This window comes from Nocardiopsis sp. iso_40 (assembly GCF_056173285.1).
On the sequence record NZ_CM149666.1, the window covers coordinates 3,545,615 to 4,468,360 of the forward strand.

Below are 922,746 nucleotides of genomic sequence, written 5' to 3' on the forward strand. Positions count from 1 at the left end.
TCAGTGGCGCCCGGAGACACGGCCTAGAGCAGGCTGCGGTTGCCTGCGATGGCGTGGACCCACTCGTGGAGCTTGGCAGCGATCTCCTCGGGGTCGGTGTCCTCGTGCTCGATGCTCAGGCGCAGGAGGGTGTCGCCGCCCTCGCTGAAGAGGATGCCGGGCTTCTTGTCCAGCTCCAGCACCACGTCCACACCCTCGTCGTCGGTGAGGAAGGTCAGCTCCAGCGACTCCAGGCCCTCGTACTGACCCGCGGCGGAGTACTCGAGCTCCTGGTAGAAGGGCAGCTTCTGGCGGGTGCCGGGGATCTCGCCCTTCTCCAGGTCGACGCCCTTCAGGACGAAACCCAGTGCGTCCAGCGCCTGCAGGACCGCGGCCTGGGCCGGAAGGGGCTCGATGAGCAGCGGGTCCACGTCCTTGCGGTCCAGGGCCTTGTCCACGTGCAGACGGGTGTTGAGGCCCACGTTGTCCAGCACGTGGGTGCCCCCGATGGAGGTGATGGGGGCCTCCATCGGAACGATCATCTCGAAGGAGAGCTCGAACTCCTGCTCGGGCTCCAGCTCCATCTCCTCGTCGGTGAGCGTCTGCTCGGCGACGACCACGTCGATGGTGTACTCGCCCGACTGCGTCTCACCCTCGGAGTCCTCGTACTCGTACTCCTTCTCCACGTTGGCGCGGAGACCGACGCTGATGCCCTCCAGTGTCTGGGCGACCTTGCCTCCGGTGACCTTGAGGGTGCCGGTGACGGTACCGCCCGGCTGGACGGTCTCGTTGTCGAGGGTGGTCTCTACGGTGGCACTGCCGATGCCGACACTGGCGAGCATGCGCTTGAAGATCAAAGCGTCTTCTTCCTACCTAGGTCCGCTGCCCGAGCGCCAGGGGAGGTGGGCGGTGGGACCGATGGGGGTTCGTGGAGAATCCGGCGCTGTTGGTAGGACGCGTCGCTGGTGGTACCGGTTCCCGCCGCTGTGGAGTTTTCCGCACTTTCTTCGGTACCGGCCACGGGGCGGAGACGGTCCGCGACGGGGCGCGCGGTCCGGCGGCGTGGTGGACGCTTCCCGGATGGATCACCGGTGGGCCGAACTCGGCCGAGCTCTGATGGGGGCGGGCCCTCAGGCGTCCGATCCGGCAGCCGACGGCGGTACCTCGACGACGAAGAACAGGAATCCGATCCTGGTCGACAGGTCCTGGAAATCGTCGGGGAACAACTCACGGGCGGCCGGGTCGGGCTGTGGTTCGCTGAGGACGGCGAGGCGGAAGCCGGCTGCGGTGAAGGCATCGGTCATCGCGTGCAACGGCCGACGCCAGAACCTCAGCGTGGCGGGCCGCCCGTTGAACGTGAACTCGTCGGAATAACTGGTGGTCGCGAAGTAGTCGGGCCGGGGATCCTGGATCGCGTAGTCCGCGAACGGGTGCTGCACCGACACGATCAGCCGACCGCCGGGCCTGAGCACGCGCCGCATCTCGGCCAGCGTCGGCCCCCAGTCCTCCAGGTAGTGCAGCACCAACGACGCGACCACGTCGTCGAACGAGCCGTCGGCGAACGGGAGGGGGTCGCTCAGGTCGACCACGCGCAGGTCCGTATCGTCACCGAGCCGCTCTCTGGCCAATGCCAGCATCCCGGCGCTGGCGTCAATGCCGGTGACGACGGCGCCGCGCTCGCGCAGAGCAGCGGACAGGGGACCCGAGCCGCAGCCGGCGTCCAGGATCCGGCGACCGGCCACGTCTCCGGCGAGGGCCACCATCGCGGGCCGCTCGTAGTACGCGTTCTGGATGTTGCTCTCGTTCTCCGCCGAGTACGCCTCGGCGAAGCTGTCGTAGTCGTTCGCCCGAACCGGGTCCGTAGGCTGGGCGAGACTCTCGGGCACGTCGGTAACGCGTTCCATCGCCGCAGCCTAGCCTTCGCGCGATCCGCCGGACAAGCCTGGTCCGACCGGCACGTGTCGCCTCTGCGCCAGGACGATGACGGCCCTGGTCAACGAGGTGTGTTCCGTTCGATGCGCCCTCGAGGGGGCCGAGGAAAAAGCAAAGGCGAGGGGTAAAAATACTCCTCGCCACTCTTAATTTATAGCGCACCCCGGGGCTTGCGGCAAGACCCGGGGCATGCCGCAGAATCAACGCTCGTAGCCGGAACCTCCAGGTGAGGGGACCGACAGGCGCGTGTGCCGCTGTCGGTGCGCAGGCCGCACGGGGCGGCCGGGGTCCGGGCTGAACGAACGGGGAGAGCTCATGTTCGACGTGATCGTGGTCGGTGGCGGTCCGACCGGCTTCGTGCTGGCCGCCGAGTTGCGGCTGCACGGTGTGCGCGTACTCGTGCTGGAGAGGGACGCGGAGCCGACCAGGGTGGTTCGCGCGCTCGGCCTGCACGCGCGCAGTATCGAGCTGATGGACCAGCGGGGCCTGCTGGAGCGGTTCCTCGCGCTCGGTCGGCGGTATCCGCTCGGTGGTTTCTTCGCGGGGATCGCCAAACCGGCACCGGAGGGGCTGGACACCGCGCACCCCTACGTCCTCGGCATCCCGCAGCCCACCGTCGACCGCCTGTTGGCCGAGCGCGCCACCGAACTCGGCGCCGGGGTCAGGCGCGGCTGTGCGCTGGTCGGATTGAGCCAGGACGAGCACGGGGTGAGCGCCGAGCTGTCCGACGGCACGCGGCTGCGTTCGCGCTACCTCGTCGGCTGCGACGGCGGTCGGAGCACGGTGCGCAAGCTGCTCGGCGTGGACTTTCCCGGTGAGCCCTCCAGGGTCGAGACGCTGCTGGGCGAGATGGAGGTGACCGCGCCGCCGGAGGAGGTCGCCGCCGTGGTGGGTGAGGTCCGTAGGACCCAGAAGCGGTTCGGTCTCGCGCCCTTCGACGGCGGGGTCCACCGCGTCATCGTGCCCGCCGACGGGGTGGCGCGGGACCGCGCGGTCCCGCCGACCCTGGAGGAGTTCAGGCGGCGGCTGCGCGCGGTGGCCGGTACCGACTTCGGTGTGCACTCACCGCGCTGGTTGTCCCGCTTCGGTGACGCCACCAGACTGGCCGAGCGGTACCGGATCGACCGGGTGCTGCTGGCGGGCGACTCGGCGCACATCCACCCGCCGACCGGTGGGCAGGGGCTCAACCTCGGGGTCCAGGACGCGTTCAACCTGGGCTGGAAACTGGCCGCCGAGGTCAACGGCTGGGCGCCGGAGGGGCTGCTGGACAGCTACGAGGCCGAACGGCGCCCGGTGGCCGCCGACGTGCTGGACAACACCCGCGCGCAGATGGAGCTGATGTCCACCGAGCCGGGGCCGCAGGCGGTGCGCGGGCTGGTGTCGGAGCTGATGGACTTGGACGAGGTGAACCGGTACCTGACCGAGAAGATCACCGCGCTCGGGGTCCGCTACGACTTCGGGGAGGGGCACGAGCTGCTCGGCGGGCGGATGCGCGACATCGGCCTGGGGCGGGGCCGCCTCTACGGGTTGCTGCACGGGGGACGCGGGCTGCTCCTGGACCAGACCGGGCGGCTCTCGGTGGAGGGCTGGGCGGACCGGGTCGACCACGTCGTCGACACCAGCGGGGAACTGGACGTGCCCGCCGTGCTGCTGCGTCCGGACGGCCATGTGGCGTGGGCGGGAGAGGACCAGGGGGCTCTGCTGGACGAACTGCCGAGGTGGTTCGGCGCCGCCTCAGGCTGAGTCGGACCCGGGCGGGCGGCGGGGCCGGTTCGGGAGCCGCTCCGCCGGCTGGGCCCCGGACCGGGGCCCTTGGATAACCTGCACCCGGAAGCGACGAGGGGATCGGCATGGACGAGGTCGAGGACCTGCCCGAACGCAGCCGTCAGGTGGCGCGGGCGCTCAGCGCGCTCGGGGCGCGGGGACGGGTGCGTGAACTACCCGCCTCCACCCGGACCGCGGCGGAGGCCGCCGAAGCCCTGGAGTGCGAGGTCGGCGCGATCGCCAACAGCCTGGTGTTCATGGCCGACGGGAAGCCGCTGCTGGTGATGACCAGCGGACGGCACCGGGTGGACCTCGCCCTGCTGGCCGAACGCCTGGGCAGGAAGAGGATCCGGCGTGCCGAACCGGAGGAGGTGCGGGCGGCGACCGGGCAGGCTATCGGCGGGGTCGCGCCCCTGGGCCACCCGGTACCGGTGGAGACCGTGGTCGATCCCGCCCTGGCGGACTATCCCCGTCTGTGGGCCGCGGGCGGTACCCCGAACACGATCTTCCCGCTCGACTACGCCGAGCTGGTCAGGATCACCGGCGGCTCCGAGGTCGCCGTCAACTGATCCGGCGGCCGTCGGCGGTCAGCCTGCCGGGGAGCGCTCCCCGCGGTGGACCGCCCTGTCGACACCCCAGGCGATCAGGCCGCAGACGGCGCCCACGGCGGTGCCGGTGACCAGGCTGCTCAGTGCCGCGAACCCGCGCACGACCACCTCCTGGACCACGGGCGGAAGGTCGCTCAGGTTGCCGCCGAGGGTCGGCGGAGCACCATCCCAGCTGGTGTTCCACAGGATCTGGTGGCCGAGCACGAGGAGAACGCCGTACAGGAGGCCCACCACGAGGAGCGTCAGGAACGGGTTCGGCACCCGCCGCCACAGCACCACGGTGATCCACACCAGGGGCGGAACGAACACAAACAGGGCGTTGACGAAGGTGCCCTCGTGGATGATCCAGAGGTCGTGCAGGACCACTCGGGGCGCCGCTACTAGGGCCAGGGCGACGACGGCGGGAAAGGGCAGCCCCAGGGCGGAACGGATGCGCGGCCCGGGACCGCTCCGCGGGGTGGGCCGGTCTGGTGGGTTCATGCGTCCCACGTTAGGAACGGGGGGGTAGGCGGCGCGTCAGCCCCCGGTCTCGACCTCCTACGTCCGAATGCGTCATCCCCCGACGCGCCGTACCCCCTACGGCGGGGCGTCGTGCGGTACGGTCGCCCCGACATCAGGTGGACGCTCACGCGCCCGGTCCGGGAAGGACTCCCCCCGCATGACCAGAACCGCTTGGATCGTGGCCGCGGCCTGTACGGCGGTCGCCCTGGTCGTCGGGTTCGGTGCCGGCTGGTTCGCCCAGCGGGCCTCGGCGGTGCCGCCCGCCCCGGAGCCCTCCGCCCGGAACCCGCACCCCGACGACGTGGAGGACCGGCCCGAGACCGGGTTCGAGCCGGTCACCGTCGGTCTGGACGAGACCCACGACTTCGGTGACGGGTTCACCATCGGCCTGGAGGGGTTCGAGCGCGGTGTCGAGGTGGGCGGGGTCGACCCCGACACGGGCGAGGAGGGGGATCTGCCCTACCTGTCGTGGACGGTGGAGATCGCCAACGAGGGCGCCGAGACCGTCCGGACCGGCCTGGTGACCAGGTCCTGTTCGGTGGGCGACCCCCTGCGGGAGTCCGGTTCCCCGGTGCTGGGCGACAGCGTGAACCCTCCCGAGAGCCTGGACCCCGGGCAGTCCGGGTCGTGGGACGAGGACTGCTGGGCGGACGAGGAGGACACCCACGTCCAGTACACGGTCGAGTTCCACGACCAGGACTTCGTTCCGCTCTACCCGGCGGTGACCTTCGCGGGGACGGTCGACTGAGCGGCGGCCCGGGCCGGTCCGCGCAGGCCGGCGGGCGGCGCCCCGCGGCGGCCGGGCAACGGCGGGCCCCGCGGTTTTCCCCGACCGGTACGGGCGTCGGCTTCCCCGTTTTGCCGCACCGGTGGAACGGGCCGGGAACACCGTCGCACCCCGTGCGACCCGCCCCTGTTCAGGGCCGTGGTTCAGGGCCGCGGCCCTGCGGGGACTCTGGACACGGGACAACCCAGTGGGAGAATAAACAGCGTGAAGAACCACGAATCGGACATGCCAGATCCCGTCCAGGACGCGCCGGAGGTCGGGCCGCCTAAGGAGAGCGCGGCGGGGGTCCCGGCCGTGCTCAGCAGCGTGCGCCACGTGGGCGAGCAGGCCGGGGTGCGGCGCGGGGTGCCCGCGATGCTCGCCGTCAACCAGAAGGGCGGGTTCGACTGCCCCGGGTGCGCCTGGCCGGAGCCCGACAGGCGGCACAGGGCGGAGTTCTGCGAGAACGGTGCCAAGGCGGTCGCCGAGGAGGCCACCCGCCGGGCCGTGACCGGGGACTTCTTCGCCCGGCACCCGGTCGCGGAGCTGTTCGAGCGCTCCGGGTACTGGCTGGGCCAGCAGGGGCGGCTGACCGAGCCCGTGTACCTGCCCGAGGGCGGCACCCACTACGAGCCGATCTCCTGGGACCGTGCCCTGGACATGGTCGCCGAGGAGCTGCGCGCTCTGGACACCCCCGACGGCGCCGTGTTCTACACGTCGGGGCGCACCAGCAACGAGGCGGCCTTCGCCTACCAGCTGCTGGCCCGCCAGCTCGGCACCAACAACCTGCCCGACTGTTCGAACATGTGTCACGAGTCGTCCGGGTCGGCGCTCACCGAGACGCTGGGCGTGGGCAAGGGCAGCGTGTCCCTGGAGGACGTCCACCAGGCCGACCTGATCATCGTGGCCGGCCAGAACCCCGGCACCAACCACCCCCGGATGCTCTCCGCGCTGGAGCGGGCCAAGCGTTCCGGGGCCCGGATCGTCACCGTCAACCCGCTGCCCGAGGCGGGCATGCGCGAGTTCCGCAACCCGCAGAACGCCCGGGGCCTGGTGGGGCGCGGCACCGAGCTGACGGACCTGTTCGCGCAGATCCGGCTGGGCGGGGACCTGGCCCTGTTCTCGGCGGTCAACCGGTTGCTGTTGGAGGCCGACCGGCGCGGCGGCGAGGTCCTGGACCACGGGTTCGTGGACGCGTACACGCACGGGTTCGAGGAGTTCGCCGAGGCGCTGCTGGCCGAACCAGAGGACGAGTTCTGGGCGCGGACCGAACGCGACACCGGTCTGACCCGTGCGCTCGTCGAGGAGCTCACCGCGATGGTGGTCGCCTCGGAGCGGATCGTGGTGTGCTGGGCGATGGGGCTGACCCAGCACAGGCACTCGGTGCCGACCATCCGTGAGGTGGTCAACTTCCTGCTGCTGCGCGGCAACGTGGGACGGCCCGGGGCCGGCGTGTGCCCGGTGCGCGGCCACTCCAACGTGCAGGGCGACCGCACGATGGGTATCTTCGAGCGGCCCGCGGACGACTTCCTGGACGCTCTGGGGCGGGAGTTCGGTTTCGAGCCGCCCCGCGAGCACGGCCACGACACGGTGAACGCGATCCGGGCGATGGCGCGCGGTGAGGTGGGCGTGTTCTTCGCGATGGGCGGCAACTTCGTGGCTGCCACCCCGGACACCGAGGTGACGGAGGAGGCGATGCGCCGGGTGGGGCTGACGGTGCACGTGTCCACGAAACTGAACCGCTCGCACGTGGTGACCGGTACGCGCGCGCTCATCCTGCCCGCCCTGGCCCGTACCGACCGTGACCTGAGCGGGGATCAGCCGCGCTGGGTGACGGTGGAGGACTCGATGGGGCTGGTGCACGCCTCGCACGGGGTGTTGCCGCCGCTGTCGGAGGGGATGCGCTCGGAGGTCGACATCGTGCGCGGACTGGGCCGGAGGCTGTTCGGGAACGGTCCGGTGGACTGGGACGCGATGGCCGACTACGACCGGGTGCGCGACCACGTGGCCGCGGTCGTTCCGGGGTTCGGGGACTTCAACGCCAGGGCCCGGCGGCCGGAGGGGTTCACGCTGCCGCACGCCCCGCGCGACGACCGGCGCTTCCCCACCGCGACGGGCCTGGCCAACTTCACCGTCAACGGCACCTACGCGCCACGGGTCCCTCCGGGTCGGCTGCTGTTGCAGACGCTGCGCTCGCACGACCAGTACAACACCACGATCTACGGGTTGGACGACCGGTACCGGGGCGTGCGCCGCGGTCGGCGGGTGGTGCTGGTCAACCCCGAGGACGCCCGGGAGCTGGGGTTGGCCGACGGGGCCTACACCGACCTGGTGGGCGAGTGGTCGGACGGCCGGGAGCGGCGGGCCCCGCACTTCCGGGTGGTGCACTATCCGACGGCGCGGGGCAGCGCGGCCGCGTACTACCCGGAGACCAACGTGCTGGTGCCGTTGGACTCCACCGCGGAGGTGAGCAACACTCCCACGTCCAAGTCGGTGGTGGTGCGTTTCGAGCCGTCCCCCGAACGCGTCTAGCCGACCGGGGGCGTTGCCGGTGAGCGCCGGCGCGGTGGAGCCTCGCGGCCACCGCGGCCGGCGGGGCGCCCGGTCCCGGTCAGCGGCGTTCCCGGAAGCGGCCGAAGCGGACCTTGGGCGGGCGGGGCAGGCGGGGCCGCCACCGCAGCCACGGGAGCCACGGCTCCTGCGGCGGCAGCGGGATCGTGGGGTCCTCCAGGTCGCCCTGGAGGACGTCCTCGACCTCCTCGAAGCGGATCCCGGCGAACACCATGATGTCGGCGGCGACCATCTCCACGGCCAGGTGCGTGGCGTGGGTGACGGGGTCGTCCTCGGCGTTGCTGGCCCCGTACAGGCGCGCCGCGGTGAGTGCCTGCTCCACGGCCTGTTCGCGGGTCTGCCTGCTGCTGAGGTCGTCGGCGAGAATGGCCAGGACGGCGGCCATGCCGCGCACGATGGGGCCGAGTTCACGGCGCTCCTCCGCGCCCATGGAGGTGGTGGTCCTCGCCAGGTACAGGCAGCTCTCGCCGAGGAGGATGAGCCGTTCGATGATGGCGTCCTCGTCCAGTACGGGCTGTGTGTCCCCCCAGCGGATGGTGGAGAGGCGGATCGTGGACATGCTGGCCTCGCGGGCCCGGCTGAGTTCGGCCATGGGGCGGCTGAGGTCACCGAGCCGGTTGACGACCTGTTCGCTGGAGGCCTCGCCCTCCTCGGTCAGGGACAGCCCCACCGCGTCGAGCATGTCGGCCATCTCCTGCAGGGCGTTCTCCTCGATCCGCCTCAGCATGGCGACCAGGCGGGCCGGGAAGAGGAGTTGGCTGAAGAGCAGGGCGACGCCGGCCCCGATCAGCGCGTCCACCAGTCGGCCCGTCCCGGGGTTGCCGCCGATGAGGATGGTCGCGAGGATGGCGCTGGCGGCGGCCTGGCCGATGATGATGCGCTCGGCGTTGACCGCGACCGCGGCGGTCATGGCGATGCCGGTGCCCAGTGCCAGGGCCAGGACGCCCCGGTCGGTGACCAGCAGGGCGAACTCTCCAGCGATGATGCCGAGGAAGACCCCGGTGAGCAGCCGGATGGCGTTGGCCCCGCGTTCGCCGCCCGAGGCGTTGAGCGCGATGACGGCGGCGATGGGCGCGAAGAAGGGGTAGTGGTCCTGGACCAGGCCTCCGGCGATGGTCCAGGCCAGTGCGGCGGCGATGACGGCCAGCAGGATCTGGGACAGGTACGAGGACACGCGCCGACGCGCCTTGGACACGGCGGCTCCGACCGCGCGCCGCATGGATCGTCCTCCCGTGGACAGAGCTCCCATGTTCTCCTTCGCCGCTCGCAGACGCCGGAGGTCCGGGGGGACCGGCTCTGTCATTCATACCGGCCGAAGCGGGCGGAGTGTGGTTGCGCCATGCCTGGGCGAGTGGCTCCGGGCCCCGGTGGGAGGTGCCGTGCGGTCTGCCCCGTACTGTGTCGGCATGCCTACGATCTACCTGATCCGCCACGGTAAGGCCTCCCCCGAGGCGGCGGACTACGACGAGCTGAGCCCCACCGGGTACGAACAGGCGCGCCTGCTGGGCGCCGAACTCAAACGGCGTGGGCTGAGCGCGGGCCCCGTGGTCTCGGGGTCGCTGCGGCGTCAGCGCCAGACCGCCGAGACGGCCCTGGCCGAGGCCGGCCTGGATGTGCGGCCCTCGGTCGACGAGCGGTGGAACGAGTACGACCACCTGCACCTGTTGGGCCGCTACCCGACCGGTGAGGGCTCGCTCCAGCAGCGCTTGGACGCCTCCCTGACCTCGTGGACCGCCTCGGGTGAGCGGGGCGAGGGTTCGTGGACGTCCTTCCGTGCGGGCGTGCGGGCGGGACTGGACGCGCTGACGTCGCGTCTGGACAGGGGGGAGACGGCGCTGGTGTTCACCTCGGCCGGGGTGATCGGGACCGTCTGCTCGGCGCTGCTGGGCGCCCCGGACTCCGGGTTCGTCGCGATGAACCGGGTGGTGGTGAACGGTTCGGTGAGCAAGCTGGTGCACGGCCGCGGCGGTACCCAGCTCCTGTCGTTCAACGACCACGCCCACCTGGAGCAGGGCGGTCCGGAGCTGATGACCTACCGCTGAGCCGCCCCTTTTCACACCCGCTACATACCGACTGGTTGGTTTTGAGTTGCGGGGGTCCTCAGGACCGGCGTTCGGCGTCGCGGGCCAGGACTGCGCGCAGCCCGAGCTCGTAGCCGAGGACCCCGCACCCGGCCACGTACCCGGCGGCCACCGGGGCGGTCACGGAGGTGTGGCGGAACTCCTCGCGGGCGTAGACGTTGGAGATGTGCACCTCGACCACGGGTGCCTCGACCGCGTCGACGGCGTCGCGCAGGGCGATGCTGTAGTGGGCGTAGGCCCCGGGGTTCATCACGATCCCGGCGAAGTGCCGGGCGGCGTGGATCCGGTCGACCATGCCGCCCTCGCTGTTGGTCTGCGCGCAGACCACCTCCGCGCCGAGCTCCCCGCCCAGGGCGACCACCCGCCGTTCGACCTCGGCCAGGGTGGTGGTGCCGTACTGTGCGGGGTCTCGGGTGCCCAGCAGGTTGAGGTTGGGGCCGTTGAGCAGCAGGACGGTGCGGGCGGTGTCGGTCATGCGGGTGCTTCCTGTCGTGGCGGTCCACAGCGGTGGTTCGGTGGGTCCAGGTTAGACCCGTCGCCCCGGCGGCCCCGGCCCGGCGGGCACCCGTCGGGCCAGGTAGCATACCGACCAGTCGGTTGATTACTTTTGGAGGCAACCCGTGGCGTCCACACTGCTGTCCGCGCGTGACCTGAGTTTCCTGCTCTACGAATGGCTCGACGCCGAGGCCCTGACCCGGCGCCCCCGGTACGCCGACCACTCCAGGGAGACCTTCGACGGAGCCCTGGAACTGGCCGAACGCGTGGCCACCGACCACTTCGCCCCGCACAACAAGGCCAACGACGCCAACGAACCGCACTTCGACGGCGAGCGCGTCCACCTCATCCCCGAGGTGAGGAAGGCCCTGGAGGTGTACGCCGAGACCGGCCTGTCCTCCATCGCGATGGACGCCTCCGTGGGCGGCGACCAGATCCCCCGGGTCGTCGCCAGCGCCTGCAACGCCTACTTCCAGGCCGCCAACCTGGGCACCTCCGCCTACCTCTCGCTGACCTCCGGCAACGCCTCCCTGCTCCTCGCGCACGGCAGCGCCGAGCAGGTCGACACGTTCGTGCGGCCCATGGTCGAGGGGCGCTTCACCGGCACCATGTGCCTGTCCGAGCCGCAGGCGGGCAGCTCCCTGTCCGACATCACCACCCGCGCCGAGGCCGCGGGGGACGGCACCTACCGGGTCTTCGGCAACAAGATGTGGATCTCGGGGGGCGACCACGAGCTGACCGAGAACATCGTCCACCTGGTCCTGGCCAAGATCCCCGGGGGGCCGCCCGGGGTCAAGGGGATCTCGCTGTTCGTCGTGCCGAAGTACCTCGTCAACGAGGACGGCTCCCTCGGCGAGCGCAACGACGTGGTACCCGCGGGGCTCAACCACAAGATGGGCTACCGGGGGACCGTCAACACCCTGCTCAACTTCGGCGAGGGCCAGCACACCCCCGGCGGCGAACCCGGAGCGGTCGGCTACCTGGTGGGCGAACCCCACCAGGGCCTGAAGTACATGTTCCACATGATGGACGGGGCCCGCATCGGCGTGGGCGCGGGCGCCACGGCGCTCGGCTACACCGGCTACCTGAAGTCGCTCGCCTACGCCCGCGAACGCCTCCAGGGCCGCCCCCTCGGCGCCAAGAACCCCGAGGAGCCGCAGATCCCCATCATCGGGCACACCGACGTCCGCCGGATGCTGCTCGCGCAGAAGAGCTACGTGGAGGGCGCCCTCGCCCTGGTCCTGTACTGCGCCAGGCTCGTGGACGACAAGGACAGCAGCGAGGACCCCGAGGCGGCCGAGAGGGCGCGGCTGCTCCTGGACGTGCTCACCCCGATCGTGAAGAGCTGGCCCTCCCAGTGGTGCCTGGAGGCCAACAGCCTCGCCATCCAGGTGCACGGCGGTTACGGCTACACCCGCGAGTACGACGTGGAGCAGCACTACCGGGACAACCGGCTCAACGCCATCCACGAGGGCACCCACGGCATCCAGGCCCTGGACCTGCTGGGCCGCAAGGCCGTCCTGGACGGCGGCGCCCGGCTGTCGCTGCTGGTGGAGACGGCCCGCGCCACCGCCGAGCGGGCACGTGCGCTCGGCGGCCGCGAGGCCGAGTACGCCGACCTGCTCGACGCGGCCCTGGACCGCACCGCGCAGACCGCCGGGGCGGCCTGGGCCGAGGGGGACCCCGCGGCGGCGCTGGCCAACGCGACCCCGTACCTGGAGGCGGTCGGCCACGTGGTCGTGGCCTGGCTGTGGCTGGACCAGCTGGTCGCCGCACACGGCGGCGAGGGCGAGTTCTACGAGGGCAAGCGGGCCGCGGCCGCGTACTTCTTCCGCCACGAACTGCCCCGCACCGGGCCCCAGTTCGACCTGGTCGCCTCCGGTGACCGCACCGTCCTGGACGTGTCCCCCGACGTTCTCTGACCCGGGGTCCGCCCCCGCGGCCGACCCCTCCTCCGGGAGCCGGCCGCGGGGGGCGCCGCGCGGTCGCCCGGGCGGATCAGGCGCGCCCGCCGACCCCGCCCGGACCGGGGCGGAGCCGACCGGGTTCGGGGACCCGCAGGACGAACAGGTGCCCGATGTCGGCTTCCTCGTACCCGTGGTCGGCGTTGGCCACCCGCATGCGTTCGGGAGTGATCTCCACGATCCGCACGGTGACCGGCTCCTCCCGGCCGGGCAGCTCCAGGAACCACGGATCGGCCAGGTAGGAGAGCCCGAGGGCGTCCAGCACCGCACGGGCCCCGGGCTCCGGCAGCACGTCGGCGACGGGGCGGCCGAACGGGGTGAGCGGCACGTGGCCGCCGGCCTCCGGACGCAGGTAGCCCAGCACCTCCCCGTCCTCCTCCCGGCGGTGGGGGAGCCAGTGCCCGGGGATCACGTCCCCGCACCCCGCAGACTCCGCTCGGCGTAGACCTCCATGGCCTCGCGCTGGTAGTCGGCCAGCCCGGGGGCCACCCGCTCGTACACCTCGCGCCAGGGCCCCTCCTCGGCGTAGACCCGCCCCAGGTGGGCGAAGGCGTCCGCGTCCGGGCTCCACATCCGGCGGATCCGCCGGTGGTGGTCCTCCACCTCCGCCTGGACGGCCGGGGCGTCGGCCGGCGTCCCCGCCCTCAGGTGTGCGGCCATCCGGGCCATCTGCTCGGCGGCCTCGGCGCGCATCCGCTCACCGTCCTGCGGGGTCATCCCCTCCCCCGCTTCCCTGGCCCGCTCCCACTGCTCGGGCCAGTGCGTGCGGGCCCGCTCGGCGTAGCGGGTGGTGTCGAAGCCCGCGAAGAGCTCCTCCGGTCGGCTGGTCATGTCGTCTCCCTCCAGTGCGTCGACGGTGCGGCGCACGGTCTGGACGAGGACGCTGAGACGGTCCCGCTCGGACTCCAGGTCGTGGAGGTGTCGGCGCAGCGCCGCCGCCTCGTCGCGTTCGGCGTCCAGGATCCGGCGGATGTCCGCCAGCCCCAGCCCGAGTTCGCGCATGACCAGGATCCGCTGGAGCCTGCGCAGCTCACGCCGACCGTAACGGCGCAGCCCGCCCGGCCCGGTGCTCTCCGGGACCAGCAGGCCGACGTGGTGGTAGTGGCGCAGTGTCCGGGAGGTCACCCCGCTCATCCGGCAGACCTCGCCCGTCGGCCACGACATCCCGTCTCCCCTCGTCGGGTCGGTTCCTCCGACCCGGAAACGACGCTAGGCGTTGACGCCGCGTCAACCGCAAGCCCGCGCACGCGCCGCGGTCGCCACGGCCCCCGGTCAGATGGCCTCGCGGCGTTGCAGGTAACTGAAGGCCGCCCATCCGGGCAGGACCGGGAACCAGAAGGTCAGCACCCGGAACAGCAGGACGGCGGGCAGGGCCACCGAGGTGGGGACCGCGGCCACCGTGGTGAGCCCGGCGATGAGGGCGGCCTCGACGGCGCCGAGCCCGCCCGGGGTGGGCGCGGCCGAGCCGACGGCGTTGCCCGCGAGGAAGACCACGGCGACGGCGACCAGGCTCACCTGGAGCCCGGGGCCGACGAAGGCCAGGACCGAGAAGTGCAGGCACAGCACGAAAGCCGCCGTCAGCAGCAGGGTGCCGCCGAAGCCGAGCAGGAGGCTGGCGGGCCGTTGGAGCATGTCCAGCAACTGGGGCAGGACACCGCTCAGGTAGGGGCGCAGCCGCGCGCGGACGGCGCGGCGCAGCTTCGGATGCAGCAGGACCGCGGCGACGGCGGCGGTCCCGCCGAGGGTGACGAGCACGACCGTCGGGGAGGGGGTGAACCCGGTCCAGTAGGAGGTTCCGGTCAGGTAGGCGCACACCAGCAGCAGCGGCACGTGGATGAGGAAGCCCACCAGTTGGGAGAGGCCGACGGCGGACAGGGCCAGCGAGGCGGGCACGCCGGTCTTGACCACGAACCGGCTGTTGACCGCGATCGATCCCAGTCCGGCCGGGGCGGCGATGCGCACGAACGACCCCGCGTACTGCACCAGGACCGTCCGCCACCAGGGAAGCCGTGCCGGGACGAAGCCGACCAGCACCATGGCGGCGCCGATCATGCACAGGGTGGCCATGACCAGGGCGGCCGAGGACCACCCGGGGTCGGCGTGGCGGATGGCGGCCAGGTCGACCCCGGCGAGCTGGTAGACGAGCACCAGCCCGACGACGGTGGCGACCACGAAGCTGACGATGGTGCGCGGGCGCATCCGTTCCAGGCGCGCGGGTTCGGCGGGCGCCTCGGGGGCCATCCTCGCGATGTGCCGGCGCAGCCCGACCAGGAGTCCGCGGTCGGATCCGCGGAGTTCGGCGCGGAGTTCGTGCGGCAGGCCCGGGGGCTGCAGCAGGGGCAGGAGTGCGGCGGTGGCGTTCACGCCCAGGGCCCGTACCGCCGAGGCGACCGCGCGTTCGGATCCCACCCGCAGGGCCAGCAGGGTGAGCATCGCGGCGCTGTCCAGGGAGGTGCGGATCTGGGAGGCGGCGACCGCGCCGCGGTCCACCCCGGTCAGGGCCGCGGTGCCGGGGGCGTCGGCGAGGACGCCGACGGTGGCGCTGTTGAGGTGTCCGTGGGAGATGCGGCGCCGGTGCAACAGGCCGAGCTGGTGCCAGAGTCCGTCGATCAGGGGGTCGGTGATCTCTGCCGGATCCAGGTCGGACAGGCCCCTGAGCCGGGATCGTTCGCGGGCCAGGAGAACGGTTCCCGGGGCGAGTTCGCCCAGTGCGAGGACACGTGGGGCGTCGACCCCGGCGTCGCGGGCCGCGAAGCTCATCAGCGCGGCGTGTTCGGCGCGTCTGCGGACCCCGTAGAGCATTCGGGGTGCGACGGGTCCGCGCAGCATGAGCAGGTCGAGCAGGCGCCACCAGAAACCCCTGGTGTTCTCGGAGCTGAGCACGGAGATCTCGATCTGGCGTCCGTCGGTGAGGTCGGCCAGGTAGCGGGGGTCGCCCTCCTCGTCGCTGCCGGCGCGGGTGATGCGGTCGGCGGTCAGGTCGAAGCGGTGGAGTTCGTCGTGGATACGGCCGGTGGCGGGGGGCGGCACGCTCGCGCTGACGGCGTAGCGCGCCAGGGAGGCGCAGGTCAGACCGATGAGGATGGTGAAGAGGACGGCGAGGATGCTGCTGACCCCGGCCATGAGGGAGACCAGGGCGATCGCGGTGTTGGCGGCCCAGATCAGGGAGCGCACCCGGGGCTGTCCGGCGGGCATGGTGCGGGCGAAGGCGATACCGGCGGCGACGTAGCCGAGGGTGGCGGCGGTCAGGACGCCGTCGGGCAGCCCGGGAAGCGGTTCGGCGCTGTAGGTGGCGGTCTTGAGCACCGAGTTGACCCAGGAGGTCATGGCGTAGGCGGCCACCGCGGCGAGGGCCGGTCGCAGCAGGTCGCGCAGGCCCCCGGTGATCAGGGTGCGCAGGACCACGTAGGCGACCAGGACGATGAGCAGGAGGTTGGCGCCCACAGCGGTGAGGAAGAGCAGCCAGGACGGGATCACCGCGCGGAGCTGGGTGGCGTCGTCCGTCGGCGCTCCGTCGGCCACCGCGTCGCTGACCAGGAGCAGGACCAGGAAGACCAGGACCAGCCCGGCGATCCCGGCCAGGAGGTCGACGGGGCTGCGCGGGGCGTGTGCTGCGGAGCGGCCCGGGGCGGGGGCCGGTGTGTCGGTCGGGGTTGTTGTCACGGAAACAAGCCTGCCCGACTCATGGGGGTTCGGGCACCAGGGACGCGGGTGTTTCGTCCGTTCCGCGTCCGTCGGCCCTGCCGCCGGACGCGGAACGGCGCCGTCGGGCGGACCCGGCGGCGCCGTGGATCGGGTTCGGTGCGTCCCGTGCCGGCGGACTACTCCGGGAGGGGGAGGAGTCCGCGCTGGTAGGCGCGGGCGAGGTTGCGGGGGACGCGGTACTCGCGGCCGCCGATGTGCACGGTGACCAGGTCGGGGGTCGCGGCCTTCCACTGGGATCGGCGGGTGCGGGTGTTGGACCGCGACATCTTGCGTTTGGGAACGGCCATGTGCCCTGGGCCTTTCTGTTCGGGCGGCGGGAGGCCCCACCGCCCGGTTCTTTCGGTTACCTGCGCTGGTAGCGGCGCTGGAAGCGCTCCACCCGGCCGGCGGTGTCCACGACGCGCGCGGTGCCGGTGTAGAAGGGGTGGCTGGCGCTGGAGATGTCGACGTCGACCAGCGGGTAGGTCCGTCCGTCCTCCCACTCGATGGTCTTCGCACTGGTCTTGGTGGACCGGGTGAGGAAGGCGAAGTCGGCCGCCTTGTCGCGGAAGACGACGGGCGCGTACTCGGGGTGGATGTCTTTTCGCATACGGTTCTCCGTTGGATTCGGGCCGCTGGTCAGCGTTCCTCGCGGAACTCGACGTGGCGGCGGAGCTTGGGGTCGTACTTGCGCAGGACCAGGCGGTCGGGGGTGTTGCGTCGGTTCTTCCGGGTCACGTAGGTGGTCCCGGTCCCCTCCGTGGACTTGAGCTTGATGATGGGGCGGGTGTCGTTGCGTGCCATGGGCGCCTCCTCGGCTGTCGGACCTAACAACCAAATGATAACCGTTTTCATTCCCATGGCGACCACGCGACACCGCACCCCTGAATACAGGGGAAAAACTACTTTCTGTGATTACCTCGTCACATAAAGCTCGAAGCAGTGTGCGTCACGCCCGGTCGGAGGAGAGAGAATGGCACCCGAACACGGACCCGGTCGGCGGCAGGTCCTGCGCGGTGGAGCGGGGATCGGTGTCCTCACCGCGGCCGCCCTGTTCGGCGACACCGCCCCGGCCGCCGCGACCGTCCCCGACACCGGTTCGGCGCCCGCCTTTCGCGGGGTCCCCCCCGCCCGGGCCGACGCGGTGACCGTCCCGCCCGGGTACACCGCCCGGGTCCTGCTCCCCTGGGGCGCGCCGCTCCACCGCGACACCCCCCGCTGGCGGCCCGACGCCTCCGACACCGCGGCCGAGGCCGCACGCCAGGTGGGCACCGGGCACGGCGGACTGCGCTACGTCCCCCTGCACCCCGGCCACGACGGGGGGCGCAGGGGACTACTCGTGCTCAACCACTCCTGGGCCGACCCGGTCCTGCTGCACGCGGACGGCGGCCGCGCCGCCACCGCCGCCCGCACCGACAAGGAGATGGCGTCCCTGGGGATGACCGTGGTCCGCGTCGAGCTCACGAACGGGCGCTGGCGGGTCCTCGACGACGAACTCAACCGGCGGCTCACCGCAACCTCGCCCACGCACCTGACCGGTCCGCTCGCCGGGCACCGGGACCTGGAGACCGGCGCCGAACCGGCGGGGGTCATCGGTGGTTCCGCGCACGCCACCACCCCGTGGGGGACCTATCTGACCGGTGAGGACACGCTCGGCGACGTCTTCGGCACCAAGGTCGCGGGCTGGACCGCCACCGAGACCCAGCGCCGCTACGGGCTCACCGGGGGCGGCGGGGTCTACGGCTGGCACACCCACCGGGAGCGCTTCGACCTGGCCCGCAACCCCAACGAGGCGCACCGGTTCGGTTGGACCGTGGAGGTCGATCCCTTCGACCCCTCGTCCGCACCGGCCAAACGCACCGCCCTGGGGCGCCTGGCCCACGGCGGTGCGGCCGTCACCGAATCGCGCGGACGGGCGGTGGTCTACATGAGCGACCGGACCCACGTCTACAAGTTCGTCGGCGCGAGGCCCTGGCGCGAGGCCCTGGGCAGGGGCCCGGGCCCTCTGGACAGGGGCACCCTCTACGCGGCCCGGCTGTCCTCGGACGGTCTGGGGAACTGGCTCCCCCTGGTCCACGGCCGGTCCGGGCTGACCGGGAGGGACGGTTTCGCCGACCAGGCCGAGGTGCTCCTGCGGGCACGCGAGGCAGCCGACGCGGTGGGGGCCACCGGGTTCCGGCGGCCGGGCACCCCCGCCGTCCACCCGGAGACGGGGGTGGTCTACTGCCCCGAGGCCGCCGGCAGCGGAGGCGGCCGGGTGCTCTCCTGGACCGAGGGGGCCCGCGACCACGGTGCCACGCTCTTCTCCTGGGGCGAGTTCGTGCGGGCCGGGACGGCGTCGGACGACGGTCGCGGCGCGGTCTTCGCCGCCCCGGTCGGATTGCACTGCGGTGGTGACGGCCGACTGTGGATCAGGACGGACGTGGCCCGGCCCGGCGAGGCGGACGAGGACGCACGCGTGCCCCCGGCCAACAGCGCCCTGCTGTGCGCCGACCCCGAGAGCGGCCAGGTCCGGCGCTTCCTGACCGGGCCGCGCGGCTGCGGGATCGGGGGCACCGCGTCCAGTCCCGACCAGCGCACCCTGTTCGTCACCGTGCAGGGCCCCGGTTCGGCCGCCGCCCGGGTGGGCGCGCCCACGGTGGACGATCCGCGCGCGGTGAGCAACTGGCCGGGTTTCGACCCCGCTGGCCGGCCCCGGTCCGCGGTGGTGGCGGTCCGCAAGGACGACGGCGGGATCATCGGGACCTGAGTCCGGCGGTACTCCCGGGGACAGTCTCCGGCACGAGTGCCACGGAGGCGGCGGGTAGGGCAGGCCCGTAGCCGGAGGTAGGGCGGGCGGCCTTCACCCGGGGCAAGCCGTTCCCCTAGCTTGGGACCGTGAGTGCGGAGCCGGAGGAGACGACGCCGCCCCGGGAGGCGGCCGCGCCGCGCACACCCCTGGAGGCGCTGCGACGGCGGTGCTTCCTGCGCTCGTCCTGGCCCTGGCGGAGTCTGGTGTACCTGGCCTCCACGGTGGTCGTCGGTGCGGTGACCGCGACCCTGAACACCCCCTTCACCTTCCCCCTCCTCCATCTGGGCACCGTCCTGGAGGAGATGGTCCGGGGCGGGAGCCGGCCGAACTGGCTCCTGGCGTCCCTGCTCGGGTCGGGGCTGGCCCTGCTCCTGCTGTTCGGTCCCCTCGTGGCGGTCCCCGTCGCCCGGTTCGAGCGCTGGCGGCTGGGCCTGGTCCACCCCCCGGTGGTCAGCGGGCACCGGCCCGGCGACGGGGGCGTGCTCCGCTGGCTGCGCGTGCGCTACACCGAGGCGGCGACCTGGCGGGAGTTCGCCTACGTGCTCCTGCTGGTCACGGTTCTCGACACGATCAGCTGGTCCGTGCTGTTCCTGTCCGTGGGCGCGGGCGCCTTCCTCCTGGCCTCCCCGGTGGCCACCGCCCTCGGCTGGACCGTCAGCCTGTTCCCCTGGAGCTTCGACGATCCCCTGCGCACGCTCCCCCTGGCCGGGCTCGGGCTCGTCCTCCTCCTGGTGTCCCCGTATCCCGTCGCCCTGGCCGCCCACGCACACACCGCGCTGGCCCGCATACTGCTGGACGACCGCGGAACCGACGAGCTGCGTTCGGAGCTGGTCGAGGTCACCCGCTCCCGCGCCCGTCTGGTGGACGCCTTCGAGGCCGAGCGCCGCCGGATCGAACGGGACCTGCACGACGGCGCCCAGCAACAGCTGATCTCTCTGGCGATGCAGGTGGGGCTGGCCCGGATGGACGCCCCGCCCGGCAGTGACATGGAGCGGGCCCTGTCCTCGGTGCACGCCCAGGCCAAGGAGATCATCGGCTCCCTGCGCGAGATCGTCCACGGCATCCACCCCAGGATCCTCAGCGACCGGGGGCTGCCCGCCGCCCTGCCCGACCTGGCCGACCGTTCCGCCGTCCCGGTACGGACCCGCGTGGACCTGCCCCGGCGCCTGCCCGCACATGTGGAGGGCACCGCCTACTACGTGGCCGCCGAGTCGCTCAGCAACATCGCCAAGCACGCCGGCGCCACCAGTGTCCGGTTGAGGGCCGCCCTGGACGGTGACACGCTGATCGTCGAGACCACCGACGACGGCCGGGGCGGCGCCGACCCCGGCGGGGGCACCGGGCTCACCGGCCTGGCCGATCGGGTCGCCGTGGTGGGCGGCAGGATCTGGCTGTCCAGCCCCGCGGGCGGACCCACACGGCTTCGAGCGGAGATCCCTTGTCCTGCATCCGGGTAGTACTGGCCGAGGACGGCGCCCTGCTGCGCGAGGGCCTGTCCGGCCTGCTGCAGAGGTTCGGCTTCGACGTGGTCGCGGCGGTCGGTGACGCCGGGGCACTGGTCGGGGCGGTCGAGGAGCACGAACCCGACCTGGTGGTCACCGACATCCGGATGCCTCCGGACTTCGGCGACGAGGGGTTGCGGGCCGCTGTCGGGGTGCGTCGCTCCCGGCCCGCCCTGGCCGTGGTGGCGCTCAGCCAGTACGTCGAGTCCAGCTACGCCGCCGAGCTGCTCGACTCCCAGGACGGCCGCGGCGTCGGGTACGTCCTCAAGGAGCGCGTGGTCGACGTCGCCGATTTCGCCGACACCCTGCGCAGGGTCCACGGTGGCGGCACGGTCATCGACCCCACGGTGGTCCGCCAGCTGGTCCGCCGCCGCAGCACCCCGTTGGAGCGGCTCTCCGAACGCGAACGCGAGGTCCTCGCCCTGCTCGCCGAGGGCCGTTCCAACGCGCGGATCGCCCGGGACCTGGTGGTTTCCGAGCCCACCGTCGGCAAGCACATCGGCAACATCCTCGCCAAGCTGGACCTGCCCCCGGAGGGCACCGACGTGGACCGTCGGGTCATGGCCGTCCTCACCTACCTGCGGGAACGGCCCGAGTAGGCGGAGCGGGCGAAAGGCCCCGGCGGGCGCGTCCGCCGAGGCGGCGGGGCCCCGGACACGCGATGGGCGCCGCAGGGGGTCTCCCCCCACGGCGCCCATCGGGGAACGGCGTGCCGAACCCGTTCGCGCGTGCTGCTAGGCGGCGCGCCCGGCGACCCGTTCGGCGCGTAGTTCGCGGGCCTCGTCCGGGTCCAGCACCGGAGCCGCGGTCAACAACTGCCGCGTGTACTCACTACGCGGACTCTCATACACCGAGTCACTGTCCCCCATCTCCACCACCTCACCCTTACGCATAACCGCCACCCGATCACTCACCTGACGCACCACCGCCAGATCATGAGCCACGAAGATATACGTCAACCCGAAGTCGTCCTGCAACTCCGACAACAACCGCAACACCTGATCCTGCGTGGACACATCCAACGCCGACACCGGCTCATCACAGATAATCAGCTTCGGCTTGAGGATCAACGCCCGCGCAATAGCGATCCGCTGACGCTGACCCCCCGAGAACGCATGCGGGAACCGGTTGTAGTGGTGCGGCTCCAACCCCACCCGCTCCAACAACTCCTGCACCCGGGACCGCACCTTCCTACCGTCCCGCTCCCCCTGCACCTTCAACGCCGTACCGATGCTCTCCCCGATCGTCAACCGCGGATTCAACGACGAGTACGGGTTCTGGAACACCATCTGCACGTGCTGACGCAACGGACGCAACTCCCGCTCCGCCATATGCGTGATATCGCGGCCCTCGAACTCCACCGACCCCTCGGTGGGCTCCAACAACCGCATGATCATCCGCGACAGGGTGCTCTTACCCGACCCCGACTCACCCACCACACCCAGGGTCTCCCCCTTGTGCAGATCAAAACTGACCCCCCGCACCGCCCAGAAATCAGACGCCCGACCCCACATACCACCACGCACCCGGAACCGCTGCGCCACATCCCGCACACGCAACAACGGTTCGCCGTCGGTGGCGGCGGGGGTGAAGGCCTCGAAGGTGCCGGGGCTGGTGACGGCGCCCTCGCGCTTGTCCTTCTCGGCCCGGTCGGCGCGGTCCTGGGCGCGGCGCTCGGCCCGGGACATCTCCACCCGCGGCACCGCCGCCAACAGGGCCTGGGTGTAGGGGTGCTCGGGCTCGGAGAGCACCTTGCGCACCCCGCCCCGCTCCACGGCCTGGCCGTGCTTCATCACGATGACCTCGTCCACCGAACCGGCCACCACGGCCAGGTCGTGTGAGACCAGGATCAGCGCCATGTTGAGTTCGCGGCGCAACTCGTCCAGCAGGTCGAGGATGCGCGCCTGGACGGTGACGTCCAGGGCCGTGGTCGGCTCGTCCGCCAGCAGCACCTTGGGGTCGCACATCAGACCCATCGCGATGACCACGCGCTGGCGCATACCGCCGGAGAACTCGTGCGGGTAGGAGTTGATCCGGGTGGCGGGCTCGGGGATGCCCACCCGCTCCAGGGCCTCGACGGCGCGCTTGCGCGCGGCAGCCTTGCCCGCCTTGGGGTGGTGTACCAGGTAGGCCTCGACCAGCTGGTTGCCGATCGTGTACTGCGGGTGCAGCGACTGCATGGGGTCCTGGAAGACCATCGCGATGTCGTTGCCGCGCATCGAACGCAGCTTCTTGTCGCTGGCGGCCACCACGTCCTGCCCGGCCACCTCGATGGAGCCGGTGATCCGGGCGCGGCTCCCCCGGTGCAGACCCATCAGGGCCAACGAGGTCACACTCTTGCCCGAACCCGACTCACCCACGATGCCCAGGGCACCGCCCGCGGGCACCTCGAAGGAGAGGCCCTTCACCGCGTGGACGTCACCGTCCATCGTCGGGAAGGTCACCCGCAGGTTCTCCACGCGCACGACTGCGTCAGAGGCAGCCGGCGCCGGTCCGGTCGAGGCCATGTCACTTTTCCTTCGGTAGAGCTGGTCTGGGGTCAGCGCTGGCGAGCGCTGGGGCGTGTTCGGTGGACACGCCCTACGTGGCGATCCGCACCCGCGGGTCGACGACGGGGTAGAGGAGGTCGACGATCAGGTTGCAGATGACGATGAACACCGCGCCCAGGAGCGTGACGCCCAGGACGACGGGCAGGTCCTTGGCGATGATCGAGTCGATCGCGTAGGCGCCCACGCCGTTGAGGGAGAAGACCTTCTCGGTGAGGATCGCGCCGCCCAGGACCATGCCGATGTCCAGCCCCAGGATGGTGACGATCGGGGTCAGGGTGGGTCGGAGGGCGTGTTTGAAGATCACCTTCCGCTCGCTCAGGCCCTTGGCCCGCGCGGTGCGGATGTAGTCCTCGTTCAGGGTCTCCAGCATCCCCGCCCGGGTCTGCCGCGCGTACTGGGCGGCGTGCAGGAAGGCCAGGGTGATCCAGGGAAGGAGCATGACCTGGTACCAGCCGACCGGGTCCTCGGTGAAGGGCACGTAGCGGGAGACCGGGAACAGGCCCCACTCGTGGACCAGGAAGGACAGGGACAGCAGACCGGTGAAGTAGATGGGCAGGGACACGCCGACGAGGGCGGTGCCCATGGCCAGGCGGTCGAAGATGCTGCCCTTCTTGACCGCGGAGAGCACACCGACGGACACGCCGCCGATGACCCAGATCACCGCGGCGCCCAGACCCAGGGACAGGGTGACCGGGAGGCGGTCCATGAGCTGCGGCAGTACCGGGGAGTTCGTGCTGAAGGAGTAGCCCAGGCACGGGGCGGCGCACTCCACGGTCTCCCGGCCGAAGGTGAACTCCTCGCCGAAGAGGATACTGCGGATGAACTCGAAGAACTGGACCGCGACGGGCTGGTCGAGGCCAAGGCGTTCCACGGTGGCGTCGAGCGCCTCCGGTGTCGGCGCCTTGCCCACGTACATCGCCGCCATGCCGTGCGGGGTGACGCCGGCCCAGCGGGGCAGGACGTAGAAGATCCAGAAGGTCACCGCCGTGACGACGGTGAGAAGCAAGAGGCCCGCACCAAGGCGGCGGAGAATATAGTTCAGCATCGCGGTCGGCGGCGGGGACGCCCCTGGGATCGCCAGGGGCTCCCCGCCGCTTTCACCTGCCTTCTCGTACTAGTTCAGGCTGGTATTCGGGAGCTAGCCCCGGTCCACGCCGAGCGCCATGAAGTCGTACATCATGTACGAGGGCTGGTAGTAGGCGTTGGTGAGCTCGTCGGAGCGGTAGATCAGGGCCTTGTCGAAGACCACCGGCAGGATGGCGGCGTTCTCCATGACGAGGGTGTCGATCTGCTCGTAGATGTCGGCGCGCTCCTCCGGGTCCTCGGTCTTGAGGGCCTGGTCCCAGAGACCGTTGATCTCGGGGTCGTCGAGCTCGGAGGTGTTGAAGTTACCGGTCTCCATGATCGCGTCGCCGTGCGTGATCTTGGAGGCGAAGCCGTAACCGGTGGGCCAGTCCGGACCCCAGCCGGAGACGCTCAGGCCGATGTCGTTCTCACGGACGTAGTCCTGGGAACCGGCGTACTGGCCGAAGAAGTCGGCCGCGGGGAACGACTTGACCTCGGCCTCGATGCCGACCCGCGCCAGCGACTGCTGGAGCGCCTCGGCGGTCTGGACGTCCTTCTCGCGCTCGGCGCGGACGGCGATGTTGGTCTTGAAGCCGTCTTCCTCGCCGCACTCCTCGAGCTTGGCCTCGGCGGACTCCAGGTCACCCTTGTTGTCCTCGGACGGGTACAGGTCCGACTCGGGGTCGGAGCCCGGGATCGCCGGCGGGAGCAGGTTGGTGGCGATGTCGCCGCCCTCGGCGCCGCCCCAGGCGCGCCACATGCTGTCGCGGTCGGCGGCGTACATGATCGCCTGGCGGCAGGCCACGTCCTCGATGATCGGGGTGTGGATGTTCACGTAGCGCAGGGCGCCGCTGTACGGGTTGTCCAGGTTGCCCTGGGCGGAGTCGTCACCGAGCAGGCGCGAGTGCATCGCCGGGCCGACGCCGGTACCGGAGAGGTCGACGTCGATCTCGCCGCTGACCAGGCGCTCGTCGATCTCGTCCTGGTTGACGCCGATCTCGACCTCGATGCGGTCCGGCAGGGCCGGACGGACGGCGTCGGTGGAGGCGTCCCACTCCTCGTTGCGCTCCAGGTTCAGCTTCACACCCGGCTCGTACTCGCCGTCGAACTTGTACGGACCGGAGGAGACGACCTTCTCCTGGTACAGCTCACCGCGGTCGGCCTCGATCGGGACCGGGGCGGTCTGCGGCTGGGTCAGCACGTTCGGGAACTCGGAGAAGGAGTCCTTGAGGTGGAAGACCAGCGTGTAGTCGTCCGGGGTCTCGATGGAGTCGAAGCCCGCGAGCGGGTCGCTGCCCTCGTAGACGTTGTGGTCGTCCTGGTCCAGGTGGGTCTTGAAGTACTGCGGGCCCAGGGTGAACGTACCGCCGTTGAAGTTGGAGCGGGCGATGCCGTACTTGATGTCCTGGGCCGTGATCTCAGTGCCGTCCTCGTACTTGAGGCCTTCCTGGATCTGGATGGTCCACTCGGTGAAGTCCTCGTTGGGCTCCGGGAGGTCCGTCGCCATGTCGGGGATCAGGTCGGTGGCGGCGTCGCCCGGCTCCGGGTTGAAGGCCAGGAGGGTACGCGCGTAGTAACGGGAGAAGTTCCAGTTGAACGCGTAGTACGTGTTGCCCGGGTCGGTGGAGTCGAAGTCGCCGGCGATGGCGTACTTCAGGGTGCCGCCGGTCTTGTCGGAGGGGTTGACGATCTCGGTCGAACCCTGATCGAACTCGTTCTCCGACGCGGAGTCGTCGCCGCCGGTGGCGGAGCCGCCGCAGGCGGACAGGAAGAGGGACGCCGCCGCGCCGAGCGCGACGAAGCCGAGGGTGCGTTTCCTCAAGGGAATAACCTCTCTGAGACTGGTGTGGGGATGGGCTGGACCCGCGGGTTGGTCCGCGTCCGCGCGGGCAGGGGTGACCCGCCGCGCGCGAGCGCGGGTCAGTCCGAGGTCTTGGGGTCGAAGGCGTCGCGGAGGCCGTCACCGAACAGGTTGAACGCGAGCACGGTGATGAAGATGGCCAGGCCGGGGAAGATGAAGAAGTAGGGCGCCGTCGCGTAGAAGGACACCGCTTCGGAGAGCATCTTGCCCCAGCTGGGGGTGGGCGGTTCGATGCCCACGCCCAGGAAGCTCAGGGCCGCCTCGAACAGGATGTTCGTGGGGATCAGGAGCGTGGCGTAGACGATGATCGGGGTGACCAGGTTCGGCAGGATCTCCTTGAGGAGGATGTGCCGGTTGCTGGCACCGAGGCTCTTGGCCGCCTCCACGAACTCGCGCTCGCGCAGGGCGAGGGTCTGTCCGCGGACGATGCGGGCGACGTAGGGCCAGTTGAAGAAGCCGATGATGAAGACGATGACGCCGATCCGCAGCCCGTTGCCGGTGAGTCCGAGGAGGCCTTGTGGGATGACGCCGACCAGGGCGATCGCGAAGAGCACCAGCGGGAAGGCCAGGAAGATGTCCATCGTGCGGCTGATGAGGGTGTCGACCCAGCCGCCCATGTAACCGGCGATGATGCCGAGAACGGTACCGAGGGTCACGCAGACCAGGGTGGCGAGGAAGGCGACCAGGAGGGAGATCTGGGCGCCGTACAGGATCCGGCTGAACAGGTCGCGGCCGGTGGTGGGCTCGACTCCGAGCAGGTGGTCGCCGCTGATCCCGCCCCAGCGGTCCACGCCGAGTTCGGGGTTGTCGGGGTCCAGGTAGGGAACCCGCAGACTGGGGTTGATCAGGTCCTGGTTGAACTGGGTGGGCGGTTGCCCGAACCACTTGCTCAGCAGGGGCGCGAAGACCGCCGCCAGGATGAGCAGGACCACGACGATGCCGGAGACCATGGCTACCTTGTCGCGGCGCAGTCGCTGCCAGGCGATTTGACGCAGGGAACGGTTGTCGGCGTCGCTGCGACCCGAGGCCGACGCACCGGGTTCCGGGTCGACCTCTTCGGTCGCCCCAGGGGCATGCGAGGGCGCGCTCATCAGGTCACCACTCTCCACTCATACGCTTCTGGCCGAGGGGACAGATCCCATGCGTGAGCCGCTCGGGGGGTGACCCTGCGGGGTCTCACGGTGGGGCCGGCCGGTTCTCGACTCGGGCTGGCGTGGGCGTTCGTCCGACGGTGCGAGGGGATAGCCCGTCACGTCGGTACAGGTACGCGGCATGTGCGACCGACTGAGGGGTTCGACACACTCGCGGACCGTTCCGCCCGGGATGTTACACAGCGACCAACTTACTCGCCCCTCAGGCGCCCGTCGTCCAAACTTTGCCCATGTAGCCGAATCGTAACGAAAACTAATAAATGACCCACATGAGAACTAAAGACCTCAAAATGCGCATTCATCGGACGATCCGCGCTGAGCTGGGACGGGAGGACGCTTCGCGCACCCCAGACAACGATACGACCACCGCCACACACTTCATCCCAATTCGCCTGAGCTATGGCAAGTGCTATAAATCAGACCGTGTCGGTACGAACCCGTAACGTGAGGCGGGACACAGGAAAGCGGCCCCGCCGAAGCGGAGCCGCTCTCGTCGTGTAGGGGGCCTACTCGATGCCGTGCTTGCGCAGCAGCGCCTCGATGTCCTCGAGGTCCTCGTCCCCACCGGTCTTCTTGCCCTGCTTGGGCTGGTCGCCCTGCTTGGGCTGGGCCCCGCCCACCTGCCCGGCGGCGGGCCGCGCGGGCTCCGCGGCGGCGGGTGCGTCCGTGCCCTGCGCCCTGGCCCGGGCCTTGTCCTGCGGCCTCGCGCCCGGCTTGACCCCGATGCCCCTGGACTTCATGAAGCCCGAGACGACGTACAGGACCACCATCAGCACCGCGAGCGCCAGCCCCACCCACGACTGCAGCTTGAAGGCCATCGTCAGCAGGATCCCGAGGACCCCCAGGACGAACTCCATCACGACGTCCATCAGCATGAGGAGCCCGGCGACCAGGGGCAGCAGCGACCAGGCCACACCGCGCAGACCGTAGGCAGCGCCCTTCCTGCGCCACAGGAAGTAGGAGATGACGAAGCCGACCACCGCCAGGGCCGCCCCCAGCCCCACGCCGACGTTTTCACTCAGAGTCTCAGGCATGCGACCAGTCTCCCATCCGGCGCCCGAACACACATCCGGCCGATCCCCTAGGGCGGTTCACCCAGCTCATCCAGCGCGACGGCTCGGGCGCCACGTCCCTCTCCCCCACGCTACCCACCGGGGCACCCGGCACAAGGACCTCAGCGGTCGGCGACCAACGACTCCAACCAGTCCAGGTCGACACCGACCAGGCTGTCCCGGAAGACCACACCCGAGCGGGGCGGGATCTCCACGTGGTTGGGCACCGCGACCGTGACACAGCCGGCGTCGGCGGCGGAGGCCACACCGACCACCGAGTCCTCGACCGCCACACAGCGCTCCGGCGCCACACCCAGGCGGCGGGCGGCCCTGAGGTAGGGGTCGGGGTGCGGCTTGTTCGCGTCCACCTCGTCCCCGGCGACCGAGTCGACGAAGGCGTCCAGGCCGATACCCGAGATCGCCGTCTCCACCAGCGCGCGCTCCGTCGAGGTCACCAGGACCAGCGGAACCCCGGCCCTGGACAGCGACGACACCAGCTCCCTGGCCCCGGGGCGCACCTCGGCGCCGCCCTCCAGCTTGGCGAGGAAACGGGCGTACAGCATGTCCGCCACCTGCCGCGGGGTGAGGTGGTCGGCCCCGGTCAGCTCGATGATGTAACGCCCCACCGGCTCGGCCGCGTTGCCGACGTTGACCCGGTGGTCCTCGGCGGTCCACACCCCGCCCAGCTCGGCGACCAGCTCGGCCTCGGCCTCCCCCCAGAGGTGTTCGCTCTCGATGAGGGTGCCGTCCATGTCGAACAGCACCGCCTGCAGGCGGCGCTCCCCCTCGACACCGGCCTCGGGCAGTTCGGAACTCACAGTGCTCAATTGGCTCATCTCGAATCGTGGCAGGGGTGGTCCCCACAGGGGGAGGCCCCACCGGCGACGGACACCGGTGGGGCCTCCACGACCTCGGGGCTGGTCAGACGTTGAAGTATGTCGCCTCGGGGTGATGGATGACGATCGCGTCGGTGGCCTGCTCGGGAACAAGCTGGAACTCCTCGGACAACGACACCCCCACCCGCTCCGGTTCCAGCAGCTTCATGATCTTGGCCCGGTCCTCCAGGTCGGGGCAGGCGCCGTAGCCCAGGGAGAAGCGGGCGCCCCGGTAACCGAGCTTGAAGAAGGCGTCCAGCTCGGCGGGGTCCTCCCCCGCGAAGCCCAGCTCGGCGCGGACCCGGGTGTGCCAGTACTCGGCCAGGGCCTCGGTCAGCTGCACGGACAGGCCGTGCAGTTCGAGGTAGTCGCGGTAGGCGTTCCGCTCGAACAGCTCCGCGGTGGCCCGGCTGATCGCCGCGCCCACCGTCACCACCTGGAAGGAGACCACGTCCAGCTCCCCGGACTCCTTGGGCCGGAAGAAGTCGGACAGGCACAGGTGCCGGTCGCGGCGCTGGCGCGGGAAGGTGAAGCGGGTGCGCTCGGTGCTCCCGTCCTCGTCCAGCACGACCAGGTCGTCGCCCTCGCTGTAGCAGGGGTAGTGGCCGTGCACGACCGCGGCCTCCAGCAGGCCCTCGGTCTGGATCCGGTCCAGCCACATCCGCATCCGCGGACGGCCCTCGGTCTCCACCAGCTCCTCGTAGGTGGGGCCGTTGCCGCCGCGGGAGGCCTTGAGGCCCCACTGCCCCATGAAGGTGGCGCGCTCGTCGAGGAAGGCGGAGTACTCGGCCAGCGGGACGCCCTTGCTGATCCGGTCGCCCCAGAACGGCGGGACGGGCACCCGGTTGGTGGTGGACACGTCGCTGCGGGCGGGCATCTCCTCGGGCTCGGTGACCTTGAGGGTGGCGCCCCGCCTGACCTTGCGCTGGCGCAGTTCGGGGAGCTTGGCGCCCTCCTCACCGCGCTTGACCGCCATGAAGGTGTCCATCAGGCGCAGGCCCTCGAAGGCGTCCTTGGCGTAGCGCACGTGGCCGCCGAACATGTCGGCCAGGTCCTGCTCCACGTAGGAGCGGGTGAGCGCGGCGCCGCCCAGGAGCACCGGGAAGCGCTCGGAGATACCGCGGGAGTTCATCTCCTCCAGGTTCTCCTTCATGATCACCGTGGACTTGACCAGCAGGCCGGACATGCCGATCACGTCGGCCCGCTTCTCCTCGGCGGCCTCCAGGATCGCCGACACCGGCTGCTTGATGCCGAGGTTGACGACCTCGTAGCCGTTGTTGGACAGGATGATGTCGACGAGGTTCTTGCCGATGTCGTGCACGTCGCCCTTGACGGTGGCGAGCACGATCCGGCCCTTGCCGTCGTCGTCGGTCTTCTCCATGTGCGGTTCGAGGTAGGCGACCGCGCCCTTCATGACCTCGGCGGACTTGAGGACGAACGGCAGCTGCATCTGGCCGGAGCCGAACAGTTCGCCGACGGTCTTCATCCCCGCCAGGAGGGTGTCGTTGACGATGGCCAGGGCCGGGCGCTCGGCGAGCGCCGCGTCCAGGTCGGCCTCGATGCCGGTGAACTCGCCGTCGATGATCCGGCGCTCCAGGCGCTCCCACAGCGGCAGGGCGGCCAGTTCCTCGGCGCGCGAGGCCCGCATCGCCTTGGCGTCGACCCCCTGGAACATGTCGATGAAGGTCGACAGCGGGTCGTAGCCGTCCTCGCGCCGGTCGTAGACCAGGTCGAGGGCGACCTTGCGCTGCTCCTCGGGGATCTGGTTGATCGGCACGATCTTGGAGGCGTGCACGATCGCCGAGTCCAGGCCCGCCTGGACCGCCTCGTGCAGGAACACCGAGTTGAGCACGATCCGGGCGGCCGGGTTGACGCCGAAGGAGAGGTTGGACAGGCCCAGGGTGGTCTGCACCTCGGGGTAGCGGGACTTGAGCTCGCGGATGGCGTTGAGGGTCTCGAGGCCGTCCCTGCGGGTCTCCTCCTGCCCCGTGGTGATGGGGAAGGTGAGGCAGTCGATGATGATGTCGCCGGTCCTGAGCCCCCAGTCACCGGTGATCTCGTCGATGAGGCGGCTGGCCACCCGCACCTTCCAGTCGGCGGTGCGGGCCTGGCCCTCCTCGTCGATGCACAGGCCGACGACGGCGGCCCCGTGCTCGGAGGCCAGCTCCATGATGCGGGTGAAGCGGGAGTCGGGGCCGTCGCCGTCCTCGTAGTTGACCGAGTTGAGCACCGCGCGGCCGCCCAGCGCCTCCAGCCCGGCCTCCAGGACGGGGGGCTCGGTGGAGTCGAGCATGATCGGCAGGGTGGAGGCGGTGGCGAACCGGGAGGCGAGTTCACGCATGTCGCGCACGCCGTCGCGGCCCACGTAGTCGATGTTGAGGTCGAGCAGGTGGGCGCCGTCGCGGATCTGGTCCCGGGCCATCTCCACACAGGTGTCCCAGTCCTCGGCCAGCATCGCCTCCCGGAACTTCTTGGAGCCGTTGGCGTTGGTGCGCTCGCCGACCGCCAGGTAGCTGGCGTCCTGGCGGAAGGGGACGCTCTGGTAGAGCGAGGAGGCGGAGGGCTCCACCAGCGGGTTGCGGTTCTTGATCCCGCGCCCCTGCACCCGCTCGACGACCTGGCGCAGGTGTTCGGGGGTGGTGCCGCAGCAGCCGCCGGCCAGGCTCAGGCCGAACTCGGAGGTGAAGGTGTCGTGGGCGTCGGCCAACTCCTCCGGGGAGAGGTTGTAGACCGCGCCCTCGGAACCCAGCTCGGGCAGGCCCGCGTTGGGCATGCAGGAGATCGGCACGGACGAGTGGTGCGACAGGTAGCGCAGGTGCTCGCTCATCTCGGCGGGGCCGGTGGAGCAGTTGAGCCCGATCACGTCGATGCCCAGCGGCTCCAGCGAGGTCAGCGCCGCACCGATCTCCGAGCCCATGAGCATGGTGCCGTTGGTCTCGATGCTCACCTGGGCGATGATCGGCACGTCCCTGCCCAGCGCCCTGCGTGCGCGCTTGGCGCCGATCACGGCGGCCTTGACCTGGAGCAGGTCCTGGCAGGTCTCGATCAGGATGGCGTCAGCGCCGCCGTCGATGAGGCCGCGGTGGCACTGTTCGTAGTAGTCGCGCAGGTGCGCGTAGGCTGCGTGGCCCAGCGTGGGCAGCCGGGTTCCGGGGCCGACCGACCCCAGGACGTAGCGGGGCTGTTCGGCGGTGGAGTAGGCGTCGGCGGTCTCGCGGGCGAGGCGCGCGCCTGCCTCGGCGAGCTCGTAGGTGCGCTCCTCGATCCCGTACTCGAACAGGCCGCCGTAGTTGGCGGAGAAGGTGTTGGTCTCCACACAGTCGGAACCGACCTCGAAGAAGGCGGCGTGGATGTCCCGCACGATGTCGGGCCGGGTCAGGTTCAGGATGTCGTTGAGGCCCTCGTGTCCCTCGAACTGGTCGAGGTCGAGATCGTGCGCCTGCAACATGGTGCCCATCGCCCCGTCCGCAACGACCACGCGCTGGGACAGTGCTTCACGGAATGTCCGTCGATCTCTCATGTTCAGCAACTCTAGTCTCGGGGCGTGGTGGAACCCCAGTACGTCGCCCGTGACGAACGGCACTGGTACGGACCACGACGCGCTGCGGGTGGAAGCGGACGGGGACGTCGCTGTCCTGGTCAGTCGCTGGTCGCGAGGCTACCCCATCGATTGTTTCGCCACGTGAGACGGGTGTCCCAAAGTTCTGAATGTTGCCTGAAGGGGCGGGCTTCCCGTAACGGTTTCCCGGCCGTGGCGGCACCCCATAGGGTGGTGTGCGTCCACGTCCAGGAAGGGGCCGTCCATGATCCAGCTCGACCGAGAGCTCGTCGAGCCTGTGATGGTGGCGGCGTTCGAGGGGTGGAACGACGCCGGCGAGGCGGCGAGCCTCGCCGTGGAACACCTGTCCGAGAAGTGGGGCGCGCGGGAACTGTGCGCCCTGGCGCCGGACGACTACTACGACTTCCAGGTGACCCGTCCGCGCATGACCGTGGTCGACGGGCGGCTGACCGAGATGGACTGGCCCACCACCCGGGTACGGGTGGCCCGTCCGCCCGGTTCCCGGCGCGACGTCGTCCTGGTGACCGGCCCCGAGCCGAACATGCGCTGGCGTTCCTACACCGCCGACCTGCTCGCGATCGCCCGGGAGCTGGGGGTCCGGCGCGCCGTGGTCCTGGGTTCGCTGCTGGCCGACGCACCGCACACCCGGCCCATCCCGGTGACCGGGATGTCCTCGCCGCTGGAGCTGGGCAACCGGTTCGGGCTGGAGGCCGCCACGTACACGGGGCCGACCGGCATCGTCGGGGTCGTACACGAGACGTTCAGCTCGGTGGGTGTGGAGACGGTGTCGCTGTGGGCGGCCATCCCGCACTACGTGGCACAGCCGCCCTGCCCGAAGGCGACCCTGGCCCTCCTGGGCTGGGTGCAGGACTTCCTGGGCGCGGAGGTCCCCCTGGGCGACCTGCCCGAGGACTCCGTGTCCTGGGAGGCCAGCGTCAACGACCTCACCGCCGAGGACGAGGACATCGCCGCCTACGTGCGGGGCCTGGAGGAGGCCAAGGACACGGTGGACCTCCCCGAGGCCACCGGCGACGCCATCGCCCGGGAGTTCGAGCGCTACCTCCGCCGCCGTGACGACGGCTGAGGTTCCGCCGGACGACCCGGGTGGCCCGGGGTGCCCGGGATCACCGTCCCGGTAGGCGGATTGTCCCGAAAATCCGATCTGCCGTTACCTCACCTTTATGTCGTCTTGGCTACGTTGCGTGTGATGGCTCGCGGACCGGGGGGACTGGGCCAGGGTTCCGGGGCGCGTGGTACGGGGGTACACGCGCTCCGGACACGGGTTCGTCGCGCCCCGGGGCCTGGGACGAGTACCCTTCCCGACCGCGCGGGTGGGAGTTCTGGGGCACATTGTGAGGATCGCCTTCGTCATCGCGAACGGCTACGCCATGGGCGGCACGGTCCGTACCGTCCACAACCTCGCCAGGGGGCTGTCGGACCGCCACGAGGTGGAGATCGTCAGCCTGGTACGCAGACGGGAGAAACCCTTCTTCACCCCGGCCGACGGGGTACGCCTCGTACCCCTGAGCGACTACACCGAGAACCCCGTGGTCGTACCCCCCGGAGAGCGGACCCTCGCCCGTTGGCACAGCAGGGCCAACGAGATCGTGCCCGAGGCGGAGCGGCGCCGGAACAGGAACTTCACCCCCGAGGCGGTCACCGGGTTAAGACGTTACCTGCGCACCACCAAGGCGGACGTGGTGATCGGGACCCGCCCGGGGATCAACCTGCTCCTCGCCGCCTGGGCACCCCCCCGTGTGCTCACCATCGGCCAGGAGCACCTCAACCTGGCCGAGCACAAACCGCAGGTGCGCAAGGCGATCGCCCGCGCCTACCCGAAGCTCGGCGGTATGAGCGTGCTCACCGAGACCGACAGGGCCGCCTACGAGGAGCTGCTCGACACCCCCGAGGGCTGGCTGACCGCCCTCCCCAACGCCCTGGAGCCGGGCGAGCCGCCCCAGTCCGCGCTGGACGAGCCGGTGATCGCCGCCGCGGGGCGGTTCTCCCCCGTGAAGCAGTACCCGCTGCTGGTGGAGGCGTTCGCCCACGTGGCCGCGGAGCACTCGGAGTGGCGGCTGCACATCTACGGAGGAGGCGACCGGGACACCGAACTCCGCGAGACGGTGGAGAGGTTGGGCCTGACCGAGCAGGTGAGTCTGAAGGGGCAGACCAACGACATGCTCGGCGAGCTTTCCAAGGCGTCCCTGCTGGCGGTGAGCTCCCGGGTGGAAGGCTTCGGGATGACCATCATCGAGGCCTTCTCCGTCGGTGTCCCGGTGGTGAGCTTCGACTGCCCGCACGGCCCGAGGGAGATCATCGACCACGGTCGCAACGGCCTGCTCGTCCCGCCCCAGGACACCAGGGCCCTCGGCGAGGCCCTGTCCCGCCTGGTCTCGGACCGCGAGGAACGCCACCGGATGGGCGCACAGGCCCTGGCCTCCGCCTCCGACTACCAGCTGGAGGACATCACCAGGCAGTGGGAGGAGTTCCTGGGGCGCCGGCGGGCGGCCCTGCCGCGCCCGGGGCTCCTCGCCCGGCTGCGCGGGTGAGCGTCCGCCGCGCGGACGACGGTGTCCGCGTGCCGCCGTCCTGACGCGCCACCGCGGGGCAGGGCCCGTAGCGGGCCCGCACCCCTCCGACCGCTCACAGACGCAGGCGGCGCCACTCCCCCGTGGCGAGGACGGCGGCCCAGGCTCCGGCGATGCGGGCCAGACCCCGGCGCACCTCGTCGACGACGGCGGGCGCCAGGGGCGACTCCACCTGTTCGGCGGGTTCCAGGCGAACGGTGACGCGCAGGCCGTCCAGGACCTTCTGGGCGCGCCCGAGGGCCTCCGGATCGGGCCCTGAGTCGCGGTCGAGCAGGGAGCGGATACCGTCGCGCAGGATGATGGCCTCGTCGAGGTCGGCGAGGGTGATGGGGATGGCCCCCTCGGTGACGAGGCGGTGCTCCCGCAGGAATCGGGCGAGGTCGGCCCGGTCGGTGAGGACGCCGCCGGTGGAGACGAAGTCCGCGATGAGTTCCGCTGCGGCGCTGGGCCGGGTGGGAGTGCCGGTCGTGGTCGTGGTCATGGGCGACATCCCATCACGCCGCGCCCCCCGGTGGTGGTGGTTCGGCGATGTCGTGGCCACAGGTGGTCACCACGAACACGACACGAAGGTACATATCTGGACTGTCGCACCAGGAGACCGGCACACCCGCTCCCTTCCCGCCACGCGCGGTCGGCCGGAGACGGCCCGGTGACCGTCCGCGCGCAGACGCCCCGCCGTCGGCCTCGGAAGGGGCTGCGGGACTGGCGTGGCGTCCGGGCGGCCGAGGACGGCGTGACTACACTCGTGCCCGCCCTCGGCCCGCTCTGGAGGAGAGCCGGACACCATCGCAGGAAGGTCAGTGCCATGACGTTCTCCCAGCCCCCGAAGGACCCGCTCCAGCGCGCACTGCTGCGCGCCCCGATCTGGATCTACCGGCTGGGCCTGGGCGACCTCCTGGGAGAGCGGCTCGTGCTGCTCACCCACAGGGGGCGGACCACCGGCGAGGCACGGCAGGCGGTCCTGGAGGTGGTGGGGCGCAACGACAACACCGGGGCGGTACTGGTGGCCTCGGGGTTCGGGAACCGTTCGCACTGGTTCCGCAACATCCTGGAGGAACCGCGGGTGCTGTTCCAGGTCGGCAGCCGGCGCCGGCGGGGCACCGCCGAGCCGCTGCCGCCGGAGGAGTCCGGGCAGGTGCTGGCGCATTACGCGCAGCGGCACCCGAGGGCCTCGTCCGCGCTGATGCGGGGGCTGGGCCATGACGTCGGGGGCGGCCTCCGGGACTACGAGCGCATCGGGTCCGACCCCGTCAACGGGGTCCCCGTGGTGCGGCTGGTCCCGGACGCGCCCGAACCCGGCCTCCCCGACTTCTCCGTGCCCCGGGGCACGGACGTGCCGCGGCCCAGGAGCTGAGACGGCGGTGGGCCGGGCAGGTGCCCGGCCCACCGCCGGGGTACGTCCCGGGACGGACCCCCTGGAGACAGGCCCCTAGAGCTTGACGCCCAGCAGGGTGTCGACGGTGGCGCGGATGAGGCCGGGGGCTCCGGTGTCGTCGCCACCCTCGGTCAGCGCGGTCCCGGCCCAGGCGTCCACGGCGGCCAGCGCGGCCGGGGAGTCCAGGTCCTCGGCGAGTGCGGCACGCACCGCGGCCAGCACCGGAGCGGCGTCCGGGCCCGACCCCAGGGCCGTCGCCGAGCGCCAGCGCCGGGCGCGCTCGTCGGCGGCGGGCAGCTCGGCGTCGGTCCACTCCCACGGGGAGCGGTAGTGGTGGCTGAGCATGGCCAGGCGGATGACGGCCGGGTCCACGCCCTGCTGGCGCAGCTTGGACACGAAGACGAGGTTGCCCAGCGACTTCGACATCTTCTCGCCGTTCAGGCCGACCATGCCCACGTGCAGGTGGTTGTGGGCGTTGGGGCCCCCGGTGGCGCAGCGGGTCTCGGCCGCGCCCATCTCGTGGTGCGGGAAGACCAGGTCGTTGCCGCCGCCGTTGAGGTCGAAGGAGGGGCCCAGCCGGTCCAGGGCGATGGCGCTGCACTCGATGTGCCAGCCGGGTCGGCCGCGGCCCAGGGGGCTGTCCCAGGCGGGTTCTCCGGGGCGCTCGGCGCGCCAGAGCAGCCAGTCCAGGGGGTCCTTCTTGTCGGTGCGCTGCGGGTCGCCGCCGCGCTGGCCGAAGAGGTCGAGCATCTCCTCGCGGCCGAGGTTGCTGATCTCGCCGAACTTCGGTGCCGCCGCGGCGGAGAAGTAGAGGTCGCCGTCGAGTTCGTAGGCGGCGCCGGTCTCCCGGATGCGGACGGCGAGTTCGCTGATCAGGTCGACGGACTCCACGACGCCGACGTAGGAGGTCGGCGGGATGACCGACAGCGCGGCCATGTCCTCGCGGAAGACGTCGATCTCCCGGTGGGCGAGGTCGCGCCAGTCGACACCCGTCGCCTCGGCCCGCTCCAGGAGCGGGTCGTCGATGTCGGTGGTGTTCTGGACGTAGTTGACCTCGTGCCCGGCGTCCCGCCACACCCGGTTGGCCAGGTCGAAGGTCAGGTAGGTGAAGGCGTGCCCGAGGTGGGCCGCGTCGTAGGGGGTGATACCGCAGGCGTACATCCCCGCGGTGGAGCCCGGCGTCGTCGTCCTTATCCGTCCGGTGGCGGTGTCGTGGACACGAAGGGGGCCGCCGGTACCCGGCAGGGGAACGATGTCAGGCGCAGACCATGAACGCATACCGCGAAGCCTATCCGCACGTGCACGGGGCAAACGCACTGAAAGCGGGTGGCGGGGCGGGTGATGATCACCCCAGAACAGGCGGGAATACCGGCCCGGTGGCCGGTGGCGGGCTCAGCGCCCCGGGGCGGCCAGACCGGTCCCGACACGGCCGATGAGCAGGGCGCTCAGTAGCGCGGTCGCGCCGCACAGCGCCGCCAGGAACTCGTTGCCCAGGCGCCAGTGCAGGAGTGCGCCGCTGAAGGAGACGACGTAGAGCAACCAGTACGCCCCGTTTTCGATGAGGTTGCCGTTACGGCCCATGGTGGTGCCCCCTGCTGTGTACGCGTGCGTTCCACGCGATCCGACGGCGAGCGCGTCGTCTCTCTCAGAGACGCCGCGCTCACCCAGGGGGTTTACGCGTTCCTTAGGTCGTGACCCACCCGAGAGCGGGCCTCCGGCCCGGCGCGCCCGTTCCGGGAGGGCGCCGCTCGGCCGAAGGCCCGCGAACCGGGGCTCGGAGTGCGGGGTACGGGATCAGGGGTGCGCGGCGAGCTGGAGGTCGAGCAGGTCCAGGTCGTCGGAGATCTGGGACGCGGGGTCGTCCATGACGGCGCGCAGGCGTCGGCGGACGGTCGCGGCCTCGCTCCGGCGGGTGACCGGCTCGGCTGCCAGGTACCCCTTGCCGGTGCGGGTGCCGGTCGGTGTCCGCAGGGTCCAGCCGGTGCGGTCGGCGGCGAGCAGCAGCCCGAGGGATCCGTCCTCGTCCACCCGGACCCACTGCCCCACCAGGTCGGCGGGGTCGCGGAGGGGGCGGGTGCCGGGCGTGGGGGCGGATTGGGCGCTCATCATGGTGGTTCCTCGGTGGGTCGTCGAACTGCTTTCCTGGGTGAAACGTTCCTCCACACCGCCTATGACGCGCTTTCGGAAAACTTCCGGAAAAAGCACCATCTTCTGCCGCGACACGGTCCGCGCAACCCGGGCCCGAGCCCGCTACGGGAAGGTCGACCCGACTTTCCTGTGCCCCGGAGCCAGGAGGGGGCCGCACGTGCCCACGACCGTTCGTGGACACGCGTTGGCTGGCTTGTGAGGGCCCGGAGGCCGCGCCCGGGCGGGCGTTCCGCGGGTGTACGCGCATCCCGGGAGTACGGCAGGATGGGGCCATGAACGACACCTCCCAGACCGAGGCCGGGGCCGAGTTCGAGTTCGGGCTGTTCGCCCCCGGGGACGACGAGCGCTTCCGGACCAACGCGCTGATCGCACTCGTGGCCTTCGCCTCTCCGTCCGCCCTCGGTGTGCTGGCCTTCGTCCTCTTCGCCTGATCTGTGCCGGGGCCTGCGGGGTGGCGGGCCGATGGTGTGCAGGTGCCAGGCGCAGCGCTGCCCGGGGCACCGGTCCGTTTTTTACAGCTCTGACCCCCGCGTCACGAACGCTGCTGGGGCAGGGTCCCGTAGCTGTTCCGGTAGACCTTGCCGGGTCTGGGCCGGGTGAACTTCAACCCGGCCCAGACCTCGTCGACGCGCAGGCAGATGCTTTCGACCGTCCCGAGGTCGTAACCGATGGCGATGACGCTCTTCATGTCGAGGTCGGTGCCGTGGCGGCGCCCTTTCGGCCAGGAGACCCACAGCATCCCGCCCGGGGCCAGGTGGTCCCGGAGTTCGGTGAAGCCCGAGCGCAGTTCCTGTTGACTGGTGGCGAACAGGTGCAGGTAGTCGAACGTCCCGGGGAGTGAGCCGGGCAGCTCCAGCTCAGGCAGTCGGAGTTCGGCGAGTGCGGTGTCGGGTGCGCCGACCAGGTGGGCCCGGCTGCCCGCCCTGACTCCCATCTTCTGAGCTACGGTTCGCTGTGCCATGACTCCGAAGTTAGACCAGAGCACCGACATCCCAGGGGCTCCCGGTTCGCGAGGAGGCCGTGGGAAGCGCACCGCCCCGCCTGTCCGGACCGTCGGACGCCTGTGCAAACCTGGGCACAGGGTCCAGTACGACCGCGGCTCGCCCACGACTCGGTTGAGAAGGTTCGGGTGAGTGCGCCACAGGAGAAGCGAAAGCCCCCGCTGCGACTCCGCGGCCGACCCGTGGTTCAGCAGGACTTCGCCATCCGTTCCGAACGAACCGAGACGAAGGTGCGCCGTGTACGAATACCGCAACGACCCCGAGGTCACCTACACCATCCGTATCGACCCTCCTGACGGGTCCCCGTCGGACGAGGTGCGCATGACGGTGGGCACGAACGGCATCGGCGAGCATCTGGACGAGGCCGCGCAGGCGTTCTTCACCGCGCTCGCTGAGCACTACGACGTCAAGGTCACCCAGAGCGTGCGCGCCACCGGCACCCGCCCCGGACTGGTGTTCCCCGCCGAGTAACCGCCCCTCACCGGCGACAAGGGATCCCGGCAAGAGGACAGCGGTCTGGATCCCTGGCCGGGCACGGCCAGGCACGATCCAACGGAAGCTGCTTCCGGCCCCGGGCCGCCCGGGGTACAGTGTGGCCCGGATGAGTACGTGGAAGGCCCCGGCAGGATGCCTGTCGGGGCCTCTCTGCTGCCTGGGGTCTACCCGTGGCGGACGGCCCCGAGAAGCGCCTCCCACTCCCCACCCGGAACGAGGAAATACCCGTGCTCGGGATTCATGGAGTCGCGGACGGCAGCATCTCCGCCGGGCACGTCAGCGACCTCCACGCAGTTCGAGGGGTTGCTGTACGAGGACTTGCGGAACTTCAGGGCCTCGGTGACTGAGTACATGGTCGTGGCTTTCTAAGCGGATAGTGATCGCAGGTATGCGGGCACGTCGTCGGGATCGAGAGCTTTGGCGAGCAATCGGTCAAAGCACTGCCGGTACCGAGTAATCTCTGCTGGCTTCTCCAGGTACAAGCCGTCTGTGTTCGTCTCCAGGAACACGAGCGACGGCGCGGACTCGTAGTCCAAGATCGAGAACGGACCACCCATCCCGGCGTGGAGACCCGCAGCGATGGGAAGCACCTGGATGGTGACCGAGTTCGGTTCTTCTGCCAGCTCCGCCAACCGCTGGATTTGAGGGCCGAACAGCTCAGGGGAGGCGCGCAGCATCAGCAAGGCGCTTTCGTGAATGATGGCCCATACGTCGGGGGAAGACTCCTTCCCCAGGACTTCCTGGCGCTTCACCCGGGCCTCGACTGTTCGCTGGATGTCATCGGGGTTGCGGATAAGGGTGGCCTGGGCGATCGCTGCGGCGTACTCCGGCGTCTGTAGCAGGCCAGGAATATACTGCGGCTCAAACAACCGGACGCTCTTCGCACCGGCTTCGAGCGAAGCGTAGGCTCCGCCGAGCACATCGTCGTATCGGTTCCACCAGCCCCGCTCACGTGACTGCCGGGTGAGGGAGAGGATCGAGTCCCGCTCTCGGGCGTCCGTCACTCGGTACAGGTCGAGCAACACCCGGATGTCGGTGACAGCGGGCTTCTTTGATCGCCCTGTCTCGATGTTCGAGATCTTCGTACTCGACCATTCGAGTTCGTCGGCGACCTGTTCAATCGTCATGCCCGCGTTGAGGCGCTTTGCTCGCATCTGTGCTGATAGTTGCCGCCTTGCGACGGAAGCGCTGCTCACTTCGACCTCCCCTGTGGACGGGGTCGATGCTATCGCTGATGGGCTAGAACCAGACATTTCGCAACTCCTCAGAGTGATGATGCCAAACAAGATACTCTCAAGTAAGACTTGCGATTTAAAAGTTTTAAGTTAAGTATGGGGCTTGTACTCATCCACCGCCGCCCTCATCCAGCGGCATCTGAGCACCAGGAGTTCGCCCATGTCGCGCTACCTGAACCTGTCCGAGCTGGCGCACGTGCGCTGGCTCGCCTCCGAGACCATGCGCCGCCGTCGCCCCCGCCGAGCCGAACGTGTGCGCGCCTACGCCACCAAGCCGCGCGCCCTCTCCGGGGGCCGGTCGCCGCGCCCGCCCCGTCCGCCGCTGATTCCCTCGCACCGCCGACCGTTGGACACCGCTCCCCTGGACGTCCTACACGCTGTCCTGGCCGGGCTGCACCGGCTGGGGGTGTCCCTCTGATGTTGGACACGCACACCTGTGACCTGCTGGCCGCCGCCGAGGAGGCCCTGCACCCGCCCGCTCACCTGCCCCCGCGCCTGAGGGGCCGGTGGCACTCCCGCACCCTGCGCCACCGTCTCCCCCTGGTCCGCGAAGCCCTGCGGATCGCACACCGGGACGGCGACCTCGAACTGGCCACCCACCTGATCGACCAGGCCGTGGCCGACCACCCCACCGCCTCCGCATCCTGGGGCGCGGCGGCACGCACCTGGGCGCGGACTCGGCTCAGGCCCCGGGACAACCCACGCCACCACCCCCTGGCGGCATGGCTGGACTCCCGGAGCCGGAGGTGGACCAGGTGAGCAACGAACTCCCCGTTCCCGAACGGGTCCTGTGCGACCTGCTGCACCGCCACTGGCGGATGACCGTCGAAGGCCAGGGCCCCAACGCCCGGTTCGTGGCCCACCGGCAGATCGGCTGGACCGGCGAGGGCGACCCCTTCGAGCGGATCACCGCCCCCACCCGCACCGAACTCCTCCGCCTGCTCGCCCACCGCCACCTCGGGGCCGCCAGGACCACGCCCGAAGCCCGCCCCGCGCCCGACCGGGACCCGCCCTCGCCCGCCCGCTGACCCACGACCCGACAACCCTCGAACCCCGTGCGCCCGCTGAGGCCCCTTACACCGGCAAGCCCGGCGGGCGCGCGGCCCGCATCCGCATCCACATCCCCGCCGGGTCGAACGCATCAGCCCCATAACCTGCCGCCGGAGTTCGGGGGCCTCCTCTGCTGACGTCTCGGGGTGAACCCGGGTGCCCTGCTTCGGTCGCACCCCGCCCCGGCGCAGCAGGCCCAAGTCGGGCGGCTGCCGCGGATTCCACCGTGGCCGGAAGTAAACTCCTGGCGTTTTCCCATGTCAGCTGCGGTTCCGAGTCGTACCCTTGGTTCAAGGGGGAGTGTTGCGGCCACTGGAATGCCCGACAACACCTCTTCACAGGGCAGACTCGCCCCGCGCGACCCGGACACGGCACGACACACGCCGACACCGCCCCGTCCCCGGGACACGGGCCCCGGGCGAGAACGCGGGGGAAGACATGAGTGAGACAACCACCGTCCGACTCGATCCAGGCGCGTTCGGAGACCTGCGGGAGTCCTTCCACGGTCGGCTCGTCCGCCCGGAGGACCCGGACTACGACACCGATCGGCGTATCTGGAACGCCTCCGTCGACCGGCGCCCCGCACTGATCGCCTTCTGCACCGACTCCGACGACGTGGCCTCGGCGCTGCGCTTCGCGACCCTGACCGGCCTGGAGGTCGCCGTGCGCAGCGGCGGCCACAGCTTCCCCGGGCTGTCGCTGACCGAGGGCGGGGTGGTGATCGACCTGTCCGCCATGCGGGAGATCCGGGTGGACCCGGAGCGGCGCACCGCCCGGGTCCAGGCCGGGACGCTCCTCGGTGAGCTGGACCAGGCGACGCAGCGCTTCGGGCTGGCCGTCCCCTCCGGGATCGTCACCCACACGGGCGTGGCCGGCCTGACCCTGGGCGGCGGTATCGGCTGGCTGATGCGCAGGTACGGGCTCACCATCGACCAACTGACCGGGGTGGACCTGGTGACCGCCGGCGGCGAGCAGGTACGGGCCGACGCTTCGGAGAACACCGACCTCTTCTGGGGTGTGCGCGGCGGCGGGGGCAACTTCGGCGTCGTGACCGCGTTCGACTTCCGACTGAACCCGGTGGGTCCCATCGTGCTGGCGGGTCCCATCGTCTGGCCGATGACCGAGTCGGCACGGCTGCTGCGCTTCTACCGTGAATGGATCGCCGAGGCGCCGGACGACCTGACCACGGCGGTCGTGCACCGCAAGGCGCCGCCGCTGGACTTCATCCCCGCCGAACTGCACGGCACCCCGGTGGTCATGGTCGTCTGCTGCTGGGCGGGATCCGTCGAGGAGGGCGAGCGGTTCCTGCTTCCCCTGCGCCGGTTCGGACACCCCGTCCTGGACCTGTGCGCACCCAAGCAGTACACCGACCACCAGGCCATGTTCGACGCGTCCTTCCCACACGGGCGGTGGTACTACTTCAAGTCCCGCGACATCGCCGCGCTCACCGACGAGGTGATCGAGTTGACCGCCCACCACGCCGCACGGTTCACCTCACCGATGACCGCCTTCCCGATCTTCCAGCTGGGAGGGGCCATCAGCCGGGTGGGTGAGGAGGAGACCGCCTTCTCCGGACGCGACTCCGGGCACACGTTCAACATCGGCGCGACCTGCGCGACCAGTGCGGGTTTCGACGAGGAGCGCGCCTGGGCGCGCGGATTCTGGTCCGCCCTGGCCCCCTACGAGTCGGGTTCCTACGTCAACTTCCTGATGGACGAGGGCCCCGAGCGCGTCCGTCAGGCGTACGGACCGGGGAAGTACGCACGGCTGTCCGAGCTCAAGCGCCGCTACGACCCGGACAACGTGTTCCACCTCAACCAGAACATCAGCCCGGACGGGGCGGCCTGAGGGCTGGTGTTCGATGCCGGAAGCTTCAGCGCCGCACCGGTGCGGCGGTGTCCGGTGCACACCACCGGATGGCCCCCGGCGTAGTGAGCGCGTCACGGCCGTGATCGTGCACACGGCGGAGGTGCCGCACCACAGGAATCGGCCCCTCCCCACATGGGTGGGAAGCACTGTACGGCCGCCGAGCGGGAAAAGGGTGTCTTCCACCTGCCCGCACCCTCCCGCACTGCTGCACCTTCACCGTCAAGACGGCTGGACCATCATGTCCACCCGCTGGGGAAAAATTGTCCAGGCGCCTAGAAGGGCCTCGTGGGAGCCAGCGAAACACTTTCCCACCTGTGACAACTCCGCGAGGAACTTCCCGGGAACCTCAGCTCAGAATCTGCCCCTCACCCGAGCCAAGCTCATCGGAGACCTCCTGACCGAGCTCGGTGACATTGAGGTCGCACTCAAGGAGGCGCGACGTCCTGCCGTGACCGAGCTCCGAGAGCAGGGGCACACTGGGCGCGCCCTCGCCTCAGAACTCGGCCTCAGCCCCGCCCGGATCGACCAGATCTCCAAAGGTAAACGGGCATAACGGAAACACCCGATCCAACGTGATGCCAGATCGGGCACGATGCTGGACGGGTCACCCGGCATGGCCGTACAGACACTGCCAGAAATACACGATCATCCAAGGATAAATGGGCTGATTTGGCCAAAGAATTAAGAGGAAATTTGTGCTTGACGGCTGTTGTGTGGCCTGGATAAAGTCTTTGTGTCTCATTCACTCAACCTGAAAGAGAAATCTTGAAGCGATCATTGATGGTGCTTCTTACTGCGCTACTCCTCCCCGCGACACCCGTCGCGCACGCAGAGCAGGCCACCCAGGAGGCTTCCGTAGAGGTCACCATCTACGACAATGGGCGCATTTTCGAGACCGGAAGCAAGACCGAGCGCATGGCCGGAGAGACATCGACCAAGCTCTCCAACGGCCTGCTTTCCGTTCGCGCCAACAACTGCAACTACGTTCGAGTGAGCTATGTCAAGCACTCCGGAACACCCATTGACCTGCAGTTCGGATGGTTCTCGGGAAACGCCGGAGAAATTAGTGGCACAAAGAGTAACATTTCAGCCGAGGACACTGTGAGTGAGACCTGGAGCCAGGTTCGGATACCCGGAAAAGTTGTCGGATACATGGAAGTCGAGGGCCAGGGAAGGTACCAGACCCCTCCGGTTTCCTGCGACTGAGAAGCGGAGCTAGTATCGCATGTGGCAAATTCTTTTCTATCTGAGTCCTCCTGTATTTTTGGCAGTGATTACCGTTGCCGCGCTTGTGGCATTTGGTGGTGTCTTGCTCAAGAAGAAGGCTCCGCGACTCATGGAAAAGGGTGGATTCCTTGTGCTTGCGATCGCTGTCTTCGCCTATATGGCTGTGCTCGTGGAGCCGGTCGGCGGTTGGGCTTCGGTCGGCCAGGGAGGCATGAGCCTCAGCCTCACCCCGTTCGGGTTTGTCTTCGGCGACCATGTCACGGATAACTCCCTGCACTGGGAAGAGTGGATGCTCAACATCCTCTTGTTCGTCCCGCTGGGCATCGTGGCTGCCCTGACGATCGCCAACCGATGGGGACTGTGGCTCTTCGGGCCGCTGCTGTCCCTGGCCATCGAAGTCGGGCAGGCGGCACTCGCCACCGGACGCCAGAGCGCACTCGATGACCTGCTGGCCAACAGTGCTGGTTACTTCATCGGTGTGGCCTTCGTACTCCTGGCTCAGCGAATCCTCACCCGCCAGCACCAACCAGAGCGAGCGACCACGTGAGCGAGTCCCCCGAGTGACGCGCTGTCGGCAGCTTCGCCCGGGGAACATCCCGCCCCCGCGTACGCTGCTCACCTCACAGGACCAGGGCCAGCAGGCACAGATCGCGACAGGGAGCGACCCCGTCCCCACCACGGATACCGAGGCCCACAGAACGGCGTGATCCCCTACGGGGTAGGCGATCCGGCTTGCGGAGCGCTCCACGCGGACAGGACGATTCGGCTGCGATCAGCGTTCACCCCCGCGAGGAAACACAGGTACCCATGCCGGACACGCCCCCCGTCGACACGACCACCGCACACTCTGCCCGGGTTTGGAACTACTGGTTGGGCGGCAAGGACAACTACCCGGCCGACCACGAGGTGGGCGACTACGTCCTCCATGCCTATCCCGAGATGGTCGAGGCGGCCCGCGCCGACCGCCAGTTCCTCATCCGCGCCGTCACCCACCTGGCCGCGCAGGAGGGCATCCGTCAGTTCCTCGACATCGGGACCGGCCTGCCCACGCACAACAACACCCACGAGGTCGCCCAGCACGGAGGGCTCGCGCGTAAGCGCTGAGCACGCTGGGCGGTGAGTCCCACATGCGTGGAACCCACGCAGAGCTTCCCAGGTCGGAACCTCGCGATCTGGTTAAGCAGAACAGGGCGATCGCGACCCGCTACGACAAGCGGGCCGCGATCTTCGACTGGACCGTGCAAGTGGCCTCGATCCGGATCTGGCTGCAAGACCTGACCGGTTCAAAAAACAGTGCCTAGCCCTTGCTGCTCCCTCCATCGAAAACCGTCCGCCCCCGTGTCGACCAGAAAGCGGTGCTGGCCACCGTGCTGTTCGTCCAGGTCTCGGACTACTCCTGGGAGAAGGCCGACGGCCCGTTCAGCGTCATAAGCACAACCGCGATCATCTTCGTTGCGACCAGCGGGTGCACCTGGGCCCCGCTCCCGCCGGTGTTCGGCCCGTCCGGGCCTACCGCGCACCGGCATTTCACCGAGTGGACCCGCGCCCGGGTCCGGGCCAAACTCCACCGGCTGTTCCTGGACGAACTCGGTGCCCACGGCGAGGTGGACTGGTCGCGGTGCGCGATCGATTCGGTCAACGTGCGCGCCCTTATAGGACCGTCCCGGCACGAAACAGTCCATGGGATGGCGGGTATTTCGTCCCGTCAGCGCTGGGCGGCCTCAGCATGCCTGAGGTGCACGATCGGTCGACGTCGGAGACAGAGATCCAACGTAAACCCGATCAGGACGCTGGGTTGCGGTAGCGCTGTTCATCCGAGAGCGGCGACGCCCTCGTAGATGCCTTGTCGTGCTTGGCCGGTGACCTCGTACTCGAGGAGTAGCAGGCCGTTCGGCGTGGCCTCGTGGTGGAGCAGGCGGAGACCGGACGGAGTTCCTGCGTCGGCCAGGAGCCGTCGGCCGCTCCGGAGGACAACAGGAGCAACCACGAGGCGAAGCGTGTCTATCAGCCCTGCTGACAGCAAGGAGTCGCCGAGGCGGGCGCTGCCGTGGATCTGAAGTTCCCGGCCTGGACGCGCCTTGAGTTCGGTGACCGAGTCGACCGGATCGCCTCTGAGGACGATTGTGGGGTCCCAGGTCCCCTCGGCCAGGGTGTCCGTCACGACGTACTTCGGCAGGGTGTTCATCCGTTCGGCGAACGGGTCGGCCGGATCGGTGATGTTCGGCCAGTCGCGCGCGAATGCCTCGTAGGTTCGCCGTCCCAACAGCAGGCCGTCGGCGAGGTCGAGCCAGTCGGAGGCCCGCCGGACGAATGCCTCGTCCATGTGGGGAACGAGCCAGCCCCCACGGGTGAACGCTTCGCTGGTGTCCTCTTCCGGCGAGCCGGGCCCCTGGCTGACACCGTCGAGCGTAACGAACTCGGTGAGGGTGATCTTCATCGCAGGTCCGTGCTTTCGGTGAGTGCGGCCAGTTGGTCGGCAACCGAACTCCAGCCCTCAGCGAAGCCAAGCTTCTCGTGATGAGCGCGAGCCTCCGGGGAGTCGTGCCGGACGACCATCCGGTAGTCCGTACCATCCGGGTGATCATTCAATGTGATCGTGGCGGTCATGGCGACCGGGGCGGGATTAGCGGGACGCCATGTGCTGTCGATCGCGTTCGTGAAGACGATCCGCTCGAGTTCGTCGACGGCAAGGAAACACGCGTCCAGGTGCGGGGCGAACTCGGTCCCGTCTTCGCACAGCCGTGTCACGAACGCCCCGCCCGGCCACAGGTCCAACCGATCCACCTGGCAGTGGGACGGGGCTGGAACCCACCACCGCTCAAGCCGGGATGGGGTGGTCCATGCGCTCCACACGGTTGCGCGCGGGGCGCGGATGATGCGCTGTATCACGAGGTCAAGGTCAGGGTTCACTGGCTGTTCTCCTCGGGGTCGGTGACGAACTGTTCGAGGCGGTCGGTGCGCTCCTCCCAAATCCGGCGTTGTTCGGAGAGCCAGTCGTCGACGACGGCGAGCTGCTCACGGTTGAGAGAGCAGATGCGTACCCGACCGGACTTGACAGTGCGGATGAGCCCGTTCGATTCGAGCGTCCGCACGTGCTTCATGAACGAGGGAAGGGTCATCGGGAACTCGTGTGCGAGGTCACCGACGCTTGTGGGGCCGCGGCCCAGGCGTCGGACGACGGCGCGCCGTGTCTGGTCGGCAAGGGCCAGGAACACCCCGTCAAGCTGCGCCGAATACTGTGCCATGCGGCTAAGTATGCTGGTTCAGTAATAGTTTGCGCAAGGGCTAAGTATTGAGCCGTATGTCCTTCCAGGCGATGGGGTCCTCTTCGGCGAACCCGACGTCGTCATGCAGGGAGGCGAGACGCGTGTTGCCTCTGGTGGACGAACGTGCTCGACCGCGGACCGGCGGGGTTTCGTCCACAGCTGTTTGACCTCGGTCAGCGCCGCCATAGGAAGCGGGGCGGGCGGTCGGCACCGCTTGGTCTTCACCAACCGTCTGATGGCGATACTGATCCATCTGCGCCACGACCTGCCGCACGCGGTTCTGGGACTGCTGTTCGGGGTGGACCGCTCCACGATCACTCGCGCCGTCGGCCAGATCCGCGCCCTGTTGGCCGAGCGCGGGTGCGCGGTCAGTCATCTACGGGGGTGGCATCGAGGATGTTCGGGAACGTGCTGGAGAACTCGGACCGCCACCCCACGATGTGGAACGTGTAGCTTTCCCCGGGTTCGATCTCCGCCCACAGGTCAGCGGAGTCCCACTTGTCGCGCCACATCGAGTCCTCATTGGCGAGCACACCGCACTCCTCGGTGTAGACCCGGTAGGAACCCGAGTCGCCGCCGCGGTCCTTTTCGGTGACAGTGCACCTGAGGGTGCGTTCGTCGTGGTGGGCGTAGTCGTAGGACTCAGCGAGCGGCACGAGGAGAACCAGACAGGCGAAGAACGCGCTGCCGCCGATTATCAGCGGCGGGAAGTAGCCGCCCTTCATTCGGACACCGGACCAGATCCCGACTGCGGTGGCGAGGAAGGTGATGCCGAGCGCAATCCAGATCGCGGCCATGGTCAGGTCTCCTTGGCGGTATCGGTCGTGCCCTCGAGGTACCGGGCGCGGTCAGCTTGCACGGGCTCGTCGTCGAAGTCAGGAAACTCCGACCAGGACCCCTCGCGCCACGGCATCGCGGTTCTCGGGCGGGAGAGAGAGGGGGGTACTACGTGAGACTCACGCTAGCGAAGTCCGGTTCTGGGACCTCACCTGCGGTCCATCCCCGCGTGCGCGGGGAGCAGGCCGTCCTGAAACTCCACGCCCCGATCGTGGAGGGTCCATCCCCGCGTGCGCGGGGAGCAGTACTCGTGCTCACAGCACACTCCTTCTGGGTTGGGTCCATCCCCGCGTGCGCGGGGAGCAGCTGCTCATGATGGACACCAATTACAAGCCGAAGGGTCCATCCCCGCGTGCGCGGGGAGCAGAATCTCCCCCTCTCACACGGTTTCGGCGCCCCGGGTCCATCCCCGCGTGCGCGGGGAGCAGGTCGGGGCCACACCCTGATCGTGTCCTGTGCGAGGTCCATCCCCGCGTGCGCGGGGAGCAGAATCTCCCCCTCTCACACGGTTTCGGCGCCCCGGGTCCATCCCCGCGTGCGCGGGGAGCAGGTCGGGGCCACACCCTGATCGTGTCCTGTGCGAGGTCCATCCCCGCGTGCGCGGGGAGCAGAGGTTCGGCCGCCTCCTCCCGGGCCCGGGTGAGGGTCCATCCCCGCGTGCGCGGGGAGCAGCCGGGGATGTACGCGGACATGCTGTGACGGCAGGGTCCATCCCCGCGTGCGCGGGGAGCAGATCGTCTACCTCGAATCGCGCACGGAGGGACTGGGTCCATCCCCGCGTGCGCGGGGAGCAGACTTTTTGACCTGGTGACTTACCAGTGGCAAGTGGCCATTTTTCCAACTTCTCGAAAGACAGACACCGGGAACACATCACCCAAAAAGCCCATACGGCCCCCGCTTCCCGAAACCACTTTACTCAGGACCCCACGCGCGTGGCACAGGCTCCCACCCCTGCCTAGACCTCGATCATCCGCCAGGCGTCCGGATCGGCCGGGTCCTCGGTGAACGCGTACCGAACGGTGTCCCGGTCCAAGGCGATCAGCGTGACCGAGCCGGTGGCCCACACGAGTCCGTCCCCGAGTTCGGCGTGGGCGATCAGGCCCGAGGGGTCACCACCCTGAGTGGTACCCGCGGAGCGGGGCTCGGAGCGGGCGGCCTCGGTGATCAGGTCCGGCCACTCGCCCCAGACCCCCTTGATCCCCTCAGCTGTGGCCAGGTCCGGGTCGGGGCGGGTGCGGGCGAACTCGGGGGTGTGCCGGTCCGCGCGGGGATCCTCGGCGTCCAGACCGGTGTTGACGATCGTGGTCACCCCGCGGGGCAACGCCCGGGTGTCCAGGCACCGCCCGTCCCAGCTGTACAGGGCGGCCCTGTGCGCGTCGGCGTCCAGCAGGTGGAAGGGCGCGTAGCCGGTGGGGTCCTCCCCTGCCAGGGGGTCGCGGTTCTGCGTGGCCAGGGCCTTCAGCGGCAGATCACCCCGGCTGGCCGGGTAGGAACCCTCCCAGGGCATCCGGCCGTCCCAGGGCCAACCGTTGAGCAGCGCGGCCACCCGTTCGCGCCGCGGATCGACCGCCAGCCAGGTCCCTCCCGCGAGCCGGTCACGACCGCCGACCAGCTCCGGGCGCTCCGGCCAGTGCCGCGCGGGCCAGTCCCAGGGACGCGAACGCATCTCGTCCCGGATCGCCGCGATGACCAGCGGTGTCCGGGAGCCCGGATCGAAACCGACGATGACGGTGCACATCTGTTGTCTCCCACGCGTTCAGTTCCCTTGCCAGGGACTCTACGACGCGGATCCCCGTCGGCCCAGTGCGGGACGCGACTCCCCTCCCAGATGCTTCGGTTTCCTGCCGAAGAGGACGGCCGACCCCGGAGTTTCCGAGCTGGCGGACCCCTGCACTCCGGTTTCTCCCTACTCTGGTGAGCGTTGACACTGAGGCTCGTGTGACCGGGGTCCCCGCCGGTCCAGCCCTCCTCACCGACCAGGAGTCGTCCGTGCCCGAAGAAGCCGACCGGACCGAACGGGGTCCGACCCCGACAGTGACCGATCCCTCCCCGGCCCGGTCCGCGCTCACCGGCCCGCCCCCGGAACCGGGGCTGTCCCGCCAGGAGGTGGCCGAGCGCGTCGCGGGCGGTCGGACCAACGACGTCCCCGTCCGGGCCAGCCGCAGCGTCGGACAGATCATCCGCGGCAACGTCTTCACCCGCATCAACGCGATGATCGCCGTGCTGTTCACGATCATCGCGGTGATCGGCCCGGTGCAGGACGGCCTCTTCGCGATGGTCATCGTGATCAACACGCTGATCGGCATCGTCCAGGAGCTGCGCGCCAAACGCACCCTGGACAGGCTCGCGATCGTCAACGCGGCACGCCCCCGGGTGGTGCGCGACGGTGTCACGGTTCGGGTCGCCACCCAGGAGATCGTCCTGGACGAGGTCCTGGAGGTCGGTGTCGGCGACCAGGTCGTCGTGGACGGTGTGGTGACCTGGGCGGGGGGCCTGGAGGTCGACGAGTCGCTGCTGACCGGCGAGGCCGACCCGGTGTTCAAACAACCCGGGGACACCGTGATGTCGGGCAGTTTCGTGGTGGCCGGGTCCGGGCGCTTCCGAGCGACCAAGGTCGGTCGGCACGCGTACGCGGCACGCCTGGCCGAGGAGGCGAGCCGGTTCTCGCTGGTGCGGTCGGAGCTGCGGTCCGGGATCAACCGGATCCTGCGGTGGATCACCTTCGCCCTGTTCCCGATCGGCGCCCTGCTGGTCTACAGCCAGCTGTTCATGAACGGCCAGGTCGCGCTGGACGAACCCGTCTCGGGCGGAATCTCGGGGCCGTTGGCGGACGCGCTGCGCGGCATGGTGGCGGCACTGGTGTCCATGATCCCCGAGGGGCTGATCCTGCTGACGAGCATCGCGTTCGCGGTCGGGGTGATCCGGTTGGGCCGCCACCGCTGCCTGGTGCAGGAGCTGCCCGCGATCGAGGGCCTGGCCCGCGTGGACGTGGTGTGCACGGACAAGACCGGCACGCTGACCGAGGTCGGCATGAAACTGGCCCAGATCCGTGACCTGGGCGGACAGCCGCCCCGGGGGAACGGTCGGCCGGACGGGGACGGTGCGCCGGTCTCCCCGGCCCTGGTGCTGGCCGCGCTGGCCGACTGCGACCCCGATCCCAACCCGAGCATGGCCGCGATCGCCGAGGGGTGCGCGGCCACCGGGCAGCGGACACCGGACTGGACCGTGACGGCCCTGGCCCCGTTCTCGTCCGCGCGCAAGTGGAGCGGGGCGAGCCTGCTGACACCCGCGGGCGAGGAGAACTGGGTGCTGGGGGCCGCTGACGTCCTCGCAGGGCCCGACTCGCCCGTCGTCGCCGAGGCCGCCCGGCTGGGCGCCCAGGGGCTGCGGGTCCTGCTGCTGGCGCGGGCCTCGGTCCGGGTGGACGGGGAGGCCGCTCCGGGCACGGTGGAACCGGTGGCGCTGGTGGTGCTGGACCAGCGGGTGCGCGAGGACGCCGCTCCGACCCTGGACTACTTCTCCGAGCAGGGCGTGGGCGTCAAGATCGTCTCCGGGGACCACGCCGCCTCGGTCGGCGCGGTCGGCCGCGAACTGGGCCTGGCCGGCGCCGATCAGCCGGTGGACGCCCGGGAGCTGTCCGAGGCGCCGGAGAAGCTGTCCCGGCAGGTGGAGGACCGGTCGGCGTTCGGCCGGGTGACACCCGAACGCAAGCGCGACATGGTGCGCGGCCTGCGCGAGCGGGGGCACACCGTGGCGATGACCGGTGACGGTGTCAACGACGTGCTGGCGCTCAAGGAGGCCGACATCGGGGTGGCGATGGGGTCGGGCAGCCCGGCCTCGCGTTCGGTGGCCCAGCTGGTGCTGTTGGACAACCGGTTCGCGGTCCTGCCCCGGGTGGTGGCCGAGGGGCGCCGGGTGATCGGCAACATCGAGCGGGTGGCCAGCCTGTTCCTGACCAAGACCGTGTACACGATGACGCTCGCCATCATCGTGGGCCTGCTGGCCGTGGCCTACCCCTTCTTCCCCAGGCACGCGACCCTGATCAACGCGGTGACGTTCGGTATCCCGTCGTTCTTCCTGGCGTTGGCGCCCAACACCGACATCGCCCGGCCGGGGTTCGTCCTGCGCACGCTCCGGTTGGCTGTCCCCTCCGGGATGGTGGCGGGGCTGGCGGCGGTGACGACCTACCTGCTGGTGCTCGGCGGGCGGACGGTGCCCGACCCCTCGGACCGCACGGCGGTGGTGATCACGCTGTGCGCGACCACGCTGTGGGTCCTGCTGCTGGTGGCCAAACCGTACGTGTGGTGGAAGGTGCTGCTGGTGGGCTCCATGGTGGGTCTGCTGACCCTGGCCATGGTGACGCCGTGGGGTCAGTGGTTCTTCGCCCTGGACGTGAGCGACCCGGTGAAGGTCCTCACCGGGCTCGTCGTGGCCGGGGTGGCGATCGCGGTGATCACGGTGATCCGCGTGGTGGACGACCGGATGATGGCCCGTTCCCAGACCCGGACCGACGAGAAGGAGGCACAGGAGCGGGAGGCCGCCGCGTCAACGCTCTGACCTGGCACAGGGGGCCTGCCGCGGAACCGCGGCAGGCCCTTCGTTGTTCGGATCCCACCTCGCCGCCGGTCAGCGTGGGAACTGTTCACGCACCGGGCCGAGCCGCGATCCTGGGTGCGCCACGTGTCTGGAGCGACAGGAGCCACATTGAGCATCCCGAACACGCACATCCGCGCCGTGCTGGACGGCTATCTGGAACGCTTCCCCAAGGAGGTCGAAGCGGCCGGTCCCCTGGTGCGAGCCCTGGACGGGGGGCACGAACTCTCCTCAGCCAAGGAGTTCCGCGTCGGGCACGTGACCGCGGGGGCCGTGGTGCTCGACCCGTGCTGGCGGGTGCTGATGGTCCGGGAGGGGGAACAGGGGTCCTGGCGCCTGCCCGGCGGGCACCTGACCGGTGACGACGGCGCGCTGGACGAGGCGTCGCGGAACAGGTTGACGGAGGCGACCGGGCTGCTCCCCGAGCAGGTCGAGTCCGCCGGGGAACCGCTCCTGCTGGACCTGGACATCCACCGGGTGCCCGAGGACCCGGTCCTGGGCGAGCCCGCTCACGAGCACTTCACCTTCCTGTACCTGTACCGGGCCAGCGCCACCATGGTGCCCGTGGGCGGCGCCTCCGGCCCCCTGGCCTGGCGTCCGCACACCGCCGTTCCCTCGGCCCGGCTGGCGGCGAAGATCTCCCAGACGCTGGCGACCAGCCGTGCGGCGGTCAGGCACGAGCCCGCCGGGGAGGCGGCCCGGGCCTGAGTCCGCGGTGGTCCGCACACGGCGACCCCCTAGTTTTCATCGCCAAAACTGAATATGATCGTCGTATGACGATGAATAATGACGGTTGTGCGGAGAGGGTCTGCCCGGACCCCGGGCTGAGCGCCGCCGAGGCCCTCTTCCACAGCCTCTCCGACAGCACCCGGCTCGCGATCGTGCAACGCCTCGCCAGGGGCGAGGCCCGCGTGAGAGACCTGGTGGAACAGCTCGGCCTGGCCCAGTCCACGGTCTCCAAGCACGTGTCCTGCCTGCGCGACTGCGGACTGGTCGACGGCCGCCCCGAGGGGCGGCAGGTGTTCTACTCGCTCAGTCGGCCCGAACTGATGGACCTGCTCTCGGCCGCCGAGACCCTCCTGGCCGCGACCGGCCGGGCCGTGGCGCTGTGCCCCACCTACGGGGTCGACGCTGCGGACGCCGCCGAGCTCTCCCCCGAGCTCTCCGGCACGGCAGCCGGCCCGGAAACGAGAACGGGCACGGCGGTGCGCGATGAGTGACGCCTGCTGCGGTGACGACCCCACCCTCGCGAACGCCCCCGCCTCCCCCGGGCCCGGAACCACCGAAGCAGCGGAACCCACCCGGCTGTGGCAGGTCGGCGAGATCCGGTACGTCGCCGTCGCCGCACCGCTGCTCCTGGCCGGGTACGCCGCGGGCTGGCTCGGCGCCCCCGAGACCGCCGTCCTCCTCCTGAAGGCCGCCGCCCTGGTGGTCGCCGCCCGGACCTTCGTCCCCGCCACGCTGCGCCGCCTGTTCAGCAAGGGTGCGGGTCGGAACCGGATCGGGGTCGGCACCCTGATGACCGTCGCCGCCGCGGGCGCCGTGGCCCTGGGCGAGGTCGGCGAGGCAGCCATGCTGGCCGTGCTCTTCACCATCGCCGAGGGACTGGAGGAGTACGCCGTCGCCCGTACCCGGCGCGGACTGCGGGCCCTGCTGGACCTGGTCCCGGCCCGGGCGACCGTGCTGCGCGACGGGGTCGAGCAGACCGTCGCACCGGAGGAGCTCCGCCTCGGCCAGACCCTGGTCCTGCGCCCCGGGGAACGGCTGGCCACCGACGGCACGGTCGCCTCCGGGCACACCTGGCTGGACACCTCCGCCATCACCGGGGAGTCGGTACCGACGGAGGTAGGCCCCGGAGACGGGGTGTACGCCGGTTCGGTCAACGGCACCGGCCCGCTGGAGATCACCGTCACCGCGAGGGCCGAGGACAACTCCCTGGCGCGCGTGGTGCGCATCGTGGAGGCCGAACAGGCCCGGAAGGGGCGCGGACAGCGGTTGGCCGACCGCGTCGCCCGACCGCTGGTGCCCGGGGTGATGGTCGCCGCCGTACTGGTGGCGGTGCTCGGGTCCCTGTTCGGTGACCCGCTGACCTGGCTCGAACGGGCACTGGTCGTGCTGGTCGCGGCCTCGCCCTGCGCCCTGGCCATCTCCGTCCCGGTGACCGTGGTCGCCGCGATCGGCTCCGCATCCCGCCAGGGAGCGCTGGTCAAGGGCGGTGCGGCGCTGGAGGCAATGGGCCGGGTGGAGGTCGTCGCCCTGGACAAGACCGGCACCCTGACCCGTAACGACCCGGCCGTGGTGGAGGTGGTTCCCGCCCCCGGCCGCACCCGCGAACAGGTGCTGGAGCTGGCTGCAGCCCTGGAGGCGCGCAGCGAGCACCCGCTGGCCCGCGCCGTCCTGGCCGCCCACCCCTCCCCCGGTCCGGCCGAGGACGTGCGTGCGGTGCCCGGGTCCGGCCTGACCGGCCGGGTGGACGGCGCCCCCGTGCGACTGGGACGCCCGGGCTGGGTCGACCCCGGCCCCCTCGGAGCGCAGGTGGAGCGGCTGCTCGGCGCGGGGGCCACCGTGGTCCTGGTGGAGGAGGGGGGTTCGGTCGCGGGGGCGCTCGCCGTCCGTGACGAACTGCGCCCCGAGGCGGCCGGGGTGGTCGCCGAACTACGGCGTTCCGGTTACCGGGTGGCGATGCTCACCGGGGACCACCGGGCCACCGCCGACGCCCTGGCCGCCGAGGCCGGGATCGACCCCGGCCAGGTCCACGCCGGGCTGCTGCCCGAGGACAAGGCGCGGGTGGTCGGTGAGCTGCGGGCCGACGGCCCGGTGGTGATGGTCGGCGACGGGGTCAACGACGCCCCTGCCCTGGCCAGCGCCGACCTGGGCGTGGCCATGGGTGCGATGGGCACCGACGTGGCCGTGGAGACCGCCGACGTCGCCCTGATGGGCGAGGACCTGCGCAACCTGCCCCGGGTCCTGGCGCACGCCCGCCGCACCCGGGTCCTCATGTGGCAGAGCCTGGGGCTGTCGCTGGCCATCATCGGCGTCCTGATGCCGCTGGCCCTGTTCGGGGTGCTGGGGCTGGCCGCGGTGGTCCTGGTGCACGAGGTGGCGGAGGTCGTGGTCATCGCCAACGGCATGCGTGCCGGAAGAGCCCGGCCGGGGCGGACCCCTGCTGTCGGGGACGGCCCGGAGGGGGCGGTCGGCGGCCCGGCCCCGGCTCAGTCCGGTCTGCGGGCCCACAGGTAGGCGTGCCGGGAGCGCTCGCCCTCCTGCGCCTCGCGCACGGTGCGGCTGGTCACCCTCAGCCCGGCGCCCTCCAGCAGGTCCGCGATCAGCTCCGGCGGGCGGAAGTGGAAGTCGAGGTCGACGCCGTGGCCGAAGCCCTCGTCGAAGTGCACGGTCTCGTCACCGGCCTGGAACACCACGAACGCCTGACCGCCCGGGGACAGGACCCGGCGGAACCCCTCGAAGACCCCGGGCAGGTCTTCGAGGGGTACGTGGATGGTGGAGTACATCGCCACGAGTCCGCCCAGGGAGGCGTCGGGCAGGTCCAGGTCGGTCATCGACCCCCGGACGAAGCGCAACCCGGGGTTGGCGGCGCGGGCGATCCCGAGCATCCCCGGGGACAGGTCGATCCCGAACGCCTCCATCCCCAGCGAGTGCAGGTACGCGGTGACCTGGCCCGGTCCGCAGCCGACGTCGGCGACCGGGCCGGTGACGGTCTCGGCGAAGGCGGTCAGGAGTGCCCGGTCCAGGGGCTTGCGCGCGAACTCGTCGTGGAAGCGGGCCGCGTAGGGTTCGGCGATGGCGTCGTAGGAGGCGCGGGTGGCCGCCAGGAAGTCGGGGCTGTGCACGGGCGGCTCACAGACTCCGGTAGTAGTGGACCACCGGCGAGGGGACGAAGCCGGCCCTCTCGTAGACGGCGCGGGCCGGGGCGTGGGCCTCGTCGCCGCCGGTCCTGATCACGGCGAGGGTCATGCCCTCCTCCCGGATCCGCTCCACCGCGAACCCGGTGAGCGCCGAACCCACGCCCCGCCCCTGCTGGTCGGGATCGACCCCCAGCATGTGGACCAGGCCGGAGCGCTCTCCCCTGTCGAGCCGTACGGTGACGAACCCGGCGACCCGGTCGGTCACCGCCACCCACGCGTCCGCCTCCTCCGCCGCCAGATCCTCCCGGACGTCGCGGCTGTGCGCCTGTCGCCAGTCCCCGACCACACGCTCGTAGGTCCGTGTCCCGAGGGTCCGTTCCAGCGCGGCGTAACCGGGCTCCCAGGCGCGCAGGGCCAGGGCGACCACGGCCTCACGGTCCTCGGGGGCGTAGCGGCGGATGCTGATGTCCATGGGCGGCAGCCTAACCAGCCGGGCCCGTGGCGGAAAGGGATTTACCGGGGCACCGCAGGCACGCGCGGTACGGTGGCGCCGACCTGGGAAGAAGGAGGACGACCATGGTGGACCAGACCGACCTGCGGCACCTGCGGCGTGCGGTGGACCTGGCCGCGCGGGCACTGGACGAGGGGGACGAGCCCTTCGGATCCGTGCTGGTGGGCTCGGACGGGACAGTGCTGTTCGAGGACCACAACCACGTGGCCGGGGGCGACGCCACCCGGCACCCGGAGTTCGCGATCGCCCGCTGGGCCGCGGAGCGCCTCTCCCCCGCCGAGCGGGCGGCGGCGACCGTGTACACCTCCGGTGAGCACTGCCCGATGTGCTCGGCCGCCCACGCCTGGGTGGGACTGGGCCGGATCGTGTACGCCGCTTCCTCCGCGCAGTTGGCCTCCTGGCTGGCGGAGTGGGGTGCGGGCCCCGGCCCCGTGCGGGCGCTGCCGATCAACGAGGTCGCCCCCGGCGTCCCGGTGGAGGGCCCGGTGGACTCCTTCGCCGAGGAACTGCGTTCCCTGCACGCACGCCTGCACGGCCGGTCGGCGGGGCGGTGAACCGGGAACGCTTCGGCCGGGCCACCCGGTAGCCCCCGGGCGGCCCGCACTCCGGCTCAGCCCTCGCGGATGGTCATCCGGGCGATCCGGTCCCCCTGGACCGTGAACGCGAACGAACTGAGCCCGTTGGCGTGGTTGGACCGCCAGTCACCGACCACGGTGACGCCCTCCCCGGTGGGCTGGGCCGACTGCACGTCCAGCACGCCCCGCGCCCCGATGAACTCCTCGTCGCTCCACCGCCTGATGGCGTCGCGCCCCCGGAACTCGCGGCCCCAGTCGTCCACCACCCCGTCCGGGGTGAAGGCGTCCAGGAAGCCCTGCTCGTCGTGGTCGTTGACCCTGTCGATGAACGACGCCACCGGTTCGGGAACACTCACACTCATGCTGTCTCCATTCGGGTGCCCTGCGCGGTCACGGGCTCCTCAGCCCCTGTACTGACGTCTCAGGCCGGTGCCATGACCGACTCGATCGTGATGGGCAGGTCGCGGAAGCGGCGGCCGGTGGCGTGGAAGAGCGCGTTGGCGATCGCCGCCGCGGCCCCGACCTGGCCGATCTCACCGACGCCCTTGACCCCGAGCGGGTTGACCACCCGGTCCTCGACCTCCAGCATCTCCACCTGGACGTCGGGGGCGTCGGCGTTGACCGGCAGCAGGTACTCGCCCAGGCTCGCGTTGGCCCAGCGGCCCTGGTTGGGTTCCATGTGGGTGGCCTCCAGCAGCGCCTGGCCCAGGCCCCACAGCATGCCGCCCATGAGCTGGCTGTGCGCGGTCCTGCGGTTGAGCACACGGCCCGGGGCGAACACCCCGGTCATCCGGCGCACCCTGACCAGACCCAGGTCGGGGTTGACGGCGACCTCCGCGAACTGGGCACCGAACGTGGCCGTGCCGTAGCCGCTGTCCCGACCCGGCGGCTGCCACGACCCCACCGCCTCGGCGTCGAAGGTCATGTTGCGGCCCAGCATCTGCCCGTAGGACTCCCCGGTGTCCGGGGCCCCGCGCAGGGACATCCGCCCGGACCGGACCTCGACCCCGTGCGGGTCCGCGCCGTACAGCGGGGAGCCCTGGTCGGCGAGGGCCTGCGCAACCAGCTGGTCGCGCAGCCTGCGGGCCGCGGTGTGCACCGCGGCGCTGACGGCCCCCGCGCCCGCCGAGCCGACCGCCGCGACCGTGTTGGGCAGTTCGGTGTCCCCGTAGTGCACCGTGACGGCCTCCGACTCCATACCCAGGGCCTCGGCGGCGACCTGGCCCATGACGGTCGCGGCACCGGTGCCGATGTCGGAGCAGCCGGTCTCGACGACCGCGCGGCCGTCGGCGTACACCCTGGCCCGGGCCCGCTGCGGGTTCATGACGGAGTACACCGGATAGACGGCGCTGGCCATGCCGGTGCCCAGGATCCAGTTTCCCTCGCGCCGGGCGCCCTGGACCGGGCGCGGGTCGCGCGAGTGCCAGCCGAACAGTTCGGCGCCGCGCGCGTAGCACTCCCGCAGCCCCTTGCTCGACCAGGGGTTCCCGGTCTCGGGGTCGGTGTCGGCGTGGTTGCGCAGCCGCAGTTCCAGCGGTTCCAGGCCCAGTTCGTGGGCGAGCTCGTCCATGGCCGTCTCGATGACGAACGCTCCGGTGCCCTCCCCGGGGGCGCGCATGAACGTGGGTGTCATGGTGTTGGCCCGGACGAGGTCGTACACCCCCTCGAAGTTGGGGCACGCGTACAGCTGGGCGGCCGGCCCCAGTGAGGGCTCGGCCCAGTCGTCGAAGTGCGACGTGGGCGAGAGCTTGCGGTAGCGGATCGCGGTCAGGGTGCCGTCCGAGCGCGCCCCCAGCGTCAGGGTGTGTTCCTGTTCCTCGCGGTGGCCGGTGTTGCTGAACGTCTGGGCCCTGGTCAGGGCGAGGGTGACCGGGGCGCGCACGTGCTGGGCGGCCATCGCCGCCAGGGTGGGGTGCGCCCAGATCATGGCCTTGCCGCCGAAGCTGCCGCCGACGAACTCGGACACCACCCGCACGTTCGAGGGCGGGACGCCCAGCAGTTCGGCGACGGTGAGCCGGGTGGCGGTGGGCCCCTGCGTGGTGTCGTACAGCGTGAGCTTGGAGTCCTCCCACACGGCGGTGGCCGCGGAGGGTTCGATCGCGTTGTGGTGGTTGGCCGCGAACCGGTGGGTGCTCTCCAGCACCGTCTCGGCCTCGGCCAGGCCCGCCTCGACGTCCCCGCGGTCCGTCCGGCCGGGGACGAAGCCCCCGAAGATGCGCTCGGCCTCGTAGGCCCGGTCTCGGCCCTGGTCGACGGTGGTGGTCCAGGGCTCCTCGGCGTAGTCGACCCCGACGAGTTCGGCGGCGTGTTCGGCCCGTTCCAGGGTGTCGGCGACGACCATGGCGACGGGCTGTCCCGCGTAGTGGATCCGCTCGTCCTGCATGGGGAAGAAGCTCTGCCCGTGCGCGGTCGTGCCCGCCAGAGACGGGATCAGGTGCGGTTGCGCGGCGACCCTGGGCAGGTTCAGGTGGCTGAGTACCGCCAGGACGCCTTCGGACACCAGGGCCCGTGAGGCGTCGATGCCGGTGATCCGGCCGCTGGGTATCCGCGAGCAGACCAGGACGGCGTGCGCGGCCCCGGTCGGGCGGTGCTCCGCGGAGTAGCGTGCCGCACCGGTGACCTTGGCGTGTGCGTCGGCCCGGGGCAGGTCCCGGCCGATCTGGGGTGGGATTCTCATACCGTCCCTCCTCGGGGCCGGGACGCGACCTCGGTCAGGGCCCGGACCATGGTGCGCTTGGCGAGTTCGACCTTGAACCCGTTCATGCCCCGCGGCACGGCGTCCGCGAGTTCGGCGTCGGCGGCGCGCGCGAACGCCTCGGGTCCGGCCTCGGAGCCGGTCAGTACCTGTTCGGCGCGCCGGGCCCGCCACGGTTTGGTGGCGACGCCGCCCAGGCCGATCCGGGCCTCGGTGACGGTGCCCTCCTCCGTGCCGAGCGCGACGGCGGCGGAGGCCAGGGCGAACTCGTAGGACTCGCGGTCGCGCACCTTCAGGTAGTGGGAGGCGCGCGCCACGGGCAGCACGGGCAGGTCGATCGCGGTGATGAGTTCACCGTGTCCGATCGGGTGCTCGCGCTCGGGTGTGTCCCCCGGCAGCAGGAAGAAGTCGTCGAAGGCGACCGTGCGCTCCCCTTCGGGGCCGCGCAGTCGGACGAGAGCGTCCAGGGCGGTCAGGGCCACGGCCGCGTCGGACGGGTGGGCGGCGATGCAGTGCTCGCTGGTGCCCAGGACCGCGTGGGTGCGGTTGACGCCGTCCAGGGCCGCGCAGCCGCTGCCGGGCTCGCGTTTGTTGCAGGCGCGGTCACCGTCACGGAAGTAGGAGCAGCGTACTCTCTGCATGAGGTTGCCGCCCATGGAGGCCATGTTGCGCAGTTGCGCGGAGGCCCCCTTCTCCAGTGCCTCGGTGACCATCGGGTAGCGCTCGCGGACGACCGGGTGGGCGGCGACGTCGCTCATCCTGGCCAGGCCGCCCAGGCGGGTGCCCCCGTCGGGCAGTTCCTCGATGGCGGCGATGGGCAGGTCGTTGATGTCGACGACGCGGCGCGGGCGGACCACGCCGAGACGGAGCATGTCGACCTCGGTGGTGCCCCCGGCCAGGTACTCGCTGGTGGGGTCGGCGGAGACGTCGGCGACGGCGGACTCCACGTCGGCGGCGCGGGAGTAGGCGAAGGAACGCATCAGCTCTCCCCCTCCTGTTCGGCCCGGTCGCCGCCGGAGTCACGGACCTGCCGGATGGCCCGGCGGATGTTGGGGTAGGCGGCGCAGCGGCAGATGTTGCCGCTCATCCACTCGGCGATCTCGGCGTCGTCCCGGTGGTGGCCCTCCTTCATGAGGGCGACGGCCGACATGAGCTGGCCCGGGGTGCAGTAGCCGCACTGGAGGGCGTCGTTGTAGACGAAAGCCTCCTGCATGGGGTGGAGTTCGTCCCCGTCGGCCAGCCCCTCGACCGTGGTGACCTCGCGGCCTTCGCAGGCCACCGCCAGGGTGAGGCAGGCGAGCACGCGGTGGCCGTCCACCCAGACGGTGCAGGCACCGCAGGCCCCCTGGTTGCAGCCCTTCTTGGGGCCGGTGACGTCCAGGCGTTCGCGCAGGGCGTCCAGCAGGCTGACCCGGGGTTCCAGGCGGACCCGGTGGACCGTGCCGTTGACCGTGAGGAGGATGTCCGCGGGTTCGGGGCCGATCTCCCCCCGGTCGCGTTCGGCCGCGGTGGCCTGCCGCGGAACGGTGTGGCCGGCGAGGCCGGTGCGTCCCTCCTGTGCCGGGGTCATGAGGCCCCCTCGCTGTCGGAACGGTGAAGGCGGCGGCTGGGCATGGGATTCCCCCTGTGAAGCGCGGATGCTTTCCCACGGCCCTCCGTCCGGCGGGTGCGGGGCCGGGACGGGAGGCCGTGGTGGTGCCACTCCTTGGGGATGTTTCCAGCTGAGGGGTCTACCGCGTGCCGATGGAGCTCCAAGGTCGGGCAAACAACTCCCGTAGCTCACGCCCCCGGAACCGTCCCCGGGCTAACCTCCCCGCGACTGGCGGTGTTCGTCCGGGGGCGCCGTCGGGCGAAGGAAGGGGGTCGGTGTGCGTGGTCGACCGGGGCTGTCACGGTCCCTGGCCGGGTTCCTGGCCATAGCGGTGCTGTTGCACTTCGCGTACCCGCTCACGTTGCACGGGACGCTGTGGGCGGTTGCGTACTCGCTGCTGTATCCGGCGGGGGTGTTCCTGGGGGTACGGGTCGTGCGGCCCGCCGGGTCGAGCGCGGTCCCCGTGGTCGTACTCTCCGCGGTCTTCCTGACCTTCGGGCTCTGGACGGCCCTCAGCCCGGAGGAGAGGCTCCCCCGGATCGGGCTCTTCTCCACCATCGTGCTGTTCCAGGGCTACCTGGTTCTGGAGCTGTTGGCGTTCGTCTTCCGGAACCGGCACCGGCGGAACCAGGGCCCGCAGCTGATCATGGCGGCGATCTGCGTCTACCTGCTGTTGGGCGGTGTGTTCGCGGCACTGTTCGGTGTGACGGAGGTTCTGTGGCCGGGCTCGTTCGAGAACTCCCTCGCCCCGGGCGAAACGGTGAAGTGGCAGGATCTCACCTACCTGAGTTTCGTCACCCTGGTCACCCTGGGCTACGGCGACATGGTGCCGGTCACCCCCTGGGCGCGTTCGCTGGCCACCGCCGAGGCGGTGGCGGGCACCCTGTTCCTGGCCACCGTCATCGCCCGCATCGTGGGCGCCTACGTCTCCCCGGCCGGGCCGGGAACCTCCGGCCCCGCCGAACCGGACCCGCCCGAGGAGCACGGGTGAGAGACCAGGGGAAAGGAGGCCCTACGCGGCAGAGCCCGCCGGGGGTGATCCGCGGCGAGCTCTGCCGGTGGTCCCTCCGGGTGTGGACAGGCAGGCGCCCCGGCTCGCCTGGACCTCGGAGCACGTCGTCCTTCGGGGTTCAGGCAGCCGAGAAGCGTCCGTCCGGCCCGGTGCCGTCCCGACGAGGTCCGACATGGGCGATGAAGCGGAACTCCGAGAGATCACCGTCGAGATCTATGGACATGGACGCGTCCAGAGCCTTGGCAAGACGTGTGAGCAACGGAAGCGTCGGCACGGAGTCCCCGCCCTCGATGTTGGAAATCTGGGGCTGGGTCATCTCCGCCCGCCTGGCCAGCTCGGCCTGAGAGAGCTCGAGTTCGGTCCGCCGGTCGTAGACGGCCTGTCCCAAGGCGAAGGCATACCCCGCTTCCGTGTAGGCGGGAGATTCCTCAACCTGTTCGTCCAGGAGTCTCCGGGTTCGGCGTGTACGCCACTGGGAGTGGTTCACGTCTCCTCCGTACGTTGGTAGGTGGACCGGTCGTATTCGTGTCCGGCCCGATCGTGCTGTGTCTCGCACTCCTTCTGAACCTGTCGAGCCCGGTCGACCTCGTTTCTCTCTCGCTGACGGGTCTTCCGAAATACTGTCAACAGGATGATTCGCCTCTGAGGAGCGAGCCAGTACGTGATACGTACCGCGCTTCCGTCCATGGTGAAGCGCAGTTCGCGCAGTTTGCCCCCGAGATGGCGCGTGTACGGCTCACCCAGAGTCGTCGGCTGAGCGGCCAACATGTCGGCCGCCCGTTCGACCTTGTCGTAGTGCGCATCCGAAAGCAGCTCCAGCCACTGTCGGACCTCCGGTTCGATTTCGATCTTCCAGGGCTCATCCACGGACCGACCATATAAATATCCATATAAGGATAGCTGCGAAACGGCAGAAAAAGGAGGCCGTACGCGGCAGAGCCCGTCGGGGGTGATCCGCGGCGGGCTCTGCCGGTGGTCCCTCCGGACGCGGGAAGGCGGCCGGAGCGGTCAGGTCAGTTCCTGTCGTCCTCGTCGGGCTCGAACCGGCCCTGGATGACGCGGCCCCGGTTGGCGGCGGGACGCTCCTGCTCGGCCGCGCCCGGGGTCCGGGCGCCGCGGGCGGGGCCGCCCGGGCCGCGGCCGAAGGGGTCCCCGGCCGTGCCGGAGGCTCCCGGTCCGCCGGGGCCGAAGGGGCCCTGGTTCGGGATGGTGGCGCCGCGGGCCGCGAACTCCTCGTCGACCCGTTCCTGCATCCTGCGCATCCGGCGGGCCGCCCATCCCGCGAACGCCCAGCGCAGGGCGGGGCGGGTGAACGGGGTGGCCAGCAGCAGGCCGACCGCGGCGGTGAGGAAGCCGGGGATGACCAGCAGGATTCCGCCGGCCATCAGCATCAGCGGGTCGAGCAGGCCCTTGCGGGGCTGTTCGCCGGTGCGCATCGCCTCGTCCGCCTGCTGGACGACCTCGCGGAAGGCCCGTCCGGTGTGCCGGAGCACCGCCACGCCCAGGACCATCAGCGAGACCAGGGCGGCGAGTGTCCACGGAACACCGATCTGACCGCCGACCCAGATCATCAGTCCCACTTCGGCGAAGGGCAGTGCCATCAACGCCAGCACTGTCAGCAGCGGCATCGTGAACCATCCTCAGAGTCGTGGGCCGAAGGCGGGTGTCCCCTGCTGGGAAGAACGTGTCCGCGGTGTGAATGGTTCCCCGGGGCCGGGGACCTCACGCACTCCGCTGCGCGCGTACGCGGCGGCCCGCGATGACCGAGGCGACGACGGCGCCCAGTCCGATCGCGGCGATCAGCGCCTCGGGGACCGCGCCGAGCCGGGTCGCGACGGTGGGCCCGTCCATGGCGGTGAGTTCGGCCACGTGGATGTCGGGCTCGGCCTCGGGCGACTCGTAGGCGACCGTGCCGTCGGGTTCCACCACGGCACTGATCCCGCTGGTGGAGACCACCACGGCGGGGCGGCCGTGTTCGACGGCGCGCAGCTGGGTGATGGCCAGCTGCTGGTCGGACTGGCCGGTGAAGTTGTAGTTCGCGTTGTTGGTGGGGATCACGATGATCTGCCCGCCCGCGGCCACGGACTCGCGCACCGGCGGATCGAAGGCGACGTCGAAGCAGATTCCCACGGCCAGGGTGGTGCCGGCGATGTCGAGGGCGCCGGGCTCGGTGCCGGGGACGGCGTCGGAGCTGACCTGTTCCAGCCGCGAGACGAACCGGGTGAAGAAGTCGCGGTAGGGGACGTACTCGCCGAACGGGACGAGGTAGCGCTTCCGGTACACCTCGCCGGGTCCGGTCTCGGGGTCCCAGACCACGCTCTGCACGTAGCGGGTCCCGTCGTCGTTGAAGCGGCTCATGCCCCACAGGAGGGGGACTCCGATGTCGGCGGCGGCATCGTCGATGGTCTGCTCCGCGACCGGGTCGCGGAAGGGGTCGATGTCGCTGGCGTTCTCCGGGAGCAGCACCATGTCTGGTTCGGAGTACTCGCCCCTGCGTACCGCCTCGGCGAGTTCGTGGACGCCGTCGGCGTGGTTGCGGAGCACCTGCATGCGCTCGCCGAGGACCGACATCTCACCGACGTTGGGCACGTTGCCCTGGACCATGCCGACGTTGACGGTCTCCAGGGGCGCCGGGCGTCCGACCGCGGGGGCCAGGAGGCCGCCCAGGAGGACCGCGGCAGCGGAGGCCAGGCCGACGGCGGGGACGAGTACCCGCGGCCTCCCCCGGGCCGGTACGGCGCGCAGGACGGTCCACAGCAGCACGGAGCCGGTGAGGGCGACGGCGAAGGTGACCAGGGGTGAGGATCCGAGGGCGGCGTAACCCGAGAAGGGCGTGTCCGGCTGGGCGTAGGCGAGTTTGCCCCAGGGGAAGCCGCCGAGCGGCCAGCGGGCGCGCACGGCCTCCTGGGCCACCCACAGGGCGGAGGTCCACAGCGGCCAGTGGGGCAGCCGCACGACCAGGGCGATTCCCATGGCCATGGGCAGGAAGTAGACGGTCTCGGCCCCGGCGATGGCCAGCCACACGTCGGCGCCGAAGATGTCCTGCCAGCGCACCAGGGGCACCATCAGGGTGGCCCCGGACAGGGCACCGAGCCAAGCGGCGCGGCGCGGCCGCGTCCCGCCGACGGCCAGGATCAGGAGTGCGGCGCTGAGCGGGCCGAGCCACCACAGGCCGTACGGCGGGAGCGCGAGGAGTTGGGCCAGGCCCGCTCCGACCGCGGCCAGAACCCGCCAGAGGAGGTCGAGCCGCCCCCAGCGGTACCCCGGGGCCAGGGGGGACCACAACGTGGTCGGTGCCTCGGAATCCGACGCCGTGGTGTCCGGCGAGGGACTGTCCGGGCTCGGAGCGGACTCCGGACCCTTGTACTCGGCAACCACGTGGGTGCTCGCTTTCCGCTGTCTGATGAGGGACCTGGCGGTCAGCATATTGGGGGGACGCGGAAAAGGCCCGAGCCACCCTTCGGACCGGCTCCGTCCCGTCGGCGGCGAGCTCGGAAGACCGTTGTCTACTGGATGTTCGGGCCTTTTCCGGGTCCAACCCCCCGCCCGGTCGCGGTACTCCGCCCCTCACCCGATCCCAACTGCACCTGGCGCGTGATGCAGCGTCCAATCGGACGAGCGGGGGCCGCACAACCGGTCCGTCCAGTGCTGGACTGGTCGTTAGGTTACCCAGACTCCCCGACCCGTTGCCTCAACCCGGGCGCCGTGTCGTGGCTACCGCGTCATGCGTCGGGAGGGGAGAAAGTGATGAACCGTCGGACAGGCTAACGCACCTGGGCCCAGCACGCCAGCTGACCGGGGGTGGTTTGAGCATGACCGCAACCAGATCGAAATCGAAGACGCTATGGACATTTCGATCATGATCCTGTCTGATGTGATCAACAAACCGGCCCGTTTCGATCAACTTCGACCATCGAGTCGGGGTGGGGGGTCTCCAGCCACGAGATCCGCCCGCTACCGGACACGCCGGACCACCGACCCAACGCGGGAGCACAGCCATGGCGGAGATCGCCCTCCAGAACGTCGACAAGATCTACGGCGGTGACGTCAAAGCCGTCGACGACCTGAACCTGCAGATCAACGACGGCGAGTTCATGGTGCTCGTCGGCCCCTCCGGCTGCGGCAAGTCCACCGCGCTGCGCATGATCGCGGGTCTGGAGGAGATCTCCGCGGGCACCCTGGTCATCGGCGACGAGGTCGTCAACGACCGTCCGCCGAAGGACCGCGACATCGCGATGGTCTTCCAGAACTACGCGCTCTACCCCCACATGAGCGTCGAGCAGAACCTCGCCTTCGGCCTGAAGCTGCGCAAGGTGCCCAAGGCCGAGATCGCCCGCCGTGTCAGCGAGGCCGCGGAGATGCTCGGCCTGGAGCCCTACCTCAAGCGCAAGCCGGGCGCGCTCTCCGGCGGTCAGCGCCAGCGCGTGGCGATGGGCCGCGCCATCGTGCGCGAGCCGCAGGCCTTCCTGATGGACGAGCCGCTGTCCAACCTGGACGCCAAGCTGCGCGTGCAGATGCGGGCCTCCCTCAACCAGCTGCACGAGCGCCTCGGCGTCACCACCGTCTACGTCACCCACGACCAGATCGAGGCGATGACCCTCGGCGACCGGGTCGCGGTGCTGCGGGACGGCCGACTCCAGCAGGTCGACACCCCCAAGCGCCTCTTCGACGCCCCCGTCAACCTCTTCGTGGCCGGGTTCATCGGCTCCCCCGCGATGAACTTCGTCGACGCCGAGCTGTCCCGCGACGGCGAGGGCGCCGTCCTCAAGTTCGCCGACCACGAGCTCCCGGTCCCGGCCAGCCTCCTCAAGGAGCGCCCGCAGCTGAGCGAGTACCTGGGCCGCTCCCTCATCCTGGGCATCCGCCCCTCCGACTTCAACGACGCCGAGTTCGACGGCGACAGCGGCCCGCGCATCGAGGTCACCGCCAGCGTCACCGAGGAGCTGGGCACCGAGATCAACGTGATCTTCGGCATCGACGCCCCGCCGGTGCGCCACGAGGACGCGACGGCCCTGGCCAAGGACGCCGCCGGAGACGGTGAGGAGGCCTCCGACTCCGCCCTGTCGCTGGGCGGCAGCCGTTCGCTGTTCACCGCCCGGGTGAGCCCGCGCAGCAACGTGCGCCCGGGCCGTACGATCAGCCTGTCGGTGGACGTCAGCCAGCTGCACTTCTTCGACCAGGAGAGCGGCCTGGCCATCGGCCACCCCGACAACGCCTGATCCCGCCGACCGGGCCGCGCGGGCGGTGCCCCCATCCTCCGGGGCACCGCCCGCGCCCTCTTTCGGCCGGTCCGGGGCCCGGACCGCCTCCGGGACCCGGGTCCCGGGCACTGCGGACCGAATCCCTCAGTTGGCGGCCCAGATCGCCGCGTTGAGCGCGGTGGCGAAGGCCACCCAGGCCAGGTAGGGGGCGAACAGGAGCGCCGCCGCCCGGCTGTGCCGCAGAGCCAGCAGAAGGGTCGCGGCCACCGCCGCGGTCAGGAGCGCGATGTCGGCCAGCGCCGCCCCGTACAGGCCCGCCCCGAAGAACAGCGGTGTCCAGGCGGCGTTCAACACCAGCTGGACCGCGTAGACGGCCAGGAAGGACGCGGCGCCCCGCGTCCCCGCGGCGCGCCACACGAGCCATCCCGCCACGGCCACCAGCACGTACAGGACGGTCCAGACGGGGCCGAACAACCAGGCGGGCGGCGCCCAGGCGGGGAGTTCGAGGTCGGCGTAGACGCCCGCGGAACCGGCCGCGGCGAGGCCGCCGACCAGCGCGGTGGCCAGTACCGCGGCCGCGAAGCAGACCGCGGCCAGCAGCGACCGGCGCGGAGTGGGGGCGGTTCGGACGGTGCTCTCCATCTGCTCCTCCTCAGACGCGGACTCTTCGGGGACCTACCCGTGTTCCGGCCTCGGCCACCCGGTCAGTCCTCCCAGGCCCAGTAGACAAACCTTCCCTTTCGGTGACATTCCCTTCGCCCGGTGAGCAGGAATCTCTTCCTTGACCGTCGTGTCGGCGCGCTTGAAACATGTGATGGTGCGCAACCGAGCCCCCGGAGCCGCCCTCGCCCCCGAGCCCCTGTCGGTCGTCGACACCCTGCACGGCCGCCCCGTGCCCGACCCCTACCGCTGGCTGGAGACGGCCGACTCCCCCGAGACCCTCCGCTGGCTGGCGGAGCGCGACCGGGAGTACCGCCGCCAGGCGGCCGCCTGGCCGCTGAGGGAGCGCCTGGCCGAACGCATCCGCGCGCTCGTGGACACCGACCTGTGGTCCCCGCCGGTCCACCGGCCCGGAGCCCTGTTCGGCACCGTGCGCCCGGCCGGGAGCGAGCATCCGCGACTGGTCGTGTGGCCCGACCACCCCGGCTCCGCCGACGCCGCCGGTTCCGTGTCCCCCCGCGAACCGCTCGGTCCGCGCACCGTGCACGACCCCTGCGCCGAGGACCCCACCGGGCGGACCACCCTGGACGCCTGGGAACCCAGCCCAGACGGTCGCCTGGTCGCCCTCCAGACCTCCTCCGGCGGGGTGGAGCGCGGCGAACTGCGCGTGCTCCGCGTGGACACCGGAGCGCCCGTCGGACCGACCGTGACCGGGGTCCGCTACTCGCACGTGGCCTGGCTGCCCGGGCCCGGACGGTCCTTCTACTACGTGCGCCGCGACGGCGCCCGGGGGGTGCGCGGCGTATGGCTGCGCCGGGTCGCCGACGGCGCCGAGTCCCTCGTGTACTCCTGCGCCAGCGCCGGCACCGTCCCGGGCGTGCGGGTGCTGGGCGAGCGGTGGCTGCTGGTCACCGAGAGCCACGGCACCGGGCACCGCACCGACCTGTGGTTGGCCGACCTGACCGCCTCCCCGCCGCAGCGGCCCGAGTTCCGACCGGTCCAGGCGGGTCCCGAGGCCGAGACCGAAGCCCGGCTGGGGCCGGACGGTCTGCTCTACCTGCGCACCACCCTGGACGCGCCCCACCGGCGCATCTGCGCCCTCGACCCGGCCGCGCCCGCTGGCGGCCTCTCCCCCGAGCACTGGCGCGAGGTGGTCGCCGAGGACCCCGGGGCGGTCCTGGACGCCTTCTGCCCGCACCGGGGCGCGGACGGCACGGCGCTGCTGGTGGTCCGCACCCGGTTGGGCACCAGCGAGGCGACCGTGCACGGGACCGCCTCCGGGGCCCGGACCAGCACGGTGGAACTGCCCGGTGAGGGCATGGTCTCCGGCCCCGTCGCGGCCCCCGACGGCACCCTGTACTTCGGCTACGCGGACGTGGCCACCCAGCAGAGGGTGCTGCGGCTGGCCCCGGGCTCCCACCGGCCCGCCCCCTGGCCCGCCCTCCGGCCGCCGCGTCCGAACACCTCGGGTACACGGGGTGCCCCGCCCTCCCCCGCCGTGGAGCGGACCGTCCTGTGGTGCCGTTCCGAGGACGGCACACGCGTCCCCGTCACCGTCTTCGACGCCTCGGGGGAGCACGCCCCGGGGCCGACCATCCTGCACGCCTACGGCGGGTTCGGCCGCCCGCGCCAGTTCGGGTTCAGCGCGACCGTCCTCGCCTGGCTGCTCTCGGGCGGCCGGTACGCCGTGGCCCACGTACGCGGGGGCGGGGACGCGGGGCGCCGGTGGCACCTGGAGGGTTCGGGACGCCGCAAGCCGCGCGCGGTCCAGGACCTGGTGGCCTCGGCCGACGCCCTGGTACGCACCGGCCGGTGCACGCGCGACCAGCTCTGCCTGTCCGGCGGTTCGGCCGGCGGACTGCTCGTACTGGCCGCGGCCACCGCGCGCCCGGACCTGTGCGCGGCGGTGATCGCCTCGGCCCCGCTCGCGGACATGGCCCGTTTCGAACGCATGGGGCTGGGCCGGATGTGGACCCGGGAGTTCGGCACGGTGTCCGATCCGGACGACTTCGCCGCCCTGATGTCCTACTCCCCCTACCACCGTGTCCTGGACGGCGCCCTGCGCACACCGGGGCTGCGGTACCCCGGTGTCCTGCTCACCGGCTTCGACGGGGACACCCGGACCGACGCCGCCCACCCGCGCAAGATGTGCGCGGCCCTGCTGGCGGCCGCCGGGGACCACCGGGAGCGCCCTGCCGCCCTGCTGCGCTACGAACGCGATGTCGGGCACGGCCCGCGTTCGGTCAGCAGGGCGGTCGGGCTGGCCGCCGACGCGCACGCGTTCGCGGCCCACAGGACGGGGCTGACCGGGCGCTGACGGCGCACGGGACGGCCCTGGTCATGAGGATCAACGGCACACAGAAAGCGAGGTGCGGTATGGACCCCATCGAGGTTGAGGTCGAGGACCTGGCGGAGGTGACCTCCCGCGACATCACCGCGGGCGGCGACAGTGACGGCACCGACTCCAGCTCGGACTTCATCTGATCCGGTCCCGCCCGGCCCGGCCGCCGCGTCCCGGGCCGGGCGGGTCCCTCCCCTCCCCGCACGCCCCGCCCCTTCCCGGAGTCCACGCGCCCCTCGAACCGTCTTGGAAAGGACAGCCGTGACCGATCCCGGCAGCCTGTTCACCGGAACCCTGTGCGACGTCGTGGGCCGCGACGCACTGACCACCCGACTGTCGGAGGAGTTCGTCTTCGCCGACCTGGGCGCGGAAGCCGTACGCTCGCTCCTGACCTTCGAGGACCTCAACGGTCTGCTGGCCGCGTGCGCCCCGGAACCGCCCCGGCTGCGGCTGCACCGGGACGGGTCCCCGGTGCCGCTGGACCGCTACACCGAGCAGGGCACGGCCTCGCGGACCGCCCGGCGGATCGTGCGCCCGGAGTCGCTGTACCGGGAGCTGCGGTCCGGGGCGAGCCTGGTGCTGGACGGTATGGACCGGATGCACCCGCCGGTGGGCGCGGCCGCCGACGACCTCATGCGTCTCACCCGTGAGCGCGCGCAGGCCAACCTGTACCTGATCTGGGGCGAGTCCCGGGGGTTCGACACCCACTGGGACGACCACGACACGGTGATCGTCCAGGTGGAGGGGACCAAGCACTGGCAGGTGCACGGACCGGGTTCGCGCCCGTACCCGATGAAGAACGACACCGACCACTCGCACACCCCGCCCCGGGACGCCGACGGCGGGCTGCACATGGTGTGGGAGGGAGTGTTGCGGCCCGGCCAGGTGATCCACGTGCCGCGCGGCTGGTGGCACACGGTGACCGGAACCGGGGAGGTCAGCATGCATCTGACCTTCGGTTTCACCCGGGCGACCGGAATCGACTGGGCGGACGCCCTGGTGCGGAGCCTGTTCGCGGAGGAGTCGTTCCGGCAGGACCTGCCCCGGTTCGCGGCCCCGGAGGAACGCCGCAAGCACCGGCACGAACTGGTGGCCCGGCTGGTGGAACTGGCCGAGGCCGCGGACCTGGACGCCTTCCTCGCCGAGCGCGACGCGCGCTTCCCCCGACGTACGTCGTTCTCGCTCCCCTGGGCGGTGGCGGAGGACGTCCCGCCGGCCGGAGCGCGGGTGGAGTTCGTCCCGATCCTGCCGCCGCCGGTGGAGCGTGAGGGCGAGCGGGTCGCGCTCACGGTATCCGGGAAGCGGTACCGGCTCCCCGCGGTGACCGAACCGGTCCTGGCGGCGATCGCCGAGCACCGGGATCTGTCGGTGGCGGAGCTGGCAGAGCGGGCGGGAGTGAGTGTCGAGGAGTGCGCCCGGGTGGTGTCCGCGCTGAGCCGCCACCACCTGGTCCTGGTCCGCTGAGCCCGCGGAGTCCCGGGCGGGGAACGGAGCCCGTGTGCCCGTCGGCCCCCGGGCCCGCGGGCCGTACCGCCCCCTGACCGGGCTCGGACCGGGCACCCGGCCTGAACAGCTCTTCCCTCGGGAACGGAGGGCTCAGGTTTCGGCAAACAAGTGCCCCGTCACATTGCAACCGCAAGATTCGTTAGGATAGCCTCACTTAAGAGGCGCAGGTGAACCCGTCCCCCGGTGGTAGCTGCGACCACACCGCCCCCGGACTTGACGGTTACGCTATGCGACGAAGGGTTGCCAGGTGACTCCAGATCCGCTCGACGCTCTCCGCGGTGTCTGCTCGCGGCTGAAGTTCGCGCCGCTGCCCGAGATCACCAGCCCGGCCGAGCTCCACGGCCGACAGGCGGACGGCGTACAGCAGCACAGCGTCACCTCGATGACCGACCACGGCTGGCTTCCGGTCCTGTTCGACAAGCTCCGGACCGAACACGGCCCCGGGCACCGGCTCCCGGCCGCCACCAACTTCCTGCGGGTCACCCTGCGCGAGCCCGTCTTCATGGCCGCCGCGTCCCTGTACCTGACCGGCCGCGGACCGCTGTTCACACCGGACACGCTCCACCTGCCCTGGGACACCGCCCGGTCCCGCTTCGGCACCCCCGTCGTGACCGGCGTCCGCACCGTCGTGCTGCCCGACGACCCGGCCGCCGGCCGTCCCGACACCGTGCTCGCCCGTGACGAGGACGAACAGCTGCGGCTCACCGCCGAAGCACTTTTCGCCACCTTCGAGCCCCTCATCGACGCACTGCACGCGCACTCCCGCGCGGGCAAGCGCACCCTGTGGGGCTGGGTGCTCGACACCCTGCACTTCTACATGCTCAACCCGGCCCGGTACCTGGGCCGGGACGCCGAGCAGGCCTGGGAGCTGGCCACCCGGCTGGGTGACGCCGTGGTCGCGGCGGGGGCCGTCACCCGCAAGCGCCCGCGCCTGTTCCCGTTCGCGCCCGGCCACCCCAGGGGGACCTGGGCGGTCCGGGGCACCTGCTGCTTCGACTACAAGGGCGACCCCGAGCACGGCTTCTGCACCACGTGCCCGCTCAAGTGCGACAGCGAACGCCGGGAGGACCTGGCGGAGTGGCTGCGCGATCCGGCGCTGGCCCCCTGACAGGGCCCCGGCATCGTGCCGCCGGTGTTCCGTCCCGGGGCCGCGCACCGGCCTCGTCGGCGTCCGTCTAGGAGCCGCCTGCGGCGATCAGGACCAGCGCGGCACAACCGCCCAGAACCAGGAGCAGCAGGAGCAGGACACCGCAGCCGATCCCGATGATCTTGCCCCACGGCGTCTGCCTGGGCGGTGGCGGGCGGAACCCGCCCGGGCCGCCGTACCCTCCGGGGGTCTGGTACGTGCCCGGCGCACCCGCGTACTCGCCGCCGCCCGGCGCTCCGGGGTACTCGCCGTAACCGGGGGCGTAGCCCGCGTGCTCGTACCCGGCCTGGGCCGGCCCGTTCGGCCCCTCCGAGAGCTCCCCCGGGTCCACCGGTCCGGGCTGCGCACCGGTGGGGTGCCCCGTCGGGTACCCGTGGGCCGGTTGGCCCGGGGGCGGGCCGACGTACGGCCGGGGGCCGCCGGGAGGGGGTTCGTACGCGGTGGATCCGTGTTCCGGTTCCCCGGGCGGTCGCGGACCGCCCCCGCTCGGGTCACCGGGGTCGCCCGGCCGCCACTCCTCCGGTGGACGGTGGTTCACCGGATCCCGTTCCGGCCGTTCCCCGGCCCCTTCCTCGGGTTCCCGGTCACTCAATGAGAACACCCCTTCGTCCGGCGGCACGGGCCCGCCTCCCTCGGCGGACGCCTCGAAACTGCACCGTAACCGCGTAAAGAGAGGTTCGAGGAGAGCTCACCGGGCGTTTCCGGTAAAGGTCCGGATGTGTTTGCCCCGGGCCGGTCGCGCCGCCCGGTCAGCCCGCGCGAAGGTCCCCCTCGGCACGGCCGCGGGAGAGCAGGGCGCGGACCGCGAGCACGAACACCGGGACGGTGAACAGGGCCGCGAACACGTTCAGACCGCCGAAACCCGCCGTGGCCAGGACCACGCCGGAGAGCGCGCCGGACGCCGCGCCGCCCAGGTTCATCACCAGGTCGCTGAAGCCCTGGGCCCGCGGTCGTACCTCGGCGGAGAGCGACTCCGCGAGCAGGGTGCTGCCGGACACCAGGCCGAAGGACCATCCCAGGCCGAGCAGGACCAGGCCGGTGGTCACCAGTGCCTCGTCGTGCCCCGCGGTGCCCGAGACGGCGGTGGCCGCGAGCAGGACCACCTGCCCGGCCAGGAGTACGGGGACACGCCCGAAGCGGTCCGCGAGCCAGCCCACGACCGGGGAGAACGCGTACATGCCGGCGATGTGCAGGGAGATCGTCAGGCCTATGACGGTGAGCTCGGACCCGTGGTGCGACATGTGCACCGGAGTCATGGTCATCACCGCGACCATCACGGTGTGGCTGGCCACGATGCCGACCACGGCCAGGAGCGCGGCCGGGCTGCGGCCGATCGCCCGGAGGCCGTCGGCCAGGGTGAGCTTCGCCCTCGGGGCCCCGCCCCGGTCGCGTTCGACCCGTTCGGCCTCTGCCGTGGCGGCCAGCAGGGGGTCGGGGCGCAGCAGCGCGCCGATGAGGGCGGCGCCGCCCAGGAAACCGGCCGTGGTGAGCAGGACCGGACCCAGGAGGTCGGTCAGCCCCAGGGACTCGGCCAGGCCGCCGGTGGGGCCGACCAGGTTGGGGCCGACCACGGCGCCCACGGTGGTCGCCCAGACCACGACGGACAGGTCGCGGCCGCGGGTGCGTTCGGTGGCCAGGTCGGCCGCCGCGTGCCGGGCCTGGAGGTTGGTGGCGGTCCCCGCACCGATCAGCAACATCCCGGCCAGGAAGAGCGCGAACAGCTCCCACACGGTGGCGGCGATGACGACGGTCCCGCCCAGGGCGCCCAGGAGCCAGCCCAGGGCGAGGCCGGGGCGGCGGCCACTACGGGCGGCGGTGGCGGCCAGGGGCAGCGCGAAGACGGCCGCGCCCAGGGTGATCATGGTGGTGGCCATCCCGGACCAGGTGTCCGAACCGCTCAGGTCCAGGGCGATGAGCGCGCCCACCGCCAGCATGGCGCCCATACCGATACCGCCGACGACCTGGGCGATCATGAGGACCAGGACGGTACGCCGTTGCAGCCTGGTGCGTTCCGCCTCGGTGAGGGCTTTCCCGCCCCGGCTGGTTTCTGTGGACACTGGACCGACACTCCGATTCATCCGCCTGAAAGACGAATCGTAGCTCGCCGGGATTTTCACTGATCATACGGGGCAAAGGGGATGATTTTCGGGGTGTGGACCGCTCACCCGCCGGGGAGCCCGGTCCGGGGCCGCCCCCGGCCGTACCGCCACCGCAGGAAGTCGTGCTCGCGCTCGACATAGCGCATCTCGGCGTACAGCAGGTCGGGGTCCTGCGCGTGGACGACCACCCCGTCCTCCGGGACCACCGGCCAGCAGGCGTACGCCCAGAAACACCGGGTGTAGACCCCCCAGAGGACGACCCACGCTCCCTGCTTCTGCCACTCGATGTGTTCGGCGACCCGACGCCGTTCCTCGTCCCGTTCGTCCATGCCGCCTCTGGGCATACCCGGCGCCCGGACGACCGATCAGGCCGGAACCGGCCAGGCTGAGGGGTTTCCCGGCCCTCAGCCGGCTCCACGGCGCCCCGGGACGCCCTCCTGGAGCACACCCCCGGCCGCACGGACCCCGCCGCAGGCGAACGCCCGTGCCGGGGCACGGGCGTTCGGGGCGCTGCGGACGGCGAACGGTTCAGCGGCCGGCGACGAGACCGCTGCCGGGAACCGGCTCGGCCGGGTCGTTGCCCAGTGCGACGATCTTGTTGTCGCGGTCCACGTGCACGATGTGCTGAACGTGGTCGGCCCGCTCCCTCTCGTCCACCTGGGCGTAACCGATGAGGATGACCAGGTCGCCGGGGCTCACCAGGCGCGCCGCCGCGCCGTTGATCCCGATGACGCCGCTGCCCCGCTCACCGACGAGGGCGTAGGTGACCAGGCGGTTGCCGTTGTCGATGTCAACGATGTGGACCTGCTCGCCGTCGACGATGTCGGCGGCGTCCATCAGGTCGGCGTCGATGGTGACCGAGCCCACGTAGTGCAGGTCGGCCTGGGTGACCGTGGCACGGTGGATCTTGCCGTTCATGAGGGTGCGCAGCACTGCTGAAGCCTCGTTTCAGGACGTCTTGCGGACTACAGGCCCCGTTCGGGGTCCCGTGCTTATCCCATGATGGCGCCCCCGGTGACCCGGTTCGACCACCGGGGCCCCACTACGCCTCGAACGCCCGCCCCCGTCCGGTTGTTCCGCGGGGCCCGCCGAAGATCGCGGCCCGCCTGTCATAACGGGTCGCGACCGCCCCTGTCCCGCCTGAGCAGGTCGATTGCCCGCTCGACGGTCCTCACGGGGACGTCGTACCGCCGTAACCAGCCAGTGTCACCGGGTATCGGGCATCACGGGTTCAATCTGGGCAGAGGGCGACTCCACCGCGGTGTGCAGGGGAGCACGGGCGTCCGTACAGGGGCCGAACCGGATCCAGGCCAGCTCCCGCGCCCGGCGCCGGTCGAGTGCGAGCAGACTGCGCACGCCCGGCGCGAACGCCGCCGACCCGCGCCGGGTGGCCGCGCGCAGCCGCCGCCAGCGCCGCGAATGCTTCCGGTGGCTGCGCTCGGTCACCCGCCGCCCCCGGGCGTTCTGGCCGCTCCGGGCCTCCTGCGGGGTGGCGTCGATCATCAGCACATGCACCTCGTACCGGCGGAGCAGGCAGAGCAGGGCGAGCAGCACGCGCACCGGGCGCCGGGTCCCGCACTCGTGCACCACCACCGGGCCGCCGCGCAGCGCCGCGGCCACCTGGGCCAGGTGCAGTACGTGCACCACCCAGCGCCACAGCGGGTAGGGGATGCGGTCGAGCAGCGGTCCCAGCCGGTACCGCGACTGCAGCGAGTCGATCACCCGCACGCCGTCCGCGGTGAGCACGGGCCGCTCCTCGTCCCCGTGGAGACCGAACAGCCGCCGCAGCAGTGTGCTCTTCCCGGCCCCGGGCACCCCGGCGACCAGAACCAGGGACCGCCGAGGGTAGACCGCTCCGTGCACCATCGCGTCATTCGTCGTGGGCACGTACCGCACCAGACCCTGGAACATCTTCGGTAGCTCCTCAAAGCCGACCTTCGCGCCGGTGGGGCGCGGCTCTACGGTGGCCGCGCCACCAACGTCATGGCGTTACCGGGCAGCGACGGCTCCGAGGGGTACCGTGCGTTCCCGCGCACCCTGCCTGTACCACGACCCGGATGGGGACACCGGCCGCGTGTTGGCGGGGGCGGGCGATGGTGGAGCCCACCGGGGTGTCCCAGGTGATCGGCCCCTTCGCCTCGGCTCGGGCCCGGAGCCGCTCGAAGACGCGGTGCCAGGGCCCCGCGCTGCCAGCGGCGGAACAGGCCGTACCGCTCGAACAGGTCCCGACACGGTGTACCGGTCCGTGCCCGGAACCGCATGCCATCGATCGGCTGCCGCTTGGTGCGCACCGGTGGCCCTCCGGGCTTGACGCCCTTCGGAAGCAACGACTCCGACACCGCCCGCTGAGCCTCTGTCAGATCTCTCCGGGCCGAGGGACATGACCGCCGCATGACCTTGATCCACTTACGAAACACGTCCTAGCTGAAGGAGGAGTAGGCGACCACCCCGCGGCGGACCAGGTCCGAGGCCTTGCGGGCGTTGGTCCGCATCCGGGGGTCGGCGGCCGCACCCGCGATCTGGCTGAGCATGTCCACCAGCATCTTCGCGGTGCGCACGAAGTCCCCCGCGGTCATCTCGGACTGGCGCAGGATCGCGTCGAGCCGGTCACCGCGCGCCCAGCGGTGCGCGGTCCACACGAAGCCGAGGTCGGGCTGGCGCAGGAACGAGACCCGGTGCCGGGCCTCCACCTCGTTGAGCTCCCCCCACAACCGCACCATCTCGGTGAGGGCCTCCTCGACCTTTCCCTCCGGCAGGCGCGGGAAGGCGTCGTCGTTCCGGCGCGCCTCGTAGACCAGGGCCGCGGCGCACGCGGCCAGTTCCACCGGGTTGAGGTCGTCCCACACGCCCCGGCGCAGGCACTCGGCGACCAGCAGGTCCAGTTCGGAGTAGATCTTGGCGAGCTTGCCGCCCTCCTCGGAGACCTCGTCGCCCGACAGGTACTCCAGGTCCTCCAGGACACCGCACACCCGGTCGAAGGTACGGGAGATGACGTGCGAACGCCCCTCCACCCGGCGGCGCAGCGATTCCGTCTCCTTCTGCAGCCGGAAGTAGCGCTCGGCCCAGCGGGCGTGGTCCTCACGGTCGGAACAGCCGTGGCAGGGGTGCTTCTTCAGCGCGGAGCGCAGCCGACGGACCTCGGGGTCCTCCTGCTGGTCACGGCGACCGCCCCGTCGTTCGTAGGAGGGGTCGGTGCCCTGCTCCCTGAGTTTGTTCCGCAGGGTCGAGGCCAGGTCCTGGCGCGAACGAGGGGAGCGCGCGGAGAAGGACTTGGGGATGCGCATCCGCCCCGAGGGGTGCACCGGGATGTTGAAGTCGCTGGCGTTGACCCGCTTGACCTGCTTGTCCGCGGTCAGGACCAGCGGTGCGGGCAGGTCGTGGCGCAACCCGGGGTCCAGGACCACGGCGTGCCCGGAGAAGCGGCCCGAGGGGATGCGGATGATGTCGCCGGTGCGCAGCCGCTCCAGGCTCTCCAGGGCCTCGTCCCGGCGCTGGGCCGAACGGTTCTTCGCGAGCGCGGCCTCACGGTCGCTCAGGGCCCGGCGCAGCCCCGCGTACTCCATGAAGTCGCCCAGGTGGCACTCGGCGGCCTTGGCGTAGCCCTCCAGGGCCTCCTCGTGTTTGCGCAGCTGCTTGACCAGGCCGACCACGGCCCGGTCCGCCTGGAACTGGGCGAAGGAGGCCTCCAGCATGTTGCGGCTGCGCCGACGGCCGACCTGGCCGACCAGGTTGACCGCCATGTTGTAGGAGGGCCGGAAGCTGGAGTTGAGCGGGTAGGTACGGGTGCCCGCCAGGCTGGCCACCGACTCGGGGTCGGTCCCGGCCTGCCAGACCACGACCGCGTGCCCCTCCACGTCGATGCCCCGCCGTCCGGCCCGCCCGGTGAGCTGGGTGTACTCGCCGGGGGTGAGCGCGGCGTGGGTCTCCCCGTTCCACTTGTCGAGCTTCTCGATCACCACGGTGCGGGCGGGCATGTTGATGCCCAGGGCCAGCGTCTCGGTGGCGAAGACCGCCCGGATCAGGCCCCTGGAGAACAGGTGCTCGACGATCTCCTTGAAGGTGGGCAGCATGCCCGCGTGGTGCGCGGAGATCCCCGCCTCCAGGGCGCGCAGCCAGGAGTCGAAGCCGAGCACGCTCAGATCCGCGCGGGGGATGTCCGCACAGCGCGTCTCGGCGTACTCGCGGATCTGGTCGGCCTCCTCGGGCGTGGTGAGCACCAGGCCGGAGGCCACGCACTGGCGGACGGCGTCGTCGCAGCCCGCCCGGCTGAAGATGAAGGTGATCGCCGGGAGGAGCCCCTCGGCGTCCAGTTCCTCGATGATCATCGGCCGGGTGGGCGGGGCGAACCGGGTGCGCGGACGCACGTTGCCGCGGGCCCTGGTCTGCGGGTGGCGCCGCCGGTTGGCCAACTGGGTGGTGCGCGCGTCGTCCTCGGCGGTACGGCTCAGGTACGGGTTGATGAGCAGTTTCTGCCCGCCCACCCGGATCTCCTGGGGGCGCTGGTGCTGGAGCCGGCGCCGTTCCCGCTTGCGTCGGCTGCGACCGCCCCCCTCCTCCGCGTCCGCGGACTCCTCCTGCTGCTCGACGAACAGGTCGTGGATCCGTTTGCCCACCATGACGTGCTGCCACAGCGGAACGGGCCGCTTCTCGTCGACGATGACGGTGGTGTCGCCGCGTACCTGCTGGAGCCACTCACCGAACTCCTCGGCGTTGCTGACGGTCGCGGACAGGGCGACCATGCGCACCGACTCGGGCAGGTGGATGATCACCTCCTCCCAGACCGCGCCGCGGAACCGGTCGGCGAGGTAGTGCACCTCGTCCATGACCACGTAGGCCAGCCCGCCCAGGGTGGACGAACCCTCGTAGAGCATGTTGCGCAGCACCTCGGTGGTCATCACGACCACGGGCGCCTCACCGTTGACGCTGTTGTCACCGGTCAGCAGCCCGACCTGGTCGGCGCCGTAGCGCTTGACCAGGTCGTTGTACTTCTGGTTGGACAGGGCCTTGATAGGCGTGGTGTAGAAGCACTTGGTGCCCTCGGCCAGGGCCAGGTGCACGGCGAACTCGCCGACCACCGTCTTGCCGGATCCGGTCGGCGCGGCGACCAGCACCCCGTGTCCGCCTTCCAGGGCCTTGCAGGCCCTGATCTGGAAGGGGTCGAACTCGAACCCGTAGAGCCCCTGGAAGGCCTCGATCGCGGCGCTGGAGGCGCTCTGGCGCCGGCGGAAGGCGGCGTAACGCTCGGAGTGACTACTCATAGGTCTCCCAGCCTATGAGGTCAGCTCCAACATCTCGACCGCCTTTGGCACCACCTCGCACACCAGTGTCGGCGGTCCGATGCGTTCCCCGTCGGCGTAGGCCGCCCCCGCGTCGCCCCGGATGGTGACGGTGCGCCCCCGCACCGAGACCACCTCGTCGAGACCGAGGTGGCTTCCGGCGAAGACCTTGGGGAACATGCGCAGGAAGCGGCCGAGCGGCCCCTGCCGGACGAAGACGACGTCGAGCAGCCCGTCGTCGGGGACGGCCTCGGCGCACACGTGCATACCGCCGCCGTAGGCACTGGTGTTGCCGACCGCCACCAGCATGCCGGGTTCGGCGATCCGGTGTTCGTCGACGTCGATCTCGAAGTCGACGGGCTGGAAGGAGCGCAGTTCGGCGAGGAGCCCGAGCAGGTAGCCGGCACGGCCGACACCGAAGCGGAAGTTGTTCACCCGTTCATTGACCCGGGCATCGAAACCGCAGGCCAGAACGCTCATGTAGTAGCGCTGGGCGCCGTCGGCCGCGGTCAGGCGGACCACGTCGCTGGGGCGGGTGCGGCCGGCCAGGATCGCCTCGGCCGCCCTGCGCGCGGAGCCGCGCGGGACGCCGAAGGCGCGGGCCACGTCGTTGCCGCTACCCGCCGGGATCACCGCCAGGGGCACGCCGGTACCGACCACGCCCTGGAGTGCCTGGTGCACCAGGCCGTCACCGCCGACCGCGACCAGTGCGTCGGGGCGGTCCGCGGCGGCCAGGCGGGCCAGTCGACGGCTGTCCGCCGCGGAGCGGCCGGTGTAGACGTGCACACGCGCGCCCGCGTCGCGCAGGGCCGCCTTCAGGCGCACCGCCATGACGGCGGCGCGGCGTCGGCCCGAGGCCGGGTTGACCAGAAGGGCGATGTGAGGGGGCATATGCCGGTCCTTAACTACCCGGGGCCGGGGTCAAAGGGGTGTACGGGGCCGGGTGAGGTACCCGCACACCCGCGCCCGGGCGCAGGCGCCGCTCAGTCGTCCCGGGTCGTGGACCCCTGCTCGGTTTCCTCACGCTGGCGGCGATGGTACTCCTCCATCGCCTCCGGCGTGTTCAGCGGGGAGGGCACCCAGGTCGCCTCGACCTCGGCCTGACCGCGCTGGATCGCGATCTCCTCCTCGGTGAGGTACTCCTCGGGGATGTCGAACTCGCCGTCGCGGGCGCCCAGGACGAAGGCCTCCCACTCGGCGGGGGTGAAGAACAGGGTGCCCTTCTGAGGTGACTTGCCGTCCCGCACCGCGCGGAAGCCGTCGTCGAACTCGGCGACCTCGACGACCGCCTCGGAGTCCGGCTTGGACAGGGAGGAACGCATCCACACGGCGTGGGTGGTGTCGTGCCACTTCTCGTTGCCCATGGCCTCGGGCGGCAGTTCCTTCTTGGCCTCGGTCTGCTCGCTCATCTGGTGTTCCTGGTCTTCCTGGTTCCTGGAGCTCGGTGTGGGTGGAGCTCGCTCTGGCAGCGGTGTCCGGGGCGACGGCGGACCAGGGGCGTGTGGGCGCCCGGGCCCGCCGCCGACTGTTCCCAGCCGAACCCTAGCGCTTCCCGAACGGCCTCAGGAGCGCTTGCCGGATTCGCCCCCGGAGTCGGGCCCGTCCAGCGAGGAGGGCGTGTAGTCCAGGTCGGAGGGCAGGTCGTCGAGCTCGGAGATCTCGTCGTCGTCGAGGTCGCCGACGGGGTCGTTGCGCCGTCTGCGGCGGTCGTTGAAGAAGCAGAACAGCTCGGCGAGCTCGAAGAGGATGATGAGGGGGATCGCCAGGGCCAGCATCGAGATGGGCTCGGCCGGGGTGACGACCGCCGCGATCAGGAAGGCGGAGAAGATGATGACCTGACGCCACTTGACGATGGCCTCGTGGCTGAGGATGCCGACGATGTTGAGCAGGACCACCAGCAGCGGCATGACGAAGCCGAGACCGAACATGCCCATCATGATGAGCATGTAGCTGAGGTACTCGCCGATGGTCAGGAACGGGTCCGCGTCCTCGGGCAGGAAGCCGAACAGCATCTGGAGGGCGAGCGCGGTGATCGAGTACGCCAGGGCCGCGCCCGAGACGAACAGGAGGCCGGCCAGCGGCGCGAAGATGTAGGCGTACTTCTTCTCGTTGCCGTGCAGCGCCGGGGCGACGAAGGCCCAGAGCTGGTAGAGCCAGAGCGGCGCGGTGACCAGGGCTCCGACGAACAGCCAGACCTTGAAGGCGACGAAGAACGCGTCGAAGGGGCCGGTGACGATCAGGGAACAGCCGCCGCCCTCGACGACCTGGGAGGCGGGGAGCGAGCAGTAGGGCTCGGTGAGGAAGTTCCACACCTGGTCGTAGAAGACGGCGCCGACCACCGACCCCAGGGCCAGGATGAGCAGCGCCTTGGCCAACCGGTTGCGCAGCTCGCGCAGGTGGTCCATGAGCGGCATCCGGGCGTCCGGGTTGGCCGATCGGCTTCGGGACCTCATCGTGCGGTCACTCTCTTCTCATCCGGGCCCGCGCCGAGGGCGCGGACTCCCCGCTGACGACAGCCGTCCGGCGCGGCACCGGCGGGTACCGCGCGTGGATCCGGCCGGGGCCGGGCTCCGTGGCTCAGCCCCAGGGGGTTTCGTTCGGGCGCTGGGAGGGTTCCTCCCCCGCCTTCTCGGCGCCCGGACACGCCGCGGTGAAGCGGGGGCGCCGATCCGGCACCGCTAGTTGTTGTGGGTCTGGTTGCTGCGCTCACCGGACTCGTTGACGATGCGCTGGCCGGGGGGCAGCTGCGGGTAACCCTGCTGCTGGTTGGCGCCCTGGGCGCTGTCGGGCTGCGGGGCCTGCTGCTGGTCCTGGGCCTGCTGCGCCTTCGGCTCCTCCTCGCCCTTGGTCTCCTCGTCGTCGACCAGGCCCTTGCTCTCGGCCTTGAGGATCCGGGCGCTGCGGCCCAGGGACCGGGCCAGGTCCGGAAGCTTCTTGGCTCCGAACAGAAGGATGGCGACGATCACCAGGATGGCGATGGTAGGTCCGTTGAACGGTCCCATGGTTCTACCTCTCTACGGGGCGCGACCAAGCGCCTCTGATGGTACGCGCGTCCGTCATGCGTCGGCACCGCCACGACGGATGCGTTCACGCAGGTCAGCGCTGCTCGCCTGGTACCCGCCCGCCGCCCGTGTCACCTCTTCGGACAGGGCGCGGGCCTCGCGGCGCGCTCTCAGGGCGAGGGCGCCGACGGTACAGGCTCCGGCACAGAACACACCGAAAAGGACAGCGAGGGCGATCACGCTCTCACCATATCCCTTCCGCGCTGGCCTACACCCCACCCCCGGGTGAACAGGTGGGCCTCACTCCGGCGGCGAAGTGGTCTCAACCAGTTCCCCGGGGGCCTCGGAGGTCTCGTAATGCCGCAGGGCCCGCTCCGCCTCGGCCCGCACCTCCTCCGCGAGGCCCTCCGGTGACACCAGACGCCCCTCCCGCCCCAGCGACAGGGCCAGCCGGGCCACCCACGCCGGCGCGGGGGTGCGCAGGGTCGCCCGCACACCGCCCCCGGGGAGCTCCACCGCCGACTCGCACACGTAGTCCTCGGTGACCCACCGCGCGGAGGGTTCCAGCACCAGGGTCACCAGGGCGTCGCGCTCGGAGCGCTGGAGCACCCCGCCGGACAGGTCGCGTCGGCCCACCCCCTCGGGCACCTCGGCGGCGAAGGGCAGCACGGTCAGCTCCAGGACCCGGTCCAGGCGGAACAGCCGCACGTCCTGCCGCAGGTGGCAGTACCCCTCCAGGAAGGTGTGGCCGTCCTGGACCACCAACCCCATCGGATCGACGTCCCGCTCGGTGACCTGGTCCAGGTAACCCGACAGGTAGCGCAGGTGCAGGCGCTGCCCGGCCCCCAGGGCGTCCGCGCAGCGGCGCTGGGTCCGGGCGACCTGTTCGTCCAGCTCGACCCGGACCTGCACCGCGTCGGCGAGGCTGCTCACGGCCGTCCCGGCGGCGGTGCGCAGCTTCTCCCCCACCCGCTTGAGGGCGCCGCCCTCGACCCCCTGGGCCTCGGGCAGCGCCTCCAGCAGGGACAGGCCCACGACAAGGCTGGCGGCCTCGTCCGCGGTGAGCCGCAGCGGCTGGGCCAGGGTGTCGGCGTTGCCGATGATGATCTCACCGGTCTCCTTGGCCGCGTCCAGGTCCACCTCGATCAGGTCACCGGGGGTGTACCCCGGCAGACCGCACATCCAGAGCAGGCTCAGGTCGGAGACCACCTGCTTCTCACTGAGCCCGAAGTGCCGCGCCACCTCGGGTACCCGCACGTCGCGGCCGAGCGCGTACGGGACCAGCATGAGGAGCCGGCGGAGCTGGTCGGCGGAGCGGGGGCCCCGGGCGGGGGCGTCCTCCCCCTCCGCGGCGGCGACCGCGCCGGGGTCCTCCGCCGCGGCGGCCCCCTCGACCACCCCGGCCAGGTGGGCCGCCACCGCCGCCCGGGCCTGCGGCGGCTCCACCACGACCGCCCGCGAACCGTGCGAGGCCACCTGCCGCACCAGCCCGCCCGTGTCGGTGTAGGGCAGTGTGAGGGTGTCCCAGCCGCTGCCGGTACCGTCGCGCTCCCCCGGGACCACGCGCAGCGCACGGCGGCGCAGGGCGTGCGCGGAGTCGGTGCACACCCGCAGGGTCGCGGTCCGCTCGGGCACGGCGCTCTGCTGGGAGACCACCGAACGCAGCTCCACCCCCTCGGGGACGACCACGTCGGGCCCGGTGCGCACCACGTCCACCCCGCCCTGGATCCGCCCGAGGCGGAACACCCGCCGGGCGTCGCGCAACCGGTCATGGCCCACCACGTACCAGTGGCCGCGCAGGTTCACGATGCCCCACGGTTCGACCTCGCGCCGCTGCGCCCGTTCCTGGCCCGGCTTGCGGTAGTCGAAGGAGATCGGCCGCCGGTCCCGGACCGCCTGCCACACCGGCCCGAAGGCCGGCTCGTCGGTCCGCATGGCCGGGGTCAGCCCCGGGGCCGCCTCCGAGTCGACCGGAACCCCGGCCGAACGGAGCTTGAACAGGGCGTTGGCCGCGGCCTCGCCCAGGGAGGCGTGGCGCCAGGCCCGGGCCGCCAGGCCCAGCACGACCGCCTCGTCGGGCAGGAGCTCGATCTCGGGCAGCTCGTAGTCCGAGCGGGAGATCCGGTACCCCTCCTCCCCGCTGAAGGCGTCCCCGGTGCCGACCTGGATGGGGATACCGCTGTCCCGCAGCTCCCGCTTGTCCCGCTCGAACATGCGCTTGAAGGCCGACTCGGTATCGGCCTCGGCGTACCCCTGCACCGTCGCGCGGATCTCCTGCGCGGTCAGGTGGCGCCGCGTGGACAACAGGCAGATGACCAGGTTGAGCTGCCGTTCGGTCTTCCTGCGCGACATTGTCCGCACTCCTCTTGCCCGCTGTGGTGGATGGACCGGGCGGGGCCGCGAGGGCGCGTCCTCCCACCTCCGGTTCAGCTCCGACGGTACCGTGCCCAGCATGATCCGGTGGCGCCGTGGTGAAGTCCGTCAGGTCCTGCCCTCGTGGCCCGGGGTCCGCCTGTGCGCGGTCTCGGTGAGCACCGGCGGGGAGGGCTCGGCACCGCCCCCCGTCTGCCGTGCGCTGGCCTACACCGACCTGGTCGGCGCACCCGAGGTCGGCGACACCGTCCTGCTCAACACCGGAGCCCTGGACCTGGGGCTGGGAACCGGCGGATACGCCCTGGTGGTGGCCCTGCCCGACCGGTTGCCCGCCGACCGCGAGGGCCCCGGACACCTGGTCAAGGCCCGCTACACCCCGCTCCAGGCCACCGTCCTGGGCGCGGACGAACAGGGGTCCGAGCACCACGAGGCGCTGCTCTCGGCCGAGGGGATCGACGGGATGCCCGTGGTCGTCGCCGACCTGCACTCCGCGCTGCCCGCCGTCCTCGCCGGGATCCGCGCCGAACGCCCGGGGGCCCGGGTGGTCAACGTGATGCTCGACGGCGGCGCCCTACCCGCCGCCTTCTCCCAGCTCGTCGGGGTTCTGCGGGGGGAGGGGCTGCTCGCCGGGTGTGTGACGACCGGGCAGGCCTTCGGCGGCGACCTGGAGGCGGTCACCGTGCACTCGGGGCTGCTCGCCGCCCGGCACGTGCTGGGGGCCGACATCGCGGTGGTCTGCCAGGGGCCGGGGAACCTGGGGACCGGCACCCCGTGGGGGTTCTCCGGGGTTGCCTGCGGCGAGGCGGTGAACGCGGCCGCCGTCCTGGGCGGGCGCCCGGTGGCCAGCCTGCGGATCAGCGAGGCCGACCAGCGCAGGAGGCACCGCGGGGTCTCCCACCACAGCCTGACCGCCTACGGCCGGGTGGCCCTGGCACCAGCCGACGTGGTGGTGCCGAGCCTTCCCGGGTTCTTCGGCGAGTGCGTCCGCGACCAGGCCTGGAGCCTGGCGGAACGGCACACGCTGGTGGAGGTGCCGGTCACCGGCCTGGAGGAGGAACTGCTCGCCCTGCCGGTCAAGGTCTCGACGATGGGGCGCGGGCTGGAGGAGGACCGGGCCGCGTTCCTGAGCGCAGCCGCCGCGGGGCGCCACGCCGCCGCCCTCGTCGACGCCTGAACGGGCGCCTTGGGCGGTGCACGGGGGGGCTTCCCGGGTCTAACGGCGGTTGTCCGCGGTGGAGGTCGCCGGGGCACCGACCTGGCCGTCGATCGGGGCCTGGACCTCGGCGGGGCGGCGGTGTTCGGCGTCCCCGTTGCCCGGGACCGGGGTGCGCCGGGTCGCGGCCAGCATGTGCTCGGAGGGGGCGTCGAAGTAGCGTCCCGGCCGGAACATGGCCAGGGAGGTCGGGTCGGCGAGCACCCCCTCGTCCACCCGCACGGTCCCGGGCACGAAAACACTGCCGTCCCCGCAGGTCACACCCCATTCACGACCGGGGCCCGCGGAGACGATCTGTCCGGGGTCACCGCCCACGACCTCCTCGGAGAGCGCTCCCGAGCACAGGGTGATCCGGGCCCCGCCGAACATCGCGAAGGCACCGGGGTAGGGGGCGGCCAGGGCGCGCACCATCCGGTCCACGTCACGCCCGGCGGCGGTCAGGTCGAGGCGGCCGTCGCTGGGGCGGCGGCGCGGCCACACCGAGACGTGACCGCTCTGGGGGCGGCGGGGCGCACGCCCCTCCAGGAGCGCCTCCAGGTTGCGTACGAGCAGTTCGGACTGCAGGCGCCCGGTCCTCTCGTACAGGCCGGTGGCGGTGACGTCGGGGGCCACGTCGAACCAGATCCGGTCCACGATGTCGCCCGCGTCGGCCTCCCGTTCCAGGTGGAAGAGGGTGACGGCGCTGGAGCGCATGTCGCGCAGGATCGTCCAGGGGATGGGGGCGCGCCCGCGGCCGACCGGCAGTGGTGAGGGGTGCAGGCCGACCCCGCCCAACGGCAGCGAGGCCAGGACCTGCTCGTGCACCAGCTGCGACCAGCCCGTGACGACCATCAGGTCGATCCGGTGGGCTACCAGGGCGTCGCGCACCTCGTCGGTGTTGATGTCAGCCGCCCGCAGGTGCGGCAGTTCGTGACGGCGGGTGACCTCCTCGAAGTCGAAGTAGCCGGAGCGGTGTGCCAGCTCGGCCGGGTAGGAGACCACCAGGGCCGGCGGGCGTCCCTGGGCACAGAGTTCCTCCAGCGCCGGGACCCCCAGGCTCAGCCCGGACACGTAGCAGTACCGCCGCTGGTCTGGCATGGTTCCCCCTCGCCCCATACTCACCCTGAGTGATCAACTCTACGCACGGAGTCGGACTCACCGGGGATGTTCGCGGGGGCCGGGAGTGTCGGTGCCGCCCATGACAGGGCCCCGCGGGCGGTCTCGCCCACGGGGCCCGGGGTTACGGGGTCTCACCCCACCGGAGTCCTCACTCCTCGGCTGACTCCTCGTCGGCCCCGTCCTCGGCGGCGCCCTCCTCGTCCGAGGCCTCCTCGCCGCCTTCCTCCTCCGCGGGCTCGGGCGGCGGCGGGTTGTCGTAGGCGCCCAGGATGTCGACCACGAACACCAGGGTGCCCGCCGGGCTGCCCTGGGCCTCCTCGGCGGTCTCGCCGTAGGCCATGTCACCGGGTACGACCAGCATCAGGCGGCTGCCGACCTTCTGTCCGGCCATGCCCTCGACCCAGCCCTCGATGAGGCCGCCCTGCTCGCCGCTGACGAGTGTGGCGTCCAGGGGGTCGCCCGCGCGGTTCCAGCTGGAGTCGAAGACCGGGTGGTTGCCGTTCTCGTCGGCCTCCCAGCGCACGCCCGTGTACTGGGCGACGATCTGCTGGCCCTCCTCGACCTCGGCGCCGTCGCCCTCGATGAGGGGGACGACCTGCAGGTCCTCGGGGGGCTCGGTGTCCTCGGGGATCTCGATCTCGGGCTGGCTGTGGCCGTCCTGCGTGACCGTGGGCAGGTCGCCGCCGCCGTTGTCGGTCTGCTCGCCCGGAACGACGGCGCCCTTGCTGAAGCGGTCCACCAAGTCGATGACCAGGACGCTGGCCCCCTCTGGCGCCGGCTGCCCCATCGCCTCGGCCTGCTCCCTCTCCTCCGGCGTCAGCGGCGGGAAGACGTAGACCGCACGGCTGTTCAGGGGCTGGCTGACCAGGGTCTCGGTGATGTATTCGGGCATCTGCTCCATACGCACCAGGTCGGGAGCGCCGTTTTCGTAGCTGGACTGGCCCTCGACCTTCTCGCCCTCGCCGGGGGCCGTCCACTGGTACTGGACGACGTTGGCGACGACCAGGTCGTCCGCACCGACGAGGACGTCCTCGCCCGACCCCTTGCTGACGACACCGGAGATCTCCTCGTCCGGAGGCTCGATGTCGGGGAAGGTGATCTCGGGTTCCTCACCGACTTCGCCGGTGACCTCGGGCAACCGCGAGTCGAGTGCGTCGTCGTTCATGCGCAGGAAGGCGGGGGTACGCCACTCCTCCGGGATCGATGCGCAGCTGGAGACCACCAAGGCGATGGCGGTCAGTGGCACCGCGAGGGCGGCAGCACGTCGGTGCATGGGTCACAACCTCTGATTTCCGGCTCAGGACAGGGTCACACTACCGAACAGTCGGAGTGCGGCCAGCCCCCCGGGAGCACCCATCCGGGGAATTTCGGCCGGAGGGAGGGTGAGCGGTGGCCGCTCCGAAAGCGGGGCCCCGCGGGAAACCGTCTCCGGTCCGCCCGCGGAGCCCCGCCCGCACGCCGGTGTCACATGCCCGCGATCAGCTTCTCCACCCGTTCGTCCACGGACTTGAAGGGGTCCTTGCACAGCACGGTGCGCTGCGCCTGGTCGTTGAGTTTGAGGTGGACCCAGTCGACGGTGAAGTCCCGCCGCTGTTCCTGGGCCCTGCGGATGAACTCGCCGCGCAGCCGGGCGCGGGTGGTCTGCGGGGGCACCGACTTGGCCTCGAAGATCTTCAGGTCCTCGACGACCCGGTCCATCTGCCCGCGCTGCTGCATCAGGTAGAACAGACCCCGCTCACGGTGGATGTCGTGGTAGGTGAGGTCGAGCTGGGCCACCCTCGGAGAGGACAGGGAGAGGTCGTGCCTGTCCCGGTAGCGTTCCAGCAGCAGGTACTTGGCGACCCAGTCGATCTCCCGGGAGACCGTCTCCAGGTTCTGGGTCTCGACCGCCTCCAGGGTGCGCTGCCACAGGTCCAGGATGCGCTTGCCCACGGCGTCGGTCCCGTGCCGGTCCACGTAGCTCTGTACCTTGTCCAGGTACTCGCGCTGGATCTCCAGTGCGCTGGCCTCGCGGCCGTTGGCCAGGCGCACCTTGCGGCGGCCGGTCATGTCGTGGCTGATCTCGCGGATCGCCCGGATGGGGTTCTCCAGGGTGTAGTCCCGCATGACGACCCCGGCCTCGATCATCCGCAGCACCAGGTCGGTGGAGCCCAGCTTGAGGAGGGTGGTGGTCTCGCTCATGTTGGAGTCGCCCACGATGACGTGCAGACGGCGGAACCGCTCGGCGTCGGCGTGGGGTTCGTCCCGGGTGTTGATGATGGGGCGGGAGCGCGTCGTCGCCGAGGACACGCCCTCCCAGATGTGCTCGGCGCGCTGGCTGACGCAGAACAGCGCGCCCCGGGGGGTCTGGAGCACCTTGCCTGCGCCGCAGATGATCTGCCGGGTGACCAGGAAGGGGATGAGGACGTCGGCGAGACGGCCGAACTCCCCGTGCCGGCCGACGAGGTAGTTCTCGTGGCACCCGTAGGAGTTGCCCGCCGAGTCGGTGTTGTTCTTGAACAGGTAGATGTCCCCGGCGATGCCCTCCTCGTGCAGGCGCTGCTCGGCGTCGACCTGCAGCCCCTCCAGAATGCGCTCGCCGGCCTTGTCGTGGGCCACCAGGTCCACGAGGCTGTCGCACTCGGGGGTGGCGTACTCGGGGTGGCTGCCCACGTCCAGGTACAGGCGGGCGCCGTTGCGCAGGAACACGTTGCTGCTGCGCCCCCAGGAGACCACCCGCCGGAACAGGTAACGGGCGACCTCGTCCGGCGACAGGCGGCGCTGCCCCCGGAAGGTGCACGTGACCCCGTACTCGTTCTCCAGCCCGAAGATCCGTCGTTCCACGCGGCCTCACCAACTTCCCGTCACCGTGGGGTGGACGACGGGGCCGCGTCGCCCACACCCGCCCGGACGGTGCGGCACCCGGGCGGCGCCGCACCGTGGTCATCGCTTACAGGTCACTCGTCGGCCCCGTCCCCGGTGCCGTTCCCGCCGCCGGAGGCGTTCTCGGCCGTTCCCCGCTTGCCCTCCGCGATGAGGGAGGCCAGGCGGCTGCCGTGGATGCGGCGGAACTTGCGGTGGTGCCTGTCCCGCTCCAGGACGGCGACCTCCAGGTTGGTGGCCTCCAGTTCACGTTCCTCGCCGTTCTCGTGGGCGAGGGCGTGGGTGGCCGAGTTCAGGGCGGCACTGAGCGGAGCGTCCGCGGAGAACCGGTCCTTGAGCTGTGTGGACACGTGCTCGGAGGAGCCGCCCACCGCGACGAAGCCCTGCTCGTCGACGATGGAGCCGTCGAAGGTGATCCGGTAGATCTCGTCGTCGGCCGCGGTGTCGCCGACCTCGGCGACGACGATCTCGACCTCCCAGGGCTTGAGGCTCTCGCTGAAGACGGTGCCCAGGGTCTGGGCGTAGATGTTGGCGAGCTGGCGGCCGCTGACGTCACGGCGGTCGAACTGGTAACCGCGCACGTCGGCGAAGCGGACGCCCATGAGGCGTAGGTTCTCGAACTCGGGATAGCGGCCGACCGCGGCGAAACCGATGCGGTCGTAGATCTCACTGATCTTGTGCAGGGTGCGGGACATGTTGTCCGCCACCATCAGGATTCCGCCCTCGTACTGCAGGACGACGGCGCTGCGGCCGCGCGCGATGCCCTTGCGCGCGTAGTCCGCCTTGTCCTTCATCTGCTGTTCGGGGGCGACGTAGAACGGCATCGACACCGCGGATCGTTCCTTACCTAGTCGGGAGAGGTCTGTCGTGGGGGCTGCGGCCGGCTCAGCCCAGCCGGGCGGTGGGGCCGTCGGGATCGGCGGCCCGCCCCTCGACCACCTCCGTGGCCAGCCGGGCGACCTCCTCGGCGGAGATCCGCCGGTGTCCGTCCCCGGTGATGACGTCGACGAGGGGGAAGATCTTGCGGTGCAGGTCGGGGCCGCCGGTGGCGGAGTCGTCGTCGGCGGCGTCGTAGAGCGACTCCAACGCCACCCTGATCGCCGTGGTCTCGTCCAGGTCCTCCCGGTAGAGCTTCTTCATGGAGCCCCTGGCGTAGACCGACCCGGAACCGATGGAGTGGTAGCGGTGCTCCTCGTAGCGGCCGCCCACCGCGTCGTAGCTGAAGACCCTCCCCTGTTCGGTGTTCTCGTCGAAACCGACCAGCAGGGGGATCACGACAAAGCCCTGCATGGCCATGCCGAGGTTGCCGCGGACCATCTGGGCGAGCTTGTTCGCCTTGCCCTCCAGGGAGAGGGAACGGCCCTCCAGCTTCTCGTAGTGCTCCAGCTCGACCTGGTAGAGCTTGGCCATCTCGATGCCGATTCCGGCCGAACCGGCGATGGCCACCGCGGAGAACTCGTCCGTCCGGTAGAGCTTGTCCATGTCACGGTTGGCGATGACGTTGCCCTGGGTGGCACGTCGGTCACCGGCCAGCAGTACGCCCCCGGGGAAGGTCAGGGCGACGATGGTCGTCGCGTCCGGGGTGAGGTGCTCGGTGGTGCCGCCGCCCGTGCCCAGGTGCTGCCCGGGGAGCAGTTCGGGGTTGACCTCCCGAAGAAACTCGGTGAAGGACGAGGTCCCCGCACTCATGAAAGCGGCCGACATCCGTCCGCCCTCGAAACCTTCGAACACGCGACTCCCTCCACTCGCGCCCCACCCCGTCTCGGGGGCGGGTGGGGCGCCTGTCGTCCGTCTGTCTGTCAGTCTGCGGGCCGGGAGTGACCCGGCCGATGGGGTTGACCCTAACTCCGCGCACCCCGGGGTCAGCGGCGCCCGGGTGCGCTGTCAGCGAACCCGGAGGTCACTGACCGCCCTTCTGCACGAACTGCCGCACGAAGTCCTCGGCGTTGCTCTCCAGCACGTCGTCGATCTCGTCCAGGATGTCGTCGACGTCCTCGTCCAGCTGTTCGTTGCGCTCCTGGGCCTCAGTCGCGGCCTCGGTCTCCTCGACCTCCTCGTCGCGGCGGGACGAGTGCTTCTGACCACCGTTGTCGTTCGCCATCGCTCACTACCTCCCGTTCGGGGCTCTCGCCCTTATCTTGGCCCAACAGCACCCGGCTCAACCCCCTTCCCGGAGCCCGATACCCGCTAGTTACCTCGAATCGTCCCGTGTTCGCGCACACCGGGCGCAGCGGGGGCGCGGATCCGCCTCGGGCGTGTCCCGGCCGGGGGCCGGGGCCGGGCGGTGCGCACGCTTCGCAGACGCGGCTCCGCAGCCCGTGCTCCAGGCGTCCCTTCACCGGGGACGAGGGCGGGCGCCCCGCCCACCGGAAACCGGGAATACCCGTGCACCCTCGTTCCTATGATCCGATTTCCCCGTGGACGAACGGCCGATTCCCCGGAATTTCGCCGCCCGGCACGGGTAATCGCCCCCGACGGGGCCGCGGACACCGGCTCCTCCACCGCCCGGGCGGCATCCGGGGGGAGACCGAACAGGCGCCCCGGACGAAGGCCGATGCCCGTTGGCGAGGCGCACCCGAAGGGCGCGGACGCCGTTCCGCCGGGCTCGCGGCCTCCGGCAGTCCGAACGGCGGGGGACGTGCGGCGGGCGGGGCACTCGAACGGTCCGTCGACCCGACGCCCCCGTCCGCATCAGCGCACGGGGGCTTCCCCGTGCGCCAGGGGGACCAATCACGCCCCCCTGACCACGGGTGTTACGACTGTGTGTCCGGACGAACACGTTTGGTACGTGGTACCACTGTCCGGATGTGGCCAGAAAACCCCCCTTGCGCTCAGCGCCCGAATTCATTGGGTAACGGTTCGGCTCCGACAACCTCAAGGTGGGCCACCACGCGGACACGTTCCGCGACCGCCTTTGGGCCCGTCATCGGATCTCCCCATACCGAACTGAATGCTTCATCGTTCTGACGGTCTTTCCCTCACCAAAACGTGCACCTATGGTTAGGCGTTGTTTACCGGATGTCTCGGTGAACAAAGGGGGCCGCAGAGTATTCGGCCCCGATCCCCCGTCAATTCCCCCCAGGAGAGTAGGGACCAATGAGACCCTCCCCCGTTGTCTCCGCAATCGGCACCGGAGCCCTTGCCTTCGGCATGGTTCTGGCCGCCGCCCCGGGAGCCCTCGCGGCCCCCGGACCGCTACCCCAGTCACCCTCCCCCGAAGCCGAAGCCGTCTCCATGCAGGAGGCGCTCGAGCGTGACCTCGGCCTCACCCCGTTCGAGGCCGAGGAACTCCTCACCGCCCAGGACACCGCCACCGAGGTCGACGAGGCCGCGGCCGAGGCCGCCGGAGACGCCTACGGCGGCTCCGTGTTCGACACCGACAGCATGGAACTGACCGTCCTGGTCACGGACAGCGCCGCGGTCGAAGCCGTGGAGGCCGCCGGCGCCGAGGCCGAGGTGGTCTCGCACGGCACCGAAGGCCTGGACGCGATCGTGCAGGACCTCAACGAGGCGGACGCCGAGCCCGGCGTGGTCGGCTGGTACCCGGACGTGGAGGGCGACACCGTCGTCCTGGAAGTCCTGGAGGGCTCCGGCGCCGACGTGGACGCCCTCCTCGCCGACGCGGGCGTGGACGCCTCCGCCGTCGAGGTGACCACCACCAGCAAGCAGCCCGAGATGTACGCCAACATCATCGGCGGTCTCGCCTACTACATGGGCGGCCGCTGCTCGGTGGGCTTCCCCGCCACCAACTCCTCCGGCCAGCCCGGCTTCGTCACCGCCGGACACTGCGGCACCGTGGGCACCCAGGTCACCATCGGCAACGGCCGGGGCGTCTTCGAGCGCTCCGTCTTCCCGGGCAACGACGCCGCCTTCGTCCGGGGCACGTCCAACTTCACGCTGACCAACCTGGTCAGCCGCTACAACAGCGGCGGCTACGCCACCGTCTCGGGCTCCAGCCAGGCGCCCATCGGCTCCTCCGTCTGCCGCTCCGGCTCCACCACCGGCTGGCACTGCGGGACCATCCAGGCCCGCGGCCAGTCCGTGAGCTACCCCCAGGGCACCGTGTACAACATGACCCGGACCAACGTGTGCGCCGAGCCCGGCGACTCCGGCGGTTCGTTCATCTCCGGCAGCCAGGCCCAGGGCGTCACCTCGGGCGGCTCCGGCAACTGCACCTGGGGCGGCACCACCTACTACCAGGAGGTCAACCCGGCGCTGAACTCCTGGGGCATCCAGCTGAGGACCAGCTAACCCCCCGGCAGCACCGAACCCGTGCCCCCGTCCGCCCCGCGGACGGGGGCACCCGCGTTCCCGCGCCCGCCACCCTCCGCCGGACGGGGGAACACGGGGCGAACACCCGGACGGTCCCGGCCCCGAGCGCCTGCGCGGCGTCCGGGGCGGACGTCGCGATCGGGGCGGGCGTCGCGATCGGGGAGGTGCGCTCCGCGGGGCGCACCTCCCCGGCCGGTCTCAGCCCCGGCGTCCTCCGGCCAGGACCGCCACCAGGTCCGCTGCGGTGGCGGAGGCGTCCAGGAGCCCGCCCACGTGCTCCTTGGTCCCCCTGCGCGGCTCCAGGGTGGGGACGCGCTGCAGGGAGTCGTAACCCGGCAGGTCGAAGATCACCGAGTCCCAGGAGGCCGCGGCCACCTCGTCGGCGTACTTGGCCAGGCAGCGCCCCCGGAAGTAGGCACGGGTGTCCTCCGGCGGTTCGGTGACGGCCCGGTTGACCTCGGAGTCCTCCACCAGGCGCTGCATCCGGCCGCGGGCTGCCAGGCGGTTGTAGAGGCCCTTGTCCGCGCGCACGTCGGAGTACTGCAGGTCCACCAGGTGCAGGCGCGGGTGGGACCACTCCAGCCCGTCCCGGGACCGGTAGCCCTCCAGGAGCTTGAGCTTGGCGACCCAGTCCAGTTCGGTGGCCAGGCTCATCGGGTCGGAGGCCAACCGCGACAGAACCGACTCCCACCGGTCGAGCACGTCCGCGGTGTCGGGATCCACGTCGGTGCCGAACCGGTCCTCGACGTACTTGCGGGCCTGGTCCAGGTACTCGCCCTGGAGCTCCAGAGCGGTCATCCGCCGCCCGTCCCGCAACCGGACCCGGTGGGTCAGCCCCGGGTCGTGGGAGATCTCCCGCAGGTCGGCCACCGGGGTCTCCAGGGACAGGTCCGTGCTGAGGAAACCGTCCTCGATCATCGACAGCACCAGCGCGGTGGTCCCCAGCTTGAGGTAGGTGGAGATCTCGCTCATGTTGGCGTCACCGATGATGACGTGCAGGCGCCGGTACTGGTCGGGGTCGGCGTGGGGTTCGTCCCGTGTGTTGATGATGGGACGCTTCAGGGTCGTCTCCAGGCCCACCTCGACCTCGAAGAAGTCGGCCCGCTGCGAGATCTGGAAACCGCTGCCCTGGCCGTCCGCGCCGATCCCGACCTTGCCCGCGCCGCACACCACCTGGCGGGAGACGAAGAACGGGATCAGGTGCCGGACGATGTCCCCGAAGGGCGTGGACCGGTGCATCAGGTAGTTCTCGTGGCAGCCGTAGGAGGCGCCCTTGTTGTCGGTGTTGTTCTTGTACAGCTGGATCGGCTCTATCCCCGGGGTGGCCGCGGCCCGGGCCGCGGCATCGGCCATCACCCTCTCTCCGGCCTTGTCCCACAGGACGGCGTCGCGCGGGTTGGTGACCTCGGGGGCCGAGTACTCGGGGTGGGCGTGGTCCACGTACAGGCGCGCGCCGTTGGTGAGGATGACGTTGGCCAGCCCCAGGTCCTCGTCGGTCAACTGGGTGGGATCGGCGACCTCGCGTGCCAGGTCGAACCCGCGGGCGTCGCGCAGCGGGTTCTCCTCCTCGAAGTCCCAGCGGGCCTTCCTGGCCCGGGCCGCCGAGGCGGCCAGGTAGGCGTTGACCACCTGGGTGGAGGTGACCATCGCGTTGGCCCCGGGGTTTCCCGGCACGGAGATCCCGTATTCGGTCTCGATACCCATAATCCGCCGCACACTCATGGTGAGAGGTTATCCGCCAGAGACCGGTCTTGAACGCTTCCGCGCCAATTGTGGCCTAAGCGCCGTCTTCCCGGGCGTTTCAAAAGGGCTCAGATGACCGTGTCGACGCAGGTCGGAGCCACTTCGCTTGGATTCGCAGCAAAACCGCGACCAGTGCCGCACAAGCCCCGGCCAAACGGTTCGGTTGGACCTACCAACGGGTGTTATCCGGCAGGCCGGGCGGACGGGCGGGAACCCGAGTCGGAGACGGACTCGTCCCTTCCCCGGAAACGACACGGTGGCCGCAACCCCCGAAGTCAGGGTGTTGCGGCCACCGCTGGAGCCCGGAACACGGGCCCCGAAAGGCGGACACGGCGGCGGAGCGCCGTTACAGGTACTGGCCGGTGTTGGCGACGGTGTCGATGGACCGACCGGAGTCGGCGCCCTTCTTGCCGGTCACCAGGGTCCGGATGTAGACGATGCGCTCGCCCTTCTTGCCGGAGATCCGGGCCCAGTCGTCCGGGTTGGTGGTGTTGGGCAGGTCCTCGTTCTCGCTGAACTCGTCCACGCAGGCCTGCAACAGGTGCGACACCCGGAGCCCCTTGGACTGGTGGTCGATGTAGTCCTTGATCGCCATCTTCTTGGCCCGCGAGACGATGTTCTCGATCATCGCGCCGGAGTTGAAGTCCTTGAAGTACAGGACCTCCTTGTCACCGTTGGCGTAGGTGACCTCCAGGAAGCGGTTCTCCTCACCCTCGGTGTACATCCGCTCCACGACCCGCTGGATCATGGCGTCCACCGTGGCCGAGGCCGAACCGCCGTGTTCGGCGAGGTCGTCCTCGTGCAGCGGCAGCCCGTCGGTGATGTACTTGCCGAAGATGTCCCGGGCGCCCTCGGCGTCGGGCCGCTCGACCTTGATCTTGACGTCCAGGCGGCCGGGCCGCAGGATCGCCGGGTCGATCATGTCCTCACGGTTGGAGGCGCCGATGACGATGACGTTCTCCAGCCCCTCCACACCGTCGATCTCGCTGAGCATCTGCGGGACGATGGTGTTCTCCACGTCGGAGGACACACCCGAACCGCGGACCCGGAAGACCGAGTCCATCTCGTCGAAGAACACGATGACCGGGGTGCCCTCGGAGGCCTTCTCCCTGGCACGCTGGAAGACCAGGCGGATGTGCCGCTCGGTCTCGCCCACGTACTTGTTCAGCAGCTCCGGGCCCTTGATGTTGAGGAAGAAGCTCTTGCCGACGTCACGGCCGGTGCGCTCGGCGACCCGCTTGGCCAGCGAGTTGGCGACGGCCTTGGCGATGAGCGTCTTACCGCACCCGGGCGGGCCGTAGAGCAGCACGCCCTTGGGCGGGGTGAGCTCGTGTTCCCGGAACAGGTCCTTGTAGAGGAAGGGCAGTTCGACCGCGTCGCGGATCATCTCGATCTGCCCCGACAGGCCACCGATGTCGGTGTAGGAGATGTCGGGCACCTCCTCGAGGATGAGCTCCTCGACCTCGGACTTGGGGATCCTCTCGTACACGTACCCCGAACGGGGCTCCAACAGCAGTGAGTCACCGGGCCGGATGGGCTCGTCCCGCAACGGCTCCGCCAACCGGACGATCTTCTCGTCGTCGTGGTGCGAGATCACCAGTGCCCGCTCACCGTCCTCGAGGACCTCCTTGAGCAGGACGACCTCGCCGACGGTCTCGAACGACTCCACCTCGACGACGTTGAACGCCTCGTTGAGCATGACCTCCTGGCCGGGGCGCAGGTTGTCCATGTCCACGGAGGGACTGACGTTGACCCGCATCTTGCGGCCGTTGGTGAAGATCTCGACGGTCTCGTCGTCGCGGGACCCAAGGTAGACACCGAAGCCCGACGGTGGCTGTGCGAGCCGGTCGACCTCCTCCTTGAGTGCCACGATCTGCTCGCGCGCCTCCTTGAGTGTGGAGACGAGCCGTTCGTTCTGCCCGTTCGCGGCGGCTAGGTCGGCCTGGGCCTCCCGCAACCGCTCCTCCAGCAGACGCACATGTCGGGGCGAGTCGGCGAGCTTACGCCGAACCACGCTGAGTTCCTTTTCCATGTAGGAGACCTGGGCCGTGAGTTCAGCGACTTCACGGTCCCGGTCGCTCTGACGCTCGTCTTCGCGCTCGGCCACGTCCGCCACCTCCCTATGAGAAGGACGACTACTCGGGGTCCTACCTAACCTGTCCCTTTCCTAACCTTCAAGTTTCGGAGAGTGTCGCGGGCCTCCTGTCGAGACCCTGCGTAGGCACAGGTCACAGTGGTGACGAGCGACCCGGCGTAATGAGAAAGTAACCTCCGTGGCGGGCCCGGGGCAAGTGCCGACCAGGCGCCGCGGCGCGTTCCGGCGGCCGCGGACGCCTCCCACGACCTCCCCGGGACAGGCCGGGGCCCGCCCGGACACAGTTCCGGACGGGCCCCGGGGGACCACGTTCACCCGCGGACCGCTCTCACTCCCGGTTCTCGGCGCTCCCCTCGTCCGGAGCCCCCGCCGAGGGCTCGACGGCGGGCGCGGCGGGCGCGGCCGCCTTCGCACCCGCGTCGGCGGCGGCCCTGGCCGCCTCGTAGTCCTTGCCGTAGGCGCCCTTGGCCGGGCGGCGCCGGCGCTCGGGCGCCTCCACCCCGTCGGCCAGACGGCGCGCGGTCACCAGGAAACCGGTGTGGCCGATCATCCGGTGGTCCGGGCGCACCGCCAGGCCCTCCACGTGCCAGGTGCGCAGCATGGTCTCCCAGGAGCGCGGCTCGTAGAAGCGGTCGTCCTCGCGCAACTCCTCCACCACCCGGGAGAGCTGGGTGGTGGTGGCCACGTAGCAGCACACCAGGCCACCGGGGATCAACGCCCCGGCGACCGCGTCCAGGCACTCCCAGGGAGCGAGCATGTCCAGGAAGACCCGGTCCACCTCGGTCTCGTCGAGCTCCTCGACCAGGTCGCCCACGGTGAGTTTCCAGGCCGGGTGCGGACCGCCGTAGAACCTCTCCACGTTCTTACGGGCGATCTCCGCGAAGTCCGCGCGGCGCTCGTAGGAGTGGACCATGCCCTGTTCACCGACCGCACGCAGCAGCCAGTTGGACATGGCGCCCGATCCGGCTCCGGCCTCGACCACCCGGGCGCCCGGGAAGATGTCGGCCTCGACCATGACCTGGGCGGCGTCCTTGGGGTAGACGATGGTCGCACCACGCTTCATGGAGAGCGTGTAGTCGATGAGCAGGGGGCGCAGCGCCACGTAGGCCGTGCCGGTGTTGGAGCGCACCACACTGCCTTCGGGTTCGCCGATGAGGTCGTCGTGGTCGACCTTGCCCTTGTGCGAGTGGAAGGCTCCACCCTCACGCAGTGTGATGGTGTGCATGCGACCCTTCGGGTCGGTCAACTGCACGGTGTCGCCGTCGGTGAAGGGGCCGCGGCGGCCATGGATACCGGTCAACGTCGCTCTCGTCTTCCCACGTCGCGTTTGGTCAGGGCAGTCGCCCAGCGTATCGGCCCCGCGCCACCAGGACGAACCGGCGGCCCCGCAGCGCGTTCACGGAAAGCGTGCGAAGGACCCTCCCCTGGGGCAGGATCAGGCGTGTGGCACCGCCACCTCCCCATACGGCAACGAGGACCAACAGGAGACACCACCCATGTCACAGCAGACCACGGGCCTGGGAATCGACATCGGCGGCAGCGGCATCAAGGGCGCTCCGGTCGACCTGGTCTCCGGCGAGTTCCTCCGGGACCGCCTGAAGATCCTCACCCCCGAGCACGCCGGCCCCGACGAGGTGGCACAGGTCGTGGGCGAGATCGCCGCGCACTTCCCCGAGACCGCGCAAACCCCCCTGGGGATCACCTTTCCCGGAGTGGTGCAGGGCGGGGTGGTGCGCACCGCCGCGAACCTGCACAAAAGCTGGATCGGCACCGACGCCCGGACCCTGTTCTCCGAGGCCGCGGGGCGGCCGGTGCGCGTGCTCAACGACGCCGACGCCGCCGCGCTGGCGGAGAACCGCTACGGGGCCGCGAGGGACGTGGACGGGACGGTCCTGCTCACCACCCTGGGCACCGGTATCGGCACGGCTCTGGTCGTGGACGGGCGCCTGGTGCCCAACACCGAGTTCGGCCACCTGGAGGTGGACGGCCACGACGCGGAGACACGCGCCTCCTCCAGCGCCAAGGAGCGCGACGGGCTCTCCTACCACGACTGGGCCAAGAAGCGGCTCCAGCGCTACTACCGAACGGTCGAGGACCTGGTGTGGCCGGACCTGATCGTGGTGGGCGGCGGGGTGAGCCGGAAGTCGGACAAGTTCCTGCACCACCTCGACATCCGCACCCCGATCGTTCCGGCGGCGCTGCGGAACACGGCGGGCATCGTCGGAGCGGCCCTGTCCGCCGCGGACGTTCCGGGGGCCTCCGCGGCGGACCCTCGCAGGGGGTGAGGGGCGCTCGGACCAGGGGGTGGCGCCGAGTGCCCCTCAGGGGGTGGATGCCGCCGTCCCTCCTTCCCACGAAGGACGGCCCTGCTTCGGGTGTCGAACGGGTCCGGAACCCGCGCAGAGGGAGACTGGGTTCCGGGTTCACCCGGACACCGTCCCGACACCCGGGACCGTGCTCGCGCACAGCCCGCTCCCGCCCGGGCGCGGCGACTCAGCGTCCGGGCGTGTCCTCCTGCCTCCTCAGCCGTCTCTCGTCGTGACGGACAGGGCCCTCACGATCCTGCGGGCGGCGTCGGAGGTCCGAGTGACCGGGGAGAGGGGGACGCCGGACAGTGCCGGGGGGACACCATCCTGCAGGGGCCACCTCATCCACCACCAGAGATCACCCCTGTGGGGCCGCAGGAGAGCGCGTTGCGGCCGGGCCGTGGGACCGGCGTCGACGACCCCGGACACACCGTCCTCCCGCGCCTCGACCCCGCGTGCGCGCAGCTCCGCGGCCATCCCCCGCAGGGCGAGGGCGGCCGGGTCCACGCGGCACAGGGGTTCCACCGGGATACCGCGGTCCTCGTGCCCGTTTCCGGCCAGGCTCGGGTTACCCGCCGGTGGTGTCTCAACGGTCACGTGGCCTCCCTGCTTCCTCCCCGGGCCCGGCACGCGCTCCCCCGGACCAACGACTCCTCCACCTTGCCGCACCCCGAGAAGGCACGGGTACCGGTATGCGGATCACGCATCGTGCCTTCTTTTTCGCACATAGCCACCGGGAGGGCCCGGAATCCCTAACCTAAGCTGCATGTCCCAACCAGACGGCGCACTTCCCAACGACCTGTGGACCCGACCGCGCATAGCCACCGCCCTGGCCACCTGTGACATGCCGACGATCATCGAAGGCGTGCGCGTGGCGCGCGGATGGTCCCAGGGCGACCTCGCCCGTGCTCTCACCTACTCGCAGAGCTGGGTCTCCCGGGTCGTCAACGGTCAGCAGTCCCTTACCGTCAGCCAGGTCCAGGACCTCGCGCAACGGCTGGAGATCCCGCTCCACCTGCTCCGTTTCGGCGGCACCGTCAGACAGGAGGGCCACACCAGGAAGGCGGTGAACCCCACCAGACGCCGCGACTCCAGCAGGGCGGTCGCCGGGAGCACCCTCCTGGCCACGGCGCCGCGCCCCACCGGGGAGCACGAGGGGTACCACGGGGTCAACGAGACCACCGCTCCCGCACTGCGTTCCATCACCGGGGGCCAGCGCCGCATGGACGCCACCTCCTCCGCCCGCCACCTGCTGCCCGGCGCCGCCGCGCACGTGCACCTGGCCGAGCAGATGCTCGGGAACGCGCGCGGTACGCCCTTCCACACCGAACTCAGCGCGGCCGCCAGCGAGGCCTCCGGTTTCGCCGCCTGGCTGAACGCCGACCTCGGCGACATGGGCTCGGCCCGCATGCACTACCGCACGGCCGTCGTACGCGCCCGCCAGGCCGGGATGCGCCTGCTCGACGTCTACATGCTCGGCTCCCTGGCCGCCTTCGAGATCGACGTCGCCGAGGACCCCGAACTCGGACTCGGGCTGGTCCAGGAAGCCGAACACGTACTCGGCCCCTCCGCCCACCCCACCGCCCGCGCCTGGCTGGCCTGCATCAGCGCACTGGCCCACGCGGGGACCGGTGACCGCGTCTGCGCGGCCCGGGCCATCAGGCACGCCGAACGGGAGGTCGCCAGCCCGGACAACGCCCAGCCCCCCTGGCCGTGGGTGTTCGCCTTCGACGAGGCCAAGGTCGCCGGTTACCGCGCCCTGGTGGGCGTTCGGCTGCGCAGCCCGCACGAGGCCCGCGCCGCCTTCGCCGAGGCCGTGGCCCCCTCCCCGCGCAACGTCAAGCAGTCCGCCCTGCTCAAGGTCGAGCTCGCCTCCGCCCACGCCGAGGCCGGCGACGTCGACGAGGCCTTCCGGCTCGCCCAGGAGGCGCTGGCCACCGGGGTGCGTTTCGGCTCCGAGCGCGTGGTGGGCCGGGTCAGGTCCTTCCGCCGCCGCTACCGGGGTCCGGGGGCGCTGTGCGTCGAGGATCTCGACAACAGACTTTCGTCACTAGTTACCGGTACGCCCATCAGGGGGTAGAAACCCGGCGAAGCAAGCAGCAGGGAGGTTACGTGACTCGTATCGGGATCACCGGACACCGCAACCTGTCCCCTGACGTGAGCGGCGCCGTCGCCGACCTGGTCAAGGCGTACCTGGAACCGTACGGGTGCGAGATGGTGGGGCTGTCCTGCCTCGCGGACGGCGCCGACGCCGTCTTCGCGGAGGCCGTGGTGAACGCGGGAGCTCCCCTGGAGGCGATCGTCCCCGCCGCCGGGTACCGGGAGGCCCTTCCGCCCGAGCACCACCCGGTCTACGACCACCTCATGGAACAGGCCGTCCTCATCCACGAGTTACCCCACGGCGAATCAGAGCCCGGTGCCCACATGGCCGCCGGGCGGCTGCTCGTGGAGCTGTGCGACCGGCTGGTCGCGGTCTGGGACGGGCAACCCGCGCGCGGCCACGGGGGCACCGCTGACGTGGTGGCCTACGCCCGGGAACTCGACCAGCCCGTCACCGTCCTGTGGCCCGAGGGCGCCCGGCGCTGAACCGCCGTCCCCACGGCCCGCGCCCCGGCCGCGGGGCCCTGCCCCGGCGCGGCCCGCTCATCTGCGCCCGCTCGCAGACCGTCCCGCCATCGCCGCGTTGACGTCCACTGACCGCAACACCCCCGACAGCGCGCCGTCATCCTCCACCACCAGGTACTCCGGCAACGGGTGCCGGGTGAGCTCCGCCAGGAGCTCCTCGCCCTCCAGATCCGCCGAGACCCGGGAGTGCCTGGTCAGCGCCCGGGACACGTCCGACACCGGGACCCGGGCCCTGCGCTCTGCGGTGATCGCCTCCGCGGCGGCGGGGTGCACGACCGAGACCGGCGTGCCGTCGTCGTCGGCGACCACGATCGTGTCCACACCCGCCTCCCCGGCACGGTGGTCGGCCAGCTCCAACGGCAGGTCCGCCGGAACCACCACGGCCGGACGGGCCAGCGCCCGGGCCCGCAGTCCGGGCACCCGGGCCCGGACCCGGGCGTTGCCCAGGGCCTCGCTGGCACCCATCCACATGAAGCCGGCCAGCACCAGCCCCCACACGACCGCCCACGGCCCGGGGCTGCTCCCCGCGCTCCAGGCGAACAGGAACGGCAGGGCCGCGACCCCCAGGGCCAGCACCCGGCCGCCCCAGGCCGCCACCACACTGCCGGTGTGCGCACGCCCCGTCATCTTCCACACCCCGGCGCGCAGCAGGCGCCCGCCGTCCAGGGGCAGCCCCGGCAACAGGTTGAACACACCCACGAGCAGGTTGGCGATCCACAACTGGAAGAGCAGCTCACCGGTGACGCTGAAGGGATCGGTGAAGTACGCCAGCACGAACGCCCCCGCCGCCAGCGCCAACGACAGCAACGGCCCGGAGAAGGCGATCCAGAACTCCCGGCCCGGGGTGGGCGCCTCCCGGTCGATCTCGGACACCCCGCCCAGCACGTACAGGACGATACGGCGCACCGGCAGCCCGTACCGGCGGGCCACCAGCGAGTGCGCGAGTTCGTGCACCAGGACGGAGGCGTAGAGAAGGATCGCGAAGACGAAGGCCAACAGGTAGGCCGAGGGGCCCAGCGCCAACCGCGACTGGACGATCCCCCCGTAGACCAGCGTGATGAGGACCGCGACGATCCACCACGAGGAGGTGACGTAGACCGGGACCCCGAAGGGCCGCCCCAGCGGTAACCCCGGCCGCCTGGTCCGGTCGCCGGTCCTGGGCCTGGGGTCGTCACTGCCTCTGGTCACACAGCCAAGACTATGGCCCCCGCCCCGATGGTCCTCTCATGGGGCGACACGCAGCGGGTGAGTGCCCGCCGGAGACGATCTAGGCTCGGAGTATGACCACCGCGCCGCTGCCGACCGCCCTGTCACCCTCGCGTGCCTCGGACTTCCTCCAGTGCCCGCTCCTGTTCCGGTTCCGCACCATCGACCGCCTCCCCGAGGCCCCCAGCGCCGCCGCGCTGCGCGGCACCCTCGTCCACGCCTGCCTCGAACGCCTCTACGAGCTGCCGGCCGGGACCCGCACACCGCGCACCGCGCTGAGCCTGGTCGACCCCCAGTGGGAGAAGCTCCGCGCACGCGACCCCGAACTGCAGGAACGGCTCTTCGACGGCGAGGAGGCCCTCCAGGAGTGGTTGGAGTCGGCCCGGACCCTGGTCAAACGCTACTTCGACCTGGAGAACCCCGAGCAGCTGGAGCCCCGCGAACGCGAGATGCGCCTGGAGGTCTCCCTGCCCACCGGACTGCGGCTGCGCGGCTACGTCGACCGCCTGGACGTGGCCCCCTCCGGCCAGATCAGGGTCGTCGACTACAAGACCGGGAAGTCGCCGCACCCCCGGTTCGAGGACAAGGCCAAGTTCCAGATCTTCTTCTACGCGGTGATGATCTGGCGCGACCTCGGCGTCGTGCCCGCCCGTCTCCAGCTCGTCTACCTGGGCGACGGCTCCGTGCGCTGGTACGACCCCACCGAGGCCGAACTCGCCGCCGCCGAGGCCGAGATCGCCGACATCTGGGCGCGGATCGAGGCGGCCGGACGCGCCGGCGTGTGGGAGCCCAAACGCAGCAAGCTGTGCGGCTGGTGCGAACACCAGGCGCTGTGCCCGGAGTTCGGCGGCACCCCGCCCCCGCTGCCCACGGCCTGAGGACCGCGCCGTGTGCGGGAGAATCGGCCCGTGCCCGTCTCAGTACTCCTCGTCGACGACCAGCCGCTCGTCCGCGCCGGCTTCCGCCTGATCCTCGAATCCGCCCCGAACGTGTCCGTGGTGGGCGAGGCCTCCGACGGCCGCGAGGCCGTCCGGGAGGTCCGCGGCCTGCTGCCCGACGTCGTCCTCATGGACATCCGGATGCCGGGCGTGGACGGGGTCCAGGCCACCCGGAAGATCGTCGAATGGGCCCGGCCGCTCGGCCACCGGGTGCGGGTGCTGGCCCTGACCACCTTCGACCTGGACGAGTACGTGGTCGGTGTGCTGCGTGCGGGCGCCTCCGGCTTCCTCCTCAAGGACGTCCCGCCCGCCGAACTGGTCTCCGCGGTCGAACTGGTCGCCGGAGGCGCCTCCGTCATCTCCCCCACCGTCCTGAACCGCCTCCTGGACCGCTTCGCGCCGCTGCTGCCCTCCCCCGAGGCCGGACCCGAGCCGTCGGCGGACACCCTGACCGTCCGGGAGCGCGAGGTGTTACGGCTGGTCGCCAAGGGATGGTCCAACGGAGAGATCGCCGCTCACCTGGTCCTGGGCGAGGCCACCGTCAAATCCCACGTGGGCAGCATCCTCACCAAACTCGGCCTGCGCGACCGCGTCCAGGCCGTCGTGCACGCCTACGAGACCGGCCTGGTCCGCCCCGGCCAGGACGGTCACCCGAACGAGAAGACGCAGGAACCCCCGGCCTGAGCACCCCCGGGAGCACCCCCGGGACCGGCGCGTCGCCGCCCTCGGCGGCCTTCGCGCCTTGACAGGATGATCCGGTGACCGAACTCACCGGTGCCACCGCACCAGGCGGGCGAACCCCGCCTGTGGGCGCGGCGTCCCCCATGGGGTTGCCGAGGCAGTGCGCCGAACACCAGGGGTGCGGGCGACGGGGAGGAAACGGAGAGCAGCCATGCCAAGCAAGAGGGAGCCGTCCGGGCCGCCGAGCGAGGAGTTCATGCTCAGCCGGATGCGTGACTGGCGGGCCGAGCACGAACGGGAACTGACCCCGGACAGCCTCGACGACGAGGAGGACGTCAAGCTCCCCGACGCGCGGGCGATCAACCTGGCCCTGCGCGTGGGAGAGCTCATGCTGGCCAGCGGCGAGAGCACGGAGGCCGTCAGCGAGGCCATGCTCAGCCTCTCGGTCGCCTTCGACCTGCCCCGCTCGGAGGTGTCGGTCACCTTCACCACGATCTCCCTGTCCACCCACCCGGGCGGCGACAGCCCGCCGGTCACCGGCGAGCGGGTGGTGCGCCGCCGCACCCTGGACTACTTCCGCGTCAACGAGCTGCACAGCCTGGTCCAACAGGCCGCACTGGGCCTGCTGGAGCTGGAGGACGCCAGTGCGCGGCTGGAGCAGATCCGCCGCGCCCGCATGCCCTACCCGAACTGGCTGATCGCGGTGGGCTTCGGCCTGATCGCCTCCAGCGCCAGTGTGATGGTGGGCGGCGGGGCGGCCGTGGCGACGGTGGCCTTCCTGGCCACCGTCCTGGGCGACCGCACCTCGGTGTTCCTGGCCAACCGCGGGGTCGCCGAGTTCTACCAGATGGCGGCGGCCGCGGTCGTCGCCTCCTCCATCGGTGTGGGGCTGCTGTGGGTGAGCACCACCCTGGACCTGGGCCTGCAGGCGGGCGCGATCATCACCGGCAACATCATGGCGCTGCTGCCGGGCCGTCCGCTGGTCTCCAGCCTCCAGGACGGGATCAGCGGTAGTTACGTCACCGCGGTCGCACGGCTGCTGGAGACCTTCTTCATCCTGGGCGCGATCGTGTCGGGCGTGGTCACCGTGGCGTACACGGCGACACGGCTGGGGGTCAACCTGGACCTGGAGAACCTGCCGTCCGCCGGGATGGCGCTGAACCCCGCGGTACTGATCGGCGCGGCCGGGATCGCCATGGCCTTCGCGATCTCCCTGGCGGTGCCGCCCCGGATGCTGCCCACGATCGGAGCCCTGGGCGTGATGATCTGGGTCATCTACGCGGGTCTGCGGGCGTTCCTGGACGTTCCCCTGGTGGTGGGCACGGTCGCGGGCGCGGTGGCCGTGGGGATGGTCGGGCACTGGCTGGCCCGGCGGACCCGGCGCCCGGTACTGCCCTACCTCATCCCGTCGATCGCACCGCTGCTGCCCGGCAGCATCCTGTACCGGGGGCTGATCGAGATCACCCAGGGGGCCGGGGGCGCGGTCACGGGGCTGCTCAGCCTCGCCGAGGCGATCATGGTGGCGCTGGCGCTGGGCGCCGGGGTCAACCTCGGCGGCGAACTCGTCCGGGCCTTCCAGCGCGGCGGCCTGGCCGGGGCCGGGATGCGCAGCCGTCCGGCGGCCCGCCGTACCCGCGGTGGCTACTGACCCGCCGGATACGGTTCGGTGCCTCCGCCGGTCCTCGTCGTCCGGGTCCGCCCGGGTCCGCCCGGACAGAACTGCGCACGGGTGAGGTGCGTCTCATTGGTGAGAGCGAACAAAAGGGGAGGGCGAACATTGTCGCCTAAACCGACAACACCATGTGATGTCAGCCACTATTGTTGGCCTCAGCTCAACGAAGAGCACCGAGACGAAAGGCTCTGTCATGTGCAGCCATTCACCCTCCTGCCCGTCCTTCGAGGACACCGACCGCGAGGCCGCGCGGATCGTTTCCAGCCACCCGGAACAGGGGTGGAGCCTACTCTGCAACGGCGTCGTCCTCTTCGACGACACCGGTGAACTCCTCCCCGACGGGGCGGTTGTCGCCCCGCACCGACCCCGCGCCGCCGCCTGAACGCGCCTGCTTCGGAGCTGAGCGCCGGAACCGCTCCCGCCCGGGCCTGTCCGGCCCCGGCCCGGGCGGGCCCAGGGCCGCCCCCGCCCGGCCACAGCCCGCAGGACCCCCTCAGCGCGCCTCGGGCCAGCCCTCGGGCAGTACGTCCTCCCCCATCGCCTCGCTGAGCCGACGCCGGAAGTCAGCGTGCACGTCGGCGCCCCACACAAGTTCACTCGGCGTCCGAAGAGCCTGCTCCATCGCGGCGCGCAGCACGGTCGGCCGGGCCTCCCCCTCGACCACCGGAACCGCCAGCAGGGCGTGCATCTGGGTGATGACCGCGAACAGCTCCCCCGCCAGCGCCGGCGCGCTGGCGGTCGCCACGGCCTCCTCCAGGTAGACGTCCCACCACGGTTCGGGGGCCTGCTCCCCGTCCCGCCCCTGCGGTTGGGCGAAGGGACGGCGCAACCGTTCGCGCACCGCTCGGGACGCCTCGCGGTCACCACTGTCCAACCCCAGCCGCCAGACCCGTGCGGCCTCGTCCGGTTCTCCGCGCAGCGCCATCAGCCCGGCGAGCAGTTCCACCGCCGCGCCCGAGGTCTGTGGCTCCGGGCGCACGCCCGCCCCCTCCTCGGCAGACGCGGGGGCGACCACCGAACCCGCGTCAGCGATCGCCCCTTCCAGGTGGGCGGCGGCCCGCAGCAGCCGCAGGCCGGGGTCCTCCCCCGCCGCCAGCCCCCGCTCGACGGCCGCGGCCGCGGCCTCCGGCCGCCCCCGTTCGAGTAGGCGTCCGGCCAGGTCGCGCGCGGCGTCGACGACGGTGACAGCATGCAGGCGGCTGAGCCCGGTGTCGCCGGAGGGCAGTTCCAGCACGGCCTCCCAGTGCTCCTCGGCCTCAGCCTCCTCACCGCGCAGTTCCGCCTCACGGGCCAACCCGTAGCGGGCCACCGCGGTGTAGGCGGGGCCGCCCAGCTCGAGCAGGCGGTGCCAGACCCGCGCGGCCTCGCCGTGGGCGCCCTCCTGTTCGAGGGAGAGCCCCAGGTGGTAGGCGGCGCGCGGAGCGTAGCGGGAGTCCCCGGTGGCCAGCGCCCGGCGCGCGGCCTCGCGCGCGGCGGCCAGGTCCCCGCGCTGGTCCTGCACCACCGCCAGCCCCAGCAGTGCCCTGGCCTGGACGCCCGGGCGCGGGTTGGCCGCCACCGCCTGCTGGTAGAGCTTGGCGGCCTTCTTCAGGTGGCCGTTCTCGGCGAGGTCCTGGGCCTGGTCGCACAGGTCAGGTGCGGACTCCGCCGGGGGCACGGCGGTCTCCTCCGCGTCATCGGGGTCCGTGGCTTGGGGTGCGGGGGTTGCGGGGCCAGAGCGTGCGGGAGATCCGGACGTCGCGGTCATTCCTTGCGCTTTCCATGGGGTGGCGGGTCCGCACGATGGGGGCGCGGATCGTCAGCATCGCCGCAACTCTAACGCGCTCTCCCACAGCCGATGGAGGCCTGTGTGACGGATGTTGGTTCCCGTGGCTGTTTCCCGGTCCCCTACGGGTTTGTTCCGCGCGTGCTCGGATCGTTTCGGAGCAAACCGAGCAACACCTTTACGACGTAGATCCTTAGTAGGCGTTCGGGGCGGGCGGATACGACGACGGGGCGCCTCCCCCGGAGAGGCACCCCGTCCGTGCCGGTCCCGCAGGCCGGCCCGTGTGCACCGCGTGCGTCGTGTGACGCGCGCCCGCTACAGCTCGAAGGCCTCCGGCGGCGGGCAGGAGCAGACCAGGTTGCGGTCACCGTAGGCCTGGTCGATCCGGCCGACCGGCGGCCAGTACTTGTCCTGGCGCAGCGACGGCAGCGGGTAGGCCGCCTCCGAACGCGTGTAACCGTGCTCCCACTCGTCCGCGGTCACCGCCTCGGCGGTGTGCGGGGCGCCCCGCAGCGGGTTGTCGTCGGCGGACCACTCCCCCGAGGCGACCCGGTCGATCTCACCGCGGATGGCGATCATCGCCTGGACGAACCGCTCAAGCTCGGCGAGGTTCTCGCTCTCGGTGGGCTCGACCATCAGCGTGCCGTTGACCGGGAAGGACATGGTCGGTGCGTGGAACCCGTAGTCCATCAGGCGCTTGGCGACGTCCTCGTTGCTGATACCGCTGGCCTTCTGGAGCGGGCGGATGTCGACGATGCACTCGTGCGCGACCAGACCGTTGGCGCCGGTGTAGAGCACCGGGTAGTACGGCTCCAGGCGCTTGGCGACGTAGTTGGCCGAGAGCACGGCGGTCTCCGTGGCCGCACGCAGACCGTCGCCGCCCATCATCCGCACGTAGGCCCAGGAGATCGGCAGGATGCCGGCGGAGCCGAACGGTGAGGCCGAAACCGGGCCGACCCCGGTGTGCGGGCCCGCCTCGGGCTGGCTCGGGTGGTTGGGCAGGAAACCCGACAGGTGCGAGCGGACCGCGACCGGTCCCACGCCCGGCCCGCCGCCGCCGTGCGGGATGCAGAAGGTCTTGTGCAGGTTCAGGTGGCTGACGTCCGCACCGAACTCGCCCGGCTTGGCCCAGCCCAGGAGGGCGTTGAGGTTGGCGCCGTCGACGTAGACCTGACCGCCCGCCTCGTGGACCAGGCGGCACACCTCGGTGATGGTGTCCTCGTACACGCCCGCGGTGGAGGGGTAGGTGACCATGATGGCCGCCAGGTCCTCACTGTGCTCTGCGGTCTTGGCACGCAGGTCGTCCAGGTCGACGTTGCCGTCCTCGGCACAGGCCACCACGGCCACGCGCATACCCGCCATGACGGCGCTGGCGGCGTTGGTGCCGTGCGCGGAGCTGGGGATGAGGCAGACGTCGCGGTGGGCGTCGCCGCGCGAGCGGTGGTAGCCGCGGATCGCCAGCAGCCCGGCGAGCTCGCCCTGGGAACCGGCGTTGGGCTGGAGTGAGACCGCGTCGTAGCCGGTGACCTCGGCCAGCCAGGACTCCAGGTCGCGGATGAGCGACACGCTCCCGGCCGCCTGGTCGAGCGGGGCGAACGGGTGCAGGCCGGCGAACTCGGGCCAGGTGACGGACTCCATCTCCGCGGTGGCGTTGAGCTTCATGGTGCACGAACCCAGCGGGATCATCGTGCGGTCCAGCGCCAGGTCGCGGTCGGACAGGCGGCGCATGTAGCGCAGCAGCGAGGTCTCGCTGCGGTGGGTGTTGAACACCGGGTGGGTGAGGTAGTCGACGCCGCGGGCCAGGTCGGCGGGCAGGCGGTCGGCGCTGCCGTCCACGGTGACCGGGCCGCGGTCGGCGCCCCGGTCGGCCTCGCCGAAGGCGGCCAGGACCTGGTCGAGGTGGTCGACGGTGGTGGTCTCGTCCACGCTGAGGCCGACCGTGCCCTGGTCGACGGTGAGCAGGTTGATCCCGGAGTCCAGGGCGCGCTCCACCACGCGGTCGGCGCTGGGCACCCGCACCCGCAGGGTGTCGAAGTAGGCGCCGTGGACCACCTCGAACCCGCGCTGGGCGAGGGCGTCGGCCAGCGCGACCGTGCGCGCGTGGACCTGGCGGGCGATCGCGCGCAGGCCGTCGGGGCCGTGGTACACGGCGTACATCCCGGCCATGATGGCCAACAGCACCTGGGCGGTACAGATGTTGCTGGTGGCCTTCTCCCGGCGGATGTGCTGCTCACGGGTCTGCAGGGCCAGGCGGTAGGCGGGCTTGCCCGCGTTGTCGACCGAAACGCCGACCAGCCGTCCGGGCAGCTGGCGGCGGAGCTTCTCGCCCACGGACATGTAGCCGGCGTGCGGGCCGCCGAAGCCGAGCGGGACACCGAAGCGCTGGGTGGAGCCCACCGCGATGTCGGCACCCAGGTCACCGGGGCTGCGCAGCAGGGTCAGGGCGAGGATGTCGGCGGCGACCACGGCCAGGGCGCCGCGTTCGTGCGCCTGGGCGATGACCGGGCTGGGATCGCGCACCACACCGCTGGAGGCCGGGTACTGGACCAGGACGCCGTATGCCTCGCCCTCGGGCATGCCCTGGGTCAGGTCGGCGACGACCACCTCGATGCCCAGGGGCTCGGCGCGGGTGCGCAGGACCTGGAGGGTCTGCGGGAACACGTCGGAGTCGACCACGAAGACGTTGCTCTTGACCTTGGAGGCCCGCCGGGCCAGGGTCATGGCCTCAGCGGCTGCGGTGGCCTCGTCCAGCAGGGAGGCGCCGGTGATGGGCAGGCCGGTGAGGTCGGAGACCATGGTCTGGAAGTTGATCAGGGCCTCCAGACGGCCCTGGGAGATCTCGGGCTGGTAGGGCGTGTAGGCCGTGTACCAGGCGGGGTTCTCCATGATGTTGCGCAGGATGACCGGGGGCGTGAGCGTGCCGTAGTAGCCGCGGCCGATCATCGGGGTGTTGACCCTGTTGCGCGAGGCGAGCCCGCGGAGTTCGGCCAGGGCCTCGGCCTCGCCGATCGCCTCGGGCAGGTTGAGCGGGGCGCTCTTGCCGGGGCCGGTGAGGATGGACTCGGGCACCGCGGCGGTCATGAGTTCGGCGGTGGAGCCGTAACCGATCGTCTTGAGCATCTCCGCGGTCTCGGCCGGGGTGGGGCCGATGTGGCGGTCGGCGAACACCCGGGCGGGCGCGCCCGAGGTGGGGATGTTCGACGGGTCAGGCACGGAGACCTCCTGGTGACAGGGCCGATCGGGTCGGCGGTGTTCCTCACGGTCTCCCCCTCTGTCACCCGGACGCGACGGTGCCCGGGCTTCAGAGCGGCCTTCTCCACGCGGTCCATGGTGCCTGAGAGGTTACTGGGGAGTATTGCCCCGTCGGCGCCCCGTTGCCGAGGTCTCTCCCGCGTGGTATCAACAGCCTGCTGACGCTCTGTATATGTAGACAAGCAGGGAGAATGTCGGTTTTCATCCCTGTTGTGACTACGACCGTACTCGATCCACCGCCGAACCACCGAGCCAGGGCACGCCTTTTAGGCAGTTCACACGAAGATCCCCCGCCGACCGTCGGCCGCACCGGGTACCGTCGGCCGGTGCCCGGCGGTCCGCCCTTCCGCCCCGACGTCGGCGGACTCAGCCGGTGCGCCGCTCCCGGCGGCGCCGGGCCAGCTCGTCAACGGGCTGGGTCGGCGCCGCGGGCAGATCGGCCCGTTCCTCGGCCGGAACCACCCCCAGGGCCTCCTCCAGCTCCCTGGAGACGTTGGCCAGTGCCAGGCCGAACATGCCCTGGCCCCGCTGCATCAGATCGACGACCTCGTCCGGTGACGTGCACTCGTAGACGCTGACGCCGTCGCTCATCAGGGTGATCCGGGACAGTTCGGCGGCGGGACGGCCACGCAGGTGGTCCACCGCGGTCCGGATCTGCTGGAGCGATATCCCGGTGTCCAGGAGCCGTTTGGCCACCTTCAGCATCAGGATGTCCGGCAGGCTGTACAGGGGGGCGTTGTGGGCCCCGGTGCGCACGCTTGGCTCCACCAGGCCGGTTCTGGCCCAGTAGTCGAGCTGGCGATAGGTGATCCCGGCGGCCGTACACGCCGCTGGGCCCCGATACCCGACGTCCATAGGCAGCGCCACCACGTCCTCTTCGCACAGTAGGCCCTGCTGCCCCGCTAGCCGCAGCGCGGACCGCCTGTCATCGGGATCCCGCTTGCCGCTCGCTACCGCCACGCCGACCTCCGGCTTCTCGTCCCACGGCGGCATCGACAGGGGAGGGTCCACTAGGGAAAGGGCGCGCCGCGGGTTTCACAGCACTGACCGTAGGACGGCCGCACGGTAGCGTCAACGAAGCCACCCGGCGCGTCGCCAAGTGCACACGGAGGCGGGGCCGCGGCAGCGGCCCCCCCCGGACCCGAAACGGGCCCGGCGGTTTTCGGCTACGCACTCCACACCCGTTCCTCCCACCCAATCTAACACCGACGGGCCCGGCAAAGTCGCAGGCCACGAAGGTTTTCCGGCAGTGCCCGGACCAGCCGCCAGGCCACACGGCACGGGACCCGCGGTCGGCGGGCCCCGTCCGGTCACGTACTGCGTCGGCCGAAATCCTCCGGCGAGATGTTGTCCAGGAACTCCCGGAACGCCTCGACCTGGTCCTCCTGCTCGTCCGGGATGGGCATCCCGGCCTCCTCGATCACGTCCTCGTGGGCGTAGATCGGGGTGCCCGTCCGCAGCGCCAGGGCGATGGAGTCCGAAGGGCGCGCACTGACCTCCACACCGTTGCTGAACACCAGTTCGGCGTAGAAGATCCCGTCACTCAGACCGGTGATGTTCACCGTCTCGAGCCCCGTGTCCAGAGCGTCCAGGACGTCCCTGAACAGGTCATGGGTGAGCGGCCGCGCGGGCGCGACCCCCTGTTGGGCGAGCGCGATCGCGGTGGCCTCCACCCCGCCGATCCAGATCGGCAGGTAGCGGTCCCCCTCGGATTCCTTGAGCAGGACAATCGGTTGGTTCGAGGGCATCTCAACCCGGACGCCGACGACCTCCATGTGCTTCACAGCGGCTCCGTCCCACGAGTCGTCATGCCGGATGGGCGCTCGTCCCTGCTCCCCCGTTGAATCAGGATCCCGAGGGCAAAGGCACCCCTTCGTTACAAAGCTCTCCGGAGGCGGGGGGCCGCAAACCTCCTCGGCCCTCCCACCCCCGTCGACCGTGGTCAGCGCGCCGTCACCGGCGTGGTTTGGTCAGCAGGACCATACGGAACTTACCGATCTGGATCTCGTCTCCTCCGCCCAGCTCGGCCTCGTCCACCGGCTCGCGGTTGACGTAGGTTCCGTTGAGGCTGCCGACGTCCCGGACGCCGAAGCCGTTGCCTCGTCGGAAGAACTCGACGTGGCGCCGGGAGACGGTGACGTCGTCGAGGAAGATGTCACTGTTGGGGTGGCGGCCCGCGGTGGTCACGTCGCTGTCCAGCAGGAAACGGCTCCCCGCGTTGGGGCCTCGCCGGACCACCAGCAAAGCGGTTCCGGGCGGCAGGGCGTCTGCGCTGGCGGGGTCGTCGCCGCTGAGCTCGTCGCCCGGTTCCTCCTCTTCCAGGGCCTGTATCCCGGAGATGGAGATGGTCGACGTGACATCTCCGCCGGACTCCCCGGCCGTGGCGGGCTGTGGGCTCTGCTGTTCGGCCCTGCGGATGGGGGTTCCACAGTGGGAGCAGAAACGGGCATCATCCGCAACGGCGTGACCGCACTGCGTGCAGTAAACGCTCGACATAGGTCGGCTCGGCCTCCTACCGCACGGGGCGGTGCTTGATTCGGCTGATCGGTGGCGCGTCCCGGACGCCGGGCGGGCACCGGGCCCGCACACCGTCCGGAACACGGTGAGTCGGTCCGCTGTCGCGGCAGCGGGACGGCTCACACGGTCGGTCGCTAGGTCTCATCCCCCATGTTGTACTCCTTGTCACCCCCCGTTGGGTGTCCGCCGTTGCCGGGACCACCGGGGCGGGTGGTGACGCGGTGCTTCAGGGAACACTCGACTTTAAACCATATCCCTGTCCAGGCAGGGTTTCGCTCCCGTTCGGCCCGCTGTGAACACCCTGGGGGCGCCCCCCTCTAGGGTTCGGCCGTGCCGGCACCTGGGGCACCGACTCGGGCGAGGCGCAGACCATACGTCAAGAGCAACACCTGTTATGGGGCAGATGCCCGATCCCGGCATTTGGTTCGCCGGATCGCCGGATGGATTTTCGCGAACTTCCCACTCAGGCCCTGACCTGGCTTTTTGTCCATTTTATCCCTGTTTTTCAGGGAGAGGAAAGCCCGGCCGAGCCGGCGGCCCGCCTGCGCCCGTGGGCGCGGACGGCCCTGCCGCCCACGCCCACGGGAGGACTGGTTAACCCTCGGCCCGTTCCACCACAGCCGCCCACTCGTCGAGCAGGGCGTGCGCGACGTCCGAATCAGGACCTTCGGCCCAAAGATGGGTCACGGCTTCGGAGGTGTCCGGCAGAACCAGCGCCCAGCTACCGTCGGACTCGATCACCCGGACCCCGTCCGTGGTGTCGAGCTCGCGCTTGCCGGCCGCCTCCACGACCGAGCGCATGACGCTCCCCTTGACCGCCCACGGGGTGGGCACCGAACGGCGCAGGAGGTGCGCCCGGGGGATCGCGCTGTCGATCTGTCCGAGCGAGCGCCGGGTCCGCGCCACCAGACCCAGCAGCCGCACGAAGGCGGCGATGCCGTCACTGGTGGGGCTGAACTCGGGGATGACGAACCCGCCTCGGCCGTCGCCGGCGAAGACGATCTCCTCCCCGGCCGAACGGACCGCCTTGGTCAGCTCGTCGGTGGCGGTGGCCGTCCAGAGCACCTCGGCCCCGTGCGACCGGGCCACCTCCTCGGCCACCCGGGTCGTGGTGACCGGCAGCGCCACCCTCCCGCCGCCGCGTTCGGCCGCGACCAGGTCCAGGACCACCAGGAGCGCACGGTCGCCGTCCACCAGCTTGCCGTTCTCGTCCACGATGGACAACCGTTCCGCCACCGGGTCGAAGCGCACCCCGAAGTCGGCCCCGGAGTTGGCGACCAGCTCGCCCAGCCGCTCCAGGTCCCGCATCCTCTTGGCGACGGTGTCGGTGGGAGAGGCCTCGTCCAACCGGTTGTTGACCGTGAGCACGTCCACGCCGATCCGGCCCAGCAGCGAGGGCAGGATCAGCGAGCCGGTACCGCCCGCGCAGTCGACCACGACCTTCAGCTCGGCCTCGGCCACCCCGGAGGTGTCCACGGACCTCAGGAGCTCGTGTGAGTAGTTCTCCACGTTGCGCGAGGGGAAGGACAGTTCGCCGATCTCCCCGGGGAAGGCGCGCCGGTACTCGGCCCTGGAGAAGACCCGGTCGAGCTTGCGCTGGGCCCCCGGCGACAGGTCGGCCCCCTCCCCGTCCAGGAACAGGATGTCGACGGACTCGGGGTCGCCCGGGCTGGTGCGCACCGTGATGCCGCCGCTGATCCCGCTCTGGGAGGTATGGAAGCGCGCCACCGGCACCGGAACCACCTCCAGGTCGCGGACCTCTATGGCGGCGGCGGTGAGCGCGCTGATAATGGCCCGTTTGAGCGTGCGCGCCGCCCGGGAGACGTCCCGGGAGGTCGTGACGACCGCGCCCTTCTTGAGCGTGGTGGCGTAGGCGTTGGCCAGCCGCACCGCGAGCTCGGGTGTGATCTCGACGTTGATCAGGCCGGACACGCCCCGGGGCCCGAACAGCGAACGCTGGCCCCGCGACTCCCAGACCACGTTGGTGTTGACCACCGCGCCGGCCTCGATGGTCTTGAAGGGGTAGACCTTGACGTCGTTGTTCACGTAGGCCTCGGACTCGATGACGCAGTCCTCGCCGACGACCGCGCCCTCCTCGATCCGGGCCGCCGCCATGACGTCGGTGTTCTTGCCGATCACGCAACCGCGCAGGTTGGCGCCGCGGCCGATGAAAACGTTGTCGTGGAGCACGGTGCGGTGGCAGAACGCCTCCGCCCGCACGACGGCGTTGCTGCCGAGCACCGTGTACTCGCGCAGCTCCGCACCGGCCTCGACCTTGGCGTAGTCGCCGATGTAGAGGGGACCCTTCAGGACGGCGGTGGCGTCGACCTCCGCGCCCTCACCGATCCAGACCCCCGGCGACACCTCGAAGCCGTCGATGTCGACGTCGACCCTGCCCGAGAGCACGTCGGCCTGGGCGCTGAGGTAGCTCTCGTGCGTACCCACGTCCTCCCAGTAGCCGTCGGCGACGTAGCCGTAGAGGGGCTCGCCCTCCTCCAGCAGCTCCGGGAAGACGTCACCGGACCAGTCGACGACCTCTCCCGCGGCGACCCGTTCCAGAACCTCCGGCTCCATGATGTAGATGCCGGTGTTGACGGTGTCCGAGAAGACCTGGCCCCAGGTGGGCTTCTCCAGGAACCGCTGGATGCGCCCCTGGTCGTCGACGATGATGATGCCGAACTCCAGCGGGTTGGGGACCCGCTTGAGGGCGATGGTGACCTTGGCGCCGCGCTCCTTGTGGAAGCGGACCATGTCGGTGAGGTCGATGTCGGTCAGCGCGTCGCCGGAGATGACGATGAAGGGCTCTCCGCGCAGGTGTTCCTCGGCGTTCTTGACGCTGCCCGCGGTGCCGAGCGGGACCTCCTCGGCGACGTAGTGGAGCTTCATGCCGAGCTCCTCGCCGTCCCCGAAGTAGTTGCGGATGAGCGTGGCCAAAAACTGCACGGTGACCACGGTCTCGGTGAAACCGTGCCTGCGCAGCAGGCGAAGCACGTGCTCCATGATGGGCTTGTTGACCACCGGCAGGAGCGGTTTGGGCTGGTTGGCGGTCATGGGGCGCAGGCGTGTGCCCTCGCCTCCCGCCATCACCACGGCCTTCATCGGCGGCGCCGCGGCGGGGGCGGTCTCCTCGCTGGGGGTGCTCATCGACGGCACCCCCGGGTGGTGGCGCCGTCAGTAAGCGCGGCGGGGGACAGGTGTTCGGAGCGCGCGCACCCGCGCGCGGTGGGACATGTTCTCATTGCGGAGACGACACTCCCTTTCGATCCGACAGGACTCAGGTGAGCCGGTCCGCCGGTTCGGTCGGTGGATCAGGGTCCGTTCCTGCCCTGATCCGACGGGCCCGGTCCGTCCGAGCCCTCGGGCACCGCGCCGGGGTCGCCGTCAACGGTCGCCTTCAGCAGCCGGATCGGGTCGATCCGCGCTGTGTCCGCGCACGGTGTCGCTGTCCGGGGAACCCGCGTGGATTCCCGTCCGATCAGCGCGTTCGTCGCGGCGAGTCTGGTCGATCAGGCGCAGCCCTTGTACGGCGTAGAGCAGTCCGGCCCACCAGTAAAGAGCCGTTCCCCACAGCGCGAAGGCCCAACCCATGATTCTGGCCACATCTCCGATGATCGACGCGTATCCGGCGATGAACAGCAGCGGGAACGAGTAGAGCAGGCAGAGGGTGGCGGCCTTGCCGGCGAAGTTGACCGGCAGCGGCCCGTAGCCGAAGTGGCGCAGCAGCGGCAGGGCACCGAGGATGAGGACGTCCCGCAGCACCAGGATCCCCATCAGCCACCAGGGGATGATGCCCCGGATGACCAGGCCGAGCAGGGCGGCGAAGATGTAGAGGCGGTCGGCGAGCGGGTCCAGGACCGTGCCCAGCCGCGAGGTCTGGTTCCAGGCTCTGGCGATCTTGCCGTCCAGCCAGTCGCTGATCCCGGCGAAGGCGAGCACGAGGAGCGCCCACCAGTCCGCCTGCGGAACCAGGATGAGCCAGAGGAACAGCGGAACGCCCAACAACCGGAGCATGCTCAACAGGTTGGGAACCGTCCAGATGCGGTCACTGACCACCGGGCTGGCCACACTGCCCCCCGACTCGTGTCTGCCTTCTTCCGCGGATCGCCCCATGACGCCAACGATAACGGGAGGGACCGTCGTCTTCCGCCATCGCGCGCCCCACCGGCCCAGGGAGGCCCCGGGCAGGCCCGCCCCTTGATCGTACCGTGTACGGGTTTCTTCCTTGACCCGGCGCCCACCTGCGCTTTCGGTTCCCCTTATGGCGGACGGCGGGTGAGGGAGGGGGCTGCCCGGGAGCCCCGGCGGGACCGGAACCGGCCAGCCGCGCCGGGAGCGGTGTGCGGGCGCCCGGAACCCGGGCGCCCGCACGCCGCGTTCAGGGCCTCTCGTCCCCTTCGACGGCGTCCCCGGCGACCGCGGTGTCCTCCCGCTGGTCCTGCCCCGGGTCGGCGGACCGCTCGGCGAAGGCCCTGCGCAGGGCGAGGAAGGCCTCCACCATCATCCACACGGCCAGGACGAAGATGACCAGGTCCAACGGGGCGAGCACGAAGCGCTGCATGGGGTCGGTGCTCAGCACGAAGTCCCGCAGCTGCACGATGAGGGCCCACGAGGTCATCACGGCGAGGAACACCAGCGGCACCAGGATCGCGACGGGGTTGCGCCCCCTCTTCGTGACCCAGACGGCGATGACGGACAGCGCCAGGCCGGCGGTCAGCTGGTTGGTGGTGCCGAAGAGCTGCCAGAGGGTGCCCGCGGCGAAGTTGCCCGGAACGAGCGCCAGCACGAAGGGGATCACCACCGCGACCAGTGTGGCCACGGTGATGTTGCGCGACAGGAAGTGTGCGGCGCGCCGGAGGGCACCGCCCTCGGCGGCCCGTTCCCTGACGATGGCGCTGATCTCCTGGACCGTGTAGCGCTGGAGCCGGACGGCGGTGTCCAGGCTGGTGGCGGCGAAGCTCACCACGACCACCGTGGCGAACACCAGCCCCACGCTCTCGGGGATGCCGATGTTGGACGCGAACCCGGCCACGCCCTCGGTGAAACGGCCCGCCGGGTTGGTTCCCGCGGCGGCCCAGTCGACGTAGATGTCGGTCCAGGCCGTTCCCTGGTTGGCGGAGAAGACCATGATGCCCGCGGTGCAGGCCAGGATGGAGCAGACCGCCAGGGCGCCCTCACCGAGCGAGCTCAGGTAGCCCACGTAGCGGGCGTCGGGCTCCTTGTCCAGCTGCTTGGAGGTCGTTCCCGAGGCGACCAGGCTGTGGAAACCGGACACAGCGCCACAGGCGATGGTGATGAACAGCAACGGGAAGATGGGCGGGGAACCCTCGGGCAGGTCGCCGCGCAGCGCCGGGGCCTCGATGGTGTTCATGCCCACGATGATGCCGACCATGATGACGAGCAGGCCCAGCAGCATCTGCTGCTGGTTGATGTAGTCGCGCGGCTGCAACAGCATCCACACCGGCAGGCGCGAGGTGAAGAAGGTGTAGACGAAGATCAGCACCAGCCACACCAGGGCGGGCTCGACGCCCGCCAGGTTCGCGATCGGGTCCACGGTGACGGGCAGTGCCTGCCCGAGCGGGATGCACGCGTAGACGACCACCAGGCTGATCAGTGAGGGGACGAGCGCGGCGCTGCGCCTGCGGTAGACGACCTGCCCCACCCCGATCGCCAGCGGGATGGTGACCAGGACGGGCAGCACGGCCTCGGGGTTGGCGATGAGCAGGCCCGCGATGATCACCGCGAACACCGCGTTGACCATGGTCACCAGGAAGAAGATGATCAGCAGGAAGAGGAGTCTGGCCCGGGTCCCGATCACGTCCTTGGCCAGCGCCCCGATGCTCCGGCCCCGGTGCCGGACCGAAACCACGATCGCCCCGAAGTCGTGGGCTCCGGAGGCGAAGACCGTCCCGAGCACCACCCACAGGAGCGCGGGCCCCCAGCCCCAGAAGACGGCGATGGCCGGCCCGACGATCGGCGCCGCCCCGGCCACGGAGATGAAGTGGTGGGCGAAGACGATGTGTTTGCTGGTCGGTACGTAGTCGATCCCGTCCTTGTAGGCGTGGGCGGGTGTGACGAAGTCCGGATCCAGCGCGTAGACCCGTTTGGCGAGGTAGGCCGAGTAGAAACGGTAACCGAGGGCGAACAGCGCCAGGGCCCCGAGAAGGACTGCTATGGCCGGCATGGGGGGTTCCTTCACACTCACGGCACCTGGGCGATCAGGGGAGCGAAAGTCGGTGCCTTTGGGGACGGGTACGACCACGCGAAACTAGCATGTGACCTGAAGCACAGTGAAGTGTCGTGATTCCGCCCGGTCCGTCCTCGGCGCTCAGTCCGTCGAGAGGATACGCTCGGCCTCCCGTCGCCCCGACAGCAGGGCCCCGTGCACCGTGGCGGTGTGCTCGATCTCGGTGGCCTCGCCCGCGAAGAAGACCCGGTCGCCGACCGGCTCGCCCAGTGCGGTGCGGTCGCCGTCGCCGGCACCGACCGCGGTGAAGGAGAACCCTCCCCTGGCGAAGGGGTCGTCCATCCAGTGCGTCAGGTAGTGGTCGACCGGGTCCGGTGCCTTCTTGAACATGCCGCGCAGGGACGCCATCGCGTGCTCGACCACGTCCCCGTCATCCATCTGCGCGAGGAACCGGGCCGCCTTCCCGCCGTTACGGCTGACCAGGACGGGCTCACCGAAGACGTTCTGTCCGGCGTACCAGTGGAACCAGGCGCCCTCCTCGGTCCCCAGGTGGACCAGGACCTCGGCGTCGCCCCAGAAGACCTCGTCGAAGCGCAGGAAGAGCTTCTCCAGGCGCCCGTTGCCCAGACGCTCCAGGGAGTCCTGCTTGTCCACGGGCAGGGCCGGATCGAAGTCGACCTGCCCTGCCTGGAGCACCCCCAGCGGCAGGGTGACCAGGACCCGGTCGGCGGTCAGCGTCTCCTCGCCGTCGGGGGTGTCCACCCGCACGCCGACGCCGTCGCCGTCGTGGGAGACCGCCAGCACCACGTGCTCCAGGCGCACGTCCAGGCCCCGGGCGAGGTGGTCGGTGAGCTGGCCCATACCGTCGGGGAAGACCACGTCGTCACCGCTGAACTCGTGTCGGGAGGCGACCGCGGAGAAGGCGATCTCCTCGGCGTCGGCCCCGTGGTCGGCCTCGGCGAGGCGGTGCACGATCTCCGCCGCGTCCCTGGCCCGGGCGCGCACGAGGTTGGCGTCGTAGAGGGCGTGGTTGATGCCCTCCTCCATGGACTCCTCGGGGCTCGCGCCGACCGTCGCCCAGTACATGTGCTCGTGGAGGAGGTTGACGTCCTCCAGGTTGCGGCGGTGCCGGTCGAACAGGAGCCTGCGCCCCTTGGGGTCGTAGGCGGTCTCGGTGGAGCGGTTGAACACGGCGGTGCGCACGCCCACCTCCGCCACCAGCCGGGACAGCGGGTTGTTCTCCTCACCGCGCATCCACGAGGCCCCGACGTCCAGGGTCACACCGTCCCACGGGCGCACCGAGTGGATCCGCCCCCCGGTCCGGTCGCGGGCCTCCAGCACGGTGACGCGTTCACCCTGTTCGGCCAACCGGTCCGCGGCGGCCAACCCGGCCATTCCGGCACCCACGACGATGGTGTGTCCCCGGCCCGGCTCGGCTTCGCGTCCGCGCGGTTCGGCGCGGGTGCCCGCGTCCGCTCCGGCCCCTGCGCCGGAGGCCTTCCCGGTGCTCTCCCCGCTCACGTCCTCGCTCATCGCACTCCCCCTCCGTGCCGGCGCCGACAGTGCGACCTTAAACGCCCGGTCTGTCCCGACCAGGCAGGACACACCAGGAAGACCCGGAAGGAGCCACCGGACCACAGCGGGGCGGTGGTCGGCGCTCTCCCACCGACCACCGCCCCGGTACACCGGCGGTCCCGTCCTGACCGCCCCGGCGTGGGTGGGCCGGTCCCGTCCTGACCGGCCCGAGCCCCCGGGTGGCAGGTCCCGGGCGCACCTGTCCGCCGCTGTCCCCGGTGTCGCCACCGGTCCGCAGCGTTCCTCCACTCCCAGAAACCTAGTGCGCAAGGCTTTCAGATTTCTTCTGGTCGCAGACCCCGTACCCGGACGGCCCGGAAAGGCACCGGATCGGCCCCTCCCCGCGTTCGGGCACCGCCGGGAGCTGCGGCCGCCCGGCGCTCAGACCAGGCGCCCCTGCCGGGCGACGACCCTGCCCGCGCGGACGACCGCGTGGCGCTGCGGCACGTCCACCACGACCTGGGGCAGGCACTCGCCCTCCACCAGGAGGAAGTCCGCGGGTGCGCCCGGAGAGAGGTCGGCTACGGGCAGTCCGACCAGTTCGGCACCGGTGTGCGCGGCCGCGAGATAGGCCTCCGACAGGTCCTCGTCCAGGCGGGCGCGCAGGGCCCTGGCCAGCAGGTGGGCCCGGTGGAGCATGTCGGCGTCACCGAAGGGGCTCCAGGAGTCGCGGACACCGTCGGACCCCACCCCGACCCTGACCCCGTGGGCGCGCAGCCGGGCGAGGGGCAGGACCCGAGCCGGGTCCGGAGCGACTGTGGTCAGCGCGATTCCGGCCTCGCCGAGCGCTGCGCCCAGGGCGTCGAACTCCTCGCCCGCGCCGGCCACCCCGAAGGCGTGGCTGACCGTCACGTTGCCGCCCATGTCCAGGGCGCGGGTGCGCTCGACGACCGACCACAGCGTCCGCGAACCCACGGGGCCGTCGTCGTGCAGGTGGATGTCCACACCGACCCGGTGCCGGTCTGCGATACCGAAGACGAGGTCGAGTTGGCCCTCGGGGTCCCCGTCGAAGCCCTCCGGGTCGATCCCCCCGACCAGGTCGGCCGTGCCGGTGCGGACGGCCTCCTCCAGCAGGGAGTCGGTCCCCGGTGAACGGCGGACACCGTGCTGGGGGAAGGCGACGGTCCGTACGTCCAGGGCGTGGGAGAGCCGGTCGGCGGCACGGCGGACGCCCTCCAGCCCCTCCAGCCCGAAGGCGGGGGCGACGTCGGCGTGGGCGCGCATGGCCCGTGTGCCGCGGGTGACGGCGTGGGCCATGAGCCGCTCGGCCCGGACCGCGACCGGGGTGGGCAGGGACCGGAAGAGTTCGGCGTCCTGTGCGCCCAGTTCGGCGATGCCCCGGGCGGGACGGCGGGAGTGCCAGGGCTCCCCCCAGGTGGTCTTGTCCGGGTGGATGTGCGCGTCGACCAGGGTGGGCAGGGCGATACGCCCCCCGCAGTCGACGGTGTGCTCCGTACCGTCGGGGTCGGCGCCCCCGCGGGGCCCCGCCCCGGCGACGAGGCCGTCGGACACCACGAGGTCGACGGCGGCACCGCCCATCGGGCGCAGGTCGCGGAAGATCGTCGTACGGGGCTGGTCGGTCATGGCCCGGCCTTTCAGGTCCGTGTTCGGGGACGGCCGCGGCCCTGGGGCGCGACACGCGGGGCATCGTACGCCCGGCACCGCCGCGGACGGAGCCGGGTGGCCCTCCGGCGGGGGGCCACCCGGTGTGCGGTGCCGCAGGGGGACGGGCCGTGCTCAGGCGTACCCGGCCCCGGGTGTCAGCAGGTGTCGTCCCGGCTGTTCTGCCAGGTGATGTCGCGGACGACCGTGTTCACCCCGCACGGGTCCTCACGGAGCTCGGTGTCCACCAGCGTCAGGTTGGCGAAGGTGATGTCGCGGGAGTTGGGGAACTCCGAGCGGGCGGCGATCCGGATACCGCCCGGCCCGGCGACCGTGCCGCCCTGCTCGGCGATGGTGACGTTGTAGCAGTTCTCGACGAGTACGGCGTTGTTGCCGGTTCCGGAGATGTCCACGCGCTCGATCACGGCACCGCCGCTCTCGGACACGCAGAAGATCCCGCGGCCGCCGCCGCGCGCCCGGACCTCGCCGACCCGGATGTTGGCGGGGTACCCGTCGCCGACGCGGCCGTTGCGGTTGGCCATCCGGAACGCCGCGTACCCGGTGCCGGTCCCCGCGCCCTCGGCGTCGACCAGGCCGACGTCGGCGTTGACGGTGTCGTTGAGCAGCAGGCCCGAGTAACCGGTGTCCCGCGCCGTGACGGTGCCGATGGTCAGCCCGTCCACACCGTAGGTCTCCACGCCGTGGCTCCCGGTCCCGGAGACGAAGACGTCGTCGACGCGGATGTCCCGCGCCTGGCGGACCGAGTCGTCGTCGCGGCTGTCGATCCGCACGCCGAGGCCGCCGGACAGGCGCAGGTCGAGCTGTCCCAGGTGGACGTTCTCGGAGGTGCGCACGTAGACCCCGAAGTACGGGTGGCCGGTCATGGTCAGATGCGGGACCGAGACGTTCTCCGCGTGGCGGATCCGGACCGGAGCGTGCCCCGCACCGGGTTCACCGGTCACGTCGATGGTGCCGCACACCTCCAGCGAGGTGTGGCTGGGCAGGTCGAGCGAGGCGTCCGCCGGAACCGTGCCCGTCCCCCGGACGACGACCCGCTCCTGGGACGTGCGGCCCGGGGTGAGGCCGCCCACGGCCGCGCGCATCGCCTGGAGCATGTCGCCGCCCTCGTAGAGGACACCGTCCCCGGCGCGCGAGGTCCAAGTGGAGCCGTCGAGGACGGCCTCGGCCCGGGCGTCGCCCGCACCGCAGTCGGCCGCCTCGTCCCCCTCGTCGACGCGGACCACGGACCAGACCTGGCTGTCGCCGCCGTGGTGGTCGAACTGGGACAGGCGTCCGCCGGGCTCCTCGCTCCAGTCCCACACCTCCAGCGCCTTACCGCTGTGCCGGTTGACCAGGGACACGCCTGCGGCGCTCTCGACGGGTTCCCACTGCTGGTGGTGTCCGCCGTTGGGCTCGTACTGGCGGATCTGCGCCCCGTCCTCGGTGGAGCGCTCCCACACGTCCACGGCCATGCCGCTGTGCACGTTGACGAGGCTGAAGAAGCCGTCCCCGCCCGGGACGAAGCGGAACCGCTGCCAGGGGCGGTCGGTGCGCTCCCACTGGATGAGTTCCGCACCGCTGTCGAGCGAGCCGCCGGTGACGTCGGCGACCAGGCCGCTGTGCTGGTTGACCAGGACGTACTCGGCGTCCGGGGAGATGTCGGCGGCCGTGAGCAGGGGCTCGCTGCTGCTCCGCAGTTCCTGACCTGGCCGGTCACCGACCGGGTTGAGGGCCAGGGCTGTCGCCGCCGCCAGGGCTGTCGCGGCTGCGGCCACCGCGATCCACGGCGGGCGGCGCCGCCTGTTCGCCCTCCTCGAGGGGGTCTTTCCTGTCATGTCTGCTCCATGTCAGCGGGCTCCGGAGCGGTGTCCGGAGGGGGTGAGCGCACTGGGAGGCACGCTCGGGACACGTGGAGTGACAGAAAATAGCACGGAAAGCGCATTCCCGATATCCCTGCCGAAAAGCCACCGAAACCGGTCCCGGGTCGGCCCGCGCCGGGGCGGGCACCGCCTCAGGGGGCGCGGCGGCCACCGGGCCGACGGGCCGGAGAAACACCGGAAAGAACGGGTGGCCCCTCCCGCCCGGAGGGGCCACCCGACGTCCGGAGGCCGACCACGTTCAGCGCGGCTCGGGTCAGTACCTGGGCCCCTCCCCCTCGTCGTCCTCGAACTCGATCCGCTCCCTGCGACGCTCGCCCTCGACGTGCTCCTCACGGGTGACGTCGCGCTTGCGCACACGGATCTCCTCGACCGGGACCTCCTCCTTGGAGACGACCGGGCGCTCCTCGTAGAGGGTGAAGGTCTCCTCGCCCTCCTCCATGGTCCCGGTGTCCGAGACCTGGGAGGGATCGGTGATCGGCCGCCGCTCCACCTCCAGCTCGTCGTGGTGGAGGGGGACGGTCTCGTCGAAGCGCTCGGTCTCGACGTGTTTGCGCATCCGCGCGTGCCCGCCCTCACGCCGCTCGACCCCGATGTCCACCTGCTCCTCGTGGCGGATGACCGAGACGTCCTCGTCGTCCGGGGCGCCCGGCCGGCCCAGACGCTCGTCACCGCGGCGTTCCGCCGGCGCGGCGAACGTGTCGTCGGCGTCACCGACGGCCGCCCCGGGCGTGGTTTCGGCCCGTCCGGCGTCGGGCTCGTCGCCCCTGCCCTCGCGCCGGTCCGCGAACTGGCCGTGACCCTCGGGCATCGGCGTCCCCGCGGCGCCGCCGACCGGCCCGGTACCGGTCTCCGTACCGGTTCCGGTCTCGCCCCTGGCCTGCCGGGGCACTCCCCCGTGCCGAGCGAAGTAGTCCCGGACGAGCGCCTCGTCCTCCGGAGAGACGTGGCGGTCGGCGTCGACGTTCGGAGCGTCCTTGACGGTCGCCTTGTCGTAGGGGACCTGGATGTCCTCCTCCACCGGGCGCGCGCCCTGGAGCGGGACGAGGGTCTCCTTCATGCCGAACAGGCCCGTGTGGACCGACACCCAGCTCGGTTCCCCCGTCATGTCGTCGAGGAACACCTGGTTGATCTTCCCCACGTGGTTGCCCTCGGTGTCGAGCACGCGGTGGCCGACGAGGTTCTCGGGTACGAGTTCACCTGTCACGGGACATCCCCTTCCTGAGCTCTCGGAGTCGGGGACGTTCCGTTCCCCGATCACCCCCGGCACCTACCCGGTCCCACCTCGCGTACGAGCACCACGACCGGTCCGTGGCCAAGGAAGTACCGGCCATGGAACCACAGGTGGCGTAGAGCGTTTTCCCTTGGTGTCCGCACGCCCCGCCTCTGTCCTGATTTGGCTCCGGGCAACGGGTGGGCCGGAGCCGGGCGGCTCTGACAGGGTGCGGAGTACCGCTGACGAACACCGGAAGTGCCAGTGCCGCGCCGCCGCCCCGGGAGCATCCGGGCCCTCGTCCCACGCCGCGAACGCCATCGCCACGGCCGCCCCTTCGCGATTCCGGGACTGTCCGCACAGGCCTGCGCGGAGATCGCCCGCATCGAACACCAGCGGCCGGACCTGTATCCCGGCGCCGTGTACGAGCTGATCGGGGCCTGGGCCGTGTTCGTGTGCCTCCCCCACCGCCGACTCCGGCCCGCTGACCGGGAGGATTTCCGACAGGCACGGTCGCTGGTCAGCGCCGTCGCCTGTGCCATGAGGCCGTACCGGGCCCGTGAGCTGCGTCGGCGGCTGAGGGAGCTCGACGGGCTCTACTGACCGGCCCTGGAGGGGCAGAGGTCCTTCGCCGCTTGGAGCGACGCGGACCGGGAGCTGGGACCATGGTGTCCGAGGAAGACGCACCCGTACCAGGTAAGGGCTGAGACTTGAGAGAACAGGACCCGGGGTCGGCTGAGGGCACCCCGACACAGCTGCGTCTGGATAGCTCGGGGTTCAGCAGCGAGATCGACCTGGAAGAGAAGGTGGAGGCCAACGAGAAGATCAGCGAACCGTTCGACCCCGATCAGATCGACATCTCCACCAAACAGCTCACCGTCGATCTGCTGTTGAACAGGCTTCGCCGCGGTGTCCTGGAACTCGCCCCCGACTTCCAGCGGAAAGCGGGGATCTGGACCGACGCGCGGCAGAGCCAGTTGATCGAGTCGCTCCTGCTGAAGATTCCCGTACCCACGTTCTATGCGGCGGAGACCGACACCGACGAGTCGTGGGAGATGGTCGACGGTATCCAGCGTCTGACTGCGATCGCGCGTTTCATCGACCCGGAACTGGTGGGCGAAAAGCCCCTGGTCCTACGCGACCTCCAGTACCTGGACCTGAACGGATACTCGTACAAGGATCTCTCGGGAGGGCTGAAGACGAGGCTGCACGAGACCCAGTTCGTCGTGCACGTGATCGGATTCGGAACCCCCGCCCAGGTCAAGTTCAACATCTTCGCCCGGATCAACACCGGCGGGCTCCCCCTCACCTTCCAGGAACTCCGCCACGCGCTCATCCCCGGGCAGGCGCGTCAACTTCTGGCCGAAATGGCCCAGCGCCCAACTTTCCTATCCGCGACCCGGAACAGTGTCTCCGACGCCCGCATGTCGGACCGGGAGATGATCCTTCGCTTCCTCTCGTTCGTCATGATCGAACCCGCTGACTACCGGGCCGCCGATCTCGACGAGTTCCTCCGCGAAGCGATGGAGGACCTCAATGACCTGTCTCCGGAAAGGGTCTCAGCGCTGCAGGAGAGTTTCGACCACGCGATGCGCGCCTCCGAGAGCATCTTCGGCATCCATGCCTTCCGCAAGCAGAGCCACGGCTACGAGGGCCGCCGTCCCATCAACAGGGCCCTGTTCGAAACGGTCTCGGTGAACCTCGCCCATCGGACCGAAGCCCAGGTGCGTGAACTCGTCAGGCGCCGGGACGAGGTCAACCGGGGCCTCATCGAACTCCTGGACGAACCCGAGTTCGAACGCGCGATCTCCGTGGGCACCGGCGACCGCCGCAAGGTCCGCTTCCGTTTCGCGGCCATCGATTCCCTGTTCAGCGACCTCGAGAGCGACGATGATGCTTGACGCCATCTCCCTGACCAACTTCAAGGCCTTCCGGGACATACGGATCCCGCTCGGCCGACTGACCCTCCTCACCGGTCTGAACTCGTCCGGGAAGAGCAGCGTCCTCCAGGCACTGGCAGCGCTCAAGCAATCCGCCGACCTGAACGGTGGTGTCGGCGAGCGCGGCCTGCTCCTGAACGGTTCCCTCATCGAACTTGGTACCGGTCGCGACGTCCTGCACTCCGACTGGGTCGAAGTCCCAGACGCCAGCGGTCCATGCGTACGCGTCGGGCTCGAAAACGGCGATATCGAGTACCGCTGGTCGTTTGGCTATGACCCTGGAGTCGACGTCCTGCCGAACCTCGCCCTTGAACCCGTCCGAAGGGGACGCTTTCGCAGGGGTATCGACGACTTCTTCCCCGAAGGGCAACACGGAGACTTCCAGTACCTGCGCGCGGACCGTGTCTCCCCGGCGACCACCTACGAGCGCTCCCACGAGATCGCGGTGGAACAGGCCTTCCTGGGGCCCCACGGTGAGCACACGGTCAACTACCTGCGCCACTATCAGGATTCCCTCGACGTCGCCGAGCCCCTGCACCACCCGAACGCCCGATCGGCGACCCTCCTCAGCCACGCCCAGGCCTGGCTGGGGGAGATCAGCCCCGGCGTCAACCTCGATACCGCCGGTATCGACGGAACCGACCTGGTCCGGCTCAGTTACGGCTTCGGTGGTCGCGCCGGGCTGTCGTCCTCCGCTCCCAGGCGCCCCACGAACGTCGGCTTCGGGCTGACCTACACCCTACCGATCATCGTGGCCTGCCTGACGGCGAGGCCGGGAACCCTCCTGCTGCTGGAGAACCCAGAGGCGCACCTGCACCCCCGTGGGCAGACACAGATCGCCTTCCTCCTCGCCAGGGCGGCGCTGGCGGGTGCCCAGTTGATCGTGGAGACACACAGCGACCACGTTCTCAACGGCCTGCGGTTAGCGGTGAAGGAGGACGTCCTGCCCCACGACGACGCCGTATTGCACTACTTCCGCAATCAGGGAACAGGACGCACACAACTCACCACCCCGTCGATCGGTCCGGACGGGATGCTCTCGCAGTGGCCGGAGGGCTTCTTCGACGAGTGGGACAACGCCGTGATGCGCCTACTCAGCTGACCCCCGTTTCCCCTCCCCCGGAGAAAGCCGAACATGAGCCTCCTCTTTCTCAACGAACTCTCCTACGACGGTGAGGCCGACCGGCACGAGGCCGCCGCAGCGATGGCGAATCTCGCGTCCGCTCTCCTACCGGTCCGCCAGGCATGTCCTGACGCGGCCCTGGTATGTGTCTCCACCTTCCCCCACTGGCAGATCGGCCGGAACTACAGCGCGGTCCAATGGATGAACGAAAGCGCGGAGAACCGGGAACGGGCGCGCTTGCTGTTGCAGTTGCAGCAACGAGCCCCGTTCCGCCTCCCGCCCGAAGGACTGGACGACGAGAGCGAATACACGCACCGGGACCGAGCAGGATCCGCGTTCCAAGCCACCGATCTGCATGACGGCATGACCGTCAGCCTCCCCCACTCCCCTGACTGGGCCGAGCCCTGGCTTGAGGTGACACGTACCCGCCCGGAAGAGCGTGAGGACGGCGAGGTGGATCTGTGTTCGGCGCGGATCACTCTGCGGCACTGCTCCACGACGGCACACGTCCCCGAGCACGATGACTGGCTCAGGCGCGATGGCCTGAGCACACTCGCCACCGGCGCGGCCATCTGGGAGGCCAGCGAACGCTACTTCCCGAATCTGTCGTTTCTCCCCCGGGTGGAGAGTAACCTGCGCGAGCTCAGGCCGGCGTGGGTGGTCCCGGTGCGGGATCGTCTACTGGAGCTCCAGGAAGCGATGGCGGAGTGGGATCCCTCGGCCACGAAGGCCCCCGCCTACCGCTCCCGCGTATCCCCGGAGAGTGAATCGCGCCGGAACGAGGGGGTGGCCCTCTTCACCGACCTCGACGGACAGGTCCGCCAGTTCGAACTGCATTCCCGGTTCAAGCCCTGGCACGGCCGCCTGCACTTTCGTCTGATTCCAGAGGAGCGACGTGCGCGGATCGCTCACATCGGGTGGAAGTTGGGCGTGCACTGAAAAGCGGGCGACCGGTTCGGGCTCGCTCGGGTGTACGAACCCGAACCGGTCGGGTCACCCTTCAGCCGATGTGCGCTCCGCGGGGACGGCGTTGGTGCGGATTTCGGTCAGACGCCGGTGTAGGTCCTGGAGTTCGTCCTGGGTGAAGAGGCCCTGGGGCCCCGTCAGGAGCCAGGTCGAGGAACGGATACTCCCGCAGCTGGACCATGGAGAGCTCACCGTTGAGCTGGAGGCAGGCCCGGGCTGGTTCCAGGTAAGGCCGACGGTACTCACCGGGGGGCAGCCCCTCGTGGAGGTCCCAGAAGGAGACGTCCGAACACGGGAACCACCAGGAACCGGGACAAGAAGAGTCCCGGGGCCGCGCGGGCGCCCGGGACCGGGACATCGAGCTACACGGTGGTGTCGAGGGCTCTCAGAGAGGAGACGAAGGGCTGCCACTCAGCCGGGGTGAACGACAGGTGTCCCAGCTCAGGCTGCTTGGAGTCACGGACAAGCGTGCCGGACTCCACGTCGGCCACCTCGACGCACTCCTTACCGGTACCGCTATAGCTACTGGTACGCCAAAGCGCCTGTGTGGGGTCAACAGCCATCTATCCCGTCTCCTTCAACAGACCACGGATGAACTCGGTGGAGGCACTCGCATCCAGCGCAACTTCCCTGAACCTTGCGGCTGCCAGGGTATACCGAGCCACATCGGTGGAGTCTTCGACGTACACGTCCCCGAAGAGCCCTTCCTGGTAGGCGACCGGAGCATCCTCCGCGTCGGGGAACTCAAAGATGGTGAACTGACCTTCCTGCCCCATGTACACACCTGAAGAGAAGGGGATGACCTGGATGGTGATGTTGGGAGTCTGATTGAGCTCGATCAGCCTGTTGAGTTGGCCGTAGTGCACGCCCTCGTCCAGGACAGCACGCCTGAGCACAACCTCATCGAGAACAGCCAGCACCTCGGGCGGGTTCTCACGAGCAAGGATTCCTTGGCGCTCTATCCGCACAGCCAGCTGCCGCGCCATCTCTTCGACATCACCAGTAGCGTGCATGGCCTGGATCGAAGCACGTGCGTACTCCTCGGTCTGGAGCAGGCCAGGCAGCAGGTTGGGAGCATAGACGCTGATCTTGGCCGCATCGTTCTCCATCACGAAGAAGCTCTCGCCCTGGTAGAGGTCTCGATAGGCCAGCCACCAGCCCCGCTTCCATGCGTCCTTGCCCAACTGGAAGAGGGACTCACGCTCCGGTGAGCGCACCCCGTACAGCTCCAACAGCTCGTCCAGGTCATCAAGGATGAGCCGACTCTCGCCACGTTCGATGCGGTACAGCTTCGTCTTGTGCCAGCCGAGTTGCCTGGCGACGTCTTCAGGGCTCATCTCCCGCTCGTCACGCAGGCGCCGCAGCTCGCGCAGGAGGCGCTTCCCACGCACTGACAGGCTGAGCCGCGTCCTCATGGTCACTCCACTCATGGCGTTGTCCGGTGTACGTCGGCCCATCTTGCCAGCCTCCAGTCTTGTCATGTGAACTAAAAATGCGACGAACTATTAAAGATAGCTTGCATTAACAGTCTGTAGTGTCAATGATAGAGACCAAGGCCACAGCCGAGGGATGGCTTCCCGAAGTTCCTCGTAGCCGTGTGCAACAAAAACGGCCCTGTCCGGGCGTTGTGACCGCCTGGACAGGGCCTGAGCCCACAACCTGCTAAGGACAGGTGAGGACCTGTGCACAACCCTAGTGCTCCCCTACCCCCGCTCCCGCAGAGGCCCGAGCTCCGGCGCTACCTCGGAAGGTTCCCCGGCCAGCTCTGCTCGGTGCGGGAGGCCCGCCACTGGCTGCGCCGGCGACTGGACCTGGCCCGCGTCCCGGCCCCGACCACCGACGACGCACTGCTCATCACCAGCGAGCTCATCACCAACGCCCTGCTGCACTCCCCCACGCGGGACCGCGGCGGGGCGTTCTTCGTCTCCGTGATGGCCTTCCGCAACTGCCTGCGCGTCAGCGTCCGGACCAACGGCACCGCCTCCACCGCGCCGCACCTGCACGTGGTTGCCACCGGGCCCGACAGCGAGCACGGACGGGGCCTGCCCATCGTCGACGCCCTCTCCGCCGACTGGGGTGTGGAGAGCACCCGCCGAGGCCGAGCCGTCTACTTCACCCTGGAATGGGAGCCACCACGACCGTCCGAACCCCGCCGCAGGACACGGGCCCTCCCACACCAGCGCCACGCCCACACCAGCACGTGGGAGTCGTGACCATGACCGGCTACAACCTCCACCCCGGCCCCGAGCTGCGCCGACTGCGCGAGGATTTCCCCACCCACCTGATCTGCGAGCTACACGACGAGCGCGGGCGGCCGGTCTTCACCGCGACCCTGGCCCAACGGTGCTGCCCCTGCCCGCACACCCTGGTCACCGCCACCACCCCGGCGGCGCTGCGGAAGGCCCTCACCCACCCCGGAGGCGGTGCGCGGTGATCACTCTGGAACGGACCCGCCGGTCGAGCACGCCCTTCCCCCGCTGGCCCGGAGCGATCACGCCGCCCGAGCCCGTGCCCTCCACCACCTTCACGGACCTGCGCCGTCAGGGCTGGACCCTCTGGTTCGGTCGGCACACCCGCCAGTACTGGGCCGCGCACACCCGCAGCATGCGCCTGGTCTGCGCCGAGACCCCCGAGGAACTCCTCGGATTCCTCCGCGCGATCACGTGGACCCGCTGAACGTTCGGGGCTCGAAGCGAGACACCGTGCTGGAGAACGGCGAACCGCCGCTTGCACGGCCACGGCCTCGCCCCGCAGCACGAAGAGCGCGCACTCATCCGAGAGCGATGGAGCGCCGCAGGCCCTCACTGGCTGCGGCGTTCCCTCCCGCTTTCGCTCATCCGCCCCTACTCACAAGGAAACGTGGTGAATCAGAAAGCATGAAAGAGGAGAACGACAGTGGCGGCTCGGAGGAGACCGTCCGGGCCCGCCCCCGGCTCGACGCACTGACTCTCACCGACATCAATCGGTGCCCCGACGCTTCGGATGGGACCTATGGGCTCGAAGAGGTGCAGGCGGTGAGAAGGTACCGGCGACAGGCGGACCGGAAACGGCCAGAACCCCTGTGGCATAAGGCTTGCGTGCTAGTTTCGGCGTCTCCTGAAGGTCCCACGCGAAGCCTGAACGGAGATCCATGGAACTGGAACTGCTCGCCAAGGACCCGGCGTCCGGCGGTAAGGGCTGCCCCTCGGTCTACCTCAGCGACACCGGAGAGTTCGTCGTCCAGGGCCCTGCCCTGGCACCGGAGGACTGGGCGAAGGTGCAGAACCCCCTGCCCGGTGAAACCGCGGTCCGCATCTCCCCCGAGGTCGTCATCGCGGCAGTTGAACGACACCACCAAAAACGGGCCTGAATTCCACATCGCACCGGGTCCACCGACCGGATCAGGGCCCGGTGCCCTCCTCCTTGGGTGCAACCGGCCGCCGAGGAGGACGAGTTGAGTGATCTGCGCGCCGTCATGACCGCCTCCTACCAGGGTCTGGACCCCGGGGCCGCCCGATTCTTCCGGAGCCTGGGCCTACACCCGGGACCGGAGTTCTCCGTCGCCGCCGCTGCCGCGCTCACCGGCACCTCAGGCGCCGAGGCCCGAAGGCTTCTGGACCGCCTGCGAAGGGCCAACCTCGTGGAACGGCCGCACGTCGACCGCTACCGCCTGCACGACCTGGTTCGTCTGTACGTCGTGGAACGGGTTCGTGCCGAGGACGGACGCGACGCGGCATCCGAGAGCATCGGACGACTCGCGCGGTGGTACACACACGCCGCCGCCCGGGCCCAGTTGACCGAGCACCCGCACTTCCCCGTGGTGCCCGGGGGCGGGGCGCCACAGGAACTACCCGGCTTCACCGCCCTCGAAGAGGCCCTGGCCTGGTTCGAGACCGAACGCACGAACCTCCTCGCCGTGGCGGAGGCCGCTCTCGAGCACGGTCACCACGACACCGCCTGGCGGCTGCCCGCCAGTGTCTACCCCCTGTTCGAAGTGCACCGGCACTGGCACTCGTGGCGTGACCTGCACGCCATCGGCCTCCAGGCCGCGGAGAACGCGGGTGACGCCTTCGGGCTGGCCCGCAACCACCTGGGGATGGGCGACGCCCAATGGCTGCTGGGTGATCTGGGCGCGGCCACAGGCCACTACGAGTCCGCTCTGGAGGCCAATCGCGAGGCCGGTGACCCGTGGGTGGAGGGGTTCGCACTGCGGCAGTTGGGCGTGGTGGCCTGGCAGCGCGGTGAGCGGAGCCCTGACACCGTGGGGCACGTCGAGCGCTCCCGCGCGGTCTTCGGTACGGCCGGCGAGCGACGGGGCGAGGCGATGTCCCTGCTCAGCCTGGCCGACTTCGGTGCCGATCTGGGTCGATGGGAAGAGGCTCTGGGCCACTGCCGGACCGCGGTCGACGCTTTCGAGGAGATCGGCGCCGAGTGGAGCACGGCCTGGGCCCGCTGCTCCCTGGGCCGGATCCTCAACGGCAGGGGCCGGGCCCGGGAGGCCGTTCCGGAGTACCGGGCGGCCATCGCGGTCTTCGACAGGCACGAGGACGCCGACAGCCGTTCGGTGGCGTTGCTCGGCCTGGGAGAGGCGCATGCGGTGCTGGGAGAGGCGGCACGGGCGCGTCAGGCGTGGGGATCCGCGCTGGACTACCTCCGGGACCACGACGACCCGCGTGTTCCGGAGGTGGAGGAGCGGCTGAGGGCCCTGGAGACCTGAAACACGGGACGCGAATCGGCCGCCGTAGATGCTGGCGTCCGATTCGCAGCGGCTCTCTCCCCCCTCGGAGCCTCATGCCCCGTCAGGAACCGCCCCCAACGGGCTAGAGGTCCTTGCTGCCCACAGCGGCCGGGCCGAGGTAGGTGAGCACCGGGTCGAACCCGCTGCGCGCACGGCCCGGCTTGCCCGGTCGACGCGTTCCTCACCCGTGCCCGCCACCTCTCGTCCATCCGATCCGCCGACGCGACGCTGACGGACCCCGGTGACCAACCGCTGGCCACGTTCGTGGCCCGCGCCCGGCGTCAGTCGCGCTCGGGGTCCGGTGCCGGGGACACCACCATCTCGGGGCGCCCGCTGACCAGCAACCAGGCCGGTAGCACCACCAGGCACAGCACCGGCAGCAGACCCGGGTCCGGGACCACCGTCACGGCGACGAACAGGCTCAGCCACCCCTGCCTGGTGACCGCGGTGAGCATCCCCAGCAGCGCGCACGCCACCGCCAGCGACACCGGCACAGCGGGGACCAGCTTCGAGACCAGGAGCCCCAACGCCACCCCGGCGAACACGGCCGGGAAGATCCTGCCACCGCGGAACCCGCAGGAGGCCGCGGTGAGCAGGGCCGCCAACCGGAACACGATGATCATGGCCAGCGCGGCGACACCGTAGTCGGCTTCGTGCTCGACCAGCTCCCCCATCTGCTCCAGGCCCTTGAACATGGTCAGCGGGCCGCCGATCGCACCCAGCAGGCCCAGGACGAGACCGCCGGCGCCGAGCATCAGCACCGGGTGGCGCAGCCGTTGGAACCAGCCGTGCACCACGGGCAAGGCATAGACCAGGACCAGACCGAGAGCGCCCCCGAACAGGGCGATGACCGACCCCGTCACCACGTCCCCGAAGCTGGGGCCGGGGTAGGCGGGCAGGCGCAGGGACAGGTCGTGCGTTCCGAACACGTGCACGGTCACCGCCCCGGCCCCAGCGGCGAGGAGGGGGAGCACCAACCGGTCCCACAACGGCTCCTCCCGGTCGCCCGCGGAGGCCTCGGTCAGCAACAGGGCGGCGGCCACCGGGGTGGAGAAGAGCGCCCCGATGGTGGCCGAGGTGGCCAGACCGACCCAGACCCTCCCAGGCGCGGCGGGTGCGAAACGGCGGCCCGCCCAGTGGGCGAGAGTGACGGTGGCCCCGATCACGGGATTCTCCGGTCCCAGGCTGACCCCGCAGGCCAGAGCGAGTGTGACGGCGGCCAGCAGGCCGGGCAGGACCCGTGGCTCCAGCGGCTCTTCGGTCAGCTCCACGGTGGCAGGGTCCGGTCCGGCGTGGCCGGGTGCCTTCCACACGATCAGCCCGACGGCCAGCCCGGTCAGGGTGAGCACGCCGATCGTCCACAGCGCGCCCTGGCCGTCGACGCCGAGCGTGCCGGGCAACGTGGTCCACACCCACCCCTGGATGAACCCGGCGGCCGCGTCCACGGCCACCAGGACCAGAGCCGAACCGACCCCGACCAGCAGCGCGGGGATCATGAGGGGCGCCAGCCTCCGCGCGATCGGGACGGGCTCGCCCTGCGCCCCTCGTTCCGCACCCACGTCCGCGCTCCCTCCACCTAGACGCACGCCGTAGGGCCATCGTGGCGGCACCCGGTCCGTCCGTGACCGACGACACGACCGCCGACGGGCAAAGAAAAAGAGCCCTCCGTGCCGCGCAGGGAAAGGGCCGCCCGCCCGGAGCGCGGCTCCGGGCGGGCGGCCCGAGGTGTGTGGAGTGGGGTCAGACCTTGCGGTACTGCGGCACCCAGGCGCCGTCCTCGACGGCGTAGTCGCCGAAGAGCGCGGGGGCCTCCTCCTTCAGCGTCTCACCGATGAGGTTGAACAGGAGGCGGATCTCCTCCTCCGCGCCGGGAGCGGTGCGGGCCTCCAGGGTGTGGCGCAGGGTGCGCACGTTGGCGGTCCACACCAGGCCGGTGGCCACGCCCTCGGGGGCGAAGCGGCGCATGAAGGAGGTCCTGTGCTTCTTCTCCGCGAACTTCACGCCCTCGTCGTCGAGCCCGAAGTGCTCGGCCATCCAGAACTGGAAGTCCTCCATCTGCTGGAGCATCGCGGTGGCGCGCTCCATCAGCTCCGGGTCCTCCTCGGCCCAGTCCGGGAACCAGAACGGCAGGTCACTCAGGCGCACGAAGCGCAGCGACTCCTGCGAGACGGCCACGCCGGGCCGGTGCCGGATGAGCTCGTGGGTGAGCACCCGGGAGACGTTGTGCAGCACGAAGCTGAAGCTGATGTGCTCCAGCACCGAGCCGTGCAGGCTGGCCAGCAGGTTGCCCAGGTACTGGTCCTGGTCCTTGCGCACCCGGGTCACGTTGGGGTTCAGCCCCGGCTCCCAGGAGCGGTAGCACAGGCGCCCGGCGAACTCGGCGAGGTTCTGGGGGTCGTTCAGGTGTGCGTCGAGCTCCCCCCGGTCGAACCGCTCCAGCCACGCCTCGCCGCCGACCTCCTTGAGGTAGTCGGTGATCGCGTCGTAGTCCACCTGCGGACGTGCAACCAGGCGGACCTGGGGCTCGACCTTCTTCACGGCACCTCTCCTAGCAACTCCCCGCCCCGGGGCACGCGTCAGGGCCATGACCAGGGTTTTCCAGGGCACGGGAGCGTGTGTGGGGCTGGGCCGATTGACCTCCCACGAGGGTACACGCCCCGTCGGCACACGTTCACGGCATCCGGTCCGCCGCACGGCCCGCCGGTGCGGCGGGCCGTGCGGGGCTCCGGAGTCAGGTCAGGGTGAGGACGACCTTGCCCGCGGTGCGTCCGGTCTGGCTGTACTCGTGCGCCTTGGCGGCCTCCTCCAGCGGGAAGGTCTCGCTCACGACCGGGCGCAGCTTGCCCGCCTCCACCAGGGCGGTGATCTCGTCCCACTGGGTGTGGTCGGGCTCGACGCAGACGGTGGCGCCGCGGACGCCCGCCGCGGCGGCGGCCTCGACGATCACCCCCTCTTCGAGGGGGTTGGACACCCCGATGTACAACCCGTCCGGCCGCAGGACGCGCAGCGACCGCTGCAGGTAGTCACCGCCGATGCCGTCGAGCACCACGTCGACGTCACCGACCGTCTCGGTGAAGTCGACGGAGGTGTAGTCGACCAGTTCGTCGGCGCCGAGTTCACGCAGCATCTGGTGTTTGGCGGCGCTGGCCGTACCGATGACGTGGGCGCCCCTGGCCTTGGCGATCTGCACGGCCAGGTGGCCCACCCCGCCCGCGGCGGCGTGCACGAGGACGCGCTGGCCCTCCTGAACCCCGGCGGTGTCGACCAGCGCCTGCCACGCGGTGAGCGAGGCCAGCGGCAGGGCGGCGGCATGGGCGTGGTCGATCCCCGCGGGTTTGCGGGAGAAGCGGCGGGCCGGAGCCGCCACGTAGTCGGCGTACGCGTCTGGCGCGTCGGGGTAGTTCGGCATCCCGTAGACCTCGTCGCCGACCGCGAACCGGCTCGACCCCTGCGAGACGGCCACCACCACCCCCGAGACGTCGAAACCCTGGGAGAAGGGGGGCGTGAGCCAGTACCCGTGCTGCCGGAGCTTCCAGTCGACCGGGTTGACCCCGGCGGCGTGCACGCGCACCAGGATCCGGGTTGCGCCCAGGTCGGGGACGGGCACCCGGGCGACCTCCAGGACCTCGGGGCCGCCAAGTGTCCGCTGCTGAACGATTCTCATCTGCTCTGTCATGTCCCAGAGCCTTCCGGATAAGGTATCCGTTGTATAGAAGGCACTTTAAAGTCTGGTAGGTACCCCGTGTATACCACTCCCGAGCTGCAAGAACATGGCGGAGCAGATGCCTACTTGCGCAACTGCGTCTCCCGTGACGTCCTCGACCTGCTGGCCAGCAAGTGGGTGTGCCTGGTCATGGGCGCACTCCCGAACGGACCGATGCGCTTCGGGGTGCTGCGCCGCCGCCTCGACGGCATCACACAGAAGATGCTCACCCGGACCCTTCGCGATCTGGAGCGCGCCGGCCTGGTGGACCGTCAGGTGTTCCCCACCACTCCGCCACAGGTGGAGTACTCCCTGACTCCCCTGGGGCAGGATCTGGTCGTGCTCATGGAGGCCTTCCGGGTGTGGGCCGAGAAGCACGGGGAGGAGATCAGCGAGGCGCGTGAGCGCTACGACGCGCGCGCGGCCGAGCCCGTGCGTGCGCTGAACGCACGGTAGGCCGCCGGAGGCCGCCGCCGCTTGGGGACCCACCGTTGGGCATGGAGCTTTCCACGAACTCCGGGGTTTTCCGGCCGGGGAATCCGGCGCATTCCCACATTCACTACCGGCTCGGCCCGCATTAGCCTCGTGTGGTACGCATCACCAACCCCCGTGAACGGCACGACTCCGACGTCTCCCCCTCGGGGACCCGAACGAAGGGAACGCGCCTGGTGGCCATTACTCTGGAGCAGGCCCAGGGACTGATCGACGGGGCCGGGGAATACGCGGCCGCCAACGGCCTGAAGCCGCTGACCATCGCCGTACTGGACCCGGGCGGCGTCCTCGTGGCCCTGGCCCGCCAGGACGGCTCGGGCCTGCTCCGGCCGGACCTCGCCGTGGCCAAGGCCTGGGGCGTGCTCGGGCTCGGGATGAACAACCGGGCGATCGCCGCCCGTGCGGAGTCCTCTCCGGAGTTCTTCGCCTCGCTCACCGCTCTGGCCCAGGGCAGGGTGCTCAGCGTCCCCGGCGGTGTTTTCGTCCGGGACGGGCGGGGCGCGCTGCTGGGTGCCTGCGGGGCCACCGGGGACACCTCGGCCAACGACGAACTCGCCCTCCTGGCGGGCATCGGGTCCGTGGGGCTGTGCGCCGAGACCGGTGCCGAGGAGACCGTCTGACGGACGGAGCCCCGGCACCCGGGCGGGCGCTCAGCGCCGCACGTCCGAATGCCGGGGCCCTGCCACGGCACCCCGAAGGGGGCGGGGCAGCAGTCGGAATTCTCCCCTTGCTCGCCCGTGACGGCCTAGAGGCCGTAGAAGTAGCCGGGGGCGACGAAGAGGCCGACGACGATGGCGATGATGCCCCACAGGAGCTGCCCGCGCAGCACGCCGAGAACGCCGCCGACAATGAGGATGATTCCGAGGATCGTTAGCAAAGTACCCATACGCAACCCCTGTCCGCTAACGGGTTGATCAAACTTGGCTAACGGAAAGGTTTCGGGCGCTTAGGTCTTCCGCGCAGGTGAGAGGCGGTCCGCACACGACAGATCCTTCACATGCGGACCGTCCGTATCATCCTCGGGCGAGTTCCAGGACCCGGGAGACGATGCCCTCGCCCACGCTGGCGGTGAGGATCGACTCGGGATGGAACTGGACGGCGTACCAGCGCGCGTCCGGGTCCTCGATCGCCATCACCAGGGACTCCTGGCCGGCGCCGCCCTCCAGAACCGCGGTGACCTCGAAGTTCTTCACCAGGTCACGGGTGCTGTAGGTGGAGTGGTAGCGGGCCGCGGGGAAGACGCCGTCCTCACCCGTACCCGACAGCAGCCGACCGCCCAGGACCCGGACCCGGCCGGGCTTGCCGTGCACCGGCTCCTCCAGGGTGCGCAGCTCTCCCCCCGCGTGCTCGACCATGCCCTGCAGGCCCAGGCACACCCCGAACACCGGCAGGCGGCGGGCGGCCAGGGCGTCCAGCAGGTCCGACATGGCGAAGTCGACCGGCAGGCCGGGGCCGGGTGAGAGCACCACCAGGTCGGGGGCGAGCCGGTCCAGCAGTTCGGGGTCGAACCCATAGCGGACCGTGGTGACATGCGCCCCGTGACGGCGCACGTAGTCGGCGAGGGTGTTGACGAAGGAGTCCTCGTGGTCGACCAGCAGGACCCGCATGCCCTCACCGGGAAGCCCGGCGGGCGCCGGGGCGGCCTGGGCGACGGATCCGTCGGCCTCCCGGTCCGCCCCGCCCGCCTCGGCGCGCGCGGCCTCCTCGCCCAGGGCGAGGGTCTCCAGCAGGGCCCGGGCCTTGAGGAAGGTCTCCCGCTCCTCGGCCTCGGGGTCGGAGTCGTAGAGCAGGGTCGCGCCCACCCGCACCGCGGCCACCCCGTCGCGGATGTGGGCGGTGCGCAGGGTCAGGCCGGTGTTCATGGAACCGTCGAAGTTGATCACCCCGACGGCACCGCCGTACCAGCGGCGGGGGCTGGTCTCGTGCTGCTCGATGAAACGCATCGCCCAGGTCTTGGGGGCTCCGGTCACGGTGACCGCCCACATGTGGGTGAGGAAGGCGTCCAGGGCGTCGAAGTCGCGGCGCAGGGTGCCCTCGATGTGGTCGACGGTGTGGATCAGGCGCGAGTACATCTCGATCTGCCTGCGGCCGATCACCTTGACGCTGCCGGGTTCGCACACGCGCGACTTGTCGTTGCGGTCCACGTCCGTGCACATGGTGAGCTCGGACTTCTCCTTCACCGAGGAGAGCAGTTCCTGGATGTTCTCCGCGTCCCCGAGCGCGTCCTCGCCGCGGCGGATGGTGCCGGAGATGGGGCAGGTCTCGACCCGCTGACCGGTACCGGGTTCGCCGCTGACCCGTACGAACATCTCCGGGGAGGCGCCGACGAGGTACTCGCCCTCCCCCAGGTTGAAGAAGAACTCGTAGGGCGCGGGGTTGCGTTCGCGCAGCAGCTCGTAGAAGCGGGCGGGTGAGGAGCAGCGCGCGTAGGTGCGGTGCCCGGGCACGACCTCGAACAGGTCGCCGCGGCGGAACTTCTTCTTGGCTTCGGCGACGATCTCGGCGTAGGAACCGGGCTGGGGGCCGGGCGGTACCTCGGCGGCGACCACCGGCGGCGTGGGCTCGCTCCGGCGGGGCAGGCCCTCGGTGGTGGCCTCGGGCCGGTCGCCGTCGGCGGGGACGGTGAACTCGTAGGTGTAGCGCACGCAGGTCTCGCGCTTGCGGTCGCGGACGACGATGGCGTCGGGCAGGTGCAGGACCATGTCCCGGTCGGCGGGGTCGCGGTCGATGTGCCGCTGGACCGGCTCGAACTGGAAGGCGAGGTCGTAGCCGAAGGCCCCGTAGAGGCCCAGGTTGGTGTCCTCGGGGCTGCGCAGGGCCGCGACGACCGAACGCAGGGCGGTGAAGACGCTGGGGCGGCGGCTGCGCTCCTCCTCGGTGAAGAAGGCGTCCGGGTCGGGTTCGGGAACGGTGATCGCAACGTGGTCGGCGCCCTGCTCGCGGTCGTCGGCCCCGGGCACGGCGTCGAGGGCGCCGGCGAGCACGGGGAGCAGGACCCGCCCGCGGGCGTTGAGCGCGGTGGCGGTGACCCTGCGGCCCCGGGTACTGACCTCCAGGCAGGGGTCGACGTACCCCAGGTGCCAGCGGTCGTAGCGGCCGGGATACTCCATCCCCGAGGAGAGCACGCCGCCGCGCCGGTACTCGACCGAACTGACGAGGTCGGTGAGGACCTCGGGGTCGCAGGGGGTGGCGTTGCGGTGAACGGTCACGCCGCTCGGGGTGCGGTACGTGGTGGTCTGTGCGTCGCTGGGGTTCACGGCCGGTCCTTTTGGCGCTCTGCGGTCGGGGTGGTCGTCACCGGCCGGGGCCGCCAAACAGGAAACGACCGCCGGTCCGGGGCGGTCGCTGTTTTCGGGTACTACGAACCTGCGCCGCTCAGGAGCGGCGCCACCACTGGGCCTGGGTGGTCGTGTCGGCTCGCATGGGCCCGAGTGTAGCGGCTGCGGCGGGCCGGGGCCACCGCCGCACCGGTTCCGGTGCGGCGACAGCCCCGATTCGGGCCCCGGTTCACCCCGACCAGCGGTAACGGCGTTCGGGCCGTCCGGCCGTGCCGTAGCGCAGCCGGACCTCGACGCGCCCGGACTCGGCGAAGTACTCCAGGTAGCGGCGGGCGCTGACCCGGGAGACGCCGGTGGCGGCGGCGCACTCGGTCGCCGAGAGGTCCTCGGTGCCCGCTTCCCCGCTCCGGGCGGCGCGGGTGCGCAGCGCCCGCTCCACGAGCTCGGCGGTCGGGCTGGTCAGCCCCTTGGGCATCACCTTGGCGGGGCGGTTCACCGGCCGGGCCGCGCCGAAGGCCCGGTCGACGGCGTCCTGGTCGGCGGCGTCCCCGGTCGCCAGGTCACGGCGCAGCCGCGCGTAGTCGCGCAGCCGCTCGGTCAGGAGCGCGGGCTCGAAGGGTTTGATCAGGTACTGCACCGCCCCGCCGCGCAGCGCGTGGCGGACGGTCGCGCTGTCCCTGGCCGCCGTGATGACCAGAGCGTCCACCTCGGGCAGGTCCTGGCCGCCGGACGCGCGCAGTGCGCGCAGCACCTCGATCCCGTTCATGTCGGGCAGGTAGATGTCGAGCAGGACCAGGTCCGGGCGCGATCGCGCGACCATGTCCAGTGCCTCGGCTCCGGTCCCGGCCTCGCCGACGACGGTGAAGCCGGGTACCCGCTCCACCAGGCCCCGGTGGACCCGCGCCACCATGAAGTCGTCATCGACGATGAGTGTCCTGACCTGCGCGGCAGTGTCCTCGGATGCCGCATCCGGCGCGTTCGGCGTGTGCCTGGCGGTGTGCTGCGGTCGTGGGCTGCCAGGAGTGGTGGGCATCAGTTCTCCCCTTCGGGATCGGGCGGGGTCTCGTGCAGGACGGCGGTGAACCGTGAACCGGCGACGGTCGCCGTTCCGCCGCGGCGCGCGCAGACCAGGCCGACGATGGCCAGTCCCAGGCCGCGCTTGCGCCCGGCTCCGTCCTTGGTCGTGTAGCCGTGTTGGAAGACCTCGCCGGCGAGTTCGCTGGGCACACCGGGTCCGGAGTCGCTGACGCTCACGTGGACCGGGGCGCTGCCGCCGCCGACGACCCCGACCTCCACCCAGGGGCGTTCGGCGCCGCCGGCGGTCGGGGCGACGGCGTCCAGGGCGTTGTCGACCAGGTTGGCCACGACCGTGACCAGGTCGTCGGACAGCTCCTCCGAGACCGGTTCCAGCCGGGTCCGCGGACAGACCCGCAGCCGGGTGCGCTGCTCGTCGGCCAGGCTGGTCTTGGCGATGAGCAGCGCGGCCAGCGAGGGGTCGCCGACCCGGCCGGTGACGTCGGCGCTGAGCTGGGCCCGGGCGCCGCCGACCTGGCTGACGTACTTGGCGGCCTCACCGTACTCGCGCAGCTCCAGCAGCCCGGAGATGACGTGCAGCCGGTTGCTGAACTCGTGGGCCTGGGCGCGCAGGGTCTCGGTGGTGGTCTTGCTGGTGTCCAGTTCGTGCTGGAGCTCGACCAGGTCGGTGCGGTCGCGCATGGTGGTCACGGATCCGACGGGGCTTCCGTCGGCGGCCAGGGGCATCCGGTTGAGGGCGACCAGCCGGTCGCCCAGGGCCACCACGGTGTCGCGGCCCCGGACCCGGCCCAGCAGGACGTCCTCCAGTTCACCGCCCACCCCCAGGTCGGCCAGGGTGGAGCCGACGCAGTCGGGGGGCAGGCCGAGCAGTCGGACGGCGGCGGCGTTGGCCAGAGTGACCCGGTGCTCGGCGTTCAGGCCCAGGACGCCCTCCTTGATGCCGTAGAGCATGGCCTCCCGGTGTTCCACGAGCCGGGCGATCTGGTCGGGCTCCAGGCCCAGGGTCTGGCGTTTGACCCGGCGGGACAGCAGCAGGGACCCGGCCACGCCGAGCACGCTGGCAATACCCAGGTACACCAGGAGGTTGGGGGTGGCCAGGACCAGGAGTTCACCGGCGCCGGGGTAGTCCACGCCCGCGACGACGAGGCCGAGGATGGCACCGCCCTCGCCGATGACCGGGACGGCCGCGGCCACGGTGCGGTTGCCGTCGATCTCGGTGACCCCGGTCCAGGCGCGGCCCTGGAGCGCCAGGGCGATGCCGGGCTCCGCCCGGGGTCCGCCGTCACCGGGGCCGGGGTCCAGGGTCAGGGCCCGCCCGTCGCTGTCGTGGACGATCAGGTGGTCGGTGCTGGAGAGCACGCGCACGCTCTCGGCCGTCGGCGCCAGGACCTCCGGGCTCCCCTCGGCCCGCAGCCCCGCGCGGACGATGTCCCGTGCGGCGGTGCTCTCGGCGACCGAGAGCATCCGGCGGCTCTCGGTCTGGCGCAGGCGTGCGTCGGACTGGGCCAGGGACACGGCGGCGACCATGACCAGCACGATGACGACGATGCCGAGCTGCAGCGCGAGGAACTGCCCGGCCAGCGTCGTTCTCGGCGCCCCGAACCTCATCGGTCGGCCCCTGCCGGGGCCCGTGTGAACACAACGACCACAACATTCCTTACGACCATTGCCCGCACAAAAGACACAACACTTCTCACCCGTGTTTCCCTCTGCTTGCCTGTGCGTTGCCTCACACGACAACCGGAACATACCCGGCCAGATCCCCTACGGAGAAATCATGCTCCGCACGACGAAGACGCACGTCAGTCCCGGTGCCCCCAGTTCGGCCCCTGCCCGCCGCGCCCCGGGGTTGCGCGCGGCCGCCGTCGGCGCCGCCCTCCCGCTGGTGCTCGCCGCCTGCGGCACCGAAAGCGGCACCGCCGAGGACGGCACCTGGGCGCCGACCGAGGCCATCGAGATCACCGCCCCGGCGGCCACCGGCGGCGGCTGGGACACCCTCGCCCGCACCGGCGCCCGCCTGCTGGAGGAGGAGGGCCTGGTGGAGGAGTCCGTCCAGGTGGTCAACAAGCCGGGCGCGGGCGGCGCCATCGGCTGGGCCTACGTCGCCGGGCACAGGAGCGACCCGCACAAGCTGTTCGTGACCAGCCCGCCCATCCTGCTGGTGCCGATGGCCGGGAACTCCGACCACGACCACGAGGACTTCACCCCGATCGCCCGGCTGGCGACCGACTACATGGTCTACCTCGTGCCCGCTGACTCCGACGTCGAGACCTTCGCCGAGCTGGCGGCCCAGGCCGAGTCCGGTGAGTTCAGCGTCGGCGGCGGCTCGGGCCCCGGCAGCATGGACCACGTCGCCCTGGCGGGCGCGCTGACCGCGGCCGGGACGGACCCGGCATCGGCCAACTACATCCCCTTCGACGGCGGCGGCGAGGCCATGACCTCGCTGCTGGGCGGGCACGTGGACGCGGCCGTCGTGGGCACGGGCGAGGCCCTGGGCATGCTGGAGTCCGGGGACATGCGCGCGGTGGGGATCTCCTCCCCCGAGCGCGTGGAGGCCGTGTCCGACGTGCCGACCCTGGTCGAACAGGACGTCGACTTCACCTTCGACATCTGGCGCGGCGTCATGGCCCCGGGTGACCTGGACGAGGCCCAGATCGCCTACCACGAGGAGATGTTCGCCGAACTGATGGACACCGAGGCGTGGCAGGAGGAGTCCGCCCGCCTGGGCTGGACCGACGCCTACCAGGACAGCGAGGAGTTCGGCGCCTTCCTGGACGGTGCCCGCGACGAGTACGCCGAGATCCTGACCGAGGTCGGTCTCCAGTGAGCGACAGGACCACGACACCGGGCGGAGCAGCGGCGGAGACCGTCCGGGACCGCCTCCGGAGGCTCCGGGCGCCGGGCACGGGGGTGACGCCGGAGCAGGCGTTCCGTTTCTCACCCCGCACGATGGGCACCGCGGTCGGGCTGTTCGCGATCGGCTACCTGGTGCTGGCCTTCCAGATGCCCGACTACACGGCGGTGAGCGTCCCCGTCCAGCCGTCCACCCTCCCGCGCTGGCTGGGGGTGGTGCTGCTGGTGCTGGCGGTGCTGCTGTTCTTCCAGCGCGCCCCGGTGGACGAGGCGGCGGCCACGGACAGCACCTCCACGGACGCCGACCCCGCGCAGGACGCCGCCCGGCTGGGCAGGCTCGCCGACCCCCGCCTGGAGATCGGCCTGTTCGTCGGCGCACTCGTCGTCTACGTCGCCCTGTTCGAGCCCCTCGGGTTCGTCCTGGCCACCGCCCTGTACCTCGGGTCGATGACCTGGTACCTCGGCTACCGCCGGCACCTGGTCACCGCCACGGTCGCCCTCGGCCTGCCCTTCGCGCTCTACGCGGCCATGACCTGGGGCCTGGGCGTGGTGCTGCCGAGCGGCCCGCTCCCCTTCTGAACCCGACCAAGGAAGCCTCCCATGGGCATGCTCGACCAACTCCTGCACGGGTTCAGCATCGCGCTGACCCCGCAGAACCTGCTCTTCGTCCTCATCGGTGTGCTCGCCGGGACGGTCATCGGCATCCTGCCGGGGCTGGGGCCGATGAGCGCGATCGCGCTGATGATCCCGATCGCCTACGGCATGGAGCCCACCTCGGCGATCATCATGCTGGCCGGGGTGTACTACGGGGCCATCTTCGGCGGATCGACCTCGTCCATCCTGCTCAACGCCCCGGGCGTGGCCGGAACGGTCGCCACGTCCTTCGACGGCTACCCGATGGCCCTGCGGGGCAGGGCGGGCAAGGCCCTGGCGATCGCCGCGATCTCCTCGTTCGTCGGCGGCACCGTCGGCGTCGTCGGCCTGATGGCGATCGCGCCGGGCCTGGCGTCGTTCGCGGTCAGCTTCGGGCCCGCCGAGTACTTCGCCCTGATGGTGCTGGGCCTGACCGCGGTGGTCTCCCTCGGCGGGAACAACCTGGTCAAGGGTCTGATCTCGGCCGTGGTCGGGGTGATGACGGCCCTGGTGGGCATCGACTCCCAGACCGCGATCGTCCGGTACACCTTCGACCTGCCCGAACTGTACGAGGGCGTGGAGTTCCTCATCGTGGCCCTGGGCGTGTTCGCGCTCGCCGAGGTGCTGGTCATGCTCAACCGGCGCGGGCAGGGCGGTGCGCGCAGGGGCGTGACCTCGCTGCGGCTGTCCGGCCGTGAGCTGGGCCGGATCGCCCCGCCCACGCTGCGCTCCTCGGTGCTCGGCTTCTTCACCGGCGTCCTGCCCGGCGCGGGGGCCACGGTCGCCTCGTTCCTGTCGTACTCGATGGAGAAGAAGATCGCCCGCGACGGCGACACCTTCGGCCGGGGCAACCCGAAGGGGGTGGCCGCCCCCGAGGCGGCCAACAACGCGGCGGCGGTGGGCTCGTTCGTGCCGCTGATGACCCTGGGCGTGCCGGGGTCGGGCACGACCGCGATCCTGTTGGGCGCGCTGCTCGTGCTGGGCGTGACCCCGGGGCCGACGATGCTGGCCGACAACCCCGACATGTTCTGGGGCGTGGTCGCGTCGATGTACGTGGGCAGCGTGGTGCTGCTGGTCCTCAACCTGCCGCTGATCCCGGTGTTCGCCAAGGTCCTCAACACACCCAGGGCGGTCCTGGTTCCCCTGGTCGTCGTATTCTGCGTGGTGGGGGTCTACGGACTCAGCTTCAGCGTGTTCGACCTCGGCCTGCTCGCCGCGTTCGGCGCCGTCGGCTTCCTGATGCGGCGCAACGGCTTCCCGGCCGCGCCGCTGATCCTGGGACTCATCCTGGGCGGCCTGATGGAGACCAACATGCGCCGGGCCCTGCAGATCTCCGGCGGTGACTGGGGCGTCTTCGCCAGCGAGCCGATCTCGGCGGGGCTGCTGGCCGTGGCGCTGCTGTCGCTGCTTCCGGCCCTGGTCCGCGCGGTGCGCGGACTGCGCCGCGGCCGGGTCGGGCCGAGCTCACCGGAGGCGGCGACGGACGCCGGAACCGACTCGGACACGGGCTCCGGAACCGGCTCGGAGGCAGGCCCCGGGGACGGGCCGGGCACCGGTTCCGAGGATCAGGCCCCGGCTCCGCGGAGCTGAGACGACGGGAAGTGACGAGCGGTTGAACGGGCACGGCGGTGCGGCGGCGCGGCGGGGGCCGAGCCGCCGCGCCGTCCTCGCCGCAGGACTGGCGCTGGCGTTGGCGGGCTGCGAGGTGCCGGGACGCCGGGAGGCGCTGCGGATCATGGTGCCGACCCCGCCCGGCGGAGGGTTCGACCACACCGCCCGGACGCTGGCCTCGGTGGTCGAGGAGATCGACGCGGTCCCCGACGTCACGGTCTTCAACCTGGCCGGGAGTACGGGCACCGCCGCGCTGGCCCGGCTGGTGTACGAGCACGGTTCGGCCGGCCTGCTGCTGCAGATGGGGCTGGGCCTGGTCGCCAACACCCACGTCGACTCCGCCGCCGACTCGGTCACCCAGGCCACCCCGGTGGCCCGCCTGATCGAGGAGCCCGAGGCGCTGCTGGTCCCCGCGGACTCGGAGTACGCCTCCATCGACGACCTGGTGCGGGCCTGGCGCGCGGACCCGGGCGCCGTGCGCGTCGGCGGCGGCTCGACCCCGGCCGGACCCGACCACCTGGTGACCATGCTGCTGGCCGAGGAACTGGGCATCGACCCGGCCGAGGTCGTCTACCACTCCTACGACGGGGGCGGTCCGATGCAGGCCGCCCTGATGCGCCACACGGTCGAGTTCGCCGCCGCGGGCCCCAGCGAGCAGCGCGCGGCGATCGACTCCGGGCAGCTGCGGGTCCTGGCGCTGACGGCGGCCGAGCCGGACCCGGGGATCGGGGCGCCAACTCTGCTGGAGGCCGGGATCGACCTGGAGTTCATGAACTGGCGCGGGCTGCTGGCCCCGCCCGATCTGTCCGGGGAGGACCTCGCCCGACTGCTGGAGCTGGTGGAGCGGGTGCACGCCTCGGCGGAGTGGCGCGGGCGGCTGGCGCGCAACCGGTGGACCGACGCCTACCTCGCCGGGGACGGGTTCGCCGCCTTCCTCGCGGAGGAGGACGAGCGCACCGGTCGGACCCTGGAACGGATCGGCCTGGCCTGAGAGCGCTTCCGGACAGGCGTGCCCCGACCGGTGTGGGCCTGCCCGGACACGGATCGGAGCCCCGACACAGCGAAACCCCCGCCCCGGTGGGGTGGGGGTCGTGACCGCGTGGACCAGAGCGTGGGCCTCAGTTCCAAGTACTGACGGTGCGTACGGCGCGCATCTTCTGCTAGGCTGCCATATCCACGCTTATAAAAGCAAAATAGGATTCTTCCTACGGGCAAGGATAGCAACCAAATGGATTCCCGTCAATCCGACAGCTCGGCCCCCTCGCCCGAGAAATCCGCGATCGCGGTCGAACAGGCACGCGTCAGCGTCATGTACGAACGCCTGGACACCCTGCGGGCACAGACCGAACAGCGGCTCATCGACGCCCACCTGCAGGAGCGCAGCGGCTACGCCGCCATCGTGGAACGCGAGACGCGCTCCTACGAGCACGCCCGGCGCCGGGCCCAGCTCGGCTCCGTCGAGGAGGGGCTCTGCTTCGGCCGGATCGACCTCGCCCACGGGCCCGAGGAGACCGAAGCCCGCTACGTGGGCCGGATCGGCCTGCGCGACACCGAGCACGAGACCATCCTGGTGGACTGGCGGGCCCCGGCCGCCCGCCCCTTCTACGCGGCCACCCCCGGCGACCCGGAGGGGATCACCCGCCGACGCCACCTCAGGGTGCGCGACAGACGGGTCCTGGGCGTGGACGACGAGGTCTTCGACACCGAGGGCCTCAGCGAGAGCGACCGCCGCCAGCTGGTCGGCGAAGCGGCCCTGCTGTCCTCCCTGCACCGCGGCCGCACCGGCCGCATGGCCGACATCGTCGCCACCATCCAGGCCGAACAGGACCGGGTCATCCGGGCACAGCTGGCCGGTGTCCTGGTCGTCCAGGGCGGCCCGGGCACCGGCAAGACCGTCGCGGCCCTGCACCGCGCCGCCTACCTGCTCTACACCCACCGCCGGGTCCTGGAGCGCCGCGGTGTCCTGGTCGTGGGCCCCAACCCGGCGTTCCTGCGCTACATCGGCGACGTGCTGCCCTCCCTCGGCGAGACCGACGTGGTGATGCGCACGGTCGGCGAACTCCTCCCCGGAGTGGCGGCCACCGAACACGACACCCACCGGACCGCGCTGCTCAAGGGCTCCCCGCGAATGGCCGACCTGGTGCGCGCCGCCGTCCGGGACCGGCAGCGCTCGCCCCGGCGGGCGTTCGGCGAGGACGACCTGCGTGTGGAGACCGACGCGGGGACGCTGGTCGTCCCCGGCGACCTGTGCGCACAGGTGCTGGAGAACGCCCGGAACCTGCGGCTACCGCACAACACGGCGCGCAAGTACCTGGTGAACACCCTGCTCACCGAACTCGGCCGGGCCGAGTCCGCGCTGCTCGGCCGCCCCGTCGCGGAGGAGGACCTCCCGCACGCGGGCGCACGGCTCTGGCAGGAGGAGCCCGTACGGCAGGCCCTGGACGCCCTGTGGCCCGACCTGACCCCGCAGTGGCTGCTGCGCGGACTGTACTCCGACCCCGAGGCGCTGGCCCGGGTGGGCGCCGAGGCCGGGGTCGCGGAGGCCGGGTCCCTGGTCCGCCCCGCGGGCCACGCGTGGACCGTGGAGGACGTTCCACTGCTGGACGAGGCCGCCGAGCTGCTGGGCCGGGACGACAGCGTCCTGCGCGCACGGCAGCGCAGGATGGACGCCGAACGGGAGGAGGAGGTCCGCTACGCCCAGGGTGTACTCGACTTCACCGGCCTGACCGAGGACCCGGCCGAGGGCCTGGACGCGGTCACCCTCGCCGCCCGCCACCGCGACTCGGGGCCGAACCTGAGCACCGCCGACCGGGCCGGGGCGGACCGTACCTGGTCCTACGGGCACGTGATCGTGGACGAGGCCCAGGAACTGTCCCCGATGGCCTGGCGCACCGTGATGCGCCGGGTGCCGACACGGTCCCTGACCGTCGTCGGCGACGTCGCCCAGACCGGCAGCGCCGCCGGGACCGACTCCTGGCTGGCGGCGCTGGAGCCCTACGCACCCGCGAAGGTGCACGTGGAGCACCTGCGGGTGAACTACCGGACCCCGGCCCCGATCATGGCGGTGGCCGCCGACGTGCTGCGCGAGGCCGCCCCCGGCCAGGAGATCCCCGAGTCCGTGCGCGAGGACGGGCAGCCGCCCCGCGCGGTGCGGCTGGCGGGCCTGCACGGCCTGCCCGACCTGGTCGTCGAGGAGCACGGGGCCATCGGCGAGGGCCGGATCGCGGTGGTCACCTCCGACGCCTCCCTGGCCGAGGTGGCGGCCCTGCTGCCCGGGGCGGGACGCCCCGGAACGGGTTCCGGAGACGAGCCGGGCGACTCCGTGGTGGTGCTGACCGCGACGGAGTCCAAGGGCCTGGAGTTCGACTCGGTGGTCGTGGTGCGCCCCGAGCAGATCCTGGCCCAGCACCGGGGCGCCAACGACCTGTACGTGGCCCTCACCCGCGCGACCAGGCGGCTGACCGTGGCCCACGAGGACGGCCTGCCCGGGATCCTCGACCGGTTGGCCGGATGAGGGGCGCGGGGGCGCTTCCGGTAGGAAGAGGGACATGACCCCCGACACCCCGGGCCGGGGCCCGCTCCCGCCGCTCCCCCGCCCGGTCACCGGCGTCCACGTCCGCAACGTCCTGCAGACGGCCTGCCCCGGGTACTTCGCCCTGGTCTGGCTGGACGCCGGGCCCGCGCTCGGCGGCGCGGACTTCGAGTTCGCCGACGAGCTGCCCGCGGTCTGCCCGCACCCCGACGAACCCCTCCCCGAGGTGTTCAGGGCGGCCTTCGCCAAGGGGGTGCGCGAGGGGCTGCGGAGCCGGGGCCGGAGCCGGGCGCCCTACGCCACGAGGGTCGTGCTCCGCGACGCCGTGTGGAGTTGGAACGACTCCAACCCCCAGAGCTTCGAGGTCGCCGGGAGGTACGCCGCCGAGGAGGTCCTGGAGTGCGTCCGGCAGGGCCGCGAACCCCGGAGGGCGGGACGCAACGCCCTGGTCGACCGTCCCGTACCGCCGATGCCGCGGACCCTCCCGCGGGGCTGAGGATCCGGAGCCCGCTACGGGCTACGGCCGGGTGCCCGCCCCGCACCGCGGGCACCCGGCCGCCTCGGACCCTGTCGAGGCCGGACCTCGTCGGGGGTCAGACCTTGTCGGCGGCGATGAGCAGGTAGTGGAAGCTGCCCTCGCGGTAGGCGGTCAGGAAGGGGTCCTCGATGCCGGTGGCCACCGAGGAGCGCGCCCGCAGCTCCCAGTACGGGATGGTCTGGTCGGTCAGGTCCACCACGGAGATCGGGACCAGCCCGTTGGCGGCCATGGCCCGGAAGTAGGCGCTGCGCGGGTGGATGTTGCAGGTGTAGTGCTCGTCGATCCGGCTGACCGCCTTGGAGCGCCCACCGGTGACGTCGTTGTAGCAGCCGGTGATGGTCACGTACCGGCCGCCGTGGCGCAGCAGCCGGGCGTGCTCGGCGAAGAGTTCGTGCAGGTCCACGTACATGGTGGACTCGTTGTTCCAGCTGGCGGAGAGCGAGCCGGTCTCGAAGCCGGTGTCGAGCATGTTGCGGAAGTGGAAGCGCACACGGTCCGCCACCCCGCGCTCCCGGGCCTGCTCGTTGGCGAAGTCCACCTGCTTCTGCGAGATGCTCACCCCGTCCACCGCGCAGCCGAAGCGGTTGTGGGCCATGAAGCTGCTGCCGCCCCGGCCAGAACCGGTGTCCATGATCCGGTCCCGGGGCCCCAGCGGACCGAGGTGGTCCAGGAGGAGTTCGGCCTGGGCGGTCTCCAGCCGGTGCATCTCCTCGATGATCCGCTGGTTCCGGGTCTCCTCCGGCCCCTCCAGCACGGAGGGGTCGAAGTCACCGACGCCGTAGTGGTGGTGGTAGAGGCCGTCCACGTCGCCCAGGCGCAGGTTCACCGGATCCTGCTCGGCGTTCCAGTACTCGGCGACCGATTCCTGGTAGGCGGTGCGCAAAACCGAACCCGAGGTCGAGGGCATGATGTCAGTCATGTGAACTCCTTGTCGTGAGGGTGCGCGGCCCCTTCGGGGAGGGGGCCGCGAAGGCGTGTGCGGGCCGGGTCAGGACCGGTCCGCGCCGTGGTAGCGGGCGGTGCTGGCGTGCCACTCGCGGCTGCCGCCCATCCAGGCCCACAACCCGGCCAGGAACCGGCCGAGCTCGGGCGGGCCGGTGGCAGCCAGCTGGGCGGACTCGGCCTCGAAGGCGTGCATGAGCTCGTCGTGCACCTGGACGGTGCGCTCGACCGCCTCCCGCGGCGAGCAGTCGTCCTCGGTCTCGATCAGCCGGGGCAGACTGAAGTCGTCGGGGTCCTCCTTGCCCATCGAGTAGAGGTCGTTGACGATCACGCTGGCCGATCCGGCCAGGGTGAACACGCGCCGCACCTCGGGGCGGGCGAACTGCTCGGCGGGCAGCTCGTACCCGGCGACGGTGTCGATGAGCGCCATGCACGGCACGAAACTGTTCTCGTGCCGGTGCATCAGGAACTCCCACACGGGGGGCCGGTGCCCCGCCGTGTGCCAGACCCCCTCCTGGTTGTAGGCGACGAACATGATCGCCAGCTCGTGCCGGAGCCTGCGCAGCTGCGCCCAACTGGCGTAGGTACGCAGGTCCTCCAGGCTGGAGCGCAGGGCGACCATCACCGGATCCGAGCGCACCACCCGCTCCAGCTGGGGTGCGTAGCGGCGGGGCAGGTGGGCCTGGTCGATGACCGAGTGCGCGATCGCCAGGCGCTGGCCGAGCAGGTCGTGCCTGGCCTCCTCGACCTCGCCGTCCACGTAGTGGTCGTCCACCGACCACTCGGCCAGGGCGCACTTGGCGGCGGCCAGCAGCCGGTCCGGGTCGTCCGTCTCGGGGTGGGCCAGCATGATGAGCCGGCCGAAACCGGCCGAACTCACCCGGTCGAGCTCACCGGGGTAGACCCCGACCCGCTCGGCCCACTCCACGAGCCTGCGGTCGACCTCCTCCCCCAGGGCGGGGTCGTCTCGTACCGCCGGAGGGCAGTACAGGACGGGCACCGCGTCGTCCTCCCCGGCACGGGAGTGCTCCGCGGGCGGGGGCACCACGGCCGTCCCGCCGCCGCCCCGGTCGGGGCCGAGCAGGGCCGCCAGCCCCGGAGGGTGCGCGGGCAGCACGGGAGCCGCCGGAGCCTTCGGGGGCGCCAGCAGGTCCGGCCTGCCGGGGCGCCTCCGGTCACGCAGCAGGGCCTCCACCAGGGGGGCCGTGCCCGCGGCGGGGGCGGCGGACATTCTGGATAGCAGGGACACCGTCCCAGACCTCCTTCACAGACGTCCCGGACGGTCAGGAACGGGGCTTGACCTCGACGTTCTCCAGGATCCCGACGGCGTCGGGAACCAGGATCGCGGCCGAGTAGTAGGTGCTGACCAGGTAGGAGATGACGGCCCGCTCGTCGATCCCCATGAAGCGCGCGTTGAGGCCCGGCTCGACCTCGTCGGGCAGGCCCGTCTGGTGCAGGCCGATGACGCCCTCGTTGTCCTCCCCGGTACGCACCGCGATGATCGAGGAGGTCTGGTGCCGGGTGACGGGGATCTTGCCGCAGGGCAGCAGCGGGACGCCGCGCCAGGCCGGCAGCTGGTGGCCGTGCACGTCAGCGGTGCCCAGGGGCAGGCCGAGCCGGTTGCACTCCTTGCCGAAGGCGGCGATCGCCCGCGGGTGGGCGAACAGGTACTGGGTGTTGCGCCGCATCGTGATGAGGTCGTCCAGGTCGTCCGGGGTGGGCGGCCCGTCCTGGGTGTGCACGCGCTGGGAGAAGTCGGCGTTGTGCAGCAGACCGAACTCGCGGTTGTTGACCAGCTCGTGCTCCTGGCGCTCGCGCAGGGCCTGGATGGTCAGCCGCAGCTGCTGCTCGGTCTGGTTCATCGGCTTGTTGTAGAGGTCGGCGACCCTGCTGTGCACGCGCAGCACGGTCTGGGCGACGCTGAGCTCGTACTCGCGGGGCTTGAGCTCGTAGTCGACGAAGGTCTGCGGGAGCTCGGCCTCGCCGATGTGGTTGGAGGACAGCTCGATCTCGGCCTCGCCGTGCTTGTTCTGCCCGTGGCTGGGCAGCGAGCGGACCCGGTCGATGTGGGCGCGCAGCTCCGGCGAGCGGTCCAGGGCCTGGGCGAACTCCTGTCGGGGCAGCTCCAGCAGGGTGCCCGAGGTGTCCGCCTTGACGGTGAACTCCCAGACGGGGCCCTCGTCCAGCATGGACTGCTCGCCGAACCTGTCCCCGTCGGCGAGCACGCCCAGGCGGTTGACGTTGCCGTAGGGGCCGAGGTGGGTGCGGCTGACCCGCCCGTGGGCGATCAGGTACAGGGACTCGGCGGCACCGCCCTCGGTGACCAGCACCTGGCCGGGCTCGAACTCGCGCTGGGTGAAGCGGTCGGCCAGTTCGCTGAGGACCTGCTCGTCGTCGAACCCCTGCAGCAGCGACAGTTCGCCGAGCTCGCGCGGGATCACCCTGACATCGGAGCCGGTCTTGTGGAACTCGATCCGACCGTCGCCGAGCGTGTAGCTCAGGCGCCGGTTGACCCGGTAGGCGCCGCCGTCGGCCTGGACCCAGGGCAGGGTCCGCTGAACCCAGCGGCTGCTGATGCCCTGCATCTGCGGGGCGGACTTGGTGGTGGTGGCCAGGTTCCGCGCGGCGGCAGTACTCAGGCTCTTCTGGCCGTTGGTACGTACCTCGGGGGCTTCGGTCGACATCGGCCGTGTCTCTCCTGTGTGTCGTCTGTCGGACCCGTCCCTCGGCAGGCGAGCGAACGGGGAACGGAGGGAACAGCACTCACGGAGCCGCTCCGCCGCGGTGTTCGTCCGGCGGCGGAGCGGCCCGTGAAAGCGCTGATCACATTAGGCAGCGAAAAGAGCCGCACACAAGGCTTTCGCTGCTTTTGCCGACAACAACGTTCCAGGACAGGTCCGATACAAGAAGCAACAGGGGTCCAGAAATCAACCCCTTTCGTGCGCTTCGCTACCAGCACCAGAAAACGAGCGTGGGCGAACGGTCAAAAAATCCGCCGCCAACACCAGACAGAAGTCAACAGAAGCGACACTTAAAAAGTACCCCAACGGATCCCGAAAACGACGAGAAGGACATTTCCTCTTTTGCCCTCTCCCGGACCTGCATCCCGACCCGGTCAGCACCGCACGGCGGGTTTCGGACCGGTTCCGAAGGCCCCCGGACGGGCCCCGGTCAGGTGTCCCGGATGGCTTCGCACTCGTTCTCGGCACCGTCGGCGGCGGGACCGTCCTCCAGGTCGTAGGGGTCCTCCGGCACACCCCTGGGCCGTTCGCCGCGGGGCTGCTCGTCGGGGTAGGCGGGGGTGAAGGTGTGCTCGTCGAGGAGGCAGTGCGTCGGACCCACGAAGCGCCACCAGTTCGGGAAGACCTCCCAGGTGCCGTCGCCGTTGTCGTAGAAGGACACCTCGCCGTAGTGCGAGGTCACCAGACGCACCGACACCGGATCCCCGGGGCGTGCGACGGGGTGCACGATCGTGTACTCGGTACGTACGGCCAGGTAGTCCTGGCCGTACTCGTCGCTGGCCTCCTCCGCCCGCATGCGGCCGTCCACCTTGACCACGTCGCCGATCGGCTCGGCGGTGCCCGGGGCGAGGTTGAAGGGGATGGACCGGGTGTCGAGTTCGGGGTCCTCGTGCCCGTGGTGCTCCATGTACCAGGCCAGGGACTGATCGGTGAGCAGCGCGGTGAACGCGCTGTTGTCCTCGCCGAAGACCGCGTCCCGGTCCAGGTAGACGGCCTCCATGAAGTCCCGGGTGGTCTCGTAGGCCTCCTGGACCCGCTCACTCGGGTACGGGCCCACGGCCGAGGCCTCGGGGACGTCGAAGCCCTCCGCGTAGTCCTCGGCCTCGGTGCCGCCGAAGGGGTCGTCGCGGTCGACCCGGTCGACCAGGGGCACCGAGACCTCGGAGAGCGGGTTCAGGGCCGCCTCGTCCAGGAAGTCCTGGAGCGGGGCGCAGGCGGTGAGGGTCAGTACGGCGGAAACCGCCGTGCACAGGGCCAGGCGTGCAGGGGATGACATGGGGGATGCTCTATCTCTGGGTCGGATGTGTCTTTTGTGGCTTTTATACACCTTTCCTCGGTCAGTTCCCGTTACTCCGGTAGGGTGACCGCGGCCCGGCGTCGACACGGGAGGGGCGGTGGCCGTGAGCCTGTTCGCCATCAGCGACCTGCACGTGCGGCACGAGGCCAACCGTGCCTTCACCGAAGCGCTCTCCCCGGCCTCGGCGGAGGACTGGCTGCTCGTGGCCGGGGACGTGGCCGACACCGCTGACGAGGTGATCGCGACCATGGGGGCGCTGGCCGCCCGGTTCGCCACGGTGGTATGGGCGCCGGGCAACCACGACCTGTGGACCCTGCCCGCGGACCCCGTCCGGCTACGCGGGCAGGAACGGTACCTGTACCTGGTCGAGAGGCTGCGCGCGCTGGGGGTGCACACCCCGCAGGACCCCTACCCCGTGTGGCGGGGCCCCGACGGACCCGTGGCGGTCGCGCCCCTGTTCATCGGCTACGACCACACCTTCCGACCGGAGGGCGCCCGCACCAAGGAGGAGGCGCTGGCCGTGGCCCACGCCAGCGGCGTGGTGTGCACCGACGAGTACCTGCTGCACCCCGACCCCCACCCGGGGCGGGACGCCTGGTGCCGGGCACGAGTGGAGTACACGCGCGCCAGGTTGGACGCCCTCGCCCCGGAGCTGCCCACGGTGCTCGTCAACCACTACCCCCTGGTGCGCGAGCCCACCCGGATACTGCGCCACCCCGAGTTCGCCCAGTGGTGCGGCACCGAGGAGACCGCCGACTGGCACCTGCGCTACCGGGCCCGCGCGGTCGTCTACGGCCACCTGCACATCCCCCGCACCATCACCGTCGACGGGGTCCCGCACACCGAGGTGTCCCTGGGTTATCCCCGGGAGTGGCAGCCGCGCCCCGAGCCCCCGCGCGGACCGCGGCGGATCCTGCCGTAGGGGTCGTTCCTCTCGCGGTCGGCGGGCACCGGCGGGGGTGCCGCCGGTGCCGGGGAGGCGGTGGACCGCGGGCGGCCCCGGACCCGGGTGCGTGTCGGTTCGGGTCCGCCGCGGGAATACCGACCGGATGGAGATCGCAGGTTCACGCGTCCTGGTGACCGGTGCCACCAGCGTGCTCGGCAGGCACATCAGCCGAGCGCTGGCCGGCGACGGTGCCCGGCTCGTGCTCGCCGGACGCGATGAGAACTCAGGGGAAACCCGCCATCGGGTGCGACTCGACCGCGCTGACATGCGAACCTGGCCGTGGGGCGTGTGGAGCGGCCACACGCGCGAAGCATCCAGGACGACGGCCGGACCGGGGGCAACGATGGCTGCGGACGCACAGGACACGCAATCCAAAGCGCTGGCGGCGATCGAGGACTTCCTCACCGGCAGGCTGGAGAGCACCCAGAGCGTGTCCCGCGCGGTGCGGGCGGCGGACAGCGGCGCGGGCAGCACCGGCAGGGAACTGGAGGCGCTGCGCGCCCGTGAACTGGCGGCGTGGCAGGAACAGGGTTTCCTCAGCCACCTCAACGCCGCCGCGGTCGTCGAGGAGTACTACGGGCGGCGGGTGGCGCAGGCCCGGCGCGAGCTCAGGCGCGAACGTCCCGCGCGCAAGGAGCGTTACGCGAGGGCCCGCGACTCCTACCGCCGGGTCCTCGAGGAACGCCAGGCCGTTCACCTCTGGCTGCTGGACCAGGGCTGGGACACCAACCTGAACAACGCGGTCACCGAGGAGGCGGAAGGGGTCGCGGGCCACTACTGGAACGGGTGAGACCGGCGGCACCGACGACCCGGCCCGGGGCGGGCCCGCCGGGCGCGTCGGCCCCCGGCCGCGCACCCGGCCACAGGTGGCGGGCCGGGACCGCGGCCGACCGGCCGTTTCCGGTGGCGTTCACGGCTCTCCGGGGTCCCTGCCCGGGGCGAGGAACGCGTTGACCGCACGGGCGAACAGCTGCGGAGCCGTGTCCATCGCGGTGTGCCGCTGACCGGGGAGGACCCGCACCCGGGAGCCGTGCAGTGCGTCCGCGAGCGCGCGGACGTCCTTGCGCACGGGCTCGGGGCTGTCCCCGCCCAGCAGGAGCAGGACGGGGCAGGTCACTCCGCGCACGGGCGCCGGGTCGAAGCGGTGGGCGTCGACCGCCCGCAGTTCGCGCACGATGGTGTGCGCCGCCGCCACCCGGTCCCGCCATCCGGGCAGGGCCCGGATCAGGTCCAGTTGACGCTGAGGCATGCCCACGACACTGCGGAAGAAGGAGGACACCGCGTCGTCCTCCCTTCCCTCGGCGAGCAGGGCGTCGAGCTCGGCCAGGACCCCGGCGGGGATCCGCCCGGCGGCGTCCAGCGGCGGCTCGTAGAGCACGACGCGGCGCAGGTGCGGGGTCAGCGCCGTCGCTCCCAGGGTGCACAGCGCCCCGTAGGAGTGGGCCAGTACGTCGACCCCGCCGCCGCTCTCCTCGGCGAGGGCGTCCACGGCCGCGGCCACGTCCTCGTACTCGCGCTCGATCGTGTAGTGGGTGCCGTCCCCGCTGAGGCCTCGGCCGCGCCGGTCGACGGCGTGGAGCCGGTGGTCCTGCCCCAGGAGGGGCAGGACCGGGTCCCAGCGGTGGTGGTCGGCGGCGGTGCCGTGTACGAGGACCAGCGGCCGACCGCTCCCGGAGGACGTGAAGCCGATCGCGGTGCCGTCGCGTGAGAGTGCGCTGTGCGGGGTGGTCGGAATCGTCATGGTGATCGCCTCACCGGTGCTCCGGGGGCGGAGTGTGTCCGCCGCTGTGGTTCCAGTGTGCGCCCCTGGCGGGCGGGGGCGCACCGGTAGTCCTACCCGTGACTCCGCCGACGGTCGCGCCCGGGACCAGGGGGTACGGATACCGTGGACGCCCGTCTCGCACGGGGCGGGTCCGGGCCCGGGGAACGCGAGCCCTTCCACGCCGCCGCACACCGGCTCTCCATTGACAGGCCAGGGTCGCGTGCGCTTATCTTTCCAGTGGAAACTTTGGAGGGCACACCGTGGAACCCCTGATCACCCTTGTCTGCGTCACCCTGGCGCTGCTGACCGCCGGAGCGCTCGGCGTCCGAGCCCTGCGCCCCTGGCCGGTCGCGCTCCGCGGCGGGCTCGCGGCGATGTTCGCACTGACCGGCACGGTGCACTTCGTCGGAATGCGCGAGGAACTCATCGCGATGGTCCCACCACCCCTGCCGCACCCGGGCCTGCTCGTCACCGTCACCGGAATCCTGGAACTGGCCGGAGCAGCCGCCCTGCTGTGGTCGCGGAGCGCCCCCCGGGCAGCCGCGGGGCTCGCCCTCCTACTACTGGCGATGTTCCCCGCCAACGTGCACCTGGCACTGAACGGCACCGACCTGCCACCGCACCAGGAACTCCTGCCGCGCACCCTGATGCAGGCGCTCTTCCTGACCGCCACCACGGCCGTCGCAATCCACGCCCGGCGGAACGGGACCGGCAGGGACCCCGGCCGGGAAACCCGGTGGGGCGGGGGCGTCTCCCCCGGCGCGCACCCGCGGTGACACCGGCCCGGCGGACGGAGGAACCGGGAACGGAGGGGCGCTCCCGGGCCGAACCCCCGGCGTCCGAGCGTCCTGCCGCCGCACGGACGCCCCGCGTGGCACGATCGGAGGCGCCCCCGCCCGGCCCCGGACGCCGCTCCGCGCACGGTGCGGGCCCGTCCACACCGAGCAAAGGCGGACCGCAGTGACCGACCTCCTCGTCCTGGCCGCGCTGCTCCTCGGCTACGCGCTCATCTCCGGGCGCACCGAGGGGACGTGGCTGACGGCCCCGATGGTTTTCACCACCGCGGGACTGGTCCTGGGCTCGGGCGGCCTCGGGCTACTCACCGGCACGGTGACCGACCAGGCCATGCGGCTGCTCACCGAGGCCACGCTGGTGCTCGTGCTGTTCACCGACGCGGTCCGCGTCGACCTGGGCGCCCTGCTCCGCGAGTTCCGCCTGCCGCTGCGGCTGCTGGGCGCGGGCATGCCGCTCGGTATCGGCCTCGGCGCCGCCCTGGCCTATGGCCTCCTCCCGGGGCTGGGCCTGGCGGGAGCGACCCTGCTCGCCGCCGTGCTGACCCCCACCGACGCGGCCCTCGGCTCGGCCATGGTCGCCGACCGGCGCCTGCCCGTGCGCGTGCGGCAGACGCTCAACGTGGAGAGCGGCCTCAACGACGGCATCGCCCTGCCCGCGGTCGTCACCCTGACCGCGCTGGCGGTGGGCTCGGGGGAGACGGCCGGATCCGCCTCGTGGGTCGGCTTCGCCGCCCAGCAGATCGGCCTGGGGCTGCTCGTGGGCGTGGTCGCGGGCGGGGTCGGCGGCTGGATCCTCACCCGCGCGGACGCGGCCGGGCGGGTCAACGCCACCCATCGCCGCCTGTACCCGCTGGCGCTGGCGGTGCTGGCCTACACCGGAGCCGAAGCCGTGGCGGGCAACGGATTCCTCGCGGCCTTCGCCGCCGGTCTCGCCTTCGGAGTGACGGCCAAGGGCCACCGGCACTTCGTGCACCAGTTCGCCGAGCGCGAGGGGGAGCTGCTGAGCATGGTCACCTTCACCCTGTTCGGCGCACTGGTCATCGGGCCCAGGCTGGGAGACGTCGACTGGCCGGTCCTGGCGTACGCGGTGCTCAGCCTCACCGTCGTGCGCCCGCTCGCCGTGGCCCTGGCCAGCCTGGGGGCGCGTCTGCGCCCGGAGACGGTGCTCTTCCTCGGGTGGTTCGGCCCGCGCGGGCTGGCCTCCATCCTGTTCGCCCTGATGGTGGCCGAGCAGGGAGGGGACGCGGTGAGCGAGAAGGTCCTGCTCGTGGCGGGGTTGACCGTGCTGATCAGTGTCTACGCGCACGGCATCAGCGCGGCGCCGTGGACGCGCGCCCTCGCCCGGCGTACCGGTGACTACGACCCTTCGGCCCCCGAGCACCAGGAGATGACCGAGCACCACTACCGCTGGCACGCCCCGCGACACCGCACGGACCGCTGAGACACGGGGTGCGGGAGCGCGGGGTACCTTCGGCCCTTCGGCGGTGGCGGTCGCCGATAGCATGCCACACTGGATACCGACCGGCCGGTTTGTGATACTGGTTACCCGTCGGAAATTCCCGGCGATCCACCACGACCCATCCGTCACACCACCCCATCTCCCCACCACAAGGAGTCACCCATGGCTGTAGACCCCACCGGACCCGCCCTGGCGAAGATGCTGGAAGAGGGCCCTGACGGCCCCTTCGTCATGCTCAACCTGCTGCGCTTCGCCCCGGACGGCCGCGCCTCGTACGCGGAGTACTCCCGGCGGACGGCGCACTTTTTGAAGAAGTACGGCGCCGAACTGGTCTACGCGGGCGACGGCGCGGCTCCCCTGGTCGCCGAGGACGGGCAGGACTGGGACGCAGTGCTGCTCGTGCGCTACCCGAGCCGGGAGGTGTTCAGCCGCATGGTCTCCGACCCCGAGTACCAGGAGATCACCCACCTACGCTCCCAGGCCCTGAGCGAGGCCGTACTCCAGCCCACCATCCCCTGGACCTCGCGCCGCAAGTCCTGAACAGTCCCACGGGCTGAGCGGACCGGCCAGGGGCATGCCCCTGGCGCCCCGGGGCCGGCGGGAGGCGTCCGGCCGGACGCCTCCCGCCCCCGAACCCCTAACTTTCCATTGACAAGTTGAGGCGCCATGCGCTTATCTTTCCAGTGGAAACTTTGGAGGGCACACCGTGGAACCCCTGATCACCCTTGTCTGCGTCACCCTGGCGCTGCTGACCGCCGGAGCGCTCGGCGTCCGAGCCCTGCGCCCCTGGCCGGTCGCGCTCCGCGGCGGGCTCGCGGCGATGTTCGCACTGACCGGCACGGTGCACTTCGTCGGAATGCGCGAGGAACTCATCGCGATGGTCCCACCACCCCTGCCGCACCCGGGCCTGCTCGTCACCGTCACCGGAATCCTGGAACTGGCCGGAGCAGCCGCCCTGCTGTGGTCGCGGAGCGCCCCCCGGGCAGCCGCGGGGCTCGCCCTCCTACTACTGGCGATGTTCCCCGCCAACGTGCACCTGGCACTGAACGGCACCGACCTGCCACCGCACCAGGAACTCCTGCCGCGCACCCTGATGCAGGCGCTCTTCCTGACCGCCACCACGGCCGTCGCAATCCACGCCCGGCGGAACGGGACCGGCAGGGACCCCGGCCGGGCGCGAACCGGCACACCGTCCGCCACCCGCGACGCATAACGCCGGTTCACCGTGACCGCCGGGAGAGCGACCCGTGCTCCAGTCCTTCACCCGACACCACATGTGCCCCAGGCCACACTCACTCTCCACGCCCGGCGGAGTGAGCGCGTCCCAACACCAGACCGGCCCAGGTGGAATAGGGAGCATTCAGAACAAGCCGAGCACACACCGAGGACGTGTCCGGTCCGGAGTCACCGCGGGCCGTTACGGCCAGGTCTGGGCGGTCGCCTCCTCCTACGGAGACAGCGGGTCGTGGCGTTCCTCCCCCCCTCGACGCCGAACTCGAACCGACGGCCCTCGCCGTGGTCGGAACCGGCCGAGCCTGGTTACTGCGAGGACGAGGGGCCGCCGCAGGGGTCCTCTGCTCCCGGGGCGGTCGACATCACCTGACCCAGGTCATGGATCTCGCAGGTGGGCACACATCCCCGAGACAGGCCATGGACTCCCTCAGGTCGGGTCTTCAGGACAACCGTTCCTGTGGACTGATCGGGAGTGTTCCCGTTCAGCCGCGCGCCCCGAACGGTCTTGGGCGCACTGGCCCCCGAGGCGGCCCGTCCGAGCCCGGGAGCTCAACTACACCGACGAGAGCGGTGAACGCGGTTCCCGGGACGTGTACATGCGGGCTTTCGCCGGCGGTGACGGCGACGTCTACGCGGTCCTGGCGGCCGGTCCGGCAGAAGACCGGAACCTCACCCGTGAGCGCTACGGGACAGCCGCGGACTCCTTCTGTGTGACCGGCCACGACTGCCCCTGAACAACGGACCGGGTCAGCCCTCGTCCACCGTCGGGGCACAGCACCGCGTGCTGTTGTTCCGGAAGAACGACCACAGCGGCCCCCACCAGAACCGCGTTGAGGTCGCCGCACTCTCCTGCGGTGCCGCCATGTGGGGCGGAAGAAGCCTGTCGAGGAGCACGCCACCTCACCACGGCCGGGTGAACCGCCTTCTTCCGCTCGCGACAACCACCGGTAGGCCACTCGACCGCGCCCAGTCGTCCACCCGCTGGGCGCGGTCGCCTTCGGCTGACTCGTCCACGGCCGTCTGCGGACCGACGGGGCGTTTCCACGACGTGCATGCGGTGTTCCGACAACCAAGGTTCGAAGTTCCTTCCTCCTACCCCGGCCGGATCAGTGGCGTTGGCCGTAGTCAAGTGGGTGTCCGGAAGCGGCCACACCAGGTGCCGCCCGCCCTCGCGGAAGCCTGGTAAAAAGCAACGTGACCCCTTCCCCTCCGCCCGAAGTCCGCTCACCCCGCCCTGATTCGTTCCAGCAGACAGCCTCGACATCTCCCTGGCAGCTCACAAAGGAATCCGCCCGCAAAACCGACCTCCCCACAAGACCAGCCCGGGAAGGCCCCCATGTCACAACAATTTCTGAACTCCGCCCGGATGGTCCCCCTTGCGATCACTGCAGTGGGCGCTGCTTTCGCAGGACACTTCGGCAAAAAAACGGAGGAGGAAAAGAGTAAACAACTGGAATTCGAGAGCCTGACACTAGAAGGACCCCCGAATAGAATCAAGAAAAAACTAGACGATACCGTGCACAGATTCAGGTCGCTCAATAAAGCCGAAGCAGAGTGGACCAGCAACACAAATAAAGAACTGGAAGACTTCGAAACCAAGGTTAAGAATATCGAGAAGTTTTCCGAGACCAAGACCCAGTCCAGCGAGAAAGAAATCAAGGAACTCTTCCAGGCGGCCGTAGAGGCACGGAAGCAGCAGGTACAAGAACAGACCCAAGCACCCGCTCCGGACAAGGAGAAAAGCAAGGCGATCACGAATACCCGCTCTACTATCTCCAGGTTTGCAGCCAAGCTCACCGGTGGCAAAACCAGCACCGACAAAGAGCCGAGAAGCAGCACCGAACACACAAAAGAATTGGGTAACTAAAATGCCTGTTCAATTGTTGATCTTTTTCTTCATCGTCGTGGCATCAGCAGCCCTGAGCAGTGTCTACGCAGTCCACCAAAAAAAGATCAAGAAGTCAGACGTTGTCGTTGCCGACATGGCCCGCATCAGGAGCATCGAGCAGGACCTGAACAGGATTCTGGAGGTACGCCAGGGTCTCGGCGAAGCCGAAGGACACCTGTCCGGAAGAATCAACACTCTCAAAAAAGTGACACCAGAGGCAGGCAAAGAAAGGGAGCGAATTATCATCAGCGCAGCCACCAGGACTTTTCTGGCAGTCAGGGAGGATTCGGAAACAGCAGCGATGCAGCACCTGAAAAAATAAAAAATCAGCAGCAAGAGCTACCTGAAAAGGCCTGCCACCAAACATAGAATTCCTCTAATCCCATGCTGCCAATAGCAGTCTTCCTGGCAACCACAACCATCGTGACCGGCACAGTCGCGACCGCAGCCTATCTGAACTACAAATATTTCAAGAAGAAATTTGAAAACGAACAGGCAAAAACCAATATCACAAAACTGGATATTCAGGAAAAAATTGATGAATCCCTGGAAGGTCCGATCGAGCACTTGATAGAGATCGAGGAAATCAGGGAGTCGATCACCACGAAAAAGGCGAGAAGCGCAAAAAGCTTCGCCGAACGGGCTGAAACCCTGCTGGAAACCCTGGAAGGGGCCGAGGGCAGGATAACCTTCCAACTGGCAATAATAAAAGCGAACTACGCAGAACTTGTCAAGTTCGGCAATGTACGGGAGCAGAACGACGGAACATACGAAGTCATCGACCTGTCCGCCCTTCCCGGGCCCCAGGAACAGTTGGCACGCCTGGCCATAAAAATGGACAACGCCTACATCACAAAATCTCAAAAAGCCAACAGGGTCATCGAAAAACTGAGGCTGGACCTCAAGGATCGGTGCGATGACCTGAACGGAATCGCCAAAAGCAGCACATCCGACCTTCTCAACAAACACGAAAAAGAAGTGTTCCTTTACAGGGAGACACTCAAAGATATCTTGGAGACCTACGGGCAACAGCAGGACGAGGCGCCCGCCCAGACTGCGAAAGAGATCAGTTCCGAGCCCGGAAAAAACCAAAACGAAATCGGTGCGGAATCCGACCGAACGAACACCGGAGACACACGCCAGAAGGGAATAGAAAACAAGCCGGATGTCAAGTTCAGAACTCCGTCCGAGCGGCTCATGGATCTCGCCAAGAAGGCTGACACACCTGACCTCAAGGAAAAAACAGAAGGAATGGGGATGGAAGAATAATTATGACTGAAACAGTTTTGAGCATCAACATCATCGTATTTTCCATCCCCATCCTCCTCGGCCTGCACCATATCCATGTCCAAACCCAAAGACGCTACATCCGCGCAACGGACAAGCTGGTCACCACCGACCTCGTCAGAGAACACCGGGAACGGGAACTGGAAATTGACAGCGCCTCGTTCCAACTTCGCCTGAATGCTGTCCGGGAATGCGAGAACAAGATCTACAGACACATTCCCGGCAGGGAACACCCTGAGCAGCTCAAGGCATCCGTGAATCGCCAGCAGGCCCAGGAGCACCTGGACGAACTCCTCAGGTTCAGCAGCCAGGAGCAGGAGCAGGCCAAGGAGAAGCAGCAAGAGTTGGAGCGCCACCTCGCGGAGAAGAAGAAACACATCCGGGAACTGAATCGTAAGTTTCGCTCGGTCGACCGGGTACTCAACATCTCGGCGCTGGTCCTGCGCGGTGCCCTGGTGCTCGTGGTTCTGTACACCCTCGTCAGCCTGGTGCTCGAACCGGTCCTGTAATCCCCCGAACACCTCCGCATCGGCTCAGAGCAGAGGGGGCCAGCTCCTGAAGCGAGTAACCTTGACCGCCTACGGCGCTCGAGCAAGGGCAGCACGGCGTTCAACCGACCCGTCCGCTTCGATGGCCTTTCCGAAGAATCCCTGGTAACTGCCCCCTGCGACTCCGATCACAACGACAGCAGCGGTCGGTTCCGACGCCCGTGATCCGGGGTCCGAACCGACCGCCACATGTCGGCGAAGCGCTACAACAGGGCGTTCGGGGGCTTGAAGAGGCCGCCGTCCTCGAAGCCCTCCTCGGATTCGGGGTCCTGCGCGGACTTCTTCGTCTGCGCGGCCTGCTTCGGCAGGAAGCGGCTGGGCTCACCGTGCCAGGACAGCACCAGCGAATCCCTCGCGCGGGTAGCCGCCACGAACAGCAGTGAACGGGCCATCTGGAGTTCGCGCCGGTACCGGGCCGGATCGCTGTCCTCGTACCGGTCCACGTTGGCGTTGGGCACCAGGCCGTCGGTGACACCGGCGACGATCATGTGCTGGTACTCCAGCCCCTTGTACCGGTGCAGGGTCCCCACGTGGACGGACTCCTCGTGGCCGGAGGGCGGGCCTTCGGGTCCCAGCGACGCGGCACTGATCCCGGCGCGGACGAGTTCGCGCTCGACCTCGCCGACCATGTCCCGGACGGGGACCGCCACCGCGACGGACGCGAACTTCCCCTCGGCCCGGGCCTGCTCCCTGATCGCTCCGATCCTGGTGACCAGGGCGTCGATCTCGGCCTCCCAGGTATCGGCTCCGTGGAAGGACGGCCGGGGCCCGCGTAGCACCGAGCGGTAGCCGCGGAGCGTGTCGGTGCCCTCGTCGAGGTCGTCCCAGGTCTCCTCGCCCAGCAGGCCCAGGGCGGAGCCGAGGATCTCGCGCGTGGTGCGGTAGCTGAGGGTCAGGCGCGCGGAGCGGCCGACGATGTTGATGCCGAGACTGCCCAGGGACACCTGGTTGCCGTAGATCCGCTGGTGGGTGTCGCCCACGAGGAAGATGTCGTTGTCGGTGTGGTCGACCATCGCGCGCAGGAGGGTCCAGTGGGCGGGGTTGAGGTCCTGGGCCTCGTCCACGACCACGTGCTCGTAGCGGAAGCGCAGGTTGGCGAAGGACTGGTCCTGGTGGTGGAGCATCTGCCCGCCGGCGTTGGCCTCGCGCTCGCGGTTCGCGGCGATCTTGGCGGCGCGGTCGCCCTCCACTCGGGCGGCCGCCTCGGCGACCTGGCGGAAGGTCCAGACCCCCCGTTCCTCCAGACGCATGGTGAACCGCTCCACCAGCTGCCAGATCTCGGCCCGTTGGGCGCGGCTCACCCGCTGGCCGCGTCCGGCCCGGCGGGCCCGGAAGTACTCGCCGCGAGTGCGCACACTCTGGCCCAGGATGACCTGGCTCCACTCGGCGTTGAGGAAGTCGGCGTCCCAGGTGCGCTCATCGAGTTCGGTGAGCATGTCCTGCCACTCCCGCGCGGCCTGCTGGTCGTTGATGGTGCGGCGACGCTGGCGGCCCTGACCGCTCTCGCTGACGATGCGGGAGGCGAGCTGGTCGATGTTGACGACGTCGACCCGGTCCAGGAGCTGCTGTCCGCCGAGGTCGAGCAGGCGGCGGCGCAGGTCCGCTGCGAGGTTCTTGTTGAAGGTGGTGAGCAGCACGGGCTTGGTGTAGCCGGGGCCCAACCGGTCCACCAGGTGCTTCACCCGGTGCAGGGCGACGATGGTCTTGCCAGTGCCGGGACCGCCGCTGACCCGGGCCGGACCCTTGTACCCGCGGTTGACGAGCCTGCGCTGGGTGGGGTGCAGGAACACCTTCCACGCCGCGAAGTCGTCTTCGAGGACCTGCTGGAGGTCGGTGTCGAAGGTGGTGACACGGGTGGCCGGTCGGGTGAAGGCGGTGTCGTAGTCGGTGGTGTCGACGGGCTCGGGGGCGGCGACCGGGCGGGTGACCTCCTCCATGACCTCGTCGAACCCGCGTCCGTCGGCGAGGGCGAGCAGGACCTCCTCGGTGTGCCGGGGGGCGTACTCGACCAGGCCGAGGAGCCTGCTCTCGGTGGTGATGGTCAGGGCGAGGGAGACCAGACCGTCGGCCACGCCGAGCTCGCGCAGCTGGTCCTGGGTGTAGTCGGCCAGCAGCGGACGGGGGGACTCGGGCGCGGGCCCGGTCTGCTCCGGGCCGGATGCGGCCTCGGCCGGCACCGGTTCGGCCTCCGGCTGCGGGGCGGGGATCTGTTCCGGAGCGGGGGGCTCAGTTCCGGTCGCCTCCTCCGAGGCCACCACGTCGAAGATCTCCAGGGCGCCGGTCACCTGGTTGATGTCGAAGCGGTACCGCTCCAGGTGCTCGTACACCTGCCCGCGCGGGCGCAGGGCGACCAGGATGTAGTCCTGGTTCCCGGCGTGGAAGAGGATCGCGCGGTACTCCCCCACTCGTGCCGAGAACAGCCGCTCGCCCTTGAGCTGCTTGAACCCGTTCGTGGGGTTGGTGGGGTTCTCCCGGAACTTGTACTGGAAGTCGTACAGAGCCCCCTTGACGTTGCGGGGGAGCTTACGGATCTCCTTGTCGGCCTTGTCCAACAGCCGCAGTGTGGCCTTGTCCTGCATGCTCATCCCTTCGCGATCGTCGTGTCGTCATCGCCGTCGGCGGGGGCGCGCCCGTCGGTCGCGCTCTCTGCGCCTGCGGTGAGGATCCGCGCCAGCTCGGACACCTCCCACTGGTCGGCCTCCCGAACGTGCCAGCCCGCCTCGGTGTAGGCGGCCTCGCCCCTGGCCTTGTCCTCGGCGTTGCCGATGAGCTCGGAGGAGAGCACGACGGCCACCTTGTGGTCGGGCCAGGCGAGTTCGGCGGGCCACATGCCCGCCCCCAACTCGTAGCCGACCTCGGGCGCGGGGGCACCGCGCCGCTGGAGCTCCCCGGCCAGGGTCTCCAGTCCGGGCTCGTCCGGCTCCATCAGCTCCGACACCTGAACCCACGCGGGGTCGACGGTGACGTCCAGGGTGTGTTCGGAGTGCTCCGGCCCGCAGGCGGTCTCCTCGGCGGCCACGGTGTCGAGCAGGGTGACCAGCCCCCGCTCGAGGTCGCGGGTGAGCACCCGGGTACTGGTGAGGGTGTCCCCGAAGAGCTCCGTCACCTCTGCCGGGTCCATCGGTTCCAGGGCCAGGGTGTCGTCGAGGCCGTCGCCGCCCACCGCGGACAGGACGGACACGTCCAGGGCGTTGAGGGCGCTGAGCGCGAACTGACCGCCGTCACCGCCCTCGTGCGTGAGGAACTGGACCAGGTTGCCCCAGTACAGCCAGGCCTTCCAGCGACGCTTGTGGTCGTCGCCGCCGCCGGCCAGGGTCTCCTCGCGGTCGTCCAGAACCGTGAACGCGCTGACCGTGCGCTCGGCCTGGTTGGCGACGAGCACCAGTCGGCATCCGGCGTCGTCGGTGCCGCGGATCAGGACGCAGCCCGTGCCCCCGACCGGCCCGGGCAGGCGGTCGCCGCGCAGGGCGGAGGTGACGTGCGGTGCGATTTCGACGGCTCCGCCGCCGGTCTTCTCGGCCCCGGTGGTCCGCATGATCCCGGTGACGGCCGCCTGGGACCGCTGGGCCCAGCGTGTCGGCTCGGGGTCGCCGAGGTAGGCGAACAGGGTCTCGGCGGGGCTGTTCCAGACCGTCGCGTCGAGCTCCTTCGGGTCACCGCCCTGCTGCCCGTAGGACTGTTGGGCCTGCATCCGCCCGTTGGGACCGTAGGGCAGCCAGGCGGGGTGCGGGACCTTCTTGCCGTCCAGGTGGTCGAGGTCGTCCCAGTTGAGTTGGAAGACGGTGATGCCGTGGGCGCGCAGCCGGGCGCGCTTGTCAGCGTCGTCGGCGATCCGGTTGTGCTGGGACGAGGCGTGGTAGGAGTAGCCGTCCAGGTAGAGGGCGACCTGGTCGCGGCTGGTGTCGAGGCGGCGGAAGACCACGTCGGGGCGGGTGCCCCTGATGGTGTTCTGGAACAGCACCTCCCAGCCGATGACCTTCCTGTCTCCGCCGATGAGGCGCAGGACGGCGCTGCGCCGACCGTTGACCTTGCCGCCCAGTTCGAAGGAGCGGCCGGAGTCGGGGGTCTTGGCCCAGCGCTGGAGGGCCTGGAGGAAGCGGGCCTCCAGTTCGCTCTCGACCTGGTCCCACAGGGAGATGTCGTCGGTGCGGGCGATGCTGTCGGTCGCCCAGTCCTCCAACAGGTCCGTGAGCATCTCCTCGGCCAGCGCCCGGTCGGCGTGCGGGAACTCGCGGTCGCTGACGTGGGCGAGCAGGCATCGGTGGCAGGCGGCCCGGCCCTCGTCGGCCTGGCAGCGGCAGTGCGCGACGACCTCACGGGCGGCGGCGAGGATCTCCCGAATGCCCTCGGCCCCGGAGCGGGGATTCAGGTAGCCGCTGCCGCCGGGCAGGGTGTCGTGGATGACCAGGTAGCGCCGCTGGTGACCGGTCTCGTGGTCAGGCATGGCGGCGACGGTGGCGGCCAGGTGGTCCAGGGCCCCGCCGTAGACGCGGGCGAGCCCGGCCATGAGCGCGGCCTTGAAGCTGATGATGCGCTCGGCGGTGTGCACGGTGGCCACGGGCAGCAGGATGCGCAGGGCCTCGGTGCGCAGCGAGTGCGCGAGCACGATCTTTTCATGCTCCACCTGGTCGCCGCGGCGCTGCGGGCACCAGGGCCGGTGGTAGCTGCGGCCGGAGTCGTAGGAGCTGCCGAGGACGTTGCTGACGGCGTTGACGGGTTCGTCGAGGGTGGCGCCGCCGCAGGCCCGGCACACCTGGAACGGGGTGGGGGTGACCTCGTTCCCGGCGAAGGTGACGGTGGCGGGCCGGTTCATCCGCAGGGCGCCGAGGTTGAACCTGCGGATGACCGCCTCCCGGGTGAACTCCACGCCGAACACCCGGCCGGTGTGGCGCCAGGCTCCGGGGGCGATGGACTCCTCGGGGATGTCCACGGCGGTGGCGGTCTCGTAGAAGACGCGCTGGCGTTCGTCGTGCTCGTCCCGGATGAGGGCGTCGTCGCGGCGGTCGCGCGCGTACACCCGGGTGGGTTCCAGGACCCGGTACAGGCTGCCGCGGTCGGCGATGACGGCGCTGGAGCAGCGGGGGCAGGGCGAGGTGTCCGTGGCGGCGTCGTGGGTGCGCACGTATCCGCAGGCGGGGCAGACCCGCCAGTCCCGCCAGGCGGGCCGGTGCATCGAGCCGATGTCGAGGCCGTCGACGGTGTGCCGGTAGCCGCGCACGTAGTAGTGGTTGCCGGGGGCGAGCTCGGTGAGGGCCCGGGCGGTGGGGCGCTTGTACTCGCGGACCTCGGTGTGGAACCTGGAGTCGCTGTCGGCGTCGCGTTCCTCCCAGGTGAGGGTGGCCTCCAGTTCGGTGGCGCTGTCCACGAGGGAGTAGTTGGGCAGCACGCCGAGGTCGACCAGGGCACCGTGGGCGCTGGTGCGGCCGATCTCGCCGATGCGCCTGCGCACGGCGTTGCGTTCGGCCTGGAGTGCGCGTTTGCGGCGCTTCTGCTCGGGATCGGACTCGATGAGGGCGTCGATGGAGCGGCCGACGGTCTCCACCCGCTCGCGCAGGTCGGCCAGGCGGGCCGCCCAGATCTCCTCGGCCCGGGTGACGGTCTCCTTGAGGCCGACGGTGGCGTAGTGGCGCAGCTGACCCGCGGCGACGTCGTCCACGTCCTGCCCGGCCCCGGTGAACAGGTCGAGGAAGCCGGAGACGAGGCGGTCGCCGTGCGCGAGGGCGCTCTCGGTGAACCCCGGGAGCCAGCCGAGGTCGCCGAAGAGGTCGGCGGCGCGGCCGGGCAGCGCCGGGACCCCGGGCAGGTCGCCGCGGGCGGCGAGGTCGAGCAGGTGCGCGGCGTACTGGCGGCGCAGGATCTCCACCGCGGAGGGGAAGCTGCCGGGCGGGGCGATCTGCCCCGCGATCATGTCGAGCGGCTCCTCCAGGTAGTAGCGCTCGCGGGCGCGGCGGCCGACCAGGGTGAGCAGGAAGGCGTTGCCGGAGCGGCGCCCGGCCCGGCCGGCGCGCTGCACGTAGTTGGCCGGGCCGGTGGGCAGGGAGCCCAGGACCACGGCGTCCAGCTTGCCGATGTCGATGCCCAGTTCCAGGGTGGGGGTGGCGGAGAGGACGTTGGGGTCGGTGTAGCGGCTGCCGCGCTTGAACGACTCCTCGACCCGTTCGCGCTGGGCACGGGTGAGCTGCCCGGTGTGTTCGGCGGTGGTGATCCGGAAGGGCTGGGCCTCCCGGTACAGGCGCCGGTAGTAGTCGTGGCGGAAGCGGCGGTCCTCGTCCACGGTGAGGTGGCCGGTGCACCGGTAGCGCGGGCAGGCCACGGCGGCCCAGTCGTCCAATTGGTCGGGGTGGGCGCTCTGGCGCCAGTTGCACACGTGGCAGCGCAGTCCGCCGGTGACCACCTGTTCGTCGTCCAGGAGCCGGACCTGGACGTGCCCGGGTGTGAGGCCGTAGACGTTGACGCCCGCGTCGGTGCCGGTGCGGGTGAGCACGCCCTCCTCGTGGAGGAGATCCAGGAGGCGGCGCAGGTAGCGGGGCGCGGCCTCGGGCGGGAGTTTGAGGCAGCGCGTGGTCCAGTCCTGGTACCAGGTGCCGCGTCCGGTGACCGAGTCGAACTCGCTGCGTTCCTTGCGGTCGTCGGTGAGGAAGCGCGGGGCGGGCAGCCCTCTGGGGAAGGCGGGCATACCGTCGGGGCGCTTGCCCCAGATGGTGCCGAAGCGTTTGGCCCCGACGTTCCTGATCCAGGGGTCGAGCCACCGGTGGCTGATCCCGCCCCGGGTGCGCAGGCGTTCGAGGAGCCCGCGCACGTAGCCGCGGAAGACCGCCGGGGAGGGGCGGCGGCCCTCGATCTGATCTCCGCTGTGCTGGAGCAGGTCGGCGGCCAGGGCGGCGATCCGGTCGGGTTCGTCCAGCCGGACCTGGGCGGCGGCGGTCCGGGTGAGTTCGAGGGTGCGGCCCTGTCGGGAGCGCAGTCCGAACTCCAGCACGGAGGTGAAGGCCAACCGCTCCCCCACCAGGTCCCACTCCCGGGTGCCGCCGCTGCTCTCCCCCGCGAGGAGGCGGTCCATGCCGGGCAGGTCGTGCATGTCCGGTGGGACCACGCAGGCCAGGTAGGCGGGGTCCTCGGCTCGGGCGACGGTGTCGGCGATGAGGTCGTTGAGGTCCAGCGACGTGCCGCCGGTCTCCTCGTGGTGTTCGCGCAGCCGGGCGGCGAGCAGGGCGCGGGCGGAGAAGGTGTAGGAGCGGTTGGAGACGAACCCGGCCCGGTGGGCGGCGTCCTGCACCGAGTCGCTGAACATCAGCGTCTTGGGGGGCTCGTCGTCATGGGCGAGCTGGCCGCCGGTGAAGAGCTCGGTGACGGAGACCGAGGCGAGCGCGGCCAGGCCCGAACCGAGGAAACGGGTGCCCTGGTCGGCGGCGCAGGCCGGGCAGCGGTCGTTCTCGGCGGCCCGGAAGGACTCCTTGGTGTGCGCGATGTCGGCGAGCACGAACACGCCGTCGAGCTGTCCGGCCTCGTGCTTGGCGAGGTCGGTGGCGGGGTCCACCGGACGCACGTGGTTTCCGGAGGAGCGCAGCACCAGGGTGGCGGCGGGGTTCTGCGCGGCCTCGGCGCGGCTGGCCCGGATGAGGGGACGGACGAACTTCTTGCTGGCGATCGCGCCCCGGTACACCTTGTCCGGGTCGGTGACCAGGTCGGCCGGTGCGGACTCCTGGGAGATCCCGGCCCAGCCAGAGCGGCCGCAGTGGCGGCAGTACACGGCGGGCAGGCTGACTCGGCCCAGGTCGGAGGTGGTGGTCTCCGAGCCGAGGGCGGGCGGGGTCTCGCCGTGCCAGGCGAAGGAGGGTTTGTCGGCGACCGAGCGCAGGAGCCGGGAGACCGAGCGGACCCACAGGTGGGTCTCGATGGTCACCAGGGGGCGGTCCTTCTCACCCTCGGGGGTGTCCGGGTGGCGGGCGGTGGAGAGCAGCGCGATGTAGCGGGCCAGGGCCTCGGCGGTGAGTTCGGGGGTGCTGCCCAGCGCGCGTCCCCAGGCGTAGGCGCCGCGTTCGGGGAGCTCGTCCAGGACCCGGGCCATGGGGGCGACGGTGCCGTCGAGGGTGCTGAGCACGGCCTTGGTGAGGATGTGCTTGCGCAGGAGGGCGCCGAGCTCGCGCGGGCTGAGGTCGTCGCGGCCGGTGAACTCGGCCATGATCCGCCCCATGGCGGTGGGGTCGCCGTGCGGGTCGCGGATGGTGGCGACCTTGACCGGGTCAGGTACTGGAAGCTCGTATTCGAGTTTGCCCATGAACTCGTCGATGGCCAGGCGGTCCTCACCCACGACGGAGTCCGGGCCGAACTCGGTACCGAAGACGGTGGAGGCGACCGCGCGGATGCGCTCGGTGGGGTCGTGGTCCTTGGCGGCGGGGGGTCCGGAGGCGTTGGGGGGGCCGAGGGTGTCGGGCCCGTCCTGGCCGAGGGTGGCGCTGGTGGCCACCGGGCAGATGTCACCGAGCGGGCGGCCCGGGCGGGAGTTGCCGGTGGCGGCGGCCAGACGGCGGAGCAGCATGGCGACGTCGGTGCCCTGCGCGCCGTCGTAGGTGTGGAACTCGTCGACCACGACGTAGGTGAGGGCGGAGTCCTTCCAGAGCGGAAGGTCCTGCTCGCGCTGGAGGAGCAGGTCGAGCATCTTGTAGTTGGTGATGAGGATGTCGGGGCGCTGACGACGGATCTGGGCCCTGGCGGTGCTCACCCGCCGGTACCCGGTCTCCGGGGTGTCGCCGATGTAGAGGCCGGCGGTGACCTGGGAGAGAGCGGGGTCGAGCAGAAGATCGTTGAGCCGCTGCGCCTGGTCGGTGGCGAGCGCGTTCATCGGGTAGAGCAGGACGGCCTTGATGCCGTTGTTGCCGTTGGCGCGCTCACGACGGCAGTGGTCCAGGAGGGGGATCAGGAAGGACTCGGTCTTACCGGACCCGGTGCCCGTGGTGATGAGGGTGGGCTCGGCGGGGCCATTCAGCGTGGAGAGGCGTTCCCAGGCCCGGGCTTGGTGGAGGAACGGGCTGAAGCCGGGCGGGTGCCATTCGAGGTGGTTCTGCCAGGAGTCGTCCGAGGCCCGGAAGGGCGTACGGACCCGGAGGTAAGGCCCCCGGAAGATGCCCTGGGCGGGGTCGGTGAAGAAGGCTTCGAGGCTCTCCCGGACCGGTTCGTCAGCGAGCGCGAAGGTGGTGGAGAGGTACTGGGTGATGTTCCGCTTGACCTCTGCTGCGGCGAGCGTGGGCTGCATGGTCAGACCTCCCCGGCCCAGGTGCCGTCGCGCTTGGCGCGGTCAACGATTTCAGTGAAGTGCGCGTGCGCCTCGCGGTACTCGGCTTCACGATCGGCCTTGTAGAAGGGCGCTGTGTACCCGTCGGGGACTGTGTCGGTGGGATCGTCCTTGTCCAGGTACTTCTGCAGGTGAATGAAGTCTTCCTTGGTCTGCCCGTGCCCGAAGGCGTACCGGTCCTCCGCAATCTTGCGACCGTCCGCGTCAAACCAAGTCCGGTCGTCACGCCCAGCCAAGATCTGGAACCGGGCTTTGTAGATGGCGATGAGTTCCTCAGCACTCATGCCCAACCACGTCGCGACAAGGGCATCAAGTTCAACCAGGGCAGCACGGCGTTCGTACTCGGTGCGCAGAGGTGCGGCGTACTCCCACTCAGGGCTGACGTTGTTCAAGGGGGACAGGCGCGGCCAGGGACGCGCCCAGGCCTCCTCTTTCCAAGCCACTTCATATATTTGACCCCATAGTGTGCTATAGGCCCTGGTGAGGCAGTTGAGGCGCATTGTCCGAAGAAGAAGAGCAGCCTCAAGAGGATGGCCAAAGGTAGGAGCTGGCATCTTGTGGGCTTCAGCAACCTGAAGATCAGAACGCCCAGTAATGCGAAGGAGGTAGTCCAATGGGAGGGAAGCCCAAAAACCAGAAGTCAGAACAGTGTATTTACTACTGTGGACCCACATTGAATTAACTGTGTGAACATGCGCCGGGCCAGGAGGAATCAGAGCAGCATTAAGACTACGCTCCGTATCGAAGGGGACCATCCTTCTCCACGCAAGACGATAGTAATCCGTGCAATACTTCCCATCCCATACATCCTGAGCCGCAAGAAACTCCGCACCCCCGGAAGCTCGCTCGTAATTGACAACAGGAAGGAACTCCTCCTCCATGGCCATAGGATCCACCGTCGGCCAGTCCTTAGCATGACGAAAGGGAATATTTGGCTGCTGAAGAAAAGGTGACCCTGGGGACAAATGAGGCCCCTGAAGAACCATATCCCTCAAATCATCCTTTTCCGCATTACTCCAGCGAATCAAGCCCGACTTCTTGTCATTTGTTTCATTCAAGCCATCACTAATGAAGACATTTTCCCCTGCCATTCTTTTGCCATATCGAGCCAAGGCACGAACAGCGCCCGCCTCTGAACTCGTGACCAAGTGCAGAAGCGGGGATTCTTCTTCTCTATCCGAAGCACCAAGGACTTCCCGCCACTCTCGCAGAATGCCACCATTGACACGAACCAAGCGCTCCCTGTGCGGTCGAAGGTCCCACTGCCTCTCGTTTTTGACACCAGGAACCTCACCTGAGCCATCATGAATCAAGGAAGGAATCACGACAGAGGCACTATAGAGCCAACTCATATTGACGAAGTCAATATTTTCCCTTGACTCTCCATATACATGAACACCGAACTCCCGACTTCTTCCAACCGGACTTGGGAAAGCCCAGTTTCCGGCATTAACAAAATGGGCATGGAATCGGAGCCGAACATAGGCCTCAGACCTCAGTCGCCCCTCCTTGACTCCACCAAAATGAGTATCGGAATGCAGCATCGATGCAAATCCGGAAGACCCCATGTTTTCCCAAACGCGACACATGAAAGCTCGATACAGGTCCGGACGCGTACCAGACAGCAAGGGGTAGGTTGAAATATCTGACAGGAATCCGCTGAGCCCAGACACCAACGAGAGCTCATCGAGGAAGTATTCACCTACTCCACTCGACTCAATCGCAGCGATCTTTCTTTGCGCCTTCACCTCAGAGGATGAGCGCTCACTGAGCTTGAACCACGGATCAACCTCAGCAAGAACAGAGTCCTCATCCCAGTTGGGGCGTACCCACGGTGGGTTTCCCACCTGGATATCGAACCCACCTCTACTCTTGAAGAGGTGGGAAAATTGAAGCTCCCAGTGGAAGAAACCATGACTTTCCGCGAGGCTCTCCACCTCGCGCAGCCATGGGAAAATCTCGCCGAGGCGATACTCTGCTTCCATTCCGGTGACGGCGGGAAGTGAATACTCTGCCTCATCAAGGTCGGCGAGTGTGTCAAGGTCACCGAAGATGGTTCCCTCAACGTCCTTCACACCGATCAGAGCCTCAGCAAACTTGAGCCACGCTTCCAGGTCAACAAGTGCCCAGCTCTCACGCGCCGCACCGAACAGCGTGCCGTTACCTCCGGCTCCGCTCAGGTCCAGTGTGCTGTCCAGACGCTCGTACAGCTCGTCGCTGCCGTCCAGCAGCCCGGCCTTCTGCACCGGCCAGAACCACAGCGCGCACCAGGCGTCCATCAGGGTCTTGAGGCGCCAGTACGGGGTACCCTTCTCGGTCAGGTTGGCGAGTACTTCCTCACGAGGGATGACGTCCTCGGGCTGATCAATCCACTCCGCACCGTAGACATCAATGCTCCGGCTGATCTCGCGCTCGGACAGCTCTAGGCGCCGAATCACCAGCCCCCACAGGAACTCCGCCCGCTTCGACAGGGCCTGCAAGCGCCGGAACTGGGAATTCTTCCCCGTCGTCTTCGGCCTCTTGCGCATCGCCTTGCGCCAGGCGTTCAGCTTGGCGGTGTCCTCCGGAGCGAGGTTCTTCGCCTCCTTCTCCGCAGCGACACTCCCCCAACCCTGGGCGGGCAGCAGGAAGTGGTGGATGTGTCCGGCCTTGATGTCTCCATCGCGGAACGGCTGGTCCTCAGGCGCGGACTTGAGCCACTCGCCCTTCTTCACTGTCTCGGGGTCGTACAACCTCCTTCCGGCCCCGACCAGCGAATTACCTCGCTGCAAGTGCAGACCGAACCACGGCGCCTGCAAGCCCGGGTACATCACGTTCAGCCAGAGCGATACCTCGGCCAGCTCCACAGCGGTTCCGTTGAGGTCGACTCCGTACGCCCGGTGCAGAGCGATATAGGCCTTGACCTTCTGCAGCTCCACGGCGTAGCGCTCGGGGTCCAGCTCCTCCCCGCGCTCGGCCGTGGCCCGCTTAAGGTACTCGGCCGCGACCTGGTTGATCGCCTCGTTGAGGAAGGCCCCAGAGCCCAGAGCGGGCTCGCAGATGGTCCACTCCAGCAGTTCCCTTGCCGGAGTGGTCTCGCCGTTCTGGTCGAGGCGCTCCCGCAGGGTGAGTTGAACCGTCAGCTGGGTCAGCGACTCAGGCGTGTAGTACGACGCGCTGGTCTCCCGGTCACGCCCGGCCAGTCGATACACGAACGACCCGGGCTTGTAGACGACCCTCGGGCTCTCCTTGGTGACCTTGCCGTTCTCGTCCTTGACGCGCACCCACACGTCGTCGCCGTAGTCGTCGACCTTGGACGCCGGAATCATCCATGAGCCGCCTGACGAGTCACCGTTCTTGGCGGCCTCGTACAGCTCCTCCTGAGCGATGAACCCGGTGTAGGACATCAGCCCCTCGTACACCGCGCCCAGCTGGTTGATGCCGAGCTGCGCGTAGGAGATGAACCCGCCGCGCCCCTTCCTGCTGCCGCGCGAAATCATCAGCTTGCGCAGCACCTGGTACAGCGCCTCGTTGCGCAGCCGGGTGTCCAGCATCCGCACGCCCGGCTCGTCCGGGTCGTCGTCCGGGTGCGGCAGCCGGGTACCGATCAACCGGGTGCGTTCAGGGTCGAACAGGTCGGCCTTGAGCGGCTCGAAACGAAGCCCGTCCCCCTCCGAGAGCCGCGCCGCCTCCTCATCGGAGAGCTGGCGCCCGCGCGGGTTGTGGCCTTCGTTGACCATGCGGAACAGCAGGTCCAACGACTGGTACAGGTGTGTGCTGCGCCGAGCCTCCTCACCCACCAGATCGCCCGCGACCAGGTCACCGAGCCGCGCCATGCTGTAGCCCTGGACGTAGGCCTCGTCGTCGGCGGGGACCACGCCCAGCTCGGGCCGGGCCTCCGCGTACAGCAGGAAGAGGATCCGGTACAGGTAGCGCAGGGACTGGCGGGCCAGTTCGTCGGCGAAGGTGCGGTTCGACTTGGTGTCGATCCGCTCGGGGGCCACATCCTGATCCCGTAGCCGGGCCAGGACCTCGTTGGCGATGATCTCGACCGAGTCCCGCAGCCCTTCCCGCAGCTCCTTGGACACACCCACGGCGTGCTGGCGGGAGGCGTCGACGAGCGTCGCGATGGGTTCTGTGCCGCCCTCCTCAGAGGGCAGGAGCGCCTGGGCGCCGAAGAGCGCTCCGATGGTGCCGAGTTCGTCGGTGTCGTTGCGTCCGAGCGCGGTGTCCAGGCTGGCCGCGAGGTAGCGGCCCTCGCCCCACACCGAGCGGTCGGCGAGGACCACCACGCCCCCGGACAGGATCAGCACGTAGCGCAGGTTCTCGTCCTTGGCGAACAGCCAGGAGACCAGCTTGGCGCCGAGGGTGATCTGCTCGCGACCGCCCAGATCCACGGGGTCGATGAGCCAGCCCGCGCCGTTCTCGTCCAGGGCAGCATCGGGGGCGGGGGCCCAACCGCACTCGACGGCGGCGACCGTGCCCTCGTACAGCGCCAGCCGCACCGGGACCAGGTCATCACCCTGTGGGAAGGGCGGCTCCAGCGGCTCGTCCTTCGGGCTGAAGCCGAGCGCGGTGAGCACGTCGCGGTGCAGGGCGTGCAGGAGCCTGTGGTGGGCCCGGACCTCGGCGTCACTGGGCTCGGTCCCCTCGCGCACCTGTTCGACGTGGTCGGCCAGTGCCGGGCGGACCTTGAAGTACCGCGCCTTGAGCTGGCGCAGGCCCAGGCGCGGGGTGACGGGTTCGGGACTCCTGTTCTCGGCCCGGGCCCGGGCGTTCTCCTGTTTCTCCAGGCCGGTCCAGTCCTTGAAGGGACCGTCCTTGCCCTTGAGCTGTTTGGGCAGCACCTCGGCCAGATAGTGGGCGGAAAAGTACTCTCCCTGGTTGGCCAGCGAGTCGTAACCCATCAGTTCTCCCCCTTCACCACGGCGAGGACGCGCAGTAGCGGTTCGCCCGCGGTGCTCATCCTGCGCATCAGACGCTGCTGTTCGGCGTAGGTGTCGTGCACCCGTTCCTTCTTCCGCTGGCCGCGCGGGTCCTCACCCAGACCCTGGAGGCTGAGCTGCTGCCACTGCTCCAACCGCTGCTGGGGACGGGCCAGGTCCTCCTTGATGCGGGCGTCGTACTCGGCGCTGCGCTCCTCCAGGTGGGCCCGGGCCGCGCGGACGGCTGCCGGGACCAGCTCTTGGATCCCGCTCAGGTCCCCGGGCTGTCCGGTGTTGACCATTCCGGTGCCCACCCCCGCCCGCCGGACGGCCTCGAACATGTCCTCCACCCGGGGCTCGCCGGGCAGGCCGGTGACGGCCATCCACTCCACCACCGTGGGCTGGCCCAGCTCGTTGGAGTAGGTGCCCTGAACGAGGAAGACGGGGGCGTCGACGTCTGCCCGGAGTACCGGGGCCTCGTTGCGGTGGGTCTGGACCTGGACCTTGTCCACCAGCCACTCCACCAGCGGGTGCAGGTCGCTGACGTAGCTGGTGTCCGGCCAGGTGGTCTTGGTGGCGCGGGCCTCGTCGAGCCGCTTCTGGGCGTGCTCGCGGTCGAAGGTGATGCGCAGCCGCTCCTTGACCTTGAGTTCGCGCAGGTAGTCGACGGGCAGTGCGCTGAGGCGGTGTGCCAGGTCCCGGGGCGGTTCGAAGGCGAGGATGCGCTCGTCCTCGTCGACGGAGACCTCGCCGGCGACCGTGCCCAGCGCGGCGCGGACGAACTCCTCGGTGGAGCCGAAGAGCTGGGGCTCGGGGGCCCGTTCCGGTGCGGCCTCCCCCTCGGGCACGCCCACGTCGCCGAAGAGCACGTCCCCGGCCCAGGCCGAGCCCTCTTCCTGCTGTTGGTGCGCGGCGTCCAGGGACTCGTCCACGGTGCGGCCCTTGAGGAGGTCCTGGATGAGCCGGTCCTCCTCCTTTTTCGCACTGAACAGGCCGGTGACGGTCTCGGCGGTGCCCATGGCCCGGTGGGCCTTCTCCTCGCGGTCGAGGAGCCTCTCGGAGACGACTGTGTCGTCTTTGGCCCCCTCGACAGTGGAGGTGAGGACGAGGGCACGGAACTGGGGGCGGTGCTTCTGCCCGAAGCGGTCAATGCGGCCGTTGCGCTGCTCGATGCGGATCAGGGACCACGGGAGGTCGTAGTGGACGATGTGGTGGCACTGGCGGTGCAGGTTGACGCCCTCGGAGGCGACGTCACCGGTGACCAGGACGCGGACCTTGCTGGTCTCCAGGGCGAAGTCGCTGATGATGCGCTGCTGCTCGGTGTCGGAGAGGCCGCCGTGCATGAGCGCCACCTGCTCGGGCTCGAGCCCGAGCTGCTCGGGCAGGGTCTCGTCCAGCCACTCCAGGGTGGGCACGGACTCGGAGAAGACCACGGCCCGGGTGGGGCTCTTGGCCTTGACACCGATCTCCTTGAGCTCCTTCACCAGGCCCTTGAGCTTGGCGGATTCGGCATCGCCGATCTCAGCGACGAGGTCGCGAAGGTCGAGCAGGGCCTTGTGCTCGCGCTCGTCCTCGCCGTCCTTGAGCCCGCCGGTGCCGGTGTAGGTGATGGTCTTCAGCCGGTTCTCGACCGTGGTGGCCAGGGCGACGTGCGAGGACAGGAAGGCCTTGAGCAGGGTGTACGGGAACAGGCGGCGTTCCTTGCGGACCACGGGGCCGCCCTCGCGCTCCTCGCCCGCCAGCCACGTCCGGGTGAGTTCGGCGAAGACCTTCTCCTCGGCTGGGGTCGCGGCGCAGCGCACCGACACCGAGGGACCGCGCTCGGGCCAGTCGTCGCCCATCTCCGCGCGCACCTCGGGGTGCACCTTGGTGCGGCGGATGTAGAGGTGTTCGATGTCCTTGGCGGAGTAGTCCTTCGGGTCGGCGATGGCGGCCGGGTCGAGCAGGCGGATCAGCTCGGCGAAGGACTCGGAGTTCCCGTTGTGCGGAGTGGCGGAGGCCAGCAGCAGGGCGTCGGTCTGGGCCGCCAGCAGCCGGGCGAGCTGGTTGCGGAGGTTGCCCTCGTTGATGAGGTTGTGCGACTCGTCGATCACCACCGCGTCCCAGTGCATGCTGCGCAGGTGCTGGCCGTACTTGCCCTGGTTCTTGAGGGTGTCCACGGAGATGATGGCGCGTTTGAAGTACAGGAAGGGGTTACGGCCCGCGGGGATGTCGCGCTGGACGCGCTCCAGGCCCACCGAGTCCAGGCGGACCAGCGGGATGGCGAAGCGGGTCCACAGCTCCTGCTGGAACTGTTCAAGGACCTGCTGCGGGGTGACGACGAGGATGCGCTCGCCCCGGCCCCGGCGGATGAGCTCGGCGAGGATCAGGCCGATCTCCAGGGTTTTGCCCAGGCCCACCACGTCGGCGATGAGTACGCGCGGGCGCAGCTCCCGGAGGGCGAGTTCGGCGGGACGGCGCTGGTAGACGAGGTCCTTGAGGAGGAACTTGTCCGGCATCGCCAGGCGCCGCTCGGACTGGGGCAGCGGGGTGCGGCGCAGCACCGACTCCAGGTAGAGGCGGCTGCGGGCGTACCCGGAGGAGTCGTCATGCACCAGCCTGGTCCGCTCGGGGTCCAGGGCGGTGACCTCCTCGATCCCGGTGAAGAACACCGCGTCCTCACCACGGACGAACTCCGATACCCCGACGGCCCTGACAATGTGCCCGTCCACCGCCGAGGCGGCCGGGGTACAGGTGCGCACCATCCACTCCGCGTCACGTACCTCCACCCGGGCCCCGGGGGCGAACGGGCTCGTCTGCGTCGCGCCTGCGCCTTCGGTCACTGGTTGACCCTCACTGTCCGCTGCGAATCGAGATATCCGGATCGGCACTGCGATCCGGCCTGTGTTGTCTGTGGCCCCAGGAGCCCTGAGAGGTCACGCGCCACGGACGGTTCCGGTTGACGCATCCACCGCCTACACGGCGATCGGGAGCACCTTGTTATCGGGTATCCGTCGGCCGGTGACCGGGAGCCGGGCCGGGAAGTACTGCCGGGTGGCCCCGGTTTGCCGGGAAGCCCCGGGTCGTCTGGTGGCACCGAGCTGTCAGGCGGCCGGACGCGCATAGGCCTTGCGCAGCCGTTCGGCCGTACGTGCCGCAAGGCCGACCCGCTTCCCTGTTCTGGCCCCGGCCCCGGACGTGCGGGAATGGTCGACCGTCTCCACCCGGGTGACGGGTGCGTGCCGTTTGGCCGGCGGGACCTCGTCGGTGATCCCCGTGCCCGGGACGTACGTTCTCTCCACGAGGTGGGCGCGGGCCGCCGCGGGTGACAGGTGCTCGGCGGCGAGTTGCTCGGTGAGCTGCGCGCGCACGTCCGCCAGGTTCGGCCGTTCCTGTGGTTCGACCGACATCAGCGCGGTGACCAACGGGACCAGCCCGGCGGGGACCCCGGTCAGGTTCGGTGCGATGTCCGGGTTGACCACGGCGAAGCCCAGAGCGTCCGGGGTGGCTCCCTCGTAGGGGTACTGGCCGGAGGTGGCGTAGACCAGCAGCGCCCCGAGGGCGTACACGTCTGCCGCGGCGCCCACCGAGGTCGGTGCGGTGAACTGTTCCGGTGCCATGAACCGGGGGGTGCCCAGACGGAGGTTGGTGTGCGTCAGGTCGCCGCCCGCGCCGCCGATGGCGACCAGCCCGAAGTCCACCACCTTGGGCCCGTCGGGGCCGAGCATGACGTTGGCGGGTTTGAGGTCCCGGTGGAGTAGGCCCGCGGTGTGGATGTCGGTGAGCGCGTTGGCCAGGACGAGTCCAAGCGCCGTTCCGGTCACCGTGTCCAGGGGGTCGTGCCGCTTGAGATAGGTGGCCAGGTCAAGGCCGGGGACGTACTCCAAGGCGAGCCAGGGGGTCTCGTCGGTGTCCTGCCCGGACTCCACGAGTGCGGCCACACCGGGCCCCTGGACCATGCCCAGGGCAGTGGCCTCGCGGTCGAAGCGCTCGCGCAGATCGCTCTGTTCGAGGCCGCCGACGTGCAGGGTCTTGACCGCCACCAAGGTGTCCTCGTCGGTGCGGCCCGCGTAGACCACGCCCATCCCGCCCCTGCCGAGTCTGCCCAGGATCTCGATCCCGCCGAGCACGCGGGGGTCTGCGGGGGTGAGTGGCTGCACTGGGGGTCCTGCCAATACCTCGGGGGTTGCGCGTGAGTCGAGGGAGCACACGGTCTGCGGACCCAGGTTAGCGCCGCTGACCTGCGTACTGACCCGGGACCAAAGTCCCTCTCGGAACTCTGGCCACATGCGGTCACTGTTGACACACCCGGCCGGGGAGGCGGCATACGGGGAACACGGCGAAACGGTTCACGAGGAGGATCGGTGTCTGGGATCTTGGGCGCATGCCCCACGTCGAGGTCTCACAGGACACGGACCGCCAGCTCGCGCTCCTCGCCCGTTGGGAGGGAAGCAGCAAGGGTGAGGTCATCGCCCGGATCCTGACCAGGCTGTCCGTGGTGGAGGAGCCCCCGGGGTCCACGAACGAGGATGTGAGAGTCCCCGTGTACGGCTGCTACAAGAAGCAGCGTGTCGAGGGGTGGTTCGACCCGGCGACGCGCAGGCTCTGTATCGTCTCGCCTCCGTGGGACGGCCAGGTGTTCAAGCACCCCAGTCCTGCGGCCGGTGCGGTGGTGGAACAGGCCAACTCGCTGCTTCCCTCCGAGGAGAAGGTGAGCACCTCGCGCAACGGCTGGATCTTCTGGAGGCTGGCCGCCACAGGGGAGAAGATCGAGACGCTGCGCACCGGAAAGGCCGCAGGCCGACGTTCCTAGCCCTCTAAGCTACCGACCAGCGACCCCAGTGCCCGTGTCCTGCTCAAGGAAGCGGTGCGGTGGCGGCTGCCCCGCCATTGGAGACGGCCGCCACCGGCTACACGGCCGAGATCACCACAGCTCGAAAACCGGAGGCAGGAGCCGGTCCAGGGTTTCGACGTCGGGGACTTCGGCCAGACCCGTGGAGGAGGCGACCCAGTAGGAGCCGGTGCGCTCCCCGTACCAGACGATCAGGTGCGGGTTGCGGGCCTGGACGGCGGCGGCGAGGGTGTGCTCGTTGCGGTACTCGGCCAGGTGCCCGCCCAGGCGGGGCAGCCGTTCGGCGCGGCGTCGGCGGCAGGAGGGGTGCTGGCAGGACGGGCAGACCGGGCCGACGAGCGGGGTGCGGCGGGGCAGTGCCGGGCGGGACCGGTACAGCGGGTCACTGGTGCGTCGGGGTGCGGGGATAGGATTCGTCATCGATCCTGCTTTCTGACTATGCGAGGTCTGGAATTCGGGATTGTTGGGGCCCGGGAAGCGTTGCCGCGCTTTCCTGGGCCCTTCTTCCGTTTCGGAGTACTGCTAGCGGGCCAGTTCGGACCAGACGCTGTCCTGCAGGTCATAGGCCAGGTAGAACCACACGTTCCGGAAGGCGGGGCGGCCGTTGTCACCCCAGCTGGTGGCCAGGGCGTCGACCATGGCCAGCCCCCGCCCGGCCTCGGCGCTGGGGTCCAGTCCACCGGGGTCAACGGTCAGGTATTCGCGGTTGTGGACGCTCCAGCTCCTGTCTGTGAGCGACCCGTCGTCACGGCAGGTCAGTCGGAGTCCGTCCCGCTGGCGCTCGCACAGCAGGGTGTAGGAGCGCCCGGGCAGCCCGGAGCGGGAGTGCTTGAGCGCGTTGGAGGCGAGCTCGCTGCCGATGAGGGTGAAGAGGTAGCGGTAGTCGGTGCTCTGCTTCGCGGCACAGGTGTCCAGGAAGGCGCGAACCAGCGGGAGGAAGAGGGGCGAGGCACCGAAGTCGTAACGGCGGGACTGGTAGTAGGGCCGGTCTGGGCGGCCGTTGAAGTAGTGACGGAGGGAGTAGGGCACCAGCTCGTGGAGAGGGATGGTCACCTCGGCCATCGGGGGCACGGGGGCGAGTGTGGGCATGACGAACAGACTCCTTGGCGTGTGGGAGCGAGCGGATGGTTCGGTGTGCCCGCAAGGTTGGACCTTCACGATTCCCGAGCAGCGGGAAGGGGGCACGGCGTAGCCTGATCATCAGCGACGCTGCGTGATATTTCGATCACTGGCTACGTTCAACACCATACTCTCAATCACACTACAGTCAACGGATAACTAGAAATTTGAGAGTTAGAGTCCTAGGATCCTGCCATGGCCATCGAACGAAGTCCCTCCCTACGCCTGCGTCGCCTTGCCGCCGAGCTACGCCGTGCCCGCGAACAAGCCAACCTGACCGGCTCTCAAGCTGCGAAGAAGCTCCAGTGGAGCGCGGGCAAGCTGAGCAAGATCGAGAAGACTGAGACCAAGCGCATCACCAGCGGTGATATTGACAAGATGTTGGACCTCTACGAGGTCAACGACTCCCCAGCACGGGAGGCCATGCATGCTCTGGCTAAGGACGCAAAGCTCAGAGGGTGGTGGTCCAAGTACAAGGACGTGTTCGGGGACCGCGCACTCCCCGACTTCGAAGCCGAGGCTTCAGTGATCCGGACCTTCACGACTCAAACGATTCCTGGATTGCTCCAGACGCCCGGGTACGCCGAAGCCATCTTCCAAGGCGGAAGGTATGTGAGCCCAGAGGAGATCCGACGCCGCCTGGAGTTCCGTATGGAGCGGCGGGAGATCCTGACCAGGTTCCGCCCCGTCCAGCTCCGAGCTGTCATCGACGAGGCTGCACTCCGTCGGCAGATCGGTGACACGAAGACGATGTGCGAGCAGCTCGGCCACCTGCTCTACATGGCACAGCTACCCAACATCGACATCCAGGTGCTGCCGTTCTCCGCTGGTGCCCATGCCGCGCTCGCCGCGCCGTTCACTATCTTGGAGTTCCGGGACCCTCTGGACACACCGATCGTTTACGTCGGAACCGTCACCGACGCCCTCTTCATCGAGGAAGCCGACGATGTCACTCAGTACAGCGCCACCTTCGGCGATGTCCAAGGGTCCTCTCTGAGTACAGCCCAGTCCGCTGCCTTCATCAAAGAGGTGGCCGCAATCCAAGAGAGCGACACGTGACAGACCTCGTATTCCGGAAGAGCAGCTACAGCGGCCAAGATCAGGACTGCGTCGAGGTCGCCGACCTGCCCTGCGGCGCCGCCCTCCGGGACTCGAAGCACCCCACCAAGGGCCACTTCCCCTTCCCCTCTGCCGAGTGGACCGCCTTCCTCAACTCGGCCCGCACCTCCCAGAGCTGACCTCGGCGACACGTGGTGGTCGGTGGGCATCGTCCCGCGACCACCACACTGCTTCTTGCCGCGGTTCCCCACCGATCGTCGGCTGCGCTACTCCACCCTCGCCCTTCGACAAGCTTTCAGGCCGGGATCGGCCAGCGGCGCCAGCGCCCTCTCCAGCTTCGTCCAGACCCGAGATCTGAGCACACGGGCGACCGAGGAATCTTGCGCTCGCTTTTCTCGGAGTGGCAATCCGAAAGCCACCGAAGGAAGCCAGACAAAACACCGGTTCCATCACTACAAATCAGCGCGCAACACCGGCACCAAATACCACGTCATTCGCATACTTCACCGGCATAGCCTCATCTTTCCGGCACGGGTTCCAACACGCGCTCCGAGCCATGCCAGCAGCACTGCCGAGAACAAATAATCAGCCTGGCTCAACACGAGCACCGTGGTATTTTTCTCGCACGCGCTCACCCCCGATTCCAGGAGCGCGTGGGAGGGCCACCATGACACGTCCCTGGGAAGCGGACCCGTCCGCTGACATGACTCGGAGGCTGGGCAGGTCTCCAGCCGAACTGGGTAACACCGACAGAGCCAGCGGTTGCCCTGACATCTGGGAACTCGACAACGGCGACATCGCCGTGATCGGGCGGGACCTGACCGACTCCTACGCAGAACGCCTGCCGTCGGGTGCGGCCATCGCAGAGGACGAACGTCTGGTCATCATCCCCCGCAACACCCTGATATCAGCGAAAGCGGACATCCCCGATGCTTGACACCATCGACGGCCTTTCCGGTGACCGGCTGGAGCTCGATCCCTACCTCGACGACTTCGATGGGCGTCTGGTATCGCTCAGGAACACCGATATCTGGAAGCTCGAACGGCGACAGGTCTTCCACCAGCCGGAAAGTGACAGTTGGATGGCGTTCCGGGAGGGACGCCACGACGAGTCCCTCCGGCTTCTGGAGAACAACCGCTCCTCCTTGCGGGAGGAATTCGCCGAACTCGCCCGAGCGGGATGCGTGCTGCGCCGAACCCGTGTCGTGGAGAAACCTTTCACGACGTATCTGCTGTGGGAACTGCACTCCCTCCACCTGCGGGCCCAGTGCGGCGAGGACGTCCGGATCATCTCCCCCGAACCCCTCGCGGCGTGGGAACACCGTGGCCAGGTACCCGAGATCGTCGGGCTCGGCGACGAGGTGACGTACAAGATCCGCTACGACGATCAGGGTGTTCTCCGGGGCGGGGTCCGGTTCACCGACCACGCCACCACCACACGGTGCCGCGCCGAGATCGCCACGCTCCACGAGACCGGTGAGGATCTGAAGCGCTACTTCCCGCGCGAGGTCGAGGGGGCCGAGCTCAGCCGTGACTGACCGCAGGCCCTCCGAACCCGGTGAAGAGCCCGGTGAGGGCCCCGACGAGCGACCCGGTTCCGGTGTCCGTACACAGATGGGCGCGGTCGCGGGCCGCGCGGTGCAGGCGCGGGACGTCCGGGGCGGGGTGCACTTCCACGGCCAGGGCCCGAGCGCGCACTCCGCTCCCGTACCCGGGCAGCTCCCCGGTGACGTGCACGGGTTCGTGAACCGGGTGGGCGAGCTGGAGGTGCTCAGCACCCACCTGCGCGCCGAGGACTCCGGCGGCGGCTCCGAGGCTCCCGTTCACGTCATCACCGGCACGGCCGGTGTCGGCAAGACCGCTCTGGCCCTGCACTGGGCCCACCGGGTGCGCGAGCGCTTCCCCGATGGCCAGCTCTACGTGGACCTGCGGGGATACGGGTCCGGTCCACCGGTCGAACCGGATCAGGCACTGGAACGCTTCGTCCGCGCGTTCGGGGTGCCCGCGGACGCCGTACCCGCGGACGTCGACAGCCGCTCCGCCCTCTACCGCTCCCTCCTGGCCGAACGGCGCGTGCTCGTCGTCCTCGACAACGCGGCGACCGCGGCGCAGGTACGCCCGCTACTTCCCGGGTCCTCGGCGTGCGTCGTGCTGGTCACCAGTCGGGACCGGCTGTCCGGGTTGGTCGCCCGAGACGGAGCGCAGCGTCTGACCGTGCGTACGTTGGAGCCGGCTGAGGCCGTGGAGCTCCTCGAACACGTCACCAAGAACCACCGGCCGCGCGATGAGCCACACGAGATCGCCGAGCTGGCCCGTCTGTGCGGAGAGCTGCCCCTTGCCCTGCGCATCGCCGCCGAGCGGGCCGCCGGACGGCCCCACATGCCCTTGGCGGAGCTGATCCAGGACCTGCGGGACGAGTCCGCCCTCTGGGACGCCCTCGCCACCGACGAGGAAGAGGAAGCCGACGCGGTCCGCAGCGTCTTCGCCTGGTCCTACCGGGCCCTGCCGGAGGAGACCGCACGCCTGTTCCGGCTGCTCGGGCTGCATCCCGGCCACGACTTCGACGCGGGCTCCGCGGCTGTCCTCAGCGGTCTCCCGACCCGGCGGGCACGGCGTGTTCTGGACATGCTCGTGGGTGCGCACCTGGTGGAACAGACCGGCCCGGACCGGTACCGCTTCCACGACCTCCTACGCTCCTACGCACTGGACCAGGCACGCCGCGAGGAGCCACCGGAGAACCAACAGGAGGCCTTGGGGCGCCTGCTGAGTTGGTACCTGCGCACCGCTGACGCCGCTGCCAGGGCGGTGGACTCACCGCTGCGGCAGCTGGAGCCGGGATCAGGTCCGACCGGGAGTGCTTCCGACGGTGTCCGCGAGTTCACCGACAACGCGGACGCCATCCGATGGTTCGAGGCCGAGAGCAGGAACCTGGTCGCCATGGCCGAGACCGCCGCCGGGGCGGGGATGGACGCAATCGCCTGGCGCCTACCGGTCGTGCTGAGACACGTCTACGTGTACCGAACGCCCATGAGCGCCTGGATCGCCACGACCCTCCTCGGGCTCGGTGCGGCCCGGCGGGAGCAGGAGCACGCGGCCGAAGCGGACCTCATGGAGAGTCTGGGTATGGCGTATGTGCAGTCCCATCGCATGCGGGAGGGCATCACGCACCATCGGCAGGCTCTGCGGTTACGGCAGGAGCTGGGTGACGAGCTCGGGGAAGCCATGTCGCTTAACGCGCTGGGGCTGGCGCATCTGCGCGAGCACCGGCTCGACGAGGCGCGCGAGGACTTCGAACGCTCACTCGACATCGCCCGGCGTCTGGGTGAGCGGCGTTGGGCGGGGATCGCGCTCGGCAATCTGGCGGACGCGCTGCTCGATTCGGGAGAGCTTCGTGCGTCAGTGGCCCTGGCCGAGGAAGCTGTCGCGATACACCGCGAGACCGGCAACAGGATGAGCGAGTTCGCCTGCCTGGCCTGTCTGGGTGCGGCATGGCGGGAACTGGACTCGACCGACCGCGCGCTGTCCTACGCGCAGCGTGCTCTCGATGTCGCCCGGGAACTGGACAACCCGGTCCGGGAGGGGTTCGCGCTCCTGGAGCTCGGTAGGGCCCAAGCGCTGCTCGCCCAGCCGGAGGAGGCCCTGGCGAGTTTCCACGAGGCGGCTGCTCTGCACCGCTCGATCGGTGACCACGTGCGCGAAGCCGAGTCCTTCGAGGGCGCGGGCGAGGTCTACCAGTCACTCGGACGCCTGGTCGAGGCAGCACAGTTCTTCCGCCGGGCGGTAGGCGGATACCGCAGGAACAAGGCCCGCTGGAACCTCGCGGTATGCCTTGACCGCCTGGCCGCCGTGCTGTCCCGGAACGGCGAAACGGAGGCGGCGCGCGGGCACTGGCGCGAAGCACTGGAAGCCCTGTCGAACCTGGCTGACCCCAGAGCCGAGCACCTGCGTGAGACGGTCACCGGCCGCCTCGATGATGCGACCGGTTGACGCCTTTCGAAGGGCAGCGGACTGCACGAAGGCGTGCTTCGACGGGTTGACACCACCGGTCCGGCACCACGACGTTGTGGCCGCTTCCGGCCACCGGGCACCTTCGCAGGTTGGCGTGTTGCCTCGCGCTCGAAGCATCTTCGGTGTCGTGGTTCCGGACTAGGGTTTTGCCCGGCACACGCAATGCTCAGGAACGAGGTAGGCAATAGGAACTCGGAAGTACCCCGAACCCAGCGGGTCAACGAAGCAAGAACTCTGGCGCCTCTCCGCCGGCATGTGCTACCTGTGTCGGTGCGAACTGGATCCGACCACGCGTGGAGACCTTCCGACCGCCGTGGCAGCGCACATCACCGCCCACGGCGACGCCGGCCCCAGGGCCGACCCCGCGATACCGATCGACCAGCGCAACTCGATCGACAACCTGCTGTACCTGTGCCCTTCCTGCCACAGCAGGATCGACAAGAACTCCGGGGCCGGGTACACCGCCGAGGAACTCCTCGACACCAAAGACAGGCACGAGGCCTGGACTCGCTCCCTGCGCCAGGCGGGGAGCGCGTGGAACGTCCGCTACCACCACGTCGATTTCGTCAACATCACGCGCCTGGCCATGCTGCCCGGGGCGGACGATGTCCTGCGGGTCGCGCAGGACATCGGTCTGGACACGAGCGCGTCATTTCGGAGCCAGGGGATGCTGGCGGGTGTCTTCGTCAAACGGGTCAAGCCGATCTTCGAGAACTGGGGGGAGCGAGCCCTGGACCTCGATCCGGCCGAGCCGATCGATGTGAAACCGGGGATGGTGGTGTCCTTCGACGCCCCGGTGCGGGCGCGCAACATCAGGCGCGCCCGGTATCTGGCCCGTATCAGCGGCTCCATCAAATGGGATCCTCATCTACGGTTCGCCTACGGCAAGCGGACCGTCGCCATCCGGTTCGACCCGGTCTGGCTGACCACGGCGACCTCCCTCACCACACTGGGCACGGCCGAGAAGGAGGCGGTGACCTATGCGGGGCTGGGAACGGTCGTCGCGGTGACGAAGGAGGAAATCCAGGTCTCGGCGATGGTCTTCGGTCAGCCCGACAACGGTGTGAACACCTTTGTTCGGTCCATGTCGAGCATGAGCCCCAGAGGAAGAAGCAACATCGAGTTCGACCGCATGGTGGACTCCAGGAGCGCGAGAGGAACGCGTATGAGCAACGGTTCCGGAAAACGAAGCACGGTCGACGCCGTCCTCTACTTCGACGAACTGCACGAGCAGATCATCGGCCCCGAACCGATGGAGAAAGCGGTCTTCGGCGCCGCCGCCAAGGCCATCCCCGAATACCGGCGTGACATGCGCGTCGGGCTGGCGCCGTTGAACGTCTGGGCACTCACCAAACACGACTACACCCCCACCGATGTGGCCTCACACCTTGTCGCCTCTTCGGAAGAACAGTGGAGTTCGTTCTCCATTCCCCGTCTGGGCGACCTCATCTCCCAGACGGAGATCGCCTACGCCCTCCTTCGGGGCGTGCAGGTCCAGTACCTCGAAGACCTGGACGAGATCCTCATCGAGGACTTCCCTCCTTACCGGGGTGCTTTCCAGCTCCTCAGCGGAAACCGCTATCACAAAAGCCTTCACAGCTGCGTCGACAAGTTCCGGATCCGTGGGGGCGATCTGCGCGTCCTGTACAGCGCACGAGACGTGTACGAGGAGGAAGGCTTGGACGAGTCCGTCATCGAGTACTGGAATCGCACGGGCCTCTTCTCCTCAGTGGCGTGGGAAGAGGACGAGGCACGCAGCCAGGCGGATGAAGAGGAGGCCAGGAGGTTGATGGGAGACTTCATGAGCGGTTTTTGACCTCACTCACCGAACGTTCTCACCGCGGGGCCGGGCGGTTGGAGACAGGCGGCGGCCATCCGCCCGCTCGGCGACCAGCACAGGCTGCGGACGGTGTCGGTGTGGCCGCGCAAGGCAGCGGAACAGCGCCTGGGGACGAGCGCGGACAGCTGAGCGCCGTGTCGGCGCCCGCTGCCCTCTCCCCCCACTCTCAGCCAAGACCGCGCCTCTCCCCGCCACCAGCGCCAGGATGTACCCCGGCCTGCGCAGATCCGCCCACGTGAAGCGGATGATACGCACCCCGGGGTACAGCCTCTGGAGCGCGTTCTGCCGCTCGCGGTCTCTGGCTAGCTGTACTGACCTGAGAGGTTAGGAACGCGGGATGCTGTGCGACCCGATCCCGTCCGCCTCCCCGCTGAGCCGGGCCCCCGCCGCCGGAGGTCGTTCCTGGCGAGCCCGTACGCCGGGCCTGCGACAGGAGAGTGCGCCATACTGACCGACTGCTACCGCGAGAGCGGCGGCCGTGGGGGCCTGCGCGGCGTGATACGGGAGGGCTTGGCCTAGGATGGCGTGGTTCTAGGTGGCACGGTGCTGCGTAGGGTTTATATCCCCACTATCGGCACGCTCCTGCACCTGCGCCACGAGCAGCCTCTCCCCTGTGCATAAGCGGCCACGCCTCTCACGAACTCCCGCTCCGGAGTCACCCACCCCATCTGCCTCTACGGCCCCCGAAGAGGGCTCGGAGAGCGAACTGCGCAGGCCTGGATGGGTCAGGACCAAATCGCGATCGGCTCCCCTTGCTCGCCGCGTTCCGGAGGTTCTGGAGGTTCAGGGCAGGACGTGGCCTGACCGTTGGCGATTCGATGCGCGGTCCACGCCGCCGCGGCTGCGTCCAGGACGTCGTCAACCGCCACCGTTCCGCCGGTGCCGAGGTCCTCGGGGATGCAGACCCCAGCCTCACTGAGGAGGCGGTCTCGCGCCCTCTGTCCGTTCCAGGTCTTCTTGGAGAAGACCAGCGGCCGCCCGGCCATGGTGCGAAACGACAGTTCGGGATGAACCTCGAACAGGCGGTGCGCACCGGCGCTCCTGAGGGCGTCGGCTTCAAGGATCTTCGGAAACAGGGAGTACGCAAAGATGGAGAGACCCTGACCCGTGACCTTCTTGCACAACGCGTTGGCCTCATCGAAGCCGACGGTCTCCACCACGCTTCTCGGCGGAATCGGGAAGACGGCTTTCGCGAGCTTCCCGAGCATCTTGGGCACGCGCAGATCACATTCGCGCCAGCCGATCCCTTTCAGTCCCAGGGGGATGTCCACGGTCGCGGCCGCAGCCGCAGCCGCAGCCACGTCGACGGCCTCTTCCAGACTCGGGCACACCCGGACATGATGGAACTCCCCGTTGACGAGGTGAACCGCCACCCAGCCCTTCTTGCATCCGTCGACGCCGATGACCTCCATGTGCTCAGTCTCACACTGCCGCGTCGGAGAGGGAAGCGCGTGGAACGGACCACATCATCCAGAACAACGTCCCCACCAAGCTGCCCGACCACATACACGGGCTCACGTCCGGGTGAATGGCCCTCTGTTTCGCACGGCGAACACCGAAGACCGCAGGTGTGAGAAGCAGTGGCTCTGTCCCCTCGTCCTCCCTCACCGAAGAGGATCAGGAAACCAGCGCGGCCTCCGGTGCGGCGAAACCCTTCGGCAGCAGCACCTGCTCGGAGTCACTGATGATCCCCGCCGGGTGGCCGTCCAAAGCCGCGGGGCCCTGGGGGCCGCGCATCGGGCACAGCAGCCACAGTCCTACGGGCTGGTGCCCGCTTCGCGTGCCTCCTGGACGAGGGAGCCCAGCAGGGCGCGGGCCGGCGCGTAGCGGGCCAGGGGGTCGCCCGGTACATCAACACCACACCGCCCTCACCACGTGTGGCGGACCCCGCCGAACGCACCCGGCGGCCAAGCCGTTCGAAGACGTCGCCCAGTATGCGCTCGAAGGCCGCGGGGCGGCTGTTGTCGGACTCGACCAGAACATCCCAGTTCAGACCGCCGCCGATCTCCCCCAACAACTCGTCGACCACGGTGACGAACTCGGCGGAGACGTCGAAGGGCACCACACCGGGGGCGCCCAGCAACGCCTGGGCACTGCGCTCGGTGTCGGGCATCCAGGTCTTGAGCTCGCGGAACCCCCGCTTCGCACCGAGGCCTCCAGTTGCTGCCAGGCCCGGGCCGAGGCCTCGTCGAGCTGCCCCGGGGCGTGGTGCGGCCCCGTGTGCGCGGAGGGCTGGGTACGTAGTCAGCTCCAGGTACCAGTACGTGGTGCCCTGGTACTCACGCTTGCGGAGTTTGGGGTACTTGCTGACCAACAGGTTCCACAGCTGCCTGTCCCCGGGGCCGTCGAGCGCGGGGAAGCACACCCTGACCCGGTCGCGTACCTACTGCGGGGTGATACCAGGCGCACCCAGGTAACCGACGGCCTGGGTGAGCTGGAGCGCCCTTTCCAGGTCCAGGTCAACCGGATAGAGCTCCAACCGGGGGGGTGACCTCGGCGCGGCTGGAGGCCACCGCGGCCAACTGCACCAGGCCGGCGTCGGGGAAGGCTTCCATTCCCTCGGGCGGGGTGACAGCGCGCAGCGTCTTCCGGACCGTGGCGGGGGTGGGGAGGGGTCCCCGGGCCTGACACGGACCAGTTCGTCCGCGCGGTACCCGAGTGCCTCGGCGTAGTGCTCTTGGACCAGTAGGCAACAGCGTTTCGCAAGTCCTCATCCACGCGCTCCTGGTCGCGCTGTACACGCTCCGCGACCTTGCGGTGGGTGAGCCACCAGCCGGTGCGGGCCGCAGCCTTCTCGGGGGTACCGAGAAGCTCGCGTACAGCCTGCACCCACTTCTCGTTGGTCTTGGTGGAGGCAGGGATGAACCGGCGGATCACCTGGTCAAGTTTGGCCTTCTTCTTTTCGTCGCCGTCAGCGTCTCGGGGCAGTTTGACCCGGGTGGCGACAGCGTGCTCCGCCACGTCCAGCCGCTTGCGCCAGTCGGTGACCGTCGACGACCTGGCCGGATTCCTGTGGGAGGTGGGCCGAGGAGACCTCTTCCTCCATTCACGACAGGAGCGCAACACCGCGATGCAGTTGCGACCCGCGGTCTACGCGGTCTACGGACTCATGTCGAACATGCCGCGGTCCCGGCGCAGGGCTTTCCTCGCTGAGTGCTCGGACTGCTCGTTGCCCATGGACAAGAGTGTGCTCCGAGCGGCCGCCGACATCGCGCCCGAGGACGTGCAGGCTCTCCTGAACGGGAAGGTGCCAACGCGCGGGAACGGCCACGACGCTGCACTGGAACCCGAGGCCCAGCGCATCGCCTACCAGATGGTCAGTACCCGCAGCGTCGGCTCCGAGCTCCCCTGGCACGAACTGATCGACCATCTGCACCTGTGGTGGGACACCGAATCCGCTTGACCAGAGTCCCCGTTGCACTGATCCGGCTCTCCAAGCGCGGACGGGCCAGACTTCCCTAATCCGCCGATCGAGCCTTTCCCCTCCCGACGCACCGGGGCCAACACGTCCTCTTCGTTGCCGCGCTCAGGTTCCGACCGTCAGGACTGCGCAAGTGGCGGGAGTGGACTCGGCTGTGGGATCGGCAGTGGTCCCGGGAAAGCACTCGAATCGATGAGCTCAGTGAATTCGACGCACCCGATCTCTCGGACGAAAAATCCCCACCAAAGTTCGCCACCACCGACTTCCTCAGAAAGTCGTACTGGGCCAAACGAGGCAAGTTCGACATGGCCGATGAGCGGTTCACCTCCTACTCGGCCAACACCTCCTCCGGGCTCGCCCCGACCAGTGTTCTCGGGTGGGCCGGTTGGGACGCAGCGGAACGCGCCCGGGCCCTGGTGGACCTCATCGAACGGAACCTGGCGCCGCCCCAGGCCTCCACGGAAACCATGGTCCCGCTGCTCGCAGGGCTGGCCGAAGTACTGCCCTGGGTCGACCGGGTGGGGGCCGGGATCGGTCCTCGCTGCTCACCACGCGACGCCCACGAGCTGAAGGAACGGTTCGCGGAGTACCTGGCTCGACTGGAACTCACCGAGGAACAGCTCTCTTCGTGGGCACCTCCCGCTCCCCGTCGCGGGCGCCCTCCCAAGGGAGCCAAACGCTGAAGGCTGGGGAAGGCCGGGCTACTGTTACGGCGTCCGTACAGGACTCCGTCTTCTCGGGTTTGCCCGTGCCTTCCCGTCCCACACTCCACGGCCCGCCGCACATCTGTGGACAGCTGCCCGCCGCAATTGTCGGACCCCGCTGTGGCAACCGCCGCCCGGAGCGAAAGTCGTCCCCACTCACTCTCGTGGCTCCGATCCGGGCCCAGGGTCCAGGATGCGGCACTCACGTTCTGGTCTGAAGCACCAGCGTGCGCGCTCCCCGGTCGTGCACCGTCCGTCCCCACGGATCTCCCTGCGCCGCGAGCGACCAGAGCAGGACCAGGAAGTTCCCCAGCAGCGGGACCGTCTGCGGTAGCCCGAACAGGGCCGCCCTACGCGCCGCCTGTCCGTGCGAGAGCGGCCCGGCGTTCCGTGCGTTCACGACCCTGATGCCCACCATCATCTTGCCGAAGGTCGCGCCCCGGTATCTGAGGAACAACCAGTCGTAGAGGAACAGCAGGACACCCCAGCCGAAAAAGAACAGGACCGCTATGACATAGGCCAGTGCATCCATGAAGCTCTCCGAAACGGTGAACGCCGACACCACCCCGACCGTGACGAAGACGGATCCCAGCGCGAAGAGGAAAACCAGCCCGTAGTCGATGATGCGCGCGGCCAGCCTTTCCCGGAAGCGTGCGAGCGGATCCGCGGCGGGCGACCGCGGCGGGACGCCCGGGGCAGGTGAGAGCGGCCGTGGCGCGGATGGATTTACGGACCCGGAGATCTGCGGCGTTCGTGGTGGGGCCGCGGGCGCGAAGCGTGGCTTAGGGACCGCAGCACCGAGCCCGGGGCCGCGCTGGCCCTCAGGCGGGATCGGAGGTGAGGGCGGTGGAGCCGGTTCCACGGAAACCGATGTGCGGGCGGGGATCACCTCCGCCCGGACTGGTAGATCGGTCTCCTCCGCCCTGCCCTCCAAGGTGAGCGTTCCCTCCAGACTGCCCGCTCGCCTCGTGTCCACCGACACGTCGATGGCGTCCGTCTCCGTCACCACGTGGATCCACTCGTTCCGGGGGCGCGGCACACAGTCGCGGGCCAGGGGCGGCCCCAGGAGCTGAACCCGTCGGTGCGGTTCCTGCTCGTACTGACCGACCCGGCCGAAGTCCAGATGTTCCGGTGAAGGGCGCACCGCCATCTCGGCCAGCGCGTGGGAAGCGTCGTCGGCGATCGACCGGATGTCGTTGCGGACCAGTCCGTGCAGGGCCCGGCACGCCGCCTCCGCGATCTCCCTGTCCTGGCTCTGCAGGCGCCTGCGGAGCTCGGGCACCGAACCGTGCCGAGCAAACGCGTCGGGGCTGGAGACCGCCAGCCTGAGGTCCTCCGGCAGCCCCTCACCGTCGGTCCGCCGCCTCGTACTCCGGGCCAGGTAGACGTTCCCCTGCAGGTGGATGCTGCGGCTGGGCGTCTGGTGCGGGTTCTCCTGGCGCACCCTGTCGTAGACGTAGTCGTACAGCTCGTTGACGGACACGCGCCCGTCCGCGTCCAGGTCCGCCTCGCCCGAGGCCAGCCCCGAGCTGAGCGCCCGGGTGAACACCGAGGGGCACACCTGCCGGTCCGCGCTCAGGTGCGTGCCCTCGAAGGCGTACTCCATCGCGTTGGAGGCGGTGATCACCGCGAATCCGTGTCCGCTGTCGAAGCCCTCCTCGGAGAAGGTGTCGAACACGTTCACGTCACCGGCCGCGCGCGGAACCATTCCCTCCATGAAGGCACCGCCGTAGCAGCAGTCGAGGAGGAGCACGATGTTGCGGGCCCTGCACTCGGTCATGCACCTGCGAACGAAGTCCGCCGACACCGTGGTCGAGGACAGCCGGTGGGGCAGGGTGTCGGCGGCTGCGAAGAAGAGCTGCCCCGAGGCGTTCTTCAGGCCGTGGCAGGAGAAGTGCAGCAGCAGTGAGTCGTTCTGGGTGCGGTCGGCGAAGAAGTCCTCCACCTGTCTGGCCACCATGTAGGCGGGCCTGTTGCGCACAACCCCGACCCCGAACCCGCCGATCTCCGGGTTCTCCAGGACCTCGGCCAGGGCGACGGCGTCCTCTCCCGGTGCGAGCAGGTGTTCGAGGCCGTCGTCCTCGTAGGTGTCCGTGGCGACGATCAGGGCGTGGCGATCGCCGTTCACCGCTGCTCACCGTTGCCGGAGTGGCGGCCGACGAAGAGGTCGAACGACCTCGCGGCCTGCTCGGTAGAGGCGTCGGAGATCTCCAGGACGTCCCCGTCGATCACCAGTCGGATGGTCGGGCGCTCCCGGCACCGGGCCCGCCAGCGCCGGACGGCGTCGATGACCCTGCCCAAGGCTGCGGCGGACTGGTTGAGCGTCACCAGCAGGGCTCCGACCTCGACCATGTCCCAGCCGCGTGAGCCGGGCGGGGCCTGGCCGCCCCGCTGAGGGGCGACGTCGTGCACGTCGAGCTGGAGCAACTCGCGCCGTAGTTGGCGGGCCATCTCGTCCAGGTGGTCGGCGGAGGTCCCCTCGTCGGTGAGGAGAACCTTCAATGATGTGTCCACTGGTCGGCTCCCACTCCGTCGCTGGGTGGAACACCCCAGCCCACGAATGACTGATATGCACCAGTCTGCTCCTTTTTGCGACGAACATAAATGGAACGCCCTTTACGGACCCGCGATAGTGCCTACCGCTCACGTGCCCGGCGGGGCTCAACGCGCGTTCGCGGATCCGCAGCACTTCTTGTACTTGCGCCCCGACGCGCACCAGCACCGCTGGTTGCGCTCGGGCGGCCAGGGACACAGCCGCGGGTCATCGGGTGCCAGGGTGTCGCTCCACGCGCCGCGGAGCTCGCGGTCCGAGGCGTCCCCGCCCCTCTCGCGTGCGAACTCCCGCATCTCCGCGACCGAGAACAGCACCGTGTACCAGTCCAGGTCCGGTTGCTCACGCGCGTACTCGCGCATCACCCGCTCTCCCGCCCGGAAGTACGCGTCCGCGCCCTTCTCCGCCGCCTCCCCGTCCAGCAGCCCGCTCTCCACCGCCAGGGCGAAGTCCTCCCTGGAGCAGAGGACCTGACGCCCCTCCTGGCGTCCGGGCTGGACCGGGTGAGGTCCCGGTCGGTCCGGGGAGCCCGCACCGGGGTTGAACAGCCCTCCCAGGACCTCCTCGGGGTCGGCGCGGTCGCGCACCGCGGCGTCGAACTCGTCCGGGGCGTACCCGAGCTCCTCGCGGACCTTCGCCCTTCCGATCAGGGGGAAGGCGAACATCAGAGCCATGTCGTCCAGCTCCTCGGCGCCGCCCGCCAGGTACTTCCGCGAGGCGACGTTGTAGCAGCCCAACGCGGCTTCCAGGCGGCCGTGTTCCACCATCGTCTCGGCCAGGAGGCCGACCGGTCCCTCCTGGAGGACCCCGGATGCGGTCAGGTCGGCCAGGAGACGTTCGGCCCGGGCGTCCGCCTCGGAACTCTCCTTCCGGAGCAGGAACTCCAGTTTCTCCACGGCCGCGTACTGGCGGTCCTCGACCTGCGGCGCGTGAGCCATCAGGGCTTCGAGGACCCGCACCGCCCGTTCCGGATGTTCAGCGGCACCGGACACGCTGGCCTCTTCCAGGAGGATCTCGCCCGCGGATTCCGCGTACCGGTCCAACTCCTCGAGGACGTGCTCCGGCAGTCCGAGCGGGGCCACAGCTGCCACCAGCGTTCCACCGGACGGGTCGACCTCGTGGTCGGGGGACAGAGTGTTGTGCGCCATGCCGACACGCTAACCATGGTCCGCCCTTACCCGGGCACGAATCCGCACATCCACTCACGTTCCTGTCGCCGCGCCCTCGGCTACTGGCCGGATGCGGCCACCGGGCGTCCTGGCTTCGGGGACCCCGTCCCGGAGCTGGTAGGAACATTGAGTGATCACCTGCTTCCACGGGGGTGATCGGGAGAACTCGACCGGCAGCGCGGGGAGCAGTGCGTGGGCAAGGGTGACAAGCAACGGGCGAAGGTCATCGACTTCTGGCGCGCGGTGGAGATGTTCGAGCCCACGGACGTTCCGCACCCCACCAAGAGGGGCGCGTTCAAGCCGGTGATCGACCTGCGGGAGGACGCGCCCCTACCATGGAGCCCCGGCCACCGCTACCAGGGCACGGAGACCCTCAGGGCGGGCCAGGAGTGGCGGCACACCGTGTACTGAGGGGTGTTCCCGCTGGAGTCGGTCCAGCAGCTCCTGGAGGAGCGGTTCGGGCGGGACGACGAGGACGCCGACGACTACGCCCCCGGGGACGCGGCGCTGTTCGCCTTCGAGGTGGACCACCTCGGCCGCGCCCTCCTGGAGAGCGACTCCCTGTCCAGCTGCGGCTGGGCGGTCGGGCGGACCCTGGGGGCCGGACCCGACTCCCCCGACTGGTTGGACGGCTTCGAGGCCGCCCAGGAGCGCTGCCGACTGCTGTTCGAATGGTTGGTGACAGAGCCGGCTCCGGGTCCGGCCCGCGCCCTGCTGTCCATGGTGAGCGGAGAGGGTTTCCTCGAACTCTCCCTCGGTGAGCTGTGGGACCTGGCCGAGGAGGTCCTCGACGGTATCCGCCGTGAGGACGAGGAGGACTCCGCGGCCGACCTCTTCCCGGGGCTGGGCGCGGAGGCCGACGCCCCGCACGGTCGGCGCCGGCGGGTCCTGGGTGCGCAGGAGCTGGAGGCCTGCCTCACCGTCGCGCTGCGGATCAGCGGCGCGGACGCGTTCGTGCCCTCGACGCTGCGGGTGGCCAGCCGTCGGATCTCCGAGGCAGGCGGCGCGAAGGAGGAGGAGCGCCAGCTCACGGTTCTGCAGCAGCGGGCCGCCGCCCGCGACGAGTGCGACTTTCCCGAGAAGCCCCCGCAGCCGGGTGAGTCCGTGTTCCTCAACAGCTTCATCTCCGAGGACCTGGGACGGGTTGCCGCCGCCGTGCGGCAGGGCGATATGGGAGAGGCGCTGCGCACCTACCTGTACTCGGAGTCCGAGTGCGATGCCATCGGCCGGGTGGACCTGCGCGAGGAGGGCTCGGACCTGCTTCGACGCGTCCTGCCCGAGCACATGCCCCTGGCCCGGTGGCCCGGCAAGGACACCCATCCCCTGGCTCTGAGCCAGCAGATCGCGGTCAACAGCATCGTGGACACGATCGGCGACGGCTCGGGGATCTTCTCCGTCAACGGTCCGCCCGGGACGGGAAAGACCACGCTCCTGCGGGATCTGATCGCCCATGTCGTGGTCGAGCGCGCGATGGCTCTGAGTGCCCTTGCCCGGCCGGAGGACGCCTTCGCGGACTCGACCGGGTGGAGCACCGAGGACGGCTCCACCACCGTGCACCCGTTCGTCCCGTCCCTGACCGGGCACGAGATTGTGGTGGCCTCGGCAAACAACGGCGCGGTGGAGAACGTGACCAGGGAGATCCCGGCCGTGGAGGCCGTGGACGAGCAGTGGCGCGACCGCGCGAACTTCTTCGCCGAGATCGGCGGGCGGGTGCTGGACAGGCCCGCCTGGGGCACGATGGCGGCGCGGTTGGGCAACATGACCAACCGCACCCACTTCGCGCAGCACTGGTGGCAGGGCGGTTACGGCAAACGGGTCGACGGACGGTACGTACCGCCGCCCGGCGGGATGCGGGAGTTCCTCAAGGAGGCGGCGGCCACCAAGCGTCCCAAGAACGTCAAGGCCAAACGGTGGCTCAAGGCGGTGGAAGCGTTCACCGAAGTGATCCGCAACGCCGAGAGGCTGCGTGAGGAGCGCGCGGCCCTCCCCCGGCTGTGGCACCGCATGCGAAAGCTCCGGGGATCGACCTCCCAGAAGGACCAGGCCGAACTGGACCGCCTACACGAACAGAACCAGCGTGCCCTGGTGCGCTTCGGGGACCACGTTCCGACCTCGGCGCTGCTTGATGACGACGTCAAACGGGAACTGAGCGCGCCCTGGAACGACCCGGAGATGGCGCGGGCCCGCACCGAGGTCTTCCTGGCCGCGCTCCGGTTGCACCAGGACTTCATCGAAGCCGTGCCCGGGAAGATGCTGCGCAACCTCCAGGCCGCCGAGGCTGTGCTGCGAGGCCGTTCGCCCGGTGACGCACCGGAGCAGGCCGTGCTCTCCGCCTGGCAGAGCCTGTTCTTCGTCGTCCCGGTGGTGTCGACGACCTTCGCCTCCTTCGCCCGGTTGTTCGGCGGACTGGGTTCGGAGTCCCTTGGCTGGCTGCTGGTGGACGAGGCCGGCCAGGCCACACCGCAGCAGGTGGCAGGCGCGCTGTGGCGTTCGCGTCGGGCGGTCATGGTCGGCGATCCGCTCCAGTTGGAACCGATCTGCACCCTGCCGTTCACCACCCAGCAGGCCCTGCGCCGCAAGTACGAGGTGGATGAGAAGTGGTTGCCGGTGTGGTCGTCGGTGCAGACTCTGGCGGACCAGGTGAACCCGTTGGGCACCGAGTTGGTCGGGGCCGATGGGGACGAGATCTGGGTCGGGGCCCCGTTGCGTGTCCACCGGCGCTGCGACGACCCGATGTTCAGCGTCTCCAACAAGGTGGCCTATCAGGAGATGATGGTGCACGGCACCCCGCAGAGGTCTCCCTCGAAGCTCTACAGGAGCCTGTGGATCGATGTTCCCAACCGTGACGGGCACAGTGAGGAGAGCTGGATCCCGGCCGAGGGCATGGCTCTGAAACGCGTTCTCAAACAGCTTGAGGGGACAGGGCAGAAGATGAGCCAGGTCTTCGTGGTCTCTCCGTTTCGCACGGTGGCCAGGAAGGCGCTGGGGATCGCGCGGGAGTTCGGGGTCACCGATGGTGGAACGATCCACCGAACCCAAGGGCGTGAGGCGGACGTCGTGGTCTTCGTACTCGGTGGGGACCCCCGCAGGCCCGGCGCCAAGCGATGGGCCGCGAAGAAACCCAACCTCGTGAACGTCGCCGCCAGTCGTGCCAAGCGGCGCCTGTACGTGATCGGGGACCATGCTTCCTGGTCACAACTGGACCACTTCGACGTACTGGGCAGCGAGCTGGAGCCTTGGGAGATCACCCCGTAGTAGAGCTGTGCGTGCAGAACCGGAAGGGCCCGGCGTAACGGTGGGCCTCCCGACTGAGACGGCGATGGCGCGCACCGCAGCGGGCACGTCGTTCCCCGTTCGATGACCTGTCGGCGCTGGCGGAGTAGCCGGGGTCCGGAGCGGGGGCGGGCAAGACCGGCATGCTGCGCCCCGAGGGCAGGCAGCCCGGGGAGTGCTCGGCAACGCTCCCCCGGAGCCGTGACATGCCACTGACGGGGCAATGCCCCCTCCGGGCTGTTCGGGGGACCACACTGTACTGCGTCGACCGAGGTCGATTCAGGAGACTTCGTGTGTACGCACCCGGTGCGAGCGGGTATCTCGCTTCAACCCGAGACGATCCCCGCAGCGGTCTCGGCCGGAACCGGCACCGGTGGGGCGGTGTCCCCGCCGTGGGAGCCCGGCCTCCGTGCCCGGGGCCCGCGGCCCGGCGGCCTCAGCGGTGTGAGAACCGGAGGTGGAGGATGGGCGACAGCGGCTGGCCGACGGAGGCCGGCATGTTGCGTGCGGTGTTCGACAGCGTGGGCGCGGGAATGCTCGTCATCGACTCCACGGGCCGCATCACCGCCTCCAACCCCTACGCGCAGCAGATCGTCGATCGTTCCCGGGAGCAGCTGCTGGGCGCGGACGTGCACGACCTGCTGCACCGCGACGCGGACGGGAACGAGGTGTCGCGCCGGGAGTGCCCCGTCCTGGGCGTGTTCGACAGCGGCAGGCCGGCCGAGGGAAGCGAGGAGTTCTACCTCGGCGGAGACGGCTCGCTCGTGCCCATCATCTGGGCGGCCACGCCCCTCCAGCACGGGGAGGGCCCGGAAAGCGTCGTCATCGTCTTCCACAACTTCAAGAAGCACCGCGACGCCAGCGAGCAGACGGCGGCGCACCTGGCGACCCTGGAGGAGCTCACCGCCCAGCTGAGCATGGTGGCGGAGGTCTCCGTCCTGCTCATCTCCTCCCCGCAGACCGGAGAGGTGTTGGACAAGCTGGTGCGGCTGCTGGTGCCGGACCTGGGCGACTGGGCGGTGATCGACCTGCTCCCGGAGGGGGACACGGAGAAGGGGATGCGGCGCGTTGCCGTGCACTCCCTGGGCGACCACGGCACCGCGGAGTCGTTGAAGGGTCCGCTGCCGCCGCTGTCCCGTACCTCCCGTGCGGCACTGGCGCGCGCCGTGTACAGCAACCGGCCCGTACTGATCGACACGGGGACCCAGGCCGGCGCACCGGACGACCCGCTCGCCCTGGCGCACCGGCAACTGTTCGAGCACCTGGGCGAGGGCTGCGCGGTGGTGGTGCCGATGTACACCCGTAGGGGGATCTTCGGCGCGCTGACCGTGGCCCGGACCGGACGGCAGGCCGCCTACACCGACGCCGAGGTCCTGGTGCTGAGCGACATCGCACGGCGCGCCGCGCTGGTGATCAAGAACAACTGGCTCTTCGAGCAGCAGCGCGACATGGCCGAAACCCTGCAACGCCAGCTCCTGACCCCCCTGCCGCAGGTCGACCACCTGCAGTTCGCCGCCCGTTACGAACCGGCGAAGCAGACCTCCGAGGTGGGCGGGGACTGGTACGACGCCTTCCTCCTGGCCGACGGTGTCACGTGCATGGTCATCGGTGACGTGGTCGGGCACGACCTCCAGGCCGCCGCGCACATGGCAGAGGTCCGCAACATGCTGCGCGCCCTGGCCTGGGACCGCCAGGAACCCCCCAGCACGATCATGCGGCGGTTGGACGAGGTCATGACCAACACCAGCGACGCCCCCATGGCCACCGCCGTCTTCGCCCGTCTGGACGGACCCGACGGCGGCCCCTGGCACCTGCACTGGGTCAACGCCGGGCATCCCCCGCCCCTGCTCGTCACCGCCGACGGCCGCGCCCGCTACCTGGGAGAGGACCACGGCCCCCTGCTCGGCACGAGCGCCGCCCTGCACCTGGGTCTGGAGTGGCCCGACGTCCGCGAGGAACTCCCCGCACGCTCCACCGTGCTCTTCTACACCGATGGCCTGGTCGAGAGCCGCGACCAGCATCTGGACACGGGACTGGACCAGCTGCGCCACCACGCCGCCGCCCTGGTCGGCCTCGGCCTGGAGGAATTCCTCGACGGGCTCCTCGCCCGGATGGGCCCCAGCGGTGACGACGTCGCCCTACTGGCCATGCGCCTGCCCGCGGAGGGCCAGGGCGCCGACCACGACACGGCGCCGCCACAGCACGCGCACAGCCCCGCCACCACTGATCGGGGCGCTCCCGGCTCCCGTGTCGAGGGCACCCCCGTCAGGGACACCTCCGACCCGGCATAGGCCCCCTGGACCACTGGTCGTCGGTGCGCGGCCCGTCGGAACCGTGTCCGCGCACCGGGGACCGGTCCTGCTTCGCGGCGGCCTGGTCCCGGGGCCGGCCGGAGGGCCGGAAAACGATCACGGGGCTCCGCTGACGGCGGTTCAATGGACCCATGCCCTCCTACACACGTGAAGACCTCATCCAGTTGGCCGGTGCGAAGTCCTACCACCGCGGGGTCGGTTACGTCCCCCGGGTGAGGGGGGTGACCCTCGCCGGGAACACGGTGCGCGGACTCGTCTCCGGCACGGACCTGTACCGGGTGGAGCTGACGCCGCGGCGGCGCGGGCTGGAGTGGGACTGCGACTGCCCGTGGGCCGAGGACGGCAACTTCTGCAAGCACTGCGTCGCCCTGGGGCTGGTGCACCTGGACATGACCGCTCAGGACGCCGTCCTGCCGCAGACCCCGGACGTGCGCGCCTACCTGGGCTCGCTCGACGGCACCGCGCTGGTGGACCTGGTGCTGGAGGCCGCCGGGGCACTACCCGAGTTGCGGCAGCGGTTGGAGTTGCGCGCGGCCCTGGCGGGCGGAGGCGCGGCCGACGGCGCCGGACGGGCGATGGTCGACGGGGCTCTGCGACTCGGGGATTTCGTGGGGTACGAGGAGGCCCGCGGGTACGCGGAGCGGGTACACGGAGTGGCAGGGGAACTGGAGCGGCTCCTGGAGGCGGGTGCCGCGGGCGAGGCCGAACGGCTGGCCCGGCACGCCGTCGGGGTCCTGGACGAGCACGCGGGGATGGTCGACGACTCGGCCGGGTACCTGGGCGGGGCGGGGGCCCGTCTGGTGGAGGCGCACGTGGCGGCGTGCACGGTGGCCGGGCCGGACCCCCTGGTGTTGGCGGGGTGGCTGCTGGACATGCAGCTGGACGGGTCGGGTTGCCCCGAGCTGCTGTTGGAGTCCTACGCGGACGTACTCGGCGAGGAGGGGCTGGAGCGCTACCGCCAGGACCTGTTCGAGGGCGAGCTCGGCGACGCGGCCCGGGGGTGGGCGGTCGAGTTCCTGAGGTCGGAGTACGCGCGGGTGGTCGGGGACACCGATCTGTTGGTCCGGGCGTACGCCTCCGGGGAGCACGTGCACTACGCGGGGATCGTGGCGGCGCTGGAGGAGGACGGCCGGTCCGGCGAGGCGTTGGAGTGGGCGGAGCGGGGACTGCGGGAGAGTGGGGCACATCCCGACGCGCGGCTCCTGGACCACGTGGTGCGCGCCTACCGGGACGCGGGACGCGGCGAGGAGCTCCGGGCCCTGCGATGGGAGGTCTTCGAGCGCTCCCCGACACCGCACGCCTACCGGGCCCTGCGCGAGGACTCCCCACGGGACGGGTGGCCCGCGGTGCGTGAACAGGCGCTGGCACTGTTGCGCCGGGCCGCGGCCAGGCGAAGCGCCGCGCACTTCCCGTGCACGCTGGTGGAGGTGCTGTTGGACGAGGGCAACGCCGAGGCGGTCTGGGAGGCGGCCGTGGAGCACGGCTGTGACGACGGCCAGTGGCTTCGGGTGGCCGCTCTCCGGGAGGAGTCCCACCCCGAGGACGCGATCGGGGTGTACCTGCCGCGGGTCGAAGCGAAGGTCGCGTTGACCGACACGCGCCTGTACCCGGAGGCCGCGAGGCTGGCCAGGCGGGTGCACGAGCTGTACGGGCGGCTGGGACGGGCGGACGAGGCGAGGGCGTTCGTGGCGGGGCTGCGGGCCGGGCACCGGCGCAAGCGGCGGTTCCTGGCCGAGCTCGACCGGGTGGGTCTGGGCGGATGAGCTCCGGCGGTCACGCTCTCCCCTCACGGACGCCACTCGCTGGCGCCCCTGGTCGGCCGAACCACTGCGAGACGGCCCGCGAAGCGGTAGGAGTGGTACCCGTACACAGGGTTCGGACAGTGGGGAACAGCGATGGCGGAGAAAACTCTCGAGAACCGGGTGTACCGGCTTCGGATCGTGTTGGAGAGGACCGAGCCGCAGGTGTGGCGGCTGGTGGAGGTACCCGCCGATCTCAGGCTGAGCCAGTTGCACCTGGTCATCCAGGTCGCGATGGGCTGGGAGCACGCGCACCCACACGCTTTCGAGTTCGGCAGGCGGCGCTACTGCGAGGAGGGCGGGGCGGGGTTCGACACCGGCGACCTGGACGAGTTCGAGGCCAGGGTCGGCGACGTTCTGAGCCGCAAAGGGTCCAAGGGTGTCTACACCTACGACTTCGGGGACGACTGGCGGCACCTGATCGTCGTGGAGGCGACCGGGAAGGCAGAGCCGGACACGCTCTATCCGCGGGTGCTGGACGGTCACGGCGGTGGGCCGCCGGAGGACTGCGGCGGGGTGTACGGGTTCGAGATCCTGCGCCGTCTGCGCGAGCACCCCGAGGAGCTCGGGGACGGGTTCCACGGTGAAGCCGAGGAACAGCGCATGTGGGTGGAATCGCTCGAACCCGACGAGCTGGACCTGGCGGAGATCCAGCAGGAACTGCGGGAGGTGTTCGACGGGACGGCCCTGGAGGAAGGCGGCGTGCTGGCGGACGAGGACCTGTCCCCGGTACGGCCGGTGTCGTTGCCTCCCGAGGAGGAGCTGGCCGCCGTGGCCGTGGAGACCTCTCCCCTGCGCGAGCTGCTGGCGCTGGCGCGGTGGGTCTCACCCGGCAGGAAGCTGACCAGGACGGGGGCTCCCCGACCGGACGACGTGCGCGCCGCGGTCGAGGAGCTCGACCTGTGGCCGCACTCCTCCGAGGCGCAGGCCCGGGAGCGGGCTGGGCGGGTGCAGCGGCTGCGTGCCGCCAGGGAGCTCCCGGAGTTCGTGGTCCTGTGGCGCGATGCCGTGGACCTGGGGCTGATCGAGATCGGGGCCACGGACGCGCACACCTGCCCCGAACTCCTCGGGGAGGGCCCGGCCCCGGACAGGGTTCTGGAGTGGTGGACGGAACTGTTCGAGGCCGACGTCGAGGGGTCCGCCGAGGACGGGGACTCCCCCTTCGGCGCGTACAGCGACCTCGAACTGGTCTTCGTGGTCCTGCGCACGCTCTATGAGGCTCCCGACGAGTTCGAGACCGACCTCGCCGAAGTGGCGGACCTGATGGACGCGGGTATCGAACAGGAGCTCGCGGACGTCGAGGGCTTCACAGGTGTCGGAGACCCGGAGAGCCTCTCCACCGATTACAGCGGCCTGTCGGGCGGCGCCACGCTCCCGCCGCTGTACCGGGCGATGCTCCGGATCGCGCCGAGCGGCGGCCTGCGACTGGTCGACGCCACCCCCGCCGGGGTCCGCGATGCGGTTCTGGACCAGTCCCTGTTCGGCACGGCCCCCGGAGCGGACCGGGTCACTGCGGCCATCGACTGCTCGGTGGTGCTCACCCCGTTGGGCCGCTACGGGCTGCGGCAGATGCTGCTGCGTTCAGGCGTTCCGGCACCGCTCAGCGGGGAGATGGCCGGTACCGACGCGGCCGAGTTCCTCGACGCGCTGGGCGCGCTGCCCCCGGAACTCTACTCGGCCGAGATCGCGCCGTGGCTGGCCGAACGCAGCCTGTCGGAGGCGGTGCGGCAGGTCGTCGGGGCCGCTTCGGAACTCACCGCCGCCGACGCCGTCCGTCGGGCCCTGGCCTCCGAGGTCCTGGGCTCGGCGGGAGAGGCCGCACTCCCGGAGCTGCGCGCTCTGCTGGGTTCCGACCGCCCCGGGGTCCGCGGTCTCGCGGCCGGCGCTCTGCTCTCCGCCCCCGGGCTCACGGAGGAGGAACGCGAGGACCTGCACACCGAGTACGGTCCCTGGTTGACGATCGACCGGATGTCGGGGCCGCTGGAGCTCGGTGAGGAGAGCTTCGCCCACCTGCTCGGCCTGGCCGCCGCGGAGGGCGCTGGGCCCGTCGAGCGGACCCTGGTGGAGGGGGCCGAGGATCTGTGGAAGGTCGACCATCCGTCGACGGTCGCCGTACTGGAGGCGCTGGGTCGTCTGCACCAGGACAAGAAGGCGGCGAAGGCGGCGCGCCGCGCGGCGCACAAGGCTCGCAGTCGGAGCTGACCCGGTCGGGGCCGGAGCAGGTGAGGTCTCACTCCCCCGGGCGGGGCCACAGCCTTGCGGGTCTGCGTCTCGGCTGAGTGCGGCGTACATCGGGGCCAGGAGGGAGGTCACGGCCGGGGGGGGCGCCCTCCCAGTGGGAGAGCGGGTCGAAGGGGCGGGGCCGGGCGAGCGGTGTTCTGACCGATGCGGAAGGCCCGGTCGGTGGCCTGGTCCCCCACGGCCGGGTTCCACCAGCGGTCGAAGTGGACGACCTGGTCGGCGGCGGTGAGGTCGAGTCCGGTGCCCGCCGCCTTGAGGGAGAGCAGGAACAGCGCGGGCTGGTCGCTGTTCTGGAACCGGTCGACCAGTTCCTCGCGCTTCCTGCGGGAGGTCCCGCCGTGCAGCCACAGCACCGGCAGGTCCAGTGACTCTGCCAGACCTTCCGGACCCAGCGCGTAGGGGTGGGTGCGGGTCCGCTTCCGGGAAGAGGTGGCGGCGGGTAGGTCGGAATCGATCGCCCGGACCCGGAGCCGGTCCGATTCCCAGAGGGCCTCTATGACGCGCACACGCTCCACTGCCGGGGTTGGGCGCGGTTCGCGTGACGCTTTCGGCCGCTTCTGCGGCCGAGTCCTCCTGCTGTGTCCCGCTTCCCGGTAGCTTGAAGTGAAGGGTTCGACGATGTGCTGGAGGGATTGGGGTACAGGGGTTGCGAGCTGTTCTTGGTTGAGTGTGCGCAAGTGTGCATGAGTGCGTATGGGTGGGTGCTGGCGTGATGGTGGTTGTGCTGGTGTCACGCCGATCCGGTTGCTGTGGGTGTGCGATCCGGGGCACCTGGTGTGGTGTCGGTGTTCGGGCCCCCTTGCCACCGGTGCGATGGCCCGGAGCCTCCCGTGCACTTGTGGCCACACCCCCGTGGCCGGGTCGTGAGGGAACCGGCCTCCCGGGACCGGACCGCGCACGGGATGCGTGCTGCGGGCCCGGGGCCCGAGTACGCCGGGAACCAGTGCACCCAGGACCGTTCGGGGCGTGCGACCGGGCAGGGGCGACCCATGCTCAGTTTTGAGGAACGGTTCGAGCGGCTTCCGGCGCGGATCTTCGACTTCACCTCCGGTAGCCGGCGCGACCTGTACTTCGCGGTCCTGCACGTGTTCAACGACGCCAACGAGCGGTTGGAGACGGCGCTGCTGCTGGATCAGGTCCACGAGCGGCTGCCGGGGACGGGCTTCGCCGAGCCCACGGAGGGGCCGGAGGTGGAGGCTGCCCTGCGCCACCTGGAGTCGATCGGACTGGGGGAGGCGCTGTCGCAGCCCTGCCCCGTGGTGTTCGTGGTGGAGAACCCGTCGATCCTCGCGCACGCCCAACGCGCCCTGGGCACGCGCTGCCCTCCCCTGGTCTGTGTCTCGGGTTGGCCGAACAGTGCGGCGATCACCCTGTTGCGGAGGCTCTCCGAGGACGAGGCCGAACTGCGCTACCACGGGGGCTTCGACGGGGAGGGACTGCGTATCACCGCCCACCTCATGGCCGTGGCCGGTGTCCTCCCCTGGCGCATGGGGACCGGCGACTACCTGGCGGCACACTCCCGGGTCCGTGAAACCCCGGCGCCCGGACGGGTCACCCCCGCACCGTGGGACCCGGATCTGGCCGCCACCATCATCGCGAAGGGGGCCGCCGTCCACGAGGAGAGGGTCGCGGACCTCCTCCTGGAGGATCTCCGGACCGGGACCACCCCTGACCGCACCACCTGACCGACACCTCGTCGAACGTACGCGGAACGACGGGACGAGGACCCGGGCCGCGGTCGGGGGACACCGGGCGTAAGGGTCGGGGCTGTGGAGGAGCGGCCCGGTTGTCCACAGGCTCTGAGCGGGGATCGCGGATGCGGTTCATGATGGGAGGGCATCCGTTCCACCCCTCCGGGAGCCGCGATGATCACCACGTTCTTCCCCTTCGATCCGAACCCCGACCGGCTGGAGCGTCTCGCCCGGGAACACGCCAGGCAGTTGGATCTGGACCGTGGCACGGACAGCACCGCGGTCCCGCCGCCACGGCTGGTCGTCAACTATCTGCGCCACGAGTGCACCGACTACGACCTTGACCAGAGCGGGGCGCGGCACCGGGCCGCCTGCGAGGCGATCGGGCTGCGGTTCCCCTGGTTGGCCGAGGAGTGCGAACGCCAGATCGCCCAACGCGCGGCACGGGACGCCCTGGCGGAGGAGTGCGGTCAGGCAATGGCAGCGGAGGTACGACGGCGCCGGGAGGAACACCGTGCCCTGGTGGCGCGGTCGCGCGAGGTGATCAGGGGAATGCACGTGGGCCAGCGGGTGAGTTTCCGGTTCGGGCGCTACCAGTACACCGGGGTGCTCACCAGGATCGGCCGGTCGAGGGTAACGGTGGCCTACCGGGTGGCGACCGGCCGTGACCGCGACAGGGTGAGGTTGGTGCACGCCGCACTGCTCACCCCGGTGGAGGAGGATCCGGTCAGCAGACCCAACCTGCCCCGAACCCGGGGTTCACGGCCGGTGTCGGCTCGTCCTTCCGCAGCGTACGGAGGTGCGGTGGGCGGGGCCGCGCGGTCGGGTTCTTTGAATTCGTGGCGCGTTGAACACCAAAAGTTGCACAATCGTCACTCTGTAGGTGCAGAGTAAGAGAATGAAGCGCTGCGATTTCTGTGAACTCCCCATCGGCGAGGGCTGCGCCTGTGCGCTGCCCCGCGACTACATCGGTAACTGTGGGACGGGCACCCCGTTCTCCACCACGAGGCTGTCCCCTTCCGGTGACGCGATCATCATCTCCCTGCGGGGCGTGGCCCACCGGCTCGGCTGCTCGCACCAGGCCGACGCGAACGTCAGGGCCCCGCACTGGGGCTGGATCAACTACCCGGACCCGAAGCTGTGGCAGCGGATCAGCATGAGTTCCCCGCTCCGGGCCACCGGGGGCAACACCAAACGGGCTGCCACCCGCCGGTGCCGGAGCTGCGACCGCTGAGGGTCCCCGGTAGGCAGCGCCCCGGAGAGCCAGGTCAGGCGCAGCAGCTGCAGACCTCACAGCAGTTGCAGCAGCTGCAGCATTCACAGACACCGCACCAGGAGTCCCGGGGCTGGCCGGACCAGGGCCCGGGATGGGGGTCGCGGCAGCAGAACTGACAGGTGCAGCACATGAACAGTGCGGTGGCGCAACCCGTCAGGAATCCCCGTTTCCGGGGCGGTTCCTGCTGGGCTGGGGTGTCGCACGCGCAGGCGGTGCAGCATCCCCCCTTGCTCCGGCCCCGGCCGGAACCGTGGTCCCCGCCGTGGCCGCCGCCGGGTCCGTGCTGTCCGCCGTGACCGCCGGCGCCCCGGTGTCCGGGGGGCGACGAACCGTGGTGGGGCGGTTGGTGACGTCCCCCGCCGGGACCCGGGCCGTACTGCGGGCCGGGGTGTCCGGCGTGCGCGAAGGTGCGGGCGACGGCGCGCCGCAGTTCCCGTTCCAGGAGCACCCGGACCAGGCGGTCGTCACCGAACTCGGTCTCCCGCAGGGCCAGCTCGACACCGAGGACGGCGTCCTCGCAGAGCTCCCGGGCCCGACCGGTCGGGGTGGCGGTGGCGGTGAGCGGGTTCCAGGCGCCGTTGGCCAGGTCCTCCTCCCGGTCCTCGACGGCGTCCAACAGGTGCGCCACACGGCCGAAGAGGCGGCCCGCCTCGCGCAGGGGTTCGACGTTGGCGGGGACCCCGGCCAGAACCGCGGTGTGCGCGAAGGCCTCGCCGGTGGCCTCCTCGGTCGGCCGGGTCACGGTGAGCACGTCCGTGCCCTCCCTGGCGGAGAGCTCGGCCTCCCGCTGCCGGTCGACCACGGAGACCAGCGCGCCGCCCCCGAAACCGAGCCTGTTCCCGGACGCCTGTGCACCGCTGCGCCACCGGTCGGCCACCCGTCCGGCGACGGTGCGCACACCGGGGCGGGCGTAGGGGCCGTCCCCGTCCTCGATGTGGTCGCTGATCTTGGCGGAGGCGAGCATCAGTGACACCGCGGCGGCCAGGTGCGCGCCGGAACCGTCGGCGACCCGGGCCCCGCGCATGCCGCGCAGAGGGCAGCGGCCAGCCGTGCGGGTACCGGCGTGCTCCTCGGACTGGGCCGCGGTCAGGACCGACAGCAGGAGGCCGTCGTAGTTGGTGGCGACCCTGGAGGCCTGGCCGTGCTCGTCACGCAGTGCCAGGCACAGCCCGCACATGTGGGACATCCACTCCCGAGCCAGGTCCTCGGGCAGGCTGTGCCGACAGGGCCGCAGGATTCCGAACACGAACCGTCACCTCTTCTCCCGGTGCGCCGGGTGCGCACCGACGGAGGTTGTGACTCCCGAACCGCCGAACGGGTTCCCGGTTCGTCGAACCCGTGACCGTCCGGCCGCGGTCCGGGGCCTGAGGCGTGCCGGTGCGGTTCAGCGCGCCAGTGGGGAGCCGCAGCACTTCTTGTACTTGCGACCCGAACCGCAGGAGCACGGTTCGTTGCGTCCGGGGGTCGGCGGGGTGGAGCGCTGGCCGGGCCCGGGCCGGGCGGCGGAGTCGGCGGGCCGGGGCCGCTCGGGGGCGTTGCCGCCGGGGGCGTTGCCGCCGGGGGCGTCGCCGCTCAGGTCGGCGAGGTTCTCCACCGGGGGCAGGTAGGCGTCGGTGGAGCGGGTCGCCAGGTCGTGGGCGTCCGGGGCCATACCGAGCAGTTCACGCATCCGGGCGCGGCCCAGCAGGGGCATCAGACCGAGCCGGTTGAGCTCGGCAACGGTCTCCGGGGGCTGGGCGAGGATGCCCCGGCAGACGACGTTGTAGCAGTGCAGGGCCCTGTCGTGCTCGCCCCGGGCGGCGAGGTCCTCGGCGAGGAGGAGGGCCACGCCCCGGTCCAGCCCGGGGCCCGTCAGCTCTTCCAGGAGCTGGTCGGCCTCCGCGTCCCGGCCTTCGGCGCGCAGCATCCCGGCGAGCTGGTTGGTCGCGAACTGGCGGTGTCCGCTGTGGGGCGCGTGTTCGCGCAGGGCCTCGGCCAGGGTCCGCGCGGCGCCGGGGTTCCGCTCGCGGAGCGCGTCCACCGCGTCGAGGAGGATCTCGCCCGCCTCGTCCGGGAAGGAGCTCAGGTCCTTCAGGTGCTGCTCGGGCAGGGCGAGGCCGCGGACGGTGTCCCACAACGGCCGCGGGACCGCGGTGGGGGCCGGCGAAGAATCGGTCATGGCACCAGGTTAGGGCGTTTTCGGTGGCTGCCGCCCGTCGTGGCGGAGGCGGGCGCCCCGGTGGGTCGGGGGTCACAGCGCCCGGGCCGGGGACCACCGTGTCCCCGGTCGTGCCCGTGCGGGGACACGGCCGGGGCGGAGCACAGCGGCGCTTACCCGGAAGAGGTGAGGGGGCGGGTCAGACCGGCCAGGAGTTCGAGAACGCCCTGACCGCTGCGGGCGCCGACCTCCAGCCCCGCGGCGAAGGCCACGACGAGCAGGGCCAGGGCGAGGAGGACCAGGGGCCAGCGGCGCCCGGGGGTGGCGGAGGCGGATTCGGCTTCGATCCAGGACTGGTCCAAGCGAGCGATCTCCCTGCGTAGTTCCTGGACCTCGGCGTGGTAGTGGTCGCGTTCGGCGCGGACCCGTTGGAGTTCGGCCCGTTCGGCTCGCACGGCCGCCCGGGCGTCGACGACGTCCTCGTGGGCGCCCGCGGGGCCGCGTTTGGCGTGCCACCGCTCCAGGCGGGAGAGGGGGAGGTCGACGTACTGGGTGGGCCAGTTGTCGTCAGGGTCCTCGGCTGCTTCCCCGACGTCGGGCTCGGTCTCGGCCGCGTAGTCGGAGGGCTCCTCCTCCGCGGTTTCCAGGACGGGGAGGGGCGGGGCGTCGGCGGGGGTGCGGGTCTGCGGCAGGAGGGCCGGGGACTCGGGGTCTCCGGGTGGGCGGGGGTCGTGGGTCTGCGAAGGCTCGGGAATGTCACGGGTGGGCGGGGTTTCGGGGGTCGTGCCGGACCGGGGGGACGGCGGGGTCCCTGCGGTGGCGGCACCGGATTCCGCCCTGCCGGGTTCCGGGGGCTCCTCGTCGCACGCCTGCCGGGGGCTGCGCCTGGCCACACCCAGGAAGGTGCGCGCGCCCGCGCCCCGGAAGCCGCCGGCCGGTTCGCTCCAGGCCTCCTGGGCGGAGGTGTCCTGGGGCTGGTCCTCGGCGAAGGGGTCGGGTGCCTCCGCCAGGGCACTCCCGGCCCCGTCCTCGAAGCCCGCGTCCTCGGCCCCGCCCTCGGGTTCCGGTCCGTTCCCGGTGTCCGGCCCCGGTGCCCGTTCCCGCAGAAGAGCGGTCGGGTCCTCCGGGAGCCCGGGCAGGTCCTCCACCGGTGGGGGTGCCTCGACACGGGGGGCCGCCGTGGGCCGGGGCCTGGGGTCGAACCAGTCGCGGAGCAGTTCCCGGCGGTCGGCGAAGGTGGCGGCCCGCGGCACGCCCCGGGAGTGCAGGTGTTCGGCGAGCGCGTCTCCGCCCTCCTCCCGCAGGACGGTGACCAGTCCGTCGGCGACCTTGAGCTGGTCGAGCGGGGTCGGCGACAGGAAGGGGGATCCCGGGGCCGGGTTCGCGGCGGGCGGTCCGAAGGCCAGGTGGGGTCCGTCCCCGGTGCCGAGGACGGGGTCGTAGGTGGAGAAGGACCAGTGCCATCCCGCGGCGGGGAGGGCGGCGCTCGGGGTGAGGACCTCGTGCAGGGTCCGGTGCAGGCCCCAGAGGAAACGCATCTGGACGGCCTGCCACAGGTCGGCGCGGTCGGGGTCCAGGGTGATGTGGATGGGCCGGTCCGGGTGTTCGAGGGCGCGGGCGAGCGCTCCGACGAGGATCGGTTCGTCGTCGATCCGGGTCTCGGCGGCGCGGCGGTCGCGGGTGCGCAGGGCGCCGGGGGCCGCGGTGCGTTCCCAGGGTTCGGGGACGGGTAGAGCCGGCATGGTGGCCCAGCCGGGTGTCGGGGGTCTGCGCGCGGCGGGGCGCGTGTTGGGGTTCTCGTGCATGGCCAGGATCCGGGAGAAGGTCAACCCCCGGGTGGGGCCCACGATCGCCCAGGCGTGGGCTTCGCGGACGTCGCCGGGCCAGCGGTAGACGAGGGCGCTCTGGCCGTCCGGGTAGTGGCGGGCCCAGAGGGTCTCTGGGTAGGCGGCCGGTTCGGTGCCGGGCAGAGCGGCGCGGTAGTCCGCGGTGAGTGCGGGGACCAGCCGGTCGCGCCAGGAGCGCAGGACCGGCTGGTCCTGTTGCGGGAGGGAGGTCGCCGCCGGTCCGGGACCGACGCGGCCGAGCAGGGTGGGTTCTGCCCAGGCGAAGTGGATCTGGTGGTGGGCACCGGGGTCCGCTTCCAACGATGTGCTCTCGGGCAAGTGCCCCTCCCACGATTGACGGATCCGCGGTGCACGCGGCCACTCTCACTGGTTCGCGGACCTGCGGCGCGCGCGGCCCCTTCTGGCCGCGCGCCTTCCTAGGGAAGGTATCCGCCGGAAGCGTCAAGAAACCGTGAAAGCGGAGTTATGCGGTTGTTTGCGAGCTTTGAGAAGAAAGGGGTACCGCAGGTCGGTGCGGGACCACGGGGAGGGGACCACGGGGCTCAGATCCCGGGGACTAGACCGCTGGCGGGCCGGAGCGCGGGCAGGGCCCCGGGAGCGGGCGGGGCCCCGGGGAGCAGGCCGGTCAGTGCGCGGCGGTGAGCCGGGCGTGCTGTTCGGCGGTGAGGGTGAGGTCGGTGGCTTCCAGCGCCTCGTCGAGCTGGGCCGTGGTGCTGACCCCGACCAGCGGGATGATCTGCGGCTCGTGGTCCATCAACCAGGCGAGGACGACCTGGTTGCGGGTGGCGCCGCTCTCCTCGGCCACCCCGTCCAGGGCGGCCAGGCGCGCGGTGGTGCCCGGGTGGTCGTAGGCGTACTCCAGTGGCCGGTCGGGCCGGGTGTAGGCCCCGTTCAGCAGGGGTGTGTAGGCGACCAGGGCGTACTCGCGGCCCTGGGTCCCCTCGGCGCGGACGAAGTCCAGGAGTTCGGGGGTCAGGTGCCTGTGGCCCGTGGACTCCAGGGGTGCGTCGTGACGGGGCTGGAGGTAGCTGTAGCGGTACTGGAGCACCCGCGGCCGCGGCCAGCCCCTGGCCTGGGCGGTGGCGCGGGCCCGCTCCAGCCGCCAGGTGCGGTGGTTGCTGATGCCGAGTTCCCGGACGGTCCCCTCGGCGACGAGCTGGGCGAAGGCCCCGACGGTCTCCTCGACGGGTGTCCCCGGGTCCTCCCGGTGGGCGTACAGCAGGTCCAGGGCGTCCACGCCCAGCCGTTCGCGGCTGCGTTCGGCGGCCGTCGCCACCACCTCGGCCGAAAGCCCCTCCTGCGCCTCCAGTCCCGCTCCGGGGACGGTGGGCTGGGCGCCGACCTTGGTGGCGATGACGACCTCGTCGGTGACGCCGCGCTCGCGCCGCCAGCGGCCGAGGAAGGTCTCGCTCTCGTGCCCCTGGCCGCCCTCCACCCAGAACTGGTAGCAGTCGGCTGTGTCCACGAAGGTGCCGCCCGCCTCGACGAAGCGGTCGAGCAGGGCCGCGGAGGTGGCGGCGTCGGTCGTGCTGCCGAACTTCATCGCGCCCAGGCACAGGGCGCTGACGGTGCGGCCGTTGACGGTGGTGTAACGCATCAGCTGCCCTCCCCCGCGGAGGCCGTTTCCGGGACGGACCCGGAGTCCGGCGAGGTCAGGGGCCGCTCGGCGGGAGCGGGTTTCTCGGCGAGCACACCGAGGTAGTAGTCGATCTTGTGCTGAATGGTGTGCTGCCTCTCGCGCAGCTCGGCGATGCGCGCGTCGAGGTGGTACTGATGGCTCTGCAGCACCTCCAGGCGGTCGGGAATGGTGTGGTCGCCGTCGCGGACGAGTTCGGCGAAGTCCCGCAGCCGCGCGATGGGCATGTCGGTGTCCCGCAGGCACCGGACCAGGTGGAGCAGTTCGACGTCGTCGGTGCGGTAGCGGCGGTGTCCGCTGGGCGCGCGGTCCACCTGCCGGAGCAGGCCCGCCTTCTCGTAGTAGCGCAGGGTGTCCAGTGTGAGGCCGAAACGCTCGGCGACCTCTCCGGGTGTGAAGTAGTCACTCATCCGGCAAGCATGCGACCTGGAGTGCACTCCAGGTCAAGCCCCGGGGTCCGCTCTTCGCCGGACCGGTGCGGCCCGCGCCGGTTCCGGCCGGGCGGCCCCGGTCAGGTCCCGCTGCCGCGGATGGCGCCGACGACGGCCTCGGTGAGGTCGTCGATGATCTCGGACTCGCTCACCTCCGGGTGTTCGAGCCACCACTCCCCCGCCGCCTGGACCATGCCCACGACGGCGTGCGCGGCGATCTGGGAGCGCAGGCGCCCCTGGATGCGGCGTTCGGTCAGCAGCAGGTCGGCGAGCTCCTCGCCCAGACGGCGCACCATGAGCCCCAGGTCGCTGCGGGTGCGCACGTCCTCTGAGGTGGCCCGGTCCATGAGGAACCGGTAGAGGTTGAGGTTCTGCGAGATCATCGACAGGTACGCGCCGACCGTGGCCCGGGCGCGCACGTCGAAGTCGGTGTGCTGGTACAGCTCGGAGCGGATCGCCTCGATGAGCGGGTCCACGTGGCGTCGGGCCAGCGCGCGGTAGAGGCCGCCCTTGTCGCCGAAGTGCCGGTAGAGGATGGGTTTGCTGATGCCCGCCTCGGTGGCGATGGCCAGCATGGAGGCGTCGGGGCCGTCGCGTTGGATCACCCGGTCGGCGGCGTCCAGGATGGCCCGCCGCCGTTGGGGGTCGCGGCCGCGCCCGCTCCGTCCCTGCCGGGGCGCCGGGGCTTCGTCGGAGGGCTTGCCGGAGGCGCCGTTGTCGGCTGGCACGGTCTGCTGCGTGTTTTCGAAGGCCACAAGGGTTCACCGTAGCGGAGGGTCAGGTGCGGCGGTTGCGGGCTCAGGAGCGGAGCGCGATCCAGGTCGCGCGGGCCTGGGCGAGCAGGCGGCCCGTCTCGTCGTAGAGGGCGCTGCCGGTGTGCACCTTGCGGCCGTCGACGGATTCCAGGTGGCCCATGACGACCGCGGTGGAGCCGACCACGGGCAGGTCCAGGACCTGCGCGCTCATCCGGCCCAGGACGATGGGGCGGCCGGAGACGTCGCTGGACCAGCCGCCGGGGCAGTCGAGCGCCGCCCAGACCTGGGCGGGTGCGGCCCTGCCGTCGCCGCCGTCCACGGCTTCCAGGACGTCCCACGTGCAGGCGACGGTGTTGCCGACCCCGTCGGGCCCCCGGCCCGGTCGGACCGAACCCGCGAACAGGCGCAGGCCCTCGCCCTCTGTGCGTGCGGGGCCGCAGCTGTAGCAGCGCGGGAAGGGGTGGTCGGTCAGGCCCGCGTAGCGCTTCCGGGCCCGGGCGGCCTCGTCGACGGTGACCGGGCCGCCGGGGACGGCGGCCTCGTCGAAGGGGGCGGCGCGGACGGCTTCGGCGACCAGGCGCGCCTTGTCCCGGGCGGTGGGGTCGACCAGCCGGAGCCCCTCCTCGGGGGTGCCCTCCACCGTCAGCGTCCGGTCCAGCGGAGGCGGGGTGCGCAGGGTGACCTGGACGGCCGGACCGCCCGGGGCGGTCAGCAGGCCGGCGAGCAGGCCTGCGCTGTAGCCTCCGTTGCCGGAGCCGTCGGGGCCGTTGAAGGCCGCCGGGATGGTGAGGGTGGGGGCGCCGTTGCCTGGTGTCATGGCTCACAGGGTAGTCGGAACGGGGCGGGTGGTTTCGACCGCCCCGACCGGTTCTGCGGTGCGGGCGTTCAGGACGGGGCCAGTTCGGGACGGCCCAGACGGGTGAGGGTCCGGGAGAACCAGGGACCGGACGCCGGGCCGCCCTGTCGGACCCACTCCTCGGTGAGCGCACGGAAGGCCCTCTCACGCGAGCGGTGGCCGCGCCGCGCCCCAGCGGCGAGGACGGCCGTACCGGCCCCGGCCAGGGCGGAGCAGAGCGCGCGCACCAGGTCCCGGTCAGCCGTGTCCGCGGGTCGCGACCGCATCCGCAGCATGGCCGCGACGAGCAGTCGGGCGGTCGTCCAGGCCTCGGGTGCCAGGGTGCCGCCGGGCGTCTCCGCAGCCGACGGTCGGCGCTGCCGCATGCGGCGCGGCCTGCGCGGCGACGGTTGCGGGTGCAGTAGGCCGTCCAGGGTGTACCCGCTCTCCCGGGCCCGGTCCGCCATCCATCTCCGCCGGTCCGGTCCGAAGTCCGCCATCCAGGCCAGCGCGGCCCGGGCCCGCCGTTCGCGTGCCCGGGCGGTGGGGGCCACCGCCGCCCGGAACAGCGGCAGGGTGTTGTTGTCCCACACGTCCGCGGTCCGCTGGATGGCGGGCCGGTCGTAGGTCTCCGCCGCCGCCTCGGCGATCTGGGCCACCGAGCGGTCGAGGAGGGCGCCCAGAGCTTCGGCCGCACGGGGCCGTGCAAGACCCGAAGGTACGGTCATCCGTCCGAGGTTAGGCGGTGGTCGCCGCACGCGCAGGCACCGGTCACGCGCGGCGGCCTCTCCGAAACGGGACGGCGAATCCGCTGACGGGCCACGGACCGGCGGCCGCCGGTCCGTGGCCCGGACCCGGCGGAGAAGCCACCGCACAGCCTCCCTGTCAGTCCTCGAACACCAGGTGGAGAGGGGGACTCAGGGAGGACTCGGCCGCGTACCTCTCCAGCGACTCCCGCAGGGTCTCCGCGTCGTCAGGGAGCGTTCGCACCAGATGCGGCCAGCCCGTGAGGCGGATGGCCCCCGGCAGCTGCACCAGTCCGGTGATCGCGTCCCAGAACGCGTCCCAGTTGTGCCCGTACATGTCCGGGAAACCCAGCTCCCGCTTCAGCAGGCATCGGAGCCCGCGTGCTGAGGACACGTCGTGGAGGGCGATGGTCACGTCGAGGGTCTCCGCCGAGTCGTTCAGGGTGAAGACCGCCGGTTCCCGGGCACGCAGCACCGCGTCCCGCAGGTGGGAGATCCCCGCCGCCGCCTCGGGGCCGTTCTTCGTCAGACCGCCCCATCCCACGACGTGGACGACCTCGTGCAGGGGACCGGCACCGAGAACGGCCCGCTCCAGGGTCGGCCAGTCACCCCGGGCCGACCAGGGAACCCGCAGGGCGTTACCGAGGATGCGACGGACCTCCTCGTCCTTCCACTCCTCGACGAGATCGACGATCATTGCCCTCCCGGCAGACGAAAAGCGACCATACCCGCGGTCCTGTTCCGAGACGTCATCCGTGTCCGCACGACAGGCCCTCCCGGTCCTCAGCACAACACTGATTCCAGGAACGGCCGACAGGCCCCGTCAACGCAGGGAACGAGGGCCGGGCACACGCATCGTGTCCGACCCTCCACCGTTCCCGAGTCCTCTCCGTGTCCGTGCCAGCCGGTGCGGCACGCCCCGGAAGACGCTCACGAAAGGTACGCCCCGAACCGCGCCGACGTCACCGGATCGGCAGACCCGTGATCTGGCGGCCGATGATGAGTTTCTGGATTTCGCTGGCGCCCTCGAAGATGGTGAAGATGGTGGCGTCGCGGTGCCAGCGCTCGACGGGGTACTCGCGGGTGTAGCCGTTGCCGCCGAGGATGCGCAGGGCGTTCTGGGTGACGAAGGTGGCGGTCTCGGAGGCGAACAGTTTGCTCATGGAGCCCTCGGCGTTGGCGAAGTCCTTGCCGTTGCGGGCCATCCAGGCGGCGCGCCACACGAGCAGGCGGGCGGCGTCGATGCGGGTGGCCATGTCGGCGAGCAGGAAGGCCACGCCCTGGTTGTCGCCGATGGGTTTGCCGAACTGCTCGCGCTGGGTGGAGTAGTCACGGGCGTACTCGTAGGCGGCCCGGGCGGTGCCCACGGCCATGACGCCGACGCTCGGCCGGGAGGCCTCGAAGGTCTTCATGGCGGCCTGGCCCTTGGAGCGTTTGCCCTCGCGGGCGCGGGCGAGGCGTTCATCGAGTTTGTCCTTGCCGCCCAGCAGGCAGGAGCCGGGGATTCGGACGTCGTCCAGGACGACCTCGGCGGTGTGCGAGGCGCGGATGCCGTGTTTGGCGAACTTCTGTCCCTGGGACAGCCCCGGGGTGTTCGGCGGGACGATGAACGAGGCCTGTCCGCGGGAGCCGAACTCGGGTTCCACCGAGGCGACCACGACGTGGACGTCGGCGATGCCGCCGTTGGTGGCCCAGGTCTTGACGCCGTTGAGGACCCACTCGTCCTTGGCCTGGTCGTAGACGGCGCGGGTCCTGATCGCGGAGACGTCGGAGCCGGCGTTGGGCTCGGAGGAACAGAACGCGCCGAGCTTGACGTCGTCGGCGGTGCCGAACATCTGCGGCACCCACTCGAAGAGCTGTTCCTGGGTGCCGTTGGAGGCGACCGAGACGGCGGCCAGTCCGGTACCGGTGATGGACAGGGCGATGCCCGGGTCGCCCCAGTAGAGCTCCTCGAAGGCGACGGGGATACCGAGACCGCTCGGCTCCAGCCACTGGTTGGCGAAGAAGTCGAGCGAGTACAGCCCGATCTTGGCGGCCTCCTGGATGATCGGCCAGGGGGTCTCCTCGCGCTCGTCCCACTCGGCCCCGGCGGGGCGGATGACATCGGCGGCGAACCCGTGGGCCCAGTCCCGGACGTCGCGGACGTCCTCGCTCAGTTCCAGGCTGAAGGCGGGTGCGGTGGCCTCACTCATGCGCTTACATCCTTTGTCGAACCCTCCGGGGACGGAGGGGCGGCCTATGCGTGTTACCAACGGTAACAGTTTTGGGTTTCACGTTGGAAGGGGGCATCGACGTCTCGGCGGACACGGGACCGGCACATGGTTCGACGCTGCTGCGAGACCCCGGGGGCGCTCGTCCCGGCGCCGGGCCCCCGCGGATGTTGACAGGCGAGCACCTCCGCTCGGATGATGCCGCTCACATCCCCACCCCCTTCCCCGGAGGCGTTCATGGCACCGCGCTACGGCGACTACCAGCTGGAGATCTACCTGAACGGCCTCACCGGCGTCGTTCCCTCCCACCCGATGACCTTCGCCGAGCTGGAGCAGCGGGCGGCCCGGACACTGCCGTCGTGGGTGTGGTCCTACGTGGCCGGAGGCGCGGGCGACGAGCACACCCAGGAGGCCAACGCCGCGGCCTTCCGGCGCTGGGGCCTGTACCCGCGGATGTTCGTGGGGGCGGCCGAACGCGACACCTCCGTGGACCTGTGCGGCGTCCGGCTGCCCTCGCCGCTGATGATGGCTCCGGTGGGGGTGGTGGGGCTGTGCGCACAGGACGGGCACGGCGATCTGGCCACGGCCGAGGCGGCGGCCAGGACCGGGGTCCCGATGATCGCCTCCACCCTGTCGCAGGACCCGATGGAGGAGGTGGCGTCGCGGTTCGGGGACACACCCGGGTTCTTCCAGCTGTACACGCCCACCGACCGGGAACTGGCGGCGAGCCTGGTCTCGCGCGCCGAGGCGGCCGGGTTCCGGGGGATCGTCGTCACCCTGGACACCTGGATCACCGGGTGGCGTCCGCGCGACCTGGCCACCGCGAACTTCCCGCAGCTGCGCGGGCACTGCCTGGCCAACTACACCTCCGATCCGGTCTTCCGCGAGCGGGTGGGGGCGGACGCCTCCCCCGAGGAGGTGGTCGCGCACTGGACCGGCATCTTCGGCAACCCTCTGACCTGGGACGACCTTCCGTGGTTGCGGTCGCTGACGGATCTTCCGCTGTTCGTCAAGGGCATCTGCCACCCCGATGACGCGCGTCGGGCCGAGGACGGGGGCGTGGACGGCGTCTACGTGTCCAACCACGGGGGCAGGCAGGCCAACGGGGGTATCCCGGCACTGGAGTGCCTGCCGGACGTGGTCGCCGCCACGGACCTGCCGGTCGTCTTCGACTCCGGGGTGCGGTCGGGCTCGGACGCGGTCAAGGCGCTGGCGCTGGGGGCCACCGCGGTCGCCGTGGGGCGTCCCTACGTGTACGGCTTGGCGCTGGGCGGCGCGGACGGGGCGGTGCACGTGCTGCGGTCGATGCTGGCCGAGGCCGATCTGCTGATGGCGGTGGACGGCTACCCGTCACTGTCCGACCTGACCCCGCGGGCGCTCAGGGAACTGCGGGGCTGAACCTCCCTGCCCCGGCGGGCGCGCCGTTCCCGCCGGGGCAGGGCGGTGCCCGCCGGCTCAGTCCTGGCCGTACCCGTCCTGGCTGTGGTTGTCCAGGAACGTGTAGACGTCGTGTTCGTCCACGCCGGGGAAGGTCCCGGAGGGCAGGGCCGACAACACGTGGGAGTGGGCGCGGGCCGAGGGCCACACGTTGCCCTCCCAGCGGGTGGCCAGCTCCGCGGGCGGGCGCACGCAGCACTCCCCGTTGGGGCAGTTGGACTTGGTGCGGTTGGTGGTCTCGCGCCCCCGGAACCAGCGGGACTCCTTGTAGGGCACACCCAGGGTGATGGCGAAGTTGCGCTCCCGGCTGGGGTCGACGTGCGCCACGCACCAGTGGGTCCCGTTGGGCTTGTCCGTGTACTGGTAGTAGATCGAGTACCGGTCCGGCGACTGGAAGACCTGGCGCCCCGACCACTGGCGGCACATCCGCTGGCCCTCGATGGCGCCGGTGTCGTCGGTGGGGAAGACCAGCCCGTCGTTCTCGTAGGCCTTGTAGATGATGCCGGTCTCGTCGTTGCGGATGAAGTGGCAGACCAGGTCCAGGTGGCGGTGGGCCAGGTTGGTGAACCGGTGCGCGGCCATCTCGTAGGAGACGGAGTAGACGTCGCGCAGGTCCTCCACGGACAGGTCGCGGGCCTTCTTGGCCTCCTGGAGGTAGGTGACGGCGGTGCTCTCGGGGATGAGGACGGCCGCCGCGAAGTAGTTGGCCTCCACCCGCTGGCGCAGGAAGTCGCCGAAGTCGCGGGGCCGGTCGTGGCCGAGGATCACGTGGCCCAGGGTCTGGAGCAGGATCGTGCGCGGGCTGTGCATGCCCAGCGTGGTCTCGCGCTTGAGGTAGATGCGCCGGTTGATGTGGTCGGTCAGGGAGCGCACCGAACGGGGGAGGTCCTGTACGTACTTCAGGGAGAACCCGTGGTGGGTGGCGATCGAGAGGATCTGCCCCTGGGAGAGGGGGCCGGCGGTGTAGTTGACCGCGGCCAGGGTCTCGGCGGCCGCGGTCTCGATGTTCTCGAAGTAGTTGCCGCGCTCGCGCATCTGCCGCCGCAGGTCGGCGTTGGCCCGGCGGGCCTCCTCCGGGGTGGCGGTGGGCTTGGCGTGGCGCCGCTTGAGCTCGTCGTAGAGCCCCACGATGTGTTCGAGGACGTCGTTGGGGACCCGCTTGCCCACCTTCAGGTGCGGGAGGTTGAGGCCCTGGTAGAGGGGGTCCCGCTGGGCCTCCTCGACCGAGATCTCCAGCTGCGCGCGACGGCTCGGGGGCTGCTTCGACAGAAGTTCCTCGATCGACACCCCGAGGGCGGAGGCAAGGGACGTGAGCAAGGAGAGCTTGGGTTCACGTTTTCCGTTCTCCAGCAGCGAGAGCTGCGAGGGCGCCCGCCCCACGCGTTCACCCAGGTCAGACAGGGTCATCCCGCGCGTCTTGCGCAGGTGTCGGAGCCTCTGACCAAAGGTGACGAGATCCAGGTCACCTGTCAAAGACGGTATTTCTTCAGCACCAAAGTACGCCATGGCTTCATCTTACGGAAAGAATCGACGATCTTCACACGATTTTGAGTGGAAAACTCTTGGATCTTCGCTAAGAATCATAGTTACCGGCGGGGAACTTACCGCTCAGGGATCACCCCCTGACCCTGGAAGGCCTCCCTCGACCGGTGCGAACACCTTGGGGACTACACGTAAGGCGGGAACGAACATGAGCACCAGCGCTCGACGTCAGGAAGCCAGCGCCGAACTCCAGCGCGACTGGGAGACCAACCCGCGGTGGGCCGGTATCGAGCGCACCTACTCCGCTGACGACGTCGTCAAGCTGCGCGGTTCGGTCACCGAGGAGCACACTCTGGCCCGCCGGGGCGCCGAGCGTCTGTGGGACCTGCTCCACACCGAGGACTACGTCAACAGCCTCGGCGCGCTGACCGGTAACCAGGCGGTCCAGCAGGTCCGCGCCGGTCTGAAGGCCATCTACCTCTCCGGGTGGCAGGTCGCTGCCGACGCCAACCTCTCCGGCAGCACCTACCCGGACCAGAGCCTCTACCCGGCCAACTCGGTTCCGGCCGTCGTCCGCCGCATCAACAACGCGCTCATGCGCGCCGACCAGATCACCTGGTCCGAGGGTGACGACACCGCCCCCGAGTGGCTGGCCCCGATCGTGGCCGACGCCGAGGCCGGCTTCGGTGGCGTCCTGAACGCCTACGAGCTCATGAAGGGCATGATCGCCTCGGGCGCCGCGGGCGTCCACTGGGAGGACCAGCTCGCCTCCGAGAAGAAGTGCGGTCACCTGGGCGGCAAGGTCCTCATCCCGACCAGCCAGCACGTCAAGACCCTGAACGCCGCCCGCCTCGCCGCGGACGTCGCCGGTGTCCCCTCCCTGGTCATCGCGCGGACCGACGCCCAGGCCGCGACCCTGATCACCAGCGACATCGACGAGCGCGACCAGGCCTTCACCACCGGTGAGCGCACCGCCGAGGGCTTCTACCGCTTCCGCAACGGTGTCGACGCCTGCGTCGCCCGCGGCCTGGCCTACGCCCCGCACTCCGACCTGCTCTGGATGGAGACCGCGACCCCGGACCTGGAGGTCGCCCGCAGCTTCGCCGAGCGCATCAAGGCCGAGTACCCGGACCAGATGCTGGCCTACAACTGCTCGCCGTCCTTCAACTGGAAGCGTCACCTCGACGACGCGACCATCGCGAAGTTCCAGCGCGAGCTGGGCCACATGGGCTACAAGTTCCAGTTCATCACCCTGGCCGGCTTCCACTCGCTCAACCACTCGATGTTCGACCTGGCCAAGGGCTACGCCAAGAACGGCATGACGTCCTACGTCGAGCTCCAGGAGGCCGAGTTCGCGTCCGAGGCCGACGGCTACACCGCCACCCGCCACCAGCGCGAGGTCGGCACCGGCTACTTCGACGCGATCAGCACGACCATCTCCCCCGAGGGCAGCACCACCGCCCTCACCGGCTCCACCGAAGAAGACCAGTTCTCAGCGGCTCACTGACCCTGGTCTTCGTTCCCCAGAGGTCGTCCCTCCCCGCTTTCGTGGCTGGGGCGGGGCGGGACGACCTCGCCCCCCTAGCCGTCGGCCATGCGCGATCCGTGTCACACGCGCATGGCCGGCGGCTTTTCCGTGTGCTTTTCCTCCGGTTCCCGGCCTCCCCGTCCATGTCGGTGCGACGCGCGTATACGGTGTCTCCAGCAACGGGTAACGAAACAGTCAAGCCCGTCTCGCGCCAGGCCTCTCCGGCCGTCGTCGCGGGGCACGGGGGCTCTCCAGCCGACTGACCCGGGGCGTACACCCGCCGACCACACGGAGCTGACGTGAAACTCGAAGACATCAGCAGGGCGACCCTCGCCACGACCCGCCGCGTAGTGGCCTCGGGCGCGATCGCCGCGGTCGCCGTGTTCGGCGTCGCCGCCTGTGAGGGCACCGACGACCTCGAACAGGAAGTCAGGGACGGCGTCGAGGAGGAGATCGAGAACGGCATCGACGACCTGGAGCAGGGTGTCCGGGACGGCGTCGAGGAAGGCGTCGACGACGCCCTCGGCGGCGGCGAGGACAACTAGTCCGCGAACCCGGGGCGGCCGGTGCGGTGACCACACGTCATCGCACCGGCCGCCCCCCTTGCCGCCAGCGCGTAGATTCGACGGGTGAGCGACAGAACCCACCGGAACCCGCGCGGATCGGAACCCTCCCCCTCCGAGGGCACGCGCGCGACGGCCTCAGTCCCGAATCCCCTCCCCGGCCGCTCCATGCTGCGCTGGGAGGTGCTGTGCGTGCTCGCACTCTCCCTGGGCGCCGCCGCGGTGTCGGCGACGATCTCCTTCCTCGGCGTACTCACCGCACCAGAGTCGATGGCCGACCAGACCGCCAGCCTCATCCGGTCCCGCGCCGAGGACCGTCCCTGGCTCGACCTGTCCTTCCAGCTGTACGCGGTGGTCTTCGCGCTCGCCCCGGTCGCGCTGGTGGTGTACCTGCTGCACCGGAGCGGGGAGTCCGCGCGCACGATCGGCTTCGACCTGCGCAGGCCCGGTTTCGACGCGTGGAGCGGGGCCGCCCTGGCCGCGCTGGTCGGCGCCGGCGGCCTGGTCGTGTACCTGGTCTCCTGGCAGCTCGGGCTGACCCGCACCATCGTGCCGAGCACGTTGGACGGCAACTGGTGGGACACACCGGTCCTGCTGCTCCAGGCGCTGAAGAACGGGATCCTGGAGGAGGTGATCGTCGTCGGCTACCTGCTGCACCGGCTGGGGCAGGCGGGCTGGTCGCCCTGGAGGGCGGTGCTGGCCAGTTCGGTGCTGCGCGCCTTCTACCACCTGTACCAGGGGGTCGGGATGTTTTTCGGCAACCTGGTCATGGGGCTGGTGTTCGGCTGGTTCTACCTGCGCTACGGCCGGGTGATGCCGCTGGTGGTGGCGCACACGGTGATCGACGTCGTGGCGTTCGTGGGGGCGGTGTACCTGATCGGCCGGATCGACTGGCTGCCGGTCTGAGCCCTGCCCCGCCAGCGCCGCCGTGCCCCTTCCGTCCGCGGCGGCCGGCGGCGCGCCCCAGGACCCGCGAGCGGGCGGTCAGGCACGCGGTTCCCAGCGGAAGAACCGGGCGGCCAGCGCGAGGGCCACGACGACCCAGGCCAGTGTGGGCGCCAGGAGCCACAGCGAGTCAACGGCCGCCGTACCCCCGTTCCAGGCGTTGACGACCAGCTCGCTGGCCGAGCCGCCGGGCAGCAGCCGCTTGAGCAGGGTGAGTTCCCCGGTCCCGGTGAACCCCACCCAGCCGGAGACGGCAAGGGTGCCCACGAGCACGGGCAGCGTGGTCACCTGGGCGTGGTCGGGCGAGTTCGTCACCCCGGCCGTGGCCAGCCCCAGACCGACCATCATGGCCACCACCGAGAACACGGCCGCGGCCAGCAGGAAGGGGTGGGCAGGAGCCTCGGCGAACACGGTCAGCGCGCCCAGGACCACGGCGGTCTGGACCAGCGTGATGACGGTGACCGGAAGCAGCAGCCCGGAGATGATCTCGCCGTCGCCCGCCGCGGTGGAGCGCAGCCGCTTGAGGAAGAGGTTCTGCCGGCGGGAGGCGAGCGTGGTCACCGTGGTGCTGTAGAGCCCCAGGGCCACCACGAGGAACACCAGGATCGCGGCGGTCGCCCCCAGGTCCAGGGCCGGAACGAGGTCGTACAGGTAGATGTAGAAGGCGCTGAACGCCGCGGGCAGGACGAGCATGGTGACCAGGACCAGGCGGTTGCGGAAGATCTGGATCAGCTCGCTCCGAGCGATCGGAAGCATGGCGGGAATCCTTCGGTGCGGGTGCGGGTGCGGGTGCGGGCTTACTGGAAGTGCGGGCTCAGGCATCGGCGGTGTCGAGGGCACGGAAGACGTCGTCCAGCCGGGTCGGTCCGGCTTCGAGCCCGCGCAGCTCCACCGCGTTGTCCCGCGCCCAGTCGAGCAGGGTGTGCAGGTCCTTCTGCAGGCCGGGTGTCTCGACGAGGAACGACCCGTCGCCCTCGCGCACGACCGGCAGCGGCAGTTCCGGGGCGGTGTGCGGCAGGGAGAAGCGGATCACGGCCGGCAGGGTCCGTGTGAGTTCGGCGACGGTCCCCTCCCTGCGGAGGCTGCCGCGGTGCATCAGCCCGATGCGGTCGGCGCGCTGCTGGGCCTCCTCCAGGTAGTGCGTGGTGAGCACGACGGTGGTCCCCTCCTCGCGCATCCGGTCCACCGCGGTCCACAACTCGTCCCTGGAGTTGATGTCCAGGCCGGTGGTGGGCTCGTCCAGGAAGACCAGTTCGGGTGTTCCGTACACGGCGGTGGCGAAGTCCAGGCGCCGCTTCTCACCGCCGGAGAGCTGGGCCACCCTGGTCCGGGCCTTGCGGGTGAGGCCGACGAGGTCGAGCACGCGCCGGACCTCGTCCGTGCGCCGGGTGAGCGCCCCGATCAGCCGGACCGACTCCTGGACGGTCAGGTCCGGGGAGAACCCGCTCTCCTGCAGCATGACGCCCGTCCGGGGGCGCACGGCCCGGTGTTCGCGCGGGCTGCGTCCGAACACCCGCACGGTGCCCGACGAGGCGGGCCGGTGGCCCTCGACGGTCTCCAGGGCGGAGGTCTTGCCCGCCCCGTTCGTGCCCAGCAGGGCGTAGAGCTCTCCTTCGCGGACCTGGAAGGACAGGTCCCTGACGGCGTGGAAGTCGCCGTACCTGACGTTCAGGCGTTCGACGTCGATGACCGGTGTGTTTGGCATGCCCCCATCCCAGCCGTTCGCGTGCCCCGGCGGCAGTGTCCTCGTGTCAGGTCCGCACCGTGACTTTCACGGGGGTGCGGGCATGACGTGGCGTCACTGGTGGCGCCGGGGGCCTGCGTGAATACTGGGTTCGGTCCCGATCGACGGAAGGTCACTCATGGTGCGCGAACAGGACGAGGCGACGCCGGAGCAGCTGCGCGTGCTCAACGTCGGTCTGGTGTCCGGGTCGCTGTCCTCCGTCGGCACACTGCTGGTGGTCACCGAGGCCAAGACCTGGTGGGAGGCCCTGCTGCTGGCCTCGGGGCTGGTCGCAGCCCTGTTCACCGTGAACCTGTCGACGGACAGGTCCGGCCTCGGGGTGCTGCTGCCGGGCCTGGCGGTCACCGCCGTGGTGTGGCTGCTGGGGGTTGTGGTCACCGGTTCCTCCACGGCCGCCTTCAGCCTCGCCGTGGTGTGCACCCTGGTCGTGCAGCGGCTCCCCCGCCGCCGACGCGCCGCGGCCCTGGCCATGGCCGCCTTCGGCGCGGCGGTGATCACCGCCGCGGCCCTGTTCCGGGACCTGTCCCCCGCCGACCTCCTGCTGCACCAGCTCCTCGTCTCCGCCGCCGTGGCCGTGACCGGGATCGTACTGGTGTCCCTGGTCCGAGCGGTCTCGGACCTCGTGGCGGAACTGAAGCGGTCCCGGCGGCGCGAGGCCGAACTGGCCGTGGCCCGCGAGCGGGTGCGTTTCGCAAGCGACCTGCACGACGTCCAGGGGCACACGCTGCACGTGGTGAAGCTGAAGGTCGCCCTGGTCCGCAAGCTGCTGCGCGCCGACCCGGACCGGGTGGAACGGGAGCTGGCCGAGGTGTACGACCTGGTCGGCGACACCATCGGGCGGACCGGGGAGCTCGCCCACGCGCAACGGCGGCTGAACCTGTCCGCCGAGCTGGAGAACGCCAGGAACCTCTTCGAGGCCGCTGGTATCTGGGTGGCCGTCGACCGCCGGGGCGAGGTCGACCCACGGGTGGGCGAGCTGCTCGGCCAGGTCCTGCGCGAGACGACGACCAACATCCTGCGGCACGCCCAGGCCGCACAGGTGCGGGTCACCCTGTCGGAGCGGGGCATCACCGTCACCAACGACGGCGCCGGGCGCGAACCGCTCACCGGGCTGCGCGGGCTCTCGGCCCTGCGGGAGCGCGTGGGCGAGCAGGGCGGGCAGCTGACCGCGGAACGCGCCCAGGGGTGGTTCCTCACCTCGGCGGAGTTCCCGGCACCGGGCACCGCACCATGACGACGTGGAAGGACGACCGATGACCACCGTGGTCCTGGCCGACGACGAGGCCCTGCTGCGTTCGGCGCTGGCGGCGCTACTGCCGCTGGTGGGGGACGTCACCGTGCTCGCCGAGGCGGAGGAGGGCTCGTCGGCCGTGGCGGCCACCCTGCGGCACCGGCCCGACGTGCTCGTCATCGACCTGGAGATGCCCGGGGTCGACGGACTCGAAGCCGTCACGCGCGTCCGGCGCGAGCTGCCGGACCAGGTGGTCCTGATGCTGACCCGGCACGCGCGCCCGGGGGTGCTGCGCAGGGCGCTCAGGCTCGGGGTGCAGGGTTTCGTCAGCAAGTCGGCGGAGCCGGAGCACATCACCTCGGTCATCCGGACCCTGGCCGGGGGCAGGCGGTGGATCGACCCGGACGTGTCCGCGCTCGCGGTCATCGACGACTGCCCGCTCACCGAGCGGGAGCTCGACGTCCTCCGGGGGACCCGGGAGGGGTACTCGGCGGCGGAGATCTCCGGGCGGCTGCACCTGGCACAGGGCACGGTGCGCAACTACCTCTCCAGCGCGATGCACAAGACGCAGACCCGGACCCGCCACGAGGCGGCCCGCTACGCGCACGAGCACGACTGGCTCTGAGCGCGCTCCCCGGCCTCAGGAAGAGCGTTCCGCGGCCTTGGCGGCGAGGGCGTCCTCCAGGTAGCGGGGACGGCCCACCAGCATGCCCATGACGAGGTTGAGGGCGACGATGCCCATGGCCAGGGCCATGGGGGCGTGCCAGCCGCCGGTGAGCTCGTGCAGGAACCCGAAGAGGAAGGGCCCGGCTCCGCCCAGCAGGTAGCCCAGGCTCTGGCTGGACGCGGACATGGCCGCGGTGCCCTCGGCGGTGCGGGTGCGCACGGCGAAGATCGTCAGGGCCAGGACGAAGCTGCCCAGGCCGATGCCGATGAGGGTGGTCCACACCCAGGTACCCGAAAGCGGGGAGACCCACAGACCGGTGAACCCGGCGACGTAGGCGAGGACGAACAGGCCGACGAAGGGCCGCTGGTCGCGTACGCGGACGACGAGCGAGGGCAGTACCAGCGACATGGGGATGCCCAGGGCGGTGAGGTAGGCCAGCATCACTCCGGCCGTCTGGGCGTCCATGCCCTGGTCGCGGAGCATCTGGGCGTACCAGCCGAACATGATGTAGGCGATGGAGGACTGGGTGCCGAAGTACAGGACGCCCTGCCATCCGATCCCGGTACTCAGCACCTGGCGGACGCCGAGCGCCTCGCGTGCGTCGCCCGGGGCGGGTTCGTGGCGCAGTGCCAGCAGCCACGGCAGGGCGGCGGCCAGGCCGAAGAGGGCGTAGGAGCCCAGGGCGATCCGCCACTCACCGGTGGCCTGTTCGACGGGGACCGTGGCGGCGGCCGCGATGGCGGTGCCCACGGCCAGCCCGGTGGTGTAGACGGTGGTCATCAGACCGACCCGGTGGGGGAAGTGCTGCTTCACGAGGGCCGGGAGGATGACATTACCGATCGCGCCACCGGACAGTGCCACCGCGCTCAGGGTGAGGAACAGCCAGGGTTCGGGGGCCAGGGCCCGGGTGGTAAGCCCGAGGGTGACGGCGACCAGAGCGTAGACGAGCAGGTGGTGCGAGCCGAGCCGGCGGGCGAGCATCGGGGTGAGTCCGCCGAAGAGCGCGAAGCACAGTACGGGCAGGGTCGTGAGCGTCCCGGCGCCCACCGCGCTCATCCCCAGTCCCTGCGTGACCTCGTCGAGGACGGGGCCCACACTGGTGATGGCGGTGCGCAGGTTGAGCGCGGCCAGGGCGATGGCCACGCCGATCAGCACAAGCGCCCCGCGCGGGAGCCCCGGGGCCGGGTCGGGCCCGGTCGGAGAGGTGTCCTGCACGGTCTGCTTTCGTGTGGGGGCGGCGCTCATGGGAGGTGGCTCACAAATTCGTAGGATGACCCTATGTACTTCATGAGGATAACGCATTGCCGTTCGGGGCCTATTCCGACGCGCAACTGGTCTAAGCTCCGGCCTTAACCGTTCCGTACCTGTGCGGCTCCGGCCCCGATCCGTTCCGTACCTGTGCGCTGGCCCTGTCATCCGGCGACCCGCCCCTAGGAGGTAAAAAGCGTGCCCCTCGCCTCGACACGCCGGACCGGTCTCGTCGACCAGGTCATCAGTCAGTTAAGAGCCCAGATCGACTCGGGTGAATGGGGCGTGGGAGATCGCATCCCCACCGAGTCGGAACTGTCCGACCAGCTCGAGGTCGGCCGCAACACCGTACGCGAGGCAGTCCGGGCCCTCGCCCACGCGGGCCTGCTGGAGATCCGCCAGGGCGCCGGCACCTTCGTCCGCGCCTCCAGCGAACTCGGCGGGGCCCTGCGCCGCCGCCTGGAACGCTCCCGCCTGCGGGAGAACCTGGAGGTCCGCCGCGCCCTGGAGGTCGAGGCCGCGCGCCTGGCCGCCCTGCGCCACAGCGAGGAGGACATGGCCGTCATCGACCGCGCCATGGGCCTGCGCGAGGAGGCCTGGCGGACCAGGGACATGGGCGCGTTCGTGGAGGCCGACTTCACGTTCCACCGGTCCGTGGTCAACGCCACCCACAACACCCTGCTGATGGACCTCTACGACGACATCGCCCAGGTGGTCTACGCCAGCATCGCGCACACGGCGTACGAGCAGAGCGACGAGGCCTCCGACCGGCCCTCCTCGGCCACCGAGGGAATCGACCACAGCGGTCTGACCGAGGCCATCCGGGAGGCGGACGCGAGCCGTGCCGCCCGTGAGGCCACCTGCTACATCGACGAACTGCTCTCCCTCACCGAGGACTGACGGCCGCGGGAGCGGCCCGGCCCCGGGACGGGGTCCGTTCCCCCGCGTCCCCGGCCTCCCGGACCGCCCCCGAGCCGTACGGAGGGGCACGGAGGAAGGCGGCACGGGGACGAGGCGGGCCCGGGGCGCCGATTGGCGCTCCCGGGCCCGTCGGCGCTCCCGGGACAGAAGCCGACCGCCCGGGACGGCAGGCAGCCCGTGCCTGCGGTCAGTCGCCGCCGTAGACGTCGCCCACGGCCGACCACGACCCGAACCGCGGACGGAGGTACCCCTCTGCCGCCCGGCCCTCGCGCCGGGCGTTCAGCGAACGCGGCCGGCCGCGCCGCAGGCCGTGGTCGGGGGCGCCTTCCCAGCCGTTCACCCTGGACGGGTCCAGCCCGAGCAGGTCCAGGGTGCTCTCCCCCGCGCAGACCGCGTCGATGATCTCCCGCTCCCGGGTGATGCTGCTCATGGTCTCGGCGATGATCGTGCTCACCTGGCCGCGCGGCAGGCAGACCACGCCGTCGTCGTCGGCCACGATCCAGTCGCCCCTGCGCACCGGCAGCGGCGCGGGGCCGCTCGCGTCCATGTTGATCTGCTGACCGACGGAGCCGCCCGCGTCGTGCCCGGCCTCACGGACCGCGACCCCGGCGCTGAAGACCGGGAGCTCGCAGCGGGCGATGGCGGCGATGTCGCGCACGCAGCCGTCCAGGACGATCCCGGCCACGCCGCGGGTCCGCGCGGCCACGGCGAGGATCTCGTCGACGTAGCCGTACTCGGACTCGCCCGCGACGTCCACCACCAGCGCGGCGCCGGGGGGCGCCTGGGCGACCGCGACGTGCAGCGCGAGGTTGTCCCCCGGCGCGCAGCGGACCGGGAAGGCGGTCGCGGCGAACGCGGCCCCCGGCCAGACGGAGAAGAGGTGCGTGCCGAAGGGCCGCCCTCCGCAGCGAGCCAGTGCCACCGTTCCCACAGCCGTCAACGTCTTCGCAAGCGCCACGTCAGCCTCCATTACACCCGCGCCCGGTGCGGCCGGTTCGGACCGACCTCCTCCATACTCACGGGTAACTTAAGCGTGACGCAAGGCATACGGGCCCGAAACACGCAAAAATGCTACCGGCGGTTACATGCGAGGCCCGTCCGTGTCCGGACAGCTACCCGACGTGGGGGCTCGACGGTATCCCCCACCTGGCCCCGTACCCCGCGGGCAGCCGCCCCGGAGGCCGGGTCAGCCGACCGCGGCGACCGCGTCCAGGGCTGCGCGGGCGGCCGCGACGTCATGCACCCGGAAGACCCGGGCCCCCTCCCGGGCGGACATCGCCAGGGTCGCCAGGGTCCCGTCACCGCGCTCGGTCAGCCCCACCGCCAGGGTCTCGCCCACGAAGTCCTTGTTGGAGACCGCCACGAGCACCGGCCAGCCGGTGGCGGCCAACTCCCCGAGGCGGCGGGTGAGTTCGAGCGAGTGGTAGGTGTTCTTGCCGAAGTCGTGCGTGGGGTCGATCATCACCCCGTCGGGTCGCACCCCCACCGACACCGCGCGTTCGGCCAGGGCGCACACCCCGGCCACCACGTCGGCGACCACGTCCCCGTAGCGGACCCGGTGGGGGTCGGTGCGCGGAGCCAGCCCGCCGCTGTGGCTGCACACCAGGCCGGTGCCGTACTCGGCCGCCACCCGGGCCAGGTCCGGGTCGGCCCCGGCCCAGGTGTCGTTGATCATGTCCGCGCCCGCCTCGGCGCAGGCGCGCCCCACACCGGCCCGCCAGGTGTCCACCGAGATCACCACCCCGCGGTGGCGGTCGCGCAGTTCACGCACGAACGGCACCGTCCGGCGGATCTCCTCCGTCTCGTCCACGTGCGCGCCGTACCCGGCCTTCACCCCGCCGACGTCGATGATGTCGACGCCCGCCGCCACGGCGTGGTCGGCGGAGGCCAGAGCGGCGTCCAGGGCGTAGGTGGCCCCCCGGTCGTAGAAGGAGTCGGGGGTCCGGTTGATCACCCCCATCACCGCGTAGCGGCGGCCCGCGAACGTCCGCCCGCGCAGCCGCAGTGTCCCTGTCCCCTCCGGCACCGCCGGACCGTCCGTCACCATGGGTCCCATCCTGGGGCAGGCCGGGGGCGGGCGGCTACCCGCCCCCGTTCCCGGATCAGCCGGAGCCCCAGTTCCCGGCGCGTTCACCGCCCCGGCGCTCCTTGCGGACCCGGAGGTGGTCCCAGGTCTCCACGTGGCCGACGCCCGCGGTGGCCCTGATCACCTCCAGTGCCTCGACCAGCTGGTGGCGGTCCGGCGCGGTCAGGGTTCCGATCACGTCGTACCGGCCGAAACCGCTGGCCAGGAACGAGATCCTGGCCATGTTGGCCATGGCGGCGCCCAGCGCGTCGGCGTCGCCCCGGCAGCGCAGGCCGAAGCCGAGCTGCTCGTTGGCGCCCACCGCCGACGGTTCCACGAGCGCGGTGACGTGGACCACGCCCGAACCGAGCAGGCGCACCACCCGGGACCGGGCCGCCGCCTGCGACAGGCCCACCTGTCGGGCCAGGTCTGCGTACGAGGCGCGCCCGTCCTTGAGCAGCCTGCGAACCAGGCGCCAGTCCAGGGCGTCCAACTCGATCTCGCGCAGTTCGCGCACGCTGCTGTGGGCGTCCTTGTACACGGCGTTGGCCCGGAAGACCTCCGCGCCGTCCACACCGGGCAGCGAGCGCAGGTCGGCCAGCTCCTTGGTGAGCGCGGCGTCGTCGGCCACCCGCACCTGCGCGATGGCCGGGAACCTGCCGGCCGACTGCGCCGCGAAGGTCACGGCCTCGCGTTCACCCAGCGCTTCGAGCAGCGGACCGGTCGGCCCGCTGACACGGAAGGACACGTGGCCGAGGACCTCCATACCCACCACGCCGGCGTGCAGCACCCCGACGATTCTGATCGCCCCCGACTGCACGAGCTGGCGCACTCTGGCGCGTACCGCAGTCCGGGACAGGCCCACCCCGTCGGCCAGGGCCTGGAACGTCGCTCTGCCGTCCCCCTGCAACGCCCGCATGAGCGCAGCGTCAACCGCATCGAGCACGATGGTTGCCTTTCGTTCCCATGACGCCGCCCTTACCCCCGGACGGCGCCCCCTCCTCCGGCCAGATCATCGCAGTTGTGGCGCCGGTCCACTACCGATCGCCAAAGAAATCGGTTGATTCACCCCTTTGACCGGCCCGGAGTCCTCGGCCAATGCCCCATCGACCACCTCACGGCCACATAACAGACTTGTATAGAACATCCCCTGTGAGGTGGTCGCCGTGCACACAACCCTGACAAAGCGCCACACTGATCTCACGGGTTCGTGTGACACCCCTGGAACCGGACGCTTCCTCGCAGGCGTATGGCCGGGAAGGGGTGTACAACCGGAAGGTGACGCCACCCAGCGATCGTGGCGAGGGTTACAGGACCAGAGGACGGGGCGGCCGTGACCGCCCCGCGGCTTGAGAGGAATCACTGGTGGCTGCGGAGGACGAGCGGCGGGACGAGGCACCCACGCGCCTGAGCACGGGAAGGGCGCTGCTGTGGACCGCCGCGTCGCTTCCCCTCCCCGGTGTGGCACACCTGCGTATGGGGCGCAGGGCCGCCGGAGCCGTGGCCCTCGGTGCCTACCTGCTGGGTATCGCCGCCCTGGCCCTGTGGCTGTACCTGCTGGACGCCCACGAGTCGGGGTCCCTGACGGTCCTGGCCGGGATGGCCGTGCAGAACCGCTGGCTGCTCGGCGGCATGGGCGCCGTGTTCGTGGTCACGGTGCTGTGGCTGGCCGTCATCGTGCACTCCTGGACGATCACCCGGCCCGAGGGGGCGAAGTTCGGCCATCGGTTCCTCGGCGGTTGCGTCGTCCTGCTGCTGTGCCTGACCGTGGGCGCCCCGGCGGCGTGGGCGCTGCACGGCGGTTACACGGCCTACGACACGCTGGGCGAGGTCTTCAACGCCCCCGAGCGCGCGGACCTGCCCCCGCACGACGCCAGGGACCCCTGGAACGGCGCGGAGCGGGTCAACGTGCTGCTCATCGGGTCGGACTCGGCGGACAACCGCTACGGGACGCGCACCGACTCCATGATGGTGGCGAGCCTGGACACCGAGACCGGGGACGCGGTCCTGGTGGGCCTGCCGCGCAACCTGGAGAACGTGCGCTTCCCCGAGGACAGCGCACTGGCCGAACGCTACCCCGAGCCCTACGGCTTCGACCTGCTGCTCAACGACGTCTACCAGACGGTCGCCGAGGAGCCCGAGGAGCTGGCGCTCGACCCGGAGGCCGCCGATCCCGCCGCCGACACCCTGAGGAAGGTGATCGGGCACAACGTCGGCCTGGACGTGGAGTACTACGTGATGGTCGACATGATGGGCTTCCGCGACCTGATCGACGCCGTCGGAGGAGTGCAGGTGCGCATCGAGGAACCCATCCCGTACGGGGTGCACGGCGGGGTGCTGGAACCCGGTCTGCGCCGTCTGGACGGGCACGAGGCGCTCTGGTACGGCCGTTCCCGCGTGGGCTCCGACGACTACGGCCGGATGGGCCGCCAGGGCTGCCTGATCAAGTACGTGGCGGAACAGGTGGAGCCGACCACCGTGCTGACCAGCTACCGGCAGCTGGCCGGGGCCACCAAGAGGACGCTGAGCACCGACATCCCCCAGTCGAAGGTGCCCGCGTTCATCGACCTGGCGGACCGGGTCACCGACACCGGGAACATGAGCGCGCTCCAGCTGTCCCCGCCCCAGGTGTTCACCGGGAACCCGGACTGGGACAAGGTGCGGGAACTGGTCCAGGAAGCGATCCGGGGAGGCTCCGACCAGGGCGACGGCCCCTCCGACACCCCTTCCGCCTCCCCCTCCGGTGACGACGCCTCCGACCGTCCCGAGGACCCGACCGAGGAGGAGTGGGCGGAGTGGGACGAGAACCAGCGGACCGAGTGGCAGGAGTACACCGGCCTGGACGAGCCCTCCCCCGCCGACCCGGGCCGCCAGGTCGGCTCCGAGGCCAGCGACCTCGACGCCCTGTGCCCGTGACCGTTCCCGGGCGGGGCTGAGGCACCCGCCCCGGAGCCGGAGCCGCTGCCCCGCAGCGGCTCCGGCAAACCCCGGCGGCCCCGGGTGACCGGTGTCGGTCAACCCGTCACCGGGCGTTGCCACCCCCTACGGGGCGTGTGACGCTGGCGCCGTGACCGCAGCACAGCTCTGGACTCTCGTCGCCCTGGGCGCCTTCCACGGGCTACACCCCGGGATGGGGTGGTTGCTCGCCGTCGGCAGGGGGTTGCAGGAGGGCGGCCGGGCCCAGGTCCTGCGCTCCCTCCCCGCGATCGCCGTGGGGCACGCGGCCAGTGTCGCGGTGGCCGCGGTGGCGATCACCGTCACCGGTTCGGCCACCGCCTCGGTCCTCTTCCCCGTGCTGGGCGGCGGGGCCGTCGTCCTGGCGGGGCTGGTGATGCTGCTGTCCCGCAGGCACTTCCACTGGCGCGGGGTCCGTCTGCCCCTGTGGCAGCTGACCGCATGGTCCTTCCTGATGTCCTCGGCGCACGGGGCCGGCCTGATGCTCATGCCGGTCCTGGCCGGACAGCTCAACCACACACACGCGGACGGCGGCCACCAGGGGCACGGGGCGGGGACCGGCGCCGCGGGGGCGACCGCTGCCGGTGCGGGGGGCGGGCCCGCTGCGGGACCGGGCGCGGCGGAGGCGGCCCAGGGGGCGTGGAGCCTGTGGGACGCCACCCTGCTCGGGCTCGCCGCCACCGGGGTGCACACCCTGGGGATGCTCGCGGCCGCCGGGGTGGCGGCGCTGGTCGCCTACGACTTCCTCGGTGTGCACGCGCTGCGCTGGAAGGGCGTGACGATGGACCGGATCTGGGCGCTGACCCTGATTCTGGGCGGCCTCTTCGTCCTCTGGTCGGTCCTGTGAGGGCGCCCTCCGCGCAACCCCGGTCGGCTTGACCTCGACCACAGTCGGGAATGAGAAGAAGGCCCGTTATGTCCAATAGACGGAGCACTCTTCGAGGGAGCCTGCAGACATTGGCGCCCGGGACGTCGGCGCGGCCGCCCGTACCCGGCGTGGAGGGGCGGAGTCCATGGCACACAGATCCACCGACGCGGTTCACCGACGATGGCACGGGCTGGTCCTGTCCGTGGCGATCCTGGCCGTCCTGGCCGTGATCGGCGCGCTGACCGCCCGTTGGGTGTCGCAGCACCAGGAGGCCTTCCCGATCTCCACACCGTGGGGACCGGACTGCTCGGTGTGGACCGGCGACGAGCAGGTGCGGCTCGAACGCGACCAGGCCAAACGGGCCAGCACCGCGGCGGCGGTGATCGCCCAGGGCGACAGCGCCCCGATCGAACAGCCGAACGTGGACGACATCCCCGACGGGGTGATGGACGTCCTCGTCGAGGGCCCCGAAGAGGACGCGGGCCCCTCGATGAGCTGCCGTTACACCGGCGAGGAGGTCGAGTTCGAGGAGGAGGAGCCCTCGGGCCTGACCCCGCGCGCCGCCGCCCTCAAGGCGGGTATAGAGAACGACTTCGCCGGCACCAGTATCGGCGGGTACGTGCCCGGCGGCTACGACACCGGGCACGGTGAGGACTCCGCGCACTACGAGGGCCGCGCCCTGGACGTCTTCTACCGCCCGGTCAACGAGGACAACCGCCGTGAGGGGTGGCTGCTGGCGCACTGGCTGATCGCGCACGCCCCCGACTACCAGATCGACGTGATCATCTTCGACGACAAGATCTGGAGCACCCGGTACCCGTCGATGGGGTGGCGCCACTACGAGGCCGACCCCGACAACGAGATCCTTCGCCACCTGGACCACGTCCACGTGGACGTGCTGCGCGGACCCGACCCCGGCGACGACGCCTGAGCCGCGCCGGACGGCGCCGGGGAGCGGCCGCCCGGGGCGCCGACACAGCGGCCGGAGGCTCCAGCCGGGGCATCGGCGGCCGGAACCGTCCGGACAGCGAGGGGCCCGGGCCGGCCCGGGCCCCTCGCACACCCCGCGTGTGCTCCGGTCACTCCTCCAGCCGGAAGCCGACCTTGAGGCCCACCTGGAAGTGGGCGACGTCGCCGTCCTCGATGTGGCCGCGGACCTGGGTGATCTCGAACCAGTCGAGGCCGCGCAGCGTGGCCGAGGCCCGTTGGATTCCGTTGCGGACGGCCTGGTCGATACCGTCCGGCGAGGTCCCGACGATCTCCGTGACGCGGTAGGTGTGGTCGGCCATGGTTACCCCCTGCGTAGTCGGTGGTGCGGGCCGCGTGAACACGGGCCCCGCTTCCCTGCCTCCCCCCGATCCCCGCCAGCCACACGGGCATGCCGTTTTCCCCCGAAACCTTTCCCGCGGAAGGGGTCGGGGCGCTTTGCCGTTTCTTTCCGGGGACCTTGGTCCCGGTTGGGACCTGCTTGACCGTGGAATCGGGCGCTCCTGCGGGAAAAGGCGCGAAGGAAAGACGAGAGAGGCGCCAGATTAGTCCTGACCTGGGGCTAAGGGCCCTCCTTCGGCGGGACTCTCCCGAGACAACGTCGTAACTGACTCTTGACGTACCCCGGGGGGCTGCGGTGTACATTGGGTTGTAGCGCTTCGGTCCCCCGTCGAAGCGCGGACGATGTTTCGAGCCCCCGTCGGAACATCGCGTGCGACGCCGGGTGGTTTGCCCCCGTAACCACCCGGCGTCGCCTTTTGTCCCTGCCGGTCGGCGTGAATACCCGCCCGTGGCCGGGGCTTGACCACCGAATCCGCTTTGTCGCCTGGGGACCAGCATTGGGTAATACCGCACCGGACACGCACTGCTCGCGCAGGGACTGCCGGGCCGCCGCCGACTGGGCGCTCGTCTGGAACAACCCCAAGATCCACACCCCCGACCGGCGGAAGGTCTGGGTGGCCTGCGACGAGCACCGCGAGTACCTCGCCAACTTCCTGGACATGCGCGGCTTCCTCCGGGAGACCGTCCCCATGGCCGAGTTCGAGGGTTAGGGCGTGTCCGGTGGGCAGTGCCCACCGGACACGCTCCGGTACCGGGTCCGCACCTGGCAGGGGCCGGGCGGGGACGGACCCGGCGGGGGCTACAGGAGCGCCGCGCGCCAGGCGGCGACGCGGACCTCCCCGTGCGGTGAACGGCCCAGGTCGGCGACGAGACCGCCCCAGGGGCCGGTCCAGCCCCGCTGTTCGCCCCGGCGGGCGGCGAGGGCGACGGCGACCAGGCCGACCGTGCGGCCCGCCGGGGTGGTGTCCCGGGCGGCCAGGTCGGCGAGGTGGCGTACCAGCGCGGCCAGGTGGCGGGCGTCCGGTTCGGCGCCCCAGCCCTGAAGGACGGTCTCGGCCGCAGTGCGCGGCGCGGCGGGTTCGAGCCCGGGGAACCGGGCGGCCAGCACCGCCCAGGCCGCGACTCTGGCGCCGAACAGGCCAGCGGGAAAACCGCGGTGGCCCGGCCGGGTGAGCACGGGCAGGTCGGCCAGGAGCAGGGTCAGCGCCTCCGCGCACAGGCCCGGGTGGGCCGCCAGCCGCCGCACGGCCCGGTCCAGCCCCGGCACCTCCCGCTCCGGGTCGTGGCGCCCGCGCACCCGCTGGGCGAGCATCCGTACCGTACGCGAGACCCTGCGGGACGGGTCGGGGCCCCGCTCCGCCTCGGGCACCCGCGGGGGCACCCCCTCCCCGGGGTCGGGGCACAGGTCCGCCAGGGCGGCCACCACGTCGGGGAGCCGGTCCGCGTAACGCCGCTCCCGGAGCAGCCCCTCGAAGGTGCGCAGCACCCGTTCGTCAGGCAGCGCGAGGTCGAACAGGTCCCCGACCAGGCCGTCGGCCAGTTCCTCGTCGCACAGCGCCCAACCCGCGACCTGACGGCACACACGGGCGTGCTCGTCGGCCGCGGGGTCCCCGCTCGCCGGCAGGGACAGCATGAGCCGGGCGGCCCGCGGCCGCAGCCGGGGCGGCAGGTCCGAGGGCGGATGGGACAGCAGGGCGGACCTGGCGGCGGGGTCGGTGAAGGCCGTGCGCCGCTCCTCCAGCGCGGCCAGGGCCTCCGGCCGGTCGCCGTGGGCCATGAGGGCCCCGAGCGCGGCCGCCCGCACGTCCCGGTGCGGCCTGTCCTGGTCGAGCAGGCCGACCAGGACCCCGACCGCGCCGGGCGGCCGTACCTGGCCCAGGACACGGGCCGCGGTCTTGCGCACACTCACCCTGCCCGGCGCCGCCAGGACCGCGCCCAGCTTCTCCAGCAGGGCGGAGGGCCGCACACGGCGGGCGCAGGAGCCGAGCACGGCCACCACCGCCCGGGAGGAGGCGCCCTCGTCGACGCGGTCCAACAGCACCCCGAGCGCGCGCTCCGGCTCACCGGCCCGGGCGATTCGAACCAGTGCGGCCTCGCGGAGCCGGGGGTCGCCCTCGTCGAGCCAGGGCGACAGCAGGTCCACGGCACCGGGCAGGCCGCTCAGCCCCCGGAGCGCCTCGGCACGCGCGAAGTACTCCTCGTTCGGGTCGGCGGCGGTGTCCCACAGGTACTCCGCGGCGCGGCTGCGCTCCGCCGCCAACCAGTTTCCGGTCAGACCCCGGCTGACCCGCACGGACCGGCCGGGCAGCCGCCCGCCCCGGGCCCGCAGCCGGTCGGCCGTGTCCAGGGCCTCCCCCACCAGGGCGGGCCGGAGGCGGGCCAGGCACTCCCAGACCGGAGTGATCAGCACCGCGGCCGGTGTGGCGCGGAACAGGCGTTCGGCTCGCTCGCCGGGGCGGGAGCCGCGCAGGTGCGCCCGGGCGGCCTCGAAGGCCGTGGAGGCGGCCGGGTCCGCGGCGACGACCTCGCCCAGGTCGCGGTCGAGCAGGTCGGGGATGCCGTACAGGTGCCGGCCCAGGGCCTGGGCCAGGAGGACGGTGGAGCGGTGCGCGCCCCGGGAGCGGTGGCGGGCCAGGGCGGGGGCGAGACGGGTGTACAGCTCCCGTGCCTGCGCGGGGGTGAGTGCCTCTGCCAGCGTCCAGGGCCGCCCCGTGGTGGGGCGGCGGTGCCAACGCGCGTATCCGCCGCTGAAGTGGCCGTGGGAGGAGATCCCGCTCCCCGGGTGCCGTTCGATCAGCCCGGTGAGGGCGGTCAGCGCCCAATCGGCGAGGTCGGCGCGCCCCCGCCCGGCCGGGTGGTGCAGGACGTGCACCGCGAGGCCGCCCAGGGCCTGCCTCGTCTCCGCGGTGGTGTCGGGGGCGGCGAGGTGGTCGTCGAGCATGCGGTGCAGGGCGGGCAGGGCTTCGGGGCCGAGCAGGCCGGGACTGAGGACGCCCAGGGCCAGGGGCAGGGAGCGGCGGACGTGGTCGCGGTCCGCTGTGGAGCGCGCCAGCCGGTCGGAGAGTACCCGGGCCAGGTCAGCGGCCCCGCTGCGCCCGGCCGCCACCGTCAGCCAGTACAGGGCGTGTTCCCTGCGGTCCGGGTCGGGGTCGCCCGCGGCCCCGGTGAGAAGGGGCTCGGCCTCGTCGAAGGGCAGGTGGGCCAGGGCCTCGGTGTCCCGGTGGGTGGGGTCGGGGTCGAGGGCTCGGGCCCGTTCGAGGTGGTCCAGGATCCGTCCCGCCTCGGCCGCCGCCCGGTCCGGGGACAGCAGCCCCAGGTAGGGCAGCAGTGCGGCTCCCGTCCCGCCGCCCTCGGCGAGGAACCGTTCGATGACCGGGGCGCGGTCCGCGCGGCGCATGACCCGCAGGACGACGAGGGCCCGGGGTTCGGCACGGGCCATGGCTCCGAGCAGGCCGCGCACGTCGCGGCGGCCGTGCGCGTACGCCGGGTACCGGGCCGGGTAGTGCAGTGCGTCCCCCGGCGCGTACAGGAGCCCGCGGGCCCCGGCGAAGGGCGGGCGGGAGGTCTCGGGCTCGGGACGGCCGCGCAGGAACGGCAGGAGCAGTTCGGGCGCGCGGTCCTCCAGGGCCAGCGCCGCGGCGTACCACGGGCGGTCCCAGATCAGTTCCGGGTCCGGGGCCGTGTCCAGTTCCCGTTCCAGGCGTGCCAGCAGCGGGCCCGGGTGGCGGCGGGCCAGCCGGTTCCAGCCCTCGACCCGGTGGGCCAGCCCGTCCAGGTGTTCGTCCACGGCCGGAGCGGAGCAGGCGGGCAGCAGGACGGCCGCCTCGTGCTCGCCGTGGCGTTCACGTACGAGGGGCAGGAGCCGGTCCGCGGCCTCCGTGCGGCGGTCCCGGTACAGGGCGGTGTAGAGCGTGCGGCGCAGCCGGTGGGGCGCGTCGTCCAGGAGCTCCTCGAGGACACGGTCCGGCAGGGCCAGTCCCGGGGTGCGGCGCAGCACGGATCGGCGCAGGTCCTCGTCGGGGCCGTTGAGGTAGCCGGTCACGAGGCCGGTGTCGCGTGCGGCCAGGGCCATGTGTGCGCCCAGGTCCGCCTGGCCCAGCGCGTCGAGCCCGGCTGCGGTCTCGGCCAGCAGCGGACCCGAGCGGTGTTCGCGGGCGTACCGGGCCAGGTGCCGCATGCGTGCGGGGCCGGTGAGGGGTGCGGTCTCGGCGAGCAGGCGCCGGGCCGGTCCGTGGTCGGGGGTGTCCTTGGGCATGCCGCTCACCCTTGCGGTGTTCCGGTACCGCGGGCAAGTGGATTGTCAGGGCCTCGGGTGTTCGGGTCGGTCGGGCGGGCCGAGTTCGGCGCGTACGCGCTCCAGCGCCTCGGGGGTGTCCACGTCGAAGTCCCGGGGGCCGTCGGCGAGCGGGACGCGGGCCGGGTCGAGGGGTTCCAGCAGCCCGTACAGGGAACGCCCTCCGTAGTCCGCGAGCGCGGTGCGCAGGGCCTCGGTGCGCCAGACCCCGGTGAGCCACTGCGCACGGCCGGCGGCGTCCACGAGCACCGCGCCGCCGCGCCCCGGCGCCGCGGCGCCCAGGACGGCGAGGTGCTCGGGGGCCAGGTGCGGCAGGTCGGCGGCGAGCAGGGCGACCCAGGGGGCGTCCACGTGGGGCAGTCCGGCGCGCAGGGCCGGTACGGGGCCGCCGCCGGGCGGGTCCTCGCGCACGTAGCGGGCACGCGGGCGGTCGCGTTCGGGGCCGACCACCGTCACGCGGGCGCCCGGGCGGTGGTCGCGCACGGCGTCCACCACGCGTTCCAGCAGGGTGCGTCCGGCGACGTCCAGGCCGGGTTTGTCGGCGCCGCCCATGCGGGCCGCCGCGCCCCCGGCCAGGACCACCGCGTCCAGGTTCTCGATCACGCTCCCAGCATGCCGTACCCGGCTGCCGCCGGGTGGCCGACCCGGGCCCAGGTCGGCCCCGCGCCCGGACCGCTCAGCCCTTGACGCACACCACCTGGCGCAGGTGGGCGACCACCTCGACCAGGTCGGTCTGGGCCTCGATCACCGACTCCAGGTCCTTGTAGGCGGCGGGGATCTCGTCCACCACCCCGCGGTCCTTGCGGCACTCCACGCCCCTGGTCTGCTCGACCAGGTCGGCCTCGGTGAAGGTCCGGCGCGCCTTGTTCCGGCTCATCCGGCGTCCGGCGCCGTGCGAGGCGGAGTTGAAGGAGGCGGTGTTCCCGAGTCCCTTCACGATGTAGGTACCGGTGGCCATACTGCCCGGAATCACTCCGAACTCCCCCGAACCCGCACGAATCGCCCCCTTGCGGGTGACGAGGACGTCCACGCCGTCGTAGGTCTCCTCGGCCACGTAGTTGTGGTGGCAGGAGATGCGCTGTTCGACCGTGGCGCCGGGGATCCGTTCGGCCAGGACCTGGCAGGCCAGGGCCATCATGACGTCGCGGTTGCGGCGGGCGTAGTCCTGGGCCCAGAACAGGTCCCGGCGGTAGGCGTCCATCTCCGGGGTGCCGGTCAGGAAGACCGCGAGGTCGCGGTCGGGCAGGTCCTGGTTGTGCGGCAGGGACTGCGCCCGGCCGATGTGGTGGTCGGCGAGCTCCTTGCCGATGTTGCGGGACCCGGAGTGCAGGACCAGCCAGACGGTCCCGGCGTCGTCCAGGCACACCTCCAGGAAGTGGTTGCCGCCGCCGAGGGTGCCCATCTGGCGCCGGGCACGGGTGTGCCGTGGGCGCACGGCGGAGGCGAGTTCACCGAACCCGTCCCAGAAGCCGTCCCAGCCGGTGCTGCGCAGGCCGGGAACGCGGGCGGGGTCGACGGGTTCGTCGTGGGCGTGGAAGCCGACCGGGACCGCCGCCTCCAGTGCCGAGCGCAGCGGGCCGAGGTCGTCGGGCAGCCGGTCGGCGGTCAGGCCGGTGCGGACCGCGGTCATGCCGCAGCCGATGTCGACGCCGACCGCGGCCGGGCTGACGGCGTCGCGCATCGCGATCACGGAGCCGACCGTGGCGCCCTTGCCGTAGTGGACGTCGGGCATGACGGCCAGCCCGTGCGTCCAGGGCATCCGGGTGACGTTGCGGAGCTGGTCCATGGCGGCGGACTCGACCTGTGCGGGGTCGGCCCACATCCGGATCGGTACGCGGTCGCCGGGGACTTCGGTGTAGGACATGGGGCCACCTCCCGTTTCTGTCGGGCCCCGGGGCAGCGGTGTGCGCCCCGGACCATCAAGCCAGAGGGAGCGGGAAGGCGGCAACCGGGTTTTCCGTTCCGGGCGGGGCCGCCGGTCCGGGGCGGGTGCGGTTTCCCGGACCGGCCGGTCTCAGCCGCCGATGGCGGACATGGGGCGTGCGGGTTGGAGGAAGCTGGGGTCGTTGATGCCGTGGCCGGGGAGCTTGGCCATGACGGCCTTCTTCCAGCGCTCGGCGATCTCGTCGTCGGTGGCGCCCTCGCGCAGGGGCGTGCGCAGGTCGGATTCCTCGCGGGCGAAGAGACAGTTGCGGATCTGCCCGTCGGCGGTGAGCCGGACCCGGTCGCAGGCCCCGCAGAACGGTCGGGTGACCGAACCGATGACCCCGACGGTGGCGGGTTGGCCGTCGGGGAAGCGCAGGCCCCGGACGTGGAAGAGTTCGGCGGGTGCGCTGCCGCGGGTCCCGGCGTCGGCGTCGTCGAGCGTGAACTCGGTTTCGAGGCGGCCGAGGATCTCGTCCGCGGTGATCATGGTGTCGCGGCGCCAGCCGTGCTGGGCGTCGAGCGGCATCTGTTCGATGAAGCGGAGCTCGTACCCGTGTTCCACGCAGAAGCGGAGGAGGTCGGCGGCCTCGTGGTCGTTGACGTCGCGCATGAGCACGGCGTTGACCTTGACCGGGGTGAGACCGGCGCTCGCGGCGGCCGCCATCCCCTCCAGGACGTCGTCGAGGCGGCGGCGCCGGGCGAGTTTCTCGAACACGACGGGGTCGAGGGTGTCGAGGGAGACGTTGACCCGGTCCAGCCCGGCCTCGGCCAGGGCGGGCGCCGTTCGGGCGAGTCCGATCCCGTTGGTGGTCAGGGCGGTCTGCGGTCGGGGGTCGAGGTCGGTGCTTCCGGCGATGATGCCGGCCAGGCCCCGCCGCAGCAGGGGCTCGCCGCCGGTGAAGCGGACCTCGGTGATACCGAGGCGGGTGGTTCCGATCCGGATCAGGCGGAGGAGTTCGTCGTCGGTGAGCAGCTCCGGTTTGGGGAGCCACTCCAGCCCCTCCGGCGGCATGCAGTACGTGCATCTGAGGTTGCATCGGTCGGTGAGCGACACGCGCAGGTCTGTTGCCACGCGGCCATAGGAGTCGGCCAGCACGGGCGTCACCCTCTCCAGTCTGAATTGCCGAGCAGGCAGTACGCCAAATTGCACCCACCCGAGGGATACCCACTCTTAAGCGTAGAAGATCCACTTTCACGATGAGTAGCCTGCATCACACCTTTTGGTACATTTCGTCAACAGACACGAGAGAACAGGGTCGTACATGGCTTTTGGCCCAAGCCGACGGCACCAATCGTTACCCGGCCGACGTCTGCGCCCGGCCCCGGCCCGTGCCCTAGGGTGACCACTCCGGCGGCGGCCATCCGATCGTCGCAGACGGACACGGGAGCGAGGAGGCAGGACACGGTGATCAGCACACGTGAGTGGGGGCTGGCGGGGGGCCCGGACGGGTCCGGGAAACTGGCCGCGCGGGCCTGGGCGCCCACCGAGGGCGAACCGTCCTGGCTGGCCGTGCTGGTGCACGGCTACGGCGAACACCTGGGCCGCTACGAGCAGGTCGCCGAGGACCTGTGCGCCGCCGGGGCCGTGGTCTACGGCGCCGACCACCGGGGCCACGGCCGCTCCTCCGGGGAACGGGTCCTGATCGAGGACTGCGCGGAGGTCGTCGAGGACGTGCACCGCGTCCTCACCCAGGCCCGCACCGCCTACCGCTCCCTCCCCCTGGTGATGATCGGCCACTCCATGGGGGGCCTGATCGCCACCCGCCACGCCCAGGTCCACCCGGGTTCGGTACAGGCACTGGCCCTGTCCGCCCCGGTCCTGGGCCGGTGGACGGCGTTGGAGGAGATCGCCGCGGCCGAGGAGATCCCCGACGCGCCCATCGACCCCGCGACCCTCTCGCGCGACCCGGCGGTCGGCGAGGCCTACGCGGCCGACGAACTGGTCTGGCACGGCCCCTTCAAGCGCGCCACCGTGAACGCCCTGGCCACCGAGCTGGAGCGGGGCAACGCCGCGGGCAGCCTCGGTTCCCTGCCCCTGCTGTGGGTGCACGGCCACGGGGACCGGCTCGTCCCGGTGTCGGACACCAGGGTCGGCATCGAGGCGGTGGCGGGCGAGGACGTCACCGTGCGGATCTTCCCCGGCGCCCGGCACGAGGTCTTCAACGAGACCAACCGTGACGAGGTGATCGCCGAGGTCGTCCGCTTCGCCGGGCGCCTCGCCCGCTGACCGGACTCACAGGTACAGCTGGCCGCGCGGCTGGGAGGGATGGGCCAGGGTCTCGGCGTAGGCCGCGGCCAGCCGCTCCACCGCGTCGGCCAGCACGTCCGGCGGTCTGGTGTAGGCCAGGCGGAGATAGCGCTCCAGGGTGCCGTCGACGCCGAAGACCGGTCCGGCGGCCGGATGCACCCCGTGCCGGACCGCCGCCTCGGCCAACGAGGTGGCGACCGGCTGCGGCAGGGACGCCCACAGCACCAGACCGCCGCCGGGCACGCTGGGACGCCATCCCGGCAGCCGCTCGCGCAGGGCCGAGAGCAGCGCGTCCCGGTTGCGGCGGAGCTGACGGCTGCGCTCCGCCCGGATGCGCAGCACGTCGGAGAGCAGGTGGGTGGCGGTGAGCTGGTCGTGTACCGACCCGGCCAGGTCGAAGCGCTGGCGAACGGCCATGAGCCGGGTCACCATCGGCGGGGTCGCGCGCACCCAGCCCACCCGCAGCCCGCCCCAGAGCAGCTTCGCCACCGACCCGACGGTCAGCACCCGCCCGTCGGTGTCGTGCACGGCCACCGGACTGGGCAGGTCGCCGGAGTCGATCGCCAGCTCCGCCCCGGACTCGTCGATGATCAGGTGCGTTCCGGCGCGGCGGGCCTCACGGACCAGGATCCGGCGCTCCTCGTCGTCCATCAGCGCCCCGGTCGGGTTCTGGAAGTCCGGGATCATGTAGGCCGCGGCGGGCCTGCGCTGGCGGAAGGAGTCCACCAGGTACTCCATGTCCCAGCCCTGCGGGGTCACCCCGGTGGTGCGGATCCGCGCCCCGTTGCGGCGTGCGGCGTCCAGGCCGTGCGGGTAGGTGGGCGACTCCAGCAGAACCTCGTCGCCCTGCTGGACCAGCAGGTCCATGGCCAGGGTGATGCCCTGTTGCCCGCCGCTGGTGACGAAGATCTGCTCGGGCGCGGTGGGCAGCCCGCGCTCGACGTAACGCCGGGCGATGGCGTGCCGGAGCTCGGGCAGGCCGTACGGGTAGTAGCCGATCCCGCCCACGTGCGCGGCGAGCTGCTCCGAGGCGTGGAAGGAGGCCTCACGGAGCCCGTCGACCGCCGGCGGCGCCGCCACGCCCAGGTCGATCTGCTCGGCGGCGGGGGTGAAGGGCGCGGAGCCCCGGGTGCCGGAGTCGGGCAGGACCGTCCAACTGCCCGCGCCCTGCCTGCTGTCGAGGAAGCTGTTGTCGCGCAGCCAGGCGTAGGCCGCGGTGACGGTGTTGCGGCTGACGCCCAGGGCGGCGGCCAGGTCGCGCTCGGCCGGGAGCCGGGTGTGCGTGGGGACCCTGCCGTCCAGGACGAGTCCGCTCACGGACCGGGCGATCGCGAGGTAGTAGGGGCGTTCGACGGGCGCCTCGCCGATCAGCCGGGCGAGCAGACGGCCGTTGATCCGCCGGGTGCCGCCACCGGTACCGGGGCGGTCGGTGCGCTGCCTCGCCATGGGGTTTCACCTCGTCGGGGGAGAAAACGGGCCAGTTGCTGGGATTGGCTCTTCAATACCGGCACCAACTCAGCCACCATACCGATGTGGCCCCACCGATGGACGGTCACCCGATCACCTGATGAATCAGTTCCGGTGCGGATCCCGCGCGCCCGGAAGAAGAGGTCGTCCTTGTCCGATCAACCCCCGCGCCCCGCCCCCGCCCTGGCCCGAAGGCTGCTGATCACCCCGGTACTGCCCCGCCCCCGGCTGCGCCGCCTCGCCCAGCTCTACCTCGGCCTGTACATGTACGGCCTCAGCGGCGCCCTGCTCATCCGGTCCGACCTCGGCGCGATGCCCTGGGACGTGCTGCACCAGGGGCTCTGGCTGCAGACCGGGCTCTCCATCGGCACCTGGAGCGTGATCGTGGGCGCCCTGCTGATCCTGCTGTGGATCCCGCTGCGCCAGAGGGCCGGGCTGGGCACCCTGAGCAACGTCTTCGTGGTCGGCGTGTCCGTCGACCTGTCCCTGTGGCTGCTCCCCGCGACCGACTCCCTGCCGGTCCGGGTGCTGCTGCTGGCGTCGGGTGTCCTGGTGTGCGCGGTCGCGACCGGGTGCTACATCGGCGTGGGCCTGGGCCCGGGGCCGCGGGACGGGCTGATGACCGGGCTGGCGGCGCGCGGACTCTCGGTCCGTCTGGCCCGCACCCTCATAGAGGTGACCGTGGCCCTGGCCGGATTCCTGCTCGGCGGGACCGTGGGGGTGGGGACGCTGGTGTTCATGGTGGCGATCGGCCCCCTGGCCCAGGTGTTCCTGCCGCTGATGCGTATGCCCGAGGAAGCACCGGAAAACCCCGCTCTGCCGGGTCGTCGGCCATCCTGACATCGTCGGTTGATCACCACGTCATAACTTCTCCCCGACAAAAGACCCCTATTCCCTGACAAACCTCCCCGCACGTTCGGATGCACGTGCACTCTCGGGTAGCCAGAGCCCGGCGAAGCATGGAAGATGGGGACCGCGGTAAACGGCACAGGGCCGGGTTCGGGCGCTTTCCGCCACCGTCCTTTTCGGCTGCCCTCACCTGGGCACATACCAGGTAAAGGCAGTGGCGGGCGGTCTGGGGGAGGCATGACCCGAACGGCGCTCCGACCTGGAGGCGGGTCGGGTGGGAGACCCCGGACGGGACGCGCACACGGGTGTGCGCGCGGCGGCTCGCAAGGAAGCGACGCGACCCGTACCAACGGGGCGACTCGCGCTCCGCGCAGGACCATGACGACGTGTTGGGGGTGAGCCGCGTGCCCGGCTGGATTGAAGACTACGCAATGATCGGCGACATGCAGACCGCCGCGCTGGTCGGACGCGACGGTTCCATCGACTGGGCCTGCCTGCCCGACTTCGACTCCTCCGCCTGCTTCGCCGCCGTCCTGGGTGACGAGCAGAACGGGTGCTGGACCCTGCGTCCCGCCGACGGCGACCCCCGGGCCACCCGGCGCCACTACCGGGGCGAGACCCTCATCCTGGAGCAGGAGTGGGACACCGGGGACGGAACCGTACGGGTCATCGACTTCATGCCGCCCCGTGGCGGGGCCCCGCACATCGTGCGGATCGTGGAGGGGCTGAGCGGCACGGTACGGATGAGCACCACCGTGCGCCTGCGGTTCGACTACGGTCACGTGGTCCCCTGGGTGCACCGCGCCGGGACCGAGCTCGTGGCCATCGCCGGGCCCGACGCGGTCTGGCTGAGCACCCCCGTGGTCCTGCAGGGCCACAACTTCACGCACGACGCCACCTTCACCGTCACCGCGGGCCAGCGCGTGCCCTTCGTGATGACCTGGCACCCCTCCCAGATGGAGGAGTCCGACCACCTCGACGCCGAGAAGGCCCTCTCCCGCACCGAGCGCTTCTGGGAGAAGTGGGTGGACCAGTGCAGCTACGACGGCCCCTACCGGGAGGCCGTCGTGCGCTCCCTCATCACGCTGAAGAGCCTCACCTACCGGCCCACCGGCGGGATCGTGGCCGCCCCGACCACCTCCCTGCCCGAGGAGATCGGCGGGGTCCGCAACTGGGACTACCGGTACTGCTGGCTGCGGGACGCCACCATCACCCTGGAGGCGCTGATCCGCTCCGGGTACACGGACGAGGCGCTGGCCTGGCGTGAGTGGCTGGTGCGCTCCGTCGCCGGTGAACCGCAGCTGATGCAGATCATGTACGGCATCCGGGGCGAGCGCCGCCTCACCGAGTGGGAGGCCGACTGGCTTCCGGGCTACGAGTCCTCGAGCCCGGTCCGGATCGGCAACGCCGCCGTGGGCCAGTACCAGCTCGACGTGTACGGCGAGGTCATGGACGTGCTGCACCTGGCCCGGCGCTCGGGTCTGCGGGGCAGCGACTACCTGTGGGGGCTCCAGCGGACGCTGGTCAACTACCTGGAGTGGTGCTGGGACGAGCCCGACGAGGGCCTGTGGGAGGTGCGCGGCCCCCGCCAGCACTTCGTCCACTCGAAGGTCATGGCGTGGGTGGCCGCCGACCGTGCCGTGCGCAGCATCGAGGAGTTCGGCAAGGAGGGCCCCATCGAACGGTGGCGGTCCCTGCGGGACACCATCCACGCCGAGGTGTGCGAGTACGGTTACGACCCCCAGCGCAACACCTTCACCCAGTACTACGGCAGCAAGGAACTGGACGCCGCCCTGCTGCTCATCCCCGAGGTCGGCTTCCTCCCCTACGACGACCCACGCGTGGTCGGCACCATCGAGGCGGTCCGTGAGGAGCTGATGGTGGACGGCTTCGTGCTGCGCTACCGCACGGACCTGGAGAACTCCGCCGACCAGCTTCCCGGCGACGAGGGCGCTTTCCTGGCGTGCAGCTTCTGGATGGCCAACGCCCTGCTGTCCATCGGCCGCCACGACGAGGCCCGGGAGCTGTTCGAGCGGTTGCTGGCACTGCGCAACGACGTCGGGCTGCTCGCCGAGGAGTGGGATCCCCGGATCGGCCGCCAGGTCGGCAACTTCCCCCAGGCGTTCAGCCACGTGCCCCTGGTGACCACCGCGCTCAACCTGGCCCAGCGCCAGGGCGGCTGGCGCGCCGAGTAGGCGCCCCGAAGCACAACCCTCACGGCGAACACACGGACGCCCCCGCGCCACCGCGCGGGGGCGTCCGCCTTGGGTCGACCCGTAGGTCAACAGGGTGGCCGAATGTGGCCACACTCGGCATTCCTTGAAACATCCGAACCCTGGTAAGAACCTTCCTGGCGCTTCGCCCGTCATACAGAGGTCCCACACACGGCCCGGATTCGATCCGGGTGGACGAGGACGGAGTCCCCCTGAACACGTCGAGCACCGCGGTCGATCCCGGCAGGGCTCTCTCGCCCCGGCAGGCAGAATCACCGCGTTCCCGGCCCCAGGCGCCAGCGAATCACTCCTTCCATCAAGACGCACACCACATCGAAAACCAACGAAAAAGCCCCCTGTGCCAAAAATAGACCTCTCCGCCCTGAAAGACGTCATGTCCGACGCCCGCCTGATGTTCCTCAGCGGGTTCACAATGCTCGGCACAGCAGTCGCCAGTCATTACGGACACAAGTCCGAGGTAGCCAGAGAAAAAAAGTTGGACGCCCAGGCCGAGGCGATCGACGGAACCGCCACAAGACTTGACCAGATCTTGAACAAAATCAGACAACAATACGACACGGCCGCGTCGGAAGCATCCCTGAGAAAGGAAAATTTCTCGGGAGACCTCGACGTCACCACGCAACGGGTCAAGTCGCTCACTGATTTCGCGGACGACGCCGCCAAGCAGGCCGGAGCAGCCCCGGACAGCCAGGTTGAAAAAATCCTCAACCAGACCGAAAAAGCACAGACAAAGATCAACAGCCGCGAGGCAGCCAAAGCAGCCGAGAGAAAACGGAGGGAAGCCCGGGAAGCACAGGACCAGGGACTGGCAAAGATCAAAAACCAGGCAGTCAAGAAGGGGGCCAACTCTCAGATCGGCGCCACGCGCCCAAGGAGAACAAAAGACGGAAGAAACAAACAGGGCCAGGATAATAACAAAACACCAGAAATAGGTGAATAGAATTGTCGTTCGAGTTGATCCTCCTGCTGGCTGCACTGACAGCATCCACAGTGACCATCACTGCCTACGCGATCCACAGGTCAAGAGTCAGAGAATCGGGTGTTGACGCACCCGACGCGAAATATATGGACGACCTTGAAAAAGACGTACAAAGAATATATGAAATGAGTGTCGATGTCACCAGGGCAGACGGGTCGCTGAAGAGCAGAACGAGGGCATTCAAAAGCGCGGTGGAGGAAGAGGGCGAAAAAAGTAGCTCCAACTATGCCCAAAAGACCTTCCTGCAGATCAGGGAGCTCTCCGAGGAAGCCGCGGATCCACACCTCGAAAACAAGGGACGCCGATAACGAAAAGTCATAAAAGCCGCACACAGCCCGACAGGAGCAAGCCATCGGCACGGCAGTAGCACTCATTACCGTAACAACCCTGATCATTGGACTACCCGTAGTCCTACGACTCAGCGTTCGTTACTACAACAAGAAAATATCAAACGACACGAAAGAGGCAGAAAACCAAAAGAGGGAGAGCGAAGCAAAGCAGGACCAGGCGATCGACGGAGCAGTCAAAAGCTTGACCGAGATCCAGGAGGCTCAAAACTTTCTCACCACGAAAATTATCCAAAACGCGGTCGGAGAACTTGAGACCGTCAACCAGCACCTGGAGAAACTCGAGGACAGCCAGGAAAAAATAGACCTTGCAATCAAAGGCAAGGTAGATAAGTACAAACCCCTCGTCGCCGCCGGAAACCTGAAGGCGAGGGAAAACGGAATTTACGAAATCATCGCCCTCCCCGGACTGAACGAATCACAGGAGGAGTCGGCAAGGTTTCACATCGAAAAGGACAACAGGTTTCTGGACAAAGCCCACAGGAGAAAAAAGCAAATAGAGCCAATCAGGCACGAGCTCGAACTGAAGAAGGGTAAACTCGAAAAAATCACCCAAAGCAGCGAAGGAGAACTCCTTGAACAGTACGACCTACCCCGGGAAGAACTTCAGAAAGTACTCCTGGAAATCGACAAGACCTTCGGCGGAAAAACCGAGGCAACACCGGAGGCGCACAGTCGAAGTCAGACCCGGGAACTTCACCCGGACAAGACCGGGCTTGCTCCTGCCGCAGCCCCCGAAGGAGCAGTGAGCAAATATCCGGACAAGAAAAATGGTCTGCGGAGGAGGCCTGCGGAAGGAACACCAGGCATCGATGGACCCCCCTTCAGTGCCGAACGCGAAGCCGTGCGAGCGTCTGCGGTGAGAACACTGGTTGCACTCGCAAGAAAATCCCGTAGTTCGACTCCTCAAACGGAAACGAACACCAAGGAAATTGGAGGCTAGTCGTGTTCTCTGAAGCCACGGTGACTGTAGTTCTGATTCTGCTCTCCGTTCCGATCTACCTGGCTCTGAGTTGGGTACACGGTGACTCCCGGAGGCGTTCCATCCATGCCACTGACAGACTGGTGTCCATCGGGCTGGTCCGAGAGCAGAAGGAACGGGAGCTGGAGATCGCCCGTGATTCCTTCAATAAACGACTGACAGCTGTCCGGAACTGCGAGAAACTCATCTACGGACGCATACCCGGCAGTGATCACCCGGAGCAGCTCAGGGTTGTTGCCAGCGCCTCGAAGACCGGGAAATACCTTGGCGACTTCCTGGAGTACTCCAAGGGGGTGGAGCAGCAGGCCGAGGAGAAGCAGGCGGAACTGGAGCGGAGTCTGGGGGAGAAGCGAGAGCGTATCCAGGCCCTGAACCGTCGGTTCCGTGTGGTCGACCGGATCCTCACCGTCTCGGCGGCGGTCGTGCGCGTCTGTCTGGTCATCGCTGTCCTGTACGCCCTCACGAGCCTCCTGTTCGGACCCTTCGGGTGACCGGTACGGAAGGCGACACGCCCCGCCCGCACACGGGAGGCGCGGCCTGCGCTCCCATGAGGCGAACACCGCCGAACGGCTGTGGCTGTCACTGTCTGGCGCTAGTGTTCTGGCCATGCCGAACAGGGACCTGAACGAGATCATGGACAGCGGCTGGGCGAAGGCGTTGGAACCGGTCGCCCCGCAGATCGCCGCTATGGGCGACTTCCTCCGCAAGGAGGTCGCCGAAGGGCGCACCTACCTGCCAGCGGGCGAGAACGTGCTGCGCGCCTTCCAGCAGCCCTTCGACGAGGTGCGTGTGCTCATCGTGGGTCAGGACCCCTACCCGACCCCCGGCAACGCGGTCGGGCTGAGCTTCTCGGTGGCACCGGACGTGCGCCTGCCCGCCAGCCTGCGCAACATCTACAAGGAGATGGTCGACGACCTGGGCGTCCCGATGCCCCCCAACGGTGATCTCACACCGTGGACGAAGCAGGGCGTCCTGCTGCTCAACAGGGTGCTGACGGTGGCACCGGGCAGCTCCGGCTCGCACCGGGGCAAGGGCTGGGAGACCGTCACCGAGCAGGCCATCCGGGCGCTGTCCGAACGTGACAAGCCCCTCGTGGCGATCCTTTGGGGCCGCGACGCCCGCAACCTGCGGCCGCTGATGCCGGGTGTCCCGTGTGTGGAGTCCGCGCACCCGAGCCCGCTCTCGGCCCGCAACGGCTTCTTCGGTTCCAGGCCCTTCAGCAGGACCAACGAGCTGTTGACCGAACAGGGCGCCGAACCGGTGAACTGGCAGCTGTCCTAGGGCGTCACACACCACGCCCCTCCCGCAGGACTCCCCCGTATTCGCAAAACCCCTTCTGACGTGCGGACTCGGTACCTCCCCCGGTACCGGGTCCGACCGCGTTCCCGCCCCTGTCAGCCCCCCGGACGTGGAAGAGGCCCCGGCCCGATGGCGAAACGGCTCAGCTACAGCGACGCTTTGAAGACGCTCGGCAAGAACGACTCGGAGGTGCTGGACCTCGCGGAGAAGGTGGCCGACGGCGGTCTGGGGCTGGTGGGCGTGCCGGACCTGTTCGGGGTACGCGGTGCCCTGGTGAGCAGGGGGCGCAGGGCTCTGGAAGGGCTCGGCGGCAGGCTGCGGGGGGAGAGCAGGCTGGCCCGGACGGAGAGGGTCGAGGCCGCGTACAGGGTCCTGGTGGTCACGACCTTCTTCGAGGCGGTCGAGGAGGCCCTGCGGGAGCTGGGAGCGCCCTTCGAGTTGAAGGACCTGGAGATCACCGCCGAGGAACAGTTCTCCGTCTTCGCGAAGCAGCTGGACGCCGTCGACTACATGTCCCCCGCCGACAGGGTGAACGCTTCCGCGAAGGCCCTGGGCAAGAACGACGAGGACGTCTTCTCCGCCCTGACCGACGCCTTCGTGGAGTTCACCTGGGGCTGGAGGTGGCGGAGCGGCACGGGCTGACCCCGCAGAGGCACCCGGTCCTCGGCAAGCTCCACGACCTCGTCCCCCTGCTCGCCCGTCAGGGGCTCGACGAGGCCCTGCTGCGGCTCGCCGCGGAGGCGCCCGAGTTCGGACTGTGGCTGCACGTACAGGAACACGCCAAAACCCGTCGGGAGATCGGGACCGGGCTGAACGGGCTGCACAGGGAGCTCTCGGCCCTCGGTTCGGGCCGCGCCGCCACCCGCCGCAGGCAGGAGCTCACCGCCGCCTACCGGGCGGTCCTGAGCCGCCCGGTACTGCGCTCGGACGACGCCCCGGCGGGGCTCACCCTGCCGCCGCTGCGCGACGCCTACATCCCTCCCCGCGGCCGGATCTCGCAGGTGACCACGAGCGGGGACGCCCCCTCCCGCGACGAGTGGTGGGAGCAGAGGACGGTCCAGGACGACCTCCAGCCGTTCGTGGCCGCCCTGCTCACCCACCCCTCGGCCACCGAGCGGCCCGTGGTGGTCCTCGGACATCCCGGAGCGGGCAAGTCCAAGTTCACCGAGATGCTCGCCGCCCAGCTGCCGCCGGAGGACTTCCTGCCCGTGCGGGTGGAGCTGCGGGCGGTCAGCCCGAACGCTCCCCTGCACGTCCAGATCGAGGAGGGCCTCGCCGCGGACCTGCACACCTCGGTCTCCTGGCGGGAGCTGTCCGACGACGCCGACGGCGCCCTGCCGGTGATCGTCCTGGACGGGTTCGACGAACTCCTCCAGGCCACCGGGGTGGACCGCTCCGACTACCTGGAACGGGTCCAGGAGTTCCAGGAGAAGCAGGAGAACATGGGCCGACCGGTGGCGGTGGTCGTCACCAGCCGGACCCTGGTGGCCGACCGGACCCGCTTCCCCACCGGAACCACCGTCATCCGGCTGGAGCCCTTCGACGACGGCCAGATCGAGCAGATGCTCCAGGTGTGGAACCGGGCCAACGCCGACGCCCTGAGTTCTTCCGGGCTGAGCCCGGTCACCGCGAACGTCGTCCTGCGCTACCGCGAGCTGGCCGAACAGCCCCTGCTGCTGCTCATGCTGCTCATCTACGACGCTCACGGCAACGCCCTGGTCAGAGCCTCGGAGACGCTCTCCCACGGACAGCTCTACGAACGCCTGCTGCGGATGTTCGCCCGGCGGGAGGTGGACAAGCACCACCCCGGCCTGGGCGGCCGGGACCTGGAGCGGGCGGTCGAGGACGAGCTGCGCCGACTGGAGGTGGCCGCGACGGCGATGTTCGTCCGGGGCCGGCAGAGCGTGCGCGCCGAGGAACTGGACCAGGACCTGGCCGCGCTGATGCCCGAGGCCGCCCGGGTCCCGGACGACGCCGACCTGCACGGGCGGATCGCCCCGGCCCACCAGGTGCTGGGCCGGTTCTTCTTCGTGCACGAGGCGCGGTCCAGGAGCACCGACGGCACCAACAGCGCCTTCGAGTTCCTGCACGCCACCTTCGGCGAGTACCTGGTCGCCCGCATGGTGGTCGCGGTTCTGGAGGAGCTGGCCGAGGACCGCGCCCGGGCCGCCCGGCGCCGGAGCAGGGCCGCGCACCTGGACGACGGCGAACTGTACGCTCTGGCCTCCTTCGCCGTCTACGGGGACCGCGACAAGGTGGTGGCCTTCCTCGACGAACTCCTGGGCCGCATCCTGGCGCGGGACCCGGGCCTGCGCCAGGAACTGCGCGCACTGCTGCTGGAGCTCTTCCAGGAGGCGCCCTTCCCCGCGCCCAACCGCTCCTTCGCCGAGTACGAACCCGTCCGGCTCCCGGTCACCATGCGGGAGGGCCACTACACCGCGAACCTGGTGATCCTTCTGGTACTGCTCAGTGAGGACCCCGTTCCGCTGGAGGAGCTCTACCCCTCCGACACTGCGGACCCCTGGCAGGCATGGCGGCGGACGGTGTCGCTGTGGCGGGCCCTGACCTCCTCCCAGTGGTTCGGGCTGATGGACACCGTGCGCCTGCGCCACCTGGGGTACTGGGAGGCGGAGAACCCGGTCACCGTCCTGGAACGTGAGCGGGGCGAGCCCTTCAACCTCGGGGAGTGCGTGGGTTTCGAGCTGCGCGCGGACGTGGAGGGCAGTACCGCGAACCTCAACCCCTACGAGGTGACGGTCCCCTCGGGGACGGTGACCTCACGGCTGCTCAGGTCCATCGCGATGCGCGCCAACGGGACCGCCTCCCGGCTGGCCCTGGTCCTGACCCCCTATCTGCGGTACGTCTCCGAGGACCTGGGGACCTGGTACTCGGATTCCGGCGACGGCAGGAGCTGGGTCGAGGCCCACGAGGTGCTCCGACTGCGGTTGGAGCCGGTCGACCAGCTCAGCGACGCGCAACTGCTCCAGCGCCTCGGCAGCTACGCACGCCTGTTGGACACCGCCGTGCTGGGCAGGATCGAACTGCTCACCCTGCGGCAGGCTGCGGAGGACCTGAGACTGTGGCCGACTCAGCTGAACGGAAGAACGCTCCTGGAGAAACAGCTGACGAGTTTCCTCAACGGTTGCAAGGAGGTCGTCGGTGGTTCCCAGGTACCGCACGAATCCGTGCGCGCTCTACTGGAGCAGCTACGCCCTCACATCGAGCACTGGGACCGTTCCCTGCTCTCCCGCTGGGAGTCCCGGGGCCTCCTCCAAAGGTCCGAGCCCGCTTCGGCCTACGACCAGTCCGGTTCCTTCAGCTCCTCGGGCCCTTTCCGGGCGGGAAGACTTCCCGAGTCCCCCCACGGCTCCGCCGGCCCCCTGAGCTGACGCATCACCGGGGTTGTCCACAGTTCCCGGAACCCCCTTCTGTACCTTTCCCGTCACATTTAGTGTGGGGAGTGAGCAGGAGCCCGTGCGAGGCCTGCCTCCCCGGCCTCCCGCATCCGCCCGCCGAACTCCCCCACACGCCCCTGGTGGAGCACCGCCCGAAGAGCACCCGGAACCGAACTCATACGGAAGGGCCACCCCCTCGATGGCGAAGCAGCTCAGCTACGCGAACGCGCTGAAGAGACTCGGCGGGCAAGACCGGCCGTTGCTGGACCTCGCGGAGAAACTGACCAACGAGGGGATGGACGCGGCCGGGGTGCCCGGGCTCTTCGGGCTCCGGGAGTTCGTGGTCGGTCACGGCCGCAGGGGCCTGGAGAACCTGGGGGACAAACTCCGGGGCACCAGCAGTCTCTCCCGGATGCAGCGGATCGAGGCGGCGCACAGGCTCCTGCTCGTCGTCTCCTTCTTCGAGCCGTTGGACGCCTGCCTGTCCGATGCCGGGGTACGTCTGCGCTCGGCGGACCTCGAACTGACCGCGGACGAACAGGAGGGGCTCCTGGAGCGCGCGCTGCGGGCGGAGCCCGTCTACGCCCCCGCGGGGGACTTCGTGTGGGACCGGGAGAACCTCTTCGACCGGGCCGGAGCGGTTTTCGCGACCGATTCCGAGATGCTGCTCCAACTGGTCCAGGGCCTGGCGGCGACCGAGCGCGCCGGGATCGACGCCGGACACGGCGGCAGGCTGGCCACGGCACTGAGGGAGGACCTTCCCCGGCGGGCCCTGGCCGCCTACCGCGACCACTACCTGGAGCTGTGCACCGAGGCCCCCGAGTTCGGGATGTGGGCGCAGTTGCGCGAGCACGAGAGGACCCGCAGGCAGATCCAGCAGGTGGGTGACGCCTTCGCCGGACTGCACGAGAGGCTGTCCCGGATCGGCTCGGGCAGAGCGGTGGGCGCGCTGCGGGGCCAGCTGGCCCGCAAGTACCAGGCGCTGTTGAACAAGCCGGTGCTCCCGGTGGAGGACGTGCTCCCCGAGGACCTGCCCGCCGGGATGGCCATCCCGTCCCTGAGCGACTGCTACGTGCCGCCGAGCGCCCGGGTGGCCCGGGTCTCCCAGGGGGACGCCCCCTCCGCCAGGGAGTGGTGGCAGGGGCACGAACTCCTCCCCGACCTGCAACGGTTCCTGGCCGCCCGGCTCACCCACCCGGACATGACCAGGTACCCGACCGTGCTCCTGGGCGAACCGGGGGCGGGCAAGTCCAAGCTCACCGAGGTCCTGGCCGCGCAACTGCCTGCGGAGGACTTCCTGGCGGTCCGGGTGGAGTTGCGCTCGGTCAGCGCGGACGCCGCCGTACACACCCAGATCGAGGAGGGGCTCGAACACGACCTGCTCACCGGGGTCCGCTGGACCGAGCTGCTGGCCGAGGCCGAGGGCGCCCTGCCGGTGATCATCCTGGACGGTTTCGACGAACTCCTCCAGGCGGCCGGGGTCGAGCGGTACAACTACCTGGAGCAGATCCGGGACTTCCAGGCCCATCAGGAGGACATGGGGCAGCCGGTGGCGGTGGTCGTCACCAGCCGCACGCTCAGCGCCAGCCGGGTCCGCTTCCCCGAGCACAGTACGGTGATCCGGCTGGAACCGTTCGGTGAGGGACAGATCGAGCGGGTGCGGCGGGTCTGGAACCACGCGAACCGGGAACTGTTCCGCTCCCCCGGACGCCAGCCGCTGAGCCTGGACCGGCTGACGGCCTACCCGGAGCTGAGCAGACAGCCCCTGCTGTTGCTGCTGTTGCTGGTCTACGACGCGCAGGACAACGACCTGCGGCAGGCCCCGGACTCACTGTCCCTGGGAGAGCTGTACGAGCGGCTGCTGACCACCTTCGTCCGCCGACAGGTCCGAAAACACCGTGACGCCCTCGCGGAGAGGGACCTGCGGCGGGAGGTCCAGGGCGAGCTGCGCCGTCTGGAGGCGACGGCGCTGGCGATGTTCACCCGTCAGCGGCAGAGCGTGGGTTCGGCGGAGCTGGGCGAGGACCTCAAGGCGCTCAAGCTGGACGGCCCCCGACCACAGGCGGAGACCAGCACCAGCCTCCCGATCAAGGCGGCCGACCTGCTGCTGGGCCGCTTCTTCTTCGTACACGTGTCCCGGGCCAACACCGGCGGGCCCGGCCAGGCCCCCCTCAGCGCGTACGAGTTCCTGCACACCACCTTCAGCGAGTACCTGGTGGCCCGGATGGTCCACCGGGCGCTGCGTGCCATGGTCAACGAGCGTGTGCGCCACGAGGAGGAGGACTCCTGGGGTGAACCGCCCAACGACGGCTTCCTGTACGCCACCTCCTCCTTCGCCTGTTACTCGGATCGGGAGCGGACCGTCGACTTCCTCCGGGAGCGGATCGGGAAGGACATCGGCGGGGACGAGGGGCGGCGCGCGCACTACTGTGCACTGCTGGTCGAACTCTTCCGGCAGGCCCCCTACCCGTCCCCCGACCGCCTGCACTCCGCCTACCAGCCCCGGCGGCTCCCCCTGACCAGCAGGCAGGCGCTCTACACGGCCAACCTGGCGGTCCTGTTCCTGATCGCGCGGGGCGAGCCGGTGGACATCCGTGAGCTCTTCGCCGACCCCGACGGAGAACCGCACGCCCTGCACCGGTGGCGTTCGGTCGCCGCCCTGTGGCGCGCCCTGCCCCCGGCCGACTGGTTCACCGTCCTGGACACCCTGAGGTTGCGTCACCTCAGGAGCGGGGAAAGCCGTCTGGAGTTGGAGGACCGCTCCCCCGTCAACGTCGGCGAAAGCATCAGGTTCGAGCTGCCGGATCCCGCACACACGAGCGCGCACGGCCCCGTTCCGGCGGACGACGCCTACCCGCACACCGTGGCCTACAACAGGTCCATCGGCCAGATGCTGCGCTCCACGGCGCTGCGGATCAACGGCACCGCGGCCCGAATGACCCTGGATCTGCTTCCCTACCTCGACCTGGACACGGACAACCTGGGCGCGTGGAACGGTTACTCGAACAGCGACGAGACGTGGTCGCTCACACACGAGCTCCTCCTGCTGCGCCTGTCCCCGGCCACGGCTGGGTCAGCGCACCGCAGACTGCACGCCTACCGCAGAGTTCTGGGCAGCGCGATCGACGCGTCCAGCCAGTTGGCCCTCAAACAGGCGGAGGAGGATCTGCGGAATCCGCGGACGGACGACGCCTACCGGTCGAACCTGCGCCACCTGCTGGGCGAACACCTGAACGACATGGTCCGGCGGGGGCACCTCCGCCCCCACGACGACGAGACGAAACTGTTCCTCGACCAGGTTTCCTCGTATCTGCGACCGGGCGCGGTCGAACAGGTGCTGGCCGGGCTCGAGGCCTCGGAGGACGCACCGGCCCCCGAGGAGACTCTCGCCACGGGTCAGCTCACGGGATCGGAGAACAGCGTGGTGGACCTCAGACCCTTCGTGGACGAAGCGCACCAGGACCCCTGGTCCGCCCTCCGCGAGAACCCGCCTAACCCGCCAGAGCCCTTTTGACCAGGGCCGGGACGACGTCACCGATGGGGTCGTGCAGGACCGCGCCGGCGTAGTCGTCGTAGGGGGTGGGTTCGGCGTTGACGATGAGCAGCGACGCCCGCGCCATCATGGCGACGTCGCACAGTCCGGCCACCGGGTGAACGGTCAGGGAGGTGCCCACCGCCATGAAGACGTCGCACTCGCGGGCGGCCTGCGCGGCCCGTTCGATGACCTCGGGGTCGAGGCGCTGGCCGAAGGAGATGGTGTCGGACTTCTGGATCCCCCCGCACTGCGCGCAGCGCGGGTCGGACTCGTCGTCGAGGCGGGCGAGCACCGCGGCGCTGGGGGTGCGCAGACCGCAGGCCATGCACATGACCCGGAGCATGGTGCCGTGCACCTCGACGACCTCGTCGTCGGGGACTCCGGCGCGCTGGTGCAGGCCGTCGATGTTCTGGGTGATGAGCGCGTGCAGGCGCCCCGAGGAGGCCAGGTCGGCCAGGGCCTGGTGGGCGGCGTTGGGTTCGGCCTCCCAGACCTGGTGGGCGCGGCGGGCCAGCCAGGTCTGGCGGCGCACGTCCACGTCGCCCATGTAGGTGTCGATGTCCGACATCGCCTGGGCGTTGGGGTCGGTGGTCCACAGCCCCTGGGGGCCGCGGAAGTCCGGGATTCCGGAGTCGGTGGACACTCCGGCACCGGTCAGGACGGTGATGCGTCGGGCGGACGCCAGCAGCTCGGCAGCCTGTTCGTACCCCTCCGGGTCGGCGAACGGCGCGGTGTCGTCGGTCATCGAGGCCATACCCCATTCTTACAGCGAGTTTGCGCGACTTTCCCAGGGCTTGGTCCGCCGTGACCGTCTCCGGGCTCTTCTTGGCCTTAACCTCGGTGAACGCGTGGGGCACGCGGGTGTAAGACCCGGCCGATGCACACGAGAAGGGCAAAGGGTGCAAAAATCGACACAATCATGAAGCAGCCGTCCTACATCCTCGTGGTCAACGGGACCAAGGTCCAGCGCCCCGTCTTCGTCCTGGGCGCACCCCATTCCGGGGTTCCGGTGATCGCCCGCGCCCTCTCCCGCGCCCCCGGTTTCCACCTGGGCGCGGGCTCGTCCGGGGTGCTCAACGCCGTCTACGCCGTGGCCCGACGCCCCTCTCTGGCGTTGGAGAAGGTCTCGGGGACCGCGAGTCTGCTGCGCGAGGCCTACGCCGAGGCATGGCAGCTCACTCCCCTGACCTGTCCCAGGTGCCCGGGCCCCGGCGCCCGTGTCCCCGCCAACACCGCCGCCGAGCCGTGCGAGCACAGCGCCGAGGCGCGCCGCTACGGTGACGCCAGCGCCGACCTCCTCTACTCCGCGAGCGCCCTGCACGCGGCCTTCCCCGACGCGCTGTTCGTCCAGATCATCCGGGACGGCCGTGACGTGGTCGCGGACATGATGGAGGACGAACGGTCGCTGGCCTGGCTCAAGCCCAGCTTCATGAAGCTGGAGCACGAGTTCCCCAACCACTTCTTCGGGCTGGAGGAGGAGTCGGACCTGACCGACTTCACCGACGGCTCGACCGCGACCAAGTGCGCCATGCGCTGGCGGGGGGCGGTGCGCATGTCCGCGCGGCTGCGCCGGGAGATCGGTCCGGAGCAGCTGCTGACCCTGCGCTACGAGGACGTCCACGGCGGGGAGGTCGAGACCGCCGAACGGCTCATGGAGTTCACCGGGGCCCGGGTCTCGGCCAGCGCGCTGCTGACGGAGCGCTCGTGGGGTGTGGGCTCGTGGCGGGAGCGGTTGGACCGCGGGGACCACGGTGACGTGCACGGGGTGGCCCGCAACGAACTCTCCCGCCTGGGCTACCTGTAGGGACCGCGGCCCCCGCCCCTGCTACGTCCCCTACGTCCCCTCGGGGACTCCGTGCGCGGTGAGCAGGGTGTCCGCGGCGGTGCGCGCGGTACGCGCGGCGTCGGTGACGCCGGTGACGTTGCGGGCCACCACGGCGCCCTCGTGCAGCATGGTGAGGGCGTCGGCCAGTGTTTCCGGGTCGGTGGCCCCCGCCTCCCGGGCGAGGTCGGTGTACAGGCCGCGCAGCCACCTCTTCTGTTCCTCGGCCACGGCCCGACCGGGGTGCTCGGGGTCGGAGAGTTCGGCGTAGGCGTTGACCATGGCGCAGCCGCGCGGGTTCTCGGCGCCCATCCAGGCGTCCAGGGCGTCGAAGGTCGCGCCGATCCGGGCCCGCGGCGCGGTCTCCGGAGCCAGGCGGGCGTCGAGGAAGTCCCGCCAGCGGGCGTCGCGGGCCCGTAGGTAGGCGACGACCAGTTGCTGTTTGGAGCCGAACCGGTCGTAGACGGTCTTCTTGGTCACCCCGGCCCGTTCGGCGACCAGCTCCATGCCCACGGTGTTGATGCCCCGGGTGTAGAAGAGGTCGGTGGCCACGTCCAGGACGCGGCGGGCGGCGGGGGTGAGCGGCCGTTCGGCGGTGGTGCCGCGCGGGGCGGTGCCCATGGTGTGCTCCTACGGTTCTCGGTCGCGGTCTCCGACTACATTGTGAGTATACCGACCGGTGTGTTTACCTCATGCCCATGGACATCTCCACGCGTTCCCTTCCCGCCCTTTCCCGGCCCCGGACCCGCCGCGGGGACCGGCCCCTGGTTCCGTTCCTGCTGGCGGCCGGCCTGGTGGTGATGTGGAGTTCCGGGTTCGTCGGGGCCGAGCTGGGTGCGCGGCACGCGCCGGCGACCACCCTGCTGGCCTGGCGGTTCCTGGTGGTGGGCGGGCTGCTGGCGGCCTGGCTCCTGCTGCGGGGGCCGCGGATGCGTGCCCGCGACCTGGCCCTGCACGCGGTGCTCGGGGCCCTGGCCCAGGCCGGTTACCTGTACGGGGTCTTCGCCGCCGCCGAGGCGGGGGTGGCCGCGGGGACGAGCGCGCTGGTGGCCGCGCTCCAGCCGATGGTGGCCGCCGCGGTCGCCGTGCCCCTGCTGGGGGAACGGGTCCGGGGACGCCAGATCCTCGGGCTGGCCGTCGGCTTGGCGGGTGTGGGGCTGGTGGTCGGCTCGGACCTGCTCCGGTCGGGAGCCGCCCCCTGGTGGGCGTACGCGCTTCCGTTCGGCGCGATGCTCTCGCTGGTGGCCGCCACCCTGGTGGAGCGGCGGACCCGCCCCGGCGGGGACCTGCTGGAGGCCCTCACCGTCCAGTGCGGGGTGAGCGCGGCCCTGTTCACCGGGCTGGCCGCCGCGACCGGGACACTGGCCCCGCCCGCCGACCCCGGGTTCTGGGGCGCCGTGGCATGGGTGGTCGTCCTGTCCACCCTGGGCGGTTACGGGCTGTACTGGGCCAACCTGGCCCGCACCAGCGTGGCCCGGGTGTCGGCGCTGCTCTACCTGACCCCGCCGACCACCCTGGTGTGGACCTGGCTGATGTTCGGCGACCCGGTGGGGCCGGGAGCCCTGGCCGGGACGGGGGTGTGCCTGGCGGCCGTGTGGCTGGTCCGCGGCCGGAAGCACTCCGGGAGCCCGCGGACGACGCGGCGGTGACGGTTCAGTCGCGCGCCCCCTCGGGGCCCCCGGCGGGGTCTCCGAAGCCGCGCGGACGGTCGGTGAAGGCTTCGTCGACCTCCTCCACCAGCTCCCTGGGCGCCCCCTCCCCGAGTTCTCCGTGCCGGTGCGCTTCGGGGACCACCGCCGTGCACTCCAGTTCGACCAGGGCGCCGGCCTCCAGCAGTTCGGTGACGCCCACGACCGACATCGGCGGGTAGTAGCGGCCCATGTGGCGCCGGTACACCGAACCCAGGGCCTTGAGGTTGACCCGGTAGACGCCGACGGAGGTGGTGTGGATCCGCATGTTCACCACGTGGACGGGTTCGGCGCCCGCCGCGCGCAGCGCCTCCACCATGTTGGCGAGGGCCTGGTCGAACTGCTGCACCACCGATTCCCCGGTCAGCGCGCCGTCGGGACGCCGGGCGGTCTGCCCGCCCACGTAGACGGTGCGGCCCGGCGTGACCACGAGGGCGTGCGAGTAGCCCACCGGATCGGCCAGGGTGAGCGGGTTGACGATCTCGTGCGGTGTCCGGTCCATCGACGGCCCCTCCGTGTCACTCGGCGCCCCGCCGCCCCCCGGAATGGCGGATCCCCTGGAAGCGCCTTTCCGGGCATGCGGCTACGATGAGCGCATGATCTCTTTCGTGCTGTCCGCCCTGGCCCTGACCGTCGTGGTCGGGCTCATCCTCGCGATCTTCGTCGCCGGCGGCGTCTACGCCAACCGTGTACGCAGCAACGGCATCGACGCCGTCCTGGCGGGTGCCCGCAAGCACCGCGAACTGCGCTGATCCCGACCACCGGCGGACCGGACCGCTGAGGGTTCGGCCCGCTGAGGGCCGTCTCCGTCCGCCGGGCCCGGGGGCCGCCCGGCGGTCCGGCTCAGCCGTCGAAGCCGTCCGGGTCGGGTCCGAACCGGCGGTTCTCGTTGAGCGCGCTGATCCGGGCGACCTCCTCGTCTGGGAGCTCGAAGTCGAAGACCTCGAAGTTGGAGCGGATGCGCTCGGGGGTCACCGACTTGGGGATGACCACGTTGCCCAGTTGGACGTGCCAGCGCAGCAGGATCTGCGCGGGGGTGCGTCCGTGCGCCTGGGCCAGCTCCGTGATCAGCGGATGGTCGAGGAACTCGCCCCGGCCCAGGGGGCTCCACGCCTCGGTGGCGATGTTGTGTTCGGCGTCGAAGGCGCGCAGCTCCTCCTGGGTGAGCAGCGGGTGCAGTTCGATCTGGTTGACCATGGGGGCGATCCCGCCCTCCTCCATGACCCGCTCCAGGTGCGCGGGCTGGAAGTTGGACACGCCGATGGCGCGCACCCGGCCCTCCGCGTAGAGGCGTTCCATCGCCTTCCAGGTGGGCACGTAGAGGTCGCGCTGGGGCAGCGGCCAGTGGATGAGGTACAGGTCCAGCACGTCCAGGCCGAGGCGTTCCAGACTGGCGTCGAAGGCGCGCAGGGTGGAGTCGTAGCCCTGGTCGGGGTTGGCGAGCTTGGTGGTGACGAACACCTCCTCCCGCTGCAGCTCCGAACGGCGCAGCGCCTCCCCCACGCCCTTCTCGTTGCCGTAGGCGGCAGCGGTGTCGATGCTGCGGTAACCCGCCGCCAGGGCGTGTGAGACCGCCTCGACCACGGCGTCGTCGGGCACCTGCCACACACCGAAGCCCAACTGCGGGATCCGCACGCCGTTGTTCAGTGTGATGCCGGGAACCGTCATCGTTCTCATCCCCTGTCTCCCCCCGTCAGGCCCTTCGCTCCCGGTCGGCCGAGACGGCCGCCGCGACCGGATCCGACCACCGCGACCGGCCCGCCGTCGCTGTCGTCTCCGTGTTCGGTTCCTACTGATTACCGGGCCACTGTGCGCATACTGCCATGTCAGAGCGGGGCTAGTCCCCACGCTGCGCCGCAGTTGCGCACGCTTTTACCCGGATGGCCGCTCCCGGCCAGCGGTGCGGCCGCGCGCTAGGCTGCCCGCCCCGGAGCGAAGCATGCCAGATCTGGACAGAGGGAACGAATGGGACAGGAAGAGCGCATTCGGGTCAGCGCCGAGTTACGGCGGGACCGGACGGGCCTGGTGGACCGGATCGTCGCCGAGGTGTACGCGGAGGTCCCCGCCTACCGTGCGCTGCACGGCTCCCAACTGGAGGAGGTCCGGGCGATCACCGGATGGCTGGTCGCCCGGTCCCTGGAACTGTGGGCGCGCGACGCCGCCCGCCTGCCTCCCGATGACGTGGAGCGGCTCCGCGGGATCGGGCGGGCACGCGCCGCCGACGGGCGTTCGATCGGCGCCGTGGTGCGTGCGCACCGGGTCGGTTCGGCGGCAGCGGTACGGATTCTGCGCGAGCAGGCGGGCGAACGGCTCGACGCCCGGGACGTGTTCGCTCTGAGCGAACTCTGGTTGGCCTCCATCGACCAGATCTCCGAGAGCCTGACGAGGGGCCACGCCGAGGCCGCCGAACAACTGGACGCGGACCGCGAACGCGCCCGGCGCGCCCTGCTCGACGACCTGCTCATCGGCCGCCAGGCCTCCCGGGGCGCGATCCGGGACCGGGCACGGACCCTGGGCATCGCCCCGCCCGACCCCGCGGTGCTGGTGGTCGCCGAACCGGGCCGGGAGTCCGCCGGACGGGAGCGGCCCCCGTCGGAGGACGTCACCGTGTCGGCGGGGCTGGAGCTGTTGGCCGCGGCCGCGCACTCCGGGACCGACCCGCTGGTGACCACCCGCTCGGGCCGGGTGGTGGTGCTCGGCTCGGCCGAGGACGCCGAGGGGGTCACCGGGGAGCTGGTCAGGCGGGGGTGGCGCGGGTGCGTCCTGGAACCGCGCGGGCTGACCGACATGTCCGCCGCCTACCGGCTGGCCGACGGGGCGCTGGAGACCGCGCCCGCGCACGCCTTCGGGGCCAACGGTCTGCTGCGGGACCCCGACGCCTGTGTACTCGCGCTGCTCAACGGGGGCGCGATCGCCCCGGCGACGGTACGCCAGGCGGTGCTGGGGCCCTTGCTGGCACCCGACAACCGATACCTGTTGGAGACGCTGCGCGCCTACTTCCGGGAGGGCGCGGCGACCACGGCCGCGGAGGTACTGCACGTGCACGCCCAGACCCTGCGTTACCGGCTGCGGCGGGTGCGGGAGCTGACCGGCCAGGACCCGCACCGTCCGTGGCACCGGTTCGTCCTGGAGACGGCGTGCGCCATCACGGCCTAGCAGATGCGCCGCCGCGGCCCGGACGGCGGTTCGGCGGCGCCGCGGCCGCCTCCCGGGGACGACCGCGGCGCCCGGGACCGGGCTGGCCGCATCCGGCCAGGGACCGGACGCCGCCCGCGGGGGGCCGAAGGGCTGTGCGGGTAGGAACGGCGGGGACCCAGCCACACGGAGAGAAGGCCGACGATGACCACCGAGCCCCCCGCCCTGCACGGACCCGAGTTCGAGTCCGACCCCCACCCCGCCTACCGGTGGCTGCGTGAGAACGACCCGGTGCACCGGGTGGACCTGCCCGGTGGAGCGTGGGCGTGGGTGGTGACCCGGCACGAGGACGCGCTGCGGGTGCTCACCGACCCGAACATGCTCAAGGACCCCGCGCGGGGCCACGAGACCTGGTACAGGGCCGGGCTGGGCCTGCCGTACGACCACCGCCCCAGCCTGGTACGGAGCATGGTGAACGCGGACGGCCCCGACCACGTCCGGCTGCGGAGGGTGGTGAGCGGCGCCTTCAGCCCCAGACGGGTCCGTACGCTCCGGGAGCGCGCGGAACGGATCACCGACGAACTCCTGACCGCGATCGAGGCCTCCGGGGAACCCGACCTGGCGCGCGACCTCGCCTACCCGCTTCCCATCACGGTCATCTGCGAGATCCTCGGGGTGCCCGAGGCGGACCGGCCGGAGTTCCGGCGGCAGGCATCGGTGATCGACTCCGCCTCCTACGACGAGGTCCGGGCGGTCGCCGGGGCCACGGACTGGTTCGACTCCTACCTGGGCGACCTGGTGGACGCGCGGCTGGCGCAGTCCTCGGACGACCTGTTGGGCGACCTGGTGGAGTCCCACCGTGCGGGGGAGCTGTCCCGGGACGAGGTGACCTCCACGGCGTTCCTGCTGTTGGTGGCGGGTCAGGAGACCACGCTGGCGCTGATCGGCAACATGCTGCTGACGCTGCTGCGCAACCCCGGGGCCATGCGGCGGATCAGGGACGACCGCTCCCTCCTGGACCCCGCGATCGAGGAGTCCCTGCGGTTGGAGAGCCCCCTGCAGAACGCGACCTGGCGGTTTCCCGCGGAGCCGACCACCGTGGGCGGGACACGCCTGGAGGCGGGCGAGCCGGTACTGGTGTCCCTGCTGGCCGCAGGACGCGACCCCGAGCGGTACGAGGACCCGGACGGGTTCGACCCCGGCCGCGGCGCCGCGCACCTGTCCTTCGGCCAGGGGGCGCACTTCTGTGTGGGCGCCCAACTCGCCCGGATGGAGGCCCGCGTGGCGGTCGGCGCGGTGCTGGACCGGCTGCCGGGACTGCGCCTGGCGGTGGAGGAGACCGGGCTGCGGTGGTGGCCGAGCATGATCATGCACGGGCTGTTCGCGCTGCCGGTGGACTTCGACCGGCGAAAGGGATAAAGCCTTGCCCGGACATGGCGTGCGTTTTCTCTTCCGACAACGGTCGGTGGCCAAGACTGGCTGACGGGGCCTGACGGCTCCGCGCGACACACCGAACCGGAGGGGGAACCAACCGTGACGACCGCTGACCAGCGTTCGAGCCAGACACCCAGGCCCCGGAGCAGCCAGCCGTGGCTCCACCAGAGGGGCGAGGAGGTCCAGCAGTTCGGGACGGTCCGCCAACTCCCCGTGGGCCTGTCCTACGACGCCCGGATGTACTCGTGCCAGCGGCTCAACCAGGTGCTGTGCGACCTGCGGATCCTGCACGACATGTACAAGAAGCACCACTGGCTGATGCGCGGGCAGACCTTCTACCAGCTGCACCTGCTGATGGACAAGCACGCCGAGGAGCAGACCTCGCTCATCGACACCGTCGCGGAGCGGGTCCAGACCCTGGGCGGTGTGGCGGTCGGCGACCCGAGGCACGTCGCGGAGATCACCAACATCCCGCGCCCGCCGAACGGCGTCGAGGAGGTCCCCGCGATGCTCTCCCGCCTTCTGGAGGCGCACGAGACCGTCCTGGAGGATGCCCACGACGCGGCCGCCCGCGTACAGGAGACGGGTGACGACGGCACCAACGACGTGCTGGTCTCGGACGTGATCCGCACCAACGAACTCCAGGCCTGGTTCGTGGCCGAACACCTGGTGGACACCCCGCTGGTGCACACCTGACCGAACGCACGCCGCGGGGGCCGGGCCGTGTGCCCGGCCCCCGCGGTGCGCGCGGCGCCCCGGTCCGACAAACAAGGGCCCGAGGGGGGAGTCGAATCGCAGACACGGGTAGGTACCCGGGCGTTGAGCCGTGCCCCCCGGTCTCCCGGGGCAGGCCCCGACACCCGTACTCCCGACCCCCGGAGGTACCGACGTGACCGCTTCCATCGCCCTGCCCCGCATCCTGCGTGTGGGCGCGGGAGCCTCGGCCGAACTGGCCGGGGTCCTGGACTCCCTCAAACTGTCCCGCCCGTTGCTGGTGAGCGACCCGTTCGTCGTCGAGCGCCCCTTCTTCCAGGCACTCCTGGCCGACCTGAAGGAGGCCGGCCTCTCCCCCGGAGTGTTCGCCGAGACCGTGTCCGACCCCACCACCACGGTGGTGGAGGAGGGCGTCCGGGCCCTCCGGGAGGGCGGCTTCGACTCCGTGGTCGGGGTGGGCGGCGGCAGCCCCATCGACACGGCCAAGGCCGTCGCCCTGCTGAGCACGCACGGCGGGCGGATGCGCGACTACCGGACACCGGTGGTCACCGACGCGCTCGCCCTGCCGGTGGTGGCGGTGCCGACCACCGCGGGCAGCGGGTCGGAGTGCACCCGCTACAGCGTCATCACCGACGCGGAGACCGGCGAGAGGATGCTCTGCGCCGGGCTGGCCATGCTGCCCCGGGCCGCACTGGTGGACTTCGAACTCACCCTGGACGTACCGCCGCGGTTGACGGCCGACACGGGGTTGGACGCCCTGACCCGCGCGATCGAGGCGTACGTGAGCGCGCGGGCCAACCCGGTCTCCGACGGTCTGGCCCGGGAGGCGATGCGCACGGTCTTCACCCACCTGCGGGCCGCGTACGCCGAACCGGGCGACCGGTCGGCACGCGAGGCCCTCATGGTGGGCGCCACCCAGGCCGGGATGGCCTTCTCCAACTCCGGCGCCGCCCTGGTGCACGGGATGAGCCGCCCGGTCGGCACGCACTTCGGGGTGGCGCACGGGCTGTCCAACGCCATGCTCCTGGCGGCGCTCACGGAGTTCTCCGTGCCCTCGGCCCCCGGCCGCTACGCCGAGTGCGCCCGCGCGATGGGCCTGGCCGGCCCGAACAGCACCGACGGGGAGGCCACCGGCGCACTGGTGTGGGAGCTGCGCCTGCTCAGCCAGGACCTGGAGGTGCCGACCCCGCGCGGCTACGGGATCAGCGCCGAGCGCTGGTGGGGGCTGGCCCCGCTGATGGCGGAGCAGGCCCTGGCCTCCGAGGAGGCCGCAGACGGCCCGCGGATGCCCACCGCGGAGGAGGCCGTGGAGCTCTACCACGCCGTGTACGGCTGAGCCCCGCCCGCGCCCCGGAGGGGGTGCCCCCGCCCCGCCCGGTCCTGGCCGCAGGGCCCCGGTCAGGACGGGGCGATCCCCCACCGGCGGCGCAGGGAGCGGTCCGCCCAGTTGAAGAACACGTCGATCATGATGCCGATGACCAGCACGATGATGATGTAGCTGAGCAGCCGGTCGGCGTCGTTGAGCTGGCGGGCCTGGCTCAGCGCCCACCCGATCGAGTTCTCCTGGTTGATGATGACCAGCAGCTCTCCGGCCATCAGGGAACGCCAGGCGAAGGCCCAGCCCTGTTTGAGCCCGGTGACGAACATCGGCAGCGCCGCCGGGACGATCAGCAGCGAGTACCGCTGGACCCCGCGCAGGCCCATGACCTGGCCCGCCCGCAGCAGTGACGGCGACACGTAGTCGATGCCCGAGGTCAGGCCGCCCGCGATGGAGGGCGCGGCGCCCAGGACGATCACGAACATGATCGCCGACTCGCTGATGCCGTACAGCAGCATCGCGAACGGGAACCACACGATCGACGGCATGGTCTGGAGCCCGGTGACCAACGATCCGATCGCGGACCTCAGCGGCCTGAACTGCGACACCGCGAGGCCGACCACGAGCCCCACTGCCAGTGCCAGGGCGAAGCCGACGAAGGCCCGGCGCATGGTGACCTGGACCGCCGACCAGAACGCGGGGTCGGTGACCTCGTCCAGCAGGGCGGGCAGCACCCGGTCCGGCCCCGGGAAGACGTACTCCGTGCGCCATCCGGACCACACGAGTGCCTGCCAGGCGGCCAGGACGATGACCACGGCGACCGCCTTGGGCCAGGTCGCGGCCCAGACCCTGCCGGCGATCCCGGCCGCGCCGCGGTCGCCGGCGTTCTTCCCGGGCTGGAGCTCCAGCGCGTCGAGCCCCTGGACCTGGCGGTTTCGGGCGTCGGTCTCAGGCATGACGCGAGACCTCCTCACGCAGTCGGTCGGTGATGGCGGCGGCCTGCCCGGCGATCAGCGCGGAGTCGATCCGACGGGGGCGCTCACCCTCCACCGGAAACTCCTTGATGACCCGTCCCGGGCGGCTGGACAACAGGACGACCCGGTCGCCCAGGCGCACCGCCTCCCGCACGTTGTGGGTGACGAAGAGGATGGTCAGCGACCGCTCCCGCCAGATCCGCTCCAGCTCGTCGTGCAGGATGTCGCGGGTCATGGCGTCCAGGGCGCCGAAGGGCTCGTCCATGAGCAGGACGTCGGCGTCCTGGGCCAGGGCGCGGGCCAGGGCCACGCGCTGGCGCATGCCGCCGGAGAGCTCGTGCGGGCGCTTGCGCTCGAAACCGCTCAGGCGGACCAGGTCCAGGAGTTCGATCACGCGTTTCCTGCGCTCGGCTCTGGGAACCCTGTTGACCTTCATCGGGATCTCGATGTTGGCGCCCACGGTCAGCCACGGGAAGAGCGCGGCCTCCTGGAACATCATGGCCACGCGGTGGCCGCCGACGTCCACGGCCCCGGTGGTGGGCTCCTCCAGACCGGCGACGAGGGAGAGCAGGGTGCTCTTGCCGCAGCCGGAGGCGCCGACGATGGCCAGGAACTCGCCGGTACCGACGGTGACGGTCATGCCGTCGATCGCGGTCACGGCGCCCCCGCCGTGACCGAAGACCTTGGAGATGTCGTCGATCTCCAGGGCGTTCGTGCCGGTGCGGGTCTCGGTGATGGTGGTCATGGGGCCCTTACCCTTCCAACCCGGCGACCAGCTCGTGCCCGGCCTCGGCCAGGGCGTCGTTGAGCGGGTCGAGGGCGTAGATTCCGTTGAGGTCGACGGGGTCCAGCAGACCGACGGCCTCGGCTTGTCCGGCCTGGGCGAGCAGCGAGGGTGCCGCGGGGTCGACGGTGAACGTGACGTTGTCGAAGGCGGCGGCGGTGAGCTCGGGGTCGAGTTCGCCGCCGGTGAGGTCCTCCAGGTGGGTGCGGGACACTTCCGCGGCCTCGTCGGGGTTGGCACCGATCCAGTCGACGGTCTCGATGTGGCCGCGCAGCAGGTCGTCGACGACCTCCGGGTGCTCTTCCAGGAAGTCGGCGTTGACGATGAGGAGCGTGGTGACGTACTGGCCGTCGGTCTGCGCCCACAGGTCCGGCTCGTCGACGAGCAGGCGGGCGTCGTCCTCGGCCAGGACGCGGCTCAGGTGGGGTTCGGGGAGCCACGCGCCGTCGATCTCGCCGGCCGCGAAGGCGTTGACGGTGTCGGGGTTGTCCTGGGGGAGGATCGAGAGGTCCCCTCCCCCGGCCGTGTCGACCTCCCAGCCCTGTTCCCGGGCGAACCAGCGCAGCGCCACGTCCTGGGTGCCGCCCAGCATCGGAGTGGCGAGGGTGGTGCCGGGCAGTTCGTCGACGGTCTCGATGTGGTCCCGGACCACGAGCCCGGTGCCCTGGGTGGCGGCTCCGGCGATGATGTGCAGGGCTTCGCCCTCCGACTGGGTCCAACCGTTGACGGCGGGGTTGGGGCCGACGAAGGCCGCGTCGATCTCACCGGAGAACAGGGCGTTGATGGTGTCCGGGCCCGCGTTGAACGTCTGGGTGGCCAGCTCCGCGCCGCCCAGGGCCCCGTTGAGGATCCCCTTCTCCACGCCGACCAGGGCGGGCGCGTGGGTGATGTTCGGGGAGTACCCGAGGGTGAGGACGGAGCCGGCGGCCTCCCCCTCGCCCGCGCACCCGGCTGCGGCCAGGCCAAGGGCCAGGGCAGCCGCGGCGGCTCTCAGCGGGAGCGGGCGAACACGCATCTCGGGGGTCCTTTTCGGGGTGTCGACGGAGGTACGGGAGAAACTCTACTTAATAAGTAGGTTTTGTGGAAGCACCGCCCCGGCGATTCCGGCCGCGATGACCTGCCCGAACTCGCACCCTTCACCCGCGGTGAGTCCCAGCCAGCGGGAAGTCGCAGCTCAGGGCGTCACCGTTCGGAACCGCCGCGAGGGCGTGCCGTCACCCTGCGCAGCGCCCGGCGCCCGCCCCCGGGCCGGGACGGCCCACCGGATGCGACGGAGATCACCGCCCGAGGGGCCGGGGCCTCGACCCCGGGACTCGCGGCCCCGGACGGCACCGTGCCGGGCGCGACCGGCGGACACGGCCAGCGGCCACAGGGGGACAGGTGTACGGGCGGTGGGCGAACACGCGAAGAGGGCGGTGGAGCCGGAGGGGGCTCCACCGCCCTCGACGGGGGGTGGGAGGGCGCCGGGTCAGGCGCCGCGGGCACGGAGGGGCAGCGGGAGGCTACTCCGTGATGACGCCGTCGGCGTCGACCGCCAGGACCACACCGCGCCAGGTCTCCTGGACGTACTCCAGGACCCGCTCGTCGTGGAGCAGCTCGGCCAGCAGCTGGACGCGCTCGTCGTCGGCGTTCTCGTCCAGGGCGACCAGGCCGTTGGCGTAGTTCTGGACGTAGTCCTCGCCCTCGGGCTCCCAGGCCAGGACGTTGGACTCCTCGGGCAGGTCGGCCTCGATGGCGTAGTTGCCGTTGACGACCGCCGCGTCGACGTCGGCGATCGAACGCGGGAGCTGGGCCGCTTCCAGCGGGGTGACCACCAGGTCGTTCGGGTTGTCGGTGATGTCCTTCTCGGTGGCGTTCTCACCCGCCTCGGGGTCGACGGTGATCAGCCCCTCGGCCTCCAGAATGGACAGCGCCCGGTTGAGGTTGGCGGGGTCGTTCGGCACCGCGATCTCGGCCCCTTCGGGCAGGTCGTCGGTGCTCTCGACGCTCTCGGAGTACAGCCCCAGCCGCTCGATGTGGACGTCGGTGACGTAGGTTAGTTCGGCGTCGGGGCCGTTCTCCAACCACTCGTTCATGAACGCACGGTGCTGGAAGTAGTTGGCGTCCAGCTCCCCCTCGACCAGCGCCGCGTTGGGCGTGTTGTAGTCGGAGATCTCCTCGATCTCCAGCTCCAGGCCGGCCTCCTCGGCGAGGTTCTCGTCGATGAAGGCGAGGATGTCGCCGTGCGGCACCGGGCTGACCCCGACCCGGAGCACGTCTCCCCCGTCCGCGGCGGATTCGGAGGCCTGCTCACTGGGGGCACCGCAGGCGGCGAGGCCCAGGGTGAGGGCGGCCGCGCCGATGACGGTCGAGGTCGTGCGCATGGTGCACTCCTTCGTGATCGTGGGATGGAGGATCGCGGGGGGAGGCCTGCGCCGGAGGAAGGTCCGGCACGGGAGCTCGGGCGCCCTGGTGGGACGCGGGCGAGCTGACCAGAGACTACTCCACCTTCTTGGTAGGAAATGTCCCTTTTGCGGTCGTGCCATACGTGGCTTTTGCCACAACACCGGACCCCGCCGAGCGACCCGGCAGCCACTCAGCCCGCGGGGGCGACCAGACTCCGGAGCCGACCGGCCAAACGGGCGAGCGCGGCGCGCAGGCGGCCCGCCCGGGAGGTGCGGCGCAGGCCGGGGCGGACCGCCACCGGGGCCGGGCTCACAAGCGGCGCCACGACGGTGAGGCCGCCCGGGGCGCGGTGCAGGGAGGGACGCCCGACGGGGGCCTCCAGGGGCACCCGGCACAGAACCGAGCGATCCGTACCGCGCACGAACACGAGGGCACCCGCCTCCCTGGCGACCAGGACCTCACGGGGGTCGACCACGGGCCCGAGTTCGACGCCGACCACCAGGTCGCCGCCGCGTCGGCCGCTGTCGATCCGCACCACGGGCTCGGCGGCGAGCTGTGCCCACAGGGCCTCCTCGGCCCGGTCGAAGACGTCCGTCACGCGCATCGGAGCACTCCCATCGACTTGAGTTGTATGGACTCAAGTTTATTGATGCGCCAATGCGGGGGCAAGAGCGGCCCACTGCACCACCCGGCACAGTGACGGGGGTCACGAGAATGCGAGAATGAGCGGCGCCGCCCCCACGGCTTCGGACCCTCACCCACACGGAGCGAACATGGCATTGGTTGCCGGAATCGACAGTTCGACCCAGTCCTGCAAGATCGTGGTCTGTGACAGCACCACCGGGAAGGTGCTGCGCGAAGGCCGCGCCCCGCACCCCGACGGCACCGAAACCGACCCCGCCCACTGGTGGTCGGCGCTGACCACCGCCTCCTCCGGCCTACTCGACGACGTCTCCGCCGTCTCGGTCGCGGGGCAACAGCACGGCATGGTCGTGGTCGACGAGGACGGCGAGGTCGTCCGTCCGGCCCTGCTGTGGAACGACTCCCGCTCCGCCGGGGCCGCACACGACCTCGTCACCGAGCTGGGCGGGCCCAAGGCGTGGACGGACGCCGTCGGCAACGTGCCCGTGGCCAGCTTCACCGTCAGCAAACTCCGCTGGTTCGCCGAGCACGAGCCCGAGCTCGCCGCCCGCGCGCACGGCGTCATGCTGCCCCACGACTGGCTCACCTGGCGGCTCAACGGCTCCCGCACCGCACCCACCACCGACCGGGGTGACGCCTCCGGAACCGGATACTGGTCGCCCGCCGACAACACCTACCGCCCCGACCTGCTCGTCCGCGCCTTCGGCCGCGAGCTCGACGTGCCGCGCGTGGCCGCACCGGCCGAGACCGTGGGGCACACCCCCGAGGGCGCGGTGATCGCCCCCGGCACCGGGGACAACATGGGTGCGGCGCTCGGCCTGGGCCTGCGCCCCGGGGACGTCGTCGTCTCCCTCGGCACCAGCGGCACCGTGTTCGCGGCGCACGACCGGGCCGTACACGACCCCAGCGGGGCGGTGTGCGGGTTCGCCGACGCCACCGGCGGCCACCTGCCCCTGGTGTGCACCCTCAACGCCGCCCGGGTGCTCGGACCCGCCGCCGCGATGCTCGGCACGGACCTGGCCGGGCTCGACCACCTCGCCCTGGGAGCGCGCCCGGGAGCGGAGGGCGTCGTGCTGCTGCCCTACCTCGACGGGGAGCGCACCCCCGAGCTCCCCGACGCCGCCGGCTCACTGCACGGGCTGCGCCGGGACAACATGGTCCCCGCCAACATCGCCCGCGCCGCCGTGGAGGGCATGCTGTGCGGTCTGGCCGACGGCCTGTCCGCGCTCGCCGACCAGGGCGTACCGACCGAACGCGTGCTGCTGGTGGGCGGGGGCGCGCGCTCCGCCGCCGTACGCGCCATCGCCCCCCTGGTCCTGGCCGCGCCCGTGGTCGTCCCGCCCGCCGCCGAATACGTGGCCCTGGGCGCCGCCCGCCAGGCGGCCTGGACCCTCGCCGGAACCACGGAGCCGCCCACCTGGACCCTGGGCGCACCCGAGGAGGAGTCCGCCCACACCCCCGAGGTCGGCGCGCGGGTCCGGGAACGCTACGCCGAGTACCGCCGCGCCACCCACGGCGTCTGACCCGGGCCCGGCGTTGCGGCCGGTGCGGTGTCCGGCGCTGCCGGGGAAGCGGGAAGCCCGCCCGGCAGGCCCCCGGCGAGGGGGCGCGGTACCCGGCCCCGCCGTGGCCGCGCCCTCGCGAGGGTCCGGGTCAGCTGCCGCCCCGCCACTTCCTCTCGACGAACTCGTCGACGTCGTAGGGCATGAGGTTGAGCGGCGGGCCGGGGACGGAGCTCGCGTTCATCTCGCGGATCTTCTTGTTCAGGCCCTCCAGGAGCTCGCGCACCCGCTTCTCCGTCCCGGCCGTGCGGGCCTGCTCCAGGGTGACCTCGGCCTCCCGGCGCAGGCGCAGGGTGGGCGGCAGCAGGGAGACGTTCTCGCTCCGGAGCTTCCTCCTGATCCACCAGTTCTCGTCGTAGGGCCCGTCGATGTCGGGGATCGGTTTGCCCGCACCGGGGAGGTCGTCGAAGTCACCCCGTTCCCGGGCGCGCCGTACCTGGGCGTCGACCCACGACTCGAACTCCATGCCCGCAGGTTTGCGTTCCGTCATCGAACCGCCTCCTCGAGGTTGCGTCACCCAACGTCCGCGGAAGCGGGTCAGGGCCCCGTCACCATGATGCATCGTCCGTCCCGAAAACGTTCGTGACCCCCGGGCCCGATTCCTCTAGCTTGGGAGCCGAATCGACGGCTCCCCCCATCGGGAACACACGGAACGGTGAGCATGAACGACACCCACCTGCGCCGACTCGGCGGATCCGACCTGCGGGTATCCCCGTTGAACCTGGGCGGCAACGTCTTCGGGTGGACCGCGGACGAGTCCGCCTCCTTCGCGATCCTGGACGCCTACCGGGAGAGCGGCGGCAACTTCGTCGACACCGCGGACGCGTACTCGGCCTGGGCGCCGGGGCACACCGGCGGCGAGTCCGAGCGGGTCATCGGCGCCTGGCTGGCCGCGCGCGGGCACGACGACATGGTGATCGCCACGAAGGTCAGCCAGCACCCGGACTTCCCGGGCCTGTCCGCGGGCAACATCAAGGCCGCCAACGAGGCCTCGCTCGGACGGCTCGGAGTGGAGGCGATCGACCTGTACTACGCCCACTTCGACGACCCCGACACACCGCTGGCCGAGAGCGCCGAGGCCTTCTCCGCCCTGGTCGACCAGGGCAGGGTCCGGTACGTGGGCCTGTCCAACCACAGCCCGGACCGTATCCGCGAGTGGCTGGCGCTGTGCGACGAGAACGGCTGGCACCGCCCCGTGTGCGTGCAGCCGCAGTACAACCTGGTCGAGCGCGGCATCGAGCGGGACCTGGTGCCGCTGGCCCTGGCGGAGGACCTGGCGCTGCTGCCCTACTTCGGGCTGGCCCGGGGCTTCCTCACCGGCAAGTACCGGCCGGGCCGCGCCGAGGACGGGAGCCCCCGCGCCGCCAAGGCCCGCGCCTACCTGGACGACCCGCGCGGCGAGCGGGTGCTGGCCGCGCTGGACGTGATCGCGGCCGAGCGCTCCGCGGAACTGTCCACGGTCGCGCTGGCCTGGCTGGTGGAGCGCCCCGGCGTGGCATCGGTTCTCTCCAGCGCCCGGAACCTGGACCAGCTGCGGGGGCTGCTGGCCCTGAACGACCTCCGTCTGACGGCCGAGGAGACCGCCCGTCTGGACGAGGCCTCCGCCTGACCGGGCCGCCGGGCGCCGCCCCGGCCGGACTCCTCCCGGAGCGGGGCCCGTGCGGGGCGCCGCGCGTGTGTGAGGGGGCGGCCGGGGAGGAAGGCCGAAGAGGGGGAGCGGGTCCTCCCGCACCCGGGGTCGTTACCGACCGACATACCGGAATCAACGTAGGGTAATTGAACAACCACTCCAGCCTGTCATCGCACCGGCTTGTCAACACCACGGGGGACGACACGACATGAGCACCGACTTTCCCGACGGCCCGGGCGGCGACCCCGGTTCCTTCAACGAGTTCCTGGCACGGTTCCTCAGCGGGTCCCGTGGGCCCGTCCGCCGCGTCGACCTGTCCAAGCTGATGAGCCCCGAGGCGCGACAGGTCGCCGACGCCGCCGTCCGGCGCACCCTGGAGGCCGGAGGGACCGACGTCGACTCGGTCCACCTGCTGTGGTCGCTGCTGCGCTACCCGCCCGTCCGCGAACTCCTGGGACGCACCGACGCCGACCTCGCGCCGCTGGAGAACGTCGTCGACCAGGCCGTCGCCCAGACCCCGCGCTCGGTGCGCGGCGGTTCGGCCCGCCTCACCCCCGCGGCCAAGCGCGCCTTCCTCGACGCCCTCCAGATCGCCCGTGCCACCGGCAGCACCAGCATCACGCCCGAGCACCTGATGTTCGCGCTGGCGGTCAACACCGACGCCCCGGTCGGCCAGCTCCTGCGCGACACCGGCATCACCCCGAAGGCCCTGCAGAAGTCGGCCGGTCCGGCGCCCGCCGGGGAGCAGCCCGAGGCGGAACCGTCCAACACCCCGCAACTGGACGAGTTCGGCACCGACATGACCGCGCTGGCCGCCGAGGGGCGGCTGGACCCGGTGGTCGGCCGGGAGGCCGAGGTCGAGCAGTGCATCGAGGTACTGGCCCGGCGGCGCAAGAACAACCCGGTCCTCATCGGCGACCCGGGCGTGGGCAAGACCGCGATCGTGGAGGGCATCGCCCAGCGCATCTTCGACGACGACGTCCCCCAGACCCTGCGCGGACGGCGCCTCGTCCAGCTGGACCTGTCCGGCATCGTCGCGGGCACCCGGTACCGGGGTGACTTCGAGGAGCGGCTCAACGCGATCGTGGACGAGATCCGTGCCCAGTCGGACCGGCTGCTCATCTTCATCGACGAGGTCCACACGCTGGTCGGGGCTGGTGCCGCCGAGGGGGCGACCAGCGCCGGGAACATGCTCAAACCCGCGCTGGCCCGCGGGGAACTGCACATCATCGGCGCCACGACCGTCGACGAGTACCGCAAGAACATCGAGAAGGACGCCGCGCTGGAGCGCCGGTTCCAGCCCATCCAGGTGCCCGAGCCCTCGGTGGAGGACACGGTCGAGATCCTGCGCGGGCTGCGGGACCGCTACGAGGCCCACCACCAGGTGCGGTTCGGCGACGACAGCCTGGTCGCGGCGGCCGAGCTGTCCGACCGCTACATCACCGACAGGTTCCTGCCGGACAAGGCCATCGACCTCGTCGACCAGGCCGGGGCGCGGGTCCGTCTGCGGCTCAGCAGCTCCAGCTCCACGCTGCGGGAGCTGGAGAAGAAGCTCAAGGAACTGGAGGAGCAGAAGGAGCGGGCCGTCCAGGAGGAGGACTACGAGAAGGCCTCCCGGCTGCGCGACGAGATCAACGCGGCCAAGGGAAGCATGCACCAGGCGCGCGGCACCGGTTCGTCCGTGCCCGAGGTGGGCCCGGACGACATCGCCGAGGTGGTCTCCCGCAGCACCGGGATCCCGGTGACCCAGCTGACCCAGGAGGAACGGGACCGGCTGGTGAACCTGGAGGAGGTGCTGCACGACCGGGTGATCGGCCAGGAGGAGGCGGTCACCGCCGTCTCCGAGGCGATCCGCCGCAACCGGGCCGGCCTGGGCGACCCCGACCGGCCGGTGGGGAGCTTCCTGTTCCTGGGGCCGACCGGTGTCGGCAAGACCGAACTCGCGCGGGCGCTCGCGGAGGCGCTGTTCGGTTCCGAGGAGGCCATGGTCCGGATCGACATGAGCGAGTTCCAGGAACGGCACACCACGAGCCGGCTGACCGGGGCGCCCCCCGGTTTCGTGGGTTACGAGGAGGCCGGTCAGCTCACCGAGGCGGTGCGGCGGCACCCGTACTCGGTGCTGCTGCTCGACGAGGTCGAGAAGGCCCACCCGGACGTGTTCAACCTGCTGCTGCAGCTGTTGGACGACGGTCGGCTCACCGACGGACAGGGCCGGACCGTGGACTTCCGGAACACGGTGGTGATCATGACGAGCAACCTGGGTTCGGAGGTCGTCACCGGCGGCGCCCCGATGGGTTTCAGCGCCGACGGCCAGATGGACCCCGACACCGAGCGCCGCGTCATGCGCCGCCTGAAGGAGGAGTTCCGGCCGGAGTTCGTCAACCGCATCGACGAGGTCATCGTCTTCCAGCAGTTGGGTGAGAAGGAGCTCGCGCAGATCACCCGTCTCATGCTGGAGCGGACCGAGGAGCGGCTGAACGCCCAGGACATCCGGGTCCGCTTCACCGACGAGGCGGTCGGGTGGCTGTCCCAGCGCGGCTACCAGCCCGAGTTCGGCGCCCGTCCCCTCGCCCGGACCATCCAGCGCAACGTGGGGAACCGGATGTCGAGGATGGTGCTGGACAAGCAGGTGGTCCCCGGCGACCACGTGGTGGTGGACGTGGACGGGGACGACCAGCTCACCATCGCCACCGTGCCGTCCTTCTGACCCTCCCGGGGCGGTCGGGCCCCTCCGGACGGAGGGGCCCGACCGCGGGCGCGGGCCCGGGGCCGACGCAGCGGCGCCGGTCCCGGGCCCGTCACTGCGTGACCGGGTCAGGCTCCGGTGCCGCTGGTGCGGATCCTGTCGCGGATCCACTCCCCCGCGGGTTTGAGCGCGCCGGTTCCGGCGAAGGGCCCGCCGGCGTGGCAGGTTCCGGGTTCGAAGACGGCGCCGGAGCGGAAGTCGTCCGAGAAGTTCCAGTTGACCCAGCTGATCTGCTCCTCGGCCATGAAGTCGAGGTAGGCCTGCGCGGAGGCGAAGTCGTCGGGGCCGTCGCCGGTGTACTCCTGGGTGCCGAACTCGGTCACGAACAGCGGCAGTTCCCGGGCGGCCCGCCGGAAGGCGTCGAAGTGCACCCCGCCGTGTGAGGCGGCGTAGAAGTGGTAGACGTACATGATGTTGTCGGCGGCCACCGGGTCTGCGGTGATCTCGGTGTGGTCCGAGCCCTCCGAGACGCCCAGCGACGACCACGCCCGCGTACCGACCAGGACGAGGGCCTCGGGGTCCCGGGCACGGATCACCGGGACGACCTCCTCGGCGTAGCCCTTGATCGCGCCCCAGGAGACCCCGTTGGGCTCGTTGGCGATCTCGTACAGGACGTTGTCCTTGTCGGCGTGGACCGAGGCGATCTCCGTGAAGAAGTCCAGCGCGAGGCCGGTGTTGTGGTTGGGGTCGCCGGGCGTCAGCATGTGCCAGTCCACGATCACGTAGAGGCCGCGTTCGGTGGCCTCCCCGATGAGCTCGTGCACCCGGTCGGTGAAGCCCCGCGGGTCGGTTTCGTAGCCGCCCTCCTGGACGTACGTGGACACCCGCAGGACGTCGGCGTCCCAGTCGTGGGCGAGGGCGTCGAGTGAGGCGTCGGTGAGGCAGTGGTCGAACCACTGGAGCCCGTGCGAGCTCATCCCGGTGAGCTGGACCGGTCGGCCGTTCTCGTCGCAGAGCTTGAGCCCGCACACCCGGAGCTGGCCGTGTGCCCCGACGGGGCCCTGGGCGGCGCCGTCGGCGACGGGGGCGGCGGGGGCGGCGGGGGCGGCGCCGGCCCGGTCGGCCGGGCCCTGGACGAGCAGGGACGCCCCGAGTAGGAGCGCTCCCACAGCGGCGGGGCCGAGGGTGCGGAAGGGGTTTCTTCGGACGGGGGTGGTGCGGTGACGCGCCAAGGATGCCTCCGGCGGGGTGCGGACAGGCCGTGCGGCGGGGGTCGGGGTTCGCGCGGCCCGGTTCCGGAAGGGTGGTTCGCTGACGAAGCTAAGTTCCCGTCGCCCAGGCGTCAAGGGTGGACACCCGGAGTCACCACACCGGTCCGACCGGACCCGCGGGGCACACCGGCTGGGTGCGCCCCGGGACGGCCCCTCCTCCGTCAGGCGGGCCTCAGGCGGGCTCCGGTTCGGGTTCGGGGCCCGGCGGGTCGGGGATCGGGCCGGGCGGCCCGGGTTCCGGGTCCGGTTCGGGGCCCGGCTCCGGTGGTACCGGCCCGGGCGGCATCGGCGCGGGCGGGAACGGGTCCGGCGGCATGGGGTCGGGGTGGCGCAGGGTCCGGTCCGTACTTGGCGCACTCATGCGGATTTCCTCCTCTCGACGGTGTCGCTTGCCGGTGGGCCCGGGGCCGGTGACGGGCACCGGGCCCGTTACGGGTCCGACGGTCATCCCGGACACGTCATCCTCGGAGTCCTCTCCGCCCCTGGCACCCGGCGGGCGGCCACGGGCTGTGCGGTGCTCGGCCGATTCGGTACTGGACCTCCCGGTACGTCGAAGGAGCCTGCTCGCTGCGTGACCTACCCGGCGCGCTCCTCCCCCGCCTGGGAGCGCTGGTTCATCCGCCGTCCCGCGCGTTCGTTGAGGACGGCGGCGGCGCCCACCAGGCGCCCCAGCCTGCTCCGGGCCGCCTCCGCTCCGAGGCGTTCCTCCGCCTGGCCGGGCGCGTCGGGCAGCAGCCAGCCGACCAGCCGCATCGCCTCCTGGGTGAGCCCCGGCGCGAGCCCGTGCACGGCCAGGCCGACCCGGGCCGCCGGGGAGATGACGAGGAACCCGCGCCGCCTGGCGGTGGCGCGCACGATGCGGCGGGCGGCGTGTTCGGCGCTCACGCTGAGCAGCGGCAGCCCGGCCAGCAGGGCGAACCACGCGTACTCGCGTTCGGGGTCGCCGGTGAAGACCACGCCACGGGGCGACCCGGTGCGCATCAGACCCGGCACCACGGTGGTGACCCGCACCCCGGTCCCCGCCGTCTCGGCGGCCATGCCCTCGGACAGCGCGGCCCAGGCGTGTTTGGCGGCGGAGTACGGCAGCAGGTGCGGCACCGACAGGTAGGCGCCGACGGAGGTGATGTTGACGATGCTTCCCCGGTGTTCGCGCAGCCGGTCGACCGCGGCACGGGAGAGGTGGAAGGGGCCCCAGAACATGACGTCCATGGCCTGGACGAAGTGCTCGTCGGACATGGTCTCCTGGGGGCCGACCCGCATGGTCCCGGCGCTGTTGACCACCGCGTCAAGGCGGCCGAAGCGCTCCACGGCCTCGTCGAGCAGCGACTCGACGCTCTCCGGGTCAGTGACGTCGCAGGCCACACCGTGCGCGTCCACGCCCCGGCCGGTGAGTTCGGCGACCGCCCGGTCCAGGTCCTGCCGTCCGCGGGCGCAGATCACCACCGAGGCCCCGCAGGATCCGAACTCGCGGGCCAGCTGGAGGCCGAGTCCGCGGGAGCCGCCGGTGATCAGGACGACCTTGCCGGACATGAGCCCCGAGCGTCGGTGTTCGGACAGGGCCGAGGCGCCCACGCCGAGGGCGGCTCCGACCGCACCCCAGGCGAGGAGTTCGAGGTTGCGCCTGTGGGCGGGCACGGGTTCGGGGGCCGGCGCGTACCTGCGGCGGACCCGGGTCCAGGCCCAGCGGGCCCCGGCCATCGCCAGGGGTGCCTTCCAGCCGGTCACCGGACACCCCGTCCCGTGCCGGTGCGGGCTGCGGGCGTGTGGCGGGCCTGCGGCATGTGCTCCCCTGTTCGTCGGTCGTCGGATGTGTTCTCGGGGGGATGTGGGTGCTCCGGTACCCGGCGCGCGGGGACCGAAAACGGGAGCTGGGAAGAGATGGGAAAACCGGGTGTCCGTGTTGGGGACACGGGTTCCGCGGACCGGGGCCGCCACCGGGGAGGGGCACCGCGGTGCCGCCCGGGCCGCTCAGACCCGGTCCGCGGGGAACCCGCCGGTCGCCACCGGCCCCCACCGCTGAGGGGTGACGCGCACCAGGGCCTTGCCCTGGCGGCGCATCGCCTCCCGGTAATCGTCCCAGTCGGGGTGCTCACCGGAGATCACCCGGAAGTACTCCACGAGGGGTTCGACGGCGTCCTCCCCCTCGATCACCTCGGCTTCCCCGTCCACCTGCACCCAGGGGCCGTCGAAGTCGTCCGAGAGGACGACGACGCTCACCCGGGTGTCCCTGCGGGCGTTGCGCGCCTTGGCCCGTTCCGGGTAGGTGGAGACCACGATCCGCCCGGCGGTGTCGACCCCGCACACCACCGGCGAGGCCTGGGGGCCGCCGTCCGCCCTCCGCGTGATCAGCAGGGCCCGGTGCCGCGGCCGCACGAACTCCAGGAGCCCGTCGAGGCCGACCTCGGTGTTGGTGGCGATGTTGGGTGCCATGTGCCCGCTTCCCAGAAGACGTCTCCCAGCCACGCCAGACTAGCCAGTGCCCGCGGTCCGGGGAAGGACCCCTCAGCAGGCGGCGTACAGGTGTCCCGGTTCGGTGGCGGCGACCAGGCCGTGGTCGCGCAGGACGGTCCTGGCCGGGGCGGAGACGTGGTCGCACACCTCGTCGAAGGTGAGGCCGGCGCCCTCCAGTTCCTCCGGGTACTCCACGGCGAGCACGTTGTCGGGGCCGTAGACCTCGGTGTAGGCGTCGCACTCCGCCCACGCCATGCAGGACTCGGTCACGGCGAAGTCGAAACCGGCTTCGTCCCTGCCCCGTCCGGCCTGCTCCGCCGCGTTCTTCTGGGCGGCGGCGAGCCCCCGGTCGTGGGCGAGGCCGGTGAGCTCACCGGCCAGGGCCAGGTTGTCGTCGGCGGTCAGCCGCCCGCCGGAACGCAGGTACGAGTCGAGGTTGTCGAACTCCACCGCGTCGAACCCCGCGTCGGCGCACCGGTCGACGGTCGCGGTGAGGAGCACGGCGATCCGCTCCCGCCCCGCACGGGTGGAGGTGTCCAGCAGTACTTCGTCGGGCCACCCGGGGTCCGCGACCGGCTCCCCGTCCTCGTCGCGCAGCAGCAGGTCCGGGGTTTGCGCCAGCCAACGGTTGAGGTCGCCGGGCTGGGTCTGGAAACCGTTGACGTAACAGACCGAGTAGAGCCCCGGGGCGGGCTCGGCGGAGGAGTCGCGCACCACGGTGGTGACGCCTTCGGGCGGCGGGTACGCGCCGCCCAGCTGGTAGTCGAGACCGCCCTCGGGCAGGAGCCCTTCCGACGGCCCGGTAGTGCCCGTGCAACCGGAGAGGAGTGCCGTCAACGCCAGCACGACCCCGGCCACACTTCCGGTTCGAGTACCCACGACGGCCTCCCAGTTCCCCACCGACAGAGCGGATCTCACAGCACAGAGACAGCACGGAGGAAGCGCAGAGCGGACGCGGGGGAGAACGGAGCTCGTGGCGCGTTCCGGTGATCGCTTCAAAGCCCCAGTCAAGCAGTACGCCGAGACCACGGTGACACCGCTCGCACTTCCGCGTCGGCACGGGGCAGGGAACCCGCGAGAGTCCCGGCCGGGAAAGCGCTGGTGGAACGGTGGAACCACAGCACAGGACGCCTCGTCGTAAGCTGCGGAGCCCGTGCCGGTACAGGTCGTTACCGGAGCAGTCCTCAGGGTTCCGTATAGTGCCCCTGACCTGTGTCAACCTTCGACACGAACGCACCGCATCCGACCGGATCCCCAGGGTCAGCCGCCCGGACCAGGAAGCGGCGCCGTCCCGTGTTCCGGGTCGCGCCGAGGATTGGAGCCTCCCCCACTCATGGCAACCAAAGAAGAAATCGAACACGGCGAACGCGTCACGCGCTGGGAACGGCGTCTCGAGGTTCCGATGCTGCTCCTCGCAGGTGCGTTCCTGGTCGCCTACGCCTGGCCGGTCATCGAAGAGGACATGGGGCAGGTCATGCGGACCCGTCTCCAGATCCTGTCCTGGACGGTGTGGGGCGCGTTCGCGATCGACTTCCTGATCCGGCTCTGGTTGGCCGAGAAGCGCCTCCTCTACGCGGCACGACGGTGGTACGACGTCGTGCTGATCCTGGTCCCCATGTTCCGCGCGCTCCGGGTGCTGCGGATGCTCACCCTCCTGCGCATGCTGAACCGTGCGATGGCCGGGACCCTGGCCGGACGCATGTCCCTCTACGTGGGCACGACGTCGGCTCTGATCGTGTTCCTGGGAGCCATCACCGTGCTCGACGCGGAACAGGATGCGCCCGGGGCCAACATCACCGAGTTCGGGGACGCCCTGTGGTGGGCTTGCGTGACGGTGACGACGGTCGGTTACGGCGACTACTACCCCGTCACGACCGAGGGCAGGCTGGTGGCGGTGGCGCTGATGGTCGTCGGCATCGCCCTCGTCGGTGTGCTCACGGCGGCCGTGGCGTCCTGGTTCGTCAAGAACGCGAGCCTGAACGACGGGAACTCCGCCGAGGGCGCACAGGCCCCGGTGGAAGCGCAGGCCGCGGCAGATCCCGGGAAGCAGGAGAGCGGTAGCGAGGAGGCCGTCACGCAGGGCGGTGGCACTTCGTCGTCGTCCGGGTAACTCCGATCACTCTGGTGGGGCGAGGTTGAGGCTCGCGTGAGAGCTCTATCCCCGCGTGCGCGGGGAACAGCGCGAAGACCTTGAGAGCGCGGCAGTCCTCGCGGGTCCATCCCCGCGTGCGCGGGGAGCAGCACACCTCCCGCGAGGTCGGTCGTATCTGGCAGGGTCCATCCCCACGTGCGCGGGGAGCAGCCTCCTGCCATCGGGCCACCAGGTCCACCACGGGGTCCATCCCCACGTGCGCGGGGAGCAGGCCGTGGCCGGACCGCCAACGTTGAACACAAGGGGTCCATCCCCACGTGCGCGGGGAGCAGTCCGAGGACCCCCGCCCGTGAGGGCCGCACACGGGTCCATCCCCGCGTGCGCGGGGAGCAGGGTGGAGGTGGACGAGGACTTCCCCGGTGCCAGGGTCCATCCCCGCGTGCGCGGGGAGCAGCAGTGGTTGTTGTGCGGGTAGGCGTCGGCCGGGGGTCCATCCCCGCGTGCGCGGGGAGCAGGGCGTCGGCACCTGGCTGGGCAGCATCGAGCTGGGTCCATCCCCGCGTGCGCGGGGAGCAGGTCGCCCCTGGCCAGCGTCTTCATGGGCATCAGGGTCCATCCCCGCGTGCGCGGGGAGCAGGCGGTCTCCAGGAAGTTGTCGCGCAGGTGGGTGGGTCCATCCCCGCGTGCGCGGGGAGCAGCACCCGCTGGCCACATGGGTGATCACCCGCCCGGGTCCATCCCCGCGTGCGCGGGGAGCAGTCTCGTTCACCTGCGGGTTTATAGAGCGAGACCCCTGAAATCTGCAAGTTGTTGAGAATTGGACACTCGGAACAAAGCACGCATTACCCATCACCTGCCGAAGCGGCGGCGCTTCGACGCCTTACTCCAGCCCTTCTTCACCGGAGCCACGGCCTTCTCCTGATCCTTGGGACGCTGGATCAGCGTCATACCCTCGTGGTCCACCGGCTTCCACTTGTGCTCGAAGGTCTCGAACCCGAACCCCTGCTCGTTGTTGGTCGTGTACACCAACAGCGCTCTGCCGTTGCCCGCGTACTGCTGGACCTCCTCCCACAGCACCTGCCGCACCCTCGCGGAGGGCTTGCCGATGAAGACCCCCGGAGAGATCTGTAACAGCCACCTCGTGAGATGCCCCCGCAGCCCGGCCGGGCAGTTCGTGAGGATGATGACCGTCACCAGATCACCCCGAGGTTGCGCCCGGACTCGATGTCGGGTCCACGGTCGGTCTGGAGGCTGACCCGATCCGTCTCCTCCGCCTCGCCATCCGGGTCCCCGCCCGGCAACAGCAGCCGCTTGACGTCAGCCACGCACTGTTCGAGCAGCCCGAGTTCGTGGATGCGGTCGCGGAGCGCACGACGGGTCCGCGCCCCCACCTCCTCGTCGCTCTCCGCCGCCACGTCGAAGGCCACCGGAATGGCCACCGAGACCTTGTACAGGTCGGCGACGTCCAGGACGAAGGACTGCTCGTTACCCGAGTGCACGAACCCCAGCCCGGGTGTGCACCCCAGGGCGGCGACCACGGACTGCGCCACCCCGTAGAAGCACTGGGCCGCGGCCGTGACCGCCTGGTTCGGCGCGTCCCCGTCGTCGAACCTCCCCGGGACGAACTTCCGTCCCTTCCACTCGACGCCGGTCCTGGCCGCCTGCTCCCGGTAGCAGGCCTTGACCCGGTCGCCTTCGAGCCCCAGCAGTTCCCTGCGGCTGCGCCCCTCGACGTTCTCACCGGGGAACCTGGTCAGGTACATGGCCCGCGCCACGTCGAGCCTCGTGCGCTTGTTGGCCCACGCCGCAGCCTGGGCCTCCACGAAGACGGATCTGCGGGTCAGCGCCCGCCCGCCGGAGTAGTACCGCACTCCCTGCTCCCCGACCCACACCACGCCCGCGCCGCTGTCCCCGAGCAGGGCCATCGCCTGGTGGGTGACCCGGGTCCCCGGCCCCAGCAGCAGCACCCCGATCGTCGCGGAGGGGATGTGCCGCGTCCCCTCCCCGTCCTCGGCGGTGATGGCGTTGTCCTCCCGGTGGATGAGACATCGTTCCAGGTAGATGAAGGAACTCCGGTCCTCCGCCCTGGTCAGCTCACTGGGGTTCAGCGCACCGCGTGCGCCCGCGGTCGTCACCGCTCCCCCACCGGTGCCAGGGTCATCAGCCCGCAGCCGTACGCCTTGGCCCGGCCGATCCCCGCGCTCAGGGCACGCCGCAGCGCCTCGGGGTCGGTGACGGTCAGCCTCCCGTCGAAGGTCGCGGTGACCACCGGCACCCGCATACGTTTCCCCTTCCGCTCCGGCCTGGGGTCGGGCTTGTCGAACCCCGAGCTGTTGCGGTCGTGCACCAGCAGCTCGTAGCCGTCCACCTCCGGCAGGGCCGGGTCCGGGTCCTTGGCCCGCATCACCTCGAACCCGCACTGCTGCTGCCGTTTGAGCAGCCACCCCGCCTGGTGCCGCGGGGTGACGTGCGCGGTCGGTTTGGTGTCCTCACCGTCCTTGCGCCGGATGCTGTGCACGGGGTTGGCCGTCAGCCGGAACGCCCAGGTCTGCCCCGCCTCCAGCCGGGACAGGAAACCGCCGTACTCGTGGGTCTGCCACCCCGCGCCCGTTTCGGCCTGAGGCCAGCCGGCCTGCTCGACCAGGTGGGTGAGTTCGGGCCGGTCGGGGCTCACCACGTACAGGAAGACCTCCGCCCTGGCGTTGCGGTCCACCCGCCACAGCACCCGGGGCCGGCCGGGACCGCCGCCGGGGTCGCCGGGCAGCAGGTCGGGGAACCCGCCCATGACGGCGGCGTGCAGGGCCTGCGGTGAGGAGAGCAGTTTCCGGGCGCCGGGCCGATGGGTGTTGAAGCGGAATCGGGTGAGGTGCATCAGGGGCCTCCCAGCGCGGACAGGGGCTCGTGGTCGGGCGCCGTCTTCGCACGGCGCGGGAACGGGTTGGGGACGGCGACCGAACCGGACCGCACCGCGCGCAGGCCGTAACGCCGGTGCCGGGGGTCGAAGCTGAGCGGGAGGTCGCGCAGGGAATCGGCCCGGCCGTCCCCGGGGTCGGCGTCCACCAGGGTGCCCAGTTCGATCTGCGGCCCCTGGCGCCGTCCGACGCGCCGCTGGTACCAGGCCGAGGCCTGCCACGGCTGGTCGCGCAGCACCTCCTCAACGGGGCCCGCGACCGGCTCGCCCAGGTCGAGGGGGCGGGACGGCGGGCAGGAGCGCCTGCCGAGGTAGGGCAGGTAGACGGGGCCGCGCACCGCCTCGTACAGCTCCCCGACCAGGTCCGGCTCGCCCTCGACCGCGGCGACGAACACCGCGTCGGACAGGTAGAAGCGCTCGGAGACCGGCATGGACACGCCGGTGACCAGGTGGTGGGCGGTCTGGTAGTCGCGCACCCGGGTCCCCGGCTGGTCGGCGCGCACCCCGTAGCGCAGCGCCGCCAGGTCGGACAGGTCGGCGGTGCGGTCCCGGCCCAGGGCCGCGGCGAGCAGCCCGACCACGCCGCTCTTGGTGGGGGCGTTCTCGGTGCCCCGGCGGGCGAACCGGGAGGCGGACCCCCACGCCTGGAGGGGGCCCGCCAGGACCAGGGGCAGGGCGAGTGTGGCGGGCCCGCTCATGCCTGCGGCGCCTGACGCTGGGCGACGGCCGCGCCGACCTGCTCGACCAGTTCGGGCAGGGTGACCTCGGCGCCGAGCCCGGAGAGCTTGGCGGTGCGCTCCCCCACCCGGACCACCCAGGTGTCGACGTCGTCGGCGGCCCCGAAGGCCCGCTCCACCTGCGGCACGTACTCGGCGAGCCGTGCACTGGCCTGGGCGACGTGTCCGGCCTCGGCCTCGACCGGCTCCTCGAAGGCCCCGACGAAGCTGATCGGGCGCGAGTTGCGCAGCTTCACGATGACGGCGTCGGGCAGGGTGTGGTTGCCGAAGGTGTTGATCTTGCCGGTGGGCAGCGACTCCACGAACCCGCGCACGAACGCCTCCACGGCGCGGCGCAGCGGTTCGGTGACGGGCTCGTCCTCGCGCAGCCCCTCCCCCAGGTTCCTGCGCAGCAGGTCCACGTCCACGGCCGCGTACCGGTACAGGGTGGAGGAGTTGAACTCGACGGTGCCGATCATGCCCGCCCCGGTCTCCTCCTCGGGGTTTCGGTCGTCGACCGCCGTGTAGTAGTCCGACTCGGTCTCCACGGGGTGCACGCCGATGGCGTGCGCGACCTGCGCGGCGGCGTCGACGTTGATGTCGGCTCCGTCGGCCACCATGCGGCCGAACAGGGCGATGTCGACGGAGTGGCGGGTGTCCGCGATGGACTTGGCGCGCGCCTTGTTGTCCTTGTCCTTGAGGAAGGCCTTGATGTCCTCGCGGCCCTCCACGGCGAGCTCGGCGAGCCCGTCGCGCTGGCGGGCGCTGAGGAACATCAGGTAGGCGGACTCGGGGGCGGGGTCCTTCGTGCCGTTCTTCTTGGCGGCGTCGGCCTTGCGTTTGGGCACCTCGATCTTGGAGCCGGTCGCCGTCTGCACCGTCTCCGCGGCGAGGGTGAGCGCCTCGGCCTCCTCGATGGAGGCGTCCAGCTTCTGGATGCGGGCGGCGATGAGTTCGGCAACGCGCTTGGTGCGGGTGCCCAGGTCCTGGGGATCGACCAGGGTGTCGAAGGCGAGCCGGGTGGCGCGCTTCCATGCCTGGCTGGAGACCCGGGAACGGCGGGCGCCGCCGTAGACGGCGGTCTTGGGGGCACCGGTGTCGTCACGGTTGAGGTTGCTGGGCGGCACGGTCTGCAGCACGTGCACGTCGAGAATGGTGCGGCTCATGGGGAGTGTCCTCGTCTTGTCGGTGCGATGCGGTGTTCGATGCGGTGCGTGTGCGGGAGCGGGGAGGCTCGGGGCGCGTTCGGGCCCGGTAGGTGCGCCCGGCGGAGACCCCGTCAGCCGTGGGTCGTGTTCACCCGGGCTGCGTGCTCACCCGAAGGGTCTACTCGGCGGAGGCGGCGCTGTCCTTGTCCTGCCCATCTGCTGCTTCGGCTTTGGCTGCCCGGTACGCCTGGAAGCTGCGTCCCCAGGAGCGGCGGACGCGTTCGGCTCCGGCACGGGTCCTGGCGTCGTAGAGCTGGTCGGCGAGGAGCCCGTAGTCCAGCTGCAGATCCTCGCCGCGCAGGAGGGTGACGATGGCGCGCAGCCGGTCGATGCGGATGCGGGGGTCATTCGCCGTCTGGGCCTGCACGAAGCGTTTGCGCAGGGGCTCGTCGATGTCGCCGGAGGGCATGAGGCGGCGGACCGCCGCACCGAGTTCGTGTCCGCGCCGGTGCATGCCCTTCTCGTGCTTGGACTGCTGGTGGAGCGCGTAAAGGGTGAGCGCCTCGTGCACGGCGGCCTCGGCGTCGTCGATCCGAGGGTGGTCGAGGGGGAAGTGCTCGTAGAAGGCCTCGTTGGTGGTGAGTCCGACCAGCTCCGGTGCCTCCTCGATCGTCCTGCCCGCGCCCCGGCGGAGTTTGGCCAGGGTGGCCACGGACTCGGAGAGGTCCTTGAGGTATCCGGTCTGGAGCTGGCGGACCCGTTCGTCCACCGCCGTCCCCACGTTTCCGAGGTCGTGGATGAACCGGGTGGGGCTCGTCGTGGTCACTTGGATTCCTCCGTGCTGTGGTCGGAGACGGTCAGGGGGAGGCTCTTGCGCAGGGCTCTGCGGAAGCGCAGGTCGGCGCTGGAGGTGTTGAGCCAGAACGCGCCGCTCTTCGTCTCGATGACGCGCCCCTCCCAGGAGGCCTCGCTGGCCGAGTCGATGAGTTCGTCACCGAGCCGGGCGAGGGTTTCGCGGACGGTGAGCTGCCACTCCCGCCGCTGTTCGGTCGGGTACCGGGGGTCGGCCAGGGGGTCGTCGGCACCGTCCGTACCTTCGGCGCCCTCGGCGGGTACCAGTTCGCTCAGCCATTTGCGGAAGGGTGCGTCGAGGTCACCGAAGGCGCGGTCGCGGGCGGTGGCGCGCGGCCCGTCGCTCTCGGCCCCCGCGGCCTGGGCCAGGCCGGTGGCCAGGTCACCCAGGGCGGTGACGGCGTCCTCGGCGTCGGTGACCGCGTTGACGGCGGTCCGGGCCAGCTCGCGGTTGTGTTCGTGCAGCAGGACCACGGGCATGGCGACCGCATCGTCGACGATCTCGTCGATGACGGACTGCTGGGTGCCGTAGACCGCTCCGACCAGTCGGGCCCGCAGGAGGTAGCCGCGGGGCAGGTAGCGATCGTTGGTGAGACGGGCGATCCATTCCAGGACGCGGGGGCGCACCATCTCGGCCGCTTCCTGACGCTGGTCGGCACCCCGCATCTTCCCGGTGACGAGGGCGCCCAGACCACGCCAGGCGGCGCGGGCCGGGTCGTGCTCCCGGGGCAGGTAAACGGTGGCCTCGCGGAGTTTCTTCTCCTGGGCGGGGCTGCGCCGCCAGGCGGACATGGGTTCGCGCGGATGCATGTTGCGTGGGGTGAGCGGGTCGCCGTAGGCGAGCAGAACGCCGTGCACTCCCCCATCGTCGTGGTGCAGGCGCAGGCGGCGGCTCTGCCAGGTGTAGAGGTCGCGCAGCCCGTGGGGGCGGGTGGCGGCCTGTGCGCCGTCCAGGGGTGCGGCGGTGGCGGGCGGGTGGGCCCAGGCGGGGCGGTCCCGGTCGGGTTCGGTGGCGGTGTCGAGGTTGGGGGTGTCGAAGGCGATGAGGTTGAGCAGGAGGGTCTGGCGCAGGTCGTCGCCCTCCGCGTACACCCCGCCCAGGTTGCCCGCCCAGCCGACGCCCTGGGGGTAGCCCTTGCCGCCCTTCACCCGGGGGTCGCCCTCGGCCCCGGACTTGATGCCGGAGGGGTCGTAGGCGTGGGCGTGCACGACCCATCGGGCGGCCTCGGCGTATCCGAGGCGCCGCGCTCCGTGGGCGCGCATGGTGAAGAAGCGGGCGCCGTTGGGGACGTCGGCGACCATCCTGTCCAGCGCCGAGTACTCGCCCTTGCTGGTGTGCAGGCCCGCGACCTGGAGGAAGGGGGTGCGCGGGTGCAGGAGGTCGAAGCGCTCGCGGTGGGTGTCCAGGTAGGCGCGCAGCTCGTCCAGGGGCAGCCCGTCCTCCCACAGGTCCGCCCAGTCCTCGATCTCCTGGGGGCCGTCGAGTGTGTCGTGCAGGACGGCCAGGAGCAGACGCAGGAGCGCGAAGTCCTGGGTGGGTACGTCGCCGACCAGGCGGCGCACGTCCGCGGCCTGCTCGAAGACCTCGGTCAGGGAGAGTTCGGTCTCGGTGCCGTCGTTGCGCAGCACCGGGATCCAGGGGCTACGGGTGAGGTCGAAGGCGGGCGTGTCCGCGGGCGGTGGTTCGCTCGGGGCTCCTGGGGCGGGCGCGGGCGGGGGTGCGTCATGGGGCACGGGTGACCTCCAGGCCGTCGGATTCGGTGTAGTGGAGCCGGTGCCCGGCCAGCTCGGCCCGGTCGTCCTCGTCCAGGAACAGGACCAGTTCCCCGGCGATCCAGTGGGCTTCCTTGGTCTGCCAGGCCTCGACCAGGTCGGTCTCCAGTTCGGTGATGGTGTGGTCGATCATCTGGCCGGTGAGGGTGAACTGGTAGGGCAGGCGGAGGCCGCTGGCCGCGAGCGCACGGGCGGCCTGGGGCGAGGGAACGGACTCGGTGGGCAGTGGCAACCCGCCGCGCCCCCCGCTCAGCCACGGGACGGTGGTGGCGGTGCCGTCGGCGCAGCGGCGGGCGACCAGCACCTCCAGGCTCTCTCCGGTGTCGCGGACCTGCGCTTTTCCGCTCTGGCTGTCGTCGGCCTCACCGACACCGGCGTCCACCCAGCCGATGACCGCCCGGCCGTCGCGGGCCGCCGGGTCGAGGAGGAAGGTGCGGGCCCGGGTGGCCTTGTCGGCCTGTTCGGCCTCCTGGGCGGCGCGGGCCTCGTCCAGGGCCGTGGTCCAGTCGGCCGGTGCGATGTCGGCGTGGTTATCGGTGTCGCGGTAGGCGGCCTGGACCAGCGGGCTGATGTCGTCGGGCAGCCGGAGGGTACGGGCGCTGTCGGTGTCCGCTTCGAGGTGCGGGCGGAGCGCGGCGAGGGCGCGCAGGAGCGGGTAGCCGCCGTAGACGGTGCGCGAGCCGCGTACCGGCCGGGGCGGCGTCTCGGCCCAGTCCACCCCGGTGACCAGGCAGCGGGCCGTGCGCAGGCGCGGCGGGCGCTGGCTCTGGCCCTCGCCCCTGGGGTGGCGGTGCAGGCGGCCCGTGCGCTGCAGGACCAGGTCGAGGGGGGCGAGGTCGGTGACGAGGAGGTCGAAGTCCACGTCCAGGGATTGCTCGACGACCTGGCTGGCCACCACGATGTGCCGGGCGGGGCGGGTGCCGCCGGGTTCGGCGCCCTCGGTCGGCGGGCCGTACTCGCGCAGGAGCTGTTCGTCCCGGGCGGTGCGGTCCAGGTCGAGGAAGCGTGAGTGGGCGACGGTCACCGAGGCGGTGCCGAAGTGGTCACGCAGGTGATCGGCGGTCTCGTGGACCCGGGCGACGGTGTTGCGGATGACGAGCGCGCAGCCGCCGTCGGCCAGTTCCCGCTCCAGGCGTTCGGTGAGGGTCGCGGGGTCGTCGTCCAGGGGTTCCACCAGTACGTCCGTGGCCCGGCCGGACGCGGCGGGGGTGTACAGGCGCGGTGCGGTGCCGGGTTCGGCGGTGGTGATCAGCGGGTAGGCGTCGGCCCGGCCGACCGCCTCGTAGCCGTGATCGCCGGTGCGCGGTGACGCTCCCGTGTACGCCTGGGCGAGTTCGCGCCTGCGCCGGGCCGGGAGGGTCGCGGAGAGAACGATGACGGGCACGCCGTACCTGCCGAGCCAGGCCAGGGCGCGGTTGAGGTAGGCGTTCATGTAGGTGTCGTAGGCGTGCGCCTCGTCGATGACGACGACCTTGCCCGCCAGGGCGAGGTGGCGCAGGGCCAGGTGTTTGCTCTTGAGGCCGGTGAACAGGAGCTGGTCGACGGTGCCGACGGCGAAAGAGGACAGCATGCCCTTCTTACGGCCGCGCAGCCAGCGGTGTGCGACCAGTGCCGTGCCTCCGGACGGGCCCTCGGAGTCCCGGTCGGTGTCGGCGGCCAGGCGGGCGCCGCCGCCGAGGTAGCGGGAGAACTCCTGGTTGAGGTGGGCCTTGGAGTGCGCGAGGAAGATCGAGGCGGCTTCCTCGGGCATCCCGGGGAGGTGGTTCAGCCAGTGCGTGAAGCGCGCGAACATGGCGTTGCTGGTAGCCATGGTGGGCAGGGCGACGAAGCAGCCGCCCGCGCAGGTGTCGGCGGCGAGGATCTCGGCCGCGGTGAGGGCGGCCTCGGTCTTGCCCTCGCCCATGGGGGCTTCGATGATCATCAGGCCGGGCCCGGTCATGTTCCGGGCTGCTTCTACCGCCTGTTCCTGGACCGGGCGCGGGAGGGCTCCGGCGGGGAGGTCGAACCGTTCTGCGAAGAGTTCGGCGGCGGTGCCCCGGGGCTGCTGGGGACTCCACTGGCGTGGGAGGTCGAGGAGGCGCCAGGCCTGTTCGGAGCGTTCGGGGTCGGTGCTGCGTTCGCCCGGGAAGTAGGGGAAGTAGTCGGAGTTGCTGGCGATCCAGTCGGCGGTGATGACCAGGGCGGTGAGCAGGACCTGGGCGGTCTGCGGGAGTTTGGCGGTGCGCCAGTGCGTGAGGCGTGCGGCGGCCCCGGTGGCGTGGGCGGCCGTGTCCAGGAGTTCGGTCTGGGCCTGCTGCCAGGCGGGGGCGCTGCCGGGGGTGCGCAGGAGTTCGGGGTGCTCGTCCAGGTCGGTGATGGCGGTGTTGGTCGGCGGGACGCCGTGGTGGCCGCCGGCGATGACCGTGAGCTGGTGGGTGTCGCGGAGGAGCCAGCCGTGGTGTTCGACCAGCCAGTCCCGGAGGAGGAGTTGGCCCGCGAGGCCGTGCGGGGCGAGGCGCCGGTCGGCCATCTGCTTTTGGAGTGGCATGTCGAGGCCGTGCGTGCGCATGCGATCCGCAAGGGATTCGACCTGGCAGGCGAAGGAGGGGGTGGCCTTGCCGATGTCGTGGGTGGCGGCGAGCCAGACCGTGAGCAGGCGGGCGTCCGTCTCACCTTCGGGGAGGGCCGAGGCGATAAGGGAGCGGACCTGCCCGGGAAGCCACTCGTCCCAGAGTCTGGCCGCGACGAAGGCGCTGTCGGCCATGTGGCGGTGGAGCGGAAGCCAGCCGTCGGAGTCGAAGTCGTGCTTGGCCCATACGCGCCGGGCTGCCTCGGAGAGAGGGTCCCTCCAGGGCTGGGAAGGGGGGTGGGAGGTCATGGCGGCTATCTAAATGCCCACCGGTGACAGTCCAGGCCAAGAATCGAACATTTGCCTCGGCCTCATGTGGCCAGCACCTACTCACCAGTTCTCCGGCAAAAACGACATACCTGTGGTACGGGGTTCCAGATTCCGGGTGTGAGGGAACCGCGAAGCGCCATTGGCGCGCGGGAGCAAAGAGAAAAGAGAGGGGGCATCCCCGCGTGCGCGGGGAGCAGCGCCCGCCAGCCAGCGTGACTGAGGAGAACGACGGGTCCATCCCCGCGTGCGCGGGGAGCAGTCCGGAGTCCATGGGGGTGGTCCTTTCGTTCAGGGTCCATCCCCGCGTGCGCGGGGAGCAGCCTGGGCTCGGTCTTCCCGCATCTGACGTGCGGGGTCCATCCCCGCGTGCGCGGGGAGCAGGGTTTCGCCCATGGCACGGTGCGCCATTTCGTGGGTCCATCCCCGCGTGCGCGGGGAGCAGACGCGGGATGAGGCGCACGAGCTGGCCGACGTGGGTCCATCCCCGCGTGCGCGGGGAGCAGGGTGATGGCGTCGGACACGAGGTACAGCGGCCGGGTCCATCCCCGCGTGCGCGGGGAGCAGCGGGCCGAGCGCGATCTGCGCCGGGCCGCGGAGGGTCCATCCCCGCGTGCGCGGGGAGCAGGCAGCTCACCGCGGCCCAGAGCGAGGCCGCCACGGGTCCATCCCCGCGTGCGCGGGGAGCAGACCTCGACGACTTCGACGGGATTTACTGTGTGAGGTCCATCCCCGCGTGCGCGGGGAGCAGACGGTGACCAGAACTGACCCGTAGCCGAGTATGGGTCCATCCCCGCGTGCGCGGGGAGCAGCTCGGCCGGTGCGTCCGGGCCCGGGTCAACCGGGGTCCATCCCCGCGTGCGCGGGGAGCAGGTGACCACGGGGTGTGTGCCGGTGCCGCCGCTGGGTCCATCCCCGCGTGCGCGGGGAGCAGTCGGCGAGTTCGGTGACGGAAACGCTCTCGCTGGGTCCATCCCCGCGTGCGCGGGGAGCAGACACCGGCAGAGCTGGCCGAGGACCCCGGAGCAGGTCCATCCCCGCGTGCGCGGGGAGCAGGCCTCAGCCCCCACACATCGGATGCGCGCGAGGGGTCCATCCCCGCGTGCGCGGGGAGCAGCAAACGTGCCTCATCCCGGTAGTCAAAGACCCAGGTCCATCCCCGCGTGCGCGGGGAGCAGTCCTGTCGGTGCTCCCTGCAATGTCAGTCGATAGGTCCATCCCCGCGTGCGCGGGGAGCAGTGGGTCGCGGCCTTCGCGCGGCGCTGCTTCCTGGGTCCATCCCCGCGTGCGCGGGGAGCAGCAAGACCGTCGGCGTCGGCTCCGGAGTCACCGGGGTCCATCCCCGCGTGCGCGGGGAGCAGCTCAATGACCTGCAAGTTCATACGGCAAGGATGCAGAAATCTGCAAGTTGTTGAGACTTGGACACAGAAGACAAAAGACCCAAACTACCCTTCGCTTTCCTTTTGAGAGCTTATCCGTGACGATCCGTCAGCAGATGGGTGCCATCGTGAGCCCGAACGAACGGGCCGCTATCACTCAGGGCATCCGCGACGCGAACTCCGCGGGCTTCAGGGGCCGCAGACAGGGCTTCGCCTGGAGTCATCCAGGCCACCGCAGTGGCCTCAGAGCTGGCTTGAGCCTGACCGCTGACAGGTTCACAGAAGAAGGCCAGGGAGACCACGCCAAGTTCCATGTTCTTGTAGACACCGGTCAACCGGAGCGGCTTGACCTCCACACCGGTCTCCTCACGCACCTCACGAACAGCACATTCCTCAGGGGTTTCTCCCAGTTCGAGAACGCCACCAGGTGGGACCCAGCGCCCATCGTCAGAGCGTTTGATCATAAGGACCCTGCTGTCTCCGGGGCGAACGACCACCCCGGTGACACTCACACTATGCAGAGGGCTCTGGCTCATAGATCCTGGCCTCAAACCTAAGCGTTGACCGACCGAGCTTGGGATCTCTATTTCTTGGCACTGCGCAGGAAAGACCGCCATTCCTGGGCTGGGAACGCCAGCGCACCCAGCTCGCGGTACTTGGTATCACGCATCGCTGAACCGTTGGCCAGGTTGGCGACCTCAACGCATTCACCATGCGACCCGCTGTAGCTGCTCTTGAACCAGATTCCCAGCGGTGCGTGCTCTTCGGACCTGTTGGATCGCATGTTCATCCTTCTGGTGATTCGTACTGCCGCAGGAGCCGCGACAGAAGCCGATGGGTCTCAGGAGTGTTCGCCGCCGCAGCACGCAGGTGGTCCAGCATGCCTCGGTGCGCTGTGACCTCGCGCGGGTGGTCCAACAACAGGTTCCTGGTGTGCGCCTCAACGTAGACAGCCTGCAGGGGTGGGTTCTCCACTTCCAGGAGCACGAACGATCCCGATTGAAGCGCAACGTGCGCCCCTGCGGAGTTCGGAAGGATCTGAAGGTCCACTCGCGGATGCTGGGCTACCTCAAGCAGATACTGCACCTGCTCGCGCATGACAGCCACGCCGCCTATGTGCTTCTCCAAGGCAGCTTGGTCGATGATCGCCCAGAACAGAGCATCTCCCTGAGCCCATTCCTCCTGGCGCGTGAGGCGCACCTGGAGCAGGCCGTCGATCTCTTCCGGTGTGGCTCTGGGGTGTCCGGCCACCAGGATGGCGCGGGCGTAAGCCTCGGTCTGCAAGAGTCCCGGGACCAGGCGGTCCTGGTAGGTGGCGATTTGGGTGGCGACTCGTTCCAAGTCGATGTACTGGCCGTAGGCCTTCGCGACATCGCTGTCCTGCCACCACGAGGGGGCCGCTGCGTCGGTGCGTAGCTTGACGAATCTTTCGATCTCAGCCTCGGCCACCTCGAAGTGGGCGAGCACCTTGCGTAGCTGCTTCTCCCTGGGGACCGTCTCACCCCCTTCCCAGCGCACGAGCGTACTGGCGTCGATGTCCAGCTCCTTGGCGAGCTGTCGCTGAGGGGTGCGACCGCGTAGAGCAGCGAGTGCCTGGGCGAGCTGCCATTGCGCGATCGTCGGACTCTCCTTTGGCGGCATGGGTCAAGCCTCCCGCCCTTCCTCGAACTACACAACTCGGACATGCAATGCATTAACGCAAAGCATATTGCAATGCATGCACGCATTGTGCTTCAGTGTAGTTGGGCCTCAACGCACCGCACACGTTTTGGGCGCGGTGCCCCACTTCTCCGTGGAGGCGTTATGCCTGAACGCAGTCAGATACGAGCGAACACCAACGACAGGCCACCTACTGGATCCGGGGCGGGATGGGAGGGGTTCGGGGCTCGGGTGTGGGCCGCGCGCAAGCAACAGCACTTCCAGCTCGGCATGCTCGCCGACATCACCCTGACCACCCCGGAGCTGCTCCAGGAGGTGGAGGCCGGGGACCTGGACCCCGGCAGGCGACTGGCTCAGGACCTGGACCGCACCCTGAACTGCGGTGGCCGGTTGTGGGACACCTGGGCCCAGACCCACCGCACCGAACTCCTCCGCCGCCCGGTGATCGTCACCGACGTGCTCACCGAAGCCTTCCAGGTCCGCGCCTACGCACCCCTCGTACTCCCCGCCCCCTACCTGACCGGCAGCTACCGGGCAGCCCTGGAACAGGCCGAACATCCCATGGAATCGGCCCACCTGGACGGCGACCGCCCCCACCTGCCCCGCCTCTCGGGCGCCGGCACGGGCGGGGCGCCCTTCCACTGCCTGGTCGTGGACGACACCGCCCTCACCCGGTCCCCCGCCGAGCCCGAAGTGACGCGCGCCCAACTGACCCACCTGCACCACCTGGCCCAGGCCGACGGGATCAGCGTGCACCTTCTCCCGAACGGAGCCGGTTTCCACCCCGGCCTGGGCGGAGCGTTCTGGACCCTGTCCTTCTCCCCCAGCCACACCCTGGTCTACATCCCCCACCCGCGCGGACCGGGCCAGGTCATCAGCGAGGTGTCACAGGTCAAGAGCTACACGGACCTGTTCGCCACCCTCCAGGGGGCCGCACTGCCGGTGGAGGAGTCCCGGCACCGGCTGGTGGAACTCGCCTCCCGTATCTGCTCAACGCCGACGCGAGCTCTCACGAAGTAGCCCGCACAACAGCCCGCGCACGAAAAAGCTCTGGCGGGTGGACCAACACCCCCAGAGCAGGTCAACCAGCCCCAACCCTCGAAAAGCGAAAGCGTGATTGACATGGCCATTGTGCCCCAACCCCGATCCGCGCACCACTCCTACGCCGAATCCGAACCGGTGCGCCGCTGGCCCACCCGCGTCTACCCCGGCGCCCTCGAACAAACCGCCTGGGTACGCGCGGACCTCAACGCCGACCTGTGCCGACTGCCCGGCCTCGACGAGGAGACCGCCGAGGCGATGGTGCTGTGCGTGAGCGAGATGTTCGCCAACGCCGTGGACCACTCCCGTTCCGGCGCCGAACCCGAGGGCCGGGTCATCCGGACCCTGGCCGTCCCGGCTCCGGGCAGGGTCCGGATGGAGGTCGTCGACGACGGACACCGCCCCGACCGGCCCCAGACCCCCGCTGTCCCGCGTGAGCGTTCGGTGGAGGAATGGGCCGAGGCCGAACGCGGCCGGGGGCTGCTGCTCATCGACCACCTGGCCGCCGCCTGGGGCACCCGCCGGGTGGTGGACTTCCCCTTCTGCGAGGGGCTGGGTACCGTCATCTGGGCCGAGTTCGAGCTCACCATCGAGCTCGGGAGGCCGATCCGATGACCACGACACCGCCCGTACCGGTCTCCGCCGGGGTGCGCCAGGTCCTGTCCGCGCCCCGGGGCCGCCGCTTCTCCCACACCCCTGCTCCCCACCGGGCCAGCACCCGACCGCAACCGCCCAGCCGCCAGGAACAGCTGCTCGCGCAGATGCGCGGGAACCCCCGGGTGGAGCACCGGCTGGCGCACGGGGAACTGCCCGCATGGATGCACGTGGCCGCTCAGCGACGCCGAACCCCCGTCCCGGTGCCGCGCCCGCGCCCGGCCCCCGACGACGGCCCTCCCTGGCCCGTGCCCGGACTGCCCCCGTTTCCCAGGCGCCCCCGCAGCCACCGCAAGCCCCGGCGTAAATTCGGTTGGTTCGTGACCATCTATGCTTTGGCCACCGCAGCGGGCGCCCTGATCCAGCACGTCTTCTCAAACCTGCTGTAAACCTCCCCATTTCACCCACACGAGGAGCACGCAGCCGGTAGGAACGACGTCTGGGAGGCCGAAGTCCACCAGACGCTCGACCTCACGGCAGAGGGCCGCCACACCTGGTTGACCAACCAGTCGCGCGAGCCGGACACCATGGCCCGGACAGCTCGCCTGCCTCCCAACACGCCGCCCGGCCCACGGCCGCGGCACCCCCCATTGAGAGGACAGCCTTGAAGATCCCGACCCCGCGCACCACCGCGTACAAGCACCAGGACTCCACCGAGAGCGACGGGCGCCGGACCGCCCGACCGCTCCCCGCGCCCGCCTCCGACCCCAGCGGCTCCGGCTGCGGCAAGCACGAGAGGTACGACAAGCAGTGACTCCCTCACACGAAAAGCTGGTCGCCCACCTGCTCCAGGCGGGCGGCCTCCCCCCGCACTGGCGCCGCACGTTCGAGTTCGTGGAGCGCCACAGGTTCCTGCCCGACCAGGTCACCCTGCCCGACGGCACCACCGTGGACCGGCTCAGCGCATCGGAACAGTGGCTCGGGGTCGCCTACGACGACATCCCGCTCGTCACCCAGGTGGACGACGGAGCCGAGGACGGCACCGGGTATCCGACCAGTTCGGCGTCCATGCCCTCCATCGTCGCCGACATGTTGCGCCGACTCGATGTCCATCCCGGTATGCGGGTACTGGAGATCGGCACGGGCACCGGGTACAACACGGCCCTTCTCTCCCACCTCCTGGGCGACGAAGCGGTCACCACCGTCGAGGTCGACCCGACCGTCGCCGAGCAGGCCCGCGTCAACCTGATGGGCACCGGGTTCGTGCCGCTGGTCGTCACCGGGGACGGGACCCAGGGCTGGCCCGCACGCGCCCCGTTCGACCGGGTGATCAGCACCGCGGCCGTGAAACGGGTGCCCTACCACTGGATCGCCCAGAGCCAGCCGGGCGGGAGGATCCTCACCCCGTGGGGCAACGCCTTCCACAACGGGGTCCTGGCCGACCTGCGGGTCGGCTCGCGCGGCACCGCGAGCGGGCGGTTCTGCGGCAACGTCGCCTTCATGTGGGTGCGCCACCAGCGCACCCCCGGCCAGGTGGTGGCGACCCACGTCAGCGACGAGCACGAGTTCAGAGTCAGACGCACAGATACGCAGCCGAACGGCCCGCTGGCGTTCGACGCGAGCTTCGCGATCGGGCTGCACATGCCCACCGTGATCAACGTGATCGAGTTCCACGAGGACGAGGACGAACAGCGGTTCGTCATGTACCTGGTCGATCCCAACAGCGGGTCCTGGGCGTCCTGGCACGTGGATCCGGGCGCGACCTCCCACGAGGTTCGCCAGTACGGCTCCCGGCAGCTGTTCACGGAGTTCGAGGCGGCCCACCAGTGGTGGCTCGACTCCGGCCGCCCCGGCGTGGGCCGGTTCGGGATGACCGTGTCCGTGGACCAGCAGAGCGTCTGGTTGGACGAAGCAGCGAACGTCATCTCATCGATGCCCTGACCGCGCGTTGGGGAGCGGTCACAGCTGGCGGCTCCCCTTTCGTGGGTTGGTGGACATCGGGGCTGGCAAACCCAGGGAGGCATGTGGGGATGAGCCCATCCCCACATGCGCGGGGAGCAGGGTGCGTTTCACCTTGACCTTGTCTGCACCAACGACGACGACAAGGGCTGTTCGCTTCTATGAGGCGGGCGTCGCCGTAGGACGCTGAATCTCCAGGATGGCCGCAGTGCCGCCCACGGTTTGATCTTCGTGCATGGTGATCACTTGGTTTAGCTGAAGATGTTGCCACTGCGAGGGGTCGAAGGGAGCGAGTCGGACCGTGGAGCGCCCGCCAGGTCCCAAAGAGGGCGTGAACTCCACCCAGAGCCGGGCGATGTGCAGGACCGGTTCGCCAGCCGGGGTGCGGTTGCCGATGTTCCACATCGGTCGCAGGACGCCGTTTCCGGGGAGGGGAGTCTGCCGTCGGCTCTCGCTGGCGGGGCGGAGAGTGAAGTCGGCTCGGATGACCCCGTTGCGCGTCTCGTAGCAGCGCCAATGACACCAGGCCGCACTGTTCCCCAGATGCATCTGCTCGGCGGCAGCGGCCAGGGTCTCCCAGAAACTCAGCGGGAGCGGGTGGACGTCACCGAGTTCGACCAGTAGGTCGAGGGCCACTTCCCATTCGTCGTGGGTGAGGTAGCTCCAGACTTCTTTGATCGTGATCTCGTTTTCGGTGGCGGCCTCTTCCCGGACCAGCAGGGAGGCTGCCTCCAGAAGCTTGGGGACGTCCATGCCCTGATTCTGGGCCACTGCTTCCTGGCCGCGTCAACACGTGAAGGCGAATCCGTTCCCGAGTTGGTTCAGTCAACAGACCAGTCCTGGCACCTGGGCTCATCCCCGCGTGCGCGGGGAGCAGCTGCGCAGGCCAGCACGGGCGAACCGGCTCCGGGGCCCATCCCCGCGTGCGCGGGGAGCAGGCGAGGAGGAGACCAACATCCCGGTGGCCACCGGGTCCATCCCCGCGTGCGCGGGGAGCAGGGCGGTGACCACGCTCGCGAACGGGTCAGGGGGGTCCATCCCCGCGTGCGCGGGGAGCAGCCCGACCCCACCGACTACGCCACCCACGAGGCGGGTCCATCCCCGCGTGCGCGGGGAGCAGCACCTGGGAGACCTCGGTGTCTACCCCGCCCTGGGTCCATCCCCGCGTGCGCGGGGAGCAGGCTCTGTTCCCACCCGTTAATGCTGGGGTGTCGGGTCCATCCCCGCGTGCGCGGGGAGCAGCGACGTCGGCCACCCACCACCGGAGGGCGGACAGGGTCCATCCCCGCGTGCGCGGGGAGCAGCAGGTGCGGTGCCCGGTGGCGGTGGGCACCCAGGGTCCATCCCCGCGTGCGCGGGGAGCAGCCGAGCGCCGCGACGGCCTGGCCGAAGGCGTGCGGTCCATCCCCGCGTGCGCGGGGAGCAGGGGACGCGGTCCAGCTCCCGGACCGGCGCGTAGGGTCCATCCCCGCGTGCGCGGGGAGCAGCACGACGGTGGCTGTGCTGGTGGGGCCGAGGTGGGGTCCATCCCCGCGTGCGCGGGGAGCAGCTCGCCAGCAGCATCGACCAGGTCACCGCCGAGGGTCCATCCCCGCGTGCGCGGGGAGCAGCGCACTGCCATTGGATGGTCTGCGGGGAACCAGGGTCCATCCCCGCGTGCGCGGGGAGCAGGACCCCGCCGACCTGAACGAGGACCTGTCGCCGGGTCCATCCCCGCGTGCGCGGGGAGCAGGGGAAGGGCAACGCCTCGAAGGACGCCACGTTGGGTCCATCCCCGCGTGCGCGGGGAGCAGTCGGGCATCTGGTCGCCGGTCTGGATCCACTCGGGTCCATCCCCGCGTGCGCGGGGAGCAGTCGAGGCCAGCTCGACCTGGTGCCAGGTGACAGGGTCCATCCCCGCGTGCGCGGGGAGCAGGCCAAATACCATCCCGCATCCCTTCAATTACTGGGTCCATCCCCGCGTGCGCGGGGAGCAGGAGGAACTGGACACCGACCAGTACCCCGACCTGGGTCCATCCCCGCGTGCGCGGGGAGCAGCCTGGCAGGGGGCGTGGACATCATCCAGCTCCGGGTCCATCCCCGCGTGCGCGGGGAGCAGAACCGCGTCCGGTGCGCGGACGGAACCACCCTGGGTCCATCCCCGCGTGCGCGGGGAGCAGTGCCGATACCGGGGCACCCCGATGTTCGCTCCGGGTCCATCCCCGCGTGCGCGGGGAGCAGCAGGCCACGTCCGCGATCACCTACGGCAAGGCGGGTCCATCCCCGCGTGCGCGGGGAGCAGGGGTTCGCGCTCATCTGCCACCGCTGGCCGGTGGGTCCATCCCCGCGTGCGCGGGGAGCAGGACCCGTTCGTGTACGCGCACACCCCGGTCGCTGGGGTCCATCCCCGCGTGCGCGGGGAGCAGTCTCGTTCACCTGCGGGTTTAGGGAGCGAGACCCCTGAAATCTGCAAGTTGTTGAGACTCAGACACCAGGAACAAAACACCCCAAAGAATCATGTAACCCTGCCAGCCCTACCGTCACCACAGTAGAACCTACGCCGGAGCCCTTGAAAAGGGCCGCCCTACCCCGGACGGCCCTCTCCTCTTCTGGCTGTCCCCCACCGCTCGCGGGCTGACCGGCTTCGCCTCCGGTACGCGCCCGAAGACTTCCTCCCCCACGACCTTGCTCGTGGTGCAGGCCCGGCGCACCGAGAGCTGCACCGGAGGCAGGATCACCGCTAGAAGGAACGAGCCCGGTGGCCCCCGCCCTCACCGCGCTAGCTGGCGGCCCTGAGCACCACGTCCACCAGGCGCTCGGCGGCGTCCGGCCTTCCGTGGGAACGTGCGTTCTCGGCGATCGCCTCGCGCTTGGCGGGATCGACCAGCAGGGGCTCGACCGCCGCCTGCAGATTGGCCGGGCTGACCTCGTCAAGGAGAGCGACGGCAGCTCCCGTCTCCTGAAGGTGGCGTGCGTTGTGCGCCTGCTCGTTACCGGCGGAGGTCGCCAGGGGAATGAACACCGCGGCCTTGCCCAGAGCCGTGAGTTCGGCGATCGTCCCGGCCCCGCTCCGGGAGATCACCACGTCCGCGAGCGCCAGCACGTCGGGAAGCTCCGGGCCCACGAAGGCGGTGAGGTGGTACCTCTCCGCGAGCCCCGGCGGCAGGCTCTGGGCACTCTCCCGAAGGCTCTCGACGTTGTTGGCGCCGCACTGGTGGACGACGTTGGCGCGGGCCAGCAGCCACGGGAGGATCTCGCGGACGTTCGTGTTGATCTGCGCCGAACCCTGCGCCCCGCCGGTCACGTACACGGTGGGCAGGTCGGGGTTGTGCCCGTCGAAGCCCAGCCCCTTCGCACCCAGGTCAGCCTGGCCGGTGAGGACCTCGGGGCGCACCGGGTTCCCGGTGACCACCGCGTCGTCCTGGGAGGAGTCGGGCAGCAGCCCGAGGGAGGACTCGGCGGACACCGCGATCTGCGCTCCGGCGCGGGCCAGGACCTTGTTGGCCAGGCCCAGGCGCACCGTCTGCTCGTGCACGACCAGCGGGCGGCGGCACATACGGGCCGCCAGGCCCACGGGCACCGCCACGTAGCCGCCGGTGGCCAGGACGACGTCCGGGACGAACTCGGAGACCAGCCTGCGCGCCTGCATGACCCCGCGGGGGACGTTGGCCATGTCCTTGACGTTTGCCCGGGAGACGAGCTTGATCGGGTTCTTGGAGCGGCGGATCTTGCCGGTGGCGACGTCGGCGAAGTCGATACCGTTGGCCTCGGACACCCGGGACTCGAGACTGTTGGCCGCGCCCACCCACAGCACCTCCAGGGTGTTGCCGGTCTTCTCCAGGCGTGCGCGCAGCGCGTTGACGGCGGTCAGCGCGGGGTAGGTGTGGCCGCCCGTTCCGCCTCCGGTGACGATCAGGCGCAGGTCCCGGGGCGGGCGGTCGTTGGTGCTGTTCACGCGTTTCCCATCTGGCTGCCCGTGGGTGAACCGGCGGGCGGGAGGAGTGGTCAGGTCAGGGCCGGGACGCGGGCGTTCGGGGCTTCTCGCGGTCACGGCCCACCAGCACGGTAGCCGTGCGCGGGGGTTGTTCGGGCCAGTGGAGGGGACGAATCGGCAGGAAATACGCCGGGGTCCTGGTCACACACCCCGCCCCGCTACCTCCGGGGCCCTCCGTAGGCGGCGAGGAAGACCCGGACGCTCTCCGCGGCGTGCTCGCGGAGCTCCTCCCGCGCGGGGATGCCCTCGTCGCCGAGGAGCATGGCACGGTTGACGGGTTCGGACATCACCAGCCAGTTGAACCGGGACGCGGCGGCGTGCGGGTCCTCCACGGACAGGCGCCCCCGCTCGGCCAGGCGCTCGAAGATCTCCCCGAGCGCGCCCACCGCCCGCCGCGGACCGTGTTCGTACAGGGCCCCGGCGAGCTCGGGAAAACGCGCGACCTCACCGATGACCAGTCGGCGCAGCCGCATCAGGCGCGGGGTCAGCACCACGGTGAGCTGGCGGAGCGCGTAGTCGCGCAGGTAGTCGGCGAGGTCCTCGTCCTCGGCGGGGTCGGGCACGTCCTCGTGGACGAGGTCGCCCGCACCGGTCGTCATGTGGCTGACGATCTCGACGAACAGGTTCTCCTTGCTGCCGAAGTGCTTGTACACGGTCTGTTTGGACACCTCGGAGCGCGCCGCGATCTCGTCCATGTTGGTGCCCAGGTAGCCGTCGTCGAGGAAGACCTCCTCGGCGGCCTCCAGGATCGCGCGCCGTTTGCGTTCCGAACGCCCCTCGGCGGGTTTTCGCACCTGATTCTCCCCGTGTTCTGTTGACCCGTGGGTACTGGACGGTCTAGTTTTGCATACATCCAGAGTACTGGACCGTCCAGTTTTACTCTGAGAGGATCGAGGCGCCCGTCATGCACATCCAGTTCGCTGAGTTGCCCGTGTTCGACCAGGACCGGGCCAAGGACTTCTACACCGACAGGCTCGGCTGCCGCGTACTCGCGGACGTCCCCATGGGCGAGGACGGCTGGCGGTGGATCGAGCTCGGGTTCCCCGGGGCGGACACCGCGCTGCACCTGGTCCCCCGACCCGACGAGGAGCCCTCGCCGGGCCCCGTGCTGGTGCTGGTCGAGGACGACGTCAAGGGCACCGTGGAGGCCCTGCGCGCCAAGGGCGTGGAGATCGTCACCGAGCCGGAGGAGGCCGCCTACATGCCGGGGGTCACGGTCGCGGAGTTCCGCGACAGCGAGGGCAACCGGATGGTCGTCAGCGGCCGGATCAGGGAGACGCCGTGAACGACCGCCGCTCCCCCGAGGTGCGCGCCCTGCGGGTGCCCGGGGCCCGCCTGCACGCCGAGGTACGCGGCTCGGGCCCGCTGCTGCTCATGGTCCCGGGCGGACCGCAGGACGCCGGGGTCCTCGCCGACCAGGCCCGGCGCCTGGCCGAGGGGTACACCACCGTGGCCTACGACCCACGTGGCAACTCGCGCAGCACCCTGGACGGCGGCCCCGGCGCGTGGGAGGAGGACCAGCGGCTCGACGTGCACGCCGAGGACGCCGCACGGCTGATCCGGGAGTTCGGTGACGGGCCCGCGCACGTGTTCGGCACCAGCGGCGGGGCCCAGATCGGGCTGGCCCTGGCCGCCCGGCACCCGGAACTGGTGCGCACGCTCGTGGCCCACGAGCCCCCGTGCGTGCCGTTGCTCGACGACCCCGAACCGGTGCTCGCGCGGGACCACGAGGTCCACCGGACCTACCTGAAGGAGGGGGTCGAGGCCGGGATGGCCCTGTTCCTGGGGCTCAACGGCCTGGACGCCGAGCCGGGACCGGCAGGGTCGGAGGACGTCCCGTCCATGGACGGGACACCGCCCATGGACGAGGAGGAGGCCGCGACGTTCGAGCGGGTCAGCGGGAACTTCGAGTACTTCCTCGCGCACGGCCTGCTGCCGCTCTCCCTGTACCGGCCGGAGGTGGAGACCCTGCGGCGCGACGGCACCCGGGTGGTCGTGGCCCTGGGCGAGGGCTCGGCGGGGGCGGACATCCACGACACCGGCTCCGCGCTGGCCCGGGCCCTGGGCGTCGATCCGGTCGCCTTCCCCGGGGACCACCTGGGCTACGAAAGCGACCCGGAGGGTTTCGCCGCCGCCCTGCGCCGGGCGCTCACCGGCCCCTGATCCGCCCCTGACCGGCCCTTCAGGGGCGGGTCAGGGCCTCGGGCAGGGCGAAGAGGCGGAACAGCGCGGTGTCGAAGAAGACCGAGCAGCGGCTGACGCCGCCGGGGGACAGCTCCAGGACGTGGATGCCGAAGGCCCGGTGCGTCCCGTCCGCCGCGCGCAGGTACATGCCGAAGGCGGGCTGGCCGTTGGCGGAGGTCGGCACCATGGCCAGGTCGCCGGGGGCCCCGGCCGGGCAGTGGGCGGCGACGAGCCGTCCGATGTGTTCGGCTCCGCGCACCCAGGTGGCGAACGGGGGCATCTCGAAGGCGGCCTCGGCGGTGAACAGCTCGGTGAGCGCGCCGATGTCGTAGGACTCGAAGGCGGCGACGTAGCGGTCGAGGATCTCGCGCTGGTCGGAGCGGGGTTCGGGGAGGCTCTCCCGGTCGGGGGCGGCCCGGCCGAGCTGGGCGCGGGCGCGTTGCAGGAGGCTGTTCACCGCCGGGACCGAGGTGTCCAGGATGCGGGCGGTCTCGGCCGCGCTGAAGCGGAGTACGTCGCGCAGGAGGAGCACGGCCCTCTGGCGGGGCTGGAGGTACTGGAGGGCGGCGACCAGGGCGAGCCGGACGCTCTCGCGGGCGGTCACCACCGCCCCGGGGTCGTTGGTGCCGCCGTCGGAACCGCCGAGGCCGACCAGGGTGTCCGGCAGGGGTTCGAGCCAGGGCAGCTCGGGGCGTTCGGCGAGGGCGCCCTCCGGGGAGTCGGTGGGGCCGCCGAGCCCGGTGGGCAGGGGTCGGCGTCCGCGCCGGTCCAGGGCGGTCAGACAGGCCGTGGTGGCGATCCGGTGCAGCCAGGTGCGCAGGCTGGAGCGGCCCTCGAAGCGGTCGTAGCCCTTCCAGGCGCGCAGGTAGGTCTCCTGGACCAGGTCCTCGGCGTCGTGCGCCGAGCCGAGCATGCGGTAGCAGTGCGCGTACAGCTCCCCCCGGTAGGGAGCGGCGAGCCGCTCGAAGTCCTGGTTGCTCGTCCCCGTCACGTGTTCCACCACGGCCGTCACGTTACGCCTCCCCTACGACAGGACGCGCGGGTCCGTGTCCGGCCGTCACCCCGCCGGTCCCCCTTCTGCGCCGCGGACGCCGGCCCCGCGGGCGGCCCGTGCGGGCCGTCCGCGGGGCCGACCCGCCTACGTGCCCGCCTGTGCGCCCTCCATGGCGGCGAGGTGCTCCTCGCTCAGCTGGATGATCTGCACGTAGTTGCCGTCGGGGTCCTTGGCCGTGGCGAAGAAGTTCCCGTCCCGCTCCTCCAGCGGCGCCACCCACTCGGTGCCCCGCTCGTCCATGCGCCCGGCGACGGCGCGGGCGTCGGCCACGTCGAAGTTGAGGATCACCCGGGCGGGGTCGGCGGCCTCGGGCCCGACGTCGTCGCGCCGGTCGATCAGCAGGTGGAAGCCGCCGAAGCGGAGCACCCGGTAGTGGTCCACGGTGTTGCTGTCGGCGGGTTCCAGCACGGCGGCGTACCAGTCGCGCAGGCGGTCGGGGTCGGTGCTGGCGAGCAGCATGCTGTCCAGTTGGGGGCGCTTCATCGGGTCCTCCCGGTGGGTTCGGTGTCGGTTTCCGCTACCTGTACTGACTCGTCCGGGCTCGGGAACTCATCGGTCCCCCCGGGCCCGTCCCCGCTCCGGCCTCCGTCGCTGCCTGGCTCCCGCGGCCCCTCCGCCGCATCTTCCGCGGCGGTCTCCGCCGAGCCGCGCAGCAGCCACAGGGCCATGCCGCCGAAGACGGCCATCCCGACGATCCCGATGCCCGCGGTCACGTTGAGCCCGGCGGTGAAGGCCTCCCGGGCCGACTCCACCAGTACGGCCGCCTGGGCCGGGGGCAGCCCCTCTGCGGCGGCGACGGCCCCGGCCAGGGTCTGGTCCGCGGCCTGGTCCTTGACGGCCTCGGGGACCTCCACCCGGGTGCGGTAGACGGCGGCGGCCAGGCTGCCGAGCAGCGCGACCCCGATGGCGATGCCGAACTCGCCGCTGGTCTCGGACATGGACGCGGCCGACCCGGCCTTCTCCCGGGGCGCGGAGCCCACCACGATGTCGGCGATCAGGGCGGCGCCCGGCCCCAGGCCCACCGAGGTGAGCAGCAGCCCCAGCACCACCGCGCCCGTCCCGCCGTCGGCGGGGACGAAGACCAGCACCAGGAAGCCGAGGGCGCTGACGAACATGCCGCCGCCGATCACGTTGGCCCGGCCGACCCGTTGGGCCAGGGGCGCACAGAACATGGTGCTGGCGATCATCGCCAGCGCCGGCGGCACCAGCCACAGTCCGGCCGCCAGCGGGGAGTTGCCCGCGACCAGCTGCAGGTACTGGCTGAGCAGCAGGAAGGTGCCGCCCATGGCGACCGCCCCGGCCATCATGACGGCGAGGGCCGCGCCGAAGGAGGGCGCCCGGAACAGGTGCAGGTCCAGCAGCGGGTCGGGCAGGCGCAGTTGCCTGCGCACGAACCACGCCCCCACCGCCGCGCCGAGCAGTACCGCCGTGAGCGCGGTGGTCCACGAACCCCCTTCGGCGGCGGTCTTGAGCCCGTACACCACCGGCAGGATCGCGGCCAGCGACAGGGCGACGCTGAACAGGTCGAGGCGGCCCGCGCCGGGGTCGCGGTACTCGGGCAGGAGCAGGGGCGCGCAGACCAGGAGCAGGAGCATCACCGGGACGCCGAGGAGGAACACCGACCCCCACCAGAACCACTGCAGGAGCGCGCCGCCCACCACGGGGCCGATGGCGGTGCCGCCCATGAAACAGCTCGTCCACACCGAGATCGCGACCGCGCGCTGGCCGGGGTCGCGGAACATGTTGCTGATCAGCGCCAGGGTGGAGGGCATGAGGGTGGCCCCGGCCACGCCCATGAGGGCCCGGGTGGCGATGAGCAGCTCGGCGCTGGTGGAGAAGGCCGCGGCCACCGAGGCCAGTCCGAACGCGGCGGCGCCGGTCATCAGGAGCCTGCGGCGGCCGATCCGGTCGCCGAGCGTGCCCATGGTGATGAGGAACCCGGCGATCATGAAGCCGTAGACGTCCATGATCCACAGGGTCTGGGCCCCGGTGGGCCGCAGGTCCGCGGCCAGGTGCGGGAGCGCCAGGTAGAGCACGCTCATGTCCAGGGAGAGCAGCAGTGTGGGCAGGGCGAGCACCGCGAGCCCCAGCCACTCGCGCCCGCTCGCGCGTGCCCCGGCCGTGTGGGGCCGGGATGGTGTCGTGTTCATCCGTGTCGTTCCTTGTCGCCTGGTCCGGTTCGTTCACGTGTACGGACCAGGGCGGCGCGGAGAACTCATCGGGCGGGCGGGAGCGATTTCGGCGGCACCGTCACGGGGGCCGCCCAGGCGCGGAGCCCTCGGCTCCCGGACCCGGTCCAGGGTCAAACAATGCGGACGAATCCGTGCACGCCCCTTGGGCGACACCCGGTTCCGACCGGTGTTAACTTCGCGTGGGCATCGGGACACGAAACGTGTCCGCACCGCGGTGCCCCGGTCGGGGCACCGCGCCTCACGCGGGGGGAGAGCAGCACATGCGCGCAGTCGTGTTCGAGAACTACGGGGAGTTCCCCTCCCTGACCGAGGTCGCCAAACCCGAGCCGGGCCCCGGAGAGGTCCTGCTCCGGGTGGCCGGGGCCGGGGCCTGCCACTCCGACATCAGCGTCTACCGGGTGTTCGAGGAGGGGCAGCCGGGGGCGCAGAAGCCGCCGTTCGTCCTGGGGCACGAGAACGCGGGCTGGGTGGAGTCGGTCGGCAGCGGGGTCAGCGAGCGGGTCACGGTGGGCGACGCCTACATGGTCTACGGGCCGATCGGCTGCCAGCACTGCCGCAAGTGCGCCGTGGGCCTGGAGACCTACTGCGAGAACGCCGCGACCATGCCGTACCTGGCGGTGGGGCTGGGCCGGGACGGCGGCATGGCCGAGTACATGACCGTGCCCGAACGGCACCTCATCCCGCTGGGCGACGCCGACCCGGTGGCCGCGGCGCCGCTGGCCGACGCGGGGCTGACCCCCTACCACGCGGTCAAGCAGTCCCTGCCGTACCTGAACGGGGGCGGCCGGTACGCGCTGGTGATCGGCCTGGGCGGGCTCGGCCAGATCGGGGTGCAGGTCCTGCGGGCGCTGAGCGGGGCGACGGTGATCGCCACCGACGTCAAGGAGGAGGCCCGGGCCCGGGCGGAGACCGACGGGGCCGTCACGGTGGGCGCCGGGGACCGGCAGGTCGAGGACATCCGGGAGCTCACCGGGGGCCGGGGCGCGGACGCGGTCTTCGACTTCGTGGGTGCGAACCCGACCGTGGCGACGGCGGCGGCCAGTGTGGCCCAGGGCGGCCGGGTGAACGTCGTCGGCATCGCGGGCGGCACGCACGAGTTCTCGTTCTTCACCAACCCGTACGAGTCGTACCTGACCAACACCTACTGGGGTTCGGTGGGCGAACTGTGGGAGGTGGTGGACATGTACCGGGCGGGGCAGATCCGCCCCGAGATCGAGCGCTTCGCCATGGACGACGCCCTGGAGGCGTACCGGAGGCTGGAGGCGGGCGAGATCAACGGCCGCGCGGTCGTGGTGCCCAACGAGAGCTGAGGCCCGCCCGGCCCTCCGGTTTCCCTGTTCGTCTCAGGCCGTCCGGCCCGCCCGTTCCCGGGCGTGGTGCCGGGCGGCCTTCGCTCGGTTGCCGCAGCCCGCCATGGAGCACCAGCGGCGGGTGCCGTTCTTGGACGTGTCGAAGAAGTGCAGGACGCAGTCGGGGTTGGCGCAGCCTCGGAGGCGGTCGGGGCGTTCGAGCAGGTCGAGGAGGTTCGCGGCGGCGAGCCAGGCCGGGCCCCGGGCCGGCTGGTCGAACTCCACGGTGGAGTCGGGGGCCGCGTCGCGCAGGAGGCGGCGCACGCTGCCGTGGGCGAGGGCGGCGTTGAGTTCGGCCGTGGCCACGGGGTCCCGGAGGTCTCGAAAGAGCCGGTCGAGCGTGTCGCGGACGTCCAGCAGGTGGGCGAGGGTCTCGGGGTCGGCGGTGAAGCGTTCGGCCAGCCCGGCCTCGTCCAACCACTGCCGCAGTCCGTCGGTGGAGTCGAGCAGGTCGAAGGACTCGCCGCCGTCGACCCAGCGGGTGTTGAGCAGGTCCACGGCGACCGGCTCCCCCGTGAGGGGTCGTGGCCGAACCTCTTCCCTCGCCGTCATCGGCCCTCCCCCGCAGGTCGTCCTGGCTGCTCGTTCCCCCGGCCGGATCACCCGGGTGCCGGGGAGCCTACCAAGAACCCGACTCCTAACCCTTCAAATGTACTTGAGTAGTTGACTCTTCTCTTGCCTAACCCTTAAAGTCACATTGAACGGTTACCACCGCACGGGTGGCCACCTCCGAGAGACAGGGCATGCCATGACGCCTTCCCGACTGACCACCGGCCACGTCGGCCTCAACGTCACCGACCTCGAACGCTCACTCGACTTCTACTCACGCGTCCTCGGCTTCGAGGTCATGGGCCAGAGCCGGGAACAGGGCCGCGAGTACGCCTTCCTCGGCCGCGACGGAACACTCCTGCTCACCCTGTGGCAGCAGAGCAGCGAGGGCTTCCGCAAGGACACCGCCGGACTCCACCACCTGTCCTTCCAGGTCGACACGGTGGAGGAGGTCCGCCGGGCCGAGGCCGCACTGTTGGAGGCCGCCGTGGAGTTCGCCCACGACGGCGTGGTCCCGCACGGCGAGGGGGCCGCCTCCGGCGGGATCTTCTTCCACGACCCGGACGGGGTCCGGCTGGAGATCTACGCGCCCTCGGGCGCCGAAGGCACCAAAGCCCCGACCGCCGCCCCCACCTGCGGCTTCTTCTAGATCCGGCCTGATTCCGGATCCAACAGACAGTTCCCACCGACCGAACCGCTCCGGACGGGCGCGGTGCCCCGCGCGGGCGCCACACCCGTTCCCAAGAGGGAGAACGGAATGGCCAGCTACCACCCGGGGGAGATCGCGGTTCAGCGCAGAGCCTCCCTCACCGACCAGGCCGCCTCTTCCGGGAGGGCCATCCACGAGGGGATCCCCGGCATCGCGGCGGACTTCCTCGCCACCCAGCGGTGGTTCGTCCTGGGAGCGGCCGACACCCGGGGCGACGTGTGGTGCTCCCTGCTCACCGGACCGGCCGGCTTCCTGCGCGCCCACGACGCGCGCACACTCGACATCGCCGCCCTGCCCGGCCCCGGCGACCCCCTGGCCGGCGTACTCGGCGGCGGTCCCGCGCGGAGCGGCGCCCTGGCGATCGAACCGGGCACCCGACGGCGCATGCGGATCAACGGAACGACCACACCGCACCCGGCCCCGGGCGCGAGCGGACTGCGCCTCAGGACCGCTCAGGTCTTCGCCAACTGCCCCAAGTACATCCAGAAACGGACCCCGGTCCCAGCCCCGGCCGGGGATCGCACCGCCGTCTGGGGCGACCGGCTCACCGGCGCCCACGCGGACCTGATCGACCGCTCCGACACCTTCTTCGTCGCCACCGCCAACGACTCCGGCGACGCCGACGCCAACCACCGGGGCGGGCACCCGGGGTTCCTGCGAGCGCACTCCCCCACCCTGCTCAGCTGGGCCGACTACACGGGCAACGCCATGTTCACCACCCTGGGCAACCTGTGGCTGAACCCGCGTGCGGGCCTTCTGATCCCGGACTGGGAGCGCGGCGGCCTGCTCCAGATCACCGGCACCGCCCGCGTGCTCTGGGGGGAGGAGCCCGAGAACCGAACGGTCGAGTTCTCCGTCGGCCGCGTGGTCTCGGTGTCCTCCGGGGGCCTGCTCGCCCCCGAAGGCCCCCGCTACTCGAAGTTCAACCCGCCGGTCACGCCGGTCGCACCGAGAGGATTCCCCCGATGAAGGTCCACGTGGACATGGCGCTGTGCGAGAGCCACGGCCAGTGTGTCTTCGCCGCGCCCGACGTCTTCGCCTTCGACGACGAGGAGGAGCTGGTGTACGAGCCCTCCCCCGGTCCCGGCCGACGTGCGGCGGTCGAACAGGCCGTCCTCAGCTGCCCGGTCCGCGCCGTCGCACTGGACGGGGGCACAGGATGAACGGCCCGGGATCGGTGGTCGTGGTGGGGGCCGGGCTGGCCGGGCTCCGCGCCTCGACCGCCCTGCGCGAGCGCGGGTTCACCGGAGGCCTCACCGTGGTGGGCGACGAACCCCACGGCCCCTACGACCGGCCCGGTCTGTCCAAGGCCGTGCTGACCGGTCGACGTGCCGCCTCCGACACGGACCTGCCGATACCGGCGGGTCTGGACGCCCGGTGGCGGCTGGGCCGCCGGGCGGTCGCCCTGGACCGGGTCGGGCGCCGTCTGCTCCTGGATGACGACACAGTCCTGGGCTACGACGGCCTGGTGATCGCCACCGGAGCCGCTGCCCGTCCCTGGCCCGGCCCCGGGACGCCGCCCGGCTCGGGTGTCCACACACTGCGCGGCCGGGAGGACGCACTGGCCCTGCGCCGGGCGCTGACGGAGGGCGGACCGCTCCTGGTGGTCGGCGCCGGCTTCCTCGGCTCCGAGGTCGCCTCCGCCGCCCGGGCCCTGGACCTGCCCGTGACCCTGGTGGACGCGGCACGCCAGCCCATGGAACGGGCGGTCGGCTCCGTGGTGGGATCGGTGCTCGCGGATGTTCAGAAGGCGGCCGGAGTCGACCTGAGGCTCGGCACGACGGTGACGGGTTTCCTCGGCCGGCAGGCACTGGAGGGGGCACTGCTTTCCGACGGGACCCGGGTGGCGGCCCGGACGGTGCTGCTGGCCCTGGGCGCACGTCCGAACACCGACTGGCTCCGGGATTCGGGGCTGCGCCTGAACGAGGGGACCTCCGGCGGAGTCTCCTGCGACCACCGCGGCAGGGCCCTGGAGGCCGACGGCCGCCCGACACCGGACATCGTGGTGCTGGGTGACGCCGCGTCCCCGCCGCATCCCCTGCCCGGCGACGGGTCCCCCGCGCATCTGGGCATCGGTCACTGGAGCGAGGCGGTCGACCGGGCCGACCCGGTCGCCGCCGCGCTGCTCGGACAGCAGGGCCCGGCACGCGACACCGTGCCCTCCTTCTGGTCCGACCAGTTCGGTCTGCGGATCCGTTCGGTGGGACTGCCCCAGCTCGCCGACCGCGCCGAGGTCCGCGAACACGACCCGGTCCGCTCACGGATGGAGGTGGCCTACCACCGGGGACCGCGGATCGTGGGGGCCCTGACGGTGAACCGCACCTCACGTCTGGCCGCCCACCGGGAGCGGATCAGCCGGGAGTGGCACCAGCGGACCGCCCCCGTATGACGCCGCGAGGACGCGCGGCGCCGGGACAGTCCGCTCACCACCAGTAGACGGGGTAGGGGCGGGCGGAGACCCGGTTGCCGACCAGGCCGACCAGGACCAGCACCGAGGCCGCCACCGCGAGGAGGCCCATGAAGGACCAGAACGGAGGCGCCTGCAGGGCGACGATCAAGGCGGTCGCGGCGGCCGGCGAGTGCGGGGTGCGGGCCAGGGTCATGACCCCCAGGGCCAGTCCTCCCGCGACCGCGGCGGCCCAGATTCCGGGGTCGGCCACGAGCAGGACCGCGAAACCGGTCAGGGCGGACAGCAGCTGTCCGCCCACCACACTGCGGGGCTGGGCCAGCGGCAGGGCCGGGGCGCCCGCGACCAGGGCCATGCTGGCGGCGAGCGGCGGAATGAGCAGGGGCACGCCGAACGCCACCGCCCCGGCGGCCAGGGCGAGGAGTGCGGCCACGCTGGTAGCGGTACCGACGGCGACCGCGCGCGGCCCGACCGGTTCCGGGGCGCGCCCGGCCAGGAGTGAGCTGATCCGGCTGGTCGGCGCCGGACGTGCGTCAGCGGTCGTCGTGAAGGGTGTGGTCATGGTCCTGCCGTCCCTGACTCGGTGTTACTAACGCATAAATCAAGCAAAGTGCGTTAGCTGTTGGCACGGGGAAGTCTCCCAAACGTCCTAACGACACACAAGCTTCGGTACCGTTAGGTGATGGGCATCTCAGCAAGGGTGCGGGACATGCCGGTGCTCGGCGAGCACCCGGCGCTGGACCTGGTGAACACCGTGTTCATCCGCGGCGGACTGCGCGGACAGTTGGTGGACGCGCTCACCACCCCCGCCGACCTGGCCGACTGGATCGCCGCACAGGCCGAGGTCCTGGGCCCGCTCGGCCCCGATCCGGTCCTCGACGACCCCGCGGGCCGAGCCGCGCTCGCCGCCTTCACCGACCTGCGCGAACCCCTGCGCCGGGTGGTCGCCGCCGCGGCGGCCGATGCGGAGGCGGACCCCGCGGACACGGCCGCCGTCAACACCGCGTCCCGGTCCCACCGGGACACCGTCGAACTCCCGCCCGCCGGATACGGCCCCGCGCTCCACCGCACCGACGCCCCGGACACCCCCTCCGCCGTGCTGGCCCGGGTCGCCCGTGCCGCCGTGGACCTGCTCACCGGGCCCCGGCTGGAACAGCTCCGCGCCTGCCCCGCCCCCGGCTGCGTCCTCTTCTACCTGCGCACCCACCCCCGTCGGGAATGGTGTTCCAAGGGCTGCGGGACCCGGGTCCGGGTCGCCCGCCACAGCAGGCGGCAGCAGGACGGGGCCGACCGTTCCCGGGGCGCCTCCTGAACCCGACCCGGCTGGCCCGATACCCGGCGGCCTGCCAGGATGCCGTGAGCACTGCTGGAAAGCCTGAGGAGTGACATGGATCTGGGAATCGCCGGCAAGGTCGCCCTGGTGACCGCGGCCACCTCCGGACTGGGCCGGGCGGTGGCGGTCGCGCTGGCCGCGGAGGGTGTCCGGGTGGCGGTGACCGGGCGCGACGAGGAGCGTCTGGACGCGGCCGTGGCGGCCTGCCGCGCGCACGGCGCGGACGCCGTCGGAGTCTCCTGGGACCTGGCCGAGCACGGCCGCGCGGGCGAGGTGGTCTCCCGGGTCGTCGACGAGCTGGGCCCGGTGGACATCCTGGTCAACAACACCGGCGGACCGCCGCCCACCACGGCGCTGGGCCAGCGCTCCGGGCTGTGGCAGGACATGTACGCGGCGATGGTGCTGCCGGTGATCAGGCTGACCGACGCCGTGGTCGGCGGAATGCGCGAGCGCGGTTGGGGCCGGATCATCACGAGCACCTCGTCGGGCCCGATCGCACCCATTCCGAACCTGGGGGTGTCCAACACGCTGCGCGCCTCGCTGCACTCCTGGTCCAAGACGGTGGCCAACGAGGTGGCCGCCGACGGGGTGACGGCCAACGTGATCGTGCCGGGCCGGATCGCCACCCCGCGGGTGGAGTCACTGGACCGGGCCCGCGCCGAGCGTTCGGGCCTGCCCCTGGAACAGGTCCGGGAGCAGGCCCGCGGGTCCATCCCGGCGGGCCGCTACGGCGACCCCGAGGAGTACGGCGCGGTGGCCGCGTTCCTGGCCAGTCGGCAGGCCGCCTACGTGAACGGCTCGGTGGTCAGGGTCGACGGCGGCCAGGTCCCCTCGGTGTGAGGCTGTTCCCCCCGGTGTGACCACGGCATGGCCACGGCCGGGCCGGGAAAGGGTCCCCTCCCCCGGCCCGGTCCGCCCCCCGCGCCCCGGAGCCCCTACGCCCCCCGGGCGGGCCTCTTCGGCGGCAGGGGGAGGAAGGCGCTGGTCCTGGCCGCGTACTCCGCCCAGCCGGGACGCCCCGACATGTGCTCGTCGAGCAGCCGCTGCCCTGAGCCCCTGGTGAGCAGGTAGGTCATCACCAGGGGCGCGGGCAGGGTGAGCAGTACCCACCAGGAGCCGGCCGCGACGAGGAAGAGCCCCCACCAGACGCAGGCGTCGCCGAAGTAGTTCGGGTGCCGGGTCCAGGACCACAGGCCCCGGTCCATGATCTTCCCCCTGTTGGCGGGGTCGGCCTTGAACCGGGCGAGCTGGGCGTCGCCGACGCTCTCGAAGACCATCCCAACCAGCCAGAGCGATGCGCCGAGGAAGGCCGCCCAGCCCAGGGGCCCCGCGGTGAAGGCGGCCACCTGGATCGGGAGTGAGACCAGCAGGACCAGGGCGCCCTGGAGCAGGTAGACCACGCGCAGCGCGTACAGGTTCGGGTTGCCGGGGGCGTCGGCGAGGAACCGCTCGTAGCGGGGGTCCTCCCCCTTGCCCCGGCTGCGCAGACCGATGTGGGTGGCCAGACGCAGCCCCCACACCGCGGTGAGGACGCACAGCAGCCAGTTCCGGACGGGGTCGCCGAACCCGGTGGCGGTGGCGAAGGACGCGGTGGTCACCGCGACCGCGGCGAAGGCCAGGCCCCAGGCGACGTCCACGACGCTGTGCCTGCCCAGGCGCACCCCGACGGCGAAGGCGGCGAGCATGAGGGCCCCCAGCACGGCGGCGGTGAGGCCGAGGTTGAGCAGGAGGGCGGTGGTCGTGCTCACTCGTCCACCTCCGCCGGGCCCGGGCGGCGGGCGAGGATCTGGTCCACGCCCATACGGCCCTCCTCGAAGGCGAGTGCTCCCCCGGCGAGGTAGAGCCGCCACATCCGGGCGGCCTGCGGCCCGGCCAGGGAGACCAGCTCGTCGAAACGGCGCTCCAGCGTGTCCGACCAGGCGCGGGCGGTGCGCACGTAGTGCTCGCGCAGGGCCTGCACTCCGCGCACCTCCAGGCCCGCCTCCTCCAGCAGGCCGACGGTCTCGCCGAGCGGGCGCATGTGCATGTCCGGGGCGACGTAGCGTTCGATGAACGGGCCGCCGCCGGGGTGGGCGCCGCGCCGGGACATCTGCTGGACCAGCAGGGACCCGCCGGGGGCCAGCAGGTCGTGGAGCTGGCGGGCGAAGGGCGCGTAGGTGTCCCGGCCCACGTGCTCGCCCATCTCCACGGCGGCGACGGCGTCGAAGGGCCCGGGCCCGAAGGTGTCGGGCTCGATGTCGCGGTGATGCAGAAGGCGCACGTCCACGAGCTGGTCGAGCCCTTCCTCCTCCGCGCGCCGGTGCACGTGGTCGCGTTGGCGTTCGGACAGGGTCACCGCGGCGACCCGCGCCCCGTACCACCGGGCGGCGTGCAGGGTGAGCGAACCCCAGCCGCAGCCCACGTCGAGGAGCCGGTCGCCCTTGGTCAGGCCGAGCTTGTCGCAGACCAGGTCGAGTTTGGCGCGCTGGGCCTCGGCCAGGCTCTGGTCGGGGTCGTCCTCGTCCCACAGGGCGCAGGAGTAGGCCATGGTCTCGTCGAGGAGGAGTTCGTAGAGGTCGTTGCCGGCGTCGTAGTGGTGCGAGATCGCGGCGGCGTCGCGCTGCCTGGAGTGCAGCCGTCCGCCGGTCCGGGCCTCGGCCGTCGGCGGGGGCGGCGGCGGGCCGACCACGCCCAGGACCAGGGCGACGTGGGCGATCCGCGCCCAGGTGCGCGGCCCGGGCAGGGACGTGCCGTGTTCGCGGACCGACGCCCACACCCGGCGCAGCGCCTCGGTGAGGTCGCCCCCGACCTCGATCCCGCCGGTGACGTAGGCGCGGGACAGGCCCAGCTCCCCGGGCCGGGCCAGGATGTGCCGGAGGGCGTCGCGGTCGCGGACGGTCACGCGCGGGGCGTCCGCGGGGCCGGTCTCGCTGCCGTCCCAGGCGCGCAGCCGGACCGGCAGCACACCGTTGAGGAAGGCGGCGGCCAGGGGGCCGATGAGGTGGGCGGCGCCCCGGGGGCGGCGGGTCGTGGTGCTCATGCGGCACGCTCCATGGTGATCTGCTCGACGTCGATGATCCCGGACCGGAAACCGGCCTCGCAGTAGGACAGGTAGAAGTTCCACATCCGGCGGAAGGTGTCGTCGAAGCCCAGGGCCCGAACCCGGTCCGCGGCACCGGTGAAGCTCTCCCGCCACACGCGCAGGGTGTCGGCGTAGTCGTGGCCGAAGGCGAGGCGGTCGGTGATCCGCAGGCCGGTGCGGGCTGCGAGCTGTTCGCGGACTGCGGTGACCGAGGGGATGAGTCCGCCGGGGAACACGTACTTGTGCATCCAGGTGTAGGAGGTGCGGGAGGCCCGCATCATCCGGTGCTCCATGGTGATGCTCTGCAGGGCGACCCTGCCGCCGGGGCGGACCAGCCTGTCCAGAGCGGTGAAGTAGGCGGGCCAGTAGCGTTCGCCGACCGCCTCGATCATCTCGCAGCTCACCACGGAGTCGTAGGAGCCGGTGGCGTCCCGGTAGTCGCACAGGTCCACGGTGACCAGGTCGGACAACCCCTCGGCCGCCACCCGTTCGCGGGCGAGGTCGCGCTGTTCGGCGGACAGGGTGATGGAGGTGACGCGGGCGCCGCGCCGGGCGGCGCGCACGGCCAGCTCCCCCCAGCCGGTGCCGATCTCCAGCAGGCGGGTGCCGTCGGTGACCGCGGCGGCGTCCAGGAGCCGGTCGACCTTGCGCTCCTGGGCGCGGGCCAGCCCCTGAGGGTCGCGCGGGTCCCCGTCGGTGAACAGCGCCGACGAGTAGGTCATGGTGCGGTCCAGGAAGAGCGCGAAGAGGTCGTTGGAGAGGTCGTAGTGGTGGCTGATGTGGCGGCGGGCCCCGGAACGGGTGTTGCGGTCGGAGGGGGGTCTGCGCGGCAGCGTGAGGTGGCGCAGGGGCTGCAGCGGCCTGGGGACGAGCTCCTCGTAGTGCTCGGCGAAACGGGTGAGCACGGCCACCGGGTCGGGTGAGTCCCACTCCCCCGCCATGTACGACTCCCCGAACCCGATGAGGCCGTCGTGGGCGAGGCGGGCGTGGAAGGCGTCGGGGTCGCGCAGCCACAGGACCGGGGCTCCGTCCCCGGCGGGCGGGGACTGGGGGCCCGTGTGCAGGCGGATGCCGACCGCGGGGACGGCGCGGGCGACGAGGCCGCGGGCCACGGCGGTGCGCAGTCTCCCGGACGGGACCCGGGCCACGTCGGGCCAGCGGTGCGGGTCGACGGTCCCGGGCGGGTTCGGGTTGGTGGTCGTCATGGTCGTGTTCCTCGTGGTTCGGAAGGGGTCGGGGCTCTCCCGGGTGCGACCGCACCCGGTGTGTCCTCAGGAGCCGTCGGTGGATGGTCCGGATCGTGCGGGCGGACCGCCGGGGCACGCGGACGGCCCGGGCCGTGCCTGTACGGGGAGGCCGCGCAGGTACAACCAGACCCCGTGGACGCGGATGCGGACCGCGTTCACGAGGGGGGCCAGCGGTTGGCGCAGGGACAGGCCCAGCAGCCGGGCGGCCGTGGCGGGTCGGCGGCGGCCGTGCACGGAGGCGGTGAAGGGCGGCCGCCCGCCGCGGTGGAGGGCGACGGTCAGGGCCAGCCGTTCCCCCGGTTCGGGCAGGCTGAGCCGGTAGTGGCCGTCGACAGCGTTGAAGGGGGACACGTACAGGGCCTTGGCCACGGCGGCGCGGCCCCGCTCGTCCGGGTGGAGGAGGTAACGGTGTCGGCCGCCGTAGGTGTTGTGCACCTCGGCGACCACCGCGAGCGGGGATCCGTCGGGGTGGTGGCACCAGTAGACGGTGAGCGGGTTGAAGACGTATCCGAGTACCCGCGGGTGCGCGAGCATCAGGATCCGGCCGCCGTTCGGGGTGACGCCGTGCGCGCGCAGGTAGGCGTCGAGGTCGGAGCGCAGGGTCGCGGCCCGGCCGTCGCCGTGGTCGGCGGGGTGGAACCCGGCCAGGAACCGCAGCGGCCACGGGAGCCGGGGCGGGTGGTCGAGGTCGATCAGCCAGTAGTGGGTGCGGTGCGCGAAGGCGTGGCGCAGGGGTTCGACGCGCACGTGCCGCACGGTCGCCTCGTACAGCGCGGGTGTCACCGGTACCGGCGGCGCCGCGCGGGCGGCCGCACCCCGTTCCCGGGCGGTGGTCACCACTGCCTCCCCAGGGCCGCGGCCGCCTCGACCCCGGCCCGGCAGCCGTCCTCGTGGAAGCCCCAGCCGTGGTGGGCCCCGGCGAAGGCGAGGGTGGGCCCGTCGAGGTCGCGCAGGCGGCGCTGCGCGGCGACCGACTCCGGAGTGAAGACGGGGTGGGCGTAGTCCATGGCGGCGATCACCCGGTCGGGGTCCACGTGGTCGTCGGCGTTGAGGGTGACCACGTAGTCGGTGCTCCCGGGCAGCCCCTGGAGGCGGTTCATGTGGTAGCTGACCCGGACCGGGGCGCGGTCCGGGTCGCAGGAGGACAGGCGGTGGTTCCAGGAGGCCCAGGTGTCGCGGTCGGCGGGAAGGACCGAGGTGTCGGTGTGCAGCAGGGTGCGGTTGCGGGAGTAGGTGAAGGCGCCCAGCACCTCGGCCTCCTCCGGGGTGGGCGCGTCGAGGAGGGCGAGGGCCTGGTCGGCGTGGGTGGCGACCACGGCGGCGTCGAACTCCAGGTCCTCGGTGGCGGTGCGCAGCCGTACCCCGTCTCCGGTTCGGGAGAGGCCCAGCACGGGGGTGCCCAGGCGCACCGAGTGCAGGTTCTTGACCACGCGCTCCACGTAGGCGCGCGAGCCGCCCTCCACGGTGCGCCAGCGCGGCGACCCCCAGATCCCGAGCATGCCGTGGTGATCCAGGAAGGTGAACAGGTGGCGGGCGGGGTAGTCCAGGGCGGTGCCCGCCGGGCAGGACCACACCGCGGAGACCAGGGGCTGGAGGAAGTGGGCGGTGAAGTAGGGGGAGAACCCGTGCCGCTCGACGAAGGCTCCGAGGGTGGGGCCGACCGCGGTCCCGCGGGGGTCCACGGCCCGGGCGGTGCCGAGCAGGCGGCGGGCGGCCCGGTGGAAGCGGGGGATGTCGGCGAGCATGCGCAGGTAGGCGGCGCCGTGCCGGGCGCGGCCCGGCCACAGGGCCCGGAGCCCTCGCGCGCCCGCGTACTCCAGCCCGCAGCCCGCGCAGCTCACCGACAGGCTCATCTCGGTGGGCCGGGTGGTCACGCCCAACTCGTCGAAGAGCCGGAGGAGGTTCGGGTACGTGCGGCGGTTGTGCACGATGAAGCCGCTGTCCACACCCAGTTCCACGCCGTCGGGGCCGGTCAGGGAGTGGGTGTGGGCGTGCCCGCCGGGGCGGTCGTCGGCCTCGAACAGGGTCACGTCGTCGTGGCGGTGCAGGACGTGCGCCGCGGTCAGCCCGGAGACGCCGCCGCCGATGACCGCGACCCTGCGACGCCCGGGGATGTGTGTGCTCATGCGTCCTCTCGCGAAACCGGTGTGTGGGTGACGCGAGGGATTCGGAGCAGGCAGCGGCGCGGATTGGTGGCTGGCAGAAAAGATTCACGGAATGCGAGGGGGATGCCGGCGCGGCCTGTCGGCGGCCTCCTCGCGGTCCGTGCCGTACGCGGTCGGCCGCGGCGCGCGGGAGGGGCGGGGGGACCAGCCGGGGCCGCCGTCCCGGGACCGGCGGGTCAGAGGTCGGCGGGGGCGGTGGTGGGGCCCGGAGCCAGACCGAGCCCGGAACGGAGCTCGGCGCACACCTGCCGACAGGCCCGGTCCCCGGTCACCACGTCGATCCGCCCGCCCCGAGCCCACCGGGCGAGCTGGTCGGCCCACTCCGAGCGCGGCATGGACACCACGTCCGGGGGCTCCACCTCCTCGCTCACCTCGGTGGGGGCAGCGTCGGTGAGCACGGTGACCCGGCAGCCGGGGTGGGCCTCGGCGGGGTCGGCGGTGAGCGGCTGCTCGGAGTGCAGGACCACGACGTGGATGGGGTCGGGGGTCTCGGTGGTGGCCATGGGTGCCTTTCCTAGGGGAACGCCCGGAACCTACTCTTCCGGGGCCCCTCCGAAACCTCGCCTCCAGGGCCGAAACCGGCCACCAGTAAGCGATCCGGGGCTGCGGAGGAGGGTAGGGCGCCCGCCCCGGGCTCCGGGCCGGGTTCGTCGTCGGCCCTCCGGGTGCTGCCGGCGGGGCGGGTGGGCGGGGAAGGCGGTGTCGACCGGTTCCTGGACGGAGGTCCGTATCGGGACCCTCCCGGGGTGAGGGAAAAGCGGGAAAACCACCGCAAGCGAAACAAGGGCAGGCTAACCTAAAAGGAATCGGCGGGTGTCCCGGGGCGCGTACGGGACACAGCCGGAACGCGGTGCGGGGGCGACGGCTCTTCCCCAGTCGTCGCCCCCGACCCGTGCCCGCGATGAGCGGTCCCTCACGAGCTGTTCGCGGAGCCCGCGGCCCTGTCGGCCCCCGGGCCCCGTGCACGACGCGGCTGCCAACGCCGAGGGCGGCGGCGTGGGGCGGCCCGGTGTGGCCCGGGTGACGGAGCCCGCCTATGGACAATCCGCGCCCCGGGTACCAGGCTGAGCCCCATGCGACTGCTCCAGCGACTCCAGCGGATCGACAAACGTGTCTACGACCGGATCACCCGGGTGGGCACACCCGTCCTGGACGGTTTCACACCGAAGTTCGTTCAGGGCACCGACAACATGGCGCCGTGGGTCCTGGTCTCGGCCACGCTCTCGGTCACCGGCGGCCCGCGGCTGCGCCGCACCGCGCTGCGGGCGATCCTCGCCGCCGGGGCCGCCAACCTCGGCGCCACCGCGGTCAAGTACCTGGCGCAGCGGTCCCGACCGGACAGTTCGGCGGTACCGGAGGCCCGCTCCCCCTACCGCACCTACCCCAGTTCCTCCTTCCCCTCCGGTCACACCGCCGCCGCGACCGGCTACGCGGGCGGCGTCATGGCGGACGCGCCGCTCCCGCTGTCCGTCCTGGTGTCGGCGATCGCGGGCATGGTGGGCTTCTCCCGCGTGCACAGCGGAGTCCACTACCCGGGCGACATACTCGGCGGAGCGGCCCTGGGGGTCGGCTCGGCCCTGCTGGCCCGCGCCCTCGTCCCGCCCCGGCCAGAGCTCGTCTTCGGGGCGAACACCGTCCCCGCGGGCGAGGCTCCGGAGGACCCCGAGGGCGTCGGGGTGACCGTGGTGATCAACCCCCGCGGAGGCGACAACACGGTGCCCGCCCTGAGCACCGCCGACACGACCGCCCGGGTGGCCCGCCGGCTGCCCCGGGCGAGGATCGTGCCGATGTCCGCCGACGACGACGTGGCCGAGGTGATGGACAGGGCCGCACGCGACTGCGAGGTGCTCGCGGTGGCCGGCGGCGACGGAACCGTCAACGCCGGGGCAACGGCCGCGCTGGCCCACGACCGGCCGCTGCTGGTGCTGCCGGACGGCACCCTGAACAACTTCGCCCGCACCCTCGGGCTGACCTCGGTGGAGACCTCGTTGCGCGCCTTCGCCGGCCGCCGCCTGGCCCGGGTGGACGTGGGCGAGGTGGACGGACGCGTCTTCCTCAACACGTCCTCCTTCGGTTCGTACCCGCGCATGGTGGAACGGCGCGACCGGTGGGCCGACCGGATCGGCAAGTGGCCCGCCTTCGCCCTGGCTCTCTGGCGGGACCTGCGTGAGGTCCAGCCGACCCCGGCGCTGGTGGACGGGAGCCCGGCCAAGGTGTGGTGGGCGTTCGTGGGCAACTGCCGGTACCGGACGCACGCGCGGATGCCGGGGCTGCGGGAGAACCTGGACGACAGGCAGTTGGACGTGCGGGTGCTGTGCGCACGAACGCCGTTCCCCCGGCTGCGGGCCCTGGCGGACGTGCTGCTGGGCCGGGCGCTGTCCGGCGCGGGCTACACCGAGCGGCTCACCGAGTCGCTGACCCTGGCCATCCCGGACGAGCCCCGGTTGCTGGCGGTGGACGGCGAGGTCATGGAGGGAGCGCCGACGGTGGTGTTCCGCAAACGTCCGGCCGCACTGAAGGTGTTCGTGCCCGCGGCGGCCAACGGCTGAACCGCAGCCGGGGGGGCGACGGCCGGGGGCCGCCCGGTGCGGGTACCGCGGCCGTGGTCAGCGGCCCAGCCCGGCGAGGATCGCGCCGAGGTCCCGCCACGCCTGCTCGGTGTCGGCTCCGCGCCGGTGCGGAGCGGCGAACCAGTCGACGAACTCCACCACGTCCTGCAGGTCCCAGCGCAGCCGGTACAGGGCGAGCAGGGCGGGGTCGGGTGTGTGTCCGGCGGCCTCGGTGTAACGGGCGAGGTCCTCGGGGTCGTCACCGACCAGCCACAGGTCGCGTTCGGGAACGGCGAGCCCGACGGTGTCCCAGTCCACGAACAGCGGCCCCGCCTCGCGCCACAGCAGGTTCCCGGGGTGCGGTTCGCCGTGGGTGGTGACCACGCGGGCCCCGTCGGCCTCGGCGGCACGGCGGCCGAACTCCTCCAGACGGCCCAGCAGGACGGCGCCGTGCTCGGCGAGCAGCTCGGCGGTGAGCTCCGCGAAGGGGCCCTGGTCACCGATCTTCTCCGGGTCCGCGGCCAGCTCGGCCAGGCGGTCGGCCCCGGCCAGGTCCGGCGGTGCGGCCCGGACGGTGTCCGGCGGGGTGCGCCCGTGCAGGCGGGCGAGGGCTTCCAGGACCCGGGCGCGCTGCTCGGGTTCGAGGGTCTGACCGAAGTGGCCGGGCGTGCCCCGCGTGTACGGGAAGACGCTGAGCGCGTGGCGGTCGCCGACCCGTAGGACGGTGGCGCCGCGGACGGAGCGCAGCGGAGCCACCACGAACCCGAGTCCGCCCTCGTCGTGCAGGCGGGCCGCGGTGTCCATGGCCAGGCCCAGGTTGCGCAGGACCGCGTCCGGGTCGGCACCGAGGAACGGTTTGTGCTCCAGGTCGGCGAGGGTGAGGAACCAGCGCCGACCGGAGGTGTCGGTGGTACTCCAGTGGTGGTCGCCGAACCCCAGAGGGAGGTGCGCCAGGGCCGCCGTGTGGATGCCCCATTCCGTCAGCGCGTCCTGGATCGAGTGTTCGTCGAGGTCAACAGGCCTGTCCCGCATGGCTGTGACGCTAGCACCCGTTCTGTCGGTACGGCAGGGTATTTTCGCGCGGTGTCGTCTCCGGCGCGGTGCCGGACGCCCCCGCCCACGACCTGTGAGGAGCCCCCTTGACCTCCCCCCTCCCGTCCCCGGGGCCCGCCGCCTGTCCGGCGGCCGAACTCGACCGGCGGGCCGTGCGCCGCCTGGCCCTGGTCCGCCAACGGCTCGCCGGGCCGCCGCCGTCCCCCACCACGGACGGACTGCGCGAGGTGCTGCGGGCCCTGCGCTGCCTCCAACTCGACCCCGTGGGCGTGGTCGCCCCCAGTCACGAGCTGGTCCTGTGGAGCCGGGTAGGTGCCTTCGACCGGGCCGACCTGGACCGGCTGCGGTGGGAGGAGCGGTGGCTCTTCGACTACTGGGCGCACGCGGCCTCCGTCGTCCTGACCGAGGACCACGCGCTGCACCACCTCATGATGCGGCGCTACCCGCGCGGGGCCTCGGACCACGGCAGACGCCTGACGGCCTGGATCGAGGCCAACGGTGTGCTGCGCGAACACATCCTCCAGCGGCTCGCCGAGAGGGGGCCGCAGCCCACCGACGGGTTCGAGGACCTGGCCGCGGTGCCCTGGGAGTCGTCCGGGTGGACCGCCGGGCGCAACGTGGAACGGATGCTCGACGTGCTGTGGACCCAGGGGCGGGTGATGGTGGCCGGGCGTGAGGGGCGCCGCCGCCACTGGGACCTGGCCGAACGGTGTCTGCCGGAGGGGATGGAACAGGTCGAGCTCCCCGAGGCCGAGGTGGTGGCCCGTGCCGCCGAGCTGGCGCTGCTGGCCCTGGGGGCGGGCCGGGCCCGGGACATCGAACGGCACTTCCTGCGCGACCGCTACCCGGGGCTGGACGGGGTGCTCGCCGAGCTGGTGGAGCGGGGCCGGGTCCTGCGGGTACGGGTGGCGGGCACCCGGCCGGACGACCCCTGGTACGTGCACAGCGACGCCCTGCCCGACCTGGAGCGGGTGGAGTCCGGGGAGTGGGAGCCGCGCACGGCCCTGCTGTCGCCCTTCGACAACCTGCTGTGCGACCGGGAGCGCACGGAACTGCTGTGGGGGTTCGCCTTCCGCAACGAGATGTACGTGCCCAGGGCCAGGCGCGAGTACGGCTACTACGTGCTGCCCGTCCTGCACGGCGACCGCCTGGTGGGCCGGGCCGCGCTCCGGATGGACCGCCGGACGCGCACGCTGAACGCGGAGGGCGTGTTCGCGGAGGAGGGCACGCAGAGCGCGGAGGATCTGACCGGGGCCGCCCCGGCGGTGGCCGCGGCGCTGACGGACCTGGCGGGCTTCGCCGGGGCCGAGCGGGTGCGCTTCCCGGGCAGGGTTCCCGAGGCGTGGCGGGACGCCCTGGGCCGGGAACTGGTCGTGGGCTGACCGGGTCCGGCACCGGAGGGTCCCCCGTGGACGGACGGCCCCGAGTCCTTCGTCCGAACCGTCGGGGACCTCCTCGACGGCTGAGGACAGCCTCCGGGACCTCCCCGGCTACCCGGTTTCGGCCGCGGCCAGGAGGCGGTCGAAGGAGGGCTCGTTGCCGGTGATCTCGAGGGTCTCGGTGCCGGTCCGCCGCCACAGGGCGAGCAGGAGTTCCGAGGCGGTGGCCTGGACCGCGGAACTGGACCGGTAGGCTTCGCGGCGGACCCGCCAGTGCTCCCCGGTGTGGTCGACCGTCCACGCGTGGCCGGTGTCGGTGGCGCTCAGCAGGATCGAACCCGCCGGCCTCACCGGCTCCGTCGGCAGTCCGAGGGCATCCCGCAGCCCCAGGAAGAAGCTGAGGAACTCGTCCACCCCGTCAGCGGCCACGTCAGCGGGCAGGGGCCCGGCCCTGCCGACCGCGTTGAGCAGGTCCCAGGCGTGCACGGCGGTCTCCTGCGCCATGCGCCTGTGAATGAAGGCGGCGTCCTTCTGCGGCGCCCAGGTCCAGCGCGGTTCGGCCGGATCGACCCCGGTGAGCACGGTGAGGGTCTCTGCCAGGCCGTCCCGGTACCAGCGCAGCAGGTCCTCGTCCCCGGGCCGCTCCGGCCGCACGTACCCGTCGTCGGGGTCCCTGACCGCGCCGGAGGCGATGGACCGCCAGAAGTGGTGGGTCTCGCCGACGTGCCAGACCAGGTCGTTGACGTTCCACTCGGGGCAGGTGGGTACGTGGGCGTGCGGTCTGTCCTGGGCCGCGTCGGCCAACAGTGTCCCGCTCTCGCGGAGAACGGTGAGGTATCGGGGGGCGTCCATGTTCGGGACGTTAGCACCTCGTACCGGCACGGACCCGGTTTTCCACAGCCCGGTGCCGCCCGCCCCGGCGGGTTCGGGCGGAGCGCCCCCTCCCTGCCCGGCGGCGGGATACGCTGCTGCCGCCACAGGGCGCAACGAGCACCAGCCGAAGGGGCCTCGCATGGGACAGACCGCGCTGACCGGGCCGGACGCCGGGAATCTGAGCGAGATCGTCGAGGGCGTGTACGCCTGGGTGCAGCCCGACGGCACCTGGTGGGTCAACAACGCGGGCGCCGTGGCGGGGGACGACGGGCTGCTCGTGGTGGACACCTGCGCCACCGAAACCCGTACCCGGCGTTTCCTGGACGCGCTCGCCGCCGCCACGGCCGGGGCGCCCCTCAGGTGGGCGGTCAACACCCACCAGCACGGCGACCACACCTACGGCAACAGCCTGCTCCCCGACTCCACCGCGCTGATCGGCCACACCGCCATGCGCGAGGCGCTCAGCGAGGACCCCCTCCTGGAGAACCCGCCCACGGTCTGGGATCCCCTCCCCGAGTGGGGCGAGGTCACCCGCAGGCTCCCCTCCCTCACCCTCGACCGCGAACTCACGCTCCACCTGGGCGGGCGCCGCGTCGACCTGCGCCACCCCGGCTACACCGCGCACACCCCCGGCGACGTGGTCGCCTGGCTGCCCGAGGAACGCGTGCTGTTCACCGGCGACCTGCTCTTCCACGGGCTGACCCCGCTGGTGCTGACGGGCTCACTCGACGGAGCGCTGCGCTCCCTGGAGTGGGTTCGCTCCTTCGGCCCCGAGCACGTGGTGCCCGGCCACGGGCCGCTTCTCACCGGTGCCGAGCTGGACGGGGTCCTGACCGCGCACGAGCGGTACTACCGGTTCGTCCTCGAGGCCGCCGAGGAGGCCGTGCGCGAGGGACGCCCGCCCCTGGAGTACGCGCTCACCGCCGACCTGGGCGAGTTCGGCGGCTGGGCGGACGCCGAGCGGATCGTCATGAACCTCCACCGCGCCCGGGCCGACCTCGTCGGGGAGCCGTTGGACCCGGCTCGGGCCCTGTCGGACGCGGTGCGGTGGAACGGCGGGCCGATGCCCACGAGCCTGTGACCGGCACGGTCGGGGCGGGACCGGAGCGGGAACGGGGTCCCCGCGGCGGCGGGGCGGGTCTGCGGAGCGCCCGATTGTCGGTGCCCGCCGATAGTTTCGGAACCAGTCGACACGGCCTCCGGGCCGGTGGCGTCCCCCGTCTCCCCTGTCCGGCGTCCGTTTCCCCGGCGTGCGCCAGGCACACGACCACCGAAGGGTAAGCTCCATGGCCCCCAGCACAACCAGCCCCCACACCTACCTGGAACTGTCGGAGGAGGGCGGCGGCGCGCACAAGTTCTACGAGGTCAGGATCGACGGCACCGACGTCACCATCCGGTACGGGCGTATCGGGGAGAGCGGCCAGTCGCGCACCGCGAGCCACGCCACGGTCGCCAAGGCCGAGGCGACGGCGGCGAAGAAGATCGCCGAGAAGATGCGCAAGGGGTACGCCCCCGCGGTGGCCGGGGTGCGCCAACGGCGCGCCGTGACCAGGCGGACGATCGTCAGCCAGCGCTCGACCGCCCGCCAGGCGCCGGTGCTGTGGCGGTTCCGCTCGGGCAGCCCCGCCTTCGGCATCTTCGTCGACGACGAGCGCTGCTGGGTCGGAAACGAGCAGGGGAACGTGTACACCCTCTCGCACGAGGGCACCGTCACCGCACGTTACGGTCTGCCGGACGGCGTCAAGTGCATCGTGGCCGACGACTTCTGGATCTACGCGGGCTGCGACGACGGCAAGGTCTACGACCTGGGCGCCAAGATCCCGCACGTGGCGTACGAGATCGCCGAGGACGTCGACATCTACTGGCTGGACATCCACGACGGCGTCCTGGGGGTGTCCGACGTCGCCGGCAGGGTCACCGTGATCGACCACGAGGACGAGTTCCAGTGGTCACGGCGCAGCGCGGGCAGTTCCGCGTGGATGGTCCGCCACGACGAGGCGGGGGTCTACCACGGCCACTCCCGGGGCGTGACCATGTACGACGCGCGCACCGGGGACGAGCGCTGGTCGGTCCCGACCAGCGGCGCGGTGCTGTTCGGCTGGCAGGAGGGCGACGAGGTCTTCGCCGCCACCTCCCGCAACTCCGTCGACCGCATCAGCAAGGGCGGCGAGCACCGGTCCACCTACCGCTGTGACGGAGCGGTCTTCTCCTGCGCGGCCTCACCGGACGGGCGGTACGTCTTCGCCGGTGACAGCCACTCCTCGGTCTACTGCTTCGCCCGGGACGGACGCCGCCTGTGGAAGCTGGCGACGGGGTGCGGGTCGGCCTACTCGATGCAGTTCCACCAGGACCGGCTCTACATCGTCACCACTGACGGTTCCCTGGCCTGCATCGACGCCACGGAGTCCGCGATCGTCTCCGCGGAGCGGGGCAGCGTACCCGACCCGGTGAGTGTGAAGGCTCCGGCCTGGGACGCGGTCACCCCCGCAACCGAGTTGGAGACCGTCCGCGCGGGCGAGGTCGCCGACGGGGTCGTCGTGGAGTGCGTGGACGAGGGCGGGCGGCTGCGCGTGCGCGTGGTGTCCGAGGGGTTCGACCCGTCCCTGAGGGTGCAGTTCCCCAAGGACATCCGGCGTCCGGGCGCCCGCTACGTCGTGGGCGAGGTCCTCACGTCCAGCGGCGGCGGTTTCTACCGCGTCCGCGGCGACATCCGGCGCCTGGGCTGACCGTCCGCGAGCCGTGCCGCCCACACGCGGGGACCCGTGCGGACACGGGCCCCGGTCTCGTGTGTCTCCCGGTCAGGCGGCGGCGGAGACCCGCGACCCCCGGCTCCCGGCCGGTTCCGTCTGCTTCTCGAACCGCGACGGGAACGGGAACCGGCGCTCCAGGAAGTCGCGGACCATGCGGCTCACCTCCTCCTGCTGCTCCGGCGGGGTGTCGAAGTCGTTGAGGCAGAGGAAGTCGTACTCCCCCGGCACCAGGGAGGCGAGCTTGTCCGCCGCGGTGTCGGTGCCGATGTCGACGTACCTGGTCCGGTACTCACCGCGTACCCCGTACCCGTTGAGCAGGGCGTAGTACTGGTGCAGCGTGGTGGCCGCGGCGATGTCGTCCGGGTGCCGGAAGCGGGAGGCGGCGGTGCGCTCCACCTCCTCCCGGTACCGCTCCTCCAGTTCCCGGTGCACCCGGCGGATCTGCGGGAGGGGCGCGTGCCGGATCTTCTGGGCGATGGTCGCCCCGAAGGAGTCCAGGAAGAGTCTGCGGGCGTTCTTCCCGGCCCAGTTGGGCGCCGCCTCCTCCGGGACGGGCGGGCCCACGCCGATCTGGTGCGGGGAGAACGGCAGCAGCGCGACCCCGTTGGCGTGGAAGAAGTGCTCGGCGCCGACCGGGTTGGCGAAGAACACGTCGTCGTTGAGGTAGAGGTAGCGCTCGGAGAGGCCCTCGATGTGGTGGAGCTGGGTCTCGATCGCACGCGAGCTGAAGACCGGCAGCACGCTCGGGTCGGTGAAGATGTCGCGGTGGTCGACCACCGTGATGCCGGGCTCGCCCGTGTCCAGCCAGTACGGGACCTGGTTGTCGGTCACCACGTAGATGTTGCGGACGAACGGCGCGTACATCTGGAGGGAGCGCAGCGAGTAGCGCAGTTCCTCGTGGTCGGTGTAGCGGGAGGCGTTGGCGGCGTGCGAGGCCAGGTCCGACCGCTGGCCGCGGTGGCGGGCGCGCTTGTCGGCGTGCTCCGGGTCGGAGCCGTCCACCCACGTGTAGACCACGTCGACGGGGAAGTCGACCTGTTCCGCGTGGCGGTGGGAGAAGGGCCGGTAGGTGGGCAGCTCGCGGCCCCTGACGGTGACGGCTGCGGTGACGCGCTCGGAGGCGGGCAGGACGTCGGCGATCCGGTTGGGCCGCGGGGCGAGCAGGGCTTCGGTCATGGCGTCGGCGGGGACCTTGACCCTGAGCCGGTCCAGGGCCTGCTCGGCGCGCCCGCTCCCCAGCACGGAACTCCCGTCCCGCCAGAACTCCACGTCGCAGCCGTACTCGAACCCGCCGAACAGGTCACCCGCGGCGGAGAGCAGTTGCTCGGCGAAGCGGATGACCAGGCCGGACTTGACGTCCTCGGCCAGGGCGCCGTCGACGTAGGCGGAGTATCCCGTGACCAGGCCCCGCGGTCCGGGTTTGGCGGCGTAGACGGCGCTGCGCGCGTACAGCTCGCGCATGGCCTCCAGGAAGGCCTTCTTGTCGGAGCGGTGCACGCCCACGACGTGGCGCAGCGGTGAGCGACCCGGTACCAGGAAGTAGTCGACCCCCGCGGACCGGAGTGCCTCGGTGACCAGGTCCAGGTTGCGGTCGGAGGCTCCCGCGGCGGTGAAGTGCTCCACGACCCGGCCGAGCATCTCGGTGCCCTCGGGCCGTCCGGCCGCGCCCGCGGCACCGCTCCCCTGCCCCTCCACCGGGGCGCCCTGCTCCTCCGGCACGGTGAAGGTTCGCAGCCGGGGGTCGTCGGCCAGGAGTGCGCGCCTGCGGGCGGCGATCTTCGCCAGGCGTTTCTCCTGCGCCCTGCGGGCCGCTTCGGCCTGGCGCCGCTCCTCCCTCCGGGCTCTCACGGAGGGGGGAAGCAGGCGTTCGGAGGTGCGCTTGGCACGCGCCATCAGGGACATGGACAGCCTTTCGGTGGGGCGCGCGGCGTCCGACCGCTGCCGCCCCGGGGTGGTGACTGGGGATGGTGGCGGGACCACACTCCTCAGACCCGCGAGCCGCCCACGCGGATGACGGATTCAGTGACAAGAGTCCGAACAAAGACCGACCTGCGACTGAACCGCAACCATTCAGCCCGTGTGGTGACACGGAACGGTCGTGTTATCGACCGAGGGTGACGAAAGTGTCGTCAGCCCGTTCCCCGCCGACCGCTCACTCCGGTGCCGTGACCCTGATCTTCGACTGGCCGTGGGGGAGCTCCTCCCAGTCCTGCATGAACCGCGCCCGGAGGCCGTGCTTCTCCGCGAGCGCGACGAGGGTCTCGGTGCGGTAGTAGAAGTCCTCCCGCAGCACGTGGTGTTCGGTTCCCTCGGTGCGGTCGAAGGTGAAGTCGAAGAAGCCTCCGGGGGCGAGCACCCGGCCCACGTGGGCGAGGCACTCGTCGATCACCTCCAGGGGCGAGTGCGAGAAGACGCTGTGCGCGTGGACCACGTCGAAGGCGCCTTCGGGCAGGAAGTCGAAGGTGAGGTCGTGGGTGAGGGTCAGGTGGGGCAGCTTGTGCTGGAGTCCGCGCTGGGAGAGGACCTTCTTGCCCGCGATCAGGATGTCCGGGGAGATGTCGATGCCGTAGTAGCCGCCCGTGTCCAGGTAGTCGATGAACCGCCATCCCGCCCGGAGGTTGCCGCAGCCGATGTCGAGCATCCGGTGCTCCGGCTTCAGCCCGTGCCCGAAGAGGTAGTCGAACTGCATCTGTCCGAGCGCGAGCCAGCGCTCCTCGTTCCGGCTGCCGACCGCCGCCCGGGGGTCGCGGGCCGCGTCGGAGGCCATCACCGCGCGGTAGTAGGAGACGTGGTCCCGGTGGGTGAGGCGCAGGCGGAGGTCACGGGCGGACCGAAGCAGGTACGGTCCGATCCGGCCGGGGTTGCGCAACGCGTAGCGGATCCGGTGCACCAGTGAGGAGCGGTCCGCGTTGAGGGGGTCGATGGTCTGCTTCGGCATCGGTCGCCCGTGCCCTCCGTCGGTGTCGGTAACACTGGGATTGGCATCACATCACAGGCGGGCCACAACGCCAAGGGGCCTCTCGGGACAGGCCTCCTCCGGTCGGCCGAGGCCGTCCTCCCCCTCGGACGGTGGACCGGAAGGGGGGGCGTTCGGGCGGCAAAGCACCGGTCTCGCCGCCCCCGCTTCCGGTGAAATCACCACAAACATGTGCCAAGTGCTCGTTGTTTCGTCAACGTGCCCTCCCCGGGATGTTTCGCTGGTGGTGAGCACTCATGTCCGAGAACGCAGAGACGGGGGCACGATGGCAGAGGAGAGCGCGGAACTGCGCCACGCCAGGCCACGGGGGCCGCGGAGCAACTGGGTCCCGCTGGGCGTCGCCGCGGCGGTGGTGGCGGTCCTGACCCTCGGCTGGGCGATGGTGAACGCCGCCCTGCCCGCCACCGAGGCCCTCCCCTCGGGTCACAGCATGACGCTCGGCTCCGGAGAGGGTTACGAGGCTTCGGTGACCTTCGACGAGGACTGGCAGCTCGACACCGGCGCCAGCTCCCAGGGCCAGCAGTACCTGTTCACGAAGGGGCGGGTGAACCTGCAGATGAGCTTGGTCACCCCGCCCCAGAAGGCCACGAGCACCGAACTGTGGGAGGGCCTGCGCGACATCGTGCGGGTCAGTGACGCCTCGGCGGCCCTGGGCGAACCGGAAAAGGTCACCTCGGACAGCGGCAGCGAGGGCCTGCGCGGCGACCTGCACCTCGGGCAGCAGACCGGCACCGCGACCGTCTTCCCCTCACCGAACGGGGGCTTCGCGGTCGAGACGCGCACCGTCGGCGCCGAAGCCGGTCAGGCGGAACTGGCCGAGGCGGAGGAGCTGGTCCAGTCGATCCGGTTCAGCCGGTCCACGGGAGTCACCTCATGAGCCACGCACGCCCCGAACCACACGTTCCGTCCACCCACAGCGGCCGGGTCCCCTCCCCCCGCGAGTCCGGACAGGGCCAGGAGGGGGGCGAGCGCCTTCCCGATCCGCGACGGGACCGGCCCCGCGCCCAGCGCCTGCCCGGGCTGACCGCAGCGGTGGTCCTCGCCGTGCTCTGCCTGCTCGGCTTCGGTTTCACCCTGTTGAACTTCGCCGGAGCGATCCGGGTCTTCACCGTCGAGGCGGTGGTCTCGGCGCTCCTGCTCACGGCGGTGGGCGTGCTCGGGTTCTGGGTGCTGCGCCGCATCCGGCCGGTCCGGGCCCCGGGCCTGGCGTCCTCGCTCACGGCCCTGCTCTGGGGGGCGACCGGGGCGATCGGCCTCGCGCTCTTCACCAACTCCAACCTGATGTCGGCCTGGTCCAGGGCGGGCGGACTGGAGTTCGGGACCACCTGGGGCGCCGCGCTGACCGCGCCCGTCAACGAGGAGCTGCTCAAGGTGACCGGGGTCGTCCTGATCGCGGTCATGGCCCCGCGCGCGCTCCGCGGCCCGGTCGACGGCTTCGTGATCGGTGCACTGGCGGGGCTGGGCTTCCAACTGGTGGAGAACTTCACCTACGCGTTGAACACGATCTCGATGCAGGGCGCCACCGACGGCATGCTCTCCGTGCTCCAGAGCTTCTTCCTGCGGATCGGTCTCACCGGTCTGGGCTCGCACTGGGCGATGTCGGCGGTGGCGGGCACCGCGGTCGGCGTGCTGGCCGCGGTGGCCTGGCGGCCCGGCGCGCGCCGGGCGGCCGGGGCCGCGTTGCTGCTGCTGTTGGCGATGGGGGTGCACTGGTTCTTCGACTCGCCGCTGCTGGGGAGCCCGGTCGGCGTGCTGCTCAAGACCCTGACGGTGTTCGTCACCGCGATGGCCGTCTACTTCACGGCACGGCACGCCTACCGCGGCAGGGTCCGTCGGGCCCTGGCCGAGGAGGGTGAGGAACTGGGTGTCCGCCGTTCCTCGGCGACGGCCCTGGCCACCCGGCACGGGCGCCGCGCGGAGCTGGGCCGGGTGGCGCGCCCGGAGCGGCCCGCCGTCCGCGCCCGACAGGAACAGATGGTGGCGATGGCCGAGGACCGGGCGTCGGAGTACCGCGCCTGACACCCGGAGCCTTCGGAGCGGCGGCCGCCGTCGCACTGGCGCCCGCCCCGCAGTGGCGTCGCACGCATCCGCTGCCGGCGCCCCTGCTCGTCTTCGGCGTCTCGGCGGTGCTGCGGCTGCCGACGGGCGGACAGGCAGCGGAGCTGTACACCGCGGTGGCCTTCCTGTTCCTGCCGCACTCCCTGCTGCGTTGGAGTTCCGGTCGCGAGATCGTCGCCCACCGGGTCAGCGCGATGGCGATCCGCGCGCAGGCGGGTCTGAGCGACCTCTCGGACGAACCCGCTCCGGGGCGCGGGGGCCCGAACGAGCCGGGCGGAACCGGCAGGGGCCCGGTCGGAGGAGGTCGGGCCGTTTGCGCCCCGGGGCCGGAGGGGTCCTCGTAGCCTGGACTCCGCAGCATCCCAGGGAAGGACGACGCGATGCCCGTGGACGGCACCCCGGACCCGCACGAGGTCGAGATCCCGTTCGGCACACGCCTCAAGCTGAACCGCACCAGACGCGGTATGACCCGGGAGGTGCTGGGCGGCCTGGTGGGGCGCTCCGCCTCATGGGTCAAGGCCGTGGAGACCGGGCGTCTGGGCACCCCCAAACTCTCGATCCTGCTCCGCCTGGTGGAGGCGCTGCGCATCCGCGACCTCGCCGAGCTGACCGGCGAGCAGTCCGTTCCGGTGGAGCTGTTCACCGGCCCGGGGCACGCCCTGCTGCCGAGGGTGCGCGAGGCGGTCAACGCCCTTCCGGTCGGCGACCCCCGGCCCGCTCCCCCGCTGGAACACCTGCGCGCCCGGCTGGCCGGGGCCTGGCGGGCCAGGCACTCGGCGCCCAACCACCGGGAGGTGGTCGGCCGGCTGCTCCCCGGATTGCTGGAGGACGCACAGCGGTCGGTGCACCAGGCCGAGGGGGCGTCGGCGCGGGCCCGCGCGCGGTCGGTGCTGTCGCAGGTGTGTTCTCTGGCGCAGTTCTTCATCGCCTACCAACCCGCGCAGGGCCTGCTGTGGCGGGTGGCCGAACGCGGTATGTCCGCGGCCCAGGAGGCGGACGACCCGCACGCCCTGGGAGTGGCCGCCTGGCTGCTGGCCCAGGCGCACCGGGACGCGGGTGACTGGGAGGCCGCGGACGCGGTCACCGAGGACGCCAGCCGCCATCTCGCCCGGCATCTGCCGGACGGCGGCCGGGACGTGCTCGCGGTCTGGGGCGCCCTGCGGTTCGAGGCGGGGTACACGGCGGCGCGACGCGGGCAGGCCGGTTCGGCGTGGCGGCACTGGGACACCGCGCACCGGGCGGCCGAACGGCTGCCCGCCTCCTACTACCATCCGATGACCTCCTTCTCCCGGCCGGTGATGGGCGCGCACGCGGTGACCGTGGCGGTGGAGCTGCGCAGCGGCCACGAGGCGGTGCGCCAGGCGCAACGGGCCCCGGCGGAGGCGATCCCCTCACGGCCGCGCCGGGCCCGGCACCGGATCGAACAGGCCCGCGCCCACCGTCTGGCCGGGCAGCGGGACGAGGCGCTGCGTGTCCTGGAGGCCGCACACGAGGCGGCGCCGGAGACGGTCCGGTACAACGGTTTCGCCCGCCGGATGGTGCTGGAGGAACTGGAGTCACGCGAGGGGCGGCACCGGGACCGGGCGGGCGGACTGGCCGAACGGATCGGTTTGCTCTCCTGAGCTGACCGGGAATCCATCCGGGGACACATTCTGTACCCCTCGAATCATTGTCGACACCTAGAGTTACCAACCGTCAGAGTTCCGGGTGTCTCAGGGGTGCCCGGGGCCCGTTCAACAGTTCGGGGGGCGCCGTGGGCGAGGCCGCCACCATCGAGGCGCAGAACCGGTCGGCACTGGAGGCCTGGGCACGGGCCATGCACGCGACGATCGTTCCGGTGGCCGAGAACTGGTGGTCGATCACCTACCAGGCCGAGGCCGTGCTGGCCGACGGCAGCCGGACGCGCTGCCGTTACCGCTACATGATTCCGCGCCAGGCCGCCCTGCGGCGCTGGCGGCGCACGTACGTGGTCGGCCTGGTCCACACCGACGGCCGGGCCCGGTGCCACCACGTGCGGCAGGTGATCCCGGTGGGCGACACCGATGCCGAGGCCAGGCACCGGGCCGAACTGATCGCCTCCGCCCTGGTCGCCACGGAACGCAAGGGCGCCTGCGGTGCGAGCGTCGCCAACCTGGAGGCGTACGTGGTCGAACCGGCCACCCTGTGGAAACCCCGCGTCGCGAGGTACTGAGCGCGCGTGCAGGGAGGGGAGCAGCCCCGGGCCCCGGTTCCGGCACTCGGTCCGAACCGCAGCCCGGACGGTCCGCCACTCGGCCCGTTCACCGCCTGGATGCTGGACCGGGACCGGCCCGAGACCGCATGCTGGACACCTGGGCGACCGGGGGTGACCTGGGCAGTCGCCCCGACTCCATCCGCGCACCGGAGGGCCGCGACCATGAGCACCGAAGTCCGCCTCGGCACCGACCCGCAGGGGGCGCCCGCCCTGCTCTTCACCCGCCGCTACCCGCACCCGCGCTCCGCGGTCTGGAACGTCCTGACCGAAGACGACATGCTCTCCCGGTGGTTTCCGGCCGACGCGCGGGTCGACGCCCGCGAGGGCGGCACGCTCACCCTGGCGTTCCCCGGCGGGGAACCGGAGGTCGTACCCATCACCGGGTTCGACCCGCCGCGACTGCTGGCCTTCCACTGGTCGGGCGAGGACCTGCGCTGGACCCTGGAGGAGGACGGCCGGGGCTGTGTACTCCGGCTCTCCAACACCATCGACGACCCCGAGTGGACCGCGAACACGGCCGCCGGCTGGGACACCTGTCTGACCGACCTCGCCGCGGTACTGGACGGGCGCGCGCCCGAGTCCGGCCCGCTCCCCGACGAGGAACTCGTCGAGTACTACCGGGCCGCGCTCTCCACCGACTAGGAATCCGGGCCGCTGCCAGGAGCGGACCGCCTCGGCGGCGCTCGCCGCCAGACAGGGGGCGAACTGCGTGCACGGCGCAAACAGAAAGAGGCCCACCGGACGGTGGACCTCTCCATAACCTGCTTTTCCTCTGTCGGGACGGCGGGATTTGAACCCACGACCCCTTGACCCCCAGTCAAGTGCGCTACCAAACTGCGCTACGTCCCGGCCGCTGGGCGGAAGCCGTCTCCGGCCCCGCCAACAGGTGAAACCCTACCGTATTCGCGGGGGCGCTCGAACCAGGCCGGCTCTCACCGGCCGGTCCCGCACGACCGCCTCCAACAGCGCTCCGCCGGGTCGCGGCGTCCCGGTGCCGGGCCCGGGCCGGCCCCTCACCGTGTGAGGTCAGGGGTGCAGGCCGAGCAGCAGCGGGGACCGCTCGTCCTCCGTGGCGAGGACGACCGCCCCCGGAACCGCCACCACATAGGCGGCGCCCGGGTACTCGGCCCGGAACACGATCCCGTCCTCCCACCGGGTGGTCTCCCCGAAGGGGGCGACCACCACCGCCGTGGCCACGCCTTCCGCGTCCGTCTTCCGCGCGATCACCAGGGAGTCGTCGAGCACTGCGATCCGGGAGGAACCGACGGTGTCGATGAGGAAGGCCTCCTCGACCACGGCCGTCCCGCTGATCCGCCCGGAGGCGTCCGCCCGGTGGAACGTCGTCTCCAGGTCGCCGCTGTCCACGGCGAGGACCGTTCCGTCCGCGTCGGCGTACGCCACCCCGATGAGGTCGTCACCGGCGGCCAGGTCCTCGGGGAGCGCGGCGAGCTCCTCGCCGGTGCCCGGGTCCAGGACCACGGTCCGCTCCTCAGGCCCGTTCCGCACGACCACCGGCGCCCCGGCCGCTCCCGTCGGGACCTCCTCCAGCCGGGGCTCCGGAACCAGGGGCGGCACTTCCCACAGCTCCGTGCGCCACAGTTCGGTCTCCGTCAGCGGGTCGACGGCCACGACGGCGGCCCGCGTCCGAACGCCCTCCCAGCGGAAGGGGTTCCCGGTCTCGACGGACCGCCGGACCGTCTCGGCGTCCGCGTCCTCCAGACAGCCGAACACACCCACCAGACGGTGGCCGTAGTTCCCGGTGTGCGAGACCACGCAGTCCTCGGGCAGGTCCAGCGCGTCAGCCACCAGTTCGCGGCCGTGCTCGTTCACCCAGCCGGTCGGGGGCGCCTCGGTGTCCGCCCCCTCCTCGACGATCCCGCCCGTCCCGGCGTCCAGCACCACCGTCTCGAACCGGCCCTCGCCGTCCCCGGTGTCCTCATCGACCCGGTAGCGCACGTGGACGCGCCCGTCCTGGGCCCACACGCCCCGAACCTGGTGGTGGGGGCGCCGGTAGGACCAGAGCTCGGCTCCGGTCGTACCGTCCAGGGCCACGGCACCGTCCCCGAGGAGGACCAGCGGCCCGTGGCTCCCCGCGTGCACCTCCTGGACCTCGGCGGCCATCGGCGGGCGCCACTCCCAGCCCGCCTCCGAGACCGCAGCCGGGACCGGGGCGGGCTCGGCGCGCCCGTCGGCGACGTGGTGCGGCACCCAGGGGACGAGGAAGCGGGCGGTCAGGCCAGCGGCCAGCGCCACGGCCAGCACCCCCGCGCCGAGAAGGAGGACGGCCCGGCGGAGCGGTCCCGGTCCGGGCCTTCGCCGGGCCATGAGCATGAACCCGCAGCCCAGCGCGACGGCACAGGCCGCCAGCCACAGGTGCACGGCGACCGGTGCGGGCTCGAAGGCCCGGGGGTCGCGGGTGGTGGCCTCGAAGGCGTCCCCCGGGAAGGCGAGCCAGGCCGCCAACAGCCCGAGTCCGGCCACCGCGCACAGCCGGAGCAGGTACCGCTGCGCACCGCCGCTCCGTCGGCCCAGCACGAGCGTGAGGGCGAGGACCGCGGCCAGGGCGGAGACGATCCACCACCCGTCCCTCCCGGGCAGGCCGCCGTCGTCCGCCACCGCGACGGCGCCGATCCACAGCAGGGCGCCGACCAGCAGTCCCGCACCGGTCCAGGCCAGGGCGTCCCCCACCCGCCCGGGCTTCTTCTCGTCCGTCACGGGACCGCTCCCCACCGTGCGATGTCCGACCTGCCGCTGGAGAACCTAGCAGGGCGTCCCGGACCGGCTCTCGGGAGGGCGCGGGCGGCCCTGGCCCCGGCTCGTGGCGCCCGGGACGGGTCCAGGGCCGCCTGTTTGGCCGCATCCGGCCAAACATGAGAACCCCTCATCTTTATGACGGTTCATCGAGGCCGCGGCGAACTCCCCGGGGCCCGGAGCCGACCCGCAGGTGGACGCCGGTACAGCGCCGCGGAACGTCCGGACCACGGGCCCGCGGTCCCGGAAACAGGCGAACCGGTGATCGTACCCACCCCGTGCCCGGACCCGCCCGGTCCGGGTCCGACCCGGGCAGCGCACCCCCGTTGCCCCGCGCCCTCCTCCCGGCCTTTAATGACGGCGCCCCACCCCCGCAGGCCGCCCCCGGCCGGGCCGAAAGGACTCCCCCCATGCCACCCCTCAACCGGCGCGGTTTCATCACCGCCAGCGCAGGCCTGGGCTTCGCCCTCGGCCTCCCCGCCCTCCCGGTCTCAGCCGCGACCCACGACAGACTCATCCGGCAGACCCTGGACCGGGTCGCCAACCCCGAAGGCACCACCTTCGCCGAGGTCGCCTCCCCCGTCGGCGACGGCTACCGACTCCTCACCGCCGGACCGGGCTGGCCGCTGGAGGTACGCGAGGACCTGGTCCCGGCACAGTCCGGCCGCGACGAACGGCGCACCCCGCTCGCGGCATTCGTCCAGTTCACCGACCTGCACATCCTGGACGTGCAGAGCCCGGTGCGCTTCGAGTACACCCACCCGATCCTCGGTTCCAGCGCCCACCGGCCACAGGAACCACTCGCCGCGATCGGCGCGTCCGCGCTGGTCCGCAGGGTCAACTCGCTCCGTGCGGGGCCGGTCACCGGGCGCCCCTTCGACTTCATGATGACCACCGGCGACAACACCGACAACCACGAGCGGATCGAACTCGACTGGCTCATGGCGGTCCTCAACGGCGGCCCCCTCACCCCCGACACCGGCGACCCCTCCCGGTTCGAAGGGGTGCAGAACTGCGGGTCGGAACTGTACTGGCAGCCCGAGAGCGAACTGCGGGACCGGTACAAGACCCAGGGCGGGTTCCCCCACCTGCCCGGGTTCCTGGACGCGGCCAGGGCCGAGTTCCACAGCCCCGGCCTGGACGTCCCCTGGTACTGCACCGTGGGCAACCACGACAACACACCGGCGGGCACGCTGCCCGCGGGCACCATGGACGAGCTCTACGTCGGCGACCACAAGCTCATGTTCGCCGACGAGGAGGTCACCGAGCGGACGGCCGAGGCCATGACCGAGGAGGACCGGCTCGGCGAGGTACCCGACGAGGTCGAGAGCCCCGCCGCTCCCGGCACCTTGTCGACCGCCGCGCTGACCTCCACCGTCACCCCCGACGAGCGGCGCGCCCCCTTCGACACCGCCGACTTCGTCGCCGCCCACCTCGCTGAGGCCAACACCGGCCCCGGTCCGGTCGGCCACGGCTTCACCGAGGAGAACGCGGACGGGGTGGACTGCTTCTACACCTTCCCGATCGCCGAGGGCGTCACGGGGGTCAGCATGGACACGACCACCCTGGCGGGGCTGGCCAACGGTTCCATCGGCAGGACCCAGTACCGGTGGCTGGAGCGCACCCTGCGCGCGTCGAGCTCGGTCTACTACGACCTGTTCGGACGGCGGCGCACCCAGCAGGTGACCGACGAGCTGTTCGTGCTGTTCAGCCACCACACCAGCGACACCATGAACAATCCGCTGCCGGACCGGCGCCGCCCGACGGAGATCCGCTACGTCGGCGAGATCCTGGTAGCCATGCTCAAGCGCTATCCCAACGTGCTGGCCTGGGTGAACGGCCACACCCACCACAACAAGGTGCGGGCACACACCTCCAACGTCCCGGAACGGGGTTTCTGGGAGATCAACACCGCCTCGCACATCGACCACCCGCAGATGGCCCGCAGCATCGAGATCGTGGACAACGCGGACGGCACCGTGTCGCTGTTCACCACCCTGCTGGAGGCCGACAGCCCATACCAGGCCGACCACGGCGACTACTCCGCCGACGGCCTGGCCTCGCTCTACCGGGAGCTGTCCGTCAACGACCTTTACGCCGACCCCGCCAACTACGGCCAGCCGGAGGACCGCAACGTGGAACTCCTCGTCGCCGCGCGGCACCCGGCACGGTAGGCGCGGACCGCAGGCCCGGGGCGGCCTCGGCGGGTGGCCCGGTGACGCGCCGGCCTCCCCGGGCCGCCCGCAGGACTACCGGGAGGAGTGCCCGCCGACCGGGACCGCCCCGTCCCCGGCGGCGGTCCCCTCCTCCACCGGCTCCCCGGCCCGACCCCCCAGGGCGGTCAGTGCCACGCCGCCCACCAGGAGCACCGCCGCCGCCAGGCTCAGCACGCTGATCCGCTCACCGAGGAACAGGAACGCCGAGGCCATGCCGAAGACCGGTACCAGCAGCGAGTAGGGCGCCACGGCGGAGGCCTCGTACCGGCGGAGCAGGTGTCCCCAGGCCCCGAAGCCGAACACCGTGGCGGCCCAGGCGACGAAGGCGATCGCCCCCGCCCCGGCCAGGTCCAGCCCCCGTATCGCGGCCAGTCCGGCCTCGGGGCCCTCGACCAGCAGGGACAGGGCGAACAGCGGCAGCGGCGGCACCACACTGACCCAGACCATCCAGCTCAGGGCGTCCGGCGGAGCGGCTCTGCGGGTGAACACGTTGGACAGCCCCCAGAACGCGGCGGCCGCCACGACCAGCACGAACGCGGTCAACGGTCCCGATCCGCCGTGGTCGTGGGCGGCGACCGCGATCCCGCACAGGGCGACGGCCATCCCCAGGTAGCGGACCGGGCGCAGCCTCTCCCGCAGGAAGAGCACCGCGAAGAAGGCGGTGAACATCGCCTGCACCTGCAGGACCAGCGAGGTCAGCCCGGCGGGCATGCCCAGGTACATGCCGGTGAAGACCAGGCCGAACTTGGCCACACCCAGTACCAGCCCCACCAGGAGGATCCACCCGAACGCGACTCCGGGGCGGCGTACGAAGAAGACCGCGGGCAGGGCGGCCACCAGGAACCGCAGAGCGGAGAACAGCAGCGGTGGGAAGTGGTCGAGGCCGACTTCGATGACGACGAAGTTGACCCCCCACACGGCCGCGACCAACACGGCGAGAAGGGAATGGGAGGGACGCATGGAACCGATCATGGCCCCACCCCGGCTTTAGCACCAGCGAAACCTTCTACTAGGTTGGTTTCAGACCTGCTTAAAGATGGGCGGGCCTCCTCGGAAGGATCCCCCGTGCTCGACCTCTCCCGGCTGCGGGCCCTGCACGCGGTACACGTCCACGGTTCGGTCAGTTCCGCCGCCAAGGCGCTCGGCTACACCCCCTCGGCCGTCTCCCAGCAGGTCACCAAACTCGAACGCGAGACCGGGACCGCCCTCCTGGAGCGCCAGGGGCGCGGGGTCGTGCTCACCGACGCCGCCGAGATGCTCGTGGGCACAACGGCCCGGATGCTCACCATCATGGAGACGGCCGAGGTGGCGCTGGAGGAGCGGCGCGGCAGGCCCTCGGGGCGCCTGACCGTGGCCGCCTTCTCCACCGCGGCCCGCGGCCTGCTCCCCCTTCCCCTCGCCGAACTCGCCCGGGAACACCCCGACCTGGACCTGCGGGTGGTCGAGGAGGACCCACACGCCACCCCGCACATGGTCGCCCAGGGGACGGTGGACCTAGCCGTCGTCCACGACTGGGACATCGCACCGATGACCGTCCCCGACGGGGTGGTGCGCACCGTGCTCGGCGAGGACCGCTGCGACGTCCTCCTCCCACGAGCACACCCCCTCTCCGAACTCGCGGTGCTCAGCCGCCGGGACGTGGCCGCGGCCCGCTGGATCTGCCAACCGCCCGGCACGGTCTGCCACGACTGGCTGATGCGGACGCTGCGTCCGGTCCTGCCCGAACCGGACATCGCCCACTTCGTGGCCGAGTACCAGACCCAGATCGCCATGGTCGAGGTCGGCCTGGGCATCGCCCTGGTCCCCCGCCTGGGCCGGGGGAGCGTCCCCGACTCGGTGGTGGTCAAGCCCCTGGACCCCACCCCGGTACGCGGTGTTTCCGCGCTCTGGCGCGAGGGGACCTCCCGCCGCCCCGCCGTCACCGAGGCGGTGCGCCTGCTACGCGAGCACGCCGCACGTCTGTGCCCTCCAACACCTGTGCCGGACCTGCCCGGTCACCGGTGAACCACCCTCGGACGGTCAGCCCTGCTCAGCCAGGGGCGGGACGCGCTCGTCCTCCGGTGCTGGTCCGGGCGGACCGCCCTCCCCGAAGGGACTGCCACCGAGCGACTCGCGGCCGTGCTCGGTGAGCCAGCCGCGGGGGTCGGGGCCGACCGCGACCACCCCGGTCGGGTTGATCGCCGTGTGCACCCGGTAGTAGTGCACTCTGATGTGCTCGAACTCGGTGGTGTCGCCGAAACCGGGCGTCTGGAAGAGGTCCCTCGCGTAGGCCCACAGCGCCGGGTACTCGACGAGCTTGCGGCGGTTGCACTTGAAGTGGCCGTGGTAGACCGCGTCGAACCGGACCAGGGTGGCCCAGAGCCGCAGGTCGGCCAGGGTGATGTGCTCCCCCACCAGGTAGCGGCGGTCGGTGAGGCGCTCCTCCAGTGCGTCCAGCCGGGCGAAGACGGCGGCCACCGCCCTGTCGTAGCGGTCCTGGTCGGGGGCGAAACCGGAACGGTAGACACCGTTGTTGAGGTCCTGGTACACCCGCGCGCTCACGGTGTCGATCTCCTCGCGCAGAGCCACCGGATACAGGTCCGGGGCGCCCTCCCGGACCAGCGGTCCCCACTCGGTGGCCATGTCCACGCTGAGCTGGTCGTAGTCGTTGGACACCAGGTGTCCGCTGGGGACGTCTACCAGTCCGGGCACGCTCACGCCGCCGTCGTAGGCCGGGTCGCGGGCCAGGTAGGCCTCGCGCAGGGCGTGGATGCCCAGTACCGGGTCCCTGTCGTCCGGGCTGCCGGTCCGCTCGGTGAACACCCAGTGCGGGTCACCCCCGATGATCTCCTGGACCGGGTCGGTGACGGCCAGCGGGACGGCCCCCTCCAGGCCCATGAGCCGCCGGGTCATCACCACCCGGTGCGCCCAGGGGCAGGCCCGGCTGACGACCAGCCGGTAGCGGTCCGGTTCGGCGGTGCGCCCGAACCGGCCGTCGGCGGTGATCCGGTCGGCGAAGGCCGCCGGCTCCCGCCTGATCTCCTCGGTGGGAAGCTTGTTGGCCCGCATACCGGCTACCTCCGACGCTCCGGGAACTGGTTCCGCCCCCGATCCTAGGTCCCGGAAAGGCAGCGCAGCGGGTTGTCCACAGGCCTGTCCCGCACGGTTCTGCCGCCCGCGCGCAGGGGCGGCCGCCGCTCTGCCCGGCGCGGGGACCGTACCCGTGCCCGGCCGGGTCAGGTCCTGGTGCAGACGTAGTAGCTGTTGAACGGATCGGTGTCGATCTCCTTGACCTCCACCTCGCCGAAGCCGGCCTCGGCCAGCATGGCCCGGGCCTTCTGCTCACCCCACGCCGTTCCCAGACCGTCGCCGTCCAGGGCCAGGGAGACCGTCATGCAGTGCATCAGGGAGACCGTGTAGACGAAGGTCGCCCAGGGCAGGTCCAGGTTCTCCCGCAGACGGCTGGAGGCCTTGATGTCCACCATCAGGAACTTCCCGCCGGGCCGCAGGGCCCGGTGGATCCCGGCGAGCACCCGGGCGGGGTGGGCCTGGTCGTGGATGGAGTCGAAGGCCGTCACCAGGTCGAACTCCCCCTCGGCGGCCATCTCGGCGACGTCGCGCAGCTCGAACCGGACGTTGGAGAGCCCCATGGCGTCGGCCTCTCCCCTGGCGAACGCGAGGGCCTCCTCGGAGAAGTCGTAACCGACGAACCGGCTCCGCGGGTAGGCGCGCCCCATCACGTTGACGGCGTGGCCGCGCCCGCAGCCGACGTCTGCCACGTCGATGCCCAGGGCGAGCCTTTCGGGCACGCCCTCCACCAGGGGCAGGGTCGTGTCGATGAGGGAGGCGTCCACCACCTCGCCGCTCTCCTCGGCCATGACCTGGTGGAACCGCTCGTAGGCGCTGTAGGGCACACCGCCGCCGTGCCGGAAGGCCTCCTCCACCCGCTCGTCGACCTGGGCCAGCATGGGCAGCATCGCCGTCAGGCGGGCCATGTTGTCGGGCCCGGCGGCGCGGGTCAGGCAGGCCGCGTGCTCCGCGGGCAGGGAGTAGGTGTCGGCGTGCGGGTCGTACTCGACGAGTCGGGAGGTCGTCGCCCCGCCCAGCCACTCGCGCACGTAGCGCTCGTTCAGGCGGGCGGCGTCGCTGATCTCCCGGCTGGTCATCGCGCCGCGGTCGGCCATCGTGTCGAACAGGCCCAGCCGGTGGCCCAGGCTGCAGATGAGGGCGGTGCTTCCGGATTCCAGGACACCGACCATCCGACCGGCGAACTCCTCCACCTTTCCCCGGTCCAGGTCCTGTGCGGTGGTCTGGGTGCTCATCACGGGCTCCTTCCCCGAAGGGTGCTTCTCCCGCACGACGGCGGGCCGTCGGACCGGCCGTGGCACCGGGGGTTCAGGGGGGTCCGTGTCCGGGCCCCGACGTTTTCGGGGCCGCTCCCGGCCAACGTGACTGAGCGGACATTCTACTCCTGGGCCCTCCGGGTCCCCAAGGGTCGGTCGGCCACGGTCGGCGGAGCGGAACGCAGTTCGGCGACGGCCTGGCGGGCCACGGACCGGCCGGCCCGGTTGGCGCCGATGGTGCTGGCCTGCGGGCCGAACCCGGCGAGGAACAGGCGCGGCTCCCGTACCGAACGGCCGTTCTCGGCACGGACGCCGCCGCCCGGTTCGCGCAGCCGCAGCGGCGCCAGGTGGGTGAGTTCGGCACGGAACCCGGTGGCCCAGATGATGGCGTCGACCGGCTCGAAGGAACCGTCGGCCCAGCGCACGCCGTCGGGTTCGATCGCGCTGAACACGGGTCGGGCAGCCAGGAGCCCCCGGTCCCGCGCGGCGAGGTTCTCCGGTGTGGCGGGCAGGCCGGTGCCGCTGATGATGCTGGGCAGTGGACGCCCCGCCCTGGCCGCCTCGTCCGCCTGACGCACGGCGCGGATCCCGCCCTCGGGGTCGTCGGTGAACTCGACCGGCCGACGGGTGGTCCAGACCGTGCTCGCGGCCACACCCTCGAGTTCGCGCAGGAAACCGACGGCGGAGGTGCCACCGCCCACCACCAGCACCCGCATCCCCGCGAAGTCCTCGGCCGACCGGTACTCGGGTGTGGAGACCTGTACGCCGCGGAAGTCCGCGGCCCCGGCGAAGTAGGGCCGGAAGGGCCGCGCCCAGGTCCCGCTGGCGTTGACCACGACCCGCGCCGCGACATCACCCTTGTCGGTCCCGACCAGGAACCCCCGGCCCTCCTTACGCACTGAGGTGACCCCGACCGGCCGCACCACGTTCAGCCCGAACCCCCGTTCGTAGCGCGCGTAGTAGTCACGCACCACGTCGCGGGCGGGCCTGGAGGCGTCCGCGGTGTCGAAGCTCAGCCCGAGTTCACGCATGCCGGGCAGGTCGTTGACCCTGTGCGCGTCGTCCAGGCGCAGCGATTCCCAGCGGAACTGCCAGGCGCCCCCGGTGTCGGGCCCCCGGTCCAGGACCACGAAGTCGACTCCGGGTTCGAGCCCCAGCCGCCGCAGGTGCCAGGCCACCGAGAGCCCGGCCTGACCGGCCCCCACGATCACGGCGTCCGCCGCGCCCGGCAGCACGCCACCCCGAACACCCGCCACGACCGCTCCTCTCCTCGTCCGTCACCGGTGGGCAACAACGGCGGGGGCCGGTTCATGCCGACGGGGACGACGGCCCCGGAACCGGCGGAACCGGCGCGGTGGGTCGAGGCCGGGGGCGGGACCGGATCGAGGCGGCCGGTACGCCGGATCTCCCCGTACGGAAGGGTTTCGCGACGGGGCGGCCACGGTCCGGTGCGGCCGCGGTGACCGGACGGCGAACAATGCGGGAAGGGGTGCCCGGGCCAGAGGGCACCGGGGTTCGGCCGTCCTAGGATCGTCGCGTCGGCGGGCCACGCGCCCCCGGCCTTTCGACGGCATCGGAGCGGCAGGACGCGAGGGCGCCCATGGGGATGGAGATCCCCGACGAACTGGCCAACCTCTTCTACGGGCTCACCGGAACCCAGTGGCCCAAGGTCGACGAGGACCGGCTGCGGAACTTCTCCGACGCGTACGCGACCGCCGAGTACATCCTGGCCACGGAGCTTCCCGATCTGGTCCTGGTCCTGCGGCGCAAGGTGCAGTCCACGTTCGACAGCCGCACCACCGAGTACTTCGAGAACTCCCTGGCCCAGTTCACCGCGGGAGAGCGCAACTACATCGGGGAGGCCGCCGAACTGGCAGGCGAGATCCGCCAGTACGCCAAGGACGCGGCCAACCAGGTCGAGTACGCCAAGTGGATGATCATCGGCCAGCTTATCCAGCTGGCGTTGGAGATCGCCTGGGCGATCGCGACGGCCAAGTTCACCTTCGGCGCCTCGCTCAAGATGATCCCCCTGTTCAAGTTCATCAGCAACCAGGTGATCCGGCGCATCCTGAACTGGCTGGTGTGGAACCTGCTCAGCCACCTGTTCGTGGCGCAGATGTTCGGCGTGACCATGGACCTGCTCATCCAGCGCATCCAGATGGACCAGGGGAACCGGGAGGGCTGGGACAAGGAGCTCACCCGGATGGCCGCCGCGGGCGCGTTCGTGGAGGGGCTGCTCAGCGCGGGCCTGTCGTTCGGCGCGGACCTGTTCCTCAGCGGTCAGCTGGCCAAGCTCTTCAGCAAGAACCTCCCCGACCCGCCCGCGCCCCCGCCGCCACCCGTCCGCGACCTCCTCGACGATCCCCCCGCCGGTCCTCCCGGACGCGGGTCGGACCCCGACGCGTTCCCGTCGCCACCGCCGCCGAGGAACGTCCCCGACACGTTCACGGGTCCCCCGCCACGGGACACCCCCGACCCCGACCCCGACCCGACACCCCCGCCACGAGACCCGCCGGGCGACGGGCCCGGCGCTCCCCCGGTGCGCGTCCCGCCGCCCCCCGGGAGCATCACCCCGGAGTTCAACCGCGACCTGGTCAACCTGTTCGCACGCAACTCCAACGAGTTCCTGAACCCGGCCCAGCGGCCCAACACCACGAGCCAGGGCGCGGGCCACGCCGGGCGGTTCGTCGACGGGTCGGGTGACGTGTTCGCCCGGCACTTCGGGGACACGCTCGGCGACACCGCCGCACGGAACCTGGGCCGGAACTACGCCGAGACGCTGCTGCGCACGTGGAACACGCCACGCATGACCTCCTCCCTGGACGACGTTCTGGGCTCCGCGCCCCTGCCCCCGAGCGCCCGGGACCACCTGGCACGGGACGTGCCGGACGCCTTCGGCCGCACCGTGGCCGACTTCGGCAACCGCTGGAGCGACCGGGCCACGTCCCTGGGCATCGGCGCGGCCTCCGGCGCGTTCGAGGGGTACGTGGGCGAGGGCCTCACCAACCTGTGGTTCTCACCCGAGCAGAAGTGGGAGGCGTCGGGCATGTCGGCGGTCGCCGGGGCCTCGAGCTCGGTGGTCCACGACCTGGCCGTGACCGGCGGCCTCAAGGGCCTGGACTCCCTCAGCGACCTGCGCGGCCTCAACGACCGCCCGGCACCGGACTTCGGCCCGACCGACTTCTCGGAGTCCGGCTCCGACGACGGCTCCTCCGACGTGTCGTCGCAGGAGGGGGACCAGCCCCTGCGGCAGGGCGGGGGCAGCGCGTTCGAGTCCGGGGACGCACCGGTCCTGCGCCTGCGAGGCGGTGGCGGGGACAGCACTTTGTCCTTCGAGAGCTACGACGGGGACGACGACGTGTCGACGCTCGCCCCGTCGGACCGCCCGGACAGCGAGTACGGCGAGTACGGCGAGGGCGACGAAAGCGGTGGAGCCCGGGAGGACAGCGGGACCGGGGAAGAAGGCCCGCGGGGTGGACAGGACTCCGCCGCGCTCCCGGGCGCCGAGGAGGCGCCGACGTTCGGCACGAGCGCCGAGGAGGGCACTCCGCGCCTGTCACCGAGCGGCGGGAGTGAAGAGGAGGGTCCGCACCTGTCCCCGGGCAACGGTGGCGAAGGGCCCGGCCCGCATCCGCCGGAGGCCCCGGCCGGGGGCATCGACCTCGGCGAGTTCTTCCGCTCCCTGAACGGCGACGCCACCGGGACCGGCTCCGGGAGTGCGCCCGTGCCGCCGCCGGTGGTGACCGCTCCCGTACCGCCCTCCGTGCCCCCCGTCGCCCCGGCCCCGTCCCCGGTTTCGAACGCGCCGGGGGCCGTGGCCTCCGGGCGCGCTGAGGGCACGGGCTCGGGCCCGTCGCGTGACGACGGCCACGGTGCGGCTCGGACAGGCGGTTCCGAGGGCGTCGTGCCCGAGGAGGTACCGGCGGCCCACGAGGTTTCGCCCGTCGCGGAGGACGGACCCTCACTCACGGAGGCAGGCCCCGCCTCATGGGACACGGAGCGCGCCTCGGACGAGGTAGGCGCACCGCGGACGGAGAGCGCGCCCGCTTCCCCCGCGCCGACACCGGAGCCTCCGTCGCCAGGCAACCGGAGCCCGCAGGGGGACTCCCCGTTCCAGGACGCACCGCCCGCGGGGCAGGAGGGCGGTCCCGTTCCCCCAGCCGGGGAGGAGGACGCGGGGCCCCCGGTTCCGGCTCAGGATTCGGATTCGGATTCGGATTCGGAGAACGGTCTCACCGAACACGGGGAGGGCCCTGCCGTCCGGAACGAGAACCCACGGGACGAAGAACAGCTGGAGACCCCCGCCGAGAGCCGGGCCGAGGACACCGACGGACTGGAGGAGCCCTCGACCGGCACCGGGAGCGTGCCGACCGACGGCGCGGACGACTCCGCTCCCCTCCGCCGAGAGGGCCCGGGCGCCGACGGTCAGGAGTCACCGGACACCGGGGGCGCCCCTCCTGCCTCGGGCGAGTCCGCCGAGGCGGCCGTGCCCGACGGCTCCGTCGCGGGAGCGGTTCCCCCGGCCGAGCCCGCCCACCGCAGGAGCGGTGCCGAGACGGAGACCCCGCGCTCCCCGAAACCGGGCGGTGTCCGCGATCCGCTCCAGGGACCGGCCGACCGTGAGCGGGGCCCGGACCTCCTACCGGGATCCGCCCCCGAGGAGTCGCCTGGTACGGCCGACCTCACCGAGGGAACGGGCCCGCGCACTCCCCCCGCCACGGAGTCCGTGGAGGAGAGGCCCCTCAGCTCCGTGAACGAGTCGGTCGACCCCCGGGACGAGCACGTCGGACTGCCGGACCCTTCCGCGAAGGCGAGGGAATCCGAGCCCGGGGGGCGCGAGGACACGGAGGCGGACAGCGAGGAGACGAAGGAGAAGGAACCCGAGGCCGGAGGTTCCGAGAGGAGGGCGTCACAGGAGCCGAAGCCCCCGGCGAACGAGCCCGAGCCGAAGGGTACCGGGGCGGAGCCGACCGAGGAGAAGCCCCCCGGGCCCCGGGACCCGATGCGCGAGGTTCCCAAGAGCGAAGAGCCCAAGAGCCAGGAACCGAAGGTCGGGGACCGGAAGGGAGAACCGGTCGAGGCCGAGGGACCTCCTGCCCGGCGACCCGAGGCGGAGGAGCCGGAGACCGAGCCGACCGATACCGCGGACACGGGCGGGAACAAGGGCGCGGACACCGGCGCGAACGCGGAAACGGGCGGGGAGAGCAGTGGCGACTCGGCGCCGGGAACCGGCGAAACGCCACAGGACACCGAGGCTCCCCAGCACACCCCGCAGCCCCCCGTACCTGTGCAGGGGCCTCCGGACAGGGCTCCGGAACCGCTCGCGGGCCCCTCCCGTACCGGGGAGGAAGCGGACGCCCCGCGGCTCAACTACCTGATCGAGTCCCGGTGGGTCGAGTCCTACGGCGTACGGGTCGACCCCGACGCCGTCCTCGACACCTTCCCGGGGCTGCCCGACGACGTCCGCACCTTCCTGGGGCAGGGCCTCTCCACCGACCCCCGGGACTTCTTCTCCGCCGACGGCGTCCGCCGGGCCTCCTCCGACGGCAGGACCTACGAGCTGCGTCTGAGCTCCGAGGACGCGTGGCACAGCGGCGGGCGGGACCGGCCGGGCGCCGCCAAGGCCAAGTACAAGGGCCTGCACGACGAGCAGACCCAGACCTCGAAGGGCGATTCCGGGCTCTCCGGCAAAGCCCGGCGGCCGGTCGTGGGCTTCCAGGCCAACCTCTTCGGGGAGGAGTCCATTCCGGCTCCCACGGTGGGCGGCCGGGTGTCGGCCTTCGGGGGCTCGTCGGTACAGCAGCAGTCCGGGGACACGGGCCACACCCAGCTCCTGACCACGGAGATGACCGGTGAGGGGCAGACCTACAGCAGCGACCTGACGGTCACCTGGCAGGTCGAGGAGGCCCCGCGCCAGGCCCCACCCGTTCCCCCCGTGGCGGACGGTGCGACGGGGCGCGACGGCTCGGAGGCCCCGCCACCGGCCACGGCCGCCACGGAGGGGGTCGACGGCATCGAACTGCCCACCCGGCAGAACCCTCCGCCGACCCGTCTCGAGCGGGGCGTGGAACTGGTGCTGATGGGCGGCGTGCAGCACCGTGAAGACCTGCCCGCGCGGATCACGTTCACGGACCTGTGGGCTGCACCTGCACCCCGCTCCGACGGCCACGGTGCCAACCGAGGCGGAACGAACCGGGACGCACGCCACGACGACAGGGCGAACCGGGACACCCCCAGGTACGGCGGTTACCTGGCCAACTCGCACCCCATCGCGATCGACTCCGTTACCCGCCGCGCCTCCGACGGTCCCGAGAGAAACGGCGCCGAAGGAGGCGGCGCGCCCCGGCCGCGAGGTGACGAAGCGCCCACCGCGCTCAACTCCTGGATCGCCGACCGCCTCGGGTTCGAGCCGCCCGGGACGGGTTCGAACACGCGCCGGGTGCTCCACCGCACCCGGGGGGACCGCGGCGCCCCGGCCGTGGTGTCACAGCCCAAGACCGGGTCGAGGGCACTGCACCGCGAACTGAACCGGCGCGGCGTGCTGGAGGTGTTCTCCGACGACGTCCTCATGACCCAGCTGCCCACCATGACGAGCGAGCCCCGGACCGTCAGCGTTCCCGACGCCAAGGGCGGATCCCGTCTGGTCACGCTCTGGTCCTACCCGGTGTCCATGGAACTCGTCCCCGACACCCCCAAGAACTTCAACATCAAACTGACCGACCGCCTCAACCGCGGCTCCGGGCTGCTCGCCAACCGCCTCAAGGGCTTCTTCGTGGCGGTCTCAGCCGGTGTGATCTCGCGCCTGCCCGGCGACGCGTTCCGGGTGGAGGCGCCCTCCTTCGAAGCGCGCTTCCAGAAGGTGTGGAGCCGCGGCCGGGGGCGCTCGGACAACGCGTGGGACTCGCACCTGTTCCACAGCACGGACACGGCCGTTTACAGGACGCGGCGCACGACCGCCGTGTGGCTCGACAACGACACCGAGCCCACGCTGTTCGACGTCTCCGCGACCGAGGCCCTGACCGCCGACGACGTCCGTCGGCTCGCCGAGGGCGGGCCCGCCGCCAATCCCGTCGAGCGGACGGGGGACCCCTTCCTGGACCGAGAGGGGGGACCGACCCACCTCGGCGACTCCCTGGTACGCGACGTGACCCACACCGACGGCACCGAGGTCCGGGCTACCGACGGGGACCAGATGCGCCCCTTCTTCCGGGACTACGCGCACCAGCTCCTGACGGAGATCGACCGGCAGTACCCCGGCCTGGTGCTACCGCACCTCGCCCTGCCGGGCACCCCGGCGCCCGCGCGCTCGCACGCGGGCTGGAACCACCGGCGCAACAGGGACCAGGCCCGGGAGAACACCGAGGTCCTCCTCGCCAAGGTCAACGCGGCCTCCTTCCGGGCCGAACCGGACGCCTGGCTGTCCGGGCAGATGGAGGTCAAGCTGGTCGAGACGAAGGTCCTGCCCTGGCTCAACGAGTTCAGGGAACGCCGCGTCACGGTCCACGACCACATCTCCGTGTGGCCCCGGGTCAGGATCACCGGCTACTCCGAGGCCGAGCCCCTCAAGAAGTCGCACACCGGCACCACCACCGGTTCGTCCTCGAGCATGAACCGCCAGGCGGGCAAGGTCACCTCGGCCACCGCTGAGGGGCGGTTCGGTTTCACGGCCCGCGGTGTGAGCAGCGGCCTCGACTCCTTCGGCCACCCCTCCCAGGCGGGCGGCGTGTACGCCCGCGCCGCCAACGAGTTCCGCAAGAGGCAGCGGAGCGAACACGGGATGTCGTCGACCGGCGAGACCAACGTCAAGGACAAGAGCGGTAGCCGCCGCCTCTTCGCGGACGCGGAGTTCTCGGCGTGGTTCGGTCCCAAGGACGGACTGGTCCCGCGCTCCTCGCGGTTCGAGGCCCCGTCCAGGACGGGCATGGGGCGCGAGGTCTTCGGCGAGGGCCCCGGGGACCGCCCTGCGCCCAGGGCCCGGGTGGAACTGCACACGCCCCGGGTGGGGCAACGTGTCCCGCTCGACTCCCCGCCCGCCGGGAACCCGGCGCCACCCCGAAGGCTCCCGGCCTCCACGGCCTCCCGCCTCTTCGGGCAGGGGCCCGAGGAATTCGTCACCACCGACCCGCGCACCGTCCGGATCCACCGGTCGACCCCACACGGGCTGGAGACGGTCACGGAGGTACCCGAACCCCGGGAACCGACCCCCCGCACGACCGGCGCGGAACCACCGCCGAGGGCGACCGCCGCCACGCCCCCCGCGGTCCTCGCGGACGACTCCGCTCGAAGCACCACCGCAAACCCGTCCCGGACCGACACCCCGGGTGAAACGGCCGGGACCACGGCGGTACGGCAGGAGGGGGAGGCCCCGCACGCCACCGGGAACGACACGCCGGGCCGCGCACCGCGCACCGACGAGGCCGCACCACCCCTGGCCATCCGGCGCACCCCCCGCGCGGAGCTGCTGTCCGGCACCTTCGGCACGGTCCAGGCCTTCAACCCCGCGGTCTTCCGCCGCGGCGAGCACGTGATCACCGTGGGGTCGCTCACCTACGGGGCCCTGGACCGCGACCACTGGGCCTTCTCCCGGTCGGTGGCCTCCCGCGACGGCAGCGCGGCCATCATCGCCGCCCACACGTCGTCGCAGACGCTGGCGGCCTCGCCCGGCCTCACGCAGAGCACCGGCGACCGGTTCCGGTTGCAACTGGATGACGGCATCGCGCCGTCGCGGACCCGGCCGACGACGGTGACCTGGTACGTGCCCACCCACGTCGTCTCGGCCGCCCTGCGCGAGTTCGCCGTGATGGAGCCCAACCGGGTGCGGGAGATCTCCTTCGGCGACGGGCTCTCCCACGAGAACGCGTTCACCGTCTCGGTCGCCGCCCGGGCGGCCTTCAACCCCCAGCCGACGGCCGAGACGGCCGGCCAGGCCCCGCGCGGTACCGTCGGCCCCGTCGTCCAGCCCGGCCTGGAGGCGCGGTACACACCGCACGGGCACGGCCAGGGCGAGTCGTCCTCGGTGTCGTACCGGATCCGTCGGGAGGTCAAGTTCACCGGCGCCACCTTCGAGTTCCTCACCAACGGCGTGGTCCTCCAGGCGACCGAGCACAAGAAGGACTTCGACTTCCTCTTCTCCGTCCCCCGGTCCGTGAAGCAGAGCGGGTACTCGGCCTGGTACGCACCGGTGAGGGACGCCCAGAAGATGATGGTCCCCGCCCTGTGGGTGTTCTCCCGGGGCCTGGTGCACGACAGCCTCACCTGGCGGCCCGGCGGCGGGGTCGAACCGGGTACCCGGCCGCCACCCCAGAGCCCGCCCGCCGGGCTCGGCACCAAGCCGGACCTGGCCGGCAAGGGGTTCGACTCCCGTCCCGCCCGGGCCCCCTCCCTGGTCGACCAGCTGGAGCAGCAGCTGAACCGGGCCGGGTGGGAGCTGACGGTCCACTCCCGTGAGGACCTGGTCAAGGTGGTGAGCGAGCACGTCGACGGCGACCGGCCGGGTACGGAGGTGCGGGTCAAGGCCCTGGAGACGCGACTGGACCCGCTCGGTCCGAGCCCGCGGATCAAGGACCGCTCGCGCGTGGCCAGGCTCACTCTCCACATCGAACGGGGCACCGACCGCGTCGACCAGTTCGGCGGGCAGATGGAGTATGTCGACCGCAACATCAAGGCGACCGGTCTGTCCCAGACCAACACCAGGATCCGGGGACAGGGCTTCGGCGGGGCGGTCGACCTGCTCGCGCCGATCGGGAACAAGGAGGACCCCGCGTCCGGGAGGCAGACCGGCGCCGTCAGCGCGGGCGGCACCCCCGCGTTCCGGCAGCAGTCGGTCACCGAGGAGTCCTCGTCGGCGGGCACCGCACGCGAGGAGACACAGGAGCGGGTGCTGTTCTCCCCCTACGCCGTGGTCACCACCCCGACCCGGGTGACCGCGCACCTGTCCTTCGGCGACCAGGTCTACACCGCCACGGCCGACGACACCGTGCGGGAGAGCGTCTACCCCCTGCCCTTCCTGGAGACGCCGGCGCCCGCTGGCGCCGCGCCCGGGACCGGACCGCGCTACGAACCGGACAGCATCGACCTGGACGGCTCCTCCTACGCCGACAACTGGGTGAGGGGCCACAAAGGACCGGACGGGAACGGCTTCCAGGACGGCGAGGGCGGCCTCTCCGCGATCCCCCTCGCCATTGAGGGGGAGGCGAAGGTCCTGCTCGACGCCGCCGTGGTCAACGCCGCGCTGGTCGGCGGGTGGACGAGCCCCAACGGCAGGCTCGACCTCAACGCGGCCGAGGTCGCGTCGGCCACCCGGTACCTGGACGGGCGCATCTCCGACATCGAGCGGACCGCGGGGATCACCGCGCGCAAGGACGAGACACTGCTGCTGGCGCTGACCCCCGACGCGACACGGGAGACCACCGTACTGGCGGAGTTCGGGGGGACGGTGGTCAGGACGCGTGCCCTGCTCGACACCGGGTCGGCCACGATCGAGGGGGTCAGCAACGACAGCCGCGCCCGCGACTCGGACCAGGAGGGCGGGCGACAGTCGCACACCAGAGCGGAACAGCGGGCGAACAACGTCGGTTTGGGCGGCCAGGCCACGGAGACCGGGCGCCCGGCGGACCGTGTCCGCGAGGCCGCGGAGGCCGAGTCGGCGGCCCTGAGCGGCGCCCGCGGCGGCAGCTCCGCCGGACAGCGGCACGGAGCCGTGGCGAGCGGGCCGGGGACCAAGCGGATGTTCCTCGTCCGTATTCCGGCGCGCTGGCTCGTCTGGGCGGAGAGCACGGACGGCACGGCCCCTCCCCGCGGGGGGCAGGCCGACTCCTCGGTACTGCGCTGGATCGACGCCGACCAGGCCCGGTCCTGGGGGCTGGCCACCGACTCCCCGGCGATCGAGCGGTACGCGAAGGCGGAGGCGGCGTTCGCCAAGGCCGACGCGGCCTACTTCAAGGCGCGCGGAGAGCTCTTCTCCTTCGTCGGCCGCATCGACGAACCCGGGGCCGGCGGAGAGGGCCTCCGGCAGCGCTACCGCGAACTGGAGGACGGCTACCACGACCTGGAGGGGGTCCGAAACTCCACGATGCGGGATCTGGTCGACGCGTTGCGCGACCTGCGGGAGACACGGCCCCCGGTCGAACCGCAGCCGCTGGTCGCGCCCCGGACGGAGCCGGAGGGTGACCCGCCACACGGCGGGGAACCCGCACCCCGGCCGCCGGAACAGTCGCTCCACGAAGACCCTCTCGCCCCTGAGGGTGTCGGCGGCACCGAGCGGTCCGCACCGGACGTCGAGCTGCCGCCGTCCACGGCCGACCCGGTGGAGGAGGGTGACAGGCGCGAGGGCCTGACGACGGGCGGGCCACTCACGCCCTGGTCCGAGGCCGGGGACACCTTCGACGACAGCGACCTCTACGACGCCACTCCTCCCGGCTCGCCCCGCCCGCAGCCCGTACACGACACGCCACCGGCCCTCCTGCACCGCCCGGAGTCCGCCGGATCCGACCCGGCGGGCACCGGACTCACGCGGGAGGTCCCCGGAACCGACGGCGGGGCCCCGACACCCGAGGCCGCGCCGTCCGAGCTCCCGAAGCCGACGGCCCCGGCCGCACAGGAGAGCACCGAACACGAGGATCCGCCCGTACCGCGCACCGAACCATCCTCCACGACCGGGGAAGGGCCCCCGCCGCCCGCACCGGACCCCCACCCGGCCGAAACCGCCGGGGAGAGCACCGGGACCGGAGAGCACGACACCCCCGGGACACCGCCGCCCCCTCCGCGGGAGACCGTGGGAACGGACGGCGGGGACGGCATCGCCACCACCGCCCACGCCTCCGACCGCGACAGGGCCCCGGCCGACGATGCGGCGGCCCCGCCTGCCCACGGCCTGGGCCGCCGGGACTCCGCGGGAATCCTCCGGTTCCCCTCCGAGACGGACGTCGCCGGCTACGGCGACCTCCTGCACGACCCCGACTTCAACCCCAACACCTACGACGCGCTCCCTCCCCGGACCCGGAGATACGTCGACGCCTACACGGCCGAGAGCTGGGTCGCCGAGTTCTCCCGTCTGCGGCCGCTGAACGAGGCGACCGTACAGGCCGAACTCGACCGGCGGCGGGAGGAGGGCGCCGCGCACCCCGGCTGGACCCTCTACGAGGTCAACGGCGACCGGTGGCCGACCCTGGAAGCCCTCCCCCGGCTACTGAACAGCAACAGGCTCACCCCCGACCAGGATGCGGTCGTCAGGAGCGTCATCGAAGCCCCCTACCCCGAGAGCGCTCTGGAGGACCTCCGGAACCGCGCGGGCAGTGCGGGCCTGATCGCCGACACGCTCCGCGACAAGAGGGGACGCGGGAAATACCCCGACGCGCAGGACGTCCTGAACGTCATCGAACACCTGGACCGCGCCACCGGACGGAGCCTGCCGGAGGGAGTGGAGACGGTACGCGGGGTGTTCGGCTTCGAGCACCTGGCCCCGGGCGCGACAGCCGACCCCTCGTCCCTGATCGGCGAGACCTACACGGATCCGGGATACATGTCCGTCTCCCTCGGCACCCGTCCCGGCGCGGCAGGCGGCTCCCCGACCGACCTCGTACGGTTCTCCCTCCCACCGGGCACGCGGGGCCTGTGGGTGGGCGACCGGAGCCTGCACCCCAGCGAGCGCGAGATCATCCTCGCCCGGGGGACCTCCTACCGGATCCTCTCCGTCGAGCGGTGGGGCCGGGGGTACGTCCTGCACGCCGAGATCCTTCCCGCGGAGCACCCCCCGCAGCCCGACCCCGACACGGGCGACGGGTCCACCGAGGAACCGGGGCCAGGAGAGGGGAACGGGCGGTCCCGGCAGGAGGAGCTGAACACGGCGTTCTCCGACGCCCTCAGTCCTCCCCCACCGCCATGACGCGCGTCCCCCCGTGTACACCCGGCCGTCGACGCGCGCACGCGTTCCCTTCACCGCCCGGCGCTACAACGTGAGGGGAGCGGGGCGCAACGGGACCCGGGCGGCGGGAAGGCGCCCCGCACGGGAAGGAACGACGATGGCCGACGGCAACCTGACAGTCCACCCCGAGGAGATGGCCCGCGCCGGGGAGGCGCTGCGTGAACCGGGACAACTCGTCCGCGAGACGTTCGCGCGCCTGGCCTCGGAGCGCCGGTCGATGGGTACCGTCTGGGAGTCCGGCGACGACATCTCGGACTCGCTCAACGAGAACCTCACGCCCCGGGTGGAACTGCTGGACCACTTCGGCGAGGCCCTGGGCATCGCCTTCGACCGCACCGCCGACGTGGTGCTGGGGTCGGCCCGCAACTACGACGTCTCCGACGAGTACGCCTACGACATCAGCGACAACATCGACCTCCCCGGGGGCCCCGGCGACGGGCGGCGCTGACCCCCTCCGCCCGGCCCAGGCGGAGAACGGCGCCCCCGCGGACCCGCGTCCGAGGAGGCGCCGCCGGGTGGCCGCCGGATACCGGGGCCGCGCTCACTCCTCGCCGCGGGGCCTCAACACCCGTCCCCGGCCCGCCTTGTGCGGCTTGACGGGCTGGGGCCTGCGTGAGGGCGGCGCCTCCTCGCCGTCCGCGGCCTTCCCGGGAGGGGCCGGTTCGGTCACGGAGGTGCGCGCCCGCGGTTCCCGTGTCGCCCGCCGGGCCGCGACGCCCTCCCGTTGGGCCGGGGCCGAACCGGACCGTTCGGGGCGGCGGACCGGGCGCTCCCCCTGCTCCGGCACCGACGGCCGCTCCGCCCTGACCACTCGGACCCGCCCGGCCTTGCGCCCCGGCACGCGCGCGTGCCGGACCCCGGTCCTGGTGCCCTCCGAAGCCGCCTCAGCCGGTACCCGTGCGTCCCCGCCGGAGCCCGGGAGACTCCGGTCGGCGGCCTTCGCGGTCTGATCCGCGACCGAAACCGGAGTGGACTCAGCGGCGCTCTCCTCCCGGCCCGGACCCTGATCACCGTCGGCCCCAACGGTGACAGGACTCTCCGCAGCAGTGCCGGACGCGGCCTCCCCGGGGTCCGCCTGTGACGGGGCGGCGGGGGCTGTAACGGGCTCTGCGAGCTCGGAGGCCGCAGCGGGCGCGGCGGCCTCGGAGGCGGTCCTCCCACCGCCTTCCTCCGGACCTGTGCTGTCCCCGGCCTCCTCTCGGACTCCCTCAGCGGAAGCGGTACCGGGGTCCTCAGCTTTCAGGGACCTCGCCTCGTCCGTGTCCTCGGCGGCGGGCTCCACCTCTCCAGCCCGGTCGACCGGTCCCGTCTCACCCGCGTCGGCGGTCGGTCCGGTCCCGTCCCACCAGGTGTCGTCGTGGTCGTCGACTCCGGCGGCACCGGCCGCCTCCCGCGCGGGCGCACCGGTGCCCGCGCCCCCGTCCGCGTCCCCCTCCTGGAACCCCAGGAAGGCGGCCTCGACGGACGCACCGTCGTCCGGGGCGGTCCTGGACCCGCGTCCGCCGTCGCGGTCCGTGGCCGCCTCACCGTCGGCGGTACCACCCTCCGCGGCGTCGGCGTCCCGTGTCCCGTCGTTCCGGGCCGGTCCCGTGTCGGACTCCCCGGTCAGGTCCTCGCCGAGAACGTCGGCGTCCTCGTCCCAGAAGCGGGTAAGCCGTTCCCAGGCGGCGGCGTCGCCCACCCGGGTGAATGCGTCGTCATCGTCCCAGTCCTCGGCCACGAGCACCGGGCGTTTCCGCGTCCCCTCGTCCCCTGGGCCGGTGCCGACCCGTGAGGCGGACCGGCTCGGCCTCTCCGACAACGTGTGGTCCGCCTGGTGGTAGGCGCGTACGGCCTCGTGGACCTCCTCGGCGGTCGATCCGGGCCAGGAGCAGTGGAACAGGGTGGAGAGCGGCTGACTGGTCTGCGAGATCAGCCCGTCCTCGTCGACAGCGCAGTTGCCGCCCAGAGGCCAGCTCCCCAGGATGACGGCGGTCAGGCCGCGGTGCTGGCCGTGCAGCAGCAGTCCCGACAGCGCGTGCTCGTGCCCGGGGTCGGGCGAGGCGATGAGGACGAGCGGAGCCCGCTCGTCCTCGGCCATGGCGTGCAGCTCGGAGGCCAGGAACGCCACCGCGTCCTCGGTCGCGGACACCATGGTGACCGGGTCGCACGGCCGGTCGCGCAGCAGGTCGCGGCCGGTAGCGCCGAGCAGCCTGGCGGCCTCGCGCTCGGTGATCAGGACACGTACCGCGAGGGGCTCGGACGGGTCCAGGGCGTTGGCGATCAGGCGCCGGGCCGCCCCGTCCGCACCCTTGCCGGTGAGGCCGAGGCCGGGGACGTGGTCGAGTTCCACGGTCACGCGCTCGTCGATGTCGTCACCGGGCACGGGGCGGGCGGGCGGCGCCGGAAGCGCCAGGCGGCGCGGGCGCCTGGTCAGTCGCGGCCGGGGCAGGCTGAGCGCCATCCTCGGCACGAAGGATCCCCGCTTGCCGAGCAGGAAGCCCCCGGCGAGCCCGGCGAAGCCCACGGCCCCGGCGACCGCGCCGTCCGGGACCTCCAGGATGACGACGCGGGGACCGTCCTGCGCCTCCTCGGAGAGGTCGGAGGTGTGCTCCACGGTGACGACGGACGAGGCGGTCTCCTCCGCTTCCTCCGCCGCCGTTCCGGTCCCCTCGTCGGCGCTCTCTCCGCTCTGCTGCTGCGCTGGGGCCTGCGCCGGGGCCAGGGTGTAGGCGATCTCGACGCGGCGCTGGCTCTCCGGCGGCCCCTCGACCGGCAGGTCGGATCCCCTACCGGTGACCTCGGTGTCGGGAGCGTCCTCGCCCAGCGACTCGGCCAGGTGGTCGGCCACAGCCCGGGCACGCTCCTCGGACAGCTCCTGGTTGCGGTCGGGGTCACCGCTGGGGTCGGTGTGGCCGGTGATCTCGACGGGGACGTTCTCGTCCCAGTGGTCGGCGAGCATCTCCACGGTGGGCGCAAGGTCCTCCCGCATCCGCTCGGTGAGTTCGGCGGACCCGAGCTCGAATCCGCTGACGGTGCGGGTGCGCTCGACCGGGCCCTGTTCCGCCCGGTGGTGCGGTGCCTGCGGCGCGCCGTCCCCGCGGTCGGTCTCCGGGGCCTCCTCCGCACGGTCGTCCGCCGGAGCGACGGTGTCGGCGAAGGCCGCGGCGGGGGTGACGGCGGTGGCCGCGACCGCGGTGGCGGCGATCGCCTGCAGGGGACCGAGCGGGCGCAGCCGCAGGGGCGCACCGCGCAGGCGTGCCGCCCCCTCGGCGGCCAGGGCCAGTGCGAACAGGCCCCACAGAGCCCACAGGGCCGTGATCATCGCGGCGGGGAGGACCCCGGGGGGCAGCCGCCAGCCGCGCAGGTGCGCCAGGGCGACGTCCCACGACGCGGGCAGTTCGGGCCAGGCGACGTGCCAGACGAGGACGTAGGGGATACCGATCAGGAGGGCGAGCGCGAACAAGGCCGCGCCGAGCCTGCTCAGATGGTGCATCTTCGCCTCACAGGGGTGGGGGTCAAGGGGTCTGCTGCGTGCGGGGGCGCGCGGTGGCCGTCGTCTCCACGGTGGTCGAGCCCACCGGCAGCAGGGTGAACGAGTACGGGAGCGTACAGGTCACGGTCACGGACCCCTGGTCGACGGTGACCGTACCGGTGGCCCCGGCCGCGTGGAGGAAGGACTGGGCCGCGGCCGCGGCGGCGGAGGCGTCCAGGGGCACCTCCTCGGCACCCTCGCGGTAGGCGTCCCAGTCGAGCTGTTGGACTCCCACGCGCGCGGCCTCCTGGGCCAGGGTCGCCGTCTGGCGGCGTGCCTGGAGCAGCTCCCCGCCCTCGTAGACGAGGCCCAGGCACGCGATGAAGCTGACGACCATGATCGCGACGAAGGAGGTGACCTGGCCCCGGTCGTCGCGCGGCGCAAAGGTGCTCACGGGGTCCCCCGGAAGGTGTCCACGGCGACGGTGGCGCCGCCCTCGATGCTGCGGCTGCCGGGGAAGGCGACCCCGAGCAGGTCAGAGAAGCTCACCGTGCAGCGCACGGACACCGAGACCGCCCCGCCCGCGACGAGACCGCCGTGGTCCACCTCGGTGCTGTGGTCGGAGCAGGCCAGCCCCTGCTCCTGGAGCGCCGCGGAGGCGATGGAAGCCGCCGCGGCGGAGGCAGCCCCCGGGGTGCGCTCCAGTGACGCGGCGCGGGCGGCGGCGTGGGCGGCCTCGTCGACGGTGGTACCCGCGTCGACGATGCGCCCGGCGAAGACCATGAGCATCGCGAAGACCAGCAGGCCGGGGGCGACGATGGCGAGTTCAACCGCGGCGGAGCCCCGGTCACGGTTGTTCATGGGGTCGCACCTCCGGGTACGAAGCGTTCGACTGGGGCGACCGACACGTGCTCCACCGACCAGTCGACCCCGGGAACGAGGCTCGGGACGGTGCCGTTCACGGTGACGCGGACCTCCTCGGCTCCGCGGTCGACGGAGACACCGACGTCCCTCAGCACCGACCCGGAGGGCGGGACCGCCGGAGCGGACCCGCCCTCCACGGTGCGCGACTGCTCGGCCGTACGGCGTGCGAGGTCGGCGGCGACGTGTTCGCCGTGCATCCACAGGGCGGCCTGGACGACCAGCATGACCAGGAGGAGCAGCGCCGGGGCGGCGATCGCCAGCTCGGCGCTGCCCCGGTCGTCTTTCGGCTGTCGCAACGGGGTCCCTTACAGTTTGCCGATATCGGCGATCTTTTCGTCGGCGAGACTGCCGATGGCGGCCGTCGCAGCGAGGGCGACCGCGATGAGCACCGCGGAGACGATCACCGTCTCGGTGGAGTAGCCGTCGTCCTCCTTGGGCAGGGTCAACGCGGTGAGGATGCGGTAGTACAGCTCTTTCATGGTGCTACTCCACTCGGGGAATCAGGTGCTGAAGAGGATGAGGCTCATGGCCGGGTAGCCCAGCAGGACCAGGAATCCGGCGAAGAGGAGGACGACGGGCAGACTCATCCGCTCGGTGGCGGACTGGGCCTCGGCCTCCATCTCGGCGAGGAACTGCACGCGCAGGGTCTTGGCCTTGGCCGCCAGGGAACTGCGCACGCGGGCGCCGTCGGTGCCGGCCAGGTGCAGGCTGGCGGCCAGCTCCGCGAACTCGGGGGCGTCGTACCGCTCCCCCAGGTCCCGCAGGGCACGCCAGACGGGGACGCGTGTGAGGGAGGACTCCCGCAGGGTGTCGCGGATGGCCGCCATCGCCCAGCCGCCACCGTTGGCGGAGGCGTCGGCCAGGGCGCCGCTGACGCCCGCGCCCCCGGCCAGGGAGACCACCACGAGGTCGGCGAAGCCCGACAGTGTGCGGCGCATCTCCTCCCTGCGCTTGGTGGCCTCGTCGTTGAGGGACAGGTCCGGGGCGAACCACATGAGCGCGGCGAACCCCGCCCAGAACAGCAGGGCGAGGGAGGGCGCGGGCAGTGCTCCGAAGGAGGCCAGGAGCATACCCATCAGCGGGGGGAGGAAGAGGCCCACAAGGGTGCTGGTGGTCTTCTCCGCGAGATAGCTCCCCGCTGCCCGGTCGCACACGCGCAGGAGCCGGGTGGCGCGCGGCCCCGGAAGTCCGGCGGCGTGCAGCAGGGGGACGCCGATCCGACCGAGCCGGGACAGCAGCCCGTCCTCAGAGGAGCGCAGCGCGGTCCGCGCGGGAGGGCGCGGCCCCGCCAGGCGCTCGGCCAGGCTCGGTCTGGCCCAGCGCGCCGCCGCCAGCGCCCACAGGGCCAGGCCCAGGGCGGCACCCGCCAGGGCCGCCGCGGTCAGGGGAGTCACAGGACGGCCTCCTTGGCCGGGTCGGGCGCGAGGACGCGCGGACCTAGGGAGAAGCGGGACATGCGCGTCATCCACACCACGGCGGTGCACCAGAGGGCGCCGATGCCCGCCAGCACGATCTGGCCGAGGACTCCGTCGAAGGGTTCGAGGTACTCGGGGTTGAACAGGAGCAGGAGGGCCCCCATCCCGAGGGTGGCGCCCATGATGATCCGCGAGGAGGTACGCAGCCGCGCCCGGCTGGCGGAAACCTTGACCAGCATCGCGGCCTGGTCGCGGGCGGACTCGGCCAGCGCCCCGAGCAGGACGCCCAGGTCGGTGGCGTGCCGGGTGGCCGCCATGGACAGGGCCGAGGCGACCAGGTCGCCGGTGGGGTTGTCGACGGTCTCGGCGAAGGTGTGCAGCGCTTCCCGGGGCTCACGGCCGCGGCGCATGTCGTCGGCGAGCCGTTGGACGGCCTCGCGCAGCGGCTCGGGGGCGATGGGTGCGGTGGCCGCGACCGCCTGGTGCAGGCCCGAGGACCCGGCCATCAGGTCGCGCAGCATCTCGGTCCAGGCGGCCACCGCCTCGACGCCCTCGACCTGTCCCCTGTGCTCGGCGTCGTTGCCCAGGACCTGCGGGGCCCACCAGGCCGCTGCGGCGACCAAAGCCCCCGCCACGGGCCAGCCCGTGAGGAACCAGACAGCAACAGCGGCGGCGGCCGCGAAGGCGACCTTCCCGGGACGCGGCAGCCGCCGGGCCCCGCGGCTCCGGAGGCGCGGGGCAACCAGGGGCGCGGCCCAGACGCACAGCAGGAACAGTCCGAGGCCGACGGTGCCCCCAGCGGTGGCCAGAAGGAGCGTGTTCACCGGCCCCACCCCGCCGTCTCGGCCTGTAGGGACATGGGGTCGAAACCGTGGTCCACGAGCGCGTCGAGGGTGTCGGGGCTGGGCGGGGCGGCGGCCAGGCGGCCCTGGCGCGGCGAGTAGCGGTAGATCTCGTTGGAGACCACGTTCTGTCCCTCCGCCCCCACGACCTCGCGGACACTGGTGACGCGGCGCTCACCGGTGGGCAGCGCCGAGACGTGCACCACCAGGTGCACGGCCGAGGCCACCAGGGACGCGGTGGCCTCCAGCGGCAGGCGCTCGGCGGACTGGGCGGCGTAGGCGCCCAGCTTGGTGAAGGCCCCCGACGATCCGGCCGCGTGCAGGGTGGTGAGGCTGCCGTCGTTGCCCTGGCTCATGGCGTTGAGCAGAGGGACGGTCTCGCTGCCCCGGGTCTCCCCCACGATGACGCGGTCGGGCGACATACGCAGGGCGGTGCGGACCAGGTCGGCGATGGTGATCTCGCCGACGCCCTCGATGTTGGCGGGGCGTGCCTGGAGTGCGACGCAGTCCGGGTGGGCGTCCCGGTCCCGGTCCAGACCGAGTTCGAAGACGTCCTCGATGGTGACCAGGCGCTCGGTCGGCGGGATCTCCGAGGCGAGGGCGCGCAACAGCGTCGTCTTGCCCGCACCGGTGCCCCCGGTGACGACCGTGTTGCGGCGGGCGGCGACCGAGGCCCTGAAGAGGGACACCAGCGCCGGGTCGAGGGTGCCGAGCTTCTCCAGGCGGCGCAGCGAGGAATGGGTGTGCCGGTGGCGGCGGATCGACACCGAGGGCTGGCGGGAGACCTCCATGACCGCGTTGAGGCGTTCGCCGCCCGGGAGCTGGAGGTCGAGGATGGGGGCTCCGGGGTCGAACCGGCGCTCGCCGCTGGAGGACTCGGCGGCCAGGCGGCGGACCAGGGCGACGACCTCGTCGGCATCGGTGAACAGGTCAGCGTGCAGGCGGCGGCTGCCGTCCGCGAGCCGTACCCAGGCGTCCACGCCGTTGATGTTGATGTTCTCGATCTCGGGGTCGTCGAGCAGTGGTTGGAGCGCCCCGACCCCGGTGACCTGGGCCAGCGAGGCGGAGGCGATCGCCGCCTCGGTCTCGGAGTCCAGCAGGGGGCGGCCCTGGGCCAGGGCGGCTCGGGCCGCCTCGTCGAGGACGTTCGCGATGATCCGGTCGGCGCGGGCGCGGTGCGCCTGCGGGGTGTCGGGCTCCTCGCCGCGCGTCTCCTCGCTGACGCGCCGGGCGGTCTCGGTGGACACGTAGGCGACCCACTGGGCCTCCACCCGGTCGGCCTCGGGGTCGAGGAAGCGGTCGGTGCCGGACACACCGATCTCGTCGGGGAGGCTCATTGCGCCACCCCCGAGGACAGGAACGCGTGTACCGGGTCGGGCTCGGACGCGGCGAGTGCGTGCGCGAGCCGGTCGGTCGCCCTGAACAGGGGGCGGCGCTGGGGCCGGGCGATGTCGCGTTCGCCCCGCAGGAACTCCGCGGACCGGGGGTCGTCGGGGACGCGACCCCACACGGCCGAGCCGAGGGCTCCCACGATCTCCCGCACGCCGCCCCGGCCGCCGGAGACGACGACCCTGAGGTCTCGGGCGGGAAAGGAGGGGGCGAGCAGGTGCTCGCGGGCGCGCCGCAGTTCGGTGAGCCGTTCGGAGACGACGAGCACGGTGTGGTCGGCCATGGGGACGAGGGCCCGGGCCGGGGAGGACGCGGTCAGGCGTCCAAGGTCCAGGACCACGACCGGGGCCGACATACCGGTGAGGGCGAGGTGGTTCTGACCGATGAGGCGTACCGCGCCCTCGGCGGGATCGCCGGTGACGGGCGCGGGGCAGACCAGGAGCCCGCCGGGCAGGGTCTGGGTGTGGCTGTCGGGGTCGGCGCCGCCGCCCCCGCGCATGGCCGCGGCGAGAGTCGTCAGACCGGGCTCGGTGGAAATCCGGCGCCAGACGGCGACCGCCCCTCCGGCGGGGTCGGCCTCGACGAGCACTCCCGGGGACTCCCCAGGCCAGACCGCGGCCAGGGCCATGCCCAGGCTGGTCACCCCCGGGGCCCCGCCCAGGGAGAAGACGGCGACCGTTCGTGTCATCACGCGCCCCCGCGCGGGTGGACCTGGACGAGGCTGACCTGCCCCGCGGAGGCTGCGGCGGCGACGCGCGCGGCGTCCGCGGACGCGAGCAGCAGCTCGACGGTGACCGCGCCCTCGACCCCGGGGTCGGGGGTGAGACTGCGGACCAGTGCCGCGTAGGCCTGGGGACCGCCTTCGGCGTCCTCGTCCGCGCTGACCACCACCGACACGGCGGCGCCCGCACCCAGGGACGCGGGGAAGCGTCCGGGTTGGAGGGTGGCGCCGACCATCGCGCGGTCGGACTCGGGGAACTCGGCGTCGGCGCCCAGTGCGCTCTCCGCCAGGACCCCTCCCTCGGGGACGGGGAGGGTGAGGGTCTGCCCGACGATCTCCTCCAGACCGGAGGCCGCCACGAAGGAGATGTCGGAGGAAACGGTCATCTCGGAGACGCGCAGGTCGGCGGCGGTGAGGACATGGCCCGCGGGCAGGTCGCTGTCGGCGACCACGACACCGGTCCGCTCGTCGAGGCGGTCCAGGGCGATGACCCCGCTGAGCGCGCCCGCCGTCGTCAGTGTCAGGGCCAGGACCAGCCAGCGCCAGCGCCTGGCTCCCCCGCCGGAGAGCCGTACGGCGGGGGGCTGCTGTTTCTGGCGCTCCGTCCCGGGGGGCGGGGCCGTCGTCGTCTCCACCACGTCTGTCTCAGTTCTTCTCGGTGTTAGTGGGTGTCCGTGACGAGTCCGTGCGACTCGCGGACGGTGAGGTCGACCTCGGAGGTGCTGGTGAGCTGGTCCAGGGTCCCGTTGCCGCCGTCGGAGAAGCTCCACTCGGTGTCCCAGAGGACGCGGACGGTGACGGTTCGGGTGCCCTCGGGGGCCGTGTCGGAGGCGAACGTGTAGACGTGCCCGCAGTCGGGGGAGGCCGAGGCGGCGTCGTGCGCCGCCGGGTCGAACGGGGTGCCGGGGCCCTCGCACTCGACGGTGGTGCCGTCGCCCATGGTCCAGGCCGTGCGCACGGGGGCCGCCGTCACGGTGAGGGACGCGGAGCCCAGCTGGGCGGAGACGGATTCGGCGTCCCAGGTCTCGGGGTCGACCCACAGCCACAGGGGGGTGTTGACCAGGACGAGGGAGTCGGTGCCCGGGGAGGTGGCGATCTGCGGCTCGGGCAGCTCGAAGGAGGCCATGGCCTCCTGCAGGGAGGTGAGGGGGTCGGTGCCCTCCTCGCCCTCGGCCGCCTCGGCGAAGATGGCGTCCCAGTCGAAGTCGTTCTCCCAGTCGACACCGATGTCGTTCCAGTCGATCGCGTCCCAGTCGACGGCGTCCCAGTCGACGTCGTCGTACTCGCCCGAGCCGGTGCCGCCGGTACCGCCCGTTCCACCGGAGCCGGGGCTGCCCGGTACGCCTCTGTTTTCCAGGAACCAGCGCAACAGGATCTGGCAGCCGTTGCCCCCGGAGGTCCCGCACTCGACGCTGCCGAGAAAGGAGCTCTCGTCGGCGTGCGCCGCCGGTGCGGCGCCCACGGTGGTGAACACCAGGGCCGCTGCGACCGCGGTCGCAGCGGGGGTCAGGGGTCTCAACATGATCCGGCCTCCCAGATACGAAGTTCGGACACGCGCCAGGCGAGCCCGTCGTGGATGAGCGTGGCGTCCACCTGTCGGGGGCCCGCCGTGCCGCCGACCCCGCCGACCCGCCAGTCGGAGTCGTCGACGCAGTCCTCGACGACCGCGAGCTCGGGACTCTCGACGCTGACGACGGGGTCGAGGGCGGGTTCGCCGTCGGCCGTACCGCCCGCAGCCGCCTCGGCCAAGGCCGTACGCATGAGTTCGCGCGCTCCGTCGACGGCGTGGTCGTCGAGGGCGCGCGAGGCGTCCTCGTCACCGTGGGAAGCCGCCACCACGGCGTCCCACATGCCCGTGTAGGCGGCCAGGGCGGCCTCTTCCTCGCCGGTAGCCGGGGCGTCGGTGGCCGGGGCTGTTGCGGCGGGCTCGGCCCCCTCCCCCGCGTCGGTCTCCGGTTGAGCGGCGGCGCAACCGCTGGCCCAGAAGAGGCTGGCACAGAGGAGGTAGGGGGCGGAGAGAACCGCGGCGCGGGAGAAGGCGGGGTTCATTTCGGCCTGATCCCTTCGATGTACTCCGCACGCCGGGGCGGGGCTAGGGGGTGAGGGTGGAGAGGGGTTCGGTCCCGTGGACCGGAAGCGGGGATATGGGCGACATGTGTTTTTGCTTGTGTTTTGTTGCATCTGCGCCAGCCGAGAGCCTACCGATCGCGCGCAAAGCCCAACAACCCTCTCGCAGGTGAAAAGCATGCAACAAAACGGATCCCGAAGAGATCCGAAACCCGCCGCCACGGAGAAGTACCCCCTCCGCAACCCGTCCTGGCAAGCACAGGAAACACGTAAAGGGGGACAAAAAACCACATCAACGGTGGTGCACCACCCGCCGGGTACTGCCCCGCACGACAACGGGGCGTCCCGCATCTCGGACTCGACCGCGACACCCCGCGCAACCGCCGACACACCGGAAAGTGACACCTGCCACACCCGAACCTCCGCCGAGGGAACACGGAGGTCACGGGAGAGGCTGTCGGGGACTCCCCGAAAGCCGTCACACCGCCAAGGGAAACGAGGTCGAAACAACCCGCTTGTGTGACGGGAGGCGAACGCCGGTCCTTCACCATCCCGATTCCACCTCACCATCGCATGGTGCTAGCGTTGCCGTCGCTTCGGAGTCGCGTGGCGCGGAAGGGGTCGAACATGCCGATTGACCCCAGCAACATGAGCGACTCCGGCCGCAACACCATCAAGGTCCTGCTGGGCATCGACCTGCCGCCCGCCAGCGCTCCGAGCATGCGCGCGGTATCGGAGGTCTACGACCGCCTCTCCCACCAGCTGACCAACGAACTCACCGACGTCATGAACACGACGCGGTCCCGGGTCAGGCGGAACTTCGGCGGTGCGGCCTCCGAGCACTACGACCGGTCCCTGGCGGCGTTCACCACCGGGGACCGCGACTACGTCGGCAAGGCCGCGAGCACGAGCCGGATGCTCTCGACGGAGCTGCGCAAGGCGGCCGCCAACCTCGACTACATGGTGGCGATGGTCTGGGTCCAGCTGGCCCAGCTCATCGCCGAGATCACCTGGGCCATCGCCATGGCCAAGTTCACCTTCGGCGCGAGCCTGAAGTGGATCCCCATCTTCAAGGCGATCCGCAGCCTGGCGGTCAGACGGCTCCTCGCATGGCTCCTGTTCACCGTCCCCACCCACCAGATCATCAGCCATGTCTTCGCGAGCTTCGGTGCTCTGGTACAGCGCGTCCAGATCGCCAAGGGGCACCGGGACGGATTCGACCAGGGCCTGATCAACGACGCACACGTGGGAGCCGTGTTCGAGGGCCTCCTCTCGGCCGGGCTCTCCGGAGGTATCGGAGCGTTCCTCAACAAGGGGTTCGTGAAGTCCTTCACGAACAACGTCGACGATCTGCGCGTGCTGCCCGACCCCGTCCCCCCGCCCCCCAAGAGCGGTGCCGTGCCCGACGCGGTACCGCCGCCCAAGACCGGCCCGGACGTACCCGCCTCCCCGGCGCCGCGGCCCGATCCGGAAGTGCCCACGGCCCCGACGCCGCGACCCGACCCGGCGCCCGAGGGCGGACCGTCCCCCGTTCCCGACGCCGGGCCGGGCACGCGCACGCTCAACGAGGACCTCGCCAACCTCTTCACCCGTCATCGGGACGAGTTCCTGTTCCCGTTCAACCCCAACGCCCCCACCGGCGCCCGGGCCTGGGACAACGCGGTCAGCCAGTCGGCGTTCCGCAACGACGTGGCAGACGTGTTCCAGCGTTCCTTCGGCAGCAGCGTGGGAGCCGACCAGGCGAGGCGGCTGGGCGATGACTACGCGAACACGCTGATTCGGTCGTGGAACGAACCCGATCTCGGACCGCAGCTCTCCAGGACGCTCGGCGACCAGCTGCCCCCACACGTGCGCGACCACCTGGTCGACGTGCCCACCAACCTCAACGGGTCCCTGAACCGGACCATGGACGGTTTCGCGCCCTACGTGAAGAGCCTCGGGCTCGGAGCGGGAAGCGGCGCCGCGGAGGGCACCCTCGGCGAGGGGCTGGGCAGCGCGGCCACCGGTAACGGCTTCACCGTGACTCCGTGGTCCGCCACCTCGGGTGCCACCATGAACGCGACGCAGCAGGTCACGACCGACTCCGCGCTGGCCGGAATCAACTCCCTCAGCGGCCCGGGGGGCTCCATCCCGCCCCCCGACCTGCCGCCCCCTCCCGTCCCGGAACCACAGCCCCAGAACGGGGATCACCCCGAGGAACAGGCCGTTCCCCCTGCGGCCCCGTCACCCGACAACGGCGCGCGCCCCCCGGTCGGCGATCCCGAACCGGGTCGGGGGCAGGGCACCGGCCCCGACACGACCACGCTTGTCGTCGACCGTCCGGGCCAGGACGAGCGCTCCGAGCCGGCCCCCTCCGAAGACGGCACCCCTCCGCCCGTCCCGCACGCACCGGAGGTTTCGGACGACCCGGCCTCCCCCGCTCGCACAGGCGGCGCGGAGCCCACCGGACCCGGGGCACCAACGGGCCGGGGGTCCGATGCGCGCGGCGAGGCGAGCGGGGCGCCGGAGAACGCCGCTCCCGGCGTCGACAGGGAGGGGGCCGACCACACGGCCGAGCAGCCCGGCCCGCTCCACGAGGGTCCCGTTTCCCCTCCGGGCCAACCGCCCGTGACCGGGGAAACCACCACCCACGGCCCGACCACGGGCCCCGTCACGCGGGACGAGGGGGAGGGGCCCGGAGCGGAGGACACCTCCCCCGGGGGGACGGCCGTCGCGGGGGGCGCGCCGATCGTCGCCGCTCCGGTCCAGCCCTCCCCCTCCCCCGCCGCGTCCTCGGCCACAGCGGAGCGGAGCACGGCCCCGCCCGCAGCTTCGGATGGGGGGCGCCCGGCCCGCAACTCCGGAGACCGGGGAGAACAGGCCACTCGGGACGCACTGGGAGAGCCGGAAACCGGCCAGGAGTCACCGGTCGACGACCGCACCGCACCCGTGACGGAGAGCGGGCCGGGCCGCGAGGACACGCCCTCGTCCGGCGCCGACGCAGCGGCGTCCCCGCCTCCGAGCACGGATCGGGCGAACGTGCGTACGGAGAGTTCCACCGACTCCAGCGCGCCGTCCCCCTCCGCCACCGGTGGCTCCGGTGACGCGCCCTCCGCCCGCCCTTCCCCCACGGGGACGGACCGGCCAACGGACATCGCTCCCACCGCACCCGAACCGCGGCCGGACTCGGGCACCGCCGTGCCGCCGACGGACGGCGGCACGACCCCCTACTCGTACGACGCGCTGCTCAACCCGGGGTCCGAACGCCCCTCCTCCGAGGTGACGAACACCGACACCGACGACACCGCGTCACTCGACGACGGAGCCACTGACGCCTCGTCCGTCTTCGACGACGACTCCGACGCGTCGAGCGTCACCACCGACGCGTCCGACGCGACGGTGCACGACCCGGACAGGAACGGTTCCGAGCCCCGGAGCGCGGATTCGGGGGGCAAGCCGGACACTCCGGTTGTTCCCAGCCCGATCCCGGCTGCGTCGGAGACCGTCCTGACCGCTTTCGACACCGGCCCCGGGAACGGCTCCACCGACCGGCCGTCGGCTTCCCGGGACGCGGGTTCCGACAGAGCGGGTTCCGACAACACAGGGCAGAGCCCGCGCACGCCCACCCCGGACACGGGAGCAGAGGATCCGGCGGACGGCTCCCACCGCCCGACCAGCGAGGAGAGCGCGCCGTCCGCACGCCCGGACGAGCCGACCACGTCCACCACCGTCCCCGTGTGGGGAGAAGCGGGGACCACACCGGACACCTCCACGGCGGACGCGCGCGCGGATCGGGCCCTGGACCGGATCCAGCAGGTGACCGAGCGCCTCGCCGTCGGAGACCTCCCCGGTGCGCGAGCCGCGAGCGCCGAGATCCACCACCTGCTCTCCCCGCGCCCCACGGACGGCGCTCCGCAGAACCCCTCGGTCCAGCGGTCCCATCACCTCGCCCTGGGACTGGTGTTCACCCTCTCCGACACGTCGGACCGACGCCTCCCCGTGCACTCACAGGACTTCTCCGCCGACAAGGCGGAGGACACGGGTGTTCTCCTCCGCGGGATCGAACGCAACCTCCGCGACCGCGCCAACGAGGTGCGCGCCCGGCTCTGGCTCCCCGGGGGGCGGCTCACCCTCGGATCCGTCCGGGCCGCGCTGGATGACGCGCGCCCCGGACCGGCCACCGTCAGCGAGCGGTCGGCCGAAGGGGACGGCGCTCCTGACACCCGGTCGGATCCGGTCCCGGACTCGGACGACGCGAAACCCGTCCTGACGCAGAGCTCCGACACCGCGCCGGACACCGGCCCGAGCACCGACCGGCCCCCCGGCACCGCGTCGGACACCGACACCGTGGGGCGGGACCGGCAGAGCGAGCCCTCCGTACCCGACCCGCGCGACGCACGGGCGGCGCGGGCGCTCGACCGGCTCCCGGAGATCACCCGCGCGCTCACCGACGGGGACACGCGTCGGGCCTGGGCCCTGGGCGCCGAGGTCCAGCGGCTTCTGGTCCACCGGCCGGGCGAGGGCTCCGCGGAGAACCCTTCCGTGCGCCAAGCGCGCCAACTCGCGCTGGCGATGATGTACGTCCTCTCGGACCCCTCGAACCGCAGGGCGCCCCTGAGCGGACAGGACCTGCCACCCAAGAACCTCGACGACGCCCGGAACCTGGTCGGCGGCATCGGCCGCAACCTCCGGGACCGCAACGACCCGGTCCGCGCCCGGCTCTGGATCCCCGGCGGGCGGCTCAACACGGCCTACGTCCGCAACGCCATGCTCGATCCCGCCGACCGGGACCCTTCCGTCGTCGCCACACGCGGTACCGAGGTCACCGTCAACACCGCGCGGGTGCCCGAGACCGGGGACGCGTCGGGTGCGCCCCGGGGTTCCGGCGAGGGCGCACCGCAGGACCGGCGCACGGACACCGACGACGCCTCGGGGGCGCCTGCTCGGACCGGCGGCACGGAGCAGACCAGCGACAGCGGCTCCGGGAGCGACACCACCGGGTCGAGGCCGCGGCCGGCGATGTCCTCCGACCAAGCGGCGGACATCGCCGGCCGCGCCGAACAGCAGGCCGCCACCGCGGCCGCCCGCGCGGAACAGGCCGCCGGGCGGGCCGCCGAGGCAGCCCGTGCCACGGCCGGAGCCACCACCGCGGCCGACGCCGTCGACTCCGCCGAACAGGCGGTGAGGGCACGCGAGGGCACCGTCATCGCTGACCGCGCGGCGCAACAGGCCGCACACATGACGCGCTCCACGGAGAGACAGGCAGCCGCCGCGGTGGCCCGCGCGGAACAGGCCACCCGGGCCGCCGAGCCCGGGACGGACGCCCACCGTGACGCCGTCGCACGCGAGGCCGCTGATCGGGACAACCACACGCTGACCCGACAGCGACGCGAAAACGCCGAGGCCCACGCCCGTGAGACCGCGGCAGCGCTGGCGAGGGCCACCGCGGAGGCGGTCCAAGCCACCGGGAAGGCGATGGAGCGCGCCCGCAACGCCATCGACGAGGCGACCGCGGCAACGCGCAGGGCAGCGGCCGAGGCAGCCAACGGGCACCGGTCCGTGCGGGAGGCGTCCGACCGGGCGACCGACGCCCGGAACGTCACCACCGAGACCACCGACGTCGAGGCCGCCGTCACCGCGGCCGAACAGGCGGTCCAGGACCGTTCCGACGCATCCGACGCGGCCGGTGAGGTGCACGCCGCCGTAGGCAGGGCCGACCGGGGCGTGGCGGACGCCACGGCGGCGGTCGCACTCGTGGAACGGATCGCCGGGGCCACCGAGGGTCTGAGGGTCCACGACCGGGCGGTCCAGTTCTCGACGGAGACCCGCGACAGCCTGGGGAGCGCCCGAAGACAACGCGACAGTGCCCGGCAGCACGCCCAGGACGCCGACACCGGGCTGCACGCCGTCAACGCCGTGGCCGCCGACGCCTTCACCAACGCCTCCCAGCGAGCGGCGGACCACGCCGCCCGAACGCGCACGGCCGCCGACGAGGCCGCGCGCCAGCAGGGGATCGCCGAGAACCGCAGGACTCTCACCGAAGCCGCCGTCCACGAAGCGGTCCGCGCAGACCAGGCGCGCCCCCGGGACGCCGCCGCCGTGCGTGCCGCCGCCGAACACCTGACCCGCGCGGTCGAGGAGACCCGGGCGGCCGCGGAGGCCGCGCGGCAGGCCCGGGACAGCGCCCGGGACTCGGCCCGGCCCGATCTCGTCGCGCGGAACACCGCGGCCGTGGACGCCCTGGGGCCCCTGTCGGCCTCTCTGCGCGCCTCCCTGGACGGGGCGGACCCCGCGACCCCGCGCAACCTCGGGGAGATCGCCCGCGCCGAGGACCTGGTCAACGGGGCCCGCGAGGAGCTCGGAAGGACCCGTGACGCGCTCGCCGAGGCGGGGCGCCACTCGGACGCCGCACGGGCCGAAGCGGACCGGGCGGCGGCCCTGCTCCCCCAGGACCTCCCGGCAGCCTCCCGTCTGAGCCAGGACTCCGACACGCGCTACCACCTGGAATACCTGCTCACCTCGCGTCTGAGCGGCCCCGACCGGATCTTCACCCGAGCGGTTCACGATGCGGTGGCGAACATCGTCGGCGACCGCATCACGGATCCGCCGCACAACCTGCGCGACAGGATCGACGTCGCCCTGAACGAGGTGGCGCACCAACACGGGATGCTCGCGTTCTTCGCCCCCGGGGGCCAAGAGGTCACCGTCACGGAGGACGGCACGGACGCGCGGGAGGGAGCGGAAGCCGCGGACGACGGCCCGAGGAGCTGGACCGTCCGGATCGCGCTCGCCTCCGAGGACCCCGAGGGGTACCGCCACCTCGACGTGGACCGCAGGGAGACGGGGTCGCCCTGGGAGGCACGCGACGAGGAGCGCAAACACTCGGCGCAGACGGGCGGGTCCTCCTCCTACGACCCTCGCCGCGTCCTGGCCGCGCGTTTCACCGGCAGTCCGCTCCTGCTCGGGGACGTCGCCGGAAACGCGGTGGGCCCGTGGGTGACGATCGGAGGCAGCTACTCCCGGGCCGGCGGGCGGGTACCCACGGCGGGACCACCCAGATGACGTCGCTGGTCGAGCACGAGACCTACGCCGATCCGGAGTTCTACGCCAACGACCTTCGGGTGTGGGCCGAGCTGACCGACCAGCCGGAGGATGCCGACGCGCACTCGCGGACAGGTGGGCAGGACCGGGACTCCGCCGACGGCGACTCGACCGCACCGTCCGCCGTGACTCCCCCGCCCGGCTCCGCGGTGGTCCGCGACGGTATGGTCTTCGCGCTGGCCGGACAGGCCAAGCCCTCGGCCGAGGGGATGCCCCGGCACATCGACCTCACCGGTTCGGGCGGCGGGCCGGGCCCCGGCACCCGGCCGCGCAACCTCGGCCCCCTCGGCGGCATGCCCATCGTCATCGACAGCGTCTCGCCGAGCACCGCGGACGGGAGCTCCCCCTCGCCGCACCGCGACCTCGGTTCCTGGATCGCGGACTACCTGGTCTCGGACTCCTACCGGCTGAACAGGGAAGCCAACCGCGGCATCGCGCCCCTGCGCTGGTTGCGCGGCCTCTTCGGTCCCGGCACCCGTCAGGACGTCGGGCAGTGGCAGCACGAGATCCGCGAGGTCCTCAGCAACGACTCCTTCCAGGAATACCTGCCCCACCTGGACCGGGGGCCCATCACCATCAGTGTCTCCCACCCGCGCGTCGGCGAGGTGATGCTGAAGCTCTCGGCGACGCCGCGCGAGTTCCGGGTGGCCGACCACTCCCCCCAGATCGACGACGTGACCCTCAAGGAGAGCATCAAGGACAGCACGAGTCTCTCCCAGAGCCGCAACACGAGCTTCACCGTGACCGGAGGGGTCGGGTTCAGCGCCGTGGCGAAGCTCCCCTCCGGTGGCACACTGCGGATCAACGCCCCGCACCTGGAAACCACCTGGTGGCAGTCGCTCTCCTCGGAGACCCACACCGTCTCGAGTGCGGCCGAGCACCGCTCCCTCAACCGCTACGTGTCCTCCAGGGAGCAGTACGCCGCCTACCACGCCACCCACGAACTGCGGGTACAGGTCCACGGGGAGGACGACGCCCACCGGTTCACCGTCAACGGGGTGCAGGTCTTCCCGAGCGAGACCGCGAACCAGTTGCAGCGGGCGGCCGAGGGCGCGGACTTCTCCCGCGGCCGGGGAGACGACGACCGCACACCTCCCTTCCCCCACTTGCAGGGCGACCGCCCGACGCACTTCCACGGAACGCACTTCCTCGGCTTCGAGTGGAGCTCCCCGCGCCCGGAGGACCGCGCAACGGCTCCGGAGGGCACCACCCGCGACACAGCCGACCGGGAAACGACCCCGTCCGGGATCCGGACCCCGGAACCGTACGTGACCGGCGACGACACCCGGACCGTGATGGAACGGTACCTGGACGACGTGCTGACCGGCCTCTCGCGCGAGCACCCCGGACTGGTCCTCCCCGAACTGGGCCGCGACCGGAAGACCTATGCCGACAGGGTGAGGCCGGAGGGCGCCGACCCCGTCGAGCGCACGTTCCGCGAGCGCTGGGGCTTCCGGCGCGACTACGATGTCGCCTACAACAACACCAGGCTCATCCGCAACACGATCAAGAGCACTCTGGGCAACGACAACCTGGAGAAGCTCGCCCGTTCCGGCGAGGGGCTGGCGATCCGCCTGCGGGAGTCAGCGACCATCGACCCGACGCTGATGGGCAGGCAGAAGGAGTTCCTCCGTCCCGACGTCGTCACGGTCCGACTGCACCCGAGGTTGGGCCGCCTCTCCCCCGACGGCACGAGCACCGCCGAGACCGGTACGCGCGTGCGGGGGACCGCCTCCACGGCGACGGAGTCGGCGACGGGGAGCGCCTTCACGGCCACGCTCTCGGCCGGGTCGGGAATGACGCGTTCCGCCGACGGTGACGCCCGCGGGCTCGCCCGTGTGCTCGGTGGCTTCATGGCGTCGGTGGGCTGGAACCGCGTGCGGCACTTCGACGCCGCCTACGGGCTCGAACACAGTTCCGACGCGCGCCTGTTCTTCCCCGAGGGGTCGGACCGGTGGAGCGGCGAGGTGATCTTCTACGCGAGCCTGCACGACCACGACGCCTCCGACCAGATCAGCGGCGACGACCGGGGCACCCCTCTGCTGGACCGACCCATCAAGGCGACCTACTCGGTGGTCACGCCCACCGGGGTCAGCCAGAACCTCATCACACGGGTGGAGACCCGGGACCAGGACTCCCCGGACCAGTCGACGCTGACCCCGCAGGAGGCGCGGGAGATGCTCGACCCCCGCCCGGGTCGGCGCACCCCCGCCGACGAGGGGAACACCGCGGCGCGGGACGGTGACGGCGCCTCGGCCCACCCGCGTGATGACACCGCCGTCGAGGACGGTACGGATCGGCCCGGGAACGACGAACGGGCCCCACAGGGCACCCGCGAGGACGGCTCCGTGGCACCGGGCCCGGACCAGGCCCGGGCCCGGGCACTTCTCGACCACGGCGCGATCATCGAACACGTCAGCCCGCTCCTGCGCGACGCGGGGGACGGCGGTCCGGGCCGCAACCTGCTGCGCCGCACGTTCGAGATGTTCTCCGACGACCGGAGCTTCTGGTTCAACGGCAGCCGACGCAAACTCAGCGCGTTCCTCGACAGCATCGGAGGAGCGAACTTCTTCAGCTCCCTGATGTCGCCCACCGCCGTCGCGGCCGACCCGGCGACCTTCTCGGACACGGGCCGCCGCAGGCGGATCGAGCTCAGCGGCACCTGGCTCTCCCCCAACGACATGCGCGCCACCGGCGTCACCGGGGTCAAGGTCGACAGGATCACGGACCTGCGGCAGAGCAAGGCGCAGGCCACCTACCAGAGCGAGACGGTCTCCAGGGCCTCCGCCGCCGTCACCAAGATCACCGGCTTCTTCACCCGCTTCTCCGGTTTCGCCGGCGGCACCAGCAACACCGTCCAGGAGAACGGGGGCGACTCCGACGCCAAGCGGTCCTCCGCGAAGGGCCTCGTCCCCATGGCGGGACCCTCCGCCACCAGGAGCCTCTTCCGCCGCGGGGAGACGCTCGATTCCGGGGTCTCCTCGAACTCCGCGCTGACCCTGATCTCCAAGACGAACATCGCCTACGCGTTCACGGCCTCCGGCATGATCTCCCAGGCGTGGGAGTTCAAGAAGCACCGGGGCCTGAACTTCCCCAACTGGTGGTCGCACAGGTACGCGGGCTGGAAGGCCAGGGTCGAGGACCTCGTCTCCGGCTACATCACCGCCCGCGACGCCGAACAGGCCGGAATCATCGAGGACGCGGTCAGCGCCGACGGCACCCGCGGTACCCAGACCAACCCCGCCGCGCCCGAGAACGCCCGTGTCCGCCCGGGCTTCGACGGGGCCGGCCGACAGGCGCTCCCGGTGGACCCGGCGAACGCCGTGGACACCTTGGAGACCCGGCTCCGCGCACACGACCTGACACTGACCCGCGGCGGCAGGGAACGCCTTCTCGTGACCCTGTCGGAGCAGTTGGGAACCGTGACGGGCGCCCTCCCGCCGGTCCTGGTCAACGTGGTCTCGACGGACCGCAACGCCCACTTCTCCAGGCCGGCCCGGATCCAGGTGGAACTGACCAAGGCCAACCCCCGGGTCGACTACGTCACCACCGCTGTCGCGGCCATCGAGACCCACTCCTGGAACTCCGAGCAGGCAAGCCAGAGCAAGAAGGAGACCACCAGGACGCTGGGCGCGGAGTCCGCCTCTTGGCAGCCGGTGCCCTACAGCGGGCAGGACAACCCGGCCGAGCGGCAGCCGGAGCACCACCTCATGCTCTTCTCACCGGTGGTCGGGACGGCCGAGACGCGGGGTGAGGCGGTGAGCAGGTCCACGGCCTCGGAGTCCGCCAACTCCATCGCGATGGAGACCACCGGGCCCTACCTCAAGATCGCCGAGGACTCCTCGCTCACCCTGACCGTCGAGGTCCCCGGCGACGGTCTGGTACCGACCGCGGGGGTCAAGGCGGACGGGAAGTCCACGTACATCGAATACAAACCGCCGGTCGTGGAGACCGTCACGGTCGACGGCGGAACGGTGCGGACGTTCCACCTGGGTTCGTCGTTGGACTTCTCCGCGCCCACACCCCCACCCGCGAACACCCTGGACACCACACCCACACCACCCACCACCACACCCCGCGCCGGCGACACCCTCGACCACGCCATCACCACCGCCACCCGCGAACTCAACACACCCCCCGCCGCCCTACGCGACGCCATCATCATGCCCACCGCCATCCACGGCCCCGACATCCGCGACACCGCCCTGCACCCCATCGCCCACTCCCTGGGCTGGACCCCCCAGCCCTACCCCGACCACGGCGACAACCCCACCCCCCACCAACTCAACGAACTCCGCGAACACCACACCCGCACCACCAACGACGCACGCACCCACATCGCCCACGACCTCAAACTCGACACCCGCTACACCCCCATCGACAACACCCTCAACACCACCGCCCTCAAAGGCCTCCTCTCCCACAGCCTCACCGCCACCACCAGCACCGAAATCCTCAACATCGGCCGCACCCAATGGCGCGCCGCCGCCACACCCGACTTCACCAACTCCCGCATCCTCACCGCCCGCCCCAACACACGACTCGTCCAGAAAACGGACGAGGGTCAAGTCATCACCCACGGCCACGCGCAGAACAGCAGCACGACCACCACCTTCGGCGCCCGCCCCATCGCCAACCACAACGTCGACACGGAGAACCCCGACCGCGGCGCCTTCCTCACCGGCTCGGCCGACCCCGCCGGCCGCTCCCTCTCCTCCACCAACCCGGCCGGCGACACGCTGGTCACCGGTGAACCCTCCAAGGTCGAACGCCAGCGCCTGGGCACCGCCTACCTCGTCGAATTCGACACCACCTGGACGATCGGCGCCCGCACCGAACAAAAAACCGCCTTCGGCACCACCCCCCAACAGTTCACCGCCAACCACACCAACAAGACCACCGCCTGGATCTCCCAGGAAGACGCCATCAACCTCGGCATCCTCACCAAGGAACAAGCCGACGACGCCCACACCCCCATCACCGCCGAATTCACGGCCGCCAAGACCATGGCCGACGCCGAAACCACCTACACCACCGAACGCGCCAAACTCCCCGCCCTCGTCAACGCCTACACCGACGCCCTCGCCGACCCCGCCGACCGGGCCGCCATCGACTCCGCCTACACCGAGTACACACGCCAAGTGGCGATCGTCGACACCGCCCGCGCCGCATACGACGACGCCGTCACCGCCTGGGCCACAGCCGCCGACCACACCCAACAGCACCTCAGCGGCATCACCCCCGCCCCCGACCCCGACCCCGCGCACACCACCCACAACTCCTCTCTGGACGGTCAGCTCCGGACCGTGTTCGGTCTGGAGCTCGGGGCGCCACGGACCGCGAGTACCGACAGCGAGAGCGTCACCTCCTCAGACGGCCGAAGCGAAAACGACACCGACGGGTACCGTTCCGACCACTCCGACGACCTGCTCATCAACGTCATGACCGAGCAGCCCTCGGACGCCCAGGACCCGGACGAGGTCTCGGCCGCCTTCGACGACGCCGCCCTCGACGCCTTCGCCCGCGGCATGGGCCTGCAGGACCCGGCGCACCCCGGCGGCACCCCCTCCCACGGTCTGGGCCGCCTCGACGGCTCAGGAACCCTCCGCTTCCCCTCCGAAGCGGACGTCGCCGACTACGGCGACCTCCTGCACGACCCCGACTTCAACCCCAACACCTTCGATTCCCTGCCCGCCCGCACACGCAGGTACGTGGAGGCCTACACCGCCGAGAGCTGGATCGCCGAGTTCTCCCGCATACAGCCTCTGGACGAGGCCACCGTGCAGGCCGAACTCGACCTTCGGCGGCAGGAGAGCCAGCCCCACCCCGGATGGCAGCTCTACGAAATCGGCAACGGCCGATGGCCCGACCTGGGAATCCTTTCCCCCACCTCAACGCCGGAAGGCTCACCCCCGCACAGGAAGCAGTCGTCCGGGACGTCCTCGAGTCCCCCGACCCCAACACCCGCATGCAGGAACTGCGCGACCGGGCGGGCAGCGCGGGCCTGATCGCCAGCACGCTCCGCGACAAGAGGGGAAACGGAAGCTACCCCGACGCGCAGGACGTCCTGGACATCATCGAACGCCTGGACCTGGCCACCGGGCAGAGCCTGCCCGAGGCCGTCGAAGCGGTACGCGGTGTCTACGGATTCGAGCACCTGGGCGCCGGCGGCACCGCCGACCCCTCCTCCCTGGTCGGCAACACCTACGCCGACCCCGGCTACATGTCCCTCTCCCTGGGCAACACCCCCAGCGCCGCGGGCGGTGCCCCGACCGACCTCATCCGCTTCACTCTCCCAGCGGGCACCCGGGGCCTGTGGGTGGGCGAGCGCAGCCTGCACCCCCGCGAACGCGAGCTCATCGTCGCCCGAGGAACCACCTACCGCATCGTCTCCGCCGAACCCTGGGGCCGCGGGCACCTCCTCCACGCCGAGATCATCCCACCGGGAGGCAATCCGCCGATCCCCTCCGCCGCCGACGGCGGATACTCGGAGAACCTGACCATCCACGCCATGACCGGGAGCGCGGAGGACGTCACCGATCCGTCCGAGAGCACCGCTGCCCCGACCGAGGCCGACACCGACGCGATGGCACGCGCGCTGGGACTGACCGAGGCGACGCCGGACACCGGTGCCGCGACGCGCGACCGGGCGGCGACAGAGCCCGCCCCGGCCGCCGACGACGCCGGGGACTCGGACGGACGCGCCGGGTCGGACGAGACCGCGGCGGTCCTGACCGAGCTGCGGGCCGAGGCCGATCGGCTCACCACGGAGATCGCGGGTTCGGCCTCCGAGGCCGGGACCACCGATGACACGGCGGCCGACGGTCTCGAACGGGCCGGAGAGGCGCTCGACCGCCTGGCGGCCCGGGCCGCCGCGCTCACCGGCACCGACGCGGCCCCACAGGCCGCAGACACCGTGGTCGGGGTGGCCGCCGAGCTCGCCGCAGCCGCGACCGCGGTGGCGGAGCAGGCGCGCGACCGTGTCGGCGCGGTGCCCGAACCCCTTCCGTCGGACCTGGACGGTGTCACAGCCCTGGCGCAGGCGCGTGACGACGCGGCGGCAGACGTGCGGGCCGCCCGTACCGCCAGCGACGTCGCCGTCGGCGCGGCCCGCGTTGCGGCGGACGCGGCCGCGGGGGCGGCCGGGACCGCCGACGGTGGGACACCGGAGCGCGCCGGGCAGGTGCGCTCGATCTCCGACATCGCCGCCACCGCCCGCGAGCGTGCGGCCGCGGCCGCCGACGCGGCCGGGGCGCGCCAGCAGGCCTTGGCGGACGCCGTCGACCGCGCGGCCGGGGCAGGGGTCGACCATGCCCTGGGCGAGGCCGCAGGGGCTCGCACGAGCGCCGAGGCCGCCGCCGACGCCGTGGTCGAAGCACGGGACCGGGCTTCGAAATCCGCCCTGACCGCCACCGATGCCCGGGACCGCGCCGGGGCGGCCATCGCGACGGGGGACCGGGACACGGCCCTCGACCGGGTGGCCGAAGCCGTCGGTGCGGCCGAGAGCGCCCGCGCCGCCGCCAACGACACGCACCGACAGTTCGATCTGAGTCAGCGGGAGGCCGACCGCGCGGAACAGTCGTTGGCCGTCGCCCGGGCGATGGCGGAGCTGTCCTCCGAGAACTCCACCGCACGGGCAGCGCTCGGATCGAGCGACGCGACGGCATCCCGCGCCGAAACCGCGGGCGTCTCCGCCGCATCGGACCCGGCCCGTGCCGACGCGGAGGCCCAGACGGCGGAGAGGGCCGCCGGCGACGCGCTCTCCCTCCCCGCCGAAGCGGCGCGTGTGTACATCCGGGAGGCTCGGGAGTCGCTCAACGACACGGTCCAGGAGTTGGACGCCTTCTCCTCCGGGGCAGCGAGGATTCGTGGCGAGGCCCTTCAGGCGAACCGCTCCGCGGCCGACGCACTGGCACAGACACGGGCAGCGGGCGACCGCGCCACCGCGGAGGAGAACGCGAGCTGGGCAGAGGCCGAGGCGAGCCGTGCCGAGAACCTGAACCGCGAGACCCGCTCCGCCCACGAAGGGGCGCGCAGCTCCCTCAGCACAGCCGAGCGTTCCTTCGAAACCGCGCTCTCACAAGCTCGCGCGGACGCGGAGACGGCCCGGCAGGTCGTGCACCGGTTCCCCGGCCACCGTGCCGCCGCGGAGGCCACGCGGATCGCGGATGACTTCGTCCGGATGGCGGAGCAGGACCGGGAGGCCAACCTGCGGAGGCTGGAGCGTGCCGAGCGCGCCTTCGACGCTGTGAGGACCGAGGTCCTGAACGAGACCGCCGAACTCTCCAGGACGGCCCGGGAGAGCGCCGAAGCAGCGCGGGAGCAGGCGCAGCATCCGCGCAGCTACCCCGGCACGCTGCCCCGGGACGAGTCCGCCGCCACCTATGACCTGGACTACCTGGTCCGGTCCCGGTACGTCACCTCGGACCGGCTCTACACCGAACGCGTACCCGAGGTCGTCGGACACCTGATCACCGCCCAGGCGCCCGACATGCCGACGTCGCTGTACTCGAAGGTGACGTCGCAGATCGACCGCGTCGCCCACGACGAGGGGATGGTCGTCTTCTTCTCACCCGAGGGCCGCACGATCACCGTCTCGGACGAGACGGGAAACGACGCCCGCGTCTGGACGATCCGTGTGGCCCTGGAGTCGGACACGCCCAACGGTTTCCGGCACCTCGACCTCCCGCACCGCGAGTCGGTGGCCCCGCTGGAATCGCGCGAGGAGCAGCGTTCCCACAGCAGCGGAACGGGGGGAACCTCGGCGTACGACCCCAGGCGCGGGATCAGCGCCCGGTTCACGGGGAGCCCGCTGCTCCTGGGGGAAGTGACCGGCAGCTTCGCCGCCGGGCCCTGGGTGACGGTCGGGGGCGGATACGCCGGCGGCCGGAGGGGCGCCTCCGCGGGCGGTAGCCAGACGGTGAGCACCGATCTGGAGTACCAGACCTACAACCCGCCCGAGGTCTACCTCAACGACCTGCGCGTCCGGGTCAGGGTCACCCCTCAGGCCGATGGCTCCGCCGGGGAGGGGAACAGCCCCGCCAACGGGGAGGACACGGGGGCCGATCCGCCGGACACCCCTGCCCGAGGGGACGGAACCGCGCCCTCGACGGCCACCACCGGTGGACGGTCCGACGGGTTCCAGAGCGGTGTCATCGTGAACGGCATGGCCCTCGTCCTCGCGGGCAAGGTCTCCCCGCGGCCGGACGGCACCCCGGAGAGCATCGACCTGACCGCCGACCGCCCCGGGCAGGACACCGGCGCGCCCGCTCGGCTGCCCGACGGGCCGACGGACAGTCTGCCGATCTCGGTCACCTCGGTCACTCCGCGGGGGGACGACGCCGGTCCGCACCGGGAGCTGGGGGCCTGGATCGCCGACTACCTCGTCTCCGACGCCTATTCCCCGCACAAGAAGGCCACGAGTGGCCTCGTAGCGAGGCTGACCAAGCGTCTGAGGGACAGGAGTATCCGGGAGTGGCAGGGGGAGATCGCCAAGTTCTTCGACAACGACTCGATCCAGGAGTACCTCGCCCACCTCGACACGGGCGCCGTCACGGTCAGCGTGACGCACCCGGTCCTGGGCGAGATCATGCTGCGGATGTCCTCCTCCCCCGACAGGTACACCGCCAAGGACCACACCCCGAACGTCGACGAGGCGTGGCTGAAGCACACCGTCGAAACGGGCACCGCCCTGGGCAAGAGCCGCGGCACCAGCTTCACGACGACCGTGGGAGCGGGGCTCGGGGTCGTCGTCCCCCTCAGCACCGGTGGCTCGATCCGCCTCAACATGCCCCACCTGGAGTACAGCTACGGGAAGTCGCTGTCCTCGCAGGCCGAGTCCGCCTCCGCCTCCGGCCACAACCGGACCCTCGCGCACCGTAAGCCGAACACGCAAGGCTTCACCGCCTTCGACGTCGAACGCACCCTGTCCCTGCAGTTGCAGGGGGAGACGCGGACCCACACGTTCGACACGCGCGCCGTGGAACTCCTTCCGGAGGAGAGCGCGGCGGGCCTCAAACGCGCCGCCGACGGCGAGGAGTCCCCCGCCCCAGCCGCTGAGGGCGCGGAACCGCCGTTCGCGCACCTGCGGGGCGAGCGCGTCACCAACTTCTCCGGTACCCACCACCACTCGCTCACACCGGTCCCCCCGGGCGAAGGGGAAACCCTCGCGGACGGAGAGGCCGGGGAAGCACAGAACCGCGACGTACTGGAGACGATCACCAACCGCCTCCTGGAGGGCATCGCCCGCGAGCACCCGGGGCTGGTCAACCCCGAACTCGCCCGCGACCCGCGTTTCTACGCCCGCAGGCCGGACGGGGGCGGCACCTCGTCCCGCACCAGGACCCTCCGCGAGCGCCGGGGTTTCCGTAGGTCGTCCAGTGTCGCCCATCAGAACACCATCGACGTGCGCAACGTGGTGCGTGAGGCGATGATCAGCCGCAACCGCGACAGGCTGGCGTCCGCCGACGGCCTGCGCGTCGTCCTGACGGAACCCGCGAGCATCGACCCCAAGCTGATGGCGCGGGACAGGTCGCTCACCCGTCCCAACGTCCTGACCCTGTCCCTGAAAGGCGTTTTCTCCGGCTTGGAGTACCAGGGGACCACGACCACGGAGACCGGACTGCGCACGGGCGGGAGCACGGACCTGGGAGCAGAGTCGGCATCGGGATCCACGCACGCCCTCTCCCTGTCCTTCGGCGCCGGCATGATGCGCTCGGCGGAAGGGGACGCGCACGGCCTGGCCCGGCTCCTCGGCGGCGTCATGGCCTCCCTCAGGTTGAGCAGGGCCAACCGCAAGGAAGCGACCCACGGCGTCTCCCACGGCTCGGAGCAGCGGTTCGCCTTCTCCGGGGGCTCGAACCGTTGGGGGGGAACGGTCAGCTTCACCGCCCGGCTCCACAACGAGGCCCAGACCCTGTCCGGCCGCACCGACAACGGCACGGACCTGCTCGGCACCCCGATCGAGGCCCGGTACTCGCTGACCGCCCCCAAGCGCGCGGACGCGATCCCCGTCAGGCGGGGTGCGAGCGAACCGGACTCCCAGTCCGTCCTCACGCCGGAGGAGGCGCGTGCGCTCGTCGACCCGCGTCCGGAGGACCCGGCCGACGCGGCACCGACCGACGAGCTCGGGCGCCGGGCACGGGCAGCCGTCGACCACGGCGCCACCATCGACAGGGTCGGCCTCAGCGTGCTCGGAGACGACGCCACGCGCTCCGCCAACGGTGTGCTCCAGCAGACCTTCGACACCTTCGCGGACCAACGGCCGGTGTCGGACGGCCGCAGGCGCAAGCTGCGGGGGTTCCTGGACACCGTCGGCGGGATGCACTACTTCACCAACTTCCTCTCCTCCGTGTCCCTGGCCACCGACCCCGCCACGTTCTCGCCCTCCGGCCACCGGGGCAGGATCGAGATGGGCGGCACGTGGCGGTCACCCAACGACATGCGCGCCACCGGTGCGACGACCGTCCGGCCCGACCGGATCGTCGGGATGAGCGCCATCACGGCGCAGACGGTGCTCTCGGGAGAGACCTCCTCCTCCGCCGGTGCCGCGACGACGAAGACCCTCGGCCTCGGTCTCAGCGGTACCGGTTTCGCCGGCGGTACCAGCAACTCCGTGCAGGAGGGCGGGGTCGGTTCCGGTGCCGACCGAAGCAGCTCCACGGGCCCGGTCCCCATGGCCGGGCCGTCCCACAACTGGAACTTCTTCCGCCGCGGGGAGACCACTGGTTCCGGGGTCTCCTCGGCTTCGGGACTGTTCCTGCTGACCGGGAAGGCGACGGTCTACACGCTCGACATGGCGGGCACCATCTCCCAGGCGTGGGAGTTCAAGAAGCACCGTGGCCTGAACTTCCCCAACTGGTGGTCGCACAGGTACGCGGGCTGGAAGGCCAGGGTCAACGACCTCGCCTCCGGCTTCATCACCGCCCGCGACGCCGAACAGGCCGGAATCATCGACGACGCCGTCGCACTCACCGACGACGGAACGCCCGAACCCGCCACCCAGACCAACGCGACACCCCCCGCTGACGCCCGCGTCCGCACCGGGTTCGACGGCGCGGGCCAGCAGCACCGGCCGGCGGACCCGACGGCCGCGATCCGCGACCTGGAAGTCCAGCTCCGTACCCAGGAGCTCCAACTGACCCGCGGGGGCAAGGAACGGCTCCTCGCGTCCCTGTCCCAGCACCTGGGAAACACGAGCGGAGTGATACCGCCCGTCCCGGTGAAGGTGGTGTCGACCGGGACGGGGTTCCGGTCGAAGCCCGCCCGGATCCTGGTGGAGCTGTCCAGGACCAATCCCCGGGTCGACTACGTCACCTCGTCCGTCTTCACCGCCGAGGGCCACTCCTGGAAGTCGTACACGTCGAAGGGGGACTCCCGGGGCACCGACCACTCCACCGGCGCGGCCTTCACTCCGTGGCAGCCCGCGTCCTACGGCGACCCGAGCGACACCTCGAAGGGGCTCCCGAACGAGCACATCTACCTCACGTCGCCCGCGGCGGGCGCCACGTCCTCCCGTTCGGAGACGGAGAGCACCACCCGGAGGGAGGACCGGCCCCACTCCATCGTCATGGAGTCGTCCGGCCCCATCGCGAGGGTCACCCACGACACCTCCCTCACCCTGACCCTGGAGACCGAGGGCAAGGAACCGGTGCGCGGGCACGCCGACAGCGGCCCCGTCCGGACGTTCCACCTGGGTTCGTCGTTGGACTTCTCCGCGCCCACACCCCCACCCGCGAACACCCTGGACACCACACCCACACCACCCACCACCACACCCCGAGCCGGCGACACCCTCGACCACGCCATCACCACCGCCACCCGCGAACTCAACACACCCCCCGCCGCCCTACGCGACGCCATCATCATGCCCACCGCCATCCACGGCCCCGACATCCGCGACACCGCCCTGCACCCCATCGCCCACTCCCTGGGCTGGACCCCCCAGCCCTACCCCGACCACGGCGACAACCCCACCCCCCACCAACTCAACGAACTCCGCGAACACCACACCCGCACCACCAACGACGCACGCACCCACATCGCCCACGACCTCAAACTCGACACCCGCTACACCCCCATCGACAACACCCTCAACACCACCGCCCTCAAAGGCCTCCTCTCCCACAGCCTCACCGCCACCACCAGCACCGAAATCCTCAACATCGGCCGCACCCAATGGCGCGCCGCCGCCACACCCGACTTCACCAACTCCCGCATCCTCACCGCCCGCCCCAACACACGACTCGGCTACACGGAGGGCGGCGGGTCGAGCATCTCCCACGACCGCTCCGAAAGCGGCGGTACCTCCACGACCGCCGGGTTCCGCCCCACCGGCCGGGACGCCGTCGACGCTGACGACCCCAAGAAGGAGGCGATCCTCACCGGCTCGGCCGACCCCGCCGCCCAGACCGGGCGGAACGAATCGCCCACCGGCGACACGCTGGTCACCGGTGAACCCTCCAAGGTCGAACGCCAGCGCCTGGGCACCGCCTACCTCGTCGAATTCGACACCACCTGGACCATCGGCGCCCGCACCGAACAAAAAACCGCCTTCGGCACCACCCCCCAACAGTTCACCGCCAACCACACCAACAAGACCACCGCCTGGATCTCCCAGGAAGACGCCATCAACCTCGGCATCCTCACCAAGGAACAAGCCGACGACGCCCACACCCCCATCACCGCCGAATTCACGGCCGCCAAGACCATGGCCGACGCCGAAACCACCTACACCACCGAACGCGCCAAACTCCCCGCCCTGGTAGACGCCTACCTCACCAGGTACTCCGAGCACACCGACAACCCCACCCCCACCAGTCAGCGCGCGTTCGACGACGCCCGCACCGCCTACACGAACCAGGCCGCGGTCTTCAGGGCCGCGCGCACCGCATACAACAAGGCGATCGCGGCCTGGACGAGCGCCACCAACGAGACGCACCGCCGGCTGGCCGGGTTCACCCGCCCCGGAGAGGCCCCCGAGAGCGGTCCCGGTCCCGGCTCCGACCGGCCGATCGCCGACCAGATCGAGCACTCCCTGGGGCTGCGCCCCAAGACGCCGTCGCTCGGTGACGAGTGGACGTCCCTCCTCAACACGGCGCCCCGGACCTCGGACGGGGACACGGGCGACGACGACGGACCCGCCGACCCGGGATCCGGCCCGTCCCACCGGACGGTCCCGGCGTCCCCCGGGATCGACACCTCCGACGTTCCCCCGGCGCGCCTGGAGAGCGACGAACGCGAGGGGCCCCCACCCTCGACCGCCTCGAGCGACCTCACAGTGTTCATGATGGAGACGGATGACGACGCTCCCGCGGCGGAGGCCGGGGGCCCCTCCTTCTCGGCGGACCAGGAGACCACCCTCGCCTCCGCCCTCGGGCTGTCAGCCGACGAGACCGACAGCGACGACGGCGCTGACCCGGACGACGGCATGGACGTCGACGGCAGTGACGACGGCTACGACGACCGGCCCCTCCTCGACCGGTGGGACGACTCCGACGACGGCTTCACGGCCCCTCGCGCTCCCGTCCGGAGCGATGAGGACCTCGTCGGTGAGGACGGCGTCCGCCGGTTCCGCGACCGCGGCGAACTCGACGCGTACGCCGAACAGCTCGAGGACCCTGAGAGCAACCCCCATACCTATGCCACGCTCCCACCTGAACTGCGCGAGGTCGTCACCGCGCAGACCGGAACGGAGTGGCTCAACCAGATCGCCCGCCTCGGCACCTCGGACGTGACGGCCCTTCGGGCCGAGCTGGACTCCTGGCGGCAGGTCAGCGCTCTGGCCTCGGATGACGCTGACGACCCCAACGGATGGGTCTTCTACGAGAGGAACGGCCTGTCCTGGCCCACGCTCGCGCGGCTACGCGAACTCCACTCCGCCGACACCCCGTCTCCGGCGTTCGCGGAGCTCGCCGCGGACGTCTTCAAGTCGTCCGAACCGCAACTGAGACTGGACTACTGGTACGACAACGCGGACCAGGCCGGGCTCATCGCCAGGACCGACGGCGGCGTCTACCCGACAGCCGAAAGGGCCCTCGAACTCGTCCGGGCCATGGACAGCGCCGTCTCCCGACCGCTGCCCGCAGCGGTCGAGGTCTCCTTCGCCCTGGACATCGAAGGGGACCTCCGGTTCCTCAACGGGTACGACGAAGACGACTTCGGCTCCCTGCTCGGCACCGAGCAGCTGGAGCGGGGGTACCTCCGCACGACGTTGGGGAGTTCGCCCTTCACCGGCCAGGACCGCGACAGCGTGGCCGTCGTCCGCCTCTCCCTGTCCGAAGACAGTCAGGGCCTCTGGGTCGGAGACGACGGCGGTACCCCCGATCCGTACATGATCGTCCTCCCCCGTGACACCGCCTACCGCGTCACGGGTGTCCGGATCACCGATGACGGCCTGGAGCTGACGGCCACCACCATCCCGGCCCCGACCGCGGTCGAGGGGTCGTCCGCACAGACCCCGGCACCGGAGGACGCCTCCTCGGAGTGGCCCTCCGAGGAGGCGCCGCCCGCAGGCGACGGCAGGGGGCGCGTCAACACCGGCGGTTTCCGGGTGTTCGACGGAGACGAGGAGCTGGACGCCTATGACCGGTGGCTCCAGGACCGGGACAACAACCCGCACGCCTTCGACACCCTCGCCCCCGACCAGCAGAAGATGGTCGACACCTACACCAGGTCCGCCTGGATCACCCGTCTGGCCCGCATGAGCCCCCTCGCCCCCCGGGACGTCATGCGCCAGCTCACGCAGTGGCGCTCCCACGCCCAGAGCGAAGCCGCCCATCCGGACACCGCGCAGACCGCCCACGGCTGGGACCTGTACGAGGCCAACAACCTCACCTGGCCCACCCTGGACCGCCTACGCGACCTCCAGGCCTCGGACGCCCCCCTGCCTCCGCGTAGCCGCGACCTCATCGACTACGTCCTCACCGCCAGCGACCCCGCCGCCGAGCTCCGGTACTGGTACGACAACGCCGGCTACGCCGGAGTCATCGCCGGGCACGACAACGGCACCTACCCCGACGTCGACCGCGTCCGGGAACTCTTCCGACTGCTCGACAGCGCCGTGGAGCACCCCCTACCCGAAGGCGTCGTGGCCAGCCGGGGCCTGCACACCATCGACCACCTACTCCGCGCGACCGACAGCGGGGACCCCCGCGACCTCGTGGGCACCGTCCACACCGAGCCCGGCTACATGTCCACCACCCTGGGCGACCGCCCCTTCAAGACCGACGCCGACCCCTTCCCCTACGTCCTGCGCCTCAACGTCCCCCAAGGCGCGCACGGCCTGTGGATCGGTTCCCGCAGCTACGAACCCGAGCAACGCGAGCTCACCCTCGCCCGCGGCGCCACCTACCGCGTCACCGGTTCACGGGAGAGCCTCGACCCGAACTCGGGAACCCATGTGACCGAGATCATGGCGGACGTGGTCGTCACTCGCGAGCCCTTCGCGGACCCCCTTTCGAGCGGGCACGTCGACGAGAAGGGCATCCGGAGGTTCCGCACCCCGGACGAAGCACACTGGTACGCGCACCGTGCCCTGCGCGCGGAACACGGCATGACCACTCCGGACACGCTTCCCCACGACCAGCGCGGCGTGGCCGAGGCGTTGAGCAAAGCCACCTGGCTGGCGGAGTTCGCCCTGGTCCCCCCGGACAGCGTCCAGGGACACCTGGACAGCATGCGGTCGATGAGCCGCACCGACTCGCCCACGATCGCGGGTACGCAGGGAACCAGCGGTTGGGAACTCTACGAGGCCAACGACCTCTCCTGGCCCACCCTCGACCGCCTCCAGGAGATCCTGGACGCGGCGGACGACGCCGACAGCGCCAGGTCCCACTTCTTCGCCCAGATCCTGGGCGCCCCCTCCCCTCAAGGCCTGTTGGACGGGCTCTACCTCAGGTCGGGCAGGGCCGGGGTGATCGCCGCGGCCAACGGCGGGGTCTACCCCTCGGCCGAGGGCGTCCAGGCGCTGCTGCGGACCTACGACCGGGCAGTAGGCCACCCGATCCCCGAGTCGATCGAGACGACGTGGGTCGTGCGGGAGGCCCCGGCCCTGCGGCGTCTCGTCGGATACGACGAGACCGACCCGTCGGCCCTGGTGGGCACGGTCCAGTCCACGGAGGGGTACACGACCGTCTCCGTGAACCCCGACCCGGCGGGTGCGGGAGGACGCCGGGCGGCGACCGTTCGGCTGACCCTGCCCGAAGGGGCGCACGGACTCTGGCTCGGGGAGTGGGGTTCACAGCCCCAGAACCACCAGATCGCCCTTCCGCGGGGGACGGCGTACCGTGTCACCGCGGCCGAAAGCACCCCCGGAGGGCTCCTGCTGTCCGCCGAGGTCCTCCTCCCGCCTTCGACCGGAGCCGACACCGAGTCCGGCGACGGGCCCCCGGTGGCGGGGAGCGAGACCGCGGAGAACGGTCCCGCGGTGGAGACGGCTCCGGTCCCCGAGACATCGTCCGCGCCGGCCGCGGACGCCGGCCCCGCGGACGGGAACACCCCGTTGGGAGAGGGGGACACGGCGACCGCCGCCGCTCCGCCCGCAGACGCGAAGGGGTACGTCGACGGCCTCGGAGTACGCCGGTTCCGTTCGCCAGGGGAGCTCCTCGCCTACGGGCGGTGGCTGCACGACCCGGACAACAACCCCCACGCGTTCGACACGCTCGCCCCCGACCAGCAGAAGCGGGTACTCGGGTACACGACCCACGGGTGGCTCAACCACGTGGTCCGCGAGAACCTGTCGCAAGCGCGGGTCGCAGAAACGCTCGACGACGTACGAAGGGACACCACCTCGCAGATCTCGCAGATGCCGATGGAGTACCGCGGCTGGGAACTCTACGAGGTCAACAACCTCACCTGGCCCACCCTCGACCGCCTGCGGGAGCTCACCTCCGCGGGTGGTGTCCCCGAGCACGCCGAGGGTTTCGTCAGGTACATCCTCGCCGCCGACGACCCCCAGGCGGAGCTGGACCACTGGTACCGGAACGCGGGCGACGCCGGTGTCCTCGCCCAGTCCAACGACGGGGTCTTCCCGACCGCGGCGTCGACCACCGAACAACTGCGCCGGCTCGACGAAGCCGTCGACCGGCCACTTCCGGAGGCGGTCGAAGTGGTCCGGGGGTTGGGGCACGTCTCGTTCCTCGAGGGACTCCGGGGCAACGATCCCTACTCCCTGGTCGGTACCGTCCAGACCGAACCGGGTTTCATGTCCACGTCGCTGGGCAACCGACCGGTCACGAGTGACGGATCCAGGTTCGTTCACGTCGTTCACCTCACCCTGCCACGGGGGGCCCGCGGCCTCTGGGTCGGGGAGAGGAGCGACTTCCCCGAGGAGCTCGAACTCATTCTCGCCCGCGGAACCACGTACCGCATCACCCGCGCGGGCTGGGGCGGTTCGCACGGTCTGCCAGGGTTCTTCATCGAGGCGGAGATCCTGGTCAAGCCGGGACCGGGGACCGAAACCGCGCCGACGCCATGAGACCGGACGCTCCGTCCGACGTCCTCAGGGCCTCCGAGCGCCGCCACACACGGAAGCGACCATCGGGAGTGATCAGACTTGGGTTCCATCATGAACGCCGTGAACGGCTCGGAGGGCGGATACGCATCGCACTCCCAGGGCCCGGTCTCGGGCCTGCCCGTCGTCGCGGAGGGCGCGGTGATCGGCTACCTGTGGTTCGCCCGCGATCCGCAGGAGCACGCCGCGGGTTTCACCGACGCGCGGGGAGAGACCTCCGCGGACACGCCGGCCGCAGGGATCTGGGAGAGCAGGTTGAGCGAGGCGGCGCATGCCGGGACCACCCCCGAACGAGCGGTACTCGACTGGGTGGGAGCGCCCTTCGACCCGGTGGCGGGAGGGGTTCCCGAGGGTTCCGCCGCCCAGGAGGCCGAGAACTCCGACACCCTGTCCCGGGTGCTCTCCGGGGCTCCCTCCGGGCCGGTCGGGGACACGGCGCCCGGACCGAAGCCTCCGCTGGTGTTCGACCGGTGGAGCGACGAGGCGCTCGCCCCGGTGCTGATGGGCAGGTCCTACACCCCGGTCACCGACGGCCCGGTGATCTACGTGCCCGTCACCAGGGAAGGCACGCTCATCGGCTACCTGTGGGCGTCGGAAGCCGATGACGCCAGCGACTTCCAGCCGCTGCTCCCTCCCGACGTCGCGGGCAACGTCGCCCGTGGCTGGTGGACCATGGAACACGTCCGCCTACGAGGTGAGGGGCTGACCCCGCTGGAGGCCCTGAGGGCCAGTGTCGGCGCGGTGGACGATCCGAACGGCGGCAGGGTGGACGCCGACGCGGTCGAGGCCCGCGCCGAGAACCTGGCGGCCCTCCAGGGCATCGCCCGCAGGTGACCTGAGGAGCTCGGTCCAGCCCGGGGGCGCCTCCTGTGCCCGCGCTCCCGGCGGACGGGAGTAGTAGAGTGGCGCTGCCCGGCCGCGGCCGTCCTCCCCTCCCGAGAGCGGTCCGAGGGCGAGGCGGCGCCCCGGGCGGCGCGCCGCCGTCGGGGCCCCACGGGGCCAGCCCCTCCCGCACGACAGGAGAACCTGTTGACCGACTCCCCGGCCCCGCGCACCCGTGTCGGCCGCGTCGCCGTCGCCGCCGTGCTCGTCCTGGGGCAGTTCGCCCTCCCCGCGGCGGCCCGGGCGGACGCGCCCGACCCCCCGCCGAAGCTGCCGCAGGTCCACGAGTTCAAGGGAGCCCAGCAGCCGTGCGGTCCCGAGGGCACCGACACGGTGGACCAGGCCCCCTGGACACACGGCGCGCTGGGTCTGGAGGAAGCGCACGGCCTGAGCACGGGGGCGGGGGTGACGGTGGCCTTGCTGGCCCCCGAACTCGACGCCACCGGGCCCGCGCTGGCGGACGCCGTGGAAGGGGGCGGCACGGCGGACTGCCTCGGCTACGGAACGCTCCTGGCGGGCATCGTCGGCGGGCGTCCCTTCGAAGGGAGCGCGAGCGTGGGCGTGGCCCCCGACGCGACCCTGCGGTTCGTCCCGACCGGAACGCCGGAGACGGGTGTGGCCACACCCGGGGAGATCGCCTCCGGGGTCGGCGCGGCGGCGGAGTCCGGGGCCCAGGTCATCCTCGTGGCCACGTCGACGTGGGTGGGCTCTCCGGAACTGGACCAGGCGGTGGAGGCCGCGACCGAAGGCGGATCGCTGGTCGTGGCCCCCGCGACCGTGAGCACCGCACGCGGACCGGTACCCGGCCACCCCGCCCAGCACCCCTCGGCGCTCGCCGTGGCGGGTCACACCCCCGAGGGCCCGCCGTTGATCCAGTCCCCCCTGCCGTTGCCGGACGGTACCCCCTCCCGTGTCGACCTCATGGCTCCGGGAGACCGGGCCGTGGCTCCCGGTGTCGGGGACGGGCACGTGACGGCCAGCGGCGCGGGGGTGGCGGCCGCCTTCGTGGCCGGTACCGCCGCCCTGTTCAGCGCCCGCGTGCCGGAGTTGGGACCCGAGGAGCTCCGGGCCCGCCTGCTGGCCACGGCCTACCCGTCCCCCGGCGGAGACGGCGACCCCGTACAAGGGAGCGGGCGGATCGACCCCGTGGGTGTCCTGACGTCCCACCCGACCGAGGAGTCCGTTTCGGTGGCGGGCGAAGTCTTCGTTCCGGACCCCTCCCCCAAGGGAACCCTGGAAGCGCTGCCCACCTCCATCGTGGCCGGGGGCTTCGCACTGCTGATCGTGGTGTGCGCCCTGGGAGCCGCGGTCGTGCGCAACGGTCGCGCGCGTTCGTGGCGACCCTCGGCACAGGACGAGCGGGTACCCATCGGACCAAGGCCGGACCCCCTGCGTGACTAGGCCGTCACGCAGGGCCGGTCAGCATCGCGCGGGCTGTCTGCCCCGGCACGATGCGGACCGGGCAGCGGAACCGCTGACCCGTGCAGACCCCCGGTGTCGTCTTACGGCCACACGCGCACGTGCCGGTTGCACCGACACGTGCGCGATCGGTGCGAGGCGTCAACGTGCGGCGGGCCGCTCCGGTCGGAGCGGCCCGCCGCACGTGTTTGACGCGTGAAACGTGCTCAGGAGTCCTCCTGCCCCTCCGCGATCGCCAACTGCACCTCGACCGGGTCGCGGCGGGAGATCCACAGGGCCCGGCCGGGCGGCATGCGGCGGGCCCGGACGGAGCCGAACAGCATGCCCTCCGAAGGCGGTGTGGAGAGCATGATGCTGGGCGTGTTGAGATCGATCAGCGTCCGGATGAAGGGGTCACCGGCCGTACGGCCGAACCCGCCGGCCGCGTGGACCACGATGACGTGCATCCCGATCTCGGCCCCCTGCGAGATCAGCGGCAGCAGGGGTGACATCGGGCTCGGTCCGCTTCCAGCCACCAGTTCCAGGTCGTCGACGATGACGAACAGCTCCGGACCGGTCCACCAGTCGCGTGAGCGGATGCGGTCCGGGGTGATGTCGGGACCCGGGACGCGCACCTGCATGGCCTGTGCGGCGGCCTGCATCATCTCGCGGACGCTGTCGGCGGAGACACCGTAGCCGAGCTGCATCTCCTTGGGCACCGCGTCGTACAGCTGACGGCGCTGGTCGCCCAGGACGACCCGCGCCTCCGTCGGACCGTAGTGCTCGCGGATGGCGTTGGTGATGTGCCGGACGATGTTGGTCTTGCCGGACTCGGTGTCGCCGACGACCAGCAGGTGGGGGGTCGCCCCGAAGTCGTGCCAGAAGGGCTGCATGCGGCGGCTCTCCAGCCCCAGTGGCACGCGGAGCACGCCGCTGACACCTGCGAGGTCGGAACCGGGGAGCTCCTCCGCGCGCAACTTCGCGGGGAGGGTGCGTACCGGGGGTGCCACCGGACCGTCCCAGGCGCCCTTGACCCGTTCGACGATCTCCGCCATGCCTGCGGCGGCCGTCAACGAGTCCGCCTCACCGTCCGCACGCGGGAGCGCGCTGAGGAAGTGGTGTTTGTCGTCGGTGATGCCGCGTCCGGGGATCCTGGGGACGGTCTGCGCCGCCCGCATGTGGACGAGGGAGTCCACCGGATCGCCCAGGCGCAGTTCGAAGCGGGTACTCAACAAATCGCGGACACCGGTGTTGAAGTCCGCCCAGCGCGGTGAGGCGACCATCACGTGCAGGCCGTAGTTGAGGCCCCGTTGGACGAGCTGCACGATGGACGCCACCAGGTCCATGTTGTCCTGGCGGATGGTGCCCCAGCCGTCGATCACCAGGAAGACGTCCCCGTACCGTTCCTCGGCGAACTCGCCCGCGGCCCTGCGCGCACGGTAGGTCGCCATGGAGTCGATGCCGTGGTCGGCGAAGAACGTCTCCCTGTGGTCGAGGATCTCGTGCATCTCCAGCACCGTGCGGATGATGCGGCGCTCGTCGGTGCGGGGCGCCACACTGCCCATGTGCGGCAGGCCCTTGAGCGCCTGGAGCAGTCCGCCACCGCAGTCGATCGCGTAGAACTGGACCTGGGACGGCGTGTTCACCAGCGCGAGGCCGAGAATGACCGAGGCCAGGAGCGTGCTCTTGCCGCTCTGCGGACCGCCCGCGACACCGATGTGCCCGCCCGCACCGGAGAGGTCGGCGGTCAGGGGTGACCGGAGGTGTTCGAAGGGGCGGTCGATGATGCCCACGGCGACCTTCAGCGATCCCCGTTCGTTCCAGCGGACCCCGCCCTCGGGGACGTCGTGTCCGATCGCTCTGTGCATCTCGTCGAGGAGCGGTGGGGTCCCCAGGGGCGGCAGCCACACCTCCCGGGCCGCGGGGCCGTGGGAGCTCAGCCGTTCCAGGGCGAGCCCGAGCAGTGATCCGGCCTCCTCGAGCTCCTCCTCGGCGGGCCGGGGCTGCGGGGCCTCCTCGGGCACGGGGACCGGTGAGTCGGTGAACAGGACCGTCCCCAGGTCGGCGCCGCGGCCGGTGCTGACCGAGCGCCGGCTCACCCGGTAGGGGCCGGAGACGTAGGCGGCCTTGAAGCGGGTCAGCGTCTCGGTGTCGGTCTTGAGGTACCCGTTGCCCGGTGCCGAGGGCAGGCGGTGTGCGTCGGGCACACCCAGCACCCCCCGGCTCTCGATCGCGGAGAAGGTCCGCAGGGCGATCCGGTACGAGAGGTGGCTCTCCAGCTGGTGCATGCGCCCCTCGTCCAGCCGCTGTGACGCCAGCAGCAGGTGTACCCCGAGGCTGCGCCCCAGGCGGCCGATCATCACGAACAGGTCCATGAAGTCCCGGTGCGCGGCCAGCAGCTCACTGAACTCGTCCACCACGACGAACAGCGTCGGCAGCGGCTCCATCGAGGGGTCCGATTCCCGCGCCTTCTCGTACTCGAGCACCGAGCTGTAGCTGCCCGCCGCCCGCAGGCGCTCCTGTCGGCGCACGAGCTCTCCGTGCAGGGCGTCCTGCATGCGCTCCACCAGGATCGCCTCGTCGGCGAGGTTGGTGATCAGCGCGGAGGTGTGCTGTAGCTCGTCCAGCCCGATGAAGGTCGCGCCGCCCTTGAAGTCCACGAGGATGAAGTTGAGGGTGTCGGGGGTGTGTGTCAGCGCCAGGCCGAGGACCAGTGTGCGGAGCAGCTCGCTCTTGCCCGAGCCGGTCGCGCCGATGAGCATGCCGTGCGGACCCATGCCTCCCAGCGCGGACTCCTTGAGGTCCAGTTCCAGGGGCGCGCTGTCCGAGGTCATTCCGATCGGCACCCGCAGGCGGTTCTTCGGGTGCAGCTCCCCCCACATCCGCTCGGGGTCGTGCGCCAGCAGGTCTCGGATGCCCAGCAGTGTGGTCAGTTCGAAGTCCGTGGTCAACGGTTCCGACACCTCGGCGGCGACACCGCTGGCACGGTAAGGAGCCAGGAGCCGGGACAGGGCGGACGCCCGAACCCCGCTGAGGCTGTCCGGCCGCCCCAGGGTCTCCTCCGTGTCGCGTCCGGAGTGGTCGCTCCCCAACATCACGAGCTCGTCCGGCTCGACCCGGAGCGCCAGGGTGTAGGGGTCGTCCTCGGGTGGCATCGGGTCGCGGACGTCGATGACGACCGTGTTGCGGTAGCCGCCTCCGAGCAGACGCGACCCGGGCGGGATGCTGCCCCCGTCCACGACGATCACGGTGAAGGGCTCCTCCTTGTCCGGAGTCGCCGAGGGGTCGAAGCGCGGACGGTCCATCAGGTCCGCGCCAAGGGCCTGTTCCAGGTCGACCGCGTCGGTGAAGAGCAGACGCAGGGCCCCCGCACCGTCGCGCGCGCTCGGATGCTGGGCGTGCGGCAGCCACTTGGTCCACGACCAGTGGGGCATCGACTGGGCGGAGGCGCAGACGACGACCCTGAAGTCGTCCGGGGAGTGGAAGACCGCGAGCTGTCCCAGGAGCGCCCGGGTCAGTCCGCGTGAGGCGGACAGGTCCCCGCGCATCGTCACCCTCGCGTATCCGCGCAGGTACACCTGGACCGGCTGGTCGTCCACCGTGCCGTAGGCGCGGATGAACCGGCGCAGCGCGTGCGCGCTGAGGGGTTCGAGGTCCTCCACCGGTTTGGACGAGACCGGGGAGATCTTCATGGAGAGCGCCTGCGCGCCGACCGCGATCCGGACCTCGCCGAAGTCCTCGTCGTCGGTGCGCCTCTCCCACAGGCGCGAGGTGCGCACGATGGACCACAGTGCGTCGGGGTGGGGGGCTCGCCAGAGCATGGCGTCCCGCTGCTCGGTGACCACACCGCGCAGGCGGATGCGCATCTGGCGCAGGTAGCGCAGGTAGTCACGGCGGTCGTCGTTGAGCTTGGTCCTGCGTTCGAGCAGTGCGCGCAGGTACTGCCCGCCGAGCATGGCGACGGCTCCGACCAGCATCATCCCTCCGGCGATGAAGGGCATGACGGTGCCGCCCGCACCGCCCATGCCGCCTGGGCGGATGATCATCATGAGCATCGCCATCGAGGTCAGCGCCATCGGCAGGTACATGAAGACCGAGGACATGGAGGACTGTTGGTCCGCCAGTTCCGGAGGTTCCTGGAGGGAGATCTCACCGGACGGAAGGTCGGGTCCGGGCCGTCGGGGCGGCCTCCGCACGCGAATGGTACTCAAAACCGGGGGTCTCCTTCGAGGAACCGGATGTCGGCCCAGAGGGTAGGGGAACGGGGTTACCGGCTGGGGGCCGGAAGGTCACGCACTCATGATCACCACGAGGCTCTAAAAACTACCGGCACCACTCAAAAACATGAATAAAGTGATTTAACTCAACGCAACAACAGATGACACTCAGAAGGTGTTAATCTCCGTACCGCTGAGCCCCCGTGCCCCCTGTCGATCGGCCCCAGGTGAACGACCCCTCCACTGGCGACCCCTGCCGCCTCCTGATCCGCGCTCCTGAGCGCTCCTTCGAGATCGCGGCACCGGTCGAGGTCCCCCTGTCCGAAATCATCCCCACCCTGGTCCTCTACGCCGAGAGCGACGACGGGGCGGATCTCGACGAGACCGGGCTGGAGCACGACGGGTGGGTGCTCCAGCAGCTGGGAGACGAACCCCTGGAAGAGGACGAGACCCTGTCCTCCCTCGGCCTCTGCCACGGTGAGACGCTCTACCTCCGCCCCCGGCGCGACCAGTTGCCCCCGGTGCACTTCGACGACATCGTCGACGGGGTGGCCAACGGGATCTCCGAGCGCTCCGACCGCTGGGAGCCCTCCCACCTGCGGATCCTTCTCCAGCTGCTGGGACTGCTGGTGCTGCTGACCGGCCTGGTCGTCATGGCGGGCTCGGGCCTGGACCTGTTCACCGCGATCGGCGCCGCGACCTCCTCGCTCCTCATGCTGGCCTCCGCCTGGGCGGCCTCCCGGGCCATGGCCGACCTCAGCGCCGCCAAGGGCCTGGCCGGCACGGCGACGCTCGCCATGGGGCTCGCGGGAGCCTGCGTCCCCAGCGGCGAAACCGGAACCCTGCTCCTCGGTGCGACCATTCTCACCGCCTCCCTGACAGCCGCGGGCGCGAGTGTGCTGGGTGTCGCGGCCGTGGCGGGGGCCATTCCCTTCTTCACCGGCCTGTTCACCGTGGAGGCGCTGGGGGTCGTCGGGGGGCTCTCCCTGATGTTCCTGCCCGGCACCTCCTCAGCACAGGCCGCGGCCCTGGTCGGTGCCGTCGCCCTCTTCGTCGGTACCTACGCCCCCCAGCTCGCGTTCCGTCTCAGCGGCCTGCGTATGCCCGCGCTCCCCGCCAACCCGGAGCAACTCCAGGAGGACATCGAGCCCTTCCCCGCCCGAAGGGTCCTGGACCGGACCGCGCTCGCCGACCGCTTCCAGACATCGCTCTACGCCTCCACCGGCGCGGTGCTCGCCGTCTGCCTCACAGTGCTCTCGCTCGAACCGGGCTGGGCCCCCAAGGCCCTCTCCCTCGTCGTGTGCCTGGTGATGCTGCTCCAGACCCGCGGCCTGACCAGCGCCTGGCAGAGGATCCTCATGACCGCCCCGCCGTGGATCGGGCTCATGGTCCTGGCGGTGGACCTGGCCTGGAGCGCTGACCCGGTGCAACGCCTGCTCGCAGTGGTCGGCCTGTTCGCGGTCACGGCCCTCCTGACGGTGATCTCCTGGTCGCTTCCGGGCACGCGCCCGATCCCGCACTGGGGCCGGGCGGCGGAGATCATCCAGTTGATCCTGTGCATCGGCATCGTTCCCCTGGTCCTCGCCCTGTACGGGGTGTACGGCCTGCTGCGCGGGATCGGAGGCTGACATGCAGTCACGTCGCGACCGGGTGATGGCCTACAACTTCACTGTGGGCCGTCTCGGGACAGCGATGCTGCAGGGCGACCCCGACGCGGTGGACGCACCCATGCGCCGCACGCGCGGAGGCACCTACATCGGTCTGGGCATCGGGGCGCTCATCTGCGTCGGATTCCTCGTGTTCGGCCTCATCATGCCCGGCGGGGCCACCTCGTGGCAGCAGGAGGGACGTATCGTCGTCGACCGGGACGGAGGTGCCACCTACCTGTACTCGGACGGCACACTGCGTCCGGTCGGCAACCTGGCCTCGGCACGACTGATCCTTGGCAGCGGCGCACAGACCAGCCTGGTGAAACAGGCTTCCCTGGAGGGTTTCCCGGTCAGCGGCCCGGTGGGGATCCCCGGTGCTCCGGACGCACTGCCCGAGGACGGCACCGCGTCCGTGTGGCGGTTCTGCGGCCTGCCGCTGGTCGACGACCAGGAGGACCCGCGAGGTCGGACCGCCCTGGTCGCGGGAGAGGCGCCGCCGCCCCGGTCCCCCGGCCTCGACCAAGGCATCCTCGTGTCCGGACCGGACGGCACGGTGTACCTCCTGTGGGGCAGTGCCCGGCTGCGGGTGGAGGAGGGGTCCGGAGCGGTCCAGGCCCTCGGTTACGGCACCAGCACCCCCCTGCCCGTCTCCTCGGCGTTCCTCGGAACCATCCCGGAGGGACCGGACCTGGAGGCGCCTCCCGTACCCGGGGCCGGGGACCCCGGACCGGACCCCGTCGGCACCGGACAGCGCGTCGGCCAGGTGTTCGCGGTCGCCACCCCCGGCCAGGAGGACCAGCACTACCTCCTGACCCGGGAGGGCCTGGTCCCCCTCACTCTGACGGAGGCGCTGCTGCTCCTCTCGGACCCCGACGTCTACCGTCCGGCCTACGGCGACACGCCGCCCGAGGCTCTCGCGCTCAGCCCCTCCGAAGCGCACGAGGCGCTCGCTTCCGAAGCTTCCGCGCCCCAGAACGCGAACGGACTCCCCACCGCTCCGCCCACCGCTCTGGACATGGGTTCCGCCGTTCCCTGTATGCGCTGGGAAGAGGACGGGACGTCCCTGTTGACCGTCGACGACCCCGCGGAGATCGAGGCGTGGCCCGTCCAGGACCGCCCCTTCGTGGAGCCCGGCTGCCCCACACCTGACCTGGTGGGGATTCCCGCGGGTCTGGGCGGAGCCGTCAGAGCCGTGCCCGTGGGTGGTTCGGCGAGCGCCCCGAGCTTCTTCGTCGTGACCGACGCGGCCGCCAAGTACCCCGTGGCGGACGAGGCGGCACTCGACGCCCTCGGTTACACGGCCTCGAACGCGGCCCCGCTGCCGATGTCCCTACTGCGCGTCCTGCCCACAGGACCGCTGTTGAGCCAAGAGGCCGCCCCGATGCCTTTGGCGGCCTCCCCTCGGGCCGGAGGGCAAACCTGCCCCTAGCCAACGACGACAGTGGAGATGAAGTCAATGAGCAGAACACGCAACACAGACGAGGCCAACCGACTCGCCGAGGAGGCGATGACCGAGGCCTACACCCAGTGCAACAACATCTACTCCAACGTCGACGACCTGCGCGACGGGCTCCGTGCCTCCTGGCAGGGAGCCGCGTCCAACCGCTACAGCGAGGCGCTGGTGGGGTGGCTGGAGGAACTCCGGCTGGTCACCAACGACATGAACCAGATGATCGGGACCTTCGGCGGCACGGTGAACGCCATGCACCAGGCCGAGGACACCGCGATCGTCACCGGCTCCCGGTGGATCGACGACCTGAACCCCAACCAGTCGGGCTGACGGCTCCGGCTGTCCTCCCCCGCGGCGAACGGCCGGTGGCCGCCGACCGCGCCCCCACGCGAAGACCTTCGATCAGCACTTCCGAGATGAGGCAGAGCCCATGCAGGGATTCGACGTCAAGTACTCCGAGGTGGACGACGCGACCAGTCGCCTCGCCCAGCAGACCGAGGCGGTGGCCCGGCAGATCGAGGAGCTCGATCAGAAGATGCAGACCCTCCTGTCCGACATGGCCGGTGAGATGAAGGAGAACTACCAGACCAAGATCTCCTCCTGGCGCCTCAACGTCGCGGACATGCGGACTCTGCTGGGCAAGGCGCAGCTCGCCCTGAACGAGATCCGGAACAACTACTCGGGCACGGACCGCCGCGAGGCCATGAACTGGTCCGCCCTGCTCTGAGGCGGCCCGCCCGGGCCGGGCGGGCACAGGTGTGCCCCTCCCCTCGACGCACCTGCCGCGGCTCGGGGAAAGACGGGGCCGCCGCCCCTCTCGGCCTGCCGGGGCCGGGCCCGTGAGTCCACGGACCCGGCCCCCACCCCCTACGTTCGGACGATGCCCGCCGTACGGGCGGCAAGGAGACAGACAACGTGGCCGAATCCAAGTACGACTTTCGCGCCGCCCTCTCCGGTGAGCCGGTGCCCCCGGTCGAGGAAGAAGAGGAGCAAGCAGAGCTCCTCAACACGCTGACGTCCCAGGCGCACTCGTCGCAGTCCGGGTCAGCAGGCTCCCCCATCAGCCTGAACCTGTCGAACGGCCTGCTGATGATGGGCAACCGCTCCGGCTCTGTGGAGGTCGACACCGCCGACCAGAAGGTGGTCATCGACCCCGAGTCGCCCTCCCAGGTGGGAGAGCGCGACGGGGAGATCGTCCTGGGCGACAGCACCGAGGCGGAGCTCGGGACGGCCAGCCTGGCGGTGGAGGGCAGGAACCTCCAGCCGATGGTGGACTCCGAGTCCGTCCCGGCCTCCGAGCGCGTACCCGCCAACGCTGGAGCTGCCCCCGAGGGAGAGGTGACGGAACCGCTGGAGGATCCGGTGCACGTCGTCTCCGTCCGGGAACCCTCGGCGTCGGACCTGGGTGAGGACTTCTCATCGGCCGAGGGCGTTCCCCCGACGGAGGCCGCGCCTGCCGAGTTCACACCGGTGATGAAGGGTATCCCGGCGACTGAGGCCGAACCGGTCTCCGCCGAGGTCGAGGGCGTACCCGTCAGTGACCCGGACGAGGAGTCCTCCGACCCCGTCGAAGCCACCGGGCCTGTGGTCACCGTCGACCCGGAGACCGGCGAGACCGTCATCCTCGCGGAGGACCTGGAGATCACGGTCGGCCCTGAGAACGGCGAGGTCCGCATCGAGCCGTCGGACGAGAACGTCCCCCTCGCGCCGGACTCCCCCCCGATCACCGTGGAGGCCGGAGGCCTGACCATGGTGATCGACCCGGCGACCGGAAACCTGGAGGTCGACCCGATCAAGGGCGAGTTCGCCGACGTCACCGTCGAGATCGGGGACCAGCGCCTCGTCATGGACGGTGAGACCGGCGAGATCAGTATCGACCCCGGAGAGGGCTCCGTATCGGTCGACCCCGAGACCGGCCTGGTGACCGTCGAACCACCCGCAGACGAGGACGAAGAGGTCCGGGACGGCGACGCGGACGGGGACGCGGACAGCGACGGCGACGCGGACGGCAACGCAGACGGCGACACAGACGGCGACACAGACGGCCACGCAGACGGCGACACAGACGGGCACAAGGGCGGGGACGCAGACGGCGACACAGACGGTCACACGGACGGCGACGCGGACGGCGACGCGGACGGCGACACAGACGGGCACAAGGGCGGGGACGCGGACGGCAACACAGACGGTCACACGGACGGCGACGCGGACGGCGACGCGGACGGCGACACAGACGGGCACAAGGGCGGGGACGCGGACGGCAACACAGACGGTCACACGGACGGCGACGCGGACGGCGACGCGGACGGCGACACAGACGGGCACAAGGGCGGGGACGCGGACAACGACGCGGACGGTCACACGGACGGCGACAGCGACGCGGCCCAGCCGCCCAGTGAGGAGGGCGTGAGCAACCGACCCGACCACCACACCGGTGACGGGGGGCCTCCTGGGCCCGCGTCGGTCGGCTCTGGAAGCCCTGTGGGCGGATACGGCGACGAGGACGAGAAGGAAGACTCAGACACGCCCGATCCCCTCATCGGCGACGAGTCGAACACCGGGGGAGGTGATCCCGGTCAGGAGGAATCCGCCGCTGAGGACACGACCGAGCTCCAGGACCTCGAACCCGCCGGAATCTTCGCTCCAGAACGGAGCAGGACCCCGGGCGGGAAAAATCAGGATGACGAAGAGGAAGGCGAGAACGAGGAGGAAGACGAAGAAGAGGAGAAAGAAGAGGACGAAGAGGAAGACAAGGACGAAGACCAAGAAGAGGAGAAGGAAGAAGACGAAGACGGTAAAGAGGATGAGGAGGACGAAGAAGACGAAGAAGACGAAGAAGACGAAGAAGACGAGGAAGAGGACAAGGAGGACGAGAGCGGGGGAGGCGGGGGAGGTGGAGACGGCGACTCGACCGCAGAGGGCACGAAGATCGATCTCGAGAGGATCGACGGCTTCAAGGACACGTTCGTGGTCGAAGTCCGCGAGGTGCTGGAAGAGGAGACCCCTAACTTCTACGTCTACAGCAGCTCCTCCGACGGGGCGGAGGGCGCTGCGAAGGTCACTCGGCTCGGCGACCCGGCCCTCCTGCCGACCGCCGGACTGCTCGCCAACAAGATCGATCAGTCCATGGCTTCGCTCCATTCGATCATGTCCAGTCTCCAGAAGGAGCTCAAGGGCATCGAGCAGCGCGTGAACGCGAACGTCGGCACCTTCAAGAGCCTGGAAGAGGACCAGGAGCTGAACGCGGCCCAGGTCTCCTACCTCATGGGCGGAACAGGCTCCCCCACTGACACTCCCACGCCCTGACATCTATTCGTGATACACCGGCCGCCGCAGACAAGGGGGGGCGAATGCCTGAATTGCACGACATCATGAACATTGTTGCCGACGGGGCGGGCAACAGCGACGGCAGCCACCCGCGCATGCCGAGCATCAACACGATCATCGGCCCCGAAGTGCTGTGGGTGAATCACGGTAGGTACCACCACGCGAAGGACACCAACCCCTTCACCGGGTTCGACTGGACTTACGACGGCGCGGAGATGAACCGCTGGTGGTCCATGAGAAAGCCCGGAACACAGCTCGTCGCGTTCGGAGCCCACACGTACGAGATGCCCCACGGCTGGGACTACGCCGGATACACCATGGTCTCAGGCCTCTGGGGCGACCCCGAGCCGGACAAGGGGGGCGACGCGGAGGACGTTCAGACACCCTTCATCAAAGCCCTGGACAACCTCTCAAAGGTCATACCGGATTCCCTGAGTAACCTCGATTCAGGAAAGACGGGAAACTTTCACTGGGAGCCCACCGGGGAACTCATCGGCAACCTGGTGACACTGGAGTCCATGTTCGAGACCTACGGGGAGGGAAAGGATTCGAACGGCGTCCTGCTGACGGCCTACCAGAACCTCGACATCCCCGAGGGCCCGATGACCGGGGCCGCGGCATCCGTGTTCGGCGCGAAGATCTACGATCTCTTCCTGCGGTTCCAGGAGATGGAGGCGATGGTCAGGAACAACCACAAGGCGATCAGCGACCTGAAGGGCGATATCAAGGGACCCGCCCAGGACCTGAGGGATTCCGTGCATGAAGCGATCAACACGGACTCCTACTCGATGCGCGGTGTTCTCGACCAGTGGTACCACCATGAGAGCAACGGAAAACAGATCTGGAACGACGCCACCGGCCAGTTCTGGATTCGCGTGAAAGAGGGGGTATACGGCCCGGTCAGCAACCCCGCGACGGACGAGAACGTCAACAACCGCCTGAAGGAGATCTGGAAAAAGAACTACGAGAACGTCATCAACAACGCTGGAACGCTCTACACGACGCTGAACGAGATCTACGACAGCGCGCAGAAGAGCCTTCATCCCATCGAGGCCCCGGACGGCGGCACCCCGATCAGCATGATCTCCGACATCGGGGACGAGGACATTCCCGACGGCGGGCCCGATGTCCCTGACTTCCCGGATGAAATCGACCTCACGTTCGACGACGAAGGCCTCGGCGGGGGCGACGGCCCGGGCGGAGGAGACGACGGCCTCGGCGGCGGTGACGGCGGGCCGGACATCCCGGACTGGCTGAATGATCCGCCTACCGGGTACGGCGGCCCCGACCTCAACTATGAGACCGACGGCGGGCCCGACCTGAACCTCGGCGGCCCCGGTGGCGAGGGCCCCGGCCTGAATCTCGGTGGACCCGGTGGCGACGGCCCCGGTGGCGTCGGTCAACTCCCCGGACCGGACCACCTCGGACTGAACGGACCCGGGTCCGGCGCCCCGGACTCCTTCGGCGGCGGGAGCGACACACCCGTCCAGGGGCCGCCCACCTACGTGTCGGGAGGCCCCGGCATGCCCCTCAACGGACCGGACGGCGTGGGATCCGATGCGTTCGGTCCCGACGGGGTCCCCCCCACCCCCGACGGCGGCGGCCACGGGGGCTTCCTGCCCGGTGCGCCTCCCCTGGGCATGAACGGCCCGGGAGGCCCCGGGGGCGGTCGCCGAGACACCCCCGGCCTCGGCACGGACTTCCCTCCGCCCACGTCACTGGAGGTCGATCCGGAGACCGGGCTGCCGATCAACCCGGACACCGGACGCCCCTTCCCCGTCGACCCCGACACCGGGATCCCCTTCCACCCGGACACCGGTCTGCCGATCAACTTCGACCCGGACACCGGCGCGGCTCTCCCGATCGACCCGACCACCGGACTGCCGGTGCAGGACGGCGGGACCAGGCTCGACATGGATCCGGAGACCGGGCTGCCGATCAACCCGGACACCGGACGCCCCTTCCCCGTCGACCCCGACACCGGGATCCCCTTCCACCCGGACACCGGTCTGCCGATCAACTTCGACCCGGTCACGGGAGAGGTGGCGCCGATCGATCCGATCACCGGTATGCCCGTCGCACCGGATCCGGGCGCCCTCCCCTCACCCGACCCCGGTCTCGGCACGAACTTCCCGGACGGTTCGGAGAGCGTCTACGAGAACCCCATCACGGGTGAGCCGGCCGAGATCGATCCGGAGACCGGGCTGCCGTACCCGATCGACCCCCTGACCGGCGAGGCCATCACGGAGAGGCGTCCGGACCCCGAGCCGCTGAACTACCCCTCGGGTCCGAACAACCCCTCGATGCCGTTCCAGAGCGGCAGCCCGCCGATGGACCTCAACTACGGCGGTCTGGGCACACCACCGCCCACCTCCTCCGGTCCCGGTGACGGGGTCGCAGGCCCCGGTTCCTCCGACCGCTCGTCCATGTTCGCCGCTCCCGGTGACGGCGGGGCGCTGGGACAGGTCGGCGGTGGAGCCGGAGGGCCTGGCGGCGAAGGAGGCCTGTCGGGCCAGCCCAGGACGGCGGGGCAGGGCTCGCCGGGGATGCCGCCCATGATGCCGCCCATGGGCGGCGGCATGGGCGGAGGCGGAGGAGGCGGCGACAACGGACGCGAGCGCAACCGCGCCACCTGGCTCTCCGAGGACGAGAAGGTCTGGGGCACGGACAAGACCCGCGGCAAGGCGGTTCTCGGCCGACCCGTGCCCGGCGAGAAGAAGGGAACCCCCCGTCATGAGCTCATCGATGAGGGAACAGATGGAAGCCGAACTGGCACGTCTTCAAACGACGATGCGGGAACTCGAGGACGCAAGCGCAAACCTGGAGTCGGCAACCGAAGAGGTCACCGCCAAGAACAGACTCGTGACGGCGACGGTCGACGCGACGGGACGTCTGACTGAGCTCAAGTTCCACACCGACGGCTACCGGAGCATGGCCCCCGCCGAACTGTCCGCGGGCCTGGTCGAGGTGATCGACCGCGCCCAGCGCCAGATGGCGGAGCGGGTCGCCTCGGTGTACGAGGCGTTCGCCCCCGAGGGCGTCGACACGGCAGCGGTCATGCGGGGAGAGGTGGATGTGGAACAGACCCTTCGTTCCATGGGCGTCTCCCTGGACGACTTCCGATGACCATCCGTGCACAGCGAACAGTGCGATCGAAGGAGGAAGACGATGTCCGCGTCGAATCACGGCTTTTCCGCCGATCCTGACGGGATCAACCAGGACGGCAGACGGATCTACGAGGCCGCCGACTACGCCGATGAGATGATCAACGGCGCTTTCGACGCCCGCGAGCCCCACGGGGTGCCGTGGGGGGAGAAGGGAGATTACTCCAAGCAGATGCAGGAGACGGTGGGAGTGGCCGAGTCCCTCCTCTGGGAACTGCTTCCCCTGATCTCCCTGGGTCTCACTCAGGCTGCCGACGGAACCCTTGAGTCCTCCGGGAACATCGTGAACATGGAGGAGAGGAACGTCGACACGTCCGATTCCTTCAACACCCGGCTTCCTGGGAGCCGACGGTGACCGGGTCTCCCAAGGACGAGGACGGTCGCGGAGCGGCCGGGGAGGGCGCCTCGGGTCCGGCGGACCAGAAGACGGCTCTCGACTTCCAGGCCGCCCTGTCCGAACCGGTACCGGAACAGCGGCTACTCGGGGAGACGGGCTCCCTGCGAGAGGCCGGTCCTGTCCCCGGACCGACCGTCCCGGAGGCCGATCAGGCCGCCGAGCCTTCCAGACAACCGACCGCGGTCCTGGGGGGCGGCGCTGGGAGGGGGGACGGGGAGGCCGACGCCGAAACCGCTCTCGACCGGCCCGGAGCGCCTGCGCTGGCCGGCGCGGCCATCGCGGGAGCCCTGCTCGTCATCGCCCCGTTCGCGGTGACCGCGGGCATGCCCGCGGTGTCCCTGGAGACCGTCGCCGAGCAGACACCGGTGGCCAACGCGCTCGGCGACCAGACCGGTGACGGGTCCGCCCAGACGGCCGGGTCGGCCGCCGCGGGGGCCGACGGGCACGGCTCACCCGTGACGGAGCGGGCAGCCGACCCCGGGTTCGTACCCGAGGTCCAGGACGGGGGCACCAGTCCCACGCTCCCCGATCCGGGTGACGCCTCGGGGGGTACCGGCGCGGTCGAGACCTCGGCGCCGACCGGACAGGGGTCGGGCGCCGATCGCCCTCCGGTGCAGGAGTCCTCGACCGAGAGCGGATCCGCGGACGCGGCCGACGGTACCGAGACGGCTTCGGCTGATGGACCCCAGGGCGAGTCCGGAACACGTGAGGGCGGTGGCCCCGCGGACGGAGCCGAGGGCTCGTCCGGTGGCCCCGGGGACGGGGCCGAGGACGGTGGGCCCGCGGACGGACCCGAGGGCTCTTCCGGTGGCCCCGCGGACGGGGCCGAGGACGGTGGGCCCGCGGACGGGGCCGAGGACGGTGGGCCCGCGGACGGGGCCGAGGACGGTGGGCCCGCGGACGGGGCCGAGGACGGTGGGCCCGCGGACGGACCCGAGGGCTCTTCCGGTGAGACCGCGGCGGGCGAAACCGACACCGCATCCGGGAACACGTCAGCGGCGGCGGAGTCGGAGGGTTCCCCGGAAACCGGGACGGCAGGCGGGGAGAACGCCCCGGCGTCCGCCGAGAGCGACGCCGCCGGTTCCGACACGACCTCGGGAACGCAGGCGGACGGCTCCGGCGGGGAGGCTCCGGCCGAACCGCCCCTGAGCGGCACCGACTCCCCCGAGTCGTCATCGATCCTCGCGGACGCGACCGAGAGGATCGTCCCCGTGGAGGAGCGCTATCGCGCACTCACCGGTCCGGGCTGCGCCGGACCGGACGACTCCTCCTACAGCAGCGAGGGCAGGTGGCAGAGTGCCGAGGGCACGGCCAGTTGGGCCACTCGTCCGGGCGGCTACGACCAGGAGGGCTGCGAGGGCTCCTACGACGCGATCCCCGTGTCAGGCGATCCCGAAAAGGGCGACCACCAGCACGCCGGCTGGACGTTCGCGCCGGGTGAGGAGGGCGCGACGTGCGAGATCTATGTCCACGTGCCCGACGACGAGAGTCCCCTGTGGGTCGCTGCTGGCGAAGCGCGGTACCGGATCCACCCGGGAAGCGACGCGGGGAACCCCCCGGTCGCCGTCTTCGGTTTCGATCAGTCCCAGGTTCGAGGAGGATGGGTACAAGTGACCGGATTCGTCACCCCGGACGAAGAGTTCACGGTCCGGCTCACCAACGCGGGTGAAGACCCGTTCCCCGACGAAGAGCACACGAACGCCCACGTGGCCGCCTCGGCCATGCGCGTCGACTGCTCTTGACACCCCCCGCGGTGGGGCGGCACACGCCGCCCCACCGCCCTTGCGGTCCCTGACCGCAGCAGACAGGAAGGCAACCGATGAGCAGGCAGCTCCTCACCGTCAACCCCGGTGCCCAAGGAGCGCACGACACGATCTCGTCCGCGCTGGACGCGGCGGTCGGCGGTGCGGTCATCACCATCTCACCAGGGCGCTACGAGGAGAGTCTCGTCCTGCGCGAGGTGGTCACTCTGGTGGCACGCGAGGGGCGCGGGAGCGTGGAGATCACCAGCGCGTCGGGCAGCGCGGTGCTGTCCGGGGCGGACGCGGTCAAGCTCGACGGGCTGGTGCTGCGCTGCCGGGACGAGGAGCGCCCGACCGTGGACGTCGCCGCCGGCGAGGTCGAGATGGCGCGCTGCGAGGTCTACGGTGCGGCGTGGTCGGCCGTGTCCGTCCGGGGCGAGGGCGGCCTCGCGATGCGGGACAGCCGCGTCTGCTGCTCCGAGGGCGCCGGCGTCGTCGTGGTGTCCGCCGGGCGCACGATGATCGAGGACTGCGTCATCGAGGACGTCAGGACCAGCGCGCTGGTGATCGGGGACCAGGGGCGGCCCTGGGTGCGTTCCTGCGTGCTCCGGGACGCGGGAGGCAACGGCCTGTTCGCGAGCGGAGGGGCCGCCGGCACCCTGGAGGACTGCGAGATCACTGCCACGGGCAAACCGGGGGCCGCTCTGGAGGAGGGCGCGGCCACGACCCTGCGGCGGCTGCGCGTGCACCACACGGAGAAGGAGGGGATCACCCTCTCCAGCCAGGCGCGCCCCGTGGTGGAGGAATGCGTCGTCGAGGAGACCGCGGGCGACGGGCTCGTGGTGCGCGGTAGCTGCGATCCCCAGGTGAGCGGTCTGCGCGTGCTCAGGCCCCGGGGGGCGGGTATCCACGTCACCGAGCGCGCCCGGGGCCTGTTCGAGTCGTGTGAGGTGCGGGACGCGGCCGGGGACGCCCTGCGCTCCGGAGGCCGGGCGTCCACCACCTTCCTGCAACTGAGCGTGGAGGGAGGCGGGGGGCTGCTGCTGGCCGAGGACAGCGTCGTGGAGTTCGACCGCGGAAGCGTCCGGGCCACCCGCGGGCACGGCGTCGTCGTCACCGGAGGGGCCCCCTTCCTCCGGGGGATGTCGGTGGAGGACACAGGCGGCCACGGAGCCCTCCTGGAGGGGTCCGCGCGGGGGCGGCTCGAGGGGATGACCTTCGAGCGCACCAAGAACGCGTCCGTGGCCGTGCGCGAAGGGGGACGGGTCGAGCTGGAGGGGGCCCGGATCATGCAGAGCCGGGACGCGGGCGTCAGCGTGGGTCCCGAGGGCGAGGCGGACCTGCGGGACTGCGAGATCGCGGAGTCCTCCGGTGACGGCGTGTCGGTGCGCGGCGGAGGCAGGGCCACCGTGCTGCGGACCAGGGTCCGCGAGGGACGGCGCAACGGCGTCCTGGTGACCGCCAACGCCGGAGCGGTCCTACGGCGCTGTGAGGTGTTCGGGAACCGGGCGGACGGCATCCTGGTCCACTCCGCCGAGGAGGTGGTGGTGGAGAACTGCACGGCTCGGGACAACGGCCGGTCCGGTCTGCGCCAGACCGTGGCCAGCGACCACGCCCACACCGAGGACCTGTTCAGCCAGGGCAACGGCTCCCCGGACGCCTTCGGCGACGAGGCGGGAACCGCCGTCCCGCTCGCGCCCCTGGAGGAGGACGGGACCGAGGACCAGGAGGGAACCGGGCCGCTCGCGGAACTGGACGCGCTCATCGGGCTGGACAACGTCAAGAACGAGGTCCGTACGCTGATGACCCGAAACCAGATGGCGCAGCGGCGCGCCGAGATGGGGCTGCCCACTCCCCCGATGAGCCGCCACCTGGTGTTCGGGGGCGCTCCGGGCACGGGAAAGACCACCGTGGCCCGCCTGTACGGGCGCATTCTCACCGAGCTCGGTGTGTTGAAGTACGGCCACGTCGTCGAGGTCGCCCGTGCGGACCTCGTGTCCCAGTACGTCGGCGGGACGGCCATCAAGACCACCGAGGTGTTCGAGAGCGCCAAGGGCGGTGTGCTGTTCCTCGACGAGGCGTACACCCTGTCCAGCGGAAGCGACTCGGGCAAGGGACCCGATTTCGGGCGGGAGGCGATCGACACCCTGGTGAAGCTGATGGAGGACCACCGCGACGAGGTCGCCGTCATCGTGGCGGGGTACACCGAGAACATGGAGCAGTTCCTGGACGCCAACCCCGGCCTGGCCTCCCGGTTCAGCAAGACCATCGAGTTCGTCAACTACGAGGACTCCGAGTTGGTGGAGATCGTACGCAGGCTCTGCGAGGGGAGCAGCTACCGGCTGTCGCCCGAGGCGGAGGCGGCTCTGCTGAAGCACTTCGGCCAGATGCCCAAGGGTCCGGCGTTCGGCAACGCGCGTGAGGCCCGCAAGGTCTTCGAGGAGATGATCGACCGGCAGGCGCAGCGCCTGAGCTCCACCTCCCCCGAGGACCACGACTCCCTCACCCTTCTGCTGCCTGAGGACCTGGGGGTGCAGGACACCGACCGGGCGGTCTCCCCCCAGGAGCGCGCACGGCAGGTCTCCGAGCTCCGGGAGGAACTGGACGCCCTGGTGGGACTGGGCCAGGTCAAGGACACCGTCAACGATCTGGCCAACCTGCTGCTCATGACGGAGCAGCGCAGGTCGATGGGGCTGCCCGTCTCCCAGATGAGCCACCACCTGGTGTTCACCGGCCCGCCCGGCACCGGTAAGACCACGGTGGCGCGCCTGTACGGGAGGCTCCTGCACACCCTCGGGGTGCTGCCGGGCGACCACGTGGTGGAGGCCGCCCGGTCCGATCTGGTCGGCCGCTACGTGGGGCACACCGCGCAGCTCACCGCCGAGGTCTTCGAGCAGGCCAGGGGCGGGGTGCTGTTCGTCGACGAGGCGTACACCCTCACGCCCCGGGGCGAGGGGAACGACTTCGGCCAGGAGGCCGTGGACACCCTGCTGAAGCTGATGGAGGACCACCGCGACGAGGTCGCCGTCATCGTCGCCGGATACCCGGTCGAGATGGACCGTTTCATGGACTCCAACCCGGGTCTGGCCTCCCGTTTCAACCACCGGGTGGAGTTCCCCTCCTACAACGACGACGAGCTGGTCACCATCGTCACCCGGATGGCGGCCACCTCGGGCTACGAGTGCGGCGCCGAGACCCTGCGGACGCTCGCGGCGCACTTCTCGACCGTGGAACGGGACGGATCGTTCGGTAACGCCCGGTACGCCCGCCAGGTGCTGGAGCGGATGATCACCCGGCAGGCGGGCCGCCTGATGGGGCAGGAGACCCCCGCGACCCGGGAGGACTTCACCGCCCTGCTGCCCGTCGACGTGCCGTGAACCGCTCCGGCCAGGAGCCGGGGGGCGCAGGCGCGCGAAGGCACCGCCGACCCGTACCCCCGCGTCCCTGACCGGCACCATGAGCCGCGTGTGGAGTCCGGTCTCCTGGCGCTGCCGCACCAGGCGATGGCCGGCGCTCTGAGTATCCCTGCTCAGGACAGCGTGACCGTTGTGCGTTGGAATGGGGATGCCCGTCCCGAGCGCTGGGACAGCCGCAGGGCCGGGGCGGACGGCAGTGGTCAGTGGTCCGTTGGAAGTCCACGGGAAGGTGGTGCCTGATGGAGGCACGCGATGGGGCCCGCGCCGAGGCGTTGGACAGACTCGTCGGACAGGGGGTGATCGACCGCGGGCAGGCCGACGCGGTTGCCGCCGCCCTGGAGGCGACCGCGGAGCGCTCGGGGACGAGGATCCGCTGGGCGGAGGTACTGGGCTATGTCGGCGGCGGACTCGTGCTCGCGGCGGTGGGCACGTTCGTGGCCACCGCATGGGACGTCCTGGAGATCGGGGTCCGGGTCACGCTGCTCGCCGTGGTCGCCGCCGCGCTCGCGGCGGCGGGGTTCGGGATGGCAGGCGGACCAGCCCTGCTTCGCCGGTCGGCGGAGACGGCCCCGGTCCGCCGCCGGCTCGGCGGCGCCCTTTTCGCCCTGGCGGCGCTCTCCACGGCCTTCGCCGTCGCCGAAGCCGCGGAGGGAGCGCTGCCCCCCGGGTTCGTACCGAGCTCGGCCACCTGGGCGTCCGCTGCAGGGCTGGTGGTCGCCGCGACCGCCTACGCACTGCTGCGCTCCGCGCCCGGGCTGGTCGCGGCCTGGGGCATGAGCGCGTTTCTCGTCGGTTTCGGGGTGGAGGAGGCGGTCTACGAACTCGTCGGTTCGAACCGCGGGAGCGAGTTCTCCTCCGACGGATGGCAGTTGGCTTCCACTGCGGCCGGTACGGGTCTGTTGCTCCTCGGCGCGTTGACGATCGCCCTCGCGGTGGTGGGCGTGCTGCGCGAGCAGGGAACCGCGGTCGGGCTCGGCGCGGTGACCTCCTACACAGGCGCCCTGATGCTGGAAACACCGGCGAACCACATCGCCGAGCTCGCCGTCGCGGCAGGCTTGTTCACCCTGTTCGCGCTGTGGCGCTCGTCGTCACGCGGCCCCGGTGCGGCGCTCGTGTTCGGTGTGCTCGCCGCCACGGTCGCGGTTCCGCGGCTCGTCTGGGAGGTCACCGACGGCGAGGTGTCGGCCGCCGGTGTCCTGCTCGTCGCCGGCGCCGTGCTACTCGTCGCCAGCGCGGTCGGTATCCGGCTGCGCCACCGGGCCGCCGCGCAACCGCCCCGCCCCCACGCGGCACCGGACGCCCCGTAGCCCCGGCGATCCGACCGGTGGCTCCGCCCGGTACCCCTGCGCGGAGAACAGCTTCCAAAACAGGTATTCGGTCAAGGACGGATGTGCTACCGCGCAGGTCAGCACCTCCTTCGTTAGCATTCCCGCATGGCCGAGGGACACATGCTCGTGGACAACCTGCTGTCGATGTGGTGGATCGCCCTGGCCGCGGTTCTCGCTCCGGTACTGGCGTTGGTCACGCGCCGCAAGGTACCGGACGTGGTCTGGCTGCTGGTGTTCGGCACGATCATCGGCCCGCACGCCCTGGGCCTGGCCGAGGAGACCGAATCGGTCCGGTTCCTGCGTGAACTCGGTCTGGGGTTCCTGTTCCTGTTGGCCGGCTTCGAGGTCGACACCACCGACATGCGCGGTAGGCAGGGCAGGCACGCCGCCCTGACCTGGGGGTTGTGCGCCCTGCTCGGCTTCGGGGCGGGGATGCTCCTGTTGCGGGGGGACACACACGTCGCGGTCGTGCTGGCGATCGCCTCGACGTCGACGGCTCTGGGCACCCTGTTGCCCATCCTGAAGGACTCCGGTGCGATGGAAACGCCGCTGGGGCGGGCCGCCATGGTCCACGGCGCCTACGGCGAACTCCTGCCGATCGTGGCGATGTCGCTGCTGCTGTCCACCCGGGGCACCTGGCAGTCCGCGGCGATCCTGCTCCTGTTCTCCGCGGCCGCGGTGGCCGTCGTCGCGGTCCCGGGGCGCTTCTTCAGCCGTCTCCCCCTGCTGAGGCGGGCCTTCGCGGACGCGTCCAACACGACCATGCAGACCACCCTGCGGGTCACCGTGCTGGTCCTGGTCACGCTGATGCTGCTGACCGCCGTGCTCGAACTCGACGTCGCCCTGGGCGCTTTCGCGGCGGGCCTGTTGCTGAACGCCGCTCTCGGCGCCACGGCGCCCGAGCACGCGGCCGAGGTCATGCACAAGGTCGAGATCGTCGGGTTCAGCCTGCTGATCCCGGTGTTCTTCGTGACCAGCGGTATGGGCATCGACCTTTCAGCCGTCGCAGCCCGGTGGCCCCTGCTGTTCGGTTTCGTGGCCGTGATCCTGCTGGTGCGCGGGCTGCCGGTGTTCGTCCGTGAACGCTGGACCGCGACGCATTCCGGGCTGACGAGGACGGGCGACCAGGTGGCGCTCGGCCTGTACGCCGCGACGGGCCTGCCCATCATCGTGGCCGTGACCCAGGTCGCGGTGTCCTCGGGGGTCATCGAGGACACGATCGCCTCCGTCATGGTCACCGCCGGCGCCCTCACGGTCCTGCTCTTCCCGTTCGTGGCCTCCCGCGTCGTGCGCGGAGAACCGGGCCGGAAGCGGGCCCACCGGTAGGTACCGTCGCGAGGACTCGGAAGGGGACCCGGCCCGCACCGGTTCGCTGTTTCGCTGTCCGAGAGCCGGGCGGCTGCCGAAAGCCCCGACCCCGCCGGTTCAGAGGGGGTCCAGGCCGGCCGCGGTGCGCATGGGGCGGCGGGCCACGGGCGAAACGGGGAGGGGTACGACCTGGCCCGTCCGCGGCCCTCCTCGGACACCGCGTGTCAGTGGATGTGCTCCCCCAGACCGGGGTGGGCGACGTTGTGCTGGAACGGACGCACGGACATCCCCCCGTCCACCGGCAGCGTGACCCCGGTGATCCAGGAAGCCTGGGGCGACAGGAGGAACGCCACCGCCTCGGCCACGTCCTGCGGCTCCCCCATTCTCCGCATGGGGTAGCTCCTCTCCACCTGTTCGACGGGGATGCGGATGATCGAATCGGCGAACTCCGTCCTGATGAACCCCGGCGCGACCGCGTTCACGCGCACCCGGGGGGCGAGCTGCTCGGCCAGGTCCCCCGTCAACCGGTTGAGCGCGACCTTGGTCGCGGAGTAGGCGGGAAGCCGGATGCTCCCGAACGCCGCCGCGGTGGAGACGACCACGGCGGATCCGCCGTGCTCCCCCATCCAGCGCTGCCACGCCAGCTTCAGGTAGCCCAGGGCACCCAGGACGTTGGTCTCGAACATGTGGCCGAACATATCCAGGTCCAGCTCCACCGCCGGCGTCTGGCCGGCCGGGTTGATGCCGGTGTTGTAGACCAGCATGTCCAGACGCGAGAAGCGGTTCAGCACCTCCTCAACCGCCGCCTCCCGGTCCTGCTCCTTGCGGCTGTGGGCCCTCAGCCCCACCACCCTGCCGCCCGTCTTCTCCCGGATCTGCTCACAGGCCTCCCGGAGGGAATCCTCGTTCCTGCCGGTGACGGCCACGTCCGCTCCCCGAGCAGAGAGCGCGTGCGCCACCGAAAAGCCGATACCCCGGGAGCCCGAGACCACCAGTGCGGCCCTGCCGGCCAGGCTCCCCCTCTCGTGCCGGAGAGCGTCCGTGCTCGACTCGTCCATTCCAGTTCACTCCTTTCCTCTGCTCACTGTTCACCTCTGTCCACACGCATCCGCTACGGCGCCTCACGGGGCACCGCAACCGCGCAGGAGGACGCCCGCACCCCTATCGCGGCAGCGGTCGGCTTCCGGACCAGCGGGAAAACAGAACCCCTGCACGCAGCCGACTTCACCCAAAGGCATCGGAACAGCCACCGGTGAAACACAAAACCCTTTCACCCTTTCCTTGGTACACACACCGCATGACACAGGCGTCACCCCGGACTGACAGGGGGCTGATACGTGCTCCGGCCGATGCCTCCACCACCTTTCCGGCAGAGGAAAACGGTCACGGTGAGATTCCTGGGGGCCAGTTCCCCAGGTGGCCGAAGAAGGGGTTCGGAGGTTCTGGCCTCAATGCTGGAGGCCACGTCGGTCGGATAGCCTCCCCCAGAGACCTGTTACTGATCACCGAAAAGGGTTCCGCTTACGAACCCTTCGAACGATCACCGGTGCGACGGATCCGCACACTCGATCGCGCAACGAAGGGGGCGGGGAGGAACCATGCTCGTGTGCGGTCCTCGTCGTGCCTGCCGCACCACCTGGCAAGGACATCGCTATGACCCGTCAAACGCCCTCTACTCGGTGCGTTCCAGGATCCTGCGCATCTCGCGTTCGAGCACTGGAGACGGGTCCATGCCCAATTCCGCGGCCATACGCTCTCGTATCCGCTGATAGGCGTCCAGGGCGTCCTGTGCTCTCCCCAATCGGTCCAGCGCAATCATGAGTTGCGTACAGAGCCGCTCGTCCAAGGGGCGCTCCTCGACGAGTTGCTCCAGTAGGGGCACAAGGTCCGCGTACCGACCGCGATCGAGGTCGATCTCGACCAGACGGGTCAACGCCAGCGTTCGCTCGTGTTCGAGGCGACGGGCTTCTGCGTCGCGGATCACCCCTGGGGGAACGTCCTGCAAGGCGCGCCCCCGCCAACAGCGCAAGGCTTCCTGATAGCAGGTCGCGGCCTTGTCCAGATCCCGGTTCCGAGCCCGTTGGGCCTGGTTGCACAAAGAGCGGAACCGGTCCGTGTCGACGGCCCCCTGCGGTGCTTCCAGCCGATATCCAGGATAGTGCGAGTCAACGCGCACCGATGGCGTACTGCCCGCGGAGAACAACTCTATGGTTCTCCTGAGGCGTGACACCTGCGCGTGCAGGGCATTCGGTCCGCTGGCTGGCGGTACATCCTGCCAGAGTTCCTGGAAGAGCACACTACTGGGAACCGTCTGTCCTCGATTGACGAGGAGAGCACAAAGAAGGCTCCGTTGGAGCGGACCGGCAAGCAAGGAGCTACCGTTCGGACCTTGTATAAGGATGTCACCGAGCACGGAAAACGTGACCAAAATTACTCCATCGAAGCAGGACCCCCAGCTAGAGGCTTGTTGGTCCTCCAGCTCCTTGCTCGGTCGCATGGGCGCAATCGGACATTCACGGTGCCTGTTACCGGCAGATAAGCCATACCCGGCAAAACGCGGGGTAATCACGCATGAACAACAACGTGCGCCGAGCTTTACACCGACGGATGCGTCGAGAAAGAGATACGCGTACACCGGCCTCCTCACAGACACCCATGTGTCCCACGAGGATGAGGTGACGGAGCCGCACTGCACAGGACGCCGTCTTCCACGCAGGTGATTACGCGCCTCCGCCACGGTGACACGAGACCGCGAGGCGGGTTCGGAGTTCCACCGAGAGATACTTGCCGCTCGTCTCTCCGCTCCGAGCGGGTCCACCTCTCCCAGCACGCCAGCACCCGTGGATGACAGGACCGTCAGCCGTGCCGGAGCGGGGTTCTCCAGGCGACGTGCCAGGGGTCGTGTCCCGGCCCCCGACAGAACGGTTCCTCCCCGTGGAAGCGGACGGACACAAGCGAGCACTGACGCGTGCGCCCTCACCGCGCCATGAGGGCAGTGCGGCGAAGCCCATGACCGGTGCACGCGGGAGGTCGTCCCGCTCCACGTCGCGGGAAGGCAGGGGCGGCCCTCTCCACGGTCCTGTCCGAATCCGCGGACGACGGCACCCCGGTGAGGTCTTCCAGGAATCTGTCTATCCCCACGGAAGTACTCCTTGGCCAGGAAAACTTTTCCGAAGCAATCCGACCCTCGAACCAAAAAGCAACAGCCCCCAGCACCCTCCTGCCAGCGACGCAAGGAGTACGTCAGGAGAGCGTCAGCACCACATAAGCCGAGTACGCGAAAGTAGCCCGAGAAAGATCCCAGCGAGAGACATGGAGGTACTGTGTTCACTGATTTCTCACAGACTCCGCTCGCAGGCGAGGCGGTCGCCGAACTCCGGAAGCTTGCCAGGAACGATCCCGTGGGCAACCGGTTCCTGGAGTCGCTGAGGGAGAACCGCGCCACCACGGAGAACTTCCGCAGGCTGGTGGGTGTCACCCACAAGTGCCATCCCGCCGAGATCACCGGATTCGCCACAGTGATGTCCCGGTTCCCCAGCAAGCAGAACGTCGCCTTCCTCTGTGACATGGTGCTTTTGATCAATCGTGCGCGCCCCAAACTCCGCCGTGTGATCGAAGCGTTCGGAATGACTGAGGAGGATGTCCGGAACTGGCCCCCGGACCACCTCGTATACGAGGTTCCGGGGTTCTGGGAAAGAGCCGCACTGTTGGGAAACCAGTCGCAAACGGCACTGGCCCTGTACTGGGACATGGTGAACTACTTCCCCGACAGCGACGAGATGCTCCGGTTGCTCGGGGAGTCGTCTCTGGAGGTGATCGAGGAGGTCGCCTGGTACTACGGGGGAGGCCAGTCCGACGGGCTCGAGTTCCAGGCCCTACTGGCAGCCGAGGAGGGCCTTGCGCGAGGCGAGCCCGTGGACGGGGCCGTGATCGCTGCACGAAGGATGGAGGAGGCGATCGCCGCCTACTGGCACGCGGCGGCCCGCTCCGCCGATGACGCCGAGAGCGACTCCTGACCGGCGAACCCGAGCTCGCAGATCCGGCGGCCGCCGGTTCGGACCCTGCTCTCTCCTGACGGCCCCGGGTCAGTCGCCCACCTGGTCCCCGCGGACATCGGAGACCGATCAGGCCGTGCCCGGGATCAGTGAGGACCGGCCCCTGGTCACACCCCGGACCACTCCAGACGGAAGCCTACGCAACTGCTCTCCACAAACAGGAACGGCCCTGGGAGAACCCCCGTGCCGCACAGCGGACACTCGGATTCCGCAAGGTCCGGGGGCGCTGCTGAACAGCGCTGGCCACCCGCCGCTCCGGTTCGTGCTGATCGAACTCCTCCTTCACATTCCCATGTGCACCCTCTGTGAAAAGCGATATCGCCACGACGGCATGAAACCACACCGACCTGACACGGCCGACCCGGTGTGCCACACCCGCCAGATGCCCCTCTGCAATGGGGAAAATCCCGTTCACGTTCCTTTTTCGTTTTCTCGTTAACAGAAAGGACTATGTCATGGACATTTCCTCGCGAATCTGCGTCTCACCTCCGTACCGGGCACTGGACGGGATCTCCTCCCCGACACCCGGATGCGCCACGGCGTCGTTCTCCCCGGAGTTCCCTTCCGCGGCCGAAGAGCCGGTCTCGATCATCGAGGCGGCTCGGCATCTGCCCATCATGGGGCTGTGCGCGGCCGCCACGACGGCCGGCCCGGGCCGTCGTTACTACCTGGCGCGCAGGGCCAGGCTGCGTCGCCTGACCCCGCCAGCACCGGGAGCGCCGCAGCGGGTCCTGCGCACGACGGCTCTGGGAGGCATCAACAGACCGGGCTCGGCCTCGGCCGCCGCCTTCCTCCACGACTCCGACCACACGACCCTGTTCGACCTGCACTGCGACTACGTAGTCCTCGACGAGAAGAGCTTCGCGCGCACCTTCGAGCACCTGGCCGACTCCTCCACCCGGCAGACGGCCTCCTCTCCCTACCGCTCGCCTTTGCGGCTGGACGATGTGTCGGTGTCCGGAACACAGGCACAGGCGGAAGTGAACCTGCGGGCCGAACAGTGCGCGGGCCATTTCTCCGGGTTTCCCGCCGTTCCGCTCGCCTACCTGCTGACGGCTCTGGTCGGTCTGGCCGAGCGCCTGATGGAGGACCCCGAGAACACCGGTCCACCGTTCCGGGTCGAACTGCTCCAGGCCGACACACTGTTGGCACCCGGGGTTCCGATCGTGCTGCGGGCCCACCGGCAGGAGGACCATCGGGTGCTCCTGAGCGCGGGTCACGGTGGGGACGAAACGGTCATGGTCTCCATAGCCTTCAGCAGGACCAGCACGTGAGCGAGGTGCCGGATATGCAAAAAGAGGCCCGCCGACCGGCGAACCTCTCCCTGACCTACTATTGCTCTGTCGGGACGGCGGGATTTGAACCCACGACCCCTTGACCCCCAGTCAAGTGCGCTACCAAACTGCGCTACGTCCCGGCCGTTGGGCGACACCGTCTCCGGCCCCGCCAACGGGGATGACTCTACCGCATCTTCCGGGCCTTTCGCACACGGTTCGCACCCCCGGCAGCCGCTGGGGCCCGGCCCCGGCGGTGGTCGCGGGGTGGACTCCGGGAGCTCCCGAACCGACCGCAGAGTTTGACTTGATCGGTACAGAACGTGCTGCCGTCGCCCCAGGGGAAGAGCGTGCCAGTTCGACGAGGAGCGTGTGGTCCGGGCCGCCTACGGCGGCGCGACCATGGTCGGCAACACCGTCGTCGGCCGCCAGGCCATGTCCCCACCATCACCCTGGGGGTCGTGTTCGGTTCCTGGTTCGGCGGCATGGGGGTGCACGCCCTCGGGCTGCGCGGACCGCTGTGGGTGGGGACGGCCCTGGCGCTGCTCGCGCTGGCGGCGATGGTCCCGCCCGCGCTCAGGGCGGCCCGGGTCGGTCAGGAGGCCGCCGACACTGCGCAAGAACGGTCAAGCGGCGGCGAGGGGCCCGAGAACATACTGGTCCCATGACCGACTCCACCACCGAGCCCTCCTCCGGGCGCGACCGCCTGCGTGAACTGCTCGACGCGGTCCTGGACGAGGACAACGCCCGACTGAGCGAGATGGCGGGGCAGGCCCACGCCTCGCCCTTCCATTTCAGCCGCCTCTTCGCCCGGGACACCGGCGAGTCCCCGGTGGCACTGCGCCGCCGGGTCCTGCTGGAACGCGCGGCCTGGCAGATCGGCCAGGGCACCAGCGTCACCGACGCGGCGTTCGCGGCCGGCTACGGGTCGGTGGAGGGGTTCACGCGGGCCTTCGCGCGCGCCTTCGGTCATCCGCCCAGCGCCACCACGTCGGGCAGCGGCAGATGGCTGCCCGCCCCCAACGGCGTCCACTTCCACCCGCCGATCCACCTGTGGGTGGAGGAGAACCCGAGGGGACGGCCCGGCATGGACCTGACCGCGCTCCAGACCCACCACGACGTCGACGACACGGCCCGGCTCATCGCCCTGGCGGCGGACCTGCCGGAACAGGACTACCGGAGGGTCTGGGAGCCCGGCCGGACCGTTCTGGCCTGGGACGGCCCGGAGGGGTCGATCGCGGCCTCCCTGGACCGGCTGGTGCGGTCCAAGGAGGTCTGGCTGGCCTCCGTCGGCGGCGAGGACTTCCCCGGGCAGGGGCCCGACGACCCGGCCTCACTCCGAGCCAGGCACGAGGTGGCGGGGGCGCGCTGGATCGCCGCCGTCGACGACATCGGGCGGCGGAACGCCTGGGGCGACCGGCTCATCGACGCCCTGTGCGACCCGCCGGAGAGCTTCCTGCTCGGCGGGGTGGTCGCGCACGTGCTCACCTACTCCGCGCACCGCAGGCAGAGCGTTCGCCACATGCTGCGCGCGGCGGGGGTCGAGGTGGGCCACGGCGACCCGCTGGAGTGGTTGCAGGAACGGCACGGGGCACCGAACCGGCACCGGACACCGAACGAACGGGGAGACACGACATGAGCAGGACCGTCTACGAGACCGCCACCAGCCTGGACGGTTTCATCGCCGACCAGGACAACTCACTGGAGTGGCTGTTCGCCGTGGAGAGCGATCCGGAAAGCGAGGGACACGGCGAGGCCCTTGACAGGACCGAGGAGTTCATCAGGGGCGCGGGGGCGATCGTGATGGGGGCGACCACCTACGAGTGGATCCACGAACACGAGGGCGGCAAGCCCTGGCCGTACCAGGCCCCCACCTGGGTACTCACCCACCGGAAACTCCCCCGGGTCGAGGGCGACCTCCACTTCACCAGCGCCGACACCGACCAGGAACTGCGGGACCTGCACGCGGAGATGGCCGAGGCCGCCGACGGCCGCGACATCTGGGTGGTCGGCGGCGGACGGATCGCCGCCGACCTGGCCCGGTTGGGGCTGCTGGACGAGGTGTCGGTCTCCGTCGCACCGGTCAGCCTGGGCGGCGGCGCTCCCCTGCTCGACGGGCGGGTCCGGTTGAAGCCGCTGGAGGCCAGGCTCGCGGGTCCCTTCGCCTGCCTGCGCTACGCGGTCGTCAGGGACTGACGCCCCGAACCGTGCCCCGGGGCGCCGCAACGGCGTCCCGGGGCGTGTCCTCCGCGCGGTTCAGCCCGCTTCCAGAACCCTCATCCGCTCCGCGGCCTGCGCGACCTCGTTCTCGTTGAACACGGCCACCCCGTGCTCACGGAGCAGGTACGCGGTCACACCCTCCCCCGGCACCTTGCGCCCCTCGAAGGTCCCGTCGTACACCTCGTGCAGCCCGCAGGAGGGGCTGGACTCCTTGAGCAGCGCCATCACCACCCCCTGGGAACGGGCGGTGGCCAGCGCCGAACGCGCACCGGACACGAAGGGACCCGTCACGTCCGCGCCCTCGGGGGTGAGGATGCGCGCCCGACCGGCGAGCACGTCGGCGGCGTCTGCGCCCGGTTCGATCTCCGCGGGCGGCCGGGGCACCGGCAGGCCGCCGGCGATCTCGGGGCAGTGCACGACGAGGCGCCCCTCCTCCCGCCAGCGGGTGACCGTGTCGTCCCCCACCGGTTTCGCCTGGCCGTCGTAACGGACCCTGCGACCCATCAGGCAGGCACTGACCAGCACTTTTCGCATGCCGCCAGGATACCGCCGGACACTGCGGCCACATCCCACGGATTCAGCACCCGGAGTGCTTACCTATGTGCACCAGGTGAGAGCGCCGAGGGAGAGACGTGAGCGACAACCAACCAGAGGGCCAGCGGGTCCTGCGAACCGAGCACCGGGTCACCCGCAAGGCCGTCACGGCCGCCGCGATCGGCAACGCGACCGAGTGGTACGACTTCGGTGTCTACAGCTACCTCGCGGTCACGATCGGGCTGGTCTTCTACCCGTCCCAGGCCGCGGGCGTCCAACTCATCGCCACGTTCACCACGTTCGCGGCGGCCTTCCTGGTCCGTCCGCTCGGCGGCATGTTCTTCGGCCCGCTCGGCGACCGGATCGGCCGCAAGCAGGTGCTGGCGTTCACGATGCTGCTCATGGCGGCGAGCACCTTCTCGATCGGGCTCATCCCCTCGGCCGCGACCATCGGCATCGCGGCACCGGTCCTGCTACTGGTCGCCCGGATGCTCCAGGGCTTCTCCACCGGCGGCGAGTACGGCGGGGCCACCACCTTCATCGCCGAGTACGCACCGGACCGGCGACGGGGCTTCCTCGCCTCCTGGCTGGAGTTCGGCACCGTCAGCGGCTACGTGGGCGGGGCCGCCGTCGTCACGGTCATGACCCTGCTGCTGGGCGGCGACGCGATGACCGCCTGGGGTTGGCGCGTTCCGTTCCTGCTGGCCCTGCCGCTCGGCGCCGTCGGCCTCTACCTCCGGCTGAAGCTGGAGGACACCCCGGTCTTCAACGAGAACACCGACGGATTCGCCAAGGACTCCGCGGGGAAACGCCGCAGGGGACAGCTCAGGGAGACCGTCGTGGGCCAGTGGCGCACCCTCCTGCTGTGCATCGGCCTCGTCCTGGTCTTCAACGTCAACAACTACATGGTCACCGCCTACCTGCCCACCTACCTGGAGGCCGAACTGGGGTACTCGACCGCCCTGGCCCTGGTGGTGGCCCTGGGCGCCATGGCGTTCATGCTGGCGACGGTGACCCTGTTCGGGCGGCTGAGTGACAGGGTCGGCCGCCGACCGGTCCTGCTCTCCGGCAGCATCTGCGCGATCGTGCTGTCGCTGCCCGCCTTCTGGCTGGTCCAACAGGGCAGCCCGTGGGTCGCGTCCCTGGGCGTGGTGGTCCTGGCCCTGACCCTCGTGCACTTCTCCGGTGCCGCGCCCGCCTCGCTCCCGGCGTTCTTCCCCACCAAGGTCCGTTACGGCTCCCTGGCCATCAGCTTCAACATCTCGGTGGCCCTGTTCGGCGGTACCACACCGCTGGTCGCCGAGTCGCTGGTGCAGTCCACCGGAAACCTGTACTCGCCCGCCTGGCTGGTGATGGCCGCCGGGGCTGTCGGTGTCCTGGTGGTCTGGCGGATGCGGGAGAGCGCCGGGAAACCGCTGCCGGGCGCACCGGCCATCCCGGTTCCCGAACGCGACCCCGCGACCGTGGGAGGCCCGCCCCGCCCCCGCAGGGGCGACGGCTCGGGCTGGAGTATCCGCGGCAGCAACGTCCGCCGCCTGCCCTCCGGCCCCTGAACGGGACCGGGGCACGGACCGGAACCCGAGCACACGCCGGAGGGGCGCCCCTCCGGTTCGGGACCCGTGCCTACTTCCGGCGGCCACCGCCGCCGCGCGGCTTGCGGTCCGGACGCACACTGCCCTTCGAGGCGCGGCCCACGCCCGCGTTCTTCTTCTCGCGGATGCGCATGCTGATGTGCACCGGAGTCCCCTCGAAACCGAAGTCCTCGCGCAGGCGCCGCTCGATGAAGCGGCGGTAGTTCTCCTCGAGGAACCCGGTCGTGAACAGGATGAAGTGCGGCGGACGCGCACCGGCCTGGGTCGCGAACAGGATCTTGGGCTGCTTGCCGCCGCGCACCGGCGGCGGGGTGGCCGCCACCAGCTCCTTGAGCCAGTTGTTGAGCTGACCCGTGGAGATGCGCTGGTTCCAACCGGAAAGGCTGGTCTCGATCGCCGGGACGAGCCGCTCCATGTGGCGGCCGGTGGCCGCGGAGATGTTCACCCGCGGCGCCCAGGAGACCCGCGCCAGCTGGCGGTCGATCTCCTTCTCCAGGTAGATCCGGCGCTCGTCGTCGAGGATGTCCCACTTGTTGAACGCCAGGACCAGACCGCGGCCGGACTCGACGACCTGCTCCACGACCCGGATGTCCTGCTCGGCGAGCGGCTCGCTGACGTCCATCAGCACCACGGCCACCTCGGCCCGCTCCAGGGCGGTGCCGGTACGCATGGTCGCGTAGTAGTCGGCGCCCTGGAGCGCGCGGAACCGGCGGCGGATACCGGCGGTGTCGATGAACTTCCAGGTCTTGCCGCCCAGCTCGATGAGCTCGTCGACGGCGTCACGGGTGGTGCCCGCGACCGAGTCCACGACCACCCGGTCCTCACCGGCGAGCCGGTTCAGCAGGCTGGACTTGCCCACGTTCGGACGACCAAGCAGGGCGATCCGGGACGGGCCGTCCTCCTCGTCCTCCTCCGCGTCGCCCACGGGCGTCTCGGGGAAGGAGTCCACGATGGCGTCCAGCATGTCGCCGGTGCCGCGGCCGTGCAGGGCACTGATCGGGTAGGGCTGCCCCATGCCGAGGTTCCACAGGTCGAGCGCGTCGGCCTCCTGGCCCTCGCCGTCGACCTTGTTGGCAGCCAGCACGACGGGCCGTTTGGTGGAGCGCAGCACGCGGGTGACGGCGGCGTCGGCGTCGGCGATGCCGACGGTCGCGTCGACCACGAACAGGATGACGTCGGCGGTCTGCGCGGCGTACTCGGCCTGCCGGGCGACCATCGCGGCCAGGCCGCTGACGCTGGTCTCCCAACCGCCGGTGTCCACCAGCGTGAAGCGGTGGTTCTGCCACTCGGCGTCGTAGGCCACCCGGTCACGGGTCACCCCCGGCACGTCCTCGACCACGGCCTCGCGGCGGCCGAGGATCCGGTTGACCAGACTGGACTTGCCGACGTTGGGGCGACCGACGACGGCGACGACGGGCAACGCCGTCTCCTCGCCCTCGGGGCCCGTGTCGACCACGTCGAACTCACTCATGTACTCGTACTCCCGGTTCTGGGTCCCCACGCGCCCAGGATGCGTACCGCGGGGATGCGAAAGGATTCGACGCGATCGCCACGTGAATCACCACGGGCGCCGCTGAGGGCGCCCGCGTCCTGCCACGGAGGGCAACCCCCGTGGATGTTCCTGTGTTCCCCCGAAGGGGAGGGTGTGGCCGGTTCCTCCCTGCGGAGGACCTATCCGTTCCCGGCCTCGTCGGCCAGCTTGACGACCAGGGCGACGACCTCGTCCAGGTTCAGGCCCGTGGTGTCGAGCTCGGTGGCGTCGGCGGTCTGCGTCAGCGGCGAGTGGGACCGGCTGGAGTCCAGCATGTCGCGGCGGGCCAGGTCGGCCTGGGTCCCGGCGATGTCCCCGGTCCGGACCTCCTTGCTGCGGCGCTGGGCGCGCGCCTCGGCGCTGGCGGTCAGGAACAGCTTGACCGGTGCCTGGGGGGCGACCACGGTCGTGATGTCACGGCCTTCCACGACGATACCCGCGGACTCGTTCCGGGCGGCCTCGATGATCTCGCGCTGGGTCCGCACCAGCAGAGCGCGCGCCTCGGGCACCGCCGAAACGGCGCTCACGTTGCTGGTGACCTCCTTGCCGCGGATCTCGGCGGCCACGTCGCGGCCGTCCACCGCCACCGTGGGGGCGGAGGGGTCGGTGCCCATGGTGATCACGGGGCGCTCGACGTTGGCGGCCACCGCGGCGGCGTCGTCGACGTCCACCCCGTTGTCCAGCATCCACCAGGTGAGGGCCCGGTACATGGCTCCGGTGTCGAGGTAGCGCAGTTCCCGCGCCTTGGCGACACCCTTGGCCGTGCTCGACTTGCCCGACCCGGAGGGACCGTCGATGGCGATGACGATTCCCTTGCCCTGCGCGCTCACTACTGCTGACTCCCTCACTCCGGACGGATGACACCGTCACTGCCGACGCCTCAGCCTACCTTCGCACGCGGGGCCGTCGCGCCGCGCGCCCGTCCGCGCGAGGAGCCGCACCGCGCCAGGGAGCGTGCTCAGGCGCCCGGGTGCACCGACCAGCCGTCGGCCGACAGGGCCGCGGCGAGGGTGTCCACGGCCTCCGGAAGCACGTACAGCTCGGCCACACCCAACGGCAGCCCCGGGGAGTGCTCGATCCGCACGTCCTCGATGTTGACTCCGGCCGTGGCGGCCGCAGCGAACAGGCGGCCCAGCGCACCGGGCTCGTCCGGGATGACGACCGGGATCACCGTGTACACGGGGCGGCGGACCGCACCGTGCTTGCCGGGGATGCGGCCGTGTCCGGAACGCCCCCGGGCCAACAGGTCGCGGACCGGCTCAAGGCCGTCGTCGCCCCCGCTCCCGGCACCGTCCCGGGAGGGGGTTCCGGTCCCGGCCGGAGCCCGGCCGGGCGGATCGGCGGGGGTTCGGGCGGACCAGGTGCGCAGCGCCTCGGCGGTGGCCGCCAGGTCCGCGGCCGTCTCGCGCAGCACCTCGGCCACCGGCCCCGCGTTGTGGGTGAGGATCTCCGTCCACATGGCCGGGTCCCCGCCGGCGATACGGGTGACGTCGCGCACCCCCTGACCGGCCAGGGTCAGTGCGGCCTCGTCCCCGGCCAGCAGCCGGGCGGCCACCGCGGAGGAGGCCACGTGCGGGGCGTGTGAGACCAGGGCCACCGCGCGGTCGTGCGCGCCCGCCTCCAGCACCAGCGGATCGGCCCCGCACAGGCGGGCCAGTTCGGCCACCGCGGCCACGGAACCGGCGTCGGCGTCGGCGGTGGGGCACAGCGCCCAGGACCGGCCCAGGAACAGGTCGGCGCGGGCGGCACCCGGGCCGTGCTTCTCCCGACCGCCCATCGGGTGCCCGGCCACGAAGGCCGTCATGTCGCAACCGAGCCGCTCGGCACCCGCCACCACACTCGCCTTGACACTGGCAGCGTCGGTGTACACCTGGGCCAGCTTCCGGTCCTGGGCGTCGCGCAGCACCGCCGGGATGACGGCGGGGGGCGCGGCGATCACCGCGATGTCCGCGGGAGAGCTCTCCGCGGCCCCGTCCAGGGGGCGCCCGGCACCGAGGTCGCAGGCCAACCGCAGGGAGGCCGGGTCAGGGTCGGTGAGGGTGACGTCGACACCACGGGCGCGCAGGGCCAGGGCGATCGACGTGCCGATCAGACCGCTGCCGACCACCGTGACCCGACGCAGGTCCGTCCGCCTCGCTCCGGCGCCGTCCGCGCCACCGCTACCACTCACTGCTCCCCCGACCCTGCCGTGTGCCTGTCCTCCAGACTACGGCCCCCGCGGCCCGGCGGCCCCGGAGCCGCCGCCTGCCGCAACGCCGCACCTACTGGGCGATGTCCAGGCGCAGCGCCTGCGCCCCGCGCAGGTAGACGTGCTGGACGTCGGCGCGCGCACGGTCGGTGTCCACGTGCGCCATGAGCCGCACCACACGCGGCAGGGCGTGCGGGACGGCGATCTCGGTGGCGCACATCAGCGGAACGTCGGCGAAACCGACCTTGCGCGCGGCCAGCGCGGGGAACTCACTGGTCAGGTCGGGGGTGGCGGTGAACACCACACTGATCACGTCGTCCGTGGTGAGTTCGTTGCGCCGCATCACCTCCCCGACCAGTTCGGCCGTGGCCTCCAGCACCTGCTCGCGTTCGTCCGCGTCGACCTGCACCGCACCGCGGATGGCCCGTACCGCCACGTTCGATCCCGCCTTGTCGTCGTCAACCCTGCCGCCCCGGAGAAGAGGAAACGGCGGCCGCTCCCCCGTCCGGGGTGCGACCGCCGTCAACTGTATCCACAGCCCCGCGTGGTTACAGGCCCGCCACCTTGTACAGCTCACCGATCTCACGCGAGCTGAGCGCGCGCATCGTGCCCAGCCGCAGGGTGTTGAGGTCGATCGGGCCGACCTGGGTGCGCGCCAGGTCCGTGACCGGGTGGCCGACCTCCTCCATGAGGCGGCGCACGATGTGCTTGCGCCCCTCGTGCAGGCGGATCTCCACCATGGCCTGGGCCTCGTCGTTGTCGACCACGCGGAAGGAGTCGACCTTCACCGGGCCGTCCTCCAGCTCCACGCCCTTCTGGATCCGGCGCACCACACGGTGCGGAACCGGCCCCGGGACCTTCGCGACGTAGGTCTTGACGACCTTGTAGCGCGGGTGCGTGAGCCGGTTGGCGAGGTCCCCGTCGTTGGTCAGCAGGATGAGACCCTCGGTCTCGGTGTCCAGCCGGCCCACGTGGAAGATGCGCTCCTCGGTCTGACCGGCGTAGTCGGCCAGGGTCGGACGGCCCTGCGGGTCCCACATGGTGCTGACCACACCGCGCGGCTTGTTCAGCGCGAAGTACAGCTTGTCCGGGGCGGTGACCACGCGCATGTCGTCGACACGGATCTCGGAGACCTCCGGGTCGACGCGGGCGCCGAAGCGCCGCACGACCTGACCGTCCACGCTCACCCGGCCGGCCGCGATCATCTCCTCGCTGGCCCGGCGGCTGGCGACACCGGCCGCGGCCAGCGCCTTCTGGAGCCGGATGCCCCCCGGAACGTCGGTGTAGGTGTCACGGGGGTCACCGCTGTGGCGGTCCTCGTCGCGCGGGTTGTAGTCCGCCCGCAGGGCGTTGAGGCGCTCACGGGCCGCCTTGGAGAGCTGGCTCTCGCTCTTGGCGTCCCTGACCGGAGCGTGGTCGCGGCGCGCCGGGCGCTGGTCGGGGTCTCGGCCCTGGTCACGGCGCAGCCGGTCGTCCCGACCCTGCGGACGGCCGCCGCGGTTGTCGTCCCGGCGCTGGTAGCCGCCACCGCGCTTGTCACCGCCCTGCATCCGACGGCCCTGGGCGTCACGGCGGGGACGGCCGTCCCCGCCCTGGTAGCCACCGCCACGGTTGTCGTCACGGCCCTGCGGGCGGCGGTCGCGGTCGTCACGGCGGGGACGGTCGTCGCGGCGCTCGAAGGAACGGCCGCCACGGTCATCACGCCCCTGGGGACGCCGGTCGCGGTCGTCGCGGTCGAAACGGCCACCACCACGGCGGTCGTCACGCCCCTGACCCTGGTAACCACCACGGCCGCGGTCATCACGCCGCGGACGGTCATCACGATCACGGTCGCCCCGGTACCCGCCGCGGTTGTCGTCACGGCCCTTGAAGCCGCCACCACGCCGGTCGTCACGGACCTGGGGGCGGCGGTCGCGGTCGTCACGCCCCTGACCCTGATAGCCGCCACGGCCCCGGTCGTCACGCCCCTGACCCTGGTAACCACCACGGCCCCGGTCGTCACGGCCTTGGTAGCCGCCACCACGCCGGTCGCGGTGGTCCCGGCCACCGCGGTTGTCGTCACGGCCCTGGTAGCCGCCCCGGCCCCGGTCGTCACGGCGGGGACCGTCACCGCGCCCCTGGGGGCGCCGGTCGTCCCTGCTTCGGTCGTCGCGGTGGCCTCGGCCTCCGCGGTTGTTGTAGTCGCCGCGCTCACCGCGCGGTGCGTCGTCCCGCTCACCACGGGAACGTTCGTTGTTAGGTGTGCTCACCGGTGTCGTCAAGACCTTCGATGTCGTCGGGGAGGAACGGCGCCAGATCAGGCAGCTCGTCAAGGCCGCGCAGGCCCAGCCGTTCCAGGAAATAGGAAGTGGTCCGATACAGCAGAGCACCGGACTCGGAGTCGTGTCCGGCCTCTTCGATCAGGCCCCTCAGTACGAGGGTACGCATAACCCCGTCGCAGTTGACCCCGCGTACGGCGGAGACCCTGCCACGTGAGACCGGTTGGCGGTAGGCGACGACGGCCATCGTCTCGAGTGCGGCCTGGGTGAGCCGCACCTCCTGCCCCTCCCGGAGGAAGTGCTCGACGATGTCGGCGCACTCGGGCCGCGTGTACACACGCCACCCGTCGGCCACCGCCCGTAGGTCGAAACCACGGCCCTGCTCGGTGTATTCCCGGGAGAGCTCCTCCAGGGTCCGGGTGACGGTTTCCACCGGTACGTCCATGGCGCGGGCCAGGTCGTACTCGGACACCGGCTGGTCGACCACCATCAGCACGGCCTCCAGGTCGCGGCGCAGGGCCGGCGGGGCCGGAGCCCCGCCCGCGTCCGCGGTCTGCTCTGCGGTCATGGCTGCTCCCCCGGCGTCGTGTCGGCGGTCGGTGCCGCCTCGTCGTAGTCGGACTCCAGCTCGACGTCCCCGTCGCCACCGGTCCAGGTGACGGTCAGTTCGCCCAGCGGCTCGGGCTGGTCGAAGCCCACGTTCGAGGCCCGGTACAGCTCCAGCAGGGCCAGGAACCTGGCGACGACCTCGAAGGTACCGGTGCACTCGACCGTCAGCTGCGCGAACGTCAACCGGCCGTGTTCGCGCAACTCGGCCACCATCAGCTCACCCTGCTCCTTCACGGAGGTCTTGGTGAGGTGGATGTGGGTGACCGAGACGCTCGGCGGCTCCTTCGGGGTGAACACCATGCCGGCCAGAGCCGCGAACTCCTGGGGCCCGAGTTTGAACAGCACGTCCGGGCGCATCCCGGCGAACCGCTCCTCCAGCGGCACCGCCCGCGCGTACCGGCGGCCCTGGGTGGCCAACCGCTCCCGCATGAAGGAGGCGACCTCCTTGTAGGCCCGGTACTGGAGTAGTCGGGCGAACAGCAGGTCACGGGCTTCGAGCAGGGCAAGATCGGCCTCGTCCTCAACGTCCCCGCGCGGGAGGAGCCGGGCGGCCTTGAGGTCGAGCAGGGTGGCCGCGACCAGCAGGAAGTTACTGGCCTGGTCCAGGTCCCAGTCGTCACCGAACGCGCGGATGTGCGCGATGAACTCGTCGGTGACCTTCGACAGCGATACTTCGGTGATGTCCAGCTTGTGCTTGGAGATCAGCCCGAGGAGAAGGTCGAAGGGCCCCTCGAAGTTGTCCAGGTGCACCTGGAAACCAGCATCTTCGCTGGTGGAGGGGTCTTCCTCGGAGGACTCGGCGCTCATGGAACCAGCTTCCCAGCTCAGTCACCCGGGTGGGTAATCACGACGCGAGGCACCGACACCACGTCAGAAGACAGGGGTCCGCTGCACTATGCGTCCGAACATCTCCCTCAGCGGACCGAGATCCTGACTCACCGCTGCGATTCGGCACGCCTCGTCGTTGATCTCACCTCGCACCGGTTCCCAATCCAGAATCCATCCGGCATCGGCGGCCACCCGGTCCCAGAAGACGCGTTGGACACGCCCGTTGCCCTCCCGGAACGGGTGCACGTGATTCCAATCGTCGTAGTGGATCGCCAGGCGGCCGATGAAGTGTCCGCGACTGAGGCCCCGAAGCATCGCGTCTTCCCGAAGTTTCCGCGCACAGTACATGGCGGCAGCCTCGATCTGGCGCCACGGTAGGAAGAAGACGTTTCCATCACCAGGCTTGCTGATGTCAACCGTACGAGGCTCGCCAGCCCACTCGTAGACGTCCTGGAACAGCTGGCGATGGATGGCACACAGCTCAGCCAGGTCACCGGTCGGTTCCGGAGGACTCTCGAAAAGCTGCACTCGGCGGGCGAACGAAAGGTCACCCTCAACGAGATCGAGGGTGACCTTGTCCTTCGCGCCGATCAGATTTTTGAGGACACCGGTCTCAGGGTCCAGGTAAGGGTCAAAGGCCATGACGGGCGCGGGCACGCTCCACCAAGTCGTCGGCGGTGAGACCGCCCTGCACGTAAAGCTCAGCATCGTGGCGGGTCGGGGCGGTGACAGTCAGCCCTTCCATCTCGCCGCTGTGGATCGCCTGCCGCACGACGAACTCGCGCTCGGCTTCCGTCGTGCTCAGTGTCGTCAGGGTAGTGCCCGTGGCCATACGTGCTCCTTCGGTCCGCCACCCCGAGTCTACCCGTTGATGACCAGCTCCACGCTGTGACATGGGAACCAAGGGCCTCGTTCACCTGGCGCTCAGCGCGCCACGCCAAGCAGCGCCTGCCACTCGCCAGCGGAAAACGACAGCGTCGCCGTCTCGCGGTGCTGGGTGTCTCGGACCAGCGTGTTGGAACCTTCCTTGACCTCCACACAGTGAGAGCCGTCGTTGCTATATGTGCTCTTGTGGAAACCGTCGGTCATCGAAGCAATCCTTCCAACAGCGTCGCGGACTCGCTACGGGGAGAGGCAAGCCCGATCAAATCCCGTACGAAGGACTCTACCGTTTCAGCCTCCCCTGGTTTCTCCAGAAGAACATTCCCGCTGACGTGGTCAGACGCCGCTACGGTCTTGCCCTCCGCCAGTCGGTACAGCTGCATCGAAGACGACACCGACAGGACCGGCGTGTATTCGGGAATCAGGTAGACGACCAGGCGACCCCGTTCCAAGTGACGCAACAAGTGCTTGACCTGGTCATCCCTGACCACGCGGGGCAGATGAAGGATCGCGTGGATGGGGAAGACCGCCGTGATCAGCGGGTCATTCCTCTTGGTCAGCGAGGCGTATCGGGAGAACCGCAGTTGCGCGAGCCGGTCCACCTCATCGTCTGCTGCGGACGGGCGGCCAGCGCGAAACACCGCGCGCGCATACTCCAAAGACTGAACCAACCCAGGCACCATCGAAACCGACACCGTGTCGATGGAAACCGCGCGCTCTTCCCTCGCACCAGGGGAGCGCATCCACGGGGGCAGACCTTCCCTGCAGGCGTCCTCCCATTCAGCGATCAGGCGTCCGCGCGCCCCTAGCACTTTGTCCAGCTTCTCCGCGTCCGCGCGAACCGGTACAGCGTGCTCGTTCTCCCACCTGGACAGTGTCGAGATCGCGAAGTTCGTCAAAGACGAGAACTTTCGCAGGGTATATCCCGCTTGCTTGCGTTCGTACTTCAGGTACGCGCCGAAGCTTGGAGCAACAGGGGGTTGTTCGCTCATGTTCCCAAAGCTACCGAGAATGTTCCGCAGCTTGTTATGTCTTTAGGGATACAGGTCACTTGCTATGGAACATGGCTGTTGGCAGCCACGGTGGATTCATGCACGAATCCGAACAGCGCGGAACAGGCATACTCCGACGAATCAACCCCATGCAGCTGCTCTCCGATGCCTTCGGGGAGCGCCGCATCCTCCGCTACTCCGAAGGCCCCACCCTCGTCGTCAACGACCCCTACCTTCGGCAGAAGGTCGAGGTCATGTGGACCAGTAAGGGCTACTGCTGGACCTCTCCCAGCGGCGACCTCTGCTCCGGGGACCCGGGGCACGTGGCGGACGTGGTGCACCAGATCATCCGTCAGTACGCGGGGATCCACCTGGAGGACCGCTGATGATCATCGACAGCCGCGAAGACCTCATGGAGACCCACCGGGAGATGTACTTCAGCACCGGAGAAGCAGCGCGCGTACTCAAGCTCAGCCCGACCACGGTCAAGCGGCTGGAGAGCAACGGGCGGCTCCCCGCGTTGAAGAACCACAACGGGTGGCGGTTCTTCAACGCGGGGGACGTCTACGACTGCCTCGACAAGCTCGGGGCCGGGAAATGACACAAGGGTGTCACCGGCTCGGACCGGCCGGTGACACCCTCGGTCTCCCGCCCCGGTCCGTGTCCGCTCCCCTAGCGGTCGGACCGGGGTACTCATTCCTCACTCAGCCGACGCACCAGCATGCTGCTCGAACCGTGCTCCTCGAAGTCGGCCAGCAGCACGGCGACGGCCTCGCGTACGAGGCGGCCGCGGTCGGCCGACAGCCCGTGCTCCGCGCGGAGCGAGAGCCTGGTCTGTTCCAGGGCCAGCAGTTCGGGCCCCGAAACGTAGACGGTGATCTTCTCGTCGTGGCGCTGGCGCCCGCTCGGTTTCGGCGCACGGCGCACCTTGGTCCTGCCGCGGCTGTTCGGCTTGCGCGCGGGCCGCTCCGACGGAGTCTCGGCCGTCCCCTGTCGGTCCTGTTCCGGTACCTGGTACTGGCGTTCGGTCTCGCCCAGCTCCTCCTCGGAGCCGGAGGGGCGGAAGAACAGTTCGTCCGCCCCGGGTAGCGTCACGCGCCGTGACCGCTGAGAGGCCACCTCGCCAGCACCTCCTTGGCCAGGGACCGGTAGGCGTTGGCCCCGGCCGAGGACGAGTCGAACCTGGTGATCGGTTCCCCCGCCACAGTGGCGTCCGGAAAACGCACGGTGCGGTTGATCACCGTGCCGTAGACCTTGTCCCCGAACCCGTCCACGATCGTGGACAACACCTCGCGGGCGTGCAGGGTGCGCGGGTCGTACATGGTGCCGAGGAAACCGTCGATCACCAGGTCCTCGTTGAGCCGCTCCTGCACCTTCTGGATCGTGTCCATCAGGAGGGCGACACCGCGCAGCGCGAAGAACTCGCACTCCAACGGCACGATGACCCCGTCCGCCGCGGTCAGCGCGTTGACGGTGAGCAGGCCCAGCGACGGCTGGCAGTCGATGAGGATGACGTCGTAGTCGTTGATGACCGGACGCAGCGCGCGTCCCAGCATCTGCTCACGTGCCACCTCCCCGACCAGCTGCACCTCGGCCGCGGACAGGTCGATGTTGCTCGGGATGAGGTCCAGTCCGTCGATGTCCGTCTTGAGCAGGACGTCCTCGACCGTCACGTCGCGCTGCATGAGCAGGTTGTAGACGGTCAGGTCCAGCTCGCGCGGGTCCAGCCGCCCCAGACCCACCGACAGCGCGCCCTGCGGGTCGAAGTCGACCAGCAGCACCCGTCTGCCGTACTCGGCGATGGCCGCACCGAGGTTGATGGTGGTGGTGGTCTTACCGACCCCACCCTTCTGATTACAGAGTGCTACAATCCGTGCCGGGCCGTGTTCGTCGAGCGGTGCTGGCTCCGGATATGTCCGCTCGGGTCTCTTGGTGTGCAGATCCGCCCCCGTGTTGCGTGTCGTCCCCCAGGGGTTGCTCACCGGATCGGCGAGGTCCCCCTCACCGACGGGTGCGGTGTTCGCCGCCTCGTCGTACTCCGACCAGTTCACAACCCTTGACCTCCCCCACGGACCGGCCACGGCCCGATGGGACTGCTGACGCCTCCCACGACTGGCCGCCGTCGGAAACTCAATATGTCGACAGCAACGTACCTCTGTGCGGCGACTCTAGAACGACGACACGGCGCACTTCAACATGATCAGACGAGGATTCCCCCGCCTGCACAACCGGGAGGAACCGCTCGCACGTACCCTGCCTTCTCGTAGGAGAAGGGTACACACGGCGCACGTCGGACTCGCCCCGAACGCTTCCCCGCTCCCCCTGTCACCAGGGCCCTGCCCTCACCCCGAGCCGCCGTCGGCCCACCGCGCCCGGGGGTGGCTGGAGGCGTACACCTCGCGCAGCCGCTCCACCGTCACCAGCGTGTAGACCTGGGTGGTGGTGACCGAACTGTGCCCCAGCAGCTCCTGCACGACCCGGATGTCGGCGCCGCCGTCCAACAGGTGGGTGGCGAAGGAGTGCCGCAGGGTGTGCGGGGAGACGCCCTCGACCCCCGCCCGTGCGGCCGCCGCGGACAGCAGCGCCCACCCGCCCTGGCGGGTCAACCGGCCACCGCGCGCGTTCACGAACAGGGCGGGACCGCCCCGGCCCGACGCGGCCAGGGCCGGGCGTACCAGGGTCAGGTACCCGCCCAGGGCCCGCCGCGCGTAGGAGCCCAACGGGACCAGGCGTTCCTTACCGCCCTTGCCGCGGAACCGCACCAACCCGACCGCGCCGCCGGCGTCCGCCGCGTCCACCGCCTCCGCGACGTCGTCCACGTCCAGCCCCACCGCCTCCGAGACACGCGCCCCGGTGCCGTAGAGCACCTCCAACAGGGCGCGGTCACGCTGGGCCAACAGATCGGCCCGCGCGGCCGAGGCCGGAGCGTCCGCCGGGCCCGCCGCCTCCAACAACCGCTCCACCACCTCCAGGGGAGCCGCCTTGGGCAACCGCATCGGCGGCACCGGAGGCGTCACGTCCACGGCCGGGTCGACGGCCGCCCACCCCTCCCGCACCGCGAACCGGTGCAGCCCGCGCACCGCGGCCAGGGCCCGGCCGGCCGAGGCCGCGCCCAACGGGGCGTGCTCCTCGTCGCCCTCGCGCAGCGCGCCCAGGTACGCCCCGACGTGCCCCGGACAGACCTGCGCCAGCTCGGTGAGCCCCTGGTCCTCCAGGTAGCCGACATAACGGCAGAGGTCACGGCGGTAGGCCAGCAGGGTGTTGTCGGCCAGGGCCCGCTCGGCGCCCAGATGGTCCAGGAACGCGTCTCGTACACGCCACAGCGGGCCCGCCCCGGGTTCGGTCCGCACCATCGGGTCAGGCATCCGCAGCCACGGGCAGGGAGGCGAACCCGTCCTGGGCCGCCGTGTGCGCGGCCAGGATCCCGATGATCGTCGCCCCGTTGTGCAGGCGCCCCTCCAGGACCGCGCGTACCGCCTCCGGCAGCGGCAGCCACTCGGCGGCGAGGTCGGTCTCCTCGTGTTCGCGCACGAAGCCGACCTCTTCCTCGGGTACCTCGGTCAGGTCCCGGGCGAGGAAGATGTGAATGCGCTCGTCGGAGAAACCGGGGCTGGGGAAGAAGTCGGGAAGTTCGTGCCAGGTCCCGGCGCGCAGCGCGGACTCCTCCAGCAGTTCCCGCCGGGCGGTGGCCAGGGGCCCCTCGCCCGCGCCGTCGATGAGCCCGGCGGGCAGCTCCCACAGGGTGTGCTGGGTGGGGTGCCGGTACTGGCGCTGCAGCAGCACGCGCCCGGCCGAGTCCAGGGCCACGACCGCCGCCGCACCGGGATGGTCCATGTAGTCGCGGGCGGCCAGACTCCGCCCCTCACCGTTGGCCCCGGGCATCTGCACCCAGTCCGTGCGCATTCCGCACTTGGCGCCGGTGAACCGCTCCTCGGTGCGCTCCACCGGCCACGACGCGGGGGCGTCCGCGACCTTCGCGTACGCCCCCGTCGTTTCGGCGGTGACCGGGCGGGTGTGGTTGGCCATGCGGCCCCTCTCAGGCTCGGGCCCCGCCCGCCCGGCCCCTGCCCCCGTCAGGAGAGCCTGTGCTCCAGCGAGGCGGAGATCAGACCGCGGAAGAGCGGGTGCGCGTTGGTCGGACGGGAGCGCAGCTCCGGGTGCGCCTGCGTCGCAACGAAGAACGGGTGCGCTTCCCGGGGCAGTTCCACGTACTCCACCAGCTTGCCATCCGGGGAGAGGCCGGAGAACACCAGGCCCGCCTCCTCCAGCTTGGACCGGTAGGCGTTGTTGACCTCGAACCGGTGCCGGTGGCGCTCGGACACCTGCGCGGCGCCGTCGTACAGGTCCCGCACCAGGGTGCCCTCGCCCAGGGACGCCGGGTACATGCCCAGCCGCATGGTGCCGCCCATGTCGCGGTCGCCGGAGACCACGTCGGCCTGGTCGGCCATGGTCGCGATGACCGGCTCGGCGGCCTTGTCGTCGAACTCGGTGCTGTTGGCGCCCTCCAGTCCGAGCACGTTGCGCGCGTACTCGATGACCAGGCCCTGCAGGCCCAGGCAGATTCCCAGCAGCGGCACCCCGTTCTCGCGGGCGTAGCGGATAGCGCCGAGCTTGCCCTCGATACCGCGTACACCGAAGCCGCCCGGGATGAGGATGCCGTCGGCGCCGTCGAGCTCGGAGGCCGCACCCGAGGGGCTGGCGCAGTTGTCACTGGCCACCCAGCGGATGTTCACCCGGGTGTCGGTGGCGAAACCGCCCGCGCGCAGGGCCTCGCTGACCGACAGGTAGGCGTCGGGCAGGTCGATGTACTTACCGACCATGGCGATGGTGACCTCGTGGTCGGGCTGGTGCACGCGACGCAGCAGCTCGTCCCACTCGGTCCAGTCCACGTCCCGGAAGGGCATGCCCAGACGGCGGACGACGTAGGCGTCCAGGCCCTCGCGGTGCAGGACCTTGGGGATGTCGTAGATGGAGGGGGCGTCGGGGGTGGAGACCACGCCCGCCTCGTCGACATCGCACATGAGACTGATCTTGGCCTTCAGGCTCTGCGTGATGGGGCGGTCCGAACGGCACACGATGGCGTCGGGCTGGATACCGATGCTGCGCAGGGCGGCGACCGAGTGCTGGGTCGGCTTGGTCTTCATCTCCCCGGCCGGGCCGAGGAACGGGATGAGGGAGACGTGCAGGAAGAAGCAGTTCTCCCGGCCGATCTCGTGCCGGATCTGGCGGACCGCCTCGAGGAAGGGCTGCGACTCGATGTCGCCGACCGTGCCGCCGATCTCGGTGATGACGATGTCGACGTCGGGGGCGTCCATCGCGTAGATGCGCGACTTGATCTCGTTGGTGATGTGCGGGATGACCTGCACGGTGTCACCGAGGTAGGCGCCCTGGCGCTCCTTGGCGATCACACTGGAGTAGATCTGCCCGGTGGTGACGTTGGCCGAGGCGGACAGCTCGACGTCGAGGAAGCGCTCGTAGTGGCCCACGTCCAGGTCGGTCTCGGCACCGTCGTCGGTCACGAAGACCTCGCCGTGCTGAAAGGGGTTCATCGTCCCCGGGTCCACGTTGAGGTAGGGGTCCAGCTTCTGCATGGTGACCCGAAGGCCCCGCGACTTCAGGAGTCGGCCCAGGCTGGAGGCGGTCAGGCCCTTACCAAGACTGGAGGCGACGCCGCCAGTAACGAAAAGGTGCTTGGTACTCGCGGCGGATGCCAAAGTGTTGCTCCCGTGGTTTGAGTGGCTACGGCGGGCTCGGACGAGCTGAGCGGCCGTGCGGCGGTCCGGTTCCGGTCGGCGGCTGTGCCGTTCCGATACGTCGGACTCCACGGGGCACCAGGATAACAGGCCCTCCGTTCGCCCACACCCGGGAACGCCTTTTCCCGGTCCGCTGTTCCCGGTCCCCACCTGCACGGTTGCCGCAAAGCCCTGTTATCGGGCCGGTCCGGGCCCCGCGGCACCGATCCGCGTGGCGAAGGCAACAGCACCCTCCGACGCCGCCGGACACCGGCGACGGGGACGCGGTGGTGATGAACGACCGCCCCCGCCCCTCCCGCCGGAAGGACGGCCGACCCCTTCGGGGCCCGACCGCGCTCAGGCGGGGAAGGAACCCGCCCGGCCCAGGTAGGCGGGCGGCTGCTTGCCCAGGCGCTCACCCATCCAGTCGCCCAGGGCGGCCGCACCGGCCAGGCTCACCCCGGTACGCAGCCCGCTGCGGTGCAACATGTACAACAGGTCCTCGGTGGCGATGTTGCCGGTGGCGGCCGGGGCGAAGGGGCAGCCGCCGAAACCGCCCAGGCTGGAGTCCAGTACCCGGACCCCCTCCTCCACCGCGGCGAGCGCGTTCGCGTAACCGGTGTTACGGGTGTTGTGGAAGTGACAGCGCAGGGTACGCCCGCCCGCCACCTCCGCCGTGCGGCGCAACAGGTCCCGCACCTGGGCGGGCACCCCGACCCCGATCGTGTCGGCCAGCGCGACCTCCACCGCGCCCGTGTCCGCGATCCGGCGCACGACCTCCACGACCCGCTCCGGCGCGACCTCACCGTCGAACGGACACCCGAAGGCGGTGGAGACGGTGACGCTCAGCGGAACACCCGTCCCGGCCAGCTCCCGGTCCATCTCGGCCACCGAGTCCAGCATCTCGTCGACCGTGCAGCCCTGGTTACGGGTACAGAAACCGTCGGTGGCCGGCACCGCCACGTTGACCTCGGACACCCCGGCCGCCAGCGCCCGGTCCAGGCCGCGCCGGTTGAGAGCCAACCCGATGAAGGACACCCCGGGCTCACGCCCGAGCTCGGCCATGACCTCCTCGGCCCCGGCCATCTGCGGCACCCGCCTGGGGTTGACGAAACTGACCGCCTCGATCCTGCGCACCCCGGCGGCCACCGCACGCCCGATCAGCTCGACCCGTTCCCCGACCGACAGCACGGTGGCCTCGTTCTGGAGGCCGTCCCGCGGCCCCACCTCCACGATCTCCACCTGCTCGGCACCCTCGGGCCCACGGTCGTCCGCGGTCATCGGCTCCACCTCTCCACGCCCCGTCGCGTCTGCGCGCCCAGGCTAACGGAGCCCGGGGTGACCCCGGTCACCGGGTGAGCCGCCGCCAGTCGCCGCCGACCCCCCGCGATCCGCGCACGACACCCCCCAGCGGGGCTCAGACGGGCGTCAGCGCAACGCCAGGGCGGGGCGGACCTCCCAGGTCGTCCAGACCGGCCGGTAGCCCATACGGTGCCAGAACGGCCCGGAGAGCGGGTTCATCGCCGCGTAGTTGAGCACGGACACCCCCACCCCGTGGCTGTCCAGGGCCTGGTGCGCCTGGCTGACCAGGGCGGTGCCGATCCCGTGGCCGCGCTCGGCCGCCGACACCACGCCGTAACCGATGTGCGCGATCGGGCGCGCCCTGACCAGGGACTTCGCCCAACGGGAGCGTTCGGGCGGCGACACCCACAGCAGGCCCACGGCCCGGCCCCGGCGCTCGGCCAGCCAGATCCACGAGCGCGAACGGTTGAGCGCCCGAGCGGCGACCTTGCGGGTCTGCTCGGCGGTGTCGGGCTGCAGGAACACACCGCCGAAGTGCTGTTCGTAGCGGTGCTCCTCCATCAGCAGCCCCACCACCTGGGTCAGGTCACCGATGTCGGCCAGCCGGATCGCCACGTCGCGCGGCGGCAGCGACGGCGGCACCCCGCGTCGGCGCTGCCGGGCGGCGAGCACGGTGTAGGGCTGCAGCCCGTGCCGCTGCAACGGGATGATGCCCTCGACGTCCCGTGCGGGCCAGCTCACCAGTGCCGCAGACTCCGAACCGGTGCCGGTGGGCAGGTCCTCCAGCTGGTCGCGCCAACTGGTCAGCAGCGAGTCCAGGGCCCGGGCGGGCTCGGGGCCGCCGACGATGGGGGTGAGCCAGTGCTGGTCGGGGACGCCCCAGATCCGGCCGACCTCGCCCGGCTGGTACCAGGTGTAGTGCATACTGCCCGCCGCGACGGTACGGCCGTCCTCGTCGCTGACGGTCAGGAGCGGATAGGAGTTGGGGGCGAACCCCACGGGTTCGGGCAGCAGGGGGTCCGACTCCGCCCAACGCTGGGCGGCGGAACGCACCAACGGGTCGAGTCCGACGTCGCCTCCGGGCGACTCGTCGTGTCGCACCCGCGCGACATAACCGCTCATCCACCCCTCCCCTAGCGGGTCCTTCGTCAAGCGCACGCCCTCGGTCCCACCCGGACCGGGCCGACCGGCGGACGCGGTTGCGCCGCGGTGTGCCCTCACGGTCTGGTGCCGTCTCCGAACGCACGGTGTGGCGGCGAAATCGACCGTACCGCCTCACAGCGGTACAGGTGAACGGAAGCGGCAAAAGGAGGACCCAGGCAACGTGGCCCGTCCCTTCCGCACAATCCGTGCGGAAGCGGATGGACGCGCACCACGGTAACGGATCGGAGGCCGCTCTCAGGTGGCGGGGCGGCAGATCCGCCGACGCGGACCGCAGCGCGGGCGCCCGGCGCACCGGTTCAGCGCAGGGCGGTGCCGCCCTCGCTGACGGTGGTGTTGCGCCCCTGGTTGATCACCTCGGGGTCGCCGGAGGCGAAGGAGACCTGGTTGTCCACGCCCACGAGGACGATCTTCTCCGCGGCGCCCACCTCGACGACGGAACCGCGTCCGGTGGCGCGCACCAGCCCGCACTCCCCGTCCAGAACCACCGTGGCGTCGTCTGCGGAGACCACGACCTCCCGGTTCGCGCACTCGTCGTGGACGTCCGCGCCGTCCTCCGCTATCACTATGACCTCGTCGTTGGTGACGCTGACCTCGGGATCCCGCTCGTCCCGGCCCCGATCCGGGCCAGGGGTGTGCACGACCTCCACCGGCTCGCCGCGGTCCGGACCGAGTCCGCACCCGGCCCCCAGGAACCCGACCAGCACCGCTCCCCCGGCAGCACCCAGCAGCCGACCGACCATGGACTCCCCCACACCTCAAAAAAGGCAAAAGCGACATACGTCTTACGCAGAGCACAAGAGTATGTCACGCGAAGGTAACTACGCGACACAAACGTTCTGTGATCGTTCCTGTTCCGATACCTTGCGGGGGAGGGTCACGAGGGCCCCCGCACCCGGAACCCCGCTCCGGCAGGCACTGGCGTCACTTCACCCCGGCGGCGTCCATCCCCCGCAGCTCCCGCTTCAACTCACCGATCTCGTCCCGCAACCGGGCCGCCAGCTCGAACTGCAGGTCGGTCGCGGCCTGGTGCATCTGCTCACTCAACTGCTCGATGAGTCCGGCCAGCTCCGCCCGCGGCATGCCCGACACGTCCGCGCGATCGCCCAGTGCGGGCACCGGCGCCTTCGCGGACCTCCCGCCGCCCTGGCGGTACCCCGTCGACATGAGCTCCTCGGTGTCCACGTCCTCCCGGTTCAGGGTGTCCAGGATGTCCGCGATCTGCTTGCGCAGCGGCGTCGGGTCGATCCCGTGCTCGGCGTTGTACGCCAACTGCTTGTCCCGGCGCCGGTTGGTCTCCTCGATCGCCGCGCTCATCGAGTCGGTGACGTTGTCCGCGTACATGTGCACCTGGCCGGCCACGTTACGCGCCGCCCGGCCGATCGTCTGGATCAGCGAGGTCTCCGAACGCAGGAAACCCTCCTTGTCCGCGTCCAGGATCGCCACCAGCGACACCTCCGGCAGGTCCAGGCCCTCACGCAGCAGGTTGATCCCCACCAGCACGTCGAACTCACCCACGCGCAGCTCACGCAACAGCTCCACCCGGCGCAGGGTGTCCACCTCGCTGTGCAGGTACCGCACCCGGATCCCCAGCTCGGCGAAGTAGTCGGTGAGGTCCTCCGCCATCTTCTTCGTCAGCGTGGTGACCAGAACCCGCTCCGAGCGCTCGGCCCGCTCCCGGATCTCGTGCACCAGGTCGTCGATCTGCCCCTCGGTCTGCTTGACCAGGACCTCCGGGTCGACCAGCCCGGTCGGCCGGATGACCTGCTCCACCACGTCCCCGCCGCTCTGCCGGAGCTCGTACTTGCCCGGCGTCGCCGACAGGTAGACCGACTGCCCGATCCGCTCCGTGAACTCCTCCCACTTCAGCGGCCGGTTGTCCATCGCCGACGGCAGCCGGAAGCCGTGGTCCACCAGGGTTCGCTTGCGCGCCGCGTCACCCTCGTACATCGCACCGATCTGCGGCACCGTCACGTGCGACTCGTCCAGGACCAGCAGGAAGTCCTCGGGGAAGTAGTCCAGCAGCGTGTTGGGCGCGCTGCCCGGGTCACGGCCGTCGAAGTGCCGCGAGTAGTTCTCGATCCCCGAACACGTCCCGAGCTGGCGCATCATCTCCAGGTCGTGGGTGGTGCGCATCCGCAGCCGCTGCGCCTCCAGCAGCTTGCCCTGGCCCTCCAGCTCGGCCAGGCGCTCGCCCAGCTCCGCCTCGATCGTGCCGATCGCCCGCTCGGTCCGCTCCTCGCCGGCCACGTAGTGCGAGGCGGGGAAGATGAACATCTCCTGGCTCTCCCCCAGCACCTCGCCGGTCAGCGGGTGCAGCGTCAGCAACCGCTCGATCTCGTCACCGAACATCTCGATGCGGATCGCCAGCTCCTCGTACACCGGGATGATCTCGACCGTGTCCCCGCGCACCCGGAACGTCCCCCGGGTGAACGCCATGTCGTTGCGCGTGTACTGCATCTCCACCAGGCGGCGCAGCAGCTCGTCCCGGTCCACCTCCATGCCGACGGCCAGCTGGGCCATCCGGTCCACGTACTCCTGCGGGGTGCCCAGGCCGTAGATGCACGACACGGACGCCACCACGATCGTGTCCCGCCGGGTCAGCAGAGAGTTGGTCGCCGAGTGCCGCAACCGCTCCACCTCGTCGTTGATCGACGAGTCCTTCTCGATGTAGGTGTCACTCTGCGGGACGTACGCCTCGGGCTGGTAGTAGTCGTAGTAGGAGACGAAGTACTCGACCGCGTTGTTCGGCAGCATCTGCCGCAGCTCGTTGGCGAACTGCGCGGCCAGGGTCTTGTTGGGCTGCATGACCAGGGTGGGCCGCTGCAACTGCTCCACCGTCCAGGCCACCGTCGCCGTCTTGCCGGTACCGGTGGCGCCCAGCAGCACGGTGTGCTCGTCGCCCTCACGCACCCGCCTGGAGATCTCCGCGATCGCCTTCGGCTGGTCCCCCGCCGGCGTCATCTCCGAGATGACCTCGAAGGGTGCCTCACTGCGTTTGATGTCGCTGACCGGTCGCACTTGCCCTCTTCTCCCATCGAACGTCGGGCCCGCCCCCACGTGTGCCCCTCCACCCAACGCTACCGACCGCCCACGACATCCCCGCCGGGGCGAAGTCCGTCGGGCCGACGTCAGAAGGACCCCCTGCTCCCAACGCCGCGGAGAGCAGGGACGCGGCTAACCGGCGCGGTCCAGGAGCCAGCGCCACAGCTCGGCGACCCGTTCGGCGAGCTCCTCGCGGGTCCCGGAGTTGTCCACCACGAAGTCGGCGGCGGCCAACCGGGTCTCCCGGCCGGCCTGGGCGGCGATCCGGGACCGCACCTGATCGCGCGGCATCCCCCGGTCCCGGGAGACCCGCTCGACCCGTGTCAGGTCCGGGGCGTCCACCACGACCACCACGTCGTACAACGACTCCAGGCCGTTCTCCACCAACAGGGGCACGTCGTAGACCACGACCCTGGCGTCGGAGGCCAGCGCCTGCTCCATCAGCTGGCCGCTGCGCTCCGCCACCCGGGGGTGGACGATCTCGTTGAGCCTGGCCAGCCTGTTCTCGTCAGCGAAGACGACCTCACCCAGCTTGGGCCGGTCCAACCGCCCCTCGGGGGTGAGCACCCCCTCGCCGAACTCGGCGACCACCTCCGCCAGCCCCGGGGTACCCGGTTCGACGACCTCCCGAGCGATGGCGTCGGCGTCGATCACCACCGCGCCGTAGTCGGACAGCGCGGACGACACCGCGCTCTTACCCGAACCGATCCCACCGGTGAGTCCCACTTTCAGCATGGCCAAACCCTAGAGGTCGGACGAGGCCACCGTCACGCCGACCCCACGCTCACCTCGTCCAACTCCTTACGCATGTGCACCAGCACCAGGTGGTCGGCCACCCGTTCCCGATGCGTCTCGGCGTAGCCCAGCGCCCGGTACAGGCGCTGGTTCTGCGCGCTCTGCGCCCCGGTGAACAGGGTCAGCGCCCTCAGGTCCGGCCTGCGCGCCCGCAGGTCCCCCTCCACCCGGTTCAGCAGCGCCCGCGCTATGCCGCGGCCGCGCAGGTCGGGGGCGACCACGAGACGGCCCACCACCCCGGTGGTGTCGGTGGTCCCCGCCCGCACCGCCCCGACCAGGCGGTGCCCCGCCAGGGCCTTGAGCACCAGGGTTTCCTCGTCGGCCAGGAGCCTCTCGATCCGGGACAGCCCCTCGGTGAGCGGGAGGATGAACGGGTCCCCGTACGCCTGGGCCTCGTCGACGTAGGCGGCGCGCTGCAGGGTGAGGATCTCACCGGCGTCGCCCGGAACGGCCGGGTGGATGTCGAACACTTCGCCTCCTGGACAGGCCCCCGCCCTCAGGGGACTCAGCAGCACCCTAGGGCATGTCCGGCGGACACCGCCCCGGCGAGCCCCGGACACGGCGAGGGGCCGCCCCCACCAGTGGTGGGAACGGCCCCTCGAACAACCGTCACCCGGGCCGGAGCCCGGTGAGGAGGCTTTAGGCCTCGCCGCCCGCGAGCTTCTCGCGGAGCGCGGCCAGCGCCTCGTCAGAGGCGAGCGCGCCGCTGGTGGACTCGGAGCTGGCCGACGAACCGCCGGTGCTCTGGCCGCCACCGGTGTGGTCGTCCTCTTCCTCCTCCGGAGCAGGCGCGTTGGCGGCGTCGGCCTCGGCCGCCAGCGCCTCCTCGACCTGCTTGCGGTGAGCCTCGAAACGAGCCTGCGCCTCGGCGTAGCTGCGCTCCCACTCGTCCCGCTGAGCCTCGAAGCCCTCGAGCCACTCGCCGCTCTCGGGGTCGAAGCCCTCGGGGTACTTGTAGTTGCCCTGCTCGTCGTAGTCCGCGGCCATGCCGTACAGGGTGGGGTCGAAGTCCACCTGGTCGGGCGAGACGCTCTCGTTGGCCTGCTTCAGCGAGAGGCTGATACGACGGCGGTCGAGGTCGATGTCGATGATCTTGACGAAGATCTCGGTGCCGACCTGGACGACCTGCTCGGGCACCTCGACGTGGCGCTCGGCCAGCTCGGAGATGTGGACCAGGCCCTCGATGCCCTCCTCGACACGCACGAACGCACCGAACGGAACCAGCTTGGTGACCTTGCCGGGAACGACCTGGCCGATCTGGTGGGTCCGGGCGAACTGCTGCCACGGGTCTTCCTGGGTCGCCTTGAGCGACAGGGAGACGCGCTCGCGCTCCATGTCCACGTCGAGAACCTCGACGGTGACCTCCTGGCCGACCTCGACAACCTCGCTCGGGTGGTCGATGTGCTTCCAGGAGAGCTCGGAGACGTGCACCAGGCCGTCGACGCCACCCAGGTCCACGAAGGCACCGAAGTTGACGATCGAGGAGACGACGCCCTTGCGGATCTGACCCTTCTGGAGGGTGTTGAGGAACGTCTGGCGGACCTCGGACTGGGTCTGCTCCAGCCAGGCGCGACGGGACAGGACCACGTTGTTGCGGTTCTTGTCCAGCTCGATGATCTTCGCTTCGAGCTCGCGGCCGACGTAGGGCTGCAGGTCGCGCACACGGCGCATCTCGACCAGCGACGCGGGCAGGAAGCCGCGCAGGCCGATGTCGAGGATGAGGCCGCCCTTGACGACCTCGATGACGGTGCCGGTGACGACGCCGTCCTCTTCCTTGATCTTCTCGATCGTGCCCCAGGCCCGCTCGTACTGAGCGCGCTTCTTGGACAGGATCAGACGGCCTTCCTTGTCCTCCTTCTGGAGAACGAGGGCTTCGACCTGGTCGCCGACAGCAACGACCTCACCGGGGTCGACGTCGTGCTTGATCGACAGTTCCCGGGAGGGGATCACACCCTCGGTCTTGTAGCCGATGTCGAGCAAGACCTCGTCTCGATCGACCTTCACGATGGTGCCCTCGACAATGTCACCGTCGTTGAAGTACTTGATGGTCTCGTCGATCGCCGCGAGGAAGGCTTCCTCGGACCCGATGTCGTTGACCGCTACCTGGGGTGTCGAGGTGGCCTCGGTGCTGCTCGTCATTTGTGGGTGGACTCCGGATACGGACAGGTTCAGGAAATGGGCACGCCGCAGGTTCGAGCCCGTCGATCCGCCGTCCAGAAGTAAGAAGCGAGAGTCACATAACGGAACGAGCCGTCCGTGACCGCCAGCCGCCGGGTCCAGAGTGGAGACCGAAGCGGTGCAACCCTCCTGCCCCCTACGGAGACAGCAGACGCCCGCACGAACCCACAACGCTAACGTCAGAATATGAGACAAGGGCGTCCTGGTCAATCGGAACCCAGGACCGCCAACCCGACGAAGGCCGTAATGGCGGCAATTTACCCGAGCATGCCGGGGAAGATCAACTAGGTCCCCGCCCATGTCCGACAGGGCCTGACGCCCCGCGCGCGCCTCTCCGGCGGGGCCGGCCGGAGAGGCCCGGAAAAAAGTCGGCGGGAGGCTGCCCGGCCGTCGCCCGACAGCCCGCGGAAGGCCCCGCGTCAGTCCATCGGAGGGCGCGCGCGGGTCTTCTTGACGTCACTCCGGCGACGCTTGGCCTCCAACCGGCGCCGCTTCGCCGACCGGCTCGGCCTCGTCCTGCGGCGCTCGGGCGGCGGAGGCTCGATCGCCTCCGCCAGCACCCGGGCCAGGCGCTCACGCGCCTCCGCGCGGTTGCGGACCTGGGAACGGTGCGTCTGCACCGACACCGTCAGCACCCCGCCCACCAGACGGCCCGCCAGACGCTCCAGGGCACGCGCACGCCGCGTCGCCCCCAAGGCCCTGCAGGAGGCCACGTCCAACGACAGCGACACCCGGGTGTCCGAAGTGTTGACGTGCTGCCCGCCCGGCCCCGAGGACCGTGAGAACCGCCACGTCAACGCGTCAGCGGGAACGGTCACGGGCCCCACGGCCAAACCGCCCGCGGTCTCTTCCTGCCCCGTCACCGTTCCCACCTCCGTTTTCAGCGCCGGCGCCTAGTGCGCGGCGTCGTGCCAGTTCTGTCCGCTGCCGACCGAGACGCCCAGCGGAACACGCAGAGCATAGGCCGAGCCCATCTCGTGCGTCACGAGGTTTTCCACCGCCTCACACTCACCCGGCGCGACCTCCACCACGAGCTCGTCGTGCACCTGCAGCAGCACCCGGGACCCGTAACCGCCCTCGGTGAGCGCCGCGTCCACCTGGAGCATCGCCACCTTGATGATGTCAGCCGCCGACCCCTGGATCGGAGCGTTGAGCGCCATCCGCTCCGCCATCTCCCGACGCTGCCGGTTGTCACTCGTCAGGTCCGGCAGGTACCGGCGCCGCCCCAGGATCGTCTCCGTGTACCCCACCCGCCGGGCCTCGTCCACGACCGCGTTCAGGTAGTCGCGCACCCCGCCGAAACTCGCGAAGTAGTCCTCCATCAGCTTCTTCGCCTCGTCCGGGGCCACCCCCAGCTGCTGGGACAGCCCGTAGGCGCTCAACCCGTACGCCAACCCGTAGCTCATCGCCTTGATCCGGGAACGCGCCTCGCCGTCGACCTCGTCCACCGCGACGCCGAACACCTGGGCCGCCATCTGCGCGTGGAAGTCGTACCCGCTGTTGAACGCGTCGATCAGCGCCTGCTCCCCCGACAGGTGGGCCATGATGCGCAGCTCGATCTGGCTGTAGTCCGCCGTCAACAGCTCCTCGAAGCCCTCGCCCACCACGAACGCCCGCCGGATCCGCCGCCCCACGTCCGTGCGCACCGGGATGTTCTGCAGGTTCGGCTCGGTGGAACTGAGCCGCCCCGTCGCCGCCACCGTCTGGTTGAACGTGGTGTGGATGCGTTCGTCGTCCGCGACCGTCTTGATCAGACCCTCGACCGTGGTGCGCAGCTTCGTCTGGTCCCGGTGGTGCAACAGCACACCCGGCAGCTCGTTGTCGGTCTGCGTCGCCAGCCACGCCAACGCGTCCGCGTCGGTCGTGTACCCCGTCTTGATCTTCTTCGTCCTCGGCAGCTGCAGATCCTCGAACAGCACCTGCTGCAACTGCTTGGGCGAGCCCAGGTTGAACTCCCGCCCCACGACCTCGTGCGCACGCTCCACCGCACCGCGCGCCGCAGCGGCGAACTCCCCCTGCAAACCCTCCAGGTACCCGCGGTCCGCGGCGATCCCGGCCCGCTCCATCCGGGCCAGCACGTCCACCAACGGCAGTTCCACCCCGTGCAGCAGATGGGTGCCGCCCCGCTTGTCCAACTCGGCGGAGAGCACCCCGGCCAGGTCCCGGGTGGCCGCGGCCCGTACCGCCAGCCCGCGGCCGCGCCCGGTCTCGCCCTCCCCGCCCAGGTCCAGGGCCATCTGGGCGCCGTCGGTGTCCTCCTCCAGCTCCCGCCCCAGGTACTTGCGGCACAGGTCAGCCAGGTCGAACCGGCGCTGCCCCGGCTGCACCAGGTACGCCGCCAGGGCGGTGTCGCTGACCACCCCGCCCAGCGTCCAACCGTGCGCGCCCAGCGCCAGCAGCACACCCTTGTACTCGTGCACCGCCTTGGGCCGCTCCGGGTCGGCCAGGAAGGCCGCCAACGCCTCGGTGTCGGCCGCGTCCAACAGGACCGGGTCGACGAACAGGGCGTCCCCGCTCGGCACGGTGACCGCCAGCGCGTCCACCCGCCCGGTACCCCGGCCCCAGGCGCCGTCGACGGCCACCCCGGCCGGGGCCTCCTCCGTGAGCCCCCCGGCGGCGGCGTGCTCGGTGAGCCAGGCGGCCACCTGCCCCGTCCGAGCGACCGTCACCTCCACCGCGAAGCCCTCGGCCGCCCCGCCCGCCGACTCGTCCGCCGCACCGCCCTCGCCCGCGCGGATCGCCGCGTACAGGCGCTCACGCAGGTTGGAGGCGAACTCCAGGTTGTCGAAGAGCGCGTCGATACCCGCCCGGTCCGCCTCGCCCAACCCCAGCTCGGCCACGGCGGCGTCCAGTTCCACGTCGGTGGCCAACCGGTTCAGCCGCTGGTTGCGCAGCACGTCGTCCAGGTGGTCGCGGAAACTCTGCCCGGCCTTGCCCGGAACCTCGTCCGCCCGGGCCACCAGCTCGTCCAACGAACCGAACTTCGTGATCCACTTGGCCGCGGTCTTGGGGCCCACACCCGGCACCCCCGGAAGGTTGTCGGCCTTCTCCCCCACCAACGCCGCCAGATCCCGGTAGCGCTCCGGGGTGACGCCGTACTTGTCCTGGACCGCGGCCGGGTCCATCCGGCGCAGGTCCGACAGGCTCTTACCGGGGTAGAGCACCGTGCAGTCCTCGGTCACCAACTGGAAGGCGTCGCGGTCACCGGAGGCGATCAACACCTCCATACCCGCCTGACCGCCCTGGTGCGCGAGCGTGGCGATCACGTCGTCGGCCTCGAAACCCGGCGCCGACAGGTTCGTGACCCCGATCAACCGCATCAGGTCCTGGGTCAGCGGCACCTGCGAGGGGAACTCGGGCGGGGTCTCCGAACGGCCCCCCTTGTACTCGTCGTACTCCTCGTGCCGGAACGTGGGGCCCGACAGGTCCCACGCCACCGCCACATGGGTCGGCTCCTCCTCACGCAACAGCTTCACCAGCATCGACGCGAAGCCGTAGACGGCGTTGGTGGACTGCCCGGTACTGGTACCGAACTTCTCCACCGGCAGCGCGAAGAACGCGCGGAAGGCCATCGAATGGCCGTCCAGGAGGAGTAGGCGGGGGCGCCCGCCGCCGGCCTGGGATGTCTGTTCGGGGGTCTCTCGCTTGGTCACCACACAACGAATCCTAGGATGCGCTACAGACAGCCCGCGGCCATCACCACGGGAACACCCGCCCCGCCCCGACCGGTTCGACCGGATACGGGCCCACCTGACCGGATCGGAAGGCACACCATGACCACAGACGCCGACACGCTGCGCGAACTCCTCGACTCCGGAGCACTCGTCGGCGGACTGGGCAAACACATGGGCATCGAGATCACCGACGCCTCCCCCGAACGCGTCGTGGGCCGTATGCCGGTCGAAGGCAACCGCCAACCCTTCGGGCTCCTCCACGGCGGCGCCTCCTGCGTCCTCGCCGAGTCCCTGGGCTCCATCGGCTCCACCATCCACGCCCAACAGTTCGGCCGCGTCGCCGTGGGCATCGAGATCAACGCGACCCACCACCGGTCCGCCACCGAAGGCCACGTCACCGGGGTCGCCACCCCCGTCCACCTGGGCCGCACCCTCGCCACCTGGGACATCACCATCACCGACGACAACGGCAGGAAGGTGTGCACCTCCAGGCTCACCTGCATGCTGCGCGACGCACCCCAGAGCTGACCCCGGCCCGCACCACGAAACACAAGCCCCACTACAACACCGAACACACCACAGCTACGCCCAGCCCGGCCAACCAGCACCGGAGCCCGCCAGCACACCCGGGAGCTCGACGGCCGGGCTCCGCTGTGCCCGCCTCCCGCGACAGATTGCTGCCAACCGTGCACTAGCAGCACTCATTCGTCCAAACAACCGGCCGAAAAGCCCCGCCATGACCACAGCTTCATAACAGCACAGAGGCGAGTTGGCACCAACGCCCCTCTCCCACTTCCCGGAACGGAACTTCCGTGATTAAGCTCCGCTAACGCTCCTGATTAAGTCATGCCACACATCACGGGCATCAGGGAAGCACCAGCACCAACGACACGGCTGCACCGCACAGCGTGCAACGCCGGTTGAACGGAGTGACCACGATCATGGCAAGCAAGAAGGTCCTAGGACTCACTGCCGCAACCGCGGCCCTCGTAATGGGACTGACCGCGTGTGGCAACGGCGGCGGCGACAACGGAGGCGACGGAGGCGGCGACAACGGGGCAGCCGAGGAGTTCAACTTCGGCATCCTCTACCCGCAGACCGGCGCCCTCGCCTTCCTCGGCCCGCCCCAGATCAGCGCGGCCAAGTACGCCATCGACGAGATCAACGCCGCCGGCGGCATCCTCGGCACCGAGGTCCCCGCCATCACCGAAGGCGACGAGGCCGGCGACAGCGCCCAGGCCAACGAAGCCGCCAACAGCCTCGTCTCCTCCGGCGTCAACGCCGTCATCGGCGCCGCCGCCTCCGGCATGACCCAGGCGAGCTACGACACCATCACCTCCGCCGAGACCGTCCAGTGCTCCGGGTCCAACACCGCACCCGACCTGACCAACATCGACGACGGCGGCTACTACTTCCGCACCGCACCCAGCGACCTCCTCTCCGGCCCCGTCCTGGCCCGCCAGATGGTCGAGGAGGACGGCCACATCGACATCGCCATCATCGCCCGAGCCGACGACTACGGCGACGGCTACCTCGGCGCCGTCGAGGCCGAGGTCGAAGCCCTCGGTGCCAGCGTCACCACCACCGAGACCTACGACCCCGACTCCACCAACTTCGACTCGGTCGTCAACTCCGTCACCAGCGAGGACCCCGACGCGATCGCCCTCATCTCCTTCCAGGAGGGCGCCCAGGTCATCGCCGAACTCATCGAAGCCGGTGTCGAGGGCGACCAGCTCTACATCACCGACGGCCTCAACGACCCCGAACTCGGCAAGACCGTCAACGAGGACGACCCCGACGTCATCAACGGCATCACCGGAGTCGCCCCCGGCGCGGACAACCCCGAGTTCAACGAGGGCCTGCGCGAGTTCGACCCCGAACTCGAGGTCTTCCAGTTCTCCCCGCAGGTCTTCGACTGCGTCACCGCCATCGCCCTGGCGGCCGAGTCCGCCGGCTCCGTCGAAGCCTCCGACTACGTCGAGCACCTGCCCGAGATCAGCCGCCCCGAAGGCACCGAGTGCTCCAGCTTCGAGGAGTGCCGCGACCTCCTGGAGCAGGACGAGGCCATCGACTTCCAGGGCACCAGCGGCAACATCGACTTCGACGACAACGGTGACCCCACCTCCGCCACCTTCCAGGTCTTCCACTTCGGCGAGGACGGCCACGAAACCCTCGGCTTCGAGGAGTACTCCGTCAACGAGTAACACCGTCACCACCAGAGAACACCGCGTTCCCCGGTAGGAGACACCGTCAGCGGCACACACCGCACACACCGTCCGGGGGTGCGGGGCACACGCCCCGCACCCCCGGCTCTGTGCACACCACACCACGGCGGACCCACCGCCCCGGCACGGCCGCACCCCGCGCGCCGTGCCTCGTCGTATACACACCGGACGACACACCACGGCCCCGAACCGGCCCCGGCCGCCACCCGCGCGCCCCCTCCCCCGACACCCGTCCACCGCCCCCTGCACCGGGCACCTCCCGAACGGACCCGACACCACCATGCCAACCCACAAGGCCCTCACCCTGACCGCGGCCGCCCTCACACTCACCCTCACCCTCACCGCCTGCGGAGAGAGCGACGGCACCGACCCCGACGACAACACCTTCACCTACGGCCTCCTCTACCCCCAGAGCGGTTCCCTCGCCTTCCTAGCCCCACCCCAGATAGCAGCGGTCGAATACGCGATCTCCGAGATCAACGCCGCCGGCGGCATCCTCGGCACCGAGGTCCCCCCACCCCGCGAAGCCGACGAGGCCGGAGACACCGCACGGGCCAACGAAGCCGCCAACACCCTCGTCTCCTCCGGCGTCAACGCCGTCATCGGCGCCGCCGCCTCCGCCATGACCCAGGCCAGCTACGACACCATCACCAGCAGCCGAACCGTCCAGTGCTCCGGGACCAACACCTCACCCGAACTGAGCAACATCGACGACGGCGGCTACTACTTCCGCACCGCACCCAGCGACCTGCTCGCCGGCCCCGTCCTCGCCCAACAGATCATCGAAGACGGCCACAACGACATCGCCGTCATCGCCCGCGCCGACGACTACGGAACCGGCTACCTCAACGCCGTCCAGGCCGAACTCGCCGCCATGGGCGCCAACGTCACCATCACCGAGACCTACGACCCCGACGCCACCAACTTCGGCGCCGTCATCAGCTCCGTCGCCACCGTCAACCCCGACGCCGTCACCCTCATCTCCTTCCAGGAGGGCACCCAACTCATGGCCGCCCTCCTCGAAAGCGGAATCGAAAGCCAGTTCTACCTCACCGACGGCCTCAACGACCCCGAACTCGGCACCACCCTCGGCGCCGCCTCCTCCGACGCCATCAACGGCACCACCGGAGTCGCCCCCAGCGCCGACAACCCCGGCTTCAACGACGGCCTGCGCGAGTTCGACCCCGGACTCGAGGTGTTCCAGTTCGCCCCGCAGGTCTTCGACTGCGTCACCGCCATCGCCCTCGCCGCGGAATCCGCCGGATCCACCGCCCCCGCCGACTACGTCGAACACCTGCCCGAGATCAGCCGCCCCGACGGCACCGAATGCTCCACCTTCGAGGAGTGCCGCGACCTCCTCGACCAGAACCAGAGCATCGACTACCAGGGCAGCAGCGGCAACATCGACTTCGACGACAACGGAGACCCCACCTCCGCCACCTTCGAGATCTTCCACTTCGGCCCCGGCGGCTACGAGATCCTCGACTACGTCGAGTACACCACCGGCTGAGCCGCCCGCCCGGGACCAGAACACGACAAAGGGGGCGAGGCCCCACGGGCCCCGCCCCCGACACACACCCGGATCAACCCTTCGCGAGCGTCCCCAGGTACAACTCGATCACGTTCGGATCGTTCAGCAGGTCCGCACCCGTACCCGTGTACGCGTTGCGGCCCTGGTCCAACACGTAACCGCGATCACAGATCTGCAGACAACGACGCGCGTTCTGCTCCACCATGACCACCGAAACACCCGTGGAGTTGACCTCCTTCACCCGCTGGAAGACCTCCTCCTGGTAGATCGGCGACAACCCCGCCGTGGGCTCGTCCAGAAGCAGCACCGACGGATCCATCATCAGGGCCCGGCCCATGGCCACCATCTGACGCTCACCGCCCGACAGCGAACCGGCCTTCGCCCTACGGCGCTTCCCCAACAACGGGAACAGCTCCGAGACCACGGCGAACCGCTCAGCGAACGTCCTCGGCCGCAGGAAAGCCCCCATCTGGAGGTTCTCCTCGATCGTCAACGACGGGAACACGTTCCGCGTCTGCGGAACGTAGCCCACGCCCCGCTCCACCAACGAGTGCGCCGCCAACCCCGCGATACTCGAACCCCGCAGCGTCAGACCGCCCCCGCGCACCGGAATCAACCCGAAGATCGTCTTGATCAGAGTCGACTTCCCCGCACCGTTGGGCCCGATGATCGCCACGACCTCACCCTCGGTGAGCGTCAGGGTGCACCCGTTCAGGATGTTCACCCCCGGCACGTAACCGGCCACGATGTCCCTGGCCAACAGCAGGTAGTCCTCCGGACCACCCACCTCGGCGGTCTCGGCCACCGCGTGCTCCAGGAACTCCTCACGGTGCTCCTGGAAGACCTCGGCCTCCGGCACCTCCTCCGGGCCCGGACGCGGCCCACCGCTCTCCTCACTCATCGCCACTCCCCCGGACCTCGTCCTCGACCTCCTGGACACCCAGGTAGGCATCGATCACCTGCTGGTTGGACCGGATGTCCGAAGGAGAACCCTCCGCGATCACCTGCCCCTGCGCCAACACCACGATCCAGTCGCTGATCCCCATGATCACGTCCATGTCGTGCTCGACGAACAGCACCGTCTTGCCCTCGTCACGCAACGACGTGATGTGGTGCAGCAACGACTGCACCAACGCCGGGTTCACACCCGCCATCGGCTCGTCCAACATGATCATGCTCGGATCGGTCATCAGCGCACGGGCCATCTCCAACAGCTTGCGCTGACCACCCGACAACGAACCCGCCATGTCCTGACGCTTGTCGACCAGCTTGAACCGCTCCAGCAGCTCCATCGCCCGGACCGTGTTCGCCTTCTCCTGACGGCCCCACACCGGACGGAGGAACGCCCCGGCCATCCGCTCGCCCACCTGGCCCTGAGCACCCAACAACATGTTGTCGAGCACCGTCATCCGGGTCAGCGCCTTGGTCAACTGGAAGGTCCGCACCATCCCGGCACGGGCCACCCGGTGACCCGGACGGCCGTTGACCGGCCGCCCCTCGAACGACCACCGGCCACCGTCCACCCGGTCGAAACCGGTCAACAGGTTGAACAGCGTCGACTTACCCGCACCGTTCGGACCGATCAGCGCCGTGATCGTCCCCCGCTGCACCTCGAGGTGCCCCACGTCCACAGCGGTCAGACCACCGAACGAACGCCGCACACCGTCAGCCACCAGGATCGGATCCGACTTCGCCGAACCCGGCTCCGGAACCGCCCCGGCCATCCGATCGACCACGGCACCCGCCCCGGAGGCGTCCATCTCGTCACTTGACATTGACCAACATCTCCTTGCGGTCACCGATCAGACCCTGCGGCCGGAAGACGATCAACAGCACCAGCATCACGCCGACGAACGCCAACTGGATCGCACCGTAGTCCGGGCCCGACAGGAACGGCAGGTACCCCTCACGGCCCAGCCCCCGCAGGAAGCCGTCCGTGAAGCTCATCAGGAACCAGAACGCCATCGAACCCACGATCGGCCCGAGCACGCGCCCAGCCCCGCCCAACAGCAGGATCACCCACAGGAAGAACGTCACCTGCGGCTTGAACTGGTCCGGCTGGATCGCGGCCTGGTGCACCGCCAGCATGCAACCCGCCAGCGCACCGATCAGACCACCCAGGACCAGGGCCTGCATCTTGTAGGCGAACGCGTTCTTACCGAGGCTGCGCACGGCCTCCTCGTCCTCACGGATGCCCTTCACGACACGGCCCCACGGGCTGTGCATCAGCAACCAGGTCAGCAGCGCCGTCAGCGCCACCAGACCCCACGTCACCGTCATCACCCACATGTGGTTGCCGCTGAACGAGAACCCGCCGAACCCGTACCGCTCACCCGGGTCGAAGAACACGTTCCAGGTACGGAACTCACCGGACAGGTTCTGCAGGCCGTACACACCCTTGGTCAACGGCTCCGCGAACCCCGCCCGGTACACCAGGCGCAACACCTCGGCCGCCGCGATCGTCGTGATCGCCAGATAGTCCGCCCGCAACCGCAGCGTCGGAACACCCAACAGCAGCGCCAGCACCACGGCACAGGCCAGCCCCGTCAGGAACCCGACCAGCAGCGGCAACTCGAACACCGAAACACTGATACCCACGCCGTAGGCGCCCACCAGCATGAACCCGACCTGGCCGAAGTTCAGCAACCCCGTGTAACCGAAGTGCATGTTCAGACCGATCGCGGCCAACGCGTAGATCGCGGCCACCGGACCCACCGCGGATCGGGCGGACTCGGCGAGGATCAAGAAAATATCCATTGTCTACCTCTCCTAGCCGACCCGCTCGCGCCGACCGAGCAGACCCTGGGGCCTGATCAGCAGCATGAGGATCATCAGGGCCAGAGCCCACGCCTGCATGAGCTGTGTGGGGAACCACAGGGTGGACAGCATCGCCACCAGACCGACGGTGATACCGCCGACCATCGCGCCGTAGGCCGTTCCCAGACCGCCCAGAATCACCGCGGCGAACATGAGCAGCAGCAGGCGGAAGCCCATCTCGTAGTCCACGACCTGGTTCAGGCCGAAGAGCACACCGCCCAGCGACGCCAGGCCGCCGCCCAGGAACCACACGTACAGCGTCACCCGGTCCACGTCGATACCCGAGGACTCCGCCAGGTCCCGGTTGTCCGAGACCGCCCGCATCGCCTTGCCGATCCGGGTGAACTGCAGCAGACACGCCACCAGCACCAGGACCACGGTCGAAATGGCCATGATCACCAGGTCGCGCGGCGGCATCGAGATCGGCCCGAAGTCCACCATCTCCTGCACCTGGTAACCGGCGTAACGCTCCCGGTTCGCGCCGAAGAGCACCAGCAGCACGTGCCGCACCACCAGGGCCAGACCGATCGAGACGATGAACATCTGGATCAGCGCGACGTTGCGCCTGCGCAGCGGACGCCACAGGTAACGCTCCATCGAACCGCCCAGGACGGCGCCCATGACCACCGCGATGCCGGCGGCCGCCCACAGCGGCACCTGCCAGCCCAGGTCGTCACCGAGCACGCCCACCAGCGTCGCCAGCGCGATACCGCCGAAGACCGAGGACCACTGGAGGACGACCAGCGTGGTCCGGTTGAGCCTGTCCTCGGCGAACGCCCCCAACAGGACCGCGACACCCAGACCGGCGAAGATCGCCAGCAGGGAGTTGCCCAGCCCCGCGGCGCCGGTACTGAACAACAGGGCCATCATCGCGCCGAAGGTGACCATGTCACCGTGCGAGAAGTTGATGACCTGCGTCGTACCGAAGATCAGTGAGAGGCCGATCGCGGAGATCGCGATGACCAGGCCGAACAGGAGACCGGCCGCGGCGAGCTGCACGAAGCGCTCCCCGAAACCGCCGCTGACGCCCTCGACCGCGACGGACTCGTCGTCGGCGGGCGCCTCCTCGTCCTCGGCCGCGTCCTCTTCCGGTGAGGGGGCCGCCTCGTCCTGCTCGGCGGATTCACCCGGGTGTTCCAGCACGATGAGGACGAGCCGGTCCTTGTCGGCCTCGACCTCGACCTCGGCCTCTCCGTCGACGACAAGCGCCGTCTCACGTACGGCGAACTCGCTGGGGACGGACTCCTGGTCCACCACTAGGCGGTAGTCGCCCGGTCCGGGCAACCCCACTTCCCAATTTCCATCAGGGCCGGTCTCCACCGCATCGATCTCGTCGTCACCCTGGAAGACCGTGATCAGGATGCCTTCGACACCCTGGTCCCGGTCGTCCGGCTGACCGATCTGACCGTGCAGCGACTCACCGCCCTGTTCGTCTGCCGTCGCCACTGCCCCGGGAATCACCAGGAATGCGGTGATCAGGGCGAGCAACACGGTCACGAGGCGTGTGCGCACGCGCGCTCCTTGCGCATCTGAGGTTGGCGGACTCCGAATGCGAGCATTCGGGTACCGCTGTCCTTTAGCTGTTCGGTGCGGTGAGTTTAGCCCGATTTAGGCTGGTCATTCAGCATCGCTTAAGCCACGTGATCCAACCGTCACCCCATTGTGTGCAACCGAGATCAAACTGGTACGAGATCCGCGTTGACCCTGGACGTTCGTCTAGCTTTCGCCGCTGCAAGCAGCCGATCTGTAGGTTTGTGCCGGATCTCGACCCGAGGAAGCACGAAGGGGCCGCACCCGGTCGGGTGCGGCCCCTGTTCAGTACTGCGGGGGTCGGCTGGTTAGGCCTGCTGTCCCCCGAGTGTCTCGACGACTGTCTCGGCGACCTTGCGCATGGTCAGCCGACGGTCCATGGAGTTCTTCTGGATCCACCTGAACGCCTCGGGTTCACTCATCCCGTGGCGGCTCTGCAGCAGCCCCTTGGCCTGCTCGACGAGCTTGCGCGTCTCGAGCCGGTCCTGGAGGCTGCTGACCTCCGCCTCCAGCGCCGCCAGTTCGGCGTAGCGGGAGGTGGCCATCTCGATCGCCGGAACCAGGTCCGACTTGCTGAAGGGCTTGACCAGGTAGGCCATCGCCCCCGCCTCGCGAGCCCGTTCGACCAGCTCCCGCTGGGAGAAGGCCGTCAGGATCACGACCGGGGCGATGCGGTCCCCGGCGATGCGTTCGGCGGCGGAAAGGCCGTCGAGCACCGGCATCTTGATGTCGGTGATCACCAGGTCCGGCCTCAGCTCCTGGGCAAGCCGGATAGCGGCCTCCCCGTCGCCGGCCTCCCCGACGACGGCGTAGCCGTCCTCCTCGAGCATCTCCTTGAGATCCAGGCGGATCAGGGCCTCGTCTTCCGCGATCACCACACGGCTCTGCGTCCTCGTCACGTATACGAGGTTACCGAGATCCGCTAGTATGCTGTGCGTCGGCCCCGGCAATGCACGTCAATCGTGACTGCACTGTTGGCGGACCGCCGCCCCCCCCGGAAGCCGAGCAGGCAAACCGGACAAACCAGCCGGAATGATGGAATGGTAGACATAGGGGACTCAAAATCCCCCGCCCGCAAGGGTGTGTGGGTTCGAATCCCACTTCCGGCACCCACAACAGAGCCGCCTCCGGGTGGCTTTTTTGCTGTTCAGTGGCATCCCGCCAGAGAATGTCCGAAGCGTGAGCAACCATGCACTGTATGTACTCACGCAAGATCGTTGACGAGACCTTTCGCCTCAAAACCCAAGGGCTGACCGATAAGGCCATAGCAGCTCAGTGCGGTGTATCCATCCAAGCAATCCGGCACTGGCGCTACGGGAACCGACGAAGCCCTGGCACCGAAGCACGCCGTGCGGAGCGCACCCTGTACTGCCCCAGGTGTGCGAACGGAGAAATCAACCAAGAAGCCTACGCCTACGTGCTAGGCGCCTACCTCGGCGACGGCCACATCACGCAGGGCAGGCGTGGAGTGTACGCGTTGTCAATTTTCTACGACAACAGCTATCCCCAACTCATCAGTTACTGCAAGGTTGCGATCGAGGCCATCTTCCCCGTCGGGGTGTTCATGGTCAAACGGGCTGGCTGTACCGAGGTCAAGGCGACGTCCAAGCACTGGCCCTGCATCTTTCCCCAGCACGGCAAGGGTCACAAGCACTCACGCCCGATCGTCCTGGAGCCCTGGCAGCAGGACATCGTTGGTGAGCAACCCAAAGCCCTCATACGTGGGTTCATGCACTCGGACGGGTGCCGCGTCATCAATCGAATACGCAAGAAGCGGCCGGATGGTGGCGCGGAGTACTACGAGTACCCGCGCTACCACTTCACCAACGTTTCCACCGACATCATCGGGCTGTACACCGAAGCCCTGGACCAGCTGGACATCCCCTGGAAGGTCCACACCAGCAAGGGGAAGGGAACCCATCAGGACAAGCACGTCGTGTCCGTCTCCAAGCGGGACGCGGTGGCCCGGATGGACCAGTTCGTCGGGCCGAAGTACTGAGGGGGTCGGGCTCGGGGACTCGGAGGCCGACGAGGACAGCTCCCACCCGGTGTTCGCGTTCGGTGGATGAGCACCGCCCCCTCCGTCAGGTGGACCCGGGTTTCGACGGCGGGCCGGCCGGGTGCTTCCCGGGAGAGAACTGTCCGGTGGCGATGAGGACCGCGACGAGGACGAGCGGCACGATCCACCCGCTCCAGCCGAGGACCGTCGCCTGCGTGGTGTCGATGTGCTCCCCTGCCCGGGCGAAGAGGAGGTAGGTCCCGGCCGCCCCGTTGAACGCGGCGTGGGCGAGGGCGGCGGGCCACACGGATCCCGACCGGAGCCGCAGCCAGCCGAAGAGCGCGCCGACCAGGGTGCACATGAGGACCATCGCGGCCAGGCCGAGCCAGCCGGGCGCGTCCGCGTAGTTGTACCCGAGGAGGATGAGCGGGGCGTGCCAGAGGCCCCAGATCACGCCCATGGCCAGGAGTGCCGGGAGTGTGCCGAGGGGCATCAGCTTGGGGAGCAGCCATCCCCGCCATCCCAGCTCCTCTCCCAGGGCCGGGATGAGGTTGATGAACGCGGCCAGGGGCAGGGTGGCGAGCTGGAGGGTGATCAGTGCGCCGGTCGGTATCGGGATCTCGCCTAGTCCCGCGGCGCCCGCCTGTTCGTCGAGGGTCTGTTGGAACGCGGAGAAGTTCGTGAAGTCGGCCGGGTAGACGCCGAGCAGCGCGCCGATCGGGAGGGCTGCCAGGACGAGGGCGATGGACCCGAAGATTCCCAGCGCCGCGTAGCCGATCAGTCTTCGGGCCGGTTTGAGCGGCCACAGTCCGAGCGTCCACGCCTTCTGTCGGGGTTTGTCCATGAGGAACACGACGACGAGTGCCGCGATAGCGGGGGTCGTCATCATGGCGACGGACACGAGGGGGAAGAGGGGGCTGGTGAGTCCGTCGCCGAGCCAGAGCGGGAGGGCGACGAGCCAGGCGAGGGCGAACGCGAGGGCGGTGAACACGCCGATGGATCGTAGGTCGTGTCCGCTCATGCGGGGTTGGATCGTGGGGGTGGTGCGGGTTTGGGGGGTCACGGCGTCTGCCTTTCGAGGATGTGCAGGCCGGCGATGGTGCGGTCGTCTCGGAAGGTGATGCGTGCGGTGTAGTCGCCCGCTTCGAAGGAGAGCGGTGTGTTGGTGACGGTCATGTCGCCGGCCCGGGCGGCCTCTGGTTCGCCGTGTCCTTCGTAGGCTCCGGCAAGGCCGATGATCTGGGCCCATGCGGCGGCGAGTGCGTCCTCGGGCAGGCCGTCGCGCATGGTGGGGTCGAACTGTTCGGTGACGCGCGTCCATTGGCCGCAGGCGAGGTCGTCGACGGTCGAGGCGGCCAGTTCGGTGGCGCCGGGGAGCGGGGTGGTGTTCATGGGTTGTCCTGTTCGGGGGTCGACCGGTTTGCCGTAGCGCTGGAACGCCGCCTGTCGGCTGACGCCGAGTGCGTCGCCGACGGTCTGCCAGGTGGCGCCGTTGCGGCGTGCTTGTTGGACGACTGCGCGTACGACGTCGTCGGCTGCCGTCTGGATGCTGACGGCGTGTCCGATGGAGTGGGTCCAGTCGTGGTCCGTGGTGAGGACGCGTGAGGCGAGGAGGGCGTCGGTGTGGGTTTTCAACGCCCGCAGCGCATCCGTCAATTTTTCTTGCACTTGTCAAGCATAGCTTTACATGTGCTGTCCGCGCCAGTCCTGTTCCTGAGCCCGAGGGGGCCCGTGGACCGTCGGGGGCTGCGTGGACGCGGCGTTCGCGGGTGTGTGGCGGGTCAGTTGGCTCGGAGGTGGTCTCTGAGGGTGCGGGCGGCTCGGCCGATGAGGGCTTCGGTGGCGGGTTGTTGGCGGGCGGGGACGTGGGATGCGGTGAGGGCGGCGATGGCGTAGGCCTCGCCGTTCCTGTGTTCGACGACGCCGATCTCGTGGCGGTGGTTGAGGACGCTTCCGGTTTTGGAGGACCAGGTGCTGGCGTCGGTGCTGAATTCGGGGGCGAGGCGGTGGCGGACGACGTTGTCGGCCATGAGGGCTCGTAGGCGGGCGGCGACGTCGGGGTGGATGGTGGTGGGCCTCCAGAGGGCTTGGAGGAGGTCGACGTGGGCTCGGGCGGAGCCCGAGTTGGCGAGGGTGACGTCGAGTTGGGGGATGCGGTGGCCGCGTCCGGCGGTTTGGGCCTGGATGGCGAGGGTGTGGGCGAGGTGGGTCTCGTCGGGGGCGAGGCGTTCGGCGGGGGTTTCGTTGAGGTCGCGGACTCGGTGTCGGACGGTGATGCCGTGGATGTGGTGTTCGTGGAGGGTGCGGGTGACGTGGGCGGGCAGCGTGAGGTCGAAGAGGGCGTCGGCGGCGACGTTGTCGCTGACGCACATGGCGAGGTAGAGGAGGTCGTCGATGGCGACGGTGGTGGGGTGGCGGAACCGGCTGAGGCCGAGGGGGCCGGTGGTGGGGCCGCCGGGTTCGATGCGGATGGGGGCGGCGCCGTCGAGTTCGCCGTGTTGGAGGCGTTGGAGGGTGGCGAGGGCGAGGGGGACTTTGACGAGGGAGGAGGTGGCGTACTCGGTGTCGGGGTGGATGCCGATCTCGTGTCCGGTGTTGAGGTCGCGGACGAGCAGGGAGGCGTGGAGTTTGGCCTGGTCGAGTTCGGTCTGGAGTCGTTGGGTGATCACGGGGTGGTTGCTCCGAGGCAGTGGGCGATGTGGGCGTGGATGCGGGTGCGGAGGATTTCGGCTTTTTCTCCGGTGGCGGTGTAGGTGCGGGTGGGTTGGGTTTCGCCGAGGGGGCGCCAGTGGAGGTTGAGGTCTTCTGCCTGGCGGGGTGAGCAGAGGAGGAGGTCGTGGGTGGTGAGGACTTCGGCGGTGGCGTTGGTGAGGGTGGTGGCGTGGGTGATCTGGGTGGGGTGGAGGCCGACGGTGTCACCGGTGTGGGTGAGGGGGTCGCGGATGTGGGGTGTGTCGTCTTCGGGTTGGATCCAGACGCGGCGGGGCGGGGTGGTGTCGCCTCGGTGGGGGCGGAGGGTTTCGAGGTAGTGGGTGTTGATGTGGGGTGGTTGGTGGGTGGCGAGGCCGAGGGGGACGGTCCAGTGGGCCTGGTCGGGTGGGACCGCGGTGATGGCGGTGCGGACCTGGTTGGTGTGGAGGAGTTCGGTGCGTTGGGCGGGGTGTGCGGGGTGGGGGTCGAGGTGGAGGTCGTGTCGGCGGGCCTGTGCGGTGAGGTGGGCGAGGTCGTGGGTGGTGCAGGTGGTGGGGACGGCGATGCGGAGGGGGGTGAGGCGGGCGGTGGCGGCGTCGTGTTCGAGGGTGTGGGCGAGGTGGACGAGGCGTCGTGCGGTGGGCAGGACGGTGTGGCCGAACTGGGTGAGGGTGGGGCGTCGGGTGGTGCGGTCGAAGAGGGGTGCGCCGAGGTGTTTTTCGAGGGCGGCGATGCGGCGGCTGGCGACGGGTTGGGGGATGCGGGCGGCTGCGGCTCCGTGGGTGAAGCTGCCTCTGTCGCTGACGTGGACGAAGGCTGTGCAGGCTCCTAGGAGGTCCATGGTCTGATGTTATGCCGAAAGTGCATGGGTGTGGCTGTTTCTGTCTTGGACAGTATGGGTGGTGGGTGGTGAGACTGCGGGGGCGGGCCGGTTCTGGTTCGTTCTCTCTTTGTTCCGTGGGGGTTGTCGTGCGTAGTTCGGTGTGGCGCGGGTTCGTGGCGTCGGTCGCGTTGGTGCCGTTGGTGGGTTGTGGTGCGGCGGAGGCCGGTGGGGGCGCGTCTTCGGCGGGTGTGCCGTCGGAGTCGCCCGCCGAGGTGGATTTCGCGGCGGAGTTCGGGGCCTTGGAGGAGGAGTTCGACGCCCGGTTGGGGGTCTATGCGCTGGACACGGGTTCGGGGGAAGAGGTCGCGTTCAGGGCGGACGAGCGGTTCGCGTACATGTCGACGTTCAAGGCCCTGCTGGCGGGGGTGGTGCTGTCGGAGAACTCGTTGGCGGAGATGGAGCGGGTGGTGACGTACGGGGAGGAGGATCTGCTGGAGTACGCCCCGGTGACGGAGGAGAACGTGGATTCGGGGATGTCGTTGTTGGAGCTCAGTGATGCGGCGGTGCGGTACAGCGACAACACGGCGGCGAACCTGTTGTTGGCTGAGGTCGGGGGTCCGGAGGGTTTCGGGGAGGCCTTGACGGAGCTGACGGGCGACGAGGTGACCAACCCGGTGCGCTCGGAGCCCGAGTTGAACGAGGTGGGTCCGGGCGATGAGAGGGACACGAGTACTCCGGAGGCCCTGGTGGGGAGTCTGGAGGCGTTCACGTTGGGGGACGTGTTGCCGGAGGAGCGTCGTGAGGTGTTGGTGGATCTGATGGTGCGGAACGCGACGGGGGACACTCTGATCCGGGCGGGTGTGCCCGAGGGCTGGGTCGTGGGTGACAAGACCGGTGGCGGGTACGGGATGCGGAACGACATCGCCGTGGTGTGGCCGGAGGAGGGCGAGCCGATCGTCATGGCCGTGTTGTCGGGTCGCAACGAGGAGGGGGCCGAGTACGACGACGCGTTGATCGCGGAGGCCACCGAGGTGGTGGTGGAGGCCCTGGACTAGGGGCTGGCGGTCGGGGTTCTGGTCGGCCTGGGGCAGGCTGGCCAGAACCTCTGTAACTACCCGACCTTTTCGACCCCAAATGGGTCTTTTGTCACTTTATGTGGGCGCAAGCGGGCTGAACCGGTCACATCACGGCCACAACCTGAGTACAACCCGTGAGTTCGGTCGCCCGGGAGGCTCCGCGTACCTGATCCTTGATGGCACGAAGCCCTGACGGAACGGGCTCGGCGAGGAGAGGGGCGAGGGTTGTTGACCGCGGTGGCCGGGGTGATCGGCGCGCTGGTGATAGGGGCCTGGGTCGTGGTGGCCTGGGGTTCCCGTCGTCGTCAGCCGTGGCTGTTGACCCCGTTGGCCCTGCTCGCGGTCATGCTCGTCGCGTTGGATCTTCCCGGGTGGTCGTTCCTGCCTTTGCTGGCCCTGGCCACGGGGTCCTTCGCCGAGTTGGTGATGGGATCGCGTGAGGCGCCCACGATCAGGACCAAGGACCCCGAGGCCCCGCTGAGCACCGAGCGGTGGGCCGCCGCGGTGGCGGCGCCGTTCCGGGTGGCGTTGGCCGAGCCGTGGGACGTGGTGGCCCGTCCGAGCCTGCGGCGCCGGTACCGGCGGATGTTGGAGCACCAGTGGTCCGTGGTGGACCGGGAGTCCCTGCTGGCGGCGGTGGACAACCTGCTGGAGGGGTTGCACGGCGGGCCGAGCCTGGATCTGGCGGTGGACCTGCGGGCGGGGACGGCCCGGTCGCGGCTGCCTTCGGAGCAGGGCGGTCGGGACACCGGTGAGACGGTGGAGCTGTCGGCTGAGCAGGTGGCCCGGTTGCGGGCGGTGACGGGTGTGTCCGAGGGCGACGAGACCGTGATCATCGGTGCGTACCAGTGGTGGAAGTCCGTGCACGCCATCCGGTTGGTGTGCGGCGGGGCGACCCTGGACTGGTTGAGTCCGGTGGAGACGCAGACGCTGCTCAGGCGGGTGGCGTCGGATCTGCAGCGCCGTTACTCGTCCTGGGGGCAGTTGTCGACGGCCTTCCACGCCGGTTACCTGCTGTGGCCGGACAAGGGCGTTGAGGGCGACCAGGTGGTGGGCGAGGGCCCCGACGCGGACCGGGTGTGGGTGGCCCTGGGGTTGCTGGACGAGGACCCGAGGAGCCCGTGGAACCTGTTGCCGTGGGACATGCCGTTGGACCGGGTGACCTTCGAGGGCGGGGTCTCCTCCCACCAGGAGTGAGACCGCGGGTGCCGGTCCTGCCGCGGGCCGGGGTCAGGTGCCCCGAACGGCCTCGGCCGCACCGGTCGGCCCGGAGAGGTCGGCGCGGCTCATACGCCTTCCCCCGGGCCGGACCTGATGCGGCCCGTCAGCGGCGCCGTTCAGGGCGCCGGGTCACGCGTCAGTTGGTGCCGAGCGCGACGGCGTCGCCGAGTCGGTGGACGCGCAGGGAGTTGGTGGAACCGGTGGTTCCGGGCGGGCTTCCCGCGACGATGACGACCTTGTCGCCCTTGTGGTAGTCGCCGAGGCGGAGGAGTTCGCTCTCCACCTGGCGGACCATGTCGTCGGTGTTGTCGACCCACGGGACCAGGTTGCTCTCGGTTCCCCAGGTCAGGGAGAGCCTGCCCCGGGTGATGTCCTCGGTGGTGAAGGCCAGGAGCGGGATGGGTGAGCGGTAGCGGGCCAGGCGTCGGGCCGTCTCACCGGACATGGTGAAGGCGACCAGTGCCTTGGCGCCGACGGTGGCTCCGATCTCGGCGGCGGCGCGGGCGATGGCTCCGCCGGTGGTCTCGGGTACCCGGTTGAGGATGTGCGAGGCGCGCAGGGACTCCTGCTCGGCGGCGCTGACGATGCGCGCCATGGTCTCGACGGTCTCGATGGGGTACTGGCCGACGCTGGTCTCGCCGGAGAGCATGACGGCGTCGGCGCCGTCGAGGACGGCGTTGGCGACGTCGGAGGCTTCGGCGCGGGTGGGTCGGGGTGCGCTGATCATGGATTCGAGCATCTGCGTGGCGACGATGACCGGTTTGGCCTTGTCGCGGCAGCGTTCGACGGCGCGCTTCTGCACCATGGGGACGTTTTCGAGGGGGAGTTCGACGCCGAGGTCGCCGCGGGCGACCATGACTCCGTCGAAGACCTCGATGATGTCCTGGAGGCGTTCCACGGCCTGGGGTTTCTCGATCTTGGCGATGAGGGGGACGGTGATGCCCTCCTCGTCCATGATGCGGTGGCACTCCTCTGCGTCGGCCGGGCTGCGGACGAAGGAGAGGGCGACCATGTCGACGCGGTGTCGCAGGGCCCAGCGCAGGTCGTCCTCGTCCTTTTCGGTGAGGGCGGGGACGCTGACGGAGACGCCGGGGAGGTTGAGTCCCTTGTGGTTGGAGACGGTGCCGCCGAAGATGGCGCGGGTGTGTACCTCGGTGCTGGTGGTCTTGGTGCACTCCAGCACGACGCGGCCGTCGTCGATGAGGACGCGGTCGCCGGGGCGGACGTCTCCGGGGAGTCCCTTGTAGGTGGTGGAGACGCGGGTGCTGTCTCCGGGGACGTCTTCGGTGGTGATGGTGAACTCGTCGCCTGCGGCGAGTTCGACGGGGCCGTCGGGGAAGGTCCCGACGCGGATCTTGGGTCCTTGGAGGTCGGCGAGGACGCCGACCGCCCGGTTGGTGTCCTCCGTGGCCTTCCTGAGGTTGGTCAGGCTGGCGCTGTGGTCGTCGTGGGTTCCGTGGCTGAGGTTGAGTCGGGCGACGTCAAGGCCTGCCTCGACGAGGCGCCGGAGTGTTTCCGGGCTCGAGGTGGCTGGTCCGAGGGTCGCTACGATTTTTGCTCGACGTGTCACGAGTATCACTTTAGAGCGTCTGGGGGATGGAGTGGTCTAAACCAGGTTGCGATTGGACGTATGCGAGGTGGAGCGGGAGCGAACCCGGTCACCGCGGGTGACGGTTCGGGGGTTGGTTTCGGGGGCGTCGGGCGGTGCGGGGCCGGGCCGGGGTTCCGGTGTGGTGGGGCGCTCGTTAGCCTGTGGGCGTTCTTCGGGTGGAGGGTGTGTCCTGTGTTCGAGCGCGGTGTCGTGGTGTCGGCCCTGGCGGACGAGGTGGCGGCGTTGGAGGGGGTGCTGGCGGGGTTGTCGGAGGCGCAGGCCGTCCTGCCGACCCGGTGTGAGCCCTGGGACGTGGCGGCGTTGGCGGTGCACACGGTGGGTGCGTTGCACCAGGTGACGGTGGCGTTGGAGGGGGAGGCTCCGGGCGTGTCGCGCGGGTTGGTGTCGGCGGCGGGGTACTACGCGCCGGACGTGCGGTTCTCTCCGGAGGTGAACGCGGCCCGGGTGGGCGATGCGTTGGAGGGTGCGGCGCGGCGCGCGGACTCCGCGGAGCCGGGGAGGGTGCTGCGGGGGCTGTGGGGGGCGCTGGAGTCGCGTGTGGGCCGCGAGCCGGTGGAACGGGTGGTGGTGACGCGGCACGGTGATCCGATGCTGTTGACGGACTACCTGGTGACCCGGGTGGTGGAGTTGGTCGTGCACGGCTTGGATCTGGCGGACGCGCTGGGGCGGGAGCCGTGGACCTCTTCGGCGGGGTCGGGCCTGGTCCACGAGGTGTTGTTCGGCGGGGTTGATCCGGCGGTGTTCGCGCGGGTGCTGTCGGCGGCGGAGGCCGGTGGTGCCTCGTTGGCGGCGGTGCGCGCGGTGACGGGCCGCTCGGCCTCCGCGGTGGACCGGGACGCGTTGGAGGCTGCCGGAGTGCGGTTCCTGGCGTTGGGTTAGGACCGCGTCGGGTCGGTGGTGGTCGGTCCTGTGGGCGGTTACACGGAGCGGCGGGGCCGGGGCAGGCCGGGGCGGAGCCGACCGTAGGCGCGGAGGATGCGTAGGCGCTGGATGGTGCGCATGCCTTCGCGTTCGATGGTGGCCGCGGTGTCCCAGTGGTCCCAGGTGGCGTCCCAGCCCCCGTCGGGGCGTTGTTGTTCCTCGAAGGCGTCGAGGTTGCGTTCGATCTCGTTGTCGGTGAAGAGCGGTCGGGCGATGTGGTGGGGGTGGCAGGCGAGGTCGAGTGGTGTGTGGACGTGGCCGGTGGCGCGGGGGTGTACGTCGATGACCGCGCGGATCCTGTGGGCCAGGTGGTTCATGGCCCAGACGGCGCGGGCGCGGTCGGGGACGTGTTGGAGGAAGCTGCAGATGCTGACGGCTTCGTGTGCGTTGGTCCAGTGGAGCGCGTCGATCTGTTTCCAGCAGTAGGCGGTGGCGTGGTCGCGCCAGGGGTGGGTGATGTTCCTCTTGTGGAGGAGCCCGGTGATCATGGCGGTGGTGTCGAGTCGGCTGCTGAAGTCGTTGGTGTGCTGGTACCAGGGTGCGGCCTGGGTGTAGCGGACGTTGGGCAGTACGGCGGGGAGTCCGCCGTCGTCGTTGCTGGCGGTGGCGAGGTACCGGCAGATGCCGTTGCCGAGGTGCGCGGGGATGGCGCCGAGTTCGTCGAGGTAGCGCAGGGCGACCTCGGTGGAGGCGGGTTGGCTGGCGTGGCCGCGGAGGTCGGGGTCGATCCCGTTTCCGTATCCGCCGTCGAGGTTGCGGTAGGCGGCGAGTGTGGTGTGGACGGGTTGGGCCGATCCGCTCTGGAAGAGGTAGGCGAAGCGGTGCCGGTCGAGGAGCCGGGCGCTGCGCATGGTGAAGTGTTCGGCTGCGCGGTAGGAGTCCCAGGTCACAACGGTCATGCTTCGACGGTACGGGTGCGGGTGGGCGGGGTGAACAGTGCGGCCGTGATCCATTCGCGATCTTTACGCGCGGTTCTCGGGGCAGTTGCGTTGGCGCCTGCGTCGGCGGCGCAGGAGGAGGGCTCCGGCCCAGGAGAGGGTGACGCTGAGGGCGACGAGGAGTTGGGCGGTGAGGAGGTGTTCGGTCGGATAGATGACGCCGGTGAGGTAGTGGTCGATGAAGCCCTCATCGGGGAGCCCGGCCTGTCCGGCGCGTTCCCTCCCCCAGGTCTCCAGGTGGGTGAGGGGGCACTGCCAGCCGATGAGGGTGATGCCGAGGGCGTAGAGGGCGGTGGCTGCGTGGGGCCACAGGGCTCGGGGCCATCGCCAGGCGAGGAAGCCGCCGAGTGTGACATAGACGAGGAACGCGAAGTGCAGGAGCATCGCGGTCTCCCCGAGCACCTGGTAGCCCATGCCCCCAGGGTAGGTCGCGCGGGTTGGGGCCGTCCGGCCGTGCCGGGGGTGCGGTGTCTCAGGCGGGGTCGGGGTGCTTGGTGCGGCGTCGGCGGAGGGTGAGCAGGGCCAGTCCGGCCCAGGAGAGGACGACGACCGCGCCGACGCCGAGCTGGACTGTCACGAGGTGGTCGGCGGGGTAGATGACGCCGGTGAGGTAGTGGTCGATGAAGCCCTCGTTGGAGAGTCCGGCCTGTCCGGCGCGTTGCCTCCCCCAGTTCTCGACGTGGGTGAGGGGGCAGGTCCAGCCGACGACGCTGATGCTGAGGCCGTAGAGCGCGCAGCCGAGGTGGATCCAGAAGGTGCGTGGCCATTTCCAGGCAAGAAGGCCGCCGATGGCCATGTAGAGGATGAAGGCCGCGTGGATGATCATGGCGGTGTCGCCGATGATGCGGTAGATCATTCGCCTGTCCCGGGGTGGGGGTGGGAGGGCCCAGGGGCGGGGGGTGGTCGGTGCGGGCCGCTGCCGTTCCACGGCCCGTGGTGGGTCTCGATCCTGCCGGTTGGAGGTCGGTCCGCCGACACGGCGGGGTCACGGGTGGGCAACGTCGCGTCGGGCGCGGGGCCCGCTGTGGTGGGGGTGGGGAGGGTCGCCCGGAACGCGTGTCGGGCGCGGGGTGGTACCCCGCGCCCGACAGTGTTCGCCTTGGGCCTCCGCTGGCGCTTCGGCCCGTGTCCGGCGTCTTTAGGCGGAGGGATTCTTCATCCTCGTCCGCGCCTGGCTCGTTCCTCGCTGGCGGCTTGACTCGTCTTGCAGAACCCTCCGGACGCCGAACGCCCCGCGCCCGACAGTGTTCGCCTCGGGCCTGCGCTGACGCCTCGGCCCGTGTCCCGCCTACACGAGCGGGCGCTCGGTGGGCGGGATGGCGACCGGCAGGGTGGTGTCGGCGCCGAGGTAGCGGTCGACGCCGGCGGCCGCGGAACGGCCCTCGGCGATGGCCCAGACGATGAGTGACTGGCCGCGGCCCATGTCGCCGGCGCAGAAGACGCCGTCGACGGTGGTGCGGTAGTCGTTGTCGCGGACGACGTTGCCGCGGCCGTCGAGTTCGACGCCGAGCTGGTCGATCATGCCCGCCTTCTCGGGGCCGACGAAGCCCATGGCGAGGGTGACGAGGTCGGCGGGGATCTCGCGTTCGGTGCCCTCGACGGGTTCGAAGCCGTTCTGGCCGCGCTTGACCTCGACGAGCTTGAGGGCGCGGACGTTGCCCTGGTCGTCGCCGAGGAACTCGACGGTGTTGACGGAGTAGATCCGCTTGCCGCCCTCCTCGTGGGCGCTGGTGACCTTGTACAGCATCGGCATGGTGGGCCAGGGCTGGTGGTCGGGGCGCGTGGTGGGGGGCTTGGGCATGATCTCGAGCTGGGTGACCGAGGCGGCGCCCTGCCGGTGGGCGGTGCCGACGCAGTCGGCGCCGGTGTCGCCGCCGCCGATGACGACGACGTGCTTGCCCTCGGCGTGGATGGGTGCGCGGTCCAGGTCGCCCTCCTGGACCCTGTTGGCCAGGGGCAGGTACTCCATGGCCTGGTAGATGCCCTTGAGTTCGCGGCCCTTGGCGGGCAGGTCGCGCCACTGGGTGGCGCCGCCGGTGAGGACGACGGCGTCGTTGTCGGCCTTGAGCTGGTCGACGGTGATGTCGACGCCGACGTTGACGCCGGTGCGGAAGGTGGTGCCTTCGGCGGTCATCTGGGCGAGGCGGCGGTCGATGTGCCGCTTCTCCATCTTGAACTCGGGGATGCCGTAGCGGAGGAGGCCTCCGACGCGGTCGGCGCGCTCGAAGACGGTGACGTCGTGTCCGGCGCGGGTGAGCTGCTGTGCGGCGGCGAGCCCCGCGGGGCCGGAGCCGACGACGGCGACCTTCTTACCGGTGCGGTGGGTGGGGGGCAGGGGCTTGACCCAGCCTTCCTCCCACGCGCGGTCGATGATGGAGACCTCGACGTTCTTGATGGTGACGGCGGGCTGGTTGATTCCCAGGACGCACGCCGACTCGCACGGGGCGGGGCAGAGGCGTCCGGTGAACTCGGGGAAGTTGTTGGTGGCGTGCAGCCGTTCGATCGCCTCGGCCCAGTCGTGGGTGTAGACGAGGTTGTTCCACTCGGGGATGAGGTTGCCGAGGGGGCAGCCGTTGTGGCAGAAGGGGATGCCGCAGTCCATGCAGCGTGAGGCCTGCTTGGTGACGGTCCCCCGGTCGAAGTCCTCGTGGACCTCGCGCCAGTCCTGGATGCGTACGTCGACGGGGCGGTGCTTGGGGAGCTCGCGCTCGGTGATCTTCAGGAAACCCTTGGGGTCAGCCATGGTTCTTCCTCCTCTCGTGTACTGACTTCAGGACTGCGCGGAGGCCATCACGGCCTCGTCGACGTCGCGGCCCTCGCGTTCGGCCTCGGCCTGGGCGAGGAGGACGCGCTTGAAGTCGCGCGGCATGACCTTGGCGATGCGGTCGAGTCCCTTGTCGCCCTCGGCCAGGAGGCGTTCGGCGACGGTGGAGCCGGTTTCGGCGTGGTGGCGGGTGAGGACGCCGGTGAGGAACTCGCGGTCCTCGTCGGTGAGTGCCTCGATCTCGACCATCTCGCCGTTGACGCGTTCGCTGTCCAGGTCGAGGACGTAGGCGATACCGCCGGACATGCCCGCCGCGAAGTTGCGTCCGATGCGGCCGAGGATGACGGCGCGGCCACCGGTCATGTACTCGCAGCCGTGGTCGCCGATGCCCTCGACGACGGCGAGGGCGCCGGAGTTGCGGACGCAGAAGCGTTCGCCGACGATGCCGCGGAGGAGGATCTCGCCGGAGGTGGCACCGTAGCCGATGACGTTGCCGGCGATGATGTGGTCCTCGGCGACCAGTGTGGAACTGGCGGCGGGGCGGACGATGACGCGGCCGCCGGACAGGCCCTTGCCGACGTAGTCGTTGGCGTCGCCGGACAGGCGCAGGGTGATGCCCCTGGGCACGAAGGCGCCGAAGGACTGTCCCGCGGATCCGGTGAAGGACACGTCGATGGTGTTGTCGGGGAGGCCGGTGGCGCCGTAGCGCTTGGTGACCTCGTGGCCGAGCATGGTGCCGACGGTGCGGTTGACGTTGCGGACGGGGAGTTCGAGCCTGACCGGCTGGCCGAAGTCGAGGGCGCCCTCGCTGAGCTGGATGAGGGTGTTGTCCAGGGCCTTTTCGAGGCCGTGGTCCTGTCCGCGCTGCCGGGACCGGTGGTCGCCGGCGATGGGCTCGACCTCGTGCAGGATCGGCGACAGGTCCAGGCCCTGGGCCTTCCAGTGGTCGACGGCGTCGGTGGTGTCGAGCAGGTCGACGGCGCCGATGGCCTCGTCGAGGCTGCGGAAGCCGAGCTGGGCGAGGTACTCGCGGACCTCCTGGGCGATGAACTCGAAGAAGTTCACCACGTACTCGGCCTTGCCGGAGAACCGCTCGCGCAGTTCGGGGTTCTGGGTGGCCACGCCCACGGGGCAGGTGTCGAGGTGGCAGACGCGCATCATGACGCAGCCGGAGACGACGAGGGGTGCGGTGGCGAAACCGTACTCCTCGGCGCCGAGCAGGGCGGCGACGACGACGTCGCGGCCGGTCTTCATCTGGCCGTCGGCCTGGACGACGATGCGGTCGCGCAGTCCGTTGAGCAGCAGGGTCTGCTGGGTCTCGGCGAGGCCGAGCTCCCAGGGGGTGCCCGCGTGCTTGAGGGAGTTGAGCGGTGAGGCGCCGGTGCCCCCGTCGTGGCCGGAGATGAGGACGACGTCGGCGTGTGCCTTGGACACACCGGTGGCGACGGTGCCCACACCCGCTTCGGAGACCAGCTTGACGTGGACCCGGGCGGACGGGTTCGCGTTCTTGAGGTCGTGGATGAGCTGGGCGAGGTCCTCGATGGAGTAGATGTCGTGGTGGGGCGGCGGGGAGATGAGCCCGACGCCGGGGGTGGAGTGGCGGGTGTTGGCCACCCACGGGTAGACCTTGTGGCCGGGCAGCTGGCCGCCTTCGCCCGGCTTGGCGCCCTGGGCCATCTTGATCTGGATGTCGTCGGCGTTGCTGAGGTAGTGCGAGGTGACGCCGAAGCGGCCGGAGGCGACCTGCTTGATGGCGCTGCGGCGCAGGTCGCCGTTGGCGTCGGGGGTGAAGCGGGCGGGGTCCTCGCCGCCCTCGCCGGTGTTGGACTTGCCGCCGAGGCGGTTCATCGCGATGGCGAGGGTCTCGTGGGCCTCGGCGGAGATGGAGCCGTAGGACATGGCGCCGGTGGAGAAGCGCTTGACGATCTCGGAGACGGGCTCGACCTCGTCGATGGAGACGGGTTCGCGCACGCCCTCCTTGAGCTGGAAGAGACCGCGCAGGGTCATGAGCTTCTCGGCCTGGTCGTCGACCTTGGAGGTGTACTCCTTGAAGATCTCGTACTTGCGGCTGCGGGTGGAGTGCTGGAGCTTGAAGACCGTCTCGGGGTTGAACAGGTGCGGTTCGCCCTCGCGGCGCCACTGGTACTCGCCGCCGACTTCCAGGCGCCGGTGGGCGCTGGGGTTGGCGGTGTGGGCGCGGCGGTGGCGGATGGCCACCTCTTCGGCGAGGACGTCGAAGCCGACGCCGCCCAGGCGGGAGGTGGTGCCGGTGAAGCAGCGGTCGATGACGTCCTGGCCCAGGCCCAGGGCTTCGAAGATCTGGGCGCCGGTGTAGGAGCTGACCGTGGACACGCCGATCTTGGACATGATCTTCAGGACGCTCTTGCCGAACGCCTTGACGATGTTGGCAACGGCCTGGTCGGCTTCGATGCCGCCGATGACGCCGCGCTCGACGAGGTCGCGGACGGTCTCCAGGGCCAGGTACGGGTTGACCGCGGAGGCGCCGTAGCCGAGGAGGAGGGCCACGTGGTGGGCTTCGCGTACGTCGCCGGCCTCGATGAGCAGGCCGACCTCGGTGCGGGTCTTCTCGCGTACGAGGTGGTGGTGGACGGACCCGGTGAGCAGCAGCGACGGGACGGGTGCCCGGTCGGCGTCGGTGCGGCGGTCGCTGAGGACGAGGATGTGGGCGCCGTCGGCGATGGCCCGGGTGACCTCGGTGTTGATCTCGTCCAGGCGGGTGGACAGGGCGTCGCCGCCGCCGTTGACGGGGTAGGTGCCGTCGACGGTGTAGGTCTTGAGCGCCGGGTTGGTCCGTCCCGCGGCGACGATGGCGGCGAGTTGGGCCTGGTCGACGACCGGAGTGGGCAGGACCAGGCGCTGGGTGTCCCCGGGTGCGGCGTCGAGGATGTTGTGTTCGGCGCCCAGGAGGGTGGACAGGCTGGTGACCATCTCCTCGCGGATGGCGTCCAGCGGCGGGTTGGTGACCTGCGCGAAGTTCTGCGAGAAGTAGTCGAAGAGCTGGCGTGAGCGGTCCGAGAGCGCCGCGACCGGGGTGTCGGTGCCCATGGAGCCGATGGGTTCGGCGCCCGTGCGTGCCATCGGGGTGAGGATGACGCGGAGTTCCTCCTCGGTGTAACCGAAGGCCTGCTGGGCGAGGTTGAGTTCGGTGACCGCGGCGGGTTCGGCGTCGGGGAGGTCGTTCAGGCGCAGGACGCCGGAGTCGATCCACTCCTGGTAGGGGTGTTCGGCGGCGAGGTCGGCCTTGAGCTCCTCGTCCTCGATGATCCGCCCCTGGGCGGTGTCGACGACGAAGATGCGGCCGGGCTGGAGGCGTCCCTTGCGCACGACGGTGGCGGGGTCGATGTCGAGGACGCCGGCCTCGGAGGCGAGGACGACGAGGCCGTCCTCGGTGACCCAGTAGCGCCCGGGGCGCAGGCCGTTGCGGTCCAGGACGGAGCCGACGAGGGTGCCGTCGGTGAAGGACACCGAGGCGGGGCCGTCCCAGGGCTCCATGAGGGTGGAGTGGTACTCGTAGAAGGCCCGGACGGCCGGGTCCATCTCGGTGTGGTTCTCCCAGGGCTCCGGGATCATCATCAGGACCGCGTGCGGCAGGGAGCGGCCGCCCAGGTGCAGGAGCTCCAGGGCGTCGTTGAAGGACGCGGTGTCGGAGTCGTCGGGGTCGACGATGGGGAAGATGCGGTCGAGGTCGCCGGGGATGAGGTCGGTGGCGAGTTTGGCCTCGCGGGACCGCATCATGTTCCGGTTGCCCTTGACCGTGTTGATCTCGCCGTTGTGCGCCACGAAGCGGAACGGGTGGGCCAGGGGCCAGGAGGGGAAGGTGTTGGTGGAGAACCGGGAGTGGACCAGGGCCAGGCCGGAGGCGTAGCGGCGGTCGGACAGGTCCGGGAAGAACGGTTCGAGCTGCGGGGTGGTGAGCATGCCCTTGTAGGCGATGGTGCGCGGGGACAGGCTCGGGAAGTAGACGTCGGTCTCGTGCTCGGCGCGCTTGCGGACGCAGTAGGCGTGGCGCTCGAGGTCGATTCCGGCGAGGCCTTCGGTGGCGGTGCCCTGTCGGCCGGTGATGAAGAGCTGCCCGAAGTAGGGCATGACCTCGCGGGCGGCGGGGCCGCTGTACTGGGGCTCGAAGGGGACCTCGCGCCAGCCGAGCAGGGTCAGGCCCTCGTCCTCGACGATGGCGTTGATCTTCTCGACCGCGGCGGTGCGCTCGGCGGCGTCGGAGGGCAGGAAGCCGATGCCGGTGGCGTAGGCGCCGGCGTCGGGGAGCGGGAAGTCGCAGACCTCGGTGTAGAGCTCGTGCGGGACCTGGGTGAGGATGCCCGCACCGTCACCGTCGTCGGGGTCGGCACCGGAGGCGCCGCGGTGGTCCAGGTTGCGCAGTACGGTCAGCGCCTTCTGCACGATGTCGTGACTACGACGTCCAGTGAGGTCGGCGACGAAGCCCACACCGCAGGCGTCGTGCTCGAATGTGGGGTCGTACAGGCCCTGGGGCGTGGCTTCTGCGTTCGTTCGGACGGACGAACGCCGCACCTGTCCAGCAGGCATCTACCCTCCTGTCGTCTTTGGTCGGCTTCGTGAAAAGCGCATCCGGGACGACATTGGCCCTGCTGCGTGCGTGATGTGGTTGTGTCCGCCCTGGGGGCGGGGTTCCCGGCTGTGCGGGTGCTCGTCCGGTCACCGTGTCGCGTTCACGTCTTCGTGTCGCCGGTGGTGGGCGGGCTGCCCGCTGCGGGCAGGTTCTCTTATACATGCTGGTCCAGCCTCGATGCGAATCGTAGGTCTAGACCAGGTGGCGCCGCGGTGCGCCTTCGGTCGCTGTGTGCCCGTTGTGCCCGTTCCGTGGAAGGTGACACGTGTCCCTCTCGGATTCATGTATCCGATGAGGGCTGGCCTAGCCGGTTTTTCCACGGAGAAACCTAGCTAAACCTCCCAAAGTGGATAAAAGACCAACCGATGGCCGGTTCTTCATCACAGGCACAGGGATTCGGCGCGCCGCGATCCCACATTACCCCGGCGTTAACGCCGCACCCAAGGGGGGAGGAAGGGACACCGGGCGTGATATCCCCCTCATCCCGGATCAACCGCCCTGACCTGCGACACCGGCATCGACCCACAGCGTGGGAGGATCGCGGAATGGCAGGACACCCGACTTCCCACGGCCCGGACGACACCGGAGCCCCCGCCCCCGACGAAGCATCCCGCACCCCCGGCGCCCCGGTTCTGGACACACCCGCCGCGCCCCGCCCCGACGGACACCCGCCGCCCCTCCCCGGCGCCGCGGAGGACTTCCTCCGCGAGTACGGGGCCGACGCGCCGCGGCCCGGGTTCGTCCTGGCGCTGCTCTCCGACGGCCGCTGGTGGAGCGCCAACGACCTGGTGCGGGCCTGCGGTGTCGCCTACGCCGTGGTCTCGTCACTGCTCAAGGCGCTGGAGGCCGCCGGGGAGCTGGTACGCGAACCCGGGGGCGAGCGGTACCGCCTGGTCCGCCCCGACCACTACACCGGCGCGCGCACCCCGGCGCTCGCCGACCCGGTGGCCCACCTGCTCTCCGAGCACCCGCGGGCCGCCGCGGAGCTGGCGCGCGCGGTCGCCGGGGGGCCCGCCTCGGACCTGGACCTGGACCACGTGTCCGCGACCGCCGAGACCGCCCTGCGCCGGGCCCTGTTCCTGGCCACCCGGTTCGACCTGCATCAGCGCACACTGCTGTGTGTGGGCGACCACGACCTGACGTCCCTGGCGCTGGCCCTGGTACAGCCGGAGGCCCGGGTGGAGGTCGTGGACCTGGACGAGCGGGTGCTGGCCCACATCGACGCGGTGGCCCAGAGGCTGGGGCTGCCGGTGCGCACGCACAGCGCCGACCTCCGGCTCGGGCTGCCCGCGACACTGCGCGGGAGCGCCGACCTGGTGTTCACGGACCCGCCCTACACCCCGGACGGGGTGGAGCTGTTCGTGCGGCGCAGCGTGGAGGGGTTGGCCGACCCCAGACGGGGGCGGGTGCTGGTGGCCTACGGGGCCAGTGAGACCACCCCGAAGCTGGCGGCCGCCACCCAGAGCCGGATGGTCCGGTCGGGGCTGCTCATCGAGGCGGTGTGGCCGGACTTCAACCGGTACCTGGGGGCGGAGTCGATCGGTGCCGCCAGTGACCTGTACGTGCTGCGGCCGCTCGCCAGGACCCTGGCCTCCCCCGGCGGCGACGCCGCCCGGGTGTACAGCCAGGGGGTGAACGCCAAGGAGGCACGGGGCGGCCTGGACGCGGAGCGGGCCGCCGCGGTACTGGATCGGATCGCCGAGGAGCGGGGCTCCGGGGCGGACGGAGCCCCCGCACTGGTCGGCGAGTGGCCGCGGGAGGTCTCGAAGGAGGTCCGGGTACGCCTGTCGACGTGGATGGACTCCCCCACGGCCGTCGGGACCTGCTCCGTGGTCAACCTCACCGGCGGGTGGGAGCGGCTGGCGGCCCGGGCGGCGCTGGCGTCGACCACCGACGACACCTACGTGCTGGTGCCCTCCTCCTCGCGGTGGGTGCGGGACGAGGCGGGCCAGCGGGAGCTGCGCGCCATGGTGGAGCCGGGGACGCGGGTGCGCTTCCTGCGGGGCCTGGGAGCCCCGGACCTGACCGCGATCCGGTTGACGCGCAACCCGGAGCCGGGCGGGAGCACCGGCCGGTTGCTGGCCCACGTGCAGGGGCGCGCGCACGGAGTGCTGACGACGACGTTGCGGACGGGACTGGTGGAGGCGGCGGCCTGGCGCGGGCGGCCGACGAACAAGCGCACGGCGCGGCACGCGGTGGCTTCGGCACCGGCCTGGTTGGCCGGGCACAGTCTGCTGGACCTGCCCGAGCACCGGTTCTCCGAGCTCCGGGCTCTGGCCTCGGAGCTGGTGGCGCGGGTGGAGGAGTTCCAGGAGCGCAGCTGAGGCCGTGGGTCCGGGCAGCGGGGACGGGCGCGGGGCCGGGGGAGACCCGTCTCTCCCCCGGCCCCGGGTGCGTACCTGCGGCTGCGCCGTTCGGTCCGTGTGCGGTGTCCTACTCTCCGGGGACGCTCTGGTCGCCATCCGTCCCGGGCGCCTCGACCGGCGGGTCCCCGGCCGTTCCCTCCCCGGTTCCCCCGGTACCGACCCCATCGGTACCGGTGGTCCCCTCGGTGCCGGCTCCCTCGGTGCCTTCGTCGGTCTGTGAACCGCCGCCGAGCTCACCGATCCGGCGGAAGAAGGGGTCGCGGAAGTTCGCCAGGGTCACCAGGGGGGTGGCCAGGCTGACGCGCTCCTCGACCGACTCCGAGTCGGTGGGCTGGACCCAGACCACGACGAGGTAGTGGCCGGTGACGATCGCGTCGGCGGAACTGTAACCCGCGCCGAGGCGGTCGAGGGGGGACTCGCCGGAGGGCGGCAGAAGGAATCCGGGGTCCTCGACCGGCTCCGCGGCTTCCTCCTCCGCGGCGCCCTCCTCGGCCTCGGGCAGGTTCAGGGCGTCGGCCACGGCCCGGCTGCCCTCGATGTCGGCCAGGTTGAACACACCCACCACACCGAAGTAGCCGTCCGAGAGGTAGGTGGCGCGGCCCGCCTGGCTGCAGTCCGCGTCGGCCAGGGCCTGCTGGGCCCCAGCACCCCAGACCGCGGCGGAGCAGTCCTCGGTCAGGTCCGAGTCGCGCAGGGTGAAGTCGATGCTCTGGCCGGAGATCTCGGCGTTGTGGCGCTCGAACAGCTCGCCCTCGTTCAGGGGGCGGCTGTCGGCCTCGCGGGAGGCGAGGACCTCGTTCACGTTGCTGGTGTCCCCGGAGTCCTGGACCCGGTACAGGGCCGGCCTGGTCTCCTGGGCCGCCTGTTCCTCGGCGTCCTCTCCGGAGAGTTGGAAGTACAGGACCGCGCCCAGGGCGATCAGCGCCACGACGAGAGCGCCGACCAGGAGGGGCAGCATCCGGCCGAAGCGCTTGGGCTCCTTCTTGCGCCGGCCTCCGCCCCGGCGTCGGCCACCGGCCCGGCCCTGACCGGACTGGGGCGCAAGCTCGTCGGACTCACTGCTTTTCCTCCGGCGGCCCGGCCTGCCAGGCGTCGACGGTTCAGAAGGGGACACCCAAAGGACCTTTCCGTGGATTCGGGCCGGTCACACGAGGTGACCGGCCCGGTTGCGCTCGGGAATCGAGGGGGACCTCGCCCGCCTCTGACGACCCTGGCGGGCGGGCCGATCTGTCCGAGATCCTATCGGGGCGTCCGACAGGGGTGGACAGCCCCGTTACTCCTCTTCCTCCGCGGGCTTGTGCGCGACCACCTCGTCGTAGACGAAGCCGAACGCGCTCTGGGACACCACGCTCGCGGTGGCGATACCGCTGTCGTCCCCGGGCGGGGAACCATCGGTGCTCGCGACCCAGTAAACCGCCAGGTAGTGACCCATGACCTGGGTGGTGGCCTGGCTGTAGCCCTCCTGCAGTCCCTCGACGCCCTCCATCTCCCGGGCCAGCAGGAAGCCGGGCCCGGACTCGGTGTTGGTCGGGTCCAGGGAGGCCGCCACGTCGGTGGCGCCCTCGCTGTCGGAGAGGTCGAACAGGGTCACCTGGGCGATGTAGTCCTCGTCGGCGTCGGTGTAGACACCGGAGGCCGCGTTGAGGCAGTTGGCGTCCAGGAGGCTCTGCCCGAGTTCCTCGCCCCACACCAGGGAGGTGCAGGAGTCGTTGACCTCGGATTCACGCAGTTCGAGTTGCATACCCGCCATGTCGAGTTCCTCGACCGAACCGAAGACGGACTCCTCCGTCATGGGTTCGACGTCCTCGGGGCGTTCGGCGATCGGACCGAACACCTCGGGGTCGTCGGGCTCGAACAGGTACAGCTCGGGTGTGATGGTGCTGTGCCCCTCGGGCGGGGCCGTGATGGTCTCCTCGCCCCCGGCCTCGCTGTTGCCGGACCCGGTGAGGAGCTGGTGGATCAGCAGTCCCAGGAGGGCGACCAGGGCGATGCTGAAGGCGCCCAGCAGTACGGCGAGCACGGCGGTGCCGCGCTTGCGCTTGCTCTGCTCGGCCAGGGTGTAGACGATCTGGTTGGGCCGGTCCCCGAGGACCGACACCCTCTTGATCGCGGACGCGGAGAAGGCGGAGACACGTCCCACGCTCTTCCTGTCCCTGCGCCGCCCCTGACGGCCCGCGGTACGGCCGGCCTCCTGGGCCCTGCCCTCCTCCTCGCCCCGGGCCTCTTCGTACCCGGCGTCGGAGGTCTCGTCGTAGTCGTCGTGACCGCCCCCGGTCCGGGTGTGGGTGTGACCGTAGTCGGCGGAGAAGTCCTCCTCCGGGTCGTACTGGTCTCCGTACCCGTCCTCGGGGCCGCGGTCGTCGACGTGCTCCTCGGTGTGGACGCTCCGGGCGCGGCGGGATCCGCCGCGCCGACGTCTGCGGCCGTAACCGGACTCGGCTCTGCTCACGGTCTTTCTCAATCGTCAACCCGTGGTCTGCTCGACAGGTGCGGGGAACGCCGTACGGCGCCGTCGGCCACGGGCCGGCGCGCCACGGTTCGGTGTCCCCGCGCTACTCGGGCTTCGACCGGGAGTCGTCCCCGGTACCGTCGGCACCGTCCTCCGTCGAGCCCTCGCTACTAGATCGCTCAGGGCTCGGGTGGTATTCCGTGCCGACTTCCTCGGAGGAGCCTGTGGCCTGGTCGAACACCGAGTCGTCGGTGTCGACCGCGCTGTAGACGGTGCCTTCGTCGCTGCCGCCGCCATCAGTTGTGTCTCCGAACACCTGGGTTCCGGCGTCGTGTCCGTGGGGGACGACGGCGGTGGAGAAGGAGTCGAGTCGGCGGCCGGCCCAGACGAAGTAGGCGAGGGCGCCGAGGAAGACGGCGATGGAGGTCCAGTTGTTCAGGCGCAGGCCGAAGAAGTCGTTGGCCGGGTCGACGCGCAGGTACTCGATCCAGAACCGGCCGACGCAGTAACCCATGACGTAGAGGGCGAAGAGGCGGCCGCCCTGCAGGGAGTTCTCGAAGCGGCGACCGAGGTAGGCCAGGAGGACGGCCAGGCCCAGGCACCACAGGGACTCGTACAGGAAGGTCGGGTGGTAGGTGGTGACACCGACCTCCATGCCCGCGCGCATGTGGCCCTCGGGGGTGGGGGTGATCTCCACGGCCCACGGCAGGTCGGTGGGGCGGCCGAACAGTTCCTGGTTGAAGTAGTTGCCCCAGCGGCCGATGGCCTGGGCGAGGGGGATGGTGGGCGCGATCGCGAAGGAGAGCTTGGACATCGACAGTCCGCGCTTGCGGGCGACCAGCCACACGCCGACGGCGCCCATGGGGACGGCACCCCAGATGCCCAGGCCGCCGTTCCAGATGTAGAGGGCCTGGATGGGTTCCTTGCCCTCGCCGAAGTACAGTTGCGCGTCACTGATGACGTGGTAGAGGCGGCCGCCGACCAGACCCAGGATCACGGCCCACACGGCCATGTCCATGATGGTTCCGGGCTCGCCCCCCATCGCCTTCCAGCGGCGCTCGCTCCAGAAGACCGCGACGACGACCCCGGCGAGGATGCACAGGGCGTAGAAGTGGATCTCCAGCGGTCCGATGGGGATCGAGTTGACCTGGGGGCTGGGAATGGCCGCGAGGGCGCGGCCGAGCCCGGCCGCGCCCTCGGAAGCTGTCGACGACAATGTCACTGCTCTGCTCTCGGGTTCGCCCCGCGTGCGGGGGGTCTGTTCAGGGGATCTACTCGGGGTCACCCCCGTCGCCGTCGCCCATGGGCTGGGTGTCGACCTCGCCCTCGTCCGCGGAGGCGATGGCCTCGGTCAGGCCCCTGGTGGTCATGGCGCTGTTGTTGTCGAGCAACTCGCCATTGATGTAGACGGAAGGGGTACCGCGGAACATGTTGTCTCCGCTGTAGCGAGTGTAGGCGTTTCCGGTGGCGTCGATGATCTCGCCCGTGTAGGTCCCGTCCAGGAACTCGGGGTCGTGCCCGTTGCCCTCCCCCCAGTTGATGAGGTCGGTCAGGACCATGGTGCCGAGGGTCTCCTCGCCGATCTGTTCGGTGGCGTCGGCGGTGAGTTCGGGCAGGAACTCCTCGACGAACCGGGTGACGACGGCGGCCTCGGCCTCGACGCGCGCGTCGAACTCGGCGGCCTGTTCCTCGTCGGCCCCGGTCTCGCGGAACCACTCCTTGAGTTCGTCGACCGTGAAGCCCTCGTTGCCCTCGGTGGGCTGGTGCTCGAAGAGCTTGTCGTTGAACTCGACGAAGACGCCGTGGTCGGCCGCGGCGCGGGCGGCGGCGCCCCCGCGGAGCGAGTTGGAGCTGATCGGGGCGGGTTGCTGGGCGAAGATGCTGACCGGCCGGTAGTGGACGATGGCGTTGCCCTCGGCGGCCTGTTCCTTGAGCACGTCGCCGTTGAGGAGTTCGAACTGGCGGCAGGCGGGGCACTGGTAGTCGGCGTAGACCTCGACCACGGGAGCGGAGACGCCCTCGTCGGCCATCACGACGCTGCCGTCCTCCTGCAGGGTCCGGTCGGCGAGCGGGCCGTCGTAGCCGTCGCTCCGGTCGGCGTTGAGGATCGCGTAGCCGATACCGACGATGAGCAGGACCACGGCCGCTGCGGCGCCGACGACGATGAGGGTCCGATTGCGTTTGGCGGCCTTCTTCTCCTTCTCCCGCTGCTGCCTGAGTTTCTCGCGGGAGCGCTTGCGCGCTTCACTCCCCATGGTTTTCCTCTGTTCCTGACTTCTGGAGGTGGTCGGCCGTCGTCCTGGTCGGTGTCACCGGAAGAGCCCGAGGACGCGGTCGAGGGCGAAGGGGGACCGGGGCCAGAGGGCGATGAATGCGCCCATGGCTCCGAAGGCGATGTCCCGTGCGATGGAGAGCCCGTAGCTGGTCTCCCCCGGGTCGACCTGGCCTCCGCCGCCGAAGCAGCCGCAGTCGATGTTCAGTCCGCGGGCCATCGCGGAGAAGATCCCGGCGATGAAGACGATCATGAGGAGGGTGCTGACGGCGCCGACGTACCGGGTGGCCAGGCCGACGAGGAGGAGCAGGGCCAGGGCGAGCTCGAAGAGCGGGAGGGTGTACCCGATGAGTTGGGCGAGGTCCTCGGGGAAGAGGTCGTAGGCCTCGACCGCCTGGACGGAGAGGGCGGGAGGGAACTTGGTGACGGCGGCGGTGACGAGGACGGCGGCGAGCCCGACCCTGCAGGCGAGGGTGAGCCAGGGCTGGACCCTCTCCCAGCGGGAGGGCGACTGGGAGGCGGGGGTGGCGCCGGTGAGTGTGTCGTCGGGAGTGTCCGTCATCTGGGAGCCTTCGGAAGAGGGGATCGGTCGCCCGGGGACATGGCTTCGGGTGCACGCGCCGTCGCCCTGGGTGTCGAAACAAAGCCTACTGTGTGTAGTGCACCTGTGACACTGGGCCCGGGTTCTCGGGACGGGCCGGGCAGTGCCCCGACGGGTCGAGGCCTTGCCATCACACCACCGAATCGCCTCCCCCGCAGCAGGTTCGACCGTTTTCGGGGGTGGATCTCACCCGATTCTCACGCTCTTAACCTTGTGCTTGACCGGCCCCCGCGCTTGTCCGCGAACACACGGGCGGTGGGCCGCCCTGGAAGGGCGACCCACCGCCGGACCCGGGGATCGGGGTCTCGAAGGTCCCGGAGCGCACGGGCCCCGGCCCCCGTTTCCGGGGACCGGGGCCCGTGGCCGGTTCGTGTTACCGGGAGCGGACCCCCGCGGCCAGTTCCTCGGCGAAGGAGCGGACCGCGATGAGCCCGGTCTCCAGGTCCGGTGCGTCCAGGATCCGCTGGCAGAACCCGGCGCCCACGATGACACCGTCGGCGTAGGCGGCGACCTCGGCCGCCTGTGCGGCGGTCGAGATCCCCAGGCCCACGCAGATCGGCAGCCCCGAGTCGCGGGTGACCTCGCGGGTGCGGCGCACCAGGGTCTCCGCGGTGTCGGCGACCTGGGCCCGGGTACCGGTGACGCCCATGAGCGAGGCCGCGTACACGAACCCGCTGCACGCACCGGTGGTGAGCTCCAGCCGCCGGTCCGTGGAGGAGGGCGCGACGAGGAAGATCCGGTCCAGGCCGGCCCGGTCGGAGGCGGCGTACCAGTCCTGGGCCTCCTCCGGGATGAGGTCCGGGGTGATGACCCCGGCGCCGCCGGCCTTGGCCAGCCCGGTGGCGAAGCGCTCGACGCCGTACCGCTCGATCGGGTTCCAGTAGGACATGACGAGGGCGGCCGCTCCGGTGGCGGCGGTGGCCTCCACGACCCGGAAGACGTCCTCGGTGGTGGTGCCCGAGGCCAGCGCCCGGTCCGCGGCGCGCTGGATGGTGGGGCCGTCCATCATGGGGTCGGAGTAGGGCAGCCCGACCTCGATGACGTCGCAGCCGCCCTCGACCATGGCCTCGATGACCCTGATCGAGGACTCCACGTCGGGGAACCCCGCGGGCAGGTAGCCGACGAGCGCGGCGCGGTCGGCCTCCCGGGCCCGGGCCAGCTTGGTCTGCAGTGTGGTCGCGGCCATCACGCCTGTCCCTCCGAGTCGATGAGGCCGAAGTAGGCGGCCGCGGTGTTGACGTCCTTGTCTCCGCGCCCGGAGAGGTTCACCAGGATGACGGCCCCGGGTCCGAGCCGCTTGCCGAGCCTGAGGGCTCCGGCCAGCGCGTGGGCGCTCTCGATGGCGGGGATGATGCCCTCGGTGCGGCAGAGCAGCCGGAAGGCGTCCATGGCCTCGGCGTCGGTGACGGGCTCGTAGGTCGCCCGGCCGGTGTCGGCGAGGTGGGCGTGCTCGGGGCCCACCGCGGGGTAGTCGAGTCCGGCGGAGATGGAGTGGCTGGGCAGGGTCTGGCCGTACTCGTCCTGGAGGACGAAGGTGCGGGCCCCGTGGAAGACGCCGTGGCTGCCGGCGGTGATGGAGGCGGCGGTGCGGCCGGTGTCGGCGCCCTCTCCCCCGGCCTCGAAGCCGTACAGGGCGACGCTCTCGTCGGGGATGAAGGCGGCGAAGATCGCGATGGCGTTGGAGCCGCCGCCGACGCAGGCCGTGACCGCGTCGGGGAGCTTCCCGGTGAGTTCGAGGACCTGTTCGCGGGCCTCCGCACCCACGGTGAAGTGCAGGTCGCGTACGAGCTTGGGGAAGGGGTGCGGTCCGGCCGCGGTCCCGAACAGGTAGTGGGTGTGGTCGACGTTGGCCACCCAGTCGCGGAAGGTCTCGTTGATGGCGTCCTTGAGGGTCCGGCTGCCGATGGTGACCGGGACGACCTCGGCGCCGAGCATCTGCATCCGGGCGACGTTGAGCGCCTGGCGCTGGGTGTCCTCCTCGCCCATGTAGATGACGCAGTCCAGGCCCATCAGGGCGCAGGCGGTGGCGGTGGCCACGCCGTGCTGCCCGGCCCCGGTCTCGGCGATGACACGGGTCTTGCCCATCCGCTTGGCGAGCAGCGCCTGGCCCAGGACGTTGTTGATCTTGTGCGAACCGGTGTGGTTGAGGTCCTCGCGCTTGAGGAGGATACGCGCGCCGCCCGCGTGCTCGGAGAGGTTGTGGGCCTCGGTCAGGAGGCTGGGCCGGCCGGCGTAGCCCTTGAGGAGCTCGTCGAACTCGGCGCGGAAGGCGGGGTCGTCCTTGGCCTTGTCCCACTCGGCCTCGACCTCGTCGAGGGCGGCGATGAGGGCCTCGGGTGCGAACCGGCCGCCGAAGCGGCCGTAGTGCCCGTGGGCGTCGGGCACCGGTTGGGCGTGGCTCATGGGAAGTTCTCCTGGGAAGAGGAGGTCGACCGCGGGGTCCCCGGGGCGTCGCGCCGTGGGGCCGCGCGCCGACCGGATGTGCGCCGCCTGGCTCCGGCGGCGCGGTTGGTTCGGGTGAACGCGGCGAGGGGAACCCGCGGGCTGTGCGCCTACGGGCTCCCTAGAGCCATCGGCCGCGGAGCGTGAGCGTGCCGCGGGGCTCCGTGGGTGCCGTAGTCGTTCCCATCGTGGTTCCCCGTCAGTTCCGGTCGCGCAGTGCGGGGTGTGCACCGGCGGTCACCAGGTCGGCGACGGCCTCGCGCGGGTTGCGTCCGCGGACGAGGCTCTCACCGACCAGGACGGCTCCGGCTCCGGCTCCGGCGTAGGCCAGCAGGTCGTGCGGGCCGCGGATACCGGACTCCGCGATTCTGACACGGTCCGCCGGGATGAGGGGTGCGAGCCGGGCGAAGGTGTCCCGGTCGACTTCGAGGGTCTTGAGGTTGCGCGCGTTGACACCGATGACGGTGGCCCCGGCGTCGAGGGCGCGGGCGACCTCCTCCTCGTCGTGTACCTCGACCAGCGGGGTCAGGTCCAGCGAGCGGGCCCGTTCGACCAGGGAGACCAGGGCCTCCTGGGACAGGGCCGCGACGATGAGCAGGATCGCGGAGGCGCCGAAGACGCGGGCCTCCCACAGCTGGTAGGAGCTGACGACGAAGTCCTTGCGCAGCAGCGGGGTGTCGACGGCCTCGTGGACCGTGCGCAGGTCCTCGAGGCTGCCGTTGAACCGGCGCTGCTCGGTGAGCACGCTGATCAGGGTGGCTCCGCCGGCCTCGTAGTCGCGGGCCAGGGCCGCGGGGTCGGTGATGGAGGCGAGCGGCCCCTTGGAGGGGCTGGCCCGCTTGACCTCGGCGATCACGTGGACGCCGGGGCGGCGCAGGGCGGCTTCGGCGTCCTTGGGGACGGGCACCGACTCGGCTTGGGCCTTGAGACGGTCCAGCGGGAGGGCCGCCTGCCGCTGCGCCAGGTCAGCGCGTACTCCGTCGAGGATCTCGTCGAGCACGCTCACCAGTTCTAGCTCCCTCGTCCATGGGTTCGGTTGACGGTGGACGGTCCGGGTTCGGACGCAGTGGGCTGAGCGGACTCGGGTCGCTCGGCTGTCACACCGTGTGCTGGTCATCGTATCCACCCTCGGGCACCGGGAGGCCGCCGCCCCCGTGTCACCACGCCGGTGGAGCAGTCACCACTGCGGAAGGAGCGGGGTCCCGGGCGCGAGGAAGGCGAACCAGGGCAGGTTACGGGCGATCCAGAAGACGACGAAGGCGCCGAGGACCGCCCAGATGAACCAGGTGGGGGTGGGGTCGCGCGGCCGTGTGCGCGGGCGCAGGGTTCCGATCAGCCAGGTGAGGTAGGAGTAGGCCAGGTAGGGCAGCAGCAGGAGCAGCAGCGGGTTCATGCCCAGGGCCCCGGTGACGTCCAGGCGGGTGAGGAGGGCTACGGCCCGCATGGTGCCGCAACCGGGGCAGAAGGTGCCGGTGAGCAGCAGCCAGGGGCAGGTGGGGTAGTTGCCCGGCTCGTTGGGGTCCACGAGGTGGAGGAGGGCCGCCGCGGCCAGTCCCAGGGCACCGAGGGAGAGCGGCCAGGTGACGGGGTGCACCCGCGCGCCGACCGCACCGATCCGGTCGGCCAGGGTGGGTGCCGCGGGCGTGCCCGCCTCTGCGGGGGCGGGGGTCTTGTCGTGCTGCACGGAGCCGAGCCTACCTTCGGGGGCGGCGGCGTACGCGAGGGCCCGGAAACGGGTCCGGTTCCGCGCCGTGCGGGGGCGGGGCCGGAAGGCCCTGCCCCTGGTACGGCGGGCCCGCGGGACGGCGGAACCGTGCGCCGGCCCGGTGTCCGGGGTCCTAGGCGGTGAGCATCATGACGCCCATGCCGAGGAACATGAGCAGGTAGAAGACGCAGATCGCAGCGACGATCACGAAGCCGACCAGGCCGATGACGCCGAGGATCCTGGCGGTGCCGGCCGCGGACTCGGCGCCCGCGTAGTCGCCCATCTGCCACCTGTTGTTGACCTGGAGGGCGAAGATCAGGCCGATGATGCCGACGACGCTCACACAGCCGAAGATCCCCAGGATGTTGAACACCAGGTAGTTCTTGGGGGGCTCGCCCACGGGCGGCTGCACGCCGAAGGCGCCGGGCGGCCCGTACGGTCCGGCGGGCCAGCCGTAGTACGGGGCGTGCTGGCCGTATCCCCCCGTGGGAGGTCCGTAGCCGCCGGTGGGCTGACCGTTGCCGTCGGCGGGCGCACCGTGGGGCGCGTCGGGCCAGCCGTGGCCCCCGCCGGGCGGCGGGCCTCCGGGGTTGCCTGGGGGCGGGGGACCGTAACTCATGAGTGCGTGTCTTTCCGGAGGATGACGGGGACGGCGCGACCGGTCCCGGCCGCGCACGGGTCCGGCGGGGACAGGCACGGAACACCGGTTTCCGACGGACCGTGGCCACGGCGCGGCGGACGGCTCGGTGAGGCGAACGTACCTGCCCCGCGGGATTCTCGTCTTTTCCGCGCCGCCTGCCCGTGATGAGCCGCGGGTGTTCAGGGGCGGCGCGGTCGGCTACTGACCGCCCGCGGTCGTGGCCTTGCGGTCCGCCTCCCACTCCTCGCGGGTGGGGGGCACCGGGCGCGGCTCCTTGCGGCCCAGACCGGCCTTCTTCATCACACCGGCGACAACGGCGAGCGCGACGCTGGCGACCAGACCGATGACGGTCCACGTCACGAGGTTTCCACCGGTCATGATGGCAACGGCAGCCACGGTCCACGCCACGATCCAGCTGACGGTGAGGAACCAGGCGGAGACGGTGTTGCCGTGGTCGTCGTGTTCTTCGTGGTGCTCGTCGGCCATCAGTGGTTCTCCTTCGGTTCGGCCCGCCGGTCGGCCGGCGGTGCGGGTTCGGTGTCGTCACCGGGTTCGGCACGGACCGCCGGTTCGGTTCCGGCGGGCGTCCCGCCGCCCGGGGCGGCAAGTGTGGGGTCGTCACCGGCATCCAGCGATTTCCACAGGTCGGCAGGTGTCTGCGCCTGGTGCGGACGCGGTGCGGCGTCCCGATCGTACCGGTTTCCCATGCCGGGCCAGGCAGGGGCACGTATGACCGCGGCCATGCCGCTCAGGACCAGCAGAACGGCACCGACCGCACCCATGGCCGGGCCCAGGGGGAGGATGTCGGGGGCGCCCGCCATCTCCCCGGTTCCGGCCGTGTCGGTGGCGAGTTCGGTGACGGCGCCGGCCAGGGCTTCCGGGCGGGTGGCCGACCAGAGGGCGGTGAACGCGAACACACCGCAGGCCGCCACGAGCGCGCCCACGAGGCGGCGCGCCCAGGAGCGGGCGGCGTACAGGCCCACGATCCCCGCGAGTCCGGCCCAGCCGAGGCCGCTCAGGGCCCCGGTGAGGTCCGCGCCGGTGAGTTCGACCGGGACCGGTGCGACCGGTCCGGGTGAGGCGAGCGTCCCGGTCGCCCACACCCGGCCGGACGAGGCCAGCATGAGTCCGGCACCCGCAGCCATGGCGAGCATGCTGAGGCCGTACTCACGGCGCGGCCCGGAGGGCCGGGTGGAGTTCACAGCAGCCGTCCGGCGTCGAAACACGTGTGGTCGCCGGTGTGACAGGCGGCACCGGTCTGGTCGACGCGGACCAGGAGGGTGTCGCCGTCGCAGTCCAGTGCGACGGACACCACACGCTGGGTGTGCCCGGAGGTGGCGCCCTTGACCCAGTACTCGCCCCGGCTGCGGGACCAGTAGGTGGCGTCACGCGTGGTGAGGGTGCGGTGCAGCGCCTCGTCGTCCATCCAGGCCAGCATGAGGACCTGGCCGGTGTCGTGCTGCTGCACGACGGCGGGGACGAGGCCGTCCGCGTTGCGCTTCAGACGTGCGGCGATGTCCGGGTCGAGGTTGGTGACGCTCATGCACCCAGGTTATGGCCGCCGTCCGAGCGGTGTTCACCGGGTACTGGTTGCCGTCGGCGCCCGTGGGGGCGGACTAGAGTTCGTGCGTCCGTGACATCGCCGTTCCAACGGTTCCGCCAGCCCGGGAGCTTGAATTGACCGCCGAGTACCTGGCCGCCGACCTGGCGGGGAAACCCGCCGCGTTGACCGAGCTCGCCCAGCGCTTTCCGCGCTGGGACCCCTACGCCGCACTGCCGGCGCTGCTGGAGGACGAACCCGCCTCGGTGCGCTTCCTCGGTCTGGGTGCGGCACGGCACGCCTGCGGTGTGGCGGCGGCCCGGCTGCGGCGCGGGGGGATCGCGGCACACACCGACTTCTCCACCTCCACCGAGGAGCCGCCGGCGGGGCCGGAAACGCTCGTGGTGGCGGTGAGCCTGGGCGAGGGCCAGCGGGAACTGCACGCGGTCCTGGACCGCTACGTGGGGCGCTGTCCGGTGATCGTGCTCGCCCCCGACCAGGACGCGGTGGTGGCACGGTACGCGGATCTGCTGGTGCCCCTCCGGGCGGGGGCGGAGCGCGGCGGCCTGGGGTGCCGCGCCTATCAGCACGCCCTGGCGCTGCTGCTGTTGCTGGGGCACCGGTTGGGGGCTCCCCCGGTGGGGGGCAGCGCCAACTTCCCCGGGCTGCTCCGGCGGGCCGCCAACGCCTCCCGGGTGCTGTTGGAGCGCGCACCCGAATGGGTGCCCGAAGCCGCGGAGCTGCTGGACTCCCCGGACGGGGTGCACCTGGTCGCGCCGGCCGAACGCACCGCCTCGGCCGAGCAGGGGGTCCAGGTGCTGCGCCGGGGACCGATCCGGTCCGCGCACGCCGCCGAGACCGGTGAGTGGTCGCACACGGGCCGACACCTGGCCGCGGTGACGGACTACCGGGCGCTGCTGTTCGCCGGCTCCTCCTACGACCAGCGCTTCGCCGAGCACCTGGTCCAACTCCGCGGCGCGTTCGTGGCGGTGGGCCCCACACCGGGCCGGGAACGGGTGCCGGGGGCGGCGCTGACGGTGCGTTACCCGGGTGACGGCGACCCCGACGTGAGCCTGCTGACCGAACCGCTGGTGGCGGAGCTGCTGGCGGCCCACTGGTGGTCCCGCTCGGGGCGGTAGGGGGTACGGGCGGGCAGGGGCGCCCCCTGCGGCTGAGGTGCGGGGGCGCCCCGTGGCCGGTCGGACCGCGGGTCAGGCGGAGGAGCGCACCCAGGAGGCGTACAGGTTCGCGTACACGCCGGGCCGGGCCACGAGTTCGCTGTGCGAACCGCTCTGCACGATCCTGCCGTCGTCGAAGACCAGGACCCGGTCTGCGGCTTCGGCGGTGGACAGGCGGTGCGCGATCGCGACCGAGGTACGGCCGTGGGTCAGCCGGTCCAGGGCGCGCTGGATGCGGACCTCGGTGTGCGGGTCGACGGCCGAGGTGGCCTCGTCCAGGACGAGCAGGTCCGGGTCGGCGATGTAGGCGCGGACCAGGGCGACGAGCTGCCGCTCCCCCGCGGAGAGGGACTCACCCCGCTGGCCGACCGGGGTGTCGAGGCCGTGGGCCAGGCTGCCCAGCCAGTCGGACAGGCCGAGCTCGGTGACGGCCGCCTCCAGTTCGGCGTCGGTGCTCTCCGGGCGGGCGAAGCGGATGTTGTCGCCCAGGGAGCTGTCGAAGAGGAACCCCTCCTGGGGGACCATGACGACGCGGTTGCGCAGTGAGGAGAAGGCGACCTCCCGGAGGTCGGCCCCGTCCAGGCGAACGGTTCCGGACGCGGGGTCCATCAGCCGGGTGAGGAGCTTGACGAAGGTGGTCTTGCCCGAGCCGGTCTCGCCGACGACGGCGACCCTGGTGCCCGGGGTGATCTCGACGTGCACGCGGTCCAGGACGACGGGGCCCTCCGGGTAGGAGTAGGTGACGTCGTCGAACCCGACCCGGACCGGTCCGCGCGGCAGTACCCGCCCGGCCTCTCCGGGGTCGGCGATGTCGGGGACGGTGTCCAGGACGCCGAGGACCCGGCGCCAGCCCGCGATGGCGTTCTGTGCCTCGTTGAAGATCTCGGTGGCCATCATCATCGGTTGGATGAAGAGGGTCATCAGGAACAGGAAGGCGATGAGCTGACCCGCTGTGAGGTCGCCGCCGACGCCCAACCACACGCCGACCAGGACGACCGCGGTGTTGCCGACCGCGGCGACGATCTCGGCGAAGGGTGAGACGGCCATGGACAGGCGCTGGGCGCGGACCTGGGCCCCGCGGGTGGCCAGGACGGTGGTGTCGATCCGGTCGGCGGTCCGCTCCTCGATTCCGTGGGCGCGGATGACGGAGGCGCCCATGACGGTCTCGCCGATGGCGCCGAGCATCTCGCCGGTGCGCTCGCGGACCTTCAGGTAGGCCCGGGAGAGGAGCTTCTGCAGCCAGCGGACACCGAAGAGCAGCGGCAGGAAGCAGAGCCAGACCACGAGGGTGAGCTGCCAGGAGTAGACCGCCATGAGGATGGTGGCGACCAGGAGCTGGCCGGTGCTGACGATCAGGAGCAGGCCGCCCCACTGCATGAAGGTGCTGATCTGGTCGACGTCGCCGGTGACGCGGGAGACCAGGGCGCCCTTGCGCTCGCTGTTCTGGGTGAGCACGGACAGGTCGTGCACGTGCCGGAAGGCCTTGCGGCGCAGGGTCGCCAGACCGGACTCGGTGGCCCGGTAGAGCCGCAGGTTCATCAGGTACGAGCAGACCATGGTGACCACCAGGAGGCCGGCGCAGACCGTCACCATGCGGGTGACGAAGCCCAGGTCGGGGCCGCTGCTCCCGGTGAGTCCGTTGTCGATGATCTGTTGGACCGCGATGGGGACGATGACCTTGCCCGCGGTGGCGACGGCGGCGAAGGCCAGGGTGAGCCAGAGGCCCCTGGCGAACTCGGGGGACAGTTGGAGGCCGCGCTTGATCGTGTCGAGCGCGGAGTCCTCGTTGCGGTGCAGGGAGAGCAGGGGGTCCCGTTCGAGGCTCCGACCGGCCGACCGTTCCGACCTGTCGTCGGTGCGGGCCTGAGTTGGTGTGCTCATCGGCTGGTCTCCTCGGTGGCGTCGGTGTCGTGTCCTCCGGCGGGGCGGTGCGGTTCCGTGGGTCCCGGCTCCTCCGGGATCGGGGTGCGCTCGGCCTCGTTCTCGGCCGAGGCGCGTTCGTAGGCGGTGACGAGCTTGGTGTAGCCGGGTGAGGAGGCCAGGAGTTCGGTGTGGGTGCCGCGGGCCAGGACGCGCCCGCCCTCCATGTAGAGGACCTCGTCCGCCAGTTCGATGGTGGCGCGGCGGTAGGCGACCACGACCACGGTGGCGGCCTCGTCGCGCTCGCTGAGCCCGGCGAGGATCTGGGCTTCGATCTGCGGGTCGACTGCCGAGGTGGCGTCGTCCATGATCAGGAGCCTGGGGCGGCGGACGATGGCGCGGGCCAGGGCCAGGCGCTGGCGCTGGCCACCGGAGAGGGTGGTGCCCTTCTCGCCCAGCCGGGCGTCGAGTCCGCCGTCGAGTTCGGCGATGAAGCCGTCGGCCCGGGCCAGGCGCAGGGCGGCCCAGACCTGGTCGTCGTCGGTCCCGGCCCTGCCGAGGGTGATGTTGTCGCGGACGGTGTCCTCGAAGACGAAGGTCGTCTGGGGTACGAGCGCCGCGTGCTCGGGTACCTGGTCGCGGGCGAGGTCGCGCAGGTCCACACCGTCGTAGGAGACGGTGCCGGTGTCGGGGTCGACCAGCCGCATCAGGACGGTGGTGAGCGTGGACTTGCCCGCTCCGGTGGGGCCGACGAGGGCGACGGTGCGCCCGGGGGCGATGTCGAGGTCGACTCCGTTGAGGACGGTGGTGCGGGCCCCGGTGGTGGTCTCGTCCATCAGGTCGCGGCCGCCGCCGTCGGCGTCGTAGGCGTCGGCGTAGGAGAAGGTGACGCCGTGCGCGCTGAGGGCGAGGCCGCGGGGGGAGGGCTCCAGGGTCCGGTCGCCGTACTCCATGGTCCCGCCGGAGCGGAGGACGGACTGGACGCGGTCCCAGCCGACGACGCTGCGGGGCAGGTCGCCCAGGAGCCATCCGAAGGAGCGGATGGGCATGGTCAGGAGGGTGAAGAGGAAGGCGATCTGGACGAGTTCGCCGGGTTCGACGGCTCCGGTGGACAGGCGCCACATGCCCAGGAGGAGGACGGCGAGGACGCCGAGGTTGGGCAGGGCCTCCATGAAGGGGTCGAACAGGGAGCGCATGCGGCCGACCTGGATGAGGGCGTCGCGCAGGCGGTGGGCGGCATGGGTGAAGCGTTCGGTCTCGGTGTCCTCGCGGCCCAGGGTCTTGACGACGAGGGCGCCGTCGAAGGATTCGTGGGCCACCCCGCTGACCTCGGCCCGCAGGGCCTGGGCGCGGGAGGCCATCGGGGAGACCCGGCGTTGGAAGGAGACGTTGGCGGCGGCCAGGACGGGGAAGACGACGAAGGCGACCAGGGCGAGGACCGGGTCGGTGACGATCATGGCGACGGAGGCGATGATCAGCATGAACACGCTGCCGACGACCATGGGCAGCGGGGCGAGGGGCTGCCAGGCGGCTTCGACGTCGGCGTTGGCGTTGGAGAGCAGTTGGCCGGTGGGGTGCCGGTGGTGCCAGGACAGGGGCAGTTCGAGGTACTTGCGGGCGACGGAGCGCCGGTAGCGGGCCTGCATGCGGAACTGCATGAGTCCGGCGAGGAGGCGTCTGGCGGCCAGGCCCACGGCCTTGCCGAGTCCGACCGCCATCAGCAGGGCGGCCGCGGCGAGCAGGGCGGCCGCGGTGGTCTCACCGGAGGCGAAGGCCGGAAGGATGGTGTGGTCGGTGAGGTAGCCGAGCACGGAGGCGGAGCCGACGGTGACGGCGGCGTGCAGCATGGCTCCGGCGACGGCCGCGAGGAAGATCCACGGTTCGGTGCGGGCGGCGACCACCAGGACGCGCACGCCCCTGGTGAAGACGCCCCTGTGCTGGGGGGTCGCGGGTCGGTCGGCGGTGTCCTCGGTTCCGTTCCCGGGGGGCGGGGCCTCCCCCCGGGTTCCCTGGTCCGCCGTCGTGGTGCCCTGCGCCATACGCCCCCGCTTCCGTTCCGCGGCCGGTCGCTCCGGCCCGGTCAAGCCGCGCTCCGGTCGGCTCCGGGCATACCGAAGGACACGGAGCGCGCGTCGGCCAACCTATCCAGCGGTACCGACAGCTTCCACCGGATTGTTTCAGCGCGGGGCGCATCCGTGCTATTCCGTACAACCCGAACTTCGTCGGGGAGCCGGGGTGTGCACGCGCACGGGCCCGGGGCGCCGCGGTCGGCGCCCCGGGCCCCCGGGGTCGGAGTGGTGCGCCGGCTAGTAGCCGCGAACCGCCTCCGGTTCCCCGGTGTCCTGCGTGTTCTCGGCCGGGGCCTGCTCCGCGGGGGCCTGGGCGGCTCCGGAGCGCGCCTCGCCGGCCTCGTAGGTGATGGACCCCTTGTAGGTCAGGCGGCCGAACGCGCCGTCCACCCCGATCCCGAGCTCCTTCTGGGCCATCTTCACCGCGTCGACCGTGGCCTGGTCGTACAGCGCGCTGCCCGTGTCGAGGTCGGCGTTGAACTTCTCGTTGAGCACCGCCTTGATACCGAGGACCGCGTGGCCGCGGTCGCCGAACCGGTAGGCGTCACTCCGGGTCGGGAAGTGCATGTTCCGGATCTTGATCCAGGTCTGCGACTCCAGGACGCCGTTGACCTCGATGGTCTCCACGCCCCCCTCGAACTCGCGGACCTTCGCCTCCACGTCCTCGGTGAACTCGCGCCCGGGGTTCGGGGTGATGTACCCCAGGTGGCTCATGAAGTGCTGCGCGAACTCGACGTCGACGCTCGGGCCGGGGCTGTCGACCGAGTAGACCGGCCAGGTCCGTGCCTCGATCCGCTCGATGGTCGCCGTCGGGGTGCGTTCGAAGTCGTCCGCGGAGGCGGCCGGGGCGGTGAGGGCCACGCCGCACAGGGCGATGGCTCCGGCCGTGGCCAGGGCGGCGACCCGTCGGGCGAATCCGCTGGTGAGATGGCGTGCAGGCATGATGGCTACTGGCTCCCCTGTAGGGCTTGCAAGACGGCATCATGCTCACACGGATCACGGTTGGGTTAACGTAACGCCACGCCAGGGCAACGCTCTGTATGTTTTGGGTAAGGGTCGGCCCCGGACCGGGACCGGTCCGGGGCCGACTCGTCGGGAGGCGGGTACCGCTAGCGCACCGGGTACCCCGCCTGCCTGAGGCTCCTCTTCACGTCGGCGATGGTGAACTCGCCGAAGTGGAAGACCGTCGCGGCCAGCACCGCGTCGGCGCCCGCCTCGACCGCGGGGACGAAGTGCTCCACCGCGCCCGCGCCGCCCGAGGCGATCAGCGGGACGTCGACCCGCGACCGGACGGCCCGGATGAGCTCCAGGTCGAACCCGGCCTTGGTGCCGTCGGCGTCCATGGAGTTGAGCAGGATCTCCCCGGCACCCAGCTCCGCGGCGCGGGCGCACCACTCCAGCGCGTCGGTACCGGTGCCCCGGCGCCCGCCGTGAGTGGTCACCTCGAAACCGCTCGGAGTGGGCTCGCCGCCCTCCCGCACGCGGCGCACGTCGGCGGAGAGCACCAGGACCTGGCGACCGAACCGCTCGGCGATCTCACCGATCAGTTCGGGGCGGGCGATCGCTGCGGTGTTCACCCCGACCTTGTCGGCGCCCGCGCGCAGAAGCCGGTCCACGTCGTCGGTGGTGCGGACCCCTCCCCCGACGGTCAGCGGGATGAACACCTGGTCGGCGGTGCGGCGCACCACGTCGTAGGTGGTCTCGCGGTTGCCGCTGGAGGCGGTGACGTCGAGGAAGGTGAGCTCGTCGGCTCCGCCGCCGTCGTAGGTGCCCGCCAGCTCGACGGGGTCGCCCGCGTCGCGCAGGTTCTCGAAGTTGACGCCCTTGACGACGCGTCCGGCGTCGACGTCCAGGCAGGGGATGACGCGGATGGACAGGCTCACCGGACCGCTCCCCCCACCGTGGCGAGGGCGTCCTCCAGGGTGAAGGCGCCCTCGTACAGGGCGGTGCCCATGATGGCCCCCTCCACGCCCAGCGGGACCAGCCCCGCGATGGCCTCCAGGTCGGCGAGGCTGGACACGCCTCCGCTGGCGACCACCGGCTTGTCGGTACGCTCGCACACGGTGCGCAGCAGGTCCAGGTTGGGACCCTTGAGGGTGCCGTCCTTGTTGACGTCCGTGACCACGTAGCGGGCGCAGCCCTCGGCCTCCAGGCGGGCGAGCGTCTGGAGGAGGTCGCCGCCGTCCCGGGTCCAGCCGCGGGCCGCCAGGGTGGTGCCCCGCACGTCGAGGCCGATAGCGATCCGGTCGCCGTGCTCGGCGATGATCTTCGCGCACCACTCCGGGTTCTCCAGGGCGGCGGTGCCGATGTTGACGCGTGTGCATCCGGTGGACAGGGCCGCGGCCAGCGACTCGTCGTCGCGGATGCCGCCGGACATCTCGACCCTCACGTCGAGGCGGCCGACGATGTCGCGCAGCAGGTCGCGGTTGTGGCCCCGGCCGAAGGCAGCGTCCAGGTCCACCAGGTGGATCCACTCGGCCCCGGCGCTCTGCCAGGCCGCGGCCGCCTCGTAGGGGTCTCCGTACTGTCCGCCGGACCCGGCCTTGCCCTGGACGAGCTGGACGGCCTGCCCGCCCGCCACGTCCACGGCGGGCAGCAGTTCGAGTGCGGGGGTCGACGGGGTGGGCTCGCCGGTCATAAAGCCTTCTCGTGCTCGGTTCGGTACAGGATGGATACGGCTACTGGGTGCGGCTACAGGGTGGAGACCCAGTTGGCCAGGACGCGCGCCCCGGCGTCCCCGGACTTCTCCGGGTGGAACTGGGTGGCGCTGAGCGGTCCGTTCTCCACGGCGGCCACGAACGGCTCGCCGTGCTCGGACCAGGTCACCCGGGGTGAGCGGATGCGGTCACTGCTGGCGGTGAAACCCCAGTGGCGGACCGCGTAGGAGTGCACGAAGTAGAAGCGCTCCTCGGGGCCGACGCCCGAGAACAGGCGCGAGCCCTCGGGCGGGGCCACGGTGTTCCAGCCCATGTGCGGCACGACCGGCGCTTGCAGGCGCTCGACCGTGCCGGGCCACTCGCCGCAGCCCTCGGTGGCGCGGTCCTCGGCCTGCACGTCGGCCTGCTCGATCCCGCGTTCGAAGAGGACCTGCATACCCACGCAGATCCCCAGGACGGGGCGCCCCCCGGCCACACGGCGGCCGATGATCCGGTCGCCGCCCGCGGCCCTGAGGCTGGCCATGCAGGCGCTGAAGGCGCCCACGCCCGGGACGACGAGCCCGTCGGCGTCCAGTGCGGCGTGCGGGTCCGAGGTGACGGTGACGTCGGCGCCGGTGCGTTCCATGGCGCGTTGGGCCGAGCGGAGGTTGCCCGACCCGTAGTCGAAGACGACCACTCGTGACGGCATCAGGTCCGTCCCTTCCGTTAGAGGTAGCCGAGCCGGAGGACCCCGGAGGCGGCGGCGAGCGCCACGCAGCCGGCCAGGGCGAGGGCGAGGACACGGTTGACGCCCCACATCGCGTACACGCCCCCGGCGAGGAACCCCGCGAGCACGAGCAGGGCCAGCCCCCAGATGTCGGTGTCCATCTACAGGACGCCCTTGGTGGACGGGACGCCGGTGACCCGCGGGTCGTCCTCGGTGGCCAGGCGCAGGGCGCGGGCGAAGGCCTTGAACTGTGCCTCGACGATGTGGTGGGCGTTGCGGCCGTAGGGCACGCGGACGTGCAGGGCCACGCGGGCCTGGGCCACGAAGGACTCGAAGATGTGCCGGGTCATGGTGGTGTCGTAGTCGCGGCCGATGACCGGGGCCATGCCCTCGGGTTCGGTGTGCACCAGGTAGGGGCGGCCGGAGACGTCGACGGTGACCTCGGCGAGGGCCTCGTCCAGGGGCACCTTGGCGTCGGCGAAGCGGCGGATGCCGGCCCGGTCGCCGAGCGCCTCGCGGAAGGCTGCGCCCAGGGCGAGGGCGGTGTCCTCCATGGTGTGGTGCGAGTCGATGTGCAGGTCGCCCTCGGTGCGCACGGTCAGGTCGAACAGGCCGTGCTTGGCGAGCTGGTCGAGCATGTGGTCGAAGAAGCCGACGCCGGTGGAGACGTCGGCGACCCCGGTGCCGTCCAGGTCGACCTCGACCAGGACCTTGGTTTCCTTGGTTGCGCGTTCGACGCGCCCGGTGCGGCTCATGGTGCCAGATCCTCGGTAGTGCGGTTGTGGGCTGTGGTGGTTACCGGCCGGTGGCCGTCAGCAGGGCCGTGCGGAAGGCGGCCATCTCGTCGGGGGTGCCGACGGTGACGCGCAGCCAACCGGGCGGGCCGACCTCGCGGATGAGGACCTGCTGGTCCAGCATGTTCTGCCAGACCCGGGTGCGGTCCTCGAACTCACCGAACATGACGAAGTTGGCGTCGGAGTCGGCGACGGAGAAACCCTGTGCGCGCAGCCATCGGACGAGGGAGTCGCGTTCGGCGCGCAGGTCGGCGACGGCTCCGAGGAGTTCGTCGGCGTGGTCCAGGGCCGTGGTGGCGACCGCCTGGGTGACGGCGGACAGGTGGTAGGGCAGCCGGACCAGTTGGAGGGCGTCGACCACGGCGGGGTGTGCGGCCAGGTAGCCCACCCGCGCGCCGGCCATGGCGAAGGCCTTCGACATGGTGCGCGAGACGATGGTCCGCGGGTGGTCGGCGAGCACGGTCAGGGCACTGGGGGTGCCCTCGCGGCGGAACTCGGCGTAGGCCTCGTCTACCACCACCACACCGGGAGCCGCCCGGGCGATGCGCTCGATGTCAGCGATCTCCAGGGCGGTACCGGTCGGGTTGTTGGGCGAGGTCAGGAAGATGACGCTGGGCCGGTGCTCGGCGACGGCCCTGAGCGCGGCCTCCACGTCGATGCGGAAATCGGCGTCGCGGGGCACCGACACCCAGCCCGTTCCGGTGCCCCGGGCGATGATCGGGTGCATGGAGTAGGAGGGTTCGAAACCCATCGCCGTGCGGCCCGGGCCGCCGAAGGCCTGGAGGAGTTGCTGGAGGATCTCGTTGGAGCCGTTGGCCGCCCAGACGTTGGCCGCGGTCAGGTCGTGGCCGAGGTAGGCGGCCAGGCCCTCGCGCAGTCGGACCGCGTCGCGGTCCGGGTAGCGGTTGAGCCCCAGGGCGGTGTCGGCGACGGCCTCGGCCAGGGCCTTGGCCAACCGCGGGGAGGGCGCGTGCGGGTTCTCGTTGGTGTTGAGGACCACCGGCACGTCCAGCTGGGGTGCGCCGTAGGGCGAGCGCCCGCGCAGGTCGTCGCGCAGGGGCAGGTCGTTCAGGGTGAAGCTCACTGGTTTCACACTCATGGTCGGTTGTGGCGGCGCGGACGCACGGGGCCGCCGTGGTCGCGGTGTGCCCCGTGGCCGGTCCGCTCCGCCGGGCGGCCTTCGGCTGTGTTGATCTGTGGCCTCCGCTTCGCTTCGGCCGGTGTCCGGGTGTCTGGAGGGGTGGGGCCCTCGGCGCCCGGACGGCACCCCCTGGCTAAGGTGTGGCCCCTCCCCCGGCACGGCCGGTGCGGGCGGCGACGGCCTCGCCGTGTGCGGGCAGGTCCTCGGCCTCGGCCAGGGTGATGACGTGGTGAGCGACGTCGGCCAGCGCGTCACGGTCGTACTCGACGATGTGCACCCCGCGCAGGAAGGTCTGCACGCTCAGGCCGCCGGTGTGGCAGGCGCAGCCGCCGGTGGGCAACACGTGGTTGGAGCCCGCGGCGTAGTCGCCGAGGGAGACCGGCGAATGGTCGCCGACGAAGACCGCTCCGGCGTTGCGCACGCGCGCGGCCCACGCCGGGGCGTCGGCGGTCATGATCTCCAGGTGTTCGGCCGCGTAGGCGTCGACCACGGCCAGGCCCTGTTCGAGGTCGTCGACCAGGACGATGCCGGACTGCGGGCCGGAGAGGGCCTCACGGACGCGGTCGCTGTGCTTGGTGGCGGCGACGCGCGCGGCGAGTTGTTCGGTGACCGCCTCTGCGAGCGCCTCGTCCGGGGTGACCAGGACCGAGGCCGCGACGACGTCGTGTTCGGCCTGGCTGATGAGGTCGGCCGCGACGTAGTCGGGGTTGGCGGTGGAGTCGGCGAGGATCGCGATCTCGGTGGGGCCGGCCTCCGCGTCGATGCCGATGACGCCCTTGAGCAGTCGTTTGGCGGCGGCGACCCAGATGTTGCCGGGGCCGGTGACCATGTCCACGCGTGCGCAGTCAGCCGTGCCGTGGGCGAACATCGCCACTGCCTGGGCGCCGCCGACCGCGTACACCTCGTCGACGCCGAGCAGTGCGCAGGCGGCGAGGATCGTCGGGTGGGGCAGGCCGCCGAACTCCTTCTGGGGCGGTGAGGTGACCGCCAGGGAGGACACGCCCGCCTCCTGGGCGGGGACGACGTTCATGATGACGCTGGACGGGTAGACGGCGCGGCCGCCCGGCACGTAGAGGCCGACGCGGTTGACCGGGATCCACTTCTCGGTGACGGTGCCGCCGGGCACGACCTGGGTGGTGTGGGTCCGGCGCCGCTGTTCGTGGTGGACCTTGCGGGCGCGGTGGATGGACTCCTCCAGCGCCGCGCGCACGGCGGGGTCCAGTTCGGCGAGTGCGGTCTCGAGGGCCGCACCGGGGACGCGGATGTCGGTGAGCCGCACGCCGTCGAAGCGCTCGGTGAGTTCGATCAGGGCCTCGGTTCCGCGATGGCGCACGTCCTCGCAGAGGGGTCGGACGCGTTCGGTGGCGTCCGCCACATCGATTTCGGCGCGCGGAAGCGCTTCGCGCGGGTCGCCCTGGGAGCCTCGAAGGTCGATTCGACTGATCACGTCCCCAGTCTAGGGGGCTTCGCCCGACCCGTGGGTGACGGCGTCCGGATGATGGACACCACACCCGCACGACCGGCGCGAACCCCTGCTTCGACAGACATCCGCGCACACTCCCCCGCAAACAAATCAAATAAGCTCGCCCTAAGTTTGGAACACCTAACCTAATCAAGCACAAGAAAGGCTTGCCTAACCATTCTCAGCCCCTTTTCGGGCGTTTCGCAAAATGCCTTTGAATGAGTTATCGTAGCGGCATGACTTCGAACAAGACCAGCGATAGCAGCCTTTCCAAGTTCCACCGCCTCCTGGTTGACCAGGTGCGGCACGAGTTCACGGCCTCGCACCAGTACGTGGCGATCGCGGCCTGGTTCGACGACCAGGACCTGCCCCAGTTGGCCAGGGTCTTCTACGAGCAGTCCCTCGAGGAGCGGGACCACGCGATGATGATCGTGCGGTACCTCCTCGACAGCGACGTGACGTTCACCCTTCCCGGCGTGGACGAGATCGAGACCGATTTCGCCGTCGCCCGGGACCTGGTCGCCCTGGCTCTGCGGCAGGAGCGCGAGGTGAGCGACCAGTTCCAGCGCCTGGCAAGGGTCGCCCGTGACGAGGACGACTACACCGGCGAACAGTTCCTCCAGTGGTTCATCCAGGAGCAGGTCGAGGAGGTCGCCAAGATGTCGACCCTCCTCAACGTGGTCGACCGGGCCAACGGCAACCTGTTCGACGTGGAGACCTTCGTCGCCCGCGACATGCCCAGCGAGGACCACGGCAGCCAGGGTGCGCCCGGGACCGCCGGCCCCACGGTCTCCTGACCCGCCACCCGCCGTTTCCACAGCGTCCGCGGGCGGCCCGGCCCGGTCCCGAGGGCCCGGCCGGGCCGCCCGTCGGTGTACGCCCGCCCGGGCTCGCGGGCCCGGACTCGCCGCACCGCGCGCCCGGATCCGCGCGCTCCCGGCCTGAGGGGCCATACTGGGACCATGCCAGAGGCAATGCCGATCTTCCCGCTGAACACCGTGTTGTTCCCCGGTATGACGATCCCTCTCCACGTCTTCGAGCAGAGGTACCGTCGGCTGGTCTCGGAACTGCTCGGCCCCACCCTGGCCGGAGGCGAACCGGGCGGCCGTGAGCGCGGCCCGGCCCGGTTCGGCGTCGTGTGGATCGAACTGGGGCACGAGGTCGCCAGCGAGTCCGGGCAGGGTGCGGGCGGCGCGGACACCGGGGTGCCCAGCACCGCCGGTTCCAGCACCCACCCCACGCTCCCGCTGGTCAGCGCGACCGGCTGCACGGCCGTGGTGCGGGACGTGCGCACCTACGAGGACGGCCGCTACGACCTGGTGATCGAGGGCGGAACCCGGTTCACCGTCACCGACCTGTCCGAGGTCGACGCCTCCTCCCCCGACGACTACTCCACCGCCTCGGTGGCGCTGCTGCCCGAACTGCTGGGCCCCGACGCCGAGGAACACGCGGAGCAGGTGCGGGACATGTACGAGGTGTACTGCCAGCGGCTGTCCTCCATCGGGATGGCCCCCGAGACCTCGCGTGACCTGCCCCGTGACGCGATCGCCCTGTCCCACGCGGTGTCGGCCTCGATCGTGCTGGACCAGGCGGAGAAGCAGCGTCTGCTGGAGGCCGAGGACGCGGCGACCCGGCTGGCCGTGGCCGCTCGCTTCCTGCGCAGGGAGAACCGCATCGTGGCCACCCCCACCCTCCCCAATCTCCCCGCGGGTCCCTTCCTCAACAACGGCGTCTCCTTCAACTAGGGCGGTAACCTGCCCGGAGGGTTCGACGTACCGAGAAGTGGAAGGCCCAGGTACCCCATGAGTGGAAAAGCCACGCCCGCGACCGTGGCCGCCGGTAGGACCAAGACCACCTACACCCTGCACCCCTACGAGGTGGCGGGCGGTGACGGCCACTCCTACGGAGCCGACGCCGCCGACGCGATCGGTGTGCCCCGCGAGCAGGTGTTCAAGACACTGGTCGCCGAGGTGGACGGCGTGTTCACGGTGGGCGTCGTCCCGGTGAGCACCTCGCTCGACCTCAAGGCCCTGGCCGCGGCGGTCGGGGGCAGGCGGGCGGTCATGGCCGAACCGGCCCGGGCCGAGAAGATCACCGGGTACGTACGCGGCGGGATCAGCCCGCTGGGGCAGCGCAAGCGGCTGCGGACGGTGATCGACTCCTCCGTCACCGGGCTGCGCGCGGTCTACGTCTCCGCCGGACGCCGGGGACTGCAGATGGAGCTGACCCCCAAGGACCTGATCGCGCTGACCGAGGCGGTCACCGCCCCGATCGGCGCGGCCTGACCGGCGCACCGGACCGGTCCTGATGCCTGGCGGTGTCTCCGCCCCCGTGCCGGAATCCCCTGGGACACAGGGGCGGCGGACCTCAGCTGACGCGGCCACCGAGTATTGCCGCCCTTCCTACCCAGGGGTAGTTTTGTGACATGGACAACACCCCATCCCCCTTTCGGTCCGTCCCCGACATGTTCGCTTCCCGCGTCGCCGAATCCGGCGACCGGGAGGCGTTCAGCTATCCGGTCCCCTCGCCCACCGGCTCCGGCGAGAAGTGGGAGACCCTCACCTGGACCCAGACCCGTGACCGCGTGCGCGACATGGCACTGGGCCTGCACTCGCTGGGTGTGACCTCACAGGCCCGCTGCGCGATCGCCGCCAACACGCGTGTCGAGTGGATCCTGGCCGACCTGGCGATCCTGTGCGCGGGAGGGGCGTCCACCACCATCTACCCCTCCTCGCCCCCGCCCGACTGCGCCTACATCGTCTCCGACTCCGGCAGCATGGTGGCCTTCGCCGAGAACGACGAGCAGGTCGCCAAACTGAGGGGGCAGCGCGGTGCCATGCCCGGACTCTCCAGGGTCATCGCCTTCGAGGGCGACGCCGGGGGTGACGACGACTGGGTCATGAGCCTGGCCGAACTGGAGGCCAGGGGTGCCGAGCTGCACGCGGAGAAGCCGGAGCTGTTCGGCGAGCTGGTCGCCTCGGTCAAACCGGACCACCTGGCCACACTGATCTACACCTCCGGGACCACCGGCCGCCCCAAGGGGGTACGTCTGGACCACGCCAACTGGCTGTACGAGGCCGAGGCGCTCAGGATCATGGACGAGGAGACACGCGCCCGGGGCTGGGAGATGCTGACCCCGGACGACGTGCAGTACCTGTGGCTGCCCCTGGCCCACAGCTTCGGCAAGGTCATGCAGGTCAGCCAGTTGCGCATCGGCTACAAGACCGCGGTGGACGGCCGGGTCGACAGGATCGTGGACAACCTGGCCGTCGTACGGCCGACCTTCATGGCGGCCGCCCCGCGCATCTTCGAGAAGGTGTTCAACAGGGTGGTCATGCAGGCCAAGGAGGGCGGTCCGACCAAGTACCGGATCTTCCGGTGGGCCGTCGGCGTGGGCGACCGCGTGGCCCGGGTGAAGGAGGACGGCAGGGAGCCCACCGGACTGCTGGCCGCCCAGCACCGGATCGCCGACCGTCTGGTGTTCGCCAAGCTGCGCGCCCGCTTCGGAGAACGCCTGAAGTTCTTCGTGTCCGGCAGCGCGCCCCTGGCCCCGGAGATCGGCCGGTTCTTCTACGGCGCCGGGATCACCATCCTGGAGGGCTACGGGCTGACCGAGACCTCCGCCGGCGCCTTCCTCAACCGGCCCGGCCAGGTGCGCTTCGGCACCGTGGGCATGCCCCTGCCGGGGACCGAGGTCAGGATCGCCGAGGACGGCGAGGTCCTGCTGCGCGGCGGCAGCGTCATGCGCGGCTACCACAACCTGTCCGGGGCCACCGAGGCCGTGCTCGACGAGGAGGGCTGGTTCGCCACCGGCGACATCGGGGTGCTGGAGAACGGCCGGCTGCGGATCACCGACCGGAAGAAGGAACTGATCAAGACCTCCGGTGGCAAGTACGTGGCGCCCCAGAGCATCGAGAGCCGGTTCAAGTCGCTGTGCCCCTACGTCGGCAACCTGGTCGTGCACGGCGACCGCCGCCCCTACTGCGTGGCCCTGGTCACCCTGGACCCCGAGGCGATCGGGGCCTGGGCCGAGGCCAACGGCCTGGGCACGCTGAGGTACCCGGGCCTGACCAGGGACCCCAAGGTCCGGGCGATGGTGCAGGAGGCCATCGACGAACTCAACGAGGACCTGCCCCGGCACGAGACCATCAAGGACTTCGCCATCCTGCCGAGTGAGCTGACGGTGGAGCAGGGGGAGATCACGCCGAGCCTGAAGATGCGGCGGAGAGCGGTGGAGGAGAGGTACCGCGACCTGCTCGACGGGATGTACGAGGGCTCCGTCCAGTCCCTGTGAGGGCCGGACTCAGCCCCGTCGTCCCTCCGGGCCGGGGTTGTCCCCCTCCGCTGCGACCGGCGACTCCTCGACCTCGGCGGAGGGGGTCGCCGCCGTCCCGGGCGGCCCCTGGGGGCGCGAGTCCCGCGGGTGCGGGTCCTGGGTGCGCGGGCCGGAGGCGTCCGGTCCGCGGTCGGGCCCGACGACGTCGTCGCCGATCTTGCCCCCGGCCCCACCGATCCCGTTCCCGCCCTGGGAGCGAGCGGGTTCTGGGACGCCGGGCTGGTCGCCGCGCAGCAGGCTGAGGGCGTCCAGGAGACCGTACTGGAGGACGTACACGAAGGGCCACACCACCAGGAAGGCCGTGGCCTGGAGTTGGAGGGCCGCGGTGACCGTGTCCCCGGGGTCGGCAGCCAGGACCGCCTCGCGGGCGGGGGCGTCCAGGGCGGTCCCGATCCGCCAGACCAGCAGGGACGCCGCCGCGGAGCCGAGGAAACCCGAGATCAGACCGGTCAGGCGCAGGTCCTGGAAGCGCTTGCGGGCCAGGGAGAACTGGGCTACGTAGGCGCCGTAGCCGGTGACGAGCCCGGCCGCCGCGGTGATCAGGACGAAGTAGCCCTCACCGGCGAAGACGTCCTCGGAAGCACCGGTGAAGACACCGCCCCCGTCCAGGGCCACCACCTCGGGGCGAGGCGCGAGCCACCACCACAGCGGTCCCAGGAGTGCTCCCAGGAGGACCGAGCCCCCGAGGAAGGCCGCTCCCACAGCCAGTCCGCGCCCGGGCCCCGCCGCTCCCGTACCGCTCTGTTCCGCCATCACCCGCTCCTCGCCGTCGCCGCCCGAGCCTGCCGAAAAACAGTGGATACCGGGCATGACCCGAAGGACAATACCGCCATGAGCGACAAGAGCAGCCCCCTGACCCCGTCCGAGCGTGTCGATCCTCCCATGGCAGCCGACGAGCGCACGATGCTCCTCGCCTGGCTGGACTGGCACCGGGCCACGGTACACAGCAAATGCGCCGGCCTGGCCGACGGGCTCTCCGCCTCCGCCCCGCTGCCGACGTCACCGATGTCCACCATCGGCGGGATCGTGTCCCATCTGCGCTGGGTGGAGGCGTTCTGGTTCGAGGTGGTGATGCTCAACCAACCCGACACGGCGCCCTATTCGGCCCAGGACCCCGACGGGGAGTTCAGGGCCGGGGCGCAGCGCCCCCTGGACCAACTCCTCGCCGAGTACGCCGCCCAGTGCGAGCGCTCCCGGGAGATCACCTCCCACCTGGAGCTGGGCAATTCCTCCCGCCGGGTCCCGGACCGCAGGGGGCGGACGACCCTGCGCTGGGTGCTCATGCACATGATCGAGGAGACCGCCCGGCACAACGGGCACCTGGACGTCCTGCGGGAGCTCGCCGACGGCGTCACCGGGGAGTAGGGGCGCGCCGCACCGGGGCCTGGAAGGGTGTGCGCGCCGTCCCGGACCCCGGTGCCGTCGTGTACCGGCGGGGGTTCAGCCCCGCCGGGCGCCCCCGGCCGAGCCGGGAGGCCCGCCACCGGGCTCCCCGGTGTCCGCCGGGTCGGCGGGGACGTCCTCCTCGGCCAGGATCAGGTAGAGGCCGCGCCGGGTATCGGACAGGAGCCGTTTTGCGCGTTCGAGCTGATCGGCGGTGCCGGCCTGGGCGACCTGGGAGGCCGCGGCCGCGAGCTGGTAGGCCAGGTTGCCGACCTCCTCGTAGTGGGATCGGGCGTCCGCGTAGGCGTCGGCGCCCGCCTCCCACGGCGGGGTGAGTTCGGCGCCCCGCTCTTCGAGGTAGGCCACGCCCTCCTCGGTGAGCTTGTAGGGGCGTCGGCGGCCCTGCCCCTCGGCCTGCTCGACCAGGCCCTCGTCCTCCAACTGCTGGAGCATGGGGTAGACGGAGCCGGGGCTGGGGCGCCAGCTCCCTCCGCTGCGTTCGCGGCCCTCACGGATGATCTCGTAGCCGCTGCGTTCCTCCTCCGCCAGGAGCATGAGGATTCCGGTGCGCACGTCGCCGCGTTTGGCCCTGGGGCCGCCGCGGCGCCGCCCGCCCCGGCCGCCGCCGGGGCCGCCCCCGTACCCGAACGGGCCGCCGGGTCCGAAGGGGCCGCCGGGGCCCATCGGCCCACCGGGCCCGAAGGGACCGGCGGGGCCCTCCCACGGCGGTCCCGGCGGGGGCGGGGGTCCCGATGGCCCCGGCGGGGGCGGGGGCGGCGGGTGCCCGAACCCGTCCCGCCGGGAGCCGTGGTGGTCGTCGTGCCCGAGGTGCGCCCGGGGGGCGCCGGTGGGCCGCCAGGCCCAGGGCAGCCGGGGGCGCCCGGTGCGCCGCCCGCCCCAGGACCAGGGCCCGGGAAGTGCCATGGCAGTCATGTCGTTCTCTTCTCTGTAGACATTCCGCGACAGTCCTTCACTGTCTCGATAGATCAAAGATATATCTTTAACTATCGCCCGACAAGGGTTCGGACACGGAAAAGGCCCCCGTGTGCATCACCGCACACGGGGGCCGGGACCAGCCGACGACGGCCCCACGGGGTCAGTAGTCGACCGCGTACGCCCCCAACAGGCTCTTCATCTCACCGTTGAACTCCGGGGAGATCCGTACCGAGTAGCGGTCCACGGCGTAGATCCGGGAGCGCACCGGGTTGTCCACCCGGATACGCACGGGGGTTTCGCCCTTGTGGGTGTCCAGCACCTGTCGCAGGTCGTCGATGAACTCCGGGTTCAGGCGATCCTCCGCGACCGTCAGCAGCACCGGCGGCTCCCCCTCTGTGACGTGTGAGATGTCCAGGATCGACATCTCCGAGGCGAACATCGACCAGGTGCCGTCCCGGTCGTTGAGCCGCCCCTTGACCGTGACCGCCGTGTCCTCCAGCAGGGCTTCCACGTACAGCGGGTAGGTCTTGGGGAAGAACAGGACCTCCATGCTGGCGTCCAGGTCCTCGACCGTGGCGATCGCCCACTGGTTGCCCGCCTTGTTGGTGCGCTTGTCGACCTTGGAGATCAGCCCGGCGATCCGCACCTCACCGCGTTCACGGGCCATCTCACCAGCGACGATCTGCGCGATCGAGGTGTCCCTGGACCGGGCCAGGACCCGCTCGGCACCCGCGAGCGGGTGGCTGGACACGTACAGCCCCAGCATCTCCCGTTCGAAGGCCAGCTTGGTCTTGCGGTCCCACTCCTCCTCACCCCACTGGATGTTGAGGCCGATGGGGGTGGAGTCGCCGTCGTCGTCCCCGCCGCCGAACAGGTCGAACTGGCCGTGGGCCTCCTGTTTCTTGGAGCTGATCATGCCCTCGACCGCGGTCTCGTGGTGACGGTAGAGCTCGCGTCGGGGGTGGCCGAGCGAGTCGAACCCGCCCGCCTTGATCAGCGACTCGACCACGCGCTTGTTGCAGGCGGCGAGTTCGATCTTGGCGAGGAAATCGGTGAAGGAGGAGTACTTGCCCTTCTCCGTACGGGTCCTGACGATCGAGTTCACCACGTTGGCGCCCACGTTGCGCACCGCGCCCATCCCGAAACGGATGTCCCTGCCCACGGGGGTGAAGCGCAGACCCGACTCGTTGACGTCCGGCGGCAGCACCTTGATGCCCTGGGTCCGGCACTCGGCCAGGTAGACCGCCATCTTGTCCTTGTCGTCGCTGACCGAGGTCAGCAGCGCGGCCATGTACGCGGCCGGGTAGTTGGCCTTGAGGTAGGCGGTCCAGTAGGAGACCAGGGCGTACCCGGCGGCGTGCGACTTGTTGAACGCGTAGCCCGCGAACGGGAGCATGACGTCCCACAGGGCCTGGACGGCCTCCCGGGAGAAGCCGCGCTCCATCGCCCCCGGGAAGAACTTGGCCTCCTCCTCCTCCAGGGCCTCCTTCTTCTTCTTGCCCATGGCGCGCCGCATCAGGTCGGCGCCGCCCAGCGTGTACCCGGCCAACTGCTGGGCGATGGCCATGATCTGCTCCTGGTACACGAGCAGGTGGAAGGTCTCCCCCAGGATCGGTTCCAGAGCGTCCTTGAGCTCTGGGTGGATCGGAGTGATCTCCTGGCGGCCGTTCGAACGGTCGGCGTAGTCGTTGTGCGCGTTGGCCGCCATCGGACCGGGCCGGTACAGCGACAGGACGGCCGCGATGTCACCGAACTTCTTCGGCTCCATCCGCTTGAGCAGGTTGCGCATCGCGCCGCCGTCCAGCTGGAACACGCCCAGGGTGTCACCGCGGGAGAGGAGCTGGTAGGTCTTCCTGTCGTCCAGCGGAAGTTTGATGAGGTCGATGTCGACCCCCTCGGACTCCTTGATGCTCTTGACCGCGTCGTCCATGATCGTCAGGTTGCGCAGGCCCAGGAAGTCCATCTTGAGCAGACCCATGTCCTCGCACTGAGGGTAGGGAAAGCCGGTGATGATGGCGCCGTCGGTGTCTCGCTTGTGCAGCGGGATGACGTCGAGCAGGGGTTCCTTGGACAGGATGACACCGGCCGCGTGCACACCGGTGCCACGGGTCAGGCCCTCGATACCGCGGGCGGTCTCCATGACCTTGGAGACCTGGGGGTCGTTGTCGACCAGGTTGCGCAGCTCCGCGGTCTCCGTGTACCGCTCGTTCTCGGTGTTGAACACCGCGTCGAGCGGGATCTCCTTACCGCCGACCGCCGCGGGGAAGGCCTTGGTGATCTGGTCGCCCACCGAGTAGGGCATGCCCAGGATGCGGGTGGAGTCCTTCACGGCGGCCTTGGCCTTGATGGTGCCGAAGGTGAGGATCTGCGCCACCCGTTCCTCGCCGTACAGGCGGGTGACGTAGTCGATCATCTCGCCGCGCCTACGCTCGTCGAAGTCGAGGTCGACATCGGGCATGGTCACACGTTCGGGGTTGAGGAACCGTTCGAAGAGCAGACCGTGCTCCAGCGGGTCCAGGTCGGTGATGCCCAGGACGTAGGCGATCATCGAGCCCGCCGCCGAGCCCCGCCCCGGGCCCAGCGCGATGCCCGCCTTGCGCGCGTACTGGCAGATGTCGGAGACCACGAGGAAGTAGGCGGGAAAGCCCATCTCGTTGATGATGCCGAGCTCGAACTCCACCCTCCGGCGGACGTCGTCGCCCACACCGTTCGGATAACGCGTCGGAAGGAGCCGCTCGACCTCCTTGGCCAACCAGGAGGCCTGGGTCTCCCCCTCCGGGATGGGGAACTCCGGCATCAGGTCACGGTGGGCGAAGACGTTGTCGTAGGCGTTGGCGTCGATCCGCTCCGCGATGAGCAGGGTGTTCTTGCAGCCCTGGGCCCACTCGTCGAAGTTGAGCAGCCCGCGCATCTCGTCCGCGGTCTTGAGGTAGTAGCCCGAGCCGTTGAACCGGAACCGGGTGGGGTCGTCCAGGTTCTTGCCCACGCCCACAGCCAGCAGGGCGTCGTGCGCCGAGGCCTGGGACTCGTAGACGTAGTGGGAGTCGTTGGTGACCAGCGGCGGGATGTTCAGCTCACGGCCCACCCTGAGCAGGCCGTCGCGGACCTCCTTCTCGATGGGCACGCCGTGGTCCATCAGCTCCAGGAAGACGTTCTCCTTGCCGAAGATGTCCTGGAGCCCGGCGGCGTACTCGATCGCCTCCTTCTCCTGCCCCAGCCGCAGGCGGGTCTGCACACCGCCGGAGGGGCAGCCGGTGGAGACGATGATGCCCTCGTTGTACTGGGCCATCAGCTCCAGGTCCATCCGGGGCTTCATGTAGTAGCCCTCGACGGAGGCCAGGGAGGACATCCGGAACAGGTTGCGCAGCCCCTGCTCGTTCTGGGCGAGCATCGTCATGTGCAGGTAGCGGCCACCGCCCGAGATGTCCTTGCCGCCCTCTGCGGAGGCGTCGTCGGAGGTGTTGGAGCGGCCCCAGAAGACCCGCTTCTTGTGGAAGCGCGACTCGGGTGCGACATAGGCCTCGATACCGATGATGGGCTTGACGCCCGATCCCTTGGACTGCTGGTAGAACTCGTAGGCCCCGAACATGTTGCCGTGGTCGGTCATCGCCACGGCCGGCATCTCCAGCCGTGCGGCCTCCTTGAAGAGGGGCTTCAGCTTCGCCGCCCCGTCGAGCATCGAGTACTCGGTGTGGACGTGCAGATGTGCGAAGGAGTCGGCCATGACGCGGGTGCCCCCAGGCGGGTAGACGGACGGGTGTTGACTCCTGAGACTACGACTTTCCGGTGACTCTCGGGGACGCCTGTGGACAACCGGCCGACCCCCGCGACGGCGCTCCGGGGTCCGGTCGTGGCAGGGACGGCCCGGATCACGGCGCCGGACTCGCGGGAGAAAGGGCGGGTCGTGGCTGGGGAGCGGCACACCCCCGCGCCGCAACGGGTGTTCGGACGACCGGGGTACACCGTCCGGCCACACCCGCCTGTTAGCCTCCGGCCGGTCGGTGTGCCACGACCGCCCTGCCCACTCCTGCTGAGAGGATCGCCTCCGTGACCGCAGCGCCCCGCAGAGCCGCTTCCACCGCCACCCTCGTCCTGGCAGCGTCCGCCCTGGTAGCGATGCCTGCCTCCGGGGCCGTGTCCGCTTCGGTCCCCGGACCCCCGGGGGCGCACGAGGTGCGTTTCGCGACCTTCAACACCGCGCTGGAACGCCCGGAACAGGGCGCCCTGGCCGAGGAGCTCGCCACCCCCGACAGCGAGCAGGCCCGCAACGTCGCCGAGATCATCCAGCACGTGCGCCCCGACGTGCTGCTGGTCAACGAGTTCGATTACGACGAGGAGGGCGCGGGTCCCCGGCGGTTCCAGGACAACTACCTGTCCGTGGAACAGAACGGTGCGGAGCCGATCGAGTACCCGTACGTGTACACCGCGCCGGTCAACACGGGTGTGGCCTCGGGGGCGGACCTGGACGGCAACGGTGAGTCGGTGACCGAGCCGGGCGCTCCGGGGTACACCGGGGACGCCTTCGGTTACGGTCTCTTCCCCGGCCAGTACGGGATGGTCGTGTACTCGCGGTACCCGATCCTCACCGACCGGGTGCGCACCTTCCGGAACTTCCGCTGGGCGGACATGCCGGGCGCGATGCTGCCCACCGACCCCGGGACCGGTGAGCCGTACTACTCGGAGGAGGCCCTGGAGGTGCTGCGGCTGTCCTCCAAGAGCCACTGGGACCTGCCGATCGACACGGGTCGCGGCCGTCCGGTACACCTGCTGGCCAGCCACCCCACACCGCCGGCCTTCGACGGTCCCGAGAAGCGCAACGTGGCCCGCAACCACGACGAGATCCGCTTCTGGGCCGACTACGTGAGGCCGCGCGCGGGTTCGTACGTCTACGACGACGCGGGCGTCCAAGGAGGACTGGCACCGGGGTCGCGTTTCGTGATCGCGGGTGATCTGAACGCCGACCCGAACGACGGGGACGGGCACCCGGAGGCCGTGACCCAGTTGTTGGAGCACCGGGACGTCGTGGACGTGCGCCCCTCCAGCCAGGGCGGGCGCGGCGCCGCCGAGCGTCAGGGCGGCGCCAACGGGGGGCACGGGGGCGCTCCGGAACTGGACAGCGCCGACTTCGCCGACGAGCCCGGTCCGGGCAACCTGCGGGTGGACTACGTGCTGCCGTCGCGTTCGCTGCCCGCGCGGGGTTCGGGTGTGTTCTGGCCGACGGTGGACGACCCGCTGTTCCGGTTGACCGGGGACTACCCCTTCCCCAGCTCGGACCACCGCCTGGTCTGGGTGGACGTCGTCCGGTAGGCGCCACCCGCGGAGAACGTCGCGGACCGGCGCCGGGCCGGTCCGCGACGGCCGGGTCGCCGCGCCCGTGCCCCCCCGGTCAGGGCGTGGGCGCTTCCTCCTGTTGGGCGGCGTCGAGTCCGGCGCTGATCACCCGGTCCATGATGGCGGCGAGGCGGTCCGGTCCCAGGCGGGGCGCGTACTCGGCCATCCGCTGGACCAGTCGGCGTTCGCGTTCCATGTCCCGTCCGGCGAAGTAGCCGACCGGCTTGAGCCGCTGCACCTCGGCGGCGACCAGGGCGCGGCGTTCGAGGAGTCCGGCGAGTTCGGCGTCCAGTACGTCGATCCGGCCGCGCAGGTGGGCGATGTGTTCGTCGGTCCGCCGCGGGATGTGGCGTTCGTGCACGGTGGGTCCCTTCCTCGGTGCGTACGGGTGCGCGGTGCGGCCGTACGTCCCCGAGGTACGGGGGTGCGGGGCGTCGGCCGCCCGGAAAAGCGAAAGAGCACCGGGCGCTGCCCGAGTGCTCTGTTGCCGACGTTCCCCTGGTTCCGCCTACGTGGAAGCGGCCGACGGGCCCGTCGGCTTGCTAAACACGAAATAGCGGTGGGTCATGGGGAGGATGGTACTACAACGGCGGGGCCGCGCCGAGCGGGCGCGTCCCCGGGTACCGGGTCACTCGTCCGCCTCGACCCGGATCATCAGGGCCGTGGCCTCGGCGGTGACCTGGCCGTGGGCGCGGATCCGACCGGCGACGAAGACCTTGCGCCCCTCGACCCGCTCCACCCAGGAGGTGATCTCCAGCGGGGTGAACAGCGGGGTGGGACGGCGGTAGTTGATCTCCAGCTTCGCGGTCAGGCCGGGGCTGGTCTCGACGGAGGAGACGCTGCCGACGGCCTGGTCGAGCATGGCGGCGATCCAGCCGCCGTGCACGAGGCCGGGAGGGCCCTGGTAGACGGTGTTGAGGGTGACCTCGGCGCGCAGGCCCTCGTCCGTGCGGTCGAGGAAGAGCTGCGGGGCAGCGGGGTTGGTCTCGCCCTCGACGATGTTGGTGATGGTGCCGACCATGGTGGTGCCGTCGCCGAGTTCGCGGCGGACCATGGTGCCGATCTGACGGCGGGCGACGTTGAGGCGGTCGGTCAGGCCCTCGACGGTGGCGGCGGTCTCGGCGAGGGTGTCGGTGTCGACCTCGGTGTTGGCGACGGCGTCCACCAGGTCGTGGACCCGGGAGACCAACGTACGCAGTTCGGCGGGGAGCGAGTGGGCGTCGACGAGGGGGAGCCCGAAGGCTCGGGGGTCGTCGGGGCTCTCGGTGACCGGCTGCGTGTTGACCGTCATCTGTTCCTCGTCGGGTCGGTGTTCGTTATCGGCTGGCTGGGGCGTGCGGGGGGGGGCACGCCGGGGGACGCCACCGTCAAAACCGAATCCTACTCGGTAGTATTCCAGGAAGAGGAAGGGACCGGTGCGCTCCCCGTCACACCTGCGGGGACCGGGGCCGCCGCGGAGGCCGCCCGGGTCAGCCGAGTTTGTGCTCCATGTGCAGGTGGGGGATGCCCGCGTCCATGAACTCCGCACCGTGGGCGGTGTATCCCAGCCGCTCGTAGAAGCCGAGGGCGTGGGTCTGCGCGTGCAGCTCCACGCGGTCGAGCCCGGACTCGCGTGCCAGGTCCTCTGCCGCGCGGACCAGCGCGGCACCCGTACCCTTCCCCCTCCCCGAGGGCAGGACGGCCATCCGGCCCAGGAGCCCGGAACCGTCACCCTGGTCCACCAGGCGGACCGTGCCCACCGGCACCCCGTCCGCCAGGGCGAGGAGGAAGTCGGCGGTGACGTCCCGCTCGTCCCACTCCTCCTCGATGGGCACTTGCTGCTCGGCGACGAACACGGCTCCCCTGATCACGAAGACGGCCGCGCGGTCCCGCTCGTCCAGGACCCGGCGAATCTGTGGCTTGCTCATCCGCGCAGGATATCCGCGCGGGCCGACGGGTTCCGCACCCGGTCCCGGCCAGGTGCCCCTCTCCCCCACCGTCCCGCTCCGCCCGCCCTAACCTGGACGTATGGAACTGCCCAGCGAAGTCCACCCCACCGTCGAGGACCCGCGTGTGGAGCGGGCGCGGTACTGGCGCTTCTCCGGGCTGCCCGACACCGAACTGCTCACCGCCCGTTTCGTCACCACGTCCTTCACCAGGCACACGCACCCCACGTACACCATCGGCATGATCACCGGCGGTATCGAGGAGTACTCCCACGCGGGCGGGCGCTCACGGGTGGGGCCGGGCGGGCTGGCCGTGGTCGGGCCGGACGAGGTGCACACCGGGCACGCGGGGGTTCCCGAGGGGTGGGGGTACCGGGTCTTCTACCCCGCCCCCGAGGTGGTCGAGGGGATCGGCCGTGAGCTGGGGATGCGGGGCACCCCCGGGTTCACCGCCTCCGGAATCCACGCGCCCGAGGTCTCGCGGGTACTGGTGGGGGCGCACCTGGCCGCCGAGCGGGGAGAGCGCCTGACCGCGTCCTCCCTGGCCAGACAGGGCATCGCGATGCTGCTGCGGTCGCATGGGCGCGAGCGGGGCACGGAGGACGGCGCGCACACGGCACGGCCCGAGGTGGCCCGGGTCCGGGAACTGCTGGCCGAGCGCCTCGTGGACCCGCCGACCCTGGAGGAGCTGGCGGCGCGTGCGGGGATGGGCCCCTTCGCGCTGTCGCGTGCCTTCCGGGCCGCCTACGGACTGCCCCCGCACGCCTACCTGAACCAGATGCGCGTGAACCGGGCCAGGGCGCTCCTGCTCCAGGGGCGCCGGGCGGGCGAGGTGGCCGCGGAGGTCGGGTTCGCCGACCAGCCGCACCTGACCCGGCACTTCCGGCGCCATCTGGGCGTGCCGCCCGTCGCCTACCAGCGCGCCCTGCACCGGGCCTGAACCGGCCTGCCCCGGGCCCGGGGCAGCGGGCACCGCGGCGCAAGAACGTTCAAGACGGGTCACCCTTACCCGCCTAACGTGGGCGAACGTGAAGATCCTGTCGCAACTACGTTCCCCGGCCGTCCGGGACAGCCTGGGCATCGGCGTCGCCGTGGGCGCCGCCGGTCTGGCCTTCGGCACCGCGGCCGTGGCCGCCGGGCTGTCCCCCGCGCAGGCCCTGTTCCTCAGCCTGTTCATGTTCACCGGCGCCTCCCAGTTCGCCCTGGTCGGGGTGATCGCGGGGGGCGGAAGCCTCGTCGCCGGGGCACTGGGCGCCCTGCTCCTGGGCGCCCGCAACACCCTGTACGGGCTGCGGTTGGCCGATGTGCTGGGGTACCGGGGCGCGCGCCGTGCGCTGGCCGCGCACGGGGTGATCGACGAGACGACCGCGGTGACGCTGGTCCAGCCGGACCGGGAGTCCGCCCGTACCGCCTTCATGACGACCTACGCGGTCCTGGGCGGCTTCTGGGTGGCCACGACCCTGGTGGGTGCGCTGGCCACGGAGCGGGTGAGTGACATCGACGCGTTCGGACTGGACGCGGTGGGCCCGGCGATCTTCCTGGGACTGCTGTGGCCCCGACTGCGCGAGGGCGGCCCGCGCACCTGGCTGATCGCGGGTCTGGGCGCGGGGCTGGCACTGGCCGCCACCCCGTTCCTGCCGCCGGGGGTGCCGGTGCTGCTGGCCGCCTCCGCCGCGCTGCTGTCGTTCGTCGGGGACGGCGGTCGACCGCCCGGGCAGGGGCACACCTGCGAGCGGTCCGACGGCTCCCAGGAGTCCGACGCCTCCGAGGGGGCGCGGCCATGACGCTGTGGATCGCGCTGGTCGCCACCGCCGCCGGGTGCTACCTGCTCAAGTACGCGGGTCTTGCGGCCCCCCGCCGCCTGCTGGACGATCCGTGGCTGCGGAGGTTCGCCACGGCCGTCCCCCTGGCCCTGCTGGCCGCGCTGATCGCCGTGCAGGCGCTGGGCGACGGCCAGGCCCTGGTCTGGGACACCGCCCGTATGGCCGGGGTGGGGGCAGCCCTGCTCGCCCTGGTGCTGCGCGCCCCGTTCCTGGTGGTGGTCGTCGCGGCGGCCGGTACGGCCGCGGCCGTGCGCGCGCTGGGAGTCGGTTAGGTACGGGCTGGGCGGAGTTGTCCACAGGCGGTTCCGGCCGCTCTTGACCGGCCATGGGCCGCCTGCCAGAGTCAGCCGCATGTGTTCCGGGGCACACCCTGGCTCCGGGGCGCACCGAGTGGACCTTGCGACGATGGAAGGACCCGCCTCCATGGCCCCTGCCGCACAACGGCCCCAGCCCCCCACCGACACCGCCGCCCAAGCGGCGGTGGAGGTCCTGGCAGCCGCCGGGATCAGACGGTGCTACACCGTCCCCGGCGAGAGCTTCCTCGAACTCGCCGACGCCATCGACCAACACCCGGAGATGGCGCTGGTTTCCACCCGGCACGAGGGCGGCGCGGCCTTCATGGCCGAGGCCGAGGCCAAGCTCACCGGTGTCCCCGCCGTCGCCGCGGCCACCCGGGGCCCGGGCGCGGCCAACCTGGCGGTGGGTGTGCACACCGCCATGCAGGACTCCACACCCATGATCGTGTTCCTCGGCCAGGCCGAGACCGAGCGACTGGGACGTGAGGCCTTCCAGGAGGTGGACCTGACCGCCTTCTACGCACCGATCACCAAATGGTCCACCACCGTGCACCGGGCCGACCGGCTGGCGGAGACCACCGCGCGGGCGATCCGGATCGCCACCACGGGCCGGCCGGGCCCGGTGTCCATCGCGGTACCGGGCGACCTGTTCGGCCAGCGGGTCGACCGCCGACCGGCACCGCGCCCCCCTGCGGTGCCCCGGCCCCCGTTGGGCGAGGACGACCGCGACCGGCTGGCCGACTGGCTCGCCCGGGCGGTGCGCCCGGTGATCATCGCGGGCGGCGGGGCCCGGTCCGCACGCGAGGACCTGGTCCGGGTGGCCGAGCGGTACAGCGCGGGCGTGTACGCCGCCTGGCGCCGACAGGACGTGTTCCCCAACGACCACCCCCTCTATCTCGGGCACCTCGGGCTAGGGGCGCCGAACGCGGTGCTGGGTGCCCTGGCCGACGCGGACGCGGTCCTGGTGGTCGGGTGCCGGATGAGCGAGACCACCACCCAGGGGTACCGGCTGCCCGAGTCCGACGGGCGCACCCGGGTGGCGCAGATCGACATCGACCCCGGGCAGATCGGTGCCAGCCGGGACGTGTGGTTCGGGGCGGTCGCCGATGCCGGGAAGGCGTTGCGCGCGTTGTCCGAGGCTCCGGTCAGAGTGTCCTACCGGGACTGGAGCAGAGCCCGACGGGTGTGGGTGGAGAGCACCGCGGTCCCGCCCGGGACGGCCGAGCACCGGAGCGGCCGTATGCACCCGTGGGCGGTGGTCGCCGGTATGCGCGAGGCCCTGCCCGAGGACACCCTGATCACCAACGACGCGGGCAACTTCGCCTCCTTCCTACACCGGGGCTGGTGGTTCCGGCACCCGGACACCCAGTTGGCGCCGACCAGCGGGGCCATGGGCTACGCCGTCCCCGCGGCGGTGGCCGCGAAGATCGCCGCACCCGGGCGGACGGTCGTGGCGGTGGCGGGCGACGGCGGCGCGCTGATGACCGGGCAGGAACTGGAGACCGCGGTGCGCAACGGCGCGGCGATCACCGTCGTGGTGTTCCAGAACGGGCTCTACGGCACGATCGCCATGCACCAGGCCCGCGAACTGGGCAGGATCGCCGGAACCGAGATCAGCGGCCCCCTGGATCTGGCGGGCTACGCCCGGGCGTTGGGGGCGCGCGGAGCCACCGTGCACACTCGCGAGGAGCTGGTGAAGGCGTTGGCCGAGGCGGTGGCTTCGGACCTGCCGACCCTGGTGGACGTACGCACCGACCCGGAGGTGATCAGCCCGACCGCGACCATGTCGGACCTGTTGGGCGAGCAGGGGTGAGCCGGGTCCGGGGCGGGGCCGCGCGCCCCGTCCCGGACCCTCCGCCGGGGTCAGCCGGGTCCGGGCCCGTCCGTGTAGGTCCCCGCGGCTTCGCGCAGGGCGCGCACGACGGCACGGATCGCGGGTCTGCGGGAGGCCTCGCTGCGCCAGAACACGTAGACCTGGCGGACCAGCGCGGGTTGGACCGGGACCGCCCGCACCCCCTCCGGCAGGGGGCCGCGCCCCAGCCTGGGCATGACGGCCGCGCCGATCCCGGCGGCGACGAGGGCCAGCTTGGTCTGGTGTTCCTCGACGTTGTGCACGACGGTGGGCTCGGCGCCCCGGCCCCGGATGATGCCGTGCAGCCAGTCGTCACAGATCGACCCCTTGGTCCAACTGATCCAGGGGAGGTCGAGGATCTCGTCGAGTTCCAGGAGTTCGCGGTGGGCCAGGGGATGCTCCGCGGGCAGGGCGATGTCGCCCACGTCCTCCATGACCGAGGCCCTGGTCATCCCCGGGGGCAGGGTCAGCGGGGAACCCATCCAGTCCACGACCATGGCCAGGTCGGCGTCTCCGTTGACCATGGCGGGGATGCTCTCGTGGGGTTCCTCCTCCTGGAGTTCGACGCGCAGACCCGGGTGGGCCTCGCGTAGGGCGGGGAGCGCCGCGGGCAGGAGTCCGCGTACCGCCGTGGGGGTGGCGGACAGGCGGAGGTGACCGGTGACGTCGCCCCGATGGGCCTCCAGGTCGGCCTCCGCACGGTGGACCAGGGACAGGATCCGCGAGGTGTGTTCGACGAGGAGTTCGGCGGCGTCGGTGAGGCGTACGCCGCGCCCGTTGCGTTCGACCAGGGGTTGGCCCACCTCGCGTTCGAGCTTGGCGAGCTGCTGGGAGACGGCGGAGTTGGTGACGTGCAGGGCCTGGGAGGCGGCGCTGAGGGAGCCGTGGGCGGCGATGGCGTGCAGGACGCGGAGCCGGTCGACACTGAGCATGTAAGAAACTCTAATATCCACCTTAAGAAATACGAAGTAGACCTAAGGCATCGGGCAAGGATAGAAACATCCCATGTCCACTCTTCCCGTCGCCGCGGAGCCCTCCGCCCCAGCCCCGGTCCCGACCCGCGTCCCGTTCCCGGGCTGGCGCGCCAAGTTCGTACTCCTCGCGCTCATCTGGGGGATGAGTTTCGTCCTGATCAGGACCGGCGCCGAGGTCCTCGCCCCGGTCCAGCTCTCCCTGGGCCGCATGGCCACCGGTGCCCTGCCCCTGCTCGCGGTCCTGTTCCTGCGCGGCGGTCGCCTACCGTCCTCGCCCCGGTTGTGGGGGCACGTGTTCGTGGCCGCCCTGCTGCTGAACACCGTCCCCTTCACCCTGTTCGGGTACGCCGGACAGCTCATCCCGTCCGCGCTGATGGGGATCGTCAACGCCTCCACCCCGCTGTTCGGGGTGGTGTTCGCGATGCTGATCCTGTCCGACGAGCGCCCCGACCGCGGCCGCGTCCTCGGGCTCGGCATCGGCTTCCTCGGTGTCCTGACCGTCTTCGGGGTGTGGAACTCCCTGGCCGAGGTGAACGTGGCCGACGACGACGCCGTGCTGGGAATGCTGCTGGTGGTGGCCGCCACCGTCTGCTACGGGATCGGCACCCCCTACCTGCGCAGGTTCGTCGCGGGCAGCCCGCACACCGCGCTGGAGCTGAGCGCCCTGCAGATGCTGCTCGGCACCCTCCCCCTGCTCGTGATCGCTCCGCTGACCACCGACCTGCCCACCGAGCTGACCTGGCGGGCGGCCCTGGCGGTGACCGCGCTGGGGGTGTTCGGCACCGGGTTCGCCTACATCCTGAACTACGCGGTCGTCCGCGCGGCCGGGGCGACCGTGGCCACCACCGTCACCTACGTGGTCCCGGTGGTGGCGGTCGCCGCGGGGGTCCTCCTGCTCGGCGAGACCCTGAGCTGGAACCAGCCGCTGGGCGCGGCCGTCATCATCCTGGGCGCGGCCCTGTGCCAGGGGGTCCTACGCGTCCGCCGCCCGGCCCCGGTCGGGGGCGGACGGCGGAAGGATCGTGCCCGGGAGGGGGTCTAGTCCTCGCGGAGCTTGTCCACGGCGGCTTCCAGGTCCTCGGGGTAGGGGCTGGAGAACTCCACCGGGCGGTGCTCGGTGGGGTGGTCGAAGCCCAGGCGTACCGCGTGCAGCCACTGGCGGCGCACGCCCAGCCGTTCGGCGAGGGTGGGATCGGCGCCGTAGAGGTGGTCACCCACACAGGGGTGGCGCAGCGCGGCCATGTGCACCCGGATCTGGTGGGTCCGCCCCGTCTCCAGCTTGATCTCCAACAGGCTGGCGGCCCGGAAGGCCTCCTGGGTGTCGTAGTGCGTCACCGAGGGGCGGCCGCCCGCGACCACGGCCCAGCGTCCGTCCCCCGCGGGATGGCGGTCGATGGGGGCGTCGACGGTGCCCCGGAGCGGGTCCGGGTGGCCCTGGACCAGCGTGTGGTAGCGCTTGTCGACGGTGCGCTCCTTGAACGCCCGCTTGAGCACGCTGTAGGCGGTCTCGCTCTTGGCGACCACCATCAGGCCGGTGGTGTTGGCGTCCAGGCGGTGCACGATGCCCTGGCGTTCGGCGGCACCGCTGGTGGCCAACTGCACGCCGGAGGCCAGCAGACCCTCCAGCACGCTGGGCCCGGTCCAGCCGACCGTGGGGTGCGCGACCACGCCGACCGGCTTGTCCACCACGATGATGTCGGTGTCCTCGTGCACGATCCGCATGCCGGGAACGGCCTCGGCGCGAGGCACCGGGGCCGTGGGCGGCGGCGGGAGGGTGACCTCCAGCCAGGCCCCGGCCTGTACGCGGTCGGACTTGCCCGCCTCGGCGCCGTCGAGCAGGACGCCGCCGTCCCCGATCAGCTCCGCGGCCCGGGTCCGGGAGAGCCCGAACATCCGCGCGATCGCGGCGTCGAGCCGGTCGCCCTCCAGGCCGTCGGGGACGGGGAGGCTCCTTGTGTCACTCATGCGCCCTGTCCCTGTTCGTCGTTGCCACCGGTGTCGGCGTCCTTCTTCCGGGCGGGCGCCTCGTCCGCGACCATCGTCCCGTCCAGGTTGAGGCCCCTGAAGGTCAGCAGCACCACCAGGCAGGCTCCGACCACCACGCAGGAGTCGGCGATGTTGAAGACCGGGAAGTCTCCGACGCTGATGAAGTCGACGACCGCTCCGGTGCCGGGCGTCTCGCCGCGGAAGTAGCGGTCGACGAGGTTGCCCGCGGCCCCGCCCATCATCAGCCCGAGCGTGACGCCCCACCACAGGCTGCGCACACGCCAGCCGAGGTAGGCGATCACGAGGACCACGAGAGTGGCGATCGCGGTGAACACCCAGGTGTAACCGGTGCCGAGCGAGAACGCCGCCCCGGTGTTGTACACCAGTGTGAACTGGACGAAATCGCCGATGATGTCGAGGCGCTCGCCCTGGGAGAAGGAGGCCAGCACCCACTCCTTGGTGAGGAGGTCGGCGACGATCGCGGTGAGCGCGACCAGCAGCAGGATCAGGTACCTGCGCGGCCGGGCTGCGGTGTTGTCGGTCGTGGTCATGTTGCTGTCCCCGGAGGGCTCTACCTCAGTCAGCGACGCTCCTCGCGCTGTTTGCAGGTGACGCACAGGGTGGCGCGCGGAAAGGCCTGCAGCCGTGCCTTTCCGATGGCCTGACCGCACGAGTCACAGACCCCGTAGGTCCCCGCGTCCATCTGTTCGATCGCCCGCTCGCTCTTGGCGAGCAGGTCACGAGTATTGTAGGCCAACGCCAGATCGTGTTCGCGTTGGAAGGTCTTCGCACCGACGTCCGCGGGGTCGTCCCCCGCACCTTCGACCGGGTCGGTGAGCCGGTCCGCGAGTTCGTCCTCGATCTCGCGGAGCTCCTCCCGCTGCGCCGCGATCTCGCTCTGCAACTGGTTCCGGACCTGCGCAAGCTCCTCCGGTGTCCAGGGCTCCTCCCCCGGCCGGACCGGCAGCGCCGCCGCCTCGGTGGCCTTCATCGCACTCCCCCTCCACGCGTCCCACAGTCTCCCCGCGTCCATTCTGATCTGCGGGATCTCCCCCTCGGCAAGGCCGTGGGTAGTGCCGCGAAGCCTAGGCAATCCACCGCCCCGAGGCAATGATCCCGGCGGTGCGTCCGCCGAGGCGACGGGGGCGCCCCGGCGGCGCGGGAGCCCTCACAGGGAGCGCCGGTACAGGGCCGTGGGCACCACGAGGGTTCCGCGCAGGATCTTCTCGTCGGCGACGGTGCCGGTGTCCCACCAGCCCTGGCGCTCGTAGAAGCGCCGGGCACGGGCGTTGGCGACCAGGACCCGCAACACGGCCTGGTCGGCCGTTCCCTGGGCCATCACCTCGTGCAGGGCACGGGCCAGCCTCCGGTTGGTCCCCGACCCCCACACCTCGGGGACGGAGTAGAAGGTCTCCAGGTCCACCACCGAGCGGGCCCCGTCCTCGGGGTCGGGGCCCGGCACGAAACCGGCGAAGGCCACCACGTCGCGGCCCTCCTCCGCGACCAGCACCCCGGCCCCGGGGGCGGTGAAGTCGCCGGTGAGCCGTCTCGACCAGACCCCGGCCAGGCGCTCGGGGTCCAGGTTCTCCAGCGCGTAGTCGGGGATCATCCCGCGGTAGGCGGCCTGCCAGGAACGGACGTGCACCCCGGCGATGGCCGGGGCGTCGTCGGGGTGTGCCTCACGGATCGTCATGAAGACCCATCCTGACCGTCGGGACCGCCCGGTGCCAGGGCCGCACGGCTCCGGGCGGCCGCGCCCGCACGCACGGGCACGCGGTCACTCGGCGACGGCGAAGCCGCCGTAGTCCTCGGCGAGCAGCAGCAGGTGGGGCTCGTCGAAGACCGCCGGGCCCCCGTGCGGCCCCGTCAGCACCTCGATCACCCAGTCCACGTCCTCGGCGTCGTCCTCACCCGCGAGCATGTCCCGGTGCACCCGGCAGGGCTCGTACCCCTGCTCCAGGAGCTGCTCGGCCAGCTCCTCCGCGTCCTCGCGTTCGGGCAGGGTCACCAGGACCGCGCCCCGCGTGTGCTCCGCCACGGCCGCTCCCTCAACTGATCCGCGGCGCACCTGGCCGCACTGCGTTATCCTGACGGTGTGTCGATGGGGACGAGTAACGCTGGCCCCGACCGGACGGACACAGCCTAGAGGCGGCTGTGCCGACCAAGCGACCCGGGGACGGTGTGAGCCCGGGGGCAACGACCAGCGCGAAGATCACCCCGGAGCAGCCGGAGGAACAGGTGCCCGCGTGCGTCACGGCGCACCCCAGTAGAACCGGCACGGACCCAACGAAGTGGGATCCGCAGCCGATCCGCCCAGCGGATCCGGTCGCGGCTCCAAGGAGGGTGGTACCGCGGGGCTCCGCCTCGTCCCTCCGTCAGGAACACCCCTGATGGAGAAAGGTACGACGGTGACCGACGACCCCCGGCCCGAATCCCGCGCGCTGCCCCAACTGCCCGCCCAGATCGACCTGCCCGCGACGGAGCGCGAGATCCTCGGCCGCTGGTCGAAGGAGAACGTCTTCCAGCGGTCGCTCGACCAGACCCGCGGCAACGAGAACTGGGTCTTCTACGAGGGCCCGCCCACCGCGAACGGTCAGCCCGGTGTGCACCACGTCGAGGCCCGCGCCTTCAAGGACGTCTTCCCGCGTTTTCGCACCATGCGCGGCTACCACGTCGACCGCAAGGCCGGCTGGGACTGCCACGGCCTGCCCGTCGAGGTCGCCGTGGAGAAGGAACTGGGCCTGAGCGGCAAGAAGGACATCGAGGCCTTCGGCATCGCCGAGTTCAACGACCGCTGCCGCGAGTCCGTCCTGCGCAACGTGGACGCGTTCACCGCCATGACCGAGCGCATGGGTTACTGGGTGAACATGGACGACGCCTACCGCACCATGGACCCGCAGTACGTGGAGTCCGTCTGGTGGGCGCTCAAGCAGATCTGGGACAAGGGCCTGCTCGTCCGCGACTACCGGATCAGCCCCTACTGCCCGCGCTGCGGCACCACGCTCTCCGACCACGAGCTGGCCCAGGGCTACGAGACCGTCACCGATCCGTCGGTGTACGTGCGCTTCCCGGTGACCTCGGGCCCGCTGGCCTCCCCCGAGCACCCCACCTCGATGCTGGTGTGGACCACGACCCCGTGGACGCTGGTGTCCAACACGGCCGTGGCCGTGCACCCGGACGTGGAGTACGTGGTGGCGACGGACGGCAACGAGCGGCTGCTGGTCGCCCGTCCGCTGTTCGAGAAGGTCCTCGGCGAGGGCTGGGAGCTCACCGGTGAGAGCTACGAGGGCGACGAGATGGAGCGCTGGACCTACCAGCGCCCCTTCGACCTGGTGCCCTTCGACGAGCCCGCGCACTACGTGGTGCTCGCGGACTACGTGACGGTCGAGGACGGTACCGGTCTGGTCCACCAGTCCCCCGCCTTCGGTGCCGACGACATGACGGTCTGCCGCTCCTACGGCCTGCCCGTGGTCAACCCGGTCCGCCCCGACGGCACCTTCGAGGCCGAGCTCCCGCTGGTGGGCGGGGCGTTCTTCAAGGAGGCCGACAAGACGCTGGTCCGCGATCTCAGGGACCGCGGCCTGCTCTTCCGCCACCTGGACTACGAGCACTCCTACCCGCACTGCTGGCGCTGCCACACCGCGCTGCTCTACTACGCGGTGCCCTCCTGGTACATCCGCACCACCGCGATCAAGGACGAGCTGCTCGCGCAGAACGACGTCACCAACTGGGTGCCGGAGAACGTCAAGGAGGGCCGCTTCGGCGAGTGGCTGCGCGGCAACGTCGACTGGGCGCTGTCCCGCAACCGCTACTGGGGCACCCCGCTGCCGATCTGGGAGTTCCCCGACGGCCGCCAGATCTGCGTGGGCTCGCTGGAGGAGCTGAGCGAGCTCAGCGGCCGGGACCTGTCCAACCTGGACCCGCACCGCCCCTACGTCGACGACGTCGTCATCCCCGACCCCGACGCCGATCCCTCGCTTCCCGAGGAGGAGCGGGTCGCCCGCCGCGTGCCCGAGGTCATCGACGCCTGGTTCGACTCCGGTTCCATGCCGTTCGCCCAGTGGGGCGCCCCGCACCGGGACGAGGAGACCTTCGAGGCCAACTTCCCCGCGCAGTACATCTCCGAGGCGATCGACCAGACCCGCGGCTGGTTCTACTCGCTGCTCGCGGTGAGCACCCTGGTGTTCGGCCGCAACTCGTTCGAGAACGTGGTGGTGCTCGGCCACATCCTCGCCGAGGACGGCCGCAAGATGAGCAAGCACCTGGGCAACGTCATGGAGCCCATCCCGGTGATGGACCAGCACGGCGCGGACGCCCTGCGCTGGTTCATGCTGGCCAGCGGCTCGCCGTGGACGGCCCGCCGGGTCGGCCACTCCGCCCTGGAGGAGATCGTCCGCAAGGTGCTGCTGACCTACTACAGCACCACGTCGTTCTTCACCCTGTACGCCAACGCCGGGAACGGCTGGAACCACTCGAAGCTGGCCGACGCCCCCGCCCCGCAGGACCGCCCGCTACTGGACCGGTGGCTGCTGTCCGAGCTCAACGAGGTCGTCCGCGACGTCACCGAGGCCATGGACGCCTTCGACACGACCGGGGCCGGGCGCCGTCTGACCGCGTTCGTGGACGACGTGTCCAACTGGTACGTGCGCCGCTCCAGGCGCCGGTTCTGGGGCGGTGCCGACACCCCGGAGGGCGCTGCGGCCTTCGCGACGCTGTTCGAGGCCCTGGAGACCGTCACCCTGCTGATGGCCCCCATCGTGCCGTTCCTGACCGAGCACGTGTGGTCGGCGCTGCGCCGCCCGCAGGGCGCGGACTCGGTGCACCTGGCGTCCTGGCCGCAGGTCCACGAGGAACTGATCGACCCCGACCTGTCGAAGAACATGGCGCTGACCCGTCGTCTGGTGGAGCTGGGCCGGTCCGCCCGCGTGGACTCGGCCATGCGTACCCGGCAGCCGCTGGCCCGCGCCCTGGTGGGCGCCCCGGGCTTCACCGAACTGCCGGAGCAGCTGCGCGCCCAGGTGGCCGACGAGCTCAACGTGGCCCGGCTGGACGCGCTGTCCACCGTCGGCGGCGACCTCGTGGACTACGTGGTCAAGCCGAACTTCCGTGCTCTGGGCAAGCGGTTCGCCAAGCGCACGCCGCTGGTGGCCAAGGCTATCCAGGCCGCCGACCCGGCTGTCCTGGTCGAGCAGGTGCGCGGGACCGGCTGGGCCCAGGTGCGGGTCGAGGACGAGCCGGTCGAGGTGAGCGCCGACGAGGTCCTGGTGACCGAGCAGCCCCGTGAGGGTTGGGCGGTGGCCTCCGAGTCCGGGGAGACGGTGGCCCTGGACCTGGAGCTGACCCCGGAGCTGCGCCGGGCCGGTCTGGCCCGCGAGATGGTCCGGATGCTCCAGGAGGCCCGTAAGAACAGCGGACTGGACGTGTCCGACCGGATCCGCGTGTGGTGGGCCGCCGAGGACGAGGTCGTCAGGCAGACCCTGTCCGAGCACGGTCGGATGATCGCCGGTGAGGTCCTGGCCGACACCTTCGTGGCCGGAGCGGGCGAGGACGCCCCGCACTCCGCGGAGTCGGAGGAGTTCGGGGTGGCCTTCACCTTCCGCCGCGCCTGAGAGGGCGTGCACGCCTGAGAGGCGACGAAGGGCCCCGCTCGGCCGAGCGGGGCCCTTCGGGGCTGTCCGGGGGAGGTCAGCCGGTGTAGGAGGAGTCCGGCTGCTTCCTGGGGTCCTCGCCGACCTCGTCGGTCGGCTCCTCGCCGGTGGCGCCGACGCGCTCTTCGGTTCCGTCCTCGGTCCGGTCGGGCCGAGACCGCTCCGGGGCCGTGTCCTCCTCGGTCCCCCCGGAGCCGGGGTCCGGGGTGTCCGTGTCCGGGGTGTCCGTGTCCGGGGTGGTGGCGCCCTCGTTGTCGAGGATGGCGGCGTAGGCCAGGACCGAGTCACCGTCCCCGGCCACCGCCACGTCGTCGGCGGGGGCCTCGTCGGCGGTCCGGTCCTCCTCAGGGGTCCCCTCGGGTTCCTCGGCGGCCTCGTCGGCCCCCTTCTTCGCGCCCTGCGGCCCCTGGTCCGCGTTCTCGGAGGCGCGGACCAGGCCATCGGTGGCGGTGTCCGCCGATGCCGCGGTACCGGTCCCAGCCCTCTCCCCGTCCCCGGCGGGCCGCTCCTCGTCGCCGGGGGCCTGCGCGGGGGTCTCCCGGGGTGCGTCGGCGGCCCCGTCCAGCTCGGGCTCGGCTTCGGGTTCGGGCCGCTCAACGCTCTGCAGCGGTTCGGTGTCCGTCACCGGCTCGGAGTACTCGTGGGGTGTCTCGGCCCCGGGTGCGGCCTCTTCGGGGACCGTGTCCCGGGAAGCGGTTGTCTGCTGCCCGGCGGGCGCTTCGATGTCCCGGGCCGTGTCCTCGGTGACGGGAGGTCCGTCCCCGCCAGGGGTCGGCCCGTGGTCCCGGTCGGCCTCGCCGGTGACGGCCGCGGGGATGCGGTAGGCGAACGCCCTGCCCGGGGCGTCGGACTCGGAGGCGGTCCCGGTCTCTTCGGCGCCGGGTGCGGCGGGCTCTTCCCCGGGGTCCTCGTCCGGGTCCTCCTCCGCGGAGGTCCCTCCGGGCGCGGGAGCCTCCTCGCCAGGGGTGTGCTCGGCGGTGGTCACGCCGTGCCCGGGTTCGTTCTCCACCGTCTCCGGCCCCGCGTCGGCCGGGCTGTCGGCTCCGACCGGCGCCTCGTCCCGGAGGGCCGGTTCCGGCCAGCTTCCGACAGTGGGGGTCTGCCAGCGGGGGATCTCGAACTCCGCTTCCTCTTCGGTCTCGTCGGCGGCCGTCCGGTTCCGGTCGCTGACGGGCTGCTCCGAAACGGCGGATTCCCGCACCGGCTGGCCAGCCGGTGCGGGTGCGCGCCGAGACTCCTCCGGTTCCCACGGTCGGGCCGGGGCCGTGTCGGCCGCTGTGGCGGCCTCCACGGGGACGGACGCCTTCCCCAAACCGTCCGTCCGTTCCGTGTCCGTTCTCGTCCCGCCGAACCGCCCCTGGATGATCGCGCCCAACAGTAGGAGCACGCTCAGCCCGCCGAGTCCCAGGGCGATGTACACCAGGGTGGTCTCGGCGAGGACCAGGGCAGCTGCGATGACGGCGATGGCCGCCAACACCGCCACGGTGGCGAGGAGGCTAAGGATCACGGGTCGACCAGGGCCTTTACACGTGTGGAGCCGGAGTCTTCAGTTGTTCGGAGCCGCATGGCCGCTGACGGGTCAGCGACGCTCGTGCGGAGCCTCGCCCGGGTGGAAGCCACCGTGCTGGGCGGGCTCGGGCTGACCGAACGGGTTGCCGCCGGGGCCGTGCTGCTGGAGCGCGGGTGCCCCGCCGGTCTGGGGAGCCATCGTCTGGAAGCCGCCCGTGGTGTTCGGGTTGGGCTCGACCGGCTTGCCCTCCTCGTTGAGCTCGCGCAGCTGGCGCTCGAAGTAGTCCTTCAGGCGGCTGCGGTACTCGCGCTCGAAGTCCTTGAGCACGTTGACCTTGTGCTCGAGCTCCTCGCGCTGCTGAACCAGGCTGCCCATGACCTGACGGTGGCGCTCCTGGGCGTCCCGGTCGAGGTTCTCCGAGCGGGCGCGGGCCTCACCGATGATCTGGTCCGCCTGGCGGCGGGCCTTGCCGAGGATGTCCTCGGACTCGTGGCGGGCGCGGCCGAGGGTCTCGTCCGCCTCACGGCGGGCGTCGGAGATCGCCTGGTCGGCGGTCTGCTGGGCGAGCGCCAGGACACGGGCCGCCGTGTCCATGTTCTCCTCGCCGCCCATGGCCAGGTTCGCACCGGTCATCGCCATCTGCTGCTGCGGCGCGGGCGGCTGGGGCTCGACGGGCTGCTGCGCCTGGACGGGCTCCGGGCGCATCTGCTCCATCTGCTGCGGCGCCTCGGGGGCCTGCTGCTCCTGGGGCTGCTGGAAGTCCTGCATGCCGGCGTTGGGGACCTTGCCCCGCAGGCACTCGGCGAGCTTGCCGCGCAGTTCCTCGTTCTCCTGGATCAGCCGGTCCAGCTCGGACTCGACCTCGTCGAGAAAGGCGTCGACCTCTTCTTCGTCGTACCCGGGTCGGAGCCGGGTGGTACTGAACTGCTTGTTCCGCACATCGGCGGGTGTCAGCGGCATGTTCGTCTCCTTGGCGCGCTTGGAGTCTGTCCGTAGGGACGCTACCTGATCGTGACCTTACGGCAATCCAGATCATGACCAAGACCACATATCGGAATCAGGGGCTGTCCTTTCCGCCCCCGCCTCCTACCCCACGCTGAGTATCAGGCTCCCCAGAATGCTCTGGAGGATGATCACGGCGAAGAAGAGGACCAGCACACTCAGGTCGAGTGCGATACTCCCCAGCCGGATCGGCTTGATAAACCTGCGCAGGAACCTCAGTGGCGGATCGGTGATCGTGTACACGATCTCAGCGAGCACAAGCACGAACCCGGTGGGCCGCCACGTCCGGGAGAAGGACTGCACCATCTCCAGGACCACCCTCGCTATCAGCACGAAGACAAACAGCTGCAGCAGGAAGGACAGCACGGACAGGACGATACTCACGGTCGTTCCCCGACCCAATCTCTGGACAAATGTGATGATCTAGCTCTGATTGAAGAACCCTCGCTCGGCGATCCGCGCCTTGTCTTCGGCGGTCACCTCGACGTTGGCCGGGGACAGCAGGAACACCTTGTTGGTCACGCGTTCGATACTGCCATGGAGACCGAAGATCAGACCAGCCGCGAAGTCGACGAGACGCTTGGCGTCGCTGTCGACCATCTCGGTCAGGTTCATGATCACCGGTGTACCTTCCCGGAAGTGCTCTCCGATCGTACGCGCCTCGTTGTAGGTACGTGGATGGAGCGTGGTGATCCGAGCCAGGTCGGCGGTTGAGGCAGTCATGGCCGTACCACTGCGTCGCTCACCCGTTCCCAGGTAGTCGCCGGAGTCCGGCACGTCCTCGCCTCGTACTTCCTCGCCTCGCGGAGTGTCAGCGTCGCGGTCACGCTGCTCCTCCACGCCCTCGTCGAAATCGTCGAACTCATCATATTCGTCCGCATAGCGGTGATCGTAACGGTCGTCCTCCACGAGGCCGAGGTAGACCGCCATCTTGCGCATCGCGCCGGCCATCTCATGTCCTCCGTCGTCCCCGCGGCCTTCACCGCAGCCGACTCCTCCGTCTTCGGCCCCTGCGCCCCGCGTACACGGGGTGTTCGTCCATTCGGGCGAACGCCACAGACAGGCCCCAAGGTCTATGTGGGGACATTACCCCACGATCGGTCCCCGGGAGCCGAGCAACGCCGTACCGAGTCGCAGGTGTGTCGCGCCCCGTCCGATCGCTGCCTCCAGGTCCCCGCTCATCCCCGCGGAGACCACCGTTGCCCGAGGGTAGTGATCCCGGATCACCCCCGCCACCTCCTGGAGGCGGGCGAAGGCCGCGTCCGGGTCTGTGCCGCGGGGGGCGACCGCCATCACACCGCCGAGGGTGAGCGCCCCGTGCTCGGCGATCCGCTCCGCGAGCCCGACCGCGTCCGCCGGATCCACACCTCCACGCGGGCCGATGACCCCGGCCTCGGAACCGGTGTCCAGGTTGACCTGTACCAGACAGGTGAGACTCCGACCCGCCGCAGCGGCCCGGTCGCCCAGCGCCCTGGCGAGTTTGGCCCGGTCGACCGAGTGCACCACATCCGCGTAGGAGGCCACAGAGCGCGCCTTGTTGGTCTGCAACTGGCCGACGAAGTGCCAGGTCAGACCGAGATCCGCGGTCTCCGCGGCCTTCGGGGCCGCTTCCTGGTCACGGTTCTCCCCGACGTCGGTGACCCCCAGAGAGGCGAGAATGCGCACATCGCTGGCCGGGTAGGTCTTCGTCACTCCGATCAGCGACACCTCCGAGGGGTCGCGGCCGGCCTTCTCGCAGGCCTCCTCGATCCTGGCCCGCGCGGCCCGGAGATTGGCGCGGATCTGCTCGGTGCGCGCGGGATCGGTGTGTGACACGGGTATTCCTTCTCTTTACTGCTGTGGCCGGATATGGCTGGGGTGTGGCCGGTTGCGGCCCCGCCGGAGGACCGCGCGGCTCAGGCCCTCGGAACTCCTCCGCGGGCCGGGGTGGCGAAGACCTCAGTCGCGCCAGAGGAAGGAGGCGAACCGGCCGGTGGGCGCGCCCCCGCGGTGGGAGAACAGTTCCGGGCTCTCCAGGGTGCAGCGGCCGTCAGCGAGGACGTCCCCGACCCCGGCTCGGCCCAGTTGGGCAGTGACGGCGGCGGTCATGTCCACACCCGTGCTGCCCTGCCTGGTGGTCGAGGCCGCCTCCGGGGTCCGTGCGGCGGTCTCGGCCTGGAGGTCGGGCGGAACCTCGTAGCACCGGCCGCAGATGGCCGGTCCGAGGAAGACGGTGATCCGGTCGCGTCGGGCGCCCTGGGCGACCATGGTGTCCACCAGGTTGACGGCCACGCCGTGCGCGGTGCCCAGCCGTCCCGAGTGGGCCGCGCCCAGCACCCCCGCCTCGCCGTCGGCGGCCAGAACGGGCAGACAGTCCGCCGCCATCGAGGCGAGCACCAGGTCCGGGCGGGTGGTCACCACACCGTCGCAGGTACCGACTCCGCCGGGCTCGGTGGCCACGAGCACGTCGGCGCTGTGGACCTGGTTCATCCACACGATCCGCTCGACGCCGAACCCGAGGTCCTCGGCCGCTCGGGCCCGGTTGGCGGTGACCGCCTCCCGGGTGTCACCGGTCCCCGGTCCGAGGTTGAGCGAGTCGAACGGCGGCCGGCTCACCCCGCCCTTGCGTTCGGTGACGGCGGCACGGACACCGTGTCCCAGGTCGATGATGTTCCCCATCGGATCGACGCGGTCCTTCCCTCGGCCCCGCGGGGAACCGGACGGTTCCGCCTCCGGGGGCGGCGACGGCCCCGCCACGAGGGTCGGGGCCGCTGACACGTCGATGGTACCGGGATGGTGGCGGACTACTTCAGGAACTCCGGCACGTCCAGGTCGTCGGGGTCGTCGAAGATGACTCGGCGCCGGGGCGTGGGAACCTCGCCGCGGCGTTCGGAGGCGTCCGAGACCGCGTGGATGTGGCTCGACTGGGTCTCCTGCTCGGCCTCGGGCTCCGGTTCGGGTTCCGGTGCGGGCCTTTCCTCGGCGGGGGCGGCCTGCGGCTCCGGAGCGGCCGGCTCGGGCTCGGGGTAGGAGACCTGGTGGCCGTTGCCCTGGGGCTGCTCGGGCTGGACCGGGGCCTGGGCACGCTGGGGCTCCGGAGCGGCCGGCTCCGGAGCGACCGGCGGCTGGACCGGCGGCATGGCGGGCCGTGAGGCCTCCTGCGCGGGCTGGGCCGGGCGGGAGGGAGTGATCCACGGCATGCTGGTGGCCGGCGCCCCGCTCGCGTCCGCGGTGGACGGCGCCGTCCTGGCCGACGGCTCCTCCCCACCGGACGTGATGCCTGCCGTGGGGGCGACGGCCTCAGGAGGGTCCACCGGCTGGCGCTCCCGCACCACGGCGCCGGTGACCTCGGGTTCGTCGAAGCCCGCCGCGATGACGGTGACCCGCACCTCGTCGCCCAGGGCGTCGTCGATGACGGCACCGAAGATGATGTTGGCATCGGGTGCGGCCGAGTTGGCGACCAGCTGCGCGGCCTCGTTGATCTCGAAGAGACCCAGATCGGAGCCGCCCTGGATGGACAGGAGTACACCGTGTGCGCCGTCGATGCTGGCTTCGAGGAGCGGTGAGGAGATCGCCAGTTCGGCCGCCGCGACGGCCCTGTCGTCCCCTCGCGCCGATCCGATCCCCATCAGCGCCGATCCTGCCCCCGACATGACCGACTTGACGTCGGCGAAGTCCAGGTTGATCAGGCCCGGCGTGGTGATCAGGTCGGTGATGCCCTGGACACCGGAGAGCAGGACCTGGTCGGCCGCCTTGAAGGCGTCCAACACGCTGACCTGTCGGTCCGAGATGGACAGCAGGCGGTCGTTGGGGATGACGATGAGGGTGTCGACCTCCTCGCGGAGCATCGCTATCCCCGACTCGGCCTGGGTCGCCCGGCGCTTGCCCTCGAAACCGAAGGGCCGGGTGACCACTCCGATGGTGAGCGCGCCGAGGGAACGGGCGATGTTGGCGACGACGGGGGCTCCGCCGGTACCGGTTCCACCACCCTCTCCGGCCGTGACGAAGACCATGTCGGCCCCCTTGAGGACCTCCTCGATCTCCTCACGGTGATCCTCCGCGGCCTTGCGACCGACATCGGGGTTGGCGCCTGCGCCCAGGCCACGGGTGAGCTCACGGCCGACGTCGAGCTTGACGTCCGCGTCACTCATCAGCAGCGCTTGCGCGTCGGTGTTGATCGCGATGAACTCGACGCCCTTGAGCCCCTCTTCGATCATTCGGTTGACGGCGTTGACACCGCCGCCGCCGATGCCGACGACTTTGATGACCGCGAGGTAGTTCTGCGGTGCTGCCACGACGAGGGGCCTTTCCGCTCGCATACGCCGTTCCGTCTCCGCGTCCGCTGGCCGGTGGCCAACGGGTGCGCCGGCGGTTCGGCATCCGGTTCTACAGTGTGCGTTTCGGGTGCTCCCGCCCGGCGGCCGCGTGAGCGGCCGCCTGTGGAGGACCCGGGGTCACCGGTACCGTCCTGCGTCTGCCGTCCGACCCTGACGGTCTGGATACGGCCCGCTCCGCGAAGCGGGGGCGAAACGGTTCCTGAGTACCCCGAAAAGCGTGTTTTACTGCGTGGTTGACAGTGGTTGTGCTTCCCGACAGTAAGCGGACTGTCGAGTACGGGCAACCGAAGACAGCTTCAGCCTAACGTCGTATAACGCGGGGAAGCGAAGTGCGCACTCGGCGCGTCGCGTCTGGAATGTCCTCGGCGCCTGTCGGTCGGCGGGTCCACGACCGTGCCCGTGGCCCCAACAGCCCCTTGCCCCGGGCTCTCCCCCGCGCTCCCCTCCCTTGGGAAACGTTTCACCGGACGATGGCCAAGTCCGGGGTTCCGACGTCGTAGACACGCCCCTCCTCCGGCGGGTGTTCACGCATCAGCACCCGCAGGACCTCGCTCTTGTCCTCGGCGCCCTGTGCCCGGCCCCATTCCACGAGGGCACCGTTGCCGAGTTCGACGGTGATCTGTTCCGTGTCGGTGGCGTCGATGAGCTGTATCTGGGCGATGAGGGAGTCCGGGGCGCCCTCGACGATGTCCGCCGCCGCCCGGACCTCGTCGTTCCCCTCGATCTCTCCGGTGACCCGGACCAGCGGGTGGGTGCCGGGACGGGTCGGTGAGTCCTCGATGCGCACCCCGTCACCGTCGACGAGCCGGTACTCCTCCCCCACCCGGACGGCGAGCAGGGGTCTGCGCTCAACGACCTCCACCTCGAGGGTCGCGGGCCAGCCCCGGGTCACCCTCGCGGACTCGACCAGGTCCAGGCTCTCGGCGCGCTCGCGGCCGCGGTCCAGGTCCACCCGTATCAACGGGGTCCCCGTGTCCACGGCCACGGCCGCGACGACCTCCTCCCTCGGCACCCGGTCCAGGCCGGTGACGGCGACGTCACGCACGACCAGCAGCCGGGAGCCGAGCAGCACCCACGTGACCACGCAGATCAGGGAGACGACGAGCAGTACCGCGAAGGCGACCTTCCAGGGGTCCGACCTCCGACGCGGCGCGGCCCCGTTCTTCGCCCTGGTCCGGTCAGCGCCCACGTGTGCTCCTCTAGCTGGTTTCCGTGCCTTCTGCCACCTCCGCGAGCGCCTCCACGATCCGCGGCCCCAGTTCGGTGACATCGCCCGCGCCCATGGTGAGGACGATGTCCCCGGGGCGGGCCAGTTCGGCGGCCCGACGCACGGCCTCGTCCCGGCCCGGCACGTACCGGACCCGGTCGTGGGACACACGGGAGGTGATGAGCTCGCCGGTGACCCCGGGTTCGGGGTCCTCGCGGGCCGCGTAGACCTCCATCACCACGACCTCGTCGGCCAGGCTCAGGGCCTGCGCGAACTCCTCGGCAAAGATACGGGTCCGGCTGTACAGGTGCGGCTGGAACACGGCGACGACCCGGCCTTGGGGGATCTGTTCCTCCGCGTCCTCGGCGAACGACCGCAGTGCGGCACGCGTGGCGCGCAGGTCGGCGTCGATCTCGGTGGGGTGGTGGGCGTAGCTGTCGTAGACACCCACACCGTTGCCCTCGCCCTTGAGTTCGAAGCGGCGGGCGGCCCCGGCGAAGTCCGCGATGCCCTCCACCGCGACCTCCAGGTCGTGGCCGAGTTCGTCGGCGACGGCGACCGCGGCTGCGGCGTTCAGGACGTTGTGGAGCCCGGGGACGGCCAGGGTGCCGTCGATCGGGTCACCGGTGGCGGTCTGGAGGGTGAACTCGGTGGTGAAACCGCGGGCGCGGATCCGGGTGATCCGGTAGTCCGCGTCCTCGGCCTCGCCGTAGGTGAGCACCCTCCTGCCGCGTTCACGGGCGAGTTCGGCGACGGTGCGGGCGCCCGGGTCGTCGATCCCGACGATCAGGGTGCGCTCGACCCGGTCGACGAACGACGCGAAGTTGGCGTGGATCTCGTCGATGCCGCTGTAGTTGTCCAGGTGGTCGGCCTCGACGTTGGTGACCACGGCGATCTTGGGCGAGAGCATCAGGAAGGACCCGTCGCTCTCGTCAGCCTCCACCGCGATGGCCTCGCCGATCCCGGCGTCGGCGCCCAGGCCGGTGGTGACCAGTTTGCCGCCGATCACGTAACCGGGGTCCGCGCCCAGGTGCTGGAGGACCACGGTGACCATGGAGGTCGTGGTGGTCTTGCCGTGGGTGCCGGAGATCGCGATGCCCTCGCGGTTCAGCAGGAGGGCGCCCAGGGCCGCGGCACGGGGCAGGATGCGGATGCCGCGGCTGCGCGCCTCGGCGAGTTCGGGGTTGTCCTCGCGGATGGCGGAGGAGACCACGAGCGTCTCGGCCTTGCCCAGGTTCTCGGCGGCGTGGCCCACATGGACTTCGGCGCCCATCTGTTCGAGTTCGCGCAGGGTCTCGCTGTCGCGGGCGTCGCTGCCCGAGACCTCGACCCCCGACTGCAGCAGCACGCGGGCGATACCGGACATGCCGGCGCCGCCCAGGCCGATGAAGTGGGTGCGGCCGAGCTCGTCGACGGGGACCGGGTCGGTCGGCTGGACCAGGCTCATCTTGCGTCCTTACCGTCGTCGTAGAAAACGTCGTCGCCCTCGTCCTCGGGCAACGGGAGTTCGGGGGTGGGCTTGTCGCCCCGGGCGATCGCCATGACCTCCCGGGCCAGTTCCGTGTCGGCGTCGCGGCGGCCCATCCGGGAGGCCGCCTCCGACATGGCCACGACCCGGTCGGTGTCGGTGAGCAGCGGGATGAGCTGGCCGGTGATCCACTCGACCGAGACGTCGGCGTTGCCGATCGACAGGCCGCCGCCGGCCTGGACGATCGGCTCGGCGTTCAGTGCCTGTTCCCCGTTGCCGATGGCAAGGGGCACGAAGGCACCGGGCAGACCCACCGCGGTGAGTTCGGCACAGGTCATCGCACCGGAACGGCACATGGCCACGTCGGCTGCGGCGTAGGCCATGTCCATGCGGTCCACGTAGGGGACGGCGACGTAGGGGACGCCGTCCTGGGTGAGGTCCTGGGGCTCGTCGGCGTTCTTCGGGCCGACGACGTGCAGGACCTGGACACCCGCGTCGCGGAAGGCCGCGGCTGCGTTGAAGGCGGTCTCGTTGAGGCGCTGGGCGCCCTGGGAGCCGCCGAAGATCAGGAGGGTGGGCAGGTCCGGGCGCAGACCGAAGTAGGCGCGGGCCTTGTCACCCATGGCCAGCCGGTCCAGCGAGGTGATCTGCTGGCGCAGGGGGATGCCGATGAAGCGCCCGTTGCGGATCTGGGTGTGGGGGTGCCCGGTGAACACGTGGGGGGTGAGCCGCGCACCGAGCCGGTTGGCCAGGCCCGGCAGGGGGTTGGCCTCGTGCACCACGATGGGGATCTTCCGGCGCCGGGCCGCCAGGTAGCCGGGGGTGGCGACGTAGCCGCCGAAACCGACGATGACGTCGGCCTGGAGCTTGTCCAGGTGCTCGCCCGCGGCGCTCAGCGCACCCGCGAGCTTGCCGGGGACCGTGAGCAGCTGCGGGGTGAGTCGACGCGGCAGGGGGACCGCCGGAATCAGGCCCAGTTCGTAGCCGCGCATGGGGACCAGCCGGGTCTCCAGCCCGCGCTCCGTTCCCAGGCAGAGGATCTCCGTGTCGGGGTCGATGCGCCGCAGCGCGTCCGCAAGGGAGAGTGCGGGCTCGATATGCCCGGCCGTGCCGCCTCCGGCTAGGGCTACCCTCATCGTCGCCGATTCCTCCTTGGCCGGTCACCCGCCGGGACCGGTCCGCTCTTGTTCTTGACCGTTGTCTTGGTGCCGCGGGCCTCCGGTTTGCCCGGGGCACGAGGCGTGGTGGTGCTCCTGGGGACCGTCGGACCGCTCCTCTTGTGGACGGAGGCGACGATGTTGTCCAGGCCAAGCCAGCTTAGAGCCCTTTGGACCCAACTGGGACCCCGGGCCGCCAGGGCTTTCTGCGCCTGGGGCTCGCTGCGGGCGATGGCGAGCAGCACCCCGAGCGCGATCATCGTCGGGATGAGCGAGGAGCCTCCGTAGGAGACCAGCGGAAGCGGGATACCGGTGACGGGGACCAGGCCGATGACGGCGGCGATGTTGATCATCGCCTGGCCGAGGATCCAGGTCACGATGGCGAAGGCGGCCAGCCGGGAGAACGGGTCCTTGACCCGGAAGGCCACGCGCAGCCCGGCGTAGCCGAGCATGCCGAACAGGCACAGCACCAGCAGGGTGCCGAGGAGCCCGAACTCCTCGCCGATGATGGCGAAGATGAAGTCGGTCTCGGCGAAGGGCAGGAAGCCCCACTTCTCCCGGCTGGCGCCGATACCGACGCCGAAGATCCCGCCGGTGCCCAGGGCGTAGAGGCCGTGCAGGGACTGGAAGCCGGCGCCCTGGGGGTCCGCCCCGGGGTCGAGGAAGGCCGTGATGCGGGTGATCCGGAAGGGCTCGATGGCGATGACGATCCCGGCCAACCCCAGGACCAGGAAGAACATGCCCACGAAGAGCTTGCCCGGAGCTCCCACCACCCAGAGCAGCCCCAGGAAGGTGAGCAGGAGGACCAGGGTGGTGGACAGGTCCGACCCCAGGAGCACGAGCAGGGTGAGCAGCCCGCAACCGGGCAGCAGCGGGATGAGCAGGTGCCGCCACTCGGTGAGCTCCTTGAGTTCCTCCTTGCGGGCGAGGATGTTGGCCCCCCACAGGGCGAAGGCGAGTTTGGCGGGTTCGGAGGGCTGCACGAGGACGCCGCCGACCTCCAGCCAGCGGATCGCGCCGTTGACCTCGGTGCCCTGGAAGGCGGTCAGCAGCAGCAGCGCGACGGACACGATCATGGCCGGGTAGCCGACGATCCGGAAGATCCACAGGGGCAGCTGGGAGGCGATCACCATGAACGGCAGGCCGATCATCGCCGACACCAGCTGGCGCTGGAACACGGAGAACGCCGACCCGGTCTCGGTGATGGAGTTGACCATCGTCGAGGACAGCACCATCACCAGCCCCAGGGCGATGAGCATCACCCCGGTACTGAGGATCAGGTAGTAGGAGGTGAGGGGTCGGTCCAGGGACCGGGCCCACTCACGCCAGAGCACCCGGTCGCGCCCACCGACCGCTGTCGTCGCCGCCATCCACACCCTCCGCACGATTCGCGCCTCAATACTTGCGTACCGGCGGGTCGGGAACCGTGGACATTTCCCGCGTGTTGGCCATCTTTGGCCGTGGCGAGGGGCACAGTGGGCGGACAGGAGGGAGCCCGCGCGCCTTTGGTGACGCACGGGCTCCACTCGGCTACACGCCGTTCACGATGGGCGCCGGCGAAACCCCGCCGGCGCCCGGACCAGAACCTCCGCGGTCGCTCAGCCGAGCCGGTGCACGGCCTCGGCGAAGAAGCGTCCGCGCTCCGGGTAGTTGGTGAACATGTCCATGGAGGCGGCGGCCGGAGCCAGCAGCACCGTGTCGCCCTCCTCCGCCAGGGCGGCGGCCTCAGCGACCACCGCGTCCATGACCGTGTGCTCCGGTGGCGCCTCGGCGGCAGGTCCCTCGACCTCCACCACCGGCACGTCCGGGGCGTGTTCGGCCAGGGCCTCACGGATGCGTTCCCGGTCGGCGCCGATCAGCACCGCGCCGCGCAGGCGGCCCGCCGCCCCGGCCACGAGGTCGTCGACCTCGGCGCCCTTGAGGAGACCGCCCGCGATCCACACCACACGGGCGTAGGAGTTGAGGGAGGCCGCCGCGGCGTGCGGGTTGGTGGCCTTGGAGTCGTCCACGTAGTCGACACCGCCGACCGAGGCCACGTGCGCGATGCGGTGGGGTTCGGGGACGAAGGCGACCAGTCCGGCCCGCACCGAAGCAGGTGCGACCCCCACCGAGCGGGCCAGGGCGGCGGCGGCCAGGGCGTTGGCGACGTTGTGCGGCGCGGCCGGACGCACATCGCCCAGGGTGGCGAGCTCCTCGGCGCTGCTGTGCGGCTGCTCCACGAAGGCGCGGTCCACGAGCAGGTCCTCGACCACACCGAGCTCACCGGCCCTGGGGGTGTCCAGACGCAGGCCCACCAGCGGGGTGTGCGGGTCGCCCTCCTCCTCGGCCAGGCGCACCGACCAGTCGTCGGCGGTGTTGACCACGCGGATGGTCCCGCGCGCGAAGACCCTCCCCTTGGCCCGGGCGTAGGGCTCGAGCCCGCCGTGCCAGTCCAGGTGGTCGGAGGCGATGTTGAGGACGGTGGCCGCGTACGGGCGGACGCTGTTGGACCAGTGCAGCTGGAAACTGGACAGTTCCACCGCGAGGATGTCGTGGACACGGCCGTCGGCGTCGGGCAGCACCGCCTCGACGACGGGGGTCCCGACGTTGCCGACCGCGAGCGCGTCCCGCCCGTCCGCGCGCAGGATGGACTCCAGCATGCGCACGGTGGTGGTTTTGCCGTTGGTCCCGGTGATGGCGAGCCACACCTGGTCGGCGGGTTTGAGCCGCCAGGCCAGCTCCACGTCCCCGATGATCTCGACACCGGCCTCGGCGGCCCTCGCGAGCAGCGGGGAGTCGGGGCGCCAGCCGGGCGAGGTGACGACGAGGTCGCAGTCCTCGGGCAGCGGAGTGTCACCCAGGACGACCTCGGCTCCGGCCTCGGTCAGCGGGGCGGCCGCGCGACGGGTGGTCTCGTCGTCGCGTCCGTCCACGACGACCACCCGGGCGCCCCGGGCCAGGAGCGCCCTGGCGACGGGGGGACCGGAGACGCCGAGACCGGCGACGCAGACCCGTGCGCCCGCGAAGGGGTCCTGGACCCCGGCGGGTTCGGCGGAGTGGGGTGTGGCGGAAGGGTCGTGGTGCGGCATGCCTCTACCTTGGCATCCATTCCAGATAGAACAGTCCGATGGCGATCGCCATGAACAGGCCCTGGATGATCCAGAAACGGATCACGATGGTGGTCTCGGCCCAGCCCTTGAGCTCGAAGTGGTGCTGGAGCGGGGCCATCCGGAACACCCGTTTGCCGGTGAGGCGGAACGAGGTGATCTGGACCATCACGGACATGGTGATGATGACGAACAGGCCGCCGATGAGCAGCAGGAGGAGCTGGGTGCGGGTGGTGATGGCCAGACCCACGATGAGTCCGCCCAGCGCCAGCGAGCCGGTGTCACCCATGAAGATCTTGGCGGGCGGTGCGTTGAACCACAGGAAGCCGATGCAGGCGCCGAGCACGGCGGAGGCCACCACGGCGAGGTCCAAGGGGTCGCGGACCGTGTAGCAGCTGGAGGTGAGGGCCTCCACGCAGGACTGGCGCAGCTGCCAGTTGCCGATGATGACGTAGGCGCACAGCGACAGGATGGTCGCGCCGGTGGCCAGGCCGTCCAGGCCGTCGGTGAGGTTGACCGCGTTGGAGAAACCGACGATGAGGAACAGCGCCCAGATGACGAACACGCCGATCATCAGCGGCGGTCCGAAGTCGCGGAGGAAGGACAGCTGGGGGGCCGCCGGGGTGTAGCCGTACCCGTTGGGGAACTGGGTGACGCCGTAGGCGAAGCCCACGCCGACGACGGCCTGGCCCACCATCTTCGCGCCGCTGCGCAGGCCCAGGCTGCGACGCTTGTAGATCTTGATGAAGTCGTCCAGGAAACCGACACAGCCCATGCCGACGAACAGGAACATCACCAGCAGGCCGGAGGCCGTGGGGGTGCTCCACAGCGCCAGGTGCGAACCGAAGTAGCCGATGACGGCGCCGAGGATGATGACGATGCCGCCCATGGTGGGCGTGCCCTGCTTGGTCTTGTGGCCCTCGGGACCGTCGTCGCGGACCTCCTGCCCGAACTTGAACCGGTACAGCAGCTTGATCAGCGGCGGCATGAGCAGCATGGAGACAATCAGCGAAAGCCCCGCCGCTACGGTGATGCCGATCACTGGACATCACCCTTGGTGATGAGGTCGATAACCCTTTCGAGCGCAGCCACGCGCGATCCCTTCACAATGACGACGTCTCCTGTGCGCATCCGTTCGCGCACCGCGTCGGCTGCCGCCTCCGCGTCGGGAACCCGGATGCTCTCACCGCGCCACCGCCCCTGCTGGGCGGCGCGTTCAGCGCCGACGGCGATCCCCTCGGCCTGCGCACCCACCACGACCAGGTGGGCCACACCGGTCTCTGCGGCCAGTTCACCCACCCTCTCGTGTTCGGCGTGGCCGTCATCGCCCAGCTCCGCCATGTGGGCGAGCACGGCGATGGACCGGCGGCCCCGGGCGAGCGCGCCCAGGGTGGTCAGCGCCGCACGCATCGACTCGGGGTTGGCGTTGTAGGCGTCGTTGACGAGAGTGGCACCGCGGTGTTCGGTGACCTCCATCCGCCAACGGCTGACCGGGGTCGCCGCACCCAGGGCGGCGGCGATGTCTTCGATGTCCATGCCCAGCTCGTCGGCGACGGCCGCGGCAGCCAGCGCGTTGCTGACCTGGTGGGCGCCGACCAGACCCAACCGGACCCGGGCCGTGCGGCCGCGCAGGTCCAGGGTGAAGGACGGGGCGCCGTCAGCTTCCAGGGCGACGTCGGTGGCGCGCACCTGGGCGTCCTCGGAGGTTCCGTAGAGCACCGTGCGGGCGGTGGTGCGCGAGGACATGGCGCGCACCCGGGGGTCGTCGGCGTTGAGGACGGCCACGCCGCCCTCGCCGCGCCGGTCGGTACCGGGCGGCAGGGACTCGACGAGTTCGCCCTTGGCCCTGGCGATGGCGTCACGGTCGCCGAACTCGCCCATGTGGGCGCTGCCGACGTTGAGGACGATGCCGATCCGGGGCGGGGCGACACGGCACAGGTGGGCGATGTGCCCGATCCCGCGGGCCGCGACCTCCAGCACCAGGTGCTTGGTTCCGGTGCCGGCGCGGAGCACCGTGAGCGGGTGGCCGATCTCGTTGTTGAACGAGCCGGCGGGGGCCACGGTGGGGCCCATCCGCTCGACGACCTGGGCGACCAGGTCCTTGGTGGTGGTCTTCCCGGAGGAGCCGGTGATCCCCACGACCTCCGTCCTGGCCGTTCCGCGCGCGGGGTCGCTGAGTTCGGTGGCCACGTGCCGGGCCAGCCGGGCCAGGGCCGCCACCACCTCGTCGTCGCCGCCGTCCACCAGCAGGTGGGGGGCGTCGACCGGGCGCGAGGCCAGAACCGCCACCGCACCGGCGGCGACGGCGGACTCGGCGAAGTCGTGTCCGTCGACCCGTTCACCGCTCAGGGCGACGAAGAGCGCTCCTGGCTCCACCTGTCGCGAGTCGATGACGACGGGGCCGTGGACGACGGCGTCGGGGCGCGCTGATCCGCCGATGGCGGTTTGGGTGATCTCAGCGATCCGATCGAGCGTGAGCGCGATCAAATCCACTCCTCATGTCAGGCCCGGCCCACGACGCCCCAGGGGCGTTGGCCACCCGGCCTCGGGTTCGGGTCAGGGGATGGCACCGCGGATACCGTGCGCGCGGTGCCGCGCCGGGCGACGGTTGCCGGCTTCGTACCGGGCCGTGGGCGCCACTGTGGGCGGCACGTGTCGGGCTGCGATTGCCGGACCTACCTTAGAACATGTTGAGGTGTCGGGGGTCCCGACGGGGCCCTGTGTGGAGCAATATGCTCCACTTCGTGATCGTCGGTGGTCCGGCCGCCCATGATCCGTACGCGTGCGGGTACAGGCACCACCGGGACACGGCTCACGGCCGTGCCCCGGAAATCGGACCGCACCGTGTGTGGCGCGTCCCCGCGTGTCGTGGGGTCAGAGCTGTTCAGGCGTCTTGTGCACGTCCTGGAGCGCGTTGCCGAGCCGCTCGCTCGCACGGGTGCGCAGAGCGTCCTCGATGGCCCCCCGCAGGACCTCGCGGTCGTCGAAGGGCAGGACCTCGCCCTTGACGTACTGGCCGGTCTCGTGGCCCTTGCCCGCGACCACGACCACGTCACCGGGTCCGGTGCGGTGCACACCCAGGCCGATGGCCTCCGCGCGGTCGAACTCGACGGTGACACGCGCCCGCTGGTCCTCGGGTACCTTGGCCACGCCCTCCAGCATCGCGGTGGCGATGGAGACGGGGTCCTCGGTACGCGGGTTGTCGTTGGTGATGATCAGCTGGTCGGCCAGGCGTGCGGCGGCCTCGCCCATCAGCGGGCGTTTGGCCCGGTCACGGTCACCGCCGCAGCCGACCACCATGGTGACCCGGCCCTCGGTGGTGGCCCGGAGGGCGCCCAGCACGGCCTCGATGGCACCGGGCTTGTGCGAATAGTCCACCAGCGCGGCGAAGTCCTGGCCGCCCCCGGGATCGCGGACCTCCACCGACTCCATGCGGCCCGGTACGCCCGGCGCCGCGGCCACACCGGCGATGGCGGTCTCCAGGGGCAGACCGGCCTCGACCAGGCCGACGATGGCCGCCATGGCGTTGGAGACGTTGAACGGCCCGGGCAGCGCCACGGACGCCCGGGCCTCCATCCCGCCCGGTCCGACGATGCGGAAGGTGCTGCCGGTAGCGCCCAGTTCGACGTCCACCGCGTTCCAGTCGGCTTCCATACCGTTCTCGGGACCCGCGTCCGAGCAGCCCTGCACGGCGAAGGTGGTCACCGGGACGTCGCCCCGCCCCTGGACCATGTCCACGAGCGCGCGGCCGAAGCGGTCGTCGGTGTTGACCACCGCGATGTCGCAGTACTCGGGGGTGAACAGGCGCGCCTTGGTCTCGAAGTAGTCGCGCAGGTCCGGGTGGAAGTCGAGGTGGTCCTGGGACAGGTTGGTGAAGACGGCGACGTCGTAGTGGGTACCGCCGACGCGCCCCAGGGCCAGGGCGTGGCTGGAGACCTCCATGGCGGCGGCGGTGACGCCGCGCTCACGCATGACCGAGAAGAGGCCGTGCAGGTCGGTGGCCTCCGGGGTGGTCAGGGAGGAGGCGACGCGCTCGTCGCCCACCCTCATCTCCACGGTGCCGACCAGGCCGGTGCTCATCCCGGCCTGGCGCATACCGGACTCGATCAGGTAGGTGATCGTGGTCTTTCCGCTGGTGCCGGTCGTGCCGACCAGGAGGAGGTCCTTGGCGGGGTCGTCGTAGACCCAGGCCGCCGCCGTGCCGAGCGCGGCTCGCGCGTCCGGCACGACCACCACGGGCAGGCCGGTCTCGGCGGCGCGGTCGGCCCCCGCCGCGTCGGTGAGGATGGCCGCGGCCTCGGCCTCGGCGGCCTGCTGAGAGAAGTCGGCGCCGTGCGCGCGGCTTCCGGGCAGGGCGGCGTAAAGGTCGCCTTGGCGCACCTTGCGCGAGTCGTGGGTGATGCCGCGAACGTGCACCTCCCGGCCGGGCATCTCGGCTGGACGGTCCGCGCTCAGGTCCGGGCGCAGAAGTGTGGTGTCCGGCCCGAGCAGCGTTGCGAGGGCGGACAGTGGACGGAGTTTGGTGTGTTCAGGTCGCATTACCGGTGGCACGTGTGGAGGTTAACGGCTGCGGGGGGCCTGCTGGTAATTTCCACGCTGCGTTCTTCGGTGATTCGCTGGCCCGGGGTGCGCCGGAACCGGGCGCCCCGGTGAGCGACGGTCTGGGGAGGGGTTGTCGGTGGGTGGATTTCCGCTGGTGCTCGACGGCGGGTTGGCGACGCGTCTGGAGGCCTACGGACGCGATCTCGGCGGCGGGCTGTGGTCGGCACGGCTGCTCGCCGAGGAGCCGGAACTGATCGCGCGGGTGCACCGGGACTACTTCGAGGCGGGCGCGGACGTGGCGATCGCCGCCGGGTACCAGGCCAGCGTGGAGGCGTTCACCGCGCGGGGGTACTCCCGGAGCGAGGCGCTGGGCCTGTTGGCCCGCTCGGTGGAGCTGGCGCTCACGGAGCGGGACGCGTGCGGCTCGGGGCTGGTGGCCGCAGGGGTGGGACCCTACGGCGCCGCGCTCGCGGACGGTTCGGAGTACACCGGCGCCTACGACCTGGACGAGGAGGGCCTGTACTCCTGGCACCGGGAGCGGTGGCGGGTACTGACCGGGGCCGGGGCGGACCTGGTGGCGTGTGAGACCCTGCCCTCCCTGGCCGAGGCCCGGGCCCTGGCTCGGCTGCTGTCCAGGACCCCGGGGGTCCGGGCGTGGTTCAGCTTCTCCTGCGCGGACGGCACCCGGATCAGCGACGGCACCCCGCTGCGGGAGGTGGCGGCCGAGCTGGCCCCGCTGTACCGGCGGGGGCTGCTGGTGGCGGTGGGGGTGAACTGCGTACCGCCCCGGAACGTGCCGTCACTGCTGGCCGAGGTCGCGGCGGCGGGACTGCCCTCGGTGGCCTACCCCAACTCGGGTGAGGTCTGGGACGCCCGGGGCCGACGCTGGACGGGCAGCGGCGACACGGAGGGGTTCGGGGAGGCCGCCGCCGGATGGTGCGAGGACGGCGCCGTCCTCGTGGGCGGCTGCTGCCGTACCGGCCCCGAGCACGTGCGTTCCGTCCGCGCCCGGGTGGACGCGCTCCCCCGGTGAACCCCTCCTTTCGCCGGATCCTGCCGCCAGGGGCAGGTCCGGCGCCGAAATCGCCCCTGGTAGCAGGATCACCGCGGTTCGGACGGGCCTCGGGCACCGCGGGCCCGGATCAGCCCGCGTCCTCCTCCTCGATCAGGCGGATCGCCGGGGGCTCGGTCTCCGTCGGCGGAACCTTCATCGTCTTGAGCGCGAAGGACATGATGTCGTTGAACACCGGCCCCGCGGCCTCGCCGCCGTAGTAGGTGTCCTCCGGATCGTGCAGCACCACCTGGACGATCAGCTCGGGGTCGTCCGCGGGGGCGAACCCCGCGAAGGTCGCGGTGTAGTCGCCCTCGCTGTAGGCACCGGTCTCGGGGTCGAGCCGGTTGGCGGTACCGGTCTTGCCCGCCACCCGGTAACCGTCGATCCGGGCCTGCGGTGCGGTGCCCTCGTCACTGGTGACCGCCTCCAGCATCAGGGCGAGCTGGTCGGCGGTCTCCTCGCTGATCACCCGGGTCCGCTCGGGTTCGTCGGCGGGCGTGAACTCCCCCTCGGGGTCGACCGTGCCGGCGACGAGCCGGGGTTCGACGCGGACCCCGCCGTTGGCGACGGTGGCGTAGACCAACGCCATCTGGGTGGCGTTCACCGTCAGGCCGTGCCCGATGGACACCGACGGCAGCTGGGTGCCCCACCAGTCGTCGGGGTCGGTGAGCACACCCGCCTCCTCGCCCGGTAGTTCGAGGCCGGTCGGCTGCCCCAGACCGAAGTCCGTGAGGTAGGAGTGCAGGACCCCGCGGCCCACCTGGTCGGCGATCTTGATCGTGCCGACGTTGCTGGACTGGGCCATGATGCCGTTGACGGTCAGGCGCTGGGTGCCGTGGTTGGTGGAGTTGCGGAAGGTCCGGTCGTAGTACCGGAGGGCGTAGGGCACGGTGTAGACCGTATCCGGGGTGGTCAGGCCCTCCTCCAGGGCGGCCGCCGCGGTGATCACCTTGTTCGTGCTGCCCGGCTCGAAGGTCGTGGCCACCGCCCCGTTGGACCAGTCCTCGGGCCCGCTGGCGGAGATGTCGCCCTGCACGTAGGTCGGGTAGTCCGCCATCGCGAGGATCTCGTGGTCGGTGTTGGTGACGACGACGCTGCCGCCCGCGGCGTCCAGTTCCTCGACCCGTTCGGCCAGCGCCCGCTGGGCGTACCACTGCAGGTCGCCGTTGAGGGTCAGGCGCACGTCCTGGCCCGGCTCGGGTTCGCTGGCCAGGCCGCCGGCCATCGGGATCTGGGTGCCGTCGCGACCCACCTCGACCTGGCGTTTTCCCGCCTCCCCCGCGAGGGTGCCGTCGAGGTAGCCCTCGAGGCCCTCCAGGCCGTACCCCTCCGAACCGACGAAGCCGACCAGGTCGGCGGCGCCGGTCTGGTCCGGGTAGACACGCTTGTAGTCGACCTCGGCGCCCACCCCGGAAAGGCCGAGGTCGCGCATCTCCTGCCAGTCCGCGGGTGCGACCTCGGTGGCCACCACCTGGTAGCGGCTGGGGGTGGCGTCGACCTTGGCCCCCACCTCCTCCTCTTCCAGGCCGAAGCGGGTGACCAGCTCGTCCACGAGCTCGTCGCGCTCGTCATCCTCGACCTCCTGGGGGTCGACGAAGACGTTGCGGACCTCCACCGACAGGGCGAAGGGCTTGCCGTCGGCGTCGGTGATCTGGCCGCGCAGGGTCGGGATCTCGATGGTCTGCAGGCGCAGGTTGGCGGCGGCCTCCGCGTAGGTCTCGGCCTCGAACCCCTGGATCTGGGTGAGCCGCCCGGCGAAGAGCATGATGATGACGACGATGATGGCCCCGGCGACCTTGATCCGCTTGGCCGGTTCGCCCGGGCGGAAGGTACGGCGCAGCAGCGGCGGAGGCGGGGGCGGAGGTGCCGGGTTCCTGCGCCTGGGCCGCTCGCCGCCCCTCCTCACCTGGCGCGCCGAGCTCCCCCGGGAGCCGGTGCCGGCGCCGCCGCGCGTACGGGCGGCACCGGCCGGACGCCGGGGTTCACGCTGGGGGCGTTTGCTGGGCCGGGCACCGGAGCGGCCTGCGGCTCCGGGCCTGCGGGGGTCGCGGGGGCCTCGGTCCCGGGGGTTGCTCACTCACCGCTCCCGGGGTCCCCGGTGATCCCACCGTTGTCCAGGTCGAGGAAGAGCGGGGCCTCGCCCTGCTCCATACCCATCTCCTCGGCCTCCCTCGAGATGCGCTCGGAGGCCTCCAGATGCGCCACGGTGTCCTCCATCTGCTGCTCCGTGTAGGAGAGTTCGCGGTTCTCCGACTGAAGGCTGGTGATGGCGTACGCCTCCTGGGCGACGACGCTGCGCAGTACCAGGAGGGCCACCAGCGAGCCGCCGAGCAGGCACAGGATCAGCAGGACGAAGGGGATCCTCGGTGCGGTCCCCGCACCGCCGGAGCGGGTGCTCCGTGCCGTCGACGCGGGACGCGGGGGACGCCGGGCCGCCGCGGGGCTCCCCGTGGCCCCGGTACGCCTCGATCCCGTTCCCCGCCCCTTCGTGGTGCGGCGCGTGTCCGTCTTCGTGCCCATCTGCTCTCCCTACTGCCGCGACGGCCAGCGCACACGTTCGGCCGCCCGCAGGCGTGCCGACTGTGCGCGCGGGTTGCGTTCGTTCTCTTCGTCCGTGGGAGACTCCGAGCCCCTGGTGAGGAGCCGGAGTTCCGGTTGGCGGTCCGGGAGGGGGACCGGAAGGTCGGCGGGTGTGGTGTCGGTGGCCAGGGCCGCGAGGGCCTTCTTGGTCATCCGGTCCTCAAGGGAGTGGTAGGACAGCACCGCGATGCGGCCGCCGAGCCCGAGGCGGGAGATCGCGGCGGGCAGGGTCTCCCGGAGGATCGAGAGTTCGGCGTTGACCTCGATGCGCAGTCCCTGGAAGGTGCGCTTGGCGGGGTGGCCGCCGGTGCGCCGGGTGGCCGCGGGGATCGCCTCCCGGACCAGCTCGGCCAGTTCACGGGTGGAGTCGATGCGGCCCTGCGCGCGGCGGCGCTCGATCGCCCTCGCCACACGGGAGGCGAAGCGCTCCTCGCCGTAGGTGCGCAGGACCCGGGTGAGTTCGGCGACGGGGTAGTCGTTGACGACCTCGGCCGCACTGAGCTCCTGGGTGCGGTCCATGCGCATGTCCAGGGGCGCGTCCTGGGCGTAGGCGAAGCCCCGGTCCGTCTCGTCCAGCTGCGGTGAGGAGACGCCGAGGTCCAGCAGGATCGCGTCGGCCGTCTCCGCCCCGGCCTCGTCGAGAGCGTGCGGAATGTCGGAGTAGACGGCGTGTACGAAGTGGGTCCGGTCGGCGTAGGGCGCCAGGCGCCTGGCACTGCGCTCCAGAGCCGTGGTGTCCCGGTCGACACCGACCAGTCGCATGGTGGGGCAGGCCGCGAGCAGGGCCTCGGAGTGCCCTCCCAGGCCGAGGGTTCCGTCGACGAGAACCGCCCCGGGGCGGCTGAGCGCAGGGGCGAGCAGCTCCACGATCCGATCGAGCATGACCGGGACGTGTGCAGCGGCCCCGCCGGGCTCCTGCGGCACGGATCCGTCCGCCTGCGGTGCGTCGTCGTGGTTGCTGTGCGGTGAGCCGTGCCCGTCGGGCCGCTCGTGCTGCCGGTGGTCCCCCATGCGGTGCTGTTCCTCCACGCTGTCGCGGTCTCCCCCTGAGTCCGTGTAGCGCACTGGGCGCGCTCCACGGTGTCCTGTCGCGTGGCCCCGTCCGGAGTTCCGGCGGGCCTCCGGACACGGCCGCTATTGTCCACCTTCTCGGTGGGCGCTCGCTCACGGTCTGGCACCGGGGAAGTCGCGCCAGCTCGTGTGACCGTCTCCGGAGACCTCTACCGGTCCCGGCCTTGCATGGATCCTGTGCTGGTTCGCGGGAGCGGAAGAGACCGCCCCGCTCTCACAGCACCCCGGGCAGCACCTCCTCCGAGAGTTGCGAGAACACCTGCTCCTGGTCCGTCTCGTACTCCGACCACGCGGCGGCGTCCCAGATCTCCAGACGCGTGTTGGCACCGATGACGACGCAGTCGCGGTCCAGGCCCGCGTACTCGCGCAGCTTCGGAGGGACCGTGACCCGGCCCTGCTTGTCACAGGACTCGTCCGACGCGCTGGCGAAGAGGACGCGGCTGTAGTCGCGGACCGCCTTGGCAGTGACCGGAGCCGAGCTCAGGGCGTCGGTGATGCGGCTGAACTCGGCCGCCGGAAAGACGTAGAGGCAGCGCTCCTGGCCTTTCGTGATCACCAACCCCCCCGACAGTTCGTCGCGGTACTTCGCGGGAAGGAACAGCCGTCCCTTCTGGTCGAGGCGAGGTGTGTGGGTGCCGAGAAACACACGCTCACCCCCCTCACTCCCGAGTGGAGAATTCGCCCTCTCCACGATGCTCCACCTTACTCCACTCCTCCCCACCGTCAACAGCTTCAATCGGGCCCCACCAACCCAAGAAACGACAAATGCGCAGGTCATAGCGTCGGGGTGCGAATGGGGCCAGCCAGCGCCTCCGTGCGTCGCACCGGGGCCGCCCGCCGCCCGGGCCCGACCTGCCCGACAGCCCGGAACAGCCCGCGTCACCCCGGCACGGGGCAGGACCCGGAACCGCGGCGTTCGGGGGCGACATTCGGGGGTTTTCCGCATCCGTCCCGTTATCGTGAACGGCTCTCCCGCCAGTGATCAGGGGAACGGTTCCGAAGCTTTGACCACATCGATGCCCAGGGGAATCATCCGGAGACCGATTCCGGCACTTTGGTTTGCAATCGGTCTGATTGGCCCTAGCCTCGGATCGATACACCGGGACATACTGAGTGAGAGGGGTCTCGTGTCACTCGGCACACAGCACGACGGTCACGGGGGCGGCGTCCTGGGGGACGTCGGTGACGTCGTCACCGTCGCCGACCGCGTCCGCGGCGCGATCGAGACGGTCATCGAGGGCAAACCCGAGGTGCTGCGCATCGCGCTCACCGTCCTTCTCGCCGAGGGCCACCTCCTCATCGAGGACGTCCCCGGTGTGGGAAAGACCATGTTGGCCAAGGCGCTGGGCCGTGCCGTGGACTGCTCCGTGCAGCGCGTCCAGTTCACCCCGGACCTGCTGCCCAGCGACATCACCGGGGTCAGCGTCTACCACCAGGACCGCAGCGAGTTCGAGTTCAACCCCGGCCCGGTGTTCGCCAACATCGTGCTCGGCGACGAGATCAACCGCGCCTCGCCCAAGACCCAGTCGGCCCTCCTGGAGTGCATGGAGGAACGACAGGTCAGCGTCGACGGGCAGACCCGGGAGCTGGAGCGGCCGTTCATGGTCGTCGCGACACAGAACCCGGCCGACATGGAGGGCACCTACGCCCTGCCCGAGGCACAGCGGGACCGGTTCATGGCGCGTGTCTCCGTGGGCTACCCCTCGCCCCAGGCCGAGCTGGACATGATCGACACCCACGGATCCCGGTCGCCCCTGGAACAGTTGACCCCCGTCACCGACACGGCCGAGGTCCGCTCCCTGGCGGACCGGATCCAAGGCGTCCACGTGGCACCGGGTATGCGCCGCTACGTCGTCGACCTGGTCAACTCCACCCGGACCGCCCCCGAGCTCAACCTGGGTGCCTCGCCCCGCGCCACCCTGCACCTGGTGCGCGCAGCACGGGCCCACGCGGCCCTGGAGGGGCGCCACTACGTCGTCCCCGACGACGTGCAGGCCCTGGCCGTGCCCGTCCTGGCCCACCGACTGCTCCCCGGCCCCGAGGCCCAGATGGAGCGGCTCAGCGCCGAGCAGATCGTCGCCAAGCTGGTCGCCCGCCTCCCCGTGCCCGGGCCCCGCTGACCCGCCCCTCCCCCGGCGTCCACCCGCCGCCCCGAAGAGTCCCCCGACCCCGAGAGACGGTCATGCGCCCGCACCGAACCCTCACCGCCCGCGGCGGCCTGATGCTGTTCTTCGGCGTGGTGGCCCTCGTGTGCGGTTTCGTCATCGGCCAGCGGGAACTGGTGGGCGTGGGCCTCTTCCTGGCCCTGGTACCGCCGGTCTCCGCCCTGACCGTGCTGGGCGCGACCGGCCGTGTGGTGCACAGCCGGGCCCTGCGCCCGCAGCGCGTCCCGGCCGGAACCGACACCCGGGTCCTCGTCCGGATCGGCAACTCCTCCCCGAGCTGGCCGGTCAGCTGGGTGCGGATCGAGGACACCCTCCCGGTCCGGCTCGGCTACGAACCGCGCTACACGGTGGGACACCTGCCCCCGCGCGCCGTCCGCGACGTCACCTACCTGGTACGCCCAGCGGTCCGCGGCCGCTACCCCGTGGGACCCCTGCGGGTGAGCGTGCTGGACCCCCTGGGCTGTGTCCGGGTGACCCGCATGGTCGGAGCGCCCACACCCCTGCTGGTGACCCCGCCGGTGGTCGCGCTCGCCCCGCTCAGCGCGTCGGACGGCTCCCTGGGGGAGAACACACCGCGCCGGTCGGTGACCGGGGTCGGCGAGCAGGACCCCATCCCCCGTGAATACCGCCACGGCGACGAACTGCGCCGGGTGCACTGGCGCTCCACGGCCAAGCACGGCGAACTGATGGTGCGCAGGGACGAACAGCACTGGCGGGAGCACAGCACCCTGCTGCTGGACACCCGGTACGGAGCGCACTCCGGCGAGGGGCCCTGGAGCTCGCTGGAGACCGCGGTCAGCGCGGCCGCCTCGGTCGCGGTGAACCTCCTCGACACCGGGCACGAGCTGCGCCTGCACACCGAACGGGGCCGTCTGCACACCGAGAACGCCTCCGGGGTGCTGGACGGGCTCGCGACCGTGGAGTCCTCCGAGACCGTCGGCCTGCGGGGCGGTATCAGCGCCCTGGAGGGGGCCCGGGGCGTCTCGGCCCGGCTGGTGGTCGCTGTCCTGGGCGCCCTCTCCGCGGAGGACGCCCTGGCCCTGTCCCGGGTCAACGGGTCCGGACTGCACGTGGCGGTGCTGTGCACCCGGGCCGCCTGGGCCTCGGCCGAGGACCTCCGGCGCACCGCCGAACTGCTGGCGGCCAACGGTTGGCGCGTGGTGCCCGTTTCCGACCCCACCGAACTGCCCCCGCTGTGGCACCGTGCGACCTCCCCCACCGGCGGGGGCCGTCCGGCGCCCGCGGGGGCCCGCGCCCCCTGGGAGGGGTCCCGTTGAGAGCACTGATGCCCCTGGCCGCCCTGGTCTCGATGCTGGCCGCGCTGCCCCTGCTGGGCGGGCTGGTACGCGGCGGGGACTGGTGGGTTCCGGCCGCCCTCCTCATGGCCGCCACGACCGCCGTGTCCGCCCTGTACCGGCTGAGCGGCCGCAACTCCCTGCCGGTGCCCTTCCTCCAGGTGTTCGCGGCGGCCCTGCTGTTCACCCCGCTGTTCGCGCCGGGGACGGGCTTCCTGGGCGTCGTGCCCACCCCGGCCACCTTCGAGCACGCCTGGGCCCTGTTCGAGCAGGGCGTGCACAACATCAACGTCAGCGCTCCCCCGGTCGTGCCCTCCGAGGGCCTGCGGATGATCATCGCGCTGACCTTCCTGGTGTTCGCGGTGACCTCGGACTTCCTGGCCGTGACAGCGCGCTGCCCGGGGATGGTCGGCGGTCTGCTGCTGGCACTGCTCCTGGTTCCGCTCACCGTGGACGACACGGGCCTGACCTGGGTGCAGGCCGGGGTGTGCGCCGCCGGCTTCCTCGCCCTGCTCGCCGCGGACATGTGGGCCCGGAGCCGCTCGTGGGGGGTGATGGTCCCGGACGGGCCCGACCCCGCGAGCCGGTTCAGCGCCAGGGCCGTCCGGCTGGCCACCGTGGGCGCCGCCGCGTCCACAGCGATCGTTCTGGCCCTGGTCCTGCCCCTGGCGGTGCCCTCCCTGAGGACCGACGCCTTCTACACGATGGCCGACGACACCCAGTTCGGGTCGGGCGACAACGTGACCACCACGCACCCGCTGGTCTCGCTCCGGCGCGACCTGGCCTCCTCCTCCGACCGGACCGTGCTGACCTACCGTTCGGACTCCGACTCCCCCGAGTACCTGCGCACCTACGTCCTGGACGAGTTCGACGGCGAGAACTGGACGATGTCCCCGGTCTACGCCGGCCGTGACTCCGGCCTCGACGACGTCCTCCCCCTCCCCGAGGGCTGGGACCAGGACACCGGAACCCCGGTCACCACCCAGGTGTCCCTGGAGTCCGACGCCCCCCGGATGGAGTTCCTGCCCCTGCCCTATCCCACACGCTCGGTCGAGGTGTCCGGTGACTGGTACGTGGACTCCGACACCCTGATGGTCTTCACCACCGACACACCACCGACGGGGTTCAGCTTCACCGCCGAGTCCGCCCAGACCGAGCCCGACGCCGAGGCCCTGGCCGAGGCCGGAGTGCCCCGCTCCCTTTCCCGCGACTACCTGGACCTCCCCCGGGACCTGGACGAGAGCGTCCGGGAACTCACCGACTCCCTGACCGAGAACGCCGACTCCGCCTACCAGCGCGCCACCGCTCTCCAGGACTTCTTCACCGGCGGTTCCTTCACCTACGACCTGAGCCCGCCCTCGGTCCCCAGCGACGCCGACCCTCTGGTCCACTTCCTGACGGAGGACCGGATCGGCTACTGCGAGCAGTTCGCCGGAGCGATGGCGGTCATGGCCCGTCAGGCCGACATCCCGGCCCGGGTCGCGGTGGGATACACCGCGGGCGAGCAGATGGGCGACGGCCGCTGGTCCGTGTCCGTCGGCGACGCGCACGCCTGGCCCGAGCTGTACTTCGAGGGGACGGGCTGGGTGCGTTTCGAGCCCACCCCCTCCTCCTCCCGCGGGCAGGGTTCGGCCTCGGTTCCCGAGTACACCTCCGGCGCCGACGTCGACCCCGCACCGATCCCCGACACCGAACCCTCGGAACGCGACGCGCCCGAGCCGAGCGAGACGGACGAGGAGGAGCCCCGGCCCTCTCCCGAGGAGAGCGGCTCCGCCGAGGAGGAACCCACCGAGGCGGTCGGCGGCACGGCGGACGACGCCGCAAACACCACCGGAATGCCGTGGCAGCCGGTGGTCGGGGGCCTGCTCGGCGTCCTGCTGTCGTTGGCAGCCCCGGCCCTGGCCCGGGGTTTGGTTCGCTGGTCGCGCCGGTCCGCGCTGGCCTCGCCCGGAGCCCCGGCCGCACACACGGCGTGGCGGGAGCTACGCGACACCTGTATCGACCTGGGGGTGGACTGGTCGCTCACGGAGAGCCCGCGGGCGACCGCCCTGCGGCTGAGCGCCCTCGGGCGGGACGGCGCCCCGCTACCGACCGACGTCCGGGCCGCTCTGTGGCGCCTGGCCCTGGCGGAGGAGGCGGCTCGGTACGCTCCCGACCCCGCAAGCGGCGGTCGACCGGCCGAGGACCTGGGTACGGCCCGGTCCGGGCTGGCCGCCGCCGCGGCCGGAGGCGACCGGTGGCGCGCCGTCCTCCTCCCCCGTTCCCTCGCGCCGTGGCGCCGTCCTCGGATCGAGGCCGCGGCCGCTCCCGCCGTCCCCTGACCGGGCCCGACCGGGTACGCCGGGGCCCGGTCGGGCGGTGGTGGTGTCGGCGGTGCGGCCGCGAGCCGCCCACCTGATCTCCGGTCGGTGGCCGCCCCGGAGACCGGTGGAGCGCACGGGCCCGGAGGACACCGGAAACAGGGCCGGGCCAGGGTGCGCGAGAGGCGTGGGTGAGACGGGAGAGGGCACCGGAGAACAGGACGCGAAAGAACGGTGGGGCCCGCACACGGTAACCGTGTGCGGGCCCCACCGTCACGGAACACGAGTGTTCACGGTGCCCGTCTGACTGCAGGGGCCGGGGCCCGACAGGGGCGAGTTCCTACTCCTCGCCCTCCTGGCGGCGACGCCACCGCTCCTCGAAGCGGTTCATCATGCCCGGGCGCTTGCCGCCCCTGCGCTTGTGTCTGGGCTCGGCCTCGGCCTCGGCCATCATCGCCTCCGCACCGCCGCCGGCGGACTTGCGCCAGGCGTTGGCGCCCAGCAGGAAGGAGGCCAGCATGAAGATGAACCCGAGGACACTGATGGTGACCGGAATCGCCAGCGACGAGTCCGGGTTGCTCAACAGCAGGCCCAGGAGCAGCAGTCCCATGCCGAGTACGAAGCCGATTCCGGCCTTGATGATCCAGCGCTTGTAATGGACTCCCGGGTTCGTCTGCCGAACAGTGTTCGCGAACTTCGGGTCCTCGGCATACAGCGCCTGCTCGATCTGGTCGAGCATGCGCTGCTCGTGTTCAGAGAGCGGCACGGCGCCTCCCTACTGCAGTCCCCGGTTGGGGTGACGGGTACTGATGAACAGTCTCTTGGTCAGTGGTATGCCCAGAATACGGTGCACTAGCGCCTGGTGGAAAGAAAAGCTGCGTGTGTACCTGACCCACTACGGCCACGATACCCTCGCCCTGTATCGGAAACACCGGCTTCCATGCCTCTCTTCTTACCCTGACTCCGGTTCTACTCCGACAACGCTCGGAGGCCCCCGGAAGTTGCCGCATCATACGTCGTTTTCGTCACGCTTGGCCAATACGGCCGACTGTATCGCGCCTGGACCGAAACGTGCCTTCACTCGGTCCATAACCCGTTCAACGTCACGCCAACCGGTGTCCTCCTCCCCCAGGGCCAACTGCCGGTGCGCGTGCTCCACCGGGGCGACCCCCTCCATCCGGACCCCCACCAGACGCAGCGGCGACCCCTTCAGCCCCGACGCCGCGTAGAGCGCACGCGCCACCGTGCTGATCTCCCGAGCAACGTCGGTGCTCTCGGAGAGGGTCCTCGCCCTGGTGATCGTGGAGAAGTCTGCCCTGCGCAGTTTCACGCTCACCGTCCGCCCCACCTGACCGGAGACGCGCAGGCGGTGCGCGACCTTCTCGGACAGGCGCAGCAGCTCCCGGTCGATCAGACCCGGGTCGACGACGTCCTCCGCGAAGGTCTCCTCGGCGCCGATGCTCTTGTCCTGGGTCTCCGGCAGGACCGGACTGGGGTCCTCACCCCGGGCGAGCTCGGCCAGGCGGGTACCGGCCTTCTCACCGAGCTCCATGCGCAGCAGCTGGGTGTCGGCCCGGGCCAGGGCGCCGACCGTGCGCAGCCCCAGCCGGGCGAGTGTGCGTTCGGTCTTGTCCCCGACCCCGGGCAGCGCCCCGACGGGCAGGGGGTCCAGGAATCCGTGCACCGCGGCTGTGGGAACCAGCAGCAACCCGTCGGGTTTGCAGTGGGTGGAGCCGAGCTTGGCGACGAAACGGGTGGCGGCGACCCCGACCGAGCAGGTGAGGCGCTGCTCCCGCCGGACCCGTTCACGGATCATCGCAGCGATGCGCACGGGACCGCCGAGACGGCGACGGGAACCGGAGACGTCCAGGAAGGCCTCGTCCAGCGACAGCGGCTGCACAAGGGGTGTCACCGAGCGCAGGATGTCCATGACCGCCTCGGAGGCCTGCCGGTAGGCGGCGCCGTCCGGCGGGTAGACCAGGGCGTCCGGGCACAGCCGCATCGCCTGGGCCATGGGCATCGCCGAGTGCACGCCGTGGCGGCGGGCGGTGTAGTCGGCGGAGGAGACCACGCTGCGCGGACCGGTGCCGCCCACGATCACGGGGCGGCCGCGCGCCTCGGGGCGGCGCAGCTGTTCCACGCTCGCGAAGAACGCGTCCATGTCCAGGTGCAGGACGTGGCAGTCCTCGTCCGGGCCGGAACCGTCCACCGGAAAGTCCGCGCCCAACGGCGCGATGCCGTCCGGGGAGACCATGCCGCGCAGGGCGGCACCGCGTTCCAGTTGACGTCGGCTCATGAGCCCAGGTTATGTCCTGCCCGGAGCCGCCGGCCCCCGGAACGGGTCCGGGACCGGCCACCCCGGCCCCGGGTCCGCGGGGGCTAGGACTTGAACGCGACGGCGTGCAACTGGGTGGCGATGCCGATCAGCTCGGGGTGGTCGGCGGCGGCCTTCTCCAGCTCCACCAGGCGCTGCCCGGCCTGGGCGTCGCCCTCCCAGGCGTGCCCAGGCAGGACGTCGGCGAACACGCGCACCCCGCGGACGCTCTCCCCGGTCAGACCGGAGTGGTTGATCAGTTCCAGGAGCTGCTGGCGGGTGAGCCGCCGGGGCATGGGGTCGGCCTCGCCCCAGCGCCCGTCGGGGTCCGAGAGCAGGTGCTGCGCCTCGGTGACGTGCCCGGCCAGGGCACGGTGCAGGGCGCCGGCGACGGCGTTGGTCACCAGAAGGCTGACCGCACCGCCGGGGCGCGTGATACCGGCGACGTCAGCCAGCGCGGCAGCGGGCTCGTCAACGTACTCGAGCACGTTGTGCACAAGCACGAGGTCGGCGCTGTCGGCGGGGAACAGCGAGGCCAGGTCCTGGGTCTCCCCCTGGACGCCGCGCACCGCGACACCGCTCTCGGCGGCGCGGCGCTCCAGGGCGGCCAGGGAGTCCGGACTGGGCTCGACGACGGTCACGCGGTGACCGAGCTCGGCGAGCGGGACGGCGGCGCCGCCGGTGCCGCCGCCCGCGTCGACGATCTCCAGGGGCTCGCCGTCGGAGAGGCGGGCCAGCAGCTGCGAGAGCGCGTCCCACACCACGGCGGTCCGAGCGGCGTTGGCCACCCGCGCGGGACCGGTCACACCGCTCGTACCGAAACCGCCTGTCGCGGTCGCGGACGTGCCGCTCCTGTCAGTCACCTGCGTTCCCTCAATCAGCTAGTGCCCGGCCCCGAAGGGGCTGGGTCCGCCCGCCCCGGCCTCGGCGAGGCCTCAGAGCGAGAGCGTCGACTTGTTCTCCATCAGCCTAGACAGAAGTCCGCTGATGAAGTTGGGCGACTCGTCGGTGGAGAGCTCCTTGGCCACGCCGACGGCCTCGGCGATCGCCACACCGTCGGGGATGTCCTCGGCCCACAGTAGTTCGTAGGCGCCCATCCGGAGGATGTTGCGGTCGACGACCGGCATCCGCTCCAGGGTCCATCCGATGGCGTAGCTGTCCAGGAGCTCGTCGATCCGCTCACGCCGCTCGTCGACGGAGCGGGCGAGCCGCTCGGTGAACTCGTTGATCGGCGGCTCGGGTTGGGCCCGGCGTCGCTTGATGACGTCTTCCACCGAGGTGCCGCGCACCTCGGCCTCGTAGAGGACCTCCACCGCGCGCCGACGGGCCTTACGCCGTGCACCACTCATCAGTTGACACGCCCGAGGTAGTCGCCCGTGCGGGTGTCGACCTTGACGCGCTCGCCGGTGGTGACGAACAGGGGCACCTGGATGGTGGCGCCGGTCTGGAGGGTGGCGGGCTTGGTGCCGCCGGTGGAGCGGTCGCCCTGGACGCCCGGGTCGGTCTGGGTGATCTCCAGCTCGACGGCGGCGGGCATCTCGATGTAGAGCGGGTTGCCCTCGTTGATGGCCACCGTGACCTTGGTGTTCTCCAGGAGGAAGCCCTTGGCGTCGCCGACCACGGCCTCGGAGACCGGGATCTGGTCGAAGGTCTGGGTGTCCATGAAGACGAAGGAGTCACCGTCGTGGTACAGGTACTCCATGTCACGGCGGTCGACGCTGGCGAACTCGACCTTGGCACCGGCGTTGAAGGTCTTGTCGACGATCTTGCCCGTGAGGACGTTCTTCAGCTTGGTGCGGACGAACGCGCCGCCCTTGCCCGGCTTGACGTGCTGGAACTCAAGGACGTTCCAGAGAACGCCGCCGTCGAGCCGCAGGGTCGTGCCGTTCTTGATGTCGTTCGTCGAGGCCACTTCGGTCGTCTCTCCAAGGGGTGTGACACGTCGGAGACCGGACTCGCTGGTCCGGTCGGTGGTCAGTGGGGCGAGGCGCGGTTCCCGTGGCGGTCGGTTGTGCAGAAAACGGCCCCGGACACTCCTCGCCTCCGGTCAGTCTAGTGGGTCCCGGGGACTCAGGAACCGTTCACGACCGCCTGGTAGGCCTCGTCCAGCAGCTCAGGCGCGGGTCCGCTGAGGATCGCGGGCGCGGCCAGGCCGTCCAGGACGACGAAGCGCAGGGTGGCTCCGCGGGCCTTCTTGTCCACGGCCATGGTGGCGCGCAGCTCGGGCCAGGCCTCGGCGGCGTAGCTGACGGGCAGACCCACCGAGGTGAGCAACGACCGGTGCCGTTGGACCAGGGCGTCGTCGATCCGGCCGTCCAGGCGGGCGAGTTCGGCGGCGAAGACCATGCCGATGGAGACCGCGTAGCCGTGCCGGAAGGTGTAGTTCTCGGCCCGTTCGATGGCGTGCCCGAGGGTGTGGCCGTAGTTGAGGATCTCACGGCGGCCGCTCTCCCGGAGGTCGCCGGAGACCACGTCGGCCTTGACCCGGATGGCGCGTTCGATGAGTTCGCGTGTGTGCCTGCCCTCGGGGAGGGTGGCACCCTCGGGGTCGTCCTCGACCAGGTCGCAGATGGCGGGGTCGTCGATGAACCCGGCCTTGATGATCTCGGCCAGTCCGCCGATGTAGTCGGCTCCGGGCAGGCTCGGCAGCGTGGCGAGGTCGCAGAGCACCCCGGCCGGGGGGTGGAAGGCGCCCACGAGGTTCTTGCCCTCCGGGGTGTTGATACCGGTCTTGCCGCCGACCGCGGCGTCGACCATGCCCAACAGGGTGGTGGGCACCAGCACCGAACGGACCCCGCGCAGCCAGGTCGCGGCGACGAAACCGGCCAGGTCGGTGGCGGCCCCGCCGCCCACACCGACCACGGCGTCGCTGCGGGTGAAGTTGGCCCCGCCCAGACGCGACCACAGGTCGGCGGCGACGGCGGCGGTCTTGGCGGCCTCGCCGTCGGGTACCGGCATGGGCAGCACCCGGTAGCCGGCCTCCTCCAGAGCACCGACCACGGGGCGGGCGATCTCGCCCAGCCCTTCGGGGTGGATGACCGCCACCTGCGCGGCGTCGCCGACCAGGGAGGGAAGTTCGGAGAGGACCCCGCTGCCGACCACCACGTCGTAGCGTCCGGCGGGCTCGCCCACACCGATCCGGGTCGCGGTCACTTCTCGGCCTTTCCAGTGGGCTGGGGCCCCTCGGGGAGGGAGGACACGATGCTGTCGACGATCTCCTCGGGGTGGTACTCCGTCGTGGGCACGGTCACCGTGGCGAGGCCCTCGTAGACGGGCAGCCGCTCGTTGAGGAGCTTGCGCAGCTGGGTGCGCGGGTTCCCGGACAGCAGGGGGCGGGCCACGTCCATCCCGACGCGCTTGGCCGCCTCACCGAACTCCACCTGGAGGTAGACCACGTGGTGGTCGGCCAGGTCCCTGCGGGTGTCCTCGTCCAGGACCGCGCCGCCGCCGACCGCGATGACGCCCTCCCAGGCGCGCAGCCCCTCGGCGACCACCTCGCGCTCCAGGGCCCGGAAGTGTTCCTCGCCGTCCTGGATGAAGATGTCGCTGATGGGCTTGCCCGCCCGTTTCTCGATCTCGGTGTCGGTGCACAACAGGTCCGCGCCGAGGCGGCGGGCCAGTGCCTCACCGACGGTGGACTTGCCCGAACCGGGCGAACCGATGAGCACCGCGATCGCTCTTGCCACGCTCTGCCTACCTCTGGGGGTGCCGCTCCCCACGGGGGCGGGGAGGAAATCTCTACCGTGTGCCCCCCTGTCTAGCAGAAACACCGCCTCCGCCGGCCCGGAGTCGACCAGGCGGTGGACGGCGGCGGGGCGGGGACCTCCCCGAGGGCCGGGAGAAGGGCGGCCCGCCCTCCGGTGAGGACGGACCGGTCGTTCTAGCGGATCTCCAGCGAGTCCAGGTAGCCCCGGAGGTTGCGGGCGGTCTCGGAGAGCGAGTCGCCGCCGAACTTCTCGACGGCGGCCTCTGCGATGACCAGGGCGACCATGGCCTCGGCGACCACACCGGCGGCCGGGACCGCGGTGACGTCGCTGCGCTGGTGGTTGGCCTTGGTGGACTCGCCGGTCTCGATGTCGACGGTGTCCAGCGCCTTGGGCACCGTGGCGATGGGCTTCATCGCGGCACGCACGCGCAGCGGGTCGCCGGTGGACATGCCGCCTTCGACACCGCCCGCGCGGTTGGTGCGGCGGCGCACGCCGTCGGGGCCCGGTTCGATCTCGTCGTGGGCCTCGGAACCGCGGCGGGCCGCGGTACGGAAACCGTCACCGACCTCCACGCCCTTGATGGCCTGGATGCCCATGAGGGCCCCGGCAAGGCGGGAGTCCAGACGGCGGTCCCAGTGGACGTGGCTGCCCAGCCCGGGCGGCAGGTTGTAGGCGAGCACCTCGACGACTCCGCCCAGGGTGTCCCCGGACTTCTTGGTGTCGTCGACCTCCTCGACCATGCGGGCGCTGGTCTGGGCGTCGAAACAGCGCAGCGGGTCCTCGTCGATCGCGGCGAGGTCCTGCGGCTGCGGTTCGGGAGCGTTCTCCGGAACCGCTACGGGCCCCATGGAGACCACGTGGCTGAGGATCTCGACGCCGAGCGCCTGGCGGCAGAACTGCCGGGCGACTTCGCCGACCGCGACCCGGGCCGCGGTCTCGCGGGCGCTGGCGCGCTCCAGGATCGGTCGGGACTCGGTGTGCCCGTACTTCTGCATGCCGACGAGGTCGGCGTGGCCGGGGCGGGGGCGGGTGAGCGGCGCGTTGCGCGCCACGCCGTCCAGTTCCTCGGCGGGAACCGGGTCCGGCGACATCACCTTCTCCCACTTGGGCCACTCGGTGTTTCCGACCTCGATCGCGACCGGCCCACCCTGGGTGATGCCGTGCCGGATGCCTCCGATGACGGAGACCTGGTCCTTCTCGAACTTCATCCGGGCGCCCCGACCGTACCCGGCGCGGCGGCGGAGCAGTGCGGCGGCGATGTCGTCAGAGGTGACGGACACACCGGCCGGAAGGCCCTCCAGAATCGCGACGAGTGCAGGTCCGTGGGACTCCCCCGCGGTCAGCCAACGCAACATGTGCACGATCCTCCCACGGATCGCCCCCCGGGGTCGCCACCGGGATCACGGTTAGGACGTGTTCGGAAGAAGCGGTTGCCCTGCCAGAACGGTGGTGAGTGCGGCGCAGAGCATGAACGGGCCCAGCGGCAGGGGTTCGGCCCGGGTGATCCGGCGCAGGGCCAGCAGGGCCAGGCCGAGCAGGGAGAAGGCGGTGAAGGCCCAGAAGGCGGCGACCAGCGCGCCCACCGGTCCGGCGGCCCAGCCCGCGTAGAGACCGGTGAGCCCGGACAGTTTGACGTCGCCGAAACCGAGCCCGCCCGGTCTGATCCGCCACATCAGCCAGTACAGGACCGTGATGAGGGCCATGCCGACGAGGGCCTGGGCGCCGCGTTCGGTGTCGGGGCCCGCGGGCGGAAGGAGTACCGCAGCGGCCAGGAGAAGGGCCGCGGCGGGGTAGGAGGGGGCCACGAGGGCGTCGGGCAGGCGCATGACCCGCAGGTCGATGACGGCCAGGGGGACTCCGAGCGCGACGAGCCAGAGCACCGCCAGCAGGCCGAAGGGCGACCAGGTCCAGAGGTGCCACGGAGTGAGGGCTCCGACCAGCGCGAAGAGCAGGGCGGTGGTGAGGACGACCGCCGTGTGCGGACGAACGCGCCGTTCACAGTGGGGGCAGGCGCCGCGCTGGCGGAAGGGGCGGGCCGCGACGAGCGGGAGTCCGCGGACGAAGGGGAGTTCGGCTCGGCAGTGCGGGCAGCAGGGCGGCGGCGGCCCCTCCTCGTCCTCCTCCGCATCAGGGGGGAAGGCGGTGTCGGAGGGGAGGGGCGGGGGGACGGCTGGCGGGGCGTCAGGCGCGCCTTCCCGGTCCGCGTGCACGCCTGTGGCACTCTCCTGAGCGGGACGGGCCCGACGTGGCGCCTGGCCCGGGAGGGTCTGCTCCGGGGGATCGCCGCCTGTCGGAACCCGGTCCCGCGCGACGGACGGGGCGTCCGGCCCGGTCTCGGGCGGCCCGGAACCGGGCGGCCCCGGTTCCACCGTGCTCGCGGGCCCGGGCGGGCGGGCCGGACCGAAGAGGTGGACGAGGCGACCGGAGGTACGGCCGACCGCGATGCCGAGCGCACCGAGGACGGCGGCCGCCAGGACCGCCCACAACAGCGGGGACAGCGTGAAGGCCAAGGGAGTGGGCATGTTCGGAAGTTACCCGTTGGGGTCGCTCCGCGACAGTGCTCGCGGCGGCCTGTGGACAACCCTGCGGGCCGGGCCCCGCGCCCTTGCTCCGGCGCCCGCCCCCGCGACCCCCTCCCGGCGGGCCGGGGCCGACGGGGGATCACTCCCCGTCGCGTCGGGCGCGCACCACGGCGCTGAGTTCGACCCCTCCGGGCAGGACGTGCTGGAGTTCGGTGCCCAGTCGTTCGGCGACGCGGCGCAGCGACTCGTCGTCCCGTTCGTCCAGTTCCAGGCGGATGCCGATCTCCCCGCGCTCGGAGGGGTGGATGCGTACGCGTTCGATCCCGAACTCGGCGTGGGTCACCCGGTAGATGAGCGCCAGGACCTGCGGGTCGTCCTTGGGCTCGGGCACGGCGCCCTCTTCGGCGAGCAGGGTGAGGAAGCGTCCCTGAACGGTGTACGGGACCGGCCCGGACACGTCGAGGACCAGGGCGTCGGCGTTCTCCTCCAGGGTGGCCCGGCAGGCGTCCTGGGTGGTGAAGGGCACCGGGCGGGCGTCCGCGCGCCAGCGCCGGACGGCGTCCACGGAGGTGAAGGCCAGCACACCCCGCCGACCGTCCTTGCCGGTCATGACGGGGATGGCCACCTCGCTGTTCTTGTCCTTGGTGAGCCCGCCCGCGCCCTCCTCGGTCTCGGTGGCCACGGCGACCACCGGCACGAGCACGCGGGATCCGCTCAGGGCGGTCAGGACCTGGCGGTCGCCGATCCTGCCCGCCGCGTGGTCGCGCAGGCGGGCCTCGACTTCCGGGTCGGCGCTGCCGTCGTCGTCGCGGAAGTTCTGGGCGCCGGTGATCGATGGTCTGCTCACGGGGTCCGAGCCTACCCGGGGCGGGCGTCCGCCGTGCGACCGCTCCTCGGACAGGGCGGTGTGCCCGATCCTGCCCCGCGGAGGCGCACGGTCATCGCCCCGCCCGGGCTACTCGGGTCCCCCGCCCTGCTCAGGGTGTCCGCCGCCGAGGGTGTCGACGATCCCCCTGAGCTGGTCGACCTGGCTGTCGGAGAGCCGGTCGAACATGAGGGACCGCACCCGGGCCGCGTGACCCGGCGCCGCCCGGTCGAGGGCTGTCGCACCCCGCTCGGTGAGGACCGCCCACAGTCCGCGCCGGTCGTCCTCGCAGTGCTCCCGCCGCACGTGGCCCTCGCGTTCGAGCCGGGCGATCTGATGGGACAGGCGGCTTCTGGAAACGATGACGGTCTCGGCGAGGACCCGCATGCGCATGCGCTGCCGCGGCGCCTCGGAGAGGTGGGCCAGGATGCCGTACTCGATGAGCGAGAAACCGTCACGGGTGCGCAGGTCGCGTTCGAGTTCGTCGTAGATCCAGGCGTTCATGCGCAGGAACCCACGCCAGACGTCCTGTTCGTCGGGCTCGAGCCAGGCCTTCTCCATGACCCGATTCTAACGAGGGGGTCTTGCGCCCCGGAACTCGAGGACCTAAACTCCTTCCCAGGAAGATACTTCTAAGGCACTTTGTTCTCAGGCAGAGAGTTGGCCCGCAGCCCGGGCCGTCCACACACAGGGAGAGACACCATGGCCGTTCAGGAACTCAAGCCCGGCACCTGGAAGATCGACGCCGCCCACAGCGTGGTCGGCTTCTCCGTCCGCCACATGATGGTGAGCAAGGTCCGCGGCCGCTTCGAGAAGTTCGACGCCACGCTGATCGTGCCCGAGGACCCCACCAAGGCCTCCGTCGAAGCCACCATCGACGCCGGTTCGATCAACACCGACAACGGTGACCGGGACAACCACATCCGGTCGGCGGACTTCTTCGAGACCGACAGCCACCCGGAGTTCACCTTCCGCTCCACCGGCCTGGAGGCCAAGGGCGAGGACTTCGTCCTCAAGGGGGACCTGACCATCAAGAAGAACACCCGCCCGGTGGAACTGGCCCTGGAGTTCAACGGCTCCACCGTGGACCCCTACGGCCTGGACCGCGCGGGGTTCTCCGCCACCACCACCATCAGCCGCAAGGAGTTCGGCGTCGACATCGAGATGCCGATGGACGGCGGCGGCGTGGTCGTCGGCGACAGGATCAACATCGAGATCGACGCCGAGTTCACCCGACAGGACTAGGCAGCGCGTCGTCCCGGCGCGGCGCCACCACCGCCCGGCCGGGACACCTCCGAGGACCTGGGGAGGACCTCGGAGGGAGACGGTGTCCGAGCGTGGCCGCCCGGGGGAACGGCCACTGCCCCGATTTTTGACGACACCCCGTCATGAAATCTGTGAGGCCTCGGATATCGTCAGCGGGGGAGGGTCCACACGGCCCTCCCCCGCTTCACGTTCCCGAACCGTGCGTCCCCGCACGCGCGTGTCGCAGCCCCGTGTGCCGAGAACCGCAGGAGAGCTCCACCGTGCCGTCCACTCCCTTCTCCCCCGAGGTCGTCACCGCCGTCACCGCCCACATGAACGGTGACCACCCCGAGGACACCCTGCTCATCTGCCGCGCGCTGGGCGGTCGGCCCGAGGCCACCGCCGCCCGGATGACCGGCCTGGACGGCGAGGGCGGCGACTACGCGGTCACCGTCGGGGGCACCGAACACCATGTGCGCATCCCCTGGGCCGAACCGCTCACCGAACGCGCCCAGATCCGCGCCGAGGTCGTCCGCATGTACCAGGAGTCCTGCGCCGAACTCGGAAGCGCTCCGCGCGGCCGGCACTGAGACGCCCCGGAAGGGCAACGGCCCCGCCGACGCCACCGGGCGGAAGCCGGTGACACCGGGTGACGGAAACCGGAACCAGAGCGGCACCGGAGGAGTCCAACGCGGTTGAAGGGGCTGCCAGGGGAATCGGGCGACGCCCCGGGACAGGGGTGGCTCCACCACTCCGATCCGGCACGCGCACGACCTAATCTGTAAGGGTCCGCCCCTTCCCCCAGGCCCCCCGGACGTCCGCAAACGACCGCCTATCCGAAGGATGGCCCCGGACCCGATGGTCACGCCCGACCCCGGTGACGAGAACGCACCGACCCAACGGATCGACCCCGCCCGACCCGCCGCCCGGGCCAACCCGGCGGCGGGCGCCACGCGCTGGGTCACCCGCGTGCTCCGGCCGGGGGCCTCCCCACCGGAACCGCAGCCCGGCGCGCAACCCGAGGGAGCGCCCACCCGCGTCGTCCCCCCGGGGCCCGGGCCCGGGGCCGACCGCACCACCGTCCTCCCCGGGGACACCGCCGACGGAACCCGGGCCCGTCCGCCCGCCCCGCCCACCACACCGCTGGGCGGAGGCCGCCCAGCGCCACGGCCCGCCGTCGGACACGGCGCGCCCGGGTCCCGCACCCCCTGGTGGCGGGTCCTGTTCGGCCCCCTCCTGGACTGGATGGCCCGCCTGGTCTCACGTGTGGTCGTGGGCCCCGCGGGCGACCTCGACTACGCGGTCCCCGCCGAACTCCGCCGCCGGTACCGGGTCCTGGACCACGTCGGTGCGGGCGGCGAGGCCGTCGTCTACCTCGCAGAACCCACCGACTCCCCCGGGCGCAGACTCGCGCTGAAGGTGTACCGTCCCGGCCACGACATCAACCGCGAACTCCTGGACCGCCTGCGCGCGCGGGGTACCGCCTCCCCGTACACCCCGGCGATCCACGGGTACGGGACCGCGACCAGTTCCTGGGGCGAGGACCTGGCCTGGGAGGCCCAGGAGTACTTCTCCCTGGGCACCCTGCGCGAGGTCATCAACCAGGCGCCCCTGGACGACGCGCGGGCCGAGGCCGTGGTCCGCGCCGTCGCCGACTGCCTGCACCACTGGCAGGGCGAACTCCAGCACAACCACACCGACGTCAAACCCGAGAACCTCCTGGTCCGCTCCCTGGACCCGCCGGTGGTCGCCCTCACCGACTTCGGCGGTGCCGTGCGCGCCACCATGAGCCGGGTCTACGGCGGCCAGGCCGTCACCGAGGACTACGCCGCCCCCGAGGTGATCGAGGGCCGCCGCGAGGCTCCGGCCGCCTGGTGGTCCCTGGGCGTGACGGTGCACGAGCTCGTCACCGGCCGCCGACCCGAACGCGGCGGGAACTGGCTGACCGCCCGCAACACCGAGGTGGACATCTCGGCGATCACCGACGAGCGCTGGCGCCTGCTCGCCCGCGGGCTGCTCGCCCTCGCGCCCTCCGCCCGATGGGGCCACGAGGAGGTCGCCGCCTGGCTGGCCGGGGAACGCCCGCAGATCCGTACCGCGCACCGGATGCGTCCCATCAACTTCGCCGGGGCCCTCCACGAGGACCCGCCCAGCCTCGCCTTCGACCTGATCGACCGTTCCGACACCGGCGCGATGTGGCTGCGCAGCCACTGGCCCGAGCTGCGGACCTGGCTGGACCGCGAGGTCAACGACTACACCTTCGACCGGGCCTACCTCACCGGTCTGGACGCCCGGCCCGACCTCGCACACGTCGCGATCAGCGCCCTGGCCGCCCGCTACGTACCGGGCATGCCACCGCGCTTCCGCGGCCACGAGATCAGTGCCGACGGCCTGCTGGCCCTGGCCACCGGCGAGGCCAGCCGCCACGCGGTGGTGCGCGAGGCGGTGGAGTCCGGTGTGGTGGGTCTGGGCTCCCAGCACTGGTGTCCGCACCCCGGCTGCCGCTCCGGCGGTTCGGGGCGGTGCGCACTGCTGGAACGGGTCCAGCACGAGGTCCCGCTCCTGATGGCACGGGTGCACGAGACCCTGGAGCGCGTCGCGGGTTCGGGCCCGGACGCACCCCGGCGCCCCGCGGCCCACGAACTCGACTCCACCTGGGCACGGGCCGTGGAGCTGGTACTGGTCCCCGAGACCGCCTCCCGGCACCGGTCGATGCTGCGCCGCCAGTCCTGGCACCCCACCCAGCGCAGCGCCGCCCCGAACGCGCCGTGGTGGCTGGAGCAGCGCAAGACCGCCCTGCGCGACGGCGGCGACCAGCTGGCCAGCCGGGGCGCGATGCTCACCGCGCTCCTACTGCTGCCCGAGGCCGCCCGGATCGGCGGCACGATCGCCGAACGCGAGCGCGCCGACGGCAGGGCACGCCGACAGGACCGTTGGGCCTCCCTCGCCGGTTCGGCCCGGGAACGCTGGGGAAGCGCCCGGGAGAAGGTCGCCACCGCCGGACAGCGGCGGACGGGGACCGCGGCCACACGGCCCGACGACCCGGCGGGGCCGGGGGACCCCGCCCGGCCGCAGGAGCCCGTCGCCGCCGGGGAACGGCGTCGGCAGGACCGGGCCGCCCGCCGGGTCGAGAAGACCATGGGCCAGATCCAGCGCGCGATGAGGGCGGGCAGGTGCCGCCGCTTCGCCTACCCGGCCGCCCTGCTGGGGCTGGTCGACGGTCTGGGCCGGGCACTGCGGCCCGAAGCCGGCTTCTTCCCCGAGAGCGAGTTCGTCACCGACGCCTACACCGGGCTCCTGGAGTTCAGCGACAACCCGGTGGCCGACGGGGCCGCCGCGCTGACCGGGCTGCTGCCCGGCGGGATCGGTGCGCTCTGGTGGTTCCCGGTGCTGCTGGCGGTCCTGCTCCTGGTGCTGGGCCGCACCGCTGCCAGGTCCACGGTCAAGGCGCGGCGCCGCCTGGGCGCCTTCCGTCTGGCGGTCGCGGGCTCACTGCTGATGCTCGTGGTGGTGTTCTCGACGGGGCTGCTGGCCCTGGGCTCCGGTGTGCTCATCCCGTTGGACGGCCTGCTCGGCTGATCGGCCCCCACAGGGCGCGGGCACGCTAAGATCACCCGGTCCAGCGACGAGCGGAGGAGTGACAGGTGGGCGACGTGTTCGAACTGCGCGCCGGGGAGTACCGGGCGCGCATCGACCGGATCGGGGCCGGACTACAGGAGCTGACCTGGCGTGAACGCGACCTGGTCTGGCCCTACACCCGCGGGGAGGGGCCCCTGGCCTTCCAGGGCCAGCTGCTGGCCCCCTGGCCCAACCGGGTTGGCTCGGGCCGCTACACCTTCCAGGGCACCGGGTACCGGCTGGACGTCAACGAGGAAGCCACCGGATCGGCCATCCACGGCCTGGTCAACGACCTGGAGTGGGTTCCGCTGGAGGAGTCCGAGGAGGCGGTGGCCCTGCGGCTGGACTTCCCCGGGACCTCCGGCTATCCGTTCCCACTGGAGCTGACCGTCACCTACCGGCTGGGCGCCGAGGGGCTGTCCGTCACCACCGCGGCGCGCAACACCGGCGCCACCGAGGCCCCGTTCGGCCTGGGCTTCCACCCCTACCTCACCCTGGGCGCCCCGCTGCACGAGCTCGCCGAGCGGGGCGAGGTCACCGTGGAGGCCACCGTCGGCAGCTACCAGCCCACCGACGCCCGGCTTCTGCCCGCGGGCGACCCGCTGCCGGTCGCCGGGAGCGGTTTCGACCTGCGCCCGCCCGCCCGGGAGCTGGGGAGCACGGTACTGGACACCGCCTTCACCGACCTCGAACGGGACGCCGACGGATGCGCCTGGGTGCGGCTCAGCGGACCCGAGCACCGGGTGTCGCTGTGGTGCGGACCGGGTTTCGGGTGGCTCCAGCTGTTCACCTCGGACACCCTGGGCGGCGGACTCCACCGCGCCCACCTGGCCGCCGAACCCATGACCTGTCCGCCCGACGCCCTGAACAGCGGCCGCGACCTGCTCGTCCTGGGGCCCGGGGAGAGCGTCGAACGGACCTTCGGGATCCTCGCCGACCCGACCTGAGTGGTCGGGGAGGGTGCCGGTCCCGTGCCCGGCAGAGCACCGGGATCCGGCGGTTCGTCACCGGTGGATGCCACAGTGGGACGATGACGACCCTTTCCCAGTTGCGGCGGACGGCCCTGTCCCACCCGGGGACCGCCGAGCGGTCCGTCCGTCCCGGGGTGATCGCCTTCACCGTGAACGAGACCGCCTTCGCGACGAAGGACGAGGACGGCAGCGTGCTGCTGCGCCTCCCCGAGGCGGAGGCCGCCGAGGTCCTCTCCGCCCACCCCGGGGCGCAGGCCTCGGGTGCGGAGGTGCGGGTGCCGCTGGCCGACATCGACGGCCAACAGCTCAACCACTGGGTGCGGCGTGCCTGGATGGCGCACGCCCCCGCGTCACTGGCCGAGAGGGCGCTCGCCGCCCAGGGGGCGGCCCCCGGCGAGGTCGGGGACCTGCCCCGGGGCATCGGCGGACCCGCCACCCGGGCGCTCGTGAACGCGGGGATCACCGGCCTCGACCAGGTGGCGGCACTGACCGAGGCCGAACTGAAGGCGATGCACGGGGTCGGACCCAAGGCCGTCCGGGTGCTGGGCGAGGCACTCGACGCCTCCGGGAGCGGCTTCAGACGCTCTTGAGCACCTCGCTCAACCTGGCGAGGTCCTCCTCGGTGTCGATGTCCTCGGGACTGGCGACGTCGTCGCAGGCCACCGTGGTGACCAGGTGGGAGTAGGCGCGTAGGAAGGGGCGGGCACCCACGTCCTGTTCGGCCATCGAGTAGACCGTGGACCAGTGCTCGCGACCCAGCATCACCGGGTTGCGGGGGTTGCCGTTGTAGGTGGCCACGGCGACGCGGGCGCCCTGTTCGTAGGCCTCCACCAGGCGGCGGACGGCTTCGGCGGTGACCAGCGGCTGGTCCGCGAGGGCGACGAGGAAGGCGTCCACCGTGTCGGGCATGGCGTCGATCCCGGCACGGACCGAGGAGCCCATGCCGGTGGACCAGTCGGGATTGTTCACCGTGAGGGCACCGGCCACGGTGGTGTCCGCGGCGCCCAGCACGACCATGACCGGGGCGCAGCCGCCCTGGCCCAGGATGCGCGCGCCCCGGTCGACGAGGCGTTCACCACCGAGTTCCACCAGGGCCTTGGGACGGCCGAGTCTGCTTCCCGAACCGGCCGCCAACAGCAGACCCGCAACCAGGCCCGTACGATCAGCTCCCCTGTTCTCCGGCTCCCCAGTACCCATGACGCGATGATGCCACGGACCGGTCTCCCGGGTGGCCCGCCTGGTTCAGCCCGCACACAAGAATCGGGGCGTGCTGCCACGACCAGGGCTCTGAACTGGCGCTTTCTTGAAGTCCCGGTTTCGGTTCACCTTTGACCCTGACCGAATCCGGCCGGAATCAGGGGGCCGTCGGACGTGTCACGGTGGATCCTGCCCCGGGTCTCGCGCAGGGCCCGACCGCTGCCGCCCCACCGGCTCTGCACCAGCTCTGCGGCGATGGACACGGCCGTCTCCTCCGGGGTACGGGCCCCCAGGTCGAGGCCGATCGGCGAGTGCAGCCGGTCCAGGGCCGCCTCGTCCACCCCCGCCTCCCGGAGCCGTTCCAGGCGGTCCTGGTGGGTACGCCGGGAACCCATCGCGCCGATGTACCCGGCGCTGGTGGCCAGCGCCCGTTTGAGGACGGGGACGTCGAACTTGGGGTCGTGGGTGAGCACGCAGACCGCGGTGCGCTCGTCGATCTCCCCGGCGATCTCGTCCAGGAAGACGTGCGGCCACTTGACCACCACCTCCTCGGCGGTGGGGAACCGCTTCGCGGTGGCGAACACCGGCCGGGCGTCGCACACCGTCACCCGGTAGCCCAGGTAGGAGCCGAGGTCGGCCACCGCGGCCGCGAAGTCGATGGCGCCGAACACCAGCATGCGGGGAGCCGGGGCGAACGACTGGACGAACACCTCCAGCTCGTCACCGCGCCGCTGCCCGTCCACCCCGTAGTGCAGCAGCCCGGTACTGCCCTGGGCGAGCATGCCGCGCACGTCGTCGTCCAGGGCCGCCGCCAGGCGCTCGCCGCCCGGCCCCAGGTCTCCCTCGGCGTGGCCGGGCCACACCACACGGCGGCGACCCACCCGGCCCGAGTCCGAGGGGTCGGAGACGATCGTGGCCACCGCCACGGGCTGGTGCTCGTCGATGGCCCCGATCACCGCGCCCAGCTGGGCGTGGGTGTCCCGGCTGATCGGCTCGACGAACATGTGCAGGGTTCCGCCGCAGGTCAGTCCGACGCTGAAGGCCTCCTCGTCGCTGACGCCGTAGGTACGGCGCACCGGGACGCCGGTGCGGATGGCCTCCAGGGCCTCCTCGTAGACGGCGCCCTCCACGCAACCGCCCGACACGCTGCCGGTGACCTCCCCGGAGGCGGTCACCAGCATGGCCGCTCCCGCGTCACGGGGGGCGCTCCTGTAGGTGTCGACGACCGTGGCCACCGCGAACGTCTCCCCCGAGGCGTACAGCTCGGACACGGTCGCTCGGATATCACGCACTCGGCACCTCTTCCTGAGTTCCCTACGGCGGGGCCGCCCCGGCTCTGTGGTCCCCGGTACAACCTATGTGCCCAGGACAACACAGAAGAGCCCCCGTTCCTCCAGGAAACGAGGGCCCGATTCGGTTTCGCCTACGAACGGGAGCGGTGCCGGGCGCCGGCCCGGGTCCGGGGCGGCGGGTTCCACCCCAGCGGTGTCCGGTTTCCGGTCACGGGTGTTCGGGCTCCTCGCCCTCACCGCGGTCCAGCATCGAACGGAACTCCGCCAGGTTGCGCCGGGCCAGCTCACCGTCGGTGCTCTGGATGCCCATCACCGGCAGCGAGGTACCGTCCGACAGGTCCAGCGAGGGCCACGGTTCCCCGACCGGCATCCGGATGTCCAGGACCTCCGGCCACGCCAGGTGGTGGGTGCGGATCCCGTTGATCACGATCACCTTCCGCCCGGTGGCGACCAGCCGGGGACGGGCGAGCATGTGCAGCCCCGCGGCCACCACCAGGCCCAGGCCGACCACCAGCGCCCGGTCCATCAACCGCCAGTCGGCGGGCAGGGTCACGGCGAGCGCGACCATGGTCGCCACGATCAGCGCCCCCAGGCCGTAGGCGACCAGCCGTACCGCACGGGGCCGCCAGATCCTCGGCAGAACCGGCTTCCCCGACGTCTCGTCCACAGGTTGTTCCCTCGTCCGCACCAACTGCTCCGTCCGTGTTCGCGCGCTCGGGCGCGGCCCCCGGTTCCTCGTCCTACTCCAGCGGGCGTGCGACAGGAGGGTGGGTCAGCGGCGCAGCCCGCGCAGGGCCACCGCCGTGTCCAGGGCGGCCAGCGCAGCCTCGGCGCCCTTGTCCTCGACGCTTCCCGGCAGGCCGGCGCGGTCACGCGCCTGTTCCAGGGTGTCACACGTGAGTACACCGTTACCCACGGGGGTGGATTCACGCAGGGCGACCTCGGTCAGCCCGTGCGTGACCGACTGGCACACGTAGTCGAAGTGCGGTGTACCGCCGCGGATGACCGCGCCCAGGGCGATCACCGCGTCGTGCGCGCGTGCCAGCTCCTGGGCGACCACCGGGATCTCCACGGCCCCGGCGACCCTCACCACGACGGGCTCGCCGGCCCCCGAGGCCTTCACCGCGTCGAGCGCGTTGGCGAGCATCGGCTCCACGATCGGCTCGTTCCACCGGGTGACGACGATGCCCACCGACAGCCCCGAAGCGTCGACCTGGTGTTCGTCCGGACGTCCTGTGCCGCTCATGACCGGCCTTTCTGGGGTTCTCGGGAACGGGTTGAGTGGGGGGCGCGGGTCGGAGCCCGACTACTTGGCGACACCGGCCAGGTCGTGGCCCATCCGGTCGCGCTTGGTCAGCAGGTAGGAGAGGTTGTCGTCGGTGACGAAGGTCGGCATCGCCACCCGCTCGGTCACCCGGACCCCGTGGCGCTCCAGCCCCTCGGCCTTGGCCGGGTTGTTGGAGAGCAGCCGCACCGAGGACACTCCCAGGTCGGTGAGGATCTGCGCGCCCGCACCGAACTCACGCGCGTCGGCGGGCAGGCCCAGGCGCAGGTTCGCGTCGACGGTGTCCGCGCCCTGGTCCTGCAGGCTGTAGGCACGCAGCTTGTGCAACAGGCCGATCCCCCGGCCCTCGTGACCGCCCATGTACACGACGACCCCGCGCCCCTCCTTGACGATGTCGGCCATGGCCGCCTCCAGCTGGGCCCCGCAGTCGCAGCGGTAGGAACCGAACGCGTCTCCGGTCAGGCACTCCGAGTGCAGACGGGCCAGGACGTCGGTGCCGTCGGTCAGATCGCCGTGGACCAGGGCGACGTGCTCGGCGCCGTCCGTGGTGCCCTTGAAGCCGACCGCGCGCCACTCCCCGTGCTGGTTGGGCATACGGGTCTCGACCATGCGGGTGACCAGCGCGGGGTTGGCCTCCTCCTCGGTGAGGATCTGACCGAGGGCGGCGCGGTACGCGGCCAGTTGTTCGACGGACACCAGCTTCAGGCCGTGCTCGTCGGCGAACTCGCGCAGTCGGGGCAGGCGGGCCATGGTGCCGTCGTCGTTGACCACCTCGGCCAGCACGCCGGCGGGGCGCAGACCGGCCAGGCGGGCGAAGTCGACCGAGGCCTCGGTGTGGCCGCGGCGGGCCAGGACACCGCCGGGGCGGGCGCGCAGCGGCAGGATGTGACCGGGACGCACGAAGTCGACGGGACGGCTCTCGGCGGAGGAGAGCAGGCGGATGGTGCGCGCCCGGTCGGCGGCCGAGATGCCGGTGCTGACACCCTCGCGGGCGTCGACGGTGACGGTGTAGGCGGTGCGCAGGCTCTCCTCGTTGCGCGCGGTCATCAGCGGCAGGTCGAGGCGGTCCAGGTCCGCACCCTCCATGGGGACGCACACCACGCCGGAGGTGTGGCGGATCATGAACGCCAGCAGTTCGGGGGTCGCGAGCTCGGCGGCGAAGATGATGTCGCCCTCGTTCTCGCGGTCCTCGTCGTCCACGACCACGATGGCCTTGCCGGCGGCGAACTCGGCGATGGCGTCCTCGATGCGGTCGAGGGCGACGGTCTGCTCGTTCTGCTCGGGGTCGGCGGCCGGGGTGGTGTCGGTGACGGTCATTCCCGCTCCTGAAGGTGCGTGGTGGGTGGTTCGATGGGTGGTGGCGTCGGCGGGGCGCTAGGCGCGGGTGCGGGCCGGGGCGCTGTCGCTGCGGCGGGCCCGGGCGACCGCGGTGATGCGCTCCACGTACTTGGCGATCACGTCCACCTCGATGTTGACGGTGGCGCCGACCGCCAGGCCGCCCAGGGTGGTGGCCTCCAGGGTGGCCGGGATGAGGCTGACCTCGAAGTACTCGTCCTCGGCGCCGGGGGCGCTCACCGCGGAGACGGTGAGACTGGTGCCGTCCACGGTGACGGAACCCTTCTCCACCACGTAGGGGGAGAGCTCCGGAGACATGCCGAAACGTAGAACGTCCCAGTTGTCGCCGGGATTCCGGGAGAGGAGGGTGGCGGTGCCGTCGACGTGGCCCTGGACGATGTGGCCGCCCAGGCGGCTGTCCGTGCGGGCGGCGCGTTCGAGGTTCACCGGGGAGCCGGGGGCGAGGCCGCCGAGGGAGGAGCGGTCCAGGGACTCCTTCATCACGTCGGCGGTGAAGGTGCCCTCGTCCCGGCCGACGACGGTCAGGCACACGCCGTTGACCGAGATGGAGTCGCCGTGTCTTGCGTCGGAGCTGACCAGGGGGCCGCGGAGGGTGAGCAGAACCGCCTCGCCGTTGGCGCCGGCCGGTTCGACGGAGATGACCTCGCCGAGTTCTTCCACGATTCCGGTGAACACGCCCTACGTCCCTTCGCCTGGCACGGCTCCGGGGAAAAGGGGTGTCGAGAACGGATCCACGACAAGGCCGACGCTGAGCGCCGACACCGAGGGTCGACACGACTCAGATCCGCCCCAACGCGCACTGCCTCCCATCCGGACTTTAACCGTCGGTACCGGAATTCCACCGGTTCAACCGGCCGATGGACTCGGCCGGGTCGCGGACTGTCACCGCCGGTTCGGACTTTCACCGACCCCGGAGCACGCGTTTGACTGTTGTCTAAACGAGCACGATCCTAACCCCTCGGGCGGCCGAGCGCATAGTCGGTGTGACCTGATTCATGCCCGGCCGGTGTCCCCGGTCCCCTCCGCGGGGGCCTCCTCGGGGGTGTCCTCCGGCCGCTCGGCCAGACCGGAGCGCACGAACATCTCCGGCGCCCCGTAGCAGGCCCAGAACGCCATCATCCCGTAGACCGCGAAGGCCACGAGCGCGGCCGGGAATCCGGTCAGGTCCCGGAAGAGGACCTGGTCCAGGACCAGGATGAGCACCACCACCGAGATGCCGAGGACGAAGCGGGCGGCCCTCGCGGTGGCCGAGCCCGCCGCGCTGTACCAGCCGCGGCGGTGGAGCAGGGTGAGTCCGAGGATCCCGCCCAGGAGGGCGCCGCCGGCCGTGTAGAGCCCGGCCAGGGTATGACCGGCGGGGTCGGTGGGGGTGGCTCCGATCCATTCGGCGGCCGGGACCGTCCAGTCGCCGCGCACGCCGAACTGCCAGGCGGTGGCCACCGCACACGGCACCAGGGTGAGGGCCAGCAGGTAGGACACCCAGCGCACCGTGTCCAGCGAGCGCCACCAGGCGAGCACGCGGTCCTCCCAGCGCAGGACGGCCCAGAGGAGGGCCCCGCCGACCAGCAGGCCGACCAGGACGTCGCTGGGGAAGTGCACACCCAGGTAGATCCGGGAGAGGGCCACGAGAGCGATCACCGCTGCGGCCGCCCCCAGCAGGGCCCTGCGGCCGGACTTCGCCGCGAGGTAGCCGTAGGCCACAGTCGCGGCCTGGGTGTGCCCGGAGGGCATCCCGAAGCTGCCGTGGTGGCTGTGCCCGGTGACCAGCGCGTCGAACCAGTAGGGCCGGGGAGTGTAGGACACCGCCTTGAGCAGGTTGTTGACCAGACCGGAGGCGACGACCGCGACGAACAGGCGGGCACCCAGGCCCGCGTGGACGCTCCAGAAGACGGCGGCCAGCAGGACGATGATCAGGCCCTGGGACCCCAGGAGGGTGAGGACGCCCATCGGATGGGCGAGCCAGTCACCCCATCCCTGCAACCAGCGGACGGCGGAGCTCTCCGTCTCCCGGAAAGCATCCATGGCCAGGTGCTCGGCGGTCCAAGCGTTCACGCGTACTCCACGGGTCCGCGCCTGGCAACGCGCTCACGCCGCGCCGCTCCCCCGGACACGGGCACTCGCGGCGCGCGCAGGGGAAGACGGAGCCGCGACCAAGCGAAAATCAACGACTACAGCGGGCAGGATAGGACGCACGGGGCCTTTGTGACCAGGCCCACAGGGATGCCGCGCCGCGATCGTTATCCGCCGGGGCCGTGGCGGCCCGGATCAGGCGAGCTTGCTGACCTGCCGGGCCTGCGCGCGCAGGGAGTCGACCGCCTTGGCCGGGTCCTGGGCGCCGTAGACGGCGGAACCGGCGACGAAGACGTCCGCCCCGGCCTCGGCCGCGCGCTCGATGGTCTCGTCACTCACCCCGCCGTCGACCTGGAGCCAGACCGCGGCGCCGCGCTCGTCCATGAGTTCCCGGGCCCTGCGGATCTTGGGCAGCACCAGGTCCAGGAACTTCTGGCCGCCGAAACCGGGCTCGACGGTCATCAGCAGCAGCATGTCCATCTCGCCGAGCAGGTCCGTGTAGGGGTCGACCGGTTCGGCGGGGTTGAGCGCCAGTCCGGCGCGGGCGCCCTGCCTGCGGATCTCGCGCAGGGTGCGCACGGGGGCGCTGGCCGCCTTGGCGTGGATGGTGACGCTGCCCGCACCCGCCTCGGCGTAGGCCGGCGCCCAGCGGTCGGGGTCCTCGATCATCAGGTGGCAGTCCAGCGGGGTGGCGGCCGCCCTGGCGAGGGACTCCACCACGGGCAGGCCCAGGGTGAGGTTGGGGACGAAGTGTCCGTCCATGACGTCGACGTGCAGCCAGTCCGCGTTGGGGACGGCCGCCGCCTCGTCGGCGAGGTGCGCGAAGTCGGCGCTGAGGATGCTGGGAGAGATCTGAATTGCCACGTCAGCAGTGTAGCCAGGGTGAGCCTGGGGCAGGTGGGAGGGGGAAGGTGACACGGGGGAGGCGTCATGCTCGACCAGGAGGGGCTGCAGGACTTCCTGGAGGCCTACGGCCGGGAACTCGTGGCCGGGGACCTCGACGGGATCGCTGCCCGGCACAGCTACCCCGCCTATGTCGCGGGGGACACACAGAGCATCCCGGTGACCTCCCCCGCGGACGTCAAGGGGGCTTTCGCGGGGGCGGCCGAGCGGTACCGGGAGCACGGGGTGGTCGGCGCGGTGCCCGAGGTCCGCAGGATGGAGGAGCTCACGTCGAGACTGGTGTGGGCGGACGTGCGCTGGTCCTACCTCGACGGGACGGGCGCTGAACTCCGGGCCGAGTCCTACCGTTACCTGTTGAGGGAGGCGGGGAACTCCTGCATGATCTGCGTGGTGGTCGCACTCGGGGCCGAATAAGCACTGCCTTTACGGCGTAGATTCCCTTTTGTCCGAACCTCCCCTGGGGGAGATACCTACCGGGCCCGGGCGCACGAACGCACGGCACAGCATGTCAGCCGAGAACTGACCGCAGCCCTGGGAGAGCTCTCGGCCTGAGGGCGTGCGTGCCGCCGGGGCGCGTCCGGCGGGAACGCACCTAGTCCGACTTCTTCCGGAACAGGGCGAGGAACATCGCGTCGGTGCCGTGCACGTGCGGCCAGAACTGGACGTACCTGCCCTCCGGCCCCGCGGCGAGGTCGGGGACCTCGTCGAGGTAGTCGGGAGCGCGCAGGAGCTCGAGGTCCCCGCGTTCGTCCAGGACCCTCCGGACGACCACGTCGGTCTCGTCCAGGTGCGGCGAGCACGTCACGTAGGCGACCACGCCTCCGGGGCGTGCCGCCTCGACCGCGTTGGTGAGCAGTTCGTGCTGGAGCGGGGCGAGCCGGGCGACGTCCTCGGGGCCGCGCCGCCAACGGGACTCGGGGCGCCGGCGCAGGGCGCCCAGGCCGGTGCACGGCACGTCGGCCAGGACCCGGTCGAACGAACCCGGCTTCCAGGCGGGCCTGGTGCCGTCGGCGGCGATGACGCGTCCGGCGTCGCGGGGGGCGCGGCGTACGGCGTTCGCCACCAGGCCCGCACGGGCGGGCTGGAGTTCGGAGGCGACCAGGCGGGCCGCGCCCTGACCGGCGATGGAGGCCAGCAGGCCGGCCTTGCCGCCGGGGCCCGCGCACATGTCCAGCCAGAGGCCGTCGGAGCCGTGCGCGTCCACCCGGGACAGCGCCAGGGCGACGAGCTGGCTGGCCTCGTCCTGGACGGCGGCCCGGTTCTGGCGGACCTCACGGATCGCACCCGGGTCGCCCTCGGGCAGGTAGGCGGCGAAGGGCGAGTACCGGGCCGGGACGGCACCGGACTCCTCCAGGTCCGCGACCTTGGCCCGGCCCGGTTTGGCGACCAGGGTGACCTTGGGGCGCTCGTTGTGCGCGATCAACAGCTCCTCGGTCCGGACCAGGCCGTCCTTGGCACGCTCCCCCAGGGCGCGGGCCAACTCCTTGACCACCCAGCGCGGGTGGCTCCGCACCACGGACAGGTAACCGCTGGGGTCGCGCTCACGGTCGGGGGCGATGACCTCGGTCCACGCCTCCAGGTCCCGGGCGCTGACCTTGCGCAGGATCGCGTTCACGAACCGGCCGCGGTGGTGGCCCACCACACGGCGGGCCAGGTCCACGGTCTCACTGACCGCCGCGTGCGGCGGAATGTTCGTGGACAGCAGCTGGTGGGAGCCGAGCCGCAGCAGGGGCAGCACCTCCTCGTCCACCGAGGAGAGCGAACGGTCGACGCAGGTCTCCAGGATCGCGTCGTAGGTGCCCTGGCCGCGCAGGGTCCCGTAGGTGAGCTCGGTGGCCAACGCCGCGTCCCGGCCGTGGATACCGCGCTCGTTGAGCAGGGAGGGCAGCAGCAGGTTCGCGTAGGCGTCACGCTGCTCGACCGCGCGCAACACGTCGTAGGCGACCCGGCGTGCCGGATCGCGGGGCTGGGGCGGACCGGACCGCCGGCCACCGCCCTGCCTGGGCTTGCCGCCCTTTCGCGGACGCTGCTGCCGGGACCGGGACTGCTCGCTCAACGTGTGCTCTGCCTCAACAAACCGGGGACATGTACCGGCGTGCGCTCACGCCCGCCAGCTCCGAGAGTACGGCAGCTCAACGGCCCAGTCGGTCGTCTTCGGTGGGGCGCACCCCGCGCGCCCAGTCAGAGGCGGCCATGGCCTTCTTGCCCTGCGGCTGGACCCGGTCGAGCTCGACGGGGTGGGTGCTGGTCCCCACGAGGACGCGTTTGTTGTCCGCGTGCAGCTGGCCGGGCTCCAGGTCGGGGCGGTCGGCGTCGGTCACCGGCCGGACCGGGCCGACCTTCAGGCGCATACCGCGGAAGGTGGTCCAGGCGCCGGGCGCGGGCGTGCAGGCCCGGGCGAGACGGTCCACGCGCTGGGCGGGCGCGGTGAAGTCGAGTTCGGCGTCCAGGGTGGTGAGCTTGCCCGCGTAGGACACGTCGGCGTTCGGCTGCGGGACCGGGGTGAGCTCGCCGGAGGCGATGCCGTCGATCGTGCGGGCCAGGAGCCCGGCCCCGGACACGGAGAGGCGTTCGAGGAGCTCACCGCTGGTGTCGGTGGGGCGGACCGTCTCGGCGAGGGTGCCGTAGACCGGCCCGGCGTCGAGCTCCTTGACGATCCGGAAGGTGGAGGCGCCGGTGACGTCGTCCCCGTGCAGGACGGCGTGCTGGACCGGGGCCGCCCCCCGCCAGGCGGGCAGCAGCGAGAAGTGCAGGTTGACCCAGCCGTGCTCGGGGATGTCCAGCGCGGACTGGGGCAGCAGGGCACCGTAGGCGACCACCGGACAGCAGTCGGGGGCGATCTCGGCGAGGCGCTCCAGGAACTCGGGGTCCCCCGCCCTGGCGGGCTTGAGGACCTCGATCCCCTCGCTCTCCGCGAGTTCGCCGACGGGGCTGGCGGAGACCCTTCGACCGCGCCCGGATCGGGCGTCGGGCCGGGTGACCACGGCCGCGACCTCGTGTTCGGAGTCGATCAGCGCCCGGAGTGAGGGCACCGCCACCTCAGGTGTTCCGGCAAAGACAAGCTTCATGTTTCGAGTCCCCCTCCGCTGCGCCTACGGGTCACTGTTCTACCAGTCCCGGCCGGGGAGCCCCGCCGGGAAGAGCGGTGTTGTCGGACGGTTCTGATAAACCAGGAGTGATGACAGCGCAGCCCGGCCAGCCCGACGAGGTTCTCTTCGACCTGCCCGGACAGGAGAAGAAGGAACCGGCCAGGGGAAAGGCCGACACAGCGAAGAGCCGTCGCCCGGCCAAGCGTCGGCCCGCCGACCGGTTCCCCGTGGCACGCGTGATCGTCGACACCCCGCTGCCGCACCTGGACCGCTACTTCGACTACCGGGTACCGGCCGACATGGACGAGGCCGCCGTGCCCGGGTGCCGGGTCAAGGTGCGTTTCAACGGCCGCCTGCTCGCGGGATTCCTCGCCGAGCGGGTGGAGAGTTCGGACTTCGCCGGACAGCTGGCCTACCTGGAGACGGTGGTCTCCCCCGAACCCGTGCTCACCCCAGAGATCCTGTCGTTGTCCAGAGCCGTCGCCGACCGGTACGCGGGCACCCTGAGCGATGTCCTGCGGTTGGCGGTACCGCCCCGACACGCACGGGTGGAGAAGGAGACCGCGCGCGAGGAGCAGGCCCGGGAGGAGGACGTCGAGGGTGTGGAGTCCACCGGCGAGGATCCTCCCGAGGTCCGCGAACACCCCGAGAGCGCACTCCCGCCCGACGACGGCGCCCCCGTCAAGGAGACGGTGGAGGCGGCCGTACCGGAGGTGGACCCCGGCCCCTGGGACGCCTACCCGCAGGGCCCCGCCTTCATCAAGGCGTTGCACGCGGGACGTCCGGCCCGCGCGGTGTGGAACGCCCTGCCCGGCGGCGACTGGACCGACGCGATCGCGGTGGCGGCCGAGGCCGCCCTGGGCGCGGGGCGCGGCACCGTGGTGGTGCTGCCCGACGGCCGCGACGTGGCCGCGGTGGACGCGGCGCTCACCCGGCACCTGGGCGAGGGCCGCCACGCGGCGCTCACCGCCGACCTGGGCCCCGCGAAACGGTACCGGAGTTGGTTGTCCGTGCTACGCGGCCAGGTACGGGTCGTGGTGGGCACCCGGGCCGCCGTCTTCGCACCCGTCCGCGACCTGGGGCTGGTGGTCCTGTGGGACGACGGCGACGACGTGCACGTGGATCCGCACGCCCCATACCTGCACGCACGCACGGTTCTGGCGATGCGGGCGCACCGGGCCGGCGCCGCGGCGCTGATCGGCGGACACACCCGCACCACCGACGCCCAGTTGCTGGTGGAGTCCGGGTGGGCGCGTCCGCTGGTCGCAGACCGGGCGACGCTGCGCAGCCGTGCCCCGCTGGTCAAACCCGCCGGTGACGACCGCGAACTCGCCCGGGACGGGGCCGCCCGGTCCGCGCGGATGCCGAGCGTGGCGCTGCGTTCGGCACGCGAGGCGGCCAGGAGCGGTCCGGTGCTGTTCCAGGTTCCGCGCCGGGGTTACCTCAACACCCTGGCTTGCGCGGGCTGCCGTGAACCCGCGCGCTGCGACGCCTGCAACGGGCCGTTGGCCGTGCGCGGATCACACGCCATGCCCTCGTGCGGCTGGTGCGGCCGGGTGGCTGGGCAGTGGGCGTGCCCCGGGTGCGGGGCGAGTCGGATGCGCGCGGTGGTGGTGGGTGCCCGCCGGACCGCGGAAGAGCTGGGCCGGGCCTTCCCGTCGCTGACCGTTCGTACCTCCGGCCGTGAGGAAGTGCTCTCCGAGGTCCCGGACAAACCGTCGCTGGTGGTGGCCACCCCCGGAGCCGAACCGGCGGTCACCGGCGGCGGATACGCGGCGGCGGTCCTGTTGGACGGGTGGGCGCTGCTCAACCGGGCCGATCTGCGTGCCTCGGAGGAGACTCTGCGGCGCTGGCTGAACGCCTCCGCTCTGGTACGGCCGGGTGGCGCGGTGGTGGTGTCCGCGGACGTCTCACTGCCCGTGGTGCAGTCGCTGGTGCGCTGGGATCCGGGTGGGTTCGCCGAACGGGAGCTGGCCGAGCGCAGGGAGCTCGGGTTCCCCCCGGCGGTGTCGATGGCCTCGGTCACCGGCGCCCCCGAACACGTGCGCGAGCTGCTGGACCAGATCGAGCTCCCGGAACGGGCCGAGCTGCTGGGTCCGGTACCGGTGGGTCAGGAACGCACCGACAGCAGCACCGACCAGACCGAACGGGCCCTGTTGCGGGTACCGCGCGGGTCGGTCGGGGAGCTCACCCGGGCGTTGAAGACGGCGGCCTCGGCGCGCAGCGCACGCCGGGACGAACACCTGGCCCAGGTCCGGGTGGACCCGCTGCACGTGCTCTAGTGCGTGGGTTCCGCACCGAAGCGGGCCCGGTGGAGGTCCCGTAGGAGGGCGATCTCGGCCCCGTGATGGATGAACTCGCGGTTCAGGTGCAGAATGAGCACGACCAGGGGGAAGTCGGACCACTGGGGCGCCTCGGCGTCGCCCACGGGGACGGCCAGGGCGTCGTCGTCCAGTTCCTGGACGTGGTCGGACCAGGTGAGGTAGGCGTTGCGCAGGCGCTGCCTGGCCTCGGCTGCGCTGCTGGGCCAGTCGATGGTGTCGCGGTTGGCGGTGCGGTCGCCGAAGTGCCAGTTGATGCGGGTCTCGAACAGGTCCACCACAATGTGGCCGAGGCGCCAGGCGATGGTGGTGACCGGCGGGGGTTCGGGTGCGGGGTAGGCGCCGTCGGGCGCGTGGCGGCCGTCCGGCAGCCGACGCACGGTCCAGCTGTCCGGGACCGGCTCCCAGTAGTACTCCGCGTCGGTGAGCCCCTCCAGCCGGGGCCACAGCGAGAAGTCCCAGTAGAACCGCATCTGGGCCAGGATCTCGCCGTTCCAGTTCAGTGCCATCGGCGCACTCCCCTTCCTCGCTCGGGCGCACGGCCCAGTCCGCCCAGGGTTCCACATCCCGGGGCGGGCACGTCGTCATCCGGGTAGGGCCACCAGGTGAGATCGGCGACCACCGGTTCGACGAGGAGGAAGGGGTCGAAGGCCCGTTCGACCACGGTTCGGGGCGCCGTGGAGGTGAGGGCGAGGTAACCTCCGCCGCGCATCACCGAGTGGAGGGCGGCGAGCCCGGTGGGCGGGGCCTCCTCGGTGAAGGGGCGGGTCATCAGTACGGCGACGGGCTCGTCGAAGTCGACGAGCCCGCTGGTGTGGAGGCGGCGGAGCAGGGCCCCGTCCCCGGTACCGGAAGCCTCACCGGACAGGACGGCCGCGTCGTCCGCGGCGGCGAGTATCCCGGCGGTCCCGTGCGGTGCGACGTGCACTACCGCGGCTTCGGCGTCGGCCCGGTGCACGCGCTCGGCGGTCCCGGGCACGGAACACCCCCAGTCCACGAACTGGCGGATGCCGGCGTCGGCGCACAGGTAGTCGATGACCCGGCCGAGGAAGGCCTGGTGAAGGCGGGTCTGCTCGGCTCGGGCCGGGTCCGGCGGCGGGCAGGGGCTCCCGCCGAGGCTGACGACCCGGGGTTCGCGTCCCGGGACGTACGGGGGTTTCTGTTCTCGGAACACGGCCGTGAGGGGACCTGCCTTGGGTCCTCGGACGTCCGTCACGATCACGCTCCCCCAGCCGGTTCGCTCGCGGGAGGCAGGACGCTCCGTCGGGGCGGACCGGTCGGGTCCGGCGACGGCGCGCCTTGCCGTCAGGGCCTGATAGTACAGCTTGTGAACGTGATCCCCAGCACATACCTGGGTGAAATGTGCCTTATTGCGCCTTATGTAGGGTCGTGCGTCGCAAGCTTTTGTGAGCCCGAGGTCCCGAAGCTCCCGCCCCGAACACCGCGCGGTGTGCGCCCCGCCCTCAAGCTTCGGTGTCCGGACTCCGAAGCACGTTGCGCGGGTCCGGGACCGGGGCGAGACGGCCGTCGCAGTCGGCGTACTCCCAGCGCGGCCCCCTCGCCACCAGGTCGGCGACGGCGCCCACCAGGCGGTCGACGTGCTCCTCGGTGGTTCCCACGCCCAGGCTCGCGCGCACCGCCTGCGTGTGCCCCTCGGGCAGCAGGTGGCCGGTGAGCGGGTGGGCGCAGAACAGACCGTCCCGGACGCCGATCCCGTACTCCGCGGAAAGCGCCGCGGCGAGCAGGTCGGCGGGCAGACCGTCGACGACGAACGAGACGATCCCGACCCGCGCGTGCTCGGCCCCCCACAGGGTCAGCTCGTGCACACCGTCGACCTCCGTCAGGCCGGCCCGCAGGCGCTCCAGAAGCGCGGCTTCGCGGATGTGCTGCAGGGACAGGGTCCGGTTGGTGAAGGTGTCGCAGGCCGCGGCCAGTGCCACGGCCCCCAGCACGTTGGGGCTCCCCGCCTCGTGGCGGGCCGGGAGGTCGTTCCAGACGACGTCGTACTCGGTGACCTTCCGCGTCGCTCCCCCGCCGGCCAGGTACGGGGTGGCCTCGCGCAGCCAGTCGGCCCGGCCCGCGAGCACGCCCGAACCGAAGGGCGCGTAGAGCTTGTGCCCGGACAGGGCCACGTAGTCCGCACCGGTCCCGGTGAGGCTGAACGGCAGGTGCGGCACGTACTGGGCGGCGTCCACCAGCACCCGGGCGCCCTCGGCGTGCGCGGCCTCGACCAGTTCCTCCACCGGCCAGATCTCACCGGTGACGTTGGAGGCCGCGGTGACGCAGAGCAGCCTGGGACCCTCGGGCGCATCCGCCAGAGCGGCACGGGCGGCCCCGACGGCGGCCTCCGGGCTCTCCGGCAGAGGCAGCCGGACCACCTTCGCGGCGCGTGAGGCCGGGTGCTCCCAGGGGAGCAGGCTCGCGTGGTGCTCGGACTCGAAGACCACCACGGTGCACCCCTCGGGCACCGCCCGGGCCAGGAGGTTGACGGCGTCGGTGGTGCCCCGGACGAACACCACGGCGTCGGCGGAACCGCCCTGGTCCGCCTGGGTGCGCACGCCGAGGAAGCGGGCGACGCTGCGGCGGGCGCGCTCGTAGGCGTCGGTGCTGACCTGCGAGTGGTGTCCGGCGCCGCGGTGGACGCTGGCGTAGAACGGCAGTGCCTCGGAGAGGGCCTCCGCCACACTGGTCAGGCAGGGGGCGCTGGCCGCGTAGTCGAAGTTGGCGTACTCCGCGTACTCCCCGGTGACCAGCGGGACCCCGCCCTCGGCGGTGACGATCGAGCACTCGGGGGCCGCGGCCCGGTCGGCGGCGTGGGCCGTGCGGGCGGCGGAGCGGGTGGAGTCGAACGGGACGACAGTGGTCATGGGGCACCTCTTCTGCGAGTCGTGGGACCCGCAGGGGTACGCCGGATGACGGCTTCACCTCAGGGGTCCGCGCTTGTCTGACACGGTCGTGTCGGGACCTGGTCCTCACCCGGGGCACCCCACCGCGGAAGGAGGGTTGCCGACCAGCTAGCCGGGGCTTGTCGCTGGTACTCGTGACCTGTGCCGAAATGTAACACAGGGTCCGCCGGGGACGCATCCGCGTGTCCGTGTGTCCTGGACCACGACCCCGCTTGACACCCGCTGCCACGGCTGGGCCATACTGGTCCCGAACTGCCCTCATGTCGCGGGTGTCCGGTTCCCCCGGCCGCCCTTCAGGCGCGAGACTCCAGTGCGTTGGAGTTTTCGCATGCCCGCAGACGAGAGGTGCCTTCCGTTGTACGGCGACGACCGTATTCAGCAGATCTTCCGCAACCCCAGGGTTGTCCTCATCTCCGGCTACGCCCGCCTCCCCGACTCGGTGGCGAGCCATTCCCAGTACCAGCGGCTCGGCGTCGTACTCGCGGTGGACTCCGCGGACGGCCGTATCGTCGCCGCGGACACCACCCTGCTCACCGACCTGGCGAAGGACTTCTTCCGTGCCCTGGTCGAGGGCGCCTCGGTGACCGAGGACATCGCGGAGATCGTCCAGCGGGTCCAGACGCGGTACGCGGGCCACTCCGGCGCCGCCCTCACCACCGCGCTGCGCCGCTGCCTGGAGACCTACTACCAGCTGCGGGACGGCGACCAGCTGCCCGGCGGCCCCGCCAACGACCCCGACGGCAAGGAGTGACCTCCACGTGAGCGCGAACAGCCCGGAAACCGGATCCGCCCCCGAACCGGACCCGTCCCCGCCACTCGCCGGGGTACGGGTGGCCGACCTGTCCCGGGTCCTGGCGGGTCCGTACGCGACCATGCTCCTCGCCGACATGGGCGCCGAGGTGGTGAAGGTGGAGCAGCCCGGCCGGGGCGACGACACCCGGTCCTGGGGGCCGCCCTACGCCGAACCCGCCGAGGAGCACCGGGAGCACCACTCCCCCGGCGAGGCCGCCTACTTCCTGTCCGTGAACCGGAACAAGCGCAGCCTGGCCGTGGACCTCAAGGACCCCGAGGGGCTGGCCGCCGTCCAGGAGCTCTGCGCCACCTCGGACGTGGTCATCCAGAACTTCCGCCCGGGGGTGATCGACCGGCTCGGCCTGGGCTACGAGGAGATCAGCAGACGCAACGCGGCCGTGGTGTACTGCTCGGTGAGCGGCTTCGGCCCCGAACACGAGCCCGCCACCCGCCCTGGCTTCGACATCGTCGTGCAGGCGGAGAGCGGCCTGATGGCGACCACCGGGCCCGCCGACGGCCCGGCCAGCAAGGTGGGGGTGGCGCTCACCGACGTCCTCACCGGGCTGAACGCCGCCGTGGGCATCCTCGGCGCGCTCATGCGGGCCCGGGCCACGGGGCGGGGCGAGAACATCAGTGTCTCGCTGATCAACTCCACCCTGTCCAGCCTGGTCAACCTCACCCAGCAGGCGCTGGTCACCGGCACCGAACCCGCCCGTGTGGGCAACGCGCACACCACCATCGTGCCGTATCAGGCGTTTCCCGCCCAGGACGCGGAGATCGTGGTCGCCGCGGGGAACGACGCGCTGTACCAGCGGCTGTGCGCCGCCATCGACCGCCCCGACCTGGCCGGGGATCCCCGTTACGCCACCAACCCGGACCGGGTGGCGCACCGGGACGAGCTGGTCGGAGAGCTCTCGGCGACACTGCGCACCCGGCCCGCCGGGCACTGGATGGAGGTCCTGGTCGGCGCCGGGGTCCCGGTCGGCCGGGTGCGGGGCGTACTGGACGCTCTGCGCACCGCCGACGCCAGCGGGGACGACGTCCTGCGCACGGTCGAGCACCCCACCGCCGGGCTCCTGGAACAGGTACGGGCGGGTTTCCGGATGGAGCACACGCCCACCCCGATGACCGCTCCCCCGCTGCTGGGCCAGCACTCCGCGCAGGTGCTCGCCGAGCTGGGCCTGACCGCGGAGCGGATCGAGGGCCTGCTCAGGAGCGGGGCCGTCCAGCAGACCGACGTCCAAAGCTCCGAGACCCGCTAGGCCCGGCGGACCGTCCCCCCACAGACCTCACACACGTCACCGAAGCACCACGAAGGGACACCCACCATGAGCGACTCCCGACGCAAGGCCGCCGCACCCGACCCCCTCGACTTCCTGGCGGTGGACGCCGAACTGTCCGACACCGAACGCGACGTCCGTGACGCCGTCCGCGCGTTCTCCTCCCGTGAGCTCCTGCCGAACGTCGCCGACTGGTTCGAGGCCGGGACCATCCCCGACCCGCGCGGCCTCGCCAAGGCCTTCGGCGACCTGGGCGTTCTCGGCATGCACCTGGAGGGGTACGGCTGCGGCGGCTCCAGCGCGGTCGCCTACGGTCTGGCCTGCCGGGAGCTGGAGGCGGTGGACTCGGGGCTGCGCAGCTTCGTGTCCGTGCAGGGCTCCCTGGCCATGGCGGCGATCCACAAGTTCGGTTCCGAGGAGCACAGGAACGAGTGGCTGCCGAGGATGGCCGCGGGCGAGGCGATCGGCTGCTTCGGCCTGACCGAGCCCGACTCCGGCTCGGACCCGGGCTCGATGCGTACCCGCGCCCGCAGGGAGGGTTCGGACTGGGTCCTCAACGGCACCAAGATGTGGATCACCAACGGCTCGGTGGCCGACGTCGCCGTGGTGTGGACCGCCACCGAGGACGGCATCCGCGGTTTCGTGGTGCCGACCGACACCCCGGGTTTCTCCGCGAACGTCATCCACCGCAAGCTGTCGCTACGCGCCTCGATCACCTCGGAGCTGGTCCTGGAGGACGTACGCCTGCCCGCCGACGCCGTGATGCCCGGCTCCGGAGGTCTGGGCTCCCCGCTCTCCTGCCTGAACGAGGCCCGCTACGGGATCGTGTGGGGCGCGGCGGGTGCGGCGCGCGCCTGCTACGAGGCCGCGCTGGACTACGCGCGGACCCGTGAGCAGTTCGGGCAGCCCATCGGCGGTTTCCAGCTCACCCAGCGCAAGCTCGCCGACATGGTGGTGGACGTCAACCACGCCAACATGGCGGCGCTGCGGATCGGTCGGCTGAAGGACGAGGGGGACTGCCACCACAACCACGTGAGTTTCGGCAAGTTCGCCAACGTGGCGGCGGCGCAGCGGGTGGCGCGGACGGCGCGCGGGATCCACGGCGCCAACGGGATCACGCTGGAGTACCCGGTGATGCGGCACATGGTGAACCTGGAGACGGTGGCCACCTACGAGGGCACCGAGGAGATCCACGCGCTGAGCATCGGCCAGGCGGTGACGGGTATCTCCGCGTTCCGGTAGGAGGAGGCACGCCACGGGTGCCATCGAAGGCCGACAACCATCACAATGGGAGCATCCGAGTGAGGGAGTTGCCGAAGATGGTGAACGAACCGACGAAGCGGTTCGAGATGACGAAGCTGCGGCGGACCGCCAACGCGTTCGTCAGCGGCTTCGTCAAGTACGGGGCGTGCCCGCCGGAGCTGCACCTGCTCACGACGCGTGGGCGCAAGTCCGGTTTCCTGCGCACCATCCCGCTCAGTGTCCTGGACAGTGAGAGCGGCCGGTACCTGGTCTCCCCCTACGGGGAGGCCGACTGGGTGCGCAACCTGCGCAAGGACGGTTTCGCGACGCTGCGCCAGGGCGGCTGGATCGAGCTGGTGAGCGTGCGCGAGCTGGGCTCCGCCGAGGCGGCACCGCTGCTCAGGGAGTACCTGAACCACCCCAGGGCCGCGGTGGTCGGGCCGTACTTCGACGCCCCGCCGGAGGCACCGGACGAGGCGTTCGAGGCCGAGGCCGACCGGCACCCGGTGTTCCAGATCGTGCGGTCCACGACGATCCGCCTCTGAATCGGACACACGACGGGCCCTGGCTCACCCCGTTGGGTGGACCGGGGCCCGTCGTGTGTCCGGACGGCGGCCCCGGAGGTCGTCCGTCCTGTTCCTCCGGGTCAGCGGGCCGGCCGGGTGTACACGGTTCCGCGTTCGGCGGTTTCGTAGCCGACCGTGGCGTAGGTCCTGGCCGGGGTCGGGTAGGCCTCGTTGGGCGAGGTGTTGATGAACACCCGGTCCCCGCCGCGCAGGGCGGTCAGGGTGCAGGCCTCCAGCGCCATGGCGCTGGCCAGGCCCTTGCGCCGGTGTTCGGGGACCACGCCGAGGGGTTCGATCTCGGAGCAGCGGTTCCTCGGGTCCCACCACACGACGCAGCAGGCCGCCAGTGAACCGTCCGGGGCCTCGACCACGAGGTCGAGTTCACGGTCGTACAGCAGACCGGCGCGGGTGCTGTCGTAGCGCTCCCGGCTGAAACGGCTGGTCAGGTCCGGGTCAACCTGGCCCACGCGCTCCGGCCAGGGCAGGTCGGCGGGTTTCCAGGCCCTCCGGTGGCACTCCACCCTGGCCTCCTGCTCACCCTCGCGCACCGGACGGAGCAGGTAGCCCTCCGGCAGGACGACGTCCTCCTCGGTGGCGGACCGGCACATCCACTCACCGAAGACGTTCTCCTCCGCCACGGCGAAACCGGCCCTCTCCGCGAGCGCGCGGAGCTCGTCGTCGCCGTCGAGGACCAGCAGGTCCACGGCGGCGCCACCGACCCGGGCCATCGCCCGGTCCAGGAGCGCGGACCCGGCCCCGGGGTCGGCGGAGGCGCCCTGGAGGGTGATCTGGCTCCGGGGGAAGAGGGCGTTGGGCTCCTCGGCCGCGGCCCAGGCCACGGGTTCACCGTTGCGGTGGGCCAGGAGCGTGTTGTCGGGTGAGAGCTGCCCGGTGGCCAGCTGCCAGCCGAGCCCGCCGGGGTGCGGGCTCAGCGGCCAGAGCCGTTGGGCGAGCAGTTCCAGGGGGCGGACGTCCTCGGCCCGGAGGGGGTGGATTTCGAGCACGGGGCCTGCCTTCTCGTGGGGGGCACGGGCGGGCTCACGCTAACGTTCGGCGCCCGGGGGTACCACTGCTTTTCCGGCAGGCGCGGTCCCGACAGGACGCGGTGGTAGCTTCCTTGCGTAACTCCCCCCACACGGAAAGCGTGCGCCCCCATGACCGAGAAGAACAGCAGAGTCAACACCTACATGGCCGTCACCGGGGTGTGCTGTGCTCTGGTCGCGATCATTTCGGCCGTCGACCCGGTCCCGGTGCTGCGGACTCCGATGCTGATCGCCTGCGTGGTCGTCTTCGCAGCCATGGCCTTCCTGCTGGGCAAGGAGGCCAAGGCGCAGAAGGACCCTGAGAAGGGGGCCGACCGGCAGAGCTGAGAACCGGCCCGGGGACGGCGGCCGGAGCCCCCGGGCCAGGCCACCGCCCCGGGAGGCTCACCCCGCCTGGGCGGCGAGCCAGTCCTCGAACGAGGTCGGGGCCACCTCGGCGTCCGCGGCGGGCAGGAGCACGTTGCCGGCCATGGAGGCGTCGAAGATCCCGTTCTCCCAGGTCGGCACGAGTTCGACCCGGTGGCCGCGGACCGCGTGGGTGCGGCGGGCCATGTCGACCAGGTCCTGGGGGCCGGGTCCGGTCACGTCCCGGTGCCGTCCCCGGGGCTCGCCGACCGCGACGCGCACCAGGATGTCCGCGACGTCCTCGGGCGCGATGGGCCGCACCAGCAGCGGAGCGATCCCGGCGACACCGTCGGTCTCGGTCCAGGAGGCGACCATGGCCGCGAAGTCGTGGAACTGGGTGGCCGGAACGATCGTGTGGGGCACCGGTCCCGCCTCGACCGCGGCCTCCTGCGCACGCTTGCCCGCGTAGTGGGGGTTCCCCCGTACCCGGTCCACGGCGGCGATGGACAGCACGACGTGGTGGCTCACTCCGGCCCGCCGTTCCGCGGCCATCAGGTGCTCGGTGGCGGTCGTGAAGAAACGGACGTTCTCGGCTTCCTCCCCCGAGGTGCAGTTCAGGACGTCGATCACCGCGTCGACCCCGGTCAGGGCCTCGTCCAGCCCCTGCCCGGAGAGCACGTCCACGCCGTGGCCGCGACTGATCGCGACGGCGTCGTGGCCGCCCCCGCGCAGAGCCGCCAGTGTCAGGGCTCCGATCCGGCCCGTGGCTCCGACCACCGCAACACGCATACGCCGACCTCCCGATCAATTATGGATATCAGAGATCCACAATAGCGCTAATCGGATAGACTGGACAGGTGAAACTTCCCGAGAGTTCCGAGTGGGCGCTGCACTGCGCCGCCTCCCTGGCGCAGCTCGCCCCGGAGGACACCGTCAGTACGCGGCGCCTCGCCGAGCACTTCGGGGTCCCCGCCCCCTACCTGGCCAAGCAACTCGCACACCTGGCCCGCGGCGGCGTGCTGGCCGGGACCACGGGGCCGCGGGGCGGCTTCCGACTCGCCCGTCCGGCGTCCCGGATCACGGTGCTCGACGTCATCGAGGCGGTCGACGGCGCCGCCGACCCGTACCGGTGCCGCGAGATCCGACAGCAGGGGCGAGGGGCCCTCCCCGAGGAGGACTGCCGGGAACCGTGCGTCCTGGCCGTAACGATGCGCCAGGCCCATCAGGCATGGCGGTCCAGCCTGGCCGCGGTCACCCTGGCGGACGTCGTCGGTACCCTCGCGCCGGGTGTCCCCGACCGCACCCGACGGCTGCTCACCGAGGCCGAGGACTGACGCCTGCGCCGTCAGCGGCCGGGCACGGCTGCTGCACGAGCGCGCCCGCGGCCCGGCCGGGGCCCGGGTCCGAACGGCCTCCTCAGTTGCGGACGCGGAACACGTCGTAGACGCCGTCCACGCCGCGGACCGACCGCAGGACGCTGCCCAGGTGGGTGGGGTCGGCCATCTCGAAGGTGAACCGGCTCTGCGCCACCCGGTCCCGGCTGGTCTGCACCGTCGCGGAGAGGATGTTGACGTGCTGGTCGGAGAGCACCCGGGTGATGTCCGAGAGCAACCGGGAGCGGTCCAGGGCCTCCACGTGCAGGGCGACGAGGAACATCGAGTCCTCGGTGGGCCGCCATTCGACGTCGACCATGCGTTCGCGGTCCAGGCTGGCGGCGTTCACGCAGTCCTGGCGGTGCACCGACACCCCGTTGCCCCGGGTCACGAAACCGACGATGTCGTCACCGGGCACGGGCGTACAGCACTTGGACAGGCGGGCCCAGACGTCGGCGTCGCCGCCGGCCACGACGACCCCCGGGTTCCCGGAGCGCTGCCTGGTGGTGGCGACCTTGGAGGGCAGCGCGGACTCGGCGATGTCCTCGGTGTGGCTCTCCAGGCCCCCCATGGAGTCCACGAGCTTGCTGACCACGCTCTGCGCGCTGACCTGGCGCTCGCCCACGGCCGCGTAGAGGGAGTCGACGTCGGGATAGCGCAGGTCCCTGGAGAGGGCGATGATGGTCTCGCCGCTGAACAGGCGCTTGACCGGCAGTTCCTGCTTGCGCATGAACTTGGCGATCTCGTCCTTGCCCCGCTCGATCGCGGCCTCTCGGCGCTCCTTGGTGAACCAGTGCCGGATCTTGTTACGGGCCCGTGCGCTCTTGACGAAGTTGAGCCAGTCGCGGCTTGGGCAGGCGTCGGGGTCCTTCGAGGTGAGGATCTCGACGGTCTCGCCGTTGTGGAGTTCGTTCTCCAGCGGCACGAGGCGGCCGTTGATGCGGGCTCCGACGGTGCGGTGGCCGACCTCGGTGTGCACGGCGTAGGCGAAGTCGACGGCGGTGGCGCCCTGCGGCAGGGAGATGACGTCACCGCCGGGGGTGAAGACGAACACCTCCTGCACGGACAGGTCGAAGCGCAGCGACTCCAGGAACTCGCCCGGGTCCTTGGTCTCCTGCTGCCAGTCGATGAGCTGGCGCAGCCACTGCATGTCGGCGGTGCCCTTGGACTTGGCCTCACCGGCGGAGGTGTTGCGGTCCTCCTTGTACTTCCAGTGCGCGGCGATGCCGTACTCGGCGCGGCGGTGCATCGCACGGGTGCGGATCTGCAGCTCGACCGGGTTGCCGGAGGGGCCGATGACCGTCGTGTGCAACGACTGGTACATGTTGAACTTCGGCATCGCGATGTAGTCCTTGAACCGGCCGGGCACCGGGTTCCACCGCGCGTGGATGGTTCCCAGGGCCGCGTAGCAGTCCCGGACGCTGTCCACCAGGACCCGCACCGCGATGAGGTCGTAGATGTCGTCGAAGCCCACGTTGCGGGCGATCATCTTCTGGTAGATCGAGTAGTAGTGCTTGGGCCGCCCGCGTACGGTCGCCTTGAGCTTGGACTCGCGCAGGTCGCCGGAGACCGCCTCGATGACCTCCTGGAGGTACACGTCGCGGCGGGGGGCGCGCTCGGAGACCAGGCGGGCGATCTCGTCGAAGCGCTTGGGATAGAGGGTGGCGAAGGCCAGGTCCTCGAGCTCCCACTTGATGGTGTTCATGCCCAGGCGGTGGGCGAGGGGGGCGAAGATCTCCAGGGTCTCGCGGGCCTTCTTCTCCCGTTTGGCCTTGGCCGGGAGGTAGCGCAGGGTCCGCATGTTGTGCAGGCGGTCGCACAGTTTGATGACCAGGACGCGGATGTCGCGGGCCATCGCCACGACCATCTTGCGGACCGTCTCGGCCTGGGTGGCCTCGCCGTACTTGACCTTGTCCAGCTTGGTGACGCCGTCGACCAGTTCGGCGATCTCGTCGCCGAAGTCGGCACGGAGCTCGTCGAGCGAGTACTCGGTGTCCTCGACGGTGTCGTGCAGGAGCGCGGCGGCCAGGGTGGCCTCCTGCATCCCCAGTTCGGCGAGGATGGTGGCGACGGCGAGCGGGTGGGTGATGTAGGGGTCGCCGCTCTTGCGCTTCTGGTGACGGTGGTGGTGGGCCGCGACCTCGTAGGCGCGTTCGATCAGCCGCACGTCCACCTTCGGATGGGTGGCGCGCACGGTCTTGATCAGTGGTTCGAGCACCGGGTTCATCGTCACTCCCCGCTGGGCCCCGAGTCGGGCGAGCCTTCTGCGTACTCGCACGGTGGAGGGTGTGGTGGAGGCCGCCTGGCCTCCCGGGGCCCCCGGCCCCGAGACGTCGGAGGGCGCCGCTTCGTCCGCGGCGCCCTCCGGGCGGTCCTGCTGTGGTCTTTTTCCGGCCGGTACCCCGCGGCCGTCCGCGCGCCCTCCAGGCGTGCCGGTACCCGGAACACCGGCGCTTCCCGGCCCGTCGGCACGGGAGGCGGCGGCCGTCGGAACCCCGGAGGCCCCGCTGCCCGGCCCCTGCTCGGACACCGCCCCGGTCGAGACCACTTCGCTTGGCATGCCTACCTCCCGCGGATCCGCCCGGTGGAGCCGACGTGACCGTCCGGCTCGCCTCCGGTGCACGTGCGTGTCATCAGGGCCAGTCGTCGACGCGGCCGCCGCGGTCACCTCTCCCACCAGTCTAGTGGGACCGCCCCCACCTGCGAGGGGAGCGATCCGGCCCCCTCGTGTCCCCTGGTACCGACTCGGAGGTACGCGCAGTGACACAGGTCACCAGGTACGTCACACCGAGTGCTGGAGTACGTCAACAAGGACGGCCTGTCGCGGTATTCCCCGCGGGGTGCGACAGGCGCGGCGAGGTCGGCCTCAGACCGAAAGGAGGGTGTGCAGCTCCACGTCGGGCATCTTCCCGCGCCCCTGAAGCGCGGAGAGCTCCATCAGGACGGAGAATCCCACGACCGTACCACCCGCCTTGCGGACCAGTTCCACCGCGGCCCTGCCGGTGCCGCCGGTCGCGAGGACGTCGTCGACGACGAGCACACGGCTGCCCGGGGTGATCGCGTCGGCGTGGATCTCGACGGTCGCGGTGCCGTACTCCAGATCATAGGCCTGGTCGATGATGTCCGAGGGCAGTTTCCCGGCTTTGCGCGCCGGGACGAAACCCGCACCCAGCGCCATGGCGACGGGTGCGCCGAAGATGAACCCCCGCGCCTCCAACCCGACGACGTGGTCGATCCCGGCTCCCCGGAAGGGCGCGGCGAGCCCGCGCACCGTGGCCGCGAGCGCCTTCGGCTCGTTGAGCAGGGGCGTGATGTCCTTGAACAGGATTCCCGGCTGCGGGAAGTCCGGGATGTCGCGGATGCTCGCCTCGATGAGGGCGAGCTCGGCGGCGTGCGGGGCGTCCGGAACCGCGGTGTCGTCGGGCATGGCTGGCGGGGCCTTCTTCTGGTGGGTCGATCGGCTGTGCTGCTCGGCCGTGGCCGAGAACAGCGGTACCGGCCCCGGGCGGGGGCCGGTACCGAAGTCTGTGATGCGCCGGAGGTCGGCCGCGGTCAGCCCTTGGGCTTGTCGTCGTCGCCGAAGTCGGGACGGTCCTCGACCGGGGTGTCGTCGGCGGCGGGGGTGATGACCTCTCCGACGCCGGCCTTGAGCATCCGGATACGGGTGCCGGGGGAGATCTCCAGCAGTACGTCCTGCTCGTGGATCTCGACCACCGTGGCGAAGATACCCGCCTTGGTCATGACCTCGACCCCGGGCTGCAGGGAGCTCTGCATCTGCGTCTCCTGCTGGCGGCGCTTCTGGTTCGGGCGCCAGAACAGGAGCCAGAAGACCAGGAGGATCAGCACGAACGGGAGCATCATGCCGATGAGGCTGCCCTCTCCCTGGGCAGCGTCGGCGAGAATGTAAGTGCCCTGCACGGGGGCGTCCTTCCTGACGTTTCCTGTGGCCGACGTCTGTCGGCTCGGACACCGCGACGACCACCTTCTCGGGCAGCTCCGGCCACGGCGGCCGGAAGCGTACCCGGTGGGTACAACGCGCGGGGGCACGAACTCGTTCCGCCGGCGTCGGACGACACCATACGAGGCCGTTGCCCCGCTTTGGCTGCGTTCGTCACAGTTTACGTGGCGCTGGTCACCACTACCCCACCGGCAGAGACCAGGGGGCTAACGGTTCGGCCCCGGTTCACGCTGCACGCGCCTCATTGTGCCCGGGCCGGAGCCCCCTGTGAAGGCTCCGCGCCCCGGTCAGGGGCTGTCCCCACCCTCCGCCCCATCGACCTGCCGACCGTTTCCACGGCCACCGTCGTTCCCCGCGGAGGAGCCCGGGTTCCCGCCGGAGGCGCCCATGGCGGCCCCGAAGGCGGCGTCGGGCGGCGGAGTGAGGCCCATGTGGGTCCAGGCCATCGGCGTGGCGACCCGGCCGCGCGGCGTGCGGGCGAGGAAGCCGGAGCGGACCAGGAAGGGTTCGGCGACGACCTCCACGGTCTCGGCCTCCTCCCCCACGGACACCGCCAGCGTGGACAGCCCGACCGGTCCGCCGCGGAAACGGTTCAGGAGCACGTCCAGGATGGCCCGGTCCAGACGGTCCAGGCCCAGGGGGTCCACCTCGTACAGCTCCAGGGCGGCCCGGGCGTTGGCCAGCGTGAGACGGCCGTCCCCGCGGACCTCGGCGTAGTCGCGCACGCGGCGCAGGAGCCGGTTCGCGATACGGGGTGTGCCCCGGGACCGGCCCGCGATCTCGCTGGCGGCCGCCGCCTCCAGCGGTGCCCCGAGGAGCCCGGCGGAACGGTGCAGGATCTGCTCAAGCTCTGCGGGCTCGTAGAAGTCCATGTGCGCGGTGAAGCCGAAGCGGTCGCGCAGCGGCGCCGGGAGCATGCCCGCCCTGGTGGTCGCGCCGACCAGGGTGAACGGGGCGATGTCGAGCGGGATCGCGGTGGCTCCGGGCCCCTTGCCGACGATGACGTCGACCCGGAAGTCCTCCATCGCGACGTAGAGCATCTCCTCGGCCGGGCGGGCCATCCGGTGGATCTCGTCGAGGAAGAGGACCTCCCCCTCCTGGAGGGTGGAGAGCACGGCGGCCAGATCGCCGGAGCGTTCGATCGCGGGCCCGGAGGTGATCCGCAGGGGCGCGCCGAGTTCGGCGGCGATGATCATGGCCAGGGTGGTCTTGCCCAGACCGGGGCCGCCGGACATGAGGATGTGGTCCGGAGCGCGGTTGCGCCGCTGGGCGCTGTGCAGGACCAGGGAGAGCTGCTCGCGCACCCGGTGCTGACCGACGAACTCGCTCAGGGCCTTGGGGCGCAGCGCCCCCTCGATCTGGTGTTCCTCAACGTCGGCCTCGGGTGAGACGGCGTCGCGCTCGTGCACGGGGGGCACCCCTTTCCTGTGTCCTGGGCGGTCTAGGCGCGGCTGAGCCTGCGCAGGGCGCTGCGCAGCAGGACGGTGACGTCGCTGGTGTCCTCGGCCTCGGCGGCGACGGAGGACGCGGCGGCCTCCGCGTCCTTGGCGGACCAGCCGAGGTTGACCAGGCCGGAGACGACCTGTCCGCGCCAGGCCCCGTTGGGCTGGGCGCTGTCCGGGGCGTCGGCGGGGGGCAGGGTGCCCTCGCTCAGGGCCGGGGCGTCGAGCTTGCCACGCAGTTCCAGGACGATGCGCTGGGCGCCCTTCTTACCGATGCCGGGCACCCTGGTCAGGGCCGCGGTGTCCTCGGTGGCCACGGCCTGGCGCAGACTGTCGGGGCTGTGCACGGCGAGCATCGCCAGGGCGATGCGCGGGCCGATGCCGGAGGCGGTCTGGACCTGCTCGAAGAGGCTCCTCTCGTCGTCGTCGGCGAACCCGAAGAGGGTGAGGGACTCCTCGCGGACGACGAGGCTGGTGGCCACGGTGCCCTCCTCCCCCACGTGCAGGCGGGACAGGGCGGAGGGGGTGCACTGGACGGTCATGCCGACCCCGCCGACGTCGATCACGGCGCTGCCCGCGCCGCGTGCGGCCACCCGGCCGGTGAGGAACGCGATCATGTCGTGTGGGCGCCTGGAGGGGCGCCCGTCTCCTTCCTGGGGGCGGTACTGCTGCCTGTTTCTTCCCGTGCCGTACGGACCGGCGGGATCAGCGGCCGCGCGCTCGGCGGGCCAGTTCGACCTTGCGGGCGAAGTCCTGTTGGGCCTGGGCGACCCGGGCCTGGGCCCCGCCCCGCCAGATGTGACAGATGGCCAGGGCCACAGCGTCCGCGGCGTCGGCCGGTTTCGGCGGCCCGTCGAGTCCGAGGATACGCGCCACCATGCTGCCGACCTGCTTCTTGTCGGCACGGCCGTTGCCGGTGATGGCGGCCTTGGCCTCGCTGGGGGTGTGGGTGGCGACGGGCAGCCCGCGGCGGGCGGCGCACACCAGGGCGATGCCGCTGGCCTGGGCGGTGCCCATCACGGTGCTGAGGTTGTGCTGGGCGAAGACCCGCTCGACGGCGACGGCGTCGGGTTCGTACTGGTCCAGCCACTCCTCGATTCCGCGCTCGACGGCGACCAGGCGCTGCGGGAGCTCGGTGTCGGCGCTGGTGCGGATGGCGTCGGCGGCCAGGAGTCGCAGGGGACGGCCGATGGCCCCCTCGACGGCGCCGACACCGCAACGGGTCAGCCCCGGATCGATTCCCAGCACGCGCACGTCGCCACCCGACTCTCTTCTCGAACGTTCGTTCGCACCATGCTAGCGGCGGACGGTGACGTGATCCGCCGCCCGGCGAGGCGTGTCGGCCGAAGGGGGTGGACGGGAGGATACACCGGTGCTAGGTTCAACTCAGAAAGAGAAAAACTCACTTTGAGATCAACTTGGGGGAAGCGGTGTCCGAAGGGATCGACGGGCGGCGGGGTGACGGCCGACCGGCCGCGGAAGGGTACGACGCGGCCGACGAACACAGGTTCCTGGCCGACTACGACCCGAACGCGTTCGCACCCGCCGCGGTCACCGTGGACGTGGTCGCGCTGACCATCCGCGACGGGCTCCCCCGCGTCCTGCTCGGCCGCCGCGCCCGGCACCCCCAACGCGGCCGTTGGGCCCTGCCCGGCGGGTTCGTCCGGGCCCGGGACGGCGCTGCCGGGCCGGCCGACCCCGACCTCCCCGACGCCGCCCTGCGCGTACTCACGGAGAAGACCCCCCTGCCCGCCGAGATACACCTGGAACAGCTCGGCACCTACGGCGCGATCGACCGGGACCCCCGCATGCGGGTGATCTCGGTGGCGTACATGGTGCTGGCACCCGACCTGCCCGACCCGCGCACCGGCCGCGACACCGCGGAGGCCGCGTGGGTCCCCTGGACCGCCCTGGGCTACGGCGAGGGGGCCGCCACCGGACACGAACTCGCCTTCGACCACGCGCGCGTCCTCGGCGACGCCGTCGAACGCGCCCGCTCCAAGCTGGAGTACACCGCCCTGGCCACCGCCTTCCTCCCACCCGTGTTCACCATCACCGAGCTGCGCGGGGTGTACGAGGCGGTGTGGGGGCGCGCACTGCACGCCGCCAACTTCCACCGCAAGATCCTCGCCACCCCGGGGTTCGTCGAGGACACCGGAGAACTGGCCGACCGCGGAGGCTCGGGGGGAGGCCGACGCGCCCGGCTGTACCGGGCGGGCGGCGCGGCACTGCTCCACCCTCCGCTGCTGCGCGGCACCCAGTAGCCCGCACCGGACGGCGGGCACCCGATGAACAGACACCCGGTGAGCAGCGCGCCCCGGCCCCCACGGAGAACGGCTGAGCAGGGAGAGCGGATGAGTACCGAGCAGCACGTCCCAGGCGGTTTCGACGCCGCCCTGCGCACCCTCGGCCTCGCCGCGGACCCGGCCGCCCTGTTCGGCCCCCTGCCCGCTGACGGCGGCACGGTACCCCCGGCCGCCACCGCCGAGTACCGGCGTCTGGCCCGACTGCTCCACCCCGACACCGCGCCCGCCGACCGCACTGCCGAGGCCGGGGCCGGATTCGCGCGACTCACCGAGGCCTGGCGGCACTACCGGCGGGCCGCCGAGGGCGGCCCTGGGCTCGACGACATCACGTTCACGACCCGGGAGCGGACCTACCACGTGAGCCGGGACGGCGCTCTGGCCAGCGGGGACGTCGCGGACCTGCACGCGGTGCGGTGGCGGGAGGGGGCCCGGGGACCGGGAACGGGCCGGGTCTGGCGGGACGGGGTACTCAAACTGCCCCGCGCTCCGCGCGACAACGACCTGATCCTGGCCGAGGCCACCGCACTGCGCCGTGTCCGGGAACACGGGGCCGAACGCTACCGCGCCTTCGTCCCCGAACTGGTGGAGTCGGTCCGGCACCGCGACGCGGCCACCGGAGTGGAGCGGCGCGGCAACGTGCTGGGGCGGCTGACCGGCTTCCACAGCCTGGACGAGGTGCGGCGGGCCCATCCGGACGGGATCGACCCCCGCGACGCCGCCTGGATGTGGCGCCGGCTGCTGGTGGCCCTGGGCAACGCGCACCGGGCCGGGGTCGTGCACGGGGCGGTCGTCCCCGAACACGTCCTCATCCATCCGCAGGCGCACGGGCTGGTCCTCGTGGACTGGTGTTACTCGGTGACCTTCGCCGAACCCCGTACCGCACCGCACGTCCCCGCGATGGTGCCGCACCGCCGAGCGGCGTACCCGCCCGAGGTCGCCGCCCGCCGCCCCGCCGTGCCCGCCACCGACGTGTACATGGCCACCGGGTGCGTGGAGTTCGTGACCGGCGGACGGCTCCCGCGACAGTTGCGGGCCTTCGCACGCGGCTGTTCGCTGCCCGTGCCCGAGCGGCGGCCCGGCGACGCGTTCGCACTGCTCGGCGAACTGGACGAGGCGCTGGAGCGGTGCTTCGGGCCGCGCCGATTCCGCCCCTTCCGCCTTCCTGACCGGACCCCGACGGCCTGATGCCCGACCGCCCCCTCGCGGGGCACCCGACAACTCACGGAGACACCATGGGAAGCAGCAGTTGGTCCACCGACGCCTACCGCGCCCGGCAGGCCTACCGAAACTCCGCCGGAATCAGCAGCTTCGGCTACCACGACGACGTCGTCGCCAAGGCCCCGCGCGAGAAGTGGAGGGCCCACGACTCGCTCGACCCGCACGGCGTGGCCGTACGGGAGAGCCGCGACTCCGAGGCGCACCCGAACTCGCTCGCGGTCTCGGTGATCTTCGACGTCACCGGCTCCATGGGACGGGTGCCGCGCTCCCTCCAGACCAAACTCCCCGACCTGTTCGGGCTGCTCCTGCGCAGGGGTTACGTGCAGGACCCGCAGATCCTGTTCGGCGCGGTCGGCGACGCCACCTGCGACCGGGTGCCGCTCCAGATCGGCCAGTTCGAGTCCGGCAACGAACTGGAGGACGACCTGGGCAACATCCTGCTGGAGGGCGGGGGCGGCGGTCAGATGACCGAGTCCTACGAACTGGCGATGTACTTCATGGCACGGCACACCGCCATGGACTGCCTGGAGAAGCGGGGTCGGCGGGGCTACCTGTTCGTGGTGGGCGACGAGATGGCCTACGGCGCGGTGAAGGCACGCGAGGTCCGCGACGTGATCGGCGACGACCTGACCGAGAACATCGCGTTCCCGGCGGTCCTGGAGGAGCTGCGGCGCAAGTTCGAGGTGTACTTCATCATGCCGACCGGCAGCTACCACTTCCGCGACGACCGCGTCCGGGAGTTCTGGGAGCGGCACATGGGCCAGAACCTCGTCCTGCTGGACGACCTGGACGCGGTCTGCGAGACGATCGCGGTCACGGTGGGCCTGGGCGAGGAGGCCGTCGACCTGGAGGAGGGACTGCGGGACCTGGCCGACGCCGGTTCGGACCAGGCCGACGTGGTGGGCAGGGCGCTGCGGCCGCTGGTGCGCGAGCGCGGCGCGGTCGCGGTTTCCCCGGACGTGGAGGGGCTGGCCGGTGACGGCCCGGGGGTGGACCGGCTGTGAGCGGACGGACGGGTGCGCGGGCAGCGGAACGTGCCGGAACGCCGGGGGCCGCTGGGGCGGCTGCCACCGCTGGGGGCGCCCGGGAACACGCGATCGTGGTCGACCTGGGGTTCGGTGACGCGGGCAAGGGCGTGACCGTGGACCTGCTGTGCGCCCGGGGCGGGTTCGGTGCGGTGGTGCGGGCCAACGGCGGTGCCCAGGCAGCGCACAACGTGGTCACCCCGGACGGCCGGCACCACACGTTCGCCCAGTTCGGAGCGGGCACGCTCGCCCCGGGCCGCCCGGTGCCCACGCACCTGTCCCGCTTCATGGTGGTGGACCCCCTCGCGCTGGCGGCCGAGGCCCAGCACCTGGCCGCCCTGGGGGTGGCCGACCCGTTCTCCCTGGTCACCGCGGACCGGCGGGCGCTGATCAGCACACCGTGGCACGCGGCGGCCAACCGGGCCCGGGAACGCGCCCGCGGCCGGGAGCGGCACGGTTCGTGCGGAATGGGGGTGGGCGAGACGATGGCCTACGCCCTGGAGCACCCGGAGGAGGCGCCCACCGTCGGTGACTGCGCCCGCCCGCACCTGCTCCGCCGCAAGCTGGGCCTGTTGGCCGACCGGCTGGCGTCGGTGCTGGCCGAGGGGGCGGGGAGCACCGACACGGCGGAGTATGACCCCCTCCCCGAGCTGGAGGGGTGCCTGGCCGCCTACCGGGCCTTCGCGGAGCGGATCCGGCTGGTGGACGAGCGCTACCTGCCCCGGCTCCTGGCCCGGACCCCGGTGGTGTTCGAGGGTGCCCAGGGCGTCCTGCTCGACGAGTGGCACGGTTTCCACCCGTACACCACGTGGTCCACGACGACCACCGTCAACCCGCTCGCGCTGTTGGCGGAGGCCGGACTGCCGGGCGACGCCCGCCGGATCGGGGTGACGCGCACCTTCACCACCCGGCACGGTGCCGGGCCGCTGGTCACCGAGGACCCGCTCCTCACCGTGCGGCTGGCCGACCGGCACAACCGCACCCACCCCTGGCAGGGCGGGTTCCGGGTGGGCCACCTCGACCTGGTCGCGGCCAGGTACGCGCTGGAGGCCACCGGAGGGGTGGACTCGCTGGTGGTCACGCACGCCGACGCTCCCGCCCGGCTCGGCCGGGGGCTGCGGTGGTGCGTGGGTTACGAGCTCTACGACGGGACCCCGCTGCGGATCACCCCGGGAACCTCCCCCGACCTGGCCCGCCAGGCCCGGATCACCGGCCTGTTGGTTTCCGCCCGCCCGGTGCTGCGTCCGGTCCCGGGTGCGGCGCCCACGACCGTCGCCGACGCTCTGGGGCTGCCTCTGGAGGCGGTCTTCACCGGCCCGACCAGGGCTGACGTCCAGATTCCGGCGCACCGTCCCTCACACGCGGGAGCGCAGCCCCGGAGTGCACCGGCCTGAGCGTGTCGGGCTCGAACAGCCGTGGAGGGCGATCTAGTTTGGGGCGATGAGCTCACTCTCCGACCCCGAGGTCCGCGACTTCCTGCTCCACGGCACACGCACGGGCAAGGTCGCCTACACCGCGGCGGACGGCCGCCCGCTGGTGGCACCGGTCTGGTTCACCCTCGACGACGACGTGCTGGTGTTCAACACCGGCGGGGACAGCGCCAAGGGCCGGGCCCTGGCCCGCGATCCGCGGCTGGCGCTGGTGGTGGACCTGGAAGAGCCGCCGTTCGGGTTCGTGCAGGTCCAGGGTGTGGCCGAGGTCTCCGAGGACCCCGCCGAACTGCTGCGCACAGCGACCGCGATCGCCCGGCGGTACATGGGTCCGGAGCAGGCCGAGGAGTTCGGCCGCCGCAACGGCGTCCCGGGCGAGCTCGTGGTACGGCTCCGCCCGACCAGGGTGGTCGCCGCCATGAACATGACCGACTGACGAACCGGACGCGGCCGACCCGGGCCCCGCCCCGGCGGACGGGATCCGCCCGGTGGCGGGGCGGCGGTGCGGCGCCGCCCCGGGGTCCTACATGCCGCCCCGCTGACGGATGGCGGTGAGGTCCTCACTGATCCGGAAGACCACGATGAGCAGTTCGAGGACCACCCGGCTCAGCAGCACGGAGATCGCGGTGCCGACCAGGACGCCGAGCAGCGTGAGGAACCCGGCGAAGAAGACCTCGCTCATCATCGTGATGGCGGTGACCAGACCGGCGATGAACCAGAACCCGATCAGGACCAGCCACAGGATGAAGAGGATCTTGATGATCCGGGTGGTGACGAACTCCCGGAAGGAGAAGTCGAAGAGCGCGCCGAAGAACCCGATGGACGCGGGCTGGGCGTAGCCGCCCTGGGGCTGCTGGGGCGGGACCCCGGGCTGCTGGTAGTACTGCCCGCCGGAGGCCGCCCCGGGGTAGCCGCCGGACTGGGGCTGCTGGTAGGGCTGCTGCGGCTGCTGCCCGTAGGGCTGCTGCGAGGGGTCCTGGGGGTATTCCGGGGGGTTGCTCATGGCTGTACTTTCCTCATCGCCGGGTTTCGTCGGATGCGTGCGCGCCGCCGTCCGGGAACAGGCGGCAGCCACCACGTACTGTACTCATCCGCCCGCCCGGCCGTCCGAACGGCACGCACGCCTGTGGCCGCGCCCCCGTCGGGGTGCGGCCACAGGCGTCGACGTGTGGTCCCGTTCGGGTACCGGGCGCTACAGCTCGGCCATGACCTCGTCGGGGATGTCGGCGTTGGTGTAGACGTTCTGGACGTCGTCGGAGTCCTCCAGCACGTCCACCACCCGCATGACCTTCTTGGCGGCCTCGGCGTCGACCGGGACCTCCATGGTCGGCAGGAAGCTGGAGTCCGCGGAGTCGTACTCGATCCCGGCCTCCTGGAGGGCGGTGCGGACCTCGACGAGGTCGGTGGCCTCGCAGACGATCTCGAAGACCTCGCCGAGGTCCTCGACATCTTCGGCTCCGGCCTCCAGGACCGCGAGGGTCACGTCGTCCTCGGTGGTGCCCTCCTTGGGCACGATCACGACACCCTTGCGGTTGAACAGGTACGACACCGAACCGGCGTCGGCCATGTTGCCGCCGTTGCGGGTGACCGCGACACGCACCTCGGAGGCGGCGCGGTTGCGGTTGTCGGTGAGGCACTCCACGAGCAGCGCCACACCGCCGGGAGCGTAGCCCTCGTACATGATGGTCTGCCACTCGGCTCCGCCGGCCTCCTCACCGGAGCCGCGCTTGCGGGCGCGCTCGATGTTGTCGGCGGGCACCGAGTTCTTCTTCGCCTTCTGGATGGCGTCGAAGAGCGTCGGGTTCCCTTCGGGGTCCCCACCACCGGTACGCGCGGCCACCTCGACGTTCTTGATCAGCTTGGCGAAGAGCTTGCTGCGCTTGGCATCGATGACGGCTTTCTTGTGCTTGGTGGTGGCCCACTTGGAGTGGCCGCTCATTCGAGTCCTTTCACGATGTCGACGAAGAGGCGGTGAACGCGCGCGTCGTCGGTGAGTTCGGGATGGAAGGACGTCGCCATCAGGCCGCCCTGTCGTACCGCGACGATCCTACCGGCCTCGTCAGGGCCGGGGACGCTCCCGAGGACCGTGACACCGGGGCCGACCGACTCCACCCAGGGGGCGCGGATGAACACCGCGTCGAACGGGTCCGTACCGATACCGTCGATCCGCACTCCGGCCTCGAAGGACTCGGTCTGGCGCCCGAAGGCGTTGCGGCGCACCGTCATGTCGATGCCGCCGACGGTCTGCTGGTCGGCCGTGCCACCCAGAACGCGGTCGGCCAGCATGATCATTCCCGCGCACGTCCCGTAGACGGGCATACCTGCCGCGACGTGTTTGCGCAACGGGTCCAACAGGCCGTACCGGACGGCCAGCTTGGACATGGTGGTGGACTCCCCACCGGGGATGACCAGGCCGTCGACGGCGTCGAGCTGGTCGACGGAGAGGACCTTCGCGGTGCGCGCGCCCAGGTCCTCCAGGACGTGCATGTGTTCGGCGACGTCCCCCTGGAGGGCGAGGACGCCGATGGTGGGTCTGGCGGTCAAGTACGGCCTCACTCGTTGTGGGACTGGCTGCTGGGTGGGCGGGCCGGGCGGGCGGCGGGTACCTGACCCGCCGCCCGTCGCGAACCGCTGGCTGCCTGGCTGCTACCAGCCGCGGCCGGCGTAGCGCTCGGATTCGGACAGCTCGTCCAGGTTGATGCCGACCATGGCCTCGCCCAGGCCGCGCGAGACGCGGGCGATCACGGCGGGGTCCTCGTAGTGCAGGGTGGCCTGCACGATGGCGTCGGCGCGCCTGGCCGGGTCACCGGACTTGAAGATGCCCGAGCCGACGAACACGCTCTGTGCGCCGAGCTGGCGCATCAGCGCGGCGTCGGCGGGGGTGGCCACACCACCGGCGGAGAACAGCGGCACGGGCAGCTTGCCCAGGCCCGCGACCTCCTTGACGATCTCGTAGGGGGCGCGCAGCTCCTTGGCGGCGCCGAACAGCTCGGGCTCGTCCAGGGTGCCCAGGCGCTTGATCTCTCCGTTGATGGAGCGCATGTGGCGGGTGGCCTCGACGACGTTGCCGGTGCCGGCCTCGCCCTTGGAGCGGATCATCGCCGCGCCCTCGGCGATCCGGCGCAAGGCCTCACCGAGGTTGGTGGCGCCGCAGACGAAGGGAACGGTGAACGCCCACTTGTCGATGTGGTAGGCCTCGTCGGCCGGGGTGAGGACCTCGGACTCGTCGATGAAGTCCACGCCGAGGGACTCCAGGACCTGGGCCTCGACGAAGTGGCCGATGCGGACCTTGGCCATGACCGGGATGGAGACGGCCTCGACGATGCCGTCGATCATGTCCGGGTCGGACATGCGGGCGACGCCGCCGTCCTTGCGGATGTCGGCGGGCACGCGCTCCAGGGCCATGACCGCGACGGCACCGGCGTCCTCGGCGATCTTGGCCTGCTCCGGCGTGACGACGTCCATGATGACGCCGTTCTTGAGCTGCTCGGCCATGCCTCGCTTGACGCGCTGGGTACCGACGGCGTTGTCGGAGGTGTTCGATGCGTTGGTGGCCACGGTGGTGGGCTCCCGTTTCTTCTGCTGGTGTGGGGCCAGGCCCCGTTCTCCGGAGAGGTACTGCCTCCCGTGTGAACACGGCCTGGTTCGTGTTCCGGGCAGCGGGCTCGGTGGCGTCGCACGTGGGTTCGCGGACACCGGCGGCGCCGCGCACCCTGGTCGACCAGCCTCCTATCCTAGTTCCACCCTTTTGGGAACGTTTGGCCAGATCGGAGTTTGGGCTGTTCGCCCTGCGCCAGGCTGGCGCCGGAGGGGCCGCCGTCAGCGCCGGGGCGGCCGGTCGTCCATCTCGAAGTACTCCGGCAGGCCGGCGGTTCCGGCCAGGCGCAGAAGTCGGACCAGGCGGGAGCGGCGGGCCCGGCGGGTGTCGGCGACGGCGTCGTTGTGGAAGACGCGGGCCAGGTGTACACCGCGTGCGGCGACCGCCACCTCCTCCAGGTGCGGGGCCAGGGCGTCGGGCTGTTCCGAACCGTCCAGGGCAGCGCGCAGGGTTCGGGACAGTTCGCTCTCCGCGAGCTCCCGGTCCCCCTCCCCGGCACGGCGCGCGCCGTTGGCCGCGTCCGCCAGGGACCGGGCCGCGGCGGGGTCGAGGCCGTCGGTCGCCGCCAGGACCAGGACGGCCGCGGCCCTGCGCAGGAGGGCCGCGTCGAGAGCGGCACGCGCGGTCTCCACCCGGTGGTGGAGGCGGTCGAGCCTGGTGGACCGCCAGGACAGGTAGAAACCCAGCAGAACCAGTACCAGCAGGATCGCGGCGACCAGGGCCACGAAGCGGACGTCCTCGATCAGGGCCGTTCACCCCGCCGCAGCAGGGCGGCGGCCCTGCTTGTGCTGTCCACCCGCACACCGCCGGGGCGCTCCCCGTCACGGCCGTCCCCCATCAGGACGGTCTCGTAGACGTGGGCGATGTCGGCGGCGACGGTCTCCCAGTCGTAGGCGCGCACCGCCTCGCGGGCCGCCTCGGACAGGTCGGCTCGGCGTCCGGGGGAGTCCAGCAGGGCCCCGGCGCGCTCTGCCAGGTGGTCGGGATCGCCCACACGGAACAGATCCCCGGCCCCTCCGCCCGCGAGGACGGCGGCGAAGGCGGGGATGTCGCTGGCGACGATGGCGGCGCCCGCGGCCATCGCCTCGGTCAGGACGATACCGAAGCTCTCCCCGCCCAGGTTGGGTGCGCAGAAGACGTCCGCGGAGTGGTAGGCGCGGGCCTTGTCGGCGTCGTCGATCCGGCCGAGGAGGACCACGCGTTCGCGCAGGCCCTCGGGGACCCCGGACAGGTCGGGTTCGCCCGGACCGGCGACGAGCAGGCGCAGCCCGGGCCGGTGCGGGGCCATCCGGGTGAAGGCCGCCAGCAGGGTGGACAACCCCTTGCGGGGTTCGTCCAGACGTCCCAGGAAACCGATCGAGCCTCCCCTGCCCGGCCATCCCGGCAGCGGTTCGGCCTGCTCGAAGCGTCGGACGGACACACCGTTGGGGATGAGCACGGCGTCGCCGCCCACGTGTTCGACCAGGGTGCGCCGGGCCGACTCGGAGACCGCCACACGCGCGTTGATCTTCTCCAGGGCCGACCGCAGCGCGGTGGAGGTCGCGGACATGGCGCGTGAGCGCGGGTTCGAGGTGTGGAAGGTCGCCACGAGGGGCCCGTCCGCCGCCCAGCACGCCAGGAGGGAGACGCTGGGCGCGGCGGGTTCGTGGATGTGCAGGACGTCGAAGTCACCCTCGGCGATCCATCTGCGGACCCGGGCCGCCGTGCGCGGGCCGAAACTGAGCCTGGCCACGGAACCGTTGTAGGGCACCGGGACGGGACGGCCCGCCGGAACGAGGTAGTCGGGGAGCCGGTGTCCGGGGTCGCCGACCGGGGCCAGCACCGAGACCTCGTGCCCCATCCGGATCAGCGTCTCGGCGAGGTCCCCGACGTGCTGTTGGACCCCGCCCGGTACCTCCCAGGCGTAGGGGCACACAATGCCCACCCGTCGCCCTTGGCCCTCAACGGACGCCTCCGGCGCGGACCCCACCTCTCGTCGCCCTTGGCCCTCAACGGACGCCTCCGGCGCGGACCCTCCCGGTCTTCGTGTCGCCGTCACCGTTCCCGGGCCTCCCACGCCGCGGCCTCGGCCTCGCGGTGGCGGGTCCGGTCGGCCTCGTGATCGGCGCTGAAGACCGCCTGGAGCATGTGCCAGTCCTCCGGGTGTTCGGCGATGGCGCCCTCGAACACCCGGGCGAGCTCCTGGGTGGTGTCCTGGATCCGCGTGGAGCGGCTGGCACCGGCGGCGACGGGGATCTCGTCGTGAACGCGGATGTTCCAGTACGGGCCGTCGTACCAGAGGGAGACCGGCATCAGGGCGGCCCCGGTGTTCAGGGCCAGGGCCGCGGGGCCGGAGGGCATCCGCGCCTTCTCCCCGAAGAAGTCCACTTCGAGGCCGGTGCCGCTGATGTCGCGGTCGGCGAGCAGGCAGACCAGCCCGCCCTCGCGCAGACGCCGGGCCAGGGTCCCGACGGTGTTGGCGCTACCGCCGGTCAGCGGCAGTACCTCCATGCCCAGGGACTCCCGGTAGGAGGTGAACCGCTGGAAGAGGCTTTCGGGGCTCAGGCGCTGGGCGACGGTGGTCAGCGGGGTGCCGCGGGCCGCGATCCACGCCCCGGCGTGGTCCCAGTTCCCCATGTGCGGCAGGGCTGCCACGACCCCGCGCCCGGAGCGGATGTGCTCCTCCAGGACCTCGATGCCGCTCTGGCGGGTGTCGGCGAGGACGTGTTCGCGGTCCATCGCGGGCAGACGGAACATCTCGTAGTAGTAGCGCATGTAGGAACGCATCCCGGCCCTGGACAGGGCACGCAGCTGGGCGTCGCCCGCGTGCGGGCCGAGCAGCCTGCGCAGGTTGCGCTCCAGCCCCCGGGTGGCGCCGTCGTGGGCCCGCCAGGACCGGTCCGCCAGCCGCCGGAACACCGCCCGGCCCGCCCTCTCGGGTGAGCGGCGGACCAGTGTCCACCCGGCCGAGTAGGCCAGGTCGGCCATGCGTTCGTCCACTTCGTGTCCCTGTCCTCGTACTCGGTGGTGCTGTCGTTCCGGTGTCGGCGGCGGTGGCCTCAGGCCCCGTTGCTGGTCCGCCTGTCCTCGTCCCCGGTGTGGTCGGGGCCGTTGAGGCGGGCCCGCGTCTCCACGAGGCGCTGGAGGACGGTGAGCAGGCTCATCCCCGCCAGGAGCCAGAGGCCGCCGGCGAGGATGTAGGGCACTCCGAACTCACTCAGCCCGACCGCCACCAGCACGATGATCAGGCGTTCGGTGCGTTCGGCCACGCCGACGTCGCAGTTGACGCCCAGACCCTCCGCGCGTGCCTTGATGTAGGAGACCATGAAGCCGCTGATCAGGCAGAACAGGGTGAGTCCGGCGAGCAGGGGATCGTTGCCCCCGCCCATGAACCACCACATGAGTCCGGCGAGGATCGCGGCGTCGGCGACCCGGTCGAGGCTGGAGTCGAGGAAGGCGCCGAAGGCGCTGGCGCTGTCGTTGGCCCGGGCGACCGCACCGTCGAGCATGTCGAAGAGGGCGAAGACGGTGATGACCACCGAGCCCGCGTAGAGCTGACCGCGCGGGTAGAAGTAGAGGGCGCTGACGACGACGCCGGCGGCACCGATGAGGGTGACGATGTTCGGTGTCAGGCCGAGGCGGGCCAGGCTCCGGCCGAGCGGAGAGGTGACCCGGGAGATCAAGGGGCGAAGGATTCTCAGCATGTCTTCTTGTGATCGTAGGGCGGGGACGGTCGTGGGGGTGGGAGCCGCACCCTCTGGGGGTGGCGTCGGCCCCGGGGCGTGGGTCGGGGGCCGCGTCACTCCCCGGGCCAGTGTTCGACCAGCTTGGCCCGGGTCTGCTCCAACATCTCGGGCAGGACCTTGGTCTGGCCGATCACGGGCATGAAGTTGGCGTCGCCGCCCCACCGGGGCACGACGTGCTGGTGGAGGTGGGCGGCGATCCCGGCACCGGCAACGGTACCGAGGTTCATACCGACGTTGAAGCCCTGCGGGCGGTACGCCTCGGTGAGCGCGTGGATTCCCGCCTGGGTGAGTGCTGCGACCTCCGAGGTTTCGTCCTCGTCCAGGGAGGTGTACTCCCAGACGTGCCGGTAGGGGCACACCAGCAGGTGGCCGCTGTTGTAGGGGTAGAGGTTGAGGACCGCGTAGGCCGACTTGCCGCGGGCGACCACGAGCCCTTCCGGGTCCGTCAGGCCCGGTGCCCGGCAGAAGGGGCAGTCCTCCCCGGCCCCGGGGCCGGTGGGCCTGCCCTCCCCCTTGATGTAGGCCATGCGGTGCGGGGTCCAGAGCCGCTCGTAACCGTCGGGTTCCCCGGTTCCCGGCCCGGAAGGGTTCGTGCCTCTCCCGGGCCCGCTGTCGGCACCGCTCATGGGCTCGTCCGTTTCGTCGCATGACTGTTTCGTGCTGCGGGTCCCAGCATAGAAGCGCCGGGTGGGGAAAACACCGGAGGACGGTCGGCCGGGGTGGCGGAGGGCCCGGACGCTCCCCCGCCCCGGCCCGGGGCGGACGGGTCAGAGCCCGAGCAGGGTCCGCAGGTGGCGCGGGGAGGGGCTGCCGTGGGCGAGCACGGCGTCGTGGATCCGTCCCAGCGGCTCGCCGGGCCGTTCCCGGCCCAGGTCACGGACGATGTCGGAGACCTCGGCGTAACCGACGTAGTAGGAGGACAGCTGGGCGCTGGTGAGCAGTGCTCGCCGCCACTTGCCCGCCGCCTCGCCCGCCTCCTGGTGGCCGCGCTCGGTCAGCAGGGAGACCGCCTCGGCCTCGGTGAGGTCCCCGGCGTGCACGCGCACGTCCAGGATGGCGTTGAGGATGGCGCGCAGCCGCATCTTGAGCTGGGCAAGGCGCAGCGCCAGGTTGGCGCGGCGGGCCGCGGGTCCGGTGTCCCCGGTCCACCCGTGCCCGGCGAGGACCTCCTCCGCGTGGACCGCCCAGCCCTCGGCGAAGGTGCCGCTGCCGAGCACCGACCGCACCCGGGTGTGTCCCCGGCGGCGGGCGGCGTGGGCGAGCTGGAGGGCGTGCCCGGGCATCGCCTCGTGGGCCATCAGGTTGCGCAGCATGCCCGCGTTGTACTCGCGCAGGAAGGAGGCCTGGCGTTCGGCGGGCCAGTCCTCGGGTGGCGGGGCCACCGCAACAAAGGTGGGCTGACGCCGGAGGCGTTCGTTCGAGGATGGCGGCGGGAGACGGGCGGGACGGTCGGGCGCGTTCGGGTCGAGCGGTCCGGGGGCGTCGCAGTAGGCGACCGCCACGCCGCGGCGGGACTCGGGCATCGGAATGACGCGCACCGGATCGTCGTACACCGTGGCCAGGTCCAGCTCCCGGACCCGGGATCGGAGGTGTTCCAGGGAGTCGGTACACGCCGGGGCGACCCCGTCGGCGCCGAGGGCGTACTCGTCGGCCAGGCCGGACAGCACCTCGGCGACCTGTCCGGTGCGGCGGGGTTCTCCCGCGTACTCGGCGGCCGTCTCCGCGATCGCCTCCTCCGTGGCCAGGAGGTCGCTCTCGGCGCGTACCAGCAGGGCTTCCGGTGAGAGTTCGGAGTCGAGGGTGTACCAGAGCTGGGCGGCGAACCGGCGGGCGCCCAGGCGGGGGTCGGCGGTGGCGAACTCGGCCTCGATCCGCAGCCAGGAGGCGTACTCGTCCAGAGCGGACAGGGCGGCCTCGCGTGCGGGTTCGAGCCCGGAGCTGGCCCCGGGGTGCCGGGCGGCCAGCGCGGGCAGGTCGTCGGTGAGCATCGCGCGGGCGCCCCTGAGCTGCCCCAGGGCGGTCTCCACGTGCACGCGGGGCATCCCGGGGCCCTCAGACAGGCGGGTGCGCGCCGTGTCCAGGTAGGCGGGCAGGGCCGCGCAGCGCGCGGCCAGCGCCTCCAGGCGTTCGGGAACGGGGAGGGTGTCACGCTCAAGGAGCGCGTGCACGGCCTCGCCCGGCGAGTGGTGGAGCGGATCCCAGGTGTGCGGGCGCAGTTCGGTGGTGTGCCACAGGTCCGCGCTGACCCTGGTCCGGAGCATCTCCAGGTCCACCAGGTCGTCCGCGGGGATGAGGTCGGTGTCGATCTCGTCCAGGGAACCGAGCGCGTCGGTGAGGACCGCGACGCGGCGGGCGTCGGCCTCCACCGAGTGGTCGGTCAGCCGGTGGGCGCCCCGGGGGTCCCCCAGGTCCAGCGCCCGTTCCGGGGACTGGGCCAGGAGCGCGTCGAGCACCCGCTCGGCCACCTCGCGGAACCGTCGGGTCATCTCGTGGGAGGAAGAGCTCATCCCGCCATGATGCCAGCCCCCGCACCATGCCAGCACGGACGCCCGGTTCCCGCTTGGCGGGAACCGGGCCGTGCTCTGTGCGGGACCCCGGCCCGGATCAGGTCCTGGTCAGCGCCAGGAGTTCTGACCTCCGGTTGAGGTGGGCTGCTGCCCGGCCGCGCCCTCGGGGTCCCCCACCGTGATCGCGTGTTCGACGAGGGTGATGAGCGTCGACTTGGTGGAGGCCTTGTCACGGGCGTCCACCTGGACGATGGGGATCTCCGGGCTGAGCGTGAGCGCATCCCGGACCTCGTCGGCGGCGTGGGGGTAGTAGCCGTCGAACCCGTTGATCGCGACGATGAAGGGGAGACGCGCCTCCTCGAAGTAGTCGATCGCTGGGAAGCAGTCGGCCAGACGGCGTGTGTCCACCAGCACGACGGCACCGATGGCACCCTTGACCAGGTCGTCCCACATGAACCAGAACCGGTGCTGTCCGGGGGTGCCGAACAGGTACAGGATCAGGTCGGAGTCGAGGGAGACACGGCCGAAGTCCATCGCGACGGTGGTGGTCTGCTTGTCCGGCGTCTTGGCGAGGTCGTCCACCCCGACGCTGGCGCTGGTCATGACCGCCTCGGTCGTCAGCGGCACGATCTCGGAGACGGAGCCAACGAATGTCGTCTTCCCGACACCGAAGCCCCCGGCGACGACGATCTTGACCGACGTCATCGCGTTCCCCCCAGCACCGCCTTCCTCGGCTGGGCTAGAGCTTGCGAAGTCCACTGAGCACCCTTTCAAGCAGGTTGGTGTTGGGGCGAGCATCGTTGTTGAGCGAAGACCTGATCTGGACCAGTCCCTGCTCGGACATGTCCGCCACAAGCACCCGCGCCACGCCGAGCGGCATCCGCAACAGCGCGGAGATCTCCGCCACGGATCGCCATTCCCGGCACAGGTCGCTGATCGCCTGCCATTCAGGTGTCAGCGTCCCTGACTCGTTCCGAGCCGCCGCCGTCGCCGAGATCAGCGCTTCCAGGGGAAGCTGGGACTTCGGCTTGGTGCGGCCCTTGGTGACCGCGTAGGGACGCACCAGCGAACTGGGTGCGCTGCCCGGCGCGGGTCGTTGGTCATACGGTTGTTGGATTGGTCGAGGAACATCTCCGCCGCCCGGCACCGCCGGCATCCCTCCCGTGGGGGGGTTGCCCGGCTGTTGACCGAACCACGAGGCGCTCCCGGCATCTCTACTGTGAGGTGCCACCACTTCCTCCTGTCGGTGGTGGATCAGTGGATTCCCGAGGTGCGCGCCGTTGGTGTCAGCGCCCGCCCCGCCCGCTCGACGAGCAGGGTCATCTCGTACGCGACCAGACCCAGGTCGCTTTCGGCCGCCGCAAGGACCGCGAGGCAGGAGCCGTCACTGATGGCCATGATGAGCATCAGCCCCCGCTCCATCTCCACGACGGTCTGGGCGACCGCTCCACCCTCGAACACCCGGGCCGCGCCCTGCGTCAGGCTGGACAGACCAGAGGCGATTGCGGCCAACTGGTCGGCCCGGTCGGCCGGGAATCCCGCGGACGAAGCCAACGGAAGGCCGTCAGAGGAGACGACGATCGCATGGGCCACGTCAGGGACCCGGTCCGCAAAGTCAGTGATCAACCAGTTGAGTTCATTCACCTGTCGACTCATCTGATCTCCTGTCCAAGTTCGCCGGTCGATCTTTTGGCACTGCTACCGCCGGCACGGCATGTGACAGCACTGCCTCTGCGAACTGCCCGGCCCCTCCCGCGGGGGTGGCCGGGAGTCTGGTGTTCCGCTCTCGTCAAGCGATGGGTGTGGTGCGTCCGAGAAGCTCGGTAGATGCTATTGCATCCAGCTTCCGCGAATAAGGGGGACCCCGTCCCACCACTGGCCACTTGGCTCACTCCTCCGTCGAACTGTCGCCAAGCCGGTTCCGACCGTCACGGACACCCTTCTGGAAGCCCGAGAAACGGTTCCGGACACGGTCCGCGCTACGGGTGGGCATCTGCTTGAAGTTCTCCGGCTTGGGTGCGGTCCCTGGGACAAGGTTTGCCTTGGGAACCCGTTTTGGCAAGCCCGAGGTCGTCAGACCGCCCGCGAGCGGTTCGGCCGCGGTCCGCGCGGCCTGCCAGCCGCGGTCCGCCGCGGAGTCCCACTCCTGCTCCGACCGCGGGTTCGGGTCGGGCTGCTGAACGGGCTCCCTGCGGGGGCTCTGCGCCCCCTGGGAGGACACCTGCTGGATCGGACCGGTCTCGGTCGTGTCCACGGTGGGACCGCCGGAGCGGCGCTTGAACCAGTTGGACTCGATCGCGTCGAAGATCGGCAGCGAGTCGGCGCCCTCGCCCGCCGGGGTCGGCGGGACGACGGTGTTGTTCGGGCCCTGCGCCCCGCCGTAGCGGCGCGAGAGGTAGGCCGTGGAGCCGTACCCCTCCCGGGAGTCGTTGCCCCCGGACCGCCAGTTCCCCGTTTCGTTGGGGTTGGGCTGCTCGGGCTGCTGGACTCCGGTGTCCCAGGAGACGGCCGGGAAGGTTTCGGTGCTGTCGTCTCCGCGGGCCGGGGCCGACTGGCTCTCCTGGGCGCCGGTGCCTGCGGAGCCGCTGTCGAAGGATCCGGTCCGCGGGGCACTGGTGCCGGCACCGGTACCGAACGCGTCGTAGGAGTCCCTCTCCTGGCGTTCGGCCTCGGTGGGCCGACGGAAGGCCCCGGTGTCCGGCGCGGGCCGGTTGAACGCCCCCGTGTCGGCGGGGCGGTTGAACGCCCCCGTGTCGGCGGGGCGGCGGAACGCACCGGTGTCCGGGGCGTTGAACGAACCGGTGTCGGAGGTCTTCCGGGGCGCCGGGTCGAACAGGCTGCGGCCGGTGCTCTGCTCCGGCTCGTCCTCCTCCGGCACGTCGTAGGGGTCCACGACCGGGCCGGGGCCGTTGGCGGCGGCGCCGTTGTTCGGCGAGAGCCCCTCGGCGCGGTTGGGCGGGTCCCAGACCGAACCGGTGCTGGTGGTGTTCCACAGGTCCTGGCCGCTGGGCGGGTGCTCCTCCGAACGACCGCCCCCCGGCGTGCGCTTGGGCAGGCCACCCATGTCGCTGGCGGCGGTGCCGCTCTCCTGGGTCTGCCAGGGGTCGTTCGGCTCGTCGGCCGCAGGGCTGGCGGCGAAGGCCGCCTCCGCCTCGGCGAAGGTGTCCGGGGCCCCGGCGGCGAGCTCGGGCCGGCTCTCCACCCCGCCCAGGGCGTGCTGGCCCTCGACCGGGGTGATGAGCAGGTCCGGCGGGAAGACGACGCTGGCGGTGGTACCGCCCCCGTGCGCCTCCTTCAGGCTCATCCGGATGCCGTGGCGGTGCGCCAGGCGCGAGACCACGAACAGGCCCATGCGGCGCGAGACCGCGACGTCGATGACCGGCGGAGCGGCCAGACGGGCGTTGACCGCCGCCAGGTCCTCCGGGGCCATGCCGATGCCGCTGTCGGTCACGTCGACCTGGACGGCGCCGCTGTCCAGGATCTTGGCGCCGACCTGGACCTCGGTGTCGTGCGGGGAGAACGAGGTGGCGTTCTCCACCAGCTCGGCGACGAGGTGGATGACGTCGTTGACCGGGCGTCCGAGCACCGAGATGTGGGAGGGGGCGCGCACGTTGACGCGCTCGTACTGCTCGACCTCGGAGACGGCGCCGCGGAGGACGTCGACCAGCGGGACGGGCTGGGCCCACTTGCGGGTGTTGTCCTGGCCGGACAGCACCAGCAGGTTCTCGTTGTTGCGGCGCATACGCGTGGCGAGGTGGTCCAGCTGGAAGAGGTCGGAGAGGCGGTCCGCGTCCTGCTCGGACTGCTCCAGACCGTCGATCAGACGAAGCTGCCGTTCCACCAGGGTCTGGCTTCGGCGGGAGAGGTTGACGAACATCGCGTTGACGTTGCTGCGCAGCGCGGCCTCGTCGGAGGCCAGGGTCAGGGCGACCCGGTGGACGTCGTCGAAGGCTCGTGCCACCTCGCCGATCTCGTCCTGGGTGTGCACCTCGATGGGGCTGACCCGGACGGACTCGGGGACGGTTCCGGCCTCCTGCATCCGGTTGATCGCCTCGGGGAGGTCGCGTTCGGCGACGCGGCGCGCACCGTCCTCCAGGGTGCGCAGCGGGCGCACCAGGGAGCGGACCACGAGGGAGGTGAGGACGAAGACGGCCAGCAGCAGGGCCGCGACGATGACGAGGTCGATCACGGTACGGGTCAGGGACTCGGCGCGCAGCTCGTTGGCGTCGTCGGCGATGCCCTCGGCCAGGGTCGACTCGACCGTCTGGAGGCGGTCGAGGGCGACGTCGGCGATGGCCGCGTAGTCCTCTGGACCGTCGTTGGGCGTCACACCGGTCAGGTCGTCACCGCGGTCGGCGCGGTACATGACGCGCATACGCATGGTGGAGACCTGGCTGACCTCCAGGCCGGTGAAGTTCTCGTCGAAGACCGCCCGCTGCTCCGGGGAGGCCGCCTGGATGAAGTTCGAGATCTCGTTCTCGTAGCGGGCCCGGCTGGAGTCGATGGCCTCGGAGATACCGCCGGTCATCGTGTCGCGGGACAGCGAGTGCCCCATCAGCGCGGTCTCGTAGGAGAGCTGGTCACGAGCGTTCGACAGGGCGGTGAGAGCCCGGACGCCCTCCCGCAGCTGGGTGTCGTCGGTCTCGTCCGCGATCGTCTGGTTGAAGTCGGAGAGCGCTCGGGCGATCGTCCGGTACTTGGTGACCACGGGCAGGACCGTGATGCGGGTCTCGTCGACCTCGGTGCGCAGCGCCTCGAGTGTGGCGAGCTGGCTGCGCATCGCGGACAGACGGGTCTGCGCCAGGTCGCCGTCCATCTCGCCCATGTCGTCGAGACGGGCGGTCAGGGTGCTCTGCAGGTCGCGCGAGGCGTCCCGCTCGGTCTCCAGCTCCTGGCGGAGGTCGTCCGAGCGCTTGCCCGGGTCCGCGTCGTCGGAGATGTAGACCGCGCTGGCCGTGCGCTCACGGCCGAGTTGGTTGGCCAGGTCCACGATGAGGACGCCGACTTGGGCTCTGTCCTCGATATGGGCGTGGGTGACCGTGGAGACCGAAGCCTCGTAGACCCTCAGCCCGCCGAGCGCCAGCGCCACGGCGGTGGGGATGACGATGAGGGCCACCAGTCGGGAGCGCACCCGCCAGTTACGTGGCCGCCACCAATTGGCTCTGCGCCGGGGCGTGGCATCGGCGTTATCGGCCTGCGCTGCCTCGCTCTGCGCGCTGGCCCCGTTTTTCGTCGCTCGTGTCGACACGGACCCTCGCAACCTTTCGTGTCACCGCCTCGAACGGCTGTTGAACCCAGGGATCGGACCGCTCCGGACCGAAAATCGGTATAGACCACAGTGGTCCACCAGATACAGGAAGCGGTGGGAATGTGGGGAGATGTAAAGACTGTCCGCCGGACTCGCCTGGGAGGAGAGGCGCCGCGCACCGATCACTGTTGAGGTGCGCGTGCGGTGGATAGCGTACCAATGGGCGAGAAGGTCTCGCTTCGGGCGTTTGGCACCGATCGGCAAGATCATCTTGGTTGGCCCGTGCCCATAATGCCGCCCCCGTCCGCATTATGACCAATCCCCCAGGTCAGACAGGGGGACCGAAAACCGGGCAGACATCGAGGTAACTATTTGGACACACCGCCAGCTTCCCCCTCAAGGCCCACTCTCCGTGACATCGTGAAACGACGTACACGCAGGTCCTGAGGGGGAAGCGGAAATGCACACCTCACCGCGCCCACATCTGGCTACACAAAGCAATGACCCTGTCACCGAAGGGCTTCTGCCCAGTTCGCGGAAGTCCGGCAGGGTCTCCGGCATTTCGGTCAACTCCCTGCTCCCGCTGGGCGTCGCGCTGCTGTTCGTACTCACCTACGCCGCCCCCGGAACCGCCCGGGTCGCCTCCGGGGGCGGCCCCGGGGACGGGGAGGACGCCGCGGTCCTGGCGGAGCGGGGTCCGGAGGAGCCGCGCGTGGAACTGGCGTCGGCACGCGCGGAGGTGGCCTCGCTGCGCGAGCTCGCGGCGGAGCGGATCCGGGACTACGAGGAGGAGAAGGAACGCCTCGACGAGCTCACCGAGGTCCGGCAGGAGGCCGACTCTCGCGCGCGAAGCGCCGGGGAACGCCACGAGAACAGCCGGCTGCGCGCGGCCCGCCAGGCCGCGAGCGCCTACAAGGGCGCCGACCTGGGCATGGTGCACGCCTGGACCGGCCCCGAGGGTCCCGCGGAGGCCCTGGAGCGCGGCTCCTACCTCTTCCTGCTCGGCGAGCACCGATCGGCCGACCTCACCCGGGCGCAGGCCGCACGGGTCGCCACGGACACGCTCGCCGAGGCCGCCGGGACCGCGGAGCAGCAACAGGCCGAGGCCGCCGAATCCGCGGAGTCCGCCCGCGAGGCGGCGCTGGAGGCCATCGCCGAGCAGGAGGAGCGGGCCGAGGAGCTGCTGCGGCAGCAGACCCTGCTGGAGGAGGAACTGGCCGGCTCCCGGGACCGGGAGCTCGACGAGGAGCGCCTGGAGGAGACCCTCACCGACGCGCGCGCGGCCGCCCCGGCCGAGCGGGAACGGGCTGCGGAACCGGCCCCACCGGACACGGCACGGGCGGTACCGGACGTCGAGGGGCCCGGCGCCGGGGAGGCCCCGGCCGACGTGGACGAGGCGCGCACGGGCAGCGGTTGTACCCGGGGCGGCCTCGGCGGCCTACCGAACGGCCGGCTCCCCGATGCGGCGCTGTGCCCCCTGCCCCAGCCGGGCGAACGGCTGCGCGCCGACGCCGCGGCGGCCTTCATCGAACTCGACGGGGCCTTCCGGTCCGAGTTCGACCGGCCGATGTGTGTCACCGACTCCTACCGGCCCTACCACGAGCAGGTGCGGCTCTTCCAGGAGATGCTGCCCGGTATGGCGGCCCGGCCCGGGACCAGCGCGCACGGGCTCGGCGTCGCCGTGGACCTGTGCGGCGGTGTGCACGAGCTCGGCACGGCCGAGCACCGGTGGATGCTCGACAACGGCCCCGCGTACGGCTGGGACAACCCCGGCTGGGCCCGGGACGGCTTCGAGCCCTGGCACTGGGAGTTCACCCGCTGAACCCGGCGAACAGCCGGACGGGGCGGAACGACCGGTCAGACCTGGGATCCGACCCTGACCTCGAAGGTGCCCAGCTCCCCCGCGTCGACGAACAGCTCGTCGCCGGGTTGGAGCACCGGGGTGGTGACCGGCAGCAGGGCCCGGACCCTCCCGGGCCCCGCGAGCAGCCAACCGTGGCCGGAGTCGGCCAGGCCGCGCCCGTTCTCCTTCCCGTCCACCGAGGTGCTCAACTCGACCGTCCGTCCGGCCACCTCGTCGGCGGTGGTCAGGACGGGGCCCAGACTCAGCTGGACGGCCAGGCCGGTCTCGTCCAGCCACAGGCAGGCCGGGGTGTAGGCGCTCGCGGGCCCCTCTCCCCCGGCCAGCGCCGCCACCCCCACGCAGGCCGTCCGCGCCTCGGGCGGTACCGGGTCGTCGACGCCCCACACCAGTTCGGGATGGACCTGGAGCTCCCGCTCCCCCATCCGCACCGGGACCGGGGCCGAGGGCGTGACCGGGGCGCACGTGCGCGCCTCGGGTTCGACGATGATCTCGATCGCGCCCTCCACCGCCCGCTCGTACGCGGCGGTCAGGGCTCGGTGCCCGTCGGCCAACAGCTCGTCGAGGCCCGCCCCTTCGGGACTGCCCATCACGTCGCCGTCGTCCAGGGCGCCGGCACGCGCGCCGCCGCCGCTCGGCGACAGGTAGGTGACCCAGCGCAATGTTCCTACTCCCTCTTCGCAGATGCGGGCGCAGAAGGCGACCGGCGGCGCTCTAGGACGCGACGACGGGGCTGTGCTCCTTACCGGTCCCGGCACAGCCCCGGCAGGGCTCGTCGACCCGGAGCCAGACGATCACCCCGCTGCCGTCCCGGTGCGGCTGCTCCGGCCGCCACCACCCCGTTCCGGAACAGAACCGGCAGTCGACGCCGTCCCGGTCGCACCATCCGCACGCGGAGATCGCGCACCTGGTGTGTGTCGGTTCCCGCGTCGGATCCATGCGCCCCCACCGTCTCCCGCGAAATCGCGACCAGCCTGGCACAGGCGGCACACGTGCGTCCAGAGGCAGCCGTGGGGCAAACGTCCGGGTCAGTGGATGTGTCGGGGACCGGGTACCGGCCTCAGCCCGAGTCCCGCACCACCATGTGGGTCTGGAGCAGGACCATCTCGGACTCGGCCGTGCGGGGGATCGCCACGTCCACGAGCAGCCGCGCCATCTCCTGGCCCATCTGGACGGTGGGCTGGTGGACGGTGGTCAGCGGCGGGTCGGTGTGCCGACCCATCATGGTGTCGTCGAACCCGACCAGGGCGACGTCGTCGGGTACGGCCAGACCGCGCTCGCGCAGGAGGCGTACGGCGCCGACGGCCATCATGTCGGAGGCGACGAAGACCGCGTCGGGCTCGCCGCCACGGTCCAGCAGTCGGGCCATGGCCCGGGCGCCTCCCTCGACGCTGAAGTCGCCCTGGACGACGAGGCGTTCGTCGATCTCCCGCCCGGCGGCGGCCATGCTTTCGCGGTAGCCGCGGAGCCGCTCGACGCCGGCGTTCATGTCCTGGGGACCGGTGATGGTGGCGACCCTGCGGTGCCCGGTCTCCAGCAGGTGCGCGGTGGCCGCGCGGGCGCCGTTGACGTTGTCGATGTCGACGCAGAAGGGCGCGGGCTGGGCCTCGGAGTAGGGGCGGCCGCCGTGCACCACCGGCACGCCGGACTCGGCCAGCCGTGCCGTCAGGGGGTCGTCCCGGTGCAGGGACACCAGGAGGGCGCCGTCGACGTGCGAACCGCTGAGGTACTCGCCCACCCGCTTGTGCTCGGCCTCCCCCCGGGCGGTGGTCAGCATGAGTTGGAGGTCCCGCTCGTGCAGTACCGAACTGACCCCGCGGATGATGTCGGCGAAGAAGGGGTCCGCGAACAGGCGGTCCCTGGCCTCGGAGACGACCAGCGCGATGGTGTCGGTCCGTCGGGTGACCAGGGTGCGCGCCGCCTGGTTGGGGCTGTACCCCAGTTCCTCGATCGCGGTGTGCACGGCCTCTCGGGTCCGTGGACTGACCTGGGACGATCCGTTGATCACCCGGGAGACGGTACCGCGGCCGACCCCGGCCCGTTCCGCCACCATCTCCAGGGTCGGTCGCTGCCGACCGCCGCTCTTGGCCACTTCGAGGCTCCTTGGACGTTGTGCCGCCGGCTGACCGGACGGCGGATGGTTGTGCACACGGTCGCGCGGGGTTCACCGCGAACGCGTGTGGGGCGCCCCCGACGGGGCGCCCCACGAGCACTCGTGGTCTACCGCACTGGGAAGCGGCTGGTCCTCGCCAGTTCCGCGTACCAGTGCCCAGTGTCCTTGACGATGCGCTCCTGCGTCTCGTAGTTCACGTGCACGATCCCGAACCGGCGGGAGTAACCCCACGCCCACTCGAAATTATCCAGAAGCGACCAGGCGAAGTAACCACGCAGGGGCACACCGGCGTGGATGGCCTCCTTCGCGGCCCTCAGATGGCCCTCGTAGTAGGAGGTGCGGTCGGGGTCGTGGACGGCCCCGTCCTCGCTGACGGTGTCCTCGAAGGCGCAGCCGTTCTCGGTCACGTACAGGTCGATGCCGCCGCTCTCCCCCGCCAGGCGCTGGAGGACGTCGTACAGGCCGGTGGGGTCGATCTCCCAGCCCATGTGGGTGACGGGCAGCCCCTGGGAGACGTGCACCTCCTCGGGTCCGGCGCCCAACCAGGCCTCGCCCTCTCCGCTGACCAGGGCGGGGTCGATCCCCTTGGCGGAACCCGCGACGAACTCGGGCGAGTAGTAGTTGACGCCCAGGAAGTCGATCGGCGCGCCGATCGTGTCCAGGTCCCCCTCCTGGACGAAGGAGAAGTCGCTGATGTCGGCGAGGTCCTCCACCACGTCGGCGGGGTAGGCGCCCTTGAACAGGGGGTCGGTGAAGATGCGGTTGCGCACGCCGTCCGCGCGGCGGGCCGCGCGGGCGTCCGCGGCGTTGGCCCCGTGCGGCCGGATGACCGCCTGGTTGTGGGCCAGACCGACCTTGGCGGTGTGCCCGGTGGACCGGATCGCCTCGGTGGCCAGGCCGTGGCCGAGCAGCAGGTGGTGGGTGGCGGCCAGGGCAGCCGCGGCGTCCCTGCGGCCGGGGGCGTGGTGGCCGTTCTCGTAGCCGAGGAAGGCCGAGCACCAGGGCTCGTTGATGGTCATCCAGTGGGCGACCCGGTCGCCGAGGGCGTCGGCGACGACCCCGGCGTACTCGGCGAAGCGGTGGGCGGTGTCCCGGGCGGGCCAGCCGCCGGCGTCCTCCAGGGGTTGGGGCAGGTCCCAGTGGTAGAGGGTCGCCCAGGGTTGGACGCCCGCCTCCAGGAGGCTGTCGACCAGGCGGTCGTAGAAGTCCAGTCCGGCCTGGTTCACCGCGCCGGTGCCCTCGGGGATGATCCGGGGCCAGGCGACGGAGAAGCGGTAGGCGCCGAGGTTGAGCCGGCGCATCAGGGCGACGTCCTCGGCGTAGCGGTGGTAGTGGTCGTCGGCGGGGTCGCCGGTGTCCCCGTTGAGGACCTTGCCGGGGATATCGGCGAAGGTGTCCCAGATGCTGCGGCCCCGGCCGTCGGCGGTGGTGGCGCCCTCGATCTGGAAGGAGGCGGTTGCCGCCCCCCAGAGGAAGCCCTCGGGGAAATCGTTGGGGTTGCTCACTGCTTCGGTACGCACCTTCCATGACGAGCGGATATCGCTTTGGGAGCGCTCCCAGTACCGAATCAGACCCCCACCGCCAAGTCAACGGATCGAAGCCCGCCCGAAACCCAACCGTTACCGAGGGTGCCCTCCGCGGGCACGGTCCCGGGGGCGCCCCGGGACCGTGCGCGGCGGCGGAGCTACTCCCGCACCTCACCGACCGGGATCACGATGCCCTGCCAGCGCTCCTCCATGAAGTCGGTCACCTCGGGGCTGTGCAGCAGGTCGTTGAGCCGCACCAGGTCCTCGGACTCCACGTCCTCCGAGCGCACCACCAGGCCGTTGGCGTACGGGTTGTCCTCGGTCTCCTCCCACGCCAGCGCGTTCGCCGTCTCGGGGAGGTCGGCCTCCAGCGCGTAGTTGCCGTTCACCACCGCCGCGTCCACGTCCTGGAGGGAGCGCGGCAGCTGGGCCGCCTCCACCGGGGTGACCGTGACGTCGAGCGGGTTGTCCTCGATGTCGGAAACGGCGGCCTGTCCCTCGGCGCCCTCCGCCAGGGTGATCACGTCCTGCGCCTCCAGGAGCCGCAGGGCCCGGTCCATGTTCGAGGAGTCGTTGGGCACCGCGATGTCCGCGCCCTCGGGCAGGTCCTCCAGGTCCTCCACTCCCTCGGAGTACAGGCCGAACGCCTCCAGGTGCACGTCCGCCACGTAGGACAGGTCGGCACCCGGGTTGCCCTCGAGGTACTCCTCCAGGAACGGGACCGTCTGGTAGTAGTTGGCGTCCAGCTCGCCCTCGGCCAGCGCCGCGTTCGGCTGGTTGTAGTCGGTGTACTCGACCACCTCGACGGCCAGGCCGGCCTCGGCCGCCAGCTCGTCGTTGACGAACTCCAGAACCTCCGCGTGCGGCAGCGGGGTGGCGCCGACCCGCAGCGTCACCAGGCCGTCGTCGCCTCCGCCGTTCTCGGAGGCCCGCTCGCTGGGGCTGCCGCAACCCGCGAGCAGCACCGCCGCGGCGCCGGCCGCCGCGACCCCCCGCAGTACGTTCGCACTCCCTGTCATCGCTGTCTCCTTGCCGTTCGATCCGGACAACTGCGTGGGGGGCGCGGGGGGTCGGGGCGGGCCTCAGCTCCTGGACAGCCTGCGCACCAGCAGGTCACCCACGCTCTGCGCGACCTGCACGATGACGATCAGCAGGATCACGGTGGCCCACAGGTAGTGGTCGTTGAAGCGCTGGTAGCCCTCGCGAATGGCGAGGTCGCCCAGACCGCCGCCGCCGATGGCACCGGCCATCGCGGAGTACGAGATGAGGGTGACCACGGTCATCACCAGACCGGCGATCAGACCGGGCATGGCCTCGGGAAGCATCACCTTGCCCACGATCGTGAGCTTGCGGGTTCCCATGGCGTGCGCGGCCTCGACCACCCCGCGGTCGACCTCGCGCAGGGAGGTCTCCACCAGGCGCGCGAAGAACGGGATGGCCCCGATGCTCAGCGGCACGATCGCGGCCGTCGGGCCCAGCGTGGTGCCCACCAGGAAGCGGGTCAGCGACAGCACCGCCACCATCAGGACGATGAAGGGCAGGGAGCGGCCGATGTTGACGACCGCGCCGAGCACGGCGCGCACGGCCGGGGCCGGGATGAGGCCCCCCTTGTCGGTGGCGACCAGCAGCACGCCCAGGGGCAGGCCGAAGAGGACGCTGAAGACGGTCGCCCACAGCACCATGTAGATGGTGTCCTGGGTACCGAGCCACAGGCTGGGCCACATGTCGGGCCAGGCCGCCAGGAAGTCGGTGAGGGCGGTGAGGGCTCCACCGCCCTGGGCGAGGACGAGGACGTCGGCGGGGTTGGTGTTCACTTTCCGGCCTCCTCGACCAGCAGGCCGTGCTCGGACAGGTAGGTGAGCGCCTCACGGCGGCGGTCGCCGCGCATGTCGACGCTGAGACGGCCCACGGACTGGCCCGCGACCTGCTCCACACCGCCGCCGAGGATGTTCACGTCCACGTCGAAGCGGCGGGTGAGTTCGGACATGAAGGGCTCGTCGAAGGAGCGCGGGTAGGTGATGACCACCGTTTCGGGGCCGCCGTTGTCCGGCAGCGGGAAGAGTGAGCGCGCCAGCAGTGATCCGGGCGTCCCGATGAGGTCCAGTACACGGCCGGACTCGCGGAACTCGCCGTCCTCCATGATCGCCGCGGAGTCGCAGATCCGCTTGATCACGTCCATCTCGTGGGTGATCAGCAGGATCGTCAGACCCAGTTCGTCGCGCAGGCGGCGCAGGAGCGCGAGAATCGACTCGGTGGTGGCGGGATCCAGGGCCGAGGTCGCCTCGTCGCTGAGCAGCACCTTGGGGTCGGAGGCCAGGGCCCGGGCGATGCCGACGCGCTGCTTCTGGCCGCCGGAGAGCTGGGCGGGGTAGGCGCGCGCCTTGTCGGCGAGGCCCACCAGGTCGAGGAGTTCGCCCACCCGTGCGGCCCGCTTGGCGCGGGAGACCCCGGAGACCTCCAGGGGGAAACCGACGTTGCCCGCGACCGTGCGCGAGGAGAGCAGGGCGAAGTGCTGGTGCACCATGCCGATCCGCCTCCGTGCCGCACGCAGGCGGGCCCCGCGCAGGGAGGTGAGCTCCTCCCCGTCGACGTGCACGGTGCCGCCGTCCGGGCGCTCCAGAAGGTTCACCGAGCGCAGAAGGGTGCTCTTTCCCGCACCGCTCTGTCCCACGACCCCGAAGATCTCACCGGACTCGACATGCAGGTCCACCCCGTTCAGGGCGTGCACCTGGCGTTTCTTCAACCTGTAGGTCTTGTACAGACCCACTGCGTCAATCACGGTTTTCCCATCGACGTCTGGCGGTGGTGTCCCGAAGCCGCACTCGCAGGCGGAGGGGCTCACGGTCCAGCGTGGGTTTGACGCCACACCCGAGCGTACGAAGCACTCAGCGGGCGGGCGGCGGCGACGCGCCGGTGGGACCGGCGGCCGGACGGGCTTCGCGGAGGAGGGCCCGGGAGCGGCCCCGGCCCGGTACGCCGGACGCGGCTCCGGATCAGAGGTGGCTAGCGCGTGCGACAGCGACCGCCGGGCAGCGGAACGCACCGCCGGGTGGTGTCCGCCTGGTCGGCGGGGATCGCTTCGTCGTGCTCAGGAGCCTTCACGGGACCAACTCAACCACGGACGAATGGCTCCGTTCAGCAAAATACTTGACCTTAATATGGTTATTTATGCCACATTGGGGCGTTTAGGGTGGCGAGGGATCACCCCAGCGCTCCCGAACACCCACACGAGTGCCTACACTCATTACCGTCCCGTGACTCTCCCCGCGGTAGCGCGCCAGTGGGTATCGAGGGCCCCTGGTAGTCCGACGGCCGCCGGCCCCGCACCGGGAAAGACGAGTAGAAGCGACCGCAGCGCCCCGTGCCCGCAGGGGACGCACGCGGGCCCGAGGAGCGACCACACCGTGCAGTCCGATGACCTGAGCCGAGTGGACGACTACGCCGACTTCTGGGCGCCCGATCCCGCGACCCGCACCTGGCGGGAAGCTCTCGTCGACTGCGCGGACGCCCTCCCCTCCCTCCGCGCCCTCTGGCGCCCGGGCCGCAACCGGGTGGCCGTGGCCGTCCTCTCCCTGCTCACCGCGACGGCCGCGTTCCCCCTGCCCGCCTCGGCCGCCCCCGGCTTCGTACCCCGGGAGCCGGAGAGCATGAGCGAGCTCCAGTCCCGCGCCGAGAGCCTGACCGAGGAGTACAACGGCGAACTGCGCGACATGGAGGCGGTTCTGGAGGAGGCCGAGCGGGCCCAGGAACGCGCCGAGGCCACCAGCGAGGACGTGGAGGAGGCCCAGGACCAGGTGCGGTCCCTGGCCGTGGCCACCTACACCAGCAGCGGGATCGGCCCCTCCATGTCCCTGTTCGTGGAGGCCGAGCCCGACGAGGTCATCGACCGCGCCATCATCATCGACTACCTCTCCAGCACCAACCAGGAGAAGATCGACCAGCTGGACCAGGCGCACTCACGCGACGAGGTAGCCCAGGAGAACGCGGAGGAGCGGCTGGCGGAGGCCCAGGAGGACCTGGACGAGCTGGAGGACCGCCGGATGGACGTGCGCCGCCTAATCGCCGACCACCCGGAACAGCCCATGCAGCCGCACAACAACCTCACCCCGCGCACGGAGCAGATGCGCGACCTGGTGGTCCAGGAGTTCGGTCCCGGGGAGGACGTGGGCGGCTACGGCTGTTACCGGGCCGTGGGCGGCTGGGTGGTCGGCGAGCACCCCAAGGGCCGGGCCTGCGACTTCATGGTCGACGCGAACGGCAGCATGCCCTCCCAGGAACAGGTCGACCGCGGCTGGGCGATTTCCGAGTGGGCCCGGGACAACGCCGACGACCTCGGAATCATGTACGTCATCTACCGGCAGCAGATCTGGGACGTGCGCCGCGGCGACACCGACTGGCGCCCGATGGCCGACCGGGGCAGCATCACCGAGAACCACTTCGACCACGTGCACATCTCGATGTTCTGATCGGTGCCGCCGCGGCGGCGGTACGCCCGTGGCCACATCCGGTCACGAATCCTCCCCGGCCGCGGCCGGCGACCACCCGCCGGAGTCGGTCATGTCACATCCGGAGCGCCGTGATCACGTTTCGGGACGGGAAACCCCGACGCGGAGGGGTTTGCAATACCTCCCCTCCGGACATCTGTCCACGGGTCGGCATCACGATTGAATCACTCCCAAGGCGACCTCCTTCGCGAGAAGCACGAAACGGTGACGATTCCCCCCGTTACCCCTGGTCCGCCCTGCCCTCCGGACACCGGTCACGGTTAGGATGCAACACGTCCCGACCCCTGGCCTGCGGGGAACCGACCCGCCGGCTCCACCGCGGAGGTCGGCGCCCCGTTCGAACCGGGGACCCCCTCACGACACGGGGAACTCCCGCCCACGCCGCCCGCTCTCGCCCGCGGAACCGGCGCCCGGAGCGGGGCCACCTCCCCCACGGTTCCCCGTGCTGTCACCCACCCGGCGATCCGCCGGTGGCCACCACGGGAACTCGTGAGAACCCAAAGGCGTGAACGCGCGCCTAAGACAACACGGTCACCACATCACCGGGCGAGGGAGCCATGAGCGAAAACGGACCTTACAACCAGCCACCGCAGAACCCTTACGGTGGCGGGGACGGCACCGGCGGCCAGCCGCCCTACGGTCAGCCGCACGGAGGCCCCTACGGCGACCCCGGCACCGGCGGTCAGCCCGGCTACGGCCAGGCCCCGTACCCGGGCGCGCCCGGGCAGGACCAGGGCATGTACGCGGGCGGCCAGCCGCCCTACGGCGCCCCCGTCGGACCCGGTGGCCCCGGAGGACCCATGGGTCCCGGGGGCCCCGGAGGCTATCCCCCCGCTCCGCCGCCCCAGGGCGGTGGCAGCAAGGCGGGCCTGTGGGTGGTCATCGGCGGCGGTGTGGTCATCGTCGTCCTGGTGATCGCCGTGGTCGCCATGCTGGTCACCAACGGCAACCGCGGCGAGGAGGTCGCGGCCGGATCCGGGGAGGCCACGCAGGAGGAACCCGCCGAGGAGGAGCCCGCCGAGGAGCCCGCGGAGGAGGAGCCCGCCGAGGAGCCCGCGACCAACGAGGGCCCCAGCGGTGAGCCGCCCTACGCGCTGCCCGCCGAACCCTGCGACTCCTTCAGTGAGCAGGTCCAGTCCGACTTCCTGCTCCGCGACAGCGGCAGCAAGTACGTCTCCGACAACACCTCCAGCTGCTCCGAGACCGCCGAGGTGCCCGAGGGCAACCCCGACGACGCCTACGGGTACCTGGAGATCGGCTACAGCCTGCCCTACAGCGCCAGCGACTCCAACGAGGCAGCCGCCCAGGACTTCCAGGAGACGATCGACAACATCACCGGCGAGGGCTACAGCGACCGCTACTCGGCGGACGACATCGAGGAGAACAAGGCCGTCGACGGCCTGGGCGACGAGGCCCACCTCGTCGTGACCAAGTACGAGATGCTGGGCAACCTGGTCCCCGAGGCCACGCTCCTGGTCCGTGCGGACAACCTCGTCGTCGAGGTCAACTACTACCTCGACGACTTCAACGGTGACACGGAGGACCTCACCCTTCCGGACGACATCGAGGGCATCATGGTCAACGCCGCCACCGAGGCGATGAACCTGGTCGGCACCTGACCCGGGTCCGGGCCGGACTCCGGTCGGGACACCGAAGGGGGGCCGCGGCTGTCGCGGCCCCCCCTTCCGCCGTTCCTCCCCCGTCAGACCCCGCCGGGGGCCACGGGTCAGCCCCCGGTCGGCGTCCGAGCGCCGATCTCGGCGCGGACCCGGCGGGCCGCCTCCACCATGTTGCGCAGGGCCTGCTCGGCCTCGGCGTAACCGCGGGTCTTCAGACCGCAGTCCGGGTTGACCCACAGGTTCCCGGCGTCCACGTGCCGCACCGCCAGCCGCAGCGAGGCCTCGATCTCCTCCACCGAGGGCACCCGCGGCGAGTGGATGTCGTACACGCCCGGGCCGATCCCCCGCCGGTAGCCGCGCCGGCCCAGGGCCGCCACGAGCTCCATCCGCGAACGGGCCGCCTCGACGCTGGTGACGTCGGCGTCCAGCGCCTCGATGCCGCCGACGATCTGGTTGAACTCCGAGTAGCACATGTGGGTGTGGACGGTCGTGGTGGGTGCGACCCCGGAGGTGGCCAGGCGGAACGAACGCACCGCCCAGTCCAGGTACTCCTGCCGCCGTTCCTCCCGCAGCGGCAGCAGCTCCCGCAGGGCCGCCTCGTCCACCTGGATGTGGCGGATGCCCGCCCTCTCCAGATCAGCGACCTCGTCGCGCAGGGCCAGGCCGACCTGGAGGGCGGTCTCGCCGAGCGGCTGGTCGGTCCGGACGAACGACCAGGCGAGCATGGTGACCGGACCGGTCAGCATGCCCTTGACCGGCTTGTCGGTGCGCGACTGGGCGTAGGTGATCCACTCCACCGTCATCGGCTCGGGGCGCGAGACGTCACCGAACAGGATCGGGGGACGTACGCAGCGCGAACCGTAGGACTGCACCCACCCGTTCCGGGTGGCGGCGTAGCCCTCCAACTGCTCCGCGAAGTACTGGACCATGTCGTTGCGCTCGGGCTCGCCGTGGACGAGGACGTCCAGGCCGATCTCCTCCTGGAGCGCGATGACGCGGTCGATCTCCGCGCGGAGGATCCGCTTGTACTCCTCGGTGGACAGCTCGCCCCGACGGTGCGCGGCACGCGCGCGGCGCAGCTCGGGGGTCTGCGGGAAGGAACCGATGGTGGTCGTGGTGAGCGCGGTGTCGGTGGGGGCGCCCCGCTCCTCGGGACGCTCGTAGGCGTCCGGGCGCAGAGCGTCCAGGCGGGCGCGCACCCGGGCGTCGGTGAAGGACGGGGACCGGGTCCCGACCGCGTCGAAACCGGTGTCCGCGCCCTCGGACAGGACGCGGCCGAGCAGGGCCACCTCCTCGGCCTTCTGCCTGGCGAAGGCCAGCGCCCCGCGCAACTCGGGAGCGAGGGCGGTCTCGGCGTCCAGGTCGATGGGGACGTGGAGCAGCGAGCAGGAGGTACTCACGGTGAGCTCGTCGGTGAGGGCGAGCAGGGTACCGAGCTCGGCCACGGCGGCGGGCAGGTCCGTGCGCCAGACGTTGCGTCCGTCCACGACGCCCGCGACCAGCCGGGTGGCACCCAGGCCGGAGACCGCGGCCAGGTCCTCGACGCCCTCCGGGTCGGTGACCAGGTCGAGGCCGACCGCCTCCACCGGGGAGTCCTTGAGCACGCGCAGGGCGGCGGCGCCGATGGAGCCGAAGTAGGTGGAGACCAGGAGCGAGGGGCGCCCGGTGAGGGAACCCAACCGCCGGTAGACGCGTTGCAGGTGGCCGACGGCGGCACGGCCCTCGTCGGTGGCCAGGATCGGCTCGTCGAGCTGGACCTCGGCGGCGCCCGCCTCCTCGAGGTCGCCCAGAAGCCTGGCGTAGGCGTCCAGGAGCTGGTCGAGCAGCTCGATCGGCTCCCAGCCCTCGGGGGCGTCGTCGGCGGCCTTGGCCAGCAGGAGGAAGGTGAGCGGGCCGAGCAGCACGGGGCGGGTCCGGAAACCGGCCTCGGAGGCCTCGCGGAACTCCGCGACGGGTTTGTCACCGACCAGGCGCGGCCGGGTGCTCGGGGACAGCTCGGGAACCAGGTAGTGGTAGTTGGTGTCGAACCACTTGGTCATCTCCAGGGGCGGGGCGCCCTGCTCGCCGCGGGCGAGGGCGAAGTAGCGGCGCAGCTGCTCGTCCCGGTCCCCGGCCTGGGCCGGGGAGGCGAAGCGGGAGGGGACGAGGTCGAACAGGACCGCCGTGTCCAGCACGTGGTCGTAGGGGGAGAACGTGTTGGACGGGAGGTCGTCCACGCCCGCCTCCCGCAGTTGGGCGTAGACGCCCCTGCGGAGTTCGGAGGCGACGGCGTCGAACTCCCGGGCGGTGGTGCCGCCCTTCCAGTAGGACTCGCTGGCGCGCTTGAGTTCACGGTCGGGGCCGATGCGCGGGTAGCCGTGCACCGTGGAGCGCACGGTGGGCCTGGGAGCTCCCGGGGTCGTGGTCATGAAGCTTCTCTCCCTCGTCGAAAGCCGGGTACCGGCCGCGGGGCGAGCGAGGACGCGGACATGCCGGGGAACGCCTCAGCGCACGGCCGTCTCCGCCCTCGGCCCTCCCTCGGGGCACGGGACCACCGGCGGCACGGGTGCGCCGCCGGGCGGAGGCAGGTCTTCGGACTCGTGGGCGCTTCCGGCCTGAGGGCCGGTCCTCCTAGCAGTCGCCGCTTCCCAGTTCCCGACCTTTCCGATCGGTTCACCAGTGCTTATGGCGACGGTCGTTCCCACTCACCGCTGCGGGGCAGTCCCGGAGTCGCACCGGGTTCCCTCTTTCGACACGCACCACCCGCCCCGGAGGACCTCCGGGGTGGAAAGGATGGAGCGTGTACCTTCCACGCCTGCAAGTATAGGAGCGCCCCCTCCGCCCCTGACCCCGGCGCGGCCCTCGCCCGCACGAGACGAACCCCCGCCGTGTGCTCGGCATCACACCCGACATCAGCGTTACGTGGGAGAGCGCGCCCCCGCCTCCCCCGCGAACGTTCGTCTGACGATGAACGTGGAGAACCCCAGGTGAAGCAGCAAGACCGTCCGACCATGTCCCCCGACCGGCCCCTACTCACGGTCGCGTTCGCGATGGTCGTCCTACTGGGACTGGTGTTGTCGGCGGCCGGACCCCCGGGCCTGCTCGAGGACACCGCCGAGGTCCGGAGGACGGCCGAACAGCCCGAGGAGGACGTGCGCCTCCCCGCCACCGGTGAACCCGACGAACTGACCGTCGTGGACCCCGCCGCGATCCCCGGACTCACCGAGACCGAGATCGCCTACGAGGGCGGGGGCGACGTCGCCGTCAGCTACCCGGCGATCCCCAACGCCGAACCCCTGGCGGACTTCCTGGACCGCACCCTGACCGCCCAGGCGCACGCCTTCGAGGCCGCGAACCCCGGTGCGCGCTCGTTCGTCGGCGAGTGGGGGCTGACCGCGGCGGAGGGCGGGATCGTGGGGGTCCGGATGACCACCACCGAAACCGACTCCGAGGAGACCCGCGAGGGCCACAGCACCTACTGGTACGAGACCGGCAAGGGCGCGGTCCACGGCTCCAGCCGCCTGCTCGCCGGGCAGCAGGAGCTGGCCGAACTCAACGACCGGGTGCGCGAGGCCGTGTCGGACACCGCCGCCGCGCCCGCCGCCCTGCACCCGATCAGCTCCCTGTACGACTCCGTGGGGTTCAACCCCGACGGAGACCTGGTGGTGGAGTTCGACTCCGGACAGGTCGCCCCCGCCTCCGAGGGCCGCGTCCACGCCGTGATCGACCGGGACGAGGCCCAGGGCCTGCTCTCCGAACTCGGGCTGCGCGTGCGCGAGGCCGCGACCACGGGCGTACGCGAGTTCTCGGTGGCCGAGGCCCCCGAGGCGGACAAGGACGGTTCCGAGGCAGCGGCACCAGGCGTACTCCTCCCGCGTGAGGACTCCGTCGACTGCACCGACCCCGACACCAGGTGCGTGGCGCTGACCTACGACGACGGCCCCGGCGGACGGACCCCCGAGCTGCTGGACGCCCTGGCCGAGCACAACGCCCGGGCCACCTTCTTCGTCACCGGGCATCCGGTCATGGAGAACCCGTGGATCGTGCGGCGCACCTACGCGGAGGGCCACGAGCTGGCCAACCACACGCTGAGCCACCCGGACCTGACGACGCTCGGAACCGGTTCGGCCCGCGCGGACCTGAACACGACCCAGGCCCTGGTGTACCGGGAGACCGGTTACACGATGGACCTGATGCGGCCGCCCTACGGGGCCACGGACGACGGGGTCGCCGAGCTCACCGCGGAACTGGGGCTGGCACAGATCCTGTGGAGCGTGGACACCAACGACTGGAAGGACCGCAAGGCGCACGTGGTCCGCGAGCGCGCCGTGAACGGTGCGTCCGAGGGCGCCATCATCCTGATGCACGACATCCACGACACCACCATCGACGCCTCGGTCGACATCATCCGCGAACTGGACGAACGCGGTTACACCATGGTCACGGTGTCGCAGCTGCTGGGCACGACCGAGCCCGGCGAGGTCTACGTCGACGGCGTACCCGAACCACCCGCGGAGGACGGGGCGGAGAACACCGAGGAGGACGCGGGCGAGAGGAAGTGACCTGAGGGAACACTTCCGACCTGGGGCGGTGTCCACATGTGGACACCGCCCCGGGGCAGGGTCCGTTCTCCCTTATGTTGCTCCCAGCAGCCGTGCGAGCACCTCCGGACGAGGGAGTCGGGTTTTGTCGTCGAGGAGAGTCCAACCGGACCGGACCGTCCCCCGGGCGCGCCCGGGGACCCGCCCGCTCCGACCCGGTGCCCTGCTGGTAGTGCTGGCCCTCGCACTGGCCGCCTGCGGGAACCGGGTCGCTGACGGGGAGGACCCCGATCGGCTCGCCGTGCTGGCGGACGGGCCCCGCGAGGGTGTCGGAGAGTGGCGCGGCGACGCCGGGGACTTCACGGACCACCCGTACCGGCCGGAGGGGGTGCGGGTCAGTGTCGCCCACCCGGAGTTCGAGGACGCCGAGGCGTTCACCGAGAGCCTGGCGGCACGTGTGGACGAGGAGGTCCAGGACTTTCGCGCGGGCACCCGCGACCCGGTGGGCCTGGACATCGGCTGGGAACTGGTGGCCGCCGGCGGGGGCGTCCTCGGGGTACGGCTGGTCCGTACCGAGGAGGACATGCACGGCCTGCGCGAGGGCTACGCGACGTACTGGTACGACGCCCGCACGGGGGCCACGGCCCGCTCCACCGAACTACTGGCCGGGCAGGAGGAGTTGGCCGAGCTCAACGCGATCGCGCGCGAGGACCTGGCCGACGACGGGGACGTGGACACCGACGGTCTGCACCCGGTGCTGCGGACCTATGACTCGATCGGTTTCAACGGCACCGGAGACCTGGTGGTGGAGTTCGACGACGGGCACCTGTCACCGGCCGTCGAGGGTCACGTGCCGGACAGCGCCCCCGGACGCAAGACCGTGGTGGTCGACCACCAGGAGGCCGCGCCGCTGCTCTCGGATCTGGGAGAGCGGGCCCGGAAGGCTGCCCTGGTGGACGGGGCCGACCTGGCCCTGCCCGGGGCGGAGGGTGTCGGGCAGGGCTCCGGCGCCGCCCCGCCCGGGACCTTCACCGCGGGCGGCCCCGACGTGGACTGCTACGACGGGGAGACCAAGTGCGTGGCCCTGACCTTCGACGACGGCCCGGTCGAGGCCACGGCGCACCTGCTGGACATCCTCGCCGAGGAAGAGGTGACGGCCTCGTTCTACCTGAACGGCGACCCGGTCCTGACCCGTCCGGGCGTGCTGCGCCGGGCCTACTCCGAGGGGCACGAGATCGCCAGCCACGGGGACCGGCACGAGCACATGAACAGGATGGACCCCGGGGCCCTTCCCGGTCAGACGGCCGCGGTGAGCGCGATGGTCCGCAGGCAGACCGGGCACACGGTGGAGCTGTTCCGGCCGCCCTTCGGTGCCACCGGCGAAGGGGTGCACGCGGAGATCGCGGACCAGGGCATGGCCGAGGTGGCGTGGACGGTCGACAGCCGGGACTGGGAGGGGCTGGACCGCGACCAGATCGTGGAGAACGTCCTCTCCCGGGTCGAGCCGGGGGCCGTGGTGCTGATGCACGACCCCCTGGCCCCCACTCTGGCGGCCGTTCCGGAGATCGTCGAGCGGCTGCGCGAACAGGACTACGTGTTCGTGACGAGCAGCCAGGCGATCGGGGGCCCCGAACCCGGAAACGTCTACCCGCCTGACTGGGACGGCGACTGGTGAGGCCGGGGTGCCGGGAGGGCCATGGCAGAAGACCCGGTCGGCGGCCGGAAAGCGGCACGGGGGCGGAGGCGGGGGTCCCCGCCTCCGCCCCCGTGCCGTCGCAGGACATCGGATCCGGGCGCTGAGCCGTCGATCCGGTTTCGTGCGTCAGTCGGCCCCGGGGGCTTCCGGGACCACCTTCAGCGCCGGTGCCGGGGCGTCCGAGCCCACGGCCTCCTGGATGGACCGGTACCCGGCGGCGCGGACCAGCCTGACCAGGCCGCGGTGGATGCGCCGGGGCCAGAGCGGACCGCCGTAGATCAGCCCGGTGTAGCCCTGGACCAGGGTGGCGCCGGCACGGATACGGGCCCAGGCGTCCTCGGGGGTCTCGATACCGCCGACCGCGACCAGGGTCACCCGGTCACCCACCCGGGAGCGCAGACGGCGCAGGACCTGAAGCGAGCGTTCCTTGAGCGGGGCGCCCGACAGCCCCCCGGCGCCGGCCGCCTCGACCTCGGTGCCGGGGGTGTCCAACCCGGTACGGGAGATCGTGGTGTTGGTGGCGATGACGCCGTCCAACCCCTCGGCCAGGGCCAGGTCGGCCACGGCGTCGATGTCCTCGTCCGCCAGGTCCGGGGCGATCTTGACCAGCAGCGGCAGTTCGGGACGGCCCGCCTCGGCGAGGGCCTCGCGGACCGCGGCGACCAGGGGACGCAACTGTTCCACGCCCTGGAGGTTGCGCAGTCCGGGGGTGTTGGGCGAGCTGACGTTGATGACCATGTAGTCGGCGTAGGGCGCCAGCCGCAGCGCGCTCAGCGCGTAGTCGGCGGGAGCCTCGGCCTCGGGTGTCACCTTGGTCTTGCCGATGTTGACGCCGACCACCGGCCCCCGGCGCTGGTGGTGCAGGCGTTCGGCGACCAGCGCCGACCCCTCGTTGTTGAAACCCATCCGGTTGACGATGGCACGGTCGGCCACGAGCCGGAACAGGCGCGGTTTGGGGTTGCCCGGCTGCGGGTGGGCGGTGACGGTGCCCACCTCGACGTAGCCGAAGCCCAGGGCGGCCAGGCCGCACGGGCTCTCGGCGTTCTTGTCGAAACCGGCGGCCATACCCAGCGGCCCGGGGAACTCCCGGCCCAGGGCGTGGACGGTCAGCTCGGGTTCCCGCGGCCCCAGGACCCTGCCCATGGCCTCCGCCACGCCGGGGACTGCGGTCACACCGCGCAGCGCGGCGAAGCTCAGCTTGTGGACCTTCTCCGCGTCCATGTGGCGCAGGACCGAGCTGAAGAGGATCTGGTAGAACACGGTCATCCGTTTCCGTCTCCCTCGCGTTCCGCGAGGAAGCGTTCGAGTTCCGCGCCGAGCTCCTCGGCGGTGGGCAGCCCCGACCCGTCGTCGGACAGCGGAACGGTCCCGCCGTCCTCGTCCGAGCGCGAGGACATGATGTCGTCGTACTGGCGTTCCAGGTTGGCGACCACGCGTTGGATCTCCTCGGAGGCCGCGACCTGCTCGGCGATCTCCACGTCCGTGGCTCCGGCCACCTCCTCCAGGTCCTCGGTGGACACGGCCAGGCCGGTGGCCCCGGCCACGTACTCGGTGGCGGCGATGGCCGCCCGCGGGTACGTGGACTGGGCGAGGTAGCTGGGCACGTGGATGGCGTAGCCCACGAAGTCGTGGCCCTTCTCCCCCAGGCGGTACTCCAGCAGGGAGACCGCGCTCCCGGGCACCTCGACCCGTCCGATCCAGGGGGTGTGCCCCGCCACCAGTTCGGGCCGGGTGGAGTGCGGGGTGACCGTGACCGGCCGGGTGTGCGGAACCGCCATGGGGATGCCGTGGGTACTGATGGACAGCGAGACGGCGAACCGCTCGACCAGTTCCTGGACGGCCGCGACGAAGGCCTCCCACTCACGGTCGGGCTCCGGGCCGTGCAGGACCAGGAAGGGGTTCGCCTCCTCGTCGTGCATCCGGTACAGGGCCAGCTTGGGCGGGCTGTACTCGGTCCAGGCGTTCTCAACGAAGGTCATCGGCGGCCTGCGGGAGCGGTAGTCCACCAGGAGGTCGGTGTCGAAGACCGCGACCTCCTCGGCGGTGAACCGTTCGAACAGCGCCTCGGCCATCTGTTGGCCGGCGTTTCCGGCGTCGACGAAACCGTCCAGACAGACGAGCATCGCCAGACCGGTGACGTCGTCGAAGCCGGGATGGAGTTCGTACAGGTCTGCGGGGTCACGCACCGGGTTCTCGTCTCCAAAACTGGTCGGGGCCGCAGGGGGTGCGACGCATCCGTTCCGGATTGCCGGGAAGGTGCCTCGTGGCACTCGACGGGGTCGCTGTGCCCTGCTTTTCCACAATACCGACCCGGAACGGGTGGGGCCGGACCCCGACCCCCCGGAGGTGAGCACGGCCACACCCGGGCCCGTGCCGCTCCTGGCCCGTGCCCGCCGGAGGCCCGGGCCGCGCCGGGCCGCGCGGCGTTGCGCGGCCCGGCTCCCGGATCCCCGGCGGTGCATCAACGTCGGAGGTTCATCGCTGACCGGCCACCCGCAGGGTTCTGAGGCGGTTGAGGACCGCGGCGATCTCGTGGCGGCGCGGCAGGACGTAGTCGCCGCCGAAGTCGTCCCCGAGCAGGGTGACCCCCTGTTCGGCCAGGGCTTCCTCCAGGGAGTCCAGCGCCTCGGCCAGGGTGCGGGTCCCGTCCAGGTGCCGCCCCCGGGTCAGGGCGCGCAGGGCCAGCCCCGCCCCGGTGATCTGGTTCGGGTCGACGAACTGCTCCACCGAGCGCACGTCGACGTCGCTCTCCCCGAAGACCAGGACGTCCATGTCGCGGCGCTTGAGCTTGCCGCGTCCCCGGTCGGTGCGGTCGTCCACCGACCCGGGGTCGAGGACGCGGGCGCGGGGCAGTGCGAACCGGGCGTCGGTGCGCTCGTGCGCCAGGGCGCGGGCGCGCTCGGTGACGTCGTGCGGGTGGTAGGAGTCCAGCATGATCACCTGGTCGGCGACGTCGAAGTAGTCACCGCTGCCGCCCATGACCAGGACCGTGGAGACCCGGTGTTCGCGGTGCAGGGGGCGCACCAGGTCGATGAACGGCACCAGGGGTTCCCGGTCGCCGTGCACCAGGGCCTGCATGCGCTCGTCGCGGATCATCAGGTTGGTGGCGGTGGAGTCCTCGTCAACCAGCAGGGTGTGCGATCCGGCCTCCACCGCCTCGCAGATGTTGGCCGCCTGCGAAGTGGAACCGGAGGCGTTCTCGGTGCGGAAGTCGCTGGTGTCGGCGCCGGTGGGCAGGTTGCGCACGAACGGGCTGACGTCCACCCGTTCCACCCGGCGCCCCTCCTCGGCCCGGATCTTGACCGCGTCGGCGCGGGTCACCACCAGCTCGCGGCCGTCCCCGGGCACGTGGTCGTACACGCCGCGCTCCAGGGCGTGCAGCAGGGTGGACTTGCCGTGGAACCCCCCGCCGACGATCAGGGTGATGCCCTCGGGCACGCCCATGCCGGTCACGGTGCCCCGGTGCGGCAGGTCCACGCTGACACGCAGGCTCTCGGGCGAGGAGAAGGGCACCACCGCCTCACCGGCCATGGGTTCGTCGCTCACCCCGCTGCGCCGGGGCAGGACCGCCCCGTCGGCGACGAAGGCGACCAGGCCACGGCTGTCGAGGGAATCGCGCAGGGCGACGGTGTCGGCCACACTGTCCGCGAAGGCCTCGGCCTCCTTCTGGTCGATCTCGTCCCAGTCGAGGTCGTCGACCAGCTCCGGGACGGTGCGGCAGAGCTCGCGCTCGGCGCTGCGGCCGTCGATCCGGCGCCCGTGCCCGGGCAGGTCCAGGCCGATCCGCAGGTCCAGCGCGCCCTCCTCGGTGACCTGGCAGGAGGACCGGGCGATGACCTCCTGGCCGCCGGTGTCGATCTTGAGCAGGGAGCCCCGCAGCAGTCGGCGGGCGCGCCGCCCCAGGTGGTCGGCGGTGGCCCGGCGGCGGACCGGGTCGGTGTAGGCGCTGGCCGGGATGCCCGCGTCGGGGCGCAGGATCCGGATCCGCGAGGGCGGAGCGAAGGGGTCGGCCTGGACCCGCTGCACGGTGAGGGTGAAGTCACCGAAGTCCCAGTCGCCCTTGAGGGACTTGTAGCGCCCGTAGGAGGCGCCGTTCATCTTCAGGAGCTCCTCGGAGAGCCGGGCCTCGTCGCGCACCCCGCGGATGGGTTCGGGTTCGGGCTTGCGGCCACCGCCGCCGCCACGGCCGCCACCGCCGCCGTGCCGGCGCCCCTGGCCGCCGTTCCCCCGCTGTTGCGCCATCGGTTCCCCCGTATCGCTGAGACGTCACTTCCCGGCCAGGTTAGGACTTCTGCGAGGTTCTCGCTCCGACCCTGTGCACAACCCGCCCCGTCCCGGGCCCGGACGGACGCCGCCTCGGGGAGGTCCGTTGCCCTTCTCCCGTCCCGGGGCTAGGTTGCGCAGAAGCCCTCCCAGACAAGGAGTTCCGCCGTGAGCACCGTCCTGTTCGCCCCGGAGACCTTCAACCTCGCCGAAACGACCCGGGCGATCGAGGTGGCGCGCTGCCTGCGGGGCCGGCACGAGTGCGTGTTCGCGGGGTACTCCGAGAGGTACGCGGACCTGGTGGAGGCGGCCGGGTTCGAGTACCGCCCGCTGAGCCCGGTGCTCACCGAGGAACAGGCCGACCAGGCGATCCGCTTCGACCGGGGGCGCGGTGTCAGCCACCCGTTCACCGCCGGGGTGTTCCGGGCCCGGGTGGCGAGCGAACGGGAGCTCAACCACCTGCTGCGCCCGGCGGCGACCGTCATCGGCAGCACGCTCAGCCAGTTCGTCTCGGCGCGTGCCGACGGGATCCCCCTGGTCTACGTCAAGCCGTTCGCGTACTCGTGGCCGCACCTGCGCCAGACCCGTGCGGTGCCGGTGCTCGGCGGGCGCGGCCGCCTCGCCCGCACCGTCAACGCCGGAGCCGCGTACCTGCTGCGCGAGGCGGCCCGGTACACCACCGCCAAACCGGGAGGGTGGACCCGGGTGGCCCGGGAGAACGGGGTGCGGTTGCCCCGCCGCACCGTCGAGGCCCTGGACGGGGACCTCAACCTCGTCGCGTCCCTGCGGTTCCGGCCCTACCTGTTGCCCCCGAACCACCACTGGGTCGGCCCCGTGTACGCGCACCTGGGCGAGGAGGTGCCCGCCGAGGTGGAAGAGCTGGCCGGGAGGGCCAGGAGACAGAGGCGGCCGGTGGTGTACTTCGCCATGGGCAGTTCCGCCGACCGGGAGATCGTGCTCGGAATCCTGCGGGAGCTGTCCCGCCTCCCGGTGACCGTCCTGGCACCGGTCGCCCGCTACCTGCGGCCCGGGGACCGCACCGGGCTCGGGCCGCACGTGCACGTGTTCGACCTGCTCCCCGCGCACCTGCTCGGCGACCTGATCGACGCTTCCGTCATCCACGGCGGGGAGGGCACCGTGCAGACCGCTGCCGCCTCGGGCAAACCGTTCGTGGGAATCGGACTGCAGATGGAACAGCGCTGGCACGTCGACGAGTGCGTGCGGTTCGGCAGCGCGGTGGGGCTCACCCCCCGGCAGGCCCGGGGCGAGCCGCTGCGCAGGGCCTTCGAGTCCGTGCTGCACGACCCGGACCTGCGCGCCCGCGCCCGCGAGCTGCGCCGGCACCTGGCCGGGACGGACGGGGCCCGGGCCGCCGCCGACCACATCCACACCCTGATCGGAGAGCGTTCGTGAACTCCCCCCGGCTGGAACCGGTCCTGAACCTCCTCGACGGCACGTTCCTGCCGCTGTCCGGCGACCTCACCCCCGCCGAACTGGACGCCTTCCTCCGCGTGTGGAGCCGGTACGGCAGGGTGGAGACGCCTCGTGAGCTCCTCGGCAAGGAGGCGGCCCCGGTACCCGGCGGCCTGCGCGCGGCCGTCCGCGGCGGGGCCGTCGTGGACCCGGGCTGCTGCTCCGGTCTGGAGGACTGGCGCGACTGGTCCGGCCTGCTCGACCGCGAACCCGTGTGGATGGGCCACGATCCGGGTGTGATCCAGGAGTTCACCGGGGACGGGGTGCACCTGTCCCAGGAGAACCGGGATTCGTACGTCGCACTGCCCCTGGGTGAGCTCCCCCGCCTGCTCGCCGGGGTCCGCGAACAACTGCTCGGTCTGCTGGCCCTGGTCGGCCGGAGGGAGGGCCCCGAGGTCGCGGCCCTGCTGGACCGGGCCGCCGACGTCACCGGGCCGCTGGACCGGAACGCCTGAACCGGGGGTCCGCACGGTCCTCGTACGCAGCCGGTCCCATCGTGCCCGGGGTATCAGTGCTGTGGGGGCTCGGGGAGCACGTCGGTGAGGATCGCCTCGAACTCGTCGGCGCTCGGCTTGGTCTCGCCGAGCAGGGTGTGCAGCAGGACACCGTCGATCACCGCGGTCACGACGCGCGCCCGGACGGGGTCGTCGGTGTAGCAGTGCGCGAACGCCCCCACGGCGGCGAGCCAGGCGTCCGTGGACTCGCGCAGGTGGGGGCGGCGCGCGGCGAGCAGGAAGAGTTCGTACTCGGCGAGCAGGCGGCCCGGTTCGGCCGCGACCCTGGCCAGGAGCTCGGCGAGGTCGCGTCGGCGGTCGCCGCCGGCGGACAGGCGGCGCATCCGTTCGGAGTCCTCGTCCATGACGCTGGTCAGGGCGGCGGCCAGGAGGTCTCCCAGCCCGGTGAAGTAGTAGGTGGTGGCGGACGTGGGCAGCCCCGCCTCCTGGGAGACGGTGCGATGGCTGACTCCGGCCACCCCGTCGCGCTCGATGACGCGCAGGGTGGCCTCGATCAGTGCCCTGCGGCGCAGTTCGCCCTTGGCGCGGCGCCCGTCCGTCTGTTTCAGGTCTCCTCCTCCGTTCCCGCTGCGAGGGTAGCGGAAGGGGCCCCTTCCCCCGGCGCGCGTCGGGTGTCGGTGAGGTGGCGGGCAACGCCTTCCACAGACCGGTTGGCGGAGCCGAGGCGATGCGCACCCGGCGTCCTCCCTGCAGGGAGCGCCCCCTGCCCTCAACCGCTCCGAGGTGTCCGGAACCCTCCCGGTCGGGGTGTCCGCTGCTTCCGAGAACGGCCAACCCGTGATGATCCTGCTGCCGGGGGCGGGTTCGGTGCCGAAATCGCCCCCGGCAGCAGGAGCACGGCGGAGAAGGGCCCGAACCCGACCGGCGCGGCCGACGAAGGGGCATGTCGCGGGGGACCTGTGCCCCCGGCCGTGGAGAGCCCCCAGGGCTCTGGGGCCGCCCCGGGGTTCGGCCCCTGGCAGCGGGTTTTCCCGCGCCCCGGGCTCCCGGACCTCTGTGGTCGGAGCGGGTTCGGGGTCCCGCCCCGACCACCAGAGGCCGTCAGCCGGGCAGGAGGGGGTACCGCACCGACCGACTGGGAGGACGCTGTCCGTCCGGAAGTAAGGGGACCTCCGGTCAGACCGCGCCCCGACACCTCCACGGAGGGGGGTGGGGGGTGTCGTGGAACTATTCTTACCGGATCCGGGAGCACCGTACGGGTGAAACCGGGAATCCGGCGGGAAGCGGCTCCGCTCCGACAGAACGAATCAGGCGATAGCCGCCCGGAACGCCCGGTCGTGCTGGTCAACCGGAGTGTCCTCCAGGTCCGCGACGAACACCGCCACCGGCTGCCCGCCCCTCTCCCCGATCTCCGCGGCCAGCCTCTTCCACTCCACGAGGTTGGGGTGCTAGAGCTCGGCGCAGGCCCCGGCCGGGGCCAGGGCGCCGATGGCCGCACCGAGACGGTCGGGGGTGAGCTCGTAGGTGGCGGTGCCGGAGGCGTGCCCGCACTCGACGGCCAGGACGACGGCGGGCAGCGGGCTCGTACCGACGTTGGTCAGCCCGAAGACGGTCTCCCCGTCCCGGTGCACGCCCACCCCGTAGGCCGCGGGACGCCGCCAGCCCTCGTGCCCGGCCTCCAGCCGCTCACGCGCGGCGTTGATATCTTCCCGGGTTCTCCACTGCTCCACGGGGCCTCCTCACAGGTTCAGGTTTCCGGTCGCGACGGTAACAGCGTCGCCACCGATGAGGACCCGGTCCCCTGCCAGGCGCAGGTGCAGGTCACCACCGCGCCGGGAGGCCTGGTGGGCGAGGAGCTCTGTGCGGCCGAGGCGCTCGGCCCAGAACGGGGCCAGGACGGTGTGCGCGCTGCCCGTCACCGGGTCCTCCGCGATGCCCACGCTGGGAGCGAAGAAGCGGGAGACGATGTCGGGTCCGTCCTCTCCGCGTGCGGTGACGATGACCCCGCGGGCGCGGATCCCGGAGAGCCGGGTCTGGTCGGGGGCGAGGGACCGGACCGCGGCCTCGTCGGCGAGTTCGACGAGGAGGTCGTCGGTACCGCCGCGGCCGACCCACAGCGGCTCGGCGCCGAGCGCCTGCGCCAGCCCCTCCGGCGCCTCCATCCCGGTGGCGGGGCGGGCGGGGAAGTCCATCCAGAGCTTGCCGTCCCTCTGCTCGACGGTCAGGATCCCGCTGCGCGTGGTGAACCGGTACGGACCCGCGACACCGAGTTCGGTGAGGGCGTGCGCGGTGGCCAGGGTGGCGTGCCCGCACAGGGCGACCTCGGTGGCCGGGGTGAACCAGCGCAGCTCGAAGTCGGCGTCGGGGTCCTCCACCCGGCGGGCGAAGGCGGTCTCGGAGAGGTTGAACTCCGCGGCGACCCCCTGGGCCCAGGAGTCGGCGTAGGGCTCGTCCAGGACGAGGACGGCGGCGGGGTTGCCGTAGAGGGGACGGTCGGTGAAGGCGTCGACGACGCGGTACTCGTGCATGGGTCCATTCTGTCGAATGGACCGGGGCGCCCAAGGGCCAATCCCGAGTGAAATGGTCCCTGTCTGGGAGGCCACCGAGAACGATCCCTACTGGAGGTGGGGCTCGTCCAGGATGAACATGGTCTGCGTGCTCTTCACCTCGGGCAGGCGCTGGAGCCGCTCCAGGACGAAGGTGCGCAGGGCCGCGGCGTCGGCCACCCGGACCAGCAGGAGGAGGTCCACGTCGCCGGAGACGAGGGCGGCGTGGTCGACCTCGGGGATGTCGCGCAGGTAGCCGCGGAACCTCTCCCAGGAGTGCTGTTCGATCCGCACCGAGACGTAGGCGGAGAGCGCGGTGCCGTACTTCTCGGGGTCGATGACGGCGGTGTAGCCCCTGATCACCCCCTCGTCGCGCAGGCGTTCGAGGCGGGAGTAGGCGTTGGCCCGGGAGATGTGCGCGCGTTCGGCGACGGCGCGGATGGACATACGGCCGTCGTCGCGCAGGAGGGCGATGATCCGACGGTCGGTGTCGTCCAGCTGCACGGCCATGTGTCTTACCTCATACCGTCCGTATCATGGACAAGTTAGATGATTTGTGACTTGAGGGGTCCTACCGAGCAGTTCGTCCAGCATCGGCGTGGAGCCATCGACAATATGGGGTGATTCGCCTCATATTCAAGACATGAAGCACACCGATGAGCGATCTCGTCCGGTTCCTCCCCTGCCCTCCCAGGAACCGGTCCGCCTGGTGGACCGACACGGCCGACGTCACGAACACTCCTCGTTCACCGCTCCCGACCACGCCGTGCTCGCCGAACTCCACCGGGCCATGGTCATCGGACGCCGCTTCAACCAGCAGGCCAGCACCCTCGCCAGGCAGGGCCGCCTCGCGGTCTACCCGTCCTCGAAGGGTCAGGAGGCCGCCCAGGTCGGCGGGGTGCTGGCACTGTCCGAGCAGGACTGGCTCTTCCCCAGCTACCGGGACAGCGTCGCCATGGTCACCCACGGGGTCGACCCGGTGAAGACGCTCACCCTCTTCCGCGGCGACTGGCACTCGGGCTACAACCCGCACCACTACCGCTGCGCGCCCCAGTGCACCCCGCTGGCCACCAACGCCTCCCACGCGGTCGGCCTGACCTACGCCGCCCGGCGCAAGGGCCGCGACGTGGCCGCCCTGGTCCTCATGGGCGACGGTGCCACGAGCGAGGGCGACGCACACGAGGCCTACAACTTCGCCGCCGTGTGGAACACCCCCGTGGTCTTCCTCATCCAGAACAACCACTGGGCGATCAGCGTCCCGGTCCACCGGCAGAGCGCGGCCCCCACCCTGGCGCACAGGGCCGTCGGCTACGGCATCCGCGGGTACAACGTGGACGGCAACGACGCCGCCGCGGTACACGCCGTCGTCGCGCACGCCCTGGCCGAGGCACGCTCCGGACACGGTCCCGCGATCGTGGAGGCGCTCACCTACCGGGTGGACCCGCACACCAACTCGGACGCTCCGCAGCGCTACCGCGACCCCGCCGAGGTCGCCTACTGGTCCGAGCGCGACCCCCTGATCCGTCTGGAGGCCCTGCTGCGCAACGAGCAGATCGTCGACGACGGCCTCCTGGAGATCTACGAACGCGACGCGGAACGGGTCGCCGGGACGGTCCGCGAACGGATGGCCGGGCAGGACCGGCTCGACCCGGCCTCCCTCTTCACCGACGTGTACGCCACCGTTCCCCCCGCACTGGAACGACAACGGCGGGACCTGGCGGAGGAACTTCGGGAGGTCTGAGATGGCGCACACGTCCCCCACCGCATCGGACGCCGCAACCGGACCGGCTGCCTCGGGCGCATCGGCCGCACCAGGCGCAACGAGCCCGCCGGAACCCGAGGCCACCATGGGAGCGGCGCTCAACCAGGCCCTGCGCGACGCCCTGGCCGAGGACCCCGACGTGGTGGTCTACGGGGAGGACGTCGGCCCGCTGGGCGGGGTCTTCCGGGTCACGGACGGCCTGACCGCGGACTTCGGCGAGGAGCGGTGCTTCGACTCGCCGCTGGCCGAGTCCGGGATCGTGGGCACCGCGATCGGCATGGCCATGTACGGGATGCGGCCCGTGGTGGAGATGCAGTTCGACGCCTTCGCCTACCCCGCCTTCGAGCAGGTCGTCTCGCACCTGGCCAAGATGCGCAACCGGACCCGCGGCGCCCTCGCCCTGCCGGTGGTGATCAGGATTCCCTACGGCGGCGGCATCGGCGGCGTGGAGCACCACAGCGACTCCTCCGAGGCCTACTACACGCACACGCCCGGGCTGCGCGTGGTCACCCCCGGCACCCCCGCCGACGCCTACTCCATGCTGCGCGAGGCGATCGCCTGCGACGACCCGGTGGTGTTCCTGGAACCCAAACGGCGCTACTGGGCCAGGCAGTCCGTGGGGCTCCCGGTGCGCACCGAGCCGATGGCGCGGTCCGTGGTGCGCCGTTCGGGGACCGACCTCACACTCATCGCCTACGGCCCCATGCTGGAGACCGCCCTGGAGGCCGCCGAGCAGGCTGCCGCGGAGGGGCGCGAGGCCGAGGTCGTGGACCTGCGCCAACTGGCCCCGTTCGACGACGCCACGGTGACCGCCTCGGTCCGGCGCACCGGCCGCGCGGTGGTGGTGCACGAGGCCTCGGTCTTCGGCGGTTACGGGGCCGAGGTGGCCGCGCGCGTCACCGAGCAGTGCTTCCACTATCTGGAGGCCCCGGTGCTGCGGGTGGGCGGACTGGACGTCCCCTACCCGCCGCCGAAGCTGGAGGAACACCACCTGCCCGGGGTCGATCGGATCCTGGCCGCGGTGGACCGCCTGCAGTGGGAGTCGCAGTGGACGGAGGACCGCGGATGAGCGAGGCGGGCGCCGCCGCCTTCTCCCTCCCCGACCTGGGCGAGGGGCTGACCGAGGCGGAGATCGTCTCCTGGCTGGTCGCGGTCGGTGACGAGATCGCCGTGGACCAGCCCGTGGCCGAGGTGGAGACCGCCAAGGCCTCGGTGGAGGTCCCCTCCCCCTACGGTGGCACCGTCACCGGGCTGCACGGCGCGGTGGGCGAGGTGGTCGCGGTCGGCGCGCCCCTGATCACCGTCGCACCGGCCGCTGCCCCCTCCGAGCCGGGCGACGGGGCCCCGGCGAACACACGGACCACCGTGCCGGACGCACGGGAGGACCCCGGACCCGCGGGCGGCAACGGCGCCGCCGGAAGTGACGCGGGTTCGGGAGCCGTCCTGGTGGGTTACGGCACGGGACGGGGCACGCGGTCCACACGCCGCCGTGCCCGCGGGGAGGGCGGGCCGTCCCGGTCAACGGCGACCGGTGGCCCGCCCGCAACCCCCGCCGAACCCCTGCCCGGAGGGGAGGGAACCACCGGGAAGGAACCGACCCGGGTGGTGTCTCCGCTGGTCCGGCGACTGGCCAGGGAACACGGGATCGACGTGGCGGAGCTGCACGGCAGTGGGGAGAACGGCCTGGTCCTGCGCCGGGACGTGCGGGCCCGCATCGAGGCGTCCGCACCTTCGCCCGCCGTCGGTCCCCCGCCCGCCGAACCCGGTACCCACCGCGTCCCGCTGCGCGGCGCGCACCGGAGCATGGCCGAGCACCTGTCCCGGTCCCGACGGGAGATCCCCGAGGCGACCGTGTGGGTGGACGCCGACGCCACCGGCATGCTGGAGCTGCGCGAACAGCTCAACGAGACAGCCCCGGACCGGCCGGTGAGCGTCCTGGCCCTGGTGGCGCGGTTCGCGCTGCTGGGCCTGACCCGTTTCCCCGATCTCAACGCGCACTTCGACACCGCCCGCCAGGAACTGGTGCGCCACGAGGCCGTGCACCTGGGGTTCGCGGCGCAGACCCCGCGCGGTCTCGTGGTCCCGGTGGTCCGCGGGGCCCACTCCCTGACCACCCGAGAGCTCTCCGCCCGGTTGGGCGAGCGCGCCGAGGCCGCCCGAAGCGGCGTGCTCGCCCCCGCCGACCTGGGCGGCGGGACGTTCACGGTGAACAACTACGGGGTTTTCGGCGTGGACGGGTCAGCCGCGATCATCAACCATCCGGAGGTGGCGATCCTCGGTGTGGGCCGGATCCTGCGCCGCCCGTGGGTGGTCGGCGACGACGTGCGCCCCCGCCCGGTGGTGGAGCTGACCCTGGCCTTCGACCACCGGGTGTGCGACGGCGGCGTCGCGGGCGGTTTCCTGCGGCTGGTCGCGGACTGCGTGGAACGCCCCCACCTGCTCCTCGGGGACCTCTGAACGTTCCGGCTCCCGGGAGCACGGGCCTGCGGGCGCACCGGACACACCAGGGGCCGCGGTCGGTGACCGCGGCCCCTGGTGGCCCTGCCCGCTCCCCCCCGGAGACCTGCCCCTTCGGGAGTCTTCTGTTCCCCCGCCAGGAGGAACACCTGGCTCGACGGACTCCCGGGGTCACGGATGACCCGGGTGGGGCCGGGGGTGGTTCTGCGTTACCTGCGGCGCAGCCTGTCGATCAGCGAGCTGATGCCGTGGCGTCCGGTGCCGGCGGCCATCAGGCCCTTGCCGCTGTCGTCGTCGGCACCGGCGTGGGCGCCGGCGGGGCGACGGGTCCAGGCGAAGAACAGGGCGACGAGGATCGCGGGGATGATCGCCAGGGTCAGCAGACCGGCGGCGGAGGGGGTGCCCTCGGCTCCCATCAGGCCGAAGCCGGACAGGTCGTTGGCAGCGGTCTCGGCGGTGACGCCGGTGTCGGAGTCCTCCTGCTCGTCGGTGGCGGGAGCCTCGTCCTGCTGCTCCTGCTCCTCGGCGTCCTCGGAGTTCTCGTCGCCGGAGTCCTCGGTGGACTCCTCCTCGGCCGTCTCCTCCTCGGTCGCCTCAGCCTCCTCTTCCTCCTCGGACTCCTCCTGGGGGAGGTGCTCCTCGGGGATGGGGGAGACGGCGTTCTCGCACTTGTTCCCGGGCTGCTGGAACGGGTGGGGAGCGCCCTCGGTCCCGTGACCGTCGCCCCATTCGGTGATGTAGTACTCGACCTCGGCGTGACCGTTGCCGCCGCTGACGACGAGGGTCTGCTCGTCGAAGCTCTCACCCATCATGTCGGCGAAGGTCTTGCCGTCGATGTCGAGGAGGACGTCGCAGTCGTGGGAGGGGACGCCCGGGCCGCGGTCGCCGATGAAGAAGTCGTACTGCTCGCCCTCGTGGACGATGTAGCCCTCGGTGCCCAGGGGCCAGCTGGGGCTGGAGAAGAGGCCCTTCTGCATGGGCTCGCCGCCTGCGGGAGCTCCGGTGTCACCGTTGATGCCGGAACCGTCGTCCCAGAAGTAGGTCGCGGTGACTTCGCCGTGCTGAATGGGAGTTTCGTTGCTCATGAAGTATTAGCCAGGTTGACGACAGAGGCCGAGAAGACCGGGGCATGACGCGTCAGGGCACACGGGCGCACAGGTCTGCACTCCGGGGCCGGGGTCATGCCATGGGGCGTCCCGCGTCGCTGGCGGCGAGTGGCGGGTGGGAGCGGGGGGCCGGATCGGCTCCGCCGGACAGCTGCGCGTGGATTCGCGCTGCTCGCTCCCCGAGAGAAACAACGGGGTCTCGATTCCCTTGCGGCACGCAGGCCGGTCAAGGGCTCGGCACCGGTTCGCCAAAGGTCAATAACGAACCGGTCACGAAGGACACTAACCCAGGCTTTGGCAAAGTGCCGAAGGATTCCGAGTAAAATGACAATACGTATTTGGACAATTACGATTTGCTGCCGCTCGCAAATGGCCCCGGAAACACGAAAACCCCTGGTGACAGGGGTTTGCGGGCCTGTCCGAGGACGGCGGACAGGCCCGCGAGTGGTCCTCGTCATAAACCGGTACGAGTGGTGCCGGGCGGGTCAGAACCGGCTGAGAGGCCACATACGCGCCAGTAGGTCACGGAAACGGGACCCGGTCGGCACGGGCCGGGGGGAGAACGCTACGGCAAAGGAAACGTCATCGTGGTAATGGACGGGGTCACGTGCGGGTGCCCCGTACCAGGTGAACGTCAAGGACTCCCCGGAGGGTTGCCCTGCCGGGGAGTCGGGGTCAGGTCACCTGGGACCTGCGGTTGAAGCGCTCGGCACGCCACTCCCCCGAGGCCACGACCTCGACCAGGGCGGTCGCGGCGTCGTAGACGTCCACGTAGCGCAGGTAGAGCGGGGTGAATCCGAAGCGCATGACGTCCGGAGCGCGGAAGTCACCGATCACGCCCCGCTCGATCAGCGCCTGCACGATCGGGTAACCGGCGCCCTCCTCCGGCTGGAGCAGGGCGACCTGGCTGCCGCGCCGGTCGTGCTCGGCCGGGGTGATCGACGCCAGGCCCACCGAGGCGGCCCTGGCCAGGAACAGGTCGGTCATGGCCAGGCTCTTCGCCCGGACCTGGGCCAGGTCGGCCTTGGCCCACACGTCCAGCCCCGCCTCCAGGGCGGCGTCGGCCACCAGGGGCTGCGAACCGCTGAGGAAGCGGGAGACCCCCGGGGCGGGTTCGTAGTCGGGGGTGAAGTCGAAGGGGCGGGCGTGCCCGTGCCAGCCGCTGAGCGGCTGGTCCGCGGCGGCGTGGTGGCGGCGGGCCGCGTACAGGAAGGCGGGTGCGCCGGGGCCGCCGTTGAGGTACTTGTACGTGCACCCCACCGCGAAGTCCGCTCCGCTGCCGGACAGGTCGACGGGCACCGCGCCGACGCTGTGGCACAGGTCCCAGACCACCAGGGCGCCGTGCTCGTGGGCCAGCCGGGTGATGCCCGCCATGTCGCGCAGGACACCGCTGCGGTAGTCCACGTGGCTGAGCAGCAGGACGGCGACGTCGCCCCGGGCCAGGGCCTCGGCCAGTTCCGGGCCGTCGGGGTCGATCCGGCGCTGCTCGGCGCCGGCCAGGCCGACCGCCCCCTCGGCGACGTACAGGTCGGTCGGGAAGTTGCCCGCCTCACCCAGCACCACTCTGCGGTCGGACAGGCGCAACGCCGCCACCAGGGTCTTGAACAGGTTGGCGGAGGTGCCGTCACCGACGACCACCTCTTCGGGGTCGGCCCCGACCAGGGGTGCCACCTTGGCGCCCAGGGTGCGCGGTTTGTCCCACCAGCCGGCGTCGTTCCAACTGCGGATGAGGTCCTGGCCCCACTCGCGCTCGATCATGTCGGCGACCCGGGCGGGGGTGTCGCGGGGCAGCGCGCCCAACGAGTTCCCGTCCAGGTAGATCACCCCTTCGGGGAGGACGAACTCCTCGCGGAGGGCGGCGAGGGGGTCGGCCGCGTCCAGGGCGGCGCACTCCTCACGGGTGGTGGGCGTCATCGGGTCCTGCTTCCTTGCGAAGGTGGTGCTGTGAACTGGGTGCGGGGTGCCGGGGCTGGCCGTGCGGTCGCTCAGATGGTGCTGCGCAGGGACCACAGCTCCGGGAAGACGTCCTGTTCGGCGTTGCGGGCCAGCCAGTTGAGCCCGTTGGAGCCGCCGCTGCCCGGCTTGCCCCCCATGGTGCGCTTGACCGCGACCAGGTGGAGCTGACGCCATCGTGTCACCCGCTCGGCGACATCGACCAGCGCCTCGGCCAGCAGGAACAGCTCGTTTCCGGGGCGGTCGTCGGAGTAGACCCCGATCCAGGCCTGTTCGACCTCGGCGGAGGGTTCGTAGTCGGCGGTCCAGTCGCGCTCGGCGCTGCCGTCCGGGACGGGCAGGCCCCGGCGGTGCAGCAGACGCAGCGCCGCGTCGTACAGGCTGGGGCGCTCCAGCAGAGTGGTGAGTTCGGTGACGACTCCGCTCATGGCCTTGTGCGGGCGGATCATGGCGGCGGACTTGTTGCCCAGCAGGAACTCGAGCTTGCGGTAGCTGTACGACTGGAAGCCCGAGGCCTCCCCGAAGGCGTCGCGGAACCGGTTGAACTGGGTCGGGGTCATGTCCCCGAGCAGGGCCCAGGAGCTGTTGAGCACGTCCTGGGCGTTGCAGGCGCTGCGCAGCCAGGCCACGGCGCCGGGGACGTCGTCGCCCTCCATCGCGTCCCGGGCGGCCTCCCAGCGTTCCTGGACGAGGGCGAACAGCAGCTCCATCACCTGGGTGGTGATGATGAAGGCGGACTCCGCGGGCTCCTTGGTGCGCGGGTTCTGCAGGCTGAGGAGGGTGTCGATCCCGACGTAGTCGACGTAGGGCGTGTTCTGGTCGAAGGCCAGGGTCGGCTTTCCCCCGTTGCTCTCGGCCCTGCCGGCACGGGCCGCCTCGGCGTCGGTGTCCTCGGCCGGAGCGTACGGGCACTGCTGGGCGGACGTGGTGGAGAGCATTGGGACTACCCCTCGTGTACTGCGCGACTTCGGTGGTCACACGCGCCGTGCCGCGACCGGGAGGCCCCGCGCACGGCAGCGTGAGCGTGAACTCACATACTCGGACAAATTACCGCTGGAAGGAATGGCCGCTGACGACACAAGTCGGGCATTGGCTTAGTATTCGTAACGGGAAACCACCATCGGCTTTGGGAACGCAAAATATGGCCTCACGACTGGCAACCCCATTGGACAGCGTTGACCAGCGGATCCTCAACGAGCTCCAGCAGGACGGGCGGCTCTCCTTCAACGAGCTCTCCCGCAGGGTGAACCTCTCCGCGCCCGCCGTGGCCGACCGCGTCCGCCGGCTGACCGACCGCGGGGTGATCACCGGCTACCACGCACACGTGGACCCGGCCGCGGCCGGGCTCCCGGTGACCGCGCTGGTGCGGATGGAGTGCTTCGGCGCGCACTGCCTGCTGCGTGAACGGTCCTCGCTGGAACTGCCGGAGATCCTCCAGGTGCACCGCGTCACAGGGGACGCCTGCTGCGTCCTGCTGATCGCGGTGCGCTCCATGGAGCACTTCGAGGAGGTCATCGACCAGCTCGCCGAGCACGGCCGCCCATCCAGCACCATGGTCCTGTCCAGCCCGGTGCCCTGGCGCGCCGTGACCGCCCCGGGAGCGCAGTGAGCATCCTGATCGACAGCCCCGTCTGGCCGGGCCCGCGCGGCTGGCGCTTCGCACACCTGGTGAGCGACAGCTCCTACGCCGAACTCCACTCCTTCGCGCGCGACCTCGGCGTCGACCCGCGCGCCTTCGAACGGGACCACTACGACATCCCCGAACACCTGCACGCCCGCGCGCTGGAACTGGGCGCCGAGCACGTCAGCGGCCGCGAGATCGTCACCCGTCTGCGCGCGGCGGGGCTTCGCCGCCCCAAGCACCCGCGGCCCGTCTGAGCCCCGGGGCGCGAAGGCCGGGCCAGGCGGTTCCGTCCGGGGCGCCCCGGCCCGTCCCCGGTCAGTGCGGGGGCGGTTCCCCGGCACCGCCACGGCTGAGGCGGTCGATCTCGGCGAGCATGTTGGACCTGGCCCTGGGCTCCCAGTGCGTCCGGCCGAAGGTGGTGTGGAAGATGTGCGGGGCCTCCAGCAGGGACCGCAGAACCTCCAGCCGCCCCGCCCGGAACGCCCCGTCGGGTACGTGCCGGTACTCGGCCCGGACCGCCGCGGTGTAGACGAGGTACTCCTCGGGCCCGGCGGCCAGGGTGGACAGGTCGGCGTCGGAGAGCACCGCGCCGTCGGCGTCCCGGGGACCGGGCCGGTGGTCCTTGGTGACCCCCACCAGGCGCACCACCTCGGCGATCCGCTCCGGGTCCTGCCCCATCAGGGAGAGCAGCCGTTCGGCCAGCGCCGCGCTCTCGTCCTCGTCCTGTCCGGGGCGCCCCTCGTAGACGGCGTCGTGGAACCAGACCGCGTAACGCACCGCGTCCACGTCGTGGGCCTCCTCCCGCAGGACCTCGACGGCGCGCAGAGCGCTCCACAGGTGGCTGAGCGTGTGGTAGCGGCGGTGCTCCTCGCTCCATCGGTCGAGCAACTCCTCCCCGACCGCCCTGGCATCGACGCCCGCCCCCGCCAGGCGCCTCCAGGACTCCGCGAGCAGGGTGGCCTCCTCCCGCGGGAGGCCGGAACGGCCCGGTCCCCTCATCGGGCGGACTCACCCGCCAGTCCCGCCTCGTGGGCGAGGATGGCGGCCTGCACGCGGTTCTTCATGCCCAACCGGTTGAGGATGGCGCTCACGTAGCTCTTGACGGTGCCCTCGACCAGGAAGAGCCGTTCGGCGATGTCGGCGTTGGACAGCCCCGCCCCGACCAGGGCGAGCACGTCCCGTTCCCGTTCGGTGAGCCCGGCCAGGCGCTCCGCGGCCGCCGCCTCCCTGGCCGCCCGGCCGCCGCCGAACTGCGCGATCACCTGACGCGCCACCTGCGGGGACAGGTAGGCTCCGCCCTCGGCAACCGCGTGCACCCCGGAGACGAGCTCGCGCGGGTCACCGGCCTTGAGCAGGAACCCGCTGGCCCCGTCGCCGAGCGCCTGGGAGATGTAGCTGTCCTCGCCGAAGGTCGTCAGGATCACGACCCTGGTCTCCGGAGCCACCCGGCGGATCTCCGCGGTGGCCGCCAGGCCGTCCATCCGGGGCATCCGGATGTCCAGCAGCGCGACATCCGGCCGGTGGGACAGCACCAGCTCCACCGCCTCGCGCCCGTCGGCCGCCTCCGCGACCACCTCGATCTCCGGATCACTCTGCACGATCGCCCGCACACCCGCACGGATCATCGCCTCGTCGTCTGCGAGCAGCACCCTGATCACGGACGCGCCCTCCTCAAGCATCGGTTGTCCGGAAAGCATCCCACAGCGGCGGTCTCACCGGCTTTCCAACCGCTCCTTGGCGGTCAGCACCCCTCCCTCGAAGCAGAGCTGGTAGAAGACCACTCCCTCGTCGAACATTCCCGAGCTGCTGCGGTAGTGGTCGCAGTCCGGGTCCGCGGACACGAAGTCCGCCAACTGGTCATCGCTCATCCCGGACGGATACGGGGGCAGCACCCGGGCGAGGTCCTCCTCGCTGTCGCCGACGGAGATCGAGGCGAAGTCCTCCGGCGGCAGGGTGGTGTCCTCCAGAACCCGGGCGATGAGGGCGTAGACCACCCCGACCACCAGCATGACGACGACGACCGGCGTGACGACCAGTGCCGTGGTCCACGGCCGGACCCTGCGACGGGCCGCCCGTTGGAGTTCGTCGATCGCCTCGGCACCGCCCTCCTCCCCGTCCGCGGCCACCGAGCCGCCGTTCAGGGGCAGGGCCGCGCACACCTGCCAGCCCTCCTCGTGCGGGCCGACGGTGAAGGAACCGCCCACCAGCCGGACGCGTTCGCGCAGGCCGGTGAGCCCGTGCCCGCCGCTGACCGCGGGTACCGGCCCCCGCCCCCGGGCCGCGGTGTTGGTGACCCGCACCCGCAGCAGGGCGTCGTCCGCGCTCAGCCGCACGGTCACCGGAGCGCCCGGCGCGTACTTGGTGGCGTTGGTCAGGGACTCCTGCACGACCCGGTAGGCGGCGCGGTCCACCATCGGCGGTAGTTCGCCGACAGCCCCCTCGCTCACGAGCGTGACCCGGACCCCGGAGTCACGGGCGCGTTCGACCAGGGCGGCGACGCTCTCCCCCGCAGGGGCGGTGGGAGCGGCTTCGGGCTCACTGTCTGCGCGCAGCACCCCGATGATCTCGCGCAGGTGCGCGGTGGCCGAGACGGCGGTGGCGCGCAGGTCGGCGACCTCCCGCCGGTGCCCCTCCCCCAGGTCCGGGGACACCTCCAGGGCCCCGGCCCGCAGGGCGATCAGGCTGAGTTCGTGGCCGAGCGAGTCGTGCATGTCCTGGGCGATCCGCGAGCGCTCCCGCAGTCGGGCCTGTTCTGCGGTGAGCCGCTGTTCGTGCTGGAGCTGCCGGGCGTGCTCCCATCCGGCGGCGCCCAGTTCGAGGTGCTGGCGCCGGTAGACCCCCACCAGCCAGGGCAGGGCCGTGCAGAACACCAGAGCGGTCGCGGCGGTGACCCACAGCCCCGGGGTCTGTTCGCGCACGCTCAGCACGTACACCGCGACCGCCAGGGACAGGAGCACGAAGAGCAGTACGGCGAGCCAGCCCCGGGACGAACGGCGTCCGGCGAGATAGGACACACAGGTCAGCAGGACCAGGAAGGACTGGCCCGAGAGGGTGACGAACACGGCCAGGCAGGGGGCCAGCAGGGGGTAGGTGCGGGTGAGCACGATGGTCAGCCCCGCCAGGGCCGCGAAGACGAACGCCCTCGCCATGACGTCGTAGCCCACGGCCGCGAAGGCGAAGAACTCGGCGGTCAGCAGCAGGCACACCCCGAGCCACAGCAGCACGTCCCGCACGAGGGCGCCCCTGGTGGGCCAGCCGGGAGCGGGGGTCAGGGTCCGGCGCACGCCCCGGGACAGTTCGGCGTAGTCCATGGGGGGAACCTACACAGCCCGCGCGGGGTCCGCCTCACCCGCGGAAGCGGGCTCCCGTACCCCTCCCGCGACAGTCCGCCTATCATGGGATGGTTTGCGGCCGAGGGCGACGGCAAGGCAACACGACACAGAACGAGGCTGGATGTCACCTCTGGAAACCCTGCGGCGGATGAACCGGATCGCCGGTTGGCCCCTGCTCCTCGCCACCTTCCTGGCCCGGCTGCCCGTCTCGATGACCCTGATCGGGCTGCTCACCCTCGTCACCAGCACCACCGGGAGCGTCGCCGCGGCCGGGCTGGTCTCGGGTGCCTTCGCACTCGGCGAGACCGTGGGCGGACCGGTCATCGCCCGCTTCGCCGACCGGCACGGGCAACGCGTCCCGGTCCTGGCCGCCGCCGTCCTCGACGCCGCGCTGATCGCCCTCCTCGTCGCCGCCGTCACGACCGGTGCGCCCCTGCCCGCCCTGGTGGCGCTCGCCGCCGTCGGCGGGCTGTGCATGCCCCAGGTGGGGCCGATGGCACGCACCCGCTGGGTGGTACTGATCCGGAAGGGTGCCGCCCGGGGAGCGGAGCGCGAACGCTCGGTGTCGGCCGCGATGTCCGTGGAGGGCGTTCTGGACGAGGCCTCGTTCGTCCTGGGCCCCGCTCTGGTCGGCCTGCTCACCCTCACCATCTCGCCCTCGGCGAGCGTGCTCGGCGCGGCCGTCCTGATCGGTGTGTTCGGGGCCGTGTTCGCCCTGCACCCCACCGCCCCCGCCGGGTCGGCCCCCGTGCGCGGGGCCGCGGGCCGCATCGCCCGCCCGGCGCTGCTCCTGCTCGCCGTGCCGATGTTCTGCCAGGGCCTGTTCTTCGGCGGAATGTCCACCGGGGTGACCGCCTTCGCGGACAACGCCGGGCACGGCGACCTGTCCGGTCTGATGTACGCGGTGATGGGCTCCAGCAGCGCCGTCGCCGGCCTGATGATGGCCTCGCTGCCGGTGGGCTTCTCACTGACCGCCCGGACGCGGGTGGCCGCGGGCGGTCTGGCCCTGCTCACCCTCCCGCTGTACCTGGACCACGGGCCGGCGACCCTCGCGGTCACCATCCTCGTCCTGGGGGCGGCGATCGGACCGCACCTGGTGAGCCTGTTCGGGCTGATCGAGCGGGCCGCCCCGCCCAGCCGCCTGTCGCAGTCGATGGCGATCATCCTGAGCAGCCTGATCCTGGGGCAGTCCCTGGGTTCCATGGTCTCGGGCGCCCTGGCCGACTCATACGGGCACCAGGGTGCGTTCGCGCTGGCCACGGCGGGCGGTGTGATCTCGTTCGCGGTGACCACCCTGGTGCTGCGCGGCCGTTGGTACGAGCGCGGGGCCTCGGGCCCCGAGGCCCCCGTGACCAAGGACACCGGGGTCACCGTGACCTGAGGTGTTAAGTACGCGTTAAGGAGTCGCACGGAGGGCGCCGGGCTCGTCTAGCCTCGGGAAACGTGCTTGAGATGTTCAAGGCGCTGGCTCCACGCGCCCGCCTCCGCTTCGCCCCCTCGCCTTCCGCTCCGCCGCTGACCGGTCTGGGGCGTGTGACGCTCTCCGTGCGCGACCACGAGGAGAGCGCGCACTTCTACCGCTCCGTCCTCGGCTTCCGCGCGCAGCGACGGGAGTGCCGGGACGGGGTCATGCGCACCGGGTTCAGCCACCCCTGCGGTGCGCTCATCGACCTCGTCCAGTACCCGGACAACTTCAAGGGGCGCTTCGACCACCGCCGCTGCGGCCTGGACCGCCTCACCCTGACCGTGGCCAACCTGGGCCACCTGGAGGCATGGGAGGACCGCTTCACCCGGCTGGAGGTGGAGCACACCCCCGTCTTCCACAGCGAGGAGGGGTCCACCCTGGTCTTCCACGACCCCGACGGCACCGAGCTGGCCCTGTTCGCCCCCGCCGAACTCGACGCCGGGGAGGACTGAGGCCGCCCGCGGACGGCTCTCCCCGGGGGCTGCCGGTCACCCCCCGGCCGACGGCGCCCCTCCCGGGCACGCACCGGGTCAGTCGCTCCCCACCGTCCTCAGGCGCACGTCGCGCTCACCGAGCTCCTCCACCGCGGAGCGCGGCAGCCGGTCGTCGGTGATGATCAGGTCGAACTCCTCCAGGCGGGCCACCCTGAAGGTGCCGAACTTGCCGTACTTGGTGCTGTCCACCACCAGGACGCTCTTGGAGGCGATGCGCAGCAGTTCCTGCTTGGCGATCACCTTGGCCTCGGAGGGGGTCGTCGAACCGCGCTCGGCGTCCCAGGAACTGCTCGCGATGAACGCGAGGTCGACGTTGACCTGACGCAGGAAGTCCGCCGTGAACTGACCGACCGAGGAGTGGTCGGAGTGCGACACCACGCCCCCGGTGTGGATCAACTCGATCCCCGGGTACTCCATCAGGTGTCCGACGACGTTGAAGTCGCTGGTGATGACGGTCAGCCCCACCTTGTCGGTGAGCAGCGGCACCATCTGGAGGGTGGTGGTGCCCGCGTCGAGGTAGATGGTGAAGTTCTCCCGCACCAGCTCGGCGGCGGCACGCGCTATCGCCCGCTTGGCGGGCACCTCCAACTGGGCCTTGGCCAGGTAGGACGGCTCGCTCTTGAGCCGGGCGGCCAGCCGCACGCCACCGGTGACCGACAGGACCTTGCCGTCGTTCTCCAGGGCCTGGATGTCGCGGCGTACCGTCATGTGGGAGACGGACAGCATCGACGTGAGCTCGTTGATACTCAACACGTGCCGCTCCTGGAGGAGCTTCAGGATGTGCTCTCGCCGTTGGTCCGGGATCATCGTTCGCCTCACACTCGGGGGCCGGCCTGACGGGCGCCGTGCGGTCACGACACCCGGTAACAAAGTTTCCCAGGTCGCTGCGTCCGGAACAGCGCCCACACGACGTGAGACCGCTCGCAATCCCGGTGCTGCGGCCCCGCGCACCGCGCCGCGCTGGCGGGCATCGGGCCGTCTTGGTAGGCGTTTTTCCTGTTTACGCCACATGCCGCGATGCTTTTTGCCACTCTTGACTGTATGACGCTGTCCATCGCACTACGCGGAGACACCGCACGATTCCCGGGCAACACGCTCCCGGCCCTGCGTTCAGCTTTGCGCGCCGGAGCCGACCTGGTCAAGATCGACGTCCACCTGACCTCGGACGGGTACCCGGTCCTGGTGGACGAGCGCGTCGTGACCGCCCCGGGCTCCCCGCCCCGCCAGATCGGGGAGCTGACCCTGGCCGAGGTCGCCGCGACCCGCGACGACGTGGAACGGCGGGTGCCCACGCTGATGGAGGTGTTGGCCGAGTTCTGCGGCCGGGACGCCTCCCCGCTGTTGGTCGACGCGGCCGCTCCGGAGGCCGCGCTGGCCGCCGACACGGTCCTGCGTGAGCACGGCTTCGGCGACCAGGCGCTGTTCACCGGCCCCCTGGAGACGCTCCAGGCCCTGCGGGGCCGCCGCCCCGACGCACGGCTGATGCTGGCGTGGGACCAGCCCGGTCCGCCGCCGGAGGAGTTGGTACGCCCGTTGCGCCCGGCGTTCCTGGGAACGCACTACACCCTGTTGGACCGGGAGACCGTGGGTGAGATACACCGGTTCGGCTATCGGATCGCCGCCTGGACGGTGAACGAGTTCCCGGAGATGGCCCGCCTGATCGGCATGGGCGTGGACGCCCTCGCCACCGAACGCGTCGACGACCTGGTGTCGTTGACCACCGGACGGGCACAGGGCACGGCCGTCGCACCGGGCCCGGCCTGAACCCGCGCCCCCGCGGGCGGGGCGCCTGCAAGACCACCGACCCGCGTCCATTCGACGCAGAACAACCACGAGAAACCGAAGGATGACGGCCGACCTCTCCCCTCACGCGCTCCGCACGACGGCCCCCGTACTGGACTGCGCGGCCCGGCTGTTCGCCGAACACGGTTCCCGGGGCATGGCCATGTCCGACCTGGCCCGCCGGCTCGCCGCCGAGACCGGCACCGACGCGGCGTGCCTGAGGCGCGCCTTCCCCACCAGGTTCGACCTGTCCTACGCCGTCGTGTTGCGCGCCACCCGCGAACGCGTCAACGGCCAACTGGCCGCCGACGTCCCCGCACGGGCGCCCACCGAACGCATGTCCGACCTCGTCCACCGGCACGTGGGCTCCGGCTGGAGGCACCGGACCGCCATCGCCCTCAGCCAGGAACTCCTACCGGCCCTGCGGGCCATCCACCCCGCCAGGCACCGCGAGGTCAGCTCACTGCACCGGGCCTTCCGCGAACACGTCCACGAGATCATCGCGGCCGGGGCCGCCGCCGACCAGTTCCGGATCCGCGACACCGGCAGGGCCACGGACACCGTCCTGGAAACCTTCGACTCACTCCTGCACTGGTACGACCCCGGGTCCGGGCTCAGCCTCGACGACCTCGGCGGGGTCTACGTCGACCTGGTGATCCACCACCACCTGCGCGGCCCGCGCTGACCGCACCCAGACCGGGTCAGCCGCCGACCAGCTGGTACAGGTCCACCGACTCCGCGATCGCCCGCAACCCGGCCTCGTTGGGGTGCAGGTGATCGCCGGAGTCGTACTCCGGGCGCAGCCTCTCCGGAGCCTGCGGGTCACGCAGCACCCGGTCGAAGTCCCACACCCCGTCGAAGAGCGGGTCCGGGTCCAGGGCCTGTTCCCGCAGGTGGGCGTTGACCCGCTGCCGCCCCTGTTCCACCTCGGCGGTGCAGCGGGACTCCCCCGCGCACGGCACCAGGGTCGCCACGAACACCCGCACGCCGTACTCGTGCGCGGTGTCGGCCAGGCGCCCCAGCCCCGCCACCACCACGTCCGGGGGCACGCCCCAGCGCAGATCGTTGATCCCCGCGAAGACCACCACCGACTCCACCCCGTTCTGGGAGAACACGTCGCGCTGTGCCCGGTGCAGCATGCTCACGCCGCTGGAGTAGGCGGACACTCCCTCCCCCGGGTAGCCGTCCGAGGTGACCCGGTTGCCCGCGATCCCGAGGTTGAGCACTCCCAGGTTCGGCAGGTCCGCACTGGCGTGCAGGCGTGAACTGAGCACGTCGGGCCAGCGTGTGTAGGTGTCCCGGCCGGAGCCGATGCCGTCGGTGATGGAGTCGCCGTAGGCCACCACCGTGCCCGGCCCGTCGACCACCTCGATCCCGGTGAGGAAGGGCCACTGCTCCACCACACCCGTGAACGGCTGTCCCGTCCTGTCCAGGGTCTGGTCCCCGCTGCCCGGAACACTCGTGTAGTTGGTGTCCACCGACGCGTAGTGGATCGGGGCGGCCGTCACCCGTTCGGGCAGGTGGATGCTGACCAGGACCTCGGTCTGCGGCGGCAGGAGGATCTCGACCGGGTCGCTGATCAGCCTTCCCCCGGCCGGGATCACCGCTTCGGGGTCCCCGTCGAAGGTGAGCGCCACCGCCTCGCCCCGGGTCGCAGCCCCTTCCGAGCGCAGCGCTACCGAGGCCGCGCCGAGGGAGACGGGACGGGAGGCGAAGGTGTTGTCGAACCGGATCCGTGCCTTGCGGCCGCCAGTGGTGGTGCGCGCCGTCAGACGCAGCGTCTGGTCCTGCCAGGGGCCCACCTCCGAGTATCCGGAGGTGGCCCGGGCCCAGGTCCCGGTCCACGCCTGCTCCGCCGGACGCGCCCCCACGGAGAACACGTGCAGCCTCGCCTCGCCGTCGCGGACCGTGGGTAGGACGACGTGGTCGATCTCGCGGTGGGGGTCCACCGGGACGGAGCGGGCGTACAGGCGCACGGCGCCGATGGCGCCCTGTCCGAAGCCCGTGGCCGAGTTGGCGTAGGGCAGGGACAGTGCCGCGTCACCGGCCGGCCCGGCCGCCCAGTCCGGCACCGCGAGCGGGAAGTCCTGGGTGCTGCCGTCGGCGTAGACCACCCGCCCGGAACCACGGACGTCCGCGCCGGTGCCGTCGGTCCTGGTGCCGGTCACCAGGAAGGTCAGGGAGCGCAGGCGGGCGGGTTCGGAGGCGAGCGCCACGGACTGGCCGTCCGAGACCAGGTGGTCGGGGCGGCCCGGACCGTAGGCGGGCAGGTCGAGCGGTGTGTCCAGGAGGAAGACCTCACCCGAGGGGTGCCATCCAGCGGCGGCGAGGGCACGGGCGGACAGGCTGTTGCCCGCCCCGTCGAGGTCCGCGGTGCCCGCGGACCCGTCCTGGGAGATACCGACTCGGTCCAGCAGTTCGGCCAGCGGTCGGGCCACGGGTTCGTCCTGTCGGCCGGAGGGCCGGGCGGTCACGTCCGAGGTGACCGTGGTGTTGAAGGCGGCCAGGACGAGCAGGACCACTGCGGCGACGGAGACGCCCCTGAGGATGTGGTCCCAGACCGAGCTCCGCCGGTGTGTGTCGTCTGTCCCCGTTCGGCCCCCGTCCACCACACGCCTTCCTCCCCGGCTGCACCTGTCCGCTGAACTGTCCGACGGCCCCGGCCGTGCGGTGGTTTCTGAGACGCGTGACACGGCGGTCTCCGACCGGCGGCCAGTTTAGGGGAGGGCCTCGTCCGGCTGCGTGGAGGAAGGGTTCCGACGTTGTCCGTTTACGGACGCGAACACGGCCTTCACTGGACGTGCGCATCCCGAAAACCAGAAAAAGAAGCCATTCGGACAAACGTCACGAAAAGCGAGAGAGGCGACACACCCCACCCCGGCGCAAGAATTGGAAGGGTGGTGCACCGACGGCCGAGGAGAGCCGTCAGCGCGGCGTGGAGGGGGTTCCACGCTGGTGAGAGGGGTAGGCCGGGCAGGACTCGAACCCGCGACCCAGGGATTATGAGTCCCCTGCTCTAACCAACTGAGCTACCGGCCCTCCGTCGTCAGCAAACGTCATCCTAACAGGATGCGTCCGCCGTTTCCGCGCCGTAAATCCGTTGCCCCACAGGGGTTGACCGTGACCGGGACAACGCGCGAACCGCTTGGGAGCACCTGGGTCACGACGGCCGCCGGGGAGCGGTCTAGGGTGGGACGGTGCGGCGCGCGCCTGGCCGTACCCCCTGGGCCCGGCACCGGAGCCGCTTCGAACCCGTTGGTAACATCGCGGGTCGCACACCGTCGTCAGGAGAGTTCACGCATGTCCAAAGCACCCGTCAACATCACCGTCACCGGCGCTGCCGGCCAGATCGGCTACGCCCTCCTGTTCCGGATCGCCTCCGGCCAGCTGCTCGGCGCCGACACCCCGGTGAAGCTGCGCCTGCTGGAGATCCCGCAGGCCGTCAAGGCCGCCGAGGGCACGGCGATGGAGCTTGACGACTGCGCCTTCCCGCTGCTCCAGGGCATCGACATCTTCGACGACGCCAACAAGGCGTTCGAGGGTGCCAACGTCGGCCTGCTGGTCGGCGCCCGCCCCCGCGGCAAGGGCATGGAGCGCGGCGACCTGCTCCAGGCCAACGGCGGCATCTTCAAGCCCCAGGGTGAGGCGATCAACGCCGGCGCCGCCGACGACATCCGCGTCCTGGTGGTCGGCAACCCCGCCAACACCAACGCCCTGATCGCGCAGAGCCACGCCCCGGACGTCCCGGCCGAGCGCTTCACCGCGATGACGCGCCTGGACCACAACCGTGCGCTGACCCAGCTCGCCAAGAAGCTGAACGTGTCGATCAACGACATCAAGAAGCTCACGATCTGGGGCAACCACTCCGCCACCCAGTACCCCGACCTGTTCAACGCCGAGGTCAACGGCGCCAACGCCGCCAAGGCCGTCGGTGACCAGGCCTGGCTGGAGAACGACTTCATCCCGACCGTCGCCAAGCGCGGCGCCGCCATCATCGAGGCCCGCGGCGCCTCCTCGGCCGCCTCGGCCGCCAACGCCGCCATCGACCACGTCCACGACTGGGTCAACGGCACCCCCGAGGGCGACTGGACCTCCGCGGCCATCCCCTCCGACGGTTCCTACGGCGTCCCCGAGGGCCTCATCTCCTCCTTCCCCGTCACCTCCAAGAACGGCCGGTGGGAGATCGTGCAGGGCCTGGAGATCGACGAGTTCTCCCGCGGCCGCATCGACGCTTCGGTGCAGGAGCTCGTCGAGGAGCGCGACACCGTGAAGCAGCTCGGCCTGGTCTGAGGACGCTCCCGGCCGCTCCGGTCCGGTCCCTGACGACCGTTCGGGCGACGGCGGGCACGCCCCCGCCACGGGGGCGTGCCCGCCGTGTCGTGCGGACCCGCCCCGGAGCCGCTGAGGGGACGGACACCGCCTCGTGTCCCGAAAGGGGTCGGGGAGCGGGCAGTATAGAGACCGTGAGTCTCATTGATGTGCTTCCGGCCGAACCAGAACCCGACTCCCTCTTCGAGGCGTTCGCTTTGTGGGCCGAGGAGCGGGGCCTCACCCTCTACCCGCACCAGGAGGAGGCCCTCATCGAGGTCGTCTCCGGGTCGAACGTCATCCTCAACACGCCCACCGGCTCCGGTAAGAGCATGGTCGCCACCGGCGCCCTGTTCGCCGCCCTGGCCCGGGACGAGTGCGCGTTCTACACCGCGCCCATCAAGGCGCTGGTGTCGGAGAAGTTCTTCGACCTGTGCAAGATCTTCGGCACCGAGAACGTCGGCATGATGACCGGCGACGCCAGCGTCAACTCCGACGCCCCCATCGTGTGCTGCACGGCGGAGGTGCTCGCCCAGATCGCCCTGGCGGAGGGCGCCGACGCCGACATCAACACCGTCGTCATGGACGAGTTCCACTTCTACGCCGAGCCCGACCGCGGATGGGCCTGGCAGGTCCCCCTGCTGGAGATGCCCCAGGCGCAGTTCCTGCTGATGTCCGCCACCCTCGGGGACGTGAGCCGGTTCGAGGAGGACCTGGAGAAGCGCACCGGACGGTCGACCGCCGTGGTCGCCTCCGCCGAGCGCCCCGTCCCCCTCTACTACGACTACCGGACCACGCCGCTGCACGAGACCCTCGAGGAGCTTCTCGGCAACGGCGACGCCCCCGTGTACATCGTGCACTTCACCCAGGCACAGGCCGTGGAACGCGCGCAGTCGCTGACCAGCATCAACATGTGCACCAAGGAGGAGAAGGCGAAGATCGCCGAGGAGATCGGCAACTTCCGCTTCACCACCAAGTTCGGGCGCAACCTGTCCAGGTACGTGCGGCACGGTATCGGCGTCCACCACGCCGGGATGCTGCCCAAGTACCGCCGCCTGGTCGAGCGGTTGGCCCAGGCGGGACTGCTCAAGGTCATCTGCGGCACCGACACCCTGGGGGTGGGCGTGAACGTGCCCATCCGCACCGTGCTGTTCACCGCGCTGAGCAAGTACGACGGTGTACGGGTGCGCCGGCTCCGCGCGCGCGAGTTCCACCAGATCGCCGGGCGCGCCGGACGAGCGGGCTTCGACACCGTCGGCAACGTGGTCGCCCAGGCCCCCGAATACGTGATCGAGAACGAGAAGGCGCTGGCCAAGGCCGGCGACGACACCAAGAAACGGCGCAAGGTGGTGCGCAAGAAGGCCCCCGAGGGGTTCGTCTCCTGGGACGAGGCCACCTTCCGCAAACTCATCGAGGCCGACCCCGAGCCGCTCAACTCGCGTTTCAGGGTGAGCAACGCGATGCTGCTGAGCGTGATCGCGCGGCCGGGCAACTGCTTCACCGCGATGAAGCACCTGCTCACCGAGAACCACGACGACCGCAGGACGCAGCGCCGCCACATCCACGAGGCGATCGCCATCTACCGGTCGCTGCTGGACGGCGGGATCGTGGAGACCCTGCCCGAACCGGACGACCAGGGCCGCACCGCGCGCCTCACCGTGGACCTGCAGGCCGACTTCGCGCTCAACCAGCCGCTGTCCACGTTCGCGCTGGCCGCCCTGGACCTGTTGGACGCGGAGTCCGCGACCTACCCGCTGGACGTGCTCACCGTGGTGGAGTCCACCCTGGACAACCCCCGCCAGATCCTCGGCGCCCAGCTCAACAAGGCCCGCGGCGAGGCCGTCCAGGAGATGAAGATGGACGGCATCGAGTACGACGAGCGCATGGAGCGGTTGGAGGAGGTCGACTACCCCAAGCCGTTGGAGGAGCTCCTCGACCACGCCTACGAGGTCTACCGGCGCGGTCACCCCTGGGTGGGCGACCACCCGCTCCAGCCCAAGACCGTCGCCCGCGACATGTACGAGCGAGCGATGAACTTCGTCGAGTACGTGGGCCACTACGAGCTGGCCCGCTCCGAGGGGCTGGTGCTGCGCTACCTGGCCAGCGCCTACAAGGCGCTCAACCAGACGGTGCCGGACGACGCCAAGACCGAGGAGCTGCGGGACCTCATCGAGTGGCTGGGCGAGCTGGTGCGCCAGGTCGACTCCAGCCTCCTGGACGAGTGGGAGCAGCTCACCAACCCCGAGGAGGAGGTCGAGGGCGAGACGGCGGAGACCGAGGAGAAGGTCCGCCCGGTCACCGCGAACGCCCGGGCCTTCCGTGTGCTGGTCCGCAACGAGATGTTCCGCCGGGTGGAGCTGGCCTCCCGGCGCCGCTACGGCGACCTGGGCAAGCTGTCCGAGGACGACGAGTGGACCGGCGAGGAGTGGGCCGAGGCCGTGGAGGCGTACTACGCCGAGCACGACGAGATCGGCACCGGACCGGACGCGCGCGGCCCGAAGATGCTCCTCATCGAGGAGGAGGACGACATCTGGCGGGTCCGCCAGATCCTCGCCGACCCGGCCGGGGACCACGACTGGGGCATCAGCGCCGAAGTCGACCTGGCCGCCTCCAACGCCGAGGGCCGCGCGGTGGTCCACGTGACGGACGTGAACCGGCTTTAGCCCGGGCTCCGTCCGCCTCCCGCCGGAGCCCGGACGGGCCCTGTCCGTGGCCGGGCGCTCAGCCGAGCAGGTGGGCGTTGACCTCGCGCACGGGTCCGGCGAGGTCGGGGCGCTCGACCACGGTCCGTCCGTCGGCGGCCAGGCGTTCGGCCCCGTCGCAGTCGACGAACAGGGCCGGTTCGCGCCAGGCCAGGACCACGCGCGGAATGGGTGTGGTGAGGATCAGGGCGCTGCAGGAGCGGGGGCGCGAGGAACGGGAACTGCACGGTTCCAGGGAGGAGTACATCGTCGCCCCGGCCAGCTCCGGCTCGTCGGGGTCGATCCCGCGCAGGGCCACCTCCTCGGCGTGGTCGTGCGGGTCGTCGCGGCGTGAGCGGCCCTCGCCCAGCACGCGGCCGTCCTCGGCCACCACGACGGCGCCCACGGAGAAGGCCGTGTCCGAGGGCGGGCAGGAACGGGACAGCTCCACCGCGCGCTCCAGCCAGTACCGGTCGGCCTCCCCCGCCGCCGGTGCTGGACCGCGGGCCTGCTCCGCCGCCTCGGTCACCGCCGCCCCTCCGTGGCCAGGCAGTACCTCAGGACGGCGATCCCGTCCAGGGAGCGGGCCTCCACCAGGCGCATCGGCGCCTGGGGGGTGTAGGGGTAGGAGCCCGGCATGACGAAGCGCGGAGCGTCCTCCTCACCCACCAGGAACGGGGCGACCGCCAGCCGGAGCTCGTCGACCAGCCCCGAGCCGAGGAACATCGTGTGGATGTGCCCGCCGCCCTCGACGAGCAGCCGGGTGACGCCCCGGTCGGCCAGGTCCGTCAGGATCGCGTCGGCGGTGGGCGGGTCGCCCGCGTCGACGACCTCGACGGGCGGGTCGGCGTCGGGGCGCCCGGCCAGGCACCGGGTCGCGGTGGCCACTCCGGAGCCGCCGGTGTAGACGACCGCGCCGGCGTCACCGGTGGAGAAGAAGCGCGCCCCGGGGTCCACGTCGCCGCCGCGGGTGACCACGGCCTTGAGCAGGTTCTCGGTACGCCCCTGCTCGGCGCGGCGCTCGCGCAGGACCGGGGAGCGCACGAGGAGCCGGGGGTTGTCGGCGCGCAGGGTCCCCGCGCCGACCAGGATCGCGTCGCATCCGGCGCGCAGCTCGTCGATTTCGGCGAAGTCCGCCTCGTTGGACAGGCGGAGGCGTTCGGGGCTGGTGTCGTCGATACGGCCGTCGATCGACATCGCGCAGCTCAGGATGGTGTAGGGACGGTCCATACCCCCAGGTTAACGGCGTTCGTGCACGCGGGGGCCGAGGATGCGCGCGTGGTGTGTCCCTCGCCGCGGGGTCATTTTACGATGCTTCCCGGTGAAGGGGGGAACAAATGTTCCAATCGCACCGTGCGGGATTTCCGCTGGCAGACGGTTCGCCAGCGAAATGGCACACCTTTTTCCCATAAGGGGTCCGGACGATTCGACGGCCGAGCGTTCGGACCGGTGCCCCGGTTCCCCCTCCGGGACCCGGAGCGTGCGGGCGTCGGCGGGGAACGGAGGGGCGCGCCGGAACCGCCTTCCTCCTGGGGATCTCCGCACCACCGGGCCGCCGAAGGCACGATGCCACCGAGCCGTTCCTCGCATAATGGACATTGGGTGTATAAGTGCTTGTCCACCCAAGGCAGGCGTAACACGCAGCGCGTACACCTTCCGGGCCGACCTCGGGCAACGATTTTTACCACCGGTGTCCCTGACGCGGTTAACAACCACGCCAAGGCGGAATACAATCCTTTGACGCGCCCCCGCGCGGGGGCCGTCCCACAATCCTGGGAGTCGACCGCACTTCCCCACCTCAGACAAGAGGACGGCGATGTCTCGTTTCACCTCCCCCGATTTCCTGAGGCAGGCGGGGGGCAAACACGTCAGGGCCAAACCCCCGCCGCCCGTCAACCTGGCCAGGGCCAGCATCACGCGACTCCACTCCTTCCACCTCAAGGGGAAGGACCACTTCGCCGTCGATCGCGAGCTGGCCACCCAGGCCGAGCGCACGGCCCCTGGTTTCGTCAACATCGTCCTGGGGGAGCGCGCCTTCCTCCAACGTGCGGTACGGCACCTCGCCGCGGACCTGGGGATCCACCAGTTCCTCCAGGTCGGTGCAGGTATGCCCGCTCCCGGTGACCCGCACGAGATCGCCCACGAGAGCAACCCCGGGGCCCGCGTCGTCTACGCCAGCGACGACCCCGTGGTGCTCACCCACCACCTCGCCCTGATCCGCGACGGCCGCACCACCACCGCGGTACCCGGCGGTCTGGACGACGCGTCCGGTCTGCTGCGCAACCCGGAGAGCCAGCGCTTCCTCGACCTGGACCAACCGGTCGGACTGCTGCTCACCGGCGTTGTCTCGCACACCACCGACGCGGCCGCGGCAGCCCGGAGCATCGCGACCCTACGCGACTCACTGGCACCCGGTAGCCACATGGTCCTCAGCCACTACTGCCGCCCCGACCCCGCGCGGTATCCCAAGGACGCGCTCCGGGCCGAACAACTCCAGCACCTGTTCACCGAGCGGCTCGGCCACGGGTACTGGCGGACCGAGAAGGAGATCTCCGCTTTCTTCGAAGGCTGGGAGTCCGTACCCCCCGGCCTGCTCCAGGCCCAGAAGTGGCGGACCCTGCCGGTTGCTCCCCCCGTCTTCGGGAGCTACCAGATGCCGCACCGCAACCGTCAGCTCATCATCGGCGGTATGGGCCGGATCTGAACACGACGCCCTCGTGCCCGCGTTGGAGCCCTCCAGGGGACTGGCAGCGGGTGAGGGTCTCCCCTGCCCGCCCACGGAACCGCCGGGAACGACGAAGGCCCGCCGGATCTCTCCGACGGGCCCCCATCCACTGCTCCCGCGACTGGACTCGAACCAGTAACCTGCCGGTTAACAGCCGGCTGCTCTGCCGATTGAGCTACGCGGGATCGCGTCACTCCGGGGCCTGCGGCCTCGGCGACATGAACAAGCCTAGCGCCTTTCCAGGGGTGCTCGCGACGTCTTTCCGTACCGCGGCACACCCTGCTGCGCACATCACGCGGCCAGCCGCCGGGAGGGCCGCCCACGGAACCGCCGGAAACGACGAAGGCCCGCCGGATCTCTCCGACGGGCCCCCATCCACTGCTCCCGCGACTGGACTCGAACCAGTAACCTGCCGGTTAACAGCCGGCTGCTCTGCCGATTGAGCTACGCGGGATCGCGCGACTCCGAAGCCCTGCGGCTCCGGCGACATGAACAGACTAGCGCGCCTGGAGAGTGCTCGTGACCGGTGTCGGCCCGTGTGGCCCGAACCACGAAGGGGTAACGTCGGGGCACGGACCACGCCGACCGCAACCAAGGCCGTAAAGAGGGAGCCATGCGCTACCGGATCACGTTCGTCGCCGGACTCGCCATCGGATACGTCCTGGGCGCCAAGGCGGGCAGGGCCCGCTACGAGCAACTGTCCCGCACCGCCCGCAGGGTGGCGGACAGCCCCCTGGTCCAGGAGGTGGCCGGGGTAGTCGGCGCCCAGACCAGCAAGGCCGGCAGGGCCGCCTACGACAGGGCCGTGGAGAAGATGCCGATCACCTCCGTGCGCGACTTCCTCGCACGCCCCAGTGATGAGGAGGCCGACCTCGTCGAGGCGGAAACCAGCCTGGCCAACGGGACCCGGCCCAGCCAGGGCTCCGACGAGGGCCGGGACGCCTGACGATGGCACTGTTCGGTCGGGACGTTCCCGAACAGGTGCGTTCCCGGCTGGAGCGGGGCGAACGCGTGCTCGCGCACGCATCCGTCGCCGCTCCCGCCGGGGACGGCGCCGTCCTCGTCGCGACCACCCGCGCCCTGTACCTGCCCGGCGGCCGGGCGGTGCCCTGGCAGGACATCGACCAGGCCCGCTGGAGCCCCGACACACTCACCTTCGTCGAAGAGGGCGTCGGCGGGCACACCGTGCGGCTGCGCACCGAACTGACCGGCGACCCGGTGGACTACCGCCGGATGGCGGAAACGGTCTCCGAACGGGTCACCTCCACCATCCTGGTGAACCGCTTCGTCCCCTTCCCCCGCACCGGCTCCACCACCGGTTTCCGGCTCGTGGCCCGGCGCACACCGCTGGGCACCGACATCGACTGGCGGGTACACCTGGGCGAGGGCCTGGACCCCCGGGACCCCCGGCTGTCCGACGCCGTCTCCCGGGCCCTGGCCCTCCTGCGCGAGCAGATGGGCGTGTGAGCGGGTGCCGTCCGGGGGGCGCCCCCCGGACGGCACCCGCGGACGGCGCTCACCCCCGGGCACGCCCGCGGTCGCGCTCGGCCAGACCCCTGGCCAGGACCTCGGCCAGGTGCAGTGCCCTGCGCCCCGTCCCCTGCTCGATCTGGGTGCGGCAGCTGTAGCCGTCGGCGAGCACCAGGGTGTCGGAGTCCGCTGCGCGCACCCGGGGAAGCAGTTCGCGCTCCCCGATCGCCTGGGACACCTCGTAGTGGCCCTCGGTGAAGCCGAAGTCCCCCGCCAACCCGCAGCAGCCCGAGTCCAGCACCTCGCCGTCGATCCCGGCACGGGAGATCAGGTCCCGGTCAGCGTCGAAGCCCGTCACCGCGTGCTGGTGGCAGTGCACCTGCGCCAGCGCCGACGCGGGCACGCGCGGCGGCTGCCAGTCCGGGGCGTACTCCTCCAGGAAACCCGCGAAGGTGTGCACCGCCGCCGCCACACGCCGGCTCTCCTCCCCCGGCAGGAGCTCCACCAGATCGTGTTTGAGCGCCGCCGTACAGCTCGGTTCCAGACCCACCACGGGCAGCCCCTGGGACACCAGGGGCGCCAGGGAGGCCACCGCACGGCGCATCACCGCACGGGCCACGTCCAACTGGCCCGTGGAGACCCACGTGAGCCCGCAGCAGACCTGCCCCTTGGGCAGCACCACGGAGAACCCGGCGTCCTCCAGCACCTGCACGGCGGAGGCGAGGACGTTCGGGTTGAGCAGGTTGCCGAACGTGTCCGGCCACAGCACCACCCCGGGGCCGCCGACGCGCCCCCCGCCGCGGGCCTGGCGGCGCTGGAAGGCCCGGGTGAACGTGGTGCGGGCGAAGGCCGGGAGCTCGCGCTGGGCGGCCACCCCGGCCATCCGCTTGGCCAGGGAGGACACGCCGGGCAGGCGGACCACCCGGTTGGCCTCCACCGGTGCCACCGCGGCCAGGCGGGCCAGGACCGGCAGCCAGCCCATCGAGTAGTGCGCGGCCGGACGCACCCGGCCCCTGTAGTGCTGGTGCAGGAACTCGGCCTTGTAGGAGGCCATGTCCACGTTGACCGGGCAGTCGCTCAGGCAGCCCTTGCAGGACAGGCACAGGTCCAGTGACTCCCGGACCTCCTCCGAACGCCACCCGTCGGTGATCACCTCCCCGTTGGCCATCTCGAACAGCAGGTGGGCGCGGCCGCGTGTGGAGTGCTTCTCCTCCTGGGTCACCTGGTAACTGGGGCACATCACTCCGGGACCGCTCTGGCGGCGGCACTTGCCCACACCGGAGCAGCGGCGCAGGGCCTTGGCGAAATCACCGTCGTCCTCGCCGTAGGCCAGGGTGGCCTCGGAGAGCAGGGGGAGTTCGGGCCGTAGGTCGGCGGCCACCCGGATGTCGGCGTCCAGCGGCAGCGGGTCGACGATGATGCCCGGGTTCATCAGGTTCTCCGGGTCCCAGACCCGCTTGAACTCACCGAAGGCACGGATGAGGCCCTCGGGGTACATGCGGCTGAGGAGTTCGGACCGGGCCTGTCCGTCACCGTGTTCACCGGAGAGCGACCCGCCGTGCCGGACCACGATCCCGGCGGCCTCCTCCATGAAGGCGCGGTACTCGCGGCGGCCGCTCCGGCGGGTGAGCTCGAAGTCGATGCGCACGTGCAGGCAGCCGTCGCCGAAGTGGCCGTAGACCGCCCCGTAGCGGCCGTGGCGGGCCATCAGGTCCTCGAAGTCGCGCAGGTAGGCGCCGAGGTTCTCCGGCGGCACCGAGGCGTCCTCCCACCCCGACCACGCCTCGGCTCCGGTCGGGGTGCGGGAGGTGAGCCCGGCGCCCTCCTCGCGGATACGCCAGAGCGCCTTCTGGTGGGCCGGGTCGGTGACCACGGCGGCGTCGCGGGGACGGCTGGTCCCGTCCAGGGAGTCGAGCATCGCCTGGGCCGCGGCTGCGGCCTGCTCGGCGTCGCCGCCCGCGATCTCCACCAACAGCCAGGCGTGGCCGAGCGGCAGGGGCACCCGGGATTTCGAACCGTTCCGGTCCAGGGCCGCGACGATGCGGTCGTTGAGCCCCTCGACCGTGAGCGGGGAGTGCCCGAGGATGCCGGGGACGGCGTCGGCTGCGGCCGGGGCGTCCTCATAGCCCAGGACAGCCAGGGCACGGGCCGGCGGCGACTCGACCAGGCGCACGGTGGCACCCAGGACCATGGCGCAGGTGCCCTCGGTCCCCACCAGGGAGGCGGCGACGTCGCGGCCCTTCTCCGGGAGCAGGCGGTCCAGGGCGTAGCCGGAGACGCGGCGCCGGAAATCGGGCATGGCGGTGCGCATCTCGGAACGGTGGGCCTCCACGAGGCGGCCCAGTGCGGCGTGGATCCGCCCTTCGCGGCCGGGGCGGGCGGCCAGTTCCGCGAACTCCTCCGCGGTGTGCCCGGACCCGACGGTGATCCGGGTCCCGTCGGAGAGCAGCAGGTCCAGTTCGACGATGTTGTCGGCGGTGGTGCCCCAGGCGACCGAGTGGGAGCCGCAGGCGTTGTTGCCGATCATGCCGCCGATGGTGCACCGGCTGTGGGTGGAGGGGTCCGGGGCGAAGGTGAGCCCGTGTTCGGCGGTGACCGCGCGCAGCTCGTCGAGGATGACTCCGGGTTGGACCCTGGCGGTACGGGCCTCGGGGTCGACGGCCTCGATGGTGCGCAGGTGGCGTGAGGTGTCGATGACCACGCCGGTACCGATGGAGTTTCCGGCGATGGAGGTACCGCCGCCACGGGGGATGATCGGCACCCCGTGCGCGGCGCAGGCGCGGACGGCGGCGACGCAGTCGTCGATGGTTTCGGGGATGACCACCGCGAGCGGGACCCGGCGGTAGTTGGAGGCGTCGGAGGTGTAGAGGGCGAGTGTGCCCGCGTCCAGGGCGACGGTCCCCTGGACGCCGTCCTCCAGGTCCCTGCGGAGCGCGGTCAGGTCCGGGCGTGCGGTGGTGCTGTGCGGGTCGGCCATGCCCACAGCGTGTCGCGGGCGGTGGCGGCGTGGCAACCACGGCACGCGGCTCGGCCCGCCGGGCTGCGGCTCCGGTGCCGGGGCGGGGCCGAAGCTCACTCCAGGGAGTCGTGCACGGCCCGGACCAGGACGCCGTCGGGGTCCATGTCGAGGCTCCAGACCATCATCCCGGCCAGGCCGTGGTCCCGGACGTACCGGCCCTTGATACCGATCACGTCGGGGTTGTCGTAGGTCCACCACTGGTCGCCGTCGTAGACCCAGTAGGCGCCCGCCTCCTCGTCCAGGTAGCGGCGCCCCTCCGTCTCCTCGAGGTCGTTGAAGGCCCGGGTGGGGCCGTCGTAGTCGTCCTCGGCGGGAGCGGCGGCCTCCTGGTGGCGGCCCGCCTCCTCGGCGGGGACGCCCCGCCAGCCGCGGCCGAAGGCCGGAACGCCCATGACGATCTGTCCGGGCTCGGCCCCCAGGTCCAGGTAGCGCCGGACCGCCTGGTCCACGCTGTTGGCGTCCTCGTCATAGGCGGGGACGCGGAGGTTGGAGTGGTGGGCGGTGCGCTCGCTCCAGGGGCCGGCGAAGTCGTACCCCTGCACGGTGGCGAAGTCGACGTGGTCGAAGACCTCCGCCTCGTAGGCCTCGCTGTGCGCGGCTCCCCCGGGCAGGGAGACGGACAGGACGTAGTCCCGTTCGGTCTCCCGGGAGAGCTCGTCGAGCTGGCGGCGGAACTCGGCGACCAGCAGGGTGAAGTTGCGGGGGTCGTCGGGGTGCTCCACGTTGTCGGAGTTGCCCTGACCGCCCGGCCACTCCCAGTCCAGGTCGATACCGTCGAAGACGCCCGCGCCCGCCCCCGCCCCGCCCTGGGGCTCCCCGTCGCGGACCGGGAGGTCGCCGCGCAGCCACAGGTCCAGGCAGGAGGCCACGAAGGCCTGACGGGACTCCTCGGTGCGGGCCGCGGTGGAGAAGTTCACCGACCAGTTCCAGCCGCCCAGGGACAGGCTGGCCCCCAGGTCCGGGTACTGCGCGCGGAGCTGGCGCAGCTGGTTGAGGCTGCCCGCCAGTTCCTGCTCGTAGTCGTCGGCCTCCCCGCTGACGCTCTCGTCGGCGTCGTAGCGGCGCTGGTACAGCTCCCAGGGCTGGTCGTGGCTGTCCTGCGGGATGTGGCACAGGCCGTCCCGGTCGATGTCGCCGAAGGCCCACATGATTCTGGTGAGGTGCTCGGGGGCACCGCTTGCGCGCAGTTCGTCCACGGTGTAGCCGCGGTTGGCCACGTTCCAGTCGGCGAAGTAGCCGATCCGTTCCGGTTCGCGTTGGTTCACGAGCACAAGGGTTCCCACGAGCAGTGTCGCTGCGGCGGCGGCCGCGCCCAGTACCAGCAGTGGACGCCGCCCGACGGCTGTTCTGGGCCTCGGCTGGGACGGGGTGGCGTTCACACCTCGACCGTAGGGGTACAGCGGGGGCCGGACGGGCCATTCGGCCCATGTCGGCCAGATGAGGCCGTTCTCGCAGGAGTGGGAACCCGGAGGCCCTCCCGGACGTTGTAGACGACCCGCCTGGCCCGCGCCCCGGTCAGCTGCTGCGCAGAAAGTCCTTCAGGGTACCCGCCCGCGAGGGATGGCGGAGCTTGGCGAGGGTCTTCGCCTCGATCTGACGGATCCGTTCCCGCGTCACACCGAACTCCCTGCCCACCTCCTCCAGGGTGCGCGGGCGGCCGTCGGCCAGACCGAACCGCAACCGGATGATGCGCTGTTCGCGTTCGGAGAGGTCGCCCAGGAGCACCCGCAGTTGTTCCTGGAGAATCGTGAAGGCGGCCGCCTCCGCCGGTGCCACCGCGTCGGAGTCCTCGATGAAGTCGCCGAAGTCCGACTCCTCCTGCCCGATGGGTGCCTGGAGGGACACGGGTTCGCGGGCGATGCGCTGGATCTCCAGGACACGCTCCCCGCCGAACCCGGCGGCCGAGGAGATCTCGGCGACACTGGGTTCCCGGCCCAACCGCTGGTGGAGTTGGTGCTGGATGCGGAGGAGCTTCTGGATGTTCTCGACCATGTGTACCGGGACGCGGATGGTGCGGGCCTGGTCGGCGATGGCCCTGGTGATCGCCTGGCGGATCCACCACGTGGCGTACGTGGAGAACTTGAAACCCCTGGCGTAGTCGAACTTCTCCACCGCGCGGATCAGACCGAGGTTGCCCTCCTGGATCAGGTCCAGGAACAGCAGTCCCCGCCCCAGGTAGCGTTTGGCGATCGACACGACCAGGCGCAGGTTGGCCTCGATGAGGCGCCGTTTGGCACGTCCGCCCTCCTCCACCAGCTCGGCGAGTTCGTCCGCGGCGCACACCCCCGGTTCGGGTTCGCGGCGCTGCGCGTACAGTCCCGCCTCGACCGCCTTGGCCAGGTCCACCTCCTCCTGCGCGCTGAGCAGGGGGACCCTGCCGATCTCGCGCAGGTACAGGCGGACCAGGTCGGAACCCGATCGGCGGCCCGGGTCCGCGGGGGCCGCCTCATCGGGGTCGGCCACGTCGACGCCGGCACGGGCGAGGCCGGTGATCATCCGGTCCAGGGAGCCGGGGGGCGCGTCCAGGCGCTCCAACGCCGACGCGACCTCCCCGCGGCTGACCGTTCCCCGACCCGCTTCAGGTAGTAGTCGGACCACCTGACGAACAGGCGGTATTTCGTTGGTCACAACAGTGGGAGCCACCACTACATTGTGCCCATAAAACTACCCGGGGAGGGAGAACTACTATTGTCACCCCGGTGCTACACGCCACCGCCCCCGGACTCCTGAAGAGCTCGTTTCTGCTGGCCAAGGCGCATGAGTTCGACGAATACCCGGTTGTACTCCTCCGGCTGGGCGGCCTGGTCGATCCGGTGGAGCTCGGATTTGAGGTTTGCCTCCCGCCGGTTGATGGAATGAGTTCTGATTGTGCTCAGCATTTGCTGGGCGAAATGCTCGTCGAGTTCTCCATAGAACTCGATCTCCTCTACACCCAGGCGCGTGACAAAATCGCGTTGTGCGTCATTCAGGGCCGCGTCACGCAGGATGAGAGCCCAGGTTTCCGGATTCTGCACCCCCGAGATCCCGCCCTGTTCCTGGATGAGCCGGAACACTGCCCGGTGCTGGGGGACGGTGAAGTCCTCCTCGCTGAGGGTGTCGAAGCCGTGGGCCAGGTTCGGGTGCTTGACCGCGACCTTGAGCGCCTGGCGCTCCCGCTGCACGGAGGGGTCCCGGAGGTCGTAGGGGGCCGACCGGGCGTCCGGGGTGGGCACCGGCGGGGCCGCGGGGGTTTTCGCGGAGCCGCCGCGCGCACGTCCGCGACCCATGTGCTGGCGGACGCGGCGCAGCACGAAGGACTCGTCCATCAGTCCCAGCCAGCGGTCCAGGTTCTTGCCGTAGGTCAGGCGCACGCCCTCGTCCCGGATGCTGGCGATCACCGGTGCCGCGGCGTCCAGGGCGGCGATGCGGCCCTCGGCGCTGGACAGGTCGTAGCCCTCGACGATGTTGCGGATCATGAACTCGTACAGCGGACTGGCGCCTTCGACCAGGTCGGCCACGGCCTGTGGCCCGTGCTGCAGCCGCAGGTCGCAGGGGTCGAGCCCGTCCGGCTGGACGGCGACGAAGGTCTCGGAGGTGAAGCCGTGCTCCTCGGCGAAGGCGCGCACGGCGGCCTTCTGTCCGGCCTTGTCGCCGTCGAAGGTGAACACGACCCTGCTGCCGTGGTTGGAGCGGCCCAGCAGCATCCGGCGCAGGATCTTCAGGTGGTCCTCGCCGAAGGAGGTGCCGCAGGTGGCGACCGCCGTGGTGACGCCCGCCTCGTGGCAGGCCATCACGTCGGTGTAGCCCTCGACGATGACCGCCTTGCCCTGCCGGGAGATCTCCCTTTTGGCCAGGTCCAGCCCGTAGAGCAGGCGTCCCTTGTGGAAGATCGGGCTCTCGGGGGAGTTGAGGTACTTGGGCCCGTCCTCGGCCGGGTCGAGCTTGCGCGCGCCGAACCCGACGACCTCCCCGGTGACCTCGCGTACCGGCCAGAGCAGCCGGTTGCGGAACCGGTCGTAGGCGCCGCGCCGCCCCTGGCTGGCCAGTCCGCCCTCGATGATCTCGGCGTCGGTGAACCCCTTGGCGCGCAGGTGGTCGGTGAGGTTCTGCCAGCCCGCGGGGGCGAAGCCCAGACCGAAGTGCTCGGCGTGGACCCGGTTGAAGCCGCGTTCGTCCAGGAACCGGCGTGCGGTGACCGCCCCGGGGGCCAGGAGCTGTTCGGAGTAGAACTCGGCGGCGGTGCGGTGGGCGTCCAGCAGCCGCTGGCGCTTGCCCTCGTCCCGCCGGGAGGTGCTGCGTCCCCCCTCCTCGTACCGGAGCACGATCCCGGTCTGCCGCGCCAGCGACTCGACCGCCTCGGCGAAGCTGAGGCTGTCGATCTGCTGCACGAAGGAGATGACGTCCCCGCCCTCTCCGCAACCAAAACAATAGTAGAGGTTTTTGGCCGGGGTGACGTTGAAGGAGGGGGACTTCTCGTCGTGGAAGGGACACAACCCCTTGAGCGATCCGCCTCCGGCGTTGCGCAACTGGAGGTACTCGCCGATCACGTCAGCGATGGGGGTGCGCTCGCGTACGAGGGCGATGTCTTCGTCTTTGATCCGGCCTGCCACGGTTTCCAGCCTAGTTCTCTTCGGGGACCCTCCGGTCACCGTCCACAGGCCGGGTTTCCCCGGTACGCCATCGGCCGGACACCCGGGCGTCGGCTGCGCGCCGGGACCGGATGCCACCGTGGAGTCCCGTTCCTTCCCCCCAGGAGGTTCATTCCGGTGCGAGAGCGCCCCCGGCCCACGACCCCGCCCGAAGACGGGTCCTGCTGATCGGCGTGCCGGTGATCATCGCCCTGGTCGCGGTGCTCGGCGTGGTCGTGGCGGAACGGTTCGGCGGGGCCGGGGAGCCGGTGCCGGTCGCGGGGGTCGTGGGGTCGGAGAAGGTCGCCCTCTTCGAGGACGGGCGGGTGCGTGAGCGGTTCGCCGAGCTGGGGTACGACGTGCGGGTGCGGCCGCGCGGCTCACGGTTGCTGGCCGAGGACGCCGACGGATCGGACTTCGTCCCCCCCGGTTCGGCGCCCGCCTCCGAACACGTGCGCGAGCTCCACGGGGTCGCCACCGAGTACCGGCCCTTCAGCACACCGATGGTGCTGCCCAGCCACGAACCCGTGGCGGCCGCGTTGGCGGAGGCCGGGGACGGGGAGTACCTGATGTCGGTGGTACTGATGACCGACGGCGGGGTGAACCGGGGCTCCAGACCGGAGGAGCTGGTGGGCGAACTCGCCGACCTGCCTCCGGAGGTGGCGGCGGTGCCGGTGTTCCCGGTGCTGTTCGGGGAGGGCGACACCGCGGAGATGGAGACCCTGGCCCTGGTGACGAGCGTTCGGGTCTTCGATGCGCGGCAGATGGACCCGGAGCGGGCTTTCCGGGAGATCCGCGGATACCAGTGATCTCCCGCACCGGTGCCCGGCCGCGCTGCCGGGCAGCGCGGCGTACCGGTAGGGACCGCTGGTCAGCGGACGAGCTGGGCGTGCAGCGCGGTGGCCGAGGTGTCGGTGAGGGAGGCGACCTGGTCGACGACCGCGCGCAGGGCCGCGGCGTCGTCCGGAGCGGTGTCGAAGGCGGAGCGGAACTGGGGGTCGAGGGCGCCGGGGGCGCCACGCCACAGGGCGTCGACCAGTTCGCTGACGGTGCGGCGCTCCTCGGCCTGGTAGACCTGGGCCTCCTCGCGGGACATGACGAAGTGCGCGGCCACCGCCTTGAGCAGGGCGCACTCCAGCAGGGCACGGCGCGGCAGGACCAGGTCGGCCCCGTAACGGGTCAGGCGGCCGGGCCCGTGGGCGCGGCGGGTGGCGCGTTCGGCGGCCCGGCAGAAGCGACCGATGAGTTCGCTGGTGAGGTTCTTGAGTGCGGCGAGGGAGGCGAGGTCACCGGTGAACTCGCTGGGCCAGACGGGTTCGGCGAGCAGGTCGGTGAACACCTCGTCGAGCTCGGCCTGCTCTGCCTCGCAGTAGTGCTCGGCGGCGGTGCGGCAGACCTCGGCGCGCTGGCCGGGGTCGCGCAGGGCCGCCATGCTGACCAGCCCGGCGTGCAGGGCGTCCTCGACGTCGTGCACGGAGTAGGCGACGTCGTCGGCCCAGTCCATGACCTGGGCCTCGAAGCAGGTGCGGCCCGCGGGTGCGCCCTCGCGCAGCCAGGTGAAGGCCTCGGTGTCGTCCGGGTAGCAGTTGAACTTGTGGGTGTCGCCGCCCTCTCCCCGGCGCCAGGGGTACTTGACGGTGGCGTCCAGGGTCGCGCGGGTGAGGTTGAGGCCCGCGCTGCGGCCGTCGGGGTCGATGACCTTGCCCTCCAGCCGGATGAGGAGGCGCAGGCTCTGGGCGTTGCCCTCGAACCCGCCGCAGGCCGCGGCGGCCTCGTCCAGGGCGCGTTCGCCGTTGTGCCCGAAGGGCGGGTGGCCGAGGTCGTGGGAGAGGCAGGCGGCCTCGACCAGGTCGGGGTCGCAGCCCAGGGCCTGGCCGAGCTCGCGGCCGATCTGGGCGCACTCCAGGGAGTGGGTCAGCCGGGTGCGCGGGAAGTCGCTCACCCCGGGCTGAACGACCTGGGTCTTGGCGGCGAGCCTGCGCAGTGCGGAACTGTGCAGTACACGTGCGCGGTCCCGCTCGAAGGGGCCGCGCCGCCTGTTCTTGCGCGGCTCCCGGAAGAGGCGTTCGGTGTCGCCCGCGGTGTACCCGTGCGTGGTGTTCTCAAGGTGCACAGTGTTCTCACCAGGGGTGGTCGTCATGGGCCCGAGCCTACTTTCCGACAGTGACAGAACGCCCCGTTGGGCCTGGTCAGGCCGCGTTGACGCGGATGTCGCTGCTGTCGTTGAAGATCCAGTAGTACCAGAGCGAGGCGGTTTCCCTGGTGATGTACCACAGTTGGGTGCGGCGCTCGATGACGGCGGGCCCGGAGCGCGCGGGCGAGGTTCCCGCCTCGATCCCGTGGTCGGCCGCCATGATCTTGGAGCGCAGGCTGTGCCAGGGGTCGGAGACCAGGGTCGCGGTCTCCCAGCCGTTGGCGTCGAAGACCTCCGAGACGGCCTGGAAGCTCTGGAGGGTGTCGCTGCCCTCCTCGACCGCGATGACCTGTTCGGCGGGGACGCCCACCTCGACGAGCCAGTTCCGGCCCGATGCGGCCTCGGTGTAGGCGTCGTCGGGCAGCTTGCCGCCGACGGTGACGATGAACGGGGCGACGCCGTCCAGGTAGAGCACCTGTGCCTGGCGCAGCCGGGCCTCGAAGACCGGTGAGGGCACGCCGTTGTACTGGCTGGCGCCGAGCACCACGATGGCGTCGGTGGCGCCGCGCTCGTCCTGGCGGGCGGTGTACCAGACCCAGCCCCAGGTGGCGGGCGGGACGGCCAGGGCCGCCATCAGTGCCAGGGCGAGGATCCAGCGCAGCCGGAACCGGCGGCGCCTGCGGCGCTTGGGTCTGTGGGGGCGGGCCTGGGAGCGGCGTCCGCTCCGTCGCGGTTCCCTGGGCGGCCGGCCCCCGGTGTCCGGTTCCGACAGACGCGGGTCCTCGGTACCCGGCTCCGGTGGACGCGGCTCCTCGGTGGCCGGTCCGTCCGCCCCGTCCCGGCGCAGGGGCCGCTCCCCGCGTGCGCGCGGCAGCGGTCGGTCCCGGACGAACCTGCGGGTGAAGGCGGCCGGATCGGGTTCCTGGCCGGAGCGGGTGAACTCGCGGGTGGTGTCGGCGGCGCCGTCGGCGCCGGAGGGGGCCTGATCAGCGCCGTCCGCGGCACCCCTGGTGAACTCCCGGGTGGTGTCGGTGGCCGGGGCGGCACCGGTGAAACCGTCTCGGGAGAAGACCCGGGTGGCTTCGTCGTCAGCCGAGGGGGTTGTGATGGGGTCCTCCTGCGGCTCGTCGCCGCGACCGTCGCTCGCCGTTCGCACCGGCTCACCTCCGCATTGTTGGCCCTGGACGCGGTACCCCCACTGGGACGCCTCGTGTCCGCCGCTGGTTCGCGGTTCCCCGGTCGGGGAGGGTCGTGGACGTGGGATCGGTGGCTGGTCGTGCCCGACGCCCCGCCTGTGGGGTGACGGATCGGGACATCGTGTGGTGGCTCGTACCGGCAGGCAAGAATATATCACGAAAAGGTCACGGGTGACTTTCCGGCCGACCTCCGTCGTGGTGCCCGATTCTAGTGGCCCAGAATCCCTGGAACTCCAGTGGCGGCGCCCCTGGGGACGCCGCCGCACCGGCCGGGGCCGGGCACCTCCCGGCCCCGGCCCGCGTCAGATCAGGCGGAGCGGCCGGCGGCGCGGCCGGCCTCCAGGCGGGCCACCGGGACCCGGAAGGGCGAGCAGGACACGTAGTCCAGCCCCGCCTGGTGGAAGAAGTGCACCGAGGCGGGGTCGCCGCCGTGCTCGCCGCACACGCCGAGCTTGATGTCGGGGCGGGCGGCGCGGCCCTCCTCCACGGCGATGCGGATGAGGCGGCCGACCCCGTCCACGTCCAGGGACTCGAACGGCGAGACCCCGAACACGCCCTTCTCCAGGTAGGCGGAGAAGAAGGAGGCCTCGACGTCGTCGCGGGAGAAGCCCCACACGGTCTGGGTGAGGTCGTTGGTACCGAAGGAGAAGAAGGCGGCGTTCTCCGCGATCTGCCCGGCGGTGAGCGCGGCGCGGGGGAGCTCGATCATGGTGCCGACCGGGAAGTCCAGCTCCAGCCCGTTCTCCTCGCCCACCTCGCGCAGCACGCGCAGTGCGTCGTCACGGATGATCTCCAACTCCTGGACGGTGCCGACCAGCGGGATCATGATCTCCGGGCGGGGACGGCCGCCCGCACGGATGCGGTCGACGGCGGCCTGGGCGATGGCGCGCACCTGCATGGTGAACAGGCCTGGGACGACCAGGCCCAGGCGCACGCCCCGCAGGCCCAGCATCGGGTTCTGCTCGTGCAGCTTGTGCACGGCCTGGAGGACCCGGAGGTCGTTCTCGTGGCTCTCCCCTCGGGCCTCGGCCACCGCCACACGCACCGACAGCTCGGTGATGTCGGGCAGGAACTCGTGCAGCGGGGGGTCGAGCAGGCGGACCGTGACGGGCAGGCCGTCCATGGCTCCGAGGATGCCGTTGAAGTCCTCCCGCTGCAGGGGCAGCAACGCGTCCAGGGACTCCTGCTGCTCAGCGGGGGTGTCGGCCAGGATGAGGCGCTCGACGAGCTGGCGGCGGTCGCCGAGGAACATGTGCTCGGTCCGGCACAGGCCGATGCCCTGGGCGCCCATGCGGCGGGCGCGGGCGGCGTCCTCGGGGGTGTCGGCGTTGGCCCGCACGTACATGCGGCGGGCGGCGTCGACGTAGTGCATCATCCGGTCCACGGCGCGCACGAGGTCGTCGGCCTGGTCGGAGGCGGGGTCGATCTCGCCCTCGAAGTAGCGGACCACCGGGGAGTCCACGACCGGCACCTCGCCGAGGTAGACCTGACCGCTGGTGCCGTCGATGGAGATGACGTCGCCCTCCTCGACCACCTCGCCGCCGGGCGCCGTCATGCGCCGGTTCTTGGTGTCGATGTCGAGCTCCTCGGCACCGCAGACACAGGTCTTGCCCATACCGCGGGCCACGACGGCGGCGTGTGAGGTCTTTCCGCCCCGGCTGGTGAGGATGCCCCCGGCGGCGATCATGCCCTCCAGGTCGTCGGGGTTGGTCTCACGGCGGCAGAGGATGACCCTCTCCCCGCTGCGCGACCACTTGACGGCGGTGTAGGAGTCGAAGACGGCCTTGCCGACGGCGGCTCCGGGCGAGGCGTTCATGCCCCGGCCCAGGCGGTGGACCCCGTCGCCCGCCGCCGCGACGTCGTCGAAGCGCGGGAACATCAGCTGGGCGAGCTGGTCGCCGGTGACGCGCTGGACCGCCTCGTCGAGGGTGATCATGCCCTGGTCGACGAGCTGGTCGGCGATGCGGAAGGCGGCCGCGGCGGTGCGCTTGCCCACCCGGGTCTGGAGCATCCACAGCTTGCCGCGCTCGACGGTGAACTCGATGTCGCACAGGTCCCGGTAGTGGTTCTCCAGGGTGTCCATGATGCCCATGAGCTCTTCGTAGCTGCGGGCGTCGATCTTCTCCATGTCGGCGAGGGGGACGGTGTTGCGGATGCCCGCGACCACGTCCTCGCCCTGGGCGTTCTGGAGGTAGTCGCCGTAGACGCCGGGCTGGCCGGAGGCGGGGTCGCGGGTGAAGGCGACACCGGTGCCGGAGTCCATGCCCAGGTTTCCGAAGACCATGGAGCAGATGTTGACGGCGGTGCCGAGGTCGGCGGGGATGCGCTCCTGGCGCCGGTAGAGGACGGCGCGGGGCGCGTTCCAGGAGTCGAAGACCGCCTTGACGGCGAGGACCATCTGCTCGCGCGGGTCGGTCGGGAAGGGGCTGCCGGTCTGTTCGGCGACGATCTCCTTGAAGCGGTCCACGAGCTGGCGGAAGTCGGCGGCGTCCAGGTCGAGGTCGTTGGTGATGCCCTTGGCGGACTTGAGCTCGTCGATGGCGTCCTCGAAGAGTTCACCGTCGATGCCCTGGACGGTCTTGCCGAACATCTGGATGAGGCGGCGGTAGGAGTCCCAGGCGAAGCGCTCGTCCCCGCCCTGGTTGGCCAGGCCGACGACGGACTCGTCGTTGAGGCCGATGTTGAGGACGGTCTCCATCATGCCGGGCATGGAGAACCTGGCGCCCGACCGTACGCTCACCAGGAGCGGATCATCGGGTTGGCCGAGCCCGCGCCCCATGGACTTCTCCAGTTCCCTGAGGTTGGACTCGATCTCGGCGTCCAGGCCCGCGGGCACGGTACCGCTCTCCAGGTAGCGGCGGCACGCCTCGGTGGTGATGGTGAAGCCGGGGGGAACCGGGAGACCGATGTTGGTCATCTCGGCGAGGTTGGCCCCCTTGCCACCGAGCAGATCCTTCAGGTCCTTGTTGCCCTCGGTGAACTTGTAGACGTACTTGGTCACGGGGGTACTCCCTCGTTCTCTCTCGGCGACTCGGTGTCGGGTCGGCCCCTTGTCTGGCGCGACTCTATCCACACTCCGCAAAAGCGACCTTCCATGAACCACCGTTTTATTGCATAGTCCCTGTTCAAAGGCATTAAAAAGGTCTATACCAATGGTTCAGCACAAGCACACCCGTCCCATCACACGAAACAACACCCAGGCACACCTGTGGCCCAGGACACCGCTGGTCAGGAGAGTGGAACCATCACCGGCCGACCCCCAGACGGGAAAGGGGCCCCGGGAACCGGCAACACGACCAATCCCCGCATCACACGGGGCCGCGGGGCGACTGTGCGGCGTGACACAGCATTACTTGCAAGTAACCTACGCAGCCGTAAGTTAGGCTTCGGGGTGTGTCCCGCGCCGAGCGGGACCACAGGACGTGAGGGGTGCGAACGGTGTCCAAGGAGCCGGAGTCGAGGGAGCCGGAGACGGAGAACGCGGAGGCCGGGAACGCCGAAGCGGCGACCGGTGCCGACGGGCGGGCCCCCGCCGCCGGGGAGGGCCCGGCCGCCTCCGTACCCGAGCGGGCCGCCACGGCCGCCGGGGACCTGCTGGAGGCCGTGAAGCCGAGGCTTCGCGGTTGGCTCCACCTCGGAACCGCACCGCTCGCCCTGGCCGCGGGCATCGTCCTGGTCGTGCTCTCCCCCACCCTGCCCGCGCTGGCCGCCAGCGCGGTCTACGCGCTCAGCTCGGTGCTGCTGTTCAGCACCTCCGCCGTCTACCACGTGGGCCGCTGGTCACCGCGGGCGCAGAGGGTGCTGCGCCGCATGGACCACTCGAACATCTACCTGATCATCGCGGGCACCTACACACCGTTCATCGTGCTGGTCCTGGACGGCCCCCTGCGCACGGCCATGCTGGCCCTGGTCTGGGGCGGGGCGATCGCCGGGGTGGCGTTCAAGCTCCTGTGGCTGAACGCTCCGCGCTGGCTGTCCACCGCCCTGTACCTGGCCATCGGCTGGGTGGCGGTCCTGTTCATCCCCGACCTGGTCAACGGCACCAATCCGGCCACGTGGATCCTGATCCTGGCGGGCGGGGTGCTCTACAGCGTCGGCGCGGTGGTCTACGGGCTCAAGCGGCCCGACCCGGCTCCGCGCTGGTTCGGGTTCCACGAGATCTTCCACTCACTGACCATCGCCGCGTTCGTCTGCCACTACGTCGCGGTGTCGTTCGTGGTCTACGCGGCGGCCTGAAGCCGGGGTCCCGCCCCCACACCGACACACGGCCTGCCCCGGTGGCCGGTCCCGCAGCGGGACCGGCCACCGCGCGTGTCAGGCACCTGCCGGTTAGGAGAAGGCGAACAGCGGCGGGAAGACCAGCACGACCACCGCGGCCCACACCGCGTACACCGGCAGGTAGGCGGTCTGCCACCGCTCGACCGCCGTGAACGGGCGTCTGCCCCGCACGAAGCCCAGGAGCAGCCACGCGGACCAGGCCAGGTGCACCAGCAGTACGAGGTTCAGGCCGAGCGCCGCCGTCTTGTTGGCGGTGAAACCGAACTCGGCGATCCGGGTCAGCATCGCCGTCAGTGCGACGGCGTTCACCGCGAGCGCGGCGCCCACCAGTGCGAGCTGGAGCCAGTCGAAGATCCCGGTCGGGGCCAGCGGGTCGCGGGCGGAGATCGAGTACAGCAGCAGGAACAGCACCAGCACCAGGACCGCGTCCATGATGATGAGCAGCTCGCGGTCGACCGTGGTCAGCGGACCGTTCACCAGCAGCACCACGAGGTCGGCGACCAGCATCAGCAGTGCCAGCGGGGTGAAGACCCTGGTCAGCACGGGAGCGATGTTCTCCACCACGCTCTTCTTGGCCTCCACCAACCACGCGGCGACCAGCAGCGCGCCTGGCACGCCGAACGGCAGGAGCCAGTCCTCCATGAAAGGCTCCAGGTCGACGCCGGCCAGGGAGAGCACTGCGGCGGTGAGGCCGAGCAGGACCATCGAACCCAGTGCGAGCAGCGCGAGGTACATCGCCAGCTCGCCCGCGAACCGCACGTAGTCCATCCGCTGCTCGTGCGAGCGCCACCGACCACCCGTGTGCAGTGCACCGGCGAGCAGCCACAGCAGGACCGGGGCGTGCGTGAACGCGAGCACCTCGGTCATCCCGGGCGCCGGGTAGGGGCCGGGGGTCTGCGTGAAGGGGTAGAGGTTCACCGCCAGGGCCGGGACCGCCGCGAGTGCGGCCGTCACCGCGCACACCCGCCACGGGGCGCGGCTCTTCCAGGCGAACCACCCCGCCAGGAACGGGAGGACCACGAAGGGGAGGTTGCGGAACAGCGCCATCTCGTCGTCGACGGCACTGACGAGGATCTTGACCGCCACGCCCGCGCCGATCGCGAACGCCAGCATCACCCCGAGCTCGCGCCAGCGCCACGCGCCGGGTTCGCCGTCGGCCTCGGGGACCAGGACCAACTGCTTCCACAGCCGGTGGGAGTGCTCGCGCGCGAACTCACGCGAGACCGCGTCCAGGTTGCCCATGCGTTTGACCGCGACGAGGAAGGCCTCCTCACTGTCAAGACCGCTCGACTCCAGGTCGGCGATCTGTTCGCGCAGGTGGTCCTCCATCTCCTCGGTGTCCGGCGCGGAGATGGCCTGACGGCGGCGCACGAAACCGCGCCACTGGTCGATCTGCTCCTCCAGGACGTTCCCGCGGGCGGGCTCGGTCGTCATGCGAAACCCCCTGCCGGAGCGGCGCCCGGGTGCGGGGGGTGCGCGGCCGCCTCCCACACCTGCCTGAGCGCCTCGGCGACGACCTTCCACTGCTCGTGCCGCTCGGCCAGCGTCTCGAGTCCCGCCTCCGTGATGGCGTAGTGCTTGCGGCGGCGGCCCGCGTCCGACCTGCCCCAGGAGGCCCGGACGAGTCCGTTGCGCTCCAACCGGTGCAACAGGGGGTAGAGCATCCCGTCCGTCCACTGCATCCTGCCCTCGGAGAGCTCGTTGACACGCCTGACGATGGCGTAGCCGTAGGACTCACCCTCGGCCAGGATGCCCAGGACGAGCGGTGTGGCCGACGCGGCGACCAGGTCCTTGTCTATGTGCATGCGCTTCCTCATACCTAGAGCTGCTATGGGTCATAACCCTAGCAGTTCTAGGCATAGAAGAGCTATGTATGATTGCCGACCGGCAGCCAGGAGTCACGATTGGCTCACGCGGCGAGACAATCGGCACCAAACCCCCCTTTATCCCTCACCCCCTACCGCTAGGTTGGGAAGCGGTTCCTACGGTCGTGTGCGGCCGTCGGCGCCAGGAGGCGACCGGAAACCACATCCCCCCGGGTCCGGTCGCCTCCCCCCTTCCGCCCCGCCGAGGACACCCTTCGACTCAGGTATCGCCACCCGCCTCCGACGGCGCGGAGCCCGGGCGCTCGTAGCAGTCGTAGTTGCGCTGAGCGATGATCCTGCCGTCGCGGAACTCCATGAACGCCGCCACATGGGCGCGTAGCACCTGCCCCGCGGCCAGCTCGCCGAGCGGCACGGCCAGCACCCCGGACCACACGACCTCCACGGCGACCTGGTCTCCCGCGGCGACGGCGTTGACCACCTCGAAATCCTGCTCGGCGAGCAGAGCGGCCCCCTCCCGGGAGGCGGAGGCCAACTCGGCGACCCCACGAACGGTCCCGTCGGGGAACAGGGCGTTGGGCAACTGGACGTGTACGGCCTCCGGATGGAAGAAGGAGGCGACCTCCTCGGGCGCCGCGAAGCGGGACACCGCCCGGTGGTAGTTGACAGCGGTACGGACGTGGGGGTGGTCAGCAAGCTTCGACATATCCACAACCTTATTTGCACAACCATGGTTGTCAATAGAGGATGGTCCCATGCACCACTCACCCGAACCGCACGACCTCGACACGGGCACCCTGGCCCACTTCGTCGGCGCAGCAGCCGTTTCCGCCGTCCAGGACGGGCTCGCCGCCCAGGGTTTCGCCGATCTGCGCGTTTCCCACGGCTACGTCTTCCAGCGCCTCCTGGACGCACCGCCCACCATCGGGGAACTCGCCGAGAAGCTCGGTATGACCCAGCAGGGAGCCTCGAAGGCCGTCGACGAACTGGAGCGGCTCGGTTACACCGAACGCCTTCCCGATCCCCGGGACGCCCGTGTGCGCCGCGTCTGGCTGACTCCTCGGGGGCACGGGGCCGTCGCCTCCGCCCGTCGCGTCCGGGGGACCCTGGAGGAGCGGCTCCGGCGGCGTCTGGGCGAGGAGTCCCTCGCCACCGTGCGCTCCCTGCTCACCGACCTCCTCGACGAGCTCGGCGGCACCGAGGCCGTGCGGCGGCGCGAGGTCAGGCCGCCGCGCTGACAGCACGCCTGACACACGAACGGCCGCCCTCCTCCACGGTGGAGGCGGGCGGCCGTCAGCGTCGGTTCCCCCGAAGGGGCGGTGGCCCCTCTAGCAGCCGGGGAGGCGCTCCAGCAGGTACATCTCGACGCGGTCCAGCGACACGCGCTCCTGGGACATGGTGTCGCGCTCGCGCACGGTCACCGCGTTGTCCTCCAGGGTGTCGAAGTCCACCGTCACGCAGAACGGGGTTCCGATCTCGTCCTGGCGGCGGTAGCGGCGGCCGATCGCGCCGGCGTCGTCGAACTCCACGTTCCAGCGCTTGCGCAGCAGGGCGGCGAGGTCGCGGGCCTTGGGCGAGAGGTCGGCGTTGCGCGACAGCGGCAGGACGGCGGCCTTGACCGGGGACAGGCGCGGGTCCAGGCGCATCACGGCGCGCTTCTCCAGCTTCCCCTTGGCGTTGGGGGCCTCGTCGACGTTGTACGCGTCGAGCATGAACGTGAGCACCGCCCGGTCGACACCGGCCGCGGGCTCGATGACGTAGGGGATGTAGCGCTCGTTGCTCTCCTGGTCGAAGTAGGACAGGTCGACACCGGAGGCTTCGGCGTGCGTCTTGAGGTCGAAGTCGGTGCGGTTGGCCACGCCCTCCAGCTCGCCCCACTCGCTGCCCTGGAAGTTGAACCGGTACTCCAGGTCCACGGTCCGCTTGGAGTAGTGGGAGAGCTTGTCCTGCGGGTGCTCGTACAGGCGCAGGTTGTCCTTGGCGATACCCAGGTCCAGGTACCACTGGTGGCGCTGGTCGATCCAGTACTGGTGCCACTCCTCGTCACTGCCCGGCTTGACGAAGAACTCCATCTCCATCTGCTCGAACTCACGGGTCCGGAAGATGAAGTTGCCCGGGGTGATCTCGTTGCGGAACGACTTGCCGATCTGGCCGATACCGAAGGGAACCTTGCGGCGGGCGCTCTGCTCGACGTTCTTGTAGTTGACGAAGATGCCCTGCGCGGTCTCCGGGCGCAGGTAGGCGAGGCCCTTCTCGTCCTGGATCGGGCCCAGGTAGGTGCGCAGCAGGCCGTTGAACATGCGCGGCTCGGTGAAGGAGGCCTTGGCACCGCAGTTGGGGCAGGCGATCGCGGCCAGGCCCTCCTCGGGCTCCCGGCCGTGCTTCTCCTCGTAGGCCTCGATGAGGTGGTCCGCGCGGAAACGCTTGTGGCAGGACTGGCACTCCGTGAGGGGGTCGACGAACTCCTTCACGTGGCCGGACGCCTCCCAGACCTCACGGGCCAGGATCACGCTGGAGTCCAGGCCGACGACGTCGTCGCGCTCCTGCACCATCGAGCGCCACCACTGGCGCTTGACGTTGTTCTTCAGCTCCACGCCAAGGGGGCCGTAGTCCCAGGCGGCGCGCAGACCTCCGTAGATCTCACTGGAGGGGTAGACCAGACCTCGGCGTTTGGCGAGGTTGACCAGTGCGTCCATTGCCTCTGACTTGGCGGCCATGGGTGACTCTCCATCCGGCTGGCGGTCGGTGGATCGCGGTTCGCGATACATCGTCGGGTGTGTGGGAGGGCGGTTCGCGCGCGGAGCCACGGATGTGGCGCGCCGGGCGACCGCTTCCCCCCAGGCTAGAGCAATCCGCAGACGGCCGCGCACCCTTCGCCAGGGGCGCGGCCGTCTCGGAGCGGGGCCGCTCAGGAGGGAGCGTCGCCGCTGGTGAGGATCTCGAACGCGGAGGGTTCGTCGATGGCCCGGGAGAGCAGCGGGACCGCGGTGACCTTGACCTCGTAGTCCGACAGGGCCCGGCGGTAGAACCCGGCGCCCTCCCATTCGGTGACCACGGTCCACAGGGTCGGTTCGTCGGCGGCGCGGCCGATGCGGTGGCCTCGGAAACCGGGCCGCCGGGACAGGACGTCGACGGCGGCGTCGGCGTCGGTTCGGAAGGCCTCGGTCTCGGCCTCGGGCACGGAGTAACGGGTGATGACGATCACGGGTCCATTGTCGCGCAGGGACGCCGCGGGCCGACCCGGAGCACCTCCGGGCCGGCCCGGCCGACCTCCTGCCCCCGACCGCGAGGGGAACGGCCCCTAGTCCCAATGCTGTTCAGTTAAGGCGTTCAAGGGTCTGTCAACACCGCGATGTCCACGGTGGCCTTGTACGTGGTCCGATCCACCCCGTTGGAGCGGGCGTGGTACTTGGAGATCGCGCGTTTGACCACCCGAGGCACTGTGCGTAGACGCCGCTCGGGCAGCAGGTTCGCCAACACCTGCCGCCCGAGCAACCCCCGCACGTCGATGCGCTCGCCAGCGATGACGTTCTCGGCCCGCACCAGCAGGTCGCGGGCGCTTTCCACCGCCACCGCGAAACTCGCCCGCAGCGGGCTGTGCCCGGTAGCGGTCAGCGCGTCAGCGATCGCGCACCGCACCACCTGGTAGGTGGCCAACAGCGCCCACACCTCCTGTTCCAGCCCCTCGGGGTCCTTGGCCCGCAGCACCCGGCGCCCGAGCAGGGCCGACTTCAGCTCGCAGTAGGCGGTCTCGATCTCCCACCGCTGGTGGTAGAGCGCCACCAGACCCGTGGCCGGATACAGGTCGGGATCGGTCAGAGTGGTGGCCAGCCGGTAGGAGCCGGTGCGCTCGCCCTGGTCTGTGGCGATGGTGATCTGGGCTTGGATGAGCCGCATCCGTACCTTGCCGCGCTGCACCAGCCAGGTGCCATCGCCCAAACGACGAAGGCGGCGGGGTTTGCTCTGCGAGCCCATCCGAACCAGGAGCTGGGCCCCGCTGGCATGAAGATCTTTGAGCAGGTCGGCGGCGTCGAACCCGCGATCGGCCAGGATGAGCTGGCCCGGACCCATGGCTGGGAGCAGACGGGCGGCCATGGTGGTCTCGCCCTGGGTGACGGGTCCAAAGACCGCGCCCAGCAGTGCCCGGGATCCGGTGGCGACCAGGGCGAGCAACCGTACTTGGGGGTAGCCGGCCCCGGCCCAGCGGGTGGCTCCGCTGGAGCGGTGCACGGCCCGGTTGGCTTGTGTGGCGGGTACGTCCAGCAGGGTGCCGTCGATGGCGCACACCAGCAGCCCGTGGAAGCGGTGGGCGCTGTGGGTGGGGCCAGAGAGCAGCTCGAACAGAGCTTTGAGGGGTGCTGGGCCCAGGCGTTTGCGGGCGTAGAACAGTGCGGAGGCGGCCGGTTGGGTGCACAGGCTCACCCCGGCGGTGAGTTTGCGCCACAGGGCGGGCCAGCCGCAGTGGGTGAAGAGTCCGGCTGTGAGCAGGAGGTAGACGACCACGCGGGAGGGAAGCAGGCGTGAGCGTCGTTGGTGGCTGTTGGATTCCTCCAGGACGGAATTGACCATCTCAAAAGGCACGATCTGGGTGAGTTCTCCCAGGTGGCCGGGGGCCAGGGCGCCGGGTGCGTGGTGGGTCTGTCGGGTCGTGACACAATGGTCGGGCAAGGGGCTCCTTGGGAACAGCTGGGGTGAGATACAGCTGTCCTACCAGGGAGCCCCTTCTTCGTCTGGGTCAGGGTTGACGGACCACCACAACCCTTAACTGAACAGCATTGCCCCTAGTCCTTGCCGAAGACCCGGTCGACGACCCTGGCCGAGGCGTGGCCGTCGTCCAGGGGGCAGAACTGGTCGACGAACGCCCGGTAGGAGTCCCGGCTCTGCGCGGCGACCTCGTCGATGTCCAGCAGGGCCCCGATGACGTCGTCCGACCGGGTCAGCAGCGGCCCGGGCGCTGTCTCCTCGAAGTCGAAGTAGAACCCGCGCAGGTTGTCCCGGTAGCTCTCCAGGTCGTAGGTGAAGAAGAGCATGGGGCGGCCGGTGTTGGCGAAGTCGAACATCATCGACGAGTAGTCCGTGACCAGTACGTCGGTGATCAGGAAGAGCTCCTGGATCTCCGGGTACAGGGACACGTCGTAGACGAAGTCCTCCCCCACGATCGGAACGCTGTCGACCACGCGGGGGTGGCGGCGCACCAGCAGGACGTGGTCGTCGCCGAGCTTTTCGTACATCCGGCGCAGGTCCAGGTGCAGGTCCAGCTTGTGCTTGCCGCGCGTGTAGTACTTGTCGTCACGCCAGGTGGGCGCGTACAGCACCACCTTCTTGCCCTCGGGCAGGCCGAGCAGGCGCCGGGTGCGTTCGGCGACGGCCTCGCGCTCCGGGGAGAAGAAGATGTCGTTGCGCGGGTATCCGGTCTCCAGGATCTCCCCGTCGAACCGGAAGGCGCTGCGCAGGATCGGGGTCGCCCAGGGGCTCGGTGAGACCAGGTAGTCCCACTGCCGGGTCTCCCAGGCGAGCTTGTCGAAGTAGTCGCGCGACTTGCCGCGGATGTTCTCCACGTCGAAGCCGATCCGCTTGAGCATCGAACCGTGCCAGGTCTGCACGACCACCTGGTCCGGGTGGCGGTGGAACCATGCGGGCTGGCGGGAGTTGCTGACCAGGTAGCGGCTCCGGGCCAGTTCCCGGTAGTACTCCTCGCCCCGGTGCCGGACCGGGGTGAGGTCCTCGGGCAGGCGCACCTGCCCGTCGGCGACCAGCCAGGACATGGGGTAGTCGGCCCAGCGCTCACGCCCGCGCAGCTCGGCGTAGATGCTCTGCGGGCTGTCGGAGTACTGGCGTCCGGTGTAGGTGTCGAAGAGGACGCCCTCGGTGATCGGCTTCGCCCGCTGGGCCGGGTAGAAGGTCTCCCGGAGCTCGCGCTGGGCGAAGGCCCCGCGTTCGGCGGGCCGCAGGTCGGTGCCGACCTGGAGCACCGGGATGCCGCGCCCCTGGTAGGAGAGCGTGTAGGTGCGCTCGGGGGTCTCGGTCCCCAGCGGCAGTCCGTGGATGAGGGTGTCGGTGAACTCCACTCCCACGTCGACGCTGCCGGCCGGGGCTCCCTCCTGCGCGGACTCCTCGCTGACCCGCCCCCACACCTGGTAGGAGCCGGTGGGCAGGGACAGTTTGCCGGACAGGGTGGGAATGCGGGAGGGGTCGAAGCGGGCGGTGAAGCGGCTTCCGGAACGCTCCACCCGGAGCCGGTGCTCGTCCTCCCTGCCGCGCGCCTTCACGACCAGGCCCAGGTTGACCCCGCTGGCGAACTCCCCGCCGAGGACGAGGACGCGCTCCTGCCATTCGGCGCGGTCGACCAGGGGGTGGGCCCGGCCCGCTCGCAGCTTCAGGTGACCGGTGGCGGTCCGTTGCACCGCCAGCTCCTGCTGGGCGCCCTCGGAGTTGTAGGGGGCGGTGGCGACCTCGTCGGGCAGGACCAGGGGGACGGTCCGCTGGTCGGGGGTGACCAGGTGGGCGTCCCACTCCTCCTGCCGGATCACGCCGCCGCACTCGCTGAGTCCGCGGGCGAAGAGCTCCTCGGCCCGCACGACGGCGTCGAAACGGCCGCCCTGGATACTGACCGGGTAGCTGAGCACGGCAGTGCCCGGACGCCGGACCAGCCTGAGCTCGGTGGCCTCGGCCGCGGGCGCGGACAGCAGCTCGCCGCTGAGGGAGAGTTCGGCGGTGCGGCTTTCGAACCGGTGCTCGGTGACCCGGGCGCGTTCCGGTTCCACGCTGATGACGAGGTGGCGGTCCTTGTTCCAGTGCGGACGGACCCACACGTCGTCGCCGACGCTCTGGTAACCGGGGCGCTCCGGCGGGCCGGAGACCGGGTTGGAGACGATGCGGCGCCGGGTCAGGCTGCGGTTGAACACCACGAGCTCGATCTTCCAGTCGCCGGGCTCCCACCTGCCGGAGGTGCGCAGTCGGCGCGGGTCCACGACGACCGTGAAGCCGCCGTAGTCGTGCCGCGCGGAGTCGGGCAGGTCGGGCAGTCGGTACTCGGCCGCCAGCCGGGTCCGCACCGGAACCCGGACGCGGCGCCGGGTGGCGGTGTTGACCACGAAGCCGACGATGTGCTGCTGCCAGCGCTTGCGCGCCCGCAGGTTGCGGATGCCGACGCGGCCGCTGACGTGCAGTCGGCCGTCCTCCCAGTGGACGTTCTCGGTCTTCTGCCGGACCTTGATCTCGTCCTCGAGGCGGTAGATCTCCCTGGGGACGGCCTTGGCCGGGTCCTTGGCCTCGAAGAAGGGGTAGCGGACGTAGTAGCCGAGCCCCTGGCGGACGACGGTGGCCTTCTTGATCTCGACGCTCTTGGCGAAGGTCGCGACCTCCAGCACGTCGTCCAGCCGCCGCTTGCGCACCAGGTGGTACAGCAGGCGGTTCAGCACGTTGAGCTCGCGCAGAAGGGTGTCCGGCACGTGGTCGAGGAACCCGTTGAGCAGGTCCAGGACGCTCTGGCGGACCTCCTCGTCGGCGTCGTCGAGCCGCAGCAGCAGGCGGTGGAGTTCGCCTTGCAGGAGGGTACGGTCCCAGAGCTGGCGGTCGGCGCCGGTGAGCTCCGCGCCGAGTTCGCCCATGGCGGCGAGACGCCGGATGAGGGCGTCCTTCTCCAACGGGGTGCCGGAGCTCTCGCGTTCGCGCAGGAGCAGGACCGGGGCGGGCAGGACGTCCACGGCCCGGGCCAGAAGGGTCGCACGGCGGATGTCGAGGTCGTCGTCCTCCGGCGCGAGGGCGTGGACGGGCAGGGAGTCCCAGAACTCCCTGCGCCAGAGCCGGTTGCCCAGGGTGGCGTCCGACACCAGGCCCGGCACGGCCCGGGGGTCCTCGGCGAGCCGGTGGCGTCCGAACCTGCGGTGTGCCCTGGAGGGTGCGGCGCCCAGTTCGTTGAACCGGTGGACGTTACCGATGACCAGGTCGGAGCGGGTGTCGGCGGCACTACGGGCGAGGTAGGCCAGGGCGTAGCCGGTCAGCGCGTCGGAGCCCTCGATGAAGAGCAGGTGGCTGCCGCTGGCCGCGGCGCTGCCCCGGGAACGCGCCTCGGGGTGGTGCGGCGCCGGCTCGCCCGGCAGGAGGGTGACGCGCAGCCCCGCGGGCGGCGCCTGCGCGAAGGCTTCGGCCGCGACGAGCCCGTCCTCGCGAGCGGACTCGACCGCCTCGTCGCCCTGGTCGCCCTCCTCGGGCCGGGACTCGTCGGGCCCGGGTCGGTCTCCCTCGTCATCCCCGTTCGTGTCCTGGTCGACGGCTTCGTCGGCGGCCTCGGAGCCGCTGTCAGGGGACTTTCGCCCGCCGTCGGTGGTGCGGACCGGCACGAGGACGACCTCGGTGTCCGCTCGTGCGGCGGTGCTCTGCGCCGCCTCCCCGTGCTGGCTCTCGTCGCGCTGACGGGCCAGGGAGTCGAGACAGTTCTGCAGATGCGGCTCGGTGACGTCGAACGTCACGATGACTGTGGGTTCGGGCACGGAAGTTGACACCCTCCGGAGGGTTCGTCGCTGTGCGACGCGCGGGAACCGTGGTGCGGACGGTCCGCGTTAGTTCAGACGGCCAATAACTGAATGTAGACGGTTGACGACCCGTCGCGTGCCGGCCCCCGAACAGCCGGGATGCGGGTACGAGGGGGATGTGCGCGGCGGTGCGGCCGTGCCTGCGCCCGGCGCTGTGCCAGGGCCCTGCACTAGGGTCAGATCCACGATTATCACAGGCCCCGAGGCACGGTGTGCACACCAGCCGGGCGAAAACGCCCGGTCCGGGGGTCTGCGGCACGGGACACAGGAAGAGGAACAGTCGGCGATGACCTCTCCCGAGCACGAGGACGAGCAGCGGCGGCCCGGCCCGGGCCGGCCGCTTCCACCAGGGGACTCCCTTTTCACCCCGGGCGCGGGTCGGCTGCGCCGTGCGGTGGAGCGGCGCAGCGCGGTGCCGCTCGTGTGGTTGCACCAGCGGCCCCGGTGGCTGCCCCCCGCGGTGTTGGGAGCGCTGTTCGTCGCGGGACTGATGGCGCCCGGCTGGCTGGGTGCGCTGTGCCTGCTCCTGGTGGTGGCGTCCTTCCTCTGGTTGGCTTACCTGACCTGGCCCTCGCTCAACCGGCAGCAGCGGGTCCCGCGGATCCTGATGGTGTCGGTGGTCCTGGTGCTGGCGGTGGCGCGGATGCTCGGGTTCTGAGATTCGGAGCACCTCCGCCAATTTTGACAACCATTTTCGTTTTCGTCATACTGGGTGAGTGTCTGCCCAGTTCAAGGGGGCCGGGGGCCGGGCCTCCGAAACCCCTCCCGCCTTCCAGGCCATCGACGCGCACGCCGCCTACGACGGCGTCCCCGTCCTCAACGGCGTCAGCGTCGACATACCCGCGGGTCAGACCATGGCCGTCCTGGGGCCCAACGGTTCGGGCAAGTCGACCCTGATGCGCGCGATGCTCGGTATCGTTCCCCTCACTTCCGGCGAGATCCGGATCCACGGCACTCCCCTGCGCCGGTTCCGCGGCTGGCGCCGGATCGGGTACGTACCCCAGCGGCTCACCGCAGGAGGCGCCGTGCCCGCCACCGTGCGCGAGATCGTCGCCTCCGGACAGGTCGCCGCGCGCCGACGCCTCTCCTTCACCACGAAGGACGACCGGGCCGCCGTTGACGAGGCCCTCGACACCGTCGGCCTGTCCGACCGGGCGGGGGACGCCGTGCGCGAGCTCTCCGGCGGCCAGCAGCAGCGGGTGCTCATCGCCCGCGCGCTCGCCGGACGGCCCGACACCTTCGTCATGGACGAACCCATGGCCGGGGTGGACGCGGAGAACCAGCGCGCCCTCGCCGGGGCCATCACCCGGCTGCGCGACCAGGGCAGCACCGTGGTCCTGGTCCTGCACGAGCTGGGCCCCCTGGAGGAGGTCATCGAACGCGCCGTGGTGCTGGAGCACGGCCGCGTCGTGCACGACGGCGAGGCGCCCGAGGCCACCGGGGAGTGCGCGCGCCCCGGGCACGAGCACCAGCACCCCCATCCCGATCCCAACGACCCCGACCCGAGCCCCGCGGACACCGGCACGGGCGCGGAGATGATCCGTCTGGAGGTGCCCCGCCGTGACTGAGCTGCTCCAGTACGAGTTCATGCGGCGTGCGCTGCTCGCCGCGCTGCTGGTCGGGCTGGTCACCCCGATCATCGGCACCTTCCTGGTCCAGCGCCGCCTCGCCCTGCTGGGCGACGGCATCGGCCACATCGCCCTCACCGGCGTGGCCCTGGGCCTGCTGACGAGCACCTCCCCCGTGCTGACCGCCGCCGTCACGGCCACCCTGGGCGCCATCGTCATGGAGCTGGTCAGGGTACGCACGCGCACCAGCGGCGACGTGGCCCTGGCCCTGCTGTTCTACGGCGGCATCGCGGGCGGCGTCCTGCTCATCGGGATGACCCCGGGGGCGAGCAACGCCACCCTGACGTCCTTCCTGTTCGGTTCGGTGAGCACCGTGGGCGAACAGGACATCTGGATCGTGGGTGTGCTGGCCGTGGGCGTGACCGTGGTCCTGGCGGTCTTCGGCCGCGAGTTGTTCGTGCTGTGCCAGGACGAGGAGGTGGCCAGGGCCCACGGGCTCCCGGTGCGCTTCCTGAGCATCCTGCTGGCGGTCACCGCCGCTTTGACCGTGGTGATCGCGATGCGGGTGGTCGGTGTGCTGATGGTGAGCGCCCTGATGATCGTCCCGGTCGCCGCGGCCCAGCAGCTGAGCCGCAGCTTCCGGGTGACGATGGGGCTGGCGGTCCTGATCGGCCTGGTCTCCTCGCTCGGCGGACTGACCACGGCCTTCTACTCGGACCTGTCCCCGGGGGCCACCATCGTGCTGCTGGCACTGGCGATCTTCTGCCTCTCGGTGGTCGTGGGCGGGGCCCTGCGCCGTGCGGGCAGGCGCCGGACACCGGAGCCCCTGCAGACCGTGCCGGGGGGTCCGGCAGATACGATGCCCCAGACAGATCGGGGGAGGGTGACACCATGAGCACACGACGCGAGGCCGTTCGGCAGGCGCTGACCGATGCCTCCGGTTTCCGCAGCGCGCAGGACCTGTACGCGGACCTGCGGGCCGACGGGTCGAAGATCGGTCTGACCACGGTGTACCGGGCCCTGCAGGCCCTGAGCGACTCCGGTGAGGTCGACGTGCTGCGCACCGACGACGGCGAGGCCGTCTACCGGGCGTGTGACACCGAGAGCCACCACCACCACCTGGTGTGCCGGACCTGCTCCACCGCGGTGGAGATCAAGGGTCCCACCGTGGAGAAGTGGGCCACGGAGATCGGTGCAGAGCACGGTTTCACCGGCGTGACCCACACGGTGGAGGTGTTCGGTACCTGCGCCGACTGCTCCCTGCGGGCCGTGCAGCAGACCTGACCCCGGAGAGGGGTCGTCGCGGGCCCCGTGCGCACCCGGCCGGGTGTGTACGGGGCCCGTCGTGCACACGAACTCCACACATTGGTTACCCGCCAGTAGCCATCCCGTGTCACGGCTGGGCCAGGCTGTGCGACCGTGTACAGACGAACCACGGCAGCGCTCCTGACGGCGCTGCTCATCACCCCGCTCCTGTCCGCCGCCCCCGCCTTCGCCGATTCGGCACCCGCCTCCCAGCCAGCCCCCCGCATCGTCACCCACAACACGTTCCTGATGCCCAAGGCCCTCTGCCCGAACTGGGGCCAGGACATCCGCGCCGACCTGATCGCGGACGACGGCGTCCTGTCCGGTCAGGACGTCGTGGTGCTCCAGGAGCTCTTCGAGAACTCCAGTGCCGGACGCCTGCGCGAGGGCCTGGCCGAGGAGTACCCGCACGCCACACCCGTCCTGGGCCGCTCGGAGTCGGGCTGGGACCGCACCACCGGCTTCCGGCACGAGACCGTCACCAACGGCGGGGTGAGCGTGCACAGCGTCTGGCCGATCGTCCGCAGTGAACAGCACGTCTTCACCAGCGCCTGCGGCGCCGACTGGTTCTCCAACAAGGGCTTCGCCTACGTGGAGCTGGACACCCCCGACGGCCCGCTACACGTGGTGGGCACCCACATGCAGTCCGAGGACGGTTCCTGCGGGGACGGGGAGGACGAGCGGATCCGCGGTCAGCAGCTGGACCAGATCCGTTCCGTACTGGAGGAGAAGGAGGTCCTCGACACCGAGCCGGTGTACCTGGCGGGCGACCTCAACATCGTGGGCGGCGGCCGGGAGTGGGACCGCGCGCTCGAACAGCTCGGCGCCGTGGAGCCCGTCGCCGCCAACGACACGGCCTCCTGGAACACCGAGACCAACTCGATCGCCGCCGAGGAGTACCCGGACTGGGCCCCGGAGCAGCTGGACCACGTCCTGCCGATCGGCGACGCGTCCCCGCAGACCTACGTCAACGAGACCCGGCCGGTGAAGAGCGAGCCCTGGACGGTCAGCTCCTGGGGCCGCGACTACACCTACGACGACTACTCGGACCACTACCCGGTGTTCGGCTCCACCGACCTGCCCTGACCGGACGCGCGGTGCGGGCGGCCGGGGCCGCCCGCACCGCGGGGCCGACACCGCGAGGGGCCGCCGCCCGTTACCGGGTGGCGGCCCCTCGCGGTGTCTACACCCGGCGTCCGTCGCCGGGCTCGCAGCGTTCCAGGGTGGGGCGCTTGGCGTTCACGCCGTCGCCGGAGGAGCGGCCGGTGAGGCGGCGGTGGATCCACGGGACGAGGAACTCGCGCGCCCAGTGCAGGTCCTCCTGGCGTGCGGTGCGCCAGTCGCGGGGCTCCGGGGGCGGCCAGGGCTGGTTCCAGTCGGAGTCCACCGGCAGGTCCAGGACCTCGCACACCCGCAGGGCGAGTCGGCGGTGGCCCTCCGAGGACAGGTGCAGGCGGTCCCAGTTCCAGGCCCGGGAGTCGGAGAGGACCTTCATGCTCCACACGTCGACCACGTCGCAGCCGTACCGGTCCGCGACGGCGCGCATGTGCATGTTGTAGGTGGCGATCTTGCCGCGCAGGTGCCGCATGACCGGCTGCCAGTTGGTGTCGAAGCCGGTGAAGACGACCACCCGGGCACCGGTGGCGCGCAGGTCCGCGACCATCGATTCGAAGATCTCGACGACCTGGTCGGGGTCGCTTCCGGGGCGGAGGATGTCGTTGCCGCCCGCGCACAGGGTGACCAGGTCGGGCTTCATCTCGACCGCGCGCGGGACCTGTTCGTCCCGGATCTGCGCGATGAGGCGCCCGCGAATGGCGAGGTTGGCGTAGCGGACCTCGGACACGTGCGCGGCGAGGTGTTCGGCCAGGCGGTCGGCCCAACCCCGATAGCGGCCGTTGGGCACGCTGTCGCTGTCCGGGTAGGGGTCGCTCATGCCCTCGGTGAAGCTGTCACCGAGGGCGACGTAGGACAGGATGTCCTTGCTTTTCAGGTCACCGGAGGATCCGGTAGGCACACCGCTCATGGTGTCCGATGATCCAACCCGACCCTCTGGTTACGCGACAGTAGGTTGGCGGTTCGCCGCCTTTTGCGGCGGAACTCACACCTCGGCGCACCCGGGAGGGCCGCCGACCGGGCGGCCCTCCCGACGGGTGTCAGCGGTCCTTCGTGAGCGGGGTCAGTTCGGGGCGCTTGGCGGTCACCGTGTCACCCGAGGACCTTCCGGTGAGCCTGCGTCCGATCCACGGCCCCAGGGACTCCTTGAGCCAGTGCAGGTCGTCCCTGCGCGCCTCGGTCCAGCTGACCGGCTCGGCCGCGGGCCAGGGCTCGTCCCAGCGCTGCCCGGTGGGCACGCCCAGGACCTCGGCCACCCGCAGAGCCAGGCGGCGGTGCCCCTCCGGGGACATGTGCAGGCGGTCCTCGTCCCAGGCGCGGGAGTCGGTCAGCACGTCCATGGACCACTGGTCGACCAGGAAGCAGTCGTACCTGTCGGCGATCGCGCGCACGTTCATGTAGTAGCGCGCGAACAGGCCGATGGTGCCGCGCATGTACCCGGTGGCCACGTTGACGCCGGTGAACAGCACGACCTGGCTGCCGTTGGCGCGCAGGCGGCTCACCGTGCGGTCCAGGATCTTCGCCAGCCGCTCGGGGTCGCCCGCCGGGCGCAGCAGGTCGTTGCCGCCCGCGCACAGGGTGACCAGGTCCGGCGCCATCTCCAGGGCGGGCGGGACCTGGTCCGTGACGATCTGGCGGATGAGCTTGCCGCGCACGGCCAGATTGGCGTATCCGATCTCGCCCACGTGGTCGGCGAGGTGCTCGGCCAGCCGGTCAGCCCACCCCCGGAAGACACCGCTGCCGTCCGGGTAGGGGTCGCCCACGCCCTCGGTGAAGCTGTCGCCGAGCGAGGCGAGCGTCATCCCCGGCCTGATCGGCGAGGTCTCCTCCGAGCGGTTCGTCTTGGCCATCACTTGGTCTCCTCAGCCACCGGGTTGGGCACGGCACCGCCGTAGCGGCGGTCCCGGCTCGCGTAGATCTCACAGGCCCGCCACAGGTCGCGGCGGTCGAAGTCGGGCCAGAGCGTCTCCAGGAAGACGAACTCCGCGTAGGCGGACTGCCAGAGGAGGAAGTTGGACAGCCGCTGCTCACCGGAGGACCGCACGAAGAGGTCCACGGGCGGGACGTCGGGGGCGTAGAGGTGCTGGGCCAGGGTGTCCTCGGTGATCTTCTCCGGGGAGATCCGCCCGGCGGCGGCCTGGCGGGCCAGTTCGCGCGCGGCGTCGACGATCTCCGCCTGCCCGCCGTAGTTCACACAGAACTGGAGGGTGAGCCGGGTGTTGTCCCTGGTCATCTCCTCCGCGTCCTTGAGCTCGCGGATGACGCTCTTCCAGAGCATCCCGGAGCGTCCGGCCCACTTGACGCGCACGCCGCGGGCGTGCAGCTCGTCGCGGCGGTTGCGGATGGTGTCACGGTTGAAACCGAGGAGGAAGCGCACCTCGTCGGGCGAGCGCTTCCAGTTCTCGGTGGAGAAGGCGTAGGCGGAGAGGTTGGGGATGCCCATCTCCAGAGCGCCCTCGATCACGTCGAAGAGGGAGGACTCACCGGCCTTGTGCCCCTCGGTACGCGGCAGGCCGCGTTCCTTCGCCCAACGGCCGTTGCCGTCCATGACCACGGCCACGTGGCGGGGCACCAGGTCGGCGGGGACCTCGGGGGGCCGAGCCCCGCTGGGGTGCGGGACGGGCGCGGCGTGGTCCCGCTCACGCCGCTTACCGTTGTCGAAGCTGAACAGATTCAAGAACGCTCCACATGGCGCAGTGATCGGATTCCGTTTTCCAGGTGCCACTGCAGGTAGGCCGCAACCAGCCCGCTGCACTCGGAGCGATGCCTGCCGTCGCTGGCGTCGGCGCTGTCCCAGTCGCCCCCGAGCAGCGCCGACATCAGCCGGAGCGTCTCGGGCGAGGGGTGCGTGGAACCGTGCGGACGGCACACCGAGCAGACCATACCGCCCGCGTGGACCGCGAACGCACGGTGCTCCCCCCGACTTCCGCAACGGGCGCACTCGGTCAGGGCGGGGGCGTACCCGGCGACGGCCAGGGAGCGCAGGAGGTAGGCGTCCAGGACCAGCCTGGAGTCGTGGCTTCCCTCCCCCAGGGTACGCAGGGCGCCGATGAGCAGGAGGAACTGGCGCAGCGCCGGGTCCTTCTCCACGGCGACGACCTTTTCCGCGGTTTCCAGCATCGCGGTGGCCGCCGTGTAGCGGGAGTAGTCGGACACGACCGTCTTGCCGTAGGCGCGTACGGTCTCGGCCTGGGTGATGACGTCCAGGGTCCGGCCGGTGTGCAACTGGAGGTCGACATGGGTGCACGGCTCCAGCCGGGCGCCGAAGCGCGACTTGGTGCGGCGCACGCCCTTGCCGACGGCGCGCACCAGCCCGGTGCGGCGGGTCAGGAGGGTGACGATACGGTCGGCCTCGCCCAGCTTCTGGTTGCGCAGGACGACGCCCTCGTCGCGGTAGAGACTCACATCCCCATTGTCGCGGATGGCGACGACCGTCTCGCGCGGACGCCCAGCCCCTTGAGCTGGTTCATTACGGTTTGGATTCCCTTTTCACAGTATTTGCTCTACTCTCACGCGCTAGGGCACACGGTTTCGGGCCCACCGCCCCTCCCCCGCGGCATCATCGCCCGGAACCGGAAGAAGAGCCCGCCCAGCATCAGACCACCGATTCCACACGTGGTCATGGGCACGGGAAGAACCGACCCGGGGAAGACCACAGGCCCCGGCGGCGGAACCCCGTCGGGACCGCGTGTACCCGACCGCCCCGCAGGGGTGCCCGAACGATTCCCGATCCCGGTACGGAAGGCAGAGCGATATGGCGCGAGGTCGCCGAGGCAGGCGCAGGACGAGCGCTCGCGAACAGCGCTCGGACCGTGAAGGACGGCGCGGCAGGGTGCCGCTGGTGGCCGGTATGGTCGCGGTCCCCGTGGGGCTGACCCTGGCCGGGGCCCTGGTCCTCACCGGGCTCGGCGAGGACCCGGACCCCGCGGACGGCACGACCGCCGCCGACGGCGCCGGCAGTGGGTTCGGTGGCACCGCGGCCGACGACTCCGGGGTCCCGGACACGGAGCCCGAGGACGATTTCTTCGCCACACCCACCAGTGCTCCCGGTACCGCCGAACCGCGGGGGGACAGCGCCCCGAAGAGCTCCAGCGTCACCGGCTCCTCCGCCACGGAGGAGTCCGCGGGGTCCGACGAGCCCGAGGGCTCCGCCGACGGTGGGGGCGGCCGCGGTGGCGGAGGCGGCAACGGCGGCGGGAACGGTGACGGGGGCCGCGGAGGCGGCGGCCAGTCCGCCGACGGCTCCTCGTCGACCTCGGCGGTCGTGAACCTGGTCAACGACGAGCGCGCATCGAACGGTTGCGACCCGGTGCACGTGGACGACCGGCTCACCAGCGCCGCTCAGGAGCACAGCGAGGACATGGACGCCCGCGACTACATGGCCCACGAGAGCCCCGAGGGCGAGGGGCCGGGCGAGCGCGCACGGCGGCACGGCTACGACGCCTGGGGGGCGGAGAACGTGGCCAAGGGTCAGACCAGTGCCGAGCAGGTCATGGACGCCTGGATGAACAGCCCCGGCCACCGGGCCAACATCCTCAACTGCGACCTCGAGGCCATCGGGGTCGGTGAGTCCGGCAACGCCTGGACCCAGAAGTTCGGTTACGAGTAGTCGGAGGGCGTGCCGTCTCCGCGGCGGTTAGAGTGCGCGGTGTGAGCATCGAGATCCGTCCCGCGGGCCGTGCCGACCTCTCGCGGGTCCTCCGGCTGCTCGGCGAGAGGCACCCGGAGGACCCGCCGATGCCGGAGGCGGAGGCCGCCCGGGTCTGGTCGGAGATCGCCGCACAGGACGGGCGGACCCTGCTGGTGGCCCAGGACGGTTCGGGTGAACTGCTGGGCACGGTGGACTGCGTGGTCATGGCCGATCTCGGCCGCGGCGGGCGGCCGTGCCTGGTCCTGGAGAACCTGGTGGTCGCCGAGGCGCATCGCCGCCGGGGCGTGGGCCGCCTGCTGCTGGCCGCCGTGCGGGGACTGGGCGAGCGGGAGGGCTGCCACAGGATCCGGTTCCTGGCCGCCGAGGACGCCTACGTGCACGCCTTCTACCGTTCCTGCGGGTTCACCCCCGGGGAGGGCGGCGGGTTCTCCCTCCACCTGTGACCTCGCTCCGGGGATCGCCCCTTACGAGCGGCCGATGCGGGCGTCCGGGGTGGAACGATGTGCACATGCGTGAGCTGAGTGAGTTGGTGGACGTCGAGCACCCCGCCTGGCCGGAGCTGGCCCTGAGGTGTGAGAGCAGCCCCCTGAACGTACTGGTACTGCCACCGGCCCCCGAGCACCGGGGCCGATGCCTGGTACGGCTCCAGGTGAGCGCCGGTTCCGTCCTGGGTGCGGTCGCCTTGGAGTCCGGCGGGCTCCTGCTGGACGACGGGTGGCTGCGGGTACACGGCGGCGGCTGCGCCGCTCTGCCCGGGCTGGACCAGGTCAACGACATGACCGGAGAGGTCGGGTCGGTGCGTCCGGCACGCCTGGTGGTCGCGCACGATGTGCTCGGCGGTGTCTTCGCACTCAACGGGCCGGAGACCGAGGCTCCGGACCACCCGGGAGAACCGGGTGGGATGGTCTACTTCGCACCGGACAGCCTGGAGTGGGAGCCCCTGGGTGCCGGCTACTCCGGCTGGTGGGAATGGATGTTGGCAGGGCGGTTGACCGACTTCTACGAGGGCCTTCGCTGGCCGGACTGGCGTGCGGAGGCCTCAGCCCTGCACCCGTCGACGGGCCTCACCGTGTACCCGTTCCTCTGGTCCGCCGAGGCGCAGGCGGACCTGGCCGCGACCAGCCGGCGTCCCGCTGCCGTGTCCGAGCTGGTCGGGGTGAACCGGGACTTCTGTTCCACTCTGGGGTTGGCCGACCCCGGGCACCTGGGCTCCTTCTGAACCCCGACCGCCGAACCCTGCGCCGGTCCCTGGAGCTGGGACCGGGACACGGGACGGGGCCCGCGACGTGTGTCGCGGGCCCCGTCCGCTCAGTGCCGGGGGTACCGGGCTCCCGTGCCAGGGGTGCCGGGTGGTGTGGGTCAGGCGCGGCCGATGGCGCTGCACACGGCCTTCAGGGAGGCGGTGGTGATGCTGCTGTGGATGCCCACGCCCCACACCGTCCTGCCGTCGATCTCGGCCTCCACGTAGGCGGCGGCGCGGGCGTTGCCGTCCTCGCCCATGGAGTGCTCCACGTAGTCGATGACCCGGACCTTGACGTCCACGTCGGCCAGCGCGTCGCCGAACGCGGAGATGGGGCCGTTGCCGGTGCCCCTCAGCTCGCGGATCTCACCGTTGACGCGGGCGTCGGCCTCGATCGTGTACGTGCCGTCCTCGGAGGTGCTGGAGCGGTGCGCCAGGACCGCCACCGGGCCGCGCTCGGCCAGGTAGGTCTCGGAGAAGATCTCCCAGATGCGCTCGGCCGGGAACTCGCCGCCCTCGGCGTCCATGAAACTCTGGATGACCTGGGAGAACTCGATCTGCAGCCGGCGCGGCAGGTCCAGGGAGTGGTCCCGCTGCATGACGTAGGAGACGCCGCCCTTGCCGGACTGGCTGTTGACCCGGATGACCGCCTCGTAGTTGCGGCCCACGTCCTTGGGGTCGATGGGCAGGTAGGGCACGTCCCAGGGGTAGTCCTCGACCTGCTTGCCGGCCTCGGCGGCGCGGGCGTCCAGGTCGGTGAAGCCCTTCTTGATGGCGTCCTGGTGGGAGCCGGAGAAGGCCGTGTAGACCAGGTCGCCGCCGTAGGGGTGGCGGGGCGCGACGGGCAGCTGGGTGCAGTGCTCGACCGTGCGGCGGATCTCGTCGATCCGTGAGAAGTCGATCTCGGGGTCGACGCCCTGGCTGAACAGGTTCATGCCCAGGGTGACCAGGCAGACGTTGCCGGTGCGCTCACCGTGCCCGAACAGGCAGCCCTCGACCCGGTCGGCCCCGGCCATGACGGCCAGTTCCGCCGAGGCCACGCCGGTGCCGCGGTCGTTGTGCGGGTGCACGGACAGGACCACGTGCTCGCGCCGGGTCAGGTTGCGGCTCATCCACTCGATCTGGTCGGCGTAGACGTTGGGGGTGGCGCGCTCGACGGTGGCGGGCAGGTTCAGGATGATCTCGCGACCCGGGCCGGGCTGCCAGACGTCCATGACCGCTTCGCAGACCTGCAGGGCGAAGTCCAGCTCGGTGTCGACGAAGATCTCCGGCGAGTACTCGTAGCCGAAGTACTCGGTCCCGGCCAGGTACTGCTCGGCGAAGCGCATCACGTGCCGGGTGCCCTCGACGGCGATGTTCTTGCATGCCTCGCGATCCACCCGGAACACCACGCGGCGGAAGGTGGGCGCGGTGGCGTTGTACAGGTGCACGGTGGCGCGCCTGGCGCCGACCAGGCTCTGCACGGTGCGTTCGATCAGGTCCTCACGGGCCTGGGTCAGCACGGAGATCTGTACGTCGCCGGGGATCAGGTCGTCCTCGATCAGCGACCGGACGAAGTCGAAGTCGGTCTGACTGGCCGAGGGGAAACCGACCTCGATCTCCTTGTAGCCCATCCGGACCAGCAGCTGGAAGATCTCGTGCTTGCGTGCGGAGTCCATCGGCTCGATCAGCGCCTGGTTGCCGTCGCGCAGGTCGGTGGACAGCCAGCGGGGGGCCTCGGTGATGGACTTCGAAGGCCAGGTGCGGTCGGGCAGGTCCACCGGAGCGAAGGGCTCGTAACGATGGAAGGGCATGGGGCTGGTCTTCTGCTGCGGCACCATAGCGGTGTGGCTCCTCGGGAAATTGTGGCGCGTGATGTCGTGGTCGACACGGCAAGCCGAAGTCCCGCGGCGAGGGGCCGACCGTCTAACGATCCCCGCCGCGGCCACTAAGGAGGAGCAGCTCGCGCAGCATAACGATCGTCACGCTAGCAGACGCCGGGGAAAATCCGGTACCCGATGTCCACAGTGTGGGACGACCCCGGCTTGGCCTGCGACGACTGAGGAGCTTTCGGCCGATTTCAGATGATCGTTCAAAACGGGTACCTCGACTTCAAGATATAGCCGTTGGCGGTTACCCTGGAGGGGAACCCTTCAGTGCTAGGGGGGTCATACGGATTCCGTCGGCGGGACCCAGGGTGCGGCCAACACCCGAGGCCAGCATCGCCGCGCAGAGCAAGCCACGTAAGCCGCGCCGACGCCGGGCCGGTACCGCCGACGGAAATCCTTCCTTCATCCACGCCCGCCCGGGACCCGGGGCGGGCGTCTCCGCGCCGGGGCGGCCACGGACCCCGGGCACGTCCCACGACGACACCCCTCCCCGACCGCCCCGCTTCGATCGCCTTAGGCGAGCGGCCAGCACAGGGGGACCCGGTACCGAATGGCCACATGCGGCCACGCTGGGTGTGCGAACGGTGACGGAAAAAGCGGGCTTCACGTGGCAAGGCCGCCAAACTAGTCAGAATGCTTCCATGGCTACGCAAAGTTAGCCATATTGACAGGTTGCGGCGTCCCGATCTCCAATATCGCCACGTGTTCGAAGCCTCACCCCCCGCTCATGGAGGCATCGTGGACCACCCGTCCCCCGCTCCCCTGCTCAGAAGAACCCTCGTCCCCGTGGCCGCAGGCGTGCTCCTGCTGAGCACCCTGGCCACCGGCAGCGCCACCGCGGAACCCTCGTACGACCTGTACGAGATCACCGGCGTGCACACCGCCCAGGAGCGCTCCGAGATCGCCGCGACCGGCGTGGCCATCGACCACGTCGGTGAGGACTCGGTGCTGGTCACCGGTTCGGTCGAGGACGTGGCCGAGCTCGACGACCTTGGTTACGCCCCCGACCCCTTCGACGTCCCCGGGACCCTCGCCAGCCCCGACCCCGGGTACACCACCTACCCCGAACTGCTGGACATCGTCGACGATGTCGTCGCGGACCACCCCGGCCTGGCCTCCCAGCAGGTCTACGGCCAGTCGTACGAGGGCCGCGACCTGGTGGCGGTCAAGATCAGCGACAACGTGTCCGTGGACGAGGACCAGCCCGAGGTGCTGTTCGTCCACTCCCAGCACGCACGCGAACACCTGACCGTCGAGATGGCGGTCTACCTGCTGGACCTGCTCACCGACGGATACGGCGACGACCCCCGCATCACCGAACTGGTCGACAGCCGCGAGATCTGGATCCTGCCGAACGCCAACCCGGACGGCAGCGAGTACGACATGGCGGGCACCAACTGGCGGAACTGGCGCAAGAACCGCCAGCCCAACCAGGGGTCGTCGGCCATCGGCACCGACATGAACCGCAACTGGGACCACAAGTGGGGCTGCTGCGGCGGCTCCTCCGGCAACCCGAGCAGCCTCACCTACCGGGGCTCGGCCCCCGAGTCCTCCCCCGAGGTCGCGGCGATCGCCGACTTCGTCCGCGGCCGCGCGGTCGGGGGCGAGCAGCAGATCACCAGCGCCATCGACTTCCACACCTACAGCGAGCTGATCCTGTGGCCCTTCGGCTACACCTACGACGAGGCCACCGAGGGGATGACCCAGGAGGAGTACGACACCCACGAGGCGCTGGGCACGTACATGGCCCAGGCCAACGGCTACACGCCCCAGCAGTCCAGTGACCTGTACGTCACCGACGGCTCGATCAACGACTGGCTGTGGGCCGACCAGGGCATCGTGAACTTCACCTACGAGATGTACCCCCGGTCGTGGTGGGGCGGCGGCTTCTACCCGCCCTCCTCGGTGATCGGGCGCGAGACCTCCCGCAACGAGGAGGCCGTGCTGCGGCTGCTGGACTACGCGGACTGCCCCTACCGGATCATCGGCGAGGAGGAGGCCTACTGCGGCTGACCCGCACGGAGTCCGACAGCCGGGACGAACGGACCGGGGGGCGGCGGTGCGCCAGCGAAGAACACCGCCGCCCCTCGGTGCTGTGCGGCCCCCTCCCGCCGGTCTGGGAGGGGGCCTCGCCAGGGGGCCGGGGTGCAGGTCCGGCCCCCTGGCGGTCTGTGGGGTCCGGGCGCCGACGCGCCCGGACCGGGGTCGCCCGCCGGGGACTACGCGCCGGGCAGCGGCTCGAACTCCTTGACGGCGTCGATGGCCGGACCGTGCGGGGTGTTGGCCTCGCGCTCGATCATGATCTCGACCAGGACGGGGCGCGAGGTGGCCTGCGCCTGCTTGCGGGCCCACTCCAGGGACTCCCGGATCTCCCCGGGCTCCCAGACCCGGCGGCCGGAGCAGCCGTAGGCCTCCATGAGCTTGACGCTGTCGGTGCCGTACTCGTCGTAGTGGATGTCCACCTGGTAGTTCATGTCGAAGGGGATCGACGCCTGGCGGATCAGGCCCAGGTACTCGTTGTTGAGCATGATGATCACGTACGGCACGTTGTACTGCGCCGCGACCGCCAGCTCCTCGACCATGTACTGGAAGCCGTAGTCGCCGACGATGCCGACCACCTCGGCGTCCGGCTCGGTGTGCTTGAGGGCCTTCTTGACACCGATGGCGGCGGGGATCTCCCAGCCGAGCGGGCCCGCCTGGCCGCAGATCTGGTAGTGCCGCGGCTTGTACGCCTTCTGGTGCTGGCCGCCCCAGATCTGGTAGAGGCCGATGGCGGTGACGAAGTAGGTGCTGGAGTCGAAGACCTCGTTGATCTCCTTGTAGACGCGCGGCGCCTTGACCGGGACCGTGTCGAAGTCCTCGCGCCTGGTCAGGGTGGACTTGAGCTCGTTGACCCGGTCGATCCACGCACCCACCTGCGCGGTGGCCCTCCGGCGCCTGGCGGCGGCCAGCAACTCCTGGAGGAAGAGCTTGGCGTCGGAGACCACACCCAGGTCGGGCTCGAAGACCCGGCCGATCTGGGTGGCCTCGATGTCCACGTGGACGAACTTGCGCTCGCCCCGGTAGACGTCGATCTGGCCGGTGTGGCGGTCGGCGAAGCGCGCGCCCACGGCCAGGACCAGGTCCGACTCCAGGAAGGAGGCGTTGCCGTAGCGCTGGGAGGTCTGCACGCCGGTCATGCCCGAGTACAGGGGCGAGTCCTCGTCGAAGGAGCCCTTGCCCATGAGGGTGACCTGGACCGGCACCTGCAGGTACTCGGCCAGCTCGCGCAGGTCGTCGGAGGCCTCGGCCAGGATCACGCCGCCGCCGGCCAGGATGAGCGGGCGCTCCGCCTCCAGCAGCAGGTCCAGGGCCTTCTCCACCCGGGGCAGGTGCGGCTCGACCGTGTTGATCTTGAGTGCGGCGTCCAGTTCGGGGTCGTACTCGATCAGGTGCTGGGCGATGTCCACCGGGATGTCGACCAGGACCGGTCCGGGACGGCCCTCCTGGGCGATGCGGAAGGCCTCGCGGAAGATCCACGGGGCGGTCGCCGCCTCCTTGATCTGGACGGCCCACTTGGTGACGGGCTTGGCGATCTCGACGATGTCGACCGCCTGGAAGCCCTCCTTGTCCAACAGGTCGGTGCGCTGCTGGCCGGTGATGCACACGATCGGGACCGAGTCCGCGATGGCGGTGTACAGGCCGGTGATCATGTTGGTCCCGGCCGGGCCGGAGGTGCCGATCGCCACGCCGACCCTGCCGGTCGTGCGCGACCAGCCGTCGGCCATGTGGGTGGCGCCCTCCTCGTGGCGGACGGTGAGGTGTTCGATTCCGCCCACCTCCTCCATCGCCTTGTAGAGGGGGAGGATGGCCGCGCCGGGGCAGCCGAAGGCGGTGTCGACGCCCTCGTCCTTGAGGACCTCCACGACGGCGTTCATCGCGGGCATTTTCGCCATGGGAGCGAACCCTTCAGTGCTGGGGTGGCCGGGGCGCTCGGGGCCGGCCCCGTCTGGACGGGCCGTCCCCGGCGCCCCGGTGCTGGGTGCTAGGGGTGGGGCGGCGTTCTCGCCTGCCTCCCGGGTGGGCCAACACCCGGGGGCGAGCACGGTGCCCCGTCATACGGACTGCTGTGGCTGTGGGTGCTGCTGGTGGTACTGCTGCTGGTGTGCCGGGCCACCGGTCCGGTGGGGCAGGGCCCGGCCGGGCGGGTGCTACTCGCCGTCGCGGCCGGAGAGCTGCTCGACGACCTTGAGCAGGGCGGAGTGGTCCAGGCCGCCGTGGCCCTGGTTCCTGAGCGCGGCCACGTACTGCGCCACCTGCGAGCCCAGCGGGATGGCCACCCCGGCCGCGCTCGCGGAGTCGGTGATGATGCGCATGTCCTTGTCGTGCAGGGCGATCCGGAAGCCGGGTGCGAAGTCGCGCTCGCGCATGGCCCTGCCCTTGCGCTGGAGCACGGTGCTGCCCGCGAGCCCGCCGCCCAGGACCTCCAGGCCGGACTCGGTGTCGACGCCGTGCGCCTCCAGGAAGACGAGGGCCTCGGCGAGGAGCTGGATGTTGCCGGCCACGATGAGCTGGTTGGCGGCCTTGACCGTCTGGCCGGAACCGTTGGGGCCGACCAGGACCGGGGTGGAGCCCAGGACGTCGAAGACGGGGCGCGCGGCCTCGAAGTCGTCCTGGGAGCCGCCCACCATGATGGAGAGCTTGGCCTCGATCGCGCCGGCCTCGCCGCCGCTGACCGGGGCGTCCAGGACGCGGAAACCGCGCTCGGTGCCGTCCGAGGCGAGCTCCCGGGAGACGTCGGGGCGGATGGTGCTCATGTCGATGACCAGGGTGCCGGGCTTGGCGTTGTCGTAGACGCCCCCCTCGCCGCGCAGGACCTGGTTGACGTCCGGGGAGTCCGGAACCATCGTGATGACCGCGTCGACGTCGGCGACCGCCTCGGCGATGCTCCCGCCGCGCAGGCCGCCCTCGGTCACCAGGGCGTCGACGCGCTCGGGGCTCTTGTTGACGCCGGTGACGCTGTAGCCGGCGCGAACGAGGTTGACGGCCATGGGCAGGCCCATGATGCCCAGACCGATGAAGGCGATCTTACGGATGGCCATGACGGCCCCTTTCAGACTGTGTGACTGGTGTGGATGGCGCGGCCGGGGCGACCCCTGGGGTCAGCCCAGCCAGCCGAAGCTCTGGGTGGTGGGGACGGTCGGCTTGTACTCCAGGCCGACCAGGCCCCGGTATCCGCCGGCCTGGGCGGCGGAGAGGAGTTCGTCGATGGGCAGGTCGCCGGTGCCGGGCTCACCCCTGCCGGGGGCGTCGGCGATCTGGATGTGTCCGAACTCGGCCGCGTGGTCGCGGACCACGGCGGCGACGTCGTCGCCGTTGACCGCGAGGTGGAAGAAGTCGGCGAGGAGCGCGACGTTCTCGGCCCCGGCCTCCTTGACCCTGGCGACGAAGGCGAGGCCCTCGGCCGCGGTCTTGAGCGGGTAGTCCTCGGATCCGCTGATGGGTTCGACGAGCACGGTGCCACCGACCTTGGCGACCGCCTCGGCGGCGGCGACGGTGTTCTCCAGCGCGAGGCGGTCCTGTTCGGCCGGGTCGACCCCGTCCTGGCGCAGGCCGTAGAGGGCGTTGAAGCCGGTGGTGCCGGTGCGCTCGGCGATCCGGGCGACCACCTCGGTGTTGGCGAGGAACTCGGCGGTGCGGGAGGGGTGGGACAGCACGCCGCGGTCGGGGCCGGGGAGCCGACCGGCGAAGAAGTTGAGGCCGCTGAGGCGCACACCGGCGGCGTCGAGGGCGTCGACGAAGGCGTCGACCTCCTCCTGTGCCGGGGTCGCGCTCTCGAAGGGCCACCAGAACTCGACGGCGTGGAAGCCCGCGTCGCGTGCGGCCTGGGGGCGCTCGTTGACGGGGAGCTCGGTGAACAGCAGGGAGCAGTTCACCGTGTACCCGAGTGTGTGGCTCATGCGTTGCCTCCGGCATCCACTTCCGTATTGCGGAAAGTAGTTTTCACTTTAAGGAATGCCTTGAGTGTGTGCCGGACCACCACCGCTTGTCAACCACCCCGACGACCGAACCCGACGGCGGGCAGCGCCGCGCCCGCACCCCGCCCCGCGCGAACACGACCCCCGGGCACCCCGCGAGCCCCACCGGTACGCAGGAACTTCACGGTTTCTTTGTCGGTAGACACAGATTCGACTGTTTTTCTCCGATCCCCCCTTGCCAGTGTTGACAAGGTCACACTGTCATCAACTAGAGTCCCTCCAATCCGTAATACGGAATCAGCTATCTGCACTATGAAAGCCCTGGCCGGTTCGAGGACCCCCGCCCCACGGGACGGGAGGTCGGCGCGCCGGCCGAGCAACGGGAGAACACATGCCCGAGAGCACCCCGGACACGTCGGGCAGCACACCCGACCCGGGTCTGGCGCGACTGAACGCCCTGTCCCGGGAGGAGCTGCGCACCGAACTCGCACAGTGCCTGAACGTGGACCGCTGGGTGGAGGCCGTCGCGTCCGAGGCGCCCTACGCCGACCGCGGGACCCTCCTCGCCCGGGCCGACGGCCACGCGCGCGGGATCACCGCCGAGGAGGTCGCCACCGCCCTGGACCGCCACCCCCGGATCGGGGAGAGGGCCGAGGGGCAGGACACCGAGTCGGCCTGGTCGCGCGGCGAGCAGTCCGCCTTCGCCGCCGACACCGACGACGCCTCGGCACGGGTCCAGCGGATCTTCACCTTCGCGCAGGGTGAGTACGAGGGAAGGTTCGGGCAGATCTACCTCGTGTGCGCCAGCGGCCGCAGCAGCCGCGAACTCCTCGCCGACCTGGTCGAGCGCCTGGACAACGACCGCGAGACCGAGCTGTCCGTGGTCGGTGAGGAGCTCCGCAAGATCTCCGGGCTCCGCCTGGTCAAACTCCTGGAGGCAGCATGAGCCACGTGACCACCCACATCCTCAACGCCGCCCTGGGCAGCCCCGCCCGCGACGTGCCCGTCCGGTTGGAGGCCGCCGCCGACCGCGACCGCACCTCCTGGAAGACCGTCGCCGAGGGGCGCACCAACGACGACGGCCGCGTGCCCGACCTGGGACCCGACCAGCTCACCGCCGGGTACTACCGCGTCGTCTTCGACACCGGGTCCTACTTCGCCGCGACCGGCCAGAAGGGGTTCTACCCCGAGGTCAGCATCGTGTTCGACCTCGCCGAGGAGGACCAGCACTACCACGTGCCCCTGCTCCTGAGCCCGTTCGCCTACTCGACCTACCGGGGTTCCTAGCCCGGTCCACCCCGTCCCGAGCCCGAAAGCGAGGCGAACCGCCCGGCCCCACCACGACCGTGACACCCAGACCTCTTCGAGTGCGTGACAGGTCCTTCCGCATGACCACAGCGGTCCTCCCTCATACGCACAGCGCACCGGCGCGCACACCGCGCACGGCGCGAGCGATGAAACCGAATCCACACGGATGGAGTTCACCCTGATGGGCATCAGACTCGGAGACAACCAGTACGGCAAGGCCGAGGTCCGCCTCGTCCACGTCCAGCGCGACACCGACGTCCACCAGATCAAGGACGTCAACGTCACCTCCCAGCTCCGCGGCGACCTGGAGGAAGTCCACACCGTCGGCGACAACGCCAAGTGCCTGCCGACCGACACCCAGAAGAACACCGTCTACGCCAAGGCCCGCGAGTGGGGCGGCGTCGGCGCGATCGAGGACTTCGCCCTGCGCCTGGCCCGGCACTTCGTGGACGAGCACGAGTACGTGCACGGCGCCCGCCAGGAGGTCCAGGAGTACTCCTGGGACCGGATCGCCACCGCGAAGGGCCCGCACGACCACGCGTTCTCCCGCCGCGGCGCCGAAACCCGCACCACCGTCGTCAACAAGGACGGCGACCGGGAGTGGGTGGTCTCCGGCTTCGAGGGACTCACCGTCCTCAAGTCCACCGGTTCGGAGTTCCACGGCTACCCGAAGACCCGGTACACCACCCTGAAGGAGACCGAGGACCGGATCCTGGCCACCGACGTCACCGCCCGCTGGCGCTACGTCGGTACCGACCACGACTTCGACAAGTGCTACGCCTCGGTCCGCGCCCTGTGCCTGGAGGCCTTCGCCGAGACGCACAGCCTCGCCCTGCAGCAGACGCTGTACGCGATGGGCACCGCCGTCCTCGAAGCCCACCCGGAGATCGCCGAGATCCGCTTCTCCATGCCGAACAACCACCACTTCCTGGTGGACCTGTCCCCGTTCGGCCTGGACAACCCCAACGAGGTGTTCTTCGCCGCGGACCGCCCCTACGGCAAGATCGAGGCCACGGTCGAGCGCGATGACGCCCCCGAGGCCGGCGACGCCTGGAAGACCGTTCCGGGATTCATCTGATCCCCTAACGCCGGGCAACCCCTTCGGGTTCCGCCCGGCGCCCTTCGGAACCCTCTGAACCCCGGGGCCCGCGCGTGCGGCCGGGCCCCGGATCCCCACCTCACGGATCCGATCCCCCCTCAGAGCCCGACCGGCCCCGAGGTCCCCCACCCGAGGTATGCCTCGCCTGCCCGCCGAAAGGCGGGCCACACCGGCCCTGCGCGTGCCCGGGAGCTGTGCCTCCCGAGCGTCCGGAGCCGGAGCGACACCACCGGGCAACCGCCCGGAGAACCCGGTCGCCCCCTCGGTGACCACCGATCGCAAAGGCTGGAAACTGGCCATGTCGAACAGTCCGTCCGCGAAGGACTCGGCCACAACAACTGCCACGAACCCCGCCCGCCCCGAGGACGAGAAGCTGCCCACGCGGCTCCTGCTCGTCTACGGGCTCCAGCACATCCTCACCATGTACGCCGGTGCGGTGGCACCGGCCCTCGTCATCGGCGCCGCCGCTGGGCTCGCGAACGACCCCTCCGCCATGGGAATCCTCGTCAGCGGCGCACTCCTGGTGGCGGGTATCGCCACCCTGCTGCAGACCGTCGGCCACCGGCGGGTCGGCGCGCAGATGCCCATCGTGGTGGCCTGCTCCTTCGTCCCCGTCAGCGCCATCACCGCCCTGGCCGCAGGCCAGGACGGCGAGAACCTGCCCGTCGCCTTCGGCGCGTCCATGGCCGCAGGTGTGTTCGCCCTGGTCCTGACCCCGTTCTTCGGGCAGCTGATCCGCTTCTTCCCGCCGATCGTCACCGGCACGATCATCACGGTGATCGGTGTCAGCCTGATGCCGGTGGCGGCCCGTTGGATCATGGACGGCAACGTCCGCGTCCTGGAGGACGGTTCCGAGGTCCCGGCCGCGCCGTTGGCCAACCTCGCCCTGGCCGGCCTGACCCTGGCGGTCATCCTCGTCGGTTCCCGGCTCTTCCCCGGCATCTGGGGACGGCTGTCCATCCTGCTCGGCCTGGTCGTGGGCACGCTCGTCGCGCTCCCGCTCGGCATGGCCGACTTCAGCCGGGTGGGCGAGGCGGACTTCGTGTTCAACCCCGCGTCGGTCTTCTACTTCGGTGCCCCCCAGTTCGAGGTCACCGCGATCATCACCATGTGCATCATCATGCTGGTGGTCCTGACCGAGGGCGCCTCGCACATCATCGCGGTCGGTGAGATCACCGGTTCCAGGGTCGACGCCAAGCGCATCTCGGCCGGCCTGCGCGCCGACGTGAGCGGCTCGATCATCGGCCCGATCTTCAGCGCCACGCCGACCAGCTCCTTCGCCCAGAACATCGGCCTGCTCGCGCTCACCGGCATCCGCAGCCGCTACGTGGTCGCCACCGGCGCCGCCATCCTGCTGGCCCTGGGGATGTTCCCGGTCCTGGGCGGGGTCATGGCCGCGATCCCCACCCCGGTCCTGGGCGGGGCCGGGCTGGTCCTGTTCGGCAGTGTGGCCGCCAGCGGGGCCAAGACCCTGGCCAAGGTGGACTTCACCAACAACCTCAACCTGATCCTCGTCGCCGCCTCCGTGGGGGTGGCGATCATCCCGCTGGCCTACCCGACCTTCTACTCCTTCCTCCCGGAGTCGGTCGAGCTCATCGCGCACTCGGGCATCATCGGCGCGGCGATCGTCTCGATCCTGCTGAACATCTGCTTCAACGTGATCGGCCGCGGTCCCTCGCCCTCCCCCGCCGAGATCGACCAGGCGGAGATCGGCACCGCCGGTCCCGGCGAGGCCAAGTACACCGACCAGGCGGGCGCGGCCCACCGGGGCGGTGAGGAGGAGGCCGGGCACCCTGACCGGGCCTGACCGGCCGGACCGACCAGGGGCGGGCGCACCGCGACCGTGCGCCCGCCCCACTGCTGTTAAGCGGAGATGAATGGTATGCCTGTGAGGGTGAGCGACTGGGACCTGCGCAAACTGCGCGTACTCCGCACCCTCGAGGAACTCGGGACCGTCAGGGCCACGGCCGAGGCCCTGTCCATGACGCCCTCCGGAGTGTCCCAACAGCTGTCGACGCTCTCCCAGCAGGTGGGGGTGGAGTTGCTGGAGGCGCACGGGCGCCGGGTCCGCCTCACCGACGCCGCGCACGTGCTGCTGCGGCACACCGACGTCGTGCTGGCCCAACTGGAGCGGGCCGAGGCCGAACTCGACGGGTTCGTGCGCGGCGAGGCCGGGCGGGTTCGCGTGGGCACCTTCGCCACCGCCATCCCCTCCCTGGTGGTCCCGGCACTGAACGCGCTGCGCGAGGCCCATCCCGGGCTGCGCACGCGGGTGCACCAGGCCGAGGCCGCCGAGGTGTACGAACTCCTCGCCGCGGGTGAGATCGACATCGGGCTGTCCCTGGCCGCCCAGGCCCCGACCGGCCACGACGGGCGCTACGACCGGAGCGAGCTGCTCACCGACCCCCTGGACGTGGCCGTGCCCGCCCGGCACCGGCTGGCCGGAACACCGGCGCTGCGGATGCGCGACCTCGCCGAGGAGCCGTGGATCTACGGGGCCTCGGGGCCCTGGCGGGACATCACCATCGCGGCCTGCGCCCAGGCCGGGTTCGTCCCCGAGCAGGCTCACGTGGCCTCCGACTGGCGGGCCATCCTCGACATGGTGGCGGCGGGCATGGGCGTCGCGCTGATCCCCCGCCTGGCCGCCACCGGGGACGCGCCCGGGGTCGCCCTACGCGTCCCCCACGCGGACCAGCCGCGCCGCCACGTGGTCACCGCCGTGCGCTCCGGTTCCGGCGAACGTCCGCAGATCGCCCTCGCCCTGCGTGCCCTGGCGGAGGCGGCTGCCCGCCTGAGCACAGCAAATGTTCAGCTAAAACGAACATAGTGATCAAAAACTTTCGCTGGAAGTAATCAGTTTCTCCTGCCACCCTGGAAACGTCCCACCCCAGACACCGGCAGGAGAAACGTGAGCCAGACCCCGCCCTTCGACCCCCGCGCCTACAACGCCCAGCCCTACCCCGGCGGCGACCCCTACGGGGACTTCCGCAGGACCGAGCTGGACTTCTCCGGTCTCGTCGACCTCGCCGACCGCCGCCTGGGCGCCGGCGTCGTGGCCGCCAACGACGAGTTCTTCGCCGAGCGCGAGAACCTGCTCCGGACCGAACCCGCGGTGTTCGACCCGCACCACTTCGGGCACAAGGGCAAGGTCATGGACGGCTGGGAGACCCGGCGCCGCCGGGGTGTGAGCGCCGAGCAGCCGCACCCCACCGCCGAGGACCACGACTGGGCCCTGGTCCGGCTCGCGCTGCCCGGCGTCATCCGCGGTCTGGTCGTGGACACCGCGCACTTCCGCGGCAACCACCCCACCGAGATCGGCGTCGAGGCCGCGCACGTGGCGGGCACTCCCACCACCGAGGAGCTCCTCGCCGCCGAGTGGACCGAGATCGTCCCGCGCACCCCGGTGTACGGGCACGCGGAGAACGGCTTCAAGGTCGACCTCCGGCACCGCTGGACCCACCTGCGCCTCAAGCAGTTCCCCGACGGCGGTGTCGCCCGCCTGCGCGTGTACGGCGAGCCCGTCGCCGACCCGGACTGGCTGGCCGCGCTCGGCAGCTTCGACGTCGCCGCCCTGGTCAACGGCGGCACGGTCGAGGACGCCTCGGACCGCTTCTACTCCTCCCCCGAGAACATCATCCAGCCGGGCCGCTCCCACAAGATGGACGACGGCTGGGAGAACCGACGCCGCCGTGACACCGGCAACGACTGGGTGCGCTTCCGGCTCACCGCCCAGGCCTCGGTGCGCGCCATCGAACTGGACACCGCCTACCTCAAGGGCAACTCCGCGGGCTGGGTGACCGTCCTGGGCCGGGACGCGCACTCGGACTCCCCGGAGGAATGGTTCGAGATCGTGGGCCGCACCAGGCTCCAGCCGGACAGCGCCCACCGCTTCGTCCTGGACGCCCCGGTCACCGTGACCCACGTGCGCACCGACGTCTTCCCCGACGGCGGCATCGCCCGCCTGAACGTGTACGGCTCCCTCACCGAGACCGGCACCGCCGAGCTGCGGAGCCGTTGGGCGGATGCCCACGGCTGATCCGCGCGACCGCCGGGCGGCCCCTCGTACGGCTGACCGGCGCCCCGACGGACGGGGCGCACAGACCGGGGCGGGCACGCGTCAGTGTGCCCGCCCCTCCACGTGTGTCCACCACGGACCCGCGCACGCGAAAGGGCGTCCCGCCGACGGCGGGACGCCCGGAAAAGGACCTCACCGAACCCTAGGTCCGGGTGATCATCCGCCCCTCGACGCTGTCCGGACCGACCTCGCGGCCGCGCAGGAGCGTGCGCCGCACCCGGCCCCGCAACTCGGCACCGTCGTAGGCGCTCAACGGGTTGCGGTGCGCCAGGGCGCCCGCCCGCACCCGGACGGTCTCCTCCGGGGCGAACACGGCCAGGTCGGCGTCCAGGCCCGGGGCGATCGACCCCTTGCCCCGGACCCCGGCGACCCGGGCGGGCTCGGCGGACATCCAGCGCACGACCTCGGCCAGCCCGACCCCGCGCCCGCGCGCCTCGGTCCACATGGCCGACAGTCCCACCTGCAGGCCGGACACCCCGCCCCAGGCGGTGCCGAAGTCGCCGGTGTCCAGATCCTTCAGGTCGGGGGTGCTGGGCGAGTGGTCACTGACCACACAGTCGATCAGGCCGTCGCGCAGCGCCCGCCACAACAGGTCGCGGTTGGCCGCGCCCCGGATCGGCGGGCAGCACTTGTAGCTGGTGTCCCCCGCCGGGATCTCCTCCGCCGCCAGGGTGAGGTAGTGCGGGCAGCTCTCCACCGTGAGCGGCACGCCCTCCGCCCTGGCCTGCGCGATGAGCGGCAGGGCCGAGGCGCTGGACAGGTGCAGGATGTGCGCCCGCACACCGGTGCGGCGGGCGGTGTCGATCACCAGGGAGATCGCCGCGTGCTCGGCGGCGTCGGGGCGGGAGGCGAGGAAGTCCGCGTACTCGCGCCCGGCGGCCGGGGGCGCCGCCGCCAGAACGCCGGGGTCCTCGGCGTGCACGATCAGCCTGCCGCCGAAGGCCTGGATGGCCGTGGCGGCCGTGTGCAGCTGCTCCGGGGACAGGTGCCCGAACTCGTCCACGCCCGAGGGCGAGAGGAAGGACTTGAAACCGAACACCCCCTCGTCCCACAGCTCGGCCAGGGTCCCGGTGGTGTCGGGGCCGCTGTTCTCCGGGACGGCTCCGCCCCAGAAGCCCACGTCCACCGCGAGCTTGCCGTCGGCCGCCGCACGCTTGGCCCTGAGACCGTCGAGGGTGGTGGTGGGCGGGACACTGTTCAGCGGCATGTCCACGAGGGTGGTCACCCCGCCCAGGGCGGCGGCCCGGGTCGCGCTGGCGAAACCCTCCCACTCGGTGCGGCCGGGCTCGTTGACGTGTACGTGGCTGTCCACGAGTCCGGGCAGCAGAACCTCGTCCTCGGCCAGGCGCAGCTCACGCCCGGCCGCCAGCGGGGCGTCGTCCCCGGACAGGACCTCGGTGATGCGTCCGTCGTCCACCGCCACGCTGACGGGGCGCTCCCCCTCGGGGGTGAGGGCCCGACGGGCGCGTACGACGAGTGCGTGCTCGGTCAACTCACTGCTCCTGTCCGACACGGCGGGTGGCCAGGCCGACGATGGTACCGGCGTCGACCCCGCAGGCCCCGACCACCTCGGACTCCTCCAGGGCACCGCAGCGCAGGCCGCTGGCCAGCACCGAGGCCAGGGCCTGGGCGGTGGCGGGCTCGTCCATGACGTTCCCCGGGGCGTCGCCGAGGTAGGCCCTCAGGCGCGCGGCGGCGGGGGCGAAGGCCTCCCGGTAGAAGGCGTAGGTGGCCAGGTAGCGGATGGGGAGCTGGTTCGGGTGCAGATCCCAGCCCTGGTAGAAACCGCGCTCCAGGGAACGTCGGACCAGGCCCGCGTGCAGGCCCCACGCGGAGCGCACGTCCTCGGGGGTCCCGGTCGGCAGGATGTTGCTGCCGCCGTCCGAGAGCCACACGCCGGTACCGGCCGCGGCCACCTGCATGACCGACTTGGCGTGGTCGGCGACCGGGTGGGCCAGGCTCTGGTGGGCGGCGGTGATCCCGCAGGCGGCGCTGTAGTCGTAGGTGCCGTAGTGCAGGGCGGTGACCCGGCCCCGGCCCGCCTGGATCATCCGGGAGACCGCGACCGTGCCGTCGGTGAGCAGGATCGACTGTGGGGTCTCGATCTGGAGCTCGAACCGGAGGCGTCCGGCGGGCAGGCCGAAGCGCTCCTCCAGCCGCTCGGTGACCCAGACCATCGCCTCGACCTGCTCCACCGAGGTGATCTTGGGCAGGGTGAGCACGAGGTTGTCGGGCAGCAAACCGTGCCCCTCCAGCAGGGTCTGGAGGAAGAGCGTCAGGGTGCGCACGCCGCGGTGGCGCCCGGCGGCCTCCATGCCCTTCATCCGGATGCCGAAGTAGGGGGTGGCCGTCCCCTGCTTCAGGTCCGCGACGAAGGCGTTCGCGGTCGCGAGCACGTCGGCGTCCTCGGCCTCGTCCCCGGGCGCGCCGTAACCGTCCTCGAAGTCGGCCCGCAGGTCCTCGACGGGTTCGCGGGTGAGTTTGGCCCGGACCAGCGGGAGCGCGTCCGCGACGGCGGCCTCGCCCAGCCCGGTGGCCTCGGCGAGGTCCGACGCCTCGGGCGCGTACTCGTCGAGGGCGGTGAGAGCCTGCGCGCCCCAGTCCGCGGCGAGGCCGGGTCGGATCCGGTCGGCGGGCACGTAGACGCTGTGCACCGGCTGGCGGCCGCCGGTCGCCCCGGGGTACTCGCGGTCCAGTCGGGCGTCGGCCTCCGCGAGCCGGGCGTCGAGTTCGGTGACCAGATCGGTCAAGCCCTGAAGGCTGTCCCTCGCCACGTGTGGTGTCCTCCTCCGTCATCGGTGCCGGCCTCTGAGAGGCCGGTCACTAATTTCTATATGCGGATACTAACTTCTGCGATTCGGAAGAACAAGGGTGCCAGGGGCTTCGTGACCCGGTTCCGGAGCCCGCAGTACACAACGGAGAGCGAAAGACAGCTTTCGTATTGCAGAATGATGAGCGTGACCGCAGCGGCCCTCAGTATGGGAGCACGACCCTTGTCAGCCTCACAGACCCCCCGCACGGACCAGCCCCGACCGCCCGAGGAGGCGGCCCGGCGCACCGGTGGCGTGCAGTCCCTCGACCGAGCCTTCTCCCTGTTGGAGATCATGGCCGAGGCGGGCGGCGAGACCTCCCTGAGTCAACTCGCCGACTCCTCCGGGCTGCCCCTGCCCACCATCCACCGCATCATCCGCACCCTGGTCGGCAACGGCTACGTGCGCCAACTCCCCTCCAGGCGCTACGCCCTGGGGCCGCGCCTGATCGGCCTCGGCGACAAGGCCGCGCAGATGCTCGGCACCTGGGCCCGCCCCCACCTGGCACAGCTCGTGGAGGACCTCGGCGAGACCGCCAACCTCGCGATGCTCGACGGAGACAAGGTCATCTACGTCGCCCAGGTCCCCTCGCCGCACGCCATGCGCATGTTCACCGAGGTCGGCCGCCGCGTACTGCCGCACTCGGCGGGCGTCGGCAAGGCCCTGCTGTCCCAGCTCAGCGACGAGGAGGCGCTCGCGACCGTGCGCCGCACCGGTATGCCCGCGGCGACGGAGCGCACCATCACCGACCCCGACGCCTTCCTCGCCGAACTCCGGCGCATCCGGGAGGCCGGCTACGCCATCGACGACGGCGAACAGGAGATCGGCGTGCGCTGCGTGGCCGTCCCGGTCAAGGACGCCCCCTCGGGCATGGCCGTGTCGGTGTCGGGTCCGGAGGCCCGGGTGAGCTGGGACTTCGTCGACCAGGCCGCCCCCATCGTGCGCAGGTGCGCCCACGTCCTGGCCACCGACCTCAACAACCAGAACTGACACACACGAGGAGGGGCTGTGGCCGCATGCGGCCACAGCCCCTCCGACCCCTCCGGCGCACTACGTCTGCTGGTCGAAACCGAGCTTGCGGAGCTGCTTGGGGTCGCGCTGCCAGTCCTTGGCCACCCGCACCCGCAGGTCCAGGAAGACCCGCCGGCCCAGCAGGCCCTCGATCTGCCTGCGGGCCCGGGACCCCACGTCGCGCAGACGCGCCCCCTTGGAGCCGATCACGATCGCCTTCTGGCTGGGGCGCTCCACGTACAACGACGCGTAGATGTCCACCAGCTCCTTGCCCGGCCTGGTGTTCTCCCGCTCGTTCATCTCGTCCACGACCACCGCGATGGAGTGCGGGAGCTCGTCCCGAACACCCTCCAGCGCGGCCTCCCGGACCAGCTCGGCAACGAGCATCTCGTCCGGTTCGTCGGTGAGGTCGCCGTCCGGGTACAGCGGCGGCCCCTCCGGCAGGTGCGAGCAGAGCACCTCGGTGACGGTGTCCAGCTGGTAGTCGCCGCGCGCGGACACCGGGACGATGTCCGCCCAGTCGCCCAGCGCGTCCACGGCCATCAGGTGCTCCCCCACGGCCGCCCTGTCCACCAGGTCGGTCTTGGTCACCAACGCGACCACGGGCGTGTTGGTCTGCTCCGCGAGCTCCTTGGCGATGTAGGTGTCACCGCGCCCGATCGGCTCGTTGGCGGGCAGACAGAACGCGATCACGTCCACCTCGACCAACGTGGAGCGCACCAGCGAGTCCAGCCGCTCCCCCAGGAGCGTGCGGGGTTTGTGCAGACCGGGCGTGTCCACGATGATCAGCTGCGCGTCCGGACGGTGCACGATCCCGCGCACCGTCCGACGCGTGGTCTGGGGCCGGTTGCTGGTGATCGCCACCTTCTGCCCGACCAGAGCGTTCATCAGGGTGGACTTGCCCACGTTCGGGCGGCCCACGAAGCAGGCGAAGCCGCTCCGGAAACCCTCCGGGTAGGAGGGCAGCTCAAGCGGCACGCGGAGCTTCTCGAGGTCGAGGTCGTTCATTTGTCCTTCTCAGCGCCGGGTGGTGCTCGCGGGCACCCCGTCAGGCGCCGCGATCACCACCACCTGGGTCTTCAGGTCGTCCGCCACCGCGCGGTCGTCCTCGGTCAGTTCCTTGGCCTCGGTGACGACCACCGCCGCCTCCAGGGCGGAGGCCTCACCCGACACCGCAGCGGCCGCGGCGGCCTGGAGCGCGGTGAGGCGGAGCGAGGGCAGCGACACCGAGGTGGCCACGTACGTGCGCCCGGTCTCGTCGCGCACCGCCGCGCCCTCGGCGGTCGCGTTCCTGGCCCGGGATGCCCGCGCGAGCGTGATGAGTTTGGTGTCCTCCGGGCCGAGTCCCGTCGTGTCCGTCACTGGTCCGTGCTCCTCGTGTGTTCGTCCGAACCCTGGTCCTGTTGGTCGGGCAGGCGCTCCACCAGCGCCGTGGTCATCCGGTTGCGGCGGCTGCTCTTGCCCTCCAGGGTGAGCCTGAGTCCAGCGTATTGGGCCTGGGCTCCTCCGGCTGGGACCCGCCCCAGCACGAACGCCACCAGACCGCCGACCGTCTCCACGTCGGGTACCTCGACGTCGCGGTCGGGGAAGAGCTCCGCGAGCTCTCCCAGCGGCAGCCGGGCGGTCACCCGCACCCGGTCCTCGTCCAACCACTCCACCGGCGGGATCTCGTGGTCGTACTCGTCGGTGATCTCACCGACGATCTCCTCCACGATGTCCTCCAGGGTGACCAGGCCGGCGGTACCGCCGTACTCGTCGATCGCCACCGCCACGTGGTTGCGCTGGCGCTGCATCTCGCGCAACAGCTCGTCGATGGGCTTGGTGTCCGGCACGTAGGCGGCCTTGCGCATCACGTCACCAGCGGTCAGCGCGACCTCCTCCGCCCCGCCCGCGGCGGCGGCCCAGCGGTCGCGCAACCGCTCCACCAGGTCCTTGAGGTAGACGATGCCGACCACGTCGTCCTCGTCCTCACCGGTCACCGGGATACGCGAGTACCCGCTGCCCATGGCGAGCGTGAGGACCGCGTCGGCGTCGGCCTCGCGGCTGGTGAAGACGATGTCGGGCCGCGGCACCATCACCTCGCGCACGGAGGTGTCGTCGAGCTTGAACACCGAGTGGATCATCTCGCGCTCCTCGGAGTCGATGACGTCCCCCTGCTCGGCCAGGTCCACGAGCTGGCGCAGCTCCACCTCGGTACTGAAGGGACCGTCCCGGTCGCCCTTGCCGCGCGGGGTGAGCGCCCGGCCGGCCCCGACCAGGAGCCGGGCGAGCGGGCCCAGCACCACCTGGAGCGGGTATACGACCACCGCGCTGGCGCGGGCCGTGGGAGCCGCGAACTGGCGGCCGAGGATGCGCGGGGTCACGGCGATCAGCACGCACTCCACCACGATCATCGCCACGGCGGTCAGCACCAGGGCGGGCCAGCCCGGCCCAAGGAGCAGGACCATGCCCACGACGGCGGCCAGGACCGCGCAGACCTCGCACACCACGCGCAGGAACAGCAGCATGTTCAGGTGCGCGGTGGGGTCTGCGGCGACCCGTTCCCAGGCGGGCCCCGTCCTGGCGGTGCGCTCGCCCTGAGCAGCCTCCATCCCCAGCGACAGGACGCGGGTGACGGCGACTTCGGCGGCCACCAGGAACCCGGCCACGGCGGTCAGGGCCAGGGCCACCGCGAACGCCAGCATCCACTCGGAGGGCTCAGTGGTCGGCGGTGCCGGGATCGGCCAGAGCGACTCGCTCATCGGGCGCTCTCGTCCCCTTCGGCCCCGGACCCGCCGGCGGCCTCCCGCTCGCGCCAGGCGGCGAGGATCTCACCCTGGAGACCGAACATCTCCTTGTGTTCCTCGGGCTCGGCGTGGTCGTAGCCCAGCAGGTGCAGGATGCCGTGCGTGCACAGCAGGTCGATCTCGGCCTCGGTGCCGTGGCCGGCGGTGCTGCCCTGGCGCTCGGCCACCTGGGGGCAGATGATCACGTCACCGAGCACCCCGGGGTCGCTGGTGCGGCCGGGCCCGCCGGGGCGCAGCTCGTCCATCGGGAACGAGAGCACGTCGGTGGGTCCGGGCTCGTCCATCCAGCGCACGTGCAGGTCGGTCATGGGTCCTTCGTCCACCAGCACCACGGACAGTTCGGCCAACGGGTGGACTCGCATGGCGTCGAGCACGTGCCGGGCCAGACGGGAGAGCCGTTCCTCGTCCACGGTGGTGACGCCGGACTCGTTGGCGACGTCGATACTCATCGGTAGCTGCTGCCTCACTTGGATGTCGGTGCGGTGGTCGGCGGTGTTGCCCGCCGGGCGCCCGCCCGCGGGCGGGCGCCCTACCGACAGCGGTGGGCCCGCACGAGGCGGGCCCACCGGCCGGTGTCACTTGCGTACTTCCTCAGTCTGCCCGCTGTTCGGGGCCTTCGGAGCCTCCGTCGCCGCCCTTCGGGGCCCCGCCTCCCCGGCGCCGCCCTCCGCGGGGGGCCGATCGGCCGCGGTCCCCGTCGCCTCGGCGGGCCTCAGCGGCGTCGTAACGGCCGTAGGCGTCGACGATCTGCCCCACCAGCTTGTGCCGGACCACGTCCTCGCTGGTCAGTCGACAGAAGGCGATGTCGTCGATATCACGCAGAATGTTCTCGATGGTCCGCAGGCCGCTGGTCTGCCCGCCGGGCAGGTCCACCTGGGTCACGTCACCGGTGACCACGATCCTGGAGCCGAACCCGAGCCTGGTCAGGAACATCTTCATCTGCTCCGGCGAGGTGTTCTGCGCCTCGTCCAGGATGATGAAGGAGTCGTTAATGGTCCTACCCCTCATGTACGCCAGGGGCGCGACCTCGATGGTCCCGGCGGCCATCAGCTTGGGGATGGAGTCCGGGTCGAGCATGTCGTGCAGGGCGTCGTAGAGCGGGCGCAGGTAGGGGTCGATCTTGTCGTAGAGGGTGCCTGGCAGGAAGCCCAGGCGCTCGCCGGCCTCGACCGCGGGGCGGGTGAGGATGATCCGGTTGACCTCCTTGTCCTGGAGCGCCCTGACCGCCTTGGCCATCGCCAGGTAGGTCTTCCCGGTACCCGCCGGCCCGATGCCGAAGACCACGGTGCGCTGGTCGATGATGTCGACGTAGCGCTTCTGGTTCAGCGTCTTGGGGCGGATGGTCTTGCCCCGGTTGGACAGGATGTTTGTGGTCAGCACGTCCGCGGGGCGCTCCTTGCCCGGGGAGCGCAGCATGTGGACCATGCGCTCGATGGTGTCGGGGGTGACGTGGGCTCCGCTCTTGGCGAGCTCGATCAGCTCCTCCACGAGACGGACCACCACGGCCGTCTCCTCGGGGGTCCCACTGATCGTGAACTCGTTGCCGCGGACGTGGATGTCGCTCCTGAAGGACCGCTCCAGCGTCCGGAGGAGCTCGTCCCCCGGGCCCAGCAGGCTGATCATCGTGTGTTCGTCCGGTACCACGACCTTGACCTGGGTGTCCTGGTCCGGGTGCGTGTGAGTTGACTCGACCATGGTGTGGCCTCGCGGCCGCTGTCCCTGCCCTTCGGTCACGGCCCCGGGGTCGGTTCCCGGAGCTTCTCGCGGACGGGCCCTCGCCGGTGTCGTGCACGGTCACCACAGGTGTGCGGGACAACCGAAGTGGCCGGTGGGGCCCGTCCCCGAGTCTACCAACGGGGGCCCGGCGGGCTCGATCCGTTATTTCGCGCCCGAAGCTCCGCACCCCTTTCCGGGGTGACCGCCCGCGGCGGAGCGGGCGCGTCCGCCCGGTCCGGGGCCCGCGCCCCGGGAGGAGGTCCCCTATCCGGGGGGCCAGTTCAGTCCGCGCCCGCCGAGGACGTGCCCGTGGAGGTGGAACACGGTCTGCCCCGCCCCGGTCCCGGTGTTGAAGACCAGCCGGTAGCCGGACTCCACCACGCCCTCGGACCTGGCGACCTCGTGGGCCTCCCGGACCAGGGCGTCCAGCAGGCCGGTGTCGGCTGCCGCCGCGGTCGCCGCGTCAGCGTGGTGCTCGCGCGGGATGACCAGGACGTGGGTGGGCGCCTGGGGGTTGATGTCGCGGAAGGCGACCGTGCGCTCCCCCTCTCGGACGATCTCCGCGGGCACCTCCCCCTTGACGATCTTGCAGAAAAGGCAGTCGGGATCGACCATCGCTCACCTTCCGTCACACGGGCCGCGACCCTGGCGGCACCGCTTCTCGGGCTTGTCCGGGACCATGATGCCGCAGGTGGACGACGGGTGAGGAGATGAAGCCTCAACCTTTCCGCAACCGTTCTGATCCACGTTCCCTGACGGCCGAGAGTTCCGACACGGTAGGGTTTGCGTCAGTGCGCGCCAGATTTTCGGCGCCGTCCGCCGTGTGGCCGTGTCCGGCGTGTTCGGATCCAAACGCACGTCTAGTTGGAAAAGAAGAGGTATGCCCTTTCGTAAACCCCGCGACAAGGGTGTGCGTCGAACTGATGTGACCACAGAAACCTTGGTGGCTGGTGCCGCCACGGCGCCGCTCTCGGTCGAGTGGGACGCTGACCACGCGGTGACGGAGCTCTACCGGGAGCACTACCGTCCACTCGTTCGGCTTGCCGCCCTGCTGGTCCGGGACCACGCGACCGCCGAGGAAGTCGTCCAGGACGCCTTTGTGGCCATGCACGGGGCCTGGCGTCGCCTCCGGGACCCGAACAAGGCCCTCTCCTACCTCCGGCAGGCGGTGGTGAACAAGGCCAGGTCGGTACTGCGCCACAGGGCGGTCGTGGAGAAGCACGCCCCCAAGGCCCTGCCCGACGCGCCCAGCGCCGAGCACGGGGCCATGAACCTTCTGGAACGCGAGGCCGTCATCGCGGCCCTGCGCAAGCTACCCACCCGTCAGCGAGAGGCAATCGTGCTCCGGTACTACGGTGACCTGTCCGAGGCACAGATCGCGGACGCCATGGGCATCAGCCGAGGCGCGGTCAAAAGCCACACGTCACGCGGCATCTCCGCCCTCCGCTCTGTACTGGAGCAGACGTCATGAGCAGCCCCAACGACCGGAACGAGACGGAGTTCGAGGACCAGCTCCGTCAGATACTCAGAGCCGAGGCCGACGAGGTCGCGCCCTCCGGTGAGGGTCTCCACCTCATCCGTGAACGAACCGAGCGCCAACGCGGCGCGGCCTGGTTCAGGCTGCCGTGGCTCCGTCCCGCGGCGGCGGTGGCGGCGGCCACTCTGATCGCCGCCTCGGTGATCATCGCGAACCCCCATGTACGCGACCAGGTCCTGGAGATCGTCCCGGCCGGCGCCGACCGTGCGGGGACCCCGCCGGAGCCCAGCCAGGAGGACGCCGGCAGCACCACGCCCCCCGCCCCGACCACGGACTCCGCCAGCGGCACCAGCAAGCCGGAGAAGGAGCCCGGGCGGCCCGCCGAGAGCTCCCCGAGCCCCGAGGACGAGGCCTCCGCCGAGGAGGAGGGCCAGGAGTCGACTTCCTCCTGCCCGCCCGAGGACGAGGTCACCCCGACCGCCACCGACAGCGAGAGCGGGGACGAGCGGGACGAGAAGCAGCCCGAGTCCCCGGGCTGCGATCCCACCGAGGAACCGACCGAGAAACCCACCGAGACTCCGAAGGAGCCCGGCGAGGACGAGGAGGACCCCGGCAGCGGTGAGGAGGAGCCCGGCAGCGGCTCCGGCAACGGCGGGGAAACCAACGACAGCGGTGAGGCGGAGGAGAGCAGCGTCAGCTCCGACTGACCCGCGTCGCCCCGGCGCCGGTCGGCCTTGACCCGGCCCGGCGAGGCGACGCAGAACGACGTCGAAGGGCCCGCGGGAGAATCTCCCGCGGGCCCTTCGACGTCGTGGTGGGGCTCGTTACCGCCCCTGGAGTGGTGACCGGTACCGGGGTGCCGGGTCCGGCGTGACCGGTTCCCGTCTCACCAGCGTCCGGTCCTGGCCTGGAGCACCGACAGGGCGGCCACTCCGGCGGTGGAGGTGCGCAGAACCGACGGGCCCAGCAGGGACCGGACCGCCCCGGCCTCGTCGAAGGCGGCCAGTTCGGCGTCGGAGATCCCGCCCTCGGGGCCGACGACCAGGACGATCCCCGCCCCGTCGGCAGCCTCCGGGAGGGACAGCTCGGACAGGCGCCGAGCACCCTCCTCGTGCAGGACCACCGCCAGGTCGGCCCCGGCGAGCAGCGCGGCCACACCCTTGCGGTCCGCCGGTTCGGCGACCTCGGGCATCCGCGCGCGGCGGGCCTGTTTGGCCGCCTCCCGGGCGCTCGCCCGCCACTTGGCCAGGGCCTTGGCCCCCCGTTCGCCCCTCCACTGGGTGACACAGCGCTCGGCGGCCCAGGGGACGACGGCGTCGACCCCGGCCTCGGTCATCATCTCGACCGCGAGTTCGCCCCTGTCCCGTTTGGGCAGGGCCTGCACCACGGTGATCCGCGGCTGCGGCTCGGGTTCGCTCCGGCGCTGGACGGCACGGCACACGAGGGTGTCCCGGCCGACGACCTCGGCCACCTCGCAGCGCACGCGCAGGCCGAGGCCGTCGGACAGGTCGACGGTCTCGCCCGCCTGGATCCGCCGGACCGCCACCGCGTGGCGGCCCTCGGGGCCCGCCAGCCGGATCCGGTCACCCGCCAGCTCCGCGGTGTCGGCCAGGAAGACCGGCGGGGTCACTTGGCTCCGAAGGCATCGCGGATCTTGGAGAAGAAACCGCCGTGCCCGGGGCTGAACCGGCCCGGGTTCTGGTCCTCTCCGCGCAGCTCCGCGAACTTGCGCAGCAGGGCCTCCTGCTCCTCGTCCAGCCTGCTCGGGGTCTCCACGTCCACACGGATGCGCAGGTCGCCCCGGCCGCCGCCGTCGAGGTGGGTGACGCCCTTGCCCGGCAGCGTGATGACGTGGCCCGAGTTGGTGCCCGGACGCAGGTCGATGTTCTCGGTGCCGTCAAGGGTGTCGAAGGAGAAAGATGCGCCGAGCGCCGCCGCCGTCATCGGCACGGTGATGGTGCAGTGCAGGTCGTCGCCGCGGCGCTCGAAGGTCGGGTGGGCCTTCTGTACGACTTCGAGGATGATGTCGCCGCGCGGTCCGCCGTTGGGACCGACCTCTCCCTCGCCCGCGAGCTGGATGCGGGTGCCGTCGTCGACCCCGGCGGGGATCTTGACGGTGCGGGTGACCTTCTCGCGCACCCGGCCCTCGCCCGCGCAGTCGCCGCAGGGGTTGGTGATGACCGAGCCCTGGCCCGAGCACTGCGGGCAGGGGCGCGAGGTCATGACCTGCCCCAGGAAGGAACGCGTGACCTGGGACACCTCGCCCTGGCCGTGGCACATCTCGCAGGTGGTCCGGTGCGAACCGGCCGCCGTGCCCTCACCCTGGCAGGTCTCGCACAGGATGGCGGTCGGGAAGGTGATCTCCTTGCTGACACCGAAGGCGGTCTCGACGAGGTCGAGTTCGATGCGGATCTTGATGCTGCGTCCGCGCCGAACCCTCTCCCGGGGCCCCCGGCCGCCGGGCTGACCACCGCCGAAGAAGGCGTTCATGATGTCGTCGAAGGCGAATCCGCCCGCGCCGCCGAACCCTCCGGCACCACCGCCTCCTCCGCCGCCGGGGGCGAAGGGGTCGTGACCCATGTCGAACATCCGACGCTTGCTCTCGTCGGAGAGGACCTCGTAGGCCTGGGTCACCTCCTTGAAGCGATCCTGGGTGGCGGGGTCCGGGTTGATGTCCGGGTGGAGCTCGCGCGCGAGCCGCCGGTACGCCTTTTTGATCTCGTCCTTGGACGCGTCGCGACGCACCCCGAGAACCTGGTAATAGTCTCTGGCCACTGAGTTACTGTCCTGCCAAAATCTGTCCGACATACCGAGCCACCGCACGGACGGCGCCCATTGTCCCTGGGTAGTCCATACGGGTGGGTCCCACCACACCGATCTTGGCCAGCGACTGGTTTCCCACACCGTAGTCGGCCGACACGATGGAGGTGGACCGAAGGCCCTCGTGGAAGTTCTCCGCGCCGATGCGCACGGTGAGCATAGAGGGATCCTTCGCCTCACCCAGCAAACGGATGAGGACCATGTTCTCTTCCAGTGCTTCGAGCACGTCACGCAGGCTGGCTGCGAAGTCGACGGCCGCGAGGTTGGCGGTGCCCGCCAGGACGATCTTCTCCTCGCGACGTTCGACGAGGCTCTCCAGCAGAACCGACAGGACCGCGACCGCGACCGGGCGGTCCTCCGGGGCCACCTGCGCGGGCAGGTCCTCCACCGCGTCCGGTACGTCGCCGAGGTGTTTTCCGGCGATGGCGCGGTTGAGCATGGCGCGCAGGTCGTCGACGACGCTCTCGCTGACCGATCCCAGCCCGTCGATGACGCGCTGTTCGACCCGTCCGGTGTTGGTGATGACGACCATCATGATGCGCTGGCCGCCGAGCGGTACGAGTTCCACGTGCTGGACCGAGGACCGGGTCAGCGACGGGTACTGGACGATCGCCACCTGCCGGGTGAGCTGCGCGAGCAGCCGTACCGTGCGGGCGACGATCTCATCGAGGTCCACGGCACCGCCGAGGAAGGACTCGATGGCGCGCCGCTCGGCCGCCGAGAGCGGTTTGACCGAGGAGAGCCGGTCGACGAAGAGCCGGTACCCCTTGTCCGTGGGCACACGCCCCGCACTGGTGTGCGGCTGGGCGATGTACCCGTCCTCCTCCAGGGCGACCATGTCGTTGCGGATGGTCGCCGGGGAGACCCCGAGGGGGTGCCGGTCCGCCAGCGCCCGGGAACCCACCGGTTCGTTGGTGTTGACGAAGTCCTCTACGACGGCACGCAGGACCGCGAGCTTGCGCTCGTCCAGCAACTCGCCACCTCCTGGCACTCCAAGGTCTTTAGTGCTAATTCTATGCCCGACCGCAAACCCGTACTGCTACCCGTCGGTAGTAACGTGCCGGGGGCCGGTTCCTCTTCCCTGACGGGCGGCGGCGTGCGCCACCCGGCCACGGGGGTTCGCACCCCTTTCGCCAGTAGACTGCACCACCGTGGCTACCAAGGGAAACGGCCGCTACGGCCGCGACGTTCTGGCGGGAGACTGGCGGCGTCCGAGGAGGGGCGCGGTACGCGAGATACCCCTCAGCCGCGACCTCGTCGTGGAGGACGCCGACGAGAGTTTCTGCGGGGCCGTGGTGTCCTGGGACAAGGCCGCGGTGACCCTGGAGGACCGGGGCGGCCGCCGCCGCGTGTTCGACCTGGGCCCGGCCGCCTTCCTGGTGGACGGGGAGCCGGTGACGCTGGTGCGCCCGGCCACCGCGCCCGGGGGGCCGCTGCGCAGCGCCTCCGGCTCGATCGCTGTGACCGGCGCGCGGGCGCGCACCGCCCGGGAGAGCCGGATCTACGTGGAGGGCGCGCACGACGCCGAACTGGTCGAGAAGGTCTGGGGCCACGACCTGCGCGTGGAGGGTGTGGCCGTCGAGTTCCTGGAGGGGGTCGACGACCTTCCCGCGGTGGTGGAGGAGTTCTCCCCGGGACCGGGGCGCCGGCTGGGGGTCCTGGTGGACCACCTGGTGCCGGGTTCCAAGGAGAGCCGGATCGCGGACCGGGTGCGGGGCGGGGACGTGCTCGTGGTCGGGCACCCCTTCGTGGACGTGTGGCAGGCGGTGCGTCCGGGTGCGGTGGGGATCACGGCGTGGCCCGAGGTACCGCGCGGCCTCCCCTGGAAGGAGGGGGTCGTGGACGCCCTCGGCTGGCGGATGGAGACGGGTGAGGCCTGGCGCCGGATCCTGGGCTCGGTCCGCGGCTACGGAGACCTCGAACCGTCGTTGCTGGGGCGGGTCGAGGAGCTCATCGACTTCGTCACGGGCCCCCACCCTCCGCAACACTAGGATTGGCCCCGCCGCTTCGTCTGCCGGGGCCTCGGACCAGGGTGGTCCGGTTCCGCCGGACAGCACCGGCCTCCGGCCCTCCGCGGTCGTCGGTACGGCCCGGTGGACCGGGCAGCACAAGCACACGCCCATCAACAGCGGAGCCGAGGAAGAGCATGAGCGAGACCCCGCCCAACCCCCCGTCCCCTGACGACGATCAGGGGCAGCAACCGCCGCAGGAGCCGGGGCCGCAGCCCCAGCCGGGTTACGGGCAGCAGTCCCAGCAGCCGGGGCAGCCCGCTCAGCCTCCGCAGCAGCCCTACGGCCAGTCCAGCGGCGCGCAGCCCGGCTACGGACAGCCCACCGGCGACCAGCCGCCCTACGGGCAGCAGTACGCGCAGCAGCCCTACGGCCAGCCGCCCCAGCAGCCCCACGGCCAGCCGGGTTACGGGCCGCAGCCGGGACAGCCCGGCCAGCCTCCGCAACAGCCCTACGGCCACCCCGGCGGCACCCAGCCCGGCTACGGACAGCCCACCGGCGGCCAGCCGCCCTACGGGCAGCAGTACGCGCAGCAGCCCTACGGCCAGCCGGGCTTCGGGCCGCAACAGCCGGGACAGCCCGGCCAGCCCCCGCAGCAGCCCTACCAACCCGGGGCCTACGGGCAGCCGCAGCAGGCCGCCCGGGACGGGGGCAACGACGTCCTGGTCGCGATGCTGGCCCACCTGTCCGGTTTCGTCATCGCCTGCATCGGCTGGCTCCCGCCGCTGGCGATCTACTTTGCCAAGCGCAACCAGTCCCCGTTCGTCCGCCACCACGCCTCCGAGGCGGCGAACTTCCAGATCACGATGCTGATCCCCTACGTGTTCGCTGGCGTGGTCTTCTTCGGCCTGGGTATCTTCTTTCCTAGCCTCTCCTGGATCGGTTACCTGCTCATCGCCCTCGTATGGATCCTTTCCATCGTCTTCGGCGTCATAGGAGCATCAGGAGCGAACAAGGGAACGTGGTACCGCTATCCGGCGAGTATCCGGCTCCTGAAGTAGAACCAAGTCCCCCAACACCGAGGAATCGTCATGTCCTATCCGAACAGTCCGAACCCGGAGGACCCCTACGGTCAGGGCGGCCAGCCCGGCCAGGGGCCGTCCGGCGGCTACCCGCCCCCGGCGGGCGGCCAGCCCGGCCCGTACGACTCCGGCCAGCAGCCCGGCGGCTACCCGCCGCCCCCGGGAGGCCCGCAGCAGGGCGGCTACCCCGGCCAGGGCGGCTACGGGCAGCCGCAGCCCGGGCAGCCCGGAGGCTACGGCGTCCCTCCCGGCCAGGGCGGCTACCCCGGCCAGCACGGCGGCTACGCGCCCGGCCCCGGCGTCGGTGACTCCTCCGCCGTCACGGGGCAGCCGAACCAGGACGAGCGGACGATGGGTCTGCTCACCCACCTGCTCGGCATCCTGACCGGCTTCCTCGGACCGCTGGTGCTGTACCTGATCAAGAAGGACGAGTCGCCGTTCATCCGCGACCAGGCCGCGCAGGCGCTGAACTTCCAGCTCCTGCTGCTGATCGGCTACATCGTCTCGATCGTGCTGTACATCGTCCTCATCGGCGCGCTCCTGCAGTTGGCGGTCTGGGTGTGCGCGATCATCTTCGGCATCCTGGGTGCGATGGCGGCCAACAAGGGCGAGTGGTACCGCTACCCGTTCAACGTCAGCTGGGTCAAGTAGGACCCGGCGTGTGACGGAAGGGGCCCGGGGGCAGAATGAACTGCCCCCGGGCCCCTTCGCCGTGTGCGGGCCCCGACCGCACCCCGGCGCTCAGGTGAGGTCGCGGACCACGGCGTCGGCGAGCAGGCGTCCGCGCCGGGTCAGCGCCGCGCGCCCCCCGGCGTGCGCCCCGGCGTCCAGGAGGCCCTCACCGACCAGGCGTTCGGCGGCGGCGAGCCCCCGGGCGTCCAACAGGTCCAGCGGGCAGCCCCCGTCCACGCGCAGTTCCAGCAGGACGCGCTCGAAGCGGCGCTCGGCCGCGGTGAGTACCTCCCGGGCCTGGGCCGGGCTGTCCCCGGCGGCCAGACGGGCGGCGTAGGCGGCCGGGTGCTTGACGTTCCACCAGCGGGTCCCGCCGACGTGGCTGTGCGCGCCCGGACCGACGCCCCACCAGTGACCGCCGTTCCAGTAGAGCATGTTGTGCGCGCTGCGGCCCTCGGGGCTGCGGGCCCAGTTGGACACCTCGTAGGGGGTGTAGCCGGCCCCGGCGAGCGCCTCGTCGGCCATGAGGTAGCGGTCGGCCATGGTGTCGTCGTCGGGTTCGGTGAGCTCTCCCCTCCGGACGCGGGCCGCCAGCCGGGTGCCCTCCTCCACGATCAGGGAGTAGGCGGAGACGTGGTCGGGCCCGGCCCCGATCGCGGCTTCCAGGGAGGCCGCCCAGTCCTCGTCGCTCTCACCGGGGGTCCCGTAGATGAGGTCGAGGTTGACGTGCTCGAACCCCGCCTGGCGCGCCCACCTCACGCACTGTTCGGGGCGCCCCGGGGTGTGTCCGCGTTCCAGGGTCCGCAGGACGTGGGGCCGCGCGCTCTGCATGCCGAAGGACACCCTGGTGAACCCGGCCGCGCGCAGGCGGGCCAGGTAGTCGGGGTCGACCGTCTCGGGGTTGGCCTCGGTGGTGAGCTCGGCACCGGGCGCGAAGCCGAAGCGGTCGCGGATCTCGCCGACGATCCGGCCGAGGTCCTCGGGTGGGAGCAGTGTGGGCGTGCCGCCGCCGACGAAGACGGTGCTGACCCGGGGGCGGTCGCCGGTCAGGACCCGGTCGGCCAGCTCGACCTCGGCCGCCGCCTGGCCCGCGTAGGTCTCACGTGAGGCCGTGGCGGTGCCGTCCCGGGAGACCAGTTCGTCGGCGGTGTAGGTGTTGAAGTCGCAGTAGCCGCAGCGGGTGACGCAGAAGGGCACGTGGACGTAGAACCCGAGCGGCCGCTCCCCGAGCTGGGCGAGCGAGGGTTCGGGGAGGTCCCCGGTCCGGGGCACGGGTTCACCGTCAAGGGCTACGGATGGCATGCCTCCAGTGTCGCCGACGCGACGGCGTGCCCCGGCCCGGGCCGTGGTCAGAGTCCGGGGGCGGCGTTCTGGGGGTCGCGGCGCAGGGGGGCGTCCACCCGGGCCTCGGGGGCGGGTTCGGGGACAGGGGAGGCCGGGGCGGCGGCGGTGGAGCCGCGGACGACCAGTTCGGGGTTGAAGACGTACTCGGCGTGCGAGACGGGGTGTCCGGCGATCTCGTCGCACAGGGCGCGCACGGCGGCCATGGCCATCGCGTTCACGGGCTGGCGGACGGTGGTCAGGGGCGGGTCGGTGAAGGCGATCAGCTGGGAGTCGTCGTAGCCGACCACGGAGAAGTCCTGGGGGACGCGCAGGCCGCGCTGGCGGGCGGCGCGGATGGCGCCCAGGGCCATGATGTCGGAGCCGCAGACCATGGCGGTGACGCCGCGTTCGATGAGACGGCTCGCGGCGGCGTGGCCGCCCTCGACACCGAACAGGGAGAGTTCCACGAGTCCGTCGCCGTCGAGGCCGTGCTCGTCCAGGGCCTGGTGGAAACCCTGGAGCTTGCGGCGGACCGGCACGTAGCGTTCGGGGCCGCTGGTGAATCCGATACGGGTGTGGCCGAGGGCGACCAGGTGGTTGACGGCCAGGCGTCCGGCCTCGCGGTCGTCGGCGGAGATGAACGCCGCGGGGATCGAGTCGGCGTAGCCGTTGACCAGCACGATCGGCAGGCGGCGGGAGACCAGGGCCTGGTAGCGCTCGTGTGAGGCCGTGGTGTCGGCGTGTTTGCCGGAGACGAACATGATGCCGGAGACGTTGCGCTCCAGGAGCAGTTCGACGTACTCGTCCTCCGATATCCCGCCCGGGGTCTGGGTGCACAGCACAGGTGTGTACCCGCGCTGGGCCAGGGCGCCCTCGGCCGCCTGGGCGAACATCGGGAAGACCGGGTTCTCCAGTTCGGGGATCACCATGCCGACCAGGCCGGCGGAGCGTTGCCGCAGCCTGGCGGGGCGTTCGTATCCGAGCACGTCGAGCGCGGTCAGGACGGCCTTGCGGGTGTCGCTGCCGACGCCGGGCTTGTCGTTGAGCACTCGCGAGACCGTCGCCTCGCTGACGCCTGCGTGCCGCGCGATGTCGGCAAGTCGTGGACCCATGTGGGCAACTCTAGTCGAGATTACCGTCACAGGGATGAAAGTTGGCGGTAATCTTGCGCAAGAACTTGCAGACGCGACAGGGAAGGACCCCCGCAGATGAAGCACCAGTCGCACTGGTGGCGCGAGGCCGCCATCTACCAGATCTACGTGCGCAGCTTCGCCGACTCCAACGGGGACGGGGAGGGCGATCTGGCGGGGATCCGCGAGCGCCTCCCCCACCTCGCGGAGCTCGGCGTGGACGCGATCTGGCTCACGCCCTTCTACGTCTCGCCGCTCGCCGACGGCGGCTACGACGTCGCCGACTACCGTGACGTCGACCCGCGCTTCGGCACCCTGGAGGACTTCGACGCCCTCCTCGCCGCCGCCCACGACCTGGGCATCCGCATGATCATCGACGTGGTCCCCAACCACTCCTCCTCCGCGCACCGCTGGTTCCGCGAGGCCGTGGCCGCCGAGCCCGGCAGCGCCGCCCGCGCGCGCTACGTCTTCCGGGACGGCCGGGGCCCGGACGGCGACGAGCCGCCCAACAACTGGCAGTCGATCTTCGGCGGTCCGGCCTGGACCCGCCTCAAGACCGAGGACGGCACCCCCGAACAGTGGTACCTGCACCTGTTCGACGCCGAGCAGCCCGACTTCGACTGGAGCAACCAGGAGGTGCACGACGAGTTCGACGACGTCCTGCGCTTCTGGCTGGACCGGGGCGTGGACGGGTTCCGGATCGACGTCGCGCACGGCATGGTCAAGGACCCGGCGCTGCCGGACATCGACGAGGGCGCCAAGGCCGACCTGCTCGACGGCAGCACCTCGCTGCCCTACTTCGACCAGGAGGGCGTACACGAGATCTACCGACGCTGGTCGCGCATCGCCGCCTCCTACCCGGGCGAGCGGACCCTGGTCGCCGAGGCCTGGGTGGAGGACGCCGAACGGGTGGCCCGCTACCTGCGCCCGGACGAGCTGCACCAGGCGTTCAACTTCGAGTACCTCACCGCGCCGTGGGACGCCGGACGCCTGCGCGAGGTGATCGACGGCTCCCTGGCCGCCAACGGCGCCGTGGGCGCGACCACCACGTGGGTGCTGTCCAACCACGACGTCACCCGGCACGTCACCCGCTTCGGCGGCGGCGAGCAGGGGCTGCGCCGGGCCCGAGCGGCCACCCTGCTGATGCTGGGCCTGCCCGGCTCGGTCTACCTGTACCAGGGCGAGGAGCTGGGCCTGCCGGAGGTCACCGACCTGCCCGAGGAATCCCTCCAGGACCCCACCTGGGAGCGTTCGGGCCGTACCGAGCGGGGCCGCGACGGCTGCCGCGTCCCGCTGCCGTGGGAGGGCCAAAGCGCCCCCTTCGGCTTCGGCCCGGAGGGCACCGAGCCGTGGCTGCCGGTCCCCGGGTACTGGGCCGACCTGTCCCGCGCGGCCCAGCGCGGGGTGCGGGGCTCGACACTGGACCTGTACACCACCGCGCTCGGCCTGCGCCGCGAGCTGGACGCCCTGGGCGACGGGGCGATGAGCTGGCTGGACTCCCCGGAGGGGGTTCTGTACTTCGAGCGTGAGCCAAACGTGCGGGTCGCGGTGAACATGACCGGCGCAGCGGTCGAACTGGCCGCATCCGGGGAGGTGCTGGTCTCCAGCGGCCCCGGTGCCGAACCGGCCGGGGGGACGCTGACCCTGCCCGCCGAGACCTCGGTGTGGCTGCGCGTGTGACGTAGGGGCTCCCCGCTCCCCGCGCGGGTGCCGGACCGGCCTGCTTCGCGTCCGGCACCCGCCCGCGCCCGCCACGGACCAACGCCCCGTGGCCGGCCGCACGAACCACCACTCCCCCACCCGTCCGCGGGGCCACCTCCCCGCCCGGCGACCCCGGGCCCCGCCAGTCACCCCTGGAGACCAACCATGAGGTCACTTCTCCCACTGTGCTCAGTGGGGCTGGTACTCGCACTGACCGCCTGCTCGACCACCGAGACAACCGACGACTACTCCTCCGTTCCGCTGACCATCTGGGCCGACGAGGAACGCGCCCAGGCCATGCGCACCTTCGCCGAGGCGTTCGCCCGCGACGTCAACCGGCGGGTGGAGGTGATCGTGGTCGACCACGAGGAGCTGCGGGCCAGCTTCCTGAGCGCGCACTCCACCGGCCTGGGTCCGGACCTGCTCGTGGGGCCGCACGACTGGACCGGCGAACTGGCGTCGGCCGGAGCCATCGTCCCGGTCGGTCTGGAGGAGGACGACGCGGAACTGTTCTCACCCGGGGCCCTGGCGGCGGTCAGCTACGACGGCCGGGTCCACGGGGTGCCCTACGCCACCGAGAACCTGGCGCTGCTGCGCAACACGGACCTGGTTCCGCAGGCACCGGACTCGTTGGAGGACATGGTGGCGACCGGCACGGAGCTGGTGGACTCGGGCGCCGTGGACCGGGCGCTGAGCCTCCAGGTGGGCGAGGAGGGCGACGCCTACCACATCCACCCGCTCTTCACCTCGGCCGGCGGATACCTGTTCGGCGAGGACTCCTCGGGTGACCCCGACCCCACGGACCTGGGGGTGGCCGCCCCGGAGTCGATCGCCGCCTTCGAGCTGCTGGCGGAGCTCGGGGAGGACGGTTCGGGGGTGCTGAGCCGGTCCACCGACGCGACCAACGCGACCTCCCTGTTCGCCTCCGGTGCCGCCCCGTTCCTGGTGAGCGGCCCGTGGAGCGTGGCCGCGGTCCAGGAGGCGGGTCTGCCGTTCGCGGTGGACCCGGTGCCCTCGTTCGCCGAGGGGGACCCGGCCCGGCCGCTGATCGGCGTGCAGTCGTTCTTCGTGGCATCCGGGGCCAGTGATCCGGACCTGGCCGAGAAGCTGGCCCAGGTGTTCCTGGACGACCCCGAACTGTCGGTGATCCTGTACGAGGCCGACCCGCGTGTGCCCGCGCTGGACGAGGCCCTGGAGATGCTCGCCGAGCAGGACCCGAACCTGGAGGCCTTCCAGCGTGCGGGCGAGGGCGGCCTGCCGATGCCCGCGATCCCCGAGATGGAGGCGGTGTGGAGCCCGTTCTCGCAGGCCAGCGCGGATATCATCGGTGGCGCTGAGCCCGCCGAGGCGCTGGCCGAGGCCGAGCGGCTCATCATCGAGGGCTTCGACGGATAGGGGCCCCGGAGCCCGGCCCGGCCCGCCCGCGGCCCGGATGCGCCTCCTGCGGCCCGCCCCCGGAACATGAGCGCGCAGGCGCACCTCCTCACACAGAGCAACCACCGAGGCACCTTCGGACAACCATCACCCTTCTGTTTCCGGGGTGTTTCCACATCTTTATCCACAGCGACTGCAAAGCCTTTCAAAGCTTGCAAGTTATTGCTAACGTCACATCACCGAGCATGCCCGTAACGGACCCGGTTCCTCCGGTGAACCGCATGCACGACCTCCGACAGTCCTCCCGGAAGGAAGCCACCATGAGATCCCGCAGCGCGTCAGCGGTCGCCGGTATCGCCGCGATCGCACTTATGGCGACAGCGTGCAGCAACGACGGTTCGGACGGAGGCGACGAGGGCGCCGCACAGAGCACGCTCGTCATCTGGTCCGACCCCGAGCGCGCCGAGGCCATCCAGAGCGCGGCCGCCGAGTTCGCCGAGGCCAACGGCATCGAGGTGGACGTCCAGAACGTCTCCTTCGACGACATCCAGGGCGACGTGGTCAACGCCCACCAGGCCGGCAACGCCCCGGACATCTTCATCGGTGCGCACGACTGGACCGGCAACCTCATGCGCAACGGCGCCGTCCAGCCCATCGAGCTCCCCTCGGACCGTGCGGACGCCATCGACCCGACCGCCCTCGAAGCGGTTTCGCTGGAGGGCCAGCTCCTGGGTGTCCCCTACACCCAGGAGAACATCTTCCTGATGCGCAACACCGAGCTGGCGCCCGACGCCCCCGAGACCTTCGAGGAGCTCGTCGAGGTCGGCACCCGGCTCAAGGACGACGGTGAGGTCGACGAGGTCCTGGCCATGGCCGTGGGCCAGGAGGGCGACCCCTACCGGATGAACGCCCTGATGTCCTCCGCGGGCGGCTACCTCTTCGGCCAGGACGAGAACGGCGACTGGAACCCCGACGACCTCGGGGTCGGCACCGACGAGACCATCGCGGCCATGGAGAAGATCGCCGAGTACGGCGAGGAGGGCGAGGGCGTGCTGCGCCGCTCCATCGAACTCGAGAACGAGGCCGCGCTCTTCTTCGAGGGCGACGCCCCCTTCTTCGTCGCCGGTCCCTGGACCATCGGTGACGCCAACGCCTCCGACATCGACTACGAGATCAGCGCCATCCCCGGCTTCGAGGGCATGGACCCGGCCTCCCCCTACATCGGCTACCAGGCCTTCTTCGTCACCGAGGGCAGCGCCAACAGCGCCCTCGCCGAGGAGTTCGTGGTCAACCACGTCACCGACTCCGACTTCGTCCTGAGCCTGTACGAGGCCGACCCCCGTACCCCGGTGCAGACCGAGGCCCTGGAGAGCGTCTCCGCCGACGACCCCAACATCGCCGTGATGGCCGAGACCGGGGAGAACGGCGTCCCGATGCCGAACATCCCCGAGATGGGTGAGACCTGGGAGCCGCTGGGCATCGCCCAGGCCCAGATCATCGGCGGTGCGGACGCCCGTGAGGCGCTGGAGACCGCCCACGACACCATCGCCGAGCGGATCGGCCAGTAGTAGTGGCCACCAACCGATCCGGCACAGCGGGCGCCCCCGGGAAGGGGGCGCCCGCCCGCCCAGCGCTGCCCGGCGGCCGTTTCTCCGGAAACGGGTCGCTCGCCGGCCAACTGGTCAAGATCGCCCTCCTCGGACTGTTCACCGCCCTCGGCGTCTGGGCCGTCCTCCCCCTCTACACGGCGGGGAACTGGTGGGGCATCGGTCTGGCCGTGGCCGTGGTGGTCCTCGTCTACTGGGTCTACCTGTCCAAACGCACCGTCCCGGCCAAGTACCTGGTCCCCGGTGTGCTGTTCCTGATGGCCTTCCAGATCTTCCCGGTGCTCTACACGATGAGCACCTCGCTGACCAACATGAGCGACGGCCACCGGGGCTCGAAGGAACAGGCCATCTCCTCCATCGAGGCGTACTCGGTGGTCCGCGGCGAGGACTCCGAGGAGTACGCGCTCACCGTGGCCACGACCGGCGACCCCGAGTCGGGCGAGCTGGTGTTCCTGCTCACCGACTCCGAGGGCGAGGCCTACGCGGGCACCGAGGAGGGGCTCAGCGAACTCGACCGGGCCGAGGTCGGCCCGTCGGGCAAGGTCACCGACGCCTTCGGCTACACCATCCTCACACCCACCCAGGTCAACGCGCGCAGCGACGACCTCCAGGACTTCGCGGTCCCCACCGGCGACGGTTCGGGTATCCGCTCCAGCGGTCTGTCCAGCGCCTTCGAGGGCAACGCCCAGCGCGCCTACGACGAGGCCTGCGACTGCGTCACCGACAGCGAGACCGGGAAGGTCTACACGGCCGACGACGAGCGCGGCGCCTTCTACAGCGAGGACGGCGAGCGCCTGGCCCAGGGCTGGCAGGTGGGCGTCGGGTTGGACAACTTCGCCCGGTTCCTGCTCAACCCCACCTTCGCCGCTTCGTTCTTCGGCACCCTGGTCTGGAACATCGCCTTCGCCGCGTCGGTCACGTTCCTGGTGTTCGTGCTCGGCCTCGCGGTCGCCCTGACCCTGCACGTGCCGAGGATGCGCGGCAAGGCGGTCTACCGGATCCTCGTCGTCCTGCCGTACGCCATGAGCTCCCTGGCCATGTACCTGCTGTGGCGGGACATGTTCAACGCGGACTTCGGCCTGTTCAACCGGATGCTCGGCCTCCAGGTGGACTGGCTGGGGGACGTGTGGGCGGCCCGGGCCGCGGTCATCCTGGCCAACGTGTGGCTGGGCTACCCGTACATGTTCCTGGTGGCCACAGGGGCGCTCCAGGCCATCCCCCGGGAGCTGGGACAGGCCGCGCAGCTGGACGGCGCAGGACCCTGGCAGGCGTTCCGGCACGTCACCCTGCCCCTGCTGATGGTCGCCATGGCACCGATCCTCATCGCCACGTTCGCGTTCAACTTCAACAACTTCAACGCGGTGTGGCTGCTCACCCGGGGCGGACCGTTCGGCGCGGAGGGGACGGCCTCGGGCGGCGCCACGGACCTGCTCATCACCTACACCTACAGGTTGGCGTTCAGTGAGGCCACCGCCCAGTACGGGTACGCGGCGGCGCTGTCGGTGATGATCTTCCTCATCGTCTCGGTCACCTCGGTGATCAGCCTGAGCCGGACCAAAGCCCTCCAGGAGGTGGACCGATGACCGCTCCCGACGCCGCCGTCAGGCCCGTCTACCGGCGTTCGACCACCACCCGGCTGACCCTGTGGCTGAGCCGCCTGGGCTGGCGGCACGCCGTCATGTGGGTGGTCGCGGCCTTCGCGGTCTTCCCCGTATTGTTCGTGGTCTCCGCGGCGCTCAACCCCGTCGGCACCCTGAGCAGCTCACAGCTGTGGCCGACCGGTGCCAGCCTGGCCAACGCCCGTGAACTGTTCCAGAACACGCCCTTCGCCACCTGGTACGCGAACTCGCTGTTCTTCGCCCTGACCAACGCGGCCGTCACCGTGCTGTTGTCGGCACTGGCCGCGTACGCGTTCAGCCGGATGCGGTTCAAGGGCCGCAGGGTGGGTCTGGTCGGCCTCCTGGTCATCCAGATGTTCCCGCAGTTCCTGGCGATCGTCGCGATCTACCTGATGTTCTCCAACATCGGTGAGGTCTACCCGGTGATCGGGTTCGACACCCGGTGGGGCCTGCTGCTGGTCTACCTCGGCGGCGCCCTGAGCATCAACACCTGGTTGATGAAGGGCTTCTTCGACACGGTGCCCCGGGAACTGGACGAATCGGCCCAGATGGACGGGGCCACCCACGCCCAGGTGTTCTTCCGGATCATGCTGCCGCTGGTCACCCCGGTGCTGGCGATCGTGGCGCTGCTGGTGTTCATCAACACCATCAACGAGTTCCTGATGGCCAGCGTGTTCCTGCGGGACACGGCGTCCCAGACCCTGGGCCTGGGGCTGTACCAACTGGTGGACTCCCAGCGCAACGCCAACTTCGGGATGTTCGCGGTGGGCGCGCTGATGCTGTCCCTGCCCACCCTGATCGTGTTCTGGTTCCTCCAGCGCTACATCAGTGAGGGACTGACCTCCGGAGCGGTCAAGGGGTAGCCGGGGGCGGGCCCCCGGACCGGGGCCCGCCCGGGAAACCACGAGGAGGGGCGCCCCCCTGCGGGGGCGCCCCTCCTCGTGTGCGGTCACGGCCCCCGGGGGGCGTCGCCTCCCGGGGCCGGGCACTACTTCTTCTTCTTGTCCTCGGAGATGCTGCTGTCCGTGGACAGCGCGGAGATGAAGGCCTCCTGGGGCACCTCGACCCGACCGACCATCTTCATCCGCTTCTTGCCCTCCTTCTGCTTCTCCAGCAGCTTGCGCTTACGGCTGATGTCACCGCCGTAGCACTTGGAGAGCACGTCCTTGCGGATGGCGCGGATGTTCTCACGGGCGATCACCCGGGCACCGATGGCGGCCTGGACGGGCACCTCGAACTGCTGCCGCGGAATGAGCTCGCGCAGCTTCTTGGTCATCTCGACCCCGTAGGCGTAGGCCTTCTCCTTGTGCACGATCGCGGAGAACGCGTCGACCGGCTCACCCTGGAGGAGGATGTCGACCTTGACCAGGTCGGCCTGCTGCTCGCCGATGGGCTCGTAGTCCAGGGAGGCGTAGCCCTTGGTCCGGGACTTGAGGGCGTCGAAGAAGTCGAAGACGATCTCGGCCATGGGGAGCGTGTACCGCATCTCGACGCGGTCCTCGGAGAGGTAGTCCATGCCCTGGAGCTCGCCGCGGCGGTCCTGGCACAGCTCCATGATCTGGCCGATGTGGTCGGAGGGGCTGAGCAGGGTGGCCTTGACCATCGGCTCGTAGATCGCCTCGATCTTGCCGGCCGGGAACTCGCTGGGGTTGGTCACCACGTGCTCGGCGCCGTCCTCCATGTCCACCCGGTAGATCACGTTGGGCGCGGTGGAGATGAGGTCGAGGTTGAACTCGCGCTCCAGGCGGGCCCTGGTGATCTCCAGGTGGAGCAGGCCGAGGAAGCCGCAGCGGAAACCGAAGCCCAGGGCGGCGGAGGTCTCCGGCTCGAACGCCAGCGCGGCGTCGTTGAGCTGGAGCTTCTCCAGGGCGTCGCGGAGCACCGGGTAGTCCGTGCCGTCGATCGGGTACAGGCCCGAGAACACCATCGGCTTGGGTTCCTGGTACCCGGCGAGCATCTCCTCGGCGGGCTTGTTCAGGGTGGTGATCGTGTCACCGACCTTGGACTGGCGCACGTCCTTCACGCCGGTGATGATGTAGCCGACCTCGCCCACGGCCAGGCCCTTGCTCTTGGTCGGCTCGGGCGAGCTGACCCCGATCTCCAGGATCTCGTGGGAGGCCCTGGTGGACATCATCTGGATGCGCTCACGCGGGCTGAGGTGGCCGTCGACGACCCGCACGTAGGTGACCACGCCGCGGTAGGTGTCGTAGACCGAGTCGAAGATCATCGCGCGGGCCGGGGCGTCGGCCTCACCGACGGGCGCGGGGATCTGGTTGACGATCTCGTTGAGGAGCTCCTCGACGCCCTCGCCGGTCTTGGCGCTGACCTTGAGCACGTCGGAGGGCTCGCAGCCGATGATCCCGGCGAGTTCCTCGGCGTACTTCTCGGGCTGTGCCGCGGGGAGGTCGATCTTGTTGAGCACCGGGATGATCGTGAGGTCGTTCTCCAGCGCCATGTAGAGGTTGGCGAGGGTCTGGGCCTCGATCCCCTGCGCGGCGTCGACCAGCAGGATGGCGCCCTCGCAGGCGGCCAGGGAGCGCGACACCTCGTAGGTGAAGTCGACGTGGCCGGGGGTGTCGATGAGGTCGAGCGTGTAGGTCCTGTCGTCCACCGCGGTGAACGGGATCCGTACGGCCTGCGACTTGATCGTGATGCCGCGCTCGCGCTCGATGTCCATGCGGTCCAGGTACTGGGCGCGCATCTGACGGTCCTCGACGACCCCGGTGATCTGGAGCATCCGGTCGGCCAGCGTCGACTTGCCATGGTCGATGTGCGCGATGATGCAGAAGTTGCGGATCAGCGCAGGATCGGTCCAGTTCGGCTGTGCCACCGTGCTCCGTTCACAGGGTTGGGTCCGGGTCGTGATGCGCCTGCGGCGGCGCCGCCCTGCCGGGGGTCCGCCCACGGCATCGTCCATCATCCCACGGCGCCGACACCGTCCTCACCGGCTGGGGCCGGTGCGGATACGGCAGTATGGGCGCGAACGCGCGGGACTCGTGTCCAGATTATGCGACCTGGGAGCGGGAACGGGCTGTGCGGGTACCGGACGAGGACGGGTGGCGTACGGGTGAAGTGGCTTGTGAAGCGGTTGTTGGCCGGTCTGGCGGCGATCCTGGTCGTGCTGGTGGGCGCGGGCGCGCTGCTGGCCTACCAGTACTCGGGGACCCCCGGGGAAGGGGCCGCCTCCCAGGGGTCGGACGCGGCGTGGGTGGGTTCGTGGGAGGACACGGAGGCGCTGGAGGAGCTGCTGGCGACCGGCGGGGTGGACACCCTGTACGTGTACGCGGGCGAGGTGGCCGGGGACGGCGGAGTCGAACGGGTCCCGGGCACCGGTGACCTGCTGGCGTGGTTGGGAACGGAGTTTCCCGAGGTGCGGGCGCTGGCGTGGCTGCGGCACGTGGAGTCGGGTTCCTCGCTGATCCGGGACCGGTTCGACGCGGACGCGCGGGCGGCCCTGGCCCCCCGGGTCGCCGAGGTGGGGGCGGACGGGTTCGCCGGGGTGCACCTGGACATCCGCCCGGTGACGGTGAACGACCCCTCTCTGCCCGCTCTGATGGAGGCGGTCCGGGAGGAACTGGGTGCGGATCCGGTGCTGTCGGTCCGGGCCCACCACGTGGAACTGGTCCCGGGCGGGCGGGTGCCGTCCTTCGTCGTCGGCGGCGAGGAGAAGTACTGGTCGAAGGGGTACCTGGAGCGGGTGACCGAGCACGCGGACGAGGTCGTGCTGCCCGGGGTGGACGCGGGCATGCCCGTGGCGGGGATGTACGGCGGGTTCATGGTGCGGCAGGTGACCGAGTCGGTGACGGCGCTGCGCACCCGTGAGGACGTGACGGTGCGGTTCGGGGTCCCGGCCTACAGCAGCGAGCGGTGGGGGCCGGCGGCCGGTCACGAGACCGCGCTCACCGCGATCGCCGCGGTACGGCTGGGTGTGTCCCGTGCGCAGGTGCCCGACACGATGACCCTCGGGGTGGCGTTGTACCTGGTGGACGAGGCTGATCCGGAGGACCTGACCGCCTACCGGACGGCCTGGCTGGCGCCGTAGGCGCCCGGGGCCCGAGCAGTCCGATCCGTGCGGCATACTGAGAAGTCCGTGTCTCGGACTTCCACGTTCGAATTTGAGCCCTGTGGACTCACACACACCCTGCGTCGGCGCCCACGCAGGCCTCTCATGGAACGGCTGCCCATGAGATGAGCCGCCTGGCCGACCGGCGCGATGATCACAGTAACTGGAGCACGTTTTCGCATGGCGAACATCAAGTCGCAGAAGAAGCGCATTCGGCAGAACGAGAAGGCTCGTGTCCGCAACCAGGCGGTGCGCTCTTCCCTGAAGACGGCCATCCGGAAGTTCCGCGCGGCCGCCGAGGCCGGGAACGTCGAGCAGGCCACCGTCGCGCAGCGTGAGGCCGCTCGCGCCCTGGACAAGGCCAGCAGCAAGGGCGTCATCCACAAGAACCAGGCCGCGAACCGCAAGAGCGCGATCGCCAAGCGCCTGCAGGAGCTTCAGGCCGCCTAGGGGCGCCGAGCACACGGTCAGGGGTCCGGTCCCGCGGGGACCGGGCCCTTCCGTGTGTCCGGGGGCGGTCTCCGCGGGTGCGCGCCGGACCCGAGCACCGTCCCCCGCACCGCCGCGCCCCCGGGCCGGCGGCCGTTGCGACGGGTTGTCCACAGGTACGGAAACGGCCGGTGACAGAGGGTCGTCGGCTCCCTAGCGTTGGTGTCATGACCGTTTCGCGCCGGTCACGGCGCCACCCTCCCGTGTCAGCCCCCGAAGAACGACTCCGCTCGCTCGGCCTGGACTCCTCCCCCGCCGCCGGACGGCTGCGTGCCCGTATCACCCGCCCCCGGTGCGAACCCGGCCCCGTGGCCGCCGTCCCCCGGGCGCCCTACGCGGCCGAAGAGGCCGCCGTCCCCTACCGACTCGAAGAGCCCCGGGCCGTTCCGGCCGGGCACCGGCCGACGGTGGCCCCCGCGGCCCGGTGGGCCGGGGCCCAGGCCGCGCCCGCCCGGGAGGAGACGGCTCCGGCGCGGGACCCCCGGCGCGAGCCGCCCGGGAGCCGGAACGGCCCGAAGGCGGAGGAGGGCCAGAGGACGGGGCAGGACCCGCCGGTCCGGGAGGGGAACGGAACCACGCCCGGGACGGCCGGGGCGCGGACCCCGGAAGAGGTTTCGGGAGGACGGCACCGGCGCGCCCGCGAACCGGTGCGGCCGCCCTCCGGGTACACGGAGCTGGATCCGGAGGCAGCCGCGCCCCTCCTGGAGCGGGTGGCCCGCGGATGGGGTGCCCGCGCCTCCCTGTCCCGGCGGTCGGTGGTGACCCTGCTGGTGCTGGGCCTGCTCGCCGCGGCGGTCGCCTTCTGGGCGCTGCGTGAGCGCCCCGAGGAGGTGACGGTCCCCGAACTGGTCACCCGGTCCGCCCCGGCCGGCCAGGGCACGGACGGGCCGGCCGACGGGGGCGAGGAGGCGGGCCCGCCCGCACCGGCCGGGCCCGGCACCGGTGAAGGCACCAGCGGGGACACCGGCGGGGAGGTGGTGGTACACGTCGGCGGTGAGGTGGCCGAACCCGGGCTGTACACGCTGCCCTCCGGTGCGAGGGTGGCCGACGCGGTCCAGGAGGCGGGCGGACCGCTGCCCGACGCCGACCTGGACCTGGTCAACCTGGCCCGGTCGCTGACCGACGGCGAGCGGATCCTGGTGGGCGTCCCCCAGCCGGACGGCGGCCCGGCGGGCGCCGGTCCACCGGTCAACCTCAACCTGGCCGGCCAGAACGATCTGGAGACGCTGCCCGGCATCGGGGAGAAGCGGGCACAGCAGATCCTCGCCCACCGGGAGTCGCTCGGCGGTTCCTTCTCCAGCGTCGAGGACCTCCTCGGGGTGGACGGGATCGGGGAGAAGACGTTCAGCACGCTCGAACCGCACGTGACGGTGGGGTGAGCCGCCGTGGTGGCCTGGTTGGGAACCGACGCACACGGCCTGGAACGACCGCCCGACCTGAGACTGCTCCTGCCGGCCGCGGCGGCCTGGCTGGCCGCACTCGGTGCGCTCGCCGCACCACCGTGGCTTGCGTGGTTGTGCGCCGGGCTGGCGGTCTGCGGCGCGCTGGCGGCGTTCCTCGCGGCGCGTCCCCCGTGGGAGGCCCCCGCGCTGGCACTGGCGGCGGCGTTGGCGTGCTGCGCCACGGTGGCCGCGGTGGCCGGGGCCCATGTGCACCGGACCGTGTCGAGTGCTGCGGCGGAGGCCGTGGGCCGGGGCGGTGACGCGGTCTTCCGTGCGGTGGTGTCGGCCGACCCGCGACCCAGAGCCGGGATGCCGCGCCCGGGCCGGGCCGAGTGGGTGGTGACCGCCCGGACCGAGTGGGTCCGGCTGGACGGCCGGGCGGACGCCTCGCGGGCACCGGTGGTGGTCCTGGCTTCCGGGCAGGGCTGGGCCGACCTGCTGCCCGGCCAGTCCTTCGAGGCGCGCGGGGCCTTCCTGGAGGCGGACGGCGACCGTCTGACCGCCGCTCTGGTGCCGGTCCGGGGCCCTCCCGAGAAGGTCCGCGGCCCCGGTCGGCTGCAGGTTTTCGCCGCCGGGGTGCGGTCCGGTCTGCGCGAGGCGGCGGCGGGGCTCCCGCAGCCCGCGCGCGGGCTGCTCCCCGCCCTGGTCCTCGGTGACGTGTCGGCCCTGCCGGAAAGCACGGCCGAGGACTTCCGGACCACCGGGATGACGCACCTGTTGACGGTCTCCGGAGCCAACCTGGCGATCCTGACCGGGTTCGTGCTGGGTGCGGCGCGGTGGACGCGCGCGCCCACCTGGTGTGCGGTCCTGGGCGGTGCGCTGATGATCTGGGTGTTCGTCCTGGTGTGCCGACCGGAGCCGAGCGTGGTGCGGGCGGCGTTCATGGGGTCTCTGGGGTTGCTGGCGCTGGCGAGCGGGCGTGCGCACGCAGGGTTGGGTGCCCTGTGCGCCACGGTGGTCGGGGTGCTGTTCGTGGCGCCGGGGTTGGCCGCCTCCTACGGTTTCGCGCTTTCCGTTCTGGCCACCGCGGGGATCCTGTTGCTCGTGCCCGGTTGGACCCGGGCGTGGTCCTCGCGCTGCCCCGGACCGGTGGCCGAGGCCTTCGCGGTCGCGGTGGCCGCGCACGTGGCGGTCGCCCCGGTCCTGGTGCTGCTGTCCGGCGAGGTGTCCTGGGTGTCGGTCCCGGCCAACGTGCTGGCGGCGCCCGTGGTGGCGGCGGTCACCGTGGCGGGGTCCGCGCTGGCGGCACTGGCCGCGGTGTGGCCGGAGGGGGCCGCGGCCCTGGTGCACCTACCCGGGCTGGGGGTGTCCTGGATCGCCGTGGTGGCCGAGACCGGGGCCCGGGTCCCGTACGGGGCGCTGCCCTGGCGTTCGGACGTGGCGGGCGCCCTGCTGTTGGCCGCGGTGGTGGCGGTGTTCCTGCTCACCCGGGGGCTGCTGCGCCGGGTGGTCGCCGCCGCGGCCGTGGCGGTTCTGGTGCTCGGCCTGGCCGTCCGGTGCGTGCCGGGCGGGTGGCCGCCGCCGGGGTGGGTTCTGCTCGCCTGTGACGTGGGGCAGGGGAACGCCATCGTGCTGTCCTCCGGGCGCGGTGAGGCGGTGGTGTTCGACGTCGGCCAGGAGCCGGAACCGGTGGACGGCTGCCTGGAGCGCCTGGGGGTGCGCGAGATTCCGTTGCTGGTGCTCAGCCACGACCACGCCGACCACGTCGACGGTGCGCCCGGGGCGTTGAGGCACCGGACGGTGTCCGCCGCGCTGGCCCCGGCGGGGTTCGGGCAGAGCCCGGTGGGCCGTCTGCTCGCCGAGGAGGGGGTGGCGCTGACGTCCGCCGAGCGCGGCCAGCGGTTCCGGGTGGGACCGTGGCTGCTGCGGGTGCTCTGGCCGGAGGCGGGGTTCACGGGTTCGGTCAACGACGCGTCCGTGGTGGTCCGGGCCGACGGCCCGGAGATGTCGGTGCTGCTGACCGGTGACATCGAGGAGGAGGCCCAGGGGAGGCTGTTGCACGGACCGGAGCCGGACCTGTTGTCGGCGACGGTGCTGACCACACCCCACCACGGCGCCGGCGGCCAGGACCCGGACTTCCTCACCGCGACCGGGGCGTGGGTGTCGGTGACGTCGGTGGGAAGGGAGAACCGCCACGGCCACCCCGCCCCCTCCACCTGGAACCTGTTGGAGCGGACCGTCCGGGTGAACGCCCGTACCGACCGCGACGGCGACGTCGCCGTCCTGGGCGGCCCGGTCCGGGTGGCGGTCCGCGGCGCGGAAGCGGAACCGGACCGCTGAACACCCGGTCAGGGAGGGTTCCCGGGACACCGGGCACCCACCGGACGCCGGGCCGTGGGCCGGTGGGCCCGGGTACGGGGGCGCCGGAGGGGCCGGCGCCACCGGTCCGCCGTTCGGGCACCGCCCGGTCGGTGGGGCGTGGCATCCTCGTTGTATGCCTGCACCCGCCCTCATCACGCTCATCGTCGGCGACGAGGAACTCCTCGTCGACCGGGCCGTGGCCGCCGTCGTCGCCTCGGCCCGCGAGACCGACCCCGAGGTGGACGTCCACGACCTGGTCCCCTCCCAGGTAGGCCTGTCCACCCTGGTCGAGGTCACCTCGCCCTCGCTCTTCGGCGACCGCCGGGTGGTGGTGCTCCGCTCCTCCCAGGACCTGGTCAAGGACCTGGCGGCGACGGTCACCGACTACCTCAGGGACCCGGCCGACGACGTGTACATGGTGCTCACCCATGCGGGGGGTGCCAAGGGCAAGGCGCTGCTCCAGGCCGCGGTGAAGGCGGGCGCCCAGCGGGTGGACTGCAAGGGGCCCACCAAGGGTCCCGAACGGGTCGCCTTCGTCAAGGGCGAGTTCTCCGCGGCCGGACGGCAGATCACCCCCGACGCCGCCCAGGCGCTGGTGGACGCGGTCGGTACCGAACTGCGCGAGATCGCCGCCGCCTGTACCCAGTTGATCGCGGACACCGAGGGCCGGGTGGACGCGGCCGCGGTGGCCAGGTACCACTCCGGCAAGGCGGAGGCCTCGGGGTTCAGCGTGGCCGACCGGGCGGTGGAGGGGCGCCTGTCCGAGGCGCTGGAGCAGTTGCGCTGGTCATTGGCGGTGGGCACCGCCCCGGTACTGGTCAACAGCGCTCTGGCCGGCGCGGTGCGCGGGATCGCGGTGGCCGCCCAGCCGCCGCGGGGGATGAGCGAGGCGGAGCTGGCCAAGCGCGCCAAGGTTCCGCCGTGGAAACTGCGCACCCTGCGCCAACAGGCCCGGGGCTGGAACGCTGCCGGGGTGAGGCGGGCGATGGAGGTGATCGCCGAGACCGACGCGCTGATCAAGGGGGCCGGCCGCGACCCCGAATACGCGTTGGAGCGCGCGGTGATCGAGATCGCCCGGGCCCGCGGCACCCGCTGACGGCTCCGGACCGCTCCGGTCACCGGGCGGAGGCACGGCCGTTGCGGTTCCTCAGCGGATCGTGCGGCCGCCCTGCCATACCCGCAGGGCGTTCAGGCCCATGGACCAGGCGAAGGCGCCTTCGTGGTCGGCGTCCCACTGCACCAGGTCGGCCAGGCTGCCCGGGGTGATCATGCCACGGTCGTTGAGGCCCAGCGCGTGCGCACTGCCCGCCGTGGCGGCGTTGAGTGCCTCCTGGACGGTCATCTCGAACATCGAGACGGCCAGGGAGATGACCAGCGGCATGGACGTGGTGCCGGACTGGCCCGGGTTGTGGTCGGTGCCCAGGCCCACCGGGACGCCGTGGTCGAGCAGCGCGCGCACCGGCGGGGTGCGGCGCTCGTGCAGAGCGGTGGTGGGGCAGGCGACCACCGGGGTACGGGTGGCCGCCAGGGCCAGCAGGTCCTCATCGTCGGCCTCGTGCACGAGGTCGACCGAGGAGCAGCCCAGTTCCGCGGCCATCCGGACGGCCCCGTGCCGGGGCCGGGAACAGGCGTGCATGGTGGTGCGCAACCCCACGGACTGACCCACGCCCAGGAGCATGTGGGCGTCCTCGGTGGTGAACTGCTGGTTGTCGCAGTAGACGTCCACCCCGTCCGCGCCGGCCATGGCGGCGTCGCTGAGCCAGGAGGCGGCGGTGGCCACGTACTCCTTGGGGCGGCCGAAGAACTCGGGCGGGACCCCGTGTGCGGGGAAGAAGGTGACGTGCAGGCGCGGCATGCCCGGTTCCTCCTCCAGGGAACGGAGCAGGCGTACGTCGGCGAGCTCGCCGTCCCGGGTGAGGTGGTAACCGGTCTTGGCCTCCACCGTGGTGCTGCCGGACAGCACCCAGTGCCGCAGCCGTTCACGGACGGCGTTGCACAGGGTCCAGGGGTCGGTCCCCCTGGTGATGGTGACGGTCGTGGACACGCCCCCGCCCGCGGCGAAGATGTCGGCCCGGGTGGCCCCCTGGGCCCACATGTTGACCTCCGCGTACCGGTCGCCAGCGTAGACGGGGTGGCAGTGGGCGTCGACGAGACCGGGGGTGAGCAGGCCGCCCCCGATGTTGACGACCTCGTCCACCTCGGTGAGGTCCTCCATCACACCGGGGATGCGCTGGGGGAGCTCCGCCGCCGGGCCGACCCAGGCGACGCGGTCGTTGTCGATCAGGAGGGCGGCCTTGGTGAGCAGCTCGTTCCCGGTCCACAGCCGACCGATGTTGGTGAGGAGTACTACCGTCATGAGGTGGTCCGCCCCGCCGGTCAGTTCCGCTGCGACACGTGCGAAGCAGCGGCGTGGCGTGCACGGGCGGGCATGGCGACCTCGTATCTGGATGCGATTCCGACAGGGCCGTGAGCGACCCGGGGTCGCCTCGCGGTGCCGTGACAGTGGGGGTTCGCGTCGGCCTCAGGGGGACAGCGGTCACTGGCGGCCAGTGCTCCAAAACCGTAGTCCATTCGCGGACTCCGTGTACACCTCCCCGAAGGGACGAATGCGAGTGTTCCCGGCCGAAACTCACAGAGCCACAGAGTGATGAAGGCCACCCTGAACCTTGCTGAGCTGCCCCTTCGGGCTCCGCCGCGCAGATCGGAGAGCATCCCCAGAACATGAAACCGGCTCGGTCCCGTCCGGAGGCGGGGCCCGCTGACCCTGCCCGGAACACGGTCCCGCGGACCCTGTGCGGACACGACACGGCCGGGGCACCCGCGGGTGCCCCGGCCGTGTACCGTCACGGACCGCACTCGGGCGGACCGTCCTACCCGTGGCGACCGGCCCCGGAGCCGTTGTCAGGCTTGCGGGCCGGCTCCCCTCAGTTCAGACGCCGCTGGGCGTGTACTCGTCGAGCCTGGCGGCGAGCAGCGCCGGGACGAAGGCGTGCAGGGCCGTGCCCTCCCCGGTGTGCTCCTCGCTGATGATGCGGCCTTCCTCGTGCACCTTGGCGACGAGGTCGCCCCGCGAGTACGGGACGAGGGCGTGCACCTCCTTGGCGAGCTCGGGCAGCGCCTCGGCCAACGCCGTGACCAGATCGGAGACGCCCTGGCCGGTACGGGCCGAGACTTCGACCAGGTCGGGGTAGCGGGTGCGCAGCGCCCGGAGCGTGTCCGGGTCGGCGGCGTCGACCTTGTTGACCACGACGAGCTCGGGCACGTCGACGGCCTCGATCTCGGCGAACACCTCACGGACCGCGCTGATCTGCTGCTCGGGGTCGGGGTGCGAACCGTCGACCACGTGCAGGATCAGGTCGGAGTCGGCGACCTCCTCCAGGGTGGAGCGGAACGCCTCCACCAGCTGGTGCGGCAGGTGTCGGACGAAACCGACCGTGTCGCTCAGGGTGAAGCCGCGGCCGTCGGGCGTGCGGGCCTGGCGGACCGTCGGGTCCAGAGTGGCGAACAGTGCGTTCTCCACCAGTACCCCGGCTCCGGTGAGCCGGTTGAGCAGGCTCGACTTGCCCGCGTTGGTGTACCCGGCGATCGCCACCGAGGGCACCTCGCGGGTGCGGCGGACGTCCTTCTTGACCTCGCGCGCGGTACGCATGTGGGCGAGCTGACGGCGCAGCTTGGCCATCTTGTCGTTGATGCGTCGGCGGTCGGTCTCGATCTTGGTCTCACCGGGGCCGCGCAGGCCCACGCCGCCGCCGGAACCGCCGCCGGAACCGCCCGCCTGCCGGGACAGGGAGTCGCCCCAGCCGCGCAGTCGGGGCAGCAGGTAGTTGAGCTGGGCGAGTTCGACCTGGGCCTTGCCCTCGCTGCTGCGGGCGTGCTGGGCGAAGATGTCGAGGATCAGGGCGGTCCGGTCGACCACCTTGACCTTGACCACGTCCTCCAGCTGGCGCAGCTGGCCCGGGGTGAGCTCGCCGTCGCAGATGACGGTGTCGGCGCCGGTCGCCTCGACGATCTCGTGCAGTTCCGAGGCCTTGCCCTTACCGACGTAGGTGGCGGGGTCCGGCTTGGCGCGGCGCTGGGTGAGCCCCTCCAGGACCATGGCTCCGGCCGTCTCGGCGAGGGCGGCCAGCTCGGTCAGTGAGTTGTCGGCGTCGGCCTGGGTCCCACGGGTCCAGACGCCGATGAGGACGACCCGCTCAAGGCGCAGCTTCCGGTACTCGACCTCGGTGACGTCGGTGAGTTCGGTGGAAAGGCCCTGGACGCGGCGGAGCGCGTGCCGTTCGGCCAGCTCCATCTCACCCTGGTCGGGGGCGTTGCCCGGGTCCTCGTAGCGGTCGCCGTCGGTGTCCGCGGCCTCGCGGGACGCGTCGTCGGCGTGGACCCCGTCCCCGACGGTGTTCGCCTCACGGAACGCGTCCTGCCCGCGGGCCCCGTGGCCCGTGCGGTCGCTTCCGTGGGTGTCAGCTGTATTCATATCCCTCCAGGTGGGTCAACGCTGTCGCGGTCGTGATTCTTCCCCGTCCACCGTGTGCGGCGGCGGTCCGGCACCCGTCCTCTGTGGCCGCCGACCGCCGCACGGCAGGGTGTGTGGCCGCGGAGGGAGCCCCTGGGGTCGATGGTGGCACCTCGCCCGGGTGAAGGCACGTTAATTATCGCAGGGGGCGTGACACAGGCCACCACCCGGAGCGTCGCGTGGTTACACACGAATCAGCACCAAGACCGAAGAATCTCGATATTTCCAGAAGAACTTTTCCCTGGCTTACCCCTGTGGGAAAATTGCACGTCACTGACACCACGAGTGACGTTGACCGCTCGACATCAAGATAGTAGTTTCACTTCCACATACCAGAAGCTTGTTTCGTATCGCGGAAGGTTTTCCATGGGCGCCAAGCACGGGGTTGAGATCACCGGCCCCCTCAACGAACGGTTCGACGAGATCCTCACCGAGGACGCCCTCGCGCTCGTCGCCGAACTGCACCGCACCTTCGAGCCGCGCCGCCAGGAACTGCTGGCCGCCCGCCGGACCCGGGAGGCGCAGATCGCGGCCGGCGAGGACCTCGACTTCCTCCCCGAGACCAGGCACATCCGCGAGGACGACAGCTGGAAGGTCGCGCCGCCCGCCCCGGGCATCACCGACCGCCGCGTCGAGATCACCGGTCCCACCGACCGCAAGATGACGATCAACGCCCTCAACTCCGGCGCGAAGGTGTGGCTGGCCGACTTCGAGGACGCCAACACCCCGTTGTGGGAGAACATGATCCAGGGGCAGCTCAACCTGCGCGACGCCCTGGACCGCGAGATCGACTTCACCTCCCCCCAGGGCAAGACCTACGCCCTCAGGGAGGACTCCGAGCTGGCCACCATCGTCGTCCGCCCGCGCGGCTGGCACCTGGACGAGAAGCACATCCTCGTCGACGGTGAGCGCACCAGCGGCGGCATCGTCGACTTCGCGCTGTACTTCTTCCACAGCGCCAAGCGTCAGATCGCCAAGGGCAAGGGCCCGTACTTCTACCTGCCGAAGATGCAGAGCCACCTCGAGGCCCGCCTCTGGAACGACATTTTCGTGCTGGCCCAGGAGCGCCTGGAGATCCCCCGCGGCACCATCCGCGCCACCTGCCTGATCGAGACCATCCCGGCCGCGTTCGAGATGGAGGAGATCCTCTACGAGCTGCGCGAGCACTCGGCCGGCCTCAACGCGGGCCGTTGGGACTACCTCTTCAGCCTCATCAAGACCCACCGCACCCGCGGCCGCAAGTTCCTGCTGCCCGAGCGCAACGCCGTCACGATGACCGCCCCGATGATGCGTGCCTACACCGAGCTGCTGGTCAAGACCTGCCACAAGCGCGGCGCCCACGCCATCGGCGGCATGGCCGCCTTCATCCCGTCCCGCAGGGACGAGGAGGTCAACCGGAACGCCTTCGCCAAGGTGCGCGACGACAAGTCCCGCGAGTCCGGCGACGGCTTCGACGGCTCCTGGGTCGCCCACCCCGACCTGGTGCCGATCGCCAAGGAGATCTTCGACGGGGTTCTGGGCGAGCGGCCCAACCAGATCGACAAGCAGCGCCCCGACGTCGAGGTGAGCGCCGCCGACCTGCTCTCCGTGGACCGGACCCCGGGCGGCGTCACCCTCGCCGGCCTGCGCGGCAACATCAACGTCGCCCTCCAGTACCTGGCGGCGTGGATGGGCGGCAACGGCGCGGTGGCGATCCACAACCTCATGGAGGACGCCGCGACCGCCGAGATCTCCCGTTCCCAGATCTGGCAGTGGCTGCACAACGACGTCACCCTGGACGGCGGCGAGAAGGTCACCGCCGAACTGGTCAAGCAGATCATCGGCGAGGAGCTGGCCGCCATCCGGCAGGACCTCGGCGACAACTTCAACGAGGACCTCTACAAGCAGGCCAGCGAGCTCTTCACCGAGGTCGCCCTGGACGACGACTACGTCGACTTCCTGACCCTGCCCGCCTACGAGCGCATGCCGTAGCCGAACCGGGGAAGCGTCCGGCGGCCAACCCGGACGATTTCACGAAACGGAAGCCTGCTTTCACCGCGCCCCCTTGCTTCGGCAGGGGGCGCGGTCGTACGGTCCCTGTGCGAGGTCGCAACCGGAGAACGGACCCGGTGCCGCTCCCCGGCCGAACCAGGGAGGCGCCCATGGCCACGACCGCACGCCGCACACCCGATGGTCTCGTGCGCACGCCCGCGGCCCTGGCCGCGCTGGTCCCCCGGCTACGCCGGATCTGCGGTGAGGACGGCGTCCTGACCGACCTCTCCCGACGGCGTACGTACGAGAGCGACGGCCTCAACCACCACCGGTGCACCCCGGGCGTCGTGGCCATGCCGACCACCACCGCCCAGGTCCGCGAGGTCGTCTCGCTGTGCGCCGAACACGGCGTCCCCTACGTTCCGCGCGGCGCCGGCACCGGCCTGTCAGCCGGGGCGCTCCCCCACGCCGAAGGCGTCCTCCTCGTCACCTCGCGCATGCGCCGGATCCTGGAGATCGACCCGGAGAACGAGTGCGCGGTGGTCGAACCGGGCGTGGCCAACCTCGACATCACCCGCGCCGCCGAACCGTACGGCTACCACTACGCGCCCGACCCCTCCAGCCAACAGGTGTGCTCGGTGGGCGGCAACGTCGCGGAGAACTCCGGCGGTGCGCACTGCCTCAAGTACGGGTTCACCGCGGGCCACGTGCGCGGACTGGAGATCGTCACCCCCTCGGGCGAGGTGGTCGAGCTCGGCGGCAAGGCCCCGGGCGCGCACGGCTACGACCTCCTCGGAGCGTTCGTCGGATCCGAGGGCACCCTGGGCGTGGCCACGCGCGTCACCGTCTCCCTGACCCGGTCCCCGCAGAGGACCGTCACCCTGCTGTCGGCGTTCACCTCCCTGGACGCCGGAGGCGAGGCGGTGGGAGCGATCATCGCCGCCGGGGTGCTGCCGTCGGCGGTCGAGATGATGGACGCGCTGGCCGTGGAGGCCGCGGAGGCCGCCGTGGCCTGCGACTACCCGGCGGGCGCGGCGGCGGTGCTGGTGGTGGAACTGGACGGACCGGCCACGGAGGTCGACGCCCAGGTCCGGCGGGTCACCGAACTCTGCGCGGCCAGCGGTTCCTTCGGGACGCGTACCGCCAGCGGCGCCGAGGAGCGCGCGCTGATCTGGAAGGGCCGTAAGTCGGCCTTCGCCGCGGTGGGCCGGATCAGCCCCGCCTACATCGTCCAGGACGGGGTGGTGCCGCGCACGGCCCTGGGCGAGGTGCTGGGCCGGATCGCCGCCCTGTCCGCCGAAAGCGGCATCCGGGTCGCCAACGTCTTCCACGCGGGTGACGGAAACCTGCACCCGCTCGTCCTGTTCGACGACGCCGAACCCGGCGCGGCCGAGCGCGCCGAGGAGGTCTCCGGGGCGATCCTGGACCTGTGCATCGAACACGGCGGGTCCATCACCGGCGAGCACGGGGTGGGGGTGGACAAGGCGTGCAAGATGCCGCGCATGTACGACGACGCCTCCCTGGAGACCTTCGACCTGTTCCGGCGGGCCTTCGACCCCGACGGGATCGCCAACCCGGACAAACTGCTGCCCACCCCGCGCCTGTGCGGGGAACGGCCCGAGGTGCGCACGGGGGTGCACCCGCTGGTGGCCTCCGGCGAGGCCGAACAGTTCTGACCGGGCGACTCGGCCACTCAGGCACCGTGGCAGACACCGCCGGCACAGGAGTACGACCGCGAACGGGCCGGGAGGGCCGAGGGTGAGACGGGACCTGGACGCCGAGGAGCACCCCCTGCGGGAGGGGACCCCCGAGGACGCCGTGTGCGGGGTCGTGCCGACGCACGTGGCGTGCCCGGCCGACACCGGGGCGCTCGCGGAGCTGATGGCCGCCGCGCACCGGGACGGGCTCTCGGTGACCGCGCGCGGGGGCGGAACCGGCCTGGACTGGGGCGCACCGCCCCGTTCCCTGGACCTGCTGGTGGACACCCGCGCGCTGTCCTGGATCGACCACAACGCCGGTGACCTGGTGGTGGAGGTCGGCGCGGGCACCCCGCTGGCCGAACTCGGGCGGGTCCTGGCCGCCGCCGGGCAGCGGCTGTCCTACGACCCGGTCCGGGTCGGCGGCACGGTGGGCGGGGCCCTGGCGACGGGGGCGGGCGGCCCGCGACGGCTGCTCGCCGGAGCGCTGCGCGACCTGGTGATCGGGATGACGGTGGTGCGCGCCGACGGGGCGGTGGCCCGCAGCGGCGGCCGGGTGGTCAAGAACGTGGCCGGATACGACCTGGCCAAGCTGCACACCGGCGGGTACGGCACACTCGGGGTGATCGCCGCGGCCGCGTTCCGCCTGCACCCGCTCCCGCCGGCGGTCCGTGTGGTGAGCGCGGCGATGCCCTCCGGATCCCGGGCGAAGCGGGCTCTGGCCGCGCTGCGCGGGACCGCGGTGGTGCCCTCGGCCGTGGAACTGGACCGGCCCGCCGAGGGGCCGGGGCGGCTGGTCGTGGTGTTGGAGGGCACTCCGGAGGGCCTGGTCTCCCGGGTCGGGGAGACCTCCCGGGCGCTGGGCGGTGAGACGGAGGTGACCGAGGAACTGCCCGAGGACTGGGGAGTGCTCCCCGCCGAGGGCTGTCTGGTCCGGGTCCTGGCGCCCCCGGCCGAGCTGCCCGACCTCGCCGACGACCTGGGGCGCCTGGCCCGGGACGGGTCCGGGGCTCCCGCCCGCGGAACCGCGTCCGTGCCCGCGGGCTGCCTGTACCTGGCCTTCCCGCCGGGCCCCTCCGCTGAGGCGGTGGCAGCGGTCCTGGACCGGGCCCGTGCCGGTACCGGCCGGTCAGCGGTCCTGCTGCGCGCCGAACCGCACGTCCTGGCGGCCGGTGTGGACCAGTGGGGCGAGGTGCCGGGGCTGTCGCTGATGCGGGCGGTCAAGGACTCCCTCGATCCCGGGCACCGCCTGTCCCCCGGCCGCTTCGCGGGCGGGATCTGAACCATCCGCCGAACTCCCTCAGGGAGGGTCCCGTGACCGATCGACCGACCGACCCCGAACCCGGCCCGGAGCGGCTCTTCGGGGAGCTGCTCGACGACTGCGTGCACTGCGGGTTCTGCCTACCGACCTGTCCCACCAACGTGCTGTGGGGGCAGGAGATGGACTCCCCGCGCGGGCGCATCCACCTGATGGCGCAGATGCACGAGGAGGACGTGCTCACCGAAACCGCGGTGGGCCACTTCAACAACTGCCTGGGCTGCCTGGCCTGCGTGTCCTCGTGCCCGTCGGGTGTGGCCTACGACGCGCTGATCGAGCACACCAGGCACCGGGTAGAGACCGAACACCGGCGCCCCCTCGGCGAGCGGGCCCTGCGCGCGACGGTGTTCTCGCTCTTCCCGTACCGGTCCCGGCTGCGGGCGCTCCGCGGGCCGCTGCGCGCCTACCAGGCCAGCGGGGTCTCCTCGCTGGTCCGCAGGTCCGGTCTGCTGGAGCGGATCTCACCGGCCCTGGCCGCCATGGAACGCGTCGCCCCGCGGCTGTCGGCTCCGCCGCCCCCGCTGCCCGAACTCGTACCCGCCGTCGGCGAACGGCGCGCCCGGGTGGGCATGCTCGTGGGCTGTGTACAGGGAGCGTTCTTCCCGGAGGTGAACACCGCGACCGCGCGGGTGCTGGCACTGGAGGGCTGCGAGGTGGTGATCCCGCGCTCCCAGGGGTGCTGCGGTGCGCTCTCGGGCCACTCGGGGAGGATCGCGGAGGCCGCCGACCTGGCCAAACGGATGATCGAGGTGTTCGAGACCCGCCGGGTGGAGCGGATCGTGGTGAACTCCGCCGGGTGCGGGTCCGGTATGAAGCACTTCGACCGGACCCTGACCGAGGCGGGAGCCGGGCGCGCCTGGACGGACCGGGCCCGTGCGCTCTCGGCCAAGGTCGTGGACCTCACCGAGTACCTGGTGGACCTGGGCCCCCGCGCCGAGTACCACCCGGTGCCGCTGCGCGTGGCCTACCACGACGCCTGCCACCTGTCCCACGGCCAGGGCGTCACCCGCCAGCCCCGGGAGCTCCTCCGGCGGATACCCGGGCTGGAGCTGGCCGAGCTGCCCGACAGGGAGGTCTGCTGCGGGTCGGCGGGTGTGTACAACCTGTTCAGGCCCCAGGCCGCCGAGGAGCTGGGCGAGAGCAAGGCCCGGGGAGCGGCCTCGACGGGTGCCCGGCTCCTGGTGTCGGGCAACCCCGGCTGCTCGCTGCAGATCGCCTCGGCGACGGAGCGTGCGGGTTCGCCGATCGCGGTGACCCACACCGCGCAACTCCTGGACGCCTCCCTGCGCGGCCTGGGCCCGGGGCCGCTGCTCGGCCGGAGACGGGGGTAGCGGGGCCCGGCGGCTCTAGAGGAGGGAGGTCTCGCCCTCGGCGACGATGGTGGCCGGACCGCTCAGCCGGGCCCCGGAGGCGTCGAGGTAGACGGTGCACTCGCCGCCGAGCACGCGCACCCGCCAGGTGGACTCCTCCCCCTCGGGGGCGGCCGCGGCGGCGGCCGCGACGATGCCGGTCCCGCAGGAGCGGGTCTCGCCGGAGCCGCGCTCGTACACGCGCATCTCCAGTACACCGGGGGCGATCTCGGCGTACACCTCGACGTTGGCCCCCTCGGGGAAGGCCTCGGCGTCCAGCTCGGGCGGTTCGCTCAGGTCGACGTCGGCGACCGGACCCCGGACCTCGCAGGCCAGGTGCGGGTTGCCCACGGAGATCTGGGAGCCGTGCACGGCCTGCCGGGCGAGCTTCGCGGAGGAGGTGCCCTGCATCTCCACGCGCCCCATGTCGACGGTGATGTCGCCGTCGGCCTCGACCACGACCCCCTTGGCCCCGTCCCGGGTGCCGACCTCGAACCGGTCGCCCTCGACCAGTCCGGCGTGCCGCAGGTAGTGGGCGAAGACCCGTACCCCGTTGCCGCACATCTCGGCGACGCTTCCGTCGGAGTTGCGGTAGTCCATGAACCACTCGGGGCGTTCGGCCGTACGGGCCGCCGGGGCGAGGGTCTCACCGAGCGCGCGTGTGCGCACCACCCGGAGGATGCCGTCGCCGCCGATGCCCGCCCGGCGGTCGCACAGCAGCCGGACGGTCTCCTTCGTGAGCTGGAGCTCCCCTTCGGGGTCGGGGAGGATCACGAAGTCGTTCTCTGTTCCGTGGCCCTTGGCGAATCGCATGGTGACCATCCTAGGCCCTGTTCCCAGGCCCGTTCCTCCCGTGCCGGGGCCCGCCGCCACCGCCGCCACCGCCGCCGGGCCCCGGCACGCGCGCCCCGGCGGCCGCGCGGCCCGATTCCCACCCGTTTCTCACCCGGTACGGGCCCGACCGGGCCGCGACGTGGTTACGCTGGAGGGATGATCAAGGTGATCGCGGTCGTGGGCCCGACCGCTGTGGGCAAGTCGGACCTGGCCGTCGACCTCGCGGAGTGGCTGGAGGAACGGACCGGTCGTCGCGGCGAGGTGATCAACGCCGATTCCATGCAGCTGTACCGGGGCATGGACATCGGCACCGCCAAGCTCTCCGAGGAGGAGCGCCGGGGCGTACCCCACCACCTGCTGGACATCTGGGACGTGCACGAACCCGCCGACGTGGCCAGCTACCAGACCCTCGCCCGGGAGAGGGTGGAGGACTGCGCCGACCGCGACGTCATCCCCGTCCTGGTGGGCGGGTCCGGGCTGTACGTACGCGCGGTCCTGGACCACATGGAGTTCCCCGGCACCGACCCGCGGGTGCGCGCCCGGCTGGAGGCCGAACTGGCCGACATCGGCCCCGGACTGCTGCACGCCAGGCTGGCCGAGTCCGATCCCGAGGCCGCCCGGACGATCCTGCCCGGGAACGGGCGGCGCATCGTCCGCGCGCTGGAGGTCATCGAGCTGACGGGGCAGCCGTTCACCGCGAACCTGCCCGACCACACCTCCTACTACCCGTGTGTGCAGATCGGGCTGACCGCCCCGCGCCCCGAACTGGACGAGCGCATCGACCTGCGGGTCGAGCGCATGTGGGACCAGGGGCTGCTGGAGGAGGTCCGCCGCCTGGACGGACAGGGGCTGCGCGAGGGGCGCACCGCGTCGAAGGCGCTCGGATACGCCCAGGCGCTCGCCCAGCTCGACGGCGAACTCACACCAGCCGAGGCCAGGGAGCAGACCGCCCAGGCCACCCGCCGGTTCGCCCGACGCCAGGAGTCGTGGTTCCGCCGCGACCCCCGGGTGCGGTGGCTGCCCTACGACGCGCCCAACCTGCTGGAGCGGGCGATGGCGCAGGTGGAGTCGGCCCTGGCCGGCAGGAACGAGTACCCGGGCGAGGCCCTGGTGGACGTGGCCACCCTGCTGCCGAACTCCCAGCGCTGAGGGGACGGCTTCCGGGCCGCCCCGGAACCAGCGGACTCAGGACCAGGCGGCCACGAAGTAGCCCACCCCGTAGGGCGCCTCGTAGGCGAGCAGGTCACCGGTGAAGGGGCGCTCCCCCACCGCGCCCGCCAGGACCTGCCAGGCGGGACGCCCGGCGACCATGAGCTCACCGGCCAGCGCCGGTTCGAGTCCGGCCAGGTACGCGGCGTCCGCACCGCCCAGGGCCTCGGCCACGGCGTCGTCGTAGGAAAGAGCGCGCTCGTCCACGTAACCGGGTGACCGTTCGGTCCGGCGGGCGCTGCCGTCCCCCATCACCAGCAGTGCGACCCGGTCCCCCGACCCCGCCAACGCGGCTCCGAGTTCGGCCGCCCGTTCCGGAGTGGTCCGCGGCGCGACCTCCTGGTAGCCGTCGGGGGTCAGCCCCGAGCGTTCGGCCAGCCAGCGGCCGGCCGTGGCCGCCAGATCCAGGACACCCGGTGCCGGCCCCACCCGCAGCGCGACCCCGTAGTCGTCGAGGCCTCCCCCCGCGTCGCGGCCGTGGCGGCGTTCCCGCGGCCCCGGGCCCACCACGTACAGGCGGTCGGCCCCGCTCGCCCCGAGCCCTGCGACGGCCCGGTCACAGGCGTCGCGCAGGGCCTCCAGGTCCGGTGCGGCCCCCTGGGCGACCTCGGGGAACAGCACGGGCGGATGGGGACACACAGCGGCGGCGATCAACACAGGGGCGAGACTATACCTGTCCCTCCGGAAAGATCCGCCTCACCGGCCTTGCCCCGGGCCGACCCCTGGCCTAGGTTTGACTGTGTGACCAGTTTTGAAATCTGGTCACACAGTCAGGCGCGCGGTCAGGCGATCGGCCCGGAACGGAGGTGTGGATATGGTCTTCGCGTCAACGCTGGTGGGAGCCACCGCCGGCCGCAGCCGAACCGAAGGAGCCGTACGTGCCCCCGTTCACCGACAGGTCCGCCGCCGAACGCGCGTCGCGGGCCGACCACATCCTGGACGCCGCGGAGGAACTCATGGTGGCGCTGGGGCCCCGGAAGGTCACCGTCGGGGACGTGGCCCGGCGCGCCGGCGTCGGCAAGGGCACCGTCTACCTGCACTTCACCACCAAGGAACTGCTGTTCCTGACCGTGGTGATGCGGGCCCAGACCGGGGTTATCGGCGAGATCGTCCGGGCAATGCACGAGGACCGCGAGGCCGTCCGACCGAGCGAGCTGGCCCGCAGGCTGTACCTGCTCCAGGCACGGGAACCGGTCCTGAGGTCGATGCTCGTGGACGCCCCCGGCTCGCTGGCGAGGCTCTCCCACGACGCCCACGTCCTGCTCGGCGACATCGTCGAGCTCCGGTGGAGAACGATCCGCGCGTACTGGGACCACCTGCGCGAACACGGGGTCCTACGCCGGGACCGGCCCTTCGAGGAGCAGTTCTACGCCTACACGGCCATCATCACCGGCCACATGACCACCGAACAGGTCCTGGCGGAACAGGGTCAGGACGTCCCCGGACTCGCGACCCGCGCCGAACTCATCGCCCAGAGCGTACGCCCCCTCCTGGAGGCCGAGGTGTCCCCCGAGACCCTCGACGCGGCCCGGCCGAAGGTCGTCGAGATCTTCACCGACCTGGAACGGCGCATGATCGACGAGGTCGAGGAACAGAAACGCGTCAAGCGCACCACTTAGTCCCCCGAGGAGGGGCACATGAGCACCAACGCACCCATCGACCTGCGCTCGCCGGAGTTCGCCACGGATCCCTACGGGGTGATCGAACGGGTCCGCCAGGAGGGCGGGGCCGCCCGGGTCCTCTTCCTGGACACCATGGAGGCGCTCCTCTTCGTCGGGGACGAGGACGTCCGCGCCATCCTCAGCGACAGGCGGTTCGTCGTCGACCCCGCCAACGTGAAGCAGGCGAGGGCGCAGGCGAAGCGCTCCGACGCCATGCGCGCCATGGGGGTACACCAGGACCTGATCACCTATCTCACCGAAACCGTCCTGGACAAGGACCACTCCGACCACACCCGGCTGCGCAAGCTGGTCTCACGCGCCTTCACCGCACGACGGGTCAACGACCTGCGCCCGGGCATCGAGCGGATCACCGCCGACCTGCTCGCCGACCTCCCAGCGCGTGCCGACGGCGACGGGGTCGTCGACCTCATGGAACACCTCTCCTACCCGCTGCCCATCACGGTGATCTGCGACCTGGTCGGCGTCCCCGTCGCGGACCGCCGGGCATGGCAATCGTGGAGCCACGCCCTCAGCAACTTCGACCCCGCGGACCCGGCCCGGATGAACGACGTGCTCGGCCGGATGATCGACCACATCAAGTGGATGATCGGTGAGCGCCGGGCGAGCGAGCACGGGGACCTTCTCGGCGCCCTGGTCCGGGCCCGTGACGAGGACGGCGACCGGCTGAGCGAAACCGAACTGGTCACCCTGGTGTTCACACTCGTCCTCGCCGGTCACGAGACCACCGCGCACCTGCTCGGCAACGGCACCCTTGCCTTGCTGGAACACCGCGAACAGCTCGAACTCCTCAAGGCCTCGCCGGAACTGCTGCCCTCAGCGGTGCACGAGATGCTCAGGTACGGCGGGACGGCCGTCGTGGCCCGGGCCAGGTACGCCGCGGAGGACGTGCAGCTCGACAGCGCGAGGGTGAGCGCCGGCGAGCGGGTCGCGGTGGCCCTGGCCGGAGCGAACCGGGACCCCGCCGTGCACCCGGAGCCGCACCGCTTCGACATCACCCGGCACCAGGGGCGGCCGGGAGAGGCCCACGTGGGCTTCGGGCACGGCCTCCACTACTGCCTGGGGGCCGCCCTCGCCCGGCAGGAGGGAGAGGTCGCCCTCGGAGCGCTGCTGTCCGCCTACCCGGACCTGGCTCTGGTGCCCGGACGGGAGCCGGTGCGCTCCTCCGTTCCCGGCACCGCGCGCCTGGACACTCTTCCGGTCCGCCTGGGCGCCTGAGCACCGAGCGCCCGGGCCCCGGCGTCGGGGCCCGGGCGAACAACCGGATCAGGCGTCGCAGCAACCGCCCGCGGGGGCCGGCTGCTCCTCGGGGGCCCCGACCCCGGGCATGCCCAGCAGCACGTCCGGTTTGCTCACCTGGACCGGCTTTCCCTGGCGGGCGTCCCAGGCGTCCCCGGCGCGGGTACGGCGCAGGTTCCGGACCCCGGAGTCGGCGACCAGGTGGTGCGGGGCGGCATAGGTGACCTCGACGGTGACCATGTCGCCCGGCCGCGGCTCCTCGGAGTCACCCACGGCGAAGTGCACGAGACGGTTGTCGGGGGCGCGGCCGGACAGGCGGCGGTGCTCACCGTCCTTCTTCCCCTCGCCCTCGGAGACCATCAGCTCGACCTCGCGGCCGACCAGCTTCTGGTTCTCCTCCCAGGAGATCTGGTCCTGGAGGGCGACCAGCCGCTGGTAGCGCTCCTTGACCACCTCCGGCGGCACCTGCTCCTCCATCGTGGCGGCCGGGGTCCCGGGGCGCTTGGAGTACTGGAAGGTGAACGCCATCGCGAACCGGGACTCACGGACCACGTGCAGGGTCTCGGCGAAGTCCTCCTCGGTCTCACCGGGGAAGCCCACGATGATGTCCGTGGTGATGGCGGCCTGCGGCATGGCCGCGCGCACCTTCTCCACGATCCCCAGGAAGCGCTCCTGACGGTAGGAGCGGCGCATGTCCCTGAGCACCTTGCTGGAGCCCGACTGCAACGGCATGTGCAACTGCGGCATCACGTTGGGGGTCTGGGCCATCGCCTCGATGACGTCGTCGGTGAAGTCACGCGGGTGCGGGGAGGTGAAACGGACCCGCTCCAGCCCCTCGATCTCACCGCAGGCGCGCAGCAGCTTGGAGAACGCCTGCCGGTCGCCGAACTCACTGCCGTAGGCGTTGACGTTCTGCCCCAGCAGGGTCACCTCGGTGACGCCCTCCTCGACCAGGGCGCGGACCTCGGCGAGCACGTCGCCGGGGCGCCGGTCCTTCTCCTTGCCGCGCAGTGCGGGCACGATGCAGAAGGTACAGGTGTTGTTGCAGCCGACCGAGATCGACACCCAGGCCGCGTAGGCGGACTCACGGCGGCTGGGCAGGGTGGACGGGAAGTGCTCCAACGACTCGGCGATCTCGACCTGCGCCTCACGCTGGACGCGCGAACGCTCCAGCAGGGTCGGCAGGGAGCCGATGTTGTGGGTTCCGAACACCACGTCCACCCAGGGCGCACGGCGCACGATCTCCCCGCGGTCCTTCTGCGCCAGGCAACCGCCCACGGCGATCTGCATACCGGGGTTGGCGTCCTTGACCGGACGCAGGTGCCCCAGGTTGCCGTAGAGGCGGTTGTCCGCGTTCTCCCGGACCGCACAGGTGTTGAAGACGACGATGTCTGCGGTGGTGTCCTCGGCTGCGCGCGCGTACCCAGCGTCCTCCAGCAGACCGGAGAGGCGCTCGGAGTCGTGGACGTTCATCTGGCAGCCGTAGGTCCGCACTTGGTAGGTACGACTCTGGCTCACCGTTCCAGGCTATCCCGTCCGCGCCCGCGTCCAGGACGCCCGTTCCCGCGCCCCTGCCCCCACCGCGGAAGACCGCACATGAGACTCTGGAGAACGGGACCGCCACTCAGCGCGACAAAAGCGAACTCATGCATCGAAAAACATAACTTTTCCGCAGATCACGCCGTAACAAGTCCACTACTGCCCGAGCCAGGCAGCGTTTTTGTGATGACACGGCAACATGGAGCCATTAGGTTCCGATGCATGACCTCAACTCCTCTCGTCGTGCTGGAGAACGTCAACAAGCACTTCGGCGACCTGCACGTGCTCCGCGACATCGATCTGACGGTTAACTCCGGCGAGGTGGTAGTCGTCATCGGCCCGTCCGGGTCCGGTAAGTCGACGCTGTGCCGCACGATCAACCGGCTGGAGACGATCGACTCCGGCACCATCACCCTGGACGGCCAGCCGCTGCCGGCCGAGGGACGCGGCCTCGCCAAGCTGCGCAGCGACGTCGGCATGGTGTTCCAGTCCTTCAACCTGTTCGCACACAAGACCGTGCTGCAGAACGTGACCCTGGGCCCGACCAAGGTGCTCCGCAAGTCGAAGGCGGACGCCGAGGCCCGGGGCATGGAACTGCTCGACCGCGTCCAGATCGGCGACCAGGCCCACAAGTACCCCGCGCAACTCTCGGGCGGCCAGCAACAGCGGGTCGCCATCGCCCGTGCCCTGGCGATGAACCCGAAGGTGCTCCTCTTCGACGAGCCGACCTCGGCCCTGGACCCGGAGATGGTCCAGGAGGTCCTCGACGTCATGACCGACCTCGCCAGCGAGGGCATGACCATGGTCGTGGTCACCCACGAGATGGGCTTCGCCCGCCGCGCCGCGAACCGGGTCGTCTTCATGGCGGACGGACAGATCGTCGAGGAGAACACCCCCGACGAGTTCTTCACCAATCCCGGGTCGGACCGGGCCAAGGACTTCCTGTCGAAGATCCTGACCCACTAGGTTTCCCGAGATCTTCGCGTTCTTCGCACGTACAAGGAAGAGGTACCCCACATGCGAGCCCGTCGTATCAACTCCGTCCTGGGCGGCGCCGCCGTCCTGGCCCTGGCCCTGACCGCCTGCGGCACCGCCGATGTCGGCGGCACCGGAGGCGGTGACGACAACGGAGACGGTGGCGACACCATCACCATCGGTGTCAAGTACGACCAGCCGGGCCTGGGCCTGGACGAGGGCGGCACCCCCGTCGGCTTCGACGTCGACGTCGCCACCTACATCGCCGAGGAGCTCGGCTACTCCGCCGACCAGATCGAGTGGACCGAGGCCGCCTCCGCCAACCGCGAGTCCTTCCTCCAGCAGGGCACCGTGGACATGATCGCGGCGACCTACTCCATCACCGACGAGCGCCGCGACGTCGTCGACTTCGCCGGCCCGTACTACGTCGCCCAGCAGGACATCCTGACCCAGGCCGGCAACTCCGACATCAACGGCCCCGACGACCTCGAAGGCAAGGTCCTGTGCTCGGCCTCCGGCTCCCGCTCGGCGCACAACATCACCGAGGACATGGGGATCGACGCCGAACTGCGTGAGGCCGGCAACTACTCCGAGTGCCTGGAGCTGCTCAACAACGGCACCGTCGACGCGGTGACCACCGACAACACCATCCTCGCCGGTTTCGCCGCCCAGAACCCGGACGACTTCAGGATGGTCAACAACCCGTTCGGTGAGGAGAGGTACGGCGTCGGCCTGCCCGCCGGCTCCACCGAGCGCTGCGAGGAGATCAACGCGGCCATCACGAAGATGTGGGAGGACGGCTCGGCCACCGAGTACCTGGAATCCGCCTTCGGCGAGACCGACTTCGCCTTCGAGGAGTCCGTCCCCGAACTCGACACCTGCGCCTGAAACCCCGTCACCTGAACCCGACCGGAAGGTGGGGCCGGCACAGCCCGGCCCCACCTTCCGGCCCTTGACCGGCTGGGACCCATGGAAGCCTTTCTCAGCAATATCGACAGGGTCGTCGACGGTTTCTCATGGACCGTCCGGCTGACCCTGTTCAGCGCCCTCTTCTCCTTCATCCTCGGCATCCTGCTCACCGCGATGCGGGTCTCGCCCGTACCGCTGCTGCGCGGACTGTCCACCACCTACGTCGAAGGCGTACGGAACACACCGCTGACCCTGGTGCTGCTGTTCTGCGGTCTGGGCCTCAACAGCGCCCTGGGACTGAGCCTGGCCGACAGTGTGGCCCTCGACGTGTTCTGGTGGGGGGTGATCGGCCTGTCCGCCTACACCGCCTGCTTCGTGTCCGAATCGCTGCGCTCGGGTATCAACACCATCCCCCTCGGCCAGGTCGAGGCGGCCCGGTCCCTGGGCCTGACCTTCACCCAGAACCTGCGGCTGATCGTCATCCCGCAGGCCCTGCGCACCGTCGTGGGCCCGCTGGGCAGCGTGCTCATCGCGCTCACCAAGAACACCACCGTCGCCTCCGTCGCGGGGCTGGGCGTCCAGGAAGCCTCCCGGGAGATGAAGCTCATGTTCGACCAGGGCGTCGCACCGGTCCTGCCGACCTTCGTCGGGTTCGCGATCGGGTTCCTGATCCTGACCCTGCCGATGGGTTACTTCTTCGGCTGGCTGTCCAAGCGCGTGGCGGTGGTCCGATGAGTGCGCAGACCGTCCTCTTCGACGTTCCCGGCCCCAGGGCCCGGGTGCGCAACGCCCTCTACACGGTCCTCACCGTCTTCCTGGCGCTGATCGGTACGGCCGTGCTGTACCTGGGGTTCAACCGGACCCTGAGCGAACGGGAATCACCGCTGTTCTCCGCGCAGACCTGGGCGGTCAACCCGGAGGGCCAGTGGGCGGCCGACAAGTGGGAACCGTTCCTGCGGCCCGAGACCTGGACCGGATACGTCATCCCCGGTCTGCAGAACACGCTGACCGCGGCGCTGACGGCCTCGGTGCTGGCGGTCCTGTTCGGACTGGTCTTCGGTATCGGCCGCCTATCCGAGCACTGGTGGATCCGCGTCCCCTCCGGGGCCATCGTGGAGTTCTTCCGCGGCATCCCGCTGCTGATGCTGATCTTCTTCACCATGGCGCTGCCCATCGTCGCCTGGCAGCTCTTCGACATCCCGACCGGCACCTTCCAGGTGAGCGCGCTCGTCGCGGTCGTGACCGGCCTGACCCTGTACAACGGGTCCGTACTGGCCGAGGTGTTCCGCGCCGGGATCAACGCCGTACCGCCCGGACAGGGCGAAGCCGCCCAGTCCATCGGGATGACACGGACCCAGACGCTGTGGACGATCCTGATCCCGCAGGCCGTCACCTCGATGATGCCCGCGATCGTGGCCCAGCTGGTGGTCCTGCTCAAGGACTCCGCGCTGGGTTACATCATCGCCTTCCCGGAGCTGCTGCGCAGTTTCACGCTGATCGCCACCCGGGAGAGCAACGTGATCCCGGCGGCGATCATCTGCGCCCTCATCTACATCGTCATCAACGTCTCGCTGAGCAGGGTCGCGATCTGGTTGGAGCGCCGCAACTCCGGACGCGGCAGGTCCTCCGCCAAGCCCGCCGCGAACGGGGCGCCCGCCCCGGTCCGGGAGGGCGCCGCGGGCCTGCCCACGCCCAGCGGCACCGCCGCCGAACCCGGTGTCGGCGACACGGACACCGGGTCCCGGACCGAGGAGGAGCCAGGGGACGGCGACGCCCCCGGCTCCGGTAAGGGGTCCGGCGGCACCTGACCCGCCCGCCGGGGAACCCCGTGACGGCCCCGTGGACGCACCCCGAGTGCGCTCCACGGGGCCGTCGTTCTGGCTGGCCGCCGTCGCCCAGCCCGCAGTCGCGTACCGCTGCCGCTCCCGCGCACGCACCGGCCCGTCCGTCCACGGGTGGGGCGGACAGGACTGCACACGGGGGCTCGGGAGCACTAAGGTCGACATGTCATCTGATCGCACCCACGACCCATCCTGAGCGGGACATGTCTGAACTGTCGAGCCCCCACGGCTCCTGGCCATCGCCCATCAGCGCCGGCGACGTCGCCCGAGGGGTGCGCCGGATGGCGTACCCGTCCGTTCTGGGCGAGGAGGTCTGGTGGGAGGAGTACCGCCCGGCCGAGGGGGGCCGGACGACACTCGTGCGGCGGGACGCGGACGGAACCGTGCACGACCTGCTCCCCGCACCGTGGAGCGTGGGGACCAGGGTGCACGAGTACGGCGGCCGTTCCCACCTCCCGGTCACCCGCCGGGACGACAAGGCCATCCCCCGGGTGGGGGCGGTCTTCGCCAACTCCTCCGACCAACGCCTGTACCTGCTCGAACGCGGTGCCAGGGAGCCGGTCCCGCTGACTCCGGAGCCCGCTTCGCCGGGGGCGCTGCGCTACGCCGACCCGACGCCGGGCCCCGACGGCAAACAGCTGTTGTGCGTGCGTGAACAGCACGCCGACGGCGCCGTCCGCCGCTCGATCGTGTCGGTCCCCCTCTCCGGGCGGGGGGCCGAGGACCCGGAGGCGGTCCAGGAGCTGGTCTCGGGCGCCCACTTCTACGCCGCTCCGGCCCTCTCCCCCGACGGGACCCGCCTGGCGTACGTGCGGTGGAACCATCCGCGGATGCCCTGGGACGGCACCGAACTGCGGGTCGGCGAACTGACCGCAACCGGGCTGACCGGGGAGTACACGCTCAAGGGCGGGGTCGACGAGTCCGTGCTCTCCCCCGTCTGGGCCGACGAGGACACCCTGTACGTGGCCTCGGACTGGCCCGGCTTCTGGAACCTCTACCAGGTCGGGCTGAGGGGCCCGGCGATCGCCCTGTACCCGGCCGAGGAGGAGTTCCACAGTCCACCGTGGCGGCTGGGGGACCGCTGCTTCCGCGTGCTGGACTCGGGCAGGATCGTGGCGCTGCACGGTGACACCGGGTTGCGGCCGAGCGTGTACGACCCCGACACCCTGGACCTGGAACCGGTCTCCACGGAACTGACCTCCTGGTCCCACCTCGACTCCGACGGAACCAGCGTGGTGGCGATCGCCGCCTCAGCCGACACCGCCGGATGCGTGGTGCGGCTGGACCCGCTGCGCCGCACCGTCGAGGTGCTCCGGCGGTCCGTGGAGGAGCCACCGGACCCCGCCTACCTGCCCGCGCCCCGGGCGGTGACACTCCCGGGCCGTTACGGGGCGACGGTGCACGCCAACGTGTACCCGCCCACCAACCCCGACGTCTCCTCCGCCGGGCCCGCACCGTACGTGGTGTGGGCGCACGGCGGGCCGGTGAGCCACTCCCCGCGCGAACTGGACCTGGTCAAGGCCTACTTCACCAGCCGCGGTATCGGCGTGGTGGACGTCGACTACGGCGGCTCCACGGGGTACGGCCGCTCCTACCGCAAGCGTCTGCACAAGGAGTGGGGCGCGGTGGACGTGGAGGACTGCACGGCCGCGGCCCGGGCACTGGTGGAACAGGGGCTGGCCGACCCCGAACGGCTGGCCGTCCGCGGTCCGAGCGCGGGCGGCCTCACCGCCCTGCTGGCGCTCACCGGGGACACCTTCGCCTGCGGGGTGTCGTACTTCGGGGTGGCCGACATGCTGGGCCTGGTCGAGACCACCCACGACTTCGAGTCACGGTTCCTGGACACCCTGGTGGGCTCGCTGCCGGGCTTCGTGGAGACCTACCGGGAGCGGTCCCCGATCAACCGGACCGGCGAGATCGACGTCCCGGTGCTGCTGCTGCAGGGTTCGGACGACAAGGTGGTCACCCCGGACCAGGCCTTCCGGATGGCGACCGCGCTCGGCGAGCGGGGCGTGCCGTACGCGCTGCTGGAGTTCGAGGGCGAGGCGCACGGCTTCCGCGGCGAGGAGGCACGGCTGCGTTCCCTGGAGGCCGAACTGGCCTTCTACGCCGGGGTGTTCGGTTTCGAGCCCGACGTGGCGCCGCTGGAACTCACCACCGCACCGCCCGAGCCCCGTCCCATCGCGGAGGAGGACGACCTCCCCGTGGCCGAGCAACTGCCCGAGGTCACCCCGGAGGCCGGTGTGACCGCTGGTACCGGCGAACCGGTGCTCCGCAAAACCGCCGAGCAGGAGTGAGCGCTCCCTCCCCGAAGGCCGGGGTGCCCGCCGCTGCCGTGCGAGCTGCGGGGCCTGCTGTCCCGGGCCGCCCCGCGGGCGGGTTCCGCCGTTCTCCGCGTCCGCTGTGGAGGTGCGGACGCCAGCGAAGAGGAGACCGGCGACCCGCCACGGCTCAGAGTTCGGGGTCGGGCAGGTCGGCTTCGAGGCCTTCCTGTTCGAGTTCCTCGCGGACGATCCGGTAGGAGAGCCCGCCGGGGTAGCCCTTGCGGCCGAGCACGCCCAGGGCGCGGCGGATCCGGACCTCCTTGTCCTTGTTCCGGCTGCCCCGCAGGCTCTTGCGGGCCAGGGCCCGGGCGGCATCCTGCTCGTCCTCGTCACTGACCCCGGCGACCGCCTCGCGGACGGTCTCCTCCTCGATCCCGCGGGTGCGCAGCTCCTGCGTCAGGGCGCGCCGGGACAGGTGGCGGCTGTACTGCCGGGAGCTGACCCAGCCCCGCGCGAAGGCGGCGTCGTCGATCAGCCCGACCTCGTCGAGGCCGTTGAGGACCGCGTCCACCACCTCGTCCGGGTACTCCCTGCGGTGCAGGGAGCGTTCCAGCTGGGCGCGGGTGCGCGGAGAGTGGGTGAGCATCCGCAGCACCAGGTTCCTGGCCTTGTTCTCCAGCTTCTCCCCGCTGGGCGGGGGTTCCTCTCCGGGCGGGGCCTGCCCGCCCGGAGGGGTTTCCTCGTCGGCGCTCACCGGAGCGGCCTCGGCCTCTCCGGTGCGGTCAGGAGACCGGCGCCGCTCACGCATCCGGGTCGGCGGCCTTGGTGGTCCTGGCGGTGGCCCGCTTGGCGGGGGCCTTGGCCTCCTCGGCCTTGGTGCCCTTGGCCGGGTCGGCCCCGGTCTCGCCCTTGGCGCTGCCGGAGGCGCTGTCGTCGCCCAATCCGGGGATGCCCAGCTTCTCCTTGATCTTCTTCTCGATCTCCTGGGACACGTCGACGTTCTCGCGCAGGAAGTTGCGCGCGTTCTCCTTGCCCTGGCCGAGCTGGGTGCCGTCGTAGGTGTACCAGGCACCGGACTTGCGCACGATGGCGTGTTCGACGCCCAGGTCGATGAGGCTGCCCTCGCGGGAGACGCCGACGCCGTACAGGATGTCGAACTCGGCCTGCTTGAAGGGCGGCGCGCAGTTGTGTACCACCATGTCCTCGGCGACCAGATTGTGCAGGTCCTCGACCTCCACATCGAAGGTGCGGGCCTGCCGCGCCGGAAGGACCTCCATGAGGTTGTCGTACCAGACCTGCTCGGCCAGGAGCTCATGGAGGAACGAGTCTTCCAACCCTTCGGCAAGCATGGTCAGACGGTCTCGACGCATCCTGGGCGAACCCAGCACCTGTTTCATTCCACCGACGGGGTCACCGGACCGCTCTCCGATGACCTGCGCAGCGAAGCTCGGCGTGACACCCCTCGCCTCCAGGTGCGCGAGCACCGGAGCGAACACGGCGTCGGGCATGTAGTTGCGCTGGGATCCCCGGTGCCGACCATCGAGCTTCCCCAGTTCGTCCACGAGGACACGACCGCGAGGGCCCCACATCGGAATCGCCTCCGCGAACGCGCTGACGTTCTCAATACCGGAGACCCGCACCTCGTAAGCGGGGAGCTTTCCGGAAATACGGCGCCCCCGGATCACACCACCTCGCTGGGCGTGGGGGTCACGGGAGCTCACAGTGCTACCGATGCCCCATCGCAGCAACAGCCAGTGCACTTGTTCCGCGAGCTGCCGAGAGGTGGTGGCATATCCGACGCGGATCCCCCCGGTCTGTTCCCGACTCACGTAACCGTCGGACTCGAACAGGCCGAAAATCAGGTTCGCGGAAACGTCCGAACTGGTTTCAGGGTCAAAGAAGTATGCCGGAACGCTCTTCTCCGGAGCCAGCTTCCCCCAGATTCCAGCCTCACGGCAAAGCTGGATGAGATCGTTCTTCTCACCGATCCGGTGAGAGTAAGAAGCACTGATCTTTCCCTCATGCTTCGTCACCTTACAGCCCATACGCTCTGCGATATTCGCCGCGTCTTCATGGAGTTCGGGAGCGACATTGATGAAATGAATCGGCGTTTTCCCGCCGACGTATCCGTCACCGATGAGGTACCCCAACATTCGGGCCTCATCCGAGGTTACCGGGAACCTGGAACCGAAACCACCGAACTCCCGGGGGCGCGCGATCCTGTCTCCTTCGACCAGATCGCCCGCCTCCCGCCAGCCGCGCTCGGTGAGCACCTGGTGGTCCGGGGTCACCCAGACCTCCTTCTTGCCCCTGAGCTTGAGTCCGATCACTTCCTGCTCACCCTGGTCGAACCAGGAAACCACGGGCTTGGGGTGCAGGAGTCCCGCCTTGTCCGCGGCGACGACATGGATGGGCAGGCTTCCGTCAACCACGTCTTCGATTCGGTGCGTGACGCCCGAAACCGGATCGAACACGGACGTGCCTTCCGCAAGACACTTGTTCTTGACGACCTTGACGCGGGTGCGGTTTCCGACCGCGTCGGTTCCATCTTTAAGGGTTTCGATACGGCGCACGTCCAGACGGACCGAGGAATAGAACTTGAGCGCCTTCCCTCCCGTGGTTGTCTCAGGACTTCCGAACATGACGCCGACTTTTTCACGAAGCTGGTTGATGAAGATCGCGGTGGTGCCGGTGGAGTGCAGGGCCCCGGCGATCTTGCGCAGCGCCTGCGACATGAGCCGCGCCTGAAGGCCGACGTGGCTGTCGCCCATCTCGCCCTCGATCTCGGCACGGGGCACCAGGGCCGCCACGGAGTCGATCACGATGATGGAGACGGCACCCGAGCGGATGAGCATGTCGACGATCTCCAGCGCCTGCTCACCGGTGTCCGGCTGGGACAGGAGAAGGTTGTCGGTGTCGACGCCGATCTTCTTGGCGTACGCGGGGTCGAGCGCGTGCTCGGCGTCCACGAACGCGGCGATGCCGCCCATCTTCTGGGCGCTGGCCACCGCGTGCAGGGCGACGGTCGTCTTACCGGAGGACTCCGGGCCGTACACCTCGACGACCCGGCCCTTGGGCAGGCCGCCGATACCCAGGGCGACGTCCAGGGCGATGGCGCCGGTGGGGATCGCCTCGATCGGCGGGCGGTCGTCGTCGCCGAGGCGCATGACGGAGCCCTTGCCGAACTGCCGCTCGATCTGCGCGAGCGCTGTTTCGAGAGCCTTGTCTCGGTCTCCTGATGCCACGGGATTCCCCTGTTGGGTTGATGCCTTTTTCTTCATGGTGCGCACGACGCTACGCGGTCGGTACGACAATCGCGACGCTCGACGTCCGCCTGCTCAAACCCCAGACTACCCGAACTCATGTTCGAAATCCGGTACGGGCCCCAGCCGTGTCGGTTTTTCCGTGCCGACGGCCCCGCGGAGGTCAGCGGGCGGAGGCCGGCAGGTCGAACGCGTCACACACCGCCCGCCACACCTCCTTGGGCCCGATGCCGTCGGCGAGCGCCTGGTTGACCGTCCGGGAGCCGAGCCCCTCGATGACGTGGTCCTTGGCGAGGCTGGCCGTGTAGACCTCGCCGAACTGGGCGTGCATGTTGTTCCAGAAAGCAGTGAGTCTCATCGGCCCCAGTATGGGCGACCGGGCCGACCTCCGTGGACTTGTCCACAGGACGGATTCCCCGGGACCGGGGCCGCCCTCCCCGCGCCCGTCCCCTTCACGGCCCCGCCCCGGGTGTCCTGCCCCGATCTGTCGGGCCCCTTGGGCAGACTGGCCGGATGAACGGTGTGACCGACCCCCTCGAACCCTTCGGAGCGGCGACCCGGGCCTGGTTCGACCGGGCCTTCCCCGCGGGCCCCACCCCGGCCCAGACCGAGGCCTGGGAGGCGGTCTCGGCCGGCCTCGACACCCTCGTCGTCGCCCCGACCGGGTCCGGCAAGACCCTGTCGGCCTTCCTCTGGTCCCTGGACCGGCTCACCCGCGCCCCCGTCCCCGAGGACCGTTCGAAGCGCTGCCGCGTCCTGTACGTGTCACCGCTCAAGGCCCTGGCCGTGGACGTGGAGCGCAACCTCCGCCAGCCGCTGGCGGGGATCGCGGACGCCGCCCGGGCCCGCGGCGAGGACCTGAGCCCCGTCACCGTGGGCGTGCGCACCGGCGACACCCCGGCCCGGGAGCGGCGCAGGACGGCCACGCACCCGCCGGACGTCCTCATCACCACACCCGAATCGCTCTTCCTGGTCCTGACCTCCAAGGCCAGGGAGGGCCTGTCGGGGGTGGAGACCGTCATCGTCGACGAGGTGCACGCCCTGGCCGGGACCAAACGCGGCGCGCACCTGGCCCTGAGCCTGGAGCGCCTGGAGGCCCTGCTGGGGCGCCCGGCCCAGCGGATCGGCCTGTCCGCGACCGTGCGCCCCAGGCGGACCGTCGCCGAGTACCTGGGCGGCGCGCGCGGCGGTGCCGCGGTCGTCGCGCCGCCGGACGCCCCGCGCATGGAGCTGCGGGTCCAGTCCCCGGTCCCGGACCTGGAGGAGCCGGGCAGTCCGCCCGCCACCGCCGCGGGGGTCCCGCCGGACCCCCGCGCGGGCAACACCATGGGCCGGGGTTCGGTGTGGCCGCACGTGGAGCGCCGGGTGCTGGACCTGGTCGAGGGGCACCGCTCCACCATCGTGTTCACCAACGGCCGCCGCACCGCGGAGAAGCTGTGCGCCCGCCTCAACGACCTGCACGCCGAACGCACCGGCGGCGTCCTGCCCGCCGAGGAGAGGGCCGCCCAGGTCATCGGCCAGTCCGAGCAGAGCCGCGGAGCGGCCGCGGTGGTGGCCCGCGCCCACCACGGGTCGGTGTCCAAGGCCGAGCGGGCGCTCATCGAGGACGACCTGAAGGCGGGGCGGCTGCGGTGCGTGGTGGCCACCTCCAGCCTGGAACTGGGTGTGGACATGGGTGCGGTGGACCTGGTGGTGCAGGTGGCCGCACCCCCGTCGGTGGCCAGCGGCCTGCAGCGGGTCGGGCGGGCGGGGCACCGGGTGGGCGAGGTCTCGCGCGGGGTCTTCCTGCCGCAGTACCGGGGCGACCTGCTGGCGACCGCGGTGGTGACCGAGCGTATGCGCGCGGGCGGGATCGAGCGGCTGGAGATGCCGCGCAACCCGCTGGACGTGCTGTCCCAGCAGGTCGTGGCGATGGTGGCGATGGACGACTGGCGGGTTCCGGAGCTGGCGGCGCTGGTACGGCGGGCCGCGCCGTTCGCGGACCTGGCCGACCCGGTGCTGGAGTCGGTGCTGGACATGCTGTCGGGGCGCTACCCCTCGGACGAGTTCGCCGAGTTGCGTCCGCGCCTGGTGTGGGACCGGGAGGGGGACGTGCTGCGGGCCCGGCCGGGCGCCCAGCGGCTGGCGGTGATCAGCGGGGGCACCATCCCGGACCGGGGGCTGTACGGGGTGCACCTGGCCTCGGACCGGGGCGGCAGGGCCCCTACGCGGGTCGGTGAGCTGGATGAGGAGATGGTGTACGAGTCCCGAGTGGGCGACGTGTTCGTACTGGGTTCGTCCTCGTGGCGGATCGAGGCGATCACCGCCGACCGGGTGATGGTCTCCCCCGCGCCGGGCCGGCCCGGGCGGATGCCGTTCTGGAAGGCGGACGCGCTCGGTCGGCCCGCAGAGCTGGGCCGGGCCGTGGGTGCGATGACCCGCGAACTGGCCGTCCGCGACCGGGAGGGGGCCCGGGAGGTGGCCGCGGCGGCGGGGCTGGACGAGTGGGCGGCCGACAACCTGGTGGAGTACGTGGCCGAGCAGCGGGAGGCGACCGGGAGCGTGCCGGACGACCGCACGGTGGTGATCGAGCGTTTCCGCGACCAGGTGGGTGACTGGCGGGCGGTGGTGCACTCGCCGCTGGGCGCCCGGGTGCACGCGCCTTGGGCGCTGGCCGTCGCGAGGCGGATGCGCGAGCGGTTCGGGGTGGACGCGCAGGTGGTGCACGGTGATGACGGGCTCGTACTGCGCCTTCCGGACCTGGGGGCGGACGGGTTCGGCGGGGCCGGCGAGCTGACCGGTCTGGTGTCGCTGGACCCGGAGACGGTGGAGGATCTGGTCACCGACGAACTCACCGGTTCGGCGCTGTTCGCGTCCCGGTTCCGGGAGTGCGCTGCACGGGCGCTGCTGCTGCCCCGTCAGCGGCCGGACCGGCGGATGCCGTTGTGGCAGCAGCGGTTGCGGTCCCAGCACCTGCTGTCGGTGGCGGGCCGGTACGGGTCGTTCCCGATCGTGTTGGAGACGGTGCGCGAGTGCCTGCGCGACGTGTTCGACGTGCCCGCGCTGACGGGGGTGCTCACCGACGTGCGGGCACGGCGGATCCGGGTGGTGGAGGTCGAGACCCGGCAGGCGTCGCCGTTCGCCCGGTCGCTGTTGATGGAGTACACGGCGGCGTTCCTGTACGAGGGCGACGCCCCGGCCGCCGAGCTGCGGGCGCAGGCGCTGACCCTGGACCCGTCGCTGCTGGCCGACCTGTTGGGCGGGGCGGACCTGCGGGAGCTCCTCGATCCCGGGGTGGTGGAGCGTACCGGTGCCCTGCTGCAGCGCCTGGACGCCCCGGTCCGGGACCTGGAGGGCACCGCGGACCTGCTCCGGGAGGTGGGGCCGCTGTCCGCGGGGGAGGCGGCCGAACGGGGGGTCGGGTCGGCGTGGCTGGCGGAGCTGGAGGGTGCGGGACGCGCGGTGTGGATGCGGGTCGCCGGTGCCGAGCGGTGGTGTGCGGTGGAGGATGTGGCGCGGTTGCGGGACGCCCTGGGCGCGGAGCCGCCGCCCGGGGTGCCGGAGGCGTTCCTGGAGCCGGTGGACTCCCCCGTGCTCGACCTGGTGTCCCGGTACGCGCGTACGCACGGGCCGTTCACCTCGGCTGAGGCGGCTGGGCGCCTGGGGCTGTCCCGGGAGTCGGTGGAGGACTCGCTGCGGGAGCTGTCCCGGTCGGGCAGGGTGGCGCGGGGCGGTTTCCGGCCCGGGGGCTCGGGCACCGAGTGGTGCGACGAGGGCGTGCTGCGCCGGTTGCGGCGAGGATCGGTCGCTCGGCTGCGGCGGGAGGTGGAGCCGGTCGAACCCCGTGCGCTGGCCCGGTTCGCGCCGTTGTGGCAGCGGGCCGTCCCCGGTGCGCGGCTGAACGGCCCGGACGCGGTCTTCGGGGCCGTGGACTCGTTGCGGGGCGCCCCCTTGGCGGCCTCCTGCCTGGAGTCCCTGGTGCTGCCCGCCCGGGTGGAGGGGTATGCCCCGGCGTCCCTGGACGCGCTCACCCAGGCCGGTGAGGTCGTGTGGGCCGGGACCGGAGGGCTGCCGGGCGGGGACGGCTGGGTGGTGCTGGTTCCGGCGGAGGAGGCGCCCCTGTTGCTGCCCGTGCCCCTCGCCCCCGAGGAGGGCACGCTCGCGAGCACCGCTCTGGGGGTGCTGCGGGAGGGGGGTGCTCTGTTCTTCCGGGACGTCGCCGACCGGGTCGCCCGCGCCCCGGGCGGCGCGGTGGTCCCCGACGCCGACCTGGTGGCGGCGCTGTGGGAGTTGGTCTGGGCCGGGTGCGTCACCAACGACACCCTGGCCCCGCTGCGCGCGGTGCTGGGCGCGGGGAGTGTTCCGCGGCGGTCCCCCTCCCGGGTGCGGCGGCGGCCGGCTCTGCCCACCCGCTCGGGGCCGCCCACGGCGGCGGGACGCTGGTCCGTGCGTCCCGAGCCCGAACCGGACCCCACCCGGCGTGTCCTGGCCCGGGTGGAGGCCGGGCTCGAACGCGGCGGGATCCTGCTCAGGGGTCAGCAGGGGCGGGGAATGCCGCAGGAGGAGTACCGGGTGCTGCAGTCGATGGAGGAGGCCGGGCAGGTCCGGCGGGGCTACTTCGTGGAGGGGCTCGGCGGGGCGCAGTTCGCGTTGCCCGGGGCGGTGGACCGGCTCCGGTCCCTGGCCGGTGAGGGGGCCGGGGGCTCGCGGGCCCCGGTGGTGCTGGCCGCGACGGACCCCGCGAACCCCTTCGGTGCGGCGCTGGCCTGGCCCGCGGGGGCACCGGGGTCGGATCCTGCGCACCGGCCGGGTCGGACGGCGGGTGCGCTGGTGGTGGTCGACGACGGGCGGCTCACGCTGTACCTGGGCCGGGGCGGGCGGTCGGTGCTGACCTTCGGATCGTCCCCGGAGCTGCTGGAGCGGGCCGCCCGCGCGGTGGCGGAGCTGGTCCTGGCCGGGGCGGCGGATTCGTTGACCGTGGAGCGCGCCGACGGCGCGGAGGTCTTCGGTACCCCGGTGGACACCGCCCTGGTCGCCGCCGGTTTCCATGTGACACCGCGGGGGTTGCGGCTGCGCCGCTGACCGGAGGGCGGTCCCCGCGCCCGCCGGGGGGCGGAAAACCCCTGGCCGGTCCGGCGCGGCCGCAGCATGATGGGGGCCGGAGCAGGACGTGCGCGGCGGGAGGGGGAGCGGTGGTGCCGAGGATCCGCAGGATGGTGGCGGAGGACGTGGACGGGGTGGTGGAGGTGTCCCTGGCCGCGGACACGCTCTTCGCCGAGGCGGGGTTGGAGCTGCCGCCGGACGATCCCCGGGAGGTGCTCGACCGGGCGGAGCGGGTACTGGTGGCGGTGGACGGCACGGAGGTGGTGGGCCTGGCCGCGACGGTCACGCTTGACGGGGACGCCCATCTGGAACAGCTCGCCGTGCACCCCGGGTACGGGCGGCGCGGGATCGGCGGGGCGCTGCTGGAGGCGGTCTGCGTCGGGGCGGCGGGGAGCGGGCGCACCCGGGTGAGCCTGACCACCTTCCGTGACCTGCCCTGGAACGCTCCCTGGTACGGGCGCAGGGGTTTCACGGTGCTCCCCCGGCCGGAGTGGGGGCCGGAGCTGGCCCGGCAGTGGGAGGCCGAGGAACGGGCCGGGATCCTGGTCCGCGCCCGGGTCGTGATGGTCCGGGACCTGGTGCCCTCCCCCTGACCTCCCACCGGTCGGGCTGCCCCGGTTCGGAGGGTTTGGGAGAATGGACGCATGGTCCCCACTGATCCCGCGGAACCCCCGGATCCCGCGGAGAACCCCTCCCCTCCCTCCCCGTGGAGGTGCGTCGGCCGCTACGAGCTCATGGGTGAGCTGGGCAGTGGTGCGATGGGCACGGTGTGGCGTGCCCGCGACACCCGGTTGGACCGGGAGGTGGCGGTCAAGGAGGTCCATCTGCCGCACGGCATGCCGCCCCGCGAACGCGAGCGGGCCCGGGCGAGGGTGGTGCGCGAGGCGCAGGCGGCGGCCCGTGTCTCCCACCCCTCGGTGGTGACCGTGCACGACGTGCTGGAGGCGGACGGGGTCCCGTTCATCGTCATGGAGTTGTTGGAGGGTGAGTCGCTGCGCGAGCGGCTGAAGCGCTCGGGGCCGTTGGCGGAGGCCGAGGTGGAACGGATCGCCCGGCCGTTGCTGGGCGCGTTGTGGGCGGCCCACCGGGCCGGGGTGATCCACCGGGACGTCAAGCCCGCCAACATCGTGCTGACCGAGGGCGGCGCCCGCCCGGTGCTGACCGACTTCGGGATCGCCAATCTCCCCGACCACGAGGGGACGGCCCTGACCGGCACCGGGGCCGTTCTCGGCACCGCCGCCTACGCCGCCCCCGAGCGCCTGGAGAACGACGGGACCAGCGCGGTCTCGGACCTGTGGAGTCTGGGGACCACCCTGTTCGAGGCCCTGGCCGGGGTGTCCCCCTTCAGGAGGGAGACCCTCACCGCGACCCTCACCGCGATCCTCACCCAGCCTGTTCCGCCACCGCCTGCCCGGGGGCGGCTGGCCACCGTGGTCGGCGGGCTCCTGGAGCGGGACCCCCGACGGCGCCTGCTCCCGGAGCAGGCGCTGTCCCTGCTCGACGCCCCCGGGCCGAACCGTCCGGTCGCGGAGGCGGGCCACGCGTTCTCGGGCCAGCGCCCCTCGGCCCCCACCGGGCCGACCGCCGCGGTGCCCCCGGCGGCGCCTGCTCCCGGTTCCCGGCCCGGGCGCTCACGTGCCCCGCTGTGGGTCGCCGGTGCCGCCGCGCTCCTGGCCGTGCTGGTGCTGGGGGGCCTGGCCCTGCGGACCCTGGTTCCCTGGTCCGGGGGTTCCGCCGGATCCACCGGGGCCGACGGAGCCGGGACGGCCGCCGGCGGCGTGGCGGCTTCGGAGGAGCCGGGTCCGAGCCCCGAGCCGTCCGGGCCCGAACTACCCGAGACGGTCACCGACGACGCGCCCGAGGGGTTCGTCCGGCTCGACGACGGTGTGGTCGGCCTCATCCTGCCCGAGGACTGGGAGGTCCGGGACGGGGACCTCCGGGGCGGCGGAGAGTCGGTCACCCGGCTGGCCTCGTACGAGCTGGGTACCGGGGTGGAGACCGGTACGGCGACGGTCGTAGCCACCCGGTACGACGTCCTGCTCCACGACGCCGAGAGCGCCATGCTGCGGATGGAGGAGCTGCTCCGGGAGGACGAGGACTTCAGCGACGTCCGGCGGCAGGGGCTGGACACCGCGCGGATGGAGGGCGGGCTCCAGAGCGCCGTCTACGAGGTGCTGTTCCACCACGAGGAGCGCGAGTTCAAGGAGCGGTGGATGTTCTCCCGGGAGATCACCGACGGGGACCGGGGCATCTCCTACCGGCTGAGCCTCAACTTCCCCGCCGAGCTGCGGGAGGAGTACCGGGAGGACTTCCGGAGCATGCTCGACTCCTTCGGCCCCGCCGCAGGCGGGAACTGAACCGGCCTCCGGTACCGCCCCGGGCCCCGGCACCGGTCCGCGCCCCGGCGGGTGAGGGGGCCGGGGCGCGGAGTGGGGTGACGGTGGTGTGGTGGGCGGTTCAGACCGTGGAGGAGAAGACCTCGTCGCGGGCGTGTTCCAGGGCGTGCAGGAGGGCGCCCCGCACGAGTGAGTTGCCCTCGACCGCGCCCAGGGCCACCTCGGTGGTGTTCGGGGCGATGCGGGCGGTGGCGGCCTGGACCCGTTCGGCGAGCCTGGGGCCGCCCGCCTCGGCCACGTCACCGCCCAGCACGACCAGCCCGGGGTCGATGATCACGCTGACCGCGGCCACGCCCCGGGCGAGCCGGTCGGCGAAGGCGTCGAGGAAGGCGTCGCTCTCGGGGCTGTCGGAGGCGGAGGCGGAGGCCACGACCTCGGTGACGTCGGTGCCGGTGATGCCGTGCTCCTGGGCGAGTTTGACCACCTGGCCGGCCTTGACCAGGGCCTGGAAGCCGTGCGGCAGCTCCTGGTCCCCGTGTTCCTTGTGGGCCTCGTAGCCGCCGGACAGGCCGACGTCGACCGGCAGGGGCGCCCCGGGCACCGGCAGGTAGCCGATCTCGCCCGCGCCGCCGGAGCGGCCGCGGTGGATCCGGCCGCCGATCATCGTGGACATACCGACGCCGCCGGCCGCGCTGAGCCAGATGAGTACGAACTCGTCGACTCCCGCGGCTGCGCCCTCGGCGTGCTCGGCCAGTGCGGCGAGGTTCACGTCGTTCTCGATGATGACCGAGCGTTCGAGGTCGGCGCGCAGGGCTTCCAGGACGCCCTCGTGCCAGGACATGAGGTCGAAGGAGAAGCGGATGTCACCGGTGCGGGGGTCGACGACGCCGGGGGTGCCGATGACGCAGGCCCGGACCTTGTCCAGGGGGACCCCCGCGGTGTCGACCAGGCGCATGACGGCGGTGTGCACGAGGGCGACGGGGTCGTCGGAGGCGCTGGGGTCGACCGTGACGTCGCTGATGACCTGGCCGGTGATGTCGGCGATGGTCGCGGTGACCCGGGTGGCGCTGACGTCCAGGGCCGCGACGTAGGCGCTCTCGGGAACGACCGCGTAGAGGGCCGCGTTGGGCCCGCGCCCGCCCGCCCTGCTGCCGACCACCCGGACGAGGTCGCGCTCCTCCAGCCGTGCGAGGAGCTGGGACGCCGTCACCTTGGACAGGCCCGTCCTCGTGCCGAGCTGGGTCCGGGTCAGCGGCCCCCCGGACAGTAGGAGTTCCAGTGCCGCGCGATCGTTGAGCTGGCGCAGCAGCCGGGGAGTCCCCGGACGTTGAGACATAACCGTGACACCTCACCCTGTTTTTATTAGGAAAGTTTCCTGTTAATTTAGCTCACAACCTCACAGGAGGTCACGTCCCGGCAGGTCCGCCTTGTTATCGGACCACCGGTACCCGCGCCGGCGGGGCGGCCAACCGTGCTGACCCAGCACGAACCACTCGACAACACGCCCCCCACAAGAGATGTCGAGGCGCCCGGATCCGTTCATGATCCCAGGTCGTTTCGAGCACAGGCGCCGCGCCCCAGCGCGTCGTGCGAAGGGAGATAGATTCACATGAGGTTCCCAAAGATCGCGATGGCCTCGGCCGTGGTGATGCTTGCGGCCGCCTGCGGCGGCGGCTCCGACGACAGCAGCAACGGATCGGGCGAAGCGCCCGAGGCCCTGACCGTATGGGTGATGGGTACCGCCCAGGATGAACTGGTCACCTACTTCGACAACGCGGAGACCCGTTTCCAGAAGCTCTACCCGGACACCTCCGTCAACGTCGAGTTCATTCCCTGGGGTGACGCCCAAGAATCGATCACCAACGCCATCGCGGGCGGTGACGCACCCGACGTTCTCGAGGTCGGCAACGATCAGGTCTCCAACTGGGCCTCCCAGGGCGCTCTGCTCGACATCAGTGACCAGGTCTCCGAATGGGCGCCTGCCTCCGACATGGACCAGGCCGCCCTGGAGTACGGCACATACAACGGCACCCAGTACGGCGTGCCCTGGTTCTCCGGTGTGCGCACCCTGTACTACCGGGCCGACTGGCTCCAGGAAGTCGGTCACGAGGCGCCCGAGACCTGGGACGAGCTGGTCGAGGTCTCCGAGGCCATCGAGGAGGAGTACGGAGTCCCGGGCTTCGCCGCCCCCACCGACTTCACCAACGGTATCGCCAGCTTCATCTGGAGCAACGGCGGGGAGATCGCCGTGCAGGAGGGTGATGAGTGGACCGGTCAGCTGACAGACCCCGCCACCGTCGAGGCCATCGAGTTCTACGCCGGGCTCACCTCTGAGCAGGAGATCTCGCCGCAGAGTTATGTCGGCGAGAACGAGCTCGTCCCGCTGGCCGACATGGCCAACAGCCAGCTCGGCATGTACATCGACGGCGGCTGGGCCCTGAGCTCCATGGAGGAGCAGGCCGAGGACCCCGAGGTTCTGGAGAACATCGCCTCCGCGCCGATCCCCGGTGCCGACGGTTTCGCCCCGGTCTTCGCCGGCGGTTCCGCCCTGACCGTCTTCGGCCTCACCGAGCACCCGGACCACGCCTTCGAACTGCTGGGGGTCCTCGGCGACCAGGAAGGCGGAAAGGGCTACGCCGACGCTGCGGGCTTCTTCCCTGCCTACCCCGAGATGCTCAAGGCCGATGAGTACCAGGACGACCCGGAGCGAGCCGCCGCGGCGACCAGCATGCAGAACACGCGCTTCTTCCCCAGCACCCCGCGCTGGAACGCCGCGGACCAGGACAACAAGATCCTGCCCGGCGCCGTTCTGGACATCGTCCGGGGGGATGACCCGGAGAAGGTCCTGGAGGAGGCCAACCAGCAGCTGACCGAGATCCTCAACGAGCCGGTCGAGTAGCAGCCCCTTCCATCCGAGTCACGCCGTGGCGGCCGGGCAGCATGCCCGCCCGCCACGGCCGAACCCGCCCCGATTGAGAAGACCATGCCGAGAACCGTCGACAAAGCGCCAGCTGCCCCGGACGATGCCGCAGGTAAGGCACGTCAGCCTTGGCGCGTGAAGCCGACTCCGTACCTGCTCATCATCCCGTCGGTGATCCTGCTCGCGACCGTCCTGCTCTGGCCGATCGTGCAGATGGTGTGGTACTCCTTCACGAGCTTCACCACCCGAAACCTGATGCCGAACCAGCCGGGCCCGGAGTGGAACAACTTCGCCCACTACCAGAACCTGCTCTCAGACGGTGAGTTCTGGTCGATCCTGCGCAACACGATCGTCGTCTGCATCCTCATGGTGGGAATCACCATGGTGCTGGGGACCCTCGTCGGGATCCTGCTGCACAAGCTGCCCAAGTGGTTCTCGACCCTCGTGGCCATCGGCATGATGCTGGCCTGGTCCACCCCTGCGCTGAGCGCCTCCCTGGTCTTCCGGTGGCTGTTCCTCCCCGAACGCGGTCTGGTCAACATCACGCTGGACCGCCTCCCGAACTGGCTCGTCGGTGACGGATGGCTCGAGTACAACTGGTTCCTCGAACCCCTGCCGCTGTTCACCATCCTCATCATGGTGATCGTCTGGCAGTCGTTCCCGTTCATCGCGGTGTCGGTGCTCGCGGGCCTCAAGAGCATCCCGTCGGAGCTGTACGAGGCCGCGCGGATGGACGGGGCGAACGCCTGGAAGTCGTTCTGGAACGTCACCTTCCCCATGCTGCGACCGCTGTTCGCCCTGCTGCTGATCCTTCAGATCATCTGGGACCTGCGCGTATTCACCCAGCTGTACATCCTGGCGAACAGTTTCCAGAACAAGGACGTCTACCTGCTCTCCTACTACATCTATCAGCAGGGATTCAGCGCCAGCCCGGCCAATTACGGCATGGGATCGGCGATCGCCGTGGTCATGACCGTCATGATCCTCGCCGTCACCGCGTACTACCTGCGCATCATGATCCGCCAGGGGGAGACCCGATGACCGCCGTCGACAAGACCGTACAGAACGCCCCCGCCGCGCTCCGCGGTTCCTCGAAGGGTGGCTCCAACGGCCCGCGGAACCCGCAGTACACCCACCATCGCAGCCCACTGCGCCGTCTGCGTACGCTCCCCCTGTACCTGGCCGGGATCGCCGTCTTCATCTTCTCGGTCTTCCCCGTCTACTGGATGGTCGCCACAGCCTTCAAACCGACCGGCGAGATTTTCACCCGAGACCAGAGCCTGTTCCCTCAGGCCCCCACACTCGAACACTTCGATCGGGTGGTCAACGGTCAACTGATCCCCGGGGTGAGTTTCGGGACCTTCCTCGCCAACAGCCTCATCGTCACCCTCGGTGCGGTGGCGATGGGAGCGTTCTTCTCCCTGCTGGCCGCGGTGGCCGTCGCCAGGTTCCGGTTCAAACTCCGCTCTGCCTTCATCATGCTGCTGCTCATCATCCAAATGGTGCCGATGGAAGCGATGATCATTTCCATCTTCATCAATTTCCGCTCACTGTCGGAAGCCAGCGGCGTCCAACTGCTCGGCAACCTCTCCGGCCTGCTGATCGTGTACACGGCGGTCTCCCTACCGATCACCATCCTGATGCTGAGGGGCTTCGTCACCGCCGTTCCCAAGGAACTGGAGGAGGCAGCAGCTATCGACGGAGCCAGCGGGTGGACCATCTTCTGGCGCATTCTCATGCCGCTCGTAGCACCCGGCCTGGTCGCCGCCAGCATCTTCGCCTTCATCACCGCCTGGAACGAGTTCATCGTTGCCCTGACCTTCCTCGGGCGGGACACCGACAGCTACACGCTGCCGCTCACGCTGTCCTACTACTTCGGACGGTTCGGCACCGAGTGGGGCTCGATCATGGCCGCCTCCACCCTGCTGACCATCCCCGTGATGGTCTTCTTCCTCTTCGTCCAACGCCGCATGGTCTCCGGCCTGACCATGGGCGCGGTCAAGGGCTGAGCCGCCCGGACACCGCCTCGGGGGCGGGGCCCGCGAAGTCTGCGCGCCCCGCCCCCCGAGTCCGCCGACACCACCGACACCCCTCTTCCCGCCACACGTCTGCCCCCGCCCGGGCACCCCTGCTCACCGAACGGAGTTCGTCATGCCGCACGACCCGACACTGGAGCGTCTGGCCAACGCCACGCTGCTGGTGCCCTTCGAGTCCCTCCAGGCCCCCCGATGGATCCTGGACGGGTTGGCGGACGGGATCTCCGGCGTCTGTCTGTTCCACAACAACCTGGAGAGCCCCGAACAGGTCACCGCGCTCAACGCGAGCCTGCGCGAGGCCACGGACACGCCCCTGATCTCCCTCGACGAGGAGGGGGGCGACGTCACCCGCATCGGCCAGGCCCGGGGCAGCGACTACCCCGGCAACGCCGCGCTGGGCACCGTCGACGACACCGACCTCACCCGGGCCACCCTGCGCTCGCTGGGCCTCCAGCTCTCCGGCCTGGGCTTCAACCTGGACCTGGCCCCCTCGGTGGACGTCAACGTGGCCGACGACAACCCGGTGATCGGCACCCGCTCCTTCGGGTCCGACGCCGAACTCGTCGCCCGTCACGCCGCCGCCTCCGTCCAGGGCCTCCAGGAAGCCGGGGTGGCCGCGTGCGCCAAGCACTTCCCCGGCCACGGAGCCACCTCCCAGGACTCGCACCACACCCTGCCCCAGATCGAGGCCGACGCCGAGCTGCTGCGCCGCCGGGAACTCCTCCCGTTCCGGGCCGCCGTCGACGCCGGGGTCCGCGCCATCCTGACCGCGCACATCGAGCTGCCCGGTCTGGGCGTCGAGGGTCCCGCCACGCTCAACCGCACCGTGCTCAACGACCTGCTGCGCGACGAGATGGGCTTCACCGGGGTCGTGGTCAGCGACGCCATGGACATGCGGGGCGTGAGCGGCGAGATCGGCATCCCCGAGGCCAGCGTGCTCGCGGTGGCCGCCGGTTGCGACCTGCTCTGCCTGGGCCGCTTCGTCTACGCCGACCAGGTCGCCCGGGTCCGTTCCGCGCTGGTCGGGGCGGTGCGCGACGGACGCCTGTCCGGCGAACGCCTGGAGGAGGCGGCCGACCGCAACGCCCGGCTGCGCGACTGGATCAAGCGGTCCGCGCAGGAGCGTGCGCGCGACGGGGCCGACGGCGGCACCGAACGGGTCGGGCTGGCCGGGGCCCGCCGCGCCACCCGGGTGGACGGGGACGTCCCCGCCCTGGAGAACCCCTACGTGGTGGAGGTGGACGCCCCCGCCGGGATCGCCGTCGGTGACGTGCCGTGGGGTCTGGGCCCCTGGTTCGGCGACACCGTCCGGGTCTCCCCCGAGGCCGACGAACCCTCCGAGCAGCTCACCGCCGCGGCCGGTCGCGACCTGGTCGTCGTGGTACGGGACGCGCACCGCTACCCGAGTGCGCAGGAGTTCGTGAGAGCCCTGCTCAGCGTCCGCCCCGAGGCCGTGGTGGTGGAGATGGGCCTGCCCATCTGGCGGCCCGACTGCGGTGCCTACGTGAGCACCTACGGCGCCGCCCACGTCAACGCCCTGAGCGCGGCCGAGCTTCTCGGCTCCGCGGGCGCGCTCAGGGCCGCCCGCTGAGGGTCCCCGCCCCGGCGGCTCCGGTCACCGCACACGCACTGGCGCTCTCTCAGCCGAGAGCGGAGAACGCCGCACATGTCCCCGCAAGCCGGTAGGAGAAGTACTCTTGGCGTGTAGCACCCCGGGCGCCGACGACACCCGTCGGCGCCCGGTGCCCCATTCGCCCTTCTAACCACGGCATAATCACAGCATGCGCCTTTCAGCCCGGGTCGACTACGCGCTTCGCGCGGCCGCAGAGCTCGCTGTCGCCGGCGACGGTCCGGTGACGGCCGAGCAGCTCGCACGCGCGCAGGCCATCCCCGGAAAATTCCTAGAGAACATTCTCACCCAGCTACGCCGCGCCGGTTTGGTGCGCAGCCAACGGGGCCCCGTTGGCGGTTACTGGCTCGCCCGGCCCCCGGGGGAGATCTCCCTCGCGGACATCATCCGAGCGGTCGACGGTCCGCTCGCCAACGTGCGCGGGGAACGCCCCGAGCACGTCGACTACGACGGGGCGGCCCGCAGCCTGCAACAGGTGTGGATCGCCCTGCGTGCCAGTGAGCGGGCCATCCTGGAGGGGGTCAACCTCCAGCACCTGGTCAGCAACGAGCTCCCCGACCAGGTGCGCTCCCTGGCCGAGGACCCCGAGGCCTGGGTCAACCACACCCACCGCTGAGCGCTGTGCCGCCGCGGACACCACCGCACACGCAAGGAGCCGGCCGCCCCGAGGGGTGGCCGGCTCCTTGAACGAGATCTGCGCGACGTGTGCTGAGGTACCCACACGGGGCGGGGTGTCAGACCCCCGCCATGTCGGCGACCTGGGGAACACGATCCGGTACGGGCTCGATGCCGAGGTCCTGGGCGGGGACGGGGTCGTTCGTGACCGCGTCGCCCAACAGTGCGGCCTCCTGGAGCTCGGCCAGGGCCAGCTGGTCGGAGACCTCTCTGAGCACCTGTGAGAGCGGGACCCCGAGGGCCCCGCAGATAGAGGAGAGCAGTTCGGAGGAGGCTTCCTTCTGACCGCGCTCCACCTCGGACAGGTAGCCGAGGGAGACCCGTGCATCGGCCGACACCTCGCGGAGGGTGCGGCCCTGGCGCTGCCGCAGCCGCCTGAGCACGTCACCAAGTAGGTGACGAAGCAGGACCATCATTCGCGCTCCCTCCCACCGGTAGCGACCTTCATATACAACACCGTACCTGCCCCACGCCCGATTCGGGCACCTCTTGCCGTCCTGTTCGCTGGAGGGGGAACCGCGGCCGGGGGCGTTTTGTTCCCGTGCTCCGGGGGGAGGCGGACCGGCCGGAGGGATCAGGTCCGGGTGTTTCCCGCCGCTTCCCCGCGGACTGCGGCCCTCAGGAGCCTCAGCGCACCCTCGACCGTGTCGTAGCGGATACCCGCGCGCTCCCCGCTGAAACCGAAGCGGACGACCCGCGTGTGTGAGTCGGGTCCCGCCACCGCCGCGTAGACGGTGCCGACGGGCTGCCCGTCCTGGGGCTCGGGCCCCGCCACGCCGGTGACCGCGACCCCGTAGTCGGCTCCGACGAGGCGTCGCACACCCCGTGCCATGTGGGCGGCGACGTCGGGGTGGACCGCGCCGTGTTCGTCCAACAGGTCCCGGGGGACCCCCAGGACGGACGCCTTGGTGTCGGTGGCGTAGGTGACGGCCCCGCCCCGGTAGGTGGCCGAGGAGCCGGGGACCGCGGTCAGGTGAGCGCCGATGAGCCCTCCGGTGAGGGACTCGGCGGTGGCGCAGGTGGACCCGTCCTCCAGCAGGGACCGGTGGGCGGCCTCCGCGGCTTCCAGCGCCGCGTCGCCGAGCGGGATCCCCACCTGCGCCCCGGTCACCGGCCCGGCTCCGCGTCGGGGCCCGGGGCGCCCTTGGCGCGTACCAGGCGGACGGCGCCGACCAGGTAGGTCAGGCCGGTCCAGAGGGTGACGGCCAGGGCCGCGGCCATGACCCCGTGGGCGATCCACGTGAACACCGCGGTGAACGGCAGCAGGTGCAGCGGGAACAGGTAGATGCTGATCGCCACGATCTGCAGGACGGTCTTGAGCTTGCCGCCGCTGTTCGCCGGGATGACCCCGTACCGCAGGACCGCGAAGCGCAGGGCCGTGACACCCCACTCGCGCAACAGGACGGCGATGGTCACCCACCACCACAGGTCGCCCTGGACGGACAGCACGAGCAGCGCGGCACCGGTCAGCGCCTTGTCAGCGATGGGGTCGGCGATCTTGCCGAAGTCGGTGACCAGGTTCCGCCTGCGGGCCAGCTCACCGTTGACGCGGTCGGTGATGGCGGCCAGCACGAACACGGCGAAGGCCGCGAACTGCCACCCGGTCCCGTCCAGGAACATGAACCAGACGAAGACCGGCACCATCACCAGGCGGCTCATCGTGAGGATGTTCGCGATGTTCCACAGCGGGGCTTGGGGGGCGGGCGAGGCCGCGGCGTCGTTGCTGCTCATCTGTCTCCGGCTTCCCCGTCCTGCTCCGCGACGAGGTCGGCGCCCGCCGACTGGATGACGGTGGCGCGCACCAGGTCCCCGACCGCGAGGTTCTCGCCGTACAGGATGGTGCTGCCGTCCACCTCGGGCGCCTGGTGCTCGGAGCGGCCCTCGTAGGCGCCGTCCTCCAGGACGGACTCCACCAGGACGGTCACCTCGGTGCCGACGCGTTCTTCGGCCCGCTGGGCCATGAGCTCCTCGGAGAGGCGGTTGAGCGTGTCCACCCGCTCCTGGATGACCTCCTCGGGCACCTTGTCACCGTGGTTGAGCGCCTCGGTGCCGTCCTCGTCGGAGTAGCCGAACACGCCGATGGCGTCCAGGCGGGCCTCGCTGAGGAAGGACACCAGCTCCTGGAACTCCTCCTCCGTCTCCCCGGGGAAACCGACGATGAAGTTGGAGCGGGCTCCGGCTTCCGGCGCGCCCCTGCGGGCGGTCTCCAGCAGTTCGAGGAAGCGCTCGCGGTCGCCGAACCGGCGCATACGGCGCAGCAGCGGGCCGCTGGCGTGCTGGAAGGACAGGTCGAAGTAGGGGACCACCCCCGGGGTGCCGGTGAGCACGTCCACCAGCCCGGGGCGGACCTCGGCGGGCTGGAGGTAGCTGACCCGGACCCGCTCCAGGCCCTCGACCGCGGCCAGGCGCGGCAGCAGCTTCTCCAGCGCGCGCACGTCACCGAGGTCCTTGCCGAAGGAGGTGGAGTTCTCGCTGACCAGGAACACCTCGCGCACGCCCTCGCCGGCCAGCCACTCGGCCTCTCGGACGATCTCGTCGGGCTGCCGGGAGATGTAGGCGCCGCGGAAGGCCGGGATCGCACAGAAGGTGCACCTCCTGTCGCAGCCGGAGGCGATCTTGAGGTTGGCCACGGGGCCGCCGGTCAGCCGACGGCGCGGGACCGCGGCCCGGTACGGCAGCTCGGTGCCGTCCGCGCCCTCGGACTCGGCGAACGCGGCGTGCCCGGGCACGTGGACCTGGGAGTCGCCGCGCTCGGCCGGGCTGATCGGCAGCAGGGTGCGGCGGTCGCGCGGGTCGTGCGGGACCAGTTCGCGCCCGGCGACGACGTCGTCGAGCCGGTCGGTGATGGCCGCGTAGTCGTCGAATCCGATGACGTTGGCCTCGGGGAGGGCGCCGGCGAGTTCGGAGCCGTAGCGCTCGGCCATACACCCGGCGGCGACGACCTTCCCGCCGCCCTCGGCCGCCTCCAGCAGGGTCTCGATGGAGTCCTGCTTGGCGGCGTCGATGAACCCGCAGGTGTTGACGACGGTCACGTCGGCCTTGGTGTCGTCGTCGACGAGGTCCCAGCCGCCAGCGGCCAGGCGCCCGGCGAGCTCTTCGGAGTCGACCTCGTTACGCGCACACCCCAGGGTGACGAGTGAGACAGTACGGCGCGATGACATGGCTTCCAAGCGTGTGGGAGAGCTTCGGGTGCTGCGGGGCGCGGCGTGGTCGAAGGCCGGGGTACCCGGTCGGCTCGTGCTCGCACGAAGGCGTCGACTGTCGCCGCCCGCAGCCCCCCACACTACCGTGGTTGACCAACCCACCCGTACCCCGGCCTCGTCCGTACTCCCCGGAACCCGTGGTTCCGCGCCCGCCGTGGAGGCGATCGTCAGTCGACGAGGCCGTCGGCTCCGACGGTGACCTCCTTCACCTCGCCGACCCCTCCGCTGGGCCCCTGTTCCCGCCCGTCGACGGCCACCTCGACCGCCCCGGCGTTGCCGACCCACAGGGTCAGCGGTACCCCGGTCCGGTAGTCCTGGGACTCGCCCTCGGTGAGGAACCCGGTGAACAGGTCCTCGCCCGCGGGGTCGCTGACCTTGATCCAACTGCGCTCGGAGGCGGTGAGGGCGACGGTGAACTCGTCCGCCTCACCGGCGGCGGGACCGGTCTGGCCCGTGGCCGCGTCCCCGGCGGCGTCCCCCTCCGCGTCCCCGGCCCCCTCGGTGTCCGGGGCAGCCGAGGAGCGGACGCCCTCCTCGCTGTTGGAGCCGGCCGAACCGAACGCGGTGCGGACGGGGGCGCCCTCCTCCCAGCCCTGCCAGGTCCGGACCCCCACGAACACCGCGGTGACCAGGATGAGGCCGACCACGGCCCAGGGCCAGTGCCGCCGGACCCTCTCCCCCCGAGGTGTCCTGGTCCGGGTGACGGCGACCCGGGCTGCGGGCCTGTCGTCCCGGGTCCGGCTCTCGGGCTTGCTGTGCCTGCCGGGCCGCCGGGGCTCGGGTACCGGGACCGCCGACCCCCTGGGCCGGTTGCGCCGAATCGGCCGGGCGAGTCTCTGGTTGCGTTCGAAGTGGCCCCAGCTCTCGGCACGCTGTTCGGGGTCGGCCTGCTCGTCCCCGACCCGGGTGGGCAGCACCTCCCGCGGTGCCTCGTGGTCGCTCGTCCCGCTGTGGGCCCGTCCGCCCTCGGCCGCCGCCACCCGGGCCGCCTTGGGCCTCGCGGACGGGTGCCGGGGCGGGGGAACGAAGGTGGGCCTGTCCCCGGAGGCGTGTTCGCGGTCGTATTCCTCCAGGAGTGGTGCGGGGTCCAGTCCGAGGAACTTGCAGATCCTCCGGATGTGCCCGCGCGCGTAGAAGTCCCCTCCGCAGGGGACGAAGTCCTCGTTCTCGATACCTCTCAGGACCTGTGTCCGGATCCGTGTACGTGTGCTCAGGTTCTCCAAGGAGCAACCCGCCGCGATCCGTGCGGCGGACAGGGTCTGGCCGATCGTCGCCATGCGCACTCCCCCCGCGACTTTCTGTGCCTACGTGGACCCACTCTGCTACCCGGAGCCCTCCGGTGCAGGTCACCACGCCCCATGCGGCCCTCAAGATCGCACCAAATCGGGCGAGGCGGACGCGCGACGGGCACGGCGGGGGCTCGCTCAGCCGCCCCTGATGTCGGTGAGCACCGACGCGAGGTCGTCCGGGGCGACCAGGACGTCGCGGGCCTTGGACCCCTCGCTGGGGCCGACGACGTCGCGGCTCTCCATCAGGTCCATCAGACGGCCCGCCTTCGCGAAACCGACGCGGAGCTTGCGCTGGAGCATCGACGTGGACCCGAACTGGGTGGTGACGACCAGCTCGACCGCCTGCAACAACAGGTCCATGTCGTCGCCGACCTCCTCGTCGATCTCCTTCTTCTTGGTGCCGGCGACCGCGACGTCCTCGCGGTAGCTGGGTTCGGACTGCTTCTTGCAGTGGTCGACGATCCCGCGGATCTCCTTCTCGGCCACCCAGGCGTTCTGCAGCCGGATGGGCTTGCCCGCACCCATCGGGAGGAAGAGCGCGTCGCCCTTGCCGACGAGCTTCTCCGCGCCGGGCTGGTCGAGGATGACGCGGCTGTCGGAGAGGCTGGAGGTGGCGAAGGCCAGCCGGGAGGGGACGTTGGCCTTGATCAGACCGGTGACGACGTCGACGCTGGGCCGCTGGGTGGCCAGCACCAGGTGGATCCCGGCCGCACGGGCCAGCTGGGTGATACGTACGACCGCGTCCTCGACGTCGCGGGGGGCGACCATCATCAGGTCGGCGAGCTCGTCGACGATCACCAGCAGGTAGGGGTAGGGCTCGTAGACCCGTTCGCTGCCCGGCGGGGCGGTGAGCTCGCCGGTGCGCACGGCGGCGTTGAAGTCGTCGATGTGCCGGTACCCGGAGGCGGCGAGGTCGTCGTAGCGGCGGTCCATCTCCCCGACGACCCACTGCAGGGCCTCGGCGGCCTTCTTCGGGCTGGTGATGATCGGGGTGATCAGGTGCGGGATGCCCTCGTACATGGTCAGCTCGACCCGCTTGGGGTCGACCAGGATCATCCGCACCTCGTCGGGGGTGGCGCGCATCATCAGCGAGGTGATGAGCCCGTTGATACAGGTGGACTTACCGGCGCCGGTGGCACCGGCGACCAGCACGTGCGGCATCTTCGCGAGGTTGGCCACGACGTTGGTGCCCTCGACGTCCTTGCCCAGGCCCACCAGCATGGGGTGGTCGTCGGAGGTGGCCGCCGGGGAGCGCAGCACGTCGCCCAGGCTGACGATGTCCTTGTCGGTGTTGGGGATCTCCACACCGATCGCGGACTTGCCGGGGATGGGCGACTGGATGCGCACGTCGGTGCTCTTGACCGCCAGGGAGATGTTCTTGGACAGGGCGGTGACCTTCTCGACCTTCACCGCCGGGCCGAGCTCGATCTCGTAGCGGGTGACCGTGGGGCCGCGGGTGAAACCGGTGACCTCGGCGTCGATCTTGAACTGGTCCATGACACCGGTCAGGGCCGCGACCACCTCGTCGTTGGCCTTGGTGCGCGGTTTGGACGGGGTGCCGGGCTTGAGCATCACCGGGGCGGGCAGCTCGTAGTCGCCCTCGACCACGCGGGAGGGGATGGAGAGCTGTTCGGTGGTGGCCGGCGGCGGGGTGGGGTCGGGGGCCGGCGCCTTGGTCCTTCGGCCGGAGGCGGGCTTGTCCCGGGCCTGGCCGTCCTCCTCCCCCTCGTCCGGGGCGGGGGCGATCTTCCTGGGCTCGGACCCGCTGGGCAGGACCGGGCTGTCGTAGGGGCGCTCGTGGTCGCCCGCGACCGTCTCGCTCCCGGCGGTTTCGGCCCTGGGCCTGCGCCTGCGCGGTTTGGCGGGTTTGCGCTCCGGGTCCGCTCCGAGGATGCCGATTCCGGAGTCGGGCCCGGCGTCGCGCTCCATGAGGGCGCCGAAGAGGGTCTGGAGGCGGTCGGGGATACGGCGGATCGGGGTGGCGGTCACCACGAGGATCCCGAAGACCAGGATCAGTGCCAGGAGGAGGCCGGTGAGCCAGGGGGTGACGACGGCGCTGAGCGGCCCCGAGGCGATGAAGCCGATGAGGCCGCCCGCTTTCTGGAGCCCCTCGAGGCCGTCCGCGGGCTGGGGGACGCCGTGGGCGATGTGGATGAGCCCGAGCAGCCCGAGCATGATCGCGGTGACCCCGATGAACAGGCGCCCCGCGTCGCCCTCCCGGCCGGTGCTGGGGGTGCGCATCAGTTTCACGGCGACGGGCAGGAAGAGCAGCGGCAGGATCGGGGAGAAGGTTCCGAAACCGCCGACGACCACCGTGCGGGTGGCCTCCAGGAGCGGCCCCTCGCTCTGCCACCACACGGCTGCGGCCACCAGGACGCCCAGGGCCAGCAGGATCAGGCCGGCGCCGTCCCGTCTCAGGTCCGGGTCGAGGTCGCGGGCGCTGCGCCCGACCGCTCGGGCCGCCCCGCCCACGGTGTGCGCGATGAGTTTCCACAGGACGAGCAGGAACTGGCCGAAGAGGGCGACCACGTAGGCGATGGGCCCGTCGGGCATGCGCTTCTTCGCCGCGGGCTTGCGTGCGGCGGGCTTCCTGCGCCCTGAACCGCCAGAGGAGGCACGCGTGGCCATCGGGGGGTCACCTCCACGGGGACGGGGTCGTTCTCAGGGCGCGGGCACAGCGACCCGGCACGGCGGGAAGCCTACTAAGACGTCCAGCCCGGGACACGAAGGCCGCGCGGCGTGTCGCGGCGGCCGCCCGTGAAACACCGGACGGCCCGGGAGCGCTCACCGCGCTCCCGGGCCGTCCGGTGTGTCGTGTCCGGTCCGGGTCAGACCTCGACCAGGACGGGGATGATCATGGGGCGGCGGCGGTAGGTCTCGTTGACCCAGCGCCCGGTGCTGCGCCGGATGAGCTGGCGCAGCTGGTGCGGGTCGTTGACCCCGTCGGCGGCCGCCTTGTCCAGGGCGTCCTGGAGCTTGTCGATGACGTCGTCGTAGGCGTCGGCGCCCATGCCCGCGCCCCGGGTGTGGATCTCGGGCTCGCCGAGCATCTTCCCGGTGTTGGAGTCCACCGCGACGACGACGGAGATGAAGCCCTCCTCGCCGAGGATGCGGCGGTCCTTGAGCGCGGCGTCGGTGACGTCGCCGACCGAGGAGCCGTCGACGTACACGTACCCGGCCTGCACCGCGCCGACGATCTTGGCGCGGTTCTTGTACAGGTCGACCACCACGCCGTCCTCGGCGATGACGATGCGGTCGTTCGGGACGCCCGTGAGCTTGGCCAGGTCAGAGTGGGCCCGCATGTGCCGCCACTCGCCGTGCACCGGCATGAAGTTGCGCGGACGCACCATGTTGAGGACGTAGAGCAGCTCTCCGGCGGAGGCGTGGCCGGACACGTGCACGAGGGCGTTGCCCTTGTGCACGACGTTGGCGCCCCAGCGGGTCAGGCCGTTGATCACCCGGTTGACCGAGTTCTCGTTGCCCGGGATGAGCGAGGAGGCGAGCAGGATGGTGTCGCCCTCCTCGATCCGGATCTGGTGGTCCCGGTTGGCCATCCGGCTGAGCGCCGCCATGGGCTCGCCCTGGGAGCCCGTGCAGACCATGAGCACCTTGTCCGGGGGCAGCTTGTCGAGCTGCTTGACGTCGACGATGGTGTCGCCGGGGATGCTCAGGTAGCCCAGGTCCCGCGCGATGTTCATGTTGCGGACCATGGAGCGGCCGACGAAGGCGATCTTGCGGCCGTGGCGCACCGCGGCGTCGATCACCTGCTGGACGCGGTGCACGTGCGAGGCGAAACAGGCCACCACGACGCGCTTCTCCGACTGCCGGAAGACCTTGTCGATGGCCTCGGTCAGGTTGCGCTCGTTGACGACGAACCCGGGCTGCTCGGCGTTGGTGGAGTCCGACAGCAGCAGGTCGACGCCCTCGTCGCCGAACCGGGCGAACCCTGCCAGGTCGGTGAGGCGGCCGTCCAGCGGCAGCTGGTCCATCTTGAAGTCACCGGTGTGCAGCACGGAGCCGCCGGAGGTGCGGATGCCCACGGCGAGCGCGTCCGGGATGGAGTGGTTGACCGCGAAGAACTCCAGGTTGAAGGGGCCGAAGTCGTGGCGCTCCCCCTCCTCCACCTGGACGGTCTCCGGCTTGATGCGGTGCTCGCCCAGCTTGGCGCTGATCAGCGCGAGGGTGAGCTTGGAGCCGACGATCGGGATGTCGGCCCGCTCGCGCAGCAGGAACGGCACGCCGCCGATGTGGTCCTCGTGCCCGTGGGTGAGCACGATCGCCTCGATGTCGTCGAGGCGGTCCCGGATGTAGTCGAAGTCCGGCAGGATCAGGTCGACGCCGGGCTGCTCCTCCTCGGGGAAGAGCACGCCGCAGTCGACGATGAGCAGACGGCCCTCGTACTCGAAGACCGTCATGTTGCGGCCGATCTCGCCGAGACCGCCCAGCGGGACGACGCGGAGGGCGCCCTTGCCCAGGGGCGGGGGCGGGCCGAGTTCGGGGTGCGGGTGACTCATACGGAACCCTCCGTGAGACGTTCGACGCGGACAGCGCTGGCGGGCACGGCCTGGTGCGGGGCGAGCCCGATCGGGCCCTTGACCCCGGCTGCGGCCAGGTCCTCGCGCAGGAGTGCCTGGAGCTCGGAGGACGCGTCGGCGAGCGGTGTGCGGACCGGGCCGGAGGGGAGCCCGAAGAGGTTGAGGACGGCCTTGGTCGTGATGACGCCCTGGGTTCGGAACATGCCGGTGTAGACCGGGGTGAGGCGGCGGTGGATGGCCAGCGCCTGGCCGACCTCGCCGGCCTCGAAGGCGTCGATCATGTCCTTGAGGTCGCTGCCGACGATGTGGCCGACGACACTGACGAAACCGGCCGCGCCGACCGACAGCAGCGGCAGGTTCAGGATGTCGGTGCCGCAGTAGTACGCCAGGTCGGTGCGCTCCATGACCCAGGAGCTGGCGCCGACGTTGTCCTTGGCGTCCTTGTTGGCGACGATGCGCGGGTGCTCGGCCAGCCGGACCAGGGTCTCGGAGGCGATCGGCGTCCCGGTGCGGTGCGGGATGTCGTAGAGCATGACCGGCAGCTCGGTGGTGTCGGCGATCTCCGAGAAGTGCCGGATCAGCCCCTCCTGCGGGGGCTTGTTGTAGTAGGGCGTGACGGCCAGCAGGCCGTGTGCGCCCGCCGCCTCCGCGGCCTTCGCGAGCCGGACGCTGTGGCGCGTGTCGTTGGTACCGACCCCCGCCACGACCTGGGCCCGGTCCCCGACCGCCTCGACCACCGCGCGAAGCAGGCGGTCCTTCTCGTCATCGCTGGTCGTGGGCGACTCACCGGTCGTCCCGCTGATGATGAGGCCGTCGTTGTGCTGCTCGTCGACCAGGTACGAGGCGAGTCTGGCCGCGCCGTCGTAGTCGAGTTCCCCGTCTTCGAGCATCGGGGTGACCATCGCGGTCAGCATCTTGCCGAACGGACGGTTCTTGGTGTCTACCATCGCGTGTGAAAGGCTTTCGGACCCTTTTCCGGAAGCGTCAAGGGTCCGGGGTGCCCCTCCTCCTCTCCATGTGCGTGAGAAACAAACTGATACGTCCCGTGCCGAGTACTTCCGTACACGGGTGAAGGCGGCGCTGTGCGTCCGCCGCCGCGACCGGTGAACAGCCGGAGCCGGACGCGGGAAAGTCTGTGTGCCCCGCGCAGGGAGTGCGCGGGAGCGTTCTGCGGTTCGGCCCCCGTCCTCGCTGGTCGAGGTGGGAGGCAAGCCGGAACCGGGTGGAGCCGACCGGTAACCGGAAGAGTCCTGACCTGTGAACCTACCCGCCCCGGGCCCACGCCACGCAGGCGGGGCCCGGGGTCACCGCGGTCGGGAAACGGTGGTCGGGAGGTTGCCGGAGGCTGCTCAGTCGTCCTGCCCGTCCGGGAGGAACATACTGGCGACCCAGCTCACGATGGTGACGACGATGGCGCCGAAGAAGGCGGCCCAGAAGTCCTCCACGTGGAACGGGAGGTCGAACCAGCCGGAGATCCACTCCGTGAGCAGGAACAGCAACGCGTTCACGACCAGGCCGATGAGGCCGAGGGTCAGGGCGTAGAACAGGCAGCCGACCGTTTTGACGATCGGTTTGATGACCGCGTTCACCACACCGAAGATCGCGCCGACCGCGAGATAGGTGACGATCTGACCGGTGGTGTCCTGCGCCGCGACGTCGATCCCGTCGACCAGGAGGACAGCCGCCCAAAGGGCGAGCGCGTTCACGATAACTCTGATAATGAGGCTCACAAGGTAGATGTTCCCATGCCATGGCAAGGTCCGGAAACTCCGGCGTGGGTGATCTTGCCGTTACCGCCCCTCGTGCCCCTTCAGGAGGCCCCGTGTCCAGTGCACAGTTCGTCCGCCCCGCCCGTTCCGCCGACGTGGACACGGTGGTGGACCTGCAGGTCGCGTCATGGCGTGCGGTGTACGGGGAGTTGTTGCCCGCGGATGTGGCGGAGGGGTTGTCGGGCGGGGAGGCCCGCGAACAGTTCCGAGAGCAGTGGAGCGCGGCGCTGGAGTCGCCGCCCACCTCCAGGCACCGGCTCGTGGTGGCCACCGACGAGGTCGGCGGGGTGCGGACGGTGGTGGGGTTCGCGGCCTTCGGTCCGGCCGGGGACCCGGACCTGTGGCCCGCCACGGACGGAGAGGTGTTCGCGCTGCACGTGGCCCCGGAGCGGGTCCGGGAGGGACACGGCAGCCGCCTGCTGAACGCGTGCGTGGACCACCTGGTCGAGGGCGGGTTCAGGACGGTGCACGTGTGGGTTCCGGAGGAGGAGAACGCTCTGCGGTCGTTCTTCGAGGCGTCGGGGTGGCGCGCCGACGGGGCGCGGAGGGAGATCGACCTGGGGCGGCTGCTGCCGATGGTGCGGCTGCACGCGGCGGTCTCGGAGTAGACCCGCGGACGGCGTCCGGCCACGGGGCGCGCGGTGCCGGTTGGGCTGGGTGTCGGCCAGGTACTACCGTTGGGTGGTTGTCTCGGCGTGCCTCCGGCGCGCCCCGTCTCGAACTGGAGGACCGGCGCGTGGCCACGGTCAGTGAATGGGTCTCGGGGCTGCGCCCCCGCACGCTTGCGAACTCGGTCGTCCCGGTGGCGGTCGGTACCGCGCTGGCTTTCTCCCTGGACGGGTTCGTGTGGTGGAAGGCGCTGCTGGCGCTGGTGGTGTCGATGGCCCTCCAGGTGGGTGTGAACTTCGCCAACGACTACAGCGACGGGGTCAAGGGCACCGACACCGAGGAGCGCACGGGCCCGACCCGGCTGACCGCGAGCGGTCTGGCCGCGCCCCGGCAGGTGCTGGCCGCGGCCCTGGGCAGTTTCGCCTTCGCCGGTGCGGTCGGCCTGGTGCTGGTGGCTACCACCTCGTGGTGGCTGCTGCTGATCGGCGCGGCCTCGATCGCCGCCGCCTGGTACTACACCGGTGGTCGGACGCCGTACGGGTACCGGGGTCTGGGCGAGGTCTCGGTGTTCGTGTTCTTCGGTGTGGTGGCCGTGGTGGGCACGGTGTTCGTGCAACTGGAGGCGCTGCCCTGGCAGGCCTGGGCGGCCTCGGTCCCGGTGGGGCTGCTCTCCTGCTCGGTGCTGGTGATCAACAACCTGCGCGACATCCCCACGGACCGGGAGACCGGCAAGATCACCCTGGCCGTGCGCCTGGGCGAGACCGGCACGCGACGGCTGTACGCCGGCATGGTCGCGGTCTCCTACGCGGTCGCCCTGGTCCTGACCGCGGTGTCCTGGTGGGTGCCGCTGGTGCTGCTGTCCGCTCCGCTGGCGGTGCCCCCGCTGCGCCGGGTCCTCGGCGGCCAGAAGGGCCGCGACCTGGTCCTGGGCCTGGGTGAGACCGGCAAACTCCAGATGGCCTTCGGTCTGCTGTTCTCCGTCACCCTCGCCCTGGGCTGACCCCGGGACGCCCTCGGGCCGGAGCCCTCGCCCCGGGCCGGTCCCGGGGCCCTGTTGCTAGGCTCGTCCACCGTTGGGCCCCTCCCCCGATCCCCGAAGGACGGCCATGACGAGCACTGGCGACGACGTCCCCCGCGTCGTGGCGGACCGCTACGAGATCCGCGGCGAACTCGGGCGCGGCGGCATGGGGGCGGTCTGGCGCTCCTGGGACCGGGTGCTGGGGCGCGACGTCGCCCTCAAGGAGATGGTCCTGCCCGCCGGGACCTCCGAGGAGCAGCGATCCGCCTTCCACGCGAGGATGCGACGGGAGGCCCGGTCCGCGGGACGTCTGGCCGACGAGCCCGGTGTGGTGACCGTGCACGACATCCTCGACGTGGACGGTGACCCGTGGGTGGTCATGCAGCTGGTCCGGGGGCGTTCCCTGCGCGAGGAGGTCGCCGAACGCGGTCCCCTGCCGGTGCCTGAGGCCACCCGGGTCGCGGAGGCGCTGCTGGAGGCGCTGGGGGCCGCGCACGCCCGGGGTATCGTCCACCGCGACGTCAAACCCGGAAACGTCATGCTGTCCGAGGACGGCCGGGTGCTCCTGACCGATTTCGGGATCGCGACCATCGCGGGCGAGGACGAGGTGACCAGGGACGGGGCCCGGATGGGATCGGCCCCGTACATGGCGCCCGAACGGCTGCGCGGCCAGGGCCCGGCGGAGCCCCCGTCGGACCTGTGGGCGCTGGGCGCGACCCTGTACACGGTGGTGGAGGGGCGCCACCCGTTCCGGCGGGGCGAGACGGGCCGGACCATCGCGGCGGTGCTGTCGGAGCCCCTTCCGCCGCCGACGCGGTCCGGTGCGCTGGCCCCGCTGATCACGGCCCTGTTGGAACGCGATCCGAACCGCCGCCCCACGGCGGAGGCCGCCCTGGCCGCCCTGCGGGGCGGCACGGCGCCCCTGGGGCCGCCCGCCGCCCCGACGGGACCGTCCGCCGGAGCCGTGGCGGCACCCGCCGGACCGACCGGGCCGCCCACCGGGCCCGCGGGACCCGGTTCCGTCCCGGGGGCCGCCGGAGTCTCCGACGGGCGCGGCCGCGCCCTGCTGCTGGCCGGGGCCGCGGCGGTCGCGCTCACGCTCGTCACGGCCCTGGGCGTGTACCTGCTCTCCCCCGACGAGCTGTCCGTCGAGTACGACAGGTACTCCGCGGAGACTTTCCTGGTCGACCAACCGCGGGGTTGGGAACCGCGGGTCCACGGCGACGAACCGCACCAGAGCTCCTGGGGCTCGGTGGACTTCCTGCCTCCGGAGGGGGCGGAGGAGTTCCCGGAGACCCTGATGTCCGCCGGCTGGTACACCTCCCCCGAGCACGAGGACGCCGCCACCGAATCCCAGGAGGCCTGGGAGGAGGCCATGGACGAACTGGACGTGACGGACCGCTCCCAGCGGTCCCTGGACCCCGAGGACTACATCGACGTCCCGAAGTCCTGGGACGCGGTGGTCTTCGAGGACACCTACAGGGGCTTCGACAACATCGCCCTCGACCTGGGCTGGGACGAGGACCCGGAACGGTTCAGCACCGTCCTCCAGATCCACGTGGGCGGCACCGAGGGCACCACGGCGTACTGGATCGCCTGGTACGGGCCGCAGAGCGAACTCCGCGCCTACGACACCGTCATCCGCGACACCTTCGGCTCGTTCAGTCCCCGGGAGTGAACCGCACGCCCTAGGGTCGGCGGTGTGAACCATCTGAGCGACGAGGAGTTCTTCGCGAGCCTGCCCGCGACCCGGGGCGCGGCGGGCGCGCTCATCCGTTCGGAGCGGGGCGGTGTGCTGCTGGTGCGGCGCGTGTACGCGCCCGAACAGCCCTGGGGCATCCCCGGCGGGATCATGGAGTCCGAGGAGTCCCCGCTGGCCGCCTGCCGCAGGGAGATCGGCGAGGAGCTGGGGGTGGACGCCCGGGTCCGGGCCCTGCTGGTGGTGGACTGGGTGCCGCCCAGGCCTCCGCGCACCGCCGCGCTGCAGTGGCTGTTCCGCGTCGAGGTCGCCGGGACGGACTTCCGGCTGCCGCCCGAGGAGCTGTCCGGCTGGGAGTGGGTACCGCCCGAGAAGCTCCCCGAGTACCTGCCCGAGCGCGTCGCACAGCGGATGCTGGCAGCGGTCGCGGTGGACGAGCGGGGTTCGGGCCCGGTCTACCTGGAGTACGGACACGCCGTACTGCCTGGCCCGGGCTGAGGAACCGTGCGTGGTGCCGCCCGCACCAGTTACGATGCCTGCTCGCAGTCCACCCCAGGGAGAGCCGAACACCGTGCCGAGCGACAACAGCCCCGACCCCCGCGAACTCGCCCCCGACCCGGTGGCGTGGGCCGAACGCAACGCCCACCAGGCGGGTGCCTTCGACGCGATCGGGGAGCACTACGACGAGGCCTTCCCCAACAAGGAGGGCCAGCAGGACTGTGTCCGGCGCATGCTGAGCCTGCTCCCTCCCGGAGCGCACGTGCTCGACCTCGGGTCGGGCACCGGCCTGCCCACCGCCCGCCAACTGGTGCTGGCCGGTGCGCGGGTGACCGGGTTCGAGATCTCCGAGCGGATGCTCGAACTCGCCCGCCGCAACGTTCCGGAGGCCGAGTTCCGCCGGGCCGACATCCTCGACCTGGACCCGGTGGAGAGGTCCTATGACGCCATCGTGGCGTTCTTCTCGCTGCTGTGCCTGCCCAAGGAACGGATCCCCGAGGCCCTGGGCCGCGTGCGCGCCTCCCTGCTGCCCGGGGGCCTGTTGTGCCTGTCGATGGTCGAGGCGGACCTGGACGACACCCCGATCCCGTTCCTGGGCTCCGAGATCCGGGTGTCGGGCTACCCCCGTGAGGAGCTGCGCCGGGTGGTGGAGAAGGCGGGCCTGATCGTCGAGGACGAACGCGCGGTCGCCTACGAGCCCGGGCCCGGGGGCGCACCCCCGGAGGTCCAGATCTTCCTCACCTGCCGCCGGGGCGCCTAGACCCGCCGCGACGGTACGCGCGGGCGGCCACCGCGCACGACGGACACGACGCAGGGGACCGCCCTCCCGGACGGTCCCCTGCTGAGCGTGTGGTCCTACTCCAGGCCGAGCAGGGGCTCCAGGCCCAGGGTGAGCGGCTCGGGGAGCTCCGCGGTCCTGCGGATGCCCAGCAGGACCCCGGGCATGAAGGAGGTGCGGTTCATGGAGTCGTGGCGGATCCTGAGCGTCTCGCCGTCGGTGCCGAACACGACCTCCTGGTGGGCGATCAGGCCCTGGATCCGGAGCGCGTGCACCCGGACGCCGTCGACGTCCGCGCCGCGGGCGCCCGGGATCTCCGAGGTGGTGGCGTCGGGCATCGCCCCGGTCCCGGCCTCGCGGCGGGCCCCGGCGACCAGCTCGGCGGTCCGGTAGGCCGTTCCGCTCGGGGCGTCGGCCTTGTTGGGGTGGTGCAGCTCGATGATCTCCGTGGAGTCGAAGTACGGTGCGGCCTTCTGCGCGAAGTGCATCATCAGCACCGCGGCGATACCGAAGTTGGGCGCGATCAGCACCTTGGATCCGGGTTTGGCCGTCTGGAGCGCGCGGACCTCGGCCAGGCGGGCCTCGTCGAAACCGCTCGTCCCCACGACGGCGTGGATCCCGTGGCCGATGAGCCACTCCAGGTTGCCCATCACCACGTCGGGGTGGGTGAAGTCGACGACGTAGTCCGCCCCCAGCACCGCGTCCCGGTCGTCGGCGCTGTCCACGCCCGCGACGAGTTCCATGTCGTCGGCGGCCTGGACCGCTCTGACGACCTCTGACCCCATGCGCCCATCGGCGCCGAAAACTCCTACCTTGAACACGCGTCGAGCGTACCGGAGTCCGGGCGGGTGTTCGGCGTGGTGGGGCTGGGCGACCGAAACCGCGCGTGCGACCCTGGTTCCATGGCACAGGGGCGCCCGGAGGACACCGAACAGTCGCAGAAACGCCTGAGCTCGCTGCTCAACGGGCTCAGAGCCGCGGTGCTGGGCGCCAACGACGGGATCGTCTCGACCGCGGGCCTGGTGGTGGGCGTGGCTGGCGCCACCCCGCACCGGGAGGCGCTGCTGGTAGCGGGGATCGCCGGAACCCTGGCGGGCGCGCTGTCGATGGCCGCTGGCGAGTACGTGTCGGTGAGTACCCAGCGCGACACCGAGCGGGCCGCGATCGCACGCGAACGCAGGGAGCTGACCGAGGACCCGGACGGCGAACTGGAGGAGCTCTCCGGGATGTACCGCGCACGCGGCCTGAGCGAGGAGCTGTCCAGGAGGGTCGCCCGGGAACTCACCGACCACGACGCCCTGCGCGCCCACGTGGAGATCGAGCTGGGCCTGAACCGCTACCGGGTCGACCCGTGGCAGGCCGCCCTCGCCAGCATGTTCTCCTTCCTTCTCGGCGCGCTGGTCCCGCTCTCGGCGATGCTGCTGAGTCCCGACAGCTGGCGTCTGGCGGTGACCGTGGTCGCGGTGCTGGCGGCCACCGGTCTGCTGGGAGCGGTCAGTGCCCGGATGGGCGGCGCCCTGCCGGTGCGGGCGGCCCTGCGGTGCGTGGCGGGCGGTTCCTTCGCGATGCTGGTGACCTACCTGGTGGGTTCCCTGATCGGAGCCGCCGCCGGGCTCTAGCGGTGCTTCGTCGTGCGGGGCCTCCTGCTCCGGTCACCAGTGACGCCACGTCACCGCCCCCTCCGGAGGAACGTCACGGCGCGGTGGTGACGCGGCGCCACTGCCGGACGGGCGCGGCGGCGACTGTACTTGGAGACGTCCCCGCGGACACGACTCCGGGGAACGGCGGACCCGGCCGCGGGACCGCCGAGGAGACCGAGAGCACAGGGAGGACAACACCATGTCCGCAGACCACCCCACCGGCCCGCGGCGTCCGGCCCCGGCCGACGGCGCCTCCCCGACGCGTCCGGGCTGGCCGGAGATCGCGGTCGGGCTGCTGTCCATGACGGCCGCCGTGGCCCTGCTGGTGGTCTTCGGCCTGCTCGGCCTCCCGGACGCGAGCCCCGTGGTGTACGGGCTCGTCGTGGCCGCCTGGTCGGGCGTGGCGGGACTCGTCGGCTTCGCCGCGGCCGCGGCGGTGCGCATCCGCTCGCTCGGTGCCTTCGGTGTCCGTCGCACCACCTGGCGCTGGATGCTCATCGGCGCGGCGTGGGGCGTGGTCGCCCTGGTCGCCAAGGGCGGGCTGATCCTCGCCGTCACCGCCCTGACCGGGTTCGACAGCGACCCCCAGGGCATGTACTACGGGGCGGCGGGCGGAGGCCCGGTGGCCCTGGTCCTGACCGTCCTGTTCCTGTCCGTGCTGACCCCCGTCGGTGAGGAGTTCCTCTTCCGCGGTGTCGTCACCAACGCCCTGCTGCGCTACGGGCCCCTCGTCGGGGTGCTCGGCGGCTCGGCGGTCTTCGCCCTCTTCCACGGCATCAACATCATCCTGCCCGCGGCGTTCGTGGTGGGTGTCGTCGCCGCCGAGGTGATGCGGCGCAGCGGATCGGTCTGGCCCGCGGTGGCCGTGCACGCGGTCAACAACCTCGCCCTTCCACTGCTGGTGCTCTTCACCGGAGCCGCCGGCCCCGGCTGAACCGGGGACGGCCGCCCGAGGGGGACGGCGAACCGGCTCAGCGGGCCGTCGCGAGCGTGAGTGCGAAGTCCCCGGCCGTGTCGGTCCACCAGTGGGTGAGGTCGAACCCGGCCCCGTCGAGTTCGGCGCTCAGCCCCTGCCTGCGGAACTTGGCGGAGACCTCGGTGCGCATCTCCTCCCCCGCCGCGAAGTCCACCTCCAGGTCCAGGTCGGCCACCCGGACGTGCTGGTCCGAGCGGGCGCGCAGCCGCATCTCGATCCACTCCCGGTCGGCGTTCCACACGGCCAGGTGGTCGAAGGCCTCCGGGTCGAAGTCGCCGCCCAACCGGGTGTTGATCACCGAGAGCACGTTGCGGTTGAAGGCGGCGGTCACCCCCTGGGCGTCGTCGTAGGCGGCGACGAGCCGGTCCGGGTCCTTGACCAGGTCGGCGCCGAGCAGGAGGCGGTCACCAGGGTGCAGGACGTCGTGGATGTCGCGGAGGAAGGCCGCACGCGGCCCCGGTTCCTGGTTGCCGATGGTGGAGCCGAGGACGGCGAGGAGCTGGCGGCCGCCCTCGCTGACCGGCAGCAGTCCCAGGTGGTGCTCGAAGTCCCCGACGACCGCGTGGACGTCCAGGCCCGGGTAGTCGTCGGCGACGGGACGGGCGGAGGAGGCGAGGAAGTCGCCGCTGACGTCGACCGGGACGAAGCGGGCGAGGCCGCCGTGGCGGCGCATGGCGTCCAGGAGCAGGCGTGTCTTGACCCCGGCCCCGGAGCCGAGTTCGATGAGGGCTGTCGCGTCGGCCGCGTCGGCGATCTCGTCGGCGCGCAACTCCAGGATGGAGCGTTCGGCCCGGGTCGGGTAGTACTCCGGAAGCCGCGTGATGTCCTCGAACAGTGCGCTGCCGCGTTCGTCGTAGAACCACTTGGGCGGTAGTTGCTTGGGCCGCGCGGTGAGCCCTTCGGCCACGTCGGCGCGCAGGGCCTTGTCGAGTTCGTCGGCGGTCAGGTTGCGGTCGATCCGGAACATGGTGCCTCCTGTCTCCCTTACGGATATACCCGGGGCGGAGCGATGCCAGTGAGGTGCTGCGGGGGACGTCCTCAGCCGATGGGGCGGATGTCGGTGCGTTCACGGGTGGCCACGACCACCGAGTCGTCGGGGATCCGCCGCCAACCCCGGCCGTCGTCGAAGGGTTCGGAGGCCAGCCACACCCCCTCGCCCTCCCCGCGGCTCTCCTCCCTCCGCAGGGTGTACAGGGTGTCCCCCGCGGCCGTCCCGACGAGCACCTCTCCGTCGCTGGCCAGCAGGTTGTACCTGCCCTCGGAGTGCTCCCGGGCGTGTCGGACCACCGCGGCCAGGGCCGCGGCCAGGTCCCCGGAGGACCGCCACAGCCGTACGGTGTGCGCGAACAGGGGCGCGGAGTCCACGGGTGCCCGCGCGTCCAGGGCGCCGGGCGGGAGCGGCGTGCCCAGGGCCGCGGCCAGCGCCTCGTCGTCCTTGGCCGCCCCGTTGTGGCTGAACAGGAGGCGGTCGGCGCGGAAGGGCTGGGCTCCGGACTCCTCCGAGCCGAAACCGACGGTGGCGTCACGGACCGCCGCGACCACGCACCCGGAGGTGATGGCGCGGGCGGCGTCGGCGAAGGAGGCGTCGCCCCAGATGGGCATGGCCCGGCGGTACCGGAGCGGCTCGGGGGGCCGCTCCCCCCCGGTCCGCCGCCACTCGGGCCGTCCCGGCCCCTGCGGGTACCAGCCCGCGCCGAAGCCGTCGGCGTTGACGGTCCCGTACCTCTGCCGGCGGGGCGCCCAGGACTGCACGTGCAGCGAGTGGGGCGCCGCGTACAGCAGGTCGTGGAGCGTGCGCGGCGGCCCCAGGTAGGCGAGGTGGCGGCACATCAGCCGCGGTCCGCGTCGCGTGCGCAGCGGAACCCGCTGAAGATCTGGCGGCGGACCGGGTGGTCCCAGTTGCGGAAGGTGGATCGGACCGCCGTGGGGTGGGTGGCCCAGGAGCCGCCGCGCAGGACCTTGTAACCGTCGTCGAAGAAGACCTCCGAGTACTCGCGGTACGGGAAGGCGGTGAACCCGGGGTAGCCGTCGAAGGTGGTGGAGGTCCACTCCCACACGTCGCCGACCAACTGCCGCACCCCCAGGGGCGAGGCCCCGTCCGGGCGGCTGCCGACCGGATCCGGGCCGAGCCTGCGCTGGCCGAGGTTGGCGTGGCGGCGGTCGGGTTCTCCGTCGCCCCAGGGGAAGCGGAGCGAGCGCCCGCTGGCGGGGTCGAACCGGGCCGCCTTCTCCCACTCGGCCTCGGTGGGCAGCCGTTTTCCGGCCCAGCGGGCGTAGGCCTGTGCCTCGTGGAAGCACACGTGCTGCACGGGTTCGTGCGGCGGCACCTGTTCACTGCGGCCGAACCGGCGCCGGCTCCACCCGCCGTCCTGCTCGGACCAGAAGGCGGGGGCGAGGGCTCCGCGCCGTTCCCGCCACTGCCAGCCGCCGGGCGTCCACCAGCGCGGGTCCCGGTACCCGCCGTCGGCGACGAACTCCATGTAGGCGGCGTTGGTGACCGGGTCGGTGTCGATCCAGTACGCGTCCAACTCGACGGTGTGGCCCGGGCGCTCGTTGTCGTAGGACCAGGGGTCGTCGTCGGTGCCCATGGTGAAGGGGCCCGCCGGGACCAGGACCTCGTCGGCGGCGGGCGGGGCCGGCCGCGCGAAGGCGGGCTCCTCCTCCAGCAGCACGGGGGCGCCGCGGCGCAGCTGGTGGGTGGCGAGCATGGTCTCGTCGTGCATGTGCTCGTGCTGGATCACCATGTGGAACACGAACCCCGAGTCCAGCAGGGAGCGTTCCCCCGGTACTGCCGCGCCCGGTGCGGCACCGGGCGCCCGCCGGGGCGCGGGGACGGCGGAGAGGTCGGCGGAGTCGAGGGCGTCCAGGACCTCGCGGCGCACCCGCTCGTTGTACTCGCGCGCCTCCTCGGGCCGCAGCAGCGGCAGGGAGACCCGGTCGGCCCTGGGGTTCTCGAAGGCGTCGTAGAGGCCGTCGATGTCGGGGCGCAGTGCCTCGCGCCCCCCGGCGGCCCGCAGCAGCCACTGCTCCTCGTAGTTGCCGACGTGCGCCAGGTCCCAGACCAGCGGAGACATCAGCGGAGAGTGCTGGGCGAGCAGGTCCTCCTCGTCCAGGGCGTCCAGGGTCAGACCGTTGCTGCGCCGCCTGCTCCGGTCCAGTTCGGCGGCGATGCGCTCCTTGGCGCGTTCCTGTTCGCGGCTCATGAGGAACCTCCACTGTGTGCGGGGCGGGCACCGGCCCCCTCGTCCGCGGCCGGTTCCGGACCGGTTCCCGGCCGTGCCGGGCGGGGTTCGGGGATCCGCGCCCCGTCCCCGGAGACCTCCTGGGAGCCACCGCCGCGGCCGGTGTCAGGACCGGTGTCGGCGGGGCAGAGGCCGCGCCGGACGTAGCGGTCCGCGTACTCGTCGACGAGGGCCGCCAGCCCGGCCGCCCCCATCCGCGGCAGTGCCTCCACCGCGGCGTCGAAGCAGGTCCGGGCGCAGGCGTCGACCTCGGGGGCGGAGGGGCCCAGACGGGCCGAGTCCAGCCACAGCACGGGTTCGGGGACGGCGCCCCGGCACATCCGCTCGGTGGCCTCCTCCGCGACCGCACGGGCGCGGGGGTCGTCGGTCAGGGCGGCGGCGAGCGCCACCGGGACCGGCCACCAGCGCAGCGGGAGGGCGTCGATCATGCGCAGTTCCCACCAGCCGCGCGGGCGCACGGGCGGGAAGAGCGTGGACAGGTGGAACTCCAGGTCGGCGGCGGTCAGCGGGCGCGGACCCCGGCCACCGGCCCAGTCGGCCAGGCTGATCCCCGGGTCGGCGGTCCACTCGCCCCCGCCGCCGGGGATCCCGGGGACGGCCATCACCCGGGCCGCGAGGGCGTACTCGGCCCAGGCGGTCGCGGGGTCGGCGCGGGTGTGCGGCTCCAGGACGGGTCTGGTCCGGGTGGCGTCGGTGGCCGCCCAGATCGCCCAGCGGGTGGACTTCCAGCCGGTGGGGCGGCCGCGCCAGACCGCGGAGTTGGCGAAGGCGGCCACCAGGACGGGGCCGAGCCGGTGGACGAGTTCCCACCGGGAGCGCACGTCGGCGTCGTCGGCACCGGTGTCCAGGCACACCTGGAGTGAGGCGGTGCTGCACATCATGGTGTGGCCGCTGGGGTGGCGGTGGTTGGCGAAGAATCGCTCCATGGCGGCGTACCGGGGCAGCCGGAGCTGGCGGACGGGGGGCCGCACGGGGTCCAGGGCGGTCTCGGACAGGCGCAGTCCGTCGTCGGCGAGGGTCTTGCGGATGTGGTCCAGGTCCCTGGCCAGAGCCTCGTGGGCCCGTGCGGGGCCCGGCAGTGCGGCGGAGCTGAGCTCGATCTGGCCGCCGGGTTCGAAGGTGATCCGGCTTCCCGCGGGCGGGGGGCCACAGGCCTCCAGCAGTCCCGTGAGGCGGTCGATGGTGACGGGCGCGGTGGGTTGTCCGGGGTCGGTGACGAGCCATTCGGTCTCGGCTCCGACCTTTCCGGGGGGTCCGGTCTTGAAACAGACCCCGTTGATGTACTCGTGAACGTCTTCGGTGGTCATGGGCACCATGGGCTGCTCCCTCGGAGTTACGCCTCCAAGGTCCTGCCCCGAGGTCCACGGCGGTGAACGTGTGTGATCAACCCAAATCCTCGTGTCCGCGTCCGCCGGTCCGGGCGGGCGCACCACCGCCCGGGCGGCACACCCGCTGGCGTCGGTGTTCTCGTCGGCACGCTCCGCACACCCCAGCGAAACGTGACTACGATCACATTCAACCCGCGGACAGGAAGCCCCTGATCCGTTCCTCGACGATCGACTGTTCCTCCTGGTCAAGGGCGATGTCGAACACCTCCCGCAACACCGGCCCCACCTCTCCCAGAGCCAACTCCCGCACCTCACCGGTGCCGTCGACCCGGTCGACGGTCAGGGTCGTGTTGGTCAGCGCGTACCTGGTTCCGCCCGTGGTCCGCGCGGCCATGAGGCGGTTGCCGAAGGGCGAGCGCGGGTGGGTGGCGAGGTAGTGGCTGAAGACGCCGTAGTCCTGTGGCAGGTTGCCCGCGGTGCTGAAGGAGTACAGGTTCTGCCAGCGCCTGCCCTCGAACCCGCGCAGCAGCCACTCCTCGTCGCCGACCTCCGAGACGCGGTCCAGCCGCAGGTTCCAGCCGCCCTGGGACACCTGGTGCCCGTCCGCGAACGGGAACGGCTCCACCAGGCCCCCGCCGCCGAACCCGACGTCGGCCAGCCAGGGCCCGCCCTCCGCCGCCACCCTCAGCAGGGCGTGGGTGGAGGGGCGGGGGCGCCCGTCCCCGCCCATCAGCACGCGGGCGCCGAAGGCGGTCAGGGGGAAGCCGAGCCGGTCCAGGACAGCGGCGAGCAGGAGGTTCTGCTCGTAGCAGTACCCGCCCCTGCGGTGGTGGACCATCTTGTCGGCCAGGGAGGGGACGTCGAGCCGCACGGGGCGCCCCAGGACCAGGTTGAGGTTCTCGAACGGGATCGCCGCCAGGTGGGCGCGGTGCAGGGCCGCAAGGGTGTCCGGGGTGGGCGGCAGCTCACCGGACAGGCCGACACGGGACAGGTAGGCGTCGAGGTCGAGGGCGCCGCCGCACCAGAAGTCGCGGTCGGTGAAGACCCGTTCCGGAGGCGGTGCCTGGGCGGCGGGCGGGGCCGGAACGGGCTCGGGGAGCGGTGTGAAGGACGGTGCGGTGGTGTGTTCGTCGGTCAACATGCCCCTGGCAACGAGGACTACGCCGGGCATGTTCCGGTATGTGCTGTTTCCTCCCGTCCGCAAGTGGCCGGAGGGAACGTGTGTACAGCGGGACTTCCTGGAGACTTACCCGGTCAGGGGTCAGGGAGCGGCCGGACCCTCCGCACGCAGGCGCCCGGTCCCGTCCGCGGCCGCCCAGTGGCAGGCGACCCGGCGCTGCGCGCCGCCGCCCAGGACCGCCGGGTCCACGCTCGCGCAGAGGTCGGCTACCCCGGCCCGTTCGGCCTCGCCGGAGGCCAGGACCGGGCAGCGCGGGTGGAAGCGGCAGCCCGTCGGCACCTGTTTGGGGTCCGGCGGCTCACCGGAGAGCACCACGGGCCCCTCGTCCGCACCCGAGTCGGGCAGCACCGACAACAGCGCCCGCGTGTACGGGTGGGCGGGGGCGGCCAGGACCTCCTCCACGGTTCCCAGCTCCACCACACGGCCCAGATACATCACGGCGACCCGGTCGGCGATGTTCCACGCCAGCCCGAGGTCGTGGGTGGCGACCAGGGCCGACAGGCCCAGCTCGGCGCGCAGCTCCAGCAGCAGCCGCAGGATCTCGCCGCGCACCGAGGCGTCCAGGGACGCCACCGGCTCGTCGGCCACCAGGACCTCGGGCTCCAGGATCAGGGCGCCGGCGATCACCACCCGTTGGCGCTGGCCGCCGGAGAGCTCGTGCGGGTAACGGGCGAAGAACCGTTCGGGCGGGCGCAGGCCGGCCCGGGACAGGGCCCCGGCGACCCGCTCGGACTCGTCGGCCGTGGTGCCCTCGTGGACCCGCAGCCCCTCCACGACCGACTCGTAGACGGTGCGCCGGGGGTTGAGCGAGCCCGTGGGGTCCTGCTGTACCAACTGGACCCTGCGCCGGTAGGAGCGCAGGTCGCGGGAGCGGTAGCCCAGGGCGGACCCCTCGAACACGACCCGGCCGCCGGTGGGGCGCTCCAGGCCGAGCAGAGTCCGGGCCAGGGTGGTCTTCCCGCAGCCGGACTCCCCGACCAGGGCCACGATCTCCCCGGCCGCCACGTCCAGGTTGACCCCGTCCACCGCGCGGGCGGTGCCGCGGCCCCCACCCGGGGCGAACCCGGTGGTGAAGGCCACCTCGACCGCCTCGGCCCGCAGAGTCGGCTCGGCGACCCCCTCGGTACCGGGGTCGGAGAAGGGCTGACGCGAGTCGGTGTCGGCGCTCAACGGCTCGTCTCCTCTTCTTCCTCTGCCCTGCCCTGTTCCGGACCGCCGGGCCCGCCGCCCGGCCCCACGTGCACACAGGCGGCGTGCCGGGCGGAGCGCCCGCCGCGGTCGGGCCGGACCGGCCACAGGGGCGGGTCGACCGTGGCGCACACCGTCTCGGCGACGGCGCAGCGCGGCCTGAACACACAGCCCGAGGGCGGATCGGCCGGGTCCGGCGGATCACCGGGCAGCCCCCGGGGCGCCAGGCGCGAGGCCGGGTCGCCGATCCTGGGGAAGGCGGCGCTGAGCGCGCTCGCGTAGGGGTGCGCCGGTTCGTGCACGACCTCCCGGGCGGGCCCCTGCTCCACGATCCGGCCCGCGTACATGACCGCGACCCGGTCACAGGTGGCGGCCAGGACGGACAGGTCGTGGCTGATCATCAGCATGCCGATTCCGCTCTCGTCGACCAGCCGTTCCAGCAGGGCGAGGATCTGGGCCTGGATCATGACGTCCAGGGCGGTGGTCGCCTCGTCCGCGATGATCAGCCGCGGCTCACAGGCCAGCGCCATCGCGATCATCACCCGCTGCCGCTGGCCCCCGGACAGCTGGTGGGGGTAGTCGCGGCGCCGGGAGGCGGGCAGCCCCACCTGTTCGAGGAGTTCGGCCACGCGGGCCCCGGCCCCGTCCGGCTTCACGAGTCGGTGGACGAGGAGGGGTTCGGCGATCTGCTCGCCGATCCGCTGCACCGGGTTGAGCGAGTGCATGGCGCCCTGGAACACCACCGAGGCGCCCGCCCAGCGGACGGCGCGCAGGCGGCCCCACCTCATCCGGAGGACGTCCTCGCCCTCCAGCAGGATCTCGCCGGTGATCCGCGTGCCGGCGGGGAGCAGGCGCAGGAGTGCCAGGGCGACGGTGGACTTTCCGCTGCCGGACTCCCCCGCGATCCCGAGGGTGTCTCCGGGGTCCAGGGACAGGTGCACCCCGCGCACGGCGGTGACGTCGCCACCGCCGCCGGAGTAGGTGACGTGCAGGTCTCGGACGTCGAGAAGGCTGGTCAACTCTGCCCCCGGAGCCGTGGGTTGATGACGGACTCGACCGCGCGTCCGCACAGGGTGAAGGACAGCGCGACCACGGCGATCGCCAGGCCGGGCGGGATCATGTACCACCAGATACCCGCGCTGATCGCCCCTGCGGTGCGGGCGGATTCGAGGATGCCGCCCCAGGAGATGGTGGTGGGGTCTCCCATGCCGAGGAACGCCAGGGTGGACTCGGCGATGATGGAGGTGGCCACCAGCAGCGTGGTCTGGGCGAGCACGACCGGCATCACGTTGGGCAGGACGTGCCAGCCCATGACGTGCGTGTGGCCGCCGCCGAGGGCTCGGGCCCGCTCCACGTAGGGCCGGGCCTCCACGGCCAGGGTCTGGGCGCGTACCAGGCGTGCGGTGGGCGGCCAGACGGTGAGTCCGATGGCGATGACGATGGTTCCGGTGCCGCGCGGCAGGACGGCGGCCAGGGCCACGGCCAGGACCAGGGTGGGCAGGACCAGGAACCAGTCGGTGACGCGCATGAGCACCGTCGACACGATCCGGCCCCCGAGGCCTCCGGAGGAGCCGAAGTGTCCGGCGGTGACGCCGACCAGGGTCCCCAGGGTCACCGACACGAACGTGGCCAGCAGGCCGACGGTCAGCGACACCCGCGCGCCCCAGACGATCAGGTCCAGGACCGAACGGCCGAAGTTGTCGGTTCCCAGGGGGTACTCCCGGCTGGGCGGCTGGTAGGAGTCACCGGGCGCACCGGTCACGGTCAGGTGGGCCTGGTCGACGAACAGCGGCGCGGCCAGGGCGAGTACACCGATGGTGAGCAGCGAGGCCAGGCCGAAGAGCCCGGCCCGGTTGCGGGCGTACTCGCGGGCGAACCGGCCCAGGGCCTCGCGGCGCCGCCTGCGGGCCAGTGCTCGGGGGGTGACCGCCGGGGTCGGCGCGCGGCCCTCGGCCCCGGGTCCGGTGGGGGTGGGTCCGGTGGGGGCGCTCATGGGCGCACCCGGGGGTCGAGCAGGGGGTACACCAGGTCGGCCAGGAGGTTCATCAGGATCACCGAGGCCGCGAAGACCACGAACAGGCCCTGGACGAGGCCCAGGTCGGGTACGCGCAGGCCGGAGTAGAAGAGTTGGCCGAGGCCGGGCCAGGAGAACACGGTCTCCACGAGGATGACCCCGGACACGACCTGCCCCAGGTTGAGGAAGACGAGCGTCACGGTGGGCAGCAGGGCGTTGGGGACGGCGTGCCTGCGGCGCACGAGGGCGTCGCGCAGCCCCTTGGCGCGCGCCGTGGTCAGGTAGTCGGCGCCCTTCTCGTCCATCAGCGAGGAGCGCATGATCATCAGGTACTGGGCGTAGATGACCGCCACCATGGTGGTCACCGGCAGCACCATGTGCCGGGCGGTGCTCAGGGCGGTCTCCAGCGGCCCGCTGACACCGGGGTCGACCATGCCGCCGGTGGGGAACAGGTTGGGCATGAAGCCGCGCCCGGAGGCGAGCAGCACGATCAGCAGCAGCCCGAGCCAGAACGTGGGTACCGACCAGAAGAACAGCGCCACCCCGGTGTTGACCCGGTCCCCGCGTCCTCCCGGCCGCCACCCGGCACGGGCGCCGAGGAGCAGGCCCAGGAGTGCGGCGACGACCGTCCCGGTCCCGGCGAGCAGGACGGTCGGACCCAGGCGTTCGAGGATGAGGTCGACGACGGGCTCCCGGTACTGGAAGGAGACCCCCAGGTCGAAGCGGAGGAGTCCGCCGGCGTAGTCGAGGAACTGCTGCCACAGCGGCTGGTCGAGGCCGAACTGGCGGCTCAGCTCCTCGCGCTGTTGCGCGGTGACCTCGCGCCCCTCGGTCATGGCCCGGACGGGGTCGCCGGGCAGGATCCGGAACAGGAAGAACCCGGCGACGATCACGGCGAACAGGGAGACCAGAGCGGTGGTCAGGCGGCCGAGCACGTAGGCGGCCACCCGAGCCGCCCGGCCCGGCCCGGCGGGGGCCTCCGGGACGGGGACGGCCGGCGCCCCCGCCCCGGAGGCCCCGTCCGCCTCACGGGGCGTGGTGCTCACTCGCGGTCCTCCACGGTGGAGCGTCGTCGGACGAGCACGAAGGCCCCCGCGGCCAGCAGGAGGAGCGCACCGGCGCCGACCCCGAGGAGCACGCCGCCGGACACACCGGTTCCTCCGGCGCCGCCCGCCCCGGAGAGGGCCGCCTCCGCGGGTTCGGCCGACCACCAGGCCCAGTAGCCGTCCTGGCCCCAGATGTTGCCGCCCTCGGCGGGCTCCAACTGGATGTCGGCGATGTGGTCGGTCCGGTAGGCCTCCATGATGTTCGGGTAGGTCAGGACGTTGACCACGGCCTCCCGGTAGAGGACCTCCTGGAGCTGGTGGACGATCTCGGCGCGGGCCCGGCGGTCGTACTCTGCCAACTGGGCCTCGTACAGCTCGTCGTACTCCTCGTCGCAGAAGTAGGCGTCGCCCTGCATGGTGCCCGGCTCGTCGGGCAGCGCGCCGCAGGTGTGGATGCTGAACACGTAGTCGGGGTCGGGGTTGACCGTCCATCCGGTGAAGATGAGGTCGTACTCGGCGTCGTAGAGGGCGTCGCTGAGGATGCCGGGGTCGACGGTCCGGTTGTCGATCTCGATGCCGATGTCGGCGAGGCGTTCGGCGATCACCAGCCCGGCCTGGACGTTGTCGGGCCGGTCCGCGTGGACGTGCATGCGCAGCTCGAGGCGGTCGCCGTCGGGTGAGACGCGCACGCCGTCGTCGCCCCTGGCGTAGCCCGCGTCGTCGAGCATCTCGTTGGCGGCCCCGGGGTCGAAGTCGAGGAAGGCCTCGTCGCCCTCGGGGGCCCAGTGGAAGTCCGTGTAGCGCGGCGGGATGTAGCCGCCAGCGGCGACGGCCTGGCCGTTGGAGCCCTGCTGGGCGATCTCCTCGTTGTAGATGCCCATGACGATGGCCTGGCGCAGGGTCAGGTCGCTCAGCGCGGGGTGCCCGTCACCGAACTCCTCACCGTCCCGGGTCACGGCCCCGGGGTTGATGGTGAAGGCCTGGAAGCGCTTGCCGTCGGCGATGTTGACGGCGATGTCGTCAACGGTCTCCAGGGATGTGACCTGGGCGTCGGTGAGTTCGTAGACGAAGGAGACCTCTCCGCTGCGGAGCGCCTCCACGGCGGCGTCCTTCTCCGAGTAGTAGCGGAAGTAGAGCTCGTCGAAACCGGGAGCCCCCCGCCAGTGGTCGGGGTTGGCCTCCAGTCGGATGTGCTCGCCCCGCGAGTGCTCGGTGAGGACGAAGGGACCGCTGCCCACCGTGGGGAGGTCGTCCGCGGTGTAGTCGGAGAAGGCGTCGCCCTCCGCCTCGATGATCGGCTCCCACACGTGCCGGGGGACGATCGGGACCCGTAGGGACTCCATGGTGGCCTGGGGCTCGTCCAGCTCGATGACGACGGTCGCCTCGTCCTGCGCCGTGACGGTCTCGAACCCGGCGACGTAGTTGCCGTTGGCGACCGCCGCGGCCTCGTTCTCCATCATGGTGTCGAACGTCCAGGCGACGTCCTCGGCGGTGAGCTGCTCGCCGTCGGTGAAGTAGGCGTCGTCACGGAGGTTGAACGTCCAGGTCAACCCGTCCTCGGAGGTCTCCCAGCTCTCCGCGAGCGAGGGTTCCGGTTCGTTGGTCTGCGGGTTCACCGTGGTGAGGCTGTCGTAGACGTGCCGGAGGATGTTCGTGGTGACGGCGAGCTGGGCCGTGAAGGGGTTGAAGGAGTCGACCTGCTGGGCGACCGCGACGGTCAGGGTGCTGCGGTCGGCCTGGTCCGCGGCGGCCGGGGCCGCCGGGAGGGTGCCGAGGAGGAGAAGTGCGCCGCCGGAGGCCGCTGTCCGTCGGAGGAGGGTGCCGGTGGGAGGGTGGTCGGTCTGCATGACGGCCCCTGTCGGGTTTCGTGGGGTGGTGGCCTTGCCACCCGGGGGTTGTTGGTTGTCTACCAACTCGCCGCGACAAGCGTCAATGATCTTCGGGGTGAGGCGCGGCATCGCAACACATTCGACTCCTGGCCTGGGAAAACTGTTGTTTCGTGGGGTTTTTGTGGCTTTTGTTCCCCGACCGAAACCGCTCCCGGATTCGCTGCGAATGACGGACTCCGCTACGGTTCCCGCCATGATGGGGCACTCGCACGCACTCAGTGGCGTGGTCGGTTGGATGGCGGTCGTACCGTTCGTCCAGGGCAAGGAATTCCTCGGACTCAGCTTCGATCTGGGTCCGGGAGAGATCATCGCCGGTTCGCTGGTCTGCGCGGGCGCCGCCCTGCTGCCCGACGTGGACCACAAGAGCGCGACGGTGACCAAGACCTACGGCAAGGCCACCGAGATCCTCAGCGACATCCTCAGCTGGGCCTTCGGCGGGCACCGGATGGGGACGCACTCCTTCTTCTTCGCCGTCCTGATGGGCGCCCTGGTCCAGGCGCTGGCCCTGTGGTCGGAGCTGGCCGTGCAGATCTTCGTGTTCCTGCTGGTCGGTATCGCACTCCAGGGCCTGGGTTTCGGCATGGACAAGAACCGGACGGCCTCGGGGATCATCAACGCCCTGGGAACCGCGGCGATCACCCTCACCCTCTACTCCGTCGGCGTGAGCTACACCTGGCTGGGCCTGGCGGTCGCCTTCGGTGTCGTCCTGCACTTCTTCGGCGACATGATCACCAAGATGGGCGTGCCGATCTTCTGGCCGTTCTGGAAGAAGCGCATCGGCCAGAACCAGGGTTTCGCCACCGACGGCCCGGTCGAGCAGAAGGTCGTCACGCCCCTGCTCACCATCGGCGTCATCATCGGTTCGATCTACCTCTTCGACTGGCCCACCCTGCTCCCCGAGCACTAGCACGCACGGCGGGGCGCCCGTCCGGGTGAGCCGCCTGGCCCGGGGCGGCGGCCGCTGTCTAGGCTGGCTCGGGTGACACGAACAACAGAGGGCATCAGCCCGCAACTGCACGCCTACATCGTCGACCACAGCCTGCCCGTGGACCCGGTCCTGGCGGACCTCGCGGAGGAGACCGCACGCCTGTTCCCCGACCACCGGGGGATGCAGATCGGACCGGAACAGGGAGCGTTCACCACCCTGCTCACCCAGTTGTCCGGCGCCCGCGACGCGGTGGAGATCGGCACCTTCACCGGGTACTCCGCCATCTGCTTCGCCCGCGGGCTGCCCGAGGACGGCACCCTCCTGGCGCTGGACATCAGCGAGGAGTGGACCTCGGTGGCCCGGCGGTACTGGGAGCGGGCCGGGGTCGCGGACAGGATCACGCTGCGGATCGGCCCGGCCCTGGACTCACTGCGCGCCCTGCCCGAGGAGCCCCAGTTCGACCTGGCCTTCCTCGACGCGGACAAGACCGGCTACCTCGGCTACTGGGAGGAACTGGTGCCCCGGATGCGGCCCGGCGGGCTGCTGCTGGCCGACAACACCCTCTCCCACGGCCGTGTGGTGGACCCCGAGGAGGACTCCCCGTCCGTGCAGGGCATCCGGGACTTCAACGACCGCCTCGTCGCCGACGACCGCGTCACCCAGGTCCTGCTGCCGATCGGTGACGGACTCACCCTGGCCCGCAGGCTCTGACCCGCGCCCGCCCCGGGTACCCGGGCCCCGGGGCGGGTCCGGTGTGAGTTGTCCACAGGTTCACCGTTAGCCCCGGCGGGGACACGGCGGTCTTCGGTAATGTCCAGTCCCATGCGCCTGCTGCACACATCGGACTGGCACCTGGGCCGTTCCTTCCACCGGGAGAACCTCATCGACGCCCAGGCCGAGTTCCTCGACCACCTCGTCGACACCATCCACACCGAACGGATCGACGTGGTGGTGGTCGCCGGGGACCTCTACGACCGCGCCCTGCCGCCGGTCGACGCGGTGCGCCTGTTCGACCGTGCGCTCGGCCGGATCCGGGCCACCGGCGCCCGGGCGGTCCTGATCAGCGGAAACCACGACTCCATGGCCCGGATGTCCTTCGCCACCGGCCTCATCGACGCCTCCGGGGTACACCTGCGCAGCTCCCTGGACGGGATCGGCAGCCCCGTGGTCATCGACGACGAGCACGGCCCGGTGGCCTTCTACGGCATCCCCTACCTGGAACCCGAGATCGCCCGCCACCACTGGGGCCTGGCCGAACGGGGCCACCCCGCGGCTGTCGGGCACGCCATGGACCTGGTCCGGGCCGACCTGGCCCAGCGCCCGGACACCCGGTCCGTGGTGCTCTCCCACGCCTTCGTCACCGGCGGAGAGGCCTCCGACAGCGAACGCGACATCTCCGTGGGCGGCGCCTCCCACGTGCCCGCCTCGGTCTACGACGGCGTGGACTACGTGGCCCTGGGACACCTGCACGGACGCCAGACCATCACGCCCACGGTGCGCTACCCGGGCAGCCCGCTGGCCTACTCCTTCTCCGAGGAGCACCACCGCAAGGGCTACTGGGTGGTGGATCTGGACGCCGACGGGTTCGCCGGCGCCGAGTTCGCCGACGCGCCCGTCCCCCGACCGCTCGCCCGGATCCGGGGCCGGATCGACCAGCTCCTCACCGGCCCGGAGTGGGCGCGCTACACGGGCCACTGGCTCCAGGTCACCCTCACCGACCCGCGCCGCCCGGCCCAGCCCATGGATCGGCTGCGCGAACGCTTCCCGCACACCCTGATGCTGGAGTTCGACCCGCAGGGCGGAGAACCCGACCGGCGGCCGGTCACCGCAGCGATCGCCGAACGCCCCGAACGCGAGGTGGTCGCCGACTTCGTCGAGTGGGCGCGGGGCACCGCCGCCACCCCCGCCGAGCGTGAGCTGATGGACCGTGCGGTCGAAGAGGTACGCGTCCAGGAAGGGACACGCTGATGCGTCTGCACACCCTCACCATGACGGCCCTGGGGCCCTTCGCCGGGACCGAGACGGTCGACTTCGACCGGCTCGGCGCGGGCGGGCTCTTCCTGATCCACGGCCCCACCGGTGCCGGTAAGACCTCCGTGCTGGACGCGGTCTGCTTCGCGCTGTACGGTGACGTGCCCGGAGCGCGCGGCAAGGACCGCTCGCCCAGGAGCGACCACGCGCCGCCCGGGCTCAAACCCGAGGTGACGCTGGAGTTCACCGTCCAGGGCCGCCGCGTCCGGATCGAACGCAACCCGCGCTGGGAACGCCCCAAGAAGCGCGGATCCGGGACGGTCACCGAGAACCAGAAGGTACGCGTCTACGACTGGCGGGAGGACCGCTGGGAAGGGGTGACCACCCGCCCGGACGAGGCCGGGCAGTTCGTCGGCGACCTCCTCGGGCTCACCCTCACCCAGTTCTGTCAGATCGTCATGCTGCCCCAGGGGGACTTCGCCCGGTTCCTGCGGGCCAAGTCCGACGACCGTCGCAAGTCCCTGGAGCGGATCTTCAACACCCGGGTCTTCCGGGACGTGGAGGAGTGGTTCGGCGGACACGCCAGGAAACTGGAGCGCGAGGTGCGCGCCGCCGACGAGCGGGTGCGCGCCGTCGCCGGGCGTATCGCGGAGGTCAGCCGGACCACCGCCCCGGAGGCCCCCGAAGAACTCACCGCCTGGGCCGCCGAACTGGCCTCGGTGTTCACCGCCACCGCCGGCGACGCCGAGGCGGTGACCGCGGGGTTCACCGGCGCCCGCGACCGTGCCCGGGAGGCCCTCACCGCCGGACGCGAGCTGCGGAGCCGCCAGGAACGTCTGGCCGCCGCCCGGGAACGCCACACACTGATGACGGGGGACCGCCAGTGGCGGGCCGGGATCAACGAGCAGCTGGCCGCCGCGGAGCGGGCCGACCCCGTACTGCCGTTCCTGCGCGCCCGCGACCACCGCCGCACCGAGCTGGACAAGGCCGAGCTGGCCGTCACCGACCGGCTGTCCCTGGTGGGCGACCTGCCCGACGTCGGCGCCACCGCCCTGAGCGGGCCCGGTTCCCCCGCGGCACTGCGCTCGGTCGAACGGTCCCGTCGCGACGAACTCGCCCGGCTGGACCTGCTGCGCGGTGACGCCGAGCGCCGCCGCGCCCTGCACCGGGAACTGGGCGGGTGGGACCGGCGGATCGCCTCGGTGCGTGCCGAGGCCGTCCGGGCGCGCGAACGCGTGGGCGCCCTGCCGGCCCGGGTGGAGAAGGTCACCGGGGAACTGCGCCGGGTACGCGAGCAGGCCGGGCTGGCCGACGCCGCCGGGGCCGCCCTGGAGCTGGCCAGGCGACGGCACGGCGCGGCCGTGGAGCACGAACGGCTCGGCAGCGAGCTGGAGCGGGCCGAGGAGGGTCGGCGGCGGGCGGTCGACACCGCCCAGGCCGCCCGGGACCGGGCCCAGGAGTTGTGGGGGCGCCGGATCAGGCAGATGGCGGCCGAGCTCGCCGGCGAACTGGTCGACGGGGAGCCCTGCGCGGTGTGCGGGGCCGCCGAGCACCCCTCCCCCGCCCGGCCCAGTGCGGAGGGCCTGGTCACGGACGAGGAGGAACAGGCCGCCCGGAGTGCCGAGGAGAGCACTGCCGCGCGACGCACCGAGGCGGAGAACTTCCTGGAGAAGCTACGGGGACGGCACACGGCCGCCGCGGAGCGCGCCGAGGGCCGCACGGTGTCCGCCGCGGCCGCGGAGGTGGACGCCCGCGAGCGCGAACTCGCCGAGGCGCGCGCCGCCGCCCGGGAGGCGCCCCGGTTGGAGGAGGAGTTGGCCCAGGTCACCGGGGATCTGGAACGGGCACGGAACCAGGAGGGGGAGCTGGCGCGCGAGGAGAGCGAGTTGGCCGCCCGCCGGGACGAGGGTGCCAAGGAGCACCGGCGGCTGACCGAACTGCTGGACCAGGCCCGGGGCCGGGACGCCGGGCTGGACGAGCGCATCGCCCGACTGCGCGGGGAGGCCGAGGAGCTGCTCGGGGCTGCGGAGGCGGTCGACCAGCGCGACCGGGCCGCCGATGAGCTGCGCACCGCCGCCGCCGAGGTGGAACGGCAGTTGGCCGAGGCGCGTTTCGCGGACGAGGCCGAGGTGGTCGGGGCGTACCTGGACGAGCGCGACCGCCGCGCCAGACGGGACCGGGCCCGGGAGTTCGACGACGGGCTGGCCGCGGTCGAGGCGCAGCTGGCCGACCCCGAACTGGTGGCGGCCGGGGCCGAACCGGCCCCGGACCTGGCGGCTCTGGAGGCCGCGGTGGAGGAGGCCACGGGGTTCGCGGACCGTGCGGTGGCCTGGCAGGGCCTGCTCGCCGAGCGGGCCCGGCGGCTCGCGGCGCTGCGCGACGACCTCGGCGAACAGTTGTCGGGTTCGGAACCGGTGCTGCGCCGTTACGCGGTGGCGCAGGGTCTGAGCGCCCTCGCGGCGGGAACTTCCGCGGACAACACCGACAGCGTGCGGTTGTCCGCCTACGTGCTGGCGGCCCGACTGGAGCAGGTGGTGGAGGCGGCCAACCAGCGGCTGCTGACGATGTCGGACGGCCGGTACGAGCTGCGGTACACGGTGGACAAGGCCGCCGGGGACGGCAGGGCCCGTTCCGCCGGCGGGCTCGGGATGCGGGTGCTGGACGCCTGGACGGGTGCGGAACGCGACCCGGCCACCCTGTCGGGCGGGGAGACCTTCTTCAGTTCGCTGGCCCTGGCCCTGGGCCTGGGCGACGTCGCCACCGCCGAGGCGGGCGGCACCGAGATCGACACCCTGTTCGTGGACGAGGGTTTCGGGACGCTGGACGAGGACACCCTGGAGGAGGTCCTGGACGTGCTGGACCGGCTTCGGGACGGCGGACGAGCGGTCGGTGTGGTCAGTCACGTCGCCGACCTGCGCCAACGTGTGACCACACGGCTCCAGGTGGTCAAGGACTCCGGCGGCTCCCGGGTGAGGCACCACGGCTGACCGCGGCCGCGGGCCGCACTCCGGGGCCCGGTTCCGAAAACGCCAAGGACACCCCGGATTGGCGCACCGGCGGGGCGGTGCGACAATGACCAGCGTGAATTCGCTGGTCAACATCGCCGTGTTCGGAATCGGGGGCGCCATCATGGTGGCGGCCCTCATCGGTCTACTCCTCGTGGTCTCCGGGAGTGCCCGTGGGAGCTCGCCCCGGCTGCTCACCGCCTTCGGTGGCGCCTCGGTGGTGCTGTTGGTGGTGCTCCCGGCCCTGTCCGCGCTGAACGTGATGGCCGGCGGCGGCGGTTTCTGGGCGGGTCTGGTCAACGCGACCGTGGTGGCCGCCCTCATGTACGCCGTCAACGTCGCCCTGCTGCCGGTCCTGGCCCGGCGCCAGGCCATGGTGAGCGGGCGGCCCGGCCTGACCGACCTCAGGCCCTCGGCCTCGGTTCTGCTCGGCGGACTGGTCGTCTGCCTCGGTGTGGGACTGCTCGTGACGGGTGTGATGGCGTTCGTCGTCTGATCCCGCCCCTGCCCCCGTGACCGCTTCCGGCCCCGGATGCCGGGACGCCCGAGCACTCTCGGCGGTTTCGTCCCGGGCCCTGCCCGGTCGGCGGTCGCGCAGGCGGCCGCCAACAGTGATCCGGAGCTCCACCTCGGCGGACGGCCCCGCCGCAGGACGGCGGCAGGGGGTGCCCGGCCGGGCACCCCCTGTACGTCCGGGTGACTGGTCAGTCCCTGACGGACGGGTCGCCGGCTCCCCCGGAGCCCTCGGACGCGTCCGTCTCCTCGGGGTCCCCGGCCTCCTGGGGCGCCTCGGCCGTGGCGGTCGCGGCGCCCCCGGTTCCGGCCGGCGCCCCCTCGCGCGAGCGGCGGTCGAGCTCGGCCAGGTAGGCGTTGTAGGCGTCCATGTCGGCGTCGTCGGACCCGCCGCGACGGCTGTGCCGTTCCCTGCGGCGCTCCTGGCGCTCGTCGTCACGCGACCACTGCACCACCAGCGCCAGCATCACCAGGACCGTGGGGATCTCGCCCAGCGCCCAGGCGACACCGCCGCCCGCGTACTGGTCGGCGGCCTGGTCGGTCATCCAGGGGATGTCGAACTGGCCGTAGTACTGCATGGCCATCGGCGTGGCCTGCTCCATGATCGCGATGCCGAAGAAGGCGTGGAACCCCATCGCCACCAGCAGCAGCAGGATGCGCAGCAGGAAGGGGACCTTCCGCGGAGCCGGGTCGATCCCGACGATGACCCAGTAGAAGAGGAAGCCCGAGACCAGGAAGTGCACCCCCATGAACAGGTGACCGAGGTGGTCGTTCATGAGCGTGGGGAACAGCGGGGTGAAGTACAGCGCGTAGGGGCTGAACACGAAGATCGGGGCGGCTACCGCCGGATGGGTCACGACCTGGGAGAAACGGCTGTTCAGGAACGCGTTGAGCCATTCGCGGGGCCCCCGGTCGCCGCGCTTCTCGGCGGGCCGGAGCGCACGCAGCGCCAGCGTGGCCGGAGCGCCCAGAACGAGGAGGATCGGGGTGAGCATGGCCAGCACCATGTGCTGGATCATGTGCATGGAGAACATGATCATCGCGTAGGTCGCGAACCCGCTGAGCTGGACCGCGACGATGGTCAGCAGGCCCAGGAGGAAGGCGACGGTGCGGCCGACCGGCCAGCTGTCGCCCCGCTTGACCAACCGGTACACGCCGCCCAGGTACAGGGCTCCCGAGACCGCCGCGAACATGATGAAGAACAGGTCCGGACGCCACAGGGTCAGGAGGTTCTCCACGCTCATGGCGGGGGGGATCGGGAAGCCCAGGATGACGGCGGCCGGGTCGACGGTGCTCTCCAGCGGCGGGGGCGGCGCGGTGCGGCCCAGTCCCACCGAGACGCCGATGACGGCGGCCATGATGAGGACCTCGGCCCCGGCCAGCAGCAGGAAGAGCCAGCGGCGGAAGGCGTGGCCGGCACTGCCCCGGGGGGCCTGTCCGATCCGGGCCACGACCCACCGGCGGTGGGCGTAGCCGAAGACACCGAGGATCCCGAAGAGGACGATCTTCACGACGATGATGAGGCCGTACTCGGTACCGAACAGGTCGTCCAACGAGTACAGGCGGGCCAGGGCGCTGGCCGCGCCGCTGATCGCCACCCCGACGTAGGCCCACAGGGCCAGACGGCTGAAGCGGTGGGCGGCGGTCTGCGGCTCCTGGGCGTCCGCGCGCATGGCGTGATAGGTGAGCGCCACCAGTCCGCCCACCCACGCGCAGATGGAGACCAGGTGCAGGGCCAGCCCGGTGACGGCCAGTTCGTGGGATCCGGAGGAGGCGGAGTGGCCGGTCAGTGCGGGGGGCGTGACCGCGACCAGGGACGCGACCAGGAGCCAGAGCCCTCCGGTCGCGGTGGTGGCCGTACGGCCGAACAGTGCGATGCCCGTCGTGATGAGGACGACGAACATCAGGGAGATGCCGCTGGAGACCGATCCGGCGTAGGCGGTGACCTCGTCGACCGTCACCTCGCCCATGGGCTTGGCGAGGAACTCCGAGGCCTGGAAGTACAGGGTGGCCACGGCGCCCAGGGCCCAGACCAGGGCGGTCCAGGTGGCGCCGCGCACGTAACCGGCGGCCTGCGGGGACAGGTGCCCCTTCTTCGAGGCGAGGAGGACGACCGCCATGAGCAGGAGGCCGATGGTCAGGACCGCGGCGGCGTCCATCACCGTCTTCGCGACGGGCAGGCCCCAGCGGACCGCCTCGCCGGCGTCGGGCAGGCCCGGGATGACCTGGGCGAAGACTGATCCGCCCAGGATGAGTGTGGCGCCCAGGGCGGTCGCGCACAACAGCCCGGCGAGTACCGCCAGCACGGCGAAGGCGGGCGTGCCCGGGGCCTTGTCCAGGTACTCCTTGAGGGGGGATGTGTTTTTCTGTGCGGGAGGAGCCACGCGCCACTCCGTCGTCGAGGTTCGGTCAACTGGCAGTTCAGCGCCCTCGGCCGTGGTGGCCGTCCCGCTGCTGTCCGGTCGGGGTCCGGCAGGGGCCGTGCACGGAGGAACACCTGGACCAAGGTTAAACCGTTTACTACACAGTGTCGGACTTGGGCCTGATCGCCCTCCCCCCTTTTCCCGGAGCCGTGCACGGACATACGGACCCCGCCCGTACGGCGGTGGGGATCCCCCGCGGGTCCGGACGGGAAGTGACGTTTCCCCCTTCCCGGCGCGGCCTTCGCGATACGCTCGACCTCCCGTCCGAGGCCGCGGACCGCCCTCTCGTGCCGTCACTCCTCGTCGCCGTGTCCCCTCGCACGGCCGCACAGCACCACGAACGCACGACAGCGCACGAAGGGGGAGGGCGATGCCCGAGTTCGACAGTGTCATCCGCTCACGCAGGACGGTGGTCCCCGAGGGGACCAGGCCCGCCTGTGTGGGAATCCGGGACGGCCGGATCGAGGCGGTCCGGCCCTACGCCGCCGAGCTGAGCGCGCACGAGGTCGTGGACCTCGGCGAGACGGCCCTGCTGCCCGGCGCGATCGACCTGGGCACCGGTGTGCACGTGCCCGGCCGGGAACTCCGGGAGTCCTACCTGCGGGCGGGCGAGGCCGCGCTGCGCGGCGGGGTGACCTGTGTGGTGGCCTCCCCCGCCCCGGGGCGGCCCGCCATCACCTGCGCCGACTCCCTCCAACTCCACCAGCGCGCGGCGGCGGGCACCGCGGTCCCGGTGGCCTTCCTCGGCGGGGTGACGAGGGGGACGGGGCCGCTGGACCTGGCCGACATGCACGCCGGAGGGGTGGTGGCCTTCCAGGGGTCGCTGTCGGACGGGGGCGCCCCCGACATGGCGGCGCTGGAGGACGCCCAGCTACGCAAGGCCATGGCCGAGATCGCCGCCCTGAACGCCCTGCTGGTGGTACACGCCGAGGACGCCCGGGAACTGGGGGCCCCGCCGGTGGTGGCGGAGCAGCGGCCGCCCCGGGCCGAACGCAGGGGTCTGGAGCGGGTGATCGCGGCGGCGCGTGTGGTGGGCGCGCGCACCCACGTGGCTCCCTTCACCGCCGCGGAGTGCGCGGCCCTGCTGGCCGCGGCCGGCGCGGTGGGGGTGGGCCTGACCGCGCACACCTGTCCGCACTACCTGTGCCTGCCCTCCGAGTACCCGGGCCCGGAGTCGCCGACGCGGGCCTGCCGTCCGCCGCTGCGCTCCGACGCCAACCGGAAGGCGCTGTGGAGCGCACTGCTGGAACCGGGCTCGGCGATCCTGACCGTCGGTTCGGGCCACCTGCCCGCGATCGGCCTGTACACCCTGGAATGGAGCCTGTCCGCGCTGTGGACGGCGGCGCGCAAACGCGGCCTGTCCCTGTCCGACCTGGCGCGGTGGACCTCCCGGGCCCCCGCGGACCTGTTGGGGTTGGGCGGTCGGGGCCGGATCCGGGAGGGCTTCGACGCCGACCTGGTGGCCTTCGGGGACCAGGTGACGCAGACGGTCCCTACGAGCGACCCCGGCCCCTACGCCGGGATGCGGTTGACCGGGCGGGTGGAGCGGGTGTGGGTGGCGGGACGGCCGACGCGGGTGGTTCCGGCGGATCGGGCAGGCACGGCGGAACAGGCGGGCACGGCGGAACAGGCGGGGGCGGGGGGACCGCGGGGCTGATCGGGATCCACCCGGGCGACCCCGTGTCACACCGCACACTACGGGCTTACACCCTGTCAACATGGCAACGAACAGCCATGCACATTGGCGATGGCGCGGATGTGCCTTCGCAGGTCACAGTGGAAGGTATCGATGGCGATACCAGTTGGAGGAACCGTGCGCATCGGCGTGCCCCGTGAGATCAAGAACCACGAGTACCGGGTGGCGATCACCCCTGCGGGTGTCCACGAGCTGACCCGCCGGGGTCATGAGGTCTTCGTCGAACGCGACGCGGGCCTGGGCTCCTCCATCACGAACGAGGAGTACGAGGCGGCGGGCGCTGGCATCCTGGACACCGCCGACGAGGTGTGGGCCGCCGGGGACCTCGTCCTCAAGGTCAAGGAGCCCGTCCCGGACGAGTACCACCGCATGCGCGAAGGCCAGACCCTGTTCACGTACCTGCACCTGGCGGCCTCCCGCGAGTGCACGGACGCACTGCTGGAGCGGAGGGTCACCGGCATCGCCTACGAGACGGTGCAGCTGCCCGACGGCTCGCTGCCCCTGCTCGCCCCCATGTCCGAGGTGGCCGGACGGCTGGCCACGCAGGTCGGTTCGGTGACGCTGCAGCGCCCCAACGGGGGCCGCGGCGTCCTGATGGGCGGTGTCCCGGGTGTGCGCCCGGCACGCGTCACCGTGGTCGGCGCGGGCGTGTCCGGACTGAACGCGACCCAGATCGCGGTGGGTATGGGCGCGGACGTGACCGTGCTCGACCTGAACGTCAACAAGCTCCGCCACGTGGACTCCCTGTACCGGGGCCAGGTCAAGACGGTCGTGTCGAACGCCTTCGAGCTGGAGCTGTCCGTCCTGGAGTCGGACATGGTGATCGGCGCGGTCCTGGTCCCCGGCGCCAAGGCCCCCAAGCTCATCTCGAACGAACTCGTCTCCCGGATGCGCCCGGGTGCGGTGCTCGTGGACATCGCGATCGACCAGGGCGGCTGCTTCGAGGACTCGCGCCCGACCACCCACGACGACCCGACCTTCACCGTGCACGACACGGTGTTCTACTGCGTCGCCAACATGCCGGGCGCCGTGCCGAACACCTCCACGCACGCCCTCACCAAGGACACGCTGCGGTACACGGTGGCCCTGGCGGAGAAGGGCTGGAAGCAGGCCCTGCGGGACGACGCCTCCCTGGCGGAGGGCCTCAACACCCACGACGGTGACCTGGTCTACTCGCCGGTCGCCGAGGCCCACGGCATGAAGCACCGGGAGCTCTCCGAGGTGCTCGCCTCCTAGGTTCGGCCCACCGGGGCGGCGGGGGTCCGCAGGACGGACCCCCGCCGCCCCGGCTCACGCACACATCGTCGGGCTCCGTCCGGGGGCGGCCCGTCGGCGTGAGCGACCCCGTCAGCGGAGCCGGGCGAACCGCTGCCCCCACGCCCGAAGCCCCTCCCACCTGGGCGCCCGAACGGAACTACCCCCTGCGGACGGGGTGTTCGGCCGGGTCGGCCGCGGGTACCGTCGAGACGTGGGCCCTCCGTGCGTCGGGCCCGTGACCGGGTTCCGAACACATGAGGTGGGGCAGCAGTGACACACACCGGAGCGGTAACGGTGACCCGGCTCGTCGAGGTCGAACTGGTGCGGTTGCGGCCCTCACTGGCCGGGCGCGGTGCCGACCGGGCCGTTCCGGTACTGGTCCGGGTGTCCGACGGCCGGGTGAGCGGCTGGGGCGAGGTGCCCCGGGCGACCCCGCAGCAGTGGGAGTCCCTCTCCCGTGACTTCGCGCCCGCCCTGCTGGCGCACGAGTGGCGCCGTCCCACCGAGGTGGCCGGGGCCTTCGCCGACCTTCCCTGGGACCCGGCCCTGGTGGGTGCGCTCGACACCGCCTGCTGGGACCTGTGGAGCCGCCAGCGCGCCACCCCGCTGGCGCACTCGCTGGGCGGGGAGCGCACCGCGCTCACGGCGGGGGTGACCCTGCCGAGGCAGGTGACCCTGGAGTCGGTGGTCACGGAGGTGAACCGCCAGGTCGGCGCGGGTTTCCGGCGGATCAGGCTGGAGGTCGAACCGGGCTGGGACGCCGACGTGGTCCGGGCCGTACAGGCCAGTTTCCCGTTCCTCGTCCTCCAGGTGGACGCGGGCGGACGCTACACCGAGTCCCCCGCCGACCTGGACGCGCTGCGTGTTCTGGACGCCATGGGGTTGTTGGCGATCGAGGATCCCTTCGCCCCCGATGACCTGGCCGCGTACTCCCGGCTCTCGGCCGAGTTGCGCACCCCCGTGGCGCTGTACCGGTCGCTGTCCTGTGTTGAGGACCTGCGCGAGGCGGTCGGGGCCGAGGCCGGTCGGGCGGTGAACGTGGATCCTGTGCGCCTGGGCGGGCTGACCGCCGCCCGGCGGGCGGTGGACCGGGCGGTCGACGCCGGCTGGCAGGTGTGGTGCGGTTCCTCGGCGCTGACCGGTGTGGGCCGGGCGGCCACGGTCGCGCTGGCCTCCCTGTCCGGGGCGAGCCTGCCGGTGGAGATGCCGGGGGCCGGAGGACGAGGCCGCGACCTGGTGGTTCCTCCGGTGCGCGCGCACGACGGGGTGGTCCCGGTGCCGCTGGCCGAGAGCGGCCTGGGGCACGACGTGGACCGTGCGGTGCTGTCCGGGTACACCTCGCGGACCGTGGTGCTGGATACGCGGACGGCCGGGGACCCCGGCCCCGCCACCACTTAACCGAACACCGTTAGGTAAGGTGGCTCGCATCACCGTCCGTTCCCCGGAGCGCACCGGCCGCCGAGGCCGGAGCGAGCCGGACCCCTATCGAACGTGGAGGCGTGGTGCGCGTATTCGCCGACGTCCAAGAGGTCATCGCCGCCCAGGGTGAACACCTGGGACACACCGACTGGCTGACCATCGACCAGAGCCGCATCGACAAGTTCGCCGACGCGACCAACGACCACCAGTGGATCCACCTGGACGCGGAACGGGCTGCCGAGGGCCCCTTCGGCGCCACCATCGCGCACGGGTTCCTCTCCCTGTCGCTGCTGGCCCACTTCTCGCAGAGCATCTTCTCCCTGACGAAGAAGCCCCAGATGTCCATCAACTACGGCCTCAACAAGGTGCGCTTCCTGCAGCCGGTCACGGTGGGCTCGCGGGTGCGCGACGCCGTGCAGCTCGCCGAGGTGAAGGAAACCCCCAAGGGCTACCTGGTCACCACCTCGCACACCGTGGAGATCGAGGGCCAGGAGCGCCCCGCCCTGATCGCCGAGAGCCTCGGGCTCTGGATCCCCTGACGGGACCCGACGGCGGTACACCCCGCCGGACCGGCCCTGCCGGGGGCGGAGTCGTGGCGACTCGGCCCCGCCCCCGGGGTCCCTTCCCGGCCCTTCCTCAGCGGGCCAGCCTGCGCAGCGCCCGTCGGAACAGGTCCGGGGTGAACCAGCGCAGTTTGCGTTCGGCCCGCTCCGCCCGGCGGCGCATACGGTCCCCCCTGGCCTGGGCCTGGGCGAGCTGGGCGCGCAACTGCTCGACGCTCTCGCTCTTCGCTTCCCGGTCCTCCTCCGGCCCCGCGACGATCCCGGTCGCGGGTGCCCAGTGCAGCCCGAAGAGCTCCTCCACCACCCGGTCCAGGTCCCGTCCGACGGCCTCGGGCTCCAGGCGGCGGGCCCGCGCGTAGGCGGCGGTGCGCTCCAACCTGAGCGCGCCCTCCGCGGCCCGGGTGCTCCCCGGCAGAGGCGCACACAGCAGGCCGGCGTGGGTCCGGTCCGCGAGCTGGACCAGTTCGGCCAGCGCGTCCCGGGTCGGGGTCGGCCCCGCGCCCAGGTACAGCCGGAAGGGCACCCACGGGTCCGGTTCCGGGGCGGGTTCGGTGAAGCGGACCCGCGGGTCGCCGCGGAAGGTCTCACGGACCAGCCGCAGGTCCAGCAGTTCCTCCTCCAGCACCGGACGCCGCTCCCCGGTCAACCGCGACCAGGGGCCGCGCAGCCACAGGCGCAGGTCCGGGGTGGAACCGGCCAGCAGGGCCGAGGCGGTGGCGTCGACCTCCTCCAGGGTGCGGCCCTCGACGTCCACGACCACCTCCACGTGGGGGACCTCCCACTGGCGGTCGGGGCGTTTGCGGCGCAGGTGGAACTCGGGCACCCGGTTGGAGACATAGGGCATCCGGAAGCGGGTCCCCGCGTCACGTTGGGTCTGCATCTGGGACCGGCCCAGGTGCCAGCTGCTGGTGTCCAGGTCCGGGACGAACACCGCGCCCTGCTGGGCGACCCGGTAGCCGAACTCGCTGTCGCCGCCCAGGACCATCTCCCCGTCCATCCCGCCGGCCTCGTCGTAGAGCTCCCGGTGCAGGGAACCGGTGGCGCCGACGAACACCTTGTAGGCCTCGTGGTGGGCGGAGCGCAGTGCGTCCTTGCGTTTGATGAAGGACTCCACCCAGTGCGGGTCGGCGCCCTCCCGGTCGAAGAGCTGGTCCGCACGGCCCTCGCGCACCTCGGAGAACACGTGTTTGGGGGTCATGGCGTCCGGGTCGAAGTCCACGAACATCTTGTGGCCCATCACCACGACGTAGTCCGCCAGGTGGTGCCAGCGCATCTGGGACTCCACGTGGTCGCCGTACACCAGCATGTCGGCGTCCAGGCGCAGCACCACCCTCCCCGAGGACGCGGCCACCCCGGTGTTGACCGCGTGCGCCGACCCCCAGCCACCGGGGGCGGAGGGGATCAGAAGGGTGTTGTCCGGGCGGACCCGGGGCAGGGTGAGCGGTTCGGGTGAACCGTCGTCCACCACGACCACCTCCACGAGGTGGCTCGGATAGGTCTGCGCGGCCAGCGCGGCCAGGACCAGGTCGAGCTTGTCCTGGTGGCCGTGGGCCGGGATCACCACGCTCACCGACAGGGTCGGCGTCCACTCCCCCAGCGGCGGCGGGTTCAGGGACGAGTAGTCGTTGCGGACGACACGGGGCCGGCCCGAGCCGGGCTCCCCCCTGGCGTGCTGCTGCGTCCCGGCCCGTTCCGCCTCCCGCGCCGGGGCGTTGTCTGAGGTGGTCACCGGTGTCCTCCCGAGTACTCGACGGTCCGGGCGGCCCCCAGCGGTTCGACCGCGCCCTCCAGCAGCGCGCTGGGGCGCCACCCGGACCACTGTTTGGTGTTCCTGCGCAGGAAGTAGCCCAGGTCCGCGGCCCAGGTGTGGCCCTGGCCCGCCCGGCGCAGCAGATACCCCAGGCCGTGGGTGCGGTAGATCCGGCCGCCGTTGCGGCGCACCGCGAAGAGCAGTTGGCTGTCGATCGCCCGCGGCAGCGGCCGGAACCCGCCCACTTCCTCCAGGACCGAGCGGTCGATGACGATGGTGCTGCCGACCACGTCCGGGGAGGGCTTCTCGGACTTGTAGCTCTGCCACACGGTCAGGTCCAGCTCCTCCAGGTAGACCAGGTCCTGGGTGATGCCCACCAGGTCCGCGCCCGAGTAGGTGCGGGCGAGCGCCATGTCGGCGAGGTGGTCGGGGCCGTACCAGTCGTCGTCGTCCCACTTGGCGATGACGGTGCCCGAGGCGCGGTCAGCGGCCTCGTTGAGCACCGCTCCGAAGATCTGGTCGGCGGGCGCCTCGTACACGGTGATCTGCACCCCCGTGGCGGCGAAGGCGCCGATCGCCGACCGCACCTGCGGCAGCGAGGCGGGGAAACCGTGCAGGGCCAGCACCACCTCGAAGCGGACGCCCCGTTGGCGGGCGATCTGGGCGAGCGCGAACCCGACCATCTCCGGTCGGCGGGTGCACAGCATCACCGTCATCCGGGGTTCGGGCGGCACCGGGATCCCGGCGCGGGCCGCGAGTTCCCGCCAGCGGGCGATCTGGCCGTGGGTGCGCAGAGCGGCGCGGCGCAGCCGGACGCTGTGTTCCTCGCGGGTGAGCGGGTCGCGCAGGTCCGCCGCCGACACCGAGACGAGCAGGGAGGCGAGTTCCGTGCCCAGGCCCGACGCCCAGGCAGGGACGGAACCGCTGACCAGGGGGACGCCCCCGGCGGCGAGGGAGGCCACGGCCCGTACCGCGGCGGCGGGTCCGCTGTGCCCGGACCAGTCCACGCGGATCCCGCGCAGGTAGCGGGTGTGGCCGATGTCGAGATCGGTGACGGTGCCGTCGTCCGGGACGGCGAACAGGACCTTCTGCCCCTCCCGCACCACGGCTTTCCCGCCTCGGACGGTGAGGTCCCCCATGGGACCGCCGGCCTTCTTGGTGAAACCACAGGGGTTGACGGCGCGTTCGTCGATGGGCGCGATGGTGGTGACGGGGTCGGGTTCGTTGACCCCGACCGGGGGGCGGCCGGTCTCCGAGGCCCCGGGGCGCGCACCCGGAACGGACACCGCCGGGGCGTCGTCCGAGGTCAGGGACTCCCAGGAACCGGAGCCGGTGGTGGCCGCGTCCAGGTGAGCCACGGCCGGGTCCTGCCACTCGGGCAGTCCGCTGCCGTCATCGACCCGTAGGACCAGGTCGGCGACGGGGGTTACCCGGCGCAACGGGACGGGGCCGGTGGCGGTGACCCCGGTGGCGGAGACGTCGCCGGACCGCCAGAGGGCCCCCTCCCGGCCGTGGACGGCCCCCAGGGGTACGCTCCGGGGTCCGCGTCTGCGCCCCCCGGTACCGCTGAGCACGTGGTCGAGGGCGGCCGCGGTCTCGACCGAGTTGGGGAAGTACAGCTCGCACAACCACCCGCGTTGGCCGACCCGGCGGACCCTCAGCTCCTGGAGTCCGTGCCACTCGTCGATCCCGGGCGGGGCCGGGACCAGCGGCCCCTGGTTGCCGGGGGTGTCGGCGACCGCCACGACCAGGTGCACGGCGGGCGGCAGAAGGGTGGCGGTGGTCAGGCAGCGGCGCAGGTCGGTGAGGCTGGCGGCGACCACCGCGAGCAGACCGACCGCCTCCGCCTCGCCCTCACCGCCCACCCCCGGCACCTCCACCGGGTCGCCGAGGCGGTGGGTGTCCAGGTCGAGCAGCCGGTCGGTCGTCCGCAGCCGGAACCCGGAGAGTTCTCTGCGGGTGGTCCGGTGGTCCCCCGTGTGGCACAGGATGGCGGGCTCGTCACCGCGGGTACGCAGGGCCTGGCGGACGACGGAGGTGATCATCGGGCGACCTCGGGTGTGTTGGCTGAGCGGGACGGGCGCACGTGGGGGCGGGCCACTCTCAGAGCCCAGCGTAGCCAACTCGATTACACTCGGTGATTTCCTGTGCTGGGCGTGTCGGGAGCGGGCGTTCTCCTGCGCGCCCGACACGCCAGCACGGGACGTGCCGCCGACCGGGTCCGACGGGGGGGCGGTCGCCAGTGCGCCCCGCCCGAACCGGTACGGCGTCCTCCTCAGCGGGCCAGTCGGCGCAGCACCCTGCGGGTCAGACCGGGGGTGAACCAGCGCAGTTTGCGTTCGGCGCGCTGGGCCCGTGCGCGGAGGCGGTCGGCCTCGGCCAGGGCCCGGTCCAGACGCTTCTGGAGCACCTCGGGTTTCTCCGGGGGAGCGGACTCGGCCTCCGGGTCGGTCACGAACCTCTCCCCCGGAATCCAGTGGGTCCCGTGGGTCTCCTCGACCACCCGGTCCAGGTCCGCGCCGGTGGACTCGGGCTCCAGATGGCGTGCCCGGGCGTAGGCGGCGGTGCGTTCCAGCCTCAGGACACCGTCCCCCCGGGTGGCGCCGGGCAGCGGCGCGCACAGCAGTCCCGCGCCCTCGCGGTCGATCTCCTTGACGAGGTCGCGAACGGCGTCGGGGGCCGGGACGGTCCCCCCGGCGACGGTCAGCCGGAAGGGCACCCGGGGGTCGCGGTCGGGTTCGGCCTCGGCGAACCGTACCCGCTGGTCACCGCGGAAGGTCTCGTGCACCAGGCGCGAGTCGAGGAGGTCCTCGTCGAGTGGGGACCGGCGCTCCCCGTCCAGCCGGGACCAGGGGCCCAGCAGCCACAGGCGCAGGTCCGGGGTGGAACCGGCCAGCAGGGCCGAGGCGGTGGCGTCGACCTCCTCCAGGGTGCGGTCCCCGGTGTCCAGGACGACGTCCGCCAGGGGGACCTCCCACTGGCGGTCGGGGCGTTTGCGGCGCAGGTGGAAGTCGGGCACCCGGTTGGAGACGTAGGGGAGGCGGTAGCGGGTCCCCGCTTCGCGACGGGTCTGCATCTGGGACCGGCCCAGGTGCCAGCTGCTGGTGTCCAGGTCCGGGACGAACACCGCGCCCTGCTGGGCGACCCGGTAGGCGAACTCGGTGTCGCCGCCCAGGATCAGGTCGGCGTCCAGGCCCCCGGCGGCGTCGAAGAGGCTGCGGTGCAGGGAACCGGTGGCGCCGATGAACACCTTGTAGGAGAGCCGTCCGGCGGTGCGCAGCCGGTCGTGCTGGTTGATGAGGCGCTCCACCCAGTGCGGGTCGGCGCCCTCCCGGTCGAAGAGCTGGCCCGCGCGGCCCGCCGCGACCTCCTCGTGCACGTGTTCGGGGGTCATGGCGTCCGGGTCGAAGTCCACGAACATCTTGTGGCCCAGGGCGACCCCGTAGTCCACCAGGTGGTGCCAGCGCATCTGGGACTCCACGTGCTCGCGGTAGACGAGCATGTCGGCGTCCAGGCGCAGCACCACCTGGCCGGAGGAGGCGGCCACCCCGGTGTTGACCGCGTGCGCCGACCCCCAGCCACCGGGGGCGGAGGGCAGGATCCGGGTGTTCTCCGGGCGGACCCGGGGCAGGGTGAGCGGTTCGGGTGAACCGTCGTCCACCACGACCACCTCCATCAGGTGCGCGGGGTAGCTCTGCCCGGCCAGGGAGGCCAGGACCAGGTCGAGCTTGTCCTGGTGGCCGTGGGCCGGGATCACCACGCTCACCGACAGGGTCGGTGTCCACTCCCCCAGCGGCGGCGGAGCCAGCGGCGCGTAGTCGTTGCGGCGCAGCCTGGGCTGGGCGCCGAAGTCCACCTCGCCGGAGGGCAGCGGGTCCCCCGGGGTGAGGGTCCGCCCGGAGGCGGGGACGGTGTGTTCTTCGGTACTGGTCAAGGGTGTCCCCCCGTGTGCTGGGTGGCGCCGACCGGCTGTTCATGGGCGGTTCCGCTCCCCAACGGGGCGGGTTCGCCCTCCAGGAGGGAGCTGGGACGCCAGCCGGACCACTGTCGGGCGTAGTTGTGCAGGAAGTAGGCCATGTCCTCGGACCAGGTGTGTCCGCCGCCGGTGCGGCGCAGCACGTAGCCCAGTCCGTGGGTGCGGTGGACGCGGCCGCCGCCGCGGGCGACGGCGATGAGCAGCTGGGTGTCGATCGCCCGCGGCAGCGGCCGGAACCCTCCGGTCTCCTCCAGGACCACGCGGTCGGTGAGGATCGTGCCCCCGGCGATGAAGCGGGTGGTGGTCTCCGACTCGCGACTGCGCCACACGGTCAGGTCCACCTCCTGGAGGAAGACGAAGTCCTGGCCGGTGCCGACCAGTTCGGCTCCGGAGTAGGTCCGGGCCAGGACGAGGTCGCTGAGGTGTTCCGGGCCGTACCAGTCGTCGTCGTCCCACTTGGCGATCAGGTCTCCGCAGGCGCGGGCGACGGAGTCGTTGAGCACCGACCCGAAGATCCGGTCTGCGGGCGCCTCGTGCACGGTGATGGGCAGACCGGTGGCCCGGTAGGCGTCGATGGCGGCCCGCACCCGGGGCAGCGAGGCGGGGAAGCCGTGCAGGGTGAGGACGGTCTCCAGGTCGACGCCGCGCTGGCGGGCGATCTGGGCGAGGGCGAACCCGACCATCTCGGGGCGGCGGGTGCACAGGATGACCGAGATCCGGGGTCCGGCCGGGACGGGCACGCCCGCCTCGGCCGCCAGGGAGCGCCAGCGGGAGCGCAGGCCGTGGGTGCGCAGGGCGGCTCGGCGCAGCCGGACGCTGTGTTCCTCGCGGGCGAGCCGGTCGGACAGGTCGGACTCGGCGGCGTTGGCCAGGAGTTCGGTGAGTGGTCGCCCCAGACCCGCGGCCCAGGCGGGGACGGGGTCACTGACCAGGGGCACCCCGCCGGCGGCCAGCGAGGCCACGGCCCGCACCGCGGCTCGGGGGCCGCTGTGCCCGGTCCAGTCGACCCGGACCCCGCGGAGGTGGCGCAGGTGGGCGAGGTCGACGTCGGTGACGGTCCCGTCCGGGGCCACCGTCACCAGGTCCTTCCTCCCCTCCCTGATGACGGCGCGGTCGCCGTGCAGGGTGAGCTCGCCGAGGGGGCCGTTCTCGGCCTTGGCGAAACCGGTCGGGTTGACGGTGGTCTCGTCGACCGGCGCGATCCGTTGGACGGGGTCGGTGCCCGTGTGCGCCGCGCGGACGGTGTCGGCGGTGCCCGTCGCGCGGGTGTAGCCGTCCGGTCCGGTGAGGCCGTCCCAGGAGTCGGTGCCGGTGCTCGTCCGGTCCAGGGCGGGCACCGCCTCGTCGGTCCAGGCGGGCGGAGCCCCGTGGTCGTGCAGCCGGAGCGCGATGTCGGCCACCGGGGTGACCCGGCGCAGCGGGACCGGCCCCTGGGCGGCCACACCGTGGGCGCCCGTGTCTCCGGGGCGCCACAGGGCCGCCTCGGTTCCGTTCAGGGCGGCCAGGGGTGCCAGGGCGGGGCCGCGGCGGCGCCCCCGGGTTCCGTGCAGGACCGCGTCCAGTACCGGGGCGGTCTCGATGGCGTTGGGGAAGAAGAGCTCGCACACCCAGCCCCGGCGGTCCACCCGGCGGACCCGCAGTTCCTGGAGGTCGCGCCACTGTCCCATCCCGGGGCCGACCGGGACCGGCGGCTCCTGGTGTCCCGGGGTGGCGACCAGGGCCGCCACCACGTGCACGGCCCGGGGCAGGTGGACGGCCGCGGTGAGGACCCGGTTGAGGTCGGTGGTGGTGGCCGCGACCACCGCCACCAGGCCGGCGACCCGGTCGTCGTCGAACACGGGCTGGCCCGGCGGTTGGGCGTCGAGGTCCAGGATCAGGTCTCCCGGGGCCGTGGGCAGCCCGGCCAGGTCGGCCCGGGTTTCGGCGCCGGTGTGGCAGAGCACCGCCGGTTCGCCGCCGCGGGCGCGCAGGGCATGCCGAAGGACGGTGGTGATCATCGGTGGGCCTTCACTGTCGGTGGCGGCTGGGGCGGCCGCCGGGACGGGTTCGGGGCGGATCGGGGTCAGTGGTTCCGGCGGGTGAACACGTGGGCGCCCTTCTCGGCGGGCTCCTCGGTGCGGTACAGGGAGTGTTCGGCGACCCAGCGGTCACCGAGCGCGCGCTCGTCCGGTCGGTCCGCGTCGTCGAGGACGACCACGGCGTCGGCGGTGCAGTACGGCAGGAGGGCGGGGACCGCCGGGTGACGGGCCTGTTCCCCGGTGGCCTGGGGCGGGCCGTCGACGAACAGCAGGCCGATGCCGTCCAGGCCGCTCAGGCGGGAGAGGTCGTACCACAGGGGCGCGGAGTCTCCGGGGCTGTCGGGGACGGGGCCGAGGAGTTCGGCCTTGACCTCGGTGAGCGGGGCGTGCCGGACCTCGACGATGTCTTCGAGGCCGTGCGCGGCGACCAGGTCCCGGCTGATCTCGGCGTACCGGGCCTCGTGCTCGATCGCGACGAGCCTGCCGCTGCCGGCACGGCGCAGCGCGTAGCCGATCCACACGCTGGAGGCCCCGCTGCCGCACTCCACCACCAGCTCGGGGCGGTGTCGGTCGATCAGCCGGACCAGCAGGCGCAGGACGTCCGGGGAGGCGGCCCAGCCGCGCAGGGGCGGCATGAACGGGGCCACGTCCAGGTGTGCGCGCAGTTCGGCCCAGGCGACCTGCTGTTCGTAGTCGTGGCGGCCCTGCACGGTGACGGCGTGCCGGATCTCCCGGCTGGCCTTGGGCAGGGCGTGGTCCTGGAGGCTGCCGAGGCGGTCGCGGACACCGCCGAGGGAGCGGTTGATCTCCAGGCGGTCCTGGCCGAGCACCTCGGTGACACGGCGGGTGTGCCCGCTGACGCTGGTCGCCAGGGCGCGCACGGAACGGTTGAGCAGCCACAGCCCCGCGCCGAGAGCGCACACCAGCCCGCCGAGCAGGAGCAGGGCGGTGACGATCACGGCCTCCGCCCAGCTCAGCACGGCCAGCGCGCCCAAGACCGTGGGGACGGCGAGCAGGGCGAGGCCGAGAACGGCGCCGATCGCCAGAAGCGGCCGGGCTCTACGGCGGAGTGTGCGCACGGGGGACCTCCACGGGGGTGACGTGGCAGTGGATTCGGGGGGAGCCCCGGGCGTTTTGTGAAAACCCCGGGCGCTTTCGACACTAACTCCTCAAAGCAGGCACCGGGCCTTTCACCGGGGAAATCAAAACCCGCGTGGGCATCAATTCCCCCGGCGTTCACCGACGCATCACCGAAGCGTCATTCACGGTGGCCGCTTCCCCCGTTTCCGGTGAATTCCCCGCCCGCCCCGGTCACCTGGCGGACCGGATCACCGACCGGGACGGTTCACCAACCGGTGGCCTCGATCAGGGCCTCCTCCATCGCCGGGGCGATGGTTTCGGCGTAGGTGGCGGTGATGTGCGAGTGGTCCCAGAACACCAGGACGTTGCCGACCACCGCGTCGCAGGAGCCGCCGGGGCACACGTGCGCGGTGAGGTCCATGAGGGTGACGTTGGGCGGCAGGTCGGCCAGGGTCGCGGGGTCCACGTCCTGCTGGCTGGCCGAGGCCGGAGAGGTGCACTGGTCGTCCGGGCCCGACTCCACGCACTCGGCTCCCTGGTAGGGCAGCCGGGGCAGGTCGCGCAGGCCGACCACTTCGATGCCCAGTCCGTCGAGCCGTCGCCAGACCTCCAGGTATCCGTCGTGGACGGTCTCCTTGCTCAGGGTGGCCCGGGTGGAGGAGGTCAGGACCGCGTCGGGGCGCAACTCCTCGATCTCGGCCATCGCCTCGGCCTTCCAGGACTCGCACGCCTCGTCGACCGCACCGTCCCGGTAGGAGGTTTCGGTGCTGAACAGGCAGCCGCTCTTGGTGAAGGAGACCAGGCGCCACCCCCGGGCCCCGGCCGCCGCCTCCACGGCCGGATACCAGTGGGCCATGCGTGAGGCGCCGACGAGGACGAGCGTGTGTTCGGCCCCGTCCGGCCCGGTGTCGCAGACGACCAGTTCGGCGGTGGTGAGGGGGACGTGGCAGCCCTGCTCGTGGTGGTTGGACAGGTCCTCCCGCGCGTAGGCCGGGTCCGGCCGCACCGGGACGTCGGCCAGGAGCGGGAGGATGTCGGGGTCGGCGGCCACCCGGGCTCCCGGGTAGCGCTGGGGTACGACGACCGCCTGGGAGCTTTCGGTCCGCTCCCGCTCGATGCCTCCGGTCCACACCAGCGACGCGGCCAGGACCGGGGTGATCAGCGCGGCCGCGATGCCCAGCGACCATCCGGGGCCGCGGCGTCGGGCGGGGCGGGTGAAGCGGTCCAGCCCGCCCTCGACCAGGCGGTGGGTCAGCCAGGCCAGGGACAGGGAGAGCGTCAGGACCCCCAGGCCGCCCAGCGGGGTCGCCAGGGACCGGCCGGTGGTCTCCAGGTAGCAGACCAGGACCGGCCAGTGCCACAGGTACAGGGGGTAGGAGAGCTTGCCGAGAGCGGTCAGGGGCTTCCAGGTGAGCAGCCGGTCCGCGCCGTGGCGGCTGCCCGTGGTCCCGGCCAGGACCACCAGCGTCGCGGCGAGGGTCGGCCACAGGGCGATGTACCCGGGGAAGAGCGTGGAGACCGGGACGAGCAACCCGCAGGAGACCAGGGACGCCAGGCCGAGCCAGCCCAGGAGGACCCGCGACCGCACGGGCAGGTGTACGCGGTGGATGACCAGGGCCAGGATCGCGCCCAGGGCCAGCTCCCACAGGCGGGCACCGGTGTCGAAGTAGGCCCATGCCTGGTCCCGGGCGGTGACGGACACCGAGTAGCCCAGGGACAGGACGAACACGGCCGTGGCCGCGGCCAGGACCGCCATGCGCGGGGGTATCCGGGCCCGGGAGGCCACGAACGCCGCCAGCGCGACCAGCACCGGCCACAGCAGGTAGAACTGCCCCTGCACGGACAGGGACCAGAAGTGCTGCACCGGGCTTGCCGCGGCCTCCCGGGCCAGGTAGTCCACCGCGTTGCGGGCCAGGACCCAGTTCTCGTGGTAGAGCGCGGCGGCACGCACCTCGTCGAGGACGTCCGACCAGCGCGGGCGGGGCAGCCACAGGTACGTGGCGGCCATCGTCGCGGCCAGGACCACGGCGACGGGGGGTACCAGGCGCCGGGCCAACCGGGTCCAGAACGCGAAGAAACGGACACGGCTCTCGCGTTCGACACCGCGGACCAGCGAACCGGTGATGAGGAACCCGGTGAGCATCAGGAAGACGTCGACGCCGCCGGAGACCCGGCCGAACCAGATGTGGTAGACGGCCACGAGGAGGACGGCGACGGCGCGCAACCCCTCGATCTCGGGCCGGAAACCCCCTCCGACGGCCTTCGCGCGCACGGTGTCGGGAACGGAGGGGGTGCTGGGGGCCTCGGTGCTGGGAGGCCGGAAGGATGAGATGTACATGAGCGGCGACGGCCTCGGAGAACTAGGGAGACTTTTCACCGAACGAGGATTTTGGACGGGTTCCGCAACTCGAATTCGGCGCTGCATTATCGCTGACCTCGATGCCCGGGCAGTAAATGGCGGACCAACACCCGAGAAACGCCTCCCGGCGCCCCTGGAACGTTGGCGTCCGGTCCGGCCGAACCGGGGCGTGTTCGGCGAGCACACCCTAGGACCGCCGGCCGGAAACTCCTCGGACGCGGCACCGCCCGGGAGGTTCAGTACGAAGCGGGACGATTGGGCGACCCGACGGGCGGGAAGGGACGGGAGGGGTCGGGGCGCCACGGGGATGGAGCACGACCGCGGCGGTGAGCGCCGCAGGGTGTTCGGCTCGCGCCGCAGGACCGGCCCCCGCCGACGGGCCGCGGACCGTTTATTCCCGGACCGGGATGTAAAGAGCCTGACATCGGGTCCGCGCCCGCTTGGCTGATAGCTTGCTGCCTAGAGCGATCCCATCGCTGGTAAGCCCGACGAATCGCGTCATTGGAAAGGTGCGTCAGAGATGTCTGCGCCATATTCGCTTCCTGAACTGCCCTACGACTACGCGGCCCTGGAGCCGTGGATCTCCGGTCAGATCATGGAGCTGCACCACGACAAGCACCACGCCGCCTACGTCGCCGGTGCCAACAGTGCGCTGGAGAAGCTGGCGGAGGCCCGCGAGGCCGACGACTTCGGCACCGTGCCCATGCTCCAGAAGAACCTCGCGTTCCACCTGGGCGGCCACGTCAACCACTCCGTCTTCTGGAAGAACCTCTCCCCGGACGGTGGCGACAAGCCCGAGGGCGAGCTGGGCGCCGCCATCGACGACCAGTTCGGCTCCTTCGACGCCTTCCGCGCGCACTTCAACGCCGCGGCGACCAGCCTCCAGGGTTCCGGCTGGGCGATCCTGGCCTGGGACGCCCTGGGTCAGCGTCTGATCATCGAGCAGCTGTACGACCAGCAGGCCAACATCGCCATCGGCACGCAGCCGCTGCTCATGCTGGACATGTGGGAGCACGCCTTCTACCTCCAGTACAAGAACGTCAAGGGCGAGTACGTCAAGGCGTTCTGGAACGTGGTCAACTGGGCCGACGTCCAGGAGCGCTTCGCCGAGGCCCGCAAGGTCCAGCTCGGCTAACCCCTCCGGTTCTCCCGGGTCGGTCGGAACCCCCGGGTCCCGACCGCTCCGGCGGGCCGGAAACAGCGGAGGGCGGCACCACGCGCGTGGTGCCGCCCTCCTCTTGTCTCCGTCCCCGCAGCGGTGGTCCCGCCACAAGCGGTCTCGGCGCCGGATCCGCTCCCGGTGGCAGGATCACGGCTGTTCAGACCACCAGCGCGTCCGGGTGGCTCTCCACCGGGCCGTACCGGTCGAGTTCGCGCCAGGCACGGGCCAGCCGCCACACCAGCTCCTCACGCGTCTCGCGGTCGTAGGCGAACGGCAGCCGGAAGTACTCGTCGTGGAGACCGCCCTCCGAGGCGGACATCACGGGACCGGGCACCAGTTCCACGTCGTGGCAGAGCGCGACCTGGGCGAAGGCCCGGGCGTTGACCCCGGGCAGGTGCACCCACAGGGCGGCGCCGCCGTCGGGGGCCTCCCACCGCCAGTCGGGCAGGTCACGGCGGAGCAGGGAGCCCATGTGCGCCAGCGCCTCGCGGAGCTCCTCCGAACGCTGGTGGGCGAGCTGGCCGTAGCGGTCGAGCAGGCGCACGGCGACCGCCTGGTCCAGCAGGGGGCTGGCCAGGTCGGCGAGGACCTTGCGGCGGCTGAGCCGGAGCGCCATCTCGGCGGGGGCGCGCAACCAGCCGACGCGGAGCCCCGCCCACCCCACCTTGGACAGCGAGTCGACGCTGACGACCTCGGCTCCGCGCGGGGCGTAGGCGGCCAGCGGGGCGGGCTCGTCGGCGGCCCGGATCCCGGTGTAGGCGCTGTCCTCAAGGATCGGAACCCCGTGCCGGGCCGAGAGCTCCCCCAGCTCCCGGCGGCGGGCCACGGACATCAGGGTGCCGGTCGGGTTGTGGTACGAGGGCATCACGTAGAGCAGGTGGGGCGCGTGCCCGGCGAAGGCCCGGCGCACCCCGTTGGCGTCGATCCCCTGGGCGTCCATGGGGACCGGGTGGATCTGGGCGCCCCGGTCGCGCATGAGGTCCAGGCATCCGGCGAAGCTCGGGTCCTCCGACACCACGGGGGAACCCTTGCGCAGGTAGAGCTGGGCGACCAGGGCGACGGCCTGGTGGGCGCCGGTGGTGACCACGATCTGGTCGGGGTGGGTGGGCAGGCCCTGGCGTTCGTAATGGCGTGAGATCGCCTCACGCAGGGCGGGCAGCCCGCGCGGGTAGTAGGTGCCCTCGGCCATGAGGGCGGGCAGGTCCTCGGCCACGACCTCGCGGATGGCCTGCTCGACCCCGGCGAGAGCGGGGGTGCGCAGGCACGACACGGGGATGACGTTCTCGTCGGCGCGCAGGAGGTTGCTGTACATGGGGTTGCCGTTGCCGGCGGCGGCCCACCCGTCGGCGCGCACCGGTGCCCTGGTGCTGCACACCCGGGTGCCGCTGCCCTGGCGGCTCTCCAGGACGTCCTCGCCACGCAGGTGGTCGTAGGCGGAGACGACGGTGGTGCGGCTGATCCGCAGTGCGACGGCCAGGTTCCGCTCGGAGGGCAGCCGCTCCCCCGGGACGAGGGAGCCCTGTTCGACCAGGCCGCGCAGGGACGCGGCCAACCTCCGGTAGAGGGCGCCGGTCCCGGCGGACCAGTTCCCGAGAAGGTCCACGAGCTCGTCGGTACGTCGAACAAGGTCCATTTTCGGCTCCATTGGCTCTATTCGCACTCCGCCTGACTCCCGATACTGGCATCAGACCAACAGAGACCACCAGAGCCAAAGTGGACTCTTTAACAAGGTCCACTTGAACCGGGAGTTCCGATGCGTTCCCTGCTTCCCCAGCCCGCCGCCGATCACCTCAGCACACGCACGAAGGCGGCCAGGATCCGTTGCTCCGTGGCGGAGCCGACCCTCCCCGCGCACTGGACGGTCCTGGTGGAGACCCGCACGGTCACCGGTGAGCGCCACCATCTTCAAGCCCTCGTCGGTGCGCTACGGGAACAGGCCAAGGACCATTTGGGATACCTGGGAGAAGTCCACTTCTTCGACCAGGGGGACCGTGTGCGCGTGGTGAGCCTGTGGCGCTCCCCCGCTGACCTGCGCTCCTTCGTGGAGGAGACCCATCGGGAGGTCCTCGCCTACCGTGCGGCGGCCGGCGGTTTCCCCACCGTGGAACGGGCCCTGTGGTGGTCCACGGCGGGGACCGGGATCACCGCGGCGGAGGCCGAGGAGCGCGCCGAACAGCTGCGGACACGCGGCCCCGGCCCGCGGGCCTTCACCCTGGGCTCCCCGGTCCCCGCCCCCGCCTGAGGCCCCGGTACCGCACGGTCCGTCCCACACGGCCGGGCCCTGACCAGCGCGTTCAGGGAGGGTGGGACCGCTCTGCCCCTGCGGGGTGCACGCCCGGGGCGGCCAGGACGGCGTCCAGGGCACGGGCGTCGATCTGGCGCCCCACCCACCGGGCGCGGCGGACCAGGAACTCCAGTTCGTCCGACTCCGGGGGGCGCAGTTCGCGCCTGGTGCGGCGTCCGGCCCGTTCCCGTCCCACCTCGGCGAGGCGGAGGGCGTAGGCCTCCAGGACCTGGATCCGGACCTCCAGCGGGTCGACGAGGGCGACGTCCCACCAGGGCGCCTCCGGGGCGTCCCCCTCCCTGGCCCCGAGTTCCCGGGCCACCGCCCACTCGGTCCGGGCCACGAGGTCCCGGCTGAGGTCGCGGTCCACCAGGGCCTCACGGACCAGCGGGGAACGCAGGATCTCGTCGGAGGCGCGCTGGGTCCGGCCCAGGGTCCAACGGCCGGAGTCCCCCAGGTCCGCCGGTTCGACGTAGCGCCCCGGGTGGCGGTCGATGACCTGTTGGGGGCCGGCGAGGCGTCCGACCAGCTCGCGCTCACGTCTGCGGCGGGCGGACAGGGCACCGCCCGGCGCACGGGAGGCCCGTCCGCGCGATCGGCGCAGCAGCAGCGCACGCTGCTCCAGGGCCAGGCGCAACCGGCGGGCCTCCCGTGCGGGCAGCTCCGCGTCCACCACGGGCCGAAGGGACTCGGAGGCGCCGATCATCGGCGGCGCCTCGCCGAACTCGGCCTCCTCCAGCGCGTCTGCGGCCTCCGGCCGCCTCCCCCCGAGCACGGCCCTTCTACGGCTCCCGAAAGCCTCGAAGCGCCTCCTCGCCCTGGTGCGCCGGGTCGGCGGAGGGTCCTCGGAACGCGGTCCGGGGTGTTTGGCCGCCAGAGCCCTGATGCGGTGTCCGCCGTACGCGGTGGCCCCGGGCACCTCCGTCCCGGAACGATCCGGGGCGGGCTCCTCGACGCCGACCGGTTCGAGGGGCCCGCCGAGCCTGCGGCACACCTCGTCGCCGAGCGGGGTGAGGCGTACCCCGTGCTGCCACTGCCAGCTGGCCAGGCCGCGTTTCTTGAGTGCGACGTACACCGGATCGGGCACCTCGGCCGACAGCCGGAGCCCGCCGGAACCGTCGTCCACCGCCTGCCGCAGAGCCTCGCACAGGGTCTCGGAGAGCTTGAGCGTACGACCGTCGTCCAGGGTGATCCTGACCGTGCCCAACGCTTCCGAACCTCCGTGTCCGCGCACCCCCGGGCCCAATGCCTACCCGCGAAGGGCCGGAGGACACCTCGGCCCCGGGGTCAGGCCCCGGAGGCGTCCTCCGGAGCGGCGGGGGCGAGGGGGGCGCCCATGGCGTGGTAGCCGCCGTCCACGTGCATGACCGTGCCCGTGATGGCGCGGGCGGCGGGCGACATCAGGAACAGGGCGGGGCCCGCCACGACCGTGGTGTCCTTGGTGTCCCAGCCCAGCGGCGAGTTGTCCGCCCAGGAGTCGGCGATCTGCGAGAAGCCCGGGATGGAGCCGCCCGCGAGGGACTTGATCGGGCCGGCCGAGATCGTGTTCACCCGGATGCCCTGCGGGCCCAGGTCACGGGCGAGGTAGCGGGCGGAGTTCTCCAGGACGGCCTTGGCCGAGCCCATCCAGTCGTAGACCGGCCAGGCGACGCTGGCGTCGAAGGTCAGCGAGACCACACCGGCGCCCTCGGGGGCCTTGGCGAGCAGGTCGCGCATACCGACGGACAGGGCGGCCAGCGAGTAGCCGGAGATGTGGATCGCCTTGGCCACGTCCTCCCAGTCGGTGTTGAGGAAGTTGCCGCCCAGGGCGGACTCGGGCGCGTAGGCGATGGCGTGCAGCAGGCCGTCCACGTGGTCCCAGTGCTCGCCGACCGCCTCGGCGGTGGCGGTGATCTGCTCGGGGTCGGTGACGTCCATGGGCAGGACGGCCACGGGCTCCTTGGGCAGCCGCTTGGCGATGCGCTCGCAGATGGAGAAGGCGCGGCCGGGCGGGTTGGTCAGGATCACCTCGTGCCCCTGGAGCATGGCTTCCTCCGCGATCGCGTAGGCGATGGAGGACTGCGTGGTGATGCCGGTGATGAGCAGGTTCAAGGGGTCCCCTGGAAGGCGGTGTTGTGGCTGGCAGTGGCAACGTATCGGCGCGCGGTGGGGCGCGTCTGCCGTGGAACGGCACAAAGAATCGGGCCCGGGCTTTGAAGGGGTCCGCCAGTGGGCGGGCCGTGGGCGTTCAGACCGCCTCCCCGCCCGGACCCGGCCACGCCCCGCCGAACCCGGCTCCCAGCCCCCGGCGCGCCGCGGCGGTGAACTCCTCCGGGGCCAGGGCGCCCATACCCTCGGGCAGGACCCCCACGAGCGGCCCCGCGCCCGTGCCGGGCAGGTCGGTGAGGTTGCAGCGCATCGCCAGGTCCGGCCGCTGCGGGGCCTGAGGCCAGGATCCGACCAGGACCCCGGCGGGGGCGAGGCCGCGCGAACGCAGCGCCTCGGCGGTCAGGGCGGTGGCGTTGAGGGTGCCCAGTCGGGGGTCGGCCACCACCAGCACCGGGGCGGCCAACAGGACGGCCGCGTCGGCCAGGGTCTGCCCCGCCGCGTTCAACCGGACCAGCAGCCCGCCGGCCCCCTCCACCAGCACCAGGTCGTGTTCGCCGGCCAGGTCGCGCGCGAGGTCCGCGACCTGCCGCGCTTCGGGTCCGTCCAGGCCGACCCGGGCGGCGGCCCGGGCCGGGGCGAGGGGCTCGGGGTAGCGGGCGGTCTCGGCGGTGGTCACCCCGGGGACCAGGCGCGCCACGGTCTGCGCGTCGCCCTCCTCCCCCGGCCCCACCCCGGTCTGGGCGGCCTTGAGCACCGCCACCCGCCGTCCCCGGGCCGCGGCCAGCGCGGCGACGGCGGCCGTGGCCACGGTCTTGCCCACCTCGGTGCCGGTTCCGGTCACCACGAGCACACGGGTCACTGCTGCCCCTCCGCGTCCTCGTCGGCCGCCAACGTGGCAGCGGCCGCGGCGACCATCCCCTCCGCGATGGTCGCGACCTGCTGCTCGGAGCACACGTAGGGCGGCATCGCGTACACGTGCTCGCGGAACGGCCGCAGCCACACCCCGGCCGCCACCGCCGCCCGGGTGGCCTCGCGCATACGCACCGGCCGGTCCAGCTCGATCACCCCGATCGCGCCGAGCACGCGCACCTCCCGCACGCCCGGCAGGCGCTCCGCGGGGGCCAGGCCCCGGCGCAGCCCCGACTCGATCCGGGCCACGTCGCCCCGCCAGTCGCCCCCGGCGAGCAGCTCCACCGACGCCAGGGCTGTCGCGCAGGCCAGCGGGTTGCCCATGAACGTGGGCCCGTGCGCGAGCACCGGGACCTCTCCCCCGGCGATCCCCCGTGCCACCCGGGAGGTGCACAGGGTGGCGGCCAGCGTCATGTACCCGCCGGTCAGCGCCTTGCCCACGCACAGGACGTCGGGAACGACCCCGGCGTGGTCGGCGGCGAACATCTCCCCGGTCCGGCCGAACCCGGTGGCGATCTCGTCGAAGACCAGCAGCAGCCCGTACGTGTCCGCGATCCTGCGCAGCTCCCCGAGGTAGCCGGGGTGGTGGAAGCGCATCCCGCCCGCGCCCTGGACGACGGGCTCGACGATGATCGCGGCCAGCTCTGCGGCGTGTTCCCGGGCCAGAGCCTCGAACTCCGCCAGGTAGTCGGGGTCGGGCCCGGTACCGAACCCGGCGGGCGGTGCGGGCGCGTACACCTGGCCGGGCAGGACGTCCCCCCACAGCGAGTGCATGCCGCCGTCGGGGTCGCACACGCTCATGGCGTGGAAGGTGTCGCCGTGGTAGCCGCCCCGCCAGGTGAGGAACCGGCGGCGTTCGGCGTTGCCGGTGGACCGGTGGTACTGGAGGCACATCTTCATGGCCACCTCCACCGACACCGAGCCGGAGTCGGCGAGGAAGACGTGCTCCAGCCCGTCGGGGGTTATCCCGACCAGGGCCCGGGCCAGCTCGGCGGCGGGGGCGTGGGTCAGCCCGCCGAACATCACGTGGCTGAACCGGTCCACCTGGGCGTGCACGGCGGCGTCGAGTTCGGGGTGGCGGTAGCCGTGGATCGCGGACCACCACGAGGCCATCCCGTCGACCACCCGGTGGTGTTCGCCGTCCGCCCACAGGGTCAGGTGGACTCCCTCCGCGCCGGTGACCACGTAGGGGGTCTCGGCTGCGGGAACGGTCGTGTAGGGGTGCCACAGGTGCGCGCTGTCGGCGGCCCGGACACGGTCGGGGCTGGCCGTCGCTGTGCTGATTCGGGACATGGTGCCCCATTGTTCCCCGCGCGCGGGGACTGGCGCCCCGTACGAGTGAGCCAGGAATCCCCGCCGATTCTTTGTGGGCTTCCACTGGTGACTGGGGGCCTGCCGAACGGCAGAGTCGTATACGCCTCCCTGGCACTCAAGGGACGGGTCGCCCCAGCGGGCTTGGCCGCCGCTGGGTCGACCCGCCAGGGACCTCCCCGCAGGACTGGACCCGCACCGTCGAGCCCCGAGGAGCTCTCACCCGCATGGAACACCTCGACACCGCCCCCCGCCCCTGGCCGCTGCGCGCGGCACGGACGGGGCCGCTACCGGCCGACCACCCCCTGGCGTGGTTGGACGGGGCCGCCGAACGCCGGTCCCGGGCCGGTCTGACCCGCCGCACCGTCCCCAGGCCGCCCTCCGAGGGGCTGCTGGACCTGGCGGGCAACGACTACCTGGGGCTCATGCGCGATCCCCGGGTGGTGGCGGCCGCCGCCGAGGCCGCCCACACCTGGGGCGCGGGCGCCGGAGGTTCGCGGCTGGTCACCGGCGACACGGAACTGCACGGTGAGCTGGAGCGCGAGCTGGCCGCCTTCCACGGCGCGGAGGCCGCCCTGGTGTTCTCCTCGGGGTACACCGCCAATCTGGCGATGGTGACCGCGCTGGGCGCCCCGGCCGCCGGCGAGGCGGAACCTCCCCTGGTGGTGTGCGACCAGTACAACCACGCCTCCCTCATCGACGCCACCCGGCTGGCCAAGGCGGCCGGCGCCCGGGTCGCGGTGTTCCCGCACGGCGACGCCGACCGGGCGGCCGAGCTGCTGTCCGGGGGCGCCGGTCGGCGCCTGCTGCTCAGCGACACCGTGTTCTCGGTCGACGGCGACCTCACCGACCTCCCCTCGCTGGCGGAGGTCGCGCGCACCCACCGGGCGGCACTGCTGTTGGACGACGCCCACGGGCTCGGGGTGGTGGGCCCGGGCGGGCGCGGTGCCGCGGGTGCGGAGCTGGGCGGGGCCGACGACGTGGTGGTGTCGGTGACCCTGTCCAAGTCGTTGGGCGCCCAGGGCGGTGCGGTCCTGGGCTCCCGCCGGGTGATCCGGCACCTGGTGGAGACGGCGCGCACGTTCGTGTTCGACACCGGGTTGGCTCCGGCGGCCGCGGGGGCGGCGCTGGCGGCGCTGCGTGTCCTGCGCGCCGAACCGGAGCGGGCCGAGGCGGTGCGTTCCCGCGCCCGCGAACTGTCCGAGGGGCTCCGTGCCCGGGGGTTGTCGGCCAGCGCCCCGGACGCCGCGGTGGTGTCGGTACCGGCCCCCTCGCCGGAGGCTGCGGTGGACTGGCGTGCGGCCTGTCTGGCGGACGGGGTCCGGGTGGGCTGTTTCCGTCCGCCGTCGGTCCCGGACGGCCGTTCCAGGCTGCGCCTGACCGCCAGCGCCACCCTGGACAACACCGATATCCGCCGTGTTCTCGACGTCATCACGACAAACCGCCCCGGGTAGTCTGGCGGATGGATCTGGGCGTGTGTACACGCGCCCGCACGCCCGCAGACCCGGGAGGCGGTAGGAGACCGTGTCAGCGCGTGATGGTGACCCCCAGGAACCCCAGGACTCCCAGCAACCTCAGGAGCCCCACGAGCCCGAGGAGACCCCGGACGCCCCCGAGGGCGGAGCCGAGGCGACGGGCAAGGGTTCCCCCAGGCGGCGCCGTCGGGCCAGGATCACCCTGGCCGTCGCCTCGCTCCTCGTCCTGACCATGGTGGCCGTCCTGGCCGTGCCCGCCACCCGCAACGGTCTGGTCGACCTGTGGTGCGACGTCACCGGCGGGGTGTGCCCCGGCGAGCCGCTGCCCCCGATCACCGAGGACGAGGAAGAGGACTGGCGGGTCCGGATGGAGCCGGAGGAGGCCGCCCTGTGGGGTAACTACGTGGCCCTGGGCGACTCCTACTCCTCGGGTGACGGTGCCGGGGAGTACGAGGAGGGCACCGCGGAGCCGGGTGAGTGCTGGCGTTCGGAGCACGCCTACCCCAAGGTCATCGAGCGCGAGTTCTCCTTCGAGGGCCACCTGGGCTTCTACGCCTGCAGCAGCCACAAGGGTTCGGACATGCTCAGCCAGATCGGGACCCCCGAGTCCCAGATCGAGCGCGTCACCGAACACACCTCCCTGGTGACCGTCGGCATCGGCGGCAACGACCTCGGGTTCATCCCCGTCCTGCGTACCTGCATCGTGCGGATGCCGCTCCTGGAGCGGACCGGCTGCACGGACCAGGAGGACGAGATCACCGAGAAGATGGAGTCCTTCGACGAGACCCTCACCGAGGTGCTCACGGAGATCCGCGACCGTGCCCCGGACGCCCGCGTGCTCGTTCTCGGCTACCCGCGGCTGTTCCCCGAGGAGCCGCCCGGGATGTACTACACGCTCTCGGTGAGCGACCAGCTGTGGTTGAACTCGGTCGCCGAGCGGTTCAACGACCGGATCAGGGACACCGTCTACCGGGTGGACGGCGACGTGTACGGTTCCCGCCAGGTCGGCAGCGTGGAGTTCGTCAACGTCTTCACCGCGCTCACCGGCTACGAGGTCAGCGAGGAGGAAGCCTGGCTGAACGGGATCGTCCTCGGCCAGCTGGGCGAGGGGCTGCGTGTGGACCGGGCGAGCTTCCACCCGACCGCCGAGGGGCAGCGCTCCGTGGCCGAACGCGTGCGGCTCCAGATCGAGGAGGGCCCCGAGCGGGTGCTGTACACGTCCCGGGAAACCCTGGAGGGCGTCAGCTCCGAGGTGCTCAGCAGCGAACTCGGCGGCCCGCTGGACCCCGCCAACGGCGAACCCGAGGAGGCCGCCGAAGCCACCGAGGGCGCTGCCGAAGGCACCGCCGAAGCCGACTCCTAGGACACACGCCCCGCCGCGGCGATGAGTTCTCCGGCCCCGGCGAGTCATACCTACATGCCATCGCCCAGTGCACAGGAGGAACACGTGACTCAGATGCTGAGGGTCCAGAACTTCACCGTCTCCAGCGACGGGATCGGCGCCGGCGAGGAGCAGAGCCGCGAAAGGCCGTTCGGCCACGTCGATCCGGGTGGGTTGTTCTCCTGGGCGGGGGCCACGGCGAGCTGGCCGGGCCGCACCGACCCGGGAGGCAGCCGGGGCCTCGACGACTACTTCACACGGGACTTCACACACAACGTCGGTGCCGAGATCATGGGCCGCAACAAGTTCGGCCCCCAGCGCGGCCCCTGGAAGGACCACGAGTGGCTCGGCTGGTGGGGTGACGAGCCCCCGTTCCACACCCCGGTCTTCGTCATGACCCACCACAAGCGCCCGTCGTTCACGCTCTCCGACACCACGTTCCACTTCGTCGGCGGCGACCCGGCCGCCGTCCTCGAGCAGGCACGGGATGCGGCGCGAGGCAAGGACGTCCGGCTCGGCGGCGGGGTCACCACCATCCGGCAGTTCCTCGACGCCGACCTCGTCGACACCCTGCACGTGGCGGTCTCACCGGTGAAGCTCGGATCCGGTCTGCGGCTCTGGGAGTCACCCGACGAACTGCTCGACCGCTTCCACCTGGAGGTCGTGCCCAGCCCGAGCGGTGTGGCGCACCACCTCTTCTGGCGGAGGTGACACGCGGGATCGGCACGGGGCCCGCCCGGATCGGATCCGGGCGGGCCCCGCAGTCTCAGCTATCCCCTGCGTCCCGTACGTTCCCTTCGTACGGTGGTACGCGCTACCGCTTCTCGGCCTTCAGTTCGGCGATGACCTCGGCGAAGCGGTCCAGCCCCCAGTTGAGGTCCTCCTCGCTGACGACCAGCGGCGGGGACATCCGCACGGTCGAACCGTGGGTGTCCTTGACCAGCACCCCGTGCTCGGCGAGGCGCCTGCACAGCTCCTTGCCCGAGGCCAGTTCGGGGTCGACGTCCACGCCGGCCCACAGGCCGATGCTGCGTGCCGACACCACTCCGTCACCGACGAACCCGTCCAACCTGCGGCGGAGCACCTCACCCAGTTTCCGGGCGTTCTCCAGGTAGGGGCCCTCGGTCAGCATCCGGACGACCGTACTGCCCACCGCCCCGGCGAGCGGGTTGCCGCCGAAGGTACTGCCGTGCTGGCCGGGCTGGATGACGCCGAGGACGTCCTCGTCGGCCACCATCGCCGACACCGGAAGGATGCCGCCGCCCAGCGCCTTGCCGAACAGGTAGGCGTCCGGAACGACACCGGTGTGCTCGCAGGCCCGGATGGTTCCCGTGCGGCCCAGGCCGGACTGCACCTCGTCGGCGATGAACAGCACCTGGTTGTCGTCGCAGATCTCCCGGACCCGGGGCAGGTAGTCCTCGGGCGGCACGATCACGCCGGCCTCGCCCTGGACCGGTTCGATGAGCACCGCCACCGTGGTGTGGTCGACCGCCTCCTCGATGGCCTTCGCGTCCCCGTAGGCCACCGAGCGGAACCCCGGAGTGTAGGGACCGAAGCCGGTCTTCGCCTCGGGGTCCGAGGAGAAGGAGATGATCGTGGTGGTGCGCCCGTGGAAGTTGGCGCCCGCCACGACGATGGTCGCCTGGTTCTCCGGAACGCCCTTGACCTCGTAGCCCCACTTGCGGGCCACCTTGATGCCGGTCTCCACCGCCTCGGCACCGGTGTTCATCGGCAGGACCTTCTGCTTGTCGACCATGTCGGCCAGGGCGCTCACCCAGGGGCCGAACCGGTCGTTGTAGAAGGCCCGGCTGGTCAGTGTCACCCGGTCGAGCTGGGCGTGCGCGGTCGCCAGGAGGTCGGGGTTGTGGTGGCCGAAGTTCATGGCCGAGTAGCCGGCCAGGCAGTCGAGGTACCGCTTTCCCTCCACGTCGGTCACCCAGGCGCCACGGCCTTCGGCGATCACGACGGGCAGGGGTGAGTAGTTGTGTGCGGACCTCGCCTGGGCGAGTTCGATGTGGTCCGCGCTGGAGAGTCCCTGTCCGCCGGGGTTTCCGACGGAGTCCTGCTGTCCCAGGTTCTGGGTGGTCATCTAGCCGCTCCGATCACCATTGACCGATGTCAGACATCAGACAGTAGATACCCACCGTGGAGCCCGGTAGAGCCCCGGCGGCGGGATCCCCAAGAGTTGAGCAGATGATCCGGTGAGCACACAAGGGGTGGCACATCTCACCGTTGCGCGGCCGGGCCCGAAACCTGAGCGCGTTCCGGGGCCGCACCCGCCCTGAGCGGGGGCTGCCCGGCCCTGTCCCCGGAAGGGGTGACGGGGGACGGTTACGCAGGTGACGCGGTCCACAGCCCCCACCGCGATCGGGCCGCCCGCCGAGGGGTACGTTCGCTCCTACCAGTCACAGCCGCCTCGAGTGTCCTCACCGGGGACGGCCGCCCGCGATCGTCAGGGAGGTCACCAGACGTGCCCCATCACGCGTCCCCGGACAGCCCCTTCTCCCTCTCCGGCCTCATGGCCGCGGTGGCCGACGCCGTCCCGGACCGAATCGCCCTGGTCGCCGGGCCCCGGCGGCTCACCTACCGAGCCCTGGACGAGCGTTCCACACGTCTGGCGCAGCACCTGGTCGCGGCCGGGGTACGCCCCGGTGAGAACGTGGCGGTCCTGTCCTTCAACCGGGCGGAGTGGGTCGAGTCGTTCCTGGGCGTGCTGCGCGCGGGCGCGGTTCCGGTGAACGTGAACTACCGGTACGTGGCGGGCGAGCTGCGGCACGTGCTCTCGGACTCGCACGCGGTCGCCCTGATCGCCGAGGACTCCCTGGCCGCGACGGTGACGGCGATCCTGCCCGACCTCCCCCGGCTCCGGCACGTGCTGCTGTTGGAGGACGGCTCGGCGCGTGACGCGTCGTTGGCGGGCGCGGACTACGAGGAGGCGCTCGCCGCCCAGGAGGGCTCCGCCGGCCAGAGCACGGGCGGCACCGGCGGTCCGGGCGCAGCGCCACTGCCCGCGACCAGCGGCGAGGACCACTACCTGCTCTACACCGGCGGCACCACCGGCTACCCCAAGGGGGTGCTGTGGCGCCAGGCGGACATCTTCCGTGCAGCGGTGGAGCGGCGCTCCCCGGGCACCCCGCGTGCCCGGACACCCAAGGACGTGGCCGACCGCGCCGCCCGCTGCTTCCCGCAGCGGATGCTGGTGCTGGGCCCGCTGATGCACGCGGCCGGCCAGTGGAACGCGTTGAGCATGCTGCTGTGCGGCAAGCGCGTGGTGCTGTCCACCGACCGCAGCTTCCGTCCGGACCGGGTGCTGGAGCTGGCCCACCGGGAGGGCGTGCACGCCGTGCAGCTGGTGGGTGACGCGATGGCCCGACCGCTGGCCAGGCACCTGCTGACCGAACCCTCCCTGTGCCCCGACCTCACCTCGGTGCGTTCCGGCGGCACTCCGCTGACGCCTGCGGTGCGCGGGCTGTGGCGGGCGTGGCGCGAGGACGTCGCCCTGGCCGACGCCTACGGGGGATCGGAGACGGGTGTGTGCGGTTCGGCGACCGCCCCCGACGCGGAGGAGACCGTCACCTCTCCGGACCGGCGCAGTTTCACCATGGGCGGCAGCATCGCGGTGCTCGACGGGTCGCTGCGCCCACTGGCCCCGGGTTCGGCCGAGGTCGGCCGCATCGCGCGAACCGGTCGGATCCCGCTGGGCTACTACAACGATCCGATCGCCACCGCACGCACCTTCCCCACTGACGGGGAGGGGCGGCGCTGGGCCCTGTCGGGCGACTACGGCACCCGGGCCGCGGACGGTTCGATCGTGCTGCTGGGGCGGGGCAGCGTCGTCATCAACACCGCGGGGGAGAAGGTCTACCCCGAGGAGGTGGAGGCGGTGCTGAAGGCGCACCCGTCGGTGGACGACGTGATCGTGGTGCCCGCACCGGACGAGACGCTCGGCCAGCGGGTGACGGCGCTGGTGTCGCTGGCTCCCGGGGCCTCCCCGCACGAGGACGCGCTGCGCGCGCACTGCCGGGTCCGGCTGGCCGGGTTCAAGGTGCCCCGGACCGTGCACTTCGTGGACCGGGTGCGGCGCACCGCCGTGGGCAAGCAGGACTACCGGTGGGCCGCGTCGGTGGCCGGCGAGGGGACCGCGGCGCTCGCCCCGTGATCCCGGGGCGCCCGCCCCGGGCTCCGGCGGCCCCGCCCGCGAAGCCCCGTCTCCGCCTTCCCTGACGGACCCCCCTTTTCGGCCTCGAAGCCGACACATACAACCCCAGCCGAAACCTCGATTTTCTGGGTGCACGAGCGCCTGTTCCTCCTCCGGTCACCGCTAGACTTGGCGCTGCCCGGCCCTGGGCCCGACGGCTCCCCTCCCCCATCACGCGGCCCGGGCCGTCAGAACTCGGCGCGGATCCGTGCATCGGGCCCAGAAGCGGTCACCACACGGGTCCGCGCGGACCAGCACCCCTACCCCCGCCGGTCTACCGTGGAGAACGGGACCGGCGGCCCCATCAGGACGGAGGACGGCGCCCCTCCCGGGAGTCCCCGGGCACGCGCCCGACAACATGGCCAAGTCAGTAGGCTCCTACATCTTCAACGCGGTGCGCGGCGGGGCCGTGGGCACCTCAGAGGCGCTGCCCGGTATCAGCGGCGGCACGGTCGCCCTGATCGTCGGCCTCTACGACCAGCTGATCGGCGGCGCCGGCCACATGGTCAGCGGGATCAAGCGCTACCTCACCGACGTCCCGCGCGGCCGCGGCAAGGACCGAGCCATGGCTCAGTTCCGCCAGGTGGAATGGTCCGTCCTGGTTCCCGCGCTGATCGGGATGGCGGTGGCCCTGGTGCTGGCGCTGCTGCTCATCGCCCCGTTGGTCGAGGAGTACACCCAGTACGCCTACGCCATCTTCTTCGGGCTCGTGCTGGCCTGCCTGTGGATCCCCTACACCGGTGCCGGCCGTAGCTGGCGGGCGGGCCACTACCTGATCGCCCTGGCCTTCGCAGCCCTCACCTTCTTCCTGACCGGCCTCCCGGGCGCCAACCTGCCCACGCACCCGGTGGTGGTCTTCCTCGTCGCCTCGGTCGCGATCTGCGCACTGGTCCTGCCGGGCCTGTCCGGCTCCTTCATCCTGCTGACCGTCGGCCTGTACGGGCCGACCAAGGACGCGGTGGGGAACCTCGACTTCGTCTACCTGGGCACCTTCGCCCTGGGCATGGTGACGGGCCTGGCGGTCTTCGTGAAGGTCCTCCAGTACCTCCTGGAGAACTTCCACCACATGACCCTGGTGGTCCTGACCGGCCTGATGGCGGGTTCCCTGCGGGCCCTGTGGCCCTGGCAGAACGAGGAGCGGGAGATCCTCCCCGCCACCGACGTCCCGGTGACGGTCACCCTCATGGTGATCGGCTTCGCCGTCATCGTCGGGGCCATCGTCTGGGAACGCCGCAAGCGGGAGCGGTTGGAGGCCGCCCAGCACCGACCGGACGTCACCGTCCACTGACCGGAACCGCCGGCCCAAGGGCCCAGGCGCGCCAACGCCTCCCGGGACCTCGGTTAGGGTCGGAACCACCACGAACACATACGGATGCCGGGGCCGCGGGGCCCCGGCGGCGCGGGGTGCCGGAGACAGACCTGCCGGCTGAGAGCACACCCGTCGAACCTGCCCTAGTTAGCACTAGCGAAGGAACGCCCATGAGCGCGTACAACGTCGTGTCCATCGCAGGAAGCGACCCCAGCGGGGGCGCCGGCGTCCAGGCCGACCTGAAGTCGTTCTCCGCCCACGGGGTCTACGGAATGACCGTGTTGACGGCGTTGACCGCCCAGTCCACACGCGGGGTCACCGGGGTGCACGGTGTCCCCGCGTCGTTCGTCACCGACCAGATGGACACCCTGTTCTCCGACGCGACCGTGCACGCGGTCAAGGTGGGGATGCTGTCGACCTCCGAGGTCACCGAGGCGGTCGCGGCGGCCGTGGACCGGTACGAGCTGCCGAACGTGGTGGTGGATCCGGTGATGGTGGCCAAGAGCGGTGACCGGCTGTTGGAGAGCTCCGCGATCGAGGCGCTGCGCAGCGAACTGCTGCCGCGTGCGGACCTGATCACCCCGAACCTGCCCGAGGCCGCCGACCTGCTCGGCGAGGCCGAGGCCACCGACCTCAAGCAGATGCGCGACCAGGCCGAGCGCCTGCTGGAGCTGGGCCCGCGCCGCGTCCTGATCAAGGGCGGGCACCTTTCGGGCGAGGAGAGCGTGGACCTGCTGGTCGACGGGGTGACGGAGCCGGTGGAGTTCCGGGCCGGGAGGGTGGACACCCGCAACACCCACGGCACCGGCTGCACCCTGTCGTCCTCGATCGCCGCCCTCCTCCCGCAGCGCCCGGACACGGTGACCGCCGTGGCCGACGCCAAGGATTACCTGACCCGGGCCCTGATCCGTGCCGGGGAGATCGACGCCGGCGGCGGCCAGGGCCCCGTGCACCATTTCCACCTCTGGTGGTAGCAGGCACAGCCACCTCTGGTGGTAGCAGGCACAGCCACCTCCGGTGGTAGCAGGCACAGCCACCTCCGGTGGTAGCAGGCACAGCCACCCCTGGTAGCGGCAGGCACAACCACCTCCGGTGGTGGCAGGGCGACCGCCCCCGAACCGTCCCTGGTACCAGGAGTCGCAGCCGCCCCCGGCCGGGGAGACACGAAGGGGGACCGGCCGCTGCGGCCGGTCCCCCTCCTGTCAGCCCGCCGGGTGCGCGGGGACGGGTGCGCTTCTGCGGGGCGCGCGAACGCCCCTAGCCGCGCACGTCGTCCATGACGGCGTCCGGGTCGCGCCAGTCGGGGTGGTCGAAGAACTTCTTGGTCTCCGCGACGATGACCGGCGACAGGAGCAGCAGGCCGACCAGGTTGGGCAGCGCCATCAGGCCGTTGGCGATGTCGCTGAACAGCCAGACCGAGTCGAGGCTGGCCACCGACCCGACGAAGATGATCACGATGAACACCAGGCGGTAGGGCAGGACGAGCCCGCGGCCGCCCAGGAACTCCACGCAGCGCTCTCCGTAGTAGGCCCAGCCGAGCAGGGTGCTGAAGGCGAACACCGCCACCGCGATCGCCACGACGTAGGCGCCGGCGGAGCCGAACGCCGGGCTGATGGTCCCCAGGCCCTCGGTCAGCGCCTGCGAGGTGAGCAGGGAACCGTCCTCGGGGTTCTCCACCTGCCACACACCGGTGGTGATGATGACCAGGCAGGTCATGCTGACCACGATGATGGTGTCGATGAAGGTCTGGGTCATGGAGACCATGGCCTGGCGGACCGGCTGGGTGGTCTTGGCCGCGGCGGCCGCGATGCCGCCGGTGCCCAGACCGGACTCGTTGGAGAAGATGCCGCGGGCGAAGCCCATCTGGATGGCGAGCATGACACCGGCCCCGACGAAGCCGCCGGTGGCGGAGGTCCCGGTGAAGGCGCTGACGACGACCAGCTGCAGCGCGGGCAGGATCGCGGCCCAGTTGACGATGAGCACGAGGAGGCAGATGCCGACGTAGCCGACGATCATGACCGGCACCAGTGCGGAGGTGACCCGCCCGATGCTCTTGATCCCGCCGAGGATGACGGCTCCGGCGAGCAGCATCAGGACCAGGCCGATGATCCACGGCTCCACGCCGGTGACGCTGTTCACCTGCTGGGCGACGGTGTTGGCCTGGGTGCCGTTGCCGATACCGAAGGCGGCGATGGCGCCGAAGACCGCGAAGGCGACGCCGAGGAAGGTCCCCAGACCGCCCTTGATGCCGTGCTTCAGGTAGTACATCGGTCCACCGCTCTGTTCGCCCTTGGCGTCGGTGCGGCGGAACTTCACCCCCAGGAGGGCTTCGCTGTACTTGGTGGCCATCCCGAAGATGCCGATGACCCACATCCAGAACAGCGCGCCCGGGCCGCCGATGCCGATGGCAAGCGCCGCGCCGGCGATGTTGCCGACACCGACGGTGGCGGCGAGGGCGGTGCTCAGCGCCTGGTAGTGCGAGATGTCGCCCTCGACGGAGGCGTCCTCCTTGCGCCGGACCAGGGCCAGCCAGAGCGCGTGTGGCAGCTTGAACAGCTGGAGGAGGCGCAGACGGATGGTGAGGTAGACGCCGACACCCAGCAGCAGCGGAATGAGGACGAAGGGTCCCCAGATGATGCCGCTGACGATGTCAGCCATCTCAAGGAGTTGGTCCACGGGGGATCTCCCTTTCGGTGAGTGTGTGGGGCCGAGGAAGCCAGAGGTGGAACGGGGGACCAGCGCCCTCGGGATCGCGCTGGCACCGGTGTGCGCTGCGGCGATATCGGCAAAGAATGGCACCGAAGCGTAACGAACGAATCACGTGTGGTCCACATGCGCGTTGCGCCGCCCCAGCGCCTGTTTCGGTGTGCCCTGGTTCGGTCAGTTCTCCCGTTCTTCGCCCTGCTCCTCGTCCTGGGCGAGTGCGAGCCTGCTGAGCGCGGCGGCAGCGGCCTCCGGGTCCGCCCCCTGACCCACGGCCACCCCGAGCAGGTAGGTCGTGAGCGGTGCCGCGGGCCGGGCCACGGAGTGAGCTGCGTCGCGCGCGAGATCGAGAACGCGGTCGACGTCGGTCTTCCGGAGGGGGTCGGTCCCGGTGAGGTCCAGCTCAGCTCGGACCAGCTCGGACCATTCCACGAGGGTCACCGCGCAACTCCTTAGTGCACTCATCTTGTTACTTTTAGTGATCATAGCGAGTTCCGGGTCACCAGCCGGCCAGTTGACCGTGCGGACGGCGTCACCGGCTGATCGACCAACCCGTGTCGGGCCTTCGGACACGGTTCTCCCGCCCGGCGGTCCCGGTTCACCCTCCGACCCTAGCGTCGAAAGAAGCGACACCTCGGCGTTGGGAGCCCCCGCATGTCCCCCACACCCCTGCCCGCCGTCCACCGTCCGCCGCTACGCGTGGCGATCGTGGCCGAGTCCTTCCTGCCACAGGTCAACGGAGTCACCAACTCCGTGTGCCGGATCGCCGAACACCTCGCCGCCGAAGGGCACCAGGCCCTCGTGCTGGCCCCCGGACACGGGCCCGCCTCGTACGCGGGCTTCCCCGTACTGCGGATGCCCGCCCTCCCCCTGCCCGTCTACCGTGACTTCCCGGTCGGCCTGCCCTCCCGCAGGACGATGACCGCCGCGATCCGGGCCTTCGCCCCCGACGTACTCCACCTGGCCTCCCCCGCGCTGTTCGGCGCGACCGCCGTGGACGTGGCCCGAAGGTGGGCGCTGCCGACCGTGGCGGCCTTCCAGACCGACCTGCCCGGGTTCGCCGGACGCTACGGCCTTCCCGGCTCCGACGCCCTGTGGTCCCTGCTGCGCCGGACGCACTCCGCCGTGGACCGCACCCTGGTCCCCTCCTCCGCCACGATGGAGGCCCTCTCGGCCCGGGGGTTCCCCCGGTTGAACCTGTGGCGGCGCGGTGTGGACACCGTGCGTTTCTCCCCCGACCACCGCTCCGAGGAGCTGCGCCGACGCCTGGCGCCGAACGGGGAGGCGATCGTGGGATACGTCGGCCGCCTGTCCCGGGACAAGCGCGTGGACCTGCTGGCCCACCTGGCCAGGCTCCGCGGTGTCCGTCTGGTGGTGGTCGGCGACGGCCCCGAACGGGCCCGGCTGCGCCGCCTGCTGCCCGACGCCGTTTTCACCGGCCAGCGCACCGGACGGGACCTGTCGCGGCTGTACGCGGCCATGGACGTGTTCGTGCACACGGGAGCGGACGAGACCTTCTGCCAGACCGTCCAGGAGGCGCTGGCCTCCGGTGTGCCGGTGGTGGCCCCGGCGGCCGGCGGTCCGCTGGACCTGGTCCTGCCCGAGCGCAACGGGTTGCTGTACGCGCCGGACTCGGTCCGGGAGCTGCGGGTGGCGGTGGGCCGACTGGTGCACAACCGCCAGGTGCGGGCGCGGATGGCTGCCGGGACCCGGCCGTCGGTGGCGCACCGGACCTGGGCCTCGGTCAACACGGAGCTGGTGGAGCACTACCGGGCGGTGATCGCGCCCAGCCACGAGCTGGCCGCCCGCCGGGCGCACGAGGCGCACACGCCCTGACCCGGGTCAGGCCCGGGCACGGATCGGGTTCGGGCACGGGCCGGGTTCGAGGCCGTGCGGAACACGAAGCCGGGAAACACGGACCCGGCACGGATCGGAAAAGGTAACGGGACCCTCCCTGGGAGAGATAGGGAGGGTCCCGTCGTCTGTGCCCGCCTCGCCCCCTTCACGTGACGGACACGGTTTCGGGGGCGGTCGCCGGGTCAGTGCACCGGCTGGGCGACCGCCTGCGGGGCCGGGATGACCGTGTTGGGAACTTCGGACAGCAGCGATCCCAGGACCTCCGCCAACCGGTCCAGGTGGGCGCGGATCCACGGCAGGGCCAGCGGGTCCCCGGCGGCCAGGGCCGCGTAGCGCCGGTCCTCGGAGTCCCCGTACAGGAGGCTGGTGGCCACCCGCATGCGCAGGGCGGCAGAGCTCTCACCGAACTCGACGGCGGGCAGGACTCCCATGCCGTACCGCTCCAGGAGGAGCCCGGTCAGTTCTGGTCCGGTGGCCACGCCGTGCAGCGCGGCCAGCCGTTCGCGGACCGGCTCGAAGTCCGGGTAGAGGTAGAAGGCCGCGCTCGGAGCCGCGACCGCTGCTCCGGCCCTGGTGAAGACATCGGCAACGGCGCGGGCCACGATGCCGTGCAGGCGGCGGCTGCGGTCGATGTGGTCCCGGAGCTCGGCGGGCTCGGTGAAGGCGTGGGCGGCCGCCTGCTGGACCGGCGCCGCAGGACTCGACCAGATCTCGCTGGCCACACCGAGCAGCCCGCCGCGCAGGCGGCGGCCGATCTCGGAGTCGGGCAGGCGCAGCACACCGATCCGCCAACCGCCCAGGGCAAGGTTCTTGCTCAGGCCGGTCGAGACGACCGTGCGCTCGGGCGCGTACTCGGCGGGGCTGTGCACGACGGCGCCCTCCCGCTCCCCCTCTCCCGGGTGGACCAGGTCGCGGTAGATCTCGTCGGAGATGATGACCAGGTCGAGCTCCCGGGCGACCTCGGACAGGCGCCGTACCGTCTCGGCGTCGGCGACGGTCCCGGTCGGGTTGTCCGGAACGGTGACGACCACCGCGTTGACGGTGCGCCCCTGTTCCCGGGCGTCGGTGACCGCGGCGTGCAGGAGGTCGGGCTGGGGTACGCCGCCCTGGCCGGTGGCGGTCGGCACCATGACGGGGCGCTGGCCGACGAGCCGGCTCTGCGCGGCGTAACTCACCCAGCTGGGCGCGGCGATGGCGGTGTCGCCGCCGATCTCCAGAAGAAGGCTGTACAGCAGGGGCTTGCTGCCGGGCCCCGCGATGACCGTGTCGGGGTCGGTGGGCAGACCGCGGCGGGCCCAGTACCCGGCGGCCGCCTCACGCAGGGCGGCGGAACCGGCGACGGGCCCGTAGGCGTTGGCGCCGTTGCTCGCCGAGAGCTGCTCCCGCATGACCGGGTGCACCGGCAAACCCGCCTCACCGAACCCGAGCGGAAGCACGCGCACCCCCTGGCGGCGCTTGTCGTTGAGAGCTTCGTTCACGGCGAGGGTCGCGGACACAGTGACGGTCATGGATGACTCATCTCCGGCTTGTCGTTAGGCACCGGCCACCGGTTGAGCTGTGACTCCGTCCAGCTGGTGGCCTTCGACCACAAGCCTGCCCAGGATCTGCCATCAGTACAAGCGAGTCTTTGCGATGCTGAGCATAAGCTGTTCTTATGCTTGATCTTCGACGCCTCCAGCTCCTCCGCGAGTTCAGCGCCCGCGGCACCATCGCCGCGACCGCGAGTGCCCTCGGTTACACGCCTTCGGCCGTCTCCCAACAACTCGCCGCCCTCGAACGGGAGACGGGGGTGGCGCTCCTGGACCGGTCCCCGCGAGGGGCCGAGCTGACCGACGCCGGCCAGCTCCTGGTGAACCAGTCCGAGGAGATCCTGGCCCTGGTGGAGGCGACCGAGTCAGTACTCGCCGAACAGGCGGACATCGCCCTGGGAGTGGTGACCGTCACGGCCTTCCCGACCGCCGCGGTGGCCTTCGCCCCGCTGCTGGCCCCTCCTCTGCGCAGCCATGAGGGGATGCAGCTGGTGCTTCGGCAGACGCTGCTGGCGACCGGCACCCAGAAGGTGCGCTCCCGCGAGGTCGACATCGCGCTGGTCGATGACTGGACCGGCCAACACCCCGGACGGGGACCCGACAGCGGCCTGCGCCACGTGCACCTGTTGCGGGACCCCATGGTGCTCGCGGTTCCGGAGGACCACAGGCTGGCCGACACGGAGGTACCGCTGGTCCTGGACCAGATGCTGGGCGAGTCGTGGATCGTGGCACCGGAGGGTGAGCGTTCGCGCTACGGAACCGAGAAGCTGTTCGCCGAGGCCGGCGGGTTGCCCGCGGCCACGTGGGAGTTCGAGGGGCTGGGCACGATCCTGAGCCTGGTCTCCCGGGGCATCGGGATCGCGGCGGTTCCGGCGCTGGCCATGGTGGGCGCCCCCGCGGGACTGGTCTACCGACAGCTGCCCTCTCCGCCGGAGCGGCACGTGTACGCGGTCCTGCGTCCGGCCTCGTTGCGGCGCCCGGCCGTCCAGGTCACCCTGGCCGCCCTGCGCGACGCCGCCCGCAGTGTGGAGGAGGAACTGAGTCCGGTCTCCCCCCGGGTCCAGGGCCCGCCGAGGTAGCGCGGTCGGCCGCCCCCGGGCCCGGCACCGGGTTCGGGGACGGCCGGGAGGTCGCGGATGCCCGGACGCGGCAGTCGGGTGGGGACGCCCAGACGCGGTAGCCGGGCGGGGAATGCCGGGACGCGGTAGCCGGGTGGGGACGGGAACGGGGCTCGGGACAGCCAGGGGTGACGGAGCGACTGGAGTTCCGGAGCAGCTGGAGGGACGGAGCGGCTGGAGGGACGGAGCGGCTGGAAACGGAGATCGGCCCGCCCCCAACCGGGACGGGCCGTGTTCTGTCTCGTTCGTGCCGGTTTCCAGGGTCAGCACCGGTCACGTGTCGTTACCCTTCCGACGCGCCTTGTCGATCCTGCGGCGGAGCTTACGACAGACGTGGCGAGCTCGGTCGCGGTCGTCGCGGGCGTTCCACCAGCGCGCGTAGGCTTCCAGTCTTCTTTTGCGCAGGGACTCAAGCTCGGCCTCCATCCGGTTCACCCGGTGCTCCAGGTCGATGCGCTCGCGTTCGAACGACGACATGTCACGCTCGTGGAACCCTGCCTCACGTTCGGCGCTGACCAGCCGATCCGTGAGGCCCTCGGTGACGTTTCCGCCCCGGGCGATCCGGCCGACGCCGGCTTGTCCGCTGATGCCTTCGAACCACACAGTCTCTGGTCTTTCCGGAAACAGCCCATCATCACCGATGGCTACGCAAAGAATACGGAAAGTGGCAAAAAGGACTTTTTGGCTATGCTTCGCTTGCCTTCCTCGAACCGCCCCCACGGGTCGGCACCAGGGAGCCGCGACGACCCCGCTCGCCGACGACGCCGGCGGCCCCGCCCACGCGAAGCAGGCGACCCACGCGCACCGGGCGGACTGGGCGGAACTGACCCGTCTTCGCCCGGGAACCGGGTATCGGACGGCTCCGATCGAGAGGGCGCTCGGGACCGATTGACGGACGGCCTGTGCCCTCGCTCCCTAACGTGGCACTATGTCCGTAATTGGTCTAGACCGGACAGGAGCAGTAACCCGTGCCTGACTCTCCCCACCCCGACGTCCCCTCCCTGCTGCCGCGCCCCCAGAAGGTGGAGGCCTCCGGGTTCGACGGCCTCACCCTCACCGCGGCCACCCGTGTCTCGGCCGACCGCGCGGCACGGGGCACACTCACCTGGCTCCAGCGCGAACTGGGCGCCGCCACCGGCCTGCCACTGGCCACCGGCGACGAGGAGAACGCCCAGATCCGTCTGAGCGTCGACCCCGGTGCCGGACTCGGCCGGGAGGGCTACCGCCTCATCATCGACTCCGAGGGCGCGATCGTGGTCGGCAACGAGCCCGCGGGCGTGTTCTACGGGGCGCAGACGCTCCGCCAACTGCTGCCCCCCGACGCCTACCGCACGGCACCCCTGGGCAGGGCCGAGTGGCGTCTGCCCGCGATCAGCATCACCGACGCCCCCCGCTTCCGCTGGCGCGGCGCCATGCTCGACATCGCCCGCCACTTCCAGCCCAAGCGCGAGATCCTGCGTTTCATCGACCTGCTCGCACTGCACAAACTCAACGTGCTGCACCTGCACCTGACCGACGACCAGGGATGGCGGGTCGAGATCCGCCGCTACCCCAAGCTGACCGAGGCAGCCTCCTGGCGCACCCGGAGCCAGCTGGGGGTCTCCAAACCGCCCGTGTTCGACAACCGCCCGCACGGCGGCTTCCTCACCCAGGACGACATCCGCGAGATCGTCGCCTACGCCGACGCCCGGCACGTCGCGGTGGTCCCGGAGATCGACGTCCCCGGACACTCCCAGGCGGCCATCCACGCCTACCCCGAACTCGGGGAGGCCGGCGAGATCCCGGTCGGCACCCAGTGGGGCGTCTTCGACGAAGTCCTCGCGGTCACCGACAACGTCCTGGAGTTCTACCGCAACGTCCTCGACGAGATCCTCGAACTGTTCCCCAGCACGTACGTGCACGTGGGCGGCGACGAGTGCCCCAAGACCCAGTGGCGGAACAGCGCCTCGGCCCAGCAGCGCATCAGGGAGGAGGGCCTGGCCGACGAGGACGAGCTGCAGAGCTGGTTCATCCGCCAACTGGACGACCACCTCACCAAGCGCGGCCGCCGTCTGGTCGGCTGGGACGAGATCCTGGAGGGGTGGCTCCTGGAGGGGCAAGGGGAGCAGGAAGCCCAGGAGAGGCAGGAGACACGGAATGGGGGTGACGCGGCCGAGGGCAGGGGCGGGCGTCGGGCGGGTCTGGCCCCGGGCGCCACGGTGATGTCCTGGCGCGGTGAGGAGGGCGGAATCGCGGCCGCCCGCGCCGGACACGACGTGGTCATGGCACCCACCGCCACCTCCTACCTGGACTACAAGCAGTCCGACAGCCCGGACGAGCCGGTCCCGGTCGGCACACTGCTGCGCTGGGAGGACGTGTACGCGAGCGAACCCGTCCCCGCCGGCCTCACCGAGGAGGAGGCCCGGCACGTCCTGGGCGCCCAGGTCAACCTGTGGAGCGAGCACATCGACAGCCAGCGCAAGCTGGACTACATGGTCTTCCCGCGCCTGTCGGCCTTCGCGGAGAAGGTCTGGTCCGAAGGCGAACGCGACCACACGGAGTTCGAACCGCGACTGCGCACCCACCTGGAGCGCCTGGACGCCGTAGGTGTGGAGTACCGACCGCTGGACGGCCCCCGGCCCTGGCACACCAGGCCGGGTGTGCACGGCTGGGGTTACTACCCGGACGGGTCGGAGTGATCGGAGGGGCGGAGGGACCGGAGGGTTTGGACGGGTCGGACGGAGAAGGTCCTGAACGGGGCCAGGCTGCAGGCTGGCTCTGGCTTCCCGGACAGGCCCTGGTCGCACGCCGAACAGGGCCTCCGGTGGTCAGCCGCGCCCCGGGCGGGGAGCGCGACGGGCTGGCCCGGACGTAGACGTGCACCAGAAGTGGTTGTCCACGGCCCCGCCCGTCCGGAGTGGCCACACGGGCGGGGCCTGGTGTCTCCTTGCTCCTGGGGTGCGGGGCACCGGGCAGGCGGGTCGTTGTCAGAAGTACGTCGCGATCATCTCGACCACGCGGTACCCGTCGTCCACGACCGGGATGACCTGCCAGCGGTCGAAGGCCGTGCACGGGTGGGAGATCCCGAAGGACAGCAGGTCGCCGGGGCGTACCTGGAGCCCTTCGGGGATGTTCAGGTAGGCGTGGTGGTCGTTGAGGTTGGTGACCTCGACCCCGTCCGCCGGAACCGCGGTGCCGTCGGACCTGCGCAGCACCCTCGGGACGGGGAAGCCCTGGTCGTGGTTGGCCTCGCGTCGACCCATCCCGGCGATGGCCAGCCCCTCCTCCGGGGTGGAGGTGACCTGCGCCCACAGTTCCAGGGCACCGGCCAGCGCGTCCCCGCCCTCCGGCATCCGGTTGTAGGGGGTGGTGCGCCGGTACAGGCCGTCGTCGTGGGCGACGTAGGCGCCGCTACGCAGAACCGGGAGTACGTCCGAGCGACCGCCGATCACCTCCGCGACCACGTCGAACCAGGCGCTGCCGCCCACCGACAGCACCGGGCGTTCCAGTCCGTGTTCGGCGGTGAGCGCGGCGGCGTCACCCAGGAGGTCGCCCAGGAAGCCGCGAACCCCCTCCCCGTCGCTCAACGGCCCCTCGTAGCCCGCCACCCCGGCCAGTTCCAGGCCCGGGGCCCGCACGGCCTCCCGGGCCACGCCCAGGAGCGCTTCCCTGGTACGGCACCCGGTGCGGCCGCCCGGGACGCCGCGCTCCACCATCACCCGGAGCGGGCGGCCGCCGTCGCGTTCGACGGCCTGGGAGGCGGCTGCGACGCCCTCGGGTGAGTCGACGTAGAACAGGAAGTCGAAACCGGGGTCGGCGTCGAGTTCGGCCGCCGCCCAGCGCAGGACCTTCGGGTCGAGGAGTTCGTTGGCCAGCAGGATGCGGTTCACCCCGAACCGGCGAAAGTCCAGGACCTGGTTGGCGGTGGCGGCGGTGATGCCCCAGGCGCCCGCGTCGAGCTGGCGCTGGGTGAGCACCGGGGACATGGCGGTCTTGCCGTGCGGGGCGAACAGGAGCCGGTGCCGCTCGGTGAAGTCGGCCAGCGCCGCGAGGTTGCGGTCCAGCGCGGAGGCGCGCAGGACCATGAGCGGCCAGGTGAACGGTCCGGTGAACAGGTGGTCCCCGCGGGCGGCGAACTCGTCGAGGGTGACGGGGTCTCCCGGCCACCACAGGCCCTTGGTTCGCCAGTCAACGAGTTCGGTGGGGATGGACAGCCGGTCGTTCACGTGGCCTCTGCTTCCTGTCCGAACCGGCACAGGCGGCCCGTAGGCCACCCGAAACCGGGTGTGTTTCGGGTTGGTTCGCCCATGATCCTCCCATTGGGTGGTCCCGAAAACACCCCTTCGGGCGGCCCGAAGGGAGAGGACTCAGTGGGAGACCGGATCCCGGCCGTGCGCGCGGGCCGCCTCCGGGGCCCTGACTCCGAGGAACTCGTCGATGACCCGCTGACCGACGTCCGGGAGGTCGGTGATGAAGCCGTCGACCCCCGTGTCGAGCGCCCGGACCATGGCCTGGGGGTCGTTGATCGTGTACGGCATGATCTCCAGACCCGAGGCGTGGACGCTGTCGACGTACTCGGCGTCGATGGTGGTGTGGTTCGGGTTGATCATGTGCGCCCAGTCGAACTCGTCGATCCGGTCCTGCGGAACACGCCCGAGCAGGGCGTGCGGGACGGACGGCAGAAGACCCTTGGAGAGTTCGACGGAGTCCCAGTCGAAGCTCTGCACGACGAGGCGGTGGGGTTCCTCGGGCGTGTTGGGGACCAGCCAGTGCGGACGCCTGGCCAGTTCGACGGCTATCTGGTGTTCGATGCCCGGGTAGAGCTCGGGTTCCTTGACCTCCAGGAGGAGGTTCATGTCGAACGCGTGGAGGCGGTCCAGCGCCTCACCCAGGAGCGGGACGGGCTCGCCCTCGAACTCGTCACCGAAGAAGGACCCGGCGTCGAGTCGGCGGATCTCCGCCAGGGTGAAGTCGGCGACCTCGTACGGGGCCCGGTCCGGAAAGACCTCGGCGACGTCGGTGGTGCGGTCGAGACTGGTGTCGTGCATCAGGACGAGGTGGTCGTCCGAGGTGAGCTGGACGTCCACCTCCACGGTCCGGGCACCGAGGCGATGGGCTTCGTCGATGGCGGCGAGGGTGTTCTCCGGGGCGTACCCGGAGGCGCCCCGGTGGGCGACTGCGAGGAGGGGGCGGGACGACGGCGGTTGCTGGGGCAGAGGGGTGCTTGCCCTGAGGCTCACCCTGACTGAGGTCTGGCCCGCCTTCTCGGGGGCGGTGGCCCCGAAGGTCGGGGCCGCGAGCGCGGGGCCCGCGACGACGGCCAACGACAGTGATACGGCTCCGACTACGAATCCGATGCGATGGTGCACCGGGCCTCCCAAGTACGCGTGGACTGGCCGACTGCAACCTCAGGGTGAGCGCGTTTGGTGACCACATGGTGACCGTGCGCGGAGCAGACGGTGATCCGCCGCCCATCTTCTGGTGGCCTAGAACCCACCGATCAGTCTCACCCTATGCATGCCATTGATTACTTCATGTCCGATTTTTGACTGGATGACCCTCGATAATTACCGAGAGTCCTGGAAGCATCACAAGTAGTAGTCGATGGGAAGGAGCCCGTATGCGCAAGCACCACACGAGGTGGGTCGCGCTCTGCAGTGCCGCCACCATCTCCACAGCCGGACTGGTCGGCATCGCCGGGCCCGCTGCCGCGGACGACAAGGAAACGCGGACGTTCAGCTGGCCGGTGGTCCGGCAGGGGGTGTCCACGTACAGCGTCGACGGCTACGAGATCACCTACCTGCCCGCCGGCCTGGAGCGGTACGGCATCAACGCCGCGTCCACGACGGACCGTCAGGGGAACAGCCGGTCCCAGCTCTCGTGGACGCAGGGACCCGACCAGCTGTACGGCAGGGTGGCCGTACTGCGCTCGGAGCGCCTCCAGGACCTGGACTCCCTGCGTGAGAGCCGGTACAGCCACCTGTCGGAGAGTTCGCTGGAGGAGTTGGAGCCCAGCGAGTCCTTCGAGCACGGCGCCTACCTGTCCGAGGAGACCGGTGACCTGTTCTGGCTGGACAGCCCCGGAGTGGCACTGACCACCCATCTCCAACCGGACCGCTGGGAGAGCTCCGAACTGGTAAAACTCGCCGAGGCCGTCTCAGTGGAGGGGACCCAGGAAACCGGGGAGAGCGGGAACTCAGCGGAGGAGGCGGAGACGGAGGGGACCGAGGAAACCGAGGCTGCTGAGGCTGAGGAAACCGAGGTACCCGAGGAGGCTCCCGCCGAAGAGGTCCCCGTTGAGGAGGTCGTCGACGAGACTCCGGCGGAGGAGGCCCCCGAGGAAGCCCCGGTCGAGGAGGCCCCCGAGGAAGCCCCCGAGGAGACTCCGGCGGAGGAAGCCCCGGCCGAGGAAGCTCCCGCGGAGGAGACCCCGGTCGAGGAAGCTCCCGTGGAAGAAGCTCCGGTCGAGGAAGCCCCGGCGGAGGAAGCCCCGGTCGAGGAGGCCCCCGAGGAGACTCCCGCAGAGGAGACTCCCGCAGAGGAGACTCCGGCGGAGGAGGAATCCGAGGAGGTCGTCGACGGTGACGAGGCGACCCCGGTCGGAGACACCGAGGAGGAGACCGCTCCCCCGGCGGAGGCCGACCTCCCCGCGAACGCCTCCTCACGTGAGGTCAAGACCTGCCTGACCGAGCACTTCGTTGACTTCAGCTCCGGAGAGACCGGCCTCGACTCGGCGGAGATGACCGAGACCAGCGGAGAGTTCGTCGAGAGGGCCCTGTCCGCGAACGACCTCGACGACGCCGAGCGCGACCGCCTGCTGGCCACCGTCTGGTACTACGGACACGAGGACGACAAGGTGGCCGCCACCGACGCCTGCGCCCAGAAGTTCGACATGGAGCGCAGCGAGGTCGAGGACGTGATCGCCGAGATCTCCGACCTCATCGCGCAGGTGGTCCAGGACGCCAACGAGAGCATGGCCAACGCCGTGGACGAGGTCGAGAAGGCGGCCGACGAGACCGAAGCGCCCACCGAGGCCGTCACCGACCCGGTTGACGCCGAGGAATGGGGCGAACTGTGGGACTCCCTGCCGTGGAGCTTCCCCGTCGAGACTCCCTAGCCTGAGAACTCCCCGGGTCGCATGACCAGAGCCCGGTCGTGGCCGAACAGCGGCTGCGACCGGGCTTTCTGGTGCTCATTCCAGCGAACCCCGGAAACAGTGACCAAAGGCCTGAATCCCCCGAAAACTCAACATCCAGAACAAGCCATGCTGTACCGTCGCCCTCGTTCGGCCGGTGCCCACCGGCGCCGATCCCGACGCACGTACGCCCCGGTGCGACACCCCGGACCGGTGGCGGCCCGCCCTTCCCCCACTCGCAGGAGGACCACCCCCCATGCCCGGCTTCACCACCAGACCCGAACTACGCGGCGACTTCGGCATGGTCGCCTCCACCCACTGGCTGGCCAGCGCCACCGGCATGTCCGTCCTGGAGCGCGGCGGCAACGCCTTCGACGCCGCCGTCGCCGCGGGCTTCACCCTCCAGGTCGTCGAACCCCACCTCAACGGCCCCGGCGGCGAGGTCCCGGTCCTCTTCCAGGCCCGCGGCGGCGCCCCGCGCGTCCTCTGCGGGCAGGGGGTCTCCCCCGCCGCCGCCACCATCGGGGCCTTTTCCGGCATGGACCGCATCCCCGGCAGCGGTGTCCTGGCCGCCACCGTCCCCGGGTCCTTCGACGCCTGGATGCTGCTCCTGCGCGACCACGGCACCATGACCGTCCGCCAGGTCCTCGACCACGCCATCGGCCTGGCCGAACGCGGCTACCCCGTCCTGGACCGGATCGCCGCCGCGGTCGAAGCCCTCGCCCCCGTGTTCTCCCGGCACTGGGCCGGGTCCGCCGCCCTCTACCTACCGCACGGGGCCGCTCCCGCAGCAGGCTCCCGGCTGCGCAACCCGGCCCTCGCCGCCACCTACCGCAGGATCGTCTCCGAGGCCGAGACCGTCGGCGGCGACCGTGAGGCCCAGATCGAGGCCGCCCGCAGCTCCTGGTCCCAGGGGTTCGTCGCCGAAGCGGTCGGCGCCTTCCTCTCCTCACCCGTTCCCAACGGCCTCGGCGAACCCCAGCAGGCCCTGCTGACCGCCCAGGACATGGCCGACTGGAGCGCCACCTACGAGGATCCCGTCAGCGTCACGCACGGCGTCCACACCGTGCACAAGACCGGCCCCTGGGGGCAGGGCCCCGCCATGCTCCAGCAACTCCGCACGGCCGAGGTCCTCGGGATCGGAGCGGACGTCCGGGAGGGCGTCAGCGCGGACTTCGTGCACCGGGTGACCGAGGCCGCCAAACTCGCCTTCGCCGACCGCGAGGCCTGGTACGGGGACCCCGACTTCACCGACGTCCCGCTCCGGGAGCTGCTCGGCCCCCGCTACGCCGCCGAGCGCTCCCGCCTGGTCGACGACGCCCGCGCCTGCCTCGACCTGCGTCCCGGCTCCCCCGGCGGCCGCGCCCCCTTCGAACCGCCGTCGTACCTGCCCGGGGACGCCCCCGGCGACCGCACCACCGGCGAGCCGACCGTCCGCAACGCCGCCGGATCGAGCCAGGCGGACCTGCGAGGCGACACCTGCCACCTGGACGTGGTGGACGCCGACGGCAACATGGTGTCGGCGACCCCCAGCGGCGGCTGGCTCAGCAGCTCCCCGGTCATCCCCGAGCTCGGTTTCCCGCTGGGCACCCGGGCACAGATGTTCTGGCTCGACCCCGCGTCCCCGAACGCCCTCTCACCGCGCCGCCGCCCCCGCACCACCCTCTCCCCCACCCTGGTGTGCCGCGAGGACGGGGAGGCCGTCCTCGCGATCGGCACCCCCGGCGGTGACCAGCAGGACCAGTGGACCACCACGGCCCTGCTGCGCGTCCTCAACGGGGTCGACAACCTCCAGGAGGCCCTGGACGCCCCGATGTTCCACACCAACGCCTTCCCCAGCTCCTTCCACCCCCGGGAGACCGTACCGGGCGACCTGGTCGTCGAGCCGCGTGTGGGTCGGGACGTCATCGCCGAGCTCTCCCGGCGCGGCCACCGGGTGCAGGTCGCCCAGGACTGGTCCCTGGGACGCCTGGCCGCCGTCGCCCGCGATCCGGAGAGCGGTGAACTGCGGGCGGCCGCGGATGCTCGGGGAAACCAGAACTACGCGTCCGGCCGCTGAACCGAAGGAAGACGGAAAGCGCATACAAGCCCCCTCCCGTTCGACAGGAGGGGGCTTTGTGGCGGGCTGTGGTTGCTTGCATGGCTTGGACGGACCTCTTGCCAAATCGGCCGGTCACTGCTTATGTAGACCTGTGCGACGGGACACCCGGCCCGAAGGCCGTGGACTGACCGTCACAACTCGATACCTCCGAAGGGTCGACCACCGCTGTCTCCCCCTCCCTCAGCGGCGACCCTGTCCCCCCTCCTGACCGAGGCCTGCCTTCCCCTCCCGGCGGTTTTTCGGACAAGGAGAAAGAAGGGCCGTGGTTCCACCTCCCCGGTGGCGCCACGGCCCTTTTTCGTCCTCGGGTACCGGGTCAGGTGTGCACGCGCACCGCACCCGCGTAGTTGGCGGTCCGCACCGGGGTGACGCGCACGTCCAGACCGGTCCGCGGCGCCTCCAGCATCTGGTCGTCGCCGAGGTAGATGGCCACGTGTGAGATGTAGTCGGGTGCGGTCGGGTCCGAACGCCAGAACAGCAGGTCGCCGCGCCGCAGGTCGTCCCACTCCACCCGTTCGCCCGCGTTCCACTGGTCGTGCGTGACGCGTGGGATGTCCACGCCCGCCTCGCGGAAGGCCCACTGGAGCAGACCGGAGCAGTCGAAGCCGACGTCGGGAGTGGTACCGCCCCACACGTAGGGCACACCCAACTGGGTCTCGGCGTTGGCGATGACCTGCTCGACCACCGACGAGGACACGGTGTCCCCGTCGGTCATGGGTTCGGGGGCATCGGCGACGAGCTGGAGCGAGGTCTCCTCCCCCAGCACCTCCCCGAGTTCCTCGTACAGTTCCATCAGGTCCGCGTCGGGCGCGGAGACGACGATCGCGTTGCCCTCGGGCATGCCCAGTTCCCGGGCGGTCGCCCGGGAGACGAGGGCGTCGATCCCGGCGATGCCGGAGGTCGCGTGGGTCCACACCTCCAGGGGCACCTCGCCGCGGCCTCCCGCGACGGTGACGTCCTCGCCGATCTCCAGTTCGCGTTCGGTACCCGCGTCCTTGGAGAGTGCGACGCGGCCCGCGGCGACGCCCTGCCAGACCTCGTCGGACTCGGCGGAGGGTTCGGGGGCGTGGTTCCGGAAGCTGGACGGGTTGACGCCGAGCACCGACGTCGGTTCCCCGTCGACCTCCACGCGGGCGGCGTCGACGGTGAGGACCCGCTCGACCCCGTCGATCCCGCGGACCGCGTCGACGGCCTCCCGGGGCAGGGTCCGGGGGGCCACCGCGAAGTACTCGACGGAGCGCGCCTCGCGGAAGGGCGCGACGTAGGCGTCCCGTTCGAGTTCCGCTACGTCCGCGGTGTCGGGGGTTTCGGTGGCGGTGGTTTCGGTTTCGGGGCCCGTGGTCCGGGGCGCGGAGCCGCTGGGTGCGGCGGCTCCGGGCGAGACCTGTTCGGCCAGGGGCGGGCGGTCCTCGACGACGGGGGCTGCTGTCGCGGGGGTGGCCCCGAAGGCCGTGAAGGCGACCGCGAAGGCGGCCGTGGTTCCCGCACATGTTCTGAGACGGTTCCGCACGGGGGTCGATCATCCTCTCTGTGGCCGCGACGGGCGGGGGAAGCGCTGCGGCGCACGGCCTTCGATGACATGGTCCGCGTTTAAGAATGGGCGTACGCGGAGGAGTTTGCAAGAAGCCCTCGCCGTCCGATATCCGACGTCCACCCGGCAGCCGCTCATCCGTTTCCCCCGGGCTCACGGTGCGTGACCGCGCTGCCGGTCGCCGGGTCACAGGTCGGCGTAACAGTCCGTCACCGACACCGAGAGGGGGAAGCGCACCGGGGTGTCCCCGAAGAGGATCCTCCGGGTCCGGATCTGCGCCCTGTCGATCGCCCGGACCGCCTCCTCGGCGAGGTCGGCGGGGACGTGCAGGACGACCTCGTCGTGCACGAAGAAGACGATCCCGCCGCCCTCCGGGGTCTCGGGGAGTTCCTGCCGGAGCGCGGCGAGCAGGACGAGTGCCCATTCGGCGGCGGTGGCCTGGACGACGAAGTTGCGGGTGAACCGGCCGTGCGCGCGGCGTCTGCGGTCCCCGTCGGCCGCCGCGACGGTGGACGCCCAGTCCCCGGGGGCGGGCGAGGTGCGGCCCAGCCAGGACCGGACGATACCGCCGCCCTCCCCGGTGCGGGCGGCGGCGTCCACGTACTCCAGGGCGTGGGGGTAGAGGCGGCGCATGGTGGCCAGGAGGGGCGCCGCGTCACCCGAGGTCTGTCCGTACATGGCGGCGAGCAGGCCGATCTTCGCGCGTTCGCGGTCGCCGCCCACGTGCGCGGCCAGCCGCGCGTACAGGTCCTCCTCCGCGGCGGCGGCCGCGAGGGCGTCGTCACCGGAGACGGCGGCCAGCACCCGCGGTTCGAGCTGGCCGGCGTCGGCCCGGACCAGGACCCAGCCGGGGTCGGCTCGCACGGCGCTCCGTACCGACCTGGGGATCTGGAGGGCGCCGCCGCCCCTGGTGGCCCAGCGCCCGGAGACCACCCCGCCCACCACGTAGTCGGGTCGGAACCGCCCCAGCCTCGGCCCGTCCGCCGTTCCGCCGCCGGGCAGCTCCCGCACCCAGGTCTCCAGCCAGGCCCAGCCGTTGGCCGAGTACAGGCGGGCGAGTTCCTTGTAGCGGAGCAGCAGCGGCACCAACGGGTGGTCGACGCCCTCCAGGACCCAGGACCGGGTGGACGCCACGGGGTGGCCGACCCACGCCATCGCCCTGAGCACCTGCGCGGGGGAGTCCGGGTTGACCTCGTGGCCGACGACCTCGCTGATCTGCGCCGCGAGGTCGGCCAGGACCGGCGGCCGCTGGCCGGGGCGCGGGCGGGGCCCGAGGATCCCGGTGAGCACCCGGTCGTGGATCTCGGGGCGCCAGGGCAGCCCGTCGTGGCTCATCTCCACGGCGGCCAGGGCACCGGCCGACTCGACCGCCGCGAGGAGAGCCATGCGTTCGGGCGAGGGGAGTCCGGCGGTCCGTCCGCGCTGGTCGGCGTGGACCTCCACCAGGGCGTCGAGCCGGTCGGTCCCCGGCGGCAGGGTGGAGCGGTCGGCTTCGAAGAGCGCGGGCTGGGCGGCGGTGCCCTCCCCGAGCGGTCGCACGGGGTCGTCGGGGACCGGCAGGTCGTGCAGGCGGGCCCAGGCCGCCCCCAGCGAGTGGGGTTCGGTGTGCCGTGCCCGGTATCCCAGCAGGAGCGCCTCGGTGAGGGCGGCGTCGTGGCAGCGCGCCACACGCACGCCGGCCCGTACCAGGTCGGGGTAGAGGTCCCCGGTGTCCGCCCAGACCCAGCGCGGGGGCTGGTCGCCGGAGTGTTCGGCTGCGCGTACCGCCGCCGCGAGGTCGTCCACCCGGCGCACCGGAGCGGGCGGGGTCCCGTCACCGAGCTCCCGCAGCCATCCTCCGCCGTCCCCGTCGGAGACCACCGCGATCCGCATATCCCCAGTCTCCCCCCAGGCACCGACAGACGGGCGGCGCCGGGGTGCGCGTCGGGGCGGTCGGGCCCCGGCTGACGCGTACGGGCCGTGCCGGGTCCCGTACCCCCGTGCGGGGCCCGGAGCCCTGGGCCCCGGGCCCCGGGTGCGCTACCTCCCGGGCCGGACGACGTTGGCGAGCGGCTCGCCGGCGGCCCAGCGGGCGAGCTGGGCGTCCATGAAGGCCCGGGCGCGCGGATAGAAGGCAGCGGAACCGCCCGCCACGTGCGGGGTCAGGTACACGCCCGGGGCGTCCCACAGCGGGTGGTCCACGGGCAGCGGTTCGGGGTCGGTGACGTCAAGCGCGGCACGGACCCGGCCGTTCTGGGCGAGCAGGGCGCCGGTGTCCAGGACCGGTCCCCGGCCGACGTTGACCACGAGGGCGTCGTCGCGCAGCAGCGCGAACTCGGGCGCACCGAACAGGCCCCGCGTGTCCTCGGTGAGCGGTGTGACCAGCACGACGACGTCCGCGTCCGGCAGCAGTGCGGGCAACTCGCCGACGCCGTGCACCCCCTCCTCCGGGCGGGCCCGGCTCGCCACCCGGAGCACGTCGGTCTCGAAGGGCAGCAGGCGCCGCTCGATCGCCCGGCCGATGCTCCCGTAGCCGACGATCACCACCCGCGAGTCGGCCAGGGAGCGCTGCGGGACCGAACCCCAGCGGTGTTCGCGCTGGTCGATCGCCCACCGGGGCAGGTCGCGCTGGGCGGCGAGGATGAGTGCGAGCGCGTGCTCGGCGGTGCTGGCGTCGTGCAGTCCCCGGCCGTTGCACAGGGTGACGTGGTCCGGGAGGAGCCCGAGGACCTGTTCGTACCCGGCCGAGACCAGCTGGAGGACCCTCAGCTCCGGCATCCGGTCGATGATGTCGAGCCGTTCGTCCACGCCCTGGGTGGAGGGAGTGTAGGGCACCTGGTAGAAGGTGACGTCCTCCAGGCCCGCGCCGGGGGCCGGTCCCCCCGCGTAGAGGTCGACGTGGAGTGCTTCGGGGGCGTTGTCCCTGTTCTGCTCCCACTGCACCAGTGCTCGGCCGCCCATGTCCTGCGTCCTCCCTCTGCTCAGCCTGTGTCAGGCGCCACACTACGGGCACGGGCGGTCCGGGGCCCCGACGGCGACGCGCAGCGGGGCGTGTTCACCGGGCGCGTCCGAGTTCGTAGCAGGCAACGGCCGCGGCGGCGGTGACGTTGAGGGAGTCCACGTCGCGGTCGGCCATCGGGATGTGCACCCGGGAGGTGGCCCGCTCCAGCCAGCGGGAGGACAGGCCGTCGCCCTCGGTGCCCAGCAGCAGGCCCACCCTGGCGTCGGCTCCGAGGCGGTCCATGGCCTCGCGGATCGGCAGCGAACCCTCGCCCGGGGTGAGCGCCATGAGGTCGAACCCGGCGTCGCGCAGTGTGTCCAGGCCGCCGTACCAGTCGTCGAGGCGGGTGTAGGGGAGGGTGAAGACAGCACCCATCGACACCTTCACCGACCTGCGGTAGAGCGGGTCCGCGCAGCGCGGGGCCAGGACCGCGGCGTCCACCCCCAGCCCGGCGGCGCTGCGGAAGATCGCGCCGACGTTGGTGTGGTCGACCAGGTCCTCCAGCACGACGATGCTGCGGGCGCCGACGAGGGTCTCGTCGAGCCCGGGGAGCGGCCTGCGGTGGTAGGCGGCGAGGGCGCCCCGGTGCAGGTCGAAGCCGACCAGGCTCTGCGCGGTCTCCTCGCTCACCACGTACAGCGGCGCGCCGGAGGCGGCGACCACGTCGTCCAGGGCCTCGGCGCGGCGTTCGGTGAGCAGGAAGCTGCGGGGGCTGAAGCCCGCGGTGGCCGCCCGGCGGATCACCTTGTCGCCCTCGGCCATGAACAGGCCGTGTTCGGCCTCCAGGTGGCGGCGCAGGTTGACGTCGCGGAGCCGGGTGTAGTCGGCCAGACGCGGGTCGGTGGGGTCACTGACCCTGATGGCATCCATGGTCAGCGATTATCCCGTGCCCGAGGTGGTGCCGGAACAGGGGTGGCGCCGGGACGGCCCCCGCCCGGGAGGGGCCGAATCAGCCGAGCTGTTCGGTGACGGCGCGCAGGCGCTGCCAGCGGGCCTCCTCGCAGGAGCCCTTCCGGGAGAGCGTGGTCTCGATCTCCTCGCCCTCCCAGGTGCCCTCGATCGCGGCCTCCTGGGGGCCGTACACCTTGTCGGTGCAGACCGTGCCCTCGCGGACCTCGGTGAACAGCAGGCTTCCGGGCGTCTCGGCCCCGGTACCGCCGTCCCCGGTCGCGCCCTCGTCGGCCGTCGGGTCCTCGGCGAGCTCCTGCGCGGCCTCGGCCATCATCGCGCAGGGCTCGGGGTCCTCCGCGAGGTTCCCGGTGCAGTTCAGGGTCTGGACCCAGGCGCGGTCCCGGTCGCTGACGTGGATGCGCAGCTGCCCGACCGGGCCTGCGCCGCCAACCTCCTCGGGCTGTTCGATGACGCTCCCGAGCACCTCCGGGCTGGCCGCGTTCGTGGTCTCGACGTCCGGCGGCGGCAGCATCGACGGCCCGACCAGCACGGCGTAGGCCGCAGCGCCGGCGCAGCAGGCTCCGGCGAGCAGCACGGTGCCGAGGCTGCCTCGGCTCCGTCGATCACTGTGCGAATGGGACATGCCATAACCCTCGGGGGTCGATTGCTCACAGGGGCCGTCCGCCGCGTGCGGCGCCCTTCTTCGTGGGGCGCCCGCCAAGCGGACGTCATGTATCGGTCAAGCGAATACCGGGGCAATGGTAGCCGGGAGTGAGTAGTGGTACCGGACGTGCACCGTAACAAAGAGATCACCGACACCTCCGGCGAACCGCCTGTGAGCCGGAACACTCCTCCCCTTTCGCTAGCGCATTACCAGCGAGTAAGGTCCTGGTGAGGAATCGTTCGTGCCGCACGGCCGCTCGTTCGCGTTCACAGTGTGTGATGCCGCCCGCCGCACGATGGTTCACCGAACTTCCCACCGCGGGGCGCCGGGCGCAGCCCCCGCGCCGCCCCTGAAGACCGGCCCCCGGGAGGCTTCGCCCGGAGGCCGGAGACAGCCACCCCCCGGAGTGCCCGTGCCCAGTGGACGCCACCGTCTTTCCTCGCCGACCGCCGCCACCACCCGCAGGGTGGCGGGGTCGCCGCTGGGGATCACCGCGATCGTCGTCGCCGTGATCGCCATCACAGCGATCGCCGTCCCGGTCACCATGAACGCCCTCGGCTGCGGCGACACCCGCTACCTGCGGGTGTCCGCCACCCAGAGCACCGCCCCCGTCATTCGCGAGGCGGCGTCGGAGTTCAACTCCGCCAAGCACAGCTACGGCGGTGAGTGCGTGTACGCGCAGGTCGACGAGATCCCGCCGCACCGCATCCTGACCGCCCTGACCGGCAACCGCCCCGGCGACTCCACCATCGCCCCGCACGTGTGGGTGCCGGAGTCCTCCGCCTGGGTCGAGCTGGCCCGGGTCTCCGACGGCGGCGCGCACGGCATCGAAACCGACCCGCCCTCCCTGGCAAGCTCCCCCGTCGTGCTCGCCGCACCGCCGGACACCGAGGGGATGCCCGACCAGGACGACGCCAGCTGGAGCCTGCTGCTCCCCGGTGAACGCGACCCCGACCGCCCCGTGGTGATGGTCGACCCCAACCGGGGTGCCGACGGCATGACGGTCATGCACGCGATCCGCGAGCACCTGGGCACCGGGGACGAGGCGGACACCGCGATGACCGACTTCGTCCGCGACGTGCAGTTGGACAGCGCGTTCGGCGAGATCGACCTGACCACCGTCTTCACCGGTTCGGCCGCCGCGAACCGACGGGTGGACCCGGTCATCGCCGTACCCGAGCAGGCGGTGGTGGCCTACAACGAACGCCGTGCGGACTCCGCTCCCCGGCTCCGGGCCCACTACGTCAGCGAGGGCACCGTCAACCTGGACTACCCGTACGTGACCACAACCGACGACTCCGTGCTCCGGTCGGCCGCCGCCGACCTGTACGAGGTCGTCCGGGGCGACGCCTACCGGGAACACCTGCGCGAGCTGGGCTTTCGCGATCCGGACGGGGAGGCGTCGCCGGTGCTGGCCGGCCGGTCCGGGATCATCGCGGATCCGCCCGCCACACACGACGACCTGACCGGCGACGCCCTGCTGGCGTCGGTCACCGACTGGAACCGGCTGTCCATGCCCAGCCGCACGCTGGTGCTGGCCGACGCCTCGGAGAACATGTCGGAGAGCCTCGACGGCGGGACCGAGCAGATCGAGGTCGCCAAGCAGGCGGCGCTCATGGGGTTGGCGATGTTCCCGGACGAGACCGACATGGGCCTGTGGCTGATGTCGGAGGAGCTCGGTGAGGACGGCCGCGAGGAGTCCGCCGACATGCACCCGCTCGGCTCGGCGGACGACGGTGACGTCACCCGGCGCCAGGAGATGATCGAGGTGGCCGAGGGGCTGGAGGTCGCGGGCGGCGGCTCACGCCTGTACGACAACATCCTGGCCGCCTACGACCAGGTGCAGGACAACTTCCACGAGGACAAGATCAACAGCGTCATCCTGTTGACCGCGGGACGGGACGAGGGGTCCAGCGACATCTCCCACGAGGAGCTGATCGCGGCCCTGCAGGACCGCTTCGACCCGCGGCGGCCGGTCACGATGTTCGTCATCGGCTTCGGTGAGGGGGCCGACGAGCGCGAACTGGCGCAGATCGCGCGGGCCACCAGCGGTTCCTCCTTCGTGGCCGAGGACCCGGCCGAGATCGGGGACTTCTTCCTCAGCTCGATCTCGCGGCGTCTGTGCGTGCCCAACTGCGACAACTGACATGACGGCCGAACCGGCCCCGGAAGGGTCTCGATTCGGTATCGGAATGGTTTTTCGGACCGACCGCTTCCCCGGGATTCATTCCGAACCGGACAAGTCGGATTTCCCAGGGTGGACGGTACTCCGCAGACGATCCGGACACACATGGCCCGATCACCGCCGCGTACCCCGGCGCCCCGGGTCCCATTCACGAAGCTTGGGGTGTTGAGTACCGTTCCCACCAGTAACCCACCCGTGTTCGCCTCGCTCCGGTACCGACCCGGAGGCCGAACCGGCACGTACGGGACCGCCCGTACCGCACACCCCTGTACCGACTCATCCCCCTGTACGACACCTCGTCCGTACACCACCCCGTGAGGAAAGCTGTGGGACGTCACCGCGGAAAATACGCAGAAGAACCCTCCGGCCGGAGCAGACGCCGCCGCGGCCGTGGCGGAGCCTTCGCCGCGCTGGCCGCCGCGATGGTGATCGTGGTCGGGCTCGCCGTGGCGGGCGTGTACATGTTCGGGCAGGGGGACGGCTGCGGCGGCTCCGACATCGAGCTGGACGTCGCGGTCAGCCCCGAGCTGGGCCCCGCACTGGCCGACGTCGCCAGCGACTTCAACGCCGAGGAACACAAGGTCGACAACAGCTGTGTGCGCGCCAACGTGCGCCAGGTCGACTCGGCCAACGTCGCCTACAAGATCACCGGCTCCGGCGCCACCATGGGCGACACCGAATCCGACGTGTGGATCCCGGACTCCTCCGTGTGGCCGCGGCTGGTCCAGAGCCAGTCCGGGGACGCCGTCATCACCGAGACCGGCACCTCCCTGGCCCGCAGCCCGCTGGTCCTGGCCGAGCTGGCCGAGTTCGCCGAGGCCGACGACGGCGAGACCACGTGGATGGACGTGGTCCCCACCGCCGCCCCCGGCGAGGAGAGCGACCGCACCGTCCGTGTGGTCGACCCGGCCCGCAGCTCCAGCGGGCTCGGCACCCTCTACCTGCTGCACGGCGCGCTGGAGGAGGCCAGCCCCGACGCCGACACCTTCAACGCGCACATGACCGCCGCGCTGCAGTCCCTGCACCAGGGCGCCTCCGCCGACGAGGACGCCGCCTTCCTGGCACTGAGCGGCGGCGGCGCCGAGGCCCCGCCCGTGATGGTGATGTCGGAGCAGGCGGTGTGGCGCTACAACGCGGCCCACGCCGACGCCGCCGCCCAGCCCAGCTACCTCAGCGACGGCACCTACTTCCTCGACTACCCGTACATCGTGCGCAGCGAGGACAGCGACATCACCCGCGCCGCCGAGGTGTTCCGGACCGCGGTGCGCACCGACGAGGCCGTCCAGCGCTTCGTCGACGAGGGATTCCGCGGCCCCGACGGCGAGGTCAACGGCTCCGTACTGACCGAGGAGGCCGGGTTCCGCGCGGACGAGCCCGCCGAGCTGCCCGCGCCCTCCGAGGGTTCGATCACCGAGCTGACCCGCTCCTGGAACCAGCTGAAGATGGACTCCCGGGTACTGACCATCGTCGACGTCTCCGGGTCGATGCTGGCCGAGGTGCCCGGCACCGGGCTGACCCGGATGCAGGTGGCCGGTGCCGCCTCCGCGGAGGGCCTCCAGATGTTCTCCGACAGCTCCGAGCTGGGCCTGTGGAAGTTCTCCACCGACGTCAACAACGACCTGCACTACCAGGAGATCGCCCCGATAAGGGAGCTGCAGGCCACCGACGACGCCGGGAACGCGCACCGCGACGTGATCGGCACCGCGCTGCAGGGCCTGGAGCCGCTGCCGCAGGGGGACACCGCGCTGTACGAGACCTACCTGGCCGCCTACCAGGAGATGTCGCGCACCTACCGGCCCGACCGCACCAACGTGGTCCTGATGCTCACCGACGGGGACAACGACAACCCCGGCGGGCTGGAGTTCGATGAGCTGATGTCCCAGATCGACTCCCTCGCCAGCCCGACCCGGCCCATCCCGATCATCACGATCGCCTTCGGCCCCGACGTGCAGAACCTGGAGCCGCTCCAGGAGATCGCGGCGGCCACCGGGGGCGCGGCGTACATGACCGAGGACCCGACCGAGATCGGGGACATCTTCCTCC

760 protein-coding genes, 6 tRNA genes, 7 pseudogenes, 4 CRISPR repeat arrays and 5 riboswitches (1 of these 782 running past the window's edge) are annotated in these 922,746 nt (G+C 71.2%); of the genes and pseudogenes, 322 read left to right on the forward strand and 451 right to left on the reverse strand.

Going from position 1 to position 922,746, the window contains the following annotated elements; translation table 11 throughout:
* Positions 1–23: 23 nt before the first annotated feature.
* Both AC0VYD_RS15535 and AC0VYD_RS15540 read right to left on the reverse strand, forming a co-directional pair.
* On the reverse strand, positions 24–836 hold the full coding sequence (locus AC0VYD_RS15535; protein ID WP_475476246.1) for a sporulation protein: 813 nt from the start codon (positions 834–836) through the stop codon (positions 24–26).
* 273 nt (positions 837–1,109) lie between these two features.
* Positions 1,110–1,883: a class I SAM-dependent methyltransferase gene (locus tag AC0VYD_RS15540; RefSeq protein WP_475476247.1), complete on the reverse strand. Its 774-nt coding sequence runs from the start codon at positions 1,881–1,883 to the stop codon at positions 1,110–1,112.
* 343 nt (positions 1,884–2,226) lie between these two features.
* Here AC0VYD_RS15540 and rox point away from each other — a divergent pair, with 343 nt between their 5' ends.
* Both rox and AC0VYD_RS15550 read left to right on the forward strand, forming a co-directional pair.
* A complete protein-coding gene (gene rox, locus AC0VYD_RS15545; RefSeq protein WP_475476248.1) occupies positions 2,227–3,654 on the forward strand; it encodes a rifampin monooxygenase in 1,428 nt (475 codons plus the stop codon).
* 107 nt (positions 3,655–3,761) lie between these two features.
* The gene (locus AC0VYD_RS15550; protein WP_475476249.1) at positions 3,762–4,244 is read left to right on the forward strand and encodes a YbaK/EbsC family protein; all 483 of its coding nucleotides are present in this window, start codon (positions 3,762–3,764) and stop codon (positions 4,242–4,244) included.
* 18 nt (positions 4,245–4,262) lie between these two features.
* Here AC0VYD_RS15550 and AC0VYD_RS15555 read toward each other — a convergent pair whose 3' ends face one another.
* Positions 4,263–4,763, reverse strand: coding sequence for a hypothetical protein (locus tag AC0VYD_RS15555; RefSeq protein WP_475476250.1), 501 nt, complete (start codon positions 4,761–4,763; stop codon positions 4,263–4,265).
* A gap of 178 nt (positions 4,764–4,941) precedes the next feature.
* Here AC0VYD_RS15555 and AC0VYD_RS15560 point away from each other — a divergent pair, with 178 nt between their 5' ends.
* Positions 4,942–5,532: a hypothetical protein gene (locus AC0VYD_RS15560; protein ID WP_475476251.1), complete on the forward strand. Its 591-nt coding sequence runs from the start codon at positions 4,942–4,944 to the stop codon at positions 5,530–5,532.
* A 264-nt stretch (positions 5,533–5,796) separates the two neighbouring features.
* Positions 5,797–8,082 (forward strand): FdhF/YdeP family oxidoreductase, encoded by a 2,286-nt coding sequence (locus AC0VYD_RS15565; protein WP_475476252.1) that lies wholly within the window; start codon positions 5,797–5,799, stop codon positions 8,080–8,082.
* Positions 8,083–8,161: 79 nt separating this feature from the next.
* Here AC0VYD_RS15565 and AC0VYD_RS15570 read toward each other — a convergent pair whose 3' ends face one another.
* Positions 8,162–9,370 carry an FUSC family protein gene (locus AC0VYD_RS15570; protein ID WP_475476253.1) on the reverse strand — a complete coding sequence of 403 codons (1,209 nt, stop codon included), beginning with the start codon at positions 9,368–9,370 and terminating at the stop codon, positions 8,162–8,164.
* A gap of 157 nt (positions 9,371–9,527) precedes the next feature.
* Between AC0VYD_RS15570 and AC0VYD_RS15575 the strand changes: the two genes are divergently transcribed.
* Positions 9,528–10,163, forward strand: coding sequence for a histidine phosphatase family protein (locus AC0VYD_RS15575; protein ID WP_475476254.1), 636 nt, complete (start codon positions 9,528–9,530; stop codon positions 10,161–10,163).
* Between the two features lie 58 nt (positions 10,164–10,221).
* On the opposite strand, the gene aroQ is transcribed toward AC0VYD_RS15575, so the two are convergent.
* Positions 10,222–10,677 (reverse strand): type II 3-dehydroquinate dehydratase, encoded by a 456-nt coding sequence (gene aroQ / locus AC0VYD_RS15580; RefSeq protein ID WP_475476255.1) that lies wholly within the window; start codon positions 10,675–10,677, stop codon positions 10,222–10,224.
* A 145-nt stretch (positions 10,678–10,822) separates the two neighbouring features.
* Here aroQ and AC0VYD_RS15585 point away from each other — a divergent pair, with 145 nt between their 5' ends.
* Positions 10,823–12,619: an acyl-CoA dehydrogenase gene (locus AC0VYD_RS15585; protein WP_475476256.1), complete on the forward strand. Its 1,797-nt coding sequence runs from the start codon at positions 10,823–10,825 to the stop codon at positions 12,617–12,619.
* Between the two features lie 76 nt (positions 12,620–12,695).
* On the opposite strand, the gene AC0VYD_RS15590 is transcribed toward AC0VYD_RS15585, so the two are convergent.
* The 6 genes from AC0VYD_RS15590 to rpmG all read right to left on the reverse strand — a co-directional run bounded on the left by AC0VYD_RS15590 (position 12,696) and on the right by rpmG (position 17,149).
* Positions 12,696–13,073, reverse strand: coding sequence for a hypothetical protein (locus tag AC0VYD_RS15590; RefSeq protein WP_475476257.1), 378 nt, complete (start codon positions 13,071–13,073; stop codon positions 12,696–12,698).
* The gene (locus AC0VYD_RS15595) at positions 13,070–13,825 is read right to left on the reverse strand and encodes a MerR family transcriptional regulator (protein ID WP_475476258.1); all 756 of its coding nucleotides are present in this window, start codon (positions 13,823–13,825) and stop codon (positions 13,070–13,072) included. Before AC0VYD_RS15595 ends, AC0VYD_RS15590 begins: the two co-directional genes overlap by 4 nt.
* Positions 13,826–13,933: 108 nt before the next feature.
* Positions 13,934–16,324: a lysylphosphatidylglycerol synthase transmembrane domain-containing protein gene (locus AC0VYD_RS15600; RefSeq protein WP_475476259.1), complete on the reverse strand. Its 2,391-nt coding sequence runs from the start codon at positions 16,322–16,324 to the stop codon at positions 13,934–13,936.
* A gap of 158 nt (positions 16,325–16,482) precedes the next feature.
* Positions 16,483–16,653, reverse strand: a complete 171-nt coding sequence (rpmF, locus tag AC0VYD_RS15605; RefSeq protein ID WP_191269182.1) for a 50S ribosomal protein L32 — start codon at positions 16,651–16,653, stop codon at positions 16,483–16,485.
* Positions 16,654–16,709: 56 nt separating this feature from the next.
* Entirely contained in the window at positions 16,710–16,955 is a 246-nt protein-coding gene (locus AC0VYD_RS15610; protein WP_475476260.1) for a type B 50S ribosomal protein L31, read from the reverse strand.
* A gap of 29 nt (positions 16,956–16,984) precedes the next feature.
* Positions 16,985–17,149 carry a 50S ribosomal protein L33 gene (gene rpmG / locus AC0VYD_RS15615; protein WP_452547669.1) on the reverse strand — a complete coding sequence of 55 codons (165 nt, stop codon included), beginning with the start codon at positions 17,147–17,149 and terminating at the stop codon, positions 16,985–16,987.
* A gap of 169 nt (positions 17,150–17,318) precedes the next feature.
* Here rpmG and AC0VYD_RS15620 point away from each other — a divergent pair, with 169 nt between their 5' ends.
* From AC0VYD_RS15620 to AC0VYD_RS15630, 3 genes are all read left to right on the forward strand, one after another.
* Complete coding sequence (locus AC0VYD_RS15620) at positions 17,319–19,094, forward strand: PhoX family protein (protein WP_475476261.1); 1,776 nt, start codon at positions 17,319–17,321, stop codon at positions 19,092–19,094.
* A gap of 128 nt (positions 19,095–19,222) precedes the next feature.
* Positions 19,223–20,593: a sensor histidine kinase gene (locus tag AC0VYD_RS15625; RefSeq protein ID WP_475476262.1), complete on the forward strand. Its 1,371-nt coding sequence runs from the start codon at positions 19,223–19,225 to the stop codon at positions 20,591–20,593.
* Positions 20,575–21,237 carry a LuxR C-terminal-related transcriptional regulator gene (locus AC0VYD_RS15630; RefSeq protein ID WP_475476263.1) on the forward strand — a complete coding sequence of 221 codons (663 nt, stop codon included), beginning with the start codon at positions 20,575–20,577 and terminating at the stop codon, positions 21,235–21,237. The genes AC0VYD_RS15625 and AC0VYD_RS15630 overlap by 19 nt, the downstream gene beginning before the upstream one ends.
* Before the next feature lie 135 nt (positions 21,238–21,372).
* Here AC0VYD_RS15630 and AC0VYD_RS15635 read toward each other — a convergent pair whose 3' ends face one another.
* The 7 genes from AC0VYD_RS15635 to metH all read right to left on the reverse strand — a co-directional run bounded on the left by AC0VYD_RS15635 (position 21,373) and on the right by metH (position 32,711).
* Positions 21,373–23,145 (reverse strand): ABC transporter ATP-binding protein, encoded by a 1,773-nt coding sequence (locus tag AC0VYD_RS15635; RefSeq protein WP_475476264.1) that lies wholly within the window; start codon positions 23,143–23,145, stop codon positions 21,373–21,375.
* 73 nt (positions 23,146–23,218) lie between these two features.
* A complete protein-coding gene (locus AC0VYD_RS15640; RefSeq protein WP_475476265.1) occupies positions 23,219–24,232 on the reverse strand; it encodes an ABC transporter permease in 1,014 nt (337 codons plus the stop codon).
* A gap of 93 nt (positions 24,233–24,325) precedes the next feature.
* Positions 24,326–26,074 (reverse strand): ABC transporter substrate-binding protein, encoded by a 1,749-nt coding sequence (locus tag AC0VYD_RS15645; protein ID WP_475476266.1) that lies wholly within the window; start codon positions 26,072–26,074, stop codon positions 24,326–24,328.
* Positions 26,075–26,172: 98 nt separating this feature from the next.
* Positions 26,173–27,204 carry an ABC transporter permease gene (locus AC0VYD_RS15650; protein ID WP_475476267.1) on the reverse strand — a complete coding sequence of 344 codons (1,032 nt, stop codon included), beginning with the start codon at positions 27,202–27,204 and terminating at the stop codon, positions 26,173–26,175.
* A 566-nt stretch (positions 27,205–27,770) separates the two neighbouring features.
* Positions 27,771–28,298 carry a cellulose synthase gene (locus tag AC0VYD_RS15655; protein WP_475476268.1) on the reverse strand — a complete coding sequence of 176 codons (528 nt, stop codon included), beginning with the start codon at positions 28,296–28,298 and terminating at the stop codon, positions 27,771–27,773.
* A 140-nt stretch (positions 28,299–28,438) separates the two neighbouring features.
* Positions 28,439–29,152 carry an HAD family hydrolase gene (locus AC0VYD_RS15660; protein WP_475476269.1) on the reverse strand — a complete coding sequence of 238 codons (714 nt, stop codon included), beginning with the start codon at positions 29,150–29,152 and terminating at the stop codon, positions 28,439–28,441.
* An 85-nt stretch (positions 29,153–29,237) separates the two neighbouring features.
* The gene (gene metH / locus AC0VYD_RS15665) at positions 29,238–32,711 is read right to left on the reverse strand and encodes a methionine synthase (RefSeq protein WP_475476270.1); all 3,474 of its coding nucleotides are present in this window, start codon (positions 32,709–32,711) and stop codon (positions 29,238–29,240) included.
* 283 nt (positions 32,712–32,994) lie between these two features.
* Here metH and AC0VYD_RS15670 point away from each other — a divergent pair, with 283 nt between their 5' ends.
* Positions 32,995–33,834 carry a PAC2 family protein gene (locus AC0VYD_RS15670; RefSeq protein WP_191269154.1) on the forward strand — a complete coding sequence of 280 codons (840 nt, stop codon included), beginning with the start codon at positions 32,995–32,997 and terminating at the stop codon, positions 33,832–33,834.
* 268 nt (positions 33,835–34,102) lie between these two features.
* Complete coding sequence (locus AC0VYD_RS15675) at positions 34,103–35,299, forward strand: glycosyltransferase family 4 protein (protein WP_475476271.1); 1,197 nt, start codon at positions 34,103–34,105, stop codon at positions 35,297–35,299.
* Positions 35,300–35,393: 94 nt separating this feature from the next.
* Here the strand turns inward: AC0VYD_RS15675 and AC0VYD_RS15680 are convergent, their stop codons facing one another.
* A complete protein-coding gene (locus AC0VYD_RS15680; protein WP_475476272.1) occupies positions 35,394–35,819 on the reverse strand; it encodes an ABATE domain-containing protein in 426 nt (141 codons plus the stop codon).
* Between the two features lie 324 nt (positions 35,820–36,143).
* Between AC0VYD_RS15680 and AC0VYD_RS15685 the strand changes: the two genes are divergently transcribed.
* Positions 36,144–36,692, forward strand: coding sequence for a nitroreductase family deazaflavin-dependent oxidoreductase (locus AC0VYD_RS15685; RefSeq protein ID WP_475476273.1), 549 nt, complete (start codon positions 36,144–36,146; stop codon positions 36,690–36,692).
* A 75-nt stretch (positions 36,693–36,767) separates the two neighbouring features.
* Here AC0VYD_RS15685 and mshC read toward each other — a convergent pair whose 3' ends face one another.
* The 3 genes from mshC to AC0VYD_RS15700 all read right to left on the reverse strand — a co-directional run bounded on the left by mshC (position 36,768) and on the right by AC0VYD_RS15700 (position 38,819).
* Positions 36,768–37,991 (reverse strand): cysteine--1-D-myo-inosityl 2-amino-2-deoxy-alpha-D-glucopyranoside ligase, encoded by a 1,224-nt coding sequence (gene mshC, locus AC0VYD_RS15690; protein WP_475476274.1) that lies wholly within the window; start codon positions 37,989–37,991, stop codon positions 36,768–36,770.
* A 114-nt stretch (positions 37,992–38,105) separates the two neighbouring features.
* Positions 38,106–38,294, reverse strand: coding sequence for a hypothetical protein (locus AC0VYD_RS15695; protein WP_475476275.1), 189 nt, complete (start codon positions 38,292–38,294; stop codon positions 38,106–38,108).
* A 213-nt stretch (positions 38,295–38,507) separates the two neighbouring features.
* On the reverse strand, positions 38,508–38,819 hold the full coding sequence (locus AC0VYD_RS15700; protein WP_475476276.1) for a hypothetical protein: 312 nt from the start codon (positions 38,817–38,819) through the stop codon (positions 38,508–38,510).
* Positions 38,820–39,133: 314 nt separating this feature from the next.
* Here AC0VYD_RS15700 and AC0VYD_RS15705 point away from each other — a divergent pair, with 314 nt between their 5' ends.
* Complete coding sequence (locus tag AC0VYD_RS15705) at positions 39,134–39,292, forward strand: hypothetical protein (protein ID WP_475476277.1); 159 nt, start codon at positions 39,134–39,136, stop codon at positions 39,290–39,292.
* 101 nt (positions 39,293–39,393) lie between these two features.
* On the opposite strand, the gene AC0VYD_RS15710 is transcribed toward AC0VYD_RS15705, so the two are convergent.
* Positions 39,394–39,822, reverse strand: a complete 429-nt coding sequence (locus tag AC0VYD_RS15710) for a class I SAM-dependent methyltransferase (RefSeq protein ID WP_475476278.1) — start codon at positions 39,820–39,822, stop codon at positions 39,394–39,396.
* 277 nt (positions 39,823–40,099) lie between these two features.
* Between AC0VYD_RS15710 and AC0VYD_RS15715 the strand changes: the two genes are divergently transcribed.
* Entirely contained in the window at positions 40,100–40,333 is a 234-nt protein-coding gene (locus AC0VYD_RS15715; protein ID WP_475476279.1) for a hypothetical protein, read from the forward strand.
* Between the two features lie 188 nt (positions 40,334–40,521).
* On the opposite strand, the gene AC0VYD_RS15720 is transcribed toward AC0VYD_RS15715, so the two are convergent.
* On the reverse strand, positions 40,522–40,710 hold the full coding sequence (locus AC0VYD_RS15720) for a DUF397 domain-containing protein (RefSeq protein WP_475476280.1): 189 nt from the start codon (positions 40,708–40,710) through the stop codon (positions 40,522–40,524).
* A gap of 12 nt (positions 40,711–40,722) precedes the next feature.
* On the reverse strand, positions 40,723–41,553 hold the full coding sequence (locus AC0VYD_RS15725; RefSeq protein ID WP_452547552.1) for a helix-turn-helix domain-containing protein: 831 nt from the start codon (positions 41,551–41,553) through the stop codon (positions 40,723–40,725).
* A gap of 142 nt (positions 41,554–41,695) precedes the next feature.
* On the opposite strand from AC0VYD_RS15725, the gene AC0VYD_RS15730 reads away from it, so the two are divergent.
* From AC0VYD_RS15730 to AC0VYD_RS15770, 9 genes and pseudogenes are all read left to right on the forward strand, one after another.
* A complete protein-coding gene (locus tag AC0VYD_RS15730; RefSeq protein ID WP_475476281.1) occupies positions 41,696–42,010 on the forward strand; it encodes a hypothetical protein in 315 nt (104 codons plus the stop codon).
* On the forward strand, positions 42,010–42,351 hold the full coding sequence (locus tag AC0VYD_RS15735) for a hypothetical protein (protein ID WP_475476282.1): 342 nt from the start codon (positions 42,010–42,012) through the stop codon (positions 42,349–42,351). Before AC0VYD_RS15730 ends, AC0VYD_RS15735 begins: the two co-directional genes overlap by 1 nt.
* Positions 42,348–42,620 carry a hypothetical protein gene (locus AC0VYD_RS15740; protein WP_475476283.1) on the forward strand — a complete coding sequence of 91 codons (273 nt, stop codon included), beginning with the start codon at positions 42,348–42,350 and terminating at the stop codon, positions 42,618–42,620. The genes AC0VYD_RS15735 and AC0VYD_RS15740 overlap by 4 nt, the downstream gene beginning before the upstream one ends.
* 460 nt (positions 42,621–43,080) lie before the next feature.
* Positions 43,081–44,490: an FAD-binding oxidoreductase gene (locus tag AC0VYD_RS15745; protein WP_475476284.1), complete on the forward strand. Its 1,410-nt coding sequence runs from the start codon at positions 43,081–43,083 to the stop codon at positions 44,488–44,490.
* Positions 44,491–45,276: 786 nt separating this feature from the next.
* A complete protein-coding gene (locus AC0VYD_RS15750) occupies positions 45,277–45,717 on the forward strand; it encodes a hypothetical protein (RefSeq protein WP_475476285.1) in 441 nt (146 codons plus the stop codon).
* Between the two features lie 19 nt (positions 45,718–45,736).
* Complete coding sequence (locus tag AC0VYD_RS15755; protein ID WP_475476286.1) at positions 45,737–46,285, forward strand: VanZ family protein; 549 nt, start codon at positions 45,737–45,739, stop codon at positions 46,283–46,285.
* A gap of 260 nt (positions 46,286–46,545) precedes the next feature.
* A pseudogene (locus AC0VYD_RS15760) lies at positions 46,546–46,815 on the forward strand (SAM-dependent methyltransferase); the annotation flags it as partial.
* Between the two features lie 50 nt (positions 46,816–46,865).
* Entirely contained in the window at positions 46,866–47,039 is a 174-nt protein-coding gene (locus AC0VYD_RS15765; protein WP_475476287.1) for a hypothetical protein, read from the forward strand.
* Between the two features lie 138 nt (positions 47,040–47,177).
* Positions 47,178–47,396: pseudogene (locus tag AC0VYD_RS15770) on the forward strand (transposase); the annotation flags it as partial.
* A 152-nt stretch (positions 47,397–47,548) separates the two neighbouring features.
* On the opposite strand, the gene AC0VYD_RS15775 reads toward AC0VYD_RS15770, so the two are convergent.
* The 3 genes from AC0VYD_RS15775 to AC0VYD_RS15785 are packed head-to-tail and all read right to left on the reverse strand — an operon-like array spanning position 47,549 to position 48,983.
* A complete protein-coding gene (locus AC0VYD_RS15775; protein ID WP_475476288.1) occupies positions 47,549–48,175 on the reverse strand; it encodes a dihydrofolate reductase family protein in 627 nt (208 codons plus the stop codon).
* The gene (locus tag AC0VYD_RS15780; RefSeq protein WP_475476289.1) at positions 48,172–48,648 is read right to left on the reverse strand and encodes an SRPBCC domain-containing protein; all 477 of its coding nucleotides are present in this window, start codon (positions 48,646–48,648) and stop codon (positions 48,172–48,174) included. The genes AC0VYD_RS15775 and AC0VYD_RS15780 overlap by 4 nt, the downstream gene beginning before the upstream one ends.
* A complete protein-coding gene (locus tag AC0VYD_RS15785; RefSeq protein WP_475476290.1) occupies positions 48,645–48,983 on the reverse strand; it encodes an ArsR/SmtB family transcription factor in 339 nt (112 codons plus the stop codon). Before AC0VYD_RS15785 ends, AC0VYD_RS15780 begins: the two co-directional genes overlap by 4 nt.
* 103 nt (positions 48,984–49,086) lie before the next feature.
* Between AC0VYD_RS15785 and AC0VYD_RS15790 the strand changes: the two are divergent.
* Positions 49,087–49,356, forward strand: a pseudogene (locus AC0VYD_RS15790) (helix-turn-helix domain-containing protein); the annotation flags it as partial.
* Between the two features lie 16 nt (positions 49,357–49,372).
* Here the strand turns inward: AC0VYD_RS15790 and AC0VYD_RS15795 are convergent.
* Both AC0VYD_RS15795 and AC0VYD_RS15800 read right to left on the reverse strand, forming a co-directional pair.
* On the reverse strand, positions 49,373–49,801 hold the full coding sequence (locus AC0VYD_RS15795; RefSeq protein WP_475480384.1) for a hypothetical protein: 429 nt from the start codon (positions 49,799–49,801) through the stop codon (positions 49,373–49,375).
* A 195-nt stretch (positions 49,802–49,996) separates the two neighbouring features.
* Positions 49,997–50,635: direct repeats of the CRISPR family, unit length 29 nt; unit sequence GGGTCCATCCCCGCGTGCGCGGGGAGCAG.
* 161 nt (positions 50,636–50,796) lie between these two features.
* A complete protein-coding gene (locus AC0VYD_RS15800) occupies positions 50,797–51,579 on the reverse strand; it encodes an NRDE family protein (RefSeq protein ID WP_475476291.1) in 783 nt (260 codons plus the stop codon).
* Between the two features lie 251 nt (positions 51,580–51,830).
* Here AC0VYD_RS15800 and AC0VYD_RS15805 point away from each other — a divergent pair, with 251 nt between their 5' ends.
* The 4 genes from AC0VYD_RS15805 (at position 51,831) to AC0VYD_RS15820 (ending at position 57,674) form a co-directional block, all read left to right on the forward strand.
* Positions 51,831–54,398: an HAD-IC family P-type ATPase gene (locus AC0VYD_RS15805; RefSeq protein WP_475476292.1), complete on the forward strand. Its 2,568-nt coding sequence runs from the start codon at positions 51,831–51,833 to the stop codon at positions 54,396–54,398.
* A gap of 147 nt (positions 54,399–54,545) precedes the next feature.
* Positions 54,546–55,142, forward strand: a complete 597-nt coding sequence (locus AC0VYD_RS15810; protein WP_475476293.1) for an NUDIX domain-containing protein — start codon at positions 54,546–54,548, stop codon at positions 55,140–55,142.
* Positions 55,143–55,207: 65 nt separating this feature from the next.
* Positions 55,208–55,654 carry an ArsR/SmtB family transcription factor gene (locus AC0VYD_RS15815; protein WP_475476294.1) on the forward strand — a complete coding sequence of 149 codons (447 nt, stop codon included), beginning with the start codon at positions 55,208–55,210 and terminating at the stop codon, positions 55,652–55,654.
* Positions 55,647–57,674: a heavy metal translocating P-type ATPase gene (locus AC0VYD_RS15820; RefSeq protein WP_475476295.1), complete on the forward strand. Its 2,028-nt coding sequence runs from the start codon at positions 55,647–55,649 to the stop codon at positions 57,672–57,674. The genes AC0VYD_RS15815 and AC0VYD_RS15820 overlap by 8 nt, the downstream gene beginning before the upstream one ends.
* Here AC0VYD_RS15820 and AC0VYD_RS15825 read toward each other — a convergent pair.
* Together AC0VYD_RS15825 and AC0VYD_RS15830 are read right to left on the reverse strand one after the other, a co-directional pair.
* Positions 57,647–58,282 carry a class I SAM-dependent methyltransferase gene (locus tag AC0VYD_RS15825; RefSeq protein WP_475476296.1) on the reverse strand — a complete coding sequence of 212 codons (636 nt, stop codon included), beginning with the start codon at positions 58,280–58,282 and terminating at the stop codon, positions 57,647–57,649. The genes AC0VYD_RS15820 and AC0VYD_RS15825 overlap by 28 nt on opposite strands.
* 7 nt (positions 58,283–58,289) lie before the next feature.
* Positions 58,290–58,769: a GNAT family N-acetyltransferase gene (locus AC0VYD_RS15830; protein ID WP_475476297.1), complete on the reverse strand. Its 480-nt coding sequence runs from the start codon at positions 58,767–58,769 to the stop codon at positions 58,290–58,292.
* 104 nt (positions 58,770–58,873) lie between these two features.
* Here AC0VYD_RS15830 and AC0VYD_RS15835 point away from each other — a divergent pair, with 104 nt between their 5' ends.
* Positions 58,874–59,362: a nucleoside deaminase gene (locus AC0VYD_RS15835; RefSeq protein ID WP_475476298.1), complete on the forward strand. Its 489-nt coding sequence runs from the start codon at positions 58,874–58,876 to the stop codon at positions 59,360–59,362.
* A 56-nt stretch (positions 59,363–59,418) separates the two neighbouring features.
* On the opposite strand, the gene AC0VYD_RS15840 is transcribed toward AC0VYD_RS15835, so the two are convergent.
* Genes AC0VYD_RS15840 through AC0VYD_RS15855 form a run of 4 tightly spaced genes read right to left on the reverse strand, consistent with a single transcriptional unit; the run spans position 59,419 to position 63,648 of the window.
* A complete protein-coding gene (locus AC0VYD_RS15840; RefSeq protein ID WP_475476299.1) occupies positions 59,419–59,745 on the reverse strand; it encodes a nuclear transport factor 2 family protein in 327 nt (108 codons plus the stop codon).
* 59 nt (positions 59,746–59,804) lie between these two features.
* Positions 59,805–62,060: a xanthine dehydrogenase family protein molybdopterin-binding subunit gene (locus AC0VYD_RS15845; RefSeq protein WP_475476300.1), complete on the reverse strand. Its 2,256-nt coding sequence runs from the start codon at positions 62,058–62,060 to the stop codon at positions 59,805–59,807.
* On the reverse strand, positions 62,057–63,058 hold the full coding sequence (locus AC0VYD_RS15850) for an FAD binding domain-containing protein (protein ID WP_475476301.1): 1,002 nt from the start codon (positions 63,056–63,058) through the stop codon (positions 62,057–62,059). The genes AC0VYD_RS15845 and AC0VYD_RS15850 overlap by 4 nt, the downstream gene beginning before the upstream one ends.
* Positions 63,058–63,648 carry a (2Fe-2S)-binding protein gene (locus tag AC0VYD_RS15855; protein WP_475476302.1) on the reverse strand — a complete coding sequence of 197 codons (591 nt, stop codon included), beginning with the start codon at positions 63,646–63,648 and terminating at the stop codon, positions 63,058–63,060. The genes AC0VYD_RS15850 and AC0VYD_RS15855 overlap by 1 nt, the downstream gene beginning before the upstream one ends.
* A 298-nt stretch (positions 63,649–63,946) precedes the next feature.
* On the opposite strand from AC0VYD_RS15855, the gene AC0VYD_RS15860 reads away from it, so the two are divergent.
* Positions 63,947–64,660 (forward strand): potassium channel family protein, encoded by a 714-nt coding sequence (locus AC0VYD_RS15860; protein ID WP_475476303.1) that lies wholly within the window; start codon positions 63,947–63,949, stop codon positions 64,658–64,660.
* A gap of 139 nt (positions 64,661–64,799) precedes the next feature.
* Here the strand turns inward: AC0VYD_RS15860 and AC0VYD_RS15865 are convergent, their stop codons facing one another.
* The 4 genes from AC0VYD_RS15865 to lnt form a co-directional block, all read right to left on the reverse strand.
* A complete protein-coding gene (locus tag AC0VYD_RS15865) occupies positions 64,800–65,168 on the reverse strand; it encodes a helix-turn-helix domain-containing protein (RefSeq protein WP_475476304.1) in 369 nt (122 codons plus the stop codon).
* Entirely contained in the window at positions 65,165–65,548 is a 384-nt protein-coding gene (locus tag AC0VYD_RS15870) for a type II toxin-antitoxin system RelE/ParE family toxin (protein WP_475476305.1), read from the reverse strand. Before AC0VYD_RS15870 ends, AC0VYD_RS15865 begins: the two co-directional genes overlap by 4 nt.
* A 146-nt stretch (positions 65,549–65,694) precedes the next feature.
* A complete protein-coding gene (locus tag AC0VYD_RS15875; RefSeq protein WP_475476306.1) occupies positions 65,695–66,309 on the reverse strand; it encodes an FxsA family protein in 615 nt (204 codons plus the stop codon).
* 94 nt (positions 66,310–66,403) lie between these two features.
* Positions 66,404–68,059, reverse strand: a complete 1,656-nt coding sequence (gene lnt, locus AC0VYD_RS15880) for an apolipoprotein N-acyltransferase (RefSeq protein ID WP_475476307.1) — start codon at positions 68,057–68,059, stop codon at positions 66,404–66,406.
* Between the two features lie 620 nt (positions 68,060–68,679).
* On the opposite strand from lnt, the gene AC0VYD_RS15885 reads away from it, so the two are divergent.
* Positions 68,680–69,900 (forward strand): ABC transporter ATP-binding protein, encoded by a 1,221-nt coding sequence (locus tag AC0VYD_RS15885; protein ID WP_475476308.1) that lies wholly within the window; start codon positions 68,680–68,682, stop codon positions 69,898–69,900.
* Between the two features lie 126 nt (positions 69,901–70,026).
* On the opposite strand, the gene AC0VYD_RS15890 is transcribed toward AC0VYD_RS15885, so the two are convergent.
* Entirely contained in the window at positions 70,027–70,524 is a 498-nt protein-coding gene (locus AC0VYD_RS15890) for a TspO/MBR family protein (protein ID WP_475476309.1), read from the reverse strand.
* A gap of 172 nt (positions 70,525–70,696) precedes the next feature.
* On the opposite strand from AC0VYD_RS15890, the gene AC0VYD_RS15895 reads away from it, so the two are divergent.
* From AC0VYD_RS15895 to AC0VYD_RS15905, 3 genes are all read left to right on the forward strand, one after another.
* The gene (locus AC0VYD_RS15895) at positions 70,697–72,859 is read left to right on the forward strand and encodes a prolyl oligopeptidase family serine peptidase (RefSeq protein WP_475476310.1); all 2,163 of its coding nucleotides are present in this window, start codon (positions 70,697–70,699) and stop codon (positions 72,857–72,859) included.
* Positions 72,860–73,144: 285 nt separating this feature from the next.
* Positions 73,145–74,347 (forward strand): JmjC domain-containing protein, encoded by a 1,203-nt coding sequence (locus AC0VYD_RS15900; protein WP_475476311.1) that lies wholly within the window; start codon positions 73,145–73,147, stop codon positions 74,345–74,347.
* Between the two features lie 289 nt (positions 74,348–74,636).
* Positions 74,637–75,497 (forward strand): ferric iron reductase FhuF-like transporter family protein, encoded by an 861-nt coding sequence (locus AC0VYD_RS15905; protein ID WP_475476312.1) that lies wholly within the window; start codon positions 74,637–74,639, stop codon positions 75,495–75,497.
* Between the two features lie 67 nt (positions 75,498–75,564).
* On the opposite strand, the gene AC0VYD_RS15910 is transcribed toward AC0VYD_RS15905, so the two are convergent.
* The 12 genes from AC0VYD_RS15910 to AC0VYD_RS15965 all read right to left on the reverse strand — a co-directional run bounded on the left by AC0VYD_RS15910 (position 75,565) and on the right by AC0VYD_RS15965 (position 88,265).
* Positions 75,565–76,074 (reverse strand): hypothetical protein, encoded by a 510-nt coding sequence (locus tag AC0VYD_RS15910; RefSeq protein ID WP_475476313.1) that lies wholly within the window; start codon positions 76,072–76,074, stop codon positions 75,565–75,567.
* Between the two features lie 211 nt (positions 76,075–76,285).
* Positions 76,286–77,593, reverse strand: coding sequence for an MFS transporter (locus tag AC0VYD_RS15915; RefSeq protein ID WP_475476314.1), 1,308 nt, complete (start codon positions 77,591–77,593; stop codon positions 76,286–76,288).
* Positions 77,594–77,697: 104 nt separating this feature from the next.
* Positions 77,698–77,964, reverse strand: coding sequence for a hypothetical protein (locus AC0VYD_RS15920; RefSeq protein WP_475476315.1), 267 nt, complete (start codon positions 77,962–77,964; stop codon positions 77,698–77,700).
* 199 nt (positions 77,965–78,163) lie between these two features.
* Positions 78,164–78,568, reverse strand: coding sequence for an aspartate 1-decarboxylase (gene panD / locus AC0VYD_RS15925; RefSeq protein WP_191271696.1), 405 nt, complete (start codon positions 78,566–78,568; stop codon positions 78,164–78,166).
* A 273-nt stretch (positions 78,569–78,841) separates the two neighbouring features.
* Positions 78,842–79,546 (reverse strand): AAA family ATPase, encoded by a 705-nt coding sequence (locus AC0VYD_RS15930; protein WP_475476316.1) that lies wholly within the window; start codon positions 79,544–79,546, stop codon positions 78,842–78,844.
* Positions 79,547–80,055: 509 nt separating this feature from the next.
* Complete coding sequence (locus AC0VYD_RS15935; protein ID WP_475476317.1) at positions 80,056–82,893, reverse strand: DEAD/DEAH box helicase; 2,838 nt, start codon at positions 82,891–82,893, stop codon at positions 80,056–80,058.
* 12 nt (positions 82,894–82,905) lie between these two features.
* Positions 82,906–83,802 carry a diacylglycerol/lipid kinase family protein gene (locus tag AC0VYD_RS15940; protein WP_475476318.1) on the reverse strand — a complete coding sequence of 299 codons (897 nt, stop codon included), beginning with the start codon at positions 83,800–83,802 and terminating at the stop codon, positions 82,906–82,908.
* 92 nt (positions 83,803–83,894) lie between these two features.
* Complete coding sequence (locus tag AC0VYD_RS15945) at positions 83,895–84,320, reverse strand: DUF397 domain-containing protein (protein ID WP_475476319.1); 426 nt, start codon at positions 84,318–84,320, stop codon at positions 83,895–83,897.
* A gap of 153 nt (positions 84,321–84,473) precedes the next feature.
* Complete coding sequence (gene tatC, locus AC0VYD_RS15950; protein WP_475480279.1) at positions 84,474–85,325, reverse strand: twin-arginine translocase subunit TatC; 852 nt, start codon at positions 85,323–85,325, stop codon at positions 84,474–84,476.
* A gap of 264 nt (positions 85,326–85,589) precedes the next feature.
* Positions 85,590–85,913 carry a Sec-independent protein translocase subunit TatA gene (gene tatA / locus AC0VYD_RS15955; protein ID WP_475476320.1) on the reverse strand — a complete coding sequence of 108 codons (324 nt, stop codon included), beginning with the start codon at positions 85,911–85,913 and terminating at the stop codon, positions 85,590–85,592.
* 54 nt (positions 85,914–85,967) lie between these two features.
* Complete coding sequence (locus tag AC0VYD_RS15960; protein WP_475476321.1) at positions 85,968–86,153, reverse strand: hypothetical protein; 186 nt, start codon at positions 86,151–86,153, stop codon at positions 85,968–85,970.
* Positions 86,154–86,213: 60 nt separating this feature from the next.
* Positions 86,214–88,265: a helix-turn-helix transcriptional regulator gene (locus AC0VYD_RS15965; RefSeq protein WP_475476322.1), complete on the reverse strand. Its 2,052-nt coding sequence runs from the start codon at positions 88,263–88,265 to the stop codon at positions 86,214–86,216.
* Between the two features lie 100 nt (positions 88,266–88,365).
* On the opposite strand from AC0VYD_RS15965, the gene AC0VYD_RS15970 reads away from it, so the two are divergent.
* Positions 88,366–89,460 (forward strand): DUF3866 family protein, encoded by a 1,095-nt coding sequence (locus AC0VYD_RS15970; protein WP_475480280.1) that lies wholly within the window; start codon positions 88,366–88,368, stop codon positions 89,458–89,460.
* A gap of 39 nt (positions 89,461–89,499) precedes the next feature.
* Here AC0VYD_RS15970 and AC0VYD_RS15975 read toward each other — a convergent pair whose 3' ends face one another.
* From AC0VYD_RS15975 to AC0VYD_RS16000, 6 genes are all read right to left on the reverse strand, one after another.
* Positions 89,500–90,576, reverse strand: coding sequence for a methionyl-tRNA formyltransferase (locus AC0VYD_RS15975; RefSeq protein ID WP_475476323.1), 1,077 nt, complete (start codon positions 90,574–90,576; stop codon positions 89,500–89,502).
* 169 nt (positions 90,577–90,745) lie between these two features.
* Positions 90,746–91,870, reverse strand: a complete 1,125-nt coding sequence (locus tag AC0VYD_RS15980) for an FKBP-type peptidyl-prolyl cis-trans isomerase (RefSeq protein ID WP_475476324.1) — start codon at positions 91,868–91,870, stop codon at positions 90,746–90,748.
* A 191-nt stretch (positions 91,871–92,061) separates the two neighbouring features.
* Complete coding sequence (gene pafA / locus AC0VYD_RS15985; protein ID WP_191271715.1) at positions 92,062–93,420, reverse strand: Pup--protein ligase; 1,359 nt, start codon at positions 93,418–93,420, stop codon at positions 92,062–92,064.
* Positions 93,421–93,533: 113 nt separating this feature from the next.
* Positions 93,534–94,289, reverse strand: coding sequence for a proteasome subunit alpha (prcA, locus tag AC0VYD_RS15990; protein WP_475476325.1), 756 nt, complete (start codon positions 94,287–94,289; stop codon positions 93,534–93,536).
* A 55-nt stretch (positions 94,290–94,344) separates the two neighbouring features.
* Positions 94,345–95,190, reverse strand: coding sequence for a proteasome subunit beta (prcB, locus tag AC0VYD_RS15995; protein ID WP_475476326.1), 846 nt, complete (start codon positions 95,188–95,190; stop codon positions 94,345–94,347).
* A 169-nt stretch (positions 95,191–95,359) separates the two neighbouring features.
* Entirely contained in the window at positions 95,360–95,560 is a 201-nt protein-coding gene (locus AC0VYD_RS16000) for a ubiquitin-like protein Pup (protein WP_475476327.1), read from the reverse strand.
* Between the two features lie 995 nt (positions 95,561–96,555).
* Between AC0VYD_RS16000 and AC0VYD_RS16005 the strand changes: the two genes are divergently transcribed.
* Positions 96,556–97,710: a S1 family peptidase gene (locus tag AC0VYD_RS16005; protein WP_475476328.1), complete on the forward strand. Its 1,155-nt coding sequence runs from the start codon at positions 96,556–96,558 to the stop codon at positions 97,708–97,710.
* Between the two features lie 219 nt (positions 97,711–97,929).
* Here the strand turns inward: AC0VYD_RS16005 and dop are convergent, their stop codons facing one another.
* The 3 genes from dop to AC0VYD_RS16020 form a co-directional block, all read right to left on the reverse strand.
* Positions 97,930–99,453, reverse strand: a complete 1,524-nt coding sequence (gene dop, locus AC0VYD_RS16010) for a depupylase/deamidase Dop (protein WP_475476329.1) — start codon at positions 99,451–99,453, stop codon at positions 97,930–97,932.
* A 367-nt stretch (positions 99,454–99,820) separates the two neighbouring features.
* On the reverse strand, positions 99,821–101,590 hold the full coding sequence (gene arc, locus AC0VYD_RS16015; RefSeq protein ID WP_473039162.1) for a proteasome ATPase: 1,770 nt from the start codon (positions 101,588–101,590) through the stop codon (positions 99,821–99,823).
* A 307-nt stretch (positions 101,591–101,897) separates the two neighbouring features.
* Entirely contained in the window at positions 101,898–102,869 is a 972-nt protein-coding gene (locus tag AC0VYD_RS16020; RefSeq protein ID WP_475476330.1) for a tRNA (adenine-N1)-methyltransferase, read from the reverse strand.
* Positions 102,870–103,065: 196 nt separating this feature from the next.
* On the opposite strand from AC0VYD_RS16020, the gene ppgK reads away from it, so the two are divergent.
* Positions 103,066–103,854, forward strand: coding sequence for a polyphosphate--glucose phosphotransferase (gene ppgK / locus AC0VYD_RS16025; protein ID WP_475476331.1), 789 nt, complete (start codon positions 103,066–103,068; stop codon positions 103,852–103,854).
* Positions 103,855–104,091: 237 nt separating this feature from the next.
* Here the strand turns inward: ppgK and AC0VYD_RS16030 are convergent, their stop codons facing one another.
* Positions 104,092–104,472 (reverse strand): hypothetical protein, encoded by a 381-nt coding sequence (locus AC0VYD_RS16030; RefSeq protein WP_475476332.1) that lies wholly within the window; start codon positions 104,470–104,472, stop codon positions 104,092–104,094.
* 169 nt (positions 104,473–104,641) lie between these two features.
* On the opposite strand from AC0VYD_RS16030, the gene AC0VYD_RS16035 reads away from it, so the two are divergent.
* Together AC0VYD_RS16035 and AC0VYD_RS16040 are read left to right on the forward strand one after the other, a co-directional pair.
* Positions 104,642–105,955: a helix-turn-helix domain-containing protein gene (locus AC0VYD_RS16035; RefSeq protein WP_475476333.1), complete on the forward strand. Its 1,314-nt coding sequence runs from the start codon at positions 104,642–104,644 to the stop codon at positions 105,953–105,955.
* 32 nt (positions 105,956–105,987) lie between these two features.
* Positions 105,988–106,461 (forward strand): DNA-processing protein DprA, encoded by a 474-nt coding sequence (locus AC0VYD_RS16040; RefSeq protein WP_475476334.1) that lies wholly within the window; start codon positions 105,988–105,990, stop codon positions 106,459–106,461.
* A gap of 57 nt (positions 106,462–106,518) precedes the next feature.
* Here AC0VYD_RS16040 and AC0VYD_RS16045 read toward each other — a convergent pair whose 3' ends face one another.
* On the reverse strand, positions 106,519–107,688 hold the full coding sequence (locus AC0VYD_RS16045) for a site-2 protease family protein (protein ID WP_475476335.1): 1,170 nt from the start codon (positions 107,686–107,688) through the stop codon (positions 106,519–106,521).
* 92 nt (positions 107,689–107,780) lie between these two features.
* Here AC0VYD_RS16045 and AC0VYD_RS16050 point away from each other — a divergent pair, with 92 nt between their 5' ends.
* The 4 genes from AC0VYD_RS16050 to AC0VYD_RS16065 all read left to right on the forward strand — a co-directional run bounded on the left by AC0VYD_RS16050 (position 107,781) and on the right by AC0VYD_RS16065 (position 111,379).
* Entirely contained in the window at positions 107,781–108,584 is an 804-nt protein-coding gene (locus AC0VYD_RS16050; RefSeq protein ID WP_475476336.1) for a RecB family exonuclease, read from the forward strand.
* A gap of 30 nt (positions 108,585–108,614) precedes the next feature.
* Positions 108,615–109,328 (forward strand): response regulator, encoded by a 714-nt coding sequence (locus AC0VYD_RS16055; RefSeq protein WP_475476337.1) that lies wholly within the window; start codon positions 108,615–108,617, stop codon positions 109,326–109,328.
* A gap of 208 nt (positions 109,329–109,536) precedes the next feature.
* Positions 109,537–110,973 carry a threonine/serine exporter family protein gene (locus AC0VYD_RS16060; RefSeq protein WP_475476338.1) on the forward strand — a complete coding sequence of 479 codons (1,437 nt, stop codon included), beginning with the start codon at positions 109,537–109,539 and terminating at the stop codon, positions 110,971–110,973.
* A 217-nt stretch (positions 110,974–111,190) separates the two neighbouring features.
* Complete coding sequence (locus AC0VYD_RS16065) at positions 111,191–111,379, forward strand: DUF5999 family protein (protein WP_191271746.1); 189 nt, start codon at positions 111,191–111,193, stop codon at positions 111,377–111,379.
* A 111-nt stretch (positions 111,380–111,490) separates the two neighbouring features.
* Here AC0VYD_RS16065 and AC0VYD_RS16070 read toward each other — a convergent pair whose 3' ends face one another.
* From AC0VYD_RS16070 to AC0VYD_RS16125, 12 genes and pseudogenes are all read right to left on the reverse strand, one after another.
* A complete protein-coding gene (locus tag AC0VYD_RS16070; protein WP_475476339.1) occupies positions 111,491–112,744 on the reverse strand; it encodes a tetratricopeptide repeat protein in 1,254 nt (417 codons plus the stop codon).
* Positions 112,745–113,077: 333 nt separating this feature from the next.
* Complete coding sequence (gene gcvP, locus AC0VYD_RS16075; protein ID WP_475476340.1) at positions 113,078–115,975, reverse strand: aminomethyl-transferring glycine dehydrogenase; 2,898 nt, start codon at positions 115,973–115,975, stop codon at positions 113,078–113,080.
* A gap of 98 nt (positions 115,976–116,073) precedes the next feature.
* Positions 116,074–116,164: riboswitch (glycine riboswitch) on the reverse strand.
* A gap of 216 nt (positions 116,165–116,380) precedes the next feature.
* Positions 116,381–116,869 carry a MerR family transcriptional regulator gene (locus AC0VYD_RS16080; protein ID WP_475480281.1) on the reverse strand — a complete coding sequence of 163 codons (489 nt, stop codon included), beginning with the start codon at positions 116,867–116,869 and terminating at the stop codon, positions 116,381–116,383.
* A 455-nt stretch (positions 116,870–117,324) separates the two neighbouring features.
* Positions 117,325–117,798, reverse strand: coding sequence for a bifunctional nuclease family protein (locus AC0VYD_RS16085; RefSeq protein WP_017583139.1), 474 nt, complete (start codon positions 117,796–117,798; stop codon positions 117,325–117,327).
* Positions 117,799–117,967: 169 nt separating this feature from the next.
* Positions 117,968–118,510, reverse strand: a complete 543-nt coding sequence (locus AC0VYD_RS16090; RefSeq protein WP_473039151.1) for an FHA domain-containing protein — start codon at positions 118,508–118,510, stop codon at positions 117,968–117,970.
* Positions 118,511–119,125: 615 nt separating this feature from the next.
* Positions 119,126–121,630 (reverse strand): sugar phosphate nucleotidyltransferase, encoded by a 2,505-nt coding sequence (locus AC0VYD_RS16095; RefSeq protein WP_475480282.1) that lies wholly within the window; start codon positions 121,628–121,630, stop codon positions 119,126–119,128.
* A gap of 209 nt (positions 121,631–121,839) precedes the next feature.
* A pseudogene (clsA, locus tag AC0VYD_RS16100) lies at positions 121,840–122,596 on the reverse strand (cardiolipin synthase ClsA).
* Between the two features lie 310 nt (positions 122,597–122,906).
* Complete coding sequence (locus AC0VYD_RS16105; RefSeq protein WP_475476341.1) at positions 122,907–124,712, reverse strand: carbon starvation CstA family protein; 1,806 nt, start codon at positions 124,710–124,712, stop codon at positions 122,907–122,909.
* Positions 124,713–124,856: 144 nt separating this feature from the next.
* Positions 124,857–126,248, reverse strand: a complete 1,392-nt coding sequence (locus tag AC0VYD_RS16110; protein WP_475476342.1) for a flavin monoamine oxidase family protein — start codon at positions 126,246–126,248, stop codon at positions 124,857–124,859.
* Between the two features lie 423 nt (positions 126,249–126,671).
* A complete protein-coding gene (locus tag AC0VYD_RS16115) occupies positions 126,672–127,874 on the reverse strand; it encodes an amidohydrolase (RefSeq protein WP_475476343.1) in 1,203 nt (400 codons plus the stop codon).
* Between the two features lie 176 nt (positions 127,875–128,050).
* Complete coding sequence (locus AC0VYD_RS16120) at positions 128,051–129,727, reverse strand: RICIN domain-containing protein (RefSeq protein ID WP_475476344.1); 1,677 nt, start codon at positions 129,725–129,727, stop codon at positions 128,051–128,053.
* Positions 129,728–130,025: 298 nt separating this feature from the next.
* Positions 130,026–130,976, reverse strand: a complete 951-nt coding sequence (locus tag AC0VYD_RS16125) for a PRC and DUF2382 domain-containing protein (protein WP_475476345.1) — start codon at positions 130,974–130,976, stop codon at positions 130,026–130,028.
* Positions 130,977–131,240: 264 nt separating this feature from the next.
* Between AC0VYD_RS16125 and AC0VYD_RS16130 the strand changes: the two genes are divergently transcribed.
* The 4 genes from AC0VYD_RS16130 (at position 131,241) to AC0VYD_RS16145 (ending at position 134,984) form a co-directional block, all read left to right on the forward strand.
* On the forward strand, positions 131,241–131,585 hold the full coding sequence (locus AC0VYD_RS16130; protein WP_475476346.1) for a hypothetical protein: 345 nt from the start codon (positions 131,241–131,243) through the stop codon (positions 131,583–131,585).
* A 107-nt stretch (positions 131,586–131,692) separates the two neighbouring features.
* Positions 131,693–132,883 (forward strand): DUF262 domain-containing protein, encoded by a 1,191-nt coding sequence (locus AC0VYD_RS16135; RefSeq protein ID WP_475476347.1) that lies wholly within the window; start codon positions 131,693–131,695, stop codon positions 132,881–132,883.
* Positions 132,873–134,024 carry an AAA family ATPase gene (locus AC0VYD_RS16140; RefSeq protein WP_475476348.1) on the forward strand — a complete coding sequence of 384 codons (1,152 nt, stop codon included), beginning with the start codon at positions 132,873–132,875 and terminating at the stop codon, positions 134,022–134,024. Before AC0VYD_RS16135 ends, AC0VYD_RS16140 begins: the two co-directional genes overlap by 11 nt.
* Before the next feature lie 33 nt (positions 134,025–134,057).
* Entirely contained in the window at positions 134,058–134,984 is a 927-nt protein-coding gene (locus tag AC0VYD_RS16145; RefSeq protein WP_475476349.1) for a hypothetical protein, read from the forward strand.
* A gap of 389 nt (positions 134,985–135,373) precedes the next feature.
* Here the strand turns inward: AC0VYD_RS16145 and AC0VYD_RS16150 are convergent, their stop codons facing one another.
* Positions 135,374–135,574: a DUF397 domain-containing protein gene (locus tag AC0VYD_RS16150; RefSeq protein ID WP_475476350.1), complete on the reverse strand. Its 201-nt coding sequence runs from the start codon at positions 135,572–135,574 to the stop codon at positions 135,374–135,376.
* On the reverse strand, positions 135,575–136,426 hold the full coding sequence (locus tag AC0VYD_RS16155) for a DUF5753 domain-containing protein (RefSeq protein ID WP_475476351.1): 852 nt from the start codon (positions 136,424–136,426) through the stop codon (positions 135,575–135,577).
* A 267-nt stretch (positions 136,427–136,693) separates the two neighbouring features.
* Here AC0VYD_RS16155 and AC0VYD_RS16160 point away from each other — a divergent pair, with 267 nt between their 5' ends.
* The 5 genes from AC0VYD_RS16160 to AC0VYD_RS16180 all read left to right on the forward strand — a co-directional run bounded on the left by AC0VYD_RS16160 (position 136,694) and on the right by AC0VYD_RS16180 (position 139,707).
* Positions 136,694–137,224: an ATP-binding protein gene (locus AC0VYD_RS16160; protein ID WP_475476352.1), complete on the forward strand. Its 531-nt coding sequence runs from the start codon at positions 136,694–136,696 to the stop codon at positions 137,222–137,224.
* Positions 137,225–137,226: 2 nt separating this feature from the next.
* The gene (locus AC0VYD_RS16165; protein ID WP_475476353.1) at positions 137,227–137,445 is read left to right on the forward strand and encodes a hypothetical protein; all 219 of its coding nucleotides are present in this window, start codon (positions 137,227–137,229) and stop codon (positions 137,443–137,445) included.
* Positions 137,442–137,687 carry a hypothetical protein gene (locus AC0VYD_RS16170; RefSeq protein ID WP_475476354.1) on the forward strand — a complete coding sequence of 82 codons (246 nt, stop codon included), beginning with the start codon at positions 137,442–137,444 and terminating at the stop codon, positions 137,685–137,687. The genes AC0VYD_RS16165 and AC0VYD_RS16170 overlap by 4 nt, the downstream gene beginning before the upstream one ends.
* Before the next feature lie 454 nt (positions 137,688–138,141).
* Positions 138,142–138,360: a hypothetical protein gene (locus AC0VYD_RS16175; RefSeq protein WP_475476355.1), complete on the forward strand. Its 219-nt coding sequence runs from the start codon at positions 138,142–138,144 to the stop codon at positions 138,358–138,360.
* 84 nt (positions 138,361–138,444) lie between these two features.
* Complete coding sequence (locus AC0VYD_RS16180) at positions 138,445–139,707, forward strand: tetratricopeptide repeat protein (RefSeq protein WP_475476356.1); 1,263 nt, start codon at positions 138,445–138,447, stop codon at positions 139,705–139,707.
* A 302-nt stretch (positions 139,708–140,009) separates the two neighbouring features.
* Here AC0VYD_RS16180 and AC0VYD_RS16185 read toward each other — a convergent pair whose 3' ends face one another.
* The 3 genes from AC0VYD_RS16185 to AC0VYD_RS16195 all read right to left on the reverse strand — a co-directional run bounded on the left by AC0VYD_RS16185 (position 140,010) and on the right by AC0VYD_RS16195 (position 143,404).
* Positions 140,010–141,287 carry an ion channel protein gene (locus AC0VYD_RS16185; RefSeq protein ID WP_475476357.1) on the reverse strand — a complete coding sequence of 426 codons (1,278 nt, stop codon included), beginning with the start codon at positions 141,285–141,287 and terminating at the stop codon, positions 140,010–140,012.
* A 181-nt stretch (positions 141,288–141,468) separates the two neighbouring features.
* Entirely contained in the window at positions 141,469–142,266 is a 798-nt protein-coding gene (gene thyX / locus AC0VYD_RS16190; protein ID WP_475476358.1) for an FAD-dependent thymidylate synthase, read from the reverse strand.
* Between the two features lie 193 nt (positions 142,267–142,459).
* On the reverse strand, positions 142,460–143,404 hold the full coding sequence (locus tag AC0VYD_RS16195; protein WP_475476359.1) for an NADP-dependent oxidoreductase: 945 nt from the start codon (positions 143,402–143,404) through the stop codon (positions 142,460–142,462).
* 114 nt (positions 143,405–143,518) lie between these two features.
* On the opposite strand from AC0VYD_RS16195, the gene AC0VYD_RS16200 reads away from it, so the two are divergent.
* Entirely contained in the window at positions 143,519–143,887 is a 369-nt protein-coding gene (locus AC0VYD_RS16200; RefSeq protein WP_225942465.1) for a winged helix-turn-helix transcriptional regulator, read from the forward strand.
* 212 nt (positions 143,888–144,099) lie between these two features.
* Entirely contained in the window at positions 144,100–144,543 is a 444-nt protein-coding gene (locus tag AC0VYD_RS16205; protein WP_475476360.1) for a GlcG/HbpS family heme-binding protein, read from the forward strand.
* Positions 144,544–144,668: 125 nt separating this feature from the next.
* Here the strand turns inward: AC0VYD_RS16205 and AC0VYD_RS16210 are convergent, their stop codons facing one another.
* The 4 genes from AC0VYD_RS16210 to AC0VYD_RS16225 all read right to left on the reverse strand — a co-directional run bounded on the left by AC0VYD_RS16210 (position 144,669) and on the right by AC0VYD_RS16225 (position 149,844).
* Positions 144,669–144,809 carry a GPGG-motif small membrane protein gene (locus tag AC0VYD_RS16210; protein ID WP_475476361.1) on the reverse strand — a complete coding sequence of 47 codons (141 nt, stop codon included), beginning with the start codon at positions 144,807–144,809 and terminating at the stop codon, positions 144,669–144,671.
* Positions 144,810–144,936: 127 nt separating this feature from the next.
* A complete protein-coding gene (locus tag AC0VYD_RS16215) occupies positions 144,937–147,180 on the reverse strand; it encodes an anthranilate synthase component I (RefSeq protein ID WP_475476362.1) in 2,244 nt (747 codons plus the stop codon).
* A 250-nt stretch (positions 147,181–147,430) separates the two neighbouring features.
* Positions 147,431–148,234: a response regulator gene (locus AC0VYD_RS16220; protein WP_475476363.1), complete on the reverse strand. Its 804-nt coding sequence runs from the start codon at positions 148,232–148,234 to the stop codon at positions 147,431–147,433.
* Positions 148,234–149,844 carry a sensor histidine kinase gene (locus AC0VYD_RS16225; protein WP_475476364.1) on the reverse strand — a complete coding sequence of 537 codons (1,611 nt, stop codon included), beginning with the start codon at positions 149,842–149,844 and terminating at the stop codon, positions 148,234–148,236. The genes AC0VYD_RS16220 and AC0VYD_RS16225 overlap by 1 nt, the downstream gene beginning before the upstream one ends.
* Before the next feature lie 169 nt (positions 149,845–150,013).
* Here AC0VYD_RS16225 and AC0VYD_RS16230 point away from each other — a divergent pair, with 169 nt between their 5' ends.
* The 6 genes from AC0VYD_RS16230 to AC0VYD_RS16255 all read left to right on the forward strand — a co-directional run bounded on the left by AC0VYD_RS16230 (position 150,014) and on the right by AC0VYD_RS16255 (position 157,361).
* Complete coding sequence (locus tag AC0VYD_RS16230; RefSeq protein ID WP_475476365.1) at positions 150,014–151,063, forward strand: tripartite tricarboxylate transporter substrate binding protein; 1,050 nt, start codon at positions 150,014–150,016, stop codon at positions 151,061–151,063.
* The gene (locus AC0VYD_RS16235) at positions 151,060–151,668 is read left to right on the forward strand and encodes a tripartite tricarboxylate transporter TctB family protein (protein WP_475476366.1); all 609 of its coding nucleotides are present in this window, start codon (positions 151,060–151,062) and stop codon (positions 151,666–151,668) included. Before AC0VYD_RS16230 ends, AC0VYD_RS16235 begins: the two co-directional genes overlap by 4 nt.
* Before the next feature lie 21 nt (positions 151,669–151,689).
* Positions 151,690–153,312, forward strand: coding sequence for a tripartite tricarboxylate transporter permease (locus AC0VYD_RS16240; protein ID WP_475476367.1), 1,623 nt, complete (start codon positions 151,690–151,692; stop codon positions 153,310–153,312).
* A 22-nt stretch (positions 153,313–153,334) separates the two neighbouring features.
* Positions 153,335–154,324 (forward strand): Bug family tripartite tricarboxylate transporter substrate binding protein, encoded by a 990-nt coding sequence (locus AC0VYD_RS16245; protein ID WP_475476368.1) that lies wholly within the window; start codon positions 153,335–153,337, stop codon positions 154,322–154,324.
* Positions 154,325–154,561: 237 nt separating this feature from the next.
* Positions 154,562–156,847: a HelD family protein gene (locus AC0VYD_RS16250; RefSeq protein WP_475476369.1), complete on the forward strand. Its 2,286-nt coding sequence runs from the start codon at positions 154,562–154,564 to the stop codon at positions 156,845–156,847.
* Between the two features lie 34 nt (positions 156,848–156,881).
* Entirely contained in the window at positions 156,882–157,361 is a 480-nt protein-coding gene (locus AC0VYD_RS16255; RefSeq protein WP_475476370.1) for a hypothetical protein, read from the forward strand.
* Positions 157,362–157,458: 97 nt separating this feature from the next.
* On the opposite strand, the gene AC0VYD_RS16260 is transcribed toward AC0VYD_RS16255, so the two are convergent.
* The 4 genes from AC0VYD_RS16260 to AC0VYD_RS16275 all read right to left on the reverse strand — a co-directional run bounded on the left by AC0VYD_RS16260 (position 157,459) and on the right by AC0VYD_RS16275 (position 162,362).
* Entirely contained in the window at positions 157,459–158,322 is an 864-nt protein-coding gene (locus tag AC0VYD_RS16260; RefSeq protein WP_475476371.1) for a geranyl diphosphate 2-C-methyltransferase, read from the reverse strand.
* A gap of 69 nt (positions 158,323–158,391) precedes the next feature.
* Positions 158,392–159,594 carry a family 2 encapsulin nanocompartment cargo protein terpene cyclase gene (locus AC0VYD_RS16265; protein ID WP_475476372.1) on the reverse strand — a complete coding sequence of 401 codons (1,203 nt, stop codon included), beginning with the start codon at positions 159,592–159,594 and terminating at the stop codon, positions 158,392–158,394.
* Between the two features lie 34 nt (positions 159,595–159,628).
* Positions 159,629–161,029: a family 2B encapsulin nanocompartment shell protein gene (locus AC0VYD_RS16270; RefSeq protein WP_475476373.1), complete on the reverse strand. Its 1,401-nt coding sequence runs from the start codon at positions 161,027–161,029 to the stop codon at positions 159,629–159,631.
* Between the two features lie 487 nt (positions 161,030–161,516).
* On the reverse strand, positions 161,517–162,362 hold the full coding sequence (locus AC0VYD_RS16275; protein WP_475476374.1) for a hypothetical protein: 846 nt from the start codon (positions 162,360–162,362) through the stop codon (positions 161,517–161,519).
* Positions 162,363–162,486: 124 nt separating this feature from the next.
* On the opposite strand from AC0VYD_RS16275, the gene AC0VYD_RS16280 reads away from it, so the two are divergent.
* Positions 162,487–163,305: a metallophosphoesterase family protein gene (locus AC0VYD_RS16280; RefSeq protein WP_475480283.1), complete on the forward strand. Its 819-nt coding sequence runs from the start codon at positions 162,487–162,489 to the stop codon at positions 163,303–163,305.
* 367 nt (positions 163,306–163,672) lie between these two features.
* Entirely contained in the window at positions 163,673–164,119 is a 447-nt protein-coding gene (locus AC0VYD_RS16285; protein ID WP_475476375.1) for a hypothetical protein, read from the forward strand.
* Between the two features lie 120 nt (positions 164,120–164,239).
* On the opposite strand, the gene AC0VYD_RS16290 is transcribed toward AC0VYD_RS16285, so the two are convergent.
* The gene (locus AC0VYD_RS16290) at positions 164,240–165,070 is read right to left on the reverse strand and encodes an alpha/beta fold hydrolase (RefSeq protein WP_475476376.1); all 831 of its coding nucleotides are present in this window, start codon (positions 165,068–165,070) and stop codon (positions 164,240–164,242) included.
* Between the two features lie 281 nt (positions 165,071–165,351).
* Here AC0VYD_RS16290 and AC0VYD_RS16295 point away from each other — a divergent pair, with 281 nt between their 5' ends.
* From AC0VYD_RS16295 to AC0VYD_RS16335, 9 genes are all read left to right on the forward strand, one after another.
* Positions 165,352–165,867: a DoxX family protein gene (locus AC0VYD_RS16295; protein ID WP_475476377.1), complete on the forward strand. Its 516-nt coding sequence runs from the start codon at positions 165,352–165,354 to the stop codon at positions 165,865–165,867.
* Between the two features lie 184 nt (positions 165,868–166,051).
* Complete coding sequence (locus tag AC0VYD_RS16300; RefSeq protein ID WP_475476378.1) at positions 166,052–167,326, forward strand: cation:proton antiporter domain-containing protein; 1,275 nt, start codon at positions 166,052–166,054, stop codon at positions 167,324–167,326.
* 180 nt (positions 167,327–167,506) lie between these two features.
* On the forward strand, positions 167,507–167,884 hold the full coding sequence (locus tag AC0VYD_RS16305; RefSeq protein WP_475476379.1) for a DUF1330 domain-containing protein: 378 nt from the start codon (positions 167,507–167,509) through the stop codon (positions 167,882–167,884).
* Positions 167,885–168,050: 166 nt separating this feature from the next.
* On the forward strand, positions 168,051–168,557 hold the full coding sequence (locus tag AC0VYD_RS16310; RefSeq protein ID WP_475476380.1) for a DoxX family protein: 507 nt from the start codon (positions 168,051–168,053) through the stop codon (positions 168,555–168,557).
* 616 nt (positions 168,558–169,173) lie between these two features.
* Entirely contained in the window at positions 169,174–169,311 is a 138-nt protein-coding gene (locus tag AC0VYD_RS16315) for a hypothetical protein (RefSeq protein WP_475476381.1), read from the forward strand.
* Between the two features lie 602 nt (positions 169,312–169,913).
* On the forward strand, positions 169,914–170,444 hold the full coding sequence (locus tag AC0VYD_RS16320; RefSeq protein ID WP_475476382.1) for a hypothetical protein: 531 nt from the start codon (positions 169,914–169,916) through the stop codon (positions 170,442–170,444).
* A 1-nt stretch (position 170,445) separates the two neighbouring features.
* Positions 170,446–170,787 (forward strand): hypothetical protein, encoded by a 342-nt coding sequence (locus tag AC0VYD_RS16325; RefSeq protein ID WP_475476383.1) that lies wholly within the window; start codon positions 170,446–170,448, stop codon positions 170,785–170,787.
* Between the two features lie 62 nt (positions 170,788–170,849).
* Positions 170,850–171,734 carry a hypothetical protein gene (locus AC0VYD_RS16330; RefSeq protein WP_475476384.1) on the forward strand — a complete coding sequence of 295 codons (885 nt, stop codon included), beginning with the start codon at positions 170,850–170,852 and terminating at the stop codon, positions 171,732–171,734.
* Positions 171,735–171,751: 17 nt separating this feature from the next.
* Positions 171,752–172,261 carry a hypothetical protein gene (locus AC0VYD_RS16335; RefSeq protein WP_475476385.1) on the forward strand — a complete coding sequence of 170 codons (510 nt, stop codon included), beginning with the start codon at positions 171,752–171,754 and terminating at the stop codon, positions 172,259–172,261.
* A gap of 242 nt (positions 172,262–172,503) precedes the next feature.
* Here AC0VYD_RS16335 and AC0VYD_RS16340 read toward each other — a convergent pair whose 3' ends face one another.
* The 5 genes from AC0VYD_RS16340 to AC0VYD_RS16360 all read right to left on the reverse strand — a co-directional run bounded on the left by AC0VYD_RS16340 (position 172,504) and on the right by AC0VYD_RS16360 (position 190,635).
* On the reverse strand, positions 172,504–174,885 hold the full coding sequence (locus AC0VYD_RS16340) for a UvrD-helicase domain-containing protein (RefSeq protein WP_475476386.1): 2,382 nt from the start codon (positions 174,883–174,885) through the stop codon (positions 172,504–172,506).
* Complete coding sequence (locus AC0VYD_RS16345) at positions 174,882–181,553, reverse strand: DEAD/DEAH box helicase (RefSeq protein WP_475476387.1); 6,672 nt, start codon at positions 181,551–181,553, stop codon at positions 174,882–174,884. Before AC0VYD_RS16345 ends, AC0VYD_RS16340 begins: the two co-directional genes overlap by 4 nt.
* A 2-nt stretch (positions 181,554–181,555) precedes the next feature.
* Positions 181,556–186,478, reverse strand: a complete 4,923-nt coding sequence (locus tag AC0VYD_RS16350) for a DNA methyltransferase family protein (RefSeq protein WP_475476388.1) — start codon at positions 186,476–186,478, stop codon at positions 181,556–181,558.
* Positions 186,478–189,318, reverse strand: a complete 2,841-nt coding sequence (locus AC0VYD_RS16355) for a DEAD/DEAH box helicase (protein ID WP_475476389.1) — start codon at positions 189,316–189,318, stop codon at positions 186,478–186,480. The genes AC0VYD_RS16350 and AC0VYD_RS16355 overlap by 1 nt, the downstream gene beginning before the upstream one ends.
* A 261-nt stretch (positions 189,319–189,579) precedes the next feature.
* Positions 189,580–190,635, reverse strand: a complete 1,056-nt coding sequence (locus AC0VYD_RS16360) for a serine/threonine-protein kinase (protein WP_475476390.1) — start codon at positions 190,633–190,635, stop codon at positions 189,580–189,582.
* A 224-nt stretch (positions 190,636–190,859) separates the two neighbouring features.
* On the opposite strand from AC0VYD_RS16360, the gene AC0VYD_RS16365 reads away from it, so the two are divergent.
* Entirely contained in the window at positions 190,860–191,288 is a 429-nt protein-coding gene (locus AC0VYD_RS16365; RefSeq protein ID WP_475476391.1) for a hypothetical protein, read from the forward strand.
* A 111-nt stretch (positions 191,289–191,399) separates the two neighbouring features.
* Here AC0VYD_RS16365 and AC0VYD_RS16370 read toward each other — a convergent pair whose 3' ends face one another.
* The gene (locus tag AC0VYD_RS16370; protein WP_475476392.1) at positions 191,400–191,747 is read right to left on the reverse strand and encodes a hypothetical protein; all 348 of its coding nucleotides are present in this window, start codon (positions 191,745–191,747) and stop codon (positions 191,400–191,402) included.
* A 102-nt stretch (positions 191,748–191,849) separates the two neighbouring features.
* Positions 191,850–192,416 (reverse strand): ATP-binding protein, encoded by a 567-nt coding sequence (locus AC0VYD_RS16375; RefSeq protein WP_475476393.1) that lies wholly within the window; start codon positions 192,414–192,416, stop codon positions 191,850–191,852.
* Between the two features lie 225 nt (positions 192,417–192,641).
* On the opposite strand from AC0VYD_RS16375, the gene AC0VYD_RS16380 reads away from it, so the two are divergent.
* From AC0VYD_RS16380 to AC0VYD_RS16405, 6 genes are all read left to right on the forward strand, one after another.
* Positions 192,642–193,505 (forward strand): helix-turn-helix domain-containing protein, encoded by an 864-nt coding sequence (locus AC0VYD_RS16380; RefSeq protein ID WP_475476394.1) that lies wholly within the window; start codon positions 192,642–192,644, stop codon positions 193,503–193,505.
* A complete protein-coding gene (locus AC0VYD_RS16385; protein ID WP_475476395.1) occupies positions 193,502–193,684 on the forward strand; it encodes a DUF397 domain-containing protein in 183 nt (60 codons plus the stop codon). The genes AC0VYD_RS16380 and AC0VYD_RS16385 overlap by 4 nt, the downstream gene beginning before the upstream one ends.
* Before the next feature lie 488 nt (positions 193,685–194,172).
* Positions 194,173–194,442, forward strand: a complete 270-nt coding sequence (locus AC0VYD_RS16390) for a hypothetical protein (protein ID WP_475476396.1) — start codon at positions 194,173–194,175, stop codon at positions 194,440–194,442.
* Complete coding sequence (locus AC0VYD_RS16395; RefSeq protein ID WP_475476397.1) at positions 194,435–195,043, forward strand: DUF6879 family protein; 609 nt, start codon at positions 194,435–194,437, stop codon at positions 195,041–195,043. Before AC0VYD_RS16390 ends, AC0VYD_RS16395 begins: the two co-directional genes overlap by 8 nt.
* Positions 195,044–195,119: 76 nt before the next feature.
* Positions 195,120–197,492 carry an ATP-binding protein gene (locus tag AC0VYD_RS16400; RefSeq protein ID WP_475480284.1) on the forward strand — a complete coding sequence of 791 codons (2,373 nt, stop codon included), beginning with the start codon at positions 195,120–195,122 and terminating at the stop codon, positions 197,490–197,492.
* Between the two features lie 334 nt (positions 197,493–197,826).
* Positions 197,827–199,329 (forward strand): hypothetical protein, encoded by a 1,503-nt coding sequence (locus AC0VYD_RS16405; RefSeq protein ID WP_475476398.1) that lies wholly within the window; start codon positions 197,827–197,829, stop codon positions 199,327–199,329.
* 749 nt (positions 199,330–200,078) lie between these two features.
* On the opposite strand, the gene AC0VYD_RS16410 is transcribed toward AC0VYD_RS16405, so the two are convergent.
* A complete protein-coding gene (locus AC0VYD_RS16410; protein ID WP_475476399.1) occupies positions 200,079–200,765 on the reverse strand; it encodes a DUF429 domain-containing protein in 687 nt (228 codons plus the stop codon).
* A gap of 266 nt (positions 200,766–201,031) precedes the next feature.
* Entirely contained in the window at positions 201,032–201,466 is a 435-nt protein-coding gene (locus AC0VYD_RS16415) for a hypothetical protein (RefSeq protein WP_475476400.1), read from the reverse strand.
* 858 nt (positions 201,467–202,324) lie between these two features.
* Here AC0VYD_RS16415 and AC0VYD_RS16420 point away from each other — a divergent pair.
* Positions 202,325–202,756 (forward strand): hypothetical protein, encoded by a 432-nt coding sequence (locus AC0VYD_RS16420; protein ID WP_475476401.1) that lies wholly within the window; start codon positions 202,325–202,327, stop codon positions 202,754–202,756.
* Positions 202,757–202,863: 107 nt separating this feature from the next.
* A pseudogene (locus AC0VYD_RS16425) lies at positions 202,864–203,457 on the forward strand (DUF7008 domain-containing protein); the annotation flags it as partial.
* Positions 203,458–203,680: 223 nt separating this feature from the next.
* Here the strand turns inward: AC0VYD_RS16425 and AC0VYD_RS16430 are convergent.
* The 3 genes from AC0VYD_RS16430 to AC0VYD_RS16440 all read right to left on the reverse strand — a co-directional run bounded on the left by AC0VYD_RS16430 (position 203,681) and on the right by AC0VYD_RS16440 (position 207,177).
* Complete coding sequence (locus tag AC0VYD_RS16430; protein WP_475476402.1) at positions 203,681–205,606, reverse strand: caspase, EACC1-associated type; 1,926 nt, start codon at positions 205,604–205,606, stop codon at positions 203,681–203,683.
* Complete coding sequence (locus AC0VYD_RS16435) at positions 205,603–205,992, reverse strand: effector-associated constant component EACC1 (protein ID WP_475476403.1); 390 nt, start codon at positions 205,990–205,992, stop codon at positions 205,603–205,605. The genes AC0VYD_RS16430 and AC0VYD_RS16435 overlap by 4 nt, the downstream gene beginning before the upstream one ends.
* 147 nt (positions 205,993–206,139) lie before the next feature.
* Positions 206,140–207,177: an SEC-C domain-containing protein gene (locus AC0VYD_RS16440; protein ID WP_475476404.1), complete on the reverse strand. Its 1,038-nt coding sequence runs from the start codon at positions 207,175–207,177 to the stop codon at positions 206,140–206,142.
* A 213-nt stretch (positions 207,178–207,390) separates the two neighbouring features.
* On the opposite strand from AC0VYD_RS16440, the gene AC0VYD_RS16445 reads away from it, so the two are divergent.
* From AC0VYD_RS16445 to AC0VYD_RS16465, 5 genes are all read left to right on the forward strand, one after another.
* The gene (locus AC0VYD_RS16445) at positions 207,391–207,609 is read left to right on the forward strand and encodes a hypothetical protein (protein ID WP_475476405.1); all 219 of its coding nucleotides are present in this window, start codon (positions 207,391–207,393) and stop codon (positions 207,607–207,609) included.
* Positions 207,610–207,612: 3 nt separating this feature from the next.
* Positions 207,613–210,453, forward strand: coding sequence for a DEAD/DEAH box helicase (locus AC0VYD_RS16450; RefSeq protein WP_475476406.1), 2,841 nt, complete (start codon positions 207,613–207,615; stop codon positions 210,451–210,453).
* A gap of 515 nt (positions 210,454–210,968) precedes the next feature.
* Entirely contained in the window at positions 210,969–212,762 is a 1,794-nt protein-coding gene (locus tag AC0VYD_RS16455) for a SpoIIE family protein phosphatase (RefSeq protein WP_475476407.1), read from the forward strand.
* A 152-nt stretch (positions 212,763–212,914) separates the two neighbouring features.
* Positions 212,915–214,546 (forward strand): SWIM zinc finger family protein, encoded by a 1,632-nt coding sequence (locus AC0VYD_RS16460; protein ID WP_475476408.1) that lies wholly within the window; start codon positions 212,915–212,917, stop codon positions 214,544–214,546.
* Positions 214,547–214,678: 132 nt separating this feature from the next.
* On the forward strand, positions 214,679–216,784 hold the full coding sequence (locus AC0VYD_RS16465) for a plasmid pRiA4b ORF-3 family protein (RefSeq protein WP_475476409.1): 2,106 nt from the start codon (positions 214,679–214,681) through the stop codon (positions 216,782–216,784).
* 176 nt (positions 216,785–216,960) lie between these two features.
* On the opposite strand, the pseudogene AC0VYD_RS16470 reads toward AC0VYD_RS16465, so the two are convergent.
* Positions 216,961–217,200: pseudogene (locus AC0VYD_RS16470) on the reverse strand (C-terminal helicase domain-containing protein); the annotation flags it as partial.
* A gap of 612 nt (positions 217,201–217,812) precedes the next feature.
* Here AC0VYD_RS16470 and AC0VYD_RS16475 point away from each other — a divergent pair.
* The 3 genes from AC0VYD_RS16475 to AC0VYD_RS16485 all read left to right on the forward strand — a co-directional run bounded on the left by AC0VYD_RS16475 (position 217,813) and on the right by AC0VYD_RS16485 (position 219,748).
* Positions 217,813–218,508 (forward strand): DUF2397 family protein, encoded by a 696-nt coding sequence (locus AC0VYD_RS16475; protein ID WP_475476410.1) that lies wholly within the window; start codon positions 217,813–217,815, stop codon positions 218,506–218,508.
* 180 nt (positions 218,509–218,688) lie between these two features.
* Positions 218,689–219,408 carry a hypothetical protein gene (locus AC0VYD_RS16480; RefSeq protein ID WP_475476411.1) on the forward strand — a complete coding sequence of 240 codons (720 nt, stop codon included), beginning with the start codon at positions 218,689–218,691 and terminating at the stop codon, positions 219,406–219,408.
* A 4-nt stretch (positions 219,409–219,412) separates the two neighbouring features.
* Positions 219,413–219,748, forward strand: coding sequence for a hypothetical protein (locus AC0VYD_RS16485; RefSeq protein ID WP_475476412.1), 336 nt, complete (start codon positions 219,413–219,415; stop codon positions 219,746–219,748).
* A 34-nt stretch (positions 219,749–219,782) separates the two neighbouring features.
* Here AC0VYD_RS16485 and AC0VYD_RS16490 read toward each other — a convergent pair whose 3' ends face one another.
* From AC0VYD_RS16490 to AC0VYD_RS16535, 10 genes are all read right to left on the reverse strand, one after another.
* Positions 219,783–221,036: a DUF5685 family protein gene (locus AC0VYD_RS16490; protein WP_475476413.1), complete on the reverse strand. Its 1,254-nt coding sequence runs from the start codon at positions 221,034–221,036 to the stop codon at positions 219,783–219,785.
* A gap of 138 nt (positions 221,037–221,174) precedes the next feature.
* The gene (locus AC0VYD_RS16495; RefSeq protein WP_475476414.1) at positions 221,175–221,948 is read right to left on the reverse strand and encodes an SEC-C metal-binding domain-containing protein; all 774 of its coding nucleotides are present in this window, start codon (positions 221,946–221,948) and stop codon (positions 221,175–221,177) included.
* A 152-nt stretch (positions 221,949–222,100) separates the two neighbouring features.
* Positions 222,101–224,092 carry a hypothetical protein gene (locus AC0VYD_RS16500; protein ID WP_475476415.1) on the reverse strand — a complete coding sequence of 664 codons (1,992 nt, stop codon included), beginning with the start codon at positions 224,090–224,092 and terminating at the stop codon, positions 222,101–222,103.
* A 307-nt stretch (positions 224,093–224,399) separates the two neighbouring features.
* Positions 224,400–225,371, reverse strand: coding sequence for an aldo/keto reductase (locus AC0VYD_RS16505; protein WP_475476416.1), 972 nt, complete (start codon positions 225,369–225,371; stop codon positions 224,400–224,402).
* Positions 225,371–225,820 carry a MerR family transcriptional regulator gene (locus AC0VYD_RS16510; RefSeq protein WP_475476417.1) on the reverse strand — a complete coding sequence of 150 codons (450 nt, stop codon included), beginning with the start codon at positions 225,818–225,820 and terminating at the stop codon, positions 225,371–225,373. Before AC0VYD_RS16510 ends, AC0VYD_RS16505 begins: the two co-directional genes overlap by 1 nt.
* 101 nt (positions 225,821–225,921) lie before the next feature.
* Entirely contained in the window at positions 225,922–226,596 is a 675-nt protein-coding gene (locus tag AC0VYD_RS16515; protein WP_475476418.1) for a TetR/AcrR family transcriptional regulator, read from the reverse strand.
* A 43-nt stretch (positions 226,597–226,639) separates the two neighbouring features.
* On the reverse strand, positions 226,640–227,413 hold the full coding sequence (locus AC0VYD_RS16520; protein WP_475476419.1) for a hypothetical protein: 774 nt from the start codon (positions 227,411–227,413) through the stop codon (positions 226,640–226,642).
* A 68-nt stretch (positions 227,414–227,481) separates the two neighbouring features.
* Positions 227,482–228,159: a hypothetical protein gene (locus AC0VYD_RS16525; RefSeq protein WP_475476420.1), complete on the reverse strand. Its 678-nt coding sequence runs from the start codon at positions 228,157–228,159 to the stop codon at positions 227,482–227,484.
* A gap of 157 nt (positions 228,160–228,316) precedes the next feature.
* Positions 228,317–228,874, reverse strand: a complete 558-nt coding sequence (locus AC0VYD_RS16530) for a barstar family protein (RefSeq protein WP_475476421.1) — start codon at positions 228,872–228,874, stop codon at positions 228,317–228,319.
* 265 nt (positions 228,875–229,139) lie between these two features.
* Positions 229,140–230,369 carry an acyl-CoA dehydrogenase family protein gene (locus AC0VYD_RS16535; RefSeq protein ID WP_475476422.1) on the reverse strand — a complete coding sequence of 410 codons (1,230 nt, stop codon included), beginning with the start codon at positions 230,367–230,369 and terminating at the stop codon, positions 229,140–229,142.
* A gap of 255 nt (positions 230,370–230,624) precedes the next feature.
* On the opposite strand from AC0VYD_RS16535, the gene AC0VYD_RS16540 reads away from it, so the two are divergent.
* Positions 230,625–231,785: an alpha-hydroxy-acid oxidizing protein gene (locus AC0VYD_RS16540; RefSeq protein WP_475476423.1), complete on the forward strand. Its 1,161-nt coding sequence runs from the start codon at positions 230,625–230,627 to the stop codon at positions 231,783–231,785.
* A 57-nt stretch (positions 231,786–231,842) separates the two neighbouring features.
* On the opposite strand, the gene AC0VYD_RS16545 is transcribed toward AC0VYD_RS16540, so the two are convergent.
* Positions 231,843–233,297, reverse strand: coding sequence for a helix-turn-helix domain-containing protein (locus AC0VYD_RS16545; RefSeq protein ID WP_475476424.1), 1,455 nt, complete (start codon positions 233,295–233,297; stop codon positions 231,843–231,845).
* Between the two features lie 217 nt (positions 233,298–233,514).
* On the opposite strand from AC0VYD_RS16545, the gene aceA reads away from it, so the two are divergent.
* The 3 genes from aceA to AC0VYD_RS16560 all read left to right on the forward strand — a co-directional run bounded on the left by aceA (position 233,515) and on the right by AC0VYD_RS16560 (position 236,303).
* The gene (aceA, locus tag AC0VYD_RS16550; RefSeq protein ID WP_191271940.1) at positions 233,515–234,813 is read left to right on the forward strand and encodes an isocitrate lyase; all 1,299 of its coding nucleotides are present in this window, start codon (positions 233,515–233,517) and stop codon (positions 234,811–234,813) included.
* Positions 234,814–235,133: 320 nt separating this feature from the next.
* Positions 235,134–235,379 (forward strand): hypothetical protein, encoded by a 246-nt coding sequence (locus AC0VYD_RS16555; protein ID WP_475476425.1) that lies wholly within the window; start codon positions 235,134–235,136, stop codon positions 235,377–235,379.
* A gap of 84 nt (positions 235,380–235,463) precedes the next feature.
* Positions 235,464–236,303, forward strand: a complete 840-nt coding sequence (locus tag AC0VYD_RS16560; protein ID WP_475476426.1) for a CPBP family intramembrane glutamic endopeptidase — start codon at positions 235,464–235,466, stop codon at positions 236,301–236,303.
* 78 nt (positions 236,304–236,381) lie between these two features.
* Here AC0VYD_RS16560 and AC0VYD_RS16565 read toward each other — a convergent pair whose 3' ends face one another.
* Both AC0VYD_RS16565 and AC0VYD_RS16570 read right to left on the reverse strand, forming a co-directional pair.
* Positions 236,382–237,098: an ABC transporter permease gene (locus AC0VYD_RS16565; RefSeq protein ID WP_475476427.1), complete on the reverse strand. Its 717-nt coding sequence runs from the start codon at positions 237,096–237,098 to the stop codon at positions 236,382–236,384.
* A gap of 58 nt (positions 237,099–237,156) precedes the next feature.
* The gene (locus tag AC0VYD_RS16570; RefSeq protein ID WP_475476428.1) at positions 237,157–238,047 is read right to left on the reverse strand and encodes an ABC transporter ATP-binding protein; all 891 of its coding nucleotides are present in this window, start codon (positions 238,045–238,047) and stop codon (positions 237,157–237,159) included.
* Positions 238,048–238,204: 157 nt separating this feature from the next.
* On the opposite strand from AC0VYD_RS16570, the gene AC0VYD_RS16575 reads away from it, so the two are divergent.
* Together AC0VYD_RS16575 and AC0VYD_RS16580 are read left to right on the forward strand one after the other, a co-directional pair.
* Positions 238,205–239,320, forward strand: coding sequence for a sensor histidine kinase (locus AC0VYD_RS16575; RefSeq protein WP_475476429.1), 1,116 nt, complete (start codon positions 238,205–238,207; stop codon positions 239,318–239,320).
* 19 nt (positions 239,321–239,339) lie between these two features.
* A complete protein-coding gene (locus tag AC0VYD_RS16580; RefSeq protein ID WP_475476430.1) occupies positions 239,340–239,942 on the forward strand; it encodes a response regulator in 603 nt (200 codons plus the stop codon).
* 15 nt (positions 239,943–239,957) lie between these two features.
* Here the strand turns inward: AC0VYD_RS16580 and AC0VYD_RS16585 are convergent, their stop codons facing one another.
* Positions 239,958–241,229, reverse strand: coding sequence for a CynX/NimT family MFS transporter (locus AC0VYD_RS16585; RefSeq protein WP_475476431.1), 1,272 nt, complete (start codon positions 241,227–241,229; stop codon positions 239,958–239,960).
* 201 nt (positions 241,230–241,430) lie between these two features.
* Between AC0VYD_RS16585 and AC0VYD_RS16590 the strand changes: the two genes are divergently transcribed.
* Positions 241,431–242,132, forward strand: coding sequence for a FadR/GntR family transcriptional regulator (locus AC0VYD_RS16590; RefSeq protein WP_191271955.1), 702 nt, complete (start codon positions 241,431–241,433; stop codon positions 242,130–242,132).
* Between the two features lie 208 nt (positions 242,133–242,340).
* On the opposite strand, the gene AC0VYD_RS16595 is transcribed toward AC0VYD_RS16590, so the two are convergent.
* The 3 genes from AC0VYD_RS16595 to AC0VYD_RS16605 form a co-directional block, all read right to left on the reverse strand.
* A complete protein-coding gene (locus tag AC0VYD_RS16595; RefSeq protein WP_475480285.1) occupies positions 242,341–243,084 on the reverse strand; it encodes an RraA family protein in 744 nt (247 codons plus the stop codon).
* Positions 243,085–243,339: 255 nt separating this feature from the next.
* Positions 243,340–244,200, reverse strand: coding sequence for a dihydropteroate synthase (folP, locus tag AC0VYD_RS16600; protein WP_475476432.1), 861 nt, complete (start codon positions 244,198–244,200; stop codon positions 243,340–243,342).
* Positions 244,201–244,255: 55 nt separating this feature from the next.
* Positions 244,256–245,164 (reverse strand): Lrp/AsnC family transcriptional regulator, encoded by a 909-nt coding sequence (locus tag AC0VYD_RS16605; RefSeq protein WP_475476433.1) that lies wholly within the window; start codon positions 245,162–245,164, stop codon positions 244,256–244,258.
* 419 nt (positions 245,165–245,583) lie between these two features.
* On the opposite strand from AC0VYD_RS16605, the gene AC0VYD_RS16610 reads away from it, so the two are divergent.
* The 3 genes from AC0VYD_RS16610 to AC0VYD_RS16620 all read left to right on the forward strand — a co-directional run bounded on the left by AC0VYD_RS16610 (position 245,584) and on the right by AC0VYD_RS16620 (position 248,972).
* Positions 245,584–247,134 (forward strand): LCP family protein, encoded by a 1,551-nt coding sequence (locus AC0VYD_RS16610; RefSeq protein WP_475476434.1) that lies wholly within the window; start codon positions 245,584–245,586, stop codon positions 247,132–247,134.
* A gap of 151 nt (positions 247,135–247,285) precedes the next feature.
* Positions 247,286–248,020 carry a cell wall anchor protein gene (locus AC0VYD_RS16615; protein ID WP_475476435.1) on the forward strand — a complete coding sequence of 245 codons (735 nt, stop codon included), beginning with the start codon at positions 247,286–247,288 and terminating at the stop codon, positions 248,018–248,020.
* A gap of 166 nt (positions 248,021–248,186) precedes the next feature.
* A complete protein-coding gene (locus AC0VYD_RS16620; protein WP_475476436.1) occupies positions 248,187–248,972 on the forward strand; it encodes a VldE C-terminal domain-containing protein in 786 nt (261 codons plus the stop codon).
* 148 nt (positions 248,973–249,120) lie between these two features.
* Here AC0VYD_RS16620 and AC0VYD_RS16625 read toward each other — a convergent pair whose 3' ends face one another.
* Positions 249,121–249,330 (reverse strand): dodecin, encoded by a 210-nt coding sequence (locus AC0VYD_RS16625; RefSeq protein ID WP_473039052.1) that lies wholly within the window; start codon positions 249,328–249,330, stop codon positions 249,121–249,123.
* Between the two features lie 537 nt (positions 249,331–249,867).
* Here AC0VYD_RS16625 and AC0VYD_RS16630 point away from each other — a divergent pair.
* Entirely contained in the window at positions 249,868–250,080 is a 213-nt protein-coding gene (locus AC0VYD_RS16630) for a hypothetical protein (protein ID WP_452542057.1), read from the forward strand.
* 89 nt (positions 250,081–250,169) lie between these two features.
* Here the strand turns inward: AC0VYD_RS16630 and AC0VYD_RS16635 are convergent, their stop codons facing one another.
* The 4 genes from AC0VYD_RS16635 to moaA all read right to left on the reverse strand — a co-directional run bounded on the left by AC0VYD_RS16635 (position 250,170) and on the right by moaA (position 256,686).
* Positions 250,170–253,625 carry a HEAT repeat domain-containing protein gene (locus AC0VYD_RS16635; protein ID WP_475476437.1) on the reverse strand — a complete coding sequence of 1,152 codons (3,456 nt, stop codon included), beginning with the start codon at positions 253,623–253,625 and terminating at the stop codon, positions 250,170–250,172.
* Positions 253,626–253,670: 45 nt separating this feature from the next.
* Entirely contained in the window at positions 253,671–254,267 is a 597-nt protein-coding gene (gene mobA, locus AC0VYD_RS16640; RefSeq protein ID WP_475476438.1) for a molybdenum cofactor guanylyltransferase, read from the reverse strand.
* A 73-nt stretch (positions 254,268–254,340) separates the two neighbouring features.
* Positions 254,341–255,528 carry an RtcB family protein gene (locus AC0VYD_RS16645; protein WP_475476439.1) on the reverse strand — a complete coding sequence of 396 codons (1,188 nt, stop codon included), beginning with the start codon at positions 255,526–255,528 and terminating at the stop codon, positions 254,341–254,343.
* A gap of 150 nt (positions 255,529–255,678) precedes the next feature.
* Positions 255,679–256,686 (reverse strand): GTP 3',8-cyclase MoaA, encoded by a 1,008-nt coding sequence (gene moaA, locus AC0VYD_RS16650; RefSeq protein ID WP_475476440.1) that lies wholly within the window; start codon positions 256,684–256,686, stop codon positions 255,679–255,681.
* Between the two features lie 309 nt (positions 256,687–256,995).
* On the opposite strand from moaA, the gene AC0VYD_RS16655 reads away from it, so the two are divergent.
* Entirely contained in the window at positions 256,996–257,817 is an 822-nt protein-coding gene (locus AC0VYD_RS16655; RefSeq protein ID WP_475476441.1) for a lysophospholipase, read from the forward strand.
* 6 nt (positions 257,818–257,823) lie between these two features.
* Here AC0VYD_RS16655 and yczR read toward each other — a convergent pair whose 3' ends face one another.
* Complete coding sequence (yczR, locus tag AC0VYD_RS16660; protein WP_475476442.1) at positions 257,824–259,284, reverse strand: MocR-like transcription factor YczR; 1,461 nt, start codon at positions 259,282–259,284, stop codon at positions 257,824–257,826.
* Positions 259,285–259,455: 171 nt separating this feature from the next.
* Here yczR and yczE point away from each other — a divergent pair, with 171 nt between their 5' ends.
* The 9 genes and pseudogenes from yczE (at position 259,456) to AC0VYD_RS16705 (ending at position 272,904) form a co-directional block, all read left to right on the forward strand.
* The gene (gene yczE / locus AC0VYD_RS16665; protein WP_475476443.1) at positions 259,456–260,145 is read left to right on the forward strand and encodes a membrane protein YczE; all 690 of its coding nucleotides are present in this window, start codon (positions 259,456–259,458) and stop codon (positions 260,143–260,145) included.
* A 398-nt stretch (positions 260,146–260,543) separates the two neighbouring features.
* Positions 260,544–262,349 carry a glycoside hydrolase family 15 protein gene (locus AC0VYD_RS16670; protein ID WP_475480286.1) on the forward strand — a complete coding sequence of 602 codons (1,806 nt, stop codon included), beginning with the start codon at positions 260,544–260,546 and terminating at the stop codon, positions 262,347–262,349.
* A 376-nt stretch (positions 262,350–262,725) separates the two neighbouring features.
* Positions 262,726–263,328 carry a hypothetical protein gene (locus tag AC0VYD_RS16675; RefSeq protein WP_475476444.1) on the forward strand — a complete coding sequence of 201 codons (603 nt, stop codon included), beginning with the start codon at positions 262,726–262,728 and terminating at the stop codon, positions 263,326–263,328.
* A gap of 2 nt (positions 263,329–263,330) precedes the next feature.
* The gene (locus AC0VYD_RS16680; protein ID WP_475476445.1) at positions 263,331–263,675 is read left to right on the forward strand and encodes a hypothetical protein; all 345 of its coding nucleotides are present in this window, start codon (positions 263,331–263,333) and stop codon (positions 263,673–263,675) included.
* A 223-nt stretch (positions 263,676–263,898) separates the two neighbouring features.
* The gene (locus AC0VYD_RS16685; RefSeq protein WP_475476446.1) at positions 263,899–264,657 is read left to right on the forward strand and encodes a hypothetical protein; all 759 of its coding nucleotides are present in this window, start codon (positions 263,899–263,901) and stop codon (positions 264,655–264,657) included.
* Positions 264,658–264,659: 2 nt separating this feature from the next.
* Positions 264,660–265,187 (forward strand): hypothetical protein, encoded by a 528-nt coding sequence (locus AC0VYD_RS16690; RefSeq protein ID WP_475476447.1) that lies wholly within the window; start codon positions 264,660–264,662, stop codon positions 265,185–265,187.
* Positions 265,188–265,302: 115 nt separating this feature from the next.
* Complete coding sequence (locus AC0VYD_RS16695) at positions 265,303–265,977, forward strand: uracil-DNA glycosylase (RefSeq protein WP_475476448.1); 675 nt, start codon at positions 265,303–265,305, stop codon at positions 265,975–265,977.
* A 147-nt stretch (positions 265,978–266,124) separates the two neighbouring features.
* Positions 266,125–269,384, forward strand: a pseudogene (locus tag AC0VYD_RS16700) (NACHT domain-containing protein); the annotation flags it as partial.
* Between the two features lie 205 nt (positions 269,385–269,589).
* On the forward strand, positions 269,590–272,904 hold the full coding sequence (locus tag AC0VYD_RS16705; protein WP_475476449.1) for an NACHT domain-containing protein: 3,315 nt from the start codon (positions 269,590–269,592) through the stop codon (positions 272,902–272,904).
* On the opposite strand, the gene AC0VYD_RS16710 is transcribed toward AC0VYD_RS16705, so the two are convergent.
* Positions 272,882–273,679 carry an SIR2 family NAD-dependent protein deacylase gene (locus AC0VYD_RS16710; protein WP_475476450.1) on the reverse strand — a complete coding sequence of 266 codons (798 nt, stop codon included), beginning with the start codon at positions 273,677–273,679 and terminating at the stop codon, positions 272,882–272,884. The two genes, AC0VYD_RS16705 and AC0VYD_RS16710, sit on opposite strands and share 23 nt — an antisense overlap.
* 165 nt (positions 273,680–273,844) lie before the next feature.
* On the opposite strand from AC0VYD_RS16710, the gene AC0VYD_RS16715 reads away from it, so the two are divergent.
* The gene (locus AC0VYD_RS16715) at positions 273,845–274,729 is read left to right on the forward strand and encodes a sulfotransferase family protein (RefSeq protein WP_475476451.1); all 885 of its coding nucleotides are present in this window, start codon (positions 273,845–273,847) and stop codon (positions 274,727–274,729) included.
* Positions 274,730–274,759: 30 nt separating this feature from the next.
* Here AC0VYD_RS16715 and AC0VYD_RS16720 read toward each other — a convergent pair whose 3' ends face one another.
* On the reverse strand, positions 274,760–275,368 hold the full coding sequence (locus tag AC0VYD_RS16720) for a TetR/AcrR family transcriptional regulator (protein WP_475476452.1): 609 nt from the start codon (positions 275,366–275,368) through the stop codon (positions 274,760–274,762).
* A 71-nt stretch (positions 275,369–275,439) separates the two neighbouring features.
* Between AC0VYD_RS16720 and AC0VYD_RS16725 the strand changes: the two genes are divergently transcribed.
* The gene (locus AC0VYD_RS16725) at positions 275,440–276,396 is read left to right on the forward strand and encodes a DMT family transporter (RefSeq protein ID WP_475476453.1); all 957 of its coding nucleotides are present in this window, start codon (positions 275,440–275,442) and stop codon (positions 276,394–276,396) included.
* A 4-nt stretch (positions 276,397–276,400) separates the two neighbouring features.
* Here the strand turns inward: AC0VYD_RS16725 and AC0VYD_RS16730 are convergent, their stop codons facing one another.
* The gene (locus AC0VYD_RS16730; protein ID WP_475476454.1) at positions 276,401–276,937 is read right to left on the reverse strand and encodes a RidA family protein; all 537 of its coding nucleotides are present in this window, start codon (positions 276,935–276,937) and stop codon (positions 276,401–276,403) included.
* A gap of 94 nt (positions 276,938–277,031) precedes the next feature.
* Here AC0VYD_RS16730 and AC0VYD_RS16735 point away from each other — a divergent pair, with 94 nt between their 5' ends.
* Complete coding sequence (locus AC0VYD_RS16735; protein ID WP_475476455.1) at positions 277,032–277,187, forward strand: hypothetical protein; 156 nt, start codon at positions 277,032–277,034, stop codon at positions 277,185–277,187.
* Positions 277,188–277,278: 91 nt separating this feature from the next.
* Here the strand turns inward: AC0VYD_RS16735 and AC0VYD_RS16740 are convergent, their stop codons facing one another.
* Positions 277,279–278,103, reverse strand: coding sequence for an aldo/keto reductase (locus AC0VYD_RS16740; protein ID WP_475480287.1), 825 nt, complete (start codon positions 278,101–278,103; stop codon positions 277,279–277,281).
* A 297-nt stretch (positions 278,104–278,400) separates the two neighbouring features.
* On the opposite strand from AC0VYD_RS16740, the gene AC0VYD_RS16745 reads away from it, so the two are divergent.
* The 4 genes from AC0VYD_RS16745 (at position 278,401) to AC0VYD_RS16760 (ending at position 283,054) form a co-directional block, all read left to right on the forward strand.
* On the forward strand, positions 278,401–279,591 hold the full coding sequence (locus tag AC0VYD_RS16745; RefSeq protein WP_475476456.1) for a PucR family transcriptional regulator: 1,191 nt from the start codon (positions 278,401–278,403) through the stop codon (positions 279,589–279,591).
* A 183-nt stretch (positions 279,592–279,774) separates the two neighbouring features.
* On the forward strand, positions 279,775–280,989 hold the full coding sequence (locus AC0VYD_RS16750) for a cytochrome P450 family protein (RefSeq protein WP_475476457.1): 1,215 nt from the start codon (positions 279,775–279,777) through the stop codon (positions 280,987–280,989).
* A 114-nt stretch (positions 280,990–281,103) separates the two neighbouring features.
* Complete coding sequence (locus AC0VYD_RS16755; RefSeq protein WP_475476458.1) at positions 281,104–281,700, forward strand: Dps family protein; 597 nt, start codon at positions 281,104–281,106, stop codon at positions 281,698–281,700.
* A 193-nt stretch (positions 281,701–281,893) separates the two neighbouring features.
* Positions 281,894–283,054: an iron-containing alcohol dehydrogenase gene (locus AC0VYD_RS16760; protein WP_475476459.1), complete on the forward strand. Its 1,161-nt coding sequence runs from the start codon at positions 281,894–281,896 to the stop codon at positions 283,052–283,054.
* 62 nt (positions 283,055–283,116) lie between these two features.
* On the opposite strand, the gene AC0VYD_RS16765 is transcribed toward AC0VYD_RS16760, so the two are convergent.
* The 5 genes from AC0VYD_RS16765 to AC0VYD_RS16785 all read right to left on the reverse strand — a co-directional run bounded on the left by AC0VYD_RS16765 (position 283,117) and on the right by AC0VYD_RS16785 (position 287,783).
* Positions 283,117–283,992, reverse strand: coding sequence for an ABC transporter permease (locus tag AC0VYD_RS16765; RefSeq protein ID WP_475476460.1), 876 nt, complete (start codon positions 283,990–283,992; stop codon positions 283,117–283,119).
* Positions 283,985–284,755 (reverse strand): ABC transporter ATP-binding protein, encoded by a 771-nt coding sequence (locus AC0VYD_RS16770; protein WP_452542027.1) that lies wholly within the window; start codon positions 284,753–284,755, stop codon positions 283,985–283,987. Before AC0VYD_RS16770 ends, AC0VYD_RS16765 begins: the two co-directional genes overlap by 8 nt.
* Before the next feature lie 7 nt (positions 284,756–284,762).
* Complete coding sequence (locus tag AC0VYD_RS16775) at positions 284,763–285,809, reverse strand: ABC transporter substrate-binding protein (protein ID WP_475476461.1); 1,047 nt, start codon at positions 285,807–285,809, stop codon at positions 284,763–284,765.
* Positions 285,810–286,296: 487 nt separating this feature from the next.
* Entirely contained in the window at positions 286,297–287,157 is an 861-nt protein-coding gene (locus AC0VYD_RS16780) for a MetQ/NlpA family ABC transporter substrate-binding protein (RefSeq protein ID WP_475476462.1), read from the reverse strand.
* A gap of 212 nt (positions 287,158–287,369) precedes the next feature.
* Complete coding sequence (locus tag AC0VYD_RS16785; protein WP_475476463.1) at positions 287,370–287,783, reverse strand: hypothetical protein; 414 nt, start codon at positions 287,781–287,783, stop codon at positions 287,370–287,372.
* A 169-nt stretch (positions 287,784–287,952) separates the two neighbouring features.
* Between AC0VYD_RS16785 and xylB the strand changes: the two genes are divergently transcribed.
* Complete coding sequence (gene xylB, locus AC0VYD_RS16790; RefSeq protein WP_475476464.1) at positions 287,953–289,344, forward strand: xylulokinase; 1,392 nt, start codon at positions 287,953–287,955, stop codon at positions 289,342–289,344.
* A gap of 130 nt (positions 289,345–289,474) precedes the next feature.
* On the opposite strand, the gene AC0VYD_RS16795 is transcribed toward xylB, so the two are convergent.
* Positions 289,475–289,873: a DnaJ family domain-containing protein gene (locus AC0VYD_RS16795; RefSeq protein ID WP_475476465.1), complete on the reverse strand. Its 399-nt coding sequence runs from the start codon at positions 289,871–289,873 to the stop codon at positions 289,475–289,477.
* 171 nt (positions 289,874–290,044) lie between these two features.
* Here AC0VYD_RS16795 and AC0VYD_RS16800 point away from each other — a divergent pair, with 171 nt between their 5' ends.
* A complete protein-coding gene (locus tag AC0VYD_RS16800) occupies positions 290,045–290,992 on the forward strand; it encodes an aldo/keto reductase (protein WP_475476466.1) in 948 nt (315 codons plus the stop codon).
* Between the two features lie 229 nt (positions 290,993–291,221).
* On the forward strand, positions 291,222–293,720 hold the full coding sequence (locus AC0VYD_RS16805; RefSeq protein ID WP_475476467.1) for an ATP-dependent Clp protease ATP-binding subunit: 2,499 nt from the start codon (positions 291,222–291,224) through the stop codon (positions 293,718–293,720).
* 107 nt (positions 293,721–293,827) lie between these two features.
* Here the strand turns inward: AC0VYD_RS16805 and AC0VYD_RS16810 are convergent, their stop codons facing one another.
* The 5 genes from AC0VYD_RS16810 to AC0VYD_RS16830 form a co-directional block, all read right to left on the reverse strand.
* Positions 293,828–294,931, reverse strand: a complete 1,104-nt coding sequence (locus AC0VYD_RS16810) for a glycoside hydrolase family 5 protein (protein ID WP_475476468.1) — start codon at positions 294,929–294,931, stop codon at positions 293,828–293,830.
* Between the two features lie 211 nt (positions 294,932–295,142).
* Entirely contained in the window at positions 295,143–295,331 is a 189-nt protein-coding gene (locus AC0VYD_RS16815) for a hypothetical protein (RefSeq protein WP_191272032.1), read from the reverse strand.
* A gap of 215 nt (positions 295,332–295,546) precedes the next feature.
* Entirely contained in the window at positions 295,547–296,695 is a 1,149-nt protein-coding gene (locus AC0VYD_RS16820; protein WP_475476469.1) for an SDR family NAD(P)-dependent oxidoreductase, read from the reverse strand.
* Positions 296,696–296,938: 243 nt separating this feature from the next.
* Positions 296,939–297,400 (reverse strand): PPOX class F420-dependent oxidoreductase, encoded by a 462-nt coding sequence (locus AC0VYD_RS16825; protein ID WP_475476470.1) that lies wholly within the window; start codon positions 297,398–297,400, stop codon positions 296,939–296,941.
* 72 nt (positions 297,401–297,472) lie between these two features.
* On the reverse strand, positions 297,473–298,300 hold the full coding sequence (locus AC0VYD_RS16830) for an endo alpha-1,4 polygalactosaminidase (RefSeq protein WP_475476471.1): 828 nt from the start codon (positions 298,298–298,300) through the stop codon (positions 297,473–297,475).
* A gap of 454 nt (positions 298,301–298,754) precedes the next feature.
* On the opposite strand from AC0VYD_RS16830, the gene AC0VYD_RS16835 reads away from it, so the two are divergent.
* Positions 298,755–299,531, forward strand: coding sequence for a potassium channel family protein (locus AC0VYD_RS16835; RefSeq protein ID WP_475476472.1), 777 nt, complete (start codon positions 298,755–298,757; stop codon positions 299,529–299,531).
* A gap of 41 nt (positions 299,532–299,572) precedes the next feature.
* A CRISPR array of direct repeats spans positions 299,573–300,272; the repeat unit is 29 nt; unit sequence GGGTCCATCCCCGCGTGCGCGGGGAGCAG.
* Between the two features lie 90 nt (positions 300,273–300,362).
* Here the strand turns inward: AC0VYD_RS16835 and cas2e are convergent.
* The 11 genes from cas2e to AC0VYD_RS16890 form a co-directional block, all read right to left on the reverse strand.
* Positions 300,363–300,707 (reverse strand): type I-E CRISPR-associated endoribonuclease Cas2e, encoded by a 345-nt coding sequence (cas2e, locus tag AC0VYD_RS16840; RefSeq protein ID WP_475476473.1) that lies wholly within the window; start codon positions 300,705–300,707, stop codon positions 300,363–300,365.
* A complete protein-coding gene (gene cas1e / locus AC0VYD_RS16845; RefSeq protein ID WP_475476474.1) occupies positions 300,704–301,648 on the reverse strand; it encodes a type I-E CRISPR-associated endonuclease Cas1e in 945 nt (314 codons plus the stop codon). Before cas1e ends, cas2e begins: the two co-directional genes overlap by 4 nt.
* The gene (gene cas6e / locus AC0VYD_RS16850) at positions 301,645–302,385 is read right to left on the reverse strand and encodes a type I-E CRISPR-associated protein Cas6/Cse3/CasE (protein ID WP_475476475.1); all 741 of its coding nucleotides are present in this window, start codon (positions 302,383–302,385) and stop codon (positions 301,645–301,647) included. The genes cas1e and cas6e overlap by 4 nt, the downstream gene beginning before the upstream one ends.
* Positions 302,385–303,122, reverse strand: coding sequence for a type I-E CRISPR-associated protein Cas5/CasD (cas5e, locus tag AC0VYD_RS16855; protein WP_475476476.1), 738 nt, complete (start codon positions 303,120–303,122; stop codon positions 302,385–302,387). Before cas5e ends, cas6e begins: the two co-directional genes overlap by 1 nt.
* On the reverse strand, positions 303,119–304,306 hold the full coding sequence (cas7e, locus tag AC0VYD_RS16860; RefSeq protein WP_475476477.1) for a type I-E CRISPR-associated protein Cas7/Cse4/CasC: 1,188 nt from the start codon (positions 304,304–304,306) through the stop codon (positions 303,119–303,121). The genes cas5e and cas7e overlap by 4 nt, the downstream gene beginning before the upstream one ends.
* Before the next feature lie 160 nt (positions 304,307–304,466).
* Positions 304,467–305,114 carry a type I-E CRISPR-associated protein Cse2/CasB gene (gene casB, locus AC0VYD_RS16865; protein ID WP_475476478.1) on the reverse strand — a complete coding sequence of 216 codons (648 nt, stop codon included), beginning with the start codon at positions 305,112–305,114 and terminating at the stop codon, positions 304,467–304,469.
* Complete coding sequence (casA, locus tag AC0VYD_RS16870) at positions 305,111–306,874, reverse strand: type I-E CRISPR-associated protein Cse1/CasA (protein ID WP_475476479.1); 1,764 nt, start codon at positions 306,872–306,874, stop codon at positions 305,111–305,113. Before casA ends, casB begins: the two co-directional genes overlap by 4 nt.
* Positions 306,864–309,770 carry a CRISPR-associated helicase Cas3' gene (gene cas3 / locus AC0VYD_RS16875; protein WP_475476480.1) on the reverse strand — a complete coding sequence of 969 codons (2,907 nt, stop codon included), beginning with the start codon at positions 309,768–309,770 and terminating at the stop codon, positions 306,864–306,866. Before cas3 ends, casA begins: the two co-directional genes overlap by 11 nt.
* A 189-nt stretch (positions 309,771–309,959) precedes the next feature.
* Positions 309,960–311,149: a CRISPR direct-repeat array (repeat unit 29 nt; unit sequence GGGTCCATCCCCGCGTGCGCGGGGAGCAG).
* Between the two features lie 110 nt (positions 311,150–311,259).
* Positions 311,260–311,784, reverse strand: coding sequence for an NUDIX hydrolase (locus tag AC0VYD_RS16880; RefSeq protein WP_475476481.1), 525 nt, complete (start codon positions 311,782–311,784; stop codon positions 311,260–311,262).
* Positions 311,751–311,951 carry a DUF397 domain-containing protein gene (locus tag AC0VYD_RS16885; RefSeq protein ID WP_475476482.1) on the reverse strand — a complete coding sequence of 67 codons (201 nt, stop codon included), beginning with the start codon at positions 311,949–311,951 and terminating at the stop codon, positions 311,751–311,753. The genes AC0VYD_RS16880 and AC0VYD_RS16885 overlap by 34 nt, the downstream gene beginning before the upstream one ends.
* Before the next feature lie 2 nt (positions 311,952–311,953).
* Entirely contained in the window at positions 311,954–312,808 is an 855-nt protein-coding gene (locus AC0VYD_RS16890; protein WP_475476483.1) for a helix-turn-helix domain-containing protein, read from the reverse strand.
* Between the two features lie 249 nt (positions 312,809–313,057).
* Between AC0VYD_RS16890 and AC0VYD_RS16895 the strand changes: the two genes are divergently transcribed.
* The 4 genes from AC0VYD_RS16895 (at position 313,058) to AC0VYD_RS16910 (ending at position 316,402) form a co-directional block, all read left to right on the forward strand.
* The gene (locus tag AC0VYD_RS16895) at positions 313,058–313,846 is read left to right on the forward strand and encodes a DUF5753 domain-containing protein (RefSeq protein ID WP_475476484.1); all 789 of its coding nucleotides are present in this window, start codon (positions 313,058–313,060) and stop codon (positions 313,844–313,846) included.
* 102 nt (positions 313,847–313,948) lie between these two features.
* Positions 313,949–314,482, forward strand: coding sequence for an ATP-binding protein (locus AC0VYD_RS16900; RefSeq protein WP_475476485.1), 534 nt, complete (start codon positions 313,949–313,951; stop codon positions 314,480–314,482).
* A 643-nt stretch (positions 314,483–315,125) separates the two neighbouring features.
* The gene (locus AC0VYD_RS16905; RefSeq protein WP_475476486.1) at positions 315,126–315,275 is read left to right on the forward strand and encodes a hypothetical protein; all 150 of its coding nucleotides are present in this window, start codon (positions 315,126–315,128) and stop codon (positions 315,273–315,275) included.
* Positions 315,272–316,402, forward strand: a complete 1,131-nt coding sequence (locus tag AC0VYD_RS16910) for a methyltransferase domain-containing protein (protein ID WP_475476487.1) — start codon at positions 315,272–315,274, stop codon at positions 316,400–316,402. Before AC0VYD_RS16905 ends, AC0VYD_RS16910 begins: the two co-directional genes overlap by 4 nt.
* Before the next feature lie 177 nt (positions 316,403–316,579).
* Here AC0VYD_RS16910 and AC0VYD_RS16915 read toward each other — a convergent pair whose 3' ends face one another.
* From AC0VYD_RS16915 to AC0VYD_RS16925, 3 genes are all read right to left on the reverse strand, one after another.
* On the reverse strand, positions 316,580–317,173 hold the full coding sequence (locus AC0VYD_RS16915) for a hypothetical protein (RefSeq protein WP_475476488.1): 594 nt from the start codon (positions 317,171–317,173) through the stop codon (positions 316,580–316,582).
* A gap of 95 nt (positions 317,174–317,268) precedes the next feature.
* Positions 317,269–318,825: a CRISPR direct-repeat array (repeat unit 29 nt; unit sequence GGGTCCATCCCCGCGTGCGCGGGGAGCAG).
* A 353-nt stretch (positions 318,826–319,178) separates the two neighbouring features.
* Positions 319,179–320,354 carry a UDP-N-acetylglucosamine--N-acetylmuramyl-(pentapeptide) pyrophosphoryl-undecaprenol N-acetylglucosamine transferase gene (locus AC0VYD_RS16920; protein WP_475476489.1) on the reverse strand — a complete coding sequence of 392 codons (1,176 nt, stop codon included), beginning with the start codon at positions 320,352–320,354 and terminating at the stop codon, positions 319,179–319,181.
* 197 nt (positions 320,355–320,551) lie between these two features.
* The gene (locus tag AC0VYD_RS16925; RefSeq protein WP_475476490.1) at positions 320,552–321,187 is read right to left on the reverse strand and encodes a TetR/AcrR family transcriptional regulator; all 636 of its coding nucleotides are present in this window, start codon (positions 321,185–321,187) and stop codon (positions 320,552–320,554) included.
* A gap of 110 nt (positions 321,188–321,297) precedes the next feature.
* On the opposite strand from AC0VYD_RS16925, the gene AC0VYD_RS16930 reads away from it, so the two are divergent.
* Positions 321,298–321,678 (forward strand): VOC family protein, encoded by a 381-nt coding sequence (locus tag AC0VYD_RS16930; RefSeq protein ID WP_191272046.1) that lies wholly within the window; start codon positions 321,298–321,300, stop codon positions 321,676–321,678.
* Entirely contained in the window at positions 321,675–322,556 is an 882-nt protein-coding gene (locus AC0VYD_RS16935; protein WP_475476491.1) for an alpha/beta fold hydrolase, read from the forward strand. Before AC0VYD_RS16930 ends, AC0VYD_RS16935 begins: the two co-directional genes overlap by 4 nt.
* Before the next feature lie 19 nt (positions 322,557–322,575).
* Here the strand turns inward: AC0VYD_RS16935 and AC0VYD_RS16940 are convergent, their stop codons facing one another.
* The 3 genes from AC0VYD_RS16940 to AC0VYD_RS16950 form a co-directional block, all read right to left on the reverse strand.
* Positions 322,576–323,589, reverse strand: a complete 1,014-nt coding sequence (locus tag AC0VYD_RS16940; protein ID WP_475476492.1) for a sigma-70 family RNA polymerase sigma factor — start codon at positions 323,587–323,589, stop codon at positions 322,576–322,578.
* A gap of 126 nt (positions 323,590–323,715) precedes the next feature.
* The gene (locus AC0VYD_RS16945) at positions 323,716–324,114 is read right to left on the reverse strand and encodes a VOC family protein (protein ID WP_475476493.1); all 399 of its coding nucleotides are present in this window, start codon (positions 324,112–324,114) and stop codon (positions 323,716–323,718) included.
* A complete protein-coding gene (locus AC0VYD_RS16950) occupies positions 324,111–325,781 on the reverse strand; it encodes an MFS transporter (protein WP_475476494.1) in 1,671 nt (556 codons plus the stop codon). Before AC0VYD_RS16950 ends, AC0VYD_RS16945 begins: the two co-directional genes overlap by 4 nt.
* Before the next feature lie 302 nt (positions 325,782–326,083).
* On the opposite strand from AC0VYD_RS16950, the gene AC0VYD_RS16955 reads away from it, so the two are divergent.
* Positions 326,084–327,133, forward strand: a complete 1,050-nt coding sequence (locus AC0VYD_RS16955; RefSeq protein WP_475476495.1) for an NAD(P)-dependent alcohol dehydrogenase — start codon at positions 326,084–326,086, stop codon at positions 327,131–327,133.
* A gap of 33 nt (positions 327,134–327,166) precedes the next feature.
* On the opposite strand, the gene AC0VYD_RS16960 is transcribed toward AC0VYD_RS16955, so the two are convergent.
* Positions 327,167–327,724 carry a CGNR zinc finger domain-containing protein gene (locus AC0VYD_RS16960; protein ID WP_475476496.1) on the reverse strand — a complete coding sequence of 186 codons (558 nt, stop codon included), beginning with the start codon at positions 327,722–327,724 and terminating at the stop codon, positions 327,167–327,169.
* A 196-nt stretch (positions 327,725–327,920) separates the two neighbouring features.
* Here AC0VYD_RS16960 and AC0VYD_RS16965 point away from each other — a divergent pair, with 196 nt between their 5' ends.
* The 4 genes from AC0VYD_RS16965 (at position 327,921) to AC0VYD_RS16980 (ending at position 330,819) form a co-directional block, all read left to right on the forward strand.
* Positions 327,921–328,370 carry a VOC family protein gene (locus AC0VYD_RS16965; protein ID WP_452541962.1) on the forward strand — a complete coding sequence of 150 codons (450 nt, stop codon included), beginning with the start codon at positions 327,921–327,923 and terminating at the stop codon, positions 328,368–328,370.
* 108 nt (positions 328,371–328,478) lie between these two features.
* Positions 328,479–329,399, forward strand: coding sequence for a pyridoxamine 5'-phosphate oxidase family protein (locus tag AC0VYD_RS16970; RefSeq protein WP_475476497.1), 921 nt, complete (start codon positions 328,479–328,481; stop codon positions 329,397–329,399).
* The gene (locus AC0VYD_RS16975) at positions 329,396–329,593 is read left to right on the forward strand and encodes a ferredoxin (RefSeq protein ID WP_452541958.1); all 198 of its coding nucleotides are present in this window, start codon (positions 329,396–329,398) and stop codon (positions 329,591–329,593) included. The genes AC0VYD_RS16970 and AC0VYD_RS16975 overlap by 4 nt, the downstream gene beginning before the upstream one ends.
* Complete coding sequence (locus AC0VYD_RS16980) at positions 329,590–330,819, forward strand: NAD(P)/FAD-dependent oxidoreductase (protein ID WP_475476498.1); 1,230 nt, start codon at positions 329,590–329,592, stop codon at positions 330,817–330,819. Before AC0VYD_RS16975 ends, AC0VYD_RS16980 begins: the two co-directional genes overlap by 4 nt.
* Positions 330,820–330,853: 34 nt before the next feature.
* Here AC0VYD_RS16980 and AC0VYD_RS16985 read toward each other — a convergent pair whose 3' ends face one another.
* Positions 330,854–331,399: an HPP family protein gene (locus AC0VYD_RS16985; protein WP_475476499.1), complete on the reverse strand. Its 546-nt coding sequence runs from the start codon at positions 331,397–331,399 to the stop codon at positions 330,854–330,856.
* 147 nt (positions 331,400–331,546) lie between these two features.
* On the opposite strand from AC0VYD_RS16985, the gene AC0VYD_RS16990 reads away from it, so the two are divergent.
* Positions 331,547–332,149, forward strand: coding sequence for a CGNR zinc finger domain-containing protein (locus AC0VYD_RS16990; protein ID WP_475476500.1), 603 nt, complete (start codon positions 331,547–331,549; stop codon positions 332,147–332,149).
* 75 nt (positions 332,150–332,224) lie between these two features.
* Positions 332,225–333,010: an SDR family oxidoreductase gene (locus AC0VYD_RS16995; RefSeq protein WP_475476501.1), complete on the forward strand. Its 786-nt coding sequence runs from the start codon at positions 332,225–332,227 to the stop codon at positions 333,008–333,010.
* A 95-nt stretch (positions 333,011–333,105) separates the two neighbouring features.
* Here AC0VYD_RS16995 and AC0VYD_RS17000 read toward each other — a convergent pair whose 3' ends face one another.
* From AC0VYD_RS17000 to AC0VYD_RS17025, 6 genes are all read right to left on the reverse strand, one after another.
* A complete protein-coding gene (locus AC0VYD_RS17000; protein ID WP_475480288.1) occupies positions 333,106–333,855 on the reverse strand; it encodes a DUF1295 domain-containing protein in 750 nt (249 codons plus the stop codon).
* Between the two features lie 59 nt (positions 333,856–333,914).
* Positions 333,915–335,189 carry a class I SAM-dependent methyltransferase gene (locus AC0VYD_RS17005; protein WP_475476502.1) on the reverse strand — a complete coding sequence of 425 codons (1,275 nt, stop codon included), beginning with the start codon at positions 335,187–335,189 and terminating at the stop codon, positions 333,915–333,917.
* Positions 335,186–336,436: a class I SAM-dependent methyltransferase gene (locus AC0VYD_RS17010; RefSeq protein WP_475476503.1), complete on the reverse strand. Its 1,251-nt coding sequence runs from the start codon at positions 336,434–336,436 to the stop codon at positions 335,186–335,188. Before AC0VYD_RS17010 ends, AC0VYD_RS17005 begins: the two co-directional genes overlap by 4 nt.
* 66 nt (positions 336,437–336,502) lie before the next feature.
* Positions 336,503–337,315 (reverse strand): DUF1365 domain-containing protein, encoded by an 813-nt coding sequence (locus AC0VYD_RS17015; protein ID WP_475476504.1) that lies wholly within the window; start codon positions 337,313–337,315, stop codon positions 336,503–336,505.
* Positions 337,312–338,604, reverse strand: coding sequence for an NAD(P)/FAD-dependent oxidoreductase (locus tag AC0VYD_RS17020; RefSeq protein WP_475476505.1), 1,293 nt, complete (start codon positions 338,602–338,604; stop codon positions 337,312–337,314). The genes AC0VYD_RS17015 and AC0VYD_RS17020 overlap by 4 nt, the downstream gene beginning before the upstream one ends.
* Positions 338,605–338,819: 215 nt before the next feature.
* Positions 338,820–339,146 carry a hypothetical protein gene (locus AC0VYD_RS17025; RefSeq protein WP_475476506.1) on the reverse strand — a complete coding sequence of 109 codons (327 nt, stop codon included), beginning with the start codon at positions 339,144–339,146 and terminating at the stop codon, positions 338,820–338,822.
* 570 nt (positions 339,147–339,716) lie between these two features.
* Here AC0VYD_RS17025 and AC0VYD_RS17030 point away from each other — a divergent pair.
* On the forward strand, positions 339,717–341,192 hold the full coding sequence (locus tag AC0VYD_RS17030) for a diacylglycerol kinase family protein (RefSeq protein WP_475476507.1): 1,476 nt from the start codon (positions 339,717–339,719) through the stop codon (positions 341,190–341,192).
* A 57-nt stretch (positions 341,193–341,249) separates the two neighbouring features.
* Here AC0VYD_RS17030 and AC0VYD_RS17035 read toward each other — a convergent pair whose 3' ends face one another.
* Positions 341,250–342,224, reverse strand: coding sequence for a phosphotransferase (locus tag AC0VYD_RS17035; RefSeq protein WP_475476508.1), 975 nt, complete (start codon positions 342,222–342,224; stop codon positions 341,250–341,252).
* 107 nt (positions 342,225–342,331) lie between these two features.
* Between AC0VYD_RS17035 and AC0VYD_RS17040 the strand changes: the two genes are divergently transcribed.
* Positions 342,332–343,627, forward strand: coding sequence for a winged helix-turn-helix domain-containing protein (locus AC0VYD_RS17040; protein ID WP_475476509.1), 1,296 nt, complete (start codon positions 342,332–342,334; stop codon positions 343,625–343,627).
* 108 nt (positions 343,628–343,735) lie between these two features.
* On the opposite strand, the gene AC0VYD_RS17045 is transcribed toward AC0VYD_RS17040, so the two are convergent.
* Positions 343,736–344,476: a maleylpyruvate isomerase family mycothiol-dependent enzyme gene (locus AC0VYD_RS17045; RefSeq protein WP_475476510.1), complete on the reverse strand. Its 741-nt coding sequence runs from the start codon at positions 344,474–344,476 to the stop codon at positions 343,736–343,738.
* A 160-nt stretch (positions 344,477–344,636) separates the two neighbouring features.
* Here AC0VYD_RS17045 and AC0VYD_RS17050 point away from each other — a divergent pair, with 160 nt between their 5' ends.
* Together AC0VYD_RS17050 and AC0VYD_RS17055 are read left to right on the forward strand one after the other, a co-directional pair.
* Positions 344,637–345,578, forward strand: a complete 942-nt coding sequence (locus AC0VYD_RS17050) for an MBL fold metallo-hydrolase (protein WP_475476511.1) — start codon at positions 344,637–344,639, stop codon at positions 345,576–345,578.
* Between the two features lie 205 nt (positions 345,579–345,783).
* Positions 345,784–347,223, forward strand: a complete 1,440-nt coding sequence (locus AC0VYD_RS17055) for a WGR domain-containing protein (RefSeq protein WP_475476512.1) — start codon at positions 345,784–345,786, stop codon at positions 347,221–347,223.
* Between the two features lie 72 nt (positions 347,224–347,295).
* On the opposite strand, the gene AC0VYD_RS17060 is transcribed toward AC0VYD_RS17055, so the two are convergent.
* Both AC0VYD_RS17060 and AC0VYD_RS17065 read right to left on the reverse strand, forming a co-directional pair.
* On the reverse strand, positions 347,296–349,149 hold the full coding sequence (locus AC0VYD_RS17060) for a stealth family protein (protein ID WP_475476513.1): 1,854 nt from the start codon (positions 349,147–349,149) through the stop codon (positions 347,296–347,298).
* A 250-nt stretch (positions 349,150–349,399) separates the two neighbouring features.
* Positions 349,400–350,185 (reverse strand): class I SAM-dependent methyltransferase, encoded by a 786-nt coding sequence (locus AC0VYD_RS17065; RefSeq protein ID WP_475476514.1) that lies wholly within the window; start codon positions 350,183–350,185, stop codon positions 349,400–349,402.
* A 304-nt stretch (positions 350,186–350,489) separates the two neighbouring features.
* Between AC0VYD_RS17065 and AC0VYD_RS17070 the strand changes: the two genes are divergently transcribed.
* From AC0VYD_RS17070 to AC0VYD_RS17095, 6 genes are all read left to right on the forward strand, one after another.
* Entirely contained in the window at positions 350,490–351,101 is a 612-nt protein-coding gene (locus AC0VYD_RS17070; RefSeq protein WP_475476515.1) for a hypothetical protein, read from the forward strand.
* Positions 351,098–352,243, forward strand: a complete 1,146-nt coding sequence (locus AC0VYD_RS17075) for a PrsW family intramembrane metalloprotease (RefSeq protein ID WP_475476516.1) — start codon at positions 351,098–351,100, stop codon at positions 352,241–352,243. Before AC0VYD_RS17070 ends, AC0VYD_RS17075 begins: the two co-directional genes overlap by 4 nt.
* Positions 352,244–352,350: 107 nt before the next feature.
* Positions 352,351–352,626, forward strand: coding sequence for a hypothetical protein (locus AC0VYD_RS17080; protein WP_475476517.1), 276 nt, complete (start codon positions 352,351–352,353; stop codon positions 352,624–352,626).
* 36 nt (positions 352,627–352,662) lie between these two features.
* Positions 352,663–353,904, forward strand: a complete 1,242-nt coding sequence (locus AC0VYD_RS17085; protein WP_475476518.1) for a helix-turn-helix domain-containing protein — start codon at positions 352,663–352,665, stop codon at positions 353,902–353,904.
* 131 nt (positions 353,905–354,035) lie between these two features.
* Complete coding sequence (locus tag AC0VYD_RS17090; protein ID WP_475476519.1) at positions 354,036–354,473, forward strand: hypothetical protein; 438 nt, start codon at positions 354,036–354,038, stop codon at positions 354,471–354,473.
* A gap of 204 nt (positions 354,474–354,677) precedes the next feature.
* Positions 354,678–355,157: an SRPBCC family protein gene (locus tag AC0VYD_RS17095; RefSeq protein WP_475476520.1), complete on the forward strand. Its 480-nt coding sequence runs from the start codon at positions 354,678–354,680 to the stop codon at positions 355,155–355,157.
* A gap of 133 nt (positions 355,158–355,290) precedes the next feature.
* Here AC0VYD_RS17095 and AC0VYD_RS17100 read toward each other — a convergent pair.
* A tRNA-Pro gene (locus tag AC0VYD_RS17100) sits at positions 355,291–355,364 on the reverse strand.
* Between the two features lie 177 nt (positions 355,365–355,541).
* Positions 355,542–357,230, reverse strand: coding sequence for a hypothetical protein (locus AC0VYD_RS17105; protein WP_475476521.1), 1,689 nt, complete (start codon positions 357,228–357,230; stop codon positions 355,542–355,544).
* A 446-nt stretch (positions 357,231–357,676) separates the two neighbouring features.
* On the opposite strand from AC0VYD_RS17105, the gene AC0VYD_RS17110 reads away from it, so the two are divergent.
* Positions 357,677–359,440, forward strand: coding sequence for a TIGR03767 family metallophosphoesterase (locus AC0VYD_RS17110; protein WP_475476522.1), 1,764 nt, complete (start codon positions 357,677–357,679; stop codon positions 359,438–359,440).
* 75 nt (positions 359,441–359,515) lie between these two features.
* On the opposite strand, the gene AC0VYD_RS17115 is transcribed toward AC0VYD_RS17110, so the two are convergent.
* Complete coding sequence (locus tag AC0VYD_RS17115) at positions 359,516–360,442, reverse strand: EamA family transporter (protein ID WP_475476523.1); 927 nt, start codon at positions 360,440–360,442, stop codon at positions 359,516–359,518.
* A gap of 105 nt (positions 360,443–360,547) precedes the next feature.
* On the opposite strand from AC0VYD_RS17115, the gene AC0VYD_RS17120 reads away from it, so the two are divergent.
* Positions 360,548–361,486, forward strand: coding sequence for a LysR family transcriptional regulator (locus AC0VYD_RS17120; RefSeq protein WP_475476524.1), 939 nt, complete (start codon positions 360,548–360,550; stop codon positions 361,484–361,486).
* Positions 361,487–361,501: 15 nt separating this feature from the next.
* Here AC0VYD_RS17120 and AC0VYD_RS17125 read toward each other — a convergent pair whose 3' ends face one another.
* From AC0VYD_RS17125 to AC0VYD_RS17135, 3 genes are all read right to left on the reverse strand, one after another.
* On the reverse strand, positions 361,502–362,530 hold the full coding sequence (locus tag AC0VYD_RS17125; protein ID WP_475476525.1) for a glutathione S-transferase family protein: 1,029 nt from the start codon (positions 362,528–362,530) through the stop codon (positions 361,502–361,504).
* 167 nt (positions 362,531–362,697) lie between these two features.
* On the reverse strand, positions 362,698–363,783 hold the full coding sequence (locus AC0VYD_RS17130; protein ID WP_475476526.1) for a class I SAM-dependent methyltransferase: 1,086 nt from the start codon (positions 363,781–363,783) through the stop codon (positions 362,698–362,700).
* 143 nt (positions 363,784–363,926) lie between these two features.
* Complete coding sequence (locus tag AC0VYD_RS17135; protein WP_475476527.1) at positions 363,927–365,060, reverse strand: NAD(P)-binding domain-containing protein; 1,134 nt, start codon at positions 365,058–365,060, stop codon at positions 363,927–363,929.
* 344 nt (positions 365,061–365,404) lie between these two features.
* Here AC0VYD_RS17135 and AC0VYD_RS17140 point away from each other — a divergent pair, with 344 nt between their 5' ends.
* Both AC0VYD_RS17140 and AC0VYD_RS17145 read left to right on the forward strand, forming a co-directional pair.
* A complete protein-coding gene (locus AC0VYD_RS17140) occupies positions 365,405–376,687 on the forward strand; it encodes a WXG100-like domain-containing protein (RefSeq protein ID WP_475476528.1) in 11,283 nt (3,760 codons plus the stop codon).
* A 136-nt stretch (positions 376,688–376,823) separates the two neighbouring features.
* The gene (locus AC0VYD_RS17145; RefSeq protein WP_475476529.1) at positions 376,824–377,174 is read left to right on the forward strand and encodes a hypothetical protein; all 351 of its coding nucleotides are present in this window, start codon (positions 376,824–376,826) and stop codon (positions 377,172–377,174) included.
* Between the two features lie 93 nt (positions 377,175–377,267).
* Here the strand turns inward: AC0VYD_RS17145 and AC0VYD_RS17150 are convergent, their stop codons facing one another.
* From AC0VYD_RS17150 to AC0VYD_RS17205, 12 genes are read right to left on the reverse strand one after another with little or no spacing between them, the layout of a single operon-like run.
* A complete protein-coding gene (locus tag AC0VYD_RS17150) occupies positions 377,268–380,201 on the reverse strand; it encodes an OmpA family protein (protein WP_475476530.1) in 2,934 nt (977 codons plus the stop codon).
* A gap of 22 nt (positions 380,202–380,223) precedes the next feature.
* Positions 380,224–380,634, reverse strand: a complete 411-nt coding sequence (locus AC0VYD_RS17155) for a TadE/TadG family type IV pilus assembly protein (protein ID WP_475476531.1) — start codon at positions 380,632–380,634, stop codon at positions 380,224–380,226.
* Positions 380,631–381,041, reverse strand: a complete 411-nt coding sequence (locus AC0VYD_RS17160; RefSeq protein WP_475476532.1) for a TadE family protein — start codon at positions 381,039–381,041, stop codon at positions 380,631–380,633. Before AC0VYD_RS17160 ends, AC0VYD_RS17155 begins: the two co-directional genes overlap by 4 nt.
* On the reverse strand, positions 381,038–381,400 hold the full coding sequence (locus AC0VYD_RS17165; RefSeq protein WP_475476533.1) for a TadE/TadG family type IV pilus assembly protein: 363 nt from the start codon (positions 381,398–381,400) through the stop codon (positions 381,038–381,040). Before AC0VYD_RS17165 ends, AC0VYD_RS17160 begins: the two co-directional genes overlap by 4 nt.
* Positions 381,401–381,409: 9 nt before the next feature.
* Positions 381,410–381,583, reverse strand: a complete 174-nt coding sequence (locus AC0VYD_RS17170; RefSeq protein WP_475476534.1) for a hypothetical protein — start codon at positions 381,581–381,583, stop codon at positions 381,410–381,412.
* A gap of 21 nt (positions 381,584–381,604) precedes the next feature.
* Positions 381,605–382,498, reverse strand: coding sequence for a type II secretion system F family protein (locus AC0VYD_RS17175; RefSeq protein ID WP_475476535.1), 894 nt, complete (start codon positions 382,496–382,498; stop codon positions 381,605–381,607).
* Positions 382,495–383,352, reverse strand: a complete 858-nt coding sequence (locus tag AC0VYD_RS17180; protein WP_475476536.1) for a type II secretion system F family protein — start codon at positions 383,350–383,352, stop codon at positions 382,495–382,497. Before AC0VYD_RS17180 ends, AC0VYD_RS17175 begins: the two co-directional genes overlap by 4 nt.
* Entirely contained in the window at positions 383,340–384,698 is a 1,359-nt protein-coding gene (locus AC0VYD_RS17185; protein ID WP_475476537.1) for a CpaF family protein, read from the reverse strand. The genes AC0VYD_RS17180 and AC0VYD_RS17185 overlap by 13 nt, the downstream gene beginning before the upstream one ends.
* On the reverse strand, positions 384,695–385,438 hold the full coding sequence (locus tag AC0VYD_RS17190) for a CpaE/TadZ family protein (protein ID WP_475476538.1): 744 nt from the start codon (positions 385,436–385,438) through the stop codon (positions 384,695–384,697). Before AC0VYD_RS17190 ends, AC0VYD_RS17185 begins: the two co-directional genes overlap by 4 nt.
* Positions 385,438–386,109, reverse strand: a complete 672-nt coding sequence (locus tag AC0VYD_RS17195; protein WP_475476539.1) for an SAF domain-containing protein — start codon at positions 386,107–386,109, stop codon at positions 385,438–385,440. The genes AC0VYD_RS17190 and AC0VYD_RS17195 overlap by 1 nt, the downstream gene beginning before the upstream one ends.
* Positions 386,110–386,132: 23 nt before the next feature.
* Complete coding sequence (locus AC0VYD_RS17200) at positions 386,133–386,993, reverse strand: hypothetical protein (protein ID WP_475476540.1); 861 nt, start codon at positions 386,991–386,993, stop codon at positions 386,133–386,135.
* Positions 386,987–387,520 carry a hypothetical protein gene (locus AC0VYD_RS17205; protein ID WP_475476541.1) on the reverse strand — a complete coding sequence of 178 codons (534 nt, stop codon included), beginning with the start codon at positions 387,518–387,520 and terminating at the stop codon, positions 386,987–386,989. The genes AC0VYD_RS17200 and AC0VYD_RS17205 overlap by 7 nt, the downstream gene beginning before the upstream one ends.
* Before the next feature lie 645 nt (positions 387,521–388,165).
* Here AC0VYD_RS17205 and AC0VYD_RS17210 point away from each other — a divergent pair.
* The 5 genes from AC0VYD_RS17210 (at position 388,166) to AC0VYD_RS17230 (ending at position 415,412) form a co-directional block, all read left to right on the forward strand.
* Positions 388,166–394,579, forward strand: a complete 6,414-nt coding sequence (locus AC0VYD_RS17210) for a hypothetical protein (RefSeq protein ID WP_475476542.1) — start codon at positions 388,166–388,168, stop codon at positions 394,577–394,579.
* Positions 394,576–400,626, forward strand: a complete 6,051-nt coding sequence (locus AC0VYD_RS17215; RefSeq protein ID WP_475476543.1) for a hypothetical protein — start codon at positions 394,576–394,578, stop codon at positions 400,624–400,626. Before AC0VYD_RS17210 ends, AC0VYD_RS17215 begins: the two co-directional genes overlap by 4 nt.
* Positions 400,587–413,093: an ADP-ribosyltransferase gene (locus AC0VYD_RS17220; protein ID WP_475480289.1), complete on the forward strand. Its 12,507-nt coding sequence runs from the start codon at positions 400,587–400,589 to the stop codon at positions 413,091–413,093. The genes AC0VYD_RS17215 and AC0VYD_RS17220 overlap by 40 nt, the downstream gene beginning before the upstream one ends.
* 90 nt (positions 413,094–413,183) lie before the next feature.
* Entirely contained in the window at positions 413,184–413,963 is a 780-nt protein-coding gene (locus tag AC0VYD_RS17225; RefSeq protein WP_475476544.1) for a hypothetical protein, read from the forward strand.
* 195 nt (positions 413,964–414,158) lie between these two features.
* Positions 414,159–415,412, forward strand: a complete 1,254-nt coding sequence (locus AC0VYD_RS17230; protein WP_475476545.1) for a S8 family serine peptidase — start codon at positions 414,159–414,161, stop codon at positions 415,410–415,412.
* Positions 415,413–415,636: 224 nt separating this feature from the next.
* On the opposite strand, the gene eccCa is transcribed toward AC0VYD_RS17230, so the two are convergent.
* A complete protein-coding gene (gene eccCa / locus AC0VYD_RS17235; protein ID WP_475476546.1) occupies positions 415,637–419,620 on the reverse strand; it encodes a type VII secretion protein EccCa in 3,984 nt (1,327 codons plus the stop codon).
* A gap of 209 nt (positions 419,621–419,829) precedes the next feature.
* Here eccCa and eccD point away from each other — a divergent pair, with 209 nt between their 5' ends.
* The 12 genes from eccD (at position 419,830) to AC0VYD_RS17295 (ending at position 437,425) form a co-directional block, all read left to right on the forward strand.
* Positions 419,830–421,254, forward strand: a complete 1,425-nt coding sequence (eccD, locus tag AC0VYD_RS17240) for a type VII secretion integral membrane protein EccD (RefSeq protein ID WP_475476547.1) — start codon at positions 419,830–419,832, stop codon at positions 421,252–421,254.
* A 1-nt stretch (position 421,255) separates the two neighbouring features.
* Positions 421,256–422,704 (forward strand): type VII secretion protein EccB, encoded by a 1,449-nt coding sequence (eccB, locus tag AC0VYD_RS17245; protein ID WP_475476548.1) that lies wholly within the window; start codon positions 421,256–421,258, stop codon positions 422,702–422,704.
* Between the two features lie 27 nt (positions 422,705–422,731).
* The gene (locus tag AC0VYD_RS17250; protein ID WP_475476549.1) at positions 422,732–423,055 is read left to right on the forward strand and encodes a WXG100 family type VII secretion target; all 324 of its coding nucleotides are present in this window, start codon (positions 422,732–422,734) and stop codon (positions 423,053–423,055) included.
* 100 nt (positions 423,056–423,155) lie between these two features.
* Positions 423,156–423,452: a WXG100 family type VII secretion target gene (locus tag AC0VYD_RS17255; RefSeq protein ID WP_475476550.1), complete on the forward strand. Its 297-nt coding sequence runs from the start codon at positions 423,156–423,158 to the stop codon at positions 423,450–423,452.
* Positions 423,453–423,688: 236 nt separating this feature from the next.
* Positions 423,689–426,031 (forward strand): hypothetical protein, encoded by a 2,343-nt coding sequence (locus tag AC0VYD_RS17260; RefSeq protein ID WP_475476551.1) that lies wholly within the window; start codon positions 423,689–423,691, stop codon positions 426,029–426,031.
* A 44-nt stretch (positions 426,032–426,075) separates the two neighbouring features.
* A complete protein-coding gene (locus AC0VYD_RS17265) occupies positions 426,076–428,952 on the forward strand; it encodes a hypothetical protein (protein ID WP_475476552.1) in 2,877 nt (958 codons plus the stop codon).
* A complete protein-coding gene (locus AC0VYD_RS17270) occupies positions 428,843–429,178 on the forward strand; it encodes a YbaB/EbfC family nucleoid-associated protein (protein ID WP_475476553.1) in 336 nt (111 codons plus the stop codon). Before AC0VYD_RS17265 ends, AC0VYD_RS17270 begins: the two co-directional genes overlap by 110 nt.
* A 42-nt stretch (positions 429,179–429,220) precedes the next feature.
* Positions 429,221–429,571, forward strand: coding sequence for a hypothetical protein (locus AC0VYD_RS17275; protein WP_475476554.1), 351 nt, complete (start codon positions 429,221–429,223; stop codon positions 429,569–429,571).
* On the forward strand, positions 429,568–431,355 hold the full coding sequence (locus AC0VYD_RS17280; protein WP_475476555.1) for a hypothetical protein: 1,788 nt from the start codon (positions 429,568–429,570) through the stop codon (positions 431,353–431,355). Before AC0VYD_RS17275 ends, AC0VYD_RS17280 begins: the two co-directional genes overlap by 4 nt.
* A gap of 77 nt (positions 431,356–431,432) precedes the next feature.
* Complete coding sequence (locus AC0VYD_RS17285) at positions 431,433–434,732, forward strand: right-handed parallel beta-helix repeat-containing protein (RefSeq protein WP_475476556.1); 3,300 nt, start codon at positions 431,433–431,435, stop codon at positions 434,730–434,732.
* Between the two features lie 278 nt (positions 434,733–435,010).
* Positions 435,011–436,078 carry a DUF2157 domain-containing protein gene (locus AC0VYD_RS17290; protein ID WP_475476557.1) on the forward strand — a complete coding sequence of 356 codons (1,068 nt, stop codon included), beginning with the start codon at positions 435,011–435,013 and terminating at the stop codon, positions 436,076–436,078.
* A gap of 126 nt (positions 436,079–436,204) precedes the next feature.
* Positions 436,205–437,425, forward strand: a complete 1,221-nt coding sequence (locus AC0VYD_RS17295; protein WP_475476558.1) for a cation:proton antiporter — start codon at positions 436,205–436,207, stop codon at positions 437,423–437,425.
* A gap of 206 nt (positions 437,426–437,631) precedes the next feature.
* Here the strand turns inward: AC0VYD_RS17295 and AC0VYD_RS17300 are convergent, their stop codons facing one another.
* Positions 437,632–438,465 carry an SDR family oxidoreductase gene (locus AC0VYD_RS17300; protein ID WP_475476559.1) on the reverse strand — a complete coding sequence of 278 codons (834 nt, stop codon included), beginning with the start codon at positions 438,463–438,465 and terminating at the stop codon, positions 437,632–437,634.
* 614 nt (positions 438,466–439,079) lie between these two features.
* Positions 439,080–439,904 carry an AfsR/SARP family transcriptional regulator gene (locus AC0VYD_RS17305; protein WP_475480290.1) on the reverse strand — a complete coding sequence of 275 codons (825 nt, stop codon included), beginning with the start codon at positions 439,902–439,904 and terminating at the stop codon, positions 439,080–439,082.
* A gap of 826 nt (positions 439,905–440,730) precedes the next feature.
* Here AC0VYD_RS17305 and AC0VYD_RS17310 point away from each other — a divergent pair.
* Positions 440,731–441,423: a hypothetical protein gene (locus AC0VYD_RS17310; protein WP_475476560.1), complete on the forward strand. Its 693-nt coding sequence runs from the start codon at positions 440,731–440,733 to the stop codon at positions 441,421–441,423.
* A 494-nt stretch (positions 441,424–441,917) separates the two neighbouring features.
* Positions 441,918–442,736: a hypothetical protein gene (locus AC0VYD_RS17315; RefSeq protein WP_475476561.1), complete on the forward strand. Its 819-nt coding sequence runs from the start codon at positions 441,918–441,920 to the stop codon at positions 442,734–442,736.
* Positions 442,737–442,805: 69 nt separating this feature from the next.
* On the opposite strand, the gene AC0VYD_RS17320 is transcribed toward AC0VYD_RS17315, so the two are convergent.
* Positions 442,806–442,879 (reverse strand) — tRNA-Pro (locus AC0VYD_RS17320).
* Between the two features lie 318 nt (positions 442,880–443,197).
* On the opposite strand from AC0VYD_RS17320, the gene AC0VYD_RS17325 reads away from it, so the two are divergent.
* The 3 genes from AC0VYD_RS17325 to AC0VYD_RS17335 are packed head-to-tail and all read left to right on the forward strand — an operon-like array spanning position 443,198 to position 444,932.
* Positions 443,198–443,404 (forward strand): hypothetical protein, encoded by a 207-nt coding sequence (locus AC0VYD_RS17325; RefSeq protein WP_475476562.1) that lies wholly within the window; start codon positions 443,198–443,200, stop codon positions 443,402–443,404.
* Entirely contained in the window at positions 443,401–444,375 is a 975-nt protein-coding gene (locus AC0VYD_RS17330; protein ID WP_475476563.1) for a helix-turn-helix domain-containing protein, read from the forward strand. The genes AC0VYD_RS17325 and AC0VYD_RS17330 overlap by 4 nt, the downstream gene beginning before the upstream one ends.
* Positions 444,372–444,932, forward strand: coding sequence for a dihydrofolate reductase family protein (locus AC0VYD_RS17335; protein ID WP_475476564.1), 561 nt, complete (start codon positions 444,372–444,374; stop codon positions 444,930–444,932). The genes AC0VYD_RS17330 and AC0VYD_RS17335 overlap by 4 nt, the downstream gene beginning before the upstream one ends.
* Positions 444,933–444,992: 60 nt before the next feature.
* Here AC0VYD_RS17335 and AC0VYD_RS17340 read toward each other — a convergent pair whose 3' ends face one another.
* Entirely contained in the window at positions 444,993–445,490 is a 498-nt protein-coding gene (locus tag AC0VYD_RS17340; protein ID WP_475476565.1) for a 2-thiouracil desulfurase family protein, read from the reverse strand.
* A gap of 98 nt (positions 445,491–445,588) precedes the next feature.
* Between AC0VYD_RS17340 and AC0VYD_RS17345 the strand changes: the two genes are divergently transcribed.
* The gene (locus AC0VYD_RS17345; RefSeq protein WP_475476566.1) at positions 445,589–447,043 is read left to right on the forward strand and encodes an MFS transporter; all 1,455 of its coding nucleotides are present in this window, start codon (positions 445,589–445,591) and stop codon (positions 447,041–447,043) included.
* Positions 447,044–447,113: 70 nt separating this feature from the next.
* Here AC0VYD_RS17345 and der read toward each other — a convergent pair whose 3' ends face one another.
* The 11 genes from der to AC0VYD_RS17400 form a co-directional block, all read right to left on the reverse strand.
* Positions 447,114–448,553 carry a ribosome biogenesis GTPase Der gene (der, locus tag AC0VYD_RS17350; protein WP_475476567.1) on the reverse strand — a complete coding sequence of 480 codons (1,440 nt, stop codon included), beginning with the start codon at positions 448,551–448,553 and terminating at the stop codon, positions 447,114–447,116.
* A gap of 200 nt (positions 448,554–448,753) precedes the next feature.
* The gene (cmk, locus tag AC0VYD_RS17355) at positions 448,754–449,443 is read right to left on the reverse strand and encodes a (d)CMP kinase (RefSeq protein ID WP_475476568.1); all 690 of its coding nucleotides are present in this window, start codon (positions 449,441–449,443) and stop codon (positions 448,754–448,756) included.
* 128 nt (positions 449,444–449,571) lie between these two features.
* Entirely contained in the window at positions 449,572–450,783 is a 1,212-nt protein-coding gene (locus AC0VYD_RS17360) for a prephenate dehydrogenase (RefSeq protein ID WP_475476569.1), read from the reverse strand.
* 91 nt (positions 450,784–450,874) lie between these two features.
* On the reverse strand, positions 450,875–451,237 hold the full coding sequence (aroH, locus tag AC0VYD_RS17365; RefSeq protein WP_475476570.1) for a chorismate mutase: 363 nt from the start codon (positions 451,235–451,237) through the stop codon (positions 450,875–450,877).
* A 112-nt stretch (positions 451,238–451,349) separates the two neighbouring features.
* Entirely contained in the window at positions 451,350–453,050 is a 1,701-nt protein-coding gene (locus AC0VYD_RS17370) for a pseudouridine synthase (RefSeq protein WP_475476571.1), read from the reverse strand.
* Entirely contained in the window at positions 453,037–453,627 is a 591-nt protein-coding gene (gene scpB / locus AC0VYD_RS17375) for an SMC-Scp complex subunit ScpB (protein WP_475476572.1), read from the reverse strand. Before scpB ends, AC0VYD_RS17370 begins: the two co-directional genes overlap by 14 nt.
* Positions 453,624–454,475 carry a segregation and condensation protein A gene (locus AC0VYD_RS17380; RefSeq protein WP_475476573.1) on the reverse strand — a complete coding sequence of 284 codons (852 nt, stop codon included), beginning with the start codon at positions 454,473–454,475 and terminating at the stop codon, positions 453,624–453,626. The genes scpB and AC0VYD_RS17380 overlap by 4 nt, the downstream gene beginning before the upstream one ends.
* A 63-nt stretch (positions 454,476–454,538) precedes the next feature.
* Positions 454,539–455,153, reverse strand: coding sequence for a Fic/DOC family protein (locus AC0VYD_RS17385; protein ID WP_475476574.1), 615 nt, complete (start codon positions 455,151–455,153; stop codon positions 454,539–454,541).
* The gene (locus AC0VYD_RS17390; RefSeq protein WP_475476575.1) at positions 455,128–455,328 is read right to left on the reverse strand and encodes an antitoxin VbhA family protein; all 201 of its coding nucleotides are present in this window, start codon (positions 455,326–455,328) and stop codon (positions 455,128–455,130) included. Before AC0VYD_RS17390 ends, AC0VYD_RS17385 begins: the two co-directional genes overlap by 26 nt.
* A 92-nt stretch (positions 455,329–455,420) precedes the next feature.
* Positions 455,421–455,585 (reverse strand): DUF397 domain-containing protein, encoded by a 165-nt coding sequence (locus tag AC0VYD_RS17395; RefSeq protein WP_475476576.1) that lies wholly within the window; start codon positions 455,583–455,585, stop codon positions 455,421–455,423.
* A complete protein-coding gene (locus AC0VYD_RS17400) occupies positions 455,582–456,370 on the reverse strand; it encodes a helix-turn-helix domain-containing protein (RefSeq protein WP_475476577.1) in 789 nt (262 codons plus the stop codon). The genes AC0VYD_RS17395 and AC0VYD_RS17400 overlap by 4 nt, the downstream gene beginning before the upstream one ends.
* A gap of 98 nt (positions 456,371–456,468) precedes the next feature.
* On the opposite strand from AC0VYD_RS17400, the gene AC0VYD_RS17405 reads away from it, so the two are divergent.
* Entirely contained in the window at positions 456,469–456,756 is a 288-nt protein-coding gene (locus AC0VYD_RS17405; protein ID WP_475476578.1) for a hypothetical protein, read from the forward strand.
* Positions 456,756–456,971 carry a helix-turn-helix domain-containing protein gene (locus AC0VYD_RS17410; protein ID WP_475476579.1) on the forward strand — a complete coding sequence of 72 codons (216 nt, stop codon included), beginning with the start codon at positions 456,756–456,758 and terminating at the stop codon, positions 456,969–456,971. Before AC0VYD_RS17405 ends, AC0VYD_RS17410 begins: the two co-directional genes overlap by 1 nt.
* 92 nt (positions 456,972–457,063) lie before the next feature.
* Here AC0VYD_RS17410 and AC0VYD_RS17415 read toward each other — a convergent pair whose 3' ends face one another.
* From AC0VYD_RS17415 to polA, 14 genes are all read right to left on the reverse strand, one after another.
* Positions 457,064–457,465 (reverse strand): hypothetical protein, encoded by a 402-nt coding sequence (locus tag AC0VYD_RS17415; RefSeq protein WP_473038916.1) that lies wholly within the window; start codon positions 457,463–457,465, stop codon positions 457,064–457,066.
* Positions 457,462–458,421 carry a ParA family protein gene (locus AC0VYD_RS17420; RefSeq protein ID WP_191272154.1) on the reverse strand — a complete coding sequence of 320 codons (960 nt, stop codon included), beginning with the start codon at positions 458,419–458,421 and terminating at the stop codon, positions 457,462–457,464. The genes AC0VYD_RS17415 and AC0VYD_RS17420 overlap by 4 nt, the downstream gene beginning before the upstream one ends.
* A gap of 291 nt (positions 458,422–458,712) precedes the next feature.
* A complete protein-coding gene (locus AC0VYD_RS17425) occupies positions 458,713–459,735 on the reverse strand; it encodes a site-specific tyrosine recombinase XerD (protein WP_475476580.1) in 1,023 nt (340 codons plus the stop codon).
* Positions 459,728–460,396, reverse strand: coding sequence for an NUDIX domain-containing protein (locus AC0VYD_RS17430; protein ID WP_475476581.1), 669 nt, complete (start codon positions 460,394–460,396; stop codon positions 459,728–459,730). The genes AC0VYD_RS17425 and AC0VYD_RS17430 overlap by 8 nt, the downstream gene beginning before the upstream one ends.
* A 47-nt stretch (positions 460,397–460,443) precedes the next feature.
* Positions 460,444–462,084, reverse strand: coding sequence for a CTP synthase (locus AC0VYD_RS17435; RefSeq protein ID WP_475476582.1), 1,641 nt, complete (start codon positions 462,082–462,084; stop codon positions 460,444–460,446).
* A 375-nt stretch (positions 462,085–462,459) separates the two neighbouring features.
* On the reverse strand, positions 462,460–463,383 hold the full coding sequence (locus AC0VYD_RS17440; RefSeq protein WP_475476583.1) for a hydroxymethylglutaryl-CoA lyase: 924 nt from the start codon (positions 463,381–463,383) through the stop codon (positions 462,460–462,462).
* Between the two features lie 147 nt (positions 463,384–463,530).
* Entirely contained in the window at positions 463,531–464,526 is a 996-nt protein-coding gene (locus tag AC0VYD_RS17445) for a GNAT family N-acetyltransferase (protein ID WP_191272163.1), read from the reverse strand.
* A gap of 338 nt (positions 464,527–464,864) precedes the next feature.
* Positions 464,865–465,308, reverse strand: coding sequence for a DUF3060 domain-containing protein (locus tag AC0VYD_RS17450; RefSeq protein WP_475476584.1), 444 nt, complete (start codon positions 465,306–465,308; stop codon positions 464,865–464,867).
* A gap of 181 nt (positions 465,309–465,489) precedes the next feature.
* Complete coding sequence (gene uvrB, locus AC0VYD_RS17455; protein ID WP_191272167.1) at positions 465,490–467,586, reverse strand: excinuclease ABC subunit UvrB; 2,097 nt, start codon at positions 467,584–467,586, stop codon at positions 465,490–465,492.
* Between the two features lie 156 nt (positions 467,587–467,742).
* Entirely contained in the window at positions 467,743–468,345 is a 603-nt protein-coding gene (gene coaE, locus AC0VYD_RS17460; protein ID WP_475476585.1) for a dephospho-CoA kinase, read from the reverse strand.
* A gap of 32 nt (positions 468,346–468,377) precedes the next feature.
* The gene (locus AC0VYD_RS17465; protein WP_475476586.1) at positions 468,378–468,875 is read right to left on the reverse strand and encodes a GNAT family N-acetyltransferase; all 498 of its coding nucleotides are present in this window, start codon (positions 468,873–468,875) and stop codon (positions 468,378–468,380) included.
* A 169-nt stretch (positions 468,876–469,044) separates the two neighbouring features.
* Positions 469,045–470,544, reverse strand: a complete 1,500-nt coding sequence (gene rpsA / locus AC0VYD_RS17470) for a 30S ribosomal protein S1 (protein WP_473038907.1) — start codon at positions 470,542–470,544, stop codon at positions 469,045–469,047.
* A 458-nt stretch (positions 470,545–471,002) separates the two neighbouring features.
* Positions 471,003–471,446 carry an alternative ribosome rescue aminoacyl-tRNA hydrolase ArfB gene (gene arfB / locus AC0VYD_RS17475; RefSeq protein WP_475476587.1) on the reverse strand — a complete coding sequence of 148 codons (444 nt, stop codon included), beginning with the start codon at positions 471,444–471,446 and terminating at the stop codon, positions 471,003–471,005.
* 30 nt (positions 471,447–471,476) lie between these two features.
* On the reverse strand, positions 471,477–474,239 hold the full coding sequence (polA, locus tag AC0VYD_RS17480) for a DNA polymerase I (RefSeq protein WP_475476588.1): 2,763 nt from the start codon (positions 474,237–474,239) through the stop codon (positions 471,477–471,479).
* Between the two features lie 117 nt (positions 474,240–474,356).
* Between polA and AC0VYD_RS17485 the strand changes: the two genes are divergently transcribed.
* The 3 genes from AC0VYD_RS17485 to AC0VYD_RS17495 all read left to right on the forward strand — a co-directional run bounded on the left by AC0VYD_RS17485 (position 474,357) and on the right by AC0VYD_RS17495 (position 477,992).
* On the forward strand, positions 474,357–474,785 hold the full coding sequence (locus tag AC0VYD_RS17485; RefSeq protein ID WP_475476589.1) for a PaaI family thioesterase: 429 nt from the start codon (positions 474,357–474,359) through the stop codon (positions 474,783–474,785).
* A 413-nt stretch (positions 474,786–475,198) separates the two neighbouring features.
* Complete coding sequence (locus tag AC0VYD_RS17490; RefSeq protein WP_475476590.1) at positions 475,199–476,461, forward strand: ABC transporter substrate-binding protein; 1,263 nt, start codon at positions 475,199–475,201, stop codon at positions 476,459–476,461.
* Positions 476,462–476,762: 301 nt separating this feature from the next.
* On the forward strand, positions 476,763–477,992 hold the full coding sequence (locus tag AC0VYD_RS17495; protein ID WP_475476591.1) for an ABC transporter substrate-binding protein: 1,230 nt from the start codon (positions 476,763–476,765) through the stop codon (positions 477,990–477,992).
* Between the two features lie 73 nt (positions 477,993–478,065).
* Here AC0VYD_RS17495 and AC0VYD_RS17500 read toward each other — a convergent pair whose 3' ends face one another.
* The 5 genes from AC0VYD_RS17500 to AC0VYD_RS17520 all read right to left on the reverse strand — a co-directional run bounded on the left by AC0VYD_RS17500 (position 478,066) and on the right by AC0VYD_RS17520 (position 483,238).
* On the reverse strand, positions 478,066–478,914 hold the full coding sequence (locus AC0VYD_RS17500) for an ABC transporter ATP-binding protein (protein WP_475476592.1): 849 nt from the start codon (positions 478,912–478,914) through the stop codon (positions 478,066–478,068).
* Positions 478,907–479,788 carry an ABC transporter ATP-binding protein gene (locus tag AC0VYD_RS17505; RefSeq protein ID WP_475476593.1) on the reverse strand — a complete coding sequence of 294 codons (882 nt, stop codon included), beginning with the start codon at positions 479,786–479,788 and terminating at the stop codon, positions 478,907–478,909. Before AC0VYD_RS17505 ends, AC0VYD_RS17500 begins: the two co-directional genes overlap by 8 nt.
* Positions 479,778–480,770, reverse strand: coding sequence for a branched-chain amino acid ABC transporter permease (locus AC0VYD_RS17510; RefSeq protein ID WP_475476594.1), 993 nt, complete (start codon positions 480,768–480,770; stop codon positions 479,778–479,780). The genes AC0VYD_RS17505 and AC0VYD_RS17510 overlap by 11 nt, the downstream gene beginning before the upstream one ends.
* 12 nt (positions 480,771–480,782) lie before the next feature.
* Positions 480,783–482,342 (reverse strand): branched-chain amino acid ABC transporter permease, encoded by a 1,560-nt coding sequence (locus tag AC0VYD_RS17515; RefSeq protein WP_475476595.1) that lies wholly within the window; start codon positions 482,340–482,342, stop codon positions 480,783–480,785.
* Between the two features lie 326 nt (positions 482,343–482,668).
* Entirely contained in the window at positions 482,669–483,238 is a 570-nt protein-coding gene (locus AC0VYD_RS17520; protein WP_191272679.1) for an ANTAR domain-containing response regulator, read from the reverse strand.
* Positions 483,239–483,386: 148 nt separating this feature from the next.
* On the opposite strand from AC0VYD_RS17520, the gene AC0VYD_RS17525 reads away from it, so the two are divergent.
* Together AC0VYD_RS17525 and AC0VYD_RS17530 are read left to right on the forward strand one after the other, a co-directional pair.
* Positions 483,387–483,469: transfer RNA gene (locus AC0VYD_RS17525), tRNA-Leu, on the forward strand.
* A gap of 89 nt (positions 483,470–483,558) precedes the next feature.
* Entirely contained in the window at positions 483,559–484,359 is an 801-nt protein-coding gene (locus AC0VYD_RS17530; protein ID WP_475476596.1) for a transcriptional regulator, read from the forward strand.
* Between the two features lie 85 nt (positions 484,360–484,444).
* Here the strand turns inward: AC0VYD_RS17530 and AC0VYD_RS17535 are convergent, their stop codons facing one another.
* From AC0VYD_RS17535 to AC0VYD_RS17550, 4 genes are all read right to left on the reverse strand, one after another.
* Entirely contained in the window at positions 484,445–485,380 is a 936-nt protein-coding gene (locus AC0VYD_RS17535; RefSeq protein ID WP_475480291.1) for a lysostaphin resistance A-like protein, read from the reverse strand.
* Positions 485,381–485,418: 38 nt separating this feature from the next.
* Positions 485,419–485,994: a DUF3887 domain-containing protein gene (locus AC0VYD_RS17540; protein WP_475476597.1), complete on the reverse strand. Its 576-nt coding sequence runs from the start codon at positions 485,992–485,994 to the stop codon at positions 485,419–485,421.
* 146 nt (positions 485,995–486,140) lie between these two features.
* Positions 486,141–487,028, reverse strand: coding sequence for a serine hydrolase (locus AC0VYD_RS17545; protein WP_475476598.1), 888 nt, complete (start codon positions 487,026–487,028; stop codon positions 486,141–486,143).
* The gene (locus AC0VYD_RS17550; RefSeq protein ID WP_475476599.1) at positions 487,025–487,891 is read right to left on the reverse strand and encodes a LysR family transcriptional regulator; all 867 of its coding nucleotides are present in this window, start codon (positions 487,889–487,891) and stop codon (positions 487,025–487,027) included. Before AC0VYD_RS17550 ends, AC0VYD_RS17545 begins: the two co-directional genes overlap by 4 nt.
* 128 nt (positions 487,892–488,019) lie before the next feature.
* On the opposite strand from AC0VYD_RS17550, the gene bla reads away from it, so the two are divergent.
* Together bla and AC0VYD_RS17560 are read left to right on the forward strand one after the other, a co-directional pair.
* Complete coding sequence (gene bla / locus AC0VYD_RS17555) at positions 488,020–488,928, forward strand: class A beta-lactamase (RefSeq protein ID WP_475476600.1); 909 nt, start codon at positions 488,020–488,022, stop codon at positions 488,926–488,928.
* 246 nt (positions 488,929–489,174) lie between these two features.
* Positions 489,175–490,146, forward strand: coding sequence for a DUF1266 domain-containing protein (locus AC0VYD_RS17560; RefSeq protein WP_475476601.1), 972 nt, complete (start codon positions 489,175–489,177; stop codon positions 490,144–490,146).
* Between the two features lie 160 nt (positions 490,147–490,306).
* Here the strand turns inward: AC0VYD_RS17560 and pyk are convergent, their stop codons facing one another.
* On the reverse strand, positions 490,307–491,740 hold the full coding sequence (gene pyk, locus AC0VYD_RS17565) for a pyruvate kinase (RefSeq protein ID WP_452541824.1): 1,434 nt from the start codon (positions 491,738–491,740) through the stop codon (positions 490,307–490,309).
* 213 nt (positions 491,741–491,953) lie between these two features.
* On the opposite strand from pyk, the gene AC0VYD_RS17570 reads away from it, so the two are divergent.
* Positions 491,954–492,661 carry a maleylpyruvate isomerase N-terminal domain-containing protein gene (locus AC0VYD_RS17570; RefSeq protein ID WP_475476602.1) on the forward strand — a complete coding sequence of 236 codons (708 nt, stop codon included), beginning with the start codon at positions 491,954–491,956 and terminating at the stop codon, positions 492,659–492,661.
* Between the two features lie 38 nt (positions 492,662–492,699).
* Here the strand turns inward: AC0VYD_RS17570 and AC0VYD_RS17575 are convergent, their stop codons facing one another.
* From AC0VYD_RS17575 to gltB, 5 genes are all read right to left on the reverse strand, one after another.
* Positions 492,700–493,593 (reverse strand): prenyltransferase, encoded by an 894-nt coding sequence (locus AC0VYD_RS17575; protein ID WP_475480292.1) that lies wholly within the window; start codon positions 493,591–493,593, stop codon positions 492,700–492,702.
* Between the two features lie 72 nt (positions 493,594–493,665).
* On the reverse strand, positions 493,666–494,055 hold the full coding sequence (locus tag AC0VYD_RS17580) for a DUF2784 domain-containing protein (protein ID WP_475476603.1): 390 nt from the start codon (positions 494,053–494,055) through the stop codon (positions 493,666–493,668).
* Positions 494,056–494,113: 58 nt separating this feature from the next.
* On the reverse strand, positions 494,114–494,497 hold the full coding sequence (locus tag AC0VYD_RS17585; protein ID WP_473038886.1) for a DUF2784 family protein: 384 nt from the start codon (positions 494,495–494,497) through the stop codon (positions 494,114–494,116).
* 432 nt (positions 494,498–494,929) lie between these two features.
* Positions 494,930–496,384, reverse strand: a complete 1,455-nt coding sequence (locus tag AC0VYD_RS17590; RefSeq protein ID WP_475476604.1) for a glutamate synthase subunit beta — start codon at positions 496,382–496,384, stop codon at positions 494,930–494,932.
* Positions 496,385–496,411: 27 nt separating this feature from the next.
* Positions 496,412–500,968: a glutamate synthase large subunit gene (gltB, locus tag AC0VYD_RS17595; protein ID WP_475476605.1), complete on the reverse strand. Its 4,557-nt coding sequence runs from the start codon at positions 500,966–500,968 to the stop codon at positions 496,412–496,414.
* A 588-nt stretch (positions 500,969–501,556) separates the two neighbouring features.
* Between gltB and AC0VYD_RS17600 the strand changes: the two genes are divergently transcribed.
* Positions 501,557–503,335 carry a bis-aminopropyl spermidine synthase family protein gene (locus AC0VYD_RS17600; protein WP_475476606.1) on the forward strand — a complete coding sequence of 593 codons (1,779 nt, stop codon included), beginning with the start codon at positions 501,557–501,559 and terminating at the stop codon, positions 503,333–503,335.
* A 109-nt stretch (positions 503,336–503,444) separates the two neighbouring features.
* Here the strand turns inward: AC0VYD_RS17600 and AC0VYD_RS17605 are convergent, their stop codons facing one another.
* The 13 genes from AC0VYD_RS17605 to hisI form a co-directional block, all read right to left on the reverse strand.
* Positions 503,445–504,491, reverse strand: coding sequence for a hypothetical protein (locus tag AC0VYD_RS17605; RefSeq protein ID WP_475476607.1), 1,047 nt, complete (start codon positions 504,489–504,491; stop codon positions 503,445–503,447).
* 159 nt (positions 504,492–504,650) lie between these two features.
* Positions 504,651–505,826 (reverse strand): hypothetical protein, encoded by a 1,176-nt coding sequence (locus AC0VYD_RS17610; protein WP_475476608.1) that lies wholly within the window; start codon positions 505,824–505,826, stop codon positions 504,651–504,653.
* A gap of 103 nt (positions 505,827–505,929) precedes the next feature.
* Positions 505,930–507,042, reverse strand: a complete 1,113-nt coding sequence (lgt, locus tag AC0VYD_RS17615; RefSeq protein ID WP_475476609.1) for a prolipoprotein diacylglyceryl transferase — start codon at positions 507,040–507,042, stop codon at positions 505,930–505,932.
* A 55-nt stretch (positions 507,043–507,097) separates the two neighbouring features.
* Complete coding sequence (locus AC0VYD_RS17620; RefSeq protein WP_475476610.1) at positions 507,098–508,081, reverse strand: DsbA family protein; 984 nt, start codon at positions 508,079–508,081, stop codon at positions 507,098–507,100.
* A 54-nt stretch (positions 508,082–508,135) separates the two neighbouring features.
* A complete protein-coding gene (locus tag AC0VYD_RS17625) occupies positions 508,136–508,660 on the reverse strand; it encodes a MauE/DoxX family redox-associated membrane protein (protein WP_475476611.1) in 525 nt (174 codons plus the stop codon).
* Positions 508,661–509,072: 412 nt separating this feature from the next.
* Positions 509,073–509,885: a tryptophan synthase subunit alpha gene (gene trpA, locus AC0VYD_RS17630; protein ID WP_475476612.1), complete on the reverse strand. Its 813-nt coding sequence runs from the start codon at positions 509,883–509,885 to the stop codon at positions 509,073–509,075.
* Entirely contained in the window at positions 509,885–511,102 is a 1,218-nt protein-coding gene (trpB, locus tag AC0VYD_RS17635) for a tryptophan synthase subunit beta (RefSeq protein WP_191272233.1), read from the reverse strand. The genes trpA and trpB overlap by 1 nt, the downstream gene beginning before the upstream one ends.
* Positions 511,103–511,340: 238 nt before the next feature.
* Positions 511,341–512,147, reverse strand: a complete 807-nt coding sequence (gene trpC / locus AC0VYD_RS17640) for an indole-3-glycerol phosphate synthase TrpC (protein ID WP_191272235.1) — start codon at positions 512,145–512,147, stop codon at positions 511,341–511,343.
* A gap of 171 nt (positions 512,148–512,318) precedes the next feature.
* Positions 512,319–512,825 carry a DUF2752 domain-containing protein gene (locus AC0VYD_RS17645; RefSeq protein ID WP_475476613.1) on the reverse strand — a complete coding sequence of 169 codons (507 nt, stop codon included), beginning with the start codon at positions 512,823–512,825 and terminating at the stop codon, positions 512,319–512,321.
* A gap of 154 nt (positions 512,826–512,979) precedes the next feature.
* On the reverse strand, positions 512,980–513,465 hold the full coding sequence (locus AC0VYD_RS17650; RefSeq protein ID WP_475476614.1) for a CD225/dispanin family protein: 486 nt from the start codon (positions 513,463–513,465) through the stop codon (positions 512,980–512,982).
* 219 nt (positions 513,466–513,684) lie between these two features.
* Positions 513,685–513,972: an HGxxPAAW family protein gene (locus tag AC0VYD_RS17655; RefSeq protein ID WP_475476615.1), complete on the reverse strand. Its 288-nt coding sequence runs from the start codon at positions 513,970–513,972 to the stop codon at positions 513,685–513,687.
* Positions 513,972–514,640 (reverse strand): Trp biosynthesis-associated membrane protein, encoded by a 669-nt coding sequence (locus AC0VYD_RS17660; RefSeq protein WP_475480293.1) that lies wholly within the window; start codon positions 514,638–514,640, stop codon positions 513,972–513,974. The genes AC0VYD_RS17655 and AC0VYD_RS17660 overlap by 1 nt, the downstream gene beginning before the upstream one ends.
* A 44-nt stretch (positions 514,641–514,684) precedes the next feature.
* Entirely contained in the window at positions 514,685–515,029 is a 345-nt protein-coding gene (gene hisI / locus AC0VYD_RS17665) for a phosphoribosyl-AMP cyclohydrolase (protein WP_475476616.1), read from the reverse strand.
* A gap of 134 nt (positions 515,030–515,163) precedes the next feature.
* Between hisI and AC0VYD_RS17670 the strand changes: the two genes are divergently transcribed.
* Positions 515,164–516,165 (forward strand): sugar isomerase, encoded by a 1,002-nt coding sequence (locus tag AC0VYD_RS17670; RefSeq protein WP_475476617.1) that lies wholly within the window; start codon positions 515,164–515,166, stop codon positions 516,163–516,165.
* 72 nt (positions 516,166–516,237) lie between these two features.
* Here AC0VYD_RS17670 and AC0VYD_RS17675 read toward each other — a convergent pair whose 3' ends face one another.
* The 10 genes from AC0VYD_RS17675 to hisD all read right to left on the reverse strand — a co-directional run bounded on the left by AC0VYD_RS17675 (position 516,238) and on the right by hisD (position 526,878).
* Complete coding sequence (locus tag AC0VYD_RS17675) at positions 516,238–518,085, reverse strand: ABC transporter ATP-binding protein (RefSeq protein WP_475476618.1); 1,848 nt, start codon at positions 518,083–518,085, stop codon at positions 516,238–516,240.
* Complete coding sequence (locus AC0VYD_RS17680; protein ID WP_475476619.1) at positions 518,082–520,103, reverse strand: ABC transporter ATP-binding protein; 2,022 nt, start codon at positions 520,101–520,103, stop codon at positions 518,082–518,084. The genes AC0VYD_RS17675 and AC0VYD_RS17680 overlap by 4 nt, the downstream gene beginning before the upstream one ends.
* Before the next feature lie 267 nt (positions 520,104–520,370).
* Complete coding sequence (locus AC0VYD_RS17685; protein ID WP_475476620.1) at positions 520,371–521,075, reverse strand: peptidoglycan-binding domain-containing protein; 705 nt, start codon at positions 521,073–521,075, stop codon at positions 520,371–520,373.
* A 167-nt stretch (positions 521,076–521,242) separates the two neighbouring features.
* Positions 521,243–522,016 (reverse strand): imidazole glycerol phosphate synthase subunit HisF, encoded by a 774-nt coding sequence (gene hisF, locus AC0VYD_RS17690; RefSeq protein WP_191272276.1) that lies wholly within the window; start codon positions 522,014–522,016, stop codon positions 521,243–521,245.
* A complete protein-coding gene (gene priA / locus AC0VYD_RS17695) occupies positions 522,013–522,771 on the reverse strand; it encodes a bifunctional 1-(5-phosphoribosyl)-5-((5-phosphoribosylamino)methylideneamino)imidazole-4-carboxamide isomerase/phosphoribosylanthranilate isomerase PriA (RefSeq protein ID WP_475476621.1) in 759 nt (252 codons plus the stop codon). The genes hisF and priA overlap by 4 nt, the downstream gene beginning before the upstream one ends.
* A gap of 53 nt (positions 522,772–522,824) precedes the next feature.
* Positions 522,825–523,478, reverse strand: a complete 654-nt coding sequence (hisH, locus tag AC0VYD_RS17700) for an imidazole glycerol phosphate synthase subunit HisH (protein WP_475476622.1) — start codon at positions 523,476–523,478, stop codon at positions 522,825–522,827.
* A 17-nt stretch (positions 523,479–523,495) separates the two neighbouring features.
* Positions 523,496–523,657, reverse strand: a complete 162-nt coding sequence (locus AC0VYD_RS17705) for a hypothetical protein (RefSeq protein ID WP_473038864.1) — start codon at positions 523,655–523,657, stop codon at positions 523,496–523,498.
* Positions 523,658–524,251 (reverse strand): imidazoleglycerol-phosphate dehydratase HisB, encoded by a 594-nt coding sequence (hisB, locus tag AC0VYD_RS17710; RefSeq protein ID WP_452541780.1) that lies wholly within the window; start codon positions 524,249–524,251, stop codon positions 523,658–523,660.
* A 40-nt stretch (positions 524,252–524,291) separates the two neighbouring features.
* The gene (locus AC0VYD_RS17715) at positions 524,292–525,389 is read right to left on the reverse strand and encodes a histidinol-phosphate transaminase (RefSeq protein WP_475476623.1); all 1,098 of its coding nucleotides are present in this window, start codon (positions 525,387–525,389) and stop codon (positions 524,292–524,294) included.
* Between the two features lie 175 nt (positions 525,390–525,564).
* Positions 525,565–526,878, reverse strand: coding sequence for a histidinol dehydrogenase (gene hisD / locus AC0VYD_RS17720; RefSeq protein ID WP_475476624.1), 1,314 nt, complete (start codon positions 526,876–526,878; stop codon positions 525,565–525,567).
* 251 nt (positions 526,879–527,129) lie between these two features.
* Between hisD and AC0VYD_RS17725 the strand changes: the two genes are divergently transcribed.
* The 4 genes from AC0VYD_RS17725 to AC0VYD_RS17740 all read left to right on the forward strand — a co-directional run bounded on the left by AC0VYD_RS17725 (position 527,130) and on the right by AC0VYD_RS17740 (position 531,187).
* A complete protein-coding gene (locus AC0VYD_RS17725; protein WP_475476625.1) occupies positions 527,130–527,690 on the forward strand; it encodes a ferritin in 561 nt (186 codons plus the stop codon).
* A 165-nt stretch (positions 527,691–527,855) separates the two neighbouring features.
* Entirely contained in the window at positions 527,856–528,638 is a 783-nt protein-coding gene (locus AC0VYD_RS17730; RefSeq protein WP_475476626.1) for an LON peptidase substrate-binding domain-containing protein, read from the forward strand.
* 57 nt (positions 528,639–528,695) lie between these two features.
* On the forward strand, positions 528,696–529,178 hold the full coding sequence (gene ybaK / locus AC0VYD_RS17735; protein WP_473038859.1) for a Cys-tRNA(Pro) deacylase: 483 nt from the start codon (positions 528,696–528,698) through the stop codon (positions 529,176–529,178).
* Positions 529,179–529,318: 140 nt separating this feature from the next.
* Positions 529,319–531,187 carry an AMP-dependent synthetase/ligase gene (locus AC0VYD_RS17740; RefSeq protein WP_475476627.1) on the forward strand — a complete coding sequence of 623 codons (1,869 nt, stop codon included), beginning with the start codon at positions 529,319–529,321 and terminating at the stop codon, positions 531,185–531,187.
* A 9-nt stretch (positions 531,188–531,196) separates the two neighbouring features.
* Here the strand turns inward: AC0VYD_RS17740 and AC0VYD_RS17745 are convergent, their stop codons facing one another.
* Entirely contained in the window at positions 531,197–531,982 is a 786-nt protein-coding gene (locus tag AC0VYD_RS17745) for a hypothetical protein (protein WP_475476628.1), read from the reverse strand.
* 78 nt (positions 531,983–532,060) lie between these two features.
* Between AC0VYD_RS17745 and AC0VYD_RS17750 the strand changes: the two genes are divergently transcribed.
* Complete coding sequence (locus AC0VYD_RS17750) at positions 532,061–532,594, forward strand: DinB family protein (RefSeq protein ID WP_475476629.1); 534 nt, start codon at positions 532,061–532,063, stop codon at positions 532,592–532,594.
* Between the two features lie 75 nt (positions 532,595–532,669).
* On the opposite strand, the gene AC0VYD_RS17755 is transcribed toward AC0VYD_RS17750, so the two are convergent.
* Both AC0VYD_RS17755 and dnaE read right to left on the reverse strand, forming a co-directional pair.
* On the reverse strand, positions 532,670–533,545 hold the full coding sequence (locus tag AC0VYD_RS17755) for a PadR family transcriptional regulator (protein ID WP_475476630.1): 876 nt from the start codon (positions 533,543–533,545) through the stop codon (positions 532,670–532,672).
* Positions 533,546–533,708: 163 nt separating this feature from the next.
* Positions 533,709–537,272 carry a DNA polymerase III subunit alpha gene (dnaE, locus tag AC0VYD_RS17760; RefSeq protein ID WP_475476631.1) on the reverse strand — a complete coding sequence of 1,188 codons (3,564 nt, stop codon included), beginning with the start codon at positions 537,270–537,272 and terminating at the stop codon, positions 533,709–533,711.
* A gap of 392 nt (positions 537,273–537,664) precedes the next feature.
* On the opposite strand from dnaE, the gene AC0VYD_RS17765 reads away from it, so the two are divergent.
* Positions 537,665–538,855, forward strand: a complete 1,191-nt coding sequence (locus tag AC0VYD_RS17765) for an endonuclease/exonuclease/phosphatase family protein (protein WP_475480294.1) — start codon at positions 537,665–537,667, stop codon at positions 538,853–538,855.
* Positions 538,856–538,934: 79 nt separating this feature from the next.
* On the opposite strand, the gene AC0VYD_RS17770 is transcribed toward AC0VYD_RS17765, so the two are convergent.
* The 3 genes from AC0VYD_RS17770 to AC0VYD_RS17780 all read right to left on the reverse strand — a co-directional run bounded on the left by AC0VYD_RS17770 (position 538,935) and on the right by AC0VYD_RS17780 (position 540,786).
* The gene (locus AC0VYD_RS17770) at positions 538,935–539,240 is read right to left on the reverse strand and encodes a chorismate mutase (RefSeq protein ID WP_475476632.1); all 306 of its coding nucleotides are present in this window, start codon (positions 539,238–539,240) and stop codon (positions 538,935–538,937) included.
* Positions 539,241–539,507: 267 nt separating this feature from the next.
* Complete coding sequence (locus tag AC0VYD_RS17775; protein WP_475476633.1) at positions 539,508–540,170, reverse strand: PaaI family thioesterase; 663 nt, start codon at positions 540,168–540,170, stop codon at positions 539,508–539,510.
* 178 nt (positions 540,171–540,348) lie between these two features.
* Positions 540,349–540,786, reverse strand: a complete 438-nt coding sequence (locus tag AC0VYD_RS17780; RefSeq protein ID WP_473038851.1) for a GNAT family N-acetyltransferase — start codon at positions 540,784–540,786, stop codon at positions 540,349–540,351.
* A 100-nt stretch (positions 540,787–540,886) separates the two neighbouring features.
* Between AC0VYD_RS17780 and AC0VYD_RS17785 the strand changes: the two genes are divergently transcribed.
* The 4 genes from AC0VYD_RS17785 (at position 540,887) to AC0VYD_RS17800 (ending at position 544,736) form a co-directional block, all read left to right on the forward strand.
* The gene (locus AC0VYD_RS17785) at positions 540,887–541,744 is read left to right on the forward strand and encodes a helix-turn-helix domain-containing protein (RefSeq protein ID WP_475476634.1); all 858 of its coding nucleotides are present in this window, start codon (positions 540,887–540,889) and stop codon (positions 541,742–541,744) included.
* An 88-nt stretch (positions 541,745–541,832) separates the two neighbouring features.
* Entirely contained in the window at positions 541,833–542,588 is a 756-nt protein-coding gene (locus tag AC0VYD_RS17790) for an AzlC family ABC transporter permease (RefSeq protein WP_475476635.1), read from the forward strand.
* A complete protein-coding gene (locus AC0VYD_RS17795) occupies positions 542,585–542,899 on the forward strand; it encodes an AzlD domain-containing protein (protein ID WP_475476636.1) in 315 nt (104 codons plus the stop codon). Before AC0VYD_RS17790 ends, AC0VYD_RS17795 begins: the two co-directional genes overlap by 4 nt.
* Before the next feature lie 151 nt (positions 542,900–543,050).
* The gene (locus AC0VYD_RS17800; protein WP_475476637.1) at positions 543,051–544,736 is read left to right on the forward strand and encodes a thiamine pyrophosphate-dependent enzyme; all 1,686 of its coding nucleotides are present in this window, start codon (positions 543,051–543,053) and stop codon (positions 544,734–544,736) included.
* Positions 544,737–544,786: 50 nt separating this feature from the next.
* Here the strand turns inward: AC0VYD_RS17800 and AC0VYD_RS17805 are convergent, their stop codons facing one another.
* Positions 544,787–545,707 (reverse strand): LysR family transcriptional regulator, encoded by a 921-nt coding sequence (locus AC0VYD_RS17805; RefSeq protein ID WP_475476638.1) that lies wholly within the window; start codon positions 545,705–545,707, stop codon positions 544,787–544,789.
* 73 nt (positions 545,708–545,780) lie between these two features.
* On the opposite strand from AC0VYD_RS17805, the gene AC0VYD_RS17810 reads away from it, so the two are divergent.
* On the forward strand, positions 545,781–546,791 hold the full coding sequence (locus tag AC0VYD_RS17810) for a DMT family transporter (RefSeq protein WP_475476639.1): 1,011 nt from the start codon (positions 545,781–545,783) through the stop codon (positions 546,789–546,791).
* On the opposite strand, the gene AC0VYD_RS17815 is transcribed toward AC0VYD_RS17810, so the two are convergent.
* From AC0VYD_RS17815 to AC0VYD_RS17835, 5 genes are all read right to left on the reverse strand, one after another.
* Complete coding sequence (locus AC0VYD_RS17815; protein WP_473038844.1) at positions 546,788–547,714, reverse strand: RluA family pseudouridine synthase; 927 nt, start codon at positions 547,712–547,714, stop codon at positions 546,788–546,790. The genes AC0VYD_RS17810 and AC0VYD_RS17815 overlap by 4 nt on opposite strands.
* Positions 547,711–548,286: a signal peptidase II gene (lspA, locus tag AC0VYD_RS17820; RefSeq protein WP_475476640.1), complete on the reverse strand. Its 576-nt coding sequence runs from the start codon at positions 548,284–548,286 to the stop codon at positions 547,711–547,713. The genes AC0VYD_RS17815 and lspA overlap by 4 nt, the downstream gene beginning before the upstream one ends.
* Before the next feature lie 29 nt (positions 548,287–548,315).
* Entirely contained in the window at positions 548,316–548,726 is a 411-nt protein-coding gene (locus AC0VYD_RS17825) for a TraR/DksA family transcriptional regulator (protein ID WP_475476641.1), read from the reverse strand.
* 177 nt (positions 548,727–548,903) lie between these two features.
* Positions 548,904–549,428, reverse strand: a complete 525-nt coding sequence (locus AC0VYD_RS17830; RefSeq protein WP_475476642.1) for an N-acetyltransferase family protein — start codon at positions 549,426–549,428, stop codon at positions 548,904–548,906.
* An 84-nt stretch (positions 549,429–549,512) separates the two neighbouring features.
* Positions 549,513–549,773 carry a hypothetical protein gene (locus AC0VYD_RS17835; RefSeq protein ID WP_191272315.1) on the reverse strand — a complete coding sequence of 87 codons (261 nt, stop codon included), beginning with the start codon at positions 549,771–549,773 and terminating at the stop codon, positions 549,513–549,515.
* A gap of 370 nt (positions 549,774–550,143) precedes the next feature.
* Here AC0VYD_RS17835 and ileS point away from each other — a divergent pair, with 370 nt between their 5' ends.
* Positions 550,144–553,344, forward strand: a complete 3,201-nt coding sequence (gene ileS, locus AC0VYD_RS17840; RefSeq protein ID WP_475480295.1) for an isoleucine--tRNA ligase — start codon at positions 550,144–550,146, stop codon at positions 553,342–553,344.
* A gap of 76 nt (positions 553,345–553,420) precedes the next feature.
* On the opposite strand, the gene AC0VYD_RS17845 is transcribed toward ileS, so the two are convergent.
* From AC0VYD_RS17845 to AC0VYD_RS17915, 15 genes are all read right to left on the reverse strand, one after another.
* Entirely contained in the window at positions 553,421–554,890 is a 1,470-nt protein-coding gene (locus tag AC0VYD_RS17845) for a hypothetical protein (RefSeq protein ID WP_475476643.1), read from the reverse strand.
* Between the two features lie 72 nt (positions 554,891–554,962).
* Entirely contained in the window at positions 554,963–555,853 is an 891-nt protein-coding gene (locus AC0VYD_RS17850; protein ID WP_473038839.1) for a DivIVA domain-containing protein, read from the reverse strand.
* Between the two features lie 126 nt (positions 555,854–555,979).
* Positions 555,980–556,279: a YggT family protein gene (locus AC0VYD_RS17855; RefSeq protein ID WP_475476644.1), complete on the reverse strand. Its 300-nt coding sequence runs from the start codon at positions 556,277–556,279 to the stop codon at positions 555,980–555,982.
* Positions 556,280–556,318: 39 nt separating this feature from the next.
* Complete coding sequence (locus AC0VYD_RS17860) at positions 556,319–556,846, reverse strand: cell division protein SepF (RefSeq protein WP_475476645.1); 528 nt, start codon at positions 556,844–556,846, stop codon at positions 556,319–556,321.
* Positions 556,847–556,981: 135 nt separating this feature from the next.
* Positions 556,982–557,710, reverse strand: a complete 729-nt coding sequence (locus tag AC0VYD_RS17865) for a YggS family pyridoxal phosphate-dependent enzyme (RefSeq protein ID WP_475476646.1) — start codon at positions 557,708–557,710, stop codon at positions 556,982–556,984.
* Positions 557,711–557,833: 123 nt separating this feature from the next.
* A complete protein-coding gene (gene pgeF / locus AC0VYD_RS17870; protein ID WP_475476647.1) occupies positions 557,834–558,553 on the reverse strand; it encodes a peptidoglycan editing factor PgeF in 720 nt (239 codons plus the stop codon).
* Between the two features lie 125 nt (positions 558,554–558,678).
* Positions 558,679–560,169: a cell division protein FtsZ gene (ftsZ, locus tag AC0VYD_RS17875; protein ID WP_475480296.1), complete on the reverse strand. Its 1,491-nt coding sequence runs from the start codon at positions 560,167–560,169 to the stop codon at positions 558,679–558,681.
* 502 nt (positions 560,170–560,671) lie between these two features.
* Positions 560,672–561,400, reverse strand: coding sequence for a cell division protein FtsQ/DivIB (locus AC0VYD_RS17880; RefSeq protein ID WP_475476648.1), 729 nt, complete (start codon positions 561,398–561,400; stop codon positions 560,672–560,674).
* Positions 561,401–561,410: 10 nt separating this feature from the next.
* Positions 561,411–562,865: a UDP-N-acetylmuramate--L-alanine ligase gene (gene murC, locus AC0VYD_RS17885; RefSeq protein ID WP_475476649.1), complete on the reverse strand. Its 1,455-nt coding sequence runs from the start codon at positions 562,863–562,865 to the stop codon at positions 561,411–561,413.
* The gene (gene murG, locus AC0VYD_RS17890; protein ID WP_475476650.1) at positions 562,862–564,022 is read right to left on the reverse strand and encodes an undecaprenyldiphospho-muramoylpentapeptide beta-N-acetylglucosaminyltransferase; all 1,161 of its coding nucleotides are present in this window, start codon (positions 564,020–564,022) and stop codon (positions 562,862–562,864) included. Before murG ends, murC begins: the two co-directional genes overlap by 4 nt.
* Entirely contained in the window at positions 564,019–565,413 is a 1,395-nt protein-coding gene (gene ftsW, locus AC0VYD_RS17895) for a putative lipid II flippase FtsW (RefSeq protein WP_475476651.1), read from the reverse strand. The genes murG and ftsW overlap by 4 nt, the downstream gene beginning before the upstream one ends.
* Before the next feature lie 228 nt (positions 565,414–565,641).
* The gene (gene murD, locus AC0VYD_RS17900) at positions 565,642–567,111 is read right to left on the reverse strand and encodes a UDP-N-acetylmuramoyl-L-alanine--D-glutamate ligase (protein WP_475476652.1); all 1,470 of its coding nucleotides are present in this window, start codon (positions 567,109–567,111) and stop codon (positions 565,642–565,644) included.
* A gap of 4 nt (positions 567,112–567,115) precedes the next feature.
* Positions 567,116–568,171: a phospho-N-acetylmuramoyl-pentapeptide-transferase gene (gene mraY, locus AC0VYD_RS17905; protein WP_473038831.1), complete on the reverse strand. Its 1,056-nt coding sequence runs from the start codon at positions 568,169–568,171 to the stop codon at positions 567,116–567,118.
* Positions 568,168–569,616: a UDP-N-acetylmuramoyl-tripeptide--D-alanyl-D-alanine ligase gene (locus AC0VYD_RS17910; protein WP_475476653.1), complete on the reverse strand. Its 1,449-nt coding sequence runs from the start codon at positions 569,614–569,616 to the stop codon at positions 568,168–568,170. The genes mraY and AC0VYD_RS17910 overlap by 4 nt, the downstream gene beginning before the upstream one ends.
* A 387-nt stretch (positions 569,617–570,003) precedes the next feature.
* The gene (locus AC0VYD_RS17915; protein WP_475476654.1) at positions 570,004–571,668 is read right to left on the reverse strand and encodes a UDP-N-acetylmuramoyl-L-alanyl-D-glutamate--2,6-diaminopimelate ligase; all 1,665 of its coding nucleotides are present in this window, start codon (positions 571,666–571,668) and stop codon (positions 570,004–570,006) included.
* A 139-nt stretch (positions 571,669–571,807) separates the two neighbouring features.
* Here AC0VYD_RS17915 and mmuM point away from each other — a divergent pair, with 139 nt between their 5' ends.
* Positions 571,808–572,704 (forward strand): homocysteine S-methyltransferase, encoded by an 897-nt coding sequence (mmuM, locus tag AC0VYD_RS17920; RefSeq protein WP_475476655.1) that lies wholly within the window; start codon positions 571,808–571,810, stop codon positions 572,702–572,704.
* A gap of 109 nt (positions 572,705–572,813) precedes the next feature.
* Here the strand turns inward: mmuM and AC0VYD_RS17925 are convergent, their stop codons facing one another.
* The 4 genes from AC0VYD_RS17925 to mraZ all read right to left on the reverse strand — a co-directional run bounded on the left by AC0VYD_RS17925 (position 572,814) and on the right by mraZ (position 577,022).
* Positions 572,814–574,802 carry a peptidoglycan D,D-transpeptidase FtsI family protein gene (locus AC0VYD_RS17925; protein ID WP_475476656.1) on the reverse strand — a complete coding sequence of 663 codons (1,989 nt, stop codon included), beginning with the start codon at positions 574,800–574,802 and terminating at the stop codon, positions 572,814–572,816.
* The gene (ftsL, locus tag AC0VYD_RS17930; RefSeq protein WP_475476657.1) at positions 574,799–575,245 is read right to left on the reverse strand and encodes a cell division protein FtsL; all 447 of its coding nucleotides are present in this window, start codon (positions 575,243–575,245) and stop codon (positions 574,799–574,801) included. Before ftsL ends, AC0VYD_RS17925 begins: the two co-directional genes overlap by 4 nt.
* Positions 575,246–575,254: 9 nt before the next feature.
* Entirely contained in the window at positions 575,255–576,316 is a 1,062-nt protein-coding gene (gene rsmH, locus AC0VYD_RS17935; RefSeq protein ID WP_475480297.1) for a 16S rRNA (cytosine(1402)-N(4))-methyltransferase RsmH, read from the reverse strand.
* A gap of 274 nt (positions 576,317–576,590) precedes the next feature.
* Entirely contained in the window at positions 576,591–577,022 is a 432-nt protein-coding gene (gene mraZ, locus AC0VYD_RS17940; RefSeq protein WP_475476658.1) for a division/cell wall cluster transcriptional repressor MraZ, read from the reverse strand.
* A 481-nt stretch (positions 577,023–577,503) separates the two neighbouring features.
* Here mraZ and AC0VYD_RS17945 point away from each other — a divergent pair, with 481 nt between their 5' ends.
* From AC0VYD_RS17945 to AC0VYD_RS17955, 3 genes are all read left to right on the forward strand, one after another.
* Positions 577,504–578,496 carry an AAA family ATPase gene (locus AC0VYD_RS17945; RefSeq protein ID WP_475476659.1) on the forward strand — a complete coding sequence of 331 codons (993 nt, stop codon included), beginning with the start codon at positions 577,504–577,506 and terminating at the stop codon, positions 578,494–578,496.
* A 62-nt stretch (positions 578,497–578,558) separates the two neighbouring features.
* Positions 578,559–579,818 carry a DUF58 domain-containing protein gene (locus AC0VYD_RS17950; RefSeq protein ID WP_475476660.1) on the forward strand — a complete coding sequence of 420 codons (1,260 nt, stop codon included), beginning with the start codon at positions 578,559–578,561 and terminating at the stop codon, positions 579,816–579,818.
* Positions 579,819–579,826: 8 nt separating this feature from the next.
* Entirely contained in the window at positions 579,827–582,157 is a 2,331-nt protein-coding gene (locus AC0VYD_RS17955; RefSeq protein WP_475480298.1) for a transglutaminase TgpA family protein, read from the forward strand.
* Positions 582,158–582,476: 319 nt separating this feature from the next.
* On the opposite strand, the gene AC0VYD_RS17960 is transcribed toward AC0VYD_RS17955, so the two are convergent.
* The 11 genes from AC0VYD_RS17960 to AC0VYD_RS18010 form a co-directional block, all read right to left on the reverse strand.
* On the reverse strand, positions 582,477–582,902 hold the full coding sequence (locus AC0VYD_RS17960) for a DUF3040 domain-containing protein (RefSeq protein WP_473038823.1): 426 nt from the start codon (positions 582,900–582,902) through the stop codon (positions 582,477–582,479).
* Between the two features lie 243 nt (positions 582,903–583,145).
* Entirely contained in the window at positions 583,146–584,432 is a 1,287-nt protein-coding gene (gene dinB, locus AC0VYD_RS17965) for a DNA polymerase IV (RefSeq protein ID WP_475476661.1), read from the reverse strand.
* Positions 584,433–584,515: 83 nt separating this feature from the next.
* Positions 584,516–585,313 carry a methyltransferase domain-containing protein gene (locus AC0VYD_RS17970; protein WP_475476662.1) on the reverse strand — a complete coding sequence of 266 codons (798 nt, stop codon included), beginning with the start codon at positions 585,311–585,313 and terminating at the stop codon, positions 584,516–584,518.
* Between the two features lie 72 nt (positions 585,314–585,385).
* A complete protein-coding gene (gene nusB / locus AC0VYD_RS17975) occupies positions 585,386–585,799 on the reverse strand; it encodes a transcription antitermination factor NusB (RefSeq protein WP_191272362.1) in 414 nt (137 codons plus the stop codon).
* Positions 585,799–586,362 carry an elongation factor P gene (gene efp / locus AC0VYD_RS17980; protein ID WP_191272365.1) on the reverse strand — a complete coding sequence of 188 codons (564 nt, stop codon included), beginning with the start codon at positions 586,360–586,362 and terminating at the stop codon, positions 585,799–585,801. The genes nusB and efp overlap by 1 nt, the downstream gene beginning before the upstream one ends.
* A 158-nt stretch (positions 586,363–586,520) precedes the next feature.
* Positions 586,521–587,603, reverse strand: a complete 1,083-nt coding sequence (gene aroB / locus AC0VYD_RS17985; RefSeq protein WP_475476663.1) for a 3-dehydroquinate synthase — start codon at positions 587,601–587,603, stop codon at positions 586,521–586,523.
* Positions 587,600–588,118 carry a shikimate kinase gene (locus tag AC0VYD_RS17990; protein WP_475480299.1) on the reverse strand — a complete coding sequence of 173 codons (519 nt, stop codon included), beginning with the start codon at positions 588,116–588,118 and terminating at the stop codon, positions 587,600–587,602. Before AC0VYD_RS17990 ends, aroB begins: the two co-directional genes overlap by 4 nt.
* Before the next feature lie 212 nt (positions 588,119–588,330).
* Entirely contained in the window at positions 588,331–589,512 is a 1,182-nt protein-coding gene (aroC, locus tag AC0VYD_RS17995) for a chorismate synthase (protein ID WP_475476664.1), read from the reverse strand.
* Positions 589,513–589,563: 51 nt separating this feature from the next.
* The gene (locus tag AC0VYD_RS18000) at positions 589,564–590,679 is read right to left on the reverse strand and encodes a prepilin peptidase (RefSeq protein ID WP_475476665.1); all 1,116 of its coding nucleotides are present in this window, start codon (positions 590,677–590,679) and stop codon (positions 589,564–589,566) included.
* A gap of 139 nt (positions 590,680–590,818) precedes the next feature.
* Positions 590,819–591,526, reverse strand: coding sequence for an SseB family protein (locus tag AC0VYD_RS18005; RefSeq protein ID WP_475476666.1), 708 nt, complete (start codon positions 591,524–591,526; stop codon positions 590,819–590,821).
* Positions 591,527–591,634: 108 nt separating this feature from the next.
* Positions 591,635–592,105 (reverse strand): MarR family winged helix-turn-helix transcriptional regulator, encoded by a 471-nt coding sequence (locus AC0VYD_RS18010; RefSeq protein ID WP_475476667.1) that lies wholly within the window; start codon positions 592,103–592,105, stop codon positions 591,635–591,637.
* Between the two features lie 141 nt (positions 592,106–592,246).
* On the opposite strand from AC0VYD_RS18010, the gene AC0VYD_RS18015 reads away from it, so the two are divergent.
* From AC0VYD_RS18015 to AC0VYD_RS18035, 5 genes are all read left to right on the forward strand, one after another.
* Positions 592,247–592,789, forward strand: coding sequence for a YceI family protein (locus AC0VYD_RS18015; protein WP_475476668.1), 543 nt, complete (start codon positions 592,247–592,249; stop codon positions 592,787–592,789).
* A gap of 281 nt (positions 592,790–593,070) precedes the next feature.
* The gene (locus tag AC0VYD_RS18020; protein ID WP_475476669.1) at positions 593,071–593,379 is read left to right on the forward strand and encodes a DUF2470 domain-containing protein; all 309 of its coding nucleotides are present in this window, start codon (positions 593,071–593,073) and stop codon (positions 593,377–593,379) included.
* A 268-nt stretch (positions 593,380–593,647) separates the two neighbouring features.
* A complete protein-coding gene (locus tag AC0VYD_RS18025; protein ID WP_475476670.1) occupies positions 593,648–596,368 on the forward strand; it encodes a protein kinase domain-containing protein in 2,721 nt (906 codons plus the stop codon).
* A 65-nt stretch (positions 596,369–596,433) separates the two neighbouring features.
* Positions 596,434–597,354: an aldose 1-epimerase family protein gene (locus AC0VYD_RS18030; protein ID WP_475476671.1), complete on the forward strand. Its 921-nt coding sequence runs from the start codon at positions 596,434–596,436 to the stop codon at positions 597,352–597,354.
* An 83-nt stretch (positions 597,355–597,437) separates the two neighbouring features.
* Positions 597,438–597,968 carry a hypothetical protein gene (locus AC0VYD_RS18035; RefSeq protein ID WP_475476672.1) on the forward strand — a complete coding sequence of 177 codons (531 nt, stop codon included), beginning with the start codon at positions 597,438–597,440 and terminating at the stop codon, positions 597,966–597,968.
* Here AC0VYD_RS18035 and AC0VYD_RS18040 read toward each other — a convergent pair.
* The 8 genes from AC0VYD_RS18040 to rpe all read right to left on the reverse strand — a co-directional run bounded on the left by AC0VYD_RS18040 (position 597,955) and on the right by rpe (position 605,442).
* The gene (locus AC0VYD_RS18040; RefSeq protein ID WP_475476673.1) at positions 597,955–598,575 is read right to left on the reverse strand and encodes a nucleotidyltransferase family protein; all 621 of its coding nucleotides are present in this window, start codon (positions 598,573–598,575) and stop codon (positions 597,955–597,957) included. The genes AC0VYD_RS18035 and AC0VYD_RS18040 overlap by 14 nt on opposite strands.
* A 125-nt stretch (positions 598,576–598,700) precedes the next feature.
* Positions 598,701–599,867, reverse strand: coding sequence for an XdhC family protein (locus AC0VYD_RS18045; protein WP_475476674.1), 1,167 nt, complete (start codon positions 599,865–599,867; stop codon positions 598,701–598,703).
* Positions 599,868–600,075: 208 nt separating this feature from the next.
* On the reverse strand, positions 600,076–600,534 hold the full coding sequence (locus AC0VYD_RS18050; RefSeq protein ID WP_475476675.1) for a PH domain-containing protein: 459 nt from the start codon (positions 600,532–600,534) through the stop codon (positions 600,076–600,078).
* A gap of 105 nt (positions 600,535–600,639) precedes the next feature.
* A complete protein-coding gene (gene ribH, locus AC0VYD_RS18055) occupies positions 600,640–601,113 on the reverse strand; it encodes a 6,7-dimethyl-8-ribityllumazine synthase (RefSeq protein WP_475476676.1) in 474 nt (157 codons plus the stop codon).
* 60 nt (positions 601,114–601,173) lie between these two features.
* Positions 601,174–602,469 carry a bifunctional 3,4-dihydroxy-2-butanone-4-phosphate synthase/GTP cyclohydrolase II gene (locus AC0VYD_RS18060; RefSeq protein ID WP_475476677.1) on the reverse strand — a complete coding sequence of 432 codons (1,296 nt, stop codon included), beginning with the start codon at positions 602,467–602,469 and terminating at the stop codon, positions 601,174–601,176.
* 57 nt (positions 602,470–602,526) lie between these two features.
* Complete coding sequence (locus tag AC0VYD_RS18065; RefSeq protein WP_475476678.1) at positions 602,527–603,183, reverse strand: riboflavin synthase; 657 nt, start codon at positions 603,181–603,183, stop codon at positions 602,527–602,529.
* A 117-nt stretch (positions 603,184–603,300) separates the two neighbouring features.
* Positions 603,301–603,431, reverse strand: a riboswitch (FMN riboswitch).
* A 70-nt stretch (positions 603,432–603,501) separates the two neighbouring features.
* Positions 603,502–604,530: a phosphatase PAP2 family protein gene (locus tag AC0VYD_RS18070; protein WP_475480300.1), complete on the reverse strand. Its 1,029-nt coding sequence runs from the start codon at positions 604,528–604,530 to the stop codon at positions 603,502–603,504.
* 243 nt (positions 604,531–604,773) lie between these two features.
* On the reverse strand, positions 604,774–605,442 hold the full coding sequence (gene rpe, locus AC0VYD_RS18075) for a ribulose-phosphate 3-epimerase (protein WP_475476679.1): 669 nt from the start codon (positions 605,440–605,442) through the stop codon (positions 604,774–604,776).
* A 66-nt stretch (positions 605,443–605,508) separates the two neighbouring features.
* Between rpe and AC0VYD_RS18080 the strand changes: the two genes are divergently transcribed.
* Positions 605,509–605,895 carry a hypothetical protein gene (locus AC0VYD_RS18080; RefSeq protein WP_475476680.1) on the forward strand — a complete coding sequence of 129 codons (387 nt, stop codon included), beginning with the start codon at positions 605,509–605,511 and terminating at the stop codon, positions 605,893–605,895.
* A 178-nt stretch (positions 605,896–606,073) separates the two neighbouring features.
* Here the strand turns inward: AC0VYD_RS18080 and AC0VYD_RS18085 are convergent, their stop codons facing one another.
* Both AC0VYD_RS18085 and fmt read right to left on the reverse strand, forming a co-directional pair.
* Positions 606,074–607,537 (reverse strand): RsmB/NOP family class I SAM-dependent RNA methyltransferase, encoded by a 1,464-nt coding sequence (locus AC0VYD_RS18085; RefSeq protein ID WP_475476681.1) that lies wholly within the window; start codon positions 607,535–607,537, stop codon positions 606,074–606,076.
* 76 nt (positions 607,538–607,613) lie between these two features.
* Positions 607,614–608,549, reverse strand: coding sequence for a methionyl-tRNA formyltransferase (fmt, locus tag AC0VYD_RS18090; RefSeq protein ID WP_475476682.1), 936 nt, complete (start codon positions 608,547–608,549; stop codon positions 607,614–607,616).
* A 110-nt stretch (positions 608,550–608,659) separates the two neighbouring features.
* Here fmt and AC0VYD_RS18095 point away from each other — a divergent pair, with 110 nt between their 5' ends.
* Entirely contained in the window at positions 608,660–610,852 is a 2,193-nt protein-coding gene (locus AC0VYD_RS18095) for a primosomal protein N' (RefSeq protein ID WP_475476683.1), read from the forward strand.
* Here AC0VYD_RS18095 and AC0VYD_RS18100 read toward each other — a convergent pair.
* The 3 genes from AC0VYD_RS18100 to AC0VYD_RS18110 all read right to left on the reverse strand — a co-directional run bounded on the left by AC0VYD_RS18100 (position 610,849) and on the right by AC0VYD_RS18110 (position 613,758).
* A complete protein-coding gene (locus tag AC0VYD_RS18100) occupies positions 610,849–611,400 on the reverse strand; it encodes a DinB family protein (RefSeq protein ID WP_473038797.1) in 552 nt (183 codons plus the stop codon). The two genes, AC0VYD_RS18095 and AC0VYD_RS18100, sit on opposite strands and share 4 nt — an antisense overlap.
* A complete protein-coding gene (locus tag AC0VYD_RS18105; protein WP_475476684.1) occupies positions 611,391–612,065 on the reverse strand; it encodes an SAM-dependent methyltransferase in 675 nt (224 codons plus the stop codon). The genes AC0VYD_RS18100 and AC0VYD_RS18105 overlap by 10 nt, the downstream gene beginning before the upstream one ends.
* 289 nt (positions 612,066–612,354) lie before the next feature.
* Entirely contained in the window at positions 612,355–613,758 is a 1,404-nt protein-coding gene (locus AC0VYD_RS18110) for an aminotransferase class V-fold PLP-dependent enzyme (protein WP_475476685.1), read from the reverse strand.
* A gap of 64 nt (positions 613,759–613,822) precedes the next feature.
* Positions 613,823–613,937: riboswitch (SAM riboswitch) on the reverse strand.
* A 215-nt stretch (positions 613,938–614,152) separates the two neighbouring features.
* Between AC0VYD_RS18110 and AC0VYD_RS18115 the strand changes: the two genes are divergently transcribed.
* The 4 genes from AC0VYD_RS18115 to AC0VYD_RS18130 all read left to right on the forward strand — a co-directional run bounded on the left by AC0VYD_RS18115 (position 614,153) and on the right by AC0VYD_RS18130 (position 617,656).
* Positions 614,153–614,548 (forward strand): DUF3870 domain-containing protein, encoded by a 396-nt coding sequence (locus tag AC0VYD_RS18115; protein ID WP_452542166.1) that lies wholly within the window; start codon positions 614,153–614,155, stop codon positions 614,546–614,548.
* Positions 614,549–614,555: 7 nt separating this feature from the next.
* Complete coding sequence (locus tag AC0VYD_RS18120; protein ID WP_475476686.1) at positions 614,556–615,851, forward strand: CaiB/BaiF CoA transferase family protein; 1,296 nt, start codon at positions 614,556–614,558, stop codon at positions 615,849–615,851.
* Between the two features lie 66 nt (positions 615,852–615,917).
* Entirely contained in the window at positions 615,918–617,111 is a 1,194-nt protein-coding gene (locus AC0VYD_RS18125) for an acyl-CoA dehydrogenase family protein (RefSeq protein ID WP_475476687.1), read from the forward strand.
* A 77-nt stretch (positions 617,112–617,188) separates the two neighbouring features.
* Positions 617,189–617,656 (forward strand): nitroreductase/quinone reductase family protein, encoded by a 468-nt coding sequence (locus tag AC0VYD_RS18130; RefSeq protein ID WP_473038791.1) that lies wholly within the window; start codon positions 617,189–617,191, stop codon positions 617,654–617,656.
* Positions 617,657–617,757: 101 nt separating this feature from the next.
* Here AC0VYD_RS18130 and AC0VYD_RS18135 read toward each other — a convergent pair whose 3' ends face one another.
* A complete protein-coding gene (locus AC0VYD_RS18135) occupies positions 617,758–618,681 on the reverse strand; it encodes a GNAT family N-acetyltransferase (RefSeq protein ID WP_475476688.1) in 924 nt (307 codons plus the stop codon).
* 150 nt (positions 618,682–618,831) lie between these two features.
* Between AC0VYD_RS18135 and AC0VYD_RS18140 the strand changes: the two genes are divergently transcribed.
* Positions 618,832–619,047 carry a hypothetical protein gene (locus tag AC0VYD_RS18140; RefSeq protein WP_475476689.1) on the forward strand — a complete coding sequence of 72 codons (216 nt, stop codon included), beginning with the start codon at positions 618,832–618,834 and terminating at the stop codon, positions 619,045–619,047.
* A gap of 57 nt (positions 619,048–619,104) precedes the next feature.
* On the opposite strand, the gene AC0VYD_RS18145 is transcribed toward AC0VYD_RS18140, so the two are convergent.
* Positions 619,105–619,854 (reverse strand): SDR family oxidoreductase, encoded by a 750-nt coding sequence (locus tag AC0VYD_RS18145; RefSeq protein ID WP_475476690.1) that lies wholly within the window; start codon positions 619,852–619,854, stop codon positions 619,105–619,107.
* 68 nt (positions 619,855–619,922) lie between these two features.
* Between AC0VYD_RS18145 and AC0VYD_RS18150 the strand changes: the two genes are divergently transcribed.
* On the forward strand, positions 619,923–620,399 hold the full coding sequence (locus AC0VYD_RS18150) for an RrF2 family transcriptional regulator (protein WP_475476691.1): 477 nt from the start codon (positions 619,923–619,925) through the stop codon (positions 620,397–620,399).
* Between the two features lie 82 nt (positions 620,400–620,481).
* Here the strand turns inward: AC0VYD_RS18150 and AC0VYD_RS18155 are convergent, their stop codons facing one another.
* From AC0VYD_RS18155 to ruvC, 6 genes are all read right to left on the reverse strand, one after another.
* Positions 620,482–622,665 carry a RelA/SpoT family protein gene (locus AC0VYD_RS18155; protein ID WP_475476692.1) on the reverse strand — a complete coding sequence of 728 codons (2,184 nt, stop codon included), beginning with the start codon at positions 622,663–622,665 and terminating at the stop codon, positions 620,482–620,484.
* Between the two features lie 639 nt (positions 622,666–623,304).
* Positions 623,305–623,865 carry an adenine phosphoribosyltransferase gene (locus AC0VYD_RS18160; protein ID WP_475476693.1) on the reverse strand — a complete coding sequence of 187 codons (561 nt, stop codon included), beginning with the start codon at positions 623,863–623,865 and terminating at the stop codon, positions 623,305–623,307.
* 125 nt (positions 623,866–623,990) lie between these two features.
* Positions 623,991–624,356: a preprotein translocase subunit YajC gene (gene yajC / locus AC0VYD_RS18165; RefSeq protein ID WP_229826252.1), complete on the reverse strand. Its 366-nt coding sequence runs from the start codon at positions 624,354–624,356 to the stop codon at positions 623,991–623,993.
* Between the two features lie 327 nt (positions 624,357–624,683).
* Positions 624,684–625,805, reverse strand: a complete 1,122-nt coding sequence (ruvB, locus tag AC0VYD_RS18170) for a Holliday junction branch migration DNA helicase RuvB (RefSeq protein WP_475476694.1) — start codon at positions 625,803–625,805, stop codon at positions 624,684–624,686.
* A gap of 32 nt (positions 625,806–625,837) precedes the next feature.
* A complete protein-coding gene (gene ruvA, locus AC0VYD_RS18175; protein ID WP_475476695.1) occupies positions 625,838–626,455 on the reverse strand; it encodes a Holliday junction branch migration protein RuvA in 618 nt (205 codons plus the stop codon).
* Positions 626,456–626,543: 88 nt separating this feature from the next.
* Complete coding sequence (ruvC, locus tag AC0VYD_RS18180) at positions 626,544–627,092, reverse strand: crossover junction endodeoxyribonuclease RuvC (RefSeq protein ID WP_475476696.1); 549 nt, start codon at positions 627,090–627,092, stop codon at positions 626,544–626,546.
* 188 nt (positions 627,093–627,280) lie between these two features.
* On the opposite strand from ruvC, the gene AC0VYD_RS18185 reads away from it, so the two are divergent.
* The 5 genes from AC0VYD_RS18185 (at position 627,281) to AC0VYD_RS18205 (ending at position 632,253) form a co-directional block, all read left to right on the forward strand.
* Complete coding sequence (locus AC0VYD_RS18185) at positions 627,281–628,102, forward strand: NUDIX hydrolase (protein ID WP_475480301.1); 822 nt, start codon at positions 627,281–627,283, stop codon at positions 628,100–628,102.
* 90 nt (positions 628,103–628,192) lie between these two features.
* The gene (locus AC0VYD_RS18190; protein ID WP_475476697.1) at positions 628,193–629,329 is read left to right on the forward strand and encodes a molecular chaperone DnaJ; all 1,137 of its coding nucleotides are present in this window, start codon (positions 628,193–628,195) and stop codon (positions 629,327–629,329) included.
* A gap of 47 nt (positions 629,330–629,376) precedes the next feature.
* Positions 629,377–630,366 carry a hypothetical protein gene (locus tag AC0VYD_RS18195; RefSeq protein ID WP_475476698.1) on the forward strand — a complete coding sequence of 330 codons (990 nt, stop codon included), beginning with the start codon at positions 629,377–629,379 and terminating at the stop codon, positions 630,364–630,366.
* A gap of 92 nt (positions 630,367–630,458) precedes the next feature.
* Positions 630,459–631,781, forward strand: a complete 1,323-nt coding sequence (locus AC0VYD_RS18200; protein WP_475480302.1) for an adenylosuccinate synthetase — start codon at positions 630,459–630,461, stop codon at positions 631,779–631,781.
* A gap of 46 nt (positions 631,782–631,827) precedes the next feature.
* On the forward strand, positions 631,828–632,253 hold the full coding sequence (locus AC0VYD_RS18205; RefSeq protein WP_475476699.1) for a PPOX class F420-dependent oxidoreductase: 426 nt from the start codon (positions 631,828–631,830) through the stop codon (positions 632,251–632,253).
* A gap of 87 nt (positions 632,254–632,340) precedes the next feature.
* Here AC0VYD_RS18205 and AC0VYD_RS18210 read toward each other — a convergent pair whose 3' ends face one another.
* The 14 genes from AC0VYD_RS18210 to AC0VYD_RS18275 form a co-directional block, all read right to left on the reverse strand.
* Entirely contained in the window at positions 632,341–632,820 is a 480-nt protein-coding gene (locus AC0VYD_RS18210) for a DUF4282 domain-containing protein (protein WP_475476700.1), read from the reverse strand.
* Positions 632,821–633,009: 189 nt separating this feature from the next.
* Complete coding sequence (locus tag AC0VYD_RS18215; RefSeq protein WP_475476701.1) at positions 633,010–633,756, reverse strand: YebC/PmpR family DNA-binding transcriptional regulator; 747 nt, start codon at positions 633,754–633,756, stop codon at positions 633,010–633,012.
* Entirely contained in the window at positions 633,753–634,361 is a 609-nt protein-coding gene (gene pdxT, locus AC0VYD_RS18220; RefSeq protein WP_475476702.1) for a pyridoxal 5'-phosphate synthase glutaminase subunit PdxT, read from the reverse strand. The genes AC0VYD_RS18215 and pdxT overlap by 4 nt, the downstream gene beginning before the upstream one ends.
* A gap of 102 nt (positions 634,362–634,463) precedes the next feature.
* Positions 634,464–635,375, reverse strand: a complete 912-nt coding sequence (gene pdxS, locus AC0VYD_RS18225) for a pyridoxal 5'-phosphate synthase lyase subunit PdxS (protein WP_191272455.1) — start codon at positions 635,373–635,375, stop codon at positions 634,464–634,466.
* A gap of 261 nt (positions 635,376–635,636) precedes the next feature.
* The gene (locus AC0VYD_RS18230) at positions 635,637–636,140 is read right to left on the reverse strand and encodes a hypothetical protein (RefSeq protein ID WP_475476703.1); all 504 of its coding nucleotides are present in this window, start codon (positions 636,138–636,140) and stop codon (positions 635,637–635,639) included.
* Positions 636,141–636,157: 17 nt separating this feature from the next.
* Complete coding sequence (locus tag AC0VYD_RS18235; RefSeq protein ID WP_475476704.1) at positions 636,158–637,339, reverse strand: glycosyltransferase family 4 protein; 1,182 nt, start codon at positions 637,337–637,339, stop codon at positions 636,158–636,160.
* Between the two features lie 110 nt (positions 637,340–637,449).
* Positions 637,450–638,394: a phosphatidylinositol mannoside acyltransferase gene (locus AC0VYD_RS18240; RefSeq protein WP_475476705.1), complete on the reverse strand. Its 945-nt coding sequence runs from the start codon at positions 638,392–638,394 to the stop codon at positions 637,450–637,452.
* Positions 638,395–638,453: 59 nt separating this feature from the next.
* A complete protein-coding gene (gene pgsA, locus AC0VYD_RS18245) occupies positions 638,454–639,077 on the reverse strand; it encodes a phosphatidylinositol phosphate synthase (RefSeq protein ID WP_473040894.1) in 624 nt (207 codons plus the stop codon).
* Positions 639,078–639,193: 116 nt separating this feature from the next.
* On the reverse strand, positions 639,194–639,766 hold the full coding sequence (locus AC0VYD_RS18250) for an HIT family protein (RefSeq protein ID WP_475476706.1): 573 nt from the start codon (positions 639,764–639,766) through the stop codon (positions 639,194–639,196).
* A 141-nt stretch (positions 639,767–639,907) separates the two neighbouring features.
* On the reverse strand, positions 639,908–641,647 hold the full coding sequence (locus tag AC0VYD_RS18255) for a DUF885 domain-containing protein (RefSeq protein WP_475476707.1): 1,740 nt from the start codon (positions 641,645–641,647) through the stop codon (positions 639,908–639,910).
* Positions 641,648–641,755: 108 nt separating this feature from the next.
* Positions 641,756–642,352, reverse strand: coding sequence for a GTP-binding protein (locus AC0VYD_RS18260; protein ID WP_191272466.1), 597 nt, complete (start codon positions 642,350–642,352; stop codon positions 641,756–641,758).
* Positions 642,353–642,386: 34 nt separating this feature from the next.
* Entirely contained in the window at positions 642,387–642,803 is a 417-nt protein-coding gene (locus AC0VYD_RS18265; protein WP_225942487.1) for a DUF742 domain-containing protein, read from the reverse strand.
* Between the two features lie 98 nt (positions 642,804–642,901).
* Positions 642,902–643,303, reverse strand: a complete 402-nt coding sequence (locus tag AC0VYD_RS18270) for a roadblock/LC7 domain-containing protein (RefSeq protein ID WP_014909276.1) — start codon at positions 643,301–643,303, stop codon at positions 642,902–642,904.
* A gap of 232 nt (positions 643,304–643,535) precedes the next feature.
* On the reverse strand, positions 643,536–646,778 hold the full coding sequence (locus tag AC0VYD_RS18275; RefSeq protein ID WP_475476708.1) for a sensor histidine kinase: 3,243 nt from the start codon (positions 646,776–646,778) through the stop codon (positions 643,536–643,538).
* A 577-nt stretch (positions 646,779–647,355) separates the two neighbouring features.
* On the opposite strand from AC0VYD_RS18275, the gene AC0VYD_RS18280 reads away from it, so the two are divergent.
* A complete protein-coding gene (locus AC0VYD_RS18280) occupies positions 647,356–648,717 on the forward strand; it encodes a D-alanyl-D-alanine carboxypeptidase family protein (protein ID WP_475476709.1) in 1,362 nt (453 codons plus the stop codon).
* Positions 648,718–648,752: 35 nt separating this feature from the next.
* Here AC0VYD_RS18280 and AC0VYD_RS18285 read toward each other — a convergent pair whose 3' ends face one another.
* From AC0VYD_RS18285 to AC0VYD_RS18315, 7 genes are all read right to left on the reverse strand, one after another.
* A complete protein-coding gene (locus AC0VYD_RS18285) occupies positions 648,753–649,418 on the reverse strand; it encodes a hypothetical protein (RefSeq protein ID WP_475476710.1) in 666 nt (221 codons plus the stop codon).
* Between the two features lie 52 nt (positions 649,419–649,470).
* Positions 649,471–649,695: a hypothetical protein gene (locus tag AC0VYD_RS18290; RefSeq protein ID WP_192733318.1), complete on the reverse strand. Its 225-nt coding sequence runs from the start codon at positions 649,693–649,695 to the stop codon at positions 649,471–649,473.
* A gap of 121 nt (positions 649,696–649,816) precedes the next feature.
* A complete protein-coding gene (locus AC0VYD_RS18295) occupies positions 649,817–650,848 on the reverse strand; it encodes a LacI family DNA-binding transcriptional regulator (RefSeq protein ID WP_475476711.1) in 1,032 nt (343 codons plus the stop codon).
* A gap of 128 nt (positions 650,849–650,976) precedes the next feature.
* Positions 650,977–652,374 (reverse strand): GH1 family beta-glucosidase, encoded by a 1,398-nt coding sequence (locus tag AC0VYD_RS18300; protein WP_475476712.1) that lies wholly within the window; start codon positions 652,372–652,374, stop codon positions 650,977–650,979.
* Between the two features lie 179 nt (positions 652,375–652,553).
* A complete protein-coding gene (locus AC0VYD_RS18305) occupies positions 652,554–653,414 on the reverse strand; it encodes a MetQ/NlpA family ABC transporter substrate-binding protein (protein WP_475476713.1) in 861 nt (286 codons plus the stop codon).
* A gap of 63 nt (positions 653,415–653,477) precedes the next feature.
* On the reverse strand, positions 653,478–654,209 hold the full coding sequence (locus AC0VYD_RS18310; protein ID WP_473038762.1) for an ABC transporter permease subunit: 732 nt from the start codon (positions 654,207–654,209) through the stop codon (positions 653,478–653,480).
* Positions 654,206–655,162 carry an ATP-binding cassette domain-containing protein gene (locus AC0VYD_RS18315; RefSeq protein WP_473040893.1) on the reverse strand — a complete coding sequence of 319 codons (957 nt, stop codon included), beginning with the start codon at positions 655,160–655,162 and terminating at the stop codon, positions 654,206–654,208. The genes AC0VYD_RS18310 and AC0VYD_RS18315 overlap by 4 nt, the downstream gene beginning before the upstream one ends.
* Positions 655,163–655,799: 637 nt before the next feature.
* Here AC0VYD_RS18315 and AC0VYD_RS18320 point away from each other — a divergent pair.
* On the forward strand, positions 655,800–656,861 hold the full coding sequence (locus AC0VYD_RS18320; RefSeq protein WP_475476714.1) for a coiled-coil domain-containing protein: 1,062 nt from the start codon (positions 655,800–655,802) through the stop codon (positions 656,859–656,861).
* Between the two features lie 596 nt (positions 656,862–657,457).
* Entirely contained in the window at positions 657,458–658,519 is a 1,062-nt protein-coding gene (locus AC0VYD_RS18325; protein WP_475476715.1) for a DUF3558 domain-containing protein, read from the forward strand.
* A 107-nt stretch (positions 658,520–658,626) separates the two neighbouring features.
* Here the strand turns inward: AC0VYD_RS18325 and metE are convergent, their stop codons facing one another.
* On the reverse strand, positions 658,627–660,927 hold the full coding sequence (gene metE / locus AC0VYD_RS18330; RefSeq protein WP_475476716.1) for a 5-methyltetrahydropteroyltriglutamate--homocysteine S-methyltransferase: 2,301 nt from the start codon (positions 660,925–660,927) through the stop codon (positions 658,627–658,629).
* A gap of 137 nt (positions 660,928–661,064) precedes the next feature.
* Positions 661,065–661,294, reverse strand: a riboswitch (cobalamin riboswitch).
* 215 nt (positions 661,295–661,509) lie between these two features.
* Here metE and AC0VYD_RS18335 point away from each other — a divergent pair.
* Both AC0VYD_RS18335 and AC0VYD_RS18340 read left to right on the forward strand, forming a co-directional pair.
* Positions 661,510–663,060 (forward strand): polysaccharide deacetylase family protein, encoded by a 1,551-nt coding sequence (locus tag AC0VYD_RS18335; protein ID WP_475480303.1) that lies wholly within the window; start codon positions 661,510–661,512, stop codon positions 663,058–663,060.
* A 124-nt stretch (positions 663,061–663,184) separates the two neighbouring features.
* The gene (locus AC0VYD_RS18340) at positions 663,185–664,714 is read left to right on the forward strand and encodes a polysaccharide deacetylase family protein (RefSeq protein WP_475476717.1); all 1,530 of its coding nucleotides are present in this window, start codon (positions 663,185–663,187) and stop codon (positions 664,712–664,714) included.
* 147 nt (positions 664,715–664,861) lie between these two features.
* On the opposite strand, the gene AC0VYD_RS18345 is transcribed toward AC0VYD_RS18340, so the two are convergent.
* The 3 genes from AC0VYD_RS18345 to AC0VYD_RS18355 all read right to left on the reverse strand — a co-directional run bounded on the left by AC0VYD_RS18345 (position 664,862) and on the right by AC0VYD_RS18355 (position 668,977).
* A complete protein-coding gene (locus tag AC0VYD_RS18345) occupies positions 664,862–666,001 on the reverse strand; it encodes a quinone-dependent dihydroorotate dehydrogenase (RefSeq protein WP_475476718.1) in 1,140 nt (379 codons plus the stop codon).
* Positions 665,998–666,921, reverse strand: coding sequence for a PAC2 family protein (locus tag AC0VYD_RS18350; RefSeq protein ID WP_473038756.1), 924 nt, complete (start codon positions 666,919–666,921; stop codon positions 665,998–666,000). The genes AC0VYD_RS18345 and AC0VYD_RS18350 overlap by 4 nt, the downstream gene beginning before the upstream one ends.
* Positions 666,922–667,210: 289 nt before the next feature.
* Positions 667,211–668,977, reverse strand: a complete 1,767-nt coding sequence (locus tag AC0VYD_RS18355) for an ABC-ATPase domain-containing protein (protein WP_475476719.1) — start codon at positions 668,975–668,977, stop codon at positions 667,211–667,213.
* A gap of 189 nt (positions 668,978–669,166) precedes the next feature.
* On the opposite strand from AC0VYD_RS18355, the gene AC0VYD_RS18360 reads away from it, so the two are divergent.
* A complete protein-coding gene (locus tag AC0VYD_RS18360; RefSeq protein WP_475476720.1) occupies positions 669,167–670,411 on the forward strand; it encodes a glycosyltransferase in 1,245 nt (414 codons plus the stop codon).
* Complete coding sequence (locus AC0VYD_RS18365) at positions 670,408–670,926, forward strand: hypothetical protein (RefSeq protein ID WP_475476721.1); 519 nt, start codon at positions 670,408–670,410, stop codon at positions 670,924–670,926. Before AC0VYD_RS18360 ends, AC0VYD_RS18365 begins: the two co-directional genes overlap by 4 nt.
* Before the next feature lie 53 nt (positions 670,927–670,979).
* Here AC0VYD_RS18365 and AC0VYD_RS18370 read toward each other — a convergent pair whose 3' ends face one another.
* The 5 genes from AC0VYD_RS18370 to AC0VYD_RS18390 all read right to left on the reverse strand — a co-directional run bounded on the left by AC0VYD_RS18370 (position 670,980) and on the right by AC0VYD_RS18390 (position 673,982).
* Positions 670,980–671,444 carry a TetR/AcrR family transcriptional regulator gene (locus tag AC0VYD_RS18370; RefSeq protein WP_191272497.1) on the reverse strand — a complete coding sequence of 155 codons (465 nt, stop codon included), beginning with the start codon at positions 671,442–671,444 and terminating at the stop codon, positions 670,980–670,982.
* A gap of 789 nt (positions 671,445–672,233) precedes the next feature.
* Positions 672,234–672,362 (reverse strand): hypothetical protein, encoded by a 129-nt coding sequence (locus tag AC0VYD_RS18375; RefSeq protein ID WP_475476722.1) that lies wholly within the window; start codon positions 672,360–672,362, stop codon positions 672,234–672,236.
* Positions 672,363–672,374: 12 nt separating this feature from the next.
* A complete protein-coding gene (locus tag AC0VYD_RS18380) occupies positions 672,375–672,656 on the reverse strand; it encodes a hypothetical protein (RefSeq protein WP_475476723.1) in 282 nt (93 codons plus the stop codon).
* Positions 672,657–672,665: 9 nt separating this feature from the next.
* Positions 672,666–673,454, reverse strand: coding sequence for a PhzF family phenazine biosynthesis protein (locus AC0VYD_RS18385; RefSeq protein WP_475476724.1), 789 nt, complete (start codon positions 673,452–673,454; stop codon positions 672,666–672,668).
* An 87-nt stretch (positions 673,455–673,541) separates the two neighbouring features.
* Positions 673,542–673,982 carry an Lrp/AsnC family transcriptional regulator gene (locus tag AC0VYD_RS18390; RefSeq protein WP_452541599.1) on the reverse strand — a complete coding sequence of 147 codons (441 nt, stop codon included), beginning with the start codon at positions 673,980–673,982 and terminating at the stop codon, positions 673,542–673,544.
* A gap of 133 nt (positions 673,983–674,115) precedes the next feature.
* Here AC0VYD_RS18390 and AC0VYD_RS18395 point away from each other — a divergent pair, with 133 nt between their 5' ends.
* From AC0VYD_RS18395 to AC0VYD_RS18405, 3 genes are all read left to right on the forward strand, one after another.
* Positions 674,116–675,213 carry a thiamine pyrophosphate-dependent enzyme gene (locus tag AC0VYD_RS18395; protein WP_475476725.1) on the forward strand — a complete coding sequence of 366 codons (1,098 nt, stop codon included), beginning with the start codon at positions 674,116–674,118 and terminating at the stop codon, positions 675,211–675,213.
* A gap of 106 nt (positions 675,214–675,319) precedes the next feature.
* Positions 675,320–676,303, forward strand: coding sequence for an alpha-ketoacid dehydrogenase subunit beta (locus tag AC0VYD_RS18400; protein WP_475476726.1), 984 nt, complete (start codon positions 675,320–675,322; stop codon positions 676,301–676,303).
* Positions 676,300–677,691 (forward strand): dihydrolipoamide acetyltransferase family protein, encoded by a 1,392-nt coding sequence (locus tag AC0VYD_RS18405; RefSeq protein WP_475476727.1) that lies wholly within the window; start codon positions 676,300–676,302, stop codon positions 677,689–677,691. Before AC0VYD_RS18400 ends, AC0VYD_RS18405 begins: the two co-directional genes overlap by 4 nt.
* Before the next feature lie 209 nt (positions 677,692–677,900).
* Here AC0VYD_RS18405 and AC0VYD_RS18410 read toward each other — a convergent pair whose 3' ends face one another.
* The 3 genes from AC0VYD_RS18410 to AC0VYD_RS18420 all read right to left on the reverse strand — a co-directional run bounded on the left by AC0VYD_RS18410 (position 677,901) and on the right by AC0VYD_RS18420 (position 681,688).
* The gene (locus AC0VYD_RS18410; protein ID WP_475476728.1) at positions 677,901–678,776 is read right to left on the reverse strand and encodes a hypothetical protein; all 876 of its coding nucleotides are present in this window, start codon (positions 678,774–678,776) and stop codon (positions 677,901–677,903) included.
* A 696-nt stretch (positions 678,777–679,472) separates the two neighbouring features.
* On the reverse strand, positions 679,473–680,711 hold the full coding sequence (kynU, locus tag AC0VYD_RS18415) for a kynureninase (protein WP_475476729.1): 1,239 nt from the start codon (positions 680,709–680,711) through the stop codon (positions 679,473–679,475).
* Between the two features lie 71 nt (positions 680,712–680,782).
* On the reverse strand, positions 680,783–681,688 hold the full coding sequence (locus AC0VYD_RS18420; protein ID WP_475476730.1) for a tryptophan 2,3-dioxygenase: 906 nt from the start codon (positions 681,686–681,688) through the stop codon (positions 680,783–680,785).
* Between the two features lie 203 nt (positions 681,689–681,891).
* Between AC0VYD_RS18420 and AC0VYD_RS18425 the strand changes: the two genes are divergently transcribed.
* Positions 681,892–682,359 carry a winged helix-turn-helix transcriptional regulator gene (locus AC0VYD_RS18425; RefSeq protein WP_473038741.1) on the forward strand — a complete coding sequence of 156 codons (468 nt, stop codon included), beginning with the start codon at positions 681,892–681,894 and terminating at the stop codon, positions 682,357–682,359.
* Complete coding sequence (locus AC0VYD_RS18430) at positions 682,356–682,628, forward strand: DUF4031 domain-containing protein (RefSeq protein WP_475476731.1); 273 nt, start codon at positions 682,356–682,358, stop codon at positions 682,626–682,628. The genes AC0VYD_RS18425 and AC0VYD_RS18430 overlap by 4 nt, the downstream gene beginning before the upstream one ends.
* 61 nt (positions 682,629–682,689) lie before the next feature.
* On the opposite strand, the gene AC0VYD_RS18435 is transcribed toward AC0VYD_RS18430, so the two are convergent.
* Genes AC0VYD_RS18435 through AC0VYD_RS18445 form a run of 3 tightly spaced genes read right to left on the reverse strand, consistent with a single transcriptional unit; the run spans position 682,690 to position 685,685 of the window.
* The gene (locus AC0VYD_RS18435; protein WP_475476732.1) at positions 682,690–683,373 is read right to left on the reverse strand and encodes an HD domain-containing protein; all 684 of its coding nucleotides are present in this window, start codon (positions 683,371–683,373) and stop codon (positions 682,690–682,692) included.
* The gene (locus AC0VYD_RS18440; RefSeq protein ID WP_475476733.1) at positions 683,370–684,032 is read right to left on the reverse strand and encodes a response regulator; all 663 of its coding nucleotides are present in this window, start codon (positions 684,030–684,032) and stop codon (positions 683,370–683,372) included. The genes AC0VYD_RS18435 and AC0VYD_RS18440 overlap by 4 nt, the downstream gene beginning before the upstream one ends.
* A 54-nt stretch (positions 684,033–684,086) precedes the next feature.
* Entirely contained in the window at positions 684,087–685,685 is a 1,599-nt protein-coding gene (locus AC0VYD_RS18445; RefSeq protein WP_475476734.1) for a sensor histidine kinase, read from the reverse strand.
* A gap of 142 nt (positions 685,686–685,827) precedes the next feature.
* Between AC0VYD_RS18445 and AC0VYD_RS18450 the strand changes: the two genes are divergently transcribed.
* Positions 685,828–687,087 (forward strand): MFS transporter, encoded by a 1,260-nt coding sequence (locus tag AC0VYD_RS18450; RefSeq protein WP_475476735.1) that lies wholly within the window; start codon positions 685,828–685,830, stop codon positions 687,085–687,087.
* A gap of 71 nt (positions 687,088–687,158) precedes the next feature.
* Positions 687,159–687,623, forward strand: coding sequence for a VOC family protein (locus AC0VYD_RS18455; RefSeq protein WP_475476736.1), 465 nt, complete (start codon positions 687,159–687,161; stop codon positions 687,621–687,623).
* 78 nt (positions 687,624–687,701) lie between these two features.
* On the opposite strand, the gene AC0VYD_RS18460 is transcribed toward AC0VYD_RS18455, so the two are convergent.
* Positions 687,702–688,472, reverse strand: a complete 771-nt coding sequence (locus AC0VYD_RS18460; RefSeq protein WP_191272528.1) for a DeoR/GlpR family DNA-binding transcription regulator — start codon at positions 688,470–688,472, stop codon at positions 687,702–687,704.
* A 234-nt stretch (positions 688,473–688,706) separates the two neighbouring features.
* Between AC0VYD_RS18460 and AC0VYD_RS18465 the strand changes: the two genes are divergently transcribed.
* Positions 688,707–689,429 (forward strand): glycerophosphodiester phosphodiesterase, encoded by a 723-nt coding sequence (locus AC0VYD_RS18465; protein WP_475476737.1) that lies wholly within the window; start codon positions 688,707–688,709, stop codon positions 689,427–689,429.
* An 82-nt stretch (positions 689,430–689,511) separates the two neighbouring features.
* Positions 689,512–690,132 (forward strand): TetR/AcrR family transcriptional regulator, encoded by a 621-nt coding sequence (locus tag AC0VYD_RS18470; protein ID WP_475476738.1) that lies wholly within the window; start codon positions 689,512–689,514, stop codon positions 690,130–690,132.
* A 16-nt stretch (positions 690,133–690,148) separates the two neighbouring features.
* Here AC0VYD_RS18470 and AC0VYD_RS18475 read toward each other — a convergent pair whose 3' ends face one another.
* Together AC0VYD_RS18475 and AC0VYD_RS18480 are read right to left on the reverse strand one after the other, a co-directional pair.
* Positions 690,149–692,059: a GDSL-type esterase/lipase family protein gene (locus AC0VYD_RS18475; RefSeq protein ID WP_475476739.1), complete on the reverse strand. Its 1,911-nt coding sequence runs from the start codon at positions 692,057–692,059 to the stop codon at positions 690,149–690,151.
* Between the two features lie 353 nt (positions 692,060–692,412).
* Positions 692,413–692,486, reverse strand: a tRNA-Ile gene (locus tag AC0VYD_RS18480).
* Positions 692,487–692,747: 261 nt separating this feature from the next.
* Between AC0VYD_RS18480 and AC0VYD_RS18485 the strand changes: the two genes are divergently transcribed.
* Both AC0VYD_RS18485 and AC0VYD_RS18490 read left to right on the forward strand, forming a co-directional pair.
* Positions 692,748–693,737, forward strand: coding sequence for a malate dehydrogenase (locus AC0VYD_RS18485; RefSeq protein WP_473038734.1), 990 nt, complete (start codon positions 692,748–692,750; stop codon positions 693,735–693,737).
* Positions 693,738–693,925: 188 nt separating this feature from the next.
* Positions 693,926–696,418, forward strand: a complete 2,493-nt coding sequence (locus tag AC0VYD_RS18490) for a DUF3516 domain-containing protein (protein WP_473040888.1) — start codon at positions 693,926–693,928, stop codon at positions 696,416–696,418.
* Between the two features lie 58 nt (positions 696,419–696,476).
* Here the strand turns inward: AC0VYD_RS18490 and AC0VYD_RS18495 are convergent, their stop codons facing one another.
* Together AC0VYD_RS18495 and AC0VYD_RS18500 are read right to left on the reverse strand one after the other, a co-directional pair.
* Positions 696,477–696,965, reverse strand: coding sequence for a cytidine/deoxycytidylate deaminase family protein (locus AC0VYD_RS18495; protein WP_475476740.1), 489 nt, complete (start codon positions 696,963–696,965; stop codon positions 696,477–696,479).
* Positions 696,962–697,666 (reverse strand): RibD family protein, encoded by a 705-nt coding sequence (locus tag AC0VYD_RS18500; RefSeq protein ID WP_475476741.1) that lies wholly within the window; start codon positions 697,664–697,666, stop codon positions 696,962–696,964. The genes AC0VYD_RS18495 and AC0VYD_RS18500 overlap by 4 nt, the downstream gene beginning before the upstream one ends.
* A gap of 586 nt (positions 697,667–698,252) precedes the next feature.
* Between AC0VYD_RS18500 and AC0VYD_RS18505 the strand changes: the two genes are divergently transcribed.
* The gene (locus AC0VYD_RS18505; RefSeq protein ID WP_475476742.1) at positions 698,253–699,140 is read left to right on the forward strand and encodes an SAM-dependent methyltransferase; all 888 of its coding nucleotides are present in this window, start codon (positions 698,253–698,255) and stop codon (positions 699,138–699,140) included.
* Positions 699,141–699,273: 133 nt separating this feature from the next.
* On the opposite strand, the gene AC0VYD_RS18510 is transcribed toward AC0VYD_RS18505, so the two are convergent.
* Positions 699,274–699,346, reverse strand: a tRNA-Asn gene (locus AC0VYD_RS18510).
* A 196-nt stretch (positions 699,347–699,542) separates the two neighbouring features.
* Positions 699,543–699,615 (reverse strand) — tRNA-Asn (locus tag AC0VYD_RS18515).
* Between the two features lie 159 nt (positions 699,616–699,774).
* Here AC0VYD_RS18515 and AC0VYD_RS18520 point away from each other — a divergent pair.
* Both AC0VYD_RS18520 and AC0VYD_RS18525 read left to right on the forward strand, forming a co-directional pair.
* Positions 699,775–700,107, forward strand: coding sequence for a hypothetical protein (locus AC0VYD_RS18520; RefSeq protein ID WP_475476743.1), 333 nt, complete (start codon positions 699,775–699,777; stop codon positions 700,105–700,107).
* 2 nt (positions 700,108–700,109) lie between these two features.
* A complete protein-coding gene (locus AC0VYD_RS18525) occupies positions 700,110–700,628 on the forward strand; it encodes a hypothetical protein (RefSeq protein WP_475476744.1) in 519 nt (172 codons plus the stop codon).
* Positions 700,629–700,677: 49 nt separating this feature from the next.
* Here AC0VYD_RS18525 and AC0VYD_RS18530 read toward each other — a convergent pair whose 3' ends face one another.
* From AC0VYD_RS18530 to dnaG, 4 genes are all read right to left on the reverse strand, one after another.
* The gene (locus AC0VYD_RS18530; RefSeq protein ID WP_475476745.1) at positions 700,678–703,608 is read right to left on the reverse strand and encodes an FAD-binding and (Fe-S)-binding domain-containing protein; all 2,931 of its coding nucleotides are present in this window, start codon (positions 703,606–703,608) and stop codon (positions 700,678–700,680) included.
* A gap of 95 nt (positions 703,609–703,703) precedes the next feature.
* The gene (locus AC0VYD_RS18535) at positions 703,704–705,029 is read right to left on the reverse strand and encodes a glycoside hydrolase family 18 protein (protein ID WP_475476746.1); all 1,326 of its coding nucleotides are present in this window, start codon (positions 705,027–705,029) and stop codon (positions 703,704–703,706) included.
* A 136-nt stretch (positions 705,030–705,165) separates the two neighbouring features.
* Positions 705,166–706,248: an RNA polymerase sigma factor RpoD gene (gene rpoD, locus AC0VYD_RS18540; protein WP_475480304.1), complete on the reverse strand. Its 1,083-nt coding sequence runs from the start codon at positions 706,246–706,248 to the stop codon at positions 705,166–705,168.
* Positions 706,249–706,352: 104 nt separating this feature from the next.
* Positions 706,353–708,239, reverse strand: a complete 1,887-nt coding sequence (gene dnaG, locus AC0VYD_RS18545) for a DNA primase (RefSeq protein ID WP_475476747.1) — start codon at positions 708,237–708,239, stop codon at positions 706,353–706,355.
* A gap of 212 nt (positions 708,240–708,451) precedes the next feature.
* On the opposite strand from dnaG, the gene AC0VYD_RS18550 reads away from it, so the two are divergent.
* Positions 708,452–709,066, forward strand: a complete 615-nt coding sequence (locus tag AC0VYD_RS18550) for a hypothetical protein (protein ID WP_475476748.1) — start codon at positions 708,452–708,454, stop codon at positions 709,064–709,066.
* A gap of 62 nt (positions 709,067–709,128) precedes the next feature.
* Here the strand turns inward: AC0VYD_RS18550 and AC0VYD_RS18555 are convergent, their stop codons facing one another.
* The 3 genes from AC0VYD_RS18555 to ppdK form a co-directional block, all read right to left on the reverse strand.
* Entirely contained in the window at positions 709,129–710,397 is a 1,269-nt protein-coding gene (locus AC0VYD_RS18555) for a deoxyguanosinetriphosphate triphosphohydrolase (RefSeq protein ID WP_475476749.1), read from the reverse strand.
* Between the two features lie 49 nt (positions 710,398–710,446).
* Complete coding sequence (locus AC0VYD_RS18560; RefSeq protein WP_475476750.1) at positions 710,447–711,547, reverse strand: YdcF family protein; 1,101 nt, start codon at positions 711,545–711,547, stop codon at positions 710,447–710,449.
* 347 nt (positions 711,548–711,894) lie between these two features.
* A complete protein-coding gene (gene ppdK, locus AC0VYD_RS18565) occupies positions 711,895–714,588 on the reverse strand; it encodes a pyruvate, phosphate dikinase (protein WP_475476751.1) in 2,694 nt (897 codons plus the stop codon).
* Positions 714,589–715,025: 437 nt separating this feature from the next.
* On the opposite strand from ppdK, the gene trhA reads away from it, so the two are divergent.
* The gene (trhA, locus tag AC0VYD_RS18570; protein ID WP_475476752.1) at positions 715,026–715,823 is read left to right on the forward strand and encodes a PAQR family membrane homeostasis protein TrhA; all 798 of its coding nucleotides are present in this window, start codon (positions 715,026–715,028) and stop codon (positions 715,821–715,823) included.
* A 93-nt stretch (positions 715,824–715,916) separates the two neighbouring features.
* On the opposite strand, the gene AC0VYD_RS18575 is transcribed toward trhA, so the two are convergent.
* The 3 genes from AC0VYD_RS18575 to AC0VYD_RS18585 all read right to left on the reverse strand — a co-directional run bounded on the left by AC0VYD_RS18575 (position 715,917) and on the right by AC0VYD_RS18585 (position 718,394).
* Complete coding sequence (locus AC0VYD_RS18575) at positions 715,917–717,299, reverse strand: permease prefix domain 1-containing protein (RefSeq protein ID WP_475476753.1); 1,383 nt, start codon at positions 717,297–717,299, stop codon at positions 715,917–715,919.
* Positions 717,296–717,670 (reverse strand): PadR family transcriptional regulator, encoded by a 375-nt coding sequence (locus AC0VYD_RS18580; RefSeq protein WP_475476754.1) that lies wholly within the window; start codon positions 717,668–717,670, stop codon positions 717,296–717,298. The genes AC0VYD_RS18575 and AC0VYD_RS18580 overlap by 4 nt, the downstream gene beginning before the upstream one ends.
* A gap of 280 nt (positions 717,671–717,950) precedes the next feature.
* The gene (locus AC0VYD_RS18585) at positions 717,951–718,394 is read right to left on the reverse strand and encodes a nuclear transport factor 2 family protein (RefSeq protein ID WP_475476755.1); all 444 of its coding nucleotides are present in this window, start codon (positions 718,392–718,394) and stop codon (positions 717,951–717,953) included.
* Positions 718,395–718,443: 49 nt separating this feature from the next.
* Between AC0VYD_RS18585 and AC0VYD_RS18590 the strand changes: the two genes are divergently transcribed.
* Complete coding sequence (locus tag AC0VYD_RS18590) at positions 718,444–718,926, forward strand: MarR family winged helix-turn-helix transcriptional regulator (protein WP_475476756.1); 483 nt, start codon at positions 718,444–718,446, stop codon at positions 718,924–718,926.
* 90 nt (positions 718,927–719,016) lie between these two features.
* On the opposite strand, the gene AC0VYD_RS18595 is transcribed toward AC0VYD_RS18590, so the two are convergent.
* The 4 genes from AC0VYD_RS18595 to AC0VYD_RS18610 form a co-directional block, all read right to left on the reverse strand.
* The gene (locus AC0VYD_RS18595; RefSeq protein WP_475476757.1) at positions 719,017–720,405 is read right to left on the reverse strand and encodes a glycine--tRNA ligase; all 1,389 of its coding nucleotides are present in this window, start codon (positions 720,403–720,405) and stop codon (positions 719,017–719,019) included.
* Between the two features lie 191 nt (positions 720,406–720,596).
* The gene (locus AC0VYD_RS18600) at positions 720,597–720,893 is read right to left on the reverse strand and encodes an antibiotic biosynthesis monooxygenase family protein (RefSeq protein WP_191272576.1); all 297 of its coding nucleotides are present in this window, start codon (positions 720,891–720,893) and stop codon (positions 720,597–720,599) included.
* A gap of 125 nt (positions 720,894–721,018) precedes the next feature.
* Positions 721,019–722,356 carry an IS4 family transposase gene (locus tag AC0VYD_RS18605; protein ID WP_475476758.1) on the reverse strand — a complete coding sequence of 446 codons (1,338 nt, stop codon included), beginning with the start codon at positions 722,354–722,356 and terminating at the stop codon, positions 721,019–721,021.
* A 113-nt stretch (positions 722,357–722,469) separates the two neighbouring features.
* A complete protein-coding gene (locus AC0VYD_RS18610; protein ID WP_475476759.1) occupies positions 722,470–726,180 on the reverse strand; it encodes a bifunctional glycosyltransferase/CDP-glycerol:glycerophosphate glycerophosphotransferase in 3,711 nt (1,236 codons plus the stop codon).
* A gap of 328 nt (positions 726,181–726,508) precedes the next feature.
* Between AC0VYD_RS18610 and AC0VYD_RS18615 the strand changes: the two genes are divergently transcribed.
* The 5 genes from AC0VYD_RS18615 (at position 726,509) to sph (ending at position 730,181) form a co-directional block, all read left to right on the forward strand.
* A complete protein-coding gene (locus AC0VYD_RS18615; RefSeq protein ID WP_475476760.1) occupies positions 726,509–726,880 on the forward strand; it encodes a DUF6703 family protein in 372 nt (123 codons plus the stop codon).
* Between the two features lie 58 nt (positions 726,881–726,938).
* Positions 726,939–727,790 (forward strand): metal ABC transporter ATP-binding protein, encoded by an 852-nt coding sequence (locus AC0VYD_RS18620; RefSeq protein ID WP_475476761.1) that lies wholly within the window; start codon positions 726,939–726,941, stop codon positions 727,788–727,790.
* Positions 727,783–728,685 (forward strand): metal ABC transporter permease, encoded by a 903-nt coding sequence (locus tag AC0VYD_RS18625; RefSeq protein WP_475476762.1) that lies wholly within the window; start codon positions 727,783–727,785, stop codon positions 728,683–728,685. Before AC0VYD_RS18620 ends, AC0VYD_RS18625 begins: the two co-directional genes overlap by 8 nt.
* Positions 728,682–729,074, forward strand: coding sequence for a transcriptional repressor (locus tag AC0VYD_RS18630; RefSeq protein WP_473038714.1), 393 nt, complete (start codon positions 728,682–728,684; stop codon positions 729,072–729,074). The genes AC0VYD_RS18625 and AC0VYD_RS18630 overlap by 4 nt, the downstream gene beginning before the upstream one ends.
* A gap of 135 nt (positions 729,075–729,209) precedes the next feature.
* Positions 729,210–730,181: a sphingomyelin phosphodiesterase gene (gene sph, locus AC0VYD_RS18635; protein WP_475476763.1), complete on the forward strand. Its 972-nt coding sequence runs from the start codon at positions 729,210–729,212 to the stop codon at positions 730,179–730,181.
* Between the two features lie 97 nt (positions 730,182–730,278).
* Here the strand turns inward: sph and AC0VYD_RS18640 are convergent, their stop codons facing one another.
* The 4 genes from AC0VYD_RS18640 to recO form a co-directional block, all read right to left on the reverse strand.
* Positions 730,279–731,118 carry an SGNH/GDSL hydrolase family protein gene (locus tag AC0VYD_RS18640; RefSeq protein WP_475476764.1) on the reverse strand — a complete coding sequence of 280 codons (840 nt, stop codon included), beginning with the start codon at positions 731,116–731,118 and terminating at the stop codon, positions 730,279–730,281.
* Between the two features lie 130 nt (positions 731,119–731,248).
* On the reverse strand, positions 731,249–732,058 hold the full coding sequence (locus tag AC0VYD_RS18645) for an SGNH/GDSL hydrolase family protein (RefSeq protein WP_475476765.1): 810 nt from the start codon (positions 732,056–732,058) through the stop codon (positions 731,249–731,251).
* Positions 732,058–732,885, reverse strand: coding sequence for an isoprenyl transferase (locus AC0VYD_RS18650; protein ID WP_475476766.1), 828 nt, complete (start codon positions 732,883–732,885; stop codon positions 732,058–732,060). The genes AC0VYD_RS18645 and AC0VYD_RS18650 overlap by 1 nt, the downstream gene beginning before the upstream one ends.
* Positions 732,882–733,613: a DNA repair protein RecO gene (recO, locus tag AC0VYD_RS18655; RefSeq protein ID WP_475476767.1), complete on the reverse strand. Its 732-nt coding sequence runs from the start codon at positions 733,611–733,613 to the stop codon at positions 732,882–732,884. Before recO ends, AC0VYD_RS18650 begins: the two co-directional genes overlap by 4 nt.
* 436 nt (positions 733,614–734,049) lie before the next feature.
* On the opposite strand from recO, the gene AC0VYD_RS18660 reads away from it, so the two are divergent.
* The 3 genes from AC0VYD_RS18660 (at position 734,050) to AC0VYD_RS18670 (ending at position 736,078) form a co-directional block, all read left to right on the forward strand.
* Positions 734,050–734,817 carry a CAP domain-containing protein gene (locus AC0VYD_RS18660; RefSeq protein ID WP_475476768.1) on the forward strand — a complete coding sequence of 256 codons (768 nt, stop codon included), beginning with the start codon at positions 734,050–734,052 and terminating at the stop codon, positions 734,815–734,817.
* 41 nt (positions 734,818–734,858) lie between these two features.
* Complete coding sequence (locus AC0VYD_RS18665; RefSeq protein WP_475476769.1) at positions 734,859–735,302, forward strand: N-acetyltransferase family protein; 444 nt, start codon at positions 734,859–734,861, stop codon at positions 735,300–735,302.
* Between the two features lie 65 nt (positions 735,303–735,367).
* On the forward strand, positions 735,368–736,078 hold the full coding sequence (locus tag AC0VYD_RS18670) for a DUF2625 family protein (RefSeq protein WP_475476770.1): 711 nt from the start codon (positions 735,368–735,370) through the stop codon (positions 736,076–736,078).
* A gap of 140 nt (positions 736,079–736,218) precedes the next feature.
* Here AC0VYD_RS18670 and leuA read toward each other — a convergent pair whose 3' ends face one another.
* Positions 736,219–737,919: a 2-isopropylmalate synthase gene (gene leuA, locus AC0VYD_RS18675; protein WP_475476771.1), complete on the reverse strand. Its 1,701-nt coding sequence runs from the start codon at positions 737,917–737,919 to the stop codon at positions 736,219–736,221.
* A 786-nt stretch (positions 737,920–738,705) separates the two neighbouring features.
* Here leuA and AC0VYD_RS18680 point away from each other — a divergent pair.
* Positions 738,706–739,980 (forward strand): M14 family metallopeptidase, encoded by a 1,275-nt coding sequence (locus AC0VYD_RS18680; RefSeq protein ID WP_475476772.1) that lies wholly within the window; start codon positions 738,706–738,708, stop codon positions 739,978–739,980.
* Between the two features lie 206 nt (positions 739,981–740,186).
* Here the strand turns inward: AC0VYD_RS18680 and gcl are convergent, their stop codons facing one another.
* The 3 genes from gcl to AC0VYD_RS18695 all read right to left on the reverse strand — a co-directional run bounded on the left by gcl (position 740,187) and on the right by AC0VYD_RS18695 (position 743,906).
* The gene (gene gcl, locus AC0VYD_RS18685; protein ID WP_475476773.1) at positions 740,187–741,902 is read right to left on the reverse strand and encodes a glyoxylate carboligase; all 1,716 of its coding nucleotides are present in this window, start codon (positions 741,900–741,902) and stop codon (positions 740,187–740,189) included.
* 255 nt (positions 741,903–742,157) lie between these two features.
* A complete protein-coding gene (locus tag AC0VYD_RS18690) occupies positions 742,158–743,048 on the reverse strand; it encodes a 2-hydroxy-3-oxopropionate reductase (RefSeq protein WP_475476774.1) in 891 nt (296 codons plus the stop codon).
* Positions 743,049–743,108: 60 nt separating this feature from the next.
* Positions 743,109–743,906, reverse strand: a complete 798-nt coding sequence (locus AC0VYD_RS18695; protein ID WP_475476775.1) for a hydroxypyruvate isomerase family protein — start codon at positions 743,904–743,906, stop codon at positions 743,109–743,111.
* 409 nt (positions 743,907–744,315) lie between these two features.
* Here AC0VYD_RS18695 and AC0VYD_RS18700 point away from each other — a divergent pair, with 409 nt between their 5' ends.
* From AC0VYD_RS18700 to alc, 6 genes are all read left to right on the forward strand, one after another.
* Positions 744,316–744,870 (forward strand): 2-oxo-4-hydroxy-4-carboxy-5-ureidoimidazoline decarboxylase, encoded by a 555-nt coding sequence (locus AC0VYD_RS18700; protein ID WP_475476776.1) that lies wholly within the window; start codon positions 744,316–744,318, stop codon positions 744,868–744,870.
* Entirely contained in the window at positions 744,867–745,211 is a 345-nt protein-coding gene (uraH, locus tag AC0VYD_RS18705) for a hydroxyisourate hydrolase (RefSeq protein ID WP_475476777.1), read from the forward strand. Before AC0VYD_RS18700 ends, uraH begins: the two co-directional genes overlap by 4 nt.
* A gap of 202 nt (positions 745,212–745,413) precedes the next feature.
* Positions 745,414–746,310 (forward strand): factor-independent urate hydroxylase, encoded by an 897-nt coding sequence (gene pucL, locus AC0VYD_RS18710; protein ID WP_475476778.1) that lies wholly within the window; start codon positions 745,414–745,416, stop codon positions 746,308–746,310.
* Between the two features lie 319 nt (positions 746,311–746,629).
* Positions 746,630–748,138 carry a nucleobase:cation symporter-2 family protein gene (locus tag AC0VYD_RS18715; protein WP_475476779.1) on the forward strand — a complete coding sequence of 503 codons (1,509 nt, stop codon included), beginning with the start codon at positions 746,630–746,632 and terminating at the stop codon, positions 748,136–748,138.
* 75 nt (positions 748,139–748,213) lie between these two features.
* The gene (locus tag AC0VYD_RS18720) at positions 748,214–749,158 is read left to right on the forward strand and encodes a LysR family transcriptional regulator (protein ID WP_475476780.1); all 945 of its coding nucleotides are present in this window, start codon (positions 748,214–748,216) and stop codon (positions 749,156–749,158) included.
* 81 nt (positions 749,159–749,239) lie between these two features.
* Complete coding sequence (gene alc / locus AC0VYD_RS18725) at positions 749,240–750,367, forward strand: allantoicase (RefSeq protein WP_475476781.1); 1,128 nt, start codon at positions 749,240–749,242, stop codon at positions 750,365–750,367.
* Between the two features lie 181 nt (positions 750,368–750,548).
* Here the strand turns inward: alc and allB are convergent, their stop codons facing one another.
* Together allB and AC0VYD_RS18735 are read right to left on the reverse strand one after the other, a co-directional pair.
* Positions 750,549–751,898 (reverse strand): allantoinase AllB, encoded by a 1,350-nt coding sequence (gene allB / locus AC0VYD_RS18730; protein WP_475476782.1) that lies wholly within the window; start codon positions 751,896–751,898, stop codon positions 750,549–750,551.
* A 1-nt stretch (position 751,899) separates the two neighbouring features.
* The gene (locus AC0VYD_RS18735) at positions 751,900–753,180 is read right to left on the reverse strand and encodes a DUF6986 family protein (RefSeq protein WP_475476783.1); all 1,281 of its coding nucleotides are present in this window, start codon (positions 753,178–753,180) and stop codon (positions 751,900–751,902) included.
* 291 nt (positions 753,181–753,471) lie between these two features.
* Between AC0VYD_RS18735 and AC0VYD_RS18740 the strand changes: the two genes are divergently transcribed.
* Positions 753,472–754,206 (forward strand): IclR family transcriptional regulator domain-containing protein, encoded by a 735-nt coding sequence (locus AC0VYD_RS18740; RefSeq protein ID WP_473040884.1) that lies wholly within the window; start codon positions 753,472–753,474, stop codon positions 754,204–754,206.
* A gap of 60 nt (positions 754,207–754,266) precedes the next feature.
* Here AC0VYD_RS18740 and era read toward each other — a convergent pair whose 3' ends face one another.
* From era to AC0VYD_RS18770, 6 genes are all read right to left on the reverse strand, one after another.
* The gene (gene era / locus AC0VYD_RS18745; protein WP_475476784.1) at positions 754,267–755,235 is read right to left on the reverse strand and encodes a GTPase Era; all 969 of its coding nucleotides are present in this window, start codon (positions 755,233–755,235) and stop codon (positions 754,267–754,269) included.
* Between the two features lie 9 nt (positions 755,236–755,244).
* On the reverse strand, positions 755,245–755,589 hold the full coding sequence (locus AC0VYD_RS18750; RefSeq protein ID WP_475476785.1) for a cytidine deaminase: 345 nt from the start codon (positions 755,587–755,589) through the stop codon (positions 755,245–755,247).
* Complete coding sequence (locus AC0VYD_RS18755; RefSeq protein WP_475476786.1) at positions 755,586–756,968, reverse strand: hemolysin family protein; 1,383 nt, start codon at positions 756,966–756,968, stop codon at positions 755,586–755,588. The genes AC0VYD_RS18750 and AC0VYD_RS18755 overlap by 4 nt, the downstream gene beginning before the upstream one ends.
* On the reverse strand, positions 756,965–757,462 hold the full coding sequence (ybeY, locus tag AC0VYD_RS18760; RefSeq protein ID WP_475476787.1) for an rRNA maturation RNase YbeY: 498 nt from the start codon (positions 757,460–757,462) through the stop codon (positions 756,965–756,967). Before ybeY ends, AC0VYD_RS18755 begins: the two co-directional genes overlap by 4 nt.
* Positions 757,463–757,604: 142 nt before the next feature.
* On the reverse strand, positions 757,605–758,708 hold the full coding sequence (locus AC0VYD_RS18765) for a PhoH family protein (RefSeq protein ID WP_475476788.1): 1,104 nt from the start codon (positions 758,706–758,708) through the stop codon (positions 757,605–757,607).
* Between the two features lie 285 nt (positions 758,709–758,993).
* The gene (locus tag AC0VYD_RS18770) at positions 758,994–759,344 is read right to left on the reverse strand and encodes an HIT domain-containing protein (RefSeq protein ID WP_473038691.1); all 351 of its coding nucleotides are present in this window, start codon (positions 759,342–759,344) and stop codon (positions 758,994–758,996) included.
* A gap of 325 nt (positions 759,345–759,669) precedes the next feature.
* On the opposite strand from AC0VYD_RS18770, the gene AC0VYD_RS18775 reads away from it, so the two are divergent.
* Together AC0VYD_RS18775 and AC0VYD_RS18780 are read left to right on the forward strand one after the other, a co-directional pair.
* On the forward strand, positions 759,670–760,200 hold the full coding sequence (locus tag AC0VYD_RS18775; RefSeq protein ID WP_475480305.1) for a SigE family RNA polymerase sigma factor: 531 nt from the start codon (positions 759,670–759,672) through the stop codon (positions 760,198–760,200).
* Positions 760,197–760,913, forward strand: coding sequence for a hypothetical protein (locus AC0VYD_RS18780; RefSeq protein WP_475476789.1), 717 nt, complete (start codon positions 760,197–760,199; stop codon positions 760,911–760,913). Before AC0VYD_RS18775 ends, AC0VYD_RS18780 begins: the two co-directional genes overlap by 4 nt.
* Positions 760,914–761,092: 179 nt before the next feature.
* On the opposite strand, the gene AC0VYD_RS18785 is transcribed toward AC0VYD_RS18780, so the two are convergent.
* From AC0VYD_RS18785 to hrcA, 3 genes are read right to left on the reverse strand one after another with little or no spacing between them, the layout of a single operon-like run.
* Positions 761,093–761,836 carry a 16S rRNA (uracil(1498)-N(3))-methyltransferase gene (locus AC0VYD_RS18785; RefSeq protein ID WP_475476790.1) on the reverse strand — a complete coding sequence of 248 codons (744 nt, stop codon included), beginning with the start codon at positions 761,834–761,836 and terminating at the stop codon, positions 761,093–761,095.
* Positions 761,833–762,981, reverse strand: a complete 1,149-nt coding sequence (dnaJ, locus tag AC0VYD_RS18790) for a molecular chaperone DnaJ (protein ID WP_191275745.1) — start codon at positions 762,979–762,981, stop codon at positions 761,833–761,835. The genes AC0VYD_RS18785 and dnaJ overlap by 4 nt, the downstream gene beginning before the upstream one ends.
* A gap of 4 nt (positions 762,982–762,985) precedes the next feature.
* Complete coding sequence (gene hrcA / locus AC0VYD_RS18795; protein WP_452542139.1) at positions 762,986–763,999, reverse strand: heat-inducible transcriptional repressor HrcA; 1,014 nt, start codon at positions 763,997–763,999, stop codon at positions 762,986–762,988.
* A gap of 178 nt (positions 764,000–764,177) precedes the next feature.
* Between hrcA and AC0VYD_RS18800 the strand changes: the two genes are divergently transcribed.
* From AC0VYD_RS18800 to AC0VYD_RS18810, 3 genes are all read left to right on the forward strand, one after another.
* Positions 764,178–765,017 (forward strand): DUF3097 domain-containing protein, encoded by an 840-nt coding sequence (locus AC0VYD_RS18800; RefSeq protein WP_475476791.1) that lies wholly within the window; start codon positions 764,178–764,180, stop codon positions 765,015–765,017.
* 689 nt (positions 765,018–765,706) lie between these two features.
* Positions 765,707–766,036, forward strand: coding sequence for a DUF4870 domain-containing protein (locus AC0VYD_RS18805; RefSeq protein ID WP_475480306.1), 330 nt, complete (start codon positions 765,707–765,709; stop codon positions 766,034–766,036).
* Positions 766,037–766,066: 30 nt separating this feature from the next.
* Entirely contained in the window at positions 766,067–766,708 is a 642-nt protein-coding gene (locus AC0VYD_RS18810) for a DUF4870 domain-containing protein (protein ID WP_475476792.1), read from the forward strand.
* Between the two features lie 90 nt (positions 766,709–766,798).
* On the opposite strand, the gene hemW is transcribed toward AC0VYD_RS18810, so the two are convergent.
* Together hemW and AC0VYD_RS18820 are read right to left on the reverse strand one after the other, a co-directional pair.
* Entirely contained in the window at positions 766,799–768,031 is a 1,233-nt protein-coding gene (gene hemW, locus AC0VYD_RS18815) for a radical SAM family heme chaperone HemW (RefSeq protein ID WP_475476793.1), read from the reverse strand.
* A 47-nt stretch (positions 768,032–768,078) separates the two neighbouring features.
* Complete coding sequence (locus tag AC0VYD_RS18820) at positions 768,079–769,164, reverse strand: LacI family DNA-binding transcriptional regulator (RefSeq protein WP_475476794.1); 1,086 nt, start codon at positions 769,162–769,164, stop codon at positions 768,079–768,081.
* A gap of 96 nt (positions 769,165–769,260) precedes the next feature.
* Between AC0VYD_RS18820 and AC0VYD_RS18825 the strand changes: the two genes are divergently transcribed.
* The 5 genes from AC0VYD_RS18825 to AC0VYD_RS18845 all read left to right on the forward strand — a co-directional run bounded on the left by AC0VYD_RS18825 (position 769,261) and on the right by AC0VYD_RS18845 (position 776,346).
* Positions 769,261–770,862 carry a glycoside hydrolase family 13 protein gene (locus tag AC0VYD_RS18825; RefSeq protein ID WP_475476795.1) on the forward strand — a complete coding sequence of 534 codons (1,602 nt, stop codon included), beginning with the start codon at positions 769,261–769,263 and terminating at the stop codon, positions 770,860–770,862.
* 186 nt (positions 770,863–771,048) lie between these two features.
* On the forward strand, positions 771,049–772,278 hold the full coding sequence (locus AC0VYD_RS18830; protein WP_475476796.1) for a sugar ABC transporter substrate-binding protein: 1,230 nt from the start codon (positions 771,049–771,051) through the stop codon (positions 772,276–772,278).
* 299 nt (positions 772,279–772,577) lie between these two features.
* Positions 772,578–773,825 carry a sugar ABC transporter substrate-binding protein gene (locus AC0VYD_RS18835; RefSeq protein WP_475476797.1) on the forward strand — a complete coding sequence of 416 codons (1,248 nt, stop codon included), beginning with the start codon at positions 772,578–772,580 and terminating at the stop codon, positions 773,823–773,825.
* 2 nt (positions 773,826–773,827) lie between these two features.
* Entirely contained in the window at positions 773,828–775,447 is a 1,620-nt protein-coding gene (locus AC0VYD_RS18840; protein ID WP_475476798.1) for an ABC transporter permease subunit, read from the forward strand.
* Complete coding sequence (locus AC0VYD_RS18845; protein ID WP_475476799.1) at positions 775,444–776,346, forward strand: sugar ABC transporter permease; 903 nt, start codon at positions 775,444–775,446, stop codon at positions 776,344–776,346. The genes AC0VYD_RS18840 and AC0VYD_RS18845 overlap by 4 nt, the downstream gene beginning before the upstream one ends.
* Positions 776,347–776,471: 125 nt before the next feature.
* Here AC0VYD_RS18845 and lepA read toward each other — a convergent pair whose 3' ends face one another.
* Positions 776,472–778,313 carry a translation elongation factor 4 gene (lepA, locus tag AC0VYD_RS18850; protein WP_475476800.1) on the reverse strand — a complete coding sequence of 614 codons (1,842 nt, stop codon included), beginning with the start codon at positions 778,311–778,313 and terminating at the stop codon, positions 776,472–776,474.
* Positions 778,314–778,550: 237 nt separating this feature from the next.
* On the opposite strand from lepA, the gene AC0VYD_RS18855 reads away from it, so the two are divergent.
* The 5 genes from AC0VYD_RS18855 (at position 778,551) to holA (ending at position 784,874) form a co-directional block, all read left to right on the forward strand.
* Complete coding sequence (locus AC0VYD_RS18855; RefSeq protein WP_475476801.1) at positions 778,551–779,525, forward strand: hypothetical protein; 975 nt, start codon at positions 778,551–778,553, stop codon at positions 779,523–779,525.
* A gap of 201 nt (positions 779,526–779,726) precedes the next feature.
* Entirely contained in the window at positions 779,727–779,996 is a 270-nt protein-coding gene (gene rpsT, locus AC0VYD_RS18860) for a 30S ribosomal protein S20 (RefSeq protein ID WP_191275770.1), read from the forward strand.
* A gap of 242 nt (positions 779,997–780,238) precedes the next feature.
* Positions 780,239–781,414 carry a helix-hairpin-helix domain-containing protein gene (locus AC0VYD_RS18865; RefSeq protein WP_475476802.1) on the forward strand — a complete coding sequence of 392 codons (1,176 nt, stop codon included), beginning with the start codon at positions 780,239–780,241 and terminating at the stop codon, positions 781,412–781,414.
* A gap of 6 nt (positions 781,415–781,420) precedes the next feature.
* Positions 781,421–783,757 (forward strand): ComEC/Rec2 family competence protein, encoded by a 2,337-nt coding sequence (locus tag AC0VYD_RS18870; RefSeq protein ID WP_475476803.1) that lies wholly within the window; start codon positions 781,421–781,423, stop codon positions 783,755–783,757.
* A 154-nt stretch (positions 783,758–783,911) separates the two neighbouring features.
* Positions 783,912–784,874 carry a DNA polymerase III subunit delta gene (gene holA, locus AC0VYD_RS18875; protein WP_475476804.1) on the forward strand — a complete coding sequence of 321 codons (963 nt, stop codon included), beginning with the start codon at positions 783,912–783,914 and terminating at the stop codon, positions 784,872–784,874.
* Positions 784,875–784,925: 51 nt separating this feature from the next.
* On the opposite strand, the gene AC0VYD_RS18880 is transcribed toward holA, so the two are convergent.
* Together AC0VYD_RS18880 and hflX are read right to left on the reverse strand one after the other, a co-directional pair.
* Entirely contained in the window at positions 784,926–786,134 is a 1,209-nt protein-coding gene (locus tag AC0VYD_RS18880) for an amidohydrolase family protein (protein WP_475476805.1), read from the reverse strand.
* A 573-nt stretch (positions 786,135–786,707) separates the two neighbouring features.
* Complete coding sequence (gene hflX / locus AC0VYD_RS18885; protein WP_475476806.1) at positions 786,708–788,249, reverse strand: GTPase HflX; 1,542 nt, start codon at positions 788,247–788,249, stop codon at positions 786,708–786,710.
* Positions 788,250–788,654: 405 nt separating this feature from the next.
* Between hflX and aceB the strand changes: the two genes are divergently transcribed.
* The 4 genes from aceB (at position 788,655) to AC0VYD_RS18905 (ending at position 794,605) form a co-directional block, all read left to right on the forward strand.
* On the forward strand, positions 788,655–790,259 hold the full coding sequence (gene aceB, locus AC0VYD_RS18890) for a malate synthase A (RefSeq protein ID WP_475476807.1): 1,605 nt from the start codon (positions 788,655–788,657) through the stop codon (positions 790,257–790,259).
* A gap of 170 nt (positions 790,260–790,429) precedes the next feature.
* Positions 790,430–791,935 carry an FAD-linked oxidase C-terminal domain-containing protein gene (locus AC0VYD_RS18895; protein WP_475476808.1) on the forward strand — a complete coding sequence of 502 codons (1,506 nt, stop codon included), beginning with the start codon at positions 790,430–790,432 and terminating at the stop codon, positions 791,933–791,935.
* A gap of 82 nt (positions 791,936–792,017) precedes the next feature.
* Complete coding sequence (locus tag AC0VYD_RS18900) at positions 792,018–793,238, forward strand: FAD-binding oxidoreductase (RefSeq protein WP_475476809.1); 1,221 nt, start codon at positions 792,018–792,020, stop codon at positions 793,236–793,238.
* 32 nt (positions 793,239–793,270) lie between these two features.
* Entirely contained in the window at positions 793,271–794,605 is a 1,335-nt protein-coding gene (locus AC0VYD_RS18905) for a (Fe-S)-binding protein (protein WP_475476810.1), read from the forward strand.
* A 15-nt stretch (positions 794,606–794,620) separates the two neighbouring features.
* On the opposite strand, the gene dapF is transcribed toward AC0VYD_RS18905, so the two are convergent.
* Positions 794,621–795,445: a diaminopimelate epimerase gene (dapF, locus tag AC0VYD_RS18910; protein WP_475476811.1), complete on the reverse strand. Its 825-nt coding sequence runs from the start codon at positions 795,443–795,445 to the stop codon at positions 794,621–794,623.
* Between the two features lie 168 nt (positions 795,446–795,613).
* Here dapF and miaA point away from each other — a divergent pair, with 168 nt between their 5' ends.
* A complete protein-coding gene (gene miaA / locus AC0VYD_RS18915) occupies positions 795,614–796,606 on the forward strand; it encodes a tRNA (adenosine(37)-N6)-dimethylallyltransferase MiaA (protein ID WP_475476812.1) in 993 nt (330 codons plus the stop codon).
* 36 nt (positions 796,607–796,642) lie between these two features.
* Here miaA and AC0VYD_RS18920 read toward each other — a convergent pair whose 3' ends face one another.
* Entirely contained in the window at positions 796,643–797,323 is a 681-nt protein-coding gene (locus AC0VYD_RS18920) for a class III extradiol ring-cleavage dioxygenase family protein (protein WP_475476813.1), read from the reverse strand.
* A 221-nt stretch (positions 797,324–797,544) separates the two neighbouring features.
* On the opposite strand from AC0VYD_RS18920, the gene AC0VYD_RS18925 reads away from it, so the two are divergent.
* Both AC0VYD_RS18925 and AC0VYD_RS18930 read left to right on the forward strand, forming a co-directional pair.
* Positions 797,545–798,285 (forward strand): TetR/AcrR family transcriptional regulator, encoded by a 741-nt coding sequence (locus AC0VYD_RS18925; RefSeq protein ID WP_475476814.1) that lies wholly within the window; start codon positions 797,545–797,547, stop codon positions 798,283–798,285.
* Between the two features lie 18 nt (positions 798,286–798,303).
* Positions 798,304–799,563, forward strand: a complete 1,260-nt coding sequence (locus tag AC0VYD_RS18930; RefSeq protein WP_475476815.1) for a cytochrome P450 family protein — start codon at positions 798,304–798,306, stop codon at positions 799,561–799,563.
* Between the two features lie 48 nt (positions 799,564–799,611).
* Here the strand turns inward: AC0VYD_RS18930 and miaB are convergent, their stop codons facing one another.
* The gene (gene miaB / locus AC0VYD_RS18935) at positions 799,612–801,078 is read right to left on the reverse strand and encodes a tRNA (N6-isopentenyl adenosine(37)-C2)-methylthiotransferase MiaB (RefSeq protein WP_475480307.1); all 1,467 of its coding nucleotides are present in this window, start codon (positions 801,076–801,078) and stop codon (positions 799,612–799,614) included.
* Between the two features lie 267 nt (positions 801,079–801,345).
* On the opposite strand from miaB, the gene AC0VYD_RS18940 reads away from it, so the two are divergent.
* The 5 genes from AC0VYD_RS18940 (at position 801,346) to AC0VYD_RS18960 (ending at position 807,145) form a co-directional block, all read left to right on the forward strand.
* A complete protein-coding gene (locus AC0VYD_RS18940; RefSeq protein ID WP_191275801.1) occupies positions 801,346–802,089 on the forward strand; it encodes an amino acid ABC transporter ATP-binding protein in 744 nt (247 codons plus the stop codon).
* A gap of 51 nt (positions 802,090–802,140) precedes the next feature.
* A complete protein-coding gene (locus AC0VYD_RS18945) occupies positions 802,141–802,986 on the forward strand; it encodes a glutamate ABC transporter substrate-binding protein (protein ID WP_475476816.1) in 846 nt (281 codons plus the stop codon).
* Between the two features lie 81 nt (positions 802,987–803,067).
* Positions 803,068–803,742 (forward strand): amino acid ABC transporter permease, encoded by a 675-nt coding sequence (locus AC0VYD_RS18950; RefSeq protein WP_191275805.1) that lies wholly within the window; start codon positions 803,068–803,070, stop codon positions 803,740–803,742.
* The gene (locus AC0VYD_RS18955; protein ID WP_475476817.1) at positions 803,739–804,815 is read left to right on the forward strand and encodes an amino acid ABC transporter permease; all 1,077 of its coding nucleotides are present in this window, start codon (positions 803,739–803,741) and stop codon (positions 804,813–804,815) included. Before AC0VYD_RS18950 ends, AC0VYD_RS18955 begins: the two co-directional genes overlap by 4 nt.
* A gap of 236 nt (positions 804,816–805,051) precedes the next feature.
* On the forward strand, positions 805,052–807,145 hold the full coding sequence (locus tag AC0VYD_RS18960) for a S9 family peptidase (RefSeq protein ID WP_475476818.1): 2,094 nt from the start codon (positions 805,052–805,054) through the stop codon (positions 807,143–807,145).
* A 154-nt stretch (positions 807,146–807,299) separates the two neighbouring features.
* Here AC0VYD_RS18960 and AC0VYD_RS18965 read toward each other — a convergent pair whose 3' ends face one another.
* The 3 genes from AC0VYD_RS18965 to AC0VYD_RS18975 all read right to left on the reverse strand — a co-directional run bounded on the left by AC0VYD_RS18965 (position 807,300) and on the right by AC0VYD_RS18975 (position 810,733).
* Positions 807,300–807,920, reverse strand: coding sequence for a regulatory protein RecX (locus tag AC0VYD_RS18965; protein ID WP_475476819.1), 621 nt, complete (start codon positions 807,918–807,920; stop codon positions 807,300–807,302).
* On the reverse strand, positions 807,913–810,393 hold the full coding sequence (recA, locus tag AC0VYD_RS18970; protein ID WP_475480308.1) for an intein-containing recombinase RecA: 2,481 nt from the start codon (positions 810,391–810,393) through the stop codon (positions 807,913–807,915). Before recA ends, AC0VYD_RS18965 begins: the two co-directional genes overlap by 8 nt.
* Positions 810,394–810,538: 145 nt before the next feature.
* Positions 810,539–810,733: a DUF3046 domain-containing protein gene (locus AC0VYD_RS18975; protein ID WP_191275816.1), complete on the reverse strand. Its 195-nt coding sequence runs from the start codon at positions 810,731–810,733 to the stop codon at positions 810,539–810,541.
* 155 nt (positions 810,734–810,888) lie between these two features.
* Between AC0VYD_RS18975 and AC0VYD_RS18980 the strand changes: the two genes are divergently transcribed.
* The 3 genes from AC0VYD_RS18980 (at position 810,889) to AC0VYD_RS18990 (ending at position 817,814) form a co-directional block, all read left to right on the forward strand.
* A complete protein-coding gene (locus tag AC0VYD_RS18980) occupies positions 810,889–815,436 on the forward strand; it encodes an ATP-dependent helicase (protein ID WP_475476820.1) in 4,548 nt (1,515 codons plus the stop codon).
* A gap of 131 nt (positions 815,437–815,567) precedes the next feature.
* A complete protein-coding gene (locus AC0VYD_RS18985) occupies positions 815,568–816,050 on the forward strand; it encodes a GNAT family N-acetyltransferase (protein ID WP_475480309.1) in 483 nt (160 codons plus the stop codon).
* A 51-nt stretch (positions 816,051–816,101) separates the two neighbouring features.
* Positions 816,102–817,814 carry a serine/threonine-protein kinase gene (locus AC0VYD_RS18990; protein WP_475476821.1) on the forward strand — a complete coding sequence of 571 codons (1,713 nt, stop codon included), beginning with the start codon at positions 816,102–816,104 and terminating at the stop codon, positions 817,812–817,814.
* A 100-nt stretch (positions 817,815–817,914) separates the two neighbouring features.
* On the opposite strand, the gene AC0VYD_RS18995 is transcribed toward AC0VYD_RS18990, so the two are convergent.
* A complete protein-coding gene (locus AC0VYD_RS18995; protein ID WP_452541420.1) occupies positions 817,915–819,129 on the reverse strand; it encodes an ROK family transcriptional regulator in 1,215 nt (404 codons plus the stop codon).
* 273 nt (positions 819,130–819,402) lie between these two features.
* On the opposite strand from AC0VYD_RS18995, the gene AC0VYD_RS19000 reads away from it, so the two are divergent.
* The 5 genes from AC0VYD_RS19000 (at position 819,403) to AC0VYD_RS19020 (ending at position 824,995) form a co-directional block, all read left to right on the forward strand.
* The gene (locus AC0VYD_RS19000) at positions 819,403–820,692 is read left to right on the forward strand and encodes an extracellular solute-binding protein (protein ID WP_475476822.1); all 1,290 of its coding nucleotides are present in this window, start codon (positions 819,403–819,405) and stop codon (positions 820,690–820,692) included.
* Between the two features lie 84 nt (positions 820,693–820,776).
* Positions 820,777–821,754, forward strand: a complete 978-nt coding sequence (locus tag AC0VYD_RS19005; protein ID WP_475476823.1) for a carbohydrate ABC transporter permease — start codon at positions 820,777–820,779, stop codon at positions 821,752–821,754.
* Positions 821,751–822,722 (forward strand): carbohydrate ABC transporter permease, encoded by a 972-nt coding sequence (locus tag AC0VYD_RS19010; protein ID WP_475476824.1) that lies wholly within the window; start codon positions 821,751–821,753, stop codon positions 822,720–822,722. Before AC0VYD_RS19005 ends, AC0VYD_RS19010 begins: the two co-directional genes overlap by 4 nt.
* A gap of 142 nt (positions 822,723–822,864) precedes the next feature.
* Positions 822,865–824,340, forward strand: coding sequence for a glycoside hydrolase family 3 protein (locus AC0VYD_RS19015; protein WP_475476825.1), 1,476 nt, complete (start codon positions 822,865–822,867; stop codon positions 824,338–824,340).
* A 190-nt stretch (positions 824,341–824,530) separates the two neighbouring features.
* Positions 824,531–824,995: an RrF2 family transcriptional regulator gene (locus AC0VYD_RS19020; protein ID WP_191275843.1), complete on the forward strand. Its 465-nt coding sequence runs from the start codon at positions 824,531–824,533 to the stop codon at positions 824,993–824,995.
* Between the two features lie 118 nt (positions 824,996–825,113).
* Here AC0VYD_RS19020 and AC0VYD_RS19025 read toward each other — a convergent pair whose 3' ends face one another.
* The 9 genes from AC0VYD_RS19025 to AC0VYD_RS19065 form a co-directional block, all read right to left on the reverse strand.
* Entirely contained in the window at positions 825,114–825,470 is a 357-nt protein-coding gene (locus tag AC0VYD_RS19025) for a helix-turn-helix domain-containing protein (protein ID WP_191275846.1), read from the reverse strand.
* 158 nt (positions 825,471–825,628) lie between these two features.
* Complete coding sequence (locus AC0VYD_RS19030; protein WP_475476826.1) at positions 825,629–826,165, reverse strand: CinA family protein; 537 nt, start codon at positions 826,163–826,165, stop codon at positions 825,629–825,631.
* Positions 826,162–826,785, reverse strand: a complete 624-nt coding sequence (gene pgsA / locus AC0VYD_RS19035) for a CDP-diacylglycerol--glycerol-3-phosphate 3-phosphatidyltransferase (RefSeq protein WP_475476827.1) — start codon at positions 826,783–826,785, stop codon at positions 826,162–826,164. The genes AC0VYD_RS19030 and pgsA (AC0VYD_RS19035) overlap by 4 nt, the downstream gene beginning before the upstream one ends.
* The gene (gene rimO, locus AC0VYD_RS19040; RefSeq protein WP_475476828.1) at positions 826,782–828,215 is read right to left on the reverse strand and encodes a 30S ribosomal protein S12 methylthiotransferase RimO; all 1,434 of its coding nucleotides are present in this window, start codon (positions 828,213–828,215) and stop codon (positions 826,782–826,784) included. The genes pgsA (AC0VYD_RS19035) and rimO overlap by 4 nt, the downstream gene beginning before the upstream one ends.
* Positions 828,216–828,424: 209 nt before the next feature.
* Positions 828,425–829,534, reverse strand: a complete 1,110-nt coding sequence (locus AC0VYD_RS19045; protein WP_475476829.1) for a helix-turn-helix domain-containing protein — start codon at positions 829,532–829,534, stop codon at positions 828,425–828,427.
* A gap of 147 nt (positions 829,535–829,681) precedes the next feature.
* Positions 829,682–832,174 (reverse strand): DNA translocase FtsK, encoded by a 2,493-nt coding sequence (locus AC0VYD_RS19050; protein WP_475476830.1) that lies wholly within the window; start codon positions 832,172–832,174, stop codon positions 829,682–829,684.
* 200 nt (positions 832,175–832,374) lie between these two features.
* A complete protein-coding gene (locus AC0VYD_RS19055; RefSeq protein WP_475476831.1) occupies positions 832,375–834,060 on the reverse strand; it encodes a ribonuclease J in 1,686 nt (561 codons plus the stop codon).
* Complete coding sequence (gene dapA / locus AC0VYD_RS19060) at positions 834,057–835,028, reverse strand: 4-hydroxy-tetrahydrodipicolinate synthase (protein ID WP_191275866.1); 972 nt, start codon at positions 835,026–835,028, stop codon at positions 834,057–834,059. The genes AC0VYD_RS19055 and dapA overlap by 4 nt, the downstream gene beginning before the upstream one ends.
* Positions 835,029–835,430: 402 nt before the next feature.
* Positions 835,431–835,811, reverse strand: coding sequence for a phage holin family protein (locus AC0VYD_RS19065; RefSeq protein ID WP_191275868.1), 381 nt, complete (start codon positions 835,809–835,811; stop codon positions 835,431–835,433).
* Positions 835,812–835,903: 92 nt separating this feature from the next.
* On the opposite strand from AC0VYD_RS19065, the gene AC0VYD_RS19070 reads away from it, so the two are divergent.
* From AC0VYD_RS19070 to AC0VYD_RS19090, 5 genes are all read left to right on the forward strand, one after another.
* Entirely contained in the window at positions 835,904–836,458 is a 555-nt protein-coding gene (locus tag AC0VYD_RS19070; RefSeq protein ID WP_475476832.1) for an N-acetyltransferase family protein, read from the forward strand.
* Positions 836,459–836,586: 128 nt separating this feature from the next.
* Positions 836,587–837,459, forward strand: a complete 873-nt coding sequence (locus AC0VYD_RS19075) for a 1,4-dihydroxy-2-naphthoate polyprenyltransferase (protein WP_475476833.1) — start codon at positions 836,587–836,589, stop codon at positions 837,457–837,459.
* A gap of 106 nt (positions 837,460–837,565) precedes the next feature.
* Positions 837,566–839,155: a serine/threonine-protein kinase gene (locus AC0VYD_RS19080; protein ID WP_475476834.1), complete on the forward strand. Its 1,590-nt coding sequence runs from the start codon at positions 837,566–837,568 to the stop codon at positions 839,153–839,155.
* 24 nt (positions 839,156–839,179) lie between these two features.
* Positions 839,180–839,674, forward strand: a complete 495-nt coding sequence (locus AC0VYD_RS19085) for an NUDIX domain-containing protein (RefSeq protein ID WP_475476835.1) — start codon at positions 839,180–839,182, stop codon at positions 839,672–839,674.
* Between the two features lie 73 nt (positions 839,675–839,747).
* On the forward strand, positions 839,748–840,434 hold the full coding sequence (locus tag AC0VYD_RS19090; RefSeq protein ID WP_475476836.1) for a class I SAM-dependent DNA methyltransferase: 687 nt from the start codon (positions 839,748–839,750) through the stop codon (positions 840,432–840,434).
* Positions 840,435–840,529: 95 nt separating this feature from the next.
* Here AC0VYD_RS19090 and dapB read toward each other — a convergent pair whose 3' ends face one another.
* Entirely contained in the window at positions 840,530–841,273 is a 744-nt protein-coding gene (gene dapB, locus AC0VYD_RS19095; protein ID WP_475476837.1) for a 4-hydroxy-tetrahydrodipicolinate reductase, read from the reverse strand.
* 81 nt (positions 841,274–841,354) lie between these two features.
* On the opposite strand from dapB, the gene AC0VYD_RS19100 reads away from it, so the two are divergent.
* Both AC0VYD_RS19100 and AC0VYD_RS19105 read left to right on the forward strand, forming a co-directional pair.
* Positions 841,355–842,071 (forward strand): VIT1/CCC1 transporter family protein, encoded by a 717-nt coding sequence (locus AC0VYD_RS19100; protein ID WP_475476838.1) that lies wholly within the window; start codon positions 841,355–841,357, stop codon positions 842,069–842,071.
* A 220-nt stretch (positions 842,072–842,291) separates the two neighbouring features.
* Complete coding sequence (locus AC0VYD_RS19105) at positions 842,292–843,026, forward strand: lysostaphin resistance A-like protein (protein WP_475476839.1); 735 nt, start codon at positions 842,292–842,294, stop codon at positions 843,024–843,026.
* A gap of 37 nt (positions 843,027–843,063) precedes the next feature.
* On the opposite strand, the gene egtD is transcribed toward AC0VYD_RS19105, so the two are convergent.
* The 10 genes from egtD to AC0VYD_RS19155 all read right to left on the reverse strand — a co-directional run bounded on the left by egtD (position 843,064) and on the right by AC0VYD_RS19155 (position 854,913).
* The gene (gene egtD / locus AC0VYD_RS19110; RefSeq protein WP_475476840.1) at positions 843,064–844,035 is read right to left on the reverse strand and encodes an L-histidine N(alpha)-methyltransferase; all 972 of its coding nucleotides are present in this window, start codon (positions 844,033–844,035) and stop codon (positions 843,064–843,066) included.
* Positions 844,036–844,106: 71 nt separating this feature from the next.
* Positions 844,107–844,898: an ergothioneine biosynthesis protein EgtC gene (gene egtC / locus AC0VYD_RS19115; protein WP_475476841.1), complete on the reverse strand. Its 792-nt coding sequence runs from the start codon at positions 844,896–844,898 to the stop codon at positions 844,107–844,109.
* Positions 844,898–846,271, reverse strand: coding sequence for an ergothioneine biosynthesis protein EgtB (gene egtB / locus AC0VYD_RS19120; protein ID WP_475476842.1), 1,374 nt, complete (start codon positions 846,269–846,271; stop codon positions 844,898–844,900). Before egtB ends, egtC begins: the two co-directional genes overlap by 1 nt.
* Positions 846,268–847,626, reverse strand: coding sequence for an ergothioneine biosynthesis glutamate--cysteine ligase EgtA (egtA, locus tag AC0VYD_RS19125; protein ID WP_475476843.1), 1,359 nt, complete (start codon positions 847,624–847,626; stop codon positions 846,268–846,270). Before egtA ends, egtB begins: the two co-directional genes overlap by 4 nt.
* A gap of 199 nt (positions 847,627–847,825) precedes the next feature.
* Positions 847,826–848,779 carry an arylamine N-acetyltransferase family protein gene (locus AC0VYD_RS19130; RefSeq protein ID WP_475476844.1) on the reverse strand — a complete coding sequence of 318 codons (954 nt, stop codon included), beginning with the start codon at positions 848,777–848,779 and terminating at the stop codon, positions 847,826–847,828.
* A 120-nt stretch (positions 848,780–848,899) separates the two neighbouring features.
* On the reverse strand, positions 848,900–849,988 hold the full coding sequence (locus tag AC0VYD_RS19135; protein ID WP_475476845.1) for an ABC transporter ATP-binding protein: 1,089 nt from the start codon (positions 849,986–849,988) through the stop codon (positions 848,900–848,902).
* On the reverse strand, positions 849,985–851,025 hold the full coding sequence (locus AC0VYD_RS19140) for an ABC transporter ATP-binding protein (RefSeq protein WP_475476846.1): 1,041 nt from the start codon (positions 851,023–851,025) through the stop codon (positions 849,985–849,987). Before AC0VYD_RS19140 ends, AC0VYD_RS19135 begins: the two co-directional genes overlap by 4 nt.
* Positions 851,022–851,999 carry an ABC transporter permease gene (locus AC0VYD_RS19145; RefSeq protein ID WP_475476847.1) on the reverse strand — a complete coding sequence of 326 codons (978 nt, stop codon included), beginning with the start codon at positions 851,997–851,999 and terminating at the stop codon, positions 851,022–851,024. The genes AC0VYD_RS19140 and AC0VYD_RS19145 overlap by 4 nt, the downstream gene beginning before the upstream one ends.
* A complete protein-coding gene (locus tag AC0VYD_RS19150; protein ID WP_475476848.1) occupies positions 851,996–853,066 on the reverse strand; it encodes an ABC transporter permease in 1,071 nt (356 codons plus the stop codon). The genes AC0VYD_RS19145 and AC0VYD_RS19150 overlap by 4 nt, the downstream gene beginning before the upstream one ends.
* A complete protein-coding gene (locus tag AC0VYD_RS19155) occupies positions 853,063–854,913 on the reverse strand; it encodes an ABC transporter substrate-binding protein (RefSeq protein WP_475476849.1) in 1,851 nt (616 codons plus the stop codon). The genes AC0VYD_RS19150 and AC0VYD_RS19155 overlap by 4 nt, the downstream gene beginning before the upstream one ends.
* 235 nt (positions 854,914–855,148) lie before the next feature.
* Between AC0VYD_RS19155 and AC0VYD_RS19160 the strand changes: the two genes are divergently transcribed.
* The 5 genes from AC0VYD_RS19160 (at position 855,149) to AC0VYD_RS19180 (ending at position 861,355) form a co-directional block, all read left to right on the forward strand.
* Positions 855,149–855,862 carry a metal-dependent hydrolase gene (locus AC0VYD_RS19160; protein WP_475480310.1) on the forward strand — a complete coding sequence of 238 codons (714 nt, stop codon included), beginning with the start codon at positions 855,149–855,151 and terminating at the stop codon, positions 855,860–855,862.
* 72 nt (positions 855,863–855,934) lie between these two features.
* On the forward strand, positions 855,935–856,594 hold the full coding sequence (locus AC0VYD_RS19165) for an O-methyltransferase (protein WP_475476850.1): 660 nt from the start codon (positions 855,935–855,937) through the stop codon (positions 856,592–856,594).
* Positions 856,595–856,693: 99 nt separating this feature from the next.
* Positions 856,694–857,851, forward strand: coding sequence for an exonuclease SbcCD subunit D (locus AC0VYD_RS19170; RefSeq protein ID WP_475476851.1), 1,158 nt, complete (start codon positions 856,694–856,696; stop codon positions 857,849–857,851).
* Entirely contained in the window at positions 857,851–860,841 is a 2,991-nt protein-coding gene (locus tag AC0VYD_RS19175; protein WP_475476852.1) for an AAA family ATPase, read from the forward strand. The genes AC0VYD_RS19170 and AC0VYD_RS19175 overlap by 1 nt, the downstream gene beginning before the upstream one ends.
* Positions 860,842–860,926: 85 nt before the next feature.
* Positions 860,927–861,355, forward strand: coding sequence for a hypothetical protein (locus AC0VYD_RS19180; protein ID WP_473038621.1), 429 nt, complete (start codon positions 860,927–860,929; stop codon positions 861,353–861,355).
* 208 nt (positions 861,356–861,563) lie between these two features.
* Here AC0VYD_RS19180 and AC0VYD_RS19185 read toward each other — a convergent pair whose 3' ends face one another.
* Complete coding sequence (locus AC0VYD_RS19185) at positions 861,564–863,756, reverse strand: bifunctional copper resistance protein CopD/cytochrome c oxidase assembly protein (RefSeq protein ID WP_475476853.1); 2,193 nt, start codon at positions 863,754–863,756, stop codon at positions 861,564–861,566.
* Positions 863,757–864,165: 409 nt separating this feature from the next.
* On the opposite strand from AC0VYD_RS19185, the gene AC0VYD_RS19190 reads away from it, so the two are divergent.
* The 4 genes from AC0VYD_RS19190 (at position 864,166) to AC0VYD_RS19205 (ending at position 868,706) form a co-directional block, all read left to right on the forward strand.
* Complete coding sequence (locus AC0VYD_RS19190; protein ID WP_475476854.1) at positions 864,166–865,452, forward strand: dihydroorotase; 1,287 nt, start codon at positions 864,166–864,168, stop codon at positions 865,450–865,452.
* A gap of 156 nt (positions 865,453–865,608) precedes the next feature.
* Positions 865,609–866,727, forward strand: a complete 1,119-nt coding sequence (ald, locus tag AC0VYD_RS19195; RefSeq protein WP_452542131.1) for an alanine dehydrogenase — start codon at positions 865,609–865,611, stop codon at positions 866,725–866,727.
* A 291-nt stretch (positions 866,728–867,018) separates the two neighbouring features.
* Complete coding sequence (locus AC0VYD_RS19200; RefSeq protein WP_475476855.1) at positions 867,019–868,146, forward strand: enolase C-terminal domain-like protein; 1,128 nt, start codon at positions 867,019–867,021, stop codon at positions 868,144–868,146.
* A gap of 104 nt (positions 868,147–868,250) precedes the next feature.
* Complete coding sequence (locus AC0VYD_RS19205) at positions 868,251–868,706, forward strand: MaoC family dehydratase (RefSeq protein ID WP_475480311.1); 456 nt, start codon at positions 868,251–868,253, stop codon at positions 868,704–868,706.
* Between the two features lie 97 nt (positions 868,707–868,803).
* Here the strand turns inward: AC0VYD_RS19205 and AC0VYD_RS19210 are convergent, their stop codons facing one another.
* The 6 genes from AC0VYD_RS19210 to AC0VYD_RS19235 all read right to left on the reverse strand — a co-directional run bounded on the left by AC0VYD_RS19210 (position 868,804) and on the right by AC0VYD_RS19235 (position 879,892).
* Positions 868,804–870,459 carry a glycosyltransferase family 2 protein gene (locus AC0VYD_RS19210; RefSeq protein ID WP_475476856.1) on the reverse strand — a complete coding sequence of 552 codons (1,656 nt, stop codon included), beginning with the start codon at positions 870,457–870,459 and terminating at the stop codon, positions 868,804–868,806.
* Positions 870,456–872,525, reverse strand: coding sequence for a glycosyltransferase family 2 protein (locus tag AC0VYD_RS19215; protein WP_475476857.1), 2,070 nt, complete (start codon positions 872,523–872,525; stop codon positions 870,456–870,458). The genes AC0VYD_RS19210 and AC0VYD_RS19215 overlap by 4 nt, the downstream gene beginning before the upstream one ends.
* Positions 872,526–872,755: 230 nt before the next feature.
* Complete coding sequence (locus AC0VYD_RS19220) at positions 872,756–874,414, reverse strand: glycosyltransferase family 2 protein (protein WP_475476858.1); 1,659 nt, start codon at positions 874,412–874,414, stop codon at positions 872,756–872,758.
* Positions 874,411–876,453 carry a glycosyl transferase family 2 gene (locus AC0VYD_RS19225; protein WP_475476859.1) on the reverse strand — a complete coding sequence of 681 codons (2,043 nt, stop codon included), beginning with the start codon at positions 876,451–876,453 and terminating at the stop codon, positions 874,411–874,413. The genes AC0VYD_RS19220 and AC0VYD_RS19225 overlap by 4 nt, the downstream gene beginning before the upstream one ends.
* A 65-nt stretch (positions 876,454–876,518) precedes the next feature.
* Positions 876,519–877,553 carry a class I SAM-dependent methyltransferase gene (locus tag AC0VYD_RS19230; protein WP_475476860.1) on the reverse strand — a complete coding sequence of 345 codons (1,035 nt, stop codon included), beginning with the start codon at positions 877,551–877,553 and terminating at the stop codon, positions 876,519–876,521.
* A 266-nt stretch (positions 877,554–877,819) separates the two neighbouring features.
* Complete coding sequence (locus AC0VYD_RS19235) at positions 877,820–879,892, reverse strand: acyltransferase family protein (RefSeq protein ID WP_475476861.1); 2,073 nt, start codon at positions 879,890–879,892, stop codon at positions 877,820–877,822.
* Positions 879,893–880,433: 541 nt separating this feature from the next.
* Here AC0VYD_RS19235 and AC0VYD_RS19240 point away from each other — a divergent pair.
* The gene (locus AC0VYD_RS19240; protein WP_475476862.1) at positions 880,434–881,048 is read left to right on the forward strand and encodes a superoxide dismutase; all 615 of its coding nucleotides are present in this window, start codon (positions 880,434–880,436) and stop codon (positions 881,046–881,048) included.
* Positions 881,049–881,232: 184 nt separating this feature from the next.
* Here AC0VYD_RS19240 and AC0VYD_RS19245 read toward each other — a convergent pair whose 3' ends face one another.
* Positions 881,233–882,708 carry an aminotransferase-like domain-containing protein gene (locus AC0VYD_RS19245; RefSeq protein ID WP_475476863.1) on the reverse strand — a complete coding sequence of 492 codons (1,476 nt, stop codon included), beginning with the start codon at positions 882,706–882,708 and terminating at the stop codon, positions 881,233–881,235.
* Positions 882,709–882,828: 120 nt separating this feature from the next.
* Here AC0VYD_RS19245 and AC0VYD_RS19250 point away from each other — a divergent pair, with 120 nt between their 5' ends.
* Positions 882,829–883,317 (forward strand): DUF3291 domain-containing protein, encoded by a 489-nt coding sequence (locus AC0VYD_RS19250; RefSeq protein ID WP_475476864.1) that lies wholly within the window; start codon positions 882,829–882,831, stop codon positions 883,315–883,317.
* 52 nt (positions 883,318–883,369) lie between these two features.
* Here the strand turns inward: AC0VYD_RS19250 and AC0VYD_RS19255 are convergent, their stop codons facing one another.
* The 4 genes from AC0VYD_RS19255 to AC0VYD_RS19270 all read right to left on the reverse strand — a co-directional run bounded on the left by AC0VYD_RS19255 (position 883,370) and on the right by AC0VYD_RS19270 (position 887,649).
* Positions 883,370–884,566: a hypothetical protein gene (locus AC0VYD_RS19255; protein ID WP_475476865.1), complete on the reverse strand. Its 1,197-nt coding sequence runs from the start codon at positions 884,564–884,566 to the stop codon at positions 883,370–883,372.
* A gap of 80 nt (positions 884,567–884,646) precedes the next feature.
* On the reverse strand, positions 884,647–885,450 hold the full coding sequence (fabI, locus tag AC0VYD_RS19260) for an enoyl-ACP reductase FabI (RefSeq protein WP_475476866.1): 804 nt from the start codon (positions 885,448–885,450) through the stop codon (positions 884,647–884,649).
* Positions 885,451–885,586: 136 nt separating this feature from the next.
* Entirely contained in the window at positions 885,587–886,306 is a 720-nt protein-coding gene (bioD, locus tag AC0VYD_RS19265) for a dethiobiotin synthase (protein WP_475476867.1), read from the reverse strand.
* A complete protein-coding gene (locus AC0VYD_RS19270; protein ID WP_475476868.1) occupies positions 886,303–887,649 on the reverse strand; it encodes an adenosylmethionine--8-amino-7-oxononanoate transaminase in 1,347 nt (448 codons plus the stop codon). Before AC0VYD_RS19270 ends, bioD begins: the two co-directional genes overlap by 4 nt.
* Positions 887,650–887,894: 245 nt before the next feature.
* Here AC0VYD_RS19270 and AC0VYD_RS19275 point away from each other — a divergent pair, with 245 nt between their 5' ends.
* From AC0VYD_RS19275 to AC0VYD_RS19285, 3 genes are all read left to right on the forward strand, one after another.
* The gene (locus AC0VYD_RS19275) at positions 887,895–889,121 is read left to right on the forward strand and encodes an 8-amino-7-oxononanoate synthase (protein WP_475476869.1); all 1,227 of its coding nucleotides are present in this window, start codon (positions 887,895–887,897) and stop codon (positions 889,119–889,121) included.
* A gap of 70 nt (positions 889,122–889,191) precedes the next feature.
* Entirely contained in the window at positions 889,192–890,505 is a 1,314-nt protein-coding gene (locus tag AC0VYD_RS19280; protein ID WP_475476870.1) for an SGNH/GDSL hydrolase family protein, read from the forward strand.
* An 84-nt stretch (positions 890,506–890,589) separates the two neighbouring features.
* Positions 890,590–891,234 (forward strand): dihydrofolate reductase family protein, encoded by a 645-nt coding sequence (locus AC0VYD_RS19285; protein WP_475476871.1) that lies wholly within the window; start codon positions 890,590–890,592, stop codon positions 891,232–891,234.
* A 103-nt stretch (positions 891,235–891,337) separates the two neighbouring features.
* Here AC0VYD_RS19285 and rocD read toward each other — a convergent pair whose 3' ends face one another.
* The gene (rocD, locus tag AC0VYD_RS19290; RefSeq protein WP_191275203.1) at positions 891,338–892,612 is read right to left on the reverse strand and encodes an ornithine--oxo-acid transaminase; all 1,275 of its coding nucleotides are present in this window, start codon (positions 892,610–892,612) and stop codon (positions 891,338–891,340) included.
* A gap of 381 nt (positions 892,613–892,993) precedes the next feature.
* Between rocD and AC0VYD_RS19295 the strand changes: the two genes are divergently transcribed.
* From AC0VYD_RS19295 to thiD, 3 genes are all read left to right on the forward strand, one after another.
* A complete protein-coding gene (locus tag AC0VYD_RS19295) occupies positions 892,994–894,682 on the forward strand; it encodes an acyl-CoA synthetase (protein WP_475476872.1) in 1,689 nt (562 codons plus the stop codon).
* 397 nt (positions 894,683–895,079) lie between these two features.
* The gene (locus AC0VYD_RS19300) at positions 895,080–896,009 is read left to right on the forward strand and encodes a DUF368 domain-containing protein (RefSeq protein WP_475476873.1); all 930 of its coding nucleotides are present in this window, start codon (positions 895,080–895,082) and stop codon (positions 896,007–896,009) included.
* A 102-nt stretch (positions 896,010–896,111) separates the two neighbouring features.
* Positions 896,112–896,212, forward strand: a riboswitch (TPP riboswitch).
* Entirely contained in the window at positions 896,201–897,004 is an 804-nt protein-coding gene (gene thiD / locus AC0VYD_RS19305; protein WP_475476874.1) for a bifunctional hydroxymethylpyrimidine kinase/phosphomethylpyrimidine kinase, read from the forward strand. It overlaps the preceding riboswitch by 12 nt.
* A 283-nt stretch (positions 897,005–897,287) precedes the next feature.
* On the opposite strand, the gene AC0VYD_RS19310 is transcribed toward thiD, so the two are convergent.
* Together AC0VYD_RS19310 and AC0VYD_RS19315 are read right to left on the reverse strand one after the other, a co-directional pair.
* A complete protein-coding gene (locus tag AC0VYD_RS19310; RefSeq protein WP_475476875.1) occupies positions 897,288–898,706 on the reverse strand; it encodes an alanine/glycine:cation symporter family protein in 1,419 nt (472 codons plus the stop codon).
* Between the two features lie 204 nt (positions 898,707–898,910).
* Complete coding sequence (locus AC0VYD_RS19315; protein WP_475476876.1) at positions 898,911–899,174, reverse strand: DUF6457 domain-containing protein; 264 nt, start codon at positions 899,172–899,174, stop codon at positions 898,911–898,913.
* Between the two features lie 213 nt (positions 899,175–899,387).
* Here AC0VYD_RS19315 and AC0VYD_RS19320 point away from each other — a divergent pair, with 213 nt between their 5' ends.
* A complete protein-coding gene (locus AC0VYD_RS19320; protein WP_475476877.1) occupies positions 899,388–900,569 on the forward strand; it encodes a glycosyltransferase family 4 protein in 1,182 nt (393 codons plus the stop codon).
* 203 nt (positions 900,570–900,772) lie between these two features.
* Here the strand turns inward: AC0VYD_RS19320 and AC0VYD_RS19325 are convergent, their stop codons facing one another.
* Positions 900,773–902,098 carry a pyridoxal phosphate-dependent aminotransferase gene (locus AC0VYD_RS19325; RefSeq protein WP_475476878.1) on the reverse strand — a complete coding sequence of 442 codons (1,326 nt, stop codon included), beginning with the start codon at positions 902,096–902,098 and terminating at the stop codon, positions 900,773–900,775.
* 146 nt (positions 902,099–902,244) lie between these two features.
* Here AC0VYD_RS19325 and AC0VYD_RS19330 point away from each other — a divergent pair, with 146 nt between their 5' ends.
* Positions 902,245–903,198, forward strand: coding sequence for a LysR substrate-binding domain-containing protein (locus tag AC0VYD_RS19330; RefSeq protein ID WP_473038593.1), 954 nt, complete (start codon positions 902,245–902,247; stop codon positions 903,196–903,198).
* A 312-nt stretch (positions 903,199–903,510) separates the two neighbouring features.
* On the opposite strand, the gene AC0VYD_RS19335 is transcribed toward AC0VYD_RS19330, so the two are convergent.
* Complete coding sequence (locus tag AC0VYD_RS19335; protein ID WP_475476879.1) at positions 903,511–903,840, reverse strand: hypothetical protein; 330 nt, start codon at positions 903,838–903,840, stop codon at positions 903,511–903,513.
* A gap of 365 nt (positions 903,841–904,205) precedes the next feature.
* On the opposite strand from AC0VYD_RS19335, the gene AC0VYD_RS19340 reads away from it, so the two are divergent.
* Positions 904,206–905,915: a beta-N-acetylhexosaminidase gene (locus AC0VYD_RS19340; RefSeq protein WP_475476880.1), complete on the forward strand. Its 1,710-nt coding sequence runs from the start codon at positions 904,206–904,208 to the stop codon at positions 905,913–905,915.
* 288 nt (positions 905,916–906,203) lie between these two features.
* Here the strand turns inward: AC0VYD_RS19340 and AC0VYD_RS19345 are convergent, their stop codons facing one another.
* Together AC0VYD_RS19345 and AC0VYD_RS19350 are read right to left on the reverse strand one after the other, a co-directional pair.
* On the reverse strand, positions 906,204–907,442 hold the full coding sequence (locus AC0VYD_RS19345) for an alanine racemase (RefSeq protein ID WP_475476881.1): 1,239 nt from the start codon (positions 907,440–907,442) through the stop codon (positions 906,204–906,206).
* 141 nt (positions 907,443–907,583) lie between these two features.
* Positions 907,584–908,585, reverse strand: coding sequence for a glycerophosphodiester phosphodiesterase (locus AC0VYD_RS19350; protein ID WP_475476882.1), 1,002 nt, complete (start codon positions 908,583–908,585; stop codon positions 907,584–907,586).
* Between the two features lie 251 nt (positions 908,586–908,836).
* Here AC0VYD_RS19350 and AC0VYD_RS19355 point away from each other — a divergent pair, with 251 nt between their 5' ends.
* Both AC0VYD_RS19355 and AC0VYD_RS19360 read left to right on the forward strand, forming a co-directional pair.
* Entirely contained in the window at positions 908,837–910,333 is a 1,497-nt protein-coding gene (locus AC0VYD_RS19355; protein ID WP_475476883.1) for a hypothetical protein, read from the forward strand.
* A gap of 274 nt (positions 910,334–910,607) precedes the next feature.
* A complete protein-coding gene (locus AC0VYD_RS19360) occupies positions 910,608–912,410 on the forward strand; it encodes a gamma-glutamyltransferase family protein (protein WP_475476884.1) in 1,803 nt (600 codons plus the stop codon).
* A 358-nt stretch (positions 912,411–912,768) separates the two neighbouring features.
* On the opposite strand, the gene AC0VYD_RS19365 is transcribed toward AC0VYD_RS19360, so the two are convergent.
* From AC0VYD_RS19365 to AC0VYD_RS19385, 5 genes are all read right to left on the reverse strand, one after another.
* Positions 912,769–913,962, reverse strand: a complete 1,194-nt coding sequence (locus AC0VYD_RS19365) for a C40 family peptidase (RefSeq protein ID WP_475476885.1) — start codon at positions 913,960–913,962, stop codon at positions 912,769–912,771.
* Between the two features lie 207 nt (positions 913,963–914,169).
* Positions 914,170–915,855 (reverse strand): bifunctional 3'-5' exonuclease/DNA polymerase, encoded by a 1,686-nt coding sequence (locus AC0VYD_RS19370; protein ID WP_475476886.1) that lies wholly within the window; start codon positions 915,853–915,855, stop codon positions 914,170–914,172.
* 147 nt (positions 915,856–916,002) lie between these two features.
* Positions 916,003–916,923, reverse strand: coding sequence for a 2-hydroxyacid dehydrogenase (locus AC0VYD_RS19375; RefSeq protein WP_475476887.1), 921 nt, complete (start codon positions 916,921–916,923; stop codon positions 916,003–916,005).
* A gap of 94 nt (positions 916,924–917,017) precedes the next feature.
* Complete coding sequence (locus AC0VYD_RS19380; RefSeq protein ID WP_475476888.1) at positions 917,018–917,833, reverse strand: TrmH family RNA methyltransferase; 816 nt, start codon at positions 917,831–917,833, stop codon at positions 917,018–917,020.
* Positions 917,834–917,912: 79 nt separating this feature from the next.
* The gene (locus AC0VYD_RS19385; RefSeq protein WP_475476889.1) at positions 917,913–918,497 is read right to left on the reverse strand and encodes a hypothetical protein; all 585 of its coding nucleotides are present in this window, start codon (positions 918,495–918,497) and stop codon (positions 917,913–917,915) included.
* Positions 918,498–918,930: 433 nt separating this feature from the next.
* On the opposite strand from AC0VYD_RS19385, the gene AC0VYD_RS19390 reads away from it, so the two are divergent.
* Both AC0VYD_RS19390 and AC0VYD_RS19395 read left to right on the forward strand, forming a co-directional pair.
* Entirely contained in the window at positions 918,931–920,664 is a 1,734-nt protein-coding gene (locus tag AC0VYD_RS19390; RefSeq protein ID WP_475476890.1) for a substrate-binding domain-containing protein, read from the forward strand.
* A gap of 365 nt (positions 920,665–921,029) precedes the next feature.
* Positions 921,030–922,746, forward strand: partial view of a substrate-binding domain-containing protein gene (locus AC0VYD_RS19395; RefSeq protein WP_475476891.1) — the 5' portion only. The gene runs 47 nt beyond the window's last position; 1,717 of the gene's 1,764 nt are visible here — the first part of the coding sequence; its start codon is at positions 921,030–921,032; the stop codon falls past the right edge of the window.

Coding starts and splice junctions, on each gene's coding strand:
- AC0VYD_RS15710 (WP_475476278.1), bottom strand. CDS start 39,822: ATGGCACAGCGAACCGTAGCTCAGAAGATGGGAGTCAGGGCGGGCAGC.
- AC0VYD_RS16725 (WP_475476453.1), top strand. CDS start 275,440: ATGCCCATGGACATCTCCACGCGTTCCCTTCCCGCCCTTTCCCGGCCC.
- AC0VYD_RS16095 (WP_475480282.1), bottom strand. CDS start 121,630: ATGAAGGCCGTGGTGATGGCGGGAGGCGAGGGCACACGCCTGCGCCCC.
- AC0VYD_RS17620 (WP_475476610.1), bottom strand. CDS start 508,081: ATGGGGAGTGAAGCGCGCAAGCGCTCCCGCGAGAAACTCAGGCAGCAG.
- AC0VYD_RS16970 (WP_475476497.1), top strand. CDS start 328,479: ATGGCCAGCTACCACCCGGGGGAGATCGCGGTTCAGCGCAGAGCCTCC.
- AC0VYD_RS16260 (WP_475476371.1), bottom strand. CDS start 158,322: ATGACTGACATCATGCCCTCGACCTCGGGTTCGGTTTTGCGCACCGCC.
- AC0VYD_RS18700 (WP_475476776.1), top strand. CDS start 744,316: ATGCCCGAGAGCACCCCGGACACGTCGGGCAGCACACCCGACCCGGGT.
- AC0VYD_RS18590 (WP_475476756.1), top strand. CDS start 718,444: ATGCACCACTCACCCGAACCGCACGACCTCGACACGGGCACCCTGGCC.
- AC0VYD_RS18945 (WP_475476816.1), top strand. CDS start 802,141: ATGCGAGCCCGTCGTATCAACTCCGTCCTGGGCGGCGCCGCCGTCCTG.
- murG (WP_475476650.1), bottom strand. CDS start 564,022: ATGAGGGTAGCCCTAGCCGGAGGCGGCACGGCCGGGCATATCGAGCCC.
- AC0VYD_RS16270 (WP_475476373.1), bottom strand. CDS start 161,029: ATGTCGACCGAAGCCCCCGAGGTACGTACCAACGGCCAGAAGAGCCTG.
- AC0VYD_RS16080 (WP_475480281.1), bottom strand. CDS start 116,869: ATGGACGTCGGGTATCGGGGCCCAGCGGCGTGTACGGCCGCCGGGATC.
- AC0VYD_RS16345 (WP_475476387.1), bottom strand. CDS start 181,553: ATGCAGCCCACGCTCGCCGCAGCAGAGGTCAAGCGGAACATCACCCAG.
- AC0VYD_RS15695 (WP_475476275.1), bottom strand. CDS start 38,294: ATGGGCCGTAACGGCAACCTCATCGAAAACGGGGCGTACTGGTTGCTC.
- AC0VYD_RS16990 (WP_475476500.1), top strand. CDS start 331,547: ATGCCGGTGCTCGGCGAGCACCCGGCGCTGGACCTGGTGAACACCGTG.
- AC0VYD_RS18765 (WP_475476788.1), bottom strand. CDS start 758,708: ATGGTCGAGTCAACTCACACGCACCCGGACCAGGACACCCAGGTCAAG.
- AC0VYD_RS17745 (WP_475476628.1), bottom strand. CDS start 531,982: ATGGCGGAACAGAGCGGTACGGGAGCGGCGGGGCCCGGGCGCGGACTG.
- AC0VYD_RS17680 (WP_475476619.1), bottom strand. CDS start 520,103: ATGGCGCAGGGCACCACGACGGCGGACCAGGGAACCCGGGGGGAGGCC.
- AC0VYD_RS16460 (WP_475476408.1), top strand. CDS start 212,915: ATGCCCTCCTACACACGTGAAGACCTCATCCAGTTGGCCGGTGCGAAG.
- AC0VYD_RS15930 (WP_475476316.1), bottom strand. CDS start 79,546: ATGTTCCAGGGTCTGGTGCGGTACGTGCCCACGACGAATGACGCGATG.
- hflX (WP_475476806.1), bottom strand. CDS start 788,249: ATGAATACAGCTGACACCCACGGAAGCGACCGCACGGGCCACGGGGCC.
- AC0VYD_RS18035 (WP_475476672.1), top strand. CDS start 597,438: ATGACGACCCTTTCCCAGTTGCGGCGGACGGCCCTGTCCCACCCGGGG.
- AC0VYD_RS16320 (WP_475476382.1), top strand. CDS start 169,914: ATGTCACAACAATTTCTGAACTCCGCCCGGATGGTCCCCCTTGCGATC.
- gltB (WP_475476605.1), bottom strand. CDS start 500,968: ATGCCTGCTGGACAGGTGCGGCGTTCGTCCGTCCGAACGAACGCAGAA.
- AC0VYD_RS16330 (WP_475476384.1), top strand. CDS start 170,850: ATGCTGCCAATAGCAGTCTTCCTGGCAACCACAACCATCGTGACCGGC.
- AC0VYD_RS17815 (WP_473038844.1), bottom strand. CDS start 547,714: ATGAGTGACACAAGGAGCCTCCCCGTCCCCGACGGCCTGGAGGGCGAC.
- AC0VYD_RS19080 (WP_475476834.1), top strand. CDS start 837,566: ATGACGAGCACTGGCGACGACGTCCCCCGCGTCGTGGCGGACCGCTAC.
- AC0VYD_RS16000 (WP_475476327.1), bottom strand. CDS start 95,560: ATGGCGAACGACAACGGTGGTCAGAAGCACTCGTCCCGCCGCGACGAG.
- AC0VYD_RS18975 (WP_191275816.1), bottom strand. CDS start 810,733: ATGAGACTCACTGCTTTCTGGAACAACATGCACGCCCAGTTCGGCGAG.
- AC0VYD_RS16175 (WP_475476355.1), top strand. CDS start 138,142: ATGGAACTGGAACTGCTCGCCAAGGACCCGGCGTCCGGCGGTAAGGGC.
- AC0VYD_RS17425 (WP_475476580.1), bottom strand. CDS start 459,735: ATGCCTGACCCGATGGTGCGGACCGAACCCGGGGCGGGCCCGCTGTGG.
- AC0VYD_RS15735 (WP_475476282.1), top strand. CDS start 42,010: ATGTTGGACACGCACACCTGTGACCTGCTGGCCGCCGCCGAGGAGGCC.
- AC0VYD_RS17685 (WP_475476620.1), bottom strand. CDS start 521,075: ATGCCTGCACGCCATCTCACCAGCGGATTCGCCCGACGGGTCGCCGCC.
- AC0VYD_RS17530 (WP_475476596.1), top strand. CDS start 483,559: ATGTACTCACGCAAGATCGTTGACGAGACCTTTCGCCTCAAAACCCAA.
- AC0VYD_RS19370 (WP_475476886.1), bottom strand. CDS start 915,855: ATGCGGATCGCGGTGGTCTCCGACGGGGACGGCGGAGGATGGCTGCGG.
- AC0VYD_RS18070 (WP_475480300.1), bottom strand. CDS start 604,530: ATGGATGCTTTCCGGGAGACGGAGAGCTCCGCCGTCCGCTGGTTGCAG.
- AC0VYD_RS17005 (WP_475476502.1), bottom strand. CDS start 335,189: ATGAGCACCACGACCCGCCGCCCCCGGGGCGCCGCCCACCTCATCGGC.
- AC0VYD_RS17110 (WP_475476522.1), top strand. CDS start 357,677: ATGCCACCCCTCAACCGGCGCGGTTTCATCACCGCCAGCGCAGGCCTG.
- AC0VYD_RS18990 (WP_475476821.1), top strand. CDS start 816,102: ATGGTCCCCACTGATCCCGCGGAACCCCCGGATCCCGCGGAGAACCCC.
- AC0VYD_RS18450 (WP_475476735.1), top strand. CDS start 685,828: ATGTCACCTCTGGAAACCCTGCGGCGGATGAACCGGATCGCCGGTTGG.
- rpmF (WP_191269182.1), bottom strand. CDS start 16,653: ATGGCCGTTCCCAAACGCAAGATGTCGCGGTCCAACACCCGCACCCGC.
- metH (WP_475476270.1), bottom strand. CDS start 32,711: ATGAGAGATCGACGGACATTCCGTGAAGCACTGTCCCAGCGCGTGGTC.
- AC0VYD_RS15595 (WP_475476258.1), bottom strand. CDS start 13,825: ATGTCGTGGCCGACGGGCGAGGTCTGCCGGATGAGCGGGGTGACCTCC.
- AC0VYD_RS17655 (WP_475476615.1), bottom strand. CDS start 513,972: ATGGCCGACGAGCACCACGAAGAACACGACGACCACGGCAACACCGTC.
- pgeF (WP_475476647.1), bottom strand. CDS start 558,553: ATGGGGAACATCATCGACCTGGGACACGGTGTCCGTGCCGCCGTCACC.
- AC0VYD_RS19385 (WP_475476889.1), bottom strand. CDS start 918,497: ATGTCCCATTCGCACAGTGATCGACGGAGCCGAGGCAGCCTCGGCACC.
- AC0VYD_RS15575 (WP_475476254.1), top strand. CDS start 9,528: ATGCCTACGATCTACCTGATCCGCCACGGTAAGGCCTCCCCCGAGGCG.
- AC0VYD_RS17715 (WP_475476623.1), bottom strand. CDS start 525,389: ATGAGTGTGAAACCAGTGAGCTTCACCCTGAACGACCTGCCCCTGCGC.
- AC0VYD_RS19330 (WP_473038593.1), top strand. CDS start 902,245: ATGCTTGATCTTCGACGCCTCCAGCTCCTCCGCGAGTTCAGCGCCCGC.
- ribH (WP_475476676.1), bottom strand. CDS start 601,113: ATGAGCGGCACAGGACGTCCGGACGAACACCAGGTCGACGCTTCGGGG.
- AC0VYD_RS18460 (WP_191272528.1), bottom strand. CDS start 688,472: ATGATCCCGGACCAACGGCGAGAGCACATCCTGAAGCTCCTCCAGGAG.
- dapF (WP_475476811.1), bottom strand. CDS start 795,445: ATGGTCACCATGCGATTCGCCAAGGGCCACGGAACAGAGAACGACTTC.
- AC0VYD_RS16230 (WP_475476365.1), top strand. CDS start 150,014: ATGCTCCGCACGACGAAGACGCACGTCAGTCCCGGTGCCCCCAGTTCG.
- AC0VYD_RS18645 (WP_475476765.1), bottom strand. CDS start 732,058: ATGGCCAAGACGAACCGCTCGGAGGAGACCTCGCCGATCAGGCCGGGG.
- AC0VYD_RS18270 (WP_014909276.1), bottom strand. CDS start 643,303: ATGAGTCGACAGGTGAATGAACTCAACTGGTTGATCACTGACTTTGCG.
- AC0VYD_RS18060 (WP_475476677.1), bottom strand. CDS start 602,469: ATGACCGTCACCGACACCACCCCGGCCGCCGACCCCGAGCAGAACGAG.
- AC0VYD_RS16120 (WP_475476344.1), bottom strand. CDS start 129,727: ATGACAGGAAAGACCCCCTCGAGGAGGGCGAACAGGCGGCGCCGCCCG.
- AC0VYD_RS17060 (WP_475476513.1), bottom strand. CDS start 349,149: ATGTCCCTGATGGCGCGTGCCAAGCGCACCTCCGAACGCCTGCTTCCC.
- AC0VYD_RS16625 (WP_473039052.1), bottom strand. CDS start 249,330: ATGGCCGACCACACCTACCGCGTCACGGAGATCGTCGGGACCTCGCCG.
- AC0VYD_RS18255 (WP_475476707.1), bottom strand. CDS start 641,647: ATGAGCTCTTCCTCCCACGAGATGACCCGACGGTTCCGCGAGGTGGCC.
- uraH (WP_475476777.1), top strand. CDS start 744,867: ATGAGCCACGTGACCACCCACATCCTCAACGCCGCCCTGGGCAGCCCC.
- AC0VYD_RS16965 (WP_452541962.1), top strand. CDS start 327,921: ATGACGCCTTCCCGACTGACCACCGGCCACGTCGGCCTCAACGTCACC.
- AC0VYD_RS17200 (WP_475476540.1), bottom strand. CDS start 386,993: ATGTTGAGACCCCTGACCCCCGCTGCGACCGCGGTCGCAGCGGCCCTG.
- AC0VYD_RS17335 (WP_475476564.1), top strand. CDS start 444,372: ATGAGCAGGACCGTCTACGAGACCGCCACCAGCCTGGACGGTTTCATC.
- AC0VYD_RS17755 (WP_475476630.1), bottom strand. CDS start 533,545: ATGACTGCCATGGCACTTCCCGGGCCCTGGTCCTGGGGCGGGCGGCGC.
- AC0VYD_RS19050 (WP_475476830.1), bottom strand. CDS start 832,174: ATGGCCACGCGTGCCTCCTCTGGCGGTTCAGGGCGCAGGAAGCCCGCC.
- lspA (WP_475476640.1), bottom strand. CDS start 548,286: ATGACCACGACCGACAACACCGCAGCCCGGCCGCGCAGGTACCTGATC.
- AC0VYD_RS18615 (WP_475476760.1), top strand. CDS start 726,509: ATGACCTCTCCCGAGCACGAGGACGAGCAGCGGCGGCCCGGCCCGGGC.
- AC0VYD_RS15650 (WP_475476267.1), bottom strand. CDS start 27,204: ATGAGCGCGCCCTCGCATGCCCCTGGGGCGACCGAAGAGGTCGACCCG.
- hisB (WP_452541780.1), bottom strand. CDS start 524,251: ATGAGCCGCACCGGGCGCGTCGAACGCGCAACCAAGGAAACCAAGGTC.
- rox (WP_475476248.1), top strand. CDS start 2,227: ATGTTCGACGTGATCGTGGTCGGTGGCGGTCCGACCGGCTTCGTGCTG.
- AC0VYD_RS17205 (WP_475476541.1), bottom strand. CDS start 387,520: ATGAACCCCGCCTTCTCCCGCGCCGCGGTTCTCTCCGCCCCCTACCTC.
- AC0VYD_RS16070 (WP_475476339.1), bottom strand. CDS start 112,744: ATGACCGCGACGTCCGGATCTCCCGCACGCTCTGGCCCCGCAACCCCC.
- AC0VYD_RS17740 (WP_475476627.1), top strand. CDS start 529,319: ATGGACAACACCCCATCCCCCTTTCGGTCCGTCCCCGACATGTTCGCT.
- cas6e (WP_475476475.1), bottom strand. CDS start 302,385: ATGCACCTCACCCGATTCCGCTTCAACACCCATCGGCCCGGCGCCCGG.
- AC0VYD_RS17020 (WP_475476505.1), bottom strand. CDS start 338,604: ATGAGCACACACATCCCCGGGCGTCGCAGGGTCGCGGTCATCGGCGGC.
- AC0VYD_RS17300 (WP_475476559.1), bottom strand. CDS start 438,465: ATGGACGAGTCGAGCACGGACGCTCTCCGGCACGAGAGGGGGAGCCTG.
- trpB (WP_191272233.1), bottom strand. CDS start 511,102: ATGAGCCACGCCCAACCGGTGCCCGACGCCCACGGGCACTACGGCCGC.
- AC0VYD_RS16225 (WP_475476364.1), bottom strand. CDS start 149,844: ATGAGGTTCGGGGCGCCGAGAACGACGCTGGCCGGGCAGTTCCTCGCG.
- AC0VYD_RS18965 (WP_475476819.1), bottom strand. CDS start 807,920: ATGCGTGAGCGGCGCCGGTCTCCTGACCGCACCGGAGAGGCCGAGGCC.
- AC0VYD_RS16800 (WP_475476466.1), top strand. CDS start 290,045: ATGAACGACACCCACCTGCGCCGACTCGGCGGATCCGACCTGCGGGTA.
- AC0VYD_RS16585 (WP_475476431.1), bottom strand. CDS start 241,229: ATGAGCGCCGCCCCCACACGAAAGCAGACCGTGCAGGACACCTCTCCG.
- AC0VYD_RS15765 (WP_475476287.1), top strand. CDS start 46,866: ATGCGTGGAACCCACGCAGAGCTTCCCAGGTCGGAACCTCGCGATCTG.
- AC0VYD_RS17505 (WP_475476593.1), bottom strand. CDS start 479,788: ATGTCAAGTGACGAGATGGACGCCTCCGGGGCGGGTGCCGTGGTCGAT.
- AC0VYD_RS18690 (WP_475476774.1), bottom strand. CDS start 743,048: ATGGCCATCCGTAAGATCGCCTTCATCGGTCTGGGCATCATGGGCCTG.
- AC0VYD_RS18195 (WP_475476698.1), top strand. CDS start 629,377: ATGGGAAGCAGCAGTTGGTCCACCGACGCCTACCGCGCCCGGCAGGCC.
- AC0VYD_RS17225 (WP_475476544.1), top strand. CDS start 413,184: ATGAACGCCGTGAACGGCTCGGAGGGCGGATACGCATCGCACTCCCAG.
- egtA (WP_475476843.1), bottom strand. CDS start 847,626: ATGGTGCCCATGACCACCGAAGACGTTCACGAGTACATCAACGGGGTC.
- AC0VYD_RS16035 (WP_475476333.1), top strand. CDS start 104,642: ATGTCCCAACCAGACGGCGCACTTCCCAACGACCTGTGGACCCGACCG.
- AC0VYD_RS15660 (WP_475476269.1), bottom strand. CDS start 29,152: ATGAGCCAATTGAGCACTGTGAGTTCCGAACTGCCCGAGGCCGGTGTC.
- AC0VYD_RS18470 (WP_475476738.1), top strand. CDS start 689,512: ATGACGGCCGACCTCTCCCCTCACGCGCTCCGCACGACGGCCCCCGTA.
- AC0VYD_RS16145 (WP_475476349.1), top strand. CDS start 134,058: ATGAGCCTCCTCTTTCTCAACGAACTCTCCTACGACGGTGAGGCCGAC.
- AC0VYD_RS17585 (WP_473038886.1), bottom strand. CDS start 494,497: ATGATCTACCGCATCATCGGCGACACCGCCATGATCATCCACGCGGCC.
- AC0VYD_RS16890 (WP_475476483.1), bottom strand. CDS start 312,808: ATGCCGCCAAAGGAGAGTCCGACGATCGCGCAATGGCAGCTCGCCCAG.
- AC0VYD_RS16210 (WP_475476361.1), bottom strand. CDS start 144,809: ATGGGTACTTTGCTAACGATCCTCGGAATCATCCTCATTGTCGGCGGC.
- AC0VYD_RS18555 (WP_475476749.1), bottom strand. CDS start 710,397: ATGACGACCACCCCTGGTGAGAACACTGTGCACCTTGAGAACACCACG.
- AC0VYD_RS17210 (WP_475476542.1), top strand. CDS start 388,166: ATGCCGATTGACCCCAGCAACATGAGCGACTCCGGCCGCAACACCATC.
- rimO (WP_475476828.1), bottom strand. CDS start 828,215: ATGTCATCGCGCCGTACTGTCTCACTCGTCACCCTGGGGTGTGCGCGT.
- AC0VYD_RS16255 (WP_475476370.1), top strand. CDS start 156,882: ATGACCCCCGACACCCCGGGCCGGGGCCCGCTCCCGCCGCTCCCCCGC.
- AC0VYD_RS18845 (WP_475476799.1), top strand. CDS start 775,444: ATGACCGCTCCCGACGCCGCCGTCAGGCCCGTCTACCGGCGTTCGACC.
- AC0VYD_RS17045 (WP_475476510.1), bottom strand. CDS start 344,476: ATGGACGCCCCCCGATACCTCACCGTTCTCCGCGAGAGCGGGACACTG.
- AC0VYD_RS16945 (WP_475476493.1), bottom strand. CDS start 324,114: ATGAAGCGCCCCCAACTGGACAGCATGCTGCTCGCCAGCACCGACCCC.
- scpB (WP_475476572.1), bottom strand. CDS start 453,627: ATGACCGCAGAGCAGACCGCGGACGCGGGCGGGGCTCCGGCCCCGCCG.
- hemW (WP_475476793.1), bottom strand. CDS start 768,031: ATGCCATCCGTAGCCCTTGACGGTGAACCCGTGCCCCGGACCGGGGAC.
- rsmH (WP_475480297.1), bottom strand. CDS start 576,316: ATGGGGGACCACCGGCAGCACGAGCGGCCCGACGGGCACGGCTCACCG.
- AC0VYD_RS16440 (WP_475476404.1), bottom strand. CDS start 207,177: ATGGCGCACAACACTCTGTCCCCCGACCACGAGGTCGACCCGTCCGGT.
- AC0VYD_RS19180 (WP_473038621.1), top strand. CDS start 860,927: ATGACCAGCGTGAATTCGCTGGTCAACATCGCCGTGTTCGGAATCGGG.
- AC0VYD_RS19000 (WP_475476822.1), top strand. CDS start 819,403: ATGAGGTTCCCAAAGATCGCGATGGCCTCGGCCGTGGTGATGCTTGCG.
- AC0VYD_RS18670 (WP_475476770.1), top strand. CDS start 735,368: ATGCGTGAGCTGAGTGAGTTGGTGGACGTCGAGCACCCCGCCTGGCCG.
- AC0VYD_RS16285 (WP_475476375.1), top strand. CDS start 163,673: ATGGCTGCGGACGCACAGGACACGCAATCCAAAGCGCTGGCGGCGATC.
- AC0VYD_RS16395 (WP_475476397.1), top strand. CDS start 194,435: ATGCTTGACACCATCGACGGCCTTTCCGGTGACCGGCTGGAGCTCGAT.
- AC0VYD_RS17085 (WP_475476518.1), top strand. CDS start 352,663: ATGCCCGTGGACGGCACCCCGGACCCGCACGAGGTCGAGATCCCGTTC.
- AC0VYD_RS19055 (WP_475476831.1), bottom strand. CDS start 834,060: ATGAGTCACCCGCACCCCGAACTCGGCCCGCCCCCGCCCCTGGGCAAG.
- AC0VYD_RS16485 (WP_475476412.1), top strand. CDS start 219,413: ATGAAGCGCTGCGATTTCTGTGAACTCCCCATCGGCGAGGGCTGCGCC.
- AC0VYD_RS16750 (WP_475476457.1), top strand. CDS start 279,775: ATGACCACCGAGCCCCCCGCCCTGCACGGACCCGAGTTCGAGTCCGAC.
- AC0VYD_RS16165 (WP_475476353.1), top strand. CDS start 137,227: ATGACCGGCTACAACCTCCACCCCGGCCCCGAGCTGCGCCGACTGCGC.
- AC0VYD_RS15875 (WP_475476306.1), bottom strand. CDS start 66,309: ATGCCGCTGCTGACAGTGCTGGCGTTGATGGCACTGCCCTTCGCCGAA.
- AC0VYD_RS17220 (WP_475480289.1), top strand. CDS start 400,587: ATGCAGGAACTGCGCGACCGGGCGGGCAGCGCGGGCCTGATCGCCAGC.
- aroQ (WP_475476255.1), bottom strand. CDS start 10,677: ATGACCGACACCGCCCGCACCGTCCTGCTGCTCAACGGCCCCAACCTC.
- AC0VYD_RS17625 (WP_475476611.1), bottom strand. CDS start 508,660: ATGACGGACACTCCCGACGACACACTCACCGGCGCCACCCCCGCCTCC.
- AC0VYD_RS18500 (WP_475476741.1), bottom strand. CDS start 697,666: ATGGACCGTCCCTACACCATCCTGAGCTGCGCGATGTCGATCGACGGC.
- dinB (WP_475476661.1), bottom strand. CDS start 584,432: ATGAGCCGACGTCAACTGGAACGCGGTGCCGCCCTGCGCGGCATGGTC.
- AC0VYD_RS15745 (WP_475476284.1), top strand. CDS start 43,081: ATGAGTGAGACAACCACCGTCCGACTCGATCCAGGCGCGTTCGGAGAC.
- AC0VYD_RS17070 (WP_475476515.1), top strand. CDS start 350,490: ATGGCAGAGGAGAGCGCGGAACTGCGCCACGCCAGGCCACGGGGGCCG.
- AC0VYD_RS19130 (WP_475476844.1), bottom strand. CDS start 848,779: ATGTTGACCGACGAACACACCACCGCACCGTCCTTCACACCGCTCCCC.
- AC0VYD_RS15635 (WP_475476264.1), bottom strand. CDS start 23,145: ATGGCCTCGACCGGACCGGCGCCGGCTGCCTCTGACGCAGTCGTGCGC.
- AC0VYD_RS18455 (WP_475476736.1), top strand. CDS start 687,159: ATGTTCAAGGCGCTGGCTCCACGCGCCCGCCTCCGCTTCGCCCCCTCG.
- AC0VYD_RS17305 (WP_475480290.1), bottom strand. CDS start 439,904: ATGCGACCGAGCAAGGAGCTGGAGGACCAACAAGCCTCTAGCTGGGGG.
- AC0VYD_RS16530 (WP_475476421.1), bottom strand. CDS start 228,874: ATGATCGTCGATCTCGTCGAGGAGTGGAAGGACGAGGAGGTCCGTCGC.
- ybeY (WP_475476787.1), bottom strand. CDS start 757,462: ATGAGTATCGACGTCGCCAACGAGTCCGGCGTCACCACCGTGGACGAG.
- AC0VYD_RS15755 (WP_475476286.1), top strand. CDS start 45,737: ATGTGGCAAATTCTTTTCTATCTGAGTCCTCCTGTATTTTTGGCAGTG.
- AC0VYD_RS18810 (WP_475476792.1), top strand. CDS start 766,067: ATGTCCTATCCGAACAGTCCGAACCCGGAGGACCCCTACGGTCAGGGC.
- tatA (WP_475476320.1), bottom strand. CDS start 85,913: ATGGGACCGTTCAACGGACCTACCATCGCCATCCTGGTGATCGTCGCC.
- AC0VYD_RS16520 (WP_475476419.1), bottom strand. CDS start 227,413: ATGACACCAGGCAACGGCGCCCCCACCCTCACCATCCCGGCGGCCTTC.
- AC0VYD_RS17785 (WP_475476634.1), top strand. CDS start 540,887: ATGGAACTGCCCAGCGAAGTCCACCCCACCGTCGAGGACCCGCGTGTG.
- AC0VYD_RS15540 (WP_475476247.1), bottom strand. CDS start 1,883: ATGGAACGCGTTACCGACGTGCCCGAGAGTCTCGCCCAGCCTACGGAC.
- AC0VYD_RS19025 (WP_191275846.1), bottom strand. CDS start 825,470: ATGATGGTCCTGCTTCGTCACCTACTTGGTGACGTGCTCAGGCGGCTG.
- AC0VYD_RS17705 (WP_473038864.1), bottom strand. CDS start 523,657: ATGGACACCGACATCTGGGGGCTGGCCCTGCTCGTGCTCGCGGGGTTC.
- AC0VYD_RS16710 (WP_475476450.1), bottom strand. CDS start 273,679: ATGGCCTCGATGACCGACGACACCGCGCCGTTCGCCGACCCGGAGGGG.
- aceB (WP_475476807.1), top strand. CDS start 788,655: ATGGGCGCCAAGCACGGGGTTGAGATCACCGGCCCCCTCAACGAACGG.
- AC0VYD_RS17160 (WP_475476532.1), bottom strand. CDS start 381,041: ATGAACAACCGTGACCGGGGCTCCGCCGCGGTTGAACTCGCCATCGTC.
- eccB (WP_475476548.1), top strand. CDS start 421,256: ATGCAGTCACGTCGCGACCGGGTGATGGCCTACAACTTCACTGTGGGC.
- dapA (WP_191275866.1), bottom strand. CDS start 835,028: ATGGTAGACACCAAGAACCGTCCGTTCGGCAAGATGCTGACCGCGATG.
- AC0VYD_RS18280 (WP_475476709.1), top strand. CDS start 647,356: ATGCACACCTCACCGCGCCCACATCTGGCTACACAAAGCAATGACCCT.
- AC0VYD_RS18770 (WP_473038691.1), bottom strand. CDS start 759,344: ATGGTCGATCCCGACTGCCTTTTCTGCAAGATCGTCAAGGGGGAGGTG.
- AC0VYD_RS16410 (WP_475476399.1), bottom strand. CDS start 200,765: ATGGAGGTCATCGGCGTCGACGGATGCAAGAAGGGCTGGGTGGCGGTT.
- AC0VYD_RS16275 (WP_475476374.1), bottom strand. CDS start 162,362: ATGTCATCCCCTGCACGCCTGGCCCTGTGCACGGCGGTTTCCGCCGTA.
- AC0VYD_RS18355 (WP_475476719.1), bottom strand. CDS start 668,977: ATGGCGCAACAGCGGGGGAACGGCGGCCAGGGGCGCCGGCACGGCGGC.
- AC0VYD_RS15610 (WP_475476260.1), bottom strand. CDS start 16,955: ATGCGAAAAGACATCCACCCCGAGTACGCGCCCGTCGTCTTCCGCGAC.
- AC0VYD_RS18215 (WP_475476701.1), bottom strand. CDS start 633,756: ATGAGCGGCCACTCCAAGTGGGCCACCACCAAGCACAAGAAAGCCGTC.
- AC0VYD_RS17650 (WP_475476614.1), bottom strand. CDS start 513,465: ATGAGTTACGGTCCCCCGCCCCCAGGCAACCCCGGAGGCCCGCCGCCC.
- AC0VYD_RS19320 (WP_475476877.1), top strand. CDS start 899,388: ATGTCCCCCACACCCCTGCCCGCCGTCCACCGTCCGCCGCTACGCGTG.
- AC0VYD_RS18160 (WP_475476693.1), bottom strand. CDS start 623,865: ATGCCCGACGACACCGCGGTTCCGGACGCCCCGCACGCCGCCGAGCTC.
- AC0VYD_RS18640 (WP_475476764.1), bottom strand. CDS start 731,118: ATGAGCGGTGTGCCTACCGGATCCTCCGGTGACCTGAAAAGCAAGGAC.
- AC0VYD_RS17675 (WP_475476618.1), bottom strand. CDS start 518,085: ATGAGCACACCAACTCAGGCCCGCACCGACGACAGGTCGGAACGGTCG.
- AC0VYD_RS15620 (WP_475476261.1), top strand. CDS start 17,319: ATGGCACCCGAACACGGACCCGGTCGGCGGCAGGTCCTGCGCGGTGGA.
- AC0VYD_RS17275 (WP_475476554.1), top strand. CDS start 429,221: ATGTCCGCGTCGAATCACGGCTTTTCCGCCGATCCTGACGGGATCAAC.
- AC0VYD_RS19355 (WP_475476883.1), top strand. CDS start 908,837: ATGCGCAAGCACCACACGAGGTGGGTCGCGCTCTGCAGTGCCGCCACC.
- AC0VYD_RS15570 (WP_475476253.1), bottom strand. CDS start 9,370: ATGGGAGCTCTGTCCACGGGAGGACGATCCATGCGGCGCGCGGTCGGA.
- rpmG (WP_452547669.1), bottom strand. CDS start 17,149: ATGGCACGCAACGACACCCGCCCCATCATCAAGCTCAAGTCCACGGAG.
- AC0VYD_RS18630 (WP_473038714.1), top strand. CDS start 728,682: ATGAGCACACGACGCGAGGCCGTTCGGCAGGCGCTGACCGATGCCTCC.
- priA (WP_475476621.1), bottom strand. CDS start 522,771: ATGACCGGCGAGCCCACCCCGTCGACCCCCGCACTCGAACTGCTGCCC.
- AC0VYD_RS16140 (WP_475476348.1), top strand. CDS start 132,873: ATGATGCTTGACGCCATCTCCCTGACCAACTTCAAGGCCTTCCGGGAC.
- AC0VYD_RS16900 (WP_475476485.1), top strand. CDS start 313,949: ATGGCCATTGTGCCCCAACCCCGATCCGCGCACCACTCCTACGCCGAA.
- AC0VYD_RS19105 (WP_475476839.1), top strand. CDS start 842,292: ATGTCCGCAGACCACCCCACCGGCCCGCGGCGTCCGGCCCCGGCCGAC.
- AC0VYD_RS17660 (WP_475480293.1), bottom strand. CDS start 514,640: ATGCTCGCCATGGCTGCGGGTGCCGGACTCATGCTGGCCTCGTCCGGC.
- AC0VYD_RS17290 (WP_475476557.1), top strand. CDS start 435,011: ATGGAGGCACGCGATGGGGCCCGCGCCGAGGCGTTGGACAGACTCGTC.
- AC0VYD_RS18720 (WP_475476780.1), top strand. CDS start 748,214: ATGCCTGTGAGGGTGAGCGACTGGGACCTGCGCAAACTGCGCGTACTC.
- AC0VYD_RS15560 (WP_475476251.1), top strand. CDS start 4,942: ATGACCAGAACCGCTTGGATCGTGGCCGCGGCCTGTACGGCGGTCGCC.
- AC0VYD_RS18580 (WP_475476754.1), bottom strand. CDS start 717,670: ATGCACATAGACAAGGACCTGGTCGCCGCGTCGGCCACACCGCTCGTC.
- AC0VYD_RS18100 (WP_473038797.1), bottom strand. CDS start 611,400: ATGGCACTGAACTGGAACGGCGAGATCCTGGCCCAGATGCGGTTCTAC.
- AC0VYD_RS18155 (WP_475476692.1), bottom strand. CDS start 622,665: ATGAACCCGGTGCTCGAACCACTGATCAAGACCGTGCGCGCCACCCAT.
- AC0VYD_RS16250 (WP_475476369.1), top strand. CDS start 154,562: ATGGATTCCCGTCAATCCGACAGCTCGGCCCCCTCGCCCGAGAAATCC.
- AC0VYD_RS16475 (WP_475476410.1), top strand. CDS start 217,813: ATGCTCAGTTTTGAGGAACGGTTCGAGCGGCTTCCGGCGCGGATCTTC.
- AC0VYD_RS16290 (WP_475476376.1), bottom strand. CDS start 165,070: ATGACGATTCCGACCACCCCGCACAGCGCACTCTCACGCGACGGCACC.
- AC0VYD_RS18825 (WP_475476795.1), top strand. CDS start 769,261: ATGAAGCACCAGTCGCACTGGTGGCGCGAGGCCGCCATCTACCAGATC.
- AC0VYD_RS16505 (WP_475476416.1), bottom strand. CDS start 225,371: ATGCGTTACACCACCGTCAACGGCCGCACCGTCAGCGCCCTGTGCCTG.
- AC0VYD_RS16730 (WP_475476454.1), bottom strand. CDS start 276,937: ATGGACCGGACACCGCACGAGATCGTCAACCCGCTCACCCTGGCCGAT.
- AC0VYD_RS17765 (WP_475480294.1), top strand. CDS start 537,665: ATGCCTGCCTCCGGGGCCGTGTCCGCTTCGGTCCCCGGACCCCCGGGG.
- AC0VYD_RS18445 (WP_475476734.1), bottom strand. CDS start 685,685: ATGGACTACGCCGAACTGTCCCGGGGCGTGCGCCGGACCCTGACCCCC.
- AC0VYD_RS17115 (WP_475476523.1), bottom strand. CDS start 360,442: ATGCGTCCCTCCCATTCCCTTCTCGCCGTGTTGGTCGCGGCCGTGTGG.
- AC0VYD_RS16105 (WP_475476341.1), bottom strand. CDS start 124,712: ATGCCGGCCATAGCAGTCCTTCTCGGGGCCCTGGCGCTGTTCGCCCTC.
- AC0VYD_RS15685 (WP_475476273.1), top strand. CDS start 36,144: ATGACGTTCTCCCAGCCCCCGAAGGACCCGCTCCAGCGCGCACTGCTG.
- cas7e (WP_475476477.1), bottom strand. CDS start 304,306: ATGAGCCGCACCATTCTCGACGTGCACGTGCTGCAGACCGTGCCGCCC.
- murD (WP_475476652.1), bottom strand. CDS start 567,111: ATGCCGCACCACGACCCTTCCGCCACACCCCACTCCGCCGAACCCGCC.
- ppgK (WP_475476331.1), top strand. CDS start 103,066: ATGTCACAGCAGACCACGGGCCTGGGAATCGACATCGGCGGCAGCGGC.
- AC0VYD_RS15640 (WP_475476265.1), bottom strand. CDS start 24,232: ATGCTGAACTATATTCTCCGCCGCCTTGGTGCGGGCCTCTTGCTTCTC.
- AC0VYD_RS16350 (WP_475476388.1), bottom strand. CDS start 186,478: ATGGGTTACGACTCGCTGGCCAACCAGGGAGAGTACTTTTCCGCCCAC.
- AC0VYD_RS19380 (WP_475476888.1), bottom strand. CDS start 917,833: ATGGATGCCATCAGGGTCAGTGACCCCACCGACCCGCGTCTGGCCGAC.
- AC0VYD_RS17450 (WP_475476584.1), bottom strand. CDS start 465,308: ATGGTCGGTCGGCTGCTGGGTGCTGCCGGGGGAGCGGTGCTGGTCGGG.
- AC0VYD_RS18080 (WP_475476680.1), top strand. CDS start 605,509: ATGCTCGACCAGGAGGGGCTGCAGGACTTCCTGGAGGCCTACGGCCGG.
- AC0VYD_RS17010 (WP_475476503.1), bottom strand. CDS start 336,436: ATGACGACCACCAACCCGAACCCGCCCGGGACCGTCGACCCGCACCGC.
- egtC (WP_475476841.1), bottom strand. CDS start 844,898: ATGTGCCGCCACCTCGCCTACCTGGGGCCGCCGCGCACGCTCCACGAC.
- AC0VYD_RS16535 (WP_475476422.1), bottom strand. CDS start 230,369: ATGAGTGAGGCCACCGCACCCGCCTTCAGCCTGGAACTGAGCGAGGAC.
- AC0VYD_RS16115 (WP_475476343.1), bottom strand. CDS start 127,874: ATGACCGACCAGCCCCGTACGACGATCTTCCGCGACCTGCGCCCGATG.
- AC0VYD_RS18410 (WP_475476728.1), bottom strand. CDS start 678,776: ATGAGCAACGAAACTCCCATTCAGCACGGCGAAGTCACCGCGACCTAC.
- AC0VYD_RS16305 (WP_475476379.1), top strand. CDS start 167,507: ATGGCTGTAGACCCCACCGGACCCGCCCTGGCGAAGATGCTGGAAGAG.
- AC0VYD_RS17170 (WP_475476534.1), bottom strand. CDS start 381,583: ATGAAAGAGCTGTACTACCGCATCCTCACCGCGTTGACCCTGCCCAAG.
- AC0VYD_RS18930 (WP_475476815.1), top strand. CDS start 798,304: ATGAGCACCAACGCACCCATCGACCTGCGCTCGCCGGAGTTCGCCACG.
- AC0VYD_RS18420 (WP_475476730.1), bottom strand. CDS start 681,688: ATGCTCTCCACCACGTCCGCCCAGCAGTGCCCGTACGCTCCGGCCGAG.
- AC0VYD_RS16745 (WP_475476456.1), top strand. CDS start 278,401: ATGGGACAGGAAGAGCGCATTCGGGTCAGCGCCGAGTTACGGCGGGAC.
- AC0VYD_RS19360 (WP_475476884.1), top strand. CDS start 910,608: ATGCCCGGCTTCACCACCAGACCCGAACTACGCGGCGACTTCGGCATG.
- AC0VYD_RS16915 (WP_475476488.1), bottom strand. CDS start 317,173: ATGGACGTCCCCAAGCTTCTGGAGGCAGCCTCCCTGCTGGTCCGGGAA.
- pucL (WP_475476778.1), top strand. CDS start 745,414: ATGGGCATCAGACTCGGAGACAACCAGTACGGCAAGGCCGAGGTCCGC.
- AC0VYD_RS17140 (WP_475476528.1), top strand. CDS start 365,405: ATGGGGATGGAGATCCCCGACGAACTGGCCAACCTCTTCTACGGGCTC.
- AC0VYD_RS18390 (WP_452541599.1), bottom strand. CDS start 673,982: ATGGCCGTGCAGCTGGACGACACCGACCGTCGGATCATCGCCCTCCTG.
- AC0VYD_RS19235 (WP_475476861.1), bottom strand. CDS start 879,892: ATGTACATCTCATCCTTCCGGCCTCCCAGCACCGAGGCCCCCAGCACC.
- AC0VYD_RS16400 (WP_475480284.1), top strand. CDS start 195,120: ATGGGCGCGGTCGCGGGCCGCGCGGTGCAGGCGCGGGACGTCCGGGGC.
- AC0VYD_RS15680 (WP_475476272.1), bottom strand. CDS start 35,819: ATGACCACGACCACGACCGGCACTCCCACCCGGCCCAGCGCCGCAGCG.
- AC0VYD_RS18395 (WP_475476725.1), top strand. CDS start 674,116: ATGAAGCACACCGATGAGCGATCTCGTCCGGTTCCTCCCCTGCCCTCC.
- AC0VYD_RS16110 (WP_475476342.1), bottom strand. CDS start 126,248: ATGAGCGAGGACGTGAGCGGGGAGAGCACCGGGAAGGCCTCCGGCGCA.
- AC0VYD_RS15965 (WP_475476322.1), bottom strand. CDS start 88,265: ATGTCGCGCAGGAAGACCGAACGGCAGCTCAACCTGGTCATCTGCCTG.
- AC0VYD_RS16620 (WP_475476436.1), top strand. CDS start 248,187: ATGGCACACAGATCCACCGACGCGGTTCACCGACGATGGCACGGGCTG.
- gcl (WP_475476773.1), bottom strand. CDS start 741,902: ATGGCGAAAATGCCCGCGATGAACGCCGTCGTGGAGGTCCTCAAGGAC.
- AC0VYD_RS17550 (WP_475476599.1), bottom strand. CDS start 487,891: ATGGACCTCCTAGGAGCCTGCACAGCCTTCGTCCACGTCAGCGACAGA.
- AC0VYD_RS15840 (WP_475476299.1), bottom strand. CDS start 59,745: ATGAGTGTGAGTGTTCCCGAACCGGTGGCGTCGTTCATCGACAGGGTC.
- AC0VYD_RS16835 (WP_475476472.1), top strand. CDS start 298,755: ATGGCAACCAAAGAAGAAATCGAACACGGCGAACGCGTCACGCGCTGG.
- AC0VYD_RS15655 (WP_475476268.1), bottom strand. CDS start 28,298: ATGCCTGAGACTCTGAGTGAAAACGTCGGCGTGGGGCTGGGGGCGGCC.
- AC0VYD_RS16775 (WP_475476461.1), bottom strand. CDS start 285,809: ATGCGTGTTCGCCCGCTCCCGCTGAGAGCCGCCGCGGCTGCCCTGGCC.
- AC0VYD_RS19300 (WP_475476873.1), top strand. CDS start 895,080: ATGGCCAAGTCAGTAGGCTCCTACATCTTCAACGCGGTGCGCGGCGGG.
- AC0VYD_RS16480 (WP_475476411.1), top strand. CDS start 218,689: ATGATCACCACGTTCTTCCCCTTCGATCCGAACCCCGACCGGCTGGAG.
- AC0VYD_RS18520 (WP_475476743.1), top strand. CDS start 699,775: ATGCGCTACCGGATCACGTTCGTCGCCGGACTCGCCATCGGATACGTC.
- ftsW (WP_475476651.1), bottom strand. CDS start 565,413: ATGGCGGCGACGACAGCGGTCGGTGGGCGCGACCGGGTGCTCTGGCGT.
- AC0VYD_RS16365 (WP_475476391.1), top strand. CDS start 190,860: ATGCCCCACGTCGAGGTCTCACAGGACACGGACCGCCAGCTCGCGCTC.
- AC0VYD_RS16060 (WP_475476338.1), top strand. CDS start 109,537: ATGCCAAGCAAGAGGGAGCCGTCCGGGCCGCCGAGCGAGGAGTTCATG.
- AC0VYD_RS18335 (WP_475480303.1), top strand. CDS start 661,510: ATGTCCCCCGACCGGCCCCTACTCACGGTCGCGTTCGCGATGGTCGTC.
- AC0VYD_RS15550 (WP_475476249.1), top strand. CDS start 3,762: ATGGACGAGGTCGAGGACCTGCCCGAACGCAGCCGTCAGGTGGCGCGG.
- AC0VYD_RS16975 (WP_452541958.1), top strand. CDS start 329,396: ATGAAGGTCCACGTGGACATGGCGCTGTGCGAGAGCCACGGCCAGTGT.
- AC0VYD_RS19010 (WP_475476824.1), top strand. CDS start 821,751: ATGACCGCCGTCGACAAGACCGTACAGAACGCCCCCGCCGCGCTCCGC.
- AC0VYD_RS16885 (WP_475476482.1), bottom strand. CDS start 311,951: ATGCGATCCAACAGGTCCGAAGAGCACGCACCGCTGGGAATCTGGTTC.
- AC0VYD_RS19215 (WP_475476857.1), bottom strand. CDS start 872,525: ATGATCACCTCCGTCGTCCGCCAGGCCCTGCGTACCCGCGGTGACGAG.
- AC0VYD_RS16950 (WP_475476494.1), bottom strand. CDS start 325,781: ATGAACACGACACCATCCCGGCCCCACACGGCCGGGGCACGCGCGAGC.
- AC0VYD_RS15720 (WP_475476280.1), bottom strand. CDS start 40,710: ATGTACTCAGTCACCGAGGCCCTGAAGTTCCGCAAGTCCTCGTACAGC.
- AC0VYD_RS15775 (WP_475476288.1), bottom strand. CDS start 48,175: ATGAAGATCACCCTCACCGAGTTCGTTACGCTCGACGGTGTCAGCCAG.
- AC0VYD_RS15920 (WP_475476315.1), bottom strand. CDS start 77,964: ATGGACGAACGGGACGAGGAACGGCGTCGGGTCGCCGAACACATCGAG.
- trpA (WP_475476612.1), bottom strand. CDS start 509,885: ATGGCCGCGACCACACTGCAGACCAAGCTGGCCCGGGCCCGGGAGGCC.
- AC0VYD_RS17050 (WP_475476511.1), top strand. CDS start 344,637: ATGGGACAGACCGCGCTGACCGGGCCGGACGCCGGGAATCTGAGCGAG.
- AC0VYD_RS16540 (WP_475476423.1), top strand. CDS start 230,625: ATGGCACCGCGCTACGGCGACTACCAGCTGGAGATCTACCTGAACGGC.
- AC0VYD_RS18780 (WP_475476789.1), top strand. CDS start 760,197: ATGAGCAGCCCCAACGACCGGAACGAGACGGAGTTCGAGGACCAGCTC.
- AC0VYD_RS16050 (WP_475476336.1), top strand. CDS start 107,781: ATGACCACCGCGCCGCTGCCGACCGCCCTGTCACCCTCGCGTGCCTCG.
- rpsA (WP_473038907.1), bottom strand. CDS start 470,544: ATGACGAGCAGCACCGAGGCCACCTCGACACCCCAGGTAGCGGTCAAC.
- AC0VYD_RS17750 (WP_475476629.1), top strand. CDS start 532,061: ATGAGCGACAAGAGCAGCCCCCTGACCCCGTCCGAGCGTGTCGATCCT.
- AC0VYD_RS16155 (WP_475476351.1), bottom strand. CDS start 136,426: ATGAGGACGCGGCTCAGCCTGTCAGTGCGTGGGAAGCGCCTCCTGCGC.
- AC0VYD_RS18205 (WP_475476699.1), top strand. CDS start 631,828: ATGAGCTCACTCTCCGACCCCGAGGTCCGCGACTTCCTGCTCCACGGC.
- AC0VYD_RS15885 (WP_475476308.1), top strand. CDS start 68,680: ATGGCGGAGATCGCCCTCCAGAACGTCGACAAGATCTACGGCGGTGAC.
- AC0VYD_RS17025 (WP_475476506.1), bottom strand. CDS start 339,146: ATGGCCACCACCGAGACCCCCGACCCCATCCACGTCGTGGTCCTGCAC.
- AC0VYD_RS16985 (WP_475476499.1), bottom strand. CDS start 331,399: ATGACCACACCCTTCACGACGACCGCTGACGCACGTCCGGCGCCGACC.
- AC0VYD_RS16150 (WP_475476350.1), bottom strand. CDS start 135,574: ATGGCTGTTGACCCCACACAGGCGCTTTGGCGTACCAGTAGCTATAGC.
- AC0VYD_RS16960 (WP_475476496.1), bottom strand. CDS start 327,724: ATGACGGCGAGGGAAGAGGTTCGGCCACGACCCCTCACGGGGGAGCCG.
- mshC (WP_475476274.1), bottom strand. CDS start 37,991: ATGCGTTCATGGTCTGCGCCTGACATCGTTCCCCTGCCGGGTACCGGC.
- AC0VYD_RS18125 (WP_475476687.1), top strand. CDS start 615,918: ATGAGCGACTCCCGACGCAAGGCCGCCGCACCCGACCCCCTCGACTTC.
- AC0VYD_RS17400 (WP_475476577.1), bottom strand. CDS start 456,370: ATGAGCGAACAACCCCCTGTTGCTCCAAGCTTCGGCGCGTACCTGAAG.
- AC0VYD_RS17315 (WP_475476561.1), top strand. CDS start 441,918: ATGGACATTTCCTCGCGAATCTGCGTCTCACCTCCGTACCGGGCACTG.
- AC0VYD_RS15830 (WP_475476297.1), bottom strand. CDS start 58,769: ATGGACATCAGCATCCGCCGCTACGCCCCCGAGGACCGTGAGGCCGTG.
- AC0VYD_RS17440 (WP_475476583.1), bottom strand. CDS start 463,383: ATGACCGCGGACGACCGTGGGCCCGAGGGTGCCGAGCAGGTGGAGATC.
- AC0VYD_RS17265 (WP_475476552.1), top strand. CDS start 426,076: ATGCCTGAATTGCACGACATCATGAACATTGTTGCCGACGGGGCGGGC.
- ruvA (WP_475476695.1), bottom strand. CDS start 626,455: ATGATCGCGTTCCTCACCGGCCGGGTGGCCGCACGCGGCGCGGGCAGC.
- AC0VYD_RS16695 (WP_475476448.1), top strand. CDS start 265,303: ATGCCGAACAGGGACCTGAACGAGATCATGGACAGCGGCTGGGCGAAG.
- AC0VYD_RS18190 (WP_475476697.1), top strand. CDS start 628,193: ATGAGTACCGAGCAGCACGTCCCAGGCGGTTTCGACGCCGCCCTGCGC.
- AC0VYD_RS15940 (WP_475476318.1), bottom strand. CDS start 83,802: ATGCCCCCTCACATCGCCCTTCTGGTCAACCCGGCCTCGGGCCGACGC.
- AC0VYD_RS17380 (WP_475476573.1), bottom strand. CDS start 454,475: ATGAGCGCCGAGTCCTCCGAGGAAGACCCCTCCACCAGCGAAGATGCT.
- AC0VYD_RS19250 (WP_475476864.1), top strand. CDS start 882,829: ATGCGTTCCCTGCTTCCCCAGCCCGCCGCCGATCACCTCAGCACACGC.
- AC0VYD_RS17495 (WP_475476591.1), top strand. CDS start 476,763: ATGCCAACCCACAAGGCCCTCACCCTGACCGCGGCCGCCCTCACACTC.
- ftsL (WP_475476657.1), bottom strand. CDS start 575,245: ATGGGCACGAAGACGGACACGCGCCGCACCACGAAGGGGCGGGGAACG.
- AC0VYD_RS18525 (WP_475476744.1), top strand. CDS start 700,110: ATGGCACTGTTCGGTCGGGACGTTCCCGAACAGGTGCGTTCCCGGCTG.
- folP (WP_475476432.1), bottom strand. CDS start 244,200: ATGGTGACGGACGGTCCGGCGGTGCCGGAGGGGACAGGGACACTGCGG.
- AC0VYD_RS19015 (WP_475476825.1), top strand. CDS start 822,865: ATGCCGCACGACCCGACACTGGAGCGTCTGGCCAACGCCACGCTGCTG.
- AC0VYD_RS16955 (WP_475476495.1), top strand. CDS start 326,084: ATGCGCGCAGTCGTGTTCGAGAACTACGGGGAGTTCCCCTCCCTGACC.
- AC0VYD_RS18015 (WP_475476668.1), top strand. CDS start 592,247: ATGGCCGTTCAGGAACTCAAGCCCGGCACCTGGAAGATCGACGCCGCC.
- AC0VYD_RS16510 (WP_475476417.1), bottom strand. CDS start 225,820: ATGAGTGACTACTTCACACCCGGAGAGGTCGCCGAGCGTTTCGGCCTC.
- AC0VYD_RS16705 (WP_475476449.1), top strand. CDS start 269,590: ATGGCGAAGCAGCTCAGCTACGCGAACGCGCTGAAGAGACTCGGCGGG.
- rpsT (WP_191275770.1), top strand. CDS start 779,727: ATGGCGAACATCAAGTCGCAGAAGAAGCGCATTCGGCAGAACGAGAAG.
- AC0VYD_RS17390 (WP_475476575.1), bottom strand. CDS start 455,328: ATGGCCACGGGCACTACCCTGACGACACTGAGCACGACGGAAGCCGAG.
- AC0VYD_RS16240 (WP_475476367.1), top strand. CDS start 151,690: ATGGGCATGCTCGACCAACTCCTGCACGGGTTCAGCATCGCGCTGACC.
- AC0VYD_RS17125 (WP_475476525.1), bottom strand. CDS start 362,530: ATGCGGGCCAACAAGCTTCCCACCGAGGAGATCAGGCGGGAGCCGGCG.
- AC0VYD_RS16715 (WP_475476451.1), top strand. CDS start 273,845: ATGAAGCAGCCGTCCTACATCCTCGTGGTCAACGGGACCAAGGTCCAG.
- thiD (WP_475476874.1), top strand. CDS start 896,201: ATGAGCGCGTACAACGTCGTGTCCATCGCAGGAAGCGACCCCAGCGGG.
- AC0VYD_RS18130 (WP_473038791.1), top strand. CDS start 617,189: ATGGTGAACGAACCGACGAAGCGGTTCGAGATGACGAAGCTGCGGCGG.
- AC0VYD_RS15835 (WP_475476298.1), top strand. CDS start 58,874: ATGGTGGACCAGACCGACCTGCGGCACCTGCGGCGTGCGGTGGACCTG.
- AC0VYD_RS15670 (WP_191269154.1), top strand. CDS start 32,995: ATGATCCAGCTCGACCGAGAGCTCGTCGAGCCTGTGATGGTGGCGGCG.
- AC0VYD_RS15845 (WP_475476300.1), bottom strand. CDS start 62,060: ATGAGAATCCCACCCCAGATCGGCCGGGACCTGCCCCGGGCCGACGCA.
- AC0VYD_RS17075 (WP_475476516.1), top strand. CDS start 351,098: ATGAGCCACGCACGCCCCGAACCACACGTTCCGTCCACCCACAGCGGC.
- AC0VYD_RS17285 (WP_475476556.1), top strand. CDS start 431,433: ATGAGCAGGCAGCTCCTCACCGTCAACCCCGGTGCCCAAGGAGCGCAC.
- AC0VYD_RS18110 (WP_475476685.1), bottom strand. CDS start 613,758: ATGACCACTGTCGTCCCGTTCGACTCCACCCGCTCCGCCGCCCGCACG.
- pgsA (WP_475476827.1), bottom strand. CDS start 826,785: ATGAGCAGCAACGACGCCGCGGCCTCGCCCGCCCCCCAAGCCCCGCTG.
- AC0VYD_RS18140 (WP_475476689.1), top strand. CDS start 618,832: ATGACCGAGAAGAACAGCAGAGTCAACACCTACATGGCCGTCACCGGG.
- AC0VYD_RS17295 (WP_475476558.1), top strand. CDS start 436,205: ATGGCCGAGGGACACATGCTCGTGGACAACCTGCTGTCGATGTGGTGG.
- AC0VYD_RS16770 (WP_452542027.1), bottom strand. CDS start 284,755: ATGACCACCATCACCGAGACCCGCACCGGCACGAACGCCCTGGAGATC.
- AC0VYD_RS17810 (WP_475476639.1), top strand. CDS start 545,781: ATGTCCACTCTTCCCGTCGCCGCGGAGCCCTCCGCCCCAGCCCCGGTC.
- AC0VYD_RS17860 (WP_475476645.1), bottom strand. CDS start 556,846: ATGGCCGGCGCGATGCGCAAGATGGCGGTCTACCTCGGCCTCGTGGAG.
- AC0VYD_RS15980 (WP_475476324.1), bottom strand. CDS start 91,870: ATGCACCGACGTGCTGCCGCCCTCGCGGTGCCACTGACCGCCATCGCC.
- AC0VYD_RS17955 (WP_475480298.1), top strand. CDS start 579,827: ATGCCCCTGGCCGCCCTGGTCTCGATGCTGGCCGCGCTGCCCCTGCTG.
- AC0VYD_RS19240 (WP_475476862.1), top strand. CDS start 880,434: ATGTCTGCGCCATATTCGCTTCCTGAACTGCCCTACGACTACGCGGCC.
- AC0VYD_RS17255 (WP_475476550.1), top strand. CDS start 423,156: ATGCAGGGATTCGACGTCAAGTACTCCGAGGTGGACGACGCGACCAGT.
- AC0VYD_RS18895 (WP_475476808.1), top strand. CDS start 790,430: ATGGCCACGACCGCACGCCGCACACCCGATGGTCTCGTGCGCACGCCC.
- AC0VYD_RS16370 (WP_475476392.1), bottom strand. CDS start 191,747: ATGACGAATCCTATCCCCGCACCCCGACGCACCAGTGACCCGCTGTAC.
- cas3 (WP_475476480.1), bottom strand. CDS start 309,770: ATGACCTCCCACCCCCCTTCCCAGCCCTGGAGGGACCCTCTCTCCGAG.
- AC0VYD_RS17430 (WP_475476581.1), bottom strand. CDS start 460,396: ATGGCCAACCACACCCGCCCGGTCACCGCCGAAACGACGGGGGCGTAC.
- ybaK (WP_473038859.1), top strand. CDS start 528,696: ATGAGTGGAAAAGCCACGCCCGCGACCGTGGCCGCCGGTAGGACCAAG.
- AC0VYD_RS15855 (WP_475476302.1), bottom strand. CDS start 63,648: ATGACCCCGGCACAGGAGGGACGCACCGGCCTCGCCGGCCACACCGTT.
- AC0VYD_RS17795 (WP_475476636.1), top strand. CDS start 542,585: ATGACGCTGTGGATCGCGCTGGTCGCCACCGCCGCCGGGTGCTACCTG.
- AC0VYD_RS19225 (WP_475476859.1), bottom strand. CDS start 876,453: ATGATCACCACCGTCCTTCGGCATGCCCTGCGCGCCCGCGGCGGCGAA.
- AC0VYD_RS17490 (WP_475476590.1), top strand. CDS start 475,199: ATGGCAAGCAAGAAGGTCCTAGGACTCACTGCCGCAACCGCGGCCCTC.
- AC0VYD_RS15820 (WP_475476295.1), top strand. CDS start 55,647: ATGAGTGACGCCTGCTGCGGTGACGACCCCACCCTCGCGAACGCCCCC.
- AC0VYD_RS19375 (WP_475476887.1), bottom strand. CDS start 916,923: ATGGGCGGCCGAGCACTGGTGCAGTGGGAGCAGAACAGGGACAACGCC.
- AC0VYD_RS18025 (WP_475476670.1), top strand. CDS start 593,648: ATGGTCACGCCCGACCCCGGTGACGAGAACGCACCGACCCAACGGATC.
- AC0VYD_RS15705 (WP_475476277.1), top strand. CDS start 39,134: ATGAACGACACCTCCCAGACCGAGGCCGGGGCCGAGTTCGAGTTCGGG.
- AC0VYD_RS18435 (WP_475476732.1), bottom strand. CDS start 683,373: ATGAGGGGACCGGGCCGTTCCGGCCTCCCGCGGGAGGAGGCCACCCTG.
- AC0VYD_RS16995 (WP_475476501.1), top strand. CDS start 332,225: ATGGATCTGGGAATCGCCGGCAAGGTCGCCCTGGTGACCGCGGCCACC.
- AC0VYD_RS16720 (WP_475476452.1), bottom strand. CDS start 275,368: ATGGGCACCGCCCCGCGCGGCACCACCGCCGAACGGCCGCTCACCCCC.
- AC0VYD_RS16455 (WP_475476407.1), top strand. CDS start 210,969: ATGTTGCGTGCGGTGTTCGACAGCGTGGGCGCGGGAATGCTCGTCATC.
- AC0VYD_RS15945 (WP_475476319.1), bottom strand. CDS start 84,320: ATGAGCGAGCAGACCGAGGCCAAGAAGGAACTGCCGCCCGAGGCCATG.
- AC0VYD_RS16465 (WP_475476409.1), top strand. CDS start 214,679: ATGGCGGAGAAAACTCTCGAGAACCGGGTGTACCGGCTTCGGATCGTG.
- AC0VYD_RS19245 (WP_475476863.1), bottom strand. CDS start 882,708: ATGGACCTTGTTCGACGTACCGACGAGCTCGTGGACCTTCTCGGGAAC.
- AC0VYD_RS17185 (WP_475476537.1), bottom strand. CDS start 384,698: ATGAGCCTCCCCGACGAGATCGGTGTGTCCGGCACCGACCGCTTCCTC.
- AC0VYD_RS16740 (WP_475480287.1), bottom strand. CDS start 278,103: ATGACGGTTCCCGGCATCACACTGAACAACGGCGTGCGGATCCCGCAG.
- AC0VYD_RS17825 (WP_475476641.1), bottom strand. CDS start 548,726: ATGAAGGCCACCGAGGCGGCGGCGCTGCCGGTCCGGCCGGGGGAGGAG.
- AC0VYD_RS16390 (WP_475476396.1), top strand. CDS start 194,173: ATGACACGTCCCTGGGAAGCGGACCCGTCCGCTGACATGACTCGGAGG.
- AC0VYD_RS15970 (WP_475480280.1), top strand. CDS start 88,366: ATGATCCGGTGGCGCCGTGGTGAAGTCCGTCAGGTCCTGCCCTCGTGG.
- AC0VYD_RS17600 (WP_475476606.1), top strand. CDS start 501,557: ATGGCAGGACACCCGACTTCCCACGGCCCGGACGACACCGGAGCCCCC.
- AC0VYD_RS15700 (WP_475476276.1), bottom strand. CDS start 38,819: ATGAGCGCCCAATCCGCCCCCACGCCCGGCACCCGCCCCCTCCGCGAC.
- AC0VYD_RS15815 (WP_475476294.1), top strand. CDS start 55,208: ATGACGATGAATAATGACGGTTGTGCGGAGAGGGTCTGCCCGGACCCC.
- AC0VYD_RS17445 (WP_191272163.1), bottom strand. CDS start 464,526: ATGAGCGGTTATGTCGCGCGGGTGCGACACGACGAGTCGCCCGGAGGC.
- AC0VYD_RS17030 (WP_475476507.1), top strand. CDS start 339,717: ATGCGACTGCTCCAGCGACTCCAGCGGATCGACAAACGTGTCTACGAC.
- coaE (WP_475476585.1), bottom strand. CDS start 468,345: ATGCTGAAAGTGGGACTCACCGGTGGGATCGGTTCGGGTAAGAGCGCG.
- AC0VYD_RS18820 (WP_475476794.1), bottom strand. CDS start 769,164: ATGGGTCCACGACTTGCCGACATCGCGCGGCACGCAGGCGTCAGCGAG.
- AC0VYD_RS18940 (WP_191275801.1), top strand. CDS start 801,346: ATGACCTCAACTCCTCTCGTCGTGCTGGAGAACGTCAACAAGCACTTC.
- hisI (WP_475476616.1), bottom strand. CDS start 515,029: ATGAGCGTCACCAACCTCGACCCGGACATCGCCGCACGTCTGAAGCGC.
- AC0VYD_RS18585 (WP_475476755.1), bottom strand. CDS start 718,394: ATGTCGAAGCTTGCTGACCACCCCCACGTCCGTACCGCTGTCAACTAC.
- AC0VYD_RS19155 (WP_475476849.1), bottom strand. CDS start 854,913: ATGCAGACCGACCACCCTCCCACCGGCACCCTCCTCCGACGGACAGCG.
- tatC (WP_475480279.1), bottom strand. CDS start 85,325: ATGCCGCTCATGGACCACCTGCGCGAGCTGCGCAACCGGTTGGCCAAG.
- AC0VYD_RS17580 (WP_475476603.1), bottom strand. CDS start 494,055: ATGGGCTACCAGGTGCTCGGGGAGACCGCGATGCTCCTGCACTTCGCG.
- AC0VYD_RS18040 (WP_475476673.1), bottom strand. CDS start 598,575: ATGGGTACTGGGGAGCCGGAGAACAGGGGAGCTGATCGTACGGGCCTG.
- AC0VYD_RS17270 (WP_475476553.1), top strand. CDS start 428,843: ATGCGGGAACTCGAGGACGCAAGCGCAAACCTGGAGTCGGCAACCGAA.
- AC0VYD_RS16645 (WP_475476439.1), bottom strand. CDS start 255,528: ATGTCCTACACCGAAGTCCCCGGCGACCGCGTACCGATCCGGATGTGG.
- AC0VYD_RS17250 (WP_475476549.1), top strand. CDS start 422,732: ATGAGCAGAACACGCAACACAGACGAGGCCAACCGACTCGCCGAGGAG.
- AC0VYD_RS15895 (WP_475476310.1), top strand. CDS start 70,697: ATGGTGCGCAACCGAGCCCCCGGAGCCGCCCTCGCCCCCGAGCCCCTG.
- nusB (WP_191272362.1), bottom strand. CDS start 585,799: ATGAGTGGTGCACGGCGTAAGGCCCGTCGGCGCGCGGTGGAGGTCCTC.
- AC0VYD_RS16495 (WP_475476414.1), bottom strand. CDS start 221,948: ATGACCGATTCTTCGCCGGCCCCCACCGCGGTCCCGCGGCCGTTGTGG.
- AC0VYD_RS16325 (WP_475476383.1), top strand. CDS start 170,446: ATGCCTGTTCAATTGTTGATCTTTTTCTTCATCGTCGTGGCATCAGCA.
- AC0VYD_RS18880 (WP_475476805.1), bottom strand. CDS start 786,134: ATGACGGTAGTACTCCTCACCAACATCGGTCGGCTGTGGACCGGGAAC.
- AC0VYD_RS17850 (WP_473038839.1), bottom strand. CDS start 555,853: ATGCCGCTGACACCCGCCGATGTGCGGAACAAGCAGTTCAGTACCACC.
- AC0VYD_RS16315 (WP_475476381.1), top strand. CDS start 169,174: ATGCGGGCTTTCGCCGGCGGTGACGGCGACGTCTACGCGGTCCTGGCG.
- AC0VYD_RS17780 (WP_473038851.1), bottom strand. CDS start 540,786: ATGAGCAAGCCACAGATTCGCCGGGTCCTGGACGAGCGGGACCGCGCG.
- rocD (WP_191275203.1), bottom strand. CDS start 892,612: ATGACCACCCAGAACCTGGGACAGCAGGACTCCGTCGGAAACCCCGGC.
- AC0VYD_RS16005 (WP_475476328.1), top strand. CDS start 96,556: ATGAGACCCTCCCCCGTTGTCTCCGCAATCGGCACCGGAGCCCTTGCC.
- AC0VYD_RS17190 (WP_475476538.1), bottom strand. CDS start 385,438: ATGACACGAACGGTCGCCGTCTTCTCCCTGGGCGGGGCCCCGGGGGTG.
- AC0VYD_RS16880 (WP_475476481.1), bottom strand. CDS start 311,784: ATGGCGGTCTTTCCTGCGCAGTGCCAAGAAATAGAGATCCCAAGCTCG.
- AC0VYD_RS17055 (WP_475476512.1), top strand. CDS start 345,784: ATGGCCCCCAGCACAACCAGCCCCCACACCTACCTGGAACTGTCGGAG.
- AC0VYD_RS15975 (WP_475476323.1), bottom strand. CDS start 90,576: ATGCCAGACCAGCGGCGGTACTGCTACGTGTCCGGGCTGAGCCTGGGG.
- AC0VYD_RS17590 (WP_475476604.1), bottom strand. CDS start 496,384: ATGGCTGACCCCAAGGGTTTCCTGAAGATCACCGAGCGCGAGCTCCCC.
- AC0VYD_RS16785 (WP_475476463.1), bottom strand. CDS start 287,783: ATGCGCGTGACGGACGTCTTCGACCGGGCCGAGGAGGCCCTGTGGGCA.
- AC0VYD_RS18290 (WP_192733318.1), bottom strand. CDS start 649,695: ATGGATCCGACGCGGGAACCGACACACACCAGGTGCGCGATCTCCGCG.
- der (WP_475476567.1), bottom strand. CDS start 448,553: ATGAGTGAGTTCGACGTGGTCGACACGGGCCCCGAGGGCGAGGAGACG.
- AC0VYD_RS18950 (WP_191275805.1), top strand. CDS start 803,068: ATGGAAGCCTTTCTCAGCAATATCGACAGGGTCGTCGACGGTTTCTCA.
- AC0VYD_RS18755 (WP_475476786.1), bottom strand. CDS start 756,968: ATGAGCGAGTCGCTCTGGCCGATCCCGGCACCGCCGACCACTGAGCCC.
- AC0VYD_RS18145 (WP_475476690.1), bottom strand. CDS start 619,854: ATGCGTGTTGCGGTGGTCGGAGCCACGGGCCGGATCGGAGCCCTGACA.
- murC (WP_475476649.1), bottom strand. CDS start 562,865: ATGAGCCTGGTCCAGCCGACCGACCCGGTCCCCGTCGACGAGCTCGGC.
- AC0VYD_RS19145 (WP_475476847.1), bottom strand. CDS start 851,999: ATGAGCGCCCCCACCGGACCCACCCCCACCGGACCCGGGGCCGAGGGC.
- AC0VYD_RS15800 (WP_475476291.1), bottom strand. CDS start 51,579: ATGTGCACCGTCATCGTCGGTTTCGATCCGGGCTCCCGGACACCGCTG.
- AC0VYD_RS17730 (WP_475476626.1), top strand. CDS start 527,856: ATGCCAGAGGCAATGCCGATCTTCCCGCTGAACACCGTGTTGTTCCCC.
- AC0VYD_RS16765 (WP_475476460.1), bottom strand. CDS start 283,992: ATGCCTGAGACCGACGCCCGAAACCGCCAGGTCCAGGGGCTCGACGCG.
- xylB (WP_475476464.1), top strand. CDS start 287,953: ATGGCATTGGTTGCCGGAATCGACAGTTCGACCCAGTCCTGCAAGATC.
- AC0VYD_RS16195 (WP_475476359.1), bottom strand. CDS start 143,404: ATGACAGAGCAGATGAGAATCGTTCAGCAGCGGACACTTGGCGGCCCC.
- AC0VYD_RS17410 (WP_475476579.1), top strand. CDS start 456,756: ATGATCATCGACAGCCGCGAAGACCTCATGGAGACCCACCGGGAGATG.
- AC0VYD_RS16220 (WP_475476363.1), bottom strand. CDS start 148,234: ATGCCCACCACTCCTGGCAGCCCACGACCGCAGCACACCGCCAGGCAC.
- AC0VYD_RS17535 (WP_475480291.1), bottom strand. CDS start 485,380: ATGAGCGGACACGACCTACGATCCATCGGCGTGTTCACCGCCCTCGCG.
- AC0VYD_RS16575 (WP_475476429.1), top strand. CDS start 238,205: ATGGTGCGCGAACAGGACGAGGCGACGCCGGAGCAGCTGCGCGTGCTC.
- egtD (WP_475476840.1), bottom strand. CDS start 844,035: ATGTTCCGGATCGACCGCAACCTGACCGCCGACGAACTCGACAAGGCC.
- AC0VYD_RS17035 (WP_475476508.1), bottom strand. CDS start 342,224: ATGCGGGACAGGCCTGTTGACCTCGACGAACACTCGATCCAGGACGCG.
- AC0VYD_RS17000 (WP_475480288.1), bottom strand. CDS start 333,855: ATGCTCGCCGCCTTCGCCGTCGGGGTGCGCCTGGGCAGGCACAGCGTC.
- AC0VYD_RS18260 (WP_191272466.1), bottom strand. CDS start 642,352: ATGACGTCGGTCAAGATCGTCGTCGCCGGGGGCTTCGGTGTCGGGAAG.
- AC0VYD_RS18980 (WP_475476820.1), top strand. CDS start 810,889: ATGAACGGTGTGACCGACCCCCTCGAACCCTTCGGAGCGGCGACCCGG.
- AC0VYD_RS18805 (WP_475480306.1), top strand. CDS start 765,707: ATGCTGGCCCACCTGTCCGGTTTCGTCATCGCCTGCATCGGCTGGCTC.
- leuA (WP_475476771.1), bottom strand. CDS start 737,919: ATGGTGCCGCAGCAGAAGACCAGCCCCATGCCCTTCCATCGTTACGAG.
- AC0VYD_RS15555 (WP_475476250.1), bottom strand. CDS start 4,763: ATGAACCCACCAGACCGGCCCACCCCGCGGAGCGGTCCCGGGCCGCGC.
- AC0VYD_RS18960 (WP_475476818.1), top strand. CDS start 805,052: ATGTCTGAACTGTCGAGCCCCCACGGCTCCTGGCCATCGCCCATCAGC.
- aroC (WP_475476664.1), bottom strand. CDS start 589,512: ATGTTGCGTTGGCTGACCGCGGGGGAGTCCCACGGACCTGCACTCGTC.
- AC0VYD_RS18405 (WP_475476727.1), top strand. CDS start 676,300: ATGAGCGAGGCGGGCGCCGCCGCCTTCTCCCTCCCCGACCTGGGCGAG.
- AC0VYD_RS17775 (WP_475476633.1), bottom strand. CDS start 540,170: ATGACGGTCAACACGCAGCCGGTCACCGAGAGCCCCGACGACCCCCGA.
- cas5e (WP_475476476.1), bottom strand. CDS start 303,122: ATGAGCGGGCCCGCCACACTCGCCCTGCCCCTGGTCCTGGCGGGCCCC.
- AC0VYD_RS16375 (WP_475476393.1), bottom strand. CDS start 192,416: ATGCCCACACTCGCCCCCGTGCCCCCGATGGCCGAGGTGACCATCCCT.
- AC0VYD_RS16805 (WP_475476467.1), top strand. CDS start 291,222: ATGAGCACCGACTTTCCCGACGGCCCGGGCGGCGACCCCGGTTCCTTC.
- AC0VYD_RS16570 (WP_475476428.1), bottom strand. CDS start 238,047: ATGCCAAACACACCGGTCATCGACGTCGAACGCCTGAACGTCAGGTAC.
- era (WP_475476784.1), bottom strand. CDS start 755,235: ATGAACGACCTCGACCTCGAGAAGCTCCGCGTGCCGCTTGAGCTGCCC.
- AC0VYD_RS18010 (WP_475476667.1), bottom strand. CDS start 592,105: ATGGAGAAGGCCTGGCTCGAGCCCGACGAACAGGACGTCTGGCGTGGG.
- AC0VYD_RS16930 (WP_191272046.1), top strand. CDS start 321,298: ATGCACATCCAGTTCGCTGAGTTGCCCGTGTTCGACCAGGACCGGGCC.
- AC0VYD_RS19045 (WP_475476829.1), bottom strand. CDS start 829,534: ATGGCGACGATCGGCCAGACCCTGTCCGCCGCACGGATCGCGGCGGGT.
- AC0VYD_RS17215 (WP_475476543.1), top strand. CDS start 394,576: ATGACGTCGCTGGTCGAGCACGAGACCTACGCCGATCCGGAGTTCTAC.
- AC0VYD_RS17950 (WP_475476660.1), top strand. CDS start 578,559: ATGCGCCCGCACCGAACCCTCACCGCCCGCGGCGGCCTGATGCTGTTC.
- AC0VYD_RS16415 (WP_475476400.1), bottom strand. CDS start 201,466: ATGCCCGACACCGAGCGCAGTGCCCAGGCGTTGCTGGGCGCCCCCGGT.
- AC0VYD_RS18835 (WP_475476797.1), top strand. CDS start 772,578: ATGAGATCCCGCAGCGCGTCAGCGGTCGCCGGTATCGCCGCGATCGCA.
- AC0VYD_RS19170 (WP_475476851.1), top strand. CDS start 856,694: ATGTCCAGTCCCATGCGCCTGCTGCACACATCGGACTGGCACCTGGGC.
- AC0VYD_RS16065 (WP_191271746.1), top strand. CDS start 111,191: ATGTGCAGCCATTCACCCTCCTGCCCGTCCTTCGAGGACACCGACCGC.
- AC0VYD_RS17130 (WP_475476526.1), bottom strand. CDS start 363,783: ATGAGCACCCAGACCACCGCACAGGACCTGGACCGGGGAAAGGTGGAG.
- AC0VYD_RS16980 (WP_475476498.1), top strand. CDS start 329,590: ATGAACGGCCCGGGATCGGTGGTCGTGGTGGGGGCCGGGCTGGCCGGG.
- AC0VYD_RS17065 (WP_475476514.1), bottom strand. CDS start 350,185: ATGCCGAAGCAGACCATCGACCCCCTCAACGCGGACCGCTCCTCACTG.
- AC0VYD_RS18485 (WP_473038734.1), top strand. CDS start 692,748: ATGTCCAAAGCACCCGTCAACATCACCGTCACCGGCGCTGCCGGCCAG.
- AC0VYD_RS19020 (WP_191275843.1), top strand. CDS start 824,531: ATGCGCCTTTCAGCCCGGGTCGACTACGCGCTTCGCGCGGCCGCAGAG.
- AC0VYD_RS17725 (WP_475476625.1), top strand. CDS start 527,130: ATGACTTCGAACAAGACCAGCGATAGCAGCCTTTCCAAGTTCCACCGC.
- AC0VYD_RS18250 (WP_475476706.1), bottom strand. CDS start 639,766: ATGAGCGGTGCCGACAGCGGGCCCGGGAGAGGCACGAACCCTTCCGGG.
- AC0VYD_RS18830 (WP_475476796.1), top strand. CDS start 771,049: ATGAGGTCACTTCTCCCACTGTGCTCAGTGGGGCTGGTACTCGCACTG.
- AC0VYD_RS18325 (WP_475476715.1), top strand. CDS start 657,458: ATGAGCGAAAACGGACCTTACAACCAGCCACCGCAGAACCCTTACGGT.
- AC0VYD_RS16580 (WP_475476430.1), top strand. CDS start 239,340: ATGACCACCGTGGTCCTGGCCGACGACGAGGCCCTGCTGCGTTCGGCG.
- AC0VYD_RS19270 (WP_475476868.1), bottom strand. CDS start 887,649: ATGTCCCGAATCAGCACAGCGACGGCCAGCCCCGACCGTGTCCGGGCC.
- AC0VYD_RS17915 (WP_475476654.1), bottom strand. CDS start 571,668: ATGCGACCTGAACACACCAAACTCCGTCCACTGTCCGCCCTCGCAACG.
- AC0VYD_RS18345 (WP_475476718.1), bottom strand. CDS start 666,001: ATGACCGTGTTCTACCAGATCCTCTTCAGCTCGGTCCTGCGCCACATG.
- AC0VYD_RS17485 (WP_475476589.1), top strand. CDS start 474,357: ATGACCACAGACGCCGACACGCTGCGCGAACTCCTCGACTCCGGAGCA.
- AC0VYD_RS16795 (WP_475476465.1), bottom strand. CDS start 289,873: ATGACGGAACGCAAACCTGCGGGCATGGAGTTCGAGTCGTGGGTCGAC.
- dnaE (WP_475476631.1), bottom strand. CDS start 537,272: ATGGCCGACTCCTTCGCACATCTGCACGTCCACACCGAGTACTCGATG.
- AC0VYD_RS15565 (WP_475476252.1), top strand. CDS start 5,797: ATGCCAGATCCCGTCCAGGACGCGCCGGAGGTCGGGCCGCCTAAGGAG.
- AC0VYD_RS16340 (WP_475476386.1), bottom strand. CDS start 174,885: ATGAGCATGCAGGACAAGGCCACACTGCGGCTGTTGGACAAGGCCGAC.
- AC0VYD_RS17340 (WP_475476565.1), bottom strand. CDS start 445,490: ATGCGAAAAGTGCTGGTCAGTGCCTGCCTGATGGGTCGCAGGGTCCGT.
- AC0VYD_RS18955 (WP_475476817.1), top strand. CDS start 803,739: ATGAGTGCGCAGACCGTCCTCTTCGACGTTCCCGGCCCCAGGGCCCGG.
- AC0VYD_RS18595 (WP_475476757.1), bottom strand. CDS start 720,405: ATGGCCGCCAAGTCAGAGGCAATGGACGCACTGGTCAACCTCGCCAAA.
- AC0VYD_RS18425 (WP_473038741.1), top strand. CDS start 681,892: ATGGCCTCACGACTGGCAACCCCATTGGACAGCGTTGACCAGCGGATC.
- AC0VYD_RS17830 (WP_475476642.1), bottom strand. CDS start 549,428: ATGACGATCCGTGAGGCACACCCCGACGACGCCCCGGCCATCGCCGGG.
- AC0VYD_RS17395 (WP_475476576.1), bottom strand. CDS start 455,585: ATGACCGACGGTTTCCACAAGAGCACATATAGCAACGACGGCTCTCAC.
- holA (WP_475476804.1), top strand. CDS start 783,912: ATGCCTGCACCCGCCCTCATCACGCTCATCGTCGGCGACGAGGAACTC.
- AC0VYD_RS18575 (WP_475476753.1), bottom strand. CDS start 717,299: ATGACGACCGAGCCCGCCCGCGGGAACGTCCTGGAGGAGCAGATCGAC.
- aceA (WP_191271940.1), top strand. CDS start 233,515: ATGAGCACCAGCGCTCGACGTCAGGAAGCCAGCGCCGAACTCCAGCGC.
- dop (WP_475476329.1), bottom strand. CDS start 99,453: ATGAGTGTGCGGCGGATTATGGGTATCGAGACCGAATACGGGATCTCC.
- AC0VYD_RS18985 (WP_475480309.1), top strand. CDS start 815,568: ATGGTGGCGGAGGACGTGGACGGGGTGGTGGAGGTGTCCCTGGCCGCG.
- AC0VYD_RS16090 (WP_473039151.1), bottom strand. CDS start 118,510: ATGTCGAGCGTTTACTGCACGCAGTGCGGTCACGCCGTTGCGGATGAT.
- AC0VYD_RS19190 (WP_475476854.1), top strand. CDS start 864,166: ATGCCCGAGTTCGACAGTGTCATCCGCTCACGCAGGACGGTGGTCCCC.
- egtB (WP_475476842.1), bottom strand. CDS start 846,271: ATGAGCCGCGAACAGGAACGCGCCAAGGAGCGCATCGCCGCCGAACTG.
- AC0VYD_RS17095 (WP_475476520.1), top strand. CDS start 354,678: ATGAGCACCGAAGTCCGCCTCGGCACCGACCCGCAGGGGGCGCCCGCC.
- AC0VYD_RS18210 (WP_475476700.1), bottom strand. CDS start 632,820: ATGAGCAACCCCCCGGAATACCCCCAGGACCCCTCGCAGCAGCCCTAC.
- AC0VYD_RS18305 (WP_475476713.1), bottom strand. CDS start 653,414: ATGACAGGGAGTGCGAACGTACTGCGGGGGGTCGCGGCGGCCGGCGCC.
- fmt (WP_475476682.1), bottom strand. CDS start 608,549: ATGAAGCTTGTCTTTGCCGGAACACCTGAGGTGGCGGTGCCCTCACTC.
- AC0VYD_RS16780 (WP_475476462.1), bottom strand. CDS start 287,157: ATGCGCACGACCTCGACCGTCATCGGCGCGGCCGCCCTCACCCTGGGC.
- AC0VYD_RS17150 (WP_475476530.1), bottom strand. CDS start 380,201: ATGCACCATCTGAGCAGGCTCGGCGCGGCCTTGTTCGCGCTCGCCCTC.
- AC0VYD_RS18465 (WP_475476737.1), top strand. CDS start 688,707: ATGACGCTGTCCATCGCACTACGCGGAGACACCGCACGATTCCCGGGC.
- AC0VYD_RS16735 (WP_475476455.1), top strand. CDS start 277,032: ATGATCTCTTTCGTGCTGTCCGCCCTGGCCCTGACCGTCGTGGTCGGG.
- AC0VYD_RS17510 (WP_475476594.1), bottom strand. CDS start 480,770: ATGGATATTTTCTTGATCCTCGCCGAGTCCGCCCGATCCGCGGTGGGT.
- AC0VYD_RS19175 (WP_475476852.1), top strand. CDS start 857,851: ATGCGTCTGCACACCCTCACCATGACGGCCCTGGGGCCCTTCGCCGGG.
- AC0VYD_RS18400 (WP_475476726.1), top strand. CDS start 675,320: ATGGGAGCGGCGCTCAACCAGGCCCTGCGCGACGCCCTGGCCGAGGAC.
- AC0VYD_RS19005 (WP_475476823.1), top strand. CDS start 820,777: ATGCCGAGAACCGTCGACAAAGCGCCAGCTGCCCCGGACGATGCCGCA.
- AC0VYD_RS17405 (WP_475476578.1), top strand. CDS start 456,469: ATGCACGAATCCGAACAGCGCGGAACAGGCATACTCCGACGAATCAAC.
- AC0VYD_RS18265 (WP_225942487.1), bottom strand. CDS start 642,803: ATGCCGGCGGTGCCGGGCGGCGGAGATGTTCCTCGACCAATCCAACAA.
- AC0VYD_RS19100 (WP_475476838.1), top strand. CDS start 841,355: ATGGCACAGGGGCGCCCGGAGGACACCGAACAGTCGCAGAAACGCCTG.
- AC0VYD_RS18995 (WP_452541420.1), bottom strand. CDS start 819,129: ATGTCTCAACGTCCGGGGACTCCCCGGCTGCTGCGCCAGCTCAACGAT.
- recA (WP_475480308.1), bottom strand. CDS start 810,393: ATGAAGAAAAAGGCATCAACCCAACAGGGGAATCCCGTGGCATCAGGA.
- AC0VYD_RS17800 (WP_475476637.1), top strand. CDS start 543,051: ATGGCCCCTGCCGCACAACGGCCCCAGCCCCCCACCGACACCGCCGCC.
- AC0VYD_RS15795 (WP_475480384.1), bottom strand. CDS start 49,801: ATGGCCGCGATCTGGATTGCGCTCGGCATCACCTTCCTCGCCACCGCA.
- AC0VYD_RS16525 (WP_475476420.1), bottom strand. CDS start 228,159: ATGACCGTACCTTCGGGTCTTGCACGGCCCCGTGCGGCCGAAGCTCTG.
- yczR (WP_475476442.1), bottom strand. CDS start 259,284: ATGGCGAGGCAGCGCACCGACCGCCCCGGTACCGGTGGCGGCACCCGG.
- AC0VYD_RS16635 (WP_475476437.1), bottom strand. CDS start 253,625: ATGCCCAAGGACACCCCCGACCACGGACCGGCCCGGCGCCTGCTCGCC.
- AC0VYD_RS18715 (WP_475476779.1), top strand. CDS start 746,630: ATGTCGAACAGTCCGTCCGCGAAGGACTCGGCCACAACAACTGCCACG.
- AC0VYD_RS18095 (WP_475476683.1), top strand. CDS start 608,660: ATGACAGCGCAGCCCGGCCAGCCCGACGAGGTTCTCTTCGACCTGCCC.
- AC0VYD_RS18000 (WP_475476665.1), bottom strand. CDS start 590,679: ATGCCCACTCCCTTGGCCTTCACGCTGTCCCCGCTGTTGTGGGCGGTC.
- AC0VYD_RS16815 (WP_191272032.1), bottom strand. CDS start 295,331: ATGAGTGCGCCAAGTACGGACCGGACCCTGCGCCACCCCGACCCCATG.
- AC0VYD_RS15935 (WP_475476317.1), bottom strand. CDS start 82,893: ATGAGTAGTCACTCCGAGCGTTACGCCGCCTTCCGCCGGCGCCAGAGC.
- AC0VYD_RS18505 (WP_475476742.1), top strand. CDS start 698,253: ATGTCTCGTTTCACCTCCCCCGATTTCCTGAGGCAGGCGGGGGGCAAA.
- miaA (WP_475476812.1), top strand. CDS start 795,614: ATGATCAAGGTGATCGCGGTCGTGGGCCCGACCGCTGTGGGCAAGTCG.
- AC0VYD_RS15890 (WP_475476309.1), bottom strand. CDS start 70,524: ATGGAGAGCACCGTCCGAACCGCCCCCACTCCGCGCCGGTCGCTGCTG.
- AC0VYD_RS15850 (WP_475476301.1), bottom strand. CDS start 63,058: ATGCGTTCCTTCGCCTACTCCCGCGCCGCCGACGTGGAGTCCGCCGTC.
- AC0VYD_RS18695 (WP_475476775.1), bottom strand. CDS start 743,906: ATGAGCCACACACTCGGGTACACGGTGAACTGCTCCCTGCTGTTCACC.
- AC0VYD_RS19275 (WP_475476869.1), top strand. CDS start 887,895: ATGGAACACCTCGACACCGCCCCCCGCCCCTGGCCGCTGCGCGCGGCA.
- AC0VYD_RS17330 (WP_475476563.1), top strand. CDS start 443,401: ATGACCGACTCCACCACCGAGCCCTCCTCCGGGCGCGACCGCCTGCGT.
- AC0VYD_RS17145 (WP_475476529.1), top strand. CDS start 376,824: ATGGCCGACGGCAACCTGACAGTCCACCCCGAGGAGATGGCCCGCGCC.
- AC0VYD_RS17500 (WP_475476592.1), bottom strand. CDS start 478,914: ATGAGTGAGGAGAGCGGTGGGCCGCGTCCGGGCCCGGAGGAGGTGCCG.
- kynU (WP_475476729.1), bottom strand. CDS start 680,711: ATGACGCCCACCACCCGTGAGGAGTGCGCCGCCCTGGACGCGGCCGAC.
- AC0VYD_RS17805 (WP_475476638.1), bottom strand. CDS start 545,707: ATGCTCAGTGTCGACCGGCTCCGCGTCCTGCACGCCATCGCCGCCCAC.
- AC0VYD_RS18530 (WP_475476745.1), bottom strand. CDS start 703,608: ATGGCCGACCCGCACAGCACCACCGCACGCCCGGACCTGACCGCGCTC.
- AC0VYD_RS16825 (WP_475476470.1), bottom strand. CDS start 297,400: ATGGCACCCAACATCGCCACCAACACCGAGGTCGGCCTCGACGGGCTC.
- hisH (WP_475476622.1), bottom strand. CDS start 523,478: ATGCCGTCACGAGTGGTCGTCTTCGACTACGGGTCGGGCAACCTCCGC.
- AC0VYD_RS16380 (WP_475476394.1), top strand. CDS start 192,642: ATGGCCATCGAACGAAGTCCCTCCCTACGCCTGCGTCGCCTTGCCGCC.
- metE (WP_475476716.1), bottom strand. CDS start 660,927: ATGACCACGACCCCGGGAGCTCCCAGGCCCACCGTGCGCTCCACGGTG.
- AC0VYD_RS19160 (WP_475480310.1), top strand. CDS start 855,149: ATGATGGGGCACTCGCACGCACTCAGTGGCGTGGTCGGTTGGATGGCG.
- AC0VYD_RS18385 (WP_475476724.1), bottom strand. CDS start 673,454: ATGCACGAGTACCGCGTCGTCGACGCCTTCACCGACCGTCCCCTCTAC.
- AC0VYD_RS15785 (WP_475476290.1), bottom strand. CDS start 48,983: ATGGCACAGTATTCGGCGCAGCTTGACGGGGTGTTCCTGGCCCTTGCC.
- AC0VYD_RS19325 (WP_475476878.1), bottom strand. CDS start 902,098: ATGACCGTCACTGTGTCCGCGACCCTCGCCGTGAACGAAGCTCTCAAC.
- AC0VYD_RS16565 (WP_475476427.1), bottom strand. CDS start 237,098: ATGCTTCCGATCGCTCGGAGCGAGCTGATCCAGATCTTCCGCAACCGC.